The sequence below is a fragment of the Streptomyces sp. TLI_185 genome, from assembly GCF_003814765.1.
Classification (GTDB): Bacteria; Actinomycetota; Actinomycetes; order Streptomycetales; family Streptomycetaceae; genus Streptomyces.
Genome location: NZ_RKRB01000001.1, coordinates 7,243,930 through 8,166,675, shown reverse-complemented (window position 1 = coordinate 8,166,675; position 922,746 = coordinate 7,243,930). Strand labels below are relative to the sequence as shown.

Below are 922,746 nucleotides of genomic sequence, written 5' to 3'. Positions count from 1 at the left end.
ATCCACGAGGCCGTCCGCAGCATCGAGCCCTCCTGGCGCGGCGAACTGGAGATCACCCACGCCATCCAGTGGCTGATCGACCAGCGCAAGGACGTCCGCTCGACGACCATCTCCGGCTACTGGAAAGACACCGGGAACGTCGCCGACATGCTCGAGGTCAACCGCTCCGTCCTGGAATCCCTCGAGCCGGGCATCGAGGGCACCGTCGACGCCTCCAGCGAGATCATCGGCCGCGTGCGCATCGACGCCGGCGCCCAGGTCCGCGGCTCACGCATCGTCGGCCCCGCCGTCATCGGCCCCGGCTCCGTGATCAGCGACTCCTACATCGGCCCCTTCACCTCCATCTCCGAGGACTGCCGCATCGACGACAGCGAGGTCGAGTACTCCATCGTCCTGCGCGAGTCCTCCATCACCGGCGTGCGGCGCATCGAGGCCTCCCTCATCGGCCGCAACGTCCAGGTCACCCCCGCGCCCCGCAACCCCGCAGCCCACCGATTCGTCCTCGGCGACCACAGCAAGGTACAGATCTCCTCATGACCACGAGAATCCTGGTGACCGGCGGAGCCGGCTTCATCGGCTCCCACTACGTCCGTACCCTGCTCGGCCCCCAGGGCCCCGGCGACGTGGCGATCACCGTCCTGGACAAGCTCACCTACGCCGGCAACCTTGCCAACCTCGACGAGGTACAGGGCCACCCCGGCTTCGCCTTCGTCCAGGGCGACATCTGCGACCCCGACCTGGTCGGCAAGCTGATGGCCGAACACGACCAGGTGGTCCACTTCGCCGCCGAGTCCCACGTCGACCGCTCCATCGACGGCGGCGCCGAGTTCGTCCGCACCAACGTGGTCGGCACCCACACCCTCATCGACGCCGCCCACCGGACCGGCATCAAGACCTTCGTGCACATCTCCACCGACGAGGTCTACGGCTCCATCGACGAAGGCTCCTGGCCCGAGACCCACCCGCTGCAGCCCAACTCGCCCTACTCCTCGGCGAAGGCGTCCAGCGACCTGATCGCGCTGTCCTACCACCGCACCCACGGCCTCGACGTGCGCGTGACCCGCTGCTCCAACAACTACGGGCACCACCACTTCCCCGAGAAGGTCATCCCGCTGTTCGTGACCAACCTTCTCGACGGCAAGAAGGTCCCGCTCTACGGCGACGGCGGCAACATCCGCGACTGGCTGCACATCGACGACCACGTCCAGGGCATCGAGCTCGTGCGCACCAAGGGCCGCCCCGGCGAGGTCTACAACATCGGCGGCGGCACCGAACTGTCCAACAAGGAACTCACCGGCCTCCTGCTGAAGGCCTGCGGCGCCGACTGGGACACCAGCGTCGAGTACGTGGAAGACCGCAAGGGCCACGACCGCCGCTACTCCGTCGACTGCACCAAGATCCGCGAAGAACTCGGCTACCAGCCCCAAAAGAGCTTCGAGCAAGGCCTCGCCGAGACCGTGCAGTGGTACCGCGACAACCGCGCCTGGTGGGAGCCCCTCAAGGAGCGGGCCGCGCTGTGACCGACAACCGCACCTGGCTGATCACGGGCGCGGGCGGCATGCTGGGCCAGGACGTCCTGGCCCAGCTGGACCGGGCGGGGAAGCGGTATGTCGCCCTCGACCGCAAGGCGCTGGACCTCACCGACGCCGACGCCGTCACCGCCGCGGTCACCGAGCACCGGCCCGCCGTCGTCGTCAACTGCGCCGCCTGGACCGCCGTCGACGACGCCGAGACCCGTGAGAACGAGGCCCTGCGCATCAACGGCGACGGTCCCCGGAACCTGGCCGCGGCCTGCGCCCGCACCGGGGCCGTGCTGCTGCACGTCTCCACGGACTACGTCTTCGCCGGCGACGCAGACAAGCCGTACGCCGAGGACGCCCCCACCGCCCCCCGCAGCGCCTATGGCCGCACGAAGCTGGCCGGAGAGAAGGCGGTCCTCGGAATCGAGCGCGGGTACGTCGTCCGCACCGCCTGGCTCTACGGCGCCGGCGGCCCCAACTTCGTCCGTACGATGATCAAGCTGGAGGGCGTCAAGGACACCCTCGACGTCGTCGACGACCAGCGCGGCCAGCCCACCTGGACCCTCGACCTCGCCGACCGGCTGGTCCGCCTCGGACACGCCGCACTGACGGGCACCGCCCCCGCCGGGATCTACCACGCCACCAGCGGCGGCGAAACCACCTGGCACGGCCTCACCCAGGAGATCTTCCGCCTCCTCGGCGCCGACCCCGACCGGGTCCGCCCCACCACCAGCGCCGCCTACGTCCGCCCGGCCCCCCGGCCGGCGTACAGCGTCCTCGGCCACGACCGATGGGCGGCCGCCGGGATCGAGCCGATCCGCGACTGGCGCCAGGCCCTGCACGAAGCATTCCCGGCACTGCTGGCAGCCGAACGACCGTAAACCGACATACAACTCCCTTTGAAACGGGCAGGGTTGGCCGAATCCTTCGCTGGTTTCGGACAACCCCGCTCGTCTACGACAGGGGTCGGCGCGCGGGCGTCGAGGAGCGCCTGCGGCGACGGACGACGAGCACCACACCGCCCAGCAGAGCGGCGCTGCCAGCCGCGGTGGCGATGAGGGGCGTGCGGTCTCTGCCCGCGGCGGCCAGGGTGCCGCTGGACGGTGCCGCATGAGTCGGGGTGGCCGACGTACCGAAGGTGAAGGTGACCTTGTCGTTGGAGGCGTCCGGGTCGTGGAGGGCGAGGCCTGCCGGGCCGGGACGCACGGTCGCCGTGCCCTTGGCCCCGTCGTACCCCTTGGCCGTCTTCACCCACAGCTCGAAGAACTGGCTCTTTCCGGCGGCGACGCCGAACGGCACCGGGCACACGTAGTGCCGGTGGCCCGCTTCGAAAGGTGCCGTGCCGGTGTTGCCGACCCGGAGCAGGCATTGGCCGTACGGGGAGTCCTCGCCCTCCTCGAAGGCGTTGCCCGTCGCCACCGTGCCCTTGGGCAGGACGACGTCGACCAGGGCGACGGCCTTTCTGACGGTGTTGTACACGGAGGCGGGTCCGTGGTTGACGGCGTTGAGATCGAGGGTCCATTCACCCGGGCGGCGGCCGGGCTTGGCGGTGGCGGTGGCGGCGAGATCCGCGGAGTTGTCGGCCGAGACGGTGAACCGGCCGTTGACGCCGGTCTCGAAACCGTTTCCCGGTCCGGAAGCCGGGACCAGGGTGATTGCCGGTCCGGTACCCCGCTCACTGCCGCCGCCGGGTTGCACGTCCGGCCTGATGAGTGTGACCGAGTAGTCGGTCACGGCGGACAGGACACGCTTGCCGACGGTGGCGGTCAGGGGGCTGCTCAGCTCCACGGTGGCACCGGCGGGGACGGAGGCCTTGAAGATGCAGGTGACGGATGCGTGGCCGCCCGGTTCGACGGCATCGTCCCCTCCGCCGTAGGTGCAGTTGGAGAACTTCCGGTCGAAGGCCAAACCGCCCTCCGATTCCCACTGCAGCATGACGCGCCGGTCGGTGGCCAGGTCCCCGGTGTTGCGGAGCTGGAGCGGTAAGGCGATCCGGGACCCGGTCCTGGCGTGGGACACATCTGCGATCCTGCCGACGACCAGCTTCGGAATGCCGACGACCACCTTCGTCTTCACGGTGGCGCCGGTGGCATGGTGGGGGGTCAGGGTGTATTTGATCGTGCCGCTCTCGCCGAGCTCGGCGCCCGCGTCCGCACGCACGCCGAAAAGGACCGAACGGCTCTGTGTGGAACCTGTGTTGACGCAGGTGATGATCCGCCCGTCGGCCTTGCACCTCGGGTCGTCGACCACAATGCTCGCGATACCGGTCAGGTCACGCATGTCGATGACAAGCGTGTCGTTCGTGGGGGCCGGGACCTGCGCCCCTGCGTCCGAGAACATCCAGTTCACACCGGTCGACCGCGGCGCCGACCCCACGTTGAGCTGCTTTTCCGCCTCGATCGTGGCGTACGCCTGCGTCGGCAGGGGCGACGGTGTCGCAGACGGACCGCCGGCCACGGCGGCTGCGCCGGGCGCCAGAGCGAGGACCACGGCGGCCGACCCAGCCCCGAACACGCTGCACTTGGCTTTCATGCACATGTGATGCGCGAGATGCCCCGAAGGTTGTCGTCCGCGTTAACGAAGAATTTCACTGATTCTCACGAAGTAAGAGATTTCTCATCAATGGAACCTGGCCTCCGGCCGCTCCCTCATGCAGGGCAGTGAAGGAGGTCGAAATGGGCGACAGCCCCATGAAGACGAGCAACGCGCTCACACGGCGGTTCGCGCCGAGACTCGATCCACCGCCTCAGCAGCGGCCGTGGCGTGTCGAGTTGGGAAAGGCACTGCCGGCACTGACGTTGTTCGTCTCCGTGCGGCTGGCCGGGGTGATCATGGCGACCTTGTGGTCGATGCACCTCGGCAGGCACCCGCGAACCGTGGGCGGCCTGGCATGGGACGGCCACTGGTACTGGCACATATCCCAGTACGGCTACGGCCTGATCGTCCACTCCGAGGGGGGCCACGCCGTCTGGAACGACCTGGCGTTCTTCCCCCTCTTCCCCGGCCTGATCCGCGCAGTGGACACGGTGCTGCCGATCGGCCCGGTCAACGTGGCTCTGCTCATCGCATGGAGTGCCGCCCTGGTGGCGGCCTGGGGCGTGTACGCGGTCGGCGAGCTGCTGCACGGACGACGCGTCGGGCTCCTCCTCGTGGCGCTGTGGGCGATGCTGCCGCACGCGATCATCCTGACGATGGCGTACACCGAACCACTGATGACCGCCTTCGCGGCCTGGGGGCTCTACGCGGTACTGACCCGCCGCTGGCTGACCGCGGGGACGTTGGCGGTGCTGGCCGGGCTGAGCCGTCCCAACGGCCTCGCGGTGGCGGCCGCCGTCATCACCGGCGCCGTCATTCATCTCTGGCAGCTGCGCCGCGCCGGTGCACCGACAGCGCCGCGCGCCTGGGCGGCCGCCGCAGTGGCTCCCCTCGGCTGGCTGGGCTACATAGGCTGGGTGGGGCTTCGGACACACGACCCGCTCGGCTACTTCCACGTGCAGAGTCTGTGGGGCTCCCGGTTCGACTTCGGCCGCTTCACCGCGCGCACGTTCAAGCACCTGATCGTCGGACACGACACCCTCGTCGTCTATGCGACCGCCGCGCTCGTGCTCGGCTTCCTGCTGCTGTTCGTCTTCTGCGTTCTGAACAGGATGCCCCTACCCCTGCTCGCCTACTGCGCGGTCCTCGTCGTGATGGCCGTCGGCGGCGCCCACTTCTTCACCAGCAAGCCGAGGTTCCTGCTGCCGGCCTTCCCGTTGCTGCTCCCGCTCGCCCGGCATCTGGCGCGCAGCCGCCTGCGCACCCTCGTCATCCTGTTCACCGCCCTCGCCGTCGTCTCCCTCTTCTACGGCACCTATCTGCTCACCGTCTCCCATCGGCCGCTGTGACGGGAGAGCCGTTCACCGGCCGTACAAGTCGCTGGGTGAGGTGTCGGCTGGGGCCTGAGTCGTCGGTATCACGGTCACGCCGGCCTCACGCAGGGCCGTGCACGTCGTGTCGTCCTCCGATGCGTTGGTGACGAGGGCATACAGGTCCTCCGGGCCGCAGATCTTCACCATGCCGGTTCCGGGGAACTTGCTCCTGTCGGCCAACAGGACCACTTTGTCGGCGGCGGTGATCATGGCTCGTCTGGCGGGCACTTCGGCCACGGTGGTGTCCATGACCTGGCCGCCGGGGCGGAGGCCGCAAGCGCCCATGAACAGCCAGTCGGCGTGGACTTGGCGGAGGTTGTCCTCGGCCATGAAGCCGTCCAGCATGCGTGATTCCCGGATGACCATGCCGCCGAGCAACATCAGGTCGATGTTCTCGTCGTCGTTGAGCTCGTCATACACCGCGAGGTTGTTGGTGATCACAGTGAGGCGGCGCCCGCGCAGCTGAAGCGCCAGCCGGTGGACCGTCGTACCGCTGTCGAGAATGACCGACTGGCCGTCCTCGATCATTGCTGCCGCCCGGGCGGCGATCGCGTCCTTCTCGTCCACCTGAACCGCGGCGGCCTCGCTGAACGACGGTTGGTCCTCCTCGACGACCGCCCCGCCGTGCACCCGGGTGAGCAGCCCGTCCGCCTCCAGCTTGAGGAGGTCACGGCGGATGGTCGCCGCGCTGGCATCAAGTTGTTCGGCGAGGTCGGTCACCGAGGCGGTGCCGCCGGAGCGCAGGACCTGCAGGATGAGTTGGTGTCGTCGTTCAGCCAGCACGCAACCGGACACTACACGCTGCCGGCCGGCGCAATCCGCTGACTCCTGGCCGCAGTTGGCGACTGCGCGTGCCGCTTCCGCTCAGAGGTCGTTCGGTGTGCCCAGGCCGGTGAGGGCGCCCACCGGGTCGAGGTCCGGGGTGCCGCGGGGCCACCAGTCGTCGTGGCCCGGCTCCGACTCGTAGGCGTACCACAGGCCGTCACGGCCGAGGCGGAGCTGGACGTGGCCGCGGGGGTGGGTGAGGTGGTTGCGCCAGGGTCTGAAGGCGGGGAGGTCGGCGGCGAGGAGGAGGGGGCGGGCGCGGTCGAAGCGTCCGGCGGGCGGGTCCCAGGGTTCCTCTAGGACGGCGAGGCCTTCGAGTCCGCCCTGCCGCCAGGCGGCGACCGCTCGGGCCAGCTCGGCGGGGGTGCGGTCGGCGGCCGAGGCGAGCGAGGCGTAGAGCGCGCGGGTGCCGGCGGTGAGGCCGGAGCCGGGGCGGGCGGCGGCGAGCCGGACGGCGTCCTGCCACAGCGTCAGCTCCGCCACCGGGTCACGACCCGTGCTGAGCAGGGCGTGGGCACGGGCGGCTGCGTCGGTCGCCAGCTGGTCCAGCGCGAAGGGGTCGGGGCCGCCCGGGGCCGCCGGGTAGACCGGGGGCTGCTCGGGGTGCGGCGGGACGGGCAACGGGGCCGGGAGCGGCGGTAGTTGGCGGGGCAGGAGGGCTTCGGTCGCGCGCACGCCGGGGAGCGGGGCCGGTTCCTGCTCCTGGGCGGCGCGGGCCGCGCGCGTGGCGCTCAGGCGGGAGAGGGCGTCGAGCAGCTCGCGTTCCCCGCGGCCGCGCAGCAGGAGGACTACGAAGGGGTCGGCGTCGAGGAGGCGTGCCGTCTGGTAGCAGAGGGCGGCGGCGTGTTTGCAGGGGTGGCCGCGGTCGGGGCAGCTGCAGTGCGGGTCGAGGTCGCGCGGGCCCGGCAGCAACGGCACTCCGCAGTCGGCGAGGGACTGGGGGAGCTCCTTGTCGAGCAGCGCCGCGATGTGCCCGGGCCGCTCGGCGGCGGCGTCCAGGAACCGCTCCCAGTCGGCGTCGTCCAGCGTGCGCAGCCGCACCTGCACGCGGTACGGGCGCGGGCGGCTGCCCTGCACATATGCGAGCACGAGTCCGGGCGTCACCGTGATGGCGTCCACATGGCCCTGCTCGGCGTAACTACGGCCACGCGCGAGCCGCTTGGCGTCCAGCGCCCCCTCTTCCAACGCCGTGACCCAGGCATTGCCCCACCATGTCTCCGCGAAGCTGGCGTCGGCGGGGGAAGCCGCGGAGGCTGGGGAGCCCGCGGAGGCCGGGGACCCGGAGGCGCGGGGCGGGAATGCGGGGAAAGTACGGCGCAATTCGCTGTCGCGGGCGGGGGCGGCCATGGAGTGGGGACGGAGCGCCGTGGGGCCGGTCGGGGATTCGCCGGAGGAGGGGATCGGGGCGGAGTGGGCGATTCCGGGACGCTGGACTTCGGCGAGGTGTTCGGCGGACCAGGCTGCCTGCGGGTCGCTGGACGTGGGTGTGGACGCGGACGGAGACGTCCGGGAACCCGAACTCGTCTTCGGTGCAGGGTCGTTGTCGTTCCGTTCCTGTCCCTGCCCGGCCGCTGGGGAAGGCATGCGGAAGGCGTCGCCGAGCAACTCCCCCAGATCCCGTCCCTGGACGCCGGCAGCCCGGCGGGACGCCTCGCCGCGACTCCCGTCCGCCGCCCGCCGCGGCCGACGCCGGGCCTCGGCTCCGGCACGCTCGGCATCCACCCGAGCCTGCCGCGACTCCGCCCGCGCAGCGCGCAACGCGGCGATCGCAGCCCGGGCAGCCCCCTCGGTGTTCGCTTTCCCGCCGGACGCCACATCCGATACGTCCCCGCCCAGGCCACCCGACGCCGCCCCGGAGGGTCCGGCGTCCGTGGCCCCGTCCGTGCCGCCTGCTTCGCGCTTTGCCGAGATCGCGCGGCGCAGTGCCGCGCGGGCGGCGTCTGCGGGTCGGGCCGCGCCGGGGTCGGGCGTCTCGGATGCCTCTCCGTGTTCGGGTCGCTGACTCAGCTTCCGCATCGGCTCGTCCCCCGCACCGCTCTCCGCGACCGGCTTCCCGTCAGCGGCCCTCCCCTGCCCCGGTGCGCCGCCCTCTCGGTTCTCCGTGCCGTGCTCCCGTGCCTCCCTCAGAGCCCGGCGGGCCTCGTCGGCCGGGCCCGGGGTCATGTCGGCCTCCGGAGGGTGACCAGGTCGGTGAGTTCGCGGTCGGTGAGTTCGGTGAGGGCCGACTCGCCGGAGCCGAGGATGGCGTCGGCCAACGCCCGCTTGGACTCCAGCATTTCGGCGATGCGGTCCTCGACCGTGCCCTCGGTGATGAGACGGTGTACCTGGACCGGCTGGGTCTGGCCGATGCGATAGGCACGGTCGGTGGCCTGTTCCTCGACCGCCGGGTTCCACCAGCGGTCGAAGTGGACGACATGGCCCGCGCGGGTCAGATTCAGGCCGGTGCCGGCCGCCTTCAACGACAGCACCAGTACGGGGGTCGCGCCGCTCTGGAAGCGGTCCACCATCCGTTCACGCTCCGGGACCGGCGTGCCGCCGTGGAGCAGGTCCACCGGGACCGCCCGGGAGGCCAGGTGCGCGGTGATCAGGCGGGCCATCCCCACGTACTGGGTGAAGACGAGTGCCGAACCGTCCTCCGCCAGCAGCGTGTCCAACAGCTCGTCCAGAAGGGCGAGTTTGCCGGAACGCGCGAGAAGCCGTTCGCCCTGGGCGGTCTCCTCCTTGAGATACAGCGCCGGGTGGTTGCAGATCTGCTTCAGCGCGCCGAGCAGCTTGAGCACCAGGCCCCGGCGGGCGATGCCGTCCGAGGTCTCGATGGCCAGCATGGACTCCCGCACCACCGCTTCGTAAAGGGCGGCCTGTTCGCGGGTGAGCGGCACCGGGTGGTCCGTCTCCGTCTTGGGCGGCAGCTCCGGGACGATGCCGGGGTCGGACTTCTTGCGGCGCAGGAGGAAGGGACGGACCAGGCGGGCCAGGCGGGCCACCGCCTCCTCGTCCTCGCCGTTCTCCACGGCGCGCGCGTGCCGGGCCCGGAAGGATTTCAGGGGGCCGAGAAGTCCGGGGGTCGTCCAGTCGAGCAGGGCCCAGAGTTCGGAGAGGTTGTTCTCGACGGGGGTGCCGGTGAGGGCCACACGCGCCGGGGACGGGATGGTGCGCAGGGCCTTCGCCGTCGCCGAGTACGGGTTCTTGACGTGCTGCGCCTCGTCCGCGACGACCATGCCCCACCGCTGCTCGGCCAGTCGCGGTGCCGTCGTCCGCATCGTGCCGTAGGTGGTGAGGACGAAGCCGTCGGTGAGGTCGTCCAGGGTGCGGTCCGGGCCGTGGAAGCGGCGGACGGGGACGCCGGGTGCGAACCGGGTGATCTCCCGCTGCCAGTTGCCCAGCAGCGAGGCGGGGCAGACGACGAGGGTCGGCTCGCTGCGGGCGCGCTTGAGGTGCAGCGCGATGAGGGTGATCGTCTTGCCGAGTCCCATGTCGTCGGCGAGGCAGCCGCCCAGGCCGAGGGAGGTCATGAGGTCCAGCCAGGACAGGCCCCTCAGTTGGTAGTCGCGGAGGGTGGCGCGCAGGCCCGGGGGCGGTTCGGCGGGGCGCACCCCTGCCGTCAGGCGGTCGCGCAGGGCCGCCAGGGCGCCGACCGGTACCGCCTCGACCGTCTCGCCGTCCACCTCCGCGCTGCCGCTGAGCGCGACGGAGAGCGCGTCCACCGGGTCGAGCAGGCCCAGTTCGCGCTTGCGGGCCTTGCGGACCAGGGCGGGGTCGACCAGGACCCAGCGGTCACGCAGGCGCACCACCGGACGGTGGGCCTCGGCGAGGGCGTCCATCTCGGCCTCGCTGAGAGGGTCGCCGCCGAGCGCCAACTGCCAGCGGAACTGCAGGAGTTCCTCGCTCTCGAAGAAGCCGGTGCCGTCGGTCGCGGAGCCCGGCGCGGGCCGTACCACCGCGGCCGCGCTCAGGTCCTGGGCGAGGTCACGGGGCCAGTGCACGGCGACCCCGGCGGCTGCGAGCCGGGTTGCCGCCACGCCGAGCAGTTCGCCCAGCTCCTCGTCGTACAGCGCCAGGACGTCGGGCACGTCCTGCTCGGAGAGCCGGTCCAGCGGCGGCCAGATCCGGGCCGCGCGCCGCACGGCGAGGGCCGCGTCCACGCGTGCGCGGGGGCCGAACACCGCGTCCGCCTCGCCCGCCCACAGGGCCGCCGCGTCGGCGATCAGCGTGGGGTCGGCGAGGCTGTGCACCTGGACGATCGCCGCGCCCGCGGTGCGCACCGACTCGTCCCGGTCGAACAGCTCGTACGCCGACAGGTCGAGGCGGAGCGAGATGCGTACGCCCGCGTCCATGCCGGCGGCGACCTCGGCGGCCCAGTCGCGGGCCCCGGGCAGGCGCTGCGGGCGGCGATCGGCGAAGGGCCTGCCGGAGGCGTGCGGTGCGGCGGGGGTGCGCGGGAGGGTGTCGGCGACCGCGTCCATGAAGGAGCGCATCAGGGCTTCCGGCTCGGGCAGCCGCAGCGGGCCCGGTCCGGGCAGCGGGACCGCGTGGCCCTCGTACGGCAGGGCCGCGGCGACCGACCGGATGTGCGCGATGTCGTCCGGGTCCAGGGGCCCGGCCCGCCAGGCGTCGTGGCCGTCGGCCGTCAGGCCGGGCAGCAGGCGTCCGCGCGCGATGAGCCGCAGCGCGTGCAGTGCGGCTGCGCCCCAGCAGGCGGTGGCGGGGTGGGCGGCCGGGTCGCGCCGGGCGCGGACGAGGTGGGGCAGCGCCTCGCCGACCGGGATGGACAGCGCGGGGGCGGTCCTGCGCCGTACTCCCGCGCCGTGCGGTCGCACGACCGTGAGCTCGGCCTCCCCGGCGGTCAGTGGGCCGCCCTCCGGGTCCCAGAAGGCGATCCGCCCGTCCCGCGGCAGCGGGGCGGGCAGGAAGACGGCCGCGAGCCGGACGGGCACGGATCCCCCCGCGCCCTGCTCCCGCTCCCCCGCTCGCCCGGCCACCGCAGCCGTGTCGCTCATACGACCTGTCACCTCCCGCCCCGTGTGTCGGATCAGACGTCTTCGACTCTACGGGCGGGGTCTGACAATCGGCTCCGGCGGCCGCGCCGAGGCCGGTCGCGTCAGGGAACCGTACGGGAGACGACGTAGAAGAACGGGTTGTTCCTGTTCCCCAGGCTCATCATGACGTACTGGGTGGGCTTGGGTGCCTTCTGCTCGTGGACCAGGCCGTACCAGGGGCCCGGGCTGGTGAAGTCCCAGCCGGTGATCTTCTGGTCGCGTGCGCTGATGGTGATGTCGCCCCGCTTCAGATCGGCGCGGGTGACGCCCATGTCGTGGAGGAAGACGTCGAGGTTGCGCAGGGGGGTCTGGAACTGGACGTAGAGACGGCTGGTCTTCCAGTTGTTCGTCTCGTAGCTCGCGACCTTGCCCGAGGGGTGCGGCATCGGCACCTGGTAGAGGCGGCGCTGCACCTTCGACGGCCAGCCCTTGGTCAGGCCGGTCGCCGCGTACTTGGCCTCCTTGTCCTTGCCGCTGTCGCGGCTCTGGTTGGCGGAGATCACCAGATAGCCGGCCGGGACGCCGATGAGCAGCACGATGATGAGCAGGGTGAGCGCCCTGCGGCGGATCTTGTGCCGGCGGTCCTCGGCCGGCTTCGGCGGCTCGTCCGGGGGCAGGGCCTGGCGCGGCAGCGAGGCGGTCATGCGGTGTCCCGGGTGGAGCGGCGGGTCTCCAGGTACCGCTCGTAGCGCTCGTGCCGCTCGACCCGGCGCCGGTTGGCGCGGCGGAAGCGGCGGGCCACCAGGCGGGCGAGGTCGGCGGCGCCGACCATGCCGGCCTCGGGGCCGAGCTGGGCGCGCGCGATACGGGCCTCGGGGCGGTAGCCGCGGCCGGTGAGCTGACGCTTGAAGGCGTCCCGCGCGGGGCCGATCAGCAGGTCGTCGGCGGCCGAGACACCGCCGCCGATCACGAAGCAGGACGGGTCCAGGGCGGCCGCCAGGTTCGCGATGCCGACGCCGAGCCACTGCCCGATGTCCTGCAGCAGCTCGATGCACATCGCGTCGCCCTCGCGGGCCAGCTCGGTGATCATCGGGCCGGTGATGTCGGCGATGTTGCCCTTGACGTGCTCGATGATCCCGTACGCCACCGGCGAGTCGGCGGCGGCCAGCTCCCTGGCCTCGCGGACCAGCGCGTTGCCGGAGCTGTACTGCTCCCAGCAGCCGCGGTTGCCGCACGGGCAGCGGTGGCCGCCGGGCACGACCTGCATATGGCCGAACTCACCGGCGACACCGTACTTGCCGCGCTTGACCTGGCCGTCCTCCAGGATCGCACCGCCGATGCCGGTGCCCAGCGTGATCATGACGAGGTGGTCCTCGCCGCGGCCGGCGCCGAAGCGCCACTCGGCCCAGGCGGCGGCGTTCGCGTCGTTGTCGACCAGGACCGGTACCGCGAGCCGGCCCGCGAGGCGGTCCCTGAGGGGCTCGTTGCGCCAGGACAGGTGGGGGGCGAACAGGATGCGGTTGCGGTCGGCGTCGACCCAGCCGGCCGCGCCGATGCCCACCGCGTGCACGTCGTGCCGGTCGGAGAGGTCCAGGACCAGTTCGACGATGGTGTCCTCGACGACCTTGGGGCTCTTGGACTTGTCCGGGGTCTCCGCGCGGAGCTTCTCCAGGATGTTGCCGTCGGCGTCGACGACGCCCGCCATCACTTTTGTGCCGCCGATGTCGATGCCGACCGTCGGCACACGGGGTGCGGTCAGGTGTGACCGGCGCTCCCTCGTGCCGACCGTACGGAGCGCGGGGGCACGGCGGGAGCCTATGGGGGCGGTGAAGTTGCCGTAGGTGCTCATCAAGGCCCGATTGTGCCTCACCGTGCGTAAGGGTGCTGTGCGGGGGAGCAATGGGGGGTACGCGATATGTGCCCGGAAGCGGGTGGGTTGTGGCTGGTCGCGCAGTTCTGCGCGCCTCTGCGGGGCGCATCCACCCGGTGTCACATCTCATAAGCGAGCAGAACAGCCGCTTCATTGTCCTGACATTGCGACGAACCCGACTCCGCCCAGGCAGATCTTCAGGACCGTACGAGCAGCTGGAACTCGAACGAGTAACGCGTCGGCCGGTAGGTGTGAGTGCCGTACTCGACCGCGCGGCCCGTGTCGTCGAAGGTGACGCGCTGCATGGTGAGCAGCGGGGCGCCCTCTGTTTCGGCGAGGCGCTCGGCCTCGGCGGCGGTGGCGCCGCGGGCGCCGATCGTCTGGCGGGCGCTGTGCAAGGTGATCCCGGCGGCACGCATCATGCGGTAGAGGCCTGTGGCCTCCAGCTGAGCGGTGTCCAGGTCGAGCAGGCCGGGCGGGATGAAGTTGCACAGGTACGCCATCGGCTCGCCGTGGGCGAGCCGGAGGCGCTCCACACGGTGGACGTCGCTGTCCTCGGCGACGTTGAGGGATGCGGCGACCTCGGCGGTCGCGGGTACGACCGTGTTGACGAGCACCTTGGTGGCGGGGCGCTGGCCGGCCGCCTCCAGGTCGTCGTAGAGGCTGGAGAGCTCCAGGGGGCGCTTGACCTGACTGTGCACGACCTGTGTGCCCACACCGCGGCGGCGCACCAGGAGGCCCTTCTCGACGAGCGACTGGATGGCCTGGCGGACGGTGGGCCGGGACAGGCCGAGCCGTGCGGCCAGCTCGATCTCGTTGCCCAGCAGGCTGCCGGGGGTGAGCGCTCCGTGCTCGATTGCCGCTTCGAGCTGCTGGGACAGCTGGAAGTACAGCGGCACGGGAGAGCTCCGGTCCACCCTGAGCTCGAGCGACGCGGTCGGGTCCACTTCTGGTTTCGGCACGGGCCGAGCGTAGCTCCACATGTTGTTGACGGGAAGTTGTGTAGTTCGATTGTCCGGACATATGCATTGACAGCGTACGCACCGAACCCTCACTTTGTTTCCATGCGCATCGGGGTCATCGGTACAGGCCGCATCGGCACCATTCATGCGAACACGCTCAGCCGCAACCGCGAGGTCGGGTCGCTGATCCTCACGGATGTGGATCCGGCGCGGGCCCAGGAGCTCGCCCTCCGCCTCGGGGAGACGGCGGCACCGGGGGTGGACGAGATCTTCCGGTGGGGCGTGGACGCCGTGGTGATCACGACGGCGACGTCGGCCCACGCCGAACTGATCGGTCGGGCAGCACGTTCGGGGCTCCCGGTGTTCTGCGAGAAGCCCATAGCGCTGGATCTGCCCGGCACACTGCATGCCATCGGCGAGGTCGAGGCGGCCGGGACGATTCTGCAGATGGGCTTCCAGCGCCGCTTCGACGCGGGCTACACGGGCGCGCGCGACGCGGTTCTCGCGGGCCGGCTCGGGCGGCTGCACACCGTACGGGCGGTGACGTCCGACCAGGTTCCTCCCGCGCCCGGGTGGCTCCGGCTGTCAGGCGGGCTGTACCGGGACGCACTGATCCACGACTTCGACGCGCTGCGCTGGGTGACGGGGCACGAGGTCGTCGAGGTGTACGCGGCCGGGTCCGACGCGGGACCACCGATGTTCCGGGAGGCGGGTGACGTGGACACAGGTGCCGCGCTGCTCACGCTCGACGACGGCACCCTCGCCACGGCCACGGCGACGCGGCTGAACGGCGCCGGCTACGACGTCCGCATGGAGCTGGCCGGGGAACTCGACCAGATCGTCGTCGGCCTGGACGACCGTACGCCGATCGCGTCCACGGAGCCGACCGGGCCGCCCGCCGCGGACAAGCCGTGGTCCGGCTTCCTGGAGCGCTTCGGCCCTGCCTACGAGGCCGAGTTGGCCGCGTTCGTCGAGGTCGTCCTGGGGCAGCGGGCCAACCCCTGCGACGGCCGCGAGGCCCTGCAGGCGCTACGGATCGCCGAGGCCTGCGAGGTCTCCCGACGGGAACGCAGACAGGTGGCGCTCGCGGAGATCCCGGGCCGGACCGAAACCGCCTTCCGGTAAGCCACCGCACCCATTGGCCGTAGCCCGACTGCCAACACACCGGCAGGCCGCGCACCCCCGCATCAGCATCCCCGGCAGCCAGTCGCCGGGCAGGCCGTCGAGCGACAGGACGGAGCCGGCCGGCCAACCCCTGCGACGGCCGCGAGGCCCTGCAGGCGCCACGGATCGCCGAGGCCTGCGAGGTCTCCCGACGGGAACGCAGACAGGTGGCGCTCGCGGAGATCCCGGGCCGGACCGAAACCGCCTTCCGGTAAGCCACCGCACCCATTGGCCGTAGCCCGACTACCAACACACCGGCAGGCCGCGCACCCCCGGATCAGCATCCCCGGCAGCCAGTCGCCGAGCGGGCCGTCGAGCGACAGGACGGAGCCGGCCGGCCAACCCCTACGACGGCCGCGAGGCCCTGCAGGCGCCACGGATCGCCGAGGCCTGCGAGGTCTCCCGACGGGAACGCAGACAGGTGGCGCTCGCGGAGATCCCGGGCCGGACCGAAACCGCCTTCCGGTAAGCCGCCGCACCCATTGGCCGTAGCCCGACTGCCAACACACCGGCAGGCCGCGCACCCCCGCATCAGCATCCCCGGCAGCCAGTCGCCGGGCAGGCCCTCGAGCGACAGGGTGGGGGCGCGCTCCAGGAGTCCGCTGCGGCTCGGCCGCGCCCTGAAGGGGCGCGGGGCTGTGACACATGCGGCTCCGCCGCGTGGGCGCGACAAGCCACGACGACGCCGCAGACGGTCGACAACCCATCACCGCCCCGCGGCGGGGCCGCATATCGGCACCACCCGCGGAGCGCTCAGTGCCCGTCGCCGTCCGGTTCCTCCAGCAGGCCCGCGTCGTACGCCAACAGGGCGATCTGCACACGGTTGTTGAGGTCGAGCTTGGCCAGGATGCGGGAGACATGGGTCTTGACGGTGGCGACGCTCATGAAGAGCGTGGCGGCGATCTCGGCGTTGGACAGGCCGCGGCCGACCGCGACGGCGACCTCGCGTTCGCGGTCGTTGAGGGCGTCGATGCGCACGCGCGCGTGCGTGCGCCGGGTGTCGGCGCCGGAGCCCGCGGCGTGCTCCATCAACTGCCGTGTGACGGTGGGCGACAGCACGGGGTCGCCGACCGCGACCCGGCGCACGGCGTCGACGATCTCGGCGGGCGGGGTGTCCTTCAGGACGAATCCGGCGGCGCCCGCACGCAGGGCGCGCAGCACCTGTTCGTCGGCGTGGAAGGTGGTGAGGACCACGACCTGCGGGGCGTCCTTGCGGTCCCGCAGCCGCTCGGTGGCCGTGAGGCCGTCCACCGACGGCATCCGGATGTCCATGAGGACCACGTCGGGACGGGTGCGGTCGACGAGTTCCTCGACCTCGGCGCCGTCGGCGGCCTCGCCGACGATCTCGATGTCGTCGGCGCCGCCCATCATCAGGGACAGCCCGGCCCGCACCAGGGGGTCGTCGTCGACGAGGAGCAGTCTGATCGCAGTCATGGGCCTTACGTAATCACGGCGGGCGGGGCCGCCGCGCCCGGGTCGCTTCATCCCCAGGGCAACCAGGCCCGCACCCGGAACCCGCCGTCCGATTCCGGCCCGTGCTCGAGCCGACCGCCGGTCAGGGTGGCCCGTTCCGTCAGCCCGATCAGGCCCTGCCCGGAGCCGGGCACGGCGGGCACCTCCCCCTCCGGCGCGGGATTGCGCACGTCCACGACGAGGCCCTCGCCCGGGGCGCCCGTGACGGAGACGGTGACCTCCGTGCCGGGGGCGTGTTTGCGGGCGTTGGTCAGGGCCTCCTGAGCGATGCGGTACGCGGTGCGGCCGACGGAGGACGGGACGGCGGCGGGGTCGGTGACGCGGCTGGCGAGGGTGACCTTCATGCCGGCCTCGCGGCACTCGGCGACCAGCCCGTCCAGCGCGGCGAGCGTCGGCTGCGGACGGCCCGCGTCGTCGGGCTCGCCCGCACGCAGGACACCGATGATCTCCCGCAGGTCCTGGAGGGCCTCGTGCGCACTCTCACGGATGACGCCGGCCGCCCGCGCGACCTCCTCCCGAGGTGCGTCGGGCCGGAACTCCAGAGCGCCCGCATGCACGCTCAGCAGCGTCAGCCGGTGCGCGAGGACGTCGTGCATCTCGCGGGCGATGGCCTCGCGGGCGAGCCGCTGCGCCTGCTCGGCGCGCAGCTGCGCCTCCGTCTCGGCCCGCCGGGCGCGGTCGCGCAGGCTCACCATGAGCTGGCGCTTGGACCGTACGAACATGCCCCAGCCGATGACGGTGAGGGTGAGCAGCTCTGCGAACGCGACCGCCCCCGCGTACTGCAGGTCGGGGTCCGGGCGCAGCCAGGAGTAGAGCGGGATCAGCGCGAGGGAGATGCCGCCGATCCAGGCGACGTACCGGAAGGGCCGGTGCACGGCGAGGGTGAAGATGACGACCATGGCGGCGCCGCCCGCCGTGTTCGACAGGAAGCCGACGGGGATCATGGCGACGGCGAGCCCGAGCGGCCAGCGGCGGCGCGCCCACACCGCGGCGCAGGCCAGCGCACCGAGCAACTGGTCGACGACGGCGAGGGCGTACGGGGTGTGGGTGTCGTTGTTCAGGGTGTCCGCGGCCGCCAGACCGATGGCGACGGCGAGCAGGAAGCAGGTGAAATCGACGACCCAGTCGCGTGCTGTGCGCCGGGGCCGCCCGGATCGCCCGGCGTCGGGGTCGATCTCGTGCAGTACGGCCGACGGGAACAGCCATCTGCGGCCGATGACCCCTGCGGCCGGTGTCGGCTTGTCATCCCTCACGGTCGACAAATCTACGCAGTGAGCCGTGCCGCCACCCCTCCATGCGGAGGATCCCCGACCAAAGTCGCACCACTGGAGACTTTCGGCGCGCACCGCCGCCGGACGGTGGACTTCCGTCGGGGACGACTCGCCCCGCGGCCGATGTCTGTGGGGGGTCCGCGGGGCGAGGGTCGGAGCATGAAGCAGCTGCTGGAACTCGTCGGATTCATTGCCCTGGTGCAGGGCGTGCTGGGCCTGGTGCACGAGTTCACCCACTGGCATGTGGGTCTCGTGCAACGGCTCGGCTTCCTCGACGGCTACGGGGTCTACACGAGCGTCGCCCTGGTGGTGCTGGCGTTCGCGCTGTTCGCCGCCGCGACCAGCCGGAAGTCCGGATGAGCGCCGACCGGACTTCCGGCTGGTCGCACTGTTCCCTCGGAGTGACTGAGCGGGGGAAGTCGCTCAGCAGCCGAAGTCGATCAGGTCGAACGTGGCGTAGTGGTCCGAGGTGTAGTAGTCCTCCTGGGACTGCTCGCCGGTCACGATGCGGCGAGCTCCGCGCGTGGGCGAACCGGGCGTGATGACCGTGTACTCGTGGTAGTACCCGGACGACTGGCTGGGCAGGACGCCTTCACGGTTCGAGAAGACGGTGCCGTCCTGCGAGTACGGGTAGGGCCCGCCCTGCGCGATCAGGTCGAGGGTGTCGTGGGCCTGGGAGGGCAGGGAGTTGTAGCAGATGCTGCCGACGGAGTCGGCGGCTGCGTCCGCAGTGGTGGCGGTGACGGCGCCGCCCACGAGGAGGGCGGACAGAAGAACGGCTGCGGCACCGATGCGAGTGGTGCGTGTGGGGGATGTCATGCCCTCATGATGACGCGCGTAGACAGTGGCATGTCAATGTCAAGTCCGGAGAATTTCCCGTCAAGTCCGATGAGTTTTCCGCACGTTAACTTGCGGCCCTTCGTCCCCACGCGGTCCCCACAAGCACCAGCGCGCCGCCGGCCAGTCCGAGCGCACCGAGTCGTTCCCCGCCGAGCGCGATGCCGGCCGCGGCGGCCCACAGGGGTTCGGTGCCGAGCAGCAGGCTGACGCGCGAGGGGGACGTCCGGCGCACGGCCCACATCTGCACGAAGAACGCGAACAGCGTGCAGCACACGGACAGGAACAGCAGCCCGGCCCACTCCCGCGCCCCGAATCCGGCCGCCGTGCCCCACGGCGTGGTGTCGGCGCCCGCGGACAGGACCGCGAACACCGCGACGGCGGCGCCCAGTTGGACCGCGGTGAGCGACAGCGCGTCGGCGCCCCGGACGGCCCTGATGCGGGACATGGCGAGGACGTGCACGGTGCGGGCGAGGGCGGCGAACAGCATCAGCAGGTCGCCGAGGGAGGGGCGGGTGAAGCCGCCGCCCTGGGTGAGCAGGACGACGCCGAGCACGGAGAGGCCTGCTGCCGCGAGGAACGCCCGCGGGGGCCGGACGCGCGTGACGGCGGCCTCGGCGAGCGGGGTGAAGATCATCGTGAGGCTGATGATGAGGCCGGCGTTGGTCGCCGAGGTGTGGACGACGCCGTACGTCTCCAGCAGGAAGATCCCGCCGAGGATCAGCCCGAGCAGAGCGGCGCCGCGCAACTGGGCGGCAGTGAGGGCACGCAGGGAGCGCCGTGCGACGACGGCGAGCACGGGCAGGACGACGGCGAAACGCAGCACCAGGACGGCGAGCACCGTCCGCGCGGTGGTGATGTCCTTGGCGGCGAGGTAGCTCGCGCCCCATACGACCGCGACGAGAAGCACCGGCAGGTCGGTGAGCCAGGCTCGGCGGGGGGCGAGCGGGCGTGGTACGGCGATCGACGACATGGGGGCGGCTCTCCCGGTCTCCGTCGGGTGTGCGGAGACGTCGGCGGCTCCTACGGGGAGCGATCACCGTACCGGCGCGGCTGATCGCCAGCTAGGCGTTTTCGGGGAGCTCGTACGAGCCGTAGTCGGGTCGTCCGGCCACGTCGTACGACTGGATGGAGACCCCGGCGGGGGTGGTGCGGCCGCCCGTGTGGCGGAACTTGGTCGGTACGGCGCCCTCCCTGAAGAGACGGAGGCCCGTGCCGAGCACCACCGGGAACGTCACCAGGTGGAGGGTGTCGACCAGGCCCAGGTCCAGCAGGGACTGCACGAGGGCGCCGCTGCCGTGCACTTGCAGCTCGCCCTCGGTGCGCTCCTTGAGGGCGGTGACCTCCTTGGCGAGGTCGCCGCTGATCACCGTCGTGCCGGACCAGGCGGGGTCGCTGAGGGTGGACGACGGGACGTACTTCGGCAGCGCGTTCAGCTGGGAGGCGATGCGGTTGGCGGGGTCGGTCACCTTGGGCCAGTACGACGCGAAGATGTCGTACGTGCGGCGGCCGAGGAGGAACGCGGCGGGGCGCTCGAAGACCTCGCCGACGAACCGGCCGAAGTCGTCGTCGCCGTAGACGAAACTCCAGCCGCCGTGCTCGAAACCGCCCCGGGTGTCCTCCTGGGGGCCGCCGGGTGCCTGGTAGACGCCGTCGAGGGTGACGAAGATCGTGGAGACGAGCTTGCCCATGGCGGGTGCCTGCTTCCTGGTGTGGGGTCTGTTGTCATCACCTCAGACCCCACCGGCGCCCGCAACTCATCGGTCGGTCCTACGGCACCTCACCCGGCGTCCGTCATCCGGCGTGCGTCATCCGGCGTGAGTCGAGAACAGACCGCCCGTCGGGCCCTGCTTGTCGCCTCCCTGGGCCTTCTTCAGGGCGTTCGCCAGGCTCTCGATGGTGAGGGACTGCAGGATCACCCGGCCGTTGCCCTCCAGGGTGGCCAGGGACAGGCCCTCGCCGCCGAAGACGGCGTTCATCATGCCCTGGCGGTTGAGGCCGCCGATGCGCTGGACGCCGTACTGGATGCCCTCCTCGAAGGCGACGACGCAGCCCGTGTCGACCTCGATGCGGCCGCCGAAGTCGGCGGGGTTCAGGTCGATGAAGTTGCCGGCCCCCGCGATGATCACCGTGCCGTGCCCGGTGAACTTCTCCAGGATGAAGCCCTCGCCGCCGCTCATGCCGGTGCGGCCGCCCTGGAAGGCGATGCCGAAGTCGACGGTGGACTCGGCGGCGACGAAGGCGTCCTTCTCGGCGAACCACGCGCGCGTGCCGTCGAGTTCCAGGGCGCGCATCTCGCCCGGGAGCACGCCCGCGAAGCCGACGGTGCCCTCGCCGCCCTGTGCGCTGAAGTACTGGAAGGCCATCGACTCGCCCGCGAGCATGCGCTGGCCGACCTGCATGGCCGTGCCCATGGCCTGGCGCAGCATGCCGCCCATGCCGCCGCCTCCGCCGCCTTGGGACTGCCCGCCGCTGTTCGACGGACCGGAGAGGCGGGTCTCCATGGTCACGTTCACCGTCTTGAACAGGAACTTGCCCGCCTCGCAGTAGACGGTCTGGCCGGGGCGCAGGTTGACGACCGCCATCTGCATGGCGTTGCCGACGATCTCTTGCTGAAGTGTCACGTGGGGAGAACGCGGGAGGTGGAGGAAAGAGTTCCGGCCTGATCCGGTTGTGTTCCGGCCACTCGATCTCGGTGTCCGTTCGCCGCCGGCGTCGCCGCGCGGTCGCCGCTGGGATGGACCCATGACAACCACTTACGGAACTCTCGACGGCAAGGTGGCCCTGGTCACCGGCGGCAGCCGCGGCATCGGCGCGGCGACGGCGCTGCGGCTCGCCCGGGACGGCGCGGACGTGGCCGTGACGTACGTGAACGACAAGGAGGCGGCTGAAGACGTCGTACGGCGGATCGAGGCGCTGGGGCGGCGGGCGGTGGCCCTGCGGGCGGACTCCGCGGACGCGGACGAGGCGGCGGGGGCGGTGGAGCGCACCGCGGAGGCGCTGGGCGGTCTGGACGTCCTCGTGAACAACGCGGGCGTGGGCGTGCTGGGACCGTTGGACGGTCTGGCGCTCGCCGATGTCGACCGGGTCCTGGCGGTGAACGTCCGGGGTGTGTTCCTCACCTCGCAGGCGGCGGCCGCGCGGATGCCGTCCGGGGGACGGATCATCACGATCGGTACGTGTATGACTCAGCGGGTGCCGGGGGCGGGTGGGACGCTGTACGCGACCAGCAAATCGGCCCTGGTCGGCCTGACAAAGGCGCTCGCCCGGGAGCTGGGCGGACGTGGGATCACGGCGAACATCGTGCATCCCGGGCCGACGGACACGGACATGAATCCGGCAGATGGGCCGTTTGCGGCGGATCAGGTGGCGATGACCGCGGTCGGGCGGTTCGGGACGGCGGACGAGGTGGCGTCGATGGTCGCGTATCTGGCGGGGGCGGACTACGTCACGGGCGCGGAGTTCGCGGTGGACGGGGGTCATGCGGCGTGATGCCGTGGTGGTGATTCGCCCCCGCCGCCCCTACCCGTCCCGTACCGGGGGCCAGCCCCCGGACCCCCGCTCCTCAAACGCCGGAGGGGCTGGTCTTTCAGCCCGTCCGGCGTTTGAGGACGAGGCCGTTCAGGCCGAAAGCGGGGGTCTGGGGGCGGCAGCCCCCAGGGGACGGGAACGGGCAGGGGCGGCGGGGGCGAGAAAGAGCCTGTGTCAGCCGCCCAGTTCCTGGTGACGGGCCGCCAGCCCCGTCGCGCCGGTCTCCGTCAGGGAGCCGTACAGCCGCAGGCGCGAGATGCCCCCGTCGGGGTAGATGTCCACGCGCGCGTGGGTGCCGACAGCCGCGGCCGGCAGGACGAAGCGGTGGTTGGTGTCGGGCTGCAGACGGGTGCGCGGGAGGATCTCGCGCCAGTCACCGTCCTCGCCGTCCTTCACCGACACCGACGCCCAGCCCGCGCTGTTGCCCTTCAGATACGCCGTGTCGATCTCGATCGCGCGGATCTGGGACTGGGCCGCCAGGCGGTAGCGGATCCAGTCGTTGCCCTGGTCGCGCCGGCGGCGGGTCTCCCAGCCGTCGTCCATCTTGCGGGAGCGGCCCGGCTGGATGGTGTTCGTGGCCGGGGAGTAGAAGAGGTTGGAGGCGTCCTCGGCCCGGCCGCCGTTCTCCAGGGCGACGACGTCGAAGGTGCCCAGGGTCGCCAGCCACTCGGGGTCCGGGACGACCTCGCCGTACACGCGCAGGCGCGCGATGCCGCCGTCGGGGTGCTGGTTGACGCGGAGGTGGGTGAAGCGCTGCTCGACCGAGACGGCGAAGCCGTTGGCCGCGTGGCCGCCCACCGGGGTGCGCGGGACGAGGGGTGTCCACTTCACGTCGTCGCCCAGGAGCTCCTCCGGGGACGGGGAGCCGGGTACCGAGGTGCCCTCGACCGACACCGCCTGCGGGTAGTTGCCGCGGAAGTGGGCCGTGTCGACCACGATCCCCCGTACGACACCCGGCGCTCCCAGCCGGACCAGCGCCCAGTCGTGGTCCTCGGCCGTCGGCCACGGGTGGTCGGCCGAGGCGCCACGGCGGCGGCGCGTCTCCCAGCCGTCCATGATCTTGCCCTTGTGCCCGAAGTGCTCGGGGTCGAACTCGGCCCGCTCGGGCACCAGCAGGTTCTCGCGCTGGGCGAAGAACTCGTCGTTGGCGGCGATCACGCCGGCCCCGAGGCGCCGGTCGGCGAGGTTGGCGTACTGGGTGAAGGGGAAGTCGGCGGTGCGGTAGTCGGCGTACGGGTCACCGCCTCCGTACGGGTTCGCGTCGCCGGTGAAACTGGCCAAACGGGATGGATGCTGCGCCGTCACGGTGATCAGATCGTCCTTTCGGGGTCGGCCGCTGCGGGTGCGGAAGGCTCGGTCAGTGGTCGCGGGTGAGCAGCTGCCCCTTCGGCTCGGTGAACTCGCCGTCCGTGACGATGCGTTCGCCGCGCAGCCAGGTCGACTTCACGACGCCGTACAGGGTCTTGCCCGCGTACGCCGTCACGCGGTTGCGGTGCTGGAGGGCCGCCGGATCCACGGTGAACGTCTCGTCGGGTGCGAGGACCGCGAAGTCGGCGTCGCGGCCCGCCTCGATGGCGCCCTTGCGGGCGTCCAGGCCCACCAGTTCCGCCGTGCGCGAGGACATCCAGCGGACCACGTCCTCCAGGCCGTGCCCCCGCCTGCGCGCCTCGGTCCACACCGCGGCCAGGCTCAGCTGGAGGCCGGAGATGCCGCCCCAGGCGGTCGCGAAGTCGTCCGTCTTGAGGTCGGCCGTGGACGGGGAGTGGTCGGTGACCACGCAGTCGATGGTGCCGTCCGCCAGTGCCGCCCACAGCAGGTCCTGGTTGGCGGCCTCGCGGATGGGCGGGCAGCACTTGAACTCGCTTGCGCCGTCCGGTACTTCCTCGGCGGTGAGGGTGAGGTAGTGGGGGCAGGTCTCGACCGTGATGCGCACGCCCTCGGCCTTCGCCTCGGCGATCAGCGGGAGCGCGTCGCTCGACGACAGGTGCAGTACGTGCACGCGCGCGTTGAGGCGTTTCGCCTGGTCGATGAGCTGGGCGATGGCCGTGTCCTCGGCGTCGCGCGGGCGGGAGGCCAGGAAGTCGGCGTACTTGGGGCCGCCGTGCTGCGGAGCCGCGTCCAGGTGGTGCGGGTCCTCGGCGTGCACGATCAGCAGGCCGCCGAAGGAGGCGATCTCGGCCAGGGACTGGGCGAGCCGGTCGTGGTCGAGGTGCGGGAACTCGTCCACCCCGGACGGCGACAGGAACGCCTTGAAGCCGAAGACGCCTGCCTCGTGCAGCGGGCGCAGGTCCTTGACGTTGTCGGGCAGGGCGCCGCCCCAGAAGCCGACGTCGATGTGCGCCTTGTCGGCGGCGACGTCCTTCTTCGTACGGAGGTGGTCGACCGTCGTCGTCGGCGGGAGGGAGTTGAGCGGCATGTCGACGAGGGTGGTGATGCCGCCGGCCGCCGCCGCGCGGGTCGCGGTCCAGAAGCCCTCCCACTCGGTGCGGCCGGGGTCGTTGACGTGCACGTGCGTGTCGACGAGGCCGGGCAGCAGGACGTCGTCGCCGAAGTCCTCGAGCCGGACGCCCGAGGGTACGGCGGCGTCGTACGGCAGTACGGCCGTGATCCTGCCGCCGGCGACCGTGACCGTGGCGGGACGCGTTCCCTCGGGTGTGATGACGCGCGTCGAGCGCAGCACCAGCTCTGTGTCGGACACCCGGACCCCTCTCAGCCGCCGCGATTTACTTCCACGTAACGGAATTCAACTTTCTGTTGAAGGAGTCTTCACTCCCGCTTCCGCGCCGTCAAGGGCACACTTCTCCACAGTGCACCCCCGGGCCCACTCTGGACGTTTCCACAAAGCGGAATTAGAATTCCAGCAAGCAGAACGTAGCTACGTACAAGCGGGGAGTCAACCGACCGGCGGGTAGGCTTCTGCCCTTCCCGCCAGTCCCGAAAGGAACGCGCCGTGCCGACGTCCAGCGCCAGCACCACCGACGCCGCCAAATCCAACGGCGGCGGCGTCCAGTCCCTCGAGCGCGCCTTCGATCTGCTGGAACGGATGGCGGACGCGGGTGGCGAGGTCGGGCTGAGCGAGCTCTCCGCGAGCAGCGGACTGCCACTGCCCACCATTCACCGACTGATGCGCACGCTCGTGGCCTGCGGATACGTCCGCCAGCAGGCCAACCGCCGGTATGCACTCGGCCCGCGCCTGATCCGACTCGGCGAGTCCGCCGCCCGGCTGCTCGGCACCTGGGCGCGCCCCTATCTGGCCCGCCTGGTCGAGGAGACCGGCGAGACGGCGAACATGGCACTGCTCGACGGTGACGAGATCGTCTACGTCGCCCAGGTGCCGTCCAAGCACTCGATGCGGATGTTCACCGAGGTCGGCCGCCGGGTGCTCCCGCACTCCACGGGCGTCGGCAAGGCCCTGCTCGCGAACACCCCGGACGACGAGGTGCGCGCCCTGCTCTCCCGCACCGGCATGCCCGCCGCGACGGACAGGACGATCACCACGCCGGAGGGCTTCCTCGCCGCCCTGGAGGACGTGCGCCGGGACGGCTACGCGGTCGACGACAACGAGCAGGAGATGGGGGTGCGCTGCCTCGCCGTCTCCGTGCCCAACTCCCCCACCGCCGCCGCCATTTCGATCTCGGGACCCGCGGGCCGGGTCACGGAGGCGGCGACGGACAAGATCGTGCCGGTGCTGCAGCAGGTGGCGGTGGAGCTGTCGGAGGCACTGGTCAGCCAGAATCCGGCGTGAAGGGCCGCGACGCCGACGCGGCCCCCGGCGGGGGGCTCATGCAGCGCGTCGGGTTCGACGGGTGGCCGGGGCCGGCGTTGAAGGCATCGGTCCTCGGTCCGACGGCAGCTGTCACTTGATCAGCCAAGGGCAACGGACCTCGGCCACCCACCCGGGGGCACGGGGCCGGGTCGATCCGCGGCTCCGCCGCGGGACACGGCCGGCCCGCACCGGCCTGCAGCCGCCGCACACCTGACCCGGCACGACGTAGCACTCAGCGCGGTGGTTCCCCGAACAGGTCCACGGCGTTGCGTACGTCCGACAACCCCCTGGCCAGCGCGCTCACGGAGCCGATCGCCCCGGCGATCAGCAGCAGGGACCGCCGCAGGCGGGGGATCTCGGGGGCGCCGTCGATCGTCATCGCGGCGAGGGCGGCGAGTTCGTCCTCGGCTATGCCGCGGTCGGGGAACTCGGCGGGGTGCGCGGCGAGTTCGCGGCGCAGCCGGGACACCGCGGTCCGCAGTTCCGCCACTCTCGGGTCCTCGTCGCTGCCGGTCACTGGCCTCTGCCCCAAGCTCCGCAACACAGCTCTCCCCCTCGCACGCCCTCGTGCGCAGTCTCCTCGTGCTCCCGCAAAGCCCCGTGGCGCTGGTCGGGCGCCGGGGGACGCGGGTCAGTAAACGCCACCCGATACCCGGTGCGCCACTGTGCGGACGGAAATTCAGCCCCCGGAAACCGGGCACTCGCCCTGGCGTCAGGTATGCAGGACCCATGACGGAGAACGAACAGCAGGTGGCCGGGCTGGTCCTCGCCGCCGGCGGCGGGCGGCGGCTCGGCGGACGCCCCAAGGCGCTGCTTCAGCACCATGGACGGCCGCTCGTCGAGCACGCGGTCGGCGTGCTGCGCGCGGCCGGCTGCACCCGCGTCCACGTGGTCCTGGGGGCGCGGGCCGACGCCGTACGGGAGCAGGCGGAACTGGAGGGGTGCGTGCTCGTGGAGAACCCGCGGTGGGAGCAGGGCATGGGGACCTCGCTGCGGGCCGGGCTGGACTCGCTCGCCGGGACGGGGGCCCGGGCCGCCCTCGTCTCGCTCGTCGACCAGCCGGGGATCGGATCGGAGGCAGCAGGGCGGGTACTGGCCGCGTACCGGGACGAGACGTCCCTCGCCTCGGCCGCCTACGACGGCGTACGCGGCCATCCCGTCCTCTTCGGCAGCGCCCACTGGGCACGGATCGCCGAGACCGCGACCGGGGACCGCGGGGCCCGTGCCTACCTGAAGGCGCACGAGCCGGCGATCACGCTCGTCGAGTGCGGGGACGTGGCGCAGCCGTACGACATCGACACGGAAGCCGATCTGGTCCACCTTGAGTGAACCTTGAGTGAGCAGGGTGGCACTGAGCGCCACCTTCCCTCGACCCGGAGAATCTCGACATCAACAAACCATTGAACTTCCACAATGAGGAAACTAGTATCCACTGTTCAGAAGCGCCCTACCGCTCCAAGGGCGCCGCTCGCCGTACCCGGTTCGACTGGCACCCGGTGCCACCGCTGAAGGAAGTGACAGCTCATGTCCGCACCAGCGCCGTCCCCGCTGGCCATCGTCGACGCCGAGCCGCTGCCGCGGCAGGAGGAGGTCCTCACGGAGGCGGCCCTGGCCTTCGTGGCCGAGCTGCACCGGCGGTTCACGCCCCGGCGTGACGAACTCCTCGCCCGCCGCGCGGAGCGCCGCGCCGAGATCGCCCGCACCTCCACGCTCGACTTCCTCCCGGAGACGGCCGCCATCCGCGCGGACGACTCCTGGAAGGTGGCCCCCTCCCCCGCCGCCCTGAACGACCGCCGCGTGGAGATCACCGGCCCCACCGACCGCAAGATGACCATCAACGCCCTCAACTCGGGCGCGCGGATCTGGCTCGCGGACTTCGAGGACGCCTCCGCGCCGACCTGGGAGAACGTGATCCTGGGTCAGGTCAACCTGGCCGACGCGTACACCCGCCACATCGACTTCACCGACCCGGCGAGCGGCAAGTCGTACGCCCTGCGCCCGAACGAGGAGCTGGCGACGGTCGTCATGCGCCCGCGCGGCTGGCATCTGAACGAGCGCCACCTCGTCGACGCAGACGGCAACCAGGTCCCCGGCGCCTTCGTCGACTTCGGCCTGTACTTCTTCCACAACGCCCAGCGGCTGCTCGACCTCGGCAAGGGCCCCTACTTCTACCTCCCGAAGACGGAGTCCCACCTCGAAGCCCGCCTGTGGAACGAGGTGTTCGTCTTCGCGCAGGACTACGTCGGCATCCCGCAGGGCACCGTCCGCGCCACCGTCCTGATCGAGACGATCACGGCCGCGTACGAGATGGAGGAGATCCTCTACGAACTGCGCGACCACGCCTCGGGTTTGAACGCGGGCCGCTGGGACTACCTGTTCTCCATCGTCAAGAACTTCCGTGACGGCGGCGCCAAGTTCGTGCTGCCGGACCGCAACGCGGTCACGATGACGGCTCCGTTCATGCGGGCGTACACCGAACTCCTCGTCCGCACCTGCCACAAGCGCGGGGCGCACGCGATCGGCGGCATGGCGGCGTTCATCCCCTCCCGCCGGGACGCCGAGGTCAACAAGGTCGCGTTCGAGAAGGTCCGCGCCGACAAGGACCGCGAGGCGGGCGACGGCTTCGACGGCTCCTGGGTCGCGCACCCGGACCTGGTCCCGATCGCCATGGAGTCCTTCGACAAGGTGCTCGGCGACAAGCCCAACCAGAAGGACCGTCTGCGTGAGGACGTCCACGTCGAGGCCGCCGACCTGATCGCCGTGGACTCGCTGGACGCCAAGCCGACGTACAACGGCCTGGTCAACGCCGTCCAGGTCGGCATCCGTTACATCGAGGCCTGGCTGCGCGGTCTCGGCGCGGTCGCCATCTTCAACCTCATGGAGGACGCGGCGACCGCCGAGATCTCCCGCTCGCAGATCTGGCAGTGGATCAACGCGGGCGTCGAGTTCGAGAACGGCGAGAAGGCCACCCCGGAGCTGGCCCGCAAGGTCGCCGCCGAGGAGCTCTCCGACATCCGCCAGGAAATCGGCGAGGAGGCCTTCGCGGCCGGTCACTGGCAGCAGGCCCACGACCTGCTGCTCCAGGTCTCCCTGGACGACAACTACGCGGACTTCCTGACGCTGCCCGCGTACGAGCAGCTCAAGGGCTGACCTACTCCTGAGACGCCTTGTCCGAGTGGCCCAGGGACCTTCCCGGGGCCACTCGGTCGCGTACGGCCTGCTTCACTGCCGTCGGCTCCGGGAAGCCCTGTTCGCGGCGGTCCCAGACCACCTCGTCGTCGACCCGGACCACGAAGACACCGCCGGTTCCGGGCTTGAGCGACAGCTCGGTCAGCTCCGCCTCGAAGGTGGTGAGCAGCTCCTGTGCCAACCAGGCCGCGCGGGGCAGCCAGCGGCACTGGGTGCAGTACTCGATCTGTACGACGGGGCTCATCCGAGGTGCACCGACCAATCCTGTTCCGCCGCCGGTTTGCCGTGCAGGTCGGGGACCCGCTTCAGCCAGTTCGGGCGGCCTTCCTGTGTACGCGCCATCCGCAGGGCCTCTTCGGCGGCGAGTTCCTCCCGGGTGGGGAAGTCCGTGGGGAGCCAGGCCGCGGAGGCCTGCACGCGCGCGTGGAGGTAGTCCACGTACGCGGCCCGGATGTCGTCCGGGGCCGCGAAGCCCTCCTCCCCGGCCAGCCAGGCGTCGGGGACCTCCGCGGCGATGTCCCGCAGCAGCTCCCGCGTCACCTTCGGCGCCAGCTCCGCGTCGGCCGCCCGCACGTCGGGGGCGTAGTGGCCGAGGGCGTGATGCCGGAAGTCGTACGCCTTGGTGGGGTCCGAGCTGTCCCAGCGGTGGTGGAAGACGAGGGCCGCCCCGTGGTCGATCAGCCACAGGCGCGGGGGCGCGATGCCGAGCGTCGGCCAGACCATCAGGTTCGAGCTGTGGACGGTACGGTCCACGTTCACGGTCAGCGCGTCCAGCCAGACGATCCGGCCCGCCTCCAGGGCATCGACCGGGAACGACTTCGCGACCTCCGGGGTGAAGTCCCTCGCGCCCGGCAGGTAGTCCATGCCGAGGTTGATGCCCGCGCTGGCGCTGTGGAGCTCCCGCACCTCCTGGTGGGGCTCGCCGTCGGCGATCGCCGGGTCGAAGTGCACAAGGACCAGCTCGGGGAAGCGCAGCCCGAGCGCGCGGGCCAGCTCGCCCACGATCACCTCGGCGACCAGCGCCTTGCGGCCCTGCGCGGACCCGGTGAACTTCACCACGTACGTCCCCAGGTCGTCGGCCTCGACGACTCCGGGGACGGAACCGCCGGACCGCAAGGGCGCAATGTAGCGAGTTGCAGCTACCTTTCTCAGCATCTTCCAAGGCCCCATCGCTCATTTACCTTGCATTCCACAGCAAGCTCTCGTGCGGTGCAATCCGAGGAAACGTCCCCGATCACCCCTGGGGAGAATCTGGGGAGTTTCGATCGGCACGCTCGTCTCCCTGCCTCCCCAGCAGCCCGTCAATGGCGGTGCGGCCCCTGCTTCCGGCCTCCGGCATGAAGTGAGCATAGTAACCAAGCGTGACAGCCGGGGAGGATTGTCCGAACCATCGCGCCAGCGTCACCACGGACTCCCCCGACTCCAGCATGATCGAGGCATGGGTGTGCCGCAGCACGTGGAAGCCGTCCTTCGGCGCCGCCTCCCACTGCCAGTCCTTCGCGCCCTTCGCGCGCGGCGGAATGATGCCGGCCTTGGCCAACGCCGGTTTCCAGGTGTAGGAATTCCACGTGTTGACCGCCACGGCATTGCCGAATCGGGTAGTGAGCAGGAGGGAGAACTTCTTCCGCTTCTTGTCCGCGTCCGGCCTTCCCCACGGAAGCTCCACCTCCACCGGCGGGAACGCTTCGACGTGACGCTTCAGCTCCTCAGCCACCGAGAGGGGCATGTCGACGATGCGTGTCTTGGCGCCCTTCGGCAGAGCGAAGCACAGCCTCCCCTTGATCGCCTGAACTTGGCGACGAACATGGAGGACACCTCGGGCATAGTCGATGTCCTCCGGGCTCAGCCCAAAAACCTCACCCTGCCGAAGTCCGCACCCCAGTCCGAGTACGACGGATATCCGGTGCCGTGGGCTGATCACATCCCGGACATGGAGCGCCCTCTCCAACAACCACGCTTCGCGTCGCTCCTTCGGCGCCTTGGGCCACCGGACGGACTTCGCGTGCATGGGGTTCGTGAGGAGCCGTTTGTCATCGACGGCCGCCTCCAGAATGCTGGACAGCTCGGACAGGATGCCGCGCCGGTAGTCGACCGAGGAGACTGTCGCCTCCAACGTGGAGATGTACGTGCGGAGTTCCGACGCCGTGATGTTCCTGAGCGGGAACTCGCCCAGATGCGGAACGATGTGAAGGCGCGCTCTCCGCTCCTGGTTGTCCTGAGTCTTCGGAACGCCTCCTCTGCCCGGCGCCCAGTGCAACGTGATGTAGTCGGCCAGCGTGATGGACCCGTCGCGCGGGTCCACGAACTCGCCGCGCTCCTCGTCGGTAGCTGCCCGACGGAGCCACGCCTTGGCGTCCTCCAGGATGTCAAAGGAACGGTCCCGGACCCCGGGGATGCCGGTGACCTTGTACCGCTTCCCCTTGCCGTAGCGGGCGGTTCTTTCCCTCTTCCCGGTTATCGGGTCCTTCTTCTTTTTGAGCCATCGATCTTCGATGTGGCCGGGCAGTTGAGCCTCCTCGTCGTGGGGGAAATGGCGATCTGGGCGAGGCGCGTCAGGCGTTGGAACTACGGATGGGCCGTTGCTGAGGGGTGGCGCTCAGCGGGCTCAGGACGGTGTTGGACCGGGAGTCGGCCTGCTCCTGTTCACGGATCCAGGCATCGAGGGCTTCCCGGCGGTACATGACGCGACCGCGAGGACCCATGCGGAAACTCGGCGGGCCCTGGCGTCGGTGGCGCCAGACGTAGAGGGTGCGGGGTGAGGCCGAGGTACTCGGCGGCGTCCTTCACATTGAGGAATGCGGCGCGGGCCTCGACCTCGGCGTACGCATGCTGCCGGGCAAGGTCGGCGAGGTGCGCCAGAACGCGGACACGGTGACGGCCGCCGGAACCACGGCCCGTTGGCTGATCGCCGCCGACGGCCTGCACTCCCCGGTGCGCCGCAGCCTGGGGCTGGAACTGCCGAATCGCCCCCACGGCCGCTACGGACTACGTCGGCACTACCACGTCGAACCGTGGACGGACTTCGTGGAGGTCCACTGGTCCCGGCACGGCGAAGCCGATCTGACACCGGTCGGCGACGACCTGGTGGGCGTCGCGATCCTCAGCCGCAACCGCCGCGGCTACGACGAACATCTCGCCGACTTCCCGGCCCTCACCGCCTCGCTGCGCGGACCGGCCGCGACGGAGGTACGCGGCGCCGGACCTCTGCGGCAGCGGGTGCGGCGCAGAACCGCCGGCCGGGTCCTGCTCGTCGGCGACGCCGCTGGCTACCTGGACGCCCTCACCGGCGAAGGCATCGCCCTCGCGCTGGCCACGGCCGGGGCAGCCATCCGCTGCCTGGCCGCGGACCGCCCGGACGACTACGAGCGCGCCTGGGCCCGGCTGACCCGGCGCCACCGACTGCTGACCGGGGCCCTGCTGACCGCGAGCCGCCGTCCCGGCACTGCCCGCCTCGTCGTCCCCGCAGCATCCCGGATACCCCCGCTGTTCTCAGCAGCGGTCCACGCAGGCAATAGTGGCCCGGCTCCTTTTCATGCCGAAAACGAACAAAAACAACCGTGTGCGCGGTCTCCGCGTCGGCAGAGGTGGGTCACTACACCAGAGGATCGAGTAGCTCCTCAGGGCCGTTTTCCTCTTCGGGCCGTTTCCATGGCGCCTACCGGCCATCGCCAGGACGCATTCCACATGCGACCTGGACCGGGAACTGGCGTGGCAAAAATGGTCGCGCGGGCCCGTGTGCCAAGTGTCCTTCCATGAGCGCCGTGCCTATGGCGAGCGGGTCAGGGCGACTCGAACCCTTCGATAGGCCCTCGTGATGGAGTGGCCTCGTGTCCCGTCGGAGTGCTCGCGAAGGAGAACCGTGGGATCGCGTCGGGTGAGTTGTCGTAGCTTGGTGCGGCTGCTGTGCTCGACGAGGATCGGCACGTAGTTGGGGATACGAGCATTGCTGAGCGGCTCGTAGCAGTCCTGCACCACACCCTGCACGATGGCGGCCGTCAGCAGGTCGGCGTAGGACGTCGTCAGTCGGTCCGTCAGCTCCTGAATGGCGTCGGGTACCGCGGCTTCGGCCGTGTTCGCGCCCATGGGGGCGCTCCTCACTGTCGCAGACGGCCGACCGCGGCAGCCGATCAGTGTCCAGGTGCTCGGTGTCGGCCTGTCCGCTTCCCATACTTGCACGGATCGCGTCGGTGGAACGACCTACCGGATCTGTTCATCACCTCGCCATCTCAAATCGGTCGACGTGCGGACCGGGCGGCCCGAAAGCCCGTGGTATCAGCAGTCCCGGTTGCCTCGTCCACACCATCAGCAGGTCGGGCGAAGGGGTGTCGCCGCCGACTCCGGCGCGGGATGTACGCGACTGATCGGCGCCGTCCGGGGAACCCGGCAGGGAGCGGCGCAGCCACCGGGATCACGTGTGGTTCGTCGTCCACCGGTAGGGGTAGACAGATGCTTGCATTCGTGGCCGCCGCACTCTTCGCCATCGCCTTCATCATCCGTGTCACCGGAACGTCGACCGACGTGATCTTCAGCCCGACGAGCCTCATGCTCGTCGGGCTTGCTTTCCTCGCTGCGCACTCGGCCGGCGTGGGGTCAGGCTGGTCCACCTGGCGAAGTTCCAGCCGCGGAAGCTCCACTCGCAGAAGCGGAAGTCGACGCTGAGCAAAGCGATGTATTCCCTCCTCTCGCCGACGGATCCGAACGCGGGGCCACCGCGGATTTCCCACCAGCCGGGCCGAGTTGCACCCGGAGCGGACGATCACCGCCTGCAATCGGTGGCTGCCCCTATGCCGCAGAGGAGCGACGGGATGGAGTCCTTACCCCTGCCCGCCTCGCGACTAGAGCACGCGGTCGCCGCTGGTCTCCGACGTGTCCTCCTCCGGCAGGTGCACGTCGTTGACGGCGATGTTCACCTCGACGACTTCCAGGCCCGTCATGCGTTCCACCGCGGCGATCACGTTCTCGCGGACCTCTGCGGCAACCTCGCGGATGCTCACCCCGTATGCGATGACGACCTGGAGATCGATGGCGGTCTGCTTCTCGCCGACCTCGACCTTGACGCCGCGCCCCGCGCTCGCGTGCCCGCCGGGGACCCGGTCGCGTACGGCGCCCACGGTGCGAGTGAATCCGCCGCCCAGCGCGTTGATCCCGGGTACTTCCCGTGCGGCGATCCCGGCGATCTTCTCGACCACCCCGTCCGCGATGGTCGTCCGGCCGCGGGTCGCCAGCGGTTCCTGCGGCCCGGTCCGTGCGGTCTGCAGCGTCGTGCCCACGCCGCTGCTCGGTTCATCGGGATCGGACTTGTGCAGGGTTGAACCGTTCGGCTCCGTCATCCGAAGCCACCTCCTCGGGCAGTCGACGGACTGCCATACCTGAGCGGCTGTCGGCCGCCATCTTCGTACCGCTCTCCCAAGTACCGTGCAGGGCACCGGACATGCACGCGCCACCGGCCTTTGACACCGTCCAGATTCTGAGACTATGCGGCTACGGACCACCTGGCGCACTGGGCCAGGACTATGCTGCTGCCCAGGCGTCCCAGACCCCGGCGGCTTGTCGTTGCCCGACACAGATGGCCGCGGGGAGCGGACCTTTCGTCCGTCACCCGGCACATCCCTGGACGGAACCGGGTGGGTCCCCTGTCCTGTTGCCCAGGCCCTCGGACTGGCCCTCGTTCCGCCTCCGCCGAACGTACGCCCCTGCCGACAGCGCGCCAAGAGAGGCCGGGAAACCCGGCCCCCACCTCGCTGCCGGATGGTCTTTTTGAACCGAGGCGTCATGCCCCTCCCACAGCTCACCATCTACCGTCGCGACCGACGCAACCCGGCACTGATCGCTCTGGCCGGCGAGATCGACCTGGATTCGGCACCGCTGGTGCGCACGGCACTGGCACGGTGCCTGAGCGACGGCATCCGCATCGCCGATGCCGACCTCGCCCCCGTGACCTTCTGCGACTGCAGCGGCCTCAATGCCTTCCTCTACGCCGCGCAGCGCACCACGGAGGCCGGCGGAATCCTGCGACTGCACAACCCGCCACCGACACTGGGCCGAATCCTCGACCTCACCGGCTGCGGGTTCCTGCTTGTCGGCCTGCCGCTCGGGCATCTGCCACCGTCCCTCGATGACGCCCCCGCCCCGGCCGTTACAGCCCCGCCACACCGGACTGTTCCGCTGGTGGCTGCCCTCTCGGGCGATGTGTGATGACGGCCCAGCCAGAGCAGAGGCAGCCACACACGCCCCAGGCAGGCGAGTCGTCCACCTTGGATGCTCTGCGGTTGCGCCGGGTGAACCGCTGGCTGGCGCAGGGCCTGGTCGGGGAGCTGGCGGATCTGCACGTCGACTCCCGCGAGACGTCCGCCGCTGAGGCGTACCGCAGCCGCAGCCGCCTGGACTTCCTGAACCGTCTCACCGGTGACATCCGGCGGCCGGGGTTCGCCATGGTGATCGCGGAGACGGACCACCTGGTGGGATGCGCCTTCGGCTTCCCGGTGCGCAGTGACGGGTTCTGGTGGCTCGGGTTCGACGGAGCACTGCCGCAGAGCATCGAGCAGCTCACCGCGGCCGGTGGCGTCTTCGCGATCACCAGCATCCTGGTCCAGCCACACCCGCAGGACCAGGACGTGGCCCGCCGTTTGCAGGAGCGGCTGCTGAGCGACCACCAGGCGTCCCTCGGCGCCACCTTGGTGGATCCGGACGATCACCCGGCCCTCGCGTCGCTCCGCTCCTGGGGATGGCTGGACGTCGGAGAGGTGTGGCGGCCGGTGGGCACGACCATGTTCCGCGCGCTGGTATTCCCCCTCGGGAAACGAACCACGGCGAGGCTGACGGGACTCGCCCGCGATGCCTGGACCCGGTGGCCCGGGTGAGGTCCGACAGCCGCTCGGCCCGCATCCTGGTGCTGGTCGCCAAACAAGCGGCCCGACGTGGCGCCCGGGTCGGCGTGGTCGATGTGTGCACCGCGGCCGTGGCCGCGCTGCCGGTCGGCGGAGCCGGGATATCAGCGATGTCCAAGACCGCCGCAAGCCACCCGCTGTTGCAGCACCGACGACATCAGCGAACAACTGGAGGAACTCCAGCTCACCCTGGGCGAGGGCCCGTGCGTGGACGCCTCCACGCACGGGCCCGCCGTCCTGACACCCGATCTGCTGACCAGTGCACTGCAGGACCGGTGGACCGTGTTCGACGATGGGGCCCTGGAAGCCGGGGCACGCGCCGTCTTCGCGCTCCCTCTGCAGATGGGGGCGATCAGCCCGGGAGTCCTCGACCTGTACGCCGACGTCCCCACCGTGCTGGACACGGAGCAGTTGGCCGATGCGCTGGCGTTCGCCGATCTCGCCACGCTGCTCCTGCTTGATGCGCGGATCGAGGAGACGGGCGGACCGCTCGACGGAGCACTGGCAGATCGCGGTTTCGAGGACCTGGGCGGATACCGGGCGGAGATCGACCAGGCCACTGGCATCCTCACCGTCCAACTCGGCGTCGGTATCGACGAAGCCTTCGTCCGGCTGCGCGCCTACGCCTCCACGCAGGGACGACGGCTCGCCGACGTGGCCGCCGACGTGGTGGCCCACCGGCTCCGCTTCTCCCCGGGCACGGAACCGAGACGGACCGACGAGGAATCCTGACGCACCGGTGCCGTCCGATGAATGTGCCGTGCTTCCCGCCCCCTTCCGGCGGGACTAGTCTCAATCGAGGGTGACACGATGAATCAGCAGCTCCTGGCCAAGACCTTCGTCGAGCTGGCGGACAATCTGGTCGCCGACTTCGACCTGATCGACTTCCTGCGCCTGCTCACCGACCGCTGCGTCGGCATGCTCGATGCGAGCGCAGCCGGGGTGCTGCTCGCCGACCGTGACGGCAAACTCCGCGTCATGGCCGCCTCCGACGAACGGGTACGCCTGCTGGAGCTCTTCCAGCTCCAGAACGACGAAGGCCCCTGTCTCGAATGCTTCCGCACCGGCACACCGGTGGCAGTCCCCGACCTGACCCGGGATGCCGACCGCTGGCCGCACTTCGTCACGGCGGCCCACCGCAGCGGCTTCGGGGCGGTTCAGGCGCTGCCCATGCGCCTGCGGGACGAGGTCGTCGGCGCCCTGAACCTCTTCCATGCCGCCCCCGGCCCCTTCGACCCGGCAGGCACACTCATCGCCCAGGCGCTGGCCGACGTCGCCACCATCAGCCTGCTGCAACAACGCACCGCCCAGCGCAGCACGGTCCTCAACGAGCAGCTGCAGACCGCGCTGAACAGCCGCGTGCTGATCGAACAGGCCAAGGGGAAACTCGCCGAACGCCAGAACATGGACATGGAGCAGGCGTTCAGCGCGCTGCGCGGTTACGCCCGCTCCCACAACCGGCGGCTGTCGGATGTGGCCCGCGCCTTCATCGACAACTCCGAACCGCTCCCCGGCCTGGTGGCCTGATCCCGTCGCCGAGACGATGACCGCACGCAGCTGCCCAGGCACGAAGAACCACGCTCGGATCACGGGCCGTGCTTCTGGAGGCGCGGTGCTGCTGGTGCGCCGCTGTCGGCTGGCGCCCGCTGTGGTGCGGCGTCGGCTGCGGGGCTGTTCCCGGGCTCCGGGCCCTCGCCCTCGGCTGTCTCGCCGGACCGCACCGCCGTCCCCGCCGCTGTCGCTGTCCACGCGGCGCTGTACAGCAGCAGCCTGGCCATGAGGTTGATCCACAGCACGACGGCGACCGGCACGGCGAAGGCGCCGTACATGCTCTTCCCCGCAACGCCCTGCAGGTAGCCGGTCAGCAACCACTTGAGCAGTTCGAAGCCCACCGCACCGATCAGCCCGGCGACCACGACCGCACGTCGGCCGGGATGCACCTGCGCCAGCCGGGTGAGCAGGTAGACCAGCAGCAGGAAGTCGACAACCAGGGCGATGGCCAGGCCGGCGAAGAACAGCAGGGCCCGTCCCGCCCCGCCCTCGATACCGGCTTTGTCGGCGGCCCAGCCGGCGGCGGTGTTCGCGAACACCGAACTACCGATCGCGACCAGCCCGACCGCGCCGAGACCAACCAGCACCACGGAGTCCTTGAGCTTGAGCAGGAACGGATTGCCGGGGTCCTGCTCCTTCTCCCACACCACGCGCAGGCACCCGCGCAGGGCGCCAACCCAGTTGATGCCGACCACGAGCAGCAGGGCTCCCGCGATCAGCCCGACGGATCCGGCATGCGCGACGAGACTGTCCAGGTCCAGCAGGTCGGAAAGGCCCGGCGCCTGGGCGGCGATCTTGTCCTGGAGTTTCCCGAGCTGGTCGTCGCTCAGCAGCTTGGCACCGATCGCCGCGCCGACGGTGATCAGCGGAAAGAGCGCGACGAAACTGGTGAAGGTGACGGCCGCGGCGAGCCGGGCCCAGTGGACTGCATCCAGCCGCTCCAACGCCCGCCCGGCGTGCGTACGCATCAGCTTCCCGATCACAGGCAGCCTTCGCAGCCATTCCATGAGCAACACCCGCTCTCTGCGTCCCACCGGCACCGTGCCCGCCAGGTCAACCGAGGTCTGTGTCGAGGTTGTCTGCGGGATCGTCAGCGGGGAGCGGCCCGGCGGTGGAGCCAGTGCTGCTTGTGGCGGGGGCGTTCGACCGGTCCGGCGGGATCTGCGTCATCCTTCTCCGCCTGCGCCGTCTGCGTGCGGGCGGTGTCGGGTTCGTTGGTCGGGCCGCCGCGTTCCCGTTCGGCTGCAGCAGACTCGCGCCGGGACGGTTTGAGCCCACGACGTGCGGTGCGGGCGCGGCGAGCGGTGCGGCGTGTACTGGTCAGGATCAGGCTCAGCCCGAGCAGACCCGCCGCCCCGACGACGATGCCCCAGAGGAAGAGCGTGCCGGTGGAGCCGGTGACATCGACACCGAAGACCGAAAATCCGCCGGTGAACTCGTGGGCGCTTCCACTGTTGGAAAGAACGCCGGCGACACCGATGACTACCGCGGCGACGAGGATGACGAGTCCGAGGATGATCATGACGTGCTCCTGGGATGTACTTCCTCTCCCCACGGTAGAGCCGTCCTGCCCGGCAGGCCACCGCCAGAGGTTGCGCCTACCCTGGAGTTGAGGTAGGGCAAGAGCGGAGGACACCATGATCGCTCTTGGGGTCATCCTGTGGAGTCCGGGTGTAGTCGATCACGTGGTCGGCGGACGCAGGCACTACCGGCAGACGACCTGATTCCGCAGGCCATCGCGCCCTCATACGTGCTTGTGGGCGCTCGTGGCGTTGACCGAGTGACACAACACCGTGTACGAGCTGTGTCGGCGGCCCCGTCCGGCTCTCCCGGCCATCACGGCAAGGGCTGCACCCTCTCCGGTCGAACCGGCCGATGACGGGCGGCTTTGGACGTCATGGCACCGACACCTCCACGGCCGCTCTCTCCCGGGTGTCGGGTCAGCTCGCTGCGGCGCGTTCGGCCTGTGCCTTGGTGTGGGCGAGAGGGTAGGACTCCGTACCGGTCTGGATGATCGCGCCGTCGAAGGTCAGCCGGTCGACGACGGCAGCGCAGAACCGGGATCGGTGACGGTCTTCGTCCGTCCCGAGAACCACTCGTTGGAGGCGATGGCGACGCTCTACGCGCGGCTGCGCGTCGGCGGAAGGGAGGCTAGGTCCGGTTGACCCGGCCGGCCACCGCGTGACCGATCAGCAGGTAGACAACAGCGGGCAGGCCGTAGTTGACGACGGTGCGCCAGTTGTCCGAGTCGATGGTGAACAGATTGTGCGACCAGCCCGAGAGCCAGTTCGCCGCGTCGTGGACCCAGGAGACCGCGCTGTTGGCGGCGTTGGCGTCGAACAGGTAGAAGGCGATCCACAGGATCAGAATCAGTGCCGCGATGTCCGCGATGAGGGAGATGACCGTCCCCGCGGGATTTCCGCCGTAGCGTCTGGACATGTCCAACGACTAGCCCTGACAGCAGCGTTGAAACCTCGCCGACCCGGCTGTCGTCCGCCGTGTCACAGACGGCGCCAGCGGGCCGAGGCGAAGGAGAAGACACCGAAGAGAATCAGCCCGATCGCGACGGCAACCAACAGCCACGGCCCCACCGGTGTCTGCGCGAAGCTGCGGAGCGTCGCGTCCACGCCCTTGGCTTCGTGCGGGTCGAAGCGGACGGCCGCCGCCAGGACGAAGATTCCCGCCGCGGCGAACACCACGCCACGCGCCACGCCCCCGCCGACGCCCAAAGCGGTGACGACCTGCTTCGTACGATGGCTCATGGTGCCGGTGTCCAGCTGCTTGAGGAAGCGCCGCATGGCCGCCCGGACCGCGAGTACCGCGCCGATACCGATCAGCAGGCAGCCCGCGGCACCCACCAGCACCTGGCCGTAGGACAGTTTGAGCGCCGATGCCGTCCAGTCCTGAGACTTCGCGTTGCCGCTGGAGCCCTGCCCGCCCCCGGCGGCATACGTCGCCGTGCCCCAGCAGACAAAGGCGTAGAAGACCGCCCGGCCACCGTCCAGCACCCGCGAGCTCACCTTCCGTCGAGGGCCCTTGGAAAGCACGGCGCGGGCACCTCGCCACAGGGCCATGGCGGCGAAGCCCACCACCAACGCCCACAGCATTGCCTTGCCGAAGGGCTGCGCCGCGATCTCGTGCAGCGCGCCCTGACGGTCCGCCTGGCCGCCTCCGCTCCCGACGGCGATCCGGATGGACAGCAGCCCGATCAGTACGTAGACGATGCCCCGGGCGACAAAGCCCGCTCGCCCCGCGGCAGTCAGCGTCTCGTTCTGCGTGGAACGGGCCGCGGACTTCGCGGCCCGGCCGCGTCCTTGCGTGTGAGACGAGGTCACGATGCCCTCCCCATGGCGTGCGTGTCGGCCATGACCTGGTCGCGCAGGCATGCACAGATGCGGGTGATCAGACGGGAGACGTGCATCTGCGAGAGACCGAGCTGCAGGGCGATGCGGCTCTGCGTCATCTCGCAGAAGAACCGCATGTAGAGGATCTGCCGTTCGCGTTCGGGCAGGGCCCGCAGCAGCGGGCGCAGCGCCTCACGATTGACGATCAGGTCGAAGCCGGGCTCCATGGTTCCGAGCGTGTCGGTCAGCGGGTGGCTGTGCTCGGAGCGGCCGGGTACGGCATCCAGGGGCAGCGCGGTGAAGCTCTCCAGCGCGCCCTGGCCGAGCCGTACCTCCGCGTCGGTGAGGCCGGTGTGCGCGGCGATCTCGTGGACGGAGGGTTCGTGGCCGTAGAGCGAAGCGCACTCCTGGCCGGCGGAGCGGACCCGGCCGCGCAGCTCCTGTACGCGTCGCGGCACGTGCACGCCCCAGAGGTGGTCCCGGAAGTGCCGTTTCACTTCGCCGAGGATCGTCGGTATGGCAAAGCTCGGGAAGGCGGTGCCGAGACCGGGGTCGAAGCGGAACACCGCCTTGACCAGGCCCAGTTGGGCGACCTGCTTGAGGTCCTCGAAGGACTCACCGCGGTGACGGAACCGACGGGCGAGCCGTACGGCCATCGGCATCCAGGCGCACACCACCTCCTGCCGCAGCGCGGACCTCTCCGGGCCGTCCGGCAGGGCGGCGATACGGCGGAACGCGGCATCGGTGTCCGGCGCGTCGTCGTAGGGGCGTGCGCTTGGTGCCCTCTGAGTGCGTGCGTACGGCATGGGCGCGTGTCTCCCTCATCGGTGGCGTCGCTCACCGTGGGAGCCGGCAGGCCGCAGCACGCTGGGGAGCAGCGACAACTGCTCCCACGGGCGTGCCTCCGGTCTGAAGCACCGCGGACGGGTTCCCGAGCAGCCCACCTTCAAACACGCTCTGGGCACCCGCCGCACGAGACCACCCTGGGCGGTCTCGTCCCGAACCAGATGGCCAACCGGCAGCGCGGCAGGCGCCCTTGACCGATTCGTGTGGGCAGGCGGCCGCGTGGTCGCCATCGCTACGGGTACGCAGTCGGCATGAGACACCTCCGCGCACCCGATGCACGGCTCTTCTCGCGTGTCGCCTCTGCCCACCCCATGCTGCCGTGGCTGGCCGGCGCGGCCGTGATGGGCCTGTCCGGCAACCGTGGCGCACGCCGAGCCGCTCTGCGTGGCACCGGCTCCCTGGCTCTGGCCTCCGCCGCCGTCGGTATCGCCGCCAAGTCGGCTTCCAGCCACCGGTTTCTGCCTCGGCCCGCCACCCGGGCATTGCCGTCCGGGCATGCGGTCGCCGTCGCGGCTTTCGCGTCGGCCGTCGCGTTGGAGTCGCCGCTGCTGGGCGCCGCGCTCGTCCCGCTTGCCGCAGCCGCCGCCGTCTGTCGCGCCCGCACCGGCACGCGTTCGCCCGGTGATGTCCTCGCCGGTGCCGTACTCGGGGCCGGTGTCGCGGCGGCGACGTGCCGTTGGTGGCCGCTGCACGTGGACGAGCCCGCGCATGCCGCCCGGCCGAACGTCCCTGTTCCGGCGCTTCCCGCAGGGCAGGGGCTGATCGCGGTCGTCAACAGCGACGCGGGCGGCGACACCCCGGCCGAAGCCGAACTACGGATCCTCTTGCCGATGGCGGACATACGGATCTGCGGGAGTGGCGTCGACCTGCACCTGGTGCTCGACCAAGCCGCCAAGGACGTGCTCGCCCGAGGTGGCGCGCTCGGCGTCGTCGGCGGCGACGGGACGGTCAACGCGGCAGCGGTCCGGGCCACCGAGAGCGGACTGCCACTGGCCGTGTTCCCCGCCGGCACCCTCAACCACTTCGCCGCCGACCTCGGCCTTGCGACCCTGAAGTCCGCCGCCGACGCCGTGGAGGCGGGTTGCGGCGGAGCCGTCGATCTCGGCCGGGTCACCTCCGCAGACGGTGCCGGCACGTATTTCCTCAACACGTTCAGTATCGGTGTCTACCCCGAACTCGTCCGGGCCCGGGAAGCCCGCGAGAGGCGCCTGGGCAAGTGGCCCGCCCTGTGCATCGGCCTGCTCCGCGTCCTCGCCGACGGCACCCCCAGCCAGGTCACCGTCGACGGGCGGCACCGACGGCTGTGGCTGCTCTTCGCCGGCAACAGCCGCTACGACCCGCCCGGCTTCGCGCCCTCCTACCGCCGTAGCCTCAACGACGGACTCCTCGACATCCGCACCGTGGACGGCAGCCACCCCTTCGCCCGCACCCGGCTCGTCACCGCCTTCCTCACCGGAACCCTCGCCCGCTCCCGCGTCTACCGGGCCACCATGGTCACCCGGCTGCGGATCGACGGAATGGGCGAGGAAGAGGACTACACCCGTGACGGCGAAGTGAGCCCGGCCGCCGGCACGCTCCACCTCGACAAAGCGATAGGTACGCTCACCGTCTACCTGCCACCACAGCGGTGACGCCGCCGGCGGGGTGGCGCGCTTCGAGCGTTCTGCCTGTTCAACGGCTACGGGGTCAGGGAAGGGGCAGGTCGGTGTTTGAGCTCCACCGGGCGGGCTACCCAACGGAGGCGTCCGACGGCCGTTCTGGGCGAAGGCACCGGCGAGTTGAACTCACAGCTCCCGGTGCCGTCCGCTGGAGCATGTACACCGTCATCTCCGGTCCTCCAGATGGAGGCGTCTCAGTGCTCGGCGCAGCTCCCGCTGCATCGGTTCCGGAAGCGTTTCGTCGGTCGTGGTGGCGACCAGGGCCGCGGCCACGTCCCGGAGCTTGATGTTGCAGTGCTGCGACACGTCCACCAGCAGGTCCCAGGCCCGTTCGCTGGAACAGGGTGCCAGGGCCATCACCATGCCGCGTGCCTGGTCGATCACCGCTCGGCTCGCCAGCGCGCGGCTCAACTGCTCGTTTGTGGCGCGTAGTTCGACGACCTCGGCCAGTAGAGCCGTGTCTTCCGCCGATGCCGCGGCCATCAACAGCCACTGTTTTTCGCGGGGCGTGGTCAGCTGGCGCATGGTGCGTACCTCACAGGGCAGTCATTCCGTCCGTAGGTGGTCAGCGGCGCGCCAGTCGCCGTTCGCCGGCCGTACCGGGCTGGTAGGCCAGTCCGTGGTGCCTGAAGATCGCTTCCTCCTGCTCGGCGGGCAGCACGCGGTCGGTGCTGACCGACGGGGCCTGCTTCACCAGTGCCTGCCATAGCCGGTCTTGAGATGGTCCGGCCCGGCGATCGCGTCATCGAGAGATACGAAGACCAGACGGTGCCGGGTGGGCAGTCCGGTCCGTACTGTGGCCATGGCCGGCTCGTCGCTGGTGGTGTCCACATAGACCGCCTCCAGGACACCGACCTTGTGGCCTTCGCTGTCGACGACATCGCGGTTGCGCCATTCCCGGACGTCGGCCGCGTGAATCATGGCCTCTCCCTACCCGGACGGCTCACCCCGCCGATGGTGAGTCGCATCCTCGGTTGTCCGCGTAAAGCTGCCGCAGTGCATGCCGCAGCGCCCGTTGCATCAGCCGCGAGAGCGGGTCACCCTCCCAGGCGGCGACCACGGCCACGGCCACGTCCGGAAGCTTGGCGTTGCACTGCCGCGAGATATCCACCAGCAGGTTCCTGGCCGCCCCACGGCCGCAGGGTGCCAGGACCATCACCATGCCGCAGGCCTGATCGATGACCGCACGGCCGGCCAGCGCCCGCCGCAGCTGATCGTTCTCGGCGCGCAGCGCCACGACATCCCGACCGGCCGCATTCCCCACCGCGGTCTCAGCCGCCACGCCCCACCAATTCTCCGGGAGCAAGGTTGTGCGATGCATGACATCCACCTCTCATATCGGGCGACTTCATCGGTCACCCGCGGCGTTCATGGTCCCGACGGTCCTCGCGCCTCCAGCGCGCCCGGTGCTGACGGCTGTAGCGGCGGTCCCAGCGGTCCTGACGATCCCGGCGCTGCTGGTAGTCCCGGTAGTCCCCGAAATCGGAACCGTCACCGCCGCCCCAGCCTCCGCCACGGTCGCGGCCGTGCCGGGTGGCACCGAACACCAACACGGCCGCGACCACCCACCAGAGCGGGTGGAGAAAGCCGAGGCCGAACAAGACCACGATGAGGATGAGAAGCAGAACGAACACGGCGGGCCTCCCCGGAGCGGAACAAGGCATCACTGCCGGGGGCCGGGGCCTGTGCGCACAGCGTAGCCCTCCCCAGAGGTTGCGGACAGCTACCCACGTCAGCGTCTTCCGCCGGGAACGGATGGCCACTTGCCGTCTGTTCAGGGGGTGCGGCGAGGGCTAGCGTGCACGGTACGGCCCGAGCCCCCGGCAGCGTCGATCACCTCTCGCGCTCCTTCGAGGGCGCACCTCGCGCATCAGTGCCGGAACCCGCCCCGTTTGCCAACGGGCCGTTCCCACACCCACCATCGCCGCCCGATCCCGGCACGGTATGCGCCCCATGCGGGCATCCCCCATTTACGCCCGCCGCGTCGCACGCATCCCCCCGCGGGCGGTACGCATGTACGTACTACTCGTTCCCGCTTCGACCCCCTTCGTCCTGCTCGCCACCGTGATGGCCCTGTCCCGGTGGGAGGACCACATCCTGCCGGCCCCGCCGGCCGACGCTCCCGCCGAGGCTCCGTTTGTCCCAGCGGCCCCTGCCCAGTTCCCCGAACTCCCCCGTGCCGGCACCGCGTTGACAAGGGAGGTTGCCAGGCGTTGACTGACAGCACGGCGTAGGGCTATGCCACTCCGGATCGTTCGGCCGAAGCATTCCACCTTCCCGCTTCGCCCGGACCCCGCGGAATCAGGAACGTCCCGCGATCTGGAGGCCCGGCAATGATCCTGTGGATTCTTCTCCTTCTGCTGATCCTGGTGGTGTTCGGGTTCGGCTTCACCATGCAGACCCTTTGGTGGGTTGCCGCCGTACTCCTGGTCCTCTGGATCGCCGGTTTCGCCATGCGCGGGCGCGGCGGTGGACGTGGCGGCGGACGCCGGTACGGCCGCAGTCGCGGATAGTCCACACCAGCGCGTTCTCCCGCCCGCGGGAACGGCGGCCTGTACGGCGATCACGCGCGGGAGCCCATCCAGCGAAACCAGTAGGAGGCCGGCCATGAGCGTCGGACAGACGATCAAGCACAAGACCCGGGCATTCAAGGGCCGGGTCACCGAACGCCTCGGCCGGACCACCCGCAACAGGCGACTGCAGCGCGAAGGCGGGACCGACCGGATCTCCGGAAACCTGAAGCAGTCCGGAGACAAGGCCAAGGACGCCTTCAGACACTGACCACAGACGCCCCGGGTGGTGCCCACGTCGCGTGGACGCCACCCGGCAGGCCAACGCGGAATCAGCCCCACAGGAAGTGACGGGTGCGGCAATGAAACAACGCAACTCACGAGCCGAGAGCCAGAGAAGGCCGCCATGCTCACCATCGTGATCACCGCCGTGATCGTCATCGCGGCGGTCATCCTCTTCGTCGTCGGACGCGGACGCATCCGAGCCGGCGGCGGGCGCGGGCTGAAGCACCGCTTCGGACCCGAGTACGACCGTGCCGTCGCCGACCACGACGGCGACACCAAGGCTGCCGAGCGGGAACTCGGCGAGCGCGTCAAGCAACACGGCTCCCTCACGGAGCAGCCGCTGTCCCCCGAGGCCCGCGCGCAGTACAGGGCTCAGTGGGCCGACATCCAGGAACAGTTCGTCGACTCGCCGCAGAAGGCCGTCACCGCGGCCGACGCACTCCTTGCCGGCCTGGCGAGGGACCGCGGCTTCCCCGACGGCGAGCAGTTCGAGGAGCAGCTCGCCGCCCTGTCCGTCCACCACGCCCACTACGTCCAGGGCTACCGCAGCATGCACACGGCGGCACGCGGCCAGAGCGGCACCGAGGAGATGCGGGAAGCCATGGTCGAGGCCCGAAGCCTCTTCGAGGCACTGGTCAGGGAACAGCCGGCTGACCCGGACCGGCGCGACGCGTCGTCCCGCGACGACCAGGGCCACGCGCCATGGGCACTGAACCGACGCCACGCGAAGGGAAGCAGCACCTGATGTCCCACCACGCCGAACACACACCGCGCCCCCAGACCGGGGGCCCGGATCGCACGATGCAGCGCGCCCCGCAAGCACCCCGCACCGGACCCGCTCACGCACTGCCTGAGCCCGGCACCAGCGCCGACGGCCCCGATCGCAAGCCCGGCCCGGACCTGGTCCCGCAGGAGGACCGGGACAAGCTCACCCTGCGCCTCCAGCAGGCCCTGAACACCTTCGTCGACAGCCCGCGCCAGGCGGTGGAGGAGGCCGACACCGTCTTCGACGATGTCGCCACCCAGTTCACCGACAGCCTCACGGAACGGCGCCGCGTCCTGCGCGCGAGCTGGCAGGACCAGGACACCGAAGCACAGACCGAGGAACTACGGCTCGCACTCAGGCAGTACCGGGAGATCACCGAACGACTGCTGCACATGTCAGCACCCGCCGACCGGTGACACCGTCCTCCCCGCAAGAAGCACAGCCTCCGCAGGAAACCGGTAGGTGAACCACACCGGCCAACCGCGGCGGCTGTGTTGCTGACGGAAGCACTCAGTCCGATCCGGCCGACGGCTCCGAGACAGCCCGGGCCTCAAACCGTGCGGCGTGCCGCCGGACGAACTGCGGCAACACCCCCCACAGACCGCCGCACACCAGCAGCGTCGCACTCCCCGCGATCACACCTTCGACCCGGCCGAACACCACGTCGACGACGAGCAGCACGGAAGGGCCAGGACGGCGGCCGGGGCAAGGACGGCCCAGGGGACGCGTCCGGCATACGGCTGGTTCTCGGCGAGTAGCAGGCCCCATTCGTAGGAAGGGGGCTGGGCACCGAGGCCGAGGAAGCTGAGCACGGCCAGGTCCAGGGTGATCAACTACCTTGCCTAATCCGGGTCTTCAAAGTTGAGCGGTGCGGAGGTGTCCGCGGGCCCGGTGTGTGGTGACGCACTGTGTCCGTAGTCGTTGGTCGTCGGCGTTGCGAAAACCGAAGGCGTTGCGAGCGACGAGCTTGATGACGCGGTTGATGCCTTCGCTCTTGGCGTTGCTGTGCCCGGTGTCGATGAATGTTTCGATCTCCGGCCACCAGCGGTCGGCGGTGACGGCGAGCTGCCGTACCTCGGGGATGTCGGAGTCCGCGCACCAGGTGAGGAACTCCCAGCGGGCCTGGCCGACTTGCTGCCGGTCGACACTGCTGCGGGCTAGGGCGAGCAGGTTGCGCAGGTTCTCCTTGGCGATCCACGCCGTCAGCAGGGTCTGTCCGATCGGTCCCTCTCCCAGCCGCGCGTTCCACATGGTGGCGAACTGTTCGTCGGTGAGGTCCTCGCGGTTGCGCAGGAGGCGTCGCCTGGCTTTCCATTCCGGATCACTTGCGCGCCCGCGCCGGCCGCGGGTCTCTGCGGTGGTGCGGCGCCTGACCATGGATAGCACTTTGTTGGCGAGTTGGACGACGTGGAAGTGGTCGACCACGACGGTGGCGTGCGGGAGACCGGTGCGGACGGCGGCACGATAGGTGGTCGACATGTCGATGACCACGTACTCGATGCTCTTCCTCCAGGTCAGCGGGATGGTGGCGAGCCGGGCGAGCACATCGGCGACGGTGCGGCCTTCGACTTGGCCGAGCAGGCCGCCGGTGCCGAGTGCATCGACGAACCCTGTGTGCCACCGATCGCGCGTCAGCCTGCACTTTCCCGTGGCGGGGTCCTGTTCCCAGCGCGGCCGTCCCCGCCGGGTCTCGTCGATGCCCAGCACCCGCACCTCGGGCGGCGGTGCCTCGATCACCTCGCGTGCGGCGCGGAAGGCGTCCATCACGGTCGGCCAGGACAGGTGCAGATCCCGGGCGGCCTGGATGACGGTGGAGGCGGCGTCGCGTATTCGCCGCCCGGCGGCACCGCGCAGTCGCATGGTGATCCGCGCGCCGACCGGTAGCTGCGGGATCTGCTCGGTGAAGGACCGGCGCGGGCAGCCGGGCTCCCGGCACCACCAGCGGCGCTTGTGCCAGCGGAACTCCAGTCCGCTCTCGCCGTACGGCAGATCGCGGGGCCGGGTGGTCGCGGAGCCCTTTACCCGGGTGGCGAAGGCTCCGCAGGCCGGGCAGGCCCGGGCCCTCTCATCGGCCGTGATCAAGTGGACTCGGCGTGTCCCATCCGCCAGCCGCTCGACCCGGGCGACGGACACCCCGTCGAGACCTAGCAACACCGTCGTATCGTTTAAAGCGGGTGTCACAGGTTCGAAAGCTGCCGGGGGCGCAGAGAAACACCTGGTCATGGGTACTTCCGTCCGGCGGACGGGAGGGAAGGGCACCGCGGCCTGGAAGGGGCTTTGGTGCTGGATGACGCCGAGGCGGATGCTCAGGTCGTACGCGCGGCCGAGGAAGCCGAACATGCCGATCACCGCCATCGCGGCCCCCGCGGCGAAGGCCGGGATGCGGAACAGCTCCAGGCGCAGCATCGGGGCCGCGCTGCGGCTCTCCACTGTCACGAACGCGGCGAGGAACACGGCGAAGGCGACGAAGGACGCGACGACGGGTGCCGAGCTCCAGCCGTCCGACGGGCCCTGGATGATGCTGTACAGAAGGGTGAGCATGGCCACGGCGATGGTGATCTGTCCCGGCCAGTCGAGCGAGCGGCCCTCGGGGGAGCTGGACTCGGCGGCCAGCAGCCAGGCACCCACCGCGGTGATCACGGCGAGCATGCCGGTCACGCCGAACGCCCACTGGAAGGAGGCGTGTTCGACGATCCCGCCGGACATCAGCGGGGCTGAGGAAAGCGCCGAGCGACAGGGCCGTGGTCCAGGAGGCCAGGCCCTTGGCTCGCGAAGGCGGGGTGGTCGTGATCGCGGTGATCATGGACAAGGAGGCAAGGAAGAGCGCGGCGGCTCCGATGCCGGAGATCGCCTGGCCGGTGATCAGCTGGGCTGCCGAGTGGGAGGTGGCGGACACCAGGTAGCCGACGGCGGACAGCAGCGCCGCGCCCACCACTTGATCATGGTCGTGCGGTGTCCGGGATGCCGACGCCCGTATGCAGGCCGCGCATGCACTGCTCGACCGCGTCCCGCAGCGGTGATGGCGATTCCTGAAAACGGGTCCGGTCGGAATTTCGTGACGGTCACGATCGCAGCAGGACGCGGGTGCGGAGGAGTCTGAAGGATCCCCGGCCGTGCATCTGCCGCTTGATCGTCGTAAACGGTTGACGTGGCCCTCGACGACGCCGGAGTTGCAGGCGAGCGTCATGCCGGCGAGGACGGCGTCCCAGTCCTGGCGCAGGAATCCGGCGAAGCCCTGTATTGGACCTGGTCCGTTGGTCTCGGCCTCCCGGACCCAGGCAGCCAGGAGATAGCCGCGGCGGCACGTCTGGGCCCAGCGCCCAGCGGCCCAAGTCCTCGCCCTGGACCAGGACTTCACCGGATGCCGACGGCACCGCTTCATCGCCTTGGGCATGTGCCTGGGCGAGGCGGAAGCAGTGCTGTCACCCCGCATCCCACACGGGGCGCCGAGGCCGGCGAGTTCGGCCACCGGGCCGGCTTCACCGGCTGACGCACTTCACAGCGGTCCCTCGCCTGTGCCCGGGGAGGGACCACCGTCTGCGTCGTACATTCACTTCAGCTCGCGGATGGTCGCCTCGAACGCCCGATCCATGTCCCACAGGGGTTCGAAGGTGACGTGGACGACGTGGCCGTAGGTCTGGTTGTGGAACATCTGGTAGCGCCCGAAGGCCTCGGGGTCCTCCACTTCGATCAGCGCGTACCCGCCCCATCCGGTGCCGTACGTCTGGTGGTGCACGATGCCGCTGTCGACATCGCCCCAGTTGCCCGACCGGGCGAACGCCTTGAAGGCTTCGCCCCACGCCTCATCGAGTGCAGGCTTGGTGACGCCCTCGGCATAGACGAAACGCTGAAGATACTTTTGCCCCATCGACCGACTCCTGCTCCCTGCCCGGGGCAGCCCTTACGCTCCGCCCTTGGTGGTTGCAAGATAGCCATCACCCATCCACGTGCCGCCGCATCTCACCCGGTCGATGGCGTGTTTGAAGCCCTTGCCGTACGAGTAGGGCGCCAGCTGATGGCGACCTTTGAAATCGGGTCCGGTCGGATTTTCATGACGGTCACGGTCGTCGGCCTAGCGCCTTACGTTTGACGGCGGGAATGCCCTGGTCATGGAGGTTCTGTCTGGGTTGAAGGACGTGCTGTTCCCGAACGCTGTGGGCATGCTGACCTGCTCGACCGCGAATCACTGGACGTCGGCTACCGCCTTCTCGTAGCGGACCTTTAGGAACAAGCGGACGCCCGACTCCTGGCTGTGTGCGTGAGTAGTGACACCACCTGTCGGTCAGCGACGACACCACCGGGTCTCATCGGGTAGCGGTATCGACTCCTTGCTCCTCTCCCAAACCCGAGCCCGCAATGAGCGGAGCGACACCGACTGACGACCCGTCTGCTGGGAGGATCACCGCTCAGCGGGTCACGCTCCGACGAAGCTCACCGTTTCTGTCATGTCCGCCCGCCCGGTACGCAGCCGGGGCACGCCTTCTTTCTCGAATCCCACCGAGACACCGCAGAACAGCACGAGTTCGTCATCGGCTCCGACCATCTGGCTGACGGTCTCGCGATACATCGTCCACATCACCTGCGGGCAGCTGTGCAACCCTTCCGCCCTCAGCAACAGCATGACCGTCTGCAAGTACATCCCCGCGTCCCCCCACTGCCCCGGCCCCATCGTCCGATCGAGGTAGCAGAACAGCACGACCGGCGCCCCGAACGCCTCAGAGTTCAAGGCGGCGATCTTCACGGGCCTGTCGGGGTCGTCACGCTCGATTCCCAGTGCCTCGTATCGCTGGGCGGCCGCGGCGGAAAATCGGTCCAGATACGGTGACGCCAGTCCGGCCGGGTACATCGGATACTCCCGCTCATCACCCGGGTCTCGCGCCAGTGCCCTGGCCGTCGCACGCTTCTTCAGCTCGACCAAAGGCTCGCCGGTCACGACATACACATGCCATGGCTGGAGGTTTCCGCTCGACGGAGCCCGCGTCGCTGCCGCCAGCACTCGTTCGAGAACCTCCTTGGGCACCGGCTCATCGCTGAACGCCCGCACAGCCCTGCGACTGTCCACGGCTTCATACACATCCACGTCTTCTCGTCCTCTCACTCCACGGCAGGCAGTGAAGACACGAGGATGATCATCGCACCCGGCCAACCGGCCGGGCAGAGCTTTGGTGCTGCCTGAATTGACCGACATTCCTCCGCTAACCGGTCACGAAGTGCTGCCAAAACTCACCTGCATGCGCTGTCGGTTCTCGGCTCTGGCACAGATCTTGGGGAGCGGTCGCGGAGGGTTACCCAAGTCGGTCGTCACCTGATGCTGCGTTCGTCTGGTCGTTGTGGGCCAAGATTCACCCTGCGAGCGGGACGGCGCATGCCACGATGAGTCCGTGAGCGATGAGCGGCGCGGCTTACTTGCCGAGAAGACACCCTTCCCCGACGACCTCGATGATCGCCTGCATGCCCAACTCACCTTTCTGGTCGAGATCGACCAGCTCAAGACCATCCTCCGTCAGTCTCCCCTTGCTGCGGCGGACCGCCGTGAGAACGACGCGGAGCACTCGTGGCACCTGGCCATGATGGTTGTGATCCTCGCCGAACACTCCGACCAACCCATCGACGTAGGTCATACCATTCAGCTCGTTCTCCTGCACGATCTGGTGGAGATCTACGCTGGCGACACCCCCCTGTACGACAGTGCCGCGGGGAACGATCAGCGCGAACGGGAAGTTGCGGCTGCCGATGAGCTCTTCAGCTTGCTTCCGGCGGATCAGGCTCAGCGCATGCGGCTTCTGTGGGACGAATTTGAGGAACGTCGCACTCCCGAAGCCAGATTCGCCAAGGCAATGGACCGGCTGCAGCCGCTGCTTCTCAACTGGATGGCGCGCGGTGGTACGTGGCGTACTCCGGGCGTTACCTCTGACGACGTCCGGGCCCGCAAGGCGGTGATCGGGGAGGCATCCGCCTCCCTGTGGAGGGCTGGGCGACGCCTCATCGACGAGGGCGAGACACGCGGCTGGTCGCGAGACGCCACGTCCCGGGAGTGACGGGTGCCACGTCGGCTGCCCTGCTTCGGAGAACGTGCTACGGCGGTCACTGAAGCAGGATCATCTTGCGGAGTAGTTCGAATCCAGCTCGTCCGTAGAGCTGCCTTTTGATCTTCTTGATGCGGTTTACGGCACCTTCCGTACCGCCGGAGCTCCAGCGCAGGGTGAGGCCGGCGGTCACCGCGTCGAGGTCCCTGAGCAAGTGGAGTGCGAAGCCTGTGAGGCGATCCCGTCGAACACCAGCGAGTCCCAGAACGATACGTCGGCCTGCATGACCAGCACTGTCACCGGCCACATCCGCACACGAAGGAGATCTACGGACACCTGACGGAGCGTCACTCCTGCTGTTTGGCGGCACGGCGTACGCGGTCTCACACCCGCTCGATGTATCGCAATCGAACACTGCGGCCACCCTCCGTGACCACTCCCCAAGATCTGTGCCAGAGACCGGTTCTCAGCGACAAAGCCAGACTCCCCACTCAGGCAGATTCAGGCCTTCTGCGGCGGGACTTGGTTATGCCGCGAGCGTCTCGGGTCGTTCGACGAGTTGGCCGCGTTCGAAGTGGGCCCCGGCACGGACGAGAGCGACGAGATGAGGTGCGTTCACGGCCCGCCACCGGGCCTGGGCGGACGTGAACGACTGGGCGTCGGGATGATGACCATGCCGAAGGTGGAACCGGCCGGCATCGGTGACCTCTGCCTGCCCCGCTCTGCCACCGGGCCCGACTGTCAGAAGTCCACGGTCGCGCAGATCGTAGGCCGACCGCCAGTCACCCGGCGCCCAGGGAGCGGGGTCTTCACCGGCCGCGACCTGTTCGAGAAGCGCGCGTTGTGTTCATTCGCGGCATGCCACGGATGCACGGTCACCGGCTCATACCCCTCCTCGCACCCGGTGCAGAGCCGAAAGAATGGCCGCGGGTACCCGGAGTCCCCTGGGACTTTTCTGGGACTTCCGGCTGCGGCAACGGACACAAGCGTGAAACAGCCGAAAGTCCATTCGCACAGCTCAGAGACCCACAGTCGCCCATCCCGGCAGGTCACGGCGCCCACTGGCCTCTTCCGGGACATCTGAAGGTCTTCAGAAGCAACGCCGCTACCCCCCTCCTGACCTGCATGTATGCAAGCCAGGAGGGTCAGGCGGCATTCTGTGGGACTTCTCTGGGACTTTGTGCCGAGACCGAGAGGCTGTCCGGGGGCTGGGCGGCGGATCACCCGGTGCTCCACGTGATGCGTCATCGCAAAGCTGTCATGGGGAGGCTCGATGGGAAAACACCCAGGTCAAACCCTATTTTCCAGCACCGGAGGCAGGCCGGGAAACGGCCGGAGCGTCAAATGAGCGTCACAAGCGACAGCGCGCGCTTACTCTGACCGATGAACGAGCGGACTCAAGTGACCCTCCGAGAGACCCAGCTCGCTCCGACCTCCGGCTCGCGTCGCGACTCATGTCCCTCGCCGATTCCCTCCCGCGGCAATGGAACCCGCTGCCCGCACCGGATGTCAGTCTGCTCACTCCGGGTCCGTGGTGCCCGTCGTTCCCGTGGTCGCCGGCGTCTCGCCGGCCCAAGGCGGCGTATCGCCGGCCCAAGGCGGCGTATCGACGACGTCATCGTTCTCGTTGCTGTCGCCGTTCACTGCGCCTGTCTTCTCGGTGGGGTCGTTCTTGACGTCACTCTCCTTCTGCCGCCTCTTCAGGGCGAGTTCCCTGGCCATCTTCTCGGAGTACAGCCTCATCTCAGCCTCTGTCCGGTGCTCGAACATGTTGCCTCCATGTCAGATCGTGGGATGCGGCGCGCACAGGTGGATCTGCTGGGCCAGTGCGCCCTCGTGCTGCACCCATAGGTCCACACGGAACGCGCGCACGGCGGCCGTCACATTCCGCGGCTCACACAACCGTTTGAAGGGATGACCAGGCACCCCGAGCTTCTGTGACAGGACTGGTCACTTCATGTCGGCGAAGAAGAAGGCTCCACGCTGCCCATCACCTTCGTCGTAGAGCCCGGTTCGGGCTCGTGGCCTTCATGAGGCTCGGAGGCCGGGTTGGCGGCACTGCCGCTTGTCGTCGCGGACCCGCTGACGTGTGTCATACCCAGGCTCCGGGCCATGTCCGTGAGGGTCCCCTGGATACGAAGCATCCAGCGTTCAGGTCTCGGATTTCGGGGGTCACTCCAGTCGCGGATCAGGCCGATGTCGCCTCGTCTTCGAACTGGATGGCGCGGATCTCCCGGCGGGAAGAGATGCTGAGCTTCGAGAACACCTTGCGGAGGTGCCACTCGACCGTGTGCCGGCTGATGAACAACTGGGCGCCGATCTCGGGGTTCGTGAGCCCTTTCCCGGCGAGTCGGGCGATCTGCGCCTCCTGCTGGGTGAGAGCCGTGGGCGTCGCGACCGTGTGGTTGCGGACCTTGGCCCCCGTGGCCTGCAACTCCCCTCGCGCGCGTTCGGCGAACGCCTGGGCCTCGAACCGGCTGAACATCTCGTGTGCGAGGTCCAGCTGGGCACGGGCGTCATCGCGGCGGTTCTCGCGGCGCAACCACTCCCCGTACACCAGATGCGCACGGGCGAGATCCATGCGGACCCGGGTCCGCTCGAGCCGCTCGATCGCCTCACGGTAGAGCCGCTCCGCGGAGTCGCCCTCGCTGAGCAGCGCCCGTGAGCGCGCTTCCACGCCCAGCGCCCAGTCTGTGCCGCTGGCTCGCGTCACCTCCGAGAGCCGCTCCAGCGCTTCGGTGGCCTGCTCGGGTGAACCGCTCCGTACGGCTGCCTCGATCAGCTCGACCAGGCCCCATCGCGGCGAGGCGAACTCCCGCTGCTCGGCCGCCGCCTCCCGGGCCGCGGCCAGCGCCTGCGCGTACTGACCGAGCCCGTTGCAGAGCACCGCCTCGTACCAGCGTGTGACGGTGACGGTGGCCCCCTGGCCACGCGGCACCGCGTCGCCCAGGTTCGCCTCGATCAATGCACGGGCCTCGTCCTCGCGACCACGCCACACAGCCAGGCCGAGGGGGCCCACGCGGCCCGGGCTGCTGTTGCCGGTTGCCGCGCACACCGCTGCGGTCTCCTCGATCAACGACTCGGCCGCCGCCAGTTCCCCGGCGATGAGGTGCACGAACGCGCGGGAGTCGAGGGCGTCGGGGAGAGCGCTGAGCGCCCCGGCCTCGCGGGTGATCGTCACATGACGCGTCGCGGCCGCGTGCCAGTGCTCGTCGTCCCACAGATCCGAGGCGATGACCGACGCGAGCCAGAGACGACGCAGCTGCTCCGGTACGGGGAGCCGCTCGTCGCAGAGCGCTTCCAGTGCTCGCTTCATCATCGGCACCGACGCCGGGTAACCGTCGGTGAGCCGCACGGCGAGGGCGTCCAGCACCAGGTCGGACACCTGTGGCTGCCGGGCCGGCGGTGCCTCCCGGGCGGCCTCGCCCACCTCCAGCAGTCCTGGGCCGCGCGCCAGGCGGCCGGCGAATATCGCCGCTGCGATGGCGTCCAGGTAGATCTCACGGGCGAGCGCGACATCGAGCCGTCCGAACCGGCGAGCGGCGGCGAGCAGCAGCGGCGGGGCCTCGCCGCCGCGGTTCTGGGCGAACGCGAGCCCGGCGCGCAGTACCTCGATCTGCGCGCGGCCCAGTTCGTCGAGGGTTCCGGCCTCCGCCGTGGCGAGCAGGGTGGCAGCCGGCTCGAACGCCCCTGCCTGGAGTTTCGCCTGCGCGGCTGCCAGCGCGCGCTGCGCGCGTCGCGCGGAATCCGGTGTCAGCACGGTCGCACGCTGGAGGAATGCGGCGGCTGCGGCGATGCCGCCGCGTGCCTGGGCCCGGCCCGCGGAGCGCTCCAGTTCGGCGGCCACTGTCTCGTCGGGCTCCGGGGCGGCGTCGGCCAGGTGCCAGGCACGGCGGTCGGAGTCGAGCCGGGCATCGGTGGCGTCGGCCAGCACCTTGTGCACCTCTCGACGTTCGCTCGGGCCCGCCGCTCGATAGGCCGCCGAGCGCACCAGCGGGTGCCGGAACCGCACCAGGGTGCCGAGTGTGATCAGGTCCGCCGCGCCTTGGTGCGACACGGCCGTGTCGGCGTCGATCCCGAGGCGCCCGGCCGCGCGCCTCAGCAGTGCCACGTCGCCCAGTGGTTCGGCTGCGGCGATGATCAGCAGGCGTCGGGTTTCGGACGGAAGTGCCTGGACACGGAGGAGGAAGCCCTGCTCGATCTGGCTCGACAACGGCCATGCGTCCGGGGGTTCGAACCCTCCGGCCATCTCCGCCACGGTCAACCCACGCGGCAGTTCGAGCAGTGCCAGCGGGTTGCCGCGTGACTCGGCGACTATGCGGTCGCGTACCCGTTCGTCGAGCGGACCGGTGACGGCCGAGTCGAGAAGTGTCCGGGAATCGCGCTCGGTCAGTCCCGTGACGGGCAGCTCGGGGAGGTTCCCGAACGCGTGGCCGGCACTGGGTTCACGGACGGCGAAGACGAGCACAACCGATTCTGCGAGCAGTCGGCGGGCCACGAACTCCAAGGTGAGGGCGGACGCCTGGTCCAGCCACTGCGCGTCGTCGACGATGCAGACCAGCGGCTGGTCACTTCCGGCGTCCGCGATGAGACTCAGCGTGGCCAGGCCAACGAGGAACCGGTCGGGCGCGGCGCCGACGCGCAGGCCGAAGGCCGTGCCGAGCGCATTGCGCTGAGGCTCGGGCAGCTGGTCGAGACCGGCGAGCAGAGGAGCGCAGAGCTGGTGCAGGCCGGCGTAGGAGAGTTCCATCTCGGACTGGACGCCGACTGCTCTGATGGTGCGGCATCCGGTGGCACGACGGAGGAGATGTCTCAGCAGCTCGGTCTTGCCGATCCCGGGCTCGCCACGCAGGACCAGGACACCGCTGCGCCCGGCTCTGGCCCCTGCCACGAGATCGTCGAGGGCCTTGCATTCACTCTCCCTGCCGAGAAGCCCGGCCCGTGAACCGCGCCTCGCCATGGCAGCTCCCTTGTCAGGAATCTTCGCTGAGTATGGTAATCCGTCTGTTGATCGCCGCGCCCGTGGCCGACCGTGACGAGTGGGCTCGCCTGCGGGCTCGCACTTCGACCTCGAGGCGTCCTACGGCCTCCGAGGACGAGGCATCCGCGCTCTGTCTGCATGCCCGGGATCAAGCCCTGCGACCTGGAGACATTCCGCCGAGAACACCTCTGACGCCTTGAGCGTGCGTAGGTCAGCCGGCGTCGGCGCCTGATGAGTCGCTCGCCGGGTGTCCGTCCTGGAGTGCGGCAAGTGCGGCAGCGAGCTTGCCCCGGCTGGTGATGCCGAGGCGGGGATAGATGCGGTACAGGTGGGCTCCGACGGTGCGGTGCGAGATGAACAGGCGCTGGCCGATCTCCCGGTTGCTCAGTCCCTGCGACGCGAGCACCGCGATCTGCATCTCCTGGGCCGACAGCCGGTCGCTGGTGTTCGCATGCCGCCGGCCGCTCGACTCGCCGGCGGCGCGCAACTGCTCGCGAGCCATCTCGGCCCAGGGCCGCGCGCCGACCCGGTCGAACTCGTCGCGGGCGCTGCGCAGCGGATTCCGGGCGTCGACGTTGTGCCGTTGCCGACGCAGCCGTCGGCCGTGGTGCAGGTGCAGCCGGGCCCGCGCCAGGGCCCAGCCGGCGGGCAGCGCGGCCAGTGCCGCGGTGTAGTGCTCCTCCGCCGTGTCGTCCGGCGCCAGCACCGCCTCGGTGTAGACGTGGGCCACCACCATCATTTCCGAGGGCAGTCGGGCGGCCAACTCGGGGAGCCCGGCCAGGAGTTCCCGGGCCTGCGGCACGGTGCCCGCGGCCACTGCGGCGTCCGCCAGATCCGGCGCGAGCAGCCAGCGGCTGACCGAGTGGTAATGCGGGTCCGCTGGATCAAACGCGCGCGCGAGTGCGTCGTACGCCTCAGTCGTGCGGCCATCGAAGAGTGCGAGCAGGCCCTCGACCTGCTGCGCCATGACGGCGGCGAACGGCATACCGGGGAACAGCCGGTGGGCGCGCAGTTCGCCGAGCATCCGTGCCGCGGCCTCGGTCTCCCCGCGCACCGCCGCCACCAGACTCCCCGTCGCCTTCACCCCCAGCCAGACGATCCATTCCCCGGTCTCCTCGGCCAGGGCGAGTCCCTCACCGGACTCCTCACGGGCCCGATCGAGCTGGCCGAGGTACACCCGCGGCCAGCTGCCCGCGAGTGACCGGGCGAGCAGCCCGAGCCTGCCCTGCGACCGCCACGCCGTGGCCGCCAGTGACAGGTACCGGGCGGCGAGGGTGGCGTCGCCCAGGACCATCGCGCCGCTGCCGAGGAAATGCATGATCCGGCCGTCCCTGCGGTCCGGCCGGAGGCTGCCGAGCCGTGCGATCACCTCGGCGCCGTACCGGAAGGGTTCGGTGTACGCGCGCACCGTCAGCACGACGGGAGCGTCCGGATCGGGGTTCCATCGGTCCAGCTCTGCCGCGGCCAGCGTGCGCACCCGTGCGTCGCCGTCCTGGAAGAAGCACCGGGCGGCCGCCCGCCACAGCAGGTTCTCGGCGACCTGCACGCCGCCGTCGTCGAAAGCGCCGGCCGCTGTGGTCACCATCTCCTCGATCCGGCGCTGCGGCTCGTCGGGTTCGAACGCCGCCTTGTCGGACACGACCATGAGGCGGGCCCGCTCCAGCGGGCCGAGTTCGCTCAAGTCGGCCCGGTCCAGCAGCAACTGCGTGTGCACGCGGTCGTTGATCTCGCTGGCCGACTCGGCCGCCCGGACCAGGATTTCGGTCCTGCGGCGCGGGTCGTGGACGAGCTCGGCCGCCTGGCGTAGGGCGGGCACGGCGGAGGCCACCTTGCCCCGGGCCAGCGCCGCGTCGGCGGAACGTTCCAGTTGGGCGGCTAGTTCCTCGTCCGGGCCGAGCGTCGCGGCGGCCAGGTGGAGAAGCCGGCGCTCGGGGGTGTCTGCCATTGCCGCGGCGATGGCGCGGTGGGTGGCCAGCCGGTCGGCGACCGTGGCGCGGGTGTAGATCGCCGACCGCATCAGCGGATGCCGGAATTCGAGGATACGGCCGACCAGACCGACCAGGCCCGCGTCGATCGCCTCCTGCACCGCGTCCACGGAAACCGTCGTGCCTGTCAGACGGCTCGACACCTCCAGCAGCCGGTTCAGTGGCGCGTTGGGCTCGGCGGCCAGGGCCAGCAGCAGCGTTCGGCACTCGGGGCTCGCCGAGTCCGTACGCGCGGCGAACGCGTCCTCCAGCCGTTGGGTCAGCGGCAGATCGTCCAGCTGCGGTGCGATGTCCTGCACCGTCTTGGGCAACTCGACCAGGGCCAGCGGGTTGCCCGCGGCGCGCTCCAGGATGAGGGCCCGTAGCGGCGCCGACAGGTGCGGTGCACCCGCGTCGAGCAGTTCGGCGGCGGCGGACCGGCCGAGCGGTTGCAGAGGGAGGTCCGGCAGCGCGCTCACGGCGTAGGAGTCGGGAGAGTGGAGCCGAGACGCTGCGACGACCAGTACGGGAAGATCACGGATGCGCCGCGCGACGAATCTGAGGACGTCCCGGCTCGACGAATCGATCCACTGCAGATCGTCGATGAGCAGCAGGAGCGGTTGCCGGTCGGCCTCCTCGGCGAGCAGTTCGAGCACTGCGAGCGCGACCCGGAAGATGTGGGGCTCGGTCTGCGTGGCGCTGAACGCGTCGACGAGCGCGCTCCGGTGCGGGTACGGCAGCTTCCCGATGCCGTCGGCGGCCGGTTGCAGCAGCAGTTGCAGAGCCGCGAACGGCAGCCACAACTCCGTCTCCACACCGGCCGTGCTCAGCACCGTGAAACCGCCCTCGGTGCCCTCGGCGCCGACCGAGCGCAGCAGAGCCGACTTGCCGACGCCGGCCGTGCCGTGGATCAGCAGCGCACCGCCGCGTCCGGCCGCAGCGTCCGCCAGCAGCCCGCGCAGGACTCGCAGCTCCGCGTCCCGGCCGATCATCGCGCGTGTATACGGTTCGGCCTCAGGAGGGCCCCGGCTGGTGGGCTGAGCATGTGCGGCTTCCTCCGTGCAGGGAGTCCCGTCGCACGACATCCTAGCCGCGGCCCCTTACACCGTCGGTGCGATCACACCATCAGTACAACGACTCAAGTCTCGTCTGCGTCACCGCACCGAGGCCCGGATCCGAAGCAGATCACACGGCAGAACCGGCCGAGCCGGTGAGTCGGGCCGGTTCCGTGTTCACCGCGCGCCCCGCGACGACTCCAGCAGGGCGAACCCCCCGTTCCGCAAAGGGTTCGGCGACGGGTTCCTGTGGCAGCGAGGGCACGGCCGGCGGCGGCCCGATGCGGATGAGTGTCTCCCGTGTCTCCTCGGTCAGACCTCCCCAGATCCCGTACCGCTCCCGGTGGTCGAGGGCGTACCGGCGGCACGGGATCAGCAGCGGGCACCCATCGCAGATCATCAGGGCCTGTCGGACGGTCGCCAGGTCGCCCGGTGGGGGGAAGAAGGTCTCGACGTCGGCACCTCGGCAGGCCGCGGCCGGCGACCAGCCCGCCGCCGGGCGCACGGGCAGGGCACGGTTGTTCACCTGAGGGGTACGAGGCGTTGTCATCCCATCTCCTCCAACTTCCTGCCGTTGGTCTCGCGCACCCTGACGGCGACGAAGACAAAGGAGAGCACGGCGAAGCCCGCGTAGATCGCGTAGGTGGACGACAGGTTCCAGTCCGACATGCGAGGGAAGCTCTCGGTGACCGCCCAGTTGGCGATCCAGTTGGCCGCGGTCGCCACCGACATCGCGGCGGCGCGGATCCGCAGCGGGAACATCTCGCCGACCATCACCCAGAGCACCACGCCCCAGGAGACCGCGAAGAAGAACACGAAGGCGTGGGCGGCGACCAGCGCAACGGTGCCCTCGGTGTCCGGGATCGACAGACTGCCACCGCTGCCCGTCTTGTACGAGAAGGCCCAGGACGCGAAGGCCAGCGACACGGCCATGCCGGCGGAACCGGTCAGTGCGAGTGGTTTCCGGCCGACCCGGTCGATCAGCAGCATCGCCACGACGGTTCCGACGATGTTGACGATCGATGTGGACAGGCTGATCAGAAGGGAGTTGGCCTGGTCGATACCCACCGACTGCCACAGCAGCGACGAGTAGTAGAAGATGACGTTGATGCCCACGAGTTGCTGGAAGACGGCCAGCCCGATCCCGACCCACACGATCGGCAGCAGCCCGAAGCGGCCGTCGAGCAGATCGCGTACCCGCGGCTTGTGATCGGTCTTGAGAGCATGCTGGATCTCGGCGATCCGCTCCTCCGAGCCCGCGTACGTGCCCTGCAGGTCGCGCAGCACGGCGAGGGCCTGGACCTCACGGCCCCTCGCGACGAGGAAGTGCGGCGACTCCGGGATGCGCAGGGTGAGGAACAGGTAGGCGAGTGCCGGTACGACCGCGGCCATGAGCATCCACTGCCAGGCATGCAGGGCACCCAGCGGGTTCTCACTCTTGCCGTCGGCCCCTTGGGCGATGCCCCAGTTGACGAGCTGGGAAGCGGTGATGCCGAGCACGATGGCCGCCTGCTGGAACGAGGCCAGCCGCCCGCGATGGTCGGGCGGCGCGACCTCGGCGATGTAGGTGGGCCCGATCAGCGAGGCGAGGCCGATCGCCATACCTCCGACGATGCGCCAGGCGCCCAGGTCCCAGACGGAGAAGGGCATGGACGAGCCGAGCGCGCTGATCGCGAAGAGAACCGCGGCGAGGTGCATCACGCGCCGACGGCCGATGCGGTCGGCGAGACGACCGGCGACGGCCGCTCCGAAGGCGGAACCGAGCAGAGCGGAGGCGACGATGGTGCCCGTCTCGCTGGAGGTGACATCGAATCGGTGCTGGATTCCGGTGACGGCGCCGTTGATGACGGCACTGTCGTAGCCGAACAGGAAGCCGCCGATCGACGCGGCCGCCGAGATGTAGGTGACGCGCCGTAGGTTGGTGGGGCGGAGCGCGGCCCTTGAGTGGGCCCGCCCCGCGGAAGAGGCGTTCGCGGTCATGGACAAGGACTCCTTCACAGGACCGGTGCGCACCAGCGCAGCCGGGAGCTCCCGGCCAGGTGGGCGTAACAGTCGTAGAAGACGTGGATCGGATGGACGTCTGCGCTGGTGACCGGGCACCGGTCGTCGTGCCGGTCGGCGAGCGTGCCGCCGCTCAAACGCCGGCCACCGGGGCCGAGAGCAGTTCGTGCAGGCGGGCGAGGTTCGCCGCGCCGATGAGGCCGGCGTCCGATCCCACAGTGGCGGTGCGGACCTCGGCGTAGACGCGGTGCTCGCCGCCGCCGAGGGCCCGACGGTAGGAGAGCTCGGCCGGACGCCTGATCAGCTCGCCGGTGTCGCCGAGGCCGCCGCCGATGACGAGGACGGACGGGTCGAGGATGGAGGCGAGGTCGGCGAGGGCCTGGCCCAGCCAGCGGCCCGACTGTGCGAACACTTCGAGAGAGAAGGAGTCGCCGTTCCGGGCGGCCTCGGTCACATGGTGGCCATGGATACCGGCGGGGGTGCCGTCGCCCAGCGCGAGCACCGCCGCGGCACGCCCGGGATCGGCGGCTGCCATGTCGCGGGCGCGGCGGGTGTGGGCCGCTCCGCTGGCGTACTGCTCCATGCAGCCGTGCTGGCCGCAGGGGCAGGGGAGCCCGTCGGGGACCGCCCGGTAGTGGCCGATCTCGCCGGCCATGCCGAAGCGGCCGCGGAAGAGCCGGGCCCTGCTGATGATGCCGCCGCCCAGGCCGGTGCCCGCCATGACCATCAGCATGTCGTTGTGCCCGGCACCGGCTCCATGGATGAACTCGCCCCAGGCGGCGGCGTTCGCGTCGTTCTCGACGACGACCGGAAGCCCGGTGGCCTCCTGGACGATGTCCCGGATCTCCTTGTCGTGCCAGCCCAGGTTGGGTGCGAAGCGCACCGTCGAGCGGTCCGCGTCCACGTATCCGGCTGCTCCGACGCCGACCGCCCGGACGTCGTCCCAGCCCTTGCGGACCCGCTGGACCGCCTCGGCGATCGCCCCGGCGATCCGGTCCGGGTCGTGAGGGGTGGGGACACGCACCCGGGAGACAACCTCCCCGCCGGGGTCGACCGTCCCGGCGGCGATCTTCGTGCCGCCGAGATCGACGCCAACGGTCAGACCGCCGTTCTGCTCGTTCATGCGGCACCGCCCATGCCGTCGAACCGACGGTGCGCGTGCCGACGTCTGTGTCCGCCTGACCGCTGCAGGCTGAGGGGACCGTGAGACATGGTGTGGTTCCTAACGTTGTGGTTGCGTGTGAAGGAGGGGGAAGTCGGCTCGCCACCAGCCCGAACACCGGGCAGGGGGGCTTCGGCACCCGGGAGGCGGCGGTTCGCAGCCGGGCCCGACTACAGGCTCAGCTTCCGTAATCCGGTCCCGAGTTGCATGAGTCATTCGACTGCGTCCCGGTCTTTGTCGCTTCCTGTGTCACACATCCGGGCCGTGCGTTGTCTTCTAAAGCGAACCAAGTCGGATCGACCGGAGGTGTGACACGGTGTTGGACAAGGAATCAATGAGCGGAGTCGACGAGCACGGGAGCCAGGACGGGACCGGGCCCAGGATGCTGGCGGACATCAAGCCGCCCTTCGTGCCGGAGGGCGCTTCGGCGATGACTGTGGTGGTCGAGTGGCCTCCGGGACACCCCGGGACGCCGCCGCACCGCCACTCGGGGCCATGTTTCGGATACGTCACCGAAGGCGCCGTCCGGTGGGAACTCGAGGGCGAGCCCGAGCGGGTGATCAAGGCCGGTGAGACGTTCTGGGAGCCGGGGGGTGACGTGATCCACTACCAGAACGGCAACGCCCTGTCGGACACGCCGGCCAAGTACGTCGTCATCATGCTGTGCGCGCCCGGCCGGCCGATGCTCACGCTGGTCGAAGAGGAGGAGCTGTCGAAACGGGCCCACTTGCGAGCCCCGCGGCCTTCCGCCGACTGAACCACGGCCCGGTGACGCGAGTCCGCCGCGTCAGATCTCGAAGGGGGCCGCTGTGGCCGGTCATGGGTCGGTGCCGCGCAGCACGACCGAGGTGCTGGTAGGACGCGACCGGGAACTGGAGCTGCTCAGGTCGTACGTCGACCAGGTGCTCGGGCGCGGTGGGGTTCTGGTGCTGTCCGGGGAGCCGGGTGTCGGTAAGTCCGTGCTTCTGGATGCCGCGGCTTCGGCGGCGACGGCGGCCGGTGCGCTGGTCCTTCGGTCCGACGGGGTCGAGTTCCTCGCGGATCTGAGCTTCACCGGACTCAACCACGTACTCGAACCCTTGCTGCACGAGTACGGCGGGCTTGACCCGGTGCACCGCGAGGCCCTGACCGTGGCGCTGGGCGCGGGTGACGGTGCCCCGGTGGATCGACTGGTCCTCTACGGGGCGGTACTGGCGCTGCTCCGCCGGGCGGCGAGCAGCCGTCCCGTTCTGCTGGTCATCGACGACCTGCAATGGGTCGACCGGGCGAGCGCCGCGGCGCTCGCGTTCGTCGCCCGGCGGCTGACTGGGAGCCGAGTGGGCCTTCTGGCGGCCTCGCGGCCGGGGTTCGAGAGCTTCTTCGAACGCGCGGGGCTTCCCGAGCTCACCGTGTCTCCACTGGACGACAGGGCGGCAGCCGCCCTGGTCGGCACCCGCTTCCCGCTGCTCGCCGGGCAGGAGCTGCGTCGCGTCCTCGCGCAGGCGCGGGGCAACCCGCTGGCGCTGCTGGAACTGCCGGCCGCGCTCGGCGACTCGCGAGGCAGTGCGGGAGTGCCGCTGTCCGGGGTGCTCCCGCTCAGCCGTCGACTGCGGGACCTGTATGGCTGCCGGGTCGCGGAGATGCCGGCCCCCACCCGCCGGCTGCTGCTCCTGGCCGCGCTGGAGGGCGGCGGCGACCTGTCGGTCCTGCGGGCCGCCGCCCCCAGCGAGGACGTACTGGCCCTTCTCGCTCCCGCGGAGCGGGCGCAGCTGCTGCGGATCGAACACCGAGGGCTGGGGCGGCTGTCCTTCCACCATCCGCTGATCCGCGCGACCGTCGTGTCGGGCTCGACCAGCGGTCAGCGCCTGGACGCCCACCAGGCGCTGGCCAAAGCGCTGACCAGTAAACCCGATCGCCGGGCCTGGCACCTGGCCGAGGCCACGCCGGATCCCGACGAGCAGGTCGCCGCGCTCCTCGAGGACACCGCACACCGGGCCCGCCGGCGCGGCGACGCCGTCGGCGCCTTCAACGCGCTGGTACGGTCCGCCGACCTCACGCCCGGCCCCGCGGACCGTGGCAGACGGCTCGCCGAAGCCGCCTTCGTGGGCGCGGACGTCGCCGGCGAGCTGCGCACGGCGGCCGAACTGCTTGTGGAGGCCCGGCGTGCCGACCCGGAACTGAGGGGATCGCTGCGGGCGGCGGCCGCGGCCTCCCAGGTGCTGCTCAACCGCGACGGTGATGTCAACACCGCGCACCGGCTGCTGGTCGGTGCGATCACGACCCGCGAGGGCAGGTCCGACGGCGACGACGAGGCGCTCTTCGAGGCGCTGTGCACCCTGCGCAGGGTGTGTCTGTGCGCGGGCAGACCCGAGTTCTGGGACGCGTACCAGGCCGCCGTGTCGCAGCTGACCGTGCCGATGCCTCCCCTCCAGGAACTGCTCGGCGACGTCTACTCCGACCCGGCACGCTCCTCCCCGACAGCCCTCGGCCTGCTCGACGCGGTCATCCACGACCTGCACCGGGAGACCGACCCGAGCCGGATCGAACGGGTCGCGATGGCAGCACTCTTCGTGGACCGGGCGACCGGGTGCCGTGCGGCGCTCTGGCCCGTCGTCGAGGACGGGCGCGAAGGCGGCGCGGTCACGTCGGCGCTCATCGCGCTGGTGGTGCTGTGCCTGGACGACTTCATGACGGGTCGATGGGACGAGTGCGGCCGTCTCGCGAAGGAGGGGCTGGCGCTGTGCGAGGCCCACGGCTATCAGATGCTGGCCCAGCAGTTCCACCGGGCCCAGGGCCTGCTGGCCGCGGCGCGGGGCGACGACGGCACGGTGGAGGAGCTGGCAGAGAGGATCACGGAGTGGGCGGCACCCCGCGGCGCTCGGACCGTCGAGCACTTCGCGCGGCACATGACGGCACTGGCCGCCCTGGGCCGCGGTGACCACGAGGACGCCTACCTCGACGCCTCGGCGATCAGCCCTTCAGGCGTGCTGGCCCCCCATGCCCCGCTGGCTCTGTGGGTCCCCATGGACCTCGTGGAAGCCGCCGTGCGCAGCGGACGCCGAGCCGAGGCACTCGCCCATGTCGCCGTGATGCGGCAGACCGGCCTTCCCGGTATCTCCGGCCGCCTGGCACTGGTCACCGCCGGTTCGGCCGCGGTCGCCGCCCCCGGGGACCGGGCTGGCGACGCCTTCGAGGAAGCGCTCGCTGTTCCCGGTGCCGAGCGCTGGCCCTTCGACCTCGCCCGGGTCCGCCTCGCATATGGACAGCACCTGCGTCGCACACGGGCCGCCAAGGACGCCCGGACGCACCTCGCCGCCGCCCTCAAGACCTTCCGCCGTCTCGGGGCCGCCCCCTGGGCCGCGCGGGCGGCCGAAGAGCTGCGGGCGACTGGCCGTAACGCCACCTGGGAGGCCCACCAGGACCTGAGGGCCAGTCCGCTCACGGAGCAGGAACACCAGATCGCCACGCTCGCCGCGACCGGGCTGACCAACAAGCAGATCGGCGAACGTCTGTTCCTCTCCCACCGAACCGTGTCGGCCCACCTGAACCGGATCTTCCGGAAGCTCGGCATCACCTCGCGTGTCACCCTCGGCGAGGCCCTCGCCGCACTGCTGCCTGAGCAGTCCCGGACGGAACGGTCTCCCACCTCTTCGCAGACCTAGAAGGCGTTGCTTCCCGGAAGGGACGCAAGCGCGTCCCTCAGTGCTGCACGTGAGGCGATTCCGAGTTTCGGGAACAACTGGTAGAGGTGCGTACCAACGGTTCGCGGCGAAAGGTGGAGACGTTCGCCGATCTGCTTGTTGGTCAACCCGGAAGCGGCGAGTGCGGCGATCTCCTGCTCCTGTGCGGTGAGGGTCACGGAACCGTGCTTCGCTCCGGTGCGGGACCGGCTGGTGGCACGGAGTTCGCCCGTGGCCCGGTCGGCCCACGGCCGGGCGCCCAGGTACTCGAACACCTCGGCCGCCGCGTCCAGTTGGGCTCGGGCCTCCGTGACGAAGCGCATGCGCCTCAGACGCTCCCCGTAGGCCAGCCGGATCCGTGCCAGATCGAAGGGCCAGTCCTGTGCTCCCGGGAGGGCCAGCGCCTGCTCGAAGCACCCGACCGCGCCTTCATCGGGTGCGACCAGCGCGGCCGAGCCCGCCACCAGCAGCGCCAGCCGCGGGGAGAGAGCCGCGACACCGGCCTCCCGCATCGCACGCACGTGTGCCTCCGCCTCAGCGGTGCGCCGGGTGTGCACCGCCGCTTCCACCAGGTCCATGCAGAACCACAGCGCGTACGGAGCGTGGGGCGCGAGTCGGCCCGCAGGGCTGATCGCCACGGCGTGGCGGTACGCGCATTCGTAGTCGCCGGCACCGAGTTCGGCGAGGACCCGCGCATGGTCGGCGAAGACCGCCGCCGCCAGGACTCCGCGAGGCACGGCCCACTGCGCGATTCGGTCGGCCGTACTCCGGCTCTCTTCGAAGTGCCCGTGGACGGCGGCGAGCAGGGCTTGGTGGTACTCGAAATACCAGGAGAAGAAGGGGTATTGGCGCTCCTCGCAGATCCTCAGGCCCTCGGCGGCCAGCGTTTCGGCCTCCTCCCACCGGCCGGCCGGGAAATCCTGCAGGCACAGGTGCATGAGCGCGTCGATGTGCCGGCGCACATGGCCGCCCCGGCGTCCCCGACGGACGGCGTCCCAAGAGACGTCCCGCAGTTCCGTGAGCCGGTCGAGGCGGACGGGGGCCATGTCGTGACGGCCGACCGAGCTGGCGCCGGCCGGGTCCCTCCACGTCCTGCCGCAGGTGGAGAGCAGCGGCGGTGCAGCCGGCTTCAGACGGTCGAGAGCCGCGTGGAAGGGCTTCCACAAGGTATCCCGACCCCCGGACCAGCACACCAACTCCAGTATGCGCAGTGTCTCGATGAGGGCGTCGTCCTCGGCGTCGTATCCGTGCCTGCCCGTCTCGATGGCCTCCACCAGGAGACGGTGGGCCATGTCGATGTCGCCGTCACCGCCGTTGAGCAGGAGGAGAGCCGCCGTGGCGGCGGTCAACGGCGACCCGGTGAGATCCGGGTCCGCGCACCGGGCGCGGTCGAGGAGTTCCGACGCCGCGCTCAGCTCACCGGTCGCGTCGGCACCGAGGTATGCGGCCCGGGTCAGTCGGCGTGCGCGGTCCGCGCGGCGAGGGCTCAGTTCGGCGGACCTGGTAAAGGTGGCGACCGCTGCCGTGGCGTCACCTCGCCGGGCGGCACGATGCCCGGCCTCCTCCAGCAGGGCGGCGACACGCTCGTCGGGAACGAGGGTTGCCCGTCCCAGGTGCCAGGCCCGCCGCTCGGGTGCCTCCGCGCGGATCTCGGCCAGCGTGCGATGGGCCTGGCAGCGCTCGGTCAGGGTACTGGCCTCGACGACCGCGGCCCTCATCAGCGGATGACGGAAGGCGACCCGACGGTTCGTGTCGTCGAAGGTGATCAGACGATCCGATTCCGCCGCTGACAGTGCCGTAAGAGCCTTCGGGTCGCCCGATGCGGCACGGAGGACGCCCGGATCTCCGGTGCCGTCGAGGGCGAGCAGCAGCAGGAGCCGGCGCGACTCGGCCGGAAGGCGGGCCACGCGCGAAGCGTGGCGGCTGCGAAGGCGTGGGGAGAGGGGCAGTACGTCGGGCAGATCGGTCAGCGCGTCGCGTTGCGGGCCGCTCAGCGCGGCGGCCAGCTCCACGAGCGCCAGCGGGTTGCCCTGCGCCTGCGCCAGGACTCGGTCCCGCGCCGGTCCGGCCAGCCCCGGAAAGCGGACTGCGAGCAGTTCCACGGCCGCGTCGCGATCCAGCGGCGGCAGCTCGTACTCGGTGAGCCCGGCTCGCTCGAAGAAGGTCTCGGCTCCCGATCTGCAGGCGGCGAGGAATCCGATACGGCTGCCCGCCGGCCGATGGACGACGAAGCCCAGCACCGCCGAACTGGCCCGGTCGAAACAGCCGAGGTCGTCCACGACGATGAACACAGGGCGTTCGGTGGCCACTTGGCGCAGCAGGAAGATCACCGAGTCGGAGACGTGCAGACCGTCGGGCACCGGATCGCCCCCGTAGCCCAGCGCACTGCGCAGAACCCTCCGATGCCTGTCCTCCAAGCGCTCGATCCGGTCGTTCAGCGGCAACAGCAACTGATGAAGTCCGGCGTAGGCGAGCTCGGCCTCGAACCTGACCCCGACGGCCGACAGCACCCGGGCACCCGCCCCGGACATGCCCCCGGCGACCTCACCGAGCAGGGCGCTCTTGCCCACGCCCGGCTCCCCGGAGAGCAGCAGCGCACGGCCCGCGGCCGAGCCCTGCCCGAGCAGCGCCGTGATCTCCCGGAGGTGCCGCGCACGCCCCACCACCTCAGAGGGCTGACCGGCGTCCGCAGCAGGGGTCTTGGGCAACCGTTCGACGCGCGAGCCGAGTGACATGGGTACTCCGTACGTTTGCGCCGCCCTTCCCACTGTATGGCGGGAAGGCTTGGGCTCACCGTGCACCGGCCGGCGAGGACAAACATCAGTCACGTGACTGCGCGGCGACGTGCGGGTCATTTGACTGATGGTGCGAGCCCTTGAGGGTCTCGCAGAATCGAGATGTCCCTGAATCACACGAGCGGCGCAGGACGCATCACACCGTGTGCCCTCCGAACCTCCCTCGATCCCACAGATCTAACGAGCGGTGATGTGATGAGAGAACCCGACAGTTGTACGCCGGTGGTGTGCCGGATGCTTGTCCGCCTGATCGTCGCCGAAGGAGTGGACCGGCAGGTGATGCTGGATCTGTCCTACGACGCAGCCGATCCCTACGCGGTGTCCCTGACGTTCCACATGTGCACTGACACGACCGTGCGCTGGGTGATCGGTCGCGATCTTCTCCTGGACGGGCTGGGGAAGCTCACCGGCGTCGGCGACGTCCAGGTCTGGCCCTGTCGGGACCCGGGGGCGGACCAGGTGCACATCGCACTGTGCCCGTGTCCGAAGCAGGAAGCGGTCGTGGTGACCACCTCGGCACGAGCCCTCGGGGCCTTTCTGCGACGAACCCTCGCGGTGGTGCCCACCGGTACCGAGGAGTGCCACCTGGACATGGACGGAGCCGTCCACCAACTCCTGAGCGGCCCCGGTGAGTCGCTTCGATAGGGGCCGTCCGGGCCGGACGGACCGACGCCGTACGAGGTCGCGGACCCCGTCAGCGGCCGCCCACAGGCACCCCGCCTATCTCGAGGTGCAGAACGAGCGCGCCAAGGACGTCCAGCTGCGGATGGCCGACTGGATCACCCGGTTCGCCGGATCGATGTGGTTCGTCTACATCCACGTGGTCGTGTTCGCGGTGTGGATCGTCTGGGCGGAGAAGAGCCCGTGGCCGACGCTCACACTGATCGTCTCACTCGAAGCCATCTTCCCGTCCACGTTCGTGATGATCGGCCAGAACCGACAGGCCGAGTTCACCCGCAAGAAGGCCGATCACGACTACGAGGCGCAGGAGCTCGAACTGCGTCACAACACGCAGCTCACGGAACTCGTCCACACGCTCACCGTCGAGATCCACCGAGCGGTGAATGCCGTGGCCGCGGGTGAGACGGACACCGGCGAGAACGCCGAGCAGGTGCCCACCAGCACGGCCTGAGTCGCCGATGCATGTCACATCGGCCCGGCCCGCTCGGTCTACATGGTGACGGACAACAAGCAGAGGCAGTCATGCGAGAGATTCTGATCGTCGGCGGCGGCTACGCGGGCTTCTACACCGCGTGGGGCCTGCAGAAGAAGCTGCGTCCGGGCGAGGCGCGGGTCACGGTCGTCGACCCGCGCCCGTACATGACCTATCAGCCCTTCCTGCCCGAGGTGGCCGCCGGTTCGGTGGAGGCACGTCACGCCGTCGTCTCACTGAGGCGGCACCTGTGCGGCACCCGGCTGATCGCGGGCACCGTGACCGAGATCAGCAACGCGGACCGTACGGTGACCATCCGCCCGGTGCGCGGAGACGCCTACGAACTGCGCTACGACATCCTCGTGGTCACCGCCGGCGCCGTGACCCGCACCTTCCCCATTCCCGGACTCGCGCAGAAGGCCATCGGCCTCAAGCACGTGGAGGAGGCCGTGGCGATCCGGGACCGGCTGATGACCGCGTTCGACCAGGCCGCGTCGCTGCCGGCCGGCCCCGAACGGCGAAAGCTGCTCACCGTCACGTTCGTGGGAGGCGGGTTCTCCGGCGTCGAGGGCTTCGGTGAACTGCTCTCACTGGCAACCGGGATGCTCAGGTCCTATCCGGAACTGACCGTCGACGACCTGTCCTTCCATCTGGTCGAGGCCCGGGGCCGCATCCTGCCCGAGGTGAGCGACAAGCCGGGTGCCTGGGTGGTACACCACCTGGAACGCCGCGGCGCACATGTCCATCTCAACACGCAACTGCTGTCCGCCGAGGACGGCCACGTCGTCCTCTCCGACGGAGCGGAGTACGACTCCGAGCTGATCGTCTGGGCCGCCGGCAACGCCGCGAACCCGGTCGTGCACAACCATACGGACCTGCCTCTCGACGAGCGCGGCCTGCTGCTGGTCCGCGCCGATCTACGCGTAGGCACCGACGCCGAACCCGTGCCGGACGTGTGGGCCGCCGGCGACGACGCGTCCATCCCCGATCTGGCCTCGCCGGTGCCGGGCGCGCGCACGGTGCCGAACGCCCAGCACGCCGTGCGACAGGGCAGGCGTCTCGCCAGGAACCTCGTGGCCGACCTGCGCGGGCGGCGAGTGAGGAACTACCGGCACGGCAGCCTGGGCGTGGTGGCGACGCTGGGACTGGGGCGGGGCATCTTCCAGTACAAGGGCATCGTCATCAAGGGATTCCCGGCGTGGCTGATGCACCGGGGTTATCACGTGCTCGCGGTGCCCAGCTGGGAACGCAAGATCCGCGTTCTGGCGGTGTGGCTCACCGCGGCCCTGACAGGCCGGGATCTCGTGTCTCTCGCCTCCGTCCAGCACCCGCGGGACGCCTTCGTCACAGGTGGGCGGACGGAGAACCCAAGTGGCCGCCGCGCGAAGGAAGGCAGCACAGCATGACCATGTGGGGTTCTCGTTTCCATAGGGGGTACGCCATGGCCGCGCGTGAGGAGGCCGCCCGCGGCCTGCCCGACATCGAGGGTTTCCTGTACCGGGAGGCTCACAGGGGAGCGACCCTCCGCCGCGTGGCGGCATTCACCGCGCGTGTGGAGGGACTCACCCCCGAGCAGAAGCGGGACATCGAGCAGTGGTACGTCGAAGAGCAGAAACACGTCGCCCGCATGGTGACCGATCACATCACCGAGCGCGTCGATGCGATGGAAGCGCAACACCACGTCAGGATCCGGCAATGGCTGCGGGGAACACTCACCGGGATGGCGCTGATCACCCTGGCGATGATCGCGTGCGTCGTGGTGATCCTGGGATCGTCGCGGTGACCGCCGAGCGCTAGGAACGCCCGGTGCGATACAGGCCCCGGCCGGCGCGCTGGATGCGGGAGGAGGCGACGAGGCGATCGAGTGTGCTGCGGACCGCGTTGATGCTTCCGCTGTCGGCGTCACGGCCGAGCGCCGCCGCGACCTCACGGGCACGTACCTCGACGTCACCGACCTTGGCGAAGTACGCCATGATCTGCTCGGTCAGCTTTCCGTACTGCTTGTCCGCGTCCGCATCGGTGTCCGTCCGTGAGGCGCTGGGCTCGGTGTGCTCGTCCACCTGGGCAGCGGCGCGCGGAGTGACCAGCGCGCTCTCGAGAGCGCCGAGGGCCCGCTGTACTGAGCCGAGATGTGCTACGACCGCCGCCAACTCCCTTTCCAGCGCCTGCTTCTGGAACTGCAGCCGGGCCAGTTCCTCCTGAAGCCCCTCGGCGGTGACCTCGATGCTGTGTGCCGCACGGCTCGCGGAGACCATGAGTTTTCCCCTCCTCAACCCTTGTCGACATCATATGCAGTGCTTCGAGTGTCAGACAGAGCATCTCAGTGTCTCGAACAGTGGGATTTCGCGGGCCCGTGAAAGAGCATCGTCCATTTCTGTCACAAGCGCCCGTCGGACGCGGTCCCTGCAGCGGATGAACCGTAACAACGGAGGCCAATGGATCATGTATGTCGAACCGTCCCTCACCACACCTGACGACCTCGAGGACGCTGTCGCCGTCTTCGTCCACCACCGCAGGCGGCTCTTCGGGATCGCCTACCGCATACTCGGCAGCACGGTCGAGGCCGAGGACGTGGTCCAGGAGGTGTGGCTGCGCTGGCAGAAGACCGACCGCTCGGTGGTACTGAGTCCTGCGGCCTTCCTGTCGAGCGCCACGACCCGCCTGGCCATCAACGTCGCGCAGTCGGCGCGCGTGCGTCGGGAGACGTACATCGGACCGTGGCTGCCGGAACCCGTCGACACGAGCGCGGACCCCGAGGTCGGTGCTGTGCGCGCGGAGGCAGTGGAGATGGCGCTGCTGTTGGTGCTGGAGAAACTGACTCCCGTCGAGCGCGCCGCCTATGTACTGCGCGAGGCGTTCGACTACGCCTACGCCGAGATCGCCGACATGCTCGAGGTCAGCCTCGCCAATGTGCGGAAGATAGTCAGCCGTGCTCGTCGGCACCTGCTGGACGAGCGGCGGGAGACCGTGGACGCGGCCGAACACCGACGCCTCCTCAGCGCCTTCGTCTCAGCGGCCAGAACGGGAGACGTGGCATCACTGGAAGCCCTGCTCGCGCCGGATGTCGTCAGCCTCTCCGACGGCAACGGCATGCGGGGCTGTGCCCGGGTACCTGTGCTGGGCCGTGCCCGGGTGGCCAGGCTCTCGGTCTACCGGCAGTTGTGGCGCGAGACTGTGCCCGAGCTGATCGATGCCAACGGCGCTACGGGCGTCCTGATCCACCGGGACGGCCGGACCCTCGCTTTCATGACCGCGTCCGCCTCAAAACACGGCATTCACCAGGTGCTGTGGGTGTTCACGCCGAGCAAGATCGCCGCCTTCCTCGATTCGCGTTCCCGTTTCGCAGCCACCCCTGGTCTCACGTACGGCGCTGGTTCCAGGACCGCAGCTTGTCGGGATTGAGCATGACCCAGACCTGGGCGACACGGTCATCCGAGACATCGAGACTGATGACAGCGGCGACCCGGCAGCCGTAGCGGGCGACGAGGCCGGTCCGGCCGTTGACGGAATGGGTGGTCAGGGTGGTGTGCGGGCTTCGGGTCAGGAGTGTCAACAGGCTGTCGGCGACCGGCCGACAGCCGTGGACCGGTCCGGTCAACGCCCGTACCTTGCCGCCACCGTCGAAGAACGCCGTCGCGTCCGAGCACAGCAACGACGTGAGCAGCTCGCCATCCTCGGCGACGCACGCCCGGCGCACGGCGCGGGCGACGGCGTCATGCTGCCGCGGTGTCGTGGAGCGGGTGCGCCGCAGCCGCAGCCACTGCCGGGCCCGTTCGGCGAGTTCGGCGAGCTCCGGCTCCGTGCGGCCCACGATGGCGGCGACCGTGCCCGGGGCCATCCCGAAGGCACTGAACACGAACGCGGCGCGCTCGGCAGACGGCAGCGATTCCAGCGCGTTCAGGACGACCCGCCCGGCCTCCTCCTCCACCTCCGACGGCCGTGCCCCGTGCCCCTCCTCGGGGCCGGCCTCACCCCGGCCGGGCCGTGCGAGGCGGTCCAGGCAGATCCCGCCCACGGTCTTCGCCAACCAGGACCGGGGGACGGTGACCTGCCGACGTGCCGCGTCGGACAGCCCGTACCACCGGTGATATGCCTCGTCGACGACGCTTTCCGCCGCGCCCGGGTCGCCCAGCATCCAGTGGGCGACATCGAGCAGGAACCGACGCTCCTCCCACAGCTCGTCGATCGGCACCGCATCGCTCCGGTCCATGGGGCATCCTCGCTCTCGCTCGCGCTGCCCCGCACGCGGCAGGGGCGTCGGCTCAACCCGTAAGACCGGGAACTCCCGGATCGTGTGACACGGGCTCGTCGCGGCCGTGTGTCACACATGCGACGGCTGCCCGGTCCTACAGGACAGCGACACACTTCTTTTCCCTTGACTGCTGAACGAGGTGACCATGCCATGCAATGGCGTGAACGGGCAGCTTGCCTGCGCGTAGATCCCGAGCTTTTCTTCCCCATATCCAACAGCGGTCCCACACTCCGGCAGATCGACGAGGCGAAGGCTGTTTGCGGCCGTTGTCCCGTCGCAGAGCAATGCCTCGACTGGGCCGTGCGGGCGGGACGCGTGGACGGCATCTGGGGCGGAACGACGGAAAGCGAACGCCGAGTGATGCGTGGAATCGAGACCCGGGTGGCAGTGAAATGAACACGGGGGAAAGGGTCGCCGACTGGGCCGACGGGCGCTTGGGCGTCCGCCGACTGGTCAGAGAAAAGGCACGACGAGCGTTTCCGGACCACTGGTCCTTCATGCTGGGGGAGATCTGTCTCTACAGCTTCGTCGTTCTCATCGTCACGGGCGTGTATCTGACCTTCTACTTCCATCCGTCAATGAAGGAGGTGCAGTACAACGGAAGTTACGCACCCCTGCGCGGCCAGATGGTGTCGGAGGCTTTCGACTCGACCATGCACATATCCTTCGACGTCCGCGGCGGTCTGCTGATCCGGCAGGCCCATCACTGGGCGGCGTTGGTCTTCGTCGCCGCCCTGCTCGCCCACATGATGCGGGTGTTCTTCACGGGCGCCTTCCGCAAGCCACGCGAACTCAATTGGGTGTTCGGATTCTTGCTGTTGGTCCTCGCCATGTTCGCCGGACTGACGGGATACGACCTCCCGGACGACCTGCTTTCCGGGACCGGTCTCGCCGTGGTGAACGGAACGATCCTGTCCATTCCTGTCGTCGGAACGTACCTGTCGATGTTCCTCTTCGGAGGCGAGTTCCCCGGCAGCGAGCTGGTGGCCCGCTTCGACACCATCCACGTGCTGGTCATCCCCGGCCTCATGGTGGGACTGCTGACCGCCCATCTGGCCCTCATGCTCTACCACGGGCACAGCCAGTACCCGGGCCGTGGACGTACCAACAGCAATGTCGTGGGAGTGCCGGCCAAGGTACGCATAGTCAAGTCCTCCGGGTATTTCCTCCTGGTGACCGGTGCCATCTTCGTCATGGCCTCGGTCGCGCAGATCAACCCCGTCTGGCAGTACGGGCCTTACCGTGCCGACCAGGTTTCGGCCGGGTCGCAGCCCGACTGGTACATGGGCGTGGCGGACGGACTGCTTCGGGTGATGCCGGGCTGGGAAATCAGCTTCTGGGGTCATACCCTGGCGCTCGACAACCTGATTCCGTTGACTGTGGGTGTCGGTCTCTTCCTCGCCCTGGGCGCATATCCGTTCATCGAGTCCTGGGCGACCGGCGACACGCGTGAGCAGAACCTTCTGGACCGACCACGTAACCGTCCCGTACGAACGGCACTTGGCGTCGCATGGCTCAGTTTCTACCTGGTGTCCTTGATCGGCGCCGCGAACGACATCATCGCCGTCCGTTTCCATGTCCCGGTCGAGTCGGTGACCTGGGCGGTCCGCATCGGACTCATCGTCGTTCCGGTCGCGACTTATGCGCTGACCAAACGACTGACGCTCGGCCTTCAGCGCAGCGATCGCGACAAAGTCCTGCACGGACGTGAGACCGGCATCATCAAACGCATGCCCAACGGTGAATTCGTCGAGGTGCACGAGCCGCTCAGCCAGGAACAACTCCACGTCCTCACCCAGCACGAGCAGTACAAGCCGCTCGTTCTCGGTGTCCGCCTCACCCAGCAGCTGCGTTCCCTGATCAGCGAGATCCTTTACGGAGAAGGGGCGCAAATCGACAAGCCGACCGCGCAGGAATACCAGGCGCTGCACAAGGGGCGCACCGACGACCATGCCTAGGCCGACGCCGCCTCGCCGGCGAGCCGTATGGTGCGGATCTCCTTGCGGGAGGTGATGCCGAGCTTGGAGAACACCTTGCGCAGATGCCATTCCACCGTGTGGTGGCTGATGAACAACTGGGCGCCGATCTCGGGATTCGTGAGACCGTCCCGGACCAGGCGGGCGATCTGCTCCTCCTGAGGGGTGAGGGCCACCTGCGTCGCGGCGGAATGCCTGCGGACCCTCGCTCCCGTCGCCTGAAGTTCGCGGCGCGCCCGTTCGGCGAATGCCCCGGCTCCGATGTGGCTGAGCATGTCGTGCGCGATGCCCAGTTGAGCACGGGCGTCGGCTCGGCGGTTCTCGCGGCGCAGCCACTCCCCGTACAGCAGGTGGGTCCGGGCGAGGTCCATCCGCACCCCGGTGCCACCGAGCCGCTCGATCGCCTCACGGTACAGGGCATCGGCGACCTGCCCTTCGCTCACCAGAGCATGGACGCCTGCCGCGGTGCCGAGAGCCCACTCGGTACCGGCGGCCTGCGCCATGTCGCTGATTCTGCGCACCGCCGCGACGGCGTCCGCGGGTCTGCCCAGTCGTACGGAAGCCTCGATCAGCTCGACCGTGGACTGGAGGGAGAGACCGAGTTCCTGCGGGTTCTCGCAGCCCCGTAGGGCGGCCGCGTACGCCTCCGCGTACCTGCCCAGGCCGTTGTAGAGCAACGCCGCAGCCCACTGCGTGGCGGTCTCCACCTTGCCTTCCCCGCGCAGGAGCAGGTCCTGGGTGACCGCGTCGATCGCCTGTCGGGTCGTGGACTCCCTGCCCTTCCAGGGCTCGACGACCAGCGCGCTGTAGTGCGCGAAGAAACTGCTGCCGGTCGCCTCACCGATCGCCGTCGCCTCCGCAACCAGAGAGCCGGCACCGGCGAGATCACCGGCGAAGACCCGGTTCGACAGACGGAGCAGCAGTGCCGAAGGCAGCACCGACAGGGCTCCCGTCTCGCGCGCGAGGTCGACCAGCCGTGCCGAGAGCACCGACCAGCTATCGAAGTCCCATGTGCTGTGGGCCAGGCGGCATGCGAGCGGGAGCCAGCCGAGCCCTTCCTTCGGTGAGATCCCGCCGTCGCGGAACGCCGCCAGCGCCCTGAGCAGCATCGGCGCGCCCGCGGCGTAGCCCTCTGTGGTCAGCCGCGCCTGGCCGTACAGAAGGAGATCGTCGCGTGACGGTTCGGCGGGCGCGGGCGTTGCGAGAATGGCCTGGGCGACTTCGAGGATCCCCTTGCCCTGCGGTAGCCGGCCAGCCGTGAGGGCCGCGTAGATCGCGTCCCGGTACGTCTCGCGGGCGAGCCCGGCGTCGAGCGGCTCCAGTCGCCGGGCCGCTTCGAGCAGCAGCGGCAGGCCGGCGCCGGCGCTGTGGGACGCGGTCATGATCCGACCGCGCAGCAGGGTCGACCGTGCGGCTCCGAGGTCGTCGAGGGGACCCAGCTCGGCCGCCCCCGCCAGTTCCCGCGCGGCGTCGAAAGCGCCGGCCTGGTATTTGGCGTGTGCCGCCGCCAGCGCCCTGCCTCCACGGCGCGTGGGGTCGGGCGTCAACTGGGCGGACCGGTCGAGGAAGGCCGCCGCCGCGGCGACTCCGCCACGTGCCTGCGCCCGGTCCGCCGAACGCTCCAGCTCGGCGGCCACCGCCTCGTCGGGTCCCGCCGTCGCACGCGCCAGATGCCATGCCCGACGGTCCGGATCGAGCCGGGCGTCGGTCACGTCCGCGAGAGCTCTGTGCACCTCGCGCAGGTCGTCCGGGCCTGCCGCGCGATAGGCCGCCGAACGCACCAGCGGGTGACGGAAGCGCGCCCAGGCGCCGAGGGTGATCAATCCCGACGCCTCGGCGTCCGCCGCGGCCGGGTCGACGGCGATTCCCAGCCGCTCGGCTGCACGCCTGAGCAGCGTCGCGTCGCCGACCGGTTCGGCGGCGGCGATGCACAGCAGGCGTTGAGTCTCGGCCGGCAGCGCCTGGACGCGGCGGAGGAAGTCCTGCTCCAGCCGGTTCGCCACAGACCCCGCGCCGGGGCGCCCGATGTCGCCGACCGGGTCCAACGCGGTGAGCGTGTGCGGCAGTTCGAGCAGGGCAAGTGGGTTGCCGCGGGTCTCGGCGACGATGCGGTCACGCACCCTGCGGTCGAGCGGGCCGGTGACGACCGAGGCGAGAAGTTTTCGGGAGTCGTCCTCGAACAGCCCGGTCACGGGCAGTTCGGGGAGGCCGGTGAACATCTCACCGGTGGTCGGCTCGCGCACGGCGACGGCGAGCACGACCGATTCCGCCAGCAGCCTGCGGGCGACGAACTCCAGGGTCTGTGCGGAGACCCGGTCCAGCCACTGCGCGTCGTCGATGACGCAGACCAGCGGCTCGCTCCCGCCGGCCTCCGAGAGGAGGCTCAGCGTGGCCAGCCCGACCAGGAACCGGTCGGGCGCGCGCCCGCCGTGCAGCCCGAACGCCGTGCGCAGTGCGTCGCGCTGCGGCTCCGGGAGGTTGTCGAGTCCAGACAGCAGTGGCGCGCAGAGCTGGTGCAGGCCGGCGTAGGAGAGCTCCATCTCGGACTGGACGCCGACGGCGCTGACGGTGCGGCATCCGGTGGCGCGCCCCAGCAGGTACTTCAGCAGCTCGGTCTTCCCGATCCCCGCCTCACCCCGCAGGACCAGGACTCCGCTGCGCCCCTCCCTGGCGCCCGCCAGGAGGTCGTCGAGGGCCCGACGCTCGTTCTGCCTGCCGAGGAGTCCGGCTCCTGAACCGCGGCTCGTCATGGCAGCCTCCCACGTCAGATGCTCCAGGCGGCGCGTCGGCCGGTGCGTAGCTGGATCACGGCGGCCATGGTGCGACCGAGGCGAGCCGGATCCATCGTAAACGGCTGTGAAAGCGGAAAACTTCCGACTTTGAGTGAACGTGGTGGATCGAGTGCCGTCCGCAACGACGGTCCGGACGGGTCGGCCACGGACCACCCACGCAGACCACGCAGTCCCCTACGGCCTTCCAAGGGCGCGCCGGGCTGCCCTCGGGCGCGACATTGGTGCCGGCTGCCCTTCGAGCTGCTGACCCACGAAGCAGAGGAGCCGGACATGGACACACATCTGACCAAGACCGGGCAGAACCGGGAGACTGCGGGCACATCCGTCATCGCGCTGGACGACGCGACCTGGGTGTTCGTGCAGGCCAGGCCCGGACTGCTCACCCTCGCCAGGCAGATCGTCGGGAACGCGCACGAAGCCGAGGACGTCATCCAGGAGACGTGGCTGCGGTGGCAGGACGCCGACCGCACGGCCGTCTCCAATCCGCCGGCACTGCTCAGAACGACGACCGTCCGGCTGGCCATCAACGTCGTGCAGTCCGCCTGGAAGCGTCGGGAGTCGTGTGACAGCCCCTCGCTCCCGGAGCGGATGGACCACCACGCGGGCCCTGAGGAGGTGGCCGAGCGACAGGACGCCGTCGAGCGAGCGGTTCTCCTGCTGATGGAGACCCTGACTCCGAGGCAACGCGCCGCGTACCTCCTGCGGGAGGGCTTCGGCTATCCGTACGACCGGATCGCCGAGATCCTGCACCTCAGCGTCGTCAACTCGAGGCAGCAGGTCGCACGCGCCCAGCGGCGTCTCACCGGGGACCGCCGCAGGCAGCAGGTCGACTCCGTCGCGCACCGGCGTCTCGTTCAGGCATTCTTCTCGGCGGCCCAGACCGGTGACCTCAGGCACCTGGAAAGGGTGCTGTCGACCGATGCCGGCGATCAGCGGTGACCGCTGCGGCAGGTATCAGCGGGTCTGGCCGGGCGGGCGCATGGATCTCGTCGACGGCGACGCGCTCGGGCCGGGTGACGGCGTACAGGAACATCGGCGCTGTCCTCGGGCTCAGCTCCGTCGCGACGAATCCAGGCTCGACGTCGACGACGCGTACCCCCCGCGCCGTCGTCTCCTGCCGCAACGCCTCTGAGGAGGTAGTGATCCCGAACCTGATGGCCGCTGCACAACGCTCTCGGCCGTGGCCGTACGACGCGAGTCAAGGAGATCTGCACCGCGGCACCCTCGCTCCCCGGCAGGGCTCCCGGCAGGTGAGCAGGACTGTGTGGACGGCGTACATGGAGCCGTTCGGTGGCGGGCATGCTCGTCCACTCCCCGGTGTCGGCACCGGGATCGGTCCGCTCAGCATGACGCCCACGTCGTTCACCAGGATGTCCAGCGCCTAGAAGCGCCCGACGGCCACCTCCGCCGCGTCCTGCACCGGCCGACAGTCGGCCCCGTCCAGTTTCAGGATCAGCATCTCGCCAAAGCAACCCGGGCGCCCGCCTTCGACAGGGCGGCGGCCGTGCTCCGGCCGAGGAGATCAGCGGCAGGCCGCATGCCGGTTCAGTGCGGTTGAGATGACGTTCATGCGCTCGCCGAGGTCCGCGAGTTCCTGGCGCAGTTCCGTGACCCGGGTACGAAGCTCGGCGGCTTCGGCGGTCAGCGATTCGAATGTGGCAGCAACATCGACGCGGTCCTCAGCGATTACGGACATCGTGTCTCCATGAATTTGTTTTTGAGCAGCGCGAGCCATTTACCTGCTGTAATGAAGGGGCGTGCCGGTCGTCAACGGGCAATGGTGGCCCTCTCCTTTCGGAGAGGGCCACCCCGAGGAATTACTTCTGCCGTGCGAGCCAGTCGGCGAACCTGGTCCCGGCGATGTGCGCGTCCGGGCCGGGCAGGAGCGTGTTCTCCTGCAGCGGAGCACCCCAGTACGTCGCCTGCGGATCCGTGACGATCTTGCGCGGGTCGTCCAGGGCGGTCAGCCCCATGCGGATGAACTCCTCCAGCTGGAACACGTCGGGGCCGCCGACCTCCACCACGCCGCCCACCGGGGCGCCGACCGCGGTGCGGGCGACGGCCGCGGCCACGTCGTCGGAGACGATGGGCTGGATCTTGGCGTCGGGCAGATGCACGGTGTCACCCTCGGTGAGCCCGTCGGCGAGTCCCTTCGCGAACTCGAAGAACTGGGTGGCGTGGACGATGGAGTAGGTGTTGCCGGACGCCTTGATCAGGTCTTCCTGGACCTGCTTGGCGCGGAAGTACCCGCTCCCCTGCAGGCGGTCGGTGCCGACCACGGACAGCGCCACGTGATGCGCCACGCCGGCCTGGGTCTCCGCCTTCAGCAGATTGGTCGTCGAGGTGCGGAAGAACTCCATGACGGCCTCGTCCTCGAACGAGGGCGAGTTCGACACGTCGACCACCACCGACGCACCCTGCAGGACCTCGGCCAGCCCCTCGCCCGTCAGCGTGTTGACGCCGGTGTTGGGCGACGCCGCGACCGCCTCGTGCCCGTGCTCGCCGAGCCCGGCGACCACCTTCGAGCCGATGAGCCCGGTTCCACCGATCACTACGACCTTCATGACGGAATTCCTTTCGAGTTTATTTTGGTTTCCCTGATGCCTGTATCAGTAGAGACCGGGAACCGGCTCTGTCTGTGACACCTTCTATTCGACGAGTTTTCCCGTGGTCGAGACGTCCTCCATCAGGGAGGAAATCTCGTCGGGGACGGCCGGAATACTCTCCCGGGTGACGCCCGTCGTCGGGGACCACACGAGATTCACCTGCAGAGCGGAATCCAGGCCGGGGTAGTCGCTGCGGTTGTGACAGCCACGCGTCTCCCGGCGCTCCAGCGCCGATTCGAGGGTGGCCCGGGCCGCCAGCGCAGCGGACCTGAGGTCGAAGGCGTGCGCGAGGTCCTGATATCCGGCGATGTCCGGGTGGATGCCGACGTCCTGCATCCTCTTCTCGATCACCGCGAGTTCCGCCAGTCCTGCGCGCAGGCCGTCTTCGTCGCGTACGACGCCCGCGTGCTCAGTCATGGTGTTGCGGATGGCGCGTTGCAGAGCGCGGACGTTCTCCGGCCCGTCGGCGGCGAGGAGTTCGTCGATCTCCGCGCGGGCCTGGGCGATGGCCGACGCCGACCGCGGCTGTGCCTTCAGGGACTGCGAATACGCGGCGGCGGCCTGCCCGGTGAGGCGGCCGAACACCAGCAGCTCGATGAGGCTGTTGCCACCGAGACGGTTGGCCCCGTGCAGCCCGCTCGACGCCTCACCGATGGCGTACAGGCCACGGACGTCCGTGCTGTGGTCCTCCGGCCGCACCCACACCCCGCCCATCGAGTAGTGCGCCGTGGGCGCGATCTCGATCGGCTCTCGGGTGATGTCCAGCATCTGCAGGTCCAGCAGGGTCTGGTAGACGCGGGGCAGACGCGTCATGATCGTCTGCCGGGGCAGGTGCGAGACGTCGAGCCACACACCTCCCTTGGGCGTGCCCCGCCCCTCCTTGATCTCCGTGTACGCGGCCAGGGCCACGCGGTCGCGGGTGGACAGCTCCATGCGCTCGGGGTCGTAGCGGGCCATGAAGCGCTCGCCGAGTGCGTTGCGCAGGATGCCGCCCTCACCGCGGGCGGCTTCGCTGACCAGGGTGCCGGCCGCGTTCTCCGGCTCGATGATCCCGGACGGGTGGAACTGGACCAGTTCGGCGTCGCGCAGCCGGGCCCCGGCCTCCACGGCCAGCCTGAAGGAGTCCCCCGTGTTCTCGTCGCGCCGCGATGAGGTGCGCCGCCAGATGCGGGTGTGGCCGCCGGCGGCCAGGACGACGGCGTCGGCGTGGATCAGGTAGCGCCTGCCGCTGGTGAGGTCGAAGCCGTACGCGCCGAACACGGCGCCCTCGTGCACCAGCAGCCGGGTGATGTACACCCCTTCCAGCACCGGGATGTCGAGCTGCTCCGCACGCCTGATCAGCGTCCGCTGGATCTCCAGGCCGGTGTAGTCACCGGCGAAGGCGGTCCTGCGGAACTTGTGCGCGCCGAAGAAGCGCTGCGAGATCCGGCCGTCCTCCTCACGGGCGAAGGCCATGCCGTAGCGCTCCAGGTCGTCGATGCCCCGGGCGGCGCCCTGGGTGACGATCTCCACGGTGCGGGGATCGGCGAGGAGGTAGCTCTCCTTGAGGGTGTCGGCGGCGTGCTGCTGCCAGCTGTCCTCGGGGTCCATGGTGGCCAGCGCCGCGTTGATGCCGCCGGCCGCCAGTGAAGTATGGGCGTCCTCCTTGGGCCGCTTGCCGACGGCGAGGACGTCGATGCCGGCCTCGGCAAGTTCGATCGCCGCGCGCAGACCGGCACCTCCGGTGCCGATCACCAGCACCATGGTGGCAAGACGTTGTTCGGTGACAGCCACGGTCCCACTCCGATCGCTTGGGTCTTCATCCAGTACGACCGGGCAGTCCCGCGATCTGTGACACCACCGTCGTGGCTTCAGGAGGCCAGCGTGATGGTGGTCGGCGTGCCGTGCCAGGCCATCCTCGCGTAGGGGCACAGTGCGTCGGCCCGCTGCAGGAGCGGGGTGGCGATCTCAGGGGTGACGCCCGGCCAGCCGACGACCAGGTCGATGTGCAGGACGTACCCGCCGTCCTGCGGACTGCGGCCGAACGACACGGTCGCTTCGACGGATATCGCGGTGGGGTCGAGCGCGGCCTGTCGTGCGACGAGGCTCAGCGCGCCGTGGAAGCAGGCCGCGAACCCGGCGGCGAACAGCTGCTCGGGGTTGGTTCCCCGGCCGTCTCCGCCCAGTTCGGCGGGCAGGCGCAGGTCGAGGTCGAGGATTCCGTCGTCCGAGCGTGCCCTCCCCGAGGCTCTCCCGTGGGCCGCCGTCCCGCCGGTCACGGTCACGGTCGTGGTGTAGAGGGGAGCGAAGGAGTCCCCGTCGAAGTCCTTCTCGGTGGACAGGTCGGGCGGCTGGATCGGCTCGGTCATCGAGCGCACCTCTGTGTGTGGGGTCTCGGACCACTGGTTGACCGACGAGCGCCCGGTGGTGTGACGATCCGGCCTGTTCAGTTGCCGAGCGATGCCACGTAACGTGCCAGTTTCTCCGGATTCATGACCCACATGGCCCGCTCGATGCCGCGCTCGGAGATGTCGAGGGTCAGCAGGACCACGGCCGTCCCGCCGGCCGAGACGAGGGCGGCCGGCCCGCCGTTGGCCTCGACCCAGTGGATCTCCTTCCGCGGCCAGAAGCGCGGGCCGAAGGCGGCAAGGTACCTGGCGACGTGCACCGGGCCGACGACCGGAATCCGGGACGCCCCGCGCAGCCCGTTCCCGTCGGTGTAGCTGACCACGTCCTCGGTGAGGATGTCCTCCAGCACGGCCAGATCTCCGGTCTGCGCCGCGGTGAGGAACACCTCCATCAGCCGTCGGTGCTCGGTGGCGTCGACAGGCTTGCGGCGCTCCGAGGAGATGCGCTTGCGCGCGCGGCTCACCAGCTGGCGCGTGTTGGCCTCGCTGGTCTCCAGCATGTCCGCGATCTGCTGGTAGGGGTAGTCGAAGGCTTCCCGCAGCACATAGGCGGCCCGTTCCACGGGGTTCAGTTTCTCGAGGAGGAAGAGGACCGCCAGGTCGAGGGCCTCGGCCCGTTCGGCACCCAACTGCGGATCGGCGCGCGTGTCGATCGGTTCCGGCAGCCAGGGACCGGTGTACGACTCGCGGCGCACCCTGGCGGACTGGGCGAGGTTGATGGCCAGCCGGGCGGTGACGGTGGCGAGGAACGCCTTCGGCTCGCGGACCACGCCACGGTCGGTGTGCTGCCAGCGCAGCCACGCCTCCTGGAGGACGTCCTCGGCCTCCGCGGTGCTGCCGAGCACGCGGTAGGCGATGCCGAAGAGCTGGGGCCGCACCGCCATGAACACCTTCGTCGCCTCGTCGAGGGAGTCCGTGCCGTCGAGGGAGTCCGTGCCGTCCCTCATACCCATGCGTGCCGCCTTCAGTTCCGACCCGTTCGCGCAAGCGCCGGTCCATGGTACGCAGGCGGGTCACGACCGGGCGGAGCACGTCATTGTCGTGCCAGTCGTACGGCCAGCACGGACGGATCCGGCCGTTCGGGCAGGGCGATGAAACCTGCTTCCTCCAGTTCCGCGATCATCTCCACACGGGAGGCCGGCCACATCCAGAACGTCTCGTTGTGCCGGCGCAGCACCCGCCCGTCCCCGCGCACCCAATAGTCGAATCGTGCCCGGATCCGGTCCACGTCGGCCGACGTCACCATGCGGCCCCCGTACTCGTGCCGGCCGACCGTCCGGACCGGCAGCACATGGGTGGTCTTGCGACGCGGCAGGCGAGCCGGTGGGAGCTGGACGAGCAACGCCCCTGTGGGCACGAGCGCCTCGGCGACGGCCGGCCACAGCGCCCGGCGCGACGTCGGGTGCAGACAGGCAACAGTGTTGTGGCACACGGCCACGTCCGCGACCCCGTGCAGCCCCGCCTCCTCGAGCACCTGCGGATGCACGGTCACCCGCGTCGTGAGCTCCGCGCCCAGGGACGCCAGACGCGTCATCAGCGGGGAACGCATGGACCGGGCGGGCTCCACCGCGTGCACGGGGACCCGTGACTCCAGGAGACTCATCAGCGTGACACGCCCGGTGCCCGCGCCGACGTCCAGCACACCGACGCGGGCCCTGCGCACGTCGTCGCGGTAGAGCGAGTGCACCCGGGCCTCGTCCCGCTCCGCCTGCAGAACGTCGTAGAACTCCGCACTGACCGCATAGGCGTCCTGATGCTCCCGCCCGGGAGCATCCACCGGCGGCGGGTTCACGATGGTCACCCGCGCCATCCGTACCACTCCCGTGCCTGCCCGACCGCCTCCGGGCTGACCGAGCCGGCGCGCGCCAGCCGGTCCAGGGCGGCGACGACGATCGACTCGGCGTCCACGCGGAAATAGCGCCTTACGGCGTCCCGGGTGTCCGACAGCCCGAACCCGTCCGTTCCCAGCGACGAGTAGTCGTGACCGACCCACTGGCTGATCTGGTCGGGCACCTGCCGCATCCAGTCGCTGACCGCCAGCACCGGTCCGGGCGCGTCCGCGAGCGCCGCCGTCACATAGGGGACGCGTTCCTCGCCCCGCAGCATCGCGCGGTCGGCGTCCAGCGCGTCGCGGCGCAGTTCCGTCCAGGAGGTCACCGACCAGACGTCGGCATGGACGCCCCACTGGGACAGCAGCAACTCCTGGGCGTTCAGCGCCCAGTGGATGGCCGTACCGGAGGCCAGCAGCTGGATCTGTGGTTCTGTTCCGGCGGGCTCGGCCTGCCGGAACCGGTAGATGCCCCGCAGGATGCCTTCCTCGATCCCGGGCCCGGCGGGCATCGCCGGCTGCTCCCTGGGCTCGTTGTAGACCGTCAGGTAGTAGAAGACGTCCTCGGGCCGGTCGCCGTACATGCGGCGCAGCCCCTCCCGCACGATCACCGCGATCTCGTATGCGAACGCCGGGTCGTAGCTCACGGCGGCCGGATTCGTGGACGCCAGCAGATGGGAATGCCCGTCGGCGTGCTGCAGTCCCTCGCCCGTCATCGTCGTACGGCCTGCCGTCGCCCCGATGACGAACCCGCGCCCCATCTGGTCGGCGAGCGCCCAGAACTGGTCGCCGGTGCGCTGGAAGCCGAACATGGCGTAGAAGATGTAGAACGGGATCATGGGTTCGCCGTGGGTGGCGTAAGACGTCGCCGCGGCGGTGAACTCGGCCATGGAACCGGCCTCGGTGATGCCCTCGTCGATCAACTGGCCGTTCCTGGCCTCCCGGTAGTAGAGCAGCTGGTCCGCGTCCACCGGTTCATAGGTCGGGCCGTCCGCCGAGTAGATCCCGGCCGTCGGGAACAGCGACTCCATGCCGAACGTGCGGGCCTCGTCCGGGATGATCGGCACCCAGCGCGGTCCCGTCTCCTCATCGCGCATCAGGTCCTTGACCAGCCGGACCAGGGCCATGGTGGTGGCCACCTCCTGATGGCCGAAGCCTTTGTCCAGCGCTTCGAAGGGACGGGCCGGCGGCTGCTTCAGCGGCTTGGCCACCACCCTGCGCACCGGGGCCGGACCGCCCAGCGCCGCTCGCCGCTCACGCAGATACCGCACCTCCTCCGAGTTCTCGCCCGGGTGCCAGTACGGCACCAGATCGCCGCTCAACGCGCTGTCGGGGATGGGGAGTTCGAGCACGTCACGCATCTCGCGGAACTGCGCCATGGTCAGCTTCTTCATCTGGTGGTTGGCGTTGCGCGACTCGAAGGCCGAGCCGAGCGTGTGCCCCTTCACCGTCTGGGCGAGGACGACCGTCGGCGCGCCCCGGTGCTCGACAGCGGCCCGGTAGGCGGCGTAGACCTTGAGCGGTTCGTGCCCACCCCGGGAGTTCTCGAACAACTCGGTCAGCAGGCTGTCGCTCAGCCCGGCGGCGAGACCGGAGAGCGCGTCGCCCATGAAGAAGTGTTCGCGGATGTACGTGGCGTCCCGGACGGCGTACGTCTGCAGCTGGGCGTCGGGCACCTCGCCGAGGCGGTGGACCAGGGCACCGGTGGTGTCCTGCCTCAGGACGGGGTCCCAAGCCTCGCCCCAGAGGGACTTGACCACGTTCCAGCCCGCACCGCGGAACCTGGCCTCGAGTTCCTGCACGATCTTGGAGTTCGGCCGCACGGGCCCGTCCAGGCGCTGCAGGTTGCAGTTGACGACGAAGGTGAGGTTGTCGAGACGCTCGCGGGCGGCGAGCGCCAGCGCGGCCGTCGATTCCGGCTCGTCCGTCTCGCCGTCCCCGAGGAAGGCCCACACGCGCGACGCGGAGGTGTCCTTGATGCCGCGGGCGTGCAGGTAGCGGTTGAACCGGGCCTGGTAGACGGCGGCGAGCGGACCGAGGCCCATGGACACGGTCGGGAACTCCCACAGCCACGGCAGCCGTCGGGGGTGCGGGTAGGACGGCAGCCCATGGCCATCGGCCTCCCGCCGGAAACCGTCCAACTGCGCCTCGCTCAGGCGCCCTTCGAGGAACACACGGGCGTAGATGCCGGGCGAGGCATGCCCCTGGAAGTACAGCTGGTCGCCCGAGCCGGCCCCGTCCTTGCCCTGGAAGAAGTGGTGGAATCCGATCTCGTACAGCCAGGCCGCCGAAGCGTAGGTGGAGATGTGGCCGCCGAGCCCGAAGCGGGAGCCGCGGGTCACCATCGCCGCCGCGTTCCACCGGTTCAGGGCGGTGATCCTGGACTCCATGGCGACGTCACCGGGAAAGGCCGGCTGCGCCGACGCCGGGATGGTGTTGATGTAGTCGGAGGTCAGGAGCCCGGGAAGGGACACACCGGACCGGGCCGCGAACTCGTGCACACGTCGCAGCAGGTACACGGCCCGTTCCGGCCCCGCGTTCCGCACGACGGCGTCGAGCGACGCCTGCCATTCGGCGGTCTCCTCGGTGTCCTGGTCGGGTAGTTGGTCGAGCTCGCTCATGAGTGTTTCCTGTCGGGGCGTGGTGCGGGGAGACGGTTGGGTGCCGACGACGTCATCGCCGCGCGAGCCACTCGGAGAAGGATTCGTGCCCCAGGTGGGCGTCCGCCCCGGGCAGCAGCGCCCGCTGCCCGAGCGTCGCTCCGAAGAACGGGGTGTGGGCATCGGAGACCACGTCCGGCAGGTAGCCGCGCGCGGCCAGCAGCTTCGCGGTGAGATCGTCGAGGCGGTGCTCTTCCGGGCCGGCGACCTCCAGAACACCGAACAGCGGTACTCCCACGGCGACATGGGCGACCGTGGCGGCGACGTCGTCCGCCGACACGGGACGGATCAGGACGGGCGCGACATGGACGACGTCTCCGTACGTCGCCGCGCGCGACATGTACTCCACCGACTCGAAGAACGGCGTCGCACGCACGATGGAGTAGGGCATCGGCGAGCGCCGCACCTGCTCCTCCTGCAGCGCCTTCGCGCGGAAGTAGCCCGCCCTCAGGCGTTCGGCCCCCACGATGGAAAGGATCACGTGATGTCCGGCGCCCGCCCTCGCGGCGGCCTCCAGCAGGTTGTGGGTCGCCGTGCCGAAGAACTCCAGGCTCTCCAGTTCCCCGCGGGAGGGCGTGTCGGTGACGTCCACCACTGCATCGGCGCCGCGCAGGGCCTCGTCGAGGCCCTGCCCGGTCGTGACGTCGACGCCTTCACCGCGTGACAGGCGTACGACCTCCACACCGTGGTCCCGAAGCCTGGCGACCGCCCTGGAACCGATCAGACCGGTGGCTCCTGCTACAACGACTCGCATTCCGGGCCCCTTCCCGTCGAGGGGTCGGTGACCCCGCTGATGGCTTCGTGAGGGGGCGGTGATGTCGGTCCCTCACAACACCTAGGACAGGACTCGTGCCAACGTTGTGACACTGATGTGGTCGCCGGTGTCACAGATCCGTCCGGAGTCCGGTCATCACTGGAGAGGGCCATGGCGGTCATGGCCGGGTGAATCCAGGTGGATCCAAGGGAGGCCGACACATGTCGGACAAGGACTCAGCGCAGGGGACCGGAGTGCAGACCCAGTCGGAGGGATGGAAGACGGCGGCGAAGATGCTGCAGGACACCGCTCCGCTCACGGTCCCTGAGGGCGCGTCAGCGATGACCATCTTCGTCGAGTGGGAGCCCGGAGACCCGGGAACCCCGCCCCACCGCCACCCGGGACCGGCGTTCGGCTACGTCCTCGAGGGCGCCGTCCGCTTCGAGCTCGAGGGCGAGCCCGAGCGCGTGATCGAGGCGGGCGGCACCTTCTGGGAACCGGGCGGCGACGCGATCCACTACCAGGACGGCAACGCGCTGCCCGACGCGCGCACCCGGTTCGTCGTGACGATGCTGTGCGCGCCGGGCAGGCCCATGGTGGAACTGGTCGAGGAGGAGGAACTGGCCCAGCGGGCCCATCTCCGCGCCCCACGGCCCACCGACTGACCGCGCACTGCCCGCCCTCTACAAGGCGGTTGCGAAGGAACCCGTCCGCTCCGTGGGAGGGCGTGGTGAGGCGTGGGCGCCACTGATGTCGTGCACGGCATGCTGACAGCTCTGTTCGCGGCCGCGGCCGTTTACGCGCTGCGGCAGGCCGTGCTCGCACGAGGGTCCGGATGGCGGGGCCGAGGTGACAGTCTGCTGCACACCGTGATGGCCTCGGCCATGGCGGTGATGCCGTGGCACGGGATGGGCGGAGGGCCGGTACCAGGGCGGACGACCTTCTTCTTCGCCGCCGCGGCACTGTGGTTCCCGTTGACCGCGGTCCTCGGCCTCCGTGGCCCCAGACTGGTCGGCCTCGTGCGCAGGTCGCCGCACGCGGTCGGCATGGTCGCCATGGCGTGGATGCCGGTGCGGCACGGCGGCGTGACGGACGCGCGGACCGGCGACGTGGTCACCGGCGTGCTGGTGCTCTGTCTGCTGGCCTACGCTCTCCGGTCGCTGACCCGGGACATGCCCACGCTGCGCGGGGATCCGGGCAGCGTCGGCATCTCCACCGACCTCGGCGGGCCCTGCGAGCGCTTCTGGCACGGATCGACGGCCATGGGCATGGCCATCGTACTGCTCATGCATCACTGACACGGAGCACCGGACACCTGTCTTGTCCCGGAAGGTCGGTGGCCAACGGTGTCACACGTCATGGCGAAAAAGGTGGATCATGAGGGGAAACCCTGGGACGGCGGGTCTGCACACCCTTCCCCGTCCCGTGGCCGTGGTGGTGGGCGCCAGTGGCGTGCTCGGGGCGGCCCACATCGGTGTCGGGTACGCGCTGGAGCGCCATGGGTTCGTCCCGGACATGATCATCGGAACGTCGGTGGGTGCCCTCAACGGGGCCATCGCGGCCGCCCACCCCCACCGGGCCGCGCCCTGGCTGGAGCACGTGTGGACCCAGTTGCGTCGCCGTGACGTGTATCCGCTCGGCTATCTGTCCTCACGGACCAGCGTGTTCACCGATCGCGGCCTGCGTCGGCTGATCGCCCGGGCCGGGCTGCCGTCGCGCATCGAGGAAGTTGGCGGTCCCGTTCACGGCGGTGGCCACGGACCTGGTCACCGGTGCTCCGGTACTGCTCGACCGCGGGGACCTCGAGTCCGCGCTGCTGGCCGGCGCAGCCATCCCCGGGATGCTTCCCCCGGTGGACCGTGCGGGCCGGATGCTCATCGACGGCGGGCTGATCGCCTATGTCCCGGTGCTGGCGGCCCTGCAGGCCGGGGCAGCCAGCGTGGTCGTGGTGGCAACCGGGCCGGAGAGCTCGCCGTTGCGCCCCACCGTTCCGCGCCGGCGCGCCAGTGCGATCGCCGCCAGGGCCGGGCTGCCGCTGTTGCACCACCAGATCGAGCGTGATCTGCACGAGGTGTCCCGGCACCTCCCGACCGTCGTACTGCCGACCGGCATCGAAGCCTGGCCCGCACCGTGGGTGCCGGCGCGACCGTGTACCTGTACCCCGGCGGCGACCAGCCCTTCCCCGATCCCCCTACGCCGGTCACATGGATGGAGTCACTCGCGAGCACCGCCGTCGAGTTGCTGCCCGCTGTGCTCACCGACCTGCGCCGCGCGGGACCCGACCTGATCGTCCACGACAGTGCCTGTCTGTGGGGTGCGGTGGCTGCCCACGAACTCGGGGTGCCGGCCGCCTCCTCGTTCACCACGTTCGCCCTCAACCGGCACGTCCCCAGCCCCACCCGTGGCTCCTGGGACCTGCTGACCGCGGCGACGGCCCAACCCCGCAGTGTCCAGGGCTACCTACGGTCCCGCTGGGCGCTGCACCGCCGTTTCGACGCGCGCGGACTGCCTCTGCTCGACCTCGCGAACATCCGCCAGCCACTCAACCTGGTCTACACCTCACGGCCGTTCCAGCCTGCCGTCGAGGACTTCGACCAGTCCTACCGGTTCGTCGGCCCCAGCATCGGCGCCCGACCGGCCGACCCGTCCTTCCCCGCCGACCGGCTGCGGGACCCGGTGCTGTTCGCCTCGCTGGGCACTGTGTCCAACGCCGACCCCCAGTTGCTGCGCAGCCTGGCCACCGCGCTCGCCCCGCTGGGCGGCACCGTGATCGTCTCCACCGGGCAGACCGACCCCGAAGCACTGGGTCCGTTGCCGGCCAACGTGCTCGGCCGCCGCTCCGTGCCCCAACCGGAGGTGCTGGCCCGCGCGGCGCTGTTCGTCACCCACGGCGGGATGAACAGCGTCAACGAGGCCATGTACGCCGGGGTTCCACTGCTGGTGGTCCCCCAGGGTGCCGATCAGCCGATGGTGGCCCGGCGCGTCGTCGAGCTCGGCGCCGGCCTGTCGATCCGTACCCAGGACGTCGCAAGGGGCTCGGTGCACCTCCTCGCCCGGCAACTGCTCCACGACCCCCAATTCCGGGCAGCCGCACTCCGGGCACGGAGCCACCGGACCGCAACGGGGTCACGTATCGAACAGCAGTCACATCGCGCAGCACACCCGCCAGGGCATGTAGGCCGGCCTTCACCCGGCCAGCGGATTCGGCAGCGGCAGGTAGCGGGCGTCCGCGCCGTCCGCGCCCGTCCAGCGCAGCAGCAGGTTCGTCTTGCCGGGGAGGGTCGGTGCGGTGAGCAGGGCGGCCGTCTCGGGGAGGTCGTGGCGGGCGAGTTCGCGGCGTGCGGCGGGCCAGGGGTCGAGGCCGGGGTGACGTTCGGCCAGGGCGGCGGCGACCTCCGTGAGGTGGTTGACGACCAGGCAGTAGACCAGCCGTTCCCATCCGGCCTCGCGCGACACGTCCGGCAGGAGCTTCACACCCTCGGCGTCCCGGAACAGCGCCTGTACCGGGGTGCCGTCCGTGTCGACGGCGACCAGCGTGTTCTGCAGGTGGGCTTCGAGTACGACGCCGTGGTCGGCGAAGGCGGCCAGGGCCGGGGGCACGACGGCCCTCAGGTACGCCTCCCACCAGGCCTCCGGGTCGGAGGTCCCGTCGAGCGGGCTGCCCGCGAAGCCCTCCACCAGGCCCGCGGCGAGCAGCGGGGTCGCGCCGGGCAGCAGATGGGGGCGCAGTCCGTCGCGGACCAGGACGGCGAGTTCCTCGAAGGCGAAGTCGGCGGTGCGGTAGCCGCGGTCGCCGAGCCAGGCCGCCGGGCCGTCCATTGCGGCGATGGCGGCGGCCGCCGCCGTGTCCGTCCGGCGGAGCTTCAGCAGGTCGTGGCGCCACAGCCGCCGGATGTCGTTGGTGATGCGGACGTCGAGGCTGAACTTCAGGAAGAGGTCGCGCCCGGGGACGTGGAGGGTACGGATCGCGGCCGTCGGCCAGGCCTCGAAGCCGGTCGTACCCAGCCGGATCAGGCGGCCGTCGGCGAAGGCGGGCGCGAGGTCCAGGAGGTCGAGCTGCCAGGGGTGGGCCGGCAGCAGGCGGTAGCCGGGCGGGGCCTCGCCGAGGGCGTCCAGCGCCGCGGTGTCGCCCTCCTCGACGACCAGGTCCTCACGCACGCCGAGCAGCACCAGCGGGAAGCGGGCGTGGGCCTCGGGGGCGTACGGCAGCCATCCGGCGACCGGGCCGCCGCCGCGTGCCTTGGGGGCCGGGTGGTAGGGATGGCCGGTGATCAGGGACTGCTCGGAGCACTGGTACGGGTCCTCGGGCGCCGTAGCCCTGGCTCGGGCGGCCAGCAGTGCGGCCACGGCGTCCCGGCTGTCGATCATCTCGGCGGGGAGTTCGTGGTTGGACAGGCCCGTGTGGCGGCGCAGTTCCTCGGCGACGAGCTTGACGAGTTCGGTGTGCCCGATGTGGTGCCAGTGGCCGGCGGCGAAGACCTCGGGGTCGGCGGGCCGCCGCTCCCCGCGCACCCGGAGCAGGCGGCCGGTGCCGGGCAGGCGGTACGTGCGGAGGGCGCGGGTGTCCGGGGCGGACGGCACGGGCGCGCCGTCGGTCGCAGGGTCCAGGCCGAACCACACGGGCGCGCCGTCGGTCGCGATGTCCGGACCGGACCACGCGGACCCGCTGCTCGCCCCGGCACCCGCGCCGGACAGCCCGGCCGGGCGGGGCGCGGCCGGTTCCATGATCGGCTCCGCCACCTCGCGCAGCAGGCAGTTGAGGAGCGGTGCGGCCGCGTATGCGTCGGCACGGTCGGCGGGGTCGTCACCGGCATGCGGGGGGATGAGATCCACGCGATCCACTCGTTCCCTGAGGTCCGTTCGGGCGGAGACGATCAGTATGTATGCCGTCACCTCCCGTCCGTGACGCCCTACTCGTACCCGAGGAGCCCGCCCGTGCACCGTCCCCACCCCGCGGAGGCCGACGTCGCCGACGAGCTGGCCGCCGTACGCCCCGCGCTTGAGTCACGGTACGCGGCCGAGCTGCCCGGTGCCCGGGCGGCCGTGCTGACCCGGCTGTGGCGGGCGCTCGCCCATGAGCCGCTGCCGTGGATCACCGGCCGGGACCGGGACCGGGAGGGCCTGACCCTGCGTCTTCGCGACGGGCGCCGGCTGCACGGGCCGGCCGCGGATCCGTACGCCACCGCCGCCTACGTCACCGCCGTACATCTGGACAGCGTGGCGTACGACCATCCGGCGCGGCTCATGACCGACCTCGCGGTGCCGCACTGCGTCGACTTCGCGGCCGAACTCGGGCACAGCGTGGCGTCGTTGGCGCTGTCGCGGGCCGGTCAGGAGCGCCCCACGGACGAGTGGCCCGCGCAGGACTGGGAGTGGGAGCAGCGGGTGGTCGACGGGCACCCCTTCCATCCGGGCTGCCGTTCCCGGCCCGGTTTCTCGGTGGCCGAGCAGCTGGCCTACGGGCCGGAGCACCGGCCGCGGGTCGAGCTGGGGATGCTGCCGGTCCGGGTCGACGAGTGCCTGGTGACGGGGGTGTGGCCGGACGACATGAGGGACGGGGAACGGCTGTTGCTGCCGGTGCACCCGTGGCAGGCGGCGCATGTGCTGAAGCGGACCTGCGACGAGCGGCTCACCGCGCACCCGCTGATGTCCCTGCGCACGCTCGCGGTGCCCGGCGGTCCGCATGTCAAGACGGCGCTGAGTGCCCGGCTGACGTCCTCGGTGCGGGACATCTCGCTCTACTCGATCGCGCTGTCGGCGACGTTGTCGGCGTTCGCGGAGTCACTGGCGGCGCGCTCCGACGGCCTGCTGCACGTCACGCGCACGTTGGGTGCGGCCTCGGCCGAGTCCGCGGACCTGGCCGCTGTGTTGCGGGAGTCGCCGCAGACGTACGCCTCGACGGCCCGCGGCGAGCGGGTCGTGCCGGTGGCCGCGCTCGCCACCACCGCGTTGCCCGAATCCCCTGCCTGGCTCGCCGACTTCACCCGCCTCACCCTCACCGTGGGCCTGCGCCTGCTGGAGCTGGGTGTGGCTCTTGAGGCGCACGGCCAGAACCTCCTGGTCGTCCTGTCGGCGACGGGTGCCCCGCTGCGGCTGGTGTACCGCGATCTCGCCGACATCCGCGTCAGCCCGGCACGGCTGGCCCGGCACGGCATCCCGGCCCCGGACCTGTCCGGACGGATCGTCACGGACGACGTCACGACGCTGCGGCGCAAGCTGTTCGGGTCGCTGGTGGCGGGCGCCCTGGCCGGTACGGCGGGTTCGGCGCAGGCCCTCGGGACGGCGCTGGAGACGGCCGTACGGGATCTGCCGCGCACCCCCGACCTGCGCACGCTGCTCGAAGAGCCGCTGCCCGCGAAGGCGCTGACGCTGATGCGGATGTCGCCGGGGACTCCCGGTGACCAGTGGGCTGAGCTGCCCAATCCCCTGCGCCCGCAGGCCCGCTGACGCTCGTTTTGGAGCGCGGCACCTCTGATCAATAAGATCCGCCGATGATCAGAAGACAACGGCTGGCAGCTGGGGTGTGCGCCCTGCTCGCCGCCCTGGCGGCCGGGATGGCCTTCCCGGCCGCGGCGACCGCCGGCGAACCCACGGGCGAGGCGACCGCGAAGGTCGATCTCGTCCTCGACGTCAGCGGTTCCATGCGGACCCGGGACATCGACGGCGGGACCCGGATGGCCGCGGCGAAGCAGGCGTTCAACGAGGTGCTCGACGCGACGCCCGAGGAGGTCCAGCTCGGCATCCGCACGCTCGGCGCGAACTACCCGGGCAACGACCGCAAGACGGGCTGCAAGGACACCGCGCAGCTCTACCCGGTCAGCGCGCTGGACCGCACCGAGGCCAAGACGGCGGTCGCGACCCTCTCGCCCACCGGCTGGACCCCGATCGGCCCGGCCCTCCTCAAGGCGGCCGACGACCTGCAGAGCGGCGACGGCTCCAAGCGGATCGTGCTGATCACCGACGGCGAGGACACGTGCGCCCCGCTCGACCCGTGCGAGGTGGCCCGCGAGATCGCCGCCAAGGGCATCGGCATGACCATCGACACCCTCGGCCTGGTCCCCGACACCAAGCTGAACAAGCAGCTCAGCTGCATCGCCGAGGCGACCGGCGGCACCTACACCTCGGTCGAGCACACCGCCGAACTCACCGACAAGGTCAACCAGTTGGTGGACCGGGCGGCCGACCCCGTGGTGACTCCGGTCGCCACCGAGGGCGCCGCGCAGTGCACGGACGCGCCGACCCTGAAGTCGGGTCTGTTCACCGACCGCGAGGAGTTCGGGCAGCAGCGCTGGTACCGCGTGGAGGTCATGGCGGGACAGGAGTTGCGTGCCTCGGTGAGCGTGGCGGCCGACCGGGCCGTCGGTCCGGACTACGGGGCGCTGCTGCGGGCCGTCACCGTGCACGGCCGCGAGATCGTGCGCGGGGAGGCCGCGGGCAACGGTCGTACGGACGTCATCTCCACCGGCCTGCGCTACCCCAAGCCCGAGCGGGACGACGACAGCGACAAGCCCGCCGCGGAGACTGTGTGCCTTCAGGTCACCAACTCCTTCTCGGCGGCCTCCGGTGTGAAGACCACGCCCGGTCTGCCGCTGGAGCTGACCGTGGACGTGGTCGACGGCCCGTCCCACTCGGGCGACGTGGCCTCCTTCGGCCTCGGCCGCGGCTGGTGGCTACTTGGCGTACTGGTGCTGGTCGGCTTCCTGGCCGGTCTGATCTGGGGCTGGCTGTCGCGCTGGCGGGTCGCGGTCTGGAGGACCAACTGATGCGGATCACACGTGTGTTGGGCGCGGCTGCGCTGCTGTTCGGACTGACCGTCTCCCCGGCCGTCGCGGACTCCTCGCCGTCGCCGAGCGCCTCCGACGGCAGCTCGGCGCCGACCTCGGCGGGTACGTCCTTCCGTACGGCGACCGAGTTCGAGCAGGGGCAGCAGGCCACGGCGGTCGGCTCCGCGGGCGACTACCTGTACTGGTCGTTCCCCGCGGATGCCGGTCAGCGCCCCACCGTCGAGGCGACGGTGAAGCTGCCGGACACGCATGCCGCGCAGACGTGGCAGATCGACGTGTACGACGGACTGCGGCGCCGCCAGGCCTGCCAGTACGGGGCGCAGACGCGCACCGCGGCCCAGGGCACGCCCTCGGTCGACCTGGCCTGCACCCTGCGCACCGTGCGCGCCTGGTCGGAGCCGTGGGCCGATGACCCGCTGCCGGGGACGTACTACATACGGCTGACGGTGGTGAACCTGGCGCCGGCCGACCTCGGCCAGCCGATCCGCGCCTCGGTCCGGGTCGGCTCCAAGGACATCGGCGGCTCGGCGGCGGTGGACGGATCGCTGGCGAAACCGCTGGTACCGGGGATCGCGGTGACCTCCAAGTCCGAGGCGGAGGACGGGGATTCGTCCAAGTCCGCCGTGCTGTCGAGCATCGAGCCCGAGGACGGCTGGGCGTCCGGCTGGTGGTCGGACCGGTGGGTGTGGACCGCGATCGGCGGCATGCTGGCCGCACTCGCCGGCGTCGGCGGGTATGCGCTGACACGCGGTTCGGGACGGCCCTCGCGGGTGCCACCAGGCGCCTGACGCCCCAACAGAAGGCCCGCCACAAGCGGGCCTTCTGCCGTCTCAGGCCTCGCGCAGCGCCTTCGCCGGGGTGCCCTCGCCGGTGACGGTGACCCGACCCTGCCGCACCACCTCGGGAAGGCTCAGCTCCCCACGCGCGAGGGCCGCGCCCGTCTCCGCGTCCAAGGCCAGCCGCGCGTCGGGCTCTCCGGGGGCGGGCCCGTCGCCGTACAACGGCCCGTCCTCGGCGCCGACGTAGAGATGAAAGTCCCCCTCCTCCAGCCGGACCTCGACCAGCCCCTCCCCCTCCAGCGAGCGCAGCAAGGGCAGCGCGAACCAGTGGGCGCGCAGGGCGTCCGTGGGCCGTCGCTCCCCCAGCTCCCCCTGGCCCCACAGGCTCAGCGCCTGCAGCACTGGCAGCAACTCCCGCCCGCGCGGGGTGAGTTCGTAGACGTAGGCCGCGCCGGGCGGGGGCAGCCGGCGGCGAGTGCTGAGCCCGTCGCGTTCCATGTCCTTCAGCCGTGAGGCGAGTACGTCTGTGCTGACGCCCGGCAGATCCGCGTGCAGGTCCGTGTAGCGGCGCGGGCCCGCCAGGAGCTCGCGGACGATCAGCAGGGTCCAGCGGTCACCGACGAGATCGAGGGCGCGGGCGGCGGAACAGTACTGGTCGTAGCTTCGGCGTCGTGACATGCGACGCAGTCTAGACATGTTGTTGGACTTTCCAAGCTCGAACTTGGTAAAACCAAGCAACACACGAAACCGGAGGGGCGAGCGAGCATGGAGTTCCGGCAGTCGAACAAGCTCAGCGAGGTCTGTTACGAGATCCGCGGCCCGGTGATCGAGCACGCCAACGCGCTGGAGGAGGCGGGCCACAGTGTGCTGCGCCTGAACACCGGCAACCCCGCGGTGTTCGGTTTCGAGGCGCCGGAGGAGATCCTCCAGGACATGATCCGGATGCTTCCGCAGGCGCACGGCTACACGGACTCCCGCGGCATCCTCTCCGCCCGCCGCGCGGTCGCCCAGCGCTACCAGACCCTGGGCCTGGCGGTCGACGTCGACGACGTCTTCCTCGGCAACGGCGTCTCCGAGCTGGTCTCGATGGCCGTACAGGCACTGGTCGAGGACGGCGACGAAATCCTCATCCCCGCCCCGGACTTCCCCCTCTGGACGGCGGTGACGACCCTCGCCGGCGGCAAGGCCGTGCACTACCTCTGCGACGAACAGGCCGACTGGTACCCGGACCTGGACGACATGGCGTCGAAGATCACCGACCGCACCAAGGCCGTCGTCATCATCAACCCGAACAACCCCACCGGCGCGGTCTACCCCAAGGAGATCATCGAGGGCATCCTCGACCTCGCCCGCCGCCACGGGCTGATGGTCTTCGCCGACGAGATCTACGACCAGATCCTCTACGACGACGCCGTGCACCACTCGGCCGCCGCGCTCGCCCCCGACCTGGTGGTCCTCACCTTCTGCGGCCTGTCCAAGACGTACCGAGTGGCCGGCTTCCGCTCCGGCTGGCTGGTGGTGACCGGGCCGAAGCAGCACGCGCGCAACTACCTGGAGGGCCTGACGATGCTGGCCTCCATGCGGCTGTGCGCCAACGCGCCCGCCCAGTACGCCATCCAGGCCGCGCTCGGCGGCCGCCAGTCGATCCGCGAACTGACCACCCCCGGTGGGCGGTTGTACGAGCAGCGCAACGTGGCCTGGGAGAAGCTGAACGAGATCCCGGGTGTGTCCTGTGTGAAGCCGAAGGGCGCTTTGTACGCGTTCCCGCGCATCGACCCCAAGGTGCACAGGATCCACGACGACGAGAAGTTCGTCCTGGACCTGCTGCTCCGGGAGAAGATCCAGGTGGTGCAGGGCACCGGCTTCAACTGGCCGACACCGGACCACTTCCGGATCCTGACGCTTCCCTACGCGGACGATCTGGAGGCCGCGATCGGGCGGATCGGACGGTTCCTCAGCGGATACCGCCAGTAGCGGGAATGCCGTGCCGCGGCCCCCTGTTGGTGGACTCCGTATCCGATCACCGAACAGGGGGCTTTGCATGTCGCACGACGTACAGGGAACGGTGTCCGAGGGATTCGAGGGCGTGCGCGAGGAGTTCGCCGCCTTCCTCGCCGGGGAGCGCGACGAGCCCGGGGCGCAGCTCGTGGCGTACCACCACGGGCGGCGGGTGGTGGACCTGTGGGCCGGGGAGGGGACCGACGGGGACTCGCTGACCAGTCTGTTCTCCATCACCAAGGGGGCGGCGCATCTGGTTGTCGCGCTGCTGGTGCAGGACGGCGTGCTGGATCTGGACCGTGAAGTGGCCGCGTACTGGCCCGAGTTCGGGGTGGAGGGCAAGGAGCGGCTGACACTGCGCGAACTGCTGGAGCACCGGGCCGGGCTGGTCGGCATCCCCGACGGCGGCTTCAGCACACGGGAGTTGGCCGACGACCGGCTCATGGCGGCACGGCTCGCCGGGCAGAAACCGCTGTGGGACCCGGAGAGCGGATACGGCTACCACGGGCTCGTCATCGGCGCGCTCACCGGTGAGGTGGTGCGCCGGGTCACCGGGAAGTCGGTCCAGGAGCTGTACGAGGAGCGCGTCCGGGCGCCCTACGGCCTCGACTTCCACCTCGGCCTGCCCGAGGCGCTGGAGCCGCGGTGGCAGGAGGTGCAGCCGCTCCTTCCCACGCCCGAGGAGGCCGCCGCGCTGGCGGCGCGGGCGGCCGCCCCCGGCAGCATCCGGTTCATCGCCTTCAACCTGAACGCTCCCGAGCCCACCGACCTGCTCGCCTTCGCGAACGACCGCCGGACGCGGGCCCTCGGCCCGGCGTCCTCGGGCGGTGTGGGCAACGCGCGCGGGGTGGCCGGCATGTACGCGGCCGCGATCAGCACGGTGGACGGCAGGGCGCCCCTGCTCACCCGCGAGACGGCGGCCCTGTTCGGCGGACTGCGGACGCCCGGCCCCGACCTGGTGACCGGCGGCGACGACCACTTCGCGGTGGGCTTCGAGTACCTGGCCGGCCGCTACCCGCTCCTCGGCGAGGACTCCTTCGGACACAGCGGCGCCACGGGCTCGCTCGCCTTCGCCGACCCGGCGAGCGGGGTGGCCTACGCCTACACACGGCGCCGCTTCGCCTTCCCCTCGGGCGTCGGCGCGTCCCCCGAGAACGGCCGTCTGGCCGATGCCGTACTGCGGGCCGCCTCGGGCGTGTGACACGGTGCCGGTGAGAACCTGTGTCACATCCCCGGCCGGATGAGCGCGCGGCGTCATGGTGGTCCCCCACGCGAGGTTGTTCAGCGTGGGGAGCGTGCGTGCCAGGCGTCATGCGCCCGTCCACGGATGTGATCAGGCTGCAAGGCCCGGACGGCCGTGTCCGGTGGAGCCGAGCGGGAAGGGTGCGGGCATGAGCGACGTGTTTCTCGTCCGGCACGGTGAGACCGAGTGGTCGCGGTCCGGGCGGCACACCGGCTGGACGGACGTGCCGCTGACCGAGCGCGGCCGTGCGGAGGCCCGGCAGCTGGTGCCGCTGATCCGCTCGCACCGGATCGGGGCCGCGTTCGTCAGTCCGCTGCAACGGGCACGGGAGACGGCGGAGCTGATCGGGCTGCAGGACGTACGGGTCGACCCGGATCTGCGGGAGTGGGACTACGGCGGCTACGAGGGGATCACGACCGTCGAGATCCAGCACACCCGGCCGGACTGGTTCCTGTTCCGGGACGGGGTGGCGCCCGGGCCTCCGGACCACCCCGGGGAGACCCCCGAGCAGGTCGGCGAGCGCGCGGACCGCATGCTGGCCAAGGTGGACGCGGCCCTCGCCAACACCGAGGGCTGTGTGGTCCTCGTGGCGCACGGTCATTTTCTACGGGTGCTCACGGCCCGTCGGCTTGGGCTGCCGCCCTCGGGCGGGGCCCTGTTCCAGCTGGCCACGGGGACCGTGTGCCGGCTCGGGACGGAGCACGGGCGGCCGGTGATCGCCGGCTGGAACGTGCGGCCCGGGGCATGATCGCCGGTCGCCGGCCGCACCGGCGTTGTCAGACCCTCGTCGTAGCCTCGGAGGAGGTGGGAGAGGGGGCCCGGCGACGGGAAGGAGCATGCCGTGACACGACCGCCGACCGCCGCTCAGCGGCGTGTGATCGATGCTGCCGATCCGGTGACCGGGCGGCTGCGGGGTACGGAGGCGCAGCTGGCGGCACTGGTGAAGTGGGGGTTCGCCTTCCGGCATCCGCGGCCCCCGCACGACCACTTTCTGACGCCCGCCGGGCATCGGATACGGGAGACCGAGGCGCCGGGGCCACCTGCGCCGGGCCCCGAGCCCAAGCCCGCCGCCACCGGTGTGTTCGCCGCGCGCATCGGCGGTGACGGGGAGCCGCCGCAGGCCGGTCCCGCCCGCGAGCGCGAGGTACGCAGCGCCTGGGAGGGGTTGCTGGAGTTGCGTCGCATGACCAATCCGGACGGGGCCACGGACCGGCCGTGCGGCTGGGAGCGTACGCATCTGGTACAGGCCGCCGCGCTCGCCCTGGAGGCGGCCGGTCACCGTCCCGCGGGTGCGGACCTGGTCGGGTACCGGGTGCGCGCCACCCCGCAGCCGGAGGCCGTCGCCGTGCACGAGCCGGATCCGGGGGCGCTGCGGGAGTGCGCGGCCACGCTGGCGGCGGCGGGATGGCAGGTCGGCGAGCACAACGACCCACGTTCCAGGGCGCGTTATGTGCTGGCGTCGCCCCGCCGCGCATAGCCAGGCATGCCAAGATCGGTCGGTCACATCGTCCATCAGTGCGAGCTGTACTGCGAGCTGTACGAGGAGAGAAAGCAGTGACCGAACCGTTTTCCGTCCCGGTGACCGTGCGCGGGTACGAGACCGATGTGCTGGGGCACCTCAACCAGGCCGTGTACCTGAACTATGCGGAGCACGCCCGCTGGTCCTTACTGCATGCGGCCGGGATGACCCAGGCGACCCTGGTGGCCAAGGGCGTGGGCCCGGCGGCCCTGGAGACCACCCTGCGCTTCAGGCGTGAGCTGGTCGCCGGCGACGAGGTCGAGGTGACCTGTGCCTTCGAGTGGGGCGGCGGCAAGACGTTCCACATCGAGCAGACGATACGGAAGGCCGACGGCACGGTGGCGGCGGAGGTCACCGCGGTCGTCGGCCTGATGGATCTGAGGCAGCGGCGGCTGGTGCCCAACCCGCGGGAGTTCTTCAAGGAACTGTCCACGGACCCGGCGCTGTTCGGGCTGTAGCAGCCCGCGCGGCCTACGCGTCCAACAGCTCCGGGCTGTGCTCGCCGTCGTAGGCCGCGCGGGACTCCGCGATGTAGACGCGGTTGCGTTCCGCCCAGTCGGTCAGCCGCTGCAGGGTCTCGTGCAACTCACGGGCCACCGGGGTGAGTTCGTACTCGACCTTCGGCGGGACCGTCGGGTGGACGGTGCGGGTGACGAGGCCGTCGCGCTCCAGGTTGCGCAGGGTGAGGGTCAGCATGCGGCGGCTGATGCCCTCGATGCTGCGCTCCAGTTCGGTGAACCGGATGGGGCCGTGCGCGGCGGCGACGAGGATCTGCACGCTCCATTTCCCGGAGACCCTGTCAAGAACTTCGCGGACCGGGCACGCGTGCGCGTTCACGACCTGGGCGGTAACACCGGTGTTCCTCTGGGACATTGGGCTGCCTCCTTACGGCGCCCTCCATGGTCACTCACGATGTACTCCGTTACAAGTCGTGCACCTATGGTTCCCATGGAGAATACGGAGGCCACGCCGCCATGACGGCCCTCATTGAGTCCTCGACGCAGACACCGCGCCGCACGCAGCGAACGTACTCCCGCTGGGCATCCCTCGTCGTGCTGTGCGCGGGGGCACTGATGACGATCCTGGACGGCTCCATCGTCACCGTGGCGATGCCGGCCATCCAGAGCGCCCTCGGCTTCAGCCCGGCCGGACTGGCCTGGGTCGTCAACGCGTACCTGATCCCTTTCGGCGGGCTGCTCCTGCTGATCGGGCGGCTGGGCGACCTGCTGGGCCGCAAACGGATGTTCACTGCCGGGCTCGCCGTCTTCACCGTGGCGTCCGTGCTGTGCGGGACGGCGAACAGCCAGGGCCTGCTGATCGCCGCCCGGGCCGTGCAGGGCGTCGGCGGGGCGATGGCCTCGGCGGTGGTGCTCGGCATGCTGGTGGCGCTGTTCCCCGAGCCGCGCGAACAGGCGCGCGCCATCGCCGTGTTCAGCGCGGTCGGCTCGGTGGGCGCGACGCTGGGGACGTTCCTCGGCGGGGCGCTCACCGAGGCCCTGAGCTGGCACTGGATCTTCCTGATCAACCTGCCGATCGGCGTCGTCGCCTGGCTGGCGGCGCTGCGGGTGTTGGCGCCGGAGCGCGGTGCCGGCCTCGGCAACGGGGCCGACTACCCGGGAGCGGCACTGGTCACCGCCGCGCTGATGCTCACGGTGTACGTCATCGTCGGCTCCGGCGACCGCGGTCCGACCGCAACACTGCTCCTGGCGGCCCTCGCCCTCGCCCTCTTCGCGGGCTTCGCCGTGCGCCAGATGCGGACCACCGACCCGCTGCTGCGGCCGAGGTTGTTCCGATCCCGTCTGCTCACCGGCGCGAACACCGTCCAGATCCTGATGATCGCGACGATGTACGGCTTCCAGTTCATCGGCGCGCTCTACATCCAACGCGTTCTGGGCTTCGGGGAGTTGGCGACCGGCTTCGCCTTCCTGCCCGCCCCCGTCGCGATCGGCATCCTGATGATGTGCCTGTCCGTGCGGGCGACCGGCCGCTTCGGGGCGTACCGGGTGCTGCTCGCCGGGCTGGTGCTGATCACCGTCGGTATGGCGCTGCTGAGCCGGGCTCCCGTGCACGGCTCGTACGTCACCGACGTGCTGCCTCCGATGCTCCTGCTGGCCGCCGGGTTCGCCGCCGCGATGCCCCCGCTGACCGGGCTCGCCATGTCGGGGGCGCGGGAGGAGGACGCGGGGCTGGCGTCCGGGCTGTTCAACACCACGCAGGTGGTGGGGGGTTCACTGGGCCTGGCCACGTTGTCGACGCTGGCGGCGAGCCACACCGCGGGGCTGCTCGGCCGGGATGCGCAGCTGGTACCGGCCACGGCACAGGGGTATCAGCTGGCGTTCCGGACGGCGGCACTGGTCGCGGCGGGGGCGCTGGTGCTGGCGGCGGCCGTGCTCAGGCCCCGTACCGAGCCGGTACGTGACTGACGGCCGCCGCCGGGTCTCAGCCGGCCGCTGCGAAAGCGTCCCGGTGGTCCTCGGCCCACTGCCGGTACGTCCGCGCCGGCCGGCCCAGGACCTCCGCCACGTCCTCGGTGACGACGTCGTTGCCGCCCTCCTGGATGAACCGGGCGGCGGCCATGAGGCTGTCCGCGTACGTCTCCCCCAGGCCGGCCGCGAGCAGCTGTTCGCGGCGTTCCTCCGGCGAGAGGTCGTGGAGCGGCACCGCACGGCCGAGGACCTCGCCGAGGACGGCGGCCTGCTCGTGGGCGCTGAGGGTCTCGGGACCGGTCAGGGTGTACGTACGCCCCGCGTGCCGGAGGTCGAGCAGCGCGGCCACGGCGATCTCGGCCACGTCCCGCGGGTCCACGACACCCTGCCTGCCGTCGCCCATCATGTTCGGCGCGGGCGTGCCCTCGCGGACCGCCGCGGCCCAGTTGAGGGTGTTGGAGGCGAAGGAGGAGGGGCGCAGGACCGTCCACTGCAGGCCGCTGTCCCGCACGGCCTCCTCGCCGGGCATGTGCCAGGTCGCGAACACGCCCAGCTCGGGGTCGCCGGTGCCGATCGAGGAGAGCTTCACGATCCGCCGTACGCCCGCGGCCCGCGCCGCCGCCACCAGCGCGCGGTCGTGCTCGGCGTCGTCCGGCCCGAACACACCCACCAGGAAGGCGGCCTCGACGTCCGCCATCGCGGCCTCGACCGAGGACCGGTCGCGGTGGTGGCCCGGCACTGTCTCCACTCCGGACGGCACCCGCGCCTTCTCCGGGTCCCGGCTCAGGGCGCGGACCTTCGCACCGTGTGCCACGAGCTGTCGTACGACGTCACTGCCGATGGTGCCGGTGGCACCCGTCACAAGGATCATGTCCACCACAGTGGGCGGCGGACGGCCCGGATCTCTTGGAAATTCCGGCACGGCTTCGGCGCCCGGGCGGCCGTGCGGCGCGCTTACGGTGGAGGGGTGACGAACATCGTGTCCCGAGAGGTCCTGCCCACGCCCGAGGTGCTGCGCCCGTGGATCGCGGGCATCGGGTCCGTGTGGGTCGGTGACGTGCCGTCGGAGCCCTTCGTCCATCTCCCGGAGGCCGCCACCAAGGTGGTCGTGCGCACCGGGGAACACGGCACGCGCAGCGCCCTGGTCGTCGGCCCGCGCGCCCGCGCCTCCTACCACCGCGGCAAGCGTCGCGCGTCCTGTGTGGAGCTGCGGCTCGCGCCCGGCACCGTCCGCCCCCTGCTCGGCATCCCGGCCGTCGACCTCGTCGGCCGTGCGGTGCAGCTGGCCGAGCTTCCGGACCCGTTCGCACGCCAACTGGCCGAAGCACTGCGCCGGTTGGAGCCCGAGGATGCCCTGTCCCAGCTCGCCGACGTGCTCCCCGAACGACTTGCGGCCGCCGCGGACCCTTCCCGCACCGAACTGGTGCGGGCGGGCGTCGACGCCATGTCGGTCCGCACCGGCCGCACGCCGGCCCAGGTGGCCGAGGTTGCCCGTGAACTCGCCGTCAGCGAGCGGCAGTTGCGCAATCTGTTCACCGAGGGAGTCGGCCTCTCCCCCAAGCACTACGCCCGGATCAACCGCGTCCGTACGGTGCTGGACCACGCGGCGACCCGCCCCTGGGCCGACCTGGCCGCCTCGACCGGCTACTACGACCAGTCTCACATGACGACCGACTTCCGCACCCTGATGGGCGTGCCGCCGCGCTCGTACTTCACCGGCCGTCTGCCGGACGCGACGCCCTGCCAGGCGATCCGCCGGAGCTGAGTCCCGTTTCCGCCGGGACGGAATTCCGGATGCGGGCGACACCGCCCACCTGCGATGCTCCACCGTCATGGCCGAAAGAGCACGACGCGTCAAACCAAGCCGCTACATCTCCGTCGACATCGAGGCCGACGGCCCCATCCCGGGTCCGTACTCGATGCTGAGCCTCGGTGCCGCGGTCGCCGGGACGCAGGACGCCGACGGGTTCACCGCCGCCGACCCCGAGCAGCAGACCTTCTACCGCGAACTGCGCCCGATCGGTGAGGAGTTCGTGCCCGAGGCGCTCGCGGTCAGCGGGCTCGACCGCGAGCGGCTGAAGGCTGAGGGCGCCGAACCGGCCGTCGCGCTCGCCGAGTTCGCCGAGTGGGTGCGGGAGGTCAGCTCCGGCGCGCAGCCAGTCATGTGCGGTTACCCGGCCCCGTACGACTGGACGTTTCTGTACTGGTACCTGATCCGCTTCACCGGGGCGAGCCCCTTCGGGCACTCGGGCTGCCTGGACATGAAGACGCTGTACGCGACGAAGGCGGGGCTGCCGCTGCGGGCGGTCGCGAAGGGCACGATGCCGCGCCATCTGCTGTCCCGGCGCCGGCACACACATCACGCCCTCGACGACGCCGTCGAGCAGGCCGAGCTGCTGGTCAACCTCATGAACTGGCCGGGTCCGGATGCGTCGGCACCGGTACCTGATTGAAGGCGTAGTACAGGGCGATCAGGCCGTGGGCCGCCAGGGTGAGCGGTGCGGACACGAAGGCGAGGCCCACCGTGACCGGGTACGCCAGGGAGCCCAGCGCGAAGCGCGCGCGGGTCGCCCGCGCCGCCGGGACGTCGACACGGGAGTCGAAGAGGTGACCGGTGCGGGTCAGATGCCACCACAGGGCCTGGAAGGTGAGCGCCATGAGGACCATGACCAGGCTGTAGACGGCCGCCGCCACATGCGAGGCCGCGTCCTCGCGCAGATACTCGGCGAGCATCGCGGTCGGCCACGGCACCGCGGCCACCACCATCAGAACCAGCAGGTTCAGGAACATCAGCGTGCGGTCGACGCGGGCGACGTAGCTGAACAACTGGTGGTGGTTGATCCACATGATGCCGATGACCAGGAAGCTCACGACGTATGCGGCGTACGAGGGCCACTGCGCGCCCAGCGCGTGCCACAGGCCGCCGTGTTCGCCGACCTCGGGGACCTTGATCTCCAGGATGAGCAGGGTGATGGCGATGGCGAACACGCCGTCGCTGAAGGCCTCGACGCGACCGGACTCATTCATGGGAGACAGACTGCCCCATCACCGGGGCGGGGCACGGCCATTACCGTGCCCCGCCCCGGCGGATCAGTGGGCGGCGGCGATCTGCTCGCCGGCCTCCATGGGGTGGGTGACGTCCTGGTCGTCACGGTTCCTGCCGAGGTGGTTGAAGACCAGGTTCAGCAGCACCGCCGCCACGCAGCCCGTGGAGATGCCCGAGTCGAGGACGATCTTCGCGGTCTGCGGGAAGGCGTGGTAGAAGTCCGGCGCGGTGATCGGGATCATGCCGACGGCCAATGACACGGCGACGATCAGGACGTTGTTGTCCTTGTCCAGGCCGGCCTTGACGAGGGTCTGGATGCCGCTGGCCGCGACCGAGCCGAACAGCACGACGCCCGCGCCGCCGAGAACCGGGCGCGGTACGACGGCGATGAGCGAGGCGGCCATCGGGCACAGGCCCATCAGGACCAGGAAGCCGCCACCGGTGGCGACGACGTAGCGGCTGCGGATCCTCGTCATCGCGACCAGGCCGATGTTCTGGGCGAAGGCGCTGCACATGAAGCCGTTGAAGAGGGGGCTGAGGGCCGAGCCGAGAGTGTCGGCGCGCAGGCCCGCGGCGATGGTCTTCTCGTCCGCCGGGCGTTCGACGATCTCGCCCAGCGCCAGCATGTCCGCGGTGGACTCGGTCATCGAGACCACCATCACCACGCACAGGGAGAGGATCGCGGCGAGCTGGAACTGCGGCGCCCCGAAGTGGAACGGGGTGGGGAAGCCGATGACGGCCGCGTCGGTGACGGGCCCGAAGTCCGTGGCACCGAGGGGGATCGCAAGGAGGGTGCCGGCGACCAGGCCGAGCAGCACGGCGATCTGTTTGACGAAGCCGCGGGTGAAGCGGCGCAGCACCAGCACGATCAGGAGCGTTGCGGCTGCCAGGCCGAGGTTGGTCGTGGAGCCGTAGTCGTCGGCGGTGGGGACGGGTCCCTGCGCCCAGCCGAAGGCGACCGGCAGCAGGGACACGCCTATGAGCGTGATGACCGTGCCGGTGACGACCGGTGGGAAGAAGCGGACCGCCTTGCTGAAGAAGGGGGCGGCGATGAAGCCGAGCAGCCCGGCGACGATGACCGCACCGAAGATGATCGGCAGGGCGTCGGACTTGTCCTTGGTGGAGGCGACCACCGCGGTCATGGGGGCGACACCGGCGAAGGTGACGCCGTTGACGAAGGGCAGCCGGGCGCCGATCTTCCAGATGCCGAGGGTCTGCAGGAAGGTGGCGAGGCCCGCGGTGAAGAGGCAGGCACCGGTGAGAAAGGTGAGTTCGCTGCCGGTCAGGCCGATGGCCGCGCCGACGATCAGGGGCGGGGCGACGACCCCCGCGTACATGGCGGCCACGTGCTGGAGGCCGGTGGTGGCCATTTTGAGTGCGGGGAGTTTTTCGTCAACGGGGTGGGCGGTCACGGCGGTTCCTCCGGGTCAGCTAACACGTCGGCTCTGACGTGGGTTTCTTGGAGGTGGTGCGCGGTCGTGCGGGACCGGGGATGCCTGTCAGGAAAGTGACGGTGACCGTTCCGGGGCGCGCACGTCCATGCGCGCCCCGGAGACGGCCGCCATGGAACCACTGGGGTCCACGGCTACCGGTCGAGGGCCGTCCCCCTCGACCGGAGATCTTCGACCGCTCAGGCCTGCGCGGCGATCTGCGCCAGGCGCTGGGCCTCGGCCCGCGTGGAGCGGGCGATGGCGTCCTCGTCGACATGCAGGAGTCGGCCCGCCTCGACGATCTGCCGGCCATTCACGAAGGAGGCGGTGACCGGGGCGGCCGCGCCGAAGACCAGCGCGGTGACGGGGTCGGCGATGGAGGCGTGGGCGAGGGTGTCCAGCTTCCACAGCACCAGGTCGGCCAGCTTGCCGGGCTCCAGGGAGCCGATCTCGGCGCTGCGGCCGAGGACCTGGGCGCCGCCGTAGGTGCCGAGGCGCAGCGCCTGCCGGGCGTTCAGGGCGGCCTCGCGGTGGGCGCCGAGACGGTTGATGAGCAGGGCGTTGCGCAGCTCGGTGTGCAACTCGCCGGACTCGTTGGACGCCGTACCGTCGACGCCGAGGCCGACCGGGACGCCGGCCGCCAGCATGTCGGGGACCCGGGCGATGCCGGCCGCGAGGCGGGCGTTGGAGGACGGGCAGTGGGCGACACCGGTCTTCGTACGGGCGAAGGCGGCGATGTCGGAGTCGTTCATGTGGACGCAGTGCGCCATCCACACGTCCTCGCCGAGCCAGCCGGTGGACTCGAAGTAGTCGGTCGGGCCCATGCCGAACAGCTCCTTGCAGAACTGCTCCTCCTCGACGGTCTCCGAGCCGTGGGTGTGCAGACGCACGCCGAGACGGCGGGCCAACTGGGCGCCCTCACGCAGGAGTTCGGTGGAGACGGAGAAGGGCGAGCAGGGCGCGACGGCCACCTGCGTCATCGCGTCGAAGGAGGCGTCGTGGTGCTCCTTGACGGTCGCCTCGGTGGCGGCGAGGGCGCCCTCGAGGGTCTCGACGGCGAAGTCCGGGGGCAGGCCGCCGTCCTTCTCGCTGCGGTCCATCGAGCCGCGGGCGAGGGTGAAGCGGACGCCCATTTCGCGGGCGGCGCGGATGATGGCCCCGGACAGGTCGCCGGAGTCCTTCGGGAAGACGTAGTGGTGGTCCATGGCGGTGGTCACGCCACCGCGGGCCATCATTCCCAGGGAACCCTGGGCCGCCGAGTAGCACATCTGCTCGTCGATGCGCGCCCAGGTCGGATACAGGGCGACCAGCCAGTTGAACAGGTTGTGGTCGGTGGCCAGGCCCCGGGTGATCCACTGGTAGAAGTGGTGGTGGGTGTTGACCAGGCCGGGGGTCACCAGGTGACCGGAGGCGTCGATACGGCGTACGACGTTCTCCAGGCCCTCGGGGGCCTTGCCCGCGCCGAGCGCCTCGATGCGGTTGCCGGCGATGACGACATGGCCGTGTCCGTACTCGGTGTCGTTGGCGTCGACCGTTGCGATCGAACAGTTCTCGATGACGATGCGCTGGGCTGCTGCCATGATTCGTCCTTTTCGCTCAGTGGACTTTGTGGAGAGGGCACGGCAGGACCCTAGGAGTTTTGAGTGCCGTGACCGGGGAGGCGGGGAGGCGGGTTCCCCGGTCACGGGTGCCGAATATCGAGCTGCCCGGAAGGTGCTCAGAGGTTGGTGAGGTCCACCGGGATCTTCGGCTCGCAGCCGTCCCGCAGGATCGTCGCCTCGATCAGGCCGTAGGGGCGGTCGGCGGCGAAGTACACCTCGTTGTCGTTCTTCAGCCCGAAGGGCTCCAGGTCGACGAGGAAATGGTGCTTGTTCGGCAGTGAGAAGCGGACCTCGTCGATCTCGCTGCGGTTGTTGATGATGCGCGAACCCATTTGGTAGAGGGTCTGCTGCAGCGAGAGCGAGTACGTCTCGGCGAAGGCCTGGAGCATGTGCTTCCTGGTCTGCTCGTAGGACTTCTCCCAGTTGGGCATCCGCTGCTCGTCGTCGGTCCAGTTGAACCGCCAGCGGGCCGAGACCGACGTGGCCAGGATGCGGTCGTACGCCTCCTGCAGCGTCGTGTACTTGTCCTTGACGTAGCCCCAGAACTCGGAGTTGGTCGAGTTCATCACCGTCAGGTCCTTGAGACCGGAGACGACCTCCCACGACGAGCCGTCGTAGGTGATCTGGGTCAGCCGGGTCTCCTGGCCCTTGCGGACGAAGGAGTGCTTGACCTCGTCCGCGCCGATGAACTGGGAGTTGGCGTCGGACGCGGCGATCCGCTCCCAGGCGTACTCCTCGATACGGATCCGGGCCGTCTGGATCGGCTCCTGGCTGGTCACGAAGTGCCTGGCCAGGTGGATGCCGAACTGCTCGGCCGACTCGATGCCGTGCTCCTTGGCGAACGCGTACACCGTGTTCTTGGTGGTGTCGGTCGGCAGCACGTTGGCGTTGGAGCCGGAGTAGTGGACCTCGTCCATGTCGCCGCTCAGCGCGACGGACACGTTCAGGTCCTTGATGTGGTGGGTGGCGCCGTCCCGCGTGATCTTTACGACTCGGTTCTCGGCCTTGCCGTACTGGTTCTGTCCCAGGATCGTGGGCATTTAGCTAGCTCCCTCGGTATACGGAGTAGCCGAACGGGTTGAGCAGCAGCGGTACGTGGTAGTGCTCCCCGGGCTTGACGGCGAAGGTGATCGCCACCTCGGGGAAGAACGCGGCACCGCTGTCCCGATTCGCGGGGGCGTCCTGCTGCGCATCGGCTTGCTTCTTCTCGAAATACGGCTCCACCGCGAAGTCGAGCCGTACGTGGGTCGTCCCTTCCGGCAGCGCCGGCAGGTCCTTGCACCGTCCGTCCGCGTCGGTCGCGGAACCGCCGAGCGCCTGCCATACGGCGTCCCGCCCCGTGCGGGCGGAGAGCTCGATGGCGACGCCCTCGGCGGGGCGGCCGATGCTGGTGTCCAGAATGTGCGTGGACACGGAGGCGGTGGTGCTGGTGCTCATGGTGTCAGGCTTCCTCTTCAGTCTTCCTCGACGAGTCGGGCCAGTCGGATGCGGTTGATCTTGCCCAGCTCGGTGCGGACGATCTCCCGCTCCTGCTCCGGCGAGTTGCCGATCCGCTCCTTGACCGCGTCCCGCATCTGCTCGCCGGTCCGGCCGGTGGCGCAGATGAGGAAGACATGGCCGAACCGGTCCTGGTAGGCCAGGTTCAGTTCGAGCATCTCCGACTTGAGCTCCTCGGAGGCGCCGGCCATGCCGCGCTGTTCCCGGGCCGAGGTGGGGTCCCCCGGCTTGGGGCGGCCGATCGGCGGGTGCCCGGCCATCGCCTCGGCCAGGTCCTCGGCGCTCAGCTCGGCCATGGCGGCGTCGCTGGCGGCGAAGAGGGCGTCGGCGGTGGCGTACGGGCGGGCGGCGAGCAGCCGCCGCGCCCAGGTGGTGGAGGCACACGCCTCGTGGAGGGCGGCGAAGGCCGCGTGCTCCTCCAGTACGTTGAACCGGGCCAGGCCCGGGGGCGTGGAAGTCGACGTCACGGGTGCCTCCGTGGCCGCGAGAACGGCCTTCGTGCTGAACGGGCTGCCGTTAGCTAACGCCCCCACGCAACGCCACGTCAACACTTTGTTGAAAATTCGGGGTAACAAACCCGGCCGGGCGGCGCCCCCTGGAGGGCCTCAGCCCTCCTTCTCACGGTTCAGATAGTTGTAGACCGTGAACCGGCTGACGCCGAGCGCCCCCGCCACGGTCTCCACGCCGTGCCGTACCGAGAAGGCGCCGCGCGCCTCGAGTATCCGTACGACCTCCTGCTTGGCCTTGCGGTCCAGGTCGGCCAGGGGCTTGCCCTGCTTGCGCTCCATCGCGGCGAGGATGTGGTCGAGGGAGTCGGCGAGCTGGGGCAGGCGCACGGCGACCACGTCCGCGCCCTCCCAGGCGAGCACGACGTCGTCGGGCCCGGCCTCGTCGGGCGGGAGCAGCTCGCCGCCCATGGCGTCGACCAGTGGTTTCACGGCCGTGATGAACGGCTCGTCGCCAGTGCCGGTCACTTCGCGTCCCCCTCGCCGGCGCCGACGACGTTGACCTGCAGCGAGACCCGGGTGGCACCGGCCTGGAGCGTCTCGCGGAGCAGCGCGTCCACGGCGGTCAGCACGGCGTCGGCGGCGCCCTCCGCCGTGTTGCCGAACGGGCCGACGTCCACCTCGTCCAGCTCGGCAGCCTCGATGACCTGGCGGGCGACCACCGCGTGCGCGGGCGCCTCGTCGAGGTCGAAGGGCTCGGTCGTGAACTCCACTCTCAATCGCACTGTGCCCCCAAGGCATCGCTCTGACCTGCGCGTTCCCTCAGTCCTCCGACTGAGAGGGCACATCCGGGGCACCACACCGAACGCCCGGTCCACCGCCGCCCCGGTCCGTACCTCCGACTCAGGGAAAAGATGGCTGTAGACGTTCAGGGTCCTCGCAGCGTTGGTGTGCCCCAACCGCTCCGACACGACCTTAACGGACTCCCCTGCGGCAATCAGCAGAGATGGGTGGGCATGCGAACCCCCTTTCGACCCGGCACTCGCTGAATCTGCTGCTCCATCTTGACCATGCGGCGAGGGAAGTCGATGTTCTTCACTTACAGCTTGAAAAGCTCTCCGGGGCGGAGACCGGTGCCCGCCCCCAGGATGACGAGGGCGCGATATCTGTGCGGTACAGCGCCGGCCAAATCGCTCACCTGGCCAGCCGCCGGCGGCACAATTTCGACGTGCGGCACCGAGGACGGTGTGACACCTGCACACGGGCTCCGCGGAACCATCCCATCGCGAACCGCGGCATTGAAGACCTGCTTCACCTTGGCAGCACTGTGCCGGGCTGTCTGCGCCGTGAAGCCGATTACCTCGACGAGCCCTGTGGCCCAGGCTTGGATCTCACTCGGCCGTATCAAGACCAGCCGACGGTCACCGAACACCGGATAGGCGTGGATCCGCAGACACCGCTCGACGTTCGCGGCCGTGCGCGGTACGGGGCAGTTGCGCACATGCCGATGCCCCTCAAAGGCTGCATCTCCCCGCGGCGAGTGCCGTGATCGCGCACTCGGCGGCATGCCGTGCCGCGAGCGCGGAAGGGAAGGGCCCGCAACCGTGGGAGGCACGGCATGCCGGTCCGTTCGTGATACGCCACTGCCAGGCGGTGCGCGTGGCAGGGGGCAGGGGGTGCTGCCAGACGGGCTGTGCGGAGGAGGGTGGGTTCTCCGCATTCTGGACCAGTACGTCGTGGACCACTCCGCCGATCACCGCTGAGGCGCGCCTTACGTCGTCATGGGTGCTCCAGGCCAGGGGTGTCGGGGAGGACTCCGACACTTCCAGGAGGACATCGGCGAGGTCGGCCAGAGTCCGGTACAGCGCGGAACGAACCGCGTCGCTGTGGTGACGGCCCCACCGGCATGGGGTCCGTTCGGCGAATTCGTCCACGATGGCCTGCGCGGCGATTTCGCCCAGAGAGTCCGGCTGTTCGAGGCGTTCCCGCGCCAGAGTCGCGGCGGCGCCCCACGCGAGGTCGTCGCGGGTCATGGCGGTGCCGTGGACCAGCGTCCACAGGTCGGCGGGTCCCAGGTCGTCGACCGTGTGCTGGATGCAGCGGGCGGCCGCGTCCGACGGGGGCGGCACGTCGGCGTTCAGGAGGCCGGCGCGCACCTCGGTGGCCGCGCTCACGTCGCCCGGTTGCAGCGCGCCCAGCGGCAGTGAGGCCGCTGCGTGGAGCACGTGCTCGTAGACGCGCCGTACCGGATGAGAACCGGAGGGCGGTGAAGGGCGCCCCGACAGGGAGCACAAGGCATCCAGCAGGTCCACCGGTACAACCCTCAGGTTGACGCACGCCTTCGACAGACGATCATCCATCGTGCCCATTACCTTCCTCGTAGAGCCCCCCGTCCTCTCTCAGAGGTGGACGCCGGTCTGGCGTGGTCCCCCGGGGACCACGCCAGACCGGCGTCGAGCTGCAGCCGAGTCAGTCGTCCAGGACTGCCAGGGCGTCGATCTCCACGAGCAGTCCGGGAGGAAGCTGCATGTAGACGGTGGTGCGGGCGGGGAAGGGTTCACCGACGGCCGCCGCGTACGCCTCGTTCAGCTCGGGCAGGTGGGCGGGGTCGGTGAGGTAGACGCGGAGCATCACGACGTCCTCCAGGCCGGCGCCGGCCGCCTTGAGTACGGCGGTGACGTTGCGCAGGGTCTGCGTGGTCTGCTCTGCGACCGTGGTGCCGACGACCGCGCCGGTGGCCGGGTCGAACGGGAGCTGCCCGGAGACCTGCAGGATCGGTCCCTTGCGGATGCCCTGGGACAGGGGGGCTGCCAGAGTGGGTGCGTTCTCGGTGGTGATGACGGCTCTTGTCATGGTGTGTCCTTGACGGAAGGGTGCACAGAGCGATCTGTGCGAGGGGGTCAGGCCCAGGCCTGTCGTTCCTGGCTGCGGGGGTCGTCGACCTGGGTCCACTCGGCGTCGATGTGCATCGTGGCCCGGCGTGTGGTGTCGTACTGGTCCCATCCGGGGTTGCCGGTTCTGGCGAACCGGATCCAGGCCTCGTGCGTGCGGGCGGCGAGGTCCGCGGGGGGCTTGTCGGGGCCGAGCAGGGCGCCCTCACCCGCCAGCTGCTGGAGCTCCGCGATGTCGAAGACGAAGGGGAGCTCCATCGCGTGGGTGGCGCCGAGGTCTCCGCCCAGGGCCGTCGAGCGCCAGGCGAACTCGTAGCTGAACGTGGCGGACTGTGGGTGGGCGGCATGTGCGCCGGCCAGGGCCCAGCTGCCCGCGCCGAACAGCGCGTCGCCCATGATGGCCGACCGCAGCTCGCCGAAGGACGCCTCGGGGCGGGTGTTGCGGTACGTCTCCACGAGCTGCGCGGGCTTCGGGTGCGAGCGCGCCGCGGTGTCGTCGACGTCCCCGGCGGTCGAGGTGGCGTACTTGTCCACCGGGACCAGGTAGAGGTTTCCCTCCTCGGCGTTGGTCCCGACGAGCAGGTCGACATCGGCGCTCAGGCCGGCGGCGACGGATACGGCGGGCTGCGTGTCGAGCACCAGGCTGAAGGGACTGAGGCCGATCAGTGGGTCGTGGTGAGTGGCGGTCTGCAGGTCGATGCCCGCGAGCTTGGAGGCTGCCTCCACCAGGCGCTCGTCGGAGATGCCCGCGAAGGCGTCGACGTGCGGCTCGATGCCCAGTTCCTCGGCCGCGGCCTTGGTGACCCGGGCGGCCTGTTCGGTGGTGAACGCCCCCAGACCGCTGCCGCTCTGCACGATCGCCCGGCGGAACAGGCCCGCGGCGTCGGGGGTGGCGAGGACGCCGCCGACGACGGTCGCCCCCGCCGACTGGCCGAAGAGGGTGACGTTGTCCGGGTCACCGCCGAAGGCGGCGATGTTCTGCCGCACCCAGCGCAGTGCGGCGACGACGTCGAGCAGGCCGCGGTTGGCGGGCGCCCCGGGGATGTCGAGGAACCCGGAGATGCCGAGCCGGTAGTTGAGGGTGACCAGGACGACGCCGTCGCGGGCGAAGGCGGAACCGTCGTACAGCGCGGACCGCGTCGACCCGGCGACGAACCCGCCGCCGTGGACGAACACCATCACGGGCAGGTCGCCGTCACCGGCCGCGGGCTGGAAGACGTTGACGGTGAGGTAGTCCTCGCCGCGGCTCCAGCCGGCGCCGAAGTAGGGGGCCATGTCGATGCTGCCGAGCTTGCGCTCGGACTGCGGGGCGTTGGGGCCGGGCGCGGTGGCGTCCCGTACGCCGTCCCAGGGCTCGTGCGGCCGCGGCGGGGCGAACCGGCCGGCTCCCAGCGGAGGAGCGGCGTAGGGGATGTTCAGGAAGGTGGCGGTGCCGTTGTCCTGGCGCAGGCCGCGGACGGCTCCCTGTGCGGTGGTGACGACGGGGTCGGATTGGTTGCTCACAGCGATGCCTTTCCGCGGGTTTCAGCCCTGCTCGGAGTACGGGGCGAAGGGCGCCCAGCCCTTGATGTCGAAGGTGTTGCCGTTCCGCACGATCTCGGCGGCGCCGTGGCCGCCCAGGTGCGCGGGGATCAGGAGCGCGTTGTTGTCGGCCGCCCAGCCCAGCACCTTGCGGCGGGTGGCGCGGGCGCCTGCGGGGTCCTCGCAGAAGCAGCTGTTGGCGTCCGGCTCGACGATCTGCACCGGGTTGTGCAGCATGTCACCGACGAACACCGCGCGGTCCGTCCCGGAGCTGAGGGTCAGCACGGAGGAGCCGGGGGTGTGTCCGGGGGCCGCGTCCAGGCGCAGGTCGGCGTCGATCTGGTGGCTGTTCTCCCACAGCAGCGTCTGGCCGGCCTCGTGCACCGGGGCCACGCTGTCCTCGAAGACGTTCTGGTTGCCGCGGCCGAGCAGCGGCTGGTGGCCGTTCGCCGGGTTCCAGAAGTCGAAGTCGTCCTTGGGCATCAGATACGTGGCGTTGGGGAAGGTGGGAACCCACTGCCGCCCGTCCAGGTACGTGTTCCAGCCGACGTGGTCGATGTGGAGATGTGTGTTGATCACGATGTCCACGTCCTCGGGCTGGACGCCTGCCCGGGCGAGGTTGTCCAGGAAGTCCGTCTCCAGGTGGCTCCAGACCGGCGCGTACGGGCGCTCCTTGTGGTTACCCACACCGGTGTCGACGAGGATGGTCTTGCCCCCGCTACGCAGCAGCCAGGTCTGGATCGCGGAATTCACGATGTTGGTCTCGGAATCCAGGAAATGCGGGGCCAGCCAGTGGGCGCCGTCCTTCCAGACTTCCTGCGAGCTTTCCGGGAAGAAGGCGTGGGGATCCATTTCGACGGAACCGTAGTATTCCCAGACGCGGGTGATGGAGACGTTGCCGAGCGTGATCTGTTCCATGGGGCTTCCTTGAGGAATCGGAGGCATTACCGGAACGGTACGATCAGCCCCGGCGAGCGCGGTATCCGTCAGGTGACTGCACCTGTGCACGCAGCTCTGAAAAGGGGCGTTTCCCTTTGCAGGCCAAGTGAAAGGCGAGGCGGCTCCCCGTTCCGATTTCTTTTCCCGGATACCTCGTGGACGAGCACGCGGCTACCCCGTCCCCGCCTTTCACGTCGGCGGCTTTGACGCCTGCCGATCAGCGAAATACAAGGGTGTGCGGTCACCCGTGATGCGTTCTGGCGGGGTGTCAGACGGCTTGGGCACCTTCGCACTGGTCCGCGAGAGCGACGCAACGCACCGCGGCAGCCGGGACCGGCCCGTGCGGCGACGGAATGTCGGCGCTCTCGGACGGAACCATGGTGGGGCCGCCGGGGTCCGAGACGAGCGGGTCCAGGGCTCGCGCGAGCGCGGTCAAGGTCGCGTCGAGGCGATTGATGTGCAGCAGCAGGCGATACTCCGGCGAGGGCCGGCTGCGGCTCACACGCCGCTCCTCCGAGAGCAGGGACAGTGCCCTGACGACTCTGGGGCGTGCCGTGTGTGAGGAGATTCCCGATCGATGGCCGGTGACGCGGATCAGGTGGGCCACGGTCTCGTGCGCACGGTCGGCCGCGGCAGTGAGGCAGGGGGCGCACTCCGGGACACGGCCCGCCGGCAGACGCTCGGCCGCGGCGGCCAGGCTCCGTGCGTGGTACGCGCCGGCCTCAAGAAGTTCCAGCAGGTGGCGGACGTGGTGACGTCGGCCGCGCTGCGGATTGAGCGGATGGGTGAGAGGCAGACAGGCCTTGCTGAAGGACTCCAGTGCCTGGTCGAGGTCGTGTGCCGCGCGCACCCAGCTCGTCGGGGTTTCCGCGTCCGTGCTTCCGGACGCGATGGCCCGAAGGAGGCGGTCGAGGACGCGCAGAAGACCGACCAGCTCTTCGTCACTGGCCCGGCGGACCGTGGTGGGAAGTACGAGGACAGCGGCAAGGATCCCGCAGGACACTCCCAGTGCGGTCTCCTGGACACGCAGGAGCAGCACGTGCGTCGAGAAGGTGTCCATCAGCGCGAGCAGCATGCTGAGTGTGCCGGTGATGAAGAACGTCACGGCCCAATAGGCCTGTGACGGGGTGTAGAACATCCCGAACATGCACAGCAGGAGCAGGATCAGGAGGACAGGGCCGTCTCCGCCGACCAGGGCGGCAAGGCCGTAGCCGAACACCGCGCCGAGGACAGTGCCCGCCAGCCGCCGGGCACTCTGGAGCAGCACCTCGCCGGTGCTCTCGGTCCTGATGAAGACGACCCATGCCGTCACGACGGCCCAGTACCACAGGTGCGGAGACAGGAGATGGCCGCCCGCGACGGCGAGAGCCGAGGCAGTTGTCACCTGGAACGCCTGACGGGTCGCTTGACGCTTCAGGCCTTCGGTGTCAGCGTCCCTGCGCGGCACCGCCCCGACGGTTGGTGGGGCGGGCTTGTGAGGAGGTGTCCCGAACCCTGCCGGGCGGCCGCGTGGGCCGAGAACCCGCAGTGCTGCGGCGAGTTCGTCGACCGCTGGGAAGCAGTCCTGCACATGTGCGGAGCCGGTCGGCCGGTTCGCCGGCCCGCCTTCGTACCGCTCCTCGCACTGTTCGGATGTACAAGCCGTTCCCCCGGTCAGCTGGTGCCGGAGAGCCCGGATCCGCTGCGCGAGCCGCTGTCGCGCCGTCCGTTCCGCCAGATCGTCGCGGGCCGCCGGTGTGCGGACCGCGCGGACCGCGAGTACGGCCAGGCGCTGAGCGGCCACCTCCACACGACCAATACGCCGCAGCAGGGCCACGGTGCCCTCGTCGACGGGCCGCTCGTCGAGAAAGCCCTCGATCAGCAGCACGGATGCGTGCAGTGTGTCGAGGCGGTCCTGCAACGAGCGGCTCCGGGTGCCGTCGTCCTGCCCGGTGACGACCATCGAGGCCGTGTCCCGCAGGACGTCGTGCAGACGCACGTCGAATGCGTGCCGCAGCCGCCTCAGAGCTCCGGCCTCCGTGATCGGGCCGGCGCAGTACCACACGGTCGTGACGGCCCCGAAAGCCACAAGTACCGATGCCCCGAGTTGGGGAAGCTGGTCCGCTCGCGCCTGGGTGAATTGAGACAGCAGGAAGGCCATGAAACCGAAGATCCCCAGGCCCAGCCCTCGGGGGCCGAACCGGCGGGCCTGAACGGCGAGGTGGATCACCACCAAAAAGATCAGCTTGGCTGCCGTCGGGTACGGCGTCAGCACGGCTCCGGCGGCCAGGGACACCAAAGAGAGCGGAGCGCCGAGTCCGAGGGTGATGAGCTGGTTGCGCGGATGCAGGTCGCTGATCGCCAGAGACGTCGTCATCGCGGTGAAACCGCCGACCACCAGCGCCGTTTCGGGCGCTCCCAGCGCCGTCAGCACCGCAAGGGCCGCGACTGAGCCGAGCACGGCGCGCATCGCGGAGGTCAGACGTATGAGCCCGGGGTCAGAGGCGGCGAAGCGGTCCCACAGCGATGCCGTTGTCCTTGCCACCATCGTGATCTCCGTACGTCCTTTCGCCGGTGCACGGCCGTGAGGGATGGTTCGAGGCTCTGGCCGGCCACCGCCCGCGTCGCCAGTCTCGGTGCGCGGGGGTTGCGTCCGGTATGCGTCAGGTGACTGCTCTCGGAGGTGCTGCAGCACGCAGGCGGAGAACCGTCGCGTAGTTCGCGGTGGTCTGACGGTGAAACGAGACAAGGCGCATCGGCGCTGTTCGTGCACAGGGGCGTGGCGTATACATCTGCCCGTTGTCCCGCCGCTCTCGAGCGGGTTCGAAGCCGCTCCTGCGGGCGCTGCGGCTGTTCCCCCACGCTAGTGTCTGGGGGTAGCTCGATTCCTTGGAGCATCCGTGGAAAACGATGCAAGGGCCCGTGGGGACCAGTCCTCGATGCGGAATTCCGGTCTGGCGGTGGTGGGCCGAGAAACCGAGACCGCAGAAATCATCCGGCGTGTGGGCGCTGACCGGTCCCACAGCGACGTCTTGATCGTCACGGGTGATCCCGGTGCCGGAAAGAGCACGCTGCTCGACCTCGCGGCCGAGCGCGCACGGGGTGCGGGTGGCCGAGTGCTGCGGGCGGTGGGGAGCGAATCCGAGGCGCACCTCGGATTCGCCGGTCTTCATCAGATGCTGCGCCCGGTACTCGGTGAAGCGGAGGGACTGCCGTCGCGGCAGCGCTCCGCGCTCCGTGCCGTCCTGGGGCTCGAAGAGTATGCGGAGACTCCCGACGCGTTGCTCGTCGGTCTGGCGGTCCTGACCTTGCTGTCGGACCTGGCGGAAACCTCCCCGCTGCTGGTGGTGGTCGACGATGCCCAGTGGATCGACCGTGGATCACTGGACGTTCTCTCCTTCGTGGCGCGACGCATGGACAGCGAGCCCGTCACGCTGCTGGTCGGAGTCCGCACCGCGGACGCGCTGCCCGGCTTCGACAAGGGATACGAGCGCCTCGAACTCGGCCCGCTGGACGCCGAGGCGGCCAACCGGCTGCTGGACCGGCAGCCTGCGCCGCCCACCGGCCGAACCCGGGTGCGGATCCTGGAGGAGGCGGCCGGCAACCCGCTGGCCCTGGTGGAACTCGCCCACGCCACCGCGATCCGGCGGCACCCCGAGGACAGTGGCGTAGAGGGCCCGCTGCCGGTCACCGACCGACTGGAGCGGATCTTCGTGGGGCACGCGGCGGATCTGCCGGAACCGACCCGCCGCATCCTGCTGCTGCTCGCGGCCGCCGACGCGGCGGACGCTCAGGCGGCGGCCGTGGGACTTCCCGAGACGGACGACGAGGCATGGGTACCCGCGGACCGGGCCGGTCTCGTACGCCAGGACGGATCCGGGATTTCCTTCCGTCACCCGCTCGTCCGCTCCGCCGTCTACCATGCCGCGTCGTTCGAGGAACGCCGCCGGGCCCACCTCGCTCTCGCGGAGTTGCTGCGCGAGGAGCCCGACCGCCGCGCCTGGCACCTCGCCGCCGCGACCGTACGCCCCGACCAGGACGTGTCGGCCGCCCTGCAGCAGACGGCCGACCGGGCACGGCGCCGGGGTGGCTTCGCGGCCGCTGCCGCGGCCCAGGAGCGCGCCGCGGAACTCAGCCCGCGTCGCGAGGACCGGGCGCGTCTTCTGACCGAAGCCGCTGCCACCGCCGTCTTCACCGGTCAACTCGGCTGGGTGGAACACCTGGCCGCCGCAGTCCGTGAGTGCACCGACGACCAGGCACTGCTGGGCAAGGCCGCGCTGGCCACCGGACAGCTCATGTCCCTGGGCCCCCATCACACAGCAGCCTTCGCCCGGCTCATGCGTGTCGCCGACGAGGCGGCGGACGCCCGGTCGCCCCTCGTACTCGACGCGCTGGCCGCGGCGGCGGTGGTCCGTTACTACTCGGGCGAGGAGTCCCAACAGCGGCAGATCCAGAGCCTGCTCTCCCGCCTGCCCGACGATGCCGCCGGAGCGGCCCTGCACGTCTGGGTACTGGCCGTCTCCGACCCCAGCAGCGCAGGAGCCTCCCTCGCACCGGTGCTGCCCGGGCTCATCGCCGAGGCCAAGGGCGACGCCGGTCGCCTGACCGCGCTGGCCATCGTCGCCTGGCTGCTCGACCAGACCACCCTCGCAGCCAGGACGTTCGACGAGGCATTCGACCAGTGGCAGGCCCGTGGACCGCTCCCGGACGGACTGGGATGCGCGGCCGGCTGGACCCTCCTGGAGCAGGGCCGATGGGCCGGGGCCCGCTCGGTGGCCGCCGAGATCTCGGCGGTGGCGTCAGCGGCCGGACTCGACCACGCCGAGGCGTGTGCCCAGGCACTCGACGCCACGGTGCTCGCCCTGCTCGGCGAGTCGGCCGACGCGCGACGGCGAGCCGCGCAGGCGCTGACCCTTGTCGACCCGCTGGAAAGCCGCTCCGTCGCGGTCTTCGCGCGTCGGGCCCTGGGCCTGGCGGCGGTGGCCGACGGCGACTACGACACCGCGTACGCCCAGTTCCGCTCCGCGTTCACCGACGACGGTGATCCGGTTCACTACCACGTCTCCTACACCGTCCTGGCCGAACTCGCCGCGGCGGCCGTCCGCCGAGGCCGACAGGAGGACGCCGCCGAACTGCTGGAACGATCGGCGCGGCGCCTGGGTACGGGCATATCGGCACGGCTCACCGCACTGCTCGACCGAGGCCGCGCCCTGCTCGCCGAACCGGAGCACGCGGAACCGTACTTCCAGGCGGCACTGGCGGACGATACAGGTGAGCAGTGGCCGTTCGAGCGGGCGCAGACACGGCTCGACTACGGGGAATGGCTCCGGCGGCGGCGCCGTATCGCCGAGGCCCGTCCGCTGCTGAGCGCCGCCCTGGAAACCTTCCAGCGGCTGGGCGCTCGGCCATGGATCGAGCGGGCCAAGGCAGAACTCCGCGCCGCCGGCATCGAGGCCGCCGGCAGCGTAGTGCCCAGTGCCTTCACCGAACTCAGTCCTCAGCAGCAGCAGATCGTCCAGCTCGCGGCCCGCGGCCTGACGAACCGTGAGATCGGAGAGAAGCTGTTCCTCTCACCGCGCACGGTCGGCTCCCACCTCTACCGGGTGTTCCCCAAACTGGGCATCACCGCCCGCTCTCAGCTCCGCGACGTGGTCGAAGGCACCCTGTCGGGAGCCGGTGCCCCTATCTGAGACGGCAGCGTCCGCCGCTGCACGAGTGCCGGCCCCGCAGGTCGAGGACCATCCCGATGCGATGGCGCGTGTGCGCAGCGGTCGGTGAGATCGGCGCGGCGGTGTCCGCGACCGGCCACCGGGTTCCTGCGCCAATTGGCGCCGCTGTTCGGGGTGTCGAAGTCGGCGGCCGACCGCATCGTCGACGGCCTCGGCCCGTCGCTCGCGTTCCAGCCCCGCAGACGGTTCCGTAAGGTCACTGCGCCGGAGCCGGTTCGTCCGCCACGAGGCGACCCTGACCGACCATGGCATCCCTCCGGCCCGCAGTCGCCACGCCGCCCTCACCCGAGAAGCCACGCACACTGTCGAACGCGGGGATCATGCAGCGCGCTCCGTCTCGACGGGCAGCTCGGCGAGCCGCCACTCCAGCATCCCGTCCACCAGCCGCAGCGCCCTGCGGCCGCGTGCGTGCAGCAGTCGTACGGCGTCGTGGGCGAGCACGCAGTACGCACCCCGGCAGTACGCCACCACCTCCACGTCCTGCGGCAACTCGGCGATGCGGTCGGCGAGTTCCTCGACCGGGACGGAGAGCGCGCCGGGGATGTGGCCGGCCGCGTACTCCGCGGCGGGCCGCACGTCCAGGACGACGACCTCGCCCGCCGCCGCACGAGCGAGCAGTTCCTCGCGGCCGACCTCCTCCCCGTCGGCGGGACCGAGGTAGGCGGCCCGGGCGGGCTCGACCGCGTCCTGGTGGGCCTGGGCGACCTGCCGGAGCAATGCGTACAGGGCGGCGACGTCGTCTCCCGCGAGCCGGTAGTGGATGCGCACGCCGTCCCGCCGGGTGACGACCAGACCGGCCTGCTTGAGCGTCTGCAGGTGCGCCGAGGCGGTCGTCAGGTTCAGGCCGGCGACCCTGGCGAGGGCGTCGACGGTGCGCTCCCCCTGGGCCAGCAGATCCAGCAGCTCCAGGCGCTTTCCGCTGCTCAGCGCCTTGCCCGTACGGGCGAAGGCCTCGTAGAGCGCGGCCTTGCGCGCGGCATCTCCCATGGCATCCTCCATAAATCCATGGAATATTGTAGATGAGAGTGGGCGCCGGAGCGATCCGGGCCCTGCCGTGGAATCCGGAGGATCCGATGGGCTTCGCCGACGATCACCTGATACCGCTCGTCGACAGCGGTCTGGGCAACAGCGCCTACCTCGTCGACCTGGGCGACGGCGGGGCGCTGGCCGTGGACGCGAGCCGGGACCTGAGGGCGCTGCGCAGCGCCGCCGGGCGGCACGGGCTGCGGGTCGCCTTCGCCGCCGACACCCACCTGCACGCCGACTTCCTCTCCGGCGCGCTCCAGCTCGCCGCCGACGACGGGGCGACCGTGCTGGCCTCCGCCACCGGGCATCGCGGCTTCCCGCACCGGGCCCTGACCGACGGCGACGAGATCGACCTGGGCGGACTGACCCTGCGCGCGCTGGCCACCCCCGGCCACACCGACGAGCACCTGTCCTTCCTTCTCCTGGACGGCTCCCGGGCGCTGGGGGTCTTCACCGGCGGCTCTCTGATCGTCGGCTCGGCCGCCCGGACCGACCTGCTCGGCGCCGACAGGGCCGAGGAACTTGCCCGCGCCCAGTACCGCTCCCTGCACCGCCTCGCCGAGCTGCCCGACCAGGTGGCCGTCTGGCCCACGCACGGCGCCGGCTCCTTCTGCTCCGCCCCGTCCGGCGCCGAACGCACCACCACCATCGGCGCCCAGAGGCAGTCCAACCCGCTCCTCGGCGCGCCCGACGAGGACACCTTCGTACGACGACTGCTGGGCGGCCTCGGCTCCTACCCCGCGTATTTCGACCGTCTCGCCGAGGCGAACCGGCGCGGCCCCGCCCTCCTCGAGAGCGACCCCGGCCTCCCGCCCCTCACGGTCGCCGAAATCCGCCGCCTGGTCGGCCAGGGAGCTCAGCTGGTCGACGTCCGGCCCATCGCCGACTTCGCTGCCGGACACATTCCCGGCGCGCTCTCCAACCCGCTGCGCGACCAGTTCGCCACCTGGCTCGGCTGGCTGCTGCCCGAAGACGCCCCGCTCGTCTTCGTCACCGCCCCCGGCCAGGACCTCGCCGAACTCGCCTGGCAGGCCGTGAAGATCGGATACGAACGCCTCGTCGGCCACCTGCCGATGGCCGCGTGGATCGCCGACGGTGGCGAACAGCAGACCGTTGAGCTGCTCGGCGCGGACCGCATGACCGAAGGCCGACCTGTCCTGGACGTCCGCCAGGACGCCGAGCGCGCCGCCGGGCACATCCCCGGTGCCGTGGGAATCGAACTCGGCGACCTGCCCGCCCACGCCGAGGAGGCACCCGCCGGGGCGGTCGTGCACTGCGGCCACGGCGAGCGTGCCATGACCGCCGCCAGTCTCCTTCAGCGCGCCGGGCACAAGGACCTGGCCGTCCTGGCCGGCGGACCGGACGATTGGGCCGAGGCCACGGGGCACCCGCTGGTGGAGGGCACGTGACCGCGACCGTGCCGGAGCACGGCATACGGCTCGGGCTGCGCGCCAACCTCGCCCAGTTCACCCTGCTCGTCGCGGTCAACGCCCTGGTCGGCGGCATGCTCGGCCAGGAGCGGGTCGTCCTGCCCCTGCTCGCCGCCGACGTCTTCCACCTCTCCGCCTACACCGCCTCGCTCACCTACATCGCGGCCTTCGGCGCCACCAAGGCGATCACCAACTTCTTCGCCGGCACGCTCTGCGACCGCTACGGCCGCAAGCCTGTCCTGGTCGCGGGGTGGCTGATCGCCCTGCCCGTGCCGCTGCTGCTGATCTGGGCGCCTGCCTGGAGCTGGGTGGTCGCCGCCAATGTGCTGCTCGGCATGAACCAGGGGCTGACCTGGTCCACCACCGTCATCATGAAGATCGACCTGGCCGGTCCGGCCCGCCGCGGCCTGGCGATGGGCTTCAACGAGGCCGCCGGTTATGTCGCCCTGGCCGCCACCGCGATGGCCACCGGCGCCATCGCCGCCCGCGCCGGACTGCGCCCCGAGCCGTTCCTCCTCGGCATCGCGTACGCCGCCCTCGGCCTGGGCCTGTCGTTGCTGGTGGTGCGCGAGACCCGCGGCCACGCCCGCCTGGAGGCGGCCGACCACCCGAGCCCGGCCGGATCGGACCACCACGAGCACCTGACCACGGCCCGCATCGCCTGGATCACCAGCGTGCGCGACAAGGCGCTGTCCGCCGCCAGCCAGGCCGGGATGGTCAACAACCTCAATGACGCCCTCGCCTGGGGCGTCTTCCCCCTCCTCTTCGCCGCGCACGGGCTGTCCGTCGCCCGCATCGGGATCCTCGGCGCCCTCTACCCGGCGGTCTGGGGTTTCGGCCAGCTGCTCACCGGCTGGTGGTCCGACCGCGTGGGCCGCAAACACCTCATCACCGCCGGCATGCTGATCCAGGCTGCCGCCATCGCCCTGGTCGCCCTCGGCACGACCTTCCCTCTCTGGGCAACGGCCCAGATCCTCCTGGGTGTCGGCACCGCCCTGGTCTATCCGACCCTGCTCGCGGTGATCGGCGACGTCGCCCACCCCGCCTGGCGGGCCCGCGCGGTCGGCGTCTACCGCCTGTGGCGCGACGGGGGTTTCGCGGTCGGCGCCCTGCTCGCCGGAATCCTGGCCGACGCCTACGGCCTGACCACCGCGGTCTGGACGGTCGCCGCCCTCACCGCCGTATCCGGCCTGGTCGTGGCGACCCGCATGTACGAAACCCACCCGCGCCCGTGACACGGATCAGAGGCTGAGCCGGCCGACGCCTTCCCGGACGGCGATCTCCGGTGCCGTTCCGCCTCATGCCTCTGAGCGTGGACGGGCTGACCTCGATCATCCGGTGTAGCGCAGGAGGGGTGCCCCCGCAGAACACGGGGGGCACCCCTCTCACCATGCGGTGTGCGTCAGTCGCAGTCACGCACCTTGGTCAGTCGCAGTCGCGCACCTTGATGGTGTAGATGCCGCGACCGTGGGTGGCCGCGTACAGGGTGCTGCCGTCGGGGCCCAGCTTCAGCTGGAGCACGCCGACGGCCGGGAGCGAGCCGACGCGCTGCCACTTGGTGTGGCCCGGGGCGCGGTAGACGACACCCAGGTCGGTGGCGACGGCGAGGCCGCCGTTGGGCGTGACGATCGCGGAGTTGGTCGGCACGTCGGGCAGGTTCGCGGAGACGTCCTTCCAGGTGGTGCCGCCGTCGGTGGACTCGAAGACATGGCCGACGCCGGCGCCGGGGCCCTCCGTCCAGTGCCGGGAGAAGCCGTTGACGGCGAGGAAGACGTGGTCGGCGTTCTTCGGGTCGATGGCGAAGCCGCTGAGGTAGCGGTTCGGTACGGTCCCGTCGACGGGCAGGGTGATGTCGTGCCAGCCGGTGCCGTCCGCGTTGCCGACGGAGATGCCGCGGGCGAAGCCCTGGTTGTTGCACGGCCCGCACCAGGCCGCGTACACCTTGCCGCCCGATGCCGCCACGGCCGTCGCGGTGCGGCCGGCGCCGAGGTCGTACACGCTCGTCCACTCCTTGCCGCTGCGGATGGCGTAGCCGTGGGTCTGCACCCATACGTGCCGGCCGCCCGCGATCCACGTCGAGGAGCTCTTCAGGTCGGTCGCGAGCGGGGCGATGAAGCGGGCCTCGCTGGTGGCGTTGTCGGCCGGGGCGACGTTGTACGAGGTGGCCTTGGTTGCGTCGGTGGTCCAACTGCCGTCGTTGACTGCGCAGTTCTGGGTCACCTGGATCGCGAGGTAGACGTACTCCTCGGCGATGTTGCAGCCGTTGGCGGGGTCGGTGAGGGTGTCGCCGCCGTCGCCGCCGAAGTTGGAGCCCATCACCTTGTCGTTGCTGCGCAGGACCGACTGGCCGTTGTCCTGCAGGCCGCCGGTGACGGAGACGCCGCCGTGGTCGAGGTCCTTGCCGATGCCCACCGAGTAGTACTGGAGGGTGTCGATGGTGCCGTCGTTGAGGGAGGTCCAGTCGGTGGCGTGGCCGGAGGCGTCCTGCGAGCCGTTGACCGGCCGCTTGTAGACCCCGCCGTCGTTGCCGACGTACACGAAGCTCTTGCCGTGGTAGCTGCCGATGGCGACGCCGTGCTGGTCGGAGTGGGTGGTCTGGTTGCAGTCACCGGTCTGCTTGGCCGGGTCGATGCTCCAGCAGGGGAACGTGAAGTTCCAGTACGGGCCCACGGTCGACCAGGTGGAGCCGCCGTCCTTGGTCTCGTAGACCTCCTCCAGGCCCGCGTAGACGTGCTTGGGGTCGCTCGGGTCCACGGTCAGGAACTGGTTGTACCAGGCCTGTACGCCGGGCATGTAGCCGCTGGTGGTCAGTGCGGAGCCGTCGGCGGCCAGACCCTTGTAGTCGGCGATCTTCGCCCAGGGACCGAACGGCGAGGCGGCGCTGTAGATGCCCTCGAGTCCGCTGTCCGGGTTGGTGTTCAGCTGCTCGGGGGACTGGTCGATGGCGTAGTAGCGCGAGCCGTCGGCGGAGCGGGCGAAGGTGACGTTGCCGACGTTGTCCGCGTCGGTCGGCAGGTCGCCGAAGCCACTGGTGATCCGCTTCCAGGCGCCGCTCGAGTCCTTGGTGTAGAAGCCGTTGTAGTCGTCACCGCTGCGCCAGCCGACCGCCAGGATCACCTTGGACGGGTCCTTGGGGTCGATCGCGATGTCGTTGGCGATGTTCTTGTAGGCGGCCGAGTCGTCCGTCGCCTTCGAACCGCGCGGCAGATAGTCGGGGTTGGGTGCGAACTCCAGCTTCCAGGCGCCCTTCAGCGTCTTCGTGGAGTGGCTCCACACGCCCTCGCTGGTCGCCGCCCACACCTTGCCGCCGCCGAAGCGCAGTTCGTGGATGGTGGTGGACTCCAGCTCGTCGCCGCCGACCCGGCTGCGGGCGGAGAAGGTGCCGTGGTGCGGCTGGGACAGGACGTAGACGCCGCTGCCGAGATAGGCGTCCGCGTTGGTGGTCGCCTCGCCGGTGCCCAGCCACAGGCGTCCGCCGCCGTCCAGCGCGAGCGCGCCGGTGGACTGCGAGGGCAGCTTGTCGCTGATGGGCTTCCAGTGCCCGCCGCCCCGCTTGGACCGCCATACGCCGCCGCCCGCGCTGCCCGCGTACACATACCCGTCGTCATCGGCGGCGAGCGCGGCCATACGACCGGTGACGTTCCCGGACCCGCCACTGGAGTTGGAGTCGATGTCCCGGTAGCGGGAGTCGTCGGAGTTGTACGGCAGGTCGGTGATGTTGCGCCAACTGCCGCCGGTGCTCGGCAGGTTGGTCAGGCTCGTCCAGGCGGCGCCGTACGCGCCGGGGGCGACGATGCCGGGTGAGGTGCGGGCCTCGGCGTACTGGTCCGCGCCCTCGGCTATCTCGTCCGCCTCGTTGCCGTCATCGCCGTCCTCGCCCTTCAGCCGAGGGCTCATCGTGCCGACCGACTGCGTTCGCTCGGCGGCGAGTTGAGCAAGGGTGCGGGCTCCGAAGGGCGTCGTCGTCCTGCCGGACGCGGCGCCTGCGGGTGTCGCGACGAGTGCGGCGGATGCGGTGATGGCACAGATCGTGAACCATCGTCTCTTACGGGTTGGTGCTGACACCAGATCCTCCCGAACGGGGGTCGTACAGCCGTCGCAGGAGACCCGATCATGAGTGGTGGAAGACGTCCGCTTTTTGGACAAGCCTTGACCAGAACCTGTCACCTACGGGCCGTTCAGGGGGCCTGCCGCCCTTTCCGCAGGAAGCCCCGCAGCCGACGCTCCGGCCAGGTGTTGATGACGTCCTCCCGGGTGAGCCGGCCGCGCTGGGCGGTGCCGATGCCGTAGCGCATGTTCGCCAGGTGGGGGACGGCGTGCGCGTCGCTGTCGACGGCGAACCTCACACCGTGCCGCCCGGCCCGCAGGATGTCCTCGTCGCGCAGGTCGAGACGGTCCGGATGGGCGTTGATCTCCAGGGCCGTGCCGGTGCGGGCGCAGGCGGCGAAGATCGCGTCGAGGTCGGCGTCGATGCCGGGACGCTTGCCGATGATGCGGGTGGTGGGGTGGCCGATGATGTTGACGTACGGGTTCTCGCAGGCCCTTACGATCCGCCGGGTCAGGGCCTCGCGCCCCTGGTTGAAGTGCGAGTGCACGGAGGCCACGCACAGGTCGAACCCGGCGAGGAATTCCCCGGGCCAGTCCACCTCGCCGTCCGGCCCGATGTTCAGCTCGACGCCGTGCAGCAGCCGCAGACCGCCGCGCCTGCCCCGGGTGGCGTACGTCCCGTCGAGCTCGCGCACGCGTTCGCGCTGGGCCAGCATCCGCTCGTCGGTCATGCGCTGCATGGCCATGTCCGGGCCGTGGTCGGTGATCGCGTAGTAGGCGTAGCCGCGCCCGGCGGCGGCCTCGGCCATCTCCTCCAGCGGGGCCAGCCCGTCGGTGAGGTCGGTGTGCGAGTGCAGATCGCCGCGCAGGTCCGCCTCCGTCACCAGGTCGGGCAGCTCGCCGCGCAGCCCGGCCTCGATCTCCCCGCGGTCCTCGCGCAGCGTCGGCGGGATCCAGGGCAGCCCGAGCCGGGCGTACACCTCCTCCTCGGTCTCGGAGACGATCTTCTTGCCGCTCTCGACGTCGAAGAGCCCGTACTCGGAGAGCTTCAGCTTCTGGTGCACGGCCAGTTCACGGGTACGGATGTTGTGCGCCTTGGAGCCGGTGAAGTACTGCAGTGCCGCACCCCAGGCATCCGGTGGTACGACGCGCAAGTCGACATTGAGGCCTTTGCTGGTGCGCACGGACGTCTTCTTCTCACCCGTGCCGATCACCTCGGTGACGTACGGCAGCTCGGTGAACGCCTGCATGATCGGGGCCGGCTTCCTCGCCGCGGCGAGGATGTCGATGTCGCCGATCGTCTCGCGCATCCGCCGCAGCGACCCCGCATAGGCGCAGCGCAGGCAGCCCGGCACGGCGGACAGCTCGGCGACGATGTCGTCGGCGAGGCCCATGGCCAGGTCGATGTGGACGCGTCCCCCGGAGGACTGCAGGAGCGAGATGCCGTGGAGGATGTTCTCCTCCGTCTTCGGCCCGAAGCCCTTCAGGTCGCGCAGCCGCTCCTCGTGGATTGCGTCGGCCAGTTCGTCGACCGAGGAGATGCCCAGCTCCTCGTAGACCGTCAGTGCCTTCTTCGGGCCGAGCGTGGGGATGGTGGTCAGCCGCCGGACCCCGGCGGGGATCTTCGCGCGCAGTTCCTCGACGGCGGACACGCTGCCGTTGTCGAAGTACTCCAGCACCTTCTGGGCGATCGACCTGCCGACGTTCGGGATCTGCTGCAGGCCCTTGAGGTCGAGCGTGGCGACGTCGGCGTGGTGGCCGCCGACCGACCGGGCAGCCTTCTCGTAGACGCGTGCCTTGAACGCGTCTCCTCCGGTGATCGAGATCAGGTCCGCGTACTCCTGCAGCAGCGCGGCGACCTCGTCGTTGGACCGGGCCACACCTTCAGGGTAGGCACGCCGCGACGGACGTGCCGTCCTCCCCCGTAGAGCAGATGACAGGAGCTCGCAGGGAGGGGACCGCAAGGTGACAGGGCGCAGGGCCAGACGGGTCAGGGGTACGGCGGTGGCAGCGGCGGCGATGGCGGCGCTGACCGCGTCGCAGGCGCCGGGGGCGACCCCGGCAGGGGCACAGGCGCCGGTGGCGCAGCCCGCGGAGCGCGGGCCGAGCGTGTCCGGCGACACTCCGTACCGCACGGAGCTGCCCCCGCTCGCGCGGAAGCACGAGGGCCACGAGGGCGGGGCACCGGCGGTCGCGGGCGGCGCGGTGCCCGCGACCGTCTTCGCCGCGTACCGCCATGCCCAGGCGGAGCTCGCGCGTACCGCGCCCGGCTGCGGGCTGCGCTGGCAGCTGCTGGCCGCGATCGGGCAGGTGGAGTCGGGGCAGGCGGACGGCGGCCGGGTGACCGCGGACGGCACGACCGTGACGCCGATCCTGGGCCCGCGTCTGGACGGCGGTGCCTTCGCCGTCGTACCGGACACGGACGGTGGCGCGTACGACGGGGACGCGGTGTACGACCGTGCGGTGGGCCCGATGCAGTTCATTCCGTCCACCTGGGCCCGCTGGGGAGCGGACGGGAACGGCGACGGGCGGGCCGACCCGGGCAACGTCTTCGACGCGGCGCTCGCTGCCGGACGGTATCTGTGCGCGGCCGGAGGGGATCTGTCCGAGCCCGCGGGACTGGACCGGGCGATCCTCGGCTACAACCACTCGGAGGCCTATCTGCGCACGGTGAGGGCCTGGTACGCGTACTTCCTGGAGGGGCACACGGTGGTGCCGGACGGATCCGCGGGTTCGTCGGTACGGCCCTCGGCGCATCCCGATCCCTCGCACTCCACGAAACCGACCCCCACCCCGAAACCGACGCCGAAACCGTCCCCTCGACCGAGCACCACGCCGTCCGCGCCCTCCTCTCCGACCCCCTCCAACTCCCGTCCGGCAACTGGCACTTCACCCGAGCCCATCGCCCCCATGCCCACCCCGTCCGTCGACCTGCCGACCGAGAACGTGCTGCCCAGCGGCCTCCCGCTGACCAGTGGCTGACCAGTAACGGGGCGGACTCGATGACCGCTCCCCCCTCCACAACCGCCGCTACCGGGCGGTAATGTCGCCATCCGCCGGGCTGGGACGAGACCGGTGGGTGAGCGCAAAGGGGCCCTCATGGCGACGGAGATGCCTGCGGAGGCAAGAGCTGGCGACGAACGTTGGCGGCGCATGTGGAGCCACCGTGAGCAGTTGCTCAGGGTGGCCCGGCGCAGGTCGATGAGCCAGGAGGACGCCGAGGACGCGGTGCACGAGGCGATGCTGCGCGCGGCCGAGCGGCCGGATCTGGACGACGAGCGGCTCGGGGCGTGGCTGACGACGGTGACCATGCGGTTGTGCGTGGACCGGTACCGGCAGGTCAACCGGGAGGCCGAGGTCCGCACCAGCCCGACGCTGATCGCGCCCGGACCGGTGCCGGTGGAGGAGGCCGTGTGCGACCGGGCGGAGGCGAAGTGGCTGGCGGTGCGACACGGTGAGCTGCCCGCGCGGCAGGCGGAGGCGCTGCGGCTGAAGTCCGAGGACCTGGACGTGAGCCAGGTCGCCGTGCGGATGGGGCTGAGCTACCGGACCGTCGAGTCGCTGCTGGCCCGGGCCCGGCGGACGTTGCGCGCCTCGCTCGCCGGGACGCTCGGGTTCGTGCTGTTCCTGTTCGGGCGGGGGCGGCTGCGGGCGGGCGGCAAGGCGCAGGCGGTGGCGGCCGCGTCGACGGCGGCCACGCTGGCGGTGGCGGGTTTCGTCCTGCCGTACGCCCTGGACGGCGGCCGCCCGGCCACGACCAGCCCGCCCGCCACGTCCCCCGCCGCCGGGAAAGCCGCCGAAACGGTACGCCCCGAAAACGCCGGCCGCACGCCCGCCGCGAACGGTCGCGAACGGTCGACCACATCGACACCGTCGACCGGCACCCACGACCGCCCTCTGCTCCCCCTGTCGGTACCGCCGCTCCCGAAGGCGTCACTGTCACCGGTCCCGGCCGTCCCCGACGTCCCGGCCCTGCCGAGCACCCCCGACCTCTCCCCCCTGCCGGACGTCCCCACCCCAACGGCGACCCTGCCCAGCCTCTCGGAGACTCCCGCCGCCCCGTCCCTACCGGTCTCGGTCCCCACCCCGACGCCGACCGACCTGCCGTAACACCCCCACTCCTCCGGAGTCCCCCGCACCTGGGCAACAGACCGCATCAAGCCCGCTCGCTGCCGCGCCCTCCCAGGGACCTGGCTGCCAACGGTCCGGGCCACCCCCGCGTTCGGGGTACGTCGAACCTGCCGAGTGCGCCCGGCCCGCCGGGCCCACCGCGTCCGCCGTCGCGATCATGGAGTCGGTGCAGGCGTCCGCGGCGGTCGCCGAGGCCGGCCTCAAGGCGGTCCGCGCCGACACGGCGCAGCCTCTTGGAGACTCCCGCCACGCCGTCCGTACCGGTCTCGGTCCCTTGCCGCGCCCCCGGCCGTTACGCAGATCCGGCGCGGACCGAACCAGCCGACCGCACCCGCCCCCTCAGCCCCGCTAGACGCCCCTCTGAAAAAAATCCGCCTCCCCCGCGACGGACCCCCCGTCCGTCCCCGTAGAGCAGATGTCGGAGCTGCTCCACAGGCCGAGAGGTGGACCGGATGGGTGTCGAGATCTGTGTGGAAGGGCTGACCAAGTCCTTCGGTCACCAGGTCATCTGGCAGGACGTCTCGCTGACGCTGCCCGCCGGGGAGGTGTCCGTCATGCTCGGCCCCTCCGGCACCGGCAAGTCGGTGTTCCTCAAGACGCTCGTCGGGCTGCTGAAGCCGGACCGGGGCAGCGTGAAGATCGCTGGGCGGGACATCACACGGCTGCGCGAGCACGAGCTGTACGAGGTGCGGAAGCTGTTCGGTGTGCTGTTCCAGGACGGCGCGCTGTTCGGCTCGATGAACCTCTACGACAACATCGCGTTCCCACTGCGCGAGCACACCCGTAAGTCCGAGAGCGAGATCCGGCGCATCGTGCTGGAGAAGATGGACATGGTCGGGCTCATCGGATCGGAGCCGAAGCTGCCCGGGGAGATATCCGGTGGCATGCGGAAGCGGGCGGGGCTGGCGCGGGCGCTGGTCCTCGATCCCGAGATCATTCTTTTCGACGAGCCCGACTCCGGCCTCGACCCCGTCCGCGTCGCCTATCTCAACCAGCTCATCGTCGACCTCAACGCCCAGATCGACGCGACCTTCCTGATCGTCACGCACGACATCGCCTCCGCCCGCCAGGTACCGGACAACATCGGGCTGCTGTTCCGCCGCGAGCTGGTGATGTTCGGGCCGCGGGAGGAGCTGCTGACCAGTGACGAGCCGGTCGTCAGGCAGTTCCTGCACGGGCGGATGCAGGGTCCGATCGGCATGGCGGAGGAGAAGGACGCGGCCCAGGTCGAGCAGGAGCTGGCCGCGCTCGGCGGCAGCGAGCACGCACAGACACCCGGCAGCCAGGCTCTGACTCCCCGCCTGCTGCCGGGGCCCGCCATCACCCGGCCACCACGCTGGGAGGCGATCGCCCGGCGCGAGGCCGAGCTGCGGCGCCGGAAGGCGGTGGCGGACGTATGAGACTGTCGCCGACCGGAGCGCTGCGGCAGTCGGGGAACCTGTTCGCGATGGCGCTGGACGTCGTCCGGACGATGCCCCGACGGCCGTTCCAGGCAAGGGAGTTCATCCAGCAGGCCTGGTTCGTCGCGAGCGTCACCATCCTGCCGACCGCGCTCGTGTCCATTCCCTTCGGGGCTGTCATCGCGCTGCAGATCGGCAGCCTCACCCGGCAGCTGGGCGCGCAGTCCTTCTCCGGAGCCGCCTCCGTGCTCGCCGTGCTGCGCGAGGCCTCCCCGATCGTCACCGCACTGCTGATCGCGGGCGCCGGCGGCACCGCGATCTGCGCGGACCTCGGGGCCAGGAAGATCCGCGAGGAGATCGACGCGATGCAGGTCCTCGGCATCGACCCCATCCACCGGCTGGTCGTGCCGCGGGTGCTGGCCTCGATGGTGGTGGCGGTGCTGCTCAACGGGCTGGTGTCGGTGGTCGGCGTCGCCGGCGGCTACTTCTTCAACGTCGTCCTGCAGAACGGCACCCCGGGCGCCTACCTCGCTTCCTTCACCACCCTCGCCCAGCTCTCCGACCTGTGGGCGGCCGAGATCAAGGCGCTGGTCTTCGGGGCGATCGCGGCGATCGTCGCCTCGTACAAGGGACTGACCGCGAAGGGCGGTCCGAAGGGTGTGGGCGACGCCGTGAACCAGTCGGTGGTGATCACCTTCATGTTGCTGTTCGTGACGAACTTCGTGATGACCGCGGTGTATTTCCAGGTCGTCCCGCAGAGGGGCTGAGGCACAGACATGGCAGTCTTGAGGAGCCTGGAGGAGCTCGGCCGTCAACTCTCCTTCTATGGGCGGTCGTTGGCGTGGACGGGCCGGACCCTGCGCCGGTACAAGAAGGAGATCCTGCGGCTGCTCGCCGAGGTGAGCTTCGGCCGCGGTGCCCTCGCCGTCGTGGGCGGCACGGTCGGCGTGATCGCCTTCCTGTCCTTCTTCACCGGCACCGAGGTGGGGCTCCAGGGGTACGCGGCACTCAACCAGCTCGGCACCTCGAACTTCGTGGCGTTCCTCTCGGCGTACTTCAACACCCGGGAGATCGCCCCGCTGGTCGCCGGGCTCGCGCTGTCCGCGACCGTCGGCGCCGGCTTCACCGCCCAGCTCGGAGCGATGCGGATCAGCGAGGAGACCGACGCCCTGGAGGTCATGGGCGTGCCCTCGCTGCCGTTCCTGGTGACCACGCGGATGATCGCCGGGTTCGTCGCAGTGATCCCGCTGTACGTGATCGGGCTGCTGTCCTCCTACCTCGCCGCGCGCACCATCACCACCGGCTACTACGGCCAGTCGGCGGGCACCTACGACCACTACTTCCAGCAGTACCTGCCACCGGTCGACGTGCTGTGGTCCTTCGGGAAGGTGCTGGTCTTCGCCGTCCTGATCATCCTCGTGCACTGCTTCTACGGCTACTACGCGAGCGGCGGCCCGGCGGGGGTCGGCGTCGCGGTGGGGCGTGCCGTGCGGACCTCGATCGTGGCGATCAACGTCCTTGACTTCTTCCTTTCGTTGGCCATCTGGGGCGCCAACACGACCGTGCGGATTGCGGGGTGAACCGTATGAGGGTGTGGAGACTGCGGTTGTACGGCGTGGTGTTCCTCGCCGTACTCGCCCTGCTGCTGTCGTTGTCCGTCGCCGTGTACCAACAGGCGTTCACCCCGGCCGTACGGATCAGGCTGGAGGCCGACAGCCTCGGCAACCAGCTCGACCCGCGCGCCGACGTCAAACTGCGCGGCCTGCTGGTCGGTGAGGTGCGCTCGGTGCATGCCGACGGGCGGAAGGCGACGCTCGACATCGCGCTGAAGCCGGAGTACGCCGCCGACATCCCGTCGGACGTGCGGGCCCGGCTGCTGCCCAAGACGCTGTTCGGCGAGAAGTACGTCGACCTGGTCGCGCCCGCCCGTTCCTCGGCCCGGCCCATCCACGCCGGTGACGTGATCACCCAGGACCGCACCCGCGTCGGCATCGAGCTGCAGCAGGTGATGAACGACCTGCTGCCGCTGCTGCGGACCGTGCAGCCCGGCAAGCTCAACGCCACGCTCTCCGCGTTCGCCACCGCCCTCGAAGGCCGCGGCGACCGGATCGGCGACAACCTCACGCGCGTGGAGGACTATCTGCACCGCCTCAATCCTCATCTGCCGTCCCTCACCGAGGACTTCGCCCGGCTGGCCGACGTCGCCCAGGTGTACGGCGACGCGGCGCCGGACCTGATGGAGATCCTGCGCAACACCGTGACCACCAGCCGCACGCTGGTCGCGGAGCGGGACCGGCTCGCGTCGGCCCTCACCACGACGGCCGGCGCCGCCGGCACCACACAGGACTTCCTCGACGAGAACGGCGACCGCTTGATCACCCTGGGGCAGGTCTCCCGCCCGACCCTCGAACTCTTCGCCCGCTACTCCCCCGAGTACCCGTGCCTCTTCGCGGGCCTGGTCCACGAGGAGCAGGCCTCCGAGCAGGCGTTCCGGGGCGGCAAGATGCACATCACGCTCGAGGTCGTACGGCAGCAGGGGGCGTACCAGCCCGGCGAGGAGCCTCGGTACGCGGACCGGTCCGGGCCGAACTGCCGGGATCTGCCGCACCCTTCGGTGCCCGCCCCGGGGTTCCACCTCAACGACGGTTCCAGGAAGGGCAGTTCGTCCGGTCCGCTCGGCGTCTCCGCCACCCGGGCCGAACAGCGGGCCGTCGACTCGCTCGTGTCGCCCGTGCTGGGGGTGCCCGCCGACGAGGTGCCGCCGGTCGCGACCCTGCTGTTCGGGCCGATGGCCCGCGGGACGGCGGTGAGCGTCGTATGAGGACCTCGGCAGCGCGGCAGACCGCCGCTCCCCTCATCAAGTTCAGCCTCTTCGCGCTGGTGACGATCGTGGCGACGGGCCTGCTCGCCGCCACCATCGTCAATCTCTCCTTCTCCCCCGACCGCACCTACAGTGCCGTCTTCAGCGATGTCACCGGCCTGGAGAAGGGCGACGACATCCGGGTCGCCGGAGTGCGGGTCGGTCAGGTCCAGGGCGTCCGGATCAAGGACCGTACGCTGGCGGAGATCACCTTCACCGTGGGTGCCGACCGGCCGCTGCTCACCAGCACCCATGCCGTCATCCGCTACCGCAACCTGGTCGGGCAGCGGTACGTCGCCCTCACCGAGGGCGCGGGCGACGGCACCCCGCTGAAGCCGGGCGGCACGATCCCGCTGAAGCGGACACAGCCCGCGCTGGACCTGAACGCGCTGCTGAACGGCTTCAAGCCGCTGTTCGCCGCGCTCAGCCCGTCGGACGTCAACCAGCTCGCCACCGAGATCATCAAGACGCTGCAGGGCGAGGGCGGCACGGTCAACAGCCTGCTCGCGCACACCGCTTCGCTCACCACGACCCTGGCCGGGCGGGACAAGCTGATCGGCTCGGTGATCGACAACCTCAACACCGTGCTGAAGACGCTGGACAAGCGCGGCACCCGCTTCTCCGAACTGATCGGGCAGCTGCGGCGCGTGATCTCCGGTCTGTCCGCCGACCGCAAGCCCATCGGCCAGTCGCTGGCGAGCATCGGCGATCTGACGGATGCCACCTCGGGGCTGCTGAAGGACGCGCGGCCGCCGCTGAAGGACGACATCGCCCGGCTGACGGATCTCACCGGCACGCTGAACGACAACGAGAAGACCGTGGAGGGCGTCCTGCAGCGGCTGCCGAACAAGCTCAACGCACTGACGGGGACCGCGTCCTACGGCTCCTGGTTCAACTTCTACCTCTGCGACTTCGACGGCCGGATCGTGCTGCCGAAGACGAAGCAGGCGCTCACCCCCGACCTGCACGTGGCGAGGGCGAGGTGCGGCTCATGACGCGTACGTCCCGTAGGAACCGCCCGGAGCCGCTGGTGAAGGTGCGCATCGACCGGCCGAAGCTGCCGAGGCCACGGCTGCCCCGTCGTGCGCCCCGGCCGCAAAAGCCGGAACCGCTGATGAAGGTGCGCATCGACCCGCCTCGCCTGCGGCGCCCGAAGCCGCAGCCGCTGCCGCAGCCGCTCCCGGCGCCACCGCGCCCGCAGCCCATGATGAAGGTGCGCATCGACCCGCCCAGGCTGCCGCGCATCCGCATACGGCGGCCACGCCTGATCCCGTTCCGTGAGCGCAACCCCGTCGTCATCGGAGCCGTCGGTCTCACCGTCCTCGCGCTGCTGACCGTGGCCGCGTTCAACGCCGACAGCCTGCCGTTCATCGGCGGCGGGAACACGTACAGCGCGGCCTTCTCGGAGGCGGGCGGGCTCAAGCCCGGTGACGAGGTGCGGATCGCCGGGGTGAAGGTCGGCAAGGTCGAGGACGTCGACCTGGACGGCGGCCATGTCAAGGTCACCTTCAAGGTCAAGGGCGATCCGAGCTTCGGCACCGACACCGGCGCGTCGATCCGCATCAAGACGATCCTCGGCGCGAAGTACCTCGCGCTGCAGCCCAAGGGGCCGGGCCAGTTGCGGCCGGGCAGCGAGATCCCGCTGCGGCGCACCGTCCCGGCGTACGACGTCGTGCAGGCGTTCAGCGACCTGACCACCACCACGGAGAAGGTCGACACCGGGCGGCTGGCGAAGGCCCTGGACACCATCTCCGCCACCTTCCAGGACTCGCCCGCCGAGGTGCGCGCGTCCATCAAGGGCCTGTCGGAGATCTCCCGCACGGTCGCCTCCCGCGACCAGGCCCTCGGTGAACTCCTCGACCACGCGAACGGCACGACCGGCGTGCTCGCCGACCGTTCCAAGGACTTCACCGCCCTGGTCAAGGACGGCGACCAGCTGTTCAAGGAGATCAGCAGGCGGCGCGAGGCCATCCACAAGCTGCTGAAGACCTCCGCCGCGCTCGGCATCGAGCTCTCCGGCCTGGTCCAGGACAACGAGAAGGAGATCGGGCCCGCGCTGCAGGGCCTGAAGCGAGTGGTGCAGATGCTCGAACGCAACCAGGCAAGCCTCGACCGCAGCGTGCAGCTGCTCGCGCCGTATGTGCGGGTCTTCACCAACGCCCTGGGCAACGGCCGTTGGTTCGACTCCTACGTCCAGAACCTCGTCGCCGCTCCGGTGACGCCGCGGACGGGAGGCACCCCGTGAAGCGCCTGACGAGACGCCTGGCGGTGCTGACCGCACTGGTCCTGGTCGCCGCCCTGACCTATGTGCTGTGGCCGCGGCCCGAGCCGGTGCACGTCACCGCGTACTTCCCGCGGACCATCGGCATCTACCCCGGCTCGGACGTCCGTGTCCTCGGCGTCCGCATCGGCGAGGTCAAGAAGATCACGCCCGAGGGAGAGCGGGTGCGGGTGGAGCTGGAGTACGACCACGGGCGCAAGGTCCCCGTCGACGCCCAGGCCGCGATCATCAACTCCTCGGTGGTCAGCGACCGTTACGTGCAGCTGCTGCCGGTGTACCGGAAGGGCCCGGTCATGCACAGCGGTGCCGTCATCCCCGAGAACCGCACCGCCGTGCCCGTGGAACTGGACCGGATCTTCGACAGCCTGCACACCACGGCCGAGGCGCTGGGCCCCAAGGGCGCCAACAAGGACGGCTCCCTCTCCCGGCTGCTCGGGGTGAGCGCCGACAACCTCGACGGGCAGGGCGCGAACCTCAACCGGACCGTCCAGGACCTGTCGCAGGCGGTCACCACACTGTCCGACGGGCGCAAGGACCTGTTCGGGACAGTGCGGAACCTTCAGGTGTTCACCGCCGCACTCGCGGCCGACGACAAGAGCGTGCGGTCCTTCAACACCAGTCTCGCCGACGTCGCGCAGCAGCTCTCGGGCGAGCGTCAGGACCTGGCGGACGCGCTGACGAACCTGGGGACGGCGCTCGGCGACGTGTCCGCGTTCGTGAAGAACAACAAGAAGTCGCTGACCACGGACGTGAAGGGGCTCAGCAAGGTGACCAAGGTGCTCGTCACCCAACGGGCCGCCCTGGACGAGCTGTTGCGGGTCGCGCCCACGGGCATGTCGAACCTCAACAACGCCTACAACCCGTCCTCCGGCACCCTCGACACCCGCAACAACGCCCAGCAGGCGCAGGATCCCGCCTCGCTGCTGTGCTCGATCCTGCGGACGACCGGCGACGAGGGCGGCAGGAACCCCGACTGCAGGCAGCTCAAGAAGCTCTTCGACTCGCTGCCCGAACTGCCCACGCAGGGCACCGCGGTGACGGGCACGGTCGACCGGACGCTCGGCGGGATCCTGGGGGCGAGCGCATGAGCACACGACGCAAGGCCGGGACACTCGCCTGGGCGGCGGTCGGTTCGCTGCTGCTGTCCGGCTGCGAGTTCAACGGCTGGTACGACGTCCCGCTGCCCGGCGGCGCGGCCGACGACGGACACGCCTACCACGTCACCGTCGACTTCCGTGACGTCCTCGACCTGGTGCCGCAGTCGGCGGTGAAGGTCGACGACGTCACCGTCGGCGCGGTGGAGAAGGTGGAGCTGGACGGCTGGCACGCGCGTGTACGGCTGCGGGTCGCCGACTCGGTGAAGCTGCCCGCGAACGCGGTCGCCGAGCTGCGGCAGACCAGTCTGCTCGGCGAGAAGTACGTGGCGCTCGCCGCCCCGACCGGCACCGCCCCCGTGGGCCGGCTCCGCGACGGCGACCGCATCCCGCTCTCCCGCAGCGGCCGCAACCCGGAGGTCGAGGAGGTGCTCTCCGCACTGTCCGCCCTGCTCAACGGGGGTGGGGTCGCCCAGCTGAAGACGATCACCGTGGAGTTGAACAAGGCCCTGGACGGCCGGGAGAACCGGGTCAGGTCGCTGCTGAAGGAGCTCAACACGTTCGTCGGCGGACTCGACAAGCAGAAGGCCGACATCGTCCGCGCGATCAAGGCCGTCGACCGGCTCGCGGGGCGGCTCGGCAAGGAGAAGAAGACCATCGCCGAGGCCGTCGACACGATGCCGCCCGCCCTGAAGGTCCTGGCCGACCAGCGGCGCAACCTGACGAAGATGCTCACCTCCCTGTCGAAGCTCGGCAAGGCGGGCACCAAGGTGGTCAATGCCTCGCACGACGACACGGTCGCGAACCTCAAGAAGCTCCGGCCGATCCTGCAACAGCTGAACAAGTCGGGCAGCGACCTGCCCAACTCCCTCGAGCTGCTGACCACTTACCCGTTCCCGCGCAATGCGGTGGACGCCGTCAAGGGCGACTACGTCAACCTGCACATCACCGCGGATCTCGATCTGGCGGACCTGTACGGGAATGCGGCGGGCGGCAACTCCGGCCACGGCAACGGCAGTTCGCCGACACCCGGCGGCTCTGCCGCGCCGGGCCTCCCGGATGTGCCGAGCGTCCCGACGCCGGCCCCGCTGCCGAGCGCACCGAGCCTGCCGTCGTCGCCCTCGGTGCCGTCGTCACCGTCGGGCGGCGGAGGGCCGCTGTGCCCGCCGGTCTGCACGAGCAGCTACACCACCGGAGCGGAGCCGCCCGAGGGCATCGACCTCGCGCTCGCCGAGCTGATGCTGAAGGGGGTCCAGCCGTGATCACTCGTACGGTCAAGGCCCAGCTGGTGGCCTTCGCCGCCGTCACCGCGGTCGGGGTGTCGTACGTCGGCGCCCAGTACACCGGCCTGGTGGACGACGTGCTGGGCCGCGGCTACACCGTGCGGGCCGACTTCGCGGACTCCGGGGGCATCTTCCCCGGCGCGGAGGTCACCTACCGCGGGGTGCCCGTGGGGAAGGTCGGCGCGCTGCGGCTGAGCGGCTCCGGGGGCGTCTCGGTCGCCCTCGACATCAAGGACGGGGCGCCGCGCATCCCGGCGGACACCCTGGCCGTGGTGGCGGACCGGTCGGCGGTGGGCGAGCAGTACGTCGATCTGCAGCCGCGCACCTCCCACGGCCCGTATCTCCTCGACGGCAGCGCCATCCCGCGCGGCAGCACCCGCGTGCCGCTGCCCACGACGGACCTGGTCCTCAGCCTGGACCGGCTGGTGAACTCGGTCGGCAAGAACGACCTGCGGGTCACCGTCGACGAGCTGGGCAAGGCCTTCGACGGCACCGGCCCGAACCTGAGCCGACTGGTGGACTCGGGCAACGCGCTCGTCGAGTCGGCGTCCCGGTCCCTGCCCGAGACGATCTCGCTGATCGAGGACTCGCGGAAGGTCCTGAAGACGCAGGCCGACCAGGGCTCGTCCATCAAGTCGTTCGCGCACGATCTGGCCGCGCTCAGCGCGCAGTTGAAATCGAGCGACGGGGACCTGCGCAAGGTGATCGGCAACGCGACACCGGCCGCCCAGCAGGTCGACTCGCTGCTGAAGTCGACCGGCCCCGGGCTGTCGGTACTGCTGGCCAACCTGATCAGCGGCGGCCGGGTCACGCTGGCACACCTGCCCGGCGTGGAGCAGGCCCTCGTCACCTTCCCGGCGCTGGTCGCGGGCAGCTACACGGTCGTCCCGGGCGACGGGACCACCCACTTCGGGCTGGTGGTGAACGCGGGCGACCCGCCTCCGTGCACCAAGGGATACGGCACCACCTGGCGGGACCCCTCGGACACCAGCACCCGCGAGGCCAACACCGCCGCGCACTGCGCCGCCCCGCGCGGCGGCAAGACGTCGGTGCGGGGCGCACAGAACGCCCCCGGCGCGTCGTCCGGCGGCGCGAACCAGGCGGCGTACGTCACGCCGTACGACCCGGAGTCCGGCACCGCGACCGGTCCGGACGGAAGGCCCGTCGAGATCGGCTCGACGGGCGGCCAGCAGACGGTGTTCGGAAAGGAGTCGTGGCAATGGCTGCTCGTCGGCCCGATGGCATGAACAGGGTCCTGACGGTGGGGCTGGTCGCGGCGACCGTCCTCACCGCCGTGGTCGCCGGCCGGCTGGGCTTCGCCCTGCACGACCGGCACGAGACGGAACAGCGGCGCCAGGACATCCTGGCCGCGGCCCGTCAGTCCGCGCTGAACTTCACCTCGCTCGACTACCGGCACTACGACCGGGACAGCGCGAACGTCCTCAAGGGCGCCACCGGTGACTTCAAGAAGCAGTTCACCGCGCAGACGGCACAGCTGACCAAGCTCGTCGCCCAGAACAAGTCGGTGTCCGAGGGGCAGGTCCTGGATGCCGGCATCGTCCGCTCCGACGCCCACTCGGGCCGCGTCCTGGTGGTCGCCGACAGCAAGGTCACCAACACCGCCGTGCCCCAGGGGGAGGCGCGCACCTACCGGCTGCAGCTCGACCTGGTGTACCGGGGCGGGCGCTGGCTGACGTCCGACGTCGAGTTCGTGGGCTGACGGGCCCCAGTGAGGAGTACGACCATGGCGAACCCGACCACCCGGAGCCGCACGATGAGCGCGGCCGCCCGTGCGGCGGCCAAGCGCGCCAAGCGGGTGGAGTACCTGAAGCGGCCCGAGCCGCCGGCCCCGGACAGCTGGGACGACCCGCCGGTGCCCTCGCCGGAGCCTCCGGAACAGGACCCGGACACCTTGGCGGAGCCGGAGGGGAGCGCACCTCCGCCCCGGCCGGGGCGGAGGCTGCTCACTGCGGTACTCGGCGCCCTGCTGGTGGCGGCTCTGGTCGCCGCCTCGTTGCTCGGCCGGCAGTACGCGCAGGACCGGCAGGCGGAGAGCGCACGGTCGCAGGCGCTCGCGGCCGCGAAGCAGGCGGCGCCGGTCGTGCTGTCGTACGACTACCGGCATCTGGACCGGGACTTCGCCCGGGCCCGCACGCTGCTGACCGGGCACTTCAAGGACCAGTACGGGAAGACCACGAGGACGGTGGTCGGGCCGACGGCGAAGAAGTACCACGGGGTGGTGAAGGCGACCGTCCCCGCGGCCTCCGTCGCCTCGGGGTCGTCGGACAGGGTCACCGTCCTGCTCTTCGTCAACCAGGTCACCCAGAGCACCCAGGTCTCGGGCTCCCGGCTGGATCTGAACCGCGTGCGGATGACGATGAGCCGTACCTCCGAGGGCTGGAAGGTGAGCGCCGTCGACGCCCTGTGATCAGCCGCTTCACCGTGCCCCCGCGCATTCCGCGCGGGGGCACTTTTTTGTCCGCGCTTCGGCGGACGGTCTTGACAGTCCTCCCCACCCACAGGCAGTCTTCCATTAAGCAGAAACCAACTTCCGCTATACGGAATAGCCGAAGCAGCCACAGTCGCCACGGAAGGGAGCGCCGACCCCCATGGGATTCGCAGAGCAGCGCTTCAACGTCAACCTGTCGATCCTCTTCACGGAACTCCCGCTCCTGGAGCGCCCCGCGGCCGCCGCGGCCGCGGGCTTCACGGCGGTCGAGCTGTGGTGGCCCTGGGTCGACTCCCCCACCCCCGAGCAGTCCGAGCTCGACGCCCTGAAGAAGGCGATCGAGGACGCGGGCGTCCAGCTCACGGGCCTGAACTTCTACGCCGGGCAGCTCCCCGGCCCCGACCGCGGCGCCCTGTCGATCCCGGGCGAGGAGTCGGAGAAGTTCCGCGCCAACATCGAGGTGGCGGCGGACTTCGCCCACTCGCTCGGCACCAAGGCACTCAACGCGCTGTACGGCAACCGCGTCGAGGGCGTGGACCCGGCAGAGCAGGACGCGCTGGCCCTGGAGAACCTGGTCCTCGCGGCCCGTGCCGCCGACCGCATCGGCGCGATCCTGCTGATCGAGACGCTCAACCAGCCCGAGTCGCCGCGGTACCCGCTCGTGTCGGCCCCGGCCGGCATCGGCATCGTCGACAAGGTCAACGATGCGACGGGCCTCGGCAACGCGAAGTTCCTCATGGACCTCTACCACCTGTCCATGAACGGCGAGGACCTCCCTTCGGTGATCGAGCAGTACGCCGCCAGGACGGGGCATGTGCAGATCGCCGACAACCCCGGCCGCGGGGCGCCGGGAACGGGCTCGCTGCCGCTGGAGGAGCTCCTCGACCAGCTGAAGAAGTCCGGTTACGAGGGGTGGGTCGGGCTGGAGTACAAGCCGGGCGACCGGCCCAGTGCGGAGGCCTTCGGCTGGCTGCCGGTGGAGTACCGCGCCGCTCGCTGACGGGGCCGTCGACTGGGGGCTGCGCCCCCAGACCCCCGCTTATCGGCCTGAACGGCCTCGTCCTCAAACGCCGGACGGGCTGGATTTCGCCGACCGGCGCCAAGAAGTGCCGCCGTCCGGCCTCAATTCACAGACGTAGCACCGCAGTTCAGAGAGGTACCCCCATCATGAGCACCCTCCCCAAGATCGCCTGGATCGGCCTCGGCATCATGGGCTCCCCCATGTCCGAGAACCTGATCAAGGCGGGTTACGACGTCACCGGCTTCACCCTGGAGCAGGACAAGCTGGACCGCCTGGCGGCCGCCGGCGGTACCGCGGCCGGTTCGATCGCCGAGGCCGTGCGGGACGTCGACGTGATCATCACGATGGTGCCCGCGTCGCCGCAGGTCGAGGCGATCGCGTACGGCCCCGACGGCATCCTCGAGAACGCGCGCTCCGGCGCGCTGCTGATCGACATGTCGTCCATCACGCCGCAGACCTCCGTCGACCTGGCGAAGGCCGGCAAGGACAAGGGCATCCGGGTGCTGGACGCGCCGGTGTCCGGCGGTGAGGCCGGGGCCATCGAGGCCGTACTGTCGATCATGGTCGGTGGCGAGCAGGCCGACTTCGACCTGGCGAAGCCGATCCTCGAGGCGCTCGGCAAGACCATCGTGCTGTGCGGTCCGCACGGCTCCGGCCAGACCGTGAAGGCCGCCAACCAACTGATCGTCGCAGTGAACATCCAGGCGTGCGCCGAGGCCGTGGTCTTCCTGGAGAAGTCCGGCGTGGACCTCAAGGCCGCGCTGGACGTCCTCAACGGCGGCCTGGCGGGTTCGACCGTGCTGACGCGGAAGAAGGACAACTTCCTCGCCCGCGACTTCAAGCCGGGCTTCCGCATCGACCTGCACCACAAGGACATGGGCATCGTCACCGACGCCGCCCGCAATGTGGGCGCCGCCCTGCCGGTCGGTGCCGTGGTCGCCCAGCTGGTCGCCAGCCTGCGCGCGCAGGGCGACGGCGGCCTGGACCACTCGGCCCTGCTGCGGGCCGTGGAGCGCCTCTCCGGCGCTCAGCTCTGAGACTTCCGGGTCGCGGCGCCGCTGACATCTGTCCTGTCGCGCCCAGGCGGCGCCGCGGCCCGGAATCAACTTCAACAAACTGTTGACGTTCAGTTTCTCCCACTTCTAGGCTCCACCAAGCGGAAGATGTTTTCCGCTGCCACCCGCACGGAAGTGCTACCGCACGGAAGGTCCACGATGTCGAAGCGCGTGCTCACGACCGAGTCCGGCGCCCCGGTCGCCGACAACCAGAATTCCGCCTCCGCCGGCATCGGCGGACCGCTCCTCCTCCAGGACCAGCACCTCCTGGAGAAGCTGGCGCGCTTCAACCGCGAGCGCATCCCGGAGCGCGTGGTGCACGCCCGCGGCTCGGGCGCGTACGGCTACTTCGAGGTGACGGACGACGTCACCGGGTTCACGTACGCCGACTTCCTTAGCACGGTCGGCAAGCGCACCGAGGTCTTCCTGCGCTTCTCGACGGTGGCCGACTCGCTGGGCGGTGCGGACGCGGTCCGCGACCCGCGCGGTTTCGCGGTCAAGTTCTATACCGAAGAGGGCAATTACGACCTCGTCGGGAACAACACCCCGGTGTTCTTCATCAAGGACCCGATCAAGTTCCCGGACTTCATCCACTCCCAGAAGCGCGACCCGTTCACCGGCCGCCAGGAGCCGGACAACGTCTGGGACTTCTGGGCGCACGCCCCCGAGGCCACGCACCAGGTGACCTGGCTGATGGGCGACCGCGGCATCCCGGCCTCGTACCGCCACATGAACGGCTACGGCTCGCACACCTACCAGTGGACGAACGCCGACGGCGAGGCCTTCTTCGTCAAGTACCACTTCAAGACCAACCAGGGCGTCCGCTCCCTGTCCTCCGAGCAGGCCGCCGAGATCGCGGGCAAGGACCCGAACTCGCACCAGACGGACCTGCTGCAGGCCATCGAGCGCGGGGTGAACCCGTCCTGGACGCTGTACGTGCAGGTCATGCCGGCGGCCGAGGCGGCGGACTACCGCTTCAACCCCTTCGACCTCACCAAGGTGTGGCCGCACAAGGACTACCCGCTGCAGCGCGTGGGCCGCCTGGTCCTCGACCGCAACCCGGACAACGTCTTCGCCGAGGTCGAGCAGGCCGCGTTCTCCCCGAACAACTTCGTGCCGGGCATCGGCCCCTCGCCCGACAAGATGCTCCAGGGCCGCCTGTTCGCCTACGCGGACGCCCACCGCTACCGCCTGGGCGTCAACCACACCCTGCTCGCGGTGAACGCGCCGAAGGCGACGACCGCGCAGAACTACGGCCGCGACGGCTTCATGGCTACCAACTCCCAGGGCCGCGGGGCGAAGAACTACGAGCCGAACTCCTACGACGGCCCGGTGGAGACCGGCCGCCCCTTGTCGGCCCCGCTGGCGCTGACCGGTCACACCGGCACCCACGAGGCCCCGCTGCACACCAAGGACGACGACTTCTTCCAGGCGGGCGAGCTGTACCGCCTGATGTCCGCGGACGAGAAGTCCCGTCTGATCGCCAACATCGCCGGCGGCCTCTCCCAGGTCTCCCGCGACGACGTGATCGAGAAGAACCTGGCCCACTTCCACGCCGCCGACCCGGAGTACGGCCGGCGCGTGGAGGAGGCGGTCCGCGCCCTGCGCGAGGACTGACCCACAGGCGGCCCGCGACCGCCGGACGGCCCGGATGAGGGGTGGCCGGCGGCGGTGGCGGGCGAGGCAAGGACCGCGGCGGCGTGCGAGCCAGTGCGGTGGTGAAGGTCCCGGGCACTGCTTCTTCGACCTGAGGGAAGCAGCGCCGCGGTTCCGTCGCACCCGCCGCGGTCCCAGCCACCTTCCCCCCAACCCAACGACTCCGTCCGGCGGCGCGAACGTCCTGTCGCGCCCAGCCTCGCACCGCCGGACGGCCACAACCGAAGACCTCACCGGCCGAGCGGCGCCGGATGCGGACGGTCCCGCATCCGGCGCCTTTCGGCGTTCGTGGGGGTGCGGATCGGCGCGGCCCGCAGGACGCTGAAGGCATGGCACATCCAACGGAGCATCCGCACATCGTGGTGCACTCGCCGGCCCTGGACGGCTCCCGGCGAGTGACGGAGGGCGACGAGACGCTGGGGATCGCCACCCACGTCGACGACGTCAGCGAGATCCTGCGCCTGGCCGACCTGTACGTCACGGACGTCGAGGAGAGCGACCTCATCGAGTGGCAGGGCGGCGGCCCGGACGACTGGCCGGGGCTGTCGGAACACCACGAGGGGCCGTGAACACGTACGTACATCCGGGAACGTAGGACGTCTACGCAAACCTCAAATCCAGCTCTGAACATGGTTCAAGAGGCTTCAGCCGCCCCCACCCGAGGGCATATTCACGTCACATGGGGCCCGTCGGCACGGGGGCGGCGGGCCCCATGACGGGGGAAACGGGGGATCGCACGGGGGAAACGGGGGACGGCTCCTGGGAGCCGGGCACGCGAAAGGGGCGGCCCAACCGGCAGGTTGGACCGCCCCTTCGCTGTCGGCCGGGTCAGACCTTCAGCGTCCTGATCGACGTCGGGGCGTGCCCCGGCTCCGTCGCGAGCTCCTCGAACTCGACGATGTTGCTGATGTCGTTGGTGGTCGACATGGCGATGTTGGTGACGCGCTCCAGGATCGCCTCGACGACGACCGGCACCTGGAACTCGGCGGCGAGCTTCTTGGCCTGCTCCAGGGCCGCACCCAGCTCGTTCGGGTCGGTCACCCGGATCGCCTTGCAGCCCAGGCCCTCGGCGACCTTGACGTGGTCGACGCCGTAGACGCCGAGCTCGGGCGAGTTGATGTTCTCGAACTCCAGCTTGACCTGGAAGTCGATGTCGAACGCCCGCTGCGCCTGCCGGATCAGGCCCAGGTAGGAGTTGTTCACGAGGACGTGGACGTACGGGATCCTGTGCTGCGCGCCGACCGCCAGTTCCTCGATCATGAACTGGAAGTCGTAGTCGCCGGACAGGGCGACGACCTGTGCCTCCGGGTCCGCCTTCGCGACACCGAGCGCGGCCGGGATGGTCCAGCCGAGGGGCCCCGCCTGGCCGCAGTTGATCCAGTGGCGCGGCTTGAAGACGTGCAGCATCTGGGCGCCCGCGATCTGGGACAGGCCGATCGTCGAGACATAGCGGGTCTCGGGTCCGAAGGCCTTGTTCATCTCCTCGTAGACGCGCTGCGGCTTGATCGGGATGTCGTCGAAGTGCGTACGGCGCTGGAGAGTTGCCTTCCTCTCCTGTGCCGAGGCCGCCCACGCGGAGCGGTCGGGCAGCCTGCCGGCCGCCTTAAGCTCCCTTGCCACCTCGACGAAGAGCTCAAGAGCCGCCTTCGCGTCGGACGCGATGCCGTAGTCCGGGGCGAAGATCTTGCCGATCTGGGTGGGCTCGATGTCGACGTGGACGAACTTGCGGCCGGCCGTGTAGACGTCCAGCTTGCCGGTGTGGCGGTTGGCCCAGCGGTTGCCGATGCCGAGGACGAAGTCGGACTCCAGGAAGGTCGCGTTGCCGTAGCGGTGCGAGGTCTGCAGGCCGACCATGCCGGCGTTCAGCTCGTGATCGTCGGGCAGGACGCCCCAGCCCATCAGAGTCGGGACGACCGGGGTGCCGGTCAACTCGGCGAACTCGACGAGGAGTTCGGCCGCGTCGGCGTTGATGACTCCGCCGCCCGCGACGATCAGCGGCCGCTCGGACTCGTTCAGCAGCCCGATCGCCTTCTCGATCTGGGCGCGGGTCGCGGCCGGCTTGTACGCCTGGAGCGGCTCGTACGTCTCCGGGTCGAACTCGATCTCGGTGAGCTGCACGTCGATCGGCAGGTCGATGAGGACCGGGCCGGGACGGCCGGAGCGCATCAGGTGGAAGGCCTGCTGGAAGACGCCGGGGACCTGTGCGGCCTCGAGCACCGTGACCGCCATTTTCGCGACCGGCTTGGCGATCGAGGCGATGTCGACGGCCTGGAAGTCCTCTTTGTGGATCACGGCGGTCGGGGCCTGGCCCGTGATGCACAGGATCGGGATGGAGTCCCCGATCGCCGAGTACAGGCCGGTGATCATGTCGGTTCCCGCGGGCCCCGAAGTGCCGATGCAGACACCGATGTTGCCCGTGTGGGTGCGGGTGTAGCCCTCGGCCATGTGCGAGGCGCCCTCGACATGGCGGGCGAGGGTGTGGTTGATGCCGCCGGAGGCCTTCAGCGCCGCGTAGAACGGGTTGATCGCCGCGCCGGGCACACCGAACGCGTTGGTGATGCCCTCGCGCTTGAGGATCTCAACTGCCGCACGGGCAGCGGTCATACGTGCCATGGAGTACTCCTGCTTCGGCTGTCGGACCAGCCCTCCCGTCGCGCCCCGCGGTGAGCTCTTCCGTAATCGACTTCCCTATCTAGTTTCCACATTGTGGAAACTATTTTCTACTATCTGGAAACAATGTAGGTGGGCGAGGGAAGGCCGTCAAGAGACGGACAAGCGGGGGCCCACTGGGGGACGATGTGGGCCATGTCAGAGAGCGTCTCGGTGCGCTGTCCGGCCTGCCGGCGCGAGCACCTCTATGCGGCGCCGTCGTATCCGTGCACCTGCGGGGCGCCCGTCGCCCCACAGCTGGACCGGCACGGGACGGCGACGGCCGTCACCCATCGGGCCTGGGCGGAGGACTGGGTCACGCTGCAGTGCGGCTCCTGCGGCCGCCTGGACCAGTGGCCGCGACCGGAGCTGGGCTGTCCGTGCGGGACGGTGCTGCGGATCGCGGTGGCCGGGCAGACCGCCACGGCGGAGGTGGGCACCGGGGCCGCACCGGCCCCGCCGAGGCGCCGCCGCCCCTTCCAGCCCGTCACCATCCGCACCGCCCGGGACGCGGTGACGGCCGCTGCCGTGTATCTGCGCTGGCTCGGCTGCCGGGACATCCGCCGGGCCGACCAGCGGCCCCCGTCCGGCATAGGAATCGCCGCCCGTGGCCTGCTGGCCCAGGTCGACCCGACCGTACGACCGGCCTCGCTGCGGGACGTGGAGTGCCTGTGGCTGACCGCCATGACGGAGTCGGCGGCCTGCGTGTACTTCTCCCTGGCCGGCTACGCCACCGACGCCCGCACCCGCGCGGACACCCTCGGCATCCCCCTGTTCGTCCTCGACCTCACGGGCACCCCGCAGCCGGTCAACGGCCTCGCCGACGAGCTGGACGCCACAGGGGTGCGGTAGTTCCGCACGGAAAAGGCGGGGGCGCCGTGGGCACCCCCGCTCGAACGACGTTCACGGCACTGCGGGTTCACTGCCTCCGCTCGCCGCGGTACCGCACCGCGAGCCGCGCCAGCGCCACCGCGCCGAGAAGCAGCCCGAAGTCCCGCAGTGCGATGTCGTAGTAGCCCGGGATGGTGAGCAGATCGACGATGATGCCCGCCAGCCATCCGGCCACCAGCCACCCGCCGAAGCGCGGGGCGAGGGCCACGACGACACCGGCCACGATCTCGATCACCCCCACCGCGTACATGGCCGCCTGGGCGCTGCCCGGAACGATGCCGTCGATCCAGGGCGCGAGGTAGCCGGGCCAGTCGACGAGCAGGTTGGCGAACTTGTCCAGCCCGAACAGGACCGGCGCCACCGTGAAACCGATGCGCAGGATCAGGAAGGCCTGGTAGCCGGGGTCGGCGAGCGTCGCATGCCGGGATGCGGCGGGCGCATGACTGGTGGTTGCGGAGGAGGCCATGACGACTCCTTCTATAGACAACATTCATTGTCTATAGAAGCGGGCGATCCCTCTTTAGTCAATGGCCGTGGGTTTTACACTGGTGTTCGTGGATGCCTCGAAGGAAGTACCCGACCCCGACGCACAGGCCGCCGACGTCTCGGCCGTCGCCGCGCTCGACGAGCCGACGCGCAGGAGGCTGTACGAGCATGTGGTGCGCCGGCCGGGCCCGGTCGGCCGGGACGAGGCGGCCGCGGCGCTGGGGCTGGCGCGGCAGACCGCGGCATTCCATCTGGACCGCCTGGCCGAGGAGTCCCTGCTCGACGTGGTCTACGAGCGGCGCAGCGGACGGACCGGACCCGGCGCGGGCCGGCCGGCCAAGCTCTACCGCCGCTCCACGCGGCAGGTCGCTGTCAGCCTGCCGGACCGGCGCTACGAACTGGCCGGACGGCTGCTCGCCCAGGCGGTCGAGGAGTCCGGCACGACGGGCGAGCCGGTGCGGGACGTACTGCACCGCAAGGCGGAGGAACTCGGCTCGCACCTGGGCGGACAGCACGACTCCGCGGGCCTCGTCGACCTGCTGGAGCGGCACGGCTTCGAACCACGGCGCGAGGACGACACGATCGTCCTGGCCAACTGCCCCTTCCACGCGCTGGCCCGGGAGCACACGGAGACGGTGTGCGGGATGAACCTCCATCTGCTGCGCGGTGTGCTGCACGGCCTGGGGGGCGAGACGGGCTACGAAGCCTGTCTCGCCCCCCAGGACGGGCGATGCTGCGTGCTGCTTCAGCCGGCCGCATGATTCCGGCTGTCTGATTCCGGCCGCCGGGCTACAGGGCGTACTTCTCCCGCAGCTCCACCTTCCGCACCTTCCCTGAGACCGTCATCGGGAAGGCCTCCAGGATCTGCAGCCGGCTCGGCACCTTGTAGTGGGCCAGCCGGCCCTCGCAGAAGGCGCGCACGTCCTCCAGGGTCGGCGGATCGGCCGGGTCGCGCGGGATGACGCAGGCGAGGACCTCCTCGCCGTAGCGCTCGTGCGGTACGCCCACGACCTGGACGTCCGCGATCTTCGGGTGGCCGTAGAGGAACTCCTCGATCTCGCGCGGGTAGATGTTCTCACCACCCCGGATGATCATGTCCTTGATGCGGCCGACGATCTCGACGTAGCCGTCCTCGCGCATCACCGCCAGGTCCCCGGTGTGCATCCAGCGGCCGGGGTCGACGGCCTCGGCGGTCTTCTCGGGCTCGTTCCAGTAGCCGAGCATCACGCTGTAGCCGCGGGTGCACAACTCGCCCGGGACACCGCGGGACTGGGTCACTCCGGTCGCCGGGTCGACGACCTTCACCTCGATGTGCGGCAGGACCCGGCCGACCGTCCCGGTGCGGTGTTCCAGGTCGTCGTCCCTGCGGGTCTGGAGGGAGACCGGGGACGTCTCCGTCATGCCGTAGCAGATGGAGACCTCCTCCATGTGCATCTCGGCGACCACCCGCTTCATCACCTCGACCGGGCACGGCGAGCCCGCCATGATGCCGGTGCGGAGGGTGGAGAGGTCGTAGCTCGCGAAGTCGGGGAGGTTCAGCTCCGCGATGAACATGGTGGGGACGCCGTACAGAGATGTGCAGCGTTCCTGCTGGACGGCCTCCAGCGTGGCCTTCGGGTCGAAGGACGGCGCCGGGATCACCATGCACGCACCGTGCGAGGTCGCCGCGAGGTTGCCCATCACCATGCCGAAACAGTGGTAGAAGGGCACGGGGATGCAGATCCGGTCCTGCTCGGTGTAGGCGATCAACTCACCCACGAAATAGCCGTTGTTGAGGATGTTGTGGTGGGAGAGGGTGGCCCCCTTGGGGAAACCCGTCGTGCCCGAGGTGTACTGGATGTTGATGGGGTCGTCGCAGGACAGCTCCTCGTACGAGGCCTCGGCCATCCCGCGGCCGAGCAGCGCCCGCCAGCTCGGGTCGCCGATGTACACGACCTCGCGCAACTCGGGGCAGCTGCCCCGCACTTGGTCGACCATCGCCCGGTAGTCGCTCGTCTTGTGGCTGAGGGAGGCGAAGAGCAGTGAGATCCCGGCCTGCTTGAGGACGTACTCGACCTCGTGGGTGCGGTAGGCCGGGTTGATGTTCACCATGATCGCGCCGATGCGGGCGGTGGCGTACTGGACGAGCACCCACTCCGGGCAGTTGACCGCCCAGATGCCCACTCGATCGCCCTTGGCGACCCCGCTCGCGACCAGCGCCCGCGCCAGTTCGTCGACGTCCGCGCCGAATCGGGCGTACGTCCAGCGCCGCCCGGACGGCACGTCGACGAGCGCCTCGCGGTCCGGCCAGGTCGCCACCGCCCGGTCCAGGTTGGCGCCGATGGTGTCCCCGAGCAGGACGGTCGGGCTCGTACCGTGCGTGTACGACAGTCCGGTCACCGGAAGTCCTCCTCGCGGTACTCGTCGGCCGAGCCCGCGGCGGTCGCCTCGCGCAGCTCGATCCGGCGGATCTTGCCGGAGACGGTCTTGGGCAGCGGCGCGAACTCCAGGCGGCGGATCCGCTTGTACGGGGCGAGGGCCTCGCGGGAGTGCTCGAACAGCACCTTCGCGGTGTCGGGGCCCGGCTGCCAGCCCTCGGCGAGGACGACGTACGCCTTGGGGACGGCGAGGCGCAGCTCGTCCGGGGCGGGAACGACGGCCGCCTCGGCCACCGCCTCGTGCTCAAGGAGTGCGCTCTCCAGCTCGAAGGGGCTGATCTTGTAGTCGGAGGCCTTGAAGACGTCGTCGGCGCGGCCGACGTAGGTGATGTAGCCGTCGGCGTCACGGGAGCCGATGTCGCCGGTGCGGTAGTAGCCGCCGGCCATCGCCTCCGCCGTACGGTCCGGGTCGCCGTGGTAGCCGGTCATCAGGCCGACGGGCCGCGCCGACAGGTCCAGGGCGATCTCACCCTCGGTGGCTCCGGGCGCGCCCGTCACCGGGTCGAGGAGTTCCACCTTGTAGCCCGGGCTGGGCCGCCCCATCGAGCCGGTCTTGAGCTCCTGCCCCGGGCTGTTGGCGACCTGCACGGCCGTCTCGGTCTGCCCGAAGCCGTCCCGGACGGTGACGCCCCAGGCGCGCCGGACCTGCTCGATGACCTCGGGGTTCAGGGGCTCGCCCGCCGCCACGACCTCGCGCGGCGGGGTGCGCAGCTGGGTCAGGTCGGCCTGGATGAGCATCCGCCACACGGTGGGCGGGGCGCAGAAGGTGGTCACCCCTGCGCGGTCCATCTCGGCCATCAGCCGGCCCGCGTCGAAGCGTGTGTAGTTGTGGATGAAGACGGTCGCCTCCGCGTTCCACGGGGCGAACAGGTTCGACCAGGCGTGCTTGGCCCAGCCGGGCGAGGAGATGTTGAGGTGTACGTCGCCGGGCCTGAGGCCGATCCAGTACAGGGTCGCCAGATGGCCGATCGGGTACGAGGTGTGGGTGTGCTCGACCAGCTTGGGCCGGGCGGTGGTGCCCGAGGTGAAGTACAGCATGAGCGGGTCGTCCGCGAGCGTGGGGCCGTCGGGGAGGAACTCGGCGCGGGCGAGGGCGTGCGCGTCCTCGTACGGCTCCCAGCCCTCCTCCGGCAGCCCACCGACGCAGACGCGGGTGTAGGCGCCGGGGACGTCGTCGAACTTGGGGGTGTCCTCGGCCCGTACGATCACGTGCTTCACGCGTCCCCGCTCGACACGGTCGCGCAGGTCGGCGGGGCCCAGCAGCGGGGTGGCCGGGATGACGACGGCGCGCAGCTTCATCGCCGCGAGGGCCGTCTCCCACAGCTCGGCCTGGTTGCCGAGCATGACGAGGATGCGGTCCTCGGCGCGGACGCCGCGCTCGCGCAGCCAGCTCGCCACCCGGTCGGAGCGGTCGGACATCTCCGCGAACGAGACCCGGACCTCGCTCCCGTCCTCCTCGACGATGTGCAGGGCGGTCCGGTCGTTGCCGTCGGCGATGACGTCGAACCAGTCGAGCGCCCAGTTGAAACGCTCGGGCCGGGGCCAGCTGAAACCCTCGTACGCCTTCGCGTAGTCCTCGCGGTGCTCCAGCAGGAAGTCCCGCGCACTGCGGAAGAGCTCCGTCGCCGTCGTCATCGTCGTTCCTCCTCATCACCGGACCATTGCCGGGCGGCTCTCTGCCATCGTGTAATCCGTGATGCAGGTCTCACTACCCCCGAACGGGGGTGTGCGCTGCAGGGAAAGGGCAAGCAGGTGACAGCAGACGCGGCCGGGGCGGTCGAGATACGCAATGCGCTGGTACGGCTGCGGCGCACGACCGGGCTCCCGGTCGCCTTCGGCGGCCTGGTGGAGCCCGGGCGCCGGCACATGCGCATCAGCGAACTCAGCGGCACCGAGACACCCGCGCTGAGCGGACTGCCGGTGACCTCCGGCAACGGCCTGGGCGGCCGGGCGGTCGCACTCGCCCGGCCGTGCGCGGTGACGGACTACTCCTCGTCGCGGCAGATCAGCCACGAGTACGACATCCCGGTCGCCACGGAGGGACTGCGTTCGATCCTCGCGGTGCCGGTGGTGGTACGACGACGCGTGCGGGGTGTGCTCTACGGCGCCCTGCGCACGGCGCAGCCGCTCGGTGACCGGACGCTGGGCGCGGCGATGGAGGCCGCTCGGGACGTGGAGCAGGCGCTGGCCGTGGGGGACGAGGCGCGGGGACTGCTGGTGGCGACCGCCCACACCGAGCCGGACCGGGATCCGGCGGCGGGCGCCGCCTGGGAGCAGGTGCGGGAGGCCCATGCGGCCCTGCGGGCGCTGGCACCGCGGATCGCGGACCCCGCGCTGCGCGCGGAACTGCTCGGCGTGTGCGGGCTGCTGGCCCCGAAGGCCCGGGGTGGCCTTTCCGAGGGGCTGGACCTGGCCCCCCGTGAGCTGGACGTGCTGGCCTGTGTGGCAGCGGGTGCCACGAACGCGGTGGCCGCCGAGCGGCTCGGTCTGCGTGCCGAGACGGTCAAGGGGTACCTTCGGTCGGCGATGCGGAAACTGGGTGCTCACACGCGGGGCGAGGCGGTGGTCGCGGCGCGTCGGGCGGGGCTGCTGCCGTAGCCGTCCATTCATTCACCGGCGCTTTGAATTTCTCCATGCCTGGCCGTTGTTATATCCCTCACCACGGCGTCCGTCCGAATTTCAAAGAGAGATTGCCTAGAATTTGGCCCGAACACGACACTTGGAGGGGAGCGGTGACCGTGCGAGGGGACTTGAGGGAGCCTGCCAGACGCCACCCCGACCTGGTCATCGGCCGGGACGAGCTGCTCAGCGCGGCGCGCGAGCAGCTCGCGCGGGGCGGCAGCGTGCTGCTCCACGGCCCCGCCGGAATAGGAAAGTCGACCGCTCTGCGGGCTTTGGCATCCGAATACGGGACAGCCGCCCGCACCGTGTTGCGCTGCTCGGCCACCGAGTCCGAATCCCACCTCCCGTTCCTGGCCCTCGCCGACCTGCTCGGCCAGGTCGTGGACGAGGTGTACGACAAGCTGCCCGCAGCCCAGCGCACGGCACTGGAGTCGGCACTCACCGGCCGCGGCGAGTCCACCCTCCAGCGCGACGGCCTCGCCCTGCGCCTGGCCGTCCTGTCCGCGCTGCGCGCGCTCGCCGCGCAGGGCCCCGTCCTCGTCGTGGCGGACGACCTGCAGTGGCTGGACCCGGCGAGCGCGGAGCTCCTCGGCTTCGCGGCCCGCCGCCTGGGCGACACCCCGGTGCAACTGCTGTGCGCGGTACGCACGGAGGGCGAGGAGTACGACCGCCACCTGCACGCGTCGCCGCCCGACACCCTGGCCGTACGGCTCGGCGCGCTCTCCCGCGCACAGGTGTCGTCGCTGCTCGACCACCGCGGCTACACCGGCCTGCCGCGGTCCACGGTCCGGGACATCCACCGCACCAGCGGCGGCAACCCGTTCTTCGCCCTCGAACTGGGCCGCGCCCTGGCCGAGAGCCCGACCCCGCCGCGGCCGGGCGAGCCGCTGCCGGTGCCCACCTCGCTGCGCGCCCTCGTCCTCAACCGGCTCGACATGCTCTCCGTCGAGGCCCGCCGCACCCTCCTGGTGGCCAGCGTGGGCGCCCGCCCCACCCTGGCCCTGCTGCACGACGCCGGCCGGGAGAACGCCGAGGCCGAGACCGCCCAGGCTGCCGAACTCGGGCTGCTGGCCACCGAGCCGGAGGGCCCCGCCGTACGCTTCGCGCATCCGCTGATCTCGGCCGCCCTGTACGCGGAGGCGCCCGCGCAGGAGCGGCGCGCCGCGCACGCCGCGCTGTCCACGGCGGCCTCCGACCCGATCGAGCGCGCCCGCCATCTCGCGCTCGCGACCACCGGCACCGACCCGGAGGCCGCGGCCCGCCTCGCCGAGGCCGCCGCCCTGGCCCGGGACCGCGGGGCCCCCTCGGTCGCCGCGTCGCTCGGACTGCTCGCCGCCCGGCACACCCCGGCCGACGACGAACCGGGCCCGGACGAGCACCGGCTGCAGGCCGCCGAGGACGCGATCACCGCCGGCGAGGTGGACCTCGCCCGGGACATCGCCCGCGACGTGCTGACCCGGGCCGCCGAGCCCGCGGACCGGGTGCGGGCGTGGATGGTCGTCATCGAGGCCGCGGGGCAGGCCCTCGGCGAGGTCGACACCGTCTACCCGCAGGCGCTGGCCGACGCCGGCGACGACCCCGGGCTGCTGGCCCAGGTCCACTACCAGCTGGCCTGGCGCGGACTGGTCGTGGAGGGCGACTTCGCCATCGGCCGGGAGGAGGCCGCGCACGCCGCCGAGCTCGCGGCCCGGGCCGGCGACCGGCGCACCGAACTCCTCGCGCTGGCCTTCCAGGCGACGACCGAGACCCTGATGGGTCACCCGGACGCCCCCGCGACCATCAAACGCGCGCTGAAGGAACCTCAGCTCCCCGACGTGGCCTGCCACCACAACGGGGCGGGCGCGACCCGCTACCGCTGGCTGATCATGAGCGACCAGCTGCCCGAGGCCCGCTCCACGGTCAGCGCGCTGCTGCGCGAGGCCCGCAGACGCGGCATGGTCGAGAGCGAGGTGCACTTCGTGCGTCTGCTCGCCGAGACCGAACTGCGCTCCGGGCACTGCGGCCGGGCCCTCGACCTGGCCCGGGAGAGCATGCGGCTGGCTCGCGACTCGGGGATCGGCGAGGCGTCCTCCGCCGTGCTCGCCTCCCTCACGGAGGCCTCCGGCGGGGACGTGGAGCGGGCGCTGACGCTGGGCCGCGAGGCGGTGGAGCTGGCCGAGCGGGCCGGCGACCAGATGTACATCTCCCGGGGGCTGACCGCGCTCGGCCACGCCCAGCTGGTCGCCGGTGACGCCGAGGGGGCGGTCCGCTCCCTGCGCCGGGTGCGGGACCTGGAGAACGGGCTCGGCATCACCGACCCCGCGCGCGGCCGCTGGCACGGCGACCTCGCCGAGGCCCTCGTCCGTGTCGGCGAGACCGACGAGGCGCAGCAACTCCTCGACGTGGCGCGCGAACACGCCCTGCGGCTCGGGCGCGAGGGCGTGCTGGCCGTGCTGGACCGGGCCGAGGCACTGGTGCGGGCCGCACGCGGGGAGCACGAGGCCGCACTCACCCAACTGACGTCGGCCCAGGACCGGCTCGCCAAACTGGGGTACGGCCTGGAGGAGGCACGCGCCGCGTTCGCACTGGCGTCGCTGCGTCCCGGCCGTCCGGGACGCACGTCGTACGACGAGGCGGCCCGGCTGTTCCGGCGTTGCCGGGCGCTGCCGTGGGTGCGTCAGGTGGAGGCGGCCGCCGTGGCGAACCCGGTGGAACCGATCCCCGCCACTGCCGCGTCAGAGGGCCTGGAAGGGCTCGCCGCGATGGAACGTCAGGTCGCCGCGCTCGTCATGGAGGGCGCGACCAACCGGGAGATCGCCGCGCGGCTGTTCATCAGCGTGAAGACCGTCGAGGCAACACTGACCCGGGTCTACCGCAAGCTGGGGATCCGCTCGCGCGTGGATATCGTCCGTTTGGCGGCGGCACGGCGAGCGAAGTGACGGCGCGCCAGGTTAACTGAACCCGACCGAGGGTTTTCCCTCACTCAACCCCCAAGGGGGTTCCCTCATTGGGAGCCGGGGGTTCCGCGTCCTAGCTTAAGGACGTGCCGCTCGCCCGGGCATACGGGGGTCGGTCCCGCGACCCCCGTGCACAACCCCCCACACCCGCGCGACCCCCCACCGGCAACCCCCACTGAGGAGACTCATGTTCGGGTCCAACCGTGCCAGGAAGACCGCCGCGGTACTCACGGCGACCGCTGCAGCGGCCGCCACCGCACTGCTCGGCGCTCCTTCCGCGGCAGCCGCGCCCCAGCCCATCGTGGGCGGCACCACGACCACGACCACGGCCTACCCGTTCGTCATGCAGATCACGGACGCCTCGCAGAACCAGTTCTGCGGCGGCACCCTCGTCTCGGCCACCAAGGTGATCACCGCCGCTCACTGCATGGTCGGCGAGACCCCCAGCAGCGTCAGAGTCGTCGGCGGCCGCACCTATCTGAACGGCACCAACGGCACGGTCAGCAAGGTCAGCAAGATCTGGATCAACCCGGACTACACGGACGCCACCAACGGCGACGACGTGGCCGTACTGACGCTGTCGACGTCGATGCCGTACACGACGGCCTCGTACGTCTCGTCGTCGGACACCTCGGTGTACGCGGCCGGCACCACCGCCCGCATCCTCGGATGGGGCACCACCTCGGAGAACGGCAGCTCCTCCAACCAGCTGCGGACCGCGACCGTGCCGATCACGGCCGACTCCAGCTGCAAGAGCTCCTACGGGTCTGAGTTCGTCCAGACCGACATGGTTTGCGCCGGATACACATCCGGCGGCGTAGACACCTGCCAGGGCGACAGCGGCGGTCCCCTGCTCATCGGGGGCGTCCTGGCAGGGATCACTTCTTGGGGCAACGGCTGTGCGGAGGCCGGGTACCCGGGTGTCTACACCCGGCTGACCACCTTCTCCAGCCTGGTGACCGCACAGGTCAACTCGTAGGACGGGGACCCCAGAAGATCTCCTGAGCACCCCTCAGGTGAGAGACAAGGGGGCGTTGCGGGCTACCACGAGCAGCTCGCAGCGCCCCCTTTCCATGCGCCACTTGTGGCGCATGGGGGCACTACTTGTCGTGCACGTGGCACTACTTGTCGGCGGTGAGCTTCCCCGCCGCGCCCCAGCTGTCCGTCGGCACCTCGTGGATCCACACCTGAACGGTCTCGGCCGGGATCCTGTACGCGTCGACGAAGGCATCGGTGATGCGCTTGACGAGGTCCCGCTTGAGCTCGGTGTCGCGGGGACCCTGCTGGACGGTGACGATCGGCATGGCTGAACTCCCTTGAATACGTTGCCTGTTCGGACCCGCTGTGAGCGGTTCCTCTTCGGTGGGACCAGTCCATCGCGTCGGGCGCCCGCGACCAAGAATCAGACCGCGACCGCAGCGATCAGCTCTCGTGATCGCCGCAGGCCAGCAGCAGGGTGTCCAGGTGCGAGGGCGGGGCACTGACGGGCACGACGAGGCCCGTGGACAGGGCGAGGCCCGGCGCGCGGAACGGCACGAAGGCGACGCGGGGGCTGTGCAGCACGCGCGCGTGGGACGCGTACACGACGGTCCACAGGGGACGGCTGCCGATGGTGGCGAGGGTGTCCTGGAGGGAACCGCCCGCCGGTCCCGGCAGCGGCTCGAACCCGGCCTCGTGACAGGCGCCGACGACCAGGTCGACCAGGGCGGGGTTGTTGCGGCGCTCGGTGAGGGCGAGGGGCAGCTCGGCCAGCTCCTCGATGCCGATCTCCTCGCGGCCGGCAAGGGCGTGCGTGGCGGGGAGGGCGGCCACCAAGGGGTCGGGCCACAGGGGCAGCACGCGTACGCCCGGCACCGGTTCGACGGCCCGTACGAAAGCGGCGTCCAACTGGCCGCCCGCGACCCGGGCCAGGCGTTCGGCGACCGGCAGCGAGAACAGCTCGACGGGCACGTCCGGCGCACGGCGCGCGAACGCCGCGAGCACACGGTCGAGATGCGCGCCCAGTCCCGTACTGGTGCCGATCCTCAGGCCGGGCGGCGGGGCGACGGCGGCACGCGCCCGGTCGGCCGCCGCCAGCACCTCCCGCGCCTCGGGCAGCAGCCGCTCCCCCGCCGCCGTGAGCCGCACCCGGCGCGGCGTCCGGTCGAACAGCTCGGCGCCCAGCTCCCGCTCCAGACGCTGTATCTGCATGCTCACCGCGGACTGCACGATGTGCAGCCGCTCGGCCGCCCGTCCGAAGTGCAGCTCCTCGGCGACGGTCACGAAATAGGTGAGCTGCCGCAGTTCCATGGGCCCGACTCTAGAGGGGCCCGGCGGGGGGCTGTTTGAATGAGCGCCGGAAGGGACCGACCCGAGGGAGCGATACGCATGGTGTCCACGGACCGTTTCCTCGCCTTCGCCGCGATGTCCCTGCTGGTGATCGTGATCCCGGGACCCAGCGTCCTGTTCGTCATCGGCCGCGCGCTCGCCCACGGCCGCCGTACGGCGGTGGCGACGGCCGTGGGCAATGTCTTCGGCTCGTATCTGCTGGTGGTGGCGGTCGCGATCGGTATCGGCTCGCTGGTGGAGCGCTCGGTGGCGGTGTATCTGGCGGTGAAGCTCGCAGGCGCCGCCTATCTGGTGTACCTGGGTGTGCAGGCCGTCCGGCACCGGGGGCGGCTGAAGGCGTCGGCGATCCGGACGCAGCCTGCGGGACCGGCGCGCGGCGATCTGCGCACGGTGCTCGACGGTGTGCTCGTCGGGGTGACCAACCCGAAGGGAGTGGTCTTCTTCGCCGCCGTACTCCCCCAGTTCGTGGACCACGCGGCGGGCCACGTACCGCTGCAGATGCTGCTGCTCGGCCTGATCCCGATCTCGATCGGCCTGGTCACGGACACCCTGTGGGGCCTGACCGCCTCGGCCGCCCGCACCTGGTTCGCCCGCTCCGACCGCCGTCTGTCGATGATCGGCGGCGCGGGCGGCTTCGCGATGATCGGGCTCGGCCTGACGGTGGCGGTGACGGGCCGGGCGGACTGAGGGTCACGGAACCACGGTCCCGAAGCGGATGTCGTACGACGACCCGGGATGCATGGTGTCGAGCATCCGCACCCCTTCTTCCACGAGGTCCGCACGCTGGGCCTTGGTGAGTGTGCCGAACGGCTCGATGACGAGCGCGCCCTCCGCCAGCCTCCACACCCCCGCCAGGAAGCCGTCGACGAGGAACGTGCAGTAGGCCTGGTTGCCCACCCAGCTGCGGCCCCAGTACTCGGCCGGGACGACCCGGGTGCGGTCGGCATGGGAGAGGAGCAGGTTGTCGAACTCGGGGAGGAAACGGGGCGGGGCCGGAGTGTCGGCGTCGGGACGCGGTGCCTCCGGCAGATCGAAGAGCTCGACGCCGCTCTCGTCCCGAAAGGTGACGAGCTGCGGACGAAGCCGCTCGAAGGCCTCGCGCAGCCGGGTCAGACCGGCCCAGGTCTGCATGTCCTTGACGGAGGCGGGACCGAAGGCGGCGAGATAGCGCAGCACGGTGGCATCGGGAGACGGGACGGCTTCGGCGGGCGAGGTGGACGGGGCCGGGCCGGTGGCCGCCGACGGAGTAGCGGCCGACGCAGCCGCACTCGACGGAGTCGCACCCCGCGCATCCGCGGCGCGCGAAGCCCCGCCCGACGCAGCCGAGCTCGACGGAGTCGCAGCCGCAGCCGACGATGCCGCACCCCGCGCGGTCGGAGTCGACGAGCTCGCGCCCAATGCGGACACACCCGCCGAAGCCGCACCCCGCGCATCCACGGCGCGCGAAGCCCCGCCCGACGCAGCCGCCCCCGACGCAGTCGGAGTCGACGAGCTCGCGCCCAATGCGGACACACCCGCCGAAGCCGCACCCCGCGCATCCACGGCGCGCGAAGCCCCGCCCGACGCAGCCGCCCCCGACGCAGTCGGAGTCGACGAGCTCGCGCCCAATGCGGACACACCCGCCGAAGCCGCACCCCGCGCATCCACGGCGCGCGAAGCCAGCCCGACGCAGCCGAGCTCGACGGAGTCGCTCCTGGCGAAGTCGCCGCCGGTGCGGTCGCGCGGGCGGCCGGGCCGCGGCCCAGCCAGTGCTCCGCGGTGGTCAGGGCGACCTGGCCGCTTCTGCCCCACAGGCCGCGCGGGGTGACCTGGACGAGCGGGAGCTTGCAGCGGGCTGCGATGGCGAGGGCCTGTGGGTCGGCGTCGGGCCACTCGGTCTGCAGGGCATCGCGCAGTTGCTTCATGGTGCGCGGCTCGGCCTCGACGAGATCGCGGGCGAGGGCCGCGAGCCGGTCGAGGTCGACGCCCACAAGTCCCCTGCGGAAGTTGGTGAGTTCACGGTCGCGGGCCGGCTGGACGAGCGGACGCAGGGTGAGGGCGTCGTCGGCGGTGTGGGTGTGGATGGTCGAGCGCATGGTGACGATACGGACGACCTCGCGGTCCGCCATCAGCCCGGACAGCTCCTCGGGGGTGAAGCCGTCGAGGCGGGCGGCGAGCGCGTAATACGGCGGCTTGACGTTCTGCGCCTGGAGCCCGAGAAGATGCTCGACGGCGGCCTTGGCGGAGAGCGGCGACCGGCGCAGGAGCAGCTGCCGTTCGAGGGTCGCACGATTGAGAGCGCGGGTGCCGAGCACAGGAGCCGTCGCTGTCGTCTTCGTCATGCCCCGCACGCTAGCCGTGCTTGCGGACACCTGCTGTCCGCAACTCTCACCGAGTCCCGGACGCCCAGGTCACCCCGGCGCCGTTTGCCCCGTATATCCTGCCGGGGATCACGCAGCCGCAGGTTCGACCCGGGAGGCAGCCGCATGTCCGAGCGACGCGCCCTCCCCCACTCTCGACTTCGCTCGAGCGGGAGGTACCCCCATGGCCTCCAATAATGGGAGGAAATCCGTCTGGCGCCGTGCGCTGACCCCACCGCAGCCGCCGGCGTCGAACAGCACACCGGCCCCCACCGACCCGCCGCCCCCGGAGCCGTCGGAGGTGGCCAGCGTCGTCCAGGCGGCGCTGTACCGGGACGGCGTCCGCGTCTCCGCCCCCGCCACCCTCGCCGAGACCTTCCGCGAACTGCGCGACCAGCCGTCCGGCATGGCCTGGATCGGCCTCGCCCGCCCCACCGAGGGCGAACTCCTCTCCCTGGCCGCCGAGTTCGACCTGCACCCGCTGTCGGTCGAGGACGCGATGGAGGCCCACCAGCGCCCGAAGCTGGAACGATACGGCGACACGCTCTTCGTCGTACTGCGGGCGGCCCGGTATCTCGACGCCCCGGAGGAGGTCGACTTCGGCGAGCTGCACGTGTTCGTGGGACCCGACTTCGTCATCACGGTCCGCCATGGCGCCGCCCCCGACCTCTCCGCGGTCCGCCGCCGTATGGAGGAGTCGCCGGAGCTGCTGAAGCTGGGCCCGGAGGCCGTCCTGTACGCCATACTCGACGCGGTCGTCGACGGTTACGCCCCGGTGGTCGCCGGCGTCCAGAACGACATCGACGAGATCGAGACCGAGGTCTTCCGCGGCGACCCGGAGGTCTCCCGCCGCATCTACGAACTCTCCCGCGAAATGGTCGAGTTCCAGCGCGCCACCCGCCCCCTGGTCGGCATGCTGCACGGCCTGATCGCCGGATTCTCCAAATACGGCACGGACGACGAACTCCAGCGCTACCTCCGGGACGTCGCCGACCACGTCACCCACACCAGCGAACGCGTCGACGGCTTCCGCCAGGCCCTCACCGACATCCTCACGGTGAACGCGACGCTGGTGACCCAGCAGCAGAACGCGGAGATGCGGGCGCTCGCGGAGGCGGGGTTCGAGCAGAACGAGGAGATCAAGCGGATCTCGTCGTGGGCGGCGATTCTCTTTGCTCCTACACTCGTGGGAACCATCTACGGCATGAACTTCAAGCACATGCCGGAGCTGAGCTGGAGCTTCGGATACCCCTTCGCGATCGGCCTGATGGGGGCGGTCTGCGTGAGTTTGTATGTGATTTTCAAGCGGCGGGACTGGCTCTAGCCCGGCAGCGGGGTCAGGGCTCTGCGCCCCCGACCGGGACCGTGGTCGGGGGGCACGGTGACGGCGATGGCGGCGGTGGTGATCACGGCGTCCCTCGCGTCGAGCCGACCGACCGTCAGCGGTGGGATGTCCGTCAGCAGCGACCAGGACCCATCGGGCACCGGGTCCTCGGGGAGTCCGGGCGGCAGGACCACGGACCGTGCTCCGGTGCCGGCCCGGCGCGCGCGACGGCTGCCGCGGCATCGGCCGCCGCACGCGCACCACGGCGGCGCGGTACTCGGCGGCGCGCTCGGTGAAGAGCCTGACGACGTCCGGCCGCACGTGGTCCGCGCGGCAACCTCTCCGACGGACATCACAGTCGGAAAGGGTTTTCGCCCGAGGGAGACGAAACGTACCTTGTACCGCTGATCAGCTTTTCTTCTTGTATGCGAAAGAGGTTTCGCGGTGGGGCGTCCCGAACTACCGGTCGACCCGGCGGCCGGTCCGGTGCAGCGGCTCGCCCATGATCTTCGGGAGCTGCGCCGTTCGGCGGGTGGCGTGTCGTACCGGACCATGGCGAAGAAAGCCGGCTTCTCGGTGACGACCCTGGCGAAGGCCGCGAGCGGCGAGCGGCTGCCGTCGTTGGCCGTGCTCCAGGCGTACGTCCAGGCGTGCGGGGAGGACCCCGCTCCGTGGGAGGCACGGTGGGCGGAGGCCGAGGCGCTGGCCGGGGAGGAGAGGCAGGAGGATGCCGACGCCGCCCCGCCCTACCGTGGCCTCGCGCGTTTCGAGCCGGATGACCGTGAGCTGTTCTTCGGCCGGGACCGGCTGATCGACGAGCTGAGCGAGCTGGGGTCCGGGTCCCCGTTCGCCGTGGTGTTCGGGGCGTCCGGCAGCGGCAAGTCCTCCCTGCTGCGGGCCGGTCTGATCCCCCTGCTGCGGGAGAAGATCGCGGAGCAGGGGCGTACGGCGGTCCTTCGGATCCTCACTCCGGGAGCCCGGCCCGCCACCACCTACGGCCATCTGCTGACGCCCGAGGCCGACGAACCGGAGAGCTGGGTGGTGGTCGATCAGTTCGAGGAGGTCTTCACCCTCTGCCGCGAGCGCGCCGAGCGTGACCGCTTCCTCGACCTTCTGCTCGCCGCACGCGACCCGGGCAGCCGACTGCGCGTGCTCATCGCCGTACGCTCCGACTTCTATGCGCGGTGCGCCGAACACCCAGGACTGGCGGAGGCGCTGCACGGCAGCGGGCTCCTGGTCAGGCCGATGACCGCCGACGAACTGCGCGAGGCGGTGGTCGGTCCCGCGCAGGCGGCCGGGCTCATCGTGGAGCGGACGCTGACGGCACGGATTGTCGAGGACGTGCTCGACGAGCCCGGCGGACTGCCGATGCTGTCGCACGCCCTGCTGGAGACCTGGCGGCGGCGCAAGGGACGGATGCTGACCCTGGCCGCGTACGAAGCGGCCGGCGGGGTGCGCGGCGCGATCGCGGCCAGCGCCGAGGAGGCGTACGGGGAACTCTCACCGGCGCAGGCGCACGCTGCCCGGCACCTGCTCCTGCGGATGGTCGAGCCCGGCCAGGGCAACGCCGACACGCGCCGCCCGCTCAGCTGGGAGGAAATGGCCGGGTGGGAGGACCCCGAGGTGCGAGCCGTCGCCGGGCGGCTGACCCGGGCCCGGCTGCTGACCACCGACGACGACGGAGTGCAGCTCGCCCACGAGGCGCTCATCACCTGCTGGCCGCGGCTGCGGGAGTGGATCGACGCGGACCGGGAGCGGCTGCGCCACCACCGGCAGCTGACCGACGCCGCCCGCACGTGGCTGGAGCACGACCGCGACCCGGGCACGCTCTACCGGGGCACCCGCCTGGCGCGGGCCGAGGAACTGTTCGCGGGCGACGACCGCGGCTACGACGGTCTGACGTCCGAGGAGTCGGCCTTCCTGGTCGCCGCGGCGGAGCAGCGGGCGGCGGAGCAGCGGGCCGCCACCCGGGCCCGGCGCCGGAGCCGCACGCTCACGGCCTCGCTCTGCGCCGTGCTGGCGGTGGCCCTGGTCGTCGGCCTGACCGCGCTGCGACTGCGTCAGGACAGCGAGAAGCAGACCACCGACACCGCGGCCCGCCGGGTGGCCGCGGTCGCCGACTCGCTGCGTACGACCGACCCGCGCGCCGCGATGCTGCTCGGCGTCGCCGCATGGCGCATCTCTGAGCTGCCGGAGTCCCGCCGAGCCCTGCTGGGCGCGCTCGCCCAGCCCGAACTGGACACCTTCACCGACCCGGCGCCCGGCGACACCCCGACGCGGTTCCTCGACGTCTCCGGGCGCACTCTGCTCAGCACCACCGACAACACCGGCTGGCGGACGTGGGATGTAGGCACCCACCGCCGTATCGCCTCGGGGCCGCTACCTCACGGGGCGATACTCGGCGCGGGTCCGGGCGGCCGGGTGCTGGTCATCTCGGCCACCGCCAGGACCGAGCGGCTGTGGGACACCCGGACGAGGCGCTGGATCGGGGGTCCCCTGCCGCTCGGGGACATCGTGAGCTTCGGGGCAAGTGGCCGCAATTACCTGGTGACGAGCATGTTCGACGACCGGGCTGGGCTCTACTCCCTCACCGACGGCCATCTGGTCTTCCGGACCCCGTCGGCCGGCAGGGGGGAGCTCGCCGCCGCGGCGGCCGACGACGACCGGCTGCTGGCCGTCTGCCCGCGCGGCCGGTCCCCGCAGGTCTGGGACACCACCGCGCGCAGCGTCCGGTCCGGCGCCTGGACGAGCGCTCGCGGCGTCTGTGGTGACGACACCTTCCTCAGCCTCACCGGCGGCCGGCTCCTCGCTCTCACCGGGGGCCGGGTGCGGGTATGGGACACCACGTCGGGACGAGAGCTCGCCGACGTCGCCCACCCGGGTGCCTTTTCGGCCGTCGTGAGCGCGGACGGCTCGTTTCTGGCGACCGGCGGCAGCCAGGAGATCAGAGTGTGGCGTCTGGCCAAGCGCGGCGACCCCGTTTTCCGGCACTCCCTGGACAACGAGTCGCTCTCCGGTCTCGCCTGGGACCCCTCGCGGCCCCTGCTGCGGTATCTCGAAGGGGGCACGGTCCACACCCTCGACCTCACCACGACTCTGACGCGCGCGTGGCGCAAGAGTCCGCTCGCCGGGGTCCGGCTCAGCCCCGACGGCAGGACGCTCGCCACCGCCGAACGTAACGGTGACCGCTACATCTTCCAGCTGCGGAACACGCGCGACGGCCGTCTGCTGCGCACCCTGCCCACCCCGCCACTTCCCGGCCGACGCACCGGAACACCGACGGTCCTCGCGGACGACACCGAGCCCCTGCTGTCCTTCAGCCCCGACGGAGGCACGTTGGCGTACGGAGTCTTCGTCTCCGGCAGCGAGGACACGTCGCCTCGGCGTCTGACGGTGTGGGACGTGGCCGCCGGACACGTCAAGACCACGCTGGACCTGGTGATGGCGCCCGTGAAGCCCGCGGCGGCGTACCTGGAGCCTCGTGACAGGATCGCCCTGGGACCCGGCGGTCGTACGCTCCTCACCGCTCGGGTGGCTTCCGACGGCTTCGTCAACGAGACATGGGACACGATGCGGCAGCGGAGGACGGCGCTGCTCCCCGGCCCGGGCGGCGATCATCTCGCCGTCAGCCCGGACGGCAAGCTCCTCGTGACCGGCAACCGCGTCGTCCGAGCGGGCCGGTCCGACTCCCATGACCTCGTCCAGCGCGACGGCATCGGAGCCATCGCCTTCGCCCCCGACGGCTCCCGCCTGGCGGCCGGCGACGGGACCGGGCGGGTGGCCCTCTGGGACGGCGACCTCCGCCACCGCGCGGGCATCCTGAAGAACGTCTTTCCGGCGCCCGTCGATCCGTCCTCCGACTCAGCCGAGGCGATCACGGCTCTCGCCTTCAGCCCGGACGGCCGTACGCTCGCCGTGGGCGGCGACGCGGGCACCGTCCAACTCTGGGACATTGCCACCCAGCAACCTCTCGGTCCTCCGCTGCCCACCCCCGGTGGGAGCATCGACACCCTCGCCTTCAGCCCGGACAGCACCCTGCTGTACGCGGGCGGGAAGCACGTCCCGCTCCAGCGGTACGTGGTGGATCCGGACCGAGCGGTATCCCTTGTGTGCGCCCGTGCCGGGAACACGGAGCTGACCCGGGCACAGTGGCGCACCTACGTTCCGGACCGGCCCTACAGGCGGATCTGCCCCTGACCGTCTCCGTGGGTGGTACCGGCAGCAGGGGCCCCTCTTGCGCTTGCCGTAGGGGACCTCGACCCAGCCCTGGGACTTGCGCCAGTAGGGGGCGAACCGGGACTCGCCCGCCTCACCTTTCTTGACCTGTCCACTGAGCGTGGTGGTGGCGCCGATCCTGCCCACCTCCCGCTTCTCGGTCTGCGAGACGCCGGCGGACCGGCCAGGACTGGTGTTGGCGCCGGCCGTCCCCGTGGAGAGGGGGATCACCGCGAGGGACAGGGCCGATGCCAGCACGGCCGCTCGGCGGCGGACGGTCTTCCGGATCATGGACAGCTCTCCCGTCGGATTCCTCGACCCGCAGACCGGGTCGGGCTGCTGCCCCGGCCGAGGGGGGAGTCGGACCGAGGCAGCGACGGGCCGATCTTCAGGGGCCCGGGAGTTGTCCCTCCAGCCGTCCCACCAGGTCGGACAATCCCAGCCTCTGCCGCCGGCCGGTCCGCCGACGTCCACAGGGTTGTCCGACCTGGCAAAAGGGAGGTGCCAAACAACATTCCGGTTGCGAGCGTCGGTGCAGCAAGGCCGGCTGCCGGCACACCGAGTCATCCGAGGAACAGCGCATGTCCGCCACGGACGCGACGACGATCCCCGAATCGAGAGCGCCTCAACAGCCCGCGCCGGGGCCACCGCGACGCCGCAACCGCAAGATCACCGTCGGCTCGGTCAGGGCACTGGTGGAGGAGCGGGTCGGGCGGTCCGCTCCTCCCCCGGCCGGCCCGGCCGACCGGCGCGACCGTGGGCATCCCCACCGGCACAACGCGGCTGTGACGCCATGGCCTCCCGTCTTGCCGCAAGGCGCCGCCATCGCTCCGGGAAACGTGCGCGGGGCGACCGCGCGGGCGAGGGCTTCGGCGCCCGGCGCGAAGAGGCGGGCGGGGCGTCGAGCAGCCGCCGTACGTCGGTGGCGTCCTGCATCAGCGTTCGCCCGCCGGCTGTTGCTCGACGGTGTCGATACCGAGCCTCGCGGCGGGAGTGAGGTAGAGACGTGGAGCAACGACAGCGTTACGTCCGGACAACCAATGCGGAACTCGATCCTCCGGATTTGTCTGCGGCGGCAAAAGGGGCCTGCCAAACAACCTGCCGGCCGTGAGCGTCGGTCGTGACATCGCTGCACGTCGAACAACCGGAGCACACCATGCCCACCAGCGTCCTCATGGTGGTCGCCTTGTCCGTCCTTCTCGGATTCCTGGTGATCATGCTGGCGCCCAGGGACACCGACACATCCGCCTCGACGGCGGCGGACCAGGTGACGATCAACTCCGAGACCGTCGCCGGCAGGGAACACATCGACTTCCCACAGGTCCACTGGAACATCCAGCGCGGCTCGGGTGCCTATCTGACCATGCTCGACGAGCTGCGCAACCTCGCCGAGACCTCGGCCGACGGCCGCGTCATGCCCAACGTCGACACCGGGGCGGACTCCGTCATCACCGACGACACGGAGACCCGGAGTTTCGCCGACGTCGTGATCAGCAGCGGCAACCACATCCCCGCGGTGCATGCGATCGTGCGTCTCAGCGACTTCTGCGTCGTGCGGTTCTTCTCCAGCGACACCCCGCACAACGTCGCCCTGAACCTCGCCTCCGACGTCCCGGACAAGGAGGACGCCACCGACGACAACTGGTCCCTCGGCAAGCAGGGCTACGACGCCCTCGCCCGCGTCGCGAACCAGTCGCTGACCGAAGTCAACCTGAGCGAGTCCAGCCTCGAGAACAGCCTCAGGGACCTCGGCGTCCGCGGCACGGACCGCACGGCCCAGGCCCGCGGCATGCTGCGCTACATCATGGCCATCACCGAGGCCTCCCGGTTCCGCCCCATCGCCCACCGCATCGCGAACGGCATGGACAACGGATCCGACGTCTTCGTCACCGCACAGCAGGTCGGCCTGATGCGCAACTAGACCGCATCAGCCTTTCCCGAACTCCTCGGGCTGCCGGAGTACGAGCCGCTCCGGGGGCATCCCTTCGCCATCGGGCCCGACGGCGGTTGTATGCACCGGTCTGCATGTGATCTTGCTGTATGCACCGGTCTGCATGTGATCTTCAAGCGGCGGGACCGGCTCCGAGTACCGCCGAACTCGCCCGCACGATGATCTTGCCGGTGTTCCGGCCGCGCAGCATTCCCAGGAACGCGTCCACGATGTGCTCGAACCCGTCGACCACCGTCTCGTCCAGAGCGAGCCGGCCGCTCTGCAGATGCGGTACCGCGAACGCGTACAACTCCTCCTGCATGTCGCGGTAGTTGCTGACCAGGAAGCCCTCCATGCGGAGGCTCTTCTCCACGATGTCCGCGTGGTCGAAGCGCGGCGGCGGCGCGTCAGGGGTGTTGTACTGGCTGATCGTGCCGATGCGGACGATGCGCCCGAACTCGCGCAACGCCCCCACGGCCGCGGCCAGTTGCTCACCGCCGACGTTGTCGACGAACACGTCGATGCCGTCCGGTGCGACCTTGCCGAGAAGGCCGGCGGCGGGGCCGTCGTGGTAGTCGAAGACGGCGTCGTAGCCGACCTCCCGCGTGAGGTGGTCGGCCTTCGCCGCCGAGCCCGCGCTGCCCACGAGCCGTCCGGCGCCGAGGAGCCGCGCGAACCGCCCGGTGGCCGTGCCGACCCCGCCCGCCGCGGCCGACACGAACAGGTCCTCGCCCTCCCGGAGCCGGGCGATCCGGGTCAGGCCCACATACGCGGTCAGGCCGGTGCCACCGAGGATGCTCAGGTACGCGGTCGGGGGCACACCGTCGAAGCGGGGAAGCTGCCGGATCTCCTCGGGCGTGACGAGCGCGTGCGTGCGCCAGCCCTGCCGGTGGAACACGATCTCTCCCTCGGGCAGCCGGTGCGTGCGCGAGGCGATGACCCGCCCGATGGTGCGGCCCTCCAGGGGTGCGTGGAGCGCGAAGCCGCCGGGCACGTCGTCCATCATCTCGCGGTGATAGGGGTCGACGGACCAGTAGAGGTTCTCCACCAGCGCGCTGCCGTGGGTGGGGGCGGGAAGCGCGGACTCCACGAAAGCAAAATGTTCGGCGGTGGGGAAGCCGTGCGGGCGGCCCGTCTGGTGCACGGTGAGTGCGGTCTCGTTCATGAGCGGACCGTAGGGCGGGAATGCCCCTGCCGGGCAGCCGGTTGGGCTCATGCGACGCCCCGTTCCATGAGCAGTTCTCATACGTCGAGGTGAGCGCCCCGTGGCCCGCACGACCGACTCCGATCTCGCCCCGCACGAACTGCGCGTCCTGGTGGCGGTCGCGGACACCGACGGCTTCTCGGCCGCGGCCCGGTCACTCGGTCTGACGCAGTCCGCGGTCTCCCATTCGGTGCGCGGCAGCGAGCGCAAGATCGGTGCCGTGCTCTTCGACCGCGGCCGCGCGGGCGCCCGCCCCACTCCTGCCGGGGAGAAGGCCGTGGCACACGCACGCCGCATCCTGCGCCTGCTGGACGTCCTGACCGCCGAGGCGCGCGGTGCGGCCATGTCCGACGCGGCGGAGGGGCCGCTGCGGATCGCGGCCTTCCGCAGCGCGGCTCTCCATCTGCTTCCACCCGTCCTCGAGCGGTTGCGCGCCCGGCATCGCGGGATCGAGCCGCGGGTGCGGATCGTCCGGGAGGTGGGGCGCGGCACCGCGGGCGAAGTGGCCGACGGGAAGGCCGACATCGCCATCGCCACGCTGGGCGGCTCCGCGCCGCTGCCGCCGGGTCTGGTCGCCGGCGGCCTCTTCGAGGAGCCGTACACCCTGGTGCACGCGGCGGGACACGCCGCCCCGCGTTCGCTGCCGCTGGTCGACTGGGCGGAGAACTGCGGTTCGTACACCCGTGACTGGTGGGCGGCACAGGACTGGATCCCGAAGGCGACCGTCGAGGCCGAGGACGACGGAGCGGTGCTCTCCTTGGTGAGCGGAGGGCATGGAATGGCGATCATGCCCGCGCTCTCGCTGGTCGGAGCACCGGACTCGGTCGCGATCGCCGATCTCGGCCCCGAGCGCCCGACGCGCCGGGTCGGCTACGTCACCAGCTCCGAACTGGCCGGAGCGGCAGTCGTGCGCGCCTGCGTGAGGGAACTGCGGGCCACGGCCACTCACCTGCGACTGGCTCCGGTGAGCTTGCCAACCGCCCCGCCGACCTGAGGAAATCAAGCCCATGTCCTCCTCCCCCGCCCCCCTTGCCTCCTACGTCGAGTCCTGGCATCCCGAGCCGGTCACGGACGGGGACGCTCTGCCGGCCGGGCCGGCGGCGGCTCTGTCGGCGGTGCTGGACCTGCCCGGTACGGCCACCGAGGACGGTGATCCGCTGCCTCCACTGTGGCAGTGGCTGTACTTCCTGCACTGGCCGCCGCAGGAGTCCCTCGGCCCGGACGGGCATCTGCGTGACGCGCGCTTCCTGCCGCCCGTCCCGAGCCGTCGGCGGATGTTCGCCGGCGGGCGCTGCACGATCAGCGAGCCCCTGTGCCTCGGCGAACCGGCCCAGCGCGTCAGCAGTCTGGCCGCGGTCGCCCCGAGGCAGGGCCGCAGCGGGGAGCTGCTGTTCGTCACCGAACGCCAGGAGTTCCGGCAGCACGGCCGCACCTGTCTGGTCGAGGAGCAGGACATCGTCTACAGGTCGGGCGCGGGCTCCGCTCCCCGGCACCCGGCCGCCCTCGACGACTCGGCCGTACCGGAGCCGGAGGGCTCGTGGCACCTGCGCCTGCAGCCGGACGAAACCCTGCTCTTCCGCTTCAGTGCGCTCACAGCCAATGCTCACCGCATTCATTACGACACCCCGTACTGCCGTGACGTCGAGGGCTACCCCGGCCTCGTCGTGCACGGCCCGCTGCTGGCGCTGCTGATGCTGGAGCTGGTTCGCAGGAACGCCCCCAAGCGGCAGGTGCGGTCACTGTCCTACCGGCTGCACCGTCCGGCGTTCGTGGGCGAACACCTCCTCGCCGACGGCACGCCCTCCGACGGGCAGGCCCAACTGCACATCGCCACCCCTCGCGAGGCCCGGCACGCGAGCGCCGAGGTGATCTTCAGCTGAGCCGGAGGAGGACGGCCGTGTCGGAGCGGGGCAGGGAGACAGTGAGCTTGCCTTCCGCCGCGTTCCACTGTGCGGTCCTGTCGGACGCGGTGGGGTGGAGCACGGACGGGTGGAGCTGTGCGCCGCGCAGGTGGGGGACGGTGAGCTCGCGGCTCGTTTCGTCGGCGGGGCCCCTGCGCCACACTGTGACGAACGTGGACTGCGGGCCGCGCAGTCCCTGGGCGATCCAGGTGTCGTCCCAGCCCGGCAGGCCGAGCGGCCAGAAGGGGTGCGCCTCGGCGATCTCCGGCCGGATGTCCTTTTCCAAGGCTCTTCCAGGACGGTTCCGGGTGGTCGGGCGGTCCGAACGAGGGACATTGCGTGTGTCAGCGGGGTGCGCCGGGACACGGAGCGCCAAGGTGGCCGCCATGAAGAAGAAGATCATGCGCCTGTTCGCGCTGTCGACCGTCCTGACCTGCCTGCTCGGCGCCGCCGACGGCCAGCCGAAGGAGGGCGAGCAGTACCTCAAGCTCAAGCACCGGGTCACCGGCGTCGCCCCCCGGGAAGTGGCGGAGGTGTTCTACTACGACTGCCCGCACTCCTACGAGCTCGAGAAGCCGTTGGAGGAGTGGGCCGCACAGCAGCACCCCGCGGTGAAGCTGGTGCGGATCCCCGCAGTCTGGGCGGACCAGGCCGACATGGTCGCGTACGCCCGTCTGTTCTACACGCTGGACAAGCTCCACCTCGCGGAGAAGGAGGCGCTTCCCGTCTTCCAGGCCGTGCGGGACGAGGGCAAGGAGCTCACCTCCGAGCGGACTGTCGTGAGATGGGCGGCCACAGAGGGGCTCGACGTGGCGGCGGTACGAGCCGCCTACACGTCCAAGGAGGTCGACGCCTCCGTCGAGGCGGCACCCGCGCTCCGTGAGCACTACCAGGTGGCCGAAATGCCCACTGTGGTCGTGGGCGGGCGTTTCCGCACCACCCCCATGCTGGTCGGCAGTGCCGCCTCCACCGTCTCGGTGCTGGACCACCTCTATCACGCCCAACCGCACCACTGACCGACCGTCGAAGCGGCGGGGGCTCCTACAGCTCAGCGGTAGGTGAGCAGTCGGCGGCCGTCGCCGGTGAAGTGGGCGTGGTCGTTGAAGGTGAGGAGGCTGGTCCCGGAGCCGCCCACGACGAGGGTGGTGACGGAGGCGTTCACGACGACGCGGTTGAGGGCGACCACCGAGGCGGCCGGCAGCGACAGCAGGGTGCCGCACAGCGCGGCGAGGACGCCGCCCGAGGTGACCACGACCGCGTCGCGGCCCTGCCCGAGGGTCGTGGTCAACTCGGCCAGCGCCGCGCTCGCGCCGCCCGCGAACGCCGTCCAGCCGGTGGGGCCCGTCTCGGCGGTGTCCTCGATCCACCGCCCCAGGGCCTGGTCGAGGACCACCTGCACTGCCCGGGAGTCCGCCTGGCCGTCGGGCCCCGGGTGCCGGTGATAGCGGGACATCAGGGCGGTGTGGTCGTACTCGTTCCAGCGCGGATCCTCGGGGGAGGGCTTTTCGAAACCCGCTGCTTCGGCGAGGAGTTGGGCTGTGTCGCGCTGGCGGGTGAGCGTGCCGGAGACGACCTGCGGGTCGCGCAGGCCGCGGCGGGCGAGTTCCCTGCCGACGGCGGTGCCCTGTTCGCGGCCCAGGGCCGACAGCGCGTCGTAGTCCTGCGCACCGAAGGAGGCCTGGCCGTGGCGGACGAGGCAGATGAGCGGCATACGGTGTTCCTGCTTCCCGCATCTCGGCGGTCGTTACGGCGGATCGTCGGGCATTGACGTCGGTCAAGGTAGCCGACGGCCCTGTCGTGCAGTCATGGGCGGTCCCGGTCTGCGTGCGGCGAGCGCCCTCGCCCGTGTCGGCCGGTACGAGGGGCCCCGGCTCCGGGCCAAGCGGGTGTAAAGCGGAGGCGACTCCGATCTCTCCCCCAACGGCTGGCTGATCGACGCGAGCGTGCTGCAGACCGGCGGCAAGCTGTACCTGGTCGGCAGCGGCTTTGTGAACGGCAGCGCGCAGAGTCTGGTGATCGCGCCGATGAGCAACCCGTACACCCTCGCGAGCAGCACCTTCACCGTCATCTCCAGCCCGACGCTGGACTGGGAGAAGTCGGGTGTGCCGGTCAACGAGGGCCCCGAGCCGCTCTACCACAACGGCCGCACCTTCCTCACCTACTCGGCCGGCTACTGCCAGACCGCCGACTACAAGCTGGGCCGGCTGGAGCTGACGGGTTCCGACCCGCTCAGCCCGGCCTCCTGGACCAAGAAGTCGACGCCGGTCTTCCAGCGCAGTGACACGGGCGGCGTGTACGGCCCCGGACACAACGGCTTCTTCACCTCGCCGGACGGCACCGAGAACTGGATCGTCTACCACGCCAACTCCTCGTCGAGCGGCGGCTGCGGCAACGGACGCACCACCCGCGCACAGAAGTTCACGTGGAACGCCGACGGCACCCCGAACTTCGGCACCCCGGTCGTCCTCGGCACCTCCCTCCCCGGCCCGTCCGGCGAGACGGCGGCCACCCCGACCTCGTACGCCCTGGTCAACCGCAACAGCGGCAAGTGCCTGGACGTCGACGGCGGCAACACCGCCGACGGGGCCAACGTCCTCCAGTGGACCTGCAACGGCGGCACCAACCAGAAGTGGAAGGTCGAGGACCTCGGCGACGACACCAGCCGGCTGGTCAACGTGGCCACCGGCAAGGTGCTCGACACCGCCGACTGCTCGGCCGCCGACGGGGCCGACCTCCGGCAGTGGTCCTGGCTGAACAACAAGTGCCAGCGCTCCCGGCTCGTCTTCACGGCCACCGGTGACTACGTGCGGATCGTCAACGAGAGCAGCGGAAAGGTCGCCGACGTGGCCGACTGCTCCACCGCGAACGGCACCGACGTACGCCAGTGGACCTGGCTGAACAACGCCTGCCAGCAGTGGCGACTCGTCCCCACCACCTGAGACCCGATTTCTCAGCGCTTCTCCTCGTACAACGACCCGGACCGTTTCATCCGGCACTACGACTACCGCGCCCGCATCGAGGCGAACGTCAGCCCGCTCGCGGACTCGCAGTTCCGGGTCGTGGCGGGCCTGGCGGGCAGCGGCACCGTCTCGCTGGAGTCGGCCAACTACCCCGGCTACTACCTGCGGCACAAGAACTTCGAGGTGTGGCTGGAGAAGAACGACGGGACGACGGCGTTCGCCTCCGACGCGACGTTCCACCAGCGGGCCGGTCTCGCCGACTCCGCCGGGATCTCCTACGAGTCGTACAACTACGCCGGGCGCTACATCCGGCACTACAACTACCTGCTGTACGTGCGGACCCCGAGCACGGCCACGGACACGGGGGACGCCACCTTCTACGGCCAGTAGACGGACAGAGCTGCGCGTCACCAGGTGAGGTGCAGGCTCTCCGGTGACCGGTGGATCATCGTCGGCCGCATGGTGACCGGACGGTCGTCCGCCAGTCGCAGGCCCGGCAGCCTGCGGGTCAACTCCGCCAGGGTGAGGCGGAGTTGCTCGCGGGCCAGCTGGGAGCCGGGGCAGCCGTGCACGCCGAAGCCGAAGGCAAGGTGACGTCCCGGAGTTCGGGTGATGTCGAACTCGTCGGGGCGAGGGTGCCGGGAGGTGTCCCGGTTGGCCGCGCCGAAAGCCACGAACAGCGTTGCACCGGGCGGGAGTTCGGTACCGGCGAGGGTGACCGGACCGGTGGTGATACGGCGGAAGCCCTGCAAGGCGGTGTCATGGCGGGCGGCCTCCTCGACCGCCGCCGGGATCTGCTCGGGTTCGGCGCACAGCAGCTCCCACTGGCGGGGGTGCCGGAGCAGATGCAGAACGGCCGTTCCGATGAGGGCCGTCGTCGTCAGATGCCCGGCGATCAGCAGGTTCTGGAGATGGGCGACGAGTTCGTGCCGGTGTTCCAGGGTGAGCTCGCCCTCGCCGACGACCGATGTGACGAGCTCCGTGCACAGGTCCTCGCGGGGCACGGCGTGCCGCTCCCGGGCGTACCGGTCGAGAATGTGCTGCATCGCGACCACGTCCTCGGCCGCGGCGATCTGCTCGCCCTCCGCCAGCGGGCGGAACAGCAGTTCCTCGGCACGATGGCCGCCGTGTACGACGGCGGGCACGTCGGCGGGGTCGAGGCCGACGACACGACCGATGACGTCTCCGGGGAGCTTCCCGGCATACGCCGACATCAGCTCGACGTGCCCGTCCTTCACGAAGGCGTCGACCAGGGCTGCGGCCCGCTCGGCGGCGTACGGCAGCACGGCCGCGACACGCGCCGGTGAGAGCCCGCGGACGATCGGCGCCCGTAACTGCTGATGCCGGGCGCCGTCGGCGGTGACGACGACGGGCCGCCCGCCGAACCCGCCGCCGAGGACGGCGAGTGCGGCCGACCCGGGCAGCACGTCGGGGACAAGGGCGTTCGCCGACGAGAAGTCCTCGGGCCGGCGCAGGACTTCCCGTACATCGGCGTCCCGGGCGACCAGCCAGGCGTCGAGCTCGGCGACGTACGTCAGGCCCTCGGCACGTCGCGCCCGCTCGTAGTGCGGGTAGGGATCACGCTGCAACTCGTCGAGTCTGCCGTGCAGTTCGCGGTCCATGGGACACCCTCCCGGCCGACGGTGGTGCGGGGCGGGCTCATCGTGCCGTACGGGCGTGCGAGTGCGGTAGAGGGCTTCCGGGTGCGGTCAGAACACCACGGACCAGCCTTCGCGGGCGGCCTGGTCGGCAGTGTACGACACCCCGTGCACCTTGAGGCCGTCCGCGTTCTTCAGGGTGATCTCGCCGCCGTGGTTGCCGAGTTGGGCGCCGGCGATGAGGGGGACCAGCAGGCAGGCACCGGCGGCGAGCGGGCCGGACGGCACGGCGGAGCTCTGACCGATGCGGTCGACGATGCGCCAGCCGGTCAGATCGACCGGGGCGGGCGAGGCGTTGAGCAGGGTCACCGTCTCCGACTCGGGCGCCGGACCGGCCGGGTTGACCAGCGCCGCGACGATCCGGACGGGCTGGGTGCCCGGCTGCGGACGGTTGCCGTCGACGTCGTCGAGGGCGTGGCCGGTGACATCATCCGTGTGCCAGGACTGGCTCTGGAAGGCGAGGAAGATGCCGACCCAGCGTTCCTGCGCCGGGAAGTGCAGGAGCAGCCCGCCGTCCTGCCAGACTCCGTCGTCGCCCTGGAACTGCCGGCTGTTGCCCTGGTTCATGTGGATGTCGTGGACGCCGTTGCCGGGCAGGAAGCCGAACACCTTGTCCCTGACGGCCGGTTCGGGGCCGAAGCGTTCACCGAAGACGTACAGCCGGGCCTGCTGGTCGTCGACCGCGCGGCGTACGTAGTGGTCCAGGAGGTCGGCCAGGTCGTTGTCGGGGCCGGAGGCGTCCGGGGGCAGGGTGCGCATCTTCGCCGGGTCGAAGAGGTTGCCGCGCACAAAGTCGAGGTTCGGGCCGCCGGGGCCGGGCGGCAGGGTGTTCCAGCCGCTCGGCAGGCCGTCCAGGCGGGCGGTGACCGGGTGCCGGAGGTCCTCGTCAACCAGGTAGAGCAGTTCGGAGGGCCGTTCCTGGGAGAGGACGTTGACGGCGGCGCGGTAGTTCGTGCTGGCGTCGTCCTGGAGGTGGATCTGGTAGTGCGGTGTGTTGGTGGCACCCTCGCGCCGGGTGTCGACGGCGCGCGCGATCAGCACGCCGTAGGCCTTGAGTGGCATGACGTCCAACTTCCCCCGGGGGCAGGCGGATTGCCCGCCCATGTGAGGAATGGTAGGGGGATGGGACTTATGTGACCCCACCCTTGCGGCATTCCGCAGCCACCGTCCTGTCTACGCCTTCTGGCATTACGCCGCTGGGCCAAGTGCGTGACGCGCCGATGAACACCCCTCTGAGCAGCCTTGATTCCTTACGATTCGTCACGTGGTCAACTTCCTCCTCGAACGCACGGCACCGCTCCCTCTCGACGAGGCGTGGCGCCGCCTGACCGAGTGGCCCCGGCACGGCGAAGTGGTCCCGCTGACCCGTGTCACGGTGGCCACTCCCCCGCCGACCCGCGAGGGCACGATCGTCGTGGCCCGTTCGGGACTCGGGCCGCTCGCCTTCGACGACCGGATGGAGATCACGGTGTGGCAGCCGCCGACGGACGACGCACCTGGTCTGTGCCGGCTGGAGAAGCGGGGGCGGGTCGTGACGGGCTGGGCGGAGATCGAGGTGCGACCGGGGCCCGGGGGCCGCAGCCGGGTGGTCTGGCGGGAGGAGCTCGGGGTCCGGCTGCTGCCGGGGTTCCTCGATCCGCTCCTCCTACGGGCGGCCCGGTACGTCTTCGGGCGAGCGGCGAACCGCCTCCTCAGGATGCCGTGATGCCCGCCGGCCGGGACCACTGGGAGGACCACTTCGCGGCGGGCAACGGCTTCCTCCGCGCCGACGCCCGCGAGATACGTCTGCTCGGCCAGGCGTTACGACCGCGCCGCGGAGCCCGGGCCCTGGACGTCGGCTGCGGCCTGGGCACGTACGCCGCCGCACTGACCGGCCTCGGCTACCGCACCATGGCTGTCGACTGGGCCGAGGCGGCGGTGGCGGCGACGCGGGACCGGTACGCGGACCTGGAGCCTTCGCTGGAGGTCGCCCGGCTGGACTTCGAGGACGCGACGGCGCGCCTGCCGCGTGCGGCCTTCGACCTGGTGACCATGCGGCTCGTCTTCGCGTTCATGGCGGACAAGGAGGCGGCCGCCGAGCGCGTGCGCGGACTGTTGGCGCCCGGCGGGGCGTGGGTGGTCACGACCTCGCTTGCTCAGCGGCTGCCCGCGGAACGTCGGCGCATCGGGCTCACGGCGGCCGAGGCCGGCGGGCTTCTGTGCGGCTGGAGCCGGGGACTCTGGTACGACCTGGAGCCGGACGGGCTGCGTGTCTTCGTGCTGCGGGCACAGGACGACTGAGCCGACGGCCGGCGGGCAGTGCAGCGGCTCTCAGGCCACCGACCCGATCCGCCCCGCCGGTGCGGACGCCGTGTCGCGATGGATCGGCGTGTGTGCCCCGGTGAGTGAAACGCCGCTGCCGCCACGTCGGTTGGCGACGATCTCGGAGGCGATCGACAGGGCCGTCTCCTCCGGGGTACGGGCACCGAGGTCCAGTCCGATCGGGGACCGCAGCCGTGCCAGCTCCAGTTCGGTGACGCCGACCTCGCGGAGGCGTTCGTTGCGGTCGAGGTGGGTGCGGCGGGAGCCCATTGCGCCGACGTAGGCCACCGGGAGGCGCAGGGCCAGCTGCAGCAGCGGTATGTCGAACTTGGCGTCGTGGGTGAGGACGCACAGGACGGTGCGGGCGTCCACGGACGTCTGCTCGAGGTACTTGTGCGGCCACTCGACGACGATCTCGTCCGCCTCCGGGAAGCGGGTCCTCGTCGCGAAGACGGGGCGCGCGTCGCACACCGTCACGTGGTAGTTCAGGAACTTGCCGATCCGCACCAGAGCGGACGCGAAGTCGATCGCACCGAACACGATCATCCGGGGCGGGGGGACGGAGGACTCCACCAGGACCATGAGCGGGGCTCCGCAGCGTGAGCCCTGCTCACCGATCTCCAGGGTGCCGGTCCGCCCGGCGTCCAGGAAGGCCGCCGTCTCCCCGACCACCGTGCGGTCGAGTTCCGGATGTGCGCCGAAGCCGCCCTCGTACGAGCCGTCGGGGCGCACCACGAGCGCCCGGCCCCGGAGTTCGGCCGGTCCCGACACGATCCGCGCCACCGCCGCCGCCTCCCCACGGGCGGCGGCGGCCAGCGCGGACGCGACCACCGGGCGGACGGGATCACCGGCCCGTACCGGCGTGACGAGGATGTCGATGATGCCGCCGCAGGTCAGGCCGACTGCGAAGGCGTCCTCGTCGCTGTACCCGAAGCGCTCCAGGACGGTTTCGCCGTCCTCCAGCGCCTGCCTGCACAGGTCGTAGACGGCGCCCTCCACACAGCCGCCGGAGACCGAGCCGATCGCCGTGCCGTCGGCGTCCACCGCGAGGGCGGCCCCCGGCTGGCGGGGTGCGCTGCCGCCGACGGCCACCACGGTGGCCACGGCGAAGTCACGTCCCTGCTCGACCCACCGGTTCAGCTCCTCGGCGATGTCCAGCATCTCTCGGTCTCCTAACGGGGTTGGTGTGGAGGGCCATTCAAGGACGTCTAGTGAACGCCCATCCAGCTCTCGATCGGGTTGAGGGCGAAGTAGACCAGGAAGATGACCGTCAGGCCCCACATGAAGGCCCCGATCTCCCGCGCCTTGCCCTGGGCGATCTTGATGGCGACGTAGGAGATGACTCCGGCCGCGACGCCCGCCGTGATGGAGTACGTGAACGGCATGATCACGACGGTCAGGAAGACCGGGATGGCGGTGGCGCGGTCGGCCCAGTCCACATGGCGGGCGTTCATCATCATCATGGCGCCGATGACCACGAGGGCCGCGGCCGCGACCTCGCCGGGGACGATCGCCGTCAGCGGGGTGAAGAACAGACAGGCCGCGAAGAACAGGCCGGTGACGACGGAGGAGAGACCGGTACGGGCCCCCTCGCCGACGCCCGTGGCGGACTCGACGAACACGGTCTGGCCGGAGGCGCCCGCGACGCCGCCGATCGCGCCGCCCGCGCCGTCGATGAAGAGCGCCTTGGACAGGCCCGGCATACGGCCCTGCTCGTCGGCCAGCTTGGCCTCGGTGCCGACGCCGATGATGGTGGCCATGGCGTCGAAGAAACCGGCGAGCACCAGCGTGAACACGATCATGCCGACTGTCATCGCGCCGACGCTGCCCCAGCCGCCGAACTCGACCTTCCCGAAGATCGAGAAGTCCGGCATGGACACCGCGCTGCCATGCAGTTCGGGAGCGCCGCTGGCCCACTGCTTCGGGTCGATGACGCCAAGTGCGTTGAGCAGTACGGCGATCACGGTGCCGCCGACGATGCCGATCAGGATGGCGCCGGGGACGGCGCGCGCCTGGAGCATGAAGATGACGAGGAGGGTGGCCGCGAAGAGCAGCACCGGCCAGCCGGCGAGTTCACCGGTCGGGCCGAGGGTGACCGGGGTCGCCTTGCCCTGGTGCACGAAGCCCGCCTTGACCAGGCCGATCAGGGCGACGAACAGGCCGATGCCCATGGTGATCGCGTGCTTGAGCGCGAGCGGGATCGCATTCATGATCATCTCGCGCAGGCCGGTGACGACCAGCAGCATGATGACGACGCCGTACATCACGCACATGCCCATGGCCTGCGGCCAGGTCATCTGGGGTGCCACCTGCGAGGAGAGCACACCGGAGACGGAGAGGCCGGCGGCGAGGGCGAGCGGCACCTTGCCGAAGAAGCCCATCAGCAGCGTGGTGAAGGCCGCCGCGAACGCGGTCGCGGTGATGAGGGCCTTCTGGCCGAGCGTGTCCCCCGCCGCGTCCTTGCCGGACAGGATCAGGGGGTTGAGCAGGAGGATGTACGCCATCGCCATGAAGGTGGTGATGCCGCCGCGCACCTCGCGCGCGACCGTGGATCCTCGCTTGGATATGTGAAAGTACCGGTCGAGCCAGGACCTGCCGGCCGGGATACGGGTTCCTTCACCCGCATCGTCGGCGGTGGTCGACGGCTCAAGTGACTGCTGGGTCATGTGGGCCTACTCCCAAGGTTCACAGGGGCACCCGCGGTTGTTCTCTGGGTTTGCGGGATTTGGGAAGGTGCTTCGGCCGCACGACCCGGGGGACGGCCCGAGACGAACGAACTCTCTGGTACTGACGGTGGTGCTGTGGTGCCGTGGTGCTTCAAGTGCCGCGAGCGGTGCGGTGCTTGAGTACTCCGGGCGGCGCGGCGAAGTGTGACGTTCCCGGCGCCGCCCGGAGAGACGGTGCCTACGCCGTTCCGGTGAGGTGCTCCGGACGTACCGGCGTGCGGTTGAGCTCCAGCCCGGTCGCGTTCCGGATCGCCGCGAGGACGGCCGGAGTGGACGACAGGGTGGGGGCCTCGCCGATGCCCCGCAGCCCGTACGGGGCGTGGTCGTCGGCGAGTTCGAGCACGTCGACCGGGATGATCGGCGTGTCGAGGATGGTCGGCAGCAGGTAGTCCGTGAAGGAGGGGTTCCTGACCTTCGCGGTCTTGGGGTCGACGATGATCTCCTCCATCACCGCGATGCCCATGCCCTGGAGGGTGCCACCCTGGATCTGGCCGAGGACGGACAGCGGGTTGAGTGCCTTGCCGACGTCCTGGGCGCAGGCCAGCTCGATGACCTTGACCAGACCGAGCTCGGTGTCGACCTCGACGACGGCGCGGTGCGCGGCGAAGGAGTACTGGACGTGCCCGTTGCCCTGGCCGGTGCGCAGGTCGAAGGCCTCGGTCGGGCGGTGCCGCCACTCGGCCTCGATCTCGACGGTCTCGCCCTCCAGCACGTCGGCCAGGTCGGCGAGGACCTCGCCGCCGTCGGTGACGACCTTGCCGCCCTCCAGCAGGAGTTCCGCGGTGGCCCAGGCCGGGTGGTACGAGCCGAACTTGCGGCGCCCGATCTCCAGGACCTTCTCGCGCACCAGCTCGCAGGAGTTCTTGACGGCGCCACCGGTGACGTACGTCTGCCGCGACGCGGACGTCGAACCGGCGCTGCCCACCTGTGTGTCCGCCGGCTGGATCGTCACCTGCGAGACGCCCAGCTCGGTGCGGGCGATCTGGGCGTGGACGGTGACACCGCCCTGGCCGACCTCCGCCATGGCCGTGTGGACGGTGGCGACCGGCTCGCCGCCGACTACCTCCATGCGGACCTTGGCGGTGGAGTAGTCGTCGAAGCCCTCGGAGAAACCGACGTTCTTGATGCCGACCGCGTAGCCGACACCGCGCACGACGCCTTCGCCGTGGGTGGTGTTGGACAGACCGCCGGGCAGTTGTCGTACGTCGGAGCCCTCGCTGGACTCCCACTGGCGCTCCGGCGGCATGGGCATCGCCTTGACGCGGCGCAGCAGTTCGGCGACCGGGGCCGGCGAGTCGACCGGCTGTCCGGTCGGCATGATCGTGCCCTGCTCCATCGCGTTGAGCTGGCGGAACGCGACCCTGTCCATGCCCACCTTGTCGGCGAGCTTGTCCATCTGCGCCTCGTAGGCGAAGCACGCCTGGACCGCGCCGAAGCCGCGCATGGCGCCGCAGGGCGGGTTGTTGGTGTAGAGGGCGATGGCCTCGATGTCGACGTCGTCGATGACGTACGGGCCGACGGAGAGCGAGGAGGCGTTGCCGACGACGGCCGGGGAGGCGGAGGCGTAGGCGCCGCCGTCCAGGACGATCCGGCACTTCATGTGGGTGAGCTTGCCGTCCTTGGTCGCCCCGTGCTCGTAGTAGAGCTTGGCGGGGTGGCGATGGACGTGCCCGAAGAAGGACTCGAAGCGGTTGTAGACGATCTTGACCGGCTTGCCGGTGCGCAGCGCGAGCAGGCAGGCGTGGATCTGCATCGACAGGTCCTCGCGGCCGCCGAAGGCGCCGCCGACGCCGGCGAGCGTCATCCGGACCTTGTCCTCGGGCAGGCCCAGGACCGGGGCGATCTGGCGCAGGTCGGAGTGGAGCCACTGGGTGGCGATGTAGAGGTCGACACCGCCGTCCTCCGAGGGGACCGCGAGACCGGACTCGGGGCCGAGGAAGGCCTGGTCCTGCATGCCGAAGGTGTACTCGCCCCTGACGATGAAGTCGGCCTTCTTGGCGGCCTCTTCGGCGTTGCCGCGCACGATCGGCTGGCGGTGGACGATGTTCGGGTGCGGGACGTGGCCGATGTGGTGGTCGTCGCGGTTCTCGTGGATGAGGATCGCGTCCGGCGCGGTCGCGGAGGCCTCGTCGGTGATGACCGGGAGTTCGCGGTAGTCGACCTTGATCTTGGCGGCGGCGCGGCGCGCGGTCTCCGGGTGGTCGGCGGCGACGATGGCGACCGGCTCGCCGTGGTGCCGCACCCTGCCGTGCGCGAGGACCGGGGTGTCCTGGATCTCCAGGCCGTAGTTCTTCACCTCGGTCGGCAGGTCGTCGTACGTCATGACGGCGTAGACGCCCGGCGTCTTCAGCGCCTCGCTGGTGTCGATCGAGACGATCTCGGCGTGCGCGACGGTGGAACGCAGGATCTGGCCCCAGAGCATGTCCTCGTGCCACATGTCGGACGAGTACGCGAACTCGCCGGTGACCTTGAGGGTGCCGTCCGGGCGGAGTGTGGACTCACCGATGCCGCCCTTGGTCTTCGAACCCTGGGTGACTTTGGTGGGAGTGCCGAGTGGAGCACCGTTGCTGGGCATCGTCAGACCGCCTCTCCCTGCCGGGCGGCCGCCAGGCGGACCGCGTCCATGATCTTCTCGTAGCCCGTGCAGCGGCACAGGTTGCCCGACAGTGCCTCGCGGATGTCCGTGTCGGTCGGGTTCGGGTTGCGCTCGAGCATCTCGTCGGCGGCGACCAGCAGACCCGGGGTGCAGAAGCCGCACTGGACGGCACCGGCGTCGATGAACGCCTGCTGGATCGGGGAGAGTTCGGTGCCCTCTCCGGTCTGCGAGTCCTGGCCCTTGGCGGCCCACTGCTGGGCGTCCTGGAGAGACGTACCGCAGGCACCGGTGGCGCAACCGCCGTGCTCGGCGCGCTGCTTGGCGTAGTCCGCCAGACCCTCGACGGTCACGACCTCACGGCCCTCGACCTGACCGGCGGCGACCAGGCAGGCACACACGGGCTCGCCGTCCAGGCGGACCGTGCAGGAACCGCACTCGCCCTGCTCGCAGGCGTTCTTGGAGCCGGGAAGCCCGAGGCGCTCCCTCAGCACGTACAGCAGGGACTCGCCCTCCCAGACGTCGTCGGCTTCCTGCGGACGTCCGTTGACGGTGAAGTTGACGCGCATTACGCAGCTCCCTCGGTGGTGCGGCGGGCGCCGCGGTACGACTCCCAGGTCCAGGTCAGCGTGCGGCGCGCCATGACGCCCACCGCGTGGCGGCGGTAGCTCGCCGTGCCCCGGACGTCGTCGATCGGGTTGCAGGCGCCGGAGCACAGCTCCGCGAACTGCTTGGCGACCGACGGGGTGATGATCTTTCCGTTGTCCCAGAAGCCGCCCTCTTCGAGCGCCGCGTTCAGGAACTCCTCCGCGGCCTTCGCCCGGACGGGCGTCGGGGCGGCCGAGCCGATGCCGGTGCGGACCGTGCGCGACGACGGGTGCAGGGCGAGGCCGAAGGCACACACGGCGATCACCATCGCGTTGCGCGTGCCGACCTTCGAGTACTGCTGCGGGCCGTCGGCCTTCTTGATGTGCACGGTCTTGATGAGCTCGTCGGCGGCGAGCGCGTTGCGCTTCACGCCGGTGTAGAACTCGTCGATCGGGATCAGCCGGGAGCCGCGCACCGACTCGACCTCGACCTCGGCGCCCGCCGCGAGCAGCGCGGGGTGGGCGTCGCCGGCCGGGGAGGCGGTGCCGAGGTTGCCGCCGACGCCGCCGCGGTTGCGGATCTGCGGGGAGGCGACCGTGTGCGAGGCGAGGGCGAGCCCCGGCAGCTCGGCGCGGAGGCTCTCCATGATCTTCGAGTACGGGACGGAGGCACCCAGCCGCACGGTGTCGTCGCCGACCTCCCACTCGTAGAGGTCGCCGATGCGGTTCAGGTCGAGCAGGTACTCGGGCCGGCGGTGGTCGAAGTTGATCTCGACCATCACATCGGTGCCGCCCGCAATGGGCACAGCGGTGGGGTGCTCAGCCTTGGCGGCGAGCGCCTCCTCCCAGCTGGCGGGGCGAAGGAAGTCCATGACCGGCTCTCTTCTTCGTCTCGTGAGTCGTACGTATCAAGCCAGATCTGGTGCGGCGGGCCCGGCTTGTTCATGTGCTGTTTACGCGGATTGGAGCCAGTACACAGCGCCGTGCTCCACCCAGGTCAGTCACGGAAACCATGAAGGAGTTGGCTGGCCAGGCCGGGCATCTTGTAGATTCGTATGAACGGAGGTCATCAGTAACCTCTTCGTTTTCCTGTAGAAACGCAGGAAACAGCCTGGCAATCAAAGGATGCGCCGTGCGCACCGGTCGCCGGGCTCCTCCCACCGACCATCCTCACCACTCATCGTAGATTTCGAGACAAAGAACGGCGGCGACGAGAATGCGGCTGCGCGCACTGCTGGACACCGACGCGCTGGGCCTGCGGCTGCTCGGCGGCGAGGACGAGCTGGACCGCACCGTGCGCGGTGTGATGACCACCGACCTCAGGGATCCCAGCCGCTACCTCTCGGGCGGGGAGCTGGTCCTCACGGGCTTGGCCTGGCGCCGCGACGCCGACGACTCCGAGGCGTTCGTACGGATCCTGGCGCAGGCCGGGGTGGTCGCGCTGGCCGCCGGTGAGGCGGAGCTCGGGGACATCCCGGACGACCTGGTCGTGGCCTGCGCCCGGCACCGCCTGCCGCTGTTCGCGGTGCACGAGTCGGTGGCGTTCGCGACGATCACCGAGCACGTCGTGCGGCAGGTGTCCGGGGAGCGCGCCGGGGACCTCGCTGCCGTCGTCGACCGGCACCGGCGGATGATGACCTCCGGCCCGGCGGGCGGCGGCCCGGACGTGGTCCTCGACCTGCTCGGCTCCGACCTGGACCTGCGGGCCTGGGTGCTGTCCCCCACCGGACGGCTGATCGCCGGCCCGAAGGTCGCCGGCCCCGGGCTGCCCGCCGACACCTGCGCCGAGCTGGCCGCCGAGCACCTCGCCGCCGCCCGCACGGGCCGCCGCGGACCCCACCGGGTGACGCTCGGCCCGGCCACCTACAGCCTCTTCCCGATCCGCAGCTCGGGGCACCGCCCGGTGTCGGCCGGGGCAGGGCGCTCCCCGCAGGCCTTCCGGGACGTGCGCGAGACGGTCCTGTCGGACTGGCTGCTGGCCGTCGAGGCGGACGCCGGGGACTGGCCCGCGGAGCGCCTGGACCTGCTCCAGGGCGTCACCCAGCTGATCTCGGTCGAGCGGGACCGCCGGGACGCGGCGCGCACGGTGCGCAGGCGGCTGGCGCAGGAGGTCCTGGAGCTGGTGCAGACGGGTGCCGCGCCCGCCGAGATCGCCGCCCGGCTGCGGGTGGCCGCGCCGGTGCTGCTGCCCGGCCTGGGGGCCGCCCCGCACTGGCAGGTGGTCGTGGCCCGGGTCGAGTGGGACGGGGGCGAGATCGAGGCGGGGCCGGTCGCCCAGTCGCTCCTGGAGGAGATCCTCGTCGACCCGCTCGCCACAGGCCCCGAGCCCTCCGACCGCATCGCCGTGGCCCACACCGGCGACGAGGCGATCGCCCTCGTACCGCTGCCGGCCGTCTCCACCGAGCACGACGGCTCGGAGTCCGGCATCCTCGCGGATGCGCTGCTTGAGTCCGTACGGGACCCGCTGTCGGCGGGTCTGGACGGCGACGGGCAGGTCACGCTGGGCGTCAGCGCGGCCGTGCACTCGGCGGAGGGGCTGCGCGGGGCGCTGGAGGAGGCGCGGCACGCACGGCGGGTGGCGGCGGCGCGGCCCGGGCGGGTGTGCGCGGCGGGCCACCAGGAACTGGCCTCGCACGTCCTGCTGCTGCCGTTCGTCCCGGACGACGTGCGGCGGGCGTTCACCGCGCGGCTGCTGGACCCGCTGCGGGACTACGACCGCCGGCACCGCGCCGAGCTGATCCCCACCCTGGAGGCGTTCCTCGACTGCGACGGCTCCTGGACGCGCTGCGCGACCCGGCTGCACCTGCACGTCAACACGCTGCGCTACCGGGTCGGGCGGATCGAGCAGTTGACGAGCCGTGACCTGTCCCGGCTGGAGGACAAGCTGGATTTCTTCCTGGCGTTGCGCATGAGCTGAGGTCACCCGGGCATGCCGCGGATGGGGGTCCCCCCGGCTCGAGCGCAGCCGAGAGTTGGGGGAGGCACCAAGTGCCGTCGCTGTCCCACGACTTTGTGAAATCCTTCACCCACCCCCTTGGCCGGGCGCTGCGATTCGTGCTGAGATGCCGCCACCACTCATAGCTCGATGGCGTGCTCGGGGAGGGCAACGTGGCGCATACCGCCATGTCTGGTAACGGAACGACCGCAGGTGACGATCCCCTCCAGACCGCGGTATGGCGGCTGCGCTCACGCGCCTGCTGGGCCGACGCGGCAGCCCTGCTCCAGACCCGCACCGCGGACGCCGCGCTGCAGCGGGCCGCGCTGCTGGTCGAGCGGTGTCTGTACACCGAGCAGGGCTGGGAGGAGGCCGAGGACGCGCTGCGTACGGCCGAGGCGCTGGCCCACACCGATGACGAGCGGGGCGCGGCCGCTTGTGAACGCGGGTACTTGGCGTACGCCGCGACGCTGCTGGGGGTGCGGGACCGGGCCGACGAGGCGCGCGCCGCGCTCGGGCGGACGGCGGCGCTGATCCCTCCGGGGGCGGCTGGACGGGCGTTGCTGGACTTCCGGCGCGGGCTGGTGGCGCAGAACCTCGCCGACGCGCCCCAGGCGGCACGTGCCGCGTTCCGCCGCGCCCATGCGGGTGCGACCGCGCACGGCGATCTGCTGCTGCTCTCGTTCACCTGGCGGCATCTGGCGGGACTCTCGCTGCGGGAGGGGGAGTTGGCGGAGGCGCGGCACGGGTTCGCCGAGTCTCTGCGGATCCGTGAGGAGCTGGGGTATCTCGTCGGTACGGCGCCGGCGCTGGTGTCCCTCGCGGATGCGGAGGCGGAGCCTGAGGCTTCGCGTCTGCGGGAGGAGGCCCGGCGGCTGTTCCAGTTGCTCGGGGGTGTGCCTACGTGGTTGGCGCGGCAGTTGGCGCCGCCTGCGGCCGGGGCGGCGACGGCCTAGCCGACGGCGCCCGCGGCGGAGCCGCCAGGGGGCTCCGCCCCCTGGACCCCGCTATCGGCCTGAACGGCCTCGTCCTCGAACGCCGGACGGGCTGAGAGATGCGGCCGGCGCTGAGAGAAAGCCACCCAGGCCATCCAGGCCGCTCAGACCGCTCAGACCGCCCTCAGGACGTACCCGCGAAGTGCCCGCCCACCAGTGACCGCACCACGTCCAGGTCCCGGGCGATCAGTGCGTCCAGCAAGGTCGTGTGTTCGGTTGCGTCTGTCAGGAGGTCGGTGCGGGCCCGGGAGGACGGGGCGCCGACCAGGGGCCACTGGGCCCGGCGGTGGAGGTCGTCGGCGATCTGGACCAGTTGTTGGTTGCCGGAGAGGGCGAACAGGGCGCGGTGGAAGGTGCGGTCGGACTCGGCGTAGGTCGCGCGGCAGCCGGAGGACGCGGCGCGGAGGGTCGCCTCGGCGAGGGGGCGCAGTGCGGTCCAGCGTTCGGCGGGCACCGTGCGAGCCAGGCGCAGCATCACGGGGATCTCGATCAGTGCGCGGACCTCGGCCAGCTCGGCCAGTTCGCGGGCCCCGCGCTCGACCACCCGAAAGCCCCGGTTGGGCACGACCTCGACGGCGCCTTCGAGGGCAAGTTGCTGCATGGCCTCCCGCACCGGCGTCGCGGAGACCCCGAACCGCTCCCCCAGCGCGGGCGCCGAGTACACCTCGCCGGGCGTCAGTTCGCCCGCGACCAGCGCGGTGCGGAGCGCATCGAGGATCTGCCCGCGCACGGACGCCCGCTGGACCAGGCGGGGCCGGGGCATCGGCGGCTCACTGTGCGTGTGCTCGCCACGGGTGGCCCCCGCGGCGACGCCCCGCTCCCGGTCCACGTCCTGGGCCCTGGGCTGCGGCGGAACCCGGGGCACCCCGCCGGGCCGGGCCTCCGGAACCCCCGTCCCCGCGGAGCCGTGGATGCTCTGCTGCACGGGTCCTCCTCCGGACGTGTCGGTACTTGGGGTCATTACGGCGGGTTGTTACTCGTCCGTCAAGCACCTTAGGCGCAGTTGTCATCAGTTCAAATCCCATTCAGCTTGAGTAAGGGTAGGCTTGCCTTCTTATTCGTCATGCATCCGACGTGGATCGGTGGTCCTCGCACACCTGCGCGCCACGCGGCGCTCAGCGGCCCCTACGACCGTCTGAACAGGGCCTTTCCCGGGCCGGCCGCCATGGAGGTGGGCGTCGACGAGGCGTCCCGATGGGTGGTGGATGGGCCTCCGCCGGCTCGCTCACGGAGGGTGGGGTCGGTCTCGACACATTTCTGGCGCGGGACGACGCACAGGTGCTGCGCGACTACGGAGTGCGCGCCCGGCCGGACGTCGTCGCGAGCTTCGGGCTGCATCGGCATGCGTGGCCCGCCTGTCTGCTGATCACCGTGCCGTGCTTCCTGCACCGCCGGGTGCCCCGTCTGCCCGTAGGCCACGTCTCGTACGACCGGACCGTCCCCGGCCTCCCGATCGGCCGCATGGCCATGCAGCCCGCAGGCTTCGCCTGCCTGCCGGGCGATCCGGCCGCGGCACTGCCCGGCGCACGCGTCGCCGACGGCGAGGAGGCACGGCGAGGGGGGGGAGGTGCGGGCCGCAGTGGCCGAGCGTGTGGGGCGATGAGGGCCCCCTCCGCTCGAGCGAAGCCGAGAGTGGAAAAGACCGACGAGGTCATGGAGGGGCTCTGGTACGTCGCCCAGCTGCTCGACGAGGGGCCGCGGGCCTGCGCGAACTGGAGGCGCTGCCGCCGGGGACCACCAAGCCGTACGCCGGGTCTGCGGCCTTCCGGGGACTGAACGGCCCGGACGGGGCGCCGCTGCCCACCCGGGACCGGGTGAGCTGCTGCATGTTCTGCACGGTCCGCACCGAGGACACCTATGCCGCCTGCCCGCGCGCCTGTGACGCGGACCGGGTCGGCAACCCGTCGGCCGCCGCCGCAAGTTGAGGCACCCTCAGGCGCACCGGCCCTGGACCGTCCCGTAAGATCGGCGGGAACAAGGCGCCCGCCCGGTTACAGGCAATTCACAACTTCCTCACTTGCCGCAGGAACTTTCCGTGGAACCATCCGTACGGGTAGTCTTATTCGAACTCAACTCCCGCCCCTCAAGCGGCAGTTCGAGCAGAACGTCGCCCTGGGCATCCCCTTGCACTTCCTTGGCGGCCTCTTGCCCCGAAACCCCCTGAGGGCCGGTGGGATTGGGCCACTATGGCGGGCGTTACGCCCTATCCCAATGCAAGGGACCCCAGATGAGACTGACCGACATATCGCTGGACTGGCTGCTTCCGGGCGCCGTACTGCTCCTGGGCATGCTGGCGGCGGTGGCGGTGCTCGCGCGCAGCAAGCGGTCCGGGGAGCACGCGAAGACGGACGATTCGTGGGAGCGCAGCGAGGAGCGCCGCCGGCGCAAGGAGGCCATATATGGCACCGCCTCCTATGTCCTGCTGTTCTGCTGTGCGGCAGTGGCTGCCGCCCTCTCCTTCCACGGTCTGGTCGGCTTCGGCCAGCAGAACCTCGGCCTGACCAACGGCTGGGAATACCTGGTGCCGTTCGGCCTGGACGGTGCGGCCATGTTCTGTTCCGTGCTCGCGGTGCGCGAGGCCAGCCACGGTGACGCGGCCCTCGGCTCCCGGATACTTGTGTGGACGTTCGCGGGCGCCGCGGCCTGGTTCAACTGGGTGCACGCGCCCAGGGGCATCGGTCACGACGGTGCGCCCCAGTTCTTCTCCGGCATGTCCCTGTCTGCGGCCGTCCTCTTCGACCGCGCACTCAAGCAGACCCGCCGGGCCGCGCTGCGCGAGCAGGGTCTGGTGCCGCGTCCGCTGCCGCAGATCCGTATCGTCCGCTGGCTGCGGGCCCCTCGCGAGACCTACAAGGCCTGGTCGCTGATGCTGCTGGAGAACGTGCGCAGCCTGGACGAGGCAGTCGAAGAGGTGCGCGAGGACCAGCGGCAGAAGGAGACGAACCGGCTGCGCCGCCGCGAGGCGGACCGCCTGGAACGCGCCCAGCTCAAGGCCATCAGCCGGGGCCACCGCGGGTTCATCGGCCGCGGCGGCGGGGGACGTCAGGTGGAGCCCCAGGCCCTGGAGCGAGCCTCCGCTTCGGTCTCCGCGGAGCCTGCCATATCGAGCGCGGAACCGCTGCCCGTGCGCTCACGCCCGTCCCTGCAGCCCGTCCGCAAGGCCGGTTCTGAACCGGTGACCGTCGACCTCACCGCGGAGGACGACACCATGGCCCTGCCGCGCCTCGACTCCCTGGAGCGCAAGCTCAAGGACCTCGAGCAGCAGTTCGGCTAGAACGGCCGTACATGGGAAGGGGGGCGCGGCCTGTGGGCCGCGCCCCCCTTCCCGTGCTACGCCGGTCCGGCGTCGAGTTCGAACCACACCACCTTTCCCACCCCGTGCGCCCGTACCCCCCACGCGTCCGCGAGGGACTGCACCAGGACCAGGCCTCTGCCGTGCGTGCCGTCGTCGGCGTTCGGTACGCGCAGTCTGGGCCTGCGGCCCACGAAGTCCCTCACCTCCACCCGCAGTCCGCGGGGTCCGACGGTGGCGGTCAGCACCGCGTCGTGGTCGGTGTGGATGAGTGCGTTGGTGACGAGTTCGCTGGTGAGCAGCTCCGCGATCTCCGAGCGGCCGGGCCTGCCCCACTGCCGTAGCAGCTCGCGCAGCGCCCGCCGTGCCTCGGGCACCGCCTTCAGGTCCGCCCGGCCCAGTCTCTGCCGCAGCTTCCGTATCTGGGACGGCTGCGCCTGGTCCGCGTCGCCGTCGGTCTTTTCCTCCGTCTTCGCCGAGAAGGCCCCGATCGCTATGGGACCGCCCCCTCGTGCCTGCCTCTTCATGACCCCCGCCCGCGTGCCGATGTCGGTCCCCTCCTTGTCGAACACGTTCACGGGATCCATGCCCCTCTGGGCACGCGGCACTCATGTCGAATCCTCGGGCGGCCTGGTGTTCGGCCACGGGTGCAGCTGTTCCGGCCGGGTAGAGGGACCCTTTGGAGAGAGGTGACAGTGCCGTCCGAGCGCCCAGGGAGCCGCCGTGCACGACGACCGAACGCTGGTGGAGGCGCGCCTGGAGCGCGCCATGGGACAGTTCGTGCGGCCCGCGCAGTACGCGCAGCGCGTGCCGCTGGTGCTGTCCGTGTGGCATGTGCCCGGCGAGCCGGTGCCGGTGGACCGGGCGCTGCAGGCCGACTACGAGACCTTCACAACCGGAACGGCCTGGGGAAAGCCCTGGTCGACGAGTTGGTTCCGGTTGACGGGGCGGGTCCCCGAGGAGTGGGCCGGGCGCCGGGTCGAGGCGGTGATCGACCCCGGGTTCACGGGCGACGGGCCCGGTTTCCAGGCCGAGGGACTGCTCTACGACGCCGCGGGCGTCCCCCTGAAGGGCATTCACCCGCGCAACCGTCACCTCCCCGTCGGTTCCCCCGCGAGCGGAGGCGAACCGGTGCATCTGCTTCTGGAGGCGGCCGCCAATCCGGCCGTGCTGCACGGCTTCGAACCTACGCACCTGGGGGACGTCCTGACCGCCGGGGATCGGCCCGTCTACCGATTCCGCTCTGCCGACCTCGCCGTACTCGACGAAGCCGTGTGGCAGTTGGTGCTGGACGTCGAGGTGCTTTCGGAACTGATGCACGAGCTGCCCATGGACCGGCCCCTGCGGCACGAGATCCTGCGCGCCCTCGAGGACATGCTCGACGCCCTCGACCTGCACGACGTCTCCGGTACGGCGGGCGCAGCCAGGGCCGCGCTGGCCGACGTACTGTCCCGACCGGCCTCGGCGAGCGCGCACCGGATCTCCGCGACCGGGCACGCGCACATCGACTCGGCCTGGCTGTGGCCACTGCGCGAGACGGTCCGCAAGGCCTCGCGCACCTTCGCCAACGTCACCGCGCTCGCCGCCGACTACCCCGAGCTGGTCTTCTCCTGCTCACAGGCCCAGCAGTACGCCTGGGTGAAGGAGCACCAGCCGCACATCTGGGAGCGCATCAAGAAGGCGGTGGCGGACGGCAACTGGGCGCCCGTCGGCTCGATGTGGGTCGAGTCCGACGCCAACATGCCCGGTGGTGAGGCGCTGGCCCGGCAGATCGTGCACGGAAAGCGGTTCTTCGCCGAGGAACTCGGGGTGGACACGGAGGAGATCTGGCTGCCGGACTCCTTCGGCTACACCGCCGCCTTCCCGCAGCTGGCGAAACTGGCCGGAATCCGATGGTTCCTCACGCAGAAACTCAGCTGGAACCAGTCGAACAAGATGCCCCACCACACCTTCTGGTGGGAGGGCATCGACGGCACCCGCGTCTTCACGCACTTCCCGCCCGTCGACACCTACAACTCGCAGTTTCACGGCCGCGAACTCGCCCGCGCGGAACGCAACTTCGCCGAGAAGGGACGGGCCACCCGGTCGCTGGTGCCGTTCGGGTGGGGCGACGGGGGCGGCGGCCCGACCCGCGAAATGCTCGAGAAGGCCCGGCGGCTGCGCTCTCTGGAGGGCTCACCGCGGGTCGAGATCGAGAAGCCGTCCACGTTCTTCGCAGCCGCCGAGCAGGAGTACGGGCCCGAGGCCCCGGTGTGGTCGGGCGAGCTCTATCTGGAGCTGCACAGGGCCACCTACACCACCCAGGCGAAGACCAAGCAGGGCAACCGGCGCTCTGAACACGCCCTGCGCGAGGCCGAGTTGTGGTGCGCCACCGCGGCCGTACGCAATCCGTCGTACACCTACCCGTACGACGCCCTGGACCGGCTGTGGAAGACGGTGCTGCTGCACCAGTTCCACGACATCCTGCCCGGGTCGTCGATCGCCTGGGTGCACCGGGAGGCACGGGACACGTACGCGCGGGTGCTGGCCGAGCTGGAGATGATCACGGCAGGGGCGGTGGCGGCGCTGGGAACGGGCGGACCGGCGGTGTTCAACGCCTCGCCGTACCGGCGGACGGAGGTCGTGGAGGAAGGGCTGGTGACGGTGCCGGGGCTGGGCAGCGCACCGGTGGCGGACGGCGCGGACCAGACCGTACGCGCCGAACGGGACGGCGGCACCCATGTGCTGGAGAACTCCCGACTGCGGGTGGTCGTGGACGCGAACGGCCTGCTCACCTCCGTACGCGACCTGGCCGCCGACCGCGAGGTGCTGTCCGGTCCCGGCAATCTCCTCCAGCTGCACCCCGACCATCCCAACGCCTGGGACGCCTGGGACATCGACCGGCACTACCGGCGCCGGCACACGGACCTGACGGACGCCGAGTCGGTGGAGCTCGTGGAGCATGGGCCGCTGACGGCGGCGGTGCGGGTGACGCGGACCTTCGGGAAGTCGCGGATCACCCAGGAGATCCGGCTCGCGGCCGGTGCCCGGCGCCTCGACATCGTCACGGACGTCGACTGGCAGGAGTCCGAGAAGGTGCTGAAGGCCGCCTTCCCGCTCGACGTGCACGCCGAACGCTCCACGGCGGAGATCCAGTTCGGGCACCTCCACCGGCCGACGCACACCAACACGTCCTGGGACGCGGCCCGCTTCGAGATCTGCGCGCACCGCTGGCTCAGGGTCGCGGAGGAGGGCTACGGCGTGGCGGTCCTCAACGACTCGACGTACGGCCACGACGTGACCCGTACCCCGCACGCGGTCGGCCTCGGCACGACCGTACGCCTGACGCTGCTGCGTGCCCCGCACAGCCCGGACCCCGAGACGGATCTGGGCCCGCACCGGTTCACGTACGCGCTGCTGCCGGGCGGGGACGTCGGGCACGCGGTCGCGGAGGGGCTCGCGCTGAACCTGCCAGTGCGGGTGGCGCAGGCGCCGGTCGTGGAGCCGCTGGTCCGCGTCGACCACCCCGCCGTGACCGTGGAGTCGGTGAAGCTCGCGGAGGACCGCAGCGGGGATGTGGTGGTACGGCTGTACGAGTCCCGGGGCGGGCGGGCGCGGGCCACGCTGGCGCCCGGGTTCCCGGTGGGCCGGGCCGAGTTGACGGACCTGCTGGAACGGCCGCAGCACGAAAGCGACTTGCGCTTCGAGCTACGGCCGTTCCAGATCCTCACGGTGCGGCTGCGACCGGCGTGACTACTTGGCTGCCGCGCCCTTCTCGCCGATGTGGAAGATCTTGCGGCTGTCGCGCGTCATGTCGACGACCAGCTTGGTGGTGGTGTTCCGGCTCCAGGTGAGGGTGACGACAGCCTCCGTGCGGTTCGCGGTGCTGCCGTTGTCGGTGACCTTCCAGGCGAGCGGGACGTTCTGGGCACGCAGGACACCGTCGGCGTGCTCCCTGTCCTCCCAGGCCGCCAGTTCCTTCTGGAAGGCAGGGGTGAGGTAGTGGGCGCGCAGCGCCTCGCCGAGGTTGCCGCTGTCCTCGTCGGTCACCGCGTCGATGTAGGCGCCGTAGAAGTCGGCGATACGGGTGATGTTGTCGGACGGCTTGCCGCTGACGCTGTGCGCGGCGCCGGCGCCGGCGGAGGCCTGGGCGGTGGCGCCGAGGCCGAGGGCGACGGCGAGGACGCCGGCGGTCAGGGCGGTGCGGGTCTTGCTGTTCATGTGGGTTCCCCGTTTTCCGAAGTGTGTGGTGGTGGCTGTGCGGGTCGGTGGGCCGCCCTCCCGACCCCCGTGGCGAGAGGGCGGCCCGGGTCGTGCAGTCAGTGGAGCTTGTTCACGGCCGTGGTGGCCGTCTTCTTGAAGGCCTTCACCGGCGCGTCCTGGAAGCCGCCCATCTGCCCCCAGTCGACGACCGTCACGGTGCTGCCGTCCCGTCCGACCGCGAGGAGGCGGATGTCGCTCGCGCCCCAGGAGGTCTCGGTGTGCAGGCCGTAGACATGGGCGCCCTCCTCAACGGGAAGCGTGCCGTAGTCCTTGAACGTGACCTGAAGGTCCGGGTCGGCCTTCTCGGTCCGTGCCGCGCAGGACTTGATGTCCTGGTTCAGCCGCGAGAACCGGTCCTTCGCCACGTCGGCGCTCGACGACTCGACGCTGACCTGACGGGCGCTCGTGTCGAGGTCGGTCCGGAAGTCCCGGTACCAGGAGTCCCGGTCGTCGTCGAGCACCATGCCGAGGCAGCGGTCCACTTCCACCGCCTCCGGCAGGCCGGCGGTGACCTTGCCGGCCGTCCAGGACGAGGAGGGGTGCGGCGGGAGGTCCTTGGCCGCGAGGAAGCCGGGTGCCTTCGTGGCGGCGTTCGCCGGTGCGGCGAGCGCGGTGCCGAGGGCGAGGCCTGCGGCGGTCAGTGCGATGAGCGCGCCTGCTCTGGTGCGCTTGGGCATGGATGTCCCCCGTGAATGAGTGCATGGGTGTCGGATGTCGCCCGACGACGAATGGTCGGTCCGCCCCTGGTCGGTGCGACACCAAGAGCATCGGTGGTCGCAATGGGCGGACGCAACGGCCGGCGCCCCATCCGCGACGGTGGAACCATCCCAGCCCTTCTGACGTGCAGATACATTGAGTGCCTGGGATACGGGATGCGTTGGACGACGGGGGAACAATGGAGACTCGGGATGACGTCGAGGCGTTCGCGGCGCTGTTACGGCAGCTGAAGGACCGCACGGACCGGAGCTACGGCTCCCTGGCCCGGCGCGTCAACATGAACACCTCCACGCTCCACCGTTACTGCGCGGGCGAAGCCGTACCGCAGGACTTCGCACCGCTGGAACGACTCGCGGCGTTCTGCCGGGCGACGCCGGAGGAACGCCTCGAACTGCACCGGCTGTGGCTGCTCGCGGTGGCGGCGCGGCAGCGGGGGCGTACGGGGACTGCGGCGGACGAGGAGCCGGTGGCCCAGGCGCCCGCCTCCGAAGAGGCAGTTGCCCAGGCGCCCGCTGCCGAGGACGACACCGTGCCGGAGACCGTCGAGAACCCCGAGCCCGCCGCCGCCCCGGCTCCCCGCCCCTGGTACCGCCGCCGACGGATCCTCGCGTCGACCGCCGTCGCCTGCGCGCTGCTCGCCACTCTGAGCAGCCTGTCCGCCCTGTCGGCCGACCGCGGCTCCTCGGACACGGCCGCGTCCCCTTCCGGACGGCCCGGCACGACGGCCCCGGCGGCACCGCACCGCTCGTCGAAGCCGTCCGCGAGCTCCTCCCCCTCCCCCGGCCGGACGTCGCCCTCACCGCACTCCCAGGACAAGGGCAAGGGCCCGGGCTCGACCGCCCCGACCAAGGGCACCGGCACCGGCACCGGACAGACCACTGTCGGCGTGCCCCTGACCTGGAGCGCCAACTCCCAGATCTGGGAGGGCGGCTGCGGCCACAACTACGTCATCGACAAGCCGCCCACGCAGGTCCCCCCGCCACCGTTGCCGCAGGACGCCGGCCCCTGGGCGGCGACGCAGGGCGCGGTGCACGGGCGGCAGACGATGGTGCAGATCTCCGTGCAAGGACGGTCGTCCACGGCCGTGGTCCTGGAGGCGCTCCGGGTCCGGATCGCCGGCCGCACCACGCCGGCCCCCGGAAACGCCTACTCCACGGAACAGGGCTGCGGCGGCGGACTCACTCCCCGCTACTTCGATGTGAACCTCGACATCGACCGCCCCATCGCCCACTCGGTCGCCGGCAACGACAATGACAACGGCGGGACCGTCCCCGCCGTGCAGTTCCCCTACCGTGTCTCCGCCCAGGACCCGGAGGTCCTGCTCGTCACCGCCACGACGGAGACGTACGACTGCAACTGGTACCTGGAACTCGACTGGTCCTCGCAGGGACGCACCGGCACGATACGCATCGACGACCACGGCCGCCCGTTCCGCACCAGCAGCATCAAGGGCCTGCCTCACTACGGGTACGGCACGAACGGCCACGGAGTACGTCAGTGGGTCCCGTACGGAAGCTAGGGCCGCGGCACGTTCCGCAGGTTGGAGCGGGCCATCTGCAGCATCCGGCCGACCCCGCCGTCCAGCACGATCTTCGAGGCGGACAGGGCGAACCCGGTCACCATCTCGGCGCTGATCTTCGGCGGGATGGACAGGGCGTTGGGGTCGGTGACGATGTCGACGAGGGCCGGACCCTTGTGCTTGAAGGCCTCCTTGAGGGCGCCGGCGAGGTCCTTGGGCTTCTCGACGCGGACGCCGTGGGCGCCGCAGGCACGGGCGACGGCCGCGAAGTCGGGGTTCTTGTTCGCGGTGCCGTACGAGGGAAGCCCCGCGACCAGCATCTCCAACTCGACCATTCCCAGCGAGGAGTTGTTGAAGAGGACGACCTTCACCGGGAGGTCGTGCTGCACCAGGGTCAGGAAGTCGCCCATCAGCATGGAGAACCCGCCGTCGCCCGACATCGACACGACCTGCCTCTTCCGGTCGGTGAACTGGGCCCCGATCGCCATCGGCAGCGCGTTCGCCATCGAGCCGTGGGAGAAGGAACCGATGACGCGGCGGCGGCCGTTGGGTGAGATGTAGCGGGCGGCCCAGACGTTGCACATGCCGGTGTCGACCGTGAAGACCGTGTCGTCGTCGGCGAGTTCGTCGAGTACGGACGCCACGTACTCGGGGTGGATGGGCACGTGCTTCTCCACCTTGCGCGTATAGGCCTTCACCACTCCCTCCAGCGCGTCCGCGTGCTTCTTGAGCATCCGGTCGAGGAAGCGCCGGTTCTCCTTCGCCGTGACCCGCGGGATCAGACAGCGCAGCGTCTCCCGTACGTCGCCCCACACGGCCAGGTCGAGCTTGGAGCGGCGGCCCAAGTGCTCGGGCCTGACGTCGATCTGAGCGATCTTGACGTCGTCGGGGAGGAACGCGTTGTACGGGAAGTCGGTGCCGAGCAGGATCAGCAGGTCGCACTCGTGGGTGGCCTCGTAGGCGGCGCCGTAGCCGAGCAGCCCGCTCATTCCGACGTCGTACGGGTTGTCGTACTGGATCCACTCCTTGCCCCGCAGCGCATGTCCGACCGGTGACTTGATCTTCCCGGCGAACTCCATGACCTCGGCGTGCGCGCCCGCCGTGCCGCTGCCGCAGAACAGCGTGACCCTCTCCGCCTGGTCGATCATCTCGACGAGACGGTCGATCTCTGCGTCGCCGGGGCGGACGGTGGGCCGCGAGGTGACGAGGGCGGTCTCCGCGGCCCGTTCGGGGGCGGGCTGGTCGGCGATGTCGCCGGGCAGGGACACGACACTGACGCCGCTGCGGCCGACGGCGTTCTGGATGGCCGTCTGCAGCAGCCGCGGCATCTGCTTGGGGCTGGAGATGAGTTCGCTGTAGTGGCTGCACTCGCGGAACAGCTGATCGGGGTGGGTCTCCTGGAAGTACCCCAGACCGATCTCGCTGGAGGGGATGTGCGAGGCGAGGGCGAGGACCGGGGCCATCGAACGGTGGGCGTCGTACAGGCCGTTGATGAGGTGGAGGTTGCCGGGGCCGCAGGAACCGGCGCACGCGGTCAGCTTCCCGGTGATCTGCGCCTCCGCGCCGGCCGCGAAGGCGGCGGTCTCCTCGTGCCGGACGTGCACCCAGTCGATGGCGGCGTTGCGGCGCACCGCGTCCACGACCGGATTGAGGCTGTCGCCCACGACGCCGTAGAGACGCTTCACTCCGGCGCGGACGAGGATGTCGACGAACTGTTCGGCGACGTTCTGCTTGGCCATGGCGCACTCATGCCCTTCGGTCTCCGCGGATCCCTCTGGGTCCATGAATTCATACGCCGGGCGGTCACGCCTCCCAAACGGCGGCAGCCGTACGGTCGTCCGCGTACCCCTTGACCCTGACCTGGGTGTCGGCGAGGAACGCGGCGAGGCCGGGCGGGGTGGGCCCGGACCACCGGGTCGTCAGATACCGGCACAGATCGGGTTCGCCGCGCAACGGCTCCGCGAGACCGTCCGAGCACATCAGGAGCGTGTCCCCCGGGTGGGCGACGGAGGCACGGAACCGGAAGGGTTCGCGAGGCGGCTCGGGAGCGGGCTCGTACGGGCTCGGCGGGGTCGGAATCCCGAGGTCCATGGTGAGCCGGTCGCCCTCGGGCGTCTCGGCGGGCAGCGAGCCGAAGCCGACGACGGGTTCGCCGGTGACATCGCTGACCCTCGGCTCGATGTCCTGCCAGTCGCCGTCCCGGAGGCGGAACAGGCCGCCTCCGCCCACGCCGAAGAAGACGCGCGTACGGCAATCGGGGTCCGCGGGCAGGAGCAGGCAGCGCAGGGTGGCCGCGTACTCCTCGGGCTCGATGCCCTGCTCGGCGGCGCTGGCGCGGAGTTTGCCGAGGCTGCGGTCGGTGAGGCGGTGCAGGCCCGATTTGAGGTCGCCGCGCCGGGCCGCCCTTATGTCCTCCGCGAGCCGGGCGTGACTGCGGCCGACGGCCCGGCCGATCCAGTGGCAGGCCTCGGCGGCCGCCCGGTGCGCCCCGGGTGTGGCGCGGGCGCCCGTGGCCATCGCCACCAGGACCAGTGCGTGTTCTCCGGTGCCGAAGCGGGCGGTGAGGAGCGAGTCCCGGCGCGGCTCGCCCCGGTAGCGGGCGGAGTCCCCGCGGACGGAGACGGCACGGAGGGTGCAGGCGCCGTAGCGGGCGCCGTCCAGCACGGTGTCCGCGACCAGGTCGTCGAGGTCGTCGGGGTCGGCGGGCGGGAGCGCGGTGGGTTCGGCGTCGTAGGTGGGCGGGCCGGAGCCGACGTAGTCGACGGCGGCCGGGGGGAGGGTGGGCAGGTCGAGGTGGGTGGCGGTACGGGCGGGTGCGGCGTCCGCCGCGGGGGCCGGCGTCGGTGAGGAGGCGGCCTGCTGCGGGACGGGCTTCCCGGCGGCGGCACGATGACGCGCGGTGTGCGGGAGCGTACCGTCAGCGACCTGCGGCGAAGGGGTGTCTGCGGCATGGGGCGCGCGGTGCTCCGCGGCCGGCGAGCCGTCCCGGGCGGGGTCCACGTCCGCCCCGCCGCCGGGGCTGGTCGCCTCGGGGGGCATGCGCGATGCGGGCACCGTCGTGACGGGCGTTTCCGTGGAGATACGACCGCCGGGCGGGTCCGGGGGGTCCCGCTCCACCCGCGGCTGGGCGAACCCCTCGTCCGCGGCCTCCGCCCCGGCCTCGGCACCCACGGCCCCGGCGACCGAGGCGAACCGGTCGTCCACGGTGTCGGGTGCGGGTGCGGGGCCCGTGTCCTCGGTGGAGTCGTCGTACAGCTGCCCCCACCAGTCGTCCTCATGACCGGTGGGACTTCCCCCCTGCTGGCTCATGCCCCTAATTGTCCACCGCATGGGCGGTATGAAAACGGGGCATCAGGAAAATCCGGCACAGCACCCCAGGTCGCGCGCGCATCGGGGAGTGAGTCATCGAACGGGTGCCCAGGGCCCGGAAGGCTGACCTGCGTCTCCTCCTTCCCTCCGGCACTCTGGTGAGATGGGAGTGTGGGACCTCCTGCTGGTCGGACTGGTCCTCCTGCTCGGCCTGTGCGGAGTGCTGGTGCCCGGGGTGCCGGGATCGTGGCTCGTGTGGTCCGCGGTCCTGTGGTGGGCGCTGAAGGCCACACAGCCGGTGTCCTGGTGGATCCTGGTGGGCACGACCCTCGCGATGTTCCTCTCCCAGGTCGTGCGCTGGGCCCTGCCGCCCAGACGGCTGCGCGAGAGCGGTGCCACCCCCCGGATGGGGGTGTACGCAGGGGCGGGCGCATTCCTGGGCTTCGTCCTCGTACCCGTGCTCGGCGCGATCCCCGGCTTCATGGGCGGCATCTACCTCTGCGAACGCCTCCGCCTCGGCCGGCACGGCGAGGCGATGGCGGCGCTGCGCACCGCGATGCGCTCGGGCGGCTCCAGCGTGCTGGCGGAGCTGTTCACGTGCCTGCTGATCACGGGTGCATGGCTCGGCGCGGTGATCTGGGGCTGACCTAGGGCCGCAGGACTACGCCGAGGATCCGATGTGTGGAACGGGGTGGGCGTGTTTCGCTGCTCCCATGACCGAATTCAGCGAGGCGGAACGCGCGTACCTGAAGTCGCAGCGCCTGGGGCGGCTGGCCACCGTCGACCCGCACGGGCAGCCGCAGGCCAACCCGGTCGGCTTCTTCCCCCAGGACGACGGCACCATCCTGATCGGCGGCTACGCCATGGGCCGCACCAAGAAGTGGCGCAACCTCCAGCAGAACCCGAAGGTCGCCCTGGTCGTCGACGACATCGTGAGCCTGCGCCCGTGGAAGGTACGAGGCGTCGACATCCGAGGCGAGGCCGAACTCCTCACCGGCCCCCACGAGTTGGGCCCGCACTTCAGCGAGGAACTGATCCGCATCCACCCGCGACGGATCCACAGCTGGGGCCTGGAGGACCAGAGGACTTGAGCTTGAGGACTAGAGGGCTTGAGCTGGAGGGGCCGACGGGGGCCGGAGGACACCTTCCAGCGTCAGCAGCTGCACCTTCCGTTCGAGGCCGCCCGCGTACCCGGTCAGCGAACCGTCCGCTCCGATCACGCGATGGCACGGCCGGACGATCAGCAGCGGGTTGGCGCCGATCGCGCCGCCCACGGCCCGTACGGCGGCCCGTGAGGCGCCGATCCGCGTGGCGATCTCCCCGTAGGTGGTGGTCGCCCCGTAGGGAACGCTGTCGAGAGCGGCCCACACCCGCTCCCTGAACTCGCTCCCGGCCGTGCTGAACTCCAGCCGGAATTCCTTCAGTTCACCGGCGAAGTAGGCCGCCAACTGCTCTTCGGCCGCACGAAAGGGTGCGGGCTCGTGCCGCCAACCAGCCTGTAGCACAAGCCCGTTCTTCTGTCCGGGCACGGACACCGAGGTCAGAGCACCGGCCGGGTCGGCGGTGAGGAGAAGGGGCCCGACAGGACTGTCGAAGCGGCTCCAGAGAACACTCATCGTTGTCAGTCCAACTCTCCTGCTACGCGCAGGTGTTGCAGGGCGTACGAGCGCCAGGGGCGCCAGCTGTCGGAAACGTCCGGCCCGGGCGGGGCGACGTCGGGATCGCCGAGCGCCCGGGTGCGGATCACCGCGACCGTACCGGCGTCCATGCCGGGCACGGCGAGCAGCGCGGCCTCGGCCTCGTCGCGGTCGGCGCCCGGATCCAGGCGTACGGCGCCGTCGGCGAGGGCGGCGGTGAGCGCGCCCAGGGTGCCGTCCGGTTCGGCCTCCGCGAGGACGCCGGGCTCGGGAAACAGTCGGGTGAGGCTGCCGCACGGTGCGTCGAGCGCCTTCCCGTACCGCCGTACGAGCCGCTCGGCCTCCGCCCGCCCCACCAGCACGCGCACGGCCAGTTCCTCGGGATCGGCGGCCCCCGGCGACCGCAGCCCCGGTCGGGCGGCGACCAGCGGCGCGAGCCGCTCGTCCTCGCCGAGCCGCTCGTCCACGGCGTACGGATCGGCGTCGAGATCGAAAAGCCGCCGCAGCCGCCCCACGGCGGTGGTCAGATCACGGGGGTCGGTGAGCTGCAGCCGGGCGTCCAGCCAGCCACCGGGATGGGCACCGGACGCGGATCTGGCCGCCCCCGGCCGCTCGTCGACGGCGACGATGCCGGTACCGTGCGGAAGCCGCAGGGTCCGCCGGTACGTCCGCCGCCCGCGCTCCCCGCTGACCTCCTCGACACCGTCCACGGCCTCGTCCGCGAGCTGATCGAAGACGGCACCGGCCTGGTACGGCCCTCGGTGGGCGAGCCGCAGCGGAATCCCCGCGGTCGGGGTGGCGGCCCGCCGACCGGCCCTCGGAGCGGCCGCCCGCAGCTCGCTCGGCGTCGACGCGTACACCTCCCGGATCGTGTCGTTGAACTGCCGGACACTGGCGAACCCGGACGCAAATGCGATCTCCGTGATCGGCAGCTCCGTCGTCTGCACCAGGACCCGCGCGGTGTGCGCCCGCTGGGCCCGGGCGAGGGCGACGGGCCCGGCACCGAGCTCACCGGTGAGCTGCCGCTGCACCTGCCGTGCGCTGTACCCGAGCCGCGCGGCCAGCCCCGTGACCCCCTCCCGGTCGACGACCCCGTCCCCGATGAGCCGCATGGCCCGCCCCACCACGTCCGCCCGTACATTCCATTCGGCCGACCCCGGCACGGCATCCGGCCGACACCGCCGGCAGGCCCGGAACCCCGAGCCCTGCGCGGCGGCGGCCGTGGCAAAGAACCGAACGTTGCGCCGTTTCGGCGTCACCGCCGGGCAACTGGGCCGGCAATAGATCCCGGTAGTCGCGACAGCGAAGAAAAACTCCCCGTCGAACCGGCCATCCCGACTCCGCACGGCTTCGTACCTGCTGTCTTCGTCCATCACGCCCTCCAGTCTCCGCCGGACGGGACAACCGGGCTAGCGGAAATCGGACGTGGAGCTGAACCGCCGATCAGCACTGCCAGCACCGGCCGGCATTTTCAGCCCGTCCAGCGGGCACACACGAGGCCACATCAGCCCATCCCAGCCCGACCGACGTGCACACACGAGACCACATCAGCCCATCTCAGCCCGACCGACGTGCACAGACGAGGCCACATCAGCCCATCCCGGCCCGACCGACGTGCACAGACGAGGCCACATCAGCCCATCCCGGCCCGACCGACGTGCACAGACGAGGCCACATCAGCCCATCTCAGCCCGTCCGGCGTTTGAGGACGAGGCCGTTCAGGCCGAAGCGGGGGCCTGGGGGCGGCAGCCCCCAGACGGCGCCCCCACCCCCGGAACCTAGCGCCGCCCCCGCTTCAGCTCCATCGCCGCCCGCCCGGCGGAGCCCTTCCGCTTCCACTCCCGCCGAAGCTCCGCACGGACCCGCGCATCGGTCTTCGCCACGATCCACTGATTTTCCCGCATCAGCTTGCGATAACTCTCCAGCCGCCGATGCGACAACTCACCGCACTCGACAGCATCCCGCACCGCACACCCCGGCTCCGCATCATGCGCGCAGTCATGGAAGCGGCACCGCTCGGCCAGTTCCTCGATCTCGGAGAAGACCTGCCCGACCCCGCTCTCGGCGTCCCAGAGGCCGACGCCCCTGAGCCCCGGTGTGTCGATGAGGACACCCCCGCCGGGCAGTGCGAGCAGGTTGCGGGTGGTCGTCGTATGACGTCCCTTGCCGTCGACGTCCCGCGCGGCCTGCACCTCCATCACCTCGGCGCCGAGGAGCACGTTGGCGAGGGTCGACTTGCCCGCACCGGACTGCCCGAGCAGCACGGACGTACCGCCGGAGACAAGACCGACGAGAACGTCGAGCCCGTCCCGCTCCACGGCACTGACCGTCAGCACGGTCACGCCCGGCGCCGACAGCTCGACGTCCTGGACGAGATGCGCCCGCGTCACCGCGTCCGGCACCAGGTCGGCCTTGGTGAGCACGACCAGCGGCTGCGCGCCCGACTCCCAGGCGAGGGCCAGGAAGCGTTCGATGCGCCCGAGGTCGAGTTCGACTGCAAGGGACACGGCGACGATCGCGTGGTCGACGTTGGCGGCGAGGATCTGCCCCTCGGACCGCTTGGAGGAGGTGGAGCGCACGAAGGCGGTACGGCGCGGCAGATACGTCCGTACGTAGCGCGGGTTGCCGCCGGGTTCGACGGCGACCCAGTCGCCGGTGCACACGACCCGCATCGGGTCGTGCGGGGTGACGAACGCGGTGTCGGCCCGCAGGACGCCGTCGGCGGTGACCACGTCGCACTGGCCGCGGTCGACCCGGATCACACGTCCGGGCAGGAGCCCCTCGGGCTCGTAGGGGGCGAACTCGTCCGCCCATGCGTCGTCCCAGCCGTAGGGGGCGAGCGCGGAGAAAGCAGGGGAAGCTGAGCTGGAAGTCAAGGGTGACCCTTCACAAGGGTGGCCCCGGCGAAAGGAGTTGAGGTGAGCCGACGGCCACGGAGGTGGACTTGATGATCTGGATGCGGGCAGCGCTCGTCGCAAAGACAGCCATCGGTCAACACCTCCCGGTTCCGCACTCGTTCGGCAGCGGCGGCCACCGGCCACCGCTCAATGCCCGCTCACCATAGAGCCGTACGTCCGCCGGGCGCCACGGAATATTCCGGAAGCCTCTCAACAGCCCCCGCCCCGGCTCAAAGGCCCTGCCCCATAAAAGGCCCGGGCACCTCCCCCGACCCCCGCCTGATCAGTTCCGTCGGCATGACGACGGTGCGGGGCGGTGAGGTGTCCCCGTGGATGCGGGCGAACAGCACGTGCGCGGCCGTGGTGGCGAGCGCGACGGGGTCCTGGGCGATGACGGTGACGGGCGGGGTCAGCCGCTCGGCCAGCGGGAAGTCGTCGAAGGCGACGAAGGCGATCCCGGGCGGCAGGACCGTCAGCGCCCCGAAGGCGAGGTTCTCGTTGTCGGCGAGGAGGGCGCTGGGCGGCTCGTCGGAGGCGAGGAGGGCCGTGACGGCCTCGGCGGCGGACGGCGCCGAGCGCAGACCGTGGCGGATGAGGCCGGGGTCGGCGGCGATGCCCGCGGCCCGCAGTGCCGCCCGGTAGCCCCGGTGGCGCTCGCCGTTGGTCCAGATGTCCTGCCGGCCACCGAGGTAGCCGATGCGACGGTGGCCGTGCGCGATCAGGTGCCGTACGGCCTCCTCGACCGCGGCGCGGTTGTCCACCACCACGGTGTCCGCCTCCAGGCCGGGTGCGGCCCGGTCCACGCACACGATCTTGGTGCCCTGCGCCTGGGCCGGGCGCAGGAAACGGTGGCTGCCCGCGGCCGGCGTGAGGATGAGGCCGTCGACGCGGCGGGCGGTGAAGGCGGCGACGACCTCGCGCTCCCGCCGCGGGTCGGCGCGGCTGGAGCCGATCAGCACCACGCTGCCGCGCCGGCGGGCGACGTCCTCGGCGGCGGAGGCGACGGCGGCCATGAAGGGATCGGCCACGTTGTCGACCAACAGGCCTATCGTCCGGCTCGGTTGGTCCGCTCGGCGCAGCTGACGTGCCAACTCGTCGCGCTGGTAGCCCAGTTTGCGGACGGCGGCCTCGACTCTCGCGGCGGTCCGCGGTGCCACGCTCCCGTCGCCGTTGACCACCCGGGACACCGTCATCGCGCTGACGCCCGCCTCGGCGGCGACGTCCTTCATCGTGGGGCGGCCGGCCACGCCGCAGTCCTCCTCGGCAGTCGGGCGGGCGGCTCCGGGCCGCTGTGCAACCTCTTGAGAACGGGTCACACACGACCCTTGACGCCCACCCATGGGGCTCCCAGAATCGACGAACTGTTAACGATACCAACGCGAAGGCACAACATGGCCTCTGCAAGGGAACCACTTCTCGCGGCGCACGGTGTGGTCAAGCGTTTCGGTCACGTCCAGGCGCTGCAGGGCGCCGACTTCACGGCGTACGCGGGCGAGGTCGTCGCCCTGATCGGGGACAACGGCGCAGGCAAGTCGACTCTGGTGAACGTCCTGTCGGGAGTGCTCGCACCCGACGAGGGCGAGGTGCGGGTGGAGGGGCAGGCGGTGCGGTTCGGCGGACCGATGGACGCCCAGCGGCACGGACTTGAGACCGTCTACCAGGATCTGTCGCTCGCACCGGATCTGGATGCGGCGGCCAATCTGTATCTGGGCAGGGAGGTTGTGCGCGGCGGACTGCTCGGCCGCCTGGGAGTGCTCGACCGGCCCGCGATGCGGCAGGAGGCGGTCAAGGCCTTTGCCGAGCTGGGCGTCGAACTGAAAGATGTGACGGCTCCTGTGACAACGTTGTCCGGCGGTCAACGACAGTCGGTGGCCGTAGCGCGTGCAGTCGCGTTCGCGAACAAGGTCATCTTCATGGACGAGCCGACGGCCGCGCTGGGTGTCGTGCAGCGCGCCCGGGTCCTGGAGACCGTGCGCAGGGTCGCCGACCGGGGCATCTGTGTCGTGCTGATCAGTCACAACATGCCCGAGGTGCTGTCGGTCTCGGACCGGGTGGAGGTGCTGCGGCTCGGGCGACGGGTCGCCTCGTTCACCGCAGCGGACACCACGATCGAGGAGCTCGTCGGGGCCATGACCGGGTCGCTGGACGAACCCGGCCCGCAGAACGGGTCCTTGAGGAAAGCAGAGGACGGGCGATGACCGCCGACAGCAAGGAAGTCCGGCCGACCGCGGCACAGCAGGACCCGCCCGCGTCGGAGGGTGCGCACCGGACCGTACCCGACTGGCTGCGGCGGGCGGCCGGTATCAGCGAACTGTGGACCTTCGTGATCCTCGTGGTGCTGGTCGCGTTCTTCACCATCGCCGCGCCGGGCAAGTTCTTCACCCAGTACGACCTCACGCAGATCGCCGTGAACGCGGCCATCTACCTGGTGCTGGGCGTCGGCATGACGTTCGTGATCATCACGGCGGGGATCGATCTGTCGATCGGTTCGGTGCTGGTGCTGGCCGCGGTGGCGGCGGGCGAGTACAACATCCACCACGGCGGGCCGGACGCCGGCTGGGGCACGGTCGCGATCTGTGTGGTCATCGCCCTTGCGGTGGGCGCCGGTTGGGGTGTGCTGCAGGGCGCGGTGGTGGCGACCGGGAAGGTGCCGCCGCTGATCGTGACGCTCGGCGGTCTGGGGGCGGCACTGGGGATCGCCGAACTCGCCACCGGGGGCCAGGACCCGGCCGGTGCGGCAGCCACGCATCTGCAGAACAGCCTCGGCTTCGGCAAGGTGCTCGGCATTCCGTGGCTGGTGGTCCTGGCCGCGGTGGTGACGGCCGTCTTCGGCCTGGTGCTGGGCGCGACGCGTTTCGGCACCCACACCCTGGCGATCGGCTCCAATCCGACTGCCGTACGGCGCGCGGGAGTCGGCGTGGGACGGCACCTGGTGAAGGTGTACGGCCTGATGGGGCTGCTGGCCGGGCTCGGCGCGGTGATGTGGCTGGCCTCGTACGGCACCACGTCGATCGCCGGGCACTCCACCGACAACCTGAAGGTGATCACTGCCGTGGTGCTCGGCGGCACCAGCCTCTTCGGCGGGCGCGGCTCGGTGCTGGGCACCGTGATCGGTGTGTTCATCCCCGCCGTGCTCACCACCGGACTGATCGTCATCGGCGTTCAGCAGTACTGGCAGGACGTCGCGGTGGGCGTCGTGCTCGTCGCGGCCGTCTACGTCGACCAGATGCGCAGGAAGACCCGAGAGCAAGCTTAAGGAGATGTCTCGATGTTGAGCATTCGCAGCAGGCGCAGCGCACTGGTCGCCGCGGGCACCGTACTGGCCCTCACCGGGGCCGCCGCGTGCAGTTCGTCCAGCGGTGGCGGGTCGGGGTCGTCGGGCGGGGCCGCGCACAAGAAGGTGCGGCTGATCACCGGCGTGAAGAGCGACCCCTTCTACATCACCATGACCTGCGCGGCCAAGACGGAGGCGAAGGCGAAGGGCATGGACTTCGGCGCGGACGGTTCCGCGCAGTGGGACGTGTCGGTGCAGCGCCCGCTCCTGGACTCGGTGGCGGCCTCCCGGCCGGACGGGCTGATGATCTCGCCGGTGGACACCAGCGCGCTCACGCCGTCGCTGAAGCAGATCCAGTCGGCCGGCACCAAGGTCGCGCTGGTCGACACCACGGTCACCGACGACTCGATCGGCATCACCCGTATCTCGTCCGACAACGAGAAGGGCGGCCGGGTCGCCGCCGACGCGCTCGCCAAGCTGATGGGCGAGAAGGGCTCGGCCATCGTGATCAGCGTCAAGCCAGGCGTCTCGACGACTGACGCCCGGATCAAGGGCTTCACGGAGGAGATGAAGAAGTACCCCGAGATCAAGCTGCTGCCCACGCTCTACGACAACGACCTGCCGGCGACCGCCGCCTCCCAGATCCAGTCGACGCTGGCGGCCCACCCCGATCTCGGCGGTGTCTTCGCGGGCAACACCAACACCGGCCAGGGCATCGCCACCGGCCTCAAGCAGGCAGGCAAGCAGGGCGTGGTGAAGGTCGCCGCCTTCGACGCCGAACCCGACGAGGTCGCCTCGCTCAAGGCGGGCACGCTCCAGGTCCTCGTCGCCCAGGACCCGGCGGCGATCGGCAGGGAGGCTGTGGACCAGCTGGCGGCCGCCTTCGAGGGCAAGAGCGTCCAGAAGTCGATCGGCACCAACATGGTCGCCATCACGAAGGCGAACATGAACGATCCGTCGGTCAGCAAGTACTTCTACAAGTCGGGCTGCTGACGGGCGGCGCCGAACGACCGGGTGACTCGGTCGAGTTCACCCGGTCGCGGCGCCTGTCACGGGCCGTACGAGGTCAGCTCTTCGCGCAGGCCTGTCCGTTGAGCGTGAAGTCGTACGGCGAGGAGTTCCTGCCCTGCCAGGATCCGAGGAAGCCGAAGGTGATTCTGCCGTCGGCGGGGACCGCCTTGTTGTAGTCGGCTGCGGTCGCCGTGACCCGGGAGCCGTTCTGGGCGACGCTCGCGTCCCACATCTGGCCGACCTTCTGGCCGTCCCGGTAGGACCAGGCGACGCGCCAGGTGTCGAGGGCGTCGACGGTGGTGACGGTGACGGTGGCCTGGAAGCCGTCCGTCCACTGGTTGTCGAGGTGGTAGGCGGCCTTGCAGGTGGCGGACGCGCTCTTGGCGGGATCCGGGGCGCTGCTCTGCGTGGTGGCGGAGGTGCCCTGGGGTTCCGGGTCGGAGTGCTTGCCCCCGCCGGGTTTCGTCGGGGTGATGGCGGAGGGGGTCGGGGAGTCGCTCTTCGGCGTCGGAGTGGCGGACGGCAGGGAGGGGCGCGGGGCCGCCACCGGGCTGCTGTCGGTCGGTGAGTCGCCGCTCGCGGCCTCGTTCTCGCTGCCGCCGAACGGCATCATCGACGTGGCCAGCGCCAGCAGCGACACCATGACGGCGGCCACGAGCAGCCCGCCGCGGATGACGCGTGCGCGGTCGGTGACGGTCCTCGGCTCGCCGCTCTGCCCGTCTGCCGCCTCCGGTCGCCCGACACCGAGGCGCACCTCGGCGGCCCGGCGGCGGCGCTCCAGGTAGGCGAGGCCGCCCCAGCCGATCACACCGCCGGCGAGGGCCGCGGGCAGCCCGCCGCCCTGCGGACGCAGACAGGCGGCGGCCTCCGCGCAGTCCACGCACGTGGCGAGGTGCCGCGAGAGGTCCGGCGGGAGGTCGGCGGCGGGCGACCTGGTGATCGCGTCGAGGAGGCGCGCATAGCTGCGGCACTGCGCGTCCATCGGCGTGTCGAGATGGTTGCGGTGGCAGCGGTCCCTGAACAGGCCCCGCACCTGGTCGAGTTCGTCGCCCACGAGGGCCGGGTCGAGGCCGAGCCGGCGGGCCACCACGGACCGCGGCAACGACTCCACCTCGGCCAGCCACAGCAGCGCGGCATCCGCCTCCTGCAGGTCGCGCAGACCGCGCAGGGCGATCGGGCGGCGCAACGGTGGACCGGTGTAGCGGGCGCCCTTGTCCGAGTTGAGCCACAGGCGCAGGTCGGGGTCGAGGTCGTCGCCCTGTCCGTCGGCCTCCCAGGCCGCCGCCGTGGTGCGTACGGCGGTCAGCAGCAGGGGGATCACGGGGAGCCGGGGCGAGCGGCGGCCGTTGCTCCGGGCGGCTCCGGTCTCGGCGGCGCGGACCTCGCGCATTCCGAGCGCGAACGCCTCCGTGGCCAGCTGCGTGGCCGCGGTGGCGCCGGCCGTGCACAGATCGGCGTAGGAAAGCACCGCGTCCCAGCACTCGGAGAACAGCGCGGCCTCGGCGGCGTCCTTCGGGGTCGGCAGGTCGGGCATGAGTCTCCTGCATCCACAAGCGAGGTCAACTCACCATTTTCGGCGGAGGAGTTGGGGGGAACCTCGCGGCAGGGCAGGAGCCTTTCACGTTTTCAACACAACTGACAAGCGCTCTGTTCAGTTGTCCTGGCAGAACCCTGACAGACCCCTGCGAACCGACCGTGAGGCACAACTCCAGCCTCTTGTACGGCCGGGGACCGCGTTTGACTCACCGTCCCCGGCCGTCACTCACACCTCTGCCGTGTCCTGCGCCGGAAGGCTGTCCATGAACGAGCTGACGGAGAAGACCGCGCGACCGGGTCCGGGCGGACCGTAACCGGGGGGCGAGGACAGCCCGAAGTCGTCCATCGTCTGGCGATAGGCCTGCAGCAGCCGGATGTGGTACTCCAGCGGCGCGCCCTGCGGGTTGGCCTTGCCGAGCGGGGTGGTGGGCTCGGGGCACCAGGTGGTGAAGCGGGGCGTGATGCCGTGCGACATGAAGAAGCGCAGCCCCTCGGTGGTCGAGGCGATCGCCTCGTCGACCGTCTTGAACCCGAAGGGCTCCGCCATCTCCACGCCCGCAACGAAGTTGGGGATCACGTTGCGCGCGCCGAAGACGTCCGCCGAGTCCAGGATCCGCTTGTGCCACTCGTCCCGGCCGACGTAACGCTCCTTGCCCGGGCAGTACATCTTGAACAGATACTCGTCCCACACCTCGTAGTTGGGGTGGTAGATCTGCACGCCGTAGTCCTTGAACCGCTGCACGTCGTCCTTGGGCAGCGCCTGGGCGACGACCTTGCCGATCCAGCGGCCCGGGAAGTGCTCCTCGATGGCCTTGGCGTACATGCCGTAGAAGTCGGCCTCGTCACGGCCCTGGAGCTTGGAGGTGATGGCGCCGCCGGTGAGGGTGTAGGCGGTGGATGCCTTCGCCGTGTCGTAACGGTTGATGATCTCCAGGGCTTCCAGGACCTCGTCGACGTCCTTGACTCCCGTGTACGGCCGCCCGGCCGCCTTGTGCTGGCGCCAGTTGTGGTTGATGTCGCAGTACTGGCACTCCTCCTTGGCGCCGAAGTACTGGCAGACCCGGAAGACGGTCAGGTAGATCAGGTAGCCCCACTGGATGGTCGGGGCGACCTCCATGACCGACTTCCCGTTGGAGAGGGTGTGCCGGTAGTACTCCGGCATCGGCGGCACACCGACATCCGCGATGCGTTTGCCGTCGAGGTACAGCCCGAGCATCCCCTCGTCGTCTGCGGCGACGCGGTAGGGCGAGGTCGGGTTCACGCGTACGGAGACGACGGTACGGCGCAGGTCGTACGGGCCGCCGGTGAGGATGATCTCCTCCGGGGGACGCCTGAGCGCGGCCTCGCCCAGCTCCGGCAGGGTCCCGTGGTCGAAGGAGAAGATGAAGTACGACTTCGGCTTGACCTCGCCGGACTCGTTGTCGCTGAGCGCGGACGGGTCGAAGGCCACGCCTCCACGCAGCAGGTCCTCTTTGAAGACGGCTTCCCGCGGTACGTGCGGGAACCGCTCCATCAGATCCTCGACCAGTGCGGTACGGCTGCCCATCCCGACTCTCCTTCCGGCTCAGGCGTTCAGCTCCTCACGGTATGCCCCCGCGTGCGGGTCAGCCGTGCCGGGTCCCCCCGCGGCGCGCGATGTGTCCTGGTACGGGGGTGCCCGGCGGCAGCTGGGGGTCGGGCACGGGGGTGCCCCAGGCCGAGGTCAGCGGCAGGGTTCCGGCCCACAGGCCCAGCTCGGCGTCGGGTCCGTCGCCGTCGTCGGGCGGGCCGGTGCGGATCTTGACCGAGGCCTCTTCGAGGGACAGGGCGAGGAGGGTGGTGGCGGCGAGTTCCTTGCGGTTCGGCAGGCGGGCGTACGGCCACTGGCCCGGCGCCGCGTGCTCGGTGAGCCGGCGCAGGCCCTCCAGCTTCTCCTCGGGGTCGGTGACCTTGCGGGCCTCGCCGTGGATCATCGCGCTGCGGTAGTTGACGCCGTGCTCGAAGACCGAGCGGGCCAGGACGAGGCCGTCGACGTGCGTGACGGTGACACAGACCGGGGTGCCGCCCGCCAGGCTGCGGCTGGCCACGGAACCGTGCACATAGAGCTGCCGTCCGTCACGCCCGTAGACGGTCGGCACGACCAGCGGACGCCCCGCGACCACCACACCCAGGTGGCAGACGAACCCGGCGTCGAGGATCGCGTCCAGGTCCGCACGATCCAGGCTGCCCTGCTCGCGCAGGCGGCGGTGGCGGGTGAGGTCGGTCTCGGGGAGCGGTTCGAGCGTCACACGAGTGGACGCTACCGATATCGCTGCTGCTGTGCCAGGTATTTACGGAAAAGCTCGTCCAGTGCGCCGATTTCGACGAAATCCGCAGCTCACGCTTCTCTCTCCAGGGCCCCGGGATCAACCGGATGGGCCAGCCCTCCGCCCGCCACCAGACGTGCGGCCTCCTCGGCGACCGTCATGCCGAGGCGGGACAGCTCGTTGCCCTGGGAACCCGCGAGGTGGGGCGTCACGAAGGCGCCCGGGAGGTCGTAGAGGGGAGAGTCGGCGGGGAGGGGCTCGGGGTCGGTGACGTCGAGGACGGCGTTCAGACGGCCGGTGCGAACCTCGTCGACCAGGGCCTCGTGGTCGACCAGGCCGCCGCGCGCGGTGTTGATCAGGGTCGCCCCGTCGGGCATGAGGGCGAGTTCCCGGTGACCGATCAGGTGGTGGGTCTGAGGGGTTTCGGGCGCGTGGATCGTGACGATGTCCGACGTGCACAGAAGGTCGTCCAACGGCAGGAGCTGTACGCCGAGTTCGGCTGCTCGTGGCTCGGTGACATACGGGTCGGCGAGGCTCACGCGCAGGTCGAAGGGTGCCAGCAACTCGATGACGCGGCGGCCGATGCGGGAGGCGCCGATCACGCCGACGCGGCGGCCGTGGTTGCCGATGCCGGGGACGACGCCCCAGCCGGGATGGGCCCGTGTGGTGCGCAGGCGTTCCCGAGCGCCGAGGAGGTCCTTCCCGGCGAGCAGGATCATCGCGAGCGTGTACTCCGCGACCGGCAGCGCGTTGGCCGCCGCGGCCGAGGAGACCGCGATGCCGCGCCGCCAGACCTCGGGCGTGGTGAAGCCCTTGACCGAGCCGGCCGAGTGCAGGATCGCGCGCAGTTCCGGAGCCGCGTCGAGGACGGCCGCGTCCAGGCGGGGGCAGCCCCAGCCGGTGACCAGGATCTCGGTGCGCGCGAGCACCTCACGGACGCGCGGTTCGGTGAAGTCCTCGGCAATCAGGTCCGGATCGATGTCCACCGCCTCGCGCAGTCGCGCGAGGACACTCGGAGGGAAGACGAGCGGCAGGTTCTCGGCGGTCATGGCGAACAGAGCCTGGGGACGCTCGGGCAAGGGGGTGGCCCTCCGGCTTCGGCGAGGAAGTTGTAGAAAACGCTCTCCACGGTAGGTCGCGGCAGATGAGAGGGTCAATGCACACGCACTCGCCGGAGGGACGACAGGGAATGACGGAGACGGTCACCAACTGGGCAGGCAACATCACCTATGCGGCGAAGGAGTTGCACCGGCCCCACTCGCTCGACGCGCTCAGGACGCTCGTGGCCGACAGCGCGAAGGTCCGCGTGCTGGGCAGTGGCCACTCCTTCAACGAGATCGCCGAGCCGGGCCCCGAGGGCACCCTGCTCTCGATCGCCGGACTGCCGCCGGTGATCGACGTGGACACCACGGCCCGCACGGTACGGGTCTCGGGCGGCGTCCGGTACGCGGAACTCGCCCGCGTGGTGCACACGCACGGGCTCGCGCTGCCCAACATGGCGTCCCTGCCGCACATCTCCGTGGCCGGTTCGGTGGCGACCGGCACGCACGGCTCGGGGGTGGCCAACGGATCGCTGGCGGCACCGGTGCGCGAGGTGGAGCTGGTCACGGCCGACGGGGACACGGTGCGGATCGGGCGGGGCGACGCGCGGTTCGACGGCGCCGTCACCTCGCTGGGCGCGCTCGGCGTCGTGGCCGCCCTCACCCTCGACCTGGAGCCGGCCTTCGAGGTCGAGCAGCACGTGTTCACCGAACTCCCCCTCGCGGGGCTGGACCTGGAGGCGTACGAGACGATCGCGGCGGCGGCGTACAGCGTGAGCCTGTTCACCGACTGGCGGGAGCCCGGCTTCCGGCAGGTGTGGCTCAAGCGGCGCACCGACCAGCCGCTCCCGGACTTCCCGTGGGCCGCGCCCGCGACCGAGAAGCTGCACCCCGTGCCAGGAATGCCGGCCGTGAACTGCACGGAGCAGTTCGGGGTGCCGGGGCCGTGGCACGAGCGGCTGCCACACTTCCGGGCCGAGTTCACGCCGAGCAGCGGGGCCGAGCTGCAGTCGGAGTATCTGCTGCCCCGAGAGCACGCCGTCGACGTGCTGCACGCCCTCGACGGGATCCGGACGACGGTGGCTCCCGTGCTGCAGACCTGCGAGATACGCACGGTCGCCGCCGACCCGCAGTGGCTGAGCCCGGCGTACGGGCGGGACACCGTGGCGGTGCACTTCACCTGGGTCGAGGACACGCAGGCCGTGCTGCCGGTGGTGCGGCGGGTGGAGGAGGCTCTGGACCCGTTCGATGCCCGCCCGCACTGGGGCAAGGTCTTCACCACGCCCGCGGCGGTCCTGCGCGGCCGGTACCCCCGACTGGCCGACTTCCGGGTGCTTGCGCGGGCCCTGGACCCGGACGGAAAATTCGCCAACCCCTTCGTGCGGACGGTACTGGGCGACTGATTTCCGGAGGGCTTTATAAACCCCCTTTCCTAACCCCTTGTCGAAAGTCCCTCGCAGGCCATAGCCTTGCGCCGCGCCGGTGCCGACGTGCCCGGTGCCCTTGGCCTGAAAGAACCGGGGGGCGACCGACCTGTGAAGCGCACATCACGTGACATCCGCACCGCGAACCGCTACGAGGTGCTGCGCCAGATCATCGCCGCGTCTCCCACCTCCCGGCAGGAGCTGGCGGCCGCCACCGGTCTGAGCCTCGCCACGGTCGCCACGCTCGTCGGCGAGCTCCTCGATCTGCGGATGATCACCGAGGTCGGGTTCGAGGACTCGGCGGGCGGCCGCCCCCGGGGGCTCGTGGCGGTCAACGCGTCGGGGGGCGCGTTGATCGGCGTTGACATCGCGGAGACGTACGTCCATGTCGAGCTGTTCGACCTGGCGCTGAACGTGCTGGCCCGCGCCGAGGAGGACGTCCGCCCCGGCGAGAGCCTCCCCGAGCAGCTGGTGGGCCATGTCGCCGCCGCCGTCGGCTCGGTGGTCATGCAGGCCGGCATCAAGGGCGCTCGGGTGCTGGGCGTGGGCGTGAGCGTGCCGGGGCAGGTGGACCGCGCCACCGGCATCGCGGAGTACGCGCCCAACTGGGACTGGCACGACGTGCCGCTGCTCGACCTGCTCGCCGAGCACATCGCCTACCCCCTGTACCTGGACAACCCGCTGCGTGCCGTCGCGGTCGCCGAGCTGTGGTTCGGGGCCGCGCGCGGGCGGGGGGACGCCGTCGTGGTCACCCTCGGGACCGGTGTGGGCGCCGGGCTGGTCCTGGGCGGCGGGCTGCACCGCGGAGTCAGCAACAGCGCCGGCGAGTGGGGCCACAACACGATCGTCCTCGACGGCCGGCTGTGCCACTGCGGCAACCACGGCTGCGTGGAGACGTATGTCGGAGCGCCCGGAATCATGCTGAACCTGCGGGAGCTGAGCGCCGGCAGCCCGCTGCTGCACCCGGAGGACCAGACGGCCACCATCGCCGCGCTGGCCCAGGGGATGCGGGAGCAGGACCCGGTGGCGGTCAAGGTGGTCCGGGACACCGCCCGTTACCTCGGCGCCGGCATCGCCGACCTGGTCAACCTGTTCAACCCCGAGGTGGTCGTGCTCAGCAGCTGGGTCGCGGCCGCCCTCGGCGAGCCCCTGGTCGCGGAGGTGCGCGAGGCCGTCGCCCGGCACGCGCTGCCGCGGCCGATGGCCGCCACCGAGATCGTCCTCTCCCCGATCCCCACCGACCCGGCCTGCCTGGGTGCGGCGACGTTCGCGCTGGAAGGCGCACTGCAGTCCGTCGGGCAGAGGAATGCGAAACGCACCCCCGCAAGGAGCCGTACCGCACCACCTTCATGACGACGGAAGGGATGCACGTGACTCACCCCCACCCCAGCAGATCGGTCCTCCTGACGGCAGCAGCCGCGCTCGCCGTCGCAGGTCCCCTGATATCCGCCCCGCCCTCCTCGGCCGCCACCCCCACGGCGGCCGAGGTCTCCCCGCACGCCGCCCAGACCATCGACGACATCGGTGCCTCGGGCGCCTGGTGGGTCAACGACCTGCAGCACTTCAAGCCCGAGGTGCAGGCCCGGGTCGCAGACCTGCTCTTCTCCCAGCAGGGCCTGGGCCTCTCCTCCTACCGCTACAACATCGGCGGTGGCGGCGCCGCGGTCACCACCCCGGCCCGCGCCGCACAGGACTTCCTCAACCCCGACGGCTCGTACAACTGGAGCAATGACAACGGCGGCCGTACGTTCCTCGAGTACGCCGCGAAGTACGGCGTCAAGGACCTCATCGGCTTCGTCAACAGCGCGCCCGCGCAGTGGACGACCAACGGCCAGAGCTGCGGCGGCCAGTTGAAGGCGGAGAACGAGCCGGACTACGCCAAGTACGTGGCGGACGTGACCGACCACTTCGCCGAGCAGGGCGTGAAGCTCGACTACATCAGCCCGTTCAACGAGCCGGACAACGACTTCGGGGACTGCGGCCAGGAGGGCATGAAGGTCACGCCCGACCAACGCGACGACATCGTGCGGGCGTTGGGCGCCGAGCAGCGGGCCCGGAAGCAGCAGACGTCGATCATCGCCGACGAGTCCAGCAAGACGACCCAGTTCGTCGACGAGCTGCCGCAGTGGATCTCGCAGCCGGGTACCGCGCAGTATGTGTCCGCGCTCGCGCACCACACGTACAACAACCCCAACGACGGCCAGCTGGGCAACGTCTACGAGACGTCGAGGACCGTCGGCAAGAAGTCCTGGGCCACCGAGATCTGCTGCTTCGGCAAGGGCAGCACGGGCTGGAACCAGGAGTACGACCCCACCATCGACAACGCCCTGCTGATGTCGCGGATCATCTACAAGGACTTCGCGAGCTCGCACGACTCGGCGTTCCAGTGGTGGGTGGCCCTGGCCAGCGGCTACGGCACCTCGCCCACGGAGCGGAACGACACGGGCTGGAACGACGGCCTGATCTACTACGACCCCGACTACGCGACGAACGGCAACCAGAAGCTGTACTTCACCAAGCGGTACTACGCGCTCGGCCAGTACAGCAGGTTCGTCCGGCCGGGCTCGGTCGCGCACAACGTGACCGGCGCACCGGACGGCGTCGAGGTGTCGTCGTACGACAAGGGCGGCAAGTGGGTGGTCGTGGTCAACAACCACAACTCCAGCGACACGCCGCTGAGTTTGCACTTCAACAACAAGACGCCGGTGCGGGCCGAGAAGGCCGTGCGGACCTCGGCCACCGAGGACTGGGCGAACGTCGCCAGGCCGACGGTGAGCGGCGGCACGGCGTCCACGACCCTCGCGGCCCGCTCCGTCACGACGTACGTCTTCGACCAGAAGGGCCACGGCAGTTCCGCGGTCGCGGGTGCGCTGCAGGGCAAGCAGTCCGGCAAGTGCCTGACCGCGGGCACCTCCGGGGCAGCCATCAGCACGTGCACGGGCGGGACCGAGCAGTCGTGGTCGTACGACGGCAGGGGCGCCCTGAAGGGCGCGAACGGCTATCTCACGGCCGGGAGTTCGGGCCTGACGACGACCGCCGACTTCACCGGTGACGCAGGCCAGCGCTGGCTGCTCAACGCCAACGGCCAGATCCTCAGCGAGGCGTCCGGCAAGTGCCTGGACGTCAGCGGGCAGGCGACCGCCGACGGCAGCAAAGTGATCCTGTACAGCTGCAACGGCGGGACCAACGAGGTCTGGAACAAGGCCTAGTCCCCCGTACCGGGGGCCGCCGGCCACACCCTGACCCGGCGGCCCTCACCCCCGCACCACCCCCATGTTCGGGATTCCGAACCGGATTTAACGCTTCGAACAGACTTCGTCCAACCCCTTGCCGAAGCCTTAGCCGAAGGTTAACGTCCCCGCACCGCAACGCAATTTGAGCCACCTCGCGCTGAAGCCGTGGAGCCGCAGCCTCAGTCGCAGCCGGAATCGAGACAAGGACGTCAGCATGTCGGCAATGAGCAACAGCAACTTCTCCCGCCGGTCAATCTTCCGGGCCGCCGCGGGCATGGCCGCCGCCGGCACGCTGGCCGCGTGCGGCAGCAACAACGGCCGTGGGGGTGGGTCGGGTTCGGGCACGAACCTGACCCAGTACTTCCACGCCTACGGCGAGGCGGGCGTGGAGCAGGCCGTCAAGCGGTACGCGAAGGGGTACACCAAGGCCGATGTGGCCACGCAGTGGATCACCGGCTCGGACTACGAGACCAAGCTCTTCGCCGCCCTGCTCACCAAGCAGGCGCCGGACGTCTTCGAGTTCCACCCGCAGATCCAGCTCGTCAAGAGCGGCCAGGTGGCTGACCTGACGGACATCATCGAGCCCGTCAAGGACGACTTCAACAAGGCGGACATCGCCTCGCACACGGTCGACGGCAAGATCTACGGCGTCCGGATGATCGACGACCCGCAGTTCTTCTTCTACCGCAAGTCGATGCTGGAGAAGGCGAACGTCGCCGTCCCCACGACGCTGGACGAGCTGATCGAGGCCGCCGCCAAGCTGACCACCTCCAAGGTCAAGGGTCTCTTCCTCGGCAACGACCTGCACGCCATCGAGGCCCCTCTGATCTGGTCGGCCGGTGCCGAGACCCTCACCGCCAAGAACGAGGTCGGCTTCAACACCGACGCGGTCGCCGGCGGCCTCAGCCAGCTGCGCAAGCTGTTCACCAGCGGCAACCTGCTTCTGGACGCCCCGGCCGACTTCTGGGACCCCTCCGCCCTCAACCAGGGCCTGTGCGCGATGCAGTTCTGCGGCATGTGGGCGATGCCCGTGATGCAGAAGGCACTCGGCGACGACCTCGGCGTCTTCCCCTTCCCGAAGGTCGGCAGCGCCGGCCGGCTCTCGGTCTACAACGGCGGCTGGTCGATGTTCGTCAACGCCAAGGGCAAGAACGTCGAGGCGGCCAAGGAGTACGTGAAGTGGCTGTGGATCGACCAGAAGAAGTACCAGGAGGACTTCGCGACCTCCTACGGCTTCCACATCCCGCCGCGCACCTCGATCGCCCAGCAGGCCACCAAGCTCCAGTCGGGGCTGCCGGCTGAAGGCGTGAAGCTCTTCAACACCTACGGGCACTTCGACAACATCGGCTGGACCCAGGCCATGTGGAGCGCCATGGACACGGTCATCGCCAACAGCGTCCGTAAGGGCGGGGACCCGAAGGCCGCGCTCGAGAAGGCCGACCAGACCGTCACCCGCGAGCTCAAGAAGCTCTTCGGATAGGCCGGCGGACGGACACAAAGGACATGTCGACCACCACCACCCGCGGGGTCGCCCGCCCCGCCGCGGCCAAGCCTTCCAAGGCCCGGCCGCGGCGGGGGCTCACGGCGAACAATACTCTCAACTTCTGGCTCTTCACCGGCCCGTTCCTCATCGGCCTGGTGATCTTCGTCTTCGTTCCCATCGGCTGGAGCATCTGGCTCAGCTTCTTCGACGCCCGCTTCACGGTCACGCCCAGCCATTTCGTCGGCTTCGACAACTACCGGCAGATGCTGACGAACAGCGACTTCACCGGCTCGCTGGTGACGTTCACCGTCTTCGCCGCGTTCATCGTGCCCACCACCTGGGCACTCTCACTGGGCCTGGCCCTGCTGGTGCACCGGCTGCGGTTCATGCGGGCGTTCTTCCGCTCGGTCTTCTTCCTGCCCACCGCGTGCAGTTATGTCGCCGCCGCGCTGATCTGGAAGATGTCCATCTTCAACGGCGTCCGTTTCGGCCTGGCCAACACGGTCATCGGCTGGTTCGGCGCCGACAACGTCGCCTGGGTCTCCAATCCGAGCCCGCCGTGGTACTGGCTGGTCATCCTGACCGTCCGCCTGTGGCTGCAGGCCGGTTTCTACATGATCCTCTTCCTGGCGGCGCTGCAGAACATCCCGGCAGAGCTGTACGAGGCCGCCGCGATCGACGGGGCCAAGCCGGGCTGGCAGACGTTCCGTTACATCACGCTGCCCCAGCTGCGGGCCACCTCGACCGCGGTGATCCTGCTTCTGCTCGTCGCCGCCTACCAGGCGTTCGACGAGTTCTACAACATCATCACGACCAGGGCGACCTGGGGCCAGACGCCCCTGATGGTCCTCTACAAGACAGCTCTCGGCGCGAACCAGGACTACGGTTCCGGCAGCGCCGGCGCCGTCATCCTGACGGTGCTGATCTGTGTCGTCACCCTGCTGCAGGGCAAGTTCATGGGCTTCGGAAGGGGGGAGGAGTCCAAGTGACCACCACCGCACCCCAGGTCGGCGAGGAACGCCGGCCCAAGCGCGGAGGCCTCCTCGGCAACACCGGTCTCTACGTCGCCGTCGGCATCGCCGCGCTGCTCTTCCTGATTCCGTTCTATCTGATCGTCCGCAACGCCCTGTCCACGGACCAGGAGATCACGGGCGAGAACTGGCAGTTCTTCCCCACAAGTCTCCAATGGGGCAACATCTCCGAGCTGTTCGACGACCCGACCGTCGACTTCGCCCGGTCCATGTGGAACTCGCTGGTCGTCGCCCTTCTCATGACCGCGGGCATCCTGCTGGTCTGCTCGTTGGCGGGATACGGTCTCGCCCGCATCCCCTACCGGCACGCCAACAAGGTGTTCTACGCGGTCCTCGCCACCCTGATGGTGCCCACGGCCGTCACGTTCGTGCCCAGCTTCGTGCTCGTCTCGTCCCTCGGCTGGGTGGACACCTACCGGGGTCTGATCATTCCGGGCCTGTTCAGCGGTTTCACCTGTTTCCTCTTTCGGCAGTACTTCCTCGGGTTCCCGAAGGAGCTGGAGGAGGCGGCGCGGGTGGACGGACTGGGTTACTGGACGGCGTACTGGCGGATCGTCGTGCCCAACTCGCTGAACTTCTTCGCCGCGATGGCCACGATCACGTTCATCAACGGCTGGAACGCCTTCCTGTGGCCGCTGGTCATCGGCCAGGACCCGAGCGCCTGGACCGTCCAGGTCGCGCTCTCCTCGTACATGACGAATCAGACGGTCAACTACCACCTGATCTTCATGGCCACCGCGATTTCCATCCTGCCCCTTGTGCTCGTGTTCCTCTTCCTCCAGCGCTGGCTGGTCCAGGGAATCGCACAGACCGGCATCAAGGGCTGACCCGCCCACCTCACCACCACGACCTGGAGACCGATGACTACCCGCACCACAGCCATCGATTACGTCGAGGACGTCTCCCCGGGCAGCGGCGCTCTACCGCCCCGTGCCTGGTACGCGTCCTCCGACGCCGCGTCCCTCTCACTCAATGGCAGTTGGCGCCTGCGCGTGTCACCGACCATCGACGCCGAGGACGACTCCTTCGCCGAGCCCGGATTCGACGCCGGCGGCTGGCCCGAGGTCACGGTCCCCGGCCACTGGGTCCTCCAGGGCGACGGCGCCTTCGGCCTGCCCATCTACACCAACCATCTCTACCCCTTCCCGGTCGACCCGCCGCACGTCCCGACGGAGAACCCGACCGGCGACCACCTGCGCGTCTTCGACGTGCCCGAGGACTGGCCGGCCGACGGCGGGGCCGTGATCCGCTTCGACGGTGTCGAGTCCTGCGCCCGCGTCTGGCTGAACGGCACGGACATCGGCGAGTTCAAGGGCTCCCGGCTGCCGCACGAGTTCGCGGTCGGGCACCTGCTGAAGCCGAGCGGCAACGTGCTCGCCGTACGCGTGCACCAGTGGTCCGCGGGCTCGTACCTGGAGGACCAGGACCAGTGGTGGCTGCCCGGCATCTTCCGTGACGTGACGCTGCTGCACCGCCCGGCGGGCAGCGCCCTCGACTTCTTCGTGCACGCCTCCTACGACCACCTCACGGGCGAGGGCACCCTGCGCGTCGACTCCGACGTCGACGGGCGGGTGAGCGTGCCCGCACTGGACATCGATGTCGCGACCGGCGAGCCGGTGACGGTCCCGGTCGAGGCGTGGACGGCCGAGACGCCGAAGCTGTACGACGGCGAGCTGGTCACCGAGGGCGAGCGCGTCCCGCTGCGCATCGGCTTCCGCACGGTCGAGCTGGCCGACGGCCTCATCAAGGTCAACGGCAAGGCGGTGCTCTTCAAGGGCGTCAACCGCCACGAGTGGCACCCCGAGAAGGGCCGCGCGCTCGACCTTGCGACCATGCGTGAGGACGTGCTGCTGATGAAGCGGCACAACCTCAACGCGGTACGCACCTCCCACTACCCGCCGCACCCGGCCTTCCTGGACCTGTGCGACGAGTACGGCCTGTGGGTCATCGACGAGTGCGACCTGGAGACCCACGGCTTCACCGAGCAGGCCTGGCGGGACAACCCGGTCGACGACGACCGCTGGACCCCGGCCCTCCTGGACCGCGCGGCCCGCATGGTCGAGCGGGACAAGAACCACCCGTCGGTCGTCGTCTGGTCGCTCGGCAACGAGGCCGGCACCGGACGCGGCCTCACCGCCATGGCCGAGTGGATCCACGGCCGGGACGCCTCCCGCCTCGTGCACTACGAGGGCGACTGGAACTCCCGTGACACGGACATGTACTCGCGCATGTACGCCAATCACGCCGAGGTCGAGCAGATCGGCAAGGAGCTGGACGGCGGCACCCACAAGCGGCGCCAACTCCCCTTCATCCTCTGCGAGTACGGCCACGCCATGGGCAACGGCCCGGGCGGCATCGCCGACTACCAGGAGCTGTTCGAGAAGTACGAGCGGCTCCAGGGCGGCTTCATCTGGGAGTGGATCGACCACGGCGTCAGGCACCCGGAGCTGGGCTACGCCTACGGCGGCGACTTCGGCGAGGAGCTGCACGACGGCAACTTCGTCTGCGACGGCCTGATCTTCCCCGACCGGCAGCCCTCGCCGGGCCTGCTGGAGTTCAAGAAGGTCATCGAGCCCGTCTCCATCGAGGGCGCCGACACTGCCGTACGGATCACGAACAAGCAGGACTTCGCCGACCTGTCCGCGTTCGCCTTCGAGTGGTCCTACCAAGTGGACGGCGAGACGGTCGAGTCGGGCTCCTTGTCGCTGCCCGCGCTCGCGCCGGGCGAGTCCACGGACGTCAAGCTGCCCGAGCCGGCCGCCGACCACGGTGGCGGCGAGACGCAGTGGACGGTACGGGCGCTGCTGGCCGCCGACACCGACTGGGGGCCCAAGGGCCACGAGGTGGCCTGGGGGCAGGTCCCGGTCAATGCACGGACGTTGCCGTCCGTCGCCGCGACCGACGGGCCGGTCGCCGGCGACGGTGTGATCACACTCGGACCCGCTTCCTTCGACGCCCGCACCGGTGCACTGAAGACGATCGGCGGCGTCGGGGTGAGCGGTCTGCGCCTGGACGTGTGGCGGGCGACCACCGACAACGACGAGGGCGCCGAGTGGCAGACCGACACCCGCTGGGCCACCCTGTGGCGCAAGTACGGCCTGCACCGCATGCGGCACCGGCTCGACGGCGTGGAGATCGGCGACGACGCCCTGACCGTGCGGACCCGGGTCGCCCCGGCCGCCTGGGAGTTCGGCCTCGCCGCGGTGTACCGCTGGACCTCGGACGGCAGCCGCCTCAGGCTGACCGTGTCCGTGGGCCCGGAGGGCGAGTGGCCGGTGCCGCTGCCGCGCCTCGGCGTGCGGTTCGGTCTCGCGCAGGCCGACGCTGTGAAGTGGTACGGCGGCGGGCCCGGCGAGGGCTACCCGGACACCAAGGCGGCCTCCAAGGTGGGTCGTTGGGAGTCCACGGTGGACGGACTGCAGACCCCGTACCTCCGCCCGCAGGAGAACGGCGCCCGCGCCGACGTCCGCTGGGCCGAGCTCGGCGGGCTGCGCATCGAGGGCGACCCGGAGTTCTTCCTCACCGCCCGCCGCTGGACCACCGAGCAGCTGGACGCGGCCACCCACCGCACCGACCTCACGCCCAGTGACACGGTGTGGGTGAACCTCGACCACGGCCTGCACGGCATCGGCACCGGGTCCTGCGGGCCGGGCGTGCTGCCGCAGTACCAGCTGCACGCCGAGCCGGCCGAGTTCTCCTTCGTCTTCTCGGAGATCAGTTGACGGACACGGACATACGGTCCACTGCGGCCGGCCGGCTCTTCAGTCGGCCGGCCGCGGTCGCGTCCTGCGCCGGTTTCGTCCTCATCGGCATGCTCCAGGCGCTGTACGGCCCCGCGGTGCCGGGCCTGCGCGCGGAGTTCGGCCTGGCGCCGTCCGGTGCCGGGCTCGGTCTGAGCCTGCACTTCACGGGCGGTGTCGCGGGCGTTCTGGCCTTCAACGCGATCCACTCCCGGATCAGCAACAGGGCGCTGCTGGCTGCGAGTTACGGACTGATGGCGCTGGGCGGCGCGGGCTTCGCACTGGCCCCCGACTGGCCCCTCGCCCTCGCCGCCGCCTTCCTCGGCGGCCTCGGCTTCGGCGGTATCGACTACGGCCTCAACCAGCTGTTCGCGGTCGGCTTCGGCGACCGCTCCACGGCCATGCTGAACGTGCTCAATGCGCACTTCGGCATCGGGGCGGTGCTCGGCCCGGCGGTGGTGGCATGGCTGGGTCCGGACGCGTACGCGTACGCCTTCGGGGCGTGTGCGGTGCTGGCGGCCGCACTGGTCCCTCTGGGCTCAAGTGGCGTATGTACACGCCCTGTTGAGCCGTCCGAGAAGCAGCAGCAACCTCCATCGCCGGGCGGCCGCCTCCCTCGCATCCTCGTGGGCTTCCTCGCCCTCTACATCCTGAACGTCGGCGTGGAGGCGGGCGTGGGCGGCTGGGAACCCACGCATCTGGAGACCGTCGGCTACAGCGCGACCGTGGCCGCCTCGGCGACCTCCGTGTACTGGCTGATGATGACGGCGGGCCGTTTCCTCGTCGTACCGATCACCCTGAGGTACTCCCCCGAGCGCATCCTGACGATCTGCGCGGCCGGCATGACCGTGTGTCTGCTGCTGGCACGTGTAAAAGGAGTGGCGCCGGTGGCCTACGCCGGTGTTGGGTTGTTCATCGCGCCGGTCTTCCCGACCGGACTGCCCTGGCTGAACAGGGCGCTTCCCCAGGCGAGGCGCGCAGGTGCCTGGGTCATCGCCGCGTCGATGATCGGCGGAGTGGCGGCTCCCCCGCTGCTGGGGGCGGGCATCGAGGCCTCGGGCATCCACGCCGTCCCCTGGCTGCTCACCGGACTCTCCGCCGCCTCCCTCGCGGCGACCGTCTGGCTGATCCAACTCACCCGGAGGTCCATCGAGTGATCGGCAGTATCGAGGTCCGCTCCCTCTCCCGTTCCTTCCACACCACCGTGCGCCGTCCGGGTTTCGCCGGCACACTCAGATCTCTCGTCAACCCGGAGCGGGCCGTCAAGCACGCCGTCTCCGACATCAGCTTCGACGTGGCACCGGGCGAACTCCTCGCCCTGCTGGGCCCGAACGGCGCAGGCAAGTCCACCACCATCAAGATGCTCACCGGCATCCTCACCCCCACCTCCGGCGAGGCCAGGGTCGCGGGTGTGGTGCCGTACGTGGAGCGGGAGCGCAACGCCCGCAACATCGGTGCCGTGTTCGGGCAGCGCACCCAGCTGTGGTGGGACCTGCCGGTCAAGGAGTCCTTCGCGATCCTGCGGGACATCTACGACGTGCCGAAGGACGAACACGCCGCGCGGCTGCGGGAGTTCGACGACATCCTCGAACTGTCCGCCTTCTGGGACACCCGCGTACGCCACCTCTCCCTCGGCCAGCGCGTGCGCTGCGACCTGGCCGCCGCGCTGCTGCACGACCCGCCGGTCGTCTTCCTCGACGAGCCGACCATCGGCATGGACGTGGTGGTCAAGGAGCAGGTCCGCGAGTTCCTGCGCCACCAGGTCGAGGAGCGCGGCCGTACGGTGCTGCTGACGACGCACGACATGACGGAGGTCGAGCGGCTCGCCGAGCGGGTCGTGCTGATCAACCACGGGCGGCTCGTCCTCGACGGCTCTCTCGACGAGATCCGCCGCAAGTTCGGCTCGACCTGGCAGGTGCGGGCGACGCTCGCCGACGGGCACGGCGACGTCGTACCGCCCCCGGGCATCGCACTGCTGCGGCAGGACGGCCCGCAGGTGGTGTTCGGCCCGGACGGGCCCGAGGCCCCCACCGTCCACCAGGCGCTCAAGGCGGTCATCGAGCGGTACGAGGTGACGGGCATCGCCATCGACGAGGCGGACCTGGAGGACGTGATGCGGGTCGCGTACGCGCATGCGGAGCCCGCGGCAGAAGGGGTCTGACATGGCCGTTCTGCACGCGTGGCGGGCCGCCCGCGTCACCCCGCTCGGCGAGCTGCACGCCCCGCCCCGGATGACGGCAGTCCTGGTCCGGCTGACCGTCCAGGTGGTCCTGGTCGCGTCCCTGTGGAGCGGCCTGTACGCGCACGCCGGCGCCACCGCCGGCATGACCCGCGAGCAGGCCATCACCTACGCCGTGCTGGCCGTACTCGCCTCCCGGCTGCGGGAGTTGGACCAGTACGCGGGCCGGGACACGGTCCTGCAGCACATGCACTTCGGCACCATCGTCTACTGGTATCTGCGTCCGCTGCCGCCCGCCCGCTACCATGCGCTGCGCGCGCTCGGCGAGCAGGTCTACGGGGCCGCGTGGGCGCTCGCCGGATACGCGGTGTGCCTGGCGGCCGGGGTGATCGAGCCGCCCGGGTCGGCGGCCGTGGCCGGGGTGTTCGTGGTCAGCCTGCTGCTCGGCCAGCTGGTCCTCTACTTCGTGATGCTGCTCCTGGACCAGCTGTGCTTCTGGACCATCCGCAACTCCTCCGCGATGCTCATCCTGCTCTTCGCGCAGAACCTGCTGTCCGGGGTGTACGCCCCGCTGTGGTTCTTCCCCGGCTGGTTCCGCACCATGAGCACCTTCCTGCCCTTCCAGGCGACGCTCAGCGTGCCCCTGTCGCTGTACGTGGGCCGGATCCAACTGGCCGACGCGGGCGGGCAGTTGGCGATCCAGGCCGTCTGGGTCGTCCTGCTCTTCTTCCTCACCCGGTTCCTGTGGCGGCGGGCCGCCCACCGGGTCATCTCCCAGGGAGGCTGATGCCTATGAATGCCGTCCGGATCGCCTGGCGCATCACACGCCTGAACATTCGCGCCCAGATGGAGTACCGCATCGAGTTCCTGCTGAACATCGCGATCGGCGCGATCTGGCAGGTGTCGGTGATCGTGTTCGCGACCGTGCTGCTGACCCGGTTCACCGGGATGGGCGGCTGGGACAGCTCGGAGGTGCTGCTGATCCCGGCGACACGGATGCTGGCACACGGGTTGTTCGTGCTCTGCCTGGGCCGCGTGCACCAGCTGGGCCGGTTCATCCAGGAAGGGAAGATCGACATCTATCTGCTGCGGCCGATGCCGGTCCACCGTCAGGTGCAGCTGCAGTTCTTCCCCACGAACGCCTTCGGTGACCTGACGGTCGCCGTCGGCCTGATGGCCGGCGCCCTGTCCCGCAGCCACCTCGACTGGACGGCGGGACGGATCACGTACCTCATCGCCTGTCTGCTCGGCGGCATGCTGCTGGAGGCCGCCCTGTTCACGGCGGTTGCCTGTGCCGCGCTCCGTTTCCCGGCCGCCGACTACTGGGGCCGCTGGCTGGAGGAGCTGCTCGGCACCTTCGGCAGCTATCCGCTGAACGTGCTGCCCAGGGCGGTGGGCGGCTTCCTCACCTTCGGCCTCCCGCTCGCGTTCGTCGCCTACTTCCCGGCGGCGGTGCTCACCGGCCACGGGCACGACACGGGTGTCCCGTACTGGCTGGCGGCTGCCTCCCCGCTGCTCGGCCTGCTCGCGTACCTCGGAGCACGGCTGCTGTGGCGCTGGAGCCTCGACCACTACACGGGGGTGAACGGATGACGACGAACGCGACGGCATACGGCTCGGCGCGGAGCCGGGACTGCCGCGGCCGCGGCACCTCTCGCACCCGGATGCCCCGGGCACAGCGCCGACATCGGGCCCGGCGGGCCTAACCTCCTGCCGTGGCCTTGCGGGGGGGGGCCGCAGATCGACCGAGCGGTGACGTCGGCCACCAGCCGCCCGTCCTCCCAGCGCGGTGCACCGGCCTCGCTGCGGGCCCTCACCTCACGGATGCCACGCGGCGAGAACCAGCGCGCCGCTGTCGTAAGTGGGTTACCTGGTCGAGGCTGATCCGGCTGACACTTCGGGCGCGCTGTCCGTTCGTTCCGACCTGGTTTGGCACACGCGCGGCGTTGGCTGCGGATATCAAGCGCCTTCTTGCGGGCCTCCATGGCGTCGCGGGGCAGCCAGGAGAACTCCAGCTTGTCGCCATGAGTGGAAAAATCAGGGCGTGGATCCGCATTACCCTTCACCGCCGAGCCTGCCGGCAACGAACCCTACCGACTCTCCTTAATCGTCGGTGCCTGCTGCTCGCCGGACTCACCATCGCCGACCAGAACATGTTTGACGCAACAGCCCTCAGTACCTGCCGCCGAGATCACCGCAGAGTTTCGCAAGAACCGTCTGCGCACCCTGAAGGCGTCACGTCAGCGAGCGAACTCTCCAGGAAACGGAACGGACCTGATTATGGCAAGTGGATCGTAGTGTCGGCAGAAGCGGGCCGCCATCGGCTGACCAGACGGCGCCATGCGCGTGTGAACCGCCCTGCCAAATGCGTGCACAATGCGCCGCTCTGAGGAAAGGAGACCGAGGTTTCCTCGGCCATCGCCGAGAAGAAGGACCGGCCCAGCGGAGTCTGTCCGGTGGTACTCCATCGAAAGCCTGGGCGGCGTGCGAGGAGGGCGTTGACAAGTTCTCGCCCGAGCCCCTGACGCTGCCAGGTATCGTGGACCCAGACGCTCAGGATCCGTCCTGTGCGGCAGTCATTACAGGTACGGAAGCGGAGCCGTCCTATGACTGCTTTCCTGGCATCAAGAAGCACGATTTCAGTGGCAGTGCGCCGGTCCGCGTCGAGTCGTTCCAACTCCGATCAACCGCCTCCCGGTACCGGCGTCAGCCCGCCCACAGGGACGACTGCCCAAGTAACACCGTAGCGAACGTGTGCCGACTCTGTGCCTTTGTTGCGCAGGCAGCGAGATCAACCGTCCCACGGGCCTGCGCCTTGGTCCGCCTAGATCCCCCCTGCCAGCCACCACGTCACACGGACCAGCCCCCAGCCACCCAGCGCCAGTACCACCCCTGTCGCGAGCGACGCCCCCCACACGTACCGCGGCTTGAGCTCGGTCGGCTCGCCGGTACCGGGAGCCACACAACGTTCGAGCCACAGAAACGTGAAGAATCCGAACCCGGTGGTCAGGCAGACGGTGAACCACACCCCACGGTTTTTCACCCGCTGGTATTTGCGTGGCAGAGCGTAAGCCGCGGTCAACACGGCCACGCCCACACCGGCCACAGCCCAACGCAGGGCGGTGGACCGAAGGAAGAGCGGATAGCTCGCGGGCAGCAGAACACTCAGGCCGCCTGGTTCGCGGTCAGTCTGCCGGCCCCGGAACGGGAGATCCCTGACGCGCACGTCCGCCTTGGCGGCGACCGCCTCCTCCACAGCGGCGACTTCACGGTCGCCGAACTCGCCCGGTACATGTGTGCGTAGTTCGCGGTAGATCAGTGGAGCCGTCTCCCAGAACAGTTTCACTCCGTGATCGTCGTACCCAATCTCGACCACCGGGGGCCTGTCCGACCGAAGGGCCTTCAACAGGTCTTCCTGAGTACTCGGAATCGGGAACTCCTGACACAGGAAGGCCACATACGACGTGAACAGGATTGACAGTGCCACGAGTCGTGCTGTCCTGGTCAACAATGTCGCAACTTCGACCCGGCCGGCGATACTGGAGTCATTGGACACGAACCGTCACCGTCCCGTAAAACTCCTGAGCGATACTGGCGAAGGCATGACCGGAAGGAACATCCTTCACCAAGGGGGCATGTGTCAGGGAGGATACCCCGGTCTTGTTGTACGAAGCGAAAGCAACTGTGAAGGAACGAGATTCCTTCGACTGGGCGATCACTTGGTACTCAATGTTGTAGCTACCGAGGAAGGCGGCGGGAGTTTCACTTCCAGCCTTTCCGTCTGTAGCCATACCAAGCAGATCCTTTCCTATGTTCGACTTTGCGTCCGCATGATCCGCACTGCCGCCGAGTTCACTCGCCGAGGCTTCGAAGCCAGCCCCGATGATCTTTCGGGCCAGATTTTCAATTATCGCCGTGTGGGACGCGTCCAACATGAGCTCCTGAGTCAATGGACTTCCGTCATCGAAGGGGATGTTGTTCACATCGCCCTTCCCGTCGGCCCACAGGGCCAAGAGGTCCACCCAGCTGAGCTGCGGAGACTGGCCGCTGAGGTAGTTACATGCGGCGGCTTCACCGCTGTTGACCGAGGCTCCCGCAGTGCACGGGCGCGTGTTTCCAGCGGTGGCCAGGATGTATTTCTGCAGCTGAATGGCCAGCTCTCTGTGAATGCCGGATTTCTCGCTGCCGACAAGGGAGTCCAGAGCCTGGACGCAGCTGCCGTTGCAGCCGCCGCCTCCAGAGCACTTGTGCGTATCGCAGTAGTGGCTCGAGCCCTTGTACTTCTTGGACCCGGGGTCGTTTTCGGCGTGATAGGTGCCGTACGTGCCGTTACTGCCTGAGCAGTAGTGTTCCAGCCCACAGCTTTCCAGACCCGTGGGGTCGCTGAGGTTCGTCGGATTATTCAGGGAGTAGGTGTAGGCGTTGAGCCCTTGGGGGTTGTAGGGAGCGCTGAGGGGGTCGGTGGTGAGGAAGCGGCCGAGGGTGGGGTCGTAGGCGCGGGCGCCGAGGATGTCGAGGCCGGTGGAATCGTCTTCGGTTTTGCCGAGGAAGCCGCGGTCGGTGCTGGTGGGTAGCGAGCCGGTGCGTTGGGCGCCGAAGGGGAGGTAGCGGCGGCGGGTGGGGGTGCCGGTGTCGGTGGCGACGGTGAGTTGGCTGGAGTTCTGTGGGTCGGACATCAGCCAGGTCAGGGTGCCGGTGCCGGTGCCGGCCACGCGCATGGCGCAGGTCGAGGTGGCGTCGTTGTAGTAGCGGGTGCCGATCGGGGTGGCGCCGCTGGTGGTGGCCTTGTGGAATTCCTGGCCGCCGAGGTAGAGCACGGTCTCGGTGGGGGCGGCCCGTTCCAGGAGGTTGCCGTCGGCGTCGTAGATGTAGCCGGTGGTCTTGTCGCCGCCGGTGGCGTGGAGGGTGGTCTGGGTGAGCTGGCTGAGCGGATTCCAGGCGTAGTCGGTGGAGATGCCGGATTCGGTGCGGGACTTCATCCGCCCGTCGGCGTCGTAGCGGTAGGTGTCCGTGCCGCTGGAAGTGATGATGCTGGTCACGCCGTGCGGCTGGGCCTTGCCCGCGGTGTAGTTCGACTGGTCGGCGGAATAGCCGGGGTAGACATAGTCACGGACGCTGGCACCCGAGGAGGTGGTGTTGGTGACCTTCTGCAGGTTGCCGATGCCGTCGTAGGTGTAGTCCTGCTGGTAGGGGGAGAGGGTGGTGCTGGTCAGGTCCGGGGTGAACGGGCCGGTGCAGCCGGTGGAGGCTTCGGTGGTCCACGCCTTCGTGATGCGGTTGAGCTCGTCGTAGGTGTAGCACTCGCTCTGACCGGTCAGGTTGTCCTTCAGCGCCGTGGTCTGACCGCCCGCGTCACGCGTGTAGGTGTCGTTCTGGACGGTGCCCTTGCTGCTGGTGGTCGTGGTGATGTTGCTCAGCCAGCCGGTGCCGGTCGCGTCGTCGTAGGCGTAGCTGCGCCGCGCGGTCGTCGTGGTGGTGGCGGTGGTGCCGTAAGTGCGTCCGGTCAGGCGGCCGAGGGTGTCGAAGTTGGTGGCATCCACGTAGGTGACGTTGGTGGTGTTGCCGCCGCTGCCCAGGACGCCGGTGACTGTGGTCGGCAGGCCGAGGCCGTCGTAGGCGGTGGTCACCGTCTCCTCAGGCAGGCCGCCCATGGCGGGGTAGTGAACGCTGGTCTGGTGACCTGCGGCGTCGTAGCCGTAGTCGTAGGTGTAGCTGCCGGCCATGCCCATGGCGTCGCTGGGCAACGTGTCCGTGATGCCGGTGGCGCGGCCGTTCGCGTCGTAACCCTTCACCGCCGTGGTGTATGCCTTGCCACCGGAGTACGAAGTCGCCGTCGCGGGCTGGCCCCGGCCGCCCGATGCCGTGTCATAGGTGTGGGCGGACAGCACCGTGCTGCCCTGGCTCACGGTCAGCGGCCGGTTCAGGTTGTCGTACGAGTAGGTCACCGTGGCACCGGTGGCGTCGGTCGTCGTTTGGATGTTGCCGTTGTCGTCGTACGTGGTCGACGAGGAGCCGGCGTTGGTGGTGGGGTCGGTGGTGGCGTCCGGGTCCGTGGTCGTCTTGCGCTCGCCGGCCCAGTCGTAGGTGTAGCGGGTGATGTTGCCCTTGGCGTCGGTGATCTGCGACAGCTTGCCGGTCGCCGTGTACTGGTACGTGGTGGTGTAGGTCGACGGGCCGAACTCGACCACCTTCGACGTCTGGCCGTACACGTCGGTGTAGGTGTTGGTCCGCTCCCCCACCGACGGCATGGTGGTGGTGTAGTCACCGTGGTAGTTGGTGATCGTCTGGCCCTGGATCTGCGGATTGCCGTTGACCATGATCCGCGACTGGGTGGTACGCCCGGCATAGTCGATCAGCAGGTCGGTGTACGACGGCAGGGAGGCGACCGTCGGGTTCACCATCCCGGAACCGGCGCCACTGGAGTTGTAGAACGGGGCCGAGGTGCCGGTGACATTGCCCGAGGTGTCGTACCGGGTGGAGACCACGGTCCGTCCCGTGGTACCGGGGGCCGTCGCCTGGGTCTCCCGGGTCCGGCCGAGGCCATCCACGTATGCGTAGGAGGCCACGTAGGTGCTGCCGGACTGCCGGGTCTCGCTCTCGACCACCGGCGGCGCGTCGGTGCGGTTGACCAGATACGGCACGCCGTCGGAGTTGGTCGCGGTGGTGATGGTGTAGGTGAAGCGCATCGACGGCGTGGTGCCCGCGTCGTAGCCGCCCATCTCGGTCGGCCGCCACACCTTCCAGGTGCGTCCGACCGCATCGTGGTCGATGCGAGTGGTCTGCCCGTTTGCGTCCAGGACCTTGTACGGGCTGCCCCACAACCTGGAGTACCAGGATGTGGTGGACAGCGCGGTGCCTGGGCCGTTGCCGTCCGGGTCCGGGCCGGTGACCTTCACCCCGCTGGTCGGCCAGGACGTTTCCGGCGAATACGTCGTGGTCGTGGTGTGGTTCGCCTGGTCGTTGGTGGCGTTGCCCTTGGCGTCCGTCGTGGACCGGATGCGGCCGGCGTTGTCGTAGGTGCTGGTGACCTTGCGGGAGTGCGTTGCGTCGAGGTCGGTGATCGCGGAGGTGACGTTGCCGTCGGTCGGCTTGTCCGTGGCCAGCGACGTCGCCCCGTCGTACAGGGTGATGGTGTCACTGTCGATGTTGGAGTCGCTGCGGCTGGTGCAGTCGGTGGAGTGGTGGATCGTCTCGTCGGGCAGCACCATCCACCGCTTCACATCGGAGTCGGGGAAGGTGTCAGTGTTGTAGGCCCGGCCGTAGACCGTGCACCTTTGATCGCCCGTGACCGCGCTGTCGCCCATGTCCTCGGTGCGCACCGGCAGACCGTAGCTGGTGCTGGTCGAGGAGGAGTTGTCGAAGACGTTGTTGACGACGTGTTCGCGCCAGGCGCCGCCGGAGATCAGTTCGTCGGTTGTCGTTTTGGACTCCCGCACGAACCGGGCATCGGGCAGCCCAATGTAGGTGGCCGTGTCGTAGGACCAGTAGTCGTGCCAGACACGCTGGTGCGACTGACCTGAGCCGTCACGCTGGCTGGACTCCAGCACATAGCCGCTCAGCCAGGGATGGTCGACGTAGGTGGTGCCGTTTCCGTCGGTCACACTCACACTGCGGGTCTTGGAGGAGTCGGACTTGTCGGTGCGGTCGCCGTCCATGCCCTGATACAGCCAGTAATACGTGGAGGCCGCGTTGGCCTTGGTGCCGGTGAACACCTCCACCTGCTGGTAGCCGCGCCAGTCCGACCACGACTCCTTGCTGTCCGGGGTGAGCGGGTCGTTGGGGAACGCCCACGCCGCACCGCCGTGGTACTCATACGTGGCGGTCATCACCGGATCACCGTCGTCGTCGGCGCCCTTGCCCACACCGGCATCCGAAGTCACCTTGCTGACCAGGTACTTCTTGAACCAGCCGGTGTGCTCGGTGGTATCGCCCTCCGGCGTCCACGTCTGCTTGAAACAGTCCTGCGTATTGGACGACTCACTCGGGAGGTTGTTGATGTCGCAGGCGTCCGGCTGCACGTAGGTCACATCGACGAACGAGCCCAGGTCGCCGTGGACCTCGTTGACCCGGCGGAAGTTGAGCAGGCTGGAGCCGACCTGGTTGTCCTTCCACTCACCGTTGAAGTTGATGGTCGGCAGCGTGATGTCGTCGCCGTCCCCGTACCCTCTGCGCTCCACATAGTCCAGCCACAGCTGATGCCCGATGGTGCCCGACGGGTCGGGCAGGCCGTACTTCATCTGGTACTGCATCGCCGGATCCCACGCCGAGGCGTCGTTGTCCCGCACCCAGGTGTGGATGTCCCACAGCATGTCGGTGGAGAAGAACGTCGGCGAATACGTCACCCCGGTGATGCTCCTGCAGGAGTCGTCCGCCGCCGTGCCATCACAGATCAGATCCGTCGGCACGTCGGGATAGGAATTCGGGTGGTCGGAGATCGACGGGCAGGGCGATACCGCGTTCTTCAGCGGGTCCATTTCCGTCATCCGCTCCGAACACCGGCCCACATGGGAGAGCGTCACCTCGGCGGGCAGCTGCGCGCCCGGGATCTGCGACGCCCACCCGTACTCGATCCGCGTCAGATACGAGGCCGCGTCATACGCCCGCGCCATATCCGTGGAGATCACCGAACGGTAGTGGTTTTGCTGCTTCTCGTAGAAGTACGAGGTCTCCACCTCGTTGGCGTCCACCACCCGGTCCAGGTTCCACCGGTAGGCCTGCGTGCACGGCTCCGGGAACTGGGAGAAGCACGGCTCACCGGAGTTGTTGCCCACCACCGGCACCGTCAGCACCGAATGCGTGTACTTGTCCCAGTTCGCGTCCGGGTCCGTGCGCTCCGAGCGGCCCCAGCCGAAGTAGTAGCGCGTCCCGTCCTGCTGGGAGATCACCCAGTACTCGTCGTCCGCCCCGTGCCCGCCGGTCAGATGCTGCACCCGCCAGCCCGGATCGTCCTGCACGTGATACGAACCCGCACCGGTGTTGTCCTGCACCAGCTCGGAGTTCACCCCGTTCAGGCTGATCACATAGATGGCGCCGTCCGGCTCCTGCGCCGTGTTCGGGGAGTCCCAGCACAGGTCACCGACCGTGCCGTTGCCGGTGCCATCGCTCTGGCAGCTGCGGTAACGGCGCTCGATGTAGCCGACGTTCAGATCCCAGCCCAGACCGGCCCAGGACGCCTGCGTGTTGTCCGCCGACGTCAGACCGTCCACCGCCTGCGAGTTGTACGACAACGACAGCGCCGGCGCCGACCCCGCCGGCGGCTTCGGCAGCTGGATCGGCAGGCTGTAGGTGAACGCACCCGACCCGGTGGAGACGTTCCACGAACCAGACGGGCTCAGCGACGACGCCCGGTAATCTCCCCCATCACCGGACGACCCCGACGCCACCGCGTACACCGTCCCCGACGAGGCGGTGGTCGCCGCCAGCGGCGCCGAGCGCGCCAACTGCGTCGACACACCCGAGGTCAGGCCGTTCAGCGGCTGCTGATCCAGCAGAGCGCCCGACGGGTCACCGTCCGCCTGGACCGTCGCCGTCAGCGTGCCGGTCCTGACGTCGTTGGTCGCCTCCACGATCTTCCGGTCGCCCGGCGAACATCCCTTGGCCTTCGGCGTGGTCAGCGCGCACGCCGGGAACTTCACCAGCCGCACACGCGACGCGAAATTACCGCCGTAGGCGTTCTTGAAGCCCGAGTAGTCCAGGCTCAGCTCTACCAGGCCCGCCGATGTGACACCGTCCTTGCGGGTCAGCTGCACGCCCAGTCCGACACCGCCCGCCGGAGCCACCGCCTTGCGGTCCAGGACCTCGACGTCGACCGAGGCAGGCGCCGCCGACTTCGCCTTCGCCGCCCCCGAACCGCCCAACAAACCCGGATCCGGAGCCTTGTTCAGCAGATCCCGGTAGGGCGCCGGGCCGACCGTGACGACCGCGGCCTTCGCGTCGGCGCTGGTCCCGGCCGCATCAACCACCGCACCGGAGGGTGCCACCGCCAGCGCCTTGCCGGGCTTGACGCCGTTGAGGTCCACCAGAGCGCCGGTCGCCTTCGGCCAACTGGACTTGACCGGCTTGGTGGGGGCCGGGTCCGGCTCGTCCTTGCGGGCAGCCGCCGCGGACTGCGTCGGCACCGGCGGCGTGCGCGTGACATGCGACGCCGACGACTGTGACGCCGACGACTGCGGCGAAGCCGCCGCCGGCACCCCGGACAGGAGGCCCGCTATCAAGGCACCGGAAACGAGCAGCACCAGGTTCTTCGACCGCGACATCGCGCAACCCCCACCAGACATGGCACAGAGGCCGCAACATCCCGGCGCCCCGGCAACCCCTCAAAGGCCCCCGCCCGACCTGTGGCTTCACGCGAAGACCACAGCCCGGTCACAGAGCGATCCGGAACCTAATCGGCCACCAAACGCCAGGGAAAGATCAATGAAACGGACATTGATCGACAGATGATGGCAACAAACGACAGATCCACTCTGTGATGTCCATCACATTTCACGTGTTTTGGGAACCACTGTGAGACAGGTCTGGCGTCGACTGATCACGTGATGCTTCAATCCCCCCTCACTCAAGGAGATTTCAGGGGGGTTGTCGACAGGATGCGTGACGCACTTGCAACCATGAGCCGCAGGCAACTGATGAGATGGACCGGGGGAATGCTGGGAACGGCCACCGTCGGCTCCGTCGCATTGGCCGGCGGCACCGCGTCCGCGGCCGTCGCCACATCCACCAAGTTCGACCTCACCGCACCGTCGAGCGAGTTGTTGCGGGAGATAGACCTCCAAGACGTCCGCGTCCTGCAGTCCTTCTCCTTCGACAACGCCAACAAGCACATCTACACGGTCGGCCTCGTCCAGGAATACAGGCAACTCCCCGGGGAATCCCGCCAATACACCAATGCCGAACGTTCGGCCAACGGCGACTTGGTCGTCACTCGTCTGGACCTCACCGGTGCCGAAATCGGGCGCATGTACCTCAAGGGATTCGGGCATGGCGTCTCGATAGCCGCCGAACCCTCCGGAAACAGCGCCTACCTGTGGACCGAGACCGACGCCGTGGCGGAAACCGATGCAAACAACAACACCAACGGCTGGGGCACCAAGCTGGCCCGTTTCAAATTCGCCAACGGCGCGGTTCTCACCACCGGTTCATCGCAGCTGACCAAGTTCAGTCCGGTCTCCGGAGCCGACCGGACCACCGTGGCCATCGACCCGGTCAACAGCCGTCTGGCCGTGCGCTATCGGGCCAGCAATGTCTTCAAGTTCAGCCTCTATGACCTGGCCACCTTCAAATCCGGCACGTTCACCCCGCTGGCCACGGTCACGCAGCCGACCGGTAGCGCCTATTCCGATTTCCAGGGCTTCACGAGCCTCGGCCAGTACCTGTACATGATCGACGGAAACGCCTACACGTACGCCAACAACACGACGACGACACCCAACAATCCCGACGGCAATACGTACATCACCAGAATCGACTGGAACACCGGGTCCGTCAGCGACCGCCAGCTCACCAAGGCCGGCCAGAGCCTCTACTACCGAGAACCCGAAGGTCTTGCCATTCAGATTCCGGACACCAGCAACATGGCCGCCTGCCGACTGGTCATGGGATTCGCCTCGGAAAACTCAGCCACCGATACCGACAAAATGGCGAGTCTTTACTACAAGAGCTCCCTCGTCTGATCATGGCTCGCTCGCCCAAGGGGCTCCTCGCATGAGTCAGACGACCGACGCCGCTGCTGTACCCGCCGCCACGACCGGCCGTCCGGGTCTGTCGTCACCGGCTGACCCGGGACTGCTGCACCGCGCGATCACGCTGCTCGCCGTCATCAGCTTGTTCATAGGCACGCGCGCCGACTGGAACACCGCGATTGCGACACGTCCGGCCATCGGGCTTGTCATCACCCTCAGTTACGCCGGAATCCTGGTCCTCGGGATCTTCGCCCTCGCGGTACGCAGTCGGTGCGCCCTCGTGCGCGTCGACGCGGGCGCCCTGCTGGTCGCCATCACCCTGGCGCTGTGCTCGTACGCCCTCGGCGGCGGAATGAACGACGAGACGGTGCTGATGACCCAGGCCACGCACGAGCTGGTGCACGGGCATGCGGTGTACGGGCAGGAGTGGCCGTGGGTGTTCCAGCACCACCACGTCGCGGTCACGAAGACCATGTCGGGCGGTGCTGACTACGCCTTCGCGTATCCGCCGCTGGCAGTGGTGTTCAACGCTCCCGTATATGCGTTGATCGGGGCCAAGGCGGCCACGTTCGTCCCGACAGTCCTGCTGATCGTCGGCGCAGCAGTGTTGTGGGTTCTGCTGCCGGTGCCCTGGCGGTCGGCGGCGACGGTGGTCTGCCTTGGCTTCCCCATGCTCAAGGGGTACGCGGCCATGGGGTATCCGGCGATCCCGGCGCTCGTCCTGCTCATCCCCGTCGTCATTCACTGGCCGTCCATCGGTGCCGGGGGGCGGCTTCGCCGCTGGGACGTGGTTCGCGCAGGGCTTCTCGGCGCCGCATGCGCGACGCATCAACTGCCCTGGTTTCTGACTCCTTTCCTGCTGGTAGGTCTGTACGCATTGCGACGCGGTGAGCTCTCAGGGCGGGTCGCTCTCGCGGTGGTCGCACGCTTCACCGCAATCTCTGCGGTCGTGGCCCTGGCCGCCAACGCCTACTTCATCGTGCAGAGCCCAAAGGCCTGGATCTCCGGGCTGATCCTGCCTTTCACCCAGCACGGGGTGCTGCACGGCCAGGGCATCATGGGCCTGTCCTACTACTTCTCGAACGGCAGCAGCCGACTGGACTTCTACTCGTACGGCAGCATGCTGCTGGCCGCCGGACTGCTCGTGCTGTTCATGCTGTTCGTACGGCGGTTGGGCCCGGCCGCCGTCGTACTGCCGTGGTGCGCGTTCTACATGGCCACGCGGTCGCAGGACGGCTACTACCTGATGATGACCCCGCTGTGGGTCGCGGCCGCAGCCACCGCTCCCTGGTCCGCCTTCGCGTCCGCCTGGCAGCCCCGCTTGCCGCTGGGCCGACGGCGTGCGATCAATGTGGCCGTGGCAGCGGCCGTGCTGCTTCCGGCCGCCGTCTCTGTGACCATCGCCGCTGCGAGCGGGCCACCGATCCGACTGGTGATCAACGATGTCCGGGGGGACAGAGGCGGTATCAGCGGGCTCACCTTGCTGGCGACGAACACCGGTGACACCGCACTGGCCCCCCACTTCGCGTCGAGTACCGGCGAAAGCGCGTCCGGGTACTGGACCGTACGCAGCGGCCCGGCCGTGCTGCGCCCGCACCAGTCGGCGCGTTACGTACTGGTGGCGAGCGGTGGACGCTACTCCCTCCCCCACCGGGCCCACCTGCGGGTACGACTGAGGGTTTTCACGGACAGACCGCAGACCCTGAGCAGCACCGATATCCAGGTGCCGAAGGATTAGCAGCCGTCCGTTACCTGCGCCGGGTGGGGGTCTCGGAGGGTTCCGGGCCGGAGGCGTTCACCGAGGTGCGGCCGGGTTTGTGGACGTGGCGGGGTACGACGTCCTGGGGGAAGGTCAGCTGCTGGTTCATCCACTTCAGGGTGGCCGGCATCTCGCGTACCCAGGTGGGGAAGTTGTGGCTGCCGTTCTCGGGCAGGATCGACGCCACGCGCATGGGTGCCTTGACGGCCTTGATGAACGCCAGGGTCTGCGGGTAGCCCTTCTCGCCGTGTTTGCTGTCCGCGACCAGGACGGAGACCTGCGGCACGGGCAGGTGCTTGAGCCGCCACATCAGGTCGTGCCCGTTGATCCGGTTGACCCGGCCCAGCCCGCTGCCGAAGAGGTTGCCGGTCGTAGGGTCGTCCTTGACCTTGTAGTCGGGTGAGAGGGCGCCCGCCGTCGTGTACACGTGCGGGTTGCGCATGGTCAGTTGCAGGGCGCAGCTGCCGCCGGAGGAGTAGCCCATCACTCCCCAGGCGCTGGCGTCGTGGCCCACCCGGTAGCTGGCCTTCAGGGCGTCGGGCAGGTCCTTGGCCAGGAAGGTCTCGGTCTGCGGTCCGCCCGGCACGTTCACGCACTCGGTGTCGCGCGGCGGAGCGATGGTGGGCCGGATCATCACCATGATGGTCGGCTGCATCTGGCCGCTCTTTTGCAGCTGTCCGGCGGTCTGGGACACCCGCAGGTACTGCGCGAGGTTGAAGATGCTGCCCGGGTAGCCGCTGAGCGCGACGATCACCGGGAAGCGCTGGCGGTGGTAGGCCTTTTGGAAGTACTGCGGCGGCAGATACACGAACGCCGGGTCGACCACGCCGGTGCGCCGGCCGATCACCTTCACGGACTCCACCCGCCCGTTGACCGCCGCGGGGCCGGTGGGCAGACCGCTGACCCGGCTCAACTGCTCATCGCCGGCGGGCTGTATCAGGGCGCCCTTGACGGAGACACCCGTCATGCCCCCGCCGTCGTTGGTGCCGCCCGCCTGCGTGATGCCGACGGGAGCGGTGTCGACGCTGCCGAACAGCTCCCCCCACGAGCCGAAGAACTGATACGAGGAGTTCAGCCAGCACGCGAACGCCGCGATGATCGTCACCTGGGTCACTCCGACGGCCGCCAGCCGTCCCAGCACCTGCCCCACACTCTGCCGGGCCAGCCGTGGCCACAGCCAGACCAACAGCGCCACACAAACAGCGGCCACCACCGCCATCACGTACACAGTCGTCTCGCTGGTCAAGCCCATGCCACTCAGTCCCCGGTTTCCTCACCCATGGTCATTCCGTCACCCAGAAGGAGGGCTGCGGACCCTTCCGCGTTCCCCAAAGGGTGCTAAAAGGAAAAAGAACGGGGCCCTTCCGTGTTCTTACGGAAGAGCCCGGTTCCAGACATGAGCGGCTGTCAGTCGCCGCGGAGAGTCCTGCGGTATGTGACGCAATCCTCATACGCCGGGAGCAGGCCCTGTGCCTCTGCCTCGGCGAGTGTCGGTGCCTGCTCGTCCTTGGGGGACAGCAGCGGCTCGATGCCGGCGGGCCATTCGATGGCGAGGTCCGGGTCGAGCGGGTGGATGCCGTGCTCGCGTTCGGGGGCGTAGCCCTCGGAGCAGAGGTAGACCACCGTCGCGTCGTCGGTCAGGGCGAAGAAGGCGTGACCGAGGCCCTCCGACAGATAGACGGCGTGATGGCTCTCGTCGTCGAGCCGGACGGCCTCCCACTGCTTGTAGGTCGGGGAGCCGACGCGGATGTCGACGATGACGTCGATGACCGCGCCGCGCACGCACTTGACGTACTTGGCCTGGCTCGGCGGAACATCCGCGAAGTGAATACCCCGCAGCGTGCCCCGCTTGGAGACGGAACAGTTGGCCTGCGCGAGGGTGAGGTCCTGGCCCGTGGCATCGCGGAACTCGGCGCCGCGGAACCACTCGTGGAAGCTGCCGCGGTCGTCGGGGAAGACCTTGGGCTCCAGCACCCAAGCACCCTCAATTCCCAGTGGTCGCACGTATTGATCCTTGCCTCGCGTGGTTCGGTTACTTCTTCAGGGCTCGACGGAGCTTGCCCGCGGCGCGGCGCAGCAGCGTCGGCTCCGCGGGGCGGGCGGCGGGCTTGCGCCGCGCGGGGTCCTTGGCTGCCAGGTCGGCGGCAGCGGCCGCGAGCGGCTTGACCACGGCACCACCACTCGCGGAGACATCGAGCGCCAGCGGGAGTGCCACCGGCTTGCCGCCTCCGGTCGAGGGCACGGTCAGCTCCAGCCGCCACTGGCCGTCCGCCAGCTCACCGAGCGGAAGGCCGGCGCTCAGCTCGGCCTTGTCTGCGCCGCGGGCGGTCAGCGTGGCCGTGAGGTCGACCGAACGGCCCGCCGAGGCGCTCGTCAGCTTCAGGGCTGCCTCGCTCTCGCCCTGGACGTGGAAGGGCAGGGCAACAGCGATGCGGCCGGGGTCCGTTGTCACCGTGACGTCGGCGGCGGTGAGACCGGCGAACTCGTAGGAGATCCGGTTGGTCTTCTGGCCCACGTCGAGCGAGAGGTTGCCGTGCGGATCGGTCCAGTACGGCAACACCAGCCGCGCCGGGGAGCCGACAACGGCAGCACGCCGCCCGCGCCCGGCCTCCTCGCCGCGCACGGAACCCAGGCGGGTCTCCTTGGTCCAGCCGCAGGAACTGATGCGGATGAGGACATCCCAGATCCCCGCATCCAGTCCCGCACCGTTCGCCGCCGACAGCGGGTCGACCTCGGCGGTGGCCCGCAGCACCTGCCGGAAATAACCCTCCCGGCCCGCCACCGCGACCTTCTCCCGGGTCAGCTCGACGGGCTGGAAGAACTCCGCCGCCGTCGCGCGCTCGCGTACGACGAGGTCCACCTTGGACTTGCCCAGCGGGGCGGAGGTGTCCGCGCCCAGCAGCGCGATGGCGTCCAGGCTGGTCTTCGGCAGCGGCGGGGCGAGCAGGTCCTTGTCACCCTCGGCCCGGAAGGTGATGGGCTCACCGCCCGACTGGTACTCGGCGGTGAAACCGATCGTCAGCCTGCCGTTGTCCCAGCCGAGGTTCTCGAGGACGCCGGAGGGCTTGATCCCGGACTCCCACTGGGCGAACTCCTCGACGTCGGCGAGCCGGTTCGCCGCGATCAGACCCGCGACGATCTGCTGCGTGGGCTGCATGCCCGCGGCGACACCGGGCCCGAAGCGCTCGACGACCACCTTGTGGATCTCGTCGAACAGCTCCTGACGGTAGTCCTCCGGCAGCTTCAGCAGCCGCTGACCACGCATCCGCTCGACCATCTCGTTGCGCAGCCAGCGGCGAAAAAGCCGGTCCCGCAGCGGACCCGGCTCGGTCAGCTCCTCGACGACATCCAGGGCCTCACGCAGGTTCTTGAAATAGCCGACTGGGTCGAAACGCTGGAAGCCCGCGTTGGAGGCATCCTCCCGCTTGACGTGGTAATAGCACAGATAGTCACTGAGCACGGCGACGTTCTCGGCCCGCAGATAGGCCTCGGTGACAAAGACGTGGTCCTCCAGACGGCGGCGCCCCTCCATGTAGCGGAGGTTGTGCTTGTCCAGGAAGGCCTTGCGGAACATCTTGTGCGGGGTGAGGCTGTCGATCAGCGGGGCGTTCTCGACGTTCGCGTGCGGCCGGTTCTTGCGGAACAGCTCCAGCGGGACCGGACGGCCCTTACCGGCCATCTTGCCGACGATCACATCGGCGCCGTTCTCCACACCGTAGTTGTACATCCGTTCCAGGGCCTCGTCGCCCAGCCAGTCGTCGTTGTCCACGAACTGGATGTACTCGCCCTTGGCGGCGGCGATGCCGGCGTTGCGCGGCTTGCCCGACCAGCCTGACGCTTCCTGGTGGATGACGTGCATGTGCGGGTACTCGGCGGCCAGCCGGTCCAGGCGCCCGGGCGTCTCATCGGTGGAACCGTCGTTGACGAAGATCGCTTCGTACTCGTCGTCCGGCAGGCTCTGGCGCAGAAGGGAGGCGATGCAGTCCTCGATGTACTTGCCCGGGTTGTAGACCGGGATCACCACGCTCACCTTGATGGGCATGTGTCTTCTTCCGCCTCGGTTACTGGGAGTGACTTCGTGACGGCCCGGCGCACGACGCCGCCCAGAACACGTTCGAACAAGGCTAACGTGTGATGGTCACACCAAGGGCACGGAAACTTGCAGCCCCGGGCACAAACGGATCACAAAATCCGGGGAATGGTTTGAAGAACTGTGGCGGAACACACGGCGCGTTGCTTGACAGGTCCCCGGTTAGGATGCCGCTCATGAAGGCTCTCGTTCTCTCTGGTGGCTCGGGCACACGTCTCCGCCCCATTACCCACACATCGGCCAAGCAGCTGGTGCCCGTCGCCAACAAGCCCGTGCTGTTCTACGGGCTGGAGGCCATCGCCGACGCCGGCATCACGGATGTCGGGATCATCGTCGGCGACACCGCCGAAGAGATCCGCGAAGCCGTGGGTGACGGCTCGAAGCTCGGCATCAACGTCACCTACATCCCCCAGGACAAGCCGCTCGGCCTCGCCCACGCGGTACTCATCGCCCGCGACTTCCTCGGCGACGACGACTTCGTCATGTACCTCGGCGACAACTTCATCGTCGGCGGCATCACCGGCCTGGTCGACGAGTTCCGCACCGAACACCCCGACGCCCAGATCCTGCTCACCCGGGTGCCCAACCCGACCTCGTTCGGTGTCGCCGAACTCGACGCGAGCGGCCGCGTCAAGGGCCTGGAGGAGAAGCCCAAACAGCCCAAGAGCGACCTCGCCCTGGTCGGCGTGTACCTCTTCACCCCCGCCATCCACGAGGCCGTCCGCAGCATCGAGCCCTCCTGGCGCGGCGAACTGGAGATCACCCACGCCATCCAGTGGCTGATCGACCAGCGCAAGGACGTCCGCTCGACGACCATCTCCGGCTACTGGAAAGACACCGGGAACGTCGCCGACATGCTCGAGGTCAACCGCTCCGTCCTGGAATCCCTCGAGCCGGGCATCGAGGGCACCGTCGACGCCTCCAGCGAGATCATCGGCCGCGTGCGCATCGACGCCGGCGCCCAGGTCCGCGGCTCACGCATCGTCGGCCCCGCCGTCATCGGCCCCGGCTCCGTGATCAGCGACTCCTACATCGGCCCCTTCACCTCCATCTCCGAGGACTGCCGCATCGACGACAGCGAGGTCGAGTACTCCATCGTCCTGCGCGAGTCCTCCATCACCGGCGTGCGGCGCATCGAGGCCTCCCTCATCGGCCGCAACGTCCAGGTCACCCCCGCGCCCCGCAACCCCGCAGCCCACCGATTCGTCCTCGGCGACCACAGCAAGGTACAGATCTCCTCATGACCACGAGAATCCTGGTGACCGGCGGAGCCGGCTTCATCGGCTCCCACTACGTCCGTACCCTGCTCGGCCCCCAGGGCCCCGGCGACGTGGCGATCACCGTCCTGGACAAGCTCACCTACGCCGGCAACCTTGCCAACCTCGACGAGGTACAGGGCCACCCCGGCTTCGCCTTCGTCCAGGGCGACATCTGCGACCCCGACCTGGTCGGCAAGCTGATGGCCGAACACGACCAGGTGGTCCACTTCGCCGCCGAGTCCCACGTCGACCGCTCCATCGACGGCGGCGCCGAGTTCGTCCGCACCAACGTGGTCGGCACCCACACCCTCATCGACGCCGCCCACCGGACCGGCATCAAGACCTTCGTGCACATCTCCACCGACGAGGTCTACGGCTCCATCGACGAAGGCTCCTGGCCCGAGACCCACCCGCTGCAGCCCAACTCGCCCTACTCCTCGGCGAAGGCGTCCAGCGACCTGATCGCGCTGTCCTACCACCGCACCCACGGCCTCGACGTGCGCGTGACCCGCTGCTCCAACAACTACGGGCACCACCACTTCCCCGAGAAGGTCATCCCGCTGTTCGTGACCAACCTTCTCGACGGCAAGAAGGTCCCGCTCTACGGCGACGGCGGCAACATCCGCGACTGGCTGCACATCGACGACCACGTCCAGGGCATCGAGCTCGTGCGCACCAAGGGCCGCCCCGGCGAGGTCTACAACATCGGCGGCGGCACCGAACTGTCCAACAAGGAACTCACCGGCCTCCTGCTGAAGGCCTGCGGCGCCGACTGGGACACCAGCGTCGAGTACGTGGAAGACCGCAAGGGCCACGACCGCCGCTACTCCGTCGACTGCACCAAGATCCGCGAAGAACTCGGCTACCAGCCCCAAAAGAGCTTCGAGCAAGGCCTCGCCGAGACCGTGCAGTGGTACCGCGACAACCGCGCCTGGTGGGAGCCCCTCAAGGAGCGGGCCGCGCTGTGACCGACAACCGCACCTGGCTGATCACGGGCGCGGGCGGCATGCTGGGCCAGGACGTCCTGGCCCAGCTGGACCGGGCGGGGAAGCGGTATGTCGCCCTCGACCGCAAGGCGCTGGACCTCACCGACGCCGACGCCGTCACCGCCGCGGTCACCGAGCACCGGCCCGCCGTCGTCGTCAACTGCGCCGCCTGGACCGCCGTCGACGACGCCGAGACCCGTGAGAACGAGGCCCTGCGCATCAACGGCGACGGTCCCCGGAACCTGGCCGCGGCCTGCGCCCGCACCGGGGCCGTGCTGCTGCACGTCTCCACGGACTACGTCTTCGCCGGCGACGCAGACAAGCCGTACGCCGAGGACGCCCCCACCGCCCCCCGCAGCGCCTATGGCCGCACGAAGCTGGCCGGAGAGAAGGCGGTCCTCGGAATCGAGCGCGGGTACGTCGTCCGCACCGCCTGGCTCTACGGCGCCGGCGGCCCCAACTTCGTCCGTACGATGATCAAGCTGGAGGGCGTCAAGGACACCCTCGACGTCGTCGACGACCAGCGCGGCCAGCCCACCTGGACCCTCGACCTCGCCGACCGGCTGGTCCGCCTCGGACACGCCGCACTGACGGGCACCGCCCCCGCCGGGATCTACCACGCCACCAGCGGCGGCGAAACCACCTGGCACGGCCTCACCCAGGAGATCTTCCGCCTCCTCGGCGCCGACCCCGACCGGGTCCGCCCCACCACCAGCGCCGCCTACGTCCGCCCGGCCCCCCGGCCGGCGTACAGCGTCCTCGGCCACGACCGATGGGCGGCCGCCGGGATCGAGCCGATCCGCGACTGGCGCCAGGCCCTGCACGAAGCATTCCCGGCACTGCTGGCAGCCGAACGACCGTAAACCGACATACAACTCCCTTTGAAACGGGCAGGGTTGGCTGAACCGGCTGCTGGTTCAGCCTTCCTGCTCGTTTTCGCTTCGTCCGACGCTCAGTGCGAATCCCTGCGGCGACGGACGACGAGCACCACACCGCTCAGCACAACGGCGCAGTCCGCCGAGGCGGCGATGAGGAGCGCCCGGCCTCTGCCCGCGGCGGCCAGGGTGCGGCAGGGCGGAGGTCGGCTGGTAGCCGGTCCGCACCCCCGCCCGAAAGTTCCTGCCTGCGGTTGTTTACGCGTCGGACTCGTTCACTGGACCAGCTCGACGTGCGGGTGGTCCGGGGCTCGTCTCCTCGATCACCAGCGGCCTGTCGTCGATGTTCCGACCACCTCCCGCGCCGGGGCCGGCCGCTGCGCTGCTGACGGTGGCTCAGGTGCTGCCGGGCACCTGAGCCACCGCATGCGCATGCCCGCATGCCGATCAGCCACCGCGCCCTGACCGTCGTATCGGCGTGAACAGGGCCGCGACCGCGATCAGTACGCAGCAGCCGCCCGCCACCACACCCACGGGGGCCGTCCCCTGCCGTTCCGCGGACCACGTGAGGACGGCCGCGCCGATCGGCGCCGCGGAGTAGTGGAGGGTCCAGAACGCGGAGGTGACACGGCCGAGCAGGGGCTCGGGGGTGACCTCCTGGCGCAGGGACATGGAGCAGGTGCCGGCGATGGCGATGCAGGCCAGGAAGGCCGCGCCCAGGGCGGCCACCACGCGTACGTCCCGAGCCCAGCCCAGGCCGGCGAAGGTGAGCCCACACACCGCGACCGCGCCCGTCCAGGTCCGCCCGAAGCCGAGCCGGCGCCGGATCCGGGCGACCAGCAGGGCACCGGTGATGGTGCCGAGCGCGCCGCAGGCCATGACGGTGCCGACCGTGCCGTCGTCGCGGCCGAGGTCGTGCTTGAGGTGGTAGATGACCAGGTCGGTCAGGCCGAGAGTGAGGAAGCTGAAGACGAAGAGAAGGGCGGTGAGGGACCGCAGGACCGGATGGCCGTACAGGAAGGACACCCCCGTGCGCAGATCCCGCCAGAGGCCGGTGCGCTCGGGTGGCCGGTCGTCGGCGGGGCGCGCGCGGAAGCGTACGAGGAGCATGCAGGCCGCCGACACCCCGAAGCTCGCCGCGTCCACGCCGACGGCGGCGGCCGGCCCGGTCCAGGCGGCCACGAGTCCCGCGCCCAGCGGTCCCAGTACCCCGGCTCCGGCGGCCGTGGCGTTCAGGCGCCCGTTGGCCTCCGTCAGCCGGTCGCTGTCGACCAGGCTGCGGACGACGGTGACGTAGCCGACGGCGAAGAACGTGCCGACGGCCTCGCACAGCGGCAGCACCACGTACAGCAGCCACAGCTGCGGGCCGAACAACCACACGACGGGGATCAGTCCGTACAGCAGCATCCGTACGAGGTCGCAGGCGATGAGGAGTCTGCGGCGGTCGGCACGGTCCACCACGACCCCGGCGAACACCGCCGCGAGGACGGCGGCGGCCGAGCCCGCCGCCGTCAGCAGACCCATGCGCGCGACCGACCCGGTGGCCTGGAGGACGAGCAGGGGCAGGGCGATCAGAGCGAAGGAGTCGCCGAGGACGGACAGGGTCTGGGCGGTCCAGAAGATACCGAAGTCCCGTTGCCGCCACAGGGGTCGAGCGGTGAGGGGTGTGGTCTCGGGAGCGCTGCTCTCCGGCTTCCGGATGTCGCGCTCTCCGTCACCGCTGTCCGGCTCGCCTTCCTGCCTGCGCGCCTCGCGCGTCACGCGCTCCCCCCTCGCCACCTCGTGCTCCCCCTGGGCCCGGCAACCCTATGCCGGTCTCCCTCCCCGGCAACCGATTTTCCGTCGGCGACGGCCCAGGGATGACATCCGAACGCCTGAGCCACGCTCGGCCGCCGTTCACGCGGTGACCAGGTCGTCCCAGTGGTCGGCGAGCGCGGGAATGGGCTGCGGGACGGGGCCGAGGCCTCCGTCGTACGGCGCCTCGAGCTCGTCGACCGCGTTCTTGACGGCCCGTTCGGAGACGGCCGACGGCACGGGAGGAAGCGTGTAGCGGACGCCCGGGCCGTCGCAGGCGTGAGGGGTGGTGTCGGCATGGTGCGCCACGGGTGTGTAGCTGGCCCAGTCGAGGCTGTTGAGGCGGTGGATCTGGTCGGCCCAGTGCTGGGCGTCACGCATGTCACCGCAGCGCAGATGGAGCAGATACAGGCACAGGGCGGCGGTGACATTGCCGGAGCCTGCGGTGTAGCGCCACCAGAACTGGGCGCCCTCCTCCTGGTCGGCGAGGTACAGCAGACAGGCGAAGGTGAGGGCGCCGTCGGGGTCGCGGTCGGTGTCGAAAGCGGTGATGCGGCGGGCGGCACCGTGGTGGTGGACGGTGCCGCGGCACAGCAGGCGCAGGTCGTGCGCCGCCTGTTCGTGCAGGGCGGCCGGGGGCGGCTTGGCCCCGGCGGTGTGGCCGCAGTGCGCGGCGGTGTTGAGGAACCGCATCCAGCGCAGCTCGTGCAGGTCGCGGGCAAGGTCGTGCCGGGCGGCTTCCAGGTCGGCGTAGCTGTACTCGCCCCGGAAGACGCAGGAACGGCGCAGGGCCTCCTCGATGCTGCGCGGGGTGCGGTTCACGGGTGGGTCACTCCTTCTCTTCGTCGGCGGTGTCCGCAGCGGTGGCGTTCTCGGCCCGGTATCCCATGGCGGTCGCGAGCCGGTGGATCGCGGTGCGCCGGGTGGACCGGACGGTGGCCTCACGGATGCCCATGATCAGCGCCGTGTCCTTGGTGTCGAACTCGAGCACGTCACGCAGCAGGATCACGTCGAACTGGCGCTCGCTCAGCCGTGACATCTGCCGGAACAGGCCGAGCCCTTCCTCGAGTTCGGCGATCTCCTCTCCGTACTCGGCCTGGAAGGCGCTGCGGAAGGCACCGAGCAGGGGCGCGCTGGCCGCGCGGATGGCCCGCCCGAAGGCAAGGGTCTCGGTCGTGGCGGGGCTGCGGCCCTGGGCGGTGAGTTCGCCGTGGACGCGCTGCTTGAACAGCGCCCAGGCGTAGGCGCCGGGATTCTCCATGGCCTCCAGGCGGGGCCAGATCGTGGCCAGGTACAGGAAGGTGCGGTTGACCAGCCGACGGGCTGCGAGGGCGTTGCCGCCGAGGTGGATGCGGCTGTACTCGAAGCACGCGCGGTCGTAGCGGGCGTGGAAGTCCCAGAACTCGGGCGGCATGACGAAGTCGGAACTGCGCCTCGTGCGTCCTGCGGGATCGGGTTGCGGGCCGGTCATCGGTGGCCTCCTTCGCTCCAGGAGGCCGGGGCGGGGGGTGTCGGAGCGGGGGGAGGCTGCTGTTCGCTCAGGGCGAGGGCCCCGACGCGGACTCCGGCGCCGAGCAGACGCCGCACTAAGAACCACACGTCGGGCGCGTACGAGCGCGCCACGGCGGCGAAGGCCAGCACGAGGCTGACTACGTCGTAGTTCACAGTGACTGTTTTCCTTCTCTTTCGGACAGTGCCGTTACCGCCCGGTCCCCCGCACTGGACGGGCCTGGCACCTAGAGCCTCGTTGCTCTGGGAAACAGATAAGCGGACGCGACCCGGGAAACGTGCAGTCCTTCGAACAGATCTTTCTAACGGAGGGTAGCTTTCCGCTGACTGTTGGGCAGGGGCGAATTCACAGGCGCGCACCGCCATGGCACGCCAGCCCTCGCGCCTCATGCGCCACCCCTGCCGAACTGCGCATCCACCGAAAGCGAAGAACTTCGAACGCCGTTTGCGCGAACGTGACTTGATGCGCCTCCCAAGTGATGTGCCGTAGGTCACATTCACATAGGCGGGGTGGCACTCGCCGCACAGGATGGGGCCATGTACACGCCCTTCGACAACCCCACGCCCCGTCAGGTCCAGCCCGGCGAGTACCCCGCGCTGGACGAGGCCCTCGCCGTGGTCAACCGGGACGTCGCCGCGACCCTGCCGGATCAGGGGCCGCTCCGGCTGATGGCCCTGCCGCACTGGGAGGAGGGCGAACCGGAGAACGTGTACGTCACCCTGCCCAACGGGGAGTGGTGGGGCAACGAGCTGTGGGCAGGCTTCCCCGACTCCCCCCGCAAGGAACCCCTCACCGCCCTTGCCGCCGTCGCCGCCGTCGCCGAGGCGGCGCAGGACACCCTCACCGAGTGCCTGTGGCAGGCCTGGCCGGTGTGCACCGTGCACGACCTCGGGATGCATCTGGGCGAGGCGGAGGGGCGGCCCGTGTGGCGCTGCGCCGGAGCCGGTCGGGACCCGCAGCACGTACGGGCGGCGGTCGGAGAGCTCGGCACCGTCCACAGTGGGCGGTGATCACGCCAACTCCTCGCGGAACCCCTGGCGCCACGACGGGTACCGCGGTTCCCAGCCCAGCTCCCGCCTCGCCTTGGCGTTGGAGAAGCCGCGGCCCTCGGTCATCATCCCGACCACCATCTCGCCGGCCAGCAGCCGCGCCAGCCACGCCGGGAGCCGCCGCGGCGGTTTGGCACCGGCACACTGCGCAAGGTAGGGCAGCCACTCACGGACCGGTGCCGGCTCGTCGTCGACGATGTTGAAGACACCCATGGCCTTCTGCTCCACGGCCAGGACGGTGGCGCTCGCCGCATCGTCGAGATGCACCCACGAGGTGTAGCCGGTGCCGCCCCCGACGAGCGGGAACATCCGCTTGCGCACCATCCTGACCTGGTCGTCGTTGGCGCCCGGCCCGTAGAACGCGCCGTAGCGCAGGGCCGCGCCGCCCGCCCCCACCACGGCGTTCTCGAGGTGGCTGATCGCCTTGGTCCCCTCCACCACCTGCAGCGGCTCCTCCTCGGTCTTGATCCAGCCGCCCTCGCGGTTCCCGTTGAAGCTGGCGTGGCTCTGCGCGACGACGTGGGAGACGCCGGTGGCCTCGGCAGCGGCCAGCAGATGGTCGATCCCCTCGGTGCGGAGCCGGTTGGTGGTGGCGAAGAACCGCTCGGCCTTCCTCATGTCGGGCTTGCCGGCGTGCCCCTCGGAAAGGCCCGTCATCTGGTGCACGATCACCTCCGGCCGGGCCCCGGCCACCGCCTGGCCGACCGACACGGCATCCAGCCCGTCCATCACGACCCCTTCGGCGCCCAGCTGCCTCAGCAGGTCCAGCTTGGCCGGACTCGTCGTCGTCGCCGTCACCTGATGCCCCCGGGCCACCAACTGCCCCACCAGCCGCCGCCCGAGGACCCCGCTCCCGCCTGCCACGAACACCCGCATGACCATCACCTTCCTGATCCCGAAGCCTGTCTTCAGCCTGTCTTCGAGACCTGGGACGAGACAGCCCGGCCGCCTGTGACACGGGAGGTAATTCGGTCGCCAAGAACTGGCTGGGCTTACTAGCTTTCTTCCTAGGAGCCCTAGGAACGAGCTCCCGGGAACCATCAGACTTCGGAGGTCGCATCCATGGTCAGAGCCGGCCTGACCCCCGCCCGTGTCGTCGCGGCGGCAGCCGACCTCGCCGACGAGGTCGGCTTCGAGAACGTCACCCTGTCCGCCCTGGGGCGCCACTTCGGTGTGAAGGACGCGAGCCTCTACTCGCACGTCAGGAACCTCGACGACCTCCGCACGCGCCTCGCGCTGTTCGCGGGCGCCGAGTTGATCGACCGTATCGCCGTCGCGGTCGCGGGACGTGCCGGCAAGGACGCGCTGGCCGCCTTCGCCGGTGCCTACCGGGAGTACGCGCTGGAGCGGCCCGGGCGGTACGCCGCCACCCAGATCCGTATGGACCAGGCCCTGATCGCCGCCTCTCCCGACTTCCGCCGCACCGCCGAGATCACCTACGGCATGCTCCGCGCCTACGGCCTCGAGGAACCCGATCTCACCGATGCCGTCCGCCTGTTGCGCAGCACCTTCCACGGCTACTGCGCCCTGGAGGCCACCGGCGGCTTCGGCGCCGCACGCGATGTGCAGAAGTCCTGGGACAAGGCCGTCGACGCCCTGCATGTGACGCTCGAGAACTGGCCCCGGGAGAACAACAGCAAGAAGAACAGCAAGAAGAACAGCGAGGAGCACAGCAATGGCTGAGGACCTGCACTACGACGTACGCGGCAAGGGGCCCGTCCTGCTGATCGTCCCCGGCGGTGCCGGGCACCCCATGGGATTCGCCCCGATGACGGACGTGCTCGCCGACCGCTTCACCGTCGTGACGTACGACCCCCTCGGACTCGCCCACGGGCGGCTCGGAGAACCCGTCGGCGACCAGCAGGTGGAGGAGTGGAGCGACGGGGCGCACCGCGTCCTCGACGAGGTTCTCGCCGAGGGCGAGTCCGCCTACGTCTTCGGGACCAGTTCCGGCGGTATCGCCGCCCTCGACCTGCTCGCCCGCCACCCTGAACGGCTGAGCCACGTCGTCGCGCACGAGCCACCGTGCGTGGGGGTGCTCCCGGACGGGGCACGCCTGCAGGCCATGTTCCGGGAGGTGTACGACACTTATCGCGCCGCCGGGCTGCAGGCGGCAGCCGTTCGGCTGGGCGCCGTGCTGGCGGGACAGGAGCCGGAGGAAAACCCGTCGGGTCAACCCCTCTCACGTGAGGAGGAGTTGGGCGTCCCGATGGCCGTCTTCCTCGCCCATGTCCTGCGGCAGTTCACCTCGTACGCCCCCGACCTCCCCGCGCTCACCGCCTCCGCCGCCCGCCTCGCCCTCGCCGCAGGCGCCGATTCCCACGGACAACTCCTGCACCACACAGCGCAGTTCCTCGCCCGGCACACCGGCAGCGGCAGCCGCTTCGTCGAGTTCCCCGGCGGGCATGTCGGTCTGGCCGAGCATCCTCTTGCGTTCGCCGAGCTGCTCGCCGAGACGCTGGTCGGAGGTGGCGGCACACCCGTCCCGCTGACCACTTAGACTGGAAGCTTCGGGGGAGGGAGCGTGCCTTGTCTCAACAGCAGCTGGGACGCGGTCCCTTGAGATCGGACGGCACCGCACCGGAACCCGGCGGGCCGAGCGAGACCGCACGGTTCGTCGGCTGGCTGGGGAGCCTCGGCTGCGCTGCCGCCGGGTATGCCGTGTTCCAGTTCCTGTTCGGGGTGCTGCCCGGCTCCCTCGGCGGGGAGGCCGCCAAATACCTGGTCTCAGGGGTCAGCGGGATCGGCACCGGCGTGGCTGCCTGGCTCGCGGCGGCACTGCTCCGGGCCCGGGCCGCGGCAGGACCCTCCCGGCCCGCCGTCACAGCCCCCGTCGCCGCGGAGCCCTCCGGGCCGGGCCCACTCCCCCAGGTCTTCGGCGCCGCGTACGGCACCCTCGTCGACAAGGTGTGCGTGGTCGACGACCCGGCCCGCGGGCGGCTCACCGGCTGGTCGCACTCCCTCGGAGAGAGCAGCCCGCCCCGCCCCACCTCCGTCGGCACCGCGTACGGCCTGCACATCATGCTCGACTTCGGCGTGCCCGACGGACGGCTGCGCACCGGGGATCTCGTGGACACGCTGTGGCGGCTGCGGCTGCCCCACGGGGGCTGGTCCGCACGGTCGCAGGGCTCGGAGGCACGGCCCGAGGTCACAGCGCTGGTGCTGGGTGCGCTGGCCCGGGCGGGGGCGTCCGGCGAGCGGCTGGCGGAGGAGGTGGGCCGCTGCACGGCCGGCTTCACCCGCGAACTCGACCGCGCCGGGCGGGAGTCGACCCACGTCGTGACGACCGTGCTGCGCGGACTGCTGCGCGCCGCGCCCGACTCCGCCGTCCTGCCCGTGCTGCGCGAGGCCCTCGCCGACGGCGCGATCAGCGATCCGCGCCGTGAGCACCTGCGCTGCTGGAGCTACCGTCTCGACCCGCCGTACGGCATGCCCTCCGCACTGCACACGGCACAGGCGGTCGTGGCCCTCGACCGGGCCGCCCGGGTGCTGGACGAACCCGAGGGCGCGGGCGCCCGCTCGGCCCGCGAGGACGGCGTCCGCTGGCTGCTGGCCTGCACCGGCGCGGGCCACACCCGCTGCCCGGACCTGCGGAACCTGCGCGAGGAGGTGCGCCGCCCCCGCTCCGACGACCCCGAGCGCCACGAGGTGCTGAACGTGCGGCACTTCACCGCCTCCTGGGTGCTGCGCGCCCTGATGACGCCGGGCGCCCGCGAGGTCGCGGTGCAGGACGGGCTGGAGGAGGCGTGGCGGGAGCGGCTGGACGGTGCGGCGGCCGCCGTGTGGGCCGGCCAGACGGACGGCATCTGGTCCTGGGGCCGCACCGACAGCAGTGAGCTGCGGCATCCCATGTGGATGACCTATCAGGGTCTTTCGGCGCTGCGGGCACATGCCGTATGGATGTATCGACCGGAAGAATGAACCGGAAGCAGTGACCCGAGAGCAGTCAACCCGGAGGTACGTGTGCATGGGCGGTCGGCAGGTTCTGGCGGCGCGACGACTGCTGGCCGGGACGCTGGACGGTGAACTGCCCGAACATGAAAGGATCGCCGCGGCCCGCTGCGTCGTCGCCGAACTCGGCTCACCCGAGCGGCTGTTGGAGCTGGTCGCCGAACTGGCCTCCGGCGAGGGCGATCCGGAAGGGTGCGCCCGGCTCTCGTACCGGCATGTCCTCGGCTTCGACAAGCTGCTGCTGATCGACGGCGGACCGCGGCACATGCTGCGCGCCCACCTGTGGCACCCGGGCGTCGGCGCGATCGGCAAGGAGGACATCCACAACCACCGTTCCCCGCTCGCCTCCTACGTGGTGCGCGGGCGGCTCGCCATGGAGTTGTACGAGGTCGAGGGCGGCGGCGGGGACGGGATCCCGGCCGCCCGGTACGAGGAGTCGCTGAAGACGGGTTCGGCGGACTGGCTGCTGGAGCCGGCCGGTCCGGCGCGGCTGCGGCTGACGCATGTGGGGCAGTACGCGGCGGGCAGCGCATACGCCCTGCCCGCGCACACCCTGCACCGCGCCTGGTGCGACACGGACGTACCCACGGTGACGCTGTTCCTGGAGACGGGGAGCGGACGGCGGCAGCACACCGACGTGTTCACCGCGGCCGGCCCTCATCCGGGCGCCGTGCCGAAGGTGCCGCTGGAGACGGACGACTATCTGGCAGCGCTGGACGGACTCGCCGAGCTTCTCAGGAGTTCATGAGTTCATGAAGGCCTGGTCGACGATGTCGAGGTTGTACTCGTCGATCTCGACCGTGGTCAGCTCGGAGCGCGCGAGCCAGGCATAGGACTGGTCGGTCCGGGGCAGGGTGATCTGCTCGCTCAACGGCCTGACGAGGAAGTTCTCCTGCCAGTTCTTGATCTCGTGCCCTCGGTACTCGCTGACGAAGGACGACTCGCCGACCTTGCGGACGACCTCCCCGAGGAGCCCCGTCTCCTCCTTCAGCTCCCGCAGCGCGCCGTCCCGGGCGCTCTCGTCCGGATCGAGCTTGCCGCAGGGGACGCCCCACACCCCCGGCAGGAACTTCTCCGTCTCACTGCGGCGGACCAGGAGCACCCGGCCCTCGTCGTCCATCACGACGGCAGCCGCCAGTCGCTTGTCGCCGGGGATGTCCATGTCCATGGTTCCTCGGTCCCTCGCCGGAGATGAGTCCAAAGGGTCTGATACCCAAGAAAGTCTCCACCCTACCAAGGACTCTCCGCCCAGCGCTGTGAGCCGGGTCATGAGAGGTCGCCGACCGAGTCGGCGTAGTACGTCGATCCCTTGAGGTGCAGGGCGAGTTCGCGGAAGCTCCAGCCTTCGCCGGGTGAGTGGTCGAGCTGGTCGTCGGTGAGGGCGTCGAGGCGGTTCGCCCAGATGCGGGCGAGGCGGGTGAGGCGGCTGCGGGCCTCGTCGAGGTCCTCCGAAGTGAAGGGGACGAGGTCCGCTTCGGTCGTCACGGCGGACGCGTGCCAGTGATCCGGCTGCGGCTCCTCGCCCGCCAACCGGGCCTCCAGCTCGGCGAGGTGGTCGACGAGATGGTCGGCAACGCGGCGGATCGCCTTGTGCGGGGTGTGGACGCGGTCGTCGGCGTGGGCGGGCTTGCCGTCCCAGTTCGTCCAGGTGGCGGCCAGTTCGAGGACGTGGTCGACCATGCCGGTGACGGCCCGTGCGGGTGTTTCCTGCGGGGTTTCGCTCATACCGGCAGGCTAGGAGCGCATCGTTTCGGTCCCGGCCGAACCGTTCACGCCGAGGACGGTCGGGACAGGTGAACGGGTGAAAACGGGCTGCTCCATGAGAGGTGTCGCGCGCGGCTGTCGCCCACCGCACGCATGCCGCTCCTCGATCATCTCGGCGTCGGCGCTCGGCCGATTCTGAGACGAGGAGGGCCAGATGTCGGATCGGATGGTTTCCCGGAGGCGGTCGGGCCGGCGGCGCGCCAAGTGGGCCGCGGTCTGCGCGGGGCTCGCACTGACGCTGGCCGTGGGGCAGCCGGGCGAGGCGTCCGCCTCCGGCAACTCCGCGCCTCCGGTGCCACCACGGAACATCCTCTCCCTCCCCCTGGCGGCCGCCGGAGGGCTCCTCAACCCCGAGGCCTCGCCGTCCGGGGCCAACGACTGGAACTGCAAGCCGACGCGTGAGCACCCGCGCCCGGTCGTCCTCGTGCACGGAACCTGGGCGAACGCCTATCTCAACTGGGGCGTGATGGCCCCGTACCTGAAGCAGCTCGGCTACTGCGTCTTCGCCGTCAATTACGGCGGCACACCGGGCAATCCGATCAAGGCCACCGCGCACATCCCGGTGTCCGCGCAGCAGATCGCGGTCTACGTCGACCGCGTCCTCAAGGCCACCGGCGCCCATCAGGTCGACCTCGTCGGCCACTCCCAGGGCGGCGGTCTGACGCCCCGCTGGTATCTGCGGTTCGACGGCGGCACCAACCCCGCGCATCCGAAGCGGAACAAGGTGCACAGCCTCATCGGGCTGGCCCCGTCCAACCACGGCACCACCGCCATGGGGCTCGGCACGCTGACGACGAAGCTGGGTCTCAACAAGCCAGTGTCGCTGGTCCTCGGCGAGGCGTACGAGGACCAGATGGTCGGCTCCCAGGTGAACACCACGCTGGACCGGGGCGGGGACACCCAGCCAGGGGTCTCCTACACCGTCATCTCCACCAAGTTCGACGAGGTAGTCACCCCCTACACACACCAGTTCCTGACCCCGGGACCGGGCGCGACCGTCAAGAACATCCTGATCCAGAACGTCTGCCCCCAGGACCTCTCCGAGCACGTCTCGATCGCGTACGACGCCAACGCCGCCCAACTCGTGCGCAACGCCCTCGATCCCGCCCACGCCCAGCCCGTCGACTGCGGCCTGTCCCTGCCCGTGCTCGGCGGCTGACCTCGACGACGACATCCGTGCCCGCCGCCCCGGAAAACCGGGGCGGCAACCTCCTTGCCGGCCCGCGGCGACAAGGGGACATGACGTCAGCAAGACGTACGACAACGCACCGCCGGGTCCGGGCCGCCCGCAAGCCCGTCGTCGCCGGACTCGCCGCGACCGCCGCGCTCGTCGGTGCCTGGTACGCCACGGCCGGTGCCTCGACCACGGCCGCGGCGGACTCTCGGCTACCACCGCCTCGGTGAGTCTGCCGGCCAAGTTCCCCTATCTGTCCGCGGGTTACAACAACAGCCGCGAGTGGACGCGGACGGCGACCGCGGTCGCCCCCAACGGCACCCTGCCCGTGGCCTGGCCTGCCTCCGACGGTATCCATGTCACGCCGCTGACCTCTGTCGGGAAGCGCTCAGGGGCCGACACGGGCGTCAAGGGTGCCAAGGAGGTCGGCGGTCTGGTCGCGCACAACAACGGCTTCGCGCTGCTCACCCGGGTCGCCGACACCAACAAGTGGCATGACACGGCGGCCGCGATCGTCCGCTACACGAACGGTAGGCAGACCTTCCGCACCAAGCTGACCGGCACCTCCTCGCACGACGCGTCCCCGACGCTCGACGGCCGGCTGACCTGGAACGGCTCCAAGTACGGGGCGTACTTCGTCGTGCACGGCGCGGGCGGTTTCGCCGACGGGCACTACGGCGACAAGCTGTCGTACATCAGCGCCAAGGGCACGAAACTGAGCGGCGGCTGGAGCTGGGGCTGCAGCCACAACGAGGGCGTCGCGCTGCACGCCGAGAAGTCCGGCGCCTTCACCTCCCTGTGCTTCGACGACTGGCGTTCGGGCCTGTTCGTGTCGACGGGCATCGGTGCCCCGGACGTGGCTCCGGTCGTGCAGCGCGAGCAGTGCTGGGCGGGCTACTGCGGCGGCACGTTCCCCAGCCGTACCGGCGACCTGGTGAGGTCGGCGACCGGCCGTTACGCCACCGCCTTCGCCTCCCGCGGGGCCGCCTCGGCCAAGAAGAACCCGGCCGACTCCTCCGGCCGCGGCTGGTCGGTCACCCCGAAGACCAGCACCCACCAGGTCGCGGTCGCCTTCCTCAAGAACCGCAACTCCGGCCCCGGCAAGGCGACCCACCTGTCGAACACCAAGGGCACGGAGCACATGAACGTCCACCTCGCCCCGTACGGCAAGGACAAGCTCCTGCTGTCCTGGGAGTCGCTGAAGAACGCCAAGTGCAAGGACGGCACCTGCACCGGCACCTTCACGGGCACGCATCTTCGGCTCATCGGCTGGACCGGGAAGTTCCAGAGCGCGGACAAGGTGGTCCAGGCCCGCATCACGGGTGACATCGCCGTCTCCGCGAACGGCGCCCTGACCTGGGCGTACGTGCCGGCCACACCGTCGTACGCGACTGCGCTCAACGGTGCGTCCCCGACCTCGAAGACGCTGAGGATCGCCCGACTGACTCCCTGACGGACGCAGGTCCGTCAGGGCGAAGAACGGGTGTCCGCCGGAGTGGTCCGGGCAGGTGAGGCTGTCCGGCCACCACTGCCACACACCCAGTGGCAGACCGGCCGGCGCGTTGTCGCAGGGCTTGGCGAGGACGAGGCAGGACACGGCCTTGTTCCCGGCCCGGGGTTCAGTCCTGCGCGCCGCCACCGCGTCGTGAGCTCGTCGCTCCCCCCTCGTCACGGGGCCTCATCCTGCGGGACGGGACTCCTCCACGACGATCTCGGCCCCGGGCCCGCCGAGCGACACCCGCACCTCGGGCCCCTCGATCCACCGCACCGTCAACTGCCCCGCTCCGTCCGCCCGTACGCTCACCATCTCCCCCAACGGCACGGAATCCTCCTCACCGGTGAGCCTCACCAGCGCGACGAACAGGCTGTCCCCCTCGCCGCAGACCCCGGTGAGCTCGTCGGAGAGTCCGACGGCCGGCGACAGTTCGGCCCGCAGCCCCTCTGCCGCCGCCCACCCGGTCACCCGCACCGCCGTCCCCGGCTCGGCACCGGTCACGAGATGAGCCCGCACCTCCACGGCCCCGCGCGCCAGCACGACACTCGTCACCAGCGCTCCCCCGCCCGCCGTGTGCCGCGACGCCACCCACCCGTCGCCGACGCCCAACGGCTCGATCCGCGTGCGGCTCGGATCGTCGCCGACGATCACGCTGTTGTCGTACGACGAAGCCGGCTCCGTGACCGTCGAGTAGGCGAGGCGCGTGTAGTACGGGTCGTAGCGGACGTCCTCGCTGCCGTGGTTGTGGAGGCGGACGACGCCGTCCGAACTCGTGGACTGCAGAAGCCAGTTGGGGGCCGCGATCGGGGTGAGAGCGTCGGAGCGCTCCGCCGGGCCCGGCTCCTCCGGTGCCGTCCACACCGGGTGGTCCGGCGGCAGGAGCAGGCCGAGGAAGCCCTTGCTCGCCCAGTACGGGGAGGCGGGGCCCGAATAGCCTTGCAGGACGGCCGGGGCGGGGCCGTGCCAGCCGAGGGTGAGCAGACCGCGGGAGTCCGTCGCGCCCCGCTCCAGGAAGTACTTCAGGGCGCCCGACGCCAGCCGCCGCGTCTCCCCCGGCGGCAGCGGCGTGTGCCCCGTCAGCGCGCCCAGCCACAGCGGGACCGTCGTCGCGAAGCGGTAGGTGAGCGAGCGGCCCTGGTGCATCGGGGCGCCGTCGCCGCCGAACAGACGGGCGTAGTCCTCGAGATGACGCGAGAGCCTGCTCCCGTACAGGTCGAGCAGTGCGGGGTCGTGCGCCAGCCATGCGTGCAGCACCGGGTACAGGTGCATCGCCCAGCCGTTGTAGTAGTCGAACTTGCGGCCGTCGCCGTCCGTGTACCAGCCGTCGCCGACGTACCACGCCTCAATGCGCTCCAGGCCGCGGTCGACCGCCTTGCGGGACGCCTCTGTCTCGTAGCCGATCTCGTCGAGAAATCCGCCCACCGTCACCGGGAACAACTCCCAGTTGCACGGCCAGGCTTCGGCGGTCAGCGCGTCCCCGAGCCAGGCGGCCGTCCGCTGTCGTACGCCGTCGTCCAGCCGGTCCCACAGCAACGGGCGGGTCAGCCGCAGTGCGAGGGCGATCGACGCCGCCTCGACCAGGGGCTGGCTGCGGCTCTCGATCCGCGGCCAGACGCCCGCGACACCGGCCGCGAGCCCGTCGGCGTAGCGCTGCAGCGCGGTCTCGTCGCGGCGGAAGGCCGCGGCGAGCAGCGTACGGGCGTAGCCCTCCAGGCCGTCGGAGAGCCGGCCGGACCAGCTCGTCCGGTCGCCGGGGAGGTGGTAGAGCGCGCCGCCCTCCGCGGCGTACGGCTCGACCGCGGCGAGCAGGGCGTCCGCGGCCGCCTCCCAGTGGGCACGGGTGTAGCCGGTGTGCGGGCTGAGGGTGAGGTCGTCGGGGGGCAGGTGCATCGGCTCTCTTTCGGGACTGACGGGGTCGGGCGAACTCCGCCGCGGTTCGGCAGCGCCCCGACGGGCGCGGGGCTGTTTCCATATGCGGCTTCGCCGCGATGGGGGTCCCCCCTCTCGAGCGAAGCCGAGAGTGGGGGAGCGACCAGCCACGCTGGCGCCGCAGACGATCGACGGCACATCGCGGCCCCGCGGCGGAGCCGCTCATCGACACAGTCGGCGGAGCGCCGAGCGGCGACGAACGAGGGGGCGGACCTGGGGCGCCCCGGTTCCGGTCGAGACGCCCCAGGAGTTCATCCCACCCGCACCAGACCCTCCGGTACCAGATGCTCGGCGACAAGTGCGTCGCGGACAAGTCCTGCGTACACCGTGGCGCCGTGGACGGAGGTGTGGGTGTTGTCCTTCTTCTCGTTGTAGAGATAGACCGCCTTGGAGCCCTCGACGCCCAGGGACTCCACCAGCGCCTTCGTCTCGGCCGTCAGGTCGATCAACGGCACCTTCTCGGCCGCGGCGACCGAGCGGATGACAGCAGGATGGTCCACTCCGAGGCTGTTGACCAGCAGTGCGGTGTTGTTGTTCAGAGTGCCGTCCGCATTGAACCAGCGCCGCACGATGGGAGTCACGAGCACCGGTTCGCCGCCCTTCTCCCGTACACCTGCCACCAGTGTCTCCAAGTTGGCCCGGTACGTCGCCTCGTCGGTGGTCTTGTCGTTGTGGGCGAGCTGGATCAGGACCAGGTCGCCGGGGCGGATCAGCGGCTGCACGGTGGCCCAGAGCTGCGGGTTCTGCAGGTACGTCACCGTACTTTCGCCGGAGTCCGCGTAGTTGGCGAGGGACAGGCCCTTGCGGAGGTACTGCGGCAGCTGCTGGCCCCAGCCGGAGTACGGGTCGGCGGGCTGGTCGCAGACCGTGGAGTCGCCGACCAGGAGGATCTGGCGGGCGTGCCGGGCGGGCGTGACGCTGATGTCGGCGAGGGCGGGTGCCGAGCCGCCGATCGCCAGGTCAAGGCCGGGAGTTCCGTCGGGTCCCGTCGGCTCGCCCTGCGGTGTGCGGACGTTCACGCTGAAGCTGCGGGCCACGCGCTCGCCGGCCGCCGCGGGTGTCTCGGGGAGCAGGGAGCGCCGGGTCTCGCCGCTGATGCTCGTGCCGGATGCGGCCTCACCGCCGAGGAGGACCTTCACGTCGTACGTGCCCGGCGGGACGTCGAAGTGGCAGGCGCCGGCGGTGCAGTTCTCGATGCCGAGGGGCCGGTGCCCCTCGTGGGCCTGGGCCGGTACGGCCACAAGGCCGACGCTCAGCGTCAGCGCCGCCAGCAGGGCGAGGTTGAAACGTCTCATTCGCGTGTCCCTCCGAGAAACGACCGGACGACAAGGCCTGGCGGCAGGGACCGTACCGCTCTCCGCAAGCGCTTTCTAGACTCTGGATCGATTTCACAAGATTGCCAACCTCCTACGCGCGAAAGCCCTTTCGCGAAATCGATTCAACTGTCACCCTCACAACCACTCGCACCACCCCCACATGGCTTCCGGAGGAGGCACCCCCCATGTCCGAACCCGCGAACAGACCGGTCGGCCGCCGCACCTTCGTCCTCGGTTCCGCCGCTGCCGCCGGGACGGCCGCCCTCGCCGGGCCGCTCGCCGCCCCGGCGTCGGCCGCGAGCTTCGGCTACTCCGACGACGGGTCGAACTACGTCGTCGACACCGGCGCGAGCCTGGTCTTCAAGGTCGGCAAGACCAACGGCGACCTGACCTCGCTGGTCTACAAGGGCACCGAGTACCAGGGCTACGGCGGCAAGAACTCGCACATCGAGTCCGGCCTCGGCACCTCCACGGTGACCGTCAAACAGTCCGGTCCGACGATCCTGATCTCCGTCGCCCACGGCACCCTCAAGCACTACTACGCGGCCCGCAGCGGCGAGAACAACGTCTACCTGTGGACCAACAAGGCGGACGACTCGGTCAGCGCGACCCGCTACATCGTGCGCGTCAAGGCCGGCATGTTCCTCAACGACCAGCCCGACTCGTACACCTACGCGCCGACCACCATCGAGGCCTCGGACGTGTTCGAGAAGTCCGACGGCCAGACCCGCTCCAAGCACTACTCGAAGCTGCGGGTCATCGACTACGACTACATCGGCTGGTCGACGGGGAGCGTCGGTCTGTACGTGGTCCGCTCCAACCACGAGAAGGCCTCCGGCGGCCCCTTCTACCGCTCCCTCCTGCGGCACCAGAGCGCCGGCGGCGGCGGCCTGTACGAGATCCTCTACTACGGAGAGAACCAGACGGAGGCCCAGCGTTTCGGCCTCCAGGGCCCGTACGTCATCGCCTTCACGGACGGCGGCGCACCCTCCTCCGGGCTGTACCACGCGAACCTCACGACCTCGTGGGCGGACTCGCTCGGCATCTCGGGATACGTCGCGGCGAGCGGCCGCGGCAAGGTCGCCGGCGTCGGGATCACCGGGCGGAACACGGCGTTCCCGTACACCGTCGGGCTCGCCAACCCGGCCGCCCAGTACTGGGGTTCGGCCCGTTCCTCGGACGGCTACTTCTCCATCCCGGGCGTACTGCCGGGGACGTACACCCTGACCGTCTTCAAGGGTGAACTGGCCGTATACACCAGCTCGGTGACGGTCACCGCGGGCGGTACGACCACCCTCAACTCCATCGCGATCCCGTCCTCCAACGACCCCGGCAACGCGAGTGCGATCTGGCGGATCGGGGACTGGAACGGCTCGCCGAGCGGGTTCAAGAACGCGGACCTGATGACGTACGCGCACCCGTCCGACAGCCGGGCCGCGTCCTGGACCGGCAACGTCGTCATCGGCAGCGGCACCGAGACCTCGGCCTTCCCCTGCTATCTCTGGAAGGATGTCAACAGCGGCATTGTCGTCTACTTCAAGCTGACCGCCGCGCAGGCCGCCGCCGCGCACACCCTGCGCATCGGCGTGACGACGGCCTACGCGAACGGCCGGCCGCAGATCTCCGTCAACGACTGGACGTCGTCGATCCCCTCGCCGCCCTCCCAGCCGAGCACCCGGTCGCTGACCGTGGGCTCCTACCGGGGCAACAACTACACGTTCACCTACAGCGTGCCGGCGAGTGCCTGGCTCACGGACACCAGCCAGTACAACGTGCTGAAGATCAACGTGGTCAGCGGCTCGGGGACGACCTCCTTCCTCAGTGCGGGAACGTCAATCGATGCGATCGATCTGCTGACCTGACGTCAGGTCCCGCGCGTCCACTGCTGGTTGGTGCCGCCGTTGCAGGTGTACGTGATGATCGCGGCGGAGTTGGCGGTGGACGCGCCGGACACGTCCAGGCACTTGCCGCTCGCGCGGGACTTGACGTTGACGTAGGAGCCCGAGGTGGTCAGTGACCACTGCTGGATGGTGGCCGAGCTGCTGCAGTTCTCCTGGGTGACCGTGCTCGCGTTCTCCTGCACGCACAGGGAGCTGTTCCTGACCACCAGCTGGTAGTAGCCGCTGCCGAGGGACTTGAACCAGTACTTCTGGTTGGTGCCGCCGTTGCAGTCGTACTGCTTGATCTGGGCACTCTGCCACAGCGACTGGCTGGTCACGTCGGCGCACTTGCTGCTGTGCCGTGCGATCAGCGTGTTGTACGTGGCGCTGGTGCCGGTGACGGTCCCGGCGGCCGTGTCGACGGTGACCTCCGGGGACCAGGACATGGACATCGAGGTGGAGCTCGGGAAGGTCAGCGGCAGCCAGACGTACCGGGAGTCGTTGACCGTACCGCCGAAGGAGTTGCCCCAGCGGTCGCCCATGTAGAGGTACGAGGTGCCCGAAGTCCCCTGGACGGGCAGGACGTACGCGGTCTGCGAGCCGTAGGCGGTGGAGTCGCCGACGTTCGTCATCGAGGTCCACGGGCCGGAGAGGCTGGTCGCGGTGGCGTACTGCTGCTGGTTGGGGTTCCAGCCGGTGGCGGCCGAAGTCAGCATGAAGTAGACGCCGTTGCGTTTGAAGAGGGCCGGGGCCTCGCGGTGGCCGCCCGGCCACGGGTTGGCGACCAGACCGGCGATGCCGGTGTAGTCCGCGGTGAGCTTGTAGATGTGCAGGTCGTAGTTCTCGTTGGCGGCCGAGACCATGTAGGCAGTGCCGTCGGTGTCGACGAACGTGGTGATGTCCCGGGACATGTACTGGCCGAGCGGCTGGAAGCTGCCCTGGTAGGTGTAGTTCCCGTCGACGGTGTCGGAGACGGCGACGGCGGCGCGGGCCTGGCTGTAGTCGACGCCGTTCTCCTTGTGCATCCACATCACGAACTTGCCGGTGGAGGCGTTGTAGATGACTTTCGGGCGCTCGATGTAGGCGGTACCGAGCTCGGAGGCGGACGACTGGGTCAGGACGTGGTTCCGGAACTCCCAGTTCTTCAGGTCGGTGGAGCGGTAGGCGTCCACGTACCTGAAGGTGTTGTCGCTGTTCCGGTCCTCGCCGAACCAGTAGTAGTACGAGCCGACCTTGATGACGCCGCCGCCGTGGGCGTGGACGGCGTTGCCCGAAGTGTCCGTGAACTGGACGCCGTTGGGGACGGTCTGGGCGGCGGCCTGCGCCGGGCCGGCGGTCGCGAGGGCGGCGAACAGACCCAGGCAGAGGGCGAGCAACACCGCGTACGCACGTCTCATCTCACACACTCTCCTTCGCGGAGTCGGCCACCGAGCCGGCGATGGTGTCGGCCACGGGGATGCCGAAGTGGGGGGTGCCGTCCGGGTTCCAGCCCAGCTTCTGGATCCGGGTGTGGCGGTTGGGGTCGTTCAGCGGGTCGCCGGTGATCTCCTTGTACTGGCGGGCGTGGTAGACGAGGACGTCACTGCGGCCGTCCTCGGCGACCGTGAAGCAGTTGTGGCCGGGGCCGTACTGCTTGGTGGTGTCGTTGCTGGTGAAGACCGGGGTCGGCGACTTGGACCAGTTGGCGGAGTCCAGCAGGTCGGCGTTCGCGTCGACGGTCAGCAGGCCCATGCAGTAGTGGTAGTCGGTGGCGCTGGCCGAGTAGGAGAGGAAGAGACGGCCGTTGCGGGCGAGGACCGCGGGGCCCTCGTTGACCTTGTAGCCGACGGTCTCCCAGTCGAACTCCGGGGTGGAGAGCCGTACTTGAGGCCCGGTCAGGGTCCAGGGGTTCGCCATCTTCGACAGCCAGAGGGCGGTGTTGTTGTCCATGCCGGGCTCGTGCTGGGCCCAGACGAGATAGCGGGTGCCGCGGTGGCTGAAGGTGGTGGCGTCCAGGGAGAAGGTCTCCCAGGCGGTCTTCACCTGGCCCTTCTCCACCCAGGTTCCCTTGAAGGGATCGGCGTTGGCGTTCTCCAGGACCCAGATGCGGATGTCCCAGATGCTCTCGGCGGGCGCGGAGGCGAAGTAGATGTACCACTTGCCGCCGATGCGGTGGATCTCCGGCGCCCAGATGTGCGCGCCCATCACACCCGTGGCGTGCTTGGTCCAGATGACGGACTCGGCGGCGGTCGCGAGGCCGTTCAGGGTGCGGGAGCGGCGCAGCACGATGCGGTCGTACTCGGGGACGGTGGCGGTGAAGTAGTAGTGGCCGTCGGCGTGGCGGTGGATGTAGGGGTCGGCACGCTGACGGACGAGCGGGTTCACGAACGGGGCCGCCTTCGGGGCCGGCGCGGCGGTGGCCACGGAGGGGGTGGCCGCCAGGGCGCCCGCGGCGAGGGCGGCTCCCTTCAGCATCAGGCGGCGGCTCGGGACTTGGGGCAGGTCGTTGTTGCGGCTCATGCGGCTGCCTCTCAGGGGGACGTTCGAGGTAGCGAACACCATCTGTCATTACGAACGCCGAAAAGGTAAGGGTGTGGAACGAGGAGGTCAACGGGTCTGACGCGACTGACAGAGAGCGCTTTCGCAATTTCCGCCGCACCGCGGATTTTCTGTTATCCGCAGCCCTCCCGACCCGTCTCCTCTGACGTGCGCAGCCATACCCACCAGACAGCAGCCGTCGCCGGAGCCCTCGCGGCGGTCGCCGCCCTGCTCTCCACCGCTCCCCCCGCGGCGGCCGCCGGTCCCCGTGACGTCACCGCCGATGTGCTCGCCGACCGGGACGTGACGCTCACCGGCGACACCGTGGTCACCGTGCCGTCCGGGACGACGACGTACGACGGGGTGTTCCGCGGCGAGGGCACACTCACCGTGCGCGGTGGCGGGACGCTGGTCCTCACCAAGGACAGCGACTTCACGCTCCCCAGGTCACGTCAGCGGCAGGTGGTGAAGACGCAGGGCGGCAACCACCCGTACGTCACCACGGCCGACGCCGACCCGCCCGCGATCACCGTCGAGCGGGGCGCGACCCTGCAGTACGGCACCGGCGGGACGACCGGGCTGATCGGGCACTTCCCGTACAACACCCCGGCGTTCCGGCTCAACCAGGACAACATCCGGGTCGACGGCACGCTGCGGCTGTCGCTGACGAGCGCCTACAACCTGGGCACGATCAGCGGCTCGGGCCTGATCACGCAGCCGCGCTTCCTGTGGGGCAGCTGGGCCCTGTCGGGCACCCACTCCTTCTCGGGGGTGATCGACAACGGCACGCAGCTCAGCGCCGGCGCGCCGGAGTTCGCCACCTCGCTGCCGAACGTGCGCAAGGTCCTCAACCAGGGCACCTGGACCGTGGACACGCCCCTCGGTCAGACCGTCACCATGGGCATGGACTTCTACCAGCGCGAGTACGGCAGTGACATCAACGTCCAGTCCCGGCCCGGCAGCAAGGTGGTCCTGACCGGTCAGTACAGCTGGTCGAACCAGGGCGGCGACACCAACCCCTCCCTCAGCGACCCGTCCCTGAACTGGACGCCCGCGCACAAGAACGTCAACAAGCGCGGCACCAACATCAAGGGCGCGAACGTCCAGTGGGGCGACGGCACGACCGACAAGATCTTCATGCCGGGCACGGCAGAGACCGTTTACATCAACCTGCTTGCGGCGCGCTCCCGTTCGCTGCTCACGTTCGACTACGACGGGCCGGTGACGCTGGGCGCCCCCATCGGCGGCGGCAGGTTCCACGACACGCTCGCCGCGCCCGGCGCCGGGGACATCGTCATCAAGGGGACGAAGGGCAACGACGTGACCTTCGCCGCCGTCCAGTACTACAACGGCTCGACGACGGTCGAGAAGGGCGCGGTACTGCGACTGGGCAGCGGCAAGCGGGGCGGGGACGGCGGGCTCTACACCAAGGGTGACCTCTACAAGGTGGTCGACAACGGCTCGCTGGTGCTGAACAACACGGGCAAGGCCCTGACCCTGTCCCGGATCAGCGGCAGCGGGTCGCTGACGCAGGCCGGGTCCGCCACGGCGACTCTGACGGGAAGCGGGGTGACGTACACCGGCACGACGACGGTCAAGAAGGGCACCCTGGCGCTGCGCTCCGGCGCAAACCTCGTCCACAGCAGGGCGATCAGACTCAGCTCGACGGGCTCGCGGCTCGACGCCGGGCCGTCCGGACTGCGCGTGGCCACCACGCTGACCGGCAAGGGCACCGTGGAGGGGTCGGTGACCAACGACGGTGTCGTGGCGGGCGGGGTCACGGTCTCCGGGAGCTACACGCAGAGCGCGAAGGGCGAACTCGTCCTGGGCGCCGAGCCGTTGAAGGTGAAGGGATCGTCGGTCCGACTGGCCGGAGACCTCGACCTGTCGGCCGCCGGAGCGAAGCCCGCCCGTGCGATCACCGTCATCGAGCACTCGGGGAAGTCGAAGACCACCGGTGCCTTCAGGGGGCTGAAGGAAGGCACACGGCTGAAGCTGGCCGACATCACGTACCGGATCAGTTACCGCGGCGGCGACGGCAATGACGTCACCCTGACCGCGACCCACCGGAGCCCCTCCCCGGCCGCCGCCCACCCGGACAGGGCATCGTCCGGCGCGGCGGCAGCCGGCACCGCGAACAGCGCGAGCAGCGGCCTCGGTTGCTGGCCGTACGTGCTCGCGGCGGGGCTGCTCGTCGGGCTCGTGGTGCCCGCGGTCAAGCGCGGGCGGGGTGGGCAGCGGAGGGGTGGACGGCATGCGGCGCACGGTTAGCCGCCGCTTCACCGCCTCACACGGACAGCGCGGACGTCTCCCCCGCCGGTTCCCGCTTCCGCCCCTGTAGCCACACGTACACCGGAATCCCCGCGAACAGGAACAGCACGCCCTGGTAGACGGCCGCGTAACCGGCGCCCGCGATCAGCCAGAACGAGAACGCGAAGGACAGGGCGGCGACGATCAGGTCGCGGGCGAGTCCGGCCGGGCGGACGAGCTCGCGGGTGCCCTGGGCCAGCCAGTACAGCTGCGCTGCGGCTGACAGAAGGTAGGGCACGCAGCCGGTGAAGGTCGTGATCAGGACGAGGACGCGGAAGGTGGTGTCGGGGCCCGCCGTGTAGTTCAGGGCGATCAGGAGCGTGCCGAGGACGGTGACGGCCCAGACCCCGAAGCCGGGCACCCCGCCCTTGCCGACCTTGGCGAACGGTGCCGGGAAGAGGCCGTCGCGCGCGGCGGCGTACGGCATCTGCGCGGCCATCAGGATCCAGCCGTTGAGGCAGCCCGTGATCGAGGCGACGGCGACCAGGGCGATGGCCGTGCCGCCCCAGGAGCCACCGGTGACCGCGTTCACGGCGTCGGCGAAGGGGGCCCCGGACTTCACCAGCTTGTCGTGCGGGACGAGACCGAAGACGGCGACCGTGCCGAGGAGGTAGACGAGCGCGGAGCCCAGAGTGCCGAGCACGCTCGCCCGGCCGACGGTGCGCTCCGGGTTCTCCACCTCGCCCGCGCTGACGGCGGCCGACTCGACGCCGAGGAAGCTGTAGAGGAGCAGGGCGGCCGCGGCGGCGAGCGCGCCGGGCGTGCTCTCGCCGGAGGCGTTGAACGGGCCGAAGTTGTCCGCGTCGACGAAGAAGAGCCCGATCGTGGAGACGAGCAGCAGCGGCACGAACTTCAGGATCGTCGACACCACCTGGACCGCACCGACCCAGCGGGTCCCGGCGAAGTTCGCGGCCGCAGGCAGCCACAGCGCGGCAAGGGCCACGCCCGCTTCGAGGGCGTGGTTGCCGTGCAGGGGGATCAGGACGTCGACGTAGCCGACGACCGCGACGGCGAGCGCGGCGATGCTGACCCAGCACATCGTCCAGTACGACCAGGCCGACAGGAACCCGGCGAACGGGCCGAACGCGTCGCGCGGGTACACGTACAGCCCGCCGGTGACCGGGCTGCGCCGGGCCAGCTTCCCGAAGAGCAGGGCGAGCAGCACCGCGGCGACCGACAGCACGACGAACGCGAGCAGACTCACCGTGCCGTACGGGGCGACGGCGGCCGGCAGGGCGAAGATGCCACCGCCGATGATGTTGCCCATCACGAGCGCGGTGGCGGCGGCCGGGCCGAAGGTGCGGCGGGGAGTCGGCTTCGCCGCGGGTTCGTTGGGCGCGGACGGGTCCGCGGCCTCGGCGGGGCTGGGGGCGGTCATGGCGGTTCCAGGAGGTGGAGCGGGGACGGGGAAGGGCGTGATCGTAACCCGGTATCCCACATGGTGGGCAACCTGTTCATGTACTGGACACAACCGGCCTCTCACGGGCACGTCGACTAGCGTCATGTCATGACCAGCAACACCACTCTCGCCGAAGCCCTCGCCTCCGGAACCGTCGTGCTCGACGGCGGCATGTCCAACCAGCTCGAGTCCGCCGGGCACGACCTGAGCGACGAACTGTGGTCGGCGCGGCTGCTCGCAGAGCGGCCCGAGGCGATCACCGAGGCGCACCTCGCGTACTACGAGGCGGGCGCGGACGTGGCGATCACGTCGAGCTACCAGGCAACGTTCGAGGGGTTCGCGGGGCGCGGGATCGGACGGGAGAAGGCCGCCGAACTGCTCTCCCTGAGCGTGGAGCTGGCGCGCGAGGCGGCGCGGCAGGCGCAGGCGAAGGGGGTCGCGCGGCCGCTGTGGGTGGCCGCGTCCGTCGGCCCGTACGGGGCGATGCTCGCGGACGGCTCCGAGTACCGGGGGCGGTACGGGCTGAGCGTCGAGGAACTGGAGCGGTTCCACCGGCCGCGGCTGGAGGTGCTGGCCGGTGCACGTCCGGACGTGCTGGCGCTGGAGACGGTGCCGGATTCCGACGAGGCGGCGGCGCTGCTGCGGGCGGTTCGCGGGCTGGGGGTGCCCGCGTGGCTCTCCTACTCCGTCGAGGGCGGACGGACTCGGGCCGGCCAGCCACTGGAGGAGGCCTTCGGCCTTGCGGCCGATGTGGACGAGGTGATCGCTGTTGGCGTCAACTGCTCTGCGCCGGAGGACGTGGACGGGGCGGTTCGGACTGCCGTCCGGGTCACTGGCAAACCTGTCGTCGTTTACCCCAACAGTGGGGAGGCCTGGGATGCGCAGGCGCGTGCCTGGGCAGGGAGCTCCTCCTTCACCGCCGAGCAGGTGTCCGGGTGGCGTGCCTCCGGGGCGCGGCTGATTGGCGGGTGCTGCAGGGTGGGGCCTTCGGCCATCGCGGGTATCGCCGCGGTGCTGAATGGCTCCGCCGGCTGAGCGATTCGCCTTTTCGCCGTAGGGCTTCTGTCGGCTCGCGACTGCGGCTTCGTTGTGGTTGCTCGCGCCCACCGCGGCGGAGCCGCATATTGACACAGCCCCGCGCCCCTGAAGGGGAGCTTCCCCTCGCCGGTGGCAACCGGTTGCCGTAGGGTTTCCGCTGTTGTCCAGGGGTGGGGGGTCGGGTGACGAGGAAGAGTGAGGACGCGGGCCGGAGCACGATTCGGGATGTCGCGGCCCGGGCGGGGGTGTCCGCGTCGACGGTGTCGCGGGTGCTCGGCGGGGTTTATCCGGTGAGTTCGGCGACCCGTGGCCGGGTGATGCGGGCCGTGCGGGAGCTGGATTACGTCGCCGACGCGCGGGCCAAGGCTGTCGCCGGGGTCGGGACGCCCACTCTCGCCTTTGTGCTGGAGGACATCACGGGGCCGTCGTTCGCGCACATGGCGTACGGCGTGGAGCGCGAGGCGACCCGGCTCGGGCATCTGTGCCTGGTGTGCAGCACGGAGGGGGACGTGCAGCACGAGCTGGAGTTCGTGGAGATGATGCGGGCCCAGCGCGCCGCCGCCGTGATCCTGGTGGGTGGCGCCGCCGACACGGCCGAGTACCGCGAGCGCACCCGCCGCATGGCCGACTCCCTGGCGTCGGCGGGGTCGCGGCTGGTGCTGTGCGGCCGGCCGCCGCTCGGGCCCGGCGCGCCCGTCACGGTCATCGAGTACGACAACGAGGGCGGCGCCCACGCCCTGGTCGCCCATGTGCTCTCCCAGGGCCACCGGCGGATTCTGTTCCTCGGCGGCAAACCGGACCACACCACGGCTCAGGGGCGGGAGCGCGGCTATCTCGCCGCCCATCGCGCCCGCGGCCTGGAGCCCGACCCGGCGCTGCTCCTGCACGGCGACTTCACCCGTGACGCGGGCCACCGGCTGATGCGCGAAGCCCTCAAGGACGGGCTGGAGTTCACGGCCGTGGTCGCCACCACCGACATGGTCGCGGCCGGCGCCCTGACCGCTCTGCACGAGGCGGGCCTGGACGTCCCGGGTGATGTCTCCCTTGCCGGTTACGACGACATCCCGTTCGCCCGTGACCTGCATCCCGCCCTGACCACGGTGCACGTCCCGTACGAGGAACTGGGCCGTCTCGCCGTCCGTACCGCCCTGGGCCGCACCGCGGACGCTCCGGACGAGCATCTGCTGCTGGGGACGCATGTGGTGGTGCGGGACTCGGTGGCGGCAGCGCGGCGGTAGCCACGCCCGGTGGTCACTGCCGGCGGACCGAGCCGGGCAGACGCAGCCGCCGTACGACGGACCGCAGTTCCGTGCTGCGCAGGGGCGAGCCGTCGACCGGGACCGATGCGGGTGTGGATGGCGGAGTCCTGAGGGCGTCGGCGGTCCACAGCGCGATTTCGGCGTCCCGCGGCCCGTGGACGGTGCGGGGCTCGCCCGCGTCGAAGATCCGCACCGGATGCCTGGGGTCCCAGGGCTCCCAGCCGGGGTTCCCGTCGGCCGCGAACCGCACCCACGCCGTGTGCATGGTGTCGGCCAGCTCCTGAGGTGCGCCCTCACCTGCCAGTTTGCGCGATTCCGGTACGTCGCCGGTGTCGAAGACGAAGCCGAGTTCCAGGGCGTGGCAGGAGCCGAGGTCGGGGAGGTTGGAGGGCCAGGCGAACTCGTACACGTACGAGGTGCCGGGGCGGGCGTCGGCCAGCCGGTGCATGGGGAGGCGCAGCAGGTGGTCGGTGACCATCTGGCCGACGATCTCGGCGGTGCCGGCCTCGGGGTGCAGGGTTCGGTAGCCGCGGGGTACCTCGGTGTTGCAGTGGCAGCGGGCCATGGCGCCGGCGAGGGCGACCGCGCCGAGCCGGTTGACGCGTTCCACGAGGCCGCCGGGGACGAGCCACAGGCGGTACTCGTCGCTGGTCCAGCCCATCATCAGGTCGACGCCCCGGGCCGCGTCGCCGTCGACCAGGGCCTCCAAGGGGTCGCGCGGCACGATGTCGCCGTCGATGACGATGCCGAAGGAGGGGCCGCCGAGCACCGGGCTGCTGAGTTTGCCCACGTCGGCCTGGGTGCGCAGGAGCAGTTCGCGGTCGACGTCGGCGAAGGCCGCGGCGGTGGCGGGGATCTTCAGGCGGGTGGCCATGCGGCGCACCATGCGCCGTACCTTGTCCCGTTCGAACGCCTCGGGCGGCCCGCTCTGCAGGACCGCCCGCCGTACCAGCCCCTGCGCCTGCGGGGCGGCCAGCAGGGCGCCGATGCTGATCGCCCCCGCGGACTGGCCGGCGAGGGTGATCCGGTCGGGGTCGCCGCCGAAGGCCTCGATCGACTCGTGCACCCACTGCAGGGCGGCGAGCTGGTCGCGCAGGCCGGGGTTGGCGGGAGCGTCCGGAAAGAGTCCGTAGCCCTCGACGCCCAGTCGGTAGTTGACCGAGACGAGGACGACTCCGTCCCGGGCGAAGTTACGCCCGTCGTACACGGGAACCGCGGATGATCCCCTGGTCAGGGCGCCGCCGTGCAGCCACACCAGAACCGGGAGCCGGGCCCCGGGGCCCGGCTCCGGCGTCCACACGTTCAGATTGAGGCAGTCGTCACCAGGGACGACGGGGTCGGACAGGTACTTCTCGAAGGCCTCGGAGTACGGCGGCTTCGGCGGTGTCGGCCCGAACGCGCCCGCGTCACGCACGCCGTCCCAGGGCTCGGGCGGCACGGGCGGCCGGAACCGGCGGGGGCCGAAGGGAGGTGCGGCGTACGGGACGCCCCGGAACACCGCGATGCCGTGCTGGTACCGGCCTCGTACGGCCCCGTACGGCGTGCTCACCACCGGGTCTGCCTGGACTGCTGCCGTCATACGACCATCAGCCTCCTCACCGCGCTCCTGCACCGGTAACACCAGAGCACCACAGATCGGCCCGGTATTCCGGTGCAGAGCGCGATTCGGCGACTACTTGGCGTACATCAGGGTGCCGAAGCCGAGCTGGTCGTAGCCGCCGCTGGTGGAACCGTAGTCACCTCCTCCGCCCTCGGGGGCGACGAGGTCGTAGTACATGGCCGAGATGTACTTGTCGTCGAGGTACAGGCGCCGGTTGTAGTGGAAGTGGAGCATCGCCCACACCGGGCGGATCTGGCGGCGGGAGCCGGAGGAGATCACCGTCTGGGAGGACTGGGCGCAGTTCTGTCCCGTTCCCCAGGTGTAGGTGGTGTAGGGCACGTCCTGGCCGGTGTTGTACTTGGCGACGTACTGGGCGGCCTTCATGAAGCGGCGGCTGTCGTACGAGTAGAGGTCGTCGCCCTGGTTCCAGGCCATCTCGCAGAGGGCGCCCATCTGGCCCATGCCCATGATGGTGTGCCCCTGGTCGCGGCCGGACTCCTGCCACTGGCCGAGGTCGTAGCCGTCGGAGTCGGTGTACAGGTAGGGGACCGCGTGCGCGATGGAGCCGTTGCCAGCACCCGATTTGAAGTAGTTCACGGCCTGGTCGTACTTGGCCGCGTTGTCGGTGAGGATCCCGATGGCCATGATCGAGGCCATGTTGCACAGGTCCCAGTTGGCCCAGTAGTTGGTGATGCAGGCGTCGTTGTGGTTGGTCAGGAAGCTGTTGTTGAGCGGGTAGAAGACGCCCACCATCATCTTCTGGAAGGCGGCGAGGTCGAACCCGGCGTAGCCGCGCATGAGCTCGGCCGCCTGGCAGAACTCCCAGCCGTAGATCCCGGCCCCGAGGAACCGGTCGGCGTTGCCGGTGAGGGTGGTCAGCGTGGACGACCAGGCGTTGAGGATCTTCACCGCGGTGTCGCCGTTGGCTGCCGTGCCGCCCACCACCCAGCGCAGGGCGTTCTGGTAGGCGGCGGCGATGTCGTTGTAGAGGATGCCGTAGTTCTCGCCCGTGCCGCCGCGGATGATCGTGGCCTGCGGGTTGGGCGTCCAGGAGGACTGCGAGTGGGAGTTGGCGGTCAGCTTGTTCCAGCCGGACAGCCAGGGGTCGGCCTTCGCGGCAACCTTGACCTTGGCGCGGTTGATGTCTCCGGCGTTGTGGAGCATGCCGGGGTGGGTGAAGGTCGCCGGTGCCGCGTCGGCGGTGGGACCCGCCAGCGCGGCCGCGGAGCCCCCGAGGGCGAGTGCGGCGGTGAGACCGCCCGCGGTCCTCAGCAGACCGCGGCGGCTCAACTCGCCCTGATCAGGGCTCTGGTGGGGGGAGATGCGGCTCATCTTGTGCGACTCCAATCCGTGGGGGGATCAGTCGGGGGTGATGCTCACCTCTTCGAACTGGGCGGTACCGAGGGCCATGGGGCTGCGCGAGCAGACCACCAGGCCCACGTGGAAGGGGGCGTCACCGAAGCCGGGTATCTCGCCGGAGGCGAGGGCGGTCCAGGTGGCGCCGTCATCGGTGGAGACCGCGGCGGCGAAGGCGGTCCCGGCGCGCTTCAGCCGCAGCAGCAGGGGCAGTTGCACGGTCGCGGTGCCGGAGAACGCGGAGGCACCGGCGACGGTCTTGCGCAGCATCAGCTGCACGGAGGTCCCGCCGGTGACGATCACTCCGGCGGCCTGGTCGAACGGGGACAGCGACTTGGCCATCAGCAGGCCCACCCGGTCGGCGGTGGCTCCGGTGCGGGACACCAGCCGGGCGGTGACCGTGCAGTCGCCGGTGACGGGCTGTCGTACGAACTGCCCTGTCATTCCCTGGTTGTTGACGGTCAGGTCGACGCCCGCGCCGCGGACGGTGAAGGTCCCGCCGTCGTAGGACGTGCTCCCCGGTGTGCGGATCGCGACCACGCCGAACGTCCCGTAGGCACGGTCGTCGAGGATCACGTCACCCAGGTCACCGTAGGTCCAGGGGCCGGGCGGGGGTGTGCCGACGGTGAGGGCGAGGGTGCCGGTGCCGTCTCCGGCCACGTTGCCCGCGGTGGTGGTGATCGTGAACTGACCGGTCTCGTTCGGGGTTCCGCAGATCAGACCGGTGCGTCTGTCGAGGCGCAGGCCGTCCGGGAGCCCGTCCGCGGTGAAGCGTATGGGCTCGTGCGAGGCACGCAGGAGGTGCCGGAAGGGGACGCCCTGGTTTGCGAACGCCGTTGCGGAGGAGGTGAGTTGGGGTGGCCCGGGGGTCGGCATGGGTGCCGTCGCCGACTCCGAGAGCGGGCCGTGGCCTGCGGCGTTGGTCTTCGCCACGACGTAGTGGTACGTCGTGCCGGGCGTGCCCGTGGCGTCGGCGTACCGGATGCGGGTGCCGAAGCCGACGGGGCCGATGCCGGTGGCGACGGTGTGGTACGGGCCGTCGGCGTCGGTGGAGCGCAGCACCTTGTAGCGGGCGGAGAGGTCCGGGTCGGTCCAGGCCAGTTCGACGGCGTCGGCGCCGGCGGTCGCCGCGAGGCCGGTGGCGACAGCGGCCGGGCGCGACACCGACCACACCTCGCCCGAGGCCGACGTGACGGTGACGTTGTCGAAGGCTCCGGTGCCGGTCTCGGCATAGTCCTCGTCGACGCCGAGGCAGGAGGTGAGGACGAGACCGGCGTAAGCGGTGTGTCCCAACTCGACCTCGGTGGAGCCTACTTCAGTCCAGCGGATGCCGTCCGGGGAGATCGCACCGGTGCAGCGGCGGCCCTTGCGCGTCACCCGCACCCAGTACGGCGCCCGCAGCCGGTAGCCGTCGCCCGCGCCCTCGACGTACGGGGCCACGAGCGGGGTCGCGGACTCCGGGAGGGTGCCGAGACGGGAGATCGGGAAGGCCGCGTTCACCGTGATCGCGTCCTGCTGGGACGGCGGGACGGGCGTGCTGCCGGTCGCCGAGACGTCGGCACCCGCCGTCGGCCGCACGCTCCACACGCCGCTCCAGGTGTGCAGCGGCAGCCCCTGGATCAGCATGGATGCGTGCGCCGCGGGCGCGTCGAGCGAGTCGCGCAGGGTGACGCCGATCTTGGAGTACTGCGAGCTGAGCGGCCACACGATCCGCGCGGTGACCGTCCCGTCGCCGGGCAGTGGGAGGTGCGCGAGGCGGTAGCTGTCGGCGGTGCCGCTCGCCTCCAGCACGAAGCGCTCACCGTCGAAGGCGGCGGAACCGGGGATCTTCACGTCGCCGAGGTCCTGGGTGGACCAGGGGGCGGGAAGGCCGCCGGCGGCGGAGACCGTGCGTGAATCGCCGCTGCTGCCTTGGGAGTTGGCAGAAGTGATCGTGTAGTAGTACGTCCGTCCCGGGCGCGCGTCGCCGTCGCTGTACGTCGGCTTGTCGAGCCCCGTGGCGATCTCCTCGTACGGGCCGTCGGGCTTGGTGGCCCGGCGGACGGTGTACGTGCTCGCCCACGCGGACGGCAGCCAGCTCACGGTGACGGACCTGCCGTCGCCGACCGCGGTGACGCCCGCCGGAGCCTTCGGCACCGTCGACGAGGTGGCCGTCGCGCCCGCATAGGCGAAGGTGCCCCAGCTGGGGACGTCGTCGTTGCTGCCCTCGACGACGCGGGCACCGCCGGTGCCACGGAAGACGGCGGCCTTGGTGTACGGGGTGTCGAGGCCTTGGACGCCGGCGTAGTGGGCGTAGGCCATCTCGTAGATCGGCGGGAGGTTGCCGCGGGCGGTCGCGGAAACCGTCTTCTTGATGTACTTGCCGGTGCGGTCGAGGTCGGGGGTGAAGGGGACGTCGCCGCCGAGGTTGTAGCGGGCGGCGTACTCGAAGTTGGCGAGGATGCGGTTGTCCTCGAAGCCCCAGAGGTCGACGCCCTGGTTCCAGGCGACCTGGGCGATGTCGCCGGTCAGGCCGACGGCGAGCTGTTCGTGGCCCTGGTCGCGGCCTGCCTCCTGGCCCTGACCGGCGTCGGTGACGATGCGGTGCGGGATGCTGCCGTTGCCGGCGCCGGCCGCGGCGAAGCGCAGGGCGTCCTCGAAGAGCACGGGCTCCTCGCAGAACACGCCGATGGCCAGGACGGTCTGCAGGGCGGTCAGGTCCCAGTTTCCGTTGGCGTAGAGCATGTAGCCGGACACGGCGGGATACCAGACGTCGAGGAAGGACCGCTCACAGCGGGCGATGTCCGCCTGCGCCCAGCCGTCGTAGTCGCTGTGCCTCAGGAGTTCGGCCGCGTTGACGAACTTGAAGGCCTGGAGCCCCGCGCCGAGCGGACCGTCCGCGCCGGTGATCGCCGTCAGGGACGCCGACCAGGCGTCGAGGATGTCGCGGGCCTTGTCGGCGTTCGCCCGGTTGCCGGTGACCGCCCACATGAGGGCGTTCTGGTAGGCGGCGGCCGAGTCGGCGACGGCCTGGTTCTGGAAGTTGGTGGGGCCGCGGCCCCATGAGGTGATCTGGCCCGTGTTCTGGATGGTGTACGAGGCCGAGGAGCGGGCGTGCGCCGCGAACGCCAAGTAGCCGTCGTAGACCGGGGATTGCTTCGCGACGACGGCGGCCTTCATACGGGCCAGGTCGTCGGCGGTGTGCAGCAGGCCGGGGTGGGTGAAGGCTCTGGAACCGGTGTCGTTCCGGTCGGCGGCCCGGGCGGCGGTCGGCACGAGCAGTCCGCTCGTACCCGATGCCAGCAGCAGGGCTGCCGCGCCGCCGAGGAAGCCCCGGCGGCTGGTCGCGGGGGTGATCATGACGCGGCGGCCGCCTCGGCCTCGGCGGTCGTGAGGAACTTCAGGTTCGTCACATGCTCGTTGTAGAACCACTGGATGGCGTCGGTGGTGTAGTACCACTTCGGTTTCTTCATCGAGTCGGCGACGACGACCCCGTTGATCACCAGGTTCTCGAAGGTGACGTTGTCGATGGCGTGTTCGGCGTCGTAGCCGAGGAACAGCGACGGCTCGGCGTGGGTGCCCGTGTAGCTGAGGTTCTTGACGTAGACGTCCTGGATGCCGCGGCCCACCGAGGTGTTGTACTTCGGGTTGAACATCACCTTCATGTAGATGACCTGGCCCCAGCGGAAGTCCTCGATGCGCACGTCCTCGATCTGTACGTTCTTGATGAGGTTGGAGTCGCCGGGGTTGAGCGCGATGCAGCCCTGGTAGTTCATCTGCGGCTCGCGGTGGTCGAGGACGTCGATGTTCCTGATGACCAGGTTCTCGAGCGTTTCCGGGTTGTCGGTGTTGCCGTGCGTGCCCACGTTGATCGGGTGCGCGACGTCGGCCCACAGCGTGCAGTTCTGGATGGTGATGTCGCGGGTGTCGCCGTAGTAGTCCCAGCGGTGGCAGTAGATGGCGAAGCAGTCGTCGGAGTTGCGCATGAAACAGCCGTCGAAGGTGATCCCGGTCGAGGAGAAGACGTCGAAACCGTCTCCATTGCCCTTCGAGCTGAACGAACGCGCCTTCTTGACGTGGACGTTCTCGCTCATGCCGAACGTGCCCGCGTAGCCGTTCGGGTTCATGATGATGACGTCCTCGACGCGGATGTTCTTGCTGCCCTCGCAGAGGATGCCGCCGGGGCCGGCGTTGAGCATCCCGCGGCCGGTGAGGGCGGCCTTCTCGACGTTCTTGAAGAACACCTGTGCCTGCAGGACGGCGCCGCCCGCGAGGTACACGGTCTTGCCGCTGGGGACAGTGAGGACGTTGCCGCTGACGGTGTGCACACCGGGACCGAAGTAGATGACGTCCGGGTCGTCTGCCGAGGGCGGGTTGGGGCAGATGTGGTTGGTGATGACGTGCAGACAGTCGAAGATCTCGTCGTTGATCTGGACGACGACGTCCTTCGGCTCGTCGAGCGTGAACACCAGGGTGTCGCCGCCGAGTTCGGGCCTGATGCCCAGCGAGTCCGGTCTCACCCGGGCCTTGGTGGTGCCGCCCTTGAGGTAGGTGACCTCGATCTCGACGGAGCCCTGGAAGTCGAAGTACACCATCGAGGTGTTGTAGACCTTGCCGGAGCCGGTGGTCGCGTTGATCTCCTCCAGCTGCGGCCGGTAGATGTCGAGCGTCTGCCAGTCGCCGTCGGGGGCGGTGCGCACCCGCACCTTGAAGCTGGTGTTGGTCGGCATGGTGGCCGGGCGGGGGTAAGTGACCAGCTTCGGCGCCGAGTTGTCGCTCGCGTCGTCGGCACGGGCCGCCGTGGCGGTCAGGTTGGTGAGTCCGGCGGCGAGGACGGTGGCACCGGCCGCCTGGAGCGCGGTGCGGCGGGACAGGGGCGTGTTCATACGTGGCTCCTTGAACAGGCGGGACAGCGAGGGCTACTTGAGGCCGGACGTGGACATCCCGGCGACGAAACCGCGCTGGGCGACGAGGAAGATCAGCAGGATGGGGACGACGTACATGACGGAGGCGGCAGCCTGGAGTTGGGGGACGGGCGCGCCGCCCTCGTTGACGTAGGTGGTCATGACGGCGACGGCGAGCGTGGTGCGGTCGGTGGACAGCAGCAGCTGCGGGGCGATGTAGTCACCCCAGGTCCAGGTGAAGGAGATGATGAAGCCCGCGGACAGCACGGACCAGGACTGCGGCAGGAAGATCCGCCAGAAGACCGACATGTATCCGCAGCCGTCGACGATCGCGGCCTCCTCCAGCTCGCGCGGCATTCCCGCGAAGAACTGCCGGAAGAGGAAGACGAGATACGGCGCCGCCGACAGGCCCCACAGCACCCACGGCCAGTACGTGTCGACCATGCCGGCCTTGGCGAAGATGAGGTAGGTCGGCAGCAGGGTGACCATCTGGGGCAGCATCATCGAGCCGAGCAGGACACCGAACAGCACCTTCTTGCCGGGCGCGTCGAGCCGGGCGAAGCCGAAGCCGACCCAGGCCGAGCTGACGGTGACGAGCGTGGCGTAGAGGAGGGAGATGATGAGGGAGTTGCGGGCGTAGCCGAGGAAGTCGATCTGGGTGAAGGCGTCGGCGAAGTTGTGCCACTGGAAGACGTCGGGAAGCCAGTGCACGGGCGAGGCGGCCAGTTCGCCCTGGGTCTTCAGGCCGGAGAGGACCAGCCAGCCGAACGGACCCAGGAACAGCCCGGTGACGGAGACGAGGACCGTGTAGAGGACGAGGCGCTTGGTGCGCACCCGCACGCGCAGGTCGTTCCTCAGGGACTTGGGCGGCAGGCTGGTGGCGGTCACTTCTTCGCCTCCGGGTCGACGTTGTAGAACACCACGCCGGACGTGAACTTGAAGATGAGTCCGGTGGCGATGAGGATCAGGACGAAGAGCACCCACAGCAGTGCGGAGGCGTATCCGTAGCGCCCGAGCGCGAAGTACTGCGCGAAGACGTGCATCATGTACAGGTAGTTGGACTGCGGAACCGTGGTGATGCCGCTGGTGTCGCCGAGCGGGGCCAGCAGCAGCGGCATGATGGTCTGCACCGAGGCGATCATGCCGGTCACCGTCTGGAAGAGCAGGACGGGTGACAGCAGCGGCACGGTGATACTGCGGAAGGTGCGCCAGGCGCTCGCCCCGTCGATGCGGGCGGCCTCGTGGAGTTCCCGGGGTACGTCCTGGAGGCCGGCCAGCGAGATGATCATGACGTTTCCGGCGGCCCAGAGCACCGTCATCAGCAGTACGTAGCGGGCGTAGGGGTCGCCTAGCCAGCCCACGGCGTCGAACCCGAAGAACGTCAGGACGCCGTTGGCGGCGCCGGAGTTCGGGTCGAAGAGCGACTTGAAGGCGAGACCCGCGCCCACCGGTGGCACCACCGCGGGCAGATACAGCAGAGTGCGGAACACACCGCGTGCCTTGACGGGCCGGTTGATCAGGACGGCTAGGGCGAGCCCCGCGATGATCGACAACGGCACCGAGGTCACCGCGAACAGACCCGCGCGGCCGAGCGCGTCCCAGGTCACCGAATCGTTCAGCAGCTCGCGGTAGTTGCCCAGTCCCACATAGCGCCAGTGGGGCGAGATGCCGTCGAACGTGGTGAAGCTCAGCCACAGGGCGTACGCCATCGGCGTGATGGTCAGCAGCAGGAAACCGATGATCCAGGGCGAGGTGAACATGTAGAACGCCCGGTGCCGGCGGGCGGTCATGGAGGTCCGCGACCTGGCCGCGGCCGGTGCGCGTCCGGTGCTCGCGGCGGCGCCGGGCCGGTCCGCGACGGAGGAGATCTGGTCGACGGTCATCCCACTTGCTCCTTACCGCGCTTCATCTGCTCGTTGATGGCCGAGTTCAGGCGTCCGGCGAGGGTGTCGACGGAGATCTGGCCGTTCATCGCGGCGGGGGCGATCTGGTTGAAGAGGGCGTCGATCGCGTCCGCCCTGGTGTACGGGGTGAAGGAGACGACCGAGAAGTGTTTCAGCTCGTTGTTCTGCACCTTCAGCACGCGCTTCTGGTACTTCTCCTGGTCCGGCATCAGGGAACGCAGCGACTTCAGCGTGGGGATGCCCCAGCCGCCGGACGCGCGTGCCTTGGCCGGCTCCTCACCGAAGAACCACTCGAAGACCCGCCAGGCCGCGTCCTTGTTGTTCGCCCTGCGCGGCATCCACAGACCCGTGCCGCCCTGGCAGGCGCTGATCCGCGGGCCGCCCGCGAAGACCGGGGCGGGCGCCAGGCGGGACACCGGCGCCAGCTTCTTGTCGGGGTAGATCATGCCGCCCATCCAGTAGCCGGCGTTCGACATGGCCAGCCGGCCGGCCTGGTAGGTGGGCCCGTCCCAGCCGTTGGGGTCGGGCTGGATGAGGCTCGGTCCGACCTTGGTCCTGCAGTAGTCGATGTACCAGGTCAGGGCCTTGCGGGCCTCGGGGGTGGTGAAGTCGACGCGGGAGAAGTCGTCGCTGAAGAGGCTGCCGCCGGCGGACGCCGTCATGGTCGCCAGCAGGGTGGACCGGGTCAGGCCGTTGAAGCTGCCGCCGAAGACGGTCGTCTGGCCGTTCTTGCGCTGCACGAGGCGCTTGGCGTTGTCGAGCCACTCCTCGTACGTGACCGGTTCGGTCTCGGGCGGGTAGCCGACGCCGCCCTTGTCGAAGGCCGCGGTGTCGTACCAGAACATGGAGTCCTGGGAGAAGTCCTTGGCCATGCCGTAGCGCGGGCCCTTGCCCTGCGTACGGCCGTCGAACCGCCACAGGTCGTTGACGGGGTCCAGGTCGTCGGGCTTGAGGATGCTGCTGCGGGCGAAGTAGGGGTCCAGGTTCTCGGCCACGTCCCGCGCCGCATAGAACGGCGCGTCCACCGCGCCGACGCCGCGCACCAGGTCAGGCGGGTTGCCGCTGGTGAGCATCGCGATCAGCTTGGTGACGTCGAACTTCACCAGGGCGATCTTGATGCCCAGGTCCTTCTGAGCCTGCTTGACCTGCTCCGGAAGTATGTCACCGGAGTTGACCATCACGGTGACGTTCTCACCCGAGCCGCTGACCCCGGACGACACCTGCAGGGCGCAGCCGCTCAGCGCGGCCGCACCACCCACGGCGCCGCCCGCCGAGAGGGCGAGAAAGCGGCGGCGGCTCACGGGAGCACCGGCCTGGGAGTGCATGAACTACCCACTCTCTTCGCTGAGATGGATGACGGGAGTCGGGGCACGCGACGGGGATGGATGCGGCGTGCGAATGTTTCGGGAACCGGTTGCTGCGCGGTGTCACGGAGCTTCCGTCGGAGAGCACGGCACGTCAAGAGGCATGACGAACTTTCGAAAACAGTGGGACCGCCGGATACATGGGGTTCAAGTGGCTACGGTGCTGGTCAGAGCGACAACCGGTTGTCGCGCCCCACTCGCGGCGTGACCTTGATCTGGAAATCGCAGTAACCGATTTCGCCCCAGAGCCAGATCAAGGGCCGCACCCCGCCGGAGAAGGCCGCCCACACACCACCCTTCCCGGCGATTGACCACCGCTTCACCGCAGATCTACGGTAGAAGGCGCTTTCTGAAACTGTTTCCATCCCGTCCAGCCAAGTCGTCCAGCGTTCAGGAGAGCCATGCCCAACCCCCAGCCGCCGAGGGCCGTGTTCGCGATGGACCCGGTGCACCTCCCGCTGCTCTTCCCCCCGCCGCTCATGGCCCGGCTGAAGCAGGCGTCCGACCTCGATCCCGGGTTCGTCGTACGGGACTTCGCCGACCCGGCGGCCGCGGAGACCCTCGCCCGGGCGGAAGTGCTGATCACCGGGTGGGGCTGCCCCGGCCTCGACGCCGGTGTGCTGACCGCGGCGCCCCGGCTGCGCACCGTCCTGCATGCCGCGGGCTCGGTGCGTTCGCTGGTCGGCGAGGCCCTGTGGGAGCGCGGGATCACGGTGTCCAGCGCGGTGACGGGCAACGCCCTGCCGGTCGCGGAGTACACCCTCGCGATGATCCTGCTCGCCGGGAAGGACACCTTCACCCACCGCGAGCGCTTCCGCACCACCCACGCCTACCCGACCGACGCCGAGACCGCGCACACCGGCAACGTCGGCCGCCGGATCGGCATCATCGGCGCCTCACGCGTGGGCCGCCGGCTGCTGGAGCTGCTGCGGCCGTTCGACTTCACGCTCCTGCTCCACGACCCCTACGTCAGCCCCGCCACGGCCGCCGCCCTGGGTGCCGAACTCCTGCCGCTGGAGGACCTGTTGCGGCACAGCGACATCGTGTCGCTGCACGCCCCCGACATCCCCGAGACCTACCGCATGCTGGATGCCGCCCGGCTCGCGCTGATCCGGGACGGCGGCGTCCTGATCAACACCTCGCGCGGCGCCCTCGTCGACCCCGACGCACTCACCGACGAGCTGGTCTCCGGCCGGCTGCACGCCATCCTCGACGTCACCGAACCGGAGCCGCTGCCCGCCGGATCCCCGCTCTACCGCCTGCCCAACGTCTTCCTCACCCCGCACATCGCGGGCTCGCTCGGCAACGAGCTGGAGCGTCTCGGCCGAATCGTCGTGGAGGAACTGGAACGCCTGGCCGCGGGCCTGCCACCGGCTCACGAGGTACGGCACTCGGACCTGGCGCGGGTCGCGTGAGGGGCGGTGCCGCGGCCCGGCCGGGGTTCGGGCAGCGGCTCTCGGCCCGCCTGCCACGAGTACCGCTCCACCCGGTCATCCACAGCCCCGCACCCCGGGGAAACAATGGGATACGGTTTCCGCACGGTGCGCTCCGCGGGCCGTGCGGATGTGCGGCTCCGTCGCGGGGGATGTGGCTGTCGACCGGCTGCGGCGTCGTCGTGGCTGGTCGCGCACACGCGGCGGAGCCGCATATCAAAACAGCCCCGCGCCCCTCCCGGGCGCGGCCGACAGCAGACCTCGCCCGGGTTGCCCAGAGACGCACCCTCTCGGTGTCCGGCATGGGGAGTTCTTGAGGTGAAGGAGCCGCAACGGTGAGTCAGCGCAAGGCGTCCGGGGACGCCGGACGGGCCACCATCCGCGACGTGGCGGAGCGTGCAGGGGTCTCCGTCGCGAGCGTCTCGCGCGTCCTGTCCGGCAACTACCCCGTGTCGGAGGACCTGCGCCGCCGGGTGATGAAGGTCGTACGGGACCTGGACTACGTCACCAACGCGCACGCCCGCTCCCTCGCCGGGGGCGGCACCCCGACGGTCGCCATCCTCATCAACAACATCACCGGCGCCGCGTTCGCCCACGTGGCCAAGGGAGTCGAGGGTGCCGCAACCCTGCGCGGCTGGCTGTCCCTGGTCGGCACCACCGGCGACGACCCCGAACGGGAGCTCGCGCTGGTCAACCTCATGCGCCAGCAGGGCGTGGCCGCGGTGGTGCTGCTCGGCGGCGCCTACGACTACGACGAGTACCAGCTGCGCATGGCCCGCTTCGCCCGCTCCCTCGACGCGGCAGGCTCCCATCTCGTCCTGGTGGGCAGGCCGCCCCTGGAGGGCGACGTCCCGGCAACCACGGTCGACTACGACAACGAGGGCGGTGCCTACGCGATGGCCAGCCATCTGCTGTCGGCCGGGCACCGCAGGGTCCTGCTGCTCCCGGGTCCCGCCGAACTCACCACCGCCCAGGGCCGGTTGAGGGGTGCCGAGCGGGCCTTCGAGGCGTACGGCGTGCCCTTCGACCCGGGCATGGTGCGGCACGGGCCGTACGACGACGAGCACGGGTACAGCGCCGTCGAGACGGCCCTGCACGAGACGCCGGACTTCACGGCCGTGCTCGCGGGCACGGACGTGGTCGCCGCGGGCGCCATGCAGGCCCTGCGCGCGGCCGGGCTGCGCGTGCCGGAGGACGTCTCGATCGTCGGCTACGACGACATCCCGCTCGCCTCCCAGCTCACACCCCAACTGACCACCGTGCACGTGCCGTACGAGGAGATGGGCCGGGTGGCCCTGCGCGCGGTGGCCGACCGGCGCGAGGGCGGCGCGGGCCGCCGCAAGGGCACCGACGGCGACCATCTCGTGCTGGGCACCCATGTCGTCGTACGAAACTCCGTACAGCCACCCTCCACCAGGCGCTGACGCTCCACTCACGAAGCGATCGTTTCGTAACCGGTTTCCGTCGCCTACCTGCCCTTCTCTCTGGCTGACGTAAGAAGTTCGCGCACACCCCTTGCTACGGCCGGACCTATCGGCCTACCTTCGCGGCAACCGCTTACTACAGCTTCCGCTTGGCCGACCCCCCTCAGCCGCGAGCCGACGGATTCCGGCCGCCGTTCCCGGCCTGCACCGAGCCGCCGTCCGCTCGTTCCCAGACGCCCAACTTCCGAAGGAACACGGTCAGATGAACTTCACCAGCCCCCGGAGAAGGTTCGCCCACGCCGCTGTCGCGGGACTCGCACTCACAGGTCTGCTCTCCGCCTGCGGCGGATCGGACTCCCGGGACGACGCCAAGTCGTCGGGCCCGGTCACCCTCCCCTTCTGGGGCTGGGCCAACGGTCAGGAAGCCGTCGCCAAGGCGTTCAACGCCTCGCACAAGGACGTCAAGCTCAAGTACACCAAGGTCACCGACCAGCTCACCATGCAGAAGCAGCTGACCAACGCGGTCAAGGCGGGCAACGCGCCCTGCCTGGTGCAGAACACCGCCGAGTACGTGACCAGCTGGGTCTCGCAGGGCGCGCTCGCCGACATCAGCCAGTACGTCTCGTCGAGCAAGGACAAGTTCAACTCCGGCTCCTGGGCGAGCGCGCAGGTGCAGGGCAAGAGCTACGGCGTCCCGACCAGCTCCGCGCCCAACTTCACGATCTACCGCACCGACATCTTCGACAAGTACGGCATCAAGACCCCTGCCACCTGGGACGACTTCATCGCCGCGGGCAAGGTCCTGAAGAAGCACGGCATCAAGATCACCAACTACGCCGGTGAGGACCCGAGCACCCTGGAGGTGCTCGCCATGCAGGCCGGCGCCCACTGGTACGCGATCGACGGCAACTCCTGGAAGGTCGACTTCCAGGACGCGGGCACCCTGAAGGCCGCGAAGGTGATCCAGGAGATCATCGACAACGACCTCAACTCCAAGCTGTCCTTCGCCGACTACGCGGCCGTGCAGCGCAATTACGACAACGGCGGAACCGCGACCCGGCAGATCTCCACCTGGCAGATGGCCGGCATGGTGCAGAACTTCACCAAGTCCTTCGGCAAGTGGGCGCTGTCGCCGTGGCCCACGTACCAGGGCGAGGCCGCCAAGACGCCGGCCGGCACCAACCTGACCGGCAGCGTGACGCTGGTGACCAAGCAGTGCAAGGACGTCAAGCAGGCCGCCGAGGCCGCGCTGTGGATGTCCACCGACGCCGGCGCGGTGAAGACCATGGCGAGCCCGACGACCGGCAACGGCGTGATGCCGGCGCTCGCCGACTCCAACTCGTACGTCGGTGAGGCGGTCTCCGACAAGCTGCTCGGCAAGAACTACCAGCCCGCCCGGAAGGTGGTCACCGACAGCCTGAACACCATCACCACGGACTGGACGTTCGGGCCGGACTGGACCGCCATGTTCACCGAGATGCAGGCCGGCTGGGCGAAGGTCGTGGGCAAGCAGGAGAAGGTCACCGATCTGCTGGCGCACATGCAGGACTGGACGGTCAAGGACCTGAAGTCCCGCGGCATCAGCGTCAAGGGCTAGAGGCCGGGGGCGAGAACCGATGATTCGCTCACTGCGCTGGAAGGGTGCCGCCTTCACGGTGCCCTTCCAGCTCGGCTTCGTCTTCCTCTATCTGCTCCCGATCGGCTACGCGGTCTACCAGTCGCTGTACCGCGAGCAGCAGTCCGGGCTGGGGCTCGGCGGCTCGACGCAGAAGTTCACCGGGCTGGACAACTACCAGCACGGCCTGACCGACTCGGCGTTCATGGGTTCGGTGCTGCGGGTGGTGCTGTTCGCCTGCGTGCAGATCCCCGTGATGCTGCTCATCAGCCTCGTACTGGCGCTGTTCCTGGACACCTTGACCTCGAAGGTCGCCGGGCGGTTCCGGATCCTGCTCCTGGTGCCGTACATGATCCCCGGCGTGGTCGCCGCGCTCGTGTGGATCAACCTGTACAGCCCGGACGTCGGCCCGCTGACCCCGCTGGGCAAGGTGTTCGGCTTCGACTGGAACTTCTTCGCGCCGTCGATGGTGTGGCCGTCCATCGGCAATCTGCTCACCTGGCACGGTGTCGGCTACAACATGGTGATCATCTACTCGGCGCTGCGGGGCGTCCCGCGCGAGCTGTTCGAGGCGGCGCGGCTCGACGGCGCCTCCGAGGGGCGGATCGCGCTCAGCATCAAAATCCCGTTCGTACGGGGCGCGTTGGTGCTGACCGGAATGCTCTCGATCATCCAGATGCTCCAGATCTTCAACGAGCCAGCGCTGTTCCGGAACATCACCCCGCAGACGGTCAGCGACAGCTTCACCCCGATCATGATCATCTACAACCAGGCGTTCAACGCCGGCAACTACCACTACGCCGCGGCCCTGTCGGTGCTGCTCGCCCTCATCCTCGGCGTCGCCTCCTTCCTCTTCTACCGGCTGACCGCAAAGGAGGCGGACTGATGACGCTCACCGAAGAGCGCACCAAGCCGTATGCCGTCCGGCGCCTCAACCGCCCCGACCCGGCGGCCCGTTCCCGCGGCGGCCAGCGCTTTCTCCTCGTCGGCCTGGCGCTGGCCAGTGTCTACAGCCTCTTCCCCGTGTGGTGGCTGATGGTCGCCGCCACCAAGGACCGCGTCGGCCTCTACCAGAGCAACGGCCTGTGGTTCTCCGGCTGGCACCTCTGGGACAACCTGCGCCAGCTGTTCACCTACGAGCACGGCATCTTCCTGCGCTGGACCGCCAACTCCCTCCTGTACGCAGGGGTCGGCTCACTCGGCGGCACCCTGCTCGCCCTCGCCACGGGTTACGGTCTCGCCCGCTTCGAATTCCCCGGCCGGAACCTGGTGTTCGCGTGTGTGGTCGGCTCGTTCCTGATCCCGATCGCGCTGCTCACCCTGCCGCTGTATCTGCTGTTCTCGCAGATCGGCATGGTCGACACGCCCTGGGCGATGCTGATCCCCTGCCTGATCAACCCGTTCAGCGTGTACCTCGCCAAGGTCTACACCGAGGCCACGATCCCGTACGAGCTGCTGGAGGCGGCCCGGATCGACGGCGCCGGTGAGCTGAGGATCTTCTTCAGCATCGTGCTGCGGATGATGACGACGGGCGGGGCCACCGTCTTCCTGCTGGCCTTCGTCAACACCTGGAACGCCTTCTTCCTCCCGCTGACCGTTCTGCGCGGCGAGAACAACTGGACCCTCAACATCGGCCTGTACAACTGGTCCGGCAAACGCCTCGAGTCCGGAGTGGACCTGACCAGTCTGGTGCTGACCGGCGCGCTGCTGTCCATCGTGCCGATGGCGATCATGATGGTGGCGATGCGCCGCTACTGGCGGACCGGCGTCACCCTGGGGGCCCTCAAGTGACCGTTCCCTCAGGAGCCTTGACGTGACGCTGCTGCACAACCCCGTCATCCGCGGCTTCGCTCCGGATCCCTCGCTGGTCCGAGCCGGCGACTGGTACTACGTGGCGACGAGCTCCTTCGAGTGGTTCCCGACCATCCCCATCCACCGTTCGCGGGACCTGGCCCACTGGGAGTACGCGGGCCATGTGCGCGGTGCCGCCCCCGGCGACTCGCTGGCCGGTGTGCCGGACTCGGGCGGCATCTGGGCGCCGTCGCTGAGCTGGGACGGTGAGCGGTTCTGGGTGGTGTACTCGGTCGTCCGGTCGGTGGGGACGCCGTACTTCGACACCGACACGTACGTCAGCACGGCCACCGAGGTGAGTGGCAAGTGGACGACCCCGCAACGGGTCGGGAGCCATGGCTTCGATCCCGCGCTCTTCCACCACGAGGGGCGGCTGTGGCTGCTCAACCTGCAGAACGACCACCGACCGGGTGGACGCCGGTTCGCCGGGATCGTCCTGAACGAGCTGGACCGGGAGACGCTGAACCCGGTCGGTGGCACCCACTTGCTGCTGCAGCACGAACGGCTCGTCGAGGGCCCGAAGCTGCTGCGGCGGGAGGGCTGGTTCTACCTGGTCCTGGCGGAGGGCGGCACGGGCTTCGAGCACGGGGTGCGGGTGGCACGCGCTCGCGCGATCACAGGCCCGTACGAACTCGACGACCGGCCGCTGCTCACATCGCGCGACGACGCGTCGCTGCCGTTGCAGAAGGCCGGGCACGGCGAACTGGTGCAGACTCCGGGCGGGGACTGGGTGCTCAGCCACCTGACGGCCCGCCCGGTACGGACGCCGGAGGGCCCGCGCTGCACGCTGGGCCGGGAGACGGCGGTCCAGGCGGTGGCTTGGGATGAGGACGGCTGGCCGAGGATGCCGCACGGGGGTTGGCATCCGGCCGTCGAGGTCGACGTACCGCCTCATCCCGAGCCGCTGCCGCCTCGACGCGCGGGCACCGATCCCGAGCCGCGGCCGCCTCGACCCACGGGCACCGATCCCGAGCCGCTGCCTACCCAACTCACCGAATCCGACGAGCCGTTGGGCTGGCCGTGGAGCACCCTGCGGGCGGCCCCCGATCCGTCCTGGGCGGACACCACGAGCCGTCCGGGGTGGATCCGGCTGCGCGGCCGGCACGGGCCCGAGTCGCGGTGGGCGCACAGTCTGCTGGCCCAGCGGATCACGGAGCACCGGGCGGAGGCCGAGGTCACCGTAGAGGCGCGGCCGGACAGCTTCACTCAGGCCGCCGGGATGGTGCTCCGGTACAACGCGGAGGCGTATCTGAGCCTGGACCTGACCTGGGCGGAGCCCGAGGGTGAAGGGCAGCGCGGGCAGCAGTGGCGGGGCGGCGGCCGTACCGTCCTGCGGCTCGTGGAGCGCGACGAGGCGAGCACGCGGACGGTGGCCGTGGTCGACGTCGACGCGGATGCTCCGGTGACGCTGGGCGTGACGACCGACGGGGCCGAGGCTCGGTTCTGGTGGGTGCGCGGCGGGGTGCGTGTGCCCGTCGGGGAGCCGTTGGACTTCGGCAGGCTCTCGGACGACCACGGATCCAAGCTCCGTTTCACCGGGGCGATGGCCGGCATCCATGCCGTGGACCTGGTGGACGCGGCGTTCACGGCCGACTTCACCGGCTTTCGGCTGATCTGCCGGTAGCCCTCGCAGTCCTCTGCGGGCGGCTGTGGCCTTCATCTCCCAGCGGCCGTCGCCGCGTTCGAAGTTTCGAAAGTTCGGAACCGCAAAGACCTGCGAAGTCCGGCCTCTTCCCGATGTGATCCGGTGAACTTAGTGTAGGAAGCGCTTACTGTTTCCGCGCTGGTCGAAACTTTTCATGGCCCTCGGGCGGGCCGGAGAGGTGGTTCCCGATGGTCCGCACGGGGAGTGCGAGCGTGGCGGCCGGGCCGACGCTTGCGGTCGTGGCCCGCGAGGCGGGCGTGTCCGTGCCGACCGCCTCCAAGGTGGTCAACGGTCGGGAGGACGTGGCTCCGGAGACGCGCCGCCGCGTCACCGAGGCACTGGACCGGCTCGGCTATGTCCGCAGACCCAGGTTCGACGCGGCGAAGACGCCGGGGCTGGTCGACCTGGTCGTGCACTCGCTGGAGAGTTCCTGGTCGGGGGCGGTGCTGCACGGCGTGGAGGCGGCGGCGCACGACGTGGGTCTCGAGGTGGTCGTCTCGGCGGGACTCACCCGCACGCGTGGCGGGCGCCCGGAGCGCGGCTGGCTGGACAAGCTGATCGCGCGCGGTTCGTCCGGAGTGCTGTTCAACCTGGCCGAGCTGACGCCGTCGCAGTACGCCTGGCTGGACACGCACCGCATCCCGTACGTCCTGATCGACCCGATCCTCGAACCGCCGCCGGGCGTGGTGTCGGTGGGCGCAGCGAACTGGCAGGGCGGGGTCACCGCGACCGAGCACCTGCTCTCCCTCGGCCACGAACGCATCGCCGTCATCGCCGGTCACCAGCGCAAGATGTGCAGCAGCGCCCGGGTCGCCGGGTACCGCTCGGCACTCGCGTCGGCGGGCGTCCGCCACCGGCCCGAGTACGTCCGGCACGCCGGCTTCGACGAGACCCTCGCGCACCGCCGCATGCTGGACCTCCTCGACCTGCCCGAGCCGCCGACGGCGGTCTTCGTCTGCTCCGACCACATGGCGCTGGGTGTGTACAAGGCCCTGGCCGTACGGGGGTTGAGGGTCCCGGACGACATCAGCGTGGTGGGCTTCGACGACCTGCCCGAGTCCCGCTGGATCGCTCCCGCTCTGACCACGATCCGGCAGCCGCTGTCGGAGATGGCGGCGGGGGCGTTGCACTTGCTTGTGCGGATGATGGCCGGGGATCGCCCGGAGAGCACACGTACGGAGCTGTCCACGCGGCTGGTGGAGCGGGCCAGCACGGGGTGCCCCCGGCGGTAGTGCCGGTTTGCGTCGTTGGTTGTCTGCGGGTGCGTCGTGGTTGCTCGCGCCCACGCGGCGGAGCCGCATATCGACACAGCCCCGCGCCCCTTGAGGGGCGCTGCTGAACCGCCTGGCTGCATCAGTTCCGCCGCACAGGCGTTCCATTGTGGAGGCTGTCTGCGTAGCCTCGGCTTCGATGAACGCCATTCCCGCGCACCTGGACCATCTCGTGCTTGCCACGCCCGAACTCGCGGCGACAGTCGCCGAGTTCGCTCGGCGCACCGGTGTGACGCCCGCGCCCGGCGGTGCCCATGTCGGCTTCGGCACCCGCAACCACCTGGTGTCGCTGGGCGGGTCCAGCTATCTGGAGATCATCGGCCCTGATCCGGAGCAGGCCGGGCCTCAGGGCCCGCGCCCGTTCGACGTCGACCAGTTGGTCTCCGCGCGTACGGTGACCTGGGCGATCAGTCCGCCGGACCTGGACGCGGCGGTCGTGGCGGCGCGGGCGCGGGGGTACGACCCCGGGCCGGTACGCCCGATGAGCCGCCGGCGGCCGGACGGCACGCTGCTGGAGTGGCGCCTGACCGACGGCGACACCGCGCACCCTTCCGGTCTCGTCCCCTTCCTCATCGACTGGGGGTCCTCGGCGCACCCGACGGCTACGGGGCTGCCCGTCACTCCCCTGCTCCGGCTGTCGGCCACCGCCCCGGACCCCGACGAGATACGGCCCCTGCTGTCCGCCGTCGGTGCCGAGCTCGTCGTGACCGAGGGGCCGGTGGGTCTCTCGTTCACGGTGGACACGCCCCGTGGGCCGGTGACCTTCGGCTGAGCCTGTCCGATTCCTTCAAGACCGGCCGCCGGGGTGCTGCCTACGGTGACGGCATGACTCCACGATTCGCCGTGGTCGGCCTGGTCGTCTCCGACATGGCCGCCTCGCTCGCCTTCTACCGTCGTCTCGGGCTCGTCTTCCCCGAGGGCTCCGAGGACCAGCCGCACGTCGAGGCCGAACTGCCCGGCGGGCTGACCCTCGCCCTGGACCCCGAGGAAACCGTCCGTTCCTTCCACCCCGGGTGGCAGCCGCCGTCCGCCGGCGGCCGGATCTCGCTCGCCTTCCGGTGCGGGTCGCCCGCCGAGGTCGACTCCGTCTACGAGGACCTCGTGGGCGCCGGGTACCACGGCGAGCTGAAGCCGTGGGACGCCTTCTGGGGGATGCGGTACGCCGTCGTGCAGGACCCGGACGGCAACGGCGTCGACCTGTTCGCGCAGCTACCCACGGCCGAGTAGCTGCCCGAGCCGCAGCCCCGCCAGCTCCTTCACGTCCCGGGCCAGATGGGCCTGGTCGGCGAACCCGGCCCGGGCCGCGGTCTCCGCGAACGGCAGCCCTTCCCGGGCCAGCCCCAGCGCCCGCTGCAGCCGCAGCACGCGGGCCAGCATCTTGGGACCGTAGCCGAAGGCGGCCAGGGAGCGGCGGTGCAACTGGCGGGCACCGAGGCCGAGTTCGTCGGCGGTGGCCGCGACCGGGCGGCCCTCGCCGAGGGCGGTCACCAGGTGCCGTAGCAGCGGGTCGGGGGGTTCGGTGTCGGCGGCCAGCCGCAGCGCCAACTCCTCCAGCCCGCCTGCCGGTTCGGCGGCGGCGTTCACGCGCGCGGTGAGACGGCGGACCTCCGCGGCCGGCCGCAGGTCGGTGAGCGCAACACGCCGGTCGCGCAGCTCGTGCGCGGGCACGCCCAGGAAGGCGGGCGCGGTGCCGGGGTAGAAGCGGACGCCCACCCACACTCCGGGCTCGCCCGCGGTGACGTACGCGTGCGTGTCGGGCCCCGCCACCAGCAGCCGGCCCTGGTGCCACAGCAGGTCCATGCAGCCGTCGGGCAGCACACGTCCGACTCCGGCCTCGGACGGGGTGTTCGTCCACACGACGGCCCCGGTCAGCCGGGACGCCCTCTCCGTGTACACGTACGGAAGGCTACGCCGTCCGCGTCCGGTGCTCCTGCGGGCTCACGCCGTACACCCGCTTGAAGGCGCTGGACAGTGCGAACGCGCTGCCGTAGCCGACCTGGCGGGCGATCGCCTCCAGGGTGTCGTCGGTGTCGCGCAGCCGGTCGGCGGCCAGGGCGAGGCGCCGGCCGGTCAGGTATGTCATCGGGGGCTCGCCCACGAGGCCGGTGAAGCGGCGGGCGAGGGCCGCCCGGGAGACTCCCGCCTTGGCCGCGAGCGAGGCGACCGTCCAGGGGTGGGCGGGGTCGTCGTGGAGCAACCGGACGACCCGGCCCACCACAGGGTCCGCCAGCGCCTGGTACCAGGCCGGTGCAGCCGCCTCCGGGCGGGCGAACCAGGCCCTGAGCGCGGCGATCACCAGCAGGTCGAGGAGGCGGTCCAGGACGACCTCCTGGCCCGGCTCGTCCCGCACGATCTCCTCCATGAGGAGCGGCGTGAGCGGGCAGTCCCACACCTCGGGGGTGAGGGACAGCAGCGGCGGCAGGGCGTCCAGCAGCCGCCCGCTGACCTCGGCCTGCCACAGATAGGTGCCGATCAGCATGACGGCCGAGCCGTCGAGCCGGTCGCCCCAGGTGCGCACGCCGAGGTCCATCACGCCGTTGAGGGAACGCCCGTCGGGGTAGCGGCACTCGGCACCCGGCAGGATCAGCGCCTGCGGTTCCGTCTCGGGGGCGTCGGCGCAGGTGTACGGGTCCGGGCCGCGGGCGATGGCGAGGTCGCCGGGCCGCAGCAGCACCCGCTCCCCCGCGTCCGGCATGATCCACGCCTCGCCGCGGGCCATCAGCATGACGGTGAGCGGGGCGCGGTCCTCGATGCGCACGCACCAGGGCGGTTCGAAACACGCCCGGATCATGAACGCGCCCCGCGCACGGGGTCCGTCGAGGAGACCTGCAAGGGGGTCCATGCGGTGAGCGTAGACGCCCGCGCATGGGAATGAGCCGTTCAGCGATGGGGTCCTGGGGCGTGCGGCCCTTGACTGGAGGCATGGCGGACAACGCAGCGAACACACAGGACATGACGGTTGTGGTGACCGGTGCCTCGGGGCGCACCGGGAGCCGCGTGGCGCAGGCGGCACGGGCGGCGGGGCTCGCGGTGCGGGCCGCCTCCCGCGCCCACGGTTTCGACTGGGAGGACCCGACGACCTGGGCCGGGGCCCTGCGGGGCGCCGACGCGGCGTACCTCATGTACCCGTCCGACGTCGGCGCCCCCGCGGCGACGGCGGGCGTCGCGGCGCTCGCCCGGGAGGCGGTCGGGCTCGGGGTGCGGCGGCTGGTGCTGCTGTCGGCGCGCGGCGAGGAACAGGCGCTGGTGACCGAGGAGGCGCTGAAGGCGTCGGGTGCGGACTGGACGGTGGTACGGGCCGCGTGGTTCGCGCAGAACTTCAGTGAGGGGCCGCTGGTGGAGGAGTTGCGCAGGGGGGAGCTGGTGTTTCCGGCAGGCGAGGTGCGGGAGCCGTTCGTCGATGTGCGGGACATCGCGGACGTGGTGGTGGCCGTGCTGATGTCCGGGGAGCGGTATGCCGGGCGGACGGTGGAGGTGACGGGGTCGCGGCTGCTGTCTTTCCGCGAGGCGGTTGCGGAGATCTCCGAGGCGACCGGCAGGGAGCTCAAGTACACGCCGGTTCCGGCGCGCGTCTATGGAGAAGCGCTGACCGGTTTCGGGGTTCCGCCCGAGGAGGCGGAGTTCCTGGTGGAGATATTCGAGGGGCTGCTCGACGGGCGGAATGCGCACCTCACGGATGGTGTGCATCAGGTTCTTGGCCGTGCGCCGCGTGATTTCGGGGAGTTCGTGAGGGAAGCTGCGGCAGCGGGGGTGTGGAAGGTGTAGAGGGTCGCGCCATCGAGGTGCGGACGTCTGTGGAGTGCCGCTTGTATGTGGTTGACCGCGCCCACGCGGCGGAGCCGCATATCGATACAGCCCCGCGCTCCTTCAGGGCGCCTCCGAACCGTCCTGTTTGTGGTGCGGATGGGTGCTCTTCACATGCGTGCGCAAGCGCGATGTCACGTCCTCCGGCGGCAGGAAGCGGGACCAGCGTTCCGGGAACTCGGAGGGCATGTCCGGGTCGCCCGGGTCGGTCTCGTGGCCGGCGGCGGCGCGGGCCACGTGCTCGGCCAGCTGCACCTCGCGCAGCCGCTCGTTCGCGGCGCGGGCCGCGGCGGTCGCGGCGGCCGGCCAGACCCGGTCGATCGCGGCGTTGACCGCGGCCCCGACGAGGACGGCGAACGCGGACACACCGATCCACAGCAGCACGGCGACGGGCGCGGCGAGCGAGCCGTAGATGGTGGGGCCCTCGACCGTGCTGGTCAGGTAGATGCGCAGCAGGAAGCTGCCGAGGACCCACATCGCGAGGGCGACCAGGGCGCCGGGCACGTCCTCGATCCACGGGGAGCGGACGGGCACGGACACGTGGTACAGCGTGGTCAGGAAGGCGATGGACAGGACGATGACGACGGGCCAGTACAGGACCTGTACGACGGTCGTCGACCACGGCACGACGTTCACCACCGCGTCCGGCCCGGCCACCATCAGGGGCAGCGCGATCGAGCCGATCAGCAGCGCCACGATGAACAGCACGAAGGACACCAGGCGGGTCTTGACGATGCCCCGGACGCCGTCGAGGCCGTACATCACGGTGATGGTGTCGATGAAGACGTTCACGGCGCGGGAGCCCGACCACAGGGCGAACAGGAAGCCGATGGAGATGACGTCGGGCCGGCCGCCCTTCATGACGTCGTGCAGGATCGGCTGGGCGATCTCCGACACGCCCTTGTCGGACAGGACGGTGCGGGACGCCTCCAGAAGGTTGTTCTCCAGGCTGGCGATGGAGTCGGCGCCGGTCCAGTCGTCGACGTAGCCGAGCAGACCGATCAGGCTCAGCAGCAGCGGTGGCACGGACAGCAGCGTGAAGAACGCGGCCTCGGCCGCGAGGCCCAGGATGCGGTACTCCATGCACGAGTTGACGGTGTCCTTGAGCAGCAGCCAGGCAGTCCTGCGCTTCGAGACGTTCCGATAGAGGGCACGCGCCCGGTGGAGACGCCCGGAAGGGCTCTGCGGCGATTCACTTGCTGACTGCACGACCTAACGGTATCCGCCGAGGCCGACTGCACTCATCCCCGTCCCCTGCGGCCGCCGGAGCAATCGGACGATTTTTCTGTCATGTCCGCGTTGGCCTGATTGATCCGGTTTCCATCCGGCCGCCCGTGTAAACGGCCCACGCCGTCAGCCTGATCGGAAAATCCATGGGGTTGCGAAATCGCCATCGACCGAAATTTCCTTGAACCGTTCATGGAGTTTCCGAAATAATTCGCGTTGCATTCGTCGTGCACGCTGAGGACGACTCGGGCGCACACGGCACGGGGGACTTCAAGGGCCTGGGACCAGGCATCCCATCCAGCCGCGTTACCCGTGATCCGCATGGGATCCATGCGGATCACGCCGTGCTGCCCTGCGTCATTTTCACGCGGCCACTTCACACCCTTCCGCAACATTCCGAACTCGAATCCCATCGCTTCCCACTGTTATTGAATTCCGCCCCGCCGTGAACAGCGGGCGGAGTTCCGCCGTATTGGTCTCGGGGGAATTTTCATGCCGGCTCCACATTCGTTGACGCGTACACCACCGAAAAGCCACCGAGGCGGCGCGGGTCGGCCCTGATCGGGATGTTCCCCGTACATGCGTGCGACTCGCTGCGTGCGCGCCGGGCAGCGGAATGTCCGCTCCCGGCAACAGCCCGGTCGGCGCCGGAACCGGGCGGGCGGCAAAAGTCGTAAAGCCTGTAAAACCTGTAAGGAGCGCCCGTGGTGGGAAAAATCGACACCGGCACCGAAAATGTCCTGGCCGAGGTTCTGTCGGGTGTCGTCAGCAAGGAACACATACCGGTCGACAGCCACTTCTTCGACGATCTCGGCGCCAATTCGCTGACCATGGCCCACTTCTGCGCCCGTGTCAGAAAGCACCCGGATCTTCCGTCGGTGTCGATGAAGGACGTGTACGGCCATCCGACGATCCGCAGGCTGGCGGCGGCCCTCGACACCGCACCGGCTCCCGCCCCTGCGTCGGCGGAGATCGAGGCGCCCGCGCCCGTGCCCGGCAGCACCCCGCGCTATTTCCTGTGCGGCGCGCTGCAGTTTCTGGTCTTCGCCGCCTACTGCGCGCTCGCCGGAATCGTCATGGACCGGGGCTACGAGTGGATCTCGGCCGTGGACGGGGTCGCCGACATCTATCTGCGGTCGCTGGTCTTCGGGGCCGCGGTCTTCGTCGGCGCCTGTCTCGTCCCGATCGCCGCCAAGTGGCTGCTGGTCGGCCGCTGGAAGGAGACCGACTTCCCGGTGTGGAGCCTCGCCTACGTCCGCTTCTGGACCGTCAAGGCGCTGCTGCACGCCAACCCGCTGATCCTGTTCACCGGCAGCCCGCTGTACGTGCTGTATCTGCGGGCGCTGGGCGCGAGGATCGGCAAGGGCGTCACGATCCTGACCCACACCGTGCCGGTCTGCACCGACCTGCTGACGGTCGGCGCCGGTTCGGTGATCCGCAAGGACTCCTTCGTCCTGTGCTACCAGGCGCACGCGGGCCGTATCCGCACCGGCCGGGTGACCCTCGGCCGGGACGTGTACATCGGTGAGAAGTCCGTCCTCGACATCGGTACGACGATGGGTGACGGCGCCCAGCTCGGCCACTCCTCCGCCCTGTACGGCGGCGCCTCGGTCCCGGCGGGCGAGCGCCGGCACGGCTCCCCCGCCCAGCCCACGGACCTCGACTACGTCCGCGTGCCCCCGTCCCGTGTCTCCACCCTGCGCAGGACGGTGTACGGCCTCGGCGGGCTGCTGCAGATGCTGGTCGTCTACGTCCCCGTCGCGGTCGGCGGCACCTATCTGCTGCTGACGGTGGTGCCCGCCCTCCACACGCTGCTCGACCCGGCCACCGGGGACCTGGGCTCGGCCGCGTTCTACGGCGAGGCGCTGGGCTTCTCGCTGGCCGTCTACGCGGGCTTCCTGGTCCTCGGCCTCGCCGCCGTGTCCCTGCTGCCGCGCCTGCTGGGCACACTACTGCGCCCCGACCGGGTCTACCCGCTCTACGGCTTCCACTACTCGGTGCAGCGCGCGATCGCCCGCATCAGCAACGTCAAGTTCTTCAAGTGGCTGTGCGGCGACAGCTCCTACATCGTCCACTACCTCAGGTCCATCGGCTACGACCTCTCGTACGTCGAGCAGACCGGCTCGAACTTCGGCACGGAGGTCCAGCACGAGACACCGCACCTGGTGACCGTGGGCAGCGGCACGATGGTCGCCGACGGCCTGTCGATCGTGAACGCCGACTTCTCCGGTACGTCCTTCCGCGTCTCGCGCGCGACGATCGGACCGCACAACTTCCTCGGGAACAACATCGCCTACCCCAGCGGCGGCCGCACCGGCGAGAACGTCCTGCTGGCGACGAAGGTGATGGTCCCGCTGGACGGCCACCTCCGCGAGGGCGTGGGTCTGCTGGGCTCGCCCGCCTTCGAGATCCCGCGCTCGGTGGAGCGCGACAGCCGCTTCGACCATCTGCGCGAGGGCGCGGAACTGCACCGCCGGCTGGCCGCGAAGAACCGCTACAACCTGCGCTCGATGGGCCTGTTCCTGTTCGTGCGCTGGCTGCACTGGTTCGCCCTCAGTGTGATCGGCTTCGCCGCCTTCGACCTGTACGGCGGTGGCGGCACCGTCGGCGGTCTGCTGATCGGCGCGTCCCTGATCGTGGGCCTGGCGTTCAGCACCGGCTACTACGTGCTGGTGGAGCGGCTGATCACCCGCTTCCGGCCGCTCAAGCCGCGGCTGGTGTCGATCTACGACCCGCACTTCTGGTGGGTGGAGCGTCTGTGGAAGGTGCCCGACAACCACCTCGTGGTGTTCAACGGGACACCGTTCAAGAGCTTCGTCTGGCGGCTGCTGGGCGTCCGCATCGGGCGCCGGGTCTTCGACGACGGCTGCTACCTCACCGACCGCACACTCACGGCGATCGGCGACGACTGCACGCTCGCCGCACACACCAAGGTGCAGGCCCACTCGCAGGAGGACGGCACCTTCAAGTCCGACCACATCAGCATCGGCGCCGGCTGCACGCTCGGCACCGGAGCACTCGTGCACTACGGCGTCTCGATGGGCGACGGCGCCGTCCTCGCGCCCGACTCCTTCCTGATGAAGGGCGAGGAGATGCCGCCCGGGGCGCGCTGGGGCGGGAACCCGGCGGTCGCGCCGCGGCACGCATGACAACAGGGGGAACCGAACTCATGGAAACGATCCCGCGATGGACGCTCGACCCGGTCCCTGGCCTCGCGGAACACCAAGTCCCGCTGCCACAAGGCACATCGGTGCAGCCGCCCGACCTGGCGGCCGCGCACGCCAGGGTGCTGGCCGCACTGACCGGCGAACAGACCGACTACGACCCCGCGCTGCAGGTGACCGTCACGGACGGCATCCTGCGCCTGCGCTACCGCACCGACGTCCTCGACGCCGAGGCCGCCGCCCGCATCACCGGCTACCACCTCACCGCGCTCACCGAACCCGACCGCCCCACCCTGCTCTCCGAGGACGAACTCCGCTTCCAGCTGGACGAGTTGGCGGGCCCGGCGAGGGAGCTACCGGAGTGGCGGGTGCACGAGCTGTTCGAGCAGCGGGTCGCCCTGCACCCGGACGCGGTGGCCGTCGTGCAGGGCGGACGGCAGTGGACCTACCGGGAGCTCGGCTCCCGCGCGAACCGCGTCGCCCGGGCGCTGCTGGAACGCGGCCTGCGGCGTGAGGGCGTGGTCGCGGTGGTGATGGAGCGGAACCTGGACTGGGCGGCCGCCGTGCTCGGCGTGTTGAAGGCGGGCGGCGTGTATCTGCCGGTCGAGCCGCACTTCCCGGCCGACCGCATCGCGCGGACCCTCGCCCGGGCCGACTGCGAGCTGGTCCTCACCGAACGCGGCAGCGACGGCAACGTCGACCGGGCGGCCCGGAAGCTGTTCGCCGACACCGCGTACGCCGAGGGCCACGCCGACGACGACCTGGGCATCGCCGTCGCTGCCGACCAGCTCGCGTACATCTACTTCACGTCCGGCTCCACCGGCGAGCCCAAGGGCGCCATGTGCGAGCACGCCGGCTTCGTCAACCACGTCCTCGCCAAGATCGACGACCTGGGGATCGGCGCCGGGCGGACGGTCGCGCAGACCGCGCCGCAGTGCTTCGACATCTCCCTGTGGCAGCTGGTCTCCGCCCTGCTCGTCGGAGGGCGGACGCTGTTGGTCGGGCAGGAGACGATCCTGGACGTGCCACGGTTCGTGGACACGGTCGTACGGGGCCGGGTGAACGTGCTGCAGATCGTGCCGTCGTATCTGGAGGCCGTGCTCGCCGAGCTGGAGCAGCGGCCGCGCGAACTGCCCGACCTGCGCTGCGTGTCGGTCACCGGGGAGGCGGTCAGGAAGGAGCTGGTGCAGCGCTGGTTCGACGCCGTGCCCGGGATCCGGCTCGTCAACGCCTATGGCCTGACGGAGACTTCGGACGACACCAACCACGAGGTCATGGACCGGGCGCCGGACCAGGAGCGGGTGCCGCTCGGGCGGCCGATCGCGAACGTACGGGTGTACGTCGTCGACGAGGACCTGGTACCCGTACCGCTGGGCGCGCCCGGCGAGATCGTCTTCTCCGGGGTGTGCGTGGGGCGGGGGTACGTCAACGACCCTGAGCGCACGAAGGCGGCCTTCACGGACGACCCGTACCGGCCCGGCGAGCGGCTGTACCGCAGCGGCGACCACGGGCGCTGGCTGCCCGACGGGAAACTGGAGTTCCTCGGCCGCCGGGACAGCCAGGTCAAGCTCCGCGGGTTCCGCGTGGAGATCGGCGAGATCGAGAACGCCCTGCTGCGGGTGCCCGGCGTGCGGGACGGCGCCGTGGTCGTCGTCAGGGGTACGCAGCTGGTGGCGTTCTGCACCGGTTCGCAGCCGGTGGGCGCCGACGAGGTGCAGGGCAGGCTGGCCGCCTCGCTGCCGCCGTACATGGTCCCGGCGGTCGTGCACTGGCGGGAGCGGCTGCCGCTGACCGCCAACGGCAAGACCGACCGCAAGACGCTGACCGCGCTCGCCGAGGAGCTCGACGCGGGCGACTCCGGTGCGCCGGGGACGGCCGCTGAACGGCGGCTGGCCGCGGCGTGGGCCGAGGTGCTCGGCATTCCCGCCGAGCGGATCGGCCGTCTGGACCACTTCTTCGACCGCGGCGGCACCTCGCTGTCCGCCGTGAGGCTCGCTATCGCCCTTGACCGGGCGATCACCCTCAAGGACGTCAACCACAATCCGGTCCTTGCCGACCTGGCGGGGCTGCTGGGCGCTCCGCGGGCTGTACCCGATTACGGCTCCGCCGCGGGCCGGTGAGTATCTGCGGACGCGTCGTGGCGGGTCGCGCCCGCGCGGCGGAGCCGCAGACCGATACAGCCCCGCGCCCCTTCAGGGCGCCACCGAACCATCCCCGACCTCGCCCGACCTACACGGAGCCGGCACCACTGAAAGGAACCCGTGCAATGACGCACTCGTCCCCAGCCCTTCTACCGGACATCGAACAGACCCTCGGGCGCCCACCACTCCTGCACGCCAAGTCCGTTGGAGACCCCGCGAGTTGGGTCGCGGAGCACCGCGACGCGCTGCGGGCCGCGGTCGCCGAGCACGGCAGCCTGCTGGTCCGCGGACTGGGCCTGACCGGACCCACGGCCACGGAGGAGGTGTTCCGGCACCTCTCCAGCGGCCGTCTGATGGCCGACCGGGAGCCCTTCGCGCCCCGCCGCTCCTACGCCGACGGCGTGTACTCCTCCTCCAAGTGGCCGCCCAACCAGCAGATGTGCATGCACCACGAGCTCAGCTACGCCCTGGAGTTCCCCGGTCTGCTGCTCTTCGCCTGTCTGGTGGCACCGGAGACGGGCGGAGCGACCGCGGTCGCCGACAGCCCGACCGTGCTCCGGGCGCTCCCCGCCGGCCTGGTCGAACGGTTCGAGCGGGAGGGCTGGCTGCTGACACGGACGTACAACGACGAGATCGGGGCGTCGGTCGCCGAGGCCTTCGGCACCGACGACCGGGCCGCCGTCGAGCGCTACTGCCGTACGAACGCCATCGAGTTCTCCTGGCAGGCCGACGGCTCGCTGCACACCCGCCAGCACCGCAGTGCCGTCGTGCACCACCCGGTGAGCGGCCGGCGCTGCTGGTTCAACCAGATCGCCTTCCTCAACGAGTGGACGATGGACCCCGAGGTGCGCGAGTACCTGGTGGACGTCTACGGCCCCGACGGCCTGCCGTTCAACACCCGGTTCGGGAACGGCGATCCGCTCGACGAGGACATCGTCCGGACCGTCAACGAGGTCTACGAGGCCCACACCCTGCGCGAGCCCTGGCACTCCGGTGACCTGCTGCTCGTCGACAACATCCGCACCGCGCACAGCAGGGAGCCCTTCGACGGGCCGCGCGAGGTGCTGGCCGCACTGGGCGACTCGGTGCGGCTGACGGACTGCGCGCCGACCATCGAGGTGAGGACTGCATGACCAGCACGGAAAGCACAGCCCAAAGCGGCCTGGGCGCGCCGCCGTTCGCGGTGATCTCCGGCGAGCAGGTGCAGTCGGTGCTGCACGGGCGGGAGCCGGAGATCGCCGAACTCGTCGAGGCCGTGTACCGGCTGCACGGGGCGGGCGACTCGGTGAACCCGCCGTCGTACTTCCTGCGCTTCCCGAACCGTCCGACCTCCCGGATCATCGCGCTGCCCGCCTCGCTCGGCGGACCACTGCGGGTGGACGGCCTGAAGTGGATCTCCAGCTTCCCCGAGAACACGAAGTCCGGCCTGCCGCGCGCCTCCGCCGTACTGATCCTCAACGACCCGGACACCGGCTACCCGTTCGCCTGCCTGGAGAGCTCGGTGATCAGTGCGACGCGCACGGCGTCCTCGGCGGCGCTGGCCGCCGACCGACTGAGCCGGACCCGCCCGCGTCCGGCCCGGGTCGGCTTCATCGGCACCGGTCTCATCGCCCGCTACATCCACACCCATCTCACCGCCACCGGCTGGGAGTTCGAGGAGACGGGCGTGTACGACCTGTCGCCCGACAGCGCGGCCGGTTTCCGCGGCTACCTGGAGCGCTCGGGCGCCAAGGGCAACGTCACGCTGCACGACGCCCCCGAATCCCTGGTCCGCTCCTCCGACCTGCTGGTGTTCGCCACGGTCGCGTCCGCGCCGCACATCCACGATCCGTCGTGGTTCTCCCACCACCCGCTGGTGCTGCACGTGTCGCTGCGCGACCTGGACCCGGCGATCCTGCTCGCGTCGGCCAACTACGTCGACGACGTCGAGCACTGCCTCAAGGCCCAGACCTCGCCGCACCTGGCCGAACAGCTGACGGGGAACCGGGAGTTCCTCGACGGCACGCTGAACGACGTACTGACCGGGCGGGCGACCGTCCCGGAGGACCGGACGGTGGTGTTCTCCCCGTTCGGACTGGGGGTGCTCGACCTCGCGGTCGGCAAGTTCGTCCACGACGAAGTGGCCCACAGGGGCGGGCTGCACGTCGTGGACGGGTTCTTCCACGAGCTGCGCCGGCACGGCTGACCTGCCGGTCATCGTGGCGCATGAGGAGGGGGGCATCATGCCCGTCATTTCTGATCCCGTTCAGTTCAACGAGGAGGAGCTCTACGTCGACCTCCGGGCCGCACTGGGGCTGCCGCTGTACCTGAAGTGCGAAGGCTTCAACTTCGCCGGCTCGATCAAGCTCAAGGCGGCCACCGAGATGGTGAACGCCGCCGAACGCGACGGTCTGCTGCGGCCCGGCTCGGTCCTGGTCGAGTCGTCGTCCGGGAACCTGGGCGTGGCGCTGAGCGTGATCGCGGCGAGCCGGGGCTACCGGTTTCTGTGCGTGACCGACGCGCGCTGCAACCAGCCGACGATCCGGCTGATGGAGTCCCTCGGCAGCCAGGTGCACGTCATCGAGGAACCGGACACGCGCGGCGGCTTCCTGGGCGCGCGGCTCTCGTACGTGCGGGCGCTGTGCGCGTCCGACGACAGATACATCTGGCTCAACCAGTACACCAACCAGGGCAACTGGAAGGCGCACTACCGCACCACGGCCCCCGCCATCGCCCGCCGCTTCCCGCACCTGGACGTCCTGTTCGTCGGGGCCGGCACGACCGGGACCCTGATGGGCTGCGCCCGCTGGTTCTGGCAGTGGCGGCGCCGGGTGCGCATCGTCGCCGTCGACAGCGTCGGCTCGGTGAGCTTCGGCGGGACGCCGGGGCGCCGGATGATCCCGGGGCTCGGGACGAGCGTGCCGCCGGCGCTGCTCGACGAGTCGTACGTGGACCACCTGGTCCGCGTCGAGGAGAGCGACGCCGTCCTCGCCTGCCGCCGCCTGGCCGCCCGCGGCTTCATGTTCGGCGGCTCCACGGGCACCGTGATCAGCGGCGCCGGCCAGTGGCTCGCCGAACACGGCCACCAGGGCCTCACCTCGGTGGCCATCGCCCCGGACCTCGGCGAGCGCTATCTGGACACGGTGTACCGGGAGGGCTGGCCGGCGGACGCGATCGAGCACGAGGCGACACCGGCGATGGCACGACTGGCATAGCTCCTTCGAGGCCGGTCGGTGCTTCTTTCACGCCGGCCGGTGCAACTCAGCCCGTCGTGGGGCCCCCCGCTCGAGCGAAGCCGAGAGTGGGGGAGTTTGAGGACGAGGCCGTTCAGGCCGACGGGGGGGCGCAGCCCCCTGGTGGCCCACGACACCGCCCGGGGGTACCTTCGCCGCATGGCAGGCCGCACCCACACCGTGACCAACCAGCCCCCACCCCTGGCCGACTACGACCTCTTCGGCGCCGACCGTGCCCTCACCGCGGCCGTCGAACGGCACCTGGACCCCGAGCTGCTCGACGAGGCACACGGCGACCTGGCCGCGCTCGGCCGGGCCTCCGGTTCCGCACAGCTGCAGGAGTGGGCGGTCCAGGCCAACGAGAACCCGCCCCGGCTGCGGACGCACGACCGCCACGGCCACCGTGTCGACGAGGTCGACTTCCACCCCGCCTGGCACCGCCTGCTCGGCAAGGGTGTCGCCGCGGGGCTGACAGCGGCCTGGGCCCGCCCCGGCGGCCATGTCCGCAGAGCCGCCGCGTTCCTGGTGTGGACACAGGTCGAGGCCGGGAACCTCTGCCCCCTGTCGATGACCCATGCCGCCGTCCCCGCCCTGCGCACCGACCCGGACCTCGCCGCCGAGTGGGAGCCGCGGCTCACTTCCATGGTCTACGACCGCGAGCTGCGGCCCGCCCGCCTCAAGGCCGGGGCGCTGTTCGGGATGGGCATGACGGAGAAGCAGGGCGGCAGCGACGTACGCGCCAACACGACGGCCGCACGGCCCCTCGCCGAGGAGGGGACGTACGAGCTCACCGGGCACAAGTGGTTCTGCTCGGCCCCGATGTCCGACGGGTTCCTGGTGCTCGCCCAGGCTCCGGACGGTCTCACCTGCTTCCTCGTGCCGCGCGTGCTGGAGGACGGCTCGCGCAACGTCTTCCTGATCCAGCGGCTCAAGGACAAGCTCGGCAACCGCTCCAACGCCTCCAGTGAGGTCGAGTTCGACGGCACCTGGACCCGCCGGGTCGGCGAGGAGGGGCACGGGGTGCGGACCATCATCGACATGGTGGCGGCGACCCGGCTGGACTGCGTGCTGGGCTCGGCGGGTCTGATGCGGCAGGCGGTCGCGCAGGCCGTGCACCACTGCACGTACCGGGAGGCGTTCGGCGCGAAGCTGGTCGACAAGCCGCTGATGCGCAACGTCCTGGCCGACCTCGCGCTGGAGTCCGAGGCGGCGACCACCCTCGCGCTGCGTCTCGCCGCCGCCTGTGACGACGGCGGCGAGCAGGAGCAGGCGCTGCTGCGGATCGCCGTACCGGCCGCCAAGTACTGGGTGACCAAGCGCTGTACGCCGGTGGCGGTCGAGGCCGCCGAGTGCCTGGGCGGCAACGGGTACGTCGAGGAGTCGGGGCTGCCCCGGCTGGTGCGCGAGTCGCCGCTCAACTCGATCTGGGAGGGTGCGGGCAATGTCCAGGCGCTGGACGTGCTGCGCGCCCTGCAGCGGGAGCCGCAGGCCCTGGGCGCCTACCTCCAGGAAGTCGGGCAGGCTCGCGGCGCCGACCACCGCCTGGACGGCGCGATCAAGGACCTGCTGACCGAGCTGGCCGACCTGGACGGGATCGAGGGGCGCGCCCGGCGGCTGACGGAACGGCTCGCCCTGGTGCTCCAGGGTTCGCTGCTCGTCCGGTTCGCCCCGCCGGAGGTGGCCGACGCCTTCTGCGCCTCACGGCTGGGCGGCGACGGGGGCGCGGCCTTCGGGACACTGCCCCACACCCTGGACCTGGCGTCGGTGGTCGAGCGGGCCCGACCGGTGTCCTGACCTGGGATCATGCAGAACGGGGGTGGTGCTGCGCCGACACGGCACCACCCCCGCACAACCGGCCCGTTCGAGGCCACGAACGCCGCTCGGGACGGCGTTGCTCAATATTCAATCAAGCAGGAGCCGGTCCACCAGGGTTGCAAGGGGTTGCAACTTGCTGCTGTCTGGGGCTGGACTGGACCCGTCCGCCGGGAACGAACGGCACTATGAGACGGACAGTACGGACGACTCCGGCTCCGTGGCCGAAACGCGACGAGAAACCGGTTGTCCCGAGCCCTTCTTCCGGGAGGCCAAGTGGTGCACCCGCCGACGGACGTGACGCAGCTCGCCGTGGTCGACACGGCGCGCGCGGCGCGGGTACTCAGCGAGGTCCGCGCCGCCAGACTCTCCGGGCGGCGCACCCCCGTCGCGCCGCGCCCGGTGATCGAGCAGTCCTGGGGGCGCATGCTGCGCAGCGGCATCGACCCCGAACGCGACCACCGTTCCGGGCTGCTGCCCTCCGACGAGGTCCGGCGGCGCCGGGAGTCCACGACGCTGCGGCACGTCCTGCCGGTGCTGCGGGAGGGGCTGCTGTCGGTCGCGGACGTCGCCCACCACATCATGGTGGTCGCCGACGAGGACGGCCGGGTGCTGTGGCGCGAGGGCAGTTCGGCGGTACTGCGCAAGGCGGACGGGCTCGGCTTCGAACTGGGTGCCGACTGGCGGGAGGACGTCGTCGGGACGAACGGCATCGGCACCCCGGCGGTGGTGCGCCGCCCCGTGCAGGTCTTCGCCTCCGAGCACTTCGTGCGCTCGCAGACCTCCTGGACCTGTACCGGCGCGCCCATCACCGACCCGCGCGACGGCCGGCTGATCGGCGTCGTGGACATCAGCGGACCGCTGGAGACGATGCACCCGTCCACGCTCGCCTGGGTGGACTCGGTGGCCAAGCTCGCCGAGGCCCGGCTGCGCGAGCTGCATCTGACCTCGCTGGAGCGGCTGCGCGCGGTGGCCGCACCGGTGCTGGCCCGGGTGGGCGGCCGGGCCCTGGCGGTGGACCGGGACGGCTGGACCGCCGCGGTGACCGGGATGCCGTACACCGGCCGGATCGCCCTGCCCAAGTCGCTGACGGCGGGCCGCCGGTGGCTGCCGCCGCTCGGTCTGTGCTCGGTGGAGCCGCTGGCCGAGGGCTGGCTGGTCCGGGCCACGGACGAGCCGGTGCCGCGCGGTGCCACGCGTATCGTGCTGGACCTGACGCAGCCGCGCCGCTGGTCGGTCACGGTGTCCGGGGCCGCGGGCTCCTGGAGTCATGAACTGAGCCCCCGGCACGCCGAGTTGCTGTATCTGCTCGCCCTGCACCGCAGCGGCCGCAGCGCGGCGGGCCTGGCCGAGGAGGTGTTCGGCGACCCGGCCCGTACGGTGACGGTGCGCGCCGAGATGTCCCGAGTACGGCGCTATCTCGGCGGGTTGCTGGAGCACCGGCCGTACCGCTTCGCGGAGGACGCGGAGGTCGAACTGCTCCTGCCGGCCGACCCGCGCGATCTGCTGCCGCAGTCGACGGCACCGGCGGTGAACAACGTACGGCAGCCGGCCGACCTGCCCTGAACGTGTCCGACACATACCCCTGAGTGACCACACGGCCGTATCTTCCGCATATTTGCACGGTCTTCGTCCCCGAGCGAGCCGGACTGCCGTAGCATCCCTCTACGGGCCACCCCACCTGCTTCTTTGGTCAACACACGGACCAATGGCCGCAGTTGGCCCGCCTCGGGAGGACGTATGAAGCAACGTGGCCGACACCGCAGGCAGAAGCGGGGCCGTGCGCTGCGCGCCTTCCTCGCCGGGACCGCCCTCGCACTCACCGCCGCCGCCACCATGATCAGCGCCTCGCAGGCCACGGTCGGTGACAGGCCGGGGGCCCTGAAGACGCTCGCCGCGTCCGACCGGACGGCCGGGCTGCGGCTCCAGGAGCGTCTGGTGCCGCAGAGCACCCTCGACCGGCTCGCCGCCGCCATGGGCAGGCCCGTCGGCGTGAGCACCGTCCTCGACGACGCCGACCACTCCCTGCTGGGCGCGGCCGACTGTACGACCACGGAGCGCACGGCGCTGCCCGTGGCGCCCGCGGCCACGCGCGCGTACTGCTGGGACGCCGCCGACACCCGCGGCTGGCGGGCCGGCGCGGTCACCACCTCCGGGGACGCGGACGACGACGGCCACTGGGGCACCCACCGCGTGATCCTCTCCGGCTGGACCCACCAGGCGGGCGGGTCGGCGAAGCCCGGCCTCGCCCGGGTCGCCCTCGTCGACGTGAGCGACCCCGACCGCCTCACCTACGCCTGGGCGACCCTCGCCGTCCCGGTCGACGGCGGCCGCGACTACCGCGGGCTGACCTCCCCCGTATCCGGCATGGTCTGGTACCAGGGCAAGCTCCTGGTCACCGCCGCCGACGGGCTGTACGTGTACGACATGCACCGCATCCAGCGGGCCACCGTCGACAGCGGCGCGGTCGGCAGGGTGCGCGGCGGCTGGGCGGCGTACGGCGCGCGGTACGTCCTGCCGGCCGTGGGTTCTTACCGGTTCACGGGGAAGGCCGCCCGCCCGGCGGCGATCTCCCTCGACCGCAGCACCGCGCCCGACAGCCTGGTGGCGAGCGAGTGGGTGCCCGCGGACAGCGGACGGCACACCCGGCTGTGGCGTTATGCGTTCAGCAGCGACCCGGCCCGCGCCGGCCTGCTGGCCACCGACGCCGCGGGACACGCGGTCGCGACCGAGGCGTACGAGACGAAGACAGCAGGCGTCGGCGGCGTCCTGTCGTACGGCTCACAGTGGTACCTGGCCCGCGCTGCGGACACCGCGGACGGCCACGGCACCCTGTGGCGGCAGAACGCGCACGCGGCGAAGGCCACCCGGTGCGGCTCGGACGGGACGAACCGTTGCTGGACCGGACGGGCCGGCTCCCTCTCCTACTGGGAGGAGACCGGTGAGGTCTGGTCCCAGTCCGGGCGGATGCTGTATGCGCTGCCGCTGGGCTCGATCGACGGGTCGCTGGGCTAGTCGCTCCGCGGGTTGTGCCACGATGTGCCGTCGTTCGTCCGCGGGACCGTCGTGGCTGGTCGCGCCGTTCCCCGCGCCCCTTTGGGGCGCTACCGAACCGCCGGCCTTCGCCAGGGCCGCTCAGATCGCGATTCCCCGGAACAGATCGCGATCGACAGATCTACGGGCCGGATGATTCCCTGACCGCCATGACCAACATTCCCGTGACCACCTGGTCCCTGGAGCAGACCGCCCCGACCGACCTGCTTCCGGCCGCCGCGCCGGAGGGGGACGTGCGGATCGTCCGTTCCGAGGTCCCCTCGCCCGAGTTCAGCCGATTCCTGTACGCGTCCGTCGGCGGCGACATCCGCTGGATCGACCGGCTGGGCTGGACGTACGCGCAGTGGCAGGAGCACCTGGACCGGCCGGGCGTGGAGACCTGGGTCGCATACGACCGGGGAACGCCCGCGGGATACGTGGAGCTGGACCCGCAGGACGACGGGGTTGTGGAGATCGTCTACTTCGGTCTGGTGCCCGCCTTCCGGGGCCGGCGCATCGGCGGACACCTGCTGTCGTACGGCGCCGCCCGCGCCTGGGACCTGGCGGAGCGCTGGCCCGCACTGGCGCAGACGAAGCGGGTCTGGCTGCATACGTGCAGCCTGGACGGGGAGCACGCCATGGACAACTATCTGCGCCGGGGCTTCAAGCTCTTCGACACCAAGGTCGAGGAGGAGGCGGAGGTGGCGGCGCCCGGCCCGTGGCCCGGGGCATACCGCGCCTGACCTGCACGGACAAGACCGGCGGCAGCCGATGTGATCGACGACACCCCTGTCTCACATTCCGGGACAAGGATGTCCGCATCATGGACGAAGCTGGACTGTGTCCAGATTGCCATGACACGCTTCCGTCATGTCTGGAACTGGAATTGCCTTGGTGAGTCGGCGGCACGTCGACCTCGGCCGCATGTCCAGCGCCATCTGTCCGGCGAGCTGACGTAGCCCATCAGCGGCCTCCGGCCGCGGGCGCAGCACAGCCGACATCTCTTCCTCAGTCCGATCGCGCAACGACGCGCACGTATGCCCATGCGCCCGAACGCGCAGGTCAGAGCCGCTTTCCCGCCTGTCCCGAAGGACGTAGAACCATGGCCGCCACCCCGCAGAACCCTGCAGCCGCAGCGCCCCGCCGCAAGGTGAGCCGTCACCGCGGTGAGGGTCAGTGGGCCGCCGGGCACCACACCCCGCTCAACGGGAACGAGCAGTTCAAGAAGGATGACGACGGTCTCAATGTGCGGACACGCATTGAGACGATCTACTCCAAGCGCGGCTTCGACTCGATCGACCCCAACGACCTGCGCGGACGTATGCGCTGGTGGGGCCTGTACACCCAGCGCAAGCCCGGGATCGACGGCGGCAAGACCGCGATCCTGGAGCCGGAGGAGCTGGACGACAAGTACTTCATGCTGCGGGTGCGCATCGACGGCGGCCGCCTCACCACCCAGCAGCTGCGTGTGATCGGCGAGATCTCGGAGGAGTTCGCGCGCGGCAGCGCGGACATCACCGACCGGCAGAACATCCAGCTGCACTGGATCCGCATCGAGGACGTCCCGGAGATCTGGAACCGCCTGGAGGCGGTCGGGCTGTCCACCACCGAGGCCTGCGGCGACGTACCGCGCGTCATCATCGGCTCGCCGGTCGCGGGAATCGCCGAGGACGAGATCATCGACGGCACCTCCGCCATCGACGAGATCCACGAGCGCTACATCGGCAGCAAGGAATTCTCCAACCTGCCCCGCAAGTTCAAGACGGCGATCTCCGGCTCCCCGCTCCTGGACGTCGTCCACGAGATCAACGACATCGCGTTCGTCGGCGTCGAGCACCCCGAGCACGGCCCCGGCTTCGACCTGTGGGTCGGCGGCGGTCTGTCCACCAACCCGAAGCTCGGCGTCCGGCTCGGCGCCTGGGTGCCGCTGGACGAGGTGCCCGAGGTGTGGGCCGGCGTGGTCGGCATCTTCCGCGACTGGGGCTACCGGCGCCTTCGTACGCGCGCCCGTCTGAAGTTCCTGGTCGCCGACTGGGGCCCGGAGAAGTTCCGCCAGGTCCTGGAGGACGACTACCTGAAGCGCAAGCTGGTCGACGGTCCGGCACCCGCAGAGCCCTCGGGCCGCTGGCGCGACCACGTCGGTGTGCACCGGCAGAAGGACGGCCGGTTCTACGTCGGTTTCGCCCCGCGCGTCGGCCGCGTCGACGGCGCCACGCTCACGAAGATCGCCGAGGTCGCCGAGGCCCACGGCTCGGGCCGGGTGCGTACGACCGTCGAGCAGAAGATGATCGTCCTCGATGTCGAGGAGGCGCAGGTCGAGCCGCTGGTCGAGGCCCTGGAGGCACTGGACCTGACGGCGAAGCCCTCCCCGTTCCGGCGTGGGACGATGGCCTGCACCGGCATCGAGTACTGCAAGCTCGCCATCGTCGAGACCAAGCAGCGCGGTTCGTCCCTGATCGACGAACTCGAGCGCCGCATCCCGGAGTTCGACGAGCCCATCACCATCAACCTCAACGGCTGCCCGAACGCCTGCGCCCGTATCCAGGTCGCGGACATCGGTCTCAAGGGCCAGCTCGTCCTCAACGACCAGGGCGAGCAGGTCGAGGGCTACCAGGTGCACCTCGGCGGTGCGCTGGGCCTGGAGGCCGGGTTCGGCCGCAAGGTCCGTGGCCTGAAGGTCACCTCCGAGGAGCTGCCCGACTACGTCGAGCGTGTCCTCAAGCGGTTCCAGGCCGAGCGCGAGGACGGCGAGCGGTTCGCCGCCTGGGCCTCCCGTGCCTCCGAGGAGGCCCTCTCATGAGCGAGCGGGCCGCCCCCTTCTACTGCCCCTACTGCGGCGACGAGGACCTCCGTCCGTCCGAGCAGGGCCATGGCGCGTGGGAATGCGCCGCGTGCAACCGGGCTTTTCAGCTGAAGTTCCTCGGGCTGCTCGCCCGGGGTCTTCAGCACTCCGAAGCAGGGGGAGACGACATATGACCGCGGTTCAGGAAGAGAAGGCGACCGAGGACCTGAAGGCGCTCGCCGAGCAGGCCGGCCGCGACCTGGAGGACGCCTCCGCGCTGGAGATCCTCCAGTGGGCGGCCGAGACCTTCGGCAAGCGCTTCTGCGTGACGTCGTCCATGGAGGACGCGGTGGTCGCCCACCTCGCCTCGCGCGCCATGCCGGGTGTGGACGTGGTGTTCCTCGACACCGGCTACCACTTCCCGGAGACCATCGGCACCCGTGACGCGGTCGAGGCCGTGATGGACGTCAACGTCATCACGCTGACCCCGCGTCAGACGGTCGCCGAGCAGGACGCGGAGTACGGCCCCAAGCTGCACGACCGCGATCCCGACCTGTGCTGCAAGCTGCGCAAGGTCCAGCCGCTGGAACAGGGCCTGAAGAACTATGTGGCCTGGGCGACCGGTCTGCGCCGCGACGAGTCCCCGACCCGGGCGAACACCCCGGTCGTCGGCTGGGACGAGAAGCGCCAGAAGGTCAAGATCTCCCCGATCGCCCGCTGGACCCAGGACGACGTGGACGCCTACGTCGCCGAACACGGCGTACTGACCAACCCGCTGCTGATGGACGGCTACGCGTCCGTCGGCTGCGCGCCCTGCACCCGCCGCGTCCTGGAGGGCGAGGACGCGCGCGCGGGCCGCTGGGCGGGCAGCGCCAAGACCGAGTGCGGGCTGCACGGATGACCACGACGATTCAGGAGACGAACGTGACGACCGGAGCCACCGTCTGGCTCACGGGTCTGCCGAGTGCCGGCAAGACCACCATCGCGTACGAGCTGGCCGGCCGGCTGCGCGAGGAGGGCCACCTCGTCGAGGTGCTCGACGGCGACGAGATCCGCGAGTTCATCTCCGCGGGCCTCGGCTTCAGCCGCGAGGACCGGCACACCAACGTGCAGCGCATCGGCTTCCTCGCCGAACTGCTCGCCCGCAACGGCGTCAAGGCGCTCGTCCCGGTGATCGCGCCCTACGCGGACAGCCGTGAGGCGGTGCGCAAGCGCCACCAGGAGGGCGGGGCGGCGTACATCGAGGTGCATGTGGCGACTCCGGTCGAGGTGTGCTCCGTACGTGATGTGAAGGGTCTGTACGCCAAGCAGGCGGCCGGCGAGCTGACGGGGCTGACGGGTGTGGACGACCCGTACGAGGAGCCCGAGTCCCCGGACCTGCGCATCGAGTCGCAGGACCAGACCGTCCAGGAGTCCGCGGCCGCGGTCCACGCGCTGCTCACCGAAAGGGGACTGGCATGACGACGACCGTCGCTGCGGTCGAGGAGGGTACGGCCGCCCCGTACGCCCTCTCGCACCTGGACGCGCTGGAGTCCGAGGCGGTGCACATCTTCCGCGAGGTGGCGGGCGAGTTCGAGCGGCCGGTGATCCTGTTCTCCGGCGGCAAGGACTCCATCGTCATGCTGCACCTGGCGCTGAAGGCCTTCGCGCCGGCCGCGGTTCCCTTCTCGCTGCTGCACGTGGACACCGGGCACAACTTCCCCGAGGTCCTGGAGTACCGCGACCGGACGGTGGCGAAGCACGGGCTGCGGCTGCATGTCGCGTCGGTGCAGGACTACATCGACCGCGGTGTGCTCAAGGAGCGCCCGGACGGGACCCGCAACCCGCTGCAGACGCTGCCGCTGACGGAGAAGATCCAGGCGGAGAAGTTCGACGCGGTCTTCGGCGGCGGACGCCGCGACGAGGAGAAGGCCCGGGCGAAGGAGCGGGTGTTCTCCCTCCGGGACGAGTTCTCGCAGTGGGACCCGCGCCGCCAGCGCCCCGAGCTGTGGAACCTGTACAACGGCCGCCACGCACCCGGCGAGCACGTCCGCGTCTTCCCGCTGTCCAACTGGACCGAGCTGGACGTGTGGCAGTACATCGCCCGTGAGGGCATCGAGCTGCCGGAGATCTACTTCGCGCACGAGCGCGAGGTGTTCGCCCGCAGCGGCATGTGGCTGACCGCGGGCGAGTGGGGCGGGCCCAAGGACGGCGAGACCGTCGAGAAGCGGCTCGTCCGGTACCGGACCGTCGGTGACATGTCCTGCACGGGTGCCGTCGACTCGGACGCCGTGACGCTGGAGCAGGTCATCACGGAGATCGCCGCCTCCCGGCTCACCGAGCGCGGCGCCACCCGCGCCGACGACAAGATGTCCGAGGCCGCGATGGAAGACCGTAAGCGCGAGGGGTACTTCTAAGCATGAGCACCACCACGGAACTCACCGAGACCACCCTTCTGCGGTTCGCGACCGCCGGTTCGGTCGACGACGGCAAGTCCACGCTCGTCGGCCGGCTGCTGCACGACTCCAAGTCGGTCCTGGTCGACCAGCTGGAGGCCGTCGAGCGCGCCTCCGCGAGCCGCGGCCAGGACGCCCCGGACCTCGCGCTGCTGACGGACGGTCTGCGCGCCGAGCGCGAGCAGGGCATCACGATCGACGTGGCGTACCGCTACTTCGCCACGCCCCAGCGGCGGTTCATCCTCGCGGACACCCCCGGCCATGTGCAGTACACCCGCAACATGGTGACGGGTGCCTCCACCGCCGAGCTGACCGTGATCCTGGTCGACGCCCGCAACGGCGTCGTCGAGCAGACCCGGCGGCACGCCGCGATCGCCGCCCTCCTGCGCGTCCCGCACGTCGTCCTCGCCGTCAACAAGATGGACCTGGTCGAGTACCAGGAGTCGGTCTTCGCGGCGATCGCCGAGGAGTTCACGGCGTACGCGCTCGAGCTGGGCGTCCCGGAGATCACCGCGATCCCGATCTCGGCGCTCGCCGGTGACAACGTGGTGGAGCCGTCCGCGAACATGGACTGGTACGGCGGCCCGACCTTCCTGGAGCACCTGGAGACGGTCCCGGTCACCCACGACCTGAGCCACTGCCACGCGCGCCTTCCCGTGCAGTACGTGATCCGCCCGCAGACCGCCGAGCACCCGGACTACCGGGGTTACGCGGGCCAGATCGCGGCCGGGTCCTTCCACGTCGGCGAGGCCGTCACGGTGCTCCCCTCGGGCCGTGCCTCCCGCATCTCCGGCATCGACCTGCTCGGCGAGCCGGTCGACGTCGCCTGGACCACCCAGTCGGTGACGATCCTCCTGGAGGACGACATCGACATCTCGCGCGGCGACCTGATCGTGCCCAGCAAGGACGCCCCGGCTACCACTCAGGACATCGAGGCGACCGTCTGCCACGTGGCGGACCAGGCGCTGACCGTCAACCACCGGGTGCTGCTCAAGCACGGCACCCGCACGGTCAAGGCCATCGTCAAGGACATCCCGTCCCGGCTCACGCTCGACGACCTGTCCCTGCACCCGCACCCGGGACAGCTCGTCGCCAACGACATCGGCCGCGTGAAGATCCGCACGGCGGAACCGCTGCCGGTGGACTCCTACGCCGACTCGCGCCGCACGGGCTCCTTCATCCTGATCGACCCGAACGACGGCACCACGCTCACCGCGGGCATGGTCGGCGAGTCGTTCGCGTCCCCGGAGCCGGTCAAGGACGAGTCCGAAGACGACGGTTGGGACTTCTGACATGAACTCCCCGGACTACTACTCCACGTTCGCGAAGGAGGGCGGCCGCGTCGGCAGCGGTGCGCTCGGCAGCGGGCAGGGCGGAGTGGCGCGATGTGTGCGCTGACGTACGCGCACTGCCTGCGCGCCCTCACCCCCCACCGCCGTAGACGCAACCTGCCGACCTCCCGGCCACGACCTGAGAGACCGTGACCGCCGGGCCTCCGAGAGGAACACCTCCCGTGCCTGCTACATCCGCTCGTCGCCGCACCTTCGCGGTCCTTGCCGCGCTCCCCATCCTCACGCTGGCCGCTTGCGGCTACGGGTCCAAGTCCACGACCGACAACTCCAAGGAGAAGGTCGCCGCCGGGTCGTCGAAGGTCGAGGGTCTCGACTCCGTCAAGATCGGCTACTTCGGCAACCTGACCCACGGCACCGCGCTCGTCGCGCGTCAGCAGGGCCTCTTCCAGAAGGAGCTGGGCGCCACCAAGGCGGACTACCAGATCTTCAACGCGGGCCCGTCCGAGATCGAGGCGCTCAACTCCGGCTCCCTCGACATCGGCTGGATCGGCCCGTCCCCGGCGATCAACGGCTACACCAAGTCCAAGGGCACCAACCTCAAGATCATCGGCGGTTCGGCGTCCGGCGGAGTGAAGCTGGTCGTCAACCCGAAGAAGATCAAGTCCCTCAAGGACGTCAAGGGCAAGAAGATCGCCACCCCGCAGCTCGGCAACACGCAGGACGTGGCGTTCCTCAACTGGATCGCGGACCAGGGCTGGAAGGTCGACGCGAACACCGGCAAGGGCGATGTCTCGGTGGTCCGCACCGACAACAAGATCACCCCGGATGCCTACAAGTCCGGTGCCATCGACGGCGCCTGGGTGCCGGAGCCGACCGCGTCCAAGCTGGTCGCCGAGGGCGGCAAGGTGCTGCTCGACGAGGCGTCGCTGTGGCCGGACAAGAAGTTCGTGATCACGAACATCGTCGTGCGGCAGGCGTTCCTCAAGGAGCACCCGAAGGCCGTCGAGGCCGTTCTGAAGGCCTCGGTCGAGGCCAACAAGTGGATCAACGCCAATTCGGACCAGGCGAAGGCGGTGGCGAACAAGCAGCTGGAGGCCGACTCCGGCAAGGCGCTCAAGGCGAACGTCCTCGACCCGGCGTGGAAGTCCATCCAGTTCACCGACGACCCGCTGGCCGCCACCCTCAACACCGAGGCGGCTCACGCGGTGAAGGCCGGTCTGCTGGACAAGCCGAACCTGAAGGGGATCTACGACCTGACGATCCTCAACAAGGTACTCAAGGCCGAGGGCGGGGCCAGTGTTTCCGACGCCGGTCTCGGCAGCAGCTGACAAGTCCCGATGAGTTCCCAGGAGGTGACGACCATGGCCACGACCCTCGCCAAGGCCGACGCGACCGTCGAGTACGCGGCGCGGCTTGAGCACGTCTCGAAGTCCTTCGCGGGACCAGGCGGGCAGCAGCTCGTCCTGGACGACATCAGCATCGATGTCGCTCCGGGCGAGTTCGTCACCCTCCTGGGAGCCTCGGGCTGCGGCAAGTCCACGCTGCTGAACCTGGTGGCGGGGCTGGACAAGCCGACCGTCGGTTCGATCGCGACCGATGGCCGTCCGGCCCTGATGTTCCAGGAGCACGCCCTCTTCCCGTGGCTGACTGCGGGCAAGAACATCGAACTCGCCCTCAAGCTCAGGGGAGTTCCGAAGAACGAGCGCCGCGACAAGGCCGAGCACCTGCTCGAGCTCGTGCGGCTGAAGGGCGCGTACGGCAAGCGCGTGCACGAGCTGTCGGGCGGTATGCGCCAGCGCGTGGCGCTGGCCCGCGCACTCGCCCAGGAGAGCAACCTGCTGTTGATGGACGAGCCGTTCGCGGCCCTCGACGCCATCACGCGGGATGTGCTGCACGACGAGCTGACCCGCATCTGGGCGGAGACCGGTGTGTCCGTCCTCTTCGTCACGCACAACGTGCGCGAGGCGGTACGGCTCGCGCAGCGGGTCATCCTGCTGTCGTCGCGCCCCGGCCGGATCGCGCGCGAGTGGACGGTCGACATCCCGCAGCCGCGGCGCATCGAGGACGCCCCCGTGGCCGAACTGTCCCTTGAGATCACCGATGTACTGCGTGGGGAGATCCGCCGTCATGGCCAGCACTGAGACGACGCCGGCCCAGGACGCCGGAAGCGTCGAGGCGGGCCTCGACGCGCTGGAGACCACGGCCACCGGCCGTACACCCTTCAGCCAGACCTTCAAGAACAAGATCCTGCCGCCCATCATCGCCATCGCCGTGGTGCTGGTGGCCTGGAGCCTCCTCTACCCGGTCGTCGACGACCCGTCGAAGCTGCCCTCCCCCGGCGCTGTGTGGGCCGAGGTCGAGGACCAGTGGCTCAAGGGGACCCTGCTCGACTACATCTGGGGCAGTGTCTCCCGCGGTCTGCTGGGCTTCCTGCTCGCGCTGGCCATCGGTACGCCGCTGGGCCTGCTGGTGGCGCGGGTGAGGTTCGTTCGCGCGGCGATCGGCCCGATCCTCTCCGGCCTGCAGTCGCTGCCCTCGGTCGCCTGGGTCGCGCCCGCGGTGATCTGGCTGGGCCTGAACAACTCCGTGATGTTCACGGTGATCCTGCTGGGCGCCGTCCCCTCGATCGCCAACGGCCTGGTGTCGGGCGTCGACCAGGTGCCCCCGCTGTTCCTGCGCGCGGGCCGCACTCTGGGCGCGACGGGACTGAGCGGCACCTGGCACATCGTGATGCCGGCGGCACTGCCCGGCTATGTGGCCGGCCTGAAGCAGGGCTGGGCGTTCTCCTGGCGCTCGCTGATGGCCGCCGAGATCATCGCCCAGTCCCCGGACATGGGCATGGGTCTGGGCCAGCTGCTGGAGGTGGGCCGCACCAACAGCAGCATGGCGACGGTCTTCCTCGCCATCCTGCTCATCCTGTTCGTCGGCATAGCCATCGACCTGCTGATCTTCAGCCCGCTGGAGCGGTGGGTGCTGCGCAGCCGCGGTCTGCTGGTGAAGAGCTGAGTCCCATGCACCCTTCGAAGCCCGTCCTCCTCGTCATCGCCCACGGCAGCCGCGACCCGCGGCACGCCGCGACGGTGCACGATCTCGTACGCCGGGTGCGCTCGCTGCGCCCGGACGTACGGGTGGAGACGGGCTTCCTGGACTTCAACGTCCCCTCGGTGCACGGGGTGCTGGAGTCCCTGGCGGCGGAGGGCGTCCGTGACGTCGTAGCCCTCCCCCTGCTGCTGACGCGCGCGTTCCACGCGAAGGCGGACATCCCGGCGGTCCTGCGGGATGCGCCGCCGTCGCTCCGCATCCGCCAGGCGGACGTGCTCGGCCCGTCCCCGCTGCTTCTGTCGGCGCTCGAGCGCCGTCTGTACGAGGCGGGGCTCAGCCCTGCCGACAAGTCCTCGACCGGGGTCGTGCTGGCCTCGGCGGGGTCCACCGACCCGGAGGCGATCGCAGTGATCGCAGAAATCGCGCGGGAGTGGCGGCACACCGGTTGGTGCGCCGTGCGGCCTGCGTTCGCCTCCGCATCCCTGCCGCGCACCGAGGACGCGGTCCGCGAACTGCGGGCGCTGGGCTGCAAGCAGGTGGCCGTGGCGCCGTACGTCCTGGCACCCGGCTTCCTGCCGGACCGCATCGCACGGGGCGCGGCGGAGGCGGATGTTCTCGCCGACGTGCTGGGAGCGGCACCGGAAGTGGCACGGGTGCTCCTGCACAGGTACGACGAGGCGTCCGCTCGTGCGCTGCTGCCGGTGCGGGCGAGCGCCTGAGGGGCGACTGGGGCTAGTCGAAGGACAGCCCACCCGTGCGGGTGCGCTTCAGCTCGAAGAAGTCGGGGTGGCTGGCCAACACCCGGAAGCTGTCGAAGAGTTCGGCCGCTCGCGCGCCACGCGGAATGGCCCGCAGTACGGGCCCGAACCACACCGTTCCGTCGACATGGATGGTGGGCGTGCCCACATAGCCGCCCGATTCCGGCTCGGTGCCCGCCTCGTGGCTGCGGCGTACGGCCTCGTCGTACGACGGGTCGTGCGCGGCGGACGCGAGATCCGCGGGGAGGCCGAGTTCGGCGAGGGAATCGGTGATCACCGCGTCGAAGTCGTCCGTCTTGCGCTCGTGGATACGGGTGCCGAAAGCCGTGTACAGGTCACGCAGGACCTTCTCGCCGTGCCGCTCGGCGGCGGCCACCGCGACCCGTACCGGACCGATCGACTTGTCGACCAACTCCCGGTACCAGTCGGGGAGTTCATTGCCGACGTTGTGCAGGTAGAGGCTCATCGCGTGGAAGCGGAGGTCGAGCGGGCGCTCGCGCTCGACCTCCAGGAGCCAGCGGGAGGTGATCCAGGCGAAGGGGCACGCGGGGTCGAACCAGAAGTCGACTCGGGTGGGAGAGGCGGCGGGCGAGGTGTTCGTCATGGAGTCGACGCTAGTGGCCAGGTGGTGCAGTGTCCCGGCCCAATTCAAGGCTTGCTCATTGGCCCAATTCGGGGTCCCGCCCACTGGCGGCGAGCGCCCGGTCGAACATCGGGGCGTCGTCCGGCACCGGTACCGGATCGGCGAAGCCGTCGTACTGCCGGTAGAGCTCGCCGTGCTTCTCGACCACGTCGAGGACGAAGCGGGCCGCGTCGTCCGAGACGTGGAACTTCTGGCCGGTGGCGGTGGCGACGTCCCAGCCGTGCACCGCCATCTCCTTGATGACCATCGAGGCGATCTCGGCGGCGGGCATCTTCGCCATGCCGAGGTCGACCTCGCCCTCCCACACCGCGGGATCGGCCCAGGCCGCGACCGCGCGGTCCAGCTGGGCGGCGTAGGCGGCCGGCCAGTCGGGGTCGGCGGTGAAGTCGCGGGCGGTCAGCTCCTCGGGGAGCTGCTTGCGCAGGGCGCGGTGCTCCAGGCCGTGGGAGGTGTAGAGGACCCAGTGGTTGACCAGGGCGCGGACGTCCCAGTCGCCGCAGTGGGTGGGATTGCCGAGCCGGTCCGCCGGGACGCCGCGCGCAACGCGCGCCGCCTCGGCGGCACACTCGGTCATGTATGTGTGCAGGTGCTTAGGGTCGTCGTACGTCATGCACTACACGCTAGGGAGGCGGCCACTCAGGTTTCTTGAACAAACGCGACAGCGTCGTCGGCGAGACGGACGAGTTCGCCGATCGACATCGAGCCGGGTGCCCGGCGCTCGCGCGCGAAGGTGTTTGCGAGGCGCTGGAGGAGCTCGTTGAGCGGGGTCGGTACGCCGTGCAGGCGGCCCAGCAGGGCGATCTCGCCGTTGAGGTGGTCGGCCTCGATGGTTCCGGTGCCGCGGGTGAGGGACTGCCAGGAGGAGCCGCCGCCGCGCGGGGCGCCGTCGAGGGGAAGGAGGTCGACCTTGTGGCCGCGTACCGCCTTCTGCTCCTCAGCGCTCGCGTAGGCGATCCCGGCAGCGTCGAGCACGACCTCGCCTTCGGCGCGCACGCGCGCGTACAGCGCCACGGCCTCGTCACCGGCGATCGGCCCGGCGACCGCCTCCAGCGCGTTGCCCAGGTTGGACAGCAGCTTGGCGTACTGCCAGCGCGCGACGTCCGGCACGACCGGCGTCTCGAAGAACCCCGTCTTCTCCAGGTCGGCGGCGACCAGTCGGACCGTCTCGTCGGTGCCGTGGGGGTGGCGGCCCAGGTGCAGGATGCCGGTCAGCGGGGCGCCTGCGGCGGAGACCACGCCCGGTTCGACGAACGTCGACGGCAGCCAGACGCAGACGCCGTACACCCGCCGGAAGACCCGCAGGGCGAGCCGCTGGCCCTCCACTCCGTTCTGCGCGCAGAACAACGGCAATCGCTCGGCCGCCGTGCCGCCGCCCGCGACCGGCGCCGGGCCCCAGGCCTGCAGCGCACTCACCGTGTCCTGGGTCTTCACGGCGATGATGAGCACGTCGTCGGCCCTCAACTCGCCCAGCTCGCCCGGCCCTTCGACGGTCTGCAGCCGGTAGGTGTACTCGCCGTCCGGCACCTTCAGCCGCAGCCCGCCGTCCCGCAGCGCCGCGTGCTGCGGGCCCCGCGCGACCAGAACCACCTCGTGCCCCGCCTGCGCGAGACGCCCGCCGATCGAACCGCCGACGGCTCCCGCTCCAATGATGATGTAACGCATGGGACGAGCCTCGCACAGTCGTGTGTACCTGCCATGAAGGGCCGGGTCGCGCGGTCACTCCGCCGTGAGCTCCACCAGCTTCACGACGGTGTTCCAGTTGCGGCTCGTGGCGATCAGGCCTTTGTTGATACGGGGTTTGGCGAGGTGGACGGCGAGCTGGGAGCGGCCTAGACCGTCCGGCGCGTACAGGTACAGGGCGCGGTCGCCGAGCCGGAACTCCTCCGGGAGATAGGCCTCCCGGTCGATCTCCGCGAACCGTTCGGCGTCGACCGGGCCGGAGAAGTAGGTGACGTGGAGCTGTTTGGCTTCCAGTTCGGCGGCCGGGAACGGGCAGGCCTCGGCGACCGCCTTGAGGTAGGCGTGGTCGCGCACGATCACGTCGACGGCGAACCCGAAGTGCTGCTGGATCGCCTGCGCCAGTTCGGCGGCCAGGGACTCCTCGTCGCCGTGGTCGGACGCGAAGACGGCCTGGCCGCTCTGCAGATGGGTGCGTACGCCGTCATAGCCGAGGCCGTCCATCAGCTGCCGCAGTTCGGCCATCGGGAGCTTCTTCTTGCCGCCCACGTTGATCCCGCGCAGCAGCGCCGCATACGTCGTCGTCATGGCGCACACCATAAAGCGGCCGTCGTGCCCCGTGGGGGTGGGCACGACGGCCGTCGCGTCCGCGCGGGGCGGACTGCCCGAAACTCTGTCCGAACCCGAGGGTGCGGATCAACCGATACACGCACCTGTGACTTGTTCAACAAGGTTTCGTAATAACGAGCAATAACAAAGGGGAGCGATGCCGACGGACCGGACACCTGATCTCCATCCCTGATCTTCATCCCCGAGAAGTCCCGATAGATGTAAGGGGCCAACGTCCTCCCCAGCGATGAGACACCGGCGTCCGACGGGAGGACCCGCTCCCGCCGCACTTCACCAGGCAGCACGACGAGACGCGCTTATCCGGCCCATACCTTCGAAGCGAAAGGTGGCGGCAGGGGGCTGTCACCGGATACGAGGGGGCAAGCCCATCATGGGGAACGGAGATTCGCGGGTGCGGGGCATAGCCGCCCGGGCCGGCGGCTGGAGCGCCCGGCACCGATGGGCTGCCGTCGGCATCTGGCTGCTGTTCGTCGTCCTGGCGATGGGGCTCGGTTCGGCCGCCGGCCGGGTCGACGTCAAGGAGAGCGAACAGCTCAAGGGTGAGACACACACCGCCGCCAAGATCATCGAGGATGCGGGGATCGAGGAACCGGCCAGCGAGACGGTCCTGATCCAGGCGAAGGGCGGCCAGCTCAAGGCCACCGACGCCGAGTTCAAGTCCGCCGTCGACGCAGTCGTGAAGGCCGTCGACGGGACCGGCAAGGTCACGGACGTGAAGTCGCCGTACGTCACGAACACGATCTCGAAGGACGGCCGCAGCGCGCTGGTGCAGTTCGACATGCGCGGCGACGCCGAGACCGCGTACGAGCGCGTGGAGCCGGTGCTGAAGGCCGTCGCGGGAGCGCAGAAGGAGCACGGGACGCTGCGGATCGAGGAGATCGGCAGCGCCAGTATGAACAAGACGTTCAAGGACGCTTTCGGCGACGACTTCAAGAAGGCCGAACTCTCCGCGGTGCCGGTGGCTCTCGGCATTCTGCTCATCGCCTTCGGCGCGCTGGTGGCCGCGCTGCTGCCGGTGGCGCTGGCGATCACCGCGATCATGGCGACGATGGGCCTGATGGGCGTCGTCAGCCATGTGATGCCGATGAGCGACACCGCCAACTCCGTGATGCTGCTGGTCGGTCTGGCGGTCGGCGTCGACTACTGCCTGTTCTATCTGCGCCGTGAGCGCGAGGAGCGTGCGGCCGGGAGGGACGCGCAGACCGCTCTGCGGATCGCCGCCGCCACCAGCGGCCGGGCGATCGTCGTCTCCGGCATCACCGTGTGCGTGGCGATGGCGGGCATGCTGTTCACCGGGCTCGTCACGTTCCAGGGGATGGGTCTGGCCTCGCTGATCGTCGTGGCGGTCGCCATGGTCGGGTCGGTGACGGTGCTGCCCGCGCTGCTCTCACTGCTGGGCGAGCGGGTCGAGAAGGGGCGGATTCCCTTCCTGCGCAAGGCGATGGAGCGCCGGGCCGCCCGCACGGGCGGGGAGAGCCGGTTCTGGACCGCGGTCCTGCGCGGTGTGCTCGCCAAGCCGCTCGTCTCCGTGCTCGTCGCGGCCGGTGCACTGCTGGCCATCGCGGCTCCGGCACTCGGCATGAAGACCCAGAACCTCACACTGGACCAGGAGTTCGGCGACTCGCTGCCGATCGTGCAGACGTACAACCGGGTCAACGACGCCTTCCCGGGCGGCTCCGAGCCGGCCGAGGTCGTCGTCAAGGCGAAGGACATCAACGCGCCCGAGGTGAAGTCGGCGCTCGCCGACTTCAAGGCGCGGGCGATCAGTTCGGGCGCCTCCCGCGGCCCGGTCCAGATCACGCTGCACGACGCGCAGAACATCGCCTACGTCTATGTCCCGCTGGTCGGCGGCTCCGACCTGGACAAGGCGGGCGCCAGCCTGGAGAAGCTGCGCGACGAGGTGCGGCCGGCCACACTCGGCACGGTCGACGGCGTCCAGGCGCCGATCACCGGACAGGTCGCCGGCTCGCAGGACTTCAACGACCAGCTCGGCGGCGCCGTGATCCCGGTGTTCGCGTTCGTCGTGGTCTTCGCCTTCCTGCTGATGCTGCTGTCGTTCCGCTCGCTGACGGTCGCGATCACGTCGATCCTGCTCAACCTGCTGTCGGTGGGCGCGGCCTACGGCATCCTCGTCGCCGTCTTCCAGCACGGCTGGGGTGCTTCGCTGGTGGGCGCGGAGGGGGTCGGCGCGATCATCACCTGGCTGCCGCTGTTCCTGTTCGTGATCCTGTTCGGGCTGAGCATGGACTACCACGTGTTCGTGGTCTCGCGGATCCGCGAGGCGCGGCTGCGCGGCCGTACGACCAGGGATGCCATCCAGCACGGTGTGGTCACCACGGCCGGTGTCGTCACCAGCGCCGCGGTCATCATGGTCGCCGTGTTCGCGATCTTCGGCACGCTGTCCATGCAGTCCATGAAGCAGATGGGCGTCGGCCTCGCGGCCGCGGTCCTCATCGACGCGACGATCATCCGGGGTGTGCTGCTCCCGGCGGTCATGGCGCTGCTGGGCGAGCGCAACTGGTATCTGCCGAGGTGGCTGCACCGGCTGCCGGACCTGACGCACGACGAGTCGGCGGAGGTCATCACGCACTCGGTGCGGCGCGACGAGGGTGAGCGACTGGGCGTCTGACCCCTCACCGACCGAGGGCCTGCCGGCCACAGGGGAGCCGGCGGGCCCTCGCTCATGCCCGCTGCGCGTTCAACTCGGCCTCGATCAGATCGGCCGCCCGCCGGGTGCCGCCCTCCTTCGCCATGTCGGCCTGGATCTCCTTCAGTCTGCGGGCGACCTCGGGATCGTCGACCAGGGCGAGGGCGGTCCTGCGCAGGGTGTCTGCGGTGGCCTCCGCCGTGGGGACCTGACGGGCGACGCCGAGAGCCTGCAGCATGTCCGCGTTGCCGAACTGGTCGACGGCCTGCGGTACGGCGATCATCGGTGTGGCGGTGGCCAGACCCTCCTGGCTGCCACCCGCCCCGGCGTGGGTGACGAACAGGTCGGCCTGCCGGAGCACCGCCAACTGCGGCACCCAGGAACGCACTTCCACGTTCGCCGGTACGTCCCCGAGCGCCTCGGGGTCCACGCGCCTGCCGATCTGCAGGACGAGATGCCAGCCGGTCAGGCCGCCGAACGCCTCGACACACTCCCGGTAGAAGCCGGGCCGGTCGGTGAAGGTCGAGCCCAACGACACCAGCGCCACCTTCCCGGCTCCGGCCGGCCGCTGCCAGTCGCCCTCCGTGGTGCGGTCGCCCTGGCAGGCGCCGACGAAGGTGTACCGGGTCTCGTCGACCCGGTCGGCGTTGGGCTGAAGCGCCTTGGGGATCAGGACGAGCGAGCGGTCGGGGCGGCCCGCGAAGCGGTCCGGGTGCTGCGTGACGCCGTTCTCTTCCAGCCAGGCCTGGAAGCGGGTGTAGTAGGCCTGTCCGCGCGGCGTGCTCTTCGGCTCCGCCCACATCGGCTCGGCGACCTCCTCCTCGTACCCCTCCCAGGCGACGAGGTTCGGCGAGAGCGAGATCGCGGGGACGCCCCAGCGGTGGGCGAGGACGCGGGCCGGATACGCCGTGATGTCGTGCAGCACGAGGTCCGGTACGTCCCCGTCGTACGCCTCGGCCAGCTGCGGCAGCGCCTGGATCGCGTCTTCGAGGAACAGCTCGACATGGTCCAGCAGTTCACTCCCCCACGCCGCCGGGTCCGCGTCGGGCCCCGGCAGCGTGGACTTCCACAGCATCGGCTCGGCGCCCGTCTCGGCGACCTTCTCCGCGAACGCCGGCGGGATCGCATACGTGACCCGGTGTCCGCGGGCGACGAGCTCGCGGATCACCTCGAGGCTGGGGTTCACATGGCCGTGGGCGGCGACGGAGAACATGGCGACGTGGGCGGGACGGGGTGTGGGGGTCTTGGTAGACATGCCGTCGAAAGTAGACGAGACGATACGTCTCGTCCAATTGATTTGAAGGTCATCCCGTCAGCACCTCGTGCAGCCTCAGCCACCGCCTCGGTGCCACTTCCCCGACCAGTACCCGGGGATCCAGATCCGCCGCCCGGAAGGCGGCGTCCACCCGGCGCCTCGGATGTGCACGTCGCAGCGAGGCGTGCAGCGAGCCGCCCACGCCCGAGAAACCCAGCTCGACGAGGCACCGCCAGCTGTCGTACGCGGCGGGTTCGAGCAGCGGGGTGCGGCGCCGTTCGATGCGTACGATCCCGGCGTCGACGCGGGGCACGGGCCGGAACCGTGTCCTGGCCACGCGGCCGACCAGCCGCCACTCGTGGCGGGGCCAGCTGCGGACGGTGAGCAGGGTCCAGCTCCCGTAGTCGCCCGTGCGCTTGCGGGCGTACTCGAGCTGGGTGAGCAGGGTGGCATCGGTGAGCGCGGGGGCCCGCAGGCACCAGTCGACGATGGCCGCGGTGCGGGAGAAGGGCACGTTCCCGGCGACGGAGAAGGGGGTGCGCGGGGGCCGCGCGGCGAGGAAGTCCCCGCCGATCACCCGCACCCGGGCCGTGCCGGAGAACCGGGTGCGCAGCACGGGGACGAGCCTTCGGTCGATCTCGTACGCGCGCAGTTCGCGGCAGCGCGGGGCGAGCCGTTCGGTCAACGCGCCTTCTCCTGCGCCGACTTCGAGCAGCAGGGGGGCCTGACGTCCCTGCGGGACGGCGAGCCGGGCGATGTGTTCGGCGGTGGCGCGGTCGGCGAGAAAGTTCTGCGAGAGCGCGCGGGAAACGGGGCTGGGGCGGGCCATGGCCTGCGGTCCTTGTCTTCCGGGAAGGGGGAACGGGCAGCCGAAGGCCCTGACCGGAAGGCAAGAAAAGAAGAGAAAGAACGGGGGCGGATCGCACCGCGTGTGATCAGCGGGTGGGGCTCCCCGGGCCGGTCAGGGCTCCGAGGCCACGACGCATCCGGATGGAGTACGTGCAGCCCCGGCCGAGACCGGAGTTGATGATCGCGTTGTTCGCTGCCACGAACGGCACGCTAGGCGGACGGCCGTACGCCGGGCAACGGGTTTTCCGTGACAGCCGCCCGGCTGCCGGCTGTCACCGCTGGTACCGCGCCAGCACCAGATTGCCGTCCTTCTCCAGCCGTCTGCGCAGTTCGCCGAGGCCGATCGCCCCGCTGTAGTACTCCTGGAACGCAGGGGTCGCCACCTTGTCCTTCCACTCGGGGTAGCCGCGGACGGACTGGGCGGGCGCCGAGCGGAGGTGGGCGGCCAGGGCGGTGCCGGTGGCCCAGCCGTTCTTGGCCGAGTGCAGGGCGGGGTCCTTGAGCGCCTGGGTGCCCGTCGGCAGCATCCAGTCCCCCAGCGCCAGCCGCACCATGTTCTTCGGCCGGAGCAGGTAGTCGACGAACTCGGCGGCCTCCTTCTTGTGCGGGCTGTCCTCTGCCACGGACAGCGTCTGCGGGCTGACGCCCTGGGTGAGTCCGTCGGTGCCGGCCGGGGCGGGCAGCACCTGCCAGTCGAAGCCCTTCGGCGCCTGCTGCACTATCTGCTGGCGGTAGGAGAAGCCGAGCGGCACCATCGCGTACTTACCGCCGAAGAAGCCGGGCAGGGTGTCCGAGCCGCCGCTGCCCAGGGTGGTGGGCGAGGCGCTGTGGTCGGTGTTCGCCTGGTCGTGGACCGTGCGCGGCACGACCTGGTCGGCCGCTTCGAATCGGACCGTGATCTTGCCGTCCGTACCCCGGTGGAACAGCCGGCCGCCCGTCGACAGAGACAGGTTGAGGGTGGCGGAGACGGGCTCCTTGAGCGGCCAGGCGACACCGTATTTCCCGTTGCCGCTCAGCCTCTTCGTCACATTCCGGAACTCCGCCCAGCTCCATGGCCGTTCGGGCGTCGGTATCCGTACCCCCGACTCCTTCAGCCAGGTCGCGTTGGCGATGAGGACGCGCGGCTCCTGGAGAAAGGGCACGCCGTAGATGCCGTCGCCGAAGGTCGCCGCCTGCCAGCTCCGCTGCGGGATGTCCGACTTGAGCCGCTGGGGCAGCAGGTCGGTCAGATCGGCGAGGTAGCCGCCGTAGGCGAAGTCCGCGAGGTCGTCCGAGGCGTCGTGAATGATGTCGGGCGCCTCACCGCCCTCGAAGGAAGTGAGGAGCTGGTCATGGACACTGTCCCAACTCCCCTGTACATACTCGACCTTGACGTCCGGATGGCTCGCGTTCCACTCCTTCACCAGCTCCTTGTTGGCCTCGACGGACTCCTGCTGCCAGGCCAGGGACTGGAAACGGAGAGTGATCCGTCCGCTCGCCGGGCCACTGCCGCCGCCGGTACAGCCGGCCAGCAGCAGCGTGAGGACGAGGGCCAGAACACCTCCTGCGTGTCCCCTGAATCCGGTTCTGCTGGGCATCAGTTCTTCACCGCCCCGGTGAGCATGCCGCCCGTGATCCGCCGCTGAATGACCGCGAAGACGACCAGTGAGGGAAGGGTGGCGAGAAACGCGGCAGCCGCCAGCGGGCCGAGATCCGCGACGCCTTCTGCTCCGATGAAATGGCTGAGCACGACCGGCAGGGTCTGTCTGTCCGGCGTTTTCAGCAGGACCAGCGCGAAGAAGAACTCGTTCCATGCGGTGACGAACGCGAACAGCCCCGTCGCCGCGATCCCGGGCGCGAGCAGCGGCGCCACCACCGACACCAGCGTCCGCACCCGCCCCGCCCCGTCGACCGCGGCCGCCTCCTCGACCTCGGCCGGCACCGCCCGGACATACCCGGCCAGCATCCACAGCGCGAACGGCAGCGCCCACACCACGTACACCAGCGTCAGCCCCGCCGGCGAGTTGATCAGGCGCAGGTTCTTCAGCACGAGGAACAGCGGGATGATCACCAGGACCAGCGGAAACGCCTGACTGACGACCACCCAGCCGGTGGCGGCCCGGGTCAGCGGAGTGCGGTGCCGGGCCATGACGTACGCCAGCGGGGTCGCGATCAGTACGGCGATCACCGCAGCCCCGGCCGCCGCGAGCAGGGAGTTGAGCGCGGCGTGCAGTAGTGGCTGCTCGTCGAAGGCCTGGCGGAAGTTGTCCAGGGTGGGGTGCCGGGGGATCCAGGTGGGGTGCAGGCTCCCCAGCTCGCGCGGCGACTTGAAGGCGGTGGAGACCAGCCAGAGGAAGGGGAACGCGAGGAAGACGAGATAGGCGAGCAGGGCGGCGTACTGGCCGACGCGGGTGCCGGTCCTGGTCCTCATGTGTCGTCCCCTCCCCTGAGCCGGCCGGCCAGGAAGACGGCGAGGAGCACCGAGATCAAGGCGACCATGACGCATCCCATCGCCGCCGCGTACCCGAACTGCCCGTAGCGGAAGGCCTCTTCGTAGGCGAACAGCATGGGCAGGCGGGTGCGGCCACCGGGCCCGCCGCCCGTCAGCACATAGACCAGGGCGAAGGAGTTGAAGTTCCAGATCAGGTTGAGGGCGGTGATGGCGAGCGCGACCGGTCTGAGGGCGGGCCAGGTGACCGTGCGGAAGCGCCGCCAGGCACCCGCCCCGTCGACCGCCGCCGCCTCGTGCAGTTCCCGCGGGGTGTTCTGCAGTCCGGCCAGCAGCGCCACCGTGGTCTGCGGCATGCCCGCCCAGATGCCGACGACGATCACCGCGGGCAGGGCGGACCCGAGGCCGCTGAGCCAGTCCCGCCCGTCGCCGAGGCCGAGGTCGTGCAGGGTCTCGTTGAGGACGCCCGCGTCCGGGTTGTAGACCAGCCGCCACATGATGCCGACCACGACCTCGGGCATGGCCCACGGGACGATCGCGAGGGCCCGGGCGAGCCATCTCAGCCGCAGGTCCTGGTTGAGCAGCAGGGCGAGGCCGAGCGCGAGCAGGAACTGCGGCACGGTCACGCCGACCGCCCACACCAGCCCGATCCGGAACGACTCCCAGAACAGCGTGTCGTGCAGCAGGTCCTGGAAGTTGAGACCGCCGACCCACTGGGTGGACCGGGTGCGGCCCGACTGGGCGTCGGTGAAGGCCAGCAGGATCCCGTAGAGCAGGGGTCCGACGCTCAGCACGAGGATCGGGATCAGCGCGGGCAGCACCAGGACCCAGGCCCCGCGGTCCGGGATCCTACGGTCCCCGGCGGTGCGTGGCGCGCCCTGCGCCGACCGCCTCGTCGCGGTCACCAGTGTCACGTGATCGGCTCCTTTGCGCGGCTCGTGACGTTCGGACCCGGCGGGCCTTGGTCATGGTCGTGAAGGGGATATGCGCCGTCAAGGCAGTACGCACACGGTCCGACCTGTGCGAATGCGAGACTGGGCCGGTGGGTGGCGCGATCTCGACGCCGTTCACCGATGCACACGCGGACGTGGGAGGAAGGCGATGGACGAGTCACGGGCGCGGGACGTACTGGCCGCGGCGCGGGTACTGCCCGGCCCGGCGCGGGACGCGCGGCTCCTCGCCCTGGGCGAGAACGCGGTGTTCGCCTCCGGCGACCTGGTCGTCAAGGTGGGCCGTGACGCCGAACTCCTGGACCGGGCGCGCCGCGAGCTGGACATCGCGCTGTGGCTCGCCGAGGCGGGCGTGCCCGCGGTGCGGGCGGCGGAGCCCAAGCCGCTGCTGGTCGAGGGGCACCCGGTGACGGTGTGGCACCGGATGCCGGATGCCGTACGGCCGGCCGAGCCCCGGGATTTGGCCGAACTGCTACGGGTCGTCCACGCACTGCCCACTCCCCCTGTCGATTCCGTCGAACTGCCGCCCCGCGAGTTGCTGGGCGGTGTGGAACGCTGGCTGCGGCTCGCGGGCGACGCGATCGGCCCCGCGGACGCGGCGTATCTGCGCGAGCGCCGCGACGGTTTTACGGCGGCCGCCGCCGCGCTCACCCCTCATCTGCCGCCTGGGCCCATCCACGGCGATGCGCTGCCGCGCAATGTGCATGTCGGCCCGGACGGGCCTGTCCTGGTGGACCTGGAGACCTTCTCCGCGGACCTGCGCGAGCACGATCTGGTCGTCATGGCACTCTCCCGCGACCGGTATGGCATGCCGGCCGAGGCCTACGACTCCTTCACCGAGGCGTACGGGTGGGATGTGCGGGAGTGGGAGGGCTGCGGTGTGCTGCGCGGTGCGCGCGAGACGGCGAGCTGTGCGTGGGTTGCGCAGCATGCGCCGAGCAACCCCAAGGCCTTGGCCGAGTTCGAGCGGCGGGTGGCGTCGTTGCGGGACGGGGACGAGGCGGTGCGGTGGTATTCGTTCTGAGCGCCTATTGATCCGGGGGTTGTTGTTATCGGGCGGCTACGGGTCTCTTGTGGCTGGTCGCGCCCACGCGGCGGAGCCGCAAATCGACACGGCCCCGCGCCCCTTTCGGGCGTCTCCCGCGCCCTGTGAGTCAGACCGGCTCGTCCGTCAGCTCCCGTAGCGGCCATGTCCCGTCGATCACGGCGGTCGCGTCCCCCTTGCCGCGCAGGAACTTCTGGAAGTCCGCCGCCCATTCGGCGTACCACTCGATCTGGCGGCGGTGCAGTTCCGCCGGGCCGAGGGCTGCGATCTTGGGGTGGCGGGTGGCTATTGCACAGGCCAGGCCGGCTGCGGCCAGGGCGTCGGCGGAGGCGTTGTGGGCGGCGTCGAGGGTGACGCCGTATTCCGTGCAGACCGCTTCGAGGTTGCGCTTGCCGCGGCGGTAGCGGTCGACCCAGCGGTCGATGGTGTACGGGTCGATGACCGGAGCCGGGTCGACGCCGCCCAGTCGGTCGCGCAGGGACGGCAGTCCGTATCTGCGCAGTTCCGCGGAGAGCAGGCTCAGGTCGAAGGCCGCGTTGTAGGCGACGACCGGGACGCCCGTCTTCCAGTAGGTCGTGAGGACGTCCGCGATGGCGTCCGCCACCTCGTCGGCCGGGCGGCCCTCGGCGGCCGCGCGTTCGTTGCTGATCCCGTGGACCGCCACGGCGTCCGCCGGGATCTCCACGCCCGGATCCGCCAGCCACTCCCGGCGCCCCAGGGGCTGTCCGCCCCTGACCTCGATCACGGCCGCCGTGACGATGCGCGCCGCACGCGGATCGGTCCCGGTCGTCTCCAGGTCGAAGCCGATCAGCAGCTCCCGGTGCCAGCCCATGCGTGGCCCCCCTTCTTGGTGGTGCTTTCCCCCAGTGGTCTCCACCTTCCCATGGGCCACTGACAATCCGAGGACTGCATTCCGCTTGGCCCCGGCGACAGTTCAGGACACAGGTCGCGAATCCGCCCAGGAGGTTTCGAACTCCTCGCGGTATGTCGGGAAGAGCCCGCTCTCGACTCCCTTGTCCATGTCGTCCGGCTTGACCACCCGGCTGCCGTTGCGCAGGACCAGCACCGGAGCCTCCATGCCGCGCGAGCGCCGCAGATAGGACTGGAGGACGGCGACGCCGTCCGAGCCGTCGCCGTCGACGAGGTAGGCCGTGAAGCGCGGGGTCTCGTCGTAGACCTGGATCTGGAAGGCGGCCGGGTCGCGCAGCCTGGACCGGACGCGCCGCATGTGCAGGATGTTCATCTCGACAGCGCGGCTCAACTCGCCGCGCTTCATGCCGAGTTCGCGCTCGCGCCGCTTGACGGCGCTGGAGGCCGGGTTGAGGAACAGCAGCCGGACACGGCAGCCCGCCTCGGCCAGACGCACCAGCCGGCGCCCGGAGAAGTTCTGCACGAGCAGGTTGAGGCCGATGCCGACGGCGTCGAGGCGGCGGGCGCCGCCGAAGATGTCCTCGGCCGGGAACTGGCGCAGCAGCCGCACCCGGTCGGGGTGCACGGCGACCACGTCCGCGTACCGGTCGCCGACCATTTCCTCCACCGCGTCCACGGGCAGCCGACGGGCCGACGGCACGTCCCCGGCCGCGCCGAGGACGTCCAGCAGCTTCGCGGAGGCCCGCTCGGCCTGGCCCAGGACGGCCTCGGAAAGGGCCCGGTTGCGGGAGACGACGTTACGGGTGACCTCGAGCTCGTCCAGAGCGAGTTCGACGTCGCGGCGGTCGTCGACGTACGGCTCGAAGCACGGCCAGTGCTGCACCATCAGCTCGCGCAGCTGCGGCAGCGTGAGGAAGCTGAGCACGTTGTCGTCGGCCGGGTCGAGCAAATAGCCCTTGCGGCGGCTGACTTCGCGTACGGCGACCGCGCGCTGCACCCATTCCTGGCCGGCCGGCCCGGCCGCGGCGACCACCCAGTCGTCGCCGTGGACGGGTTCGTAGATGGGCCGCAGAACAGCGGCCACGACCGCGCGCAGCCGCTGTTCGACGAGGTTCAGCCAGATGTAGGCCCGGCCGGCTCGCTGGGCGCGCGTACGCACCTCGCGCCAGGCGTCGGCATCCCAGTCCAGCTCCGGCCCGATGGAACTCGTCGCCATCGGCCGGGCCAGGGACACCGTGCCGGGCGGGACATCTGTGGAGTTCCCCTCGTGACCCTCGTCACCAGGGGGCAACTCCAGCCCTCCCGACCCCACCCGCGCACCGCCTTCCGCTCCCCCGAGCATCCCCGTGTCAACGATCAAGGAAGGGTACTCCGGGAGCAGTCAGCGGTGCAGCCGGATGGACAGGTCGATTCTCAACTGCCCTAGTGCCAGTGCCCGTTCTGACCGGCAAGGGCGGCCGGAGTGAGCGGATTCATAGCCGTGACGTCACGCGGGGCGATGGAGAAGCCCTGCCAGTGAACCGGCATCGGCTGCTGGTCCTCGTCCCGGGCTATGTGGTGGAAGCCCACATTCACCCAGACTATGGGGTGGGTGAGAGTCTGCCCGTTGACCCATGTGTCGACGGACTTGCCGTGCCCGGCACCGCAGTTGAGCGGGTTGCCGCTGGCGTACTGCTCGCACTTGTTGTACTCGGTGAAGTACACGTCGTGCTTGGTGAAGCTGCGGCCCGGGTACTTCGCGGTCGGGCCCTGGACGATCTCGTACGAGCGCGGGTGGTCGTCCTTGTTCTTGCCGGCCGTGCTCACCACGCGCCACCAGCGCATGTCCTTGGCGTCGCCCGCGAGTTCCTTGGTGACCTTGGTGAGGGTCGTCTTGTTGGTCGGCGCCTGCTGGCCGTTGACCGGCGCGCTGACCTTCGAGTCGTACTGCTCGACCTTGGTCTTGGAGGAGCCGTCGAGGCCGAAGTCGAGCCGCCAGAAGACGTTGTGGCTGTGGCTGGTGGCATAGGCCTTGGCGCCCTTGCCGAGGGGCCAGCCGCGGCCGTCGCCCGCGTCGTAGTCGTCGGGCGAGAGGCTGCCGGTGGCGCCGGCGTTCATGCTCATCGTGCCGTCGTCCTGGAAGCGCCACTCGGTGATGTACTCGTACCAGCCGACCTTGTTGACCGTGTAGAGGAGCAGGTCCTTGCCCTGCGCCTGGTAGGTCTTGTTGGCGTCGGACAGCAGGTGGTAGGCGTGGCCGCGGGAACGGGTCGTGGCGCACAGGCCCTTGACGTTCTGCGACTCCGAGTAGAAGGGTTCGGCGACCTTGACCGACTTGATGGTGCCGCCCGGACACTCGGCGGGCGTGAGGTTCAGCAGGCCGTTGCCGAAGTTGTAGTCGGTGACGTCGTTGTACTCGACACTTCCGTCGTCGTACGGCACGTCGATCTGGGCGAGTTTGGCGCTGTTGAGGACCTTGATCGGCTGGGACTCGCCGGGCGGCTGGTAGGAGATGTCGTCCAGGATGACCCCGGACCTGCTCTCGAAGCGCCAGCACATCCGCCAGGTCGTACCGGTGGAGAGCTTCTGCTCGATCTGGTAGGCCGCGCTGCACTGGGGGGCCGCGGCGGCGGTCGCCTCCTTGTGCTGGGCGAAGGCCGGTGCCGCTGCCGTGCCGCCGAGGGCGAGCCCGACCGCGAGCGGGCCCACCATGGCGCGCCTGCGCAGCGCGCTGCGGCGGGCACGGCTGTCTCTGTTGACGTGCATGACGAGGTGACTCCCTTACAGGAGAAGCAAGTGTGAAAAGTGAACGGAGCCCGGTTCAGCCGAGCTTGACGACCTTGCGGGCGCTCAGGTCGATCACGAAGTCCCGGGTGTCGATCCAGGCGCCGTTCTTGACCTTCGGAAACAGCCGGGTGCAGCGGTGTTCGCCGCACTTGCCGAGCTCGGCCGGCTGCACGCCCGGGGTCGCCCGGAACACCATGCTGGTGAGCGTCAGCTGGTCCGGGGAGGTGAGCTCCTTGCCCGTGGCGTCCTTGTAGTCCGCCTTCAGGCCCGCGCCCAGCGGGTCGGCGATCAGCAGCCGGGCCGCCTCGCTCTGCTCGGCGACGCCGAGCGGCGGCTGGACGTCGTGCTGGGTGCTCGTCTCCTCGACCTTGCCGGTGTCCAGGTTGACGGTCTTGGTGACGACGCTGTCGCTGCGGTAGTCGTAGAACGTCACGTTCGCGCGCCGGGGCGCGTTCGCGCTGTCCGGCTGGTCGGTGTCCGGCTCGGTCAGCTCCACGGTGAGGCGCTGCGGTCCGCGGGCGCCCTTGACGTTCTCACCGGTGTTCAGCAGTTGCCGGTTCAGCGCGATCTTCTCGACGCGCTTCGTCTCGTCGTCGGTCAGCGGGTCGAGACCCTTGCCCTTCTCGCCCTCGGCCGGCGCCTGCTCGACGACACCCGGAGCGGGCGTGCCGTTCGCCTGAGCCGCCTGCTGGGCCTGCCCTGCCTTGGTCCCCCCCGAATCGTCGGCCCCCGCCGTCCCCGGCAGCGTGATCCCGACCATCACGGCAGTTCCGGCGACCGCTATGGCCGCACCGGCCACCACCTTGCCCAGATGGCGGTGCACTATCTTGCGCACATTTGCCCCCTACTCCCCCTTCGTCCCCGGGAGTACTTTTCTGCCCCACTGATTGGCATACGGCGTTGGCATACGGCGTATGCACAGGTCGATCGGTAAGAGGGACGTAAGTCATAGGTGGTTCCATCACTTTCGGGGACACTCGACGCCAAGGCGCCCCCTGGGGCGCGCTCCACCTGAAAGAGTCGTATCCATGCAGGTCTGGCCTGGCGAGGCGTATCCGCTCGGTGCCACGTACGACGGCGCCGGCACCAATTTCGCGGTCTTCACGGAGGCCGCGGACCGAGTAGAGCTGTGTCTGCTGCACGACGACGGCTCGGAGACGGCGGTGGAACTGCGCGAGAGCGACGCATTCGTGCGGCACGCGTACGTGCCCGGCATCATGCCGGGACAGCGCTACGGCTTCCGGGTGCACGGCCCGTACGCCCCCGAGCGCGGCGTGCGCTGCAACTCGGCGAAGCTGCTGCTCGACCCGTACGCGAAGGCGATCAGCGGTTCCATCCGCTGGGGCGAGGAGGTGTACGGCTACCACTTCGACGCACCCGACAGGCGCAACGACCTGGACTCGGCGCCGCACACGATGACGTCGGTCGTGGTCAACCCGTACTTCGACTGGGGCGACGACCGGCGGCCGCGGCGCGGATACCACGAGACGGTGATCTACGAGGCCCATGTCAAGGGCCTCACCATGCAGCACCCGGGGCTGCCGGAGGAGCTGCGCGGCACCTACGCGGCGCTCGCGCACCCGGTGATCATCGAGCATCTGGTGGAGCTCGGCGTGACGACGCTGGAGCTGATGCCGGTGCACCAGTTCGTCAACGACCACCGGCTGGTCGACATGGGCCTGAACAACTACTGGGGCTACAACACGATCGGCTTCTTCGCCCCGCACAACGCGTTCGCCTCCTGGGGCGACCGCGGCCAGCAGGTCCTGGAGTTCAAGTCGGCGGTCCGGGCGCTGCACGAGGCGGGCATCGAGGTCATCCTGGATGTCGTCTACAACCACACGGCCGAGGGCAACCACCTGGGCCCGACGCTGTCCTTCAAGGGCATCGACAACCCGCAGTACTACCGGCTCACCGACGACCCGCGCTACTACATGGACACCACGGGCACCGGGAACTCGCTGCTCATGCGGTCCCCGCACGTCCTGCAGCTGATCATGGACTCGCTGCGCTACTGGGTCACGGAGATGCACGTCGACGGCTTCCGCTTCGACCTCGCGGCGACCCTGGCCCGGCAGTTCCACGAGGTGGACCGGCTGTCGTCGTTCTTCGACCTGGTGCAGCAGGACCCGGTGGTCTCGCAGGTGAAGCTGATCGCCGAGCCGTGGGACGTCGGCGAGGGCGGCTACCAGGTGGGCAACTTCCCGCCGCTGTGGACCGAGTGGAACGGCAAGTACCGCGACACCGTACGGGACATGTGGCGCGGCGAGCAGCGCGCGCTCGCGGAGTTCGCGTCCCGGCTGACCGGCTCCTCGGACCTCTACCAGGACGACGGGCGGCGTCCGCTCGCCTCGATCAACTTCGTCACCTGCCACGACGGTTTCACCCTGCACGACCTCGTCTCGTACAACCAGAAGCGCAACAAGGCCAACGGCGAGGACAACCGGGACGGCGAGAGTCACAACCGGTCCTGGAACTGCGGAGAGGAGGGTGAGACCGACAACGCCGAGGTGCTGAAGCTGCGGGCGCGCCAGATGCGGAACTTCGTCGCCACGCTGATGCTCTCCCAGGGCGTGCCGATGATCAGCCACGGCGACGAGTTCGCGCGCACCCAGCGCGGCAACAACAACGCGTACTGCCAGGACAACGAGCTGGCCTGGGTGAAATGGCCGGCCCCCGGGGCGGAGGAGGACGGCGCCGAGAGCGAGCTGCTGGCCTTCACGCGCGCGATGGTGTGGCTGCGCAAGGACCATCCGGTCTTCCGCAGGCGCCGCTTCTTCCACGGACGCCCGGTGGAGGGCACCCATGACGAGCTGTCGGACATCGCCTGGTTCACGCCGGAGGGCAAGGAGATGGCCCAGCGCGACTGGGACTCGGCGCCGGCCTCGGCACTGACGGTGTTCCTCAACGGCAACGCGATCTCCGAGCCGGGTACGCGCGGGGAGCGGATCACCGACGACTCGTTCCTGCTGATGTTCAACGCCTCGCCCAGGGCGCTCGACTTCGTGGTGCCCGTCAACCACGGCCGCCAGTGGGAAGTGGTGGTCGACACCGCCCGCTCGGACGGGGTGCCGCCGCACACCGGCCCGAAGGTGCAGGCGGGCGACCGGCTGACGCTGGTGGACCGGAGCCTGACGGTGCTGCAGCGGCCGGTCTAGGTCTGCTCCAGGTCCTGTTCGTGCGTCGGTGTGGTCGGCTGCCGGCCGGGTACGCGCGCGTGGAGGGCCGGTTCGGTGGCGGGCCCGGTGTACGAGGACGGGCGCGCCGTCAAGGCGATGGCGCAGGCGAGTGCGGCAGCCGTGCTCGCCGCGGCGAAGGCGGCCGCGGGGCCGTACGTCTCGGCGAGGCGGCCGGTGACGGCGACCGCCAGCGCCTGCCCGCCGACGATCGCACTCGTCGCGAACGCCATCGCCTCCGCCAGCCGTGTGGGCGGCACCGCGCGCTCGGTGAGGCCGAACACCGTGACCAGGTGCGGGGCATAGGCGACACCGAGGACGGTGACGACCGCATAGAGGCCCCCCATGCTCTGCGTCCACAGCAGGGGCAGCGAGAGCAGGAACGCGGCCGCGGTCGCCATCCGCCAGCGGACCGTGAGGGGGATGCGCGCGGGCACGGCGGCCATGGACAGGCCCGCCACTGCACTCATCACCCCCATGGCGGCGTACACGAGACCGGCCTGCTCCTCCTGTCCCAGCCGCTCGGTGAGTGCGGTGATACCGGCCTGACAGGCTCCGAACATCGCTCCTTGGAGGGCCAGGGCGGCGCGGAGGGAGCGGACGGAGCGGGGCATGCGGGAGCGCGGGACGCTCCCGGCCGGATGGCCGCGCCGTGTCGCCCTCGCCGTCGGGTGCAGTGCGAAGCCGCTGCCGCATACGGCCACCAGGAGTGCTGCCGCGCCCAGGGCGTAGGCGGGGTGGGCGAGCACGGCGGCCAGGCCCACCAGGGCCGGGCCCAGGACGAAGGAGATCTCGTCGAGGGTGCTCTCGAAGGAGAGGGCCGCGCCGACCGTGGACTCGGGGGCTGCGGACCGGCGGGCCAGCGCCACCAGACGGGCGCGGCCCAGGGGACCGATCAGCGGCACGGTCGCGCCCGCCACGGCCCCGAGAAGGGCCAGCAACGGGACGGACAGGCCGGCGAGCGCCCCGGCGACGAGCGCGGCGATCGCGGCGGCGTTGGCGAGGGAGAAGGCGAGCACGACCGCCCGCTGGCCATGCCAGTCGGCGAGCCGCCCCACCAGCGGGCCGCAGGCCACCTGCCCGGCCGCCAGCGCCCCGCCTGTCAGCCCCGCGGCGGTCAGCGACCCGCTGGTCCGGGCGACGAGCAGCACGCTGCCGAACTGGATCGTGGCCGTCGGCAGCCGTCCCAGGAAGGACACCACCGGCAGCAGTGGCCCGGTCAGGCCGATGACGTCCTGGTACGTTCGCCCGGTGCTCCCCATCGTTCGACGCTAGCCACGCGCGCGTGCACCCGTGGAGGGGACGATGACACGAAGGGCGGCAGGGCGGGTACGTAGGTTTGCATGACACCTGAGCGACCCGACCCCCTGGTGCCCACGGCCACCTACCGGCTGCAACTGCAGCCCGAGTTCCCGTTCGCGGCCGCGGCGGCCGCCGTGCCCTACCTGGCCTCGCTCGGCGTCTCGCACCTGCACCTGTCCCCCGTCCTGGAGGCCGTACCGGGCTCGGCGCACGGCTACGACGTCGTCGACCACGCGCGCGTGCGGGGGGAACTGGGCGGCGAGGAGGGCCTGCGTACGCTCGCGCGCACCGCGCGGGAGCACGGTCTCGGCCTGGTGGTGGACATCGTGCCGAACCACATGGCCATGGCTCCGCGCCACAACCACGCCCTGTGGGAGGTGCTGCGGGAGGGCCCCAAGTCGCCGTACGCGCGCTGGTTCGACATCGACTGGGAGGCGCAGGGCGGCCAGGTGCTGCTGCCGGTGCTGGGCGGCCCGCTCGGCTCGGTCATGGGTGAGCTGCGGGTCGACGGGGACGTGCTGCGCTACTACGACCATGTGTTCCCGCTGCGCGAGGGCACCGAGGGGCTGCCGCTGCCGCAGCTCCTGGACGCGCAGTGGTACCGGCCGGTGTGGTGGCGGCTGGCCCGCACCGAGCTCAACTACCGGCGTTTCTTCAGCATTTCGGAGCTCATCGGGGTGCGGGTCGAGGACCCGGAGGTGTTCGAGGCCACGCACGCGAAGATCCTGCAGCTGCTGCACGAGGACGTGCTCGACGGGCTGCGTGTCGACCATCCCGACGGGCTCGCCGACCCCGACGCGTATCTGCGGCGGCTGCACGAGGCGACCGGCGGCCGCTGGACGGTCGTGGAGAAGATCCTTTCGGACGGGGAGCCCCTGCCGGTCTCCTGGCCCGTCTCGGGCACCACCGGTTACGACGCCCTGCGGCACATCGACGGCCTCTTCACGGACCGAGCAGGGTTCGGGGAACTCCTCGGCCAGTACCGGCGGTTCGCGGCCCCGCAGACCGACCGCGGCGGCGACTGGGCGGCGACGGTACGGCGGGCGGCGTACAAGGTGCTCACGCACGAGCTCGCCACCGAGATCGACCGGCTGACCCGGGTGGCGAGCAGACTGTGCGCCGCCGCACCGGACCCCGCGCTGCGCGACCGCGCTCCCTGGGCGCTGCGCACGGCGCTGCAGGAGCTTCTGGTGCGCCTGGACGTCTACCGGCCGTACGCCTCCGGGGACGCGGCCGCCGTGGTCACCGAGGAGGCCGCGGCCGAGGCCCGGCTCGCCTTCGTCGTCCCGGAGGAGTCCGGCGCGGTCGACGTCGTACGGAATCTGGTCCTCGGGCGCCACGGCGACGGGCCCGACCACGTGGAGTTCCGGGCACGGTTCGCGCAGACCGCCTCCGCGCTGCGGGCCAAGTCCGTGGAGGACACGGCCTTCTACCGCTATGTGCCGCTGCTGTCGGCGACCGAGGTGGGCGGGAACCCCGGGAGCCCGGCGGTGTCCCCGGAGGACTTTCACGCCTACTGCGCGCGCGTACAGCGCGACTGGCCTGCGAGCGGGACCGTCGCGTCGACGCACGACACGAAGCGCAGTGCCGACGTAAGGGCGGCGCTGGCCGTGCTCACCGAGTGCCCGCAGCGCTGGGCGGACGTGCTGGCGGAGGTGACGCGGGCGGGTGAGGGCGTGCCGGACGCCCAGGTGGCGTGGGCGGCGTGGCAGACGGTGTTCGGGCTCGGGGCGGCGGCCGAGGAGCGCGTTCAGCAGGCCCTGTTGAAGCATGTGCGCGAGGCGGGGCTGCTGACGAGCTGGACGGAGCAGGAGCCCGCCTACGAGGAGGCGGTGGCGGCGTTCGTCTCGGCGGGGCCGTGCGGGGCTCCGGGTGAGCACGTGGTGGCCCTCCGCGCTGCGCTGGAGCCCCACATCCGGGCGAACGTGCTGGGCACCGCCCTGGTCCATCTGACGATGCCGGGCGTGCCGGACGTCTACCAGGGCACCGAGGGTGAGTACTTGGCGCTGGTGGACCCGGACAACCGGCGCCCCGTGCGGTTCCCGCCCTCGGCGGACCCCGGCGAGAAGGGCGAGGTGACCGCGGCGGCGCTGCGGCTTCGCGCGCGGCGGCCCGGCGCCTTCGGGGACGCGGCGACGTACGCGCCGCTGACCGCCGAGGGCCCGGCGGCGGCCCACTGCGTGGCGTTCGCGCGTTCCGGAGAGGTCGTCACGGCCGTGACGCGGCTGTCGCTGCGGCTGGCGGAGGCGGGCGGCTGGCGGGACACCGTGCTGCCGCTGCCGGCCGGGCGCTGGTCCGATGTGCTGTCTCCCGGGCGGGAGTTTGCGGGGCACGCGCGCGTGGAGGAACTCTTCGAACGGCTGCCGGTGGTGTTGCTGGAGCGGGTTGACGCCGACTGAGCGGCCCGCGGGCTGTGCCGCTTTGCGGCTCCGCCGCGGGGTGGGGCGATTGGGCGTCCATCCGTCTGCGGGCCCGTCGTGGCTGGTCGCGCCCCCGCGGCGGAGCCGCACACGACACAACCCCGCGCCCCCCTTTGGGCGCTGCCGCCGTCGATCATCTGCGGCGCCGTCGTGGCTGGTCGCGCCCCCTCCCTGGAGCCGCACACCGACACAACCCCGCGCCCCCCTTCAGGGCGCTGCCGGTCCGGGTGGGCCTTGGTCACCCTGGTTGGGCTGTCAGGGAGGTCGACGTTGCCGGCGTCGGCCATGACGTCCTGAGGAGCTCTACGAAGGCCTCGGCGGCGCCGGTTGGTGGGACGCGGGCGAAGACGGTCATGGGGCGGCGCCAGGACGGGGCGTGGGAGAGGACCGTGCAGTCCTCGCCTACCGCTCCGCGCACGATGTGCGAGGGTGCGACGCAGACGCCGACTCCGGCCGCGGCCATCCGTACGGCCGTCGACGTGTGCTCGGTCCACACGGCCGTGCGCGGGGCGAAACCGGCCAGTCCGCAGGCCCAGTCGAGGAAGCGTTCGCCGTGTACGACGGGTTCCATGGCGCAGCGGATCCAGTGGCGCTCGGTGAGTTCGGGCAGGGTCACCGTCGTGCGGCCCGCGAAGCGGTCGTCGAAGGGGACCACGAGGACGGCCTCCTCCTCGCCGACCGGCACGACGGTGCCGGGCCAGTCGGCGGGTGCGGGACCGACGGCGAGGTCCGCGGTGCCGCGCTCGACCTCCTCCTCCAGTGCCTGGGAGGTGGCGTACTCGTGCAGGTGAAGCACCACGTGGGGGTGGGCGGCGCGCCAGCGGGCGAACACGTCCGGCAGGACGCCGACCGCGACGGAGTGGACGGCGGCGATGTGCAGTTCGCCGCCCTCGGCGTCGGCGGCGGCACGCGCCGCGCGGCGGGCCTGGGCGGCGCTGCGCACGGCACGTTCGGCGTGCGGCCGGAAGGCGCGGCCCATCGGCGTGAGGCGCACTCCGCGCGGCATACGCTCAAGAAGGGCACCGCCGACCGACCGCTCCAGGGCCTTGATCTGGTGCGAGAGCGCCGGCTGCGAGACATGCAGGACCTCGGCCGCGCGTGTGAAGGACGCCTCGTCGACGACCGCCAGGAAGTACTCCATCTGCCGCAGACTCATGACCCACCTCTCATAAACATCCTGCATCGGTTCCACAAGAACATTGCCTTGGACTTATGGCAAGAGATGGACGGAGGCTGGGGGCATGGACGACACACGGGATCTGAGCACTGCGGATGTCATCGTCATCGGCGGCGGCACCGGCGGATACAGCACCGCCCTGCGCGCCGCCGCCCTCGGGCTCGATGTCGTGCTCGCCGAGCGCGACAAGGTCGGCGGGACCTGCCTGCACCGCGGCTGCATCCCCAGCAAGGCGATGCTGCACGCCGCCGAACTCGTCGACGGCATCGCCGAGGCGCGCGAGCGCTGGGGGGTGAAGGCGAGCCTGGACGCCGTCGACTGGCCGGCACTGGTCGCCACGCGCGACGACATCGTGACGCGCAACCACCGTGGCGTGGAGGCGCATCTCGCACAGGCGGGCGTACGGGTCGTGCGGGGCAGCGCCCGGCTGACGGGGCCGCGCACCGTACGTGTGCAGGGGCCGGACGGTGAACGCGCGTCGGGTGTGCGGGACTTCGCCGCACGCCGTGGGATCGTCCTGGCCACCGGCTCACGGCCGCGCACGCTCCCGGGGCTCGAGCCGGACGGCCGGCGCGTGGTGACGAGCGACGACGCGCTCTTCGCACCGGGTCTGCCGGCGTCCGTCCTGGTGCTCGGCGGTGGCGCGATCGGCGTGGAGTACGCCTCGTTCCACCGCTCGATGGGTGCGGAGGTCACCCTCCTGGAGGCCGCCGACCGGCTCGTGCCGCTCGAGGACGCGGACGTGAGCCGTCACCTGACGCGTGGTCTGAAGAAGCGCGGCATCGACGTGCAGGCGGGCGCCCGGCTGCTGGACGCCGAGCTGTTCGAGGACGGCGTACGCGCGCGCGTGCGCACCGCCCGCGGGGAGACCCGTACCGTCGAGGTGGAGCGGCTCCTGGTGGCGGTCGGCCGGGCCCCGGTCACCGACGGCCTGGACCTGGCCGCGGCGGGTCTCGCGGCGGACGCGCGCGGCTTCGTCGAACCGGCCGACTGGGGCCGGATGGAGACGCCGGTGGACGGCGTTCACGTCGTCGGGGACCTGCTGCCGCCGCCGTCACTCGGCCTGGCGCACGCCTCGTTCGCGGAGGGCCTGCTGGTGGCCGAGACGCTGGCCGGCGTGGCGTCCGTGCCGGTCGACTACGCGGCCGTGCCCCTGGTGACCTACTCGTCGCCGCAGACCGCGGCCGTGGGCCTCAGCGAGGCGGAGGCACGCGCGCGTGGGTACGAGGTGGCCGTCAACACCATGCCCCTGACGGCGGTCGCGAAGGGCATGGTGCACGGGCAGGGCGGGATGGTGAAGGTCGTCGCAGAGGCAGACGGCGGACCAGTGCTCGGTGTGCACCTGGTGGGCCCGCACGTGTCCGAGATGATCGCGGAGAGCCAGTTGATCGTCGGCTGGGACGCGTACCCCTCGGACGTGGCCCGCCACATCCACCCGCACCCCACGCTGTCGGAGGCGGTCGGCGAGACCTTCCTGACGCTGGCCGGACGCGGGCTGCACCAGCAGTGAGCCCCGGTGTCCGCGCCCCCCGTCGGCAGCAATGCCCCTTGTCGTCGGCGGTGAATGCATCTGGGCGCCCCCTGGAGCCTCCCCCTAGGCGTTATTGACAGTTCACCTAGAGCGTGGGGTACTGCGGATTGCGAAGCCGGGCGGACGTGACGGGGGTGAGTCTCCTGCCGCAGCTGCGCTACCCCACCGTGACCCAACTCGTCGCGTCCGCATGCGCGTTGGCCGCTCACAGGCCCGGTCTGTGCACACTGAGGCAGGTCGGCGTCTCCCGGGCGGGCAGACCCCTGCACCTGCTGTCCGTGGGCCACGCGCGGCGTGCCGTGCTCGTCGTCGCGGGCGCCCACGCCAATGAGCCGACCGGCGGTCCCACGCTGCTCGCGCTCGCCGAACGGGTGCTGTCCGAGCGGCAGTTGCGTGCAGACACGTCCTGGCACTTCCTGCTGTGCGCCGACCCCGACGGGGCGAGCCTGCACCGCACCCCGGCGCCGCGCAGCCTGTTCGACTACCACCTCGGGTTCTTCCGGCCGGCGGCCGAGGAGCAGCCGGAGTGGTCGCCGTCGGTGCTGCCCCCGCACCGGCTGCCGCCCGAGACGCGCACGCTGACCCGGGTCATCGACGAGCTGCGCCCCTACCTCCAGGCGACCCTGCACGGGACCGACCTGGGCGGCAGCTGGGTCCAGTTGACCAAGGACATACCGGGTCTCGCCGAGCCGTTCGCGAAGTCCGCGGCCGAGCTGCACATCCCGGTGGAGACGGGCGCATCGGACGCCGCGGGCTGGGCCGCGTCCGGGCCCGGGGTGCATGTGATGCCCTCCCCCGGTGCGGGCGCCGCATATCCGAGCATGCCGGACGACGCCCGCCACAGCACCTGGTACGAACCCCACCGCCACGGCGGTCTGACGGCGGTGGTCGAGGTGCCGATGTGGGCGAGCGACCTGGTGGACGACCCCGCTCCGCATCCCGCTCCGGCCGCAGCGATGCGACGGCTGGCGCGCCGGCTGCTGCGGGATGCGCTGGAGGTGGAGCGGGTGCTCGCCGAGGCGCTGCCGCGTCTGGAGGGCCTCGACGGTCCGCTGCTGCGGGCCGCCAAGTGGGCGCTGGAGCTGGTTCCGGGCCTGGCCGCGGACTGGATGCACACGCCGCCCGCCGACAACACGATGGCGTACGTCGGCAGCGTCGACGCGTTCGGCCGCCGCCTGCCGCTGCGGGCGGCGGCCATGCTGCTGCGTGTCCTGCAGGAGACCGACGACCGGGCGGCCCCGGGCCTGGAGCGGCTGGTGGCGACCTGGAGCGACGCCTTCGCGGAGCGCTTCCGCGCGCGCTGGGTGCCTTTGGAGCACCAGGTCGAGCACCAGTCCCGCACGGTCGTCGCGGCAGCGCTGCACGCGCGCGACCGGGCGGCCTGACCTGCGCGAAGCGCTCCGCCGGTGGTGCCGAAGGACGAGCCGTCAGTCTTCTGCGGCGCCGTCGTGGCTGGTCGCGCCCGCGCGGCGGAGCCGCACATGGACACTGCCCCGCGCCCCTTCAGGGCACGGGCGAACCGCAGCGGACCTCGCCCGGCCTGCTCTGTCACGCGCGGAGCAGGCCGCCGCAGTGCCGCTGTCAGGCGTCCAGGGCGAACACCGATCCGGTGCGTCCGGCCATGACGCAGGCGCTGGAGAAGGTCTGTGTGTACTCGACCCGCCGGCCGTTCCACTCCCCGCGCGCGTGGACGGTCACCGGCGCGTAGATCATCGGGCAGAAGATGTTCTTCTTCGAGGGGATGCGGGCGATGTCGCCCTCCGCCGCCGCCAGCTCCGTACACGCGTCGGCCGCTCGCGCGTGCCCCTGGGGTGGGTCGCACAGCAGCAGGGTGTCGCGCGTGTGCGGGGACCGGGCGTCGCCCTTGGTGACCGTGAGGTAGAGCCAGTCGGTCGGCGGGAAGCCCGGGGAGGCAGCCTGTGCCGGGGCCGCGCCGGCGAGGAGGAGGGCGGCCGCCAGCAGCGAGCCCCGTACCGCTTTCACTGTGGTGCTGATCGTCATTCCCGATGCATCGGCACGGCGGCCTGGGAACCCCACCCCGACTCACCCGAACGGGAGCATGCGGGCGCGTACCGCAGGGCGAGTTCGAACGCGGCGAGCACCACGCGCGACTGGTACTCCACCTGGCGTGCGACCGGTATCCAGCGCGCCCCCATGCCGTCGCGGTAGTCGGCGCACCAGTCGTCGATGAGACGGTCGAGGTCCGGCAGCACACCGGCCGGGTCGCGGCCGGCGCGGGTCACGAGCTGGTGCAGCAGCCCCGCCGTGCGCAGTGCCAGGCGCCGTCCGGCGATGCGCAGGGCGGCCAGGTGGGCGGTGCTGAGCGGCGGGAGGGGACGCGCACCGTCGGCGACGTCGGGGTCCCATGCGTCGGCGAGCCCGGGGCAGACCAGTAAATAGTCGTCCACCGGGGCGAGCAGGCGGGCCGCGTCCGGCATACCTGCGAGATGAGGCCGCAGCCGCGCGAGGAGCACCTCCAGGAGCCTTGCGTCGTGGCGCAGCGTGTGGCTGACGGTCCGCAGCACGGCGGCCGCGTCGGCGGGCGCGGAGCCGTCCTCCACGGCCGCCACGCCCCACATGGGCGCCTCGACGACCGCCGTGACCGTGCCGTGCCGGTAGGGGTGGAACCAGGTCGACTCGACGGCTGCCTCGGTGATGGCCGCGGCCAGGTCGCCGATGCGGGGCGGCGGGATGCGGTGGACGGCGGGTCCCAGGCTCGGCCAGTACAAGGTGTCGTAGGGCCCGAGTTCGCGCGGGATGCCGAGGCGGGCGGCGGTGTGCGCGACGCGCCCCGCGAGGCCCGGCAGGTCGTGGGTGAGCTCGACGAAGCCGCCGCCGACGTCGACGCCGTGCAGGGAGCACTGCAGGAAGGGCCGCAGTTCGTCCTGGAGGTCGATCAGGGTGCGGGTCTCCGGCAGGGCGGCGCCGGCCGCGCCGTCGGGCAGCCATTCGGGCTGTTCCAGGAAGCCGGGCCGGAAGAAGTTCCGGAAGTACCGGCCGAGGGAGTACGGGCCCGGCAGCCAGCCCTCGTTGCGGCGCAGACCGTCGGGGTCGAGGCTCAGCAGCAGGTTCCAGGTGGCGTCGGCGCCCTCGGTGAACCTGGGGTCGGCGAGGGCGCGTTCGGCCAGGCGCAGCGCGGTGGCGCCGCCGACGGGTTCGTTGGCGTGGGGCCCTGCGACGACGAGGGCCTGACGGCTGCCGTGACCGACGGAAAGCAGCCACATGGGGGTGCCCGCGCGCGAGGTGCCTACGCGGCGCAGACGGGCGTCGCTCGGACGCCGGGAGACGAGTGCTGCCGCCCGCGCGCCGAGCTCGTCGACGGTCGGGTAGCGGAGGAGGGGCGGCAGGGCACACCTCCACAATGTGGCGCCGTCGGTTCACCTGATGTGCATGGCGTACGCACAGTCAGTCACGACTTGAGGGGTACGTCAACACCATGGAAGGGAAAGCGATTTACGCCATCACCGCACGTCAACGCGGTGTCATGCTCAGGCCAAAGCTAAGGCGTGACTCAGTCGGGACTCAGTCGACAGCGAGCCGGAACGCCATCCGCCCGAAGCCCACCTGATCGCCTTCGCGCACGACGGCGGCTCCGATGACCCGCCGGCCGTTCACCGTCGTGCCGTTGGTCGAGCCGAGGTCGCGCAGCACCCACATGCCGCCCTGGCGGCTGAGTTCGGCGTGCACGCGGGACACGGTTTCATGTGTGAGGCGCAGTCCGTTGGCCGGATCGCGTCCTATGCGCAGCGGGTAGCCGCTCGCCGGGTGGGGCAGCAGCAGCTTGGGGAGGCGCTCGGCCTGCCAGGCCCTGCGCAGCCGTACGGTGAAGCCGGAGACCGCCTCCACGGTGCCGAACACCAGGCGCGCGACACGGCTTTCCTGCGGGAGGTCGGCGGTGAGTGCGGCGAGTTCGTCGGAGCGGCGGGCGGCGAGGGCCAGCTCCATCCGGCGGATGAACGTGTCGTGCGAGAGCCGTCCCATGGCGACGCCGTCACGCAGCACCTTCAGCGCCTTGTCGCGCTCCACGTCGGACAGCCGCGCGGGGTACGTGTTGAACTCGAAAGACGACGTCACGTTCGTGATTGTCGGTCAGTGAACCGCGGGTGTCCAGAAAACGAGAAAACGGCCGCCACGCGCGCGTACCTGACGACACCCGCCGTAAAAGGGGTGATTCAAAAGCGGATTGATCTCGTTTGAAGCACCATGGACGGGCTACATCACGGTGAGCAGACGAAGGGGAACCGTCCGTGCAGTTCGAGGTGTGGGCACCGCAGGCCGGCCGAGTGACGCTCCAGTGCGACGGCGCCACGCGCGCGTTGGAGCGCGATCCGGACCGGGAGGGCTGGTGGCGGACGGAGGCCGCGGCGCGGGACGGCTCGCGGTACGGGTTCGCGGTGGACGACGGCCCCGTGCTGCCCGACCCGCGTTCGCGCCGGCAGCCGGACGGCCCGGACGGGCTGAGCGCGGTCGTCGAGCACGAGCGGTACACCTGGCGCACCGATTGGGCCGGGAGTCCGCTGCCGGGTTCGGTGCTGTACGAGCTCCATGTGGGCACGTACACACGTGAAGGCACCCTGGACGCGGCCGCCGAGCGACTCGGGCATCTGGTCGAACTGGGCATCACCCACGTCGAGTTGATGCCGCTGTGCCCCTTCCCGGGCCGGCACGGCTGGGGCTACGAGGGCGTCTCGTTGTGGGCCGTGCACGAGCCGTACGGCGGCCCCGAGGCGCTGAAACGGTTCGTCGACCGGGCGCACGAACTCGGCCTGGGCGTGGTCCTGGACGTCGTGCACAACCACCTCGGTCCGTCGGGCAACTACCTGCCCGCCTTCGGCCCGTACTTCACGGACACGCACCACACGCCCTGGGGTTCCGCGGTCAACCTGGACGCCCCCGGCTCGGACGAGGTGCGGGCGTTCCTTCTGGGCAGCGCACTGGCGTGGCTGCGTGACTACCGGATCGACGGGCTGCGCCTGGACGCAGTGCACGCCCTGGCGGACACGCGCGCGTGCCACTTCCTCGAAGAACTGTCGACGGCCGTGGACGCCCTCGCGGCCGACCTGGGCCGGCCGCTGTTCCTGATCGCCGAGTCCGACCTCAACGACCCGCGGCTCATCACGCCCCGCGCGCAGGGCGGGTTGGGGCTGCAGGCCCAGTGGAACGACGACTTCCATCACGCCCTGCACACCGCGCTCACCGGCGAGTCCCAGGGCTACTACGCGGACTTCGGCCGCGCTCCACTCGCCGCCGTGGCCCGGACCCTCACCCGCGGCTACTTCCACGACGGCACGTACTCCAGCTTCCGCGGCCGGCACCACGGGCGCCCCCTGGACAACACGCGGGTGGCCGCCCACCGGCTGCTGGGCTACAGCCAGACCCACGACCAGGTGGGCAACCGCGCCCAAGGCGACCGCCTGTCGGCAGTCCTCTCCCCCGGCCTGCTCGCCTGCGCGGCCGCCCTCACGCTCACCGCGCCCTTCACCCCGATGCTGTTCATGGGCGAGGAGTGGGCGGCGGGTACGCCCTGGCAGTTCTTCACCGACCACACCGATCCGGAACTCGCCGAGGCCGTACGGCGGGGCAGGCGGCGGGAGTTCGCGGCGCACGGCTGGGCCGAGGAGGACGTTCCGGATCCGCAGGACCCGGCGACCCGCGACCGCTCCTGCCTCGACTGGGCGGAGCTCGCGGACGAGCCCCACGCGCGCGTGCTGGACTGGTACCGCAGGCTCATCGCCCTGCGGCACGAGCAGGCCGACCTGACCGATCCCGACCTCGCCGACACCAAGGTGGCGTTCGACGAACGGGAGCGCTGGCTGGCCTTCCGCCGCGGGGACGTCCGCGTGGCCGTGAACCTCGCCAAGGAGCCGGCGGCGATCCCCCTGGGCCCCCGCCACGCGCGCGTGCTCGCCGCATGGGAGCCCGTCGAGGCGCCGGGGGCGGACGGGGTGCTGCATGTGCCCGCGGAGTCGGCCGTGGTGCTGCTGCAGGCGTGAAACGGCTGCTGGGCGCTCCGCGGGCGGTGCCGCGATCGGCCGTCTGACGTCTGCGGGTCCGTCGTGGCTGGTCGCGCCCGCGCGGCGGAGCCGCATATGGACACTGCCCCGCGCCCCTTCGGGGCGCTACCGAACCGCACCGGAGTCGCCGAGGCCGCCTGGACCCGCCTAGACCTCGTCGTCCGCGTCCTCGTCCCGGAACTCCGTCACCCTCTCCAGCAGGATCGCCTCCCAGGCGCGCCGGAGCTGGAGCCTGAGGAGGGGCAGGGGGCCGGTGTCATGGCCTCCGAGGTGTTCGGCCAGGCGTACGACGGTGTCGCAGCGGGCCAGCCAGAGGCCGCGGAGGCAGGGGCGGGCTGCGTAGCCGGCGAGTGTGGCGGCGCGGACGGCGGCGGGTGAGCCGACCGCGATCGCGAGTCCTGCGATGTCCTCGGCGGGGTCGCCGACGGCCGCGTCGGTCCAGTCGAGGATGCCGCGCACCCGGCCGTCGGCGCTGACCACGAGGTGCTCGCCCCTGAGGTCGTGGTGGACGAGGACCGCGGTGCCGGGCTGCGCGGCGAGCTGGACGGCGGCCTGCGGGGTGAGCTGGTGGAGGCGGACGGGGTCGAACTCGTCGGCCGCGGCGAGGCGTTCGGCGGCCCGCGCGGCGGCTCGGCGCAGCGCCTCCAGGGAGCGCGGGGCGGTGCGCGGGACGCCGAGCGTCTCGGCCTGCCGTGCGGGCACCTCGCGCAGCCCGGTGAGCAGCCCCGCGAGGTCGGTCTCGCCGACGGCGGACACGTCGTGCTGCTCCGCCGTCCCGCCGGGCACCTTGGTGTCGAGCGTGTACGTCAGCCCGGGTGCCCACTCGCCGTGCGCCACGCTGGTCGGCACGGCGACCGGCAGATGCGGGCGTACGAGGTCGCGCAGGCGCAGTTCGCGGCGCTGGCGCAGGGCGGCCTCGCGGTCGGGGGCGAGGCGCAGCACATGGCGGGCGCCGACCCACCAGGTGGAGTGCTCGCCGCCCTCGGCGACGGGCCGCACCTCGGGTCCGGCGGCGGTGGCCTCCCTTGTCGTGCCCTCCTTGATCAGAGAACTGACCAGCCGGCGGACGGTGTCCGCGGTGGGTGTCGGTGCCTGGGTCATGGTCGCGCCGTAGTCACTCGAAGGTGTGCTGGGGCTCCTGGGGTCGCTCAGTCCACTATGACCATCTCGCGGTCGGTGTCGTTGAGGCGGCGGCCGCCGTCCTCGGTGACCGTGACGATGTCCTCGATGCGCACGCCGAAGCGGCCGGGCAGATAGATCCCGGGCTCCACGGAGAAGCACATGCCGGGCACGAGCGGCTGCCGCTCGCCCTCGATCATGTACGGCGGCTCGTGCGTGGTGACGCCGATGCCGTGCCCGGTGCGGTGGATGAAGTACTCGCCGTACCCGGCCTCCGCGATGACCGCCCGGGCCGCGCGGTCGACCTCCTGGCAGGCGACGCCGGGCTGGACCGCCCGGAAGCCCGCCTCCTGGGCCTCGCGCACCAGGTCGTGCACACGGCGCTCCTCGTCGGTGGGGTCGCCGACGTGGACGGTGCGGGAGGTGTCGGAGCCGTAGCCGTCCTTGAGTCCGCCGAAGTCGAGGACGACCATGTCACCGCGTTCGATGACGCGCTCGCCGACCTCGTGGTGCGGGTTGGCGCCGTTCGGGCCGGAGGCGACGATGGTGAAGTCGACCTGCGAGTGGCCGAACTGCCGCAGCAGGTCGGCGAGGTCCGCGCCCACGTCGGACTCCCTGCGGCCGGCGAAGGGAACCTTGCGGATCTCCTCGAACGCTGCGTCCGCGGCCGCGCCCGCGGCCGCCATCAGTTCCAGTTCCGCCGGGTCCTTGACGGCGCGGAGCATCGGCAGGGCGTCGGTGAGGGAGGCGTAGTCGGTGCCGGGCAGCGCCCGCTGCAGTCCGAGCAGGTGCATCGCCCAGGCGTTGTCGCTGATACCGAAGCGGCCGGTGCCGGCGAGCAGGGCGGCGGTCGCGGCATAGGGGTCCTTGCCGTCGGTCCAGTCGCGCAGGGCCAGGGCAGGCGCGCCGACGGCCTGTGCGGCGTCCGGGGCCTCCAGGGTGGGGACGACCAGGACGGGGGTGCGTCCCTGGACGAGGACCAGCAGGGTGAGCCGCTCGGTGACCGCGGTGGGCGCGTAGCCGGTCAGCCACACCAGGTCCGGGCCCGGTGCCACCAGCAGCCCGGCGAGACCGGCGTCGGCGGCGGCCCGCGCGGCGCGGTCCATCCGGGCCCGGTAGTCGTCGGCAGTGAAGGGCGCGTGTGTGCTGCCGGTCATCCGGGCCTCCCTGGGCGGGTGAAGGGACCACAAGGGACTACGGGCAGCATCCTGCCCGTACCGCGGGTGCTGCGCGACCGGTCTGCGGTTCTTTCGGAAGCTCCGTCGGCCATGGCGTCAGCTCTCCAGGGCGAGGCGGGCACCGAGGAGCAGCAGCACGCCCCCGGAGACCTGCTCCAGGCGCCGGCGCACCCCGGCGCGGGACAGGACGGCCCGCATCCGGCCGACGAACCACACGTACAGGCCGTAGTAGCCGACCTCGTAGACCGCCCAGAGCGCGGCTAGACCCACCGCCCCCACTGCCTTAAGGGCGTGGGAGGTGCCCCCAGGGCAGGTGCGGGGCGCCCTGCGGCACGAACTGCGGCAGGAAGGACATGGCGAAGATCGCCGCCTTGGGGTTGGCGAGATTGAGCAGCAGCCCGCCGCGGTAGGCGGCCCAGCCGCTCTTCTCTGCGCCCTCCCAGCCGTCCGGGGCCTCCTTGGTGCGCCGCGCCTGCCGCAGCGCCTGGATGCCGAAGCCGACCAGGACGACCGCTCCGACGATCCGCATCACGCCGTACGCCAGTTCGGAGGCCGCGAGCAGCGCGGTCAGCCCGAACGCGGCGACCACACCCCAGACGAAGACGCCGGTCTCGTTGCCGAGCACGGTCAGGAAACCGGAGCGCCGGCTGCGCAGCGACTGCTTGATGATCAGCACCGTGCTGGGGCCGGGTGAGGCGGCGATCAGGGTGCAGGCGCCGAGGAAGGCAAGAAAGGTGCTCAGCATGCGGCTCATCGTGGCCCACTCCGTGGACGGGGACCAGCGATTTCCCGCGGCAGCAACGGGTGCAGGACGCCACACCATTAGAACTAATGCTCGGATGCCTTTACATCATTAGTCACCGATTCCGAGAGGCGTACGACCGTGCTCGTACTGGCACACATCAGCGATGTCCGTCTCGACGGGACCGCGCGAGCGGCGGAGCGCGCCGAGCGGGTGCGCGACCGGCCGTGGGCTGGGCGAGGCGGACGCACCCACTCGTACCAGCTGGGCGAGCCCGGCCGGCCGGCTGCGCTGCTGGAGCGGCGGCCGGAGATCGCGGGCTGATCACCGGTCATGCGCACACGCCTGCAGCGAGCGTGTTCGCCGGGCGGCCGCTGATGGTGGGGCCCGGCGTGAGCTGGGCGCTGCGGCTGCTCGGGGAGGGCGAGCAGATCGCCGCCCGGGACGCTCCGTTGGGCTTTGCCTTTCATGTGCTGGACGACGACAGGCGGCTCACCACCCACTTCCGGATGGTCACGTGACGACCCCCGGAATCGCGGTCAACTGCTGGTAGCCGCCGCTTCGGTGACGGACCGTCAGCGTGATCCCGACGCCCGGGCGGGCCCGGGCGACGGCGTGTGCGAGGTCGGCGGCCGAGTCGATGCGGGTCCTGCCGAACGCGAGGAGTACGTCTCCCCGGACGAGGCCCGCCGTATAGCCCGGGCCGGGTACGTGGACGCCGACGACCAGGGCGCCCGCCTTGTACGCGTCCACGGCCTCCAGGCCCAGGGTCGCTGCGGCGGGCGCCGGGGACGCAGGCGCTGTCGGGGACGACGGACTGGGGTGCGCCGTGGCCGACGGGCTGCCCGGGCCCTGCGCCTGGCGTTGCAGGTCGGCGAGTTTGCTCATGCCGATCACCGTGGCGCCGACCGTGCCGAGGCCGACCCCGGACAGCACCAGGACCGTTCCGACGAGCAGGCCGAACAGCGCGGCCCTGAGCCGTCGGCCGCGCCGGCGCGCGGCGTGCGGGCGCCGGGCGGTGCCGGGTTCGGTGCCGCCGCCGGGCTCCCCACCCGGCATCGGCTTGGGACGCAACGCAGTCTGTTCCATGGATCGCCTCCGGCTGGAGCTCTACCCGGAGCCCCGCCGCCCGACGAGCCACGAACGAGTGAGACTGCGACGGCCCGGACCCGCACCCGGCGGTCCGGGCGCGGGCGCGAGCCGCGGTGGCACAGCGGCCAGGCTCAGCCCGTGTGACCCTCCCCATGGCCGCCGTGCGCGCCGCCGTGGTCGAACTTCATCGCCTCCTCGGGCATGACGACGAAGGGCCGCATCATGCCCATGTCCTCGTGCTCGAGAAGGTGGCAGTGGTACATGAACCGGCCGTACGCGCCGTCGAACTTCCCCATGACGCGCAGTATTTGACCGCCCGGCACACGGAAGACGTCCTTGTAGCCGCGTTCGTTGGGCGCCAGCGGAATCTGCGTGCCCGCGTCGTACGCGATCGGCGCGCGCGTGCCGCCCACCGCCGGGTCGAAACCCGAGACGTCGTACGCGTCCCGGCCCAGCAGCTGGAAGTCGGCCAGGTGGATGTGCATCGGGTGGATGATCGGCGCGAGGTTCAGGAAGCTCCACTGCTCGTAGGAGCCCTCGGCGATGGTGAAGCCGAGGCCGTCGTTGAACGTCCGGGACGTGCGCCGGTACGTCTTCGTCGTGCCGTCCGTGCCCTTGAGCTGGATGATGCCGTCGGTGGGGACCAGCATGTCGCCGGGGTCGGTGACCTCGGTCATCTCCCAGATCTCCGGGTGTCCGCCGGCGCCCTTGGTGGCGGGCGGGGTGAGCACGATCAGGCGGTGGCCGTGCGGGATGTCGTGGGTGAGCCGGCGGAAGGAGCCGGAGAGCACCTCGGGCAGTTCGAAGGTGTCCGTGCAGGCGCTCTCGCCCACCCGGAACTCCAGGACCGCCGGGTAGCGCACGTCGTTCACCGGGTCGGGCACGCCCGGTGCCTGTCCGCGGCCCTTGTTGACCAGGCGCAGCGTCCGGCCCGCAAGGCCCCGGAAGTCGACGAGCAGGTCGAAGCGCTCGGCCGGGGCCGCGGTCAGCGTCGGCAGCGCGTCGTCGAAGTCCACCGGGACCGGGCGGGGCAGCAGTCCCCCGTCGCTGCCGATCTGGTGGACCACGCCCGGCACCGGGTTGTCGTCCTCGTCGACGAGGACGAGGCTGTAGATGCGCGCGTTGGACGCGTTGACCAGCCGGAAGCGGTACCAGGCGTCGTCCACCTCGGCGTACGGCCAGATGCGGCCGTTGACCGTCGTGTACGGGCCGGAGAACGGGATGGAGACCGGTTTGCCCGTCTCCGGGTTCTGCTGCTGGACGATCACCGTCTTGTGCAGCAGCCTCCCGTTGAGCCGGCCGTCCTCGTCCGTGTCGAGGTTCCGGTCGGCGAGCAGCAGCGGGATCTCCCGCTCCCCGGAGGGGAGCCCGAGGGCGTCCTCCTCGTCGTCACGGACGAGGTAGGTGCCGTACAGGCCCGTGTGCACGTTCCACCGGGTGATGTTCATGGCGTGGTCGTGGTACCACCACTGCACCGCCTGGTGCTCGTTCGGATACTCCGACAGCTGGGCGTCGCCGAATCCGACGGCGTTGTCGGCCCAGCCGTCGTTGCCGCCGCCCGTCTGTGCTCCGTGCAGGTGCGTCACCGACCAGGCGGGCAGGGCGGCGACGTCCTTGTTCGGCTCGACGCCCTCGCGGCCGGGCTCGGTGGTGGCCGGCGGGGTGCCGGGCGCACGGACCGGCACCTCCACGGAGGTGACCGGGTATTCGCTGCCCTTGGGAATGCGGTTGGTCCAGGCGATGCGGACGCGCTGCCCGCGGCGCACCTCGATGGTCGGGCCCGGCACCTGCCCGTCGTACCCCCACATCAGGGTCGGCGGAAGCTGCGGGTGCAGCCGGACCCAGGTCGGGCGCAGGGCGATCTCCGTCTCCCGCAGGACGTCACCGGATGCGGGACGCACGACGGGAGGGACGGGTAACGGCGCGACGTACGGCGCCAGTTCGTCCGGAGCCGGCGCCGTCTCCCCCGTGCCGCCCTCGGTGATCCTCTCGATGATTTCGGTCAAGGTTCGAACACCCCCGTGTTCTGTGGTCTGTTCCCCTTACCTCAGAAGACTCCCGACGCCTCGCCCAAGTTCCCTGAATGTCCCGTTCCGCACGAAAAGGTTCAGTGCGCGGTCATGACGGCAGGCCGGTCCGGAAGGAAGCCGTGAGTGCGGCGGGCCAGATGGTCCGGCTTGTAACGGTCCACCCTCCGGTGCCAGTTGAGGATGCCCGCCATCCAGTTCTGCAGGTCCTTCACATAGCCCTCCATCGCCTCGCGCGCCTCGCCGGAGAGTTTGAAGTCGTCGTAGACGACGGGCAGTTCGTGTGCGGCGATGTGTTCGAACTGCTGCATGCGCTGGGTCATCAGGTCGTGGACGACGGAGAGTGCGGTCGGGTAGTCGATGCCGAAGAAGTTCTGCACGACGAGGATCGCGTTGTGGATCTCGCCCTCGTACTCGATCTCCTTCTGGTACGAGAAGACGTCGTTGATGAGCCACCCGTAGTCGATGGCGGCGTTCTCCAGGGCGCGGACGGGGCCGCTGCGGTAGACCTCGGGCGGGACCGCGGGGCCGTGGCCCATCCGGCACATGCTCAGGGTGAGGTCGGAGCCGAAGGTGGCGCGGCGCATCTCCAGATAGTCGACCGGGTCGGGGATGCGGTTCTGCAGCTGGTTGGACAGCTCCCACACCCAGCTCTCGGTCATGACGTTCACCGCGTCCTTGAGGGTGCGCCGCTGGTCGGGGGTCATCTGCGCCGTGGTGCGCGCCCACAGGTCGGTGAGGCCGCGCTCCATGCCGTTGAGCGGGGTGGGGGCCTCCTCGCCGTCGACGGGCATGCAGTCCGAAAGGCGCCGGGTGGTCAGCCGGGCGGCGGCCAGGTCGCGGCGGTGGCCGTAGACCAGCGGGTAGTAGTCGTCGCCGTACGTGCCCCAGGCAAGCCACTGCGAGCTGAGGTCGAGGGCCTCTGGGGTCGCGTCGGGGTCGAGGCCCGCGGAGCACAGGGGAAGGTCGGCGGCGGCGAGTTTGTCCTCGTCCCAGACGCCCTCCTGGAGCATGCCCATGGTGTGCATCCAGTCGGTGAGGCGGTGGCGGGCGCCGTCCAGGTGGGGGCTCAGTTCCACCTCGAAGGGCATGTGGAAGTCGGGCAGCAGGGAGGGGCCGACCTTCTGGTACGGCACGTGCGTGTAGGCGCGCAGGCGCTCGGCGCCGGCCGCCGCGAGCAGGGCACCGACATCGGCGGCGGAGGTGCCGGGGCCGGTCAGGCCGTGCCACGGATGCGTGGCCTGCGCGCGGGCGTTCATGTAGCGGCTGGAGCGCATGTGCCATTCGTGGCCGCCGGACTGCCAGTCCTGCAGGCCCTGGGTGTACTTGGCGACGGCGGCGACCTGGTCCGGGGTCAGGCCCTTGTCCAGGGCCAGTGCGGGCACTTCGGTGAGGGCGGTGTGCTCGAACTGGTGGAGGCGGGAGGTGAGGACGTCGTTGACGGTGTCGGCGGCCTCCTGGGTGGTGCAGTCGAAGAAGGTCTCCAGGACGAGCACGCCGTTGCTGTTCTCGCCCTCGTCCTCGACCTCGCGTTGGTAGGAGAACAGGTCGTTGCGCAGGTGGACGGCGTCCGAGAACGTCTCCATCAGCACCCTGAGCGGCCTCGAACCGGCCACGCACGCGGGGACCTCGGCGGTCGCGTACTCCACGAGCCCGGCGGACCAGGGGGCGCCGCCCACCTTGCGGCGCATCTCGATGTACTCGACAGGGTTGGCGATCCGCCCCTCGTTGATGTTGGACAGCTCCCACATGGACTCGTTGAGAAGGTGTTCGGTCGCCACGGCGAAGCGGCGGCGCCAGTCCACCGACATCGAAGGCACGGTGCGTGCCCACAGGTCGGCGAGCCCGGCCTCGACCGGGTTCTGGGGCTCCGGTACGGGAGTTGCGAGGTCGAGGGGCATGAACAGGGGCAGCCGGTCCAGGTAGGCCTTGCCGCCGACGCGGTCCTGGCTGCGTTTGAAGGTCTCCAGGAAGTGGTCGTCGAAGAAGAAGACCCACACGTACCAGTCGGTGATCAGGGAGAGGGCGGGGCCGTCGCATTCGGGGTGGGTATAGGCGCAGAGCAGGCCGTAGTCGTGCGCGTCGAGGTCGGCCTGCTCCCAGATCCCGGACCCCTCCAGCATGCCCATCCCCCGTGCCCACTCGGTCGAATGGGCACGCGCCTCGTCGACATGCGGGTTCAGCCGCGCGGGATACGGCATGTAGAAGTGCGGGAGTTCGAAGGGCTGCTGCGTCATGGCCGGGGCCCTACCCGTGACCCTCCGGCACCATCCGCGGGCCGGGGCATGATCACACCATCGCGTGAATCAGGGGCGAACCGGGAACAGGGCGGCCCTAGGAACCCCGCACGGCCCGCCCCACCTCCGCCCGCAGCGCCACGAACTCGGGCAGGCCCCGGGTGGCGATCTGGTCACGCTTTCCGGGGAGTTCGACGGGCAGGTCGAGGACGACGTGGGAGGCGGGGGCCGGGGAGAGGACGACGACGCGGTCGCCGACGTAGACGCTCTCGTCGATGTCATGGGTGACGAACACGATGGTCGCGCCGTCGGTGCGGTGCACCTCGAGGAGGAGGTCCTCGAGGTCCTCTCGGGTCTGGGCGTCCAGGGAGCCGAAGGGTTCGTCCATGAGCAGCAGGGAGGGGCGGCAGACCAGGGCGCGGGCGATGGCGACGCGTTGCTGCATGCCGCCGGACAGCTGCCAGGGGTGGCGGCGGGCGGCGCCGTCGAGGCCGACGCGTTCCAGGATCCGCTCGGCCTCGGCGCGGCGCTCGGCCCGGGCGAGGCCGCGGCGGCGCAGCGGGAGGGCGACGTTGTCGCGGACGGTGAGCCAGGGGAAGAGGGAGCGGCCGTAGTCCTGGAAGACGACGGCCAGCTGGTCGGGTACGCCGGTGACCGGGGTTCCGTCGACGGTGACGGTGCCCTCGTGCGCGGGCTGCAGTCCCGCGACGGTGCGCAGGAGCGTGGACTTGCCGCATCCGGACGGGCCCACGACGCACAGGAGCTGGCCGTCGGGCACGGTGAGGGTGATGTCGTGCAGGACTCGCCGGTCGCCGTAGCGCTGGCCGAGGGAGTCGAGGCGGAGCGTCATGCCGTGCTCCTTCCCCGTCCGAGGAACCGCTTCTCGACCGCCAGCAGCGCGGCGTTGAGGAGGTAGCCGAGGACCCCCAGGAGCAGCAGTGCCGCCCATACGGTGAGCAGGTCGGAGCGGGACTGGGCGTCGGTGAGGGTGTAGCCGATGCCGTTGGCGGTGCCCGGCAGCAGTTCGGAGAACACCATGAGGATGAGGGAGAGCGAGAGGCTGAGGCGCAGGCCCGCGAAGATGCGGGGCAGTGCGGAGGGCAGGATCAGGAAGCGGAGCCGTTCGACGGGGTTCAGGCGCAGCACGGCGGCGACGTCGAGCCGTAGCGGGTCGGTGTTGCGTGCCCCTTCCGCCGTGTTGACCAGCACCGGCCAGACGGCGCTGAAGGCGATCGACGCAACCTGCATCGGCGTGCCGAAGTCGAGGACGACGACGAAGACGGGCACCAGCGCGGGCGGCGGCACGGCCCGCGCGAACTGCAGGACGGGATTGCAGAGTGCGTACGCCCGGCGCGACCGTCCGACCACGACCCCCGCCCCGATCCCGGCGACGGCGGCGATACCGAACCCGGCCGCCATCCGTCCGAGGCTCGGCAGTACGTCCCCCACGGCGGCCTCGGTGAGAAACGCGCGCCGGACGGGTCCCGAGAACCACAACTCGTAGGCGCGGTGCGCGATGCGGCCCGGGGGCGGGAAGTAGACGCTGCCGTGGGCCTGGGCGGTGAACTGCCAGAGGGCGAGCACGAGGACGAGGACGACGAGGCGCAGGAGGAGGTGGTGCCGCGTGCCCCCTACAGCCTTCATCGCTGCCCCGCGCGGCGCGCTGCTGTCCCGGCTCCCCGCCGGGGCGGGCGTTCGCTTCATGACCGCACCCCGCGCTCCGGGGCCGGCCGGACCCGGCGCCCTGTGCCAGGCCGCGCCTCACGCCCCGGACCCGACCGCGTCCCGCCGCCCTCCGCGCGCCTGTCCGGCGTCCAAGGAAACAACCACCGTTCGGCCCGCACCAGTACACCGTTGATGACCAAGCCGAGGGCGCCCGCCCACACCACCCCGGCCAGGACGTCCCGGGTGCCGTCGGTGGACAGGCTCGCCTGGGCGATGAAGATGCCGAGGCCCTCGCCGAAGCCGGAGAGGAGCTCGGTGGCCACGGCGAGGATGAGGGCGACGGCCGCCGAGATACGGATGCCGGCGGCGATGAACGGGGCCGTGCCGGGAAGCTCGACCCGCAGCAGGACCGACAGCCGGCCGAAGCCGAAGGCCCGCAGGGTGTCCTTGGCGAGCGGGTCTGTCTCGCCGAGGCCGTAGATCGTGTTGAAGAGGACGGGCCAGACCGACGCGTAGGTGATCAGCGCGACCTTGGTCTCGGTGCCGGTGCCGAGGAGCAGCGAGACCAGGGGGATCAGCGCGACCGACGGCAGCGGCCGCAGGAACTCCACGATCATGCGTACGGCGGAGTCGACGACCGGCATGCTGCCGAGCAGCAGCCCGAGCGGGACGGCGATCGCAACGGCGAGGCCGAGCCCCAGCGCCCAGGCCCGCAGGGTGGCGCCGATCCCGTCCAGGAAGGCGCCGTCACCCGCCAACTCGACGGCACGGGCGAGGACTTCGGAGGCAGGCGGAAGGTAGCTGCGCCGGACGATGCCCGCCCTGCCCACCGCCTCGCAGACCCCGAAGGCCAGCAGCACCCCGAGCAGGCCGAGCCACAGCTCCTGATGCCGTGCGAGCCGTCCTGGCCGTTTCAGTTGCTTCACGTGTGCGTCACTTGACCAGCAGCGTCGCCGGGTCGACGGCCTTCTTCAACAGGCCCTGTTTCGCCATGAGTTCGGTCAGCCGCCGCAGCTGTGCCGCATCGGTGGCGGCCGGATACGCCGGCAGCCGGATCGACCTGGACTGGTCAGCGGTCACCTTGGTGTACTTCGGGAGTTCTTCCCGTACGGCGCTCGGGTCCTGCGCCGCGATCCTTGAGGCAGCCTCTATGGCACGCCGAAAGGCCGCGGCCTCCTTGGGGTGCCCGGCGGCGAACTTCTGCGTGGTGACGTACCCGCTGATGGGCAGCGACTGGACGGGCGCCGACCCGCCGTCCATCAGCACCTTCGCCTTCAACTCCCCCTGGATCGCGCTGTCGAAGGGCTCCACGGCGTGCACGGCGTCCACCTGCCCCCGCTCCAGGGCCGGCCCCATCTGCGGGAAGGCGATCTGCCGGTAGACGGGCCGGCCGACGCCCTTCGCGTCGAGGATCGCATTGAGAGTGAGCGACTGGATGTTGTTGAGGATGTTGACGGCGACCTTCTTGCCCGCGAGGTCGGCCACGCTCTTGATGCCCGAGTCCTTCGGCACCAGGACGTCCATCATGTGCGGCGCAACCCGTACGCCCTCGGCGAGGATACGGAGGTCGAGGGTGCCCTTCTCGTCGGCCTGCAGGAACGTCACGTAGTTCGCGCTCGCGATCACGTCGACCTGACCCTTGCCCAGGGCGGGCAACGCCTGGATGCTCTGCTGGACGGGCTGGATCCTGACGTCCAGCCCCTCCTTGGTGAACAGCCCGCGGTCCCGTGCGAGGTAGAGCGCCGCGGAGTCCGTCAGCGGCAGGGCGGCCACAGTGATCTTCGTGCGTCCGCCGGCGGAGGTGGAGCCCCCGCCGTCGTCGCCGCAGGCCGCGAGGAGCAGTGTCAGGGCGGCCGCGACAGCCACCGTTCTTCCGATTCCCGTCCGCAATCCCCGTAACGCCATGCGCCATGACTACCCGATTATTGTCATGATCACCACAGGCGCCACACATCTTGCGAAACGCTCCGCGTTCCCTTGCCGAAGCCCCGCAGGGAACCTCACCGTGGTCGCATGAATCTGCGAGAGGCCCCGCCGGTCCCGGACGTCTTCGATCCGCGGCAGTACGCCGCCGGGGTGCCCCACGCCGCCTACCGCGCGCTGCGCGACCACCACCCCGTGGCCTGGCAGGACGAGCCCGAGGTGCTGGGATGGCCGGCCGGGCCCGGATTCTGGGCGGTGACCCGGCACGCGGACGTCGTACGTGTCCTCAAGGACTCGGCCACGTACTCCTCGCACCTCGGCGCGACCCAGATCCGCGATCCCGACCCCGCCGACCTCCCCTTCATTCGCCGCATGATGCTCAATCAGGACCCGCCGCAGCACGGGCGGTTGCGGCGACTGGTCAGCCGCGCCTTCACCCCTGGCCGCATCGACCGCTTCACGACGGTCGCGCAGGAGCGTGCCCGTGCCCTGTTCGCGCAGGCGCTGGAGGCAGCCCATACCGCCGACGGCACCGTCGACCTCGTTGCCACCGTGACCGACGACTACGCCCTGCTCAACCTCGCCGACCTGCTCGGCGTCCCGGACGGCGACCGCGGCCTGCTGCTGCACTGGACGCAGCGGGTCATCGGTTACCAGGACCCGGACGAGGCCGGCACCCCCGTGCTCGACGCGGCGGGCAAACCGGTCAACCCGCGCTCCCCCGCGATGCTCCGGGACATGTTCGCCTACGCCCAGCAGCTCGCCGCGCACAGGCGCCGCCATCCCGCCGACGACGTGATGACGACGCTCGCCCAGGACCCCGAACTCGCCGACGCCGAACTGGAGATGTTCTTCTTCCTGCTCACCGTCGCGGGCAACGACACCGTCCGCAGCGCGGCCCCCGGCGGGCTGCTGGCCCTGGCCGAGCACCCGGAGGCGTACGAGCTGCTACGCGCAGGAAAGGCCGAACTGCCCGTCGCGGTGGAGGAGTTGCTCCGTCGGCATCCGCCCGTCCTCACCTTCCGCCGGACCGCCGCCCGCGACACCGAGCTGGCGGGGCGGCGCATCCGTGCGGGCGACAAGGTGGTCGTCTTCCATGCCTCCGCGAACCACGACGAAAGGGTCTTCGCGGCGCCGGACCGCCTCGACCTGTCCCGTACGCCGAACCCGCACGTCTCCTTCGGGGACGGTCCGCACGTCTGCCTGGGCGCGCACTTCGCCCGGTTGCAGCTGCGGGTGCTGTACGGGGAGGCACTGCGCGCCCTGCCGGTCCTGCGCACGGCGGGGCCGGCCAGGCGGCTGACGTCCAACTTCATCAACGGGCTCAAGTCGCTGCCGGTGCAGGTGACTTGAGGTTCGATGGCGAAGCCCTCAGGTCCGCACCTGGATCAGTGCGTGGGTGCCGCCGGTCCGCCACCGCTGGTCCTCTGCCGCCACGAGCGCGGCCTCGGTGTCCAGGTCCAGGCCGGTGATCACGTCGGACTTCAGGGTGCGCAGGGCGGCGACCGGGCCGGGGAAGTGGGCCGTGACGTCCGCGAAGGGTGTGGTCGGGGCCCACAGCCGATCGCCCACCAGGCGACGGTAGTTGAGGTCGCCCTTCACGACGGTCAGCGCGGCCGTGGCGAGTTCCGCGCGCAGGTCGCCCGGCATGTCCGCGTACGGCAGCGGTCCGGCGGAGAAGGGGTGGGCGCGGAGGCTGAGGCGGCCCTCGGTCATCGCAGCCCACAGGATGCGGCCGTATTTGAGGGCTGCGCCCTGCGCCCCGGTCAGTCTCCTGAGCGCGTCGAGCACGTCGGCCGTCGTCGCGTCGGAGACGTAGTAGGGGTACGGCTTGATGTGCAGGACGGCGCGCCCGATGCGCCCGCGTTCGAGGAGGTGGGCGATGAGGAGCAGGTCGGGGACGAGTTCGCGGCCCGCGTTGTCGGCGATGAGGCAGAGCGTGCCCGCGCCGGTCGGCGGGAGCAGCGACCAGAGGGCCTCGCTGTCGTCGGCGACCAGGCCCGGGGCGGTCTCCGCGGTGCCGGCGCCGGCGGCGGAGAGGCGGAAGCCGAGGTCGGCGCGGTTGCCCCAGAGGGAGCCGTGCAGCAGGGCGCGGTCCCGGTCGTCGGCGGACAGGGCGTCGAGGGCGGCCAGTTCCTCGTCCGTCTCAGGGGAGTCGAGCTCGGCCAGCTTGAAGGGACGGAACGGGTCGATGCCCTGCCAGGGCCCGGGTCCGAAGTAGCCGACGGCGTCGAGGAGTTGGCGGTAGAAGTAGCTCTCCGACCAGAGCCAGGGGATGTCGTACCAGGAACGCCCGGCGTAGTCGGCCATCCCCCACGCCTCCCAGCGGGCCCGGTCGTGCGCGTCGGCAGGGAGCGGTTCGACGACGCCCTTGGTGCAGCTCGCGAGGAGCGCGTCGAGAGCGCGGTGCTGTGCGGGGCCGTACGGGAAGGCCTCCCGTACCTGCCGGATGATCGCGGGGTGCCGCTCGGCGAGCACGCTGTGGGGGAACGACCCCGGCTCGTTGCCGAGGATCACGGGCGCGGACGGGTCATGGGGCATGCGCCCACCCTAGGCGGCCCGAGCGAGATCCGCTCCGGCCGAAAGCGCCCCGCAAGAGGCGCGGGGCTGAGTCGGTCTGCGGCTCCGCCGCGCGGGCGCGACCAGCCACAACGGCGCGGCAGAAGAACAACAACCCCTCGCGGCCTCAAGCGGAGCGCTCCCGCTCCAGCCGGGCGGCGAGGCTCACATAGCGGGCACGGCGGGTCACCGGGACCAGGCCGCGGATCGTGAGGTGCCACATCTCGGCCAGTCTGCGGGGCTGGTGGGCGACGGGCTCGAGGGAGCGGCCCACGACGCGGGTGCCGACGAAGAAGCTGACGAGGGAGTGGGCGACGGCGTCGACGTCGATGTCCGGGTGGACGTCGGACTCCTTGACGGCGCCGAGGAGTTTGCGAGTGGCGATGTCCCGCCACTCGGTGAAGGGGTGCTGGAGCGGTGGCCGCACGGCGACTTCCCCGGTGGCGAGCCGGAGCCCGGCCCGTGGGATCGGGCCCTCGACGGCGAGACGGGCGATGCCGAAGGTGATGCGCATCAGGGTTTCGAGCGAGGAGTAACCCCGGCCGTCCACCTCGTTGGCCACCTCGCGCGAGGCCTTGGACTGCAGCTCCATGATGGCGTGGGCGAGGTCCTCCTTGGCCGCGAAGTGGAAGTAGAGCGCGCCCTTGGTGACCTGGGCGTGTTCGACGATGTCGCTCAGGCTGGTCGATTCGTAGCCGCGGCGGTCGAACAGGTCTGCTGCGGCCGTGATGATCGTCGCGCGGGTCTGCTCGGCGCGTAACTGCCTCGCCATCGACTGAACACTCCTGGGGCTGGAAACGGACCGTACTGTTTGTTTTTCTCACTCCCAGTGAACGATATCTCACCGTACGGTGGCACCGACGGCGCACTCGCACACGGTCGACCCACCCTGGAATCCGCGGGCCTCCAGACCCGTCCGGGTCTCGTCGGTCACCTCGATCCAGGTGGGTCTGTCCAGCTCAGCATACTGATGGAAGGCACATGGAAAGACCCACCCCCTACCGGACCGGCGGCCCGGACGCGGGCGGCTTCAGGAGCAGCATGCCGGAGACGTGATCGAGCGGATGGTCGAAGAAAACGGGATGACCGGTATCTACTTGTAGCTGCCAGCGGCCGGGTAGGTCTGTCGGGGCCGGCACGACGTCCGCGGGCAGGGCGCAGTCCACGGCGGCGGCCGGCCAGAGCGGGCGGGAGCGGCAGCGCGGTGACGGTGGCCGGGGTGCGGCCGCCCCGCAGTCGGCGGTAGACGGACTCGCTGGTCCAGCTGACGGCGACGTGTGCGGTGGCGACGCGTTCGCCGCCGAGGCGCACGTCGGTGTCGTAGCGAAGTGCGGTGGGGCGGCCGGCGCGACGGCGGACGCCGGACACGGTGACATGCAGGACGGGTTCGGCGGGCACGGCGGCGACGGACCGGTCCGGCGACACGTGTAACTGATGTGCTCGCGGCCACTGTGCAAACAGCGTGAACCGGTCGGGGCCGCTGGGCTCCCAGTCGGTGAGAAACGTTTCCGCTACGGCGGTGCTGTGGACGAGCTGACGAGGCACGGTGGCCGTCAAGGCCGGTCGAGGCATGGTCGGTTGGGGCATGTCCCTCCCTCGGTCCCCGGAAACGGATGACAGACCAGACGGCGAAGTGTCCGTGCCGGCGACCGCCAGAGTACGAGGCGACCGGTTGGTTTTCAATGTGGCCGGGGTGGGTCCGAGGGGCGTACGAGCAGGTGAACGGTCAAGGTTCAAGGAGCTGTTCGCTCCGGACCACACTCCCGAAGCGTCACACGCTGAACGCACAGGGCCGGTCGCCCGTACTTCACGGGAGCACATTGTTCCACGCCGGCCGAGGAGACGTTCCGGATGCCCCGGATGACCGCACACCGCACCGCCCTGGCGGCCGCCCTCGTGACCCCGTTCCTGCTGCCCCTGTGGGCGGCGGGCCCCGCGCAGGCGCACGGCGCGCCCACGGATCCCGTCAGCAGGGCCTACGCCTGCTCGCCCGACGGCGGCAGCGACGCGCAGTCGGCGGCCTGCAATGCGGCCGTCGCCGCGAACGGCGCCCCCTTCACGTTCTGGGACAACCTGCGGGTCGCGGACGTGGGCGGCAGGGACCGGCAGGTCATCCCCGACGGAAAGCTGTGCAGCGGCGGCCTGCCCGCCTACAAGGGCCTCGACCTCGCCCGCTCCGACTGGCCGTCGACGACCCTCAAGCCGGGCGCGACCCTGGCGATGAAATACGCCTCGACGATCCCGCACACCGGCACGTTCAAGCTCTACCTCACCAAGCCCGGTTACGACCCGAAGAAGCCGCTGACCTGGGCCGAGCTACCGGACAGGCCGTTCGCCTCGGTCAAGGACCCGGCACTGACGAACGGCGCGTACCGCATCACCGCGAAGCTGCCGTCCGACCGGACCGGGCACCACGTGCTCTACACCATCTGGCAGAACAGCAGCACGACGGACACGTACTACTCGTGCTCCGACGTGGTGTTCGGGACGGCCGGGAGCAGCAGGAGTGGCGGTGCGGCAGCATCGTCGGCGTCGACGTCCGCGGGCGGTGGCAGGAAGAGCGCGGGCAGCAGCCCCGCGGCCACTCCCGAACCCCGTTCGACCCCTTCCCGTACGGCCGAGGCGGCCGCGAGTCCACGACAGGAGTCCACCGATCCCGACAGCACCCCGGTGGCCTCGACCTCCGCCGCGGGCTCGGGACCGTCCGCGCCCATGCTTGCGGGCGGCGCCGCTGCGGTGCTGGTGCTCACCGGCGGCGCCGCCCTGGCGCTGCGTCTACGTCGACGCTGAACTACGCCTGCTTGAACGTCAGTTGACGTACACGGTCGCGCCGTTGTCGGTCACCGGGGCGTACTTGGCGGTGAAGTAGCCGCTGCTGAAGCAGAGCGACGAGCCGGACGTCTTGGTGAACTGCTGGTTGGTGAAGTTGATGCTGGCGTCGCTGTTGCTGGTCGTGCCGGTCAGGCTGGGGGCCTGGTAGACGCAGTTGATGGAACCCAGCAGGGTCTTGAGCTTGACCGTGGTCTGGATGGTGGAGCCGCTCGCCGGGGTCACGGTCAGCGAGCCGCCGGAAGCCACGCTGGTGGTGTACGGCAGGTTGTCGACCGTGATGCTGGTGACACCCGTCACGCCGAGGACGTTGCTGGTGCAGCTGCTGCTGTCGAAGGTCTGCGCACCGACGGACTCGGTGGCCGTGCCCGGCGCGGCCGGGTTGTCCGTGACCGTGGCGGTGAACGTCGAGGAGGTGCAGCTCACGCCGCTGGTGCCGGTCGCGCTGGAGTACAGCGTGGCGCTGGTGCCGCTGGCCAGCGGTGCGGAAAGGACGTCGCCGACCGCGACGGCGGTGCCGCCGGCCGAACCGGTGGTGAGGACGGGGGTGTCGGCCGCCGAGGCCGGGACGGCCGCGGGGATCGAGAGGGCGGCGACGGTGCCGACGAGCGTGAGGAGGGTGCGAGTGCGCATGCGGACGTACCTCTTTCTGGTGCGGGGTTCGAGGGTTGGGGGCTTCCGATGTGGCGCGAGGATGGTGGGGGGACGCCGGTCGGCGTCCGCCGATGCCGGTCCGTGACGCCTTCTCCGTACGCCACGGACCGGCAACGACGACCGGCCGGTGACCGGCCGCAGACCCGGGGGGTGGGCCTCCGGCCGGGCCGGGCGGAAGCGACGGTCTGGCGTGGACCAGGGGGGAAGGGCCCGTACCGGACCGTCTGGGGGATCTCGGGCTGTGAAGGGCCCGTGCGGACAGGAGGGGTCCGGGAGACGCGGACAGGGCCGCGTGGCTGGATCCGGCGCCACGGATCTGGGGGAAGCCAGGGGCAGTTGTAGACCTGAGTGTCAGTCAACGTCAAGGCGGAACAAGGGAGTTGACGATCGTTCAAGAACCTGGTGCAACCTGCCCGACCTGCTGAGCCACAGGTGGGGCACAACCAACACCCTTTTTTCACAACTCCCTTGACCCTTGAAAGTAACCACGGGTAACTTCCTCGCTGGCTACTGCGGAGTACGAGAAAGCCCTTCCACTCGCCGGGAGTTTGGGAGGAGGCGTGCGCCTGCAGCCGCTGTCCGCGCCAGGACAACGCGCCGATGATGCCCAACCCGCACTGACTATGCACATGGGAGCAGAAATGGCCTCGTCCGCCGAACTCACCACTGGGAACCCAGAAAGCGGTTCCTCGCCCGACCCCGCGAGACGCGGGCGGGTCCGGCTGCGCCGCGCCGCTGTGATGGCGGTCCCGGCCGTCGCGGTCGCGGCCGGCCTCGCGATCATGACCGCCGAGGGGGCGCTGGGGGTCTCGTTCTCGATCTCCGGAATGCCCTTCACGGTGACCGCCAAGTCGCTCGACGGCACCGGCTTCGAGCAGTTCGGTGGGCTCGACAGCATGATCGACAACAGCCCCAACGCGGGTGACACCGGCGGTCAGGTGCTGATCGTCACCTCCGCCATCAAGAACGCGACACTGGACAGCCTGTGCCAGAGTGTCGACCTGGGTGGCACCAACCTGCTGATCAAGGCGGGCAGCGGCTCGTCGAAGGTGCAGGCGACCGACCTGACCACGGACTCGACCGAGCTGACCGGCGACGCCGCCTTCAAGAACATCGAGATCGGCAACGACGCGAGCACGCTCACCAAGGCCGGCGTCAAGGGACCGAAGGGCGTCTTCAGCCAGCAGGCCGACACCGTGCACATCGACAACCTGCGGCAGACCAACTATGCGACGACGGCCGGCGTGTTCAAGCTGCCGGGCCTGAAACTCAGCTTCAGCGACTCGGGTTGCTGATGTCGGACAGTCCGAAGCAAGACGCGCAGCCCGCTTTTCGTGAGTGGCGGGCCCGCCGTCCGTTCTGGGGCGGGCTGCTGCTCGCCCTGGGCGGGGCGGAGATCCTGCTCACCGAGAAGGCCTCTGTGAAGGTCATGATGCACGCCGCCGCACAGAACCTGGCCGGCTACCTCCTGCCCACCGTGATGTTGTTGTGCGGGCTGCTGATCCTCTTCAACCCCACGCAGCGCCTGTTCTACTCGATCATCGGCGTCCTGACCTCCCTGGGCACCTGGCTCACCTCCAACCTGGGCGGCTTCTTCGTCGGTCTGCTCCTGGGAGCCGTCGGAAGCTGCCTCGCCTTCGGCTGGCTGCCGGACCAGGAGCCGCGGGTCGGCCGCCGGCAGCGCAGGAAGGAAGCGCGGGCCGCTCAGGCCGCACGAACCGTGCACGAGGCCGTGCAGCTGTAGCCACGCCGGGCCGGGACCCGGCGCTCGCCCGAGGGGTGCAGGTCGGCCCGTGGGCGAGTGCCGGGGCCCGGCCCGCGTCGCTGGAGAACGGGACTGAAGAATGTGCACATGCTGGACGACCTGGACCGTGCCCTGATCCATGCGCTGCACATCGACGGCCGCGCACCGTTCAGCCGGATCGCCGCCGCGCTCGACGTCTCCCCGCAGACGGTCGCGCGGCGCTACCGGCGGCTGCGTGCGGAGGTGTCACTGCGGGTGGTGGGGTTGTCGGACCCGCACCGGGCGGGGCAGACGCAGTGGCTGGTCCGGCTCACCGTGGTGGCGAGTTCCGCGCGGGATCTGGCGTATGCGTTGGTGCGCCGTCAGGACACGTCGTGGGTGAAGCTCGCCTCCGGTGGTACGGAGATCGTGACGGTCATCCACGCACCGACGGACTCGGAGGGGGCGGGCAACTCCCTCCTCCTGCATGACATTCCGCGCACCGGAGCCGTCACCGCGGTGTCCGCGCACTGCCTGCTGCACACCTATCTGGGCGGACCGACGAACTGGCGCCGGAGCGCGAGCACGCTGGACGAGCGGCAACAGCGCGTCCTGCGCGAGCATGAGGCGGCCGACACGTCCTACGTGCCGGTTCCGCGCCAACTCGCGATCGAGGACGCCGAGTTGCTGCTCGCCCTGCAGAAGGACGGGCGGGCCACGCACGCCGAGCTGGCGCAGGCGACCGGCTGGTCCCCGGTGACCGTGGCGCGTCGGCTCGCGGATCTGCGGGCGGGCGGCACGGTCTTCTTCGACGTCGAGGTGGATGCCGGCCACTTCGGTGTCAACACGCGGGCGCTGCTGTGGATGGCGGTGCGCCCGGCCCATCTGGACCGCGTGGCGGCAACGCTGGCGGGCCACGACGAACTGGCCTTCGTCGCGGCCACCACGGGCCCCACCAACCTGGTCGCCCAGGCCCTCTGCCGGGACCCCGCCGACCTGCACCACTACCTGGTCCACCGCCTCGGCTCCCTGCACGCGATCCACACCCTGGAGACCAGCCCGGTCCTCCAGAACCTCAAGGCAGCAAGCCCGATCATGACGGCCCTGCCGAGACCCCGCCCCCGGCCCCCCGTTCGGCCCTGAAGGGACCTCGTCCTCAAGCACCGGACGGGCTGCAAAGTCCACGCCCCGGCGGGCAAACCCAGCCCCTCCGGCGTTTGAGGAGCGGGGTCCGGGGCGGAGCCCCGAAACGGGGGGCAGGGTCCGCAGGGGGCGCAGTCCCCGCCGGAGCCCCTGGTGGGGTCCAAGGGGCGGAGCCCCTGGGGATGGGTGAGGGCGGCGGGGGCGAGGAGGCCCAGGCGGGCGCCAGAGCTCCCGCAGCCAGCCCGGCAGGGCCAGTCACCGCCCCGTCCCAGCATCCGCAGACGCGCTCGCGTCAACCATCATCCGGCTCGCCCCGAAGCTCACCACCACCAACCCGACCGCCCCCCAAACCGCCAGTTGCACCGCCCGCAGCCCCGCCGCCGCGTCACCGGAGTGCGTACTGCCCAGATACACGCTGCCCAGCACCGCAACCCCGAGCGTTGCCCCCAACTGCTGCACCGCATTGAGCAGCCCCGCAGCCGAGCCGATCTCCTGAGGCCGCAGCGGCTTCAGCGCGATGGTGAAGAAGGCGGGGGTGAAGAGGCCCACGCCCACACCCACGGCCCCCAGCGCGAACAGCAGTGGCGTGGGGTAGGAGCCCGGGTCCGCGTCCGCCGCCCGGTACACCGCGATGGCCGACAGCGCACCCGCGGACAGCACCGCGAGACCGAACGACATCACCCGCTGCCCGTACCGCTTGACCAGGTGCGCTCCGGCGATCCAGGACGCCACGGCCAGCCCCGCCGACCACGGCGCCAGCGTCAGCCCTGCCTTCAGCACACCGACTCCCGCGCCCAGTTGGAGCTGAAGCACCACAACCGTCATCAGACCGTTGGTGACCGCGAAGAAGGACGTCGACGTCACAAGGGCAGCCGGGAAGCCGCGGTGCGCGAACAGGCTCGGCTCCACCAGCGGGCTGCGCCCGGCCCGGGCCACCCTTCGTTGGTGCACCGCGAACACCGCCATCAGACACAGCCCGGCCGCCACGGCTCCCCAACTCCACCACGACAACGCGGCGAGGTCGGCGCCGATCAGCGGGTGGACGACGAGCCCGATCCCCGCCATGGCCAGCAAGGTGCCGGTCAGGTCGAGGGTGGGCCGCTGCGGCGCGCGGCTCTCCAACAGCCTGGGCGTGAGCGCGAGCACGACCAGTGAGAGCGGGACGTTCACCAGGAACGCCGCGCGCCACGAGGAGCCGAAAAGGTCGGCGTGGGTGAGCACACCGCCGAGTACCGGTCCGCAGACCGCCGCCAGTCCCATCACGGGGCCGATGCTGCCGAGAGCCTTGGCCATTTCGGGCCCCGTGAACATGGCCTTGATCAGCCCTATGGTCTGGGGAATGATCACGGCCGCCGCTCCGCCCTGCAGCACCCGGAAGGCGATCAGCAGCCCCACCGACGGCGCCATGGCGCACGCGACGGACGCCAGCATGAAACCCGTGACACCGATCACGAACAGCCGTTTGCGGCCGGCGATGTCGCCCAGCCGCCCACCGGTGATCAGCAGCACCGCGAAGGGCAGGGTGTAGGCGGTCGTGAACCACTGGATGTCGGAGACCGACCCGCCCAGATCGGCATGGATGGCCGGCGCGGCGACCTGCACGATGGTCGCGTCCAGCAGGTTCATCGCCTCACCGAGCAGCAGGGCGGCAAGCGCCGGCCACCGCCATCGGTACGCCGTGGGAGTCGGCGTCAGCACGCGTTCAGCAGTCATCGGGGTTCCTCTCCACCGTCGTAGAACCTCGGCCGGCACCCCATCGACCAGGGCATCCGACCGGCCACGGCTCAGCGTGGAGTCGGCGGAGAGGAGCCTCCAGCCAGCGGCCCCAGGGGGAAGATTTCGTCCGTCAAAGGCGTCCGCGGTGTTGATTTCCCACACCCCCGGGGCCCTCTCGCCCGCGCCCCCTCGGCCGTAAGCCCGCACCGCTTGGTCACGTGACTGCTGTGGCCCAAGTGGTTTGCACCGCCCCTGAGTTGACGAAGTTAGTTGTCAAGGTTTCGTGGAGATCGACGACGTTACGGGAGGGGCCGCCGTGCCCGAGGACAGCGCCCGGCCGATCGGTCGCATCGACACAAGCACCGCGCACGCCGCGCGGATCTACGACTACATCCTGGGCGGAAAGGACTACTACCCCGCGGACCAGGAGGCGGGCGACGCCATGTGCCGGGAGTGGCCCGCCCTGCCGATCCACATGCGGGCCAACCGCGACTGGATGAACCGTGCCGTGCGGTGGCTGGCCCAGGAGGCGGGGGTACGGCAGTTCCTCGACATCGGCACCGGCATTCCGACCTCACCCAACATCCACGAGATCGCCCAGTCGGCGGCCCCCGCCTCGCGGGTCGTGTACGTCGACAACGACCCGCTCGTCCTCGCCCTCTCCCAGGGGCTGCTGAACAGTACCCCGGAGGGCAGGACTGCGTACGTCGAGGCGGACATGCGCGATCCGCAGGCCATCCTCGGCAGTGCCGCCTTCCGTGACACCCTGGACCTGGGTGAGCCGGTCGCCCTGACCGTCGTCGCGATCGTCCACTTCCTCCTCGACGAGCACGACGCCGTCGGCATCGTCCGCCGCCTCCTCGAACCCCTCCCCTCGGGCAGCCATCTCGCGATGTCCATCGGTACGGCCGAGTTCGCACCGGAGGAGGTCGGCCGGGTCGCCCGTGAGTACGCGGCCCGCGACATGCCGATGCGGCTGCGCACCTTCGCGGAGGCCGAGGAGTTCTTCGAGGGCCTCGAACTCGTCGCGCCGGGCATCGTCCAGGTCCACAAGTGGCATCCGGAGGGGACGGACGGCGAAGTGATCCGCGACGAGGACATCGCCATGTACGGGGCGGTGGCCCGCAAGCCGTGACGAGGTCCGCCGCGGCCCGCAGGCCGTGGATCCCCCCTGCCAGCCGGTATGCATCATCACGATGCGGCAGCAACAACTCACTCAATGTTGCTGATCACTTGACTACCGGCGGTCACACGCGATTGGCTCCGGCCAGCGAGAGTCATCCGGACGGTGTACGACGTGTCGGACGCCGTTCGGGGACTCCTCTCGCCGTTCCGCTTGCTCGGCCGCACAGCGAGGTGCCGCACCCTCATGAACACTCCTCCCCCACCGCTCGCTCACCACAGATCCGCGCGCGTCGCCGCCCTGGTCGCGGCCGTGTGCCTGCTCGCGGCCGGCTGCTCCGCGGCCGACGCCACGTCCGACTCCGCCAAGGGCGGCGTCGGCAGGGCGGGCACCGCCCGACTCAAGGTCGCCCTGGTCACGCACGCCCCGCCGGGCGACACCTTCTGGGACCTGGTGAAGAAGGGCGCCGAGGACGCCGCGGCGAAGGACGACATCGACCTGACCTACGCCAATGACTCCGACGCGGCGGGGCAGGCCGAGCTGGTCCGGGACGCGGTCCGCCAGAAGGTCGACGGCATCGCGGTGACGCTCGCCAAGCCGCAGGCGATGAAGGGCCCGATAGCGGCGGCCAAGGCCGCGGACACACCCGTGGTCGGCCTCAACTCCGGCATCGACTCCTGGCAGTCCGAGGGGGTGCTGGAGTTCTTCGGCCAGGACGAGAGCCTCGCCGGGCGGGCCGTCGGCGACAAGCTGGACGCCCTCAGGGCCAAGCACGCCCTGTGCGTGATCCACGAGCGCGGCAACGTCGCCCTGGAGGCCCGCTGCGCCGGCGTGAAGAAGACCTTCGACGGCAGGACCGAGATGCTCTACGTCGAGGGCACCGACGCGAACGCGACCGCCGCCGCGATCACCGCGAAGCTGCGGCAGGACCCGACGATCGACGAAGTGATCACCCTGGGTGCCCAGTTCGCGCTCACCGCGGTGAAGTCGGTGCAGCAGTCGGGCAGCAGGGCCCATGTCGCGACCTTCGATCTCAACCAGGACCTGGTGAAGGCCGTCGAGAGCGGTGCCGTGCAGTTCGCGGTGGATCAACAGCCGTATCTGCAGGGCTATCTCGCGGTGGACGCGCTGTGGCTGTACAGGACCAACGGCAACACCAGCGGTGGTGGAGTGTCCCCCGTGCTCACCGGCCCCGCCTTCGTGACCAAGGCGAACGTGGCCTCCGTCGCCAGGTACGCGGCGCGCGGCACACGCTGAGCCGCACGCCGAGCGACACTTCGTACCTCAATGTCGCGAAAGTTTCGGAGACCTGTGGCACGTGCGGTCACTTGTACGGATAGCATCCTGTGCACCCCTTCTCTCCCCGCTCACGGCCACCCCCGTGTTTCCCCCTCCGCCCCCTCCGCTCCGCTGACCGCCTAGGACGACGATGTCTCCACGGACAGGTGCCCGGCGCCGTCTCGGCTCCATACGTCTCTCCCTGATCCTGCTGGCCCTGGTGCCCAGCGTCACCCTCGCCGCGATGTGGGCCCTGACGACGACGCAGATCTTCGACGAGGGGCTGCGGCTGCGGGGGCAGACGGAACTGAGCCGGTCGACGGGGGCCATGGGCACCGACGCGACGCTCGCGCTGCAGCAGGAGCGCAGCCTGTCGGCGGCCTGGCTGGCCGACCCGCACGGCTCCCGGGCCGCGCTGGACACCCAGCGCAAGGCGACCGACAAGGCGGTCGCGAAGCTGGTCGGCCAGTCCGACGCGATCAAGAGGGCGCCCGCGCGCATCTCGGACCGGCTGTACTCGGTCCTCGGCTCGGTGGGCAGCCTGGAGTACTACCGGGGCCAGATCGACGACCCCACCGACATCACCGCCGCCCAGGCGCTGGACCAGTACAGCTCGATCATCGACGACCAGATCCACGCCTTCCAGGAGCTCTCCCAGGTCGACGACGGCGACCTCACCTCGCAGGCCGGCCCGCTCGTCGCGCTGGAGCACGCGGCGGAGCTGACCTCCCAGGAGGACACCCAGCTCACGCTGGCCTGGCCGAGCGGGCACCTCGGCGAGAAGACGTGGAGTACGTTCGCGCAGCTCGTGAGCACCCGGCGGTGGCTCGTCGAGGACCAGATCGTCCCCTCGCTGAAGGGCAGCGCCAAGACGCAGACCGAGCGGATCCTGCAGAGCCCCGAGTGGCAGACCGTGCAGGACATCGAGGACCAGGTGCTCGCCGCGCGGTCGTCCGCCGCCGGCGGGAAGGTCCCGCTGCCCGACGCGCAGCGGCAGAAGCAGTGGGCGGCCGCGTTCAGCAAGGTCGGGGACGAGTACGCGAAGCTGATCGAGGACCAGACCTCCGGGCTGCTCGACCGCAGCGCCGAGAAGTCCGACAGCCTGCTGCTCACCGCCGCCTCGCTGAGCGCGGGCGGCCTGATCGCACTGCTGCTGTGCGTGGGCATGTCCTGGCGGATCACCCGCTCCCTGTCGCGGCGGCTGCGCGGCCTCAGGGAAGCCACCCTGAGCCTGGCCGAGGAACGGCTGCCGGACGTCGTGGCCCGCCTCGACCGAGGCGAGAAGGTCGACGCGGACCTGGCGACCCCGCCGCTGGACTACGGCGGGGACGAACTCGGCCAGGTGGCCCGGGCGTTCAACAAGGCACAGCGCACGGCGGTGCACACCGCGGTCGAACTCGCCGACACCCGGCGCGGCTTCCAGAAGGTCATCCTCGGCATCGCCCGGCAGAGCCAGAACCTGGTCAACCTGCAGCTCACCAAGCTGGACGCGCTGGAACGCAGCCACTCCGACCCGGACGTCCTCAAGGGCCTGTACGAACTGGACTCCACGGCCAGCCAGCTGCGCCGCTACGAGGAGAACCTGGTCATCATCAGCGGCGAGCAGCCGCGGCGCAGCTGGCGGGAGCCGGTCGCCCTGATCGACATCCTGCGCAGTGCCGTCGGCGAGGTCGCCGAGTACCAGCGGGTCGAGGTGCACACCGACGAGGACGTGTACATCGCGCCGCCCGCGGTGGCCGACGTGATCCATCTGCTGGCCGAGCTGATCGACAACGCGACCGCGTACTCGCCCTCTCCGGCGCCGGTCGACGTGCGGGCCGCGATGGTGGCCAAGGGTCTGGCCGTGGAGGTGGAGGACCGCGGTCTCGGCCTGTCGGAGGAGGACTACGCCTCCTTCAACGCGCAGTTGGCGGTTCAGCCGCAGTTCGACGTGGTGGCGCTGGCCGACGACCTCCGGCTCGGCATGTTCGTGATCGCCCGCCTCGCCACCCGGCACGGCATCGCGGTCACCCTGCGCCCGTCGCCGTACGGCGGAACGACGGCGATCGTGCTGCTCCCGCACGAGATCGTCGTACGGGAGCCGATCCCGGCCCCCGCAGAGGACATCCCCGCCGCGGAGGAGCCGGCCCCTGCGGAGGAGCCAGCTCAGCCCGTACGGGAGCCCCGCCCCGCCGCCCCGGCACGCACCGCCACCGCCGCCGCTGCGCCCTCCGCCCGGCGATGGGGGTCCCCCCGCTCGAGCGGAGCCGAGAGTGGGGGAGGCCTCGCCCCGCTGCCGCGCCGGGTCCCCCAGACCAGCCTGGCCGCCGAGCTGCGCGAGGAGGCGCCCGGTGACGAACAGGACGGCCACGCCGAGGAGTTCACCGCCGAGCGGGCCGCCGCCTCGCTGGCCGGTTTCCAGCGCGGCACGCTCCAGGCACGTGACGACGACACAGAGACGCAGTACGACCAGGGTCAGGAGGACGCACCCGTCACTCGGGAACCGGGTGCGCACCTGGCCGAAGAAGGCAGCACCGTCCCCTCGACTCCGCCCGCCGACCGCTGACGAAGGAACACCGCCATGACACGCCCCATCCCAGCCACCCATACCCAGCTCGACCAGCTGCTGACCGGACTCGTGGAGCGGGTCGCCGAGGTGAACCACGCCGTGGTGCTCTCCGAGGACGGGCTGGTCGTCAGCAAGTCCACCGGGTTCCTGCGCGACGACGCCGAGCGGCTGGCGGCGACCGCGTCCGGTCTGATGAGCCTGAGCAAGGGCGTCAGCATGGACTTCCGTGGCGGCCCGGTGCGGCAGGCGCTGATCGAGATGGCGCACAGCTATCTGATACTGACCTCGGCCGGACCGGGCGCCCATCTCGTCGTCCTCACCAGCCAGGGCGCGGACGTCGGCGTGGTGGCGTACCAGATGAACATGCTGGTGAAGAAGATCGGCGAGCACCTCAGCGCGGCACCGCGGGCGGGTCTCGGCCCGACCGCCGAGTCCGGCGCGTGAGGTGAGCGGAGGCGACACGGACGGCCGCCTGGTACGGCTGTTCGCGCTCACCGGAGGACGGACCCGGCCCAGCCGTGCCGACTTCACGCTCATCACGACGGTGACCGCGGTGGACCCGCCGCCGACCTGGGCCACCCGACCGCAGCCCGAGCACCAGCGCATCCTGCGCCGCTGCGCCGAGCCGGTAGCCGTCGCGGAACTCGCCGCACTGCTCGATCTGCCGGTGAGCGTGGTCGTGATCATGCTCTGCGATCTGCTGGAGAGTGGCCGAATCACCGCCCGTCCCCCGCACCCCGTCTCCTGCAAACCGGAAGACCTGGACCTGCTGCAGAAAGTGAGGGACGGCCTTGGCCGGCTCTGACGTCATCACCCGGGCGGCGCCCGACACGGTGAAGATCCTGATCGCCGGGGGCTTCGGCGTCGGCAAGACCACCATGGTCGGCTCGGTGAGCGAGATCGCCCCGCTGCGCACCGAGGAACCACTGACGGCCGCCGGCCTCGGCGTGGACGACCTGGACGGCATCGAGGAGAAGAAGGCCACCACCGTGGCCCTGGACTTCGGCCGCATCAGCATCGGCAGCGACCTCGTCCTCTATCTCTTCGGCACGCCCGGCCAGCAGCGCTTCTGGTTCATGTGGAACGACCTCGCCCTGGGCGCCCTGGGCGCGGTCGTCCTGATCGACGTCCGCCGCCCGGAGACCAGCTTCGCCGCGATCGACTTCTTCGAACGCCGGAACATCCCCTTCGTGGTCGGCGTCAACGGCTTCTACGGCGACCACCCCTACCCGCCCGACGAGATCCGCGAGGCACTCGCCCTCCCGGACCACGTCCAGGTGCTGCTGTGCGACGCACGCGAGCGGGAGTCGTCCCGGGACGTACTGATCGCCCTGATCGACCAGTTGATCGCGACGGCGGTCCACACAGGTGGTCCACGGCCGGCGGAAAAGTGAACGGCGAAAATCAGCCAAGCACGACCGTTTCATTGACGCACACGCGCCACCTCCTTAACTTCTGATCGATTTACCGAACTTAGTTCGAGATATCGACCAACAGGGCCGCTATGTCGGGCACCCCGCACGCCCCCATGGAGCACTCATGAACGCGACGCCGCACCCCGAGCACCCCCATCCCTCCCGCCGTTCCTTCCTCGGCATGGCGGCGACCGTCCCGCTCGCCGCCACCGGTGCGCTGGCCCTCGGCGCGGGAACCGCGCGGGCCGCCACCAACTCGGCCTATGTCATGTGCTACTTCACCGAGTCGCCGGACATGCTGGCCGCCAACTACGGCCTGCACCTGGCCGTCAGCCCCGACGGCCTGCAGTGGACCCCGCTGAACCAGAACAACCCCGTCGCCACCCCCACCGCGGGTTCCCTCGGCCTGCGCGACCCGTTCATCCTGCGCAAGCAGGACGGTACGTTCGTCGTCCTCGCCACCGACCTCAAGGGCACCGACTGGACGTACGTCAGCCAGTACATCCACGTCTGGGACTCCACCGACCTGCGCACCTTCACCGGCTACCGGCGGATGAAGCTGCACGACATGAACACCCACAGCTGGGCGCCCGAGGCCTTCTGGGACGCGAGCCGCGGCACGTACGGCGTGATCTACTCGGCCGTGAACTCCAGCGGCCACAACGTGATCATGGTGAACTACACCAGCGACTTCGTGACCGCGGGCAGCCCGCAGGTCTTCTTCGACCCCGGCTACGACATCATCGACGGCGACCTCGCGATCGGCGTGAACGGCGTCAACTACCTCTACTTCAAGAAGAACTCGACCCTGGTCGGCGCGCGCTCCACCTCACTGAACCCCGGCAGTTTCACCCCGTTCAGCACCGCCGTCTCGCACGGCGGCACCGAGGCCCCGACCCTGGTCAAGTCCCTCACGTCGAGCAGCACCTGGTACCTGTGGGGCGACACGTGGTCGCCGAACGGCGTCTTCTACGCCTGGCAGACCAGCGATCTGGCCGCCGGCACCTGGACGGCCCTCGACCAGAAGACCTACACCCAGCCGCTCAACTCCAAGCACTGCGGCATCCAGCCGATCACCTCGACCGAGTACAACAACCTGCTCGCCAAGTGGGGCACGCCCGCCTGGAACCGGCTGAAGTCCTACAACTTCCCGGCCCGTTACGTCCGCCACGCCGACTACGTCGGCCGGATCGACCCGTACGCCTTCGACCCGTACACCGACTCCCAGTGGAAGCTGGTGCCGGGCCTCGCCGACAGCTCGGGGGTGTCCTTCCAGTCGGTCAACTACCCCACCCGCTACCTGCGGCACTACAACTACGCGCTCCAACTCGACGTGAACGACGGCACGTCTACGTTCGCCGCGGACGCCACGTTCTACAGGACCGCCGGCCTCGCCGACTCCTCCTGGTCGTCCTTCCGCTCGTACAACAACCCGACCCGGTACATCCGCCACTACGACTACGTCCTGCGCATCGACCCGGTCTCGACCACCACCGAGAAGCAGGACGCGACCTTCTACGTCGGCTACTGAGCCGGTCCACGCATACGACGCGGGCGCCCCCGGAGAGGGGACGCCCGCGTCGCAGTCGTTCGGGGGTCAGCCCAGGCCGACCGACTTCAGCCAGGCCTTGGCGACGTCCAGCGGGTCCTTGTTGTCGAGCTGCACCTGGGAGTCCAGGTCCAGCAGGGCCTTGGTGTCGAGCTTGGCCGAGACCGCGTTGAGCGCGGCGGTGCCCGCCGAGGACAGGCCGCTCTTGTAGACGAGCGGCTGCACGTTCTCGAAGCCGAAGAGGTTCTTCGGGTCCTGCAGGACGACGTGCTTCTCCTTGACGATGGTCGGGTCGGTGGTGAAGAGGTCCGCGGCCTGCACCGTGTTCTTCTTCAGCGCCGCCTGGGTCAGCGGGCCGCCCGCGTCCAGCGCCTTGAAGGACTCGAACTCCAGGCCGTACACCGACTTCAGGCCCACCAGGCCCTGCTGCCGGGTCTGGAACTCCGGCGAGGCTCCTATGGTCAGGTTCTTCGCGATGTCCTTGAGGTCCGCGATGCTGGACTGGGACGTCAGCTTGTACTTGTCGGCGGTGGCCTTGTTGACCGTGACCGAGTCCTTGTCCTGCGCGGCGGCGGGGTCGAGGAGCGTCAGCTTGGAGTCCAGCTTGGCCTCGATCGCGGCGGTGGTCGCCTCGACGGTCTTCGGTGCGGCCTTCGGGTCGAGGTAGGCCAGCAGCGCGCCGTTGTACTCCGGCAGCACGGTGATGGAGCCGTTCTTCAGCAGCCCGTACGTCGTCTCGCGGCTGCCGATGTTCGGCTTGTAGGTGACCTTGACACCCTTGGCCTTCAGGGCCTCGCCGTAGATGTCGGCGAGCAGGATGCTCTCGGCGAAGTTGTTCGAGCCGACGACGACGGTCTTGCCGTCGGACCCCCCGCCCTGGAGCGGATCGGAGGACTTGTTGCCGTCGGAGGAGCCACATCCCGCCAGCAGGGCCGTGGTCGCGGCAAGCGCGACGGCCGCCGCGGGGTAGCTCCTGATGGACCTGCTGCGTGGGGCGTTGGAAGTCACGATTCCCGTTCCGGACCTTGGGGATTGATGAGAAGCAAGCTCTGGAACTGATCCAATCCAGCCTGTTTTACTCAGTCAAGAGCAGCCGGGTCACCAATTGGCGTCAATGCGTGATCGGTTGTGAATGCTGCGTAAACAGACCGGGCCGGACCGGAGGCTCTTTGTAACGGATTCTTGACTGAGGGCAACGTGCTTGATCGTTCAATGAGACGGTACTCTCCACGCAGTTGGCGATCAGAATCGGTCAAAAGGAGGCCCGGTGGCCGGCATACGGGGCTTCGCCGACCGGTGGTCGTTCCGACGCAAGCTCAACCTCCTGGTCGGTGTACCGCTGGCGGTCGTGGCCGCCCTGCTCTCCTATCTCATCGCCGGCCAGGTGGGCCAGGCGCGGGACGCGGCGTCCGCGGCGGACCTCGTGCGCAGCAGCGAGCAGGTGGTCTCGCTGGTCAACGACCTGGAGAGCGAGCACCAGCTGGCGATCCTGCTCTCCGTGCGCTACGAGGCCGGAGGCCGCGGCGTCCAGTCCACGCTCACCGCCTACCGCAAGGCGCAGGACGAGGTCGACACGCAGATCGCGAAGGTGCGCGCGTCCTTCGGCGACGGACTGCCGGGCAGCGAGGCGCAGGCGCTGAAGGAGGTCGAGGGCCTCACCAGCCTGCGCGGGACGGTCGAGCAGAGCTATCTGCCCGCGAGCAACATCGACCCCGCGTACGACAACGCCGCAAGGACCGTGATCGACGGTCTGGGCCTCGACCGCAACGCGGAGCTGGCGGCCACCTTCACCGGCAACCTGCTGGACTCGCTGCTGCGTGCCGACGCCGCGCACGGCTCCTTCGAGACCGGCGTGTTCTCCGCGACGAGCGGTGACACGAACGCGCAGATCGAGTTCACGACCGCGGTCGGCGCGTACCAGCTCTACACCAACCAGGCCGAACGCTTCTCCCGGTTCGCCACCGAGCAGCAGGCCGACGAGCTCTCCGGCATCGAGCACACCAGTGCCCAGCGGGACATCGCCGAGGCGTACGCCGAGCTGCAGGTCGCCCCCAGCACCCTGCAGGCCACCACGCCGGCGGAGATCAAGGCCGCGTTCGAGAAAGCCCTGAGCGACTACCCCGACTACCCGGAGCAGGCCGCGACCCGGCTGAAGATCACCTCGTCGCTCATCGGCCAGATCGCCGACGGCGCCGACCAGGCCTCCACCAAGGCCTGGTGGCGCGCGGGTCTGCTGCTGGCCGGGGCCCTGCTCGGCTTCGTCCTGTGGCTCGCCTTCTCGGTGCTGGTGCGCCGCTCGGTGGTCGGGCCGGTGCAGGCCCTCACCGGCGCCGCGCGGGAGGTCGCCGAGGTGGCGGGCCGGGAACTGGCCCGGGTGGCCGACGATGACGCCGAGGACGACAGCCCGCCGAAGCTGCGCGAGATGCCGGTCACCGCGGACGACGAGATCGGCGAGCTGGCCGAGGTGTTCAACCGCGTGCAGACCACCGCGATCGCGCTGCTGGAACGGCAGGTGCTCAGCCGGCGCAACGTCGCCGAGATGTTCGGCAACGTCGGCCGCCGCGTCAGCAACCTGACGACCCGCCAGTTGGCGTTGATCGACGCGGTGGAACGAGGCGAGACGGACCCCGCCCTCCTGGAACGCCTCTACTCCATCGACCACATCGCGGTCCGTCTGCGCCGCAACGCGGACAGCCTGATGCTGCTGGCCGGCATCCGCGAGACGGTCCTCGACTCCGGGCCCACCGCCCTCACCAACGTCGTACGCGCCGCGCTCGGACAGATCGAGGGCTTCCAGCGGGTACAGCTGCATGCGCGCACCGAGGTCATGGTGGAGCCCGACATCATCGGCGACCTGACGCTGATGGTGGCGGAACTCCTCGAGAACGCCGTGTCGTTCTCGCCCGCGGACAGCCCGGTCGAGGTGTACGTACGGAACACCTCCGGCGAGGAAGCAGCCCTCACGGGCGGTGCCTCCATCGTCATCTCCGACCACGGCCTCGGCATGAGCGCCGAGCGGCTCGCCGAGGAGAACGCCCGCCTGATCCGCCGCGAGCGGCTGGACGTGGTGCCGACGAAGGTGCTCGGCCTGTTCGTGGTCGGCACCCTGGCGCGCCGCTGGGACGTCACCGTCCTGCTGTCCCGCACACCGGGCGGCGGCATGACGGCGGAGGTGACGGTCCCCTCGTCACTGCTGCTGACGATGAGCCCGGTCGGTACCACGGTGGACCGCGGCGAAGTACCGGCGGGCCGGCCGGCCGCCGAACTGCCGGTGTCCGGCACCGCCTCCGGCCCGCGCCGACCCGCCGCGGCAGCCGAAGCCGCGGGAGCGTCGAACGAGGCCACGCGCCCCGGGCACCCGGGGCCGCTCCCGCGCCGCGTGCCCCGCCGCGAGCCGGACCCTGCCGAAACTCCGAGCACGACCGCACCGGCTCCCAGCGCATCCGCGCCGGAAACGGCGGCGGACACGACAACTACCGCCCCCGCAGCGGACGTAGCACCGACACCACACCCCATGGGGGCGGCGCTGGACACGGCACCAGCCGCACCCACCACAGGAACGACACCAGCCGCCGCACGCACCGCACCGCCCACGAGCCCCGCCGTGCACGCGACACCGAGCGCACCCGTCCCGGACCCCGCAGCGGACGTAGCACCGACCCCAACCCCCATGGGGGCGGCGCCGGACGCGGCGGCGAGCACCCGCGTGCCGGACAAGGCCGCGGACGCGGCACCGAGCGCGCCCGTCCCGGGCCCGTCGGCAGGTTCCGGGGGTGCTCTTCGCTCGCCGTCCGGCTCCGGACAGGTTCCCCAAGCCCGTGTCGATGCGTCCGGCGGTGTGAGTCACTCGCGGTCCGAGGACGTAACCCCCGGACGCGCTTCGGGGGTTGGCCCGGAGGTATCGTCTTCCCAGGTCACCTCGGGCGCGCCAACGCTGTCCGCCCCGGGCGGGACCGGCCGGGCGCCCGTGGGCGACGGCTCCTCGCGGCCTCTGCGGCGCCGTGTCCGCGGTGCCACTCTCCGTACGACCGTCGACGCCACTGCCCAGCAGGCGGCGCGGCAGGCCCCGCGGCTCGCCGATGCGGACGCCGTGCGGGACGCGCTCGACGAGTTCGAGGCGGCCGTGCAGCGCGCGCACCGCGACAGCGCCGCCGCAGGCCGGCCCGCGACCACCGCCCCGCACGACCAGAACCACCTCCCGGAAGGAGCCGAGCAGTGAGCACGCCGACTGGCGCCACCCCCGCCGAACTGCAGGCCGCCGCAGCCGACTTCACCTGGCTGCTCAACCGTTTCGCGACGGAGACCGCGGGCGTCGTCGACGCCATCGCGGTGTCGTCCGACGGGCTGCTCATCGCCGTGTCCGAGCTGCGCGAACCCGCAGACTCCGAGCGGCTGGCCGCGATCGTCTCCGGCATCACCAGCCTGGCCGCCGGCGCGTCCGGCAACTACGGCCTGGGCGGCCTCAACAAGGTCATCATCGACCTGGAGGGCGGCCATGTCCTGGTCTCCGCGATCGGCAGCGGCGCCGTGCTCGGCGTCGTCACCGACAAGGAGGCCAAGCTGGGCAACATCGCCTACGAGATGACGCTGTTCGCCAACCGGGCCGGCAGCGCGCTCAGCCCTCAGCTCGTGCTCCAGCTCAAGAACAGCGTCGGCACCGCGTCGGCACGGTAGCGCTCCGCCGGACGTGCCGCGAGGGGTGGTTGTTCAACTGCGGCACCGTTGCGGCTGGTCGCTCCCCCACTCTCGGCTTCGCTCGAGCGGGGGGGACCCCCATCGCGGCGGAGCCGCATATGCCACTGCCCCGCGCCCCTTTCAGGGGCGTGGCAGAACCGGTCGAGGAGGAAGAAGACCCATGGCGGACGGCTCCCCACCTCCGGGCCCGGACCCGGTCGGTCCGGCCCCCGCCGTACGGCCCTTCCTGGTCACCGCCGGCCGGGTGGCGCCGACGGCGTCCGGCCGGCCGATGCCGGTCGAGACCCAGGTGGTGGCCACCGCCGAGGGCCTCGCCCTCCTCGACGGGCTCTCCTTCGAGCAGCACGACATCGTCGCCGCCTGCCGCCTGCCGCAGTCCGTCGCGGAACTGGCGGCCCGGCTGCGGCTGCACCTCAACGTCGTGCGGGTCCTCGCCGAGGACCTGCGCGCCGCCGGGCATCTGACGGTGTACGTGCCCGACGTCGACGTCACCCACGACGCATCCGTCCTGCGCAGGGTGATCGATGGCCTCCGCGCCATCCCGAACTCCCGAGGGGTACTGCGTGACACCGACTGAACCGGCCACCCTCGCCCCGGCCGACCAGGGGGCCGCCGTACGACCGCCGCTGCCGGTCAAGATGGTGATCGCGGGCGGTTTCGGCGTGGGCAAGACCACCGCCGTGGGTGCGATCTCCGAGATCGAGCCGCTGACCACCGAGGCCGCCATCACGGAGGTCGCGGCGGGCGTGGACGACCTCAGCCACACCCCGCGCAAGACCACGACCACGGTGGCGATGGACTTCGGGTGCATCACCATCGACCCGACGCTGAAGCTGTATCTGTTCGGCACGCCCGGGCAGGAGCGGTTCGGGTTCATGTGGGACGACATCGTGGAGGGCGCGGTCGGCGGCCTGGTCATCGTGGACACCCGCCGCCTCGACGACTGCTACGCCGCCGTCGACTACTTCGAGCACCGCCAGATCCCGTTCGCGGTCGCCGTCAACGCCTTCGACGGCAAGGTCGAGCACACCCTGGACGAGGTTCGCTGGGCGCTCGACGTGGCCGAGCGTGTCCCGGTGATCGTGTTCGACGCCCGCGAGCGCGGCTCGGTGCGGGACGCACTGCTGGTCGTACTGGAGCTGGCGCTGGCACGCACGGAAGGCTGACCTCCGAAAGCCGGGTACACCCGCCCGTACCGTCCGTTACAGTCGCCAACCGGCGGCGCGTTTCGGGTCGTTGCCGCCCAGGGGGTGCCGTGGGGCGGTCAGGGCGGGTGGGGCTGGTGGTCAGTGCGCGATGGCTCGCGTACGACGACGAGCAGACGTATGTGCACGAGGCCGCGGAGGTCGTCGCGGACGCCCTGTACGACCCGGTGCTGGGGGCGTGCGAGCCCGCGGTCGCGGGGCTGCGGGTGCTGCGGAACCCGGCCAGGGAGGTCCTGGAGGAGCGGATCCGGGAGGCCTTCGCGGCGGCCTCCCGGGCCGGCGCCACGCTGGTGCTGTACCTGATCGGTCACGGCTCCTCGGACTTCGACGACGACCTGTACCACTTCATCCCGGCCGACCACCCGCTCCGCCTGCTGGAGCTGCCGGACCGGGGCTGTCCGCTGGGCGCGCGGCTGCGTGCCCAGCACAGCGAGTTCCGCTACCAGCGCCCCGAGGGCCACGATCCGGTGGCGCGGCTGGTGCGGGAGCACCGCAGGGTGGCCCTGCTGGGGCCGAGCGGTTCGGGGAAGAGCGCCACGCTGCACATGACGGCGATCGACCGCATCGATCCGGACCGGGCGGGCCCGAACCCGGACCGGTCACTGCCCGCCACGCAGTGGCGTTCCGGGGTCAGTTGCCGCGACGCACGCCCGGGGACACCGTGAACCGCGCCACCGCCCAGAAGAACCCGAGCGTGATCAGGGCCAGGACGGCCACCAGGGTCGCGCCGCCCACCACCTTCTCGTAGTTGCGCTGGTAGAGGCCGTCGACGATGTACCGGCCGAGGCCGCCGAGGGAGACGTACGCGGCAATCGTGGCCGTAGACACGATCTGGATCGCCGCCGACCGCAGCCCGCTGAGGATCAGTGGGAGTGCGACCGGGAGTTCGACCTGGAAGAGGACGCGCGGCTCGGCCATGCCCATGCCGCGGGCCGCGTCCACCGGGGACGGGTCGACGGAGCGCACCGCCTCGTACGTGGTGACGAGGATCGGCGGGACGGCGAGGACGACCAGCGGGATCATCACCGGCGTCAGGCCGAGCCCGAGCAGCACGAACATCAGCACCAGCAGGCCGAAGCTGGGCAGGGCCCGGCCCGCGGTGGCGATGAACGCCACGGTGTTGCCGCCGCGGCCGGTGTGGCCGGTGAGCAGTCCGACCGGCAGACCGATCGCGGCGGCGATGGCGAGCGCGGTCAGCGAGTACTGGAAGTGCTCGCGCAGCCGGGTGGGGATGCCGTCGTAGCCGTGCCAGTGGGCGCTGTCGCTGAAGAAGGCGTTGATGAAGTGGAGGACGTTCATCGGGCGGCGTCCTCCAGTGCAGCCTGCATCGGTTCGGGTTCGTCGACGGGACGGGGTTTGCGAGTGCCGCGCGGCATCCAGGGGGTCACGAGGACGCGGACGAGGACGAGCAGGGCGTCCGCGAGGATGGCGAGGACAGCCGTGCCGACGACGGACAGCCAGACCAGGCGCGGCTGGTGGTAGATCATGCCGTCGTTGAGCAGATTGCCCAGGCCGCCCTGGTTGCCGATCAGCATGCCGACGCTGACCAGGGAGATGCTGGACACGGTCGCGACCCGGAGTCCGGCGATGATCGCGGGCGCCGCGATCGGCAACTGGACCTGGAAATAGCGGCGTACGGGCCCGAGGCCCATCGCCGTGGCCGCGTCGAGGGTCTCCTGCGGCACGGACCGGACGCCGTCCACGATCGCCGGGACGAACACCACCAGGCTGTAGACGCCCAGCGGGATCATCACCGTCGTCTCGGTCTGGCCGGTGTAGTCGATGAGGACGACGAAGAAGGCGAGCGACGGGATCGCGTACAGGATCGTCGTCACCCACAGCACGGGCGGGTACAGCCAGCGCAGCCGCACGCACAGCTGGGCGATGGGCAGCGCCACGACCAGTCCGGCCACGACGGGGACCAGCGCCTCGCGCAGATGCAGCCCGACCAGACCCCAGTACGTGTTCTGCAGGTCGCTCGGTATGTCGAAGAAGCCGCCGCTCATCCCACGACCTCTGCGTCGTCCGCGTCATCTGCGCCGCTGCTGCCCTCGGCGTGGGCGGTGCGGATTGCCTCGCCGATGGTCTGCTGCGATACGACGCCGGCGACCCGGCCGTCGGCGCCCACCGCGACGGCCCACCCGGTGGGCGAGAGCACGGCGCAGTCGAGTGCGGCGCGCAGCGAGTCCTTGCCGTGCTCGAAGGGGCGCCCGTGGGCGAGCAGTCGGGCGGGGTCGATGGACCCCGCGGTCAGGGCGTCCGGCTCGCTCCAGCCGAGCGGCTTGCCGTCCACGTCGGTGACCAGCAGGTACGGCGCGCCCTTCGCGCTGCGCTCGGCGATCTGCTCGGCGGTGGCGTCGACGGCCACGATGGGGGTGGTCAGCAGGTCGAGTCCGGCGGAGGAGAAGAACGACAGCCGCCGGATGCCGCGGTCCGCGCCGAGGAAGTCCTCGACGAACGCGTCCGCGGGGTTGGACAGCAGCTCGGCGGGCGGCGCGAACTGGGCGAGGTGGCCGCCGGTACGCATCACGGCGACCATGGTGCCGATCTTGACGGCCTCGTCGATGTCGTGGGTGACGAAGACGATGGTCTTGCCCAACTCGTCCTGTATTCGGAGCAGTTCGTCCTGCAGCCCCTTGCGCACCACGGGGTCGACGGCCGAGAACGGCTCGTCCATGAGCAGCACCGGCGGGTCCGCGGCGAGCGCCCGCGCCACGCCGACGCGCTGCTGCTGGCCTCCGGACAGCTGGTACGGGTAGCGCTTGGCGAGCGCGCCGTCCAGTCCGACCCGCTCCATCAGCTCCCGGGCCCGCGCCCGCGCCTTGTCCTTGCTCCAGCCGAGCAGCCGGGGCACGGTGGCGATGTTGTCGACGATCGTCCGGTGCTGGAAGAGGCCGGCGTTCTGGATGACGTAACCCATGGACCGCCGGAGCGTGTTGACCGGCTGCTGGGTGATGTCCTTGCCGTCGAGGGTGATCGTGCCCTCGCTCGGCTCGATCATCCGGTTGATCATGCGCAGGGTCGTCGTCTTGCCGCAGCCCGACGGTCCGACGAAGACGGTGATGGAGCGGTCGGGTATCTCCAGCGAGAGGTTGTCGACCGCGACCGTACCGTCGGGGTAGCGCTTGGTGACTGAATCTATGCGTATCAAGACGCCGAACACCCTTCGGTCTGGGCAGTTGCAGGCAGAGTCTAGACCTCCTGTGTTTCACGTTTCCTTCGGGAGTTTGGCCAGATCCGGCCCCAGCCTCGGTATCCGCCCTCACCCGGCTGTGCCCGGCCTGTGAGTCCGCTGATTCTCACCCTTCGCTCAGAACGCGCTCAGTGATCCCACAGGCGCGGCCCCGATGGTCATGGCCATGAACGAGACAACCCTCGCCCCGCCCCCCGCGCCCGCCCAGGAGGGCAGGCACCGGGCCTCGACTCCGCCCGTCTCCCGGGTGAGAAGGCTGTTCGCCGGCGCCCCCGAGGACCCGCGCTGGGCCCGCCCCGCGCTGTGGGCGATCCTGGTCCTGGCCACGGCCCTGTACGCCTGGAACCTGTCCTCGATCACCGGCAACACCTTCTACAACGCGGCCGTCTACTCCGGCACCAAGAGCTGGAAGGCGTTCTTCTTCGGCGCGCTGGACTCCGGCAGCTTCATCACGGTCGACAAACCGCCGTTCGCGCTGTGGGTGATGGGCCTTTCGGCCCGCGTCTTCGGGTACGGCACCTGGCAGTTGATGCTGCCGATGGTGGCGGTCGGCACGGGCTCGGTGGCCCTGCTGTACCGGCTGGTCAAGCGGGACTTCGGCGTCGTGGCCGGCACGATCGCCGCGCTCACGCTCACCCTCACCCCCATCGCGGTCGCCATCAACCGTGACACCGACCCGGACCCGATCCTGGTCTTCCTGATGCTGCTCGGCGCCGCGGCCCTGCTGAAGGCCGTGCGCTCCGGCCGGCTGATGCCGCTGGTGTGGTCCGGCGTCGCGATCGGCTTCGCCTTCAACACGAAGATGATGCAGGCGTACGTCGTGCTGCCCGCGTTCTTCCTGGTCTATCTGTGGGCCGCGGACATCTCGCTGGGGCGCCGTATGCGCAACCTGGCCGTCGGCACGGTGGCGTTGATCGCCTCCAGTGCCTGGTGGATGGTGATCGTCGACCTGATTCCGGCTGCGGACCGGCCCTACATCGGCGGCTCGACGGACAACACCGTCTGGGACCTCGTCATCGGCTACAACGGCTTCGGCCGTATCTTCGGGGCGAGTTCGTCGGTCGGCTCGCAGGGCAACGGTGCGGGCTTCGGCGGCAGCGCGAGCATCTACCGGATGTTCAACGACATCATGGGCGGCCAGATCTCCTGGCTGATCCCCTTCGCCGCGATCGCCCTCGTCGGCGGGCTGGTGCTGCGCGGCCGGGCCCCGCGCACGGACGCCAGGCGGGCGGCGCTCATGCTCTGGGGCGGCTGGTTCGTGCTGCACTACCTGACCTTCTCCCTGGCCGAGGGCACCTTCCACCCGTACTACGTCACCGCCATGGCCCCCGGTATCGCGGCCGTGGCCGGCGCGGGCGGGGTCATGCTGTACCGCGCCTTCAAGGAGGGTTCGGCCGCGGTGGGGGTCCCCCCGCGCGAGCGGATTCGAGCGTGGGGGAGGGGCTGGGTGCTCCCGGCCGCCATCGCGGTCAGCTCGGTCTGGGCGATCATCCTGCTGCAGCGGGTCTCCGGCTCCGGGACGCTGTACACCGTCGCGGAGATCGTGGTCGGCGTCGCGGGTTCGGCGGCGGTGCTCGGTCTGCTTGCCGGGCGGTTCATGCAGCGGCAGAAGCTGGTCGGCTTCGCGGCGCTGGCCGCGATCGTGGCCCTGCTCGCCGGGCCCGCCGCGTACTCCGCCTCCGCAGCGACGACCGCGAGCAGCAACGGCACCAACCCGACGGCCGGGCCGAACACCGGGGGCGGCATGGGCGGCAGCAAGGGCGGTGCGCCGAGCAGGAGCGGCAGCAAGCCCAGTGGGAACGCCCCGAGTGGCTCCGGAAGCTCCGGTGGACAGTCCATGGGGCAGCCGCCCTCCGGTACGGGAAGCACCGCCACCAGGGGAAGCAGCGAGTCGCAGACCGGTCGTACCGCCTCAGGCACGGGCGGCGGCATGGGCGGTCAGGTCAGCTCCGCGATGATCACATATCTGAAGAAGCACCAGGACGGCGCCACGTGGCTGGTGGCGGTCGCCACGGACCAAACGGCGTCCTCGATCATCCTGGAGTCCGGTCAGCCGGTCATCTCGATGGGCGGCTGGTCCGGCAGTGACAACGCGATGACGCTCGCGGGGCTCAAGAGCCTGGTGAAGTCGGGCAGGCTGCACTACGTGATGGTCGGCAGCCAGGGCGGCCAGGGCACCAGCTCCGAGATCGCCACCTGGGTCAAGAAGCACGGCACGGCCGTGAGCGCCTACAGCGGCCTGTACCGCCTGGACGCCTCCGACGTCAGCTGACCTCCATCCCCCCTCCCCCAGCGGGCGGGCCGCCGGACTCCCCTACCGGCGGCCCGCCCTTTCCCATGCCCCGGGTTTCAGTGCGTCCGGCCCGCTGAAACCGCAGTGAAGCCGTCCTGAATCCGGCATCCCGCACGCTCTGCGGCATGAACCCGACGACACCACCGGCCATCGAAGCCACCGGCCTGAGCAAGGCGTACGGCGACAAGGTCGTCCTCGACGGCATCGACCTGCACGTCCCGCGCGGCACGGTCTTCGCGCTGCTCGGTCCGAACGGAGCCGGCAAGACCACCACCGTCCAGATCCTCTCCACCCTGATCCGCGCCGACGGCGGCGAGGCCCGGGTCGCCGGGCACGGTGTCGCCGCCGCACCGCAGTCGGTACGGGCCGCGATCGGCGTCACCGGCCAGTTCTCCGCCGTCGACAACCTGATCACCGGCGAGGAGAACATGGCGCTCATGGCGGACCTGCACCATCTCCCCCGCCTCGAGGGCAGGCGCGTCATCGCCGAACTCCTGGAGCGCTTCGACCTGGTGGAGGCCGCGAAGAAGCCCGCTGCCACCTACTCCGGCGGTATGCGGCGGCGCCTCGACATCGCGATGACACTCGTCGGTTCCCCCGAGGTGATCTTCCTCGACGAGCCGACCACGGGTCTCGACCCGCGCTCCCGGCACACGATGTGGCAGATCATCCGCGATCTCGTCGACGGCGGAGTCACCGTCTTCCTCACCACGCAGTACCTGGAGGAGGCCGACCAGCTCGCCGACCGCATCGCGGTGCTCAGCGGCGGCCGGATCGTCGCCGAGGGCACGCCGGACGAGCTCAAGCGTCTGGTCCCCGGCGGCCATGTCCGGCTCCGGTTCCTCGACCCCGCTCAACTCGCCCGCGCCGCCGAGGTGTTGGGCCTGGGACTGCTCCCCCACTCTCGGCTTCGCTCGAGCGGGGGGACCCCCATCGACGAGGCGCTGGCCCTCCAGGTCCCCGGCGACGGCAGCGTGCACACCCTGCGCGCCCTGCTCGACGCCCTCGACAGCGCCCGCGTCGACGTCGACTCCCTGACCGTGCACACCCCCGACCTCGACGACGTCTTCTTCGCGGTCACCGACCGCCCCGGCCACGAGAAGGTGCAGGCCCGATGACCACCGCCGCCCCGCCCGCCCCGCACGTCCGCGACTCGCTCACCATGCTGCGGCGCAATCTGCTGCACGCCCGCCGCTACCCCTCGATGACGCTCCAGGTCGCGCTCATCCCCGTCTTCCTGCTGCTGTTGTTCGTATACGTCTTCGGTTCGGCGCTCGGTGCCGGAATCGGCCAGGGCGGCGGCCGTACCGCGTACCTCGCCTACCTCGTCCCCGGCATCCTGCTGATGACCGCGGGCACCGGAAGCGTGCCGACGGCGGTCGCCGTGTGCACGGACATGACCGAGGGCATCGTCGCCCGCTTCCGCACGATGGCGATCTCCCGGGAGTCGATCCTCGTCGGCCACGTGGTCGGCAGTGTCATCCAGACAATGATCAACCTGGTCCTGGTGACCGTCGTCGCCCTCACCATCGGCTTCCGTCCCGACGCGAGCCCCTTGGAGTGGCTGGCGGCCATCGGGCTGATCGTTCTCTTCGTCCTTGGCCTGACCTGGCTGTCGGTCGCCCTCGGGCTGATCAGCAAGACGCCGGAGGGGGCCAGCAACGCCCCGCTGCCGATCTCGTTCCTGCTGCCCTTCGTCAGCAGCACCTTCGTACCGGTCGACTCGATGCCGTCCTGGATCCGCTGGTTCGCCGAGTACCAGCCGTTCACCACGGTCATCGAGACCTTGCGGGGACTGCTGACCGGAACAGGGATCGGGCACAACGGCTGGATGGCGGTGGCGTGGAGCGCGGGGATCGCGGTCCTCGGGTTTCTATGGTCGCTCCGCCTCTTCGACCGCGACCCCAGCTGACCCCTCTCCAACTACCGGAAAAGGCAACCGACATGACCAGCTCCGCCCTCCGTCTCACCCCCGAACTCGTCGAGAACCCCGTCGGCGCCTACGCCGCCCTGCGCATCCGCCCCGGCCTCGGCCACGTCGTCCTCCCCGGCCTGGACACCGCCGTACGGCTCGTCACCCGCCACGAGGACGTGAAGGCCGCGCTCACCGAACCGCGTCTGGTGCGGGACCGTTCGACGATCCCGGACTCCGAAATGCCGGATCCCCAGGCCGAGTTGCTGGCCCAGGGGGCCGACGGCCTCCCGCCCGAGTACGCGCAGTACCTCTCGGGCCACCTGGCGCTCTTCGACGGCGACGAGCACACCAGACGCCGCAACCCGCTCACCCGCGCCTTCACCGCCCGCCGGGTCGCCGCACTGCGCCCCTTCGTGGAGAAGACCGCACAGGAGCTGATCGAGTCCCTCACCGGGCGCGAACAGGCCGATCTGCTGGGCGAGTTCGCCTACCCGCTGAGCACCGCCGTCATCTGCGCGCTCGTCGGCGTGGACGCGGCCGACCAGGACAGGGTCTGCGGATGGATCCGGGACTTCGCATACGGCGACGGCAGCCGCGTCCTCGAAGGGCTCGGCGGTGTCGTGCAGTACACCAAGGACCTGGTGGCCCGGCGGCGTGCGGAGCCCGCGGACGACCTGGTGTCGGCGCTGCTGGCGGACGGCGGGATGACCGACGACGAGATCGTCACCGTCTTCTTCCTGCTGATCAACACCGGGATCACTCCTCCCGCCCTGTTCCTCGCCCACGCCGTCCTGGCCCTCATCGACCACCCGGACCAGCTGGAGCGGCTGCGCGCCGAACCCGAGCTGTTGGGCCGCGCGGTCCCCGAACTCCTCCGGTACGTCACCCTGGTGCGCATGGGCGCCACCCTGTACGCCACCGAGGACTTCGTGTTCGCCGGCACCCGGCTGAGGAAGGGCGAGGCGGTGACGGTCGCGCTGTTCGCCGCGGACCACGACCCGGCCGCGTACGACGCCCCCGAACGTCTCGACGTGGCCAGGGAGTTCGGCCGCGGGGACGGGCACCTGGCGTTCGGGCACGGCCCGCACTACTGCATCGGCGCGGCGCTCGGCCGGCTGGTGACCGGTGTCGTGTTCGAGGAGCTGCTGGTACGGCGGTCAGCGGCACCGGAGCTGGCCGTGGACCGCGCGGACGTGCGGTTCGGGCACTGGCCCGGCGACGGGTTCCATCTGCTGAGCCTGCCGGTCAGGCTGTGAGCCCGGCCCGCACCAGGCCGAGGGCGACCTCGCGCATCCCGTCCCCGTCCAGGGCGGCGTACGTGGACTCCGCGTCCTCGTACGCCGCCTTGTCGGCGTTCCGGGCGGCCTCGCGGGCGCGCGCCGAGGACATCGTGGGCTGGAAGTTGCGCAGGGCGCGGAAGCGTTCGGCGAGGGCGGTCAGCCGCGCCCCGCGCCCGCTGTCGCCGTCCTCGAGGGCGACCGTGGCCAGGGCGAGCAGCATGGCGCCGCACACCGGGTACTCGGCGGTGACCTGCTGCGGGGCCGGCCTGGGACGGGTCAGCAGGGTGGTGAGGCGGCCGGGCAGCGCCGCGGCCAGGGGAGCCACCAGGTCGGTGCGACCGTGCCGGGCGTGCGCGACGAGGGCGACCGACTGGAGCTCCAGCACCCAGCCCTCCATGAGGAGTTCGTCGCCGAAGACCGGGGCCGCGCGGCCGTTCTCCAGCCGTTCCAGGGCCCGGCGCCACAGGCCGAGCCCGGTCTCGACGTCGCCGCGGGCGAGGGCCATCTCGGCGCGGGCGCCCAGGTCGGGGGTGAAGGCATCGGAGCCGGCGCCCTCCGGCTGGTGCCGCAGCGCCTCCTCCAGCCAGTGCTCGGCGGCTTCGAGGTCGCCGGTCTGCAGATGGGCGAGCATCAGGCCCCACCGCATGCCGATCGCGTCGTTCCACCCGCCGAGGCCCTCCAGTGCGTTCAGCGCCGCCCGCAGGTGGACCAGGGCCTCGGCACCGCGCTCGGTCTGCAGGCAGAGTTCGGCGAGCCGGGAGGCGGGCCAGATCCGCAGCAACGGGATGTCCCGGTCGCCGAGCAGTTCGACCATGCGGCGGGCGGCGGCGAGGGCGAGGTCCGGCCGGTGCTCGCCCTCCCACACGTAACTGGCGACGCAGCCGGCGACGCCCGCGAGCAGCGGCTGCTCGGCGGCGCACAGTTCGGCCAGCGCGTCCCGGTCCGTCAGCACCTGCGGGAACGCCCGCAGCACCGCCGCGACGGCCCGCACCAGGGTGTCCGGCTCGGCGGGCGGCAGGCGGCGCAGGGTGACCAGGGTGCGGGCGGCACCCGGCCCGACGCCCAGGAACAGGTTGGCGGCCAGCAGAGCGGCGGCGGTGCGAGTCGGCTCTACGTATGCGGGGCCGGGCCGGTAGTGGGAAAGCGGCCGGGCGCAGTCCTCGGTGAGGGCGATCAGCCGCGGGTAGTCGGCCTCCGTGGTCCACAGGCCGGCGAGTACGGCGGAGACCGCAACGACGGTGTCGAGGTCCTCGCGGGCCAGCGCGAGGCGCAGCGCGTGGACGAGGTTGTCCTGCTCGGCGCGGATCAGCTGCCAGGACGCGAAGGGATGGGCGCCGAACGGGGAGTCGTGGTGGACGACCCCGAAGTCCCTGGCCCAGCCGAGGAACCGCTCCGTGACGGCGGCCTCCTCGCCGGCCCGCTCCCGGTGGGCGGCGGCGAACTCCCGTACCGTCTCCAGCATCCGGAAGCGGGTGCCGTACGCGGTGTCGGCCACCTTGAGCAGCGACTGGTCGACGAGATCCGCCAGGACCTCCAACGCGTCGAAGCCGTCGGCGAGTTGCTCCGCGGCGTCGGCGGTGAAGCCGTCCGGGAAGACGGACAGGGTGCGCAGGGCGGTCTGCCCCTCCTCGTCGAGGAGGTTCCAGCTCCAGTCGACGACGGCGTGCAGGGTGCGGTGGCGCTGCGGGGTGTCGCGGGGGCCGCCGCGCAGCAGCGCGAAGCGGTCCTCCAGGCGGCGGGTGATCTCGGCGACCGACATCACCCGCACACGGGCGGCGGCGAGTTCGGCGGCCAGGGGCAGGCCGTCGAGGCGGCGGCAGAGGACGGCCACGGTGTCGGCGGGCAGGTCGGCGTCGGGCCGGGCGGCACGGGCACGCTGCTCGAACAGCTCGACTGTGGCGGCGAGGTCCAGCTCGGGCAGCGGATAGACGGTCTCGGAGGTCAGGCCGAGCGGGGCGCGGCTGGTGGTGAGGACGCGCAGGTCCCCGGTCCGCGACACCAGGGCCTGCACGAGGTCGGCGACCCCGCGGACCACCTGCTCGCAGTTGTCCAGGACGAGCAGCGCAGGCCCGGAGCCCAGGGCAGTCACGATGCCGGTGATCGCATCCCCACCCGCGGCGGGACGCAGGCTCTCGCCGACGCCGAGTGCGGAGGCGACCTCGGCGGCGACATCGGCGTCCTGGCGGACACCGGCGAGCGGCACCAGATGCACGACGCGCTGCTCGGCGTCCCGGGCGACAGCGCTCGCGAGGCGGGTCTTGCCGAGGCCGCCGGGTCCGACGACCGAGGTGACGCGGGCGCTGTGCAGCAGCCGGGTGACGGCGGCGACATCGGCGTCCCGGCCGAGGAGGGGGTTGGGCTCGTGCGGTACCCCCCGCCGTACGACGGGGGCCTCGCCACGCAGCAGTTCCTGGTGGAGTTCCTGGAGGGCGGGCCCGGGGTCGGCGCCGAGCTCGTCGCGCAGACGGCGGCGGTGGGCGTCGTACGTGGCCAGGGCGGCGGCAGGTCCCGCGACGGCCGTCCGGCAGCGCATCAGCTCGAGGAGCAGTTCCTCGTCGTGGGGCCGCTCGGCGGCCAGTTCGGTGAGCGGGCCGACGGCTTCGTCCCGGCGGCCGGTGCGGGCGAGGGAGAGCGCGCGGGAGCGGACGAGCGCGCGGTGGGTCACGGCCCGCTCGGCGCGCAGCTCGCCGACGGGATCGCCGAAGCTGCCCGCTTGCTCGACCGGGGCGCCGTCCCACAGCCCGAGCCCCTCCTCCGCCTCGGCGAGGGCGCCCGCGTGGTCCCCTGCCCGCCCCTTCTCGGCGCAGGCGGCGGCGAACAGCAGGACGGCGGAGGTGTCGACCTGGTCCTCGCGCAGGGCGAGCCGGTAGCCGGTGGGGGTGCTGGCGATGACCTCGGCGCCGAGCTGACGGCGGGCCCTCGACACCAGGATCTGCAACGCCTTGACCGGGTTCTCGGGCTGCTCGTCCGGCCACAGCCCGTCGACCAGCCGCCCGGCACCGCACCCCGCCCGCAACTCCCCCGCCAGCAGCGCGAGCAGTCCCCGCAGCCGGGGTGCGGTGATCTCCTGCCCCCGGTGGGAGACGGACGACAGCAGCGTCAACTCGATGGTCACCGCGCCAGGTTAGTCAGTCTTTCAGCCCGTCTGGGGGTACCCCCTCTGGGGGAGTTTGAGGACGAGGCCGTCCAGGCCGAAAGCAGGGGTCTTGGGGCGCAGCCCCCAGGGTGTCGGTCACGCGACCGCCGAGGACTCCCCCGCGACCGGAAACCCCTCCGTCCGCAGCACCTGCCCCCCGGCGTCCACAGCGAACACCTCGCAGCCAGGCAGTGCGGCGGCCCACTCGATGCCCTGCACGCCCATCGCGAACGCGGCCGTCGCGACCGAGTCGGCCTCCGTCAGGGTGGCGGCCACGACGGTCAGGCTGAGCAGCCCGGTCGCCGGGAGCCCCGTACGGCCGTCGATGATGTGGTCGCCGCGTTCGTAGCGCGCGGAGGTCGCGACCGCCCCGTCGGTGAGCTCGAGGACGGTGCACAACTTGTCGGCGTGTTCGGGGTGGCGTACGCCGACCCGCCAGGGGCCGCCGGCGGCGACCACGTCACCGCCGGCGTTCAGGACGAACCTCTTCGCGCCGGCCGCCGTCAGCAGCTCCGCCGCCCGCTGCACCGACCAGCCCTTGACCACCGCACAGGGGTCGAGCCCGCGGCCGGGCAGCCGTACGTCGAAGGCTCCGCCCGTCGCTATCCGGTAGTGCTCGCACAGGTCGAGGACCTCGACGAGGTCGTCGCTGAGCTCGTGAGACTCCAGCTCGCCCCGGCCGTGGCGGGACACCTCGCTGTCGGGCCTGAACGGGCTGAACCGGGCGTCGACGTCGCGCAGCCACGCGAAGACCGCGTCGGCGGCCGACTCCGGAACGTCCTCGTCGTCGACCCGGAGCGAGACGGGGAAGCCCATGACGTGTTCGACGCGGTGCATTCGGATCAGCCCTTCGCGTCGATCGCGGCCTGGAGGGACTTCTTGTAGGCCTCGCTGGTGATCGTCGCGCCCGACACCGTGTCGATGTCTGCGCTCTGCGCCTTCAGCGTCTCCGCGACCAGCTTCGGCACCGCAGCCGTCGTCTGCGGATGGTTCGGCTGCTGCAGCATCTTCACAGCCGTGATGTCGTCGCCGTCGAAGGTCACCTGCACCTGCACGGGGCCCTTGGAGGTGGGCACCGTCGGGCCCGACACGGTGTCCGAGCCGGACGCGGGCTGCGACGACTTCGCGCTTGTGCCGTTCGAGGCGTTGGAGTCGATGGCGGCCTGGAGGGACTTCCGGTAGGCGTTGCTGGTGATGGTCGCACCGGACACCGTGTCGACGTGCGCGCTCTGCGCCTTCAACGTCCCCGCGATCAGCTTCGGCACCGCAGCCGTCGTCTGCGGATGGTTCGGCTGCTGCAACATCTTCACAGCGGTGATCTTCTCGCCGGAGAAGGTCACCTGGACCTGCACGGGCCCCTTCTCCGTGTTGATCGTCGTGCCCTTGACGACGGTGCCGGAGGAGGATCCGGACGATGTCGACGCCGACTCGGCTGTGGACGTGGTCCCGCCGACGGACGGCTCGTAGCGCCAGACCGGGACCAGGCCCGCGATGCTGAGGACGACGACAGGTATGGCTCGCTTCACGATGTCTTTCCCGTCTTCCTCATCCGGCCAGGCTGAAGCGTTCGAAGTGGATCTGCTGCTTGGGCACGCCCAGCTCGTCCAGGCTGCGCAGCACCGCGTTCATCATCGGCGGCGGCCCGCACAGGAAGACGTCCCGCTCGCCGATGTCCGGCACCAGCCGGGCCAGCTCGCTCGGCGCCAGCTTGTCGGGGACCGCGGGGCCGGTCACCAGGTGCAGCTCGGCGCCCTTGGCGAGGGCGAGTTCACGCAGCTCGTCGTAGAGGACGGCATCACGGTCCGAGGCCACGCGGTAGATGACGACCGCGTGGCCCTCGATGTCCTCCAGGATGGCCCGGATGGGGGTGACACCGACACCGCCCGCGATCAGCAGGGACTCGGGCTTCGTGCGGTGCAGCGTGGTGAAGGCGCCGTAGGGCCCCTCGGCGAACACACGTGTGCCGACCTTCACATGCCGCAGGGCGGCGCTGCCGTCGCCCGCCGCCTTGGCGGTGAGGCGCAGGGTGCGGCCGTCGGGGGCGGCCGAGAGGGAGAAGGGGTTCGCCTGCCACCAGCGGTCGCGGGTCAGGAACCGCCACAGGAAGAACTGGCCGGCCTGCGCGGGCATCCGGTCCAGGTCGCGCCCGGTCATGTAGATCGAGACGACGTTGTCGGACTCGTGGACGACCGCGGAGACCCGCAGCTGGTGGCGCAGGTTCCGCCACAGCGGCAGCACGAGGCGGCCGAGGACCACCGCGCCGAGGGCCACGCCCCACACGCCGTACCAGTACGTCTTGGCGGCGGACGACGCGGTGAACGTCGTACCGACGGCGACCTGGTGCGTGAACGCGAGCACCACGGCGACGTACGTGTAGAGGTGGATGAAGTGCCAGGTCTCGTAGGCGAGTCGGCGGCGGGCGTAGCGGGCGGAGACGGCGCCGACCACGAGGATGATGCCGAGCGCGACGATCGCGCGGAGCACGCCCTCCGTCGTCTCGGCGAGGTCGACGAGCTCGGTGACGGGGCCGACGCCCGCGCCGTCGGCGTAGCCGAAGCTGATGAAGACGGCGTGCGCGAGCAGCGTCCACAGCAGGGCGAAGCCGGTCCAGCGGTGCCAGGAGGTCAGCCGGTCCATGCCGATCCGGCGGTCGAGCCAGGGCAGCCGGGCCACCAGCACCAGCTGGAAGGCCATGACGAGGGCGCCGTAGAGGCCGAAGAGGCGGCCGATGACGATCAGGGCGTTGGAGGCGAAGCCCGCCTGGGCGAAGAAGTAGGCGACCGCGGCCACGTTGGCGGCGAGCACGGCGTACAGGCCCGTGCGGGCCACCACCCTGGGGCGTATCGCCGTGGGGGGCGCAGGGGGTGATTGGACGGTCGTCACGGGACGGCAGCTCCTTGATCGGGTCCTGGTAGGACAGAGCTTGGCGGGTAGGAGCTGTCGATAAGCTGTCGGACAACTTTCAAGTAGTTATCGATGTGCCCGCTGTGCCCCGGACCACATGGCCTCACCAGTCGCGTGCCGCACTATGAGCAGGTGGAAAAAGTACGCCTCCTCGTCGTGGACGACGACCCGCCCATTGCCGATCTCGTCGCGACCGTCGCCCGTTACGAGGGCTGGGACGCGGCCACCGCGAACTCCGGTGAGGAGGCGTTGCGGAGGGCCGGCGAGTTCCACCCGGACATCGTGGTGCTCGACCTGATGCTGCCGGATCTGGACGGCTTCGGCGTCCTGGACCGGCTGCGTGCCTCGGGCATGATGGTGCCCGTGGTGTTCCTCACCGCGCGGGACGGCGTCGCCGACCGGGTGGCGGGCCTGACCCGGGGCGGTGACGACTACCTGGTCAAGCCGTTCGCGGTGGAGGAGCTGATGGCGCGGCTGCGGACGGTGCTGCGGCGCAGCGCCGGGCCGTCCTTCCAGCGGTCGGTGCTGCGGGTGGCGGACCTGACGATGGACGAGGACACCCGCGAGGTGCGGCGCGGCGACAAGCTGCTCACGCTCACCCCGACCGAGTACGAGGTGCTGCGCTTCCTGATGCGCAAGTCGCCGACCGTGATGACCAAGGCGCAGATCCTCGACCATGTGTGGGAGTACGGCTTCGGGGGCCGCTCGAACGTCGTCGAGCTGGTCGTCAGCCGGCTGCGCCGCAAGCTCGACGACACGGGCGAGCCGCTGATCCAGACGGTACGGGGCTTCGGGTACGTGATCCGGCAGGCGGCCGAGTGATCCGCCGGTTCCTGCAGTCGTACCGGAGGCTGCGGCTCGGCACCCGGCTGGCGCTGGGGCTCGGGGCGCTGGCGCTGGTGGTGTTCGCCGTGGTCGGCACGGCCCTGACGACGTATATGCGGGACTATCTGTCGAACCAGCTCGACGACCAGCTGGGGCTCGCCCAGGTCGCCCAGTCCAGGAGCATCGCGGAGACCGGCACGCTCGCGGGCAAGAAGTACTGGGGCTGGTACTACGCGGTGTACGACGTGTCGCACGGCTCCCCCGTGCTTCGCGAGCCCGAGGAGCCGGGCGACCTGCCCAAGGACGTCGCCGGCCTCACTGCCGTGGCCAAGGCGCAGATCTCCGCGGACACGGAGGTGCTGCGCACCGAGGACATCGCGGGCCAGGGCGAGTACCGGCTGCGCAGTTGCGAGGTCAAACCCGGCGTGATCCTGGTCAGCGGGGCTCCGACGGTCGACATCGACGACACGGTACGGCGGCTGGTCACGGTCCAGGTGGTCGCCTTCGGGCTGGCCCTGCTGGCGCTGGTGCTGGCGGGCCGGCGGATGCTGCGCCGGGGCCTGAACCCGCTGAGCGACATGGCCCACACGGCCCACGGCATTGCCTCGCACGACCTGACCGAGTCGGCGGCCCGGCTGCCGCTGCGCGCCGACAAGCGGGGCGGCGGCCCGGAGGTGGAGGAGCTGCGCACCGCCTTCAACACCATGCTGGAGCACATCGACGACTCGCTCGCGGTCCGCGCGGAGGCGGAACAGCGCCTGCGCCGTTTCGTCGCGGACGCCTCGCACGAGCTGCGCACCCCCCTGATGTCCGTGCGGGGCTACGCGGACCTCTTCCAGTACGCCGCCGCCAACGCCCCCGAGGAACGGGACAAGCATCTGGCCCGGCTGCGCGCCGAGGCGGCCCGGATGGGCTTCCTGCTGGACGATCTGCTGCTGCTCGCCCGCCTGGACGCGGCGGAGGTGGACGCGCCGCTGCGGATGCAGGACACGGACCTGGTGGAGCTGGTGGACGAGGCGGCCGCCGCCTTCCGGGCGAGCCGTCCGCAGCGTCCCCTGAAGGTGACGTCCGGCCCGCCCTCGCTGAAGCTGCGTCTGGACCCGCACCGCATCCGCCAGGTCCTGGACAACCTGCTCACCAACGCGGCCGTGCACACGCCGGCCGGTACGCCGGTGTCGCTGGCGGTCGAGGTGGCCGGAGACCAGGCCGTCGTACGGGTCGAGGACGCCGGCCCCGGCATTCCGGCCGCCGACCAGGAGCGGGTCTTCGACCGCTTCTACCGCGTCGACAAGGCCCGCAGCCGGGACCGCGGCGGCAGCGGGCTCGGGCTGTCGGTCGCCGGTTCCCTGGTCCGCGCCCACGGCGGCACGATCGAGCTGCGCAGTGAACCGGGGTCGACGGTGTTCACGGTGTCGCTGCCGGTGCGCGGCTAGCTCCAGGGGCCCCGGAGGTCTTACGGACCCGTGACGTCCCGGGCGCGGCCCACGCGTCCCGCCTGTTCACGGCCCTAGCGTGGCCGCATGCGAGTACTGGTCACCGGCGGTGCCGGGTTCATCGGGTCCCAAGTCGTGCGGGCACTGGAGGCACAGGGGCACGAGCCCGTCGTGTACGACGTCCGGGCCGATCCCGCCTCGGACGTACGCAGCCCCACGGCCGCCCGCCGCGCCCTCACCGGTGTCGATGCCGTGTGCCACCAGGCGGCGATGGTCGGACTCGGCACCGGCTTCGCGGACGCGGCCGACTACGTCTCCCACAACGACCTCGGCACCGCCGTCCTGCTCACCGCCATGGCCGAGGCGGGCGTACGGCGGCTGGTGCTGGCCGGGTCGATGGTGGTCTACGGCGAAGGACGGTACGGCTGCCCGCGGCACGGGGTGGTACGGCCGGGCCCGCGCACCGTGGCCGACCTGGATGCGGGCCGCTTCGAACCGCCGTGCCCGGTGTGCGGGGCCGAACTGTCGCCCGGCCTGGTCGCGGAGGACTCCCCGGTCGACCCGCGCAACGTGTACGCGACGACCAAGCTCACCCAGGAGCATCTGGCGGCGGCGTGGGCACGCGCCACGGGCGGCTCGGCGGTGTCGCTGCGCTACCACAACGTGTACGGGCCGGGGATGCCCCGCGACACCCCGTACGCGGGCGTCGCCTCCTTCTTCCGCTCGGCGCTGTCCCGCGGCGAGTCCCCGCGGGTCTTCGAGGACGGCCGTCAACGGCGGGACTTCGTGCATGTGCGGGACGTGGCCGCGGCCAACGTGGCGGCGCTGGAGGCGGGTTCCCGCGAGGGGGCGCTGACCGCGTACAACACGGGCAGCGGCGAGGTGCACACGGTCGGCGAGATGGCCCGGGCGCTGGCCGCTGCGTACGGCGGTCCAGAGCCGGTCGTCACCGGGGAGTACCGGCTGGGCGACGTACGGCACATCACGGCGGACTCGGCGCGGCTGCGGGCCGAGCTGGGCTGGAAGGCCGAAGTGGGCTTCGAGGAGGGCATGCGGGAGTTCGCGCGGGCCGGAATGCGTGAGGGCTAGGCCCCCGACGGACCGGTGGCGCCGATGGACCAGTGGCGCCCACAGACCGGTGGTGCTGCCCGCATTCACGAAGCGGCAGCGGGCAGCACCACCACAAACAGGGGATGCCGGAGTTCACGCGGACGCACTGAGCGTGTCCACGCCTGGACGACGTCGTTGTCGTCGATCATGGCGCTGTTCGGCACAAATCAGTTGAAAGGACCGCAGAATGCTCCGGCGTACTCTCAAGCCCACCCGCACCCGGATCGCCGCACTGCTCACCGCACCGATGGCCGGCGTGTTCCTCCTCGCCCCGTCGGCGTTCGCGGACACGCCGCCGCCCGGCGAGAAGATCGACAGCACCGAAGTCATCGACAGGGCCTGCAAGCACGCGAGCGAGGACTCCGAGGACGGCGCGGGTCCGTCCTGCGAGAAACTCATCGCACCGTTCCTCTCCCATGCCATCGGCCCCGGGAGCGGGCTCACCTGCCGCAGCGTGTCGCCGACCGACATCGAGTGCCGCCCCGAAAGGTGACCTTTCACGCCTCCGCCACCGGCAGGGTCACCTCGAACCGGCAGCCGCCCGGGATGTTGCGGACGCTCGCCCGTCCCTGGTGCGCCTCCACGATGCCCCGCACGATGGCGAGGCCGAGTCCCGCGCCCGCAGGGGGAGTCCGGGCATGCGTGCCTCGCCATCCGGTGTCGAAGACGCGGGGCAGGTCGTCCTCCGGGATGCCGCCGCAGGCGTCCGTCACGGACACGACCACACCGTCCGGCGAGCGCTCCGCGGCGATCGCCACCGTGCCGTCGGCCGGAGTCCGCCGGATGGCGTTGACCAGCAGATTGCCCAGCACCCGGCTCATCTCCCTGCCGTCCACCTCGACCGGTAGCGGCTCGACCCGGGTGCCGACCAGCCGTACGCCGTGCTCGCGGGCCAGGGGGTCGGCGCCCGCAAGTGCGTCGCCGACGAGGTCGTAGAGGGAGATGCGGCTGGGGCTGAGCGCCAGTGTGCCCGCGTGGATGCGGGAGAGTTCGAAGAGGTCGCCGACCATGTCGTTGAGCCGCTCGACCTCGGTGCGGATCTGTTTGAGGTAGCGGCCGGGGTCGGCGGCGACGCCGTCCTCCAGTGCCTCGGACATCGCGCGCAGTCCGGCAAGGGGGGTGCGCAGGTCGTGGGAGATCCAGGCGACCAGTTCGCGGCGGGAGGACTCCAGGGCGCGTTCGCGTTCCCGGGACTCGGCGAGTTTGGCGCTGGTGGCCTCCAACTCCCGGCTGAGGGCGGCGAGTTCGGCGGTGGCGGGACCGACGGGCGAAGTGAAGTCGCCGCCGTCGCCGAAGGAGCGGGCGGCGAGGGTGAGGGCGCGGCTGCGCGCGGCGACCCAGCGGCCGAGCAGCAGGGCGGTGGCCAGGGACACCACGGCGGCCATCGCGACGACGGTCGTGACGACCTTCAGGTCGTGCCCGGACAGGAACATGGCCTGCGCGACGGCGAGGGTGCCGGCGAGCATCGCGGTGACGGCGACGGCGGCGACCACACCGAGGTGCAGGGCGAGCGAGCGACGCCGGATCAGCAGCAGCACACAGGCGCCGAGCAGTCCGGCCGCGGCGGCGCCGAGGAAGGCGAACAGGGCGATGAGGAGGTTGTCGTGCATGGTCACGCCTCCGCTCGGGAGACGTCTTCAGAGGCGTCCTGGGAGCCGTCGAAGCGGTAGCCGACGCCCCACACGGTCTGGATCAGCCGGGGCCTGCCCGGGTCGTCCTCGACCTTGCCGCGCAGCCGCCGCACATGGACGGTGACGGTCGACAGGTCGCCGAAGTCCCAGCCCCACACCTCGCGCATCAGGTCCTCGCGGCTGTAGACCCGGCCGGGGTGCCGCAGGAAGAAGGCGAGGAGGTCGAACTCCCGGATGGTGAGGGCGAGTTCGGCGCCGTTCTTGAGGGCACGGCGGGACGCCGGGTCGACGCAGAGCCCGGCCGCCCGCAGCAGACCCGACGGCTGGGAGGGCCGGGTGCGGCGCAGCACGGACTCGACGCGCAGCACCAGCTCGCGGGGGCTGAACGGCTTGGTGACGTAGTCGTCGGCGCCGACCTCCAGACCCAGGATGCGGTCGTCCTCGTCGCCGCGCGCGGTGAGCATGATGACCGGCACCGGTCCGTGCCCCCGCATCCGCCGGCACACCTCCAGGCCGTCCATGCCGGGCAGCATCAGATCGAGGACGACGAGGTCCGGCCAGTGGGCGGCGGCTCGGGCGAGGGCGTCGGGCCCGTCCCCCGCCCGGTCCACGACATACCCGGCGCGGTCGAGATACCCGGTGACGACCTCGGCGACGGTGGGGTCGTCGTCCACGACGAGCACCCGGGCGCCGCCCTGTCCGTACTGCTGCTGCTCCATGGAGCCAGCCTCGCACCGCGCACGCGTGTACGCCGCCGTCTGGTCCTGACGTCCGTGTTTCGTAAGGAGCCGAAGCCCGATTTGCCCGATTCCCATTCGTAGGGTGAGTGCCGTGACGCCCCCTACCGACAAAGACGTACCCGACGTACGAGACGCAAGAGACGTACGAGAACCGGGCGCGACGTCCGTGGACGTCGTACTCCCCTGCCTCGACGAGGCCGAGGCCCTGCCCTGGGTGCTCGATCGCATGCCGTCCGGCTGGCGTGCGCTCGTCGTGGACAACGGTTCCACCGACGGCTCGGCGGACATCGCCCGCGCGCTCGGCGCGAGTGTCGTGCACGAGGCGCGGCGCGGCTTCGGCGCCGCCTGCCACGCGGGTCTGACGGCGGCAACGGCGGACGTCGTCTGCTTCTGCGACTGCGACGCCTCGCTGGACCCGGCCGACCTGGTGCCGTTCGTGGAGCGGATCCGGGCCGGGGAGGCCGACCTGGTGCTGGGCCGGCGCCGCGCGCAGTCGCTCGGCGCCTGGCCGCTGCACGCCCGCGCGGGCAACCTCGCCCTCGCCCGTCTCCTCCGCCGCCGCACCGGTCTGCGCCTGCACGACCTGGGGCCGCTGCGGGCCGCCCGCCGCGAACCGCTGCTGTCCCTGGGCCTCACGGACCGCCGCAGCGGCTACCCCCTGCAGATGGTCGTGCGCGCCGCCGATGCGGACTGGCGGATCGCCGAGTACGACGTTCCGTACCGCCCGCGCGCGGGTGCCTCCAAGGTGACCGGCACCTGGCGCGGCACCTGGCAGGCGGTGCGGGACATGAGCCGGGTCCTGGCCGAGCCGTCGGTGGAACCGCAGGTGCGCGAAGGAGTCCGCCCATGACCCCCCTGCCCACGCTCCTGGTCATCGCGAAGGAACCGAGGCCCGGGCGGGTGAAGACCCGGCTGACACCGCCCTTCACCCCTCGGGAGGCGGCCGCGCTCGCCGAAGCGGCACTGGCGGACACCCTGGACACCGTCGCACGCACCCCGGCCCACCGCCGGGTCCTGGTCCTGGAGGGTGAACCAGGCCCCTGGCTGCCGCCAGGCTTCGAGGTCGTACGGCAGTGCCCGGGCGGCCTCGACGAGCGCCTGGCCGCGGCCTTCGCACACTGCGACGGCCCGGCCCTGCTCATCGGAATGGACACCCCTCAGGTGACACCCGGGCTGCTCGCTGTGGACTTCGCCGACTGCGACGCGTACTTCGGCCCCGCTGAGGACGGCGGCTTCTGGGCCCTGGGCCTGGCCGACCCGGACCCGGCGCTCCTTCTCGGCGTCCCGATGTCGACACCCCACACGGGCGCCGTCCAGCGCGCCCGGCTGGAAGGACTTCGTGTACGGGACCTGCCGCGCCTGCGGGACGTCGACACGGCCCACGACGCCGAACGGGTCGCCAAGACCGCACCCACCGGCCGCTTCGCGGCTCAGCTGGCCCACCTCGCGGCGGCGGACCGATGAGCGGCGCCCCAGAGCTGACGACACGGATCGGACGCCAGCCGGGCACCGGCACAGCGCACTCCCGACCGGCCGAGCAGACGGACGGCTCCCCATCGGCCACGCGACCGCCGAACGCAAGCGCCGACGCGGAGGCAGCGAGCGGCCCCATGGCCGTGCGAAGGCCGGCCACGCAGGCCGACAGCTCCGGCTCCGGCACCGGCACCGACGCCCCGTGGCGCCACGCACCGAGCCCCGCCACAGTCCGCCGGCACCCCGGCGTCGTCCCTCCGGCACCACTCGCCCCCGCGGACGACGACACCTGGTCCGCCGACCCCTATGCCTACGCTCTGCGGACCGGCCGCGGCCCGCTGTTCCTGCGCCGGGCCGACGGCTGGCTGCTTCTGCTGGAGGTCGAGCGGTGGTGTGCGGAGGCCGATGCCGTCGATCTGGAGGTGCTGCGGCGGTGTGAGGGCGCCGTGCTCGACGTGGGGTGCGGGCCCGGGCGACTGGTCGTCGCCCTGGGCGCGCGGGGGCTGCCGGTACTCGGCATCGACGTGAGTGAGGCGGCCGTGGCCCGGACGGTCGCCCTCGGCGGACAGGCACTGCGCCGCTCCGTCTTCGAGCCGCTGCCCGCCGAGGGCCGCTGGGGGACCGCACTCCTGCTCGACGGCAATGTCGGCATCGGCGGCGACCCGCGCACCCTGCTCGACCGCATGGCCCAACTACTCGCCCCCGGCGGCCTGTTGATCGCCGAGACGGTCCCGGACCCGGACGTCGACGAGCGGGTCCGGGTGCATGTCACCGACGCGCGAGGCGCCGCCGGCAGCCCCTTCCCATGGGCCCGGCTCGGCACCCCGGCCCTGCTGCGGCACGCGCGCCACGCGGGCTGGCATGCCACCGATCAGTGGACAGCCGGCGGCCGCTGCTTCGTCGGCCTGCGCACCCGCAGCAGGGACAGCAGCGCCGTCACCGGCAGCCGGCAGGCAACAGGCAACAGGCAACAGGCAACAAAGTAGCCACCGGCGGACAGGCCGCTCGCGAAGCACTCCGCCCCGCCACCAGGCCACCCCCCTGCAACACACACCACGACGGCAGCCATACCGCCGATCAGTGAACGACCGGCGGCCGCTGCTTCGTCGCCTTACGCAGCCGCAGCACGAACAACACCGCCGAGCCACCGAAGAGTACGGCCGTCAGCAGCAGCCAGCGGGAGAGGAAGCGGTCCGCGGACAGGCCGGTGGCGGACGCGTAGCGCGCCGTCGCCTGGCCGCTGATCAGCGGGAACCAGACCAGCAGAAGGAGCAGCGACAGCGCGGCCGGCACCCGGACGTACCCCACCCACCTGCGCCGCGGACCCGCCGCCTGCACGAGGGCGCGGTCCGCCGCCGCGTACAGCGGCAGCAGCACCAGGTCGTGCAGCAGCGCCGCCCCCACGAACCACAGCGCGACGCCGAACCAGTCCCCCGCGAGCAGTTGCACCCCCGCATAGGCGGCGAGTGCGAACGAGCAGGCCAGCAGCAGGATCTGGAGCGGGCTGCCGAGCGGCAGCGCGAACCGGGGGCGCCTCATCACAGGTCTCCGAACGTCATCCGCGCCACCCACTTGGTGTTGAGCACACCGGGCGCCGCGGGCACGATGACCCGTGCCGGATGGCCGTGGTCGGGGGTCAGCTCCTCGCCGTTGACGAACAGGGCGAGCAGGGAACGCGAGTCGGCGACCTGGTTGGCGCGCAGGGCGGCCCGCCGGAACGCGCCGTGCCGTTGCAGCGACTCCACGAAGACGTCCGGCGGATCGCCGTCGTACCCCACGAGGGCCGCCAGGTCCCGCAGCCGCACGCCGCGCCACCACTGGTCGGAGGTCGACCAGCCCTCGACACAGGCGATGGGCAAAGCCGAGCTGTGCAGGGGCAGTCGGAGCAGCTCGGCACGGCTGAGCCGGACGGTACCGGTGCGCCCGGAGACCACCAGCCGCCACGCCTCCTCGCTCCGCTCCGCCGCACTGATGCCGGCGTAAGCGGCCGTCTTGTTGATCTGGAAGCCCCCCGGTCCGCTGCCGGGTTCGGCGCCCCCGTGCGGGGCGAGAACGGCGCTCCAACGCAGCCCGTCGAAACCCTGCCCGACCGTCGTGCCGAACAGCAGCAGCGAGCCGCCTCCGACCAGCCCGAGGGCACCCCGCCGGGAGACGGTCGGCGGATCGGGGTCGGGGGACACCAACTCGCGCTCTTCCTCCGCCACTTGAGGCGGTTGACGCATACCGCGCAGGTTGCGCAGGGCCGCCGGAGTCTTCAGCACCGCATGGGCGACGAACACGGCGAAGAAGACCCACGCCCCGTAGAAGTGCAGCGGGTAGAAGGAGCCGGGGAAGACGTAGTCGAGCTGGACGTTCAGCACGCCGGTGACGAACTCGAACAGGCCGCCGCCGACCAGCAGCAGCAACGAGATCCGCTCCAGCGCGTGCGCGAGGGAGCGGGCGGGCGGCAGCGTGAACAGCTTCGGCACCACCGACCACAGCTTGGCCAGCAGGACGGGGATCAGGGTGATCCCGAGGGTGACGTGGACGCCCTGGGTGAGCCGGTACAGCCAGTGCGGATCGGTCGGCCAGGAGAAGAGATAGAAGCCGAGGATCCCCTTGTCCGGGGTCTTGTCGTTCACCCGCGCCAGGTCCGGGTTGTAGGCCGCGTACGACAGCAGTCCCGTCACGAACAGCACCGTGATGCCGCCGAGCAGGACGATGCCGAGGACCGAGGTGAACCAGGGGCCGCGAAGAGGGCTGCGCCAGAAGGAGGGCGAGAAGGGAGTCCGTCTCATGCCCCGACCGTAGGTCCGACGCACCCCGGAAACGGCTCCGCGAACCATGACGAAACTCTGACGTCTGTGCATGTCAGCCGTCCGGGGGAGGCCCCGCGGCCTAGCGTGTGCGCCGTGAATCGCGACCTCCGCCGAGACCTGTACGCCGCCGCGGCAGCCGCGCTGCTCGTTGTGACCGCCGCGGCCGTCGGCACCGGCATCGAGCACCGCAACGGCTCACTCCGCGTCGGCTGGCCCCCGCTCCTGGCGACCTGGGAGCCGCACGTCGGCCCCGGCACCCCGGCGGCGATCGCCGTCGCGGTGGCCGTCGTGGCGTACGGCCCCGCCCTCGCCGCCCGCCTCCCCTGGCGCCCCCTGCTCCTCGCGACCTGGGGGGCGGCACTGGCCTGGACGTGGTCGCTCGCCCTGGTCGACGGCTGGTACCGCGGCATCGCCCAACAGCTGACTACGCGAAACGAATACCTGCAGGTAATCGGCCGCTTCAACGACATTCCCAGCGCCCTGCGCGACTTCACCCACCACATCCTGATCGGCTCCCCCGACAACTGGCCCGCGCACATCGCCGGGCACCCCGCGGGAGCCACCGTCACCTTCGTCCTCCTCGACCACATCGGGCTGCGCGGCGGTGGCTGGGCGGGCGCCTTCGTCATCACCGTCGGTACGACCGCGACGATGGCGGTCCTGATCGCCGTACGGACACTGACCGACGACCACCTCGCCCGGCGCGCGGCCCCCTTCCTCGCCCTGGCCCCGGCGGCGGTGTGGGTGGGCACCTCCGCCGACGGTTACTTCACGGCGGTCGCCGCCTGGGCGGTCGCGCTCCTGGCCCTGGCGGTGACGGGCCACCACCCCCGCTGGACCGGCCTCGCCTCGGGCCTCCTCTTCGGCCTGACCGCCTACCTCTCCTACGGCCTCACCCTCTTCGCCCTGATCGCCGCCGCCGTCCTCCTCCTCGGCGGCCTCCCCCACTCTCGGCTCCGCTCGAGCGGGGGGACCCCCATCCCCCGTCCCCTCCCCTTCCTCCTCGCCGGACTGGCAGTCGTCCCGGCCGTGTTCACGGCGCTGGGCTTCAACTGGTGGGAGGCCTACCGCCTGCTGGTCACCCGCTACTACCAGGGCGCGGGTGGCGTCCGCCCGTACGGCTACTGGGTGTGGGCGAACCTCGCCTGCACGGTGTTCATCGTCGGCCCGGCCACCGCCGCAGGCCTGCGCCGCACGGCCACAACCCTCACCCACCGTACCCAGGCCCCCGCCTTCCGCCTCGCCGTCCTGGTGGCCGCCACCCTCCTCGCCCTCCTCATCGCCGACGCCTCCGGCATGAGCAAGGCAGAGACGGAACGAATCTGGCTCCCGTTCGCGATGTGGCTGCTACCGAGCTGCGCATTCCTGACGGGGGCACGCGGCTGGCTGGCGGCGCAGGCCGTGCTGGCGCTGCTCGTCAATCATTTGCTGTTGACGGGCTGGTGACCAAGCGGCGGCGTCGAAGGCCGGTGCTGTATCGATATGCGGCTCCGCCGCGTGGGCGCGACCAGCCCCCACCGGCGCGCGGTGTCAAGGCAACGACTGCTCTGTCCAAATCACCTTGCCGTAAGGCGTATACCGAGTCCCCCACCGCTCAGTGAGCTGAGCAACCAGGAACAACCCCCGCCCACCCTCGTCCTCCGTACGAGCGCGCCGCAGCCGCGGCGACGTACTGCTCCCGTCGGAGACCTCGCAGAGCAACGCCCGGTCACGCAGAAGACGGAGCTGCACGGGCCCGGTGGCATGACGGATGGCGTTGGTGACGAGTTCGCTGGCGACCAGTTCGGTGGTGAAGGCCAGTTCGTCCAGCCCCCAGGCGGCGAGCTGTCCGGTGACCGCGGTGCGGGCGCGGGAGACGACCGCCGGGTCGCTGGGCAGGACCCACTCGGCCACCCGTTCCCGGCCGAGAACGTGGGTGCGGGCGACCAGCAGGGCCACGTCGTCGCTCGGCCGCTCCGGCAGCAGCGCGTCGAGGACGGCCTCGCAGGTGTCCTCCGGGGCCCGGCCGGGAACGGCCAGAACGGTACGGAGCCGGTCCAGGCCGGAGTCCATGTCACGCAGCCGGTCCTCGACCAACCCGTCGGTGTACAGCACGAGTTGGCTGCCCTCGGCGAGTTCCAGCTCGACGGTCTCGAAGGGCATGCCGCCCAGGCCGAGGGGCTGGCCGGGGGGCAGGTCGACGAACTCGACGGTGCCGTCCGGGGCGACGACCGCGGGCAGGGGGTGCCCGGCGCGGGTGAGGGTGCAGCGCCGGGACACCGGATCGTAGACGGCGTAGAGGCAGGTCGCTCCGACGATGCCGGAGTCGGCCTGGGTGCTCTCCACCGCCCAGCCCTCGCCCCGGTCCAGGCGCACCACCAGGTCGTCGAGGTGAGTGAGGAGGTCGTCGGGCGGCAGGTCCAGGGAGCAGAAGTTGTGCACGGCGGTGCGCAGCCGGCCCATCGTGGCGGCGGCGTGCAGGCCGTGGCCGACGACATCCCCGACCACCAGGGCGACACGGGCGCCGGACAGGGGGATGACGTCGAACCAGTCGCCGCCCACGCCGGCCTGCGCGGGCAGATAGCGGTAGGCGACCTCCACGGCACTCTGCTCGGGGCGGCCCTTGGGCAGCAAACTGCGCTGCAGGGCGAGTGCGGTGTTGTGCTCGCGGGTGTAGCGGCGGGCGTTGTCGATGCAGGTCGCGGCGCGCAGCACCAGCTCCTGGGCGAGGGAGAGGTCGTCGTCCTCGAAGGGAGCGGGCCGCTCGGAGCGGTAGAAGCTGACCACGCCGAGCGTGGTGCCGCGGGCGCGCAGCGGCACGGTGATCAAGGAGTGGACGCCCGCCGCGAGCACCCGCCCCATCCGCTCGGGATCCTGTGCGATCCAGCCGCCCGCCTGAGCCAGCACGGGTTCCATGACGGACTGCGTGAGCTCCAGGCAGCGGGCCTGCGGCGTGGACGGGACGTACTCGACGGTGTCGCCGACGTCGTACAGATGGGCGGGCTGCTTGCGTACGGCGCGGATGGCGACCCGACGCAGTGGCGTCCGGCCGCCGAGCACCACCGGCTCCTCGCCGCGCAGCACCGCGTCGGGCAGGTCGACGGCGACGAAGTCGGCGAACCGGGGCACGGTCACCTCGGCCAGTTCCTCCGCGGTACGGGTGACGTCGAGGGTGGTGCCGATCCGCAACCCTGCGTCATGCAGCAACTCCAGCCGCCTGCGCGCGAGTACGGCCAGCCGGCCGACGCCGGGTTCCCCGACGAGCAGCAGCCGGCTCTCGGCGCCGTCGAGGATGTCGCCGACGGTTTCGGCGGGCTGTGGTGCCGGGGCCTGGGGCGGCGGCACGACGGCCCGTACGACGACGGCGGGTTGGGCCACTGTCGGGGCCGTCGCCTCGCGCGCGGTCACCGGCGGCCCGCTTGCCCCCGGGGTCGCCACCGGCACCGGCCCGGCGACCGGTGGCGACGTCGGCAGTCCGAGCCCGCTCAGCCGCGGCCCGCCCGGGATGCGCGCCTCCACCGCGACGCCCGTCTCCCCGGCCGCGCCCATGACCTGACGCCGCAGCAGCGTGGCGATACGGCCGCCCGACAGCGGAACCTCGTCGAGGGTGCGGACCGGCGAGGCGATGAGTTCCTCGGCCCGTTCGCGCAGTACGGCCAGGTCGATCCGGCCGAGGCCGTCGCCGTCGTGTCCGTCGCCCGGCGCCGGACGGTCGGCCGGCCGTGCTGCCCCGCGCACGTCGAGGGCGGCCCGCCGGTAGGCGGCGAGGAGTGCGCGTTCTCGTTCCGTGGCCTGTTCGAGGAGGCGGTCCTCGATGTCCCGGGCGGCCGCCCGGACCAGCCGCAGCATGGTGGGGTCGCCGTCGTCGCGCAGGCAGGTGAGGTCCAGGACGGCCTCGATCCGGCCGCTCAGCGGATTGCGGACGGGCGAGCCCGCGCAGGCGAAGGGCTGCAGACAGTCGGCGAAGTGCTCACGGCCGACGACATAGATCGGGCCGCGCTCGGCGAGTGCGGTGCCGACGCCGTTGGTGCCGACCACCGGCTCGGAGGCGTCGAACCCCGGGGCGAAGTTCACCTCGTCCAGCCGGTCGCGCAGCCGCAGGTCGCCGTCGAGGCGCCGCACCATGCGGCCCCGCGCGTCGCACAGCGCGATCGACATGCCCACTTCCGCCAGGGAGGCGCTCAGTTTCGTCAGCACCGGGTCGGCCGCGCGCAGGAACCGTTCGTCCAGCGTCACGCCCTGCTCGTAGGGGACGAGCAGATGGCCGGGTTCGAGCCCCGCGGAGCGGCAGCGCTTCCAGGATTCGAGCACCGAACCCCGGACGTCCGCCTCGACCCGCGCACCTGCCAGGAAACGTTCGTGGGCATCGACGAGTCCGCCGATGTCGTCCCAGGCGACGGACACCGAGATCACTTCCTCACCTGGAGCAGGCCCGGTCGCGCGCCGCCGATCGGTACGCCCGGGCGTGGTCCTCCAAGCGTTTTCACCCTAGCCCTGCTGTGACCCACACCACAACATCAAGCACTTGGCGCTCGGCGTTCGGGAGCCGGTGCCGGTCGAGCCGCCGGCCCCCGTGGAACTGGTGGTCCGCCGCAGCAGCGGACCGACGCCCATTGAATGATGCATTCAGCATCTCTAGCATCTTGCGGCGAATAGATTCACCCTTGGCTCAGGAGAATACATGTTCCCAGCCAGACGTCCGTGGTGCCTTGCGTCCGCCGCCCTCGTACTCGCCGCCGGCCTCACCGCCCCGGCCATCACCTCGGCGACGGCGGCCACGACAGCAACACAGCCCCAGGTATGGCCGACTCCCCGACAGATCGAGACCGGACCCGGTCAACTCACCGTCCCGACAAGGGTGGTGGAGGTCGTGGGCTCCGGCACCGACCGGTCCGCCCGACGCCTCGTGGAGTCCCTGCTGCGCGCAGCCGGCGCCAAGCACATCATCGAAGTCGGCGCCGACGACAAACCTCCGAAGGCCGGCCTCACCGTCTTTCTCGGTGGCCCCTCCGAAAACCCGGCCACCACGGATGCGTTGAAGAAGCTGCACGCCAAGTCCCCGACGGCCCTCCCCTCCGGCGGCTACACCCTGGCCTCAGGCCGCCGAATCCTCGCCCTGTCCGGCGTCGACACCACCGGCACCTTCTACGCCGCCCAGACACTGCGCCAACTGATGGCCGGGCGGCACGAGTTGCCCCAGGTCACCGTCCGCGACTGGCCCACCGCCGCCCTGCGCGGAGTCGTCGAGGGCTTCTACGGCACCCCCTGGACACACACCGAGCGCCTCAACCAGCTCGATTTCTACGGCCGTACGAAACAGAACGTCTACGTCTACTCCCCCAAGGACGACGCCTACCTGCGTGCCCGATGGCGCGACGAGTACCCGGCCGCCGAGCTGGCCCGGCTGAGGGAACTGGTCGACCGCGCCGACGCGAACCACGTCCGCTTCACCTACGCCCTCTCCCCTGGCCTGTCGGTCTGCTACTCCTCCGCGTCCGACATCGCCGCCCTCACCCGCAAGTTCGACTCGCTGTACGACATAGGCGTGCGGTCGTTCGCGATCCCGCTGGACGACATCAGCTACACGAAGTGGAACTGCGACGCCGACGAGAAGGAGTTCGGCACGGGAGGGGGTGCGGCAGGCACGGCCCAGGCGCATCTCCTCAACCAGGCGTGGAAGGACTTCTCCGCCCGGCACACCGGCCTCCAGCCCCTGGAGATGGTCCCCACCGAGTACTCCGACCTCGCCGACTCCCCGTACAAGAAGGCGCTGCGCGAGAAGCTGGATCCGTCCGTGGTCGTGGAATGGACCGGCGTCGGCGTGATCGCGCCGACCATCACCACCGAGCAACTGAAGCAGGCCCGCACGGTCTACGGTCACCCGATCCTGGTCTGGGACAACTATCCGGTGAACGACTACGTCACCAGCCGCCTCCTGCTCGGCCCCTACACCGGCCGTGAACCCGGTGTGGCGAGCGAGGCGGTCGGCGTGACCGCCAACCCGATGATCCAGGGCGAAGCCAGCCGCCTGGCCCTGTTCACCTCCGCCGCATACCTCTGGAACCCGCACGCCTACGACCCCCGCGCGGCCTTCCTCGCCTCCGTCCGCGATCTCGCAGGGCCCTCGGCGGCGATGGGGGCACCTCCCACGCCCTTCCGGCTGTGGGGGAGGCTGCGCATCTTCGCCGAGAACAACTACTCCTCCCAGCTGGACCCGACCGAATCACCCACGCTCACCAAGCTCATCGCAGCCTTCCGCAAGGCCTACGCCGACGACGACGGCCTCGACCGGGCGGCCGCCGCACTGACGGCGTACTTCACCGACATGGCCGCCACGCCCGCCGAGTTGCGCGCCCACCTATCCAACTCGGCCTTCCTGGACGAGACTTCGGCCTGGCTGGACAAGCTCGGCCGCTACGGCACCGCGGGCCGGACCGCCGTGGCCCTGCTGCTGGCCGACAAGAAGGGCGACACCGACGCCGTCACCACGTACTGGAACCGGCTGAGGGCCGAGCGCAAGGGACTCGACGCGATCCCCCAGCAGGTCTCGCCGGGCGTGATGGACCAGTTCCTCTATACGACGATGCTGGACACGGCACCCGACCCCGGCGTCGACGCGTCCTTCACCCCGGGTTCGCTGAGCCTCGAGCCGGGCGCGACCGGCACGGTCACGCTCAACCTCTCCGACAAACGCTCCACCGCGTCCCGCACGGTCTCCTGGAAGCTCGCCGTGCCCGACGGCGTCACCGCCTCGCCCACCGAGGGCAGTGTCACCGTCCCGGCCGGGGGCGGCGCCTCGGCGACCGTCACGGTCACCGCCGGGACGGCCCAGCAAGTCGGCTCGCTCGTGGTGTCCGGCACCGGAATCCTCAGCCGGGCACTCCCGGTCCGGGTCACCGACGGGACGGGAACGCCCAGGGCACTGACCGCCAACTTCAGTGGTGCATCGGTGAGTTCGATCGACCTCTCCTCCGGGAAGAGCACCGACATCGCCGTGGGCGCCAACCCCGGTGAGGTGGTCGTGAGCGCCGACGGGCGCACCGCCTACGCCGCCGATCAGGGTTCGAACACGGTCAGCGTGATCGACGTGACCACCGGCAAGGTCACCGCGACGGTCTCCGTGGGCCGCGTCCCGGCCGGGCTTGCCCTCACCCCTGACGGCCGTACGCTCTGGATCGCCAACTACACGGACGGCACGGTCCAGCCCGTGGACACGACCACACTGACAGCGGGGACACCCGTCCCGGTCGGTTCCGGACCGGAGAACATGGCGATCACACCCGACGGCAGGACCCTGTACGTCGCCAACATCCACGACAACACGGTCTCGCCGGTCGACCTCACCACCGGCAAGGCCGAGACCCCCGTCCCGGTCGGCCCGAGCCCCTTCAACGTGGTCGCCGCGCCCGACGGGAGGACGGTGTACGTCTCCGACTCCGGCGGCTCCACGATCACCCCGATCGACACCGCCACGAACGACACCGAACCAACCCTGCTCGTCACAGGCCAGGCCTACGGCCTCGCCCTCTCCCCGGACGGCCGCACACTCTGGGTCAGCCCCAGCAACGGCAACTCCGTAACCCCGGTGGACACGGTGACGGGCGCCCCCGGCAAACAGATCACGGTGGGCAAGTCGGCCTTCGACGTAGCCCTGAACTGGAACGGCACCAGGGCCTACGTCACAACAGCCGACGAAAACGCCCTGATACCGATCGACACAGCCTCGGGGACAGCGGGGCCACCCCTCCCCACCGGCACATATCCCCTGGCGGTAGCACTGACCCCCTGAGGGGCGCGGGGCTGTGTCCATATGCGGCTCCGCCGCGTGGGCGCGACAAGCCCCCACTACCCCGCAGTCGACACACAACCCTCAAGCCGGAGCCCTCAACTGGCGGTACGCCGAATCCTCCCGGCGTACCGCTTCTCCAACTCCAGATTGCCCTCGAACCCGCCGGGAACATTGGCCGAGACATAGACGGGCGGACGTTCACCGGAGTCCAGGAGCATCCTGGAGGCCTCGGCGACAGCCATCTGCACCAACATCACCCCCGTGAGCGTCGACAACGCACAGACAGCCCCACCCCCCGGAAGCTCCAACAACGCATCCCCCCGAGGCGCCCGGTTGTCGAGCACGACATCAGCCAGATCGGCCAGCTTCTCCCCGCTCGGATGTCCCGCAGGGACGGCCCGCGTATGGGCGAGGGAGGTCACGGCGAGCACGCGATGGCCCCGCTCCTTGGCCTGCAGCGCCATCTCGACGATCACGTTGTTGACACCCGAGTTGGAGATGATCACGAAGAGGTCCTGCGGGCTCGGCCCGGCGAGGCGGTAGAGCCGCTCGGCCACCCCTTCGCTGCGTTCCAGGAGCGGGTCGTCGAGGACACTCGGGTCGTCGCCGCCGTAAAGAACGAGGTCGGCGATGCTCAGCCGATTCGTCGGCACCAACCCGCCTGCCCGGCCCGCGAGTTCGAGGACGATGGCCTGGGAGTGTCCGGTGCCGAAGGCCTGGATCACGCCGTCCGAGCGGACGCAGTCGGCGATCAGTCCGGCGGCGCCCGCCACCTCTTCGCGTGCGGACTCGGTGATGTTCGCCAGGACGGCCAGGCTCTCCCTCGCGAAGCCTTCGGCGCTCACAGACTCGACGGACACGCGACACTCCCCACTGGTGGATTGAACCACCCCATCCGACTCCACAGGTGAATCAATAAATCACATGGGTCATGCAGCGAGCAATGCAACGGCCCAACGTGCGAACGTCGCTCACCTCTGTGGTACTGGTATTCAATCCGCACCCTGACGGGTGGCTGGTACCTTCTCCTCATGCCCTCGACGGACGTCACCACACTGATCCGCACGGAGCTTCCCCGGCTGGCCGGATCCCTCCGCAAGGTCGGCGAGCTCATCCTGGAGGATCCGGCCGCCGTGACCCACTGTTCGGCCGCCGAACTGGGCCGCCGCACCGGCACTTCACAGGCGACCGTGACCCGCTTCTGCCGCGCCATCGGGCTCGACTCCTACCAGCATCTGCTGATCGAGCTGGCCCAGGAGCGCGGCCGCGGCGAGGTCTCCGACTGGGGTTCCGCCGAGATCGGGCCGGACATCTCGCCGGACGACAGCCTGGAGCGGGTCGTCCAGGTCGTCGGCAGCGCCGACCTGCGCGCGATCCAGCAGACCATCGACCGGATCGACCTCGACGCAGTCGAGCGCGCGGCCCAGGCGCTGGCCAAGGCCCGGCGGATCGATGTGTACGGCGTCGGCGGCAGCGGCACGGTGGCGCAGGAGACCGAGACCCGGCTGTTCCGCATCGGCTGCGCGGTCCGCGGCTGGACCGAGGTGCACGGGGCGGCCACCTCCGCGGCGCTGCTCACCCCGGCGGACGTGGCCATCGGCATCTCCCACTCCGGCGCCACCCGCGAGACCCTCGAACCCTTCGAGATGGCCAAGGAGCGTGGCGCCACCACCGTCGCCATCACCACCGACCCGCGCTCGCCGCTCGCCCGGGCCGCCGACATCCGGCTCATCTCGGCCACGTCGGAGACCAGCTTCCGCACGGGCAGCATCGGCGGCCGCCACTCGGTCCTGATGATCGTCGACTGCCTCTACGTCCGGGTCGGCCAGCTCTCCTACCAGCGCGCCAGCGCCTCGCTCGCCCTCACGGACCACATCGCCCCGCAGCATGCGGTGAAGTCGCGCCGGACGAGGTGAAACCGGACGCGGCTGCATGGATGAACCACCGATAATGCGTAAGGGTGGTTGTTTGAATCATCCCGGCGATGCCAGGATGGGGCTCCCCCGAGCATCCTCGTAGGAGACCCATGCGCGTCACCTCTGCCGAGTCGACCGAGCTCTTCGTCGGGACGACCGAGCATCCGCATCAGGTGATGGCCGTCGAGCTGAGCCACGCCCCGGGCCGCACGGTCCGTATCGTCGTCGCCGGCCCGGGCGTCTCCGGGACGACGGTCGCGACCACGGGCGACGACGGCACGGTCCGCGCCGAGATACCCGTGACGACCGACCTCGCCCCCGGCGACGGCACCCATGTCACGGTCACCGCCGAGGATGCCGTGGACCCCAAGCAGACCGGTGCGCTCACGGTCCCCTTCACGGCCGCCGAGCCCGGCTGGACCATGTTCATGGTCAGCCACTTCCACTACGACCCCGTGTGGTGGAACACCCAGGCCGCCTACACCGAGACCTGGGACGTCGCCGACGACCCGGCCTCCACCGGTCTGCCGGCCCGGACCTTCGACTCACGGGGCCAGTCCGGGATGAGCCTGGTCCGCGCCCACTGCGACCTGGCCCGCCGGGACCCGGCGTACACCTTCGTACTCGCCGAGGTCGACTACCTGAAGCCGTACTGGGACTCCTTCCCGGAGGAGCGCGCCTTCCTGCGCGAGCTGATCCGCACCGGCCGCGTCGAGATCATGGGCGGCACCTACAACGAGCCGAACACCAACCTCACCGGCGCCGAGGCCACCGTACGCAACGCTCTGTACGGCGACGGGTTCCAGCGCGGGATCATGGGCTCGTCGCCGGAGACGGCCTGGCAGCTGGATGCCTTCGGGCACGATCCGCAGTTCCCGGGGCTGATGGCGGACGCGGGGATCAGCTCCAGTTCGTGGGCGCGCGGGCCGTTCCACCAGTGGGGGCCCACTCTCTCCGTCTTCGGCGAGGAGCCGCGCGATCCCGGGCGGATGCAGTTCCCGGCCGAGTTCAGCTGGATCGCTCCGTCGGGGCGCGGGCTGCTGACGGCCTACATGGTCAACCACTACGGCGCCGGCTGGGCGATCGACAACGCGCCCACCCTGCCGGCGGCGGAGGCGGCCGCCCTCAAGCTGTTCCGGGGCTTGAGGTCGGTCGCCCTCACCCGCAACGTCCTGCTCCCGGTCGGCGGTGACTACGCGCCGCCGTGCCGCTGGGTGATGGACATCCACCGGGACTGGAACGCCCGTTACGTCTGGCCGCGCTTCATCAGCGGCACACCGCGCGACTTCTTCGCCGCCGTGCGCGCCGAGCTCGACGCGGAGGGCCGCAAGGCGTCCCCGCAGACGCGGGACATGAACCCCGTCTACACCGGCAAGGACGTCTCCTACATCGACACCAAGCAGGCCCAGCGGTACGGCGAGACGCTGCTCGCCGACGCGGAGGCCTGGGCGACGCTCGCCTCGCTGGTCACCGGGCACCCGTACCCGGACGCGGCGCTCGACAAGGCCTGGCGGCAGCTGATCTACGGCGCCCACCACGACGCCATCACGGGCTCCGAGTCCGACCAGGTCTACATCGACCTGATGACCGGCTGGCGCGAGCTGGCCGACCTGGCCGAGACCGTGCACACCGACGCCACGCAGGCACTGGCCGACCACGTCACCCCGGGCGACGGCGCCGACCTGGTCGTCTTCAACTCCGCGACCTGCCAGCGGCGGGACGTGCTGACGGTCGACGACCCGGGACTCGTCCCCCTCGGCCTCCCCGCCGTCCGTGAGAACGGCCAACTCCACGTCGTCGTACCGGAGTTGCCCGGCATGGGACTCAAGGCCCTCCCCCTCGCCGAGGGCACCGTCCCCGAGTGGGCACCCGGCGAGGGCACCACCATCCGCAACGAGTTCTACGAGGTCACGGTCGACCCCGCGCGCGGCGGCGGCGTCAGCAGCCTCCGCGCGCTGACCGAGGGCGGCCGGGAGCTGCTGCGCGCCGGGGACATCGGCAACGAGCTCGTCGTACAGGAGGAGTACCCCAGGCACCCGCGCTTCGGCGAGGGCCCCTGGCACCTCACGCCGACGGGCACCACCGCCGCCCGCAGCCGTGACGTGATGGCGGAGGCCGAGGTGGAGCACTCTCCCGCCGGTGCACGGATCACCGTCCGCGCCGACCTCGGGCTGTTCCGGTACACACAGCGTCTGACGCTGTGGACCGGCGTTCCGCGCGTCGACGTGACGACGACCGTCGACGGCTACGAAGGCGCCGACCGGCTGATCCGCGTCCGCTGGCCCTCCGACGTGCAGGGCGGACTGCCGGTGCACGAGGTGGCGGACGCGGTAATCGGGCGCGGGTTCGGCTTCGTCGACGTGGACAGCGAGCAGTTCCCGTGGACGCTGGACAACCCGGCCAACACCTGGTTCGGGCTCGGGTCCACGGCACGGGTCGAACTGCGCGACGACACGGGCGCGTTGCTCGGCCGGCGGTCGATCGGGGTCGCCGAGCTGGTGTACGCCTCCTGGGACGAGGCCGGTGAGCTGGGGACGCCGCTCGCGGCCGCCCTGGTGCGCGCCGGGGTCACGGCGACCTCGACGATCGCCGACGGTCCGCGCTACGGCGACCTGGAGGTCGACTCCAACCTGCCCGACATCCGGATCGCCGTCGGCGGCCCGGACCGCAATTCCCTCGTTGCCGAGGCGCTGGGCTGGGATCCGGCCGCCGGGCGCGAACTGCAGCGGCAACTGGCCGAGGGCGGCGTGGCAGCCGTCTGGGTCGCGCCGCGCGCCTCGCTGCGCGAGGAGTGGGTGCCCGGGGCCGACCTGCGCGACCTTGAACGGCTGCCGCTGCTGGTGGTGGCGGGTGCCAATGCCGAGGGTGATGCGAAGGCGGTCGACGCGCTGATCGCCGACCTGGACGACGCGACCGTCACGGCCACGGCAGCCGGCGGCGGCGAGGCGCTGCCACCGGGTGACGCCTGGGACGGGCGCGGCTTCGCCGTCCTCAACCGCGGCACGCCGGGCTGTGTCGTCACCTCCTCCGGGGACCTCTACATGTCCCTGATGCGCTCCTGCACGGGCTGGCCGTCCGGCATCTGGGTCGACCCGCCGCGCCGCACGGCCCCCGACGGCTCGGGGTTCCAGCTCCAGCGCTGGTCCCACACCTTCGAGTACGCGGTGGTCGGCGGCGAAGGCGACTGGCGGGAGCAGCAACTGCCCCGCGTCGGCCATGAGTTCAACCACCCACTGAGCGCCCGAGTACGACAGACGTCGCAAATAGCCTCCCTGCCAAGGGAGTTGAGCCTGCTGCGCCTCGAACCGGCGGGCGAGGTCCTGCTCGACGCTCTCAAGCCGGCCGGTTCACCGCTCGCTCGCGGGAGCGCGGCGTCGGCGGAGCCGGAGCGCGGGGTCGTCGTGCGGATGCACGAGGTCAACGGGCGTCCGGTACGGGCGCGAGTGCACGGCCCACGGGCCTGGGCACGGGGAGCCCGCACGGACGTACTGGAAAAACCCGGGGAGCAACTGGCGCCGGACGACCAGGGAGTACTCTCCGTCGGCCTGACCGGGTTCGAGGTCGCGACGGTCCTGGCCACGCCCACCGAGGGCCCCCGGAGCTCGTACGACCCCGGCATCGCAGCCCACGAGCCCGCGCAGCCGGTCCACACCCGCTACTGGCTCCACAACTCCGGCCCCGCACCCCGCGGCAACATGCCGGTGGCCGTGTACATCTCACCGACGACGCTCACCGCCTCCGGCGGCCCCTTCAACGCGACCGTCCGGATCTCCTCGGAGCTCACCGACGCACCCGTCTCGGGCACGGTGACCGTCGAGGCACCCCCCGGCTGGTCCACCGAGCCCGCCGCCCTCCCGTACGCACTGGGCCCCGGCGGCTTCACCCTCACCGAGCTCACGGTGACGCCCCCGCCCGACGCGGCGCCCGGCCGACACTGGCTGGCCGCGAGGCTGTCGTACGAGGGGCAGACGTACGAGGACGTCGTGGCCGTCGACGTACCGGGCGAGCCGGCCGGGCCAACCCTGCTGGCCGATCTGGCAGTTGACCGGATCACCGTCAGCAGAGGCGAGCGCGTCCGAGTCCCGGTGACACTGCACAACACCACCCACGGCCCCATCAACGGCACCTTGTGGGCCGTGTCCTCCTGGGGCACCTGGCCGGGGGTCGCCCCGGGCTGCCAGGGCTTCACGGTCGCAGCCGGGCAGCAACTGGACTGCGCCATCGACGTGGACGGCGCGGCGATCCCGCCGGGCTCGTACTGGCTGATGGCAAAGATCGCCTGGCACGGCCGGGTCGCCTACACGAAGGCCGTGGAGCTGGAGGTAACACCATGACGGACCACGCAGCCGTCGTACACGGTGAACCGGTTCCCAAAAACCGCGTAGACGCCTTTCTGCAGACGGTACCGGAGCGCCCCTGTAGGGGCGCGGGGCTGTATTCATCAGCGGCTCCGCCGCGGGGCGCGACCAGCCACAACGGCGCCGCAGACGCCAAGCGACATAATGCGGCACCCCCCGCGGCGCTCTCGGCGCAAGCCCAACGGCAGCGAAGGCGCTGGGCCACCCAGGTGGTCGTAGCCGACGAACTGGCCCGGCGGGCATGCGCAGAACGGGGGCTGGCCCCGGTAGCAGAGGTGTCCCCGACACGACTGCTGGCCGTGGCCGAAAAAGACGTCGCAGACCTCGGCAGCATCATCGCCGCAGCCCTCGCCCACTCCCCCGCCGCCCGCGCCTTCCTCACCGAGCTGGAGGCCGAGCAGGACATCCCCGAGGAAGCCGTACGGGACTACTACGACCGCAACCGGGACCGCTACCTCACCCCGGACGCGCTACGGCGCGGAGTCGACCCGTTCCGGCGGACCGCACCCGAGGACTTCCTGCCGTACGAACAGGCCCGCGAGGGCATCGCACGGGAGCTCAGGCACGCGGCGGGCCGGCGCGCCTTCTTCGCCTGGTTCGACCGGGCACGGGCCGACGTGGTGTACGCCGCGGGCCACGAGCACCCCGGCGACCCCTCACACCCGGACCACGAGCACCGCCACTGAGTCACGGGCGGAACAGAAACGCAACACGGCAAACCATTGACCTCCGATGAATTCTGGTCCACCTTTTCATCAATCGGAGTCGAAGTTGGTTGATTGAACCAGCCGCTCGGCTGGTCCCAGGAGGGTGGACATGCGCGCTGGAAGACTCACCGCATCCGTGGCGGGAATCATCGCCCTGACGCTGACGGCGGCCGGCTGCGGCCTGTCCGGCGGCTCCGGCGGCGGGGACGGCACCGCCGGGGGCTGCAAGGTGGACAAGGGCAACGTCGGCTCGGGCAAGCTGACGGGTGACGTCAAGGGACAGATCACCTTCCAGACGACGAACCTGAAGAAAGACTTCGGGGGCTTCTTCAACGGAGTGATCAAGTCCTTCGAGAAGGCCCACCCCGGCGCCAAGGTCAAGTGGATCGACGACCCGGGCGACAACACCTTCACCCAGCGGACCGTCGCCGACGCCCAGGCCTGTACGTTGCCGGACGTCATCAACGTCAACGCCCCGACCGCGACCGCCCTCACCAAGGCCGGCTACCTGCTCGACCTGAGCGTGAAGGACCCGCAGGTCGCGAAGCCCTTCGTCCCGTCGTTCTGGAAGTCCGCCACCTTCAAGGACGCCTCCGGGAAGGCCATCCACACCACCCTCCCCTGGTACACCGGCGGCGTCCTGCTGACGTACAACAAGGACCTGCTGAACAAGGCCGGGGTCGACCCGGCGAAGCCGCCGACGACGCTCTTCGGCCTGTTCGCCGACTACGAGAAGATCGCCAAGGCGGGCAAGGGCAAGTTCTACGCGACGATGGCCAACCCGATCTGGCGGATCCCGGCGGACTTCGACCAGATGAACATCAAGACGCTCTCCGCGGACGGCAAGTCCGCCGTCTTCGCCAATGATCCGAGGACTACCCAGTGGGTGGCCTGGATGGCGAAGCTGTACAAGGAGGGCGCGATGCCGAAGGACTCGCTGTCCTCCAGCAACGACCCGTCCACGCTGTACAGCCAGGGCAAGGTCGCCTATGGCTCGACGAACCCGAGTTTCGTGCGCTTCGTGAAGCAGAACAGCCCCTCGATCTACGACAGGACGGCTGTCGGCCAGCAGCCCTATGACGCACTCGGCCGCGCCTCCGCCGGCGCCCCCCAGTACGTATCGGTCGCCGCGACCAGCAAGCACGCACCCGTGGCGCTCGCCTTCGCCGAGTACCTGACCAACGCCGAGAACCAGACGGCCTGGTGCAAGGACCCGAACGTGGTGATCTTCCCGACGACCACGGACTCGCTGAACGACCCGTTCTTCCAGAACGTCACCGGAAGCGACCCGTTCTCCCAGGCCCGCAAGCTCGTCGCCGACCAGCTCAAGACGGCCGACACCAACCAGACGAACCTCTCCCCGGCCGTCCAGAACGCGATCGTGGCACAGGTGCAGCTGGCCATGCAGGGCAAGAAGAGCCCCGAGCAGGCCGTGAAGGACGCTCAGGCGAAGGCCGACGACCTGCTGAAGCAGGCGGGCTGAGCGTGGCGACCGAGACCGCTGAGCCGGTGATCGTGCCTGGTACGGAGCGCACTGCCTCCGTGCCGGGCACGGCCCCGTCCCTTATCCGCCGCCTCGTCAGGGCTGTGCTCCCCGGCCCCGTGCCGGGCGCCAACGGCGCGGCCCTGTACCGCCGTTGGTGGCTGCCCTGGCTGTGGACCGCGCCCGCGATCGTGTGCGCGGTGGTGTTCGGGGTGTTCCCGTTCCTCAACACGGTCCTGCTGTCGTTCACGAACGCCAAGCCGCTCGGCGGCGCCGCGAGCTTCGTCGGGCTGGACAACTACACCCGGATGCTGGACGACTCGGACTTCTGGCTGGCCACCCGCAACAGCATCCTGTACGCCGTCATCGTCGTCCCGCTGATGGTGCTGCTGCCGCTGATGCTGGCCGTGCTGGTGGAGAGGAACCTGCCCGGCATCGGCTTCTTCCGCTCTGCCTTCTACACGCCCGTCCTCGCCTCCAGCGTGGTCGTGGGCCTGAGCTGGCAGTGGCTGCTGGCCGACGACGGGCTGGTCAACACCTGGCTGCAGAAGGCCCACTTGATCAAGTCCGCCGTCCCCTTCCTCTCCGACTCCTGGCTCATCCTCTTCTCCGCGATGGGCCTGACGCTGTGGAAGGGACTCGGCTGGTACATGATCTTCTACCTGGCCGCGCTCGGAAACGTGCCCAAGGAGCTCCACGAGGCGGCGCAGATGGACGGCGCCGGCGCGGTCCGGCGCTTCTGGCACATCACCGTGCCGGGCGTGCGCCAGGCGATGATGCTGGTCGGCACGCTCACCGGCATCGGCTGTCTCAGGGTGTTCACCGAGATCTTCATGCTGGGCAGCTCCACCGGCGGCCCCGGCGGCGCCGACCGCACCCTGCCCTTCTACATCCGCGACGTCGGTCTGGATCCGATCACCGGCAACGCCGGCTACGGCTCCGCGGTCAGCGTCGCCCTGTTCGTACTCACCCTCGGCCTGACCCTGCTCGCACAGCGCCTGACGAAGGAGGACGAGGCATGACGACCGCCGTCGAGAAGCCCCGGCGGCTGATGCCGCGCTGGCGGGAGTACGGCCGCCCCCGCGAACTGGTCGTCCGCTACCTGTTGTTGCTCTTCGTGCTGGGCATCACGGTCGGCCCGCTGGTCTGGCAGTTCCTCGCGTCGCTGAAGGGCGTCGGCGAGGACGTCTTCGGCGCGGACGCCTCGCTGCTGCCGCACCACCCGACCCTGCGGGCCTACCGTGAGGTCTTCTCCCAGGTGCCGGTGGCGACGTACATCCGCAACAGCCTGATCGTGGTCGTCCTGTCGATCGTCAGCCAGCTCGTCTTCTCCACCACGGCCGGCTACATGCTCTCCAAGCCCGGCTGGAAGGGCCGCAAGGCGGTCTGGGTGGTGCTGGTCGCCTCCATGATGTTCCCCTTCGAGTCGATCATGGTGTCGCTGTTCCTGAGCATCCGCGACCTGGGCCTGGTCGACAACCTGGCGGGCGTGTGGCTGCCCGGGTTCGTCGGCGCCATCAACGTCCTGCTGATGCGCGGCGCGTTCCTGGCCGTACCGCGCGAGATCGAGGACTCTGCGATGCTCGACGGCGCGAACGAGTGGCAGCGGTTCAGGTACCTGTATCTGCCGTCCGCGTGGGGCGCGATCATGGTGGTCACCATCAACACCTTCATCAGCGCCTGGGACGACTTCCTCTGGCCGCTGATCGTGCTCCGCTCGGAGAGCCACATGACGCTGACGCTGGGCCTGTCCCGGCTGCAGAGCTCGTCCTTCGGCTACGACCAGCGGGTGGTCATGGCCGGTTCGGTGATCTCCGTCATCCCGGTGCTTGTGCTGTTCGTGATCACCCAGCGCTGGTTCTACAAGGGCGTCTCGGCGGGAGCCGTCAAGCTCTGACATCCAGTACGGCGGGTACGGCGGTGAGCGCGGCCCGCGCGGACTCGGCGACCCGGATCTCCACGGTCCTGGTCCCGGCGAGTCGGCCCCTGTCGAGCGGCAAGGTGACCGAACGGCACTCGCCGGGCACCAGGTCGGCACCCTCGAACGCGAACAGTTCGAGGGTGCGCGGCCAGGTGGACGTGATCAGCCGCCGCAGATAGACCTGCACGACGGTACGGCCCTGCCGCGCACCGGTGTTGGTGACGTCGACCGTGACGGTGTGCCCGTCCGTGCGGGGCGGCCCGTACGCGAAGCTCGTGTACGACATCCCGTGTCCGAAGGAGTGCAGCGGCTCGGCGCTCTCGTCCACGTAGCCGCCGTACTCGGTGTCCTTGTGGTTGTAGTGGACGGGGAGTTGGGCCGCCGAGCGGGGCATCGAGACGGGGAGCCGGCCGACGGGTGCCGCATGTCCGAGCAGTACCTCGGCGATCGCGTCGCCGCCCCAGGGGCCCGGGTACCAGGCGGTGAGCAGGGCGGCCGCGGTCTCGGGCACGATGTGCGGGCGGCCCTGGATGAGGACGACGACGGTCGGTGTGCCCGTCGCCACGACGGCGTCCAGGAGGACGTACTGCGCCCTGCCCAGCCGCAGTCCGGCGAGGTCGGCGCCTTCCCCACAGGTCATCTCCGAAACGGCCGTGAGCGCGGCCCCGTTGGCGGCGAAGTCCGTCTCGGGGCTGCGGGCGCTGCTGCCGCCCAGCACCAGCACGGCGACGTCGGAGGCGGCGGCCGCGGCGACCGCCTCGGGGATGCCGGAGAGGTCGGCTCCGGTGAGGTCGCAGCCGCGGGCGTGCCGGATGTCGGTGCCGGGCGGGGCGAGCTTGCGAAGCCCGTCGAGGACGCTGCTGCCGGTGCGCTGCGGGGCGGTGTAGTCGCCCGACTGGTGGGCGGAGGTGGCGGACTGGGGTCCCAGGACGGCGATACGGGAGACGGTCGCCGGTATCGGGAGGGCGCCCCCGCTGTCGTGGAGGAGCGTGACCGAGGCACGCGCGAGGGCGGTGCTCAGCGCGCGCCCCTTCTCGGCGGACGGCAACTCACCGCCGCCATAGGGCCGTTCGAAGAGCCCGAGGCGGAACTTCAGGCGCAGGACGCGGGCGACGGCGGCATCGAGGACGGACTCCTCGATGAGCCCCCTCTCCACAGCCTCCTCCAGATGCGTGAAGCCCTCGTCCCACAGGCTCAGATCCACCCCGGCGTTGAGGGCGAGGGCACCCGCGGAGACCTTGTCGCCGGTGATGCGAGCCAGCCGGTCGACGGCCAGCCCGTCGGCCATGACCAGCCCGTCGAACCCCCAGTTCTCCCGCAGCAGCCCGGTGAGCAGGGCGCGGTTGCCGGAGCACGGCATCCCGTCGACCTCGTTGTACGCGGCCATGACGGCGGCGGCCCCGGCGCGGACGCCCGCGCGGGCCGCAAGGAGGTGGATCTCGTCCAGCTCCCTCCAGCCGAGCTCCGACTCGGCGGAGTTGCGGCCGCCGACAGTGGCTCCCTGCCCGGCGAAGTGCTTGAGGACGACGGGTGCCCTATCGTCGGCGAAGAACTCGGCGGGCTCCCCCTGCATGCCTCGCACGAGTGCCTCCGTCAGCCGGGCGGCGAGGTACGGGTCCTCGCCGAAGCACTCCTCGGTACGGCCCCAGCGGGGGTCGCGGACGAGGTCGAGCGCCGAGACCAGCGCCAAGTGGCCGCCACGGGCACGGAGTTCGGCGGCGGCGTGCGCGGCGGCACGCTCGTACAGCTCGGGGTCCCAGGTGGCGCCGACCGCCAGGTTGACGGGGAGGACCGTGCCGTCCAGGGCCATGTGGCCGTGCGGCACCTCCTCGACGAACAACGCGGGTATGCCGAGCCGGCTGCGCTCGAGAACGTGCCGCTGCACCAGCTCCGCGAGAGCCGCACTGTCCTGGCCGCCGGGCCCAGTACCGTGGTCGACACCGGACCAGGCGTCGGCCCGCATCAGCCCGTAGAGAGCCCCGAGCCCTTCGAAACGGTCGGTCTCGGCGTACAGGGCGTCCGTGAGTTCGTAGCCACCGTCGGGGGTACGGCGGTAGGCGTCCCAGCCGTACATCCGCTGGTTGAGCTGACCGGCCTTCTCGCGGAGGGTCATACGGGCGAGGAGGTCATGGACGCGGGCGTCGAGGGGGGCGGTGGGGTCGCGGTAGAGGAGGCGGTCCCGGTGAGTGCGTTCGGCGCGGTCGGCCGCTGGTTCCGGAGTCGGCATGCGGCCGTTCCTTTCGTGTGGGCAGTCGGACGAGGAGTTCGCGTGGGCAGTCAGACGAGGAGGCGGGCGAGGGCCACGGCGCCCCCGCAGCCGTCGGCCACCCAGTCGAGGGTGAGTCCGAGGTGGTTCCGGAGCGCGGCGGTCAGGGGTGCCGTCAGGGGGCCGTCGGGGCCGAGCAGACCACCGGTGGCGACGACGCGTTCCCCGGGACGGGGCTCCAGCGCCCTGATGGTGTCGGTCAGCCGCTCCACCGCCTCGACGAGGATCGCCTCCGCCACGGGGTCCTTCTCCCGGGCCGACTCGGCGACCAGCGGGGCGAGCCGGGCGAGCCGGGTCGGGGGTTCGGCCATGACGGCGGGGAGCAGACGCATGCGGTAGGCCTCGCGACGGGTGCGGGACCAGTAGGGGGCGCCTTCGTACGGCTTCTCGGGAGCCCCGGAGTTCTCGGGAGCCCCGGAGCCGCCGTACGGCAGCACCTCGCCCGGTAGCCCCAGCGCCCGGCCCACCGTCCCCGCCAGCGCCGTCGCCCCGCCCCGCCCGTCCGCCATCCGCAGGGCGGCCCTGACCGCCTCCCGGCCGATCCAGAAGCCGCTGCCGTCGTCGCCGAGGAGCCAGCCGTCGCCGTCGACGGTGGCCGTGCAGCGGCGGCCGGTGATGCGCATGGCGACCGCTCCCGTGCCGGCGACCAGGGCGAGGCCGTCGGCCGGGGTGCCGGGGGCGGAGGCGAAGGCCGCTTCGATGTCGCTGCTGATGCCGATCGGGCCGGTGGCGATGCCGACCCGGCGGAGGGCGGCGGTCAGGGCGGTGAGCGCGTTGAGGCGGCCCGGGTCGTCCTCCGTCGCCCCCGTGGCGCCCGCGAAACCGCCGGCCACCGCCGCGACCCGGCCTCTTGCGGACTCCGGCACCGCCTGGGCGACGGCCTCGGCGAGGTGGTCGGTGAGCCGGGGCAGCGGCACGGTGAGGGCGTTGCCCGGACCGGCGGCGCCCTCGCCGAGCACGCGGCCGTCCGCCGCGGCGGCCAGAACCGCGCGGGTGCGGGTGCCGCCGGCGTCGAGGCCGACCACCAGTTCCGGTTCACCGGAGTTCCGATTGCCACCGGACTCCTGGTTGAAATCGTTATTCATCATCGACCATGGTGGTTGATACATTCAGCGAGGACAAGCCCCCGACCCGGCAGGGTCGGCGCCCCGAGGAGGATCCCATCCCTACGCTCCGCTTCGGCGTCAACTACACGCCCCGCCGCGGCTGGTTCCACGCCTGGCACGACTTCGACCCGCAGCACGCCCGCGAGGACCTGGCCCAGATCGCGGGGCTGGGCCTCGACCACATCCGGGTCTTCCACCTCTGGCCGCTGCTCCAGCCCAACCGCACCCTCATCCGCACCGCCGCCGTCGACCAGCTGGCACAACTCGTCGACCTGGCGGCCGAGGCGGGCCTCGACGTCATGGTGGACGGCGTGCAGGGCCATCTGTCCAGCTTCGACTTCTACCCGGAGTGGACCCGCAGCTGGCACCACCGCAACGTCTTCACCGACCCGGAGGCCGTCCAAGCCCAGGCGGAGCTGCTGCGCACGCTCTCCCGCGCCCTCACCGACCGCCCGAACCTCATCGGTCTCCAGCTCGGCAACGAACTCAACAACCTGGTCGAGCACAACCCGGTGACGCCGGCCGAGGTCGACCACTACCTCGACACGCTGCTGGCGGCCGCCCGCGAGGGCCTGCGCCCCGGGCAGCTGGCCACGCACTCCGCGTACGACGCCGCCTGGTACGGCGACGACCACCCGTTCACTCCCGAGGCCTCGGCCCGCAAGGGCGACGTGACGACCGTCCACCCCTGGGTGTTCTCCGCCGACTGCGCCCGCCGCTACGGGCCCGGCTCCTTCGAGGTGCAGCACCTCGCCGAGTACGGCACGGAACTCGCGAAGGCCTACGCCGACGATCCGTCCCGCCCTGTCTGGGTCCAGGAGACGGGCGCTCCCGAACCGCACATCCCGGCGGCCGACGCCCCGGACTTCGCCCGCGCCACGGTCCTCAACGCGGCCGACTGTGAAGGCCTTTGGGGCGTGACCTGGTGGTGCTCCCACGACGTGGACCGCTCACTGTCCGACTATCCGGAGCTGGAGTACACCCTGGGTCTCTTCGACTCCACGGGCCGCCCCAAGCCGATCGCCAAGGCCCTTGCGGAGACGGTCGCCGAGCTGCGCGCGAAGCCCGTCTCCCCCCGACCGCGCACCACCGCCCTGGTGCTGGACTGCACGCCCTCGACCCGTTCGGTCTCCGGTCCGGGCGGCACGTACTTCGATGCGTGGATGCTCCTGCGCAAGCAGGGCGAGCGCCCGGCGGTACTACTGGCCGAACGGGCGGACGACCAGGCGTACCTGGCGACGCGGGGAATCACGCAGACCGTACAACTGCCGTAGGACGCTGCGCCCCAAAGGGGCGCGGGGCTGTGTCGATATGCGGCTCCGCCGCGTGGGCGCGACCAGCCACGACGGGCCGGCAGACGACCCACGGCCCATCCCGGCACTCACAGCGGAGCGCCCAGCACCTCCGCCACGGCCCGCAGATTGACCCGCCCCCGCCCATAGGAGCACAGGTCACCCCCCTCCGGCAGCCCGGTGTCCACGCGTACCGCGTCCGGACGCCGGGCCAGCAGGGCCTCGCGGAAGTTCGCCTGCCACGGATGGATCCCCGCGTCACACGTGGCGACAACCAGCGGCGAATCCGCGGCCAGGCGCAAGATGCCGTCGACCAGCGCAGTCTGATCGCAGGGCTCCCCGCTCACCGCCGTACCGTTCGCCGTGGGGTCGAGGGGGCGCAGCTCGGTCAGGAGGTCCTCGCCGCCCCAGTTGAGGGCGGGATGCGGGGGCGGGAAGAGGTCGACGACGTGGGCGCCGCGCACGGCACGCGGCAGGGCCCTGCTGCGTACGGCGCGCCGCGCCGCCTCCAGACCGGCCCCGGCGTCCCAGGCGGCCACCACCCCGGCGGGGGTCGCGTACCGCTGGGCGAGCCGCCGTACCCGCCCGGCCGCCTCCCATATCCGCTCCTCGGACAGCCGGCCGGAGTCCACCGCGTCGAGCACCGCGTCCCGGCAGCCCAGCGTGACCTCCAGGTCCGGCACGGCGACGATCACCTGGTCCGCGCCCGCGGCGAGGGCTATGCGCGCCCCGGCCGCCTCGCCGTAGCGGTCGGCGATGGCCTTCATTTCCAGGGCGTCGCTGACCAGCACACCGTCGAAGCCGATCTCGTGGCGGAGCAGGTCGCCGAGGATGCGGCGGCTGAGGGTGGCGGGGCGGTTGGCGTCCAGCGCCGGATAGACGACGTGCGCGCTCATCAGCATGGGCACGCCCGCGGCGACGGCCGCGCGGAACGGTTCCAGGTCGGCACGGAGTTCGTCGGACGGCCGCGGGTCGACGGCGAGGTCGTGGTGGCTGTCGGTCTCGGTGCCACCGTGGCCGGGGAAGTGCTTGGCGCAGGAGGCGATGGAGCGGGCCTCGGTGGCGGTGATCCAGGCGTGCAGATGGCGGGCGGCGAGCCCGGGGTCGGCGCCGAAGGAGCGGGTGCGCACGATCGGGTTGTCCGCCCTGCGCTGGAGGTCGGCGACGGGTGCGTACGAGGCGGTGATGCCGAGGGTGGCGAGGTGGCCGGCGAGGGCGTCGGCGCAGCGGGCCGTCAGGTTCGGGTCGTCGGCGACGCCGAGGGCGTAGGAGCCGGGGACCTCGGGGGCGCCCGCGCCGACCAGGTGACCGATGCCGCCGCCCTCGTTGTCGATGGCGACCAGCAGATCGGGGCGTATCGCCCGCAGTGCGTCGGTGAGCTCACGGACCTGCTCCGCGTCGCGCACGTTCCGGGTGAACAGGATGACGCCGCCCAGACCGCGGTCGATGAGCCGTTTGAGGGTGTCGGGGAAGGCCGTCGTGCCCTCGAAGCCCGCGACGAGACAGCGGTGGACCGCCTCGTCCAGGTCGGAGGAGACGGAGGACAGGGCCGGGCCCGCGGACAGCTGCTCGGAGGTCACCCAATGGATTGTTCTGGCTTATTCATCCTGACGTCAACACTTCATTGGATGAATGATTCATCGCCAGGATGGCTGTCGCCCGCCCGCCCGCACCCCGTAGGCTCCCGGACACCAGGGCGTCACACCCGGCGGGAACGGTTCCGCCGTGTCCCTGCTCCCGCTCGACGACGCCCCCGGCCGGCTCCCCACCGGTCTCCCCCTCCCGTCCCCAAAACGCTTCGACGCCCCACGCTTCCTCCGCAGCGCCCTGGTCCTGCTGCCCCTGCTCCTGATCGGCGCCTGGGCGGCGGTCGACTGGCGGACCGTGTACGACGGCACCGCCCGCCTGGGCTCCGCCGACCCCTGGTGGCTGCTGGTCGCGCTGTTCTTCACCTGCCTGGGCTGGCTGTCCGCGCCCTGCATCCGCCAGGGCGCGCTGCCGGAACGGCTCCCGGCCGGGCTGCTGATCGCCTCGCAGTTCGCCGCCGGCGCCGCCAATCACGTACTGCCGGCGAGTATCGGCGCGCACGCCGTCACCCTGCGCTTCCTGCAGGGCCGCGGCATACCCCTGGCCCGGGCCACCGCCTCGCTCGCCCTCTACTCGGCGGTCAAGCCGATCGCGAGGACGCTGGTGCTCCTCGTCTTCCTGGTGGCCTTCCCCGACCTGCTGCTCACCGGCAAACTCGTGCCGGATCACCGGACGTCGCTCCTGATCGCCGGAGCCGTGACGCTCGCCCTCGCCGGAACCGCCCTGCTCGTGACGACCGTACGGCCATTGCGCCGCCCCCTCCTCGACGCCCTGCGCTGCGCCCTGACCGACGTACGGCTGCTGCACACCCGGCCCGCGCGGATCCTCGCCCTGTGGGGCGGGGCGGCCGCCGCCCCGCTGATCCAGGCGAGCGTCCTCTTCGCGGTCGGGGCGGCACTCGGCCTGTCGCTGTCGTGGATGCAGGTGGCCTTCGCGTTCCTGGCCGCGAGCACGGCGGTCGGGGCCGTGCCCGCACCGGGCGGCATCGGCCCCGTGGACGCGGCGGTCGTGTTCGCCATGGTCGCGCTCGGCGCACCCATGGACGTGTCGGCGACCGCCGTCATCGGCTACCGCGTCCTGACGGTCTGGCTGCCGCTGCTGCCGGGGGCGCTGGTGCTGTCGGCGCTGGTGCAGCGGAAGGTGCTGTGAGGAGACCGTCGGGCTTCGGCCGTTCTGGCCGTTACGCACGGGTGTCCGACCGGTCGGACGTGCGGGGTGACGGCGCGGGCAAGCGCGCATCCGGCCGACCTGCGGTCAGGCGTCCGACCTGCACGGTTGCCTGCGGCGTGCTTCCCAAGGCCGGCGTGACGAGCAGGTGCCGTACCGCCAGTCGAGACGGCAACGACGACTTCCGGCCGGATCAGGTCTGGCGCAATGCCGTCCACGGGCGATGGCCGAAGTGACATCGAATGGTCACTCTGCGCTTCTGTATGTGTCAGATCCGTGCACGAAGCGTGCAGAAGATTCGTGCCCCTGCCCGCCGATTCCACCCTGGAAGGACCTGACCATCAAGATCCGTCGCCCGTCCCCCGTGATCGCGTTCTTCGACGTGGACGAAACACTGCTCACCACCCCCGCGCGGTACGACTTCCTCCGCTACCGGCTCGGCGAGACGCAATACGCCTACGAAGTGGACCAGTTGGGCGCCATGGCCGCACTCGGCATCGACCCTGCCGACCTGCTGCGGGCGTACTACCGGCTCTATGCGGGAACCCCGTCGGCCGAGCTGATGGAACAGGGGCGGCGCTGGTACGAGGAGGTCCGCCGGGGACGCCGCATAGGTCCGCCGTTCGTCGCCCGGACCCTGACCGCGCTCCGCGCCCACCAGGACGCCGGACACCTCACCGCCCTGGTCTCCGAGGCGTTCACGCCCTGCCTGGCCCCGCTGCGCGAGGATCTCGGCGCCGACCTCGTCCTGTGCACCGAACCCGTCGTGGACTCCGAGGGGTGCCTGACCGGCGAGGTACGCCACCCGATGACGGCGGCGGCCAAGACCCGGGCCGCGGTCCGCGCCGCGGCCGAGCACGGCGCGGCACCCCTGGACTGCTTCGGCTACGGCACCCGCACCGACGGCCTCGGCCTGCTCGCCTCCGTCGGCAACCCCACCGTCGTCGACGCCCGTACGGCCCTCGTGTCCCTCGTCTAGGGCCCGGCTCGCGGCCCCGGACAGGCAACCCACAGCGCCGAGCCCCCCTCTACAGGGATGACCAGGCCCTAGGGGGAGGACGGAACGTGGGGAAGCGGAAGACGGTGACAGCCGTGCCCGGGGACGGGGCACGGATCGGCCGTATCGGCCGCTATCCGGTGCGCTGGCACAACGCCCTGCTGGCGCTGTGGACGACCGTCTGGTTCTTCGTGGCCGAACGCCACGGAGCCGTGTCGTGGCACTATCTGCGGGAAGGGCAGCAACTGCTCTTCCACCAGGTCCCCGGCGGCGGCCTCGCCCTCTACGCCAACCACCCGGACCTGCAGATCGGCCCGGTCAGCTTCCTGGTCGCCGGGCTGTTCGCACCGTTCCCCGCCGAACTCGGCGAGAAGCTCGCCGACGCGTTCATGTCCGGCCTGGGCCTGTACATGCTGGTGCTGGTCGGCCGCGCCGCCGCCGACCACTACCGGGGCACCGGACTCAACCACAAACGCCTCCAGCAGCGCGTACTGATCGCCGGAGCGGCCTTCATCCCCATGTGGGTGGAGGTATCGGTGCGTTTCGCGCACCTGGACGACGTCCTGGCGCTGTTCTTCACCACCCTCGCCGTCCGCGCCCTGGTCCGCGGCAAGGCGACGGCCGTCGGCGTCTTCCTGGCCCTCGCGGTGGACTCCAAACCCTGGGCGGTGGGCTTCCTGCCGCTGCTGCTGGCCCTGCCGCGCCCCGCCCGCCTGCGCTCCGCCGCCTGGACCATGGGCCTGGTGGCCGCCGCGTGGCTGCCCTTCTACCTCACCCACCTGGACACCCTGGCCGCCGCCCGCTTCACCATCCCGAACCAGCCCGCCTCGGCCCTGCGCTGGTTCGGCGTGCACGACGCCGCCACCCCCTGGTGGGATCGTCCCGCCCAGATGGCCCTCGGTATCGCCCTGGGTGCCCTCGCCGTCCGCCGGCACCGCTGGCCGGCCGTCGTGCTGCTCGCCGCCGACGCCCGCATCGTCCTGGACCCGAGCGTGTACACGTACTACAACGCCTCGGTCCTCCTCGGCACCCTGATCTGGGACTCGATCGGCCAGCGCCGGCTGGTCCCCTGGGTCAGCTGGCTCGCCCTCATCTCCCTGTACGGCAGCGCCCTGCTCGTCCCCTCGGACTCCGTCCAGGGCCTCATCCGCCTGGCTTTCGCGGCCGGTTCCGCCGCCTACGTCCTCTGGTGGCCCCAACGCCCGCCCCGCAGCAGACGCCATGGCCGCGGGGCACAGGGCCGGCCGCACCCCGTGATCCCGCAAAGCCGTCGTGCGGAGTCGGACGCACCGCAGAGCTGTTGAGGCGGTACCGCTGAACGGAAGCGGTGACTCCGCGCCGCGGGCGGGCAGAACTCCCCCAAGGCGGACACCGACGCCTCAACACCGTGACGGGGGTGCTGACTTGACGGTCATCGTCGGCCTGGTCAATCGCAAGCGAGTACATCTGGCCGGAGACTCCGCAGGCAGTGACGGATATCGGCTCACCATCTGCCGCGACCCCAAGGTGTTCACCAACGGACCCTACGTCCTCGGGTACACCACGTCCTTCCGCATGGGGCAGTTGCTGCACTACGGCCTCGATGCCCCGCACCCGGAAGGTGCCCTCTACCGCTTCATGGCCACGACCTTCGTCAACGCGGTCCGCACCTGCCTCAAGGACGGCGGCTGGGCGCGCAAGGAGTCCGAGCAGGAACAGGCCGGCAGCTTCCTCGTGGGCGTCCACGGCCGGCTCTTCGCCATCCACGGCGACTACCAGGTCAGCGAGTCCGCCGACGGGTACGCCGCGGTCGGCTGTGGCGACGAGTACGCCCTCGGCGCCCTCCACGCCACCGCCGGCCTCGGCATGAAACCACGCGAACGCCTCACCGCCGCCCTGCGTGCGGCCGACCACCACAGCGGCGCCGTCGCCGCCCCCTACACGTACGCCAGGACGGCGGACTAGGACGGTCAGCCCTCGTCAGCGGCCAGACGCAGGGAAATGGAGTTGATGCAGTACCGCTGGTCCGTGGGCGTCGGATACCCCTCGCCCTCGAAGACGTGCCCGAGATGCGACCCGCACCGCGCGCACCGCACCTCGGTCCGCACCATGCCGTGCGAGCGGTCCTCGATCAGCTCGACCGCGTCGGTGTCCTTCGGGTCGTAGAAGGACGGCCAGCCGCAGTGCGACTCGAACTTCGTGGTGGAGGTGAACAGTTCGGCGCCGCAGGCGCGGCACGAGTACACGCCCGTCGCCTTGGTGTCGGTGTACTCACCCGTGAAGGCGGGCTCGGTCGCGGCCTGGCGCAACACGGCGTACTCGGCCGGGGTCAGCTCCGCACGCCACTGCTCGTCCGGCTTTTCGACGTCGTACGACATGAAGCTCAGCCCCTTACTTCGCGAGACGGTCCAGGATGCGCGGTCCGAGGTCGGTGACGTCGCCCGCGCCCATGGTGAGAACGAGATCACCCGCCTTCGCCATTCCCGCCACGACCTCAGGCACCCCCGCCTTGTCGTGGACGGGCGTCACGTCCGCGCCCGCGGCCCGCGCCGCCTCGATGATCAGCTCGCTCGTCACACCGGGGATCGGGTCCTCGCGGGCGGGATAGATGTCGAGGACCACCGACGCGTCCGCGAGGGCCAGCGACTGCCCCATCTCCTTGCCGAGCTCCTGCGTCCGCGAGAACAGGTGCGGCTGGAAGACGACCAGGATCCGCGCCTCGCCCGCCGCGGCGCGCATGGCCTCCAGGTCGGCCGTCATCTCCGTCGGGTGGTGGGCGTAGGAGTCGATGACCTGGACTCCGACCGCCTCGCCCTTCAGCTGCAGTCGGCGCTTCACACCGGTGTACGCGGCCAGGGCCGGGGCCAGCTCGGCGGCGGGGACACCCAGCGCGACGCCCGCCGCGAGCGCGGCCACGGCGTTGTGCGCGTAGTGCCGGCCGGGCACGGAGACGGCGAAGGTGAGCTCCTGCCCGCCCAGCAGGACCGTGACCTCGCTCTTCAGCCCCTGCGGGACCACGGACAGGACACGTACGTCGGCGTCCTCGGCGTCTCCGTACGTCACCGTCTTCACCGAACCGGCCAGCCGCCGGGTCAGCTCCCGCGCACCCTCGTGATCGGCGTTGATCACCAGCGTGCCGCCCGGCACGATCCGTCCGGCGAACGTCTCGAAGGACTCGTAGATCTCGTCCATGGACGCGTAGTTGGCGTGGTGGTCCAGCTCGACGTTGAGGACGATCGCCACCTCGGGCGCGTACTTGTGGAAGCTGCGGTCCGATTCGTCGGCCTCGGCGACGAAGATCTCGCCCTCGCCGTGCAGGGCGTTGGAGCCGGGCGCGTCCAGGTCGCCGCCGATCGCGTACGAGGGCTTCAGCCCCAGCTCGCTCAGCGAGACGGCCAGCATCGACGTCGTGGTCGTCTTCCCGTGCGTACCGGCGACCGCGATCGGCCGCAGGCCGTCCATGAGCGCGGCGAGGGCGTCGGACCGGTGCACCACCGGAATCCCGAGCTCGGCCGCGCGGGCCAGCTCCGGGTTGTCCTTGCGGATCGCCGACGACACGACCACGCAACTGGCGTCGTCGGCGAGATGCTCCGCCGCATGCCCGATATGCACGGTCGCACCCAGCTCCCGCAGCGCCTCGGCGGTGGCGGACTCCTTCGCATCACTGCCCGCCACCTTGCCCCCACGCTGAGCAAGAATCTTCGCGATCCCCGACATTCCGGCCCCGCCGATGCCAATGAAATGCGGTCGGTCCATGGCGGGGGGAAGGCCGGGTGCCATGCGTGTCTCCCTGTGCTTACTGATACGGCGGACGTTCAGCGCCCCAGCCTATTCGGTACGCCAACCGCCGCCGACCATTGGACGCCGGGGACTGCACCACCCCAGGGGCGCGGGGCTGTGACATCAGCGGCTCCGCCGCGGGGCGCGACCAGCCACATCGGACCCGCACCCACAAACGCACCAAATCCCGACGGCGTCTAGGCCTTACTGTGCGAGAACAGCTTCAACACCGGCACCCCCACCTTGTGCCGAGCCCGAGACGCCCAGTCCCGATGGAAGAACTCCTCCACGTAGTGGGGATCGGTCAGCACGATCACCTCATCGGCGTCGACCTCGTCCACGAGGGCCTTGAGCGCATCCAGCGGATGATCCTCGATCAGCCGCCCCTCCGCCCCGCTGCCTGCGGCATGCAGCGCCTGCAGCGACACCTCCAACGCCCGCTCCCCGAAGGGCCTCGCGGCCTCCCCCTCGGGGACGTCCCGCTCGCGCGCGACCTCGTCCAGCTCGCCGAGCGCGACGTCGTCGATGGCCCGCAGCAGGCGGTCCGCCTGGTCGCCGCGGGGCTGGAGCAGCACGTGGAAGGAGACCTCCTCGTCCCCGTGCAAGCTGGTGACGAACTCCACGTCTGCGGACGTCAGGGCCTTCTCGATCATCAATACGCTTGTGAACACCGGGCGCCCCTTCTGCGGAAACCATCCTGCCCCGTGATGTCACGGGGCACTGCGAGATTCAGTGTGCCCGCCCCGAGCAAAGCGGAACGGTAGGTTCCGCCGTTTTCGGGACCGGCGGTACCGCTGAACGATTGTCAGGGCCGCTGGTAGCGGGTGAAGAGAAACCCCTCCTCCTCCAGCAGCGACGCGAGGACGAAGCGTTGCGGAACCGCGACCGACGGCCCGCCGGCGATGCGCTGCGCGTCGCCGGCGGTGAGCATCGGGGAGACGGCGAGGCAGAGCTCGTCGAGCACTCCGGCGGCCACCAGCTGGCCGAGCAGCCGGGGGCCGCCCTCGGTCAGCAGCCGGGTGTACCCGAGGTCGCCCAGGGCCCGTACGGCGCGGGCGGGCTCCACGCCGACGCCGTCACCGGCGATCACCACCCGGGCGCCGGCCTTCTCGGCGGCGGCGACCCGGTCCGGGGCCGCCGCGGCGCCCGTGAGGACCAGGGTCGGCACCACCGGCGAGGTGAACAGCGGAAGGGAGAAGTCCAGGTCCAGGCTGGCGCTGACCACCGCGATCGCCGGCGCCGGCGGCTGCCCGGCCGCCTGCCGCAGCTCCGCGAACTCCGCACGCGCGCGTGCGGGCCGGTACCCCTCCTGACGTACCGTTTCCGCACCGACGACCACGACGTCCGCCAGCCCGCGCAGGGTTCCGAAGATCCGCATGTCGGCCGCGCTGGAGATCGGCTGCGACCGTCCGTCGTGCTGGGCGGCCCCATCGAGCGTGGACACCATGTTCGCGCGCAGCCACGGGACGGGCCGTCCGCCGGCGGTGGGCTCGGGGTAGGCATAGGCGGCGGCGAGCTCGGGGAGGCTCCACTCGCGGTCGGCCGGGACTTCGGGAACACCGGCCCCACCGGTCACACCCTCCTCGCCGGGAGATGCAGGGGCTTTCGGCACTGTCTCGTCGGTCACAGGGAACAGGCGTCGCATGTCGTGCAGTGTGGCACGGCCCTTAGCATGGGGAACCGTGTCGTCCTCCCCTTCCGCCCCCGGCCTCAGCCCGATAGCCGACGCGGCCCCGCAGTCCCTGTGCGCCCGCGCACCGCACGTCCCCGCCGACCGCCTGGTCGCCGAGATGGTGCCGCCGCCGCGCTTCGACTCGGTCCGCTTCAGAACCTACATGCCGGACCCGAACCAGCCCAGCCAGACCGAGGCCGTGCGGGTCCTCGAGGGCTTCGCGGGCGGCCTCGGCGGGGCGCACGCCATCCGCGGCGGAAAGCGCGGTTTCTTCGGATTCGGGAAGCCCAAGGCGCCGAAGGTCCCGGCCGGCCCCCGCGGCGTCTACCTCGACGGCGGTTACGGCGTCGGCAAGACCCACCTCCTCGCCTCCCTCTGGCACGCCACCCCGGCGGAGCCCGCGCTCAAGGCGTTCGGCACGTTCGTCGAGCTCACCAATCTGGTCGGCGCCCTGGGCTTCCAGCAGACCGTGCAGACCCTGAGCGGCCACCGCCTCCTGTGCATCGACGAGTTCGAGCTCGACGACCCCGGCGACACGGTCCTCGTATCGACCCTGCTCGGCAGGCTCGTCGACGCCGGTGTGGCCCTCGCCGCCACCTCCAACACCCTCCCCGGCAAGCTCGGCGAGGGCCGTTTCGCGGCGGCCGACTTCCTGCGCGAGATCCAGGGCCTGTCCGCCCACTTCCGCGCCCTGCGCATCGACGGCGAGGACTACCGCCACCGCGGCCTGCCCGAGGCGCCGGCGCCCTTCTCGGACGAGCAGGTGACGAAGGCGGCGTACGCCACCCCGGGGGCCTCGCTCGACGACTTCCCGCACCTCCTGGACCACCTCGCCAAGGTCCACCCCAGCAGGTACGGCGCGCTGACCGACGGACTGAAGGCGGTCTGCCTCACCGAGGTCCGCCCCGTCCCCGACCAGTCGACCGCCCTGCGGCTCGTGGTGCTCGCGGACCGGCTCTACGACCGCGAGGTACCGGTGCTGGCCTCCGGGCTGCCCTTCGACCGGCTGTTCAGCGAGGAGATGCTGAACGGCGGCTACCGCAAGAAGTACTTCCGGGCGATCTCCCGGCTCACCGCGCTGGCGCGGGATGGCAAGGGACTCGCCGAGAGCGACTAGTTCACGCCACCCCACCAGCGCATTTCAGGCTCTCTTCAGCTGGAAACGTTAAGTTAACCCTGCAAACAACTTTGCAGGGTTAACGTGTTTCTTGACCGGTGATTGACCATCCCTTGGTCGATGCAAGAGACGTGGGCGACAGGAAGGGGGGGCGCATGTTCCGAGGTACGACGACCCGTACGGTCCTGGCTCTGCTCGCCGCCGCTCTGCTCGCCCTCACCTTCTTCGCACCCACCACGTCCTTCGCAGCCGCGCACACGGTCCGTCATGCCGTAGCCAAGGATCTGCCCGGAACCAAGCTCTCGGGCAAGGCGCTGCGTGACGAGGCCGCGACGTTCCGCGACTGTGGAGTCTCCGGGGCCCCGACCGGCCCCCTGCGCCCCCGCGAGCGTCATGTGAACACCGGATGCACGCCGGAGGAGCCCGAGCGCCCACTGCCGGCGCAGGACCCGGCCTCGGTCCACATGCCGGTCGCGCACCGCACCCATCATCTGCCGAGACCTTCGGCATCCCACTCTCCGGCGGCACTTCAGGTCTTCCGCTGCTGAGAGAGAAGCAGAACAGCGCAGTTACCCCACACCTGTCCTGCCCACACCGACGCGCCGTCGCGGCGCGCCAGGAGGAGTCACCACATCATGCAGCCCCTCATCGACAACGCCCGTACGTTCGGACAGCGCCCTGAGGAGTTCGCCAAACTCGCCGAAGGCCAGTCCCCGCAGGTGCTGTTCATCACCTGCTCCGACTCCAGGGTCGTCCCGGCCCTGATCACCGGCGCCCGCCCGGGCGAGCTCTTCGAGCTGCGCACCGCAGGCAACATCGTCCCGCCGTTCGCCTCCGAGCACCCCACCAGCGAAGCGGCCACCATCGAGTACGCGGTGGAGGTGCTCGGGGTCGACGACATCGTCGTCTGCGGTCACTCGCACTGCGGCGCGGTCGGTGCCCTCGTGCGCGGCGACGACCTGACCGCCGTCCCCGCCGTGCGCGACTGGCTCGCGCACGCCACCCCGCGGCCGGCAGGCGCGGTCGAGGACCCGGCCGTCACCGAGGGCGTGCAGAGCCACGTCCTGACGCAGCTGCTGCGGCTGCGCTCCTACCCGTTCATCGAGAAGAAACTGAAGGACCGTCAACTGTCCCTGCACGCCTGGTACTACGAGGTCCACACCGGCGCCGTCCTGGCGCACGACACCGCCTCCGACGTCTTCAAGGCCCTGTGAGCGCCATGATGACCGTGATATCGAGGAACCCTCATCTGCGGCAGGACTTCGCCGCCTCCCTGGTCGTCTTCCTGGTCGCTCTCCCGCTGTGCGTGGGCGTGGCCGTCGCCTCCGGTGTCCCGGCCGAACTCGGCCTGGTCACCGGCATCGTGGGCGGCATCGTCACGGGCCTGATGCGCGGCAGCAGCCTCCAGGTCTCCGGGCCCGCGGCGGGTCTGACCGTGCTGGTCTTCGAGGCCGTGCAGGAGTTCGGGCTGCCGGCCCTCGGCGTGATCGTCCTCGCCACCGGCGTCCTCCAGATCCTCATGGGCACCCTGAAGCTGGGGCGCTACTTCCGGGCCATCTCGGTCTCGGTCGTCGAGGGCATGCTGGCCGGCATCGGACTCGTGCTGATCGCCGGGCAGCTCTACTCGATGGCGGACGCCAAGGCACCCGCCTCCGGCCTGGCGAAGATAGCCGAGCTCCCCGGCGCGCTCTTCGACGCCGTCGGGAAGACGGACGCCCTCGCCTCGCTCCTGCTCGGCGCCGGCACCATCGCCGTACTCGTGCTGTGGAAGCGGATGCCGAAGCAGGTGCGCACGGTCCCCGGTCCGCTGGCCGCGGTCGGACTCGCGACCGCCGCCGCCGTGGTGTTCTCGCTGCCGGTCGCCACGGTGGAGGTGCAGGGTCTGCTGGGCTCCATCCAGCCGCCCCCGCTGAGCGCCTTCGGCGACCTCGCGAGCATCGGTCTGCTCGGCACGATCGTCGCCTTCACCCTGATCGCGTCCGCCGAGTCGCTGTTCAGCGCGGCGGCCGTGGACCGGCTGCACGACGGGCCGCGTACCGAATACGACAGGGAACTGGTCGCGCAGGGCGCGGGCAACGCGCTGTGCGGTGTGCTCGGCGCCCTGCCGATGACCGCGGTGATCGTGCGCAGCGCGGCGAACGTCCAGGCGGGCGCGCGGACAAAGGCGTCGCGCGTCATGCACGGCGTGTGGCTGCTGCTGTTCGCCGCGCTGCTGCCGAACGTCCTCGGCTACATCCCGATCCCGGCCCTCGCGGGCATCCTGGTGTACTCCGGTGCCAAGCTGATCCCCGTCCGCGAGATCGTGTCGCTGTGGCGCGAGCACCGCGGCGAGTCGCTGATCCTGGTCGTCACGGCCGTGTCGATCGTCGCGGTCAGCATGTTCGAGGGCGTGCTCATCGGCCTGGCACTCGCGGTCGTCAAGACCGCCTGGGAGGCCTCGCACATCAAGCTGGAGGTCGTCGACAAGGGCGCAGGGCCCGTCCAGGCGTACCTCTCGGGCAATGCGACCTTCCTGCGGCTGCCGAAGATCCTCGACAGCCTGGAGGCGCTGCCCCAGGACCGCCCGGTGGAGCTGGACCTGTCCGGGCTGCACCACCTCGACCACGCCTGCCGTACGGCCCTGGAGAACTGGGCCGAGCGGCACAGCGCGGTCGGCACCGAACCTGTGCGGGTCACGGCGCAGTAGCCGTATGACAATGCCCGGTCCGAAACTCGCCCAGAGTCTCGGACCGGGCATATCGTTACAGGAGCGCACATAGCGGCGCGCGCGGACGCGAAGGGCCTCTCGACGAGGAGGTCGTGATGGTCGAAGAGCTGGTGGGAGTGGCCGTGGCCGCCGGCACCGCGGGCCTTGTGTATGTCTCGGCCGCGGCACGGGTCGTCAAGCAGTACGAGCGCGGGGTGGTCCTCCGGCTCGGACGGCTGCGCGGCGGGGTGCGTCCGCCGGGGTTCACGCTGATCATCCCCGGTGTGGACCGGCTGCGTAAGGTCAACATGCAGATCGTGACGATGCCCGTGCCCGCGCAGGAGGGCATCACCTGCGACAACGTGACCGTGCGGGTCGACGCGGTCGTGTACTTCAAGGTCGTGGACGCGGCAGCCGCGCTCATCAACGTCGAGGACTACCGTTTCGCCGTCTCGCAAATGGCGCAGACGTCGTTGCGTTCGATCATCGGCAAGAGCGACCTGGACGATCTGCTGTCCAACCGGGAGAAGCTCAACCAGGGCCTGGAGCTGATGATCGACAGCCCAGCCGTCGGCTGGGGCGTGCAGATCGACCGCGTGGAGATCAAGGACGTGTCACTGCCGGAATCGATGAAGCGGTCGATGGCCCGGCAGGCGGAGGCCGACCGGGAGCGGCGGGCCCGGGTCATCAACGCGGACGCGGAGCTGCAGGCCTCCAAGAAGCTGGCGCAGGCCGCCGGTGTGATGTCCGAGCAGCCCGCCGCGCTCCAGCTGCGGCTGCTCCAGACGGTGGTGGCGGTCGCCGCCGAGAAGAACTCGACGCTGGTGCTCCCCTTCCCGGTGGAGCTGCTGCGCTTCCTGGAGAGGGCGGCTCAGACACCGCAGGAGACGCCACAGCAGGCGCCGCCGCGGAAGACCATTGAGCAGTGACACGTGTTACGCGCGTGGTTCCCGCGCCGCGCGCCGGGTGATAGACACAACGACGTCACAGTTCCTGTCCGCCAACAGGAAGGTTGCACCCTTCATGTCTGCAACACGACGTCAGATCCTCGCCCGCTCCGGTGCCCTGGGAGCGGGCATCGCTTTCACCGGGGCCCTGTCCGAACTGTTCGCGGGAACAGCCGCGGCCCAGGACCTCGGCCACACCGGCTACGGCCCCTTGGTCCCCGACCCGAACGGCCTGCTCGACCTGCCCGAGGGCTTCCGCTACCGGGTCCTCTCCCGCGAGGGCGACCAGCTCCGCTCCGGCGAGGGCCCGGTGCCCTCCCACCACGACGGCATGACCGCACTGCCCGCAAGAGGCGGCCGCGTCCACCTGGTCCGCAACCACGAGAACCGCCCCACCGCGACGTACGCCGTCCCGACGATCGCAGGCCTCACCTACGACCCGGCGGGCAAGGGCGGCTGCACGGCCCTGACCCTGGACTCGCACAACAACGTACTCTCCGAACGGGTCGCCATCGCCGGTACGGCCGTCAACTGCGCGGGCGGGCCCAGCCCTTGGGGCACCTGGCTGACCTGCGAGGAGACCGAGGACAGGGCCGGCACCAACGGTTACACCAAGGACCACGGCTTCATCTTCGAGGTCGACCCGTCCGACCCGCACCGCACGGGCGCCGTCCCGCTGACCGCGATGGGCCGCTTCCAGCACGAGGCGATCGCGATCGACCCGAAGCGCGGGATCGTCTACGAGACCGAGGACGCGTTCCTCAAGCCGTTCGGCCTGTTCTACCGCTTCCTGCCCAACAAGCCCCTGGGCGGCGTCGGTTCACTGCGCGCGGGTGGCCGACTGCAGGCGATGCGCGTGCCCGGCGTACCCGACCTCTCCACGATCCAGGAGACCGGCGCGACCTTCGACGGCATCGAATGGGTCGACGTACCGGACCCTCTCGCCACCCAAACCCCCGTCCGCCTGCAGGACTTCGGCCCGAAGGGCATCACCCACGCGCAGAAGCTGGAGGGCTGCTACTGGGGCGGGCGGTGCGTGTACTTCGTGTCGTCGTTCGCGCACAGCGCCGACGGCTCGGCGGCCGACCACTACGGCCAGATCTGGCGCTACGACCCCTCGGCGCGCCGCCTGACCCTCGTGATCGTCTTCGGCCCGGACACCGACGTCCAGCTCCCCGGCGAGTCCCCCGACAACATCTGCCTCGCCCCGAGCGGCGGCCTGATGGTCTGCGAGGACGGCAACGGCGCCCAGCACGTCTTCGGCGTGACGAGGGGCGGGGAGGTGTACGCGATGGCGCGCGGGAGACAGGCGATCACATCAGCCGCTACCGCGGCGGGCGGCACGCCGGACGCCCCGGAGTGGGGCGAGTTCGCCGGCGTCACCTTCTCCCCCGACGGGCGCACGATGTACGTCAACTGCTACACACCCGGCACGACGTTCGCGGTGACGGGGCCCTGGCGCAGGTAGCGGGGGCACAGGGGCGCGACTAGCGTTTCGTACATGCACCGCAGGCTCGTGATCGTCGCCGCCGCGGCGGCAGTGGGGCTCGCCTCGGGGTGCGGGGACGGCGGCGGTACGTCGGTCCCCGCACCCAGCGCCGCGCGGCGGATCACCGTGACGAGCAGCGCCTTCTCCGAGGGTGGCACCGTCCCCCGCCGGTACACGTGCGACGGGGAGGACGTCTCACCGCCGCTGGACCTGTCCGGCGTCCCGGACACCGCCGCCGAACTGGTCGTGCTGGTCGAGGACCCGGACGCCCCGCACGGCACCTTCGTGCACTGGCTGATGTGGGGAATCGACCCGCACGACACCCACTGGGCCGCCGGAGAGGTACCGAAGCGCGCCACCCAGGGCCGCAACGGCTTCAAGAAGAACGCGTACGGCGGCCCCTGCCCGCCCAAGGGCAAGCCCCACCACTACGTCTTCTCGGTCTACGCCACCGACAAGGCCCTCACCGTGTCCGCCGACGCCACGGCCGACGACGTCAGGCGCTCACTGAGCGGCCATACGGCGGCCTCGGGCACCCTGACCGGCCGCTACGGGCGCTGACCGCCGGGCACTGACCACGGAGTGGTGCGGCGATACGCGATTCGCCCGTTTCATCCATTTATGTTCGTACGATGATCAGTCTCGTACGACCTCTACGCGTACGCCATGCAGCCGCCGCCTGTGCACTCGGCGTCGTGCTCACCGCCTGTGGCGCACCCGACGCGCCCCACGCCGCTCAACCGGCCCCCTCCGCGGCCTCCGCCGTGCCGTCCCGGCCCCCGACCCTCGCACCCGGCCCCGCCGGTCTCACCCCCGTCTTCAAGAACGGCCCGCGCACGCAGGGCAGCACGGTCGCGCTCACCTTCGATGCCGACATGACCGCCGATCAGGGGGCGCGAGCGGCGGCCGGCGAGCGGTTCGACAATCCGGAGCTGATCGCGACACTGCGGGCGCTGAAGGTTCCGGCGACCGTGTTCATGACCGGGCGATGGGCGGACGAGTACCCGGTGCAGGCGCGGTCCATCGGGCGGGACCCGCTCTTCGAGGTCGCCAATCACTCCTACAGCCACTACAGCTTCACCGGGGACTGCTACGGCCTGCCGACCGTCTCCGAGGACCGGATGCGGTCGGACGTGGAGCGGGCGTACGCCGCGTTCCGCAGGGCCGGGGTGCCGGACGCGATGCCGTACTTCCGCTTCCCGGGCGGCTGTTACGACCGGCAGGCCCTGCGGGCGCTGGCCGCGACCGGCGTCACCGCCGTGCAGTGGGACGTGGTGAGCGGGGACGCGTTCGCGACGGACGCGGACGCGGTGGCCCGGCAGGTGCTGGAGGGGGTGCGGCCGGGCTCGGTCGTCGTGATGCACTGCACCCGCAGCGCCGCCCCGGTGACCGAGCAGGCAGTCCGCCGGATCGTGCCCGAGCTGCGCAGGAAGGGCTTCCGGTTCGTGAAGGTGTCCCAGCTGATCGGGGCCACGAGGGGGCAGCAGTGAGCGGCTTACGCTGGAGGTGTGAGCGAGGACTACTGCACCACCCGCGACGCGCCGAAGCCGCCCGAGGCAGACGGGCCGCCGTATGCCGAGTGCGTGCTCTGCCGCGAGCCGACCGAGTACCCGGAGTCGTACAAGGGGATCACCCTGTGCCCGGTGTGCGAGTGGCAGGAGGCGCAGCGCACCGCCTGCTCAGGGTGAGCGCCGGGACGTCAAAGAGCAGGGGCCGCCGTGCTCCCTGAGGGGCCCTGGACTGTGTCGATATGCGGCTCCGCCGCGTGGGCGCGACCAGCCCCCCACCGGCACGCGCCGCGGCGGAGCCGCACTCGCTACAGCATCTGCGCGCTTCCAGCGGAGCGCCCGCTCAGGGCGAGCGGCGGGACGTAAGGGCGCAGGCCGCCGCGCTCCCTGAGGGGCGCGGGGCTGTGTCGATATGCGGCTCCGCCGCGTGGGCGCGACCAGCCCCCCACCGGCACGCGCCGCGGCGGAGCCGCACTCGCTACAGCATCTGCGCTTCCAGCGGAGCGCCCGCTCAGGGCGAGCGGCGGGACGTAACGGCGCAGGCCGCCCCGATCGCCGCCGCCGCGATGACGGCTGCCGCGGCCAGTGGCACCAGGGGTACGGGGACCCTGCCGGACTGCGAGCCGGCGACCAGGCCACTGACCGCCGCCTGCGCCGGTGAGCCCGTCGTCACCACCGAGAGCAGCGCCGTGAGCAGCATCGCCGGGACCGCCCGGCCGGGCGCCCGCAGCACCGGCCAGTTGGTGAGCGCGCCGACGGCCGTGCCGAGCAGCGCGCAGGCCTGCGCGGCGAGGAGCCCGGCCAAGGCAGCCGGGAGCACTGCGATCCGGGCCCGGTTGTCGGTGCTCACCGGGGCGCTGATCAGGGTCACGACGAGGACCGCGGCCGTACCGAGTGCCGCCGCCGCGATCAGGGCCACCAGAAGCCGCGCCAGATGCGCCCGCCCCGGCCCGGAGGCCGCGGCCACGCACGCGCGTGCCGCGGGCGGTTCGACGGTGACGCAGATCCGTACCAGCCAGGCGGCGACGGGCAGCAGGGCCGCGGCCGTGTAACCGAGCGAGTCGAGGACGGGCTGCCCGCTCTGCACACCGATGCCGAGGAACGCCGCGTACAGGATGACCGGCGGCAGCCAGCGCTGCGAGCGCAGGAGAAGGGCGGCCTGGTAGCGCAGGAGAGCTGTCATCGGCGGCTGTCCTTGTCGAGGGCGTGCACGCTGACCACGTGCCACGGCGGGCGGGCCGTCAGCAGGGTGCGCAGCACGACGTCGGAGTGGGAGGCGGGGACGGTGAGGCGGTAGGTGCCCGGCGCGGCCTCCTCCGCCGCGACGAGGGCACCCAGTGCGTCGACGGGCGGCTGCCCGCCCTGCGGGCCCTGCACCTCGACCACGACCTGCGGGCCGCTGTCGGCCGGTGCGGTGGTCTCGCGTGTACGGCGTTCGAGGCCGCCGTCGCGCACGGTGTACGTGGTGTCGGGCGCGCCCGACAGCCTGCGCGGGTCGTGGTCGACGAAGACCACGGCGCAGCCCGCGGCGGTGCGGTCGGCGACGGCCCGCTCCAGCTCGCCGCGGGCGGCGGCGTCCAGGCCGGTCCAGGCCTCGTCGAGGACGAGCAGCTCCGGCTCGGCGAGCAGGGCCTGCGCGACGGCGACCTTCTGGCTGCTGCCCTTCGACAGCTGGGCCATGGGGGTGCGGGCGTAGGCGGAGGCTCCGAAGCGGTCCAGCCATTCGTCTGCGGCGCGGGTCGCCGTGCGGCGGGAGAGACCGTGGATGGTGCCGAGGTGGGTGAGGTAGCCGTGCGGGGTGAACGGGAGGGCCGAGGGGAAGCGTTCGGGGACGTAGGCCGTGCGCGGGCGTCCGGTGATGCGGCCCTCGCTGGGGGCGTCCAGGCCGGCCAGCAGGCGCAGGAGGGTGGACTTGCCGGTGCCGTTCGGTCCTTCGACGCGGGTCAGCGTGCCCGGCGTCACCGCGAGGTGGACGCCGCGTAAGACCCAGGGGCCGCGGATGCCGTAGCGGCGGCCGACATTGTCGAGCCGAAGATCACGTCGCATAGCGGCATCTTCGCAAAGTGGCACTGCCCGGCACCCCCTTAAGGTTGGCTGATGTGAGCCAAGATGTGACGTCCACCAGTGACAGCCCTTTCCGGTCCGAGCCCAACGAGCGGGATCAGGCACCGCAGTTCGTGCTGCCTCTCGTCGTACACATCGAAAAGGCCGCGCCGCCCGCCCGTACCGACGCGCTGGAGACCGCGGCCCGGGCGGTACTGGTGATGCTCAGCGACGAGCGGTCCCTCGGGGACGGGGAGTGGGCCCAGGTCATGCGGGACTGGCAGGACGCCCGGATCCGCAAGGTGGTGCGGCGCGCCCGCGGCGCCGAGTGGCGGCGGGCCGGGGCGCTGCCCGGGATCACGGTGAGCGGCAAGTCGGCGGAGGTACGGGTGTTTCCGCCCGTACCGCTCGACGGATGGCCCAAGGACCTGGCCAAGTTGCAGGTCTCCGGCACCGATCTCGACGACCCGGAGCCGCCGGCGGAGGCGGATCCCGCGGCGCCCGTGCTGTGGCTCAACCCCGACCTCGACATGTCCGCCGGCAAGGCGATGGCACAGGCGGGGCACGGCGCCCAACTGGCCTGGTGGGAGCTGTCGGACGAGGAGAGGCGGGCCTGGCGGGACGCGGGCTTCCCGCTCGCCGTACGGAGCGCCGACCCGGGGCGCTGGGCCGAACTGACCACGAGCGGGCTGCCGTTGGTGCGTGACGCGGGCTTCACGGAGATCGCGCCCGGCTCCTGCACGGTGGTGGCCGATCATCCGGCGCTGCGCTGACCCGGATTGACGTGCTGGACACACCGCACTGGACGTGCAACTTTACCATTCCGTTTGGTTTTTTACCTGTTGTTTGAACAACGTGGATGTCCCGCGCGTACCTCCTGGCATGCGGATCAACGGTACGGCCCTGCTCGTCGCGGCCATCGTCGTCACCCTCGGAGCAATCGCGTTCCCCATGTGGTCGTACGCCGACCGGTTGGGCACCGGCCAGGCGAACGTCGCGGCGGGGACCGTGAACACCCAGTGGGGTCCGCTGACCGCCGCCGACCGCGATCTGATCGTGCGGGTGCGGCTGGCCGGTCTGTGGGAGCTGCCCGCCGGGCAGCAGGCGGTCGAGCGCGCGCCCAGCCAGGCGATCAAGGAGGCGGGCGACCATCTCGTCGTCGGCCACACCGACCTCGACAAGCGGGTGCGGATCGTCGCGGCCCAGCTCGGCGTCGCGCTGCCGAACCAGCCGAACGAGCAACAGCAGGGCTGGTTACAGGAGATGACCGCGGCGACGGGAACGGAGTACGAGTACAAGTTCGTGAACCTGCTGCGCTCGGCGCACGGCAAGATCTTCCCGGCCATCGGCACCGTCCGGAACAGCACCCGCAACACGCTCGTACGTCAGCTCGCCTCGGACGCCAACCAGACGGTCCTCGACCACATCACGGTGCTGGAGAAGACCGGCCGGGTCGACTTCGACGCCATCGCCAACGACGCGGCGGGCGCCACGACCGCCAGCCCGACCGGGCCGCCGGCGCCGGTCCCCGGCCAGGTGGCGCCCTCGGCGCCGGCCGCCGAGGCCACCGGCGACATCGGCACGACCTCCCGGCCGTCGCCGGGCGCGCCGGGCACGGTCAACACGAACCGGCCGGATCCGCAGGACTCGGCGGGCGTGCTGGAGTGAGCGGACCGGGACGGAGGCCCGGGCGGGCCCCAACCTCAAATCTTCCTCTGAAGGTGCGCGGGGCCGGGTTCGCCGCCGGTCGCCGGGGCCATACCCCCGTCACGTCCGAGAAGACGACGTCGAAGGAGACGACCGCAGGGCGGACCGGATGAACGCCGAGGAGGGGGACGGACCATGGAGCGACTGGGAACGGGCATCGGGTGGCGGCCGGAGATCGCCGACGCCGTGGAGCGCATGCCGGGCATCGACTGGGTCGAGGCCGTGGCCGAGAACGTGTGCCCCGGGCACCTCCCCGAGTCGCTGCGACGGCTGCGCGCCCGTGGGGTGACCGTCGTCCCGCACGGCGTCTCGCTCGGCCTCGGCGGCGCCGACCGGCCCGACGAGCACCGGCTCACCGCACTCGCCGAGCGGGCCGAGGCGCTGGGCGCGCCGCTGGTCACCGAGCACATCGCGTTCGTACGGGCCGGCGGGCCGCTGACGGCGTCCCCGCTGCTCGAGGCCGGGCATCTGCTCCCCGTGCCGCGCACCCGGGACGCGCTCGACGTGCTGTGCGAGAACGTCCGCATCGCACAGGACGCGCTGCCGGTGCCGCTCGCCGTCGAGAACATCGCCGCGCTGATCTCCTGGCCGGGCGAGGAGATGACCGAGGGACAGTTCCTGTACGAGCTCGCCGACCGGACGGGCGTACGGCTCCTGATCGACGTGGCCAACCTGCACACCAACCACCTCAACCGCGGCGAGGACCCGGCCAAGGCGCTCGCGGAACTCCCCCTGGAGGCCATCGCGTACGTCCATGTCGCGGGCGGGTTCGAACGCGACGGCGTCTGGCACGACAGCCACGCCCACCCGGTGCCGCAGCCGGTCCTCGACATCCTGACCGACCTCGCCGCTCGGGTCTCGCCGCCCGGGGTCCTGCTGGAGAGGGACGAGAACTTTCCCGAACCGGCCGTGCTGGAGGGGGAGTTGGAGGCGATCCGGGGGGCCGTGGAGAAGGGACGGGCGATACGGGAAGAGACAGCGGCAGAGGTTGCGGCGGAGGCGGTGGCGGTCGCGGGCTCCGTCTCTCCTGCCTCCGACGCCGCCCGTCAGCGGCTCGGGCTCGCTCAGGCCGCCCTGCTGTCCGCGCTCGTCGCCGGGACGCCCGTGCCGGAGGGGTTCGACCGGGTGCGGCTGGGGGTGCAGGCGCGGGCGCTCGCCGGGAAGCGGGCGGACGTGGTGGCCAAGGTCGCGCCCGAGCTGCCGGAGATTCTCGGGGACACGTACCGGCCCGCCTTCCTCGCGTACGCCCACCGGCACCCGATGACCGGCGGCTATCGCCGGGACGCCCTGGACTTCGCCGGGCAGCTGCTGCTCGACGGGCGCCTGGAGGAGGGGCGGGCCCGGCGGGAGCTCAGGCAGTGGTGGCTGGAGCGGTCGGGGCCCGTACCGCGCTCGCAGCGGCCGGCGGTGAGGATGGCCAGGGCGGCGCGGCGGGTGCTGCTGCACCGCTGAGCCCGCCGTCCCTCGAAGGCGTTCGAACTCCTTAGTAATATGCGGTGCCGTAGGAGGCACCATGCGACCGCGACCACCCGTCACCGGCCGAGGCATATTCAGCGGCACCGGGGTCATCATCATCGGCCTGACGGCGACCCTGTTGGCGTTGATCTTCCCGATCTGGTCGTACGCCGACCGGTCCGGAACCGGCGTCAGCGTGCTGAACGCCGACACCGTGTCGACGCAGTACGGGCCGCTGTCCGCGCTCGACCGCGACTTCATCACGAAGGTCCGGCTGGCCGGCCTGTGGGAGCTGCCCGCCGGGCAGCAGGCCGAGCAGAAGGGCACCACCCAGGCCGTACGGACCGCGGGGCAGCATCTCGTCCTGGGGCACACCTTCCTCGACCAGCGGGTACGGGACGTGGCGGCCAAGCTCGGGCTGCAGCTGCCCAACGAACCCAACGACCAGCAGAAGCAGTGGCTGGCGACCCTGAACGCGGCTCAGGGCACGGACTACGACAGCAAGTTCGCCAACATTCTGCGACTGGCCCACGGCAAGGTGTTCTCGGTCGTCGCCCAGGTCCGCGCGAGCACCCGCAACTCGCTGGTGCGCGCGCTCGCCGACGACGCGAACACGACCGTGCTGGACCACATCAAGGTCCTGGAGGCCACGGGCTACATCGACTGGGACGCGCTTGCCCAGGACCTGGCCTCCTCGAGCACTCCCCCGCTGACGGCCTCCCCGGCCCCGCCCGGTCCGACGGCGGACCCGGGCTCCGTCGTCCCGGTCGAGCCGTCCTCCTCCCCGACCTACACGCTCCCGCCGGCCGCCACCAGCCCGCCGCAGTGATCTCTGCCGGACCATCAAACGGAACGTCACATACCGACAACACTCCGTCCGCATCGTGAACAGGGCATGGATTTTCCCCGGGCATCTGGCATAGAAACACGGCATGTTCTGGGTCGTTCTCCTGCTGCTGGCCTGGGCCGCCGCCGGCACCGCGTGCACGCGGTTGTGCCTGGCCGCCGTACGTGCGGCGGCCGGCGACGGGGAGGTCGGAGCGCATGCCCGGCGTCATGACCTGACGCTCTACGAGGCCGCCTTCCTGTCCGGCGGGCCCGGCCGGGTCGCCGATCTGACCATGGTCTCCATGGCCCGGCAGCGGCGCCTGCTGCTCGCCCACACGGGCTGGGCGACGGTGGTCGACCCGCGCGGCCGGGACGACATGGAGCGGTCCGTCATAGGGGCCATCGGGCCCGAGGGACAGAGCCGCATCGCCCCGGTCCGGGCCGCGGCGGCCTCCGCGGACGCGGTCGCCGGCCTCGGCGACCGGCTCGTCGACGCGGGCCTGGCCGTGCCCGCCGGCGCCCGGACCACCGTCGCGGCCGCAGTGCGCCAGGTGCAGCTCGCCGCGGTGGCCGTGCTCGTGCTGGGCGCGATCGCACTGCTGGTGCCCGCGCAGCCGGACATGCCGCGCGGCCTGGTCGCCCTGTGGTTCGCCCTGCCGCTCGCGCTGACACTGAGCTGCCTGGCCATCGCCCGGGTCGAGGCCCACCCGTACTCGCGCTGGGCCTCCCCGGCCGGGCAGCGACTGCTCGGCGCCCTGACCCGGCGCGTCTCGTACGGCGACGACCGTACGTACCTCACCACCGTCGCCGTGCGAGGCGTCCGCGCGATCGGCGAACCGGACCTGCGCGCGGCCTTCGCGCACCGCGACCAGTCCTGGCGTGAACCACACGCCAGGGGCGCATAGGGGGCATTGAGGCCGACACCGCCGGGGCGGTGCTTGCCTTCTGCATGCACCGAACGAAACATCCCTTTTGTCGCTGCCATGCACCGAAAGGGATACGTCATGAGAGCTGCCGCCCTGTACTCGGCCGCCGGATCCTTGCTCCTGACCGCCCTCGCGGCCGCCCCGGCGGGCAGCACCCCTGTCGCCCCGGACGCGGCCCAGTTGCACGGAACGGCGGTGGCCGCCGCGCGCGCCAGGGCGGCAGGCATCGAGTTCGGGAAGTGCTCCGCCGCGCAGGACATGCCGGGCACCATGGAGTGCGGCACGGTGTCCGTCCCGCTCGACTACGCGCATCCCCGCGGCAAGCAGATCAAACTGACCGTCAGCCGGGTGACGGCCACGCACAAGGACCCCCACAACAGCAAGCGACGGGTGCCCCGGCAGGGCGCCCTGGTCTACAACCCCGGCGGGCCCGGCGGCGACGGCCTGTACTTCCCGCTCGTCGGGATGCTCCCCGAGTGGAAGCGCCTCGCGGCGGCCTACGACCTGGTCGGCTACTCCCCGCGGGGCGTCGGCAAGTCCTCGCCCCTGTCCTGCGAGGAACCCAAGCTCTTCTTCAAGGCACCCTCACAGGCGCCGACGTACCCCTCGGAGACGTACAAGCAGGAGCGCGTCGCGCAGGCGAAGGCCTACGCGACGGGCTGCGCCAAGCGGTCCGGTGGCGGGCTGCAGTACTTCAACTCGCTCAACAACGCCCGTGACCTGGACGTCGTACGGGCGGCGCTGGGCGAGGGGAAGCTGACGTTCATGGGTGCGTCGTACGGCACCTACTTCGGGGCGTTGTACGCGACGCTGTTCCCCTCGCACGTGCGGCGGATGGTGTTCGACTCGGCGGTGAACCCGGCTCCCGAGCAGATCTGGTACCGCAACAACCTCGACCAGTCGGCCGCGTTCGAGAAGCGCTGGGCGGACTTCCGGGAGTGGATCGCCCGGCACGACGATGCGTTCGGTCTGGGGAAGACGGCCGACGAGGTGCAGGCCAGTTACGAGAAGGCGAGCGAGCAGCTTGCGGCGAAACCGGCGGGCGGCAAGGTGGGGCCGGCGGAACTGCAGGCGGCGTTCCTGTCGGCCGGGTACTACGACGACTACTGGCCGACCCGCGCGAAGGCGCTGTCGGCGTATCTGAAGGGTGATGCGAAGCCGCTGGTCGAGCAGGCCGGTCCGGCCACCGAGACGGCCGCCGAGGCGGAGAACACCAACGCGGTGTACACCGCCGTCGAGTGCAACGACGCGCCCTGGCCGACGGACTGGAAGGTCTGGGACGAGGACAACACGCAGCTCGCGCGTGTGGCGCCGTTCGAGACCTGGGACAACGCGTGGATGAACCTGCCGTGCGCCTACTGGCCGGCGCCCCGGCAGCAGCCCCTCGATGTGCGGACCGGGCCGGGTGAGCTGCCGCCGACGCTGATCCTGGCCGCCGAGCGGGACGCGGCGACGCCGTACGACGGCGCCGTGGAGTTGCACCGGCGGCTGAGCGGCTCGGTCCTGGTGACCGAGCGGGAGGCGGGCACACACGGCATCGCGGGCGGCCCGAACCGGTGCGTCAACGGCTACCTGGACTCGTATCTGCTGGAGGGCCGGCTGCCGGTGGAGCAGGCGTCCTGCGCCCCGCACGCGGAGCCGAACCCGGCCGCAACGGGCGGCCGCTCCCGCCCGGCCCCCGTCAAGGAGAACCTGAAGGGAAAGACCGCCCGTCCCTGACCACCCGACACCGGGCGCCGGCTACGCCAGACCCGCGATGAGCTCCGCGATGTCCTTGCGGCGCCCGGTGCTGCATCTCCCGGGCGCCAACCCCCGGACCCCCGGCCGGGCACCAGGCAACGCGTTCGATCAGGCCAGCCCTTCGACCAGCTCGGACACGGACTTGCGGCGCCCGGTGCTGCATCTCCCGGGGGCCAACCCCCGGACCCCCGGCCGGGCACCAGGCAACGCGTTCGATCAGGCCAGCCCTTCGACCAGCTCGGACACGGACTTGCGGCGCCCGGTGTAGAACGGGACCTCCTCGCGGACGTGCATCCGGGCCTCGGAGGCGCGCAGGTGGCGCATGAGGTCGACGATGCGGTACAGCTCGTCGGCCTCGAAGGCCAGGATCCACTCGTAATCGCCGAGGGAGAACGAGGCGACCGTGTTGGCGCGCACGTCCGGGTAGCCGCGGGCCATCTTGCCGTGGTCGGCAAGCATGCGGCGGCGGTCCTCGTCGGGCAGCAGGTACCAGTCGTAGCTGCGCACGAAGGGGTAGACGCTCACATAGTTGCGGGGCGTCTCGTCGGCGAGGAACGCCGGGATGTGCGAGCGGTTGAACTCTGCGGGGCGGTGCAGCGCCATGTTCGACCAGACCGGCTCCAGGGCGCGGCCGAGCTTGGTGCGGCGGAAGAGGTTGTACGCCTCCTGCAGCTGGTCGCTGGTCTCCGCGTGCCACCAGATCATGAGGTCGGCGTCGGCGCGCAGGCCCGACACGTCGTAGGTGCCGCGGATCGTCACGTCCTTGGCGGCGAGCTGGTCGAACAGCTCCTGGACCTCGTCGGCGTAGCCCGCGCGGTCCTCGGGCAGCACGTCCTTCAGCCTGAAGACGGACCACAGGGTGTAGCGGATGACCTCGTTGAGGTCCTTGGCCAGCTTGCCCTTGTTCGCGATGCGGTCCGGGGCGGTGGTGGGGGCGTCGTCACTCATGCGGCTATTCTCCCGCTCCGCCGTGCAGACTCTGCACCGGGTTGGCGGTGAGCTCCTCCACCCCGCTCAGGTCGCCGCCGATCTGGTCGACGGCGGCGTACGCGCTCGCGATGCAGGCCGGGATGCCGACGCCGTCGTACTGGGCGCCGCAGACGGCGAGGCCGGGCAGCTTGGCGACGTGCTCGCGGATGCGGGCCACGCGCGCGTGGTGGCCGACGGGGTACTGGGGCAGGCCGTCGGTCCAGCGCGTGACCCGGGTTTCCAGGGGCGTGGCGTCCAGCCCGGTGGCCTCGCGCAGGTCGTGACGGGAGACGTCCACCAGGCCGGCGTCCTCGCGCTGGAGGATCTCGGTCTCGCCGTACCGGCCGACGGAGGTACGCAGGACGACCGTGTCCGGGTTCTCCTCGGCGATCCAGCCCCACTTCTGGGAGGCGAACGTCGACGCCTTGATGCTGCGCCCGTCGACCGGCGGGACGAGGAAGCCGCTGCCCTGCGGGAGGGCGGTGTCGGTACGGCGGTAGGCGAGGGTGACCAGGGCCATGGAGGCGTACTCGACGGTGGCGAGTTCCGTGGCGGCCTCCGGGGCTTCCGGGCGCAGGAGGCCGGCGGCCGCGGGGGCGGGGACGGCCACGACGACGGCGTCCGCGTGCAGCACTCGGCCTCCGGCGACGACACGCCAGCCGCCGGGTGTCTCGCGGCGCAGCTCGGTCACCGGCGTCCCGGTCAGGATCTCGCCGCCGCGCGCGCGGACCGAGTCCGCCACCGCGAGGGGCAGGCTGCCGATGCCGCCCTGGATGCCCATGAAGACGGGGCCGGTCTGCTGGGCGGCGGCCATCCTGGTCTGGAGCTCGCGGACGCCCTCCGTGAGCGAGTCGTGGGTCTTCGCGACCTGGTAGAGCTGCGGGACCGCCGAGCGCATCGAGATGCGGTACGCGTCGCCCGCGTAGACGCCGCCCAGGAGGGGTTCCACCAGGCGGTCGACGACCTCGCGCCCGAGCCGGGCCGCCACGTACTCCCCGACCGCCACGTCGTCGCCGACCTCTGTGCGCGGCAGGTCGGCGTCGCGCTCGATGCGGGCCAGGCCCTCGTCGGACAGGACACCGGTCAGCGCGGCGGCGGTGCCGGGGACGCCCATGACATGGCCCTTGGGCATGGGACGCAGGGCGCCGCGGGTCCAGATCGAGGCCGTCGCCGTAGCCGGCGGCTGCAGCCGGTCGTCGAGGCCCACCTCGCGCGCGAGGGCCACCGCTTCGGGTCTGCGCGCCAGCATCGACTCGGCGCCGAAGTCCACCCGCGCGCCCGCGATCTCGCCGGGCAGCAGCTTGCCGCCGACGCGGTCCGACGCCTCCAGCACGGTCACCCGCGCACCACGCTGCAGCAGCCGGTGGGCCGCGGCCAGCCCGGCGATCCCGGCTCCGACGACGACGACCCGCCCGGTGCCCGTACGACTCTCCACTTCGCGCATGTCCTCAAGCCTCTCAGACCCCTCTGACAGCCGGTCCGCGCCCCGGTGTCCTTCACGAGTCCCGACCGTGACCGCATCGGGACCGTCCGGGTCCAACGTCCCGGCCCCTCCGGGCGTCGAAGGAGCGTCAGTCGTCACGATCGTCACGAACCTCGGGGGTACACCCACATGCGCGCACGACGTCCCGTACGACCCGTCCCGGCCCTGGCCGCGATCCTGCTCGCCGCGGCACTCGCGCTCACCGGATGCAGCGGGAGCAACTCCGACTCCGGCGGCAGCAGCGCCGCCGACAAGGCCGTCCAGAGCGACGGGAAGGCAGCCGCGCCGGGCGGTGAGAAGAACGCGAGCGGCGCCGGGGCCAAGCGGGCGCCGAAGCTCACCGCGAGCAGCATCATCCGCACCGCCTCGCTGACCGTGCAGGTCAAAGACGTACCGAAGGCACTCGACGAGGCCCGCACCACCACGGAGAACGCGGGCGGATATGTCGGCAACGAGACCACCAGCCGGGACGAGAAGGGCCGCGAGCACACCCGTGTCGTCCTGCGCGTGCCGGTCGACAAGTACGACGAGGTCCTCGCCGGCCTCCAGGGCGCGGGCAAGCTCCTCGACCGCACCGCGAAGGCCGAGGACGTCACCGACCAGGTCGTCGACGTGGACAGCCGTATCAAGTCGCAGCGGGCCAGCGTGGCCCGGGTCCGGGAGCTGATGGACCGGGCCACCAAGCTCAGTGACGTGGTGGAGCTGGAGGGCGAGCTGAGCAACCGGGAGGCCGACCTGGAGGCTCTGCTCGCCCAGCAGGCATCCCTGAAGGACCGCACGAGCCTCGCGACGATCACCCTGTCCCTTTCGGAGACACCGGTGAAGGCGGCCGCGAAGGACGACAGCCCCGGGTTCGTCGACGCGCTGGCCGGCGGCTGGAACGCGTTCTTGACGATGCTGCGCTGGCTCGCGGTGGCGTTCGGCGCGGTGCTGCCGTTCGCCGCGGTGGCGGCCCTGATCGCGCTGGCGTGGCTGCGGCTCGTCCGGCCCCGGCTGCCGCGCCGCCCGGCCCCCGCACCTGCTACCAGCGCACTGGGCCCGCTGCCGACGGCCCGTCCGGCACCGCAGGCCCCGAGCACGCACGACAACGACCAGGACTGACAAGCCCAGGCACAGGCCTGCAACAGCCGCAGTCGCGCCGTCGCGGCTGTGGCTGGTCCGACCCCGGCTGCCCCACCGCCCGGCCACCGCACCCGCACCCGCACCCGCGACCAGCGCACCGGACCCGCTGACGAGGCCCGAGTACGGGTCTGAAATGCCGCGCCCCCGTAGCGTGTTCGCATGGACATGAGCGCTGCGAGGGAACGACTGGTCGTGATCGGCGGCGACGCCGCGGGGATGTCCGCGGCGTCGCAGGCACGCCGGCTGAAGAGCCCCGACGAGCTGGAGATCGTGGCGTTCGAGCGCGGCCACTTCACCTCCTACTCGGCATGCGGCATCCCGTACTGGGTGGGCGGCGACGTCGACGAACGGGACCAGCTGATCGCCCGTACGCCCGAGGAGCACCGCGCGCGGGACATCGACCTGCGCATGCGGACGGAGGTCACCGAGATCGACGTGGCGGGCGGCCGGGTACGCGCGCGTGACGTCGATTCCGGCGACGAGTCCTGGACGCCGTACGACAAACTCGTGATCGCGACCGGCGCGCAGCCGATCCGTCCGGACATGCCGGGCGCCGACGCCCCCGGTGTGCACGGCGTGCAGACGCTGGACGACGGCCAGGCGCTCATCGACTCGCTCACGCGCACGCGTGGCCGTCGCGCGGTGGTCGTCGGAGCGGGCTACATCGGCGTGGAGATGGCGGAGGCCCTCATCAACCGCGGCTACGAGGTGACCGTCGTCAACCGCGGCAGCGAGCCGATGTCCACGCTCGACCCCGACATGGGCCGCCTGGTGCACGAGGCCATGGAGGGCATGGGCATCACCATGGTCGACGACGCCGAGGTGACCAAGGTGCACACCGGCGAGGACGGCCGGGTGCGGGCGGTGGCCACGGAGGACGCCGAGTACCCGGCGGACGTGGTGGTCCTGGGCATCGGCGTACGCCCGGAGACGGCGCTGGCCAAGGCGGCCGGACTGCCCCTCGGCACCCACGGCGGCCTGCTCACCGACCTGTCCATGCGGGTGCGCGGGCACGAGAACATCTGGGCCGGCGGCGACTGCGTGGAGGTCCTCGACCTGGTCTCAGGACAGGAGCGCCACATCGCCCTCGGCACCCACGCCAACAAGCACGGCCAGGTCATCGGCACCAACGTCGGCGGCGGTTACGCCACGTTCCCCGGCGTCGTCGGCACCGCGGTGTCCAAGGTCTGCGACCTGGAGATCGCCCGCACGGGCCTGCGGGAGAAGGACGCGCGCAGGGTCGGACTGCAGTACGAGACGGTCACCATCGAGTCGACGAGCCGGGCGGGTTACTACCCGAGCGCCTCCCCGATGACGGTGAAGATGCTCGCCGAGCGGCGGACTGGCCGCCTGCTCGGCGTGCAGATCGTGGGCCGCGAGGGCGCCGGCAAGCGCGTCGACATCGCAGCGGTCGCCCTCACGGCCGGAATGACGGTGGAACAGATGACGGCCCTGGACCTGGGCTACGCACCCCCGTTCAGCCCGGTCTGGGACCCGGTACTGGTGGCCGCGCGCAAAGCATCAAAGGCGGTGCAGCAGCGGCTTTGAAGGGGCGCGGGGCGGTGTCGATTTGCGGCTCCGCCGCGTGGGCGCGACCAGCCACAACGGACCCGCAGCCGGCAGCGCCCCGCACCTCCACGGCGAACCCCTACGCCGACCCGTTGATCCGCTCGATCGCCTGCCGAGCCTGCTCCGCCGGAGGCCTCGGCGGCAACGACGACACCGACGCCGTCGACGTCACAGCCGCCGGCTGCTCCCCCGCCGGCTTGGCATGCGCAGCACTCCGTACGGACCGCAACCGGTGGCTCACCGCCTCGTCCAGCGTCACCGGCCGCTGCATCTGCGAAGCCAGCCGTCCGGCCTCCTGGCCGAGCCGGGCGACGTCCTCCCACGGCAACTTCACCACCAGGGAGATCTCCGCCTCCCCGTCGGGCGTGGCGTGCATAGGAGGAGTAACTCGGTCGTTCATCGCCTGTTCCTCACGTCGTCCCCGCGACCCGCCTTCCCCGTGCCGCGGGCGGTTGACGAGACATACGCACGCGCGCGTGGCCGCGTTCACCGATTCGGCCGGTCCACGGGGGGCACTAATTCCTTGTGGTCATACCCGTCCATGACGTGAACCCGGTGCGCCGCACCCCCTGGGTGACCTACGCACTGATCGCCGCGAACGTGTACGTCTTCCTGTCCACGCCCGGCCTCGCCGGTTCCGTGGCGGGCGACAGCAGCCTGTCCCAGCTGTGCCACCTGCAGGCGTTCCTGGACCACTACGCCGCCGTACCACGGGAGTTGATCCACCATCAGATGCCCAGGGTGGTCCCCACGGGCGACGTAGGGGTGGGCACCCACGGAGCGGGCTGTGTGGTGGCCCCGCCGAGTTACGACAAGTCGCCCGCCGTCTCGGTCTTCACCGCGATGTTCCTGCACGGCAGCTGGCTGCACCTGCTCGGCAACATGCTCTTCCTGCTGATCTTCGGCAACAACGTCGAGGACCGCATGGGGCACATCAGGTACGCGCTGTTCTACGTCGTCTGCGGTTACGCCGCGTCGTACGGCTTCGCGCTGCTCAACGCCGATTCGTCCGACCCGCTGATCGGTGCGTCGGGGGCCATCGCCGGGGTCCTGGGCGCCTATCTGGTGCTGTATCCGAAGGCCAGGGTCTGGGTCCTCGTGCCGTTCCTGGTCTTCCTGCCGCTGAGGCTGCCGGCCTGGCTGGTGCTGGGCTTCTGGTTCGTGCTGCAGGCCCTGTACTCGTCCGGCGAAGGCGTCTCCACCGCGGGGACGGTGGCGTACGCGGCGCACGTCGTCGGCTTCCTCGTCGGCATGCTGCTCGCCTGGCCCCTCAAACCGGGCACGCCCCCGCCGCCGGAACCGCGCGGCCTGCTGTTCGGCAGGAGGGCGCGGCCCCGGCACACGTGGTGAGCCGTCGAAGAGAGGTCTAGCGGGCCGTCTGCGTGTGGACGTACTCCACGAGCCGGGTCAGCGCGTCCGGGTCGGTGGACGGCATGACGCCGTGGCCGAGGTTGAAGAGGTGGCCCTCGAGGCCCGCGGCCGCGTCGAGGACCTCGCGGGTCTTGGCCTCGACGGCCTCCGTGGAGGCGAACAGGACGGTCGGGTCGAGGTTGCCCTGGAGCGCCTTGCCGGGGCCGACCCGGCGGGCCGCCTCGTCGAGCGGGACACGCCAGTCGACGCCCACGACGTCCGCGCCCGCCTCACCCATCAGCTGCAGCAGCTCGCCCGTGCCGACACCGAAGTGGATGCGCGGGACGCCGTACCCGGCGACCGCGTCGAAGACCTTCGCGGAGGCGGGGAGCACCGAGCGGCGGTAGTCGGCGGGAGCGAGGGCGCCGGCCCACGAGTCGAACAGCTGGACGGCCGAGGCGCCCGCCTCGATCTGTACCTTCAGGAACGCGGACGTGATCTCCGCGAGGCGGTCGAGCAGGTCGGCCCAGAGTTCGGGGTCGCCGTACATCATGGCCTTGGCGTTCTCGTACGTACGCGACGGGCCGCCCTCGACGAGGTAGCTCGCAAGGGTGAAAGGCGCCCCGGCGAAACCGATGAGGGGCGTCGAGCCGAGCTCGCGGGTCAGCAGGCCGATCGCCTCGGTGACGTACGAGACGTCCTCGGGGGTGAGGTCGCGCAGCTGGGCCAGGTCGGCGCGGGTACGGATCGGGTGCCCGACGACCGGGCCGACCCCGGGCTTGATGTCGAGGTCGATGCCGATGGCCTTGAGCGGGACGACGATGTCGCTGTAGTAGATCGCCGCGTCCACGCCGTACCGGCGCACCGGCTGGAGGGTGATCTCCGTGACGAGTTCCGGGCGCGTGCAGGACTCGAGCATCGGGATGCCCTCGCGCACCTTGCGGTACTCGGGCAGGGAGCGCCCGGCCTGCCGCATGAACCACACGGGCGTGTGCGGCACGGGCTCGCGCCTGCACGCCTTGAGGAAGGCCGATTCGTACGTGGCTGCCGGCTGCGTCTGGGCCTGGCCCGCGGGGCTCTCGTTCGCACTCACGACCGCAAGTCTCGCACGGCGCCGGAGCGCCGAAGGCAGGGGTTCATGGAGCACTATCCGGACATGCGGACCCCGCACGGGTGTCCCTCCCTGCGCGAAGCCCCGGTTCCCCTTAATCTTCCCCGCATGGCTGCGGCTCAGGGACGACTGTCGGACGGCGCTGACGGAATGGACGACACCAAGGAGGGGGATCGGAATGGCGGCAGTACGCCTCCGTTGCCCTTCCGGGCTGCCGTCGACGCGCTGCGGACCGCGCGGCTGCGGCCGCAGATCGAGATCGAGCCGGCGCCGGCTCCCAAGCGGCTCGCGCCCTTCGCGTATGCGTTGGAGGCCACCGTCGTCGACGGCGACCAGGACCTGGCCGACGGCCGCCTGGTGGTGCTGTACGACCCGGACGGGCACGACGCCTGGCGGGGCTCCTTCCGGCTGGTGACGCTGGTGCGTGCGGAGCTGGAGCCGGAGATGGCCGCCGACCCGCTGCTGCCGGACGTCTGCTGGTCCTGGCTGACCGGCGCGCTGCAGGCGCGCAGCCTGTCGTACGGCGAAGCGAGCGGCACCGTCACCCGGGCGAGCTCCCACTACTTCGGCGGTCTGGCGGAGCGCCCGGCCGCCTCGCAGATCGAGATCCGTGCCTCCTGGACGCCCCGTGAGGGCCTGGGCGGGGTCCCGGACACGGCATCCCACCTGGCCTCCTGGTGCGATCTGCTGGCCCAGGTCGCGGGACTGCCGCCGGCCGGTCCGGGTGATGCGTCGGTCGTGACGCTGCCGCAGCGGCGGGACCCGCAGTCACGCTGACCCTCACCTTGACCATCACTTTGTCGATACGGCCACTTTCGGTCACGAACAGGGCCACGAACGAGCCGATTCGTTCACTCCGCGATCGATCGCGTGTCCGAATTGCACGAATTGATACTCACTAAATCGTGATCTTTCCCTAAAGGACTTCGGGTTTGGTGCCGAAGACGACTGTGACCTTGAAAGCCGTCCCGCACCCCAGGAGGCCTGGTGTCCGTTCTCCTCGAGCAGCCCGCAAGCCTGGTCGCCTACCGCCCGAACAAGCCGACCGCCATGGTGGTCGTGGCCGACCCGCGCGTCCGCTCCACCGTCACCCGCCACCTGTGGGCGCTCGGTGTGCGCGACGTCATCGAGGCCTCGTCCATCGCGGAGGCTCGTCCCCGCATCGGCAACCCCCGCGACATCTGCGTCGCCGACGTCCACCTGCCCGACGGCTCCGGCCTCACCATCCTCTCGGAGACGCGCGCGGCGGGCTGGCCCAACGGCCTCGCCCTGTCGGCCGCCGACGACATCGGTGCCGTGCGCAACGCCCTCGCGGGCGGTGTCAAGGGCTATGTCGTCACCGGCACCCGTACCAACGTCGGGCTCCCCACCCGGCCGGGCGCCGCCCCCATCGGATCCGCCGCCGCACGTATGCACCGCCGCCCCCCGGGTGCCCCGAGTCACCCGGGTGGCTACCGCGAGCTCTCCGGCCGTGAGGTCGAGGTGCTGCGACTGGTCGCGGAGGGCCAGTCGAACAAGGCGATCGGCGTTTCGATGGGCCTGTCCGCGCTGACCGTCAAGAGCCACCTCGCCCGCATCGCCCGCAAGCTCGGCACGGGCGACCGCGCCGGAATGGTCGCGGTGGCCCTGCGGACCGGCATCATCCACTGACCCGTACGTCTCCGCCCTTTACCTCTGCCTCTTCCCCCCTCCCCCCTCCCCCCTCCCCTCTTCGCCTCTCTCCCCTGTACATCTCTGCCATTCACGGACGTGAACAGGATCGGCCGCTGATTCTCCGCCCGTGTCCCACCTGTCGTGAACCGGATCTTTCACCGACCTGACTGGTTTACGACCCCCAGGCGCCCGTCGACGGAACGTTACGTCGGCGGGCGCTGTCCATACACAGATACCCTTGACACGTGACCGACGCCCAAGAGACCGCAGCAGACAGCTCACTGCGAACCACCGGAGGCGCCCCTCCGGAAGACGGCGGAACATCTGTTACGGGGGCGCCGAACGCAGAACCGAGCCCGGAACCGATCCCTTTGCTCGAGCCGCGCGAGGGCATTCCGCCCGTGATCGCCGACGCGGACGCGCTCGCCGAGGTGGTCGCCGCCTTCGCGGCCGGTTCCGGCCCCGTCGCCGTCGACGCCGAGCGCGCGTCCGGCTACCGCTACGGCCAGCGCGCCTATCTCGTGCAGCTGCGCCGCGAGGGCGCCGGGACCGCGCTGATCGATCCCGTGGCCTGTCCCGATCTCTCGGCCCTCGGTGAGGCGCTTTCCGGCGTCGAGTGGGTGCTGCACGCGGCCACTCAGGACCTGCCGTGTCTGCGCGAGATAGGCATGGTGCCGACGCGGCTGTTCGACACCGAGCTCGCGGGACGCCTCGCCGGGTTCCCCCGGGTCGGCCTCGGGGCCATGGTCGAGAACGTCCTCGGCTTCGTACTCGAAAAGGGCCACTCCGCCGTCGACTGGTCGACCCGCCCGCTGCCCGAGCCGTGGCTGCGCTATGCGGCGCTGGACGTCGAGCTGCTCGTCGACCTGCGCGACGCACTGGAGAAGGAGCTGGACCGGCAGGGCAAGCTGGAGTGGGCCCGGCAGGAGTTCGACGCGATCGCCTCGGCTCCGCCGCCGGAGCCCCGCAAGGACCCCTGGCGGCGCACGTCGGGCATGCACAAGGTGCGGCGACGCCGGCAGCTCGCCGTGGTGCGGGAGCTGTGGCAGACGCGGGACCGGATCGCCCAGCGCCGGGACGTGTCGCCGGGGAAGGTGCTCGGGGACGCCGCCATCGTGGAGGCGGCGCTCTCGCTTCCGAGCAATGTGCACGCGCTGGCCGCCTTGAACGGGTTCGGGAACCGGATGGGGCGGCGGCAGCTGGAGCAGTGGCAGGCCGCGGTGGACCGTGCGAAGGCTCTGCCGGAGGCGCAGCTGCCGGCGCCGGGGCAGCCGGTGACCGGGCCCCCGCCGCCGCGCGCGTGGGCCGACAAGGACCCGGCTGCTGCGGCGCGCCTGTCGGCGGCCCGGGCGGCGGTGTCGGCCCTGGCCGAGCAGCTGAACATGCCCCAGGAGAACCTGATCACGCCGGACACGGTGCGGCGGGTGTGCTGGGAGCCGCCGAAGGTCGTCGATGCGGACTCGGTCGGTGCGGCGCTCGCAGGTTTCGGAGCACGGACCTGGCAGATCGAGCAGGTGACGCCGGTGCTGGTCGCCGCGTTGTCCGCCTAGGAACACCTCACCTGGTCGCCCCCCTCGTGAAGCCGTTGTAGATGTAGCGCTGCAGGCACAGGAAGACGATCAGTGTCGGCAGGATGACCAGAATTGCTCCTGCCGAGATCGTTTCCCAGTGGGCGCCGAACGGGCCCTTGAAGCGGAACAGGGATGTCGAGATCACGCCAAGATCCTGGGACGGCATGTACAGGAAGGGGATGTAGAAGTCGTTGTAGACGGTGATCCCCTTCACGATCACCACGGTGGCGATCGCGGGCTTCAGGAGCGGGAAGATGATCTTGCGGTAGATCGTGAAGGCGTTGGCGCCGTCGATGCGGGCCGCCTCGTCGAGGGAGGCCGGGATGGATCGTACGAACTGCAGGAAGATGTAGATCGAGACGATGTCCGTGCCCATGTAGAGCGCGATCGGCGCCCAGAGGGTGTTGAACATCCCGAAGCTGTTGACGATCTGGAAGGTCGCCACCTGGGTGGTGACGCCGGGGACCAGGGCGGCCAGCAGGAAGAGTGCCACCACCGGCTTCCTGAAGCGGAAGGTGAAGCGGTCGATGGCGTACGCCGTCATCGAGCCGATGAGGACCGTGCCGCCGATGGCGAAGACCAGGATGATCGCCGTGTTGGCGAACACCGAGAGCATGCGGCCGTCCTGGAACGCCGTCACGTAGTTGTACGGACGCCGCGATCAGCGACAGGTACATCAGGGTGCGGGCGACCGCTCGGCGTGTCATACGAGGTCCACCTTGTCGTCCGGGACGAGGCGGCGCTGCAGCCACGTCACCGCCAGGATGATCAGCAGCAGCACGACCGCAGCCGCCGAGGCGAGCCCCGTCTTGTTGAACTGGAAGGCCAGCTTCACGGTCTGGATCACGAAGGTCTCGGTGCCGGTCGCACCGCCGGTCATGATGTACGGGATCTCGAAGGCCGACAGGGAGCCCGAGACGGACAGGATCACGGTCAGCGCGAGGACCGGCCTGATGCCCGGCGCGATGATGTGGCGGAACTGCTGCCAGCGGTTCGCGCCGTCCAGTTCGGCGGCCTCGTACAGCTCCCCCGGGATGGACTGGATGGCCCCCAGGAAGAGGACGAAGTTCAGGCCCGTGTAGCGCCAGACCGAGACGCCCGCGAGGGAGACGTTGGCGGACACGGCGGATCGCGCGGGTGGGGGGTGCGGCGGCGCTGGGGCACACGGCGACGCGGACGGCGGCGTTCGACGAGGCGGCGGGGGCGTTGGAGCTGGCCGGGGCGTGGCAGGTGACCACCGACTACTCCGGGGAGTCGGGGGCGCGGGCCACTCGGTCGCTGCTGTCCGCTGCGGCGGCTGATCGGCCGACGGCGATCGTGTACGACAACGACATCATGGCGGTGGCGGGGTTGTCCGTGGCCGCGGAGATGGGGGTTGTCGGTGCCGGGGGACGTTTCGTTGCTGGCGTGGGACGACTCGCAGTTGTGCCGGCTCACCCACCCCACGCTGTCAGCCATGAGCCATGACGTGCACGGATTCGGTGCGGACGCGGCCCGCACGCTGTTCGGCGTGATCACCGGAGAAGGACCGGGATCACATCCCGTACCCACTCCCGTCCTCACTCCGCGCGGCTCGACGGCACCCCCACGAGTGTGACGTTCACCGCTCCAGCCGTCAGGGGTGTGCAGGCACGTTACCCGCAAGTAGCATGGGCCTGAGCGCGCGCTCAGCGCTTGCGCTTGCGCCGTGCAGCAGTGCCATCCCGCATCTGGAGGAGAGCCATCGTGCCTCGTACCGTCAGGGACGTCGTCTTCGTCGACGGCGTCCGTACCCCGTTCGGCAAGGCGGGCCCGAAGGGCATCTACCACGAGACCCGCGCCGACGACCTCGTCGTGAAGGCGATCCGGGAGCTGCTGCGCCGCAACCCCGGTCTCGACCCGAAGAAGATCGACGAGGTCGCCATCGCCGCGACCACGCAGATCGGTGACCAGGGGCTCACCCTCGGCCGCACGGCCGGCATCCTCGCCGGGCTGCCGCAGTCGGTCCCGGGCTACTCAATCGACCGCATGTGTGCCGGTGCGCTGACCGCGGTCACCACCACCGCCGGTTCGATCGCCTTCGGTGCGTACGACGCCGTCATCGCCGGTGGTGTCGAGCACATGGGCCGCCACCCGATGGGTGAGGGCGTGGACCCGAACCCGCGCTTCGTCAGCGAGAAGCTGGTCGACGAGTCCGCGCTGTTCATGGGCATGACCGCGGAGAACCTGCACGACCGCTACCCGACGATCACCAAGCAGCGCGCCGACGAGTACGCCGTGCGCTCGCAGGAGAAGGCCGCCAAGGCGTACGCCAACGGCAAGATCCAGCAGGACCTGGTGCCGATCTCGGTCCGCCGGACGAACGCGGAGGCCGGTGAGACCGGCTGGGGTCTGGTCACCGCCGACGAGCCGATGCGCCCGGGTACGACGCTGGAGAACCTGTCCGGTCTCAAGACGCCGTTCCGTGTCCACGGCCGGGTCACCGCCGGTAACGCGGCCGGGCTGAACGACGGTGCGACCGCCTCGATCATCGCCTCCGAGGACTTCGCCCGCGAGAACAACCTGCCGGTCAAGATGCGCCTGGTCTCGTACGCCTTCGCGGGCGTCGAGCCGGAGGTCATGGGCTACGGCCCGATCCCGGCGACCGAGAAGGCCCTCGCCAAGGCGGGCCTGTCGATCGAGGACATCAACCTCTTCGAGATCAACGAGGCCTTCGCCGTCCAGGTGCTCGCCTTCCTGGAGCACTACGGCATCGCCGACGACGACGCCCGTGTGAACCAGTACGGCGGCGCGATCGCGTACGGCCACCCGCTGGCCTCCTCCGGCGTCCGTCTGATGACGCAGCTGGCCCGCCAGTTCGAGGAGCAGCCGGAGGTCCGTTACGGCCTCACCACCATGTGTGTCGGCTTCGGCATGGGCGCCACGGTGATCTGGGAGAACCCGAACCACAAGGACGCCGGAGGCAACAAGTGAGCACCACCGAACTCCTGAAGGGCGCGGCCGAGCTGTTCCCGGACGAGGTCGTGACGTCCGCGCACGTACGCCACCTCGACCTGCCGTTCGGCGCGGGGCGCTTCGCCCTGATCACGCTGGACAACGGCTTCGACCACACCAAGCCGACCACCTTCGGCCCGGCCTCGCTGGCGAACCTCAACACCGCCATCGACCAGGTCGAGAAGGAGGCCTCGGCCGGCGAGATCGTCGGTGTCGGCATCACCGGCAAGCCGTTCATCTTCGCCGTCGGCGCGGACCTGAAGGGCGTCGAGCTCCTCAAGGAGCACAAGGACGCGCTCGCCATCGGCAAGGGCGGCCACGAGGTCTTCAAGCGCCTGTCGGCCCTCGCGGTCCCGACCTTCGCGTACTACAACGGCGCCGCGATGGGCGGTGGCGTCGAGGTCGGTCTGCACTGCAAGTACCGGACCGTCTCGAAGGCGCTCCCGGCGTTCTCGCTGCCCGAGGTCTTCCTGGGCCTGGTTCCCGGCTGGGGCGGCTGCACGATCCTGCCGAACCTGATCGGTGCCGACAAGGCCGTCTCGGTGATCATCGAGAACAGCCTGAACCAGAACAAGCAGCTCAAGGGTCAGCAGGTCTTCGACCTCGGTATCGCGGACGCGATCTTCGAGGGCGCGGACTTCCTGGAGCAGTCGCTGATCTGGACCGCTCAGGTGCTGAAGGGCGACGTCGAGGTCGAGCGTCCGGTGATCGACCGCGGTGAGGCCTGGGACCAGGCCGTCGCCAAGGGCCGCTTCATCGCGGACAGCAAGGTGCACGGCGCCGCTCCGGCCGCCTACCGCGCCCTGGACATCATCGCCGCCGCCAAGAACGGCGACCTGCAGCAGGGCTACGACGCCGAGGACAAGGCCCTCGCCGACCTGATCATGGGTGGCGAACTGCGCGCCGGCATCTACGCGTTCAACCTGGTGCAGAAGCGTGGCAAGCGCCCCGCGGGCGCGCCGGACAAGAACCTGGCCCGTCCGGTCACCAAGGTGGGCGTCGTGGGCGCGGGCCTCATGGCCTCGCAGCTCGCCCTGCTCTTCCTGCGCCGCCTCGAGGTGCCGGTCGTGCTGACCGACATCGACCAGGAGCGCGTCGACAAGGGTGTGGGCTACGTCCACGCCGAGATCGAGAAGCTGCTCGGCAAGGGCCGTATCAACCAGGACAAGGCCAACCGCCTCAAGGCCCTGGTCACCGGTGTGCTGGACAAGGCCGAGGGCTTCTCCGACGCCGACTTCATCATCGAGGCCGTCTTCGAGGAGATCGGCGTCAAGCAGCAGGTGTTCGCGGAGGTCGAGGCGGTCGCCCCGGCGCACGCGATCCTCGCCACCAACACCTCCTCGCTGTCCGTCTCCGAGATGGCGTCGAAGCTGAAGAACCCCGAGCGGGTCGTGGGCTTCCACTTCTTCAACCCGGTCGCGATCCTCCCGCTCCTGGAGATCGTGCGCGGCGAGCAGACCGACGACGCGTCGCTGGCCACTGCCTTCGCCGTCGCCAAGAAGCTGAAGAAGACCGCGGTTCTGGTCAAGGACGCCCCGGCGTTCGTCGTGAACCGCATCCTCACCCGCTTCATGGGCGAGATCCAGAACGTCATCGACGAGGGCACGCCGGTCGAGGTCGCCGAGAAGGCCGTCGAGCCGCTCGGTCTGCCGATGTCCCCGCTGGTGCTGCTGGAGCTGGTCGGTCCCGCGATCGGTCTGCACGTCTCGGAGACCCTCAACCGGGCCTTCCCGGACCGCTTCACGGTCTCCCCGAACCTCGCGGCCGTCGTCAAGGCGGGCAAGCGCGGCTTCTACGTGTACGACAGCGGGAAGCCGGAGCTGGACCCGGAGGTCGCCGCGCTGCTGAAGCAGGGCGACGTCGTCCTGACCGAGGAGCAGGTCCGTGACCGCGTCCTCGACGCCGTCGCCCAGGAGATCGGGCTCATGCTCGACGAGGGCGTCGTCGCCGAGGCCCAGGACATCGACCTCTGCCTGATCACGGGCGCCGGCTGGCCCTTCCACCTGGGCGGCATCACGCCGTACCTGGACCGCGAGGGTGTCTCGGAGCGCGTGAACGGCAAGAAGTTCCTGGCGCCGGGTGTGGCGAGCGTCCCTGCGTAACGGCACTGCCCTGAAAGGGGGCGGGCTGCCCGGTATCGATCCGGGCGGCCCGCCCCCTTTGCCGTGCGTTTACCGTTAGGATCTCCACACAGTCAGATCACATTCTTCACATTCATTTGCCGTTCCTGATCAGAGACGGGTCGGAACGTATCGATTCCTGCGGAGGAACTCCGTGGCGTCCACCCGCCGCCGCCAACAACCCCGACGTCGGGTGTGGCCCAAGGTCAAGCTGCTCCTTCTCGTTGCGGTTGTGGCCGCGGGCGCCACGGCGCTGTATCCGATCTGGCGCAAGGCGAATCCGGACCAGCCCGAGCTCACCGTCCGGTACCGGACGGCCACACCCGCGGCGGCCACGGCGGCCGAGCCCTCGCTGGAGGTCTTCAACAACTCGGACAAGCCGCTGCCGCTGAGTGAGGTGACGCTGCGGTACTACTTCACCGCGGACGGCGGTTCGTACGCCTTCAACTGCGTCCAGGCCGCCTTCGGCTGCTCCGGCATCGCCGGGAGCGTCGTCGAGCTGGACAAGCCCACCGGGACCGCCGACCACTACCTCGAGCTCAGGTTCGCGGACGGGGCGGGCACGCTGCAGCCGGGCGCCAACAGCAAGGGCATCGACGTCCAGCTGTACCGCGTCGACCACAAGAAGCTCGACCAGTCGAACGACCGCTCCTTCGACGCGGAGAAGACGACGTACAAGGAGTCGAAGACGGTCACCGCGTACAAGCGCGGGACTCTCGCCTGGGGCGAGGAGCCGGACGGCACGAAGCCCGACGACTCCAAGAGCGCCTCGAAGACCGCCGGCCGCCCCCTGCCGACCGTCCCCTCCGGTGTCCTCTTCGACAACTTCCACTACACCGGCCCGAAGGACCCCGCGCTGTTCAAGCACGGCTGGCTGGTCCGCACGAGCGACGGCGGGCCCGGCATCCACGACACGTGGTCGGCCGACGGCGTCACCTTCCCCTCCGAGGAGGACGCCCTGGGCGACGGCCAGGTGCTCAATCTCCGTGCCCGCACGGACGGTACGAAGGCCGGCACCAAGCAGGCCAGTGTGGGCACTTCGGGGCGCGAGTTCCGTTCCGGGACGTATGCCGCCCGGATCCACTTCAGCGACGACCCCACGTCCGGCAGGAACGGCGACCACGTCAACCAGACCTTCTACACCATCGGCGGCAAGGGCTCGGCATACAGCGAGCTCGACAACGAGTACCTGCCGAACGGGGGTTGGGGTCGGCTCGGCCCCAAGCTGGACAACGTCACCTGGCACACCGTCGAGGACCGTGTGTACAACACGACCGTCAAGAGCCTGGCCGGCTGGCACACCGTCGTGATGACCGTCAAGGACGGCGTGGTGACCTACCGCGTCGACGGCAAGAAGATCTACAGCGCCGGCGGCAAGTACGCCCCGCGCGCGGGCATGTCCGTGAACTTCAACACCTGGTTCATCGACCTGCCCTTCAAGGGCGGCGAGCGCGCCTGGGACATGAAGGTCGACTGGCTCTACTACAACGCCAAGGACGCGATGTCGCTCGACGACGTCGACGCGGCGGTCAAGAACTACAGCGAGAACGGACTGAACTACTTCAACACCACATCCTGAGCCGGGGGGCCAGTATGAATGGGGGGCACGTATGAGCCGTGAAAAGGCCCTGGACGCACAGGGGTTGAGCCGCCGGTCCGCACTGCGACTGGCCGGAACCGCGGGGCTGGTGACGGCCGGCGGTGCCTCGCTCAGTACCGCTTCGGCCGGCCCGGCGGCCGCTGCCGGCCTGGGGAGCCTGGGCACACCACCGCCATACGCTCCCTCCGGTCGCCGTCCCCGATACCGGCGCGCCACCTGGTCACAGCAGTTCCAGTCCGGGCACGGCTGGAGTGCCGCCGGCACCGGCACCTCCTCCGCCGACGTGAACGACACATCGCTGTTCGTGCGCGGTACCCAGTCGGTGCGGGTGACCACCACGGGCGCAGGAAAACAGTCGTACGTCCGCAGGCTCGGCGGTGCGGCGACGAGCCTGACCGGCAAGGCGGTCCGGCTCGTCCTGCGGGTCGACGACACCGCCCACCTGTCGAAGATGTCCTTCTACCTGGGCACCGGCTCACTCGCGAACCACTTCCTCTGGCAGTTCCACACGCACTCCGCCACCGCCACGAACTACGTGCAGTCCGGCGAATGGGTCACGGTGCACCTGCAGTGGGCCGACGTCACGAGCGCGGCCGGGACGTACTCGATCTCGTCCGCCGGAGTGCCGTCCACCACGACCGGCTTCACCGACATGTCCTTCGCGGTGTACGACAACGCGGGCGGCCCGGTGACGTACCACCTCCAGGCCGTCGAGCTGATCCCGGACACCTCGTCCGTCTTCCCCAAGGGCGTCGTCTCGATCACCTTCGACGACTCGCACACCTCCGTGCACGGGCTCGCCCGGCCGGTGATGGACGCGTACGGCTGCTCCGGCACCGTCTACAACATCGCGGACGCCATCGGCAGCGGCTCCTTTCTGACGCTTGATCAGATGCGGTCGCTGCAGGACTTCTCGGGCTGGGAGATGGCCGGGCACGCGTACGCGACGAGCGCCCACACGGCGAGCTACAGCACCCTCACCGCTCAGCAGGTGGACGACGATCTGCGGACCCTGCGGGAATGGCTCGTCGGCAACGGCTTCACCAGCGAGCACTTCGCCTATCCGCACGGCGCCTTCGAGAAGACCACGGACGGCGTGCCGGTGGACCAGATCGCGAGCCGGCACTTCACCACGGCCCGGTCGATCGTCTCCGAGACCATCGAGTCCTTCGCGCCCGCGATGCCGTACCGCCTGAAGGCGCTCACCGGCATCAACGACGGCTCGGGAATCGGCGGTACGGCGCTGGCGAACCTGACCGCGGCGGGCGGCCGGCTCGACCGGTGCGCGCACAGCGGCGACTGGCTGATCCTCTGTCTTCACCGGGTGGTGGACGGGGCTCCGGCGGCCAGCACGGAAATCAGCAGGGCGGGCCTGGACACGCTGATGAAAGCGATCGCCGACCGGGGGATTCCCGTGCTGACGGTGGCCGAGGCGATGGCGTACTACACGTAGGGAACGGCCGAGGGGGCGGCCACAGCCGCCCCCTCACGCTCACCAGCCCTGGCCGCCCTGCTGCCAGGAGGGATCGACGTACTGGCCCTGGTGGTCCTGGTGGTTGAGGTCCTGCCCGTTGTGGTACGGGTCGTGCTGTCCGCCCTGCCACTGTGGTTCCGGGGTCCCCCAGGACACCCGCTGCTGGGGCGCGTAGGCGTGCTGCTCGTCGTAGCCGGTCAGCGGCTGCGGCTGGCTGGGGATGGCGGGGGCGACGCGGTGGGCCGTGCGGCGCAGGGCCGCGCCCTCGAGACGCATCAGCTGGAGCGTCTCGGTGACCTTCTTGTCGGAGTACGGGTCCTCTTCCTCGAAGATCTCCGTCATGTCGGCCTCGTGATCGCCGGCCACGGACACCTCGACGCCGGCCTGCCGGGTGCCCCAGCTGCCCTTGTGCAGGGTGAGCAGGGCATAGAAGCGGAGCGGGGTCAGCAGCGTCAGCTGGATCACGCCGTAGACCGGCGCGAGCAGGAACATGCCGAAGCGCTTGATGAAGCCCATGCCACGGCGCGGGAAGTCGAGGTAGCGGACGTTGCGGAGGTAGCCCATCAGCACCATGAAGACCAGGTAGTCGCCGATGTGGGCGACGAAGCGGTCCGGATGCATGATCGGCGTGATGACCATCGAGTAGAACATCGCCGTGCCGAAGACCAGCCACAGCGCGAGTTCCATACAGGTCAGCCAGAAGGCGGGGCGGTACTTCTTCTGGTGCGTGAAGGCCCACAGGGACTCGCGGAAGAAGGACTTGTTCCAGCGGACCTGCTGGCGCAGGAAGTGCGGCAGCTTCTCGGGGACGGCCGTGTAGCCGACGGCGGTCTCCTGGAAGACGACCTGCCCTTCCATGAGGCAGTAGTTGGTCATGCGGCGGTCGTCACCGAAGACGGCCGGCTTGCCCAGGAACTGCTGGTTGAGGAAGTCCGGGAGGTACTTGCGCACCAGCGTGCCGCGGTACGCGGAGAGCGCGCCGCAGCAGCACAGGACCGACTTCAGACGGGAGTACGCGGCCCGCTCGAAGAGGAAGGAGTTGCCGTACCTGAGGTCCTGCAGTCGCGTGAAGATGTTGCTGTCGTGGTTGAGCGCCAGCACCATGCCGGTGGAGGCCATGATCTTCTCGTCGGCCAGCGGGAGCAGCAGCTCGCGGACGGTGTCCCGGGACAGGATCGTGTCCGAGTCCACGCACAGGAAGATGTCCGAGTACGGCGCCGCCTCGAAGCCCAGTGCCAGGGCCTCGCGCTTGCCCTTGTTCTCGGGCTGCACGCTGACGGTGTACTTCACACCGCGGGCCTCGAACTCGCGGCGCATCTTCTTCGCGGCACGGATGCCGCCGGCATCGGCGCTGCAGTCGTCGATGATGTGGATCTCGTTCGGCAGGCGGCTCTGCGCGAGGAGGCTGCGCATGCCCTGCTCGAACATCACCGGGTCCTCGTTGTAGATCGGGATGACCGCGGTGACCCAGGCGTTCTCCAGGTACTCCAGCTCCTCCCGCCCGGCCTTGGCCGGACGGTAGAAGAGGGCGCCGAACATCTTGAGGGCCAGCAGGCCCATGGCGCCCAGCGAGTAGAGGTGGAGGGAGCCCGCGTCGAGCCGGGTGACGATCAGCGCGGCGAGAGCGAGGAAGACGAAGTACGAGACCTTCAGGTGCCGGCGCTTTCGGTGCGCGCGGCGGCCGCCGGAGTCGACGGCGCTCGGTATGTACGTATCGTCGGCAGTCACAGCTTGACCACCCGCGGATGCTCGGCGGACTTGCCCCGGGTGTCGAACAGCGCCCGGGCGCGGTCGGCCAGCAGACCGAGGTCGATCTCCCGGTGGGGCTGGAGCAGGATGGTGAGGTCGGCGGTCTCGGCGGCGGCGAGGTAGTCCTCGGCCCGCTCGACCGGGCTGCCGGCGACCGTCCAGTTCTCGACGCGCGGGTCGAAGTAGACGAGTTCGGCGCCGCGTGCGAGCAGGTTCTCGGCGACGGCGAGGGCCGGGCTCTCCCGCTGGTCGGAGATGTCGGGCTTGTAGGTGACGCCGAGCAGTAGGATGCGGGCGCCGCGCACCGCCTTGCCCTGGTCGTTCAGCAGATCGGCGGCCCGGTTGACCACGTGGACGGGCATGCGCTGGTTGATCTCCTGCGCGAGCTCCACGAAACGGAACGGGATCCCGAGCGAACGGACCTTGTACGAAAGGTAGTTGGGGTCGATCGGGATGCAGTGCCCGCCGACTCCGGGGCCCGGGTAGAAGGGCGCGAAGCCGAAGGGCTTGGTGGAGGCGCAGCGGATCGCGTCCCACAGGTCGACGCCGATCTCCCGGCAGAACATCGACATCTCGTTGACGAGGGCGATGTTCACGTGCCGGTAGGTGTTCTCCAGCAGCTTGGCCATCTCGGCCTCGCGGGTGCTCTTGGCCTCGACCACACGTGTCACGAACCGCTCGTAGAGGGCGCGGGCGGCCTTGGTGCAGTCGGCGGTGACGCCACCGACGACCTTGGGCGTGTTCTCCAGGCCGAAGTCCGCGTTGCCCGGGTCGATGCGCTCGGGCGAGAAGGCGAGGTGGAAGTCCTCTCCGACCTTCAGACCGCCGGCCTCCAGGCGCGGGCGGACGACTTCGTCGGTGGTGCCGGGGTACGTCGTGGACTCCAGCACGACGAGGGTGCCCGGCGCCAGGTGGGCGGCGATGTCCTCGACAGCGGCGTTCACCGCGGTCAGGTCCGGGGCGTACTCGGTAAGCGGGGTCGGCACACAGATGACGACGGCGGCGGCCCCGGCGATGACCTCCGGCCGGTCCACGGCCTCGAAGCCCTGCCGAAGCATCATGGCGACCTCGGCGTCCGTGATGTCGTCCACGTGCGAGCGGCCGGAGTTCAGACCGTCGACGACGTTCCGGCTGCGGTCGAGCCCGATCACTTTCAGCCCCGCCGCGGCGGCCGAGCGGGCCAGCGGGAGTCCTACGTAACCGAGCCCGACAACGACAAGATCCACCGCAGAGGATCTGCTCACGACATCATTCCCAACCCCGTTGGCACGGCAACAGAAGCGCGGGTGGCTCTCGGCCACCCGCGCGAAGAAAATCGAACAAGTTGGGGAAGGCTAACAAGATCTTCACATCGTCACCACAAGCGCTTCAAGTGCCTCTTGTCACGCACACATCTGTACAACCTTTTCCATACCTTGGGTGTCTCCTGTCACTAACTGCCCCCATGTGATCCCGTTCGGCTGGAAAACGGAACGACCTGGGTCACGCGCCAGGCGACGGCAGGAACCGGCCGCAGCGGTAAGCGGAAGCCGACGAGGCGCTGAACCGCAGGGCGTCAGACCTCCCGCCAGGCCTCCAGCGCCAGTCCCGGCTCGTCCTTGCGGCGGGTGAGCAGGAGCTGTCCGGTCGACGGGGACAACGTTGCCGCCACCACGCGGCCGTCCTCGTCCACCGCGAGGGACACCGCGGCGTCCGCGGGAAGGGCCGGGCCCGACTCGGTCCACCAGGCACCGGCCGACTCCTGCTCGGTCGGGTACGCGGCGAAGGCGACCCGGCCGCTCGCCGAGCGCTGCGCGAGCAACGTGCAGTCGTGGCCGTCGAGTTCGCAGCGCACCGCGGAGACGGGGCCGGGCCCGGCGGAGGGCAGCAGGGTGACGGGCTTGGTGCCGGGGCGCCAGGCGCACAGGTCGCCCGACTCGTCGGTGTAGAAGAGAGTCGTACCGTCCGGGGAGGTGGCCAGCGCGTACAGGGTGTCCGGGCGGACCGGCGCCTCCATCGCCTCCTCCAGGCCCGGCTGGGCGCCCGCCTCCTCCTGCCGCCAGTGCAGGATGCCGCCGGGGACGGCCGCGTACACCTCGACGCGCCCCGACTCCCCCGTCACCGCGGCCAACTCCCCTTGTACGTCACGCCCCTTGAGGTCCCGCCAGGGGTCCCAGCCGCCCTTCTCCCTCTGCGCGACCATGCTCACCCCGCCGCCGTTGTTGCGGACGAATACATGGGCACGTCCCTCGGCGTCGACCGCGACGGCGGGCGGGCCGGTGCGGGCTCCCTTCTTGTCGGGGTGCCCGACCGGCGTCCAGTCGAGGGCCGCGAGCCGGGGCCGGAAGTGGGTGGAGTGCACGAGGCCCGCCTCGCCGGACACGGTGGGCCGCCAGGAGACCAGATGGGCGTAGGAGTCGCTGCCCTGTCCGACCGCGGGTGACGGGTGCAGCCTCTGCTCGCCGCCGACCCGGTGCGCGTCCGTCCAGGGGCCGCCGGGTGAGCGTTCCGCCCGGCACAGGAGGGCGTCGTCCGTGGGGAGGTAGACACTGAGCCGGCCGTCACGGCCGCGTAGGAGCCAGTCGCCGTTCACCGCTTCACTCTAAGCGGGGCGACACGCGGGCCGCGGCCCGGCCCCTGCGTCCTGGTGCGTGCGGCCGGACGCCGAGCGGGCAGGCTGTTCCTCAGCAACCACAGCAACAGTGAGAAGGAAGCCGATCTCATGACCGACCAGCTCACCGTGAGCGTCCTCGGCACCGGCATCATGGGCGCCGCCATGGCCCGCAACCTCGCCCGCGCCGGCCACTTGGTCCGCGTCTGGAACCGCACCCGCGCCAAGGCCGAGCCGCTCGCCGCCGACGGAGCGCACATCGCCGGCACGCCCGCCGAGGCCGTCCAGGGCGCCGATGTCGTCCTGACCATCCTCTACGACGGTCCTGCCGCCCTGGACGTCATGCGCGAGGCAGCCCCCGCGCTGCGCCCCGGCGCCGCATGGGTGCAGTCGACCACGGCCGGCATCGGGGCGATCGCGGAACTGGCCGCGTTCGCCGACGAGCACGGCCTCGTCTTCTTCGACGCCCCGGTGCTCGGCACCCGCCAGCCCGCGGAGGCCGGGCAGCTGACCGTGCTGGCCGCCGGGCCCGTCGAGGGCCGGGCGGCGGTGGAGCCGGTGTTCGACGCGGTCGGCGCCCGCACGCTGTGGACCGGGGACGACGGGGCGGCAGGCAGCGCGACCCGGCTGAAGCTGGTCGCCAACAGCTGGGTCCTCGCCGCGACCGCGGCGACCGGTGAGGTGCTGGCCCTGTCCCGGGCGCTCGGTGTCGACCCGAAGAACTTCTTCGACCTGATCGCGGGCGGTCCGCTCGACATGGGCTATCTCAAGGCCAAGGCCGGACTGGTCCTGAACGACCAGCTGTCTCCCGCCCAGTTCGCGGTGGCCACGGCCGCCAAGGACGCCCGTCTGATCGTCGAGGCCGGTCTGCACAACGGTGTCCGCCTGGACGTGGCCGCCGCGACCGCCGAGCGCATGGAGCGGGCCGCCGCGCAGGGACACGGCGACGAGGACATGGCCGCCGCGTACTACGCCAGCTTCGACGAGAAGCCGGTGGACTGAGCAGCCGGCAGCGGCGGTTGTGCGAACCTTGCCGCATGAGTGAGAGCGACCCCCTGCTCGTGATCGTCGACGCCGCGAACGTCGTCGGGTCGGTGCCCGACGGCTGGTGGCGTGACCGGCGGGGGGCCGCGGAACGCCTCCGCGACCGGCTCGCGGCCGACGGTCTTCCCGGTCACTCCGGTCCCGTGGAGATCGTCCTCGTGGTGGAGGGGGCGGCGCGCGGGGTGGAGACGGTGCCCGGCGTCCAGGTCGAGTCGGCGCCGGGCAGCGGGGACGACCACATGGTCGACCTGGTCGCCGGGGCGGGGGAACGCCCGGTCCTGGTGGTGACAGCGGACCGGGAACTGCGGCGCAGGGTGCAGGAGTTGGGGGCTGAGGTCTCGGGACCTCGTACCGTCAGGCCTGCATGACAAGGGAGTCGGCTACTCCCCCTCCCGGCCCGGCGGCTTCAGGACCTCGCCGACCCCGGTCTGCTCGCCGCGTGCGAGACGGCTGTGGGAGCGGCCGTAGAGGAAGTACACGAAGAAGCCGATCACCATCCAGATGGCGAACCGGAGCCAGGTCTCGGCGGGCAGGTTGAGCATCAGCCACAGCGAGGCGCACACCGACAGGATCGGGATGACCGGGACCCACGGGGTGCGGAAGGCGCGGTGCAGGTCGGGGCGGGTGTTGCGGAGGATGATCACGCCGATCGCGACGACGATGAACGCGAAGAGCGTGCCGATGTTCACGAGTTCCGCGAGTTCGCTGAGGCTGGTGAAGCCCGCCACGATCGCGATGATCACGCCGAGCAGGATGGTCGGCCGGTGCGGGGTCTTGAACCGCGGGTGGACGTGCGAGAAGAAGCGCGGCAGCAGTCCGTCGCGGCTCATCGCGAAGAAGACCCGGGTCTGCCCGAGGAGCAGGATCATGCAGACCGTCGTCAGTCCGACGGCGGCGCCGAAGCTGATGAAGCCCGCGAACCAGGGGTGCCCGGTGGCCTTGAAGGCGTCGGCGAGCGGGGCGCTCACGGACAGCTTGGTGTAGTGCTCCATCCCGGTGACGACGATCGACACGGCGACGTACAGCACCGTGCAGATGACGAGCGAACCGAGGATGCCGCGCGGCATGTCCCGCTGCGGGTTCCTGGTCTCCTCGGCCGCCGTGGCGACGACGTCGAAGCCGATGAACGCGAAGAAGACGACGGACGCGGCGGTGAAGATGCCCATCACGCCGAAGTTGGAGGGTGCCCAGCCGAACATCAGCTGGATGAGCGGGGCCTTGAGGCTGCCGCCCGCCTCCACTGTCTGCGACTTCGGGATGAACGGCTGGTAGTTGTCACCCTCGATGAAGAAGAGTCCCGCGACGATCACGGTCAGGACGACGGTCACCTTGATGGCGACGACGACGGAGGTGACCCGCGCGGAGAGCTTCGTGCCCATCACGAGGATCGCGGTCAGCACCAGGACGAGGGCGGCGGCGAGGATGTCGAAGCCGAAGCCGTGCGCCCCCTCTCTGCCGCTCAGCCTCTCGGGCAGATGCCAGCCGGCGTTGTCGAGGAGCGAGGCGATGTACCCGGACCAGCCGACGGCCACCACCGCCGTACCGAGCGCGAACTCCAGGACCAGGTCCCAGCCGATGATCCACGCGGGCAGTTCACCCAGGGAGGCGTACGAGAAGGTGTAGGCAGAGCCGGCCACCGGGACCGTGGAGGCGAACTCGGCGTAGCAGAGCGCGGCGAGCCCGCAGGCGACGCCGGCCGCGACGAAGGCCAGGGCGACGGCGGGGCCGGCGTTGTTCTTGGCCACCGTGCCGGTGAGAACGAAGATGCCGGTACCGATGATGACGCCGACGCCGAAGACCGTCAGATCGAGCGCGGACAGGGATTTCTTGAGCGCGTGCTCGGGTTCCTCGGTATCGAGGATGGACTGCTCGACCTTCTTCGTCCGGAAGAGGGTGCTGCTCACGGGCTTACCTCCCACACTTCGTCGTCCTCGACATGATCGAGAGGGGGCGTACTGCGTATGCCCCGGCGCGGGCGGATTCACGCAGATGGGCCGCTTTCACCACCCTTCGCGGTGGTGAAAGCGGCCCATCCGGTCGTCTCGGGCTGGTCAATCGCGCGCGGGCTCCACCGAGTCGACCTCCGCCTCCTCACGGTTGGTGGGGGTCCCCCCGCTCGAGCGAAGCCGAGAGTGGGGGAGGCCGTCGAGCCTGGACACGAGGCCGGTGACCTGGCGGGCGATGTCGGGTGCCGTGAGCCCGATCTCCGTCATGACCTCGGCGCGGGAGGCGTGGTCGAGGAAGCGCGGCGGGATGCCGAAGTCGCGCAGCGGTACGTCGACGCCCGCGTCGCGCAGGGCCTGCGCGATCGACGAACCGACGCCGCCGACCCGTGAGTTGTCCTCGACGGTGACGACCACGCGGTGCCGCTCCGCGAGGGGCGCCATGGCCTCGTCGACGGGCTTGACCCAGCGCGGGTCGACGACGGTGGTGGAGATGCCCTGCTTGTCGAGCAGGGAGGCGATCTCCAGGCACATGGGAGCCAGGGCACCCACGGAGACGAGCAGCACGTCCGGCGTGTCCGTCCCCGGCTCACGCAGGACGTCCATGCCGCCCACCCGTCCCACGGCGGCCACGGCGGGGCCGACGGCGCCCTTGGAGAAGCGCACCACGGTCGGCGCGTCCTTGACCTCGACGGCCTCCCGCAGCTGCGCCCGCACCTGGTCGGCGTCGCGCGGGGCGGCGAGCCTGAGTCCGGGCACGACCTGCAGGATCGACATGTCCCACATGCCGTTGTGGGAGGCGCCGTCGGTGCCGGTGATGCCGGCCCGGTCCAGGACGAAGGTGACACCGCACTTGTGCAGGGCGACGTCCATCAGGACCTGGTCGAAGGCGCGGTTGAGGAAGGTGGCGTAGACGGCGAAGACGGGGTGCAGCCCGCCGGTGGCGAGGCCCGCCGCGGAGACGGCCGCGTGCTGCTCGGCGATGCCGACGTCGTAGATCCGCTTCGGGAAGGCGTCCGCGAACTTCTTCAGGCCGACCGGCTGCAGCATCGCCGCGGTGATGGCGACGATGTCCTTGCGCTCCTGGCCGAGGCGGACCATCTCGTCGCCGAAGACGGAGGTCCAGTCGGCGCCGGAGGCCTTGACGGGCAGGCCGGTGTCGGGGTGGATGGGGCCGATGCCGTGGAAGCGGTCGGCCTCGTCCTGGAGGGCGGGCTGGTAGCCGCGGCCCTTCTCGGTGAGGCAGTGGACGATGACGGGGCCGCCGAAGCGCTTGGCGCGCGCGAGGGCGGACTCCAGGGCCTCGATGTCGTGACCGTCGATGGGACCGACGTACTTCAGGCCGAGGTCCTCGAACATGCCCTGCGGCGCGATGAAGTCCTTGAGGCCCTTCTTCGCCCCGTGCAGGGTCTCGTAGAGCGGCCTGCCGACGACGGGCGTGCGCTCCAGCAGGTCCTTGCCGCGGGCCAGGAACCGCTCGTACCCGTCGGTCGTACGAAGAGTCGCGAGGTGGTTCGCCAGGCCGCCGATGGTCGGGGCGTACGAGCGCTCGTTGTCGTTGACGACGATGACGAGGGGGCGGTCCTTGGCGTCGGCGATGTTGTTGAGGGCCTCCCAGGCCATGCCGCCGGTCAGCGCGCCGTCACCGATCACGGCGACCACGTGGTCGTCGCGCTCCAGGATCTGGTTGGCCTTGGCGAGGCCGTCGGCCCAGCCGAGCACCGTGGAGGCGTGGCTGTTCTCGATGACGTCGTGCTCGGACTCGGCCTGCGAGGGGTAGCCGGACAGACCGCCCTTCTGCTTCAGCTTCGCGAAGTCCTGGCGGCCGGTGAGCAGTTTGTGCACGTAGGACTGGTGGCCCGTGTCCCACAGCACCTTGTCCTTCGGGGAGTCGAAGACGCGGTGCAGGGCGATGGTGAGCTCGACGACGCCCAGGTTGGGGCCGAGGTGGCCGCCGGTCTTGGAGACGGCGTCGACGAGGAAGGTCCGGATCTCCTCTGCCAGCTGGTCCAGCTGCTCCAGGCTGAGCCGGTCCAGATCGCGCGGTCCCCTGATGCGGGTCAGCAGCGGCACCCGTGCCTCCTTGCAGTAGAGCTGTTGCCGGGCTTGTCGAGTCTAATGTTCCGCCTGTGCGGCCGACGCCCGGGCAGTGCGTGATAGGTCACGCGATCGGCTGTACCCAAGATCCGCCGGCCCTATGACATGACTGTGCCCGGCACCGCCATTGGTACCGGGCACAGATATGGGGGAGGGTCGCCACAGGCGCCCTCCAGGGGCGCGGGGAACTGCGCAACCAGCCACAATCGGCCGGCACCCGCAGATCCCCCGCACCGCCATGGCGCGACCGCGCTACGCGCGACCCGCAGCCTTCTGACTACGACGAGAGACGGAGTCAATAACAACCGCACCGAGCAGAACCGCACCCGTGATCATGTACTGGATGGACGTGTTCATGTTGAGCAGGTCAAGACCGGTCTGGATCGACTGGATGACCAGCATGCCCAGCAGGGCGGACCAGACCGAACCCCGGCCGCCGAACAGGCTCGTACCGCCGATGACCGCAGCGGCGATGGCGAGCATCAGGGTGTTGCCGCCACCGGCGGTCAGCGTCGCGCTCGCGGTCTGGCCGGCGAAGAACATGCCGCCGATCGCAGCGAACATGCCGGAGATGGCGAACACGGTGATGCGGACCATGGGCACGCTGATACCGGCACGGCGGGCCGCCTCGATGCCACCGCCGACCGCGAACACCTTCCGGCCGTAGGTGGTGCGCCGCAGCACGAAGTCGACGACCACGAGGCAGGCGAGGAAGATCACCAGGGCGTTGGAGACACCGGCGGCGTTGTTCAGCACGGCCGCGGCCACGAAGGACGCCGCACCGAGCAGGACGACGCGCACCAGAATCTCGCTGGTGGGACGGAAGGGCACCCCGGCGGCCCGGCGGCGGCGCTGCTCGTTGAACTGGCCCACGAGGGACAGGAGGACACCGAGGCCGGCCAGCAGATAGGCACCGATGATGGCCTGGTCCATGAAGAAGGAGTTCTGGCCGAAGAGGTGCACGGGGCCGGTGTCGGCCGGGATGTTGATGGTGCCGCTGGAGCCCAGCAGCCACAGCATCAGACCGTTCCAGCCCAGGAAGCCGGCGAGTGTCACCACGAAGGCCGGCACGCCGATCCTCGCGAAGAAGAAGCCGTGCAGTGCACCGATGCCGATACCGGTCAGGATCGTCAGGACCAGAGCGAGCCAGTCGTTCATCCCGTGCTCGACCACGAACACGGCGAAGATCGTCGAGGCCAGGCCGCTGACAGAGCCGACGGAGAGGTCGATCTCGCCGAGCAGCAGCACGAACACCAGGCCGATGGCGAGCATGCCGGTGGCCGACAGGTAGTAGCTGATGTTGGAGAGGTTGTCGGCGCTGAGGAAACGGTCGTTCTTCAGCTGGAAGATCGTCCAGATGATGATCAGGCCGATGACGACCGGCAGCGAGCCCAGCTCGCCGCCCTTCACCTTGCGCTTGAACTCGGTGAGGTAGCCCTTGAGGCCCTCTTCACGGACCAGCAGTCGCGGGTCGACGACGGCGACACCGGCTGCCGTCGGGTCGTCGGCCGGGGCCGCGGTCCCCTGCTCCGGTGCGGTGTCCGTCTTGGAAACCTTGGACGTGTCGCTCACTGTGCCGCCTCCGTGCTGCGACGCCCCGCACGACGGGTCACGGCGTTGTCCGTGGCTCCGGTGATCGCGGCGATGATCTCTTCGTGACTGGTGTCCTTCACGGGGAAGGAACCGTTGTTCCTGCCCAGGCGAAGGACGGCGACGGTGTCCGCGACGGCCTTCACGTCGGCCATGTTGTGGCTGATGAGGATGACGGCGAGGTTCTGCTCGCGCAGCCGCTCGACGAGGTCGAGGACCTGGGCCGTCTGCTCGACGCCGAGGGCGGCGGTGGGCTCGTCGAGGATGACGACCTTGGGCTCGCCGATCAGGGCGCGGGCGATGGCGACGACCTGGCGCTGGCCACCGGAGAGGCTCGCGATCGGGATGCGCACGCTCGGGATGCGGATGGAGAGCGTGCTCAGCAGCTCCCGGGCCTTCTTCTCCATCGACACCTCGTCGATGACACCACGGTGCAGCAGCTCGCGTCCGAGGTAGAGGTTGCCGACCACGTCAAGGTTGTCGCACAGGGCGAGGTCCTGGTAGACGGTCGCGACGCCGAGTCCCTGGGCGTCGTGCGGCTTGTTGATGCTGACCGGCCGGCCCTCCCACTCGATGACGCCGTCATCGATGGGGTGGACACCTGCGATCGTCTTGACCAGGGTCGACTTCCCTGCGCCGTTGTCGCCGACCAAAGCGACGACTTCTCCGGCGTGGACCTCCAGTTCGACATCGGTGAGGGCCTGGACCGCACCGAATCGCTTGGAGACTCCGCGCAACGCCAGCACGGGCGTAGCGGACACGTGAACCATCTCCTTCGCCGCCTGACCGGCGGGGATGCCGCGCTTGGGGTAGTGCGCGGAGGGATGTGCGAAAACGCACGAGGTTTACAGGATGAACATGCGCGAATCCGCTGCCCTTGGCAACGGTTCCGTCCGGCGCCCGTCCCGGTAGCGGGGTATGAAGGCCGGGGCGGGCGCCGGACAGGCTTCGCGGGACCGCTGGGCGGTCGCGGCTCGGGTGACTGCCCAGGGGTCCGGGCAGTCACTCGGGTACTCGCCTACTTGAGGCCGGCGGCCGCGCAGGCCTTGGCGTAGGCGGAGGTGCAGATCTGCTGGACGGTGTACAGACCGTCCTTGACGACCGTGTCCTTGATGTTGTCCTTGGTGACCGAGACCGGGGTCAGCAGCTGGGAGGGCACCTTGTCGCCGGAGCCGCTGGTCAGCGTCGTGGTGGCGAGGGAGGAGATGCTCTTGCCCTGGGCCAGGTCGACGGCGAGCGTCGCGGCGCCCTCGGCCTCCGGCTTGTAGGCCTTGTAGACGGTGCTCGACTGGCTGCCCGCGAGGATGCGCTGGATGGCGGCGAGCTCCGCGTCCTGACCGGTCAGCGGGATACCGGCGATGCCCGCGCCCTTCAGGGTGTTGGCGATGCCACCGGCCATGCTGTCGTTGGCGGAGTAGACGCCGGCGATGTTCTTGGCCCCGAGCTGGGTGATGGCCGCGGACATCTTCTGGGCGGCCACGGTGTCCTTCCACAGACCGGACTGCTCGTAGGCGATGTTGACCTTGCCGTCGAGGGCCTGGTGCGCGCCCTTCTTGAACTGCGCGGCGTTCGGGTCGGCGTCGTCACCGTTGATCATGACGACCTTGGAGCTCTTGGTCGCCTTGGAGCCCAGCGAGGTGAGCAGCGCCTGGCCCTGCAGCTCGCCGACCTTGACGTTGTCGAAGGAGATGTACGCGGAGACCGGGCCCTGCGCGAGGCGGTCGTACGCGACGACCTTGATGCCCTTGTTCACCGCGGTCTGGATGGAGGACTTGATGGCCGCGGAGTCCTGGGCGCTGATCACGATGACCTTGACACCCTTGGTGATCATGCTGCTGACCTGCTGCGCCTGCTTGGCGGCGTCAGCGTTGGCGTTGGCGTACTGCACCGAGCAGTCCGAACACAGGGCCTTGACCTTGGCCTCGAACAGCGGCCGGTCGAACTGCTCGTAGCGGGTCTGCGTGTTGTCGGGAAGAAGCAGGCCGATCGAGGCCTTGGTGCCGCCGGAGCTCGAGCTGCCGGAGTCGTCCTTCTTGTCACCGGCCTTGCCGCAGGCGGCCATGGACAGTGCCATCGAAACCGCAGCCGTGCCGATCACGACTTTACGCATCGTTGCGTTCATTGGGGGTGCCTCCCTGACAGGGCCGCAACGCTGCGGCCGAGGTGGCTGGAAGTCAACTCGGCCACACGTGCGACGTCAAGAAGTAAATACTTAACGAGATGGCAACGGCGTCATGCGTTCTCTAAGTGAAGGCAGGTGTCGCGGTGGACAAGGTGCCGTCCAAAAGGGTCGAATCGCCCATCTCGCTGAGTGCGAGAGCGAGCGCTCCGAGCACCTCCGCACGGCCCCCAAGTGCCCCCGGGAGAACGGACAGTTGACGCGCTGCACTGGGGATGGCGTAGCGGCCGACAGACTCCCTGATGGGCCCGAGCAGCAGCTCACCGGCCTCGGCGAGATCACCGCCCAGGACCACCCGGCTCGGGTTCAGCAGATTGCAGAGATTGGCGACTCCAGAACCGATGTGACGGCCGACGTCGGCGATCACCCGACGGCAGCCCGGGTCTCCGTCCCTGGCCAGCCGCACGACGCCTTCCATGGTCAGGTCGGTGCCGTGGCTCGGCTGGAGCAACGGAAGCACATAGCGTGCTGCCGCAAAGGTTTCCAGGCATCCCCGGTTTCCGCAGCGGCAGACGGGGCCGGATTCATCGAGTGTAATATGTCCGATTTCTCCTGCGGTGCCGCCGGGTCCCCGGTAGATCTTCCCGTCGATCACCAGACCTGCGCCGACACCGCTCGCGACCTTGATGTACGCCAGGTCCCTGACCCCCCGGCCACTGCCCCAGACCAGCTCGCCGAGGGCGCCGAGGTTGGCGTCGTTGTCCACGTGCACGGGCACGCCGAGCCGCCCCCGCAGCTCCTCGGCGGGCTTGGTACCGGCCCAGCCGGGAAGGATCGCGGACGAGCCGAGGGTGCCGGACTCGACGTCGATCGGGCCGGGCACGCCGAGGCCCACGCCCGCGACTTTGGACCGGTCGACACCGGTTGCTGCAATCAGGCGATTGACCAGCTCTTCCGCCCGGTCGAAGCCCTGCGCCGAGGAGGCGTCCACGTCCAGCGGCTCGGACTCCTCGGCCAGCACCTGGTGGGCGAGGTTCCCGACCGCGACGCGCAAATGCGTGTGCCCGAAGTCCACGCCGATGACGATCCCGGCGTCACCGCTGAGGGAGACGCTGCGGGCTCTTCGGCCGCCCGCCGATGTGGGCGTGACCTCGACCGTTCCGCTGTCCTTGAGCTCGCGGACGATGTTGGAGACCGTTGCCGCGGACAGCCCTGTGGTCCTCGCGATCTCCGCCTGCGTGAGTGACCCGGCCAGCCGGACGGCCCGTACGACCCGCTCCAGGTTGGCTCGGTGCAGTGACGACTGCGACCCCGGAGTCTCCACGACGACCTCCTGCGCGCGGGACCGCTTCAATGAGGCCCCGTCTATGTCCAACTAGTGAACTCTAAGCTGAGCCGTTCGGGTCGCCTCCCGTCAAGAGGTTGAACTGTTTCCGGGGGCTTGAACACACACGGACGCACGCAGACAGACGTGTGCGCGCCGTCCCCCGGGATCCGGGGTACGGCGCGCACGCCGGGCGTCGGAGCGCTACTTCAGCGCGCCCGCCGTCAGCCCCTGCACCACCTGCCGCTGGAAGATGATGTACGCCGCCAGCACCGGCAGCATCGCCATTACCAGGCCGGCGAAGAGCCCGGACCAGTCGCCCTTGTACCCCTGGCTGGCCGCCAGCTGCACCAGCCCCTGGGTGAGCACGCGCTTGTCCGGGTCGGTGTTGAGCACCGTCGGCAGCATGTACTGGTTCCACTGCCCGAGGAAGTTGAAGATCCCCACGCTGATCAGGCCTGGCTTGGCCATCGGCAGCATGATCTGGAAGAACGTCCGGCTGTGCGAGGCCCCGTCGACGAAGGCCGCCTCCGCGACAGAGGTCGGCAGGGTGCGGAAGAACGCGGTCAGGAAGAAGACCGTGAACGGCAGCGAGTAGGCGATGTAGACCAGGATCAGACCGTGGATGGTGTTCAGGAGACCCATGTTGTTCACGACGTAGAACAACGGGACCAGCGCCAGCATGATCGGGAAGCTCATGCCACCGATGAAGAGGTAGTAGATGAAGCGGTTGCCCGGGAAGTCGAACCGGGCGAGCACGTACGCCGCCATCGAACCCAGCACCAGCGTGCCGATGAGCGAACCGCCCACCACCAGAATGGTGTTGAGGAAGTAGTCGCTCATGTTGGCGTCGGTCCAGGCCCGCGCCCAGTTGTCGAAGTGCAGCTTGTCCGGCAGCGCCCAGGGCGAGCTGAAGATGGAGTTGTCGTCCTTGAAGGACGTCATCACGGCCCACAGCAGCGGCATGACGACCATGAACGCCCACAGGACGAGCATCCCGTGGGAGAAGACGTTGAGGACGTTGCCCTCCTTCTTCTCCTTGGCGGGCGCCGTGGACGGCACGTCGACCTTGGAGACGGAGGCACCGGAGCCGGCCGGTACGGAGGCGGGGGTATCGGTCGTCTTCATCTGATCAGTACTCCAGCCGCTCGCGCCGGCCCAGCCGCATCACGATTGCCGCGAAGGCCAGCGTGACGATGAGCAGGGCGACGCCGATGGTGGTCGCGTAGGCGGCCTGTCCGTCCCGGAACGCCTTCTGGTACACGTACAGGACCATGACGGTGGTCGAGTAGTCGGGACCGCCGGGCCCGGTCGTCATGATCTGTACGACCGCGAACGACTCGGCACCCAGGGCGAGGATGCCCATGTAGACCCAGCCGGACTGCACGGTGTCCCACAGCAGCGGCAGGGTGATCCGGAAGAACGTGCTGACGCGGTTCGCCCCGTCCAGCAGTGCGGCCTCGTACAGGTCCGCCGGAATGGAGGCCATACCGGCGGAGAAGAGGACCACGAAGAAGCCGACCGAGGACCAGACGAGCACCGCCATCACGCACCACAGGGCCAGGCTCGGGTCGCCCAGCCAGAGCGGCTGGACACTGTCGAGCCCGATCCCGCGCAGCAGGGAGTTGATCGCGCCGCTGTCCGGGTTGTACGCGAAGGCGAACAGCAGGGCGACGATCGCGATCGAGAGCACCTGCGGGAAGAAGTAGACGATCTTGTAGAAGGACGAACCGCGGACGCCGGAGATCACCGGGCCGCCCCGCCGTCTCCGTCCGCCCACATTGATCATGAATGCGAAGAACAACGCCAGACTGATCGTCACCACCGGCAGCACCAACGCGAACAGCAGGCTGTGCTGCAACGACTTCCAGAAGATCTCGTCGTCGAGCATCCTTTTGTAATTGTCGAAGCCGACCATCTTGAATTCGGGGCTCAGGCCGGTCCAGTCCGTGAACGAGTAGTAGATGGACTGGATGAACGGCCAGACGACGAACAGCGCATACAGCCCCAGGGGCAGCGCCAGAAACCCCACGATGAACCGGTACTTGCCGTGCTGCATTACTACCTACCCCGATCTCTGGGCGGGTGCTGCCGCCCAGGGCCTGGCCGGCGGATCATGCCGGCGTCGCGGGGCGGCCGAGACGAGCAGTCTCCTGCAGCCGGCCTGATCCGCCGGACAGGCCCTGTGACGGACCCTCACTGGTGCTTGTAGTGCTTGATCGACGTGTCCTTGGCGGCCGCGTCGGCGAAGCCCTGGATCTTCTTGATGGCTTCGGCCGGGGTGATACGGCCGGCCATCATCTCGCCGAGGCCCGCCACACCAATCTGCTCCTTCTGCAACTGGACATACCAGTCCTGGAGGCGCGGATTCAGCACGTTGTCCCCGGCCAGCTTCAGCGCCGCGACTCCGGACTTGAGACCCGGGGTCAGGGAGATCCCGGTGGTGCCGCCGTTGAACGCGGTCAGCGACTTGACCTTGGTGGTGAAGTTCTTCGAGGAGGCCTCGCTGAGCATGATGCGCAGCTGCTCCATGCCGCCCTCGGGGTTCTTCGCCTTGGCCGGGACGATGAAGGGCTCGCCGCCGGAGGCCCAGATGGTACCGAAGGGCATCTTGTCGGAGCTGTCGATGCCGGTGGGCGCGGAGACCGCCAGGTTGAAGTCGGCGGGGATGACGTTCGCCGACTCGTTCTCCACCCAGGAGCCGTTCGGGATGAACAGCGCCTTGCCCTTGGCCCACGCGGTCTGCGACTGGATGTGGTCGAGGCCGGGGGTGCCCTTGAGGATGTAGCCCTTCTTGTAGAGCTCGTAGTAGGCGTCGAAACACGCCTTGACGGCCGGATGCTTCCAGGCGTTCGGCTCGAGGTTGTCGATGGCGTCGAGGACCTCCCGGCCGCCGACCTTGCCGATCATCGGGTAGAGCGAGAAGGGGATGTAGTACGGGTACTTGCCCGCGTACGTCCAGCCCGCCATGCCCTTCTTCTTGGCCTTCTCGCACACGGCGAGCATCTCGTCCCAGGTCTTCGGGTACTGGGCGTCGAGCGAGTCCAGCGCCTTCTGCGAGTACCAGACGCCGTACACCGTGTAGGCGTAGTACATGATCCAGACCGGGTCGCCGTCGAACTGGCCCATCTCCACGATGCCGGGGCGCAGCGTGTCGCGGACCTTCTTGTTCGGGTCGTCGTAGGACGGGGCGTCAAGGAGCGGGGTGAGGTCGGCGAGCTGCTTCTTGCCGACCAGGACGCCCATGTCCATCTGCTCGGCGCCGGAGTTGTCGATGAGGTCCGGCGGGGTGCCCTGGTTGAAGCGGGGCTGGAGCGTGGACTGGATCTTCTGGGTGGCGGAGAACTTCACCTTCACCTTGGGGAAGTTCTTCTCGTAGATCTTCACGGCGTCCTGGGCGTACTCCTTGCCGAAGCCGCCGTCGAACAGGACGAACTCCATGCCCGCGGTGTCGTTCACACCCAGCGGGTTCTTGGCGGTCTTCTTGCCCGCCTTGGCCTTGCTCCCGTTGTCGTCGCCGCCACTGCTCGCGCAGGCCGACAGGAAGCTCATCGTCGGTACCGAGATCAGTCCGAGCGCGGCAGACCGCTTGATCAGATCGCGGCGGCCGACACCCGCGCTGCCGTTGTTCTCGGCGGAAGTGGATCCCATGCTCAAGTCCTCGCCTTCTCCAGGACTCAGGCGGTGAACCGGATCCTCCCCGGCACCGCGGTCAGGTTCAGCAGGGTCGTGCAGGAAGTGCGGATGGTGCAGAACGGATCGGGTGAATCGCCGACAGGTATAGTCCACTTCCCGCCAACGGAGCAAGATCGAATGCAAGGTTGGCCAATGGTCTTATCCGAGTTGAGACCTCCAGGAAATATGAGACGCCTGTGGCCACCTTGCCGGAAAAATCCGCGACATACGCCCCGAATGCCACAGCCAACACCCTTGACATCACTGAGCACTTGGTCCACTACTGGTCTCTGCGCATCGCAGTTGACAACGTTGTCCATGAGCGCAGGGAGGGTGTCGGCGTATGCGGCACAGAGCTCGGCACAGATGGCACAGATGGAGTCCGGCGGTCGTGATCACGGCCGCCTTTGTCATGGCGGTGGGCTCGCAGGGGGCAGCGGTCGCCCTGCCCGGCGCGCCACCCAAGGCCGACCGGGAGTTCGCCTCCTCCTTCGAGGCGGGCGATCCGGCACCCGACTGGCTCAACACCGTCGACACCGCGGCTGACGGCAGCAAGCGGGCCTCCGGCGTCGACGGTGGCTACAGCACCGGCATCCCGGGCAACGTGACCGACCATGTCACGGACGTGCGCGCCAGTGCCGAGAACACGGACGGCGGTGAGGTGAAGGAGAACCTCGTCGACGGCGAGTCCGGCACCAAGTGGCTGACCTTCGATCCCACCGGCTGGGTGGAGTTCGACCTGGACAAGCCGATCAAGCTGGTGACGTACGCGCTCACCTCGGCCAACGACTTCGCCGAGCGCGACCCGAGGGACTGGACCCTGCAGGGCTCCACGGACGGCAAGGACTGGAAGACCGTCGACACCCGCTCCGGCGAGTCCTTCTCCGAGCGCTTCCAGACCAAGTCGTACGACCTCGCCGAGCCGGCCGAGTACCAGCACTTCCGGCTCGACATCACGAAGAACAACGGCGCGGACGACATCCTGCAACTGGCCGACGTGCAGTTCTCCACGGGCGGCAGCGGCGGTCCGGTCCCGCAGGACATGCTCTCGCTGGTCGACCGCGGCCCGAGCGGTTCGCCCACCGCGAAGGCGGGCGCCGGGTTCACCGGAAAGAGGGCTCTGCGTTACGCCGGACGGCACACCGCCGACGGGCGGGCGTACTCGTACAACAAGGTCTTCGACGTGAACGTGGCCGTCGGCCGGGACACGCGGCTCTCGTACCGGATCTTCCCGTCGATGGCGGACGGGGACCGCGACTACGACGCCACGAACGTGTCGGTGGACCTCGCCTTCACGGACGGCTCCTACCTGAGCGATCTGGGCGCGACGGACCAGCACGGGTTCACGCTGTCACCGCAGGGCCAGGGCGCCTCGAAGGCCCTCTACGTCAACCAGTGGAACAACGTGGCCGCGCGGATCGGGTCGGTCGCGGCCGGAAAGACGGTCGACCGGATCCTGGTGGCGTACGACTCCCCCAAGGGCCCGGCGAAGTTCCGCGGCTGGCTGGACGACATCGCGATCAAGCCGGTCGCGCCCGAGCCGCCCAAGGCCCACCTGTCCGACTACGCGCTGACCACCCGCGGCACCAACTCCAGCGGAGGGTTCTCCCGCGGCAACAACTTCCCCGCGACCGCCCTGCCGCACGGCTTCAACTTCTGGACGCCGGTGACCAACGCGTCCTCGCTGAGCTGGCTGTACGACTACGCGCGTGCGAACAACGACGACAACCTGCCGACGATCCAGGCGTTCAGCGCGAGCCACGAGCCGAGCCCGTGGATGGGTGACCGGCAGACCTTCCAGGTGATGCCGTCCGCCGCGTCCGGTACGCCGGACACCGGGCGGGAGGCGCGTGAGCTGGCGTTCCGGCACGAGAACGAGACCGCGCGGCCGTACTACTACGGGGTGCGGTTCGAGAACGGCCTGAAGGCCGAGATGACGCCGACCGACCATGCGGCGGCGCTCCGGTTCACGTATCCCGGCGACGACGCGAGCGTGATCTTCGACAATGTGACGGAGCAGGCGGGGCTCACGCTCGACAAGGAGAACGGCATCGTCACCGGCTACTCGGACGTGAAGTCCGGGCTGTCGACGGGCGCGACCCGGCTCTTCGTCTACGGCGTCTTCGACAAGCCCGTGACGGACGGGTCGTCGAGCGGGGTCAAGGGGTTCCTGCGCTTCGACGCGGGTGACGACCACACGGTCACCCTCCGGCTCGCCACCTCGCTGATCAGCGTCGACCAGGCCAAGGACAACCTCCGCCAGGAGATCCCGGACGGCACGTCCTTCGACACGGTCAAGAGCCGCGCCCAGCGCACCTGGGACAAGCTGCTCGGCAAGGTCGAGGTCGAGGGCGCGACGCCGGACCAGCTGACGACGCTGTACTCCAGCATGTACCGGCTGTACCTGTACCCCAACTCCGGTTTCGAGAAGGTGGGTTCGAAGTACCAGTACGCCTCCCCGTTCTCGCCGATGCCGGGCCCGGACACCCCGACGCACACCGGTGCGAAGATCGTGGACGGCAAGGTGTACGTCAACAACGGCTTCTGGGACACCTATCGGACGACCTGGCCGGCGTACTCCTTCCTGACGCCCTCTCAGGCGGGCGAGATGGTCGACGGGTTCGTGCAGCAGTACAAGGACGGCGGCTGGACCTCTCGCTGGTCCTCCCCCGGCTATGCGGACCTGATGACCGGCACCTCCTCGGACGTGGCCTTCGCGGACGCGTACGTCAAGGGCGTGGACTTCGACGCGAAGGCGGCGTACGACGCGGCCCTGAAGAACGCGACGGTCGTGCCCCCGGCGTCCGGTGTGGGCCGCAAGGGGATGTCGACGTCCCCGTTCCTCGGCTACACCAGCACCGACACCCACGAGGGCCTGTCGTGGGCGATGGAGGGCTACAACAACGACTACGGCATCGCGAAGATGGGCCAGGCGCTCTACAAGAAGACGGGCGAGAAGCACTACAAGGAGGAGTCGGAGTACTTCCTCAACCGCGCCCAGGACTATGTGAATCTCTTCGATTCCAAGGCCGGCTTCTTCCAGGGGAAGGACGACAAGGGCGACTGGCGCGTGGACTCCGCCAAGTACGACCCGCGGGTGTGGGGTTACGACTACACGGAGACCAACGGCTGGGGCTACGCCTTCACCGCCCCGCAGGACAGCCGGGGCCTCGCCAACCTTTACGGCGGCCGAGGCAAGCTCGCAGACAAGCTGGACGAGTACTTCGCCACCCCCGAGACGGCCTCGCCCGACTTCGTCGGCTCGTACGGCGGTGTCATCCACGAGATGACGGAGGCGAGGGACGTCCGGCTGGGCATGTACGGGCACTCCAACCAGGTCGCGCACCACGTGATCTACATGTACGACGCGGCCGGGCAGCCCTACAAGGCGCAGAAGAACGTCCGCGAGGTGCTCTCGCGGCTCTACACCGGCAGCGAGATCGGGCAGGGCTACCACGGCGACGAGGACAACGGCGAGCAGTCGGCCTGGTATCTCTTCTCCGCGCTCGGCTTCTACCCGCTGGTGATGGGCAGCGGCGAGTACGCCGTCGGATCCCCGCTGTTCAAGAAGGCGACGGTGCATCTGGAGAACGGCGAGGACCTGGTCGTCAAGGCACCGAGGAACAGCACGAGGAACGTGTACGTGCAGGGACTGCGGGTCAACGGCCGTACATGGACGTCGACTTCGCTTCCGCACTCGCTGCTCTCACAGGGCGGGGTCCTGGAGTTCGACATGAGCTCGAAGCCCTCCTCCTGGGGCACCGGCAGGAACGCGGCGCCCGTGTCGATCACCCAGGACGACAAGGTGCCGACGCCGCGAGCGGACGTACTGAAGGGTGTTGGGCCGCTGTTCGACAACACGTCGGCGACGGACGCGACGGTCACCTCCGTGGACCTGCCGGTCTCCGGACCGGTCAAGGGCCTTCAGTACACGGTGACTTCGTCCGCCGACCACACGAAGGCACCGACGGGCTGGACGCTCCAGGGCTCGGACGACGACGGCACTACCTGGCAGACCCTCGACAAGCGGTCCGGCGAGTCCTTCCCATGGGACCGGCAGACACGCGCGTTCACCGTGGGGTCCCCGGGAACGTACGGGAAGTACCGGCTGGTCCTGGACGGCGAGGCGGTGATGTCGGAGGTCGAACTGCTGGCCTGAGCGGTCGTATTGGGGCTTGTCCGCGTCAACTGGTTTGACAGCGTTGTCGGTTGAGGCGGTAGGGTTTGGTGCAGGCGATGCGACAACGTTGTCGTCGCACTTGGTGTCGCCCCAAGCCAGCACCCCCCGGGCAGGTACTCCCCCGGCCTGCACCGGCTCGCGGACCCGGTGGAACGACCCACCACCACCGGGTCCGCCCTGAGCGGCCGTTCAGCCGACCCGGCAGGGCAGGCTCGTCGCCGGGTCACCGCCGCCGCCCGCGACGACGTATCCGAAGGTCGTGCTCTTCCCCGGATCCAGCGAGCCGTTCCAGTCGGCGTTGTGGACCATCACGTCCTGGCCGTCGTAGGTCGCGTTGCCGTTCCACAGACTGTCGACCTTCTGGCCGCTCGGCAGCGTCCAGTCGACCATCCAGCCCAGCATCGGGACGTCGCCGGTGTTGGTGACGGTCACCTCGGACTGGTAGCCGCCGCTCCAGCTGTTGGTGGTCCTGCGGACGGCCTCGCACTTGCCCGGTACGGGGTCGGTCGGGTTGCCGGGGTCGTGGATGCCCGTGACCTCGCCGTTGCCGCCGTCGAAGACGACGTCGGAGCAGGAGTAGAAGGTCTCCGCGCTGTCCGAGCGCTGCCAGACCATGTAGATGATGTGGCGGCCCGACTTGGTGGCGGGCAGCTGCCCCGTCCAGGAGTAGTTGGCCTCGACCGTGCCCGGGGTGCCGTTGAGGGGTGGGTGGTCGACGCTGAGGAAGGGCTTGTCCTCGATGTCGTCCCAGGTGAGGGGCTTGGTCGGGTCGAAGCCGTCCTTGGTGATGTAGACGTGGAACCAACCCGGGTGCGCCGCCCAGGCGTTGTACGAGAAGTCGACGGTCGCGCCCGAGGTCAGATGGGTGAGCGGCCAGTCGTTGCGCGGGAGGTTGAAGCCCGTGAAGTTGGGGTTGCCGCCGCTGCACAGCTGGCCGTCCGGGACGAAGCCGCGGGTGCGGCCGGCGCCGTCGGAGCGCAGCACGGAGAACCAGTTGTAGAACGGCGTGGTGCCGCTGACCTGTTGGGCCGCCTTGCAGGCCGGGTTGATCGGCTTGATCTCACCGGTGCTGGTGAGGCCGTCCTGCCAGCAGAGGAAGGTGCGGCTGCCGGGTTTCATGGGAGTGCCGTGGGCTTCCGCCTTGCCGCCTGCCGTGACGACGAGGGCGAAGGCGGGGATGGCGGCGAGGAGCGAGACGAGGACGAAGAAGAGAGCCCTGGTGGTTGATCGGCGCGCCGGTCGGCGCCTTTTTGTCATGATCATGACATCCGAGCCCTTCGGGTACGGCCGGGTGGTTGCGGGTGTGCAGGTATGGGCGGGGTGGGAGCGGCCCGAGGGCGGCGGGTTCCGGTCCGTCGCCATATGGGAGCGCTCCCACCCCGCGTGTGGGGGAAAATAGCGCTGGTTGGGTCAGTTGTAAACGGGGGGCGCGGGGGCCGTATGGCGTGGCGGGGGTGCGACGCGCGTCAACCGTGCGCCGTGGCTCCCCCAGTGCCTCAAGGGCCTGGGAGGTACCCCCATCCGCTTCGGGTGGCGGTACCTTCGTACGTACGATCATGCCGCGTATCGGCGTCCGCACTGGCGTCCATGGGAGCAGTGATGACCACACCCCAGCAGGGACGGGCCACCGAGGACACCTGGATGTTCCCGCCGGCCGACGGCTGGACCTTCGACCAGGTCAAGCACTTGGAGCTGCCCTTCGACTGGGAACTCGTGGACGGACGGATCGTGGTTCGAGGACAGACCAAGATCTGGCACAACCTGGTGCGGGACGAGATTGTGGCTGCCCTGAAGGCGGCGCACACAGAGCGGTACAAGGTCGTGGCCGAGCAATGCGTCATGGTCGATGACCAGAACACGCCCAAGCCCGACGTGATCGTCTTCGATCCACGGAAGCTGGACTTCTTCGAGCTCGAGTGTGTCCCGGTAGGGAAGGTGTCGCTCGTCGTGGAAGTCGTCTCCCCCGGCTCCCGCCAGGACGACCGTGTACGCAAGCCCGCGCTCTTCTCCGCGAGCAAGGTCCCCTACTACTGGCGCGTGGAACTGGACCGGGACCAGAAGCCGGCGGTGCACGAGTACTGGCTCAACGCGGACACTCTCTCGTATTTTCCCGCGCCGTCGCATCCGGTGCACCACGACAAGCTGGTCACCGAGCTGCCGTTTCCCATCGAGATCGACCTCGACGCACTCCTCGGCTTCTGATCCCGCCGGCTCAGCGCACTCGCTCCACCGGATACGCCGCCTGGAAGGCCAATCGCGCGTCGGCGTCCTGGCCGATGGCCGTGAGCAGGTCGTCAAAGGACAGGAACTCTTCCCAGACCGTCCGTCCGCTCGCTTCCGCGAGACGCGCGACGACCATGTCCTCCAGCTCCTGGACCCGCTTGCCCTTCCAGATCTTGTCGGCGACGCTCACCAGCAGATCTTCGAGGTCGACGTCCGGCCGGCTCCAGGTGGCGTGCGTCGCCGCGAACCGGGCCAACGCCGGGGCTGTGCCATGGGCCAGCAACAGCTCCCGCCCGGCGGCCTCGTGAGACGAGCCGGGGCCCGACAGCTCGGCGGGGTGCGCCGTCTTGCCGATGTCGTGCGTGGCCGCCCCGAACAGCGTCGCATCGCGGTCCAGTCGGATCGACGGATGCTCCCGCGCCATCCAGTCCAGGAGTTGGTGCGTCACGTCGTGGACGGCTCTGAGATGGGCCGCCAGGCGGGGCGGCGCGTCCAAGTCGCGCAGAAGCTGGGCCACTTGGTCGGGCAGAGGGCGCAGGGGCGGGTCACCGCGGTCATGGAGTGCGCGTCCGAGTAACCCGCTGCCCATCTTCCGCACCTCGTTCCGACGTCAACACGCCCCTGCCAGTGTTCCATGTCGCCGGTGAAGTGCGTGATCGAGTTGTCACCTGGAGGCAACGGCTCTTGTCTGTTCCACGGACGCGACGCCCACCGGCGGTAGCTCGATGGTGAACTCGGTGCGCCCCGGGGCGCTCTGCACCTCGCTGCGGCCGCCGTGCGCCGAGACGATGGACTCCACCATCGCCAGCCCCAGCCCCGACCCGCCGTCCGCCCCCGGCGCCCGGGTACGGGACATGTCCGCGCGGGTGAACCGCTCGAAAATCCTCGGGAGCAATTCGGCCGGAATGCCGGGCCCGTCGTCCCGCACCCGGACGACACACCGTTCCGGCGTCGCCTCCACCTCCACGACCACCGTCGTGCCCGCGGGCGTGTGCACACGGGCGTTGGCCAGCAGGTTGGCCAATCCCGTCGAGCACGACGGCGTGCGGGGCGCAGCCGCGGGCGATCCGCAACGCGCTGTGCCCGTCGGCGGCCGGGTAGGGCCGCCGGCCCGCCTCGGTGACGGCGACGGACAGCACTTCGGTGAGCGCGGGTTCGTCGTCGACGATGAGGACGCGGACCCGGCCGGTTCGGGACGCGGAGATGCCTGACATGTCTCGATACTGTCCCGGTCCGCTGAGGGAACCCTGTGTTCCACCTGAGGGTGGGTGATGACCTGGGCTCTCCCGGCATGGACGCGGCGAGGGCCGCACCCCCGGCGTACCGGGGATGCGGCCCTCAACTGCCTTGCTGCGCCGCTTACTTGCGGATCAGGCTGCGCAGCACGTACTGCATGATGCCGCCGTTGCGGTAGTAGTCGGCCTCACCGGGGGTGTCGATGCGGACGACCGCGTCGAACTCGACACCGGTGTCGGTGGTGACCTTGACGGTGCGCGGCGTGGTGCCGTTGTTGAGCTCCTCGACGCCCGCGAAGGAGAAGGTCTCCTCGCCGGTCAGACCGAGGGACTCGGCGTTCGCACCCTCCGGGAACTGCAGCGGCAGGACGCCCATGCCGATGAGGTTCGAGCGGTGGATGCGCTCGTACGACTCGGCGATGACGGCCTTGACGCCGAGGAGCGCGGTGCCCTTGGCCGCCCAGTCGCGGGACGAGCCGGAGCCGTACTCCTTGCCGGCCAGGACGACCAGCGGGATGCCCTGCTCGATGTAGTTGCGCGAGGCGTCGTAGATGAACGACACCGGGGCGTCGGCCTGGGTGAAGTCGCGGGTGTAGCCGCCCTCGGTGCCCGGCGCGATCTGGTTGCGCAGGCGGATGTTGGCGAACGTACCGCGGATCATGACCTCGTGGTTGCCGCGGCGGGAGCCGTAGCTGTTGAAGTCGCGGCGCTCGACGCCGTGCTCCGTGAGGTACTTGCCGGCCGGGGTGTCGGCCTTGATCGCACCGGCCGGGGAGATGTGGTCGGTGGTGACCGAGTCGCCCAGCTTGGCGAGGACGCGGGCGCCCGTGATGTCGGAGACCGGGGTGGTCTCCATCGTCATGCCCTCGAAGTACGGGGGCTTGCGGACGTACGTCGACTCGGCGTCCCACTCGAAGGTGTTGCCGGTCGGGATCGGCAGCGCCTGCCACTGGGCGTCGCCCGCGAAGACGTCCTGGTAGGACTTGTTGAACATGTCCTCGCCGATGGCGTTGGCCACGACGTCGTTGACCTCGGCCTCGGAGGGCCAGATGTCCTTCAGGAAGACCGGGTTGCCGTCCTGGTCGATGCCCAGGGCGTCCTTGGTGATGTCCACCTTCATGGACCCGGCGAGGGCGTACGCGACGACCAGCGGCGGGGAGGCCAGGTAGTTCATCTTGACGTCGGGGTTGATACGGCCCTCGAAGTTCCGGTTGCCGGAGAGGACCGAGGTGACCGCGAGGTCGTGGTCGTTGACGGCCTTGGAGACCTCCTCCGGCAGCGGGCCGGAGTTGCCGATGCAGGTGGTGCAGCCGTAGCCGACGAGGTTGAAGCCGACCTTGTCCAGGTACGGGGTCAGACCCGCCTTGTCGAAGTAGTCGGTGACGACCTTCGAACCCGGGGCGAGGGTGGTCTTGACCCACGGCTTGCGGGTCAGGCCCTTCTCCACGGCCTTCTTCGCGACGAGCGCGGCGGCGACCATGACGTACGGGTTGGAGGTGTTGGTGCAGGAGGTGATGGCCGCGACCGTCACAGCACCGTGGTCGATCTCGTACGTCGAACCGTCGGGGGCGGTCACGGTGACCGGGTTGGACGGGGCGCCATTGGGGTGGATGGCCGGGGCGTCGGAGGCCGGGAAGGACTCCTGGCCCGCCTCGTCCACGGTGTCGACGTAGTTGCGGACGTCCTGCTTGAACTGCTCGGCGGCGTTCGCGAGGACGATGCGGTCCTGCGGGCGCTTCGGGCCGGCGATCGACGGGACGACCGTGGACAGGTCCAGCTCGAGCTTCTCGGAGAAGTCCGGCTCGGCCTTCGGGTCCAGCCAGAGGCCCTGCTCCTTGGCGTACGCCTCGACGAGCGCGAGCTGCTGCTCGGAGCGGCCGGTGAGCTTCAGGTACTTGATGGTCTCGTCGTCGATCGGGAAGATCGCGGCGGTGGAGCCGAACTCCGGCGACATGTTGCCGATGGTGGCGCGGTTGGCGAGGGAGGTGGCGGCCACGCCCTCGCCGTAGAACTCGACGAACTTGCCGACGACGCCGTGCTTGCGGAGCATCTCGGTGATGGTCAGCACGAGGTCGGTGGCGGTGGTGCCGGGCGTGAGCTCACCGGTGAGCTTGAAGCCGACGACGCGCGGGATGAGCATGGAGACCGGCTGGCCGAGCATCGCGGCCTCGGCCTCGATGCCGCCGACGCCCCAGCCAAGGACACCGAGGCCGTTGACCATCGTGGTGTGCGAGTCGGTGCCGACCAGGGTGTCGGGGTAGGCCTGGCCGTTACGGACCATGACGGTACGCGCGAGGTGCTCGATGTTGACCTGGTGGACGATGCCGGTACCGGGCGGGACGACCTTGAAGTCGTCGAAGGCGGTCTGGCCCCAGCGCAGGAACTGGTAGCGCTCGCGGTTGCGGCCGTACTCCAGCTCGACGTTCTGCGCGAAGGCCTCGTTGGTGCCGAACTTGTCGGCGATGACGGAGTGGTCGATGACCAGCTCGGCCGGGGAGAGCGGGTTGACCTTCGCCGGGTCGCCGCCGAGCTCCTTGACGGCCTCACGCATGGTGGCGAGGTCCACGACACAGGGCACGCCGGTGAAGTCCTGCATGATCACACGGGCGGGCGTGAACTGGATCTCCTGGCTGGGCTGCGCCTGGGAGTCCCAGCCGCCGAGGGCGCGGATGTGGTCGGCGGTGATGTTCGCGCCGTCCTCCGTGCGGAGCAGGTTCTCCAGCAGGACCTTGAGGCTGTACGGCAGTCGGGCCGAGCCCTCCACCTTGTCCAGCCGGAAGATCTCGTACGACTCGTCGCCCACCTGCAGCGTGCTGCGGGCGTCGAAGCTGTTCGCCGACACGACAGTCTCCTTCATTGATGTGCGCGTACTCACCACGATCCTGCCGCCACGGCATCTCGGCCGATCCGCTAAGGTAAGGCTAAGTTAGGTAACCCTTACCGTCGGACTCGATGGCGACGTGCGGCTGCGGTGCTCCTCGGTAGATATCTCGATGTCGAGATAACTCTAGTACATGGGGCCGGGATGGTCATGCCCGGCCTCCCTGCAACTGCGCCCCGCCGACTCCGCCCGCCGCGCTCGCGCGACCGACCCCGCCAGGCGATTATCTGACAAAAGGGGATATATGGCGCGGGCGCCCATCAGTGCGCCAAGCCTGGGTACTCGACCTGCCACGGGGAAGTCCGTCCGACGTGAAGGGAGGCGCCCGCCCCACCGACCTTCCGGAGGCGACGTTGACGGTCCGTCACCCGAATGGACCCCCTTCGCGTGCCTCATCTCATATCTGAGATAGCCTCAACCCCATGGCAGACGACTACCTCGTACGCATCGGCAAGCTCATCCGTGACGCCCGGCAACATCGGGGCTGGACACAGGCCCAGCTCGCGGAGGCGCTCGGCACCAGCCAGAGTGCCGTCAACCGCATCGAGCGCGGCAATCAGAACATCAGCCTTGAGATGATCGCCCGAATCGGTGAAGCCCTGGAGAGCGAAATCGTCTCGTTGGGCTATGCGGGGCCGATGCATCTGCGGGTGGTCGGCGGCCGTCGGCTGTCCGGCGCCATCGACGTCAAGACGAGCAAGAACGCGTGTGTCGCGCTGCTGTGCGCCTCCCTGCTCAACAAGGGCCGCACGGTGCTGCGCCGGGTGGCACGGATCGAGGAGGTGTACCGGCTCCTCGAGGTGCTCAACTCCATCGGTGTGCGTACCCGCTGGATCAACGACGGTGTGGACCTGGAGATCGTGCCGCCCGCCGAGCTGGACATGGCGGCGATCGACGCCGACGCCGCCGTACGGACGCGGTCCATCATCATGTTCTTCGGTCCGCTGCTGCACCGCATGGACAACTTCAAGCTGCCGTACGCGGGCGGTTGCGACCTGGGCACGCGGACCATCGAACCGCACATGATCGCGCTGCGCCGGTTCGGCCTGGACATCACCGCCACCGAGGGGCAGTACCACGCCCTGGTGGACCGGACGGCGCGGCCCGACCGGCCGATCGTGCTGACCGAGCGCGGGGACACCGTCACCGAGAACGCGCTGCTGGCCGCCGCCCGCCACGACGGTGTCAGTGTCATCCGCAACGCGTCCTCCAACTACATGGTCCAGGACCTGTGCTTCTTCCTGGAGGCGCTGGGCGTCAAGGTCGAGGGCATCGGTACGACGACCCTCACCGTGCACGGCGTGCCGCAGATCGACGTCGACGTCGACTACTCCCCCTCCGAGGACCCGGTCGAGGCGATGAGCCTGCTGGCGGCCGCGGTGGTGACGGAGTCGGAACTGACGGTGCGGCGCGTGCCGATCGAGTTCCTGGAGATCGAACTGGCGGTCCTGGAGGAGATGGGGCTCGACCACGACCGCACGCCCGAGTACTTCGCGGACAACGGCCGTACCCGGCTGGTGGACCTCACCGTGCGGCCCTCCAAGCTGGAGGCGCCGATCGACAAGATCCACCCGATGCCGTTCCCCGGCCTGAACATCGACAACGTCCCGTTCTTCGCCGCCATCGCCGCCGTGGCGCAGGGCAAGACCCTGATCCACGACTGGGTCTACGACAACCGCGCGATCTATCTGACGGACCTGAACCGCCTGGGCGGCCGCCTCCAACTCCTCGACCCGCACCGGGTACTGGTCGAGGGCCCGACCCGCTGGCGCGCCGCCGAGATGATGTGCCCGCCCGCACTGCGGCCCGCGGTGGTCGTCCTGCTGGCGATGATGGCGGCCGACGGCACGTCCGTACTGCGCAACGTGTACGTCATCAACCGGGGTTACGAGGATCTGGCCGAGCGGCTGAACTCGGTGGGGGCTCAGATCGAGATCTTCCGGGACATCTGAGCCACCGCCTCATCCGTGGTACAGGACCCGCACGACGAGCGTGTCGGCCGGCAGGGCGTCGAGGTAGTCGTTGAAGTGGCGGCGCCGCTGGGCGTTCGCGACGTCCAGCCACCGTCCGTCCAGGGTCAGCAGGGCGTTCGAGGGCAGGGCCTCGTCGGCGGCTGACCGTACGTACGCTTCGACGTCACCGGTCAGGCGGGCGACCGGGTCGTGGCCGATCAGCTCCCCAAGATCGGGGTTGTTGCCGAGCGCCACGATGGCCGGCTGGGTGCGGTAGTCCTCCAGGAGCTGTTCCCGCGGGTAGCCCTCGGGGTCGGCGAAGTGCCTGGCCCAGAAATGGCTCGACGGCAGGGCGGGCGGATAGGCGGCGGAGAAGTCCTGCCACGCTTCGAACGCCCGCCGCGCCCGAGCAGCCGCCTGCGCACGCGGCGGTTCAAGGTCCAGCAGCGCGCGTGGCCCGCCGTCGCACAGTGACGGCGGGACATTGCGCGGCTCTCCGGACAGGGCTTTGGCGCCCCGGATGAGGCGCGGGTCGTCCTCATGACCGGGGACGACCAGGAACTCGCAGCCCCGGCCGTCGATCTGCCAATAGTCCCACCAGGTCTCGACGTCCGGATCGCCCACTCCGGCGTCTCGGTTGTAGTCGTACGGCGCCATGGCCGCGCCGATGGCCTCGACGACGTCCCCCGGATCGCACGGGGGAACGCACACCGTCACTCGCTCTTTCGCCATGGCCCTTTCCTCGGTCTCTTCCCGACACTCACGATCACATCATCGGCGGTGTTTCAGCCCTTTTTGTTCTACAGAACCTTGACGCACTGATGTTCTTCTGTAGACCATCGAGCTATCGGTACCCGCACCGGCGCGAGGAGGCGCTCGGCATGGTGGTGGTGTCCTTCGACCGGAGTCCGCAGACGTACCGGCACTGGAACCTGTGGACCGACGGGCCGGTCGCCTGGCTCGAGCTGGACGTCGACGAGCAGGGCGGTCTGGTTCCTGGGTACGAGCTGAAGCTCAACTCCTACGACCTGGGCGTCGACATCGAGCTGTACGACGCGCTGCAGCGGCTGCGGTTCGAGCACCCCGAGGTGCGGGCGGTGGTGGTGACCAGCGCCAAGGAGAAGGTCTTCTGCGCCGGGGCGAACATCCGGATGCTCGCGGCCTCCCCGCACACGTGGAAGGTGAACTTCTGCAAGTTCACCAATGAGACCCGTAATGGCATGGAGGATGCCTCCGAGCACTCGGGGCTCACCTTCATCGCCGCGGTCAACGGCTCCTGCGCGGGCGGCGGTTACGAGCTCGCGCTCGCCTGCGACCGGATCCTGCTGATCGACGACAACTCCTCGACGGTGGCGCTGCCCGAGGTGCCGCTCCTCGGGGTGCTGCCCGGCACCGGCGGGCTGACCCGGCTGACCGACAAGCGCCGGGTGCGCAAGGACCTGGCCGACGTCTTCGCCACCCGCAGCGACGGCGTACGGGGCAAGACGGCGGTGGACTGGCGGCTGGTGGACGAGGTCGTGCCGCGGAGGGAGTTCCGTGCGGTCGTCGAGCAGCGGGCGAGGGAGGCGGCTGCCCGCAATCCCCGTCCGGCGGATGTTCGGGGGATCCGACTCGACCCGCTGGAACGGGAGTTCAATGAGCAAGGGGTCTTCTACCGGTATGTGCGGGCCGAGTTCGACGGTCCCGCCGGGGTCGTCCATCTCACCGTACGAGGACCCGAAGACGGCAGCGGGGACGGCTGGCTGCTCACCCTCACCCGCGAACTCGACGACGTGATCCTGCACCTGAGGACGAACGAGCCCGAGCCGGGCACCTGGGTACTGCGCACCGAGGGCGACCCCGCGCTCGTACTGGCTCATGAACAGCGCCTGCTGAGCACGAGGGACCACTGGCTGGCGAACGAGATCCTGCACTACTACAAGCGCACCCTGAAGCGGCTGGACGTCACCAGCCGCAGTCTCGTCGCGCTGATCGAGCCGGGCAGCTGCTTTGCGGGGCTGCTGCTGGAGCTCGCCCTGGCCTGCGATCTGCAGTACATGCTGGACGGGCCGCCGATCGAGGACCCGGACAGCGAGAAGAGGGCACAACTCGCCCTGTCCGAAGCCAACTTCGGGGTCTTCCCCATGGGCAACGGGCTGTCCCGGCTCCAGTCCCGGTTCTACGGCCGGGACGACCACCTCGACTGGCTGCGCCGGGAGGCCGGGCAGCCGCTGAGCGCCGCCCGGGCGCGCGAGCTGGGTCTCGTCACCGACGCACCCGACGACATCGACTGGGAGGACGAGGTCCGTCTCGTCCTGGAGCAGCGGGCGGCGCTGAGCCCGGACGCGCTGACCGGGATGGAGGCCAACCACCGGTTCGTCGGACCGGAAACCATGGAGACCAAGATCTTCGGTCGGCTCAGCGCCTGGCAGAACTGGATCTTCGTACGCCCCAACGCCTCGGGTCCGGAAGGTGCGTTGCGCCGCTACGGCACCGGGCAGCGGGCGGTCTACGACCGGAAGCGAGTGTGACCCGATGCCGACGGACATCGACTACGACTCCAAGATCCCCAACAATGTCGGCCTCGCCGACGACCGCCGGCTGCAGCGCGCACTGGAGGGCTGGCAGCCCAAGTTCCTGGGCTGGTGGGGCGAGATGGGTCCGGCGCTGGAGAACCACGGCGTCTATCTGCGGACGGCCGTGTCGGTCGGACGGGACGGCTGGGCGCACTTCGACCACGTCAACGTGCCTGACTACCGGTGGGGCATCTTCCTGGCGGAGCCCACCCCCGACCGGCGCGTGGCCTTCGGGGAGCACAAGGGCGAGCCGGTGTGGCAGCAGGTGCCCGGCGAGTACCGCGCCGATCTGCAGCGGCTGATCGTCGTCCAGGGCGACACCGAGCCCGCCTCGGTGGAGCAGCAGCGCCTGCTGGGGCTGAGCGCGCCGAGCCTGTACGACCTGCGCAACCTCTTCCAGGTCAACGTGGAGGAGGGGCGGCATCTGTGGGCCATGGTGTACCTCCTGCACGCCTACTTCGGGCGGGAGGGCCGTGAGGAGGCGGAGGCGCTGCTGCACCGCAACTCCGGCAGCCCCGACTCGCCGCGCATTCTCGGCGCGTTCAACGAGGAGACCGCCGACTGGCTCGCCTTCTACATGTTCACGTACTTCACCGACCGGGACGGCAAGTACCAGCTCGGCTCGCTGAAGGAGAGCGCCTTCGATCCGCTGTCGCGGACCTGCACCTTCATGCTGAAGGAGGAGGCCCACCACATGATGGTCGGGACGACCGGCGTCGACCGGGTGGTGACCAGGAGCGCCCAACTCGCCCGCGAGCACGACACGTCGGACATCGCCGCCTGCGGCGGCATCCCGCTCGACATCGTCCAGAAGTACATCAACTTCCACTACACGGTGTCCCTGGACCTGTTCGGCAGCGAGACCTCCACCAATGCGGCCAACTACTACACCGCGGGGCTCAAGGGCCGCTGGCAGGAGGAGCGACGAAAGGACGACCACCGGCTCACCGACGACGGCGTCCGGTTGGACAAGCCGGCCGGCGACGGTTCCTGGGCGGTCGACGAGGTCCCGGCCCTGCTCGCCCTCAATCTCGACCTGCGCGACGAGTACATCGCCGACTGCAGGACCGGCGTCAACCGCTGGAACCGCATCCTCGACGAGCACGGCATCGACTTCCGGCTGCAGCTCCCGCACCCCGGCTTCAACCGCCACGTCGGCCTCGCCGCCGGACACCACATCACGCCCGACGGCACCATCGTCGACGAGAAGACCTGGGAGGCGGGCCGCGACCACTGGCTGCCGACCACCGAGGACCTGGCGTTCGTACGATCGTTGATGCAGCCGGTGTACGAGCGCGGGAAGATCGCGAGCTGGGTGGCGCCGCCGGTGAACGGCATCAACGGCAAACCGTTCGACTACGAGTACGTCCGACTGGTGTGAGGCGGCCTTGATGCCCGAGCTGTTCAACGCGGCGGACTGGCTGGTCGACCGGCAGGTGAGAGACGGGAACGGCGGCCGCACCGCCGTCGTCACGCCCACCCGGAGCCTGACCTACGAAGAGCTGTCCGGCGAGGTCCGGCGGGTGGCCGCCGGGCTGCGTGCCCTCGGGGTACGGCCCGAGGAGCGTGTCCTGTTCTGCATGGCGGACGACATCGAACTGTTCACCGGCATCCTCGCCGCCTTCCGCATCGGCGCGGTGGCCGTGCCCGCCTCGACCATGCTCACCGGCGCGGAACTGGGCAGGCTGGTGGCGGACTGCCGTAGCCGAGTGGTGCTGGGGTCGGCGGAGTTCGCCAATGTGGTGCGGGCGGCCGTGACGCAGGCCCCGGAAGTCGAGCGGGTCGTACTGGGCGACGAATGGCGGGAGTTGCAGACCTCCGGCGCGGACGGCACGACGTATCCCGCCTGGCCGGACTCTCCCGCCCTGTGGCTCTACACGTCCGGCACCACGGGCACCCCCAAGGCGGCGATGCACCGGCACGCCGACATCGCGTTCGTGGCGGAGAACTACGGGCGGCAGGTGCTGGGCATCGGCCCCGAGGACCGGTGTCTGTCGGTCGCCAAGCTGTTCTTCGCGTACGGCCTCGGCAACTCGATGTTCTTCCCGCTGGCCGTCGGCGGGACGGCCCTGCTGGAGCCTGCCCGGCCCTCGCCCGCGCTGTTCGCCAAGCGGGCGGCGGCCGACCGGGCCACGGTCCTGTTCGGCGTGCCCGGCTTCCTCGGCGCGCTGCTCGCGAGCCCCGACATCCCCGACGACGCCTTCGCGACCGTACGCGTGGGTGTCTCGGCCGGTGAGGCACTGCCGGCACGGATCTACCGGGGAATGCGGGAGCGGTTCGGCGTGGAGGTCCTGGACGGGATCGGGTCGACCGAACTGCTGCACATCTTCGTCTCCAACCGGCAGGGGCGGGTCCACCCCGGTTCCTCCGGCGAACCTGTTCCGGGGTACGCCGTGGAGTTGCGGGACAAGGACGGCCGCGTCGTGGAGGGCGCGGGCACGCCCGGCGAGCTGTATGTGCGCGGGGCGTCCGCCGCCACCGGCTACTGGTGCCGGGCCGAGACCAGCCGGCAGGTCTTCCTCGGCGAGTGGGTGCGCACCGGCGACATGTACGTCCGCAACGGCGACGGCACCTACACCTGCCTGGGGCGCACCAACGACCTGCTGAAAGCGGGCGGCATCTGGGTGTCGCCCGCCGAGGTCGAGGAGCGGCTGCTGGCCCATCCCGACGTGGCCGAGGCCGCCGTGGTCGGGGCGCGGGACGCGGACGGCCTGGACAAGCCGGTCGCGTGCGTGGTGCCGCGCGCCGGCCGCGAGGTCGACGAGGCTGCACTCATCGCCTGGTGCCGGGAAGGCCTGGCCGCGTTCAAACGACCGCGCGCGGTCATCGGGCTGCCGGAGCTGCCTCGTACGCCGACGGGAAAGATGCGCCGGAACGTGCTGCGCAGCATGGTCAGCGAGGGCGTAGAGGAGGAGTCGTGACCAGCGGCGGTTCGGCAGCGCCCTGAAGGGGCGCGGGGAACTGCGCGACCAGCCACGACGATGCTGTAGATGATCGACGGCCATCGCGGCCCGCGGCCGCGGCCCCGCGGCGGAGCCGCAATCGTCCGCGGTGGGCTCAGCCCTCAAGCTCCTCCCAGCGCCGGCGCGCCGCCGCCCCCCATTCGGCATGCTTGCCATGGAACAGCTCCGTCGCCCGGGCGCCGCTCCAGCCCGTGGGTAGCAGCTTCGGGGGCAGGCGCGGGTCCAGGAACGGGAAGCGGCGCCACTCGTGCACCAACTTGGTCAGGTCGTGCAGGACGGCGTCACCGTCCGCCGGGCGCAGGCCGCTGAACTCGTCGATGAACGCCTCGTACCGCTGCTCCACCTCGCTCAGGTCCCAGGCCCGGGCGACCATGGCCGCCTCGCTGCCCACGGCGCCGTAGGCCGCGGTGAAGGACATCGCGCCGTCGGCCAGTCCGAGTTCCTTCAGGACGCCGAGCGCCTCCGCCTCACGGTCGGTACGGGGCGTGATCCACACGCCGGGCTCCGGGGAGCCGAAGCCGGCCCAGCTGAGCCGGGTGCGGACGCGGTGCCGCAGGTCGCGCTTGGACTCCGGTACGGAGACGAGGACCACCAGCCAGGTGCCGTCCCAGACGCGCTCCCCGCTGCCGAAGTCGTAGATGCGCTGCGCTCCCTCGGTCAGCAGCCGCCGCCCCGGCGGGGTGAGCGCCCAGCGCACCCGGCGGCCCACCCGCTCCGAGGCCAGCCAGCCCTCCGCGGCCGTGCGGGCGAGCGCCTGGCGGGCCGACTTCTCCTCGATCCCGAACAGCGCCAGGGCCTCGACCAGGGCGGACGTCCACACCGGGCGGCCGCGGGGCAGGACGTACTCGCCGAGCAGGGTCATCAGCAGCGACCGGGCGCTCGTGTCACCGACCTCCCGGCGGCGGCTGACCACCGGCCGTGCGGATGCATCCTTCGGCATGCCTACACAATATCTTGTCGTTGCGCGACCCATCCGTAGAGTGTCGAGCGGGTGCGTGCCGCCGGCCGGGTCCGGCGGCGCGAACCGGTGGTGGTCAGCCCTTGGCCAGGGTGACCTCGTGCCGCTCGTCGGCGTGGATGCGGGGCAGCGGCAGGATGCCCTCGAAGCGGAGTTCCGCGACCGTGGCCTCCACGCTGACCTTGCCCGGGCCGATGGCAGGCGACGGTCTGCTGGTGTTCTCCCAGCGGTGTGTCACACCGTCGCACACGGCGACCGTGCCGCCGATGCCCTGGATCAGGGTCGAGGTGCCGTGCGTCGCGGAGGCCTTCGTGGTGCTCACGGAGGAGCTGACGAAGGCCGCGCCCGTACTGCCCGTGCAGCGGTAGGTGCCGGAGAGGGTGACGGTGCCGTCCGCGGAGACGTGGCCCGTCGGGTCGACGGTCACCGTCTCCTCCAGCTCCACGGGCGCGGGCCTGTACGGGGCCGCGGTCACGGCGGGAGCGGCGAGCAGGAGCAGGGCAGCGCCGGCGGCGAGAGCCAGGGCGGGTCGCTTGGACATCGGAAACCTCCTGTAGGTGGGGCTTCCACTGGTACCCGGCGGGCGCGCCCACGGCCGTGACCGTCACCCACTCGGTGGCGAGTCCGCCCCGACGGTCCTGGAACCGTCCTGGTGTTGTCCGCGTGTTGTCACGCTTCCCGTCCGGCCGTTCCGATGCCCCGCGGCGGAGCCGCATATTGACACTGCGGGAGGGGAGGATGCTCCTCCCATAGGGACCGGCGGACGGTCCCGACCGACGTGGAGGTGCGCCATGTGTTCCCACCAGACTTCGTGCCCTTCCTTCGACGAGCTCGCCGTGCACGTCGTCGCCGCCCACCCCGAGCAGGGCTGGAGCCTCCTGTGCGACGGCGCGATCGTGTTCGACGACAGCGGTGAGCTGACGCCGGACGGCAAGGCCGTCGCACCGCACCGGGCACCGGCGGAGCTGCTGGCCGTCGCGGCGTGAGCCCCGCTCAGGGCAGTACCGCGAACCCGTCGAGCTCGATCATCGCCTCCTCGTCCCACAGTCGTACGACCTCCACGACCGCCATCGCCGGGTAGTCACGGCCCGCCAACTCCCGCCAGATGTGCCCCAGTTCAGGTGCGTGTGTGCGATACGCGGCCACGTCGGTGGCATAGACGGTGACGCGAGCGAGGTCGGCCGGGGTGCCGCCCGCCGCGCGCAGGGCCGCGAGGAGATTGGTGAGGGCCCGCTCGAACTGCTCGGGGAGGGTGTGGCCGACGACTTTCCCGTCGGCGTCCAGAGCGGTCTGACCGGCCAGGAAGACCATGCGGGTGCCGGTGGCGACGACGGCGTGCGAGAAGCCGGTCGCCGGGGAGAGGTCGGGCGGATTGACGCGCTCGGTGCTCACCGGGATTCCTCCGTTGCGTCCGCGTCGGCGTACAACTCCTTGGCGATGATGCCGCGTTGGACCTCGCTCGCGCCCTCGTAGATGCGGGGGGCGCGCACCTCGCGGTAGAGGTGTTCGAGGAGGTGGCCGCGGCGCAGGGCGCGGGCGCCGTGCAGCTGGACGGCCTGGTCGACGACGTACTGTGCGGTCTCGGTGGCGAGCAGCTTCGCCATCGCCGCGCGCTTCGGGACACCGGGGGCGTTCTCGTCGTAGGCGGTCGCCGCCGCGTACACCATGAGGCGGGCCGCCTCGGTGCGCAGCGCCATCTCGGCGACCTGGTGGGCGACGGTCTGCAGGTCCTTCAACTTGCCGCCGAACGCGTCCCGCCGGGACGTGTGGGCGAGGGTCGCATCCAGCGCCGCCTGCGCCATGCCGAGCGCGAACGCGCCGACGCTGGGGCGGAAGAGGTTGAGGGTACCCATCGCGACCCGGAAGCCCCGGTCGGCCTCGCCGAGCACATCGTCCGCCGTGACGGGCACGGCATCGAAGTCGAGGGCGCCGATGGGGTGCGGCGAGAGCATGTCGAGGGACCTGCCGGTGAGGCCGGGGCGGTCGGCGGGCACCAGGAAGGCGGTCACGCCGCGGGCGCCTGCGCCGGGGGTGGTGCGGGCGAAGACGGTGTAGAAGTCTGCCTCGGGGGCGTTGGAGATCCAGCACTTCTCGCCGGTGAGCCGCCAGCGGTCGGGGCCGTCAGAAAGGGCGGTCAGCGACAACGCCGCCGCATCCGATCCCGCCCCCGGCTCGCTCAGCGCGAAGGCGGCGACCGCGCTCCCCTCGCTCACCCGGGGCAGCCAGTGCTCCCGCTGGGCCGGCGTGCCGTACGCATGGACCGGATGGGCTCCCAGCCCCTGCAGCGCAAGGGCCGTCTCCGCCTCCGTGCAGGCGTACGCGAGCGACTCCCGCATCAGACAGAGGTCGAGGGCCCCCGAGGTGAACAGCCGCTCCAGGAGTCCGAGTTGGCCCAGTTCGGCGACCAAGGGGCGGTTGACGTGCCCCGGCTCGCTCTTCTCCGCCTTCTCCACGAGCGGGCGCAGCCGTTCGGCAGCGAGGGCGCGCAGCTCGGCACACCAGGCGGTTTGTACCGGATCGAGCGAGAATACGGGCATTGGCGGTCCCCTTTCTCGGCATCACCCCTCGACGATATCGCGCACCGTTGACTGTCGTCACCAACACGATACGCTCGAAGCGCGAGCCCACCACGACGCCCGAACGGCAAGGGGGCGCACCGCCATGAACGTCTCGGCCCACGTCGACACCTTCGCGCGCGACCACCTCCCGCCGCCCGAAGAGTGGCCAGAACTCCGGTTCGACCTGCCGGAGCTCCGTTACCCCGATCGGCTGAACTGCGCCGCCGAACTGCTGGACCATGCCGACCCCGGCCGCCCGGTGTTCCACACCCCTGCCGGGCCTTCGTGGACGTACGGCGACCTGCGTGCCCGCGTCGACCGCATCGCCCATGTCCTGACGGGGGACCTCGGCATCCTCCCCGGCAACCGCGTCCTGCTGCGCGGCCCGACCACGCCCTGGCTCGCGGCCTGCTGGCTGGCGGTGCTGAAGGCGGGCGGGGTGGCGGTCACGGTGCTGGCCCAACAGCGGCCGCACGAGCTGGAAGTCATATGTGACATGGCACTGATCCGGCACGCCCTCTGCGACATACGCGCCGTCGACGACCTCGCCAAGGCCGAGATACCCGGCCTGCAGATCACCACGTACGGCGGCGACGCCCCCGACGACCTCCTGCACCGCCCGGCGCCGGACACCCCGTACCCGACCGTCGCCACCGCGGCCGACGACGTCGCGCTGATCGCGTTCACCTCGGGCACGACCGGCCGCCCCAAGGGGTGCATGCACTTCCACCGGGATGTGCTCGCCATAGCCGACACCTTCGCCAAGCATGTGCTGCAACCCCATGTGGACGACGTCTTCGCGGGCAGCCCTCCGCTCGGCTTCACCTTCGGGCTCGGCGGGCTGGTCGTCTTCCCGATGCGGGTCGGCGCCAGCGCGCTCCTGCTCGAACAGGCCCATCCCCAGCAGTTGTTGGCGGCGGTCGCCGAGCACCGGGTCTCCGTGCTGTTCACCGCGCCGACGGCCTACCGGGCGATGCTCGACGAACTCGACGCCCATGACACCTCGTCGCTGCGCCGCTGCGTCTCGGCCGGCGAGAACCTGCCCGCCGCCACCTGGCAGGCCTGGTACGAGCGGACCGGGCTGCGCATCATCAACGGCATCGGCGCCACCGAACTGCTGCACATCTTCATCTCCGCGGCCGACGAGCACATCAGGCCCGGCACGACCGGCGTGCCCGTTCCCGGCTGGCACGCGCGCGTGCAGGACGAGAACGGCCGGCCCCTGCCCGACGGGCAGCCGGGACTGCTCGCGGTTCGCGGGCCCGTCGGCTGCCGCTACCTCACCGACCCGCGCCAGCGCGTCTACGTGCGCGACGGCTGGAACGTCACCGGTGACACATACGTTCGCGAGAGCGACGGCTACTTCCGCTATGTCGCCCGCGCCGACGACATGATCATCTCGGCCGGGTACAACATCGCAGGACCGGAGGTGGAGGACGCCCTGCTGCGCCACCCGGACGTGGTGGAGGCAGCGGTCGTGGGACGCCCCGACGAGGCGCGCGGACAGGTCGTCGTGGCGTACGTCGTCCTCAAGGAGGGCGCCGAGCGGGACGCCGAACCCCTGCGCACCTTCGTCAAGTCCGAGCTGGCGCCGTACAAGTGCCCACGCGAGATCGTCTTCCTGGACGCCCTGCCGCGCACGGCGACCGGCAAGCTGCAGCGCTTCAGACTGCGCACCGACCGTGACACCCCACCTGACGCGAAGGAGCCGCCGAAGGTGTCGTCGAACGTGACACCGAAGGTGACCAGCACTGATGCCGACGACCTAAGATGATCAACGTGTCCGACCAGCATGCACCACGGTCTCTCATCGTCACGCTCTACGGCGCGTACGGCCGCTTCGCGCCGGGCCCCGTGCCCGTCGCCGAACTGATCCGGCTGCTTGCCGCGGTCGGCGTGGACGCGCCCTCCGTGCGCTCGTCGGTCTCCCGCCTCAAACGCCGCGGACTGCTGCTGCCGGGCCGTACGGCGCAGGGCGCCGCCGGGTACGAGTTGTCGCCGGACGCCCGCCAGTTGCTCGACGACGGCGACCGGCGCATCTACGCCACCGCCCCGCCCGAGGACGAGGGCTGGGTGCTCGCCGTGTTCTCCGTACCGGAGTCGGAGCGGCAGAAGCGGCACGTGCTGCGCTCCCGGCTGGCGGGGCTCGGGTTCGGCACGGCTACGCCCGGGGTGTGGATCGCCCCCGCCCGGCTGTACGAGGAGACCCGGCACACGCTCCAGCGGCTGCACCTCGACCCGTATGTCGACCTGTTCCGCGGCGAGCACCTCGGGTTCGCGGCGACCGAGGAGGCGGTCGCCCGCTGGTGGGACCTGGCCGCGATCGCCAAGGAGCACGAGGCGTTCCTCGACCGGCACGCGCCCGTGCTGCACGAGTGGGAGCACCGGGTGGACACCCCGCCCGAGGAGGCCTACCGCGACTACCTCCTCGCCCTCGACTCCTGGCGCCACCTCCCCTACACCGACCCCGGCCTGCCCGCCGGCCTCCTCCCCGAGGACTGGCCCGGCGTCCGCTCGGCCGCCGTCTTCCGGGAACTGCATGCACGGCTGAGGGACGCGGGGGCCGAGTTCGCGGGCGTGTGACGGCGCGGTCGTGGGAAATCCGCGTCGGCGTCTCCTCAAGTCCCCAGCGTCAGGCGGGGCTTGGGGGCGTCCGAGCGGCCGGTCTGGGGGCGGCGGCTGCCCGCGCGGTAAGGGGCCGGCCAGACGACGCCGGGGCCGTCGTAGCCCTGCTCGGCTGCCGCGTGCAGGGTCCAGTGGGGGTCGTAGAGGTGGGGGCGGGCGAGGGCGCAGAGGTCCGTGCGGCCGGCCAGGATCAGGGAGTTGACGTCGTCCCAGGAGGAGATCGCTCCGACCGCGATCACCGGGATGCCGGTGTCGTGGCGGATGCGGTCCGCGTACGGCGTCTGGTACGAGCGACCGAACTCCGGGTGGTCGTCGGCCACGACCTGCCCGGTCGACACGTCGATGGCGTCGACGCCGTGCGCGGCGAAGGCGCGGGCGATCTCGACGGCGTCCTCGGCCGTCGTGCCGCCCTCGGCCCAGTCGGTGGCCGAGATGCGGACGGTCATGGGCTTCTCCTCGGGCCACACTCCGCGTACGGCGTCGAAGACCTCCAGCGGAAAGCGGAGTCGTTTCTCCAGCGAGCCGCCGTAGGCGTCGGTGCGGCGGTTGGTGAGCGGGGAGAGGAACCCGGAGAGCAGATAGCCGTGGGCGCAGTGGAGTTCGAGGAGGTCGAAGCCCGCGCGGGCGGCCCGCCAGGCGGCAGCGGTGAACTGCTCGCGGATGTCGGTGAGTTGGGCGCGGGTCAGCTCGCGCGGGGTCTGGCTGTCCGGCTTGTACGGCAGCGGGGAGGCGGCCACCAGGGGCCAGTTGCCGTCGGGCAGCGGTTCGTCCATGCCCTCCCACATCAGCTTGGTCGAGCCCTTGCGGCCGGAGTGGCCGAGCTGCACGCCGATCGCGGTCCCGGGAGACTGGGCGTGCACGAACTCGGTGATCCGTTTCCAGGATTCCGCCTGCCGGCCGGTGTAGAGGCCGGTGCAGCCGGGGGTGATCCGGCCCTCCGCGCTGACGCACACCATCTCGGTCATCACCAGGCCGGCGCCGCCGAGGGCACGGGCGCCCAGGTGGACGAGGTGGAAGTCGCCGGGGACGCCGTCGACCGCCGAGTACATGTCCATGGGCGAGACCACGACCCGGTTGCGCAGGGTCAGACCGCGCAGCCGGAACGGGGTGAACATGGGCGGCGTGCCGGGCGGACAGCCGAACTCGCGCTCCACGGCTCCGGTGAAGCGGGCGTCGCGCAGGCGCAGGTTGTCATGGGTGACGCGGCGGCTGCGGGTGAGCAGGTTGAAGGCGAACTGGCGGGGCGGCTGGTCGAGGTAGAGCCCCAGGTTCTCGAACCACTCCAGGCTGGCGCGGGCCGCGCGCTGGGTGGAGGCGACCACGGGCTTGCGCTCCGCCTCGTAGGCAGTCAACGCCTCGGCCAGGGTGGGCTGTTCCTCCAGGCAGGCGGCGAGGGCGAGGGCGTCCTCGACGGCGAGCTTGGTGCCGGAGCCGATGGAGAAGTGGGCGGTGTGGGCGGCGTCGCCGAGCAGGACCACGTTGCCGTGGGACCAGCGCTCGTTGACGACCGTACGGAAGGTGGTCCACGCCGACTTGTTGGAGCGCAGCGGGCGGCCGCGGAGCGCCTCCGCGAAGATCTTGGCGCAGCGTTCGACGGACTCCGTCTCGTCGAGGTCCTCGAAACCGGCGGCACGCCACACGTCCTCGTGCATCTCGACGATCACCGTCGAGGCGTCGGGGGCGTATGGGTAGCCGTGCAGCTGCATCACCCCGTGTTCCGTCTCGGCGATCTCGAAACGGAAGGCGTCGAAGGCGAAGTCGGCGGCGAGCCAGATGTAGCGGCAGTGGTGGGTGGCCACCTGGGGGCCGAACACATCGGCGTAGGCCTCGCGGGTGCTGCTGTTGACTCCGTCGGCGGCGATGACCAGGTCGTATGCCTGTGCCAGCCAGTCGGGGTACGGGGCCTCCGAACGGAAGCGCAGGTCGACGCCCAGGCCTCGGCAGCGGTCGTGCAGTATCTCCAGGAGGCGTTTTCTGCCGAGTGCGGCGAAACCGTGTCCTGAGGAGGTCTGGCGGGTGCTTCGGTGGACGATGTCGATGTCGTCCCAGCGGATGAAGTCCTTCTGGAGGGCCTCGTAGACGACGGGGTCGGCGTGTTCGATGCCGCCGAGGGTTTCGTCGGAGAGGACTACTCCGAAGCCGAAGGTGTCGTCGGGGGCGTTGCGTTCCCAGAGGGTGACCTGCCGGTCGGGGGCGAGGCGTTTGAGGAGGGCGGCGGCGTACAGGCCCCCGGGGCCGCCGCCGATGATCGCCACTCGTAGGGGATGGCTGGTCTTCGTCGGCGGGTGCGAGTCCGATGTGGCTGGTCGCGGCCGCGCGGCGGTAGCCGCAAATTCAACACAGTCCCGCGCCCCTGAGGGAGCCATGGTCACCGTCCCCTCCATTTGGGAGGGCGCTTTTCCTTGAACGACGCGTGGAACTCTGCGTAGTCCTCGCCGTTCATCAGGAGGGCCTGGGTCGAGGCGTCCAGTTCCACCGATGCCGCCAGCGGCATGTCCAGTTCGGCGGTCAGCAGGGCCTTCGTCTGGGCGTACGCCAGTGCCGGGCCGTCGGCCAGGCGGCGGGCCAGGGACTGTGCTGCCTCGTCCGCTCCGCCCTCGTCCGTCAGCTCGCTGATCAGGCCGATGCGCTCCGCCTCGGGGGCGCGGACCGGTTCGCCCAGCATCAGCAGCCGGGTCGCGTGGCCCAGGCCGACGACCCTCGGCAGCAGATACGCCGCGCCCATGTCGCCGCCGGAGAGCCCCACCCGGGTGAACAGGAACGCGAAGCGGGCGGACGGGTCCGCGACGCGGAAGTCCGCCGCCAGGGCGAGGACCGCCCCGGCGCCCGCCGCCACCCCGTGCACCGCCGCGATCACCGGGAACGGGCACTCCCGTATCGCCCGCACGGTCTGGCCGGTCATCCGGTTGAAGTCGAGGAGCTGGGCGGTGTCCATGGACAGGGTCGCGCCGATGATCTCGTCGACGTCGCCGCCCGAGCAGAAGCCGCGGCCCTCGCCGGCCAGCACCAGGGCGCGCACGGACCGCTCGCGGGAGAGTTCGGCGAGCAGGTCGCGCAGGTCGGCGTAGGCGCCGAAGGTGAGCGCGTTGAGTTTCTCGGGGCGGGCGAGGGTGACCGTGGCGACCCCGTCGGCGTGCTCCACGCGCAGATGCCGCCACTCGGAGGTGCGGGCGGCGGAGCCGGTGAAGGGACTCATGACGTGCGGCCTCCTCGGGGGGCGGGCACTGCCTCACTGAGCTCTACCCTTCGAAGCTATCACCCATCCGTGACTGTCGTCACGACGGCGCGATAGAACTCCTGCGGTGGAGTGCGGACATCACCGCGGATCCGACCCGGCCCGGTCACTTTCGTCACGGCTCGTCGACAGGGAGGCAACGGTGGGAGCGGCGCTGCGAGGCAAGCCGTTGCTACGGGTAAGCCGCCCGTCAGCGGGGCCGAAGGTTCCGCGCGGTGCCCGTCGGGCCTCTCGTCGGGCGGCGCCGTACCATTCATAAAAGTTGAAAGCAGGACAGCCTGCTCATGAACGGACCCGCCTTGTACGACCGCCCTTCCGCCTCCGCCGCTTCCTGGCGCATCGCACTGCCGCACTCCGCCGCGGCCGTGCCCGTGGCCCGCGCACTCGTGCGCACGGCGCTGGCCGAGCTGGAGCACGGGGCCGACTGCGACACCGCGGAACTGCTCACGGCGGAGCTGGTCGCGAACGCCGTGGAGCACACCGTCGGTGACTCCCCGATAGAGCTCGTGGTGGAGCTGCTGCCGAACGGCTGCCAGGTCGAGGTGCACGACCCCGACCCGATGCCGCCCTTCGATCTCACCTGCCCGGGCGCTCAGGCGCCCGACCCCTGGCAGGAGCACGGGCGCGGGCTGCTGCTGATCCGTGCGCTCAGCTCGTCCTGCGGTCACCGGCCGACGACGTCCGGCAAGGCCGTGTGGTTCCGCCTGCCGGTGGTGCCTCAGCAGCGGCGTTGGGCCTGAGTCCGGCGCCGGGCGTCACGCCAAAGTCGCGACCAGGACCGCCTTGATGGTGTGCATACGGTTCTCGGCCTCGTCGAAGACCACGGAGTGCTCCGACTCGAACACCTCGTCGGTGACCTCCAGCTCCGTCAGACCGTGCCGCTCGTGGACTTCGCGGCCGACGCGCGTGCCGAGGTCGTGGAAGGCCGGCAGACAGTGCATGAACTTCACGTCGGGGTTGCCGGTGGCGCGCAGCACGTCCATGGTCACGGCATAGGGGCCGAGCAGCGCTATGCGCTCGTCCCAGACCTCCTTGGGCTCCCCCATCGACACCCAGACGTCGGTGGCGACGAAGTCGGCGTCGCGCACGCCCTCCTTCACGTCCTCGGTGAGAGTGACCCGGCCGCCGGAGGCGGCGGCGAGCTGCTTGGCCACCTCGACGATCGTCTCGTCCGGCCACAGCACCCGCGGTGCGACGATCCGGACGTCCATGCCGAGCAGGGCGCCCGTGACCAGGTAGGAGTTGCCCATGTTGTAGCGGGAGTCGCCGAGGTAGGCGAAGACCGTCTCGCTGAGCGGCTTGTCGCTGTGCTCGGTCATGGTGAGCACGTCGGCCAGCATCTGGGTGGGGTGCCACTCGTCGGTGAGGCCGTTGTAGACGGGAACCCCGGCGTATGCGGCCAGCTCCTCGATGACACCCTGACCGTGCCCGCGGTACTCGATCGCGTCGTACATCCGCCCCAGCACCCGCGCGGTGTCCTTCACGGACTCCTTGTGCCCGATCTGCGAGCCCGAGGGGTCGAGGTACGTCGTCGAGGCGCCCTGGTCGGCGGCGGCGACCTCGAACGCGCAGCGCGTGCGCGTCGAGGTCTTCTCGAAGATCAGCGCGACGTTCCGGCCCCGCAGGTACTGCGTCTCGACCCCTGCCTTCTTGGCGGCCTTCAGCTCGGCGGCCAGCTCGATCAGGCCGAGGAACTCCTGCTGGGAGAAGTCGAGCTCCTTGAGGAAGTGGCGACCGGCGAGGACGGTCGGGACTGTCGCCATGGGGGCGCTCCAGGAATGCGGGGACGTATATCGCTGGAAGTCTATACGACGAATTGCATTTCTATACAGCTCCTATACGGCATCCCGTTCGACCGGACAGCTCATACAGCGCGGCCCGCCCCGACCCCGGCCCAGTTCGCTGCCGGGGATCTCGATGACCTCGATGCCCTGCTTGCGCAGATGCGTGTTCGTGGTGGCGTTGCGTTCGTAGGCGACGACGACGCCCGGCTCGACGGCGAGGACGTTGCAGCCGTCGTCCCACTGCTCGCGCTCGGCGGCGTGCACGTCCTGGGTGGCGGTCAGGACCCGGATCTCGCTCAGGCCGAGGGCGGCGGCGATCGCGCGGTGCATGTGCTCCGGCGGGTGGTCGGTGACCTTGAGTTCCTTGTCGCCGGCGCCCGGCTCGATCGTGTACGAGCGGAGCATGCCGAGGCCCGCGTACTGGGTGAAGGTGTCGCCGTCGACCATCGTCATCACGGTGTCGAGGTGCATGAAGGCGCGCCGCTTCGGCATGTCGAGGGCCACGATCGTCTGCGCGGAGCCGGCCTCGAAGAGTTTGTGCGCCAGCATCTCCACCGCCTGCGGGGTGGTCCGCTCGCTCATGCCGATCAGGACGGCGCCGTTGCCGATGACGAGGACGTCCCCGCCCTCGATGGTGGACGGGTAGTCGGCCTGGCCCTCCGACCAGACGTGGAACGTTTCGTCACGGAAGAGGGGGTGGTGGCGGTAGATCGCCTCGAAGTGCACGGTCTCGCGCTGGCGGGCCGGCCAGCGCATCGCGTTGACGGCGACCCCGTCGTAGATCCAGGCGGAGGTGTCGCGGGTGAAGAGGTGGTTGGGGAGCGGCGCGAGGAGGAAGTCGTCGAGGTCCATGACGTGGAAGCGGACGGAGGTGGGCTCCGCGTGGACCTCCAGGAACTCGCGTTTGGTCATGCCGCCGACCAGGGCCTCGGCCAGCTCCGGTGCGGGCAGGGTCTCGAAGGCGGCTCTGAGGTGGTCGGTGGCGAGGACGCCGTACTCCTTCTCGTCGAAGACCCGGTCCAGGACGAGCGTTCTGGCCGCCGGGATCTCCAGGGCCTCGGTGAGCAGGTCGCCGAAGAGGTGGACGGCGACCCCGCGGTCGCGCAGGACGTCGGCGAAGCCGTCGTGCTCGGCGCGGGCCCGGCGGACCCAGAGCACGTCGTCGAAGAGGAGGGCGTCCTTGTTGCTGGGGGTGAGCCTTTTGAGCTCGAGATCCGGCCGGTGGAGTATGACGCGGCGCAGCCGCCCGGCCTCGGAGTCGACATGCATTCCCATGCCTCCATCCTGACCATCGGGGGGCTTCTTGACCCGCCGGTCGGCGGTTTCTTCGCCTTCTTGTTTTCGTCCTCTTGACGATAAACGGTCGCGGCGATTATCGTCGAACAGACGAGAACCGAGGGGGTTCGATGGCCGACATCACACGGCGTCTGGGCTGGCGCCATCTGCGCGGGGCGCCGACGGCGCACATCCGGCACCACCGCGCCGGGAAGCTGCTGCACGACGGCCCGGGGCTCAGCTTCTGGTTCCGTGCGCTGACCGCGGCGCTCTCCGAAGTGCCGGTCGACGACCGGGAGTTGGCGATGACCTTCCATGCCCGTACGTCCGACTTCCAGGACGTGGCGGTGCAGGCGACCGTGACGTACCGGATCAGCGACCCGGGGCTCGCCGCGGCCCGGCTGGACTTCTCCGTCGACCCGGACTCGGGGGTGTGGCGGGGTGCCCCGCTGGAACAGCTGGGAACGCTGCTGACGGAGACGGCACAGCAGCATGCGCTGGATGTCCTTGCCCGTACGTCGCTGTCGTCGGCGCTGGTCGACGGCGTGGCGGCGGTGCGGGAGCGGGTCGCGGCGGGGCTCGGCGCCGAGCCGCGGCTGCCAGCGACCGGCATCGAGGTGGTCGCCGTCCGTGTGGTCGCGCTGCGTCCTGAGCCGGAGGTGGAGCGGGCCCTGCGCACGCCGGCCCGCGAGCAGATCCAGCAGGAGGCCGACCGGGCGACGTACGAGCGGCGGGCCGTGGCCGTCGAGCGGGAGCGGGCGATCGCCGAGAACGAGCTGGCCAGCCAGATCGAACTGGCCCGGCGCGAGGAGCAGTTGGTCGAGCAGCGCGGTACGAACGCCCGGCGGGAGGCCGAGGAGCACGCGGCGGCGGATGCGGTACGGGCCGAGGCGGAGGCCGCACGGACGGTGAAGCTGGCGGAGGCGGAGGCCACGCGGTCCGTGCAGCTCGCGGACGCCAAGGCGCGGCGTACCGAGCGGCTGGCGGAGGCGGAGGCGGCGCGGACGGTGCGGATGGCCGATGCCGAGGCGGCTCGGTCCGTCCGGCTCGCGCGGGCGGAGGCCGAAGGGGCACGTGAGGTCGGGGACGCGCGGGCTCAGGCGCAGGCGGCCTGGCTGCGGGTGCATGCCGAGGTGGACGTGGCGACCCTGCACGCCCTCGCCGGAACCCGGCTGGCGGAGAACCTGCCGAACATCGACAGCGTGACCATCTCGCCGGACGTGCTGACGGGGTTGTTGGCCAAACTGGGCGTACAGGAGCGGGCATGAAGGCGGGAGCCGGACAGACCGGACTCTCCGACGCGACGGGGATCCGCCTGCCGTCGGCCGAGCCGCCCCAGTTCCGCGGCAAGCACCCGGGCGCCGAGCAGCCGCCGTCCCCTCGTCGCACCGACGCGGGCGCTCCCCCGGACCGGCAACAAGGAGCGGGCATGAACGCGGGAGCCGGACAGAGGGGACTCTCCGGCACGAGAGGGATCGGCCTGCCGTCGGCCGACCCGGCCGAGCTCCGCGGCAAGCGCCCGAGTGCCGGGCGGTCGCCGTCCGTCTTCGCGCCGACGGGGGCGCTCGACCGGCCCGTCCTCTCCGTGGAGCGTGCCGCGTGAGCCTCGCCCCGCGTGTCGTCCTCGTCCATCGCACCACGGAGTACGAGGAACTGGTGGCCCACCACGGTACGCACGGGCAGGCCGCCTTCTTCCTCTCCTCCAGGGGCCGGGACATCGCGGAGGTCGCCGAGCGGCACCGCCGCACCCGGCGTGCGCTCGCCGAGGTGACCTCCGCGATTCCGCTGACCTGGCGTCAGACTCTGGTCGAGCGGGGTGACTTGGACCGCTTCCTGTTCGCACCGGAGGACGTCGTGGTGGTCGTCGGGCAGGACGGGCTGGTGGCGAACGTCGCCAAGTACCTCGCCGGGCAGCCGGTGGTGGGCATCGACACGGACCCCGGGCGCAACCCGGGCGTCCTGGTGCGGCACCGGCCCGGGGACGCGGCGGCGCTGCTCCCGGCGGTCCGCACGAGCGCCGTGGACGAACTCACCATGGTGGAGGCGGTCGCCGACGACACACAGCGGATCGTCGCGCTCAACGAGATCTACCTGGGCGCCGCCGGACATCAGACGGCCAGGTACCGCCTGGGCCTCGAGGGCGACGGGGGTGTCGTCGAGGCCCAGGCTTCGTCCGGGGTGCTGGTGGGGACGGGGACCGGCGCGACCGGATGGATCCGGTCGGTGTGGCAGGAGCGGGGCGCCGCCCTGACCGCCCTGTCGCTCCCCCGCCCCACCGACGACCGGCTGCTGTGGTTCGTACGGGAGGCGTGGCCGTCACCGGCCACCGGGACATCAATGGTCGCGGGCGAACTCGCTGCCTCGGCCCGTCTCACTCTCACCGTCGAGTCCGAGCGGCTGATCGCCTTCGGGGACGGGATGGAGGGGGACGCGCTGCAGCTGACGTGGGGGCAGTCGGTGCGGGTGGGCGTGGCGGGGACGTCACTGCGCCTGGTCGGGTAGCGGGAGCTCCTGCGCCCGCATCGGCGCCCACAGCGTCGCGCCGGAGGCCAGCGCGATCGCCGCTGCCGCGACCAGCACCGGTACGTTCCCCAGCGCCGCCGCCAGCGCCCCGCCGCCCAGCGCGCCGACCGGCACCGTCGCCAGGAGCGCCGCCTGGTTGAAGCCGGCGACCCGGCCCTGCATCCCGGCCGGCGCGATCAGTTGCTGGAGAGTGGTCAGGGAGATGGTCCAGACGGTGACGGCGAGTCCGTACGAGACCTGGTACACGAGGAGGAGCGGGAAAGCGGGGCCGACGGATGCCGCCGGGACCAGGAAGCCCGCGGCGCCCGCCACCGGTCCGCAGATCCTCGTCGTCCGCCACAGCCCCGGACGCGCGCCGAACCGCCCGGCCACCACGATCCCGAGCACGGTGGCCGCACTGAACATGGCGTACGTCGCGCCCAACTGCCAGGCAGGCAGGTGCAGTTCGCGGCTCGCGTACAGGACGTAGAGCGCGGCGGAGGCGCCGCTGCCGAGGTTGAGTCCGGCGCCGGCCAGCACCATGCGGTACAGCCGCCGTTCCCGCCGTACGACCTCAAGTCCCGCCCGCAGGGCGGCAGTCGGCGAGGTACTGGGGGCTTTCTGCGGTGCGGCCGGGGTGTCGAGGGTGGCGGGCAGGGCGAACAGCACCAGTGCCTCCACGGCGTAGGCGATGCTGCCGGCCGTCAGTGCGGCGCCGGTTCCGGTGAGGCCGACGAGGACGCCGCCGAGGGCCGGTCCGCCGATCTGGCCGATGGTACGGGCGCCGGTCAGTGCGGAGTTGGCGGCGAGCAGTCGGTCGGGGCCGACGACCCGGGGCAGCGCCGCCTGGAGGGCGATGGAGAGGGTGAAGGTCAGCGTGCCGGAGACCGCGGCGACCGCGTAGAGATGCAGCCAGGTGAGGTGCCCGGCGGCCCGGGCGAGCGGGACGGAGCCGACGACCAGTGCCTGGAGGGAGGTGGCCAGGACCAGCAGACGGCGCAGGCGTACGCGGTCGACCAGCACTCCGGCGACGGGGCTCAGTACCGCGCCTGGCAGATAGGTCAGCGCGAGGATCACGGAGGCGGCGAACGGCCCGGCGTCCAGGACCGTCACGGCGAGCAGAGTGAGGGCGAGCGCTGTGATCTGGCGGCCCACGGAGCCTGCCGTCTGTTCCGCGCAGAGCAGGACGAAGGGGCGGTGGCGTCGCAGGGGACTGGTCTCGGGCGGGGCGGTCACCGTCAGATTCCGGTGCAGGGCACGGGCCAGCTCCGGAGACGGGGTGGCAGGGCGACCGCCCGGCCATCGGCGAGCAGGGCCAGCCCTTCGTCCGCCAGCAGTTTCGCCGCTTGCAGCTGTCTGTCGCTCAACTCGGCGAGCGGTGTGGGTTCCTCAAGGGTGTCGAAGGTGGCGAGCACGTCGGGGTCGTCGAGTGTGTAGCGAGCCGACACCCCCTTGTCCCTGCGGTCCATGACGATGACGAAATCGGGGCCGCGCCGGTGGTAGAGCATCTGACAGGCATACCCCGGCTCGTCCAGTCGCACCGGCACGCCCCATGTGGGCAGGGCGACGTATGTCCGCCCGTCACGGAACAACAGGCCGAGTTCCAGGGCGTGTAGGAGCCACTCGTCCAGGTCCTCGACCGTGAGCCGATGACCGTCCTCGACCAGCAGACGGTGCAGTGCCTGCCCGGTCCGGCCGTCCTCCAGTCGGCGCAGGGCCGCCGCCTGCCAGCCGGTGAAGCGGTGCGTGCGCTGCGGCCGGCCCGCCCGCTGGTCGTCCACCAGCAGGGTGTCTCCGTCCTCGGTGAACGTCAGCCGTGATCCCGGGTGGTCGCTGAGCCAGCGCTCGACGGCCTGCTTCAGCCGTGCCTCCACCTCTCCCCCGATGCCGGCGTCCTCCGTGTCGAACAGATAGACGAGATCGGTGAGTTCGTCCTCGGGGAGGTCGTAGACGTGCTGGTACATCTCGGCCGGGCTGCGCTTGCCGAAGCCGAGGCCGGGGTCGTTGAAGTGGGGGCTGAACCGTTCGAGCTGGATGCGGTGGGCGCCGCTCGGGGGCTGGAGGTGGACAAGCGCGGGGAGTTGGTCGATGACGGCGGCGTAGTCGTCGGCGGTCTCGCCCGGGAAGCCGTAGAGGAGGTTCCAGGAGCAGGTCAGCGAGTGGTTCTCGCACTCGCGGAGGGTGCGGATGTTGCGGGCTCCGGTGACACCCTTGTCCATGAGGTCGAGGACCCTGCTGCCCAGGCTCTCGATGCCCGGCTGGATGTGCACGGTGCCCGACTCGGCGAGAAGGGCGAGCTGCTCGGGGGTGAGGTTGGACTTGACCTCGTAGTGCATGCGCAAGTCCCAGCCGCTGGCCGCGGCCCGCGGCAGGAAGTCCTTGAAGTACGCCATGTCGATGATGTTGTCGACGGTGACGACGTCGAGGATGCGGTGCCGACGGACCAGGTGGTCGACCTCGGACCACAGGCGCTCGCCGGGCTTGGCGCGGAAGGCCATGGCCGAGCCGTTGAGTCCGCAGAAGGTGCAGTGGTGCTTCTCGCCCCACCAGCAGCCGCGCGCCCCCTCGACGACCAGTTTGGGATGCACGTACTCGGCGACCGGGGAGGCGTCCAGCGCCGTCTGCCAGTCGTCGTAGTCGGGCGAGGGGATGTCGGCGGGCGCCACCGTGCGCCGCGGTTCGGGGTTGGCGCGCGAGACCTCGCCCTCCCACCAGCACAGGCCCGGCACGTCCGCGGGAGGTGTGCCGTCGTCGAGATGGCACAGGAGCGCGGGGAAGGCGTACTCCCCCTCGCCGCGCACCACATGGTCGACGAAGCGGTGGTTGCGGTGCAGGGCGTGCCCCATGGGGCCGTCGCAGTTGCTACCGCCGAAGACGACGGTCAACTGGGGGCGGCGGGCCTTGAGTTCACGGGCCAGCGCGAGCGAGGACACGTTCTGCATGAAGGTGGTGGTGAAGCCGACGACGTCCGGCTCGTCGGCGAGCACGGCGTCCGCGCAGTCAGCAATGAACTCGGCCGCATACGTGCGCATTTCGCACGCGACGTCCACGTCGATCCCGTACCGGACGGCATAGTCCCGCAGCCGTGACGTGCCCCAGTCGGGGTCGTCGTAGAGCGCTCCGGAGAAGACCCAGTCGCCCAGGCCGTGGAAGATCGAGTCGCTGCCGACCCGTACGTAGTCGCCCGGGCGCAGCCGGCCGCCGGAGCGCTCCAGGAGGAACTCCGCCCAGCGCAGGGAGCCGTGCACCTCGCGCACCTCGTCCTGCGGGCGGGTGCGCGAGACCAGGGCGTGCAACAGGCCCAGCTGCAGCGAGGGCAGATCGATCGGATGCCAGGGCATCGTCACGAGCGTGATGCCCATGCCGCCCCGCCGACCGGTCAGGGCGTCGGCCGTTTCTCCACGATGCGTGGCTGCCGGTTGGTTTTCTCTTCCTCCCGGACCACTACCTTCTTGATCTCCACGTCTGCCCAGCCCTCCTCGAACTACCCCGATTCGCAAGGTTGTTCAAGTTAGGCGGGGCTACGTGTGTGACACAAGGTTTCCATGGAGCTTGTGTGAACATGGCTCACGATTGGCTCAAAGCCGCGGGTCCACCGGCTCCGACTCCAGCGCCAGCACCCCGAACACAGCCTCGTGCACCCGCCACAGCGGCTCCCCCTCCGCCAGCCGGTCCAGGGCCTCCAGGCCCAGGGCGTACTCGCGGATCGCCAGCGACCGCTTGTGGTTCAGGAAGCGGCTGCGCAGCCGGACGAGGTTGTCGGGGCGCGTGTACTCCGGACCGTAGATGATCCGCAGGTACTCGCGGCCCCGGCACTTGATGCCGGGCTGGACGAGCCGTCCCTCGCCTCCCCCACTCTCGGCTTCGCTCGAGCGGGGGGACCCCCATCGCACCAGCGCGCCCAGCGGCTTGACGACCATGCCCTCGCCGCCGCGGCCGGTCATCTCCAGCCACCAGTCGACGCCGGCCTGCACCGACTCCGGGTCGCCGGTGTCGACGTAGAGCCGTCGAGTGGTCTGCAGCAGGCCGCTGCCGTCGTGCTCGACGAGCCGGTCGAGCAGGGCGAGCTGCTCGTCGTGCGGGAGCGCGGCGAGGCTGCGGCCCTGGACGGCCAGGATCTGGAAGGGGGCGAGTCGTACGCCGTCCAGCCCGTCCGTCGTCCAGCAGTAGCGGCGGTACGCCTCCGTGAACGCGGCCGCGTTCGAGGCGCGTTCACGCTGGCGGCCCAGCAGGTCGGTCACGTCGACGCCCCGGGACGCGGCGCTTTCCAGGGCGGCGAGCGCACCCGGGAACACCGCGCCGGAGGCGGCGCCGACGGCCGCGTACTGGGACCGCAGGAGGCCGGAGGCCTTCAGCGACCACGGCATCAGCTCGGCGTCCAGCAGGAGCCAGTCGGTGTCGAGTTCGGTCCAGAGGCCGGCCTCTCCGACAGCCGTTCGCACGCGCCCGAGGATCTCCTCCGTCACCGACTCGTCGTCGAAGAACGGGCGTCCGGTACGCGTGTACAGCGCCCCGGTCGGACCGTCGACACCGAACCGCGTCCGTGCCGCCTCCGCGTCGCGGCACACCAGGGCCACCGCCCGCGAGCCCATGTGCTTCTCCTCGCACACGACCCGCGCGACCCCGTCGGCCGCGTACTGCGCGAAGGCCTCGACCGGGTGCTCCAGGTAGCCATCGACATGCGAGGTGGCCGTCGGCGCCATGGTCGGCGGAAGGTACGGCAGCAGGCGCGGGTCGACCGCGAAGCGGCTCATGACCTCCAGGGCCGCAGCCGCGTTCTCCTCGCGGACGGACACCCGGCCCGCGTGCCGTGTCTCCACCACCCGGCGGCCGTGCACGTCGTTCAGGTCGAGCGGCCGGCCGTCGTGTCCGCCGGGCGCCTCGGTGCGCAGCGGCTTGGTCGGCTCGTACCAGACCTGCTCGGCCGGTACGTCGACCAGCTCCCGCTCCGGCCAGCGCAGCGCGGTGAGCTTGCCGCCGAAGACGGTGCCGGTGTCCAGGCAGATGGTGTTGTTGAGCCAGGTGGCCTCGGGGACGGGCGTGTGGCCGTAGACGACCGCGGCCCGGCCTCGGTAGTCCTCCGCCCACGGATAGCGCACGGGCAGCCCGAACTCGTCGGTCTCGCCGGTCGTGTCGCCGTACAGGGCGTGCGAGCGGACCCGGCCGGAGGTGCGGCCGTGGTACTTCTCGGGCAGACCGGCGTGGCAGACCACCAGCCGGCCGCCGTCGAGGACGTAGTGGCTGACCAGTCCGTCGATGAACTCCCGCACCCGAGCGCGGAATTCGTCGCTCTCGCCCTCCATCTGGTCGATGGTCTCGGCGAGGCCGTGGGTGTGCTGGACCTTGCGGCCCTTGAGATACCGCCCGTACTTGTTCTCGTGGTTGCCGGGTACGCACAGCGCGTTGCCGGACTCGACCATCGACATGACGCGGCGCAGCACGCCGGGGCTGTCCGGGCCGCGGTCGACGAGGTCGCCGACGAAGACGGCCGTACGGCCCTCGGTGTGGACGCCGTCGACGTAGCCCAGCTTGCCGAGCAGCGACTCCAGTTCGGAAGCGCAGCCGTGGATGTCGCCGATGATGTCGAAGGGGCCGGTGAGGTGGGTCAGGTCGTTGAAGCGCTTCTCGGTGACGACGGAGGCGTTCTCGATGTCCTCCACCCCGCGCAGGACGTGGACCTTGCGGAAGCCCTCGCGCTCCAAGCGCCTTATGGATCGGCGCAGTTCGCGGATGTGGCGCTGGATCACCCGGCGGGGCATGTCGGCCCGGTCGGTGCGGGCCGCGTTGCGCTCGGCGCACACCTCCTCCGGAACGTCCAGCACGATGGCGATGGGCAGCACGTCGTACTGCTTGGCCAGGTCGATCAGCTGACGGCGCGAGTCCTGCTGCACGCTGGTGGCGTCGACGACGGTGCGGCGGCCGGCCGCCAGGCGCTTGCCGGCGATGTAGTGCAGGACGTCGAAGGCGTCCTTCGTCGCGCTCTGGTCGTTCTCGTCGTCGGAGACCAGGCCCCGGCAGAAGTCGGAGGAGATCACCTCGGTCGGCTTGAAGTGCCGGCGGGCGAAGGTGGACTTGCCGGAGCCGGAGGCGCCGACGAGGACGACGAGGGAGAGGTCGGTGACGGGGAGGACCCGTCCCTTGCGCTCCACTGCCTTCTCTGTTGTCTCGGTCATGCTGCCTTCGCCTCCTTCTCGGTCGCGTTGCTGTTCATGGTGAAGACGGCCATCTGGGTGGGCGGTCCGACCTCCGGGTCGTCCGGCCCGATGGCCACGAACTCCACGCCGTAGCCGTGCCGTTCCGCCACCGTGTGCGCCCAGGTGCGGAACTCCTCCCGGGTCCACTCGAAGCGGTGGTCGCCGTGCCGGACGTGGCCTGCCGGGAGGGACTCCCAGCGGACGTTGTACTCGACGTTCGGGGTGGTCACGAGGACGGTGCGAGGGCGGGCCGAGCCGAACACCGCGTACTCCAGGGCGGGCAGCCGCGGCAGGTCGAGGTGCTCGACGACCTCGCTGAGCACGGCGGCGTCGTACCCCTTGAGCCGGTTGTCGGTGTACGCGAGCGAGCCCTGGAAGAGCTTGACACGCGAGGCCTGCCGCTCCCCCATGCGGTCCAGCTTGAGGCGCCGGGAGGCGATGGTCAGGGCGCGCATCGACACGTCGACGCCGACGATCTCGGTGAACCGCGGGTCCTTGAGCAGCGCCTGCACCAACTGGCCCTGTCCGCAGCCGAGATCGAGCACCCGGGCGGCACCGGACACGCCGAGCGCGGCGATGATCGCGTCACGCCGCTGGACGGCGAGCGGGGTCGGCTTCCCCTCCGTCTCGGTCTCCGCCTCGACGGCGTTGTCGATGTCCTCGACCTCGCTGTCGTCGGCCTCCGCGAGCCGCACCAGCTCGAGCCTCTCCATCGCCTCGCGGGTCAGCGACCAGCGGCGCGAGAGGTAACGGCTGGTGATCAGCTTCTGCTCGGGGTGCTCGGGCAGCCAGCCCTCACCGGCCCGCAGCAGCTTGTCGACCTCGTCGGACGCCACCCAGTAGTGCTTGGCGTCGTCGAGGACCGGCAGCAGGACGTAGAGGTGGCGCAGGGCCTCGGCGAGGGTGCGGTCCTCGCCCTCCAGGACGAGCCGCACGTACCGCGAGTCGCCCCACTCGGGGAACTCGGTGTCCAGTGCCACCGGTTCGACGGTGACCGTCCAGCCCAGCGGCTCGAACAGATGCCTCACGAGCTCCGGGCCGCCGCGGGCGGGCAGCGCGGGCACCTCGATGCGCAGGGGCAGCGGCTGCGCGGCGCGCTCGGGGCGGGCGTTGCACACGCCTCTCATGGCGCTGGAGAAGACAGCGCTCAGCGCCACCGCGAGCAGCGAGGAGGCCGCGTACGGGCGGTCGTTGACGTACTGCGCGAGCGCCGCGTCGGGGGCACCGCCGCGTCCCTTGCCCTTACCCCGCCGCACCAGCGCCACCGCGTCGACCTCGAGCAGCAGCGCCGCCGTGCAGCGCTGGGCATCGGCCTCGGGGTAGAGGACGTGCGCCGTGCCGTAGGAGGTGGAGAACGCCTGCGCCTTCTCGGGGCGCTTGTGCAGCAGGAAACCGAGGTCGGTGGCGGGGCGTTCGGGTGTGCCGGTGGTGGTGATGGTCAGGAACATGCGGAGACTCTCCGACGGGTGGACGGTTTTGGGCGCCGTACGCACGAAAGCCCCCAGGTGGTGATCCTGGGGGCTCGGCAGGACGACGGTCTCACCTTCGCATACGGCGGCCGACCTGCGCCCTTGTTTATTGCTACGAGGGATCTTTGCGGCGGTTGCTACGACAGCTGGGACTGGACCTGGGCGGAGATCAGCTCCAGGTGGTCCAGGTCGGCGAGGTCGAGGACCTGGAGGTAGAGGCGGCTCGAGCCGGTCTCCGCATAGCGGCCGATCTTGTCGACGACCTCGGACGGGGTGCCCGCCAGGCCGTTGGCCTTCAGTTCGTCGACCTCGCGGCCGATCGCGGCGGCTCGGCGGGCGACCTCCTGGTCGTCCTTGCCGACGCAGACGACCAGCGCGTTGGAGTAGGTGAGGTCGTCCGGGCGCCGGCCGGCCTCCTCGGCGGCGGCGCGGACCCGGGCGAACTGGCGCTCGCTGTCCTCGATCGAGGCGAACGGCATGTTGAACTCGTCGGCGTACCGTGCGGCCAGCCGCGGGGTGCGGGTCGCGCCGTGGCCGCCGACCAGGACCGGGATCTTGTCCTGGGCGGGTTTGGGCAGCGCGGGCGAGTCGGTGAGGTCGTAGTACTTGCCGTGGAAGTCGAAGGTGTCGCCGACCTTGGTCTGCCACAGCCCCGTGACGATCTCGAGCTGCTCCTCGAGACGGCCGACCTTCTCCTTCGGGAAGGGGATGCCGTACGCCTTGTGCTCCTCCTCGAACCAGCCGGCGCCGAGGCCCAGCTCGACGCGGCCGCCGGACATGTGGTCGACCTGCGCGACCTGGATGGCGAGCACGCCGGGGAGACGGAAGGTGCCGGCGGTCATCAGGGTGCCCAGTCGGATGCGCTTGGTCTCGCGGGCCAGGCCGGCGAGGGTGATCCAGGCGTCGGTGGGGCCGGGCAGGCCGTCCACGGAGCCCATGCGGAGATAGTGGTCGGAGCGGAAGAAGGCGTCGAAACCGAGGTCCTCGGTGGCCTTGGCCACCGCGAGCAGCGTGTCGTAGGAGGCCCCCTGCTGGGGCTCGGTGAAGATGCGAAGATCCATACCTCCATCCTGCACGCCACGGTGCCGGTCAACCCCACCGGTCCCTCCGGGCACTGCCGTCCACGGTCGGGTGAAAATCCGTCATCGGCGGGCGGGTACACACCCGCGCCAGTGACCCGTTCTGGTGGTGGTCGTTGGCTCGTGCGGAGCCGGACCGCCCGGCACCCGCGCCGGCGGTCGTCGCCGGGATGTCACCCGTTCGGCCTCCCCGAGGGGGCCCGGGGCCGAGGAGGCCGTCATGTCCGAAGAGTCCGTACCGCAGCAGGTCGGGGGCGTCGGCCGGCCGAAGGGCTTGCTGCAGCAGATGGAGGAGCTGATGGCGGCGCTGAACGCGGACCTGTCGGCCCTGGACGCCGATCTGCAGTCTGCGGGGCGGGGCGCGGAGGAGAGAGAGGCCGGCTGAGACCCCGGCTCTAACCTGCCTCCCTCTCGGGTAACGCCTCCTCCCGGTCCGCAAGTCTGCGCAGCATCTCCTGCACCCGGTCCCTGGACTCGTCCGCCGCGTCGATGGCCTCCATGCACTGCCAGTAGGTGCTCTCGTCGTCCGCGGCGCAGGCGAGTCCCACCAGGGCGATGCCGACCTCGCCCAGGAGGCCGCCGAGACAGAGAAGGGCCTGGCGGGCGTCGCCCAGATCGGTGAGCTGGGCCGCGCGCAGGTCCTCGGTGGGGAGGTGCGGGGTGTCGAGGACACCGCAGCCGCGGCCCGCCAGCTCCGTCAACCCCAGTGCCTCGCCGCGCAGTTCGGGCGGGCCGGAAACCGCGAGGCGGCTGCCTATCGCCTGCGCCAGGGCCTGCGCCTGCCACACCTCGGTCATGGTCTCCGGAGCGTCGCCGCTCCCTGCAAGGGCACGTCTGCTCGTCACGATGAGCCGCACAGCGTCCATGCCGCTGCCCCCGTCTGTCTGGACGCGCTGCCCGCACGTCCGCCCGAACTCCGTTGTCCACTACCCAGAGTGAGGGTGTGCGGGACGAAAAGCCAGAGGAAGACCGAAATCTGTGGACAACAAATCGATTTCAGGCTGGAATTTGACTCCGGAGAGTGAAAGTGGACTGAACCACTCCCGGCGGCTGCCGTGACCGGCTACGGCGCCGGGAACCTCCGCTCGTTGCGGTCGATCTTCGCGTCCAGCGCCACGAGCGGGTCGATGTCCAGTACGTCGCACAGCTGCAGCAAGTAGGCGAGCACGTCCGCGACTTCGTCCGTCACGCGGTGCGCGGTGTCCGGGTCGTCCATGACCCGGGCCGACTCCTCCGGCGTCAACCACTGGAAGATCTCGACCAGTTCGGAGGCCTCCACGCTGAGCGCGGCGACGAGGTTCTTGGGGGTGTGGTACGGCCGCCAGTTGCGGGCGGCGGCGAAGTCGGCCAGCCTGCGCTGCAGTTTCGCCACGTCGAGATGATCGGTCACAGCTCCAGGTGTACCACCGTGACGGGCTCCGGTCCGTCCACCCCGGCGGCCCACGAGGCGTCGCTGACCGCGGCCACCACGCGGATGTGGCCGCGGCCGGCCGTCCGCAGGGCCAGCCGCAGCAGTTCCCGTCGCTGCCGTGGGTCGAGTGAGCGGTCGAAGCCGTCGGCGAGGACGGTGAGGGTCTGCATGGCCGCGGGCACCTCGCCCGCGGTGTCCACCTCCAGGACGCCCGGCCCGGTCAGCAGGACCAGCGCGAGGGCGAGATAGCGCAACTCGCCGTCGCCCAGGCGCCGCAGAGCTGTCCGGAAACCGTCGCCGCGGTCGAGCAGGGCCTGGACGGTCCCGTCGCCCAGCGGCTCGGCGAGCACGTCGGCCACCGGCCCCGCGCATCCGGCGCGCACCGTGTCGACGAGCTGGGCGTGCCGTCGCGCGCACTCGGCGCGGGTGCGCCACAGGACGTCGGCGAGATTGTCGCAGCCGCCGAGGAGCAGTCCGGAGCCGAGCGGTGCAGGGGCGCGCATCCGGCCGGGGCGCGGATCGCAGGCGAAGACGGACCGCAGGGCGACCACCATCTGTTCGGCGGCGGCGAGCACACGGCGCTGTCCGTGGGTCTTGCCGGCCACGCGCAGCGGCAGCAGTGCGGTGCCGAGCCGGTCGTCGGGCAGCGGAGCCCGCGTCACCGGTGCCGAACCCGCGGTGTGCCAGGCGGCCTGCACGGTGCGGCGGGAGGGGTCGCGCAGGGCGGTCTCCAGGAGCACCAGCCCGCCCGCGGTCAACCGCTCGCCCACGATGCGCAGTTCGGGCTCCGCCTGCACGGCGACGTCGAGCCGGACCGGCCCCTCGGGCCCGTCGGCCGTACAGCCGATACGGAATCCGCGCCGCCGCTGCGCATCGGGCCGCGCCCGCTGAGGCACGCAGTCGGCCGCGTCGGGAAACACCTCCCCGACCTCGGCACCCCCACCGAGCCGGGCCAGCGCCTCGTACGCCCGCAGCGCGCTCGTCTTCCCACAACCGCTGCCCCCGGCGAAGAGGGTGACCGGCCCCAGCACGAACCCGGCCCGCCGGTGCCCGGCGAAGGCGGACAGCCGCAGCTCGGTGACACAGGGCCGGTCCGGGCGCGGGCGGCCCGCGACGGTACGGATCGGGAACGACGTATCGGGATACGCCTCGGGCGGCACGGATGACACGGTCATGTCCGGACCGTAGGGCCCGGCCCGGAAGGTGAACCGTTACGGCGTCGGGAGCTTCCTACGATCGGGGGACCAGGGTCAGGAGCCGGACACTCCTGCGCTCTCCACCAGGTCGGTGACCTCGGTGTCCGCCGGGGCCAGCAGGAAGACGTTGCGGTCGACGCGGTGCATGCCGCTCCCGAGGCCGAAGACGACTCCGGTGCTGAAGTCGAGCACACGCTTGGCTACTTCGTTCTCCGCACCGCTCAGGTCGAGCAGGACGGGGATGCCGGCCATCAGGGTCTCGGCGACCTCGCGAGCATCGGCGAAGACGTTGACCCTGAGGACCACGAAACGGCGACGGGCCTCCGTCAGCGCTTCCGGGTGCGCGCGGTGGTCCACCGCGGACGGCCAGGCGTCGCGTCCCCGCAGCGGCACGACCTGGGCGAGCCCTTCCCACTGTTCATCGGTGACGTCGTGGCTGTTCACCGGCTCCCCCCGAACTGACTCGCACTGATTGCCTGCACCGGCCAATTCTTACGCCACGTCACCCGTTCGGCCCAACTGCGACACGGTCCGCGACCGTCACAACCGTTCCGGCGGCGCCGGGCAGCGGTCAGGTATGGACCGGTTCCTTCCCGAACGGGGCTTCTTACCCGCCTCACACCGGACTCTTCACCTCCGGCCACGCCCTGCTCACCGGGCGCGACTAGCGTCCCCTGACGTGCACTTGGCAGAAACACAGCTGGTGACACCCGGCCGGCGGACGCAGTCGGCGGTGTCCGCCGTGCCGGAACCTCCCGCGCAATGGCATCGCGTCCTGACGCTCCTGGCGAACATCAGCCTGTTCATCGGCACGCGCACGATCTGGGCCCAGGCGGCCAGTCACCGGCCACCGGTGGCCGCCGTCATCTCGGTGTGCTACGCCTCGATCCTGGTGTGCGGGGTGCTGACGCTCGTCGTGGGCCGGGCCCGGTCGCTCGCGCGGCTCGACGCGGCCGTGCTGGTCACCGCCGTGGTGCTCGCTCTGTGCGCGTGGGCCATGAACCACGGCGGCTCGGACGAGGCGGTGCTGACCACCCAGGCCGCCAAGGAGCTCGTCGCGGGTCACCAGGTCTACGGGCATGCGTGGCCCTGGCTCTTCCGGAAGGGCATCGCCCTCACCACGACGTTCGACGGCGGCTACGACTTCACCTACGGCTATCCCCCGCTCGCCCCGCTGCTCACCGCGCCCCTGCTGTGGATCGGCCACGGCGGTGCCCCGGCGACGGCGGTGAGCACGGGCGCGCTGATCGTCGGCACGGTGGTGCTGTGGCGGATGCTGCCGGTTCAGTGGCGGTCGGCGGCGACCATGGCTTGCCTCGGCTTCGGGTTTCTGCCGACGTACGGCCGTGAGGGCTACCCGGCGATCACCGCACTGGCCCTGCTGATCCCCGTGGTGGTGCGCTGGCCACGGATCGGGCAGGGCGGGCGGCTCGGGGCGGCCGGTGTGGCGCGGGCCGCCTGTCTGGGTGCCGCGTGCGCCACACAGCAACTGCCCTGGTTCCTGGCGCCGTTCCTGCTGGCCGGGATCTACGCGGTGCGCCGCGGTGAGCTGGGCGGGCGGGCCGCGGCGCGGGTGGTGGCGCGGATCGCCGGGGTCGCCGCGACCGCGTGGCTGCTGATCAACACGTATTTCATCGTGAGCGAGCCGGGCACCTGGATCAGTGGCATCGCGCTGCCTCTGATCCAGGGGGCGACGCTGCACGGGCAGGGCCTCGTGGGCGTCTCCCTGTACTACACGAACGGCAGCGACCGGGTCGACTGGTACGGGCACGCGAGCATGCTGCTGGCCGCGGCCCTGCTCGGGCTGCTGATCCTTTTCATGCGCCGGCTGGGGCCGGCAGCGACCGTCCTGCCCTGGTGCGCCTTCTATCTGGCGACCCGCTCCCAGGACGGCTACTACCTGATGATGACGCCGCTGTGGCTGGCGACCGCCGTCACCGCGCCCCCGTCCGAGTTCGCGCGGGCCTGGCAGCCGCGCCCGCGTCTGCTGACCGGCCGGTACCGGCGTCCGGCGCTGGTCGCGACGGCCGCGCTGCTGGTCGCCCCGGCGCTGGTGAGCGCCGTCGTGGCGGTCACCGGGAAGCCGCCGCTCAGGATGGAGATCGCCTCCGTGCGCCGGACGGCGGCGGACGCGAACGTCCTCACGCGGCTGACGCTGCGGGTCACCAACACGGACGACAGCGCCCTGGAACCGCACTTCATGCTCAGCGTCGGCCAGGGCCTGAACCAGTACTGGACGATCCTGAAGGGACCGGCCACCCTGCCCGCCCACGCCACGGCCGGCTATGTGATCCGGCCGCCGGTCCACGGGAAGTTCACGCTGCCGGGGCCGCACGGCAGCCTTCGGCTACGGGTCTTCACACCCACACCGCAGACGCTGTCCAGCATGGACCTCCACCTGCGGGTGGGCGGAACCGGCGGGCGGGCCGACCGGTCCGGCTGACGGGCGTCAGGCCGCCGTACGCACGAAGCGGAGCGTGGCGGCGACCGTGGTCAGGCCACGGATCATGCCCAGCTGGTTCCAGCCCAGGCCGAACTCGGCGCGGTCCACGGTGAACTCCGTGTCCAGCGTGAGCGCGTCGGCGTCCGCGCCGGCCAGGCTGGCGGTGAGGGTCTGCGGGCGGCTGATGCCGCGCACGGTCAGCTGACCGGAGACCTCGACGGTGTCACCGGCGCCGGCCTTCGCACTGCGGACGGCGAAGGTGATCTCGGGGTGGTTCGCGGTGTCGAAGAAGTCGGCGGAGCGCAGGTGCTCGTCCCGCTTCTTGTTCTTGGTGTCGAGGGTGGCGGCGTCCAGGGTCAGGGTGCCGGTGGCGGAGCCGTCGGGCTGCACCTCGCCCTGTCCGCCGACGGCGGCGAAGGTGCCCTTGACGGTGACGAGGCCCCACATCGTCTTGTGGCGCAGGGCGACGGTGGAAGCGGCGGCGTCGAGCTGCCAGACACCGGTTTCGACGGCGACGGTCATGATCTTCTCCAGTGAGCGGGGAGCGGGGAGCGGGGATCCAGGGAAAACAAGTGATTCAAATTTGGATGACTCCGACCGTAGACCATTATCCAAATCTGGACAACCTTTCGGTCCAAATTTGAACAATGGGTAGACTCGACACCATGGCCGACCCCGAGGAGCACCCCACCGACCTGCCCGAATGCCCGTCCGCGCAGGGTGGCGGCCTGCTGCCCAAGGAGCTCCGGGCCTGGATGGTGATGCTGGGGGCAGTGGGCGCGGTGGAGCAGGAACTGCGGTCGGTCGTGAAGGAGCGCCTCGACGTCTCGCACGACGAGTTCCTGATCCTGTGCCTGCTCGCCGAGCAGCCCCGGACGGGTCTGCGCATGACGCGGATCGCGGAACTCCTCGGCCGCCCCAAAACCCGGCTCACCTACCAGATCGCCTGTCTCCAGCACGCCGGTCTTGTCACCCGCAAGTCGGTCTGCGGCGACAAGCGGGGCATCGAGGTGGCCCTCACCGACAAGGCCCGCCGCCTCCTGGAAGAGGCCTCCGGCGCCCTGGCCTCGACGGTCACCCGAGCCCTGACCCATGTCATGGGCCCGGACCAGCACGAGGCGATGTGCGGTCTGCTGCCCGAGCCGGCCGAGGAGGCCGAACAGCCCAAGGAGGCAGCGCTCGCCAAGGAGTCCGAGCAGCCGTAGCGCGGGGTGACCCGCCCGCTCCTGGGTACTCGGCGGTCCCGTGCAGGCGATCGCAGGAGGGCTCCATGGGCGCACTGGACCTGCCCGAACCCGTCGTCCGCAGCGGAGCCGCGCCGCCGGTCGACACGGCGGGTCTCGAGGCCGCGCTGCGTGACCGGGTCGACGGCGAGGTCCGCTTCGACGCCGGGAGCCGGGCCGCCTACTCCACCGACGCCTCCAACTTCCGGCAGACCCCGATCGGCGTCGTCGTGCCCCGCACCCCGGAGGCTGCCGCGGAGGCGGTGGCCGTCGCCCGCGAGCACGATGCGCCCGTGCTGTCGCGCGGCGGCGGGACCAGCCTGGCCGGGCAGTGCACCAACGCGGGCGTGGTGATCGACTGGTCGAAGTACTGCCACCGCATCGAGTCGGTGGACCCGGACGCCCGCACCTGCATCGTCCAGCCGGGCATCGTCCTCGACGAACTGAACCGGCAGCTCGCGCCGACCGGCCTGCGCTACGGCCCCGAGCCCGCCACCCATATGAACTGCACCATCGGCGGCATGATCGGCAACAACTCCTGCGGCGCCACCGCGCAGGCGACCGGCAAGGTCGTGGACAACATCGCCCGTCTGGAGGTGCTGCTCTACGACGGCACCCGCTTCTGGTGCGGTGAGACGAGCGACGAGGAGTACGCCGAGATCGAGCGGCAGGGCGATCTGCAGGCCGCTCTCTACCGGCAGTTGCGCGCCCTGCGGGACCGGTACGGCGACGAGGTCCGCCGCCGCTACCCGGACATCCCGCGCCGGGTCTCCGGCTACAACCTGGACTCGCTGCTGCCCGAGCACGGCTTCGACGTCGCGGGGCTGCTGGTCGGCAGCGAGTCGACGCTGGTCACCGTCCTGCGGGCGGAGCTGGAACTGGTACCCGTGGTCAAGGAACGGACCCTGGTCGTGCTCGGGTTCCCGGAGATCGCCGTGGCCGCCGACGCCGTACCGGCGATCCTGCCGTACGAGCCGATGGCGCTGGAGGGCGTCGACGCGCGGCTCATCAAGGACGAGCGGATCAAGCACCTCAACCCGAAGGCCCGCGCCCAGATGCCCGAAGGCAACGCCTTCTTGATGGTGCAGTTCGGCGGGGACACCCTCGAGGAGGCCGACGAGCGGGCGCACCGGATGCTCGACGGCCTGCACGAGTCCGAGCACGACGCCGAGGTCGCCTTCCTCGACGACCCCGCCCACGAGGAGGAGCTGTGGCAGGTGCGCGAGGCCGGCCTCGGCGCCACCGCGCACATCCCGGGCAAGCCCGACACCTTCGAGGGCTGGGAGGACTCGGCGGTGGCACCGGAGCGGCTGGGCGACTATCTGCGCCGACTGCGCCGCCTCTACGACGAGTTCGGGTATCTCAGCGACACCGGGCCCAGCCTCTACGGCCACTTCGGGCAGGGCTGTGTGCACACCCGTATCCCCTTCGACCTGTACTCGGCCGACGGGGTGGCGGCCTACCGGCGGTTCATGGAGCGGGCGGCGGATCTGGTCGCCGAGTTCGGCGGGTCCTTCTCCGGGGAGCACGGGGACGGGCAGAGCCGCGGTGAGCTGCTGCCGCGCATGTTCGGCCAGGAGCTGGTCGAGGCGTTCGGGCGGCTGAAGGCGGTCTTCGACCCGCTCGACCGGATGAACCCCGGGAAGGTCGTGGCGCCGTACCGGCTGGACGAGAACCTGCGCCTGGGCGGCAACTGGGCCCCGTACGCGCCCCGTGACCTGCACTTCCGCTTCCCGGACGACGGCGGATCCTTCGCCGAGGCCGCCAACCGGTGCGTCGGCGTGGGCAAGTGCCGGCAGCTGACCAACAAGGGCGGCTCGGTGATGTGCCCCTCCTACCAGGTGACGCGGGAGGAGGAGCACTCCACACGGGGGCGGGCGCGACTGCTGTTCGAGATGCTCGACGGGCACGGCGACAGCGCGATCCGGGACGGCTGGCGGTCTCAGGCGGTACGGGACGCGCTCGACCTCTGTCTGGCCTGCAAGGGGTGCAAGAAGGACTGCCCGGCCGATGTGGACATGGCCACGTACAAGGCGGAGTTCCTGTCCCACCACTACGCGGGCCGGCCCTGGCGCAGGCCCCGCTCCGACCTGTCCATGGGCTGGCTGCCGGCCCTCGCCCAGGCCGTCGGGCGGGCCCGGCTCGGACCGCTCGTCAACGCGCTCACCCACACCCCGCCGCTGTCCCGGGCGGCGGTGGCGGTGGCCGGGGTCGAGAACCGGGAGGTGCCGCTGTTCGCGGGGCGGACGCTGCAGCAGTGGTTCGCCCGCCGCCGTGAGACGTACGGCGACGGGTCCCGCGGAAGCGTCCTGCTGTGGCCGGACACGTTCACCAACTTCTTCCACCCGCATGTCGGGCAGGCGGCCGTGGAGGTGCTGGAGCACGCGGGCTGGCGGGTCGAGCTGCCCCGGGAACCGCTGTGCTGCGGGCTGACATGGATCTCCACCGGGCAACTCGCCGTCGCCGAGCGGGTGTTGAGTCGCACGGTGCGCCGTCTCGCCGGGCATGTCCGGGCTGGCGGGCTGGTGGTCGGCCTGGAGCCGAGTTGCACCACCGTGTTCCGTTCGGACATGAGCGAGCTCTTCCCGGGCGACCGTGACGTGCGCAGGCTGTGCGACCAGACGGTGACGCTCGCCGAACTGCTCACCGAGCACTCCCCCGGCTACCAGCCCCCGCAGGTGCCGGACCGCTCGGCCCGGGCGCTGGCGCAGGTGCACTGCCACCAGCATGCGGTGCTCGGCTGGGACTCCGACCGCGAACTGCTCGGCCGGGCCGGCGTCGACGCGGAGCAGCTGGAATCCGGCTGCTGCGGGCTGGCCGGCAACTTCGGCTTCGAACGCGGCCACCTGGACGTCAGCGAGGCGTGCGCGGAACGCGTGCTGCTGCCCCGGCTGCGCGAGACGGACCCGGCGACGGTCCTGCTGGCCGACGGCTTCAGTTGCCGCACCCAGGTCCACGAGTTCGACAGCGGCGGCCATGAGGCGGTGCACCTCGCGGAACTGCTGGCCTCGGCGCTGCCCGACGGTGCGCACGGCAGCGCGTACGGCGTCGGCGCGGGCGTACGGCCGGCCCCGCCGGGCCGCCGCGCCCAGTCCCTCGCCCTTGCCGGGGTCGGGCTGAGCGCGGCAGCCGTCGCAGCGGGGCTGACCCGCGGGCTGCGGCGGTGAGGGCCGCCGCGGTCAGGAGGCCTTGGCGGAGCGGTTGCGGACGATTGCGAACGCCGCTGCCGCCAGGCCCAGTACGCCCACGACCAGCCCGGCGACACCGAGTCCGCGGGCGGTGGAGTCGCTGCCGGGCGCGCTCGACGCGGAGCTGTCGGCGCTCTTGGGCGCCGCCGACGACGAGGCCGAGGTGCTGCCCTCCTCGGCGCCCTTGGCGGTCAGCTTGAGGACCGGTGCCGGGTTCTCCGGCTCGTCCGCGCCGGACTGGGCCACGTCGATCCAGCGGACGGTCTTTCCGTCGGAGTACGTCTGCAGGGTCTTGAAGGTCAACTGGCCGGTGTCGTCGGGCAGTTGGCCGAAGGCGACGTTGAAGTCCTGGTACTGCCCGGCCCCGATCCTGCCGCCGGTCCAGGTGATCTCGGAGACGGCGTCGGTGATGGTGCCGTCGTCCGTCTTGACGGGCGTCTTCAGCTTGGTGTTGGTGACCTTCGCCGTCCAGCCGTTCTGCGGCGGCGACACGAGCACGCCGAGGACGGGGTGGTCGGTGGGCAGGAACACCTGCACCTTGGTGGTGCTCGCGGTGTCCTCCTCGTTGGGGACACGGAAGGTGAGGACGCCGTCCGTGGCGCCCTTCGCATAGCTCTCGGGGTGGACGGTGACGTGCGCGGACGCGATTCCCGCGGCGGCCAGGAGCCCCGCAGCGGTCAGCGCGGTGACGGTACCCGCGCGGCGCAGGGCGGTGCGTGCAGTGGACATGGGTGAGCTGATCTCCGTACTGAGGAAGGGATGTCGAGGTCAGATCGCGTACGACATCCCCTGCGGCGGACCGCGCCGCTGCACCGCGTGCCGCAGCAGCAGCCGTCGCAGCGGCCGCGGGCCGTCGGCACCCAGGCGTACGGCGTCCGGCGCGGCCGGCAGGGTCCCCGCCCCGCCACGCACCCGCCACCACGCCGCGAGGCCCGGTACGAGCGTGGCGGTCCGGCGCAGCAGCGACCACAGCGCGGCCTCACCGCGCCGCAGCCACCAGGTCAGCACCACCGCGGCACCGACGTGGGCGGCGGTGGCGTGCGGGGTCAGGGCGTGCGAGTGGCCCATGTGCATGGCGCCCATGGTGTGCATGCCGTACATGCCGCGCATCAGCATCATGGGGTGCGGGCGTACGGCGTCGAAGGCGAGGTGCAGTCCGGCCTGGGCCGTGAGCGTGCCCGCGCCGATCGCGGCCAGCGAGCGCTCCCGGGCGCCAAGGAGACAGCCGGCCCCGAAGACCGGTACGAACCCCGCGGCCTGCACCCACACGGGCGGTGCCGTCCCGGTCGCCAGCGCGTGTCCCCCGGCGGCGAGCAGCACGCACAGCGCGGCGAACACCGCCGCGCGCAGCGCGCGTACCGAAGGAGACGCCGTCATGGCGCCCGATCCTGCCATGCGCCGGGGTGGCTCCGCCCGGCGGATCCCCAAGCGCACAGGTGCAGACTGGAGACCCACGAAGAAGTGCCGAGCAAAGGCGGTGACGGGGTGACGGCCGGACTGCGCATCCGTATCGACGGCGTCGACCTGCCGGGTCGTGCGTGCGGGCCCGACGGCGGCATGCCGTCGTACACCGACATCCATGTGGCCGTGCAGCGCCGGGACCGGCCGGACGAACTGCTCGATCCGCAGCCCGGCGACGCCGTGACCGCGAGTTGGACGCTGGAGTGCACGGTCACAGGTACGGACGTCAAGGGGCCCTATGTTCAAGGGCGTCCGGGCGGGCGGTTCGTCTATCTGTCCTGGGGGACGGTCGACGACTCCGGTGCCTTCGGCATGTTCCGGCGCGCCAAGCTGATGCTGGACGCCGTGCCCGCCGACGTGCTCGACACCGCCGTGCGCGAGGGACTGCTGGTGGGGCGCCTGCGGCTGACCGACGCCGGCGGAAACCCGCTGTGCGCACGGGTGGTGCCACCGCACATCGCCTGGACAGCGGGACAGGGGTAACTGCCCGGCGCCCGCAGCGGTCTGCGTACCATGGGCGCCGTGACAGCCCGTGCACAGCATCGCGATGCGCCGCCGCCTTCTGTGCGAGGCGCTGTGCCGATGTACGGCTTCGCGGCGGGGCTGCGATTGGCCGTCGATCGTCTGCGGCGTCATCGTGGCTGGTCGCGCCCCGCGGCGGAGCCGCACATGGATATCGCCCCGCGCCCCTTTCGGGTGCTGCCGAACCGTAGGGGACTTCGCTCGGTCTTCTTCGTGCTCGGGCTGCTGGCCGGGGTGTTCGCCATGCACGGCCTGGCACCCGGTGGCGGCGTCGTCGAGCACTCCGCCGCACGGCACATGACGGCGGCGGTCGCCGTGGACGGCAGCTGTGCGGGCGGCGACTGCGGTGGCGGCCATGCCCATCACGCCGACCAGACCTGTGCGTCCGGCGCCCTGAGCGGCGGGCCCACGCTGCCCGCGCTCGTCGCCGACCCGGTGGCCGTACCCGCACTCTCCGACGCCCCCTGCCCGTACGCGGGCACGGCCCCGGACGGTGCACGCGCGCCGCCCTCCCTGGCGGAACTACAGCTCCTGCGGATCTAGACACCGCCCTGCACCGCGCCCACGCACGACCGGATACGCGGTGCGCCTCGGCACGTCCGGATCCCTTTAACGCAGCAACGCAGGAGTTCCAGCATGCGCAACACCCGTACATCCATGGCCCGTCGCACCGCCCTGGTGGCCGCGACCGTCACCGCCGGGCTCGTCCTCGCCGCCTGCGGTGGCAACAGCGACAGCGGGAGCGGCGGCCACGACAGCCACACCTCCGGCTCGTCCTCGTCCTCGCCTTCGTCGAGCACCGCCGCCCACAACGCGCAGGACGTGTCCTTCGCGCAGGGCATGATCCCGCACCACCAGCAGGCCCTGGAGATGGCGAAGCTGGCCGCAGGCCGGGCCTCGTCCACCAAGGTCAAGGATCTCGCCACACGCATCGAGAAGGCCCAGGACCCGGAGATCCGCACCATGAGCGGTTGGCTGACGTCCTGGGGTCAGTCCGTGCCCTCGGCGATGCCCGGCATGGACCACTCGGCCCACTCGGGCATGGCCGGAATGATGGACAGCAAGGACATGGCCATGCTGGAGAAGGCGACCGGCGCGGAGTTCGACACCATGTTCCTGACCATGATGATCGAACACCACAAGGGTGCCGTGCAGATGGCCGGCACGGAGAAGGCAAAGGGCACCTACGCCCCCGCCACCTCCATGGCCGACGCCATCATCACCGGCCAGACCGCCGAGATCACGGAGATGAACAAGCTCCTCGGCAAGGGCTGACACCCCTGGGGAGGGACCGCTGCCGGTCCCTCCCCGCGCCCCTTAGGGGCGCGGGGCTGTATTCATATGCGGCTCCGCCGCGTGGGCGCGACAAGCCACGACGGCGCCGCAGACAAATCACGGCGCAACCCGCGGAGCGACAAGCACCGCCAGTACCTCCGCGCAAATGGCCATGGCGGTCTCCGCCGGCGTACGCGCACCGATGTCCAGACCGATCGGCCCATGGATACGCCCGAGGTGCTCCTCGTCCAGGCCCGCCTCGACCAGCCCGGCGGCCCGGCGCTCCTGCGTGTGACGCGAGCCCAGCGCTCCCACGTACGGGATTCCCGAGGTCAGCGCGGCATGAAGAGTCGGGACGTCCACGTCCGGCTCGTGACTGAGCATGATCAGACAGGCGGCGGCCTGACGCTCGGCACACAGCGCGCCCGCATCCCGGGCGACCGACGTCACCGTGGCCTGCCAGCCGAGCAACCCGGCCTGGGCGACGAGGAGTTCGGCGAGTTCGCCGCCGCCGACGATGACGAGGTGGGGGACGGCGGGGCAGGTCTCGACGAGGCAGAGTCCGGCCTCGGTCGCGTGCACCTCGCGGCCGGCGCGGTGGCGGGCGAGCAGGTCGCGGGCGCTGGCGGCGGCCTGGGGCGGCACGTCCGGGCCGTCGGCCCTGCCGTCCAGGGTGACGACGGTGCTGACGGCATGCGTACGCCGCTCGTCCAGCCAGGTCACCAGGGCCGCGTCGGCACCCGCGCCGAGCAGCTGCCACCAGCGGGCCGGAACGGCGGCCAGGGGCTGCAGCAGGATCTCGGCCTGGCCTCCGCAGGTCAGCCCCGCCTCCTTCACGCCGTCCTCGTGCACGGCCACCGCGACCACCCGGGCGGTGTGACCGGGCGGAAGCGAGGCCGCCTCGGCGACCAGCTGCCGGTCGAAGGCGCCCCGGTAGAGCCGGCCGTGACAGTTCCCGTCCTCGTCGACGAGGATCGCGTCGGCCGGATGCCGCGGCCCGAAGCCCCGCTCGCTGAGCGGCCGCGCAAGGACCGCCGCACGGCCCTGCGCCGCCCGCTGTCGTGCCGTATCCGCCAGTTCACGCATGTTCACCTCGCGATGTGCGCGCCGGCCACCGCCGCCGCCCGCTCTGCTGCCGGGGGCCTCGGGGGCCCGCGGCGGAGCCGCTGATGTCACGGCCCCGGAATGATGCAGCACGCATGGATCCAGCGTAGTCCGCAGGTCAGTACACGTCCCTGACGTAGCGCTTCTCGCTCGCGAGCTGCTTGACGTACGCCGCCGCGGCCGCCTCGTCCAGGCCGCCGTGCATCATCGCGATGTCGCGCAGGGCCTGGTCGACGTCCTTGGCCATGCGGGAGGCGTCGCCGCAGACGTAGAAGTGCGCGCCGTCCTGGAGCCAGGACCACAGCAGCGGGCCGTGTTCGCGCATCCGGTCCTGGACGTAGACCTTGGCGCGCTGGTCGCGGGAGAAGGCGGTGTCCAGGCGGGCCAGGGTGCCGTCGGCGAGGAAGCCGGTGAGCTCCTCCTCGTAGTAGAAGTCGGTGGCCCGGTGCTGCTCGCCGAAGAACAGCCAGCCCGGGCCTCGGTGGCCGAGGGCCCGGCGCTGTTCCAGGAAGCCGATGAAGGGGGCGACGCCGGTGCCGGGGCCGACCATGACCATCGGGGTGGCGGGGTCGGCGGGCGGGCGGAAGTGCGCGGAGCGCTGGACGTGGACCGGTACCGGGGTGTCCTGCTCGGCGTCGGCCAGGAAGGGGGAGCAGACGCCCTGGCGGGGGCGGCCGTGCAGGTTCTCGTAGCGGACCACGGAGACGGTCAGCGAGACCAGGTGGGGGTCGGTCAGCGGGCTGGACGATATGGAGTACAGGCGTGGCTGCAGGCGGCCCAGCGCGTCGGCCCACTCCTGGGCGTCGGCCCTGACCGCATGCTCGGCGACCACGTCCACGGCCTGCCGGCCCCAGGACCACTTCGCCAGCTCGCCCTTGTTGTCGGGGCGCAGCAGCTTCTTCAGCTCCCTCGGGTCGCGGGCCCGTTCGGCGACGAAGCGGAGCAGGTCGGGGCTGATGCGGGTGATGTCGAGGTGCCGGAGCAGGGCCTCGCCGAGGGGCACCTCGCCGGCACCTTTCACCTCGACCGCCGCCCCAGCGTCCAGGCCGGTGGCGGTCAGCCACTCGCCCACCAGGTCACGGGAGTTGAGCGGACGGACGCCGAGCGCGTCGCCCGCCTCGTAGAGCAGCGGGGTCTCGCTGTCCCGGGTGTCGAAGGTGAACCGGCGTACCTCCTTGCCGGCGCCGGGGAGGCTCAGGAGACGGTTGCCGGTGAGGCGGGCCGTGACGGGGGCGGGCTTCTTCGTGCGCGGCGCGGGGGCGGGCGGGGCCGCCGGAGCGAGGGCCGGCCGTTCCGGCGTACCGGACAGGGCTGTGAGCACCTGGTCGAGCCAGGCGTGGGCCGCGTCCTCGTAGTCGGGTTCGCAGTCCGTGCGCGGGGCGAGGCGCAGTCCGCCGAGCTCGTCGAGGCGCTGGTCGAGGCGGCGGCCGTGGCCGCAGAAGTCGTCGTAGGAGGAGTCGCCGAAGGCGAGCACCGCATAGCGCCGCCCGTCCATGCGCAGGGTGTCGGACGCGACGAGGGTCTCCCAGAACCCGCTGCCGTTGTCGGGCGCGTCGCCGTCACCGAAGGTGCTGGTGACCAGGAGCAGGTCGGCGCCGGACGGCAGCGCGGCGGGGTCGGCCTCGTCCATGCCCAGCAGCGACGCGGCATGCCCGTCGGACTTGACCCGCTCGGCGACGGCGGCGGCGAACTCCTCGGCGTTGCCGGTCTGCGAGGCCCAGAGGATCACGACCTCACGGCCGGGTGATGACGTGGCCGGTACGGCGGTGTCGGCGGCCCTCGAGTACATGCCGGCCAGCACCCCGTTGACCCACAGGGCGTGCTCGGGGCTGAAGGGCGCGGAGGGCGGCAGCACCGGAACGCCCGGGGCGCCGGACGGGATGCCGGCGAGGAACCCGACGAGGTACTGCCGTTCCTGCGCGGTGAGCACGGGCGGCGGAGCGGGCACGAGCCCGAAGGGATCGGAAGCGGGAGCCGCAACCGGGGCGACCTCAACTGCCGCCTCCACGCCCGGCGTTCGCACCGTCACCGGAGTCGACACCTTGGACAGCGACACCGCGCACACCTTCAACTCCGGCTGGAAGGACAGCGGGTCGACGGCGTCGCTCGTCACGGCGTTGACGCTCAGGTACTCCCCGAACAGGTCGTTCCAGTGGAACGGCGCGAAGCAGCTCCCGGGCCGGACCCGGTCGGTGACCACCGCGGGCAGCACGGCCCGTCCGCGCCGTGAGGCGACCTCCACCGAGTCGCCGTCGGTGACGTCGAGTCCGGCGGCGTCCTGCGGGTGGAGCTCCACGAACGGTCCGGGGTTGAGCTTGTTCAGCTTGGGCACCTTCGCCGTCTTGGTCAGCGTGTGCCACTGGTGCTGCAGCCGCCCGGTGTTCAGTACGAACGGGTAGTCGTCGTCGGGCATTTCGGCGGCCGGGAGGTGCGGGCGGGCGAAGAAGGCGGCACGGCCGCTCGCGGTGGGGAAGGTGAGGGAGCCGTCCTCGCCGACGTAGCGGACGGGGTTGCGGTCGGGTCCGGCGCCGCTCGCGGCGGGCCACTGCACGGGCGTCTGTCGGAGCCGCTCGTACGTCACACCGCGCAGGTCCCAGCCGGTCTTCGGGTTCCAGGCCTGCTTGATCTCCTCGAAGATCTCCTCGGCGCTGTCGTACGAGAACCCCTGCGCGAACCCCATCTCCCGGGCGACGGCCGCGATGATCCGCCAGTCCGCCGTGGCCTCGCCGGGCGGGTCGGCGGCGGGCCGGGCGAGGGTGAGGTTGCGCTCGCTGTTGATGAGGACGCCCTCGGTCTCGGTCCACAGGGCGGCGGGCAGGACGACGTCGGCGTAGGCGTTGGTCTCGGTGTCGGCGAAGACGTCCTGGGTGACGACGAACTCGGCGGCCTCCAGGCCCTCGATGACCGTCTTGCGGTTGCCGACGGAGGCGACCGGGTTGGTGCAGACGATCCAGCAGGCCTTGATCTCGCCGTCGGCCATCTTCTGGAACATCTCGACGGTGCCCTTGCCGACCCCGTCGGCACGGATGCTGCCGGGTTCCAGCCCCCAAAGCTCCTCTACGAACGCCCGCTCCTCGTCGACGAGCACGGACCGCTGGCCGGGGAGACCGGGGCCCATGTAGCCCATCTCCCGCCCGCCCATGGCGTTCGGCTGGCCGGTGAGGGAGAACGGGCCGCTGCCCGGACGGCAGATGGCTCCTGTCGCCAGATGCAGGTTGACCAGGGCGTTGGTGTTCCAGGTGCCGTGCGTGGACTGGTTGAGGCCCATGGTCCAGCAGCTGGTCCACTCCCCCGCCTCGCCGATCAGCCGGGCGGCCTCCCGGATGTCGTGCTCGGGGATGCCGGTGATCTCGGCGACGGCGGCCGGCGGGTAGTCGGCGAGGAAGGCGGGCATCTCCTCCCAGCCGTCGGTGTACCGGGCGATGAACTCGGGGTCCGTGTGGCCGTTCTCGTACAGGAGGTGCAGTAGCCCGTTCAGCAGCGCCAGGTCGGTCCCCGGCTTGATCTGCAGGAACAGGTCGGCCTTCTCGGCGGTGGCGGTGCGGCGCGGGTCGACGACGACGAGCTTGGCGCCGGCCGATTTCACCCGTTCCATCATGCGCAGGAAGAGGATCGGGTGGCAGTCGGCCATGTTGGAGCCGATGACGAAGAAGAGGTCGGCCCGGTCGAGGTCCTGGTACGAGCCGGGCGGTCCGTCGGCGCCGAGCGACAGCTTGTAGCCGGTACCCGCGCTGGCCATGCACAGCCGGGAGTTCGACTCGATCTGGTTGGTCCGCACGAACCCCTTGGCCAGCTTGTTCGCCAGGTACTGCGCCTCCAGGCTCATCTGCCCGGAGACGTAGAAGGCGATCGCGTCCGGCCCGTGCTCGTCGACGATGGCGCGCAGGCGCCGGGCCGTCTCGCTGACGGCCGCTCGGACGGCGTCCGGCACCGGCTCCTCGCCCCGCTCGGGCCGGACGAGGGCCGTGGTCAGCCGGCCGGGAGCGGCGAGCAGGTCGGCGGTGGTCGCGCCCTTGGTGCACAGGCGGCCGAAGTTCGCGGGGTGCTCCTTGTCGCCGGACGCCTTCAGGACCGTACGACGTCCGTCCGGTCCGAACCCGACGTCCAGCACGAGGCCGCAGCCCACACCGCAGTACGAGCAGACCGTCCGCACCTTCGTCGCCGTCGTCGTGTTGGCGTTCCGCGAGTCCGGCGCGGCCACGGGCACCCCTGCCTCTCATGATCGTCCCGTACGGGTGGAGCTTCCGTGACGGTACGAAATGCCCATTACACGGGTGTCTCCTGGGCCGGTCATCAGGGGTTACGCCGGGCGCACAGGAATCGGACGGGCGATGTGAGAGGTGTTCCGGCAGGCGGATCGGGGCGTGAGAGGTCAGCTGCCGACTCCGCAGGCCGCCAGCAGCACCAGGACCAGGGTGGTCGCGCCGAGCAGACCGTGGGCGGCGACGACCGGCACCGGCAGATGCCGTTCGGCGGGTGTCATCGCCTCGGTTCCGGCGGGGGCCGCGCGATACACGGGGATCCAGCGGGCGAGCAGGGTGAAGCCCAGCAGGGCGACGGCGACGAGCACCCCGAAGGACGTCCAGGCCAGGGCGTCCTTGTCGGCGGCGAGATAGACGATCCACACCACCAGTCCGGCGGCCGCCAGCAGGAAGTGGCCGAAGACGAGCGGCGCCGGGAAGCGGGTGGTCCTGATCTGCTGCTGGCGCAGACCGCCGCCGGAGATCCAGCGGACGAGGAGGACGAATCCGCCGAGGGCGGTGACGATCCAGGCGACGAGAGCGGCGATGTCCATGTCCGGCTCCAGTGGCGCGGGCCCGGTGGTTCTGGTCAGGGCGTCGTACGGGTACTGCGGTACCCCTCCGCCTGCACGGATTCGGCGGCCACGCGGACGCCGTAGCGGTAGGCGAGCTTGCCGCCCAGGTATCCGGAGACACCGAGGGCGGCCAGGGCGACGGCGGAGAGCGTCAGCTGCCCGTTGCCGACGCTCTGCCCTCCCGCGTAGCCGTCGCCCTGACGCCAGGCGAAACCCGCCGCGTATGCCGCGGTCACGGCGAGGTTCAGCGCCATGTGCACCAGCGCCGTACGGAAGGCCGGTGTCCCGGTGGGGATGGCGAACAGGTCGAGGAGGCCGACGCTCGCCGCGGCCAGGGCGCCGAGCACACCGATCGCGATCAGCCAGGCCGAGCCATGGGTCAGGAAGCCCGGCCGGTCGACGATCTTGGAGGCGATGTCGAAGACCAGACTGCACACCCAGGCCCCGATCGGCACGGTGACCAGGATCGGATGGAACGGATGCCCGTACGGTCCCGCCAGCGCGCCGCTGACCGGCTGCTTCGCCTGACGAAGATCACTGTCGACCGTCATGGCCCACCTCGCCTGAGAGGTATTTCACCAACAAGTGTTGGTCTTATTCGCGCAGAGGTCAACCACGAACGCCGAGTACCCCGAATCGGAGTTACGGTGAGCCCGTGACCTCCGGCTCCGACCCCATTGCCGCGCTCGCCGTCCTCGGCGACGAGTCACGGCGCCGGCTGCTGGACTTCGTACGGCGGGCCCGGCGGCCGGTGACCCGGGAGGAGGCCTCGGCGGCGGTCGGGATCTCCCGCAAGCTCGCGGCCTTCCACCTCGACAAGCTGGTCGCTTCGGGCCTGCTGCAGTCCCGGCACGGCGGCCACGGCCCGCGCCGGGTCGGCCGCACGCCGAAGGTGTACGAGCCCACCCCGCACACGCTCTCCCTGAGCCTCCCCCCGCGCCGCCACGACCTGCTGGCCTCGCTCCTGACCGAGGCCCTGACGGCACAGAAGCAGGGGGAGAACGCGCAGGAAGCGGCCTTGCGCGTGGCCAGGAAAAGGGGCGAGGCCGTCGGCGCCGAAGCCCGTTCCGGCGACATCATGGCCACCCTGGAATCCCTCGGATTCGAGCCCGCCGAGGAGGGAGCCGGCCGCACGGTGCTGCACAACTGCCCCTTCCATCCTGTCGCCGCCCAGGCACCGGATCTGATCTGCGGCATGAACCAGGCCTTCCTGAGCGGCTGTCTCGCGGCCTCCGGCCATTCCGAGACGACTGCCGTGCTGACTCCCCAACCGGGAATCTGCTGCGTCGAGTTGCGCACCGACCGGTAAGAACCGGCAAGGGCCGACAGGGAAATGCCGTGCGCGTTCGAATTCACGGTCCCTTCGTTTTCTCCACGGAATACCACCGGAATGCAATGCGTGCATTGGGGCGGGGAGGTCCGTTCTCACAGTCACCCCCCGGACGGAAATGAGGCAACGAAACGACCGATTAACTGACGCGTAGCGGGTGGGAATCGTCACACCGATCCACTCCTGGTCACTGTCCTTCACGCACAGCGTCATCAGGAGGGACCATGTCCTTCTTCGCCAGGGCATCCTGGCCAGGAGACCATCGCGACGAGCTCGTCGCGGGCGCGCTCGTCGCGGCCGTCGTCGTCGTACTCGGATACGCCTCGGGCATCGGCGCCCAGGCACCGACGACCATCGACACCGCATCCCCACCGGCGTCCGGGACCTCTCCCACGCCGCACCAGCCCTCGGCCCGCTCCGAGACCGGCCCTCCCGACACCGCCGCCGGGAATTACGGCTCCGTCCCGGCGGGCGGCTATTGGCCGGGGGGAAACGGCGCCGGAATTCCCGCGGCGGGCGGCACGCCGTCCACAGGCGGGGAAAACGGCCACGATCACGGTACGGGTGGAACGGGCGGCGGACACACAACCACCCCCTCGCCTTCCCCCACCCCGACCCCCACCCCCTCGGACCACTGCGACGAGGGTGAAGTCCGTCTCGCACAGCCGCTGTTGAACGGCGTGGCCACTCCGGTCACCGGCCTGCTGAACGGGCTCCTGGCCCCGGCCTCCCCCAGCCCTTCGCCCTCCCCGTCGCCGTCGCCGTCGACCGGCACCCTCTCCTCGCTGTGCGTCGGTGTCGCCGCCTCACCCTCGGTCATTCCGGAGGTGCTTCCGTGAGACGCCGCGCCCCGTCCCTGCTCGCCGCCCTCCTGGCCGCCCTCGCGACCCTGCTGCTCGCCGCACCCCCCGCCTCGGCCCACACGGAGCTGGAGTCCTCCGCCCCGAAGGACGGCGCCCGGCTCTCCCACACCCCCGCCACCGTGCGGCTCACCTTCAGTGAGCCGGTCGAACCTGCCGACGTCCACATCAGGGCGGCGGGCAGGAAGCTGACCGTGTCCCGGGGCGACCACGGCAACAACGCCGTCGAGGTCACCGTCCCGAAGCTCTCGGAGCAGGAACAGAGCAAGGACCGGGGCGATCTGGCCCTGGTCTGGCAGGTACTTGACATGGAGGACGGGCATCTCACGTCAGGGACGCTCTCCTTCCGCCTCACCGCGAAGGCGGGCCACTCGGCCGAAGCAGCGGCGATCCCGGAACCGTCCGAGACGGTGCACTCCGCCTGGGTCGCCGTGCGCTGGGCCGGTTATCTCTCGCTCGCCCTGTTCGTCGGCGGTCTGGCGTTCCTCGCGCTGCTCTGGCCGCAGGGCGCGTGGGACCGCCGTACCCGCCGTGTCCTCACGCTCTCCTGGGCCGCCGGTCTCGCGGCGAGTCTGCTCGCGCCCGGACTCCAGGGCGCGTACGGAACGATGGGCACGCTCGACGACGTGTTCCGACCCGGCACCTATACCGACCTGCTGAACACCGAGGTCGGCATCGTGGCCGCCTGCCGGGTGCTGATGTGGGTGCTCGCCGCCATCGCGCTGGCCGCCCTGCTGCAGAGCGGGGACCGGGCCGCACGGTCGCCCGGCTGGCGCGTCGGGGCGCTGGCCGTCGGCGTCGGGCTGCTGCGTACGACGAGCATGACCGGCCACAACTCCGAGGGCACGCACCCCGGTTGGGGCGCGGTGGCCGACCTGGTCCATCTGCTCGGCGTCTCGCTGTGGCTCGGCGGTCTGACAGTGCTGCTGCTCGGGGTGCTGCCCCGGCGCCGTCCCGACGAACTGTCGGCCGTCGTGTCCGGCTACTCCCGGCTCGCCGGGGCGTCGGTCGCGGCGATCGTGGCGGCGGGGGCGGTGCTGACCTGGCAGGTGGTCGGGTCCTTCGACGCCCTGTTCCACACCGGCTACGGGCAGCTCCTGCTGCTCAAACTCGCCGTACTGGCCGCGGTGTTGCTGATCGCCCAGCGCAGCCGCGGCTGGGTGAAGACGCGGCTCGACATCGCCGTACTGCTGCGCGGCGACCGCGCCACCGTACGGCCCTTCGTCCACTCGGTCGCGGCCGAGACGGGGCTCGTCCTCGTCGTTCTCGCCGCGACGAGTCTGCTGGTCACGTCCGCCCCCGGCCGCTGACCGGCACCTGCCCCACCCTCCCCTCACAGGGGATCTCACAAGGGAGAAGCACCACCATGCACACAGAGGAAACCACCGCACCCGCGTCGCACCACCGGCGCTCCCCTGCGGGCAACCGGGTGCTGCTGGCCACCGGCCTCGGCGCCGGCCTCGCCGCCGTCGCCGGCCTCGGCCTGCTCCAGGCGTCCGCCGGGGCCGCGGCCCCGCAGACCGCCACTCCGGCGGCCGAGGCCCAGTCGATGTCGGACATGGACCACTCGTCCGGCAAGGCCGCGGCGGCCGACTACACCATCGAGATCAAGAGCTACAAGTTCGCCCAGCCGAAGCTGACGGTGAAGGTCGGCGACACGGTGAAGTGGGTCAACGAGGACTCCGCTCCGCACACGGTCACCACCACCAGCGGCCCGGCCAAGTTCGACTCCGGGACCCTGCAGAAGGGCGACAGCTGGTCGTACACCTTCACCAAGGCCGGTACGTACGACTACTACTGCGCGGTCCACCCGGACATGACGGCGTCGGTCACCGTGGTCGCGAACAGCGGCGGCGGCTCGACGGGCGGCTCCACCGGGGGCAGCTCCGGCGGCTCGGCCGGAGGATCCACCGGCGGCTCGACGGGCGGTTCCACCGGCGGCAGCACGGGTGGCTCCACCGGTGGCTCCACGGGCGGATCGACCGGTGGGGGCAGCAGCTCCGGTGGTACGGGCGGCGGCGACGAATGCGTCAGCGCCCAGCAGGTCCTGCTGCCGATCCTGCAGCACATCAACAAGGCGCACCTGGAGCAGTCCCCGGGCCAGCAGGTCCAGGACGCGCTCAAGCTCGACGACTACCTCAAGATGCACACCGTCTGGCTGGAGTCGATCATCACCCCGGCGGTGAACGGCGCCGGCAGCGTCTCCGACGACACGCTCAGCGTGCTCCTGCAGCACATCAACAAGGCGCACCTGGAGGAGTCGCTCGGCCAGCAGGTCTCCGACCTTCTCAACCCCGACGCCTACGTCAAGATGCACACCGTCTGGGCCGAGCACCTGCTCGCCCCGACCGAGAACTACATCACCAACTCCTGCTGAACCACTTCCTGCTGGCTTCTCCTCAGCAGGACGCGGCGGGCCGGCCGAGTCGCAGTCGGCCGGCCCGCCGCTCGCTCCATTCTCCCCGCCCGTCACTCCGCTCGCCCATCGAGGTGCCGAGATGACCACCGAGACCCGTCCCACCGCCGTCCTGCCCCCGCCCCGCCCGGGCCCCGACTGGCTGCCCGACCCCGGCACGTACGGTGCCGCCCCTGACCGCTGCATCGTCGAACTGACCGCGCGATTCGGCCCGTTGACCACCCTGCGCCGCCGGCTCACCGCCCTGGACGCGACCCTCACCGTGGCGCCCGACTCCGACGACTGTGTGCTGAGCCTGGAGCTGGCCGGCCGGCCGCTGGGCGGCAGGGTGCTCACCTTCGTCAGCACCAGCCTCACGCCCACGGACGAGGCCACCCGGCTGCACGTCCCCGGCGAACTCGCCCTGGCCGGTGATCCGGCCCCGGCCATATTCGGCTTCCGCGTCGTCGAGCGCACCGCCGACCGGCTCCTGGTCCTCGGCACACTCCGGCTGCCGTACCGCCCCCTGCGCCGTACGACCGGCCTCACCCTGCCCCGCATCCGTCCCGCAGACCGCATCCGGCTGCTCGTAGCCGCGGAGTTCACATGCCCCGTCTGACCGCCTTCCTCGGCGCCCTCTTCCTGGCGGGCGCCGCCCTCGTCCTGCCCGCCCCCGCGGTGCAGGCGGCCACCGGCCACCAAGTCCTCATGTCGGGCTACGCGTTCTCACCCCGCACCCTGACCATCACCGCCGGGGACACGGTCACCTGGACCAACCAGGACCAGGCGCCCCACGACGTCGAGACCACCTCCGGTCCCGCCTCTGTCCACTCCCCGATGCTCAGCAAGGGCGGCAGCTGGAGCCACACGTTCACGACGCCGGGGACCTACGGCTACGTCTGCACCGTGCATCCGGACATGACGGCCCAGCTCGTCGTGAAGGCGGCCGCCGCACCCGCGCCCACCGTCCATCGGCACCAGCACCCGACGGCCGCCGCACCCACCACCCGGCCGGCCACCGCGATGCCGTCGTCCATGCACACGGGCCACAGCGCCAAGGCCGCCGCGCCCGGAGCCTCCAAGACGCCGCCCCCCTCCCCCACGGCCTCCGCCTCCGCCGCCCCCGCGGCAGCACAGCCCCCCGTGGACAACGCAGCCTCCGCCACCCGTTCCCTCAGCCCCCTTCTTCTCCTCACCGGCGTCGTCGCGGGCGTGGCTGTCCTGTGCCTGCTCCTGGTCGGCTCCCGCTCGGCCGCCGCGTCCCGCAACGAGGAGCCGGGTACGAGCTGACCTCGCGCCGCGCCGGCCTCAGGCCCGGCGCAGCACCACCAGCACGACCAGCAGTACGGTTGCGCCCGCGCTCGCCCCGTGGGCGACGACCGCCGTCAGCGGAAAGTAACGCTCGGCGGTCCGTCCGCCCCGGGAGTGCCGTCCCGAGCTGGGCAGCCAGCGCAGCAGCATCATGAACCCGAACGCGGCGACGACCAGCACCACGGCGCAGGCCGCCCAGGCCGTGCCCCGGACCGCGCCCGCGAGGTAGGCCGTCCAGCAGGCCAGACCGGTGACGGCCAGCACGACATGCCCCACGACGAGCCACAGCGGCAACCGCGTCACCCCCGGCGTGCGCTGCCGCAGGCCGCCGTGGCGGATCCACACCGAGGCCAGATAGCCGCCGAGCCCCGCGGTCAGCAGCCACGCGCACAGAACGAAGACACCCACGCGCTCCAGCACAGCGCAGGGAACGGGCGCAGGCCGGACATCCATTCACCGATTCACCCGTAGGCGTGAACAGTGGTGCGAATCCCTTGCCAGCCCTTGATCTGCGGGGATTCCCCCGGACGTCATCGACCGGCCACCAAACCTGTCTCGTTCGTTTTCTTGAATCATTCGTGTTTGTGCGGGTAGCTTGGGCGCCATGACTTCACCCCAGACTCCGACCACCGCCGAGGAGCTCCGCGGTGCCGGCCTGCGGGTGACGGCCGCCCGCGTCGCGCTGCTCGAGACCGTCCGCGAGGGTGACCACCTCGGCGTCGAGGCGATCGCCTCGGGTGTGCGGGACCGTGTGGGCCACATATCCCTGCAAGCCGTGTACGAGGCACTGCACGCCCTCACCACGGCCGGACTCGTACGCCGCATCGAGCCGCCGGGCAGCCCGGCCCGGTTCGAGGGCAGGGTCGGGGACAACCACCACCACCTCGTGTGCCGCTCGTGCGGTGCCGTCTTCGACGTCGACTGCGCGGTCGGTCATGCCCCCTGTCTCACCGCTTCGGACGACCGAGGCTTCGCCATCGACGAGGCCGAGGTCATCTACTGGGGCCTGTGCCCCGACTGTTCCACCGCTCGCACGGCCTGAGCACCAACCCCGGAAGGATTCCCATGTCTGAGAACAACGCCGCTGAAGCGAAGTGCCCGGTGGCGCACGATCGCGCTCTGCACCCGACCCAGGGCGGAGGAAACCGCCAGTGGTGGCCGGAGCGGCTCAACCTGAAGATCCTTGCCAAGAACCCTGCCGTGGCCAACCCGCTCGGTGAGGAGTTCGACTACGCCGAGGCGTTCAAGAGCCTCGACCTCCCGGCCGTGAAACAGGACATCGCCGAGATCCTGACGGACTCCAAGGACTGGTGGCCGGCCGACTTCGGGCACTACGGCCCGTTCATGATCCGTATGGCCTGGCACAGCGCGGGCACCTACCGCATCAGCGACGGCCGCGGCGGCGCCGGCGCCGGTCAGCAGCGCTTCGCCCCGCTGAACAGCTGGCCGGACAACGTCAACCTGGACAAGGCCCGCCGTCTGCTGTGGCCGGTCAAGAAGAAGTACGGCAAGAGCCTGTCCTGGGCCGACCTCATGATCCTCGCCGGCAACGTGGCGCTGGAGTCCATGGGCTTCACCACCTTCGGCTTCGGCGGCGGCCGCGAGGACGTCTGGGAGTCGGAGGAGGACGTCTACTGGGGCCCCGAGAAGGTCTGGCTCGACGACCAGCGCTACACCGGCGACCGTGAGCTGGAGAGCCCCCTCGGCGCGGTCCAGATGGGTCTGATCTACGTCAACCCGGAGGGCCCGAACGGCAACCCGGACCCGATCGCCGCGGCCCGCGACATCCGTGAGACCTTCCGCCGCATGGCGATGGACGACGAGGAGACCGTCGCCCTCATCGCCGGTGGTCACACCTTCGGCAAGACCCACGGCGCGGGCCCGGCCGACAACGTCGGCGCCGACCCCGAGGCCGCCCCGATCGAGGCCCAGGGCCTCGGCTGGAAGAGCACCTACGGCTCCGGCAAGGCCGGCGACGCGATCACCTCCGGCCTGGAGGTCACCTGGACCGCCACGCCGACCCAGTGGGGCAACGGGTTCTTCAAGAACCTCTTCGAGTACGAGTACGAGCTCACGCAGAGCCCGGCCGGCGCGAACCAGTGGGTGGCGAAGGACGCCGAGGCGATCATCCCCGACGCCCACGACGCGTCGAAGAAGAAGCTCCCGACGATGCTCACCACCGACCTGTCGCTGCGCTTCGACCCGGTCTACGGGCCGATCTCGCGTCGCTTCTACGAGAACCCGGAGGAGTTCGCGGACGCCTTCGCCCGCGCCTGGTACAAGCTGACCCACCGTGACATGGGTCCGAAGTCGCTGTACCTCGGCCCGGAGGTCCCGGCGGAGACCCTGCTGTGGCAGGACCCGCTGCCTCAGGCCGAGGGCGAGCCCATCGACGCCGCCGATGTCGCGGCGCTCAAGGCCAAGCTGCTCGACTCGGGTCTGTCCGTGTCCCAGCTGGTGTCCACCGCGTGGGCGTCGGCCTCGACGTACCGCAACAGCGACAAGCGCGGCGGTGCCAACGGCGCCCGTATCCGTCTGCAGCCGCAGGCCGGCTGGGACGTCAACGAGCCCGACCAGCTGGCCCAGGTCCTCCGCGTCCTGGAGGGCATCCAGTCGGAGTTCAACACCGGTGCCAAGAAGGTCTCCCTGGCCGACCTGATCGTCCTCGGTGGTGCCGCCGCCGTGGAGAAGGCCGCCAAGGACGCCGGTCACGACATCGAGGTGCCCTTCACCCCGGGTCGTGTGGACGCCACGGAGGAGCACACCGACGCGGAGTCCTTCGCCGCGCTGGAGCCCACCGCCGACGGCTTCCGCAACTACCTGGGCAAGGGCAACCGTCTGCCGGCCGAGTACCTGCTGCTCGACAAGGCCAACCTGCTGGGCCTGAGCGCCCCCGAGCTGACCGTCCTCGTCGGCGGTCTGCGCGTCCTCGGCGCCAACCACCAGCAGACCGCGCACGGCGTCTTCACGGACACCCCGGGCAAGCTGACGAACGACTTCTTCGTCAACCTGCTCGACCTGGACCACACGTGGTCGCCGGTCTCCGAGGACCAGACGGTCTTCGAGTGCCGTGACGACGCGACCGGCGAGGTCAAGTGGACCGGCACCCGTGCCGACCTGGTCTTCGGCTCGAACTCCGAGCTGCGTGCGCTCGCCGAGGTCTACGCGGCCGACGACGCGAAGGAGAAGTTCGTGAACGACTTCGTCGCGGCGTGGGTCAAGGTGTCGAACGCGGACCGCTTCGACATCGCCTGATCCGCACGGCCACCGAGCTCGGTCACTGAGCAAGGCCACTGACGTCCGGGCCGTCCCGCAGGGGGCGGCCCGGACGTCGCCTTTTCCGCCCGTACGTCTTCCGCCACCGCGCCCGGTGACGGGCATCGCCCTGTCCCTACCCGCCGACACCCCCAGCGAGGGCAACGGGGCAGCGCTGTTCCACGACCCGAGCAGGTCTCGGTGGACGGCGATGATGCCGCTTCGGCCGCATCCTTGGCGCGCCACTGCGCTCCGGAGACCTCGCCCACCTGCACGTGCACCCGGGCGGCGAGCTCGGTGACGGAACGACCCGGCCGGGCCGGCCCGGGACATCCCGTTCACCGCCACGGTGCCCAGCACCGGCACCTAACGTCTGTTCCTGGACCTCAAGCACGCCGGTGAGGTCCACCCCCAAGCACGCCGGTGAGGTCCCACACCGCCGCCTTCACCGTGCGGGCCCAGCCGCACGACGCGCAGTGCGCCCGGTTGCGTAAGGTGAACCCGTGACCGCCACGCAGCCCGCCCCGAGCACGGCCGGGGCCCGCCACCGCAGAGTGGTGCGGCCGGCCGTGCTGGTCGCGGTGCTGCTCGGGCTGTTCCTCATGCACGGCGGCCCGGCCGCGGCCGACGGTGGCTGCCACGGGGCCATGGCGGACACAACGGTCACGCAACCGGCACCGGCCACGATGACGACGCACTCGGCCGACCACTCCAGGACCATGGGCGACAAGGCCACCACGCGCGCGGACGAGACCATGCGGGGCGCCCTGTGCCTGGCCACCCCGCCCCGCTCGGCGATCCCGCTGCCACCGCTCGCCACGGCCGCCCTGGTCCTCCCCGCCGCCGCCCTGCTGCCACGGGCCCCGCGGGCGTACGCGGGCACCCGCCGCAGGGGACCACCCATAGGTGGACGCGAACTGCTCCTCCAGGCGTGCATCGCGCGGACGTGACGCGGCCTCCGGACACCGGCTCATCGCCCGGTCCGGCACAGGTCCCACGTTCGTCATTCGCGCCGTATCGCGGCGCCCACCTGGAAAGACACCTCATGTCCAAGCGCTCCCGGACGCCCCGCCGCCTCCTCATGGCGGCTGCTACCACCTCGGTACTCACCCTGGCGCTGGCCGCCTGCGGTTCCAGCACCGACTCCGGCCACAGCTCCGCCATGCCCGGCATGGACCACAGCAGCACGCCGTCCCCCTCCGCATCGGATGACGGCATGGCGTCGATGCCCGGCATGGACACGGCCTCCACCGGCAACGGCCTGGCTGCCGCCCAGGACGGCTACCGCATGACCTCCCCGACCGCCGACGTCCCCGCCGACCGGTCGGCCGACTACCGCTTCACCGTCACCGGCCCGGCCGGTAAGCCGGTCACCGACTTCACCGTGGACCAGACCAAGCGGATGCACTTCTACGCCATCCGCACCGACCTCACCGGCTTCCAGCACCTGCACCCCACCATGGCGAAGAACGGCACCTGGACCGCGCCACTCGCCGCGCTGAGGCCGGGCACCTGGCGGCTGTACGCCTCCTTCACCCCGGCCACCGGATCCGGCAAGGGCAAGGACTTCGTCCTCAGCCGCACCGTGAAGGTGTCCGGCATGCCGATGACCACGTCGCTGCCCAAGGCGTCCGGCACCACCACCGTCGACGGCTACACGATCGCCGTGAAGGGCGACCTGATGGCCGGCATGGCCCACCGGCTCACCGCCACCGTCACCAAGAACGGCAAGCCGGTCACCGACCTCCAGCCCTACCTGGACACCTACGCCCACCTCACGGCCTTCCACCAGGGCGACCTCGCCTTCGCCCACCTCCACCCGGAGACCAAGGCGGACGGCGACCACGGCGGGCCCGCGCTCACCTTCCACGCAGAGTTCGCCCAGTCCGGAAACTGGCGGCTCTTCCTGCAGTTCCAGACCGGCGGCAAGCTGCACACCGCGGCCCTCACGCTCCACGTGAACTGACCGCCGAACGCCGGCCCGTCCCCCCTGGCTGGAGGGACGGGCCGGCCAGGCCCAACGGGCGCCCCAGGGCGGCGACTTGTCGCTACCGCCTCCGCGTCGCCCGCACATAGGTCAGCCAGGGCCGCACCTCGCCCTGCCCGCTCACCTCGAAGCCCGCGTCCGCGATGAGCCCATCCAGCAGGTCGACCCGGTTGTGGGCCATGGCGTGACCTGCTCCGCCGTGCACCAGATGACGACCGATCCGGCTCTTCGGCGGCCGGAACTCCACGACGAGCAACCGCCCGCCGGGGCGCACCACCCGGTGCATCTCACGCAGCGCGGCAGGCCGCAGGTCCTCGGGCAGGTGATGGAGCATCAGGCTGGTGACGACGGTGTCGAAGGAGGCGTCCGCCAAGTCGAGGGACTCGGCGATGCCCTCCCGGTACGTGCAGGGCGCGCTGCCCGGGCGCGGCTTCTTGCGGCGCGCGTACTCCAGGACCGGCGCCGAGGGGTCGACTCCGGTCACCTTCCCGTCCGGGCCGACCCGGTCCGCCATGCGCCGGCTCAGGTAGCCGGTGCCGCAGCCGACATCCAGGACACGGTCGCCCGCTTCGGCATCGCTGAGTTCGGCGAGGCGGACGAAGGCGCGGTTGCGGCGGCCGAGGAAGCAGACGTCACCGAAGAATTCGTAGGAGCGAGGGGCCGCGATGGTCACGCCGGGCGTGTCCGCGCGGGGCTTGCCCTGCATGAGATGTCCGAGGTTCATGGCAGTCTCCCTAACTTAGTCGGGACTAAGTACTGCTCCAACTTAGTCCCGACTAAGAAAGACGGCAAGGGAGGCATACGATGGCTGCTGTGACGGAGTCCCGCCCTCGCCCCCACCGCCGCACGCGCACCCGCCTGCCCGCCGCCGAGCGGCGCGCGTCGATCCTGGCCGCGGCCACGGAGGTCTTCTCGGAGACCGGCTACCAGCGCGGCAAGGTCTCCGACATCGCCAGGAAGGTCGGGGTCACCGAGCCGGTGGTCTTCCAGAACTTCGGCTCCAAGTCGGCGCTGTACCGGGCGGCCCTCGACCACGCCACCGACGCGGTCTCCGCACTTCTGCACCGCGCCGCCGACGCGGGCCGCCCGGTCCCCGAAGTGCTGGCAGCCTTCCTCGACCCGGCTCACATGGACCGCTTCCACCAGCCCGGCGGGCACGGTTTCCTGTTCGCCGACGCCACCGCCCTGGCCCACGACCCGGACCTCGGCGCGGCCCTGCGCCAGGTCCACCGGCACTTGGCCGACACGCTCGCGGAGCTGATCCGGCGCGGCCAGACGACCGGCGATGTACGGGACGACATCGACCCGCACACCGCTGCCTGGTGGCTCGTCTCGCTGCTGGCCGGCCGCTCGTTCCGCGCGGCCGTCGTCCCGGACCGGGACACGGTCGAGGCCGATCTGACGAAGATGGCGCTACGGTCGCTGCTGCCGGACGACCGCTCGCAGGCGCCTGCCAGGAGTCCGAGGCCTACAGGTGGCCGCGGACCGGAGGGGTGGCGCGGCCCCATAGGCTGAGCCCCCATCGGCACTCTCTGGGGGAGTAATGACCAGTAGGTTCACTGAGTTGGTTGTCGACTGCCATGATCCGGAGCGGCTCGCGGCCTTCTGGTGCGCTGTCCTGGGTTTCAAGGTGATCGACCGGAGCGATGGCAAGGTCGAGATCGGCTCCTGGGAGCCGACCGTCGAGGAGGTCCGGGCCCGCCAGATGCCGCCCACTCTGGTGTTCATCCGGGTGCCCGAGGGCAAGACTGTGAAGAACCGGCTCCACCTCGACGTCAGCCCGGTCGACGGCAGTACCGACGACGAGGTGACCAGGCTGCTCGGCCTCGGCGCAACCAAGGTGGACGTGGGCCAGGGCCCCGGCCGGAGCTGGGTGGTCATGGCCGATCCCGAGGGCAACGAGTTCGATGTCATGCGCACCCTGGCACCGTCCAACTCATGATCCGTCCCTAGGGTCAGTGGTCGTAGGCGGTCAGTGAGCGCAGGACGGGCTGTCCGCTCCGGTCGTTGTGCCAGATGGCGGTGGTCAGTGTGAGGATGCGCTGTATGACGCGGGCGACGACGCCGGGCGGGTGTGTGGCCGTGGTGCTGTTCGAGGTTGAGCCGGCCTTGAAGGTCTCGTTGACCGACTCGATGACCTGCCACAGTGGTTTGAACAGCGCGGCTCCGGGCCGCTCCGGTTCGCCCTTGCGGGTTGGCCGCAGCAGCCGGATGCCGTGCTCGGCCAGCTGGTCCTCGAAGTCGCCGCCGAAGTAGTTCTTGTCGCCGAGCAAGGTCTGTCCGGGCCGGGTGACGAGGAGTTCCGGTTCGGCGTCGAACAGATCCAGCAGCGTCTCGCGCTCGCCGGCCTCCGCTCCGGTCAGGGCGAAGGCGACGGGCAGTCCCCGGAGCGTGCACACCAGGTGCGGGCTCAGGCCCCGAAGAAGCGGCTGTGGCCGGCGCAGTAGCCGTACTCGGCCCATCCCGCCAGCTCGGAGCGTCTGACCGTCGCGCGGGAGCGGCCGCATTCCACGGGCGTGGAGTCCACGAGCCATACGTCGTCGCTCCACACGGATGTGTCCGTGGCCAGCAGCCGGGTGATCCGGCGGAGCAACTCGACGGCCTTGCGCAGGCGCTTGTCGTAGCCGGGCTGCTGGGGCAGGTACGGGAACAGATGCCGCAGGTGAGCGCGGGCGTGGCGGAGCCACTTCGACCGGCACTACCTCACCCTCGGCCCCGCCGTGATCACTGGCCTGGCGGACAGCCTCACCCCCCAACGCCCGCAGGACCGCTGCGCTGCGCGTCCTCACCCTCGACCTGGCTCCGGCCCACGCGCTGCTCCTCTCCGATCTCGCCCTTCAAACCCTCGGGATCTACCCGGCGGCGAAGGCGTCCTCGACCTGATCGAGCCGGTCGGTCCACCAGCGCAGCAGCGCCTCATCCGCGGTGAACAGCTCATCGCAGGAGAAGTCACCGCCGTCGTAGTGGAACTCCCGCTGCCAGAAGTCCGTCATCCGCTTCCACCACAGCCTGCGGACACCGTCCACGAGCGCCGTGACCTCCAACGGCATCACCGACCGGTAGCCACCGACGAACGCCGACACACGGGCGAGGTCGAACACCCCGTCCACCCCGAACTGCACCTGCGCCGTCCGCACGACCTCCTCCGCGTACGGCCGCACGCCGACCCGGTCCCAGTCCAGAACGGCGGACAGCTCCTCGTCCTCCCACAGCAGGTTCCGGTACTGGAAGTCACCGTGCGTCCATCCATGGACGCCCTCAGGAACCGCGTGCTGCGGACGGAGACCAGCGTGCTTGGTGATCAGCGCCCGCCGGTGATCAAGAGCGACGGAGGCCGCCACGTCGAAGGCACTGCCGAGCCCGGTGGCGGCTACAGCCTCGGACAGCCGGAAGGACTTCTCGACGGCCCGCTCCGTCAGTGTGACGTCCACCGAAACCGCATCGGGCACGGCAGGCAGCAGCCCCCGACCGCAGACCCGGCCCAGGCCCACATGCAGGCGCCCCAGGTGGGCGCCCAGCAAAGCCGCCTGAGCCAGGCTGAGGTCGATGCCCCGGACGTGAACCCCTGCCGCCCACGGAAACAGGCACCAGACCCCGCCACCAACCTCAGCGACCAGGTCGCCAGTTGTGGTCGTAACCGGAGCGCTGACCGGGATGCCGTCTTCGGCAAGCGCGGAAAGAATGCCGAGGTTGCGGCTCAGCCGGTCGAGAGGCACGTCGGTGACCCGCTTGAGGGCGAACGCGCCAGCCGGAGTGTCCACCTTCCAGTTCACGTTCATCAGCCCGTCGGCAAGGTGGCGGGGTTCCCGTACCTCTCCAACACCGAAGACGTCGGCCAGCTCGGCCAGAACCCTACCCGGGATGTCAGTCCGGTCCGCACTGGTCGCGTATGTCACCCGCAGGACGATATGCCAGCACACCCAGGCACAAGGGTCACGCACATCACCCGGAAGATCGATTACGGATCGGGCCATACACACAAGAGCCCTTGAGGAAGTCGGTGCGTACCCGCAATAAGTTCCCGCGTTTCGCCAAGTGCTGGATCGCCGCTTCAAATTGAGCACGAGGCCGGGCCACTTTGCGTCCTGATCCGTAACGACCGGACTTCGAGTGCAAGGATGAAGCCTGTCATGGCTGCCGGGTGGTGCACGCGTACGGTACGGGCCGCGATGTTCGCGGCCGTCTGCGTGCTGCTCTCCGCCCTGGCCCACACCATGATGTCCGGTGCCTTGGTGCCCTGGTGGGCGCTGGGTGCCGGCGCAGTCGGAGCAGGCGGAGTGGGCTGGGCTCTGGCCGGCCGTGAACGCGGACTTCGGTTGATCGTGTCCGTGGTGGTCGTGACTCAAGGGGTGCTCCACTGGAGCTTCTCCCTCGCACAGTCCGCCAGTCAGCCGACGGTGCCCCCGACCGCCGTGGGTGACACGGGTGACACGTCGATGGGATCCATGGGTCACCACATGAATTCCATGGACATGGGCCCCATGCACCCGCATTCCATGGGAATGGATCATTCGGTCCACCTGGGCTCCGGTGCTCCGGTCGGCCTGGAGCACTGGCTGAGCGGCACGTCGATGTCAGGCATGTACTCGGCCCACCTTGTGGCGGCACTGCTGTGCGGTCTGTGGCTGGGTTACGGCGAGCGTGCCGCCTTCCGTCTGCTGCGGGCGGTGGCGGGATGGTTGGCCGCGCCACTGCGGCTGGTGCTCGCCCTGCCCGCGCTGCCACGGCGTCCGCGGGTGCTGCGGCGTAGGCGCCGTTCGCGTCGGGTGCCGCGGCGTCTGCACCTTGTCCACGCGATCACTACTCGGGGACCGCCCGTCGCCCTCGCTGTCGTCTAGAACAGCCGGTTTCCCGGGGTCGTTTCCGGTGTCGTCGACGCCGAGCCTCGGGCAGCGGTCGTGCCCGTATGCGGCCGACCGCAGTTCCCTTGCTGCTGGATGGGCGCGCCAGTGTGCCGCCGCTCCACGCACGATCGCGAAGGACACAAGGTGCCTGCTCCTGCCCTGCCCGCGTTACGCGGGACACGCAAGACACGTAGGAAACACGACAAGACACAAGAGGTCGACGAGTTGATCACCTCCTGGGCGCTGGCCGCCCGAAGCGGTGACGAGGATGCCGTCGAGCAGTTCATCCGGGCACTGCACAGCGATGTGCTGCGTTACGTCGCCCATCTGAGTGCGGATCCGCAGTCGGCGGACGACCTGGCCCAGGAGACCTTCCTCCGGGCGCTGGGCAGCCTGCACCGGTTCGAGGGAAGGTCCTCGGCCCGTGCGTGGCTGCTGTCCATCGCACGCCGGGCGGTGATCGACGACTTCCGCCGTGCCGCCTCCCGTCCTCGTCTGGCGGACCGGCACGACTGGCGCCGCGCGGCTGAAATGGCCCAGCCGGTCGACGTACCAGGATTCGAGGAGGGCATTGCGCTCCTCGAACTGCTGGCAGCGCTGCCGGACGAGCGCCGCGAGGCTTTCATCCTCACTCAGGTGGTCGGTCTGCCGTATGCAGAGGCGGCCGATGTCACCGGCTGTCCTGTCGGGACAGTGCGCTCCCGGGTGTCCCGGGCCCGCACCGCCCTTCTGGACCTGCTCGCCGAGCCGGAAGAGCCGGCCAGGGACGGCGGAATTCCGCCGTCGGCCCTACGGCCGCATGTGACGGCGGGCGTCCCGGTCGCCGCGGTCGCGGCCTGACGTCGTGGGGCTGGCGCCCGCCATGGGCGCGGGCACCGGCCCCACCTCTCCTCAGGGCATTCCGATATCTACCGCTCCATCGTTCAGCGAGTGGACGGAGGCGCATGCATCCCGTGAACGGGGCAGATGACAGCCCACGGCACCACGCCGTGCTGATCTTCCTCTTCGAGGGGGTGCAGAGTCTCAGTTTCTCCGCCGTCGCGGATGTCCTGTCGGCTGCGAACTCCCTGGCCGGGGACCGCTTTCGGTATGACGTACGGACCATTTCGCGCGACGGCGCAGCGGTCCGTACGTCCAGTGGCCTGACGGTGCTGCCGGACTGCGGTCTCGCGGGCAGCAGCGAGGCGGATACGCTGCTCGTACCGGATGCGCACGCGATCCCGGTGTCGGACGCGGAATCGGTCCGTACGCTGGCCGACCGGGCTCGGCGAATCGCGTCTGTGGGTACGGGTGCCTTCCTGCTCGCGGAAGCCGGCTTGCTCAGCGGCCGCCGGGTGACCACGCACTGGGAGTTCTCCGACGAGTTGGGCCGCCGCTTCCCCGATGTCACGGTGGACCCACGGGACACCGTGCTCAAGGACGGCCATGTGACGACCGCTGGAGGAGCCGCTTCCGGACTCGACCTGGCGCTGTCGTTGGTGACAGAGGATCTCGGGCGTGACATCGCCCAGCGTGTCGCCCAGGGACTCGTCACCCATCTCAGGAAACCCGGCGGGCAGACGCAGTTCGCCCAGCTGAGCGTTCCCGAGGCGCGGAGCCCGGCGCTGCGCCAGGCCCAACAGCAGGTCCTCGCCCATCCCTCAGGTGAATGGACCCTCCGCACGCTGGCCCAGCTCGCCGGCCTGTCCGAGCGTCACATCAGCCGCCGGTTTCGCACGGAAATCGGCATGACGGTACGGGAGTTCGTGGAGCAGGTCCGGGTGACCGTTGCCGCCCGCCTCCTGATCGAGGGCCCACAAAGCCCTGAAGTGATAGCGCGCGAGACCGGATTCGGCACCGCGGCCACCATGCACAAGTCCTTCCTTCGGGTTGTTCACGTCCCTCCTCTCGAGTATCGAGCCAGGTTCTCGTGACACGCTCATGCCTGAACTGCACATCAGGCACAGAGCGTTGAGGAGTTCGTGGGTATGGGGTCTTCGCTGACCGTCGGTGTCTTCGTCTTCGAGGACGCCGAGGAGCTCGATGTCGCCGGTCCGTGGGAGGTCCTCGGGTTCTGGGCCGCGCATGTCAGCGCGGATCCGGTCCGGCTTGTGACGGTCGGCCGTGAGGAAGGCTGGGTGCGCTGCGCCAAGGGGTTGCGTCTCGGCGTGGACCACAGCCTGGACACTGCTCCCGCCCTGGATGTGCTGGTCCATCCCGGTGGTGACGGGACACGGGCACTCAAGAACAACAGCGAGCACCTCGACCGGCTGAAGCGCCTCCACGATCAGGGAGTGCTGCTCGCGAGCGTGTGCACCGGGTCGCTGGTGCTGGCCGCGGCCGGGCTCCTGAAGGGCCGTCCGGCCACCACACACCGGGACTTCGCCGAGAAGCTCGCGAAGATCGACGGCACGATCGACTTGCGCGCGGCCGAACGCTTCGTCGACGCCGGGGACATCGTCACCAGCGCAGGCGTGTCCGCCGGCATCGACATGGCCTTCCACCTGGTGGAGCGGTTCGGCGGTGCGGAGGCCGCGGACGAGGTGCGCCGAGGGATGCAGTACGACCGTCCCGTCAGCTGACCTTGGCCTCCCGTACCGGCTCGAGGGCGAGCGGCTGGGCCGCGTACGTGATGCGGACGATGCCGTCGGCGTGACGTTCGGCAGTGGCGGCCACGCCGAAGACCTCGCGCAGCAGGCCGGGGGTGAGCACGTCCAGGACCGGGCCGGCGGCGACCACCTGACCCGCATGGAGGGCGACGAGGTGGTCGCACAGGCGGGCGGCCAGGTCCAGGTCGTGGAGGACCGCGAGGGTCGTGATACGGGTGGTGCGGATCAGGTCGAGCAGTTCGAAGCGGGCGCGGATGTCGAGGTGGTTGGTCAGTTCGTCCAGGACGAGGAGCCGGGGCTGCTGAGCGAGGGCCCGGGCGAGCAGGACGCGCTGGCGTTCTCCGCCGGACAGCGAGGTGACGTCGCGTTCGGCCATGTGCCGGATCGCGCACAGGTCGAGGGCTTCCTCGACGGCCCGGTGGTCGTCTACTGAGTCGCGGCCGAGGAGGCCGTGGTGCGGGGTTCGCCCGAGCGCGATGATCTCGGCGACGCTCATGCCGGTCGGATTGCTGCTCGCGTCCTGGAGGACGGCCGCGGTTCGGCGGGCGGCGCTGCGTGCGGACAGGGCCCATACGTCGTCGCCGTCCACCCGTACCACGCCGCGGTGCGGGCGCAGGGAGCGGTAGACGGTGCGCAGGAGCGTGGACTTGCCGCTGCCGTTGGGGCCGATGAGACCGACGATGTCGCCTGGTTGGGCTTCCAGGTGCACGTCGTGGAGGATCGGCCGGTGGCCGAGTTCGACGTGGATCTTTTCCACGGTGAGCTTCATACGGTGTCCAGGCTCTTGTTGCGGCGCAGCAGCCACAGGAAGAAGGGGGCCCCGAACAAGGCGGTCAGAATGCCGAGGGGCAGTTCGTTGGGGCGGTTGACGGTGCGGGAGAGCAGGTCGACGACGACCAGGTAGATGGCGCCGACCAGGGCCGCCTGGGGCAGCAGCCGGCGGTGGTCGGCGCCGGTGATCAGGCGGACCAGGTGCGGGATCATCAGGCCGACGAAGCCGATGCCGCCGGCGACGGCGATGACCGTGCCGGTCACCAGGGAGGACAGCACCAGCAGCACGGCGCGCAGCCGGTGCACGTCCACACCGAGGGCGGTGGCGGACTCGTCGCCGACCAGCAGGGCGTTGAGTCGTCGGCCGAAGAGGGTCAGGGCCACGGTCGTGGTGAGGACCACGGTCGCGACGATGGGCAGCTGGCCCCATTGGGCACCCGCGACGCTGCCCAGCATCCAGAACATCACCGTACGCAACTCGGTTGGCGTGGCGCGCAGTTGGAGGTAGCTGGTGGCCGCGAGGAACAGGTAGCCGACGGCCACGCCCGACAGGACCAGGCGGGTGGGGGCGAGCCGCCCTCCCTTGCGGCCGAGGAGGAAGACAAGGGCGACCGCCGCGCCGGCGCCGAGAAAGGCCGCCGAGGACACGCCGAACCCGCCGAGGGCACCACCGGCGGCGGTGATGACCACGACAGCACCGAGGGAGGCTCCGGAGGAGACGCCCAGCACGTAGGGATCGGCGAGCGGGTTGGCGACGACCGCCTGCAGCACGACACCGGAGATGGCCAGTCCCGCACCGACCAGGGCGGCCAGCACGACGCGCGGGGTGCGGAAGTTCCAGACGATCTGGTCGGTGGCGGGGTCGGCGGCCGTTCGGCTGCCCGTCAGGTGGTGCCAGACGATCCGCCACACCTCGTCCACCGGGATGGTGACGGCTCCGATGCTGATCGCCACGATCATGACGGCGACGAGCACGGCCAGCAGCAGCACAAGGACCAGCTCCGCGTTCAGCCGCTTCCTCGGTCCTTGTCGGCCCGGCTGCGTCAGGACGCGTCGGGGTGCAGCATCTTGGCGATCTTCTGGACGGCCAGGTCGTTGCTGGGCCCGAGGTAGATCGAGTCGGACAGCACGAGGGAGCGCTTGTTCTTCGCGGCCGGCCACTGGGGGAACTCCTTGAGCAGTTTGCTGGCGTATACCTCGGGGTTCGGGTCGTTGTAACTGATGACCACGAGGGCATCGACCGGCTCGGCGGCAACCTTCTCCTTGCTCAGATCGGCGAAGGCGGTCTTGGAGGCGGAGGAGAAGGCGTTGCGGCCGCCCGCCTCGGCGAGGATGTCGTTCCAGATGCCGTTGGCCGCGATGGAGCTGAAGTCATTGCCGCCCATGCTCATGTTGGCGAACACGACCATCACATTGGGGGCGTTCCCGCCCTTCACCTTGGTCGAGACGGCGCCGATGGTCTTGCGGGAGGCGGCGATGAGCTTCTCGGCGCGGTCGCTGACATGGAAGACCTTCCCCAGATCGCGCAGCAGCTGGTAGCTGTCGTCGATCGTCATGTGGGAGGTGTCCTGGTCGCATCCCTGCGGGGAGATGTAGGTGTTGGCGCCGACCGACTTGAGGTCGTCGCGGGTGGCGAAGCCGTTCTTCGCGTCGAAGCCGTACGACGTGGTGGACAGCACCAGGTCCGGGCGCAGGCCCAGCATCGCCTCGCGCGGGATGTCGTAGGCGTCGTTGAGCTTGATGTCGCCGGTGGGCAGCTTCTTGATGGCTGCCGCCCGGCCCGGGACCTCGGAGCGGCCGTACGACTGCTCGTTGGCCACGATGCGGTCGCCGAGCCCCAGTGCCAGTAAGGCGGACACCTCGGCGACCGAGGCGCCGTTCATGACCACCACCCGCTTGGGTGCCTTGGTGTAGGTGGTGGTCTGTCCGCAGTTCTTGAGGGTGACCGGGTAACCGGGGGCGCTCGCGCCCGCCGCGGCGTTCGCCGTGGGGGACGTCGAGGCGCCGCATGCCGTGGCGGCCAGGCACAGCGCCCCGGCCAGGGCCACGGCAACGGGCCGTTTCGTCTGCACACTTGCTCCTCGGGGTGGGATGGACTCCGATCAAGTAGTCGGAGCGGAGTCCGCCCAAGTTCCCGAAGCGTCAGACATCCCCTCCTGTGGGTGGCGGGAGTATTCCGTTTTCTACGCAGTGGTCCAGGTATCGGAAGACCAGAGCGCGGTCGGCCTGCGGGCAGGAGATGCCGGTGTTCTCCAGCCCCCGCAGCACGTTGTCCGCCCGGACGTACCCCAGTCCGAGTTCCAGCTCCTCCTCACCTTCGTCCGTGAAGGAGTCGAAGAACGCACCGGTCGTCGCGGCCACATCGGCGGACCGGGGCAGCTCCTGGCGCCACTGCGCCAACGGGATGCGCTTGACGGGGTATCCGTACTCCTGCACCCAGTCGTACACGTCGGCCAGCCGCACCGGCGCGACGGGGGCATGGTTGAAGACGGTGCCGGGGTCAGCGGTCAACGACAGCCGTACGACGGCCCGGGCGACGTAGTCCGCCGGCGTCCACACCTCCGCCTCGAACAACTCCGGCACGATCCCGGCCGGGATGCCGGAGGCAAGCACGCTCCACAGGAAGTCCCGCCGGTTCACCAGACCGGTGTCCGGCGCTCCCGTCACCCTGCCCAGGCGGTGCACGGTGACGGGGAACCCGCGCTCGGCAGCCTGCTCCAGCAGCCGCTCGGACGCCCACTTGGACTGCTGATAGCCACTGACCAGCCCGGGATGCGGTGGAAGGAATGCCTCCGGTACCTCCGCAGCCTCACTGCGCGACGGAGCGACGGACAGGGTCGACACCAGATGGAGCGGAATGGAGTGTGCCGAGGCCATCTTCAGCAACTGGCGGGTGGATTCGGTATTGGCGGCGCGCAAGCTGCCGTACTCGCGCATGATGCTGACCGTCGCCGCGTTGTGGACGATGGCGTCGCAGGTCTCGGCCAGTTCGGCGAAGCGGTCGGCACCGAGCCCGAGATGCGGGTGGGCAAGGTCAGCCGGCACTGCAGTGATCCGCTCGGCGCCTGACGGCAAGGGAATCTGCTGGACGGCGAGGGCCTGACGGATGCGGTCGTGTGCCTCGGCCGGAGTCGCGGCCCGGACCGTGCAGACGATCTCGGCGTCGGTGGCCCGGAGCAGCCCCGCGAGGAGATGGGGGCCGACGAAGCCGGTGGCGCCGGTCAGCAGGACGGTACGCAGAGCACCAGCCACACGGCGCGGGCCGACGGGCCGGATGTCGTCCTCCAGGACAGCGTCGGCCGCCACCGTCTCGGGCAGTGCAGCGGCAACAGCCGTAGGAGCATCCGTACGGTGCTCCAGGCGGCGCGCCAGTTCGGCGGCCGTCGGGTGCTCGAACAGCCAGGCCACGCGGACGTCCCGGCCGAGCTCGACGCCGAGCCGGTTGGCGACCTGGATCGCCTGGAGCGACTGGGCACCGTGGTCGAAGAAGTCGTCCTCGGGTGCCAAGCGCCCAACACCCAGGATCTGAGCCCATGTTCGGGTGATGGTCTCTGCCAGGGAGCTGTCTGCCGTGTCTGCTGCCGGAAGCTGTTCTTGTACGACGGCACTGAGCGCGTTCCGGTCGATCTTCCCCGTGTTGGTGCGGGCCAGCCGATCGGTGAACTCCACGGCCGAGGGAACCATGGCCGGTGGAAGGGCCGCCCGTAGCCGCTCCCGTACGTCACCTGCGGTGGGGCGCGGTTCGTCGGCGACCACGTGGGCGGCCAGCCGCCGGGTCCCGTCCGGCAGCACCTGCCCGACCACGGCGGCCTCACGGATGCCGGGCTGAGCGAGGAGGGCAGCTTCAACCTCGGAGGGATGGACGCGATGTCCGCTGATCTTGAACTCGTCGTCCGCCCGGCCGAGGAAGCGCAGTTGCCCGTCGTCTCCGAGGCGGACCAGGTCGCCGGTGCGGAAGGCTCGTGGGGCGTCGGAGAGTTGTGTCAGCGGGGCGAAGCGGGCGTCGTCCGGGGCGTCCGCACCGCGGTAGCCGCGGGCCAGGGCCCCGCCGAGGAGGTGCAGTTCCCCGCCGACGACTGCCGCGCGGGTGCCAGGAAGGGGGACGCCGATCGGTACGTCGCCTGGCTCGCACGGGGCTTCGTGGAGGGCGGCGACCGTGGCCACCACGGTCGCCTCGGTCGGGCCGTAGGTGTTGAACAGCCGTACAGACGAACCGACCGCGCCCCGCCAGCGCTCCACGCGTTCCGGCAGGGCGGCCTCTCCCCCGATGACGACCGTGCCCACCGAGGCGGGAAGGTTGGCGGCGCCTGTGGAGACGGTGTAGGCGAGTTCGTGCCAGTAGGCCGTGGGGAGATCCAGGACGCTGATCCGCTGCCGATCGACCGCGTGCAGGAATCGGGGCACCGACTCGGTCATCTCGTCGGTGCGTACGACGAGCGTGGACCCGGTGCACAGAGTCAGGAAGATCTCTTCGACGCTGGCGTCGAAGTGCAGGGGCGCGAACTGCAGGACGCGGTCCTCGCGGCGCAGGCCGTAGCGATGTGCGGCACCGGCGACGAACGTGGCGAGCGCGCCGTGCTCGATCTCCACGCCCTTGGGTCGGCCGGTGGAACCCGAGGTGTGGATGACGTAGGCCAGATCGTCCGCGGTAGGAGGGAGCGGCGCCTGTTCCTCCTCGCCCTGAGCGTCGAGCAGGAGGACGGGCTGTCCTGCGAAGCGACCGGCGTACTGCTCGCTGGTGAGGAGGAGGGCGGGTTGCGCACTGTCCAGGAGGGTCCGGGTCCTGGATTCCGGAGCGGCCGGGTCGAGGGGGCAGTACGCGGAGCCCGAGAGCAGGACGCCGAGGATGGCCGTGACGGCATCGATGCCCCGCGGCAGGGCCAGGGCCACCACGGTGCCGGGGCCGACATTCCGGGCGGCGAGTCGTCGGGCCAACTTCCGTGCGGAGCCGAATAGTTCGGCGTAGGTGATGGTGCGTCCGTCGTGTTCGACGGCGATGGCGCCGCCGCGCCGGGCGGCGTGGTCTGCGATGAGACTCAACACTGGGCGGGCCGGACGGGGCAGCGGCCCGCCGTCGAGGACGGTGACCGGCTGACGGCCGATCGGCCGGTCCGGCTCGCCGACGGCCTCACGGAGCAGTTCCAGCAGCCCCTGCTGGTGTGCTGCCAGTTCGGCCTCGTCGTAGAGGTGGGGGTTGGCATCGACGGCGATCCGCAGGCCCGCGCCCTCGGCGCGGTCGTACACGTTCACAGCGAGGTCGTCGACGGGACCGGCGGAGACGTTGTGGACGGTGCTGCGATGCCCGGCGAAGCGCAGGTCGTACTCGAACGGCATGATGTTGACGCCCGGTCCCGACAGCCGTCGCTTGCCGCCGACCAGCTTCAGGTCGCGCCGCAAGTGCTCGTAGCGGTAGCGCTGGTGCGGGCGGCCGGCGCGGAGTTCCGCGGCCACCTTGGTGGCCAGGTCGCGCAGGCTGTCCTCCTCCCCCACGGCTACACGCAGCGGGAGGATGTTGCGCACCATGCAGGGCACGCGCAGGGACACCGAGCCCAGGCGCCCCATGGCGGGCAGGCTGAGGACGACCTCCGGGGCACCGCTGACCCGGTGTATGTACGCAGCGGTGACGGCCAGCACGGCGTCGGACCAGGTCACGGACATTTCACGGGCAAGGGCGCGCAGCCGGTCCGTCTCGTCGGTGTCCAGGTCGACGACACGGCGCAGGAAGGTGCGGGCCGGCAGGGCCTGTTCGGTGGTGAGACTGGCCACGTGCGGGCGGTCGGCGAAGCGCTCGGCCCAGTATGTTCGGTTCTTGGTGAAGCGATCCGACGTGCGGTGGTCGTCCTCTTCCTGCCGGACGGACTCCAGGGTGCCGAAGCCGCTCTCGCCGAGGGGGGCGTCCTCCACCAGGGCCGTGTAGACCTGCGCGACGCGCCGGGCGACCAGGGACAGGCCGAAGCCGTCGAGGGCGATGTGGTGGACGCGGTGGTACCAGAGGAATTCGTCGGGCGCGATGCGCAGGAGGGCGTGGCCGAAGACCGGGTCGCGCTCAAGGTCGACGGGGCGGTTCAGGTCCTGCGCCATCCGGTCCAGGGCGGCGCCGTGCGGGTCCGCCGCGGTGGTGAGGTCGGCGATGTGCGGGGCCCACTCGATGCCGGGGGTGCTCACCTCCCAGGGTCGGCCGGTCTCGTCGGTGACGAAACGGACGTTGAGAGCCTCCACTTCGGAGACGGTGTGACGCAGGGCCTTCTCGAAGACCGTCGCGTCCACCGCGCCATGGATGTGTACGTACTCGGCCGTGTTGTAGGCGGGGCTGTCCGGATCGAGTGCATGGCCGGTCCAGATGCCCTCCTGTGCGGCCAGAAGGGCATGGCGCTCAGGCGTCGGCATGGGGCACTCCCGCCTGGCGTTCGGACAGCAGCTGCCACCACTGGGCGAAGGAGGTGCGCTCGGCGAGGTCCACGAAACTCACGTCCACGCCGGCACTCCGCCACTGTTCGGCGAGGGTGGTGATGCGCAACGAGTCCAGTCCCGCGTCCAGGGGGTTCTCGTCCAGGTCGACGTCGTCCGGGTCCTGGTGCAGGTACTCCGCCAGGTCCGTGCGGAAGGTGTCCAGCGTCAGGGGCTCAGGCATGGTGTTCTCTCTTGGTAGCTGCACGGGTGGCCATACGCAGGTAAGGAAGTACCGGTCAGTTGACCTTGCGGTCGGAGTCGGTCCAGAAACGTTCGCGCAGCTCGCGGCGGAGGATCTTCCCGCTGGGGTTGCGCGGCACGTGGTCGATGAACTCGTAGCGGGCGGGCAGCTTGAAGGCGGCCAGCCGGTCGACGAGGAAGCGGTGCAGTTCCCGCGGTGTGGGTTCCTGGCCGGCGACAGGCACGACGAAGGCGTGGACGCTCTCACCCCAGCGCTCATCGGGGGCACCCACGATGACCGCCTCGGCCACGCCGGGATGGCGTTCCAGGACGTTCTCGATCTCGGCGGGGTAGACGTTCTCGCCTGCGACGAGGATGGCGTCCTTGATGCGGTCCTGGATGAAGATGTAGCCGTCGTCGTCGACGTATCCGGCGTCGCCGGTGTGGATCCAGCCGTCGACGAGGGTCTCGGCCGTCTTGTCGGGCAGCCCCCAGTACTCGACCATGCGGGCCGGGGTGGCCAGGCAGATCTCGCCCACGGTGCCCGGCGGCAGTTCCTTGCCGTCGCCGTCGATGACCTTGCAGCCCACGCCCGGGTAGGGGTGACCGGCGGCCTTCATCCTGGGGTGGCCGGGGATGTGGTCGGCGGGCGGCAGGCACACGGCGGTGTTGCCGGTCTCGGTCAGGCCGTAGATCTGGGCGAACTCGCTGCCGAACATGGCGAGGCTGTCTTCGAGGAGGGTCTCGGAGATGGGGGATCCGCCGTAGACGATCTTGCGGAGCGTGGTGAAGTCGTCCGGGGTGACGCCGGGTTCGGCGAGCATCATGCGCAGCATCGCCGGGACCACGCAGGCGGTGGTGATGCCCTTGTCGCGAATGAGGTCGATCGCGTCCCGCGGGGCGAAGGCACGCATGGCGGCCACGGTCGCGCCGGCGTTGAAGTTCTGGGTGGCCCACCACAGGCCGCCGACGTGGAAGCCGGGGATGCCGACGAGGGCGATGTCACCGGTGCGCCAGTCGATCCAGTCCAGGTTCTCGCCGGCCAGGGCATCGCGGATGGCGAAGAAGCTCCGGTGGGCGAGGACGACGCCCTTGGGCAGGCCGGTGGTACCGCTGGTGTAGAGCTGGGCGACCGGTGTGTCGGGCGTGGCCGAGGACGGCAGGTCGGTGTCGGGGTGCTCCGCCTTCCAGTCGGTGAAGCCGTCGGCGGTGCCGAGCCGGACCACCGTCTTGGGCGGCTCGGTCGGCAGCCGGTCGAGGACGGGGGCGAACTCCTCCTCCAGGAAGAGCACTTCACTGCCGGAGTCCTTCAGGATGTGGCTGACCTCGGGTGCGGTGAGCCGCCAGTTGACGGGCACCAGGACGGTCTCGCTCTTGGCGCAGGCGAAGAGGATCGCGTAGTAGTGCTCGGACTCCTTGCCCAGGTAGGCGACGCGCGCGCCGGATGCCGTCCCGGCGGCACGGAGCGCGTGGGCGATGCGGTTGCTCTCGCGGTGCAGCTCGGCGTAGGTGAGGCTGCGGCTCTCGCAGACGACGGCGGTGGTGTCGGGCTGGTGGGCGGCGTGGAAGTACGCCGTCTCGACGAGGGTGGTCAGCTGGGGGTGGTGGAGCTTCTCGCCGGGTGTTCCGTGCGCGGATGGTTCGGCCATGTGCGGGGCCTGCCTCTCGGACTGCTCTCGGGCTGCCGGTGGGCGTGCCGCCGCAGGGTGCGATGTGGCGGCACGCCGTGAATCGGTCGCTGCTCAGGGGGTGTTGACGAACGCGAGCTTCACAGTGCCGTCGCACCGGCCGCCCGCGTCGTCCCAGTACCGGTAGGCGGTGTCGGCAACGAGCAGCGGCTCCCCGCCCGGCAATCGCCGCTCCACGGAGAGGAACTCGATCTCCCCCGAGAAGGAACGGGCGTTGATCGGACGCCGGAAGTTGCCGCTGAACCGGGCGATGAGGATGTCGGGCAGCTGGTGTCGCCAGTAGTCGTCCAGAGTCCAGCCGGCGAACTCGTCCAGCAGCCCTTCCTTCACCGTCTTGGCGACGGCGTAATACATCATCTGGTTGTAGCTGATGTTGACTTCGACGGCGTTGAGATGGCCGGTGTCGTCGATGTAGCAGGACTCCGGGATCGCCAGTTCGCAGCGGGCGGAGACCAGGCCCGTCCTGGTGCTCACCGTCGCGGACTGCAGGTACTTGCAGTGCGCCTTGTACGGCCGCAGCACCTGGGGCAGGAGTTCCTCGTCGGTCTCGTAGTCCCGCAGCGGACGCTGCTGCAGAGGTGTTCGTACGGCCATCACGGGGCCTCGTCGTAGAGCTTGCGCTCGTCGTGCACGGTCACCCGGAAGGAGACGGTGGGCTCCGGGGTGGTGGTGTGTCGGGCGCGGTGGATGAGGCTGCGGTTGTCCCAGACCAGCAGGTCGCCCTTCTCGAAGGTCTGGAGGTGGATGTTGGTGTGGGTGAAGTCGTCGTCGAGTTGTCCGGTGGCTTCGAAGAGCCGGTGGAGCAGGTCGGTCTCCAGCGGCTTGCCCTCCTCGTCCTGCAGGCCGAGGGTGAAGCCCTCGCTGATGTACAGGACGGTCTCGCCGGTCATCGGGTGCGTGAAAGTGGTGGGTTTGACCACCGGCGGGGTCTTCGTGTCGACCTCATCGATGATCTCGGAGATCGGCCGGTAGACGTCCGTGGGGCGGATCTTGAAGTACTTGCGCACCGAGTGCTCGGCGAAGGTCCCCGCCGCTTCCTTCTTCAGGTCCTCGGGGAGCGCCTCGTACGCCTTGCCCATGTCGATGAAGTAGGTGCCCCGGTTCTTCTCGGGGACGACCTGCGGGTGGATGAAGGTGAGGCCGAACGGGTCGGGCATGAACTGGTAGTCGGCATGCCAGAACTTCCCGGTCTTCGGGACGCCGATCTGCTTGCCGTCCTCGGGCACGTTGGAGGAGACGAATATCTCCTCGACCTCGGGGTGCTTGTACATCGGCTCGTAGTACGTCTCCGGCCGGCCGAACAGCTTGCCGAGTTCAAGGAACTGCTGGGGTGACAGGTCCTGGTTCTTCAGGACGACGATCTTCTTGGTGTAGACCGCCGCCTTGATGGCTGCGACGTCGTCCTGCGAGGCGACCGCGTGGTCGAACCCTGCGACGGTCGCGCCGATGTCCTGCCCGAGGCGTTCCGTGATCTCCATGGTCCCTGCTCTCTGTGGGGTGATAAGGGCTGGGGGTGGTAATGGCTGGAGTGGTGATGGCTGGGGCTACTGGGCGAGCCTCGAATCGATGAGCTTCGTGGTCGCGCCGAGGGTGAGGTCTTCCTGGAGCTCGTTGTCGTCGATGTGGACGCCGAGATCGCGCTCGATGCGGATGCTGATCTCGACGAGGGTCAGCGAGTCGACGTCGAGCTGGGCGAAGGTGATGTCCGGGCTGATCCGGTCCGTGGGTGCGTCGTGGAGTTTCGTGACGATCTCGACCAGCTGGTCGTAGGTGGTGCTCATGGCTCCTTCGTTCCTCCTGAGTCGTGCGGGTGGGCGGTACGGGGCAGGACGGGCCAGGTCAGGAGGCAGGACCCCCAGGTGAGGCCACCGCCGAACGCGGTGAGCAGCACCCGTTCGCCCGGCTGGATGGTGTGCTCGGCGGCCGCATCCGCCAGGGCGAGAGGGATGGATGCGGCACCGGTGTTGCCCACGGACTCGACGTTGGTGACCAGTCGTTCCGCGGGCAGTCCGAGGTCGTCCGCCACTGTGCGCAGGATGCGCAGGTTGGCCTGGTGGGGGACGAGGTGATCGACGTCGTCGACCTTGCGGTCGGCCATCGTGAGGGTGGCGCGGGCGGAGGCTGCCATACGCGTGACGGCATGGCGGTAGACCTCCTTGCCGCGCATGGCGAAGTGACGATCCTGCGGGTCGACCGGCCCGGGGGTCGAGCGCTGGCGGGAGCCGCCGGCGGCCACCATGATCAGCTCTTCGCCGGTGCCGTCACTGCCGAGGTCGAAGTGGCCGACGGCACCGGGCTCCTCGGCATGTCCGGCGCGCAGGACCACCGCTCCGGCTCCGTCCCCGAAGATGATCGCGTTGCTGCGGTCGTGCGGGTCGACGATGGTGGAGTAGGTGTCCGCGCCGATCAGCAGGACGCTGTCGGCCAGCCGGGCCGTGATCAGGCTCGCCGCCGTGGCCAGGCCGTAGACGAATCCGGTGCATACGGCGCCGACGTCGAAGGCTGCCGCTCCCGTCAGGCCGAGCCGGCTGGCCACGAGCGGAGCGGTGGCCGGGCAGGAGCGGTCCGGGGTCGTCGTGGTGACGATCACGGCGTCCACGTGTTCCCTGCCCGCGGATGCGAGCGCTCGGCGGCCCGCCTCCACCGCGAGGTCGGAGGTGGCCTGTCCGGGGTCGGCGAAGTGGCGTCGGCCGATTCCGGTACGGGTTCGGATCCAGGCGTCGGTGGTGTCGAGCCGCTGGGAGAGTTCCTCGTTGGTGACGACTCGTTGAGGCAGCCAGCCGGCCAGTCCGCAGAGGATGGCGGCCCGTTCAGTCGGTGGCGGCATCGGGATACCGAGTGGTTGGTCAAAGGTGATGGACACAGAGGCTCCTAGGTGGGGGTGGCCAGGTGTGTGGGCGAGAAGGGCCCGACCGGTTGTACGACGGCTGCGGTGACCGGCCGTCAGCGAGCCGCGCGCCTCCGAAAGGACAGCAGGGCGAGGGCGCCGAGGCAGATTCCGGCCGTGATGACGTACACGGCCGCACGGACCCCGTCGAGCAGACCGGTCGTGGTCAGGCCGTGGCTTCCCGTGCCGGCGACGGCGACGAGAACGGCCAGTCCTACGGCACTGCCCACCTGCAGCGTGGTCGAGGCGAGCCCGGACGCGACACCCTGGTCCGCGGCGGGAATGCCGGTGGCTGCCGCGATCCACATGCCGGTCCAGGTCGCACCCTGGCCCAGGCTCAGCAGCACGATGCCGGGCAGCAGACGCACGTAGGAGCCGTGGTCGCTGAGCGCCAGTGCCAGCAGCAGCGCGCCGACGGCCCCCACTGCCATGCCGCCGAGCAGCGTGGTGCGCAGCCCCAGCGCGGACACGGCCCGCTCGCCTGTCTTCGTCCCGGCGGCCACGACAAGGGCCGGCACGAGGAAGGCGGCTCCGGTGGCCATCGCGCTGTAGCCGTGCACCGTCTGGAAGTAGAGGGTCAGGAAGTACGGCATCGAGCTGAAGGTGGCGCTGAACAGCGCGGTCAACGCCATGGCGCCGAGCAGGCTGCGGTGGCCGAACAAGTGCCCGGGGGTCAGCGGGGCGCCGACTCGCCTCTCCACTACGGCGAAGAGGGCCAGCGAGACCACCGACAGGGCCGCACAGATCAGGACGGTACGGCTGCCCCAGCCGGCCTCCGGCGCGTGGATGAGGACGAAGACGAGCAGGGTGATGCCCACGGTGGCGGTCAGAGCACCCGGGAGGTCGAAGTCCCGCTGCCGGGGCAGCGGTCCGTCCGCGGGGAAGAGGATCGCCCCGGCCAGGGAGATCGCACCGGCGATCGGGACATTGACCAGGAACACCGCCGGCCAGCCGAAGGCATCCACGAGCACTCCGCCCAGCAGCGAACCGAAGCACAGCCCTCCGGCCCCGGCAGCCCCCCAGGCGGCCAGCGCCCGGTTACGGCTGGGGCCCTCGTCGTAGAGCGTGTTGATCAGTGACAGGGCGGCGGGGAACAGCAGGGAACCACCGATTCCCTGCACGGCGCGCACCGCGACCAGAACTCCCGCCGACTCCGACAGACCGCCGATCAGCGAGGAGACCGCGTACAGCAGGGCGGCGACGACGAAGATCCGGCGCCGGCCCAGCAGGTCGGTCGCCCGCCCGCCGAGCAGCAGGAACCCGCCCGTGGTCACGACATACGCGCTGACCACCCACTGCAGGTCCTGTCCGGAGAACCCGAGGCCACGGCCGATGCTGGGGAGGGCGACATAGACGATGTTGTAGTCGAGCGAGATGACCAGTTGCGCGGCGGCCAGGATCAGTAGCGGCAGTCCGAGGCGCTGTCGTGACGGTATGCACGGTGATTCCACTGCAGGCATTGCGTAACCGTTCCCCCTAAGAATCCGCCCTCATGAATCAGGACGGCGGCTCACCACGGGATCGTGGCTCACTTCCGTGCGCCGCCACAAGCACCCTAACCGCAATTTCGGACTGGCTTGCGATCCGGTTGCCGGAATCGCTCACCTATTTCTTGAAAACCGAACTACGGGCCGTGCGCCCATTCGCCGATGAGCAAGAAAGCACTGGTGACCGCCTACTTTTGCCACTCAGGAGCGATGACAGGGTCACGACCGGACAGCGGAGGATGAGGTTCCCTATTCGACAAGTCGCCCGAGCGCGTCCTCCAGTTCCAGCCTTTCAAGCCGATCCCGGCGGCGTCATGGATGGCCGATTCCAGCACCTTAATAATCCAGTTGACGTCGCCTTCGATATCGTTCCGACCGATGCGGAGTGCGACATTTCGAAAACCCAGAGAAATCCCTATCAATAGGGAGTCGGATGGCGGTCGCTTTCAGTTCCCGGCGACGGCGAGGTTTTTTATCACACGCCCGAAGCCGGTCATCCGACCGATACCCCCCTACCGTATGGAGCCATGGAAAGTTCCAAGCGTCGTCTTCCCGTACCCCCGGCACTGATCGGGTTCGTCGTCCTCCTCGTCGCCCTGACCGGACTGTCGTACGGCGCCGGACGCATGGCCGGGCCAGTGGCTCCGGGGATGCACAGAACGGTGCCGGCTGAACAGAACCAGGAGCCGGGGATGGACATGCATGGCCTGAGCACTGTCGGTGACGGGGCGGTGGTGGGCCGATGACGGACACCGATCGCCGGGCGACGGCAGGCGGGACGGCGGCGACCACCGACCTGCTGGTGGGCGGGATGACCTGCGCCGCCTGCGTGGGACGGGTGGAGAAGAAGCTGGGCCGGGTGGAAGGGGTGACGGCATCGGTCAACCTGGCCACGGGCCGAGCCCGGGTCTCCCACCCCGGGTCGGTGTCCCCGGAGCAGCTGATCTCCGTGGTGGAGAGCGCCGGCTACACCGCCGAACTACCGCCGACCGAACCGGAGAACGAGGAAGCACCGGACGCCGGCTCAAAGGGCACCACGCCTCTCGGTGAACGCGACCGGCTGCTGATCACCGCGGCGCTCTCGCTACCCGTCCTGGTGCTGTCCATGGTCCCGGCCCTGCAGTTCACGCACTGGCAATGGCTGTGCTTCAACCTCGCCGCGCCGGTGGTGGGGTGGAGCGCCTGGCCCTTCCATCAGCGTGCGTTGAAGGGACTGCGGCACGCCACGGCGACCATGGACACCCTGGTCTCGCTCGGCGTGCTGGCCTCCTTCGCCTGGTCCACGTACGCCCTCTACTTCGGTGGCGCGGGCCGGCCCGGGATGCGCATGCCGTTCAGCCTCCTGCCCGGCGCCGACGACGGAAGTGCGCACCTGTACCTGGAAGCCGCGGTGAGCGTGCCGCTCTTCGTGCTGGCGGGCCGTTATCTGGAGGACCGCGCCAAGCGGGGGACCGGATCGGCACTGCGCGCCCTGGCTGAACTCGGCGTGAAAAACGTCGAGTTGAAGGACAGCGACCACGGGCGCCGAATCCCCGTCTCCGAGCTGCGGGTCGGCGACGAGTTCGTGGTGCGGCCGGGTGAGAAGGTCGCCACGGACGGGGTCGTGACCGAGGGCAACTCCGCACTGGACCTTTCGCTGGTAACCGGCGAGAGCGCACCGGTCGAGGTCGGTCCCCGCTCGGCGGTGGTGGGCGCCGCCGTCAACGTCGGAGGGCTGCTCGTCGTGCGCGCCACGGCGGTCGGTGCGGACACCCAACTCGCCCGCATCACCCAGCTGGTGACCGACGCGCAGGCGGGCAAGGCCCGTATGCAGCGGCTCGCCGACACCGTCGCCGGCGTCTTCGTACCGGTCATCGTCACCGTGGCGTGCACCGTCCTCGGCTTCTGGCTCGGCGCCGGCGCGGACGGCGGGGCGGCCGTGACGGCAGCGGTCGCCGTCCTCGTGGTGGCCTGCCCGTGTGCGCTCGGCCTGGCCACGCCTACCGCCTTCATGGCGGCGACCGGACGCGGCGCCCAGCTGGGGGTGCTCATCCGGGGCCCGGAGGCCCTGGAGCGGCTGCAGGACATCGACACGATCGTGTTCGACAAGACGGGCACCCTGACCACGGGACGTATGACGCTGGCCGAGACCACGGTGGCCGAGGGAACCTCGGCCGATGAGGTACTGCGGCTGGCTGGGGCGGTCGAGTACGGCTCGGAGCATCCCATCGGCCGGGCCGTCGTCACCGCCGCACGCCAGGCCGCGCCCGAGGAAAAGCTGCCGCCGGTGACCGCCTTCCGTGCCGTCCCCGGCACGGGCGTGAGCGGCGCCGTCGAGGGCCGCCAGGTCCTCATGGGACGCCTGCGTCCCGGTACGGAGCTGCCGGACACGCTTCAGCAGGCCCTCGACCGGGCCGAGGCCGCAGCGCGCACGGGAGTGGTTGTCGAAATCGACGGCGGACCCGTCGCCGTCCTCGCCGTCGGTGACACCCTGCGGCCCGACGGGTACGCGGCCGTACGGCAGCTGCGCAAGCTGGGCATCGAACCGATCCTCGTCACCGGCGACGGACCCGTAGCCGCGCGGACCGTGGCCGAGCAGGTGGGCATCGAGGAGGTGCACGCAGCCGTCACCCCGGAGGGGAAGGCCGACATCGTGGCCGGACTACGGGCGGACGGGTGCCGCGTGGCCGTCATCGGCGACGGAGTCAACGACGCAGCCGCCCTGGCCTCCGCCGACCTGGGCATCGCCATGGGCGGCGGTACCGACGCGGCGATCGGCGCCGCCGACATCACCCTCGTACGCGAGGACATGCAGGCAGTCGTGGCGGCCGTGCGCCTCACCCGCCGGACACTGACCACCATCCGCGCCAACCTGGCCTGGGCTTTCGGCTACAACGTCGTGACGGTGCCGCTGGCCGCCACCGGCTGGCTCAACCCGATGTTCGCTGCCGTGGCGATGTCCGCCAGCTCCGTCCTCGTGGTAGCCAACAGCCTGCGCCTGCGGGCCTTTTCACCCGCGGGGAGTCGGTCCAGCCGTGCCACGAGGACGAGCACCGCTCCCCTTCTGGAGGCAGTCCGATGAGTACGACGTCCACGACGTCCGGCGCTTCCCCCGAGGGCCCCGCGCCGTCCTGGCGCAGCCGCGCCATCGGCGCCCTGCGCACCGCCCTGGTGCCCGTTCTCGCGTGCACGGCCGCTCTCCTGCTCCTCACCGCCTACACCACGACGGGAGCGGCGGGCGAACCCCCGGCGAGGATCAGTGTCAGCAACGGCCGCATCTTCGTACCGCTCAACAACGCGAGCACCGCGGCCTTCTTCGACATCAAGAACACCGGCGCCGCCGGGGACACGCTGGAATCCGTGTCCTCGCCCTCTCTGCGGATCGCCATGCTCGGCCGGAACGTCTCGAAGAACGGTGTCGGCCGCATGGAGCCGACCGAATCCCTCACCATCCCTGCCCGGAGCGAAGTACGCATGACGCCGTTCACCGTCGACGTGATGGTCCTCGACCCGCCGCAACTGAGCGTGGGCAACAAGATCCGCGTCGACCTGTGGTTCCGAACCTCCGGGCAGATGACGGTCGATGCGGTGGCCGTCCCGGCACAGTCGTAACCGGACGGACGGCGCCGTCGCTCACCCCTCACCCATCAACTTGCGGATCTCGGTGATGAGCACGACGAGTGCCTGCCGCTCCGGGACGGTGGACTCCGGGTGCCACAGGTCGACGAGGAGGCAGGTGCGCGGGCGGGTGCCGTGGTTCCACGCCTCGTGCTCGAAGGAGTAGTCGAACAGCAGGCACTTGCCCTCCTCCCACGAGCGGGTCTCCCCCGCGACCGTGATGCCGCACGCTTCGGGGATGTCGACCGCCAGGTGCAGGTTGATGCTGAAGTTCCACAGGTCGCAGTGGGGGGCGATGGCCGCACCGGGGAGCAGCGTCGAGAAGTGGCACTCCAGCAGAGGGCACAGCTTCCCGGTGTCGACCGCCTCACGCTTCAGCACGTCGAACGCGGTCGGCACCGTGTCGGCCGACTCGCTCACCAGATCGCCGTTGCGGAAGAGATAGAGAGCCTGCCAGTCCGACTGGCGGGTGAGGTAGTGCTCGTAATCGGAGAACGCGGCCCTGCGCTCGGCCCAGGCATCCTCCAACTCCTTCTTGATGGTGGCGTGATTCGCTTCGAAGGCACGCATCACGGGTTCCAACTCCGGGTGCCCGTAGAGGTCGTGCCAGGGCTGCTGCGAAATACCAGACAGGATCCACTTGGCACCCTTCTGTAACGGATGCCGCTGCTGCTTCCCGGATCCCATCATCTCCTCGACCCTGACGATCGAGTCCGAACCGTACTCACTCCTGATCGCCGCGAAGGCGTTCTCTATCTCCGGGGTCATGACGTCTCCAGGTTTTCGAAGTCCACTGTCCCTGCATACCGTACGGAAGGCACACAGGACGTACCCCACTTGTCCGGGCAGAAATCACTTGGCTTGCCGACGCGCGACGCACTTTCCACAGGCGTAGCGCAGCGTGCCCTTTGCGCTTCAAATGCCTCGGAAATTCGGCAAAATGCGGGAACTGGATGACGCGGCAAGCCGACTCAATAAAGGGGCTCGTATGCGGTGGCGCGGGCAACGCGGGAGCGGACCGTGCCGATCGGGCAGCCGCTGACCGCGGCGGCCTCGGCATAGGGCAGGCCGAGCAACTGCGTAAGGACGAACGCCTCTCGGCGGTCTTACGAATCAGATGCAGACACCGCTCAGTTTCCGGCCACGCTGACCAAATCGAGGTCGGCAGAAGCACCGACGGGCGCCGGTGCGCACCGTCCACCCACCACTCGTCGGCACGCAGTGCGAACTCGCATCCACCGACGACACGCCGGGTATCCCTCGTGCAGTCCCCGCGGCCACCGCCCAGGAATCAGCGCGCCGCGCCCATGGCCCACGAAGGCGGAGACCCATGACCGACATCAGCGGACTCGAACCCGTGGCGACGTTCTGCGGCAACTGCGAAGGCGGCTGCCCCCAGGGCACACCCGGGAGCTGCGAGCTCTGACAGAAGGAGCCCTCCGCCCTTCGGCATCCTGATGGACCGAGGCACTACCCATCACCTGACACCCCATCAGAACGAGCGTCAAGTGAGCGTCACGAGCGTCATTTCAAGCGTCAAGACATCACCCGTAACGCCCACACCGCACATCATGCGCACGCGCAAAGCTGCAGGTCAGGAGCCCTTCGCGGCCGGTTCAAGGATCGCCACGCACTCCACATGATGCGTCATCGGAAACAGATCGAACGCCCGCAGCATCCGCACCCGGTACCCCCCGTCCCGGAAGTACCCCAGGTCCCGCGCCAGTGCCGCCGGGTCGCAAGCCACGTAGGCGATCCGGCGGGCGCCCAGTGACGACAGGTGGGCGACCGTCTGGCGGCCGGCGCCCGCTCGCGGGGGGTCCAGGACGATGAGGTCGACCTCGGTGATCCCGGTGCGCGGCAGTACGGCTTCGACCTTGCCCTGCTCGATCCGCACCCGCTCGAAGTCGGCGAGGTTGTGCCGGGCGTCCTCGACGGCCCGCTTGCCGGACTCGATGCCGAGCACCGCGCCCTTGTCGCCGAGCCGGTCGGCCAGGGCGCCCGCGAACAGGCCCACACCGCAGTACAGGTCGAGCGCCATCTCGCCCTTGCGCGGCAGCAGTCCCTGCATGACCGCGGTCACCAGGGTGTCGGCGGCCTTCGGGTGGACCTGCCAGAAGCCCCCGCTGCCGACCCGGTACGTCCGCCCGTCGGCGCGTTCACGCACGAAGGGGCGGCCGTGGACGCGGTGCACCCCGCCGTCCTTCTCTTCGACCCGCATCACGGAGACCGGCTTGTCCAGCTCGACGATCGGCAGGCGGGCGCCCGGCTGCGGCGTCAAGATCACCTGGCGGTCCTGCGAACCCGTCGCCGCGATCGCGTCGATCGACGCCATCCCGCTCCAGTCGCGCTTCTCGATGCCCAACTCGCTGACGCCCTCGGCGGCGATCATGCAGTGGTCGATCGCCTCGACCTTGTGCGAGCGGTGGCGGCGCAGACCGGCACGGCCGTCGGCGTCCACCGCGTACTGCACACGCGTCCGCCAGGCAGGCACCTCACCCGCGGGCAGCTTGTCGCCCTCGGCCGGCATCACCGTGCCGTCCCAGCCGGCCTCCTCGGGCGTGAGGCCCGCGAGCCGCTGCAGCTGCTCGGCGAGCACCTCGCCCTTCAGCCGCCGCTGCGCCCCCGGCTTGGCGTGCTGCCAGTCGCAGCCGCCGCAGCGGCCGGGGCCGGCGTAGGGGCAGGGCGCCTCGATGCGGTCCTTGGAGGCCGAGAGGACCTGGACCGCGTCCGCGCGCAGGAACCGGGCCCCCTCCTCGCCCTCGGTGACGCGCGCCACGACCCGCTCACCGGGCAGCGTGTGCCGGACGAACAGCACCTGGCCCTCAGCGGTACGGGCGATGCAGTGCCCGCCGTGGGCGACGGGGCCGATCTCGACCTCGTACTCCTCCCCGACCAGCGACTTCTTCGGTTCTGCCTGCATGGCGGGGTGACTCCACAACATCGAAAGGGAAACGGCCGGACAACAGCCCACCAGTCTACGTGGGTGTCGTCCGGCCGTTGACCGGTGTGTCTCAGCCCTTGGAGCCCGAGGGCTGCTTCGGCCGGCCCTGCTCGGCCGGACCGCGCCGCACCGAACCCGGCGCGTTCCACTCCTGCCGCTTGCGGGCCCTGCTCTTCGCCGCCTCCGAGGACTGCAGCTGATAGGGCACGGACGTCACCATGATGCCCGGTGTGAACAGCAGCCGGCCCTTGAGCCTGAGCGCGCTCTGGTTGTGCAGCAGATGCTCGTACCAGTGGCCGACCACGTACTCGGGGATGATCACGGACACCGCGTCGCGCGGCGACTCCTTGCGCAGGCCCCTGACGTACTCGATGATCGGCCGCGTGATCTCGCGGTACGGCGAGTCGAGCACCTTCAGCGGTACGTCGATGCCGCGCCGCTCCCACTCCTCCTTCAGCGCCTTCGTCTCCGCCGCGTCGACGTTGACGGTGAGCGCCTCCAGGCTGTCCGAACGCATCAGCTTGGCGTAGGCGAGGGCACGCAGCGTGGGACGGTGGATCTTCGAGATCAGGACGACCGAGTGGACGCGGGACGGCCGTACGCTGTCGTCGCTCGGGCCCTCGGGCGCCGCGATCTCCGCGGCCACGCCGTCGTAGTGCTTACGGATCGCGGTCATCGTCGCGTAGAAGATCACCATGCCGAGCAGGGCGACCCAGGCGCCGTGCGTGAACTTGGTGACCAGGACGACGACCAGCACCAGGCCGGTGAAGAAGGCACCGAAGGCGTTGATCGCGCGGGAGCGCACCATGTGGCGCCGCTTGGCCTGGTCCTTCTCGACGGCCAGGTGGCGGTTCCAGTGCCGGACCATGCCGGTCTGGCTGAGCGTGAAGGACACGAACACGCCGACGATGTACAGCTGGATCAGCCGGGTCGAGTCGGCGCCGTAGATCACGGTCAGCAGCGTGGCCGCGCCCGCGAGGAGCACGATGCCGTTCGAGAACGCCAGGCGGTCGCCGCGGGTGTGCAGCTGGCGGGGCAGATAGCGGTCCTGGGCGAGGATCGAGCCGAGCACCGGGAAGCCGTTGTAGGCGGTGTTGGCCGCCAGGAACAGCACCAGGGCGGTGGCCGCGGCCAGCACGATGAACAGGAAGCTGCCCTTGCCGAACACGGCCTCGGCGACCTGGGTGATCACCGGGTTCTGGACGTAGTCGGCGCCGACCCCGACCCCGTGCTTGAGCAGGTCGGTGGCCGGGTTCTCGGCCATGCGGACCTTGGTCGTCAGGGCGAGGACGATGATCCCGCAGAACATGGTGACGGCGAGCAGACCCATCGCGGCGAGCGTGGTTGCCGCGTTCTTCGACTTGGGCTTGCGGAAGGCCGGCACACCGTTGGAGATCGCCTCGACACCGGTGAGCGCGGCACAGCCGGAGGAGAAGGCGCGCAGCATCAGGAAGACCAGCGCGAAACCGGCCAGCCCCTGGTGCTCGGCCTTGATCGTGTACGAAGCCGTCGGCGCCCGCATGGTGTCGTCGAGCACCAGCCCGCGGAACGCACCCCAGGCGATCATGATGAACACGCCGCCGACGAACACGTACGTCGGGATCGCGAAGAGCTTGCCGGACTCCTTCACGCCGCGCAGGTTCATCAGCGTCAGCAGCACGATCACGGCGACCGCGCAGAGCACCTTGTGCTCGACCACGAACGGGACCGCGGAGCCGAGGTTCTCGATGCCGGACGCGATCGAGACGGCGACAGTGAGGACGTAGTCGACGAGCAGCGCGCTGGCCACGGTCAGGCCCGCCTTGGCACCCAGGTTGGTGGTCGCGACCTCGTAGTCGCCGCCGCCGCTGGGGTAGGCGTGCACGTTCTGCCGGTAGGAAGCGACCACGGTGAACATCAGCACGACGACCGCGAGGGCGATCCAGGGGCTGAAGTGGTACGCCGACACGCCCGCGATGGACAGGACCAGCAGCACCTCTCCCGGGGCGTAGGCCACGGAGGACAGCGGGTCGGAGGCGAAGACGGGGAGGGCGATGCGCTTCGGCAGGAGCGTTTCGCCCAGCCGGTCACTGCGCAGTGCGCGCCCGATCAGAATCCGTTTGGGCACGTCGGTCAGTTTGGACACAACAGGTAATCGTAGGCGTTCGAACGGGCACCCAACCACCCTCCCCCACCCATCTGCCCTCCGGGTGAAAACGAAGGTGACTCCGGCGACGGATTCCGCAGGCCGCTGCACCCTCATGCCTATATGACAATCACCGCCCCAGTTGCCGCCCCTTGGAGGTTCCATGCACGCCACCGCAGAGTTGATCGGCGCCGCGGCGGCCCTCGTCGGCCTCGGAATCCTGACTCTTGCCAGCGTCCGCAGCATCAGCCGTCGCTGAGGTCACCTGCCGTGCGGCAACCGTGCACAGGGGTGCCGACGTCCTACCGCGCGTGTGTAGCTTGGGCGTCGGTCTGAGACCCTGATGTGGCCGAGCAGTAACTCTTGACACCGGAAGGACGGTCGTGCACATCGTCATCATGGGCTGCGGAAGAGTGGGTTCCGCGCTTGCCCAGACCCTGGAGCAACAGGGGCACACGGTCGCAGTGATCGACCAGGACCCCACGGCCTTCCGCCGCCTCGGCCCCGGATTCGGCGGCCGCCGGGTCACCGGGATCGGCTTCGACCAGGACACCCTGCGCGAGGCCGGTATCGAGGAAGCCGGTGCCTTCGCCGCCGTGTCCAGCGGCGACAACTCGAACATCATCTCCGCCCGCGTGGCCCGCGAGATGTTCGGTGTGGAGAACGTCGCCGCCCGCATCTACGACCCGCGTCGTGCCGAGGTCTACCAGCGCCTCGGTATCCCCACCGTCGCGACGGTCCGCTGGACGGCCGACCAGATGCTGCGCCGGCTGCTGCCCTCGGGCGCCGAGCCGTTGTGGCGCGACCCCACGGGCGGTGTCCAGCTCGCCGAGGTGCACGCCTCCGCCGCCTGGGTCGGCCACAAGATCAGCAGGTTGCAGGAGGAGACGGGCGTCCGCGTGGCGTTCCTGACCCGGCTCGGTGAAGCGATCCTGCCCAGCTCGCAGACAGTGCTGCAGGAGGGCGACCTGGTGCACGTGATGATGCGCACCGACGAGGTCGACAAGGTCGAGGCGTCGTTCGCCAAGGGTCCCGAAGAGGAGGGCGGTCACTGATGAGGGTCGCCATTGCCGGTGCCGGCGCAGTCGGCCGCTCGATCGCGGGCGAGCTGCTGGAGAACGGCCACGAGGTCCTGCTCGTCGACAAGGCGCCGACCGCCATCTCGGTCGAGCGCGTCCCGCAGGCGGAGTGGCTGCTGGCCGACGCCTGCGAGATCACGTCGCTGGACGAGGCGGCGCTGCAGCGCTGCAACGTCGTGATCGCCGCGACGGGCGACGACAAGGTGAACCTGGTCGTCTCGCTCCTGGCCAAGACGGAGTACGGCGTCCCGCGCGTCGTGGCCCGCGTCAACAACCCCAAGAACGAATGGCTCTTCAACGAGTCCTGGGGCGTCGACGTGGCGGTCTCGACCCCCCGTCTGATGTCGGCCCTGGTCGAGGAAGCGGTCTCGGTCGGCGACCTGGTACGCCTCCTCCGCTTCAGCCACGGCGACGCGAACCTGGTGGAGCTGACGCTGCCGGAGGAGTCGGCCCTGGCCGGCACCCAGGTCGGCGATGTCGAATGGCCCGAGGACACGTCCCTGGTCACCATCATCCGCGGCACCCGGGTCCTCACCCCGTCCCGCGACGACTCCCTGGAGCCGGGCGACGAACTCCTGTTCGTGGCCGCCCAGGCCCGCGAGGAGCAGCTGGAGGATCTGCTCTCGGTGCGGCGCGAGGACACGGCGAGCTGATCGCTCGTCCGGTACGACGAAGGGCGCTCCTGAACCCAGGGGCGCCCTTCGTTTTGTTGTTTTCAGCCCGTCCGGCGTTTGAGGACGAGGCCGTCCAGGCCGACAAGCGGGGGGCTGGGGGCGCAGCCCCCAGGGGCTACGCCTCCCGACGGTGCCGCCCGCCACTCGCTTCAGCCCCCGCGGCAGCGGAATCCGCAGCGGCCCGCTCCTTCTCGGCCTGCTCCTCCGCCTCCATCTCCGCAAACACGTCGATCGGCGCGGGCGCCTTCGCCAGGAACACCCAGGTGAGCCAGACAGCCAGCAGGAACGGCGGAATCTTCAGCGCAACCAGCACCCAGCCCAACTGCGCCGTGTTGGCCCACCAGTACAGCGGGAAGAGAATCGCGCACTTGGCGAGCAGAATCAGACCCCAGGCCCAACTGGCCTTCGCGTACGCCTTCTTGCGCCCCGGATTACGCGTCCGCCAGGAGAGGTTCTCCTTGAACACCGGCCCGAGGATCAGCCCGAGCAGCGGCACCCCGCACAGGGTCGTGACGATGTACGCCAGCGCCAGGCCCAGCGTGTAGAGCATGCCGGGGAGGTAGAAGTCCTTGGCGTTGCCCGTCATCATCGCGAAGACGACACCGAAGGCGACACCGAAGACACCGCTGAACGCGTGCTTGACGGTGTCCCGCATGACCAGGCGGACCACCACGAGCAGCAGGGACACGGCGAGGGCGGCGATGGCCGACCAGTGCAGGTCCTTGTTGATCGTGAAGATGGTGACGAAGAGGAGGCCGGGCAGCACCGTCTCGACCATGCCCCGCACTCCGCCGAACGCCTCGAACAGGGCGGCCTCGGTCACCGCCCGGGCGTCGTCGGCTTGAGTGTCTTCGGTCGGCTTGTCGAGCGACGTCACCGGCTACTCCCGTCCGAGGGGTCTGAGTTCGTATTTCGGATTGAACAGCACCCGGCGGCCCCGGCTGAGCGAGACGCGGCCCGATGCGATCAGCCTGCGCCCCGGTTCTATGCCCACGATGGAGCGCCTGCCGAGCCACACCACGTCCAGGGCGGCGGAACCGTCGAACAGCTCGGCCTCCAGGGCCGGGACGCCCGCACGCGGCCGCAGGGTGACCGTGCGCAAGGTACCAGTAACCGTGACGATCTGTCGGTCGTGGCAGTCACCGATCCGGGTACATCCGGCCGTCGCGGTGTCCTCCCGCAGCTCCTCGGACTCCAGGTCCTCCTGCGACGAGGAGAGCCGGTCGAGCATGCGCCGGAACCGGCCCACCGGCTTTTCGGAACGAGGAACAGCACTCATATCTGAAGCGTACCGGGGTGCACTGACAGCTACGTACCCGCGACCCCGGCGCCCGAACCGAGGCCCCTCACGTCTCGAACCGGTACCCCGTCCCGGCTCTGCAATGCTGCATCCCCCGGGGGACAACCCCCGGCCCCCGGCCCCCCGCGCAGCTCACCTCTCAAAGCGGTACCCCATCCCCGGCTCCGTAACGAAGTGCTTCGGGTGCGAGGGGTCGGCCTCCAGCTTCCTGCGCAGCTGGGCCATGTACACCCTCAGGTAGTTCGTCTCCGTCCCGTATGACGGACCCCACACTTCCTGCAGGAGCTGCTTCTGGCTCACCAGCCGGCCCGTGTTGCGCACCAGCACCTCGAGCAGATGCCACTCCGTGGGCGTGAGCCGTACGTCCTTCCCGCCCCGGTTGACCTTCTTCGCGGCCAGGTCGACGGTGAACTCCTCGGTCTCCACGGTGGTCACGTCGCCCTCGCCGGCGCCGACCGGCTCGGCGCGGCGGACGGCGGCCCGCAGCCGGGCGAGCAGTTCGTCCATGCCGAAGGGCTTGGTGACGTAGTCGTCGGCGCCCGCGTCGAGGGCCTCGACCTTCTCGTCGGAGGTGTGCCGGGCGGACAGCACCAGGATCGGCACGCGGGTCCAGCCCCGCAGGCCGCGGATCACCTCGACGCCGTCCATGTCGGGCAGGCCCAGGTCCAGGACGACCACGTCGGGGTGGCGGGCGGCGGCGAGCTGAAGGGCGGTGGTGCCGTCGTGGGCCGCGTCGACCTCGTACTTGCGCGCCTTGAGGTTGATCACGAGGGCGCGCACGATCTGCGGCTCGTCATCTATGACCAGCACACGGGTCATGTGGCCTGCCTTTCGGGTTCCGCCGGGTGGAGAAGCTCGGGCGCGCGCGGTCCGGCCGCGCGCAGGGTGAGGACCATGCTGAGGCCGCCGCCGGGTGTGTCCTCGGCGGTGAGGGTGCCGCCCATGGCCTCGGCGAAGCCGCGCGCCACGGCGAGGCCGAGGCCCACGCCGGCCCCGCGCGGGGCGTCGCCGTAGCGCTGGAAGGGCTCGAAGATGCGCTCCTTGGCCTCGTCGGGGACGCCGGGGCCGCGGTCGACCACGCGCACCTCGACCCGGTCGGCGATGGCGCTGGCGGCGACCAGTACCGCCCGGTCCGGCGGGCTGTACTTGACGGCGTTCTCGACCAGGTTGGCCACCGACCGCTCCAGGAGGCCCGGGTCCACGTCGACCATGGGCAGGGTCTCCGGCACGTCCAGCTCGACGCTGTCCTCGGGCACCCCGACCAGCGCCATGGGTACGACCTCGTCGAGGTCGACCTCGCGGATCAGCGGGGTGACCGTGCCGGTCTGCAGGCGCGACATGTCGAGCAGGTTGCCCACCAGGTGGTCGAGCCGGTCGGCGCCCTCCTCGATGCCCTCCAGCAGCTCCGCCTGGTCCTCCTCGGACCACGCCACGTCGTCCGAGCGCAAGGACGACACGGCCGCCTTGATCCCGGCCAGGGGGGTACGGAGGTCGTGGCTCACGGCGGCCAGCAGCGCCGTCCGGATGCGGTTGCCCTCGGCCAGTGCCCGGGCCTGTTCGGCTTCCTCCTGGAGGCGCCGGCGGTCCAGTACGACGGCCGCCTGGGCGGCGAACGCGGCCAGCACCCGGCGGTCCTCGGCGGGCAGCACCCGGCCGGTCAGCGCCAGCGCCATGTGGTCCCCGGCCGGCACGTCGACGTCCGCCTCGTCCGGCCGCTGCACCGCGGGGCCGAGGCCTGCGCGGCCCGCGCAGGTCCACGGGTCGTGGTCGCCGGCCCGCTCCAGCAGGGCCGCCGACTCCATGCCGAAGGTCTCGCGGACCCGTTCGAGGAGCTCTTCCAGGCCGGTCTCGCCGCGCAGGACGTTGCCCGCGAGGAAGGACAGGATCTCCGACTCGGCGCGCAGCCGGGCCGCCTGGTGGGTGCGCCGGGCGGCGAGGTCGACCACCGAGGCCACCGAGACGCCGACGCCCACGAAGATCACGATGGCGACGATGTTCTTCGGGTCGGCGATGGTCCAGCGGTGCAGGGGCGGTGTGTAGAAGTAGTTCAGCAGCAGCGAGCCCACCGCGGCTGAGGCCAGCGCGGGCAGCAGGCCGCCGAGGAGCGCCGCCGCGACCGTCACTGCCAGGAAGAGCAGCATGTCGTTGGCGAGCCCCAGGTGGACGGCGTTCAGGAGCGCCGCGAGGACTGCGGGGCCGAGCACGCCGACCAGCCACCCCCAGATGATCCGCGACCGGCCCAGCCGCGCCCCCCGGGCCACCGGCAGCCCGCGCCCCTTGCCCGCCTCGTCGTGCGTGATCAGATGGACGTCGAGGTCGGGCCCGGAATCGCGGGCGACCGTCGCGCCGACGCCCGGCCCGAAGACGTACTGCCAGCTCTTGCGCCGTGAGACGCCGAGCACGATCTGGGTGGCGTTGGCCCCGCGCGCGAAGGCGAGCAGGGCCGCCGGTATGTCGTCGCCCACGACATGGTGGAAGGTGCCGCCGAGGTCTTCCACGAGGGTGCGCTGCACGGCCAGTTCCTTCGGGGAGGCGGCCGTCAGTCCGTCGCTGCTGGCTATGTAGACGGCCAGCACCTCGCCGCCCGCGCCCTTCTCGGCGAGGCGCGCGGCCCGCCGGATGAGGGTCCGGCCCTCGGGTCCGCCGGTCAGACCGACCACGATCCGCTCTCGCGAGCCCCATATCTTCGACACCCGGTGGTCGCTGCGGTACTGCTTCAGGTACTCGTCGACCCGGTCCGCCACCCACAGCAGGGCCAGCTCCCGCAGGGCGGTCAGGTTGCCGGGCCGGAAGTAGTTCGACAGGGCCGCGTCGACCTTGTCGGGCTGGTAGATGTTGCCGTGCGCCATCCGCCGGCGCAGCGCCTGGGGCGACATGTCGACGAGCTCTATCTGGTCCGCCCGCCGCACCACCTCGTCCGGCACGGTCTCCCGCTGCCGTACCCCGGTGATCGCCTCGACCACGTCGCCCAGCGACTCCAGGTGCTGGATGTTGACGGTCGAGACGACGTCGATGCCGGCCGTGAGCAGCTCCTCCACGTCCTGCCAGCGCTTGGCGTTGCGGGAGCCGGGGACGTTGGTGTGGGCGAGTTCGTCCACCAGGGCCACCTGGGGGCTGCGGGCGAGGACGGCGTCGACGTCCATCTCGGTGAAGGCCGTGCCGCGGTACGCCAGCTCCTTGCGGGCCACCTGCTCCAGGCCATGCAGCATCACCTCGGTGCGCGGCCGGCCATGGTGCTCCACGAAGGCCACCACGCAGTCGGTGCCCCGCTCCACCCGCCGGTGCGCCTCGGAGAGCATCGCGTACGTCTTGCCGACGCCCGGTGCCGCACCGAGGTAGATCCGAAGCTTGCCGCGTCCCATGGCCCCATTGTCTTCCGGTCACTGCTGCCCACGCAGCGTCGACCTTACGGCCAGCAATCGCGACAAAAGGTCCCGGGAGCGGCGTCGGAGCCGTCTTTGACGGAACTCTGACGCCGTGGCGCTCAGTGCTCGACGATCTCCCCGTCGCCCAGCTCCAGCACCCGGTCGGCGAGGTCCAGCAGGGTCGCGTCGTGGGTGGCCACCAGGGCGGTGACCTGTTCGCTGTCGACGACGGCCCGCAGCAGCTCCATCACGGCGTGGCCGGTCTCCGCGTCCAGCTGGCCCGTCGGCTCGTCGGCGACGAGGAGCGCGGGGCTGTTGGCGAGGGCGCGGGCGATGGCGACCCGCTGCTGCTGGCCGCCGGACAGCTCGCCGGGCCGCTGTGCCGCGTGGTCGGCGAGGCCGACGAGGGCGAGCAGCAGCTCGACGCGCTCCTCGCGCTCCCGCACCTCGGTCCGGCGCAGCCGCATCGGCACGCCGACGTTCTCGGCGGCCGTGAGGATCGGGATGAGCCCGAAGGACTGGAACACGAAGCCGACGCGATCGCGCCGCAGGGCCAGGAGTCCGTCCTCGCCGAGCTCGGACAGGTCGAGGCCGTCGACGCTCACCCGCCCCTCGTCGGGTACGTCGAGTCCGCCGACGATGTTGAGGAGCGTCGTCTTGCCCGACCCCGAGCGCCCCTTGAGGGCCACGAGTTCGCCGCGCGGCACCTCGAAGGAGACACCGCGCAGGGCGTGCACGGCGGCCGCTCCCTGGCCGTAGGACTTGTGGACGTTCTCGACCCGCACCATGGTCCCGGTGACCACCTGACTCATGCGCCCTCCCCCGTGCAGCCGTCGGCCGGGCGTCAGTATCACCGCCCGGCGCCGGGCGGTTCAACGGTTCAGCTCGGGTTGTCCCCGTGGGTGAGGGTCTCCCAGGCCACGAAGAGGTTGTTGCTGCCCGCCGGGCGCTGCTGCCGGGTCAGCGTCTGGGTGTTGGTCATCGCGATGCCGAGGCGGTTGTGCAGGGCGTTGTAGCCGACCTCGGTGACGGGCCCGAGCCCGAGTTTCAGCGAGCCCCCGCACAGCCGGCTCGGGACGGCGGCACCCAGCTGGTACTTGGCCTGGAACCCGAGCGCCTGCCGCAGCCGTTCGCCGACGTCGGTGCCGTACAGGTCCTGGCCCTGGATCCGGCTGGTCTCGGCGACGTGCGAGATCGCGGAGATGCCGTAGCCCGTGTGGGTGAGGTCGCGGCAGGTCTCCTGGGTGAGCCCGGTGACGAAGGTGGACTGCCCCTGCCAGTAGCCCACGATCTTCGCCCTGGTGTCGAGGTTCTGACTGGGTACGGTCCTGGGCAGGTCGCCGTCGGAGGAGAGATAGACATACGCGGCCGTACGGGTCCGGAACTTCGCCATGGCCTTGTCGTACGACGTCCGGTCCTCGAGGAAGACGGAGATGCCGACCGCGGCCTCCATCATCGACAGCTCCCAATTGCCGTTGGAGTTGGAGCCGTTGATGATCTCGGGGAGGTAGACGTTCCGGAGCATGGTCGCGAAGCGGCCGGAGTTCGCCCAGCTTCCGGTGTACGTGTACTTGATGATCTCGGCGGCCTTCGGCCAGGAGGAGCCCGCCCAGCCGGTCTGCAGGGGTGCGTTGCTGTTGGTGTGCTCCTTGATCACGGCCGACCAGGCGTCCATCAGCGCGATCGACTTCTTCGCGTACCGGTCGTCGCGGGTGATGTACCAGGCGAGTGCATCGGTGTACGCGGCGATCGCGTCCTGGCGCTCGTCCGTGCAGCCGTAGTCGGGGTTCGAGTACGAGCCGCACTCGACGGTCGCCCGCGGTTTCGGGGTGCGGTTCAGGTCGGCGTACTTGCTCGCCACCATCTGGTCGAAGGCGCTCTTCCAGGGCTGGGCACCTGCATCGACCTTGCTGCGGGTGAAGTCCAACTGCGCCTTGGAGACGGTGACTCCGGGGTGCACGAAGGCGGTGGGGGCGGCGTCGGCATGGCGGGCGACAGGCCAGGTGATCATGCCCACGACAAGCGTGGAGGCGGTCGCGAGGAGTGCAGTACGGCGCATGGTGGGGGTCATCCGTTCTCGTATATGAACGTGAAGCGCCTCTATGAACAGACGCGTTGAGCGGAGACCGTAGGTACAGACCAATAGGCCGTCAAGAGTTCACGCACACAAAAGAGCCGCACCCCGAAGGGTGCGGCTCTCGAACAGTCGCGCCCCGAAGGGGCGCGGGGCTCTGACTGATATGCGGCTCCGCCGCGCGGGCGCGACCAGCCACGACGGCGCCGCAGACAAACAACAACCCGTCGCGGCTCAGCCCAGCGCAGCGCTTAGCGGACCTCGGTGATCTCCGGGCCGCGCTGCAACTGCCCCATGCCGCCGGAGAAGCGCGAGCCTTCCTCCTGCTGGACGCCCTCGGGAACCATCTGGGCGTCGTTCGGCAGCTTCAGGACGATCGGGTCGCGGGGCGCCATCGGGCCCTCACCGCGGACCACGACCGTGTCCCGGAAGATCTGCTCGAGCAGACCGGCCGCCTGCGGCTGCACCGCGCCCTGGCCCGAGATCACGCCGCGCAGGAACCAGCGGGGACCGTCCACACCGACGAACCGCACGACCTGGAAGCCGCCCGTGCCGTCCGGCAGCTGCACCGGCACCTGGGCCCGCAGCTCCCAGCCCAGCGGGCCCTCGACCTCGTCGATGATCCCACCCTGCTGGGTGATGCCCGAGCCGATCTCCTCGCGCACCTCGCCCCAGATGCCCTCGCGCTTGGGAGCGGCGAAGGCCTGCAGCTGGATGGCGCTGTCCCGCAGCACGACGGTCGCCGCGACGATCGCGTCGCCCGCGACCTCGACCCGCAGTTCCATGCCGTCGACCCCGGGCACGAAGAGCCCGCCCAGGTCCACGCGGCCCTCGGCCGGGTCGCGCACCTCCGAGTCGTCCCACGGCCCGTCCGGCCGCGGCTCGGGCTCGAGCCTCACGCGCTCGCGCTCCTCGTCGTCCGCCTCAGTGTCGACACTGTCGACGACCTGCTCGGCCTCGCCGGCCGCGTCCTCGGCGGCACCCTTCTTGTTGCGACGTCCGAACACGTCACTGTCCTTCCCGGTCGGATACGACCGAAGCGTATCGATTCCCACCCGTAGTGCCGCCCATGGCGGCCTGACCGTTTGTGCTGCTCGTCCCGGCCACCGCGGCATGACCTCCGGTGGACCCGAAGCCCCCTTCGGCCCGTGCCGAGCCGGGAAGCTCCGCGACCTCCTGGAAGCGGACCTTCTCGACCTGCTGGACGACCAGTTGGGCGATCCGGTCGAAGCGCTCGAACCGCACGGCCTCGCGCGGGTCGAGATTCACCACGATCACCTTGATCTCCCCACGGTACCCGGCATCAACCGTCCCCGGGGCATTCACCAGGGCGACACCGCAGCGGGCGGCGAGCCCGGACCGCGGGTGCACGAAGGCCGCGTACCCCTCCGGGAGGGCGATCGACACCCCCGTGGGCAGCACGGCCCGCTCGCCCGGCTTCAGTTCACACGACTCGGTGGTACGCAGATCGGCGCCCGCGTCACCGGGATGTGCGTACGACGGAAGCGGTACGTCCGGGTCGACGCGCCGGATCAGTACGTTCACGGGGTCACGGCTCACGGGTTCACCTCGAAGGCGCGGGCGCGCCGCCTCTGGTCCGGGTCGTCCATGGCGGCCCGGATCTCCTGCGGGCGGCCGTTGTCGATGAAGTGGTCGACCTTCACCTCGATGAAGAGCGCGTCGGCGCGCACGGCCACGGGCCCGTCCGGGCCGCCGATGCGTCCGGTGGCGGACGAGTAGATCTTGCGCCCCGCCACCGCCGTGACCTCGGCCTCCAGATACAGCACCGTCCCGACCGGAACGGGCCGCACGAAGTCCGTCTCCAGCCGTCCGGTCACGGCGATCGTCCTGAGCAGCCAGTTCAGCGAGCCCAGGGTCTCGTCCAGGGCGGTGGCCAGCACCCCGCCGTGGGCAAGGCCGGGCGCCCCCTGGTGAGCGGGCTGCACGGTGAACTCCGCGGTGATCGTGACGCCTTCGCCGGCCCGCGCCTCCAGGTGCAGTCCGTGGGGCTGCCCGCCGCCGCATCCGAAACACTGTTCGTAGTGGGCACCGAGCAGCTCACCGGGCGCGGGAGCATCAGGGTGCCGCACCGGTTTCACCGCGTCGGCGGGAGGCTGAAGAGCTGGGGAAGTACCACTCACAGCCGCAGACCTTACCCGCGCGTCCGCCATATCCGGACACCGTGCCAAGCTTGGCTGCATGCAGCCCTCCGCCACCCCTTACGAAGAACGCCTCACCGCCCCCCGCTCGTGGTGGCTGATCTCCTTCCTGGTGGGCGTCTCCTTCGCCCTGATCCTGCTGCCCTTCGGCACTCTGCCGCTGCTCGGCGGTCTGGTCGGCGGCACGGCGGCGATGGCGGTCGCGGCGAGCGCGTACGGCTCGGTCCGCATCCGTGTGGTGGGTGACTCGCTGATCGCGGGCGAGGCGAAGATCCCGGTCACGGCGCTGGGCGAGGCGGAGGTCCTGGACCCGGAGGAGGCGCGCGCCTGGCGCACCTACAAGGCCGACACCCGCGCCTTCCTCCTGCTGCGCGCCTACATCCCCACGGCCCTGCGCGTGGAGGTCACCGACCCCGAGGACCCGACGCCGTATCTGTACCTGTCGACGCGGGAGCCGGAGCGCCTGGCTCAGGCGCTGAGGACGGCCAGGGAGGCCGTGGCGTAACAGCTCTCAGCCCGCTGAGCCGTCCCCCAGCTCCAGCGGCCGCTCCGGGGCCTCCAGGGGCGGGAGTTCGGGAAGCACGTCCCACGGCACCTGGATCTTTCTCAGGTCCTTGCGGATCCGCGCCGCAAGCTTCTTCGTGTCCCGGCGGTTCATGACCGCCCCTACGGCGGCCCCCACCATGAAGGGCATGAGGTTCGGCAGGTCGCGGACCATGCGTTTCATGATCTGCTGGCGCAGTTCGCGCTTCATGGGTCCGTTCAGCGCGGAACTCACGGTCGACGGCTTGGTCACGTCGATCCCGCGCTCTCCCGACCAGGAGTTCAGATACGCGGTGCTGCGCTGCTTGAGGTTGCCGGGCGGGCGTACGCCGTACACCTCGTGGAGTTCGGCGATCAGTTTCAGCTCGATCGCCGCGACTCCGGTGATCTCGGCGGCCAGTTCCGCCGGCATCGCGGGCGGTACGGGCAGCATCGCCGCCGCTCCCACCCCCGCTCCGACCGTCGATGTGGCGGCCGCTGCGCCCGCCACGAGCTTGTCCGCGAGCTGCTCGGGCCCCAGGCCCGGGAACTGCCTGCGGAGCGCCGCGAGATCCCGTACCGGGATCCGCGGGGCGTTCTCGATGATCCGGTCGGCGACATACGCCAGGCCCGCCCTGGCGGCGCTGCCGCCCTTGCGGACGCCTTCCCTGGCCTTGTCGCGGAACACCGCGGCCCGTCGCCTGGCGACGGGCACGGGTGTCTGCGACGGGGCCGGGAGGTCAACCCGGCCGGCCGCCGGTTCGAGCGAGGCCGATCCTGTGGGCCCTGTGGTGCCCGGTGTCGAACCGGACGGGCCCCGCTCGTCATCACGCGCGCCGTGAGGGCCGTCGGACGGCCCTTCGTCCGCTCCCGGCATGAGGGAGCGGCGCTTCCAAGGTGGGGTCGAGCCAGTCACGGCCGACCCGGCCTCAGTCGCAGTCGCGGCAGATCGGCTGACCGTTCTTCTCGCGGGCCAGCTGGCTGCGGTGGTGCACCAGGAAGCAGCTCATGCACGTGAACTCGTCCTGCTGCTTCGGCAGCACCCGGACGGCCAACTCCTCGTTCGAGAGGTCCGCGCCGGGCAGCTCCAGGCCTTCGGCGGCCTCGAACTCGTCGACGTCCACTGCGGAGGTCGACTTGTCGTTCCGCCTGGCCTTCAGCTCTTCAAGGCTGTCCGAGTCGACGTCGTCGTCGGTCTTGCGTGGGGTGTCGTAATCCGTTGCCATGTCGCTCTCCCCCTCTGGGTGTCTGCGGTGTCTCCAGCGCACGTAACGCGTGAGAGGCCGGACTTGTGCCCGACCCGAGGCGGAGATTTTGCCTCACATCAAGGTCTGTTACTCAATCGACACCCAACCGGACTCCTCAAGAGTGATCGGCTTGGATGGCGAACGGGACCGTACACGGTCCCTTGCCGCTCTTCAAAGGCGCCTCACCCTGTACTTCCCGTGATCAGGACACCCGAAAACCCGGATTTTCCCGGCTTTACGGCAGTCCCCATGATCACGGAGAGTAGATGGCCAGAAAATCGCCCTTGTGATCGATCACACACGGGATGCGCCGTTCGGCGGCCAGAAAATTCCGCGCAAAGCGAACATCCCCGTGTGTCGGCGACATGATCTCAGATCGGCAGCGCAACGCGCATCACGAGTCCACCCCCCTCACGGGGCTGGGCCGAGATGTGCCCGCCGTGGGCCCGGGCCACGGACCTCACGATGGAAAGACCGAGGCCGACGCCCTTGTCGCTGCCCGTCCGCTCCGTGCGCAGCCGCCGGAAGGGCTCGAAGAGGTTGTCGATCTCGTACGCGGGTACCACGGGGCCGGTGTTCGACACGACCAGGACCGCCTGACCGTGCTGGACCTCGGTGGTGACCTCGACCCAGCCGTCCTCCGGCACGTTGTACCGCACGGCGTTCTGCACCAGGTTCAGCGCGATCCGCTCCAGGAGCACGCCGTTGCCCTGCACGACGGCGGGCTTCTGCTCGCTGCGGATCACCACGCCCTTGGCGTCCGCCTCCGAGCGCACCTGGTCGACGGCCTGCTCGGCGACCTCGGCGAGGTCCACCGGCTTGCGCTCGACGATGTGGTTGTCGCTGCGGGCGAGCAGCAGCAGGCCCTCGACGAGCTGCTCGCTGCGCTCGTTGGTGGCCAGCAGCGTCTTGCCGAGCTGATGCAGCTCCGCGGGCGCGTTCGGGTCGGACAGGTGCACCTCGAGGAGCGTGCGGTTGATCGCGAGGGGTGTGCGCAGCTCGTGCGAGGCGTTGCCGACGAAGCGCTGCTGGGCGGTGAAGGCGCGCTCCAGGCGCTCCAGCATGTCGTCGAAGGTGTCGGCCAGTTCCTTGATCTCGTCGTCCGGGCCGTCCAGCTCGATCCGGCGGGACAGGTCCGAGCCGGCCACCGCGCGCGCGGTGCGGAGAATCCGGCCGAGCGGGGAGAGCACCCGGCCGGCCATGGCGTAGCCGAAGGCGAAGGCGATGATCGCGAGGCCGAGGAGGGCGAGCAGGGAGCGGCTGAGCAGATCGTCGAGGGCGCGCTGGCGCTGGATGGCGTCGCAGTTCTTGAGGATCGTGTTGATCTCGCTTTTCGGCGCCGAGTTCACGGCGGGGCAGGTCGTGCTGGTGATGTTGAGGTTGGCCCCGCTGATCTGGAAGGACTGCCCGCTGCCCTCATGGAGGGCCTGGGCCGCCAGCAGATAGATGATCGACAGCAGCAGGATGCCGGCGATCAGGAACATGCCGCCGTACAGCAGCGTGAGCCGTATGCGGATGGTCGGGCGCAGCCAGGGGAAGGGCGGCTCTGGCTTCCTGGGGTCCCAGGTGGGCTTGGGGGGTGCCGTGGGGAGAGCGGGTGTTGCGGCCATCGCGCATCAGATCCGGTAGCCGGAGCCGGGCACGGTGACGATCACGGGCGGCTCGCCCAGTTTGCGGCGCAAGGTCATGACGGTCACGCGCACGACATTCGTGAACGGGTCGGTGTTCTCGTCCCAGGCCTTCTCCAGGAGCTGCTCCGCGGAGACGACGGCGCCCTCGGAGCGCATCAGCACCTCCAGCACGGCGAACTCCTTGGGCGCGAGCTGGATCTCCTTGCCGTCGCGGAAGACCTCGCGGCGGTTGGGGTCGAGCTTGATGCCCGCACGCTCCAGGACCGGCGGCAGCGGCACACTGGTGCGCCGGCCGAGCGCACGCACGCGTGCGATGAGCTCACTGAACGCGAAGGGCTTGGGGAGATAGTCGTCGGCGCCGATCTCCAGGCCCTCGACGCGGTCGCTGACGTCACCGGAGGCCGTGAGCATCAGCACGCGCGTGGGCATGCCGAGTTCCACGATCTTGCGGCAGACGTCGTCGCCGTGGACGAGCGGGAGGTCGCGGTCGAGGACGACCACGTCGTAGTCGTTGACGCCGATGCGCTCCAGGGCGGCCGCACCGTCGTACACGACGTCGACGGCCATGGCCTCCCGGCGCAGTCCGGTGGCCACCGCATCGGCGAGCAGCTGCTCGTCCTCGACGACGAGTACGCGCACGTCGCTTGTCCTTCCTGTGTCCACCCGCGTAGCGCCTGCAAGGGCACACGCGGGCAGGGGTCTTCATGACTGTGTGCCTCCATCCTGCCCTTTTCGGTCATAAGTCGGCGGTAAGGCGGGTGGGCAGAGGATGAGGGCAGGATGAAGGACAGGTGTGAGACCCGGGAATGCGAGATTTTCTCGCCGGGTTGAGGTTTCCGTGGAAGGGAGCGGGGGGAGGACGGTTCATACCCCGCGATCACGCTCTGCTAGTGCCGCAGCACCATGCGGCACGGCGCAATCCGCTTTCCGCAGAGTGGGCGTGGGTGTCCGGCACCGTCGCCACCCCCGGCGCCCGTGTGCCGGGCACCTGATGGAGACGTGATCGCCCCTTCCCAACGGCACACCCCCGTGCCACCGACCCACGACCCAGGACGAGGGGGCGCAGCATGGACGCATTCACCGCAGGACTTCTGCAGCGCATAAGGACGACCGAGTCCGACCTGACGCGGGCTCGCGACGAGGGCGACGACTTCCTCGTCGAGGTGGAGCAGGGCGAGCTCGACGACCTGCGCCGCCTCGCCGCCGAGCACGGTGTGGAGGTCGGCGCCTAGCGTCTGCGTCTGATCAGCGCGTTACGTACGACAGCGGGCCCCCGGCGAATCCAGCGCCGGGGGCCCGCTTGTCCGGGTCGTTCGCCTGCGGGGGTGCCTCAGCCGGTGTCGAGAGGCCGATCGTGCTCAGCGCTTCGCGCCTCCCCGAGCCCCCGATCTCGGCTTCGGTCGAGCGGGAGGTGCCCCCATGCCCTCTCGACTCCGGAGCGCCCCCTCCGGCTCACTCCCGGCCGGTGTCCGGCGGTGCCGTGGGCGTTGGAGGGCCCGTGCCGTCAGTCGTGCCAGGCGCCGAAGTCCTCCAGGAGGCGCTGGAGGGGCTCGAAGACGCCCGGGGTGCCGGCGATCGTCAGAGCGTGTGCGGGGCGCTCTCCGGGGCGTCCACCGGTCAGCGCGCCCGCTTCCCGGGCGATGAGGTCGCCGGCCGCGAGGTCCCACGGGTGCAGCCCGCGCTCGTAGTAGCCGTCGAGGCGGCCGGCCGCGAGGTCGCACAGGTCGACGGCGGCCGAGCCGCTGCGCCGGATGTCGCGCAGCAGGGGGATCAGCTTCTGTGCGACCTCGGCCTGGTGGGTGCGGACCTCGGTGACGTAGTTGAAGCCCGTCGAGACCAGGGCCTGGTCGAGGGGCGGCGCGGGGCGGCAGGCCAGCTCGCGCTCGCCCTCCCAGGCGCCCGTGGCGCGGGCTCCGCCGCCGCGGACCGCGTGGTACGTCTCGCCGCGCATCGGGGCCGCCACGACCCCGACGACGGTCTCGCCGTCCTGCTCGGCCGCGATCGAGACGGCCCAAGTGGGCAGCCCGTACAGGTAGTTGACCGTGCCGTCGAGCGGGTCGATCACCCAGCGGATCCCGCTGGTGCCCTCGGTGGAGGCGCCCTCCTCGCCGAGGAAGCCGTCGTCCGGGCGGCGCTCGGAGATCAGGTCCGTGATCAGCTTCTCCGCCGCGATGTCCATCTCGGTGACCACGTCGATCGGGCTCGACTTGGTCGCGGCGACCGCGAGGTCGGCCGGGCGGCCGTCCCGCAGCAGCTCCCCGGCGCGGCGGGCGGCCTCCTGGGCCAGTGCGAGCAGTTCCTGATGCAGGGGGTCGGTCACGGGGCTCCTCACACGTAGGGGCTGTCGACGCCCGCGGCGGCCGGGCGGGGGGCTCGGGCCGGACAGCAGCCGACCGGGCAGACGTTGTGGCTCGCGCCGAGCGCGCCCAGGGCGCAGGGCGTGGCCTCCTCGCCGCGTTCCACGGACGCCCGCTCCAGGACGAGGTCGCGGATCGCGGCGGCGAAGCGCGGGTCGGCGCCGACGGTGGCCGCGCGGCGCATCGGCAGACCCAGTTCCTCGGCCTTCGCCTTGGCCTCCGTGTCGAGGTCGTAGAGGACCTCCATGTGGTCGGAGACGAAACCGATGGGGGCGATGACGACCGCCGGGGCGCCGCCCGCGTGCCGCTCCTCCAGGTGGTCGCAGATGTCGGGCTCGAGCCACGGGATGTGCGGGGCGCCGGAGCGTGACTGGTAGACGAGCTGCCAGGGGTGGTCGATGCCGGTGCGCTCGCGGACCGCGTCGGCGATCAGCTGAGCGACCTCCAGGTGCTGCTCGACGTACGCGCCACCGTCGCCGTGGTCCTCGACCGGGCCGGAGGTGTCCGCGGACGCGGTGGGGATCGAGTGCGTCGAGAACGCGAGGTGCGCGCCGTCCCGGACGTCCTCGGGGAGATCGGCCAGGGACTGCAGGACGCCCTCGATCATGGGCTCCAGAAAGCCTTCGTGGTTGAAGTAGTGCCGGATCTTGTCGATCTTCGGCAGCTCCAGGCCCTCGGCCTCCAGCTCGGCGAGCGAGTCGGCGAGGTTCTCGCGGTACTGGCGGCAGCCCGAGTACGAGGCGTAGGCGCTGGTGGCGAGGACCAGGATGCGGCGGTGCCCCTCGGCGACCATCTCGCGCAGGGTGTCCGTCAGGTAGGGCGCCCAGTTGCGGTTGCCCCAGAAGACCGGCAGGTCCAGGCCGTGGTCCGCGAAGTCCTTGCGGAGGGCGTCCAGCAGGGCGCGGTTCTGGTCGTTGATGGGGCTGACCCCGCCGAACAGGAAGTAGTGCTGCCCGACTTCCTTCAGGCGTTCCTTGGGGATGCCCCGCCCGCGCGTCACGTTCTCCAGGAACGGGACCACGTCGTCCGGGCCCTCCGGGCCGCCGAACGAGAGCAGGAGCAGGGCGTCGTAGGGGGTGGCATCGAGCGCGTCTGACATGGGTCGATCCTGCCACCCGGCACTGACAGCCGGGAAACGGCGGGGTGACGAGCGGGGGCGGGTCGCATTCCGGACGCGTTCACCGGCCGAATTGCCGGGTGCATTAGGGTGACCTCACTCGTAAGCTGTATCAGCCGCATTCGCACCTTACTGAGCACCAGCCAGCACCTTTCTGAGCCGTAGCCATCGGAGACCCCGTGCCCAGCCCCTACCGCGCCCTGTTCGCCGCCCCCGGCACCAAGGGCTTCTCCGCCGCGGGCCTCCTCGGCCGGATGCCGCTGTCGATGATGGGCATCGGCGTGGTCACGATGGTCTCCCAGCTCACCGGCCGCTACGGGCTCGCAGGCGCCCTCTCGGCGACCATCGCGCTCGCGGCCGCGGCGATCGGACCGCAGATCTCCCGGCTGGTGGACCAGTACGGGCAGCGCAGGGTGCTGCGGCCCGCGACGCTCGTCGCGCTCACCTCGGCGGCCGGCCTGCTGCTCACCGCACACTTCGGGTGGCCGGACTGGCTGCTGTTCGTGTGCGCCGCCGGCATCGGCTCGGTGCCGAGCCTCGGCGCGATGATCCGCGCCCGCTGGGCGGCCCTGTACAGGGGCACTGCGCAGTTGCACACCGCGTACTCCTTCGAGTCGGTGGTGGACGAGGTGTGCTTCATCTTCGGGCCGATCATCTCCATCGGCCTGTCCACGGCCTGGTTCCCGGAGGCGGGGCCGCTGCTCGCGGCCTGCTTCCTGGCGACCGGCGTCTTCTGGCTGACCGCCCAGCGCGCCACCGAGCCCGAGCCGCACCCCCGGGAGAAGCACGGCGGGGGTACGGCGCTACGCGCGCGTGGCCTGCAGGTCCTGGTGGCCACCTTCGTGGCGACCGGGACGATCTTCGGTTCCGTCGACGTGGTCACCGTGGCGTTTGCCGACGAGAGGGGACACAAGGCCGCGGCGAGCATCGTGCTCGCGCTGTACGCGGCGGGTTCCTGCGTGGCGGGGGTCGTCTTCGGGCTGATGCACTTCAAGGGGGCGCCCGGGCGTCGCTGGCTGCTGGGCATATGCGCGATGGCCGTGAGTATGATCCCCCTCCTACTGGTCGGAAACTTGCCGTTTCTGGCCGTGGCGCTCTTCGTCGCGGGTATGTCCGTCGCTCCCACGATGATCACGACGATGTCCCTCATCGAAGAGCACGTACCACGCGCACAGTTGACCGAGGGCATGACCTGGGTGAGCACCGGCCTCGCGGTCGGTGTCGCGCTCGGCTCCTCGGTGGCCGGCTGGGTCATCGACGCGGCCGGCGCGCGTGCCGGGTACGGGGTTCCGGCGGTGTCCGGGGCCGTCGCGGTCGCGGTCGGTTTCCTGGGGTACCGCCGGCTCAGCAGGCCGGCTCCGCGTCGGGGAGGCACCGTTGAGCAGCACGACGAGCGCGAAGAACGGCACGTGGCGTAACTGGGGCGGGAACGTCACGGCCCGTCCCGCGCGGGAGGTCGAGCCGGCCTCCGTGGAGGAACTGTCCGCGGCCGTACGGCAGGCCGCTCAGGACGGGCTGACGGTGAAGGCCGTCGGCACCGGCCACTCCTTCACGTCCATCGCCGCCACCGACGGTGTGTTGATCCGCCCTCAACTGTTGACCGGAATCCGCAAGATTGATCGCGACGCCATGACGGTCACGGTGGAGGCCGGCACCCCGCTCAAGAGGCTCAACATGGCGCTGGCCCGCGAGGGTCTGTCGCTGACCAACATGGGCGACATCATGGAGCAGACGGTCTCCGGCGCCACCAGCACCGGCACCCACGGCACCGGCCGCGATTCGGCCTCGATCGCCGCGCAGATCAAGGGACTTGAGCTGGTCACGGCCGACGGCTCGGTGCTGGCCTGTTCCGAGAAGGAGAACCCTGACGTCTTCGCGGCGGCCCGGATCGGCCTCGGCGCCCTCGGCATCGTCACCGCGATCACCTTCGCCGTGGAGCCGATCTTCCTGCTGACCGCGCGCGAGGAACCGATGCCCTTCGACAGGGTGCTCGCCGAGTTCGACGAACTGTGTACCGAGAACGAGCACTTCGAGTTCTACTGGTTCCCGCACACCGGCTCCACCAACACCAAGCGCAACAACCGCAGCGCGGGCCCCGAGAAGCCGGTGAGTCAGCTCGCGGGCTGGTTCGAGGACGAGTTCCTCTCCAACGGCGTCTTCCAGGTGGCCCAGTGGGTCGGCCGCGCGGCGCCCGCGACCGTCCCGACGATCGCCCAGATCTCCAGCAAGGCCCTCTCCGCCCGCACTTACACCGACATTCCGTACAAGGTCTTCACTTCACCGCGCAGGGTGCGCTTCGTGGAGATGGAATACGCCGTCCGGCGCGAGGCCCTCACCGAGACGCTGCGCGAACTGAAGACGATGGTGGAGCGCTCCGGTCTGCGGATCAGCTTCCCCGTCGAGGTGCGCACGGCCCCCGCCGACGACATCACACTGTCCACGGCATCGGGCCGCGACAGCGCGTACGTCGCCGTCCATATGTTCCGGGGGACGCCTTATCAGGCGTACTTCAGCGCCGCCGAGCGCATCTTCACGGCCCACGAGGGCCGACCGCACTGGGGCAAGGTGCACACGCGGGACGCCGAGTACTTCTCCGGGGTCTATCCGCGCTTCGGCGAGTTCACTGCGCTGCGGGACCGGCTGGATCCGGACCGGCGCTTCCAGAACGACTACCTGCGGCGGGTGTTGGGGCCGTAGCCAATGGTTCCGTTTCTGCCGATTCCGTGAAGTACGCCACGTTCAAGATCCCGGAAACCCCGCAACGGGCGGCCGGGTCCGGTCCGTTGCCAGAAGTTGGACGGCGCGCCAATCCACGCACGTGGCCCGAATGGAGTACTGTTGCGAGCCCTGGGTCCGGTCTCCCGCCAGGGCGTCCGTGACCTTCAAGGACCGCCGGGAGGGGGCTTGTTGCACAGGGTGACGGAGTTGGTCACTTAGCGTTGCGAATAGGTAACCGTGCCATAACGGCGATCCAGGGCCCTGGCCCGACACGCCGGGCAACTCGGCAAGGTTGTGGCAGGCTGCACCCGGGCAGGCCACACTCGACTAGCGGAAGCAGCGACGCACGTGACGTCGGCAGGCACCACCCGGGAGGTCCCCATGCCCGAACTGCGTGTCGTGGCCGTCTCGAATGACGGCACACGGCTGGTGCTCAAGGCTGCCGACGCAACGGAGTACACGCTTCCGATCGACGAGCGGCTGCGCGCCGCCGTCCGCGGCGACCGGCCCCGCCTCGGCCAGATCGAGATCGAGGTGGAGAGCCATCTCCGCCCCCGTGACATCCAGGCGCGTATACGCGCCGGTGCCTCCGCTGAAGAAGTCGCCCAGCTCGCCGGTATCCCCGTCGACCGCGTACGGCGCTTCGAGGGCCCCGTGCTCGCGGAGCGCGCGTTCATGGCCGAGCGGGCCCGCAAGACGCCCGTCCGCAGGCCCGGCGAGAATGCCGGACCCCAGCTCGGCGAGGCCGTCCAGGAGCGGCTGCTGATGCGCGGCGCCGAGAAGGACACCGTGCAGTGGGACTCGTGGCGCCGCGACGACGGCACCTGGGAGGTCCTGCTGGTGTACCTGGTCGCGGGCGAACCGCACTCGGCGAGCTGGACGTACGACCCGCCCCGGCGGCTCGTCCAGGCCGTCGACGAGGAGGCGCGCTCGCTGATCGGCGAGTCCGAGGACCTCGCCGCGCCGGAGCCCAGCTTTCCGTTCGTGCCGCGCATCGCACGGCTGCCGCGCGACCGTCCGCTGGACCGTTCCCTCGACCGGCCGAGCCTGCCTGCGCAGGCCTCCGAGCCCGCCGAGGAGAGCACCGGTGAACGGGACTCGCTGACCAGCCTGCTGGAGGCGGTACCGAGCTTCCGCGGCGATCTGGTGGTGCCGGAGCGTCCTGCGGAGGCCTCGCCTCCGCCGCCACCGCCGGAGGAGCCCGTCACCGCCGAACCCGAGGAGGAGGAGCCCCCGGCCCCCGCGGCCTCGGCTGGTTCCGCCTACGCGGACGTCCTCATGCCCCGCTCCGTCACCAGCCACCGCGACCGCCTCGTCGGCGCCACGGACCGCCAGGCCGAGGCCGACGGTGTCCGCCCGGGCCGCCGCGCGGCGGTCCCCAGCTGGGACGAGATCGTGTTCGGGACGCGGCGAAAGAAGCAGGAGTAGCCGGCCGTACGGCCGCGCAGACGGCTGTACGAGAGTCAGGGGGCCGCGCCGGCAGAGCGCGGCCCCCTGACTCATGCATCTGCGTGGCCTGCGGGCAGTCGTATCGCTTCAGGCAGCGCCCGACCCTGCGTAGCTGCGGGGATTCGTGCCGCGTGGGGCGGCTCCCGGCCCAGGGAAAGGCGGCACCCGGCCGGCGCCGACGAGCGCCCCCGCCCGCACCGCAACCCAGGGCTACTGAGGATCGGCCCCCACAGCGACCGGCCGTGACGGATCCGACGACCACTCCGACCACGAGCCCACGTACAGCGCCGCGTCGATCCCCGCGACCGCCAGCGCCAGCACCTCGTGCGCCCCGGAGACGCCCGAACCGCAGTACACGCCGACCTGTGAACCATCGGCCGCGCCAAGTGCCTTGAACCGCTCGGCGAGTTCCTCCGCGGGCAGGAACCGGCCGTCCGCCCCCACGTTCTCGTTCGTGGGCGCCGACACCGCCCCGGGAATGTGGCCGCCGACCCGGTCGATCGGCTCCACCTCCCCGCGGTACCGCTCCCCCGCCCGCGCGTCGAACAGCACCCCGGCCCGCGCGAGCACCGCCGCGTCGTCGGCGTCCAGTAGCCCCGCACCGCCCGGAACCGGCTCGAAGTCACCCTCCGCCGGCGCAGGGGCCGACGTCTCCAGCGGTCCCTCCCACGACGGCAACCCGCCGTCGAGGACCCGCACGTCCGGGTGACCCGTCCAGCGCAGCAGCCACCATGCACGGGCCGCGGCCCAGCCCTGCCCGCCGTCGTACGCGATCACCGGCGTCCCGGCCGAGACGCCCGCCCGTCGCATCGCGGCGCCGAAGACCTCGAGGTCGGGCAGCGGATGGCGACCGCGTTCGCCGGGCGCGGAGGCCAGCTCCGAGTCCAGGTCGACGTAGACGGCACCGGGGAGGTGCCCGGCCGCGTACTCGGCCCGGCCGTCGAAGGGCGGCTCGCCGGCCGCCTTGGCCACACTGAGCTGCCAGCGGACATCGAGCAGCACGGGCGGGCGCGGCCCCGCCAGGGCGCTCGCGAGTTCGGAAGCGGAGATGATGGCGTTCATGGCCCCCATCCTTGCGCACGGGGTGGCCGCAGCGTCCATGTCCGGCTACTCTGCTCGGCCGGACAGGCCCGATCACGAGGCGTACGGGTTCGGGCACATGCTGTACAGCTGATCGACATCCGTCGGCAATCGCACAGAAACGGACGACAAACCGCACACCGGGCATCCTCTTGGCATGCGGCGCGCCCGGAGCGCGCGGTCGCATCGGTGGTGCGAGCATCTGCACGGAGATCCGGAGTGCGGAAGCGACACGGCGACCGCGAGGGGTCGAGGAGAGAGTGACGATGACGGAGGCACGGGGGTCGGCCGGCCCGAACGGCGAGACGCACGCTCGGCACGCGCCCGGCACGCCCTGCTGGGTGAGCCTGATGGTGCACGGTCTGGCCGCGACCCAGGAGTTCTACGGTGCGCTGTTCGGCTGGGAGTTCCAGCCGGGCCCCCAGCAGCTGGGCCCGTACGCGCGGGCCCTGCTCGACGGCTACGAGGTGGCCGGCATCGGCCAGCTGCCGCCGGACCGCCATCTGCCGATCGCCTGGACGCCCTACCTCGCCTCGGACGACGTGGACCTGACCGCCGAGACGGTGCGGCTGTGCGGCGGCACGATCGGGGTGGGGCCCCTGGACGCCGCCGAGGCCGGCCGTCTCGCGATCGGCTCAGACCCCGCCGGAGCCGTCTTCGGCATCTGGCAGGCGGCCGAGCACCTCGGCACGGCACTCACGGGCGTGCCCGGCACCCCGGCCTGGAACGAGCTGCTGACCTTCGAGTCGGCGAGCGTGGCCAAGTTCTACGAGACGGTCTTCGGCTACGAGGAGGAGCCGGTCGTCTCCGCCGACTTCGACTACGTGAGCCTGCACATCGAGGGCCGCCCGGTCGCCGGCATCCACGGCGTGGGCACCGCCCTGCCGCGCGACCGGGGACCGCACTGGATCACGTACTTCGAAGTCGCCGACACGGACGAAGCCGTCGTCCGCCTCGTGGACCTGGGCGGCCATGTCCTCAAGTCCCCCAGGGACAGCGCTCACGGGCGCGTGGCCACGGTCGCCGACCCCGAGGGCGCCCGCTTCTCGCTGATCGAGAGCCCGCGGTGAGAGCCGGGCAATCCTTCTAGGCCTGCGACACGGGCAGTACGTCCGGGGACAGGGCCGCGGAGCCGGACGTCGTCGCCGTCATACGGCGGCGGTGGTGGCGGCGGCACAGGACTTCGTAGCCGACGGCCTCCGACTGGTTGACGTCGCCGACGACGACCTGCGCGCCCTCGACGACCATGGCGCCGCCTACCGTCCGGGCGTTGTGCGTGGCCCGGGCGCCGCACCAGCACAGGGCCTCCACCTGGAGGACCTCGACACGGTCGGCCAGTTCGACCAGGCGCTGGGAGCCGGGGAACAGCTTGGTGCGGAAGTCGGTCGTGATGCCGAAGGCGTAGACGTCCAGGCCCAGGTCGTCGACCACGCGCGCGAGTTGGTCTATCTGCTGCGGTGCCAGGAACTGCGCCTCGTCAGCGATGACGTAGTCCGCGCGGCCGCCCTGCGAGAGGTGGTCGACGACGTAGGCGTACAGGTCCTGTCCGTCCTCGACCTCCACCGCGTCCGTGACCAGGCCGAGGCGGGAGGAGAGCTTGCCCTCGCCCGCGCGGTCGTCACGGGTGAAGATCATCCCTGCCAGGCCGCGCGCCGAGCGGTTGTGCTCGATCTGCAGAGCCAGCGTCGACTTCCCGCAGTCCATGGTTCCGGAGAAGAACACCAGCTCGGGCATGGCGAGTTGAGCACCTTTCGGTGGAGTGGATCGGAGGGCGGGCGTCAGGAGCGTACTTCGAGCAGGGGGACCAGCTGTTCGGCAGGGGTCATCGAGCCGTGGTTGCCGACCATCGCCGACTCCTTGGGCTCCCGCTCGGAGGCGATGATCAGGACGTCGTCGCGGGCGGCCGCGACCACGTCGCCGATGCGGGCGTACACACGCTCGTCGATGTGCGGTCCGAACCAGCCCGCCGCGATCGCCTCGTCCCGCGAGGCCACCCAGAACTGCTCGCCGAGCACCTCGCGCCAGCAGGTGAGTACGTCGTTCTCCGCGCCCGGCACGGCGTACACGTGCCGCGCTCGGCCCTCGCCGCCCAGCAGCGCGACACCGGCGCGCAGCTCCCAGTCCTCGTCGAAGTCGATGCGGTGCTCTTCGTCGAAGAGGATGTCGACCATTCCGTGGTCGGCGGTGACGTACAGCGCGGTGCGCGGCGGGAGTTGCTCGGCGAGGCGCTGGACGAGGCGGTCGACGTGCATGAGCTGGCCGCGCCAGGTGTCCGACTCGACGCCGTAGCGGTGGCCGGCGCCGTCGAGTTCGGCGTAGTACGTGTAGACCAAGGAACGGTCACCGGCGGCCAGTTGCCGGGCCGCGAGGTCCATGCGGTCCTCGCCGGACAGCCTGCCGTGGAACGTTCCGCCGCTGAGTGCGACCTGGGTCAGCGGGGTGTTCTCGAAGGTCGGCGACGTCACCTGGGCCACGTGCACCCCGGCCCGGTCGGCCAGCTGGAAGACCGTGGGATACGGCTGCCAGGTGCGCGGCGAGGTCCACGGCCGCCAGCGCAGCTGGTTCATCAGCTCGCCGGTCTCCGGGTTGCGCGCGGTGTAGCCGGGCAGGCCGTGCGCGCCGGGCGGCAGGCCGGTGCCGACGGAGGCGAGGGAGGTCGCGGTGGTCGCCGGGTAGCCGGCGGTCAGGGCGCGGCCGGTGCCCCCGCGCGAGGTGCCGAGGAGCGAGGTCAGGAAGGGCGCCTCGTCCGGGTGCGCCTTCAGCTGCTCCCAGCCGAGTCCGTCGATCAGGAACACGCAGTTCCGGTCGGCGGGGGTCAGCTCTGTGATCGCGGCGGCCATGCCCGGCACGGCCATGCCGGCGGCCAGTGTGGGCAGCAGGTCGGCAAGGGAGCCGCTGCCGTACTCGGGCAGTGGTGCGGAGTCGACGGCGAGGGGTTCCGGGTGGGTGTCCCAGGGAGCGGACTGCGACATCAGCGGGTCGTGTCCGCGGTGGCCTCGGAGAGGGACTGGGCGAAGGCGAGCGCCTGGCGCACCGTCTCCGGTCCGTCCCCGGCTTCGCTGACGCGCAGGCTGAGGTCGTCCGCCGTCGAGCTGCCCGTGTACCCGTGGTCGGCGTCGCAGTTGGGGTCGCCGCAAGCGGCGGGCTCGAGGTCGAGGCGGGAGACGGCACCCCAGCCGATGGTGAGGACGACCTCGCGGGGCAGGGTGCCCGGCTGGTACTGCTCCGGGTTGGCCACCACGCGGCTGACCACGACCGAGGAGATCCGGCCGAGTTTCACGGACTCCGTCGAGGTCGTGGCGTACGGCGTCGGGGAGGTGGTGTCCGCGGCCTGCTCGTCGGTGTGGCTGACGATGAAGCGGTTGCCGGTGAGGACGAGCACCGTGACATGCCGCCGCACCTCGTTCGCGTCGAACGTGGTCTCCTGGTGGACCAGGAACGACCGGATGGGCTCGCCGCCCACGGCGGCCTCCACCGCCTCGGCCACGAGGGCCGGGTAGTAGCCGCTGCGCTCGATCGCCGCGCGCAGCCCCTGGGTCGTCGTACTGGTCTTGGCCATGACGTCCATCCTACGGGGGTGCACTGACTGCGAGGCACCGGTCAGCGCTGTCTCCGGGGGACGTCTCAGTAGACGGGAAGGGTGCGCGGCCCGAGGTCGTCGCGGGCCGGCGGCGGCGCGAGGCGGACGGAGGCGCCGAGGACGGTCAGACCACGGGGTGCGACGACGACCGGCTCCAGGGTCACCGCGACGACCTCGGGGTGGTCGTCGACCAGTCTGGACACCCTGAGCAGCAGCTCTTCCAGCGCAGGGGTGTCGACCGGGGTCGAGCCACGCCAGCCGAACAGGAGCGGCGCCGTCCGGATCGACCGGACCAGCGAGGCCGCCTCCCGGTCGGTGACCGGGACCAGCCGGTGCGCCATGTCGCCGAGCAGCTGGGAGGCGGCTCCGGCGAGCCCGAACGACAGGACGGCCCCGGCCGCGGGGTCGATGACGGCCCGTACCACCGTGTCCACGCCGCGTGGTGCCATCCCCTGCACCACCGGCCGCAGCTCCTCCGGCTTCCCGAACAGCTCGGTCAACTCGGCGTAGGCGCGCCGCAGTTGCTCCTCGTCGGCGAGATCCAGTCGTACGCCGCCCAGGTCGGCGCGGTGGCGCAGGTGCGGGGCGGTGGCCTTGAGGGCGACGGGGTAGCCGAGGGTCTCGGCGGCGCGGGCGGCGTCGTCCGGGGTGAACACGGGCACCGCCCTGCGCACCGGGATGCCGTACTGCCCGAGCAGCTCGCAGGTCTCCTCGGTGCCGAGCGTGAGCCCCTGCCCGCGCGCGAGCATCCCGTCGATGAGACGGACGGCTCCCTTCTCGTCGATGTCCTCGAACTCGGGGACCTTGCCGGGGTCGGCGCTGTCTCGGCGCCATTGCGCGTACTTCACGGCTTCACCGAGGGCACGGACGGCGCGCTCGGCAGCGGGGTAGGCGGGGATGAGGCGGGAGCAGGTGGCGGGGGCTGCAGGTTCCTGTGCGCGTACCGGAGGGGGAAGTTGCTGTGAGGGGCGGAGCCGGCGGGTGGCGGTCGCCGCGGTGTCCGGCTGCGGTGCGGTGCTCGTTGCGGCCGACAGGGCCTCCGCGAGCCCGCCGAGCTCCACGTGCACCACCAGCACGGGCTTGCCCGGAACGGACTCGGCGGCCGATCGCAGCGCCTCCGCGAGCTCGGCGTCTCCCGGCGACTCCTCCCCGATCGCCGGGATCGCGGTCACCACCACCGCATCGCATGCGTCGTCCCCGAGGGCCCTCAGCAGCGCCGCGTGGAAGTCCTCCGCCGAGGCCCCGGTGGTCAGGTCCAGTGGCCTGAGCGGCCTGAGCCCCTCGGAGAGGCACGCGTCGTACGTCAGCAGCCCGAGGGACTCGGAGTTCCCCAGGATCGCCACGCGCGGCCCCGCCGGCAGCGGCTGGCGCGCGAGCAGCAGGCCCGCGTCGACCAGCTCCGTGATCGTGTCCACGCGGATCACGCCGGCCTGCCTGAGCAGCGCGGACACCGTCGTGTGCGGCAGCCGTGTGGCCCGTACGGCATGTCCCTGGGGGGCGGAACCGGCACCCTGGACCACGACCAGCGGCTTCGCGGCTGCGGTGCGCCGCGCGAGGCGGGTGAACTTGCGCGGGTTGCCGATGGACTCCAGGTACATGAGGACGACATCGGTGTCCGGGTCGTCGTACCAGTACTGGATGACGTCGTTGCCGGACACGTCCGCGCGGTTGCCGGACGACACGAAGGTAGACACGCCCGTGACTCCGGTGACGCCGCCGCCGCGGCGCTGCAGCCGGGACAGCAGCGCGATGCCGATGGCGCCGGACTGGGCGAACAGGCCGATGCGGCCGGGGCGGGGCATCTCGGGGGCGAGGGAGGCGTTCAGCCGTACCTCGGAGGACGTGTTGATGATCCCGAAGGCGTTCGGCCCGATGATCCGCATGCCGTACGTGCGCGCGTGCCGCACGAGTTCGCGCTGGCGCTCGCGCCCCTCGGGCCCGCTCTCGGCGTACCCGGCGGAGACGACGACGAGTCCCTGCACGCCGTGCTCGCCGCACTCGGTGACGGCCTCGGGGACGTGCTCGGCCGGCACGGCGACGACCGCGAGGTCGACGGGGCCGTCGATGTCGCGGACGGAGCGGTGGGCGGGGACTCCGTCGAGTTCCTTGACGGCTTCGGGGAGCGCCTTGTTCACGGCGTACAGCGACCCGGTGAAGCCGGCGTCACGGATGTTGTCGAGGATGCTGCGGCCCACGCCGCCGGGGCTGCGGCCGGCGCCGACGACGGCGACGGAGCCGGGCGCGAGCAGTCGTCGCACGGACCGCGCCTCGGCACGCTGCTCACGCGCGCGCTGGACGGCGAGGGAGCGGTCGGTGGGTTCGAGGTCGAACTCCAGGCGTACGACGCCGTCCTCGAAGCTGCGCTTCTGGGTGTATCCGGCGTCCGTGAACACCTTGATCATCTTGTTGTTGGCGGGCAGCACCTCGGCGGCGAAGCGGCGAATGCCGCGCTCCCGGGCGACCGCGCCGATGTGTTCGAGGAGGGCGGAGGCGACGCCACGCCCCTGGTGGGCGTCCTGGACGAGGAAGGCGACCTCGGCCTCGTCGGCCGGAGCTGACGCGGGCATGCCGTCGGCACCAATGCGGTCATAGCGTACGGTGGCGATGAACTCGCCGCCGACCGTGGCCGCGAGTCCCACCCGGTCCACAAAGTCGTGGTGCGTGAAGCGGTGGACGTCCTTGGCGGACAGACGAGGGTAGGGCGCGAAGAAGCGGTAGTACTTCGACTCGTCCGAAACCTGCTCGTAGAAGCTGACCAGGCGCTCGGCGTCATCAACGGTGATGGGGCGGATGCGCGCGGTGCCGCCGTCGCGCAGCACCACGTCGGCCTCCCAGTGGGCGGGGTACTCGTGCCGGTCCGGCGAGGTCTGCATGGGCCCCAGAGTACGGCTCGCGTCCGACAACGGCGCGAGGCAGTCTGTGGAGAACACGGCAGTCCGTTGAGAAGAGAACAAGGACGGAAGTCGGGCCGAGGCCGCGGTCCGACTGCCCACCCCGGACGGGACACAGGACCGCTCCGGAGAGGCTTCACGTTGTGGGAAACTGGTCTAGACAACCCTGAGACTCTGAAGGGCAGCATCACATGGCTGAGCGCCGCGTCAACGTCGGCTGGGCCGAGGGCCTCCACGCCCGCCCCGCTTCCATCTTCGTCCGGGCCGCCACGGCCGCAGGTATCCCGGTGACGATCGCCAAGGCCGACGGCAACCCCGTCAACGCGGCCTCCATGCTGGCCGTTCTCGGCCTGGGCGCCCAGGGCGGCGAGGAGATCGTCCTCGCCTCCGAGGCCGAGGGTGCGGACGTCGCCCTCGACCGTCTGGCGAAGCTGGTCTCCGAGGGGCTCGAGGAGCTTCCCGAGACCGTCTGATCACGGCACCACAGAAGGGCTCGTCCGAATTGCCGGGCGAGCCCTTCGCATTTCCCGCACAGGGGCGGTCGAATTTCCGATCACGGGCAGCGGAAATAATGCCCCGCGAATTGTTCCCTCTTTGTATACGGCGCCCGTGTTAATGCCGCAGGCCCGACATGTTTACGGCATGTTGCGAGTTCCTCACACCGTTGGCCCGCTCCGGGCCGCCGAACCGCAGCCGGTGCACCGCGCTCGAGCGCTCGGTGTGCAGTGTCGTGACCGCTCGCGCGCGCTCGCTGTCGCCGCGGGCCACGGCGTCGACGATCGCGCCGTGCTCCGCCCAGGACTCCACGGGGTTGGCGGGTGCCTCCACGGCGTACATCCATGCGATCTTGTGGCGCAGCTGGGTCAGCATCGAGGTCAGCGCGGGGCTGCCGGAGGCCTGGGCGAGCGTCTCGTGGAACCAGCCCCCCAGGGAGCGCAGATCCTCGCTGTTGCCCCTCCTGGCCCGCTCCTGGCCCAGTCTGACCAGGCCGCGCAGGACCTTGAGATGGGCATCGGTGCGCCGCTGGGCGGCCCGGGAGGCCCCGAGCGGTTCCAGGAGCATGCGCATCTCCAGCAGGTCGGCGGCCTCCTGCTCGGTCGGTTCCGCGACGCACGCGCCCGCGTGCCGCCGGGTCACCACGAAGCCCTCGGCCTCCAGGGTGCGCAGCGCCTCGCGCACGGGGACGCGCGAGACGCCGTAGCGGCGCGCGAGGAGTTCCTCGGTGAGCCGGCTGCCGCGCTCGTAGACACCGGCGACGATGTCGTCCCGGATCGCCGTGCACACCGAGTGCGCCGGAATACGCATGACCGACCTCCGACTTAATCCCCGTGAAACGTCGATGATTGACGTGTATCGGTGACTCTATTGCACGGAGCCGGAATTTCCGACGGCGGGCCGGAATCCATGGATATTTTTTGGACAGCGGGGCGACAGAAACACCGAAAGCCCCGGCTCGGGAGCCGGGGCTTCAGTAGATCTTGCGATCCGTCGTCAGACGTTCACGCCGTGCGAACGCAGATAGGCGACGGGGTCGATGTCCGAGCCGTACTCGGAGGTCGTACGGGCCTCGAAGTGCAGGTGCGGTCCGGTGGTGTTGCCGGTGGCGCCGGAGAGGCCTATCTGCTGGCCCGGGGTGACCGTCTGGCCCACCGAGACACCGATGGACGACAGGTGGCCGTACATGGTGTACGTACCGTCGGCCATCTTGATCACTATCTGGTTGCCGTACGCCCCGCCCCAGCCCGCCTCGACGACGGTGCCCGAGCCGACGGCGTGGACGGTCGTGCCGCTCGCGGCGTGGAAGTCGATGCCGGTGTGGCTGCCGGAGGACCACAGAGAACTGCTGGCCTGGTAGCCGGTGGAGACGTACGAGTTGGAGATCGGCGCCACGAACGTGTTGAGGCGCTTGCGCTCGGCCTCGCGGGCGGCGCGCTCCTTGGCCTCGCGCTCCTGCTTGGCCTTCGCGGCGGCCTTCTCGCGTGCCGCCTCCTGGGCCGCCTTCTTGAGCGCGGCCTCCTCGGCGGCCTGCTTCTGGGCGTCGGCCTGCGCGTCGATCTTGTCGGCGATCGTGTCGCCGATGCTGATCACGGGGGTGAGGCCGGTCTGCTCGACGGAGGTGTCGGCGGCGAGCGCGGGGGCTGCCAGGGTGCCGATGACGCCGGTGGTGGCGAGGGCCGCGACCCCGGCGGCGCGGGTGGTGGTGCGGTGCATCCGCGTGGGACGACGGTGCTTCCCGGTGGCGCGCGTGAACGCCATGTAGTGGCTGGTCCTTTCCTTCCCTGTCGCCTACCGGGTTAGCTGACGGGTTCGGAGCAGGAAGGTCTCCTACGGACCCCCTCGCTGCACGCGCGGGCGTCCGATTCACCCCAGGGACTGCGATGGGTCCCCGGCTCCCCTGGCTCGCGCCGTACGGGGACTCGGCGATGACTGTCCGGTGCCGCGGATGCGGCGCGGTGCCTGACGGACAGCCCGGACGACGCTAAGCGGGAGCACTTTCAATCCCCAAACGGATCACGCCTTTTGTAGCGCATGCCACAGGGCAGACAGGCAACCTCTCCCTCAATTCGGACATTGAGGGGCCCTGGTGACGCATCAGTCACCAGGGCCCCTACGCGCGCGTGCCGCTGAGGGTGCCTCTACTCGGCCGCCACGACGGTGACTTCGCCGATCCCGAGCGCCTCGACGGGCTCCTTGATCGCGGCCGCGTCCCCGACGAGAACCGTCACCAGACGGTCCACCGGGAAGGCGTTCACGGCCGCCGCGGTGGCCTCCACGGTGCCGGTCGCGGCGAGCTGCTGGTACAGCGTCGCCTGGTAGTCGTCGGGCAGGTGCTGCTCGACCTGGTCGGCCAGGGTGCTGGCCACGGCCGCCGCGGTCTCGTACTTCAGCGGTGCCACACCGACGAGATTCTGTACGGCGACGTCGCGCTCGGCGTCGGTGAGGCCGCCCTCGGCGAGCGTGCGCAGCACCGTCCACAGGTCCTGCAGCGCCGGGCCGGTGTTCGGGGTGTCGACGGAGCCGCTGATGGCGAGCATCGCGACACCGGAGCCGTCCGGGGCGGACCTGAGGACCTGGCCGAACGCACGCACACCGTAGGTGTAGCCCTTCTCCTCGCGCAGGACGCGGTCCAGGCGGGAGGTGAGGGTGCCGCCGAGGCAGTACGTGCCGAGCACCTGGGCCGGCCACACGCGGTCGTGCCGGTCGGCGCCGACGCGGCCGATGAGCAGCTGCGTCTGGACGGCGCCGGGACGGTCCACGATGATCACGCGCCCGGTGTCGTCGGCGGTCACCGGCGGCACGGGGCGGGGGTCGGCCTTGGAGCCGGTCCAGGCGCCCAGGGTGTCGCCGAGCAGCGCGTCCAGGTCGATGCCGGTGAGGTCGCCGACGACGACGGCGGTGGCCGTAGCGGGCCGGACGTGACGGTCGTAGAAGGCGCGTACGGCCGCCGCGTCGATCTTCTCGACCGTCTCCTCGGTGCCCTGGCGCGGGCGCGACATGCGCGAGGTCGCCGGGAACAGCTCCTTGGAGAGCTCCTTGGCGGCACGGCGCGAGGGGTTGGCCAGCTCGTGCGGGATCTCGTCGAGGCGGTTGCGGACCAGCCGCTCGACCTCGCCGTCGGCGAACGCGGGCGCCCTGAGGGCGTCGGCGAGCAGGCCGAGCGCCTTGGCGAGACGGGAGGCCGGGACCTCGAGGCTCAGACGTACGCCCGGGTGGTCGGCGTGCGCGTCGAGGGTGGCGCCGCAGCGCTCCAGCTCGGCGGCGAAGTCCTCGGCGGAGTGCTTGTCGGTGCCCTCGGAGAAGGCCCGCGCCATGATCGTGGCGACGCCCTCGAAGGCTGCCGGCTCGGCCTCCAGGGGGGCGTCCAGGAGCACCTCGACGGCGACGACCTGCTGGCCGGGGCGGTGGCAGCGCAGGACGGTCAGGCCGTTGCCGAGCGCCCCGCGCTCGGGGGACGGGAACGCCCACGGCTTGGCCTCGCCCGCCCGGGGCTGCGGGTGGAACTGCATCGTGGCGAGCTCGGTCACTTGGCCGCCTCCTCGTTCTGGTCGGTGGCTTCCACCGTGGCTTCGGACTCGGGGTCTTCGGGGAAGTCCTCGTCCTGGGTGTGCTCCGCGGACTCGGGCGAGAGCGGCTCGTAGACGAGCACCGCGCGGTTGTCGGGCCGCAGACGGGCCTTGGCGACCTCCTGAACCTCCTGCGCCGTCACCTCCAGGACGCGCTGGACGGCGGTGAGGGCGAGCTGCGGGTCGCCGAACAGGACGGCGAACCGGCACAGTTCGTCGGCGCGGCCCGCGACCGTGCCGAGCCGGTCCAGCCACTCACGCTCCAACTGGGCCTGGGCGCGCTCCATTTCCTCGGCCGTGGGGCCCTCCGCGGCGAACCGGGCGAGCTCCTCGTCGATGGCGGCCTCGATGACCGGCACCTCGACGTCACCGGAGGTCTTCACGTCCAGCCAGCCCAGGGAGGGCGCTCCGGCCAGCCGCAGCAGGCCGAATCCGGCCGCGACGGCCGTGCGGTCACGCCGTACCAGCCGGTTGTAGAGGCGGGAGGACTCGCCGCCGCCGAGGACGGTCAGCGCCAGGTCGGCGGCGTCCGCCGCGCGCGTGCCGTCCTGCGGCAGCCGGTAGGCCGCCATCAGGGCGCGCGCCGGGACCTCCTCCTCGATGACCTCGCGCAGCTGCTCACCGATGATCTCGGGCAGCGAGCCGTCGCGGGGCTCCGGCTTCCCGTCGTGCGAGGTGATGGACCCGAAGTACTTCTCGATCCAGGCGAGCGTCTGCTCCGGGTCGATGTCGCCGACCACGGAGAGGACGGCGTTGTTGGGCGCGTAGTACGTGCGGAAGAACGCGCGCGCGTCCTCCAGGGTCGCCGCGTCCAGGTCGGCCATCGAGCCGATCGGCGTGTGGTGGTAGGGGTGGCCCTCCGGGTAGGCGAGGGCGGTCAGCCTCTCGAACGCGGTGCCGTACGGCACGTTGTCGTAGCGCTGCCTTCGCTCGTTCTTGACGACGTCCCGCTGGTTCTCCATGGACTCGTCGTCGAGGGCGGCGAGCAGGGAGCCCATACGGTCGGCCTCCAGCCAGAGGGCGAGCTCCAACTGGTGGGCGGGCATGGTCTCGAAGTAGTTGGTGCGCTCGAAGCTGGTGGTGCCGTTGAGTGAGCCGCCGGCGCCCTGCACCAGCTCGAAGTGCCCGTTGCCCTTGACCTGCCCGGAGCCCTGGAACATAAGGTGCTCGAAAAGGTGAGCCAGGCCGGTACGCCCCTTGACTTCGTGGCGCGAGCCGACGTCGTACCAGAGGCACACCGCCGCGACCGGGGTCAGGTGGTCCTCGGAGAGCACCACGCGCAGGCCGTTGGCCAGGCGGTGCTCGGTCGCAGTCAGGCCCCCGGTGCCTGCCTGGTCTGTGGCCGTGTGACCCATGGGCATGTACGTCCCTTCGATCGCGGATGCGGTGGTTCAAAAACCGCGGTTTTCCTGCCGGTCCTGCCACTGTATGCAAGCGTGCGGACGGTCGGCGAAGTTCCCGGGCGACGTACGCCCACAGCGGATCGCGTAGCCTGCGGGCAGTCGCGGCGAGGTTGGCCCCGCGCACCGGCCCGGACCGCCGACACAGGGTCCTGGGCCGCGTTGTCAGTGCCGCGGTCCACAATGGTCCGCGACAGATACCGTTCACGCTTCAGCATGAGCGAGCCGAAGGGGACGTGAGCGACCCGTAGGCGAGCAGCCAGAAAAGAGGAGCCGGCAGCGATGGCCCGCCGCAGCACGAAGACCCCGCCGCCCGACGACTCGTTCGAGGAGCGCATCCTCGACATCGACGTCGTCGACGAGATGCAGGGCTCCTTCCTCGAGTACGCGTACTCGGTCATCTACTCCCGAGCCCTGCCCGACGCCCGCGACGGCCTCAAGCCGGTCCACCGTCGCATCGTCTACCAGATGAACGAGATGGGGCTGCGCCCCGACCGCGGCTATGTGAAGTGCGCGCGCGTGGTCGGCGAGGTCATGGGCAAGCTGCACCCGCACGGCGACGCGTCGATCTACGACGCCCTGGTACGCATGGCCCAGCCGTTCTCCATGCGCGTGCCGCTCGTCGACGGCCACGGCAACTTCGGCTCGCTGGGCAACGACGACCCGCCGGCCGCCATGCGGTACACCGAGTGCCGCCAGGCCCAGGCGACGAGCCTGATGACGGAGTCGATCGACGAGGACACGGTCGACTTCACGCCCAACTACGACGGCCAGGAGCAGGAGCCGGTCGCCCTGCCCGCAGCCTTCCCGAACCTGCTGGTGAACGGCTCGTCGGGCATCGCGGTCGGCATGGCGACGAACATGCCGCCGCACAACCTCGCCGAGGTCATCTCGGCCGCCCGGCACCTGATCCGCTACCCGGGCGCGGACCTCGACACCCTGATGAAGCACGTCCCCGGCCCCGATCTGCCCACCGGCGGCCGCATCGTCGGCCTCGCCGGCATCCGGGACGCGTACGAGACGGGCCGCGGCACCTTCAAGATCCGTGCCACGGTCGAGATCGAGACCGTCACTGCCCGCCGCAAGGGCCTGGTCATCACCGAACTGCCCTTCACGGTCGGCCCGGAGAAGGTGATCGCCAAGATCAAGGACCTGGTCGGCTCCAAGAAGATCCAGGGCATCGCCGACGTCAAGGACCTCACCGACCGCGCGCACGGCCTGCGCCTGGTCATCGAGATCAAGAACGGCTTCGTGCCGGAGGCCGTCCTGGAGCAGCTCTACAAGCTGACGCCGATGGAGGAGTCCTTCGGCATCAACAACGTCGCACTGGTCGACGGCCAGCCGCTCACCCTGGGCCTCAAAGAGCTCCTGGAGGTCTACCTCGACCACCGCTTCGAGGTCGTGCGCCGCCGCAGCGAGTTCCGCCGCACCAAGCGCCGCGACCGGCTGCACCTGGTGGAGGGCCTGCTCACGGCGCTCGTCGACATCGACGAGGTCATCCGTCTGATCCGCTCCAGCGAGAACAGCGCGCAGGCCAAGGAGCGCCTGATGGAGCGCTTCTCCCTGTCGGAGATCCAGACCCAGTACATCCTGGACACCCCGCTGCGCCGTCTGACCAAGTACGACCGCATCGAGCTGGAGTCGGAGAAGGAGAAGCTCAACGCGGAGATCGCGGAGCTGACCCGGATCCTGGAGTCGGACGCGGAGCTGCGCAAGCTGGTCTCCTCCGAACTGGCCGCGGTGGCCAAGAAGTTCGGCACCGAGCGGCGTACGGTCCTGCTGGAGGCCTCGGGCGCCCCGGCGGCCGCCGTACCGCTGCAGGTCGCGGACGACCCGTGCCGGGTGCTGCTCTCCTCCACGGGCCTGCTGGCCCGCACCTCGAACGGCGAGCCCTTCCCGGAGGACGCCGACGCCCGGCGCACCAAGCACGACGTGATCGTGTCGGCGGTCCCGGCGACGGCACGCGGCGAGATCGGCGCGGTGACCTCCTCCGGCCGCCTCCTGCGGATCAACGTCGTCGACCTTCCGCAGCTGCCGGAGACGGTGTCGGCACCGAACCTCTCCGGCGGGGCGCCGCTGTCGGAGTTCCTGTCCCTGGAGGACGACGAGACGGTGGTCTGCCTGACCACGCTGGACGAGTCCTCCCCCGGCCTCGCTCTCGGCACCGCACAGGGCGTCGTCAAGCGTGTGGTCCCCGACTACCCGTCCAACAAGGAGGAGTTGGAGGTCATCACGCTCAAGGACGGCGACCGGATCGTCGGCGCGGTCGAGCTGCGCACCGGTGAGGAGGACCTGGTCTTCATCACGGACGACGCGCAGCTGCTGCGCTACCAGGCCGCGCAGGTCCGTCCCCAGGGCCGTCCGGCGGGCGGTATGGCGGGCATCAAGCTCACCGAGGGCGCGAAGGTCATCTCCTTCACGGCGGTGGACCCGGCGGCCGACGCGGTCGTGTTCACGGTCGCAGGATCGCGCGGCACGCTCGACGACTCGGTCCAGACGACGGCGAAGCTGACCCCGTTCGACCAGTACCCGCGCAAGGGCCGCGCCACCGGCGGGGTGCGCTGCCAGCGGTTCCTGAAGGGCGAGGACTGTCTCTCCCTGGCCTGGGCGGGCACCGTCCCGGCCAAGGCGGCGCAGAAGAACGGCACCCCGGCCGACCTCCCGGAGCTCGACCCGCGCCGCGACGGCTCGGGCGTGTCCCTGGCGAAGACGGTTTCGGTGGTGGCGGGACCGGTCTAGGCCGACGGCTCCACGAGATCCTCTTCCGGCTCCTGTACGTAGCGCAGGACGCCCCACATACCGTGCTCGTCGGCGGTGTGCGGGGCGTCGCTGTTGCACGCCTCGAGTTCCTTGGCGACGGCGGGCGCGTCGATGCCGGAGCCGATGAGAACCAGCTGGGTGAGGCGGGCATCGCCCGGCGCCCAGACCTCCGGGTAGAACCGGAGGAAGCGCCCCACCGCGTGCACGGCGTAGCGGTTGTGGACGTCGTGGGCCCCGAAGTCGACGTACCCCTTGATCCGGTACAGCCCCTCCGGCCTGCTGTCGAGGAACTCCATCAACCGGCGTGGGTCCAGGGGCACTTCGGAGCTGAAGGACAGGCTGTCGTAGGCCGTGTGCAGATGATCGGCGTGGGCGTCCTCGCCGTGTTCGTGCAGGTCGTCGAAGGACAGCTGCCCGATGCGCTCCTCGCTCGGCCTGCAGTCGAAGAGGAACTCGGGATCGATGCGGCCGTAGGTGGCCGGGACGACGGCCGCACGGTCGACGAGGGAGCGGACGAGCCCGAGGACGCCCTCCGCCTCCGGCGCCCGGTCGAGCTTGTTGACGACGACGAGGTCGGCGAGGGCGAGATGCCGGTCGATCTCCGGATGCTTCACGCGCGTGTCGTCGAACTCGGCGGCGTCGACGACCTCGACGAGGCCGCCGTACACGATCCCCGGTTGCTCACTGGCGAGCACCATGCGCACGAGTTCCTGGGGTTCGGCGAGGCCGCTGGCCTCGATCACGATGACGTCGATGCCGGCGGAGGGCCGGGCGAGCCGCTCGAGATACAGGTCGAGCTCGCTGACGTCGACCGCACAGCACAGGCAGCCGTTTCCGAGCGAGACGGTGGAATCGCCGAGCGCCCCGGCCACGGCCATGGCATCGATCTCGATGGAGCCGAAGTCATTGACGACGGCACCGATACGGCTGCCACCGCTGCGGTGGAGGAGGTGATTGAGGAGGGTGGTCTTGCCGGAGCCCAGGAATCCGGCGAGGACGACGACCGGGATCTGCCGGTGGCTGTGGCTCGGCTGACTCAACGTGCGACCTCTCTGACACCGACGCGTGCACCGGATCGCGGTCCCGGCGCACATAGGAGGATTGAATGCCGGACCAGGATACGAGCCGGAATAATCACCGCGAAGTGAACGATTGTTAGCAGCACTTGCGGGGCAGACGTTGGGCAAGGCGCCGGAGCGTGCGACCCTCGCTTCCCTCCGTGCGCCTCCTCTCCGCCTCCCTGCCGATCAGAGCCGCTCGGCACCCTGGGAGACGGCAAGCGCCGCCCACCGCTCGCCGGTCCCCATCAGTCGACCCGCATTCCGACGACCGGCGGACGGCCGCCTGACTCGGGGGTTGACATGGCCACACGGAACTTTGGGCTTCGGGGGCTGAGGGCCGTCGCGTCGGCAGGTGTGGGCCTGGCGGCGGGCGCCGCCGTCACGCTGGCCGCACAGCGACCCGCTCTCCATGCCTTGCGCACACGGATCGAGCATCTGGAACAAGCCGCTCAGACGCAGCGCCAGACCAACTTCGCCCACCAGCAGCGCCTGCACTGGGAGCTGCTGAGCAAGGCCATGGACGATCCGGACCTGGCCGAGGTGCTGGACGGCTACAACGGGACCGTTCCACCCCGGAAGCAGCGGCAGTTCCTCTTCGCCAACGCCCTGTACACCAACTTGTTCTGCTACTACCGCATGGGCAACATCTCGCGCGAGGAGTTCTTCGGCTTCGCTCGGGCCATGCTGCAAAATCCGCTGTTCCGCGAGTATTGGTATGCAACCCGTCCGCATCGGGCAACGCTGATCGGCACATCGGATGAGGCCACACTCGGCCGCATGGTTGACGAACTTCTGACCCAACTGGAGGAAACGGACATCGACGAGTGGTGGGTGGTCGGAGAGCCGCCGCCCGAGTAGCCCCAGCCGTATCTCGTCACCGGGGGCGTGAAACACCCCTGCACGCCACCCTCCTGAGCGCATCACACGGTTGGGCGGTAACAAACCAGTAAACCGCCGCGTTTCCCCAGGTGCCAACAAGGTTGACTACTGCGCATCCTGCGAAACGGGTCGATCCCCGCGACCGCCAACCTCGCCGCCCGGTTGTCGAGACCACGGCCCCACCGGGCCGTATCGCGCCGCGCTGCACCAGTGCGCACCCAGCTCGAGACCAAAGGGAACATCAGAACAGTGAGCCAGATCATCCGTCGGATTGGTACACCGCCCAGCGCCCGGGGAAGCGCATCAGGGTGCAATTGTCCCGATATCTTCGAACTCTCCGACGGAAGGTTCGCCGTCATCGGCACGGACGTCACCGACGAACTCGACGCCCAGCTCCCTGCCGACGCCTCCAGAGCCGACTACGAACGCATTGTCGTGGTCACCCGCGAGACCCTCATTCACGCCAAGGCCGACATCCCCGAGGCATAGCCCACGGGGTCGTTCTCTCCGTACACTCGATCGTTCAGTCAGCCTGTCTTCGTTTGCACTTCAACGCCCGCGGATGCCCTGCCGCCCTGCACTGCAGGGCATGCGCCGGCGCCAACACCATGGCCTCGAGGTCATCGCTTCAAGGCCACTGCCTGAAAGGCCTGGACAATGGTGGCAATCGTACGGCGGATCGGCGACTCTCCCCTTACGCGCGGCAGCATGTCGGGACAGAGCTGCCCCGACATCTTCGAACTCAGCGACGGCAACTACGCAGTCATTGGAACGGAAGCCACGGCAGAGCTGGAGGCCGAACTGCCTTCCGACGCCTCCAAGGCCGACTACGAACGCATTGTGGTCATCAGCCGGGAGACGCTGATCCGAGCCCGCAAGGACATTCCTCTCAGCTGACGCCAGTGAGGGCTGCTCCATGCAGTCGCCCGGCGGTCGCGGTCGCCGTCGCATCATCGGGTTCGGCCTCAGCTCATGCTGCCGGACCCGCCCCGCCGGGCTCACCCGGCACCGCCACCGGCGCCTCCGCCCCCACATACCGCGCCACCGGCCGGATGATCTTCGAGTCCTCCGCCTGTTCCAGGATGTTCGCGCTCCAGCCGACCATCCGGGCCGCCGCGAACGTCGGCGTGAACATCTCGCGGGGCAGACCGCACAGTTCCATGACCACGCCCGCGTAGAACTCGACGTTCGTGTGGAGTTCGCGGCCGGGCTTCAGTTCCGCCAGGATCGTCTCGACGTGACGCTCGACCTCCACAGCGAACTCCACGCGCGGCCCACCGAAGCTCTGGGCCACCTCGCGGAGCATCCGGGAACGGGGGTCCTCGGTGCGGTAGACGGGGTGGCCGAAGCCCATGATGCGGTCGCCGGCGAGGACGCGTTCACGGATCCAGGGGTCGATACGGTCCGGGGTGCCGATCGCGTCCAGAGTGTCCAGCGCCCGGCTGGGCGCACCACCGTGCAACGGACCGGAGAGCGCCCCCACGGCTCCGACCAGGCACGCGGCAACGTCCGCTCCCGTCGAAGCGATGACTCGCGCCGTGAAGGTTGATGCATTGAAGCCATGATCAATGGTTGAGATCAAGTACTGCTCGACCGCCCGCGCCCGCTTCGGCTCCGGCACCGAACCCGTCAGCATGTAGAGGTAGTTGGCCGCATAGGAGAGGTCGTCCCGGGGCTCCACCGGTTCGAGACCCCGGCCCAGCCGGTGCAACGCCGTGAGCAGGGTCGGTACGGCCGCGGCCGCCACGAGGGTGTGCTGACGGCGATCGGCCGCGTCGATGTCGTACACCGGCCGGAAGCCCTTCGCCGCGCCGAGCAACGACAGCGCGGTGCGCATGCCGGCCAGCGGACCCGAGCGCCCGCTCGCCGCCGCAATGGCGGGCAGGGCCGCCCGCACCTCGTCGGGCAGCCGGCGCAGGGCCGCCGTCCCGGAGACGAAGGCCGCACGCTGCGCCTCGTCCGGCAGTACGCCGTGGACCAGGAGATGCCAGACGTCCTCGAAGCCACGGGTCTGCGCGAGTTCGACGGCCGAGTACTGGCGGTAGTGGTAGAAGCCCTCGAGCCCCCGGACGTCGCCGATCTCGGTGTCGGTGACGACGACGCCGGCGAGCCCCCGCGGCACGTCGACGGTGGCGGCTGCTGACCTGTTGACGGACATGATTTCCTCCCTGGACTTGATTCAACTGTCGATGCTTGACTAAATCTCTGTCAATATTGATTGAATCAATGCTTTGAATCCATGCGTCGTGATGCGGATACGGTGACCCCATGCGCGATCAAGACCCTCCCGCCGGTCACGCCGAACGCCGGCTGACCACCAAGGAAGCCGCCGAACTGCTGGGCGTGAAGCCCGAGACCGTGTACGCGTACGTGAGCCGCGGCCAGCTCAGCAGCCGACGCGTGCCCGGCGGCCGGGGCAGCACCTTCGACGTCAAGGAGGTGGAGGCACTCGCCCGGCGCAACAGACGGGAGAGCAGCGGGAGTTCACCGTCGGGCGGCGAACTCTCCGTGCGAACCCGCATCACGCTCATCGAGACGGACCGGTACTTCTTCCGCGGCGTCGACGCCACCGAACTGGCCACGCGCCACTCCTACGAAGAGGTCGCCGAGTGGCTGTGGACCGGCCGGCTGCACCCCGGCACCGCGTTCACCGCACCCGAGTCCTCCGTCGCCGTGGCCCGCCGCGCCGTCGACGCGCTGCCCGAACACACCAGCCCGACCGACCGGTTGCGCGTTGCGGCGATCGCCGCCGCGGTGGCGGACCCGCTGCGCTTCGACCTCTCCGAGGACGCCGTGCTGGCCACAGCACGAACCCTCATCCCCACCCTGGTCGCGGCCCTGCCGCCGGCCCGGCGCGGTCACCGGGACGAGGGTCCGCTGGCGCACCGTCTGTGGACGCGGCTGAGCGGAGTCGACCCCGACGAGACCTCGCTGCGTGCGCTGGACACCGCGCTCGCCCTCCTCGTCGACCACGACCTCGCCGCCTCGACGCTTGCCGTGCGCGTCGCCGCCTCGGCCCGCGCCCACGCCTACGCGGCCGTCTCCGCCGGGCTCGGCGTGCTGGAAGGCCCCCTGCACGGAGCTGCCAGCGGCCTCGCCCACCGGCTGCTGCTCGACGTGCTGGACGAGGGCAACGCGGCCCCCGTCATCGCGGAAGAGCTGCGGGCGGGCCGCCGCATTCCGGGACTCGGCCACCGGCTCTACTCCGGCGAGGACCCACGGGCGCGTGTCCTGTTCGACCTTCTGGCGGAGATCCCCCGAGCCGCTCCGGCCCTCGCCGCAGCCCGCGACATCGTGGCCACCAGCGCCCGCCACACCTCGCTGCATGCCAACGTCGACCTGGCCCTGGCCGTGCTCACCGCGTCCTCGGGCATGCCCTCCACCGCCGGCGAGACGATCTTCGCCGTGGCACGTACGGCGGGCTGGATCGCCCACGCACTCGAGGAGTACGGGGAACGCCCGCTGCGCATGCGGCCCAGTGGACACTACGTCGGCCCGAAGCCGCCCCAACCGCTGCCGTAGAGGATCGGCCCCGGCGGCGAGGACACCGACGCGGCCGGAAGTCGCTGTGAGCCGAGTCAGGTTAGGCTCACCTCTGTGAGTACGTGCTCAACCGTCTCCCGGGTGCTCGACGAGCCCCTTTCGGGAACCGCGGCCACCGCGAGGACCTGGCTGCTGCTGGAGCAGCCGGGCCCCTGGGGCGCCACGGCGCTCACTTCGAGCCACCTCGATCCGGCACTCGGCCGCGCCCTGGAAGCGGCCGCGAAGGGCACAGGCGTACGCATCGCACTGATCCGCCGCCCGGGACGCCACGCCGACTGCGGCACTCCCACCACGCGGCAGGTGTACGCGGCCCATACCGCACCCGGCAACGCATGGCTGCACTCCGCCACGGTCCGCGATCCGCGGGCTCTGCTCGACCTCGACTTCGGGGCGCTCGGCGGGGGCGAGCACCACACCTTCGACTCGGCACTCGGTGCCGGACCGGACGCCGGTGGTCCGCTCGCGCTCGTCTGCACCAACGGCAAGCGCGACCGCTGCTGTGCGCTGCTCGGCCGCCCGCTCGCGGCCGAGCTCGCCGCCTCCGAGGTGGAGGGGGTCTGGGAGGTCACTCATCTGGGTGGCCATCGCTTCTCGCCCACGCTGCTCGTCCTTCCGTACGGCTACGCGTACGGCCGCGCCGAGGCCCGCGCCGTCATGGAGGTCCTGCACGGCGTCCAGGAAGGACGGATCGTCGTGGAGGGCTGCCGCGGGAGCTCCGCCTGGGAGCGGCCCGGTCAGGCGGCCGAGCTGGCCGTGCGCACCGCCGCGCGCGAGTACGCCGCGGATGCCCTGAGCGTCGTACGAACGGACGGAGCTGCGCCGCGCTGGCAGGTGACCGTCGTCCACGCGGACGGACGCCGGTGGCGCGTCGAGGTGGCCCAGGGCGCCTCCCTGCCGCCCCGCGCGGAGAGCTGCGGAACGTCGATTCTCGGTTCACCTGCGCATATGGAGGTCTTGGCGGTGCACGAGCTGCGCACGACCGCGCTCGCGAGTTGACCCGCTGATCAATGCTTCGTCCCGCTCGGTTCGGCATTGATCAAGAGATGCATGCCACACCCCTACGGCAGTTCCGGCACGTCCACGTACCGTCGTGGGTATGAGCCCCACTCCCCCCGCACGCCGTCTGCGCCTCGGTCTGCCGAAGCGGGTGTTCTCGCAGGTGCTGCTGATGCAGGTGGCGATCGCCGCGGGAGTCGCGGTGCTCGCGACCGGGTTGTTCCTGGCACCGTTGAGCAAGCAGCTCGACCAGGAGGCGATGCGCCGGGCGCTGGCCATCGCCGAGACCACGGCGCAGAACCCGCAGATCGCCGAGGGGGTCCTGCACACCCCGCCGACCAGGAACGGCCCGGTGCAGAAGGAGGCCGAGCGGATCCGGCGGGCCACACACGCCGAGTACATCGTGGTGCTGAACCGGAAGAAGGTGCGCTGGTCGCACCCCACGGCGTCGGAGATAGGCCACATTGTCTCCACCAGCCCCCGCGACGCCCTGGCCGGCAAAGAGGTCATGGAAATCGACAGCGGCACCCTGGGCCGCTCGGCCCGCGGCAAGGTGCCGCTGCGGGACTCCAACGGCAAGATCATCGGTGCGGTCTCCGTCGGGATCAAGTACGACAGCGTGCGGGCCGACCTCATCGGCGCGATCCCTGGGCTGCTCGCCTACGCCGGCGGCGCACTGGCGGTCGGTGCACTGGCCGCCTGGCTGATCTCGCGGCGGGTCCAGCGGCAGACCCGCGACCTTGCCTTCTCCGACATATCGGCGCTGCTCGCGGAGCGCGAGGCGATGCTGCACGGCATCCGGGAGGGCGTCGTCGCCCTGGACCGGGCCGGCCGGATACGCCTCCTCAACGACGAGGCACACCGGCTGCTGAGCATCGAGGCAGACGCCGTCGGCCGGCCCCCCGACGAGGCGCTCGGGGAAGGGCGTACGGCCGACATCCTGGCCGGCCGGGTGACGGGCACCGACCTGCTCACCGTTCGTGGTCAGCGCGTCCTGGTCGCCAACCGCATGCCGACCGACGACGGCGGCGCCGTGGCCACCCTGCGCGACCGCACCGAACTGGAGCAGCTCGGCCGGGAACTCGACTCGACGCGCGGCCTGATCGACGCCCTGCGCGCCCAGGACCACGAGCACGCCAACCGTATGCACACGCTCCTGGGGCTGCTCGAACTGGAGATGTACGACGACGCCGTGGAGTTCGTCGGCGAGGTGGTCGGCGACCACCGGGTCACGGCGGAACAGGTCACCGAGAAGATCCAGGACCCGCTGATCGCCGCTCTCCTGGTCGGCAAGGCGACGGTCGCAGCCGAGCGCGGTGTCGCCCTGTGGGTCTCGGACCGGACGCGGCTTCCGGACCGGTTGATCGACCCCAGGGGGCTCGTCACGATCGTCGGGAACCTGGTGGACAACGCGCTCGACGCGGTCGCGGGCACCCTCCACGCGCGCGTGGAGGTCGAATTGCGAGCCGAAGGGCGTACCGCCGTCCTCAGGGTGCGCGACACCGGTCCCGGAATCCCGGCGGAACAACACGAGTTGATCTTCACTGACGGGTGGTCCACGAAGGAGCCGCCCGCACACCGCAAGCGCGGCATCGGCCTGTCCATGGTGCGCAGGCTCGCGGAGCGGCAGGGCGGCAGCGCGACGGTGGGTGAAGCGGACGGTGGCGGGGCGGAGTTCACCGTCGTCCTGCCGGAAGCACTGACCGAGCCGGCACCGGAGCCCGCCCTGACCGCCACCACGGACACGACCGTGAGGGAGGAGTCGCGATGATCGAGGTCCTGGTCGTGGACGACGACATGAGGGTCGCGCGCGTCAACGCCGCCTACGTCGAGAAGGTGCCGGGCTTCCACGTCGCCGGCGAGGCGCACAGCGCCGCTGAGGCCCTCAGTCAGCTGGAGACGCTGCCCCGTCTGGACCTGGTCCTCATGGATCACTACCTGCCTGACGAGACGGGTCTTGCGGTCGTCCAGGAGATGCGACGGCGCGGCCACCAGACCGACGTGATCATGGTGACGGCGGCTCGTGACGTGTCGACCGTGCAGGCCGCGATGCGGCACGGCGCGCTGCAGTACCTGGTCAAGCCGTTCGCCTTCGCGGGCCTGCGCGCCAAGCTCGAGGCGTATGCGGAGCTGCGCCGCACGCTCGACGGCGGCGGTGAGGCGGAGCAGGCAGAGGTGGACCGCATCTTCGGCGCCCTGTCGGCCTCTTCGGAGCCGGGGCTGCCCAAGGGCCACTCCCCCACCACCGCGGAGCTCGTACGTCAGTCCCTGATGAGCGCCGAAGGCCCGCTGTCGGCCCAGGAGATCGCCGACCGGACCGGCGTGAGCCGCCAGACCGCCCAGCGCTACCTGAAGCTCCTGGAGCGCACGGGACGGGCCCGGCTCACCCTGAAATACGGCGACGCGGGCCGCCCTGAACACCGTTACGTGTGGGCGACCCGCGCCTGAGGGCACGGCCGGTGGGGGCGGGGGAAGGGGCCGTGCCCCTTCCCTACATACGGATTCAGCCCGCGGCCTTCTCCACGAACTCGGTGGTGAACGTCTTGCTCAGATCGATCTTGGCGTTCTTGATGTTGGGGTTGAACGCCTTGAGGACCTTCTCGACGGTCTCGGGGCCGGCCTTGGGCATGACGCCGTCCTTGGTGAACATCGGCAGCGTGCTCTCGATGGCTGCCGCGTACAGCATCTTGTTGCCCTGCGAGTAGTCGGCGGGCATCTTGTCGGCGATCTGCGTCGCGCTGTGGGTGGACATCCACTTGAGCGTCTTGACGAATGCATTGGCCAACTTCTGGACGGTGTCCTTGTGACTGTTGACCCAGTCCGTCTGCATGTACAGGCTTGATGACGGGTACGGGCCGCCGAGCGCCTCCTGGGAGCCCTCAGGGGTGCGCATGTCGAGCAGAACCTTGCCCGCCTTCTTGTCCAGGACGGTGGCGACGGTCGGGTCGGTCGTCATGCCGCCGTCGATGGCACCCTTCTGGAGCGCCGCGATGAAGGTCGGTCCCGCTCCGACCGCGACCGGCGTGAAGTCGCTGACGTTCACCCCGTTCTTGACGGCAAGGTACTTGGTGAGGAAGTCGGTCGACGAGCCGAGACTGGTGATGCCGAGCTTCTTGCCCTTGAAGTCCTTGGGTGACTTGATGTCGCCCGCCGCCTTGCTGGAGACGATCTCCACCTCGCCGGGCGCGTGCGAGAACTGCACCACGGACTCCACGGCCTTGTCCTTGGTCTGCAGGTCGAGGGTGTGGTCGTAGAAGCCGACAGCCCCCTGGACCTGACCGGAGACGAGCGCGGTCTCGGCCTGCACACCGGCGGGCTCGCTCAGCAGCTCCACGTCGAGGCCCTCGGCGTCGAAGTAGCCGAGCCGCTGGGAGAGCATGGCGGGCAGGTAGATGACCTTGTCGAGGCCGCCGACCATGATCTTGACCTTCGTCCCCTTGCCGTCGCCCTTGCTGGTGGAGGTGGTGCTGGCCGCGTCGTTGGCACAGGCGGTGAGGGAGGAAAGGGCGAGCAGGCCGACGGTGGCCAGGGTGGTGTATCTGGCGGACTTGCGCATGAGGGTTCACGTCCTTGTGAGAGTGGCGGTGCGGGGAGGGAAAGCGGACCCAAGAGGGCGGCCGGTGCTAGGAGTTCGTCGGCTTCCAGCGGAAGACGCGGTGCTCGACGAAGGTGAGCAGTCCCTCGGCCGCCAGCGCGACGACGGCGAGGATGACCATGGCGGCGTACACACCGGCCGGGTTGAAGGTGTTCTGGGACTGCGAGACGAGCAGGCCGATGCCCTTGGTGGCACCGATGTATTCGCCGACGATGGCGCCGATGAGCGCGAAACCGAAGCTGACGTGGAGGCTGGTGAAGATCCACGAAGTGGCCGACGGGATGACGACCTGAAGGGTCACCCGACGGTCGCTGGCGCCCAGGATGCGGGCGTTGGCGACCAGGTTCCGGTCCACCTCGCGGGCGCCCTGGAAGGCGTTGAAGAAGACCGGGAAGAAGACGAGGACGACGGCAGAGGCGACTTTGGAGGCCGGGCCGAGGCCGAACCAGATCAGGAAGATCGGAGCGAGGATGATCCTCGGCATCGAGTTGAGCACCTTGATGTATGGACCAAGGACATCGGCGAGAAAGGTGATCCGCCCCAGCGCAATCCCGAGGACCACACCGGCGGCCACACCGAGCACCCAGCCGAGCAGTGCCTCGTAGAGCGTGTACCAGATCTGCTCCCCCAGGGACCCCTGCGCCGTTCCGTGCATCACCCAGGTCCAGATCTGGTCCCAGATCTTCGAGGGCATCGAGAAGTTGAACGGATCGATGATCTTCGAGCGGGAGAGCGCCTCCCACAGGCCAAGGACGGCGACCAGGAGCAGTACGCGGGTGACCGTGACAACGATCTTGCGTCTGCGGGCGGCACGCGCGCGTGAGTGCGTACGGCTCGTCCTGCTGCCGGGCTCGCTCACGGTCGGTGCGACCTGCGCCTCGGGCATGACATCAGGCGACATTGGCGGCACCCCTCTCACGGGTGATCCGGACCTCTTCGCCGAGGGACTCCCAGATCTCGCGGTAGATCTCGATGAACCGCGGCTCCAGACGCACCGACTCGACCTTGCGCGGCCGCGGCAGGTCGATGTCGTAGACCTGCTTCACAGTGGCCGGGCCGGCCGTCATGACGACGACCTTGTCGGCCAGCGCGATGGACTCCTCCAGGTCGTGTGTGACGAAGACCACGGAGGCCCCGGTGCCCTCCCACAGTTCGAGCAGCTCGTCCGACATCAGCGCCCTGGTCTGCACGTCGAGCGCCGAGAAGGGCTCGTCCATCAGCAGGATTTCGGGGTCGTTGACGAAGGTCGCGGCGAGCGCGACGCGCTTGCGCTGGCCGCCGGAAAGCTGGTGCGGGTAGCGGTCCTCGAAGGCGGCGAGCCCGACCCGGGCCAGCCACTCGCGCGCCTTCTCCTTCGCCTCCGACTTGGGCACACCGCGAAAACGCGGGCCGGCCATGACGTTCGACAGCACGGTGCGCCAGGGGAAGGTGGCGTCCTGCTGGAAGACGAAACCGACCTTGTCGCCGACGCCGCGAACCGGCTCTCCGGCGACCAGCACCTCGCCCTCGCTGGGCTCCTCCAACCCGCTGACCAGGGTCAACGTGGTCGACTTGCCGCAGCCCGTGGGGCCGACGACCGCCACGAACTCGCCGCGCCCGACCGTGAGGTCCAGTTCCCTGACGGCCGTGTGCAGACCCCCCGACGGGGTCCTGAAGATCTTGCTCGCGCCCCGTAGCTGGATGGCGGGGCTGGTGTCTGCGCTCATGGCCGGGGACGGTAGATGTGGCCCGGGCCACAGCAGCAGCCTTGTGAGCGCATGCCGTTCTTTTGCTTGCAACAGCCTGTTGTGCTCGTTTTGCGCGCGCTACAACAGCGGAGCCGAAACACGGGCTTAACGCTCGCCAGGCCTTGACAGAAAGAGGCCCGATGATTGACGTCCTGGTCGTGGACGACGACTTCCGCGTTGCCGAGATCAACGCCAAGTACGTGGGAAAGGTTCCCGGCTTCCGGGTCGCCGCCCGCGCACACAGCGCTGCCCAGGCGCTGGCCAGCGTGCAGCGCGGGGCCATCGACCTGGTCCTGCTCGACCACTACCTGCCCGACCAGACAGGCCTCGAACTCGTCCACCGCATGCGGGAACAGGGCCTCGGCACGGACGTCATCATGATCACCGCGGCCAGTGACGTGGCGACCGTGCAGGCCGCGATGCGCCTCGGCGCGCTGCACTATCTGGTCAAGCCGTTCACCTTCGCCGCCCTGCGCACCCGCCTCGACTCGTACGCCGCGCTGCGCCGCACCGTCGACCGGGTCGGCGGCCGCGGCATCGCGGGCCAGGAGCAGGTGGACCGGATCTTCGGCGCCCTGCGCACTACGCCGGCGCCGTCGTCACCAGGCCTGCCCAGCGGCCACTCGGAACCGACGACCGATCTGATCTGCCGGGTCCTGCACCACGCCGAGCACCCGCTCTCGGCCCACGAGGTGGCCGCGGAGACCGGCCTGAGCCGCTCCACCGCCCAGCGTTACCTCCGCCACCTCGAACAGGCCGGCCGCCTCCGCCTCTCCCTCAAGTACGGCGACACGGGGCGCCCTGAACACCTGTACGCGTGGGTGGCGCCGTAGCCCGAAGTCTGCGCTGTGTCCCGTACGGCTGTGCGACAGGCGCACGGCGACGATGAGGCCTGCGCCCTACGACGGTGAGGGCGGCGCTCCCTACGCGGCCCCCGCCCCTGTCAGCGCCCGCACCTCGGTCTCCGCGTGCTTGGCCTCGTCGGGGACCTCGTCGGAGGTGACCGTGCCGAGCCAGCCCGCGAGGAAGCCCATCGGGATCGACACGAGGCCGGGGTTCTGGAGCGGGAAGTACTGGAAGTCGACGGCTGGGAACAGCGATTCCGGACTGCCCGAGACCACTGGCGACAGCACCACGAGGGCGAGTGCGGGGACCAGCCCGCCGTATACGGCCCACACGGCACCGCGCGTGGTGAAGCCGCGCCAGAACAGCGAGTAGAGCAGCACGGGGAGGTTCGCGGACGCGGCGACTGCGAAGGCGAGGCCCACCAGGAAGGCGACATTGAGGTCACGGGCCAGCAGGCCGAGGGCGATCGCGACCACGCCGATACCGACCGAGGCGACGCGCGCCACAGCCACTTCGCTGCGCGTCTCGGCACGGCTGCGCCGCAGTGACGCATACAGGTCGTGGGCCACGGACGCCGAGGAGGCGAGCGTGATTCCGGCGACCACCGCGAGGATGGTGGCGAAGGCGACGGCGGCGACGACCGCGAAGAGAACCGTTCCTGCGGTGGAGTTCGCACCACCGCCCAGGGCGAGCGCCAGGAGCGGGACGGCCGTGTTCCCGGCCGCGTTCGACCCGCGTACGGCATCCGGCCCCACGATCGCTGCCGCCCCGAAGCCGAGGATGATCGTCATCAGGTAGAAGCCGCCGATCAGCCCGATCGACCAGAGTGCCGAGCACCGCGCCGCCCGGGCGGTGGGCACGGTGTAGAAGCGGGACAGGATGTGCGGCAGCCCTGCCGTGCCCAGTACCAGAGCGAGCCCCAGGCTGATGAAATCGAGGCGGGCGGTCCAGTCCCCGCCGTACTTCAGCCCCGGGGCCAGGAAAGCATCGCCGTGACCACTGCGCGCGGCCGCCGTCAGCAGCAGCCGGTCGAAGTCGCCGTGGAACCGCAGCAGGACGAGCACGGTCAACGCGACCGTACCCGCGAGCAGCAGCACCGCCTTGACGATCTGGATCCAGGTGGTGGCCCGCATCCCTCCCAGCGACACATAGATCACCATGAGCGCGCCGACACCGATGACCGTCCAGGCCCGCGCGGCCGCGCTCGTACCCCCGAGCAGCAGCGCGACCAGACTGCCCGCCCCCACCATCTGCGCCACCAGATACAGGACGGACACGGTGACCGAGGAAGTTCCCGCCGCGATCCGCACGGGCCGTTCGTTCATGCGCGCCGCGACCACGTCGGCGAGCGTGAACCGCCCGCAGTTGCGCACCAGTTCGGCGACCAGGAAGAGCACCAGCAGCCAGGCGACGAGGAAGCCGACCACGTACAGCAGGCCGTCGTATCCGAACAGCGCGATGAGCCCCGTGACGCCCAGGAAGGAAGCGGCCGACATGTAGTCGCCCGCGATGGCAAAACCATTCTCCATGGGCGAGAAAAGACGTCCGCCCGCGTAGAACTCCTCCGCCGAGCCCTGCCGGTTACGGCTCACCCACGTCGTGATCGCCAGCGTGATGGCGACGAATACGCTGAACAGAAACAGCGCAAGCGTCTGATGACCGCCCGTCACAACGCACCACCCCGAACTACGCGCGTCAACTCCTGTGTGTTCCACCGCAGTTCGAGCGCGGCCCGGTCCCGGCGCAGCCGCGCATGCCGGGCGTAGGCCCACGCGAACAGAAAGGTGCTGAGGAACTGCCCGAGCCCGGCGAGCATCGCCACGTTCATGGCGCCGGCCACGGGATGCGCCATCAGCCCGGGCGCGGCGGTGGCGGTCACGAGGTACGCCAAGTACCAGACGAAAAAGACAGCGACTCCCGGCACGACAAACCTGAGGTATCTGCTGCGCACCTCCTGGAACGCCGCGCTGCGCTGCACCTCGAGATACACGTCGGCCGCAGCGGCCGCCTCGTCCTCGCTCGCCCGGCACCCAGGCCCGGCCTCGGGCACGGGTACGGGACCGCCGACGCCGTCAGACTCGCCCCACCCGGAGGCAAGTGCGTCGTACCACGGGTCGTCGTACCTCGCACCTCCCGAAGCCTCTGCGGGGGACGAGTCGTGATCGCGGTGCTCGGCCGAACCATCGGCGCCACCCCCGCTTCCGCAGGGACGACCGTTGCTTGACTGCATGCCCAAGGATGGACAGAACGGAAAGATCCCCGACTCTTCTTCTCCGCGCTCTTCACCCCATCAGGTGACTCATCCCGTCGGTGGCCGCGCGAGTCCCTTTGCATACGCGTAACGCACCGCCTGGGCACGGTCCTTGAGACCCGTCTTGGCGAAGAGGTTGTTGATGTGAGTCTTCACGGTCGCGGTGGAGACATGCAGCTTGCGGGCGATCTCCTGGTTGCTGAGGCCCTCGGCGATCAGCAGCAGCACCTCGGTCTCGCGCGCGGTGAGCCCGTCCGGCGCCTCGGTCACGGCCGGCGGCTGCGGCTCCGGGCCGGACAGCCGCTCCAGCAGCCGCCGTTGGATGCTCGGCGACAGACCGGCGTCCCCGGACAGCACGCTGTGCACGGCCCGTACGATTTCGTCCCCACCCGCGTCCTTGGTGAGATAGCCCCGTGCCCCAGCCCGCAACGCCGGGAACAAGGACTCGTCATCCGCGAACGTCGTGAGCACCACGACCTGCGTCCCGGGGTACTCCGCGCGAATGCGCCGGGTCGCCTCCACACCGTCGCAGCGCGGCATGCGCAGGTCCATCAGCACCACGTCCGGGGCGAGTTCCGCGACGAGTTGCACCGCCTCGTCCCCGTCGCCCGCGGCACCGACGACCTCGATCCCGGGCAGCAGGCCCAGCAGCATCACGATGCCCTCGCGCACCACGGTCTGGTCGTCCGCGACCACCACGCGCGCAGGCCGCTGCTCCGCCCCTTCCGTCATACGGGCACCTTCAGCGTCACCACGAACCCCTCCTCGTCCGGCCCGGCCTCCAGCGAGCCGCCCAACAGCTCGGCACGCTCGCGCATGCCCAGCAGACCGTACCCGGCGCCCGCCCCTGCGAGTTCGCCCGGCGCACCGCCGGAGTCCCTTACATCCAGCGTCACTTGATGGACGCCGTAGTCCAGCCGCATCCGCACCTCGGCCCCCGGCGCGTGCTTGCGCACGTTCGTCAGGGCTTCCTGCGCGACCCTGCGCACGGCCTGCGACGCCTCTGCGGGCAGCTGTCTGCGCTCACCCGTAATGGTGACCTCGGCACCGGCCGACGTACCGACGAGCTGCGAGAGGAAGTCCTCCAGCGGAGTCAGCTCTCCGCGCAGCGCAGAGAGAGCCTGCCTCGTCTCGTCGAGACCGTCACGGGCCATCCCCCTTGCCGCCACCACCCGCTCCAGGATCTGCTCCCGGCCGGCGCCTCGCTCGATCAGCAGCCGGGCCGCCTCGAGGTGAACGAGTTGGGCCGAGAGGCTGTGCGCCAGCACGTCATGGATCTCCCGTGCGATGCGGGCCCGCTCCGCGAGCGCCGCCGACTCCGCCTCCGCGGCCCGGGCGGCGCGCTCCTGGGCGAGCAGACGCTGGGCGCTGCCCCGGGCTTCGGCGTCGAGGCGCAGGACGTAACCGGCCAGGGCCAGGCCCGCCGTCGTGGCCGCGGTGGTCAGCCACACGTCGTTGTTGACCGCGGCGTAGGACGCGAGGGCCACGGACGCCGTCGGCAGGGCGACCGCCAGCGGCAGCCGTTCCAGCGCGGTGACGGCGCAGCCGCACCAGAGAACGAGGGCCGGTGCCCGGAAGCCCACGGCCTGGGCCCCGACGGCCAGTCCCAGGAGCAGCAGCAGGATGCCGAGGGAGGGCCAGAGCCTGTGCTGGAACGTGGTCCGGTACAGGGCCCAGGCGAGTACTCCGGCCACGACCACGCCGAGGCCACCCACGACCGTCACCCAGCCGTGGACTCGACTGCTGCTGAAGGCACCCCACAGCAGGATGGCGAGGGCGAACAATCTCACGACCCAGGCGAGCATGCGCCGAGGTCGTGAGGTGCCTGCCCGCCCGAGCGCCTCCCGCGAGGGCCAGCGCATCCAGGCGTTCTGCGTCACACGCGCTCCTTCCGCGCCGGGCGGACCACGGGGTCACCGTACGCCGTGCCCCCACCGCTCGTGGGAGCCACGGACTGCGCCCGCCAGACCAGCGTTCCGGAGCGGACCAGGAGGGTGGCCGCGAGGGCTACAAGGAGGGCGGAGCTGTCCTGATGGACGCCGAGGGCCACGCCGAGCGCGAAGAGGCCGACACGCAGGGCGATACCGACCACCCAGACAGTCACGCTCGCCTTGGTGCTCTTGCTCCACACGGTGCCGTCCGGCTCCACCCATATTCGGGTCGTCCAGGCCCATCCGGCGCCGGTGGCAAGGCCGATGAGCAGCTCGGCGCCCAGCAGGACGACCGACTCCGTGCGGTGGTGGGCGTCGACGATGCCGGGCTCACGCAGGGCCACGACGGCGAGGATCACGGGCAGCAGCCACCAGCGCCTGCCCGCACCGATCTGCTGCGCGCGAAACTGCCGCACGACTACAAGAACGACGACAGCCGCGATCGCCAGCGCATTGACGAGCCCGGACATCAGAGCCTCCGTGAGCGAAGAAGGGAGTCGGCAGCGAATGCTGTCGACTCCCTCGACGCTACGGAAATCCGCAGGTCAGCAAATCGGAGCAGGGGTGGATCGTGGGTGGACCCGCAAACCGCTGCAGGCTCCACCCACGGGTGGAGGCGACGCACGACCACCCTGGCCGCCCCAGCCGGGCCCCACCCCGGCCCAGGCGGGCGCAGCGGCTACGCGTCGATGCGCGACCGGTCCAGCGTCGCGGCCGAGCTGGAGATGAACTCCTTGCGCGGTGCCACGTCGTTGCCCATCAGCAGATCGAAGACCGTCTCTGCGGAGTCCAGATCGGAGAGGTTGATCCGGCGCAGGGTTCGGTGCCGCGGGTCCATCGTCGTCTCGGCCAGCTGGTCGGCGTCCATCTCGCCGAGGCCCTTGTACCGCTGGATGGAGTCCTTGTACCGGATGCCCTTGCTCTGGAACTCCAGCAGCTTGTCGCGCAGTTCGCGGTCCGAGTACGTGTAGACGTACTTGTCCTGGCCCTTCTTCGGCTGGACGATCTCGATGCGGTGCAGCGGCGGCACCGCGGCGAACACCCGGCCCGCCTCGACCATGGGCCGCATGTACCGGTGGAACAGCGTCAGCAGCAGGGTCCGGATGTGCGAGCCGTCCACATCGGCGTCGGTCATCATGATGATCTTGCCGTAGCGCGCCGCGTCGATGTCGAACGTCCGGCCCGAGCCGGCTCCTATGACCTGGATGATCGCGCCGCACTCGGCGTTCTTGAGCATGTCGGTCACGGACGACTTCTGGACGTTGAGGATCTTGCCGCGGATCGGCAGCAGCGCCTGGAACTCGGAGTTCCGCGCAAGCTTGGCGGTGCCGAGCGCGGAGTCCCCCTCGACGATGAACAGCTCGCTGCGGTCCACGTCGTCGCTGCGGCAGTCGGCGAGCTTCGCCGGCAGCGACGAGGACTCCAGAGCCGTCTTGCGGCGCTGGGCATCCTTGTGCTGGCGGGCCGCGATGCGCGTCCGGGCGGCGGCGACGGCCTTCTCCATGACCACGCGGGCCTGCGCGGCGGCGTCCCGCTTCGTGGAGGTCAGGAACGCCTTGAGTTCCTTGGAGATCACGGTGTTCACGATGCGCCGGGCCGCGGAGGTGCCGAGAACCTCCTTGGTCTGGCCCTCGAACTGGGGCTCGGCGAGGCGGACGGTGACGACCGCGGTGAGGCCCTCGAGGGCGTCGTCCTTGACGATGTCGTCCTCGGCGACGCGCAGCAGCTTCTTCGCGCGCAGCACCTCGTTCATCGTCTTGGTGACCGCCTGCTCGAAGCCTGCGACGTGGGTGCCTCCCTTGGGGGTGGCGATGATGTTGACGAACGACTTCAGGGTCGTGTCGTAGCCGGTGCCCCAGCGCATTGCGACGTCGACGCCGAGTTCGCGGGTGACCTCGGTGGGCGTCATCTGGCCGTGGTCGTCCAGGACCGGGACCGTCTCCTTGAAGGTGCCCTGGCCTGAGAAGCGGAGGACGTCGTTGACCGGCTTGTCGCTCGCCAGGTACTCGCAGAACTCGCTGATGCCGCCGTCGAAGCGGAAGGACTCCTCACCCTTGCTGCCGCCCTCGCCGAGCCCGAACTCGTCGCGGACGACGATGGTCAGGCCGGGCACCAGGAACGCCGTCTGACGGGCACGCTGGTGCAGGTTCTCCAGGGAGAGCTTGGCGTCCTTGAGGAAGATCTGGCGGTCGGCCCAGTAACGCACGCGCGTGCCGCTGCGGGTCTTGGGGATCCGCTTGGCCTTGCGCAGCCCGCTGGCGGCCTCGAACTTGGCGTCGGGGCCATTCGCCGCGAAGGCACCCGGCACGCCGCGGCGGAAGCTGATCGCGTGGGTGTGGCCACCGCGGTCCACCTCGACATCCAGGCGGGCCGACAGGGCGTTCACCACGGAGGCGCCCACACCGTGCAGACCGCCGGAGGCGGCGTAGGAGCCGCCGCCGAACTTGCCGCCGGCGTGCAGCTTGGTCATGACGACCTCGACACCGGAGAGGCCGGTCTTGGGCTCGACGTCGACCGGGATGCCCCGGCCGTTGTCCCGGACCTCCACCGAGCCGTCGTCGTGGAGGATCACCTCGATGTGGTCGCAGTAGTTCCCGAGAGCTTCGTCGACGGAGTTGTCGATGATCTCCCACAGGCAGTGCATCAGACCGCGGCTGTCGGTCGACCCGATGTACATGCCCGGGCGCTTGCGCACGGCCTCGAGCCCCTCGAGGACGAGCAGGTGCCGCGCGGTGTAGTTGGAACCGTCCCGGTCTGCTCCTGCCAGCAGCGCTGTGGACGGCACGGACGTCTCGGCGGTCACGCGGTTCGCTCCTCGCTGAATTTCAGGTGGGGCCCTTATGGGTAAGGGCGCGGCTTCGGTCGCCGTCAAGAGGGTACCGAGGCCTGGTAGAGCCGTTGTAACGCCACCCTCGTCTGGAGGGAAGACTAGTCCAGAGTCGCATGCATGTTCGATCCCTCGATGGAGTGAAGTACATATCACGTTCCCTTCGAGGCATGAACCATTTAGGCTCCGGGCACGTCCTCATGAACAACCGGCAAGCCAGCCGGGAGGACCAGACATTGACAGACCGCGCGAACCCGTACGACACACAGACACGCAATACGGCACATTCGCCGCCAACCGGCAGCAGACAGCCGGCCTCGAAAGATTTTTTCGAGGAAAAGCCCGGGGCGGGAACGTTTTAGGGCTGGTTGGATGTTGACCCTGGTACGACAGCTCGTCGAGCTAGAGAAGAGGCGACGTGACTACTGTTCTGACCCCCGCGAGCCCACTGACGGCCGCCGATCGCTGCGACCGCTGTGGCGCGCAGGCCTACGTGCGCGTTGTCCTGCTCAGCGGCGGAGAACTGCTCTTCTGCGCCCACCACGGCCGCAAGTTCGAGCCGGAACTCAAGAAGATCGCCGCTGAGATACAGGACGAGACCGAGCGGCTGACGTCCGTTCCGGCATCCGTCTCCGAAGAAGAGCGCTGATACCTCGGACATACGACGAGCCAGCTCCGGCACAGGCCGGTACGGGCGGCGCGGCCCCTGCTTCAGGGACCGCGCCGCCCGCGCTCGTACCGCAGAAGCCGTCCAGGCACCGTCAGTGGGCCCTGCCGGGCCCGCTCCGCCGGCTCATCCCTCGTAGGGCTTCGGACACGCGCGTATAGACGCCGGGGCTGCCCGCACGACCGCAGCCACTTCCCCAGGACACGAGCCCGATGAGCTTCCCCTGGGCGACCAGAGGCCCGCCGCTGTCCCCCTGGCAGGCGTCGTGGCCCCCTCCTGCCTCCCCGGCGCACAACATGCTCTTGGCTTGGTACGTGCCGTCGGCGCTGCCCGGATACGCCTCCTCGCACCGGGCGTCGGGCAGCACGTGCACGCGTGTCGCCCGCAGAGTGTGTGCGTAGTCACCGCCACCGGTGAGATCCCCCCACCCGGAGACGGTCGCGCTCGTGCCCGGCTTGTACGCAGGATCGCCGGCGGCCGCCATCGCGATGACCGACCGGCGCGGCAGCGGTTTGGCGAGGGTGAGCACGGCGAAGTCCTCGGCGTTGCTGTCGCTGTCGAAGGTCGGACTCACCTGGACGTCACGTACCGAGATCTCCCGGCCGCGGCCCGAGAGCAGGTCCGTGCGGTTCGCGATGACCTTGAGGTCGTGGACGCGCTCCGGCGGCGCCCCCAGGACGTCCTCGCCCATGCAGTGGGCCGCGGTGAGGACGGTCGTACGGCTGATGGCCACACCCCCGCAGAACTGCCCCGCACGCGTACCCCCGAACCGGTCACGGCTGGAGAGCGCCACCGTCCACGGACTCTCGGACACGTCGATCGGGAAACTCCCTATGACAACGCTGTCGGCGGCCACGGGAGCAGTGGAAAGCAACGGTATTGCGGTCGCCGCGGCCACAAGGGCCAGCGGCCGGGCCAGCGCCCGGACAAAGGGACGGCGCATACGGGCTCCTCACTCTGGGATGGTCGTGGGAGACCCAGAGTGATCCAGCCCGTCACACCCCGCACCTGCGCGAGAGCACGAGAAGGCCCGGTTCCCCACGCGGGAGAACCGGGCCTTCGGTGTCGTACGAGGGCGACCTAGTCGAGGTAGTCGCGCAGCACCTGGGAACGCGACGGGTGACGCAGCTTCGACATGGTCTTCGACTCGATCTGGCGGATGCGCTCGCGCGTGACGCCGTACACCTTGCCGATCTCGTCGAGGGTCTTCGGCTGACCGTCGGTGAGACCGAAGCGCATCGAGACGACGCCCGCCTCGCGCTCGGACAGGGTGTCGAGTACCGAGTGCAGCTGCTCCTGGAGGAGCGTGAAGCTGACCGCGTCGGCCGGGACGACGGCCTCGGAGTCCTCGATGAGGTCACCGAACTCGCTGTCGCCGTCCTCGCCCAGCGGGGTGTGCAGCGAGATGGGCTCGCGGCCGTACTTCTGGACCTCGATGACCTTCTCCGGGGTCATGTCGAGTTCCTTGGCCAGCTCCTCCGGGGTGGGCTCGCGGCCCAGGTCCTGGAGCATCTGGCGCTGCACGCGCGCGAGCTTGTTGATGACCTCGACCATGTGCACCGGGATACGGATGGTGCGGGCCTGGTCGGCCATGGCGCGGGTGATCGCCTGACGGATCCACCAGGTGGCGTACGTGGAGAACTTGTAGCCCTTGGTGTAGTCGAACTTCTCGACCGCTCGGATCAGACCGAGGTTGCCCTCCTGGATGAGGTCCAGGAAGAGCATGCCGCGGCCGGTGTAGCGCTTGGCCAGGGAGACCACCAGACGGAGGTTGGCCTCCAGGAGGTGGTTCTTGGCGCGGCGGCCGTCCTCGGCGATGATCTCCAGCTCGCGCTTGAGCTTGGGGGCGAGCTTGTCGGCGTTGGCCAGCTTGTCCTCGGCGAACAGACCCGCCTCGATGCGCTTGGCGAGCTCGACCTCCTGCTCGGCGTTGAGCAGGGGGACCTTGCCGATCTGCTTGAGGTAGTCCTTGACCGGGTCGGCGGTGGCGCCGGCCGCGGCGACCTGCTGGGCCGGCGCGTCGTCCTCGTCCTCGTCGGAGAGGACGAAGCCCGCGCTCTCGGCGCCCTCGGGCTCGTCGGCACCCTTGGGGGTGTCCTCGAGCACCTCCTCCTCGACGACCTCGGCGTCGTCCTTCTTGGCACTGGTCTTCTTGGCCGCCGCCTTCTTGGCGACGGTCTTCTTCGCGGGCGCCGTCTTCTTGGCGACCGCCTTCTTCGCAGCGACCTGCTTGGCGTCGTCCTCGACGGGCGTGTCGGCGGCGGGCGCCTCGGGGGTGGCGGTGGCGGTGGCCTTCTTGGCGGTCACCGTCTTCGCCGCGACCGTCTTGGTGGCGGTGCGCTTGGCCGGACTCTTCGCTGCGACGCTCTTTCGGGTGCGCTTGGGCTCCGCGGCACTGACCATCAGCGTCACACCCTCTTCCTCGAGGATCTGGTTGAGGCTGCGCAGTACGTTCTTCCACTGAGTGGCCGGAATCTGGTCAGCTTCGAAGGCCCGACGCACATCGTCGCCGGCGATCTGCCCCTCAGCCTTTCCCCGCTCAATCAGAGCCATGACAGAGACGGACTCGGCGATCTCCGGCGGGAGCGTACGGGATGTGCTGGCCGACACGAACAACCTCTCGGAACGTTGGAAAACGGCTTCCGGCCCCGTCCAGGACGGACAGGAGCCGACCGCCGGCTTGGGGATTGGGCCGACGGCGCGGGCGGGACCGGGAAGATGCACAGCGCCGCAAACGGCGTCCGTATTCCCTCCTCGGCTGTCACCTCTTAGGTCATCGCGCTGTTTCCCCGAGTGTTACGCCCAATCCGCGTGGTCCGAATCACATCCCGTAAGCACACAAAAGCGGTCAGACAGGGACAGAAAGGGTCACTCGCGGGTGAGATCGGGGCTTTCCCAAGGTGCTCGCGGCCCGTGGCGCCGTCGGACCCCGCAGGATCCCGGAGATCCTGCGGGGTCCGACGGAGGCGGTTCGGCGGCCGAGCCATGCCCCAGGAGGGGGAGGCATCTCCCGGCCGCGCCGCCCGCGGGGTGCGGTCAGTGTTCGCGCGGCGCGGGCACCACGCGCTCCACCTCGGGATGGACGGTCAGCAGTTGGCGCATGGCCGACTCGGCCGCCGTGCCGTCCCCTGCACCGAGGGCGTCGACGATCCTGCCGTGGTGCGCCAGCGACGTCTCGTTCGGCCGGTCACAGCCGGTCACCGGGCCGCCGGAGACCTGGAGGGCGGCCGAGACGATCCCGGAGAGGTGCTCCAGCATCCGATTGCCCGCAACCTGGATCAGCAGGGAGTGGAACTCGGCATCGGCGCGGGAGAAGGTGATGGCGTCGCCCTGTCCCATGGCGTGGCCCATGATCTCCACCATGTCGGCGAGCCGCTGCTGGACATCCTCCCTCCCGTGCCCGGCGGCGAGGCGGGCGGCGAGCGGTTCGATCGTCCAGCGCAGTTCGCTCAGCTCGCGGCGCTGGTCGTCGCGCTGCGGCCCGAAGGCGCGCCATTCGATGATGTCCGGATCGAGGAGGTTCCAGTCGCTGACCGGGCGCACACGCGTGCCGACGTTCGGGCGAGCGCTGACCAGGCCCTTGGCCTCCAGGACCCGGAGCGACTCACGGACGACGGTGCGGGAGACCTCGAAACGCTGGCCGATTTCCTCGGGCACCAGCGGACGGTCGGCGCCCAGATCGCCGGAGACGATCATCTGGCCCAGCTGCTGGACGAGTTGGCCGTGCAGCCCGCGTCCGCGGCTGCCGGCGGCGCGCCGGCCCACGCGGCCCAGCTCCGGGTCCGCGCTCTCCCAGGCGGGGGCTCCGACGCGGTCGACCACGTGGGCCTCGGCGTAGGGGTAGCGGTCGAGATCGCCCGGGCCGGCCAGACCGGAGTCGGCGGAGCGGGCGGCGGTCATCATGGTGTGCGCAAGGGTACTCACGGATCCTTTGTCGGCGCCGTCTCCAACTCCCTTGAGGTCTTTGGTGAAAAGCACACGAAAGGGTGATCGCTCACCCCGTCGCAATTGACGCCTTATCGGAAAGAAATGGGCTTTCCTCAGGGAGTTGCGCGCAGGGTAGGACGAAAGCGCGCGGACGGTTGTCATCGGACCCTGCTGCGCAGGGTGGTGAGCAGATACGCGCAGAGCAGAGCGGTGAGCGACAACGTCAGGGCACCGCCCACAGGTTGGGCGATCACCCTCGCCACGGCCCACAGATAGCGCTCTCCCCCGAAGGGCCACTGCAGCAGGAACACCTCACGCAACCGCAGTGGAAGCCCGGCAGCCATCCGCACGGACGATCCCGCCAAGGCCTTCTGTACGAGCGGAACGACGAGGACCGGTACGGAGATCACGGCCGCGAGTCCTGCCGTGGTGGACCGAAAGACGCCCGCGGCCAGCACTCCGGCCCAGGCACATCCGACGACGAGACCGACCCAACTCGCGCTCATCGAAAGCCAGTCCGCGGGAACTTGCATGAGCTCCCGTCCGTAGACGATGTAGAGCACTTCGGCGTCGCAGCCGACCGTGAGGAAGGCCAGCATCAGCGCGGTCGCCGTGGCGACGAGGAGTTTTGCGGCGAGCAGCCCCAGCCGACGGGGCACGGTGCCGCGATCCGCCGCAAGTGCGGGATGGCGGAACTCGTCACCGAAGGCCAGCGCGCCGAGGAGTCCCGCACCGAGCGCGGCGGGCGGCAGCGGCAGCTCGCGCGGCCACGCGGCCAGCAGGCGCGCCTGCGGGGTGTGTCCGATCCGGGCCAGGAGGACGGCGGCGAGGGCGGAAACGACGAGCACGACGGCCCCGGTGACGAACCCCGTGCCGATGCCGGCGGCGCGACGGATTTCGTAGCGCAGGGGGCGGAGGGGGCTGGGAGCCGGGCGGACGGAGATGGGGGGCGGGAGCGAGGGAGGGCTGTCGAGGGCGCCGGCTTCAGTCGGGCGTACGGGCGGCGTCGGGGAACGCCCGGACGTCACACCTGACTGGGGTGCGTTGACGGGTGACTTCAGCGCGCCGACGTTACGGGGTGTCTCAGCCGGAGCCGGGGATTGCGGTGCGGGGTGCGCTTCGTGGGACGCATCGGCCACAGTCGGGGAAGTCGGTTCGCCACCTCCCGGCCGGGACGCTTCAACCGGGGCCGAGCAGTGCTGTGCCGCGCCGGATGCCGGGACCGCGTCCGCCGCACGCGGCTCGTCCCGCACCTGCGGCCCGTCGGCGGATTCCGGTCCGCCGACGGGGTATTCCACCGCTCCGGGCCCCATGTCCCCGATCTCATCGGCGAGTTGATGTACGAGGATGCCGTGGCGGAACGCTGTCTCTCCGACGTCGGCGCAACTACTTCCGTAGACGGAGAGGCGGTTGCCGCCCTCGTGTACGACTTCGACGGAGCGCTGCGCGGTGCGGGCCTCCTTGGTGAGCAGGGCGGCGAGGCGCACGACGTGCGGGCTGCGGACGGCGACGCGGGGGCGCAGCCGGGTGCGGGCGAATTCCTCGGCGTCCTGGTCGGCGACGAGCCTGCCCCGCTCCAGCGTGACGACCCGGTTGGCGCTGCGTGCGGCCTCTTTGGGGTCGGCCGTGGTGACCAGGACGGTGCCGCCCTGGGCAGCGTGCGCGTGCAGCATGCCGTACAGCCAGCGGGCCTCGCGGGGGGCGAGACCAGCGGCGGGTTCGTCGAGCACGAGCGTGTGCGGGTCGGACAGCAGGGCGCAGGCCAGGCCGAGGCGGCGGTCCATGCCGCGGGAGAGGGTGCCGAGCCGTTCGTCGCGCAGGCTGACGAGGCCGACCACCTCGAGGACCTCGTCGGCGCGGCGGGCGGGGACTCCTGCGGCGGCGCACAGCATGCGGAGATGGCCACGGACGGTACGGGCCGGGTGCCCCGGTACATCACCCAGGAGCACGCCGACTTCGCGCCCCGGATGGGCGATGCGGTGCAAGGGGCGGCCCTTGAAGTAGGTGATGCCACGGCCCTGTTGGAGTTCGAGCATGAGTTTGAGTGCGGTCGTCTTGCCCGCCCCCGGCGCGCCGAGCAGCGCGGTGACGCGGCCTGCGCGCACGTCGAAGGAGACGTCGTCGACGGCGGGCGGAAGCTCCTTGCGGGGATTGCTGGTCAATCCGTAGGCCTGGATCACCCAAAGCAAGATAGCGCGCTATGTCCGATTTTTCGGGTATAGCGTGGCCCGCTCTGCAGGCCGTGACCGCTCGGCCCGGCGCCCTGCCGTCACACTTCGGGGCGCAGCATGGGGGGGTTGAGCAGTGTGGCGCCGCCGGCCCGGAACAACTGGGCGGGGCGGCCGCCCTGGCGTGTGGTGGTCCCGCCGGTGGGGACGAGGAAGCCCGGCGTGCCCGTCACCTTGCGGTGGAAGTTGCGCGGGTCGAGCGCCACGCCCCACACCGCCTCATAGACCCGGCGCAGCTCGCCGACGGTGAACTCGGTGGGACAGAACGCCGTGGCGAGGGAAGAGTACTCGATCTTGGAGCGGGCGCGTTCCACACCGTCGGACAGGATCTGGGCGTGGTCGAAGGCGAGCGGCGCCACCGGTTCGCCGTCTCGGCCGTAACCGCCCTGCTGCAGCAGCTCCTCGACCGGCGCCCAGCGCGCATTGCTGGCGTCGCCGCCCGCTCGGGGTGCGGGCAGGTCGGGGGCGAGTGCCAGGTGGGCGACGCTGACCACGCGCATGCGCGGGTCCCGCTTGGGGTCTCCGTAGGTCGCGAGTTGCTCCAGGTGTGCACCGTTGTCCTGAGTGGGAACGGCAGGGTCGTGGGCACGCAGCCCGGTCTCCTCGGCCAGCTCGCGTGCGGCTGCCTGCGCCAGATCCTCGTCGGCCCGTACGAAGCCGCCCGGGAGCGCCCAGCGTCCCTGGAACGGTGGTTCACCCCTGCGGACCGCCAGCGCACACAGGGCGTGACGGCGCACGGTCAGCACGACCAGGTCCACGGTGACGGCGAAGGGCGGAAATGCTGACGGGTCGTAGGGCATGCGGCGATCATAGTCGTCTGCCTGACGATAAACACTCCTTTCGTCGGCCGCTTCGACGGCTGATCCACTTCGGTCCGGTATGAGCCTCACTCCCGGGTTCTTGGTGCTGTGCGGTGGTACGTCGTCCGAGGTCACACTCCCAATTGCAGCCCGTCGGCCGCCTCCTCGACCATGGCGAGGCCGAGGCGGCTGACCCGTGCGGAGAAGGGAGCACCGGCGATTCGAAGTCCCCTCAGGACGATCTCGCCCAGGGGTGCACTGTGCATGGGCCGCAGTGTGACCGTCCCGGCCGGAGCGTCCGGACGGATACCCGCGAGGGTCACCAGCAGCAGTACGCCGCCGGCCGCCGCGGTGGCCGCCGGACGACAGGCCGCCGGGTGCGGGAGGGGCGCGCTCCCGGCGGTGCGCTGCTCCCCCGCGTACATCTCGGGCAGCCGGTGCCCGAAGCTCTCGGCCGCCGTCAGGGCCCCCCTCAGCAGCGAACCTGCCTCCTTCTCGTAGCCGGCGGCGGCCAGGCCTGCGACGGCGATCGCCGTCTCGTGGACCCGCACGGCACCGCTGCGGTGGCCGAACGGGTTGTATCCGGCTTCCTTCGCGCCCAGTCCGCGCAGCCCCCAGCCCGAGTCCATCCCCGGGCCGCCGAGCAAGCGGGCGAGTTGTTCGGTCTGCACCTTGTCGAGCAGCCCAAGGGCCGGCTCGCCCCCGCCGAGCAGGCCGGTGTCGAGGAGATGGGCGGCGGTGGCACCCAGGTACGGCAGCGGGGTGCCGTCGGGGGCGAGAGCAGCGGCCGGCCTGCCGCCACCCCGGTCGTCGACCCAGAAGTCCTCCCTGAACTCCGCCCGCAGCATCTGGGCCCACTGCCGCAACTCGGGGCCGCCCGGTCTCCCGCAGTCATCGAGCAGGTCGGCGCCCAGCAGGGCCGCGCGGTGGGCGTGGGCCTGCGTCTCGCAGCGGACGGGACCGCCGGGATGCGGGTCACACAGGTAGGTGCCCTCGCCGACGGTCGTCCGCAGCCAGGCCAGACAGCGCTCGGCCGCCGGCAGCAGTTCCTCCGTCTCGGCCTCGGAAAGGCCCCAGCGGCGTGCCTCCGCGAGGAGCGCGGGGAAGAGCAGCGTGGCTTCCGTGCCGGTACAACCCGGCGGCAGATGGATGCCCGCGTCCCGTCGTGGCCCGGGGATCATGCCGGACTGAGGCCCCGCGCCCCGGAGTTGGGTGCGTGCGAGGGCACGCAGCGTGCCTGCGGCGAGCCGGGTACCGAGGGGTAGCGTCATCCGCGCAGCCGCCAGTGCCTCGGCCGGGGCCGGACCGCAGCGCCAGGGGGCTCCTGCCGCGAGTTGCATGTCGGAAGGGTGCGCGGGGTCGCGCAGCAGGAGGGCATGGAGATCCTCGACGCTTGTCTGCAGCAGCGGCTGGACCCTGGGGTCGTCACCGGACGCCCGAGCGGCGGCAAGTGGGCTCGTGGCCGTGCGGCTCGCGGCCCGGACAGGCCCCGCTCCGTCCGCCCGTACCCTCAGCTCCACGCTTGTGCTGCCGCCAGGGGACAGCTCGAACTCCCAGCGCAGCAGCCCGGCGGAGGCCAGTGCGTCCGCGGGCGGCGGATCTGCCGTGACCGACGAGCTCCCGGTGGCGCAGGACCAGCGCAGGCCCGAGTCGTGGACGCTGGCGGGCAGTTCGGGTCCAGCGCTACCCGATGCGATGGCGCCCAGGTCGGCCAGGTCCGTACCGAGAGCGACTTCGAGAGGCACCCGCAGGGGGCGCCGGGCCGCACTGCGCAAGGTGATGCGCTCCGTCCCGTCCGCGTGGCGAATGCGCTCGACGACGACGTCCGGGTCCGGACCGGAGTGCGGCGAGGCACGCAGCGTGCCTACGAAGCGGGCTCGGTCGGCCGAGGTCATCCGGGCTTGCACCGCCAGCGGTTCGCGCCCCGCCACGCGGACCTGGCAACGGGAGAGCACGCGTCGGCCCGCACGGTAGAACCCTTCCAGTCCCTGACCCGTCATCTGCCCGTGCTCCGACGAGATGGCGAGTCCCGGGAGCGCGACGCAGATCATGGCGGTATGCGTGGACGGCAGTTCCACGGACCAGCGGGGTGCCGGCAGCGTTGCAGCTCGGGGCGACGGAGTTGCTCCTGGGGGCGGGAGGGCGGAAGAGCGGGGCGTCTGGGCTGGTGGTGAGGGCAGAATCCGGGCCTGGCCTGCGGGTGACGGCGATGAGCGTTGCCGGCCTGTGAGTGGGTCGGAGGGTCGGCCCCGGTCGGCCGACCCGGTTGGGAGTCGGTCCGAGCGCGTCGGCAAGGGCGTGGAGCAGCCCGGCTCGCTCGGCTCGAGTGCACACGGCCCCGCGTCGGGCGGGCGGACGGCGGTGAGGCCCTGGACGGTCTGCTTGCCAGAGAGTCGGTCCTGATGGGTCGCCCCGGTTGCGGGCCCGGGTCGTTCCGTCGCCCCAGGCAGGTACCAGCCCTGGCCGCTCGGTGGAGAGGCATGTGTGGCGTCGGCCGCGGACCGCACGTCGCACCGGGCGGCGTGGTCCGCGTGTGTCGGCAGGCGGGCCCCCGCCCCGGGAGACAGCGTGGACCGGCTTGAGCCGGGAGCGTCGTCGCCGGCAGCGGAGGGCGGAGTCGGCTGATGCATGGGTGGCTTCTTCTGCGCTCGGTGCACCTCGGGCGTGTGCGGCGCCGGGTGGGGGGATCCGGACGGACGTGGACTGTGTGGCGGCCCCGCCCATCCAGGCGCTCCGCCACTCAGGTGAACGGAAGAGCAGTCCTCCGGGTCACGCCCGCGGCGAGCCCACCCGGACGGGCGACGGCGACGCTGACCGTCCCCGGCGAATTCTGGTTCCCGCGCGCGGGGCGCCCCGCAACTGCCGCCGATCCGGGCGCCCCGACCAACGCTCGCCCGGCACCTGCTCACGCCTCCTCCTCTGTGCCGTCGCTTCCGGGACGCAGGCTTTCGGGGCACTGGTCGCCACGGCGCGCGGCGCCCTTCCCGGGAGTACGCGGGCGCGTGCGGCCAGTCCGTGCGGAGCCGGGACGGCCGACGCTTGCCACTGCCGTCCGTGCGCGAGGGACGCTCGTACCACTCCCCCGTCCCTCTGCCCCCGCCGAGCGGGAATGGCTGCGGAGCGTGCCGCTGGAACGGAAACGGCGTCGCGGGCGGGAAGCGTCCTCGGATACCGACTCCGACTCCGACACCGATGTGGAGGCCGAGTCGGACACCGGCTCCGACGCCCGGTCCGACTCGATGGCCTGGGCCGTCACCGGCTCTGCAGTTCCCTTCACCGACACCGACACCGATTCCGAGACCGCGACCGACTGCGAGACCGGTCCCGAGACTGACTCCGACACCAGGTCCGACGCCCGGTCCGACTCGATGGCCTGGGCCGTCACCGGCTCTGCGGTTACCTCGCTGCCGTGCGACTGCTGGGCTGCCGGCCGCCCCTGGTCCTGTCGCTCAGCGCGCAGGCAGCGGCGGATCGACTCAGGGTCCAGCCCTTCGTTGCAGGCCTGGTGCAGCAGGCGGGCGAAGAGGTACCCCGGATCCGCGCCGAGCGCCATGGCGAGGGCTTCCCGGGCTTCCAGTTCGTCACCCGTGGACCAGGCGACCCAACCGGCCAGCGTCAGCGGTGCCGCCGCGTGTTCGCCGTAGGGTCCGACGCACCGGCGGGCCAGGGCCCGCCAGAGCCGGAGTGCGAGCGCGGCCTCCTCGCCCTCCATCCATTCGGCCGCGCGGTCTCGGGTCGCACGGTCCTGCAAGCCGAGAATCAGTGTCGCGGCTTCGTCGTGTGCGAGCAGTTCGTCATCGCGGAGATCCGCCGTGAGCGTGCCGGACACGGGCGGTGCGCCCGCAAGTCGGCGCATGATCTGCGCGGACAGCTCCAGTGTCTCTTCGGCGACACCCTCGCGGCTGGCGCCGTCGAGGATCCTGGGGACCAACGCCATGCTCGCGGCGTCCAGGGCACTCTCCTGCTCCAGGGCGGCCGCAGTCTCCCAGGGCAGCAGCCTGGCCCGCAGCTCACGCAGAGTGCCCCGTACCTGCAGGCCGGCGTAAGTGGCAGCAGCGGCCAGCACGGAGGTGCCGGGCAGGCCCATGGGCAGGCCTTCAGGCGGGCAGCACGCCTCGTTCCCGCAGCAGTACGACCAGAAGCGGCCGTCCGAGATGCACAGCGCCTCGATCACCGGCACATCGAGCTGACCGCACTCGACGCGCAGTTTCTGGGCCAGCGGGCGCAACCGCTCCATGACCTGCCGACCCGACTCGCCCTTTGCCGGCTCCTGGCAGAGGTAGGCCACCATCTGTTCGGGCCGGGTTCCCCTGCGCTCACTGCCAGTGACGAGCCCGTGGGCCAACTGCTGGGCAACGGAGGCCCAGTCGTCCGCACTCGCCGGAATGCCGAGCCGGGCGCGGCCGCCGAAACGGCCGCGGCCGTCCCTGTCGTGCAGGGCGACCAGGACGATGCTTTCCTCGGGCCGGTACCCCAACAGATAGGGAAGGGCATCGGCCAGTTCGGCCGGGGTGCGCAGCGTGACCTGGTGCTCGGGGCCGTGGCTGTCGTAGGCGGTGCAGTCGACGTGGTCCGCACCGCCCGGGCGCTCCTCCTGCGTGCCCTGCGCACCGTACGTGCCCTGCGCGTCGCGTCCGCCGTGGTCGTCCGAAGCGGCCGGGCCGACGTTCTTTTCCCGTCGGCCGGGTGCGCCGTCACCGTCGTGGCGCTCGGCGCCTTCACGTCCGGAGGCCTTGCCGTTTTCGGGGGATCCAGTGGTTTCGCCGTGATTCGTCATGCGCAGACGATCTCGCGGATCGCGATATTCCGGTTTGCCCTGTGGATAAGTCGGGCCAGGGACATGTCAAGCCCTCCTTTCCCCCACAGGCCTGGCCGGGCTTGTCAGTGCCGTCCTGTTTGATGGGGTGCATGGAGCACACGAGCAACGCGGAACTCCGGGCGGCCGCCGACGCGGTCCTCGCCCGCCTCGTCGGGGACGCCACGGGGGCGGCCCGGCTGCGCGAGGACCAGTGGCGGGCGATCGAGGCGCTGGTCGCCGACAGACGCCGGGCGCTCGTCGTGCAGCGCACGGGGTGGGGCAAGTCTGCGGTGTACTTCGTGGCGACGTCGCTGCTGCGGGCACGGGGCAGCGGGCCCACGGTCATCGTCTCCCCACTGCTCGCGCTGATGCGCAACCAGGTCGAGGCCGCGGCACGGGCCGGTATCCATGCACGGACGATCAACTCCTCGAACACCGAGGAGTGGGACACCGTTCAGGACGAGATCGCCGCCGGTGAGGTCGACGTCCTGCTGGTCAGTCCGGAGCGCCTCAACAACCCGGACTTCCGGGATCAGGTGCTGCCCAAGCTCGCCGCCGCCACCGGACTCCTCGTGGTGGACGAGGCCCACTGCATCTCCGACTGGGGGCACGACTTCCGCCCGGACTACCGGCGGCTGCGCACCATGCTCGGTGATCTCCCGCTGGGCGTCCCGGTGCTCGCGACCACTGCCACCGCCAACGCGCGCGTGACCGCCGACGTCGCCGAACAGCTGGGCACCGGGGCCTCGTCGGACGCCCTGGTGCTGCGAGGCCCATTGGACCGGGAGAGCCTGAGCCTGAGCGTGCTGCGGCTGCCGGACGCCGCACACCGTATGGCCTGGCTCGCCGACCACCTGGGCGAGTTGCCGGGTTCCGGGATCATCTACACACTCACCGTGGCCGCGGCCGAGGAGGTCACTGCTTTCCTGCGGCATCGCGGCCACACGGTCGCTTCCTACACGGGCAGGACCGAGAACGCCGACCGGCAGCAGGCCGAGGACGACCTCCTCGCCAACAGGGTCAAGGCCCTGGTCGCCACCTCCGCACTGGGCATGGGGTTCGACAAACCGGATCTCGGATTCGTCGTGCACCTTGGCTCGCCGTCCTCGCCCATCGCCTACTACCAGCAGGTGGGCCGCGCCGGGCGCGGCGTCGAACACGCCGAGGTGCTTCTGCTGCCAGGGAAGGAGGACGAGGCGATCTGGGAGTACTTCGCGTCCCTCGCCTTCCCGCCGGAAGACCTGGTGCGCCGCACTCTCGACGTGATCGCTCGCGCGGACAAGCCCTTGTCACTGCCCGCCCTGGAGCCCTTGGTGGAGCTGCGCCGCTCCCGCCTGGAGACCATGCTCAAGGTTCTCGACGTGGACGGGGCGGTCAAGCGGGTCAGGGGCGGCTGGATCGCAACGGGGCAGCCGTGGACGTACGAGGCGGAGCGGTACGACTGGGTGGCGCGGCAGCGCAGCACCGAGCAGCAGGCGATGCGCGAGTACTCCTCGACGACCGACTGCCGTATGGAGTTCCTGCAACGCCAGCTGGACGACGAGGGCGCCAAGCCCTGTGGCCGCTGCGACAACTGCGCGGGCGCCCGGTTCACCACGGACATGTCCACGACGGCACTGGACGCGGCGCGTGTCGATCTCGGCCGGGCGGGCGTCGAGGTGGAGCCACGCCGCATGTGGCCCACCGGCCTGCCGGCGATCGGCGTTGACCTCAAGGGCCGCATCCCGATCGGTGAACAGGCCGCTCCAGGGCGGGCGTTGGGCCGCCTCTCGGACATCGGCTGGGGCAACCGGCTGCGGCCGATGCTGGCGCCACACGCCCCAGACGGTCCCGTGCCGGACGACGTGGCGAAGGCCGTTGTGGGCGTGCTCGCCGACTGGGCCAAGGGGCCGGGGGGATGGGCCTCGGGGGCAGCTGACCCGCAGCCGCGCCCGGTGGGTGTGGTCACCGTCTCCTCGCGCACCCGCCCTCAGTTGATCAACTCCCTGGGCGGGCGGATCGCGGAGATCGGCAGGCTGCCGTTGCTCGGCTCCGTGGAATACACGAGCGACGCACCCCACGTCTCCCGGAGCAACAGTGCACAGCGCTTGAAGGCACTGACCGGCACGCTGATCGTGCCGCCCGCCGTCGCTTCCGCTCTCGCCGAGGCCGGGGGTCCGGTCCTCCTCGTGGACGACTTCACCGAGACAGGCTGGACGCTCGCGGTCGCGGCCCGCATGCTCCGACGTGCCGGTGCGCAAGGGGTGTTGCCACTCGTCCTGGCCGTCCAGAGCTGACCGCCGCTCGGCACCGCACGCCCCCTCGGCAGCCCTGCCTTGAACCCCTCCGCCCAACGGTGCGCCAACTCGGGGTGAACGGTCGGCTCATGCGTCGTGACGCAACGCACTGGGTAGGGATATAAACCGCACACCGCCGTGTTTCGGTCAGTGGCCCCAATTGCTCGTTGCCGCATCCAAGTTCGACAGGAAGAATTGAAGTCCGCTCCCCGCACGGCTCGTCCGTGGTCCGGTAGGGCTCTGCTGCGGCGTGCGCTCCCCTGATCAGACCCCCGCCCGCAGTGTGGGCGCGTAGCCGAAGGGAGGACCGTGACCTTCGGATTCGCTCCGTCCTCGGCGGCATCCACGTCGACGTCTGCCGACCTGTCCGCCGCATCCGCCAACCCTCTCACCCGCATGCTCGAACCCGCGGAGTGGGCCGCCGCCGGAATTCCCCTGCTGCGCAACCCCCGAGAGATCGTCAGCGGACTCCATTCCCGGCATCACCCAAGGCCCGCGACCGCGGTGGTGGCCGTCCTCGACCCGGACGAACGCCTGTGCGCGAGCGCCTCGTTCACCCGCCGCCCGGCTCCCGCCGACGGCTGGATGTTCCGCAACACGCTGCTTGCGCAGCTGCGCCGGGTCATCCCTCACGACCTGCGGCGCCGCACACCGGTGCGCACCGCGGTGCTGCTCTACTGCCGTGAGGGCGACGCGCGTTGGACCGAGGAGGACGGCGCATGGATGTGGGGCCTGCGTGACGCGTGCACACTGCACGGGCTGCGCTGCGGGGCATACATCACGCTGACCCGGGACGGCTGGCAGGTGCTCGGTGAGGGCCGCGGCGGGCGCCGGCCCAACGCGGACTCCTCACCGGAGCCCTTCGGCATGTCCGAGGCGCCGCCTCCGCTGCCACGCACCGGTGGTGCCGCCTCGGAGGTCCTGCGCCGCGCTGCGGCCCGCTGAGAACACCGACGGGCCAACGCCCGACCGACCAGCACGCTTCCTTCGTACGCGGGCTTCGCAGCCCGCCGAACCAGGGGCGTTGCAGACAACGGTCAAGGCCCGTCAGCACTCCGAGCAACCATCGGCGCATGCTTTGGGGGGACGTTCGCTGCACGAACAACGGGCGTCCGCCCGGCGCTCCGACGTTCCCCCGCGTCCTGGTCAGCCGTCGCAGGAGCAGACGAAAGCGATCGCGCACCGGGCATCCCGCCGTATCTGCGCACGCCGAAACGCCCGCTGTGCCAATGCCGCCACAGCGGCGTCCTCGTCGCTCCGGCACCCCCGTGGGCGTACCGGAACAGACTTCAGACGCTCGCGCCCAGCACCGAGTTGATCTGCTGCGGGTCGCCGCAGACGATCAGCAGGGCTCCGGCCCGGGTGAGGGCCAGCGGCAAGGCGGAGGCGGCGGCCGGGTCGGGACCGCCGTTGACGGCGACCACGACCACGGGACGCGAGGCTGCGCGACCGGCGGAAGAGGCGTCCGTGTAGAAGACGTCATCGCCCGCGTCGTGCTGCGCCCAGTAGGAGGCTTCACCGAAGGACAGCTCGTGGGCGGCCCACGGGTGCTGTTCGCCGGTGGTGATCACCAGTACGTCGCCGGGGGCACGACCCGAGTCCAGAAGCAGGTCCACGGCTTCCTCGGCGGCGTCGAGCGCACCTTCCGCCGAGGCCGGGATCAGCTGGATCTGCGGGTTGGCCGCAGCAGTGACAGCGGCAGGGGCAGCCGGGACCGAGGGTCCGGGCTTGGCCACGGCCACGTCACGCGACGTGCGCTGCACCGGCGGCGTGGGCCGGAGCGGACCAGGACGACCGGGACGCGGCGGAGCCGCGGGACGGGGACCGGGTACGGGACGGGGGGTCGGCGCGGTGCGGCCGCTGGCCGGCGTGGCGCGGGGACCCTGGGCACTCTCGTGAATCTGAGGCTCCTCGGGAATGAGAGGCATGGGCTGATATTTATCAAACGTTGGTGCGGCTCGCGTCGGCGGGTGGCACATGAGCGCGAGCGGAATCGTCAGAAGTCGAAGCCGAGCTGGCCCTCGATCTCCGGAACGCCTCCGTCCGCCCAACCGCGGACCTTCTTGAGATGTCGCCACTGGGGCAGCGCATCAAGATACGCCCACGACAACCGGTGGTACGGGGTGGGCCCCCGCTCCGCCAGTGCGGCCTTGTGAACGGGCGACGGATACCCGGCGTTGTCCGCAAAACCGAAGTCTGCATGGTCGATACCCAGTTCGGCCATCATTTTGTCGCGCTGAACCTTGGCGATGACCGAGGCCGCCGCGACCGCCACGCACGACTGGTCGCCCTTGATGACCGTACGGACCTGCCAGGGCGAGCCCAGATAGTCGTGCTTGCCGTCGAGGATCACCGCGTCGGGACGGACCGGCAGAGCCTCCAGGGCGCGCCCCGCCGCCAGGCGCAGTGCTGCGGTCATGCCCAGTTCGTCGATCTCCTCAGGGGAGGCGTGCCCCAGCGCGTACGAGGTCACCCACTTCTGCAGTTCCACGGCAAGAACGGTGCGCCGCTTCACGGTGAGCAGCTTGGAGTCGGTGAGGCCCTCGGGAGGCCGACGCAGTCCCGTGACCGCCGCGCAGACGGTGACGGGGCCGGCCCAAGCACCGCGCCCCACCTCGTCGACACCGGCAATGATCTTCGCTCCGGTCGTGGCGCGGAGGGAGCGCTCGACGGTGTGAGTAGGTGGTTCGTACGGCATGGCGCCTTCAGCCTACGCCCCGCGGATCACTCGGCGACACCCCGGCTCCCCCTACTACTTCAGGACTACGGCGCCCCGCACTCAGCCGACACCCGGTCGCAGCAGCGGAACCATCAACTGGTCGATCATCTCCTCGAGATCACGATCGTCCCATTCGCTTCCGCGTAGCTTGGAGCGGTACATCATCATGGCCGGTATGGCATCGAAGACATAGCTGTTCGCCGCGTCGGGTCGCACCTCATTCCGCCCTATGCCACGGGTGATGACCTCGCGAAGCAGCTTGATGGTGGGCTCCACGATCCCGTCGAAGATCACGCCATGGAAGCGCTCAGCCTGAATCGGGTCGCACTCGTGAATCACGGAGCGAACCGCGAAACCGGGTCGCGAGAACATCGCCTCACGCGCCTGCCGGCACAGCGCAAGCAGATCTTCGCGCACGCTGCCCAGATCGGGTGCCTCCTCTATGCGCGGCAGTCCGGCCTGCAGGGCGTCAGCGACGAGATCCTCCTTGGACGGCCAGCGCCGATAGACGGCGGCCTTGCCGGTCTGGGCGCCGGCTGCGACGCCCTCCATGGTGAGGCCGTTCCAGCCGACCGTGCTGAGCTGTTCCAGGGCGGCATCGAGGATCGCCCGTTCGAGCACGGCGCCGCGCCGACGGAGGGAGGCCGCCTGAGCGGGGGCGGCCGTCCAGCGCGAAGTAACCATCTGCGTATCTCCAGCGAGCAGGGGGAGCGGGGTTTTCGGGGGTGGGAGCGCACCACGTGGCAGCAACGGGGGATTCGCCACGTGACACCAATTTAAGTGAACGCTTGCGTTCACTATCGGGGACTCACTACGGTTGACGCGACAGTGAACGCGAGCGTTCACTAACGCACTTGTGGGGGACCCATAGTGACAACCTCTCAGTTGATCAAGGAACAGAAGCCAGGTGCGGCTCGCCGGGAGGGGCATCCCGGCATTGCGCTCGCAGTCATCGCGGCCTGCCAACTCATGGTGGTACTCGACGCGACGATTGTGAACATCGCGCTCCCGCACATTCAAGACGCTCTGAAGTTCAGCACGACCGACCTCACCTGGGTCGTCAGCGCCTACACGCTCACCTTCGGCGGCCTGCTGCTTCTGGGCGGCCGCGCCGGTGACATCCTCGGCCGCCGCCGGGTCTTCATGACCGGCATCCTGTTGTTCACCTTCGCCTCGCTGCTCGGCGGACTCGCCCAGGAACCATGGCAGTTGTTGGCCGCACGCGTCCTGCAGGGCATGGGTGGCGCAATTGCGTCGCCCACCGCGTTGGCTCTCATCACCACCACGTTCCCCGAAGGCCCCGAGCGCAACCGGGCGTTCGGCGTATTCGCCGCCGTCTCCGCGGGTGGTGGCGCAATCGGTCTGCTGGCCGGCGGCATGCTCACCGAGTGGCTCAACTGGCGCTGGGTGTTCTTCGTCAACCTGCCGATCGGCATCGCGATCACCCTGCTCGCGCCGCTCTACATCAGCGAGTCCGAACGACACACGGGCCGCTTCGACATCGCCGGGGCCGTGACCTCGACGGCGGGCATGGCGTCCCTCGTCTACGGCTTCATCCGGGCAGCGGACGACGGCTGGCGGGACAGCCTGGCCATCGGCTCCTTCGGCGCCGCCGTGGTCCTGCTGGTGGCCTTCGCGCTCATCGAGTCCCGAGCCAAGGAGCCGATCACTCCACTGCGGATGTTCGCTGACCGAAACCGCTCCGGAACGTACGTGATCATGTTGAGCCTGGCCGCGGCCATGTTCGGCATGTTCTTCTACATCGTGCTCTTCGTGCAGAACGTGCTGGGGTACAGCCCGATCCAGGCCGGTCTCGCGTTCCTGCCGGTCACCGTCGTGATCGCGCTCGGCGCCGGTCTGTCCCAGCGGTTCCTGCCAGTGCTGGGGCCCAAGCCGTTCATGCTCACCGGCTCGGCTCTCGCGGTGATCGGACTGGCCTGGCAGACCCTCATCAGCTCCGGCAGCTCGTACGCCGGCGGAGTGCTCGGTCCGATGCTGGTGTTCGGCTTCGGCATGGGCCTGAACTTCGTGACACTGACCGTCACAGCTGTCTCCGGTGTCGCCCAGCACGAGGCGGGTGCGGCCTCCGGACTGCTCAACGCCACGCAGCAGGTGGGCGGTTCGCTCGGCCTGTCCATCCTGACGACGGTGTTCGGGTCGGCCAGCAAGAACGAGGCGCAGAAGCAAATGCCGAAGTTCCTCGCCAACGGTTCGGCGGAGCAGAAGGCGGAGTTCACCAAGACGCACCAGCTGCCCGGCGCCTGGGGACACGAAGTGCTCGCCCAAGGAATTTCCATGGGCTTCGTGGCGGCCGCGGCCATGGCCGTACTCGCCTTCGGCACTGCCTGGTTCGTGATCCGGGTCCGCAAGAGCGACCTGGAAGCACTCGCCGGCACGGCGGGAGCGACAGTCGGCTGACCCGGCCGCCCTCGCATAGGGCCACGGAGGGCCGGACCGACTCCGGGGGACCGACGGCGAGGACGTCGGTCCGGCCCTCCGTACACGTCCCACAGGGCACGGCGAAGTCAGGACCGAAAGCACCGCCCACACGACCACGAACTGCACGACCACCCCCCGGACCCTTCGCGCGTCAGGTGCAGTACGCCCGCTCCTGCCTCACACGGCTGATGTCACAACAACGGACGGGCGGTCACGCAGAGTTCCCGACAAACACAGAGAGTTTTCAGCGGTCTGTCTCGGGAGAAGCCGCACGGGGCCGCGGAAGATTCAAACCGACGGGGTGCGGACGTTCGGCACCCAGTCCGGCAGTGCCTCTGTCAGCCCTGCCCACTCGGCAGGCGGCATGCCGGCCTTCCCGGCGGCGAGCACGCCGCCCACGATGGCGCAGGTGGTGTCCACGTCACCACCGACCTGCGCGGTCGTCCAGAACGCCTGCTCGAAGTCGCCGAGGGCTCGCGCGGCCGACCAGAGCGCGAAGGGCACGGTGTCATGGGCGGACGTACGCCGTCCGCAGCCCAGCACGGCCGCGACGGTGCCCGAGTCGGCGTAGTCGAGCATGTCCCGTGCGCGCCGCAGACCGGCGCCCACGGCGCTCTTCGGGACGAGGGCGACGACTCCGTCGAGGAGTGCCTCAGGGCTCGGCGGACCGCCGGGCGCGGCGACCAGCGCGGCGGCCGCCGCAACTGCCATGGAGCCGACGACGGCCTCCCTGTGCTGATGCGTGGGGTACGCGGAGATCTCCGCCTGATGCGTCGCCTGCTCCGGGTCGTCCGCGTACCAGGCGCCCAGCGGGGCGATCCGCATGGCCGCTCCGTTGCCCCAGGAACCCTGTCCCTTGAAAAGCTCGGCGGCCAGCTCGCGCCAGTCCCCGCCCTCTCGAACCAGCCGCAGCAGCCGATTGACCGCGGGACCGTACCCACGGTCGAAGTCGTGGTGGTGGGCGAAGGAATGCGCCAGGGCATCCTGGTCGATGCGGTGATGGGCGGCCAGGACCGCGACCACGGAGCAGGCCATCTCCGTGTCGTCGGTCCACTGCCAGGGGCCGGGCGGCAGCTCGCGACGCTTCAGCAGCGGATAGTTCACCGGTACGAAGAACTGCGAGCCCAGCGCGTCCCCCACCGCCAGTCCGCGCAGGCTGGCGAGGGCGCGGTCCAGGCGCCCGTCGTAGGAGGAGTCAGGGGTCATCGTCCTGCCACTCTATCCAGTGATTCCGTACGGTTCCGGATCACGCCAGCGTTCAAAAGGCCTGTCGAGCGCGTACTTGCCGTCGTCCCCGAGAACGAGCATCCGCATCTCCGCGTTCCCCGGATTCGACAGCGACTCGAATTCCGCGACCGTCCAGTGGAACCAGCGCATGCAGAACAGCCGCATGGCCAGGCCGTGGGTCACCAGCAGCACGTTGGACGGGTGGTCGGGGGCCTCGAAGCTGCGGTACAGGCTCTCCAGGAAGCCGCCGACCCGGTCGTACACGTCGGCACCGGACTCCCCCTGGGCGAAGCGGTAGAAGAAGTGGCCGTACGCATCCCGGTAGGCCTTCTGGAGGCGCACATCGTCGCGGTCCTGCCAGTTTCCCCAGTCCTGTTCGCGCAGCCGGGGCTCCTCCCGCACCCGTATGAGCTCGGGATCGAGATGGAAGGCGCGCAGGGTCTCGTGCGTACGGCGGTACGGCGACACGTACACGCTGACGCGCTCACGGCCGAAGACCTCGCGCAACCGCTTTCCGGTCTCCTCGGCCTGCTGCCAGCCCCGCTCGGTCAGCGCCAGCGCATGGTCGGGCTCCCGCTCGTAAACGGTGTCATCAACATTGCCCGTTGACTCCCCGTGCCGGACAAGGACGATGCGCCGTGGTCGTGCCATGCCAAAACCCTAGATCGGGTGACGGCCGATCGAGCACTCGTACGCCCCCCATACGGCGCATGTCACACACTTCCTGCACCACTGACCACGCCAGGCCGCACGATTAACGCGTCCAGATTTCAAACCCAACGTGTCAGACCGTCCAGGTCGGCTCCAGCTCAATGATGTCGCCCGTGAGGGCCGCCACGTCCGCCTCCGTCTGGGCCCGCAGGGCGAGCCGCTCCACGCGCTCCGTGCGGTACTTGCCGTGTTCGGCGGCCGATCGCCACATGGACAGCACCAGGAACTCGTGGCCCGGTGCCTCTCCGAACAGGCCCCGGATCATGCCGGGAGAGCCGGCCATGGCGGGGTTCCAGACCTTCTCCTGCATCAGCGTGAAGTGCTCCGCCCGTTCCTCGTGGACTCGGCAGAGGGCGACCCGCAGCAGGTCCGCGTCCGTGAAACGCGGCTCGAAGCCGGTCTTCACGTCGAAGCGGTAGTCGAAGAGCTTGACCTGGGCATCCTTGAAGGTGCCCGACTGGGACGCCGCCAGCCGATCATGGGAACGGGCCATGAAGGAGTCGTAGAAGGCACGGCTCTCCCAGAAGGCGAAGATGTGGGCCACTCCTGTGCGTCCCCGGCTCCAGCCACCGCCTTGTCCCCGAAACCCCGGCTCCCCCAGAAGCCCCGCCCACTTTCGCTGCCCCCGCTCGAAGCCGCGGCGGTCCACCACGGTGCAGCGAATCCACTTGACCAGCACCGCGCCATGGTAAGGCCACGGAGCGTGGCGCCGGTCACGCTCCGGCGGTCAGCACCGGCGCACACCTCCACGCGCGCGTGGCAGGATGGACAACAGGCCCAGTCCGCCGCGCAGTTCGGGCCGGACAGGGGCACACGGGGAGACGGGGAAGGGGAGGTCCGGTGACCGGTATCAACAAGGGGATCCGCAAGGTCGAGGTCGCACTCAAGTGGGACCCCAGTCCGGCGGGACAGGCGGACACCGATCTCGACATCGTCGCCGCCACCTATCCGGCGGGCGACGCATACGGCGATCCCGCCTATGTGGTGCACTTCGACAGCCGTTCCCCGGACGGCACGATCTACCTCAACCGGGACAGCAAGGACGGCAAGGGCTTCGGCTGGGACGAGGTCATGACGCTGGAGCTCGAGCGGCTCAGCGAGCGGTACGCGCGCGTGGTGGTCGGCGTCGTCATCCAGCAGCGCACGGCGCACCGGACCTTCGTCGGCGTGATCAACCCGGGGCTGCGCATCCGCGAGGGCTACACCGTCCTGGCCGAGGACGACTTCGGCCACGTCCTCGGGGCGACGGCGGCCACGGTCGGGGAGTTCATACGCGACGAGTCCGGCGAGTGGACGTTTCGTCCCGGGATCCACGGCTTCGAGGACGACCCGGCGGCGTTCACCCGGGACATGGGCCGGGCGCACCAGCCCTGACGTCCGGTCAGCCGGCGGTCCATCCCGGGACCGTCGGCAGCACCTTCTCGGCGACGCGGAACAGGGCCGCGTCGTCGGGCGTCGCGAAGTCCTGGCGCCAGATGGAGACTTCGAGGTAGCCGCCGCCGTCCTTCACGTCCCGTGCGACCAGCAGGCTGCGGGCGATACCGCCGGGGCCGCTGTCGGCCTTGGTCCTGCCACCACCGAGGTTGAAGCTCAGGGCGATGGTCCGGTCCGAGTAGACGACCGCCGGATGTCCGAGCACCGTCTTCGTCTCCGCGCGGGTGCCCAGGAGGCCGGCCATGTCGGACACGCCGAAATCGTCGTCGGATGCCGAGAGCCTCAGGGAGTACGTCTTCAGGTCGACGTCCGCCTCGGGAGTGGTGGTTTTCGTGCCGTCGGCCGAGGTGATCGTGCTCTCGTTGCCGTCGGCGGTCTCCGCGTACTCGTCCGGTGTGCCGAGCAGTACGGGCAGGTCCGGGCGGTTGAGCGCAGTGCAGAGCCGGGCGCCCGAGACAGGTTTCGACGGCTTGCTGTTGTGCGTGGACGTGCAGGTGGCCGGCCGGCGGTCGGCGGACGCCTTCGAGTCCAGGTCCAGCGCCCACACGAGCCCTGCGAGGCCCCCTACCACCACGATCGCGGCGATCACCTGAGCCGCCACGTTCATGGGCTTCTCAGGCTCGCTCGCCGCCCGCTTGGAGTCGGCGAAATCGTCGACCATGTCCCCCACGTTCCCCACCCTGCCGTTCGCGCCGGTCGTGCGCGGAGGGAGCCTAACCTGTGATCGTCCTGTGGAGGAACAAATTTTCGCATCGGGCGGTATTCGGGGGCGAGCTCGCCAAGGTGGCGGGCGGGGGCGCCCGCTGTTCCCGACCACCGTCCATTGGGCCGGCACCACCTTCATGCTCCCTATGACGGCCGCGTGCATCGCCAGTCGCCGCTGGAGGCACATGGTGCGCTGTATGTGCCGTCGTTTCAGCTGCGCGTCCGTCCGGAGGGGTGCGGTGGCGTGCCGCCCTGCGCAGGTCCTGATGCCATGGTGGAGGGGTTCGATGAGGTCGGCGGAAGATACGGTTGGGAGCCATGATCCCGGAACCTCCAGGCGGGGAGCACGCCCTGCGGAGCAAGTTCATGTTGATCTTTCGCGGGGGCGCTGTCTCGCGGCACGATCTGTCGCCTTCGGAGCTTCAGGCCCACGTCGAGAAGTGGTATCGCTGGTCCGATGAGCTGGCCCGGCAAGGTCGGCGCAACACCGGAACCGCACTTGACAACCCGGGCGCCACGGTCCGGGGCCATGAACGCGTGGTCACCGACGGCCCGTACGCGGAGTCGAAGGATCTGGTGACCGGCAGCATGATCTTTGAGGCCGCCTCCCTGGAAGACGCCATCGACGTGGCGCGCACATGTCCGACATACGAGTTCGGCGGTTCGGTCGAGGTCCGGCCGGTCCAGGACCCTGGGATCTGAGGCTCGTGGACGGAGGGCCTGCAGCGGTGTCATTGCCGGAGCTGGTCGAGGACCTGTTCCGGAAGGAGTACGCGCACCTGGTCAGCGCGCTGACCCGGGTCCTGGGTCCGTCCAACATCCCGCTCGCCGAGGACGTCGTCCACGATGCGCTGGTCAGTGCCATGCACGCCTGGCGTTTCGGATTGCCGCAGGACCCCAAGGCGTGGCTCATCCGGGCCGCCCACAACCGGGCGATCGACATCATCCGCCGCGAACAGCGCCACCGCTCGTTCCTGCCGGAACTGGCGACAATGACGGCGCTGAGCGGCACGATCGAGGCGGCGCTGTCCCCTGCAGCCGAGAGCGCCAGCCAGCTGGCGATGATGTTCACGGTTTGCGACCCCAGCCTGAACCGCGAGACGCACGTGACCCTGATCCTTCGGTGGCTGTGTGGTCTGTCGCCCAAGGAGATCGGTCAGGCGTTCCTGGTCGACACCCAGACCATCGACCGACGGCTGCACCGGGGTCGCGGTCGGCTGCGTCAGCTGGGCCGGCTGCCCGACGTGGACGGCCTCCCCGACATCGACGCCCGGCGGGACTCCGTCCTGCGGTCGCTGTATCTGCTGTTCAACGAGGGCTACCACGGCAGCAACCCGCACGACCCAGTACGTCCGTTCCTGTGCGAGGAAGCGCTGCGTCTCACCGAGCTGCTGCTGGACGCCAAGGCGACGGCACAACCGGACGTGCACGCCCTGGCCGCCTTGTTCTGCTTCGACGCCGCCCGCCTGCCGACGCGCCTGGATGAGCACGGTGTGTTCGTGCCCCTAGAGGACCAGGACCGCAGCCGCTGGGACCGGGCGCGCATCGAGCGCGGGCTGATGCACTTGGCCCGCTCGGCCTCTGGGGATCACATGTCCCGCTGGCATCTGGAGGCCGGCATCGCCTGCGAGCACGCGATTGCGCCATCGATCCGGGAGACCGACTGGGACCGGATCGTCGGCTTCTATCAGGTCCTCGCCCAGCAGTCCTGGAGCCCGGTCGTGGCGCTGAACCGCGGGCTGGCCGTGGCCGAGCGGGACGGCATCGATGCCGGCCGCCGCGAGCTGATCGCCTTGGCCGGCGAGCCGAAGTTGTCCCGGTATCCCTTCTACTGGGCGGCCCGGGCTGACCTGGAACGGCGGGCCGGCTGCCACACCGCGGCCCGGGAGAACTACTCCCGCGCCATTGCGCTGTCCCGGAGCCCGGCCGAGCGCGAGTCCTTCGAGCGGCGGATCGAGAGCCTGGACATCTCCTAGCGCGTGTCCGGTTTCGGCGCCCGCCGTTCGTCGTCCTGGTGAAGACCAGCAGCCAGGAGGAGAAATGAACGATCTACTCGACGCCGCCGTCGCCGCGCACGGCGGCCTGGACCGATGGAACCAGGTCAAGTCGATCACCGTCGACGCCTCTATCACCGGGGCGCTCCTGTCCCTCAAGAACCAGGATGACGCGCTCAAGGACGTTCGCTTCGAGGTGGACACCACGCGGCAGCGGCTGACGATGGACTTCACCGGCCAAGACAAACGGTCGGTCTTCGAGCCCCACCGAGTCGTCCTGCAAAGCCGTGACGACGCGCTCATCGACATACGCGACGACCCAGAGATGTCGTTCGACGGTCATCAGCTCCCGACGCCGTGGGACGACATCCATCTCGCCTATTTCACCGGGGAAGCACTGTGGACGTATCTGAATACGCCGTTCCTCTACACCCTGCCCGGGTTCGTCACCGAAGAAGTCGCCCCCGTCGAGACCGACGGTGAAACGTGGCGGCGGCTCCAAGTGACGTTTCCCGACCACATCAAAAGCCACACCCGCCGGCAGATCTTCTGCTTCGGCCCGGACGGGCTGCTGCGCCGCCACGACTTCACCATCGACATCCTCGGCGGGGCGACCGGGCTGCTCTACACCACCGGCTACCGCGACGTCGACGGCATCGTCATCCCCACCACACGACGCGGCTACGCCTGGCAGGGTGACTACCAGCTCATCCCGGAGCCCCTGCTGGTCGCCATCGACATGGGCGAGATCACCATCCGCTGACCTCAGGCGGCTGATGGGCCGGGTGACCTCGGCATTGACGCCTTTGAGGTCGATCAAGTCGTCAGGACGGCAGTCGAGAATGTCGCAGAGCGCTGCAAGGGCGCCCATCGACAGCCTTTGTGGCGTCTGAGTCACCAGACGACCGAGATCGTGGACTGCACAGTACGCGGGAGGGGCGTCAGCACGAGGCTGACGCCCCTCTCATCAGGGACTACCTGTCAGGTGAGCGTTCACCGAGCGTTGCACTCGATGCGATTCCGCCCTGTTTCAGCTGCAACCGCTGGTCGAGCCGCAGCCCTCGCAGATGTAGCAGGAGCCGGCCCGCTGCATCTTCGTACCGCAGGAGAAGCACAGCGGGGCGTCGGCCTGGATGCCCAGCTGCATCTCCACCAGCTCGGCGCTGGTGTGGGCCTGCTGCGGGGCGGGCTTGGCCGCCTCGACCTCGGCACGCGGCGTGGCGACGGCCTTCAGCTCCTGGGCGCGCGGAGCCGACTGGGCGAGGCCCTCGACGTCCACCTCGTCTTCGGAGGGCTCGTACGAACCGGTCTCCAGGTGACGCTGGCGCTCCTCGGCGGAGTGGATGCCGAGGGCGGAACGCGTCTCGAAGGGCAGGAAGTCGAGCGCCAGGCGGCGGAAGATGTAGTCGACGATCGACTGTGCCATCCGCACGTCCGGGTCGTCCGTCATGCCGGCCGGCTCGAAGCGCATGTTGGTGAACTTCGAGACGTACGTCTCCAGCGGCACCCCGTACTGGAGGCCGACCGAGACGGCGATGGAGAAGGCGTCCATCATGCCCGCGAGAGTCGAGCCCTGCTTCGACATCTTCAGGAAGACCTCGCCGAGACCGTCGTCCGGGTAGGAGTTGGCGGTCATGTAGCCCTCGGCGCCACCGACCGTGAAGGAGGTCGTGATGCCGGGACGGCCCTTGGGCAGGCGCTTGCGGACCGGGCGGTACTCGATGACCTTCTCGACCGTCTCGCGGATGGCCGCCTCGGCCTTCTCCGTGACCTCGGCCTTCTCCTTCTCCTTGGTCTTGGCGGAGAGCGGCTGGCCGACCTTGCAGTTGTCGCGGTAGATCGCGAGAGCCTTGACGCCCAGCTTCCAGGCCTCGAAGTAGATCTCCTCGACCTCCTCGACGGTCGCCGACTCCGGCATGTTGACCGTCTTGGACAGGGCGCCGGAGATCCACGGCTGGATCGCGGCCATCATGCGGACGTGGCCCATCGCGGAGATGGAGCGCTCGCCCATGGCGCAGTCGAACACCTCGTAGTGCTCGTGCTTGAGGCCCGGGGCGTCGACGACATTGCCGTGCTCGGCGATGTGGGCGACGATCGCCTCGATCTGCTCCTCCTGGTAGCCCAGGCGGCGCAGGGCCTGCGGAACCGTGCCGTTGACGATCTGCATCGAGCCGCCGCCGACCAGCTTCTTGAACTTGACCAGGGCGAGGTCGGGCTCGAGACCGGTGGTGTCGCAGGACATCGCCAGACCGATGGTGCCGGTCGGGGCGATGACCGACGCCTGGGAGTTACGGAAACCGTTCTTCTCACCGAGGCGCAGCACGTCCTGCCAGGCCTCCGTGGCGGCGGCCCAGATCGGCGTGTCCAGGTCGTCCATGCGAACGGCCACGGTGTTGGCGTCGGCGTGCTGCTTCATGACGCGGTTGTGAGCACTGGCGTTGCGGGCGTAGCCGTCGTACGGGCCGACGACCGCGGCGAGTTCGGCGGAGCGCTTGTACGACGTGCCGGTCATCAGGGAGGTGATGGCACCGGCGAGGGCACGGCCGCCGTCGGAGTCGTAGGCGTGGCCGGTCGCCATCAGCAGGGCGCCGAGGTTGGCGTAGCCGATGCCGAGCTGGCGGAACGCGCGCGTGTTCTCGCCGATCTTCTGGGTCGGGAAGTCCGCGAAGCAGATGGAGATGTCCATCGCGGTGATGACGAGCTCGACGACCTTCGCGAAGCGCTCGACGTCGAAGGACTGGTGGCCCTTGCCGTCGTCCTTCAGGAACTTCATCAGGTTCAGCGAGGCCAGGTTGCAGGACGTGTTGTCCAGGTGCATGTACTCGCTGCAGGGGTTCGAGCCGTTGATACGGCCGGACTCCGGGCAGGTGTGCCAGTGGTTGATGGTGTCGTCGTACTGGATGCCCGGGTCGGCGCAGGCCCAGGCGGCCTCGGCCATCTTGCGGAACAGGGTCTTGGCGTCGACCTCTTCGATGACCTCTCCGGTCATCCGCGCGCGCAGGCCGAACTTGCCGCCCTGCTCGACCGCCTTCATGAACTCGTCGTTCACACGGACCGAGTTGTTGGCGTTCTGGTACTGGACGGAGGTGATGTCGTCGCCACCGAGGTCCATGTCGAAGCCCGCGTCGCGCAGGGCGCGGATCTTCTCCTCCTCCTTCACCTTGGTCTCGATGAAGTCCTCGATGTCGGGGTGGTCGACGTCGAGGATGACCATCTTGGCTGCACGGCGGGTGGCGCCACCGGACTTGATGGTGCCGGCGGACGCGTCGGCGCCGCGCATGAAGGAGACCGGCCCGGAGGCGTTGCCGCCGGAGGACAGCAGCTCCTTGGAGGAGCGGATGCGGGAGAGGTTCAGGCCGGCGCCGGAGCCGCCCTTGAAGATCATGCCCTCTTCCTTGTACCAGTCGAGGATCGACTCCATGGAATCGTCGACGGCCAGGATGAAGCAGGCGGAGACCTGCTGGGGCTGCGGGGTGCCCACGTTGAACCACACGGGGCTGTTGAAGCTGAAGATCTGGTGCAGGAGGGCGTACGCCAGCTCGTGCTCGAAGATCTCCGCGTCGGCGGGCGAGGCGAAGTACTTGTAGTCCTCGCCGGCCTTCCGATACGTCTTCACGATGCGGTCGATGAGCTGCTTGAGGCTCACCTCGCGCTGCGGGGTGCCGACGGCACCGCGGAAGTACTTGCTGGTGACGATGTTGACCGCGTTCACCGACCAGAAGTCGGGGAACTCGACGCCGCGCTGCTCGAAGTTGACCGAGCCGTCGCGCCAGTTGGTCATGACGACGTCACGGCGCTCCCAGGCCACCTCGTCGTACGGGTGCACGCCAGGGGTGGTGTGGATGCGCTCGATACGCAGTCCCTTGGTCGCCTTGGTGCCCTTGGCGCGGGAACTCCGTGCCGGACCGCTCGCCGTCTCTGTCATGCCGCCTCCCTGTACAGGCAAAAACGCCCTGAAGTGCCCCGATGTTCCCGTGGCACGGTGTTGTGTCTGGTGTTGCGGGCATCTCGCGGTGCCGCCCGCAACGGGTCTTCGATAGCCGCCGTCCGGCCGGAATCGGGGCCTCCGCCCGGTTCCGGCCCGCCGATCAGTCGGCGGCGTGGGCGGGCTCGGGGACCTGAGCAGTCCCTCCGGGCCCGCAGTCTTCTTCCTGGCCCCCCGCGACAGCGTCCTCGCGGTCGTCGTTGTCCGCGGCGACGGGTCGCGTCTCCTCCCTGAGTTCCGCGATCGCGGCCTCGAAGTCCTCGAGCGAGTCGAATGCCCGGTAGACGGAGGCGAATCGCAGATACGCGACGAGGTCGAGCTCCTGCAACGGGCCGAGTATGGCCAGCCCAACGTCATGGGTGGTCAGTTCGGCGCTTCCGGTGGCCCGCACCGCCTCCTCGACCCGCTGGCCGAGCTGGGCGAGTGCGTCCTCGGTGACAGGCCGTCCCTGGCATGCCTTGCGCACGCCATTGATGACCTTGGTACGGCTGAAAGGCTCGGTGACTCCGGACCGCTTGACCACCATGAGCGAGCACGTCTCCACGGTCGTGAAACGACGGGAGCAGTCCGGACACTGGCGGCGCCTGCGGATCGACGTACCGTCGTCGGTCGTACGACTGTCGACGACACGGCTGTCGGGGTGCCTGCAGAAGGGGCAGTGCATGAACTTCCAACCCTCCTCACAGCAGACTCAATAGCCTCGCTGGGCCTCATGGGCCCCTCGAAGCAGCCCCAAGCATAGGCGATCGCCAGGAGCCTGAAGACCCGGGGGACCACAACTTCTGGGCTGCTGCTGCAATCCAACCACTAGATGTGGGGATTGGCCCATGCACGCACCCCCTACGCGCGTGTCGCGCACGTAGGGGCATGTGCCACGCGACCGGGGCGGCGCACCGGATCCGCAGGTGCACAGCCGTACCGTTGCGACACATGCGGAGATACCGTGGGCGCCGCAGGGAGGCGACGTGGGGCTCCCGCAGAGATGGAGACCTGTGCCTGGTTGACGGAATGCCAGATGGCAGACTGGGGCAGGAACCCACGAGGTCAGCACCCCGGCGGTGAAGAGTACAACAATGGGCCCTTTTGTCCGCCAGGTGCCGCGTTAGCTATACACCCAGACACATGATCAAGTACGGCAATCCGCGGTTTTTCACTCGAACGTGTGTTTGGCGCAACCTTTCGAAAGCAACTACCGTTGTCCAGCAGGGAGACCATCGAGAGGGGCCGACGTGACCACCACCGCAGACAGTGCCACCATCACTGCCCAGGACCGCTCCCAGGGCCGACTCGAGCCGGTGCATGCGATGAACGAACCCGTGAATCCCGAGGGGCACAAGCGCTCCCTGCCGGGCCGACCTCCAGGCATCCGGGCGGACAGCTCGGGACTCACCGACCGGCAGCGCCGGGTGATCGAGGTCATCAGGGACTCCGTGCAGCGGCGCGGCTACCCGCCGTCGATGCGGGAGATCGGCCAGGCGGTCGGCCTCTCCAGCACGTCCTCGGTCGCACACCAGCTGATGGCACTGGAGCGCAAGGGCTTCCTGCGCCGCGACCCGCACCGCCCGCGCGCATACGAGGTGCGCGGCTCCGACCAGGGCGCCTCCGTGCAGCCCACCGACACCGCCGGCAAGCCCGCCGCGTCGTACGTCCCGCTGGTCGGCCGCATCGCCGCCGGTGGCCCGATCCTCGCCGAGGAGTCGGTCGAGGACGTCTTCCCTCTCCCCCGCCAGTTGGTCGGTGACGGTGAGCTGTTCGTGCTGAAGGTCGTCGGTGACTCGATGATCGAGGCCGCGATCTGCGACGGCGACTGGGTCACGGTGCGCCGTCAGCCCGTCGCGGAGAACGGCGACATCGTCGCCGCGATGCTCGAAGGCGAAGCCACCGTCAAGCGCTTCAAGCGCGAGGACGGCCACGTCTGGCTCCTCCCGCACAACGCGGCGTACGAGCCGATCCCCGGCGACGACGCGACCATCCTCGGCAAGGTGGTGGCAGTGCTGCGGCGCGTATGACGGCTGCGGCGGGCGGTTCGTACAGAGCCACCCTCTGACCGGGCCCCGGGACCCCTGCGCCGGTTCCGGGGCCCTGTGCTGTCCGGACCCCGCCCGCGGGTGTCCGCATCGGGGGTTGGTCTGTCGCGACGCCGCGACAGACCAACCCCCGCTCATTCGGCCTCTGACTTCTTCGCCGCCGCGTCGATCGCCGCCAGAGACTTCCGGACCTGGTTACGGTCCGTCGTGAACCAGAAGTCCGGCAGTGACGCCTTCAGATAGCTGCCATAGCGCGCCGTAGCCAGTCGCTGATCCAGTACGGCGACCACCCCGCGGTCCCCCGAGGCCCGTACGAGGCGGCCGGCGCCCTGGGCCATGAGCAACGCGGCGTGGGTGGCGGCGACCGCCATGAAGCCGTTGCCCCCCGCGTCCTCCACCGCCTTCTGGCGGGCGCTCATCAGCGGGTCGTCCGGACGCGGGAACGGGATCTTGTCCATGACGACCAGCTGACAGCTGGGTCCGGGGACGTCGACGCCCTGCCAGAGCGACAGCGTGCCGAACAGGCAGGTCTGGGGATCGGCGGCAAAATTCTTGATCAGCTCGCCGAGCGTCTCCTCGCCCTGGAGGAGAATCGGGAACTCCGGGATCCGGGAGCGCAGTTCCTCGGCGGCGAGCTGCGCGGCGCGCATGGAGGAGAAGAGGCCGAGTGTGCGGCCGCCGGCCGCCTGGATCAACTCCGTCAGCTCGTCCAGCATGTCTGCGCGGTCGCCGTCCCGTGCGGGGCGCGACAGATGCTTGGCGACGTAGAGGATGCCCTGCCTGGGGTAGTCGAAGGGCGAGCCGACGTCGACGCCCTTCCACTGCGGGAGGTCCTCGCCCTCGGTGCCTTCCGGTCCGAGCCCGAGGGAGGCACCGACGCCGTTGAAGTCGCCGCCCAGCTTCAGCGTCGCGGAGGTCAGGACGACTGAGCGGTCCGCAAAGAGCTTCTCCCTCAGGAGCCCCGACACCGACATGGGAGCAACGCGCAGGGAGGCTCCGAAGCGGTCGTGGCGCTCGTACCAGACGACGTCCCACTCGGAGCCGTTCGTGATCCGCTCCGCCACGTCGTGCACCGTCTCGACGGAGGCCAGCGCCTGCTTGCGGACCGCGTCCTCGTCCTGGACGGACTTGTCCCGGGTCGCCCCGATCCCGGAGATCACCGTACGGCAGGCGTCGCGCAGCGCCATGAGCGCGTACCCGAGGTCCTCTGGGATCTCCTCCAGACGGCCCGGCAGGGCCAGCTCCATCAGCCGCTCGAAGCCCTCTGCGGCGGTCTGGAGCTGGTCGGCTGCCTTCTCGTTGACCAGTTTCGCGGCGCGGCGGACCGCACGGTTGACCTGGCCGGGCGTGAGTTCGCCGGTGGCCACCCCGGTGACCCGGGAGACCAGCTCGTGCGCCTCGTCGACGATCAGCACCTCGTGCTGCGGGAGGACCGGGGCGCCCTCGATGGCGTCGATCGCGAGCAGCGCATGGTTGGTGACGACCACCTCGGCGAGCTTGGCACGCTCGCGGGCCATCTCGGCGAAGCACTCGGCGCCGTACGCGCACTTCGTGGCACCCAGGCACTCCCGGGAGGAGACCGACACCTGCGCCCAGGCCCGGTCGGAGACGCCGGGCGTGAGGTTGTCGCGATCGCCGGTCTCGGTCTCGTCCGACCACTCGCGCAGTCGCAGCAGGTCCTGGCCCAGCTTGCTGGTGGGCGCGGCCGCCTCGAACTGGTCGAACAGACCCTCCTCCTCGTCCTGCGGGACGCCCTCGTGGAGTCGGTGCAGGCAGAGGTAGTTCGATCTGCCCTTCAGCATTGCGAACTCCGGGCGGCGGCGCAGCAGGGGGTGCAGCGCATCGACGGTACGCGGCAGATCCCGCTCGACGAGCTGACGCTGCAGGGCGAGGGTGGCCGTCGCCACGACGACACGCTCCCCGTGCGCGAGAGCGGGCACGAGATAGCCCAGCGACTTTCCGGTGCCGGTGCCGGCCTGGACCAGCAGATGGGAACCGTCGTCGATCGCCTCCGCGACGGCTTCGGCCATGGTCACCTGGCCGGGGCGCTCCGTACCGCCGACAGCAGTGACGGCAGCATGCAGGAGTTCGGGGAGTGAGGGCTTCGTCATAGCGCGACCACCCTACGACCCGGCACTGACAAACGGGTGATCACGAGGGGGACGAGGGGCGGGATCAAGACCGGGTGCTCCTCGGGTGAGGGTCGGGGTGGATCGCTCGGGAAGATCGGCTCGGATGCCTTGGAGCCGGCGCTGTGGAACACGGGATCTGAGGTGGTGGGAACCGGATCGCCGCGGGCGGTGTACCAAAAGTGACGCCGCTACGACACGGCGTCACAGCAGATCGCGCAGGGACCGGTCTCGGATCATGAGGGCGGCCCGCTTGGCGGGCAGGTCGACCTCGGCGGCGAACCGGAAGCCGGCACTCAGAAAAGCAGCGACGGAGGGGGTGTTGCGAAGGTCGGGTTCCGCAATGACGCGTGCGCAGGCAGGCCGCTTCTCGAGGGCGAGGTCGGCCGCGGCTCTGAGCAGGGTGCTGCCGAGCTTGCGGCCTCGGTCGGCGACCCCACCGATGAGGAGGTGCAGTCCGGTGTCATGAGGTCGAGCGGGATAGTGGCGGGCCACCGGGTCGAGGTCCGCCCGGTAGATCTCCCAGTAGCTCATCGGTGTGCCCTCCAGCACGCCGAGGCACGGAACACTGCGTCCGTCGCCGGAGAGCTGGGCCCGCAGGTGGCTCTCGGTCACGGTCGGAGGGCCGGCGAGCTCCCAGAACTCCGCGACGGCAGGGTCGTTCATCCAGCGGCTGATCAACGGTAGGTCCCGCTCGACGTGCACGGGAACAAGGTGGAACACACCCGCGGGTGTGACGACCGGCCCCCAGTCGGCCACACGGTCGAGGAGGTCGTCGTCGGCTCTGGTGACGGAGACGGGCGGTGCTGCATTTTCGCCCCGGATTCTTGGCTCTTCGGAGTCAGTTTCCGCTGCAAAGAGTGCAAGCAGTTCGTCGGGCAGACGCAGGTCCAGTGTGTCCTCGTTGTCCGTGCCCACGCCGGTGCTGCTCTCGGCCGCAAGGCGGCTCGAGTCGGTGCCGGGGGCGGTGGCTGCATGTGCGCTGGCGTCGGTGGGAGGCACGGCGCCGCTCCTCTCAGAAGACGGGATGGGGCATGTTCCTCAGAAGCGAAGGGAGTTGATGGTGGTCGGTGTTGGCTTTCAGAAATGGAGGGGGTTGGCGATCGTGACGTAGACGGACTGCGTGTCGACCGGGCCGACGAGTTCGTCGAGGCCGTGCAGCCGGGTCAGCAGGTTGGCCTTGCAGCGCAGGAAGGGCGAGTCCAACAGGTGGGAAGGAAGTGAAGTGCCCAACCGGCCGGGACCGGTGGCGACGTCATTGAGGAAGTGGCGGAAGGCGGCGAGCAACAGCTGTTCGTCGGCGAGGCGCTGGGAGCCGAAGGCACCGATGAGGCCGAATACGTTGTTGATCGCGAGGTAGTAAGCGAAACGCTCGTCTGTGACCTCGTCGGAGACGAAGGTGTCGCTGTGCTCGCCGATACCGGGCAGCCGGGTCTCGAGTTGTGTGCGCCGGGACTCGCGGAAGTAGTAGCCCTGGTTGTCGCGGTAGCGGCCGCCGACGGGCCAGCCTTCGGAGTCCAGCAGGAGCAGCGTGTTCTGCTGATGCGCCTCCAGGGCGATACCCGCCTCCGCATCCAGCCACAGCACGGGACGGACGACCTGCTCGAGGTAGCGCAGGAACCATTCGACGGCAACAGCCGCACGGGGACGACCGGTTCGGCCGGCCAGGCCCGTGACGACCGTGGCGAGCCTGGACTGCAGGGCCAACGGTCCGTCCTCCGGACGGCGCGCTGCGCCCGCCGATTTGCTGCATGTCCCGGCCTGCGGCCGGGGCGAGACGAGCCCGGCGATGCAGGACACGCTGTCCGAGGGGGTGAACGGGTTGTGGCGGATCATCACGTCGAGTCCGGCCACAGGGCTGCCGTCCGGGCCGTCCACCGCGAGCCAGGCCGGGTCGCGGACGATGTCGAACCCGGAGTGAGCAGCCTGCCACTGCTTGGCCAGGCCGCTGCGCAGCAGACGGTGGACTTCGACACCTCGGTGCAGTTCTTTGCGGAGGTTCTCGCGGCGCGAGTTGGTGATCCGCAAGCCCAGCGACAGTTTGAGCATGGCAGGGGAGCCGGACCGGTGGACGGTGCGTACGGAGGAGGTGGGGTGCCATGGTGAGCCATGCGCACCGAGGTCGCGGAGAAGCCCGCCGTCGAACAGGGCCGCGGTCTCGACGCGTTGGCGCACCTCACGGAGCTGCCAGGGGTGCAGCGGCAGAGCTGCGTAGCCGTCGGGAAGCGCTAGCTCGGCTTCAGCGAGCCGCGCCATGAGCTGGGACGCGGGGACGACACGGCCGCGCTCGGTCCAGGCGGAGTCCGAGGCCAGTACAGAAGGAGCTACAGCCAACCAGTGCAGAGGGAAGGAGCCGCGCAACTCAGGTGAGTACGACCGCGCTTCGGCCTCGGAGAGACCTTCGCGGCTCTTCGGAGTGGGGTGCAGTGGATGCCCGAGTACGAGTGCCTGCTCGGACGCGAGGAAGAGGTCGGGTCCGTCACAGGGGCGTTCCCGGCGCTCGCGGATGAACGTGACGGTACGGCGGAGGGAGTCGGCGACGCGGCCGACGAGGTCTGGGCCGGAAGTGGAGGCGGTTGGGGCGGGGGCTGGTGTCTGGGCGGTCGCGGGATGGCAGGCGCCGCTGGTCGTGGGTCCGGCGGTGGCGGGCAGGGCGGCCGTGTCGCTGCCAGGGTCAGGCGTCTCCCTCGCCAGCAGCGCAGCGATTGTGACCGCGTCGGCCGGTCGGGATGGTGCGGGGGCGTTGGCGAGGAACGGGAGACCGAACCGGTGCCATCCCGTCCGGGACCAGTAACGGACGGGGACGAGGAGAGCCGTTCCGCTGGCGGGCAGAGGGATACGGAGCGTGCCGTCGTCCGGGGCGTGGAGGCCGGCTTCGCGCACCCAGCAACGCAGCAGGTTCTCGACCGCCGCGGCCTCGGCTGCGGTGCCCGGGTCGGGGTGCTCGAGGAGATCGGCGACGGCGTGACGCGGGCTCTCGGTGACTGGGGCATTGCGCTGCTCCGGAACCCGCTCCAGTTCCGGCACTCTCTGTTGCTCCGGAGTTCTCTCCAGCTCCAGGGCTCTGTGTCGCTCCGGTGCCGACACTTGTCGCGGCACGCTGTGGGGCTGTCCGTCACTTCTCTGTCCCAGAACCCTGTCTGCCCCAGAGCGACCGCCCTCCGGAGTTCCGCCCCCGGCCGAAGCCCAAGCCGGCCCCTGCTCCGGCTGCCGCTCCGACTCCCGGCCCTGGCCCGGTTCCCCCGCAACCGCTCGTCTCTGCTGACAAGGCGCTGACGGGGTCATCGGCGCAGGTGGAACCTGCTGGGAGGGCGGTGCGTCGGAGGGGCCTCGCTCTGGGGCAGGGGTACGGGCGTCGGATGCAGGGGTGGGGTTCAAGGCGGTCCTCGTGGGTGGTTCTGGTTCGTGCGGTGACGAACCGGGGCCGTACTGCGCTACCGGCGAAGTGGAGGTATGGGCGTCCTGGTTTCAAGGAGTTCGAGAGGTCCAGGGGGGGTACGAGTCGTGCACAGGCATGGGGGTTGGTGCCGACGGCACCTACGAGCGGGCCGCATCAGTTGCCGAGGTGGCCCGCCCGTTCGGCGCGCTCGCCCTGGCGTCGGTGCTGGGGATCGGGTCCATGGGGCCGTCGTAATCCGGGTGGTCGGCCGGAGCGGTCGCGGGCCGCCGTCCCCACGGCATCGGCCAGTCGGTCGAGCACGGCGGCGGCCTGTTCGTCGCTGATCGTCAGTGGCGGGAGGAGCCGCACGACGCTTGCGTGGCGGCCTCCCACTTCGACGATGAGGCCACGTCGCAGACACTCCCGCTGGACGGCGGCCGCGAGTTCGGGATCGGCTGGGCGCGGGCTGCCGACCCGGTAATCCCGCATCGCCGCCGGAGTCGTCCCGCGGCTGAAAGGCTCGCAATCCACCGAGGGATCGGCTCCGCCCCTGCGACGGCTCCGATCCAACCCATCGGCCGCCCAACTCGGCCGACCAGAACCTAGATCCGACCCCTTGGGCGTCCAACTCGTCCCGCCGGAAGCCGAATCCAGTCCCTCAAGCCCCCAATCGAGCCCTGCCGGGCCCACAACTCCAGCTCCGGAGCCCTCTCCATCGAACGCCCCGCCGTCGTGCCTCCCGCAATCTCCCTCCGCGTTCACGAGCTCCATCCCGATCATCAGCCCCCGCCCCCGCACCTCCCCGATGCATGGCAAGTCCCTTGCCACAGACCGGAGTTGGGCGAGCATGCGGGAGCCGAGGGTGGCCGCTCGCTCGGCGAGGTCGTTTTCGCGGACGTAGGCCAGAGTGGCCGTGCCTGCGGCCATGGCGAGTTGGTTGCCGCGGAAAGTGCCTGCGTGGGCGCCGGGTTCCCAGACGTCGAGGCTGTCACGGTAGACCACCACGGCGAGGGGGAGGCTGCCGCCGATGGCCTTGGAGAGGACCATCACGTCGGGGGTGATGCCGCTGTGCTCCACCGCCCAGAAGGCGCCGGTCCGTCCGACCCCCGTCTGGACCTCGTCGGCGATCAGCGGGATGGAGTGGGCCGATGTGATCCTTCGCATGCGCCGCATCCACTCGTCCGGCGCGGGGATCACCCCGCCCTCACCCTGGACGGGTTCCAGGATCATCCCCGCGGGACGGGGCACCCCCGACTTGGGGTCGTCGAGGACGGATTCGGTCCAGCGGGCGGCGAGTTCGGCGCCGCGTGGGCCGCCGACGCCGAACGGGCAGCGGTAGTCCTGGGGATAGGGGAGGCGGGCGACTCGTACGTCCGAGGCGCCCCCGGACGCTTCAAGGGCTCCGGCGGTCATGCCGTGGTAGGCGCCGGTGAAGGCCAGGAGTCCGGTGCGGCCGGTCGCGGTGCGGACGAGCTTGAGTGCGGCCTCCACGGCGTCGGTACCCGCCGGCCCGCAGAACTGCACACGGGCGTGGTCGGCGAGGCCGCGCGGCAGGGTGTGGAACAACTCGGTGACGAAGGCGTCCTTGACGGGGGTCGCCAGGTCGAGGACGTGCAGCGGGGCGCCCGAGTCGAGGACTTTGCGGATGGCCTCCAGCACCACGGGGTGGTTGTGGCCGAGGGCGAGCGTTCCGGCTCCGGAGAGGCAGTCGAGGTAGCGGCGGCCGTCGGCGCCCTCGATGGTCAGCCCCCGGGCCCGAACGGGCACGATCGGCAGGGCACGCGCATAGGTGCGCGCAGCCGACTCGCGCGCCGACTGCCGCCGCAGGATCCCCTCGTGCGCGGCCCGCCCGGTCGCGGACACCTCACCGGCAGCACGCCGCCCAAGAGTCCCCTCGGATGCACTCCCGCCGCCTGCAGACTCGGCCACGACTCCCTGTCCTCCCACCGGGGACCGCACACGGACAGCAGAACCCCCACCGGGACCAACCCCGCATCGCTCACCGGGTTACGGGCTACCTCAAGATCCTTTCCGTGACGGAACCGTTGCCGGTCCAACACAAGCCCAGATACAGCGCATTTGACATCCAATGACGACATCAGTCTGGTTCCGTCAAAGCTTGTTCAACTGAAGCGCTCCGGGGTCGGTGGAGGCCCCGGCCTGTACCGAGTTGCGCGGAGACGGGACAGCTGATGGACGCTCTGTTGGCGTCGCCGGAGCCGACCGGGATAGGTGCGATGACCGCGCTGCTCGGGGCAGGAGGTGGTCGGCGGCGGTGTTGCTGCCCGCGTTCCCGGGCCGCGGCCGCCCGGCCACCGATCTGGCTGGAGCTCGCCCAGATCGCCCTCGACCTGCTCACCTGGATACCCATGCTCGCACTGAGCTTGAGATTTGACCTCCATCGTTGCATCAAGGGCCCAGGTCAGTGCCCTGAGGGAGAATCGGCGCATGCCCCTCTCCGGCTCGCTTGCTTCTGCCGATGAGATACGCGCCTACCTCATCGGGCGGTTGAACCTCGCTCTACGCCGCCCCGGGATGTTCGGGAACGAGCCCGCCCTGCGGATGCTGCCGGACCACCTACTACTGTTCGTCGAGGGGCAGCCCGAAGCCTGGTCGGAGCAACAGAGGGCATGGGAGGTGTGCGGGGCCTGGTCCGGCACCGGCGTGACGGGCGCTTTCCGGGACTTCGTCCCCGGCCTCTCCTACGAGTACGGCATGGCGTCGGTCTATGCGGAGTTCGCGTACGACCGTGGATGGTTGAGGCCCGACCGGGTGCTGGCAACCGACGAGTACCGTGCACTTCGGGAGCGCGTGCGTCAATGGGCCGGCGAGGACCGTGTGCGGGCGGACGTCATCGACGAGTTCGGAGCCCCGTCTGTGCTGTTCGGAGGGACGAACCCGCTGTACGGCAAGACCCTCGGCTACCTCACGGAGGACCCGGAGCAACCGATGGTGTCCTTCCACCTCTGGAACGGAAGCACCCCGGATGCGGGGCCTTCATGGCCTCCGGAACATGAGGAGCCCATTCTTCTAGCTGTCCGGTTCGGGAGCGGAGCCTTCCGCACAGCATTCACCTTCACTCCCGAAGGGGAGCGGCGCCGCCTGGAGCTCACCGGACCGGTCGGGTAGCAGCTGATCGGTCACGGAACATGGGCGAAACGAGGCGTTGCACCACCGGAGAACTAGAGATCTTCAACGGCTGGGGTTACGTCCGGTCGTGACGGTCGGAGTGAGGCGCGTTATGCCGGAGGGATGAGGTATGCCAATGTCGGCGAACCGCTGGCGTCGGGCTCTGGCTTCGGGCGGCCGGCGGGCTCTGGTCTCCAAGGGGCCCGGCGGCGCCCGCTGCAAGCTCAACGCCCGTCAACTGCGCACTTTGAAGGTGGTGTTGGAATGCGGTCCGGCCGCGTGCGGCTTTGGCGACCAGTGCTGGAGGCTGACGAGGATCGCCGAGATCGTGCGCCGCCGGTTCGGTGTCGAGTACACCCTGGCCGGGCTCGACACATCGAGGGACTCACGGCCAGGACCGGACTCGACCTCCAACCGCCGCAAACCCAGCCGTTAAAGATCTCTAGACGCGCGCGCCGTGAACATGTCGCGGTTCGGCCAGCAGACCGTAGATCACCAGCACCGACACGAACATCGTGAACAGGGACCAGAACGGGTAGACCGGCAGGAAGATCATCTGGCCGACCAGACACAGTGCCGCCAGACAGATGCCCGTCAGCCGCGCCGCCCTGGAGCCCACGAGCACGCCGATACCGGCCAGGGCCATCACGATTCCGACGGCGACCCAGATCCAGCCCCAGGCCGTGTAGTTGAGAATCAGCAGTCGGTTGCCCTGGGAATACACGGTTGAGTAGTAACCATGATTGAAAATCGCCACGAATCCGTTGAGCAAGTTGAACAGAGCGCTGAGCAACAGCAGGGTCCCGGCGAAAGCCACCCAGTGCGAAAGCTCCATCGGGGGCACTGCGCCGTCTCCTGGAGAAGCTTGTTTCTGCATGGGGTCCATGAGATCCAGCACCACGGAAGACCGCAATCCGTAGTCGGCCGTTTGTGTCGCGTGGTCTCCCTGCGCTTCTGGGCTTCCTGCTCGCTGATGCGCCAGACCGCCGGCCACCGGAGTTCCGCCCGCGCACAGCGCGCTCATCCGCGCAACAGGCTGAGCAGCGACCGGACTACGCCGGCCGATGCGCGGAACCTCGCACGCCCGGGGCCAGCAGGACGAGGGTGTCCCCCGGCCCGGGCAGTGGTGTGCTGGTCTCCGTGACCGGGTCGAGGCGGCCGTCCGGCCGTACCAGGAACAGCGGATCGGAGCCGGGCGGCAGCGCACCGTTGGCGGGCTGCGCCAGGACGGCGGCCCCCTCCTCGTATCTGTGGAAGAAGGCCGGCCAGGTTAGATGCTTGCCGAACAGCACCTCGCCACTGATGAACGGCGCCACCATGCCATGACTGTCGGGGGGTGCACCAAGGTGGTGGACCACCCCCTCCACGCTGCCGCGGACAATCGCTGCCGCAAGTGCGTTGAAGTCGTCCTCGGCGGTGAGGAAGAACACCGCGGTGATGCCTTCCAGCTCCGCGCCCTGGCCCGTCACGGCGGCCAGCAGTTCACCGGGTGCCAGCTCGATCCCGGCCTGCCTGATGCGTTCGCGCTGCTGCTCCTGCCCTGCCCACATCAGTACCTCCAACCCCGCCGACTTCAGGGCCACGCCCAGGTCGACCACCCACGGGTCACCACCGACCAGCAGTGGACGCGAGCGGGAGGGGCGCACGACGCCCAGGCGCCGGGCCACGGGCGAGGCGGTCAGACCGTAGAGCGTCACGGTCGCGACGATGACCACGAACGTGGCGGGGAGGATCTCGGACGAGCCGCCGATCCCCTTGTCCGCGAGGCTGGCCGAGAACGTCGACGCGGTGGCGGCCGCGACGATCCCACGCGGCGCCATCCAGCCGATGAAGCCCCGCTCGCCGCGCGTCAGGTCGGTACCGAGGGTGGACACGACCGCGATCAGCGGTCGGACGACAAGCACCAGAATGGCGGCGAGCCCGAGCGCGGGCAGCACCACATGGCGCAACGACTGGGGGGTGACGGTGGCCGAGATGGAGATGAAGAGCAGGCCGAGGATCAGGCTGACCAGAGTCTCGAAGAACGGCCGGCGCGCCCGGACATCGACGCCGGGGAAGTTGGCGACGGCCAGGCCCATCATCACGGCGGCGATGAGTCCCGTGTCGTCGCGCAGGGCATCGCAGAGCGCCGCTACCCCGATCACCGCGGCGAGCTGCGCCGTGGTGCCGAGTACCTCCCCGAGCCGCAACACCCGGAACAGCACCCACAGCAGAGCCGACCCGGCCGCTCCACCGGCCACTCCGATACCGATGCTGGCCAGGAAGCTCGCGATCCCGCTGCCGAAGTGGTGCTTCGTACTGGCCGAGACCGCATGAAAGACCAGTGCTCCCAGAACGCCTCCGATCGGGTCGATGAGAGAGCCTTCCCAGACCAGGATGTGCTGCAGCCGGTCCTTGGGTCGTACGAAGCTGAGAAGAGGTCCGACGACCGTCGGCCCCGAGACCACGAGGATCGCGCCGAGCATGATGGCCGCCCGCTGGGACATGCCCAGCAACGGCGCGGCGAGGAGCGCGCCGAGCACCCAGGTGATCAGGACGCCGATCCAGATCAGCCTGACGACGACACGGCGGGTGTGTCCTTTCAGTCTCGCCAGGTCCAGGCCGAGGCCCGCGTCGTAGAGGATCACGGCGACGGCCAGCGACACCAGCGGTGAGAACGCCGGCCCCAGCAGCAGCTCGGGGTTGACATCGTGGATCAGCGCGCCGGCGGCGAATCCGACCGGCAGCAGAACGATGAGGGCGGGGATGCGCAGGCGGCTCGCCAGGATCTGCGATCCGACGGCGAGGACCAGGGTCAGGCCCACTCCGGTGAGCACCTGGTTCGTCGTCACGTCTGGCCCTTTCAGCGAGTGGTGATGAGAAAGGTGAGTGCTCCTGCCCGCCGGCGGGAGGCGGGCAGCAGGGACAGCACGGTCACGAGGTGGCGGTGACCTCTTGGCGCGCATGACTACGGCTGCGGCTGTGGCGACCGCGCCTGCCCCTGGGGTGCACCAGTGCGGCGAATCCCTCGGCGTCCACGTCGAAGGGGGCCTCGGGCCGGTGAGGATCACGCCGTGGGGGGAATGGCGACGCCGTCATTCCCCCCACGGCGTGATCCCCCAGCAGACGGTGTGCCGCTCCCCGGGCCCGAGGTCGACGAGAGCCGTGCCGCTGCGGAAGGCGTCCGGCGGGCAGGTCATCGGTTCGACGGCGATGGCGCGACGGCGCTCCGCTGGTGGGAGGGTGTCGCCGGTGTACAGCTGCACGTAGTCGGCGCCCTCACCGAGCCAGACGTCCGTACCGAATGCACCGGAGGGATGGGCCAGGCGGACCACGGCCCGCCCGTCCGCGTCCCGGTCGAGGTCGCCGAACGGGGTGTCGAGCTGGCGCGCTCCGATCGTCTGCGGCGTTCGCAGGTCGTACGGCGTCCCGGCGACCGGCTCGGCGGCCACCGGCAGGCCGCGCTCATCGGTGCGCAGCCATGTCCGTGCGGGGACGGTCAGCACCGCCTGGTCGACCACTGCGGTGCCCGCCGTGACGTAGGGGTGCTGGCCGAAGCCATAGGGTGCGGCGCTCGTGTCGAGGTTGCGCGCGGTGACGGCAACTTCGAGCCCGCTGTCGCCCAGGGCGTACTCCGCGCGCATGTGCAGGTGGAACGGGTAGCCCGGCTGCGGCCACAGCGAGACCTCCAGGACGGCCCGGCTGTCGCTCGACTCCACCACCTGCCACGAGGTCCATCGCAGCAGTCCGTGGATGGCGTTGCCACCGGCCGGCTCGGTGAGCGGCAGCTGCTGGTCCTGCCCGTTCCAGCGGTACCGGCCGTCCCGGATCCGGTTGGGCCACGGCACCAGGATCTGGCCGCGCCCGCCGGTGATCCGGTCACGCGCGGCGAATCCCTGGAGCACGGCGTGCTCACCGACGGAGTACGACCGGAGCGCCGCGCCCAGCTCGACGACGACCGCACGGTGCGCGCCGTGGCGCAGGGTCAGTTGCCGTCCCGTGCGGCTCTCCTGCACGCGTGGCCTCCTCGGTCCGCCCGCCGACGCCCTCGGACGTGGGCGCCATGGTGGCCTGTGGTGTCGGCCTCCTCGTCGGGAGCGTGCGGCCCCCCTCCGGCCCGGTCAAGCGCGACACGTTCCTGTCGGCGGAATCGCCCGGCACGTTCGCCCACTGGAGTCACAGGCCGCGCAGTCACCGCTCCGCCCGTCCGCGAGGCCGGCGGGTCGGCGCGCATGGGGATGTGCCGCCCCGGACGGGACAGCGGCTTCATCTGCCTCCTGAGCGCCCGCTGCGCCGGCTGATGTACCGCCAGGCGGCCCGTTGGAACTTGAGCGTCAGCACGCCCACCAGAATCAGCAGCACTATGTTGAGCAGGAGTTGGATCAGGGAACCGCGCGCCTCGCTCCAGCTGGAGAACGCGCAGGAGACGCCGATGTCCGCGGCCGCCGGGATGGTGGTGACCGAGATGAACACGCCGAGCAGCGCGCTCGTCCTGGCCTGGGTCAGGGACACGATCCCGACGATGCCGGCCAGCACCGCGACGACGACGGAGAAGACGTTGGGGGCGTCGATCAGCGTGGAGACCGGCCTGATGCCCAGGTCAAATGCCCTGGGTTCGAGGCCGAGGCCGCGGATCGCCCATGAGAACAGGAAGGTCACCAGAACGGCCATCAGGAATCCCACGGTCAGGGCGAACAGGCCCTGCCGGATCCTGGCCTGGTTACCACGGTCGATGCCCAGCGCGACACTGGTGATGGCGCCGTACTCCGGTCCGACGACCATCGCCGCGACGATCAGGATCTGGGAGTTGGTGATGATGCCCACCGCCCCGATGACGCCTGCGATGACCAGGTAGACGTAGAAGCTCGGCAGATAGGTGCCCTCGGCCCGAATGCGTGCTTCGACCTCCTCCCAGAACGGCGCGTGCGCGAGCGCCCCGAGCTGTTGCTGCTCCGCCTCGGCCGCGGTGCCGGAGAGGGCCATCTCGACCGGCTCGATGACGATGGAGCCCCGGCGGTCCACTTCCAGCTCGCGCAGACCGCGCAGCACGGCGTTGGCCGCTCCCGCGAGAATGTCGCACTCGACCGCGTCGCCGTCGGGGTTCTGCGCCAGTCCGGGAAGGACGACCAGGTTGAAGACGTAGCGGTCGCCGGTGAGCAGCCCGACTGCCCGAGGGGTGAGATCAACTGGGCTCACCAGTCGGACATGAATCATCTCCATCCACAGCCTCCGTCGCTCGGCTTGCGGCCGAACGGGGTGACACAGCACCCGCATGCCGGGGACGGGGCCCTCCTGTACCCGGCCGACCACAGTCAGTAACGCCCCCCGGAGGCTGCCCAGCAAGCCGAAGGCAGTGCTCGGCTCCGGCGGCCGCGGTGGGGCCACCGCGACGCTGCACGGATCACGACGTGCCTGCGGCCGGGCGCCGTTGCACCACAAGGGTGCCGCCCCGCGGGTCGCTGTAGTCCGCACGGGGGCTGCCGTGGTCGTCGCCCCTGGACAGGCGACCACGGCAGCGTCGACATGGCAGGGACTGCAGGGGTGCCGGATAGTGGATGGATATAGGGGGATTCCCGAGACCTGGGAGCAGCAATGGATCGCTACCCTCCCATCGCCGAACACGGCCTGGTGGGCGACTTGCAGACCGCAGCGCTCGTGTCGTCGCAGGGCGTCGTCGACTGGTTCGCCGCTCCCCGGTTCGATTCGCCCAGCATCTTCGCCGCGCTGCTCGACCACGACGGCGGCGGGTACATGCGGCTGGCCCCCGAGCATCCCGATGCGACCTGCAAGCAGCTCTACTACCCCGACACGGCCATTCTGGTGACCCGGTTCATGTCGCCGGACGGGGTGGGCGAGGTGGTCGACTTCATGCCTCCGGACCGGACCCGCACCGCGACCGACCGTCACACCCTGATCCGCGTGGTGCGTGCCGTGCGGGGAACGGTCGACTTCACACTCGAGTGCCGGCCGCGCTTCGACTACGGCCGGGCCGAGCACGAGCTGGAACTCGGCGAGAACGGCGCCGTGTTCAGGGCTCCCGGGATCGACGGGCACCTGCAGTCCACCTTCCCGCTGGAGCGGGAAGGCCATGACGTGCGCGGCAAGGTGACGCTGCGCACAGGCGAGTCCGGCGGCGTCGTGTTCACCGTCTGCGCGTCCGGCGGCGAGGCACCCGTACCCCCCACGGTCGACGGGCTCACCGGGCAGCTCGGCGAGGTCAGCCGGTTCTGGCAGCACTGGCTGCGCCAGTCCCGCTACCGGGGACGGTGGCCCGAGCTGGTGCACCGTTCGGTCATCACTCTCAAGCTCCTCACCTACGCCCCCACCGGTGCCCTCATCGCGGCGGCCACCATGGGACTGCCCGAGCAGGTGGGCGGAGAGCGCAACTGGGACTACCGGTTCACCTGGGTGCGCGACGGCGCGCTGTCGGTGCGGGCCATGCTGGACCTCGGCTTCGTCGAGGAGGCCACCGCCTTCGTCCACTGGCTGGTGGACAGGCTGCGTGAGCGCGAGGGCAAGGAGGAGGAGCCGCTCCAGACGATGTACCGGATCGACGGCAACCCCGATCTGCCGGAGGAGACACTCGAGCACTTCGAGGGCTACCGCGGCTCCTCGCCGGTCCGCGTCGGCAACGGCGCCGCCGACCAACTCCAGCTGGACATCTACGGCGAGGCCCTCTACGCGGTGTCCCAGGGGCGCGAGATCGCCCAGCAGGCCAGCTTCGAGGGATGGCAGACGCTCGCCAGGACGCTGGACTGGCTGGCCGACAACTGGGACCGGCCGGACGAGGGCATCTGGGAGACCCGCGGCGGCCGACAGGACTTCACCTACAGCCGGGTGATGTCGTGGGTCGCCTTCGACCACGGGCTGCGCCTGGCCGACCACTTCCGCCGGCCCGCCGACGTGGAGCGGTGGCGCAAGGCGAGGGACGCCGTATTCGATCAGATCATGGAACGCGGCTGGAGCGAGAAGGAGCGCGCCTTCGTCCAGCACTATGACGGCGACGTCCTGGACGCCTCGCTGCTGCTCATGCCCAGGGTCGAGTTCATCGCTCCCCGGGCCACGTCCTGGCTCTCCACGCTCGACGCGATGGACCGCAAGCTCGTCTCCGACAGTCTTGTCTACCGCTACGACCCGGCGGCATCACCGGACGGACTGCGCGGCTCGGAAGGCACCTTCAGCCTGTGCACCTTCCTCTACGTCGACGCGCTGGCCCGGGCGGGGCGCCTGCCCCAGGCCCGCTACACCTTCGAGAAGATGCAGACCTACGCCAACCACGTCGGCCTGTTCGCCGAGGAGGTCGGCCCGAGCGGGGAACAACTGGGCAACTTCCCCCAGGCGTTCACCCACCTCTCCCTGATCATGGCCGCCATCACGCTCGATGAGGCGCTCGACGCGGAGCACGGACGCTGACCCGTGGTCACGCATGCCCGTCCGGCAGAACCGCCGCGGCTGACCGAGGGCGAGTTCGGCGTGCTCTACCGGCGCATGGTCTCGCGCTCGGCCTGGGCCAAGGGTGATCGGGGTGCTCTGGCCGCGCTCACTCCCGCACGGGTACTGGCCGCCACCCGGGAGGTACGGACCGGCCGGACGGTCACGCTCGCCGCGCCGGTGGAGACGCTGTCCGGTCCGGACAACCCGGAGCCCGCGAGGCACCGAATGAGTGGGCAGCCGGAGGAACACGCCTCTAGCGGGCTCCGCTTCGCGAGGGACAGCTTCGCGATGAACGTGCACGGCGACGCCGACAGCCACATCGACGCCCTCTGCCACGTGATCTACGACGGCACACTCCACGGCGGCATGACCGCGCGCAGCGTCACGGCGGACGGCGCCACGGCGCTGTCCATCGAGGCGGCGCGCGACGGGATCGTCGGACGCGGCGTGCTGTTGGACATCCCACTGCTGCGTGGCGTGCCGTGGCTCGAACCGGGTGATCACGTGACACTCGGCGACCTCAGCGCCGCCGAGACGGCCCAGCACGTCCGCGTGGGCGAGGGCGACCTCCTGTTCGTCAGGGTCGGCCACCGGCGGCGCCGTGGGGAACTGGGCCCCTGGCAGGCGGCGGACGCGCGCGCGGGGCTGCATCCCTCCGCGCTGGAGTTCCTGGCGGACCGGCGGGTCGCCGTGCTCGGCGGCGACGGGAACAACGACACCGCCCCGAGTTCCACCGAGGGCGTCGACTTCCCCGTGCATGTGCTGGCGGTCCACGCCATGGGCCTTCACCTGCTGGATTACCTGCAGTTCGAGGATCTGGCGCCGGCCTGCGAGGCGGAGGGGCGGTGGTCGTTCCTCTGCGTGATCGCCCCCCTGCGGCTGCCGGACGCCACCGGCTCACCGGTCAACCCAATCGCCGTCCTGTGAGGTCCTGGGCCCGGATCCGGATCAGGAGTTGGGTGTCGGCACGACGTTCTCCAGCGGCTCCCCGGCCAGATGGCGCAGCACCTGCGTGCGAATCAGCCGCAACGCCCGGGGCAGAAACGCCGAGCTCTGGCCTCCGACATGAGGGCTGATCAGCGTGTTGGGCGCGTGCCAGAGCGGATGCCCGGCCGGGAGCGGCTCGGGGTCGGTGACGTCGAGGGCCGCGCTCAACCGGCCCGTCCCGAGCTCGGCGAGCAGCGCGTCGGTGTCCACCACCGCGCCCCTGGCCACGTTCACCAGCAGGGCGCCGTCCTGCATCAGCGCGAGGAGGCGGGCGTCGATCAGTCCACGGGTGTTCGGGGTGAGCGGGACGGTGATCACCACGATGTCGGCACGGGGCAGGAGCTCGGGCAGATCGGTGAGCGCGTGGACGGGCCCGCGCGCAGTGGTTCGGGCGCTCCGGGCGACTCGCAGGACCCCGCACTCGAAAGGGGTCAGCCGGTCCTCGACGGCGGCGGCGATGGAACCGTAGCCCAGGAGCAGAACCGTGCGGTCGGCCAGCGCCGGGCGGAAGCTGGTCCGCCACTCCTCGGCGTCCTGGGCGCGGACGAAGTCGGGGATTCCGCGCAGCGACGCGAGGGCGAGTGACACGGCCAATTCCGCGGTGCTGGCGTCGTGCACTCCCCTGGCGTTGCAGAGAACCGCCCCGCTGGGAACGTACTTCACGAGGGCATCGACGCCGGCGGAAAGGGACTGGACGACCCGCAGCCGCGGCAGGCGCGGGAGCACCGCTACGGCGGCATCCGCGAAGGTGTAGGGGATGACGAAGAACTCCACCTCCGCCAGGCTCTCGACGGAGGGCGGACCGCCGGCACCGTCCCACACCGCGACGGGCAGCCCCTCGGGCAGGCCGCCGATCCGCCAGGCCGGGTACGGGAGCAGGAACCTGGCGGCGCTCTGATCGGTGGCACGGCCTACAGGGTTCACAGGCCGAATCTAGACGAATCGGCTGGGAAAGCGCCTGCCGGACATGCGGTGAGACGAATCGCGGGCGCCCACGCAAGGGGAGACGACCCCATTCCCGAATCACACGTTTGACCAGCGGGCTTCCCGGATCTCATGGGCGAATCGCACGTAAAGTGCGGACAAGAGGGTGTGCGGGTCTGCCGTCACGCGGCGTGCAGCTCGCCGGAATCCCTTTCTGACGGCCGGCTTCGAACAGGCGCCACCTCGGAGGAACGTTGTGCGAACAACTCACAAGGTGCCCAGAGTCGTCGTGGTCATGGGGGTCTCGGGGTCGGGGAAGTCCACTGTGGGGCGGCTGCTCGCGCAACGGCTCATGGTGCCTTTCCTGGAGGCGGACGACGTCCATCCTGCCGCGAACCGCGCCAAGATGGCAGCAGGGCGTCCACTGAACGACGAGGATCGCCGGCCGTGGCTGCTGTCCCTCGCCGACTGGATCCACGAGGCCATCGACGACGGCCGGGGCGGGGTGGTGGCGTGCTCGGCTCTCAAGCACGAGTACCGGGATATATTCCGTAGGGCAGGTGTAGGTGTGTGCTTCCTGTATCTGGCGCTCGACCGGGCGGCCGCCGACCAGCGGGTCGCGGGCCGCGCCGGCCATTTCATGCCCGCCAGGCTGGTGGACTCCCAGTACGCCACCCTCGAACCGTTGCGGTCGGACGAGCCCGGCCTGACCGTCGATGCCTCGGCCGACCCGCAGACGATCGTCGACGACGCCGTACGTGCGCTGCGGGAAACCGACTGACCGTACACGTGCTCGACCCGCCGGGTCGCCGCCACCCCACGCACCCGATAGCTTGGGAAATGGCACTAAATGTCCCGATTGTGCGAGTGGCCGCGCGGAACCGCACAGCCTCGTAGATCCCCGGACGGGTGCTACGGCCAGGACAGTCGACGACTCCCAGAACGGGGACCCTCTCATGGCCGACGATCAGCACTACGACGTCATCGTCATCGGTACGGGAGCGGGCGGCGGTACGCTCGCCCACCGGCTTGCCCCCACCGGCAAACGGGTCCTGATCCTGGAGCGCGGTGGCTACCTGCCACGGGAGCGGGACAACTGGGACTCCACCGCCGTCTTCGTCAAGGGCAAGTACCGCGCTCCCGAGTTCTGGTACGACAAGCACGGCAACCAGTTCCCCCCCGAGGTGAACTACTACGTCGGAGGCAACACCAAGTTCTACGGTGCCGCGCTCTTCCGGCTGCGGCCCGAGGACTTCGGCGAACTGCGCCACCACGACGGCATCTCTCCGGCCTGGCCCATCCGCTACGAGGATCTGGAGCCGTACTACACCCAGGCCGAGCACCTCTACCTGGTGCACGGCCGGCACGGCGAGGACCCCACCGAAGGGCCGACCAGCGCGCAGTACGCCTACCCGCCGGTCGAGCACGAGGCGCGCATCCAGCAACTCAGCGACGATCTGGGGAAAGCCGGCCTGCACCCCTTCCACCTGCCCATCGGCGTCAACCTCAGCCAGGACGAGCACGGCCGGGCCACGCACGACAGCGTCTGCATCCGCTGCGACCGGGTCGACGGCTTCCCCTGTCTGGTGGGCGCCAAGTCCGACGCGCAGGTGATCTGCGTCGACCCGGCACTCCGGTACGACAACGTCACGATGGTGACCGACGCGAACGTACGGCGCCTGGAGACCGACCCGACCGGACGGACCGTCACCAGGGTTGTCGCCGAGCTCAGGAACGGAGTCACCGAGACGTTCGGCGCTGACATCGTGGTGGTCGCCGCCGGCGCGGTCAACTCCGCCGTTCTGCTGCTGCGTTCGGCCAACGACAAGCACCCCGGCGGCCTGGCCAACAGCTCGGACGTCGTGGGACGCCACTACATGCGCCACAACAACCTGGCGCTGATGGCGGTGTCCAAGGAACCGAACCCCACCAGTTTCCAGAAGACCCTGGCGCTGAACGACTGGTACCTGGGCGCGGACGACTGGGAGTATCCGCTCGGCGGCATCCAGATGCTCGGCAAGTCGGATGCCGACCAGATCCACGGCGAGGCGCCGCGCTGGGCCGGTGCCGTCATGCCCGACATGCCCTTCGAGGTACTGGCGCACCACGCGGTCGACTTCTGGCTGTGCGGCGAGGACCTCCCCTTGCCCGAGAGCCGCGTGACCCTCGACAAGGACGACGCCATCCACCTGGCTCTCGACGAGAAGAACAACATCGCCGGGCTCAAGCGCCTCCAGCACAAGCTGCGGGGGATGCTCGGGCACCTGGGCATGCACGAGCACCATCTGCTGGATCACAGCATCTACCTGCACAAGGGCATGCCGATCGGCGCCACCGCGCACCAGGCCGGCACCGTGCGTTTCGGCGACGACCCGCGCAGTTCGGCCCTCGACGTCAACTGCAAGGCCCACGACCTCGACAACCTCTACGTCGTGGACACCAGCTTCTTCCCCAGCATCGGCGCGGTGAACCCGTCTCTGACCGCGATCGCCAACGCCCTGCGGGTGGGCGACCACATCGCCGCCCGGCTGAGCTGACGGGGAGCCGCACGCAACGAGGGAGCCGGCGGTGCACCGCTACAGGTTGTCCCCAGGTGTTCTGGCGGCCCCGGTGTCGGCGTCGGTGAGTTCCTCTAGCTCACCCATGATGTCGAGCCGGTAGAGCAGCACCAGCGCCGGACCGACCAGCACGATCGCGATGCCCGTGACGATCATCAGCCACCGAAGGGTGTGAGCGGCACCGGCCGCGTCCGCAACCGTCAGCGAGGTGGGAAGCACGTAGGGCCGCTGCGCGAAGCCCCAGGCGCCGATGGTCAGGGCGACGCTCGCCACCGAGGTGTGGCGGGACCAGCCGAATGACCTGCGCCACAGGAGCAGTACCGTTGCCAGACCCGCCACCGCGGCCAGAATGATCAGCAGCAGGCCCAGGCCCCGGGTGAGGCCGTCCCAGACGTACCGGGCGTCGTCGTGGGTGACGGGCAGACCGATCAGGGCGAGGACGACGACCGCGGCGAAGGCGAGCAGCGCGCGCCGGCGGAAGTAGTCGACGAGGTCCTCGGCGCCGAACCGCAGCGCGTCGGAGCTGAGGAAGACCCCCCCGAGGAACGCGGTGGCGGCGATGGCCAGCAGACCCGCGAGGACGGAGGTTCCATTGGCCCAGGCGTCCGCGGAAGCGGTCGTGCCGACCTTGACCCGCCCGGAGGCGATACCGCCGAGTACCGCCCCGAGGAAGAACGGCGTCACCAGCGACGAGATGGCGAACATCGCGCCGTAGACCCGTTGTTGGGCCAGTCGGCGGGTCGGCTTGCGCAGGGCGAACCCGGCGCCGCGGAGCACCAGGCCAACGGCGGCAAGGGCCAGCGGCAGCCACATCGCGGAGAAGACGGCCTGGAACATCGTCGGGAAACCGGTCCACATGATGACCAGGGTGAAGATCAACCAGACGTTGTTGACCTCCCAGACCGGTGCCATGGCGTGGTCGATGAGCCAGCGGGGCCGCTTGCCTCGTTCAGCGCCGCCGGCCAGCAGGTCCCAGAAGCCCGCACCGTAGTCGGTGCCCCCGGCGCAGGCGTAGGCGGCGATCGCGATCACCAGCACCCATGCGCTGAATTCGGCCATTACGACGCACCGCCAGAGGTGTGGCCGGATCCGCCGTGAGGCGCGGCTCCGACGGTTGTGGGCTCGGGCTCGCTTCTGGGCCCGTACGGAGTGTCGGTCTCCGGCGGCAGTTCGGCGCGTGCGGCGGCCGAACCCTCGTCGGCGATGCGCCAGCGGGTGCGCATCTTGAGGACAACCGCGAGGAACGCGCCGAAAACGGCCAGGTACACGGCCATGACGATGCCGAGCGTCGCCCACAGCGATCCGGCGCCTGTGCTGGTCACCGCCTCTGAGACCCTCATGTGGTTGTAGACGATCCACGGCTGCCGGCCGACCTCCGTGGTGATCCACCCGCACTCCACGGTGACCAGGCAGGCGGCTCCGGCGAGCGCGGCGCAGCGGTAGAACCAACGGCTGGGCGGGTTGTCCCGATGTCTCCACCAGGACCAGGCATACCAGAGCGCGAGCAGGATCAGCACGCTGCCGATGGTGACCATGATGTCGAAGGCCCAGTGCGCGATGGTGGCCTGGACGACGGTGGGGCGGTCGGCGACCGCCACCGACGTCAGCCCGGTCACCTGGGTACTGGGCTTGAAGCCGGCGAGGATCGAGTCCAGCTGGGGAATCTTGAGTCCGCCCGAGATCGTCCCGTCACTCTTCAGCCGCCCGAACATGTACTCCGGTACGTGGGTGTCGGTCTTCCAGACGATCTCCGTGGCGGCGAACTTGATCGGCTGCTTGTGGAAGACGGCGCGGGCGGCGGAGTCGCCGAGCATGAACTGGACCGGAGTGAGGATCGCCGCGACCGTGAACGGCACGGTGAATCCGAGCCGGTGGTAGCGGTCACGGCGCCCACGCAGCCAGCCGACCGCGTACACACCGGCGACCACGTAGCCGGCGGTCAGCAGCATCGCGACCACGAAGTGCCAGTACTCCGGGCCGAACATCGGGGAGAAGATCGCCTGTTGCACGTTGACGTCGATCGGCTTGCCCTGGGCGTCGAGGCCGAACCCCTGGGGGGTGTTCATCCAGGAGTTGGCCGCGATGATGCCGAACGCCCCCATCAGGGCGGCCAGCGGCAGCGGTACGGCGAGCCAGAAGTGGGTCCAGGGCTTGAGCCGGCGCCATCCGTAGAGGTAGATCGCAATGAGGACGGCCTCGAGGAAGAACGCCCATGCCTCGACGCCGAACCCGAGGCCGAAGACGTCGCCCCAGCGGCCCATCATGCCCGGCCACAGCAGACCGAACTCGAAGGACAGCACGGTGCCGGTGATGATGCCGATGGCGAACTGGACCGCCATCACCGCCGACCAGCGCCGCGCGAGCTGAAGGGCGACGGGGTCGTCGCGGCGCAGCCCTCGGTGGTGCATCAGCAGAGTGATGAACGGCAGTGCCACCCCGAAAGGGACCAGCAGGATGTGCGAGGCCAGGGTGAAGGCCATCAGTTCGCGAGCCGGCAGGAGCTGGGCCGGGGCGTTGTTCACCAGAAGGACGGCGGTGCTGAGCATGTGCGCCTCGATGGTCTGCCCTGCAGGGCTGGTCTGAGGAGGGACAGGACGCGGAGGGGAGCCCGCGGAGGGTCGGCCGGGGTGCCCCTCCTCAGGGAGGCGGCGGGGGCGCCTTCGGTCCGGTCGCCCGGGCGGCCGAAGCGTCCGTGTCGGGCAGGGTGAAGGCACGTTCGCGGCGTGAGCCGGTGGCGAAGGCGACGGACCAGCTGAGCACCGCGCCCAGCCTGCTGCGGAAGCCGGTGAGGAAGGCCAGGTGGATGAAGAGCCAGGCCAGCCAGCCGGTGAAGCCCGACAGATGCAACGGGCCTGCCTTGACGACGGCCCGGCCGCGGGTGATGTAGGCGGCGCTGCCGAGATCCACGTACTTGAAGGGCTTCGGCTGCTTCATCCTGCCCTCGACGGCATGGCGTACGCTCCGGCCGGCGTATGCGCCCGACTGCATGGCGACCTCGGCCAGGCCGGGCAGCCTGTTCAGACTCATCACGTCCCCGGTGACGCGGATCTCCGGATGCCCGGGGACGGTGAGGTCGGGTTCGACGAGGATGCGACCGGCCCGGTCCTGTTTGGCGCCGGTCGCCCGGGCCAGCGCGGCGGCGATCGGCGGGGCCTCGACACCCGCCGTCCACAGCACGGTGCGTGCTCCGAACCGGGTCGTCCTGCCGTTGTGGTCCCGTACCGTCAGGCCGTGCGCGTCGATGTCGGTGACCATCGTGCCCAGGTGGAGCTCGACACCGAGGTGCCGCAGGGTCCGGGCCGCACGGTGAGCCAGCGCAGGGCCGAACGCACCCAGCACCGCGTCGGATCCCTCGAAAAGCAGCACCCGGGCCTTGGCGGAATCAATCCTCTGAAACTCACGGTCGAGCGTGTGTCCGGCGATTTCCCGAACCTGTCCGGCGAGCTCGACACCGGTCGGCCCGCCGCCGACGAGTGCGAAGGTGAGCCACTGCTGTCGTTCCCGGTCGTTCGCCGCCGTCTCGGCCATCTCGAACGCCCGGTAGATCCGTCGGCGGATGTCCAGGGCGTCGTCCAGGGTCTTCATGCCGGGGGCGTGCGCGGCGAACTCGTCGTGCCCGAAGTAGGACTGGCGCATGCCCACCGCAACGATCAGATCGTCGTAGGGCAGCTGAACGATTCCGCCTTCAGGTCGCCGGGCGTGCACCAGCCGGGCGCCGGCATCCACGTCGGTCGCCTCAGCGAGCACGCACCTCACGTTGTGGTGGCGCCGGAGGACCCCGCGGAGCGGCTGCGCGATCTGCCCTTCGGACAGGATCCCGGAGGCGCACTGATAGAGCAGCGGTTGGAAGAGGTGGTGGGCGCGCCGGTCGACCACGGTCACGGCCACCGGTGACTGCCGTAGGGCACGGGCGGCGAACAGCCCGGCGAACCCTCCACCGAGGATCACCACCCGGCGGGGCGTGACATGATCCTGCATCGGAGATCAGCCCCCGGTGGCAAAGCCGGGGAAGAGTGTCATTCCGCCGTCGACGTACAGGGTGGTGCCGACGACGTAGTCGAGCAGGTCGGACGCCATGGCGACGACGGCGTTGGCGATGTCCTCCGGGTCGCCCACGCGGTGGTACGGGATGAGGCGCAGCAGATCGGCCTCGGCCTCGGGAGTGGACCACGCGTCGCGGTTGATCGGCGTACGGATGGCACCCGGCGCAACGGCGTTGACCCTGATCCGCTTCGGGGCCAGCTCCTGGGCAAGGGTCTGCATCAGCATGCCCACACCGCCCTTGGAGGAGGCGTAGTTCACGTGGCCCGACCACGGGACGATCTGGTGGACCGAGCTCATACAGATGATCTTCCCGGCCGAGCGGGAGACCTCCTCCACCACGCCGCGCCGGATGAACTCCTTGGCGGCCTCCCGCGCGCACAGGAACTGGCCGGTCAGGTTGACGTCGATGACCTTCCGCCACTGGGCGAGCGTCATCTCCGTCACCTCTGCGTCCCGCTGAAGGCCCGCGTTGGCCACCATGATGTCGATGGTGCCGAACTCCTCGACCATCCGCGCGACCATGGCCGTCACCTGGTCCTCGTCGGACACGTCGGCCTCGTGGGCGTAGGCGCGGACCCCGAAGCCCTCGATCTCCTTCACGACATTCTCTGCCTCGTGCGCACCGACGACGTAGTTCACCACCACGTCCGCTCCGGCCCGGCCCAGACCAACGGCGGTCGCCAGGCCGATGCCCGAGTTGGCGCCGGTCACCAGCGCCTTCTGGCCCCTGAGAAGCTGCGCGGACGTACCACGGTTCTCGACTTTCGCTGTCACCATGATCTCTCCTTCGGCGTTTCGGACGGCACGACCGCCGCCCCGAAACGCTCACGGCCGTGCCGCCAGGAACGGGCGACGCACGGGAAGACGGCCGAGCCTTGGCGGACCCACCAGGGCGGACGCGGAAGCCGTCGCATGCCCGGTCCCCAGACGAAAACACCCTGCGCTGGGGGCGGGACGGACCGGCACGCCCCACGAACTCATTTCGGCCGGACTGCCACCCGGCCGGGCTACGGCTGCACCGGACCCAGGCTTGTCCTCCGACGACTCGCGTCCAGGCGGCGCGCGATCTGCTGCCGAGGCCATTTCTCGGTCGGCTTCTCGCGCACCAGTGCCCGTAGCGGCTCGCCACTGCGGATCGTCTCCGGCCGTCACGTCGCAGAGTGCCCGTAGAGTCCGGTGCAGTCGGACGTCCGTTGCGCGGCCACGGCCCCCGCTTGCCAAGGCGGCCGACGGCGAGCAGGGCCGATTCACCGAGTGTATGTTCATGTCGATATGTGCCGATTGGCCATACGGTGGTCAAGCTGACGCGCCACATGGCGCGGCGCCGAACTCGGGAGGACCCATCGCCGGAACGAAGCCGGGGAGCGGCTCCGGGCCGCCGGCGCGCGGTCAGCCTCCGGAAGCCGATCTGCTACGGACGATGCTGGGCAGGCCGGAGTACCGCAAGGCCTTGGTGTTCTGCGGGCTGATCGGCATTCCGGTGTCACTCATCGCCTTCTGGTTCCTTGTGGCGATCCACCAGCTGGAACAGCTGCTCTGGGTGGACTGGCCCAAGGACCTGGGCTGGCAGCACGCGCCCTGGTGGTGGGGACTTCCCCTGTTGACGGTGGCCGGTCTGGTCGTCGGCCTGGTGGTCGCGCACCTTCCGGGCCGGGGCGGACACGTTCCGGCCGGCGGTCTGCACTCGGGCAGTCTCACCAGGCAGGCTCTGCCGGGTGTCCTCATCGCCGCTCTGGTCGGCCTGCCGCTCGGCGCCGTGCTGGGTCCCGAGGCGCCACTGATCGCGATGGGCGGCGGACTGGCGCTGCTCTTCGCGAACCTGGCCCGGGCGCCGGAGACCGAATCGAGCACGGCCCTGCTCGGCGCGGCCGGGGCCGCCGCCGCCGTCTCCGCGCTTTTCGGGAACCCGGTCGTGGGGGCGGTACTGCTGATGGAAGTGGCTGGTGTGGGCGGGCCGCAGCTGTTCGCGGTGATGCTGCCGGCCCTGCTGGCCAGTGGGGTGGGAGACCTCATCTTCACCGGGTTCGTCCACTGGACCGGCTTCGCGACCGGGAGCCTGGACATCGGCCTGCCGACACCACCTCCCCTCGACTGGGCCGACGTGCTGTGGGTACTCCTGCTGGCACCGGCCCTCGGCTTCCTGGTCCACTGGCTCTTCGTGGGCGGGCGCTACACAGCCCGCTTCGTGACGACCCGGACGGTGCGGAACACCACCCTGTGTGCGCTGGGCGCGGCTGTCTGCATCACGCTCTATGCGGTGGCCACCGGACGTTCGCCGGCCGACGCGGCCCTGTCCGGGGAATCGGCCCTGGCCGACCTGGCACAGAACCCGCACGCCTGGCCGGTGGGCGCCCTCGTGGCGGTGCTGGCCTTCAAGGGCCTCGCGTACGCCTTGTGTCTGGGCGGCCTGCGCGGCGGCCCCGTCTTCCCTGCCCTGTTCCTGGGCGGGGCGGCCGGTGTGCTGCTGGCGCCGCTGCCCGGTCTGGGTCTGGTGCCGGCGATGGCGGCCGGAATGGCGGCCTCGGTGACCGCCGCCCTGCGGCTGCCCGTGAGCAGCGTGGTCCTGGTCGTGCTCCTGTTGGGCAATGTGGACACCGTGGCCCTGGTGGTGCTGGCCGCCGTGACGTCCTTCGTCCTCGTCCAGTGGTTGCCGCAGGGCCCGCAGATCCCCGCTTTCGGCGAGCAGCCCAGCCGGTCGGCCACGGCGCTCGGTCCCGCCCCTCGGGGGAAACCACGTTCAGCCCCGCAGGACGACGGCTAGACCGGTGGCGCACCGCCGGACGGCGGCTCGTCTTCCGACACGTCGGCGGACGGAGGGCCCCGGCGATGTGCCGCCCAGTCGTTGTGCCGGCTGCGCCCCTTCCACCGAAAGGCACAGCTCGTGGCAGGCCGAACGCTGGATCAGCGCCGCCCGCGACCAGCTGATGGCGCTGCCCTGTCTCCGCTGCGGGCACCCCCTCCAGGTACGCCACGGGAGCCCACCTGCTGCCGCATGAATTGACCGGACCGCCGGCGCACGTCACCGAAGTCGTGGTCCGCGCCGCGCCATTTCAGGTGGCCTCTGACGTGGCGCTGCGACGGCACTGTGCGACCGTGGGCCGCGCACTGCCTTGGCCCAGCCCCATCACGTCCCGGGTGAACCCGGGAAGGAGGTCGACCTGCCTCGGGTCCGCCTTCAGATAGACCAGGAGCTTGGTCTTCTGCGGCAGGCTGGACGCAGGCGAAGTTCCGCAGATGCTGATACGCCCGGTAGTGCATGCGCTGGACAGCCAAGGTAGGCCGGCGCCGCGCACCGCCGGCGGCCGGCCACGGACGGAGTCCACGGCCTCAAAGCCCAGCAGGTCGCTGCCGAAAAGGCGGTAGCGGACCGAGTCGATGCTGCGCCGATGCTCCCGCACGGCATGCACGTCGGGGCGCGTGTACTTACCGGCGCTACAGATCAGCCTCGGTCCGCTCCACAGCACCCGGGCCGCGGCCGTCGCCCCGAGCCGGCCGCGGGCCAGGCGCTCGAACTCCGCGCGGCGTTCCATCAGCCACGACAGGTAGAACAGGCCCTGTTGACGACACCCGAGTCGACACCCCGCTTGACGGGGATGACCGGCGATCCGTTCTCGTCGAGACCGACCGAGTCGATCCGCCCACCGTGGACCGGCCCCCTGCCGTACTCGCTCGCCAGGAAACGGACCCCGAGCAGCGCCTCCATGTCGGCCTCGATCAGGCCCGGCACATCCGCCTCGGCCTCAGCATGACGCGACGCGACCTCGGTCACACCGTTACCTGTCGTGTGGGACAGTTTCAGGCCCGACACCATCGCATTGCCACTCTGCCTGCGCTCCGACCGGTCCACGGGCCGAGCGGCCCTATAGCAGGCTCATCGGCCCTGCCTGGTGACCAAGCTCCGTCTGTCCCAGCCCATGCCAAGAGCCCCCGGAAAACCGAGGGCTCGGGGCTGATGTCAACCTGGTGGCTGACAGCAGTTGTTGACATCAACGGGGGTCGACAGCGCCGGACAGGACCAGACAAGACAAGACGTCAAATCGGGCTACGTCTGGACGATTGCCAGGTCAGACCGGTCGTAGCGAAACCGTTGCTGTTCCATCGGAAGTCCCCCACAGCGAGCGCATAGTGTGTGATGCCGTTCCAAGAAGTCGTGACGTCACGTGAGATCACCTGTTCCGAGCGTGCGTTCACAGCCGCCGGACCCGATTCGTTCAGTTCATCCCAGGGGGAGTCAGAGCATGCGATCCATAAGGCCGTCCGTCACTGTTCGCCGGGAGCGGGGTGCCCGCCGCAGAACCTCTCCCGTTCTTGCCGCCGTAGCCCTCGCAATGGGCCTTGCGCTCACCGCCACCGCCTGCAACTCGGGTGACGACAAGGCCGACGGCCAGGCCTCTGCCTCCGCGACCGACACCGGCAGCAGCGGCGACGGCAAGATCAAGATCCCTGACGACATCAAGAACAAGCTCAAAGAGCACGGGTTCGACATCGACAAGTGGAAGCACGGGGCCTGGAAGGACTGGAACAAGGACGACTGGCTGCGCGAGGCCGACGATTTCATCAACCCGATCATCAAGGGTCTGTGGAACCCGGACCGGATGCGGAAGGCCAACGACCCGGACAAGGGTGTCGACGACAGCGACCTCTCCGGTGACCAGGGCGTGACCGACCCCACGCCGGCGCCCGTGGACGCGAAGGCCGTGGCGCCTACGTACCACGCCAACGCAGCGGCGTCCGGGAAGGTGTTCTTCGACTCCCCCGAGGGCACGATGGTCTGCTCGGCGACAGTCGTGGAAGACCCGGCCCACCCCGGCAAGTCGAACCTCGTGTGGACGGCGGGCCACTGCGTGCATGCCGGCAAGAAGGGTGGCTGGTACCGCAACATCGCGTTCGTGCCGTCGTACAACAACGCGGGCAGGTCGGCCGCCCAGCTGCAGAACGCCACCAGGGAGGAGGCCGCTCCGTACGGCGTCTGGTGGGGCGACTGGGCGCAGACCTCCCAGCAGTGGATCGAGAAGGGCGGCGAGACGGGCGGTGACGGCGCCTCGTACGACTACGCCGTCATCCATGTGACGCCGGAGAAGGGCGGCAACGGCAAGTCGCTGGAGGAGACGGTCGGTTCAGCACTGCCTGTCGACTTCAACGCTCCGGCCGTGCCGAAGGTTCCCAGCATCACCGCGACCGGATACCCGGCCGCCGCGCCGTTCGACGGCCAGAAGATGTTCCAGTGCACGGACAAGCCGGGACGGCTGTCGATCAACGCCTCGGACCCGACGATGTACCGCATCGGCTGCACCATGACCGGCGGTTCGTCCGGCGGCGGCTGGGTCGCAACGGGCTCGGACGGCAAGCCGGCGCTGGTGTCCAACACCTCGATCGGCCCGGTGACTTCGGGCTGGCTGGCCGGACCGCGGCTGGGTGAGGTGGCCAAGGGTGTGTACGACTCGGTGAGCAAGAAGTTCGCCGGTCAGTGACCTGCTCGTACTGAAGGCCCGCCCCCTCGATGAGGGGGCGGGCCTTTGGCGATTCTCGGCTCTGCGGTAATGCGGCCCGCGGCTCAGACGGCCGGGGCCGGCACATACGGCGCGAGGTCCGCCGCCAGTTCCTCGTGCACCCGCACCTTGAGCAGCGTGCCCTCCGGGGTGTGCTCCTCGGAGATCACCTCGCCCTCGTCGTGCGCGCGGGCGACCAGCTTGCCGTGGGTGTACGGCACCAGCGCCTCGATCTCGACGGACGGCCTGGGCAGCTCGTTGTCGATGAGCGCGAGCAGCTCCTGGATGCCCTTGCCGGTGCGGGCCGAGACGGCGATGGAGCGCTTCTCGATCCGCATGAGCCGCTGGAGAGTCAGCGGGTCGGCCGCGTCTGCCTTGTTGATCACGACGATCTCGGGTACGTCGGTGGCACCGACGTCCCTGATCACCTCGCGCACGGCGGCCAGCTGCTCCTCCGGCGCCGGGTGCGAGCCGTCGACCACGTGCAGGATCAGGTCGGACTCGCCGACCTCCTCCATGGTGGAGCGGAACGCCTCGACCAGATGGTGCGGCAGGTGCCGTACGAAGCCGACGGTGTCGGCCAGCGTGTACAGGCGGCCGCTCGGGGTCTCCGCCCGGCGGACGGTCGGGTCCAGGGTCGCGAACAGGGCGTTCTCGACCAGGACACCCGCGCCCGTGAGGCGGTTGAGCAGCGAGGACTTGCCGGCGTTGGTGTAGCCCGCGATGGCCACGGACGGCACCTTGTTGCGCTTGCGCTCCTGGCGCTTGATCTCGCGGCCGGTCTTCATCTCCGCGATCTCCCGGCGCATCTTCGCCATCTTCTCGCGGATCCGACGCCGGTCCGTCTCGATCTTGGTCTCACCCGGACCACGGGTGGCGAGGCCGCCGCCCTTGCCGCCGCCCATCTGCCGGGACAGCGACTGACCCCAGCCGCGCAGCCTCGGCAGCATGTACTGCATCTGCGCGAGTGCGACCTGCGCCTTGCCCTCTCGGGACTTGGCGTGCTGGGCGAAAATGTCGAGGATCAGGGCCGTACGGTCGATGACCTTGACCTTGACGACGTCCTCGAGGTGGATGAGCTGGCCCGGGCTGAGCTCACCGTCGCAGATGACGGTGTCCGCGCCCGTTTCGAGAACGATGTCCCGCAGCTCGTAGGCCTTGCCGGAGCCGATGTAGGTGGCCGCGTCGGGCTTGTCGCGGCGCTGGATCACGCCGTCGAGCACGAGCGCGCCGGCCGTCTCCGCGAGGGCGGCGAGCTCCGCGAGGGAGTTCTCCGAGTCCTGCGCGGTCCCCGTGGTCCAGACGCCGACGAGCACGACACGCTCCAGGCGGAGCTGGCGGTACTCGACCTCGGTGACGTCCTCGAGCTCGGTGGAGAGGCCCGCCACACGGCGCAGAGCCGCACGCTCGGAGCGGTCGAACTGGTCGCCGTCCCGCTCTCCGTCGATCTCGTGGCTCCAGGCGACGTCCTCTTCCATCAGGGCATCGGCCCGAAGCCGCTCGGGGTAGGTGTGCGCGAAGCGCTCAGTGTCCTGGGAAGGGGATGAAGAGGAGGTCATTGGGTCCTTACGTCGATGGGGATTCCGGTACGGCGATCGCGACAGCGGTCACTGTGCAGAACGTACGAGTACCCCGGGAGATTCCCGCGACCCGTGCCGCGCCGACCCGAAGATGGTCGCACGGCACGGCCCGTCCGGTCATCGCCTTATTTCGCGGATTTCGCAGCCTTCGCGCCGGGTGCCGCCGGCTTCCAGTCCGGGTGGCCGGGCATCGGCGGGGTCTTCTTGCCGTACAACCAGCCTTCGAAGAAGCCGCTCAGGTCTCGTCCGGAGATCCGGGAGGCGAGTCGTTCGAAGTCGGCGGTGGTGGCGGTACCGTCACGGTGGAGGTTCACCCAGGACCGTTCCAGGCGCTCGAATGCGGGGCGGCCGATCTCCTGGCGCAGGGCATAGAGCGCGAGTGCGGCGCCGTCGTAGACGTTCGGGCGGAAGATGCTGATCTTCTGACCGGGGTCGGGCGCCTTGGGCGCGGCCGGCGGCCCACCCGCGGCACGCCAGCCGTCGGAGGCGGCGTACGCGGCCTTCATGCGTGTCTCCATGGGCTTGTGTCCCACCTCCTCCGCGTACAGCGCCTCGTACCAGGTGGCGTGCCCTTCGTTGAGCCACAGGTCGGACCAGGTCTGCGGGCTGACGCTGTCACCGAACCACTGGTGGGACAGCTCGTGCACCATGATCGACTCGACGTACCACTTGGGGTAGGTGTGGCCGGTGAAGAGCTCTTTCTCGAAGAGAGAGAGCGTCTGTGTCTCGAGTTCGAAGCCGGTGGACGCCTCTGCCATGAGCAGGCCGTACGTCTCGAAGGGGTAGTGGCCGACCTTGCTCTCCATCCAGGCGATCTGGTCGGGGGTCTTGGCGAGCCACGGTTCGAGCTCTTTGACGTCCTTGGTGGGCACGACGTCGCGTACGGGCAGGTGGTGCGGCCCGGTGCGGTGCAGGACGGTGGAGCGGCCGATGGACACCTGGGTGAGCTCGGTGGCCATGGGGTGCCGGGTGCGATACGTCCATGTGGTCGTCTTGGCGCCGCGCTCCACGCCGGTCGGCAGGCCGTTGGCCACGGCTGTGTAGTCGTTGGGGGCGGTGATCCGGATGGTGAACAGCGCTTTGTCGGAGGGGTGGTCGCTGCACGGGAACACCAGGTGTGCGGCATCGGCCTGGTTGGCCATGGCGAGCCCGTCCTCGGTGCGTACCCAGCCGCCGTCCTGGTCCTTGGCGGCCTGGGGGTCGCTGCTGTGCCGGACGGTGATCCGCGTCCAGGTGCCCCGGGGCAGTGGCCTGGCGGGCGTGACAACGAGGTCGTCACCCGCGCTGGTGAACGTGGCCGGCTCACCGTTGACCTGGACCGATTCGACCTTGCCATGTGCGAAGTCGAGGTTCAGCCGGGCCAGGTCCGTGGTCGTCGACGCGTTGATCGTGGTGACGGCCTGGAGGGGTTTGCTGTTGGTGCCGGGATAGGTGAACGAGAGGTTGTACGACTGCACGTCGTATCCGGGGTTGCCGAGGTCCGGGTAGAGGCGGTCGCCGATGCCCAGGGGGGCCGGGGGCGAGCTCGCGGCCAGGAGGCAGACCGAGACGGCGGAGGCGAGCAGTGCGGTCGCCTTCAGGCGGCCGGGAGGGCGGCGGAACCGAGCCGCGATGCCGGGACGCGGGCCGTGGGGTCGTGGGGCCTGGGAGCGCGGGGTGAGCAGCATGGATCACGGCTATCAGCGCGCGCGTGCCGGACGGCGACGACTCGCGTTCGGCCCACCCGAATGGGTAAGTCGGGTGCACGTGTGCGGGTCTGGCGCCGTGGGGCGCGCGGTCCGGCGCTCACACCCCAGGCGTCTGCGCCCGGCTCACGTCGTAGACCCCCGGCACATTGCGCATCGCCCGCATCAGCGCGGGCAGGTGGGCCGCGTCCGGGAGTTGGAGGGTGTACGTGTGACGGACGCGTTGCTGGGTCGGGGGTTCGACCGTCGCGGACACGATCTCGGCGCCTTCGAGGGCCATGGCCTCCGTCAGGTCCGCCAGCAGATGGGGGCGGACGAACGATTCGGCGAGCAGCGTGACCCGGCACTCGGTGGTGTCCCCCCAGCGCACATCGACCTCCGCGCGCCCCCCGCTCTTCATGCGCTCCACGGCGGCGCACTCGACGCGGTGGACGGTTACCACACCGCCCCGTACGGCGAAGCCGGTCACCTCGTCGGGCGGTACGGGCGTGCAGCAGCCGGCGAGGCGTACGGTCGCGCCGGGCTGGTCGACCGTGATGTCGGCGGTGGTGGGACGTGAGGTCGGTCCCTCCGCGACGGGCCGGAGAACGGCCGAGGGCTCCCCGTCGGTCTCCTGCGCTGCCTCCTGCGCCTCCTCGTGCGTCGGATGGGCCGCCAGCCATCGCTGGATGGCGATACGGGCAGCAGGCGTGTGTGCGTGCTCCAGCCACTCCCTGGAGGGCTCGGAGGCCGGGTCCTGGCCCATGAGGAGCTGGACGGTGTCACCGTCCCGCAGGACCGTGCTCAGCGTCGCCAGGCGGCCGTTGACGCGGGCGCCGATGCACGCGTGCGCGTCCTCGCCGTACTGGGCGTACGCGGCGTCCACACACGTGGCGCCCTCGGGCAGACCGAGCGTGCCGCCGTCGGGACGGAAGACGGTGATCTCACGGTCCTGGGCGAGGTCCTCGCGGAGGGTGGACCAGAACGTGTCCGGGTCGGGCGCGGCCTCCTGCCAGTCGAGGAGGCGGGAGAGCCAACCCGGGCGGGTGGGGTCGACGCGCTCGCCGTCGGCCGGAGCATGCTCCTCGGGAGGCGGAGCATAGGGGTTGCCGAGCGCGACGACGCCGGCCTCGGCGGCCTTGTGCATCTGGTGGGTGCGGATGAGGACTTCGGCGACCTGGCCGTCCGCGCGCGCGACCGCGGTGTGCAGGGACTGGTAGAGGTTGAACTTGGGGACGGCGATGAAGTCCTTGAACTCCGAGACCACGGGCGTCATACAGGTGTGCAGTTCACCGAGGACGCCGTAGCAGTCCGCGTCCTCGTTCACCAGCACCAGCAGGCGGCCGAAGTCGCAGCCGCGCAGCTGGCCGCGCTTGCGGGCGACGCGGTGGACGGAGACGAAGTGCCGCGGCCGGATGACGACTTCGGCCGGGATGTCGGCGTCGCGCAGCACGCCTCGTACCTCGTCGGCGATCTCGGCGAGCGGGTCGTCGGCGCGGGAGGCGTTGTCGACGATCAACTCGCGTGTGTGCTCGTACTCTTCGGGGTGGAGGATCGCGAAGACCAGGTCCTCCAGCTCGGTCTTCAGCGCTTGGACGCCGAGCCGCTCGGCGAGCGGGATCAGGACGTCGCGGGTGACCTTGGCGATGCGTGCCTGTTTCTCGGGGCGCATGACGCCGAGGGTGCGCATGTTGTGCAGCCGGTCGGCGAGTTTGATCGACATCACGCGGACGTCGCTGCCGGTCGCGACGAGCATCTTGCGGAAGGTCTCGGGCTCTGCGGCGGCGCCGTAGTCGACCTTCTCCAACTTGGTGACGCCGTCGACGAGATAGCGGACCTCCGAGCCGAACTCCTCGCCGACCTGATCGAGGGTCACGTCCGTGTCCTCGACGGTGTCGTGGAGCAGAGAGGCCGTCAAAGTCGTGGTCTCCGCGCCGAGTTCTGCGAGGATCAGCGTCACCGCGAGCGGGTGCGTGATGTACGGCTCGCCGCTCTTGCGCATCTGACCGCGGTGCGAGGACTCGGCCAGCACGTAGGCGCGGCGCAGGGGTTCGAGGTCGGCGCTGGGGTAATGGGCGCGGTGAGCGTCGACGACATGACTGATGGCGCTGGGCAGCCGGTCACGGGTGGCGGGGCCGAGCAGGGCGGCACGGCCGAGGCGGCGCAGGTCGATCCGGGCCCGCCAGCGCGCCGCCGGGCCTGTTACCGAACCTGGGGTCGCGGGATTCGTGGCCTCCGCACTCATGGGCACCTCCGGCTGCGTGGACCGGCGGACGGGGTGCCCCATGGCGGACACGGCTCAGGGGATGGCAACGGTCCCCCGTCCGGGCCGGTGCTTGATGCTACCGAGCCCATCACGTGCGGCTGACCGCCTCTCGCCGAGCGTGAAACGGATCACCCATTCGAGCGAAGGTCTGTAGGTTTACGGTTTCGCGCCACGCGACAGGGAGCCGCCCGTGATTTCGAACGCGCGGTCGTCGCCCGGGAGATGCTCCTGTGCACCACTCGGCACACAGGCCTCGGATCCCAAGTCACCGCGCTGTTCAGCGAACGAAAGATTCCAGCCACTCGGGTGCGATCTCGCCCTCGGCGACGATCACTGCGGGACCGGTCATCTCGATCTCGCCGTCGGGCTGTTCGGTGATGACCAGGGTCCCGCCGGGGACGTCGACGGTGTACGTCGCCGGGCTTCCGGTGACGGCCGGGTCGACGCCGTCCCGGCGGGCGGCGGCCACGGCGACGGCGCACGCGCCCGTGCCGCACGAGCGGGTCTCGCCCGCGCCGCGCTCGTGCACGCGCAGCGCGACGTGCCGGGGGCCGCGGTCGACCACGAACTCCACGTTCACGCCGTCCGGGTATGCGGAGGCCGGGCTGAACGGCGGCGGGGAGTACAGGTTGCCGGCGTGTGCGAGGTCGTCGACGAACGCGACCGCGTGCGGGTTGCCCATGTTCACGTTCCGCGCGGGCCAGCTGCGCTCGCCGACGCTCACCGTGACGTCCCCTTCGGGGAGACGCGCCCTGCCCATGCCGACGGTGATGTCGCCCGCGGCGGAGCCGCTGTTGGATGCAGCCTTCGCGATGTGCACGCTCTTCACGCCCCCACGTGTGGCCACCGCGAGGTCGCCCTCGGCGACGTACCCGGCGCGCTGGAGGTAGTGCGCGAACACCCGCACGCCGTTGCCGCACATCTCCGCGATCGAGCCGTCGCCGTTGCGGTAGTCCATGAACCACTCGGCCTCGGCCGCCATGTGCTGAGCCTCGGGGTGCGCGGCGGACCGCACCACGTGCAGCAGACCGTCACCGCCGATGCCCGCGCGGCGGTCGCACAGGGCGGCGACGGCGGCCGGGGGGAGGTCGATGGAGTTCTCGGGGTCCGGCACGATCACGAAGTCGTTCTCCGTACCGTGGCCCTTGAGGAAGGCGATCCGCGTGCTCATTCCTCGATCGTACGGGAGCGCTCCGCTGGGAGAGCCGGGACGGGGTCGCGGTTAGGTGCGGGTCCGTTGTGGCTGGTCGCGCCCGCGCGGCGGGGCCGCATGTCGACACAGCCCCGTGCCCCTCACAGGGGTGCTTCAGCGGAGCCTTGCCACGCGCCACACGGCGAGCACGACAACCGCTGCGACCACCACGACGTACGCCAGCACGACCCGCCAGTCCGGTCGACGGCCGGAACCCCGCGGTGGGAGCCCGGGGCCCGTGTAACCCACCCGGCGGGCGGCCATCATGCCCCAGCCGGCCGCGCAGGAGCAGATCAGCAGGCCCAGCATGGCGATCACGGCGCCGCTGTCGCCGAAGTCGAAGGCGAGCGGGAAGGCGAACATCAGGGAGCCGACCGCGGCCAGGGCGACGATGGGGGCGAGCTGCCAGATACGCAGACGGCGCTGCGGGCGCAGCTCGACCTCGACCTCGGGGCCACCGGCGAACATCTCGTCCGGCTCGGGGCCGTCGGCGGTCACTCCGCCCTGCGTCTCGTCGGGCCCGTCGGGGCTCAGACGGTTCTCGTCCTGCTCCGGATCACCGCTCTCGACGGTGAGGGGCTCGGTGCCTTGTGCGGTGTCGCGAGGGCCGGCCTCCATCGCCACGCGCCCTCCCAACTAGGACTCCACTTGGTCGATCGAAGCTCGATGATGGCACGGCGCCGGAGGCCCGAACGGCGGCCGGAGCGTCCCGATGCCATGACGTGATCAGGCTGTAACCGGTCGTTCGACCAACGCCAGTGCTCGGTGCGGAAGTTCTGTGAGATCCGCCGCAGCCCCGCTCAGCCAGTGCACCCGCGGGTCGCGCCGGAACCAGGAATCCTGACGGCGCGCGAAGCGCTTGGTGGCGCGCACGGTCTCGGCCCGCGCCTCCGCGTCGGTGCACTCTCCGGCCAGCGCCGCGAGCACCTGCTGGTAGCCGAGCGCGCGGGCTGCCGTACGCCCCTCGCGCAGTCCCTGCGCCTCCAGCGCACGCACCTCGTCCACAAGCCCGGCGTCCCACATCCGGTCCACCCGGCGGGCGATGCGCTCGTCGAGTTCGGGGCGGGCCACGTCGACGCCGATCTGGACGGTGTCGTAGACCGAGTCATGGCCGGGCAGGTTGGCGGTGAAGGGCTGACCGGTGATCTCGATCACTTCGAGGGCCCGGACGATACGGCGGCCGTTGCTGGGCAGGATCGCCTGCGCCGCCTCGGGGTCCGCGGCGGCAAGTCTGGCGTGCAGCGCGCCGGAGCCGCGCAGCGTGAGCTCGTCCTCGAGCCGGGCCCTGACCTCGGGGTCGGTGCCGGGGAACTCCAGGTTGTCGACGGCCCCGCGGACGTACAGGCCGGAGCCGCCGACCAGGATCGGCCAGCGACCTTCCTCGAGCAGGCCGTCGATCTTGGCGCGGGCCAGCTTCTGGTACTCGGCGACGGACGCCGTGACCGTCACGTCCCAGATGTCGAGGAGGTGGTGCGGGATGCCGCCGCGCTCCTCGGGCGTCAGTTTGGCGGTGCCGATGTCCATCCCCCGGTAGAGCTGCATGGAGTCGGCGTTGACGACCTCGCCTCCGAGCTGCCGGGCGAGGAAGACGCCCAGATCGGACTTTCCGGCCGCGGTCGGTCCGACGACGGCGATGACTCGGGGGGCGGGGGGTGCGGTGCTCACTGCACCAGTCTCGCAAACCCCGCGGGCACTCCTCGAACGAGTTACGTGACGGCACGGGTGCCGGGTCGTTGCCCGTTGCGAGGTTCTCGCCGCCGGTTTCGGGGGGCGGCGACCCGGGCGGCGCAAACGGACGCACCGGACGACGCGGGATTTCGCCCGCACGAGTAACGTATGGAGTGGATATGGGCGTTTTCGCACGACTTCTTCGGAGGTCGAAGGCTACGGAAGAGGCGTCAACCGCCGAGGCTCAGGCAGACACACCGACGGCCGAGCCCTCGACGGAGGAGGCGGCAGAGGCGAAGGGGTCGGCCGAGGCCGAGGAGCTGACCGAGGGCGAGCCGGAGACGACGGAGGCCGCCGAGTCCGCCTCCGGCGAGGGCGTCGAGATCCCCAAGCAGCAGTCCGCCGAGGAGGCGGCCGACAGGGACGCCGGCGAGGACGCCCGCACGTAACCGCCCTGGCGCGAGTGGGCCGAAGGGGCATGCCGAGCCCGGGAACAACGGAAGGTGGACCATGGGTCTCCTGAACAACCTCAAGGCCAAGCTCAACCCGGCCAAGGACAAGGTCTCCGGCCTCGCGCAGCAGCACGGGGACAAGATCACGCACGGTCTCGACAAGGCCGCGAAGGTCGTCGACGAGAAGACCAAGGGCAAGTACAGCGAAAAGATCCACACCGGGACCGGCAAGGCCAAGGGAGCCATGGACCGACTCGCGCACAAGGACGACACGGGTGCAGGCGGTGGCACGACCGCACCGCCGGACTCCACGCCGCCTGCTTCCTGAACGGCACGGCACACGGACGGACGGCCGCGGGGCCCCGGGCTCCCGGCCGTCCGCCGTTTGCCCCCGCCGCTACGACCAGGTCGCGACCAAGTAGCCCACGCCGTACGGCGCGTCCTCGTACAGCAGCGCGCCTGCGAGGTCCGAGCCCTCGGCCGCGCCCGCGAGGACCTGCCAAGGAGCTCGGCCCGATGCCTTCAGCTCGGACGCCAGCTCTGTGTCCAGCACTTTGAGGGCCGCCACGTCCGCCGCTCCCAGCGCACGCGCGACCTCCGCGTCGAAGGGCGCCGCGCGCTCGTCGAGGTAACCGGGGGCCTTGAGCGTGCGGCAGGCGCTGGCGTCGCCCATGACCAGCAGCGCCACCCGCTCGGCCCCAGCGGCGATTTCCCTTCCGACTTGAATACACCGGTCGGCCGCCAGAGGTTCCCCCACGCCGAGTCCCTCGATCGGGGCGTCGGACCAACCGGTGCGCTGCAGCAGCCACGCGGCCACCGCCAGCGAGGGCGGAAGCGACCGCTCCGACGCCTCCGGGGCCGAAACTTCGGCCTCGGCGTGCTTGGGCCTGCCGAGCCGTACGTCCACCTCGACGCCGAAGCCGCGGAAGGAACCCCGCGCGCCCTCCGGATACGGGCCTCGGCCGCTCTGATCTGCGGGACCCACGACGACCAGCCGGTCGGGCCGGGCGGCCGCGAGCACACCGAGCGCGTCCGTGCACGCGGCACGCGCTACGTCCATCTCGGCGGCGGCACCAGCGGCGACCTCGGGCACGAGCAGCGGAGGGCAGGGGCAGACTGCGGCGACGACAAGCATGATCGGCAGGGTAGCCGCGGCGCCTGGCGGCGGACACCGCGCCGGGCGGACCGGTCAGTCGCAGCCGCAGCCGCTCCCCGTCGCGACCGGCAGCGGCTCGGGCACGCCGATCTTCGGCAGGCCCAGCAGCACGCCCGCCGGCTTCGCCGCCTCGGCCGCGTTGCGCTTCTCCCAGGCGTCCCCCGCGCGCGTGCGGCGCACGTCGAGGACGGCGCCCTCGGCGAGGAGGTGGTGCGGGGCGGCGTACGTTATCTCGACCGTGACCACGTCGCCGGGTCGCACCTCCTGCTCGGGCTTGGTGAAGTGGACCAGGCGGTTGTCGGGGGCGCGGCCGGAGAGGCGGTGGGTGGCGCCGTCCTTGCGGCCCTCGCCTTCGGCGACCATCAGCTCCAGGGTGCGGCCGACCTGCTTCTTGTTCTCCTCCCAGGAGATCTCCTCCTGGAGGGCGACGAGACGCTCGTAACGCGCCTGGACGACCTCCTTCGGGATCTGGTTCTCCATGGTCGCGGCCGGGGTGCCGGGGCGCTTGGAGTACTGGAAGGTGAAGGCCTGTGCGAACCGCGCCTCACGGACCACGTGCAGGGTCTGCTCGAAGTCCTCCTCGGTCTCACCGGGGAAGCCCACGATGATGTCGGTGGTGATCGCGGCGTGCGGGATGGCAGCCCGCACCTTCTCGATGATCCCGAGGTAGCGCTCCTGCCGGTACGAGCGGCGCATCGCCTTCAGGACCGTGTCCGAGCCGGACTGCAGCGGCATGTGCAGCTGCGGCATCACGTTCGGCGTCTCCGCCATCGCCGCGATCACGTCGTCGGTGAAGTCGCGGGGGTGCGGGGAGGTGAAGCGGACGCGCTCCAGGCCCTCGATCTTTCCGCAGGCGCGCAGCAGCTTGCTGAAGGCCTCGCGGTCGCCGATGTCGGAGCCGTACGCGTTGACGTTCTGTCCGAGCAGGGTGATCTCGGAGACGCCCTCGGCGACCAGGGCCTCGATCTCGGCGAGGATGTCGCCGGTACGGCGGTCCTTCTCCTTGCCGCGCAGGGCCGGGACGATGCAGAAGGTGCAGGTGTTGTTGCAGCCGACGGAGATCGACACCCACGCCGCGTACGCGCTCTCGCGGCGCGTCGGCAGGGTCGAGGGGAACGCCTCCAGGGACTCGGCGATCTCGACCTGGGCCTCTTCCTGCACGCGCGCGCGTTCCAGCAGAACCGGCAGCTTGCCGATGTTGTGCGTGCCGAAGACGACGTCCACCCAGGGCGCCTTCTTCACGATGGTGTCCTGGTCCTTCTGCGCGAGACAGCCGCCGACCGCGATCTGCATCCCGGGCCGCGAGGCCTTCTTCGGCGCCAGGCGGCCGAGGTTGCCGTACAGCCGGTTGTCGGCGTTCTCGCGGACGGCGCAGGTGTTGAAGACGACGACGTCGGCGTCGCCGTCGGAGCCCTCGGGCGCACGCACGTACCCGGCCTCTTCGAGCAGCCCTGACAATCGCTCGGAATCGTGGACGTTCATCTGGCACCCATAGGTGCGGACTTCGTAGGTCTTCACGCCCACTGCCTGGCTCCGGTCGATGCTGCTCATGTGACAAGGGTAGGCGGTGCCGGAAGTGTCTCCGGTCGCCCTGTGGACAACCGGGGACTCAGGGCTCGATCAGACCCGCGCGGATCGCGTAGCGGGTGAGTTCCAGGCGGTCGCGCATGCCCAGTTTGTGCAGCAGGTACGCGCGGTGCCGCTCGACCGTCTTCGCGCTGATGAAGAGCAGTTCACCGATCTCCTTCGAGGTGTGGCCCTCGGCGACCCGTTTGAGGATCTCCTCCTCGCGCTCGTGACCGGCGGCGCGGGCAGGCCGTCGCCCCGGTACAGACGGTCCAGGCAGGAGCGCTCGAGGGCGCGCTCGGCGCCCGGGTACACGAACGGCTCATCACGCACGGCCGCCCGGCATGCCCCGACGAGGTCGCGCGGTCAGCGGCGGTGCTGCTGTTGATGCTGGGGCTGGAGTAGACCGCCGGTGACCTGGTCACCAACCTGAAGGCGCACCACCCGTCGGGCCTGGTCGACTGTGGGCCACGCCCCAGAACTCCCTCCGGCCGCGCACCCGCCGACCGCCAAACGGCCGGCAGGCCCGTAGGCAGCCCTGCCGCAAGACCTCACAGACCGTCGGGCGCCCACCCCTGCCGGCGCAGCACAGCGGACACGTCCGGGGCCTCGTAGTGGTCGCCCTTGAGGACCTTGCCGTCGGCGCGGCGGGCGACCAGGCCGTCGGGGCCCAGCTTGGTCATGTTGGAGCGGTGGATCTCGGCGATCACCGCGTCGAGGTCGATGCCGTGGACGAGGGCCGTGCCGTAGGCCACGTAGACGACGTCGGCCAGTTCGTGGGCGAGTCTGTCGAGCGGGCCGGTGACCGAGACCTCGGCGACCTCCGCGGCCTCCTCCGCGAGCAGTTCTCCGCGATGGGCGGCCAGCGAGGGCGACACCTCGGTGGGGGTACTGCGGGCGTCGAGCCCGACGGCGAGGTGGAATTGGCGAACCAGGTCGGCGGGCGATGAGCTCATACGGCGACTGTATCGACCGCCGCTGACAACGCCCGGTCGTGATCCCGTTGTGACCCCTGCCGGGTCAGCAGCCCTGGTCAGCACCGCGTTCCGGCTGGCAGGATCCCTCGCATGTCCAAGATGTTCCCCCGGATCGGCAGACGCCGGGCCCTGCAGGGCGCGGCTGCCGGCTTCGTCGCCTTCGGGTTGCTGCTGTGGTGGCTGCTGCCCCTGGGCGAGGCCCCTCCGAGCGGAACGATCACGTTGAGCACGGGAACGCCGGCCGGGGTGTACCAGCAGTACGGCAAGCTGCTGCGCACCGCGCTCGACAGGGACATGCCGGACCTCAAGGTGAAACTGCTGACCAGCGACGGTTCCCAGGAGAACGTCAAGCGGGTGGCGACCGGCCAGGCCGACTTCACCATCGCCGCGGCCGACGCGGTGGAGACGTACGAGCTCGCGGCCCACAACCCCGGCGCCGACAAGCTGCGTGGTGTCGCCCGCCTGTACGACGACTATGTGCAGCTAGTCGTCCCGCGCGACTCGCGCATCACATCCGTCGCGGACCTCAAGGGCAAGCGGGTGGCCATAGGACCGCCCAGCTCGGGGGTGCGGCTGATCGCCGACCGGGTGCTCAAGGCGGCCGGGATCGACGCGACGAAGGACATCACCCCCTCCGCCGACGGCATCGACACCGGGCCGGACCGGCTGAAGCAGGGCAAGATCGATGCGTTCTTCTGGTCGGGCGGCCTGCCCACGGAGGGGCTGCAGAAGCTCGCCGACACCTTCAACTTCCGGTTCGTGCCGATCGAGCCCGGCCTCGTCGCCAAGCTGCACGGCCAGAACCGGGCGACCCGCTACTACCGCGCCACCAACATGCCGGAGTCGGCCTACCCCAGCGTCCAGGGCGGGCACGCCGTGCCGACACTGACCGTGTCCAACCTGCTGATGACGCGCAAGGACATGGACCCGCGGGTCACCGAGTGGCTGACCCGCACGGTGATCAGGAGCCGGGACGGCATCGGTACGAAGGTCCACTCGGCGCAACTCGTCGACCTGCGCACCGCGATCTACACCGACCCGCTGGCCCTGCACGAGGGCGCCCGGCGCTACTACCGCTCGGTCAAGCCGTAGCGGTGCTAGCTCTCGGTCAAGCCGTAGCGGTGCCACCTCTCGGTCAAACGGCCGGGCTGTTCCTCGGCACGGACACCGTCACCGTGAGCCCGTGCGGCTCGTGACGGCCGTACGAGATGGAACCCCCGCCCGCTGCCAGCAGCGTGCGCGAGATGGACAGGCCGAGCCCGGAACCCTTGATGTTCTGGTGGCGGCTGCTGCGCCAGAAGCGGTCGCCGACGCGGGCGAGTTCCTCGTCGGTCAGGCCAGGGCCGTTGTCGGTGACCACGACGGTCGAAGTGTGACCGTCGGCCGCGACCGTGACCTCGACGCACTCGTCCTTCGGCGTGAACTTGACCGCGTTGTCGATCACCGCGTCCAGCGCACTGGAGAGCGTGACCGGGTCGGCCCAGGCGGTGGTCGGCGGGCAATGTCCCACCAGCCGTACGCCCTTGGCCTCGGCGGTCGGCGTCCAGGCCGCGACGCGCTCGGCGGTCAGCGCGCCGATGTCGGTGATCCGCAGGTCGGCCTCGGTGTGCTCGGCCAGGGCCAGGTCGAGCAGGTCGTCGAGGACCTCCGCGAGGCGCTTGCCCTCGGTGCGGACCGATGCGATCTCCTCATTGTCCTCCGGCAGTTCGAGAGCGAGCAGTTCGATGCGCAGCAGCAACGCCGCAAGGGGGTTGCGCAGCTGGTGCGAGGCGTCGGCGACGAAGGCGCGCTGCTGCTCCAGTACGTCCTCGACGTTGTCCGCCATCTCGTTGAACGAGCGGGCCAGGCGCCGGAGTTCCGGAGGCCCGCCGGCGGCCGCCACCCGGGACTTCAGGCGGCCGCTCGCGATCGCGTGCGTGGTGGCGTCCAGCACCCGTACCGGCCTGAGCACCCAGCCGGTGAGCCGGAGCGCGGCGCCGACGGCCAGCAGCATCGCGGCGATCTCACCCACGCCGATGACCAGCCAGCCGTGCAGGATCCGCGAACGCAGCGCCCCGGTGGGCGAGTCGGTGACGACGACCGCCACGACATCGCCGTCCCGGATGACCGGTGAGGCGACCACCAGACGGTGGCGCTGCCAGGGCCACACCTGCTTGGGGTCGTGGCTGCGGCGGCTGAGCAGGGCCTCGGCGAAGGCATCGCGCACCTCGCCCTGGTCGGGGAGGTAGAAGTCCTGCGGCGCCTGGGCCATGGGGATGTCGGTGCGGCAGAACACCCCGGCCCGGATGCCGTAGACGCCGTAATAGCTGGCGAGTTCACTGCTCAGAGTCTTGAGCCGCTCGTCCGTGGAGGTGCGCGTGAAGCTGCAGGCGTCGGTGACGAACTGGGCGAGGGACGCGAAGCGCGCCGTGTCGTCGATCCGGTCGACGACGACCTTCTGCTGCTGAGCGGCGGCCACGCTCACGGCGAGTGGGATACCGAGCGCGAGCAGCACGGCCGCCATCAGGACGATCAGCAGCGGAAGAAGACGAGTACGCACCCGTGCACGCTACGAGGCCGGGGCGACAAGCCGGTAACCGACGCCGCGTACGGTCTCGATCAGGGCCGGCATGCGCAGCTTGGCGCGCAGGGACGCGACGTGCACCTCCAGGGTGCGTCCGGTCCCCTCCCAGCTGGTGCGCCACACCTCGCTGATGATCTGCTCCCGGCGGAAGACGACGCCGGGGCGCTGCGCAAGGAGGGCGAGCAGGTCGAACTCCTTGCGGGTCAGTTGGACAACCGAACCGTCGACGCTGACCTGCCGGGTGGGCAGTTCGATGAGCATGGACCCGAGGCGCAGCTCGTGGTCGCCGCCCGCCCCTGCGTCCTCGTGGACGCTGCGCCGGCTGACGGCGTGAATACGGGCGAGCAGTTCCCCGGTGTCGTACGGCTTCACCACGTAGTCGTCGGCGCCGAGGTTGAGGCCGTGGATGCGGGAGCGGACGTCGGAGCGCGCGGTGACCATGATCACCGGGGTGCTGGTGCGCTTGCGGATCTTGCCGCAGACCTCGTATCCGTCCTGGTCGGGCAGGCCCAGGTCGAGCAGGACGACGCCGAAGCCGTCGCCCTCCGGAACGAGCGCCTGGAGAGCTTCCTCGCCGCTACGCGCGTGCGTGACGTCGAAACCGTGCCGCGCCAGAACCGCAGAAAGAGCGGCGGCGACATGGTTGTCGTCCTCGACGAGGAGCAGTCTCATCCGGGCCTCCTTCGGTTCATCGGCCGTACGATCAGGATGGATAGAGCTGGATGGAAAACGCCTGCACGCGCGCGTGCACAACGCAGTCACGCTGATGGACGACGACGGCGTCAAGCGGGTTCCGGTTGCGGACCGCTTTAGTTACCCGGCCGATACCGGCCCTCGCGCAACTGCTACGACATGTGTCCGATTGCTATCAGATCGTGATGCTCAGATTCCCCTCAGATGTAATGACGCTGGTGGAACGGGGTTACTACTGTCCTCCGAAACCGAGGAGGACGGAGCCCGATAGCGATGACCGAAGTATCGGTGGCCAAGGAAGATGTGGCCGCGACCGGCGAACTGGTCGTCCTGAAGAGCGTCAACAAGCACTTCGGCGCGTTGCACGTACTCCAGGACATCGACCTGACGATCGCCCGCGGCGAGGTCGTCGTGGTCATCGGGCCCTCCGGGTCCGGTAAGTCCACCCTGTGCCGCACCATCAACCGCCTGGAAACAGTCGACTCGGGCTCGATCACGATCGACGGCAAGGCGCTGCCCCAGGAGGGCAAGGAGCTGGCCCGGCTGCGCGCCGACGTCGGCATGGTCTTCCAGTCCTTCAACCTCTTCGCGCACAAGACCGTGCTCGAGAACGTGATGCTGGGCCAGATCAAGGTCCGCAAGGCCGACAAGAAGAAGGCCGAGGAGAAGGCCCGGGCCCTGCTCGACCGGGTGGGCGTGGCCACCCAGGCGGACAAGTACCCCGCACAGCTCTCCGGCGGCCAGCAGCAGCGCGTCGCCATCGCGCGGGCCCTGGCCATGGACCCGAAGGTCATGCTCTTCGACGAGCCGACGTCGGCTCTCGACCCGGAGATGATCAACGAGGTCCTCGAGGTCATGCAGCAGCTCGCCCGCGACGGCATGACCATGATCGTCGTCACCCATGAGATGGGCTTCGCACGATCGGCTGCAAACCGCGTGGTGTTCATGGCGGACGGCCGAATCGTCGAGGAGGCTGCGCCAGACCAGTTCTTCAGCAATCCGCGCAGCGACCGGGCGAAGGACTTCCTGTCGAAGATCCTTCACCACTGACGGTTCGCCCCGCTCAGCCGCCGGCCATCGCCGGCCCCTCTCTCTTCACCAGCCAAAGGATGTTCACCATGAAGCTCCGCAAGGTCACCGCCGCTTCGGCCGCCGTGCTCGCCCTCGCTGTGGGTGCCACGGCTTGCGGGTCGAGTGACAACAACAGCAGCTCCTCCAGCAGCGGCGGCGGCAAGATCAAGATCGGCATCAAGTACGACCAGCCGGGCCTCGGCCTGAAGGAGCCGAACGGTTCCTTCTCCGGCTTCGACGTGGACGTGGCGACCTACGTGGCCGGGAAGCTCGGCTACAAGCCGAGCCAGATCGAATTCGTCGAGACCAAGAGCGCCGACCGTGAGAACGCGCTCCAGCGCGGCGACGTCAAGTTCATCGTGGCCTCGTACTCGATCACCGACGAGCGCAAGCAGAAGGTCGACTTCGCCGGCCCCTACTTCCTGGCCCACCAGGACCTGCTGGTCAAGCAGGACTCGAAGATCACCAAGGGCACGGACCTCAACGGCAAGAAGCTGTGCTCCGTGACCGGCTCCACCTCGGCGCAGAAGATCGTGAAGATCGCCCCCAAGGTCAACCTCAAGGAGAACAGCGGCTACTCGGAGTGCGTCTCCAGCCTCCAGAGCGGGGCCGTGGACGCGCTGACCACCGACGACTCGATCCTCGCTGGCTACGCCTCGCAGGCCCAGTACAAGGGCCAGTTCAAGCTCCTCGGGCTCAAGCTCAGCAACGAGAACTACGGCATCGGTGTGAAGAAGGGTGACACCGCGACCGTCAACAAGATCAACGACGCCCTGAAGAGCATGGTCAGCGACGGCACCTGGAAGAAGGACGTCGATAAGAACTTCGGCCCGGCCAAGTACAAGTACGAGCCCGCCCCGAAGATCGGCGTCATCGTCCAGTAGTCCAGGAAACCGCAGCCACCGCAGGGTTCCACAGGGGCGCGCCGCTGCCAGCCGCGATCACGGCGGCGGCGCGCCACACCCTCCTCGTACGCCACACACCCGGAAGCGCGGGAGATCGTGTTCGACTTTCTTCAAGGTTATGACGTCCTGGGGGCGTTCTGGATGACGGTGAAACTCACCGCCATCTCCGCCGTCGGCTCCCTGGTCTGGGGCACCCTGCTGGCCGGGATGCGGGTCAGCCCGGTCCCGCTGATGCGCGGGTTCGGCACCGCCTATGTCAACATCGTCCGGAACATCCCCCTGACGGTCATCATCGTCTTCAACTCGCTCGGCCTCGCCGACATCTTCGGCGTGACGCTGGGCGCTTCCGACTTCAAGGTGCAGGGCTTCAGGCTGGCGGTGCTCGGATTCATCGCCTACACCTCTGCCTTTGTCTGTGAGGCGCTGCGGTCCGGCATCAACACGGTGCCGCTGGGGCAGGCCGAGGCGGCCCGCGCCATCGGGCTGAGCTTCGGCCAGACCCTCCGGCTGATCGTGCTGCCGCAGGCGTTCCGTTCGGTCATCGGCCCGCTGGCCAACGTGCTGATCGCCTTGACCAAGAACACCACCGTGGCGGCCGCGATCGGCGTGGCCGAGGCCGCCGCTCTGATGAAGACGATGATCGAGAACGAGGCTCAGACGCTGCTCATCGGCGCGGTCTTCGCCTTCGGCTTCGTGGTTCTGACCCTTCCCACCGGCCTCATCTTCGGCTGGCTGGCCAAGCGACTGGCGGTGAAGCGATGACCTCGGTCCTCTACGACGCCCCCGGCCCCCGGGCCAAGAGGCGCAACGTCCTGTTCTCGGTGGTCTTCGTCGCCCTCCTCGCCCTCCTGGCGTGGTGGATCTGGCGGACGATGGATGACAAGGGCCAGCTGAAGTGGTCCCTGTGGCAGCCGTACACCACGTCCGAGGCATGGACGACGTATCTCCTGCCCGGCCTCGGCAACACCCTGAAGGCCGCCGCGCTCTCCATGATCATCGCCCTGCCGCTGGGCGCCTTCTTCGGTATCTCGCGCATGTCCGACCACCGGTGGGTGCGGGTACCGGCCGGAGTGGTGGTCGAGTTCTTCCGCTCGATCCCGGTGCTCCTGCTGATGCTGTTCGCGAACGAGTTCTACTCCCGCTACACGAACGTCACCACGGACGACCGGCCCCTGTACGCGGTCGTCACCGGCCTGGTGCTCTACAACGCCTCGGTCCTCGCCGAGATCGTCCGGGCCGGCATCCTGGCGCTCCCCAAGGGGCAGACGGAGGCCGCGTACGCGATCGGCCTGCGCAAGGGCCAGACGATGACCAGCATCCTGCTCCCCCAGGCGGTGACGGCCATGCTGCCGGCCATCGTCAGCCAGCTGGTGGTCATCGTGAAGGACACCGCGCTGGGCGGCGTCATGATCGGCTACGAGGAGCTGCTCAGCGCGCGCAGTACCTTCGCGGCCAACTATGCCGACGTCATCCAGAGCTTCGTCGGCGTGGCAGTCATCTTCATCGTGGTCAACTTCCTCCTCACCAGCTTCGCGAGCTGGCTGGAGCGCAGGCTGCGGCGCAGCAAGAAGAGCACGGGCGCGGTCCTCGGTGAGGACACGGTGGAAGTCAACCCCGCCGCGATCGGCGGCACCTACGGGACCGGCGCCGGCGCAGGCGGCGGCTTGGGCGGCGTCTGATGATCAGTCAACTCGTCTGACCCGCACGGAGGCAGTGGCATGATCGCCACTGCCTCCGTCGCTTGACGCAAACCCCGCCAATGGGTTGCATACGTTCTGTGATCGTGCACCCTGCTCCAACTTCCTGTTCACATACGTCCGTCAGGACGCCGCCACGAGCAGGGGGCGCCGCGCCGTGGACCCGGTGATCATCGTCGGCGCGGGGCCCGTCGGGCTCACGCTCGCCCTGGCGTTGGCCCGTCAGGAAGTGCCCTGCGTCGTGCTGGACGAGGGCCCCGGCAAGGACGAACCACGCCCCGCGCGCACCGTGGTCCTGCGCGAGGACACCGCCGCCCTGATGGAGCGGCTGACCGGCCAGCCGCTCGCGCGGGAAGGGGCCCACTGGGCCGGATGGCGGTCGATGCGGCGCAAGCAGGTGATGCGCGAAGTCACCTTCGGCGACCACGAACCCGCCCCCCTGCACATCGCCCAGCATGTCCTGACCGGCGCCCTTCGCGCCGCCCTGGCCACCGAGCCGCTCGTCGAGGTCGCCGTGGACAGTCGCCTCGACACCGTCGAGCAGGAGGCCTCGGGGGTCACTGCCCACACCCGCGGCCCCAAGGGCACCTGGTGGCGCGGCAGTTATCTGGTCGGCTGCGACGGCCCGCGCTCCACCGTGCGCAAGCTCCAGGACATCCGTTTCCCGGGCCGTACCGCGGTGGAGCGGCACGCCGTGGCCGCGCTGCGTACGGAACTTCCGTGGTCGGACGAAGCGTTGCTCCATCGGATGCCGCCATGGCGGACGTCCGGGCCCTCGGCCGGGGAAGTGACCGCCCGCCCCCTCCCGGACGGCGTGTGGCGCCTGGACTGGCTGCTGCCGCCGGGCAAGGATCTCGTCACGCCAGAGCTGCTGCTGGCCCGCATCCGGGAGACCCTGGCCGGCTGGACCGGGGGCCCGACACCCCCGTATGAGCTCCTCGACACCGGAGTCCACACAGTCCACCACCGGCTGGCCCGCCGCTGGCGGGTCCGCCGGGTCTTCCTCGCCGGAGACGCGGCGCACCTGCTCGGCGCGCTGGGCGCGCAGGGGCTCGACGAGGGGCTCAGGGACGCCGACAACTTGGCCTGGAAGCTGGCGCTCGCCTGGCACCACGGGCCGCACGAGGCTCTGCTCGACAGCTATCAGGCGGAGCGGCGCGGGGTCGTCGCCGGGCGGCTGCGTGCCGCCGACCAGGTGCTGCCGCTGCTGCGCGGCGGCGGAGGGCTGCGCCTGCCCGGCTCGGCCCGCGGCCACGACGCGCTGCTTACGGACGGTCACCTGGGGCGCGGGACACTCGGGGCGCCGGGGGCGTACGCCACCTCCCCGCTCGCTCCCCCGCACCTCGAAGCCGAGGTCCCCGTGGACACGGCGCCCGGCGAGCCGGTCACCGATGTGCGGGTCACCGCGGAGGACGGCACCTTCGTACAGCTGCGGGACCGGCTCGGGCGCGACGCCCTGCTCGTGGTGCTGATCGCGCCGGGCACGGGGGTGTGGGACCGCAAGCACTGGATGTCCGCCGGGATCATGCCCCGGCTGGCGGCCGCGGTGGCCGCGCTGCCGCACCACGCCGAGCTGCTGGTCGCCGAGAGCTATCCCGGTGCGGCCGCCCACACCGTGCTGCTGGTACGCCCGGACGGGCACCTGGTCACGGCGCTGGGCGGAGTGCGACCGGCCGACCTCTACTCGGCGGCGGAGGCGACGCTGGGGGGACCGGCGAAGGCGGAGGCCACGGCTGCGTCGGCCTCGGCCTCGGCCTCGGCCTCGAAGTGACCCTACTCACCGTCACTCTATGGTCCACATAGTGACGGTGAGTTGACCGCTCTACACCGTCAATGGTGTACTCCGGATCGTGACCGACACCTTTGTGCGCCTGTGGCGGAGGGTCCATATGGACCTCGTCCGCTACGCGGGCTGCGTGTGTCGCCCGTCCTGCTGAATTCGCATCCCACTCCTTCCGCGCGCGCCTTCCAGTGCTGCCGCGCGCCCCTGCGAACGCTTCTTCAGGACGGTGCCACGTGTCTGTCTCCCCTTCTGCCCCTCCCTCTGCCGCCGCAGCCGCCCAGGCTCCGACGCAGGCGGACCTCCTCGACTTCGTACGGCGTACGGCCGCCGACGCGGAGCTGATCGCCTCACTCCCGCTCGATCCCGAGGGCCGCACCTGGGTGCGCCTGGAGGGGCCCGGCGGCAGCGAGGCCTGGCTGATCGGCTGGCCGCCCGGTACGGGCACCGGCTGGCACGACCACGCCGAGTCTGTCGGCGCCTTCGTGACGGCGGCCGGTGAGCTCAAGGAGAACTCGCTCGCCGCCCGGCTGCCCGCCGACGGCTGGAAGACCCTGGAACTCACCGAGGGCGTGGACCGCGAGCGGCGGCTGCCGACCGGTAAGGGGCGTGCCTTCGGGCGCCATCACGTCCACGAGGTGCTCAACGAGTCCACCGACCGGCACGCGGTCTCCGTCCACGCCTACTACCCGCCGCTGCCGCAGATCCGCCGCTACAGCCGCGTGGGCCAGGTCCTGCGCCTGGAGCAGGTCGAGCGCCCGGAGGACTGGCAGTGAGCGGCGACGGTCCGGTCCGCGGGCAAGCGGGCGGTGCGGGCGATCAGCCCGTCGGCATCGACGAGTTGCTGGAGCGGGTGCGCGGAGGCTACGAGCGGATCGAGCCGAAGGAGGCGTACGACGGTGCTCGCGCCGGCGAGGCACTCCTGGTCGACATCCGATACGCCGCCCTGCGCGAGCGGGACGGCCTGATCCCGGGCGCCCTCGTCGTCGAGCGCAACGAGCTGGAGTGGCGCCTCGACCCGCAGGGCAGCCACCGCGTGCCCGAGGCCACGAGTCACGAGGTGCGGGTCGTGGTGATCTGCAACGAGGGGTACGCCTCGAGCCTCGCGGCGGCATCGCTGCACGGCTTGGGGTTGGGACGGGCCACCGATCTCGTCGGCGGATTCCAAGCATGGAAGGCGGCGGGGCTGCCGGTGACGTCATAGGCGCTCGGTCGGCCTATCGGTCGTCGCCGACGCCGGTACTCACTCGCCGTCCGACATGGCCTCGATGCGGGCGACGAAAGCACTGGCTAGGAGGGAACGCCGCCGGGTTCGACGGTCACGCCGTACTGAGCGCGGCACACGTCCCGGCGGCCACGCCTCGATGGCTCCCGCCCCGTCAGAACCCCTCGTCCCCGAGGAACTCCGTGTCCTCCCCCTCCTCCTCCAGCGCCTGCCGGACCACCCGCAGCGCCATGCCCTCGGAGTAGCCCTTGCGGGCGAGCATGCCCGCGAGGCGGCGCAGCCGTTTGTCGCGGTCGAGGCCGCGCGTGGAGCGCAGCTTGCGGGCGACGAGTTCGCGCGCGGTCGCTTCTTCCTGCTCCGAGTCGAGCTGGGAGACTGCCGCGTCGATCAGCGTGGAGTCGACGCCCTTGGTCCGCAGCTCCTGGGCAAGCGCCCGCCGGGCGAGCCCCCGGCCGTGGTGCCGGGACTCTACCCAGGCGTCCGCGAACGCGCTGTCGTTGATCAGCCCGACTTCCTCGAACCGCGACAGCACCTCCTCCGCGGCCTCGTCCGGAATCTCCCGCTTGTGCAGCGCGTCGGCGAGTTGCTTGCGCGTGCGCGGGGTCCCGGTGAGCAGGCGCAGGCAGATCGCCCGTGCCCGCTCGACCGGGTCCCCTGAGGACTCCTCCTGCTCGGCCCTCGACGAGGAGGAGGTGCCCCCGTCCTCACCGGTCGACTCGCCGCGGCGTCGCTGCCGACGTCCGCGGGAACCGCCCGCGCCATCACGGGCCGCACCGCCACGACGGCGCGAGCGACCGCCGGACGGGCCGGAGCCACGCACCGAGCCATCGTCCGGCCACTCCCCGCCCCCGGACGACTCGCCCTCGCCGTACGACCGGTCGTCCCCGTACGACCCGCCGTCCCGGTATGCGCTGTCGCCGTACGAGCCCCCCGTGCCGTACGACTCCGCACGGCCGTGTCCCCTGTCCGTGCCGCGCCCCGTATTGTCCCCGTACGCATCGCCGCCCAGCCCGGCAGAACCCCCGTCGCCTCCCCCACCCCGCATACGCGGAGTGCCCTGGTCGGCGTACTCGGCCCAGTCGGTTCGCCGTGTCACGGGGTCAGCTCTTGGCAGCCGGGGCCTTGGCCTTCGCCGCCTTGGCCGACGCCGGGGCCGGCACCTTCGCGGCCTCGTCCGCGGTGGCGGAGACGGCAGCGTCCGCGCCCGGCTCAGCGGTGGGCTCCTCCGGACGAACGCCGACGCCCAGCTTCTCCTTGATCTTCTTCTCGATCTCGTTGGCCAGGTCGGGGTTGTCCTTCAGGAAGTTGCGCGCGTTCTCCTTGCCCTGGCCGAGCTGGTCGCCCTCGTACGTGTACCAGGCGCCGGCCTTGCGGACGAAGCCGTGCTCCACGCCCATGTCGATCAGACCGCCCTCGCGACTGATGCCCTGGCCGTAGAGGATGTCGAACTCGGCCTGCTTGAAGGGCGGGGCGACCTTGTTCTTGACGACCTTGACCCGGGTGCGGTTGCCGACCGCGTCCGTGCCGTCCTTCAGGGTCTCGATGCGGCGGATGTCCATGCGCACCGAGGCGTAGAACTTCAGCGCCCGGCCACCGGTCGTGGTCTCCGGGGAGCCGAACATCACGCCGATCTTCTCGCGGAGCTGGTTGATGAAGATCGCCGTGGTCTTGGACTGGTTGAGCGCACTGGTGATCTTCCGCAGCGCCTGGCTCATCAGACGGGCCTGCAGACCCACGTGGGAGTCGCCCATCTCGCCCTCGATCTCCGCGCGCGGGACGAGCGCGGCGACGGAGTCGATGACGATCAGGTCGAGGGCGCCGGAGCGGACCAGCATGTCCACGATTTCCAGAGCCTGCTCGCCGTTGTCCGGCTGGGACAGGATCAGGTTGTCGACGTCGACGCCGAGCTTTCGCGCGTACTCGGGGTCTAGGGCGTGCTCCGCGTCCACGAAGGCCACCTGGCCTCCGGCCCGCTGCGCATTCGCCACCGCGTGCAGGGTCAGGGTCGTCTTGCCGGAGGACTCCGGGCCGTACACCTCCACCACTCGGCCGCGGGGAATGCCGCCGACGCCGAGCGCGACGTCGAGTGCGGTCGACCCGGTGGGGATGACCTCGATGGGCTCGTTCGGCCGCTCGCCCATGCGCATTACTGCGCCCTTGCCGAACTGCCGTTCAATCTGTGCGAGCGCGGCGTCCAGGGCCTTCTCGCGGTCGGTTCCTGCCATGGGTTCCACCCGATTTGCTTGAGTCGATCGCTTCACGTCAAAGACGCTAACGCCTGCCACTGACAATGCGCCCCGACGCCCGTCCGGCCTGTGGATAACTCGGGTACATCTCTGTCAAAACCGTGTCGAATCACCCGTGGAGAGCTTCGCCGGAGCCTCCATAAGAATGGATGTTCGATTTTGGTGTCAAGCGCTCCACGCGACACCTCCGACCCTACGTCCGCGGTCCGACAACAGGCCGGGACTCCTAGCCATGCGGCCGCTGTTCGTGCCTGCGTCCCCGTTCGGCTACTCCCCGCGGCGTAAGGCGGGTGTCTCCGGCCGGACGACGACCGGAGGGGGCGGTCTCGCAAGGCTGAAGGCATGGAGACCAAGAAACCCGTCCGAGAGGGCGACAGGGCAGCACGCGGAAGTCGCGCTACGGAGGGGAGCGCGGGCCTGATGACAGCCTTTACGGTGCCGACGCACCCGTCGGCACCGGTGGCCTGGTGGTCGGGATCCCGCCCGGCGGAGCGCCTCTGCCACGCCGTCGGCCTTCTCCTGATCCTCTCCGGCCTCGTGCACCTGGTGGTGTTCGCCGTCGACGGCGGCGCCTGGTACGGGCCCGTCTCCTGGCGCAAGCCCGTCACGTTCGGGCTGTCCTTCGGGGCGACGCTGATCGCGGTGACCTGGGTGACGTCGTATCTGCGCATCGGTTCGCGGCTGCGCGCCCTGCTGCTCGTCGTGTTCGCCGCCGACTGCGTCGTGGAGGTCGGCGGTATCACCCTTCAGGCCTGGCGCCGGGTGCCCTCTCACCTCGACATGGAGACCCCGTTCGACACCGCGGTGTCCATGACGCTCGCGGTGGGTGGTGGTGTCCTCGTAGTGCTGCTCACCGTGTTCGCCGTCACCTCGTTCCGGCATCGGCCCGCAGGTCCCGCGGGGATGGCGCTCGCGGTGCGCTCCGGCTTCGCGATCCTTCTCGTCGCGCTCGCTTCGGGCGCCGCGATGATCGCGCGCGGTGTCGTGCTCACCCGTACCGGCCACCAGCAGGCGGCCTACCACTCGACGGCCCCGCTCAAGCCGCTGCACGGAGTCAGCCTGCACGCGGTCCTCGTCCTGCCGGTGCTGGCCCGGCTGCTGTCCGGCACGTCCTGGAGCGAGCCGGTGCGGAGGCGGATCGTGGCCGCGGCGACCGGTTGCTACGTGGCTGCCGTCATCGGCGCCGGGGTGTGGGCCGTTCTCACGTACTGAGCCGGTGACGCCCGCCCATCGGGCCGTGCCTCAGGAGGAGGAACCCTCCCCGGCTTCCACCGCTTCGTCCTGTGCCGGTCCCGGCCGCCGTATCCACAACTGCCTCGCGCGCGCGAGCAGACCCGGCCCTGATCCGCCTCTCCGGTGCCCGTGGACACGAGGGTCGTCCGTGACGGCGTACCGCTTCACGTACGCCCCCAGGAACGCCTGCAGCGTGGCGACCGCAGGGATGGCGATCAGCGCGCCGACGGCGCCGAGGAGCGCGGTGCCGGCGATGACCGAACCGAAGGCGACGGCGGGGTGGATGTCGACGGTCTTCGCGGTCAGCTTGGGCTGCAGCATGTAGTTCTCGAACTGCTGGTACACCACGACGAAGATCAGCACCCACAGCGCGTACCAGGGATCGACCGTGAAGGCGATCAGCATGGGCAGGGCGCCCGCGAGGTAGGTGCCGATGGTCGGGATGAACTGGGAGACCAGGCCCACCCAGACGCCGAGCACGGGCGCGTACGGCACACCCAGGATCTGCAGCAGGATGTAGTGCGCTATGCCGGAGATGAGCGCCATCAGGCCGCGCGAGTAGATGTAACCGCCGGTCTTGTTGACGGCGATCTCCCACGCACGCAGCACCTCGGCCTGGCGCGCGGGCGGCAGGACGGAGCAGATCGCGCGGCGCAGCCGCGGGCCGTCGGCGGCGAAGTAGAACGAGAACAGCGTGATCGTCAGCAGCTGGAAGAGACCGCCGATGACCTGGGCGGACACGTCCAGCACACCGGTGGCGCTGTTCTGCACGTAGTTGCGCAGCCAGTTGGAGCGGAGCAGGCCCTCCTGGACGTCAACGCGTCTGAGCTCGGTGTGGAAGTGCGTGTTGATCCAGTTGATGACGGAGTCGAGGTAGTTCGGGAACTCCTCGACGATCTTGATGATCTGACCCGCGAGCATGGAACCGAGCAGGGTGACGAAGCCCGCCGCCATGATCATTACGGCCAGGAAGACGAAGCCTGTCGCCAGCCCCCTGCGTATGCCGCGCGAGGCCATCCAGCTCACCGCGGGCTCGACGGCCAGAGCCAGGAAGAACGCGATGAGAATATTGATCAGCAGGCCGGTGAGCTGATGGAAGGCCCAAGTGCCCAGCTGGAAAGCCGCGTAGAGGGCGAGGACGAGCACCACGGCTCGCGGCAGCCAGCGCGGCATGCGGGCGCTCGGCCCGGCGGCGTCGGCCGGGGGCCGACCGGGCGGCGTCGTGCCGAGCGGGGATGCGTGCTGGGCCGTCTGCCCGGCCTCGTCAGTGGGTGCCACGGATCAAGTCTCGCCCACTGGTCTGACAATCAACTACCGTCCTGCGATCTTCGTGACCGATCAGTGCTTCTCCCGCGGAACGTCCATGACCGTGCAGACCACCCGCCACACGTCCTTGGCATCCCAGCCTGCGTCCAGCGCCCCGTGCACCGTGCGACCGCCGAGCTCCGTCATCACGTGGTCGCGTGCGAAGGTGTCGGCGTATCCCGGACCGAAGTGATCCGCCATCCGCTGCCAGAAGACCGTCAACCGCATGACTCCAGTATCCCGCCCCTGGGGGTGGGCCTGAGCCGGGACCCCTTGCCGAGACCGCTTTCCGCCCTACGGTCTGACGCATGTCCGAAACAGGAGCTTCCCCACTCCCTGCCACTCCCCCGGCTCGCTCCCCGCTCTTCCGCGCCGAGCACTTCGTCTGGCTCACCGCGCGCGTGCTGGAACAGCGCCTCTTCGCTTACCACTTCCTGAACGGGGGCGCCGACCCGGTGGAGACCGCGCTGGACGCGTACCGCAACGAGGACGGCGGGTACGGCCACGCGCTGGAGCCCGATCTGCGCGGCCCCGTCAGCCAGCCGCTGCACACCGTGCACGCGCTGCGTGTTCTGGACGCCATCGGGCGCTGTGGCGGACAGCGGGTGGAGCGCGTGTGCCGCTATCTGACCGCCGTGTCCACGACGGACGGTGCCCTGCCGGCGATCCATCCCGGCCAGCGCGGCTATCCGGCGGCCCCCTTCATGCCGATCGTGGACAATCCGCCCAGCGAACTCCTCACCACGGGGCCGGTGGTGGGCCTGCTGCACCGCAACGAGGTGTGGCACGCCTGGCTGTTCAGGGCCACGGACTTCTGCTGGCATGCGGTCGAGTCGCTGGAGAAGTCCCACCCCTACGAGATCGAGGCCGCCGTGGCCTTCCTGGACTCCGCTCCCGACCGCCCGCGCGCGGAGGCGGCTGCCGACCGCCTCGGCCGCCTGGTACGCGAACACCGCCTCGCGGCTCTGGAGCCCGACCGCCTCGACGCGTACCCGGTCGCCCCCGGCTACGCGCCCGGTGAGCACCACTTCCCGCACGACTACGCGAAGACGCCGAGCTCTCTGGCGCGCGCGTGGTTCACGGATGCGGAGATGACACGCTCCCTCGACTTCCTCGCGGACGCACAGCACGAGGACGGCGGCTGGCCTGTCCGGTGGCGCCAGTGGGCACCGGGGACCACCCTCGAGGCTCGCCCCATGGCGACGATCGAGGCGCTTCACACCCTCAGGGCGCACGGGCGTCCCATCGGCTGACCCGGGAGCCGTCACCCGCCCATGGCACGCACCCCGGCGGTCACCACGACGGCAGCCGCCACCACGAGCAGGAACGGGGCGCGCAGGACCAGCGCCACGGCGGCTGCGGCGAGCCCTGCAACCCGCGCGTCGAGCACCAGGGCGTGCCCGTCGGCAAAGGTCTGCTGGGCCGTGAGGGCGGCGAGAAGGGCCACCGGCAACAGCGCGGCCAGACGCCTGACGAGCGGCTTCTCGAGCGCACCCGCGGGTACGAGCAGTCCGGCGAGCTTGACGGCGTAACAGCCCAGGGCGGTCGCGCCGATCGCGATCCAGGTGTTCAACGGTCTTCCTCTGGTACGTCGGTCTCCTGTGCTTCCTTGCGTGACGTGCCCCTGCGGCGGCCCTCCAGGCAGAGAACGGCGGGCGCTGCCAGCGCGGCCACCAGGACGGGCACTCCGGCGGGCAGCACGGGCAGCAGACCGAGCCCCAGAAGGACGGCGAAGCCGGCCACCGCGCGCTCGGTGGTGGTCTTGAGCATCGGCGCGAGCAGAGCGAGGAAGACGGCCGGCCCGGCGGCGTCGAGGCCCCATGCGTCGGTGTCCCCGATGGCGTCGGCGCCCAGTGCACCGAGGAACGTGGTGAGGTTCCACAGCAGGTACAGACTGAGCCCGGTGACGGCGAAACCGATGCGCGTCGCCCGCCGCGTGGGCTGCGCCAGCGCGACCGCGGTCGTCTCGTCGATGACCCACTGGGCCGCGAACGGCCGCACCGCGCGCGGGAGGGCCAGCAACTGGGACAGACGGAGCCCGTAGAAGGCGTTGCGCACGCCCAGGAAGAAGGCGCCCGCCGCTGCCGTGAGCGGGTTGCCCCCGGCCGCGAGCGCCCCCACCAGGGCGAACTGGGATGCACCGGTGAACACCAGGAGGCTGAGCGCACAGCTCTGCAGCAGCGTGAGCCCGCTGCCGGCCGAGGTCACCCCGAAGGCGAAGCCGGACAGTCCTACGGCGACTCCGACTCCGAGCGCATCCCGTACGACGGTGGAGTCCGCCTTTCCTCCGTCTTCCGGACGTTTGCCTGCGAGAGCTGTCTGTTCTGCCACGCATCGGACGGTAGGAGGAGTCGCCCTCGCGCGTCTTGTACGTTCTTGCGCTCACGCCGATACGCCCCAGGGGGCACGCCGACGATCCGGGTGAAGTGCCGGTTAAGGTGCGGCTGATCGGTAAACCCGACGGCGACGGCAGCCTCCGCGGGCGTCGTACCGGCGTCCAGCAGCCGCCGCGCCCGCCGTACCCGCGCGTCCGTGAGCCAGGCGTGCGGCGGCATCCCGTAGACGTCCCGGAACGCCCGCAGCAAAGCGAACGGACTGGTGCCGAGATCGGCCGCAAGCCTCTCCAGGGTCGGAGGCTCGGCCAGCCGCTCCTCCAGCACGGCACGCGCGCGTGCCGCAATCCGGGCACCCGCCGTCCGCACCTCGCGCTGCGGCAACAACCCGCCATTGAGCCGTAGCAGCCTCGTCACCGCGACCCGCAGCAGCGTGTCGGCGGCCAGCGCATTACCGTCCTCCGCGGCACGCAGCACCTGATGCACAAGCCCCACGGTGTACGGATCGTCGAGCACCGGAGTGACGAACCCGGGCGTCCCCCGAATGAACGTGGTCTCGGCCGCGATCTCGGCCACCACCTCCGGCGACGGATACACGGCCCCGTACCGCCAACCCTCGGGCACACCGGCCCTCCCTGTGTGCGGGGTGTCCGGATTGACCAACGCGAGCGCCCCCGCTCCCGCGTACTGATCGGCCCCGCGATGGTGAAAGACCTCGACCCCGTCGGCGATGGCAGCGATGACGAAGGCCTCGTGCGTATGCCGCACGAACTCCTTGCGGATGTACCGGGCTCGCAGCAGATCGACCCCGGGCAGCTCGGCGTACTGCCAGTACCGAGCCAACTCCTTCCCCGACCCCGCCATACCTCCATTCTCCGCCAGCCCGATACAAAGCAGCCCCCACGTCCGCACCCACCCCCACCCACCCGCAGCCGCCGACGCGCAGGAGCGGGTCGCGGCGGTGCGGCGCAGCCCGCCGCTCACGTCATCCCACCGCCGGCCCCCTCGGACACCAGGCAGATCCACCGCGGGCGGCGGGCTCGCTGCACCGCCGCGGCCCCGACCCACGACGAACCAAATCGCGCCCGGCCCAGGACCAGGCCCAGCACAGCGCAGCGCCGCACAGCGAACCCGCAGGCCAGAGCCATTGTCAGTGGGCGGGTGCAGGATGGACGCATGGTCAGCTCCGCACACCGAGCCCTCGACGGCTTCTCCCCCGCGACCCGCGGCTGGTTCACGGGGGCCTTCTCCGCGCCCACCGCGGCCCAGGCGGGCGCGTGGCAGGCCATCAGAGAAGGCTCGGACGTGCTGGTGGTCGCCCCCACCGGTTCCGGCAAGACCCTGGCCGCGTTCCTAGCCGCCCTGGACCAGCTGGCGTCGACACCGCCGCCCGCAGACCCCAGGAAGCGCTGCCGCGTCCTGTACGTGTCGCCGCTCAAGGCCCTCGCGGTCGACGTCGAGCGCAACCTCCGCAGCCCCCTGACGGGTATCCGCCAGGAATCCGTGCGCCGGGGCCTGCCCGAGCCCGAGGTGAAAGTGGGCATCCGCTCCGGCGACACCCCAGCCGCCGAGCGCCGCGCCCTGTCCACCCGGCCCCCGGACATCCTGATCACCACCCCGGAGTCGCTGTTCCTGATGCTGACGTCGGCCACGCGCGACGCACTGACCGGCATCGAGACGGTGATCCTCGACGAGGTGCACGCGGTGGCGGGCACCAAGCGCGGCGCGCACCTCGCGCTCTCCCTGGAGCGGCTGGACGAGATCCTGCCGAAGCCGGCCCGCCGCATCGGCCTGTCGGCGACGGTCCGCCCGGTCGACGAGGTCGCGCGCTACCTCTCACCGCGCCGCAAAGTGGAGATCGTCCAGCCGAAGTCGGGCAAGGAGTTCGACCTCTCGGTCGTCGTCCCGGTCGAGGACCTGGGCGAGCTGGGCGGCTCCCCGGTCGCCGACGGATCGGAGGGCACGGAGCGCCCGTCGATCTGGCCGCATGTCGAGGAGCGGATCACCGACCTCGTCCAGGCCCACCGTTCCACGATCGTGTTCGCCAACTCCCGTCGCCTCGCGGAGCGTCTGTGCAACAGGCTCAACGAGATCGCGTACGAGCGGGCCACCGGCGAAACCCTGGACGAGCACCACGCCCCCGCCGAGCTCATGGGCGGCTCCGGAGCCGCGCAGGGCGCACCGCCCGTCATCGCCCGTGCCCACCACGGCTCGGTCTCCAAGGAGCAGCGGGCCCTCGTCGAGGAGGACCTCAAGGCGGGCCGTCTGCCCGCCGTGGTCGCCACCTCCAGCCTCGAGCTGGGCATCGACATGGGTGCCGTGGACCTCGTCGTCCAAGTGGAGTCCCCGCCCTCCGTCGCCTCCGGCCTGCAGCGCGTGGGCCGCGCGGGCCACCAGGTGGGCGCGGTCTCCACCGGCGTGGTCTTCCCGAAGTACCGAGGCGACCTCGTCCAGGCGGCGGTGGTCACCGAGCGCATGCGCACCGGCTCCATCGAATCCCTGAAGGTCCCCGCCAACCCCTTGGACGTGCTGGCACAGCAACTCGTGGCGATGACAGCCCTGGACACCTGGCAGGTCGACGACCTGCTCGCCACGGTCCGCCGGGCCGCCCCCTTCGCCTCGCTCCCGGAGTCGGCGTTCACGGCGGTCCTCGACATGCTCGCGGGCCGCTACCCGTCCGACGCGTTCGCCGAGCTTCGCCCGCGCGTGGTGTGGGACCGCGTCGCCGGCACGGTCACCGGCCGCCCCGGCGCTCAGCGCCTCGCCGTCACCTCCGGCGGCACCATCCCCGACCGCGGACTCTTCGGGGTCTTCCTCGCCGGAGCCGACCCCAAGAAGGGCGGCGGCCGGGTCGGCGAGCTCGACGAGGAGATGGTCTACGAGTCGCGTGTGGGCGATGTCTTCACGCTCGGCACCAGCTCCTGGCGCATTGAGGACATCACGCGCGACCGCGTCCTGGTCTCCCCCGCGCCGGGCGTACCGGGCCGGCTCCCCTTCTGGAAGGGCGACCAGCTCGGCCGCCCGCTCGAACTGGGCCGCGCGGTGGGCCAGTTCCTCCGCGAGGTCGGCTCGCTGCCCAAGGAGGACGCCCGCCTGCGCCTCCTCGCGGCGGGCCTGGACGCCTGGGCCGCGGACAACGTCCTGTCCTATCTGGACGAGCAGCGCGAGGCCTGCGGCCACGTCCCGGACGACCGCACCATCGTCGTGGAGCGCTTCCGCGACGAGCTCGGCGACTGGCGGGTCGTCGTCCACTCCCCCTTCGGCGCCCAGGTACACGCGCCGTGGGCACTCGCCCTCGGCGCCAAGCTCTCCGAGCGGTACGGCATGGACGCCCAGGTCATGCACGCCGACGACGGCATCGTGCTCCGCCTCCCGGACGCCGACCTGATGGGCCTGGACCTGCTCGACCAGGAGCCGATGAAGGCGGGCACGGAGTACGACGCAGATCAGGCGCCCGTCGGCGCCGCGGACGTCGTCTTCGACAAGGGGGAGGTCGACCAGGTCGTCACCGACCAGGTGGGCAGCTCCGCCCTGTTCGCATCCCGATTCCGCGAGTGCGCAGCCCGCGCGCTGCTGCTGCCGCGCCGTAACCCGGGCAAGCGCACCCCGTTGTGGCAGCAGCGCCAGCGCGCTTCCCAACTGCTCCAGGTGGCCAGCGAGTTCGGCTCGTTCCCGATCGTCCTGGAAGCGGTCCGCGAGTGCCTCCAGGACGTCTTCGACGTCCCAGGACTGGTCGAGCTGATGGGCGACCTGGAATCCCGCAAGGTGCGCCTGGTCGAGGTCACCACCCCCGAGCCCTCCCCCTTCGCCCGCTCCCTCCTGTTCGGGTACGTCGCCCAGTTCCTCTACGAGGGGGACTCACCGCTCGCCGAGCGCCGCGCCGCCGCGCTCTCCCTGGACTCGCGGCTGCTGGCCGAGCTGCTGGGCCAGGCGGAGCTGCGCGAACTGCTCGACGCCGAGGTGCTGACCGAGCTGGAGCGGGAGCTCCAGTGGCTCACCGAGGACCGGCGCGTCAAGGACGCCGAGGGTGTCGCCGACCTCCTGCGCCTGCTCGGCCCGCTCACGGACGCGGAGCTGGCCGAGCGCGGCGCGGAGCCGCACTGGGCGCAGGAGCTGGCCGGCGCCCGCCGCGCGATCAAGGTCCGTATCGCCGGCGCGGACCACTGGGCGGCGATCGAGGACGCGGGCCGCCTGCGCGACGCCCTCGGCACTGCCCTGCCGGTCGGCGTCCCGGAGGCCTTCACAGAGCCGGTGAAGGACCCCCTCGGCGACCTCCTCGCCCGCTACGCCCGCACCCACGGCCCCTTCACATCGGCCACAGCGGCGGCCCGCTTCGGCCTGGGCGTGGCCGTCACGGAAGGCGCACTGCAGCGCCTCGCGGCCAACGGCCGTGTCGTGCAGGGCGAGTTCCATCCGGCGGGCATCGGCCAGGAGTGGTGCGACGCGGCAGTGCTGCGCCGACTGCGCCGTCGTTCCCTGGCGGCGCTGCGGCACGAGCTGGAGCCGGTGGCACCGGCCGCGCTCGCCCAGTTCCTGCCGCAGTGGCAGCACATCGGCAAGGGGCACGGGCTGCGCGGTGCCGACGGGCTGGTGCGTGCCGTCGAGCAGTTGCAGGGTGCATCCGTGCCCGCGTCGGCCCTGGAGAAGCTGGTGCTGCCGTCCCGCGTCGCCAACTACACACCCGCGATGCTCGACGAGCTCACCGCCGTCGGAGAGGTCGTCTGGGCCGGCGCAGGTGCCCTTCCGGGCAAGGACGGCTGGGTCTCCCTGTACCTGGCGGACGCTGCTCCCCTGCTCCAGCCCCCACCACACCCTCTGGAAGTGACGGCGCTCCACCAGTCCGTACTGGACGCCCTCTCCGGGGGCTACGGCCTGTTCTTCCGCCAGATCGCCGACCAGGTCCGCGCGACCACCCACCCCGACGTCACCGATCCCCAACTCGCCGACACTGTCTGGGACCTGGCCTGGTCCGGACACCTCACGAACGACACGCTGGCCCCCATGCGCTCCCTGCTGGGCTCGGGCCGCACCGCGGGCTCCACGGCCCACCGTGCCAAGCGCAACGTCCCACGCGGGCGCTACGGCTCCCTGACCGCCGCAGCCCGGCCCGCCTCCCGCAGCGGTCCACCGACCGTCGCCGGCCGCTGGTCCCTGCTCCCGGCACGCGAGGCCGACCCGACGGTGCGGGCGCACGCCGTCGCCCGCACCCTCCTCGACCGGCACGGCGTGGTCACCCGGGGCGCCGTCTCCGCGGAAGGCATCGAGGGCGGCTTCTCGGCGACGTACCGCATCCTGTCCGCCTTCGAGGAGAGCGGCCAGGCACGGCGCGGCTATGTGGTGGAGGGGCTCGGCGCGGCCCAGTTCGCGATGGACGGCGCCGTGGACCGCCTGCGCGCGGTGTCCAACGCCCGTGACCGCGGTGAAACCCTGCCGCAGCCGTCGGCCGAGGGCAGGCCGAGCGGCTTCCCCGCCGACCCCTTCGGCTCGTCCCACGCCTTCACCGCGCCTGGCGACCACAGCGCCGGAACGCCCCACGGCCACACACCACACGGCTCCGACGATCCCGACACCTTCGACTGGACGGACGGCTTCGACTCGGGGAGCGGCACCGCCCGGAGCGGGGACCGTGCCCGCCGGGACCGGCCCGAGTTCGACATCACCGGCTTCGAGGACGACTTCGGCCTCCCGCCCACTCGCGCCTCGCGGGACGAATACATCTCGCCCCGCGACCTCGCGTCCCCGGGCACAGGCGGCCCCCGAAACGGCCCCGGCTCGTACGGCTCCGGCTTCCCCGATCGCCGACCCCGCCCCACCCCCGACTCCCGTGCCGTCGTCCTCGCCGCAGCCGATCCGGCGAACGCGTACGGCGCGGCACTCCCCTGGCCGGAGCCCCCGACCGGCGCGGGGCACAAGCCGGGCCGAAAGGCGGGCTCCCTGGTGGTCCTCGTCGACGGTGAGCTGACGCTCTACATGGAGCGCGGCGGCAAGACACTGCTGGCCTGGCCCGCCGACCCGGAAGGCACCGCCACCGACGACCCCCGCCTGCAGGCAGCCGCGCAGGCCCTGGCCGCAGCCGCCCGAGCAGGTTCCCTCGGCACCGTCACGGTGGAGCGAGTCAACGGCGCCTCGGCCCTGACCTCCCCCATCGGCACCCTCCTGGAAGGAGCAGGCTTCATCGCAACCCCACGAGGCCTGCGGCTGCGGGCGTAACCGCAAGGGCCCCGCTCTCCGAGCCCACGAGCGCCCACCCGTGACACCCTTGACCCATGCCCGAAGGAGACACGGTCTGGCAGACGGCGAAACGCCTGCACGAGGCCCTCGCCGGCGAGGTGCTGACCCGTAGCGACTTCCGGGTGCCCAAGTACGCCACGACCGACCTCACGGGCCGTGCCGTCCTGGACGTCACCCCGCGCGGCAAGCACCTCCTGACGCGTGTCGAGGGCGGCCTGACGCTCCACTCCCACCTGAGGATGGACGGCTCCTGGAAGGTGTACGCGAACGGCCGGCGCTGGACCGGCGGCCCGTCCCACCAGATCCGCGTGATCCTGGGCAACGCCGACCGCACAGCGGTCGGCTACCGCCTCCCCGTCCTCGACCTCCTGCGCACCACCGACGAACAGCGCGCCGTCGGCCACCTCGGCCCCGACCTCCTCGGCCCGGACTGGGACCCGGAGCAGGCCCTCGCCAACCTCCTGGCCGACCCCGCCCGCCCCCTCGGCGAAGCTCTCCTGGACCAGCGCAACCTGGCCGGCATCGGCAATGTCTACAAGAGCGAGCTCTGCTTCCTGCTCGGCGCCACGCCCTGGCTTCCCATCGGTGCGCTGCCCGCCGACCGCGCGGCGAAACTGCCCGCGCTCGCCAAGAAGCTCCTGGAGGCCAACCGCGACCGCCCGGTCCGCACCACGACGGGCCGCCGCGGCCAAGACCTGTTCGTGTACGGCCGCGCACCCCGCCCCTGTCTGCGCTGCCACACCTCCGTCCGCGTGGCCGACCAGGGCGACGGCTCCCGCGAACGTCCCACCTACTGGTGCCCGAACTGCCAGACGGGACCGGCGCCGGGTGCCGCTCCACTCCGCGGAACTCCACGCCGTACGACCAATTGACGACCCGTCAGAAACCCTCGTACCGTCCCTTCATGCCCGTCAAGGCGTACGAACTCACCGGACGCACCGCATTCGTCACCGGAGCGGCCGGCGGCATCGGCCGCGCCTCGGCCATGCTGCTCGCCGAAGCGGGCGCCACGGTCCACTGCGCCGATCGCGACGCACAGGGCCTGCACGAGACGGCGACCCTGATCAAGGACGCCGGCGGCACCGCCCGTGTCCACCACCTCGACGTCACCGACCGGGAGCAGCTCAGCCAGGCCGTCGAGTCCTGCGGGCGCCTGGACGTGATGGCCGCGGTCGCCGGAATCATGCACAGCAGCCCGGTCCTGGAGACCCGTGACGAGGACCTCGACCGGGTCCTGAGCGTGAACTTCAAGGGAGTGCTGTACGCCTGCCAGGAGGCCGCTCGCCTGATGCTGGACGGAAAGACCGGCGGCAGCATCATCACCATGGCCTCGAGCGCCGTCGACACCGGCCGTCCCGGCCTGCTCTGCTACGGCGCGGCCAAGGCGGCCGTCGTCCAGCTGACGAAGACCCTGGCGAACGAGGTCGGCCGGCACGGGATCCGGGTCAACGCGGTCGCCCCGGGCTGGATCCGTACCCCCATGACCGACCGCCACGAGGCCGAGGCACAGGCGCAGACCGAGGCGCTGATGGCCCGGATGTCACCGCTGGGCCGGGTCGGCGAACCGGAGGACGTCGCTCACACCGTGCTGTTTCTGGCGTCCGACGCCTCGTCGTTCACGACGGGCCAGATCCTGCGTCCGAACGGCGGGGTGGCGATGCCGTGGTGACGCGGGCCGTCCGCCAGGCCACCCGCCACCGCCCTGCCCCCACGGCGCCCGTCGCCCGTGCCTTCGGCACACAGTGCACCGGCAGCAGACCCAGCCCCCAGCCCCCAGCAGCGACCGCCCCCTCCAGCACGCCGGCCCCGGGCGCAAACACAAGCCGCAGCACAGCCCACCACCACAGCACCCCGAGCCCGAGAAACGCCCCCCAGCGCACTATCGGCCGTGCCATGGACGCCACCTCCGGCCCCGAAGCTAGACCGCCGCCTTCGCCCCCAGAAAGGGCGCACCGACGGCACATGGGCGCAACGCATCGCAGGCATCCACCATGACCGCCCCGAGCCGCACCGGCAAACGGACCCGGGCAGCCGTACAAGGCGCCCCGACAACACGAAAACCCCGACCGCACCTCCCCAGTTCTCCCTGGGGAAGCCCCGGCCGGGGCCTTGCAACGTGCACGTCGGCTCACGCAGCCACGCGCGTGAACCTCACGCGGCGACCACGTCCACCGCCTCGGCGGGCGCCTTGATGGTCACCCGTTCCGGTGGCACACCGGTCACCGACACGGAACCCAGCATCGGACGAACCGGCGCGGGCACAGGCTCGGTGGCCGCAGCAGACTGGGCCAGCTCGGCGAGGGCGAGCTCGTCGCTCACTTCTCGCATGAGCTCGGACATCCGTACGTCCAGCGCGTCGCAGATGGCGGAGAGCAGCTCGGAGGAAGCCTCCTTCTGCCCCCGCTCCACCTCGGAGAGATAGCCGAGCGAGACTCGGGCGGACGAGGAGACTTCGCGCAGAGTACGGCCCTGGCGCTGGCGCTGCCGACGCAGCACGTCACCCAGCAGGCGACGGAGCAGAATCATCGGTGGCTCCCTCCTCGGACCGCGTAGCCGCATCCTTCACGCCCCACCGTACCGCCTTGCGCTGCGGCCGTGCGGGGAGCGATGTCGTGTTCACTCAGGGCTGCAAACATCAAAACCCCCCGTTCTGTTCCGTATCCTGTGCCAGCTCATTCCCGGACTGTTCGCTCGCAAGCTCCTTCAGGAGCAGTGCGAGTACGCTCCGTACACTCTCCATACGAATTTCCGCACGGTCGCCGTTCAACCGCAGGGCCTCGACTTTTCCGCCACCGGCGGAACCGGAATCCGCCCCGAGGGGGCCGTCCACGGCCACGAAAACCGTCCCGACGGGCTTCCCGTCCTGCGGTTCCGGGCCGGCGACACCGGTCGTGGCGATGCCCCAGTCGGCGCCCAGCGCCCTGCGCACCCCGACCGCCATCTGGGCCGCGACCTGCGGATCCACCGCTCCGCGCTGTGCCAGGAGCGTGCCGTCGACGCCCAGCAGCTCGTGCTTCAACTCGGTGGCGTAGGCGGTCACCGAACCACGGAACGCCTTGGACGCTCCTGGGGCGGCTGTGATTTCCGCCGCAACCAGCCCGCCGGTGAGGGACTCGGCGACCGCGAGGGTCTCGCCCCTCACCGTCAGTAGTCGCACGACGTCGGCGGCCGGAGAATTCACGCTTCCGTCTCCTCCAACGCGGCCTTGCGCTCGGCGATTCCCTGCCTGCGCAGCACAATGGCCTGTCTTACATAGTCCAGTCCGGTCACCACGGTCAGGACGACCGCCGCCGCCATCACCCAGAACCTCAGGGTGGCCAGCCAGCCCGTCAGCGCCAGGACGTACATCCCCACCGCCACGCCCTGCGTGAGCGTCTTCAGCTTGCCGCCGCGGCTCGCCGGGATGACGCCGTACCGGATGACGAGGAAACGCAGCAGCGTGATCCCCAGTTCCCGGCCCAGGATGACGATCGTCACCCACCACGGCAGGTCGCCCAGCGAGGAGAGACAGATCAGCGCCGCGCCCATGATCGCCTTGTCGGCGATGGGGTCGGCGATCTTGCCGAAGTCGGTGACGAGGTCATAGGTGCGCGCCAGATGACCGTCGAAGAGGTCGGTGATCATGGCGACGGCGAAGGCCGCCCAGGCGAATGAGCGCCATGCCGGGTCGTACCCGCCGTCGGCCAGCATCAGCGCGACGAAGCCGGGTACGAGGAGCAGCCGGAGCATGGTGAGCAGGTTGGCGATGTTCCAGACACTGGCCTGGTTGACGGCCGCGGCAGCCAGCTTCCCGCCTCGCGGGCCCCTCGCGCCTGCCTGCGCGTCGGAATCGGCGGGGCCGACCGGCGGGGAATCCGCCTTGGAGGAGCCGTTCGCCGCCGATGCCGGTACTCCGGTCATCTGCCCGCCTCCTCACTACACCCGAGCGAGCCCGTCACAGGCTCGGCCACCAGGTCGACACCTTCCGTACCGACCACCTTCGCCTCGACCATACGGCCGACGCTCAGACCTTCGCCGCTCGTGAGCAGCACCTGGCCGTCCGTCTCCGGTGCCTGGTGCGCCCCGCGGCCGTACACGCCGTCCTCGTCCACGGACTCCACGAGCACGTGCACGGTCTCACCCAGGCGCTCCTCGGCACGCTGCGAGACGAGTTCCTCGGCCAGCCGGGAGACCCGTGCCAGCCGCTCTGCGACGACCTCCTCGTCCAGCTTGTTCTCGTACGTCGCCGCCTCCGTGCCCTCCTCGTCGGAGTAGCCGAAGACGCCGATGGCGTCCAGCCGCGCGCCGTTCAGGAACCGCTCCAGCTCCGCCAGGTCGTCCGCGCTCTCGCCCGGGAAGCCCACGATGAAGTTGGAGCGCACGCCCGCGTGGGGGGCCTTGCTCCGGATGGTGTCGAGCAGCTCCAGGAAGCGGTCGGTGTCGCCGAAGCGGCGCATCGCGCGCAGCACGCCCGGGGCGGAGTGCTGGAAGGACAGGTCGAAGTACGGGGCGATCTTCGGCGTCGAGGTCAGGACGTCGATCAGCCCGGGACGCATCTCGGCCGGCTGGAGGTAGCTCACGCGCACCCGTTCGAGGCCGTCGACCTCGGCGAGCTCCGGCAGAAGCGACTCCAGGAGGCGGATGTCGCCGAGGTCCTTGCCGTACGAGGTGTTGTTCTCGGAGACCAGCATGATCTCCTTGACGCCCTGCTCGGCCAGCCACCGGGTCTCGTTCAGCACGTCGCTCGGGCGGCGGGAGATGAACGAGCCGCGGAAGGACGGGATGGCACAGAAGGAGCAGCGCCGGTCGCAGCCGGAGGCGAGCTTCACCGAGGCGACGGGGGCGCCGTCCAGCCGGCGGCGCAGGGGCGCACGGGGTCCGGAGGCGGGCGCCAGCCCGTCCGGCAGATCCACCGGAGCGTGCCCGGGCAGCGCGACCTCGGCCGCGGAGTCCTGGCGCTCCGCGGGGCTGATCGGCAGCAGCTTTCGCCGGTCGCGCGGGGTGTGGGAGGCGTGGATGCCGCCGTTCAGGATGGTCTGCAGACGGTCGGAGATGTCCGCGTAGTCGTCGAAGCCGAGTACGCCGTCGGCCTCGGGAAGGGCCTCGGCGAGCTCCTTGCCGTACCGCTCGGCCATGCAGCCCACCGCCACGACGGCCTGGGTTCTGCTGTGGCCCTTGAGGTCGTTGGCCTCCAGGAGGGCGTCGACGGAGTCCTTCTTGGCGGCCTCGACGAAGCCACAGGTGTTGACGACGGCGACGTCCGCTTCCGCGGCGTCCTCCACGAGGTCCCAGCCGTCCGCCTCCAAGCGGCCTGCGAGCTCCTCCGAGTCCACCTCGTTACGGGCGCAGCCAAGGGTGACGAGTGCGACGGTACGGCGTTCAGGCATGCGCTCAAGACTACTTTGTCTCACTGACAGCCCACGTCGACGGGGTTGGCCGATCTTGGCCAACCCCGTGTGGACATGCCCCGTGCCGGTCGGTCAGCCGACCTGGGGGTCGCCCTTCGTGTACGTCAGGCGCTCGACCGCGCCGGGCTGGAAGTCGTCCTCGATCTTCTTTCCGTTGACGTAGAGCTGGATCGCGCCGGCGTCGCCGAGGACGAGGTTGATCTTCTCGCTGTCCTGGAAGGTCTTGGAGTCGCCCTGCTTGAGGAGTCCGTCGAAGAGCAGTCGGCCGTTGTGGTCCTTGGCCGAGATCCAGCTGCGTCCGTCGGCAGCGCTGACCTGGACGGTCACCTTGTCCTGGGGCGCGGCCGCGATGGCACTGTCCGAGGGGTTGGACTTCGGGTTGTCGGACTTGCTGCTCTTGGGCGTGGGCGAGGCGGCCTTGCTGGTCGAGGGCGTGGATCCCTCGGCGACCTGGGTCTTCGCACCGTTGTCGTCGCCGCCCTTGAACGCGGTGAAGCCGACGAAGCCGATCACGGCGACGATCGCGGCGACCATGGCCGCGGTCCAGTTGGGTCCGCGCCGGTCGGGGCGGATGCGTTCCGCCTCGAAGAGGGGGGCTGCCGGGGTCGGGGCGGGGCGGCCGCCATGTTCGGCGTCGTACCGCGCGAGCAGGGGGGCCGGATCGAGGTGGACAGCCTTGGCCAGGGTCCGGATGTGACCCCGGGCGTAGACGTCGCCACCGCAGGGGGCGAAGTCGTCCGCCTCGATGGCGTGCACGATGGCGATGCGGACCCGGGTGGCGTTGGTGACGTCGTCGACGGTCAACCCGGCCGCGATTCGTGCCTGCCGGAGGGCATGGCCGATGGAGTGGCCGGCTTCCGCGCGGTCGTCTTCGAACGGACGCTCGTCTTCAGGGGAGTTGCCGATGGACACGGGGGCGCCTTTCGAGCGTTTAAGCCACCTGTGCTGGAGGTTCAGTCTATGGGGGGTGCGAAAGGGTGGGGCAACCGGGCGGTCGGACTTTGTAGCCCATCGGAATGGCCGGACACACCGATGGTGGGGTGCGCGATTGTCGCTTCCCTCAACTTGACGTACGTGGAAGGGAAACGGTTGCTCAATGATCCCTTACGGGTGAGTCACGATCGGACATCGGTGGCCCTCCCGCGCGAGCCTCTTTCTCAAGCCTCCCCGCGGATCACCGCGAGCACGCCGTCCAGCTCGTCAGCCTTCACAAGAACATCACGAGCTTTCGACCCTTCGCTCGGTCCGACGATGCCCCTGGACTCCATGAGGTCCATGAGCCGCCCGGCCTTGGCGAAACCGACGCGCAGTTTGCGCTGGAGCATGGACGTCGACCCGAACTGCGTGGACACCACCAGCTCGGCCGCCTGGCACAGCAGGTCGAGGTCGTCGCCGATCTCCTCGTCGATCTCCTTCTTCTGCTTGGTGCCCACGGTGACGTCGTCCCGGAAGACGGGCGCCATCTGGTCCTTGCAGTGCTGGACGACGGCCGCGACCTCCTCCTCGGTCACGAAGGCGCCCTGCATACGGGTCGGCTTGTTCGCACCCATCGGCAGGAACAACCCGTCGCCCTTGCCGATGAGCTTCTCGGCACCCGGCTGGTCGAGGATGACGCGGCTGTCGGCCAGCGAGGAGGTGGCGAACGCGAGCCGCGAGGGCACGTTCGCCTTGATCAGACCGGTGACGACGTCGACCGAGGGCCGCTGCGTGGCGAGCACCAGGTGGATGCCCGCCGCGCGCGCGAGCTGCGTGATGCGCACGATCGCGTCCTCGACGTCCCGCGGCGCGACCATCATCAGGTCGGCGAGCTCGTCGACGATCACCAGCAGATACGGGTACGGCTGCAGCTCCCGCTCACTGCCTTCGGGCAGCTTCACCTTGCCGTTGCGGATGGCCTCGTTGAAGTCGTCGATGTGCCGGAATCCGAACGCGGCCAGGTCGTCGTACCTGAGGTCCATCTCCCGTACGACCCACTGGAGCGCCTCGGCGGCCCGCTTCGGGTTGGTGATGATCGGCGTGATCAGGTGCGGGATGCCCTCGTAGGCGGTCAGCTCGACCCGCTTGGGGTCGACGAGGACCATACGGACGTCCTCGGGAGTTGCGCGGACCATGATTGACGTGATCAGGCAGTTAATGCACGACGATTTACCGGAACCGGTGGCTCCGGCCACGAGGACGTGCGGCATCTTCGCGAGGTTGGCCATCACATAGCCGCCCTCGACGTCCTTGCCGAGCGCGACCAGCATCGGATGGTCGTCCTCCGCCGCCGCCGCCAGGCGCAGCACGTCTCCGAGGTTGACCATCTCGCGGTCGGTGTTCGGGATTTCGATGCCGACCGCGGACTTGCCGGGGATCGGGCTGATGATCCGCACGTCGGGGCTGGCGACGGCGTACGCGATGTTCTTGGTCAGCGCGGTGATCCGCTCGACCTTCACCGCGGGGCCGAGCTCGACCTCGTAACGCGTGACCGTCGGTCCGCGAGTGAAGCCGGTGACGGCGGCGTCGACCTTGAACTCGGTGAAGACGTTGGTGAGCGAGGCGACCACTGCGTCGTTGGCCGCGCTGCGCGCCTTGCCGGGGCCGCCGCGCGTGAGGAGGTCGAGCGAGGGCAGGGAGTAGGTGATGTCCCCGGAGAGCTGAAGCTGCTCGGCGCGGGCGGGCAGGTCGCTGGGCGCCTCGGGGGCGGGCTTGGTGAGATCCGCGACCTCGACCTTCAGCTTCTCCTGCTTGGGGCGCGCAGCCGGCACGGCCTTCGGTGCCGGCGTGGGGGTCGGTGTGCTCTCCTCGCGGTCTCCGACGCTCACACCCTGGGTGAGGTCGGCGACGATCGGCGAGGGCGGCATACCGTGCATCACGGCACCGTCGAGCGCGGCAGCTGCAGCCGCTGCGACGTCCACGGCGTCCATGGGGCGCTGCATGTCGGGCTGCGGCACCGCCGACCTCCGCGGGCGGCCACGACGCCGCGAGAGGGCCTCCTGCTCCGCGCTGTCGGGGTCGTACGACTCCGGGGCCGAACCACGCCTGCGCGTGCGCGCCGGCAGCGCCTCGCGCCACTGGTCGTCGTAACGCTGCTCGTCGTCGGTGAACTCGTCCTCCTCCGGATCGTGGAGGATCCCGAGCTTCACGCCGAGCAGCCGCAGCCGCTGCGGAATGGCATTGACGGGAGTGGCCGTGACGACGAGCAGCCCGAAGATCGTCAGCAGCACGAGCAGAGGTACGGCGAGGACGTCGCCCATCGTGTACGTCAGCGGGGTGGCCGCCGCCCAGCCGATGAGGCCGCCGGCGTCCCTTATCGCCTGCATGCCGTCACTGCGGGCGGGCGCCCCGCAGGCGATGTGGACCTGGCCGAGCACACCGATGACGAGAGCCGACAGGCCGATCACGATGCGGCCGTTGGCCTCGGGCTGCTCGGGGTGGCGGATGAAGCGCACGGCGATGACCGCGAGCAGTATCGGCACGAGCAGGTCAAGGCGGCCGAAGGAGCCGGTCACCAGGATCTCGACGAGGTCGGCCACGGGCCCGCGCAGATCGGCCCAGGTGCCCGCGGCCACGATCAGCGCGATGCCGAGCAGCAGCAGGGCGACACCGTCCTTGCGGTGTGCCGGGTCGAGGTTCTTGGCGCCGTTCCCTATGCCCCGGAAGACGGCGCCGACGGCGTGCGCGACGCCGAGCCAGAGGGCGCGGACTAGCTTGTAGATGCCCCCGGTCGGGTTCGGCGCAGGCTTCGGCGGTGGCGCCGACTTCTTCGCCGCGGCTTTCCTGGCCGGGGCCTTCTTCGCCGGGGCCTTCTTCGCAGCGGCCTTCTTCGCCGGAGCCGCCGCCTTCTTCGCGGGCTGCTTCTTGGCAGCGGAGGGACGTGAGGCCATAGAGGTGAGGTTACCGGTGGAGGCGACAGCGGACACGTGTGCCTACTGCTTCACCCGTTCGTGTCGCCCTGAAGCGGGCGCAGAGCTGACGCGTCCTCATGCGCAACTGGTCCGCGCCCGGAGGTCAGTTCTGCGAGGACACCGAGGACGCGCTGCCGGCGCCCGGTTCCAAGGCGTCCAGCGCCCGCCGCAATCCCGTGAGTTTGCGTTCGAGATGGGCCGCGGTCGCCACGGCCGCCGCATCCGCCGACTCGTCGTCGAGCTGCTTCGACAGCGCCTCGGCCTGCTCCTCGACCGCCGCGAGCCGCGCCGACAGCTCGGCGAGCAGGCTGGCAGGCTCCTTGGTCTCGCCCACCGCGGCCTTGCCGCCACCGCCCTCCAACTGGAGCCGCAGCAGCGCCGCCTGCTCCCGCAGCTGGCAGTTCTTCATGTACAGCTCGACGAACACCGAGACCTTCGCGCGCAGCACCCACGGGTCGAACGGCTTGGAGATGTAGTCGACCGCACCCGCCGCATACCCACGGAAGGTGTGGTGCGGGCCGTGGTTGATCGCGGTGAGGAAGATGATCGGGATGTCCCGGGTCCGTTCTCGCCGCTTGATGTGCGCGGCGGTCTCGAAACCGTCCATTCCCGGCATCTGGACGTCCAGCAGAATGACCGCGAAGTCGTCCGTGAGCAGTGCTTTGAGCGCTTCCTCCCCGGACGATGCCCGCACCAGCGTCTGATCGAGCGCAGAGAGGATGGCCTCCAGCGCAAGCAGATTCTCCGGCCGGTCATCGACCAGGAGGATCTTGGCCTTCTGCACCATGGCCCGCCCTCCTCGCCCCGGATGTGCACCGGGCGCCGCCCCTGGGGACGACTCCCTTTCGCCGCCCGTCCTTGTGCCGGTCATCGTAGCCGCACCCCGCCTGTCGACACACCCTGTCACCGCGATGTCACTGTGCACGTAGCAGAAACGTAGCGGGAGACCAGAAGGTTCCCCGAATCCCGTACTTCTACACGGCTTCGGCCACACTGAGTCAGCAACTCCGCGTGAACATCGATGGTTCCCGTCACTCCCCCCGCATCCACTGCTCCATCACCGACAGCAGGTGATCGGGATCGACCGGCTTCGTCACGTAGTCGGAGGCGCCCGACTCGATCGCCTTCTCCCGGTCGCCCTTCATCGCCTTCGCCGTCAGCGCGATGATCGGCAGGCCCGCGAACTGCGGCATCCTGCGGATCGCCGTGGTCGTCGCGTAGCCGTCCATCTCGGGCATCATGATGTCCATCAGGACGACCGCGACGTCGTCGTGCTGTTCCAGGACCTCGATGCCCTCTCGGCCGTTCTCGGCGTACAGCACGGACAGCCCGTGCTGCTCGAGCACACTGGTCAACGCGAAGACGTTGCGGATGTCGTCGTCGACGATCAGCACCTTCTGGCCGCCGAACCGGATGCCGCGGTGCACCTGCGGCGCAGCGTCCTGCTCGGCGGCCGACCACTGCTCCTGAGTCGCCAGACGCTGGTCGGCGTCGAGTCCGTGCCTGCGGCGGCGCCTGAAGAGCGCGGCGGCGCCGTTCTGCGTCTCCCGGTACGACTTCACCTCGGCCGGAGTCTCGATCTCCACCTCGGAGAGATGGGCGAGGTCCGAGGCGGCCACCAGGTCGCCTGCGTTCAAGGAGGGCAGGGCCTGCTGGTAGCCCTGCGGCGGCAGTTCGCTGGGGTGCAGCGGCAAATACAGCGTGAACGTCGAACCGCGTCCCGGCTCGCTCTGCGCGTGGATCTCACCGCCGAGCAGCTGCGCGATCTCCCGCGAGATCGACAGCCCCAGACCGGTACCGCCGTACTTGCGGCTCGTCGTGCCGTCCGCCTGCTTGAACGCCTCGAAGATCACGCGCATCTTGCTGGCGGCGATACCGATGCCCGTGTCGGTCACCGAGAACGCGATCAGGTCCGCATCCGGGTCGCTCATCGACCCGGCCTCGAGCAGTTGCTCCCGGATCGCCATCGGCACCTCCCGGCCGGCCGGCCGGATGACCAGCTCCACGGCCCCGGAGTCGGTGAACTTCACCGCGTTGGACAGCAGGTTCCGCAGCACCTGCAGCAGCCGTTGTTCGTCGGTGTGCAGCGTGGCGGGCAGCTCCGGCGACACCCGTACGGACAGGTCGAGGCCCTTCTCCGCGGTCAGCGGCCGGAAGGTGGCCTCCACGTAGTCGACGAGCTGAACGAGCGCGATACGCGTCGGGGAGACGTCCATCTTGCCCGCCTCGACCTTCGACAGATCGAGGATGTCGTTGATCAGCTGGAGCAGGTCGGAGCCTGCGCCATGGATGGTCTCGGCGAACTCGACCTGCTTCGGAGTGAGGTTGGAGTCCGCGTTGTCGGCGAGCAGCTTGGCCAGGATCAGCAGCGAGTTGAGCGGTGTGCGCAGCTCGTGCGACATGTTGGCGAGGAACTCGCTCTTGTAGCGCATCGACACGGCGAGCTGCTCGGCGCGCTCCTCCAGGACCTGCCGCGCCTCCTCGATCTCGGTGTTCTTGACCTCGATGTCGCGGTTCTGCTGGGCCAGCAGTTCGGCCTTCTCCTCCAGTTCGGCGTTGGACGCCTGGAGGGCCTTCTGCCGGTTCTCCAACTCGGCCGAGCGCTCCCGGAGTTGCTCGGTCAGCTCCTGCGACTGCTTCAGCAGCTGCTCCGTCTTGGTGTTGACGGAGATCGTGTTGACGCTGGTCGCGATCATCTCGGCGATCTGGTTGAGGAAGTCCTTCTGGATCTGCGTGAAGGGATTGAAGGAGGCCAGCTCGATGACACCGAGCACCTTGCCCTCGAACAGCACCGGAAGAACGATCACTTGTGCGGGCGGCGCCTCGCCGAGGCCGGAGGAGATCTTCAGATAGCCGCTGGGCGCGTTCTCCACCAGGATCGTGCGCTTCTCCTCGGCGGCCGTCCCGATCAGCGCCTCGCCCGGCCGGAACGACGTCGGCATGGAGCCCATCGAATAGCCGTACGACCCCAGCATGCGCAGCTCGTACGCGTCCTCGCTCTCGGCGTTCAGGTCCTTGCCGTCCATCAGCGGCATCGCCACGAAGAACGCGCCGTGCTGTGCCGAGACCACGGGCGTCAGCTCGCTCATGATCAGGGAGGCCACGTCCTGCAGATCGCGGCGGCCCTGCATCAGCGCGGAGATACGGGCGAGGTTGCCCTTCAGCCAGTCCTGCTCCTTGTTGGCGATCGTGGTGTCGCGCAGGTTGGCGATCATCTTGTTGATGTAGTCCTGGAGCTCCTGGATCTCGCCGGACGCATCGACGTCGATCTTCAGGTTTAGGTCACCGCGGGTCACCGCGGTCGCCACGCGCGCGATGGCGCGCACCTGCCGGGTAAGGTTTCCTGCCATTTCGTTCACGGACTCGGTGAGGTCGCGCCAGGTGCCGTCGACGTCACGCACGCGTGCCTGACCGCCGAGCTGTCCTTCCGTGCCCACCTCGCGGGCCACCCGGGTGACCTCCTCGGCGAAGCTGGACAGCTGGTCGACCATCGTGTTGATCGTCGTCTTGAGCTCGAGGATCTCGCCGCGGGCGTCAATGTCGATCTTCTTGGTCAAGTCACCCTTGGCGATGGCGGTGGTGACCATGGCGATGTTGCGCACCTGCCCGGTCAGGTTGGACGCCATGCCGTTCACGGAGTCGGTGAGGTCCTTCCACGTACCCGCCACACCCGGTACGTGCGCCTGGCCGCCGAGGATGCCGTCCGTGCCCACCTCGCGGGCCACCTTGGTGACCTGGTCGGCGAACGAACTCAGCGTCTTCACCATGGTGTTGAAGGTGTCGGCGAGCTGCTGGACCTCGCCGCGCGCCTCGATCGTCACCGTCCGCGTCAGGTCGCCGTTGGCGACGGCCGCCGCGACCTGGGAGATGTTCCGCACCTGCATGGTCAGGTTCTTGGCCATCAGGTTCACGTTGCCGCTGAGGTCCTTCCAGATGCCCGTGACACCCGGCACGTGCGCCTGGCCGCCCAGGATGCCCTCGGTGCCCACCTCGCGGGCCACCCGGGTCACCTGCTCGGCGAAGCTGGACAACTGGTCGACCATCGTGTTGACCGTCGTGACGAGCTCGAGAATCTCGCCCTTCGCGTCAACAGTGATCTTCTTGGACAGGTCGCCCTTGGCGACCGCGGTCGTGACCTCGGCGATGTTGCGCACCTGGATGGTCAGGTTGTTCGCCATGAAGTTCACGGACTGTGTGAGGTCCTTCCAGGTGCCGGAGACACCCTGCACCTCGGCCTGCCCGCCGAGCTGCCCCTCCGTGCCCACCTCACGGGCGACCCTGGTGACCTCCTCCGCGAACGACGACAGCTGGTCCACCATCGTGTTCAGGGTGTTCTTGAGCTCCAGGATCTCCCCGCGCGCGTCCACGGTGATCTTCTGGGAGAGGTCACCGCGGGCGACCGCGGTGGCGACCTGGGCGATATTGCGCACCTGGGCCGTAAGGTTTCCTGCCATTCCGTTCACGGAGTCGGTCAGGTCGCGCCACACGCCTGCCACGCCGGGCACCTGCGCCTGACCGCCGAGGCGGCCCTCGGTGCCCACCTCGCGGGCGACCCGGGTCACCTGGTCGGCGAACCCGGAGAGCTGGTCGACCATCGTGTTGATGGTGTTCTTCAGCTCCAGGATCTCGCCGCGCGCGTCGACGTCGATCTTCTGGGACAGGTCACCCTGAGCGACCGCAGTGGTCACCTGGGCGATGTTGCGCACCTGGGCCGTAAGGTTCCCGGCCATTCCGTTGACGGAGTCGGTGAGCTCCTTCCAGGTACCGGCCACACCCGGTACGACCGCCTGACCGCCCAGCCGGCCCTCCGTGCCCACGTCCCGGGCCATCCGCGTCACCTGGTCGGCGAAGGACGACAGCTGGTCCACCATCGTGTTCACGGTGTTCTTCAGCTGGAGCATCTCGCCGGAAACGTCCACGGTGACCTTCTGCGACAGGTCGCCGTTGGCGACCGCCGTCGTCACCTGGGCGATGTTGCGGACCTGCCCGGTGAGGTTGCGGAACGCGGTGTTGACAGAGTCGGTCAGGTCCTTCCAGGTACCGGCCGCGCCCGGCACCTGCGCCTGCCCGCCCAGCTCACCCTCGACACCGACCTCGCGCGCCACGCGCGTGACCTCGGAACCGAACGACGACAGCTGGTCCACCATGCCGTTGACGGTGTTCTTCAGCTCGAGCATCTCGCCGGCCACGTCGACGGTGACCTTCTGGGAGAGGTCACCGTTGGCCACCGCCGTGGTGACGGCCGCGATGTCCCTCACCTGAATGGTCAGATTCCGGAACACCGTGTTGACGGAGTCCGTCAAGTCCTTCCACGTACCCGCCGCGCCCGGCACGTTCGCCTGACCGCCCAGCTGCCCCGCGGCGCCGACCTCGTTGGCCACGCGCGTGACCTCGTCCGCGAAGATCCGCAGCGTCTCGGTCATCTGGTTGATCGTGTCCGCGAGCTGCGCCACCTCGCCGCGCGCCGACACGGTCACCTTCTGCGACAGGTCACCGTTGGCGACCGCTGTGGTGACCTGGGCGATCCCGCGCACCTGGGCCGTCAGGTTGCCGGCCATGAGGTTCACCGAATCGGTGAGGTCCTTCCACACACCGGCCACACCCGGCACCTGCGCCTGCCCGCCGAGCTCGCCCTCAGTGCCCACCTCGCGCGCGACTCGCGTCACCTCGGAGGAGAAGGACGACAGCTGGTCCACCATCGTGTTGACGGTGTTCTTCAACTCCAGCATCTCGCCGGCGACGTGAACGGTGACCTTCCGCGACAGATCACCCTTGGCCACCGCGGTCGTCACCAGGGCGATGTCCCGCACCTGGGCTGTCAGCCGGTACGCCATCGTGTTGACGGAGTCCGTGAGGTCCTTCCACGAACCCGACATGCCACGCACGCGTGCCTGCCCGCCCAGCTTGCCCTCGGTGCCCACCTCGCTGGCCACGCGCGTGACCTCGTCGGTGAAGGTCGACAGCTGGTCGACAAGGTTGTTTACAGTCCGTCCGACCTTGAGAAACTCCCCGCGCAGCGGATGCCCGGTCCCGTCCGGCGCCTGCGTCCGCAGCTCCATACGGGGCGAGAGATCGCCCTCCGCGACCGCGGACAGCACCCGGCCGACCTCGGAGACGGGCCGTACGAGATCGTCCACGAGCGCGTTGGAAGCCTCGATGGCGGCCACCCACGAGCCCTCGTAGGCGCCCGTCTCCAGCCGCTCGGTGAGCTTGCCCTCACGGCCCACCATGCGCCGCACCCGCGACAGCTCACCCGTCAGATGGAGATTGCGGTCGGCCACCTCATTGAAAACCGCCGCGATCTCCGACATCACGCCGTCCCCGGACACCGTGAGCCGCTTGCGGAAGTTCCCGTCGCGCATCGCCACGAGAGCCGCCAGCAGCCGGTTCAAGGACGCGGTGTCCACCGCGGTGGTCCCTCCGCGCGGTTTGCGCTGGTTGTTCAGGGACTGTCCGCCTTTCGCGCGCGTCTTAGTGCCCCGCGTCGCTGCGCCAGACTCCACTGTGTCCCTCCCGCAGGGGTCGACCGTTACTGCTGTGCTCCGGTACTACCGCCGGACGTACCAGTTACTGCTGCCTGTTTCTGCCCGATGTACCAGGCCGCACCACGGGCTGCTGCCCACTGCACGCGGAAGCCACTCGGCCTGGCCGGACCTTCACAAGAAGCTTGCCCAGTGTTTCACCCTGCCTGAACCCGGCCATAACAGTTCGGCAGCTTCGCACATCGTCCGCACACCCTCTGGGCGGAAACACTGCAGACCGGCATCCGCATGGCCGTCGAAGGTAAGTAACCTTGCATGCGGCTGTCCAGCCGCGCCGGTCCGTCCGGCCTGGGCGGTGGCACGAGAACGAGCGGGCATCGGAGGGGCGGCCGCACACATGACCACCGGACTGATCCCGGGGGGACAGCCCCCGGACCCCCGGCCGACGGGCGGTCTGCCGCATCAGCGGCACGAGCCGGTCGGCCAGGCAGCCCTGCCCGTCGACAACCGGACGAGGAGTTCTGTGATCACCGCGCGCGCGGCCGCCAGCTTCGAGCCCGTCGGACGATCGGTAGCGACCGCCCGCTCCTTCGTTCGCGACACCCTCCAGGGCTGGGGCTTCGCCGACATCGTCGACGACGCCGTGGTCCTCACCAGCGAGCTGGTCACCAATGCCGTCGTCCACGCGGGCACCTCCGCGGACGTCCTGTGTCTGCGCAGTGACGAAGGCGTACGGATCGAGGTGGCCGACCGGTATCCGGAACGCGAGATCCCCCTCCAGGGCCACCCCGTCAACATGGGCAGCCCGGACCGCGAGGGCGGCCGGGGACTCCAGCTGTGCGCCGCACTCGCAGGCCGCTGGGGTGTGGAGTACACGCCCACCCACAAGCAGGTCTGGTTCCAGCTCGACCTCCCCGAGCGCTCCGTGGGCACCCGCGCCGCCGGCCCGTCCCTCCCCGCCGACCTCCTCCCCCTCGCCGACGGCCGGGTCCGCGTCGCGGTCGTCCAGATCGACCGCAGCGGCTCCATCACTTCGTGGAACGAGGACGCGGAGGAACTCTTCGGTTACCCCGCCGAACAGGTGATCGGAAAGCCCCTTACCGATCTCGCCGCCTGGCCGCACACCCCGGGCACCAGCACCGGTATCGCGGAGGCACTCCAGCTCTCGCGGTGGGAGGGCAGCTACGGCATAAGAGGCGCCAACGGCCGCGTCACCCCCGTGTACGCCTCCCACCTCCGCGTCCGTGACACGGGCGGCGAGCCGTCCACGGTCTGCCTCCTCGTCCGGGACCACGAACGGGCCGTCCTGCAGACCCCGCTGCGCATCCCGGCCTCCGACACGGCACCCGCCGCCGACGGCCAGAGCAGCGACCCCTTCGAGGTGTTCATCGGCTCTCCGGCCCCGGACGACCTCGACGGTCTCCTCCAGCGCACGGTGGAACGCGCCCGCGACATGCTCGATGCCGACTCCGCCTTCCTGCTCCTGGCGACCGACGACGAGACGGAGTTGGAGGTCCGCGCCTCCACTGGCCTGCCCTCCGCGCGCCAGCGCTTCGCGCGCGTACCCGTCGAGGCAGGCCCCGGCCGCTACGGCTCGGCCCGCATGCCGGCCGTCCACGACGACCTCACGGCCGTACCCGGCGCCGTCCCGCTCCTCAGCGGCACGGGCATGCGCTCGGTCGTCACGGTCCCCCTGAAGGTCGAGGGCCGCCTCACCGGCTCCCTGGGAGTGGCGGCCGAATCCCCCGGCAGATACTCGAACGAGGAGGCCCTCCGCCTCCAATTCGCCGCCGACCGCATCGCGTTGGCCGTGGAATCGGCCCGCCTCGGCGAACTGGAGCGCCTGCGCCGAGGCTCCCTGAGTTTCCTGGTCGAGGCCTCCGACCTCCTGGCCGGCACCCTGGACCGCGACCAGACCCTGGCCCTGATGGCCCAGATGACGGTCCCCACCCTCGCCACCTGGTGCGCCGTCTACACGATCGCCGACCAGGCCTCCGAGCCGTACCTGTCGTACGTCCTGCACGAGGACGAGGAACTCATCGACGGCATCAAGTCGCTGCTGTCGAAGGTCCCGCCGCCCGACCCGGTACCCACGCCCGGCGCCCGAGTCTGGTCCGCTCCCGGCGAGGTCGCCCACCAGGCGGCCCTGCGCAGCTCCATGCGCAGCCTGGGCCTGAGCGGCGGCCCGACCCACCAGATCGCCTCGGGCATCGGCCCCACGCTCGCCACGGCCTCCGCGGTCGGCGGCGAAACCGTCGTACTCCCCCTGGTGGCGCGCAACCGAGTCATCGGCATGCTGACCCTCGGCAAGCCGACCGACGAACACTTCCGCCAGGAAATCCTGGAACTGGCCGAGGACCTGAGCCGACGGGCCGCCCTGGCCCTCGACAACGCCCGCCTGTACTCGGAGCGCACGGCCATCAGCCAGTCCCTCCAGCGCAGCCTCCTGCCCCCGGAACTCCCGGAGATCGACGGCGTGGAGGTCGAGGTCATCTACCGCGCGGCCGGCGAGGGCAACGAGGTCGGCGGCGACTTCTACGACCTCTTCCCGATCAGCGACGGCGCCTACGGCTTCGCCATCGGCGACGTCTGCGGTACGGGCCCCAACGCGGCGGCGGTCACGGGCCTCGCCCGGCACGCGCTCCGCCTCCTGGCCCGCGAGGGCCTCAGCGGCCCGGCGGTCCTGGAGCGACTGAACTCGGCCATTCTCGACGAGGGCGCCCGCAGCCGCTTCCTGACCCTCCTCTACGGCGAGCTACGGCCCCAGGAAGACGGCAGCGCCGAACTGAAGGTGGTCTGCGCCGGCCACCCCCTCCCCCTCCGTCTGCGCCAGGACGGCACGGTCGAACCGGCCGCCGAACCCCAGCCGCTCCTGGGCGTCATGGAAGATCTGGAGCTCTACGAGCAGACGGTCACCCTCGACCCGGGCGACGTGCTCCTGTGCGTCACGGACGGCGTCACGGAACGCCGTGAGGGCACCCGCATGCTCGGTGACGACGGCCTCACCGACGTCCTCACCACCTGCACGGGCCTGACAGCCGGCGCGGTTGCCGCCCGCATCATGCGCGCGGTGGAACGCTTCGCGTCCGACGCCCCGTCCGACGACATGGCGATCCTGGCGATGCGGGTCCCGGGCCTCCACAAGGACTGAGGCCCACGAGTACGAAAAAGGCCCCGCCCAATTGGGCGGGGCCTTTCGACTGGAGCCCCCAAACGGAATCGAACCGTTGACCTTCTCCTTACCATGGAGACGCTCTGCCGACTGAGCTATAGGGGCCTGTCACCTTGGGGAGTTTCCCCCGCGGCAACGGAATAGATCATACCCCGAACAGAGACGTGCTCCCAACCGCGTCCTGCAGTGCCGACGGCCGCTCAGAAAGCAGGCTGAAGCAATCCGCCCAGTGCATTGCACGCGCCCACGATCCGCTGCATGTCCCGCTTGGTCAAAGCGGCGTCCACGGGCAGCGCTAGGGTCTCGTCGGCGGCCCGCTCGGTCTCCGGCAGCGACACGCACCGGCGGAATTCCGGCAGCCGGTGCACAGGCGTCTTCACCGGCACCCGGCACTCAACTCCCCTGGCCCGCACGGCGCGAGCGAAGGCATCCCGATCCGGCCTCCCGTTCCCCGGCACACGCACGACGTACTGCTGATAGGTGTGCCCGTCACCGCCGTCGGGCGTCCGCACACCCCTCAACTTGGCGTCGAGATAGGCGGCCCGCTCCCTCCGCTGAGCGATCTCGTCGTACGGCGCCTCGGACTCCCCCTGCTCCAGCACCAGAAGCCCGTGCCGCTGCCCCACACCGTGCAGCCGGGCGATGTCGGCCGGCCGACCGAAGCGGTGTACGACAACGACCGCCGCCGTCCGCGAAGTTATGGCTGCCTCGACAGCGGCCGGGTCGAGGCAGTACGTCAGCGGATCTATGTCGGCGAACACCGGCAGTGCGCCGGCGAGGGCGACGGCCCCGGCGACCTCGGAGTTCCCGAAGGCCGGCACGACAACCTCGTCACCGACTCCGACGCCGGCGGCCCTGAGCATTGCAGCAGTACCCATGCTTCGGATGGTTGTTGCGCAACGTGAACTTCAAGTGACGGAGAACAAAAAAGGGTTGGACCCCGAACCGAAGTTCAGGATCCAACCCTTTGAATAATTGTTCGGCGGCGTCCTACTCTCCCACAGGGTCCCCCCTGCAGTACCATCGGCGCTGTAAGGCTTAGCTTCCGGGTTCGGAATGTAACCGGGCGTTTCCCTCACGCTATAACCACCGAAACACTATGAAACTGTCGAACGTCTGCCGCACCACGCCGTGACCGGACGCGGGGCCGTTCGTGGTTTCAGAACCAACACAGTGGACGCGAGCAACTGAGGACAAGCCCTCGGCCTATTAGTACCGGTCACCTCCACACCTTGCGGTGCTTCCAGATCCGGCCTATCAACCCAGTCGTCTACTGGGAGCCTTACCCCATCAAGTGGGTGGGAGTCCTCATCTCGAAGCAGGCTTCCCGCTTAGATGCTTTCAGCGGTTATCCCTCCCGAACGTAGCCAACCAGCCATGCCCTTGGCAGGACAACTGGCACACCAGAGGTTCGTCCGTCCCGGTCCTCTCGTACTAGGGACAGCCCTTCTCAAGACTCCTGCGCGCACAGCGGATAGGGACCGAACTGTCTCACGACGTTCTAAACCCAGCTCGCGTACCGCTTTAATGGGCGAACAGCCCAACCCTTGGGACCGACTCCAGCCCCAGGATGCGACGAGCCGACATCGAGGTGCCAAACCATCCCGTCGATATGGACTCTTGGGGAAGATCAGCCTGTTATCCCCGGGGTACCTTTTATCCGTTGAGCGACGGCGCTTCCACAAGCCACCGCCGGATCACTAGTCCCGACTTTCGTCCCTGCTCGACCCGTCGGTCTCACAGTCAAGCTCCCTTGTGCACTTACACTCAACACCTGATTGCCAACCAGGCTGAGGGAACCTTTGGGCGCCTCCGTTACTCTTTAGGAGGCAACCGCCCCAGTTAAACTACCCATCAGACACTGTCCCTGATCCGGATCACGGACCCAGGTTAGACATCCAGCACGACCAGACTGGTATTTCAACGACGACTCCACCTGAACTGGCGTCCAAGCTTCACAGTCTCCCAGCTATCCTACACAAGCCGAACCGAACACCAATATCAAACTGTAGTAAAGGTCCCGGGGTCTTTCCGTCCTGCTGCGCGAAACGAGCATCTTTACTCGTAGTGCAATTTCACCGGGCCTATGGTTGAGACAGTCGAGAAGTCGTTACGCCATTCGTGCAGGTCGGAACTTACCCGACAAGGAATTTCGCTACCTTAGGATGGTTATAGTTACCACCGCCGTTTACTGGCGCTTAAGTTCTCAGCTTCGCCCCACCGAAATGGAGCTAACCGGTCCCCTTAACGTTCCAGCACCGGGCAGGCGTCAGTCCGTATACATCGCCTTACGGCTTCGCACGGACCTGTGTTTTTAGTAAACAGTCGCTTCTCGCTGGTCTCTGCGGCCACCCCCAGCTCAGGACGTAAAGCCCATCACCAGGTGTGGCCCCCCTTCTCCCGAAGTTACGGGGGCATTTTGCCGAGTTCCTTAACCATAGTTCACCCGAACGCCTCGGTATTCTCTACCTGACCACCTGAGTCGGTTTAGGGTACGGGCCGCCATGAAACTCGCTAGAGGCTTTTCTCGACAGCATAGGATCATCCACTTCACCACAATCGGCTCGGCATCAGGTCTCACCCCATATGAGTGGCGGATTTGCCTACCACTCGGGCTACACCCTTACCCCGGGACAACCACCGCCCGGGCTGGACTACCTTCCTGCGTCACCCCATCACTCACCTACTACAGGTCTGGTCCGTCGGCTCCACCACTCCCCTTTGCCCGAAGGCTCCGGGGCGGCTTCACGGACTTAGCATCGCCTGGTTCGATGTTTGACGCTTCACAGCGGGTACCGGAATATCAACCGGTTATCCATCGACTACGCCTGTCGGCCTCGCCTTAGGTCCCGACTTACCCTGGGCAGATCAGCTTGACCCAGGAACCCTTAGTCAATCGGCGCACACGTTTCTCACGTGTGAATCGCTACTCATGCCTGCATTCTCACTCGTGAACCGTCCACAACTGCCTTCCGGCGCTGCTTCACCCGGCACACGACGCTCCCCTACCCATCACAGCCTCCGTTGGGAGTATTACTGCAATGACACGACTTCGGCGGTACGCTTGAGCCCCGCTACATTGTCGGCGCGGAATCACTAGACCAGTGAGCTATTACGCACTCTTTCAAGGGTGGCTGCTTCTAAGCCAACCTCCTGGTTGTCTGTGCGACTCCACATCCTTTCCCACTTAGCGTACGCTTAGGGGCCTTAGTCGATGCTCTGGGCTGTTTCCCTCTCGACCATGGAGCTTATCCCCCACAGTCTCACTGCCGCGCTCTCACTTACCGGCATTCGGAGTTTGGCTAAGGTCAGTAACCCGGTAGGGCCCATCGCCTATCCAGTGCTCTACCTCCGGCAAGAAACACACGACGCTGCACCTAAATGCATTTCGGGGAGAACCAGCTATCACGGAGTTTGATTGGCCTTTCACCCCTAACCACAGGTCATCCCCCAGGTTTTCAACCCTGGTGGGTTCGGTCCTCCACGAAGTCTTACCTCCGCTTCAACCTGCCCATGGCTAGATCACTCCGCTTCGGGTCTTGAGCGTGCTACTAAAACGCCCTATTCGGACTCGCTTTCGCTACGGCTACCCCACCCGGGTTAACCTCGCAACACACCGCAAACTCGCAGGCTCATTCTTCAAAAGGCACGCAGTCACGAGACACCAAGCAAGCTTGATGTCCGACGCTCCCACGGCTTGTAGGCACACGGTTTCAGGTACTATTTCACTCCGCTCCCGCGGTACTTTTCACCATTCCCTCACGGTACTATCCGCTATCGGTCACCAGGGAATATTTAGGCTTAGCGGGTGGTCCCGCCAGATTCACACGGGATTTCTCGGGCCCCGTGCTACTTGGGTGTCTCTCCAACGAGCCGCTGACGTTTCGACTACGGGGGTCTTACCCTCTACGCCGGACCTTTCGCATGTCCTTCGCCTACATCAACGGTTTCTGACTCGTCCTGTCGCCGGCAGACGACAGAAGAGAGATCCCACAACCCCCACGACGCAACCCCTGCCGGGTCTCACACGTCGTAGGTTTGGCCTCATCCGGTTTCGCTCGCCACTACTCCCGGAATCACGGTTGTTTTCTCTTCCTGCGGGTACTGAGATGTTTCACTTCCCCGCGTTCCCTCCACTTGCCCTATGTGTTCAGGCAAGGGTGACAGCCCATGACGACTGCCGGGTTTCCCCATTCGGACACCCCCGGATCAAAGCCTGGTTGACGACTCCCCGGGGCCTATCGTGGCCTCCCACGTCCTTCATCGGTTCCTGGTGCCAAGGCATCCACCGTGCGCCCTTAAAAACTTGGCCACAGATGCTCGCGTCCACTGTGCAGTTCTCAAACAACGACCAGCCACCCATCACCCCCAACCAAAAGCTGGAGTTCACTGGGACCGGCAACTGAAGGCAGCCTCACGGCCGTGCCCTCAGACACCCAACAACGTGCCCGGCACACTCCCCGCTCCCCTCAACGTTCCACGCTCTTGCGAGCAGTACTGGAAGGAGAAGACGATCAAGTGTGCCGAATAATCAACGTTCCACCCATGAGCAACCACCGTCGGACGTTTGCCGACGTAATGGCCCTGGACCACCAGGACATGCCCGGCGGCCTAGATGCTCCTTAGAAAGGAGGTGATCCAGCCGCACCTTCCGGTACGGCTACCTTGTTACGACTTCGTCCCAATCGCCAGTCCCACCTTCGACAGCTCCCTCCCACAAGGGGTTGGGCCACCGGCTTCGGGTGTTACCGACTTTCGTGACGTGACGGGCGGTGTGTACAAGGCCCGGGAACGTATTCACCGCAGCACTGCTGATCTGCGATTACTAGCAACTCCGACTTCATGGGGTCGAGTTGCAGACCCCAATCCGAACTGAGACCGGCTTTTTGAGATTCGCTCCACCTCACGGTATCGCAGCTCATTGTACCGGCCATTGTAGCACGTGTGCAGCCCAAGACATAAGGGGCATGATGACTTGACGTCGTCCCCACCTTCCTCCGAGTTGACCCCGGCGGTCTCCCGTGAGTCCCCATCACCCCGAAGGGCATGCTGGCAACACGGGACAAGGGTTGCGCTCGTTGCGGGACTTAACCCAACATCTCACGACACGAGCTGACGACAGCCATGCACCACCTGTACACCGACCACAAGGGGGCACCCATCTCTGGATGTTTCCGGTGTATGTCAAGCCTTGGTAAGGTTCTTCGCGTTGCGTCGAATTAAGCCACATGCTCCGCTGCTTGTGCGGGCCCCCGTCAATTCCTTTGAGTTTTAGCCTTGCGGCCGTACTCCCCAGGCGGGGAACTTAATGCGTTAGCTGCGGCACCGACGACGTGGAATGTCGCCAACACCTAGTTCCCACCGTTTACGGCGTGGACTACCAGGGTATCTAATCCTGTTCGCTCCCCACGCTTTCGCTCCTCAGCGTCAGTAATGGCCCAGAGATCCGCCTTCGCCACCGGTGTTCCTCCTGATATCTGCGCATTTCACCGCTACACCAGGAATTCCGATCTCCCCTACCACACTCTAGCCTGCCCGTATCGAATGCAGACCCGGGGTTAAGCCCCGGGCTTTCACACCCGACGTGACAAGCCGCCTACGAGCTCTTTACGCCCAATAATTCCGGACAACGCTTGCGCCCTACGTATTACCGCGGCTGCTGGCACGTAGTTAGCCGGCGCTTCTTCTGCAGGTACCGTCACTTGCGCTTCTTCCCTGCTGAAAGAGGTTTACAACCCGAAGGCCGTCATCCCTCACGCGGCGTCGCTGCATCAGGCTTTCGCCCATTGTGCAATATTCCCCACTGCTGCCTCCCGTAGGAGTCTGGGCCGTGTCTCAGTCCCAGTGTGGCCGGTCGCCCTCTCAGGCCGGCTACCCGTCGTCGCCTTGGTGAGCCGTTACCTCACCAACAAGCTGATAGGCCGCGGGCTCATCCTTCACCGCCGGAGCTTTACAACCCGGGAGATGCCTCCCAGGCTCATATCCGGTATTAGACCCCGTTTCCAGGGCTTGTCCCAGAGTGAAGGGCAGATTGCCCACGTGTTACTCACCCGTTCGCCACTAATCCACCCCGAAGGGCTTCATCGTTCGACTTGCATGTGTTAAGCACGCCGCCAGCGTTCGTCCTGAGCCAGGATCAAACTCTCCGTGAATGTTTACCCGTAATCGGGTGCACACATCACGAGAGCGGAACAGCCAGGCGGAATAAGCCCGGCCGTTCACAGCGTCCTCGCTGTGTTTTTTCAAAGGAACCTCGCCCCGGCCATGACGGCCGAGAACGGGGTATCAACATATCTGGCGTTGATTTTTGGCACGCTGTTGAGTTCTCAAGGAACGGACGCTTCCTTTGTACTCACCCTCTCGGGCTTTCCTCCGGGCAGTTTCCCTTCGGTCTTGCGTTTCCGACTCTATCAGACCGTTTCCCGACCCGATTTCCTCGGCGCTTTCCAGGTTCCCGCTTTCGCGTTTCCCTTTCCGGCGGCTCCGACTTTATCAGAGATTCTGAGTCGGATTTCCCGCCCCGATCGGGGACTGGTTCCGGCGCACGAGGCGGCCGGGTTCCCGTTCTGGCGGAGCCGTAAACGTACTGGAGCGGGGCGCCTCGATGCAAATCGAGGCGCCCCGCTCCGGGTTCACACGTACGAGGGGTCGTACGCCAGTCAGACCTCCACCACGACCGGGAGGATCATTGGCCTGCGCCGATACGTGTCGGAGACCCACTTGCCGAGGGTGCGGCGGATGAGTTGCTGCAGTTGGTGCGGCTCCACCACGCCGTCCTGAGCCGAGCGTTCGAGCACCTCGGTGATCTTCGGGATCACGTCGCCGAAGGCCGTGTCCTCGATGCCCGAGCCGCGGGCCTGGATGTGCGGGCCGCCTGTGATCTTGCCGGTGGACGAGTCCACCACCAGGAAGACCGAGATGATGCCCTCGTCGCCGAGGATCTTGCGGTCCTTGAGCGCCGGCTCACCCACGTCGCCGACCGAGAGCCCGTCGACGTAGACGTAACCCGCCTGGACCTTGCCCGAGATCTTCGCCTTGCCCTCGACGAGGTCGACGACCACGCCGTCCTCGGCGATGACGATGCGGTCGTGCGGGACGCCGGTCATGGCGCCCAGCTCTGCGTTGGCGCGCAGGTGGCGCCATTCGCCGTGGACCGGCATCAGGTTCTTCGGACGGCAGATGTTGTAGAAGTACAGGAGCTCGCCCGCGGACGCGTGGCCCGAGACGTGAACCTTCGCGTTGCCCTTGTGGACCACGTTCGCGCCCCAGCGGGTCAGGCCGTTGATCACGCGGTAGACCGCGTTCTCGTTGCCGGGGATCAGCGAGGACGCCAGGATCACCGTGTCGCCGTCGACGATGCGGATCTGGTGGTCACGGTTGGCCATGCGGGACAGGGCCGCCATGGGTTCGCCCTGGGAGCCCGTGCAGACCAGCACGATCTCGCTGTCGGGCAGGTCGTCCAGTGTCTTCACGTCGACGACCAGGCCCGGTGGGACCTTCAGATAGCCCAGGTCCCGTGCGATGCCCATGTTGCGGACCATCGAGCGGCCTACGAAGGCGACCCGGCGGCCGTACTCATGAGCCGCGTCCAGGATCTGCTGGATGCGGTGGACGTGGCTGGCGAAGCTCGCCACGATGATCCGCTTGCGGGCGCTCGCGAAGACCTGGCGCAGGACGTTGGAGATGTCGCGCTCGGGCGGCACGAAGCCGGGAACTTCCGCGTTCGTCGAATCGGCGAGGAGGAGATCGATGCCCTCTTCGCTCAGTCGTGCGAACGCGTGGAGGTCCGTCAGACGACCGTCCAGCGGTAGCTGGTCCATCTTGAAGTCGCCGGTGTGGACCACCATGCCGGCCGGGGTGCGAATGGCCACGGCGAGGGCGTCCGGGATGGAGTGGTTGACCGCGACGAACTCGCAGTCGAAGGGTCCGACACGTTCGCGGTTGCCCTCCGCCACTTCGAGGGTGTACGGGCGGATGCGGTGCTCCTGGAGCTTCGCCTCGATGAGAGCGAGGGTCAGCTTGGAGCCGATCAGCGGGATGTCCGGCTTCTCGCGCAGGAGGTAGGGGACGCCGCCGATGTGGTCCTCGTGGCCGTGCGTGAGCACGATGCCCTCGATGTCGTCGAGGCGGTCCCGTACGGACGAGAAGTCCGGCAGGATCAGGTCGATTCCGGGCTGCTCCTCCTCGGGGAAGAGCACGCCGCAGTCGACAATCAGAAGACGGCCGCCGTACTCGAAGACCGTCATGTTTCGGCCGATCTCACCGAGACCGCCGAGCGGGGTGACCCGCAGGCCCCCTTCGGGGAGCGGCGGGGGCGAACCGAGTTCAGGATGCGGATGACTCAAAAGACTCTCCTCACCACACGCGCCACGTACCGGTAGGGCACGTGGCGCGCGTGACGTTCGTGCGTGTAGCAGTTGTCGTTGTGGGGTGCGGGCACCGGTGCCCGCCTATTCAGTTGTGAAGTCTGTGGTGGTGCCAAGTCTGTTGTCAGAGCTGTACCCCGCCTGCAGCAAGATCGATCTTGAGCTGGGCGATCTCTTCGGGTGTGCACTCGACCATGGGCGCGCGCAGAGGTCCCGCGGGCAGGCCCTGAAGGGCGAGGGCGGCCTTCGTGGTCATGACGCCCTGGGTGCGGAACATGCCCGTGTAGACCGGGAGCAGCTTCTGGTGGATCTCCGTGGCCTTCTGGACGTCGCCCGAGACGAACGCCTCGACAAGGGCGCGCAGGTCCGGAGTGACCACATGGCCCACGACCGACACGAAGCCGACCGCGCCCACGGAGAGCAGCGGCAGGTTCAGCATGTCGTCGCCGGAGTACCAGGCGAGCCCGGAGCGGGCGATGGCCCAGCTCGCGCGGCCGAGGTCGCCCTTGGCGTCCTTGTTGGCGACGATCCGCGGGTGTTCGGCGAGCCGGACCAGCGTCTCGGTGTTGATCGGGACGCCACTGCGCCCGGGGATGTCGTAGAGCATGACCGGAAGCTCGGCGGCGTCGGCGACGGCCGTGAAGTGCCGGTACAGGCCCTCCTGCGGGGGCTTGTTGTAGTACGGCGTCACGATCAGGAGGCCGTGTGCGCCCACCTTGTCGGCGGCCCGGGCCAGCTCGATGCTGTGGTGGGTGTCGTTGGTGCCGACTCCGGCCACCACGTGGGCACGGTCACCGACCGCCTCCAGGACGGCTCGTACGAGCTCCGCTTTCTCCGCATCGCTGGTGGTGGGGGACTCGCCCGTGGTGCCGTTGACGATCAGGCCGTCGTTGCCTGCGTCCACCAGGTGGGCGGCGAGCCGCTGCGCGCCGTCGAGGTCGAGTGCGCCGTCCGCCGTGAAGGGCGTGACCATGGCGGTGAGGACCCGCCCGAAGGGGGTCTGCGGAGTCGAGGTCGGAGCCATGGGTAACACGCTACTCGGTGCTCAATGCGTGGTCTGCCCTTGGGGTGCGGGATAAGTCCGGACAAATGCGGAGCCCGGTACTGCCTGCTCGGGGGTTCAAGCAGTACCGGGTCCGTTTGATCAGGCTAGATGAACTTCTCCAAATGCCGCAATACGGACACCTCGCGAGGCTGACCGTACATCTGTACTCGGCCGGGGAGGGCGGTGCGCTACGGCGCCACACGGCCGTTCGCGTTGAAGGCTGCGTAGGTGAGCGGCATGAGCCTGGCCCACTCGGCCTCCATCTTCTCGCCGACCATCTCGATCTCCCGCTGCGGGAAGGACGGGACCTTCGCCAGTTCGTGCTGGGTGCGCAGGCCGAGGAAGTGCATCAGCGAGCGGGCGTTGCAGGTGGCGTACATGGACGAGAACAGACCGACGGGGAGGACCGCGCGGGCGACCTCGCGGGCGACGCCGGCGGCGAGCATCTCCTGGTAGGCCTCGTACGCCTGGCGGTACGAGTCCTCCATGACGCGGCCGACCAGCTCCTGCTGGGCCTGGGTGCCCTCCACGAAGACGTACTTGCCGGGGCGGCCCTCCTGGACGAGCTTGCGGGACTCGTCGGGGACGTAGAAGGCGGGCTGGAGCTGGCGGTACCGGCCCGATTCCTCGTTGTACGACCAGCCGACGCGGTGCCGCATGAACTCGCGGAAGACGAAGATCGGGGCGCTGATGAAGAACGTCATCGAGTTGTGCTCGAACGGGCTGCCGTGGCGGTCGCGCATCAGGTAGTTGATCAGGCCCTTGGAGCGCTCGGGGTCCTTGCCCAGCTCGTCCAGGGACTGCTCGCCGATGGTCGAGACGCGGGCGGCGAAGAGCACGTCGGCGTCGGACGCGGTGTGCTTGACCAGCTCGACGGTGACGTCGCTGCGGAAGCTGGGCTTGAGGTCGTCGGCGGGGGTGTCGGTCACGACTCGGAGGGTCCCTTCCATCACTTCTCTCGGGCGGCGCCCACTCTACGACCCGGCACTGACAACGGGGCGTTCGGTGCCGGGTCGCGACATACGCCGGCGAATTTCTGTGAATTCGGCGAAACCGGGCACCTTTTGGGGCACTCGAGCGTCTGTGTAGATGACAGTCACTCGTTCGATCCCGAGAGGAGAAGCTCCACTCATGTTCCGTCGGCGGGAACCCGTCCCGTTCGCCTTCGTCGCCGAAGCCGACAGGTTCCGCAGCAATGTCGCTCCCCCGCCCCGTCAGCGGGCGTCCGCCGGTCAGATAGCCGCGCGCTGGCTGCTCGGACTCACCATCGTCGCCGGGCTGGTGGGCTCGCTGGTTCTCGGTATGCCCGCGCTGTCCAGTCCCGCTTCCACGCCGGCTCAGCAGTCACAGGCCTCCCAGGGGCACTGACTCCATCCGGACCCCACAAGTGGTGGGCAGGAACACGGACGGATAATCTCACCGGGCACAGCCCATGCATGGATTGAGTGAGGACCAGCCGTGCCCCTGCCCTTCCTGACGGCCGACCGTGCCTATGAGCCAGCGGACGACGCGCTGCCCTTCGACGACCGCGACCGCTGGCGGCGCCCCTACCGTCCCGGGCCATGGCGTGTGGGCGTGGCGGCACTCTGGCTGCTGCTCGCCTCGTTCGTGCTGTTCGCCGCGGTCATCATCGCGTTCACCGCTTCGGCTTCCGAGGCCGGCGTGGTCTTCGGTATCGCGCTGGCCGTCATCGCGGGCTCCCTCAGGCTGCTGCGCATGGGCGCCTGGGTGAGTGCGCGCGGGCTGCGCCAGGTGGGCTTCTTCGGGACGCGTACGACGCCCTGGGAGCGGGTCTCCTCCCTGCGGACGGTGCAGCAGCCGGTGCGCTGGCTCGGGCTGCCGCGCACCGTGCAGGGGCAGGCGCTGATCCTCGTACGCAGCGACCGTCCGGAGCAGGACGCCCCGGTGCTCCTGACCACGCACAACGTCGACTTCCTCGCGCGGGCCGGGTCGTTCGACCGGGCTGCGGACACGATCGAGGCGTGGGCGGCGGAGTACGGACGCGGGCGCGGCTGACCGAACGGCGCCGGATGCCGGTGCGGGCCGGGAGCCGGGTCGGGCGCTGCTCGCTGAGAGGTGCCGCTTTCTGTTGGACGGGGGCCACCCCAGCGGCACGACTGCCCGCAGCTACGCCTCGACGGTCCTTCCGTCGTGCAGGGCGATGGCGCGTTGCATGGCCTTGCGGGCGCGTGGGGTGTCGCGGGCGTCGTGGTAGGCGACGGCGAGGCGGAACCAGCTGCGCCAGTCGTCGGGGGCCGCTTCCGTCTCGGCCTTGCGCTTGGCGAAGACCTCGTCGGCCGAGTCGCGGTCGATACGACCGCCGGGGGTGCGCTTGAGCTCGTCCACCGGCAGGCCGCCCTCGGCGTCGAGTTCGGCGGCGAGGGCGTTGGCCTTGCGGACGAACTGGGTGTTCTTCCACAGGAACCACAGGCCGATGACCGGCAGGATCAGCACCGCCACGCCGAAGGTGACGGTGAGGACCGTGCCGGACTGGATGAGCATGACGCCGCGGCTGCCGACCAGGACGAAGTAGAAGACCAGGACGGCGGCCGTTATGGCGTAGGAGAGCTTGGCTCGCATGGCGGGTGTCAGCTCAGGTCCAGGAAGTGTTCCAGGCCGAAGGTCAGGCCCGGGGCGGTCACCACGCGGCGGGCGCCGAGCAGGATGCCCGGCATGAAGCTGCTGTGGTGGAGCGAGTCGTGCCGGACGGTGAGCGTCTCGCCCTCGCCGCCGAGCAGGACCTCCTGGTGGGCGAGCAGGCCGCGCAGGCGGACGGAGTGGACGGGAATGCCGTCGACGGTCGCGCCGCGGGCGCCGTCCAGCGCCGTCTCCGTGGCGTCCGGCGCCGGGTCCGTGCCTGCCGCGCGCCGCGCCTCGGCGATGAGCTGGGCCGTGCGCGTGGCGGTCCCGGACGGGGCGTCGACCTTCTTCGGGTGGTGCAGCTCGATGACCTCGACGGACTCGAAGTAGGGCGCGGCGATCTGCGCGAACTTCATCGTGAGTACGGCGCCGATGGAGAAGTTGGGCGCGATCAGCACGCCCGTCTCCGGGGAGGCGGCCAGCCAGCCGCCCAGCTGCGTGAGGCGTTCGTCGGTCCAGCCCGTCGTCCCGACGACGGCGTGGATGCCGTGGCTCACGCAGTACTCGAGGTTGTCCATCACCGAGGCGGGCGTGGTGAGTTCGACGGCGACCTGGGCGCCGGTCTCCGCCAGCGTCTCCAGCTTGTCGCCCCGGCCGAGGGCGGCCACCAGCTCCATGTCCTCGGCCGCCTCGACGGCCCGTACCGCCTCCGAGCCGATCCGGCCCTTGGCACCGAGGACCGCCACGCGCAGCTTGCTCATCTTCTTGCTTCCTTCAGGAGAGGACTTACGCGACCGCTTCGTGCAGACGGGACGCCTGCTTGTCCTTCAGCGGGCCGATGACCGACAGCGAAGGCCGCTGTCCCAGGATGTCCCGCGCGACCGAGCGGACGTCGTCCGGGGTGACCGAGGCTATCCGGGCCAGCATGTCGTCGACGGACATCTGATCGCCCCAGCACAGCTCGCTCTTGCCGATACGGTTCATCAGCGCGCCCGTGTCCTCGAGGCCCAGGACCGTCGAGCCCCGGAGCTGGCCGACGGCGCGGCCGATCTCGTCGTCGGACAGGCCGTGCTCGGCGACGTGGTCGAGCTCGTCACGGCAGATCTTGAGCACGTCGTGGACCTGCGAGGGCCTGCAGCCCGCGTACACGCCGAACAGGCCGCAGTCGGCGAAGCCCGAGGTGTACGAGTACACGCTGTAGGCCAGGCCGCGCTTCTCGCGGACCTCCTGGAACAGGCGCGACGACATGCCGCCGCCGAGCGCCGTGTTCAGCACCCCGAGGGCCCAGCGGCGGTCGTCGGTGCGGGCGAGGCCCGGCATGCCGAGGACGACGTGTGCCTGTTCGGTCTTGCGGCCGAGGAGTTCGACGCGGCCCGCGGTGCGGATGGTGCGGCTGCCGTCGCGCGGGGCGATGGGGGCCGCCGCGTCGTTCTTGAAGGCGCCCGCCTTCTCGAAGGCCGCGCGGACCTGTCGTACGACCTTGTTGTGGTCGATGTTGCCGGCGGCCGCCACGACCAGGTGGGTCGGGTCGTAGTGCTTCTTGTAGAAGCGGCGGATGCGGTCCGCGGTGAGGGCGTTGACCGTGTCGACCGTGCCGAGGACCGGGCGGCCGAGGGGGTTGTCGCCGAACATCGTGTGCGCGAACAGGTCGTGCACGCAGTCGCCCGGGTCGTCCTCGGTCATCGCGATCTCTTCGAGGATCGCGCCGCGCTCGACGTTGACGTCCTCTTCGAGTATCAGCGAGCCCGTGAGCATGTCACAGACGACGTCGATGGCGAGCGGCAGGTCGGTGTCGAGCACGCGCGCGTAGTAGCACGTGTACTCCTTGGCCGTGAACGCGTTCATCTCGCCGCCGACCGCGTCGATGGCGGAGGAGATGTCCAGCGCACTACGGCGGGTGGTGCCCTTGAAGAGCAGGTGCTCCAGGTAGTGCGTGGCGCCGTTCAGGGTCGGGGTCTCGTCGCGGGAGCCGACGTGCGCCCAGATACCGAAGGTCGCGGAGCGGACCGAGGGCAGGGTCTCGGTGACGATGCGCAGGCCGCCCGGGAGGGTGGTCTTGCGGACCGTGCCGATGCCGTTCTCGCCCTTGATCAGGGTTTGGGTACGGGCGACGGCCCGCGCCTCCGAGGAGGTGCGGGCCGTCGCCTTGAAGCCACGGGGCGTCACTTGTCGCCGTCGTCCTTCTTGTCATCGTCGTTGTCTTCGCCCTCGATCACAGGGATCAGGGAGAGCTTGCCGCGGGAGTCGATCTCGGCGATCTCGACCTGGACCTTCTGGCCCACGCCGACGACGTCCTCGACGTTCTCCACGCGCTTGCCGCCCGCGAGCTTGCGGATCTGCGAGATGTGCAGCAGACCGTCCTTGCCCGGGAGCAGCGACACGAACGCACCGAAGGTCGTCGTCTTCACGACGGTGCCCAGGTAGCGCTCGCCGACCTCCGGCATGGTCGGGTTGGCGATGCCGTTGATCGTGGCGCGGGCGGCCTCGGCGGCCGGGCCGTCGGCGGCACCGATGTAGATGGTGCCGTCGTCCTCGATCGTGATCTCGGCGCCGGTGTCCTCCTGGATCTGGTTGATCATCTTGCCCTTGGGGCCGATGACCTCACCGATCTTGTCCACGGGGATCTTGACCGTGATGATCCGCGGGGCGTTCGGAGACATCTCGTCCGGCGTGTCGATCGCTTCCATCATCACGTCGAGGATGTGGAGGCGGGCGTCACGGGCCTGCTTCAGGGCGGCGGCCAGGACGGAGGCCGGGATGCCGTCCAGCTTGGTGTCCAGCTGGAGCGCGGTCACGAACTCCTTGGTACCCGCGACCTTGAAGTCCATGTCGCCGAAGGCGTCCTCCGCACCGAGGATGTCGGTGAGGGTGACGTAGTGCGTCTCGCCCTCGATCTCCTGGGAGATGAGGCCCATGGCGATACCGGCGACGGGGGCCTTCAGCGGCACACCGGCGTTCAGCAGCGACATGGTGGAGGCGCAGACCGAGCCCATGGACGTCGAGCCGTTGGAGCTCAGCGCCTCGGAGACCTGGCGGATCGCGTAGGGGAACTCCTCGCGCGTCGGCAGGACCGGCACGAGGGCGCGCTCGGCGAGGGCGCCGTGACCGATCTCGCGGCGCTTCGGGGAGCCGACGCGGCCGGTCTCGCCGGTGGAGTACGGCGGGAAGTTGTAGTTGTGCATGTAGCGCTTGCGGGTCACCGGGGAGAGGGTGTCCAGCTGCTGCTCCATGCGGAGCATGTTCAGGGTGGTGACGCCCAGGATCTGGGTCTCGCCACGCTCGAACACCGCGGAGCCGTGCACGCGCGGGATGGCCTCGACCTCGGCGGCCAGCGTGCGGATGTCGGTGACACCGCGGCCGTCGATGCGCTTCTTCTCCTTGATCACGCGCTCACGGACCAGCTGCTTGGTGAGCGAGCGGTACGCGGCGGAGATCTCCTTCTCGCGGCCCTCGAACTCCGGCAGGAGCTTCTCGGCGGCGAGCGCCTTGACGCGGTCCAGCTCGGCCTCGCGCTCCTGCTTGCCGGCGATGGTCAGCGCGGAGGCGAGCTCCGGCTTGACGGCGCCGGTGAGCGCCTCCAGGACGTCGTCCTGGTAGTCGAGGAAGATCGGGAACTCGCCGGTCGGCTTGGCGGCCTTCGACGCGAGGTCGGCCTGGGCCTTGCAGAGCACCTTGATGAAGGGCTTCGCGGCTTCCAGACCGGCGGCGACGACCTCCTCGGTCGGCGCCTCGGCGCCGCCCTTGACCAGCTGGATGGTCTTCTCGGTGGCCTCGGCCTCGACCATCATGATCGCGACGTCGCCGTCCTCCAGGACGCGACCGGCGACGACCATGTCGAAGACGGCGTCCTCGAGCTCGGTGTGCGTCGGGAACGCGACCCACTGGCCGTTGATCAGCGCGACGCGGACGCCGCCGATCGGGCCGGAGAAGGGCAGACCGGCCAGCTGCGTGGACGCGGACGCGGCGTTGATCGCCACGACGTCGTACAGGTGGTCGGGGTTGAGCGCCATGATCGTGGCGACGACCTGGATCTCGTTGCGCAGGCCCTTCTTGAAGGACGGGCGCAGCGGGCGGTCGATGAGGCGGCAGGTGAGGATGGCGTCCTCGGAGGGGCGGCCCTCACGGCGGAAGAAGCTGCCGGGGATCTTGCCGGCGGCGTACATCCGCTCCTCGACGTCCACCGTCAGGGGGAAGAAGTCGAGCTGGTCCTTGGGGTTCTTGGAGGCGGTGGTGGCCGACAGCACCATGGTGTCGTCGTCCAGGTACGCCACGGCGGAGCCGGCGGCCTGCTTGGCCAGGCGGCCCGTCTCGAAGCGGATGGTGCGGGTGCCGAAGGAGCCGTTGTCGATGACGGCCTCGGCGTAGTGGGTCTCGTTCTCCACTAGCGTTTTCTCCGATACTTTTCGTCTTTTGTCCTTGTCTGCCCGTGTGGCAGGAGGACCGTCACGGAGAAGCGCTCCACTGGTGCGGGCCGGTCTTCGATCGAAGCACCCGGGGCTCGCTTTCCCCCGGGGGCCACTACCGAGGACCGGCGGCGGCGAGGTGCGCTTCTCGCTGTGTCGTACGTATTGCGTTGTGCTACCACACTACAAAGGGGCAGTGACACTCCGCATGTTTCCGTGCGTACGGACGTTTCCGCACGTACGGCAAAGGGAGCGGTCCCGACCCTTCGGGAACCGCTCCCCCAGCACGGCGTCCTACTTGGCGCCCGCCGCACCACGGCGGATGCCGAGGCGGTCGACCAGCGCACGGAAGCGCTGGATGTCCTTCTTCGCCAGGTACTGCAGCAGGCGACGGCGCTGACCGACCAGGATCAGCAGACCACGGCGGGAGTGGTGGTCGTGCTTGTGGGTCTTGAGGTGCTCGGTCAGGTCCGAGATCCGGCGCGAGAGCATGGCGACCTGGACCTCGGGGGAGCCGGTGTCGCCCTCCTTCTGGCCGAACTCGGTGATGATCTGCTTCTTCGTAGCGGCGTCGAGCGACACTCGTACTCCTCGTAGTCTTCATGGATGCCACCGAGTGCCCCCGGTCTTTGTCTCGGGGGAGCTTCCGTTACTCGGGAGGCGGGGATCCGCTGGGCGCGGCCTCCAGGGCCGGCAGGTGAACCTGCGGGGGCTCCGGGGGTGCGTACACAAACGGCCGTCACACAGGGTACCAGCCGGCGGGGACGCTACTTCACGGCCATGCTCTCGATGCCCAGGACCAGATACACCCACTTGGGCTGCCCCTTGGCGGGCCCGTCGACCTTCTTGACGCCGAGGAAGATGCGGCCGTCCTGGACGACGATGTCGTTGTAGTCCGTCATCGTCATCAGATCGGCCTCCTGGGGGAGGTCGAAGTAGAGGTACGGGGTCTCCGTGCCGGTCCGCGGGTCCAGGCTGACCAGCCCCGAGGGCATGACGTGCTGGTCGCTCACGCGTACGGCGAGGAGTCTGCCGCCGCTCATCCGGACCGGGTAGAGGAGGGAGCCGGGGCCGGAGTCGTACTTCTTGGTGGTCTTCCCGGTCGCGAGGTCGAAGCCGATGATCCAGTTGGAGTTGATCAGCTCGCCCGAGTCCTTGCTGCGCAGGAAGACCTGGCCGTCGCCGACGGCGATGGTCGGGCAGTCGTCGGCGGTGAGGAAGTCGTCGTACGAGCACTCCCCGACGTAGGTGCCGTTCTGGAGACGGATGACGGCGCGGGGCTTGCCCGAGGTGTCGAGGGAGAGCATCTCGGAGATGCCGATGCCGCCGGCCTGGACGGCCAGTACCGGCGGCTCGGCGGAGGGGATGTCGAGGTCGCGGATGCCCTTCGCGGCGGAGTAGGTCCACAGGACCTTGCCGGTTCTCGGGTCCACCTTGCGCGCCTTGTAGGTGGTGGCGTCCGTCGAGTCGGCGGGGGCCTTGTCGTTCCAGCACTGCTGGCGGACGAGCAAGGCGCCTCCGCTGCCCCCATGTCCTGGCAGGAGCCGTTGGAAATCGTCTCCCACGCGCGCGTGCCGTCCTTCATGCGGTACGCGTCCGTGCCGCCGCCCCAGGTGACGACGACCGTGCCGTGCACCAGGGTCACGCTGGGGGTGTCCTGGACGTCGCCGCCCGTCGCCATGCCGTGGCCGTCGCCCAGTTCGGACACGGGGAAGTCGCCGTCCCAGATCTCACGGCCGTCGTCGAGGTCGAAGAAGGCCACGTGGTTGCAGAAGGCGTTGCCGCGGTCGTTGGCCCGGAACAGCACGGCGGTGCGGTTGTCGCCGGTGACATGCCGGGTGTAGCCGCAGATCGGGCCGTCGAGGGGGAGCTTCCACTTCTCGTCTCCGGGGGTGGCGTCGGTGCCTATGCGCAGGCCGATGACGGTCTTGTTGATGCCCTTGGCGAGGATCTTGTCCGTGGCCCACATGCCGGGCATCCGGTAGTGCTCGCCCGGGCTGAGGTCGTCCACGGAGAAGCGGAAGGCCATCTTGCCGGTGGGGTTCGCAGGCTTCTTCTCGACGGTCTCCCGGACGTCGAGAGGTCCCTGGCGGGCGGCCTGCCCGTTCGAGGTCTTCGTGCCGCCGCCGGCGCCCCACAGGAGCCGGCCGCCGGTGCCGAGTGCCGCGACCAGCACGAGTGCGAGCAGCGCCAGGAGCCACTTCGGGCGGCTCTTTTGCCTTGGGGGCTCCGCGGGCGGGGCGGGCTGGGTGTACATGGGCGGGGGCGGGCCGAAGCTCACGCGTGGGTCCTTTTCCTGTGGAGTTTTCCTGTGAACGGGGTGCGGCTTCCGTTGCAGTGCTCACGCCGACGCCCCACGCCCTGCGTGCAGGGTGTGGGGCGTTCAGGATTTTTCGCCGGGTGGGGTCTCAGTTCCCGATGCCGCCGCGGACCTTGCCGTAGACGTCGAGGACCGCCAGGCAGACGGGGACCAGGGAGAGCAGGACCAGCGAGTCCGCGAGGTCGAGCATGCGGCCCCAGAACGGGGACAGCCCCTTCTGCGGCACGATCAGGGCGATCGCGATCAGGAGCAGCACGCCGGCCGCGACCGAGGCGCCGAGCCACAGGGTCCGTACGTTGACCGGGCCGTGGTTGTTCTGGAGCAGCTGGATGACGATGTCGGCCGGCGGCGAGATCGCGAGGCCGAGGACCAGCAGGCCGAGCGTGATGACACCGGCCACGAACAGGCAGGTGACCTGGGCGGTGTAGCGGAACAGTCGCGCCCGCAGCATCGCGGCGAGGCCGGTGAACAGGGCCAGCAGCTGGGCCCAGCCGCTGTCGCTGAAGCCGAGCACCGCGCCGCCCGCGCCGACGATGACGGCGGCGCAGCCGCCGACCAGGCCGAGCAGCAGTTCGTGGCCGCGGCTGGTCTGGGCGACGATGCGCTGGACGTCGACGGCCTCAAGGTCGCCCTCCTGACCGTCCCGGCGCGCCCTGGCCAGCTCCTCCGGGTTGCGGAAGCCGATCGGCAGCTTGGCGAAGCGGGCCGACCAGCCGGGCAGGAAGCCGACGACGGCCAGGGCGACCACCGAGGTGCCCGCGGCGATCTCGCGCGGTGCCGCGTCGGTGAGCACACCGCAGAACACGGCGAGCGTGCCGATCGCGGAGGCCAGCGCGGCGGCCACGAACGGGGCGTCGCCCTGCGGCAGCAGCATGATCAGCACGACGGAGAACAGCAGTACGGCGACGCAGCCGACGAGGAACTGGAGCCTTCCGGGGCCTTCGTGCGCGCCCTGCGCGATGACGCCGGAGCCCGCGATGAGCGCGTGCGGCAGCGCCGAGATGCCGAGTGCGACGGCGGAGCCCCGGTCGTCGTACACCCGGGCCCGTACTCCGGCGAGGGCCGTAAGGCCCAGTGCGGTCACGCCCGCGAGGATGCCCTGCAGGCCGTGCATGTCGTGCCGGATCGGGTCCGCGAACCAGAAGACGAAGCCGAGCATGACCAGCAGCAGCGAACCGGCGACGAGGCCGGCCACCCGCATCAGGTTGTCGTTCCAGCTGCGGATGTCCTGCTTGACCGCGGCGGCGATGGCGTCCACGACGTCGTCGTGGACGGCCGGCGGCAGGGAGTCTGCGAAGGTCCGCAGCAGCAGCACCTCGCCGTCCCTGACCCGGTGCTCCAGCAACGAACGGCTCGCGTCGAGCACCTGACCCTCGCGGGTCACAAGGTGATAACCGGCAAGACTGGTGTCCGACTGGACCAGGCCCGAGAGCCTGATGATCTCAGGAAAGAGGTCCTGGATCGGCAGGTCCTCCGGCAGCGCGACATCGACTCGGCTGTCCGGCGCTGCGATGGTGATTCGGCAGAAACCTGTCGAAGTCCCCGTGCTCACCTGGTGTTCCCCCTGCTAGACAAGGCTGCTTCATGCAGTTCGTACAACGCGAATCGCCACCCTATCCCTTGCCGTACGGGGTGTTGGGGCGCCCTCCCTCAATTCTCCCCGTACCCCCTCCGCATCTCCATCCTCCTGGCTCTCCTGCGGCCCGGGGGCATCAGTAGGATCGACGCCTACACGCGAAAGACGCCTACGCGAACGGGAACACGTCGCGGTACACGGGGGCGTCGATGCCAGGACGTTTCAATCACGAAGGATGAGTGCATCGGTGAGCGTCGTCATCATCAAACGGCCACCGCGGATACCACCCCCGGTGGTGCCGGACGGCGAGGTCAAACTGGAGACGCCCCCCGAGATCCCTCGTGAGGGCGACGAGAGCATGCTGATGAACCTGCTGCCCATGATGGGCATGCTGGGTTCCGTCGGGTTCTTCTTCATGCCCAACCTCCCCCCTTACATGAGGGTGGTCGGCGGGCTGATGCTCGCCTCGACGCTGGCCATGGCCATCGCGCAGTTCGCCAAGTCCCGGCAGGGCGGCGGCGCGGGGATGGCGCAGGACCGTCGTGACTACTTCCGCTACCTGGAGCAGGTCCGCAAGGACGTGCACAAGACGGCGGAACTGCAGCGGCGCAGCCAGCTCTTCCAGCACCCGGACCCGGAGCAGCTGTGGGCGGTGGCAGCCGACGGCAAGCGGCTGTGGGAGCGGCGCCCGACCGACGCGGACTTCGCCTCCGTACGGATCGGCCGCGGCGTCCAGCAGCTCAACACGCCCCTCGTGGCCCCGGACACGGCGCCCAAGGAGGAGCTGGAGCCGCTGACCGCGGCGGCCATGAAGGCGTTCCTCGACGCGCACGGCAGCCTGCACGACCTGCCGGTCTCCATTTCGCTGCGCGCCTTCTACCACGTGACGATCTGCGGCGACACGGACACCGTCTACGGCAACGCCCGCGCGGCCATTTCCCAGTTGGCGACGCTGCACTCGCCGGAAGACCTGATGGTCGCCGTGGTGGCACACCCGTCCGCGACGGCGGACTGGGACTGGATCAAGTGGCTGCCGCACAGCCAGCACCCGAAGGCCAAGGACGGAGCGGGCTCGTCCCGGCTCCTCTTCGACGACCTCGGGGAGCTGGAGGAGGCGCTGGCGGGCCAGCTGGACGACCGGCCCCGCTGGAACCGCGAAGCGAACCCCGTCTACGACCAGCCGCATCTGATCGTGGTCCTCGACGGCGGCACCGTGCCGCCGGACTCCGAACTCGCCAGTTCCGAAGGGCTCCAGGGCGTCACCTTCCTGGAGATCGCCCCGGGCGAGCTGGAGGAGGAGCTGCGCGCCGGTCTGACGGCGTATGTGAAGCCGGAGCGGATGCAGCTGTTCGTCGGCCACGAGTCGGCGTACACCGGCAAGGCCGATGTGCTGAACCCGGAGCAGGCCGAGTCCCTGGCCCGGCAGCTGGCGCCCTTCCGGGTCGGTTCCGCGGAGGAGGGCGAACCCCTTCTGTCCAACCTGGACTTCACCGACCTCATGGGCATCGGCGACGCGGGCACCGTCGAGGTCTCCCGCACCTGGCGGCCGCGGACGCTGCACGAGCGGCTGCGGGTGCCGATCGGTGTCGGCGAGAACGGCGAGCCGGTCATGCTGGACCTCAAGGAGGCCTCGCAGGAGGGCATGGGCCCGCACGGCCTGTGTGTCGGTGCGACCGGTTCCGGCAAGTCCGAGGTACTGCGCACGCTGGTGCTCGGTCTCGCGGTGACGCACTCCTCGGAGACGCTGAACTTCATCCTCGCGGACTTCAAGGGCGGCGCGACCTTCGCGGGCATGGCGGACATGCCGCACACCGCGGCCGTGATCACCAACCTCGCGGACGACCTCACCCTCGTCGACCGCATGCGCGACTCGATCATGGGTGAGACGCAGCGCCGCCAGGAGCTGCTGCGCTCGGCCGGCAACTACGCCAACCTGCACGACTACGAGAAGGCCCGGGCCGCCGGCGCCGCCCTCGAACCGATGGCGTCGCTGGTGATCGTGCTCGACGAGTTCTCCGAACTCCTCACCGCCAAGCCCGACTTCATCGACATGTTCATCCAGATCGGCCGTATCGGCCGTTCGCTGGGCATCCACCTGCTGCTGGCCTCGCAGCGCCTGGAGGAGGGCAAGCTGCGCGGCCTGGACACCTATCTGTCGTACCGGATCGGTCTGCGGACCTTCTCCGCCGCCGAGTCACGTACGGCGATCGGTGTGCCGGACGCCTACCACCTGCCGTCGATCCCCGGTTCCGGTTATCTGCGTTACGACACCGACACCATGGTCCGCTTCAAGGCGGCGTACGTGTCGGGGCCGTACCACGGCGAGGGCCCCTCCCGGGTGCACCGCTCGACGCAGCTGCGGCCCGCGCTGTTCACGGCGGAGCATGTGGCGCTGCCCCCGCAGCCGGTGATCGAGGAGCCGGAGCCCGACAACCGGGTGGACGACGCGCTCGCCGACACCGTCCTGGACGTCCTCGTCGGCCGGATGGTCAACCAGGGGCCGCCCGCCCACCAGGTGTGGCTGCCCCCGCTGGAGGAGGCGCCCTCGCTGGAGCAGCTCCTCCCCCAGCTCGCCGTCACCCCGGAGCGCGGCCTGACCGCGCCCGACTACACGGCGCTCGGCCGGCTCAATGTGCCGGTCGGCCTGGTGGACAAGCCGTTCGAGCAGCGGCGCGACGTGCTGTACCGGGACTTCTCCGGCGGCGCGGGCCACGGTCTGTTCGTCGGCGGTCCGCAGTCCGGCAAGTCGACGCTGCTGCGTTCGCTCATCTCCTCGTTCGCCCTCACCCACACCCCGTCCGAAGTGCAGTTCTACTGCCTGGACTTCGGCGGTGGCACGCTGATCGCGATGGAGGACCTGGCGCACGTCGGCGGGGTCGCCAACCGTCTCGACGCCGAGAAGGTGCGCCGTACGGTCAGCGAGGTCGAGGGGATCCTGAACGCGCGCGAGGAGTACTTCCGCGCGAACAACGTCGACTCGATCCAGACCTACCGGCAGCGCCGGGCCGCGGGCCATCTGCCCGACCAGATCTGGGGTGACGTCTTCCTCGTCATCGACGGCTGGGCCACCTTCAAGACGGACTACGAGCTGCTGGAGTCCACCGTCACGGAGATCGCGACGCGCGGTCTCGGCTTCGGTGTGCACGTGATCCTGACTGCGAGCCGCTACACCGAGGTGCGGCCCGCGCTCAAGGACATGCTGCAGAACCGCATCGAGCTCCGGCTCGGTGACCCGACGGAGTCGGAGGTCGACCGCAAGGTCGCGCAGAACGTCCCGGCTGCGGTGCCGGGCCGTGGTCTGACCCAGGACAAGCTGCACTTCATGACCGCGCTGCCCCGGGTCGACGGCTCCTCGGCGACCGAGGACCTCTCCGAGGCGACGTCGATCCTCATCCGCGGCATCAACGACAACTGGCAGGGCAACCACGCCCCGGCCGTACGGCTGCTGCCCACGCTGCTCCCGTCCGACCGGCTGCCCAAGGGGTTCGAGCACCCGGACCGCGGTGTCGCCATCGGCATCGACGAGTCGTCGCTCGCGCCGGTCTTCGTCGACTTCGAGACGGACCCGCTGTTCATCGTGTTCGGTGAGAGCGAGTCCGGTAAGTCCGCGATGCTGCGGCTGCTCGTCAAGCAGATCACCGAGCGGTACACGCCGGACCAGGCGAAGATCGTCATGGGCGACTACCGGCGTGCGCACCTGGAGGGTGTGCCCGACTCGCACCTGTCGCGGTACTGCGCCTCGGCGCCGGCCCTGACGGAGACGCTGGAGGGCCTGGCCGGTTCGATGCACCGGCGTATGCCGGGCCCGGACGTCACGCCCGAGCAGCTGCGCAACCGCAGCTGGTACAGCAGCCCGGACGCGTTCGTCATCGTCGACGACTACGACCTGGTGGCGACCGGCGTGAACCCGCTGGCCCCGCTCCTGGAGTACCTGCCGTTCGCCCGTGACGTCGGTCTGCGCATCATCATCGCGCGTTCCTCGGGCGGTGCCAGCAGGTCTCTGTACGAGCCCGTGATGCAGCGGATGCGCGAGCTCGGCGCCCAGGGTCTGGTGCTCTCCGGCGACCGGTCGGAGGGTGCGCTGCTCGGCAACATCACGGCATCCCAACTGCCGCCCGGCCGCGGGTACTTCCACACGCGGCGGCGCGGTGGACAGCTGATTCAGACGGGCTGGCTGCCGGCCCGGTTCTGAGCGGCGACTGCTGCGACACAGGGGGCGGTACCCGCGCGGGTGCCGCCCCCCTTGTGTCAGTGGGGGTCGCTATGGTGGCGTTGCCAGAGAAAACAGAGAAAAGACAAGCCACGGGGGGCAGTTGTGTCGTCGGACTTCATGGACTCCGATCCCAAGGTCCTCAAGACCGAGGGCTTCAACATGTACACGGTCGGCCAGGACTTCTCGAAGGCCGTGAAGGCCCTGCAGGACGGACTGACCGCGCTGGAGGGCACGGGCACCCCGCCCTGGGGTGACGACGACATCGGCGAGAAGTTCGGCGTCGCCTACACCGGTCTGCGCGACGGCATGTACCAGTCGATGGGCAGCCTGGCGGAGCGGCTGGCGGGGATGGGGATCGCCTTCACCAAGATGGGCGTGGCTCACGAGCAGAACGAGGCCGACCAGCTGGACATCTGGAAGGCGACGACCGCCGAGTACGACGGCCAGGTGAAGCTGCCGCCCGGTGTAGCACAGGGCACGTTCACCAAGGCGCAGAACACCTGATCCCGTACCGGATGTGCGGTAGCCGACGGCACGGGCAGCACCCGCGCAAGTAGGGTGAGTCGAGTTCGTCGTCACATGTCAGGGAGAGGCCCCGCAGCATGACCGAGGTACGGAACAACGGGATCGAGACCCCGGCCGAGATCAAGGCGCGCAAGGAGCGGGAGCGGGACGAGCTGTACGCACTCGACATCTCGGGGGTCGAGTGGCACAGCGCCCCCGGCACCGAGGAGCACGAGGAGCGCGTCGAGATCGCGTACCTGCCCGAGGGCGCGGTGGCCATGCGCTCCTCCCTCGACCCCGACACCGTGCTGCGGTACACCGAGGCGGAGTGGCGGGCGTTCGTACTCGGGGCGCGGGACGGCGAGTTCGACCTGGAGCCGGCGCCGCACAACGGCGGGGTGCCGGCGGACCGGGCCGAGTAGTACAGGCCGGGGTTCCGTCTCGGTCACCAGTCCGCCCGGCGCCTAAGATCGGCGTCGTACGCGAAGGCGTCCGCGATGGCGGAGGACGGGGACCCATGACCGGCTCGACCGAGGACTACGCACCGCACCCGCACATCGGCGGCCGGACCGCCGCGCTGCGCGCGCTCGCCGCATGGCGCGCGGCCGCGCCCGGCGCTCCGCGCGTGGTCGTGCTGACCGGCAGCTCCGGCAGCGGGCGCTCGCGGCTGGTCACCGGGTTCCTGATGCTGTGTGACCCGGAGTTCCGGGGGCGGCTGCCGCTGGACGAGATGGATCCGTCGACGGTGCCGCCGGAGCTGCCCGCCCCGGCGGTCCCGGCCCCTGACGGGCTGACCGCGGCCCAGGTCCTGTGGCTGCTCGCCGACCACTACGAGCTGAAGGCCACCGGCACCGAGGACGTGTACGCCGAGCTCGCCGCACTCGACGAACCGGTGACCGTCGTCGTACCCGACGTGGACCGGGCCGGTCCGGTACGCGCCGCGGACGAGCCCGCACGGCTCGTACGGGAGGTACTCGCGCCCCTGGCCGCCACCGGAACCGTGAGGCTTCTGGCCGAGGTGCCGCGCCCGCTGGCCGCCGAGCTGGCCGCGGGGCTGCCGCCCGGTTCCGTACAGATCATCGATCTCGACGAGCCGCAGTGGGCCGACCCGGAGGGCCTGGTGCTGCACGCCCAGGCGGCGCTGAATCCGGCGTTCGGCGCACCGGAGCTGCCGTTCACTGTCGATCCCGCCGCCCGGCTCGCCCTGGGGGCGGCCATCGGCCGCCGGGCCGGGACCAGTCCGCTGGTCGTCCAACTCGCCGTCCACTGCGTCCTGATGGCCCCCGAGGGCTTCGACCCGGCCGACGAGAGCCACCTGCCGGCCTCCGTCGGCGAGGCCCTCGACCTGCACGCCCGGCGGCTCGGCGCCGACCCGCAGACGCTGCGGCTGATGCTCGCTCCGCTCGCCCTGGCCGAGGCCGACGGCATCCCGGTGCATCTGTGGGCCCGGCTGGCGAGCGCGGTCGCCGGGCAGGACATGAGCCAGGCCTTCGCGGACGGGATGCTGCTCGCCGGGCCGTTCGTGCAACCCGAAGAGCGCGAAGGGGACGACGGGCGTACGTTGCTGCGGCTGATGCACCCGGCCGTCGGCGACGAGATCCGGGCGGGCCTGCCGAGTGTCCGAGCGGCCCAGACGCAGATCGCGATGGCGCTGCTGGAGGCCGTGCCGGGCCAGGACTGGAGCAAAGCCGACCCGTACGTTCGCGACCACATTGCGGGCCACACCCTGGAGGCGGGCCTGCTGCCCCAACTCCTCACCGATCCCGGGCTGTTCGTGCATGCCGACCCGGTGTCGCTGCGCGCCGCCGTGGAGGCGGTCCCGACCGGGGAACTCGGCGCACCGGCCCGTACGTACCTGCGTACGGCGCCCCTGCTGACCCGCACGCAGGTTCCCGCCGTACTGCGCGCCGCCCTGCTGGAGACGGCCTTCGTCGAGGACGGCCTGCCCGAGTACGCCGATGCCATCCACGGCCGGCTCGGCCTCGACCTGCCCTGGCAGACCCTGTGGAGCCTGCCAGTCCCGGGTGTCAGCGCCGTGACGGTCGGCAGCCTGCCGCAGCCCGAAGGGCCCGCTGTCCCGGTCGCCGTGCTCGTCGTACCCGCCGGCACGCCCGGCGCGCACGCCCTCGGGGAGGCAGAGTCTTCCGCGGTGCTCGTCCATCACCTCGTAGGACCGGACGAGGTCGGTGACCTCGACCCCGGGCAGATCCTGCGCCCCTCCGAGGAGGAGCGGGGCGCCGCCCCGCTGGGCCTGAGCCGCGGCGCCGACTACCTGCGGGTCTGGGACCGGGCGAGCCAGGAGGTCGTGGCCGCGCTGATCTCCGACACACCCTTCACCGCTGCGGACCTGTCCCCCGACGGCATCCTCGTCGTCGCGACCGAGCGTGGGGCGAAGGCCCTGCGGATCCGTCCGGCGGGCCCGGCGATAGCCTCGTAGCAACACCCGTCCCAGACGTTCGACACTCACATCGACCAGTCGTCTCGACCCGTCATTTCGAAGGAGTCTCCCCTTGACCAGCCAGGAGCAGGCGGCGGCGCAGGGCGCGAGCGCGCCCGCCGGCGCCCGTCCGGTCACCGGCCCGGGCAACACCGCCGTCTTCACCTATGTCGACCCGGCGAACGGCGAGGAGACCACCCTCTTCAAGAACTCCGGCCCGGGCCTTCCGCCCGCCGAGTACCAGGCGTGGGCCGACCTGCGGCGGTTGAACGTCCCCGTCGACAGTGTCGTCGCCGTCCACACCGACCTGCGTCCGAGCCTGCTCCCCGGCGGCTACACGTCCGAACTGCTCAGGTCCTTCCCCAACGCCCAGCTCTCCTGCTCGCAGACCTACGGAGCCCGTCCCGAGGAGCGCGCGGAGGGCGTCGCGGCGCTGGTCGCGCAGGTCGAGATGCTGCACCAGGTCGCGGGCCGGCAGCCACCGCCGCGCCCGCACCGGCTGCCGGTGCCGACCCGGGTGGCGCCCGCTGAACCGATGCGGGACGTGGCCCTCGGCCGGCACCTCGTCGACATCTTCGGCGAGGACGGCGTACGCCGCTACGCCGCCGACGACATCGCCGAGAGTCCGCTGCCCGAGACCGCCAAGGCCACCCTCACCTGGGCAGGGCTCCCCGCCGACCTTCCTCTGTTCTTCACCGCCGACCAGCCCGACAGCCCTCCGCGCGGCGGTCTGTTCACGGACGTCGCCACGAATCTGCGCGAGCGCCAGAGCCCGGCCGGCGAGGAGAAGATCGGAGTTCTGGCGCACCTGGCCCGGATCGGCTACGACGGGGTCGCGGTGATCGCCGTGCAGTGCCTGCCCGGCACGACGGAACCGGACGGCCTCGGCGCGCTGTGGGCCGTGGACCCGGTCACCGCCGCGTGCCGCTACGTCAACGTCTCGGCGTCGGCCTTCGCGCGCTCCCTGGCGCTGCTCACGACCGTACGGCGGCGGATGCAGGGCCTCGACCCGGTGGCGGCCGGCGCCGAAGTGGCGGCACTGCAGGAACAGTTGGTGGCCGTCGACGCGTCCGCGCTGGCCAACGCGGAGACCTGGTGGTCGCTGATCGTCGAGCAGATGTGGCACGGGTTGTTCTGACCGGCCCGCAGGATCCCCACTCAGCGCACAAGGGAGAACTCTCCGTGACTTCGGACCACCCGGCCCCGCCGACCACCCCCGAACAGGCTCTTGAGATCGTCCGCGACCGTTACGCGGAGCCCAAGCTGCCGGACGGCACCCCCGCCGAGCTGCGCGTCGAGGAATTCGACATCGGCTACCTGGTGTACGCGGTGTTCCCGCCGGTCACGGACGCCGCCGGCCGGCCACAGCCCGCCCCGCCCGGCGGCAGCAAGATCGTCGTCTCGAAGGAGACCGGCGAGACGGTCACCGTCCCCAACTACCCGACCGAGGCGGCCATCGCGCTGTACCGCCGGCAAATCCAGTGACCAACGGCGAACAGTGATCAGTACAGCGAGAATCCGCCGCTGTGCCGGCCCTGGTTCCGCTTCCCCGAGCGCGATGCCTCGCCCAGCGGACGCTTCGTCTCGGACGGCTCCGAGGAGGGGTCCGCGTCCGTCAGCGGCTCGCCGTGCCTGATCCGGTCACGTTCCTCGTCCGAGAGCGACTCCCACTGGCCGCGCAAGGAGGCCATGCCACCGCCCAGGGCGTGCGCCACCCCGGGGTCGTCCAGGGCGTCGCGCAGGGGCAGGCGGCCGGAGAGCAGCTTCTTCGCCGCGTCCTGCAGGTCACTGCTGACGCCTTCGGTCTCGGTCAGCTTGCGCAGGGCCGAGTTCAGCGAACGGATCTGCTCCGGTTCGAGCGCCTCGTCCAGAACACCGCGGTCCGTCGAAGGGTCTTGCGGGTTCGGTGAGTTCTCCGGTCGGCTGGTCATGTCGCGTCTCCTCGCTGCCCTCGTCTCTCGGACACCCGAAGTATCCCCCGTCACGTACGGCTGCCGTGGTGCCCCCCATCAGTCCGGTCCGCTGCGAGGGCACGTTTGCGTCCGACGACGGCAGGAGCACGCGGCGTGATCGGCGTGGGGCTGGTGGGAGCCGGGGTATTGTTCCTGGTCAGCGACTTTGTATGACCGGAGCGCCGGAGGACAGCCCGCGCCGGTCAACTTCACGTTGATCTCTGTTCGTTCAGTCAGCCGCGCAGTCAACCACGGGGTCCCCCAGGCATGTCGACACCTCCTCCGCAGTACCCGAACCAGCAGCCGTACGGGCAGCCGCAGCAGCCGTACGGATACCCGCAGCAGCCGCAGGCTCCGTACGGATATCCGCAGCAGCCGCAACCCCAGCCGCCTCAGCGCGGACCTCAACGCCCGCAGCCGGGCGGGCCGTTGCGGGTTGCGAAGGCCATCGCCATGGTCGTCGTGCTCTTCGGCGGCGTGGGTTAATACGTCTGGGACTACAACACCAGCCCCACGGGCGGCAAGGCGAGGGCGGAGGCTTCGGCGTCCGCGTCCGCCGCGGCCCACGACCCCGAGATCGGCGACTGCGTCAAAGTCAAGGACCCCAAGGGCGAGCCGGTGACGACGGTCGTCGACTGCGGCTCCCCCGAGGCCGAGTACAAGCTGGGCGAAATGGTCCCTGGCGCGAACATGGAGTGCGGATCCAAGTACGACTACGGCATCCAATACCACCGCCGGACAAGCGGCTACACCTTGTGCTTCACCAAGGTCTGAGCTGGTCCGCGCTCCGACGTGGGACCTGCAACAGTTTTGTGACAGCAACACCCTGAAGTTGCGGGCGGGTGAGTCCGTAAACTTTGCGAACGGCTGTACTCCTGCGTGACTTTCCTTGACCGATGAGGGAGTTGTACGGCCGTGTCGTCTGACGGGGGTGCTTTCTGCTGTGTCGATGATGCTGCCGGACGAGCTCGAGTGGGTTCTCGAGATGCTCGGCTACAACTGGCCGACGGCGGACGAGGACAAGCTCAAGGACTCGGCCAAGCTGTGGCGGAAGTTCGGCGACGACGTCACCGAGCTGCACACCACGGCGAACCTCAGCGCCGGCCAGGTGGTCGCGCACAACGCCGGCGAGTCGATCGACGCGTTCACCAAGACCTACAAGAAGTTCGACGGCGGAGGCGGCGACGGCTACCTGGGCAACGCCGCCCAGGCCGCCTACCTCATCGCGAACGTGATGGAGGCCTGCGCCTACATCGTCGAGCTCGCGAAGTGGGCGGTGATCGCCCAGCTGATCGCCCTGGCCATCGAGATCGCCGCCGCCCAGGCCGCCGCGCCCTTCACCTTCGGCCTCTCCGAAGTCGGCGCGCTGGGGGCGACCCAGGTCACCCGGCTGATCGTGCGCCGCCTCCTCGACGAGCTCAAGGAGGCGCTGCTCAACGCGATCGTCGAGGCGATGAAGGAGCCCGCGATCTCGATGATCGAGGCGATCATCACCGACCTGATCCGCCAGACGGTGAACGTCGGCTTCGGCGCCCAGGAGGGCTACGACCTCGGCGCGACCGTCAAGGCCGGCGCCGACAGCGCCTGGGACGCCATCAAGCAGACCCCGCAGACCCTCGCCGAGGGCGTCCGCGACAGCCTGGGCGAGAAGGCCGGGCACCGGGCTCACCATGCCATCGACAGCCGCATCGACGGGCATGGCGGGGGTTCTGAGGGCGGGCACGGGGACGAGGGTTCGAACTCTTCCGACGGGGACGGGGACGGGGACTCCAACTCCTCGGACAGCGACGGGGGTTCGGATTCATCCTCCGATTCGTCCTCCAACTCCTCCTCCGACTCGTCTTCGTCCAGCTCAGACTCCAGCTCCCACTCCAACGGCTCCGACGCGTCGGGGTCTGATTCCTCGACGTCGACCCGGGCGGGCAGCAACACCGGAGTGAACATCGGCGGTGGCATATCCGCCGACACCGGCGGCAACGGCATCGGTGCGCCGGATCTCGGAGCGGGGCCGGGTTCCGACTCGGGGTCGGACTCCGGATCCGGCTCCGACTCGGGGACCGGTGCCGACTCCGGGGCCCAGAGGCCACCGCTCTCCCACTCGGGTCCGACGCTGTCCGACTTCGACGATCCCTCGCCCAGTGGAGCGTCGTCCGGCGGCTCGGACTCCGTGGGTGCGGCCGACGGTCCGAGTGCATCCGGTCCGTCCCACTCCGGCGGCGGCTCTCCGGTGTCCGGCATCGCATCGCCGACCGTGCATTCCGTGTCGGCCTCCGCGTCGCCAGGGGGGACTTCTCCGTCGCCGTCGACGGGCGGCCACGGCGGGATCAGCACCAACATCGACAGCCTGGCCGCCAGCGCCCCCACCCACACCAACGCGGCGCCCACGCCCACTCCGACGACCGGTGACCCGTCCTCCAGCGGTGGGGGCGGGGTCCGTGCCGATGGCGGCTCCGGCATGCCTACGTCGCCCGTGACACCCTCCACGGCGGGCGGGATGGGCGGCGGCTCGCATCACGGTGGGGGCACGTCCGGCAGTACGTCGTCCGGGGGGAGCCCGAGCAATCCGACGCCCAACTCCGGGACGGCGCGGACGACTTCGGCCACAGCGTCCGGTACGACGTCCCCCACGGGGTCGGGGCCGGCCTCCACGCCGAGTCCGACGTCGCCGTCCACACCCCGGAGCACTCCGACGCCGACGGCCTCCGCGTCAGCGACGGCGGATGCACGCGTTGCCGGTGGAGCGGGGCTTCGTGTTTCCGGTACGGGCGACGGGCGCGTTCCCGGTACGACGGACGGCCGTGCCCCTGGCACTTCGGACGGGCGGACTCCTGGCACGCCGGACGGACGAATGCCGACACAGCGCACACCCGGGAGCACGCCGCCGGGCGACGGCACGACCCCGAGGACCACGCCTGGAACGACGCCGGGCGACGGCACGACAGGTACCAGGCCGGGTGACGGCACCACGCCTCGCAACACCCCCGGCACCAGGCCCGGCGACAGCACCACGCCCCGCAACACCACGGACCCGACCGGCAGCACTCGACCCAACATCCCGGGCCAGAACTCGAACACCGGTACCTCGAACCAGAGCCCGTCGTCGACCCCGAGGACCACCTCGCCGTCCACCGGCACCTCCACGTCGACGCCCTCCGCATCGACGCCGTCCACGTCGACCGGCTCCGGTTCGGACCGCACCTCGACACCGAGCGACGGCACCTCGAACTCGTCGACGCCGAGCAGCCGTACGAGCAGCTCGTCGGGCAACAGCTCCACCACGCAGGGCACACCCGGTACGTCCGGCACCCAGAACCAGCCGGGATCGAACACCGGTACCGGCTCGACTCCCAACAGGCCGTCCCAGCCCGCGGGCGGCACGCCGAACACCCCGCACACCCCCAACGCCCCGCAGCAGCCGGCCGCACAGTCCAACGCGCCGTCGCAGAACAACGCGCCGAACAACCCGCAGCAACAACAGCACCAGGTGACACCGGTCCCGGTCCACACCCCCATCCGCGTCCCGGGCTCCTCGGCGTCACCGTCCCACGCGTCGGGATCTGCCACGCCCCACGCGCCGGGCTCGCCCCAGGCCACCCCCGGCAACCCCAGTCACCAGCAACACCCGCAGCAGGACAGCCTCCAGGACATCCGCTCCGACCTGGACCACTACCCGGGCGGCCTGACCGAACCCGACCCCGCCGACCAGCAGGCGCTGGACGACGCCGTGCCGCGCAACGAGGACGGCACCCCGCAGCGCCACCCGGACCCCTTCGAAGGCAACTGGTCCCAGCTCCAGAACGACGGCGGCGTCAACGTCCCGGGCCGCAGCAACAACTGCGCCGACTGCTCCCGCTCGTTCCTGGAGACCTGGTACGGCAACCCGCAGGTCTCGGCGCCGCGCACGCTCGACACCGACGTAAACGGCAACCCCGACGTCTGGTCCCCCGAGCACGACGCCAACGACAACCAGATCCGCTGGACCGGCGCCGCCCACACCTACGCCGGCCCCGGCGGCGACCCCAACACCGCCAACAACATCGCCTCCACCCTCCAGCAGGCGGGCCCCGGCTCGGCGGCCATCGTCCAGGTCGACTGGCCCGGCGGAGGCGGCCACGCCTTCAACGTCGTCAACCACGACGGCAAGATCGTCTGGGTCGACACCCAGAGCGGCCAGGTCAGCAACCAGCCGCTCCACATCGACCAGGCCGCGCATGTCTGGCACATACCGCTGGACGCGAACCGGAACCCGATCGACACGAGCCAGCCGCATGCGGAGGGATCGGACGGCTCCGAGAGCCAGAACGACGAGTCGCAGAACCCGAACGGCGGCGACTCCCAGCCGGAGGCTTCCGAGAACAACGGGGAACCGGAGAACAGCCAGAGCCCGCAGAGCGAGGCCTCGAGCGATACCCCGAAGCAGGACGACGGCACCGAAACGGGACCCGATTCCCCTAAGTCGTCGGCCCCGGCGACTCCGGACGCCTCGAACGACGGGGACTCCGCGCATCCGTCGACGACCGACCCGAACATGTTGCCGGACCCGACGCGCGGCGAGCATGAACCCGAGAACGACCGGCCCCAGAGCGAGACCAATAGCCTCTCCGAGCCGGACGGCACGCCTGATGGCAAGCAGCCCTCCCACGACGTCCCGGACACCCCGGAGAGCCGGCAGTCACCTGGGACTCCCTCGGAACAGAACCGACCGTCCTCTGCCGAGACACCGAGCACCTCGAACCAGCAGGCACACTCGGACGAGGCGGCACACCGCGACGAGCGGGGCCACAGCCCCGACAGGGACTCCGAGCAGCCGACCACGACGACGGAGAACCCGTCCCGACTCGACTCCTCTTCAGAGCAGCGACCGCCCGCGCACACCACATCCGACAACGCCGACAACGCCGACAACGCCGACAACGGCACGCCGGATCACGCCACGGCCCCCACCCGAGCGAAAACAGACACCCCGAACAATCAGGAAGCGCCTCAGCAGGCCAGCACGGCGGCGGGCCAAGGCAGGCCGGCTGCGCACCAGCAGACCACGGTGCCCGGGGGCGCCGACCGGCACACGCATGCTCCGGATCGCGACACCCCCACTCAGAAGAAGCCAGAGACCACCGCGCGGCCAGACGACCGATCCCGGCCCGCAGCGGAGACCCGACCCGACCGTAGAACGCCCATCACCCCTGGCACTCCCGACCACCGGTCACCCAATGCGCCAGCAGGCACGAATTCGGGTGCCGACCATAACGCCGTGCCGCAGCGGCCCCGGGGAAGCGCCGCATATGACGCGGTGCAGGACAGAAATGACACTCACTACGGCATGCTCCCCGAGCCGTCTCAAGCCAATCTTCGGGAAACCAACGACGTAGCACAGACCGATCTAACCCCTGTATATGATCGAATTCACGAGTGGAGCAATAACGGTGAGCTCAGCTCACTGTTGGGGAACCAACTTGCCGATGAGCAGGGCGGCATCCGCAAGAGCACGCTCATCAACGCGCTGACCGGATTCGGGGACTTGACGGAAGGACAGCAGGGCGCGGTGGTCGCCGCCTTGGCCCGCATGGACCTGCGCTTCCATGCCACAAGTGCCGTGGGCACTGCTCTGGATCCCCATACAGACAATCCGAATTCACCTGCCAATTACACTCCGCACACGACCGACCCGGAGAAGATTGAACGGTCGAACACCGCTCGAAAGGTGATCGGCCAACTGATGGACAAAGCCGGCATCAAGTCCGCCGGCGTCCACTACCACACCGGAAAAGCCATCCCTGGAAGGGCTGCCCTCACGGAAGCAATCCACCAGCGCATCTCGGAAGGGGAGGGCCTGACCGACAGTGAGATAGCGGAAGCAGTTCAGAATGAGATCCAGTCACTCGGCGACCACAAGGGAGACTGGTCACGCAAGAATTTTGCAGTGATCGAGGTGCGAGACCCCGAGAACAACAACGAGATTCGATACGTCGTGGACAGTTCTCTCCCGATGAGCAGCGCTTGGGGAGGCGGCGTCCACTCCGAGCCACATGCAATGGAGTGGATAAAGGCAGTCAACGCGAAGCGTGAAGCCGCCGGCGAGGCTCCTTTCGAACCGGTCAGCCTCTACACGGAGCGCGAACCCTGTGGCCATGCCTCAGGAAACGACTGCTCAGGCTACATTTCCGATGAGATCGAAGAACCAAAGGATGAGGATCAGCTACAGGAGGGGGAGAAAAAGAACAGCCTGCGCATCCATTATGGTGTCGGATTCCGCAGGGGTCAAATAGATCCTGACGCAGACCTTTCGAACGATGACGGCACCACCGCCACCCCGGAAGAGGCAAAAGAAGAGGCAAGGAAGAAGTTCACGGGAGACTTCAATAACTACGTAAATCGACTGAAAGGAATTTGGGAAGGAAACGCCAAGGCTGGCAGCATGAGCAGTTAGGGATGTCCAGGTCCAGATCTGAACGTGACGTGGTGGGCGATGGTCCACTTGACTGGATACTGAGCACGGCAGAAGCTTGGGTCCGTTGACGCCGACCAATGGACCAAAAACACTGAAAGGGTGCCCTCTTGCCCGAGACTCTCGATGGGAATTGGGAACGAATCGAGGCCTGGCGAAGTCTGCCCGCCCGGAAACGGCGAGTCTTCTCCATCACCGGCGCTGCAGCCGTGGGAAAGACGGACTTCCTGGCTCAGGTGCGACGCCACGTTCCTGATTCAGTGTGGATCGACTGTCAGGGCCTGACGGCAGACACTGTGGCCTTGCTCATGCGTGAGGCATGCCGAACCTTCCCTGCTCCTGGCGATCTGGTGATCTTCCTCGCCAACGTGCAGTACGCCGGAGACCTGTTGACTTCCTCCCAGCCTGCGCGAGTGGCGGGCGTACTGGCTCCCGGCTTCAGGCGGTTCGGAACCCGGGAAGTGTGGGTGATGGCTGAGCATGACCCCGAACTGATCCCGGTGGTGCCGAATCACGAATACGAGATCGCTCTCGCTGAGCAGTCACCCATCCATCCGGAGATGCAACAGCCTGACGTCGAGCCATGGATGAGCGCGTTGGCGGCTGCGGAACTCCGGAAGGTCCCGCCGGCGGTGTGGCAGTTGCTGTGTGCGTCCGTTGATGCACCCGCCACTGCTGAGGAACTGGTCGCCCTTGCTCGCCGCCGACCGGACATTCTCTCGGTGGTTGAGGACGATTCGGGCACCCTGGAGGTGGGTTTTGTCTCCGACGCTGTCGCGCACGCATGGCGGCGGGCCTGGCCCTGCGAAGCAGCCACTCAGGCAAAGGTGCTCGACGCACTCCTGACTGCTGTGGGTGGTTCCCCCGAGGGCACCTGGGCACAAGGCGGCCCGGTGGCTCGCTACGCCAGCCGCGCTCTGCCCATGCACGCCGCTCTTGCGGGCGCCCTTCCCCGCGTGCTGGACAACGGGCGACTACTGGCTCAGTTTGCGTCGGCCGGCCTGTACGAAGCGCTCGCCGTTGCCTACCCCAACGGTGTCCCGTACGGGAGCACAGCCGCGCTCCTCCACTATCTGGAGATCCAGGGCATCGTCGCCCCGCCGCACGGGGAGTGGGTGGCCTGGCTGCATCATGCGGCACTCTGCGCGGGACGCACGGAGTTGGCGGATCAAATCCTGAGTGCTGGAGTAGAACTCCCTTGGCGAACGGTCTGGTCGAGGTGGCGGCCCTTGGGCGTGTTCGGGCTGCGATCGCATGATGCGGGAAGGGTCGATGAACTCGGGATCGCGGCGATGGAGCCCACTCTGCGTTTGATCACGGCGCGGGACACCACCACCGGGAAGAATGCATCCCCCAAATACAGATACCTGCGGCAGGAGTGGGACCCGACCACTGGCGCACAGATCTCCACGCCAGTCACGGTCCGCCAACCACTCGCCGAAGGTGACTGGGATTGGATCAGCGCCAGTAGCCGCCCCGACGGCCCGCCCGTCGTATTCGCGCGCCACAGTGACAACGGCTGGGAAAACGACTCCCCCCTACCCTCGCTGCCACCTCGTTGCCCTTCCAATGTCACTCAGGGTGTTCGTCTTGACGACATCTGGGTTCTCGCAGGCAAAGAAGGGCTCTTCGCAGTGACCATGCATGACGCAGACGACCTCCCTCAACCGCCCTTTCCGAGTAAGCCCTTGGTTGCGGCTCACTGTAAGTCTGCCGCTTGGCCTCTGCCCGACCACGTAGCAGCCGCTCTGCGTGGAGAGGAGCTGCGGGAATGGCTGGAAGAGACGTTCGGTGCAGGTTCCTGCCATCGGCTCAACGCTGATCAACTGCCCCCAGGGATCAGCGACGGAGAAACACATCGCTTCCTCACTCAAACCGGCCTGCCTGAGATCCGCGACTTCCTGCACTTGTCCATCACCCCGCGCGGCGACCGGCCCTTGCCCGAAGTTCCCTGGCCCGGCCGCGGGAGGGACATCCCTCGCCACCTGCGCGCACAATGCGAGGCACCCAGCGGCGGCCCGTTCTACGAACTGGGATCGTGGATGTATTCGACGTTGTTGCTGGACGGCACCACCGGTCGACTCCTCAGAGACACAACCGGCGGCATGCCCGAGCCGCTGGCGGGCAGCAGCCTCCTCCAGTTCTTCGCCATGGTCCGGCTCTTCGACGAGTTCCGCAGAACGCACCATCCCGACGCCCCCGACCACAAGGACGCACGGACCAGCCTCGCGGCATGGTGCAGGCGGATTGACCCCGACGCCGCGCAGCGCGAGGTCTGGGCACACATTCTTGAGGGTTACGAGTTCGAGGACAGCACCTGGGACCTCGCCACGTACGGCGATGAGTGGGTCTGATGCCCGAGCAAATCTCGTGCCGCGCACGGCCATGGCCGGCTCGCCGCCGCCACCCACCCCGACCTGCCCTGCCCTGCCCTGTCCTGTCCATCTGATGGTCCGGCGCTTCGCCGAATTCCGTAGGACGCACTGTCCCGACATCCCCGCCCACAAGGACGCACGGTCCGAAGCGTGAAACGACCTAGACGAGTACGGAGTTCACAAAGACACAGAGGCCACAACCCAGCAGGCCGCCGAAGAGCAGGCTGACGCTGGTGATGACCGTCCCGAACCGCATGGGGCGTCGGCCGGAACGAGCAGTCCGGGGAAGCCCACTTCTACGCCATCGACACCTACCACAATGCCAATCTCTGGTGGGTCGCCCGCGATGGCCACGTGGTACGCGGTCACAGTACGTACGGAGAGCCAGAGTGGGTTGGAGATCCCCTGCCCTTCGAGATCGAGTACATGGAAGGGGAGGACGATCCCTTTATGGACCCCTACTTCGTGGAGAAATACGCTGAGGGTGTTACTGACTCAGATGTGGTCGCAGAGGCACTCTCGGTCACACCAGGTCCGATGCCCGAGTCGACCACGCACGGCCACGGCTGGCTCGCGACCACCCACCCCGAAACCCTCAACTCCCGCTTCAAAGGCGCCTTGCCAATCTGAAGGCGCCCATGCAGCGCCATGGGGCGCTATCGCCCAAGCCGACCGACCGGCGCAGGTTTCCACGCCTACGCCGCGCACCTGGCTGTGAGTTTGGTTCCGCCTCGATAGGAGCTATGTGTTCGAGCCGACGCTGTCCCGCTCCTCTGCGCACTGCTCACTCCCGAGGATCTTGGCCAGGTCAGTTCCTGCAGGTCAAGCTGGAGGAGCGGTCCAGGAGGCGGCGAATCCGGGACGCGTCGGCGGGGTGGCAGCATGGCTGCATGAGTGAGGATCTGGACGCCGTACTGGCAGACCCCGCACGGCTGTTGACCGCTGATCGCGCGGCTGTGCGCGACCACATCGCCGCCGCGAATGACACGGACGGCGAGGGATACGAGGTCTTCCTGCAGGCCGAAGCGATCTTCGGTGACGCGGACGTGACGCCTGCCGAGTTCGCCTCCTGGCTGCATTTCGCGGCTAAGGCGACCGGCAACGAGGAGTACGCCGAGCGGATCGCGACGGCCGAGCCGGGTATGCCGTGGCGAACCGTGTGGGCGTGGTGGCGGCCGGCCAACTGGTTCATGGCCCACCCGAGCCTCAACGGCGACTATTACCAGGTCAATCGTCGCCTGTACGAGGGCCGAGAGCTCGTCGAAGTGCTGGACCGGCGCGGCCCGCTCTGGCTCGACGCGGAGACGGGCCGGAGAGTCAAGGTCAAGGACGAAGGAGCGCTGGCGAAAGCGCCGTTGGCCCCGGAAGCACTTGATGCGCCCGAGCTCTGCGACTGGGATCTGACCGCGCCGGAGAGCTGGGAAGGCGCGGTCGCGTTCGCCGCCGAGGGCGGCAGGACTCGCTGTCTCGTCGAGGACGCACACGGCATAGCAGTGCTTGAGACGGACGCGGAGGTGCTGCGCAACTGGCCCCGCGGTGAAGGGATCGACCCCACGTCGTCCGAAGCAGGGCCGTCCGGACCCGAACCGGCGCCGCGGCGGCCGACGGGGCTGCTCAGCGCGGCCCGGGTCGACGACGCCTTCGGGGAGCGGCATGTGGTGCGGATACCTGACAGCGCGCTGCCCGTACGGCTTGAACACCCCGGAAGCAGGCGGCACTTGCGAGACGTCGGCCTGCCTGTGTGGTGGGCGTGCCACGGGGGCGAGTTCACGGCCCATTCGGCCGACGCCATGCAGCCTCCGGCCGACGGCGCCCTGTCCGAAGACGGCCTGACCAGCGGTGTGGCCGCCGCGGACCTGATCGCCTTCGGCACCAGCGACTACGGCGAGCTGTATCTGCACCGCCACGAGGGCTCCGTGCACATCTGGAGCCGACTGGACGGCCCGACAAAGGAGGTGTTGGTGCCGCTCGCGCCGGACCTCGACGTCTTCACACGCGTCCTCGATGCCATCTACCGCTACAGCAACGCCTGTTGGCACCCCTACCCGGTGGAGGGCGATCAGGAGGACGTAGCGCAGGTGTTCCTGGACGAGATGGACGAGCTTGCCCCGGGCCTGTTCGATCCTCAGACGCCCAGCGGCATGGTGTGGAGCTGGCTCTACGCAGGCATCACCGAACTGGGCGTGGACGGCTTCTAGCCGTATCGCCCCTCGACCCCGCAACGTCCTTCACGTAGCCCGCTCCGGCTCCGCCGTACCCCTCCTGATCTCACTGATAGCTTGCTGTTTCTGCCAGTTACCTCCATTGCCTCCACGGGGAATCATGAGCCAGCCGCCGTTCCAACCGCCGCCGCAGCCGCCGCAGTCTCCGCAGCACCAGCCGAACCCGTACACCCAGCCCGCCCCGCCGCAACAGGCGCCGGGGTTCGGACCGCCGTCCGTCCCCGCGCAGCCCCCGATGCAGGCCGGACCGCCGCCCGTTCCCGGACAGCCTCCGATGTACTCAGGGCCGTCGCCCGTGCCCCAGGGGCAGCCGCCGGTGCAGCCGGGATACCCGATGCAGCCCGGACCGCCGTTCCAGACACCTCCCTTCGGGCAGCGACCGAATGCGAGCGGTAATCCCGCCGGCGCGGTGTTCCTCGCCTTGTTGGTCTCATTCGTCATCTCGCTGGTCTTCAGCGGTCTCCTCGTGGTCATTGGTGAACACCTGACGTTCGGGACGTCCACCGCCCTCTACCTCGCCTACGCACTCCTCAACGGGGCGATTGTCGGCGCCTTGATCGGAAAGGTGGCTCACCGCAGCAACGGAGCCTGGATCTGCGGCGCCGTCATCGCCGCGCTCGGCGCCTTCTTCGGCTGGGCCAACTCCCTCCCGATGTACATCGTCAAGGAAAAGGGGTTCTTCGGGATCAGGGACATGCTGGAATACGACCCCTTCTTCCCTGCCAAGGCATGGTGGAACGACGAAACCCACGGTGGAGTCGACTGGACCTCCCCGCTCGGCCTCGTACTCGCCGCAGCCGCCGCATGGGGCATCGCCTACCTCGTCGGCAACAAGCGCCGTCAGGCGTGACGCGTCATGTCGTTTCCCGGCGGGCTCTCCCCCTCCCCTTCCCCCACCGCCACCGTCGTGCCCACCGGCCGACGCTCTTCGCGGCGGATGATTCCCCTCGGCATCGTGCTCACAGTGATCAGTGCCCTCGTTCTGTTCGGCGGCATAGCAGTGACCGCCGGCCTCGGGGACGGCGCGCCGAATCCCAAGGGAATCGGGGGAATCGTCATGGGGCTGTTCATGGGCTCCATCGGCGTCACCAGCCTGATCACCACCTGGTCGGCCCGGCACTCCAGCGTGAGCGTCGATCACACGGGGCTGTGGGTGAGCAACGCCAATGCGCAGAACGTCATCCCCTGGCTGAGCCTCGCCGGGGTGGGGCTGTACTGGAGCAAGGTGGGCAGGGGCGGGGTGAAGGTGTACTCCATCGAGCTGTGCCCCAACGCTCCCATTGACCCTGACGACCCGGTCCTGTGGCCCCTGGTCCGCGACGAGGAACCGCTGCACCCCACCCTCCCGCGGCTGCGCTACCGCCTGCCTGTCCCCGCGAGTTCGCGAGTGTCGGTGATCGCGGCGATCCAGCAGCAGGTCCCGCAACTGTGGCTGGGCGAGACCGAGCGGGAGGCCGGCTACATGGGCGTTCCGGATCGCAAGGGGCACCGGGAGCGTACGCGTAGATCCCAGCGCTGAGGAACTGGCCCGGACTGGCATTGATGACCACGCACAGCGACCCCACGCCTACCACCGCCGCCCCCACAGCCTCCTGGCGCCGCTGGTCCCTGCTGGTGGGTCTGGTGGTCGCCTCGGCAGGGCTGCTGGCGGCGCACATCTCCTTCGACGGCGACACCTTCCAGAACTGCCACTACTTGGGCCCGTCCACGCGGATGTACGTCACCGCCTGGGCCGCCCCGGCCTGCGCGCTGGCGGCCCTGCTGCTCCTGCTGGCCCTGCGCCGCGGGGCACACCGGCGCGGGCAGCGGCCGACAGCGGTATGGCAGGGGTGCACGGCCATGGCAGCCGCCTGCCTCATCCCCGTACTGCTACTCGCACAACTCGCCACCCTGTACTGGGTGTACGAACCGGATCCATCCGGCGGGCAGGACTGCTCGGGGCTGACGTTGATGCACGACCGGGTTGCCGCGCGTCAGCGTTGAGCTGACCGCTTCCCCTCGACGGAACCGTGCACCGGCGCGTCCCGCTCGGCGCGTTCGCGGTCCAGTTCGGCCTGCTGCCGCGCATCCCAGTCCGCGAACTGGCCCTTGGACTGCTGGCGTTCCGCGTACGTCTGGTCCTCGGCCGCCCGGCGCATCTCGTGGAGCCGCTGGAAGACGGCCTCGGTGTACCGAGGATCCTGGAAGGCGTCCTTGACGTCGGCGCGTCCGCTCAGCACCTCACTCGCCATCTCGCGCAGGGCCGGGTCGAGCGAGGTCGCGCCGGCGATGGTGCGCAGGGAGCGGCGCAGCCGCAGGGCCTGTTCGGGGTCCTGGGCGATTCCCATGAGTTCCTCGTCCTGGATCTCCCGGTCCGCGGTCATGGGTGCGGCCGTCCTTCCTGTCGTCTCTTGTCGTTTCCCACCGGTGGTGAGGCAGCGGGTCTCACCGGTGGTGAGGCAGCGAGCCGTCAGCCGAACTCGCTTCGGGCCCAATCCTGCGCGCCCCCCGAGCCGTGCGAGGAGCCGGAGCGCGCCGAAGAGGCGGCGGCCGCGGTCCTGTTGGAGGACGCCTGCGTGCTCTGGGAGGATCCGGAGCCCGCGCCGGAACCCGACCCTGGACCCGAGCCTGAACCCGAGCCCGCCTCGGAGGAGCTGTCCGCAGCCCCGTCGGACGACTCCCCGCTGTTGCCACCCTGTCCGGACAACGCGTCGACGCCGTGCTGCACGCGATCCCCGACCGCCCCGGTGACCTTCTCCGTCGCCTGGTCCACCGCGTTGTCCACGTGCCCCTGCACGTCCGTGTAGCCGGCCAGGGTCGAGCCCTCGCCGCCCTTGACCTCGTTCTTGAGACCGTCCAGGTATTCGCCGCCCGCCTTCTTGGCGACGTCCGTCGTCTCTCCGAGGTCGATGCCGGACCGCTCGTCGAAGTGGGCCTCGATGCTCTGCTGGGCGATGTTCTGCGCCATTCCGACGGCGGCTTCCTTGGCCTTCTCCTTGGCCGCGTCCACCACCTTCTCCTGGACGAACTGCTTCGCCTCTTCCTTGATCTTGTCCTTGGCGAACTGCTTGACCTTCTCCTTGGTGATCTTCTCGAGCTGCTCCTTGGCGATCTTCTTGAGGGCGTCCATGGTGGCGTGCTCCATGGCCTTGGTGATCGCCTGCGTGACCTCCGTCTTGAGCTTGTTGAGCAGCTCCCGGACGATCACCCGCGCGGCCTGCGTCGCACCCAGCCCGCCGACCTCGGACAGTCCGAAGGTGAAGGGGGCCGCCGCCTGCGCCGCGATGATCTCCACGGCCAGGGCGATGAGTTGCGCGATCACGGCCAACTTCGCCGTGAGGACCGCGATCGCGGCTGCATCGAAGGCGAGAGCGATCACTTCGCAGGCGGTCTTCGCGTCCGGGATGTATCTGTCCTGGCCGTTCGCGCCGGTATAGGCGCCCCAGTCGTTGCTGAATTTTTCGACGGCCGTACCGGCGTTGCTCGCCAGGATGGTGCGGGCGAGTCCTTCGCCCTCCGTCTGGATCGTTTCGAGATCCTTGCCGAAAGCCCGCCAGGCCTCGGCGACGTTGTGCAGTGCTTCTTCGTCGGCCTCGGGCCAGCTGTAGCCGAGGAGGTCGAGCACCCAGACCAGCTCGCCGGGCAGTGTGAGCGACATGCCGATATCCCCGATTTAATTAGAGTTGGCCCGAAATCCCGTCCATCAGCACATAGTTCGACGATTCTGATTCGTCGTAGTTGTGCGCCATGTCCTGCAGCTTGTGCCCGATGCTCTCCAGCCGTTTCCCCAGGCTGTCCATCGATGTGAAGATTCCGTCACGAATCGGCGTGTAGACCTGCCCGAAGATCTCCCCGAAATCAGCGTCCGCCCACGGCTCGCCAAGATCTTCGAGAGTGTCCTGGAGCCGCTTGGAGGCCTTCCCGAAATCGACCCCGAGTTCGGCGAAGTTTCCCCCCTGCGTGCGGAGTACCCCAGTGTCCACATCAAAGGCTTCGAACGCCATTGCTCTCCCCCGTACTTCACTTGGCGCAGTTCATATAGGACGACAGACGGATACCTTAGACTCCTCGCGCACAACCAGCCAACCCGCCGGTCGAGAGATCGTCAAGCTTCCCAGGGGGACGACCAACAGTGGTGACAACACAGCCGCGTTACGCCAGCACAGGAAGCCTTTGGGTGGGGAGGCTCGTCGGCCTGGGGTTGCTCCTCGTGGCCACGGCCGTCGCCGTTGTGACGATTCCGGAACTGCGCAGTGAACTCGCCGGCGAGGGCACCGAAGGAACCCTCACCGTTTCTTCATGCGAAACGCACACGAAGACCCACTACGGCACGCACAGGCGTACGACACAGCTCGAGTTCAGCTGCACCGGAAACTGGACCGCACAACACGGCGGGGCCAGCTACCAAGACGTAACGGTGAACACGTCATCACGTTTCGAAAACGGCGCGAAAATCCCCGTCGTACAAGCGGACGACACTTTCGAACTGCCTGAGGACCGGGCCCCTGGAAAGGACGCCGCGATTCTCGCGTTCTGTCTCTCCCTGGTGGCATTCGGCATCTTCTGCCTCCTCACCGGCTTCGGCGCCCGCAACGGCCCCGCCCTCTCGGACTCCTGGCAGCGCCTGCCGGCCCGAAAGGTCACCGGCCCCGTCCTGGGCGGCGTATTCGCCCTGGGCGCCCTGGCGGCACTCGTCTGCGCTCTCGCCCTGTAACGCCCGCCCGTATCCCCTCCTGAGGAACCCCAATGACACAAGTACACGGGACCGCCGCGACGAACGCCGCCGCACCGGGAGATCGGGCAAGCCATGGCCGCCTCATCGGCGCAGGCCTGATCCTCGTAAGCCTCGTCCTCGTGGCCCTCGGCGCCTACCTCGGCCCCTACAAGTACGCCACGTCCACGCCGGGCAAGCTCACCGTCCAGAACTGCACCGTCGATTACAAGTACCGGAGCTCGTCGAGCAGTTCGAGTTCACGGAAGAAGACCAAGACCAGGTGGTGCTACGGCACGTTCACCTCCGACGACGGCACCGTCAAGGACCTCAACGCCGAGCTCCGCAGCGACGCCCTGTACCAGCGCGGCCACGTCATTGAGGCCCGCAGGATCAGCGACGTCTCCTACATGCAGGACCAGGGCTGGGCCCACGCCATCGCCGTCGGCTGCGCATGGTGGTTCGGCGCCCTGATCGCCCTGGCCATCGGCCTCTTCAGCGCCATCACCGGCTTTCCCTACGGACAGGGGGAGAGCCAGCGCCTGTTCCGCACCACCCTGGTGACGGTCGGGGTGGGCGTACTCGGCCTCGTGGTCAGCCTGTTGGTGGTGTTCTTCACCTGACGGAGGGCCCGGCACGCCTGGAAGAAGACCCGCGCCGGGCCGTCGCCAACCGTCCGCCTACCCGCACTCCGTGGGTGCGGGTCCTACTGCGGGTCGTACTGTGGCTGGCGGCGCCGGCCGCCGTCGCGCTCACCGTCATCGTCGTCTACGGGTTCATCCAGTTCGCCCACGCCATCGATCACCCCGAGGACAGCTTCTCCGGCTGGCAGTGCGCCGCCGAGTCCGGCACCTGCGGGCCCTGAGCCCATAGGCGCCGGGGCGCCTGAATGCTCAAGGCTCGCACGTCATCGAGTGCCCCGAGCACAACCAGTCGCCGTCCGGTGGCTTGTCGAGATCGTCGATGGATTGCACGAGTCCCCAGGCCGCGTAGAGCACAAAGGCGACGCAGGCCGACATCAGCAGCCACAGCACCGCTTTCTTGCCGGAGGGACGCCGCAGCCAAGAGCGACGAGGGCGTGTGCGGCCCGTCGCCGATCGGATTCCGTCCGACGCGTCTGCCTTCGGCCCACGTCCCGTGTGCTGACCGACGTACCGGGGACTCAAGCCGAAGTCCTGATCGTGTCGGAGGTACCCACGACGTCGAAGTCACGAGCAAGACCTACGGAGTTGAGGTGCGCAAGATCGGCCTGCTCGAGTTCCATCTTGAAAGGACCACCGAACTTCTCCTGGGTGCGCCGGTGTTCACTGGGCACTCCCCAGTCGTAGCGCTTCTTCACTTCCACTTGGTACGTGATCTCGTCACCGTGCTTCTCTCCGACGAGGCGGTACTGGAAATGGTTCAGGGCGTAGTACCAGTCCAGGCTCGAGTCACCGTCCGCGGTGTTCGGGGCGGTCGACCCCCACTCGGTGGTGAACGGGCCGTCGGGGCGCTTCCGCACATCCTGCCCCAACGTCTTGTCCACATCACGCTGGAACTGCGGGATATCCCGCATCATCTGCTGCGGCTCCACCTCGACGGTCTTGCCTGAGCCGTCGAGATAGTGCTTGACCAGGCCGGCGGTATTGGCCCAGCCACGAGCGGCCGCACCGGCACCGACGTTGTTCAGCTGGTTGCGCACCATCCGATCTTTGACGGTGGGCTCGAAAACGTTGTACCGGCGGTCCTCTGTTTCGAAGTTGTGCGGCGTACCGAAGATCACCTTGAGGCTTGTCGTGAGCCACTCATCAATCTTGTCCACCTCTCTCAGAACCTCTTGGGCCCGGAGCTGGATGAGATCAGCGGCCTGCTTCTTCTCCTGGTACTTCGCTTCGCCGTTCGGGTCGTCGCGGTCGATCAGGATCGACCATTCGACGACACCGTCATCGGCAATCTTCATCCCTGCGTCATGCGCATTGCGGTCGAGTTCGCGCGCGACCCGCTGCCAGCCTTCCAAGCCGTCAGTGCCTCCGGTTCCGCGTGCTCCGTCGGCCTCCTCGTCCAGAAACCTGCTCAGGGACTTGACCTCTGCGTCGAGCGCGTCGAAGCCGACCTGTATGCGGTCGCAGTACTTCTGAGCCGCCTCTCCGCCCTCGCCCCTCCAATGGTCCCTGTGCAACTTGCGCACAACGTCGTCGTGGAATCCCTCACGGGCCTGCCTGATCTTTCGGTGGATGACGTCGTTCCACCGGTCGGCGAACCTCTCCAGGCCGGCGACGTCCAACTCCAGGAGTTGCGAGAAGGTGACCACTGCCATGCCTTTCAGCGGTAGATGCCGGAGAAGTCGTGCGCCATACGGATCTCATTGCCGTCGTAGGCGTCCGCGCTGCTGCGAAAGTTGTCGGAGGCGCGGTTCAGCCGGTCGCGCATCACCTGGTTCAGGCGCTCCCAGCGCTCGTGCATGTCGTCGATGCTCTGCACGAACCCCCAGCCTGGTGCCGACCTCGCCAGATCCTCCGCGGCGTCCTTCGCCTCACCCAACGTCTTCCAAACCGTCAGAGAGGCCTCGTCACACGCGTCCGCACAGTCTCGCAAGAACGACGAGGTCACCCCGACATCGGGATCCGATCCCCACGGAGGCGGCAGGTTCGGTCCCGTGGGCGAAGGCGTCGGCTCAGGGCCGGAAGGCGACGGGCTCGGCTCGGCGGGTGCTGGATCCGGGTCGGGTGTCGGTCCGGGTGAGGGCGACGGCGTCGGCGTCGGCGACGCACCGGAAGCTATGGAGTAGGACAGCCTCGGGTCTTCGGGATCACTCATCGCATCCTCCACGCCTGTCCGGGTCGTTAATTACAGCCAGGGCTGCCATCATCCCAAGCGGCCCGTACAGCACAGGGGTTGGGCTCCGATGCAGGTCAGCCTCAGGGCGAGCCATCAACGTACAGGCCTTCGATGCTACGACTGGTGCCAGCGTTGAGGTTGCTGATGAACCCCGAAAAGGTTCCCCTGGGGAAGGAGATCATGCCCCGGGACGGGGCCTTCGAGTCACGTATCGCGACTCGGGTGGGGAGGTTCGCTATCTCCACGCAGTTGTTGCCGTCGCCGCTTCCTGAGTAGGACGACTTCCGCCAGTTGTGGGGGGTGGTCACGGCGCGCCTCACAGCTCCTTCGCCAGCCTACGGATGAAGTCACGCGACCGCTGGGGGTCGAGGGACACAGCCTCCACTTTACGGAAGAGCGTTCGAAAAGCACCGAGCTCTGCTTCGGAGTCGATAAAGCCGGCGCCTTGAGGCGCGTCGCGCACCACCGTGTCCAGCTTCGGCACGACACCACCCACGTACATCATTGAATTTGTGGCGCCGGCGAATCCGTCCAAGTCGAAGGGGATGACCCGTACCGTGATGTGGTCCGCTTCGGACACTTCGAGGATGCTGGCGAGTTGAGCCTGTGTCTCTGCGCGGTTGCCGACCCTGATGCGTAGTGCCGCTTCATGGATCACCCCTTCATACGGGACAGGCGCCGGGTCCTCGATGATCACCTTGCGTGCCATCCGATGGCGGACCCTCCGCTCGAGGTCGGCATCAGGCAGTTCGGGGACTCGGTAGGAGAAAACGGCGCGGGCGTAGTCCTGTGTCTGAAAAAGGCCAGGAACGTGCAAGAACTCCACGTCCAGCCGATACGAGCAGTGGTGTTCCAACTCGGCAAGGTCCAGGAACGCATTGGGGAGTTGACCTCGGTACTCCTCCCACCAGCCTCGTGACCGATCGGTCGCCATGTCCACGAGAGCCTCGGTCAACTCGGCGTCGACGCAGGAGTAGTTGGCCGCAAGACGACGCACCGTGTCTTCACTTACGCCCCCAACGCCTGACTCGATTTGACTGAGCCGGGCAGCGTCGGTTCCGAGCAAGGCAGCGGCCTCGCGGCCTTTGAGCCCCGCTGCCTCGCGTAGCTTCAGTAGCTCGGTACCCAGTCGCGCCTGCCGCGCCGTGGGCTGCCGTCTCCGCGGCATAACGCCTCCTTGCCCCAACGGCTTTGGAACGGTGCCCCGTTCGGAGGTCAGATTACGACAACGGCTTGCACCGTTCCAACATTGGACCCTACTGTCAGTATCGCGACGCACACACTGCGAAACCACGGGGTTCCGGAAGCGCACCGCTCCGTCCTGCCATGACGGCTGCGGCACTGCCACCGCCCACCCTCACGCAGAAACCTCCCCCCTTCCTCTGACAGGAGTTGCGGCATGCCCGAAAACGAGCCCTGGGAGTACTCCCTCTACATCCCGAACGACCCGCGAGCCGTCACCATCTGTCGCCGCACCGTCCGTCTTATCCTCACGATGCACGGCTTGATCCGCCTCGTAGACAGCTCCGAGTTGCTGGCGACGGAGCTGGTCTCCAACGCCGTACGCCACACCAAGGGACCCGCCGCTCTGCGCCTGCGGTGGCGCAGCGGCGTGCTGCGGATCGGCGCCTGGGACGCCGACCCCGAGCCGCCCGAACCGCCGTCGAAACTGAGCGACCTGGTCTATGCGGAGGACGGACGCGGTCTCGCGCTGGTCCGCGCCTGCGCCGACCTATGGGGCTGGCAGCCGCTGGCCAGAAACGGCAACCGAGGAAAGTACGTTTGGTGCGAGATCGCTGCCGCGTAGGTCGCGCTGTCAGGTGCCAGCCGGACTCGGCCGTCCGGTACTCGTAAGCAATCCCACAGGCACCGACGTTCGGAGATAGTTCCGGCATGGCCTGGCCCGTGACACTCGTCAGCGATCACGACCTGCTCCGAACCGTTGCAGAACGCATCTCCGATTAGGGGGTCGGCTCAGCAGCCATGGCGATCCAGCTCAGAATACCTACGGGGATCGCAACCACTACGGCATAGCCCATCCGGTCGGCCACTTGCTGACGCCGTGAGGGCTGCCGACTATGGGATTCCCGGCGCTGGGACGCTCCGCGCGGCTTGATCGCTTGGTACGCGAGGCATCCGAGGACGGCCACGCAGACCGAGACCTGCCAGAGCTCGCCCACGATGCCCCAGAACCCGACCCGCTGAATCGTGTGGGGCTCCAGCCCCTGCCGTGCGTCGAACTCGGTGCCGTCCGGGTAGTCGTGCCCAGTGTCTTCGAGATGCACGTAGACGGCGTCGGCGGCGGTGCCGCCGACCCGTGTGAAGTCCCCGTAGCAGTTGTAGTCGGAGTTCTTACGGGTGTTGCTGGTGTTGACGCAGGTGTCCACCTTGTACGTGCCAGGGGTGCCGTAGACGCCCGCGGACAGGGCAAGGTCCGCGGTCGCGGTGACGCACCAAAAGGCGGTCACGAGGGCGAGGATGCCGCCACACACCCAGCCGACTGCACGCTTCATCCGGTCACCAAGATCCTCGGCTCCTTCTCCAACAGCCTGGAGATACCGGCCTGTTCGGCAAGTGCCCTGCGCTGAGGATCGGCCTGGGCGCGCTCTTGCTCGTACTTCTTCCAGTCCGCGGGCTGCACGAAAAGCATGTCGTTGCTCCCCGGCACGATCATGACGCCACCGAAGGCAAGGTCACCGGCGAACCAGGCGCCGCCCTCCTCGGCTTCCTTCGGCCAGCGGCGCACCGTCGAGGCGTTGATCGCACGCAGAGACGGGGCGCCATGCTGCCCGCGCACCGACAGGCGGACGGTGTACACATCGCCGAGGTACTTCCACTCGGAGTCCTTCTTGGACACTCGGGTGCGGTACTCCAGGGGGTAGGTGTGCAGCACCTTCTCGCACACCTTGAACCGCGACCCGTGTCGCAACCGGAGGACGAGGAAGATCAGCACGAGCAGGGCGGCAGGGGCACAGAAGGCGGGCAAGGCAGCATCCCAGCCGGCCAGACGCGCCACGATCGGCACGGCAAACAGGATCACGGCGAGCACGAGGCGCGTGACAATGTGCCAGTACAGGAGGGTCCTGTTGTGTTTGAGAACCTGCGCGATGTCGGGTGCCTTGGGCGGATTATCCATGAGCGGGCCCCGTCCTTATCCGAAGTCGTTACGCATGGCTGCTTCGACCGAGTCCGCTCTCGGCTCGTCCAGATCCGGCGTCGGCTTTGTTGGATCGGTAAACGTCAGCGTATGAGCAACCCCAAGAAGGATGTCCCGATACACGTCCGCGAGATGGAGAGCGGGTGTCACCAGCTGGACCAAAATGATATCGGGCGTGCCCGAGCCGGTGACCGCGATCGTGCCCTGCCACACGTCGCCACGCAGAGGGCCATCCGGGCTGTCGGGATCCCTACCCGGCGCGACGGTGCTCTTCTTCTCCTCTGCGAGATAGCCAAGACCACATGGCAGTTCCAGGGGGCGCATCCCGGAGTCCGGATCATCGGCGGCTGTCCCCGCGAGGCTGGCGATCACCAGCTTTGCATTGTGGCCCGACGTAGAGACAGTAGAGATTGTGAGAGTAGACGTCACAATGGTGCCGTCGTCATCCGGGTGGTAACCGACCGCGCACATATGCACGTTCTGGGCATTGAGCGCGGTGACCATACCCGCATAAAACTGCAGGGCTTGCGAGGCTTGCTCCCGTTGTTCTGCGGGCAGCGCGCTCAGCTCTCGGACCAGATCCTCGATACGCTCACGCGGCGGTTCGAGCTCCAGCTTCGCGTAGCCGTGCGGAATGCCGTACCAGAAGACAGGTTTGGCAGCCCCGCTTGCAGCGGAGTCCGATGGAGCGGCGGTCGCAGTCATGCTTCGTTCACCTCTCGGTTGGGCTACCTTGCCGCCAGGAGGGACCGCACGATGTCCGTCCCAGCCCATACTCCGCCGCCGATATTGATGCCTGTCGCCACATTGCCCGCCGTGCCCTCATCAGGCATGAAGTTCGCAGCGACGCTGAGGCCGTTCACGCTGATGTCAGTCATGAGTTTTGCCGAGCCTGCGGCACTCTCCCCGGCTGCCTGCCACGCTTCGGCCGCGGCCGTTGTCGGGGCCGTGCGCAGCACGTGGCCGACTTCCCGTACGAACTCGGTGCCGACCTCGCGGCTCGTGACGCTAACGCCCATCTCTGCTGCGTCCGCGAGCCCACCGCGGATACCGCGGGCTGCCGAGCTCAGCGCCCTACCGCCGGGCACCAGGCCAATGGCGTCGCCGCCGAAGGAGGCCCAGGCAGAGAGGGTGTCCTTGTTCCAGCCGAACTTGTCACCCCCGGGGAAGAACGCGTCCCGGAAGTCCGGGTCGGAGAAGTTCTTGGCCAAGTCCGCTGCGCTGGCGGCAATCGCAATGCCGGCGAACAGCGGGGCAAGCGGAGTCGGAAAAAGAGCAAGCAGACCGGCAATAGCCCCGATGGTGCCGGCATTCTCCAACAGGAAGTCACCGACCGACTTGAGGACGTCGCCGACCTTGTCCCAGAAGCCCGGCTCGTCTGGAGCCTTCTTCGCCGAGCCCTCCAAAGCCTTGGCGATGGTTTCTGCATCGCTGGTGTGCTCGGTCTCCAGCTCCAAGGCCTTGCCGTTGAGCGACTCGTACTCGCTGTTGGCCTTGGTGAGGGCCGTGCTTGCCTCGCTCAAGTCCCGCTCCGCGGAGCGGAGCCGAGCAGTCGCGGCGTCGGCCTCCTCCTGCGAGGAGAAGGTCTGGCCCGCGAGCTTCAGGTCCGGGTGCTGGGCCGCCTGGTCGTACGAGCTCTTGGCCTTGTCGGCCGCAGCCTTCTTCTCGGCCGCCGCCTCGTCGTACTTCTTTGCCAGCTCCCGATTGGAGGTGAGATGGCCTTCCCACTTGTGCAGTTGGGTCGCGGCGCTACGCAGGGAGGAGGCGGCGTCCTTGATGTACTTGGGCAGTTCGCCGTCGAGGGACTCGCGGAACTTCTCCGCCGCGTCGCCCTCCCAGTAGCTGCTCTCGCTGGTGAGCTTCGTCAGCTGCCGGTGCGTGTTCTCCAGCGCCGTCGCGGCTGCGGCCACCTTCTGCTGCAGCTTCGTAACCTCAGTGGGAATGCCCGGCACAGGGTTCCAGCCGAGGTTGGGATACGGGTTCGCCGCCATTACTTACCGCCCCCGTCGCCACCCGTGGTGCTCTCGCTCGCGATCTGCTTCAGGACTTTCTCCAAGGCCTCCTCGACCTCTTCATAGCCCTTCTTGTTGGACTTCACGCCTTCTTTGATCGCGTCGATCATTTTCTTGGTCTTATCAGCCCCGTACTTCCACTCTTCCTGGAACTTGTCACATGCCTCGTCAAGCCGGCCAGTGCCGATCTGATCGGCACGCACGTGGTCCAGGGCAGACCGGGCCTCGTTCAACTCGTCGACACATCTCTCCAGGTCTGTCAGGAACTGTTCGAGTTGGCCGATGTCTGTCTTGAAGTGGTCCCCCATGGGCCGGTTTCTCCCCGCTCGGCTCTGGATACATTGTGCCTGGAGAATTCAACTGATCACCCAGGCTTCCTCAGCACCATACATGCATTGCCAAAGTGTGCCGTACTGAGTCCCCAGTGGCCCCTCGGCTCTTCGAAAAGCCACCGTAAGAGCGCCACGGGTCCGTCCCCTGTGTATGACATGGGCCCTACAGCCAGGAACCGTCATCAGGACGTTCTTGTACCAACCCGGTTCGCAGAGGCCCAAGGTCATGTGGCACGTCACACCGGGCGGGTCGAGGCATGGATGGCCCAGATCGGGACAATGAAGGCGAGCCAATTCCGGCTCGGCGAAGCGTACGGCCGTTCGTTCGCATAGTTCGTCCGGGACGGAGCCCTCCGTCAAGGTCACGCCCCCATCCGAACCTGATTTGTCTACTGGCCCTGATGTGGTGGTTGTTGGGCATAAGGGTTGGGATTCTGCTGCGAATGTCCCGGAGGAGCGGGGCACCCATACCCATGGCCTGGAGCCGACGGGGGGTATGGCTGGTGCGCAGGCGGGTACGTCGCTTGCTGGGGCGGGTAGCCCATGCTCTGGGGGTAATTTCCGCTGACAGGGCCGCCGTGCCCCGAGTTGCGGCGACTACGGGTTACGGCGATGGCGGTAACGGCGGCAATCACGGCTCCGAGGCCGATGAGGCCGACGACAAGGGCGATGGCACCCATTGGGGGAATTCCTTCTCGCTATGGGGTTGGTTCGCGGAGTTGGCCTTGTGTCGGGTTGCCCGCCCCGAACGCAGTCAGCCATGACCGCCTACGCAAGCTCCCACCCAGGACGAGGTAGCAGCGAGGTGCTCTCTGCCCGTGGGTGGGGAGCTAGGCCTACTGCCCCTGATGCGGAGGCTGTTGGGCGTAGGGGTTGGGGTGCTGCGGGGACTGGCCTGGAGGCGTGGGGTAGCCCTGGTTGGGCGGGGTGTTGGGGTACGGCTGGTAGCTCGCCGGGGGCTGGGGCGGGTAGCCCGTGCCGTGCGGGGGCATTCCGCCGCCGTTCCCGGGGCCGCCGTTGCCGCGGTTACGGCGGCTGCGGATTACCGCGAAGACGATGGCGATGACGATGACGGCAGCTGCGATGCCGGCGATGAGGAGGATTCCGCCGGCGGAGGAGTCGTCCTTCTTATCCTTCGCCTGACTCGTGCTGTCGTTGCCCGCGGAGGCAGCGCCGGACTCTGTGGAGGTGGACGGCGACGCCTGGGCCAGGGGGCCCTCCTTGGGACCCTTGGGGATGTCCATCCTCAGAGCGGTACCTGGGCGGGCGATGCCGTAACCGAGTTGCTTGTCCGGGGCGGTCCTGCCCTTGTTGTTCAGGAAGGACGCCGACTTGACCAGGCGGTTGATGATCTGGCCTGCGGTTAGGTCGGGGTACTTGGAGCGGAGAAGGGCGACGATGGCTGAGACGTAGGCGGTGGAGCCAGAAGTTCCGTCTGCCACCGCATAACCACTTTTGGTGGTCGAGTCAGCCTGAGCGACTTCCACTCCGGGCGCCGCTACGGTCACGTTCCCGGTGTTCGATTTAGACCAAGGATTGAGGCCCTTGTCAACAGCAGAGACAGCCACAACTCCCGGGAGAGCGGCCGGGTAATTGACTGACCCTGCATCGTTGCCTGTACCCGATACAACTACAACATCGTGTGCTTGCGCATATTCGATCGCCTTAGCGGCTTTTGAGTTAGGATAGGCGGAAGAGTCATTAAACGACAGGTTAATGACTGACGCACCTTGGTCTACCGCATAGCGAACTCCGGCACCCCAATCCTTGGTGTATTTATCACCCTTGGTGGCACTCACACGCACTGGAAGAATCTTCGCCTTCGGCGCAAGACCTTTTACGCCAGCCGAACCGTTCGCTCCGTGTCCATGTCCAGCAATAAGGCTGGCCATGCCCGTGCCATGGCCATTCTCATCCTGATGGGGGTTGCCCTGGCCCGTGAAGTCCTTACCAGGCAAAACCTGTCCTGTCAGGTCTGGGAGACTGGCGTCCACGCCCGAGTCGACTACTGCAACAGTAACCCCCGCGCCTTGAGAGATCTTCCAGACCTTCTCAGCGCCGTAAACCGTCAAAGGCCACTGGGCGTCCCGGACTTGGTCGGCTGACGCAATCGGTGCCGAGGTGAGGAGCAAGGCTCCTGTCAATGCCACGACGCCTGTCGTGGACCAGACTCGCTTGAAACCCAACTCCCTGCTCCTCACTCAGCTGTGGCTGGGTACACCAGCCCTATACATGGGCAGACGAGACCTTTCCGTCCGGCCCGCTTGTGTGTTTACTCGATGGTCCGCGGTACGTTGCGGTTGCGGTCTTCATCCGAGATCCAGGTCTCTTCATCCTCGACCAGGTAGTCGGGACGGTCTCCCTGGTTGTTCTCTTTCTCGGACCGACGGCCCTTGCCGCCCACCCCGCCAGCTGCGCCAGCCTGCGTTCCGCCTCGGCTGCCGTGCAAGCCTGCACCGCCGCCAGTGCCCTTGCCGACTCCCTTGGCCGCACCGACCACACCGCCACGGGCCCTAGCGAGGGCTCCACGACCGCCGGCGCTGGCTCCGCCTCGGCCAGCCGCGCCGGCTCCGCCGCCGCCCATACCACCCATACCGGCTCGGCCTCCGGCACCGCGGCCTGCTGCCGCGCCGCCACCAGCCAGACCACTGCGACCACCCGTGGCGCCAATGCCGCCGCGTCCAGCAGCGCCGGCCGCGAGTCCCCCCTCGCCAGCAGCCAGGATGCCTGGGCTCTGAGCTCCACCGGTACCGAGGCTACCGAGGCCGCCGCCACCGACGCTGGGCCCGCCAACGCCTGTGCTGGGGCTAGGACTAGTCAAGCCGGGGGAGATACTGTCCACATTCGTCTTGGCTGTCGGAACCGTTGGAAGCTGCGAGCCTCCGGTGATGCCCGGGTCACGGGGAACCGTAGGTGTCGGCTTAATGCTCGACGTAGGCCCTGCGCTCCACGGCTTGGCGGTGCTGCTTCCGCTGCCTGGACCCGAACCGCCAGAAGACGGCATGGAAATAGGGGTAGGCATTGGCGTTTGGGGGTTCGGAGGCGCGAAGGGGTCCTGCTTGTGATCGTCAATCCCGCCAGGCGGCTTCGCGTAAACCTTGTAATTGACCCCCAACTGTTCCATGATTGCCACCCCCTTAAGCTGCTCTTCCTTGCCCTTCGACAATGAGTCCGCGTTCGCTTGGCGAGCGGCGTCCGTGCTCACACCCTTGTTGATGTCTGCCATCAGCTGCTCATCGCTGCGATTGTCGTCCGTGAGTTTGTCCCAGGCCCTGTCCCAACCGGACGGCTCATTGACGTCCCGCATCTTGGACATGGAGTTCCGCAGGTCGTTCTGGACGGCGTGCATGGTTTCGCCATAGTGGTTTGCCCACGCAGCGCCGTTCCGGATGTTCCCCATGATCTCGTTGGCCTTCTTGCGGAACGCCTCGGCCGCCTCGCCCTCCCAGTGCTCGAGGACGTTTTCCACGGCGGTCTGCATCATGCCCGCGACGCTGTCTTTCGCGGAAACCGAGTCCACGCCGCCGGTCTTGCCGTCGCCGTCGCCACCGGACAGGATGTTGTGGACCGACTTCCAGTGCTGGCTGACCTCGTAGATCCGGTTGGGGTCCGCGTCCAGGATCATGGAACGCAGCTCCGGAATGCCCATCTTCATGAAGTGCGTGTCGAGCTTGCTGCGATCCGGACCCCCCATACCACCGTCGGTGGTCGATTCGAGCTTCTTGTCGTGCTTGTCCTTGATCCGCTGCTTCTCTGCCTCTTGCTGGGCCTTGATTTGCTCAGGGCTTACGTAGTACTCGCCGCCGTACATCTTCGAACATCCCCTCCGTCAGTGACCGGTCGCTGAACCGCTTAGTTGGCCGCATCCGCGGGAGCCACACTTACTCCCTGCTTGTTCGCATGCTCCTGGTCGCTGTACTTGTCCCTGACCTTTGAGGCGCTTGTGCCGAAGTCGTCGATCAGCTTGTGCAGGTCCCTGATCATGTTCTCGATCTTGGTCTTCCCGTCCTGGTGCGCCGTGTGAAGCTCGTTGGACTCCAAGAACTTCATACTGCCAAACGCCGTGCTCGGGATGTCTGTCTCGTACTTGGCCTTGGTGTTGGCCTTGTCCATGTCTGAGAGAAGGCCGTTGAGCTTGCGGATGACTTCATCCAGCGCACTCAGATCAACCCGCATTCCGTTACTCATACCCCGTTGTCCTCTCCCCTGTTCTTCAAGTTGTCAGCACCACTCAGTGCCCAGCTCATCGCCCAGTCCGTCCAACCCGCCGACTACGCCAGTCCCGCACAGCCACCCCGCTCCCCGCAGCCACCAGCACCAACGCGAACCCCGTCCCCAGCACATAAATGGCTGTCCGGCGCTCCCGCTCCGCCTCGCTCTCCCCCATGGTCACAGCCATGGGAACAACCCCGCCAGACCCGGCTTTCACCGCCGGATCCGGGGTCGGCGAGGTACCCGGCGTCGAGTCGTCCGACAACGCAGCCACCGGATCAATTACCCCCCAGCCGATGTAGCGGTTCGGTCCCCGCCCCGGTCGCTGAGCCGTCTCCTCGATCCGCGTGGCGATCTGATCCGCCGACCAGCCCGAGTGCTTCTCCTTCAGCAGAGCCGCGACGCCCGCGACATACGGCGCCGCGAAGCTCGTACCGTCGGCCGTGCACTGGCCCTTCTTGGGGACCGTCGAGACCATGTCGACGCCTGGTGCCGCGACGTCCACGAAGTCGCCCGCCTGTGAGAAGTACGCGCGTTCGTCGTTGCGGTCGGAGGCTGCCACCGCCAGGACGCCCGGGTACGAGGCGGGGTAGGTGTTCGCGGACTTGCCGTCGGCTCCGTCGTTGCCGGCGGCCGCCACGATCAGGGCGCCCCTCTTCACGGCCGCCGCCACGCTGTCCCGGAGTCCCTGGTTGTCCTGCCTGTCCGCGGTGTCCGAGGAGATGTTGATGATCTTCGCGCCCGCGGCGGACGCGTCATGGATCGCCTGGGCCATGGTCCCCGAGTTGCCCTGCTTGTTCTCTCCGCCCGTGTAGCGGAAGGAGAGGATCTTGGCGTCCGGCGCGATGCCCTCGAAGCCCGTGCCCTTGATCGGGCGGGCAGCGATGATGCCCGCGACCCGGGTGCCGTGGCCCTCGATGTCCTTGTTCGGGGCGCCGTCGACGTACGTGTCGCCCTTGCCGGCCATGGCCCCGCTCAGCTGAGGGTTCGAGCTGTCGACGCCCGTGTCGATCACCGCGACCGTGACGCCCTTGCCCGTCGCCTGCCCCCACAGTTGGTCCAGGAGGACCCGCTGGAGCGACCAGGGCTTGGACTTGATGACGTCGCCGCCGAAGACGCATTCCGTGCTCGCCGCCAGGCCGAACTTCACGCCGCCCGAGGCGGGGCTGTCGGATGCGAATGCCGGCGGCGCCGACGCAACGCAGATCCCGGTTGCCGCAAGCACGCCAAAAACCCGCTGCAGTGCGCGGGTTCCACTGTTGCGGTCGTTGCGGCTACGCGAACGGGCTCTGCGGCCCTCCACGTTCAGGCCCCTCATGTCCAGGCCCCCAGGGCTTCCTCGACGTACCGGTGACGGACGTACCAATAAACGAATGTGAAGATTTGCGGGATTTGCTGTGTACGACCCCGAAGCAGAGCTCGGCCCAGCCGACACCGTGGCGTCGGCTGGGCCGATTCTCTTCATCTCATGCGCCTCGGGTCACCGGCTGGCTCAGCCCCAGGTTGCGGCGTTGCTCTTCTCGGTGGACTGGTAGCTCTCGGCGGCGCTCTGCAGCGCCGTGGAGATCTTCAGAAGGGTGTTGTGCAGGTCCTGAGCGGTCTTGTCCCACTCGGTCTGCTTGCGCTGGTAACCCTCCTGCGCCTCACCTTCCCAGGTGCTGGCGACACGCTTGACCGCGGCCTCGAGGTCATCGAGCTGCTGCTTGATGCGGCCTGCGGTCGTACGCACGTCGGTGGAGGCGTTGGTGATGGTTGCGTAATTGACGAGGATCGACATCGTCGTTCCCTTTCAGGAAGAGTCGTGGGAAGTCAGTGGAGATCGATGCAGATCAACCGGGGGTTGGTCCACATCGATCGAGATCGGAAGTGCCGTTGAGAACCCGGCTCGATCAGCCGAAGTCCGACATGATCTTGCTGATCTCGGAGTTCTGCTGCTCTTCCGACGCGGAGTAGTTGCTCCGCGTGGAGTCCACGGCTTCCTTGATGTCGTTGAGGATGTCGCTCATCTTCTTCGCGTCCTGGTTCCAGCGCTCCTGCAGCTGGTGGTAGGACGTGGCCGCCTGGCCCTTCCAGCCGCCCGCGATCTGCTCGATCACTCCGTTGAGGCGGCGGATCTCGCCCTGCAGCTGACCGTTCGCGGTGCTGATGTCACCGGAGAGCTTGGTGAGTTCGTCCTCTGTTACCCGGAACTGGCCGGCCATGTTGAACCTTCCCCCATGTCGTCGTTGATCCGGGAAACCTGCGATGGTGCCCGGAGAAGCTTCGCACCGTTGAGCGCTGCAAACACTCTATCGCCAGCCTGTCTCACATCCACAGGCAAGACCAATCAGTTACACGGCTCACACACTTGAGCGATCATCCTGTGATCAACAGGCAGTTGTGCGCTCAACTACACCTGCCCATCGCCCCGTTGGCGGGTCGCCGACTACAACCGCCGACCCACCGACCGGAGTTCTACGATCACTGGCTCTGTTCCTGCGACGCGCTGCCCGTGTCCAGCGTCGGGCCCTTGGGGATGAATTCCGCCCAAGTCTGCGGCACGAGCGCGAGGTTGGTGATGTCCTCGTACCCCAGCCGAGTGCGCGCCTTGTCCGTCTCGCTCGCATTCTGCGACGACCCGGTCGACGAGGACGAACCGGCACTGCTGCCCTTCGCCGCACTGTCGTTGTTCGACGGCAGCGAGTACCGCAGGCCTGTGTCCGTCAGCAGGTACTGCGCCCCGCCGCCGCCCGCCGCGCCGGAGAGCTCCTTGAAGAGAAGGCCAGAGCCGGACGAGACGTAGGCGCTCACCGAATTGGCGACGACCTTCTTGGGGTACGTCGTTCCGGCCCAGGCTGCGAGCTCCGGCTTCTTGTCCGCGCCGAAAGTGCCCTTGTAGACGCTGCAGGAAGTGGTGCGGGCCTGGCCGGTCGCCGTGGTTGCGGGGTTGGCCTGCCGCGGAACCTGCTGGGGCCAGTCCCTGCCGCCGTCGAAACGCTCCGGCTGGCCGCCGTTGGCGGTGATGATGTCGCGGCTGGGGAGCTGGACGGCGTCGTTGCTGCCGGTCGCGGCGTAGGGCGACTGCTTGAGCAGAGCGGCGACGAAGGGCGTGATCGAGGCGATCTTGTCCTGGAGCACGACGAAGTACTGCTCGCCCTGCGCATCCTGGGCCTTGAGTACCCGGCCCACTGTGCTCGCCGCGGCGGGGAGGCCCTTGAGTGAGGTCGGCCCACCCCCGCCGGTGACCGTCGGGAAGGTGATGACACCTCCGTTGTTGAGGGTGTTCAGCCACTCCTGGCTCACCGGCTGCGCATCGGCCCTACCGCCGATGACCGCGGAGCGCAGCTGCGCCATTTTGGTGTCGTCGAGACCCGGCCCGCCCAGCAGGAAGCGGTTCCCCTTGCCGTCGACCAGGAACTCCTGCGACGTCTTGCTGTCCTTGACGTACAGAGCCTTGCCGGAGTCGACCTTGCCGGGGCCGGCGAGCGTCTTGGCGTCGTCCGCATCCAGTACGAAGACCGCGCGGTCGATGTCTTTGTCCGATCCCGCGGCCGGCCGCTCGCACACCGCCCACGTCTTCGCCTTCTCCGCGTCGTCCTTGGAGGGCAGGCGGTCGGGGGCGTACGGGATACCGATCGTCGCGCCGTGCGGGATGTTGCTCTTGTCGATCTCGCTGCCGGAGACCTCCAGGACGCTGCCCTTGCCCTTGTCGAGGAGGAGCTTGGCGGAGGCGTAGTTGAGGACCGGATGAAGCGTCGCGACCTTCTTGCCGCTCGGCGTCTTGTCGTTGATGACGACGTAACGCGTCGTGGAGTCGCTGTCGACGATGATGTACTCGCCGGGCTTGTCCCAGCCCGCCGGTGCCGCCGGCTTGATCACGCCGTAGGCGATGAAGCCGATCACCAGGACGACGCCGAGCGCCAGACTGGGCGTCACCGTGCGCATGGGACGCGGTGCGCCTTCCTCCGAGCCGCCCGGCGACGGTGCCAGGAACGCCGCGACGGTGCGCTTGCGAGCGAAGTTGTAGGCGGCGAGCTCGTCCTGACGCTTGGCCATGGTCCCCGTTTCTCCCGTTTTGTACTGCCGCGTGTATGGCGCGACCGTGCTCGTCCATGCCCGACCGTGCCCGTGATGCTCGGTCGTGCTCGAATCATCCGAATTCGCCCGAATCACCAGTGCTCAAGGGGCACTTCAGTCGCGCAGGCACCTACTATGCCCTGCGCCACGGGACGACGGTTCACCAGGTGTTGGGCCGCCCCCGCATCTTCACAGAGCTTCACCACAGCGCTTCACCATGCGGGCCCGGTCCATGAAAGGCTGGCCACCTGGGGTTTCGGTGTCCCGTGTGTCGCCTGGTGTTTCGCAGCGGGTACCGTGAGCCGCCCACATGGATGTTGTGGGCCCAGTGAATGGATGTTGCGGGCCCGGCGAGCGGCCACATATTTCGCGAAAGGGATGTCCCGGGGGATGAGCAGCGCTACGAGCACTCGGCGCGGTCGCCGCGCACAGCAGCAACAGGGAGGGCCCGGCGACAGACGTCGTACATCGGCCGCTCCAGTCGCCCCCGCCGCCGCGTCGCCGCGCACGCTGCCCCGCCCCGGCGGTCTGGGTCCGGTGCGGTTGCAGCAGCTCATCCTGGTGGAGCTCGCGGCCGCGGTCATGCTGGCCGCCTGGGCCGCCGACACCTCCTGGCTGCTGGCCCCGGCCGGCGCCGTGGCGGTGCTGCTGCTTCTTCTGGCGGTTCTGCGCCGGGGTCGCCGGCCACTGCCCGAGTGGTACGAGACGACGCGCGCGATGCGGCAGCGCCGACGCGACGCCAAGCTGCCCGTACCGCCGGGGACCGATGCGATGCTCGCGCCGGTCGTGGAGTGCGACCCGGCCCTGCGGACGTACGGCTTCGTCTCCCGTGACAACCGCTCGATCGGCATGATCGGCGACGGGACGTTCCTGACCGCCGTCCTCTTCGTGCAGCCCGCCGACGAGCCGCTGCGACCCGCTGCGGCCCACCGGCAGCTGCCGCTGCGGCTGGTCCAGGACGCCCTGGAGGTCGACGGGATCCGGCTCGCCTCCGCGCAGGTCGTGCAGCACACGCAGCCGGCGCCCGCGCCGCATCTGCCCGCGCAGTCGCTCGCCGCGCGGTCGTACGGCCCCCTGCAGGCGCAGTCCGGTTCGCCCGCGCTCCGGCTCACCTGGGTCGCCCTCAAGCTCGACCCGGAGCTGTGCCCGGAGGCGGTGCAGGCGCGCGGGGACGGTGTTCCCGGGGCGCAGAAGGCGCTGCTGCGGGTGGCGGACCAGCTGTCCAGCAGGCTGGCAGGCGCCGGTTTCAAGGCGACCATCCTGGACGAGAACGAGCTGATGCAGGCGCTGGCGACGTCCAGCTGCCTGAACCCGCGCGCCAACGCGCAGCACGGCCAGGAGGGGCGGGCGCCCCAGCGCCGTACCGTCGAGGCGGTGAAGTCCTGGCGGGTCGACGACCGGTACCACGCGACGTACTGGGTCTCCCGCTGGCCGCAGTTGGGCAACGGCGGCGTGGCGCTGCCCGAGCTGGTCACGCGCCTGACCTCGCTGCCGGTGCTGGCCACGACGTTCAGCATGACCCTGAGCAAGGCCGGGAACCGAGGTGTCTCGCTCACCGGGCACATCCGGGTCACCGCCCGCGGCGACAGCGAACTCGGCCAGGTGGGACGGGAGTTGGAACGGGCCGCCGGTGCCGCGAAGGCCGGTCTGGTCCGTCTCGACCGGGAGCAGGTCCCCGGTGCTCTCGCCACTCTGCCGCTCGGAGGTACCTACTGATGTCCTATCCCCCGCAGACCATGCCTCCGGGACAGCAGGGCCACACCCCCGGCCGTACGACGCCGGCCCACGTGGCCTCGCCCACCGACACCGGCATGATCCCGATCATCCGGCAGCCGGAGACCCCGCAGCAGCAACGGCGCATCGTCAGCCCTGGGTTCGGGCTGCGCGGGCCGCGCCGCAACCGGCATGTCGTCACCGCCGACGAGCTCGCGGCGATCAGCATGCCGATCGGTGACGACGGCGTACTCATCGGCACCGACCCGGACGCGCAGCCGGCGGTGCTGGGTCTGTCGCGTCCGACCGCCTTCGACGTCGTCCTCGTGGGTGGTCTGTGGCTCGCCCAGGTGCTGGCGCTGCGCGCCGCCGCGACGGGCGCGCGCGTGGGCGTCGAGACCGGACGTCCTCAGGTCTGGCAGCAGTTGGCCCAGGCGGCGGGCGGCGGCCAGCAGTGCGTGACGGTCTATCCGGTGGGCCGGGTGCCCGCGCAGGGGCCGTCCGTGTCGAGTCCGGTGGTGCTGATCCGGGACTGCGGTGTGCGCCCGCCGCGCGGGCGGGTGACCTCCGTGCCGTGGCAGGCCGTGGTGACGGTCCTGCCGTACGTCAGCGAACATGCGCCGCGCTGGCTGGCTCAGGCGCAGCTGGTCGGCATCCAGCGCATCTCGCCTCAGGAGATCGAGGTCGTACGCGACACCCTGGGCGTCCCGAACGAGCATCTGCAGCACCTGCCGGCGCTGCACGAAGGTGCCGCCCTGTGGTGCACCCGCAAGCACCACAAGTTCGTGATGACCGAACCCACCGATGCGGAGACGGGCCTGCTCGGCGTGGCCCGACGGATGGACTGACGCGTCGTCGTCACCCGGGGAAGGGTGCGAACGGTACGAACCGGCCGCACCCGTGAGGCTGTTGAGTTCGCACCCATGGGGGCTTTTCCGTCCCGCCATGCGAGTGATTAGGCTTCTGGTGGTGCGGTGACGATCGCAGTCGCGTGGGACTCGCCACTCGGTCCGCCCGACCGCGACGACGACCAGCTCAGCAGCAGTGGCTGACCAGGAGGCAAGCAGTGAACAGGGATCGGTCCGAGTACAACGGCGGCAGCCCTTCCTCGGACGGGGACGATCACGAGGTGGATCTCACCGGCGAGTTCGAGATCGTCTACGAGCCGCCCGCCTGGTATGCCCAAAGCACGCAGGGTGGCTCCCCGTCCGGCGGCCAGCAGGACGGCGGGCGGACATCTCCGCCGCCGCCGAGCGGGCCGCCCATCGGAGCACCCACGGGGCCCCCGGGCGTCACACCGCAGCGTCCCGCGCCACCCGCCCCCGCCCCGGCACAGCCGCCCGCCCAGGCCGCACCTCAGCAGCCCGTACAACCTGCCCAGCCCTCGCAGCCCGCTCCGGCTCAGGGCACGGGTGGCTACGGATTCCCGCCGCAGCAGTCCGCGCCGGGCACCGCCCCCGCGGCGACGCCAGGTGGGTACGGCTACCCCCAGCAGACGGGCGCCGGTGCACCGCCCCAGACCGGCCAGGACACCTCGGGCGGCTTCGGAGCACCGCAGCAGCAGGCGCCCACCGCGCCGCCTGCCGCGCCCCAGCAGCAGCCGCCCGCCGTGCCCCAGCCGCCGGCGCCTGCCGCGCCGGCGGCCGCCGCGCCCGGTTTCCCCGTGCTGCACCCCGTCGACGAGGACGCGCAGAGCGGCCCGGCCCAGACCGCCACCCCGGCGGCGGGCGTACCGGCGGCGGCCGCCCCCGAGCAGCCGGAGGCCGAACTGAACCATGCGGCCGCCGACGCCGAGGCGGCCCGCCTGTTCGGCGGCGACGACGACGTCGAGTCGGAGGAGACGCACGGCGACGAGCCGGAGCAGGGTGACCCCGCCGCGTCCACGTCCGGTGCCGACGAGTCGGCGCCCGAGGCGGACACCCCCGCACCGCCGACGGCAGAAGCAGAGCCGGAGGCCGAGGCGGCCGCAGCGCCCGCAGCTCCCCCGCCCCCGCCCGTTGCTCAGCCGCAGCCTCAGCAGGCGCAGCCGCAGGCCCCGACTGCGCCCCAGGCCGCACCGGGGCTTCCCCCGCTGCCGCAGGGCTTCGCACCCGCACACCCCGGCCAGGCAGCGCCGCAGCCGGACCCGCAGGCCGCGGCCGGTTACGGCTACCCCCAGGCACCTGCCCAGCCGCAGCCGGGCCAGCCGGCCCACCAGACGCCGCCGCAGGGCACGTTCGGCCCGGCCCAGCCGCAGCCCGGATACCCGGCGCAGGGCGGACAGCCCGCACCGGCCGACCCGCGCCAGGCCCAGCCGCGGCAGCCCCAGCCGCAGGCCCCCGGATACGGCTACCCGCAGCAGCCCGCACCGCCGCAGGCCCAGCCCGGTCAGCCGCAGCCCGCCGGTTACGGCTACCCGCCGCAGCCCGAGCAGGCCGGTTACGGCTACCCGCCCCAGCAGCCGGGCTACGGCTATCCGCAGCAGCCCGCACCGCAGCAGCAGCCTCCGGCCCAGCCCCCGCAGCAGCAGGCGCCGCAGCCGCCGCCCCAGCAGCAGCAACCCGGTGCGTACGGCAACCAGGGCTGGACCGCCCCGCCCGGCCCGCAGGCCGGCCCCGGTGCGCCCCAGCAGCAAGCCGCGCCGGGGACCCCGCTCGGCTACAACGCCGCCGTGGAGCTCTCCTCCGACCGGCTGCTGCGCAACCAGCCGAAGGCCCGCAAGAACAACCAGGCCCCCTCGCGCTTCAAGCTCGGCGCCAAGAAGGAGGCGGCGGAGCGGGAGCGGAAGCTCGGTCTGATCCGTACTCCGGTGATGTCCTGCTACCGGATCGCGGTGATCAGCCTCAAGGGCGGCGTCGGCAAGACCACGACGACCATGTCGCTCGGCGCCACGCTCGCCACCGAGCGCCAGGACAAGATCCTTGCGATCGACGCCAACCCGGACGCCGGAACCCTCGGCCGACGAGTGCGGCGCGAGACTGGCGCCACCATCCGCGACCTCGTCCAGGCGATCCCGCAGCTGCACAGCTACATGGACATCCGCCGCTTCACCTCGCAGGCGCCCTCGGGTCTCGAGATCATCGCCAACGACGTGGACCCGGCGGTCTCCACCACCTTCAACGACCAGGACTACCGCAGTGCGCTCGACGTGCTGGGCCGGCAGTACCCGATCATCCTCACCGACTCGGGTACCGGTCTGCTCTACAGCGCGATGCGCGGAGTCCTCGACCTCGCCGACCAGCTGATCATCATCTCCACCCCCTCGGTGGACGGTGCGAGCAGCGCCTCGACCACGCTCGACTGGCTGTCGGCGAACGGCTTCGCCGACCTCGTGCAGCGGTCGGTCACCGTGATCTCCGGTGTCCGCGAGACGGGCAAGATGATCAAGGTGGAGGACATCGTCGCGCACTTCGAGACCCGCTGCCGCGGTGTCGTCGTGATCCCCTTCGACGAACACCTCGCGGCGGGCGCCGAGGTGGACCTCGAGATGATGCGGCCCAAGACCCGCGAGGCCTACTTCGATCTCGCGGCCCTCATCGCCGAGGACTTCGCCCGTACCCAGCAGGGCTTCGGCAACCCGAACATGCAGTACCCGCAGCAGCCCCAGCAGGGATACGCGCCCCCGCCGCAGGATCCCCAGCAGCAGCTCTACGGCCAGCCCGGCGGCACCCCGCAGCCGGGGCAGGGCTGGGGGCAGCCCCCGCAACAGCCGGGCCCGGGGCAGGGCTGGCAGCAGCAGCCGCCCCAGGACCCGCAGCAGGGGCAGCCGCCGCAGCAGGGTGTCGTACCGCCCGGCTGGACCCAGCAGCAGTAGTTCGGCAACAGCGAAGGGCGGCCGGTGCTCTCAGCACCGGCCGCCCTTCGGCGTCGTAGGAACGAATCCGGGAACGGCTATTCGGCGGTCGTCACCAGCTCGCGGCACCGCTTCACGTCCTCGGCCATCTGCTCCAGCAGGGCCTCCAGGGAGTCGAACTTCGCCTGGCCGCGGACGTAGGCCAGGAAGTCGACGGCCACGTGCAGGCCGTACAGGTCGAGGCCCACGCGGTCGATGGCGTACGCCTCCACCGTGCGCTCGGTGCCGTCGAACTGCGGGTTCGTGCCGACGGAGATCGCGGCGGGCATGACCTCGCCCTGGGCGTGCAGCCAGCCGGCGTAGACGCCGTCGGCCGGGATCGCGGTGTGCGGCAGTGTCTCGACGTTGGCGGTCGGGAAGCCCAGCTCACGGCCGCGCTGAGCGCCTCGTACGACGACGCCCTCGACGCGGTGCGGGCGGCCCAGGATCTCGGCGGCGCCCTCGACGTCCCCCTCGGCGACCAGGCGCCGCGTGAGCGTGGACGAGAACGGCTCGCCGCCTCCCGCCTCACCGCGCACATACAGGTCGACGATCTCGACCTCGAAGTCGTAGACCTTGCCCTGCTCTACGAGGAATTCGACGTTCCCCGCGGCCTTGTGGCCGAAGCGGAAGTTCGGGCCCTCGACGACCGCCTTGGCGTGCAGCTTGTCGACCAGGACCTTGACGACGAAGTCGGCCGGCGACAGCTTCGAGAACTCCGTCGTGAAGGGGAGGATCAGAAGCGCGTCCACGCCGAGGTCCGCCATGAGTTCGGCGCGGCGGTGGTGCGGGGCCAGCAGCGGCGGGTGGCTGCCGGGGCGGACGACCTCGCTGGGGTGCGGGTCGAAGGTGACGACCACTGAGGGGACGCCCAGCTCGCGGGCTCGGTCCACCGCATGCCGGATGATCAGCTGGTGACCGCGGTGGACTCCGTCGTAGGAGCCGATGGTGACGACGCTGCGCCCCCAGTCCTCGGGGATGTCCTCCAAGCCACGCCAGCGCTGCACTGTGACCGCTCCTCGAACCCGTGTCCGTGTCTACCGACCTCTTACGCAGGTCTAAGGGTGCCATGCCGGGGCCGTGCGGCCCGCATCGGTATGGGGGCTGTGACCCGATGCACGCTCATCGCTCCGCGGGTACGCGGGCGATGGGTGGTCGTTTGACTGCGGCACCGTCGGGGCTGGTGGTGCCCCGCGGCGGAGCCGCACACCGATACAGCCCCGCGCCCCTTTGGGGCGCGGCCCCCGCCAGGTTCTCGATCATCCGGCGGGCGCCGGGACCCACCACGGCCGCCCAGGTCTGTGGGTCCTCGGTCAGCCAGCCGGCCATGCGGGCGGCGAAGCCTGGGACCTGCCGGCCGAGGTCGACCAGACCGCGGTCGAAGCGGGCCGCGCCGTCCGGGGTGCGGACCAGGAGCAGTCCGGTGCGGTGCACGAGCTCGCGCACGTCGTCGCCGCAGCGCCGGGCCGCTGCGTGCAGCAGGGCGTCCAGGACGGCGGGGGCCTGTTCGTGGGTCAGGAGGAAGTCGAGGAGTTCGCGGCGCAGGAGGCGGGAGGCGGGGGTGCCGGGAGCGGCGAGTACGGCGGCGAGCGCGGCCCGCACCTCCTCCGGGCCGCCGGCGAGGAGACCGGTGACCAGGGGGAAGAGCACGGCCCGCGCCTCCGGTCCCTGGTCGAGCCGCAGGTCGACGTACGCGGCCACGTCGACGGCGGTCTCCGGGCGCCGCTCCACCGCCTCCCGCACGAGCACGGCGACCCTTCGGGCCAGCGGGGGCGTGGTCACGTCGGCGAGCGTGCGCAGCGCCTGACCGGCGTCCGGCCCGCGCAGACGCTCGCGGAAGGCGTCGAGGACCGGTTCCGGGTGTGTGGTCAGGGCGGCGACCAGTGCGCTCGGGGGGAAGTGCGGGTCGCCGGACGCGAACTGCCGCAGCGCCTGCGGGAGATGGCGGGCACGCGTGCGTGGATCGCGTACGAGGAGGGCGAGCGCGCCGCCGTGCAGGGTGCAGTCGGCGGGGCGGGCGAGGAGGGCGAGGGCGGCGTAGCGGAGGAGTTCGCGGTCGGCGTCGGTACGGACGTGGGGCGCCGCGCGCAGGCCGTACGCCACCGCCGCCACCCGTCGCGCGGGCCGCTCGTCGTGCGCCCACCGGTCGACGGCCCGGCAGATGGTCGACGGCTCGTCCTCCGCGAGTACGGCGAGCAACTCGTCCGCCCTTGGGTGTGCACTCTCGACCAGTACCTCGGTCAGGTCGTCCAGAGCCAGGTGCCGGTGGGTGTGCAGCAGCGCCTGCGCCGCCTCGGCGACGGTCGCGTGCGGGGTCGCGGGAAGCGGGCGGTCGTCGTCGAACCAGCGGGTGAGGAGGGGTTGTACGGCGGTGGGGTCGGCGGCGAGGAGCTGGGAGACGGCGTCCAGGTAACGGGGGCCGGTGTCCTGCGGCGGGCCGTCTGCGAGGAGCAGGTGGCGCAGCAGGTCCAGGCGTTCGGTCTGCGGGAGCGGCAGGGCGGTCCAGAAGCCGGGGGCGAAGGGACCCGTGGCGGCGGAGGTCGGACGGGAATCGTTCTTGGTTTCCCGGGAGTTGGGACAGTCCTGTCGGCGTGCCGCCACGAGCCGGTCGGCGAGCCGTCGCAGAACGGCCAGGTACGGGGTGGCGTCCGGTACGCGCAGCAGGGTCTCGGTGAGGAGGCGGGCGGGCCACCAGGAGTGCGGGTCCGCATCCAGGACGTTGGCCAGTTCCTCCATTCTTACGGCGAGTTGGGCAGTCCCCTCCTGACGGGCCAGGAGCAGCAGGGCCTCTACGACGGGGCCGATGCGGTGGTGCGGTACGGGAAGGGTGCGGGTGCCGCCGTCCGCGGTGGGGCTGTGGTGGACCAGGGTGCGCAGGGCCTCGTCGAGGTCGAGGTGCATGCCGTGGAGCCAGTCGGCGAGTTCCTCGTGGGCGAAGCGGTAGCCGCTGCCGGCGGGGAGGAGCAGGCCTTCGGTGAGGACTGCGGAGGCCCAGCCGGTGCCGCCGCCCAGCCTCGCGGGGGCCGCTCCCCACGGGAACACCGCCTCGAACGTCTTCCGGTCCAGCTCGCCCTGTCCGGGGCCGAGGCTGCGGCGGGCGGCCTCGTGGACCTGGCCGGAGACCTTTGCGGCGAGGCGGCGTACGGCGGTGCCGCGCAGGCCGGTCTCGGCGGACAGTCTGACGGCGATGCGCAGGCACATCAGGTCGAGGTGGGCCGCGAGGACGTCGTTGCGGTCCACGTGGGCGTGGGGGGCGTCCTGGAGGGCCGCGTGGACCTCTGAGAGGAGGCGGAGGGTGAGGGGGTGGCGGGCGTCGGGGGCTTGGAGGGTGCCCTCGGGGATGCGGTATCGCGCGCGGGCTCTGCGGGCCTCGTCCTCCGTGAGGTCGCCGAGGCGCACGCAGGGGATGTCGCCCCCGCCGCCCCTACCCGTCCCGTCCCTGGGGGCTGCCGCCCCCAGACCCCCGCTATCGGCCTGAACGGCCTCGTCCTCAAACGCCGGACGGGCTGAAAAGATCAAGCCCCGGCCGAACAGGGCCGAAAAGACCTCCCAGTACTCCGCCCTGCACGCCACGATCAGCCGCGTCCCCGTCTCCCGCAGCCATTCCTCCGTCCCCTCGATCCACTCCCGCAGGCGGTGGGTCAGGGCGGGCGGCATTTCTTCCGGGCCGTCCAGGAGGAGGAGCAGGGGGCGGTCTGCCGCACGGGCGGCCTGGGCGAGGCGGTTGGGGCCGGTGTCGCCGAGGGCGGCGGCGCAGGTGGACCTCGCCGCCGCAACGATGCGGGCGGCGCGGGCCAGTGCGCGGCCGGCCGCGTCCGCCACCGAGGGGTCGTCGTCCCTCAGGTCGGCGCCACGCAGCCACAGGGTCGGGGCCGGTTCGGAGCCGCGGTTGCGGCGGGCGGCGAGGGACGCGAGTTCCGTCGTACGGCCGCTGCCCGGTGGTCCGACCAGGCCGAGGACGGCGGCCGGGCCCCGCACGAACGCGGCCAACTCCCTTGCCGTCTCCGCCCGTTCGACGGGCTCGACGCCCGCCCGGCCGACGTGGCCCTCCAGCGTCCCCGGCGGGCCGTCCTGCCCCACCGACGTCGCCGTCAGCTCCAGCACCCCGGCCAGGTTGAGGTCGGCCCCGTACGCGGGCACCGTAGCCGCGTTCCGGTCGAGCAGGTCGGCCAGCGGACCGATGGACAGGTCGGATGAGGATCCCGGGGGGTCCCCCCGCTCGAGCGAAGCCGAGAGTGGGGCAGCAACCGACCACGACGGCGCCGCAGAAGATCGACGGCCCGTCGCGGCGAGATCAGCGGAGCGCCGCCGCAGCGGGACCGCGAAGCCGGCGTCGCGGTGGCCGGACTGGAGTGCGGTGCCGAGGACGGCGACGACGGCGCCGGTTTCGGCGTCCAGGACCGGTCCCCCGGCCGCCCCGCCGCCCAGCCGCAGGGCGTCCCGGCCGGTCGTGCCGATCGCCAACTCCAGGGCCTCGTCGAGGAGATGGAAGCGGTCCGTCGCCGCGTACGTCACGGAGGTCGCACCGAGCACACGCGCCTCGCGCCAGCAGCCGGCGGCGAGGCGGACGTATCTGCCGGTCTCGACCCGGTCCCGGACCGTGACCGGCAGCGGGTCGACGCCGAGGCCCTCGGTGCGTACGAGGGCCAGGTCCAGGTCGGGCAGCGGGGTCACCGCGTCCGCGGTCACCAGGCAGGTGCGGTCGTCGGCGGTGTGCAGGACGAGCCTGGGCAGTCCGTCGACGGCCTCGTGGCTGGTGATGACGGTGCCGTGGTGGTCGGCCACGAAGCCGGTGCCGCGGGGGCGGCCGGCGAGGTCGTGGATGCGGACCAGGGCGGCGTCCCGGGCGGTCGGTTCCCCGTCCGGGGTGCGTCCGGTTCGCGTATCCTCCGCCGACCGGTGTCCGCCCCCGGTCCGCGGGCCCCGTCCCGCCATGTTCGAGCCTCCCCGCCGTACACCTGTGCCCTCAGTTCGACGTTAGGGCCGCGATGATCAGCGGGACAGATCACTTGGCGAACGCGCCCCCTTCCGCTCCCTCGGTTCACTCCGAGCGCCTGCCCGGACGGGTGAATAGGCGGGGGTCCGTGGATACACCCTAGGGGTGGGGGAACCGAGGGGGGACCGTGGAGCGGCGGGCACAACCCCGTGACCGCCGCTCCACGGGCAGGCATCTCGTGGCAGCCCTGAGCTGGTCGGGCGAGTAACGCTGCGGTTCCGGGAGCGCCCCAAAGGGGCGCGGGGAACTGCGCGACAAGCCACGACGGCGCCGCAGACCGACGGCACATCGCGGCCCCGCGGCGGAGCCGCACATCGGCACACCCAGCGGAGCGCCTAGCCGAAGACGGCCAGGCTCTTCGCCTTGCCCTTCTGTTCCTCGACGAGCGCGAGGAACTGCCCCTCGGGGTCGAAGACGGCCACCGGGCCGCCGCCCGCGTACACCTCGGGCATCTCCAGCCGTACGCCGTTGGTGAGCAGCCGGGCCCGCTTGGCGTCCACGTCCCAGCGCGGGAACGCGGCCGTGGCCGCCTCGGCGATCGGCATCACCGTCAGCTCCTTCTGGAGCTCGTCCAGCGTCTTCGCCGAGTCCAGCTTGTACGGGCCGACGCGGGTGCGGCGCAGGGCGGTGAGATGGCCGCCCACGCCCAGGTCGGCGCCCAGGTCGCGGGCCAGGGCCCGGATGTAGGTCCCGGAGGAGCAGACGACGGAGACCACCAGGTCCAGCACCGGGGTGCCGTCCTCGGCGACCGCGTCCCGGACGTCGTACACCGCGAAGGACGAGACGGTGACGGGCCGGGCGGGGATCTCGAACTCCTCGCCCTCCCGCGCCCGCTTGTAGGAGCGCACACCGTCGATCTTGATGGCGCTCACCTTCGACGGCACCTGCATGATGTTGCCGGTGAGCTTGGCGATCCCGGCGTCGACGGCCTCGCGGGTGACCTTCGAGGCGTCTGCCGACCCCGTGATCTCGCCCTCTGCGTCGTCGGTCAGGGTCGTCTGCCCGAGGCGGATCGTCCCCAGGTACTCCTTCTCGGTCAGTGCGAGGTGACCGAGCAGCTTGGTGGCCTTCTCGACGCCGAGGACGAGCACGCCCGTCGCCATGGGGTCGAGGGTTCCGGCGTGCCCGACGCGTCGGGTGCGGGCGATGCCGCGCATCTTGGCGACCACGTCGTGCGAGGTGAAGCCCGACGGCTTGTCCACGATGACAAGCCCGTCGGGCGTCCGGTTCTTCTGGGTCATTCGGCGGTGTCGTCCTCGTCTTCACCCGGCTTCTTGTACGGGTCCGCCTCGCCGGCGTAGGTGGCGCCGGCCGAGACCTCGCGCACCTTCTCGTCGGACTGGCGGGCCTTGTCGAGGAGGTCCTCGATGGTCCGGGCGGTGTCCGGCAGGGCGTCCGCGACGAAGGTCAGCGTCGGCGTGAACTTCACGCCCGCCGCCGCACCGACCGCGGAGCGGAGCACGCCCTTGGCGCTCTCCAGACCGGCGGCCGCGGCCGCCCGCTCCTCGTCGTCCCCGTACACCGTGTAGAAGACGGTCGCCTCCCTCAGGTCCCCGGTGACCCGGGTGTCCGTGATGGTGACGTGCGAGCCGAGCCGCGGGTCCTTGATCCCGCGCTGCAGCTTCTGGGCCACCACCTCTCGGATGAGGTCCGCCAGCCTCTTGGCACGCGCGTTGTCGGCCACTGGTCCGTCTCCTTAAGTGCTTACTTCTTGCGTCAGTCTTCGTCGCTGTGGAGCCTGCGTCGAACCGAGAGCAGTTCCACCTCGGGCCGCCCGGCGACCAGCCGCTCGCAGCGGTCCAGTACGTCGGAGAGGTGTCCCGTGTCCCCGGAAACCATCGCGAGCCCGATCTCGGCCCTGCGATGGAGGTTCTGGTTGCCCGTCTCCGCCACGCTCACCGCGTACTTGCGCTGGAGCTCGGCCACTATCGGACGGACGAGAGAGCGTTTCTCCTTGAGCGAGTGGACGTCGCCGAGGAGCAGGTCGAAGGACAGAGTCCCCACATACATGTGTGTCCGGATGTCCCGCCGGTTCGGGGTACGGGCGCCACGCTTCGACGCCGATACGGGAACCGTACACGCAACGGCCGGGGCCGATCGACGGAATTCCCTGGAGGGAACTGCCCCGCCGACCGGCCCCGATCGCGTGCTGGATCAGACGCGCGGCTTCTCGCGCATCTCGTACGTCGCGATGACGTCGTCGACCTTGATGTCGTTGAAGTTGCCGAGGTTGATACCGCCCTCGAACCCTTCGCGGATCTCGGTGACGTCGTCCTTGAAGCGACGCAGACCCTCGATGTTGAGGTTCTCCGCGATGACCTTGCCGTCGCGGACCAGGCGCGCCTTGGTGTTGCGCTTGACCTCGCCGGAACGGATGAGCACACCCGCGATGTTGCCCAGCTTGGACGACTTGAAGACCTCGCGGATCTCCGCCGTACCGAGCTCGACCTCCTCGAACTCCGGCTTGAGCATGCCCTTGAGGGCCGCCTCGATCTCCTCGATCGCCTGGTAGATGACCGAGTAGTAGCGGACGTCCACGCCCTCGCGCTCGGCCATCTGCGCCGCGCGGCCTGCCGCACGGACGTTGAAGCCGATCACGATGGCGTCCGAGCCCATCGCCAGGTCGATGTCCGACTCCGTGACCGCACCGACGCCGCGGTGCAGGACGCGGATGTCGACCTCTTCGCCGACGTCCAGCTGGAGCAGGGACGACTCGAGCGCCTCGACGGAACCAGAAGCGTCACCCTTGATGATGAGGTTGAGCTGCTGGACCTCGCCGGCCTTGAGCACCTTGTCCAGGTCCTCGAGGGAGACACGGCGCGTGCGCTTGGCGAACGCGGCGTTGCGCTCACGGGCGGCGCGCTTCTCGGCGATCTGACGGGCCGTACGGTCCTCGTCCACCACCAGGAAGTTGTCGCCCGCACCCGGGACGTTGGTCAGGCCCAGGACCTGGACCGGCGTCGACGGACCCGCCTCGGCGACGTTGTTGCCGTTGTCGTCGAGCATGGCGCGGACTCGGCCGTAGGCGTCGCCCACGACCATCGTGTCGCCGACCCGCAGGGTGCCTCGCTGGACGAGGACCGTCGAGACGGCACCACGGCCGCGGTCGAGGCGGGACTCGATCGAGATGCCCTGCGCGTCCTGGTTCGGGTTGGCCCGCAGGTCGAGCGAGGCGTCCGCGGTGAGAACCACGGCCTCCAGCAGGGAGTCGATGTGCAGACCCTGCTTGGCGGAGATGTCGACGAACATCGTGTCGCCGCCGTACTCCTCGGCCACCAGCCCGTACTCGGTGAGCTGACCGCGCACCTTGGTCGGGTCGGCGCCCTCGACGTCGATCTTGTTGACCGCGACGACGATCGGCACGTCGGCCGCCTTGGCGTGGTTGAGCGCCTCGACCGTCTGCGGCATGACGCCGTCGTTGGCCGCGACGACCAGGATCGCGATGTCCGTCGACCGGGCACCACGGGCACGCATGGCGGTGAACGCCTCGTGACCCGGGGTGTCGATGAAGGTGATCGCGCGGTCCTCGTCGTTGACCTGGGTCGAGACCTGGTAGGCACCGATGTGCTGGGTGATGCCGCCGGCCTCGCCCGCGATGACGTTCGTCTTGCGGATGGCGTCGAGGAGTCGGGTCTTACCGTGGTCGACGTGACCCATGACGGTCACGACCGGCGGACGGACGACCAGGTCCTCTTCGCCGCCCTCGTCCTCGCCGAACTCGATGTCGAAGGACTCGAGCAGCTCGCGGTCCTCCTCCTCGGGGCTGACGATCTGAACCGCGTAGTTCATCTCGCCCGCGAGGAGCTGCAGCGTCTCGTCGGAGACGGACTGCGTGGCCGTGACCATCTCGCCCAGGTTCATCATGACCGCGACGAGCGACGCCGGGTTGGCGTTGATCTTCTCCGCGAAGTCGGTGAGGGAGGCACCGCGCGACAGGCGAATGGTCTCGCCGTTGCCGCGAGGCAGCATCACGCCGCCGACCGACGGGGCCTGCATGGCCTCGTACTCCTGGCGCCTCTGCCGCTTCGACTTGCGACCGCGACGCGCGGGACCGCCGGGACGGCCGAAGGCGCCCTGCGTGCCGCCACGACCGCCCGGACCACCGGGACGACCGCCGAAGCCGGGACGGCCACCGCCGCCGCCACCGGGACCACCGGGACGGCCGGCGAAACCGCCGCCACCGCCACCGGGACCCGCGGGACGACCGGCGAAACCGCCACCGCCGCCACCGGGACGACCGGCGAAACCGCCGCCACCGCCACCGGGACGACCGCCGCCACCGCCACCGGGGCGACCGCCGCCGCCGGGACCGCGGCCGCCGGGGCCACCGCCACCGGGACGCGGGCCGGCAGCAGGACGCTGCGGCATCATGCCGGGGTTCGGACGCGGGCCGCCGGGACCGCCGCCGGGACGGGGACCGCCGCCCTGCGGACGGGGCATGCCGCCCGGGGTCGGACGCGCGCCGCCCGGAGCCTGCGGACGGGGACCGCCCGCAGCACCCTGGGGACGAGGACCGCCCTGACCCTGCGGACGCGGGGCACCACCGGGCCGCTCACCGGGGCCACCCGGGCCGCCCGGACGCGGGGCACCACCCGGACGGGGCGCCTGGGGGCGCGCCATGCCGGTGGAGCCACCGGAGGTGAAGGGGTTGTTGCCCGGACGGGGACCGGCCGGACGGGCACCGGGACGCGGAGCACCGCCACCCTGGCGCGGGGCGCCGCCGGGACGGTCGCCGCGGTCACCACGACCCTGGCCGCCCTGACCGGGGCCGCCGGGACGGGCGCCCGGACGCGGGGCCTGGCCTGCCGGACGCGGAGCGCCCGGACGCGGGCCGGAGCCCTGGCCCTGGGAGGCAGCCGGGGCGGCGGGAGCCGCCGGAGGCGCCGTGAACTCGGGCGTGGTCGGAGCCGGGGACGCCGGGGCGGGCCGCGGCGCGGGCTTCGGGCCCGGGGTGGGACGGGGGCCGGGAGCAGCCGGTGCGGCGGGAGCCGCGGGCTTCTCGGCGGCGGCCGGCTTGGGGGCCGGCGGGCGCGGGGCGGCCGGACGGGCTGCCTGCGCCGGAGAGGGGGCTGCCGGCTTCGCCGGGGCAGCCTTGCGTGCGGGGGCGGACTTGCCGCCTCCGCTGCCCTGCTGGAGGGCGTCCGTCAGCTTACGGACGACGGGCGCTTCGATGGTCGAAGACGCCGAACGGACGAATTCACCGAGTTCTTGGAGCTTGGCCATGACGACCTTGCTCTCAACCCCGAACTCCTTGGCGAGTTCGTATACCCGGACCTTAGCCACTTCGCTCCTTTTAGGTCCGGGTTGCGTCCGGACCGTCGCTACTTCATGGGCGTACTCATCGCGTGCTCATCGAGTGCTCATCGCAATCTCGACCTACTTCCAACTCGCGGGGTACCAGGGCCGCACGGGGGTTCCGTGCGACCTCGTCTTACGGTGTTGCCTGCTCGACATAGAGGCGCAACGCCTTTGTGTCGAGCGCTCCCGGGGCGCGCAGCGCCCGCGTGAACGCCCGGCGGCGTACCGCCAGGTCGAGACAGACCAGGGCGGGGTGCACATACGCACCCCGGCCGGGCAGCGTACCGCGATGATCGGGGACACATTCACCCTCGACCGCCACGATGCGCAGCAGATCCTTCTTGGCCGCTCGCTGCCTGCACCCCACACAGGTGCGCTCAGGGCATGCGCGGGCACGCGTCCGGCCAGACACCCTTAAGTCTACCTCCCCGTGGCGACCTCACCCCTTTGGGGCAAGAATCGAACAGTTCCGCGCATACAACTGTCGTGATCTAAGCCATACGCGGCTTGGATCTATTCCCCGCGCTGCTCTGCGCGCTGGTCCTCGGCCTGTTCGGTGTCCGGACGGATGTCGATCCGCCAGCCGGTCAGCCGGGCCGCGAGGCGGGCGTTCTGGCCTTCCTTGCCGATCGCCAGCGACAGCTGGTAGTCCGGCACCGTCACGCGCGCGGAACGGGCGGCGAGGTCCACGACCTCCACCTTGGAGACCCGCGCGGGCGACAGCGCGTTCGCGACCATCTCGGCCGGGTCGTCCGACCAGTCGACGATGTCGATCTTCTCGCCGTTCAGTTCGCCCATGACATTGCGCACACGCCCGCCCATGGGGCCGATGCAGGCGCCCTTGGCGTTCAGGCCCGAACGGGTGGAGCGTACGGCGATCTTGGTGCGGTGACCGGCCTCACGGGCGATCGCGGCGATCTCCACGGACCCGTCGGCGATCTCCGGCACCTCCAGCGCGAAGAGCTTCTTCACCAGGTTCGGGTGCGTGCGCGAGAGGGTCACGGACGGGCCGCGGACGCCCTTCGCCACTCGTACGACGTACGACCGCAGCCGCATGCCGTGCGGGTACGTCTCGCCCGGCACCTGCTCCTGCACCGGCAGGATGGCCTCGAGCTTGCCGATGTCCACGAGCACGTTCTTCGGGTCGCGGCCCTGCTGGACCACGCCGGTGACGATGTCGCCCTCACGGCCGGCGTACTCGCCGAGCGTCGCGTCGTCCTCGGCGTCGCGCAGCCGCTGCAGGATGACCTGCTTGGCGGTGGTGGCGGCGATACGGCCGAAGCCGGACGGGGTGTCGTCGAACTCGCGGGGCTCCTGGCCCTCCTCGAGGTCCTCGGGATCCTCCTTCGCCCACACCGTCACGTGGCCGGTCTCCCGGTTGAGCTCCACGCGCGCGTGGCGGCGGCTTCCCTCGGTTCGGTGGTAGGCGATGAGGAGGGCCGACTCGATCGCCTCGACCAGCAGGGGGAAGGAGATCTCCTTCTCCCGTACCAAGCCCCGCAGGGCACTCATGTCGATGTCCACGGCTACGCCTCCTCTTCCTTCTCGTTCTTGTCCTTGCGGTTGAACTCGACCTGCACGCGCGCCTTGTCGACGTCCGGATAGGCGAGTCTGCGGGCGGTGGGCCTGCGGCCCTTGACTCCGGGCACTTCGAGGTCGAGGCCTTCGTCGTCGGCCTTGAGGATCCTGGCGACCAGCTCGTCACCGTCGGTCAGCTGGAACTTCACCAGCCGGCCCGTGGCACGCACGTAGTGCCGGTGTTCCTTGAGGGGGCGCTCCGCGCCCGGGGTTCCGACCTCGAGGGTGTACTCGCCCTCGCCCATCGCGTCCGTCTCGTCGAGCTTCGCCGAGAGCGCGCGGCTCACATCGGCGATCTGGTCCAGATCGGCACCGGTGTCGGAGTCGACGACCACGCGGAGCACCCGCTTGCGTCCGACGGAGTCCACTGCGATCTCTTCGAGATCCAGGCCCTGGGAGCTGACGAGCGGTTCCAGGAGCTCTCGCAGCCTCTCGCTCTGGGTGGTGCTCATCCGGGTGACTCCTCGGCCGCGTGTGCTGTTGTGGGTTGGGTCGCGTGTCTGGTCAAAGGGTATCCGGTCGCCAGGGGTGTTGCCGTCCACTGAGGCGCCGGGGCGCCCAATGGCTCGGGAGCTGTGGTGGGTGAGCGGGTGCGGGCCGGTCGTGGCTCGTCGCGCCCACGCGGCGGTAGCCGCATATCGACACGGCCCCGCGCCCCTTGGGCCGGCTGCCGAGCCGGTGGCGTGAGTCGGGGGGAGGCGCGGGTACCGTGATCAGCGGCGGGTCGGACTTCCCGTCCATGCGTTCGTACGAAGCCCCCGAGGACGTCAGCCGTGTCGTACCCCCCACCCTTGCGCACCCCCTCGGGGCCGCGCAGAAGATCCGTTCTTGCTTCGGCTGCCGGGGCCGCCCTGTTGGTGGGCTGCTCCGGTGGGGAGTCCGAGGAGAGTGCCGGTGGCAGTCCTTCGGTCGTGGAGAAGGCGCGTGCGCTTGCGGCCAGGGAGAGTGTGGGGCTGGTCGGGCGGTACGACGCCGTGATCGCTGCGCATCCTGCTGTCGCGGAGCAGCTGGGGGCGTTGCGGGCCGAGGTCGTGCGGCATGCGGAGGCGTTCGGGGGGACGGTCGGGAAGGCCTCCCCCGCGGCGCCGGACCCGGCGTCGCCGTCCGCCGCCGTGGCCCCGAACGAGAAGGACGCCCTCACCGAACTGGCCGCCGCCGAGCGGGCTCTGGCCGACCGGCGGCTCACGGCGCTCCTCGACGTGCCGGGGGAGCTGGCACGGCTGCTGGCCTCGGTGGCGGCGGCCGGGGCGGCGCATGCGTATCTGCTGACGGAGGGTGCCAGGTGAGCCGGGAGAAGGAGCTGAAGGCCCTGCAGGCGGCGCTGGCCGCCGAGCATGCGGCCGTGTACGGCTACGGGGTGGTCGGCGGGCAGATCCGCGCCGGACGGCGTACGGAGGCCCGGGCGGCGTACGACGCGCACCGGGCCCGGCGGGACGCGCTCACCCGCGAGGTACGGGACCTGGGCGGTACGCCGGTGGCCGCGGCGGCGGGGTACGCACTGCCGTTCCCGGTGCCGGACTCGGCCGCGGCCGTGCGGCTCGCCACCGAACTGGAGGACCGGGTGGCCGGCGTCTACTCGGACCTGGTGCGCGCGACCGGGGGCGAGCGGCGGCGCATGGCTGCCGGGGCGCTGCGGGAGGCGGCGGTGCGGGCGGTGCGCTGGAGCGGCGAGAGCGTAGCCTTCCCTGGGCTCGCCGAGCGGGCGGCCACCGCCCCGGCCTCGCCGGCACCCACGGCGTGACCCGTACTGGAAGGGAACGACTCGCGCATGGCTTTCGCACCGCCGCAGCGTCTGGTCAGGGCGCTCGGTGAGACGGCACCGGACGGCGACGACTGGCTGGAGAAGCTGCCCGAGGAGGCCGGGCAGGCGGTCGCGCTGCGCGAGTTGACCGTGGAGCGGGTGCAGGTGCCCGGCGGGCGCAGCAGCCTGGTCGTGCTGGTGCGGCGCTCCGACGGGACGCCCGCCGTGCTGAAGCTGGCCCCGCCCCGGGCCCGTCCGGAGAGCGAGCGGGCGGCGCTGGCGCACTGGGGCGGTATCGGCGCCGTACAGCTGGTCGAACCGTTCACGACGGAGGGTGTGTTGCTGCTGGAGCGGCTGCATCCGGATGTGTCGGTGCGGTCGTTGCCGGAGGCGAAGGCGCTGTTGGAGGCGGCGGGGACGTTGCGACGGCTGTGGGTGGAGCCACCCGTCGGCAAGGACGCCCATCCCTTCGAGACCGTCGCCGAGCGGACGGGGCGGCAGGCCGAGGCCATGCGGGCCACTGCGTCGGGCTTCGCCGAGGTGGCCGTGCTGGTCGACGCCGCGCTGGCCGCGCGGGCGGAGTTGCTGGCGGCGCCGCCTGAGGATCGGTTGCTGCACGGGACTTTTCGGCAGAGCAAGGTTCTCGCTGGTGAGCGGATGCCGTGGTTGGCCGTGGGGCCCGATCCGGTGGTGGGTGAGTGTGCCTTTGATCTGGCTCGGTTGGTGCGGGACCGGGTGGAGGATCTGATTGCCTCACCGGCCGGCGCGGCGACCACTCGGCGGCGCGTGAAGCGGCTTGCCGAGTCGTTGGATGTGGACCAGGAGCGGTTGCGGGGGTGGACGTTGTTCCGGGCTGTGGAGTCCGGGGTTCGGGCGCTTCGGGTGGGGCGGGGGAAGGATGCGGAGTTGTTGCTGGAGTTTGCCGGGTGGCTCTAGCTCGGGGCTGCGGGTCCTTTGGGGCGCTTCGCTGCTCGCTCATACGGTCACTGTCACGGACTCGCCGCTCTCCGGTTCGGGAGAGCCCTTGCGGGTCGCGCGCTCGGCAGCTGCCGTGAGGGCGAGTACGGCGATGTTCGCGGCCAGGCCCACCAGGCCGGCGTTGACGTTCCCGGCCAGGCCCTTCTGCCAGAACGTCAGCCAGACGACGACCAGTTCGCCCACGAAGAGCCCGGCCAGGACGGCCACCTTGCCCACCGGGCGGCGGGCCAGGAAGCCCAGGGCGATGGCGGGGGCGAGCTGGACCGTGCCGCTGTAGGTGAGCAGGAGGAGGTTGGCCAGCAGGTCGGGGCGGTAGATGGCGAGCAGGAGGGAGAGACCGCAGGCGGCCACCACCGTGCCGTGGTTGATCCAGAACTGCTTCCGCTCGTCCCGCACCCGGGCGATGTTGCGGGCCACCAGGGACGAGATGCCGATCAGGATGCCCGCCGCCGGCACCATCGCCGTCGCGATGGCCGCCACGACGACCAGACCCGTCGCCCATGTCGGCAGCACCTGCTTGCTCAGGGTCAGCAGGATGCCGTTGGCCGGGGTGCCCGGCTTGAGGACGAGGACGGCGGCGAAGCCCACGATGATGGGCATCAGCAGGCAGAGTTCGTACAGCGGCATCCAGGTGTAGTTGCGGCGCAGCACCTTGGGGTCGCGGGCGGACATCACGGCCGGCCAGGCGTGCGGCAGGCACATCAGGCCGACGCCGAGCATGCTGACCAGCATGCTCGTGGTGAACCAGACCTGGTCGGACGGTCCCGCATGGATCGTCAGCAGCTCCGGGTGGAGCTTGTCGACGCGGTGGAACATCGCGGTGACGCCGCCCGAGAAGTGGGCGGGGACCGCGATCAGGAGCACGGCCAGGACGACCAGCATGACGACGTCCTTGAAGTACGAGGTCATCGCGACGCCGTGCAGGCCCGCCCACAGCACGAAGGCCACGACCAGCACACTGCCGATGATCATGCTGAGGGTGCCGGAGGCCGAGTCGCCGGTGACCAGCTGGACGATCAACCCCAGGCCGGTGATCTGGAGTTGGAGATAGGGCAGCACGAAGACCACGCCGAGGACGGCCGCGACCGTGCCGAGCAGCTTGCTGTCGTAGCGGTCCTCCAGATAGTCGCCCTGGGTGAGGTAGCCGCGCTCCTTGCCCAGTGACCACAGGCGCTTGGCGAGGAAGAACAGCACCATGTAGCCGATGGGGACGTACGGGAGGGCGTAGAGGGCGGCGACTCCGCCGCTGAAGGCGAGGCCTGCCATGCCGAGGAAGGTGAAGGTGGTGAACACCTCGCCGGCCTGCAGGAACCACATGCTCAGCGCCCCGAACCGGCGTCCGCCGACGGCCCATTCGGAGAGGTCCGCGGCAGGCTTGCGGCGGCCGACGAAGCCGAGGACGCCGATCAGCGCGATGCCGGTGAAGGTCATGACCAGGATCGTCGTCACTTGTCGGCCTCCTCCCGGTTCATGAGGCGCTCCGTGAGGAGCAGCGCGGGTGTGCACATCACGCACCACACCGCGCCCCACACCAGCATCCGGGGCAGCCCGAACCACAGCCCGCCGGTGTTGACGAACGGCAGGAACGGCATGAGGACCAGGCCGAGGGCGGGCACGGCGGGGATCAGGTGGTACGGGCGCACTGCGCCTCCTCGGCGAGACGGTCCAGTCGGCGGACGGCGAGTTCGGCGAGCAGGGCCGCTCCGTCGGACAGCACCGCGTCGTCGAAGGCGGCGAGCGGGGAGTGGTTGGTGGGGGCGGTCTCCGGGTCTCCGGTGGCGTCGGCGCCCAGGAAGACGAAGGCGCCCGGCACCCGGTCGAGGACCCGGGAGAAGTCCTCCGAGCCGGTGATCGGGTCGGTGAGCAGTTCGAAGCGCTCCTCCCCGAAGGCCTCGCGGACGGTGTCGGCGAGGAAGTCGTGCTCGCTGCTGTGGTTGACGGTGACGGGGTATTCGGGGACGAAGTCGACCTCGGCGGTGAGGCCGTGGGCGGTGGCGATGTCCTGGCAGAGGCGTACGGAGACCTCTGCGATGCGTTCGGCGGCGGACGGCGAGAAGGTGCGGACGGTCGCCTCGAAGGCTGCGTCGTCGGGGATGATGTTGCGCCGGGTGCCGGCGTGGAAGGTGCCGACGGTGACCACGACCGGGTCGAACACGTCGAAGCGCCGGGTCACCATCGTCTGCAGCGCGGTGACCATCTCGCAGGCCGCCTGGATCGGGTCGAGGGAGTCGTGCGGGCGGGAGCCGTGGCCGCCCGCCCCGACCACCCGCACATGCAGGCCCGCCGAGGCCGCCATCAGCGGGCCGGGGCGGGAGGCGAAGACGCCGGTGGGGTACGACGACGAGCTGACGTGCAGTCCGTAGGCGGCGTCGACCGGGCGTCCCGCCGCCTCCAGCACACCCTCCTCGACCATGTGCCCGGCGCCGTCCCAGCCCTCCTCCCCCGGCTGGAACATGAACACCACGTCCCCGGCGAGGCTCTCGCGCCGGTCCGCGAGCAGCCGGGCGGCGCCGACCAGACCGGCCGTGTGCAGGTCGTGACCGCAGGCGTGCATGGCGCCGGCGATCCGGGAGGCGAACTCCGCGCCGGTGCGCTCCGTGACGGGCAGGGCGTCCATGTCGCCGCGCAGCAGTACGACCGGGCCGTCGGGCGCACCGGCGCCGCGCAGAACGGCCGTCACGGAGGACAGCGAACTGCCGGTGCTGATCTCCAGCGGCAGTCCGTCGAGCGCGGCCAGCACCTTCTCCTGTGTGCGCGGCAGGTGCAGCCCTATCTCCGGCTCCCGGTGCAACGCCCGGCGCAGGACGGCCAGTTCACCCTGGAGCTCACGCGCATCGTCTCGCAGACTCATCCCTCTCCCCTCACCCGTGCACCACCTGTTGCATGTACTGCCCACGTGGCCGGAAATGATGAGGGGGCGACGCAGAACCGCGCGGAAAGTGGCGGAAAACGCCGTTCGGGTTGTTTCGGGGCGCGGGTTCGTGGGGGTCGATCGCGCCCACGCGGCGGAGCCGCAAATCGAGACAGCCCCGCGCCCCTCACCGGCGTCAACTCACCGTCGGGTCAAGGGCCAGGGCCGGGCAGGCGGCCGCTGCCTGGCGGGCCCGCTTTGCCGTGCGCGCAGGGACCGGGGAGCCGGCCGCGAGCGGGCAACCCCACTCGCCTCGGCGAACGGCCGCGAGCTTGCCGGGCGCGGGGGAACGCCGCTCCCCCGCGCCCGGTGAGGCCCGATGCGGCGACGGTTCTCAGGGACGAGCGCGGCGGCACCTCGTTCCCTGCTTGTCATGACCGTTCCCCTCCCATAGTGACGCTCTGTCACGCACTACGGTCGGGGAACGGCCTGAGAGAAGTCCGTGAGCCCCTTTCAGGGGCCCAGAGACGTTCCTGAGGAGCTTCTCAAGCGGTCAGGCGGGCGATCGCCTCGTCCACCGTCAGCTCCTCGCGCTCGCCGGTCTTCCGGTCCTTGAGCTCCACGACGCCCTCGCCGGAGCGGCGGCCGGCGACCAGGATCTTCGGCACGCCGATGAGTTCGGCGTCCGTGAACTTGACGCCCGGGGAGACGCCGGCCCGGTCGTCGACCAGGACGCGCAGACCGGCCGCCCGCAGCTTCTCGGAGACCTCGAGGGCCAGTTCGATCTGCAGGGCCTTGCCCGCGGCGACGACGTGCACATCGGCCGGGGCGACCTCGGCGGGCCAGCACAGGCCCTGCTCGTCGGCGGTCTGCTCGGCTAGGGCCGCGACCGCGCGGGAGACGCCGATGCCGTAGGAGCCCATGGTGACGCGGACCGGCTTGCCGTTCTGGCCGAGGACGTCGAGCTTCAGCGCGTCCGCGTACTTGCGGCCGAGCTGGAAGATGTGGCCGATCTCGATGGCGCGGTCCAGCTTGAGGCCGGTGCCGCACTTGGGGCACGGGTCGCCCTCCTGGACCACCACGACGTCGACGTACTGGTCGACCTCGAAGTCACGGCCCCCCACGACGTTCCTGGCGTGCGTGCCCGCCTTGTTGGCGCCGGTGATCCAGGCGGTGCCGGGAGCCACGCGCGGGTCGGCGATGAACTTGACCTTCTCGCCGAGGCCCTGCGGGCCGACGTAACCGCGGACCAGGTCAGGGCGGCCGGCGAAGTCCGCCTCGGTGACCATCTCGACGGTCCCCGGCGCGAAGTGCGCCTCGACCTTGTCCATGTCGACCTCGCGGTCGCCGGGGACACCGACGGCGACGATCTCGCCGTCGACCTTCACAAGGAGGTTCTTCAGGGTGGCGGAGGCCGGGACCTCCAGGAAGGCGGCGAGGGTCTCGATGGTCGGGGTGTCCGGGGTCGGGATCTCCTCGATCGCGGCCACGCCCTCGGCGTCCACGGCCTTGAGCTCGTAGGTGATCGCCTCGGTGTTGGCCGCGAAGTCGCAGTTCGGGCAGTCCGCGAAGGTGTCCTCGCCGGCCTCGGCCGGGGCGAGGAACTCCTCCGACTTGGAGCCGCCCATCGCGCCCGCGGTCGCGGCGCAGATGCGGTAGTCGAGGCCGAGGCGCTCGAAGACGCGCTGGTAGGCCTGGCGGTGCATGGCGTAGGACTGGGCGAGGCCCTCGTCCTCGGTGTCGAAGGAGTACGAGTCCTTCATCAGGAACTCGCGGCCGCGCAGGATGCCGGCCCGGGGGCGGGCCTCGTCACGGTACTTGTGCTGGATCTGGTAGAGGATTACCGGCAGGTCCTTGTAGGAGGACGCCTGGTCCTTCACCAGCAGGGTGAAGATCTCCTCGTGGGTCGGGCCGAGGAGGTAGTCGCCGCCCTTGCGGTCCTGGAGGCGGAACAGCTCGGCGCCGTACTCGTCCCAGCGGCCCGTGGCGTCGTACGGCTCCCGCGGCAGCAGGGCGGGGAGCAGCACCTCCTGGGCGCCGATCGCGTCCATCTCCTCACGGACGATCCGCTCCACGTTGGCGAGGACCTTCTTGCCGAGGGGCAGCCACGACCAGATGCCGGCCGCCGTGCGGCGCACATAGCCGGCGCGGACGAGCAGCTTGTGGCTGAGGACCTCGGCGTCCGCCGGGTCGTCACGCAGCGTCTTCGCCATCAACTGGGACATGCGCTGGACCGGTGCGTTCGCCATGGTTCTCGTACTCCTGCTGCGTAAGGGTGATGGCAAGGAGGTTAGCCGGGGGGCCGGTTCCGGTGGAAATCCGTTAACGGCGCCGCAGGGGCAGGGGGGCGCCCATCACGGCGTACGGCTTCGGGGCGCTCGGGAAGAGGACCTGGCGGGCCAGGTCCTGGTAGCCGAGGGAGAAGTAGAGGCCGCGGGCCGGGCTGTCGGTGTCGATCGCCGACAGGATCGAGCGGGGCTCGTCGGCACCGTCGGTGATGGCCGTGATCAGGGAGCGGCCGATGCCGCGGTTCTGGTGGCGCGGGTGGACATGCAGCTCGGTGATCACGAAGGAGTTGTCGAGCCAGCCGTCGTGCCCCTGCGCTCGGAGGTAGGGCTCGACGACGGTGGACCACCAGTGGGTGCGGTCGTTCGGCATGCCGTAGACGAAGCCGACGAGGCGGCCTTCGACGGTGGCGCCGAGTGCGCGGGCTCCCGGGTACGTCATGTGCCGCAGGACGATCTGCCGCCGTACGGCGACCTCGTCCGAGCCGAGTCCGAAGGCCACGGCCTGCACGGCGAGCGCCTCGTCGACCCGGGCTGACAGGTCGAGGGGGCCGATCACGACGTCTTCGGGATCGCGGTGTCCGTGACCGGGAAAGCGCAGCATGCCGGGGAGACTACAGGTCTCGTACGAGGCTCAGAACTGCACTGTGAACTGCGGCGGGAAGTCCGGCCGGAAGTGCATCTAGAACAGAACGCTCATGAAAGCGCCGACCTCCTGGAACCCCACCCTCTGGTACGCCCGTCGCGCCGGGGTGTTGAAGTCGTTGACGTAGAGGCTGACGATCGGGGCCACGTCCGCCAGTGCGTAGCGCAGGACCGCGGCCATGCCCGGTGCGGCGATCCCCCTTCCGCGGTACTCCGGGGCGACCCACACGCCCTGGATCTGGCAGGCATGGGGGGTGGCCGCGCCGATCTCCGCCTTGAAGACGACCTTGCCGTGTTCGTCGAGGCGGGCGAACGAGCGGCCGGAGCCGACGAGTTCGGCGACCCGGGCCTGGTACAGCAGCCCGCCGTCACCGACGAGCGGCGAGACGCCGACCTCCTCGGTGAACATGGCCACGCACGCCGGCATGATCGTCTCCATCTCGTCCTTGCGGATGCGGCGGACGTAGGGATCCGGGGCGATGCCGTCGGGCATCCGGTCGGTGACCATGAGCGGCTGCTGGGCGCGGACCTCGCGGGCGGGGCCCCAGCTGGGTTCGAGCAGGCGCCAGAGCAGGGTGGTGGCCTCGACGGGGCCGACTATCGACGAGCAGCGGCGGCCGGCCCTGCGGGCGCGGTCGGCGAAGGCGCGTACGGCGCGCGGGCCGGCGCAGATCGGGACGAGGTTGGCGCCCGCGTAGCAGAGGGAGGTCAGCATGCCCTCCTCGTAGAAGCCCCACATCTCGCCGCCGAGCCGCCACGGGTCGAGGCCCGCGACCTGCACCCGTGACGTCACGAAGGCGTTCGCGACCGGCTCGCGGTCGAGGACGGCGAGCGCTGCGTCCAGGTCGCTCGGTTCGAGCACCCGTGAGGTGGTCTGCGTCAACACGTGCGGGGCCTCACCCTGAGGTTCTGCTGATCTCCGCACTGTACCTGCGGAAGCTGAGCGGTGCCGCCCCGGTTGGCGTACTGTCTGTTGGCCTGTGAGCCTTGGCTGCTGTGCCGTCTGGGGGCTGCCGCCCCCAGGCCCCCGCTTTCGGCCTGGACGGCCTCGTCCTCAAGCGCCGGACGGGCTGGGATTGCCGACCGGCGCTTGAAAAGGCTCCCTCAACCCGCGACCGACACCGACGGCTCGCCCGAGGGCGTGCCGTCCGCCTCCATCTTCTCGGCCAGCTTCATGGCCTCCTCGATGAGGGTTTCCACGATCTTGGACTCGGGGACCGTCTTGATGACCTCGCCCTTCACGAAGATCTGGCCCTTGCCGTTGCCGGAGGCGACGCCGAGGTCGGCCTCGCGGGCCTCGCCGGGGCCGTTCACGACGCAGCCCATGACGGCGACGCGGAGGGGGACCTCCATGCCGGTCAGGCCCGCGGTGACCTCCTCGGCCAGCTTGTACACGTCGACCTGGGCGCGGCCGCAGGACGGGCAGGAGACGATCTCCAGGCCGCGCTGCTTGAGGTTCAGGGACTCCAGGATCTGGTTGCCGACCTTGACCTCCTCCACGGGAGGCGCGGAGAGGGAGACGCGGATCGTGTCGCCGATGCCCTGGGAGAGCAGTGCGCCGAAGGCCACCGCCGACTTGATCGTGCCCTGGAAGGCAGGGCCGGCTTCCGTCACGCCGAGGTGCAGGGGGTAGTCGCACTGGGCAGCGAGCTGCTTGTACGCCTCGATCATCACGACCGGGTCGTTGTGCTTGACCGAGATCTTGATGTCCCGGAAGTCGTGCTCCTCGAAGAGGGAGGCCTCCCAGAGGGCCGATTCGACGAGGGCCTCGGGGGTCGCCTTGCCGTACTTCTGGAGCAGGCGCCGGTCGAGGGAGCCCGCGTTGACGCCGATGCGGATCGGGGTGCCGTGGTCCTTGGCGGCCCGCGCGATCTCCTTGACCTTGTCGTCGAACTGCTTGATGTTGCCGGGGTTGACGCGTACGGCCGCGCAGCCCGCCTCGATGGCCGCGAACACGTACTTCGGCTGGAAGTGGATGTCGGCGATGACCGGGATCTGCGACTTCCTCGCGATGGTGGCGAGCGCGTCCGCGTCGTCCTGGGTGGGGCAGGCCACACGCACGATCTGGCAGCCGGAGGCGGTGAGCTCGGCGATCTGCTGGAGGGTCGCGCCGATGTCGGACGTACGGGTCGTGGTCATCGACTGCACGGAAACGGGCGCGTCGCCGCCGACCGCCACGGACCCGACCTGGATCTGCCTGCTCTGCCGACGCTCGGCAACCCTGGTCGGAACGGACGGCATGCCGAGAGAAATCGCAGTCATCTGCTGTGCAACCCCAAGTCGTGGATCAAGGTCCGGTCCCGGATCAGCGGGCTCCAGGCTTCGAGATTACGGCACCGGCGCAGGCCCGGGCACGCCCCCACCTCGAACACACTCGGCGGGGGGACCCCCTCCGATGTAAACCCACCCAACGGAAGGCGGCCTGGCGCAAAGCGTGCCAGGCCGCCACAGACTCCGCGTGACCAGTTGATTTTCTCTAGGTGATTTTCACGGGGTTGACCACGTCCGCGATCAGCACCAGCAGGGTGAAGCAGACGAAGACGCCCGCCACCACGTACGCCACCGGCATCAGCTTCGCCACGTCGAACGGGCCCGGGTCCGGCCGGCGCAGCACCCTCGCCACATTGCGGCGCAGGGCCTCCCAGAGGGCGCCCGCGATGTGCCCGCCGTCGAGCGGGAGCAGCGGGAGCATGTTGAAGAGGAACAGGGAGAGGTTGAAGCCGGCGATCAGCATCAGGGCCGTGGCCAGCTGCTGGGTCGGCGGGATGTCGAGGGTGAAGATCTCGCCGCCGACGCGGGCCGCGCCGACCACGCCCATCGGGGAGTCGGGCTGGCGGGGTGCGCCGTCGAAGGCCGCGTTCCACAGGGCGGGGATCTTGCCGGGCAGGTCCGCGATGGAGCTGACGGCCTCGCCGAGCCGGTCGCCCATCCACGACACGGACTCGCCGAAGTCCTGGCGGACGACGCCGTTGGCAGCGCTGAAGCCGAGGAATCCGGCGGTGACGTACTTGCCCGCGATGACGTGGCCGGTGGAGTCCTTCTTCGCGACCTGGTTGGTGGCGATCTTCGCGTGCAGGGTCGTCTCCTGGCCCTTGCGGTCGACGACGATCGCCACGTCCTTGCCAGGGGTGGCGCGGATGAGGTCGGAGAGCTTGTTCCAGTCGTCGGTCCGCACCCCGTCGAAGGACACGATCTTGTCGCCGGCCTTGAGGCCCGCCGCGGCGGCCGGGGAGGCGGCGTCGGACTTCGTGCACTTGTCGCGGTTCTCGCTCTGGGCGATGACGCACTGCGAGACGGAGCTGACGCTGGTGGTCTGCTGTGTGATGCCGAAGCCCATCAGGACCGTGAGGAACAGCGCCACGGCCAGGATCAGGTTCATGAAGGGGCCGGCGAACATCACGATGACCCGCTTCCAGGGGGCGCGGGTGTAGAAGAGGCGGTTCTCGTCTCCGGGGCGGAGCTCCTCGAAGGCCGCCGAGCGGGCGTCCTCGATCATGCCGCGCCAGGGCGAGGTGGAGCGCGCGGTGATCCGACCGTCGTCGCCCGGCGGGAACATGCCGATCATGCGGATGTAGCCGCCGAGCGGGACGGCCTTGAAGCCGTACTCCGTCTCGCCCTTCTTCCGCGACCACAGGGTCGGGCCGAAGCCCACCATGTACTGCGGCACGCGGATGCCGAAGAGCTTGGCGGTGGACAGATGCCCCAGCTCGTGCCACGCGATCGAGACCAGCAGACCGACCACGAAGATCACTATGCCGAGGATCATCATCAGGGGTGTCATGCACGCGCCTCCGCGGCAGAAGTCGTCTGCGCCGTCAGTTCCCGGGCCCGGGCCCGTGCCCAGGTCTCCGCTTCGAGGACGTCCGGCACGGTGAGTGAGGTTCCCGTGTGCGGGGTGCCGTGCTCCTCGACGACCCTGGTCACGGTCTCCATGATGCCGTTGAACGGCAGCGCGCCACTGCGGAACGCCTCCACGCACTCCTCGTTGGCGGCATTGAACACCGCCGGGGCGGTGCCCGCGAGCTCACCCACGTGCCGGGCGAGGTTCACCGACGGGAACGCGTCATTGTCGAGCGGGAAGAACTCCCACGTCGACGCGGTGCTCCAGTCGAAGGCCGGTGCCGCGTCGGGGACGCGCTCGGGCCAGCCGAGGCCGATGGCGATGGGCCCGCGCATGTCGGGGGGCGTCGCCTGGGCGATCGTCGATCCGTCCGTGAACTCAATCATCGAGTGGACATACGACTGGGGATGCACGACGACCTCAATGCGGTCGAAGGGAATGTCGTACAGCAAGTGCGCCTCGATGACCTCGAGGCCCTTGTTGACGAGGGTCGCCGAGTTGATCGTGATCACCGGGCCCATGGCCCAGGTGGGGTGGGCGAGGGCGTCCTGGACGGTGACGTTCGCCAGCTCGGCCTTGGTACGGCCGCGGAAGGGACCGCCTGACGCGGTGACGACGAGTTTGCGTACGTCCGCGCGGGTACCGGCCGCCAGCGCCTGGAACAGGGCCGCGTGCTCGGAGTCGACCGGAATGATCTGCCCCGGCTTGGCGAGCGCCTTGACCAGCGGGCCGCCGACGATGAGCGACTCCTTGTTGGCGAGCGCGAGGGTGCGGCCCGCTTCCAGGGCGGCGAGGGTCGGGGCGAGGCCGATGGAGCCGGTGATGCCGTTCAGCACGGTGTGGCAGTCGGAGGCGGCGAGCTGGGTGGCCGCCTCGGGCCCGGCGAGGATCTCCGGGAGCGGCTCCCCGGCGCCGTACTGCGCGGTGAGCGCCTCGCGCAGTGCCGGTACGGCGTCCTCGCGGGCGACCGCGACGGTCCGTACCCGCAGCTGGTACGCCTGCTCGGCGAGGAGGGCGATCCGGCCGCCGTTGGCGGAGAGTCCCGTGACCCGGAAGCGGTCGGGGTTGCGCAGCACGAGATCGATGGCCTGGGTGCCGATCGACCCGGTGGAGCCGAGGATCACCACGTCCTTCGGGCCGGTTCCCGCCCCGGGGTCGTAGACGAGATGAGGGTCGGCGAGTTGGGCTGGACTGTCGCTCATCCCTCCATTGTGGCCGTAAGGACGGTGTGTGAGGACAGCGCGTCCCCCCTCCGGCAGGCCGGCCGTCGCCTGCGCGGCTCGCATCCCGTAGTCGCTCGGGCAGTAGTCGCTCGGGCGGGCTGCCGCTCAGTCGACGACCAGGTCCGCAGGCGGCACATCGAGGACGTGTGCGATGAGCAGCAGGTCGTCGAGGCTCGTGTCCTGAGCGCCACGCTCGACTCGGTCGATCCGGCTGCAGCCGAGCTTTGTCGCCCTGCCCAGATCCTCCTGGCTGAGTCCCTGGGCTTCCCGCACGGCGCGGATACGCCTTTCCGAGCGCGCAGAGGCGGTCGACAACCCGATCGGGCGTTTCGGATCGCATGGGCGCACCCTGTGCCGCATGCCGTTGACGAGCTTCGCCGGGACGGGACGAGCCCCCGCCGCCGACCAGGGTGCCCCCTCGGCGAGAGGACACCCTGGCAACTCTCACCGGATCGGGCGGTGCAGGTTCTCCTTCGCCGAGGCTCCGGGGTCCGCCGCGGCGATCCACGGGCCCTCGCCCGACGGGTCGACGATGCCGTCCTCCAGCCACTCGTACGTGCCCGACATGATGCCCTTGACCAGCTTGCGGTCGATGTCGTCGGTGTTGCTCCACAGGCGGCCGAAGAGTTCCTCGACGCGGATGCGGGACTGGCGGCAGAAGACGTCGGCGAGCTGGTAGGCCTCACGGCCGTGGTCGCCCTGGCTGCGCAGGAGTTCGGCCCGTACGCAGGCCGCGCTCATCGCGAACAGTTCGGCGCCGATGTCGACGATCCGGCCGAGGAAGCCCTGCTTGGTCTCCATCTTTCCCTGCCAGCGGGACATGGCGTAGAAGGTGGAGCGGGCCAGCTTGCGGGCGTGCCGTTCCACGTAGCGCAGGTGCGGGGAGAGGTCCACGCCGTGCTTGAACTGGCCGTAGGAGACGGGGAGCTGGCCCGGTCCCGCGACCAGTTTCGGGAGCCACTTGGCGTAGAAGACGCCCGCGTTGGCGCCTGCCTTGGCCTTGTCCTGGAGGGACTTCTCGGGGTCGATCAGGTCGCCGGCGACCGACAGGTGGGCGTCGACGGCCTCGCGCGCGATCAGCAGGTGCATGATCTCGGTGGAGCCCTCGAAGATGCGGTTGATGCGCAGGTCGCGCAGGACCTGTTCGGCCGGGACCGCCTTCTCGCCGCGGGCGGCGAGGGAGGCGGCCGTCTCGAAGCCGCGGCCGCCGCGGATCTGGACGAGTTCGTCGGCGATGAGCCAGGCCATCTCCGAGGAGAAGAGCTTGGCCAGGGCGCCCTCGATGCGGATGTCGTTGCGGTCCTCGTCCGCCATCTGCGAGGAGAGGTCGAGTACGGCCTCCAGGGCGAAGGTGGTCGCCGCGATGAACGAGATCTTCGAGCCGACGGCCTCGTGGTGGGCGATCGGCTTGCCCCACTGCTCGCGGGCCGCCGACCACTCGCGGGCGATCTTCAGGCACCACTTGCCGGCGGCCACGCAGGACGCGGGGAGCGAGAGCCGGCCGGTGTTGAGGGTGGTGAGTGCGATCTTCAGGCCCGCACCCTCCGGGCCGATCCGGTTGGCCGCCGGGACGCGGACCTGGTGGAAGCGGGTGACGCCGTTCTCGATGCCCCGCAGGCCCATGAAGGCGTTGCGGTTCTCGACGGTGATGCCCGGCGAGTTGGTCTCCACGACGAAGGCGGTGATGCCGCCCTTGTGGCCCTCGCTCTTGGGCACGCGGGCCATGACGACCAGCAGGTCGGCGACCACGCCGTTGGTGGTCCACAGCTTCACCCCGTCGAGGACGTAGTCGTCCCCGTCGGGCACCGCGCTGGTCGCGAGGCGGGCCGGGTCGGAGCCCACGTCCGGCTCGGTGAGCAGGAAGGCGCTGATGTCGGTGCGGGCACACCGGGGCAGGAACTGCTCCTTCTGCTCCTGCGTGCCGAACAGCTTCAGCGGCTGCGGTACGCCGATCGACTGGTGCGCCGACAGCAGTACGCCGATCGCCGGGCAGGCCGAGCCCGCCAGCGCCAGCGCCTTGTTGTAGTACACCTGGGTGAGGCCGAGGCCACCGTACTTGGTGTCGATCTTCATGCCGAGGGCGCCGAGTTCCTTGAGGCCGTTGACGACCTCGTCGGGGATCCGGGCCTCGCGTTCGATCAGCGCGCCGTCCACCTTGGTCTCGCAGAAGTCGCGGAGCTTGGTGAGGAACTGCTCGCCGCGCTGCACCTCCTCGGTGGACGGGGTGGGGTGCGGGTGGATGAGGTCGAGGCGGAAGCGGCCGAGGAAGAGTTCCTTGGCGAAGCTCGGCTTGCGCCAGTCCTGTTCACGGGCCGCCTCCGCCACCTGGCGGGCCTCGCGTTCGGTGACGGTGGGGCGTCGGGAAGAGGGTGCGGGTGCTGCGGACATGAGGGCCACCTCGCCGCGAATCGGGATCTTGGTCCAGTTTGGTTACCGACGGGTGCTACCCGATCGTATGTACCCGATTCGGGGCGAGGCCACCACCCTTTGTGCAGCCGTTCAGCTGAAGAGGTACGCGGGCGGGTGCATCCTCGTACGAGACGAGCCGTCACCCTCGTACAGGAAGACCCGTCACCCTCGTACGGGAGGAGCCGCCCCCTCGTACGAGAAAAGCTGTCGAAGCGCTTCGACAACCTATGGACACCTACCCTCGCTAGAGCTAGTGTCGAACCACTCTCACCCGCCCCTGTTCGCAATGCGCACTGTCGAAGCGCTTCACACCGCTTGGAGAGCTGGATGGTCACCCTCGCCGAGGTCGCCCAGCACGCCGGAGTCTCGGCGAGCACGGTGAGCTATGTCCTCAGCGGCAAGCGGTCCATCTCCACGACCACCCGGCTGCGGGTCGAGCAGTCCATCCGCGAGCTCGGCTACCACCCGAACGCGGGCGCGCGGGCCCTGGCCAGCAGCAGGTCGAACATCATCGCGCTGATGGTCCCACTGCGCACCGACATGTACGTACCGGTGATGATGGAGATCGCCATCGCGGTCGCCACCACGGCCCGGACGCACGGGTACGACGTCCTGCTGCTGACCGGCGAGGAGGGCCCGGACGCGGTGCGCCGGGTCACCGGCAGCGGGCTCGCCGACGCGATGATCCTGATGGACGTCGAACTCGACGACGAACGGCTGCCGTTGCTGCGCGGAACCGACCAGCCGTCGGTCCTCATCGGCCTCCCCGCCGACACCTCCGGACTGACCTGCGTCGACCTCGACTTCAAGGCGACCGGCGCGCTGTGTGTGGAGCACCTGGCGATGCTCGGCCACCGCGACATCGCTGTCATAGGAGAGGCCCCCGCCGTCTACGAGCGACACACGGGCTTCGCCGAGCGCACCCTCGACGGACTGCGGTCACGCGCCCAGGAGCTGGGCGTACGGCTGCTGCACCGGCCGTGCGAGGGCGGGTACGACGCGATGGCCGTGACCCTCGCCCGCATTCTCGACGAGCGGCCGGGCACCACCGGCTTCGTCGTGCAGAACGAGTCGGCGGTCGAGCCGCTGCTCGCCCTGCTCCGCCAGCAGGGCCGTGCCGTGCCCGAGGACGTGTCGGTGGTCGCGGTCTGCCCGGACCAGGTCGCCGTGCAGGCCTCGGTGCGGCTGACGTCCGTCGCCATCCCCGCGCAGGAGATGGGCCGGCACGCCGTGGAGCGTCTGGTCGCCAAGCTCGACGGCCGGGGCAAGGACGAAGTCGTGCTGATCGCCCCGGAGCTGACGGTGCGGGCGAGCACGGGCCCTGCACCTTCCGGTACTTCCTGATCCCGCTCTTCCGTGCCCTTCCCGGGCACCCTTATGTCTTTCGGGAGCACCCTTCGTGAACCAGTCTGCCGAAAACCAGCCACAGACCGGGGCCGAGCCCCAGGTCAGCCTCGCCCAGTCGTCACCCACCGTCGGCACCTTCCGGGAGCGGGACGGCGCGCTGGAGTGGAGCGGCCGTCAGGAGACCCTCCGTATCGAGCCGTGGGGCCCGGACGCGGTCCGGGTGCGCGCGCGGCTCGGCGGCCCGATCCTCGAAGGACTGCCGGGCGCCCTGCTGGACGAGGCGCCGGCCACCGAGAGCAGCATCAAGGTCGGTGACGGGGAAGGGCAGTTGACCGTCGGCGCCCTCACCGTGGAGGTGAGCGCCGAGGGCCTGATCCGCTTCCTGCGCACGGACGACGGCCGCGAGGTGCTGGCCGAGGAACGCGCCCACTTCTGGTGGCCGGGCTCCCGCCTGTACACGGCCGTCGGCAACGGCCACCACCGTCTGGAGCAGCGCTTCGCCGCCTACGACGACGAGAAGCTGTACGGCCTCGGCCAGCACCAGCACGGCCGCCTCGACCAGAAGGGCCTGGTCCTCGACCTGGTCCAGCGCAACGCCGAGGTCGGCATCCCGGTGCTCTCCTCCAGCCGCGGCTACACCCTGCTGTGGAACAACCCGGCCATCGGCCGCGTGGAGCTGGCACAGAACGGCACCCGGTGGGTCGCCGACTCCGCCCGTCAGATCGACTACTGGATCACCGCGGGCACCCCGGCCGACGGCCAACGCCGCTACAGCGCGGTCACCGGTCGTACGCCGATGCTGCCGGAGTGGGCGGCCGGCTTCTGGCAGTGCAAGCTGCGCTACCGCACACAGGAAGAACTCCTCGCGGTGGCACGGGAGTACAGGCGCCGGGGCCTGCCCGTCTCGGCCATCGTGTGCGACTTCTTCCACTGGACGCACCTGGGCGAGTGGAAGTTCGACCCCGCCGAGTGGCCGGACCCCGCGGCGATGGTGCGCGAGCTGGAGGAACTCGGCATCAAGCTGGTGGTGAGCGTGTGGCCGTCCGTGTCGCCGCTGAGCGAGAACCACCCGGTGATGGAGCAGCGCGGCTACTTCATCGGCACCCAGTACGGCCCGATGGCCCACGCCGACTGGCCCGACAAGCAGGTCGCCTCCACCGTCCAGGTCGCGTTCTACGACGCCACGAATCCGGAAGCCCGTGAGTTCGTGTGGTCGCGCGTGAAGGAGAACTACCTGGAGCCGTACGGCATCACGGCCTTCTGGCTGGACGCCTGCGAGCCCGAGCTCAAGCCGAGCTTCCAGGAGAACCTGCGCTACTGGGCGGGCCCCGGCCTGGAGGTCGGGAACAGCTACCCCGCCGAGAACTCCCGCACCTTCTACGAGGGCCTGCGCGCCGAGGGCGAGGAGGTCATCACCCTCAACCGCTCGGCCTGGGCGGGCAGTCAGCGCTACGGCGCCGCCCTGTGGTCCGGCGACATCGGCACCGACTTCCCGACCCTGCGCCGCCAGATCGCGGCCGGGCTCAACACCGCGTTGTCCGGCATCCCTTGGTGGAACACCGACATCGGCGGCTTCCACGGCGGCGACCCGGACGACCCGGCGTACCGCGAGGTCATGGTGCGCTGGTTCCAGTTCGGCGCGCTGTCGCCGCTGATGCGGCTGCACGGCTTCCGCGACCCGGGGATGCCGCTGGGTCCGGAGATGACCGGGGGTCCGAACGAGGTGTGGTCGTACGGCGAGGAGGCCGGCGCGATCCTGGAGCGGTATCTGCGGCTGCGGGAGCGGCTGAAGCCGTACGTCCTGGACGTCATGCGGGAGGCGCACGAGGAGGGGCTGCCGGTGATGCGGCCGCTGTTCCTGGAGTTTCCGGAGGATCAGGGGGCCTGGGCGGTCGACGATGCCTATCTCTTTGGGCGGGATCTGCTGGTTGCCCCGGTGCTTACGGCTGGCGCGAGCGCCCGGACCACCTATCTTCCGGCGGGGGCCGCGTGGACCGATGCGTGGACGGGAGAGACGTATGAGGGCGGGGCGGCTGTGACGGTCGATGCGCCGTTGGAGCGGATTCCGCTGTTCCTTCGGGACGGTGCGCAGCTGCCTATTGCTCCGCAGGATGTGCCGCTCTAGGTCGGTGGTCGACTGCTGCGCCGTCGTGGCTGGTCACGCAGTTCCCCGCGCCCCTTTAGGGGCGCGGCAGAACCGCACGGTGAAGCGACCTGCCTCGCTCAGTTGCGGCAGACAGACTCCAAGGAGCGCACCAGGGCCTTGGTGTGGAGCAGGTCCGGGTGCTTTTCGTGGTGGACCTCGATTACGGCCACGGTGAGTTCCGGGCGGCAGGTCAGGGCCGCGCGCTCCGGTGTCGTGTCAGCGAGGGACTGGACCAGGTCCGTGTTGATGCGGTTGATGGTCTGGCGGACCACGTTCAGGTCGGGCCTGGTGGTCGGGGCCTGGTCGGGGTGGGCGGTCCAGCGGGCGTAAAGGGAGCGCTGGACGTCCTTGTTGGCCTCGATCTGGTCGCGGAAGATGCGGCGGACCTCGTCGGGGTCGGCGCCGATCTGCTTCGCCTGAGCGGCGACGTTGTCGAGGACCACCTGCTCGCGAGCGGGGTCGTCGATGGGGCTGTCGGTGCCCCACTTCGCAGCTGCCACCAGGTCGGCGGTGGCGAGGCGTTCGGCGGCGAGGGAGGCAACCGGGTGCAGGGGGGAGGACAAGGGGGAGGTGGGAGCCGCTGCCGCGGTGCCCGGTATGGCGAGTACTGCGGCAGCGGCCGTCAGCGTGGCGCGGAGGGGGGTGAGGATCTGCATGGGGACCATGAAACCTCACCCCGATCACATCAACTTCAACTGCTGCTGACGCTCTCGCTGTTGACGGTGAAGTTCAGGCCACCGGACGACGACGTGATCTCGAAGCCGAACTGGAAGTCGCCGATGGTCACGTTGCCGAACCAGCCCTTGGTGTCCTTGATCCACTTCAGGATCGGCAGGACGTCGACGGTGCCGGCGCTGGAGTTGGACGTGCGGACGAACGAGAACACGTCGTTGGAGCCGTTGTTGCCCTTGTAGACGGTCCAGGTGTGACCGCCCAGCGTGGCGTTGCCCTGCGAGGTGCCGAGCGGGCCGACGGCTCCGGTCTTGTTCATCCAGAGCATGATCTCGTACTTGTGGTTGGTGTCCCAGATGTCGTACGCCGTCTCGTACGCGCCGGACGACGGGACGGTGACGTTGTAGCTGCTGGAGAGCGAACCGAGTGAGGTGATCGACTTGTTGATCACCTTGTCGGAGTTGGGGTAGGACTTGATGCCGCCGGTGTTGGGGTGGTTGGCCCAGACACCCCAGTTGGTGCCGGAGTTGGCCCAGATGCACTGGCTGCCGGCGCCGGAGCCCCAGATGTTGTTGTAGAGCGTGTAGCCGTTCAGGCTGGTGTTGGCCCACTGGTCGCAGGAGCTCCAGACTGCGGCTGAGGCGGGGGCGGACGCGAGGCCGACGGTGGCGCCTATGGCCATCGCCGGGGCCAGCACGGCCATGGTGGCCTTGTACACAATGCTCTTTGCCATGGTGTCCCTTCCATGGGTGGGGGGGAAATGCGGGGGGAGTTACCACGTCCCCAGAGCAAGGACGCGGTCTTCTCCGGCGACGAGGTCGAGCGGTCGCGTGCCGGAGGAAGTCCTGAGTTCGACGCGGTGCGTACGGGTGGGGCGCAGCACCGCAGTCGCTTCTTGCGGGTTCCAGGTGAGGTCGAGCTCCGCCCCGAACCGGGTGCGGACGCCGAGGAGTCGGCCCGTGGGGTACGCCGTCGGGAGCGCGGGCAGCAGGACCAGGCGGTCCGGGGTCGACTGCACGAGCATCTCGATCAGCACGGCGGGCAGGGTGTGGGCGGCGTCCGCGTTGTAGACGTGGCGGTTCGGGTAGTGGGCGCTCATCAGGGAGTTGTGGAAGAAGTCGCCCTTTAGGACCTGGCCGAGGGCGTGGGCGACCCGTTGGCCGTCGCGCAGCCGGGCGGCGATCAGGGCGTGGTGCAGATGGCCGTGCGCGGAGTCGTTCTCGGCGCCGCGCAGCTCGAGGGCCCGGTGGGCGGCCGCCGCGAGGTCCGGGGTGTCGTACGGGTTGATCTCGTCGAGCGGCCAGACGCCGTAGAGGTGGCTGAGGTGACGGTGGTCGTAGGTGTCGTCCAGGCCGGGCCAGGCCCATTCGGCCAGGGCGCCGTCGGCGTTGATCCGGTGGGGCGGAAGCCGGTCGGCCAGGGCACGCCAGCGGTCGGCCTGGGGGGTGCCCGCGTGGTATTCGGCCGCCGTCAGCAGCGCATGCCGGGCGGCCGAGAGGTCCATGGCCGCGTTGATGGCGCCCCAACTGGCGTTCGCGGGACGGTTCTCGGGCGAGTAGGAGGGCACGACGACCAGGCGGCCGTCGTCGTCGGTCCGGTCGAGGAAGTCCTCGTAGAAAAGGGCGACTTGGGCGAGTGCGTGGGCGGTGCGGGGATCCCGGGCGCCGATCGTCTCGTCGTGGTCGACCAGCGGTTTGAGCAGCCAGTCGGCGCCCGCCGTCCACAGGTGCAGGGGGTATTCGCGGTTGAAGTGGTACGTCAGCCCGGACTCGCCGTCGGTGTGGGCGGGGGCGACGATGCCGCGGGCCCCGAAGACCGCGCGGGCGTTCTCGGCCCAGTCGGTCAGCTGACGCTGAATCAGGGAGGCATGGGCTTGCGTGACTTCGGGGAGTGCGGCGGCCGCTGCGGACGCGGTCTGGAGGTTGAGGTTGGCGTCGTTGGTGAATGCGCCCGACCATGCGGTGTCCCAGTCGCCGGTCCACAGGCCGACCAGGCGGGGCGGGAGCAGTCCGCTCGCGGAGAGCAGGTGGTAGCGGCCTGCGGAGAAGAGGCGCTCCAGGAGGGCCGTGCTGTCGGGGTGCTCCAGCAACTCCGAGCCGGGCAGGGCGCGCTCCGCGGGGTCGGCGTCCAGGTCGAGGGTGACGCGCTCGTAGGCGGTGCGGTGCAGGGCGGTGTGGCGGTCCAGGAGGAGGGTGTACGGGTCCTCGCCGGCCGGCAGCAGTTCGCGCAGGGCGCGGGCGTGGGGTGCCGTGTCCAGCTCGCCGGTGTGCCGCAGCACCCTGGTCAGCAACAGGACCGACTCCGCGCCCGCGACCCGTGCACCGGGGGGCGTGAGCGTCGTAGGGCCGCCCGTGACCACGACGAGCGTCACCCCGGTGTACGCCGTGTCGCTGCCGGGGTAGCGGACGCGCAGGGTGAGCAGGGCACCCTCGGGGGTGAGGACCGCGCCGTCGCCGACGGCGAGGCCCGGGGGTGCTCCCGGGAGGCGGTGGTCCAGGGCGATGTCGAGGTCGGCTGCCGTGATGTGCTGGACGATCACGTCGTCGGCGCGGGACACGAAGACCCGGCTGCTCCAGCCCTCGCAGACCGCCTTCACCACGCCGGTGGTGAAGTCGACGGAGCGGCGGTAGCGGCGCGGCTCCTCGCCGGACGGTCTGCGCAGCCGTACCTGGAAGGCGGGATGGAAGGGCTGGACCCACTGCAGGTCGCGTCCGTCGGTGAAGGTCTCGGCGGCATGCAGCTCGCCCGCGAGCAGCTGGTCCTGGAGGAGCGGCAGTCGGTCGGCGAGGCGGGGCGGACGGGCGCTCTCGCCGCCGTTGGGGCGGACGAGGGTGTGGTGGGTGGCGACGACCCGTTCGTCGTTCGGTTCACCGAACACAAGTGCGCCGTGGTGGCCGTTGCCGCTCAGGAAGCCGTCCTCCCAGCGGGCGGCGGGGAGGGGTTCCCAGGTTCCGTGGACGATGTTCAGGGGGTTGTTCATGGAATTGTTCATGGGCGCAACACCATCACGCCGTACCGGCCGAGGGTGACCTCGCCCTCGACGGTCGCGTCCGTCAGCAGGTCGACGTGGGTGCCCGGCACCTGCACGGTGACCGACTCCCGGCCGTGGTTGAGCACGAAGAGCAGGTCGCCTCGGCGGACCGCCTCCACCCGGTCGGGGAGGCCGTCGAGGACGGGGCGGGCGTCCGCGTCGGCCGCGATCTGGGCCAGCAGGACGCGCAGTGCCTGCGGCTCGGGGAGCGTGGAGACGTACCAGGCGCGGCCCTTGCGCAGCACGGCGGGCATGCCGTCGAGCTCGCCGCCCTTGTACCTGGCCTCGACCGAGGCGTCCTCGGCGGTCTCGATCTCCTCCGACCACAGGGTCCCGCGGAAGCCGTCGGTCTCGGCGGTCTCGTCCGCCTCCAGCGGCCACCACTCGTGCAGCGTGCGGATGCCGAACAGCTCGCGCAGGCGGGGGTCCATGCCGCCGGGGCGCACCCGGTCGTCCTCGTCGGCGACACCGGTCAGGAAACCGCAGAGGAGGGTGCCGCCGCCGTTGACGTAAGCGAGGAGGTTGTCGACCGCCGCGTCCGTGAGGGCGTACAGCTGGGGGACCACGACGAGCTTGTAGGCGGTGAGGTCGTGTTCGGGGTGGGCGAAGTCGGTGGTGAGGTGGGCCTGCCACAGGGCGCGGTGCCAGGTGGTCAGGACCTGGGTGTAGTCGACCTGCGTCGAGAGCCGTCCCTCGTGGGCGCCGGCCCACCAGGAGTGCCAGTCGTGCAGGATCGCGATGTCACTGCGGCTGTGACTGTCCGTCACTTCCCCGCTGATCCGGGCGAGTTCGGCGCCGAGCTGCCTGACCTCCTGGTACGTACGCCCCTGCACCCCCGCATGGCTGACCATCCCGGAGTGGAACTTCTCCGCGCCCTGCCGGGACTGGCGCCACTGGAAGTAGCAGACGGCGTCGGCGCCGCGGGCCACGGCCTGGAGGGACCACAGGCGGTTGAGGCCGCGCGGCTTGGGGTGGTTGACGCCGCGCCAGTTGACCGGGCCCGCCGCCTGCTCCATCAGCATCCAGGGGCCGCGGGCCTGCGAACGGGTCATGTCCTGGACGAGGGCACCCGCCTGCGCACCGAAGGGATCGCGCGGGTCGGGATAGATGTCGACGGAGACGACGTCCTCCTCCTCCGCCCACCGCCAGGCGTCCTGTCCGGCCCACAGCGGCATGAAATTGGTGGTGACCGGGATGTGGGAGGGGCTGTGCCGGCGGACGATGTCGCGCTCGGCGATGTAGCACTCCAGGAGCATGTCGGAGGTGAACCGTTTGAAGTCCAGCACCTGGCCCGGGTTCTTCAGATAGTGGGCGTGGCGGGGCGGCAGGACCTCGGCCCAGTCGCCGTAGCCCTGGCTCCAGAAGGCCGTGCCCCAGGCGGAGTTGAGGGCGTCGAGGGTGCCGTACTTCGTCTGCAGCCAGCGGCGGAAGCGGGCGGCGGCCTCGTCGCCCCAGTCGTAGGTGCAGTACTCGTTGTTGATGTGCCACATGGTGAGGGCGGGGTGGCCGCCGTAGCGGGCGGCGAGGTCCTCGGTGATGGCGGCGGCGTAGCGGCGGTAGGCGGCGCTGGAGTGTGAGAAGTGCTGGCGGCCACCCCACCATTCGGTGCGGCCGTCCTCGTCGCGGGGCAGGGTCTCGGGGTGCAGCCGGCCGAGCCAGGGTGGCGGCGAGGAGGTGGGGGTGGCGAGCACGACACCGATGCCGCCCGCGTGCATGAGGTCCATCAGCCGGTCGAGCCAGCCGAACTCCCGCTCCCCCGGCCGGGGTTCGAGCCTGGCCCAGGAGAAGACACCGAGGGTGACGGAGTTGACGCCGGCTTCGCGCATGAGCCGTACGTCCTCGGTCCAGGTCTCCTCGGGCCACTGCTCGGGGTTGTAGTCGCCGCCGAAGAGGATGCGGCCGCGGGTGGCGTCGCTCAGCGCGGGCATCAGACGGGCTCCCCGTACTGGATCCCGCGCCCGTTGGTGGCGAGGTAGACGCGACCGTGGATCCGCGGGTCGCCGACGATGACGTCGCCGATGTACCCCCACTGGTGGCGGTCGTCGTTGATCCGTACCCAGCTCTTCGCGCCGTCGTCGGAGCGGTAGACGGCGGTGATCGTGCCGATGGCCCCGACCTGGTAGATCGCCGGGTAGCCGGCGCCGCCGGCCGCCTTGCCGAAGCCGAGGGTGTACGAGGCCGAGCAACTGTCGACCTTCGAGAACCGGGCGCCTCCGTCGGTGGACCGGTGGAGCCCGTACCCCTTGGTACTCAGCCACAGATCACCGGATCTGCCCGGCGCCGCGACCAGCTTGAACTGGCCGTCACCGGAGGGCAGTCCGCTCGCACGCTTCGTGAACGTGAGGCCACTGTCAGTGCTGGCAAGTAGCGTTCCTGTGTCGGTGTCGTACGCGTAGAAGAGCGTCGGGTCGGCCGGGTCGGCGACCGGCGTGGCGCCCTTCGGGAAGGAGGAGATCTCGGTCCAGGTGGCGCCGTTGTCCGCCGAGCGGTGGGCCGCGTACTTCGTGCCGTCCCAGTGCACGAAGGACCACAGGAGCACGCTGCCGTCGGCGTTGATGGCGATGGGCCCCGGTGCGTCGTGGGCGATGGAGGGCTGGGCCGCGAAGGGCGCCCAGGTCCGCCCGCCGTCGTTCGAGTATGCGCCGTTGCCGTGGTCGCCCCAACCGGTGCGCACGACGTACTGCGGCCTGCCCGCGGCCTGCGCGAGTCCCGTCGCCGACCCGAAGACGGGGTTCGACGCCATGCCGCGCGAGGGCGAGGCGGTGAGCCGCTCGTGGTACATCACGCCGATGTCGCCGGACCCGCTCAGCAGGTGTGCCTCCCCGACCGGGGGCGACACCAGCTGCCGCACGGACGTCTCCTCCAGCCCGCGGATCTGCGGGGCCCAGTGGGTGAGGTCGCGCGTGCCGTAGAGCGTGGCGCCGGTGCCGTAAAGGACATGCCGGGAGTCGTACGGGTCGATGCCCACGGCCTGGATCCACCACCCGAACTTGGGCTTGTCGGCACCCCACTTGAGGAAAGGAGTTTCGGACACGTCGAAGACAGCAGCGTCCTTGAGGGACGTCCAGGTACGGCCGCCGTCGGTGGTCCGGTAGAGGGTGTCGATGTCCGCCCACCGGTTGTTGGTGGAGACGACGACGGTGCCGGGGCGGCGGGCGTCGACGGCGACACCGCCGTAGCCGAAGGTGTCGGCGGAGCCGTCGCTCGTGGTGCCGCCCGGCTTCACCGGGGTGACCTCGGTCCACTTCCTGCTGCCGACGGCCAGCTTGTGCACACTGCCGTCGGACTGCCCGTTGGGCCCGGGCGCGTTGGCGTACGTCACGTACAGCTCGCGGGTGAGGCAGTCGTACGCGGCGCGGATCGGGACCTTGGCGGAGGTTCCGGTGGGCGTGCCGGGCACGGCTTCCCATGTGCTCCCGTCGAGGGTGCGGTAGAGGTTCGGGGTGCTGCCGTCGGAGTCGCCCCAGCCGGCATACACGGCACGCCCGGCGGCGACGAGCAGGGTGACACCCTGCCCGCTCGCGCTCGGAACCCCCGGGAAGCCGCTCACCGACGCCCAAGTGGCGCCGCGATCGGCCGACTTGAGCAGCCCGTCGTGCCGCGTCCCCAACCACAGGACGTCACTGTCCCGCGGGTCGACGAGCAGCCGCTCCCCCGCACCCCGCCCGTCCTCGTTGGCCCCGAGCTTCACGGTCAGGTCGGTACGGGACCAAGTGGCACCCCGGTCCTCGGAGCGCAGGACGGCCCCGTTCCCTGCCCAGGACTGGGCGTAGGTGCCGAGAGCGAGGTACAGCCGGTTCGGGTGCACGGGGTCGACGGCCATCGCCTCGACACCGAGCAGATTCCAGTCGTCCCAGCCGAGGTGGTCGATCAACGGGACCCAGCGATCCGCCCGGTCGTCCCAGCGGTAGGCGCCGCCGATGTCGGTACGGGCGTAGGCGAGCCCGCGCACGAAGGGGTGGAAGAGCACGCCTGTGACGAATCCGGTGCCGCCTATGACGGCGTTGCGCCAGCGGTAGGCAGGGGCTGCCTCAGCGGCTTCCGCACGCCCGTGCATGGCGGGGACAGCGGCAAGCCCAGCGGCGGCCGCGGTCCCGGCAAGAACGGCCCGGCGGCTCAGACGGGACGCGAGCATGACATACCTCGTTCTGAAAAAGAGGGGGAGTTCTGCAACGCAGGGGACGCGAACGGCTTTAGGGGGCGCGGGGAACGGCGCGACAAGCCACAACGAACCCGCAGCCGCCGACGAACCGAAACACCCCACCCCAATGGGCGCCCGCTCAACCCTTCACCGCACCGGTCAACATGCCCTTCTTGAAGTGCCGCTGGACGAACGGCGACAGCACAGCCACCGGCAGCAACGCCATCACCATCACAGCCATCTGCACGGCAAGCCCCGACAGCTGCCCCGTCTTGATCGCCTGCCCCAGCCCCACCGGCGCTTCCTGCTTCTGCACCAGCTGGATCATGACGTTCTGCAGCGGCATCATGTCCTGGTCGTTCAGATACAGCGACGCGTTGAACCAAGCGCTCCAGTACCCGACCGCGTAGAACAGCGTGATCACCGCGATGACGGCCCGTGACAGCGGCATGATGATCTGCCAGAGGATCCGGAGGTCCCCGGCCCCGTCGATCCGCGCACTGTCGGTCAGCTCCGGCGAGATCCCCATGAAGAACCCGCGCAGCACCAGGATGTTGAAGACACTGATCGCGCTCGGCAGGATCAGCGCGAGGTAGGTGTCGGTCAGGCCAAGGGTCTGCACCAGAAGATACGTGGGAATGAGCCCGGCGCTGAAGAACATCGTTGCAAGCAGCGTCATGAGGATCCAGCGGTGCCCCACCGACTCCGTCCGCGACAACCCGTACGCGCACAGCACGGACACGGTCATGGAGAACGCCGTACCGACCAGGGTGATCAGGACGCTGATGATCGCCGCACGGGTGACCTGGCCGCCGCTGAGCAACTCCTGGTAGGCGACGAAGGTGATGTCCCTCGGCACCATCACCAGACCGCCGGCCTCGTCGATGGTCCTGCGCGAGGAGAGGCTGGTGACCACCACGATCCACAGCGGGAAGACGATCGCGAGGCAGGCGATCCCCAGCACCAGGCCCTTGCCCGCCAGCCCCACCTGCGAGGGCTGCTCCTCCCACACCGGCCGGGGCGGTGCGGCCCACCGGCCGGGCTTCTGTACCCGCTTGTCGATCACGGCGGTCATTTCTTGTACACCCCCTGCTCGCCCATCAGATGGGCCACTTTGTTCGCGGCAAGGACGAGACCGATGCTGATGACGCCCTTGACGAGTCCGGCGGCGGCCGCGTAGCCGAAGTCCTGGTTGCGCACGCCGTTCCACCACACGAACGTGTCGAGCACTTCCGACGCCCCCGGCCCGACGGCATCGCGTTGGAGAAGGATCTGTTCGAAGCCGACGGTCAGCGCATCCCCCACCCGCAGCACCAGCAGCAGCGCGATCACCGGCCGGAGCGCCGGCAGGGTGACGTGCCAGATCCGGCGCCAGCGCCCGGCGCCGTCCATCGCGGCGGCCTCGTACAAGTCGGGGCTGACGGCGGCCAGAGCGGCGAGGAAGACGATGATCCCCCAGCCGGCGTCCTTCCACACCGCCTGCGCGGTGACCAGGAACTTGAAGGTGCTCGGGTCGGTCATGATGTTGAGCCCGTCGTACCCGTGGTCGCGCAGCAGTGTCGAGAGCAGCCCGGCGCCGCCGAGCAGCTGCTGGAAGACCGCGATCACCAGCACCCACGAGAAGAAGTGCGGCAGATAGAGAACGGCCTGCGCGATGGCCCGCACCCGGGGCCTGACCACGCTGTTGATGAGCAGCGCGAGCAGGATCGGGATCGGGAAGAACAGGACGAGCTGGAGGAAGAACAGCACCAGCGTGTTCTGGACGGCGTTCCAGAAGGCGGAGTCGGCGAAGATCTGCTGGAAGTTGTCCAGACCCACCCAGGGGCTGTTCAGCATGGACACGACGCCGTTGTCGCTGATGTACGGGTCGTAGTCCTGGAAGGCGACCACGTTGCCGAGGATCGGCACGTAGTTGAAGAGCAGGACCAGGGCGACGACCGGCAGCGTCATCAGCAGCAGGACGCGGTCTCGTCTGAGCCTGAGTCGCAGACTCAGCTTTCCCGAGGATGGTTTGCTACGGGATGCGGTGGCACCGCCGGGCGCCGTCGGGGTCTTGTCCGTCGTGTCGGCCTCGGCCCTGCTCCGAGGCACCGTGCTGTGGGACACGGCCATTCTCCTTGCCTCGGTGCCCGGTCAGTTGGCCGCGGAGCCGTTCTCGTCGAGGATCTGCTTGTACCAGTCGCGCAGCTTGTCGCCTCCCCTGCTCTTCCAGTCGGAGACGAACTGCTGCATGTCGCTGATCTTCTTGCGGCCGCGGACGATGTCGTCCTCGAGCTGCTCCATGTCATTGGAGAGGTTGGTGTAGCGGTTCGGCTCGGTGATCTGCATTCCCCAGAAGGAGGACTTCCTGGCGAAGGCGCCCATGCGCTGCTCCCACTCGACCTGGCCCCTGGCGACCGCGGGGAAGTCGGGATGAGCGATGGTCGCGGCGGGGCTCGCGACCATGACGTAGGCGTTCATCACGTCGATGTTGCCCTGATCGGTCTTGGTGGGGACGCCGTCCTTGACGGTGTAGTGGGTGCCCTCCACGCCGTAGTTGGTCATCATGTACTCCTTGGTGCCGTACGGCGCCGCGGTGACGTTCGCGACGGCCAGCACGTCGCGGATGACCGACTCGGAGGCCTTCTTGTTGACGAAGGCGAAGATGCCGGCGGGCTGTTCGGCCCACAGGGTGGGGTTGCCGCCGTCGTGGCCCCAGACGTCCATGCCCCAGATCTTGAAGTCCGGGTTCTGGGTGGCCTGTTCAGCGGTGCGGCCCCACCACTGGGAGATGTTGTTGGGGTAGATCAGGAACTCGCCCGCCGCGAACTTGGGCCCCGGGTCGGGGGCGTTCTTGCCCAACTTGGAGTCGGGGTGGACGACCCCCGCCTCGAACAGCTTGCGGGACCACTCCAGCGCTTCGAGGTACTCGTCGGTCTCGATGCGGTATATCAGCTTGCCGTCGACGAGATTCCAGCCGAGCGGCTTCTCGCTGCCCGAGAGCACCCCGAACGACTGGAAGGCGGTCCACTTCATGTCCAGGCAGGCCCAGCGCTTCGCCTTGGCGTTGGTGATCTCCTTGGCCAGGGCCATGAACTCGTCGCAGGACTTGGGTACTTTGTACCCTTCCTTCTCGAAGATGTCCTGCCGGTAGAGGGGCACCATGCTGGGGGCGGACGGCGCCGGCATCGGCAGACCGCGCAGCTTGCCGCCGAAGATGGAGCGTTGCCAGGCGCCGGTGGGGATCGCCGCGAGGTTCGGGAACTCCTTGACCGCGTCCCCGGAGAGGTAGGGACCGAGGTCGGCGAACTTGCTGATGATGGCGCTGGGTATCTTGCCGCCCATGTTCCAGCCCGGGACGACCACGACGTCCGGGACGTCACTGGAGGCGAGCACCGCGCCGAGCTTCTGGTCGTAGGTGTTGCCGTCCTGGTTCTGCCAGACGACGTCGACGCCGATCAGGTCGTTCATCGCCTTGTAGTAGGCGTTGTTCTGCTTCGGCGGCGAGCCCCAGAACGGCGACATGATGGTGACCTTGCCGCCCTTGCCGAGCTTCTTCGTGACCGACGTCTTCAGGGCGGCGAGTTCCAGCTTGCTGGTGAACCCGATCGCGGAGCCGTTCTTGGCGGGGATGTCCGGCGTCACCACGTTGCCGGCCACGTACGCGGGAAGGATCTTCTTCGCGTTCTTGCCCGACGTGGTGCCCCCGCCCGACCCGCTGTCCGATCCCCCGCAGGCGGCAAGCAGCGGCATCCCCCCGGCCACCGCTGCGGTGGCGATCGCCGTCGAGGCAAGGAAGCTTCTCCGGCTGGGTCCGGAGGAGGCGGAAGCGGCGTTCGGCGTCATTGCGTCAACCCTTCATGGCGCACCAGGACACCCGGCGGTGGGCCGTCGGCTGCGGTGTCTCGAGTGGAACTGGCTGAGCTGAAGCGATTCTTCGACCCGTGCATGCCGGAGCTGCATTCTGTTAGTCGAAGCGCTTCGATGTTGCTGTGAGGTTAAGTGAACGTCTGGGGGTGCACAAGGGTCGCTTCCAAGATTCCTGCGACCCCTCACATACGACCCTTGCTTATGTGCCGCAAGAAGTAACAGTGACCGTCTCTTGACACCGTCCCTCCGTCGAAAGAGCATCGAAGCGCTTCGAAAGCGTTCCGCCGCTCCATCGCAAGGGGACCCCCACGTGACCGCACAGACGCCGCCCGCGCCGCCGTTCCGCGATCCGCAACTGCCGTTCGCGAAGCGCATCGACGACCTGCTTCAGCGGCTGACGCTGGACGAGAAGATCTCCTTCCTGCACCAGTTCGCGCCCGCGGTGGAGCGTCTCGGCATCGACGCCTTCCGTACCGGGCAGGAGGCCCTGCACGGCGTCGCCTGGATGGGCCCGGCGACCGTCTTCCCACAGGCCGTCGGACTCGGCGCCACCTGGAACACGGACCTGGTGCGCCGCATCGGGGAAGCGGTGTCCAAGGAGATCCGAGCGATGCGCGTCCACGACGACCGTGTCGGCCTCAACGTCTGGTCCCCCACGGTGAACCTGCTCCGGCACCCGCTGTGGGGCCGCAACGAGGAGGGCTACTCCGAGGACCCGAAGCTCACCTCGGCCATCGCCGTCGCGTACACCCGCGGCCTGCGCGGCGACCACCCGACGTACTGGCGCACGGCGCCGGTCCTCAAGCACTGGCTGGCCCACAACAACGAGACGGACCGGGCGACTTCCTCCTCCTCGGTCCGCCCACGCGTCCTGCACGAGTACGACCTGCGCGCCTTCCGCGAGGCGGTCGAGGCCGGCGCGGTGGCAGGCGTGATGCCGGCGTACAACCTGGTCAACGGCCGTCCCAACCACGTGTCCCCGCATCTGCGCGAGCACCTGCGCACCTGGACGGACGAGGACCTGCTGGTCTGCTCGGACGCGGCCGCACCCTCCAACCTGGTCGACCTGGAGCACTACTTCGACACCCACGAGGAGGCGACGGCGGCCGCCCTCATCGCCGGCGTCGACAGCTTCACCGACCACGGCACGGACAGCTCGCAGATCGTCGGGCGCGTCAAGAAGGCCTACGAGCAGGGCCTGCTGACCGAGGCCGACATCGACACGGCGGTCCGCCGCCAGCTCTCCGTCCGCTTCCGGCTGGGCGAGTTCGACCCGCTCTACGACCCGCACGCCGGCACCGGGGACTTCGACACCCCGGCCCACCGCGCCCTCGCCCAGGAGGCGGCCGAGCAGGCGGTCGTGCTCCTGAAGAACGACGGCCTGCTGCCGCTGTCCCCCGACACCCGCGTGGCCGTGGTGGGTCTCCTCGCCGACGAGTGCAAACTCGACTGGTACAGCGGCACCCTCATCCACCGCTCCACCCCGCTGGAGGGCCTGTACGAGCGGTTCGGCGCCGAGCGGGTGGAGTTCGCCGAGGGCGTGGACCGGGTGCTCCTGAAGACGTCCGCCGGTACGTTCCTGCACGTCCCCGAGGCCGCCGACGCCGCCGACGAGGTGCGCGGCGCTCAGGGCGCCCTGGACCCGGCCCTGCTCGCAGGCCGCACGGACCTGCCCCCGCTCACCGCCGACCCCACGGGCACCGAGTTCGCGCTGGTCGACTGGGGCGAGGGCATCCTCACCCTGCGCGCCCCCGACGGCCGCTACCTCTCGGTGGCCGACGACGGCTACGTACGCGCCTCCGCCGACCAGCCCGGCGGCTGGATCGTCCAGGAGACGTTCCGCCTGGAACCCCACGAGAACGGTCACCTCCTCAGGCACGTCGGTACGGGTCGCCACGTCTCTGTCGCCGCCGACGGAGTAAAGGTTGCCGACGGAAATCCGGAACTCGAGGCGAAGCCGGAGATCTTCGAGATCATCGTGACCGAACGCGCGGAGGACGCAGTGACGCAGGTCGCTGCGCGCGCGGACGTCGTGCTGGTGGTCGCCGGCAACGACCCGCACATCAACGGCCGCGAGACCGAGGACCGCACGACGCTGCGGCTGCCCGCCCACCAGGAGCGCATCCTGCGCGCCGCCCGCGCCGCCAACCCCCGCACGGTGCTGGCGCTGGTCTCCGCGTATCCGTACGCGGTCGCGACCGGCGACCTCCCGGCGGTGCTGTGGACCGCGCACGGCGGCCAGGCAGCGGGCACGGCCCTGGCCCGCGTGCTGGCCGGCGACGTCTCCCCCGCGGGCCGCCTTCCGCAGACCTGGTACGAGGACGACACCGACCTGCCCGACCTGTTCGACTACGACGTGATCGGCAGCCGCCAGACGTACCTGTACTTCGAGGGGACACCGCTCTTCCCGTTCGGACACGGCCTGTCGTACGCGAGCTTCTCCTACGCGGATCTGTCGGTACGGGCCGACGAGGAGGCGGTGCACGTCTCCTTCACGGTCACCAACACCGGCGACCTCACCGCCGACGAGGTCGCGCAGCTCTACACGCGCGCCGCGGAGCCCACGGTGACACGCCCGCGCCGCGAGCTGCTCGCCCACCGCCGGATCACCCTCGCCCCCGGCGCCCGGGAGGAGCTGTCCTTCGAAGTCCCGTTGTCCGCCTTCGAGTTCTGGGACGTGGCCCGGGGCGCCCGGCGCCTCGAACCGGGCCCGTACGACGTGTTGGTGGGCGCGTCCAGCGAGGACATCCGCCTGCGGACGACGGTCGTCCTGGACGGCGAGCCCCACGCCCCGCGCGCCGTGCTCCAACACGGCCTGGACGCCGCCGACTTCGACGAGCAGAGCGGCGTCGCGATCGTCGACCGTACCAAGGTGTCGGGCGACGCCGTGACATCCGCGGCGGGCCGGAGCGCCGAACTGGTCTATCGCGACTGCGACTTCGGGGACGGCGTGGCGGAGGTGACGGTCTCCGTGGCGGGCGAGGGCGTCGTGGAGGTCTCCCTGGACGGCGGCGCGCTGCTCGCCGCACTGACACCGGCCCCCGCGGCCGTCTCGGACGACCCGTACGCCTACACCACACTCGTGGCCGGCCTCGTCGCCGAGGGCGTGCACGACGTACACATCAGACTGCGCGGCCCACTGCGGCTCGCGCATGTCGGCTTCTCCGGTTGAGGGTCCGGGCAAAGCCGACGTGAAGAAGGGGCCCGGCACCGGAAGGCATCGGTGCCGGGCCCCTTCGAGGAGCCTATATGAAAATGGTTCCCATTAGCTAGAGTGGTCCTTCAGGAGTCCTGGGTTCCTGGGTTCCTGGGTTCCTGGGTTCCTTCAGGGGCCTAAAGCGCGAGGCCCGTGAGGACCAGCACTCGCTCGTACGTGTAGTCGTCCATCGCGAACTTCACGCCCTCGCGGCCCACACCGGACTGCTTGGCACCGCCGTACGGCATCTGGTCGGCGCGGTAGGAGGGGACGTCACCGATGACCACGCCGCCCACCTCCAGCGCACGATGGGCCCGGAAGGCGGCCTGGAGGTCGTGCGTGAACACGCCCGCCTGGAGGCCGTACTTGGAGGAGTTGACGGCGGCGAACGCCTCGGCCTCGCCGTCCACCTTCTGCACGGTCAGGACGGGGCCGAAGACCTCCTCGCAGGAGATCGTCGTGTCGGCCGGTACGTCGGTGAGGACGGTCGGCGCGTAGGAGGCGCCGTCTCGGTCTCCACCCGTGAGCAGGGTCGCCCCGGCCTCGACGGCCTCCTTCACCCACGACTCGACACGCTTGGCCGCGTCCTCGCTGACCAGCGGGCCGACGTCCGTCTTGTCGTCGCTCGGGTCGCCGGTGACCTGGGCCTCGACGGCGGCGACGATACGCGGCAGCAGCCGGTCGTACACCGACGCGTCCGCGATGACCCGCTGCACGGAGATGCAGGACTGGCCGCCCTGGTAGTTGGAGAAGGTGGCGATGCGGGTGGCGGCCCAGTCGAGGTCGGCGTCGGAGGCGTAGTCAGCGAGGACGACGGCCGCGCCGTTGCCGCCCAGCTCCAGGGTGCAGTGCTTGCGCGGCACCGAGTCCATGATCGCGTAGCCGACCTTCTCGGAACCCGTGAAGGAGATGACCGGCAGGCGCTCGTCCTGGACCAGGGCGGGCATCTTGTCGTTGGCGACCGGGAGGATGCTCCAGGAGCCGGCCGGGAGGTCGGTCTCGGCGAGCAGGTCACCGATGATCAGGCCGGAGAGCGGGGTGGCCGGCGCCGGCTTCAGGATGATCGGCGCGCCGGCCGCGATCGCCGGGGCGATCTTGTGGGCGCACAGGTTGAGCGGGAAGTTGAAGGGCGCGATGCCGAGGACGACGCCCTTGGGGAAGCGTCGGGTGAGGGCGAGACGGCCCTGGCCGCCCGCGTCGGTGTCGAGGCGCTGGGCCTCGCCGCTGTTGAAGCGGCGGGCCTCTTCGGCGGCGAACCGGAAGACGGAGACGGCGCGGCCGACCTCGCCGCGGGCCCACTTGATCGGCTTGCCGTTCTCGGCGGAGATCAGCTGGGCGATCTCCTCGGTGCGCTCGGCGAGGCGGCGGCTGACGTGGTCGAGGGCGGCGGCGCGGACGTGGGCCGGGGTGGCGGCGAAGTCCTCGCGGACGGCGTGGGCGGCGGCGACGGCCTCCTCGACCTGAGCGTCGCTCGGCACGCTCACCTTGCTGACGAGGCGGCCGTCCCAGGGGGAGGTGACGTCGAAGGTGTCCTCGCCCGTGGCCTGGCGGCCGGCGAGCCAGAAGGCGGTGGAAGTCATGTGGGTCCGGCCCTTCCGCGATCGGGGGTGTGCAGGGTGGTTGGGGTCCACGGTAGGGCGGTGGGGGTGGGGGTGTGTTTGGCCGGGGTGTAGTGGTCGGGGCGGGGGGTGCGACGGTTTGGAGGGGTGCCGGGTGCGGCCGGAATTTTCGCGCCCCCGCCGCCCCTTCCCGTCCCGACCCGGGGGCCAGCCCCCGGACCCCCGCTCCTCAAACGCCGGAGGGGCTGGATTTGGCGCAGCTCATCTCAGCCCGTCCGGCGTTTGAGGACGAGGCCGTTCAGGCCGAAAGCGGGGGTCTGGGGGCGGCAGCCCCCAGGGGACGGGAATGGGTAGGGGCGGCGGGGGCGAGGAAACGCTGCGGCGGCTACTCCGCCGACGTCGCCTTCAACGCCAGCCACAACTCCATCCGCACGTCCGGATCGTCCAGCGACCGCCCGAGAATCTCCTCCACCCGCCGCATCCGGTACCGCAACGTATGCCGATGAACCCCCAGATCCGCAGCCGCCGCATCCCACTGCCCATGCCGCGACAACCACGCCCGCAACGAGGCCACCAGATCCCCCCGCCCCGTCGCGTCATGCTCGTACAGCGCCCGCAACAACCCGTCCGCAAACGCCTTCACCGCATCGTCGGCCAGCAACGGCAGCACAGACCCGGCCGCCAACTGCTCGTGCCCCACGAACACCCGCCCCCGCCGCCGGGCCACCGACAACGCCTGCTCGGCCTGCTTGTACGCCGCCGCGGCCGCGATCGGCCCCACGGGCGCCGACCCCCCGACCACCAGCTCGTCCTCCTCACCGCCGGCGGCATCCCGCACCGCGTCCGCCCCGCCCCGCGCTGCCTCGACCGCCGCCGCGTACTCCCCGCACGCCGTGACCGCCGCACCCCCGTCCGCGGCCAGCACAACCAGCCGCTCCCCCTCGGGTACGACCAGCACGGCCTCCCCCGCCCGCGCGGCCGCCGACTCCACGATCTCGGCGAGCCCGGCCAGCGGATCGCCGCCCGCGTCGGCGGCGGCCCGCGCGGCCGACTCCGCGATGATCAACCGGAAGGGGGCGTCCAGCAGCCCCCCGTACAGATGGCCCGCGACGGCCCGCGCATGGTCCGGCTCCCCCGCGAGCAGCATGCGCAGCACCGCCGCTCCGATGCGCTGTTCCGCCGCGTGCAGCGACCTCGACCGTTCCGTCGTCAGCGTCAGCAGCGCGATCGCCGAGTGGACGGCGTACCGCTCCGCCGTGCCGAGCGCAGCCGCCGTCCCCACCGCGAGCGCGGCCCGCGGCCGCCGCCCCGTGCCCAGCGAGTGCAGTTCGACGCGGTCCTCGTTGTCCGGAGCGGCGACCACCGAGGACGCCGGCGCGGGCCGCTCCCGCAGCCGCTCCACGTCCGCCGTGAGCCGCCCGGCCCGCCGGCCCGCCCACTCCGGTGCGGTCGCGACGACGGCGCCCGAGGCGTCGTACAGCGCAGCCCATCCGTCGACCTGCGCGGCGAGCGCGGACAGCACCCCCTCGGGCCCACCCGTCAGCGCCTGCTTGGTCAGTTCCCGCTGGGCGGCGAAGCCCGCCGTCACCGCCCGGTACTGGTCGGCAGCGATCTCCGCGGACACGGCCTTGCTGATGGCGAGGAAGGGCGTGCGCCGCGGCACTTCCAGCAGCGGCAGGCCCTCGCCCTCCGCCGCGTCGACCAGCGCCTTCGGGATCTCCTCGTAGTTGACCCCGACGGCGAAGCCGAGTCCGACGACTCCCGCCCCCACCAGCCGCTTCACATACCGACGCATCGCCTCCGGATCCTCCGCGTCCAGCTGCAGCGCGGTGATCAGCAGCAGCTCCCCGCCCTCCATGTACGGCACGGGATCGGCGAGCTCGCTGACGTGCGCCCAGCGGACCGGCACGTCGAGGCGGTCCTCGCCCGCGCGCACGGTCAGTTTGAGCGCGGAGTGGTGGACGAGCGAGGCGAGTGTCGGGGGCATGAGGCCTTCAGGTCAGGCTTGCGGGGATCGGGCGAACCTTTTGATCTTTTGGCCGCCAGGTATGAACGGCCTGTGCCGATTCTGCCTCACCGTACGGTCACCCGGTCCTGTGAAGTCCAGACCTAACCCCGCAGATCCACCAGCAGCGGCGGCGCATTTTCGCCCTTCACGGTGGTCAGCGACAGCACCGCATGCCCGGGCGGCACCCCGTGCGCCAGCTCGGACGCCGACCACCGCTCCCGTTCGACCTGCCGGACGGTCACGGCCCGTGCGGTGGGCGCCTTGCCGGTGATGACGCGCCGGAGCATGTGGACGGCCTTGCCGGCCGGGGTATCGGCGATGATCTGCCGGTCGGTGACGTCCCGTGCCTCGGTCCACTCCTTGCCCCAGACCTCGGCGAAGTCCTGCCCGTCCCACGGGGTGAGCCCGGACAGTGCCATACGGCATCCGGTGGAGCCGAGCAGCGGTCCGCGCAGCGGCCTCGGCACGTCGTCCAGGGTCCGCAGGGTCAGCACGACGCCGGCGTTCCCCGACCGCAGCCGCTGAATCCCGCGCACCGCCTCCGGGGTCACCACGCCCGTCGCGTCGTCCAGCACGAGGCAGGCGAACAGCGACCGGTCCTCGCGTACCGCCACGCTCGCCGTGAACTGCGCCAGCACCAGCCGCGCCAGCATCCGCGAGGCTTCCGCGTGCCCGCGCTCGGGTAGGTCGATACGGACCCGGACCGGGTGGTCGAGGGCCTTGAGGGAGAAGGGCTTCGACTGCCCCGAGGTGTCGAAGAAGCCGGCGAAGGCGGGCCGGTCCAGCAGCGCCACCCGGTCCGCCAGCACCCCCGCAACATCCCCCGGGTGCCCCAACTGCCGCTCGCGAGCGTCCAGTTCGCGCAGCAGCGACTCCTGCCCGGAACCCTGCAGCGCCGTACGCAGTTCCTCCAGCGGCCCGGGCGTCCCGTCCAGCAGCTGCCGCAGCTCGGGCACGGACGGGAAGCGGCCGTGGACCGCCCGGAAGGGGCCGAGGAGCTGGGCGAGCACGGTCGTGGACCGGCGGCTGTCGCTGCCCGGATGCGGATCGGCGAGGTCCCCGACCAATGCCTCGGCAAGCACGGCCGCGGCCTCGTCCGGGTCACTCGTCCCGCCGTACAGGTCCAGGTCGTACACCGACTCCGGATTCCCGATCCGTACGACGACGTCGTACGCGTCGACCGGTCCGAGCCCCGCGCCCGCCGCGCCGACCACGACGACCGCGGCCCGTCCGGCGAGGGCGTGCAGACAGAGCGACTCGGCGAGCGGCCGCACCACGGTGCCGGTCTTGCCGGAGCCGGCCGGGCCGACGGCGAGCAGGGAGGTGCCGAGCAGATCGGGGCCGAGACCGAGGCCGGCGCCGCGGTAGGCGTACGGGTTGCGGGGGTCGTCGGCGGTCGTGCCGAGCCGTACCTGTCCGGTCAGCAGGTCGTGCCGGGCGAGCCGGGCCGGCAGGTCGCGTTCCCCGGAGGGGTGCAGACAGGCGGCGGCGCCGTCCTTGAGCACGGCACCGGTGAACGCGGCGAGGGTGTGCCGGCCGGTGCGCACGCCCTGCCAGGCGCGCACGATCCGGGCGTGGTCGACGTCCCGCATCAGCCCGGCACGGGCCTCGGTGGCGAGCCGCTCGGCGGCGTCGGCGGCTCCGGCGGCGCGGAGCTGGGGCCACTCGGCTGGGTCCTGTTCGGGGGCGGGCGGGCGTTCGGCGCGGGGCGCCGGCTGCCGCCAGGCGGGCGGGCCGTAGCGGCGCCAGATCTCGCTCCAGCGGCCGAGCCTCCCGACACCGATCATGATGACCAGGGCGATCAGCACGTAGTAGGCGTAGACGACCACGACCGAGGCGATGCTGTGCGGCTGGGCCCAGGAGTCGGGGATCATCGCGTAGAGCGGGAGCAGCCACCAGCCGCCGAGGTAGCCGTTCCACAGCAGCGACCAGATCAGCCAGCCGACGAGGAAGGCGATCACCGCGCCGCTGACGAGCTGGCGGGCGGGGATGAGTTCGGGTTCCTCCTCCGGCCGCGGCCGGTGCCCGAACCGCCACACGCCGGGCGGCGTCTCCGGCCGCGGCGCCCGGAGCCACGTCAGGAACGCCGACCCGTCCGGCCGCGGCGGCACGCCGGGCGCGGCCGTGGGCCGCGGCGGTACGTCCGGCGGACCTGCCGGACGCGGCACAGGATTCGCATGCGTACCCCGTGCGTCCTGCGTCCCGTCGCTGTCCATCGCCCTCGCTCCCTGACCAGCCGTTCCGTCCACCGTCAGCGGTCAATCTAACGCCCCGGCACGGGGAGTTCACCGCTTACGCGGCCGGGCCCCGCACCGGCCGCCATGTCCACCGCGGACAAACCCGAACCCCCGACAGCGCCCACATGGAGCATGCCCACCCCCCTCTCCCGGTCCTAACCTGCGAGAAAAGAAGGCAAGAGTCCGCAAGGCCGCACACCCCCAGGAGCCCCTCATGAGTGCACTTCCGCAGGAGCGCCGGATCGTCACCGCCATCCCCGGCCCGAAGTCGCAGGAACTGCAGGCCCGCCGTACCGCCGCGGTCGCGCAGGGCGTGGGCTCCGTGCTGCCCGTGTTCACCGCGCGCGCGGGCGGCGGGATCATCGAGGACGTCGACGGCAACCGGCTCATCGACTTCGGTTCCGGCATCGCGGTGACGTCCGTCGGCGCGTCCGCCGAGGCCGTCGTACGCCGGGCCTCCGCGCAGCTGGCGGACTTCACCCACACCTGTTTCATGGTCACCCCGTACGAGGGCTACGTGGAGGTCGCCGAGGCCCTCGCCGAGCTCACCCCGGGTGACCACGCCAAGAAGTCCGCCCTGTTCAACAGCGGCGCCGAGGCCGTCGAGAACGCCGTAAAGATCGCCCGTGCGTACACCAAGCGCCAGGCCGTCGTCGTCTTCGACCACGGCTACCACGGCCGTACCAACCTCACGATGGCTCTGACGGCGAAGAACATGCCGTACAAGCACGGCTTCGGCCCGTTCGCACCCGAGGTGTACCGCGTCCCGGTCGCCTACGGCTACCGCTGGCCCACCGGCCCGGAGAACGCCGGCCCCGAGGCCGCCGCGCAGGCCATCGACCAGATCAGCAAGCAGGTCGGCCCGGACAACGTCGCCGCGATCATCATCGAGCCCGTGCTCGGCGAGGGCGGCTTCATCGAGCCCGCCAAGGGCTTCCTGCCCGCGATCCGCAAGTTCGCCGCCGACAACGGCATCGTCTTCGTCGCCGACGAGATCCAGTCCGGCTTCTGCCGTACGGGTCAGTGGTTCGCGTGTGAGGACGAGGGCATCGTGCCCGACCTGATCACCACCGCCAAGGGCATCGCGGGCGGTCTGCCGCTCGCCGCCGTCACCGGCCGCGCCGAGATCATGGACGCCGCGCACGCCGGCGGCCTCGGCGGCACCTACGGCGGCAACCCGGTCGCCTGTGCCGGTGCGCTCGGCTCGATCGAGACGATGAAGGAGCTCGACCTCAACGGCAAGGCGAAGAACATCGAGGCGGTCATGAAGGCCCGCCTCGGCGCCATGGCCGAGAAGTTCGACATCATCGGCGATGTGCGCGGCCGCGGCGCGATGATCGCCATCGAGCTGGTCAAGGACCGTACGACGAAGGAGCCGAACCCGGAGGCGACCGCCGCGCTGGCCAAGGCCTGCCACGCCGAGGGCCTGCTGGTCCTGACCTGTGGCACCTACGGCAACGTCCTCCGCTTCCTGCCTCCGCTGGTCATCGGCGAGGACCTCCTGAACGAAGGTCTCGACATCATCGAGCAGGCCTTCGCGCGGATCTGAGCCAAGCGGAATCCCCAGCTCACGCACAGGACCCGCGTCCCATGCGCACCACCCGCCCCAGCCCTGGCATCCCTCGCGATTCCGGGGCCGGGGCGGTCGGCGTCAGGCCATGTGAAGAACGTGTGCGAGGTGGATGGCGGGACGCGATTCCGTCTGTCTTCCGCCCACCCCCTGCCGTAGGTTCTACCCAGATGAGAGATACACCCCGCTCACAGGGGACTGTGGGCGATTTCAGGCCGTGGCCTCCCCAGCTACGACCTGGTCGTGCCCTCGCGCACACACACGGAGCTTCCGGCTCCGGATCTCCTCACCGATCGGGCAGTCGCCCGCCCCAAACCCCCCGGGGTGGGCGTCGATCCGATCTGATCGGCCGCCTCGGAACTACCCCCCCTGTTCCGGGGCGGCCGACCTCCTTTCTTCTCCTTCTCGGGCTTCCCGCCCTCCTCTTCGCGGCGATCACCTGGCAGGTCGTTTCGGGCGGCCTGCTGCTGCGCATGGACCGGCGGGTCAGCGTCGCCCTCGCGCACCCGGACCGCTTCTCGGAACTCCTCTCCGACCTGGGCAACATCGGGGTGGCAGTGCCTGCGCTGGCCGTCGTCCTGGTGTACGTGGCCTGGCGGGGCCGTGCGGCGGGGACGTCCCGCTGGTGGCTGCCGCCGCTCGCGGCCGCGCTGCTGATGGCGCTGGTCCCGGCCCTGGTCGTGCCCCTCAAGGAACTGATCGACCGCCCGGGCCCCGCCGCCGAACCCCCTGGGACCGGCTACTACCCCTCCGGCCACACAGCGACGGCCGCCGTCGCCTACGGCTCGGCAACCCTGCTTCTGCTCCCCTGGCTCCGCTGGGTGCCTGCCCGCCGCGCGCTGCTCACCGCCTGTGCCGTCGTGAACCTCGCCGTCGGGTTCGGGCTGGTGCGGCGCGGCTATCACTGGCCTCTGGACGTCGTGGCCAGCTGGTGTCTGTGCACGGTACTGATCGCGTCCCTGTGGATCTTCCTGGCGCGCCGGCCTCACGGGGGGGCCGACGCGAGTGCAGTGAGTCCGAGTAGTCCGTCCTGACAAACCGCTTGTGCAGACCTCTGGCCATCAGTGGCCCGTCAGATGTCCTCCTCGCGCGCCAGGCCCGCCGCCGCCTCGTGCATCGCCAGTTCGAGGAGTGCGGGGTCCGTGAGGGTGCCCGAGCCGTCCGGCGGGACCAGCCAGCGGACGCCGCCGGTCGAGCGTCCGGGATACGGCACCACGATCCAGGTGCCGGCCCCTGCCGTACGGATGCCGGTGCCGAGCCAGCGGGCCGCGGTGCCCGGCGGCACCAGGAAGCCCATACGGGCGTCCCCGAAGTCGACCAGCACCGGGCCGGGCCGGTCGAGGAAGCGGGTGAGGACGTCGAGTGTGGGATAGCCGAGCTCGCCCGGCAGGATGAGTACGTCCCAGGCCTTGCCTGCGGGCAGCAGCGCGATCCCCAGGGGATTGCGCTCCCACTCCCAGCGGCAGGCCTCGGGATCCGGAGCAACGGACGCCAGCCACTCGACCGCCGTGTTCGCCCCAGCCATGAGGAGACCTCCTGTCTCTCCTGGACGCTGGTCGCGTCACGGGAGAGAGGGAGGTTTCCTGGCGGGCATTACGCGGGTTTTCCCGACACGATGGAGTGAGTTGGATCACAATCGCCGCGGATCGGGGCGCCTCTCAGCTGTCGAAGCCGAGGCCCAGTCGGTCCATCGTGCGCAGCCAGAGGTTGCGGCGGCCGCCGTGCGAATCCGCGCGGGCCAGCGACCACTTGGTGAGCGCGATGCCGGTCCAGGCGAAGGGCTCGGGCGGGAACGGCAGCGGCTTCTTGCGGACCATCTCCAGCGCCGTCCGCTCCGTGGTCTCCCCCGCCAGCAGGTCGAGCATCACCTCGGCGCCGAAGCGGGTGGCGCCCACGCCGAGGCCCGTGTAGCCCGCCGCGTAGGCGACGTTGCCGTGGTGCGCGGTGCCGAAGAACGCCGAGAAACGCGAGCAGGTGTCGATCGCCCCGCCCCACGCATGCGTGAAGCGGACGCCCTCCAGCTGCGGGAAGCAGGTGAAGAAGTGCCCGGCGAGCTTGGCGTACGTCTCCGGGCGGTCGTCGTACTCGCGGCGCACCCGGCCGCCGTAGTGGTGGATCGCGTCGTAACCGCCCCACAGGACGCGGTTGTCGGCGGACAGCCGGAAATAGTGGAACTGATTGGCGCTGTCCCCGAGGCCCTGGCGGTTCTTCCAGCCGATCGACTTCAGCTGTTCGTCGCTGAGCGGCTCGGTCATCAGCGCGTAGTCGTAGACCGGGACGGTGTAGACCCGTACGCGCTTGATCAGGTTCGGGAAGATGTTGGTGCCGAGCGCGACCTTGCGGGCACGGACGGATCCGTAGGGGGTGCGTACGGCCATGCCGGCGCCGTACGGCTTCAGAGTGAGGGCGGGGGTGTGCTCGTAGATGCGGACGCCCAGGGCGAGGCAGGCACGTTTGAGGCCCCAGGCGAGCTTCGCCGGGTTGAGCATGGCGACGCCGCGGCGGTCCCAGAGGCCGGCCTGGAACGTCGGTGAGTCGACTTGTTCCCGTACCGCTTCCGCGTCCAGGAACTCGACGCCCTCGGCGAGGCCCTCGCGCTCCATCTCCCGGTACCAGTCGCGCAGTTCCCACGCCTGGTACGTCTCGGTCGCGACGTCGATCTCGCCGGTGCGCTCGAAGTCGCAGTCGAGGGAGTGCCGGGCGACCGCCTTCTCGATCTCGTCCAGGTTGCGGGCGCCCAGCTCCTGCAGCCTGTGGATCTCGTCCGGCCAGCGGGTCAGGCCGTTGGGCAGGCCGTGGGTGAGGGAGGCGGCGCAGAAGCCGCCGTTGCGGCCCGAGGCGGCCCAGCCCGCCTCGCGGCCTTCCAGCAGGACGACATCCCGTGCGGGGTCACGCTCCTTGGCGATGAGCGCGGTCCACAGTCCGCTGTAGCCGCCGCCGACGACCAGCAGATCGCAGGTCTCGGCGCCGGTGAGCGCGGGCTCGGGGTGGGGTTTGCCGGGGTCTTCCAGCCAGTACGGGACCGGCTGTGCGTCGGAGAGAGATTTCGTCCAGCGGTTCATGGCGCTTGGGGCCATGATTTCAACTCCCTACAGCGTTTCTGCGATTACGCCTTTTGCTTGTTGCGGCGATTTCCGATGAGCATCGAAGAAAGGACCAACAATACGGCGACGAGGAACATCGTCGTACCGATGACATTGATCTGAACGGGCGTTCCGCGCTGTGCCGAGCCCCAGACGAACATGGGGAAGGTGACGGTCGAGCCCGCGTTGAAATTGGTGATGATGAAATCGTCGAAGGAGAGCGCGAAGGACAGCAGCGCACCGGCGGCGATTCCGGGGGCCGCGATGGGCAGGGTGACGCGCAGGAAGGTCTGCGCCGGGCCGGCATAGAGGTCCTGTGCGGCCTGCTCCAGGCGCGGGTCCATGGACATGACGCGCGCCTTGACGGCGACGACGACGAAGCTGAGACAGAACATGATGTGGGCGATGAGGATCGTCCAGAAGCCCAGCTGGGCACCCAGGTTGAGGAACAGGGTGAGCAGCGAGGCCGCCATGACGACCTCGGGCATCGCCATCGGCAGGAAGATCAGCGAGTTCACGGTGGACCGCGCGCGGAACCGGTAGCGGACCAGCGCGAAGGCGATCATCGTGCCGAGAACGGTGGCGCCGATCGTCGCCCAGAAGGCGATCTGGAGGCTGATCGACAGCGATCCGCACATGTCGGCGACGCCGCACGGATCCTTCCACGCGTCCGTGGAGAACTGCTGCCACTGGTAGTTGAAGCGCCCCTTCGGTTTGTTGAAGGAGAACACCGTGACGACGACGTTCGGAAGAAGGAGATATCCGAGTGTCAGCAGTCCTGCTATGACGACGAGATGGCGCTTGAGCCAGTTGAGGACGGACATTTAAACCAGATCCTCCGTCCCGGACTTGCGGATGTAGATGGTGACCATGAGGAGAATCGCGGCCATGAGGATGAAGGAGAGGGCCGCGGCCGTCGGATAGTCCAGAATCCTGAGGAACTGGGTCTGGATGACGTTTCCGATCATGCGGGTGTCGGTCGAGCCGAGGAGTTCGGCGTTGACGTAGTCGCCGGCCGCCGGAATGAAGGTCAGCAGCGTGCCGGAGACCACGCCGGGCATCGACAGCGGGAAGGTGACCTTGCGGAAGGTGGTCCAGGGCTTGGCGTACAGGTCGCCGGCCGCCTCGTGGAGACGCCCGTCGATGCGTTCCAGCGAGGTGTAGAGCGGCAGGATCATGAACGGCAGGAAGTTGTACGTCAGTCCGCAGATCACGGCGAGTGGTGTGGCCAGGACGCGGTCGCCGGAGGTCCAGCCGAGCGCGTTGGTGACGTCCAGGACGTGCAGCGTGTTGAGTGTGCTCACCACCGGTCCGCTGTCGGCGAGGATCGTCTTCCAGGCGAGGGTGCGGATCAGGAAGCTGGTGAAGAAGGGTGCGATCACCAGGATCATGATCAGGTTGCGCCAGCGGCCCGCGCGGAAGGCGATCAGATACGCCAGCGGGTAGCCCAGCACCAGACACAGCACCGTGGCCGCGGCCGCGTACAGCACCGAGCGCAGGAACTGCGGCCAGTACTCGGACAGCGCGTCCCAGTAGGTGGCGAAGTGCCAGGTGACCTTGTAGCCCTCCTCCAGGGAGCCCGTCTGCACGGACGTGGAGGCCTGGTAGATCATCGGCAGCGCGAAGAAGACGATCAGCCAGAGGATGCCGGGGAGCAGCAGCCAGTACGGCACCAGGCGGCCGCGCTTGCGCGGGGGCTTGGTCTCGGGGGCGGGCGCCAGGGGTGGCGCCTCGGTGACGGCAGCCATCAGGCGGCGTCCTCCTCGACATCGGCGACACCGGCGTCGATGTCCTGGGCTGCGTCGAGGCCGAAGGTGTGCGCCGGGTTCCAGTGCAGGACGACCTCGGCGCCGGGCACCAGCCGGGCGTCGCGGTCGATGTTCTGGGCGTAGACCTCGAACTCGGGGCAGACCGGGCTGTCGATGACGTACTGCGTGGAGACGCCGATGAAGCTGGAGTCGGCGATCCTGCCGGTGATGCGGTTGCGGCCCTCGGCGATCTCGCCCGCGTCGTCGGCGTGGGTGAGGGAGATCTTCTCGGGGCGGACGCCGACCAGGACCTTGCCGCCGGTCGTCGTCGGGGCGGAACACCGCGCCTCGGGCAGCACCAGCTTGCCGCCGCCCGCCTTGAGGACGATGTCGTCGCCGTTCTTCGTGTCGACCTCGGCCTCGATCAGGTTGGAGGTGCCGAGGAAGTTGGCGACGAAGGTGGTGTTCGGGTTCTCGTAGAGGTCGGTGGGCGAGCCGAGTTGTTCGACGCGGCCCGCGTTCATCACGGCGACCGTGTCGGCCATGGTCATGGCCTCCTCCTGGTCGTGCGTGACGTGGATGAAGGTGATGCCGACCTCGGTCTGGATGCGTTTGAGCTCCAGCTGCATCTGGCGGCGCAGCTTGAGGTCGAGGGCGCCGAGGGGCTCGTCGAGGAGGAGCACCTTGGGGTGGTTGATCAGGGCGCGGGCCACGGCCACGCGCTGCTGCTGGCCGCCCGAGAGCTGGTGCGGCTTCTTGCGCGCCTGCTCGCCGAGCTGGACCAGCTCCAGCATGTCCTCGACCTGCTTCTTCACCGACTTGATGCCGCGTCGGCGCAGACCGAAGGCGACGTTCTCGAAGATGTCGAGGTGCGGGAAGAGGGCGTAGGACTGGAAGACCGTGTTCACCGGCCGCTTGTAGGGCGGCAGGTTGCTGACCTCCTGCTCGCCGAGGTGGACGGTGCCGCTGGTGGGCTCCTCCAGGCCGGCAATCATGCGCAGGGTGGTGGTCTTGCCGCAGCCGGAGGCGCCAAGCAGGGCGAAGAAGGAGCCCTGCGGCACGGTCAGGTCGAGCGGGTGTACGGCGGTGAAGGAGCCGTAGGTCTTGCTGATGCCCGAGAGGCGGACGTCACCGCTGTTGTCTGTCGTCATCTTCGTCACGCCCCTGTGAGCTTCGCGAACTTCTGCTGGTAGGCCGTCTCTTCCTTCGAGCTCAGCGAGCGGAAGGCATGGGACTTCGCCTGCATGGCCTGGTCGGGAAGGATCAGCGGGTTGTCCGCCGCCGACTTGTCGATCTTGGCAAGGTAGGGCTTCACGCCCGCGACCGGGCTCACGTAGTTGATGTACGCGGCGAGTTCGGCGGCCGGCTCCAGCTCGTAGTAGTAGTCGATGAGCCGTTCGGCGTTCGTCTTGTGGCGTGCCTTGTTGGGGATCAGCAGGTTGTCGGTGGACGTCATGTAGCCGCTGTCCGGGATGAGGTAGCCGACGTTGGGGCTGTCCGCCTGGAGCTGCACGATGTCGCCCGCCCAGGCGATACAGGCGGCGAAGTCGCCCTTGGAGATGTCGGACGTGTAGTCGTTGCCCGTGAAGCGGCGGATCTGGCCCTTGTCGACGGCCTTCTGGAGGCGGGCGATCACCGCGTCGTAGTCGTCGTCGGTGAACTTCGCCGGGTCCTTGCCCATGTCGAGCATCGTCATGCCGATGCTGTCGCGCATCTCGGTCAGGAATCCGACGCGGCCCTTGAGCTTGGGGTTGTCGAGCAGGTCGGATACCGACTTCACCTCGACGCCGTCGAGCGCCTTCTTGTTGTAGGCGATGACGGTCGAGATGCCCTGCCAGGGGTACGAGTAGGCGCGCCCCGGGTCCCAGTCGGGGCTGCGGAACTGGTCCGACAGGTTGGCGAAGGCGTGCGGCAGGTTGGACGGGTCCAGTTTCTGGGCGTAGCCCAGGCGGATCATGCGGGCGGCCAGCCAGTCGGTGAGCACGACGAGGTCGCGCCCGGTGTCCTGGCCCGCGGCGAGCTGCGGCTGGATCTTGCCGAAGAACTCGTCGTTGTCGTTGATGTCCTCGGTGTACTTGACCGTGATGCCGGTCCGCTTGCGGAACGCGTCCAGCGTCGGGTGGTGCTTGCCGCTGTCGTCCACGTCCATGTACTCGGTCCAGTTGGAGAAGTTGATCTCCTTCTCCTTCGCCGAGTGGTCGTCGGCGGACACACCGCCCTGCGTCTTGCCCGCGGCGGGTATCCCGCAACCGCTCAGCGCCGCGAGGCCGCCGACGGTGAGTGCGCCGCCCGCGGAGGCGCGCAACAGGGACCGCCGGGTCATCGCCGCTCGGCCGTTGCTCAGGCTGCGCCGCATCGCGGCCGCCACGGCCGGTGTGAGGCGGTCGGGCTCGTACTGCTCCATGCGCGTGGTGCCCTTTCGGGAGTGTGGCCGCCGGTCGTGCGGCCGTCTGCTAGCGGTCCCCGAAGACGGTGCGGTGCCAGTCCTTCCTGGCCACCGCCGTGTTGTCGAACATGACGTGCTTGATCTGCGTGTACTCCTCGAACGAGTACGCGGACATGTCCTTGCCGAAGCCGGACGCCTTGTACCCGCCGTGCGGCATCTCGCTGATGATCGGGATGTGGTCGTTGATCCACACGCAGCCCGCCTTGATCTCGCGGGTGGCGCGGTTCGCCCGGTAGACGTCGCGGCTCCATGCGGAGGCGGCGAGGCCGTACGGGGTGTCGTTGGCGAGCCTGATTCCCTCGTCGTCGCTGTCGAAGGGCAGGACCACCAGAACCGGTCCGAAGATCTCCGACTGGACGATCTCGCTGTCCTGGGCGGCGTCCGCGACGAGGGTGGGCCGGTAGTAGGCGCCGTTCTCGAGCTCCCCCTTCGGGACCTCGCCGCCGGTCACCACGCGCGCGTAGGAGCGCGCCCGGTCGACGAAACCGGCGACGCGGTCGCGCTGGACGTGCGAGATCAGCGGGCCGAGGTCGGTGCCGGCGGCGAAGGGGTCGCCGAGCCTGACCGTCTCCATGAGGGCGGCGGTCTTCTCGACGAACGCCTCGTAGAGCGGGCGCTGCACGTACGCGCGCGTGGCGGCCGTGCAGTCCTGCCCGGTGTTGATGAGCGCGCCCGCGACAGCGCCGTTGACGGCGGCGTCCAGGTCCGCGTCGTCGAATACGACGAAGGGGGCCTTGCCGCCGAGCTCCAGGTGGATGCGCTTGACGGTGGCGGTGGCGACCTCGGCCACACGCTTGCCGACGGCGGTGGAGCCGGTGAAGGAGGTCATGACCACGTCGGGGTGGCCGACGAGGTGCTCTCCCGCCTCCCGGCCGGTACCGGTGACGATGTTGATGACACCGTCCGGGATGCCGGCGTCGGTGGCGGCCTGCGCGAACAGCAGTGAGGTGAGCGGGGTCAGTTCGGCGGGCTTCAGCACGATGGTGTTGCCAGCGGCGATCGCCGGGAGGATCTTCCAGGCGGCCATCTGGAGGGGGTAGTTCCAGGGCGCGATCGACCCGACGACACCAATGGGTTCACGGCGTACGTACGAGGTGTGGTCCCCGGAGTACTCACCGGCCGACTGCCCCTGCAGATGCCGGGCGGCGCCCGCGAAGAATGCGGTGTTGTCGATGGTGCCGGGAACGTCGAACTCGCGCGTCAGCTTCAGCGGCTTGCCGCACTGCAGGCTCTCCGCGCGGGCGAAGTCCTCGGCGCGGTCGGCGAGCACGGCGGCGAAGCGGTGCAGCGCGTCGGAACGTTCGCCGGGGGTGGTGGCGGCCCAGCCGGGGAAGGCCTCGCGTGCGGCGGCCACGGCAGCGTCGACGTCGTCGGGACCGGCCAGTTCGTACGTGTACACCTCCTCGCCCGTCGCCGGGTCGACGACCGCGTGCGTACGGCCGGACGTGCCCTTCGTCAGGCGGCCCGCGATGAACTGCGCGCCGTCCGCGAAGCGGTCCTGTGCGGGGAATCGTTCCGGGGTGGCGGTGCCCGGGTTCTGCATGTCGCTCTCCTCCGCCGTCGCCCCGCGGCCGGGGGGCGGGTGGCGTAGCTCCAGCTCGATTTGAGTGCCGATCCTGACAGAGCTATGGCACTCCTACAAGGGATTCCGTTGTTGCCTTTCGGTTACGCGACGGAATCTGTCGACCAGGTGTCGAGTGAGCTCGGAAAAGGGGGGACGGAGTGTCAGTGGTGGCTGCGAGACTCGCATGCATGGAAAGGATCACGGGGGAGTTCACGGAGGAGCCGGTGGAGGAGATCACGGGGAGGATCGACTCCCGGGAGGCTCTGGTCAGGGCGGTCAATGCCGGAGTCCGGATCAAGTACCTGCACTTCTGGGGTCACCGGGCGCGGGCGGACGGCCGGGTGGGGCCGAGCTGTCTGAGCCAGTGGTGGCCGTCGCCGTTCACGGTGGACGGGGTGGCCTACGCGACCGCCGAGCACTGGATGATGGCGGCCAAGGCGCGGCTTTTCGACGACGCGGAGGCAGAGCGGCGGGTGCTGGCCGCGGCGCATCCGTCCCAGGCCAAGAAGGCGGGACGGCTCGTGCGCGGCTTCGACGAGGAGATATGGGAGCGCGAGCGCTTCGGGATCGTGCTCGAGGGCAGCGTCCACAAGTTCGCCGCCCACGGGGATCTGCGGGAGTTCCTGGTGAACACCGGGGATCGGGTGCTGGTCGAGGCGAGCCCCGTGGACCGGGTGTGGGGTATCGGCCTTGCGGCGGACGACGAGGCCGCGGCCGATCCGGAGCGGTGGCGGGGGCCGAATCTGCTGGGCTTCGCGCTGATGGAGGCGCGGGAGCGGTTGCGGGAGGACTGAGCGGGCCCGCCCGCGCGGGGCGGACTGGCCGGGCGAGGCGGACCGGCCGGGCGAGGCGGACCGGCCGGGCGAGGCGGACCGGCCGGGCGGGGCAGACCGGCCGGGCGAGGCGGACCGGCCAAGACGAGCCAGACCGGACGAGACGAGCCGAACTAGACGAGCCAGGCGGATGACGCACGCCGGCGGGGCAGACAGCCGGACTAGACAGACAGCCGGACAAGACAGACGGCCTGGCGAAGCAGACAGCCGGACTGGACAAACGGCCGGACAAGACAGACGGGCGGGCGGGGCGGACGAGCCAGACGGCCGCACGAGACAGACGGCCGGGCGAGACAGACAGGACGCCGGGTCAGGCAGACGGGGCGAGACGAGCCGGGACGGCCAGCCGGTCTCAGCCGCCGGCCACCAGCGGTGCCGCCGCCCTGGGGGCGGAGTTGTAGGAGGGGCCGTCGTCCACGTTGTTCCTCTCGTCGTGCACGGCGGCCACGATCGCGATGACCATCACGACGATCGTGGCGATGCCGAGGACGATGCCGACGATGCCCGTGATGAAGCCCGCCTGGGCCTGACCGCGGTTGTTGGCCTCGCCGCGGTCCGCCCGCTGCTTCCCCTTGACGCCGAAGACGACCGCGAGGACACCGAGGACGACGGAGACGATGCCGTAGATGCAGAACATGCAGCAGGACAGGATGCCCAGCACCATCGCCGCGGTGCCCATGCCGTTCTGCGGGAGCGGCTGCATACCGGGCCAGCCGTACCCCTGCGGGTAGGCGGGGTAGCCGTATCCGCCGGGCATCCCCGGGCCCTGCGGGCCGACGCCGGGGCCGGTGGGCGCCGTCGGCGGGGGCGGTACGGCGGACTCGGACCAGCCGTCGGGGGCGGCGGGCGCGCCGGGCGGGGCGTAGCCGGGGGCGCCGAATCCGGGCGGGGCGAAGCCCTGGCCCGGCAGGGACGTCACCGTGGCCTGGTCGTGCACCGGAGGCGGCTGCACCGAAGGCTGCTGGGGCGCGGGCGGCTGGTCCTGCGGGAGGGGCTGCTGCCCGGCCGCGGCCGGCTGCCCGCCCTTCTCCAGCGAGGTCTTGCGCTCCGGCGGCGCCCACGGGTCGTGGTCTTCTCCTGCGCCCCCGCGCGGCTGTGTCTGGTCCGCCACGTCCCCGTCCCCCTCAGTCGATCGTGATGCCATCGTATAAGCCCTGTCCCGGCTGTCCCGCCGCCCGGTCGGTCAGCAGTTCCCACTCCGGCAGCACCGCCGCCCCGGGCCCCGGCCTACGATGATCCCGACCCACCGATCAGCCGATCACCCGCGCCCCGCCCGGCCCAGCCGCCCCGGGGCGCCGTTCCGGGGAGGAACCCTTGACCCAGCACCTGGGCGCTTTCGCCGCCGCGCCGCGCGACCTGCACACCTTCATCGCCGGACTGCCCAAGGCCGAACTGCATGTGCACCACGTCGGCTCCGCCTCCCCCCGGATCGTCGCGGAACTCGCCGCCCGGCACCCCGACTCCAAGGTGCCCACCGACCCCGAGGCCCTGGTCGACTACTTCACCTTCACGGACTTCGCCCACTTCATCGAGGTGTACCTGTCCGTCGTGGACCTCATCCGCACCCCGGAGGACGTACGGCTGCTGACGTACGAGGTGGCCCGGGATCTGGCCCGGCAGCAGGTGCGCTACGCCGAGCTGACCATCACCCCGTGGTCCTCGACCCGCCGCAACATCGACGAGCGCGCCTTCATGGACGCCATCGAGGACGCGCGGAAGGCGGCGGAGGCCGAGTTCGGGACGGTGCTGCGCTGGTGCTTCGACATTCCCGGCGAGGCCGGTCTCGAGGCCGCCGAGGAGACCACGCGGCTCGCCACCGACGACCGGCTGCGGCCCGAGGGGCTGGTGTCGTTCGGGCTCGGTGGGCCCGAGATCGGGGTGCCGCGGCCGCAGTTCAAGCCCTATTTCGATCAGGCGATCGCGGCGGGGCTGCGCTCCGTGCCGCACGCGGGAGAGACCACCGGCCCGGAGACGGTGTGGGACGCGCTCACCCATCTGCGGGCCGAGCGCATCGGACACGGCACCCACTCCTTCCAGGACCCGAAACTCCTCGCGCACCTCGCCGAGCACCGGATCCCGCTGGAGGTCTGCCCGACCTCCAACATCGCCACGCGCGCGGTCCGCAGCCTCGACGAGCATCCGCTCAAGGAGTTCGTGAAGGCCGGGATCGTCGTCACGATCAACTCCGACGATCCGCCGATGTTCGGCACCGATCTCAACAACGAGTACGCCGTCGCCGCGCGCCTGTTGAACCTCGACGCGCAGGGGCTCGCCGCCCTCGCCAAGAGCGCCGTCGACGCGTCCTTCCTCGACGAGCCCGGCAAGGCCGGTATCCGGGACGAGATCGACTCCTACACCTCGGCGTGGCTCGCCCCCTGACGCCGCCCAGAAGGACGCCCTCCACAATGGGGCCATGCAGAACGTGACCGCCGTGGCCCATCGCGGCGACCCCTACCGCGTCCGCGAGAACACGATCGACTCGCTGCGTTCCGCGCTCCGGCAGGGCGCGGACGCGGTCGAGATCGACGTACGGCTCACCAAGGACGGCGTCCCCGTGCTGCTGCACGACGAGACGCTGAAACGGCTGTGGGAGCACGAGCGGCCACTCCGCTCGCTGTCCGCGGCCGAGGTGCGCGGTCTCACGGACGGCGGGGTGCCGACGCTCGCTCAGACGCTGGCCGCCACCGACGGCACCCGGCTGATGCTGGACCTGCCGGGGATGCGGGACGTGCGGGCGGCGCGCCGCATCGTGGACGCGGTACGGGAGGCGGGGGCGGCCGACCGTGTCTACTACACCGCCGACGCCACCGCGATGCTCGCCGTCCGCACCGCCGACACGTCCGCCGAGATCGCCCTGACCTGCACCAGCCTGGCGCCGCCGCGGCCCGCGCTGCTCGCGGCGGTGAAGCCCCGCTGGCTCAACTACCGCTTCTCGCTGGTGGACCGCGACCTGGCCGCCCGCGTCCACCACGACGGGTACCTGCTGTCCGTCTGGACCCCGGACACCCGCCGTTCCATGCGCCGCCTCATCGAACTCGGCGTCGACTCGATCACGACCAACCGCGTCGACGTCCTCTGCGCCCTCCGGGGCGGCGGCTGACCGGCTACACCCGTGAGCGCTGGGCCACCGTCGCCGGATCGGACGGGGTCGCGCGGGTGACGTACTGCGGGACCGGAGTGTCATCCTTGCCGGTGTCGCGGACCAGGCCGTAGCGGATCGCGCCCTGGGGCGGGCCGGTCGTGATGTCCTTCTCCGCCGCGTCCCAGGTGGTCGGGGAGACGTACAGGTTGTAGTCGGCGCCGCGTTCGTTCACGGTGAGGGTGACGCTGCCGTCGAGGTAGAAGTACTCGTTCTGCCACATCTGCTGGGTGCCGGGCGGCAGGACGTCGAAGCCGGTCGCCCTGCTGCCCATGCCGGTGGCCGTGGGGTCGGTGCTGCTGACGCGGTCGTCCATGCGGCGGCCGCCGCCCGAGGCCACGTGGAAGAGCCTGCCCTTGAGGCCGGTCCAGCTCGGCGGCACCAGGCTGCCGGGCCGGTACTGCGGCGCGATCTGCCAGCGGACCTGGACATAGCCCTGGCCGGTGAGCGTCGCACTGTCGCCGCGGTGGTTCATGACGGCGTGCGCGCCGCCGGTGCTGGTGATACCGGACGCCGGCCGGTGCGGGAGCGCGGCGGGCGGCTTGCCCGGGTCGGGTGCCTTGTCCACGGCGTCGACGACACTGCCGTAGAGCTCGGTCTTCTGCTTCGTCACCGAAGGGGACGGGGAGGGTGTGGGCGGGGCGGACGGGGGCGGCGGGCGGTGGGTGCTCGATGCCGTGGGGGTGCTGGAGGCGCGCGGCGGCGGGGTGGGCGGGGTCTGTGTGACGACGTAGGCGCCGCCCGCGACGATGGTCGCGCTCGCCGTGACGGCGACGGCGGGCTTGGTCAGGACGCCGAGCACCTTGGCGGACCAGCCGACGGAGGTGGCAGCCGCGGCCGTCTTGCCGCCGAAGGCCAGGGAGAGCGTGAAACCGACGGGGAGCGGGACCAGCGCGATGCCCACCAGGAGCCTTTCCGCCGGTACGACCGACTCGCGCGCGTCGCCGCAGTAGCCGCAGCCCCTGATGTGCCGGGCCATCCGCTTGCGCCAGACCGAGTCGGGGCGCCCGTCCCAGCGGCCGGTCACTTCACGCAGTTCGGGGCAGGCCCCGTCCAGTGCGCGCACGATCCCACGCGAGGTCTCCAGGCGCTCCTTCATCCGCTGGACGCGTACGGCGGCGTGCTGCCGGCTGATGCCGACGGCGGCGGCCAGTTCGCGCCGGGTCAGCTCGCCCGCGACCTCCAGCCACCACAGCGACAGCAGCTGCCGGTCCTCGTCGTCCAGCCAGCGCACCGCCTCCGCGACCTCGCGCCGCTGCCCCTCCAACTGCAGCCGCAGCACGGTGAGTTCGGCGAAGTCGGTGGCCTCCCGGGCGGCGCTCTCGTCCAGCTGCTGCGGGGACCTGCGGCGCGCCCGGTCCCGTATCTGCCGCATGGCGATCGCCATCAGCCAGGACCGGAAGCTGTCCGGGTCGCGGAGCGAGCCGAGGTTGCCGACGGCGCGCAGCATGGTCTCCTGGACGACGTCGTCGACGTCGGCGTGGCCGTTCAGGGCACGGCCGACGACGTTGTAGACCAGCGGCAGCCAGCCCGCGACGAGGTCGTCCAGCGCCTGCCGGTCACCGGCCTGTGCTGCCGCGATGGTGGAGCGCCACTGATGCCCGGCCCTCTCGTCCACGTGCGTCCTCTCCCGGGTCATATGCCGTTCGACCGCACCTTCTCAGCCGTACCGGGGGTGGTGGCTATGTCGGGGATCACAGTGGGCGCCGGGTGCGGGCGGGGCATGTGGGGGGGCTCCCGGGTGTGAGGGGAATGGGGGACGCGAGGGGAGACGCGGTGGAGGCAGGCGGGATAACACTTTTTCGGCGAGCCGCGGCCGACGGCCGGTGACGGTCGGTGCCCGTAGGGACGATCCCCCACAACACCCGCACGCCGTAAGGGACTTGCTCCGGGACCGGTCAGGGATCCATGCCCTCCCCACCGACGATCCGCACCGCCTCCCGCGCCCCGAGGATGATCTACGACCCCCTGCCACCGAACCCTCAGGAGCAGCCCATGCGCGCCCGCACCTCGACGATCCTCGCCGCCTCCCTCGTCCTCGCCCTGACCGCCGGCCCGCTGGCCGCGCCCGCGTTCGCCGCACCCTCGACCGCCTCCGCGTCCGCACCCGCCGCCACCGGCCCCGACACCGACGCCCTGCGTGCCGCCATCGCGGGTCTCCCCGACACGGACGCGACTTCCGCAGCCATCCGTGTCGGCGGCAACGGGACGTGGCACGGGACGGCCGGAGTGCGGGACGTCCGGACCGGGGCACCGGCGCTGGAGAACGGACGCTTCCGGGCCGGTTCGGTGACGAAGGTGGTCACCGCGGCGATCGTGCTGCAGCTGGCCGCCGAGGGCCGTATCGACCTGGACGGCACCGTGCAGCAGTATCTGCCCGGCCTCCTCACCAAGGCGTTCGAGCCCGTCACCGTACGCGAGTTGCTGAACTACACCAGCGGTCTGCAGTCGGGTGCGTCCCTCGGGGACACGGTCGAGGACGGGTACCCGCACCGTTTCGAGACGCTGACCCCGCGGCAGGTCGTGGCGGCCTCGGTCGCCAAGGGCCCGGCGTACGCGCCCGGCACACGGCAGGACTACGACAACATCCACTACACGGTCCTCGGCATGCTCGTCGAGACGGTGACCGGCGACTCGTACGCACACCAGGCCGAGGTACGGATCTTCCGGCCGCTGGGCATGCGGGACAGCTCGTTCCCGGTCGGCGCCGACCCCCGCATCCACGGTCCGCACAACCGCGGGTACGACTGGATCGACGGCAGGCTGGTGGACGTGACCGACTGGAACATGTCCGACCGCCGGGCGGCAGGCGACCTGATCTCCACCACCGCCGATCTGCAGCGACTGCTGGTGGGACTGTTCCGCGGGAGGGTCGTGCCCGAGCCGCAGCTGCGGGAGATGTTCACGCTTCCCGACGTGCCCGGCGCACGGTACGGGGCGGCGCTGGAGCGGTTCGAGCTGAACGGCAAGGTGATCTGGGGCAAGACCGGCTCGCGGCCCGGCTACGCCACGGTGATCGCCGCCACCCCCGACCTCTCCCGCACCCTGGTCTACTCGGTCACCTCGACCGACGCCAAGGGCGACGGCCAGGCGACCGCCGAACGTTTCGCCTATCCGGCCTTCAACCGCTGACCCACCCCTTCGTCCAGCCCCTCCAGCCGCTTGATCTTCTTCCGCACGACGTACAGCGGGATCACCCCGAGGACCCCGAACGACATGTCGATCACCGACCACCAGAAGGGGATCCCCCGGAGCGGCCCGCAGATCAGGGCGAGCGGGATGATCCCGGCACAGGCGATCATGGCGAACTCGACGACCCAGATGTTGCGTACGGGATCGCGGTAGGGCCCGTAGAAAGCGACCGCGATGACGAGGTGGGCGAAGGCGAGCCAGTCCGTGCCGTAGAGCAGGAAGGGGTAGTCGGCGTCGGCGGTGTCGAGTCCGCGCCGGACCCGCTCGATCCAGTCCATGAGGGCGGGGACGTGGTGCGGCACGGACAGGGACCTGAGCAGGTCCTCGGTCCAGCGCAGTTCGTGGACCAGGGGGAAGGCCGTGGCGCCGCTGAGCACGAGGCAGACGACGAAGAAGGCCAGCCAGGCGCGGATGCCCTTCAGCAGGGCGGCTCTGTCGCTCATGGCAGCAGCGTACGCCCATTGTTGAACGCGTTCAAAACTGCTGTCGATCACCTGCTGGAGGGGATTGCACCTCCGATACGGGCCGCCGACTGGGCGACCGTCGGCACGGAGCTTGCCGACCGTTCGGCGGTTCGGGGGGCCGACGGGCGGTCGGGGATGGTGCTGGGGCTGGCGCTGGGAGCGGGAGTGACCGGGGCGGGTGCGGTCGTCGACGGCGGCAGCGTCGAGGGGCTGCTCGCGGGCGGCGGGGCGAGGGGGACCGCCGGGGAGGCCGGGCCGTCGGAGGCGGTCAGGTGCAGGGGCAGCACTACGAGTGCGGCGACACCGCAGGTCAGGGCCGCTCCGGCGGCAGCGCGCAGGAGACGGCGGCGGGATGCGCCGCGGCGGATCTCCTCGTAGCGGCCGGGCGGCGCGCCGAGGTACTCGGCGGGGGGCCGCAGGAGGACGGCGAGCGGGTCGTCGGGGTCGAAGTCCGGGCCCTCGTCAGAGTGTGTGATCAAGGCTTCTCCTCAGCTGGGCGCGGAGCAGTTCGCGGGCCGTGTGGAGGTCGGCCTTGACGGTTCCTTCCTTGCGTCCGGTCAGCACGGACACCTCCCGGATCGGCATGTCAGCGTAGTAGTGCAACAGGATCGGGACGCGCAGTCGTTCCGGGAGGGACTGCACGAGCAGGCGTACCGAAGGGTCCGTCTGTTCGGGATGCGGGGCCACGGCGGCCTCCGTGGTCGCCCGGCGCACGGCTCTGCGTTCGCGCTCCAGCTTGCGCCAGTGGTCCCGGACGAGGTTGGCCGCGGTGACGTAGAGGAAGCCGCGCGGCTCCGCGACGGACGT

Annotated in this window: 770 protein-coding genes, 1 tRNA gene, 3 rRNA genes, 23 pseudogenes and 1 riboswitch (2 of these 798 cut by a window edge); of the genes and pseudogenes, 360 read left to right on the top strand and 437 right to left on the bottom strand. The window is 70.2% G+C overall.

The window, feature by feature from the left end; translation table 11 throughout:
• The 3 genes in view from EDD92_RS37565 to rfbD (EDD92_RS37555) are tightly spaced (each overlapping or abutting the next) and all read left to right on the top strand, a layout consistent with a single transcriptional unit that may run on beyond the window.
• On the top strand, positions 1 to 537 hold the 3' portion of the coding sequence (locus tag EDD92_RS37565) for a glucose-1-phosphate thymidylyltransferase (RefSeq protein WP_123968240.1). It extends 531 nt beyond the left edge of the window; the window shows 537 of its 1,068 coding nt (coding positions 532-1,068); the start codon falls outside the window, past its left edge; it ends in the stop codon at positions 535 to 537.
• Positions 534 to 1,520 carry a dTDP-glucose 4,6-dehydratase gene (gene rfbB, locus EDD92_RS37560; RefSeq protein WP_123968239.1) on the top strand — a complete coding sequence of 329 codons (987 nt, stop codon included), beginning with the start codon at positions 534 to 536 and terminating at the stop codon, positions 1,518 to 1,520. The genes EDD92_RS37565 and rfbB (EDD92_RS37560) overlap by 4 nt, the downstream gene beginning before the upstream one ends.
• Positions 1,517 to 2,401: a dTDP-4-dehydrorhamnose reductase gene (gene rfbD, locus EDD92_RS37555; protein WP_123968238.1), complete on the top strand. Its 885-nt coding sequence runs from the start codon at positions 1,517 to 1,519 to the stop codon at positions 2,399 to 2,401. The genes rfbB (EDD92_RS37560) and rfbD (EDD92_RS37555) overlap by 4 nt, the downstream gene beginning before the upstream one ends.
• A gap of 73 nt (positions 2,402 to 2,474) precedes the next feature.
• Here the strand turns inward: rfbD (EDD92_RS37555) and EDD92_RS37550 are convergent, their stop codons facing one another.
• Complete coding sequence (locus EDD92_RS37550; RefSeq protein ID WP_123968419.1) at positions 2,475 to 4,052, bottom strand: hypothetical protein; 1,578 nt, start codon at positions 4,050 to 4,052, stop codon at positions 2,475 to 2,477.
• 143 nt (positions 4,053 to 4,195) lie between these two features.
• Here EDD92_RS37550 and EDD92_RS37545 point away from each other — a divergent pair, with 143 nt between their 5' ends.
• Positions 4,196 to 5,404 carry a hypothetical protein gene (locus tag EDD92_RS37545; RefSeq protein WP_260327023.1) on the top strand — a complete coding sequence of 403 codons (1,209 nt, stop codon included), beginning with the start codon at positions 4,196 to 4,198 and terminating at the stop codon, positions 5,402 to 5,404.
• A gap of 12 nt (positions 5,405 to 5,416) precedes the next feature.
• On the opposite strand, the gene EDD92_RS37540 is transcribed toward EDD92_RS37545, so the two are convergent.
• The 6 genes from EDD92_RS37540 to EDD92_RS37515 form a co-directional block, all read right to left on the bottom strand.
• Positions 5,417 to 6,211: a DeoR/GlpR family DNA-binding transcription regulator gene (locus tag EDD92_RS37540; protein WP_123968418.1), complete on the bottom strand. Its 795-nt coding sequence runs from the start codon at positions 6,209 to 6,211 to the stop codon at positions 5,417 to 5,419.
• Positions 6,212 to 6,292: 81 nt separating this feature from the next.
• Positions 6,293 to 8,416: an SWIM zinc finger family protein gene (locus EDD92_RS37535; RefSeq protein ID WP_123968417.1), complete on the bottom strand. Its 2,124-nt coding sequence runs from the start codon at positions 8,414 to 8,416 to the stop codon at positions 6,293 to 6,295.
• Entirely contained in the window at positions 8,413 to 11,250 is a 2,838-nt protein-coding gene (locus tag EDD92_RS37530) for a DEAD/DEAH box helicase (protein WP_123968416.1), read from the bottom strand. The genes EDD92_RS37535 and EDD92_RS37530 overlap by 4 nt, the downstream gene beginning before the upstream one ends.
• Before the next feature lie 101 nt (positions 11,251 to 11,351).
• Positions 11,352 to 11,933, bottom strand: coding sequence for a sugar kinase (locus EDD92_RS37525; RefSeq protein WP_123968415.1), 582 nt, complete (start codon positions 11,931 to 11,933; stop codon positions 11,352 to 11,354).
• Positions 11,930 to 13,078 (bottom strand): ROK family glucokinase, encoded by a 1,149-nt coding sequence (locus tag EDD92_RS37520; protein WP_123970719.1) that lies wholly within the window; start codon positions 13,076 to 13,078, stop codon positions 11,930 to 11,932. Before EDD92_RS37520 ends, EDD92_RS37525 begins: the two co-directional genes overlap by 4 nt.
• Positions 13,079 to 13,296: 218 nt before the next feature.
• Complete coding sequence (locus tag EDD92_RS37515; protein ID WP_185124246.1) at positions 13,297 to 14,082, bottom strand: GntR family transcriptional regulator; 786 nt, start codon at positions 14,080 to 14,082, stop codon at positions 13,297 to 13,299.
• Positions 14,083 to 14,163: 81 nt separating this feature from the next.
• Between EDD92_RS37515 and EDD92_RS37510 the strand changes: the two genes are divergently transcribed.
• Entirely contained in the window at positions 14,164 to 15,186 is a 1,023-nt protein-coding gene (locus EDD92_RS37510; RefSeq protein ID WP_123968414.1) for a Gfo/Idh/MocA family oxidoreductase, read from the top strand.
• A 122-nt stretch (positions 15,187 to 15,308) separates the two neighbouring features.
• Positions 15,309 to 15,440 (top strand): annotated as a pseudogene (locus tag EDD92_RS51585) (dehydrogenase); the annotation flags it as partial.
• 538 nt (positions 15,441 to 15,978) lie between these two features.
• On the opposite strand, the gene EDD92_RS37495 reads toward EDD92_RS51585, so the two are convergent.
• Together EDD92_RS37495 and EDD92_RS37490 are read right to left on the bottom strand one after the other, a co-directional pair.
• Positions 15,979 to 16,659: a response regulator transcription factor gene (locus EDD92_RS37495; RefSeq protein ID WP_123968413.1), complete on the bottom strand. Its 681-nt coding sequence runs from the start codon at positions 16,657 to 16,659 to the stop codon at positions 15,979 to 15,981.
• Positions 16,660 to 16,706: 47 nt separating this feature from the next.
• Positions 16,707 to 17,951 carry a histidine kinase gene (locus EDD92_RS37490; RefSeq protein WP_123968412.1) on the bottom strand — a complete coding sequence of 415 codons (1,245 nt, stop codon included), beginning with the start codon at positions 17,949 to 17,951 and terminating at the stop codon, positions 16,707 to 16,709.
• Between the two features lie 177 nt (positions 17,952 to 18,128).
• On the opposite strand from EDD92_RS37490, the gene EDD92_RS37485 reads away from it, so the two are divergent.
• Positions 18,129 to 18,329, top strand: a complete 201-nt coding sequence (locus EDD92_RS37485; RefSeq protein ID WP_123968411.1) for a hypothetical protein — start codon at positions 18,129 to 18,131, stop codon at positions 18,327 to 18,329.
• Positions 18,330 to 18,392: 63 nt separating this feature from the next.
• On the opposite strand, the gene EDD92_RS37480 is transcribed toward EDD92_RS37485, so the two are convergent.
• The 4 genes from EDD92_RS37480 to EDD92_RS37465 all read right to left on the bottom strand — a co-directional run bounded on the left by EDD92_RS37480 (position 18,393) and on the right by EDD92_RS37465 (position 21,430).
• The gene (locus EDD92_RS37480) at positions 18,393 to 18,788 is read right to left on the bottom strand and encodes a ribonuclease domain-containing protein (RefSeq protein WP_123968410.1); all 396 of its coding nucleotides are present in this window, start codon (positions 18,786 to 18,788) and stop codon (positions 18,393 to 18,395) included.
• 85 nt (positions 18,789 to 18,873) lie between these two features.
• Complete coding sequence (locus EDD92_RS37475) at positions 18,874 to 19,779, bottom strand: DMT family transporter (protein ID WP_123968409.1); 906 nt, start codon at positions 19,777 to 19,779, stop codon at positions 18,874 to 18,876.
• Between the two features lie 91 nt (positions 19,780 to 19,870).
• Entirely contained in the window at positions 19,871 to 20,497 is a 627-nt protein-coding gene (locus EDD92_RS37470; protein WP_030940584.1) for a dihydrofolate reductase family protein, read from the bottom strand.
• 117 nt (positions 20,498 to 20,614) lie between these two features.
• The gene (locus EDD92_RS37465) at positions 20,615 to 21,430 is read right to left on the bottom strand and encodes an AIM24 family protein (RefSeq protein ID WP_123968408.1); all 816 of its coding nucleotides are present in this window, start codon (positions 21,428 to 21,430) and stop codon (positions 20,615 to 20,617) included.
• 121 nt (positions 21,431 to 21,551) lie between these two features.
• Here EDD92_RS37465 and EDD92_RS37460 point away from each other — a divergent pair, with 121 nt between their 5' ends.
• Complete coding sequence (locus tag EDD92_RS37460) at positions 21,552 to 22,298, top strand: SDR family oxidoreductase (protein ID WP_123968407.1); 747 nt, start codon at positions 21,552 to 21,554, stop codon at positions 22,296 to 22,298.
• A gap of 213 nt (positions 22,299 to 22,511) precedes the next feature.
• Here the strand turns inward: EDD92_RS37460 and alc are convergent, their stop codons facing one another.
• A complete protein-coding gene (gene alc / locus EDD92_RS37455) occupies positions 22,512 to 23,642 on the bottom strand; it encodes an allantoicase (protein WP_123968406.1) in 1,131 nt (376 codons plus the stop codon).
• A gap of 52 nt (positions 23,643 to 23,694) precedes the next feature.
• Positions 23,695 to 25,035 (bottom strand): allantoinase AllB, encoded by a 1,341-nt coding sequence (allB, locus tag EDD92_RS37450; RefSeq protein ID WP_123968405.1) that lies wholly within the window; start codon positions 25,033 to 25,035, stop codon positions 23,695 to 23,697.
• A 252-nt stretch (positions 25,036 to 25,287) separates the two neighbouring features.
• Here allB and EDD92_RS37445 point away from each other — a divergent pair, with 252 nt between their 5' ends.
• A complete protein-coding gene (locus EDD92_RS37445; RefSeq protein ID WP_123968404.1) occupies positions 25,288 to 26,082 on the top strand; it encodes an IclR family transcriptional regulator in 795 nt (264 codons plus the stop codon).
• Between the two features lie 253 nt (positions 26,083 to 26,335).
• On the opposite strand, the gene EDD92_RS37440 is transcribed toward EDD92_RS37445, so the two are convergent.
• Positions 26,336 to 26,620 carry a DUF5955 family protein gene (locus tag EDD92_RS37440; protein ID WP_030940572.1) on the bottom strand — a complete coding sequence of 95 codons (285 nt, stop codon included), beginning with the start codon at positions 26,618 to 26,620 and terminating at the stop codon, positions 26,336 to 26,338.
• Positions 26,621 to 26,832: 212 nt separating this feature from the next.
• On the opposite strand from EDD92_RS37440, the gene EDD92_RS37435 reads away from it, so the two are divergent.
• The gene (locus EDD92_RS37435) at positions 26,833 to 27,432 is read left to right on the top strand and encodes an NTP transferase domain-containing protein (protein WP_123968403.1); all 600 of its coding nucleotides are present in this window, start codon (positions 26,833 to 26,835) and stop codon (positions 27,430 to 27,432) included.
• 195 nt (positions 27,433 to 27,627) lie between these two features.
• Positions 27,628 to 29,253 (top strand): malate synthase A, encoded by a 1,626-nt coding sequence (aceB, locus tag EDD92_RS37430; protein ID WP_123968402.1) that lies wholly within the window; start codon positions 27,628 to 27,630, stop codon positions 29,251 to 29,253.
• 1 nt (position 29,254) lies between these two features.
• Here aceB and EDD92_RS37425 read toward each other — a convergent pair whose 3' ends face one another.
• The 4 genes from EDD92_RS37425 to EDD92_RS51575 form a co-directional block, all read right to left on the bottom strand.
• A complete protein-coding gene (locus EDD92_RS37425) occupies positions 29,255 to 29,536 on the bottom strand; it encodes a SelT/SelW/SelH family protein (protein WP_123968401.1) in 282 nt (93 codons plus the stop codon).
• Positions 29,533 to 30,447, bottom strand: coding sequence for a HipA family kinase (locus EDD92_RS37420; RefSeq protein WP_123968400.1), 915 nt, complete (start codon positions 30,445 to 30,447; stop codon positions 29,533 to 29,535). The genes EDD92_RS37425 and EDD92_RS37420 overlap by 4 nt, the downstream gene beginning before the upstream one ends.
• A gap of 79 nt (positions 30,448 to 30,526) precedes the next feature.
• Positions 30,527 to 31,657, bottom strand: coding sequence for a site-specific integrase (locus EDD92_RS37415; protein WP_123968399.1), 1,131 nt, complete (start codon positions 31,655 to 31,657; stop codon positions 30,527 to 30,529).
• Positions 31,658 to 31,844: 187 nt separating this feature from the next.
• Positions 31,845 to 31,973, bottom strand: a complete 129-nt coding sequence (locus EDD92_RS51575) for a hypothetical protein (RefSeq protein WP_260327020.1) — start codon at positions 31,971 to 31,973, stop codon at positions 31,845 to 31,847.
• Between the two features lie 133 nt (positions 31,974 to 32,106).
• On the opposite strand from EDD92_RS51575, the pseudogene EDD92_RS37405 reads away from it, so the two are divergent.
• Positions 32,107 to 32,799: pseudogene (locus EDD92_RS37405) on the top strand (NAD(P)/FAD-dependent oxidoreductase); the annotation flags it as partial.
• Between the two features lie 258 nt (positions 32,800 to 33,057).
• Here EDD92_RS37405 and EDD92_RS37400 read toward each other — a convergent pair.
• Entirely contained in the window at positions 33,058 to 33,375 is a 318-nt protein-coding gene (locus EDD92_RS37400; RefSeq protein WP_123968398.1) for a three-helix bundle dimerization domain-containing protein, read from the bottom strand.
• Positions 33,376 to 34,127: 752 nt separating this feature from the next.
• A complete protein-coding gene (locus EDD92_RS37390) occupies positions 34,128 to 34,622 on the bottom strand; it encodes an Asp23/Gls24 family envelope stress response protein (protein WP_123968396.1) in 495 nt (164 codons plus the stop codon).
• A 442-nt stretch (positions 34,623 to 35,064) separates the two neighbouring features.
• On the opposite strand from EDD92_RS37390, the gene EDD92_RS37385 reads away from it, so the two are divergent.
• From EDD92_RS37385 to EDD92_RS37370, 4 genes are all read left to right on the top strand, one after another.
• A complete protein-coding gene (locus tag EDD92_RS37385; RefSeq protein WP_123968395.1) occupies positions 35,065 to 35,487 on the top strand; it encodes an STAS domain-containing protein in 423 nt (140 codons plus the stop codon).
• 83 nt (positions 35,488 to 35,570) lie between these two features.
• Positions 35,571 to 36,152 (top strand): hypothetical protein, encoded by a 582-nt coding sequence (locus EDD92_RS51565; protein WP_260327367.1) that lies wholly within the window; start codon positions 35,571 to 35,573, stop codon positions 36,150 to 36,152.
• A 234-nt stretch (positions 36,153 to 36,386) separates the two neighbouring features.
• Positions 36,387 to 36,911, top strand: a complete 525-nt coding sequence (locus EDD92_RS51560; protein WP_260327019.1) for an ANTAR domain-containing protein — start codon at positions 36,387 to 36,389, stop codon at positions 36,909 to 36,911.
• A 78-nt stretch (positions 36,912 to 36,989) separates the two neighbouring features.
• Positions 36,990 to 37,706 (top strand): GAF and ANTAR domain-containing protein, encoded by a 717-nt coding sequence (locus EDD92_RS37370; RefSeq protein ID WP_123968394.1) that lies wholly within the window; start codon positions 36,990 to 36,992, stop codon positions 37,704 to 37,706.
• A 59-nt stretch (positions 37,707 to 37,765) separates the two neighbouring features.
• On the opposite strand, the gene EDD92_RS37365 is transcribed toward EDD92_RS37370, so the two are convergent.
• From EDD92_RS37365 to EDD92_RS37340, 6 genes and pseudogenes are all read right to left on the bottom strand, one after another.
• Positions 37,766 to 38,737, bottom strand: a complete 972-nt coding sequence (locus tag EDD92_RS37365; protein WP_123968393.1) for a YihY/virulence factor BrkB family protein — start codon at positions 38,735 to 38,737, stop codon at positions 37,766 to 37,768.
• 83 nt (positions 38,738 to 38,820) lie between these two features.
• A complete protein-coding gene (locus EDD92_RS37360) occupies positions 38,821 to 39,252 on the bottom strand; it encodes a hypothetical protein (RefSeq protein WP_123968392.1) in 432 nt (143 codons plus the stop codon).
• A gap of 418 nt (positions 39,253 to 39,670) precedes the next feature.
• Positions 39,671 to 39,849, bottom strand: a pseudogene (locus tag EDD92_RS37355) (AAA family ATPase); the annotation flags it as partial.
• A 32-nt stretch (positions 39,850 to 39,881) separates the two neighbouring features.
• A complete protein-coding gene (locus EDD92_RS37350; protein WP_123968391.1) occupies positions 39,882 to 40,169 on the bottom strand; it encodes a hypothetical protein in 288 nt (95 codons plus the stop codon).
• A gap of 62 nt (positions 40,170 to 40,231) precedes the next feature.
• Positions 40,232 to 41,065 carry a DUF1206 domain-containing protein gene (locus EDD92_RS37345; RefSeq protein WP_185124245.1) on the bottom strand — a complete coding sequence of 278 codons (834 nt, stop codon included), beginning with the start codon at positions 41,063 to 41,065 and terminating at the stop codon, positions 40,232 to 40,234.
• Positions 41,062 to 41,880, bottom strand: coding sequence for a SigB/SigF/SigG family RNA polymerase sigma factor (locus tag EDD92_RS37340; protein ID WP_123968389.1), 819 nt, complete (start codon positions 41,878 to 41,880; stop codon positions 41,062 to 41,064). Before EDD92_RS37340 ends, EDD92_RS37345 begins: the two co-directional genes overlap by 4 nt.
• Positions 41,881 to 42,171: 291 nt before the next feature.
• Between EDD92_RS37340 and EDD92_RS37335 the strand changes: the two genes are divergently transcribed.
• Entirely contained in the window at positions 42,172 to 43,551 is a 1,380-nt protein-coding gene (locus tag EDD92_RS37335; protein WP_123968388.1) for a diacylglycerol kinase family protein, read from the top strand.
• 192 nt (positions 43,552 to 43,743) lie between these two features.
• Here EDD92_RS37335 and EDD92_RS37330 read toward each other — a convergent pair whose 3' ends face one another.
• The 4 genes and pseudogenes from EDD92_RS37330 to EDD92_RS37315 all read right to left on the bottom strand — a co-directional run bounded on the left by EDD92_RS37330 (position 43,744) and on the right by EDD92_RS37315 (position 45,212).
• Positions 43,744 to 44,103, bottom strand: coding sequence for an ANTAR domain-containing protein (locus tag EDD92_RS37330; RefSeq protein WP_123968387.1), 360 nt, complete (start codon positions 44,101 to 44,103; stop codon positions 43,744 to 43,746).
• A gap of 40 nt (positions 44,104 to 44,143) precedes the next feature.
• Positions 44,144 to 44,499, bottom strand: a pseudogene (locus EDD92_RS37325) (PRC-barrel domain-containing protein).
• Positions 44,500 to 44,521: 22 nt separating this feature from the next.
• Positions 44,522 to 44,899 (bottom strand): ANTAR domain-containing protein, encoded by a 378-nt coding sequence (locus tag EDD92_RS37320; RefSeq protein WP_123968386.1) that lies wholly within the window; start codon positions 44,897 to 44,899, stop codon positions 44,522 to 44,524.
• Positions 44,900 to 44,933: 34 nt separating this feature from the next.
• Positions 44,934 to 45,212, bottom strand: a complete 279-nt coding sequence (locus EDD92_RS37315) for a hypothetical protein (RefSeq protein WP_123968385.1) — start codon at positions 45,210 to 45,212, stop codon at positions 44,934 to 44,936.
• 699 nt (positions 45,213 to 45,911) lie between these two features.
• Here EDD92_RS37315 and EDD92_RS37305 point away from each other — a divergent pair.
• The 4 genes from EDD92_RS37305 to EDD92_RS37290 all read left to right on the top strand — a co-directional run bounded on the left by EDD92_RS37305 (position 45,912) and on the right by EDD92_RS37290 (position 47,555).
• Entirely contained in the window at positions 45,912 to 46,091 is a 180-nt protein-coding gene (locus tag EDD92_RS37305) for a hydrophobic protein (protein WP_399184826.1), read from the top strand.
• Positions 46,092 to 46,185: 94 nt separating this feature from the next.
• Positions 46,186 to 46,359: a CsbD family protein gene (locus tag EDD92_RS37300; protein ID WP_123968383.1), complete on the top strand. Its 174-nt coding sequence runs from the start codon at positions 46,186 to 46,188 to the stop codon at positions 46,357 to 46,359.
• A gap of 135 nt (positions 46,360 to 46,494) precedes the next feature.
• On the top strand, positions 46,495 to 47,118 hold the full coding sequence (locus EDD92_RS37295; RefSeq protein ID WP_123968382.1) for a hypothetical protein: 624 nt from the start codon (positions 46,495 to 46,497) through the stop codon (positions 47,116 to 47,118).
• The gene (locus tag EDD92_RS37290; RefSeq protein WP_260327017.1) at positions 47,118 to 47,555 is read left to right on the top strand and encodes a hypothetical protein; all 438 of its coding nucleotides are present in this window, start codon (positions 47,118 to 47,120) and stop codon (positions 47,553 to 47,555) included. The genes EDD92_RS37295 and EDD92_RS37290 overlap by 1 nt, the downstream gene beginning before the upstream one ends.
• A 267-nt stretch (positions 47,556 to 47,822) precedes the next feature.
• Here EDD92_RS37290 and EDD92_RS37285 read toward each other — a convergent pair.
• Together EDD92_RS37285 and EDD92_RS51555 are read right to left on the bottom strand one after the other, a co-directional pair.
• Positions 47,823 to 47,969 (bottom strand): annotated as a pseudogene (locus tag EDD92_RS37285) (ABC transporter permease); the annotation flags it as partial.
• Positions 47,970 to 47,994: 25 nt separating this feature from the next.
• Positions 47,995 to 49,845, bottom strand: a complete 1,851-nt coding sequence (locus tag EDD92_RS51555) for an ISL3 family transposase (protein WP_260327015.1) — start codon at positions 49,843 to 49,845, stop codon at positions 47,995 to 47,997.
• A 56-nt stretch (positions 49,846 to 49,901) separates the two neighbouring features.
• Between EDD92_RS51555 and EDD92_RS51550 the strand changes: the two genes are divergently transcribed.
• Positions 49,902 to 50,042 (top strand): hypothetical protein, encoded by a 141-nt coding sequence (locus EDD92_RS51550; RefSeq protein WP_260327014.1) that lies wholly within the window; start codon positions 49,902 to 49,904, stop codon positions 50,040 to 50,042.
• A gap of 647 nt (positions 50,043 to 50,689) precedes the next feature.
• On the opposite strand, the gene EDD92_RS37270 is transcribed toward EDD92_RS51550, so the two are convergent.
• The gene (locus EDD92_RS37270) at positions 50,690 to 51,007 is read right to left on the bottom strand and encodes a hypothetical protein (RefSeq protein WP_123968380.1); all 318 of its coding nucleotides are present in this window, start codon (positions 51,005 to 51,007) and stop codon (positions 50,690 to 50,692) included.
• A 546-nt stretch (positions 51,008 to 51,553) separates the two neighbouring features.
• Entirely contained in the window at positions 51,554 to 52,219 is a 666-nt protein-coding gene (locus tag EDD92_RS37265) for a nitroreductase (protein ID WP_123968379.1), read from the bottom strand.
• A 301-nt stretch (positions 52,220 to 52,520) separates the two neighbouring features.
• Between EDD92_RS37265 and EDD92_RS37260 the strand changes: the two genes are divergently transcribed.
• Positions 52,521 to 53,177 (top strand): HD family hydrolase, encoded by a 657-nt coding sequence (locus EDD92_RS37260; RefSeq protein ID WP_123968378.1) that lies wholly within the window; start codon positions 52,521 to 52,523, stop codon positions 53,175 to 53,177.
• 1,506 nt (positions 53,178 to 54,683) lie between these two features.
• Here the strand turns inward: EDD92_RS37260 and EDD92_RS37250 are convergent.
• The 7 genes from EDD92_RS37250 to EDD92_RS37225 all read right to left on the bottom strand — a co-directional run bounded on the left by EDD92_RS37250 (position 54,684) and on the right by EDD92_RS37225 (position 64,289).
• Positions 54,684 to 54,935, bottom strand: coding sequence for a hypothetical protein (locus EDD92_RS37250; protein ID WP_123968377.1), 252 nt, complete (start codon positions 54,933 to 54,935; stop codon positions 54,684 to 54,686).
• Between the two features lie 418 nt (positions 54,936 to 55,353).
• The gene (locus EDD92_RS37245) at positions 55,354 to 58,125 is read right to left on the bottom strand and encodes a LuxR family transcriptional regulator (RefSeq protein ID WP_123968376.1); all 2,772 of its coding nucleotides are present in this window, start codon (positions 58,123 to 58,125) and stop codon (positions 55,354 to 55,356) included.
• Between the two features lie 232 nt (positions 58,126 to 58,357).
• Positions 58,358 to 61,102 carry a LuxR family transcriptional regulator gene (locus EDD92_RS37240; RefSeq protein WP_123968375.1) on the bottom strand — a complete coding sequence of 915 codons (2,745 nt, stop codon included), beginning with the start codon at positions 61,100 to 61,102 and terminating at the stop codon, positions 58,358 to 58,360.
• 193 nt (positions 61,103 to 61,295) lie between these two features.
• Entirely contained in the window at positions 61,296 to 61,715 is a 420-nt protein-coding gene (locus EDD92_RS37235; protein ID WP_123968374.1) for a WhiB family transcriptional regulator, read from the bottom strand.
• Positions 61,712 to 63,145, bottom strand: a complete 1,434-nt coding sequence (locus EDD92_RS37230; protein ID WP_123968373.1) for a sugar porter family MFS transporter — start codon at positions 63,143 to 63,145, stop codon at positions 61,712 to 61,714. The genes EDD92_RS37235 and EDD92_RS37230 overlap by 4 nt, the downstream gene beginning before the upstream one ends.
• A gap of 14 nt (positions 63,146 to 63,159) precedes the next feature.
• Positions 63,160 to 63,303: a hypothetical protein gene (locus tag EDD92_RS50125; RefSeq protein WP_185124244.1), complete on the bottom strand. Its 144-nt coding sequence runs from the start codon at positions 63,301 to 63,303 to the stop codon at positions 63,160 to 63,162.
• Positions 63,300 to 64,289, bottom strand: coding sequence for an ROK family glucokinase (locus tag EDD92_RS37225; protein ID WP_123968372.1), 990 nt, complete (start codon positions 64,287 to 64,289; stop codon positions 63,300 to 63,302). The genes EDD92_RS50125 and EDD92_RS37225 overlap by 4 nt, the downstream gene beginning before the upstream one ends.
• A gap of 373 nt (positions 64,290 to 64,662) precedes the next feature.
• Here EDD92_RS37225 and EDD92_RS37220 point away from each other — a divergent pair, with 373 nt between their 5' ends.
• Positions 64,663 to 65,085, top strand: coding sequence for a cupin domain-containing protein (locus tag EDD92_RS37220; RefSeq protein WP_123968371.1), 423 nt, complete (start codon positions 64,663 to 64,665; stop codon positions 65,083 to 65,085).
• A 52-nt stretch (positions 65,086 to 65,137) separates the two neighbouring features.
• Entirely contained in the window at positions 65,138 to 67,969 is a 2,832-nt protein-coding gene (locus EDD92_RS37215) for an AAA family ATPase (protein ID WP_123968370.1), read from the top strand.
• Here the strand turns inward: EDD92_RS37215 and EDD92_RS37210 are convergent.
• Positions 67,966 to 70,722 (bottom strand): AAA family ATPase, encoded by a 2,757-nt coding sequence (locus EDD92_RS37210; protein WP_123968369.1) that lies wholly within the window; start codon positions 70,720 to 70,722, stop codon positions 67,966 to 67,968. The two genes, EDD92_RS37215 and EDD92_RS37210, sit on opposite strands and share 4 nt — an antisense overlap.
• 294 nt (positions 70,723 to 71,016) lie before the next feature.
• Here EDD92_RS37210 and EDD92_RS37205 point away from each other — a divergent pair, with 294 nt between their 5' ends.
• The 4 genes from EDD92_RS37205 to EDD92_RS37190 all read left to right on the top strand — a co-directional run bounded on the left by EDD92_RS37205 (position 71,017) and on the right by EDD92_RS37190 (position 73,718).
• Positions 71,017 to 71,427, top strand: a complete 411-nt coding sequence (locus EDD92_RS37205) for an SsgA family sporulation/cell division regulator (protein ID WP_185124243.1) — start codon at positions 71,017 to 71,019, stop codon at positions 71,425 to 71,427.
• Positions 71,428 to 71,512: 85 nt separating this feature from the next.
• Entirely contained in the window at positions 71,513 to 71,914 is a 402-nt protein-coding gene (locus EDD92_RS37200) for a DUF1003 domain-containing protein (RefSeq protein ID WP_260327011.1), read from the top strand.
• A gap of 71 nt (positions 71,915 to 71,985) precedes the next feature.
• Complete coding sequence (locus EDD92_RS37195) at positions 71,986 to 73,341, top strand: NAD(P)/FAD-dependent oxidoreductase (RefSeq protein ID WP_123968367.1); 1,356 nt, start codon at positions 71,986 to 71,988, stop codon at positions 73,339 to 73,341.
• Between the two features lie 35 nt (positions 73,342 to 73,376).
• The gene (locus tag EDD92_RS37190; protein WP_185124242.1) at positions 73,377 to 73,718 is read left to right on the top strand and encodes a hypothetical protein; all 342 of its coding nucleotides are present in this window, start codon (positions 73,377 to 73,379) and stop codon (positions 73,716 to 73,718) included.
• A gap of 10 nt (positions 73,719 to 73,728) precedes the next feature.
• On the opposite strand, the gene EDD92_RS37185 is transcribed toward EDD92_RS37190, so the two are convergent.
• Positions 73,729 to 74,190, bottom strand: coding sequence for a hypothetical protein (locus tag EDD92_RS37185; protein WP_123968365.1), 462 nt, complete (start codon positions 74,188 to 74,190; stop codon positions 73,729 to 73,731).
• 187 nt (positions 74,191 to 74,377) lie between these two features.
• Here EDD92_RS37185 and EDD92_RS37180 point away from each other — a divergent pair, with 187 nt between their 5' ends.
• Positions 74,378 to 75,337, top strand: a complete 960-nt coding sequence (locus EDD92_RS37180; protein WP_123968364.1) for a sigma-70 family RNA polymerase sigma factor — start codon at positions 74,378 to 74,380, stop codon at positions 75,335 to 75,337.
• On the opposite strand, the gene EDD92_RS37175 is transcribed toward EDD92_RS37180, so the two are convergent.
• Complete coding sequence (locus tag EDD92_RS37175) at positions 75,294 to 76,145, bottom strand: sigma factor (RefSeq protein ID WP_123968363.1); 852 nt, start codon at positions 76,143 to 76,145, stop codon at positions 75,294 to 75,296. The genes EDD92_RS37180 and EDD92_RS37175 overlap by 44 nt on opposite strands.
• A gap of 192 nt (positions 76,146 to 76,337) precedes the next feature.
• Here EDD92_RS37175 and EDD92_RS37170 point away from each other — a divergent pair, with 192 nt between their 5' ends.
• Together EDD92_RS37170 and EDD92_RS37165 are read left to right on the top strand one after the other, a co-directional pair.
• A complete protein-coding gene (locus EDD92_RS37170; RefSeq protein ID WP_123968362.1) occupies positions 76,338 to 76,583 on the top strand; it encodes a WhiB family transcriptional regulator in 246 nt (81 codons plus the stop codon).
• The gene (locus EDD92_RS37165) at positions 76,580 to 78,145 is read left to right on the top strand and encodes a cytochrome bc complex cytochrome b subunit (protein WP_123968361.1); all 1,566 of its coding nucleotides are present in this window, start codon (positions 76,580 to 76,582) and stop codon (positions 78,143 to 78,145) included. Before EDD92_RS37170 ends, EDD92_RS37165 begins: the two co-directional genes overlap by 4 nt.
• Here EDD92_RS37165 and EDD92_RS37160 read toward each other — a convergent pair.
• Positions 78,142 to 80,913, bottom strand: coding sequence for a LuxR family transcriptional regulator (locus EDD92_RS37160; protein WP_123968360.1), 2,772 nt, complete (start codon positions 80,911 to 80,913; stop codon positions 78,142 to 78,144). The two genes, EDD92_RS37165 and EDD92_RS37160, sit on opposite strands and share 4 nt — an antisense overlap.
• A 312-nt stretch (positions 80,914 to 81,225) precedes the next feature.
• Between EDD92_RS37160 and EDD92_RS37155 the strand changes: the two genes are divergently transcribed.
• Positions 81,226 to 81,894, top strand: a complete 669-nt coding sequence (locus EDD92_RS37155) for a sigma-70 family RNA polymerase sigma factor (protein WP_185124241.1) — start codon at positions 81,226 to 81,228, stop codon at positions 81,892 to 81,894.
• A 583-nt stretch (positions 81,895 to 82,477) separates the two neighbouring features.
• On the opposite strand, the gene EDD92_RS37150 is transcribed toward EDD92_RS37155, so the two are convergent.
• The 8 genes from EDD92_RS37150 to EDD92_RS37115 all read right to left on the bottom strand — a co-directional run bounded on the left by EDD92_RS37150 (position 82,478) and on the right by EDD92_RS37115 (position 91,190).
• On the bottom strand, positions 82,478 to 82,690 hold the full coding sequence (locus EDD92_RS37150) for a hypothetical protein (protein WP_123968358.1): 213 nt from the start codon (positions 82,688 to 82,690) through the stop codon (positions 82,478 to 82,480).
• A gap of 82 nt (positions 82,691 to 82,772) precedes the next feature.
• Positions 82,773 to 83,519, bottom strand: coding sequence for an SDR family oxidoreductase (locus EDD92_RS37145; RefSeq protein WP_123968357.1), 747 nt, complete (start codon positions 83,517 to 83,519; stop codon positions 82,773 to 82,775).
• 84 nt (positions 83,520 to 83,603) lie between these two features.
• Positions 83,604 to 85,304: an FAD-dependent oxidoreductase gene (locus tag EDD92_RS37140; protein WP_185124475.1), complete on the bottom strand. Its 1,701-nt coding sequence runs from the start codon at positions 85,302 to 85,304 to the stop codon at positions 83,604 to 83,606.
• A 107-nt stretch (positions 85,305 to 85,411) separates the two neighbouring features.
• Positions 85,412 to 85,909: an Ohr family peroxiredoxin gene (locus tag EDD92_RS37135; protein WP_123968355.1), complete on the bottom strand. Its 498-nt coding sequence runs from the start codon at positions 85,907 to 85,909 to the stop codon at positions 85,412 to 85,414.
• A gap of 77 nt (positions 85,910 to 85,986) precedes the next feature.
• Positions 85,987 to 86,901 (bottom strand): RNA polymerase sigma-70 factor, encoded by a 915-nt coding sequence (locus EDD92_RS37130; protein ID WP_399184815.1) that lies wholly within the window; start codon positions 86,899 to 86,901, stop codon positions 85,987 to 85,989.
• A gap of 80 nt (positions 86,902 to 86,981) precedes the next feature.
• Positions 86,982 to 87,749 carry a methyltransferase gene (locus EDD92_RS37125; RefSeq protein ID WP_123968354.1) on the bottom strand — a complete coding sequence of 256 codons (768 nt, stop codon included), beginning with the start codon at positions 87,747 to 87,749 and terminating at the stop codon, positions 86,982 to 86,984.
• Entirely contained in the window at positions 87,746 to 90,397 is a 2,652-nt protein-coding gene (gene aceE, locus EDD92_RS37120; protein WP_123968353.1) for a pyruvate dehydrogenase (acetyl-transferring), homodimeric type, read from the bottom strand. The genes EDD92_RS37125 and aceE overlap by 4 nt, the downstream gene beginning before the upstream one ends.
• A gap of 52 nt (positions 90,398 to 90,449) precedes the next feature.
• Complete coding sequence (locus EDD92_RS37115; RefSeq protein ID WP_123968352.1) at positions 90,450 to 91,190, bottom strand: SDR family oxidoreductase; 741 nt, start codon at positions 91,188 to 91,190, stop codon at positions 90,450 to 90,452.
• A 221-nt stretch (positions 91,191 to 91,411) separates the two neighbouring features.
• Between EDD92_RS37115 and EDD92_RS37110 the strand changes: the two genes are divergently transcribed.
• The 5 genes and pseudogenes from EDD92_RS37110 to EDD92_RS37095 all read left to right on the top strand — a co-directional run.
• On the top strand, positions 91,412 to 91,855 hold the full coding sequence (locus EDD92_RS37110; RefSeq protein WP_123968351.1) for a cupin domain-containing protein: 444 nt from the start codon (positions 91,412 to 91,414) through the stop codon (positions 91,853 to 91,855).
• Positions 91,856 to 91,954: 99 nt separating this feature from the next.
• Complete coding sequence (locus EDD92_RS37105; RefSeq protein WP_123968350.1) at positions 91,955 to 92,488, top strand: DUF5134 domain-containing protein; 534 nt, start codon at positions 91,955 to 91,957, stop codon at positions 92,486 to 92,488.
• A gap of 79 nt (positions 92,489 to 92,567) precedes the next feature.
• A pseudogene (locus tag EDD92_RS52520) lies at positions 92,568 to 92,849 on the top strand (patatin-like phospholipase family protein); the annotation flags it as partial.
• Between the two features lie 91 nt (positions 92,850 to 92,940).
• Positions 92,941 to 93,477 (top strand): patatin-like phospholipase family protein, encoded by a 537-nt coding sequence (locus EDD92_RS52515; protein WP_399185513.1) that lies wholly within the window; start codon positions 92,941 to 92,943, stop codon positions 93,475 to 93,477.
• A pseudogene (locus tag EDD92_RS37095) lies at positions 93,384 to 94,250 on the top strand (macrolide family glycosyltransferase); the annotation flags it as partial. The gene EDD92_RS52515 and the pseudogene EDD92_RS37095, both read left to right, overlap by 94 nt.
• A gap of 126 nt (positions 94,251 to 94,376) precedes the next feature.
• Here EDD92_RS37095 and EDD92_RS37090 read toward each other — a convergent pair.
• Positions 94,377 to 96,023: an IucA/IucC family protein gene (locus EDD92_RS37090; RefSeq protein WP_399185511.1), complete on the bottom strand. Its 1,647-nt coding sequence runs from the start codon at positions 96,021 to 96,023 to the stop codon at positions 94,377 to 94,379.
• Between the two features lie 102 nt (positions 96,024 to 96,125).
• On the opposite strand from EDD92_RS37090, the gene EDD92_RS37085 reads away from it, so the two are divergent.
• Genes EDD92_RS37085 through EDD92_RS37075 form a run of 3 tightly spaced genes read left to right on the top strand, consistent with a single transcriptional unit; the run spans position 96,126 to position 99,762 of the window.
• Positions 96,126 to 97,637 carry an IucA/IucC family protein gene (locus tag EDD92_RS37085; protein ID WP_123968349.1) on the top strand — a complete coding sequence of 504 codons (1,512 nt, stop codon included), beginning with the start codon at positions 96,126 to 96,128 and terminating at the stop codon, positions 97,635 to 97,637.
• 44 nt (positions 97,638 to 97,681) lie between these two features.
• Entirely contained in the window at positions 97,682 to 98,953 is a 1,272-nt protein-coding gene (locus EDD92_RS37080) for a VWA domain-containing protein (protein WP_123968348.1), read from the top strand.
• Entirely contained in the window at positions 98,953 to 99,762 is an 810-nt protein-coding gene (locus EDD92_RS37075) for a hypothetical protein (protein ID WP_123968347.1), read from the top strand. The genes EDD92_RS37080 and EDD92_RS37075 overlap by 1 nt, the downstream gene beginning before the upstream one ends.
• 42 nt (positions 99,763 to 99,804) lie before the next feature.
• Here the strand turns inward: EDD92_RS37075 and EDD92_RS37070 are convergent, their stop codons facing one another.
• Complete coding sequence (locus EDD92_RS37070; RefSeq protein WP_123968346.1) at positions 99,805 to 100,431, bottom strand: winged helix-turn-helix transcriptional regulator; 627 nt, start codon at positions 100,429 to 100,431, stop codon at positions 99,805 to 99,807.
• Between the two features lie 87 nt (positions 100,432 to 100,518).
• On the opposite strand from EDD92_RS37070, the gene EDD92_RS37065 reads away from it, so the two are divergent.
• The 5 genes from EDD92_RS37065 to EDD92_RS37045 all read left to right on the top strand — a co-directional run bounded on the left by EDD92_RS37065 (position 100,519) and on the right by EDD92_RS37045 (position 104,971).
• On the top strand, positions 100,519 to 101,727 hold the full coding sequence (locus EDD92_RS37065) for a pyridoxal phosphate-dependent aminotransferase (RefSeq protein ID WP_123968345.1): 1,209 nt from the start codon (positions 100,519 to 100,521) through the stop codon (positions 101,725 to 101,727).
• A 67-nt stretch (positions 101,728 to 101,794) separates the two neighbouring features.
• Entirely contained in the window at positions 101,795 to 102,952 is a 1,158-nt protein-coding gene (locus EDD92_RS37060) for a serine hydrolase domain-containing protein (protein ID WP_123968344.1), read from the top strand.
• 190 nt (positions 102,953 to 103,142) lie between these two features.
• Complete coding sequence (locus EDD92_RS37055; RefSeq protein WP_123968343.1) at positions 103,143 to 103,742, top strand: histidine phosphatase family protein; 600 nt, start codon at positions 103,143 to 103,145, stop codon at positions 103,740 to 103,742.
• Between the two features lie 93 nt (positions 103,743 to 103,835).
• Entirely contained in the window at positions 103,836 to 104,471 is a 636-nt protein-coding gene (locus tag EDD92_RS37050; protein ID WP_123968342.1) for a hypothetical protein, read from the top strand.
• A 77-nt stretch (positions 104,472 to 104,548) separates the two neighbouring features.
• A complete protein-coding gene (locus EDD92_RS37045) occupies positions 104,549 to 104,971 on the top strand; it encodes a thioesterase family protein (RefSeq protein WP_123968341.1) in 423 nt (140 codons plus the stop codon).
• A gap of 13 nt (positions 104,972 to 104,984) precedes the next feature.
• Here EDD92_RS37045 and EDD92_RS37040 read toward each other — a convergent pair whose 3' ends face one another.
• A complete protein-coding gene (locus tag EDD92_RS37040; RefSeq protein ID WP_123968340.1) occupies positions 104,985 to 105,386 on the bottom strand; it encodes a helix-turn-helix domain-containing protein in 402 nt (133 codons plus the stop codon).
• 101 nt (positions 105,387 to 105,487) lie between these two features.
• Here EDD92_RS37040 and EDD92_RS37035 point away from each other — a divergent pair, with 101 nt between their 5' ends.
• Entirely contained in the window at positions 105,488 to 106,936 is a 1,449-nt protein-coding gene (locus EDD92_RS37035; protein ID WP_123968339.1) for an MFS transporter, read from the top strand.
• Between the two features lie 16 nt (positions 106,937 to 106,952).
• Here EDD92_RS37035 and EDD92_RS37030 read toward each other — a convergent pair whose 3' ends face one another.
• Positions 106,953 to 107,810 (bottom strand): NAD(P)H-binding protein, encoded by an 858-nt coding sequence (locus EDD92_RS37030; RefSeq protein WP_123968338.1) that lies wholly within the window; start codon positions 107,808 to 107,810, stop codon positions 106,953 to 106,955.
• A 96-nt stretch (positions 107,811 to 107,906) separates the two neighbouring features.
• Here EDD92_RS37030 and EDD92_RS37025 point away from each other — a divergent pair, with 96 nt between their 5' ends.
• Positions 107,907 to 108,704 carry an AraC family transcriptional regulator gene (locus tag EDD92_RS37025; RefSeq protein WP_185124240.1) on the top strand — a complete coding sequence of 266 codons (798 nt, stop codon included), beginning with the start codon at positions 107,907 to 107,909 and terminating at the stop codon, positions 108,702 to 108,704.
• Positions 108,705 to 108,771: 67 nt separating this feature from the next.
• On the top strand, positions 108,772 to 109,392 hold the full coding sequence (locus EDD92_RS37020; RefSeq protein WP_123968337.1) for an exonuclease domain-containing protein: 621 nt from the start codon (positions 108,772 to 108,774) through the stop codon (positions 109,390 to 109,392).
• On the opposite strand, the gene EDD92_RS37015 is transcribed toward EDD92_RS37020, so the two are convergent.
• The 13 genes from EDD92_RS37015 to EDD92_RS36955 form a co-directional block, all read right to left on the bottom strand.
• Positions 109,346 to 109,966 (bottom strand): TMEM175 family protein, encoded by a 621-nt coding sequence (locus tag EDD92_RS37015; protein WP_123968336.1) that lies wholly within the window; start codon positions 109,964 to 109,966, stop codon positions 109,346 to 109,348. The two genes, EDD92_RS37020 and EDD92_RS37015, sit on opposite strands and share 47 nt — an antisense overlap.
• A gap of 63 nt (positions 109,967 to 110,029) precedes the next feature.
• On the bottom strand, positions 110,030 to 111,397 hold the full coding sequence (locus EDD92_RS37010) for a nucleobase:cation symporter-2 family protein (RefSeq protein WP_123968335.1): 1,368 nt from the start codon (positions 111,395 to 111,397) through the stop codon (positions 110,030 to 110,032).
• Between the two features lie 218 nt (positions 111,398 to 111,615).
• Complete coding sequence (locus EDD92_RS37005) at positions 111,616 to 112,995, bottom strand: 8-oxoguanine deaminase (RefSeq protein WP_123968334.1); 1,380 nt, start codon at positions 112,993 to 112,995, stop codon at positions 111,616 to 111,618.
• Between the two features lie 137 nt (positions 112,996 to 113,132).
• A complete protein-coding gene (gene pucL, locus EDD92_RS37000; RefSeq protein ID WP_030940526.1) occupies positions 113,133 to 114,056 on the bottom strand; it encodes a factor-independent urate hydroxylase in 924 nt (307 codons plus the stop codon).
• 4 nt (positions 114,057 to 114,060) lie between these two features.
• Entirely contained in the window at positions 114,061 to 114,453 is a 393-nt protein-coding gene (uraH, locus tag EDD92_RS36995; protein ID WP_123968333.1) for a hydroxyisourate hydrolase, read from the bottom strand.
• A 17-nt stretch (positions 114,454 to 114,470) separates the two neighbouring features.
• The gene (gene uraD, locus EDD92_RS36990) at positions 114,471 to 114,980 is read right to left on the bottom strand and encodes a 2-oxo-4-hydroxy-4-carboxy-5-ureidoimidazoline decarboxylase (RefSeq protein WP_123968332.1); all 510 of its coding nucleotides are present in this window, start codon (positions 114,978 to 114,980) and stop codon (positions 114,471 to 114,473) included.
• Positions 114,981 to 115,118: 138 nt separating this feature from the next.
• Entirely contained in the window at positions 115,119 to 115,487 is a 369-nt protein-coding gene (locus EDD92_RS36985) for a helix-turn-helix domain-containing protein (RefSeq protein ID WP_030940519.1), read from the bottom strand.
• Positions 115,484 to 115,744: a thiamine-binding protein gene (locus EDD92_RS36980; protein ID WP_123968331.1), complete on the bottom strand. Its 261-nt coding sequence runs from the start codon at positions 115,742 to 115,744 to the stop codon at positions 115,484 to 115,486. Before EDD92_RS36980 ends, EDD92_RS36985 begins: the two co-directional genes overlap by 4 nt.
• Before the next feature lie 729 nt (positions 115,745 to 116,473).
• Positions 116,474 to 117,319, bottom strand: a complete 846-nt coding sequence (locus EDD92_RS36975) for a hypothetical protein (protein WP_185124239.1) — start codon at positions 117,317 to 117,319, stop codon at positions 116,474 to 116,476.
• A gap of 109 nt (positions 117,320 to 117,428) precedes the next feature.
• Positions 117,429 to 117,812: a RidA family protein gene (locus tag EDD92_RS36970; RefSeq protein ID WP_123968330.1), complete on the bottom strand. Its 384-nt coding sequence runs from the start codon at positions 117,810 to 117,812 to the stop codon at positions 117,429 to 117,431.
• A 47-nt stretch (positions 117,813 to 117,859) separates the two neighbouring features.
• Entirely contained in the window at positions 117,860 to 119,353 is a 1,494-nt protein-coding gene (locus EDD92_RS36965; RefSeq protein ID WP_123968329.1) for a carboxylesterase/lipase family protein, read from the bottom strand.
• Between the two features lie 21 nt (positions 119,354 to 119,374).
• Positions 119,375 to 120,289: an MBL fold metallo-hydrolase gene (locus EDD92_RS36960; protein WP_123968328.1), complete on the bottom strand. Its 915-nt coding sequence runs from the start codon at positions 120,287 to 120,289 to the stop codon at positions 119,375 to 119,377.
• Between the two features lie 289 nt (positions 120,290 to 120,578).
• On the bottom strand, positions 120,579 to 122,837 hold the full coding sequence (locus tag EDD92_RS36955; protein WP_123968327.1) for an FUSC family protein: 2,259 nt from the start codon (positions 122,835 to 122,837) through the stop codon (positions 120,579 to 120,581).
• Positions 122,838 to 123,228: 391 nt separating this feature from the next.
• On the opposite strand from EDD92_RS36955, the gene EDD92_RS36950 reads away from it, so the two are divergent.
• Positions 123,229 to 125,979 carry a LuxR family transcriptional regulator gene (locus tag EDD92_RS36950; protein ID WP_123970709.1) on the top strand — a complete coding sequence of 917 codons (2,751 nt, stop codon included), beginning with the start codon at positions 123,229 to 123,231 and terminating at the stop codon, positions 125,977 to 125,979.
• 126 nt (positions 125,980 to 126,105) lie between these two features.
• A pseudogene (locus EDD92_RS36945) lies at positions 126,106 to 126,219 on the top strand (IS5/IS1182 family transposase); the annotation flags it as partial.
• Between the two features lie 117 nt (positions 126,220 to 126,336).
• On the opposite strand, the gene EDD92_RS36940 reads toward EDD92_RS36945, so the two are convergent.
• Complete coding sequence (locus EDD92_RS36940) at positions 126,337 to 127,005, bottom strand: metalloregulator ArsR/SmtB family transcription factor (RefSeq protein WP_123968326.1); 669 nt, start codon at positions 127,003 to 127,005, stop codon at positions 126,337 to 126,339.
• A gap of 32 nt (positions 127,006 to 127,037) precedes the next feature.
• Between EDD92_RS36940 and EDD92_RS36935 the strand changes: the two genes are divergently transcribed.
• Together EDD92_RS36935 and EDD92_RS36930 are read left to right on the top strand one after the other, a co-directional pair.
• Positions 127,038 to 128,453, top strand: coding sequence for a rhodanese-like domain-containing protein (locus EDD92_RS36935; RefSeq protein WP_260327005.1), 1,416 nt, complete (start codon positions 127,038 to 127,040; stop codon positions 128,451 to 128,453).
• Positions 128,450 to 129,709 (top strand): MFS transporter, encoded by a 1,260-nt coding sequence (locus EDD92_RS36930; protein ID WP_123968325.1) that lies wholly within the window; start codon positions 128,450 to 128,452, stop codon positions 129,707 to 129,709. Before EDD92_RS36935 ends, EDD92_RS36930 begins: the two co-directional genes overlap by 4 nt.
• A gap of 190 nt (positions 129,710 to 129,899) precedes the next feature.
• On the opposite strand, the gene EDD92_RS36925 is transcribed toward EDD92_RS36930, so the two are convergent.
• Entirely contained in the window at positions 129,900 to 132,539 is a 2,640-nt protein-coding gene (locus tag EDD92_RS36925) for a glycosyl hydrolase (protein WP_123968324.1), read from the bottom strand.
• A gap of 113 nt (positions 132,540 to 132,652) precedes the next feature.
• A complete protein-coding gene (polX, locus tag EDD92_RS36920) occupies positions 132,653 to 134,401 on the bottom strand; it encodes a DNA polymerase/3'-5' exonuclease PolX (RefSeq protein WP_123968323.1) in 1,749 nt (582 codons plus the stop codon).
• A gap of 85 nt (positions 134,402 to 134,486) precedes the next feature.
• Between polX and EDD92_RS36915 the strand changes: the two genes are divergently transcribed.
• The 17 genes from EDD92_RS36915 (at position 134,487) to EDD92_RS36835 (ending at position 152,320) form a co-directional block, all read left to right on the top strand.
• Positions 134,487 to 135,503, top strand: a complete 1,017-nt coding sequence (locus EDD92_RS36915) for a lytic transglycosylase domain-containing protein (RefSeq protein WP_260327004.1) — start codon at positions 134,487 to 134,489, stop codon at positions 135,501 to 135,503.
• A gap of 171 nt (positions 135,504 to 135,674) precedes the next feature.
• Positions 135,675 to 136,631, top strand: a complete 957-nt coding sequence (locus EDD92_RS36910) for an RNA polymerase sigma factor (RefSeq protein ID WP_260327003.1) — start codon at positions 135,675 to 135,677, stop codon at positions 136,629 to 136,631.
• 473 nt (positions 136,632 to 137,104) lie between these two features.
• Positions 137,105 to 138,052 carry an ABC transporter ATP-binding protein gene (locus EDD92_RS36905; protein ID WP_123968321.1) on the top strand — a complete coding sequence of 316 codons (948 nt, stop codon included), beginning with the start codon at positions 137,105 to 137,107 and terminating at the stop codon, positions 138,050 to 138,052.
• Positions 138,049 to 138,819, top strand: coding sequence for an ABC transporter permease (locus EDD92_RS36900; protein WP_099932182.1), 771 nt, complete (start codon positions 138,049 to 138,051; stop codon positions 138,817 to 138,819). Before EDD92_RS36905 ends, EDD92_RS36900 begins: the two co-directional genes overlap by 4 nt.
• Positions 138,820 to 138,828: 9 nt before the next feature.
• Positions 138,829 to 139,632 (top strand): ABC transporter permease, encoded by an 804-nt coding sequence (locus EDD92_RS36895; protein ID WP_123968320.1) that lies wholly within the window; start codon positions 138,829 to 138,831, stop codon positions 139,630 to 139,632.
• Between the two features lie 5 nt (positions 139,633 to 139,637).
• Complete coding sequence (locus EDD92_RS36890; protein ID WP_123968319.1) at positions 139,638 to 140,873, top strand: MCE family protein; 1,236 nt, start codon at positions 139,638 to 139,640, stop codon at positions 140,871 to 140,873.
• Positions 140,870 to 141,907 carry an MCE family protein gene (locus EDD92_RS36885; protein ID WP_123968318.1) on the top strand — a complete coding sequence of 346 codons (1,038 nt, stop codon included), beginning with the start codon at positions 140,870 to 140,872 and terminating at the stop codon, positions 141,905 to 141,907. The genes EDD92_RS36890 and EDD92_RS36885 overlap by 4 nt, the downstream gene beginning before the upstream one ends.
• Positions 141,908 to 142,176: 269 nt before the next feature.
• A complete protein-coding gene (locus tag EDD92_RS36880) occupies positions 142,177 to 143,157 on the top strand; it encodes an MCE family protein (protein ID WP_123970705.1) in 981 nt (326 codons plus the stop codon).
• Positions 143,154 to 144,281 carry an MCE family protein gene (locus EDD92_RS36875; RefSeq protein ID WP_260327002.1) on the top strand — a complete coding sequence of 376 codons (1,128 nt, stop codon included), beginning with the start codon at positions 143,154 to 143,156 and terminating at the stop codon, positions 144,279 to 144,281. Before EDD92_RS36880 ends, EDD92_RS36875 begins: the two co-directional genes overlap by 4 nt.
• Complete coding sequence (locus EDD92_RS36870) at positions 144,278 to 145,549, top strand: MCE family protein (RefSeq protein ID WP_123968317.1); 1,272 nt, start codon at positions 144,278 to 144,280, stop codon at positions 145,547 to 145,549. Before EDD92_RS36875 ends, EDD92_RS36870 begins: the two co-directional genes overlap by 4 nt.
• Complete coding sequence (locus EDD92_RS36865; protein WP_123968316.1) at positions 145,546 to 146,817, top strand: MCE family protein; 1,272 nt, start codon at positions 145,546 to 145,548, stop codon at positions 146,815 to 146,817. Before EDD92_RS36870 ends, EDD92_RS36865 begins: the two co-directional genes overlap by 4 nt.
• Complete coding sequence (locus EDD92_RS36860) at positions 146,790 to 147,290, top strand: hypothetical protein (protein ID WP_260327001.1); 501 nt, start codon at positions 146,790 to 146,792, stop codon at positions 147,288 to 147,290. The genes EDD92_RS36865 and EDD92_RS36860 overlap by 28 nt, the downstream gene beginning before the upstream one ends.
• Before the next feature lie 24 nt (positions 147,291 to 147,314).
• A complete protein-coding gene (locus EDD92_RS36855) occupies positions 147,315 to 147,998 on the top strand; it encodes a hypothetical protein (protein WP_123968315.1) in 684 nt (227 codons plus the stop codon).
• A gap of 181 nt (positions 147,999 to 148,179) precedes the next feature.
• Positions 148,180 to 149,019 (top strand): TIM barrel protein, encoded by an 840-nt coding sequence (locus EDD92_RS36850; RefSeq protein WP_123968314.1) that lies wholly within the window; start codon positions 148,180 to 148,182, stop codon positions 149,017 to 149,019.
• Positions 149,020 to 149,186: 167 nt separating this feature from the next.
• Positions 149,187 to 150,077, top strand: a complete 891-nt coding sequence (locus EDD92_RS36845) for a 2-hydroxy-3-oxopropionate reductase (protein WP_123968313.1) — start codon at positions 149,187 to 149,189, stop codon at positions 150,075 to 150,077.
• A 177-nt stretch (positions 150,078 to 150,254) separates the two neighbouring features.
• Positions 150,255 to 151,712, top strand: a complete 1,458-nt coding sequence (locus EDD92_RS36840) for a catalase (protein WP_123968312.1) — start codon at positions 150,255 to 150,257, stop codon at positions 151,710 to 151,712.
• Positions 151,713 to 152,080: 368 nt separating this feature from the next.
• Entirely contained in the window at positions 152,081 to 152,320 is a 240-nt protein-coding gene (locus EDD92_RS36835; protein WP_030940469.1) for a hypothetical protein, read from the top strand.
• A gap of 259 nt (positions 152,321 to 152,579) precedes the next feature.
• Here EDD92_RS36835 and gcl read toward each other — a convergent pair whose 3' ends face one another.
• A complete protein-coding gene (gene gcl, locus EDD92_RS36830) occupies positions 152,580 to 154,364 on the bottom strand; it encodes a glyoxylate carboligase (RefSeq protein ID WP_123968311.1) in 1,785 nt (594 codons plus the stop codon).
• A 183-nt stretch (positions 154,365 to 154,547) separates the two neighbouring features.
• On the opposite strand from gcl, the gene EDD92_RS36825 reads away from it, so the two are divergent.
• The gene (locus EDD92_RS36825) at positions 154,548 to 155,252 is read left to right on the top strand and encodes a hypothetical protein (RefSeq protein WP_123968310.1); all 705 of its coding nucleotides are present in this window, start codon (positions 154,548 to 154,550) and stop codon (positions 155,250 to 155,252) included.
• Between the two features lie 67 nt (positions 155,253 to 155,319).
• On the opposite strand, the gene EDD92_RS36820 is transcribed toward EDD92_RS36825, so the two are convergent.
• Entirely contained in the window at positions 155,320 to 155,757 is a 438-nt protein-coding gene (locus EDD92_RS36820; RefSeq protein ID WP_123968309.1) for a hypothetical protein, read from the bottom strand.
• A gap of 82 nt (positions 155,758 to 155,839) precedes the next feature.
• Between EDD92_RS36820 and EDD92_RS36815 the strand changes: the two genes are divergently transcribed.
• The gene (locus EDD92_RS36815) at positions 155,840 to 156,538 is read left to right on the top strand and encodes a metalloregulator ArsR/SmtB family transcription factor (RefSeq protein WP_123970703.1); all 699 of its coding nucleotides are present in this window, start codon (positions 155,840 to 155,842) and stop codon (positions 156,536 to 156,538) included.
• 28 nt (positions 156,539 to 156,566) lie between these two features.
• On the opposite strand, the gene EDD92_RS36810 is transcribed toward EDD92_RS36815, so the two are convergent.
• Complete coding sequence (locus tag EDD92_RS36810) at positions 156,567 to 158,156, bottom strand: AMP-binding protein (RefSeq protein ID WP_123968308.1); 1,590 nt, start codon at positions 158,154 to 158,156, stop codon at positions 156,567 to 156,569.
• Positions 158,153 to 159,829, bottom strand: a complete 1,677-nt coding sequence (locus EDD92_RS36805) for an AMP-binding protein (protein ID WP_123968307.1) — start codon at positions 159,827 to 159,829, stop codon at positions 158,153 to 158,155. The genes EDD92_RS36810 and EDD92_RS36805 overlap by 4 nt, the downstream gene beginning before the upstream one ends.
• A gap of 117 nt (positions 159,830 to 159,946) precedes the next feature.
• Here EDD92_RS36805 and EDD92_RS36800 point away from each other — a divergent pair, with 117 nt between their 5' ends.
• The 3 genes from EDD92_RS36800 (at position 159,947) to EDD92_RS36790 (ending at position 164,731) form a co-directional block, all read left to right on the top strand.
• Entirely contained in the window at positions 159,947 to 160,792 is an 846-nt protein-coding gene (locus EDD92_RS36800) for a helix-turn-helix transcriptional regulator (protein WP_123968306.1), read from the top strand.
• 134 nt (positions 160,793 to 160,926) lie between these two features.
• Positions 160,927 to 163,734 (top strand): AAA family ATPase, encoded by a 2,808-nt coding sequence (locus tag EDD92_RS36795; protein ID WP_123968305.1) that lies wholly within the window; start codon positions 160,927 to 160,929, stop codon positions 163,732 to 163,734.
• A 205-nt stretch (positions 163,735 to 163,939) separates the two neighbouring features.
• Positions 163,940 to 164,731 carry a trypsin-like serine protease gene (locus EDD92_RS36790; protein WP_123968304.1) on the top strand — a complete coding sequence of 264 codons (792 nt, stop codon included), beginning with the start codon at positions 163,940 to 163,942 and terminating at the stop codon, positions 164,729 to 164,731.
• Between the two features lie 142 nt (positions 164,732 to 164,873).
• Here the strand turns inward: EDD92_RS36790 and dmpI are convergent, their stop codons facing one another.
• Together dmpI and EDD92_RS36780 are read right to left on the bottom strand one after the other, a co-directional pair.
• Positions 164,874 to 165,056 carry a 4-oxalocrotonate tautomerase DmpI gene (dmpI, locus tag EDD92_RS36785; RefSeq protein ID WP_030940445.1) on the bottom strand — a complete coding sequence of 61 codons (183 nt, stop codon included), beginning with the start codon at positions 165,054 to 165,056 and terminating at the stop codon, positions 164,874 to 164,876.
• A 118-nt stretch (positions 165,057 to 165,174) separates the two neighbouring features.
• On the bottom strand, positions 165,175 to 166,041 hold the full coding sequence (locus tag EDD92_RS36780) for a LysR family transcriptional regulator (RefSeq protein WP_123968303.1): 867 nt from the start codon (positions 166,039 to 166,041) through the stop codon (positions 165,175 to 165,177).
• A gap of 78 nt (positions 166,042 to 166,119) precedes the next feature.
• Between EDD92_RS36780 and EDD92_RS36775 the strand changes: the two genes are divergently transcribed.
• A complete protein-coding gene (locus tag EDD92_RS36775; RefSeq protein WP_123968302.1) occupies positions 166,120 to 166,767 on the top strand; it encodes a LysE family translocator in 648 nt (215 codons plus the stop codon).
• Between the two features lie 3 nt (positions 166,768 to 166,770).
• Here the strand turns inward: EDD92_RS36775 and EDD92_RS36770 are convergent, their stop codons facing one another.
• Positions 166,771 to 167,487: a winged helix DNA-binding domain-containing protein gene (locus EDD92_RS36770; protein WP_260327000.1), complete on the bottom strand. Its 717-nt coding sequence runs from the start codon at positions 167,485 to 167,487 to the stop codon at positions 166,771 to 166,773.
• 293 nt (positions 167,488 to 167,780) lie between these two features.
• Positions 167,781 to 168,401: pseudogene (locus EDD92_RS36765) on the bottom strand (DNA glycosylase AlkZ-like family protein); the annotation flags it as partial.
• A 202-nt stretch (positions 168,402 to 168,603) separates the two neighbouring features.
• On the opposite strand from EDD92_RS36765, the gene EDD92_RS36760 reads away from it, so the two are divergent.
• On the top strand, positions 168,604 to 169,743 hold the full coding sequence (locus EDD92_RS36760) for a magnesium and cobalt transport protein CorA (RefSeq protein WP_123968300.1): 1,140 nt from the start codon (positions 168,604 to 168,606) through the stop codon (positions 169,741 to 169,743).
• Here EDD92_RS36760 and EDD92_RS36755 read toward each other — a convergent pair.
• Positions 169,740 to 169,937, bottom strand: coding sequence for a hypothetical protein (locus tag EDD92_RS36755; protein ID WP_123968299.1), 198 nt, complete (start codon positions 169,935 to 169,937; stop codon positions 169,740 to 169,742). The two genes, EDD92_RS36760 and EDD92_RS36755, sit on opposite strands and share 4 nt — an antisense overlap.
• A gap of 250 nt (positions 169,938 to 170,187) precedes the next feature.
• Here EDD92_RS36755 and EDD92_RS36750 point away from each other — a divergent pair, with 250 nt between their 5' ends.
• Together EDD92_RS36750 and EDD92_RS36745 are read left to right on the top strand one after the other, a co-directional pair.
• Positions 170,188 to 173,940 carry a helix-turn-helix domain-containing protein gene (locus EDD92_RS36750; RefSeq protein WP_123968298.1) on the top strand — a complete coding sequence of 1,251 codons (3,753 nt, stop codon included), beginning with the start codon at positions 170,188 to 170,190 and terminating at the stop codon, positions 173,938 to 173,940.
• A gap of 1,174 nt (positions 173,941 to 175,114) precedes the next feature.
• Positions 175,115 to 175,879, top strand: coding sequence for a ribosome-inactivating family protein (locus EDD92_RS36745; RefSeq protein WP_123968297.1), 765 nt, complete (start codon positions 175,115 to 175,117; stop codon positions 175,877 to 175,879).
• 142 nt (positions 175,880 to 176,021) lie between these two features.
• Here EDD92_RS36745 and EDD92_RS36740 read toward each other — a convergent pair whose 3' ends face one another.
• Entirely contained in the window at positions 176,022 to 177,053 is a 1,032-nt protein-coding gene (locus EDD92_RS36740) for an NADP-dependent oxidoreductase (protein WP_123968296.1), read from the bottom strand.
• 100 nt (positions 177,054 to 177,153) lie between these two features.
• Between EDD92_RS36740 and EDD92_RS36735 the strand changes: the two genes are divergently transcribed.
• Both EDD92_RS36735 and EDD92_RS36730 read left to right on the top strand, forming a co-directional pair.
• The gene (locus tag EDD92_RS36735; protein ID WP_123968295.1) at positions 177,154 to 178,086 is read left to right on the top strand and encodes a LysR family transcriptional regulator; all 933 of its coding nucleotides are present in this window, start codon (positions 177,154 to 177,156) and stop codon (positions 178,084 to 178,086) included.
• Positions 178,087 to 178,099: 13 nt separating this feature from the next.
• A complete protein-coding gene (locus tag EDD92_RS36730; protein ID WP_123968294.1) occupies positions 178,100 to 178,972 on the top strand; it encodes a hypothetical protein in 873 nt (290 codons plus the stop codon).
• On the opposite strand, the gene EDD92_RS36725 is transcribed toward EDD92_RS36730, so the two are convergent.
• Positions 178,965 to 179,279, bottom strand: coding sequence for a hypothetical protein (locus EDD92_RS36725; protein WP_123968293.1), 315 nt, complete (start codon positions 179,277 to 179,279; stop codon positions 178,965 to 178,967). The genes EDD92_RS36730 and EDD92_RS36725 overlap by 8 nt on opposite strands.
• Positions 179,280 to 179,379: 100 nt before the next feature.
• On the opposite strand from EDD92_RS36725, the gene EDD92_RS36720 reads away from it, so the two are divergent.
• A complete protein-coding gene (locus EDD92_RS36720; RefSeq protein WP_185124237.1) occupies positions 179,380 to 180,009 on the top strand; it encodes a thiol:disulfide interchange protein DsbA/DsbL in 630 nt (209 codons plus the stop codon).
• Positions 180,010 to 180,041: 32 nt separating this feature from the next.
• Here EDD92_RS36720 and EDD92_RS36715 read toward each other — a convergent pair whose 3' ends face one another.
• The gene (locus EDD92_RS36715; protein WP_123968291.1) at positions 180,042 to 180,704 is read right to left on the bottom strand and encodes a histidine phosphatase family protein; all 663 of its coding nucleotides are present in this window, start codon (positions 180,702 to 180,704) and stop codon (positions 180,042 to 180,044) included.
• Positions 180,705 to 180,897: 193 nt separating this feature from the next.
• On the opposite strand from EDD92_RS36715, the pseudogene EDD92_RS36710 reads away from it, so the two are divergent.
• Positions 180,898 to 181,932, top strand: a pseudogene (locus EDD92_RS36710) (family 43 glycosylhydrolase); the annotation flags it as partial.
• A 15-nt stretch (positions 181,933 to 181,947) separates the two neighbouring features.
• A pseudogene (locus EDD92_RS36705) lies at positions 181,948 to 182,343 on the top strand (AbfB domain-containing protein); the annotation flags it as partial.
• Between the two features lie 17 nt (positions 182,344 to 182,360).
• Here the strand turns inward: EDD92_RS36705 and EDD92_RS36700 are convergent.
• Together EDD92_RS36700 and EDD92_RS36695 are read right to left on the bottom strand one after the other, a co-directional pair.
• A complete protein-coding gene (locus EDD92_RS36700; protein WP_123968290.1) occupies positions 182,361 to 183,575 on the bottom strand; it encodes a cytochrome P450 in 1,215 nt (404 codons plus the stop codon).
• An 87-nt stretch (positions 183,576 to 183,662) separates the two neighbouring features.
• Positions 183,663 to 184,673, bottom strand: a complete 1,011-nt coding sequence (locus EDD92_RS36695; protein ID WP_123968289.1) for a DUF2278 family protein — start codon at positions 184,671 to 184,673, stop codon at positions 183,663 to 183,665.
• A gap of 202 nt (positions 184,674 to 184,875) precedes the next feature.
• On the opposite strand from EDD92_RS36695, the gene EDD92_RS36690 reads away from it, so the two are divergent.
• Together EDD92_RS36690 and EDD92_RS36685 are read left to right on the top strand one after the other, a co-directional pair.
• The gene (locus EDD92_RS36690) at positions 184,876 to 185,316 is read left to right on the top strand and encodes an SRPBCC family protein (RefSeq protein ID WP_123968288.1); all 441 of its coding nucleotides are present in this window, start codon (positions 184,876 to 184,878) and stop codon (positions 185,314 to 185,316) included.
• Complete coding sequence (locus EDD92_RS36685) at positions 185,316 to 185,891, top strand: bifunctional 2-polyprenyl-6-hydroxyphenol methylase/3-demethylubiquinol 3-O-methyltransferase UbiG (protein WP_123968287.1); 576 nt, start codon at positions 185,316 to 185,318, stop codon at positions 185,889 to 185,891. Before EDD92_RS36690 ends, EDD92_RS36685 begins: the two co-directional genes overlap by 1 nt.
• Positions 185,892 to 185,921: 30 nt before the next feature.
• Here the strand turns inward: EDD92_RS36685 and EDD92_RS36680 are convergent, their stop codons facing one another.
• From EDD92_RS36680 to EDD92_RS36660, 5 genes are all read right to left on the bottom strand, one after another.
• Positions 185,922 to 187,073: an XdhC/CoxI family protein gene (locus tag EDD92_RS36680; RefSeq protein ID WP_123968286.1), complete on the bottom strand. Its 1,152-nt coding sequence runs from the start codon at positions 187,071 to 187,073 to the stop codon at positions 185,922 to 185,924.
• 47 nt (positions 187,074 to 187,120) lie between these two features.
• Positions 187,121 to 188,578: an NCS2 family permease gene (locus EDD92_RS36675; RefSeq protein WP_123968285.1), complete on the bottom strand. Its 1,458-nt coding sequence runs from the start codon at positions 188,576 to 188,578 to the stop codon at positions 187,121 to 187,123.
• A 238-nt stretch (positions 188,579 to 188,816) separates the two neighbouring features.
• Positions 188,817 to 191,213 (bottom strand): xanthine dehydrogenase family protein molybdopterin-binding subunit, encoded by a 2,397-nt coding sequence (locus EDD92_RS36670; protein WP_123968284.1) that lies wholly within the window; start codon positions 191,211 to 191,213, stop codon positions 188,817 to 188,819.
• A 2-nt stretch (positions 191,214 to 191,215) separates the two neighbouring features.
• Positions 191,216 to 191,800 (bottom strand): (2Fe-2S)-binding protein, encoded by a 585-nt coding sequence (locus tag EDD92_RS36665; protein WP_123968283.1) that lies wholly within the window; start codon positions 191,798 to 191,800, stop codon positions 191,216 to 191,218.
• A complete protein-coding gene (locus EDD92_RS36660) occupies positions 191,800 to 192,690 on the bottom strand; it encodes a xanthine dehydrogenase family protein subunit M (RefSeq protein ID WP_123968282.1) in 891 nt (296 codons plus the stop codon). Before EDD92_RS36660 ends, EDD92_RS36665 begins: the two co-directional genes overlap by 1 nt.
• Positions 192,691 to 193,034: 344 nt before the next feature.
• Between EDD92_RS36660 and EDD92_RS36650 the strand changes: the two genes are divergently transcribed.
• Complete coding sequence (locus EDD92_RS36650; RefSeq protein WP_123968280.1) at positions 193,035 to 194,735, top strand: PucR family transcriptional regulator ligand-binding domain-containing protein; 1,701 nt, start codon at positions 193,035 to 193,037, stop codon at positions 194,733 to 194,735.
• 191 nt (positions 194,736 to 194,926) lie between these two features.
• Entirely contained in the window at positions 194,927 to 195,709 is a 783-nt protein-coding gene (locus tag EDD92_RS36645) for a hypothetical protein (RefSeq protein WP_123968279.1), read from the top strand.
• Positions 195,710 to 195,872: 163 nt separating this feature from the next.
• Here EDD92_RS36645 and EDD92_RS36640 read toward each other — a convergent pair whose 3' ends face one another.
• Complete coding sequence (locus tag EDD92_RS36640; protein ID WP_123968278.1) at positions 195,873 to 196,709, bottom strand: GntR family transcriptional regulator; 837 nt, start codon at positions 196,707 to 196,709, stop codon at positions 195,873 to 195,875.
• A 102-nt stretch (positions 196,710 to 196,811) separates the two neighbouring features.
• Here EDD92_RS36640 and EDD92_RS36635 point away from each other — a divergent pair.
• Together EDD92_RS36635 and EDD92_RS36630 are read left to right on the top strand one after the other, a co-directional pair.
• A pseudogene (locus EDD92_RS36635) lies at positions 196,812 to 197,673 on the top strand (iron-sulfur protein).
• 302 nt (positions 197,674 to 197,975) lie between these two features.
• Entirely contained in the window at positions 197,976 to 199,022 is a 1,047-nt protein-coding gene (locus EDD92_RS36630) for a DUF2637 domain-containing protein (protein ID WP_030940384.1), read from the top strand.
• A gap of 56 nt (positions 199,023 to 199,078) precedes the next feature.
• Here the strand turns inward: EDD92_RS36630 and EDD92_RS36625 are convergent, their stop codons facing one another.
• A complete protein-coding gene (locus EDD92_RS36625; RefSeq protein ID WP_037885358.1) occupies positions 199,079 to 199,567 on the bottom strand; it encodes an ATP-binding protein in 489 nt (162 codons plus the stop codon).
• 196 nt (positions 199,568 to 199,763) lie between these two features.
• Between EDD92_RS36625 and EDD92_RS36620 the strand changes: the two genes are divergently transcribed.
• Positions 199,764 to 202,772, top strand: a complete 3,009-nt coding sequence (locus EDD92_RS36620) for a glycoside hydrolase family 38 C-terminal domain-containing protein (RefSeq protein ID WP_123968277.1) — start codon at positions 199,764 to 199,766, stop codon at positions 202,770 to 202,772.
• On the opposite strand, the gene EDD92_RS36615 is transcribed toward EDD92_RS36620, so the two are convergent.
• On the bottom strand, positions 202,773 to 203,240 hold the full coding sequence (locus EDD92_RS36615) for a hypothetical protein (RefSeq protein ID WP_123968276.1): 468 nt from the start codon (positions 203,238 to 203,240) through the stop codon (positions 202,773 to 202,775).
• A gap of 98 nt (positions 203,241 to 203,338) precedes the next feature.
• Complete coding sequence (locus EDD92_RS36610) at positions 203,339 to 203,959, bottom strand: hypothetical protein (protein ID WP_123968275.1); 621 nt, start codon at positions 203,957 to 203,959, stop codon at positions 203,339 to 203,341.
• Between the two features lie 218 nt (positions 203,960 to 204,177).
• On the opposite strand from EDD92_RS36610, the gene EDD92_RS36605 reads away from it, so the two are divergent.
• A complete protein-coding gene (locus EDD92_RS36605; RefSeq protein ID WP_123968274.1) occupies positions 204,178 to 205,518 on the top strand; it encodes a helix-turn-helix transcriptional regulator in 1,341 nt (446 codons plus the stop codon).
• Here EDD92_RS36605 and EDD92_RS36600 read toward each other — a convergent pair.
• Positions 205,515 to 207,257: a pyruvate dehydrogenase gene (locus tag EDD92_RS36600; protein ID WP_123968273.1), complete on the bottom strand. Its 1,743-nt coding sequence runs from the start codon at positions 207,255 to 207,257 to the stop codon at positions 205,515 to 205,517. The two genes, EDD92_RS36605 and EDD92_RS36600, sit on opposite strands and share 4 nt — an antisense overlap.
• A 64-nt stretch (positions 207,258 to 207,321) precedes the next feature.
• Positions 207,322 to 208,827: a protein phosphatase 2C domain-containing protein gene (locus tag EDD92_RS36595; protein WP_123968272.1), complete on the bottom strand. Its 1,506-nt coding sequence runs from the start codon at positions 208,825 to 208,827 to the stop codon at positions 207,322 to 207,324.
• A 163-nt stretch (positions 208,828 to 208,990) separates the two neighbouring features.
• On the opposite strand from EDD92_RS36595, the gene EDD92_RS36585 reads away from it, so the two are divergent.
• Both EDD92_RS36585 and EDD92_RS36580 read left to right on the top strand, forming a co-directional pair.
• A complete protein-coding gene (locus EDD92_RS36585; RefSeq protein WP_123968270.1) occupies positions 208,991 to 209,473 on the top strand; it encodes a DUF456 domain-containing protein in 483 nt (160 codons plus the stop codon).
• A gap of 67 nt (positions 209,474 to 209,540) precedes the next feature.
• Positions 209,541 to 209,918 carry a PPOX class F420-dependent oxidoreductase gene (locus EDD92_RS36580; protein WP_123968269.1) on the top strand — a complete coding sequence of 126 codons (378 nt, stop codon included), beginning with the start codon at positions 209,541 to 209,543 and terminating at the stop codon, positions 209,916 to 209,918.
• Between the two features lie 9 nt (positions 209,919 to 209,927).
• On the opposite strand, the gene EDD92_RS36575 is transcribed toward EDD92_RS36580, so the two are convergent.
• From EDD92_RS36575 to EDD92_RS36560, 4 genes are all read right to left on the bottom strand, one after another.
• A complete protein-coding gene (locus EDD92_RS36575; RefSeq protein WP_123968268.1) occupies positions 209,928 to 210,443 on the bottom strand; it encodes a methylated-DNA--[protein]-cysteine S-methyltransferase in 516 nt (171 codons plus the stop codon).
• A gap of 5 nt (positions 210,444 to 210,448) precedes the next feature.
• Positions 210,449 to 211,837 carry a DNA-3-methyladenine glycosylase 2 family protein gene (locus EDD92_RS36570; RefSeq protein ID WP_123968267.1) on the bottom strand — a complete coding sequence of 463 codons (1,389 nt, stop codon included), beginning with the start codon at positions 211,835 to 211,837 and terminating at the stop codon, positions 210,449 to 210,451.
• Positions 211,838 to 212,242: 405 nt separating this feature from the next.
• Positions 212,243 to 213,340, bottom strand: coding sequence for a ribosome small subunit-dependent GTPase A (gene rsgA, locus EDD92_RS36565; protein WP_123968266.1), 1,098 nt, complete (start codon positions 213,338 to 213,340; stop codon positions 212,243 to 212,245).
• A 251-nt stretch (positions 213,341 to 213,591) separates the two neighbouring features.
• Positions 213,592 to 214,608 carry a LacI family DNA-binding transcriptional regulator gene (locus tag EDD92_RS36560; RefSeq protein ID WP_260326996.1) on the bottom strand — a complete coding sequence of 339 codons (1,017 nt, stop codon included), beginning with the start codon at positions 214,606 to 214,608 and terminating at the stop codon, positions 213,592 to 213,594.
• 144 nt (positions 214,609 to 214,752) lie between these two features.
• On the opposite strand from EDD92_RS36560, the gene EDD92_RS36555 reads away from it, so the two are divergent.
• From EDD92_RS36555 to EDD92_RS36545, 3 genes are read left to right on the top strand one after another with little or no spacing between them, the layout of a single operon-like run.
• Entirely contained in the window at positions 214,753 to 215,559 is an 807-nt protein-coding gene (locus tag EDD92_RS36555; RefSeq protein WP_123968265.1) for an ATP-binding cassette domain-containing protein, read from the top strand.
• Positions 215,556 to 216,617 (top strand): ABC transporter permease, encoded by a 1,062-nt coding sequence (locus EDD92_RS36550; protein WP_123968264.1) that lies wholly within the window; start codon positions 215,556 to 215,558, stop codon positions 216,615 to 216,617. The genes EDD92_RS36555 and EDD92_RS36550 overlap by 4 nt, the downstream gene beginning before the upstream one ends.
• Positions 216,618 to 216,629: 12 nt before the next feature.
• On the top strand, positions 216,630 to 217,628 hold the full coding sequence (locus tag EDD92_RS36545) for an ABC transporter substrate-binding protein (protein ID WP_123968263.1): 999 nt from the start codon (positions 216,630 to 216,632) through the stop codon (positions 217,626 to 217,628).
• Positions 217,629 to 217,701: 73 nt separating this feature from the next.
• Here the strand turns inward: EDD92_RS36545 and EDD92_RS36540 are convergent, their stop codons facing one another.
• The 4 genes from EDD92_RS36540 to EDD92_RS36525 form a co-directional block, all read right to left on the bottom strand.
• Complete coding sequence (locus EDD92_RS36540) at positions 217,702 to 219,180, bottom strand: cellulose-binding domain-containing protein (RefSeq protein ID WP_123968262.1); 1,479 nt, start codon at positions 219,178 to 219,180, stop codon at positions 217,702 to 217,704.
• A 228-nt stretch (positions 219,181 to 219,408) separates the two neighbouring features.
• Positions 219,409 to 220,728 (bottom strand): radical SAM protein, encoded by a 1,320-nt coding sequence (locus tag EDD92_RS36535; protein WP_123968261.1) that lies wholly within the window; start codon positions 220,726 to 220,728, stop codon positions 219,409 to 219,411.
• Between the two features lie 58 nt (positions 220,729 to 220,786).
• Entirely contained in the window at positions 220,787 to 221,449 is a 663-nt protein-coding gene (locus tag EDD92_RS36530; protein WP_123968260.1) for a pyridoxamine 5'-phosphate oxidase family protein, read from the bottom strand.
• 89 nt (positions 221,450 to 221,538) lie between these two features.
• Positions 221,539 to 222,546, bottom strand: a complete 1,008-nt coding sequence (locus tag EDD92_RS36525) for a hydroxyacid dehydrogenase (RefSeq protein WP_123968259.1) — start codon at positions 222,544 to 222,546, stop codon at positions 221,539 to 221,541.
• Positions 222,547 to 222,656: 110 nt separating this feature from the next.
• Between EDD92_RS36525 and EDD92_RS36520 the strand changes: the two genes are divergently transcribed.
• The 11 genes from EDD92_RS36520 (at position 222,657) to EDD92_RS36470 (ending at position 237,190) form a co-directional block, all read left to right on the top strand.
• Positions 222,657 to 223,910: an FAD-binding protein gene (locus EDD92_RS36520; protein WP_123968258.1), complete on the top strand. Its 1,254-nt coding sequence runs from the start codon at positions 222,657 to 222,659 to the stop codon at positions 223,908 to 223,910.
• Between the two features lie 132 nt (positions 223,911 to 224,042).
• Positions 224,043 to 225,284, top strand: coding sequence for an ROK family transcriptional regulator (locus EDD92_RS36515; protein ID WP_123968257.1), 1,242 nt, complete (start codon positions 224,043 to 224,045; stop codon positions 225,282 to 225,284).
• Between the two features lie 11 nt (positions 225,285 to 225,295).
• Positions 225,296 to 227,140 (top strand): glycoside hydrolase, encoded by a 1,845-nt coding sequence (locus EDD92_RS36510; RefSeq protein ID WP_123968256.1) that lies wholly within the window; start codon positions 225,296 to 225,298, stop codon positions 227,138 to 227,140.
• 238 nt (positions 227,141 to 227,378) lie between these two features.
• Positions 227,379 to 228,644, top strand: a complete 1,266-nt coding sequence (locus EDD92_RS36505; RefSeq protein ID WP_123968255.1) for an ABC transporter substrate-binding protein — start codon at positions 227,379 to 227,381, stop codon at positions 228,642 to 228,644.
• 23 nt (positions 228,645 to 228,667) lie between these two features.
• A complete protein-coding gene (locus EDD92_RS36500; RefSeq protein ID WP_123968254.1) occupies positions 228,668 to 229,636 on the top strand; it encodes a carbohydrate ABC transporter permease in 969 nt (322 codons plus the stop codon).
• Positions 229,633 to 230,505 carry a carbohydrate ABC transporter permease gene (locus EDD92_RS36495; protein WP_123968253.1) on the top strand — a complete coding sequence of 291 codons (873 nt, stop codon included), beginning with the start codon at positions 229,633 to 229,635 and terminating at the stop codon, positions 230,503 to 230,505. Before EDD92_RS36500 ends, EDD92_RS36495 begins: the two co-directional genes overlap by 4 nt.
• A gap of 33 nt (positions 230,506 to 230,538) precedes the next feature.
• Positions 230,539 to 233,400: a glycoside hydrolase family 2 TIM barrel-domain containing protein gene (locus EDD92_RS36490; protein WP_123968252.1), complete on the top strand. Its 2,862-nt coding sequence runs from the start codon at positions 230,539 to 230,541 to the stop codon at positions 233,398 to 233,400.
• An 89-nt stretch (positions 233,401 to 233,489) separates the two neighbouring features.
• Positions 233,490 to 234,575, top strand: a complete 1,086-nt coding sequence (locus tag EDD92_RS36485; protein ID WP_260327364.1) for an MFS transporter — start codon at positions 233,490 to 233,492, stop codon at positions 234,573 to 234,575.
• The gene (locus EDD92_RS36480) at positions 234,572 to 235,579 is read left to right on the top strand and encodes an ATP-binding cassette domain-containing protein (protein ID WP_123968250.1); all 1,008 of its coding nucleotides are present in this window, start codon (positions 234,572 to 234,574) and stop codon (positions 235,577 to 235,579) included. The genes EDD92_RS36485 and EDD92_RS36480 overlap by 4 nt, the downstream gene beginning before the upstream one ends.
• A gap of 1 nt (position 235,580) precedes the next feature.
• Positions 235,581 to 236,384, top strand: coding sequence for an ABC-2 family transporter protein (locus EDD92_RS36475; RefSeq protein WP_123968249.1), 804 nt, complete (start codon positions 235,581 to 235,583; stop codon positions 236,382 to 236,384).
• Positions 236,385 to 236,389: 5 nt separating this feature from the next.
• On the top strand, positions 236,390 to 237,190 hold the full coding sequence (locus EDD92_RS36470) for an ABC transporter permease (protein ID WP_123968248.1): 801 nt from the start codon (positions 236,390 to 236,392) through the stop codon (positions 237,188 to 237,190).
• A 685-nt stretch (positions 237,191 to 237,875) separates the two neighbouring features.
• Here EDD92_RS36470 and EDD92_RS52510 read toward each other — a convergent pair.
• From EDD92_RS52510 to EDD92_RS36455, 3 genes are all read right to left on the bottom strand, one after another.
• Positions 237,876 to 238,232, bottom strand: a complete 357-nt coding sequence (locus EDD92_RS52510; protein WP_399185507.1) for a GNAT family N-acetyltransferase — start codon at positions 238,230 to 238,232, stop codon at positions 237,876 to 237,878.
• Positions 238,233 to 238,421: 189 nt separating this feature from the next.
• Positions 238,422 to 239,153: a hypothetical protein gene (locus tag EDD92_RS36460; protein WP_123968246.1), complete on the bottom strand. Its 732-nt coding sequence runs from the start codon at positions 239,151 to 239,153 to the stop codon at positions 238,422 to 238,424.
• Complete coding sequence (locus tag EDD92_RS36455; protein ID WP_123968245.1) at positions 239,143 to 245,853, bottom strand: RHS repeat-associated core domain-containing protein; 6,711 nt, start codon at positions 245,851 to 245,853, stop codon at positions 239,143 to 239,145. The genes EDD92_RS36460 and EDD92_RS36455 overlap by 11 nt, the downstream gene beginning before the upstream one ends.
• A gap of 390 nt (positions 245,854 to 246,243) precedes the next feature.
• Between EDD92_RS36455 and EDD92_RS36450 the strand changes: the two genes are divergently transcribed.
• Positions 246,244 to 247,269 (top strand): Tat pathway signal sequence domain protein, encoded by a 1,026-nt coding sequence (locus tag EDD92_RS36450; protein ID WP_260326993.1) that lies wholly within the window; start codon positions 246,244 to 246,246, stop codon positions 247,267 to 247,269.
• Positions 247,270 to 247,300: 31 nt separating this feature from the next.
• On the top strand, positions 247,301 to 249,016 hold the full coding sequence (locus EDD92_RS36445) for a hypothetical protein (RefSeq protein WP_260326992.1): 1,716 nt from the start codon (positions 247,301 to 247,303) through the stop codon (positions 249,014 to 249,016).
• A gap of 10 nt (positions 249,017 to 249,026) precedes the next feature.
• On the opposite strand, the gene EDD92_RS36440 is transcribed toward EDD92_RS36445, so the two are convergent.
• The 3 genes from EDD92_RS36440 to EDD92_RS36430 all read right to left on the bottom strand — a co-directional run bounded on the left by EDD92_RS36440 (position 249,027) and on the right by EDD92_RS36430 (position 253,079).
• Positions 249,027 to 250,289 carry an esterase family protein gene (locus EDD92_RS36440; protein ID WP_123968243.1) on the bottom strand — a complete coding sequence of 421 codons (1,263 nt, stop codon included), beginning with the start codon at positions 250,287 to 250,289 and terminating at the stop codon, positions 249,027 to 249,029.
• 155 nt (positions 250,290 to 250,444) lie between these two features.
• Entirely contained in the window at positions 250,445 to 251,041 is a 597-nt protein-coding gene (rfbC, locus tag EDD92_RS36435; protein WP_123968242.1) for a dTDP-4-dehydrorhamnose 3,5-epimerase, read from the bottom strand.
• A gap of 28 nt (positions 251,042 to 251,069) precedes the next feature.
• Positions 251,070 to 253,079, bottom strand: a complete 2,010-nt coding sequence (locus tag EDD92_RS36430; RefSeq protein WP_123968241.1) for a glycosyltransferase — start codon at positions 253,077 to 253,079, stop codon at positions 251,070 to 251,072.
• A 224-nt stretch (positions 253,080 to 253,303) separates the two neighbouring features.
• Between EDD92_RS36430 and EDD92_RS36425 the strand changes: the two genes are divergently transcribed.
• The 3 genes from EDD92_RS36425 to rfbD (EDD92_RS36415) are packed head-to-tail and all read left to right on the top strand — an operon-like array spanning position 253,304 to position 256,235.
• On the top strand, positions 253,304 to 254,371 hold the full coding sequence (locus tag EDD92_RS36425) for a glucose-1-phosphate thymidylyltransferase (protein ID WP_123968240.1): 1,068 nt from the start codon (positions 253,304 to 253,306) through the stop codon (positions 254,369 to 254,371).
• Complete coding sequence (gene rfbB / locus EDD92_RS36420; protein ID WP_123968239.1) at positions 254,368 to 255,354, top strand: dTDP-glucose 4,6-dehydratase; 987 nt, start codon at positions 254,368 to 254,370, stop codon at positions 255,352 to 255,354. Before EDD92_RS36425 ends, rfbB (EDD92_RS36420) begins: the two co-directional genes overlap by 4 nt.
• Positions 255,351 to 256,235 (top strand): dTDP-4-dehydrorhamnose reductase, encoded by an 885-nt coding sequence (rfbD, locus tag EDD92_RS36415; RefSeq protein ID WP_123968238.1) that lies wholly within the window; start codon positions 255,351 to 255,353, stop codon positions 256,233 to 256,235. Before rfbB (EDD92_RS36420) ends, rfbD (EDD92_RS36415) begins: the two co-directional genes overlap by 4 nt.
• A 459-nt stretch (positions 256,236 to 256,694) precedes the next feature.
• Here rfbD (EDD92_RS36415) and EDD92_RS36410 read toward each other — a convergent pair whose 3' ends face one another.
• The 4 genes from EDD92_RS36410 to EDD92_RS36395 form a co-directional block, all read right to left on the bottom strand.
• Positions 256,695 to 257,948 (bottom strand): MFS transporter, encoded by a 1,254-nt coding sequence (locus EDD92_RS36410; RefSeq protein WP_123970700.1) that lies wholly within the window; start codon positions 257,946 to 257,948, stop codon positions 256,695 to 256,697.
• 195 nt (positions 257,949 to 258,143) lie between these two features.
• Positions 258,144 to 258,863, bottom strand: a complete 720-nt coding sequence (locus EDD92_RS36405; protein ID WP_123968237.1) for a hypothetical protein — start codon at positions 258,861 to 258,863, stop codon at positions 258,144 to 258,146.
• A 7-nt stretch (positions 258,864 to 258,870) separates the two neighbouring features.
• Entirely contained in the window at positions 258,871 to 259,512 is a 642-nt protein-coding gene (locus EDD92_RS36400) for a sigma-70 family RNA polymerase sigma factor (RefSeq protein WP_123968236.1), read from the bottom strand.
• Positions 259,509 to 259,706 carry a hypothetical protein gene (locus tag EDD92_RS36395; protein ID WP_123968235.1) on the bottom strand — a complete coding sequence of 66 codons (198 nt, stop codon included), beginning with the start codon at positions 259,704 to 259,706 and terminating at the stop codon, positions 259,509 to 259,511. The genes EDD92_RS36400 and EDD92_RS36395 overlap by 4 nt, the downstream gene beginning before the upstream one ends.
• Positions 259,707 to 260,087: 381 nt before the next feature.
• Here EDD92_RS36395 and EDD92_RS36390 point away from each other — a divergent pair, with 381 nt between their 5' ends.
• Positions 260,088 to 260,561 (top strand): hypothetical protein, encoded by a 474-nt coding sequence (locus EDD92_RS36390; RefSeq protein ID WP_123968234.1) that lies wholly within the window; start codon positions 260,088 to 260,090, stop codon positions 260,559 to 260,561.
• On the opposite strand, the gene EDD92_RS36385 is transcribed toward EDD92_RS36390, so the two are convergent.
• A complete protein-coding gene (locus tag EDD92_RS36385; protein ID WP_123968233.1) occupies positions 260,562 to 261,476 on the bottom strand; it encodes an NAD(P)-dependent oxidoreductase in 915 nt (304 codons plus the stop codon).
• A gap of 186 nt (positions 261,477 to 261,662) precedes the next feature.
• Here EDD92_RS36385 and EDD92_RS36380 point away from each other — a divergent pair, with 186 nt between their 5' ends.
• From EDD92_RS36380 to EDD92_RS36365, 4 genes are read left to right on the top strand one after another with little or no spacing between them, the layout of a single operon-like run.
• Positions 261,663 to 262,283, top strand: coding sequence for a TetR-like C-terminal domain-containing protein (locus EDD92_RS36380; protein WP_123968232.1), 621 nt, complete (start codon positions 261,663 to 261,665; stop codon positions 262,281 to 262,283).
• The gene (locus tag EDD92_RS36375) at positions 262,276 to 263,100 is read left to right on the top strand and encodes an alpha/beta fold hydrolase (RefSeq protein ID WP_123968231.1); all 825 of its coding nucleotides are present in this window, start codon (positions 262,276 to 262,278) and stop codon (positions 263,098 to 263,100) included. Before EDD92_RS36380 ends, EDD92_RS36375 begins: the two co-directional genes overlap by 8 nt.
• Before the next feature lie 29 nt (positions 263,101 to 263,129).
• Positions 263,130 to 264,521: a hypothetical protein gene (locus tag EDD92_RS36370; protein ID WP_123968230.1), complete on the top strand. Its 1,392-nt coding sequence runs from the start codon at positions 263,130 to 263,132 to the stop codon at positions 264,519 to 264,521.
• 46 nt (positions 264,522 to 264,567) lie between these two features.
• Positions 264,568 to 265,299, top strand: coding sequence for a hypothetical protein (locus tag EDD92_RS36365; RefSeq protein ID WP_123968229.1), 732 nt, complete (start codon positions 264,568 to 264,570; stop codon positions 265,297 to 265,299).
• Here the strand turns inward: EDD92_RS36365 and EDD92_RS36360 are convergent.
• On the bottom strand, positions 265,294 to 265,713 hold the full coding sequence (locus EDD92_RS36360; protein WP_185124472.1) for an NUDIX hydrolase: 420 nt from the start codon (positions 265,711 to 265,713) through the stop codon (positions 265,294 to 265,296). The two genes, EDD92_RS36365 and EDD92_RS36360, sit on opposite strands and share 6 nt — an antisense overlap.
• 104 nt (positions 265,714 to 265,817) lie before the next feature.
• Positions 265,818 to 266,276 carry a hypothetical protein gene (locus EDD92_RS36355; protein ID WP_123968227.1) on the bottom strand — a complete coding sequence of 153 codons (459 nt, stop codon included), beginning with the start codon at positions 266,274 to 266,276 and terminating at the stop codon, positions 265,818 to 265,820.
• A gap of 193 nt (positions 266,277 to 266,469) precedes the next feature.
• On the opposite strand from EDD92_RS36355, the gene EDD92_RS36350 reads away from it, so the two are divergent.
• The 3 genes from EDD92_RS36350 to EDD92_RS36345 all read left to right on the top strand — a co-directional run bounded on the left by EDD92_RS36350 (position 266,470) and on the right by EDD92_RS36345 (position 268,942).
• The gene (locus tag EDD92_RS36350) at positions 266,470 to 267,474 is read left to right on the top strand and encodes a triacylglycerol lipase (RefSeq protein WP_123968226.1); all 1,005 of its coding nucleotides are present in this window, start codon (positions 266,470 to 266,472) and stop codon (positions 267,472 to 267,474) included.
• Positions 267,475 to 267,554: 80 nt separating this feature from the next.
• Complete coding sequence (locus EDD92_RS51545) at positions 267,555 to 267,719, top strand: hypothetical protein (protein WP_260326989.1); 165 nt, start codon at positions 267,555 to 267,557, stop codon at positions 267,717 to 267,719.
• The gene (locus EDD92_RS36345) at positions 267,716 to 268,942 is read left to right on the top strand and encodes a hypothetical protein (RefSeq protein ID WP_260326988.1); all 1,227 of its coding nucleotides are present in this window, start codon (positions 267,716 to 267,718) and stop codon (positions 268,940 to 268,942) included. The genes EDD92_RS51545 and EDD92_RS36345 overlap by 4 nt, the downstream gene beginning before the upstream one ends.
• Positions 268,943 to 269,167: 225 nt before the next feature.
• On the opposite strand, the gene EDD92_RS36340 is transcribed toward EDD92_RS36345, so the two are convergent.
• Both EDD92_RS36340 and EDD92_RS36335 read right to left on the bottom strand, forming a co-directional pair.
• On the bottom strand, positions 269,168 to 270,874 hold the full coding sequence (locus EDD92_RS36340) for a DUF2264 domain-containing protein (RefSeq protein WP_123968225.1): 1,707 nt from the start codon (positions 270,872 to 270,874) through the stop codon (positions 269,168 to 269,170).
• 290 nt (positions 270,875 to 271,164) lie between these two features.
• Positions 271,165 to 272,208 (bottom strand): rhamnogalacturonan acetylesterase, encoded by a 1,044-nt coding sequence (locus EDD92_RS36335; RefSeq protein WP_123968224.1) that lies wholly within the window; start codon positions 272,206 to 272,208, stop codon positions 271,165 to 271,167.
• A gap of 206 nt (positions 272,209 to 272,414) precedes the next feature.
• Here EDD92_RS36335 and EDD92_RS36330 point away from each other — a divergent pair, with 206 nt between their 5' ends.
• Entirely contained in the window at positions 272,415 to 274,091 is a 1,677-nt protein-coding gene (locus tag EDD92_RS36330) for a rhamnogalacturonan lyase B N-terminal domain-containing protein (protein WP_123968223.1), read from the top strand.
• 2 nt (positions 274,092 to 274,093) lie between these two features.
• On the opposite strand, the gene EDD92_RS36325 is transcribed toward EDD92_RS36330, so the two are convergent.
• Both EDD92_RS36325 and EDD92_RS36320 read right to left on the bottom strand, forming a co-directional pair.
• Positions 274,094 to 275,506 (bottom strand): RICIN domain-containing protein, encoded by a 1,413-nt coding sequence (locus EDD92_RS36325; RefSeq protein WP_123968222.1) that lies wholly within the window; start codon positions 275,504 to 275,506, stop codon positions 274,094 to 274,096.
• A 1-nt stretch (position 275,507) separates the two neighbouring features.
• Positions 275,508 to 276,608, bottom strand: a complete 1,101-nt coding sequence (locus EDD92_RS36320) for a family 43 glycosylhydrolase (protein ID WP_123968221.1) — start codon at positions 276,606 to 276,608, stop codon at positions 275,508 to 275,510.
• Positions 276,609 to 276,794: 186 nt separating this feature from the next.
• Between EDD92_RS36320 and EDD92_RS36315 the strand changes: the two genes are divergently transcribed.
• Positions 276,795 to 278,897 carry an autotransporter gene (locus tag EDD92_RS36315; RefSeq protein WP_123968220.1) on the top strand — a complete coding sequence of 701 codons (2,103 nt, stop codon included), beginning with the start codon at positions 276,795 to 276,797 and terminating at the stop codon, positions 278,895 to 278,897.
• A 16-nt stretch (positions 278,898 to 278,913) separates the two neighbouring features.
• On the opposite strand, the gene EDD92_RS36310 is transcribed toward EDD92_RS36315, so the two are convergent.
• Entirely contained in the window at positions 278,914 to 280,314 is a 1,401-nt protein-coding gene (locus EDD92_RS36310; protein WP_123968219.1) for an amino acid permease, read from the bottom strand.
• A gap of 129 nt (positions 280,315 to 280,443) precedes the next feature.
• On the opposite strand from EDD92_RS36310, the gene mmuM reads away from it, so the two are divergent.
• Together mmuM and EDD92_RS36300 are read left to right on the top strand one after the other, a co-directional pair.
• Entirely contained in the window at positions 280,444 to 281,370 is a 927-nt protein-coding gene (gene mmuM, locus EDD92_RS36305) for a homocysteine S-methyltransferase (RefSeq protein WP_123968218.1), read from the top strand.
• A 185-nt stretch (positions 281,371 to 281,555) separates the two neighbouring features.
• On the top strand, positions 281,556 to 282,611 hold the full coding sequence (locus tag EDD92_RS36300; RefSeq protein WP_123968217.1) for a LacI family DNA-binding transcriptional regulator: 1,056 nt from the start codon (positions 281,556 to 281,558) through the stop codon (positions 282,609 to 282,611).
• A 13-nt stretch (positions 282,612 to 282,624) separates the two neighbouring features.
• On the opposite strand, the gene EDD92_RS36295 is transcribed toward EDD92_RS36300, so the two are convergent.
• The 7 genes from EDD92_RS36295 to EDD92_RS36265 form a co-directional block, all read right to left on the bottom strand.
• Positions 282,625 to 284,211: a carboxylesterase/lipase family protein gene (locus tag EDD92_RS36295; protein ID WP_185124236.1), complete on the bottom strand. Its 1,587-nt coding sequence runs from the start codon at positions 284,209 to 284,211 to the stop codon at positions 282,625 to 282,627.
• Positions 284,212 to 284,304: 93 nt separating this feature from the next.
• A complete protein-coding gene (locus EDD92_RS36290) occupies positions 284,305 to 285,564 on the bottom strand; it encodes an alginate lyase family protein (RefSeq protein WP_123968216.1) in 1,260 nt (419 codons plus the stop codon).
• A gap of 27 nt (positions 285,565 to 285,591) precedes the next feature.
• Complete coding sequence (locus EDD92_RS36285; protein ID WP_123968215.1) at positions 285,592 to 288,927, bottom strand: alginate lyase family protein; 3,336 nt, start codon at positions 288,925 to 288,927, stop codon at positions 285,592 to 285,594.
• The gene (locus tag EDD92_RS36280; RefSeq protein ID WP_123968214.1) at positions 288,924 to 290,453 is read right to left on the bottom strand and encodes a glycosyl hydrolase family 28 protein; all 1,530 of its coding nucleotides are present in this window, start codon (positions 290,451 to 290,453) and stop codon (positions 288,924 to 288,926) included. Before EDD92_RS36280 ends, EDD92_RS36285 begins: the two co-directional genes overlap by 4 nt.
• Before the next feature lie 33 nt (positions 290,454 to 290,486).
• The gene (locus EDD92_RS36275) at positions 290,487 to 291,359 is read right to left on the bottom strand and encodes a carbohydrate ABC transporter permease (RefSeq protein WP_123968213.1); all 873 of its coding nucleotides are present in this window, start codon (positions 291,357 to 291,359) and stop codon (positions 290,487 to 290,489) included.
• The gene (locus tag EDD92_RS36270; RefSeq protein WP_123968212.1) at positions 291,356 to 292,354 is read right to left on the bottom strand and encodes a carbohydrate ABC transporter permease; all 999 of its coding nucleotides are present in this window, start codon (positions 292,352 to 292,354) and stop codon (positions 291,356 to 291,358) included. The genes EDD92_RS36275 and EDD92_RS36270 overlap by 4 nt, the downstream gene beginning before the upstream one ends.
• Entirely contained in the window at positions 292,351 to 293,700 is a 1,350-nt protein-coding gene (locus EDD92_RS36265) for an extracellular solute-binding protein (protein ID WP_123968211.1), read from the bottom strand. The genes EDD92_RS36270 and EDD92_RS36265 overlap by 4 nt, the downstream gene beginning before the upstream one ends.
• Positions 293,701 to 294,140: 440 nt before the next feature.
• On the opposite strand from EDD92_RS36265, the gene EDD92_RS36260 reads away from it, so the two are divergent.
• From EDD92_RS36260 to EDD92_RS36220, 9 genes are all read left to right on the top strand, one after another.
• Positions 294,141 to 295,154: a hydroxyacid dehydrogenase gene (locus EDD92_RS36260; protein WP_185124235.1), complete on the top strand. Its 1,014-nt coding sequence runs from the start codon at positions 294,141 to 294,143 to the stop codon at positions 295,152 to 295,154.
• Between the two features lie 353 nt (positions 295,155 to 295,507).
• Complete coding sequence (locus EDD92_RS36255) at positions 295,508 to 296,596, top strand: LacI family DNA-binding transcriptional regulator (RefSeq protein ID WP_123968210.1); 1,089 nt, start codon at positions 295,508 to 295,510, stop codon at positions 296,594 to 296,596.
• Between the two features lie 262 nt (positions 296,597 to 296,858).
• Positions 296,859 to 298,193: an ABC transporter substrate-binding protein gene (locus EDD92_RS36250; RefSeq protein ID WP_123968209.1), complete on the top strand. Its 1,335-nt coding sequence runs from the start codon at positions 296,859 to 296,861 to the stop codon at positions 298,191 to 298,193.
• Positions 298,194 to 298,212: 19 nt separating this feature from the next.
• On the top strand, positions 298,213 to 299,097 hold the full coding sequence (locus EDD92_RS36245) for a carbohydrate ABC transporter permease (RefSeq protein WP_123968208.1): 885 nt from the start codon (positions 298,213 to 298,215) through the stop codon (positions 299,095 to 299,097).
• Positions 299,097 to 300,002 carry a carbohydrate ABC transporter permease gene (locus EDD92_RS36240; RefSeq protein ID WP_123968207.1) on the top strand — a complete coding sequence of 302 codons (906 nt, stop codon included), beginning with the start codon at positions 299,097 to 299,099 and terminating at the stop codon, positions 300,000 to 300,002. The genes EDD92_RS36245 and EDD92_RS36240 overlap by 1 nt, the downstream gene beginning before the upstream one ends.
• A 22-nt stretch (positions 300,003 to 300,024) precedes the next feature.
• Positions 300,025 to 301,686: a family 43 glycosylhydrolase gene (locus EDD92_RS36235; RefSeq protein WP_123968206.1), complete on the top strand. Its 1,662-nt coding sequence runs from the start codon at positions 300,025 to 300,027 to the stop codon at positions 301,684 to 301,686.
• 209 nt (positions 301,687 to 301,895) lie between these two features.
• Positions 301,896 to 302,939 carry a LacI family DNA-binding transcriptional regulator gene (locus tag EDD92_RS36230; RefSeq protein ID WP_123968205.1) on the top strand — a complete coding sequence of 348 codons (1,044 nt, stop codon included), beginning with the start codon at positions 301,896 to 301,898 and terminating at the stop codon, positions 302,937 to 302,939.
• Positions 302,940 to 303,117: 178 nt separating this feature from the next.
• Positions 303,118 to 303,750, top strand: coding sequence for a VOC family protein (locus tag EDD92_RS36225; RefSeq protein WP_123968204.1), 633 nt, complete (start codon positions 303,118 to 303,120; stop codon positions 303,748 to 303,750).
• A gap of 53 nt (positions 303,751 to 303,803) precedes the next feature.
• The gene (locus tag EDD92_RS36220) at positions 303,804 to 304,205 is read left to right on the top strand and encodes a VOC family protein (RefSeq protein WP_123968203.1); all 402 of its coding nucleotides are present in this window, start codon (positions 303,804 to 303,806) and stop codon (positions 304,203 to 304,205) included.
• Here the strand turns inward: EDD92_RS36220 and EDD92_RS36215 are convergent.
• Together EDD92_RS36215 and EDD92_RS36210 are read right to left on the bottom strand one after the other, a co-directional pair.
• Positions 304,188 to 304,874 (bottom strand): DUF6597 domain-containing transcriptional factor, encoded by a 687-nt coding sequence (locus EDD92_RS36215; RefSeq protein WP_123968202.1) that lies wholly within the window; start codon positions 304,872 to 304,874, stop codon positions 304,188 to 304,190. The genes EDD92_RS36220 and EDD92_RS36215 overlap by 18 nt on opposite strands.
• A 10-nt stretch (positions 304,875 to 304,884) precedes the next feature.
• The gene (locus EDD92_RS36210; protein WP_123968201.1) at positions 304,885 to 305,820 is read right to left on the bottom strand and encodes an AraC family transcriptional regulator; all 936 of its coding nucleotides are present in this window, start codon (positions 305,818 to 305,820) and stop codon (positions 304,885 to 304,887) included.
• Between the two features lie 80 nt (positions 305,821 to 305,900).
• Here EDD92_RS36210 and EDD92_RS36205 point away from each other — a divergent pair, with 80 nt between their 5' ends.
• Entirely contained in the window at positions 305,901 to 306,743 is an 843-nt protein-coding gene (locus tag EDD92_RS36205; protein ID WP_123968200.1) for an NmrA family NAD(P)-binding protein, read from the top strand.
• A gap of 102 nt (positions 306,744 to 306,845) precedes the next feature.
• On the opposite strand, the gene EDD92_RS36200 is transcribed toward EDD92_RS36205, so the two are convergent.
• Both EDD92_RS36200 and EDD92_RS36195 read right to left on the bottom strand, forming a co-directional pair.
• A complete protein-coding gene (locus EDD92_RS36200; RefSeq protein WP_123968199.1) occupies positions 306,846 to 307,991 on the bottom strand; it encodes a YihY/virulence factor BrkB family protein in 1,146 nt (381 codons plus the stop codon).
• Positions 307,992 to 308,023: 32 nt separating this feature from the next.
• Entirely contained in the window at positions 308,024 to 308,422 is a 399-nt protein-coding gene (locus EDD92_RS36195; RefSeq protein ID WP_123968198.1) for a hypothetical protein, read from the bottom strand.
• A gap of 294 nt (positions 308,423 to 308,716) precedes the next feature.
• Here EDD92_RS36195 and EDD92_RS36190 point away from each other — a divergent pair, with 294 nt between their 5' ends.
• The 20 genes from EDD92_RS36190 (at position 308,717) to EDD92_RS36095 (ending at position 331,641) form a co-directional block, all read left to right on the top strand.
• On the top strand, positions 308,717 to 311,158 hold the full coding sequence (locus EDD92_RS36190; RefSeq protein WP_123968197.1) for a Pls/PosA family non-ribosomal peptide synthetase: 2,442 nt from the start codon (positions 308,717 to 308,719) through the stop codon (positions 311,156 to 311,158).
• Between the two features lie 20 nt (positions 311,159 to 311,178).
• Entirely contained in the window at positions 311,179 to 313,293 is a 2,115-nt protein-coding gene (locus tag EDD92_RS36185) for an amino acid adenylation domain-containing protein (protein ID WP_123968196.1), read from the top strand.
• 146 nt (positions 313,294 to 313,439) lie between these two features.
• Positions 313,440 to 314,447 (top strand): TauD/TfdA family dioxygenase, encoded by a 1,008-nt coding sequence (locus tag EDD92_RS36180; RefSeq protein ID WP_123968195.1) that lies wholly within the window; start codon positions 313,440 to 313,442, stop codon positions 314,445 to 314,447.
• On the top strand, positions 314,444 to 315,499 hold the full coding sequence (gene sbnB, locus EDD92_RS36175; protein WP_123968194.1) for a 2,3-diaminopropionate biosynthesis protein SbnB: 1,056 nt from the start codon (positions 314,444 to 314,446) through the stop codon (positions 315,497 to 315,499). Before EDD92_RS36180 ends, sbnB begins: the two co-directional genes overlap by 4 nt.
• A gap of 37 nt (positions 315,500 to 315,536) precedes the next feature.
• Positions 315,537 to 316,508 carry a 2,3-diaminopropionate biosynthesis protein SbnA gene (sbnA, locus tag EDD92_RS36170; protein ID WP_123968193.1) on the top strand — a complete coding sequence of 324 codons (972 nt, stop codon included), beginning with the start codon at positions 315,537 to 315,539 and terminating at the stop codon, positions 316,506 to 316,508.
• A 177-nt stretch (positions 316,509 to 316,685) separates the two neighbouring features.
• Positions 316,686 to 318,320: an acyl-CoA dehydrogenase family protein gene (locus EDD92_RS36165; protein ID WP_123968192.1), complete on the top strand. Its 1,635-nt coding sequence runs from the start codon at positions 316,686 to 316,688 to the stop codon at positions 318,318 to 318,320.
• 294 nt (positions 318,321 to 318,614) lie between these two features.
• Positions 318,615 to 319,904 carry a GAF domain-containing protein gene (locus EDD92_RS36160; RefSeq protein ID WP_123968191.1) on the top strand — a complete coding sequence of 430 codons (1,290 nt, stop codon included), beginning with the start codon at positions 318,615 to 318,617 and terminating at the stop codon, positions 319,902 to 319,904.
• Positions 319,905 to 320,078: 174 nt separating this feature from the next.
• Positions 320,079 to 321,353: a hypothetical protein gene (locus tag EDD92_RS36155; protein ID WP_123968190.1), complete on the top strand. Its 1,275-nt coding sequence runs from the start codon at positions 320,079 to 320,081 to the stop codon at positions 321,351 to 321,353.
• Positions 321,354 to 321,541: 188 nt separating this feature from the next.
• Positions 321,542 to 322,114, top strand: coding sequence for a GNAT family N-acetyltransferase (locus EDD92_RS36150; RefSeq protein WP_123968189.1), 573 nt, complete (start codon positions 321,542 to 321,544; stop codon positions 322,112 to 322,114).
• A 127-nt stretch (positions 322,115 to 322,241) separates the two neighbouring features.
• Positions 322,242 to 322,325, top strand: a complete 84-nt coding sequence (locus tag EDD92_RS52200) for a putative leader peptide (RefSeq protein ID WP_309486338.1) — start codon at positions 322,242 to 322,244, stop codon at positions 322,323 to 322,325.
• A gap of 148 nt (positions 322,326 to 322,473) precedes the next feature.
• On the top strand, positions 322,474 to 324,171 hold the full coding sequence (locus tag EDD92_RS36145; RefSeq protein ID WP_123968188.1) for a nitrite/sulfite reductase: 1,698 nt from the start codon (positions 322,474 to 322,476) through the stop codon (positions 324,169 to 324,171).
• A complete protein-coding gene (locus EDD92_RS36140) occupies positions 324,168 to 324,347 on the top strand; it encodes a hypothetical protein (protein WP_099932046.1) in 180 nt (59 codons plus the stop codon). The genes EDD92_RS36145 and EDD92_RS36140 overlap by 4 nt, the downstream gene beginning before the upstream one ends.
• Positions 324,344 to 325,054: a phosphoadenylyl-sulfate reductase gene (locus tag EDD92_RS36135; RefSeq protein ID WP_123968187.1), complete on the top strand. Its 711-nt coding sequence runs from the start codon at positions 324,344 to 324,346 to the stop codon at positions 325,052 to 325,054. The genes EDD92_RS36140 and EDD92_RS36135 overlap by 4 nt, the downstream gene beginning before the upstream one ends.
• A 23-nt stretch (positions 325,055 to 325,077) precedes the next feature.
• The gene (gene cysC, locus EDD92_RS36130) at positions 325,078 to 325,614 is read left to right on the top strand and encodes an adenylyl-sulfate kinase (RefSeq protein ID WP_030940222.1); all 537 of its coding nucleotides are present in this window, start codon (positions 325,078 to 325,080) and stop codon (positions 325,612 to 325,614) included.
• Complete coding sequence (gene cysD, locus EDD92_RS36125) at positions 325,611 to 326,549, top strand: sulfate adenylyltransferase subunit CysD (protein ID WP_123968186.1); 939 nt, start codon at positions 325,611 to 325,613, stop codon at positions 326,547 to 326,549. The genes cysC and cysD overlap by 4 nt, the downstream gene beginning before the upstream one ends.
• A 2-nt stretch (positions 326,550 to 326,551) precedes the next feature.
• The gene (locus EDD92_RS36120; RefSeq protein WP_123968185.1) at positions 326,552 to 327,880 is read left to right on the top strand and encodes a sulfate adenylyltransferase subunit 1; all 1,329 of its coding nucleotides are present in this window, start codon (positions 326,552 to 326,554) and stop codon (positions 327,878 to 327,880) included.
• Positions 327,881 to 328,101: 221 nt separating this feature from the next.
• On the top strand, positions 328,102 to 329,208 hold the full coding sequence (locus tag EDD92_RS36110) for an aliphatic sulfonate ABC transporter substrate-binding protein (RefSeq protein ID WP_123968183.1): 1,107 nt from the start codon (positions 328,102 to 328,104) through the stop codon (positions 329,206 to 329,208).
• A gap of 9 nt (positions 329,209 to 329,217) precedes the next feature.
• The gene (locus tag EDD92_RS36105; protein ID WP_123968182.1) at positions 329,218 to 330,021 is read left to right on the top strand and encodes an ABC transporter ATP-binding protein; all 804 of its coding nucleotides are present in this window, start codon (positions 329,218 to 329,220) and stop codon (positions 330,019 to 330,021) included.
• Complete coding sequence (locus EDD92_RS36100; protein ID WP_123968181.1) at positions 330,008 to 330,886, top strand: ABC transporter permease; 879 nt, start codon at positions 330,008 to 330,010, stop codon at positions 330,884 to 330,886. Before EDD92_RS36105 ends, EDD92_RS36100 begins: the two co-directional genes overlap by 14 nt.
• Positions 330,887 to 330,891: 5 nt before the next feature.
• Positions 330,892 to 331,641, top strand: coding sequence for a sirohydrochlorin chelatase (locus EDD92_RS36095; protein WP_123968180.1), 750 nt, complete (start codon positions 330,892 to 330,894; stop codon positions 331,639 to 331,641).
• A 13-nt stretch (positions 331,642 to 331,654) separates the two neighbouring features.
• On the opposite strand, the gene EDD92_RS36090 is transcribed toward EDD92_RS36095, so the two are convergent.
• Genes EDD92_RS36090 through EDD92_RS36075 form a run of 4 tightly spaced genes read right to left on the bottom strand, consistent with a single transcriptional unit; the run spans position 331,655 to position 334,588 of the window.
• Positions 331,655 to 332,284, bottom strand: a complete 630-nt coding sequence (locus tag EDD92_RS36090) for a DsbA family protein (protein WP_123968179.1) — start codon at positions 332,282 to 332,284, stop codon at positions 331,655 to 331,657.
• A gap of 55 nt (positions 332,285 to 332,339) precedes the next feature.
• The gene (locus EDD92_RS36085) at positions 332,340 to 332,933 is read right to left on the bottom strand and encodes a TIGR03086 family metal-binding protein (RefSeq protein WP_123968178.1); all 594 of its coding nucleotides are present in this window, start codon (positions 332,931 to 332,933) and stop codon (positions 332,340 to 332,342) included.
• Between the two features lie 26 nt (positions 332,934 to 332,959).
• On the bottom strand, positions 332,960 to 333,985 hold the full coding sequence (locus EDD92_RS36080; protein WP_123968177.1) for a ketopantoate reductase family protein: 1,026 nt from the start codon (positions 333,983 to 333,985) through the stop codon (positions 332,960 to 332,962).
• A gap of 54 nt (positions 333,986 to 334,039) precedes the next feature.
• On the bottom strand, positions 334,040 to 334,588 hold the full coding sequence (locus tag EDD92_RS36075; RefSeq protein WP_123968176.1) for a DUF1697 domain-containing protein: 549 nt from the start codon (positions 334,586 to 334,588) through the stop codon (positions 334,040 to 334,042).
• A 412-nt stretch (positions 334,589 to 335,000) separates the two neighbouring features.
• Between EDD92_RS36075 and EDD92_RS36070 the strand changes: the two genes are divergently transcribed.
• Complete coding sequence (locus tag EDD92_RS36070; RefSeq protein ID WP_123968175.1) at positions 335,001 to 337,259, top strand: MMPL family transporter; 2,259 nt, start codon at positions 335,001 to 335,003, stop codon at positions 337,257 to 337,259.
• A gap of 52 nt (positions 337,260 to 337,311) precedes the next feature.
• On the opposite strand, the pseudogene mgt reads toward EDD92_RS36070, so the two are convergent.
• The 5 genes and pseudogenes from mgt to EDD92_RS36045 form a co-directional block, all read right to left on the bottom strand.
• Positions 337,312 to 338,569: pseudogene (gene mgt / locus EDD92_RS36065) on the bottom strand (macrolide-inactivating glycosyltransferase).
• Positions 338,570 to 338,581: 12 nt separating this feature from the next.
• The gene (gene erm(O) / locus EDD92_RS36060; protein WP_123968173.1) at positions 338,582 to 339,361 is read right to left on the bottom strand and encodes a 23S rRNA (adenine(2058)-N(6))-methyltransferase Erm(O); all 780 of its coding nucleotides are present in this window, start codon (positions 339,359 to 339,361) and stop codon (positions 338,582 to 338,584) included.
• Between the two features lie 292 nt (positions 339,362 to 339,653).
• A complete protein-coding gene (locus EDD92_RS36055) occupies positions 339,654 to 340,958 on the bottom strand; it encodes an ABC transporter substrate-binding protein (protein WP_123968172.1) in 1,305 nt (434 codons plus the stop codon).
• Positions 340,958 to 341,791, bottom strand: coding sequence for a carbohydrate ABC transporter permease (locus tag EDD92_RS36050; protein WP_123968171.1), 834 nt, complete (start codon positions 341,789 to 341,791; stop codon positions 340,958 to 340,960). Before EDD92_RS36050 ends, EDD92_RS36055 begins: the two co-directional genes overlap by 1 nt.
• Positions 341,788 to 342,723, bottom strand: a complete 936-nt coding sequence (locus EDD92_RS36045; protein ID WP_123968170.1) for a carbohydrate ABC transporter permease — start codon at positions 342,721 to 342,723, stop codon at positions 341,788 to 341,790. The genes EDD92_RS36050 and EDD92_RS36045 overlap by 4 nt, the downstream gene beginning before the upstream one ends.
• 187 nt (positions 342,724 to 342,910) lie before the next feature.
• Between EDD92_RS36045 and EDD92_RS36040 the strand changes: the two genes are divergently transcribed.
• Positions 342,911 to 343,783 (top strand): phosphotransferase enzyme family protein, encoded by an 873-nt coding sequence (locus EDD92_RS36040; RefSeq protein ID WP_123968169.1) that lies wholly within the window; start codon positions 342,911 to 342,913, stop codon positions 343,781 to 343,783.
• A 130-nt stretch (positions 343,784 to 343,913) separates the two neighbouring features.
• Here the strand turns inward: EDD92_RS36040 and EDD92_RS36035 are convergent, their stop codons facing one another.
• From EDD92_RS36035 to EDD92_RS36020, 4 genes are all read right to left on the bottom strand, one after another.
• Positions 343,914 to 344,636: a 3'-5' exonuclease gene (locus tag EDD92_RS36035; RefSeq protein ID WP_123968168.1), complete on the bottom strand. Its 723-nt coding sequence runs from the start codon at positions 344,634 to 344,636 to the stop codon at positions 343,914 to 343,916.
• Between the two features lie 102 nt (positions 344,637 to 344,738).
• Complete coding sequence (locus EDD92_RS36030) at positions 344,739 to 346,016, bottom strand: SAV2148 family HEPN domain-containing protein (RefSeq protein ID WP_030940183.1); 1,278 nt, start codon at positions 346,014 to 346,016, stop codon at positions 344,739 to 344,741.
• Between the two features lie 80 nt (positions 346,017 to 346,096).
• Entirely contained in the window at positions 346,097 to 347,419 is a 1,323-nt protein-coding gene (locus tag EDD92_RS36025; protein WP_123968167.1) for a copper amine oxidase, read from the bottom strand.
• 55 nt (positions 347,420 to 347,474) lie between these two features.
• Entirely contained in the window at positions 347,475 to 348,275 is an 801-nt protein-coding gene (locus tag EDD92_RS36020) for a Tat pathway signal sequence domain protein (protein ID WP_123968166.1), read from the bottom strand.
• Positions 348,276 to 348,468: 193 nt separating this feature from the next.
• Here EDD92_RS36020 and glgX point away from each other — a divergent pair, with 193 nt between their 5' ends.
• Positions 348,469 to 350,598: a glycogen debranching protein GlgX gene (gene glgX / locus EDD92_RS36015; protein ID WP_123968165.1), complete on the top strand. Its 2,130-nt coding sequence runs from the start codon at positions 348,469 to 348,471 to the stop codon at positions 350,596 to 350,598.
• Here glgX and EDD92_RS36010 read toward each other — a convergent pair.
• On the bottom strand, positions 350,595 to 351,878 hold the full coding sequence (locus EDD92_RS36010; protein ID WP_123968164.1) for an MFS transporter: 1,284 nt from the start codon (positions 351,876 to 351,878) through the stop codon (positions 350,595 to 350,597). The genes glgX and EDD92_RS36010 overlap by 4 nt on opposite strands.
• An 81-nt stretch (positions 351,879 to 351,959) precedes the next feature.
• Here EDD92_RS36010 and treY point away from each other — a divergent pair, with 81 nt between their 5' ends.
• Complete coding sequence (gene treY / locus EDD92_RS36005) at positions 351,960 to 354,317, top strand: malto-oligosyltrehalose synthase (protein WP_123968163.1); 2,358 nt, start codon at positions 351,960 to 351,962, stop codon at positions 354,315 to 354,317.
• A gap of 259 nt (positions 354,318 to 354,576) precedes the next feature.
• On the opposite strand, the gene EDD92_RS36000 is transcribed toward treY, so the two are convergent.
• Positions 354,577 to 355,494 carry a LysR family transcriptional regulator gene (locus EDD92_RS36000; protein WP_123968162.1) on the bottom strand — a complete coding sequence of 306 codons (918 nt, stop codon included), beginning with the start codon at positions 355,492 to 355,494 and terminating at the stop codon, positions 354,577 to 354,579.
• A gap of 85 nt (positions 355,495 to 355,579) precedes the next feature.
• Here EDD92_RS36000 and lpdA point away from each other — a divergent pair, with 85 nt between their 5' ends.
• Together lpdA and EDD92_RS35990 are read left to right on the top strand one after the other, a co-directional pair.
• On the top strand, positions 355,580 to 357,025 hold the full coding sequence (gene lpdA / locus EDD92_RS35995; protein WP_123968161.1) for a dihydrolipoyl dehydrogenase: 1,446 nt from the start codon (positions 355,580 to 355,582) through the stop codon (positions 357,023 to 357,025).
• 155 nt (positions 357,026 to 357,180) lie between these two features.
• Positions 357,181 to 358,431 (top strand): M14 family zinc carboxypeptidase, encoded by a 1,251-nt coding sequence (locus EDD92_RS35990; RefSeq protein WP_123968160.1) that lies wholly within the window; start codon positions 357,181 to 357,183, stop codon positions 358,429 to 358,431.
• Positions 358,432 to 358,627: 196 nt separating this feature from the next.
• Here the strand turns inward: EDD92_RS35990 and EDD92_RS35985 are convergent, their stop codons facing one another.
• The 3 genes from EDD92_RS35985 to EDD92_RS35975 all read right to left on the bottom strand — a co-directional run bounded on the left by EDD92_RS35985 (position 358,628) and on the right by EDD92_RS35975 (position 361,120).
• Positions 358,628 to 359,047 (bottom strand): SSI family serine proteinase inhibitor, encoded by a 420-nt coding sequence (locus EDD92_RS35985; protein ID WP_123968159.1) that lies wholly within the window; start codon positions 359,045 to 359,047, stop codon positions 358,628 to 358,630.
• Positions 359,044 to 360,408: a M14 family zinc carboxypeptidase gene (locus EDD92_RS35980; protein WP_123968158.1), complete on the bottom strand. Its 1,365-nt coding sequence runs from the start codon at positions 360,406 to 360,408 to the stop codon at positions 359,044 to 359,046. The genes EDD92_RS35985 and EDD92_RS35980 overlap by 4 nt, the downstream gene beginning before the upstream one ends.
• Positions 360,409 to 360,568: 160 nt before the next feature.
• The gene (locus tag EDD92_RS35975) at positions 360,569 to 361,120 is read right to left on the bottom strand and encodes a DUF1707 and FHA domain-containing protein (RefSeq protein ID WP_123968157.1); all 552 of its coding nucleotides are present in this window, start codon (positions 361,118 to 361,120) and stop codon (positions 360,569 to 360,571) included.
• 173 nt (positions 361,121 to 361,293) lie between these two features.
• Between EDD92_RS35975 and treZ the strand changes: the two genes are divergently transcribed.
• The gene (treZ, locus tag EDD92_RS35970) at positions 361,294 to 363,039 is read left to right on the top strand and encodes a malto-oligosyltrehalose trehalohydrolase (RefSeq protein ID WP_123968156.1); all 1,746 of its coding nucleotides are present in this window, start codon (positions 361,294 to 361,296) and stop codon (positions 363,037 to 363,039) included.
• A 168-nt stretch (positions 363,040 to 363,207) separates the two neighbouring features.
• Here the strand turns inward: treZ and EDD92_RS35965 are convergent, their stop codons facing one another.
• The 3 genes and pseudogenes from EDD92_RS35965 to EDD92_RS35955 all read right to left on the bottom strand — a co-directional run bounded on the left by EDD92_RS35965 (position 363,208) and on the right by EDD92_RS35955 (position 366,102).
• Positions 363,208 to 364,161 (bottom strand): aminoglycoside phosphotransferase family protein, encoded by a 954-nt coding sequence (locus EDD92_RS35965; protein WP_123968155.1) that lies wholly within the window; start codon positions 364,159 to 364,161, stop codon positions 363,208 to 363,210.
• Positions 364,162 to 364,208: 47 nt separating this feature from the next.
• The gene (locus tag EDD92_RS35960) at positions 364,209 to 365,336 is read right to left on the bottom strand and encodes an aminopeptidase P family protein (protein ID WP_123968154.1); all 1,128 of its coding nucleotides are present in this window, start codon (positions 365,334 to 365,336) and stop codon (positions 364,209 to 364,211) included.
• A gap of 117 nt (positions 365,337 to 365,453) precedes the next feature.
• Positions 365,454 to 366,102, bottom strand: a pseudogene (locus tag EDD92_RS35955) (LysE family translocator).
• A gap of 255 nt (positions 366,103 to 366,357) precedes the next feature.
• Between EDD92_RS35955 and EDD92_RS35950 the strand changes: the two are divergent.
• Positions 366,358 to 366,620: pseudogene (locus EDD92_RS35950) on the top strand (phosphodiesterase); the annotation flags it as partial.
• Here the strand turns inward: EDD92_RS35950 and EDD92_RS35945 are convergent.
• From EDD92_RS35945 to EDD92_RS35915, 7 genes are all read right to left on the bottom strand, one after another.
• Positions 366,613 to 367,188 carry a PDZ domain-containing protein gene (locus EDD92_RS35945; protein ID WP_123968153.1) on the bottom strand — a complete coding sequence of 192 codons (576 nt, stop codon included), beginning with the start codon at positions 367,186 to 367,188 and terminating at the stop codon, positions 366,613 to 366,615. The pseudogene EDD92_RS35950 and the gene EDD92_RS35945 overlap by 8 nt on opposite strands.
• 134 nt (positions 367,189 to 367,322) lie before the next feature.
• Positions 367,323 to 369,197 (bottom strand): O-aminophenol oxidase PhsA, encoded by a 1,875-nt coding sequence (phsA, locus tag EDD92_RS35940; protein ID WP_123968152.1) that lies wholly within the window; start codon positions 369,195 to 369,197, stop codon positions 367,323 to 367,325.
• A 101-nt stretch (positions 369,198 to 369,298) separates the two neighbouring features.
• Positions 369,299 to 371,455: a germacradienol/geosmin synthase Cyc2 gene (cyc2, locus tag EDD92_RS35935; RefSeq protein WP_123968151.1), complete on the bottom strand. Its 2,157-nt coding sequence runs from the start codon at positions 371,453 to 371,455 to the stop codon at positions 369,299 to 369,301.
• Between the two features lie 97 nt (positions 371,456 to 371,552).
• Positions 371,553 to 372,305, bottom strand: a complete 753-nt coding sequence (locus tag EDD92_RS35930; RefSeq protein ID WP_123968150.1) for an ABC transporter ATP-binding protein — start codon at positions 372,303 to 372,305, stop codon at positions 371,553 to 371,555.
• Complete coding sequence (locus EDD92_RS35925) at positions 372,302 to 373,159, bottom strand: ABC transporter permease (protein WP_123968149.1); 858 nt, start codon at positions 373,157 to 373,159, stop codon at positions 372,302 to 372,304. The genes EDD92_RS35930 and EDD92_RS35925 overlap by 4 nt, the downstream gene beginning before the upstream one ends.
• On the bottom strand, positions 373,156 to 374,046 hold the full coding sequence (locus EDD92_RS35920) for an ABC transporter permease (protein ID WP_123968148.1): 891 nt from the start codon (positions 374,044 to 374,046) through the stop codon (positions 373,156 to 373,158). The genes EDD92_RS35925 and EDD92_RS35920 overlap by 4 nt, the downstream gene beginning before the upstream one ends.
• Before the next feature lie 7 nt (positions 374,047 to 374,053).
• Positions 374,054 to 374,986, bottom strand: a complete 933-nt coding sequence (locus EDD92_RS35915; protein ID WP_260326979.1) for an ABC transporter substrate-binding protein — start codon at positions 374,984 to 374,986, stop codon at positions 374,054 to 374,056.
• Positions 374,987 to 375,133: 147 nt separating this feature from the next.
• On the opposite strand from EDD92_RS35915, the gene EDD92_RS35910 reads away from it, so the two are divergent.
• Positions 375,134 to 376,396, top strand: a complete 1,263-nt coding sequence (locus EDD92_RS35910; RefSeq protein WP_123968146.1) for a cytochrome P450 — start codon at positions 375,134 to 375,136, stop codon at positions 376,394 to 376,396.
• Between the two features lie 18 nt (positions 376,397 to 376,414).
• On the opposite strand, the gene EDD92_RS35905 is transcribed toward EDD92_RS35910, so the two are convergent.
• The 3 genes from EDD92_RS35905 to EDD92_RS51540 form a co-directional block, all read right to left on the bottom strand.
• Entirely contained in the window at positions 376,415 to 377,584 is a 1,170-nt protein-coding gene (locus EDD92_RS35905) for a damage-control phosphatase ARMT1 family protein (RefSeq protein ID WP_123968145.1), read from the bottom strand.
• 145 nt (positions 377,585 to 377,729) lie between these two features.
• Positions 377,730 to 378,374, bottom strand: coding sequence for a ScbR family autoregulator-binding transcription factor (locus EDD92_RS35900; RefSeq protein ID WP_123968144.1), 645 nt, complete (start codon positions 378,372 to 378,374; stop codon positions 377,730 to 377,732).
• A 226-nt stretch (positions 378,375 to 378,600) separates the two neighbouring features.
• The gene (locus EDD92_RS51540) at positions 378,601 to 378,978 is read right to left on the bottom strand and encodes an AfsA-related hotdog domain-containing protein (RefSeq protein WP_260326976.1); all 378 of its coding nucleotides are present in this window, start codon (positions 378,976 to 378,978) and stop codon (positions 378,601 to 378,603) included.
• A 475-nt stretch (positions 378,979 to 379,453) separates the two neighbouring features.
• Between EDD92_RS51540 and EDD92_RS35890 the strand changes: the two genes are divergently transcribed.
• Positions 379,454 to 380,392 carry a lytic polysaccharide monooxygenase gene (locus tag EDD92_RS35890; RefSeq protein WP_123968143.1) on the top strand — a complete coding sequence of 313 codons (939 nt, stop codon included), beginning with the start codon at positions 379,454 to 379,456 and terminating at the stop codon, positions 380,390 to 380,392.
• 18 nt (positions 380,393 to 380,410) lie between these two features.
• Here the strand turns inward: EDD92_RS35890 and EDD92_RS35885 are convergent, their stop codons facing one another.
• On the bottom strand, positions 380,411 to 381,064 hold the full coding sequence (locus EDD92_RS35885; RefSeq protein WP_123968142.1) for a Tat pathway signal sequence domain protein: 654 nt from the start codon (positions 381,062 to 381,064) through the stop codon (positions 380,411 to 380,413).
• Between the two features lie 662 nt (positions 381,065 to 381,726).
• Here EDD92_RS35885 and EDD92_RS35880 point away from each other — a divergent pair.
• The 3 genes from EDD92_RS35880 to EDD92_RS35870 all read left to right on the top strand — a co-directional run bounded on the left by EDD92_RS35880 (position 381,727) and on the right by EDD92_RS35870 (position 383,951).
• The gene (locus EDD92_RS35880) at positions 381,727 to 382,380 is read left to right on the top strand and encodes a DUF6230 family protein (RefSeq protein ID WP_185124234.1); all 654 of its coding nucleotides are present in this window, start codon (positions 381,727 to 381,729) and stop codon (positions 382,378 to 382,380) included.
• Positions 382,380 to 382,829 carry a DUF6114 domain-containing protein gene (locus tag EDD92_RS35875; RefSeq protein ID WP_123968141.1) on the top strand — a complete coding sequence of 150 codons (450 nt, stop codon included), beginning with the start codon at positions 382,380 to 382,382 and terminating at the stop codon, positions 382,827 to 382,829. The genes EDD92_RS35880 and EDD92_RS35875 overlap by 1 nt, the downstream gene beginning before the upstream one ends.
• A gap of 108 nt (positions 382,830 to 382,937) precedes the next feature.
• Positions 382,938 to 383,951 carry an Lrp/AsnC family transcriptional regulator gene (locus EDD92_RS35870; protein ID WP_123968140.1) on the top strand — a complete coding sequence of 338 codons (1,014 nt, stop codon included), beginning with the start codon at positions 382,938 to 382,940 and terminating at the stop codon, positions 383,949 to 383,951.
• Positions 383,952 to 384,206: 255 nt separating this feature from the next.
• On the opposite strand, the gene EDD92_RS35865 is transcribed toward EDD92_RS35870, so the two are convergent.
• Positions 384,207 to 385,664 carry an MFS transporter gene (locus EDD92_RS35865; protein ID WP_123968139.1) on the bottom strand — a complete coding sequence of 486 codons (1,458 nt, stop codon included), beginning with the start codon at positions 385,662 to 385,664 and terminating at the stop codon, positions 384,207 to 384,209.
• A 292-nt stretch (positions 385,665 to 385,956) separates the two neighbouring features.
• Here EDD92_RS35865 and EDD92_RS35860 point away from each other — a divergent pair, with 292 nt between their 5' ends.
• The 7 genes from EDD92_RS35860 to EDD92_RS35830 all read left to right on the top strand — a co-directional run bounded on the left by EDD92_RS35860 (position 385,957) and on the right by EDD92_RS35830 (position 393,562).
• Positions 385,957 to 386,802: an SAM-dependent methyltransferase gene (locus tag EDD92_RS35860; RefSeq protein ID WP_399185504.1), complete on the top strand. Its 846-nt coding sequence runs from the start codon at positions 385,957 to 385,959 to the stop codon at positions 386,800 to 386,802.
• Positions 386,803 to 387,036: 234 nt separating this feature from the next.
• Positions 387,037 to 388,047, top strand: a complete 1,011-nt coding sequence (locus tag EDD92_RS35855) for a substrate-binding domain-containing protein (protein ID WP_123968137.1) — start codon at positions 387,037 to 387,039, stop codon at positions 388,045 to 388,047.
• Positions 388,048 to 388,219: 172 nt separating this feature from the next.
• Positions 388,220 to 390,613: a nitrate- and nitrite sensing domain-containing protein gene (locus tag EDD92_RS35850; RefSeq protein WP_123968136.1), complete on the top strand. Its 2,394-nt coding sequence runs from the start codon at positions 388,220 to 388,222 to the stop codon at positions 390,611 to 390,613.
• Between the two features lie 15 nt (positions 390,614 to 390,628).
• Complete coding sequence (locus EDD92_RS35845) at positions 390,629 to 391,060, top strand: roadblock/LC7 domain-containing protein (protein WP_030940055.1); 432 nt, start codon at positions 390,629 to 390,631, stop codon at positions 391,058 to 391,060.
• 1 nt (position 391,061) lies between these two features.
• Positions 391,062 to 391,421: a DUF742 domain-containing protein gene (locus EDD92_RS35840; protein WP_099931996.1), complete on the top strand. Its 360-nt coding sequence runs from the start codon at positions 391,062 to 391,064 to the stop codon at positions 391,419 to 391,421.
• On the top strand, positions 391,408 to 392,010 hold the full coding sequence (locus EDD92_RS35835; RefSeq protein WP_123968135.1) for an ATP/GTP-binding protein: 603 nt from the start codon (positions 391,408 to 391,410) through the stop codon (positions 392,008 to 392,010). The genes EDD92_RS35840 and EDD92_RS35835 overlap by 14 nt, the downstream gene beginning before the upstream one ends.
• 145 nt (positions 392,011 to 392,155) lie before the next feature.
• Positions 392,156 to 393,562: a glycoside hydrolase family 43 protein gene (locus EDD92_RS35830; RefSeq protein ID WP_123968134.1), complete on the top strand. Its 1,407-nt coding sequence runs from the start codon at positions 392,156 to 392,158 to the stop codon at positions 393,560 to 393,562.
• 66 nt (positions 393,563 to 393,628) lie between these two features.
• On the opposite strand, the gene EDD92_RS35825 is transcribed toward EDD92_RS35830, so the two are convergent.
• Positions 393,629 to 394,588 carry an ABC transporter substrate-binding protein gene (locus EDD92_RS35825; RefSeq protein ID WP_123968133.1) on the bottom strand — a complete coding sequence of 320 codons (960 nt, stop codon included), beginning with the start codon at positions 394,586 to 394,588 and terminating at the stop codon, positions 393,629 to 393,631.
• A 259-nt stretch (positions 394,589 to 394,847) separates the two neighbouring features.
• Between EDD92_RS35825 and EDD92_RS35820 the strand changes: the two genes are divergently transcribed.
• From EDD92_RS35820 to EDD92_RS35800, 5 genes are all read left to right on the top strand, one after another.
• Positions 394,848 to 397,799, top strand: coding sequence for an ATP-binding protein (locus tag EDD92_RS35820; protein ID WP_123968132.1), 2,952 nt, complete (start codon positions 394,848 to 394,850; stop codon positions 397,797 to 397,799).
• Positions 397,796 to 398,254 (top strand): roadblock/LC7 domain-containing protein, encoded by a 459-nt coding sequence (locus EDD92_RS35815; RefSeq protein WP_123968131.1) that lies wholly within the window; start codon positions 397,796 to 397,798, stop codon positions 398,252 to 398,254. Before EDD92_RS35820 ends, EDD92_RS35815 begins: the two co-directional genes overlap by 4 nt.
• A gap of 181 nt (positions 398,255 to 398,435) precedes the next feature.
• A complete protein-coding gene (locus tag EDD92_RS35810; protein WP_123968130.1) occupies positions 398,436 to 398,852 on the top strand; it encodes a DUF742 domain-containing protein in 417 nt (138 codons plus the stop codon).
• A complete protein-coding gene (locus EDD92_RS35805; protein ID WP_123968129.1) occupies positions 398,839 to 399,441 on the top strand; it encodes an ATP/GTP-binding protein in 603 nt (200 codons plus the stop codon). Before EDD92_RS35810 ends, EDD92_RS35805 begins: the two co-directional genes overlap by 14 nt.
• A 116-nt stretch (positions 399,442 to 399,557) precedes the next feature.
• Positions 399,558 to 400,145 (top strand): hypothetical protein, encoded by a 588-nt coding sequence (locus tag EDD92_RS35800; protein ID WP_123968128.1) that lies wholly within the window; start codon positions 399,558 to 399,560, stop codon positions 400,143 to 400,145.
• Here EDD92_RS35800 and EDD92_RS35795 read toward each other — a convergent pair.
• The 3 genes from EDD92_RS35795 to EDD92_RS35785 are packed head-to-tail and all read right to left on the bottom strand — an operon-like array spanning position 400,111 to position 402,631.
• Positions 400,111 to 400,779, bottom strand: a complete 669-nt coding sequence (locus tag EDD92_RS35795; protein ID WP_123968127.1) for an ABC transporter permease — start codon at positions 400,777 to 400,779, stop codon at positions 400,111 to 400,113. The two genes, EDD92_RS35800 and EDD92_RS35795, sit on opposite strands and share 35 nt — an antisense overlap.
• Positions 400,776 to 401,486 carry an ABC transporter permease gene (locus EDD92_RS35790; RefSeq protein WP_123968126.1) on the bottom strand — a complete coding sequence of 237 codons (711 nt, stop codon included), beginning with the start codon at positions 401,484 to 401,486 and terminating at the stop codon, positions 400,776 to 400,778. Before EDD92_RS35790 ends, EDD92_RS35795 begins: the two co-directional genes overlap by 4 nt.
• Positions 401,483 to 402,631: an ABC transporter ATP-binding protein gene (locus tag EDD92_RS35785; protein ID WP_123968125.1), complete on the bottom strand. Its 1,149-nt coding sequence runs from the start codon at positions 402,629 to 402,631 to the stop codon at positions 401,483 to 401,485. Before EDD92_RS35785 ends, EDD92_RS35790 begins: the two co-directional genes overlap by 4 nt.
• 208 nt (positions 402,632 to 402,839) lie before the next feature.
• On the opposite strand from EDD92_RS35785, the gene EDD92_RS35780 reads away from it, so the two are divergent.
• The 4 genes from EDD92_RS35780 (at position 402,840) to EDD92_RS35765 (ending at position 408,137) form a co-directional block, all read left to right on the top strand.
• A complete protein-coding gene (locus EDD92_RS35780; protein WP_260326975.1) occupies positions 402,840 to 404,945 on the top strand; it encodes a glycosyltransferase family 39 protein in 2,106 nt (701 codons plus the stop codon).
• A 146-nt stretch (positions 404,946 to 405,091) separates the two neighbouring features.
• A complete protein-coding gene (locus EDD92_RS35775) occupies positions 405,092 to 406,084 on the top strand; it encodes an ATP-binding cassette domain-containing protein (RefSeq protein ID WP_123968124.1) in 993 nt (330 codons plus the stop codon).
• Positions 406,081 to 406,878: an ABC transporter permease gene (locus EDD92_RS35770; protein WP_123968123.1), complete on the top strand. Its 798-nt coding sequence runs from the start codon at positions 406,081 to 406,083 to the stop codon at positions 406,876 to 406,878. The genes EDD92_RS35775 and EDD92_RS35770 overlap by 4 nt, the downstream gene beginning before the upstream one ends.
• Before the next feature lie 32 nt (positions 406,879 to 406,910).
• Positions 406,911 to 408,137: a cytochrome P450 gene (locus EDD92_RS35765; RefSeq protein ID WP_123968122.1), complete on the top strand. Its 1,227-nt coding sequence runs from the start codon at positions 406,911 to 406,913 to the stop codon at positions 408,135 to 408,137.
• Here the strand turns inward: EDD92_RS35765 and EDD92_RS35760 are convergent.
• From EDD92_RS35760 to EDD92_RS35745, 4 genes are all read right to left on the bottom strand, one after another.
• Positions 408,127 to 411,276 (bottom strand): BTAD domain-containing putative transcriptional regulator, encoded by a 3,150-nt coding sequence (locus tag EDD92_RS35760; RefSeq protein ID WP_123968121.1) that lies wholly within the window; start codon positions 411,274 to 411,276, stop codon positions 408,127 to 408,129. The genes EDD92_RS35765 and EDD92_RS35760 overlap by 11 nt on opposite strands.
• Before the next feature lie 117 nt (positions 411,277 to 411,393).
• Positions 411,394 to 412,134 (bottom strand): FAD:protein FMN transferase, encoded by a 741-nt coding sequence (locus tag EDD92_RS35755; RefSeq protein ID WP_123968120.1) that lies wholly within the window; start codon positions 412,132 to 412,134, stop codon positions 411,394 to 411,396.
• Positions 412,135 to 412,139: 5 nt separating this feature from the next.
• Entirely contained in the window at positions 412,140 to 412,823 is a 684-nt protein-coding gene (locus EDD92_RS35750; protein WP_123968119.1) for an FMN-binding protein, read from the bottom strand.
• 19 nt (positions 412,824 to 412,842) lie between these two features.
• Positions 412,843 to 414,180, bottom strand: a complete 1,338-nt coding sequence (locus EDD92_RS35745) for a ferric reductase-like transmembrane domain-containing protein (RefSeq protein WP_123968118.1) — start codon at positions 414,178 to 414,180, stop codon at positions 412,843 to 412,845.
• A 153-nt stretch (positions 414,181 to 414,333) separates the two neighbouring features.
• On the opposite strand from EDD92_RS35745, the gene EDD92_RS35740 reads away from it, so the two are divergent.
• The 4 genes from EDD92_RS35740 to EDD92_RS35725 all read left to right on the top strand — a co-directional run bounded on the left by EDD92_RS35740 (position 414,334) and on the right by EDD92_RS35725 (position 418,062).
• Positions 414,334 to 415,023, top strand: coding sequence for a response regulator transcription factor (locus EDD92_RS35740; protein WP_123968117.1), 690 nt, complete (start codon positions 414,334 to 414,336; stop codon positions 415,021 to 415,023).
• On the top strand, positions 415,020 to 416,459 hold the full coding sequence (locus EDD92_RS35735) for a cell wall metabolism sensor histidine kinase WalK (protein WP_123968116.1): 1,440 nt from the start codon (positions 415,020 to 415,022) through the stop codon (positions 416,457 to 416,459). Before EDD92_RS35740 ends, EDD92_RS35735 begins: the two co-directional genes overlap by 4 nt.
• Before the next feature lie 87 nt (positions 416,460 to 416,546).
• Entirely contained in the window at positions 416,547 to 417,548 is a 1,002-nt protein-coding gene (locus tag EDD92_RS35730) for an NAD(P)-dependent oxidoreductase (protein ID WP_123968115.1), read from the top strand.
• A 208-nt stretch (positions 417,549 to 417,756) separates the two neighbouring features.
• Positions 417,757 to 418,062, top strand: a complete 306-nt coding sequence (locus EDD92_RS35725; RefSeq protein ID WP_123968114.1) for a hypothetical protein — start codon at positions 417,757 to 417,759, stop codon at positions 418,060 to 418,062.
• 4 nt (positions 418,063 to 418,066) lie between these two features.
• Here EDD92_RS35725 and EDD92_RS35720 read toward each other — a convergent pair whose 3' ends face one another.
• Both EDD92_RS35720 and EDD92_RS35715 read right to left on the bottom strand, forming a co-directional pair.
• Positions 418,067 to 419,179 carry a sensor histidine kinase KdpD gene (locus EDD92_RS35720; protein ID WP_123968113.1) on the bottom strand — a complete coding sequence of 371 codons (1,113 nt, stop codon included), beginning with the start codon at positions 419,177 to 419,179 and terminating at the stop codon, positions 418,067 to 418,069.
• Positions 419,180 to 419,181: 2 nt separating this feature from the next.
• Entirely contained in the window at positions 419,182 to 419,919 is a 738-nt protein-coding gene (locus EDD92_RS35715; protein WP_123968112.1) for a response regulator transcription factor, read from the bottom strand.
• 187 nt (positions 419,920 to 420,106) lie between these two features.
• Between EDD92_RS35715 and EDD92_RS35710 the strand changes: the two genes are divergently transcribed.
• The 3 genes from EDD92_RS35710 to EDD92_RS35700 all read left to right on the top strand — a co-directional run bounded on the left by EDD92_RS35710 (position 420,107) and on the right by EDD92_RS35700 (position 422,399).
• Positions 420,107 to 420,790 carry a glycosyltransferase family 2 protein gene (locus tag EDD92_RS35710; protein WP_123970695.1) on the top strand — a complete coding sequence of 228 codons (684 nt, stop codon included), beginning with the start codon at positions 420,107 to 420,109 and terminating at the stop codon, positions 420,788 to 420,790.
• A 5-nt stretch (positions 420,791 to 420,795) separates the two neighbouring features.
• Positions 420,796 to 421,404, top strand: a complete 609-nt coding sequence (locus EDD92_RS35705) for a DUF2064 domain-containing protein (protein ID WP_399185501.1) — start codon at positions 420,796 to 420,798, stop codon at positions 421,402 to 421,404.
• Positions 421,405 to 421,550: 146 nt separating this feature from the next.
• Positions 421,551 to 422,399: a methyltransferase domain-containing protein gene (locus EDD92_RS35700; protein WP_123968110.1), complete on the top strand. Its 849-nt coding sequence runs from the start codon at positions 421,551 to 421,553 to the stop codon at positions 422,397 to 422,399.
• A 91-nt stretch (positions 422,400 to 422,490) separates the two neighbouring features.
• On the opposite strand, the gene EDD92_RS35695 is transcribed toward EDD92_RS35700, so the two are convergent.
• Both EDD92_RS35695 and EDD92_RS35690 read right to left on the bottom strand, forming a co-directional pair.
• Positions 422,491 to 422,952 carry a hypothetical protein gene (locus tag EDD92_RS35695; protein ID WP_123968109.1) on the bottom strand — a complete coding sequence of 154 codons (462 nt, stop codon included), beginning with the start codon at positions 422,950 to 422,952 and terminating at the stop codon, positions 422,491 to 422,493.
• Entirely contained in the window at positions 422,952 to 424,190 is a 1,239-nt protein-coding gene (locus tag EDD92_RS35690; RefSeq protein ID WP_123968108.1) for a molybdopterin-dependent oxidoreductase, read from the bottom strand. The genes EDD92_RS35695 and EDD92_RS35690 overlap by 1 nt, the downstream gene beginning before the upstream one ends.
• 114 nt (positions 424,191 to 424,304) lie before the next feature.
• Between EDD92_RS35690 and EDD92_RS35685 the strand changes: the two genes are divergently transcribed.
• Entirely contained in the window at positions 424,305 to 425,657 is a 1,353-nt protein-coding gene (locus tag EDD92_RS35685) for a hypothetical protein (protein ID WP_123968107.1), read from the top strand.
• 84 nt (positions 425,658 to 425,741) lie between these two features.
• Here the strand turns inward: EDD92_RS35685 and EDD92_RS35680 are convergent, their stop codons facing one another.
• Entirely contained in the window at positions 425,742 to 428,603 is a 2,862-nt protein-coding gene (locus EDD92_RS35680; RefSeq protein WP_123968106.1) for a SpoIIE family protein phosphatase, read from the bottom strand.
• Between the two features lie 268 nt (positions 428,604 to 428,871).
• Here EDD92_RS35680 and EDD92_RS35675 point away from each other — a divergent pair, with 268 nt between their 5' ends.
• On the top strand, positions 428,872 to 431,979 hold the full coding sequence (locus tag EDD92_RS35675; RefSeq protein ID WP_123968105.1) for a beta-N-acetylglucosaminidase domain-containing protein: 3,108 nt from the start codon (positions 428,872 to 428,874) through the stop codon (positions 431,977 to 431,979).
• Positions 431,980 to 432,074: 95 nt separating this feature from the next.
• Here EDD92_RS35675 and EDD92_RS35670 read toward each other — a convergent pair whose 3' ends face one another.
• The gene (locus EDD92_RS35670) at positions 432,075 to 432,839 is read right to left on the bottom strand and encodes a sugar isomerase domain-containing protein (protein WP_123968104.1); all 765 of its coding nucleotides are present in this window, start codon (positions 432,837 to 432,839) and stop codon (positions 432,075 to 432,077) included.
• A gap of 171 nt (positions 432,840 to 433,010) precedes the next feature.
• Here EDD92_RS35670 and EDD92_RS35665 point away from each other — a divergent pair, with 171 nt between their 5' ends.
• The 6 genes from EDD92_RS35665 to EDD92_RS35640 all read left to right on the top strand — a co-directional run bounded on the left by EDD92_RS35665 (position 433,011) and on the right by EDD92_RS35640 (position 442,340).
• Positions 433,011 to 433,895 (top strand): MurR/RpiR family transcriptional regulator, encoded by an 885-nt coding sequence (locus tag EDD92_RS35665; RefSeq protein ID WP_123968103.1) that lies wholly within the window; start codon positions 433,011 to 433,013, stop codon positions 433,893 to 433,895.
• Positions 433,896 to 434,005: 110 nt separating this feature from the next.
• A complete protein-coding gene (locus tag EDD92_RS35660) occupies positions 434,006 to 438,229 on the top strand; it encodes an NEW3 domain-containing protein (protein WP_123968102.1) in 4,224 nt (1,407 codons plus the stop codon).
• On the top strand, positions 438,226 to 438,939 hold the full coding sequence (locus tag EDD92_RS35655; protein ID WP_123968101.1) for a peptidyl-prolyl cis-trans isomerase: 714 nt from the start codon (positions 438,226 to 438,228) through the stop codon (positions 438,937 to 438,939). Before EDD92_RS35660 ends, EDD92_RS35655 begins: the two co-directional genes overlap by 4 nt.
• A 130-nt stretch (positions 438,940 to 439,069) precedes the next feature.
• Complete coding sequence (locus EDD92_RS35650) at positions 439,070 to 440,443, top strand: extracellular solute-binding protein (RefSeq protein WP_123968100.1); 1,374 nt, start codon at positions 439,070 to 439,072, stop codon at positions 440,441 to 440,443.
• Positions 440,444 to 440,445: 2 nt separating this feature from the next.
• The gene (locus tag EDD92_RS35645) at positions 440,446 to 441,465 is read left to right on the top strand and encodes a carbohydrate ABC transporter permease (RefSeq protein ID WP_123968099.1); all 1,020 of its coding nucleotides are present in this window, start codon (positions 440,446 to 440,448) and stop codon (positions 441,463 to 441,465) included.
• Entirely contained in the window at positions 441,462 to 442,340 is an 879-nt protein-coding gene (locus tag EDD92_RS35640; protein WP_123968098.1) for a carbohydrate ABC transporter permease, read from the top strand. Before EDD92_RS35645 ends, EDD92_RS35640 begins: the two co-directional genes overlap by 4 nt.
• Here the strand turns inward: EDD92_RS35640 and EDD92_RS35635 are convergent.
• Both EDD92_RS35635 and EDD92_RS35630 read right to left on the bottom strand, forming a co-directional pair.
• Complete coding sequence (locus EDD92_RS35635; RefSeq protein WP_123968097.1) at positions 442,330 to 444,591, bottom strand: glycoside hydrolase family 3 N-terminal domain-containing protein; 2,262 nt, start codon at positions 444,589 to 444,591, stop codon at positions 442,330 to 442,332. The genes EDD92_RS35640 and EDD92_RS35635 overlap by 11 nt on opposite strands.
• A 50-nt stretch (positions 444,592 to 444,641) precedes the next feature.
• Positions 444,642 to 445,715, bottom strand: a complete 1,074-nt coding sequence (locus EDD92_RS35630; RefSeq protein ID WP_123968096.1) for an N-acetylglucosamine kinase — start codon at positions 445,713 to 445,715, stop codon at positions 444,642 to 444,644.
• 8 nt (positions 445,716 to 445,723) lie between these two features.
• Between EDD92_RS35630 and EDD92_RS35625 the strand changes: the two genes are divergently transcribed.
• Positions 445,724 to 447,010, top strand: a complete 1,287-nt coding sequence (locus tag EDD92_RS35625; protein WP_123968095.1) for a cellulase family glycosylhydrolase — start codon at positions 445,724 to 445,726, stop codon at positions 447,008 to 447,010.
• 107 nt (positions 447,011 to 447,117) lie between these two features.
• On the opposite strand, the gene EDD92_RS35620 is transcribed toward EDD92_RS35625, so the two are convergent.
• Positions 447,118 to 448,608, bottom strand: coding sequence for a glycoside hydrolase family 3 N-terminal domain-containing protein (locus EDD92_RS35620; RefSeq protein WP_260326969.1), 1,491 nt, complete (start codon positions 448,606 to 448,608; stop codon positions 447,118 to 447,120).
• 145 nt (positions 448,609 to 448,753) lie between these two features.
• Here EDD92_RS35620 and EDD92_RS35615 point away from each other — a divergent pair, with 145 nt between their 5' ends.
• The 4 genes from EDD92_RS35615 to EDD92_RS35600 all read left to right on the top strand — a co-directional run bounded on the left by EDD92_RS35615 (position 448,754) and on the right by EDD92_RS35600 (position 452,723).
• Entirely contained in the window at positions 448,754 to 449,764 is a 1,011-nt protein-coding gene (locus tag EDD92_RS35615) for a lysylphosphatidylglycerol synthase transmembrane domain-containing protein (RefSeq protein ID WP_123968094.1), read from the top strand.
• Positions 449,765 to 450,146: 382 nt separating this feature from the next.
• Positions 450,147 to 450,761, top strand: coding sequence for an HAD family phosphatase (locus tag EDD92_RS35610; protein ID WP_185124233.1), 615 nt, complete (start codon positions 450,147 to 450,149; stop codon positions 450,759 to 450,761).
• A gap of 86 nt (positions 450,762 to 450,847) precedes the next feature.
• On the top strand, positions 450,848 to 452,083 hold the full coding sequence (locus EDD92_RS35605) for a hypothetical protein (protein WP_399184721.1): 1,236 nt from the start codon (positions 450,848 to 450,850) through the stop codon (positions 452,081 to 452,083).
• 100 nt (positions 452,084 to 452,183) lie between these two features.
• Positions 452,184 to 452,723: a hypothetical protein gene (locus EDD92_RS35600; protein ID WP_123968092.1), complete on the top strand. Its 540-nt coding sequence runs from the start codon at positions 452,184 to 452,186 to the stop codon at positions 452,721 to 452,723.
• A 5-nt stretch (positions 452,724 to 452,728) separates the two neighbouring features.
• On the opposite strand, the gene msrB is transcribed toward EDD92_RS35600, so the two are convergent.
• The 4 genes from msrB to EDD92_RS35580 form a co-directional block, all read right to left on the bottom strand.
• Positions 452,729 to 453,136 (bottom strand): peptide-methionine (R)-S-oxide reductase MsrB, encoded by a 408-nt coding sequence (msrB, locus tag EDD92_RS35595; protein WP_123968091.1) that lies wholly within the window; start codon positions 453,134 to 453,136, stop codon positions 452,729 to 452,731.
• 13 nt (positions 453,137 to 453,149) lie between these two features.
• A complete protein-coding gene (gene murC, locus EDD92_RS35590) occupies positions 453,150 to 454,538 on the bottom strand; it encodes a UDP-N-acetylmuramate--L-alanine ligase (protein ID WP_123968090.1) in 1,389 nt (462 codons plus the stop codon).
• A gap of 197 nt (positions 454,539 to 454,735) precedes the next feature.
• Entirely contained in the window at positions 454,736 to 455,209 is a 474-nt protein-coding gene (locus tag EDD92_RS35585; protein ID WP_123968089.1) for an indole-3-glycerol phosphate synthase, read from the bottom strand.
• 134 nt (positions 455,210 to 455,343) lie between these two features.
• Complete coding sequence (locus EDD92_RS35580) at positions 455,344 to 456,183, bottom strand: pyrimidine reductase family protein (protein WP_123968088.1); 840 nt, start codon at positions 456,181 to 456,183, stop codon at positions 455,344 to 455,346.
• 37 nt (positions 456,184 to 456,220) lie between these two features.
• On the opposite strand from EDD92_RS35580, the gene zapE reads away from it, so the two are divergent.
• From zapE to EDD92_RS35535, 9 genes are all read left to right on the top strand, one after another.
• Positions 456,221 to 457,327, top strand: a complete 1,107-nt coding sequence (gene zapE / locus EDD92_RS35575) for a cell division protein ZapE (protein ID WP_123968087.1) — start codon at positions 456,221 to 456,223, stop codon at positions 457,325 to 457,327.
• A 155-nt stretch (positions 457,328 to 457,482) separates the two neighbouring features.
• A complete protein-coding gene (locus tag EDD92_RS35570; RefSeq protein WP_123968086.1) occupies positions 457,483 to 457,875 on the top strand; it encodes a hypothetical protein in 393 nt (130 codons plus the stop codon).
• Positions 457,876 to 457,962: 87 nt separating this feature from the next.
• Positions 457,963 to 458,541 carry a carbonic anhydrase gene (locus EDD92_RS35565; RefSeq protein ID WP_123968085.1) on the top strand — a complete coding sequence of 193 codons (579 nt, stop codon included), beginning with the start codon at positions 457,963 to 457,965 and terminating at the stop codon, positions 458,539 to 458,541.
• Between the two features lie 5 nt (positions 458,542 to 458,546).
• Positions 458,547 to 460,013 (top strand): SulP family inorganic anion transporter, encoded by a 1,467-nt coding sequence (locus EDD92_RS35560; protein ID WP_185124232.1) that lies wholly within the window; start codon positions 458,547 to 458,549, stop codon positions 460,011 to 460,013.
• Between the two features lie 116 nt (positions 460,014 to 460,129).
• Complete coding sequence (locus EDD92_RS35555) at positions 460,130 to 460,942, top strand: slipin family protein (protein ID WP_123968083.1); 813 nt, start codon at positions 460,130 to 460,132, stop codon at positions 460,940 to 460,942.
• A 94-nt stretch (positions 460,943 to 461,036) separates the two neighbouring features.
• A complete protein-coding gene (locus EDD92_RS35550) occupies positions 461,037 to 462,428 on the top strand; it encodes a PhoX family protein (RefSeq protein ID WP_123968082.1) in 1,392 nt (463 codons plus the stop codon).
• A gap of 33 nt (positions 462,429 to 462,461) precedes the next feature.
• Positions 462,462 to 463,010, top strand: coding sequence for a YbhB/YbcL family Raf kinase inhibitor-like protein (locus EDD92_RS35545; RefSeq protein WP_123968081.1), 549 nt, complete (start codon positions 462,462 to 462,464; stop codon positions 463,008 to 463,010).
• Positions 463,011 to 463,081: 71 nt separating this feature from the next.
• The gene (locus EDD92_RS35540) at positions 463,082 to 463,939 is read left to right on the top strand and encodes a polysaccharide deacetylase family protein (RefSeq protein WP_123968080.1); all 858 of its coding nucleotides are present in this window, start codon (positions 463,082 to 463,084) and stop codon (positions 463,937 to 463,939) included.
• 18 nt (positions 463,940 to 463,957) lie between these two features.
• Positions 463,958 to 464,137 carry a hypothetical protein gene (locus EDD92_RS35535; RefSeq protein ID WP_123968079.1) on the top strand — a complete coding sequence of 60 codons (180 nt, stop codon included), beginning with the start codon at positions 463,958 to 463,960 and terminating at the stop codon, positions 464,135 to 464,137.
• A 331-nt stretch (positions 464,138 to 464,468) separates the two neighbouring features.
• Here EDD92_RS35535 and EDD92_RS35530 read toward each other — a convergent pair whose 3' ends face one another.
• Positions 464,469 to 465,140: an ABC transporter gene (locus EDD92_RS35530; RefSeq protein WP_123968078.1), complete on the bottom strand. Its 672-nt coding sequence runs from the start codon at positions 465,138 to 465,140 to the stop codon at positions 464,469 to 464,471.
• Positions 465,137 to 466,003: an ATP-binding cassette domain-containing protein gene (locus EDD92_RS35525; RefSeq protein ID WP_123968077.1), complete on the bottom strand. Its 867-nt coding sequence runs from the start codon at positions 466,001 to 466,003 to the stop codon at positions 465,137 to 465,139. Before EDD92_RS35525 ends, EDD92_RS35530 begins: the two co-directional genes overlap by 4 nt.
• Positions 466,004 to 466,056: 53 nt before the next feature.
• Between EDD92_RS35525 and EDD92_RS35520 the strand changes: the two genes are divergently transcribed.
• The 6 genes from EDD92_RS35520 (at position 466,057) to EDD92_RS35495 (ending at position 472,635) form a co-directional block, all read left to right on the top strand.
• On the top strand, positions 466,057 to 466,773 hold the full coding sequence (locus tag EDD92_RS35520) for an aminoacyl-tRNA hydrolase (protein ID WP_185124231.1): 717 nt from the start codon (positions 466,057 to 466,059) through the stop codon (positions 466,771 to 466,773).
• A 109-nt stretch (positions 466,774 to 466,882) separates the two neighbouring features.
• Positions 466,883 to 467,668, top strand: a complete 786-nt coding sequence (locus EDD92_RS35515; RefSeq protein ID WP_123968075.1) for a DUF4142 domain-containing protein — start codon at positions 466,883 to 466,885, stop codon at positions 467,666 to 467,668.
• Positions 467,669 to 467,842: 174 nt separating this feature from the next.
• Positions 467,843 to 469,159, top strand: coding sequence for a DUF692 domain-containing protein (locus tag EDD92_RS35510; RefSeq protein WP_123968074.1), 1,317 nt, complete (start codon positions 467,843 to 467,845; stop codon positions 469,157 to 469,159).
• Positions 469,160 to 469,220: 61 nt separating this feature from the next.
• Complete coding sequence (locus EDD92_RS35505; protein ID WP_123968073.1) at positions 469,221 to 469,991, top strand: DUF4142 domain-containing protein; 771 nt, start codon at positions 469,221 to 469,223, stop codon at positions 469,989 to 469,991.
• A gap of 103 nt (positions 469,992 to 470,094) precedes the next feature.
• Positions 470,095 to 470,895, top strand: coding sequence for a TIGR04222 domain-containing membrane protein (locus EDD92_RS35500; RefSeq protein WP_123968072.1), 801 nt, complete (start codon positions 470,095 to 470,097; stop codon positions 470,893 to 470,895).
• 99 nt (positions 470,896 to 470,994) lie between these two features.
• Positions 470,995 to 472,635, top strand: a complete 1,641-nt coding sequence (locus tag EDD92_RS35495; RefSeq protein ID WP_123968071.1) for an alpha/beta hydrolase — start codon at positions 470,995 to 470,997, stop codon at positions 472,633 to 472,635.
• Between the two features lie 237 nt (positions 472,636 to 472,872).
• On the opposite strand, the gene hemQ is transcribed toward EDD92_RS35495, so the two are convergent.
• Positions 472,873 to 473,604, bottom strand: a complete 732-nt coding sequence (gene hemQ / locus EDD92_RS35490; protein WP_123968070.1) for a hydrogen peroxide-dependent heme synthase — start codon at positions 473,602 to 473,604, stop codon at positions 472,873 to 472,875.
• A gap of 4 nt (positions 473,605 to 473,608) precedes the next feature.
• Positions 473,609 to 475,069, bottom strand: a complete 1,461-nt coding sequence (hemG, locus tag EDD92_RS35485) for a protoporphyrinogen oxidase (RefSeq protein WP_123968069.1) — start codon at positions 475,067 to 475,069, stop codon at positions 473,609 to 473,611.
• 168 nt (positions 475,070 to 475,237) lie between these two features.
• On the opposite strand from hemG, the gene EDD92_RS35480 reads away from it, so the two are divergent.
• Both EDD92_RS35480 and EDD92_RS35475 read left to right on the top strand, forming a co-directional pair.
• Positions 475,238 to 476,209, top strand: a complete 972-nt coding sequence (locus tag EDD92_RS35480; RefSeq protein ID WP_123968068.1) for a DUF4349 domain-containing protein — start codon at positions 475,238 to 475,240, stop codon at positions 476,207 to 476,209.
• Between the two features lie 180 nt (positions 476,210 to 476,389).
• Positions 476,390 to 477,778, top strand: coding sequence for an FAD-dependent oxidoreductase (locus EDD92_RS35475; RefSeq protein WP_123968067.1), 1,389 nt, complete (start codon positions 476,390 to 476,392; stop codon positions 477,776 to 477,778).
• Between the two features lie 100 nt (positions 477,779 to 477,878).
• Here the strand turns inward: EDD92_RS35475 and EDD92_RS35470 are convergent, their stop codons facing one another.
• Complete coding sequence (locus EDD92_RS35470) at positions 477,879 to 478,199, bottom strand: hypothetical protein (RefSeq protein WP_123968066.1); 321 nt, start codon at positions 478,197 to 478,199, stop codon at positions 477,879 to 477,881.
• 125 nt (positions 478,200 to 478,324) lie between these two features.
• Between EDD92_RS35470 and EDD92_RS35465 the strand changes: the two genes are divergently transcribed.
• Complete coding sequence (locus EDD92_RS35465; RefSeq protein WP_030939831.1) at positions 478,325 to 479,149, top strand: rhomboid family intramembrane serine protease; 825 nt, start codon at positions 478,325 to 478,327, stop codon at positions 479,147 to 479,149.
• A gap of 16 nt (positions 479,150 to 479,165) precedes the next feature.
• Here EDD92_RS35465 and hemE read toward each other — a convergent pair whose 3' ends face one another.
• Entirely contained in the window at positions 479,166 to 480,242 is a 1,077-nt protein-coding gene (hemE, locus tag EDD92_RS35460; RefSeq protein ID WP_123968065.1) for a uroporphyrinogen decarboxylase, read from the bottom strand.
• A gap of 126 nt (positions 480,243 to 480,368) precedes the next feature.
• Here hemE and EDD92_RS35455 point away from each other — a divergent pair, with 126 nt between their 5' ends.
• From EDD92_RS35455 to EDD92_RS35445, 3 genes are all read left to right on the top strand, one after another.
• Positions 480,369 to 481,037 (top strand): DUF3000 domain-containing protein, encoded by a 669-nt coding sequence (locus EDD92_RS35455; protein WP_123968064.1) that lies wholly within the window; start codon positions 480,369 to 480,371, stop codon positions 481,035 to 481,037.
• A gap of 210 nt (positions 481,038 to 481,247) precedes the next feature.
• Positions 481,248 to 481,910: a response regulator transcription factor gene (locus EDD92_RS35450; protein ID WP_030939825.1), complete on the top strand. Its 663-nt coding sequence runs from the start codon at positions 481,248 to 481,250 to the stop codon at positions 481,908 to 481,910.
• Positions 481,911 to 482,158: 248 nt separating this feature from the next.
• On the top strand, positions 482,159 to 483,463 hold the full coding sequence (locus EDD92_RS35445; protein WP_123968063.1) for a ribonuclease D: 1,305 nt from the start codon (positions 482,159 to 482,161) through the stop codon (positions 483,461 to 483,463).
• Positions 483,464 to 483,470: 7 nt separating this feature from the next.
• Here EDD92_RS35445 and EDD92_RS35440 read toward each other — a convergent pair.
• Positions 483,471 to 484,130: pseudogene (locus EDD92_RS35440) on the bottom strand (carbohydrate ABC transporter permease); the annotation flags it as partial.
• Positions 484,131 to 484,187: 57 nt separating this feature from the next.
• Positions 484,188 to 484,604: pseudogene (locus EDD92_RS35435) on the bottom strand (carbohydrate ABC transporter permease); the annotation flags it as partial.
• A gap of 2 nt (positions 484,605 to 484,606) precedes the next feature.
• Between EDD92_RS35435 and EDD92_RS35430 the strand changes: the two are divergent.
• The 5 genes and pseudogenes from EDD92_RS35430 to EDD92_RS35410 form a co-directional block, all read left to right on the top strand.
• A pseudogene (locus EDD92_RS35430) lies at positions 484,607 to 485,081 on the top strand (substrate-binding domain-containing protein); the annotation flags it as partial.
• Between the two features lie 128 nt (positions 485,082 to 485,209).
• Positions 485,210 to 486,436: an acetyl-CoA C-acyltransferase gene (locus EDD92_RS35425; RefSeq protein ID WP_123968062.1), complete on the top strand. Its 1,227-nt coding sequence runs from the start codon at positions 485,210 to 485,212 to the stop codon at positions 486,434 to 486,436.
• Positions 486,433 to 488,559 carry a 3-hydroxyacyl-CoA dehydrogenase NAD-binding domain-containing protein gene (locus tag EDD92_RS35420; protein WP_123968061.1) on the top strand — a complete coding sequence of 709 codons (2,127 nt, stop codon included), beginning with the start codon at positions 486,433 to 486,435 and terminating at the stop codon, positions 488,557 to 488,559. The genes EDD92_RS35425 and EDD92_RS35420 overlap by 4 nt, the downstream gene beginning before the upstream one ends.
• Before the next feature lie 172 nt (positions 488,560 to 488,731).
• A complete protein-coding gene (locus EDD92_RS35415; RefSeq protein WP_123968060.1) occupies positions 488,732 to 490,156 on the top strand; it encodes a cellulose binding domain-containing protein in 1,425 nt (474 codons plus the stop codon).
• 31 nt (positions 490,157 to 490,187) lie between these two features.
• A complete protein-coding gene (locus EDD92_RS35410; RefSeq protein ID WP_123968059.1) occupies positions 490,188 to 491,630 on the top strand; it encodes a polysaccharide deacetylase family protein in 1,443 nt (480 codons plus the stop codon).
• A gap of 39 nt (positions 491,631 to 491,669) precedes the next feature.
• Here the strand turns inward: EDD92_RS35410 and EDD92_RS35405 are convergent, their stop codons facing one another.
• From EDD92_RS35405 to EDD92_RS35395, 3 genes are all read right to left on the bottom strand, one after another.
• Positions 491,670 to 493,379, bottom strand: coding sequence for a glycosyltransferase (locus EDD92_RS35405; RefSeq protein ID WP_260326965.1), 1,710 nt, complete (start codon positions 493,377 to 493,379; stop codon positions 491,670 to 491,672).
• On the bottom strand, positions 493,376 to 494,644 hold the full coding sequence (locus EDD92_RS35400) for a nucleotide sugar dehydrogenase (RefSeq protein WP_123968058.1): 1,269 nt from the start codon (positions 494,642 to 494,644) through the stop codon (positions 493,376 to 493,378). Before EDD92_RS35400 ends, EDD92_RS35405 begins: the two co-directional genes overlap by 4 nt.
• Before the next feature lie 311 nt (positions 494,645 to 494,955).
• Entirely contained in the window at positions 494,956 to 495,972 is a 1,017-nt protein-coding gene (locus EDD92_RS35395; protein WP_123968057.1) for a hypothetical protein, read from the bottom strand.
• Positions 495,973 to 496,101: 129 nt separating this feature from the next.
• Between EDD92_RS35395 and EDD92_RS35390 the strand changes: the two genes are divergently transcribed.
• Positions 496,102 to 496,992, top strand: a complete 891-nt coding sequence (locus EDD92_RS35390; RefSeq protein WP_123968056.1) for an NAD(P)-dependent oxidoreductase — start codon at positions 496,102 to 496,104, stop codon at positions 496,990 to 496,992.
• Between the two features lie 35 nt (positions 496,993 to 497,027).
• Positions 497,028 to 497,402 (top strand): NTP pyrophosphohydrolase, encoded by a 375-nt coding sequence (locus EDD92_RS35385; protein WP_123968055.1) that lies wholly within the window; start codon positions 497,028 to 497,030, stop codon positions 497,400 to 497,402.
• A gap of 12 nt (positions 497,403 to 497,414) precedes the next feature.
• On the opposite strand, the gene EDD92_RS35380 is transcribed toward EDD92_RS35385, so the two are convergent.
• The 9 genes from EDD92_RS35380 to ngcE all read right to left on the bottom strand — a co-directional run bounded on the left by EDD92_RS35380 (position 497,415) and on the right by ngcE (position 509,758).
• Positions 497,415 to 498,938, bottom strand: a complete 1,524-nt coding sequence (locus EDD92_RS35380; protein WP_123968054.1) for an amino acid permease — start codon at positions 498,936 to 498,938, stop codon at positions 497,415 to 497,417.
• A gap of 147 nt (positions 498,939 to 499,085) precedes the next feature.
• The gene (gene dxs, locus EDD92_RS35375) at positions 499,086 to 501,050 is read right to left on the bottom strand and encodes a 1-deoxy-D-xylulose-5-phosphate synthase (protein WP_123968053.1); all 1,965 of its coding nucleotides are present in this window, start codon (positions 501,048 to 501,050) and stop codon (positions 499,086 to 499,088) included.
• A gap of 276 nt (positions 501,051 to 501,326) precedes the next feature.
• A complete protein-coding gene (locus EDD92_RS35370; protein WP_123968052.1) occupies positions 501,327 to 502,646 on the bottom strand; it encodes a sugar ABC transporter permease in 1,320 nt (439 codons plus the stop codon).
• Entirely contained in the window at positions 502,643 to 503,434 is a 792-nt protein-coding gene (locus EDD92_RS35365) for an ATP-binding cassette domain-containing protein (RefSeq protein ID WP_123968051.1), read from the bottom strand. The genes EDD92_RS35370 and EDD92_RS35365 overlap by 4 nt, the downstream gene beginning before the upstream one ends.
• A gap of 248 nt (positions 503,435 to 503,682) precedes the next feature.
• Positions 503,683 to 504,774 (bottom strand): sugar ABC transporter substrate-binding protein, encoded by a 1,092-nt coding sequence (locus EDD92_RS35360; protein WP_123968050.1) that lies wholly within the window; start codon positions 504,772 to 504,774, stop codon positions 503,683 to 503,685.
• Positions 504,775 to 504,907: 133 nt separating this feature from the next.
• Positions 504,908 to 506,107: an ROK family transcriptional regulator gene (locus EDD92_RS35355; protein ID WP_123968049.1), complete on the bottom strand. Its 1,200-nt coding sequence runs from the start codon at positions 506,105 to 506,107 to the stop codon at positions 504,908 to 504,910.
• Between the two features lie 204 nt (positions 506,108 to 506,311).
• Complete coding sequence (locus EDD92_RS35350) at positions 506,312 to 507,235, bottom strand: carbohydrate ABC transporter permease (protein WP_123968048.1); 924 nt, start codon at positions 507,233 to 507,235, stop codon at positions 506,312 to 506,314.
• A gap of 4 nt (positions 507,236 to 507,239) precedes the next feature.
• On the bottom strand, positions 507,240 to 508,166 hold the full coding sequence (locus EDD92_RS35345) for a carbohydrate ABC transporter permease (protein ID WP_030939790.1): 927 nt from the start codon (positions 508,164 to 508,166) through the stop codon (positions 507,240 to 507,242).
• A gap of 137 nt (positions 508,167 to 508,303) precedes the next feature.
• On the bottom strand, positions 508,304 to 509,758 hold the full coding sequence (gene ngcE / locus EDD92_RS35340) for an N-acetylglucosamine/diacetylchitobiose ABC transporter substrate-binding protein (protein ID WP_123968047.1): 1,455 nt from the start codon (positions 509,756 to 509,758) through the stop codon (positions 508,304 to 508,306).
• A gap of 436 nt (positions 509,759 to 510,194) precedes the next feature.
• On the opposite strand from ngcE, the gene EDD92_RS35335 reads away from it, so the two are divergent.
• A complete protein-coding gene (locus tag EDD92_RS35335; protein WP_123970692.1) occupies positions 510,195 to 513,941 on the top strand; it encodes a GH92 family glycosyl hydrolase in 3,747 nt (1,248 codons plus the stop codon).
• A 210-nt stretch (positions 513,942 to 514,151) separates the two neighbouring features.
• On the opposite strand, the gene EDD92_RS35330 is transcribed toward EDD92_RS35335, so the two are convergent.
• The gene (locus tag EDD92_RS35330; RefSeq protein WP_123970691.1) at positions 514,152 to 515,225 is read right to left on the bottom strand and encodes a lytic polysaccharide monooxygenase; all 1,074 of its coding nucleotides are present in this window, start codon (positions 515,223 to 515,225) and stop codon (positions 514,152 to 514,154) included.
• Positions 515,226 to 515,561: 336 nt separating this feature from the next.
• Between EDD92_RS35330 and EDD92_RS35325 the strand changes: the two genes are divergently transcribed.
• Positions 515,562 to 516,164, top strand: coding sequence for a Uma2 family endonuclease (locus tag EDD92_RS35325; RefSeq protein ID WP_123968046.1), 603 nt, complete (start codon positions 515,562 to 515,564; stop codon positions 516,162 to 516,164).
• Between the two features lie 10 nt (positions 516,165 to 516,174).
• On the opposite strand, the gene EDD92_RS35320 is transcribed toward EDD92_RS35325, so the two are convergent.
• The 4 genes and pseudogenes from EDD92_RS35320 to acnA all read right to left on the bottom strand — a co-directional run bounded on the left by EDD92_RS35320 (position 516,175) and on the right by acnA (position 520,262).
• Positions 516,175 to 516,774, bottom strand: a complete 600-nt coding sequence (locus EDD92_RS35320) for an HD domain-containing protein (protein WP_123968045.1) — start codon at positions 516,772 to 516,774, stop codon at positions 516,175 to 516,177.
• Positions 516,775 to 516,849: 75 nt separating this feature from the next.
• Positions 516,850 to 517,200, bottom strand: a complete 351-nt coding sequence (locus EDD92_RS35315; protein WP_399185499.1) for a sensor histidine kinase — start codon at positions 517,198 to 517,200, stop codon at positions 516,850 to 516,852.
• Positions 517,201 to 517,207: 7 nt separating this feature from the next.
• Positions 517,208 to 517,399: pseudogene (locus tag EDD92_RS51535) on the bottom strand (DNA-binding response regulator); the annotation flags it as partial.
• Between the two features lie 145 nt (positions 517,400 to 517,544).
• Positions 517,545 to 520,262, bottom strand: coding sequence for an aconitate hydratase AcnA (gene acnA, locus EDD92_RS35305; RefSeq protein WP_123968043.1), 2,718 nt, complete (start codon positions 520,260 to 520,262; stop codon positions 517,545 to 517,547).
• A 461-nt stretch (positions 520,263 to 520,723) separates the two neighbouring features.
• Between acnA and EDD92_RS35300 the strand changes: the two genes are divergently transcribed.
• Positions 520,724 to 522,253: a UDP-N-acetylglucosamine 1-carboxyvinyltransferase gene (locus EDD92_RS35300; protein ID WP_123968042.1), complete on the top strand. Its 1,530-nt coding sequence runs from the start codon at positions 520,724 to 520,726 to the stop codon at positions 522,251 to 522,253.
• 9 nt (positions 522,254 to 522,262) lie between these two features.
• Here the strand turns inward: EDD92_RS35300 and EDD92_RS35295 are convergent, their stop codons facing one another.
• A complete protein-coding gene (locus EDD92_RS35295) occupies positions 522,263 to 522,985 on the bottom strand; it encodes a hypothetical protein (RefSeq protein ID WP_123968041.1) in 723 nt (240 codons plus the stop codon).
• A gap of 149 nt (positions 522,986 to 523,134) precedes the next feature.
• Here EDD92_RS35295 and boxC point away from each other — a divergent pair, with 149 nt between their 5' ends.
• Genes boxC through EDD92_RS35280 form a run of 3 tightly spaced genes read left to right on the top strand, consistent with a single transcriptional unit; the run spans position 523,135 to position 527,729 of the window.
• Entirely contained in the window at positions 523,135 to 524,763 is a 1,629-nt protein-coding gene (gene boxC / locus EDD92_RS35290; RefSeq protein ID WP_123968040.1) for a 2,3-epoxybenzoyl-CoA dihydrolase, read from the top strand.
• Positions 524,764 to 524,767: 4 nt separating this feature from the next.
• A complete protein-coding gene (boxB, locus tag EDD92_RS35285; protein ID WP_123968039.1) occupies positions 524,768 to 526,189 on the top strand; it encodes a benzoyl-CoA 2,3-epoxidase subunit BoxB in 1,422 nt (473 codons plus the stop codon).
• Positions 526,190 to 526,199: 10 nt separating this feature from the next.
• Positions 526,200 to 527,729: a benzoate-CoA ligase family protein gene (locus EDD92_RS35280; protein ID WP_123968038.1), complete on the top strand. Its 1,530-nt coding sequence runs from the start codon at positions 526,200 to 526,202 to the stop codon at positions 527,727 to 527,729.
• A gap of 136 nt (positions 527,730 to 527,865) precedes the next feature.
• Here the strand turns inward: EDD92_RS35280 and EDD92_RS35275 are convergent, their stop codons facing one another.
• The gene (locus EDD92_RS35275) at positions 527,866 to 528,711 is read right to left on the bottom strand and encodes a PaaX family transcriptional regulator C-terminal domain-containing protein (protein WP_123968037.1); all 846 of its coding nucleotides are present in this window, start codon (positions 528,709 to 528,711) and stop codon (positions 527,866 to 527,868) included.
• Positions 528,712 to 528,805: 94 nt separating this feature from the next.
• Complete coding sequence (locus EDD92_RS35270) at positions 528,806 to 529,270, bottom strand: DUF6299 family protein (protein ID WP_123968036.1); 465 nt, start codon at positions 529,268 to 529,270, stop codon at positions 528,806 to 528,808.
• 250 nt (positions 529,271 to 529,520) lie between these two features.
• On the opposite strand from EDD92_RS35270, the gene EDD92_RS35265 reads away from it, so the two are divergent.
• Positions 529,521 to 529,715, top strand: a complete 195-nt coding sequence (locus EDD92_RS35265) for a DUF5999 family protein (protein WP_123968035.1) — start codon at positions 529,521 to 529,523, stop codon at positions 529,713 to 529,715.
• A 7-nt stretch (positions 529,716 to 529,722) separates the two neighbouring features.
• Here EDD92_RS35265 and EDD92_RS35260 read toward each other — a convergent pair whose 3' ends face one another.
• Positions 529,723 to 530,121 carry a RidA family protein gene (locus EDD92_RS35260; protein WP_123968034.1) on the bottom strand — a complete coding sequence of 133 codons (399 nt, stop codon included), beginning with the start codon at positions 530,119 to 530,121 and terminating at the stop codon, positions 529,723 to 529,725.
• Positions 530,118 to 531,266, bottom strand: a complete 1,149-nt coding sequence (locus EDD92_RS35255) for an acyl-CoA dehydrogenase family protein (protein ID WP_123968033.1) — start codon at positions 531,264 to 531,266, stop codon at positions 530,118 to 530,120. Before EDD92_RS35255 ends, EDD92_RS35260 begins: the two co-directional genes overlap by 4 nt.
• 124 nt (positions 531,267 to 531,390) lie before the next feature.
• Here EDD92_RS35255 and EDD92_RS35250 point away from each other — a divergent pair, with 124 nt between their 5' ends.
• Together EDD92_RS35250 and EDD92_RS35245 are read left to right on the top strand one after the other, a co-directional pair.
• Positions 531,391 to 533,061 (top strand): AMP-binding protein, encoded by a 1,671-nt coding sequence (locus EDD92_RS35250; RefSeq protein WP_123968032.1) that lies wholly within the window; start codon positions 531,391 to 531,393, stop codon positions 533,059 to 533,061.
• The gene (locus EDD92_RS35245; RefSeq protein ID WP_030939744.1) at positions 533,058 to 533,870 is read left to right on the top strand and encodes a PaaX family transcriptional regulator C-terminal domain-containing protein; all 813 of its coding nucleotides are present in this window, start codon (positions 533,058 to 533,060) and stop codon (positions 533,868 to 533,870) included. Before EDD92_RS35250 ends, EDD92_RS35245 begins: the two co-directional genes overlap by 4 nt.
• 35 nt (positions 533,871 to 533,905) lie before the next feature.
• On the opposite strand, the gene EDD92_RS35240 is transcribed toward EDD92_RS35245, so the two are convergent.
• Both EDD92_RS35240 and EDD92_RS35235 read right to left on the bottom strand, forming a co-directional pair.
• Positions 533,906 to 536,278: a bifunctional salicylyl-CoA 5-hydroxylase/oxidoreductase gene (locus EDD92_RS35240; protein ID WP_399185497.1), complete on the bottom strand. Its 2,373-nt coding sequence runs from the start codon at positions 536,276 to 536,278 to the stop codon at positions 533,906 to 533,908.
• A 2-nt stretch (positions 536,279 to 536,280) separates the two neighbouring features.
• Positions 536,281 to 537,108 carry an enoyl-CoA hydratase family protein gene (locus tag EDD92_RS35235; RefSeq protein ID WP_123968030.1) on the bottom strand — a complete coding sequence of 276 codons (828 nt, stop codon included), beginning with the start codon at positions 537,106 to 537,108 and terminating at the stop codon, positions 536,281 to 536,283.
• Positions 537,109 to 537,431: 323 nt separating this feature from the next.
• Here EDD92_RS35235 and EDD92_RS35230 point away from each other — a divergent pair, with 323 nt between their 5' ends.
• Complete coding sequence (locus EDD92_RS35230; RefSeq protein WP_123968029.1) at positions 537,432 to 537,887, top strand: ATP-binding protein; 456 nt, start codon at positions 537,432 to 537,434, stop codon at positions 537,885 to 537,887.
• A gap of 15 nt (positions 537,888 to 537,902) precedes the next feature.
• Here EDD92_RS35230 and argF read toward each other — a convergent pair whose 3' ends face one another.
• Positions 537,903 to 538,910 carry an ornithine carbamoyltransferase gene (gene argF, locus EDD92_RS35225; RefSeq protein WP_123968028.1) on the bottom strand — a complete coding sequence of 336 codons (1,008 nt, stop codon included), beginning with the start codon at positions 538,908 to 538,910 and terminating at the stop codon, positions 537,903 to 537,905.
• 72 nt (positions 538,911 to 538,982) lie between these two features.
• Positions 538,983 to 540,206 carry an arginine deiminase gene (locus EDD92_RS35220; RefSeq protein ID WP_123968027.1) on the bottom strand — a complete coding sequence of 408 codons (1,224 nt, stop codon included), beginning with the start codon at positions 540,204 to 540,206 and terminating at the stop codon, positions 538,983 to 538,985.
• Positions 540,207 to 540,337: 131 nt separating this feature from the next.
• Between EDD92_RS35220 and EDD92_RS35215 the strand changes: the two genes are divergently transcribed.
• Genes EDD92_RS35215 through EDD92_RS35205 form a run of 3 tightly spaced genes read left to right on the top strand, consistent with a single transcriptional unit; the run spans position 540,338 to position 542,708 of the window.
• The gene (locus EDD92_RS35215) at positions 540,338 to 541,474 is read left to right on the top strand and encodes an SPFH domain-containing protein (RefSeq protein WP_123968026.1); all 1,137 of its coding nucleotides are present in this window, start codon (positions 540,338 to 540,340) and stop codon (positions 541,472 to 541,474) included.
• Positions 541,471 to 541,809, top strand: coding sequence for a hypothetical protein (locus tag EDD92_RS35210; protein WP_123968025.1), 339 nt, complete (start codon positions 541,471 to 541,473; stop codon positions 541,807 to 541,809). The genes EDD92_RS35215 and EDD92_RS35210 overlap by 4 nt, the downstream gene beginning before the upstream one ends.
• Positions 541,806 to 542,708 (top strand): NAD(+)/NADH kinase, encoded by a 903-nt coding sequence (locus EDD92_RS35205; protein WP_123968024.1) that lies wholly within the window; start codon positions 541,806 to 541,808, stop codon positions 542,706 to 542,708. The genes EDD92_RS35210 and EDD92_RS35205 overlap by 4 nt, the downstream gene beginning before the upstream one ends.
• Here EDD92_RS35205 and EDD92_RS35200 read toward each other — a convergent pair.
• The 5 genes from EDD92_RS35200 to EDD92_RS35180 all read right to left on the bottom strand — a co-directional run bounded on the left by EDD92_RS35200 (position 542,688) and on the right by EDD92_RS35180 (position 551,432).
• Positions 542,688 to 543,944 carry an MFS transporter gene (locus EDD92_RS35200; RefSeq protein ID WP_260326956.1) on the bottom strand — a complete coding sequence of 419 codons (1,257 nt, stop codon included), beginning with the start codon at positions 543,942 to 543,944 and terminating at the stop codon, positions 542,688 to 542,690. The two genes, EDD92_RS35205 and EDD92_RS35200, sit on opposite strands and share 21 nt — an antisense overlap.
• Positions 543,945 to 543,946: 2 nt before the next feature.
• Positions 543,947 to 546,049 carry a RiPP maturation radical SAM C-methyltransferase gene (locus EDD92_RS35195; RefSeq protein ID WP_399184694.1) on the bottom strand — a complete coding sequence of 701 codons (2,103 nt, stop codon included), beginning with the start codon at positions 546,047 to 546,049 and terminating at the stop codon, positions 543,947 to 543,949.
• Between the two features lie 237 nt (positions 546,050 to 546,286).
• Complete coding sequence (locus EDD92_RS35190; protein WP_123968022.1) at positions 546,287 to 548,881, bottom strand: polynucleotide kinase-phosphatase; 2,595 nt, start codon at positions 548,879 to 548,881, stop codon at positions 546,287 to 546,289.
• Complete coding sequence (locus EDD92_RS35185; protein ID WP_123968021.1) at positions 548,878 to 550,350, bottom strand: 3' terminal RNA ribose 2'-O-methyltransferase Hen1; 1,473 nt, start codon at positions 550,348 to 550,350, stop codon at positions 548,878 to 548,880. The genes EDD92_RS35190 and EDD92_RS35185 overlap by 4 nt, the downstream gene beginning before the upstream one ends.
• A 158-nt stretch (positions 550,351 to 550,508) precedes the next feature.
• Positions 550,509 to 551,432 carry an LLM class F420-dependent oxidoreductase gene (locus EDD92_RS35180; RefSeq protein ID WP_123968020.1) on the bottom strand — a complete coding sequence of 308 codons (924 nt, stop codon included), beginning with the start codon at positions 551,430 to 551,432 and terminating at the stop codon, positions 550,509 to 550,511.
• A gap of 238 nt (positions 551,433 to 551,670) precedes the next feature.
• Here EDD92_RS35180 and EDD92_RS50115 point away from each other — a divergent pair, with 238 nt between their 5' ends.
• Complete coding sequence (locus tag EDD92_RS50115; RefSeq protein ID WP_185124228.1) at positions 551,671 to 551,835, top strand: hypothetical protein; 165 nt, start codon at positions 551,671 to 551,673, stop codon at positions 551,833 to 551,835.
• A 10-nt stretch (positions 551,836 to 551,845) separates the two neighbouring features.
• On the opposite strand, the gene EDD92_RS35175 is transcribed toward EDD92_RS50115, so the two are convergent.
• The 4 genes from EDD92_RS35175 to EDD92_RS35160 all read right to left on the bottom strand — a co-directional run bounded on the left by EDD92_RS35175 (position 551,846) and on the right by EDD92_RS35160 (position 554,501).
• Positions 551,846 to 552,316, bottom strand: coding sequence for a DUF6099 family protein (locus EDD92_RS35175; RefSeq protein WP_123968019.1), 471 nt, complete (start codon positions 552,314 to 552,316; stop codon positions 551,846 to 551,848).
• A gap of 197 nt (positions 552,317 to 552,513) precedes the next feature.
• Positions 552,514 to 552,840: a nucleotide pyrophosphohydrolase gene (locus EDD92_RS35170; RefSeq protein WP_123968018.1), complete on the bottom strand. Its 327-nt coding sequence runs from the start codon at positions 552,838 to 552,840 to the stop codon at positions 552,514 to 552,516.
• Positions 552,837 to 554,036 (bottom strand): ATP-binding protein, encoded by a 1,200-nt coding sequence (locus EDD92_RS35165; protein ID WP_260326954.1) that lies wholly within the window; start codon positions 554,034 to 554,036, stop codon positions 552,837 to 552,839. The genes EDD92_RS35170 and EDD92_RS35165 overlap by 4 nt, the downstream gene beginning before the upstream one ends.
• 75 nt (positions 554,037 to 554,111) lie before the next feature.
• Positions 554,112 to 554,501, bottom strand: coding sequence for a cell division protein SepF (locus EDD92_RS35160; protein WP_185124227.1), 390 nt, complete (start codon positions 554,499 to 554,501; stop codon positions 554,112 to 554,114).
• A 235-nt stretch (positions 554,502 to 554,736) separates the two neighbouring features.
• Between EDD92_RS35160 and EDD92_RS35155 the strand changes: the two genes are divergently transcribed.
• Positions 554,737 to 556,500 (top strand): hypothetical protein, encoded by a 1,764-nt coding sequence (locus EDD92_RS35155; protein WP_399184690.1) that lies wholly within the window; start codon positions 554,737 to 554,739, stop codon positions 556,498 to 556,500.
• A 6-nt stretch (positions 556,501 to 556,506) separates the two neighbouring features.
• Here the strand turns inward: EDD92_RS35155 and EDD92_RS35150 are convergent, their stop codons facing one another.
• Positions 556,507 to 557,022 (bottom strand): YceI family protein, encoded by a 516-nt coding sequence (locus EDD92_RS35150; protein ID WP_123968016.1) that lies wholly within the window; start codon positions 557,020 to 557,022, stop codon positions 556,507 to 556,509.
• 143 nt (positions 557,023 to 557,165) lie between these two features.
• Between EDD92_RS35150 and EDD92_RS35145 the strand changes: the two genes are divergently transcribed.
• Together EDD92_RS35145 and EDD92_RS35140 are read left to right on the top strand one after the other, a co-directional pair.
• A complete protein-coding gene (locus tag EDD92_RS35145; protein WP_123970688.1) occupies positions 557,166 to 557,705 on the top strand; it encodes a MarR family winged helix-turn-helix transcriptional regulator in 540 nt (179 codons plus the stop codon).
• 65 nt (positions 557,706 to 557,770) lie between these two features.
• A complete protein-coding gene (locus tag EDD92_RS35140; protein ID WP_123968015.1) occupies positions 557,771 to 560,890 on the top strand; it encodes an FAD-binding and (Fe-S)-binding domain-containing protein in 3,120 nt (1,039 codons plus the stop codon).
• Positions 560,891 to 560,902: 12 nt separating this feature from the next.
• Here the strand turns inward: EDD92_RS35140 and EDD92_RS35135 are convergent, their stop codons facing one another.
• The gene (locus EDD92_RS35135; RefSeq protein ID WP_123968014.1) at positions 560,903 to 561,640 is read right to left on the bottom strand and encodes a YcnI family protein; all 738 of its coding nucleotides are present in this window, start codon (positions 561,638 to 561,640) and stop codon (positions 560,903 to 560,905) included.
• A gap of 39 nt (positions 561,641 to 561,679) precedes the next feature.
• Positions 561,680 to 562,288 carry a hypothetical protein gene (locus tag EDD92_RS35130; protein ID WP_185124226.1) on the bottom strand — a complete coding sequence of 203 codons (609 nt, stop codon included), beginning with the start codon at positions 562,286 to 562,288 and terminating at the stop codon, positions 561,680 to 561,682.
• A gap of 108 nt (positions 562,289 to 562,396) precedes the next feature.
• Between EDD92_RS35130 and EDD92_RS35125 the strand changes: the two genes are divergently transcribed.
• The 3 genes from EDD92_RS35125 (at position 562,397) to EDD92_RS35110 (ending at position 564,169) form a co-directional block, all read left to right on the top strand.
• On the top strand, positions 562,397 to 562,855 hold the full coding sequence (locus EDD92_RS35125; protein WP_221268279.1) for a DUF5990 family protein: 459 nt from the start codon (positions 562,397 to 562,399) through the stop codon (positions 562,853 to 562,855).
• 186 nt (positions 562,856 to 563,041) lie between these two features.
• Positions 563,042 to 563,437: a DUF6153 family protein gene (locus tag EDD92_RS35115; RefSeq protein ID WP_221268163.1), complete on the top strand. Its 396-nt coding sequence runs from the start codon at positions 563,042 to 563,044 to the stop codon at positions 563,435 to 563,437.
• Positions 563,438 to 563,530: 93 nt separating this feature from the next.
• Entirely contained in the window at positions 563,531 to 564,169 is a 639-nt protein-coding gene (locus EDD92_RS35110) for a DUF305 domain-containing protein (RefSeq protein WP_123968012.1), read from the top strand.
• Positions 564,170 to 564,286: 117 nt separating this feature from the next.
• On the opposite strand, the gene EDD92_RS35105 is transcribed toward EDD92_RS35110, so the two are convergent.
• From EDD92_RS35105 to EDD92_RS35090, 4 genes are all read right to left on the bottom strand, one after another.
• Positions 564,287 to 565,255 carry an XdhC family protein gene (locus EDD92_RS35105; RefSeq protein ID WP_123968011.1) on the bottom strand — a complete coding sequence of 323 codons (969 nt, stop codon included), beginning with the start codon at positions 565,253 to 565,255 and terminating at the stop codon, positions 564,287 to 564,289.
• Between the two features lie 136 nt (positions 565,256 to 565,391).
• Positions 565,392 to 569,474, bottom strand: a complete 4,083-nt coding sequence (locus EDD92_RS35100) for a molybdopterin-dependent oxidoreductase (protein WP_123968010.1) — start codon at positions 569,472 to 569,474, stop codon at positions 565,392 to 565,394.
• A gap of 171 nt (positions 569,475 to 569,645) precedes the next feature.
• A complete protein-coding gene (locus EDD92_RS35095; protein WP_123968009.1) occupies positions 569,646 to 570,068 on the bottom strand; it encodes a hypothetical protein in 423 nt (140 codons plus the stop codon).
• A gap of 35 nt (positions 570,069 to 570,103) precedes the next feature.
• Complete coding sequence (locus EDD92_RS35090; protein WP_123968008.1) at positions 570,104 to 570,640, bottom strand: DUF2231 domain-containing protein; 537 nt, start codon at positions 570,638 to 570,640, stop codon at positions 570,104 to 570,106.
• Positions 570,641 to 570,744: 104 nt separating this feature from the next.
• Between EDD92_RS35090 and EDD92_RS35085 the strand changes: the two genes are divergently transcribed.
• The 6 genes from EDD92_RS35085 (at position 570,745) to EDD92_RS35060 (ending at position 575,964) form a co-directional block, all read left to right on the top strand.
• Positions 570,745 to 571,398 carry a metalloregulator ArsR/SmtB family transcription factor gene (locus EDD92_RS35085; protein ID WP_123968007.1) on the top strand — a complete coding sequence of 218 codons (654 nt, stop codon included), beginning with the start codon at positions 570,745 to 570,747 and terminating at the stop codon, positions 571,396 to 571,398.
• Between the two features lie 245 nt (positions 571,399 to 571,643).
• Positions 571,644 to 572,258 (top strand): hypothetical protein, encoded by a 615-nt coding sequence (locus tag EDD92_RS35080; RefSeq protein ID WP_123968006.1) that lies wholly within the window; start codon positions 571,644 to 571,646, stop codon positions 572,256 to 572,258.
• A complete protein-coding gene (locus EDD92_RS35075; protein ID WP_260326952.1) occupies positions 572,255 to 573,589 on the top strand; it encodes a copper resistance protein CopC/CopD in 1,335 nt (444 codons plus the stop codon). Before EDD92_RS35080 ends, EDD92_RS35075 begins: the two co-directional genes overlap by 4 nt.
• Before the next feature lie 56 nt (positions 573,590 to 573,645).
• Positions 573,646 to 574,656 carry a plastocyanin/azurin family copper-binding protein gene (locus EDD92_RS35070; RefSeq protein WP_123968005.1) on the top strand — a complete coding sequence of 337 codons (1,011 nt, stop codon included), beginning with the start codon at positions 573,646 to 573,648 and terminating at the stop codon, positions 574,654 to 574,656.
• A gap of 121 nt (positions 574,657 to 574,777) precedes the next feature.
• On the top strand, positions 574,778 to 575,293 hold the full coding sequence (locus EDD92_RS35065) for a hypothetical protein (protein WP_123968004.1): 516 nt from the start codon (positions 574,778 to 574,780) through the stop codon (positions 575,291 to 575,293).
• Entirely contained in the window at positions 575,281 to 575,964 is a 684-nt protein-coding gene (locus EDD92_RS35060) for a plastocyanin/azurin family copper-binding protein (protein ID WP_123968003.1), read from the top strand. The genes EDD92_RS35065 and EDD92_RS35060 overlap by 13 nt, the downstream gene beginning before the upstream one ends.
• Positions 575,965 to 575,982: 18 nt before the next feature.
• On the opposite strand, the gene EDD92_RS35055 is transcribed toward EDD92_RS35060, so the two are convergent.
• Complete coding sequence (locus EDD92_RS35055; RefSeq protein WP_123968002.1) at positions 575,983 to 576,393, bottom strand: hypothetical protein; 411 nt, start codon at positions 576,391 to 576,393, stop codon at positions 575,983 to 575,985.
• A gap of 196 nt (positions 576,394 to 576,589) precedes the next feature.
• Here EDD92_RS35055 and EDD92_RS35050 point away from each other — a divergent pair, with 196 nt between their 5' ends.
• The 4 genes from EDD92_RS35050 (at position 576,590) to EDD92_RS35035 (ending at position 581,206) form a co-directional block, all read left to right on the top strand.
• Positions 576,590 to 577,027 (top strand): Fur family transcriptional regulator, encoded by a 438-nt coding sequence (locus EDD92_RS35050; protein ID WP_123968001.1) that lies wholly within the window; start codon positions 576,590 to 576,592, stop codon positions 577,025 to 577,027.
• A gap of 23 nt (positions 577,028 to 577,050) precedes the next feature.
• The gene (katG, locus tag EDD92_RS35045) at positions 577,051 to 579,240 is read left to right on the top strand and encodes a catalase/peroxidase HPI (protein ID WP_123968000.1); all 2,190 of its coding nucleotides are present in this window, start codon (positions 577,051 to 577,053) and stop codon (positions 579,238 to 579,240) included.
• Positions 579,241 to 579,743: 503 nt separating this feature from the next.
• Positions 579,744 to 580,190 (top strand): hypothetical protein, encoded by a 447-nt coding sequence (locus EDD92_RS35040; protein WP_123967999.1) that lies wholly within the window; start codon positions 579,744 to 579,746, stop codon positions 580,188 to 580,190.
• A gap of 95 nt (positions 580,191 to 580,285) precedes the next feature.
• A complete protein-coding gene (locus EDD92_RS35035; RefSeq protein WP_123967998.1) occupies positions 580,286 to 581,206 on the top strand; it encodes a hypothetical protein in 921 nt (306 codons plus the stop codon).
• An 82-nt stretch (positions 581,207 to 581,288) separates the two neighbouring features.
• Here EDD92_RS35035 and EDD92_RS35030 read toward each other — a convergent pair whose 3' ends face one another.
• The gene (locus EDD92_RS35030) at positions 581,289 to 581,951 is read right to left on the bottom strand and encodes a class I SAM-dependent methyltransferase (RefSeq protein WP_221268161.1); all 663 of its coding nucleotides are present in this window, start codon (positions 581,949 to 581,951) and stop codon (positions 581,289 to 581,291) included.
• Positions 581,952 to 582,031: 80 nt separating this feature from the next.
• On the opposite strand from EDD92_RS35030, the gene EDD92_RS35025 reads away from it, so the two are divergent.
• Positions 582,032 to 582,742, top strand: coding sequence for a TetR/AcrR family transcriptional regulator (locus EDD92_RS35025; RefSeq protein ID WP_123967997.1), 711 nt, complete (start codon positions 582,032 to 582,034; stop codon positions 582,740 to 582,742).
• A 28-nt stretch (positions 582,743 to 582,770) separates the two neighbouring features.
• Positions 582,771 to 583,169 (top strand): VOC family protein, encoded by a 399-nt coding sequence (locus tag EDD92_RS35020; protein WP_123967996.1) that lies wholly within the window; start codon positions 582,771 to 582,773, stop codon positions 583,167 to 583,169.
• A 13-nt stretch (positions 583,170 to 583,182) separates the two neighbouring features.
• Here EDD92_RS35020 and EDD92_RS52505 read toward each other — a convergent pair whose 3' ends face one another.
• The 3 genes from EDD92_RS52505 to EDD92_RS35010 all read right to left on the bottom strand — a co-directional run bounded on the left by EDD92_RS52505 (position 583,183) and on the right by EDD92_RS35010 (position 585,123).
• Entirely contained in the window at positions 583,183 to 583,626 is a 444-nt protein-coding gene (locus tag EDD92_RS52505; protein WP_260326947.1) for a transposase, read from the bottom strand.
• A gap of 11 nt (positions 583,627 to 583,637) precedes the next feature.
• Positions 583,638 to 583,820 carry a hypothetical protein gene (locus tag EDD92_RS52500; protein WP_260326946.1) on the bottom strand — a complete coding sequence of 61 codons (183 nt, stop codon included), beginning with the start codon at positions 583,818 to 583,820 and terminating at the stop codon, positions 583,638 to 583,640.
• 259 nt (positions 583,821 to 584,079) lie between these two features.
• Positions 584,080 to 585,123 carry a phosphotransferase gene (locus EDD92_RS35010; protein WP_260326945.1) on the bottom strand — a complete coding sequence of 348 codons (1,044 nt, stop codon included), beginning with the start codon at positions 585,121 to 585,123 and terminating at the stop codon, positions 584,080 to 584,082.
• 234 nt (positions 585,124 to 585,357) lie between these two features.
• Here EDD92_RS35010 and EDD92_RS35005 point away from each other — a divergent pair, with 234 nt between their 5' ends.
• The 4 genes from EDD92_RS35005 to EDD92_RS34990 all read left to right on the top strand — a co-directional run bounded on the left by EDD92_RS35005 (position 585,358) and on the right by EDD92_RS34990 (position 588,632).
• Positions 585,358 to 586,065, top strand: a complete 708-nt coding sequence (locus EDD92_RS35005) for a hypothetical protein (RefSeq protein ID WP_185124225.1) — start codon at positions 585,358 to 585,360, stop codon at positions 586,063 to 586,065.
• Positions 586,066 to 586,215: 150 nt separating this feature from the next.
• Positions 586,216 to 586,911: a sigma-70 family RNA polymerase sigma factor gene (locus EDD92_RS35000; RefSeq protein WP_399184679.1), complete on the top strand. Its 696-nt coding sequence runs from the start codon at positions 586,216 to 586,218 to the stop codon at positions 586,909 to 586,911.
• Positions 586,912 to 587,024: 113 nt separating this feature from the next.
• Positions 587,025 to 587,984, top strand: a complete 960-nt coding sequence (locus tag EDD92_RS34995) for a GlxA family transcriptional regulator (protein ID WP_185124224.1) — start codon at positions 587,025 to 587,027, stop codon at positions 587,982 to 587,984.
• A gap of 54 nt (positions 587,985 to 588,038) precedes the next feature.
• A complete protein-coding gene (locus EDD92_RS34990) occupies positions 588,039 to 588,632 on the top strand; it encodes a DJ-1/PfpI family protein (protein WP_123967992.1) in 594 nt (197 codons plus the stop codon).
• Here the strand turns inward: EDD92_RS34990 and EDD92_RS34985 are convergent.
• From EDD92_RS34985 to EDD92_RS34935, 11 genes are all read right to left on the bottom strand, one after another.
• A complete protein-coding gene (locus EDD92_RS34985; protein ID WP_123967991.1) occupies positions 588,625 to 589,428 on the bottom strand; it encodes an ABC transporter ATP-binding protein in 804 nt (267 codons plus the stop codon). The genes EDD92_RS34990 and EDD92_RS34985 overlap by 8 nt on opposite strands.
• Complete coding sequence (locus tag EDD92_RS34980) at positions 589,425 to 590,390, bottom strand: iron ABC transporter permease (protein ID WP_123970681.1); 966 nt, start codon at positions 590,388 to 590,390, stop codon at positions 589,425 to 589,427. Before EDD92_RS34980 ends, EDD92_RS34985 begins: the two co-directional genes overlap by 4 nt.
• 83 nt (positions 590,391 to 590,473) lie before the next feature.
• Complete coding sequence (locus EDD92_RS34975; RefSeq protein ID WP_123967990.1) at positions 590,474 to 591,502, bottom strand: ABC transporter substrate-binding protein; 1,029 nt, start codon at positions 591,500 to 591,502, stop codon at positions 590,474 to 590,476.
• A 70-nt stretch (positions 591,503 to 591,572) separates the two neighbouring features.
• Entirely contained in the window at positions 591,573 to 595,817 is a 4,245-nt protein-coding gene (locus tag EDD92_RS34970) for a non-ribosomal peptide synthetase (protein ID WP_123967989.1), read from the bottom strand.
• Positions 595,804 to 596,061, bottom strand: a complete 258-nt coding sequence (locus EDD92_RS34965; protein ID WP_123967988.1) for a phosphopantetheine-binding protein — start codon at positions 596,059 to 596,061, stop codon at positions 595,804 to 595,806. The genes EDD92_RS34970 and EDD92_RS34965 overlap by 14 nt, the downstream gene beginning before the upstream one ends.
• Positions 596,062 to 596,116: 55 nt before the next feature.
• Entirely contained in the window at positions 596,117 to 597,709 is a 1,593-nt protein-coding gene (locus tag EDD92_RS34960) for a long-chain-fatty-acid--CoA ligase (RefSeq protein ID WP_123967987.1), read from the bottom strand.
• Between the two features lie 93 nt (positions 597,710 to 597,802).
• Positions 597,803 to 598,342: an FcoT family thioesterase gene (locus tag EDD92_RS34955; RefSeq protein WP_123967986.1), complete on the bottom strand. Its 540-nt coding sequence runs from the start codon at positions 598,340 to 598,342 to the stop codon at positions 597,803 to 597,805.
• Complete coding sequence (locus EDD92_RS34950) at positions 598,342 to 599,226, bottom strand: TauD/TfdA family dioxygenase (RefSeq protein WP_123967985.1); 885 nt, start codon at positions 599,224 to 599,226, stop codon at positions 598,342 to 598,344. The genes EDD92_RS34955 and EDD92_RS34950 overlap by 1 nt, the downstream gene beginning before the upstream one ends.
• A 66-nt stretch (positions 599,227 to 599,292) precedes the next feature.
• Positions 599,293 to 599,529 carry an acyl carrier protein gene (locus EDD92_RS34945; protein ID WP_123967984.1) on the bottom strand — a complete coding sequence of 79 codons (237 nt, stop codon included), beginning with the start codon at positions 599,527 to 599,529 and terminating at the stop codon, positions 599,293 to 599,295.
• Entirely contained in the window at positions 599,526 to 600,575 is a 1,050-nt protein-coding gene (locus EDD92_RS34940; RefSeq protein WP_123970680.1) for a beta-ketoacyl-ACP synthase III, read from the bottom strand. Before EDD92_RS34940 ends, EDD92_RS34945 begins: the two co-directional genes overlap by 4 nt.
• A 116-nt stretch (positions 600,576 to 600,691) precedes the next feature.
• Positions 600,692 to 602,095 (bottom strand): MFS transporter, encoded by a 1,404-nt coding sequence (locus EDD92_RS34935; protein WP_123967983.1) that lies wholly within the window; start codon positions 602,093 to 602,095, stop codon positions 600,692 to 600,694.
• A gap of 554 nt (positions 602,096 to 602,649) precedes the next feature.
• On the opposite strand from EDD92_RS34935, the gene EDD92_RS34930 reads away from it, so the two are divergent.
• The 3 genes from EDD92_RS34930 to EDD92_RS34920 are packed head-to-tail and all read left to right on the top strand — an operon-like array spanning position 602,650 to position 605,713.
• Positions 602,650 to 602,868, top strand: a complete 219-nt coding sequence (locus tag EDD92_RS34930) for a hypothetical protein (RefSeq protein WP_123967982.1) — start codon at positions 602,650 to 602,652, stop codon at positions 602,866 to 602,868.
• Positions 602,865 to 605,183, top strand: coding sequence for a cation-translocating P-type ATPase (locus tag EDD92_RS34925; RefSeq protein WP_123967981.1), 2,319 nt, complete (start codon positions 602,865 to 602,867; stop codon positions 605,181 to 605,183). Before EDD92_RS34930 ends, EDD92_RS34925 begins: the two co-directional genes overlap by 4 nt.
• On the top strand, positions 605,180 to 605,713 hold the full coding sequence (locus tag EDD92_RS34920) for a copper chaperone PCu(A)C (RefSeq protein WP_123967980.1): 534 nt from the start codon (positions 605,180 to 605,182) through the stop codon (positions 605,711 to 605,713). The genes EDD92_RS34925 and EDD92_RS34920 overlap by 4 nt, the downstream gene beginning before the upstream one ends.
• 21 nt (positions 605,714 to 605,734) lie before the next feature.
• On the opposite strand, the gene EDD92_RS34915 is transcribed toward EDD92_RS34920, so the two are convergent.
• The 4 genes and pseudogenes from EDD92_RS34915 to EDD92_RS34900 all read right to left on the bottom strand — a co-directional run bounded on the left by EDD92_RS34915 (position 605,735) and on the right by EDD92_RS34900 (position 610,788).
• The gene (locus tag EDD92_RS34915; protein WP_123967979.1) at positions 605,735 to 606,487 is read right to left on the bottom strand and encodes an aspartyl/asparaginyl beta-hydroxylase domain-containing protein; all 753 of its coding nucleotides are present in this window, start codon (positions 606,485 to 606,487) and stop codon (positions 605,735 to 605,737) included.
• 203 nt (positions 606,488 to 606,690) lie between these two features.
• Positions 606,691 to 606,825: pseudogene (locus EDD92_RS34910) on the bottom strand (sigma factor-like helix-turn-helix DNA-binding protein); the annotation flags it as partial.
• Positions 606,826 to 607,313: 488 nt separating this feature from the next.
• A complete protein-coding gene (locus EDD92_RS34905; protein ID WP_123967978.1) occupies positions 607,314 to 608,642 on the bottom strand; it encodes a class I SAM-dependent RNA methyltransferase in 1,329 nt (442 codons plus the stop codon).
• A gap of 91 nt (positions 608,643 to 608,733) precedes the next feature.
• Positions 608,734 to 610,788: an APC family permease gene (locus tag EDD92_RS34900; protein ID WP_123967977.1), complete on the bottom strand. Its 2,055-nt coding sequence runs from the start codon at positions 610,786 to 610,788 to the stop codon at positions 608,734 to 608,736.
• Positions 610,789 to 611,171: 383 nt separating this feature from the next.
• Between EDD92_RS34900 and EDD92_RS34895 the strand changes: the two genes are divergently transcribed.
• The gene (locus EDD92_RS34895) at positions 611,172 to 611,843 is read left to right on the top strand and encodes a TrkA family potassium uptake protein (RefSeq protein ID WP_123967976.1); all 672 of its coding nucleotides are present in this window, start codon (positions 611,172 to 611,174) and stop codon (positions 611,841 to 611,843) included.
• Positions 611,843 to 612,520, top strand: a complete 678-nt coding sequence (locus tag EDD92_RS34890; RefSeq protein ID WP_099931848.1) for a TrkA family potassium uptake protein — start codon at positions 611,843 to 611,845, stop codon at positions 612,518 to 612,520. Before EDD92_RS34895 ends, EDD92_RS34890 begins: the two co-directional genes overlap by 1 nt.
• A gap of 136 nt (positions 612,521 to 612,656) precedes the next feature.
• On the opposite strand, the gene EDD92_RS34885 is transcribed toward EDD92_RS34890, so the two are convergent.
• The 9 genes from EDD92_RS34885 to EDD92_RS34845 all read right to left on the bottom strand — a co-directional run bounded on the left by EDD92_RS34885 (position 612,657) and on the right by EDD92_RS34845 (position 621,421).
• On the bottom strand, positions 612,657 to 613,418 hold the full coding sequence (locus EDD92_RS34885; protein WP_123967975.1) for a DUF3159 domain-containing protein: 762 nt from the start codon (positions 613,416 to 613,418) through the stop codon (positions 612,657 to 612,659).
• Positions 613,419 to 613,421: 3 nt separating this feature from the next.
• Positions 613,422 to 613,820 carry an OB-fold nucleic acid binding domain-containing protein gene (locus EDD92_RS34880; protein WP_099931846.1) on the bottom strand — a complete coding sequence of 133 codons (399 nt, stop codon included), beginning with the start codon at positions 613,818 to 613,820 and terminating at the stop codon, positions 613,422 to 613,424.
• A gap of 153 nt (positions 613,821 to 613,973) precedes the next feature.
• Positions 613,974 to 614,660, bottom strand: coding sequence for a response regulator (locus EDD92_RS34875; protein WP_123967974.1), 687 nt, complete (start codon positions 614,658 to 614,660; stop codon positions 613,974 to 613,976).
• Positions 614,657 to 617,203: a sensor histidine kinase KdpD gene (locus EDD92_RS34870; protein WP_123967973.1), complete on the bottom strand. Its 2,547-nt coding sequence runs from the start codon at positions 617,201 to 617,203 to the stop codon at positions 614,657 to 614,659. The genes EDD92_RS34875 and EDD92_RS34870 overlap by 4 nt, the downstream gene beginning before the upstream one ends.
• Before the next feature lie 122 nt (positions 617,204 to 617,325).
• Positions 617,326 to 618,018, bottom strand: a complete 693-nt coding sequence (locus EDD92_RS34865; RefSeq protein ID WP_123967972.1) for an ABC transporter ATP-binding protein — start codon at positions 618,016 to 618,018, stop codon at positions 617,326 to 617,328.
• 68 nt (positions 618,019 to 618,086) lie between these two features.
• Positions 618,087 to 619,265: an alginate lyase family protein gene (locus EDD92_RS34860; protein ID WP_185124469.1), complete on the bottom strand. Its 1,179-nt coding sequence runs from the start codon at positions 619,263 to 619,265 to the stop codon at positions 618,087 to 618,089.
• A gap of 266 nt (positions 619,266 to 619,531) precedes the next feature.
• Complete coding sequence (locus EDD92_RS34855; RefSeq protein ID WP_030939598.1) at positions 619,532 to 620,287, bottom strand: DUF3710 domain-containing protein; 756 nt, start codon at positions 620,285 to 620,287, stop codon at positions 619,532 to 619,534.
• Position 620,288: 1 nt separating this feature from the next.
• Positions 620,289 to 620,840 (bottom strand): dUTP diphosphatase, encoded by a 552-nt coding sequence (gene dut, locus EDD92_RS34850; RefSeq protein ID WP_123967970.1) that lies wholly within the window; start codon positions 620,838 to 620,840, stop codon positions 620,289 to 620,291.
• Positions 620,837 to 621,421 (bottom strand): PaaI family thioesterase, encoded by a 585-nt coding sequence (locus EDD92_RS34845; protein ID WP_123967969.1) that lies wholly within the window; start codon positions 621,419 to 621,421, stop codon positions 620,837 to 620,839. The genes dut and EDD92_RS34845 overlap by 4 nt, the downstream gene beginning before the upstream one ends.
• 58 nt (positions 621,422 to 621,479) lie before the next feature.
• Here EDD92_RS34845 and EDD92_RS34840 point away from each other — a divergent pair, with 58 nt between their 5' ends.
• Positions 621,480 to 621,944: a DUF3093 domain-containing protein gene (locus EDD92_RS34840; protein WP_123967968.1), complete on the top strand. Its 465-nt coding sequence runs from the start codon at positions 621,480 to 621,482 to the stop codon at positions 621,942 to 621,944.
• Between the two features lie 6 nt (positions 621,945 to 621,950).
• Here the strand turns inward: EDD92_RS34840 and EDD92_RS34835 are convergent, their stop codons facing one another.
• From EDD92_RS34835 to EDD92_RS34820, 4 genes are all read right to left on the bottom strand, one after another.
• On the bottom strand, positions 621,951 to 622,877 hold the full coding sequence (locus EDD92_RS34835; RefSeq protein ID WP_123967967.1) for a hypothetical protein: 927 nt from the start codon (positions 622,875 to 622,877) through the stop codon (positions 621,951 to 621,953).
• Between the two features lie 13 nt (positions 622,878 to 622,890).
• Positions 622,891 to 623,187 (bottom strand): DUF4193 domain-containing protein, encoded by a 297-nt coding sequence (locus EDD92_RS34830; RefSeq protein ID WP_005481602.1) that lies wholly within the window; start codon positions 623,185 to 623,187, stop codon positions 622,891 to 622,893.
• A gap of 392 nt (positions 623,188 to 623,579) precedes the next feature.
• The gene (locus EDD92_RS34825) at positions 623,580 to 624,818 is read right to left on the bottom strand and encodes a HAMP domain-containing sensor histidine kinase (protein ID WP_123967966.1); all 1,239 of its coding nucleotides are present in this window, start codon (positions 624,816 to 624,818) and stop codon (positions 623,580 to 623,582) included.
• Positions 624,819 to 624,824: 6 nt separating this feature from the next.
• Positions 624,825 to 625,478, bottom strand: coding sequence for a response regulator transcription factor (locus tag EDD92_RS34820; RefSeq protein WP_031165802.1), 654 nt, complete (start codon positions 625,476 to 625,478; stop codon positions 624,825 to 624,827).
• A 428-nt stretch (positions 625,479 to 625,906) separates the two neighbouring features.
• On the opposite strand from EDD92_RS34820, the gene EDD92_RS50110 reads away from it, so the two are divergent.
• Entirely contained in the window at positions 625,907 to 626,071 is a 165-nt protein-coding gene (locus tag EDD92_RS50110; RefSeq protein ID WP_016432180.1) for a hypothetical protein, read from the top strand.
• A gap of 272 nt (positions 626,072 to 626,343) precedes the next feature.
• Here the strand turns inward: EDD92_RS50110 and EDD92_RS34815 are convergent, their stop codons facing one another.
• Together EDD92_RS34815 and EDD92_RS34810 are read right to left on the bottom strand one after the other, a co-directional pair.
• Entirely contained in the window at positions 626,344 to 627,159 is an 816-nt protein-coding gene (locus EDD92_RS34815) for an inositol monophosphatase family protein (protein ID WP_123967965.1), read from the bottom strand.
• A gap of 8 nt (positions 627,160 to 627,167) precedes the next feature.
• Positions 627,168 to 628,295: a ferrochelatase gene (locus EDD92_RS34810; RefSeq protein WP_123967964.1), complete on the bottom strand. Its 1,128-nt coding sequence runs from the start codon at positions 628,293 to 628,295 to the stop codon at positions 627,168 to 627,170.
• A 197-nt stretch (positions 628,296 to 628,492) separates the two neighbouring features.
• Between EDD92_RS34810 and EDD92_RS34805 the strand changes: the two genes are divergently transcribed.
• The 3 genes from EDD92_RS34805 (at position 628,493) to sepH (ending at position 632,459) form a co-directional block, all read left to right on the top strand.
• A complete protein-coding gene (locus tag EDD92_RS34805; protein WP_123967963.1) occupies positions 628,493 to 629,731 on the top strand; it encodes an MFS transporter in 1,239 nt (412 codons plus the stop codon).
• Positions 629,691 to 631,010, top strand: coding sequence for a D-arabinono-1,4-lactone oxidase (locus tag EDD92_RS34800; RefSeq protein WP_123967962.1), 1,320 nt, complete (start codon positions 629,691 to 629,693; stop codon positions 631,008 to 631,010). The genes EDD92_RS34805 and EDD92_RS34800 overlap by 41 nt, the downstream gene beginning before the upstream one ends.
• 402 nt (positions 631,011 to 631,412) lie before the next feature.
• Entirely contained in the window at positions 631,413 to 632,459 is a 1,047-nt protein-coding gene (gene sepH, locus EDD92_RS34795) for a septation protein SepH (protein ID WP_123967961.1), read from the top strand.
• A 231-nt stretch (positions 632,460 to 632,690) separates the two neighbouring features.
• On the opposite strand, the gene EDD92_RS34790 is transcribed toward sepH, so the two are convergent.
• Positions 632,691 to 633,551 carry a sulfurtransferase gene (locus tag EDD92_RS34790; RefSeq protein ID WP_123967960.1) on the bottom strand — a complete coding sequence of 287 codons (861 nt, stop codon included), beginning with the start codon at positions 633,549 to 633,551 and terminating at the stop codon, positions 632,691 to 632,693.
• Between the two features lie 275 nt (positions 633,552 to 633,826).
• Between EDD92_RS34790 and EDD92_RS34785 the strand changes: the two genes are divergently transcribed.
• Positions 633,827 to 634,630: a VOC family protein gene (locus EDD92_RS34785; RefSeq protein WP_123967959.1), complete on the top strand. Its 804-nt coding sequence runs from the start codon at positions 633,827 to 633,829 to the stop codon at positions 634,628 to 634,630.
• A gap of 16 nt (positions 634,631 to 634,646) precedes the next feature.
• Here the strand turns inward: EDD92_RS34785 and EDD92_RS34780 are convergent, their stop codons facing one another.
• The 4 genes from EDD92_RS34780 to EDD92_RS34765 form a co-directional block, all read right to left on the bottom strand.
• A complete protein-coding gene (locus EDD92_RS34780) occupies positions 634,647 to 635,294 on the bottom strand; it encodes a thymidine kinase (RefSeq protein WP_030939572.1) in 648 nt (215 codons plus the stop codon).
• 44 nt (positions 635,295 to 635,338) lie between these two features.
• Positions 635,339 to 636,532, bottom strand: a complete 1,194-nt coding sequence (locus tag EDD92_RS34775; RefSeq protein ID WP_123967958.1) for an alkaline phosphatase family protein — start codon at positions 636,530 to 636,532, stop codon at positions 635,339 to 635,341.
• Complete coding sequence (locus EDD92_RS34770) at positions 636,532 to 637,119, bottom strand: DUF5998 family protein (protein WP_099931825.1); 588 nt, start codon at positions 637,117 to 637,119, stop codon at positions 636,532 to 636,534. Before EDD92_RS34770 ends, EDD92_RS34775 begins: the two co-directional genes overlap by 1 nt.
• Positions 637,120 to 637,184: 65 nt before the next feature.
• Entirely contained in the window at positions 637,185 to 640,013 is a 2,829-nt protein-coding gene (locus EDD92_RS34765) for a bifunctional GNAT family N-acetyltransferase/acetate--CoA ligase family protein (protein ID WP_123967957.1), read from the bottom strand.
• Positions 640,014 to 640,222: 209 nt separating this feature from the next.
• Here EDD92_RS34765 and EDD92_RS34755 point away from each other — a divergent pair, with 209 nt between their 5' ends.
• Entirely contained in the window at positions 640,223 to 640,504 is a 282-nt protein-coding gene (locus EDD92_RS34755) for an HPr family phosphocarrier protein (protein ID WP_030605519.1), read from the top strand.
• 139 nt (positions 640,505 to 640,643) lie between these two features.
• Here the strand turns inward: EDD92_RS34755 and EDD92_RS34750 are convergent, their stop codons facing one another.
• The 4 genes from EDD92_RS34750 to EDD92_RS34735 all read right to left on the bottom strand — a co-directional run bounded on the left by EDD92_RS34750 (position 640,644) and on the right by EDD92_RS34735 (position 645,456).
• Entirely contained in the window at positions 640,644 to 641,336 is a 693-nt protein-coding gene (locus EDD92_RS34750; protein WP_123967956.1) for a GntR family transcriptional regulator, read from the bottom strand.
• A gap of 186 nt (positions 641,337 to 641,522) precedes the next feature.
• Entirely contained in the window at positions 641,523 to 642,287 is a 765-nt protein-coding gene (locus EDD92_RS34745; RefSeq protein WP_123967955.1) for a M23 family metallopeptidase, read from the bottom strand.
• Between the two features lie 12 nt (positions 642,288 to 642,299).
• A riboswitch (cyclic di-AMP (ydaO/yuaA leader) is annotated at positions 642,300 to 642,464 on the bottom strand.
• Positions 642,465 to 642,667: 203 nt separating this feature from the next.
• The gene (locus EDD92_RS34740; protein WP_123967954.1) at positions 642,668 to 644,056 is read right to left on the bottom strand and encodes a pitrilysin family protein; all 1,389 of its coding nucleotides are present in this window, start codon (positions 644,054 to 644,056) and stop codon (positions 642,668 to 642,670) included.
• Entirely contained in the window at positions 644,053 to 645,456 is a 1,404-nt protein-coding gene (locus tag EDD92_RS34735) for a pitrilysin family protein (protein ID WP_123967953.1), read from the bottom strand. The genes EDD92_RS34740 and EDD92_RS34735 overlap by 4 nt, the downstream gene beginning before the upstream one ends.
• Before the next feature lie 321 nt (positions 645,457 to 645,777).
• On the opposite strand from EDD92_RS34735, the gene EDD92_RS34730 reads away from it, so the two are divergent.
• A complete protein-coding gene (locus tag EDD92_RS34730) occupies positions 645,778 to 648,234 on the top strand; it encodes a DNA topoisomerase (ATP-hydrolyzing) subunit A (RefSeq protein ID WP_123967952.1) in 2,457 nt (818 codons plus the stop codon).
• On the opposite strand, the gene EDD92_RS34725 is transcribed toward EDD92_RS34730, so the two are convergent.
• A complete protein-coding gene (locus tag EDD92_RS34725) occupies positions 648,231 to 649,295 on the bottom strand; it encodes a GTP-binding protein (RefSeq protein ID WP_123967951.1) in 1,065 nt (354 codons plus the stop codon). The genes EDD92_RS34730 and EDD92_RS34725 overlap by 4 nt on opposite strands.
• 321 nt (positions 649,296 to 649,616) lie before the next feature.
• Between EDD92_RS34725 and EDD92_RS34720 the strand changes: the two genes are divergently transcribed.
• The 3 genes from EDD92_RS34720 to EDD92_RS34710 all read left to right on the top strand — a co-directional run bounded on the left by EDD92_RS34720 (position 649,617) and on the right by EDD92_RS34710 (position 651,092).
• On the top strand, positions 649,617 to 650,174 hold the full coding sequence (locus EDD92_RS34720; RefSeq protein ID WP_123967950.1) for a DUF6082 family protein: 558 nt from the start codon (positions 649,617 to 649,619) through the stop codon (positions 650,172 to 650,174).
• 270 nt (positions 650,175 to 650,444) lie between these two features.
• Complete coding sequence (locus EDD92_RS34715) at positions 650,445 to 650,684, top strand: hypothetical protein (protein ID WP_185124468.1); 240 nt, start codon at positions 650,445 to 650,447, stop codon at positions 650,682 to 650,684.
• 171 nt (positions 650,685 to 650,855) lie between these two features.
• On the top strand, positions 650,856 to 651,092 hold the full coding sequence (locus EDD92_RS34710; protein WP_123970678.1) for a hypothetical protein: 237 nt from the start codon (positions 650,856 to 650,858) through the stop codon (positions 651,090 to 651,092).
• Positions 651,093 to 651,165: 73 nt separating this feature from the next.
• Here the strand turns inward: EDD92_RS34710 and EDD92_RS34705 are convergent, their stop codons facing one another.
• Positions 651,166 to 652,353 (bottom strand): citrate synthase/methylcitrate synthase, encoded by a 1,188-nt coding sequence (locus EDD92_RS34705; protein ID WP_123967949.1) that lies wholly within the window; start codon positions 652,351 to 652,353, stop codon positions 651,166 to 651,168.
• Between the two features lie 110 nt (positions 652,354 to 652,463).
• Between EDD92_RS34705 and EDD92_RS34700 the strand changes: the two genes are divergently transcribed.
• From EDD92_RS34700 to EDD92_RS34685, 4 genes are all read left to right on the top strand, one after another.
• The gene (locus EDD92_RS34700) at positions 652,464 to 653,717 is read left to right on the top strand and encodes a citrate synthase (protein WP_123967948.1); all 1,254 of its coding nucleotides are present in this window, start codon (positions 652,464 to 652,466) and stop codon (positions 653,715 to 653,717) included.
• 75 nt (positions 653,718 to 653,792) lie between these two features.
• Positions 653,793 to 654,734, top strand: a complete 942-nt coding sequence (locus EDD92_RS34695; protein WP_123967947.1) for a sucrase ferredoxin — start codon at positions 653,793 to 653,795, stop codon at positions 654,732 to 654,734.
• A 100-nt stretch (positions 654,735 to 654,834) separates the two neighbouring features.
• Positions 654,835 to 656,505 carry a sensor histidine kinase gene (locus tag EDD92_RS34690; protein WP_123967946.1) on the top strand — a complete coding sequence of 557 codons (1,671 nt, stop codon included), beginning with the start codon at positions 654,835 to 654,837 and terminating at the stop codon, positions 656,503 to 656,505.
• Positions 656,502 to 657,182 (top strand): response regulator, encoded by a 681-nt coding sequence (locus tag EDD92_RS34685; protein ID WP_123967945.1) that lies wholly within the window; start codon positions 656,502 to 656,504, stop codon positions 657,180 to 657,182. The genes EDD92_RS34690 and EDD92_RS34685 overlap by 4 nt, the downstream gene beginning before the upstream one ends.
• 55 nt (positions 657,183 to 657,237) lie before the next feature.
• Here the strand turns inward: EDD92_RS34685 and EDD92_RS34680 are convergent, their stop codons facing one another.
• The 3 genes from EDD92_RS34680 to EDD92_RS34670 all read right to left on the bottom strand — a co-directional run bounded on the left by EDD92_RS34680 (position 657,238) and on the right by EDD92_RS34670 (position 660,035).
• Entirely contained in the window at positions 657,238 to 658,290 is a 1,053-nt protein-coding gene (locus EDD92_RS34680; protein ID WP_123967944.1) for an ABC transporter substrate-binding protein, read from the bottom strand.
• 67 nt (positions 658,291 to 658,357) lie between these two features.
• A complete protein-coding gene (locus tag EDD92_RS34675; protein ID WP_123967943.1) occupies positions 658,358 to 659,230 on the bottom strand; it encodes an ABC transporter permease in 873 nt (290 codons plus the stop codon).
• A complete protein-coding gene (locus tag EDD92_RS34670) occupies positions 659,220 to 660,035 on the bottom strand; it encodes an ABC transporter ATP-binding protein (RefSeq protein WP_123967942.1) in 816 nt (271 codons plus the stop codon). Before EDD92_RS34670 ends, EDD92_RS34675 begins: the two co-directional genes overlap by 11 nt.
• Before the next feature lie 161 nt (positions 660,036 to 660,196).
• Between EDD92_RS34670 and EDD92_RS34665 the strand changes: the two genes are divergently transcribed.
• A complete protein-coding gene (locus EDD92_RS34665; protein WP_030939537.1) occupies positions 660,197 to 660,889 on the top strand; it encodes a response regulator in 693 nt (230 codons plus the stop codon).
• Positions 660,890 to 660,979: 90 nt separating this feature from the next.
• On the opposite strand, the gene EDD92_RS34660 is transcribed toward EDD92_RS34665, so the two are convergent.
• The 6 genes from EDD92_RS34660 to EDD92_RS34635 all read right to left on the bottom strand — a co-directional run bounded on the left by EDD92_RS34660 (position 660,980) and on the right by EDD92_RS34635 (position 667,887).
• Complete coding sequence (locus EDD92_RS34660) at positions 660,980 to 662,572, bottom strand: cation acetate symporter (protein ID WP_123967941.1); 1,593 nt, start codon at positions 662,570 to 662,572, stop codon at positions 660,980 to 660,982.
• Positions 662,569 to 663,132, bottom strand: a complete 564-nt coding sequence (locus EDD92_RS34655) for a DUF485 domain-containing protein (RefSeq protein WP_123967940.1) — start codon at positions 663,130 to 663,132, stop codon at positions 662,569 to 662,571. Before EDD92_RS34655 ends, EDD92_RS34660 begins: the two co-directional genes overlap by 4 nt.
• 69 nt (positions 663,133 to 663,201) lie before the next feature.
• Positions 663,202 to 663,885, bottom strand: a complete 684-nt coding sequence (locus EDD92_RS34650) for a response regulator transcription factor (RefSeq protein WP_123967939.1) — start codon at positions 663,883 to 663,885, stop codon at positions 663,202 to 663,204.
• On the bottom strand, positions 663,882 to 665,033 hold the full coding sequence (locus tag EDD92_RS34645; RefSeq protein ID WP_123967938.1) for a sensor histidine kinase: 1,152 nt from the start codon (positions 665,031 to 665,033) through the stop codon (positions 663,882 to 663,884). Before EDD92_RS34645 ends, EDD92_RS34650 begins: the two co-directional genes overlap by 4 nt.
• Positions 665,030 to 665,554, bottom strand: coding sequence for a DUF1453 family protein (locus EDD92_RS34640; protein WP_123967937.1), 525 nt, complete (start codon positions 665,552 to 665,554; stop codon positions 665,030 to 665,032). Before EDD92_RS34640 ends, EDD92_RS34645 begins: the two co-directional genes overlap by 4 nt.
• 209 nt (positions 665,555 to 665,763) lie before the next feature.
• The gene (locus tag EDD92_RS34635; RefSeq protein ID WP_123967936.1) at positions 665,764 to 667,887 is read right to left on the bottom strand and encodes a type IIA DNA topoisomerase subunit B; all 2,124 of its coding nucleotides are present in this window, start codon (positions 667,885 to 667,887) and stop codon (positions 665,764 to 665,766) included.
• A gap of 442 nt (positions 667,888 to 668,329) precedes the next feature.
• Here EDD92_RS34635 and EDD92_RS34630 point away from each other — a divergent pair, with 442 nt between their 5' ends.
• The gene (locus EDD92_RS34630; protein WP_057611313.1) at positions 668,330 to 668,560 is read left to right on the top strand and encodes a hypothetical protein; all 231 of its coding nucleotides are present in this window, start codon (positions 668,330 to 668,332) and stop codon (positions 668,558 to 668,560) included.
• A 112-nt stretch (positions 668,561 to 668,672) separates the two neighbouring features.
• Here the strand turns inward: EDD92_RS34630 and EDD92_RS34625 are convergent, their stop codons facing one another.
• From EDD92_RS34625 to EDD92_RS34595, 7 genes are all read right to left on the bottom strand, one after another.
• Positions 668,673 to 669,521: a trypsin-like serine protease gene (locus EDD92_RS34625; RefSeq protein WP_123967935.1), complete on the bottom strand. Its 849-nt coding sequence runs from the start codon at positions 669,519 to 669,521 to the stop codon at positions 668,673 to 668,675.
• Positions 669,522 to 669,658: 137 nt separating this feature from the next.
• Positions 669,659 to 671,188 carry an RNA polymerase sigma factor gene (locus EDD92_RS34620; protein ID WP_123967934.1) on the bottom strand — a complete coding sequence of 510 codons (1,530 nt, stop codon included), beginning with the start codon at positions 671,186 to 671,188 and terminating at the stop codon, positions 669,659 to 669,661.
• Positions 671,189 to 671,614: 426 nt separating this feature from the next.
• Positions 671,615 to 672,502: a FadR/GntR family transcriptional regulator gene (locus EDD92_RS34615; protein WP_123967933.1), complete on the bottom strand. Its 888-nt coding sequence runs from the start codon at positions 672,500 to 672,502 to the stop codon at positions 671,615 to 671,617.
• A gap of 161 nt (positions 672,503 to 672,663) precedes the next feature.
• Complete coding sequence (locus tag EDD92_RS34610) at positions 672,664 to 674,685, bottom strand: ATP-binding cassette domain-containing protein (RefSeq protein WP_123967932.1); 2,022 nt, start codon at positions 674,683 to 674,685, stop codon at positions 672,664 to 672,666.
• Between the two features lie 89 nt (positions 674,686 to 674,774).
• On the bottom strand, positions 674,775 to 675,533 hold the full coding sequence (locus EDD92_RS34605) for an NUDIX domain-containing protein (RefSeq protein WP_123967931.1): 759 nt from the start codon (positions 675,531 to 675,533) through the stop codon (positions 674,775 to 674,777).
• Between the two features lie 131 nt (positions 675,534 to 675,664).
• Positions 675,665 to 677,584: a glycogen debranching N-terminal domain-containing protein gene (locus EDD92_RS34600; protein WP_123967930.1), complete on the bottom strand. Its 1,920-nt coding sequence runs from the start codon at positions 677,582 to 677,584 to the stop codon at positions 675,665 to 675,667.
• 854 nt (positions 677,585 to 678,438) lie between these two features.
• Positions 678,439 to 680,310, bottom strand: a complete 1,872-nt coding sequence (locus tag EDD92_RS34595) for a DUF4192 domain-containing protein (RefSeq protein ID WP_123967929.1) — start codon at positions 680,308 to 680,310, stop codon at positions 678,439 to 678,441.
• A gap of 131 nt (positions 680,311 to 680,441) precedes the next feature.
• Here EDD92_RS34595 and EDD92_RS34590 point away from each other — a divergent pair, with 131 nt between their 5' ends.
• On the top strand, positions 680,442 to 682,607 hold the full coding sequence (locus tag EDD92_RS34590; RefSeq protein ID WP_123967928.1) for a RecQ family ATP-dependent DNA helicase: 2,166 nt from the start codon (positions 680,442 to 680,444) through the stop codon (positions 682,605 to 682,607).
• A 309-nt stretch (positions 682,608 to 682,916) separates the two neighbouring features.
• Positions 682,917 to 683,552, top strand: a complete 636-nt coding sequence (locus EDD92_RS34585) for a hypothetical protein (protein WP_123967927.1) — start codon at positions 682,917 to 682,919, stop codon at positions 683,550 to 683,552.
• Positions 683,553 to 683,896: 344 nt separating this feature from the next.
• On the opposite strand, the gene EDD92_RS34580 is transcribed toward EDD92_RS34585, so the two are convergent.
• From EDD92_RS34580 to EDD92_RS34570, 3 genes are all read right to left on the bottom strand, one after another.
• Complete coding sequence (locus tag EDD92_RS34580) at positions 683,897 to 684,535, bottom strand: hypothetical protein (RefSeq protein ID WP_123967926.1); 639 nt, start codon at positions 684,533 to 684,535, stop codon at positions 683,897 to 683,899.
• 68 nt (positions 684,536 to 684,603) lie between these two features.
• On the bottom strand, positions 684,604 to 685,305 hold the full coding sequence (locus tag EDD92_RS34575; RefSeq protein WP_123967925.1) for a ribonuclease HII: 702 nt from the start codon (positions 685,303 to 685,305) through the stop codon (positions 684,604 to 684,606).
• A gap of 81 nt (positions 685,306 to 685,386) precedes the next feature.
• Positions 685,387 to 686,010 (bottom strand): TetR/AcrR family transcriptional regulator, encoded by a 624-nt coding sequence (locus tag EDD92_RS34570; RefSeq protein WP_123967924.1) that lies wholly within the window; start codon positions 686,008 to 686,010, stop codon positions 685,387 to 685,389.
• Positions 686,011 to 686,196: 186 nt separating this feature from the next.
• Here EDD92_RS34570 and EDD92_RS34565 point away from each other — a divergent pair, with 186 nt between their 5' ends.
• Positions 686,197 to 687,744 (top strand): MFS transporter, encoded by a 1,548-nt coding sequence (locus EDD92_RS34565; RefSeq protein WP_123967923.1) that lies wholly within the window; start codon positions 686,197 to 686,199, stop codon positions 687,742 to 687,744.
• Positions 687,745 to 688,053: 309 nt separating this feature from the next.
• On the opposite strand, the gene EDD92_RS34560 is transcribed toward EDD92_RS34565, so the two are convergent.
• From EDD92_RS34560 to EDD92_RS34550, 3 genes are all read right to left on the bottom strand, one after another.
• Entirely contained in the window at positions 688,054 to 688,971 is a 918-nt protein-coding gene (locus EDD92_RS34560) for an ADP-ribosylglycohydrolase family protein (RefSeq protein ID WP_123967922.1), read from the bottom strand.
• A gap of 12 nt (positions 688,972 to 688,983) precedes the next feature.
• Positions 688,984 to 689,643 (bottom strand): histidine phosphatase family protein, encoded by a 660-nt coding sequence (locus tag EDD92_RS34555; protein WP_030947189.1) that lies wholly within the window; start codon positions 689,641 to 689,643, stop codon positions 688,984 to 688,986.
• A gap of 133 nt (positions 689,644 to 689,776) precedes the next feature.
• Positions 689,777 to 690,382, bottom strand: coding sequence for a YdbC family protein (locus EDD92_RS34550; protein WP_123967921.1), 606 nt, complete (start codon positions 690,380 to 690,382; stop codon positions 689,777 to 689,779).
• Positions 690,383 to 690,543: 161 nt separating this feature from the next.
• On the opposite strand from EDD92_RS34550, the gene EDD92_RS34545 reads away from it, so the two are divergent.
• Positions 690,544 to 691,077 carry a TerD family protein gene (locus tag EDD92_RS34545; RefSeq protein WP_123967920.1) on the top strand — a complete coding sequence of 178 codons (534 nt, stop codon included), beginning with the start codon at positions 690,544 to 690,546 and terminating at the stop codon, positions 691,075 to 691,077.
• 7 nt (positions 691,078 to 691,084) lie between these two features.
• Here EDD92_RS34545 and EDD92_RS34540 read toward each other — a convergent pair whose 3' ends face one another.
• Complete coding sequence (locus EDD92_RS34540) at positions 691,085 to 691,798, bottom strand: DUF6215 domain-containing protein (RefSeq protein WP_260326939.1); 714 nt, start codon at positions 691,796 to 691,798, stop codon at positions 691,085 to 691,087.
• A 410-nt stretch (positions 691,799 to 692,208) separates the two neighbouring features.
• Between EDD92_RS34540 and EDD92_RS34535 the strand changes: the two genes are divergently transcribed.
• The 3 genes from EDD92_RS34535 to EDD92_RS51520 all read left to right on the top strand — a co-directional run bounded on the left by EDD92_RS34535 (position 692,209) and on the right by EDD92_RS51520 (position 694,599).
• Positions 692,209 to 692,544, top strand: coding sequence for a YciI family protein (locus EDD92_RS34535; RefSeq protein ID WP_185124222.1), 336 nt, complete (start codon positions 692,209 to 692,211; stop codon positions 692,542 to 692,544).
• A gap of 26 nt (positions 692,545 to 692,570) precedes the next feature.
• On the top strand, positions 692,571 to 693,818 hold the full coding sequence (locus tag EDD92_RS34530) for an RNA polymerase sigma factor (RefSeq protein ID WP_185124221.1): 1,248 nt from the start codon (positions 692,571 to 692,573) through the stop codon (positions 693,816 to 693,818).
• Between the two features lie 64 nt (positions 693,819 to 693,882).
• Positions 693,883 to 694,599 (top strand): hypothetical protein, encoded by a 717-nt coding sequence (locus EDD92_RS51520; RefSeq protein WP_123967917.1) that lies wholly within the window; start codon positions 693,883 to 693,885, stop codon positions 694,597 to 694,599.
• A gap of 6 nt (positions 694,600 to 694,605) precedes the next feature.
• Here EDD92_RS51520 and EDD92_RS51515 read toward each other — a convergent pair.
• The 3 genes and pseudogenes from EDD92_RS51515 to nrdR all read right to left on the bottom strand — a co-directional run.
• Positions 694,606 to 694,740, bottom strand: a pseudogene (locus tag EDD92_RS51515) (helix-turn-helix domain-containing protein); the annotation flags it as partial.
• Between the two features lie 126 nt (positions 694,741 to 694,866).
• Positions 694,867 to 697,761, bottom strand: a complete 2,895-nt coding sequence (locus tag EDD92_RS34515; RefSeq protein WP_123967916.1) for a vitamin B12-dependent ribonucleotide reductase — start codon at positions 697,759 to 697,761, stop codon at positions 694,867 to 694,869.
• 163 nt (positions 697,762 to 697,924) lie between these two features.
• On the bottom strand, positions 697,925 to 698,485 hold the full coding sequence (gene nrdR, locus EDD92_RS34510; protein ID WP_123967915.1) for a transcriptional regulator NrdR: 561 nt from the start codon (positions 698,483 to 698,485) through the stop codon (positions 697,925 to 697,927).
• 565 nt (positions 698,486 to 699,050) lie between these two features.
• On the opposite strand from nrdR, the gene lexA reads away from it, so the two are divergent.
• A complete protein-coding gene (gene lexA, locus EDD92_RS34505; RefSeq protein WP_123967914.1) occupies positions 699,051 to 699,830 on the top strand; it encodes a transcriptional repressor LexA in 780 nt (259 codons plus the stop codon).
• A gap of 152 nt (positions 699,831 to 699,982) precedes the next feature.
• On the opposite strand, the gene EDD92_RS34500 is transcribed toward lexA, so the two are convergent.
• The 4 genes from EDD92_RS34500 to EDD92_RS34485 all read right to left on the bottom strand — a co-directional run bounded on the left by EDD92_RS34500 (position 699,983) and on the right by EDD92_RS34485 (position 707,183).
• A complete protein-coding gene (locus EDD92_RS34500; RefSeq protein ID WP_030947218.1) occupies positions 699,983 to 701,959 on the bottom strand; it encodes an ATP-dependent DNA helicase in 1,977 nt (658 codons plus the stop codon).
• A gap of 222 nt (positions 701,960 to 702,181) precedes the next feature.
• Positions 702,182 to 702,979 (bottom strand): GNAT family N-acetyltransferase, encoded by a 798-nt coding sequence (locus EDD92_RS34495; protein ID WP_123967913.1) that lies wholly within the window; start codon positions 702,977 to 702,979, stop codon positions 702,182 to 702,184.
• 78 nt (positions 702,980 to 703,057) lie between these two features.
• On the bottom strand, positions 703,058 to 705,004 hold the full coding sequence (locus tag EDD92_RS34490) for an IucA/IucC family siderophore biosynthesis protein (protein WP_399184648.1): 1,947 nt from the start codon (positions 705,002 to 705,004) through the stop codon (positions 703,058 to 703,060).
• Positions 705,005 to 705,530: 526 nt separating this feature from the next.
• Positions 705,531 to 707,183, bottom strand: a complete 1,653-nt coding sequence (locus EDD92_RS34485; protein ID WP_399185493.1) for a diaminobutyrate--2-oxoglutarate transaminase family protein — start codon at positions 707,181 to 707,183, stop codon at positions 705,531 to 705,533.
• A 621-nt stretch (positions 707,184 to 707,804) separates the two neighbouring features.
• Here EDD92_RS34485 and EDD92_RS34475 point away from each other — a divergent pair.
• Both EDD92_RS34475 and EDD92_RS34470 read left to right on the top strand, forming a co-directional pair.
• On the top strand, positions 707,805 to 708,485 hold the full coding sequence (locus EDD92_RS34475; RefSeq protein ID WP_123967911.1) for a hypothetical protein: 681 nt from the start codon (positions 707,805 to 707,807) through the stop codon (positions 708,483 to 708,485).
• A gap of 130 nt (positions 708,486 to 708,615) precedes the next feature.
• Positions 708,616 to 708,921, top strand: a complete 306-nt coding sequence (locus tag EDD92_RS34470) for a winged helix-turn-helix domain-containing protein (RefSeq protein WP_311736790.1) — start codon at positions 708,616 to 708,618, stop codon at positions 708,919 to 708,921.
• A 6-nt stretch (positions 708,922 to 708,927) separates the two neighbouring features.
• Here EDD92_RS34470 and EDD92_RS34465 read toward each other — a convergent pair whose 3' ends face one another.
• The 4 genes from EDD92_RS34465 to EDD92_RS34450 all read right to left on the bottom strand — a co-directional run bounded on the left by EDD92_RS34465 (position 708,928) and on the right by EDD92_RS34450 (position 713,684).
• Positions 708,928 to 709,509, bottom strand: coding sequence for a hypothetical protein (locus EDD92_RS34465; RefSeq protein ID WP_123967910.1), 582 nt, complete (start codon positions 709,507 to 709,509; stop codon positions 708,928 to 708,930).
• A gap of 28 nt (positions 709,510 to 709,537) precedes the next feature.
• Complete coding sequence (locus tag EDD92_RS34460; RefSeq protein ID WP_123967909.1) at positions 709,538 to 711,316, bottom strand: sodium:proton antiporter; 1,779 nt, start codon at positions 711,314 to 711,316, stop codon at positions 709,538 to 709,540.
• 243 nt (positions 711,317 to 711,559) lie between these two features.
• Complete coding sequence (locus tag EDD92_RS34455) at positions 711,560 to 712,480, bottom strand: aldose 1-epimerase family protein (protein WP_123967908.1); 921 nt, start codon at positions 712,478 to 712,480, stop codon at positions 711,560 to 711,562.
• Between the two features lie 250 nt (positions 712,481 to 712,730).
• Complete coding sequence (locus EDD92_RS34450; protein ID WP_123967907.1) at positions 712,731 to 713,684, bottom strand: DUF389 domain-containing protein; 954 nt, start codon at positions 713,682 to 713,684, stop codon at positions 712,731 to 712,733.
• Between the two features lie 372 nt (positions 713,685 to 714,056).
• On the opposite strand from EDD92_RS34450, the gene EDD92_RS34445 reads away from it, so the two are divergent.
• Positions 714,057 to 715,877, top strand: a complete 1,821-nt coding sequence (locus EDD92_RS34445; RefSeq protein WP_123967906.1) for a glycoside hydrolase family 15 protein — start codon at positions 714,057 to 714,059, stop codon at positions 715,875 to 715,877.
• A 3-nt stretch (positions 715,878 to 715,880) separates the two neighbouring features.
• On the top strand, positions 715,881 to 716,825 hold the full coding sequence (locus EDD92_RS34440) for a cyclase family protein (RefSeq protein WP_260326935.1): 945 nt from the start codon (positions 715,881 to 715,883) through the stop codon (positions 716,823 to 716,825).
• Positions 716,826 to 716,846: 21 nt separating this feature from the next.
• Here EDD92_RS34440 and EDD92_RS34435 read toward each other — a convergent pair whose 3' ends face one another.
• Positions 716,847 to 717,818: a 2-hydroxyacid dehydrogenase gene (locus tag EDD92_RS34435; RefSeq protein WP_399185491.1), complete on the bottom strand. Its 972-nt coding sequence runs from the start codon at positions 717,816 to 717,818 to the stop codon at positions 716,847 to 716,849.
• A 286-nt stretch (positions 717,819 to 718,104) separates the two neighbouring features.
• Here EDD92_RS34435 and EDD92_RS34430 point away from each other — a divergent pair, with 286 nt between their 5' ends.
• The gene (locus EDD92_RS34430; RefSeq protein ID WP_123970672.1) at positions 718,105 to 718,590 is read left to right on the top strand and encodes a gluconokinase; all 486 of its coding nucleotides are present in this window, start codon (positions 718,105 to 718,107) and stop codon (positions 718,588 to 718,590) included.
• Positions 718,591 to 718,765: 175 nt separating this feature from the next.
• Positions 718,766 to 720,346 carry a GMC oxidoreductase gene (locus EDD92_RS34425; RefSeq protein WP_123967905.1) on the top strand — a complete coding sequence of 527 codons (1,581 nt, stop codon included), beginning with the start codon at positions 718,766 to 718,768 and terminating at the stop codon, positions 720,344 to 720,346.
• A gap of 39 nt (positions 720,347 to 720,385) precedes the next feature.
• On the opposite strand, the gene EDD92_RS34420 is transcribed toward EDD92_RS34425, so the two are convergent.
• The 4 genes from EDD92_RS34420 to EDD92_RS34405 all read right to left on the bottom strand — a co-directional run bounded on the left by EDD92_RS34420 (position 720,386) and on the right by EDD92_RS34405 (position 725,188).
• Positions 720,386 to 721,426 (bottom strand): cytochrome d ubiquinol oxidase subunit II, encoded by a 1,041-nt coding sequence (locus tag EDD92_RS34420; RefSeq protein ID WP_123967904.1) that lies wholly within the window; start codon positions 721,424 to 721,426, stop codon positions 720,386 to 720,388.
• The gene (locus tag EDD92_RS34415; protein ID WP_123967903.1) at positions 721,426 to 722,913 is read right to left on the bottom strand and encodes a cytochrome ubiquinol oxidase subunit I; all 1,488 of its coding nucleotides are present in this window, start codon (positions 722,911 to 722,913) and stop codon (positions 721,426 to 721,428) included. The genes EDD92_RS34420 and EDD92_RS34415 overlap by 1 nt, the downstream gene beginning before the upstream one ends.
• Before the next feature lie 91 nt (positions 722,914 to 723,004).
• Positions 723,005 to 724,345 (bottom strand): NAD(P)/FAD-dependent oxidoreductase, encoded by a 1,341-nt coding sequence (locus EDD92_RS34410; protein ID WP_123967902.1) that lies wholly within the window; start codon positions 724,343 to 724,345, stop codon positions 723,005 to 723,007.
• 6 nt (positions 724,346 to 724,351) lie between these two features.
• A complete protein-coding gene (locus EDD92_RS34405; protein WP_123967901.1) occupies positions 724,352 to 725,188 on the bottom strand; it encodes an SDR family oxidoreductase in 837 nt (278 codons plus the stop codon).
• A 643-nt stretch (positions 725,189 to 725,831) separates the two neighbouring features.
• Between EDD92_RS34405 and EDD92_RS34400 the strand changes: the two genes are divergently transcribed.
• On the top strand, positions 725,832 to 727,172 hold the full coding sequence (locus EDD92_RS34400; protein WP_123967900.1) for a chloride channel protein: 1,341 nt from the start codon (positions 725,832 to 725,834) through the stop codon (positions 727,170 to 727,172).
• A gap of 289 nt (positions 727,173 to 727,461) precedes the next feature.
• Here EDD92_RS34400 and EDD92_RS52495 read toward each other — a convergent pair whose 3' ends face one another.
• Both EDD92_RS52495 and EDD92_RS52490 read right to left on the bottom strand, forming a co-directional pair.
• Positions 727,462 to 727,941, bottom strand: coding sequence for a hypothetical protein (locus EDD92_RS52495; RefSeq protein ID WP_399184641.1), 480 nt, complete (start codon positions 727,939 to 727,941; stop codon positions 727,462 to 727,464).
• On the bottom strand, positions 727,941 to 728,180 hold the full coding sequence (locus EDD92_RS52490) for a hypothetical protein (RefSeq protein ID WP_399184639.1): 240 nt from the start codon (positions 728,178 to 728,180) through the stop codon (positions 727,941 to 727,943). Before EDD92_RS52490 ends, EDD92_RS52495 begins: the two co-directional genes overlap by 1 nt.
• Before the next feature lie 469 nt (positions 728,181 to 728,649).
• Between EDD92_RS52490 and EDD92_RS34390 the strand changes: the two genes are divergently transcribed.
• A complete protein-coding gene (locus EDD92_RS34390) occupies positions 728,650 to 729,882 on the top strand; it encodes a serine protease (protein ID WP_123967899.1) in 1,233 nt (410 codons plus the stop codon).
• A gap of 83 nt (positions 729,883 to 729,965) precedes the next feature.
• Here the strand turns inward: EDD92_RS34390 and hflX are convergent, their stop codons facing one another.
• The 6 genes from hflX to miaA form a co-directional block, all read right to left on the bottom strand.
• A complete protein-coding gene (gene hflX, locus EDD92_RS34385) occupies positions 729,966 to 731,459 on the bottom strand; it encodes a GTPase HflX (protein WP_123967898.1) in 1,494 nt (497 codons plus the stop codon).
• 146 nt (positions 731,460 to 731,605) lie between these two features.
• Positions 731,606 to 733,147, bottom strand: a complete 1,542-nt coding sequence (locus EDD92_RS34380) for a M1 family metallopeptidase (protein WP_123967897.1) — start codon at positions 733,145 to 733,147, stop codon at positions 731,606 to 731,608.
• Positions 733,148 to 733,265: 118 nt separating this feature from the next.
• The gene (locus EDD92_RS34375) at positions 733,266 to 735,389 is read right to left on the bottom strand and encodes a bifunctional (p)ppGpp synthetase/guanosine-3',5'-bis(diphosphate) 3'-pyrophosphohydrolase (protein WP_123967896.1); all 2,124 of its coding nucleotides are present in this window, start codon (positions 735,387 to 735,389) and stop codon (positions 733,266 to 733,268) included.
• 298 nt (positions 735,390 to 735,687) lie between these two features.
• The gene (gene dapF / locus EDD92_RS34370; RefSeq protein ID WP_123967895.1) at positions 735,688 to 736,581 is read right to left on the bottom strand and encodes a diaminopimelate epimerase; all 894 of its coding nucleotides are present in this window, start codon (positions 736,579 to 736,581) and stop codon (positions 735,688 to 735,690) included.
• A gap of 135 nt (positions 736,582 to 736,716) precedes the next feature.
• A complete protein-coding gene (locus EDD92_RS34365) occupies positions 736,717 to 737,220 on the bottom strand; it encodes a hypothetical protein (RefSeq protein WP_123970671.1) in 504 nt (167 codons plus the stop codon).
• A gap of 108 nt (positions 737,221 to 737,328) precedes the next feature.
• Positions 737,329 to 738,267: a tRNA (adenosine(37)-N6)-dimethylallyltransferase MiaA gene (gene miaA / locus EDD92_RS34360; protein ID WP_123967894.1), complete on the bottom strand. Its 939-nt coding sequence runs from the start codon at positions 738,265 to 738,267 to the stop codon at positions 737,329 to 737,331.
• Between the two features lie 182 nt (positions 738,268 to 738,449).
• On the opposite strand from miaA, the gene EDD92_RS34355 reads away from it, so the two are divergent.
• Positions 738,450 to 738,719 (top strand): hypothetical protein, encoded by a 270-nt coding sequence (locus tag EDD92_RS34355; RefSeq protein WP_123967893.1) that lies wholly within the window; start codon positions 738,450 to 738,452, stop codon positions 738,717 to 738,719.
• A gap of 61 nt (positions 738,720 to 738,780) precedes the next feature.
• On the top strand, positions 738,781 to 739,050 hold the full coding sequence (locus EDD92_RS34350) for an antitoxin (RefSeq protein WP_123967892.1): 270 nt from the start codon (positions 738,781 to 738,783) through the stop codon (positions 739,048 to 739,050).
• A 69-nt stretch (positions 739,051 to 739,119) separates the two neighbouring features.
• On the opposite strand, the gene EDD92_RS34345 is transcribed toward EDD92_RS34350, so the two are convergent.
• From EDD92_RS34345 to EDD92_RS34330, 4 genes and pseudogenes are all read right to left on the bottom strand, one after another.
• Positions 739,120 to 739,857, bottom strand: a complete 738-nt coding sequence (locus tag EDD92_RS34345) for a class III extradiol dioxygenase subunit B-like domain-containing protein (protein ID WP_123967891.1) — start codon at positions 739,855 to 739,857, stop codon at positions 739,120 to 739,122.
• A gap of 54 nt (positions 739,858 to 739,911) precedes the next feature.
• Positions 739,912 to 741,429 carry a tRNA (N6-isopentenyl adenosine(37)-C2)-methylthiotransferase MiaB gene (gene miaB / locus EDD92_RS34340; RefSeq protein WP_123967890.1) on the bottom strand — a complete coding sequence of 506 codons (1,518 nt, stop codon included), beginning with the start codon at positions 741,427 to 741,429 and terminating at the stop codon, positions 739,912 to 739,914.
• Between the two features lie 58 nt (positions 741,430 to 741,487).
• Positions 741,488 to 741,807: pseudogene (locus EDD92_RS34335) on the bottom strand (response regulator transcription factor); the annotation flags it as partial.
• A gap of 188 nt (positions 741,808 to 741,995) precedes the next feature.
• Positions 741,996 to 742,400, bottom strand: coding sequence for a MazG nucleotide pyrophosphohydrolase domain-containing protein (locus tag EDD92_RS34330; RefSeq protein WP_123967889.1), 405 nt, complete (start codon positions 742,398 to 742,400; stop codon positions 741,996 to 741,998).
• 111 nt (positions 742,401 to 742,511) lie between these two features.
• Here EDD92_RS34330 and EDD92_RS34325 point away from each other — a divergent pair, with 111 nt between their 5' ends.
• Entirely contained in the window at positions 742,512 to 743,513 is a 1,002-nt protein-coding gene (locus EDD92_RS34325; RefSeq protein WP_123967888.1) for a TAXI family TRAP transporter solute-binding subunit, read from the top strand.
• Positions 743,514 to 743,556: 43 nt separating this feature from the next.
• On the opposite strand, the gene EDD92_RS34320 is transcribed toward EDD92_RS34325, so the two are convergent.
• Both EDD92_RS34320 and EDD92_RS34315 read right to left on the bottom strand, forming a co-directional pair.
• Complete coding sequence (locus EDD92_RS34320) at positions 743,557 to 744,960, bottom strand: HAMP domain-containing sensor histidine kinase (protein ID WP_123967887.1); 1,404 nt, start codon at positions 744,958 to 744,960, stop codon at positions 743,557 to 743,559.
• Positions 744,961 to 744,969: 9 nt separating this feature from the next.
• Positions 744,970 to 745,656, bottom strand: a complete 687-nt coding sequence (locus EDD92_RS34315) for a response regulator transcription factor (RefSeq protein ID WP_123967886.1) — start codon at positions 745,654 to 745,656, stop codon at positions 744,970 to 744,972.
• 294 nt (positions 745,657 to 745,950) lie between these two features.
• On the opposite strand from EDD92_RS34315, the gene EDD92_RS34310 reads away from it, so the two are divergent.
• The 8 genes from EDD92_RS34310 to EDD92_RS34280 all read left to right on the top strand — a co-directional run bounded on the left by EDD92_RS34310 (position 745,951) and on the right by EDD92_RS34280 (position 752,334).
• Positions 745,951 to 746,727: an amino acid ABC transporter ATP-binding protein gene (locus tag EDD92_RS34310; protein WP_030947272.1), complete on the top strand. Its 777-nt coding sequence runs from the start codon at positions 745,951 to 745,953 to the stop codon at positions 746,725 to 746,727.
• 68 nt (positions 746,728 to 746,795) lie between these two features.
• On the top strand, positions 746,796 to 747,632 hold the full coding sequence (locus EDD92_RS34305) for a glutamate ABC transporter substrate-binding protein (protein ID WP_123967885.1): 837 nt from the start codon (positions 746,796 to 746,798) through the stop codon (positions 747,630 to 747,632).
• A 117-nt stretch (positions 747,633 to 747,749) separates the two neighbouring features.
• Complete coding sequence (locus EDD92_RS34300) at positions 747,750 to 748,415, top strand: amino acid ABC transporter permease (RefSeq protein WP_123967884.1); 666 nt, start codon at positions 747,750 to 747,752, stop codon at positions 748,413 to 748,415.
• On the top strand, positions 748,412 to 749,332 hold the full coding sequence (locus EDD92_RS34295; RefSeq protein ID WP_123967883.1) for an amino acid ABC transporter permease: 921 nt from the start codon (positions 748,412 to 748,414) through the stop codon (positions 749,330 to 749,332). The genes EDD92_RS34300 and EDD92_RS34295 overlap by 4 nt, the downstream gene beginning before the upstream one ends.
• A gap of 175 nt (positions 749,333 to 749,507) precedes the next feature.
• Positions 749,508 to 751,121, top strand: a complete 1,614-nt coding sequence (locus EDD92_RS34290; RefSeq protein WP_123967882.1) for an FAD-dependent monooxygenase — start codon at positions 749,508 to 749,510, stop codon at positions 751,119 to 751,121.
• A 118-nt stretch (positions 751,122 to 751,239) separates the two neighbouring features.
• Positions 751,240 to 751,287: a hypothetical protein gene (locus EDD92_RS52485; protein WP_309506048.1), complete on the top strand. Its 48-nt coding sequence runs from the start codon at positions 751,240 to 751,242 to the stop codon at positions 751,285 to 751,287.
• 79 nt (positions 751,288 to 751,366) lie between these two features.
• Positions 751,367 to 751,906 (top strand): cysteine dioxygenase, encoded by a 540-nt coding sequence (locus EDD92_RS34285; RefSeq protein ID WP_123967881.1) that lies wholly within the window; start codon positions 751,367 to 751,369, stop codon positions 751,904 to 751,906.
• Positions 751,903 to 752,334 (top strand): rhodanese-like domain-containing protein, encoded by a 432-nt coding sequence (locus EDD92_RS34280; protein ID WP_123967880.1) that lies wholly within the window; start codon positions 751,903 to 751,905, stop codon positions 752,332 to 752,334. Before EDD92_RS34285 ends, EDD92_RS34280 begins: the two co-directional genes overlap by 4 nt.
• 175 nt (positions 752,335 to 752,509) lie before the next feature.
• Here EDD92_RS34280 and recX read toward each other — a convergent pair whose 3' ends face one another.
• The gene (recX, locus tag EDD92_RS34275; protein ID WP_123967879.1) at positions 752,510 to 753,451 is read right to left on the bottom strand and encodes a recombination regulator RecX; all 942 of its coding nucleotides are present in this window, start codon (positions 753,449 to 753,451) and stop codon (positions 752,510 to 752,512) included.
• A gap of 4 nt (positions 753,452 to 753,455) precedes the next feature.
• Positions 753,456 to 754,580 carry a recombinase RecA gene (gene recA / locus EDD92_RS34270; protein WP_123967878.1) on the bottom strand — a complete coding sequence of 375 codons (1,125 nt, stop codon included), beginning with the start codon at positions 754,578 to 754,580 and terminating at the stop codon, positions 753,456 to 753,458.
• 441 nt (positions 754,581 to 755,021) lie between these two features.
• Here recA and EDD92_RS34265 point away from each other — a divergent pair, with 441 nt between their 5' ends.
• A complete protein-coding gene (locus EDD92_RS34265; protein WP_123967877.1) occupies positions 755,022 to 755,813 on the top strand; it encodes a hypothetical protein in 792 nt (263 codons plus the stop codon).
• Between the two features lie 30 nt (positions 755,814 to 755,843).
• Here EDD92_RS34265 and EDD92_RS34260 read toward each other — a convergent pair whose 3' ends face one another.
• On the bottom strand, positions 755,844 to 757,112 hold the full coding sequence (locus EDD92_RS34260) for an AI-2E family transporter (protein ID WP_185124219.1): 1,269 nt from the start codon (positions 757,110 to 757,112) through the stop codon (positions 755,844 to 755,846).
• A 60-nt stretch (positions 757,113 to 757,172) separates the two neighbouring features.
• A complete protein-coding gene (locus EDD92_RS34255; RefSeq protein ID WP_123967876.1) occupies positions 757,173 to 757,367 on the bottom strand; it encodes a DUF3046 domain-containing protein in 195 nt (64 codons plus the stop codon).
• Between the two features lie 80 nt (positions 757,368 to 757,447).
• Between EDD92_RS34255 and EDD92_RS34250 the strand changes: the two genes are divergently transcribed.
• Entirely contained in the window at positions 757,448 to 758,392 is a 945-nt protein-coding gene (locus EDD92_RS34250; RefSeq protein ID WP_123967875.1) for a hypothetical protein, read from the top strand.
• A gap of 11 nt (positions 758,393 to 758,403) precedes the next feature.
• On the opposite strand, the gene EDD92_RS34245 is transcribed toward EDD92_RS34250, so the two are convergent.
• From EDD92_RS34245 to EDD92_RS34235, 3 genes are read right to left on the bottom strand one after another with little or no spacing between them, the layout of a single operon-like run.
• Positions 758,404 to 758,712, bottom strand: coding sequence for an AzlD domain-containing protein (locus EDD92_RS34245; RefSeq protein ID WP_123967874.1), 309 nt, complete (start codon positions 758,710 to 758,712; stop codon positions 758,404 to 758,406).
• A complete protein-coding gene (locus tag EDD92_RS34240; RefSeq protein WP_123967873.1) occupies positions 758,709 to 759,470 on the bottom strand; it encodes an AzlC family ABC transporter permease in 762 nt (253 codons plus the stop codon). Before EDD92_RS34240 ends, EDD92_RS34245 begins: the two co-directional genes overlap by 4 nt.
• Positions 759,371 to 760,336, bottom strand: a complete 966-nt coding sequence (locus tag EDD92_RS34235; protein ID WP_123967872.1) for an AraC family transcriptional regulator — start codon at positions 760,334 to 760,336, stop codon at positions 759,371 to 759,373. Before EDD92_RS34235 ends, EDD92_RS34240 begins: the two co-directional genes overlap by 100 nt.
• Positions 760,337 to 760,648: 312 nt before the next feature.
• Between EDD92_RS34235 and EDD92_RS34230 the strand changes: the two genes are divergently transcribed.
• Genes EDD92_RS34230 through EDD92_RS34220 form a run of 3 tightly spaced genes read left to right on the top strand, consistent with a single transcriptional unit; the run spans position 760,649 to position 767,372 of the window.
• Complete coding sequence (locus EDD92_RS34230; protein ID WP_123967871.1) at positions 760,649 to 765,682, top strand: ATP-dependent helicase; 5,034 nt, start codon at positions 760,649 to 760,651, stop codon at positions 765,680 to 765,682.
• A gap of 56 nt (positions 765,683 to 765,738) precedes the next feature.
• Positions 765,739 to 766,575 carry an Fpg/Nei family DNA glycosylase gene (locus EDD92_RS34225; protein ID WP_123967870.1) on the top strand — a complete coding sequence of 279 codons (837 nt, stop codon included), beginning with the start codon at positions 765,739 to 765,741 and terminating at the stop codon, positions 766,573 to 766,575.
• Between the two features lie 32 nt (positions 766,576 to 766,607).
• Complete coding sequence (locus tag EDD92_RS34220; RefSeq protein ID WP_123967869.1) at positions 766,608 to 767,372, top strand: SDR family NAD(P)-dependent oxidoreductase; 765 nt, start codon at positions 766,608 to 766,610, stop codon at positions 767,370 to 767,372.
• Here the strand turns inward: EDD92_RS34220 and EDD92_RS51510 are convergent.
• The 9 genes from EDD92_RS51510 to EDD92_RS34175 all read right to left on the bottom strand — a co-directional run bounded on the left by EDD92_RS51510 (position 767,320) and on the right by EDD92_RS34175 (position 781,480).
• The gene (locus tag EDD92_RS51510) at positions 767,320 to 767,598 is read right to left on the bottom strand and encodes a hypothetical protein (protein WP_078912863.1); all 279 of its coding nucleotides are present in this window, start codon (positions 767,596 to 767,598) and stop codon (positions 767,320 to 767,322) included. The genes EDD92_RS34220 and EDD92_RS51510 overlap by 53 nt on opposite strands.
• A gap of 256 nt (positions 767,599 to 767,854) precedes the next feature.
• On the bottom strand, positions 767,855 to 768,229 hold the full coding sequence (locus EDD92_RS34210) for a helix-turn-helix domain-containing protein (protein WP_030947329.1): 375 nt from the start codon (positions 768,227 to 768,229) through the stop codon (positions 767,855 to 767,857).
• 109 nt (positions 768,230 to 768,338) lie between these two features.
• On the bottom strand, positions 768,339 to 768,884 hold the full coding sequence (locus EDD92_RS34205; RefSeq protein WP_123967868.1) for a CinA family protein: 546 nt from the start codon (positions 768,882 to 768,884) through the stop codon (positions 768,339 to 768,341).
• Positions 768,881 to 769,603 (bottom strand): CDP-diacylglycerol--glycerol-3-phosphate 3-phosphatidyltransferase, encoded by a 723-nt coding sequence (gene pgsA / locus EDD92_RS34200; RefSeq protein ID WP_123967867.1) that lies wholly within the window; start codon positions 769,601 to 769,603, stop codon positions 768,881 to 768,883. The genes EDD92_RS34205 and pgsA overlap by 4 nt, the downstream gene beginning before the upstream one ends.
• Positions 769,600 to 771,069 carry a 30S ribosomal protein S12 methylthiotransferase RimO gene (gene rimO / locus EDD92_RS34195; protein WP_123967866.1) on the bottom strand — a complete coding sequence of 490 codons (1,470 nt, stop codon included), beginning with the start codon at positions 771,067 to 771,069 and terminating at the stop codon, positions 769,600 to 769,602. The genes pgsA and rimO overlap by 4 nt, the downstream gene beginning before the upstream one ends.
• 93 nt (positions 771,070 to 771,162) lie before the next feature.
• Positions 771,163 to 772,002 (bottom strand): helix-turn-helix domain-containing protein, encoded by an 840-nt coding sequence (locus EDD92_RS34190; protein WP_123967865.1) that lies wholly within the window; start codon positions 772,000 to 772,002, stop codon positions 771,163 to 771,165.
• Positions 772,003 to 772,247: 245 nt separating this feature from the next.
• A complete protein-coding gene (locus EDD92_RS34185; RefSeq protein WP_123967864.1) occupies positions 772,248 to 774,956 on the bottom strand; it encodes a DNA translocase FtsK in 2,709 nt (902 codons plus the stop codon).
• 124 nt (positions 774,957 to 775,080) lie between these two features.
• Positions 775,081 to 775,764 (bottom strand): two-component system response regulator, encoded by a 684-nt coding sequence (locus tag EDD92_RS34180; protein WP_030947348.1) that lies wholly within the window; start codon positions 775,762 to 775,764, stop codon positions 775,081 to 775,083.
• A 244-nt stretch (positions 775,765 to 776,008) separates the two neighbouring features.
• Positions 776,009 to 781,480 (bottom strand): HAMP domain-containing protein, encoded by a 5,472-nt coding sequence (locus tag EDD92_RS34175; RefSeq protein WP_123967863.1) that lies wholly within the window; start codon positions 781,478 to 781,480, stop codon positions 776,009 to 776,011.
• A gap of 376 nt (positions 781,481 to 781,856) precedes the next feature.
• On the opposite strand from EDD92_RS34175, the gene EDD92_RS34165 reads away from it, so the two are divergent.
• Complete coding sequence (locus tag EDD92_RS34165) at positions 781,857 to 784,610, top strand: SpoIIE family protein phosphatase (RefSeq protein ID WP_123967862.1); 2,754 nt, start codon at positions 781,857 to 781,859, stop codon at positions 784,608 to 784,610.
• Between the two features lie 50 nt (positions 784,611 to 784,660).
• On the opposite strand, the gene EDD92_RS34160 is transcribed toward EDD92_RS34165, so the two are convergent.
• The 8 genes from EDD92_RS34160 to thyX form a co-directional block, all read right to left on the bottom strand.
• A tRNA-Thr gene (locus EDD92_RS34160) sits at positions 784,661 to 784,736 on the bottom strand.
• A gap of 95 nt (positions 784,737 to 784,831) precedes the next feature.
• The gene (locus EDD92_RS34155; RefSeq protein WP_030947355.1) at positions 784,832 to 785,494 is read right to left on the bottom strand and encodes a DegT/DnrJ/EryC1/StrS family aminotransferase; all 663 of its coding nucleotides are present in this window, start codon (positions 785,492 to 785,494) and stop codon (positions 784,832 to 784,834) included.
• Between the two features lie 114 nt (positions 785,495 to 785,608).
• Positions 785,609 to 785,725, bottom strand: a 5S ribosomal RNA gene (gene rrf / locus EDD92_RS34150).
• Between the two features lie 95 nt (positions 785,726 to 785,820).
• Positions 785,821 to 788,943: ribosomal RNA gene (locus EDD92_RS34145) — 23S ribosomal RNA — on the bottom strand.
• A 314-nt stretch (positions 788,944 to 789,257) separates the two neighbouring features.
• Positions 789,258 to 790,783: ribosomal RNA gene (locus EDD92_RS34140) — 16S ribosomal RNA — on the bottom strand.
• The 16S, 23S and 5S rRNA genes sit together here, the layout of an rRNA operon.
• A gap of 507 nt (positions 790,784 to 791,290) precedes the next feature.
• Complete coding sequence (locus EDD92_RS34130; protein WP_123967861.1) at positions 791,291 to 792,976, bottom strand: ribonuclease J; 1,686 nt, start codon at positions 792,974 to 792,976, stop codon at positions 791,291 to 791,293.
• Positions 792,977 to 793,121: 145 nt separating this feature from the next.
• Positions 793,122 to 794,021 (bottom strand): 4-hydroxy-tetrahydrodipicolinate synthase, encoded by a 900-nt coding sequence (dapA, locus tag EDD92_RS34125; protein ID WP_123967860.1) that lies wholly within the window; start codon positions 794,019 to 794,021, stop codon positions 793,122 to 793,124.
• A 209-nt stretch (positions 794,022 to 794,230) separates the two neighbouring features.
• On the bottom strand, positions 794,231 to 794,971 hold the full coding sequence (gene thyX, locus EDD92_RS34120) for an FAD-dependent thymidylate synthase (RefSeq protein WP_030945118.1): 741 nt from the start codon (positions 794,969 to 794,971) through the stop codon (positions 794,231 to 794,233).
• A gap of 202 nt (positions 794,972 to 795,173) precedes the next feature.
• On the opposite strand from thyX, the gene EDD92_RS34115 reads away from it, so the two are divergent.
• Positions 795,174 to 795,410, top strand: a complete 237-nt coding sequence (locus EDD92_RS34115) for a hypothetical protein (protein WP_123967859.1) — start codon at positions 795,174 to 795,176, stop codon at positions 795,408 to 795,410.
• A gap of 90 nt (positions 795,411 to 795,500) precedes the next feature.
• Positions 795,501 to 796,058 (top strand): PH domain-containing protein, encoded by a 558-nt coding sequence (locus tag EDD92_RS34110; RefSeq protein ID WP_123967858.1) that lies wholly within the window; start codon positions 795,501 to 795,503, stop codon positions 796,056 to 796,058.
• Between the two features lie 111 nt (positions 796,059 to 796,169).
• On the opposite strand, the gene EDD92_RS34105 is transcribed toward EDD92_RS34110, so the two are convergent.
• From EDD92_RS34105 to EDD92_RS51505, 6 genes are all read right to left on the bottom strand, one after another.
• Positions 796,170 to 796,622 carry a hypothetical protein gene (locus EDD92_RS34105; protein ID WP_123967857.1) on the bottom strand — a complete coding sequence of 151 codons (453 nt, stop codon included), beginning with the start codon at positions 796,620 to 796,622 and terminating at the stop codon, positions 796,170 to 796,172.
• Between the two features lie 8 nt (positions 796,623 to 796,630).
• Complete coding sequence (gene dapB / locus EDD92_RS34100; RefSeq protein WP_123967856.1) at positions 796,631 to 797,383, bottom strand: 4-hydroxy-tetrahydrodipicolinate reductase; 753 nt, start codon at positions 797,381 to 797,383, stop codon at positions 796,631 to 796,633.
• A 25-nt stretch (positions 797,384 to 797,408) separates the two neighbouring features.
• Positions 797,409 to 798,788, bottom strand: a complete 1,380-nt coding sequence (locus EDD92_RS34095; RefSeq protein WP_123967855.1) for a pitrilysin family protein — start codon at positions 798,786 to 798,788, stop codon at positions 797,409 to 797,411.
• Complete coding sequence (locus tag EDD92_RS34090) at positions 798,785 to 801,004, bottom strand: polyribonucleotide nucleotidyltransferase (protein WP_030945094.1); 2,220 nt, start codon at positions 801,002 to 801,004, stop codon at positions 798,785 to 798,787. Before EDD92_RS34090 ends, EDD92_RS34095 begins: the two co-directional genes overlap by 4 nt.
• Positions 801,005 to 801,319: 315 nt before the next feature.
• Complete coding sequence (rpsO, locus tag EDD92_RS34085) at positions 801,320 to 801,607, bottom strand: 30S ribosomal protein S15 (protein ID WP_030945091.1); 288 nt, start codon at positions 801,605 to 801,607, stop codon at positions 801,320 to 801,322.
• 185 nt (positions 801,608 to 801,792) lie between these two features.
• Positions 801,793 to 802,536: a PQQ-like beta-propeller repeat protein gene (locus tag EDD92_RS51505; protein ID WP_260326929.1), complete on the bottom strand. Its 744-nt coding sequence runs from the start codon at positions 802,534 to 802,536 to the stop codon at positions 801,793 to 801,795.
• A gap of 18 nt (positions 802,537 to 802,554) precedes the next feature.
• Between EDD92_RS51505 and EDD92_RS51500 the strand changes: the two genes are divergently transcribed.
• Positions 802,555 to 802,869: a hypothetical protein gene (locus EDD92_RS51500; RefSeq protein ID WP_260326928.1), complete on the top strand. Its 315-nt coding sequence runs from the start codon at positions 802,555 to 802,557 to the stop codon at positions 802,867 to 802,869.
• Between the two features lie 564 nt (positions 802,870 to 803,433).
• Here the strand turns inward: EDD92_RS51500 and eccD are convergent.
• Positions 803,434 to 804,897, bottom strand: coding sequence for a type VII secretion integral membrane protein EccD (gene eccD, locus EDD92_RS34075; protein WP_099931716.1), 1,464 nt, complete (start codon positions 804,895 to 804,897; stop codon positions 803,434 to 803,436).
• Positions 804,898 to 805,168: 271 nt separating this feature from the next.
• Between eccD and eccCa the strand changes: the two genes are divergently transcribed.
• The 6 genes from eccCa to EDD92_RS34045 all read left to right on the top strand — a co-directional run bounded on the left by eccCa (position 805,169) and on the right by EDD92_RS34045 (position 813,560).
• Complete coding sequence (gene eccCa / locus EDD92_RS34070; RefSeq protein ID WP_123967854.1) at positions 805,169 to 809,113, top strand: type VII secretion protein EccCa; 3,945 nt, start codon at positions 805,169 to 805,171, stop codon at positions 809,111 to 809,113.
• Between the two features lie 138 nt (positions 809,114 to 809,251).
• A complete protein-coding gene (locus EDD92_RS34065) occupies positions 809,252 to 809,638 on the top strand; it encodes a hypothetical protein (RefSeq protein WP_123967853.1) in 387 nt (128 codons plus the stop codon).
• 98 nt (positions 809,639 to 809,736) lie between these two features.
• The gene (locus EDD92_RS34060; RefSeq protein WP_099931713.1) at positions 809,737 to 810,060 is read left to right on the top strand and encodes a DUF397 domain-containing protein; all 324 of its coding nucleotides are present in this window, start codon (positions 809,737 to 809,739) and stop codon (positions 810,058 to 810,060) included.
• Between the two features lie 95 nt (positions 810,061 to 810,155).
• Complete coding sequence (locus EDD92_RS34055) at positions 810,156 to 812,075, top strand: ATP-binding protein (protein WP_123967852.1); 1,920 nt, start codon at positions 810,156 to 810,158, stop codon at positions 812,073 to 812,075.
• Between the two features lie 73 nt (positions 812,076 to 812,148).
• Positions 812,149 to 813,213 carry an SUKH-4 family immunity protein gene (locus EDD92_RS34050; protein WP_123967851.1) on the top strand — a complete coding sequence of 355 codons (1,065 nt, stop codon included), beginning with the start codon at positions 812,149 to 812,151 and terminating at the stop codon, positions 813,211 to 813,213.
• A gap of 44 nt (positions 813,214 to 813,257) precedes the next feature.
• A complete protein-coding gene (locus tag EDD92_RS34045) occupies positions 813,258 to 813,560 on the top strand; it encodes a hypothetical protein (RefSeq protein ID WP_123967850.1) in 303 nt (100 codons plus the stop codon).
• A 17-nt stretch (positions 813,561 to 813,577) separates the two neighbouring features.
• On the opposite strand, the gene EDD92_RS34040 is transcribed toward EDD92_RS34045, so the two are convergent.
• Positions 813,578 to 814,006, bottom strand: a complete 429-nt coding sequence (locus EDD92_RS34040; RefSeq protein ID WP_123967849.1) for a hypothetical protein — start codon at positions 814,004 to 814,006, stop codon at positions 813,578 to 813,580.
• Between the two features lie 288 nt (positions 814,007 to 814,294).
• Between EDD92_RS34040 and EDD92_RS51495 the strand changes: the two genes are divergently transcribed.
• A complete protein-coding gene (locus EDD92_RS51495) occupies positions 814,295 to 814,513 on the top strand; it encodes a hypothetical protein (protein ID WP_260326927.1) in 219 nt (72 codons plus the stop codon).
• 132 nt (positions 814,514 to 814,645) lie between these two features.
• On the top strand, positions 814,646 to 814,801 hold the full coding sequence (locus EDD92_RS51490; protein ID WP_260326926.1) for a hypothetical protein: 156 nt from the start codon (positions 814,646 to 814,648) through the stop codon (positions 814,799 to 814,801).
• Here the strand turns inward: EDD92_RS51490 and EDD92_RS50100 are convergent.
• Genes EDD92_RS50100 through EDD92_RS50090 form a run of 3 tightly spaced genes read right to left on the bottom strand, consistent with a single transcriptional unit; the run spans position 814,788 to position 817,591 of the window.
• Positions 814,788 to 815,726, bottom strand: a complete 939-nt coding sequence (locus EDD92_RS50100; RefSeq protein ID WP_185124218.1) for a hypothetical protein — start codon at positions 815,724 to 815,726, stop codon at positions 814,788 to 814,790. The two genes, EDD92_RS51490 and EDD92_RS50100, sit on opposite strands and share 14 nt — an antisense overlap.
• Positions 815,693 to 816,484, bottom strand: a complete 792-nt coding sequence (locus tag EDD92_RS50095) for a hypothetical protein (protein WP_185124217.1) — start codon at positions 816,482 to 816,484, stop codon at positions 815,693 to 815,695. The genes EDD92_RS50100 and EDD92_RS50095 overlap by 34 nt, the downstream gene beginning before the upstream one ends.
• 54 nt (positions 816,485 to 816,538) lie before the next feature.
• Positions 816,539 to 817,591 (bottom strand): hypothetical protein, encoded by a 1,053-nt coding sequence (locus tag EDD92_RS50090; protein WP_185124216.1) that lies wholly within the window; start codon positions 817,589 to 817,591, stop codon positions 816,539 to 816,541.
• 160 nt (positions 817,592 to 817,751) lie between these two features.
• Here EDD92_RS50090 and EDD92_RS50085 point away from each other — a divergent pair, with 160 nt between their 5' ends.
• From EDD92_RS50085 to EDD92_RS34000, 7 genes are all read left to right on the top strand, one after another.
• Positions 817,752 to 820,454, top strand: coding sequence for a toxin glutamine deamidase domain-containing protein (locus EDD92_RS50085; protein WP_185124215.1), 2,703 nt, complete (start codon positions 817,752 to 817,754; stop codon positions 820,452 to 820,454).
• Positions 820,455 to 820,582: 128 nt separating this feature from the next.
• Positions 820,583 to 822,826, top strand: a complete 2,244-nt coding sequence (locus EDD92_RS34025) for an SUKH-4 family immunity protein (RefSeq protein ID WP_123967847.1) — start codon at positions 820,583 to 820,585, stop codon at positions 822,824 to 822,826.
• A 471-nt stretch (positions 822,827 to 823,297) separates the two neighbouring features.
• Entirely contained in the window at positions 823,298 to 823,477 is a 180-nt protein-coding gene (locus EDD92_RS34020; RefSeq protein ID WP_123967846.1) for a hypothetical protein, read from the top strand.
• 260 nt (positions 823,478 to 823,737) lie between these two features.
• On the top strand, positions 823,738 to 825,045 hold the full coding sequence (locus EDD92_RS34015; protein WP_123967845.1) for an SUKH-4 family immunity protein: 1,308 nt from the start codon (positions 823,738 to 823,740) through the stop codon (positions 825,043 to 825,045).
• A 445-nt stretch (positions 825,046 to 825,490) separates the two neighbouring features.
• On the top strand, positions 825,491 to 825,919 hold the full coding sequence (locus EDD92_RS51485; RefSeq protein WP_260326925.1) for a hypothetical protein: 429 nt from the start codon (positions 825,491 to 825,493) through the stop codon (positions 825,917 to 825,919).
• A gap of 105 nt (positions 825,920 to 826,024) precedes the next feature.
• Positions 826,025 to 826,588 (top strand): hypothetical protein, encoded by a 564-nt coding sequence (locus EDD92_RS34005; RefSeq protein ID WP_260326924.1) that lies wholly within the window; start codon positions 826,025 to 826,027, stop codon positions 826,586 to 826,588.
• A 23-nt stretch (positions 826,589 to 826,611) separates the two neighbouring features.
• Positions 826,612 to 827,052: a hypothetical protein gene (locus EDD92_RS34000; protein WP_123967842.1), complete on the top strand. Its 441-nt coding sequence runs from the start codon at positions 826,612 to 826,614 to the stop codon at positions 827,050 to 827,052.
• Here EDD92_RS34000 and EDD92_RS33995 read toward each other — a convergent pair.
• The 3 genes from EDD92_RS33995 to EDD92_RS33985 form a co-directional block, all read right to left on the bottom strand.
• Positions 827,043 to 827,432 carry a hypothetical protein gene (locus tag EDD92_RS33995; RefSeq protein WP_123967841.1) on the bottom strand — a complete coding sequence of 130 codons (390 nt, stop codon included), beginning with the start codon at positions 827,430 to 827,432 and terminating at the stop codon, positions 827,043 to 827,045. The two genes, EDD92_RS34000 and EDD92_RS33995, sit on opposite strands and share 10 nt — an antisense overlap.
• An 86-nt stretch (positions 827,433 to 827,518) precedes the next feature.
• Positions 827,519 to 828,706, bottom strand: coding sequence for a PE-PGRS family protein (locus tag EDD92_RS33990; protein WP_123967840.1), 1,188 nt, complete (start codon positions 828,704 to 828,706; stop codon positions 827,519 to 827,521).
• Between the two features lie 19 nt (positions 828,707 to 828,725).
• On the bottom strand, positions 828,726 to 829,052 hold the full coding sequence (locus EDD92_RS33985; RefSeq protein ID WP_123967839.1) for a hypothetical protein: 327 nt from the start codon (positions 829,050 to 829,052) through the stop codon (positions 828,726 to 828,728).
• Positions 829,053 to 829,258: 206 nt separating this feature from the next.
• Between EDD92_RS33985 and EDD92_RS33980 the strand changes: the two genes are divergently transcribed.
• The 3 genes from EDD92_RS33980 (at position 829,259) to EDD92_RS50080 (ending at position 830,624) form a co-directional block, all read left to right on the top strand.
• Positions 829,259 to 829,762, top strand: coding sequence for a hypothetical protein (locus tag EDD92_RS33980; protein WP_123967838.1), 504 nt, complete (start codon positions 829,259 to 829,261; stop codon positions 829,760 to 829,762).
• Positions 829,763 to 829,794: 32 nt separating this feature from the next.
• The gene (locus tag EDD92_RS33975; RefSeq protein ID WP_123967837.1) at positions 829,795 to 830,382 is read left to right on the top strand and encodes a hypothetical protein; all 588 of its coding nucleotides are present in this window, start codon (positions 829,795 to 829,797) and stop codon (positions 830,380 to 830,382) included.
• A 74-nt stretch (positions 830,383 to 830,456) separates the two neighbouring features.
• Positions 830,457 to 830,624, top strand: a complete 168-nt coding sequence (locus EDD92_RS50080; RefSeq protein WP_185124214.1) for a hypothetical protein — start codon at positions 830,457 to 830,459, stop codon at positions 830,622 to 830,624.
• Positions 830,625 to 830,921: 297 nt separating this feature from the next.
• Here EDD92_RS50080 and EDD92_RS33970 read toward each other — a convergent pair whose 3' ends face one another.
• The 4 genes from EDD92_RS33970 to EDD92_RS33955 all read right to left on the bottom strand — a co-directional run bounded on the left by EDD92_RS33970 (position 830,922) and on the right by EDD92_RS33955 (position 833,744).
• On the bottom strand, positions 830,922 to 832,055 hold the full coding sequence (locus tag EDD92_RS33970; protein WP_123967836.1) for a hypothetical protein: 1,134 nt from the start codon (positions 832,053 to 832,055) through the stop codon (positions 830,922 to 830,924).
• A 5-nt stretch (positions 832,056 to 832,060) separates the two neighbouring features.
• A complete protein-coding gene (locus tag EDD92_RS50075; protein WP_185124213.1) occupies positions 832,061 to 832,219 on the bottom strand; it encodes a hypothetical protein in 159 nt (52 codons plus the stop codon).
• 437 nt (positions 832,220 to 832,656) lie between these two features.
• Positions 832,657 to 832,884 (bottom strand): DUF397 domain-containing protein, encoded by a 228-nt coding sequence (locus EDD92_RS33960; protein WP_123967835.1) that lies wholly within the window; start codon positions 832,882 to 832,884, stop codon positions 832,657 to 832,659.
• Positions 832,885 to 832,892: 8 nt separating this feature from the next.
• Positions 832,893 to 833,744 carry a helix-turn-helix transcriptional regulator gene (locus EDD92_RS33955; RefSeq protein WP_123967834.1) on the bottom strand — a complete coding sequence of 284 codons (852 nt, stop codon included), beginning with the start codon at positions 833,742 to 833,744 and terminating at the stop codon, positions 832,893 to 832,895.
• A gap of 231 nt (positions 833,745 to 833,975) precedes the next feature.
• Between EDD92_RS33955 and EDD92_RS33950 the strand changes: the two genes are divergently transcribed.
• Positions 833,976 to 834,383 carry an ATP-binding protein gene (locus EDD92_RS33950; protein WP_123967833.1) on the top strand — a complete coding sequence of 136 codons (408 nt, stop codon included), beginning with the start codon at positions 833,976 to 833,978 and terminating at the stop codon, positions 834,381 to 834,383.
• A 154-nt stretch (positions 834,384 to 834,537) separates the two neighbouring features.
• Here the strand turns inward: EDD92_RS33950 and EDD92_RS33945 are convergent, their stop codons facing one another.
• The 12 genes from EDD92_RS33945 to eccB form a co-directional block, all read right to left on the bottom strand.
• The gene (locus EDD92_RS33945; RefSeq protein ID WP_123967832.1) at positions 834,538 to 835,089 is read right to left on the bottom strand and encodes a hypothetical protein; all 552 of its coding nucleotides are present in this window, start codon (positions 835,087 to 835,089) and stop codon (positions 834,538 to 834,540) included.
• Positions 835,086 to 835,712: a hypothetical protein gene (locus EDD92_RS33940; RefSeq protein ID WP_123967831.1), complete on the bottom strand. Its 627-nt coding sequence runs from the start codon at positions 835,710 to 835,712 to the stop codon at positions 835,086 to 835,088. The genes EDD92_RS33945 and EDD92_RS33940 overlap by 4 nt, the downstream gene beginning before the upstream one ends.
• Positions 835,713 to 835,727: 15 nt before the next feature.
• Positions 835,728 to 836,438: a hypothetical protein gene (locus EDD92_RS33935; RefSeq protein ID WP_123967830.1), complete on the bottom strand. Its 711-nt coding sequence runs from the start codon at positions 836,436 to 836,438 to the stop codon at positions 835,728 to 835,730.
• 23 nt (positions 836,439 to 836,461) lie between these two features.
• Positions 836,462 to 837,724: a hypothetical protein gene (locus EDD92_RS33930; protein WP_123967829.1), complete on the bottom strand. Its 1,263-nt coding sequence runs from the start codon at positions 837,722 to 837,724 to the stop codon at positions 836,462 to 836,464.
• Entirely contained in the window at positions 837,724 to 838,053 is a 330-nt protein-coding gene (locus tag EDD92_RS33925) for a hypothetical protein (protein WP_123967828.1), read from the bottom strand. The genes EDD92_RS33930 and EDD92_RS33925 overlap by 1 nt, the downstream gene beginning before the upstream one ends.
• An 860-nt stretch (positions 838,054 to 838,913) precedes the next feature.
• Entirely contained in the window at positions 838,914 to 840,227 is a 1,314-nt protein-coding gene (locus EDD92_RS33920; protein ID WP_260327356.1) for a S8 family serine peptidase, read from the bottom strand.
• 122 nt (positions 840,228 to 840,349) lie between these two features.
• The gene (locus tag EDD92_RS33915) at positions 840,350 to 841,888 is read right to left on the bottom strand and encodes a hypothetical protein (RefSeq protein WP_123967827.1); all 1,539 of its coding nucleotides are present in this window, start codon (positions 841,886 to 841,888) and stop codon (positions 840,350 to 840,352) included.
• 41 nt (positions 841,889 to 841,929) lie between these two features.
• The gene (locus EDD92_RS33910; protein ID WP_123967826.1) at positions 841,930 to 842,265 is read right to left on the bottom strand and encodes a hypothetical protein; all 336 of its coding nucleotides are present in this window, start codon (positions 842,263 to 842,265) and stop codon (positions 841,930 to 841,932) included.
• Between the two features lie 55 nt (positions 842,266 to 842,320).
• The gene (gene mycP, locus EDD92_RS33905; RefSeq protein WP_260326922.1) at positions 842,321 to 843,439 is read right to left on the bottom strand and encodes a type VII secretion-associated serine protease mycosin; all 1,119 of its coding nucleotides are present in this window, start codon (positions 843,437 to 843,439) and stop codon (positions 842,321 to 842,323) included.
• A 342-nt stretch (positions 843,440 to 843,781) separates the two neighbouring features.
• Positions 843,782 to 844,066: a WXG100 family type VII secretion target gene (locus EDD92_RS33900; protein ID WP_123967824.1), complete on the bottom strand. Its 285-nt coding sequence runs from the start codon at positions 844,064 to 844,066 to the stop codon at positions 843,782 to 843,784.
• A 112-nt stretch (positions 844,067 to 844,178) separates the two neighbouring features.
• Positions 844,179 to 844,490 carry a WXG100 family type VII secretion target gene (locus EDD92_RS33895; RefSeq protein WP_030944974.1) on the bottom strand — a complete coding sequence of 104 codons (312 nt, stop codon included), beginning with the start codon at positions 844,488 to 844,490 and terminating at the stop codon, positions 844,179 to 844,181.
• Between the two features lie 259 nt (positions 844,491 to 844,749).
• Positions 844,750 to 846,324, bottom strand: a complete 1,575-nt coding sequence (eccB, locus tag EDD92_RS33890) for a type VII secretion protein EccB (RefSeq protein WP_123967823.1) — start codon at positions 846,322 to 846,324, stop codon at positions 844,750 to 844,752.
• 411 nt (positions 846,325 to 846,735) lie between these two features.
• Here eccB and eccE point away from each other — a divergent pair, with 411 nt between their 5' ends.
• From eccE to EDD92_RS33875, 3 genes are all read left to right on the top strand, one after another.
• The gene (gene eccE, locus EDD92_RS33885) at positions 846,736 to 848,061 is read left to right on the top strand and encodes a type VII secretion protein EccE (protein ID WP_185124211.1); all 1,326 of its coding nucleotides are present in this window, start codon (positions 846,736 to 846,738) and stop codon (positions 848,059 to 848,061) included.
• Positions 848,061 to 848,906, top strand: a complete 846-nt coding sequence (locus EDD92_RS33880) for a hypothetical protein (RefSeq protein ID WP_099931667.1) — start codon at positions 848,061 to 848,063, stop codon at positions 848,904 to 848,906. The genes eccE and EDD92_RS33880 overlap by 1 nt, the downstream gene beginning before the upstream one ends.
• A gap of 218 nt (positions 848,907 to 849,124) precedes the next feature.
• Positions 849,125 to 851,851, top strand: a complete 2,727-nt coding sequence (locus tag EDD92_RS33875) for an SCO5717 family growth-regulating ATPase (RefSeq protein ID WP_123967822.1) — start codon at positions 849,125 to 849,127, stop codon at positions 851,849 to 851,851.
• 77 nt (positions 851,852 to 851,928) lie between these two features.
• Here the strand turns inward: EDD92_RS33875 and EDD92_RS33870 are convergent, their stop codons facing one another.
• The 9 genes from EDD92_RS33870 to rimP all read right to left on the bottom strand — a co-directional run bounded on the left by EDD92_RS33870 (position 851,929) and on the right by rimP (position 864,193).
• Entirely contained in the window at positions 851,929 to 852,876 is a 948-nt protein-coding gene (locus EDD92_RS33870) for a bifunctional riboflavin kinase/FAD synthetase (RefSeq protein ID WP_123967821.1), read from the bottom strand.
• A gap of 115 nt (positions 852,877 to 852,991) precedes the next feature.
• Positions 852,992 to 856,804, bottom strand: coding sequence for a serine protease (locus tag EDD92_RS33865; RefSeq protein ID WP_260326919.1), 3,813 nt, complete (start codon positions 856,802 to 856,804; stop codon positions 852,992 to 852,994).
• Positions 856,805 to 857,200: 396 nt separating this feature from the next.
• Positions 857,201 to 858,106 carry a tRNA pseudouridine(55) synthase TruB gene (gene truB / locus EDD92_RS33860; protein ID WP_123967820.1) on the bottom strand — a complete coding sequence of 302 codons (906 nt, stop codon included), beginning with the start codon at positions 858,104 to 858,106 and terminating at the stop codon, positions 857,201 to 857,203.
• On the bottom strand, positions 858,103 to 858,549 hold the full coding sequence (gene rbfA / locus EDD92_RS33855) for a 30S ribosome-binding factor RbfA (RefSeq protein WP_099931662.1): 447 nt from the start codon (positions 858,547 to 858,549) through the stop codon (positions 858,103 to 858,105). Before rbfA ends, truB begins: the two co-directional genes overlap by 4 nt.
• 32 nt (positions 858,550 to 858,581) lie before the next feature.
• Positions 858,582 to 858,875, bottom strand: a complete 294-nt coding sequence (locus EDD92_RS33850) for a DUF503 domain-containing protein (RefSeq protein ID WP_030944944.1) — start codon at positions 858,873 to 858,875, stop codon at positions 858,582 to 858,584.
• Positions 858,876 to 859,019: 144 nt separating this feature from the next.
• Positions 859,020 to 862,148, bottom strand: a complete 3,129-nt coding sequence (gene infB, locus EDD92_RS33845; protein WP_123967819.1) for a translation initiation factor IF-2 — start codon at positions 862,146 to 862,148, stop codon at positions 859,020 to 859,022.
• Positions 862,149 to 862,296: 148 nt separating this feature from the next.
• On the bottom strand, positions 862,297 to 862,575 hold the full coding sequence (locus tag EDD92_RS33840) for a YlxR family protein (RefSeq protein ID WP_185124210.1): 279 nt from the start codon (positions 862,573 to 862,575) through the stop codon (positions 862,297 to 862,299).
• A 101-nt stretch (positions 862,576 to 862,676) separates the two neighbouring features.
• Complete coding sequence (gene nusA, locus EDD92_RS33835) at positions 862,677 to 863,687, bottom strand: transcription termination factor NusA (RefSeq protein ID WP_123967818.1); 1,011 nt, start codon at positions 863,685 to 863,687, stop codon at positions 862,677 to 862,679.
• 2 nt (positions 863,688 to 863,689) lie between these two features.
• A complete protein-coding gene (gene rimP, locus EDD92_RS33830) occupies positions 863,690 to 864,193 on the bottom strand; it encodes a ribosome maturation factor RimP (RefSeq protein WP_123967817.1) in 504 nt (167 codons plus the stop codon).
• 321 nt (positions 864,194 to 864,514) lie between these two features.
• Here rimP and EDD92_RS33820 point away from each other — a divergent pair, with 321 nt between their 5' ends.
• The 3 genes from EDD92_RS33820 to EDD92_RS33810 are packed head-to-tail and all read left to right on the top strand — an operon-like array spanning position 864,515 to position 866,418.
• Complete coding sequence (locus EDD92_RS33820) at positions 864,515 to 865,027, top strand: hypothetical protein (protein ID WP_123967816.1); 513 nt, start codon at positions 864,515 to 864,517, stop codon at positions 865,025 to 865,027.
• Positions 865,024 to 865,482 carry a ferritin-like domain-containing protein gene (locus EDD92_RS33815; protein WP_123967815.1) on the top strand — a complete coding sequence of 153 codons (459 nt, stop codon included), beginning with the start codon at positions 865,024 to 865,026 and terminating at the stop codon, positions 865,480 to 865,482. The genes EDD92_RS33820 and EDD92_RS33815 overlap by 4 nt, the downstream gene beginning before the upstream one ends.
• A gap of 27 nt (positions 865,483 to 865,509) precedes the next feature.
• Positions 865,510 to 866,418, top strand: a complete 909-nt coding sequence (locus EDD92_RS33810) for an aminoglycoside phosphotransferase family protein (protein WP_123967814.1) — start codon at positions 865,510 to 865,512, stop codon at positions 866,416 to 866,418.
• 39 nt (positions 866,419 to 866,457) lie between these two features.
• Here the strand turns inward: EDD92_RS33810 and EDD92_RS33805 are convergent, their stop codons facing one another.
• The 11 genes from EDD92_RS33805 to EDD92_RS33750 form a co-directional block, all read right to left on the bottom strand.
• On the bottom strand, positions 866,458 to 867,909 hold the full coding sequence (locus EDD92_RS33805) for a sodium:solute symporter (RefSeq protein WP_123967813.1): 1,452 nt from the start codon (positions 867,907 to 867,909) through the stop codon (positions 866,458 to 866,460).
• Positions 867,906 to 868,103: a hypothetical protein gene (locus tag EDD92_RS33800; protein ID WP_123967812.1), complete on the bottom strand. Its 198-nt coding sequence runs from the start codon at positions 868,101 to 868,103 to the stop codon at positions 867,906 to 867,908. Before EDD92_RS33800 ends, EDD92_RS33805 begins: the two co-directional genes overlap by 4 nt.
• Positions 868,085 to 869,311: a M20 family metallopeptidase gene (locus tag EDD92_RS33795; protein ID WP_123967811.1), complete on the bottom strand. Its 1,227-nt coding sequence runs from the start codon at positions 869,309 to 869,311 to the stop codon at positions 868,085 to 868,087. Before EDD92_RS33795 ends, EDD92_RS33800 begins: the two co-directional genes overlap by 19 nt.
• Positions 869,312 to 869,856: 545 nt before the next feature.
• Complete coding sequence (locus tag EDD92_RS33785) at positions 869,857 to 871,560, bottom strand: proline--tRNA ligase (protein ID WP_123967810.1); 1,704 nt, start codon at positions 871,558 to 871,560, stop codon at positions 869,857 to 869,859.
• Positions 871,561 to 871,633: 73 nt separating this feature from the next.
• Positions 871,634 to 872,200, bottom strand: coding sequence for a GNAT family N-acetyltransferase (locus EDD92_RS33780; RefSeq protein WP_123967809.1), 567 nt, complete (start codon positions 872,198 to 872,200; stop codon positions 871,634 to 871,636).
• 78 nt (positions 872,201 to 872,278) lie between these two features.
• Complete coding sequence (locus tag EDD92_RS33775; RefSeq protein ID WP_123967808.1) at positions 872,279 to 873,127, bottom strand: GNAT family N-acetyltransferase; 849 nt, start codon at positions 873,125 to 873,127, stop codon at positions 872,279 to 872,281.
• Positions 873,128 to 873,345: 218 nt separating this feature from the next.
• On the bottom strand, positions 873,346 to 874,503 hold the full coding sequence (gene ispG, locus EDD92_RS33770) for a flavodoxin-dependent (E)-4-hydroxy-3-methylbut-2-enyl-diphosphate synthase (protein WP_030944903.1): 1,158 nt from the start codon (positions 874,501 to 874,503) through the stop codon (positions 873,346 to 873,348).
• A gap of 214 nt (positions 874,504 to 874,717) precedes the next feature.
• Positions 874,718 to 876,010, bottom strand: a complete 1,293-nt coding sequence (locus EDD92_RS33765; RefSeq protein ID WP_185124466.1) for an RIP metalloprotease — start codon at positions 876,008 to 876,010, stop codon at positions 874,718 to 874,720.
• An 8-nt stretch (positions 876,011 to 876,018) separates the two neighbouring features.
• Positions 876,019 to 877,284 (bottom strand): 1-deoxy-D-xylulose-5-phosphate reductoisomerase, encoded by a 1,266-nt coding sequence (dxr, locus tag EDD92_RS33760; RefSeq protein ID WP_123967806.1) that lies wholly within the window; start codon positions 877,282 to 877,284, stop codon positions 876,019 to 876,021.
• Positions 877,285 to 877,410: 126 nt separating this feature from the next.
• The gene (locus EDD92_RS33755) at positions 877,411 to 877,665 is read right to left on the bottom strand and encodes a helix-turn-helix domain-containing protein (protein ID WP_123967805.1); all 255 of its coding nucleotides are present in this window, start codon (positions 877,663 to 877,665) and stop codon (positions 877,411 to 877,413) included.
• An 84-nt stretch (positions 877,666 to 877,749) separates the two neighbouring features.
• Positions 877,750 to 879,693, bottom strand: coding sequence for an acyl-CoA dehydrogenase family protein (locus EDD92_RS33750; protein ID WP_123967804.1), 1,944 nt, complete (start codon positions 879,691 to 879,693; stop codon positions 877,750 to 877,752).
• A 348-nt stretch (positions 879,694 to 880,041) separates the two neighbouring features.
• Between EDD92_RS33750 and EDD92_RS33745 the strand changes: the two genes are divergently transcribed.
• Positions 880,042 to 881,058 (top strand): LacI family DNA-binding transcriptional regulator, encoded by a 1,017-nt coding sequence (locus EDD92_RS33745; protein WP_123967803.1) that lies wholly within the window; start codon positions 880,042 to 880,044, stop codon positions 881,056 to 881,058.
• A gap of 55 nt (positions 881,059 to 881,113) precedes the next feature.
• Entirely contained in the window at positions 881,114 to 883,186 is a 2,073-nt protein-coding gene (locus tag EDD92_RS33740; RefSeq protein WP_123967802.1) for a TIM-barrel domain-containing protein, read from the top strand.
• Between the two features lie 98 nt (positions 883,187 to 883,284).
• Here the strand turns inward: EDD92_RS33740 and EDD92_RS33735 are convergent, their stop codons facing one another.
• The 8 genes from EDD92_RS33735 to EDD92_RS33700 all read right to left on the bottom strand — a co-directional run bounded on the left by EDD92_RS33735 (position 883,285) and on the right by EDD92_RS33700 (position 894,876).
• Entirely contained in the window at positions 883,285 to 883,863 is a 579-nt protein-coding gene (locus EDD92_RS33735) for a chorismate mutase (RefSeq protein WP_123970667.1), read from the bottom strand.
• A gap of 35 nt (positions 883,864 to 883,898) precedes the next feature.
• Entirely contained in the window at positions 883,899 to 884,612 is a 714-nt protein-coding gene (locus EDD92_RS33730) for a GH12 family glycosyl hydrolase domain-containing protein (protein ID WP_123967801.1), read from the bottom strand.
• 39 nt (positions 884,613 to 884,651) lie between these two features.
• Positions 884,652 to 886,871, bottom strand: a complete 2,220-nt coding sequence (locus tag EDD92_RS33725; protein WP_260326912.1) for a glycoside hydrolase family 95 protein — start codon at positions 886,869 to 886,871, stop codon at positions 884,652 to 884,654.
• Positions 886,868 to 888,838 carry a beta-galactosidase gene (locus EDD92_RS33720; protein WP_123967800.1) on the bottom strand — a complete coding sequence of 657 codons (1,971 nt, stop codon included), beginning with the start codon at positions 888,836 to 888,838 and terminating at the stop codon, positions 886,868 to 886,870. Before EDD92_RS33720 ends, EDD92_RS33725 begins: the two co-directional genes overlap by 4 nt.
• Positions 888,838 to 891,045 (bottom strand): sialidase family protein, encoded by a 2,208-nt coding sequence (locus tag EDD92_RS33715; protein ID WP_123967799.1) that lies wholly within the window; start codon positions 891,043 to 891,045, stop codon positions 888,838 to 888,840. The genes EDD92_RS33720 and EDD92_RS33715 overlap by 1 nt, the downstream gene beginning before the upstream one ends.
• A gap of 145 nt (positions 891,046 to 891,190) precedes the next feature.
• Positions 891,191 to 892,126, bottom strand: a complete 936-nt coding sequence (locus EDD92_RS33710) for a carbohydrate ABC transporter permease (protein ID WP_123967798.1) — start codon at positions 892,124 to 892,126, stop codon at positions 891,191 to 891,193.
• On the bottom strand, positions 892,123 to 893,157 hold the full coding sequence (locus tag EDD92_RS33705) for a sugar ABC transporter permease (RefSeq protein ID WP_123967797.1): 1,035 nt from the start codon (positions 893,155 to 893,157) through the stop codon (positions 892,123 to 892,125). Before EDD92_RS33705 ends, EDD92_RS33710 begins: the two co-directional genes overlap by 4 nt.
• A 27-nt stretch (positions 893,158 to 893,184) precedes the next feature.
• Positions 893,185 to 894,876, bottom strand: a complete 1,692-nt coding sequence (locus EDD92_RS33700) for an extracellular solute-binding protein (protein ID WP_123967796.1) — start codon at positions 894,874 to 894,876, stop codon at positions 893,185 to 893,187.
• A gap of 334 nt (positions 894,877 to 895,210) precedes the next feature.
• Between EDD92_RS33700 and EDD92_RS33695 the strand changes: the two genes are divergently transcribed.
• Positions 895,211 to 898,072 (top strand): glycoside hydrolase family 3 C-terminal domain-containing protein, encoded by a 2,862-nt coding sequence (locus tag EDD92_RS33695; protein ID WP_123967795.1) that lies wholly within the window; start codon positions 895,211 to 895,213, stop codon positions 898,070 to 898,072.
• A gap of 161 nt (positions 898,073 to 898,233) precedes the next feature.
• Here the strand turns inward: EDD92_RS33695 and EDD92_RS33690 are convergent, their stop codons facing one another.
• The 3 genes from EDD92_RS33690 to EDD92_RS33680 all read right to left on the bottom strand — a co-directional run bounded on the left by EDD92_RS33690 (position 898,234) and on the right by EDD92_RS33680 (position 903,879).
• Positions 898,234 to 899,676 (bottom strand): aldehyde dehydrogenase family protein, encoded by a 1,443-nt coding sequence (locus EDD92_RS33690; RefSeq protein ID WP_123967794.1) that lies wholly within the window; start codon positions 899,674 to 899,676, stop codon positions 898,234 to 898,236.
• Between the two features lie 364 nt (positions 899,677 to 900,040).
• Positions 900,041 to 901,642 carry a PucR family transcriptional regulator gene (locus EDD92_RS33685; protein WP_123967793.1) on the bottom strand — a complete coding sequence of 534 codons (1,602 nt, stop codon included), beginning with the start codon at positions 901,640 to 901,642 and terminating at the stop codon, positions 900,041 to 900,043.
• 122 nt (positions 901,643 to 901,764) lie between these two features.
• Positions 901,765 to 903,879 carry an ATP-binding protein gene (locus EDD92_RS33680; protein WP_123967792.1) on the bottom strand — a complete coding sequence of 705 codons (2,115 nt, stop codon included), beginning with the start codon at positions 903,877 to 903,879 and terminating at the stop codon, positions 901,765 to 901,767.
• Positions 903,880 to 904,114: 235 nt separating this feature from the next.
• Between EDD92_RS33680 and gabT the strand changes: the two genes are divergently transcribed.
• On the top strand, positions 904,115 to 905,449 hold the full coding sequence (gene gabT, locus EDD92_RS33675; protein WP_123967791.1) for a 4-aminobutyrate--2-oxoglutarate transaminase: 1,335 nt from the start codon (positions 904,115 to 904,117) through the stop codon (positions 905,447 to 905,449).
• Between the two features lie 221 nt (positions 905,450 to 905,670).
• A complete protein-coding gene (locus EDD92_RS33670) occupies positions 905,671 to 906,504 on the top strand; it encodes a phosphatase PAP2 family protein (RefSeq protein WP_260326911.1) in 834 nt (277 codons plus the stop codon).
• Positions 906,505 to 906,542: 38 nt separating this feature from the next.
• Here the strand turns inward: EDD92_RS33670 and EDD92_RS33665 are convergent, their stop codons facing one another.
• The 7 genes from EDD92_RS33665 to EDD92_RS33635 all read right to left on the bottom strand — a co-directional run bounded on the left by EDD92_RS33665 (position 906,543) and on the right by EDD92_RS33635 (position 914,290).
• Complete coding sequence (locus tag EDD92_RS33665; protein WP_123967789.1) at positions 906,543 to 906,995, bottom strand: hypothetical protein; 453 nt, start codon at positions 906,993 to 906,995, stop codon at positions 906,543 to 906,545.
• Between the two features lie 133 nt (positions 906,996 to 907,128).
• A complete protein-coding gene (locus tag EDD92_RS33660) occupies positions 907,129 to 908,547 on the bottom strand; it encodes an FAD-binding oxidoreductase (protein ID WP_123967788.1) in 1,419 nt (472 codons plus the stop codon).
• 29 nt (positions 908,548 to 908,576) lie between these two features.
• Positions 908,577 to 909,377, bottom strand: coding sequence for an ABC transporter permease (locus tag EDD92_RS33655; RefSeq protein WP_123967787.1), 801 nt, complete (start codon positions 909,375 to 909,377; stop codon positions 908,577 to 908,579).
• Positions 909,378 to 910,301 (bottom strand): ABC transporter permease, encoded by a 924-nt coding sequence (locus EDD92_RS33650; RefSeq protein ID WP_123967786.1) that lies wholly within the window; start codon positions 910,299 to 910,301, stop codon positions 909,378 to 909,380.
• On the bottom strand, positions 910,301 to 911,452 hold the full coding sequence (locus tag EDD92_RS33645; protein WP_123967785.1) for an ABC transporter ATP-binding protein: 1,152 nt from the start codon (positions 911,450 to 911,452) through the stop codon (positions 910,301 to 910,303). The genes EDD92_RS33650 and EDD92_RS33645 overlap by 1 nt, the downstream gene beginning before the upstream one ends.
• A 5-nt stretch (positions 911,453 to 911,457) precedes the next feature.
• On the bottom strand, positions 911,458 to 912,705 hold the full coding sequence (locus tag EDD92_RS33640; RefSeq protein ID WP_123967784.1) for a PotD/PotF family extracellular solute-binding protein: 1,248 nt from the start codon (positions 912,703 to 912,705) through the stop codon (positions 911,458 to 911,460).
• Positions 912,706 to 912,754: 49 nt separating this feature from the next.
• Positions 912,755 to 914,290 carry a gamma-aminobutyraldehyde dehydrogenase gene (locus EDD92_RS33635; RefSeq protein WP_123967783.1) on the bottom strand — a complete coding sequence of 512 codons (1,536 nt, stop codon included), beginning with the start codon at positions 914,288 to 914,290 and terminating at the stop codon, positions 912,755 to 912,757.
• A gap of 209 nt (positions 914,291 to 914,499) precedes the next feature.
• Between EDD92_RS33635 and EDD92_RS33630 the strand changes: the two genes are divergently transcribed.
• Positions 914,500 to 915,105: an NADAR family protein gene (locus EDD92_RS33630; protein ID WP_123967782.1), complete on the top strand. Its 606-nt coding sequence runs from the start codon at positions 914,500 to 914,502 to the stop codon at positions 915,103 to 915,105.
• A gap of 391 nt (positions 915,106 to 915,496) precedes the next feature.
• On the opposite strand, the gene EDD92_RS33625 is transcribed toward EDD92_RS33630, so the two are convergent.
• Positions 915,497 to 916,255, bottom strand: a complete 759-nt coding sequence (locus EDD92_RS33625) for a DUF4190 domain-containing protein (protein ID WP_123967781.1) — start codon at positions 916,253 to 916,255, stop codon at positions 915,497 to 915,499.
• Positions 916,256 to 916,366: 111 nt separating this feature from the next.
• On the opposite strand from EDD92_RS33625, the pseudogene EDD92_RS33620 reads away from it, so the two are divergent.
• Both EDD92_RS33620 and EDD92_RS33615 read left to right on the top strand, forming a co-directional pair.
• A pseudogene (locus tag EDD92_RS33620) lies at positions 916,367 to 917,523 on the top strand (adenosine deaminase); the annotation flags it as partial.
• A gap of 34 nt (positions 917,524 to 917,557) precedes the next feature.
• A complete protein-coding gene (locus EDD92_RS33615) occupies positions 917,558 to 918,244 on the top strand; it encodes a glycerophosphodiester phosphodiesterase (RefSeq protein ID WP_123967779.1) in 687 nt (228 codons plus the stop codon).
• Positions 918,245 to 918,248: 4 nt separating this feature from the next.
• Here the strand turns inward: EDD92_RS33615 and EDD92_RS33610 are convergent, their stop codons facing one another.
• The gene (locus tag EDD92_RS33610) at positions 918,249 to 919,922 is read right to left on the bottom strand and encodes an RNA polymerase sigma factor (protein ID WP_123967778.1); all 1,674 of its coding nucleotides are present in this window, start codon (positions 919,920 to 919,922) and stop codon (positions 918,249 to 918,251) included.
• Positions 919,923 to 920,278: 356 nt separating this feature from the next.
• Here EDD92_RS33610 and EDD92_RS33605 point away from each other — a divergent pair, with 356 nt between their 5' ends.
• Positions 920,279 to 921,415 (top strand): serine hydrolase, encoded by a 1,137-nt coding sequence (locus EDD92_RS33605; protein ID WP_123970665.1) that lies wholly within the window; start codon positions 920,279 to 920,281, stop codon positions 921,413 to 921,415.
• Here the strand turns inward: EDD92_RS33605 and EDD92_RS33600 are convergent.
• The 3 genes in view from EDD92_RS33600 to EDD92_RS33590 are tightly spaced (at most 47 nt apart) and all read right to left on the bottom strand, a layout consistent with a single transcriptional unit that may run on beyond the window.
• Positions 921,394 to 921,918 carry a hypothetical protein gene (locus EDD92_RS33600; protein WP_123967777.1) on the bottom strand — a complete coding sequence of 175 codons (525 nt, stop codon included), beginning with the start codon at positions 921,916 to 921,918 and terminating at the stop codon, positions 921,394 to 921,396. The two genes, EDD92_RS33605 and EDD92_RS33600, sit on opposite strands and share 22 nt — an antisense overlap.
• Positions 921,919 to 921,965: 47 nt before the next feature.
• Positions 921,966 to 922,418: a hypothetical protein gene (locus EDD92_RS33595; protein ID WP_123967776.1), complete on the bottom strand. Its 453-nt coding sequence runs from the start codon at positions 922,416 to 922,418 to the stop codon at positions 921,966 to 921,968.
• Positions 922,402 to 922,746 carry the 3' portion of an RNA polymerase sigma factor gene (locus tag EDD92_RS33590; RefSeq protein ID WP_030944810.1) on the bottom strand. The gene runs 147 nt beyond the window's last position, so the window shows 345 of its 492 coding nt (coding positions 148-492); its start codon lies off the right edge, out of view; it ends in the stop codon at positions 922,402 to 922,404. Before EDD92_RS33590 ends, EDD92_RS33595 begins: the two co-directional genes overlap by 17 nt.

Bases quoted from the DNA above. Each gene is read 5' to 3' on its own strand.
- EDD92_RS37105 (WP_123968350.1), top strand. From the start codon at position 91,955: ATGCTGACAGCTCTGTTCGCGGCCGCGGCCGTTTACGCGCTGCGGCAG.
- EDD92_RS35570 (WP_123968086.1), top strand. From the start codon at position 457,483: ATGTTCCGAGGTACGACGACCCGTACGGTCCTGGCTCTGCTCGCCGCC.
- rimP (WP_123967817.1), bottom strand. From the start codon at position 864,193: ATGAGCACCACCCAGAGCGAGAGGCTGCGAGAGCTCCTGGAACCGCTC.
- EDD92_RS37145 (WP_123968357.1), bottom strand. From the start codon at position 83,519: ATGAAGGTCGTAGTGATCGGTGGAACCGGGCTCATCGGCTCGAAGGTG.
- EDD92_RS33615 (WP_123967779.1), top strand. From the start codon at position 917,558: ATGCAGAACGTGACCGCCGTGGCCCATCGCGGCGACCCCTACCGCGTC.
- EDD92_RS35905 (WP_123968145.1), bottom strand. From the start codon at position 377,584: ATGCCCCATGACCCGTCCGCGCCCGTGATCCTCGGCAACGAGCCGGGG.
- EDD92_RS36330 (WP_123968223.1), top strand. From the start codon at position 272,415: ATGTCCGAACCCGCGAACAGACCGGTCGGCCGCCGCACCTTCGTCCTC.
- EDD92_RS34720 (WP_123967950.1), top strand. From the start codon at position 649,617: ATGGCCACACGGAACTTTGGGCTTCGGGGGCTGAGGGCCGTCGCGTCG.
- EDD92_RS33630 (WP_123967782.1), top strand. From the start codon at position 914,500: ATGGAAAGGATCACGGGGGAGTTCACGGAGGAGCCGGTGGAGGAGATC.
- EDD92_RS34465 (WP_123967910.1), bottom strand. From the start codon at position 709,509: ATGAGCGCGCTGTGCGCGGGCGGAACTCCGGTGGCCGGCGGTCTGGCG.
- EDD92_RS35070 (WP_123968005.1), top strand. From the start codon at position 573,646: ATGCACACAGAGGAAACCACCGCACCCGCGTCGCACCACCGGCGCTCC.
- EDD92_RS34515 (WP_123967916.1), bottom strand. From the start codon at position 697,761: ATGACAGAGACGGCGAGCGGTCCGGCACGGAGTTCCCGCGCCAAGGGC.
- EDD92_RS34655 (WP_123967940.1), bottom strand. From the start codon at position 663,132: ATGCAGTCAAGCAACGGTCGTCCCTGCGGAAGCGGGGGTGGCGCCGAT.
- EDD92_RS34955 (WP_123967986.1), bottom strand. From the start codon at position 598,342: ATGGCCGTACGAACACCTCTGCAGCAGCGTCCGCTGCGGGACTACGAG.
- EDD92_RS36430 (WP_123968241.1), bottom strand. From the start codon at position 253,079: ATGCCCATCAAGGTGAGCGTGGTGATCCCGGTCTACAACCCGGGCAAG.
- EDD92_RS37170 (WP_123968362.1), top strand. From the start codon at position 76,338: ATGCAATGGCGTGAACGGGCAGCTTGCCTGCGCGTAGATCCCGAGCTT.
- EDD92_RS36085 (WP_123968178.1), bottom strand. From the start codon at position 332,933: ATGACGTACGACGACCCTAAGCACCTGCACACATACATGACCGAGTGT.
- EDD92_RS36960 (WP_123968328.1), bottom strand. From the start codon at position 120,289: ATGGAACAGATCACGCTCGGCAACGTCTCCATCACCCGCGTCTGGGAA.
- EDD92_RS37155 (WP_185124241.1), top strand. From the start codon at position 81,226: ATGGACACACATCTGACCAAGACCGGGCAGAACCGGGAGACTGCGGGC.
- aceB (WP_123968402.1), top strand. From the start codon at position 27,628: ATGTCCGCACCAGCGCCGTCCCCGCTGGCCATCGTCGACGCCGAGCCG.
- EDD92_RS36870 (WP_123968317.1), top strand. From the start codon at position 144,278: ATGAGCACACGACGCAAGGCCGGGACACTCGCCTGGGCGGCGGTCGGT.
- EDD92_RS35565 (WP_123968085.1), top strand. From the start codon at position 457,963: ATGCAGCCCCTCATCGACAACGCCCGTACGTTCGGACAGCGCCCTGAG.
- EDD92_RS35080 (WP_123968006.1), top strand. From the start codon at position 571,644: ATGTCCTTCTTCGCCAGGGCATCCTGGCCAGGAGACCATCGCGACGAG.
- EDD92_RS36625 (WP_037885358.1), bottom strand. From the start codon at position 199,567: ATGAAGAGGCAGGCACGAGGGGGCGGTCCCATAGCGATCGGGGCCTTC.
- EDD92_RS35020 (WP_123967996.1), top strand. From the start codon at position 582,771: ATGACCAGTAGGTTCACTGAGTTGGTTGTCGACTGCCATGATCCGGAG.
- EDD92_RS37335 (WP_123968388.1), top strand. From the start codon at position 42,172: ATGAGACACCTCCGCGCACCCGATGCACGGCTCTTCTCGCGTGTCGCC.
- EDD92_RS37475 (WP_123968409.1), bottom strand. From the start codon at position 19,779: ATGTCGTCGATCGCCGTACCACGCCCGCTCGCCCCCCGCCGAGCCTGG.
- EDD92_RS33645 (WP_123967785.1), bottom strand. From the start codon at position 911,452: ATGACGACAGACAACAGCGGTGACGTCCGCCTCTCGGGCATCAGCAAG.
- EDD92_RS37175 (WP_123968363.1), bottom strand. From the start codon at position 76,145: ATGGACCGGAGCGATGCGGTGCCGATCGACGAGCTGTGGGAGGAGCGT.
- EDD92_RS36145 (WP_123968188.1), top strand. From the start codon at position 322,474: ATGGCCGCCACCCCGCAGAACCCTGCAGCCGCAGCGCCCCGCCGCAAG.
- EDD92_RS33780 (WP_123967809.1), bottom strand. From the start codon at position 872,200: ATGCTGCGCTTTCCCGGTCACGGACACCGCGATCCCGAAGACGTCGTG.
- EDD92_RS37210 (WP_123968369.1), bottom strand. From the start codon at position 70,722: ATGTCACTCGGCTCGCGCGTCGAACGGTTGCCCAAGACCCCTGCTGCG.
- EDD92_RS34575 (WP_123967925.1), bottom strand. From the start codon at position 685,305: ATGCCGTACGAACCACCTACTCACACCGTCGAGCGCTCCCTCCGCGCC.
- EDD92_RS37135 (WP_123968355.1), bottom strand. From the start codon at position 85,909: ATGACCGAGCCGATCCAGCCGCCCGACCTGTCCACCGAGAAGGACTTC.
- EDD92_RS37165 (WP_123968361.1), top strand. From the start codon at position 76,580: ATGAACACGGGGGAAAGGGTCGCCGACTGGGCCGACGGGCGCTTGGGC.
- EDD92_RS36375 (WP_123968231.1), top strand. From the start codon at position 262,276: ATGGCTGAGGACCTGCACTACGACGTACGCGGCAAGGGGCCCGTCCTG.
- EDD92_RS33710 (WP_123967798.1), bottom strand. From the start codon at position 892,126: ATGACCGCCGTGATCGACAAGCGGGTACAGAAGCCCGGCCGGTGGGCC.
- EDD92_RS35265 (WP_123968035.1), top strand. From the start codon at position 529,521: ATGTGTTCCCACCAGACTTCGTGCCCTTCCTTCGACGAGCTCGCCGTG.
- EDD92_RS36185 (WP_123968196.1), top strand. From the start codon at position 311,179: ATGGAAACGATCCCGCGATGGACGCTCGACCCGGTCCCTGGCCTCGCG.
- EDD92_RS33730 (WP_123967801.1), bottom strand. From the start codon at position 884,612: ATGGCAAAGAGCATTGTGTACAAGGCCACCATGGCCGTGCTGGCCCCG.
- EDD92_RS35765 (WP_123968122.1), top strand. From the start codon at position 406,911: ATGACCAGCTCCGCCCTCCGTCTCACCCCCGAACTCGTCGAGAACCCC.
- EDD92_RS37245 (WP_123968376.1), bottom strand. From the start codon at position 58,125: ATGGCGAGGCGCGGTTCACGGGCCGGGCTTCTCGGCAGGGAGAGTGAA.
- EDD92_RS36805 (WP_123968307.1), bottom strand. From the start codon at position 159,829: ATGACGACGGCGACGGAGCTCTTCCGCAGTGCGCGGGACTTCCTGCTG.
- EDD92_RS36950 (WP_123970709.1), top strand. From the start codon at position 123,229: ATGCGGAATTCCGGTCTGGCGGTGGTGGGCCGAGAAACCGAGACCGCA.
- EDD92_RS35210 (WP_123968025.1), top strand. From the start codon at position 541,471: ATGAAGGCGGGAGCCGGACAGACCGGACTCTCCGACGCGACGGGGATC.
- EDD92_RS36070 (WP_123968175.1), top strand. From the start codon at position 335,001: ATGGGGAACGGAGATTCGCGGGTGCGGGGCATAGCCGCCCGGGCCGGC.
- EDD92_RS36380 (WP_123968232.1), top strand. From the start codon at position 261,663: ATGGTCAGAGCCGGCCTGACCCCCGCCCGTGTCGTCGCGGCGGCAGCC.
- EDD92_RS35220 (WP_123968027.1), bottom strand. From the start codon at position 540,206: ATGGGAATGCATGTCGACTCCGAGGCCGGGCGGCTGCGCCGCGTCATA.
- EDD92_RS34890 (WP_099931848.1), top strand. From the start codon at position 611,843: ATGAGGGTCGCCATTGCCGGTGCCGGCGCAGTCGGCCGCTCGATCGCG.
- EDD92_RS34830 (WP_005481602.1), bottom strand. From the start codon at position 623,187: ATGGCAACGGATTACGACACCCCACGCAAGACCGACGACGACGTCGAC.
- EDD92_RS51575 (WP_260327020.1), bottom strand. From the start codon at position 31,973: ATGTACCGCCGGGAAGCCCTCGATGCCTGGATCCGTGAACAGGAGCAG.
- EDD92_RS34235 (WP_123967872.1), bottom strand. From the start codon at position 760,336: ATGGCGGGGTCGGGGAAGGAGTTGGCTCGGTACTGGCAGTACGCCGAG.
- EDD92_RS33600 (WP_123967777.1), bottom strand. From the start codon at position 921,918: ATGAGCGACAGAGCCGCCCTGCTGAAGGGCATCCGCGCCTGGCTGGCC.
- EDD92_RS33880 (WP_099931667.1), top strand. From the start codon at position 848,061: ATGTCCTATCCCCCGCAGACCATGCCTCCGGGACAGCAGGGCCACACC.
- EDD92_RS34305 (WP_123967885.1), top strand. From the start codon at position 746,796: ATGAAGCTCCGCAAGGTCACCGCCGCTTCGGCCGCCGTGCTCGCCCTC.
- aceE (WP_123968353.1), bottom strand. From the start codon at position 90,397: ATGAGCGAGCTCGACCAACTACCCGACCAGGACACCGAGGAGACCGCC.
- EDD92_RS34700 (WP_123967948.1), top strand. From the start codon at position 652,464: ATGCGCGATCAAGACCCTCCCGCCGGTCACGCCGAACGCCGGCTGACC.
- EDD92_RS35230 (WP_123968029.1), top strand. From the start codon at position 537,432: ATGAACGGACCCGCCTTGTACGACCGCCCTTCCGCCTCCGCCGCTTCC.
- EDD92_RS34210 (WP_030947329.1), bottom strand. From the start codon at position 768,229: ATGATTCTGCTCCGTCGCCTGCTGGGTGACGTGCTGCGTCGGCAGCGC.
- EDD92_RS36320 (WP_123968221.1), bottom strand. From the start codon at position 276,608: ATGAGCCGCAACAACGACCTGCCCCAAGTCCCGAGCCGCCGCCTGATG.
- EDD92_RS35150 (WP_123968016.1), bottom strand. From the start codon at position 557,022: ATGACCGTCGCCGTCGAAACCGGTGTCTGGCAGCTCGACGCCGCCGCT.
- EDD92_RS36155 (WP_123968190.1), top strand. From the start codon at position 320,079: ATGAAGCAACGTGGCCGACACCGCAGGCAGAAGCGGGGCCGTGCGCTG.
- EDD92_RS36455 (WP_123968245.1), bottom strand. From the start codon at position 245,853: ATGTCGCGGTCGAAGAACCTGGTGCTGCTCGTTTCCGGTGCCTTGATA.
- EDD92_RS51540 (WP_260326976.1), bottom strand. From the start codon at position 378,978: ATGTCACCGTGTCCGGCGTCCGCCGTCGCGCCGGCCGCCCCACCGCAC.
- EDD92_RS33700 (WP_123967796.1), bottom strand. From the start codon at position 894,876: ATGACGCCGAACGCCGCTTCCGCCTCCTCCGGACCCAGCCGGAGAAGC.
- EDD92_RS33605 (WP_123970665.1), top strand. From the start codon at position 920,279: ATGCGCGCCCGCACCTCGACGATCCTCGCCGCCTCCCTCGTCCTCGCC.
- EDD92_RS34690 (WP_123967946.1), top strand. From the start codon at position 654,835: ATGAGCCCCACTCCCCCCGCACGCCGTCTGCGCCTCGGTCTGCCGAAG.
- EDD92_RS35135 (WP_123968014.1), bottom strand. From the start codon at position 561,640: ATGTCCACTGCACGCACCGCCCTGCGCCGCGCGGGTACCGTCACCGCG.
- EDD92_RS37195 (WP_123968367.1), top strand. From the start codon at position 71,986: ATGCGAGAGATTCTGATCGTCGGCGGCGGCTACGCGGGCTTCTACACC.
- EDD92_RS36720 (WP_185124237.1), top strand. From the start codon at position 179,380: ATGAAGAAGAAGATCATGCGCCTGTTCGCGCTGTCGACCGTCCTGACC.
- EDD92_RS37040 (WP_123968340.1), bottom strand. From the start codon at position 105,386: ATGTCCCAGAGGAACACCGGTGTTACCGCCCAGGTCGTGAACGCGCAC.
- EDD92_RS37550 (WP_123968419.1), bottom strand. From the start codon at position 4,052: ATGAAAGCCAAGTGCAGCGTGTTCGGGGCTGGGTCGGCCGCCGTGGTC.
- EDD92_RS37460 (WP_123968407.1), top strand. From the start codon at position 21,552: ATGACAACCACTTACGGAACTCTCGACGGCAAGGTGGCCCTGGTCACC.
- EDD92_RS34985 (WP_123967991.1), bottom strand. From the start codon at position 589,428: ATGAAGCTCACCGTGGAAAAGATCCACGTCGAACTCGGCCACCGGCCG.
- EDD92_RS33725 (WP_260326912.1), bottom strand. From the start codon at position 886,871: ATGAACAATTCCATGAACAACCCCCTGAACATCGTCCACGGAACCTGG.
- EDD92_RS35635 (WP_123968097.1), bottom strand. From the start codon at position 444,591: ATGCCGACTCCGGAACCAGCGGCCGACCGCGCCGAACGCACTCACCGG.
- EDD92_RS35550 (WP_123968082.1), top strand. From the start codon at position 461,037: ATGTCTGCAACACGACGTCAGATCCTCGCCCGCTCCGGTGCCCTGGGA.
- EDD92_RS34500 (WP_030947218.1), bottom strand. From the start codon at position 701,959: ATGACGAAGCCCTCACTCCCCGAACTCCTGCATGCTGCCGTCACTGCT.
- EDD92_RS36450 (WP_260326993.1), top strand. From the start codon at position 246,244: ATGCTGGGAACGGCCACCGTCGGCTCCGTCGCATTGGCCGGCGGCACC.
- gabT (WP_123967791.1), top strand. From the start codon at position 904,115: ATGAGTGCACTTCCGCAGGAGCGCCGGATCGTCACCGCCATCCCCGGC.
- EDD92_RS36740 (WP_123968296.1), bottom strand. From the start codon at position 177,053: ATGAACGAGACCGCACTCACCGTGCACCAGACGGGCCGCCCGCACGGC.
- rfbB (WP_123968239.1), top strand. From the start codon at position 534: ATGACCACGAGAATCCTGGTGACCGGCGGAGCCGGCTTCATCGGCTCC.
- EDD92_RS51545 (WP_260326989.1), top strand. From the start codon at position 267,555: ATGACGTCAGCAAGACGTACGACAACGCACCGCCGGGTCCGGGCCGCC.
- EDD92_RS37350 (WP_123968391.1), bottom strand. From the start codon at position 40,169: ATGTCCAGACGCTACGGCGGAAATCCCGCGGGGACGGTCATCTCCCTC.
- EDD92_RS36285 (WP_123968215.1), bottom strand. From the start codon at position 288,927: ATGATCACCCCCGCGACCAGCCGCCGGGGCTTCCTCGGCGGCGCGGCA.
- EDD92_RS35060 (WP_123968003.1), top strand. From the start codon at position 575,281: ATGCCCCGTCTGACCGCCTTCCTCGGCGCCCTCTTCCTGGCGGGCGCC.
- EDD92_RS34325 (WP_123967888.1), top strand. From the start codon at position 742,512: ATGTCCAAGATGTTCCCCCGGATCGGCAGACGCCGGGCCCTGCAGGGC.
- EDD92_RS35480 (WP_123968068.1), top strand. From the start codon at position 475,238: ATGCGCGCACGACGTCCCGTACGACCCGTCCCGGCCCTGGCCGCGATC.
- EDD92_RS35695 (WP_123968109.1), bottom strand. From the start codon at position 422,952: ATGAGGCGCCCCCGGTTCGCGCTGCCGCTCGGCAGCCCGCTCCAGATC.
- EDD92_RS34400 (WP_123967900.1), top strand. From the start codon at position 725,832: ATGCTGGGCAGGCCGGAGTACCGCAAGGCCTTGGTGTTCTGCGGGCTG.
- EDD92_RS34230 (WP_123967871.1), top strand. From the start codon at position 760,649: ATGGTCAGCTCCGCACACCGAGCCCTCGACGGCTTCTCCCCCGCGACC.
- EDD92_RS36850 (WP_123968314.1), top strand. From the start codon at position 148,180: ATGGGATTCGCAGAGCAGCGCTTCAACGTCAACCTGTCGATCCTCTTC.
- EDD92_RS37075 (WP_123968347.1), top strand. From the start codon at position 98,953: ATGCGGATCACACGTGTGTTGGGCGCGGCTGCGCTGCTGTTCGGACTG.
- EDD92_RS37270 (WP_123968380.1), bottom strand. From the start codon at position 51,007: ATGGGGCAAAAGTATCTTCAGCGTTTCGTCTATGCCGAGGGCGTCACC.
- EDD92_RS36290 (WP_123968216.1), bottom strand. From the start codon at position 285,564: ATGAGCCGCATCTCCCCCCACCAGAGCCCTGATCAGGGCGAGTTGAGC.
- EDD92_RS36890 (WP_123968319.1), top strand. From the start codon at position 139,638: ATGAGGGTGTGGAGACTGCGGTTGTACGGCGTGGTGTTCCTCGCCGTA.
- EDD92_RS36025 (WP_123968167.1), bottom strand. From the start codon at position 347,419: ATGCACGTCAACAGAGACAGCCGTGCCCGCCGCAGCGCGCTGCGCAGG.
- EDD92_RS35850 (WP_123968136.1), top strand. From the start codon at position 388,220: ATGTCTCCACGGACAGGTGCCCGGCGCCGTCTCGGCTCCATACGTCTC.
- EDD92_RS37205 (WP_185124243.1), top strand. From the start codon at position 71,017: ATGCTTGTCCGCCTGATCGTCGCCGAAGGAGTGGACCGGCAGGTGATG.
- EDD92_RS36970 (WP_123968330.1), bottom strand. From the start codon at position 117,812: ATGACAAGAGCCGTCATCACCACCGAGAACGCACCCACTCTGGCAGCC.
- EDD92_RS36840 (WP_123968312.1), top strand. From the start codon at position 150,255: ATGTCGAAGCGCGTGCTCACGACCGAGTCCGGCGCCCCGGTCGCCGAC.
- EDD92_RS35790 (WP_123968126.1), bottom strand. From the start codon at position 401,486: ATGAGCGGCGGCTTCTTCGACATACCGAGCGACCTGCAGAACACGTAC.
- EDD92_RS36475 (WP_123968249.1), top strand. From the start codon at position 235,581: ATGGCCGTTCTGCACGCGTGGCGGGCCGCCCGCGTCACCCCGCTCGGC.
- EDD92_RS36360 (WP_185124472.1), bottom strand. From the start codon at position 265,713: ATGGACATCCCCGGCGACAAGCGACTGGCGGCTGCCGTCGTGATGGAC.
- EDD92_RS37220 (WP_123968371.1), top strand. From the start codon at position 64,663: ATGAGCGGAGTCGACGAGCACGGGAGCCAGGACGGGACCGGGCCCAGG.
- EDD92_RS35300 (WP_123968042.1), top strand. From the start codon at position 520,724: ATGGCAGACGACTACCTCGTACGCATCGGCAAGCTCATCCGTGACGCC.
- EDD92_RS35545 (WP_123968081.1), top strand. From the start codon at position 462,462: ATGCACCGCAGGCTCGTGATCGTCGCCGCCGCGGCGGCAGTGGGGCTC.
- EDD92_RS34745 (WP_123967955.1), bottom strand. From the start codon at position 642,287: ATGGCGTTCACGCGCGCCACCGGGAAGCACCGTCGTCCCACGCGGATG.
- EDD92_RS36120 (WP_123968185.1), top strand. From the start codon at position 326,552: ATGAGCACCACCACGGAACTCACCGAGACCACCCTTCTGCGGTTCGCG.
- EDD92_RS34015 (WP_123967845.1), top strand. From the start codon at position 823,738: ATGAGTGAGGATCTGGACGCCGTACTGGCAGACCCCGCACGGCTGTTG.
- EDD92_RS35925 (WP_123968149.1), bottom strand. From the start codon at position 373,159: ATGAAGCGAACGCCCGCCCCGGCGGGGAGCCGGGACAGCAGCGCGCCG.
- EDD92_RS52200 (WP_309486338.1), top strand. From the start codon at position 322,242: ATGTCTGGAACTGGAATTGCCTTGGTGAGTCGGCGGCACGTCGACCTC.
- EDD92_RS37300 (WP_123968383.1), top strand. From the start codon at position 46,186: ATGAGCGTCGGACAGACGATCAAGCACAAGACCCGGGCATTCAAGGGC.
- EDD92_RS34540 (WP_260326939.1), bottom strand. From the start codon at position 691,798: ATGGTCGACGATTTCGCCGACTCCAAGCGGGCGGCGAGCGAGCCTGAG.
- EDD92_RS33635 (WP_123967783.1), bottom strand. From the start codon at position 914,290: ATGCAGAACCCGGGCACCGCCACCCCGGAACGATTCCCCGCACAGGAC.
- EDD92_RS52495 (WP_399184641.1), bottom strand. From the start codon at position 727,941: ATGGAACGCCGCGCGGAGTTCGAGCGCCTGGCCCGCGGCCGGCTCGGG.
- EDD92_RS36605 (WP_123968274.1), top strand. From the start codon at position 204,178: ATGGAGACTCGGGATGACGTCGAGGCGTTCGCGGCGCTGTTACGGCAG.
- EDD92_RS36080 (WP_123968177.1), bottom strand. From the start codon at position 333,985: ATGCGTTACATCATCATTGGAGCGGGAGCCGTCGGCGGTTCGATCGGC.
- EDD92_RS36105 (WP_123968182.1), top strand. From the start codon at position 329,218: ATGAGTTCCCAGGAGGTGACGACCATGGCCACGACCCTCGCCAAGGCC.
- EDD92_RS36940 (WP_123968326.1), bottom strand. From the start codon at position 127,005: ATGGGAGATGCCGCGCGCAAGGCCGCGCTCTACGAGGCCTTCGCCCGT.
- EDD92_RS35255 (WP_123968033.1), bottom strand. From the start codon at position 531,266: ATGCCCGTATTCTCGCTCGATCCGGTACAAACCGCCTGGTGTGCCGAG.
- EDD92_RS34355 (WP_123967893.1), top strand. From the start codon at position 738,450: ATGGGCGTTTTCGCACGACTTCTTCGGAGGTCGAAGGCTACGGAAGAG.
- EDD92_RS36390 (WP_123968234.1), top strand. From the start codon at position 260,088: ATGTACACGCCCTTCGACAACCCCACGCCCCGTCAGGTCCAGCCCGGC.
- EDD92_RS34020 (WP_123967846.1), top strand. From the start codon at position 823,298: ATGGACCCCTACTTCGTGGAGAAATACGCTGAGGGTGTTACTGACTCA.
- EDD92_RS33990 (WP_123967840.1), bottom strand. From the start codon at position 828,706: ATGTCGCTCACACTGCCCGGCGAGCTGGTCTGGGTGCTCGACCTCCTC.
- EDD92_RS35130 (WP_185124226.1), bottom strand. From the start codon at position 562,288: ATGACGGCGTCTCCTTCGGTACGCGCGCTGCGCGCGGCGGTGTTCGCC.
- EDD92_RS35960 (WP_123968154.1), bottom strand. From the start codon at position 365,336: ATGACCGGCAGCACACACGCGCCCTTCACTGCCGACGACTACCGGGCC.
- EDD92_RS37400 (WP_123968398.1), bottom strand. From the start codon at position 33,375: ATGGGCGCGAACACGGCCGAAGCCGCGGTACCCGACGCCATTCAGGAG.
- EDD92_RS36860 (WP_260327001.1), top strand. From the start codon at position 146,790: ATGGCTGCTCGTCGGCCCGATGGCATGAACAGGGTCCTGACGGTGGGG.
- EDD92_RS33795 (WP_123967811.1), bottom strand. From the start codon at position 869,311: ATGAGTCTGCGAGACGATGCGCGTGAGCTCCAGGGTGAACTGGCCGTC.
- EDD92_RS35320 (WP_123968045.1), bottom strand. From the start codon at position 516,774: ATGGGCAGCGGGTTACTCGGACGCGCACTCCATGACCGCGGTGACCCG.
- EDD92_RS34930 (WP_123967982.1), top strand. From the start codon at position 602,650: ATGGAAAGTTCCAAGCGTCGTCTTCCCGTACCCCCGGCACTGATCGGG.
- EDD92_RS33745 (WP_123967803.1), top strand. From the start codon at position 880,042: ATGGTCACCCTCGCCGAGGTCGCCCAGCACGCCGGAGTCTCGGCGAGC.
- EDD92_RS34365 (WP_123970671.1), bottom strand. From the start codon at position 737,220: ATGGAGGCCGGCCCTCGCGACACCGCACAAGGCACCGAGCCCCTCACC.
- EDD92_RS36485 (WP_260327364.1), top strand. From the start codon at position 233,490: ATGCTCCAGGCGCTGTACGGCCCCGCGGTGCCGGGCCTGCGCGCGGAG.
- EDD92_RS33785 (WP_123967810.1), bottom strand. From the start codon at position 871,560: ATGGCGAACGCACCGGTCCAGCGCATGTCCCAGTTGATGGCGAAGACG.
- dxr (WP_123967806.1), bottom strand. From the start codon at position 877,284: ATGAGCGACAGTCCAGCCCAACTCGCCGACCCTCATCTCGTCTACGAC.
- EDD92_RS35530 (WP_123968078.1), bottom strand. From the start codon at position 465,140: ATGACAGCTCTCCTGCGCTACCAGGCCGCCCTTCTCCTGCGCTCGCAG.
- EDD92_RS51495 (WP_260326927.1), top strand. From the start codon at position 814,295: ATGTCGACACCTCCTCCGCAGTACCCGAACCAGCAGCCGTACGGGCAG.
- EDD92_RS37160 (WP_123968360.1), bottom strand. From the start codon at position 80,913: ATGACGAGCCGCGGTTCAGGAGCCGGACTCCTCGGCAGGCAGAACGAG.
- EDD92_RS34065 (WP_123967853.1), top strand. From the start codon at position 809,252: ATGGACTCCGATCCCAAGGTCCTCAAGACCGAGGGCTTCAACATGTAC.
- EDD92_RS36425 (WP_123968240.1), top strand. From the start codon at position 253,304: ATGAAGGCTCTCGTTCTCTCTGGTGGCTCGGGCACACGTCTCCGCCCC.
- EDD92_RS35350 (WP_123968048.1), bottom strand. From the start codon at position 507,235: ATGAAGACGACCGATACCCCCGCCTCCGTACCGGCCGGCTCCGGTGCC.
- EDD92_RS33715 (WP_123967799.1), bottom strand. From the start codon at position 891,045: ATGCTCGCGTCCCGTCTGAGCCGCCGGGCCGTTCTTGCCGGGACCGCG.
- EDD92_RS35330 (WP_123970691.1), bottom strand. From the start codon at position 515,225: ATGATCATGACAAAAAGGCGCCGACCGGCGCGCCGATCAACCACCAGG.
- EDD92_RS35190 (WP_123968022.1), bottom strand. From the start codon at position 548,881: ATGACCGAGACAACAGAGAAGGCAGTGGAGCGCAAGGGACGGGTCCTC.
- EDD92_RS35185 (WP_123968021.1), bottom strand. From the start codon at position 550,350: ATGTTCCTGACCATCACCACCACCGGCACACCCGAACGCCCCGCCACC.
- EDD92_RS33735 (WP_123970667.1), bottom strand. From the start codon at position 883,863: ATGCAGATCCTCACCCCCCTCCGCGCCACGCTGACGGCCGCTGCCGCA.
- EDD92_RS34980 (WP_123970681.1), bottom strand. From the start codon at position 590,390: ATGATCGTGGCGATCAGCATCGGAGCCGTCACCATCCCGGTGGACGAG.
- EDD92_RS34000 (WP_123967842.1), top strand. From the start codon at position 826,612: ATGACCACGCACAGCGACCCCACGCCTACCACCGCCGCCCCCACAGCC.
- EDD92_RS33900 (WP_123967824.1), bottom strand. From the start codon at position 844,066: ATGTCGATCCTCGTCAATTACGCAACCATCACCAACGCCTCCACCGAC.
- EDD92_RS35625 (WP_123968095.1), top strand. From the start codon at position 445,724: ATGGTGGTTGATACATTCAGCGAGGACAAGCCCCCGACCCGGCAGGGT.
- EDD92_RS36140 (WP_099932046.1), top strand. From the start codon at position 324,168: ATGAGCGAGCGGGCCGCCCCCTTCTACTGCCCCTACTGCGGCGACGAG.
- EDD92_RS51520 (WP_123967917.1), top strand. From the start codon at position 693,883: ATGAACGATCTACTCGACGCCGCCGTCGCCGCGCACGGCGGCCTGGAC.
- EDD92_RS34590 (WP_123967928.1), top strand. From the start codon at position 680,442: ATGGAGCACACGAGCAACGCGGAACTCCGGGCGGCCGCCGACGCGGTC.
- EDD92_RS35245 (WP_030939744.1), top strand. From the start codon at position 533,058: ATGATCAACGTGTCCGACCAGCATGCACCACGGTCTCTCATCGTCACG.
- EDD92_RS35795 (WP_123968127.1), bottom strand. From the start codon at position 400,779: ATGAACGTCCTCCACTTCATCAACGCCTTCTTCAGCGACAGCGCCCAC.
- EDD92_RS35900 (WP_123968144.1), bottom strand. From the start codon at position 378,374: ATGGCGAGGCAGTTACGCGCCGAGCAGACCCGCGCGACGATCATCACG.
- EDD92_RS34445 (WP_123967906.1), top strand. From the start codon at position 714,057: ATGGATCGCTACCCTCCCATCGCCGAACACGGCCTGGTGGGCGACTTG.
- EDD92_RS36650 (WP_123968280.1), top strand. From the start codon at position 193,035: ATGCGGCTGCGCGCACTGCTGGACACCGACGCGCTGGGCCTGCGGCTG.
- EDD92_RS37225 (WP_123968372.1), bottom strand. From the start codon at position 64,289: ATGAACGAGCAGAACGGCGGTCTGACCGTTGGCGTCGATCTCGGCGGC.
- sbnB (WP_123968194.1), top strand. From the start codon at position 314,444: ATGACCAGCACGGAAAGCACAGCCCAAAGCGGCCTGGGCGCGCCGCCG.
- EDD92_RS34040 (WP_123967849.1), bottom strand. From the start codon at position 814,006: ATGACCAGCCGACCGGAGAACTCACCGAACCCGCAAGACCCTTCGACG.
- EDD92_RS37390 (WP_123968396.1), bottom strand. From the start codon at position 34,622: ATGACGGAGCCGAACGGTTCAACCCTGCACAAGTCCGATCCCGATGAA.
- EDD92_RS37185 (WP_123968365.1), bottom strand. From the start codon at position 74,190: ATGGTCTCCGCGAGCCGTGCGGCACACAGCATCGAGGTCACCGCCGAG.
- EDD92_RS36670 (WP_123968284.1), bottom strand. From the start codon at position 191,213: ATGCCCAGCAACGGTGCTCCACTCGGCACTCCCACCAAAGTCACCCAG.
- EDD92_RS35495 (WP_123968071.1), top strand. From the start codon at position 470,995: ATGAGAGCTGCCGCCCTGTACTCGGCCGCCGGATCCTTGCTCCTGACC.
- EDD92_RS35410 (WP_123968059.1), top strand. From the start codon at position 490,188: ATGAGCCGTGAAAAGGCCCTGGACGCACAGGGGTTGAGCCGCCGGTCC.
- hemQ (WP_123968070.1), bottom strand. From the start codon at position 473,604: ATGAGTGACGACGCCCCCACCACCGCCCCGGACCGCATCGCGAACAAG.
- EDD92_RS33650 (WP_123967786.1), bottom strand. From the start codon at position 910,301: ATGGCTGCCGTCACCGAGGCGCCACCCCTGGCGCCCGCCCCCGAGACC.
- EDD92_RS37435 (WP_123968403.1), top strand. From the start codon at position 26,833: ATGACGGAGAACGAACAGCAGGTGGCCGGGCTGGTCCTCGCCGCCGGC.
- EDD92_RS36445 (WP_260326992.1), top strand. From the start codon at position 247,301: ATGAGTCAGACGACCGACGCCGCTGCTGTACCCGCCGCCACGACCGGC.
- EDD92_RS35875 (WP_123968141.1), top strand. From the start codon at position 382,380: ATGTCGGACAGTCCGAAGCAAGACGCGCAGCCCGCTTTTCGTGAGTGG.
- EDD92_RS35510 (WP_123968074.1), top strand. From the start codon at position 467,843: ATGGAGCGACTGGGAACGGGCATCGGGTGGCGGCCGGAGATCGCCGAC.
- EDD92_RS34640 (WP_123967937.1), bottom strand. From the start codon at position 665,554: ATGTCCGGGCTCGTCAATGCGCTGGCGATCGCGGCTGTCGTCGTTCTT.
- EDD92_RS37525 (WP_123968415.1), bottom strand. From the start codon at position 11,933: ATGACCGCCTCGCTGCCGCGCCAGGCCCTGCCCCCGGACGAGCCGCCG.
- EDD92_RS34330 (WP_123967889.1), bottom strand. From the start codon at position 742,400: ATGAGCTCATCGCCCGCCGACCTGGTTCGCCAATTCCACCTCGCCGTC.
- EDD92_RS37340 (WP_123968389.1), bottom strand. From the start codon at position 41,880: ATGCCGTACGCACGCACTCAGAGGGCACCAAGCGCACGCCCCTACGAC.
- EDD92_RS34790 (WP_123967960.1), bottom strand. From the start codon at position 633,551: ATGGGGGCCATGAACGCCATCATCTCCGCTTCCGAACTCGCGAGCGCC.
- EDD92_RS35515 (WP_123968075.1), top strand. From the start codon at position 466,883: ATGCGGATCAACGGTACGGCCCTGCTCGTCGCGGCCATCGTCGTCACC.
- EDD92_RS36695 (WP_123968289.1), bottom strand. From the start codon at position 184,673: ATGCCACTCAAGGCCTACGGCGTGCTGATCGCGCGCGCCGTCGACACC.
- EDD92_RS37150 (WP_123968358.1), bottom strand. From the start codon at position 82,690: ATGGCTCGCGCTGCTCAAAAACAAATTCATGGAGACACGATGTCCGTA.
- EDD92_RS34920 (WP_123967980.1), top strand. From the start codon at position 605,180: ATGAGTACGACGTCCACGACGTCCGGCGCTTCCCCCGAGGGCCCCGCG.
- EDD92_RS36790 (WP_123968304.1), top strand. From the start codon at position 163,940: ATGTTCGGGTCCAACCGTGCCAGGAAGACCGCCGCGGTACTCACGGCG.
- ispG (WP_030944903.1), bottom strand. From the start codon at position 874,503: ATGACTGCGATTTCTCTCGGCATGCCGTCCGTTCCGACCAGGGTTGCC.
- EDD92_RS33930 (WP_123967829.1), bottom strand. From the start codon at position 837,724: ATGGCGGCGAACCCGTATCCCAACCTCGGCTGGAACCCTGTGCCGGGC.
- eccB (WP_123967823.1), bottom strand. From the start codon at position 846,324: ATGGCCAAGCGTCAGGACGAGCTCGCCGCCTACAACTTCGCTCGCAAG.
- EDD92_RS36575 (WP_123968268.1), bottom strand. From the start codon at position 210,443: ATGAGTGTTCTCTGGAGCCGCTTCGACAGTCCTGTCGGGCCCCTTCTC.
- EDD92_RS34935 (WP_123967983.1), bottom strand. From the start codon at position 602,095: ATGCCTGCAGTGGAATCACCGTGCATACCGTCACGACAGCGCCTCGGA.
- EDD92_RS34605 (WP_123967931.1), bottom strand. From the start codon at position 675,533: ATGCCCTACGACCCGTCAGCATTTCCGCCCTTCGCCGTCACCGTGGAC.
- ngcE (WP_123968047.1), bottom strand. From the start codon at position 509,758: ATGGGATCCACTTCCGCCGAGAACAACGGCAGCGCGGGTGTCGGCCGC.
- EDD92_RS35030 (WP_221268161.1), bottom strand. From the start codon at position 581,951: ATGAACCTCGGACATCTCATGCAGGGCAAGCCCCGCGCGGACACGCCC.
- EDD92_RS35175 (WP_123968019.1), bottom strand. From the start codon at position 552,316: ATGGACGCTGTGCGGCTCATCGTGACGAGCAGACGTGCCCTTGCAGGG.
- EDD92_RS37235 (WP_123968374.1), bottom strand. From the start codon at position 61,715: ATGACAACGCCTCGTACCCCTCAGGTGAACAACCGTGCCCTGCCCGTG.
- EDD92_RS51500 (WP_260326928.1), top strand. From the start codon at position 802,555: ATGTCCTGGCAGGAGCCGTTGGAAATCGTCTCCCACGCGCGCGTGCCG.
- EDD92_RS35725 (WP_123968114.1), top strand. From the start codon at position 417,757: ATGCTCCGGCGTACTCTCAAGCCCACCCGCACCCGGATCGCCGCACTG.
- boxC (WP_123968040.1), top strand. From the start codon at position 523,135: ATGGTGGTGGTGTCCTTCGACCGGAGTCCGCAGACGTACCGGCACTGG.
- EDD92_RS37530 (WP_123968416.1), bottom strand. From the start codon at position 11,250: ATGAGCGACACGGCTGCGGTGGCCGGGCGAGCGGGGGAGCGGGAGCAG.
- EDD92_RS35715 (WP_123968112.1), bottom strand. From the start codon at position 419,919: ATGGAGCAGCAGCAGTACGGACAGGGCGGCGCCCGGGTGCTCGTCGTG.
- EDD92_RS35890 (WP_123968143.1), top strand. From the start codon at position 379,454: ATGCCCCGGATGACCGCACACCGCACCGCCCTGGCGGCCGCCCTCGTG.
- EDD92_RS34315 (WP_123967886.1), bottom strand. From the start codon at position 745,656: ATGAGACTGCTCCTCGTCGAGGACGACAACCATGTCGCCGCCGCTCTT.
- EDD92_RS36055 (WP_123968172.1), bottom strand. From the start codon at position 340,958: ATGCCCAGCAGAACCGGATTCAGGGGACACGCAGGAGGTGTTCTGGCC.
- EDD92_RS35250 (WP_123968032.1), top strand. From the start codon at position 531,391: ATGAACGTCTCGGCCCACGTCGACACCTTCGCGCGCGACCACCTCCCG.
- EDD92_RS50110 (WP_016432180.1), top strand. From the start codon at position 625,907: ATGGACGCATTCACCGCAGGACTTCTGCAGCGCATAAGGACGACCGAG.
- EDD92_RS36665 (WP_123968283.1), bottom strand. From the start codon at position 191,800: ATGCGCGTCAACTTCACCGTCAACGGACGTCCGCAGGAAGCCGACGAC.
- EDD92_RS36240 (WP_123968207.1), top strand. From the start codon at position 299,097: ATGACGCTCACCGAAGAGCGCACCAAGCCGTATGCCGTCCGGCGCCTC.
- EDD92_RS34415 (WP_123967903.1), bottom strand. From the start codon at position 722,913: ATGCTCAGCACCGCCGTCCTTCTGGTGAACAACGCCCCGGCCCAGCTC.
- EDD92_RS34470 (WP_311736790.1), top strand. From the start codon at position 708,616: ATGCCAATGTCGGCGAACCGCTGGCGTCGGGCTCTGGCTTCGGGCGGC.
- EDD92_RS37250 (WP_123968377.1), bottom strand. From the start codon at position 54,935: ATGTTCGAGCACCGGACAGAGGCTGAGATGAGGCTGTACTCCGAGAAG.
- EDD92_RS34945 (WP_123967984.1), bottom strand. From the start codon at position 599,529: ATGAGCACCACCTACGACCAGCTGGTCGAGATCGTCACGAAACTCCAC.
- rimO (WP_123967866.1), bottom strand. From the start codon at position 771,069: ATGCCTGAACGCCGTACCGTCGCACTCGTCACCCTTGGCTGCGCCCGT.
- EDD92_RS34680 (WP_123967944.1), bottom strand. From the start codon at position 658,290: ATGCGCAAGTCCGCCAGATACACCACCCTGGCCACCGTCGGCCTGCTC.
- EDD92_RS35780 (WP_260326975.1), top strand. From the start codon at position 402,840: ATGAACGAGACAACCCTCGCCCCGCCCCCCGCGCCCGCCCAGGAGGGC.
- EDD92_RS37240 (WP_123968375.1), bottom strand. From the start codon at position 61,102: ATGATCGGCCGGGACGCGGAGCTGCGAGTCCTGCGCGGGCTGCTGGCG.
- EDD92_RS34750 (WP_123967956.1), bottom strand. From the start codon at position 641,336: ATGCGTATTCCGGCGCACTCGGTGTGCACGGCGATCCGGGACGACATC.
- EDD92_RS37015 (WP_123968336.1), bottom strand. From the start codon at position 109,966: ATGAATGAGTCCGGTCGCGTCGAGGCCTTCAGCGACGGCGTGTTCGCC.
- EDD92_RS37110 (WP_123968351.1), top strand. From the start codon at position 91,412: ATGTCGGACAAGGACTCAGCGCAGGGGACCGGAGTGCAGACCCAGTCG.
- EDD92_RS35065 (WP_123968004.1), top strand. From the start codon at position 574,778: ATGACCACCGAGACCCGTCCCACCGCCGTCCTGCCCCCGCCCCGCCCG.
- EDD92_RS36730 (WP_123968294.1), top strand. From the start codon at position 178,100: ATGTCCTCCTCCCCCGCCCCCCTTGCCTCCTACGTCGAGTCCTGGCAT.
- EDD92_RS35985 (WP_123968159.1), bottom strand. From the start codon at position 359,047: ATGACGATCAGCACCACAGTGAAAGCGGTACGGGGCTCGCTGCTGGCG.
- EDD92_RS34915 (WP_123967979.1), bottom strand. From the start codon at position 606,487: ATGACCCCGGAGATAGAGAACGCCTTCGCGGCGATCAGGAGTGAGTAC.
- EDD92_RS35385 (WP_123968055.1), top strand. From the start codon at position 497,028: ATGAGTGAGAGCGACCCCCTGCTCGTGATCGTCGACGCCGCGAACGTC.
- EDD92_RS33975 (WP_123967837.1), top strand. From the start codon at position 829,795: ATGACACAAGTACACGGGACCGCCGCGACGAACGCCGCCGCACCGGGA.
- EDD92_RS34060 (WP_099931713.1), top strand. From the start codon at position 809,737: ATGACCGAGGTACGGAACAACGGGATCGAGACCCCGGCCGAGATCAAG.
- EDD92_RS36580 (WP_123968269.1), top strand. From the start codon at position 209,541: ATGACCGAATTCAGCGAGGCGGAACGCGCGTACCTGAAGTCGCAGCGC.
- mmuM (WP_123968218.1), top strand. From the start codon at position 280,444: ATGACCAGCAACACCACTCTCGCCGAAGCCCTCGCCTCCGGAACCGTC.
- EDD92_RS36295 (WP_185124236.1), bottom strand. From the start codon at position 284,211: ATGACGGCAGCAGTCCAGGCAGACCCGGTGGTGAGCACGCCGTACGGG.
- EDD92_RS36075 (WP_123968176.1), bottom strand. From the start codon at position 334,588: ATGACGACGACGTATGCGGCGCTGCTGCGCGGGATCAACGTGGGCGGC.
- EDD92_RS36675 (WP_123968285.1), bottom strand. From the start codon at position 188,578: ATGACCCAGCAGTCACTTGAGCCGTCGACCACCGCCGACGATGCGGGT.
- EDD92_RS36975 (WP_185124239.1), bottom strand. From the start codon at position 117,319: ATGGATGATCGTCTGTCGAAGGCGTGCGTCAACCTGAGGGTTGTACCG.
- EDD92_RS36855 (WP_123968315.1), top strand. From the start codon at position 147,315: ATGGCGAACCCGACCACCCGGAGCCGCACGATGAGCGCGGCCGCCCGT.
- EDD92_RS37360 (WP_123968392.1), bottom strand. From the start codon at position 39,252: ATGATCATCCTCGGACTCGTCATCCTCGTCGCCGCGGTAGTCATCGGT.
- EDD92_RS36555 (WP_123968265.1), top strand. From the start codon at position 214,753: ATGGCCTCTGCAAGGGAACCACTTCTCGCGGCGCACGGTGTGGTCAAG.
- EDD92_RS36090 (WP_123968179.1), bottom strand. From the start codon at position 332,284: ATGACGAACACCTCGCCCGCCGCCTCTCCCACCCGAGTCGACTTCTGG.
- hemG (WP_123968069.1), bottom strand. From the start codon at position 475,069: ATGCGCGAAGTGGAGAGTCGTACGGGCACCGGGCGGGTCGTCGTCGTC.
- sbnA (WP_123968193.1), top strand. From the start codon at position 315,537: ATGCCCGTCATTTCTGATCCCGTTCAGTTCAACGAGGAGGAGCTCTAC.
- EDD92_RS33945 (WP_123967832.1), bottom strand. From the start codon at position 835,089: ATGAAGCGTGCAGTCGGCTGGGTGTGTGGCGGCATCCTCGCCCTCGTG.
- EDD92_RS35475 (WP_123968067.1), top strand. From the start codon at position 476,390: ATGGACATGAGCGCTGCGAGGGAACGACTGGTCGTGATCGGCGGCGAC.
- EDD92_RS35345 (WP_030939790.1), bottom strand. From the start codon at position 508,166: ATGCAGCACGGCAAGTACCGGTTCATCGTGGGGTTTCTGGCGCTGCCC.
- EDD92_RS35365 (WP_123968051.1), bottom strand. From the start codon at position 503,434: ATGGTTCACGTGTCCGCTACGCCCGTGCTGGCGTTGCGCGGAGTCTCC.
- uraH (WP_123968333.1), bottom strand. From the start codon at position 114,453: ATGAGCACCAGCACCACCGCCTCCGTGTCCACGCACATTCTGGACACC.
- EDD92_RS34870 (WP_123967973.1), bottom strand. From the start codon at position 617,203: ATGGGACGCGGCAAGCTTCGGATCTACCTCGGTGCGGCACCGGGCGTC.
- EDD92_RS35090 (WP_123968008.1), bottom strand. From the start codon at position 570,640: ATGACGGTCGACAGTGATCTTCGTCAGGCGAAGCAGCCGGTCAGCGGC.
- EDD92_RS34825 (WP_123967966.1), bottom strand. From the start codon at position 624,818: ATGGCCGCAACACCCGCTCTCCCCACGGCACCCCCCAAGCCCACCTGG.
- EDD92_RS34925 (WP_123967981.1), top strand. From the start codon at position 602,865: ATGACGGACACCGATCGCCGGGCGACGGCAGGCGGGACGGCGGCGACC.
- EDD92_RS36600 (WP_123968273.1), bottom strand. From the start codon at position 207,257: ATGGCCAAGCAGAACGTCGCCGAACAGTTCGTCGACATCCTCGTCCGC.
- EDD92_RS34840 (WP_123967968.1), top strand. From the start codon at position 621,480: ATGCAGCCCTCCGCCACCCCTTACGAAGAACGCCTCACCGCCCCCCGC.
- EDD92_RS35665 (WP_123968103.1), top strand. From the start codon at position 433,011: ATGCCCTCGACGGACGTCACCACACTGATCCGCACGGAGCTTCCCCGG.
- EDD92_RS36715 (WP_123968291.1), bottom strand. From the start codon at position 180,704: ATGCCGCTCATCTGCCTCGTCCGCCACGGCCAGGCCTCCTTCGGTGCG.
- EDD92_RS33915 (WP_123967827.1), bottom strand. From the start codon at position 841,888: ATGTACGGCGGCGAGTACTACGTAAGCCCTGAGCAAATCAAGGCCCAG.
- katG (WP_123968000.1), top strand. From the start codon at position 577,051: ATGTCTGAGAACAACGCCGCTGAAGCGAAGTGCCCGGTGGCGCACGAT.
- EDD92_RS34250 (WP_123967875.1), top strand. From the start codon at position 757,448: ATGTCCGAAACAGGAGCTTCCCCACTCCCTGCCACTCCCCCGGCTCGC.
- EDD92_RS36520 (WP_123968258.1), top strand. From the start codon at position 222,657: ATGACGGAGACGGTCACCAACTGGGCAGGCAACATCACCTATGCGGCG.
- EDD92_RS37385 (WP_123968395.1), top strand. From the start codon at position 35,065: ATGCCCCTCCCACAGCTCACCATCTACCGTCGCGACCGACGCAACCCG.
- EDD92_RS36000 (WP_123968162.1), bottom strand. From the start codon at position 355,494: ATGAGTCTGCGGCAGATGGAGTACTTCCTGGCGGTCGTCGACGAGGCG.
- EDD92_RS33660 (WP_123967788.1), bottom strand. From the start codon at position 908,547: ATGGCCCCAAGCGCCATGAACCGCTGGACGAAATCTCTCTCCGACGCA.
- EDD92_RS36820 (WP_123968309.1), bottom strand. From the start codon at position 155,757: ATGGCCTCCTCCGCAACCACCAGTCATGCGCCCGCCGCATCCCGGCAT.
- EDD92_RS36335 (WP_123968224.1), bottom strand. From the start codon at position 272,208: ATGAGACGTTTCAACCTCGCCCTGCTGGCGGCGCTGACGCTGAGCGTC.
- EDD92_RS34865 (WP_123967972.1), bottom strand. From the start codon at position 618,018: ATGAGTCAGGTGGTCACCGGGACCATGGTGCGGGTCGAGAACGTCCAC.
- EDD92_RS34165 (WP_123967862.1), top strand. From the start codon at position 781,857: ATGACCACCGGACTGATCCCGGGGGGACAGCCCCCGGACCCCCGGCCG.
- EDD92_RS36535 (WP_123968261.1), bottom strand. From the start codon at position 220,728: ATGGGCAGCCGTACCGCACTGGTCGAGGATCTGATGGAGCGGTTCCCG.
- EDD92_RS35025 (WP_123967997.1), top strand. From the start codon at position 582,032: ATGGCTGCTGTGACGGAGTCCCGCCCTCGCCCCCACCGCCGCACGCGC.
- EDD92_RS35280 (WP_123968038.1), top strand. From the start codon at position 526,200: ATGCCCGAGCTGTTCAACGCGGCGGACTGGCTGGTCGACCGGCAGGTG.
- EDD92_RS37515 (WP_185124246.1), bottom strand. From the start codon at position 14,082: ATGTGGAGCTACGCTCGGCCCGTGCCGAAACCAGAAGTGGACCCGACC.
- EDD92_RS33970 (WP_123967836.1), bottom strand. From the start codon at position 832,055: ATGGCAGTGGTCACCTTCTCGCAACTCCTGGAGTTGGACGTCGCCGGC.
- EDD92_RS37510 (WP_123968414.1), top strand. From the start codon at position 14,164: ATGCGCATCGGGGTCATCGGTACAGGCCGCATCGGCACCATTCATGCG.
- EDD92_RS34940 (WP_123970680.1), bottom strand. From the start codon at position 600,575: ATGCCGCCACCGACTGAACGGGCCGCCATCCTCTGCGGACTGGCCGGC.
- recA (WP_123967878.1), bottom strand. From the start codon at position 754,580: ATGGCAGGAACCGACCGCGAGAAGGCCCTGGACGCCGCGCTCGCACAG.
- EDD92_RS35720 (WP_123968113.1), bottom strand. From the start codon at position 419,179: ATGCACGACAACCTCCTCATCGCCCTGTTCGCCTTCCTCGGCGCCGCC.
- EDD92_RS36220 (WP_123968203.1), top strand. From the start codon at position 303,804: ATGACTCCACGATTCGCCGTGGTCGGCCTGGTCGTCTCCGACATGGCC.
- EDD92_RS34970 (WP_123967989.1), bottom strand. From the start codon at position 595,817: ATGCCGACGCCTGAGCGCCATGCCCTTCTGGCCGCACAGGAGGGCATC.
- EDD92_RS35215 (WP_123968026.1), top strand. From the start codon at position 540,338: ATGGCCGACATCACACGGCGTCTGGGCTGGCGCCATCTGCGCGGGGCG.
- EDD92_RS34960 (WP_123967987.1), bottom strand. From the start codon at position 597,709: ATGGCCGAACCATCCGCGCACGGAACACCCGGCGAGAAGCTCCACCAC.
- EDD92_RS35390 (WP_123968056.1), top strand. From the start codon at position 496,102: ATGACCGACCAGCTCACCGTGAGCGTCCTCGGCACCGGCATCATGGGC.
- EDD92_RS37545 (WP_260327023.1), top strand. From the start codon at position 4,196: ATGGGCGACAGCCCCATGAAGACGAGCAACGCGCTCACACGGCGGTTC.
- EDD92_RS34990 (WP_123967992.1), top strand. From the start codon at position 588,039: ATGGGGTCTTCGCTGACCGTCGGTGTCTTCGTCTTCGAGGACGCCGAG.
- EDD92_RS34665 (WP_030939537.1), top strand. From the start codon at position 660,197: ATGATTGACGTCCTGGTCGTGGACGACGACTTCCGCGTTGCCGAGATC.
- EDD92_RS35865 (WP_123968139.1), bottom strand. From the start codon at position 385,664: ATGACTGCTGAACGCGTGCTGACGCCGACTCCCACGGCGTACCGATGG.
- EDD92_RS35655 (WP_123968101.1), top strand. From the start codon at position 438,226: ATGACGGACCACGCAGCCGTCGTACACGGTGAACCGGTTCCCAAAAAC.
- EDD92_RS36095 (WP_123968180.1), top strand. From the start codon at position 330,892: ATGCACCCTTCGAAGCCCGTCCTCCTCGTCATCGCCCACGGCAGCCGC.
- EDD92_RS36350 (WP_123968226.1), top strand. From the start codon at position 266,470: ATGTCGGATCGGATGGTTTCCCGGAGGCGGTCGGGCCGGCGGCGCGCC.
- EDD92_RS35240 (WP_399185497.1), bottom strand. From the start codon at position 536,278: ATGGCTCCCTCAGGGGCGCGGGACTGTGTTGAATTTGCGGCTACCGCC.
- dapB (WP_123967856.1), bottom strand. From the start codon at position 797,383: ATGAGCAAGCTGCGCGTGGCGGTCCTCGGTGCCAAGGGCCGGATCGGC.
- EDD92_RS36775 (WP_123968302.1), top strand. From the start codon at position 166,120: ATGGTGTCCACGGACCGTTTCCTCGCCTTCGCCGCGATGTCCCTGCTG.
- EDD92_RS37290 (WP_260327017.1), top strand. From the start codon at position 47,118: ATGTCCCACCACGCCGAACACACACCGCGCCCCCAGACCGGGGGCCCG.
- EDD92_RS36885 (WP_123968318.1), top strand. From the start codon at position 140,870: ATGAGGACCTCGGCAGCGCGGCAGACCGCCGCTCCCCTCATCAAGTTC.
- EDD92_RS34775 (WP_123967958.1), bottom strand. From the start codon at position 636,532: ATGTCGCAGTCCGCTCCCTGGGACACCCACCCGGAACCCCTCGCCGTC.
- EDD92_RS36595 (WP_123968272.1), bottom strand. From the start codon at position 208,827: ATGAGCCAGCAGGGGGGAAGTCCCACCGGTCATGAGGACGACTGGTGG.
- EDD92_RS33850 (WP_030944944.1), bottom strand. From the start codon at position 858,875: ATGTATGTGGGGACTCTGTCCTTCGACCTGCTCCTCGGCGACGTCCAC.
- EDD92_RS36585 (WP_123968270.1), top strand. From the start codon at position 208,991: ATGGGAGTGTGGGACCTCCTGCTGGTCGGACTGGTCCTCCTGCTCGGC.
- EDD92_RS36210 (WP_123968201.1), bottom strand. From the start codon at position 305,820: ATGGACCCCCTTGCAGGTCTCCTCGACGGACCCCGTGCGCGGGGCGCG.
- EDD92_RS36470 (WP_123968248.1), top strand. From the start codon at position 236,390: ATGAATGCCGTCCGGATCGCCTGGCGCATCACACGCCTGAACATTCGC.
- EDD92_RS34705 (WP_123967949.1), bottom strand. From the start codon at position 652,353: ATGTCCGTCAACAGGTCAGCAGCCGCCACCGTCGACGTGCCGCGGGGG.
- EDD92_RS34770 (WP_099931825.1), bottom strand. From the start codon at position 637,119: ATGGCCAAGACCAGTACGACGACCCAGGGGCTGCGCGCGGCGATCGAG.
- EDD92_RS36165 (WP_123968192.1), top strand. From the start codon at position 316,686: ATGGCAGGCCGCACCCACACCGTGACCAACCAGCCCCCACCCCTGGCC.
- lpdA (WP_123968161.1), top strand. From the start codon at position 355,580: ATGGACGACACACGGGATCTGAGCACTGCGGATGTCATCGTCATCGGC.
- EDD92_RS35885 (WP_123968142.1), bottom strand. From the start codon at position 381,064: ATGCGCACTCGCACCCTCCTCACGCTCGTCGGCACCGTCGCCGCCCTC.
- pucL (WP_030940526.1), bottom strand. From the start codon at position 114,056: ATGCCCACGATCCTGGGACAGAACCAGTACGGCAAGGCCGAGAACCGA.
- EDD92_RS33680 (WP_123967792.1), bottom strand. From the start codon at position 903,879: ATGGACAGCGACGGGACGCAGGACGCACGGGGTACGCATGCGAATCCT.
- EDD92_RS36365 (WP_123968229.1), top strand. From the start codon at position 264,568: ATGGGCGGTCGGCAGGTTCTGGCGGCGCGACGACTGCTGGCCGGGACG.
- EDD92_RS36440 (WP_123968243.1), bottom strand. From the start codon at position 250,289: ATGGGCTTGACCAGCGAGACGACTGTGTACGTGATGGCGGTGGTGGCC.
- treY (WP_123968163.1), top strand. From the start codon at position 351,960: ATGACACCTGAGCGACCCGACCCCCTGGTGCCCACGGCCACCTACCGG.
- EDD92_RS35005 (WP_185124225.1), top strand. From the start codon at position 585,358: ATGGCTGCCGGGTGGTGCACGCGTACGGTACGGGCCGCGATGTTCGCG.
- EDD92_RS34860 (WP_185124469.1), bottom strand. From the start codon at position 619,265: ATGCGCCGTACTGCACTCCTCGCGACCGCCTCCACGCTTGTCGTGGGC.
- EDD92_RS34650 (WP_123967939.1), bottom strand. From the start codon at position 663,885: ATGACGGAAGGGGCGGAGCAGCGGCCTGCGCGCGTGGTGGTCGCGGAC.
- EDD92_RS34475 (WP_123967911.1), top strand. From the start codon at position 707,805: ATGCCCCTCTCCGGCTCGCTTGCTTCTGCCGATGAGATACGCGCCTAC.
- EDD92_RS35325 (WP_123968046.1), top strand. From the start codon at position 515,562: ATGACCACACCCCAGCAGGGACGGGCCACCGAGGACACCTGGATGTTC.
- EDD92_RS35830 (WP_123968134.1), top strand. From the start codon at position 392,156: ATGAACGCGACGCCGCACCCCGAGCACCCCCATCCCTCCCGCCGTTCC.
- EDD92_RS36250 (WP_123968209.1), top strand. From the start codon at position 296,859: ATGAACTTCACCAGCCCCCGGAGAAGGTTCGCCCACGCCGCTGTCGCG.
- EDD92_RS37520 (WP_123970719.1), bottom strand. From the start codon at position 13,078: ATGAGCACCTACGGCAACTTCACCGCCCCCATAGGCTCCCGCCGTGCC.
- EDD92_RS36230 (WP_123968205.1), top strand. From the start codon at position 301,896: ATGGTCCGCACGGGGAGTGCGAGCGTGGCGGCCGGGCCGACGCTTGCG.
- EDD92_RS34685 (WP_123967945.1), top strand. From the start codon at position 656,502: ATGATCGAGGTCCTGGTCGTGGACGACGACATGAGGGTCGCGCGCGTC.
- EDD92_RS36270 (WP_123968212.1), bottom strand. From the start codon at position 292,354: ATGACCGTCGACCAGATCTCCTCCGTCGCGGACCGGCCCGGCGCCGCC.
- EDD92_RS35770 (WP_123968123.1), top strand. From the start codon at position 406,081: ATGACCACCGCCGCCCCGCCCGCCCCGCACGTCCGCGACTCGCTCACC.
- EDD92_RS35690 (WP_123968108.1), bottom strand. From the start codon at position 424,190: ATGAGACGGACTCCCTTCTCGCCCTCCTTCTGGCGCAGCCCTCTTCGC.
- EDD92_RS34675 (WP_123967943.1), bottom strand. From the start codon at position 659,230: ATGTCGCCTGATGTCATGCCCGAGGCGCAGGTCGCACCGACCGTGAGC.
- EDD92_RS36895 (WP_123968320.1), top strand. From the start codon at position 138,829: ATGGCAGTCTTGAGGAGCCTGGAGGAGCTCGGCCGTCAACTCTCCTTC.
- EDD92_RS36030 (WP_030940183.1), bottom strand. From the start codon at position 346,016: ATGCTCGGGGGAGCGGAAGGCGGTGCGCGGGTGGGGTCGGGAGGGCTG.
- EDD92_RS35910 (WP_123968146.1), top strand. From the start codon at position 375,134: ATGAATCTGCGAGAGGCCCCGCCGGTCCCGGACGTCTTCGATCCGCGG.
- dapF (WP_123967895.1), bottom strand. From the start codon at position 736,581: ATGAGCACGCGGATCGCCTTCCTCAAGGGCCACGGTACGGAGAACGAC.
- EDD92_RS35580 (WP_123968088.1), bottom strand. From the start codon at position 456,183: ATGCGACGCCTGTTCCCTGTGACCGACGAGACAGTGCCGAAAGCCCCT.
- EDD92_RS33765 (WP_185124466.1), bottom strand. From the start codon at position 876,010: ATGATGATCCTCGGCATAGTGATCTTCGTGGTCGGTCTGCTGGTCTCG.
- EDD92_RS36845 (WP_123968313.1), top strand. From the start codon at position 149,187: ATGAGCACCCTCCCCAAGATCGCCTGGATCGGCCTCGGCATCATGGGC.
- EDD92_RS33910 (WP_123967826.1), bottom strand. From the start codon at position 842,265: ATGAGTAACGGAATGCGGGTTGATCTGAGTGCGCTGGATGAAGTCATC.
- argF (WP_123968028.1), bottom strand. From the start codon at position 538,910: ATGGCGACAGTCCCGACCGTCCTCGCCGGTCGCCACTTCCTCAAGGAG.
- EDD92_RS34295 (WP_123967883.1), top strand. From the start codon at position 748,412: ATGACCTCGGTCCTCTACGACGCCCCCGGCCCCCGGGCCAAGAGGCGC.
- EDD92_RS35360 (WP_123968050.1), bottom strand. From the start codon at position 504,774: ATGCGTAAAGTCGTGATCGGCACGGCTGCGGTTTCGATGGCACTGTCC.
- EDD92_RS34425 (WP_123967905.1), top strand. From the start codon at position 718,766: ATGGCCGACGATCAGCACTACGACGTCATCGTCATCGGTACGGGAGCG.
- EDD92_RS34350 (WP_123967892.1), top strand. From the start codon at position 738,781: ATGGGTCTCCTGAACAACCTCAAGGCCAAGCTCAACCCGGCCAAGGAC.
- EDD92_RS35855 (WP_123968137.1), top strand. From the start codon at position 387,037: ATGAACACTCCTCCCCCACCGCTCGCTCACCACAGATCCGCGCGCGTC.
- EDD92_RS35115 (WP_221268163.1), top strand. From the start codon at position 563,042: ATGGATATCGCCCCGCGCCCCTTTCGGGTGCTGCCGAACCGTAGGGGA.
- EDD92_RS34220 (WP_123967869.1), top strand. From the start codon at position 766,608: ATGCCCGTCAAGGCGTACGAACTCACCGGACGCACCGCATTCGTCACC.
- EDD92_RS35660 (WP_123968102.1), top strand. From the start codon at position 434,006: ATGCGCGTCACCTCTGCCGAGTCGACCGAGCTCTTCGTCGGGACGACC.
- cyc2 (WP_123968151.1), bottom strand. From the start codon at position 371,455: ATGACGCAGCAGCCCTTCGAACTCCCGCACTTCTACATGCCGTATCCC.
- EDD92_RS36225 (WP_123968204.1), top strand. From the start codon at position 303,118: ATGAACGCCATTCCCGCGCACCTGGACCATCTCGTGCTTGCCACGCCC.
- EDD92_RS34420 (WP_123967904.1), bottom strand. From the start codon at position 721,426: ATGGCCGAATTCAGCGCATGGGTGCTGGTGATCGCGATCGCCGCCTAC.
- EDD92_RS35965 (WP_123968155.1), bottom strand. From the start codon at position 364,161: ATGACCCAGGCACCGACACCCACCGCGGACACCGTCCGCCGGCTGGTC.
- EDD92_RS37020 (WP_123968337.1), top strand. From the start codon at position 108,772: ATGGCCGAAAGAGCACGACGCGTCAAACCAAGCCGCTACATCTCCGTC.
- EDD92_RS37485 (WP_123968411.1), top strand. From the start codon at position 18,129: ATGAAGCAGCTGCTGGAACTCGTCGGATTCATTGCCCTGGTGCAGGGC.
- EDD92_RS35095 (WP_123968009.1), bottom strand. From the start codon at position 570,068: ATGGACATCGCCGCTCTCGTCGCCTGGATCGTCACCGCCCTCGGCGGA.
- EDD92_RS34625 (WP_123967935.1), bottom strand. From the start codon at position 669,521: ATGCGCCGTCCCTTTGTCCGGGCGCTGGCCCGGCCGCTGGCCCTTGTG.
- EDD92_RS34185 (WP_123967864.1), bottom strand. From the start codon at position 774,956: ATGGCCTCACGTCCCTCCGCTGCCAAGAAGCAGCCCGCGAAGAAGGCG.
- EDD92_RS50100 (WP_185124218.1), bottom strand. From the start codon at position 815,726: ATGCCCGTCGATGCGGCTGTCGATGGCATGGTGAGCCCGGTGCCCGGC.
- EDD92_RS36505 (WP_123968255.1), top strand. From the start codon at position 227,379: ATGTCGGCAATGAGCAACAGCAACTTCTCCCGCCGGTCAATCTTCCGG.
- EDD92_RS33995 (WP_123967841.1), bottom strand. From the start codon at position 827,432: ATGACCGCGGACCGGGAGATCCAGGACGAGGAACTCATGGGAATCGCC.
- EDD92_RS34380 (WP_123967897.1), bottom strand. From the start codon at position 733,147: ATGCTGCTCACCCCGCGCTCCCAGGCCCCACGACCCCACGGCCCGCGT.
- murC (WP_123968090.1), bottom strand. From the start codon at position 454,538: ATGGCACCCGGCCTTCCCCCCGCCATGGACCGACCGCATTTCATTGGC.
- EDD92_RS36630 (WP_030940384.1), top strand. From the start codon at position 197,976: ATGAGACTGACCGACATATCGCTGGACTGGCTGCTTCCGGGCGCCGTA.
- EDD92_RS36500 (WP_123968254.1), top strand. From the start codon at position 228,668: ATGTCGACCACCACCACCCGCGGGGTCGCCCGCCCCGCCGCGGCCAAG.
- EDD92_RS36050 (WP_123968171.1), bottom strand. From the start codon at position 341,791: ATGAGGACCAGGACCGGCACCCGCGTCGGCCAGTACGCCGCCCTGCTC.
- EDD92_RS51555 (WP_260327015.1), bottom strand. From the start codon at position 49,845: ATGTCCGGCGGGATCGTCGAACACGCCTCCTTCCAGTGGGCGTTCGGC.
- sepH (WP_123967961.1), top strand. From the start codon at position 631,413: ATGCCCGAACTGCGTGTCGTGGCCGTCTCGAATGACGGCACACGGCTG.
- EDD92_RS34265 (WP_123967877.1), top strand. From the start codon at position 755,022: ATGACAGCCTTTACGGTGCCGACGCACCCGTCGGCACCGGTGGCCTGG.
- rfbB (WP_123968239.1), top strand. From the start codon at position 254,368: ATGACCACGAGAATCCTGGTGACCGGCGGAGCCGGCTTCATCGGCTCC.
- EDD92_RS33985 (WP_123967839.1), bottom strand. From the start codon at position 829,052: ATGGCGTTCGAAGCCTTTGATGTGGACACTGGGGTACTCCGCACGCAG.
- EDD92_RS35295 (WP_123968041.1), bottom strand. From the start codon at position 522,985: ATGGCGAAAGAGCGAGTGACGGTGTGCGTTCCCCCGTGCGATCCGGGG.
- EDD92_RS34730 (WP_123967952.1), top strand. From the start codon at position 645,778: ATGGCCCGCCGCAGCACGAAGACCCCGCCGCCCGACGACTCGTTCGAG.
- EDD92_RS33755 (WP_123967805.1), bottom strand. From the start codon at position 877,665: ATGCGGCACAGGGTGCGCCCATGCGATCCGAAACGCCCGATCGGGTTG.
- EDD92_RS36550 (WP_123968264.1), top strand. From the start codon at position 215,556: ATGACCGCCGACAGCAAGGAAGTCCGGCCGACCGCGGCACAGCAGGAC.
- EDD92_RS34785 (WP_123967959.1), top strand. From the start codon at position 633,827: ATGACGGAGGCACGGGGGTCGGCCGGCCCGAACGGCGAGACGCACGCT.
- EDD92_RS37065 (WP_123968345.1), top strand. From the start codon at position 100,519: ATGGAGTTCCGGCAGTCGAACAAGCTCAGCGAGGTCTGTTACGAGATC.
- EDD92_RS36340 (WP_123968225.1), bottom strand. From the start codon at position 270,874: ATGCACCTGCCCCCCGACGACCTCACCCTCAGCCCGCACACCGGCTAC.
- EDD92_RS33925 (WP_123967828.1), bottom strand. From the start codon at position 838,053: ATGGGGGACCACTTCAAGACAGACATCGGCCAACTCGAACAGTTCCTG.
- EDD92_RS34390 (WP_123967899.1), top strand. From the start codon at position 728,650: ATGCGATCCATAAGGCCGTCCGTCACTGTTCGCCGGGAGCGGGGTGCC.
- EDD92_RS37295 (WP_123968382.1), top strand. From the start codon at position 46,495: ATGCTCACCATCGTGATCACCGCCGTGATCGTCATCGCGGCGGTCATC.
- EDD92_RS35195 (WP_399184694.1), bottom strand. From the start codon at position 546,049: ATGCCCTGGCATCCGATCGATCTGCCCTCGCTGCAGCTGGGCCTGTTG.
- EDD92_RS35930 (WP_123968150.1), bottom strand. From the start codon at position 372,305: ATGACGCTCCGCCTCGACTCCCTCGGCCAGCGCTACGGCGACCGGCGA.
- EDD92_RS37130 (WP_399184815.1), bottom strand. From the start codon at position 86,901: ATGGGTATGAGGGACGGCACGGACTCCCTCGACGGCACGGACTCCCTC.
- EDD92_RS36900 (WP_099932182.1), top strand. From the start codon at position 138,049: ATGAGACTGTCGCCGACCGGAGCGCTGCGGCAGTCGGGGAACCTGTTC.
- EDD92_RS37425 (WP_123968401.1), bottom strand. From the start codon at position 29,536: ATGAGCCCCGTCGTACAGATCGAGTACTGCACCCAGTGCCGCTGGCTG.
- EDD92_RS34410 (WP_123967902.1), bottom strand. From the start codon at position 724,345: ATGCAGGATCATGTCACGCCCCGCCGGGTGGTGATCCTCGGTGGAGGG.
- EDD92_RS37140 (WP_185124475.1), bottom strand. From the start codon at position 85,304: ATGGTGCTGGTGATCGGCACCGGAGGTGCCGGTCTGCGCGCGGCGATC.
- EDD92_RS37005 (WP_123968334.1), bottom strand. From the start codon at position 112,995: ATGGCAGCAGCCCAGCGCATCGTCATCGAGAACTGTTCGATCGCAACG.
- EDD92_RS35560 (WP_185124232.1), top strand. From the start codon at position 458,547: ATGATGACCGTGATATCGAGGAACCCTCATCTGCGGCAGGACTTCGCC.
- EDD92_RS37480 (WP_123968410.1), bottom strand. From the start codon at position 18,788: ATGACATCCCCCACACGCACCACTCGCATCGGTGCCGCAGCCGTTCTT.
- dmpI (WP_030940445.1), bottom strand. From the start codon at position 165,056: ATGCCGATCGTCACCGTCCAGCAGGGTCCCCGCGACACCGAGCTCAAG.
- EDD92_RS36905 (WP_123968321.1), top strand. From the start codon at position 137,105: ATGGGTGTCGAGATCTGTGTGGAAGGGCTGACCAAGTCCTTCGGTCAC.
- EDD92_RS34965 (WP_123967988.1), bottom strand. From the start codon at position 596,061: ATGCCTGAGCCCCTGACGCTGGACACCTTCCGCACGGACCTGGCGGAG.
- EDD92_RS36825 (WP_123968310.1), top strand. From the start codon at position 154,548: ATGTGGGCCATGTCAGAGAGCGTCTCGGTGCGCTGTCCGGCCTGCCGG.
- EDD92_RS33895 (WP_030944974.1), bottom strand. From the start codon at position 844,490: ATGGCCGGCCAGTTCCGGGTAACAGAGGACGAACTCACCAAGCTCTCC.
- EDD92_RS35235 (WP_123968030.1), bottom strand. From the start codon at position 537,108: ATGAGTCCCTTCACCGGCTCCGCCGCCCGCACCTCCGAGTGGCGGCAT.
- EDD92_RS36570 (WP_123968267.1), bottom strand. From the start codon at position 211,837: ATGGACGAAGACAGCAGGTACGAAGCCGTGCGGAGTCGGGATGGCCGG.
- EDD92_RS37365 (WP_123968393.1), bottom strand. From the start codon at position 38,737: ATGGAATGGCTGCGAAGGCTGCCTGTGATCGGGAAGCTGATGCGTACG.
- EDD92_RS36780 (WP_123968303.1), bottom strand. From the start codon at position 166,041: ATGGAACTGCGGCAGCTCACCTATTTCGTGACCGTCGCCGAGGAGCTG.
- EDD92_RS33750 (WP_123967804.1), bottom strand. From the start codon at position 879,693: ATGTCCGCAGCACCCGCACCCTCTTCCCGACGCCCCACCGTCACCGAA.
- EDD92_RS36310 (WP_123968219.1), bottom strand. From the start codon at position 280,314: ATGACCGCCCCCAGCCCCGCCGAGGCCGCGGACCCGTCCGCGCCCAAC.
- EDD92_RS35640 (WP_123968098.1), top strand. From the start codon at position 441,462: ATGACGACCGCCGTCGAGAAGCCCCGGCGGCTGATGCCGCGCTGGCGG.
- EDD92_RS35035 (WP_123967998.1), top strand. From the start codon at position 580,286: ATGTCCAAGCGCTCCCGGACGCCCCGCCGCCTCCTCATGGCGGCTGCT.
- EDD92_RS33690 (WP_123967794.1), bottom strand. From the start codon at position 899,676: ATGACTTCCACCGCCTTCTGGCTCGCCGGCCGCCAGGCCACGGGCGAG.
- EDD92_RS35630 (WP_123968096.1), bottom strand. From the start codon at position 445,715: ATGAATAACGATTTCAACCAGGAGTCCGGTGGCAATCGGAACTCCGGT.
- EDD92_RS33950 (WP_123967833.1), top strand. From the start codon at position 833,976: ATGCCCGAAAACGAGCCCTGGGAGTACTCCCTCTACATCCCGAACGAC.
- EDD92_RS33935 (WP_123967830.1), bottom strand. From the start codon at position 836,438: ATGACTGCGACCGCCGCTCCATCGGACTCCGCTGCAAGCGGGGCTGCC.
- EDD92_RS35505 (WP_123968073.1), top strand. From the start codon at position 469,221: ATGCGACCGCGACCACCCGTCACCGGCCGAGGCATATTCAGCGGCACC.
- EDD92_RS37370 (WP_123968394.1), top strand. From the start codon at position 36,990: ATGAATCAGCAGCTCCTGGCCAAGACCTTCGTCGAGCTGGCGGACAAT.
- EDD92_RS36760 (WP_123968300.1), top strand. From the start codon at position 168,604: ATGGCCTCCAATAATGGGAGGAAATCCGTCTGGCGCCGTGCGCTGACC.
- EDD92_RS36510 (WP_123968256.1), top strand. From the start codon at position 225,296: ATGCACGTGACTCACCCCCACCCCAGCAGATCGGTCCTCCTGACGGCA.
- EDD92_RS34105 (WP_123967857.1), bottom strand. From the start codon at position 796,622: ATGCGAGCCAAGCTCTCCTACGCCATAACGGCCGCCGTCCTGGTCTTC.
- EDD92_RS35540 (WP_123968080.1), top strand. From the start codon at position 463,082: ATGATCAGTCTCGTACGACCTCTACGCGTACGCCATGCAGCCGCCGCC.
- EDD92_RS34570 (WP_123967924.1), bottom strand. From the start codon at position 686,010: ATGGTTACTTCGCGCTGGACGGCCGCCCCCGCTCAGGCGGCCTCCCTC.
- EDD92_RS34600 (WP_123967930.1), bottom strand. From the start codon at position 677,584: ATGATCTGCGTCGCGCTCCCGGGACTCGCCATCTCGTCGGAGCACGGG.
- EDD92_RS35180 (WP_123968020.1), bottom strand. From the start codon at position 551,432: ATGGATCTTCGCATCTTCACCGAGCCCCAGCAGGGGGCCTCCTACGAC.
- EDD92_RS36325 (WP_123968222.1), bottom strand. From the start codon at position 275,506: ATGAGACGTGCGTACGCGGTGTTGCTCGCCCTCTGCCTGGGTCTGTTC.
- EDD92_RS37060 (WP_123968344.1), top strand. From the start codon at position 101,795: ATGTCGCACGACGTACAGGGAACGGTGTCCGAGGGATTCGAGGGCGTG.
- EDD92_RS33665 (WP_123967789.1), bottom strand. From the start codon at position 906,995: ATGGCTGGGGCGAACACGGCGGTCGAGTGGCTGGCGTCCGTTGCTCCG.
- EDD92_RS33640 (WP_123967784.1), bottom strand. From the start codon at position 912,705: ATGGAGCAGTACGAGCCCGACCGCCTCACACCGGCCGTGGCGGCCGCG.
- EDD92_RS35165 (WP_260326954.1), bottom strand. From the start codon at position 554,036: ATGACCGTGTCATCCGTGCCGCCCGAGGCGTATCCCGATACGTCGTTC.
- EDD92_RS36035 (WP_123968168.1), bottom strand. From the start codon at position 344,636: ATGGGCTGGCACCGGGAGCTGCTGATCGGCTTCGACCTGGAGACGACC.
- EDD92_RS35270 (WP_123968036.1), bottom strand. From the start codon at position 529,270: ATGTCCAAGCGACCCGCCCTGGCTCTCGCCGCCGGCGCTGCCCTGCTC.
- EDD92_RS33610 (WP_123967778.1), bottom strand. From the start codon at position 919,922: ATGACCCGGGAGAGGACGCACGTGGACGAGAGGGCCGGGCATCAGTGG.
- gcl (WP_123968311.1), bottom strand. From the start codon at position 154,364: ATGGCACGTATGACCGCTGCCCGTGCGGCAGTTGAGATCCTCAAGCGC.
- EDD92_RS34875 (WP_123967974.1), bottom strand. From the start codon at position 614,660: ATGACCCGTGTGCTGGTCATAGATGACGAGCCGCAGATCGTGCGCGCC.
- EDD92_RS34755 (WP_030605519.1), top strand. From the start codon at position 640,223: ATGGCTGAGCGCCGCGTCAACGTCGGCTGGGCCGAGGGCCTCCACGCC.
- EDD92_RS35730 (WP_123968115.1), top strand. From the start codon at position 416,547: ATGCGAGTACTGGTCACCGGCGGTGCCGGGTTCATCGGGTCCCAAGTC.
- EDD92_RS35470 (WP_123968066.1), bottom strand. From the start codon at position 478,199: ATGAACGACCGAGTTACTCCTCCTATGCACGCCACGCCCGACGGGGAG.
- EDD92_RS34810 (WP_123967964.1), bottom strand. From the start codon at position 628,295: ATGTCAGACGCGCTCGATGCCACCCCCTACGACGCCCTGCTCCTGCTC.
- EDD92_RS37535 (WP_123968417.1), bottom strand. From the start codon at position 8,416: ATGACCCCGGGCCCGGCCGACGAGGCCCGCCGGGCTCTGAGGGAGGCA.
- miaB (WP_123967890.1), bottom strand. From the start codon at position 741,429: ATGAGCAGCATCGACCGGAGCCAGGCAGTGGGCGTGAAGACCTACGAA.
- EDD92_RS36280 (WP_123968214.1), bottom strand. From the start codon at position 290,453: ATGAACACGCCCCTGTCCCGCCGCACCGCGCTCCAGGCGGCCGGTGCC.
- EDD92_RS34765 (WP_123967957.1), bottom strand. From the start codon at position 640,013: ATGCAGACCTCGCCGGACCGGCACGAGTACCCCGCCCACTGGGAGGCC.
- dapA (WP_123967860.1), bottom strand. From the start codon at position 794,021: ATGGCTCCGACCTCGACTCCGCAGACCCCCTTCGGGCGGGTCCTCACC.
- EDD92_RS35845 (WP_030940055.1), top strand. From the start codon at position 390,629: ATGACACGCCCCATCCCAGCCACCCATACCCAGCTCGACCAGCTGCTG.
- pgsA (WP_123967867.1), bottom strand. From the start codon at position 769,603: ATGACCGGAGTACCGGCATCGGCGGCGAACGGCTCCTCCAAGGCGGAT.
- EDD92_RS34595 (WP_123967929.1), bottom strand. From the start codon at position 680,310: ATGACGAATCACGGCGAAACCACTGGATCCCCCGAAAACGGCAAGGCC.
- EDD92_RS36245 (WP_123968208.1), top strand. From the start codon at position 298,213: ATGATTCGCTCACTGCGCTGGAAGGGTGCCGCCTTCACGGTGCCCTTC.
- EDD92_RS35105 (WP_123968011.1), bottom strand. From the start codon at position 565,255: ATGCGTGAACTGGCGGATACGGCACGACAGCGGGCGGCGCAGGGCCGT.
- EDD92_RS36615 (WP_123968276.1), bottom strand. From the start codon at position 203,240: ATGAACAGCAAGACCCGCACCGCCCTGACCGCCGGCGTCCTCGCCGTC.
- EDD92_RS36545 (WP_123968263.1), top strand. From the start codon at position 216,630: ATGTTGAGCATTCGCAGCAGGCGCAGCGCACTGGTCGCCGCGGGCACC.
- EDD92_RS36955 (WP_123968327.1), bottom strand. From the start codon at position 122,837: ATGGTGGCAAGGACAACGGCATCGCTGTGGGACCGCTTCGCCGCCTCT.
- EDD92_RS34560 (WP_123967922.1), bottom strand. From the start codon at position 688,971: ATGACCCCTGACTCCTCCTACGACGGGCGCCTGGACCGCGCCCTCGCC.
- EDD92_RS35755 (WP_123968120.1), bottom strand. From the start codon at position 412,134: ATGCACCGCGTCGAACACGTCATGGGCTTCCCCGTCTCGCTCCGGGTC.
- EDD92_RS35140 (WP_123968015.1), top strand. From the start codon at position 557,771: ATGGGCGCACTGGACCTGCCCGAACCCGTCGTCCGCAGCGGAGCCGCG.
- EDD92_RS35810 (WP_123968130.1), top strand. From the start codon at position 398,436: ATGGCGGACGGCTCCCCACCTCCGGGCCCGGACCCGGTCGGTCCGGCC.
- EDD92_RS34225 (WP_123967870.1), top strand. From the start codon at position 765,739: ATGCCCGAAGGAGACACGGTCTGGCAGACGGCGAAACGCCTGCACGAG.
- EDD92_RS34255 (WP_123967876.1), bottom strand. From the start codon at position 757,367: ATGCGGTTGACGGTCTTCTGGCAGCGGATGGCGGATCACTTCGGTCCG.
- EDD92_RS35110 (WP_123968012.1), top strand. From the start codon at position 563,531: ATGCGCAACACCCGTACATCCATGGCCCGTCGCACCGCCCTGGTGGCC.
- EDD92_RS37230 (WP_123968373.1), bottom strand. From the start codon at position 63,145: ATGACCGCGAACGCCTCTTCCGCGGGGCGGGCCCACTCAAGGGCCGCG.
- EDD92_RS51510 (WP_078912863.1), bottom strand. From the start codon at position 767,598: ATGGCACGGCCGATAGTGCGCTGGGGGGCGTTTCTCGGGCTCGGGGTG.
- EDD92_RS35145 (WP_123970688.1), top strand. From the start codon at position 557,166: ATGGCCGACCCCGAGGAGCACCCCACCGACCTGCCCGAATGCCCGTCC.
- EDD92_RS36205 (WP_123968200.1), top strand. From the start codon at position 305,901: ATGGCGGACAACGCAGCGAACACACAGGACATGACGGTTGTGGTGACC.
- EDD92_RS36355 (WP_123968227.1), bottom strand. From the start codon at position 266,276: ATGAGCGAAACCCCGCAGGAAACACCCGCACGGGCCGTCACCGGCATG.
- EDD92_RS36180 (WP_123968195.1), top strand. From the start codon at position 313,440: ATGACGCACTCGTCCCCAGCCCTTCTACCGGACATCGAACAGACCCTC.
- EDD92_RS36010 (WP_123968164.1), bottom strand. From the start codon at position 351,878: ATGGGGAGCACCGGGCGAACGTACCAGGACGTCATCGGCCTGACCGGG.
- EDD92_RS37470 (WP_030940584.1), bottom strand. From the start codon at position 20,497: ATGGGCAAGCTCGTCTCCACGATCTTCGTCACCCTCGACGGCGTCTAC.
- msrB (WP_123968091.1), bottom strand. From the start codon at position 453,136: ATGTCGTACGACGTCGAAAAGCCGGACGAGCAGTGGCGTGCGGAGCTG.
- EDD92_RS36490 (WP_123968252.1), top strand. From the start codon at position 230,539: ATGACTACCCGCACCACAGCCATCGATTACGTCGAGGACGTCTCCCCG.
- EDD92_RS36385 (WP_123968233.1), bottom strand. From the start codon at position 261,476: ATGCGGGTGTTCGTGGCAGGCGGGAGCGGGGTCCTCGGGCGGCGGCTG.
- EDD92_RS34450 (WP_123967907.1), bottom strand. From the start codon at position 713,684: ATGGAGATGATTCATGTCCGACTGGTGAGCCCAGTTGATCTCACCCCT.
- EDD92_RS33720 (WP_123967800.1), bottom strand. From the start codon at position 888,838: ATGCCCGCGCTGAGCGACGCCACCCGCGGCCGCATCCTCTTCGGCGGC.
- EDD92_RS34345 (WP_123967891.1), bottom strand. From the start codon at position 739,857: ATGCTTGTCGTCGCCGCAGTCTGCCCCTGCCCTCCGCTGCTCGTGCCC.
- EDD92_RS34580 (WP_123967926.1), bottom strand. From the start codon at position 684,535: ATGCCTCTCATTCCCGAGGAGCCTCAGATTCACGAGAGTGCCCAGGGT.
- EDD92_RS36400 (WP_123968236.1), bottom strand. From the start codon at position 259,512: ATGACCGGCCCGCAACCCGATCCCGCAGGACGCACGAGGCGCAGTTCC.
- truB (WP_123967820.1), bottom strand. From the start codon at position 858,106: ATGACCCAGAAGAACCGGACGCCCGACGGGCTTGTCATCGTGGACAAG.
- EDD92_RS34950 (WP_123967985.1), bottom strand. From the start codon at position 599,226: ATGGAGATCACGGAACGCCTCGGGCAGGACATCGGCGCGACCGTCGCA.
- EDD92_RS34880 (WP_099931846.1), bottom strand. From the start codon at position 613,820: ATGAGTGCTGTTCCTCGTTCCGAAAAGCCGGTGGGCCGGTTCCGGCGC.
- EDD92_RS35050 (WP_123968001.1), top strand. From the start codon at position 576,590: ATGACTTCACCCCAGACTCCGACCACCGCCGAGGAGCTCCGCGGTGCC.
- EDD92_RS35945 (WP_123968153.1), bottom strand. From the start codon at position 367,188: ATGGAACAGACTGCGTTGCGTCCCAAGCCGATGCCGGGTGGGGAGCCC.
- EDD92_RS35870 (WP_123968140.1), top strand. From the start codon at position 382,938: ATGCTGGACGACCTGGACCGTGCCCTGATCCATGCGCTGCACATCGAC.
- EDD92_RS34155 (WP_030947355.1), bottom strand. From the start codon at position 785,494: ATGCTCAGGGCCGCCGGCGTCGGAGTCGGTGACGAGGTTGTCGTGCCG.
- EDD92_RS33955 (WP_123967834.1), bottom strand. From the start codon at position 833,744: ATGCCGCGGAGACGGCAGCCCACGGCGCGGCAGGCGCGACTGGGTACC.
- EDD92_RS36835 (WP_030940469.1), top strand. From the start codon at position 152,081: ATGGCACATCCAACGGAGCATCCGCACATCGTGGTGCACTCGCCGGCC.
- EDD92_RS37070 (WP_123968346.1), bottom strand. From the start codon at position 100,431: ATGTCACGACGCCGAAGCTACGACCAGTACTGTTCCGCCGCCCGCGCC.
- EDD92_RS37495 (WP_123968413.1), bottom strand. From the start codon at position 16,659: ATGACTGCGATCAGACTGCTCCTCGTCGACGACGACCCCCTGGTGCGG.
- cysD (WP_123968186.1), top strand. From the start codon at position 325,611: ATGACGACGACCGTCGCTGCGGTCGAGGAGGGTACGGCCGCCCCGTAC.
- EDD92_RS34375 (WP_123967896.1), bottom strand. From the start codon at position 735,389: ATGAGTGCGGAGGCCACGAATCCCGCGACCCCAGGTTCGGTAACAGGC.
- EDD92_RS37420 (WP_123968400.1), bottom strand. From the start codon at position 30,447: ATGCTGAGAAAGGTAGCTGCAACTCGCTACATTGCGCCCTTGCGGTCC.
- EDD92_RS35275 (WP_123968037.1), bottom strand. From the start codon at position 528,711: ATGCCGAAGGATGCATCCGCACGGCCGGTGGTCAGCCGCCGCCGGGAG.
- EDD92_RS37055 (WP_123968343.1), top strand. From the start codon at position 103,143: ATGAGCGACGTGTTTCTCGTCCGGCACGGTGAGACCGAGTGGTCGCGG.
- EDD92_RS37180 (WP_123968364.1), top strand. From the start codon at position 74,378: ATGTATGTCGAACCGTCCCTCACCACACCTGACGACCTCGAGGACGCT.
- EDD92_RS37190 (WP_185124242.1), top strand. From the start codon at position 73,377: ATGGCCGCGCGTGAGGAGGCCGCCCGCGGCCTGCCCGACATCGAGGGT.
- EDD92_RS35455 (WP_123968064.1), top strand. From the start codon at position 480,369: ATGGCTGCGGCTCAGGGACGACTGTCGGACGGCGCTGACGGAATGGAC.
- EDD92_RS34405 (WP_123967901.1), bottom strand. From the start codon at position 725,188: ATGGTGACAGCGAAAGTCGAGAACCGTGGTACGTCCGCGCAGCTTCTC.
- EDD92_RS34115 (WP_123967859.1), top strand. From the start codon at position 795,174: ATGTTCCGTCGGCGGGAACCCGTCCCGTTCGCCTTCGTCGCCGAAGCC.
- EDD92_RS36540 (WP_123968262.1), bottom strand. From the start codon at position 219,180: ATGCCCGACCTGCCGACCCCGAAGGACGCCGCCGAGGCCGCGCTGTTC.
- EDD92_RS36680 (WP_123968286.1), bottom strand. From the start codon at position 187,073: ATGCTGGACATCGCCGAGGAGCTGAACCGGTGGGTCGAGCAGGGACGT.
- EDD92_RS36640 (WP_123968278.1), bottom strand. From the start codon at position 196,709: ATGACCCCAAGTACCGACACGTCCGGAGGAGGACCCGTGCAGCAGAGC.
- EDD92_RS36610 (WP_123968275.1), bottom strand. From the start codon at position 203,959: ATGCCCAAGCGCACCAGAGCAGGCGCGCTCATCGCACTGACCGCCGCA.
- EDD92_RS34535 (WP_185124222.1), top strand. From the start codon at position 692,209: ATGTTGATCTTTCGCGGGGGCGCTGTCTCGCGGCACGATCTGTCGCCT.
- EDD92_RS36910 (WP_260327003.1), top strand. From the start codon at position 135,675: ATGTGGAGCCACCGTGAGCAGTTGCTCAGGGTGGCCCGGCGCAGGTCG.
- EDD92_RS33655 (WP_123967787.1), bottom strand. From the start codon at position 909,377: ATGTCCGTCCTCAACTGGCTCAAGCGCCATCTCGTCGTCATAGCAGGA.
- hflX (WP_123967898.1), bottom strand. From the start codon at position 731,459: ATGACCTCCTCTTCATCCCCTTCCCAGGACACTGAGCGCTTCGCGCAC.
- EDD92_RS36040 (WP_123968169.1), top strand. From the start codon at position 342,911: ATGGACGAGTCACGGGCGCGGGACGTACTGGCCGCGGCGCGGGTACTG.
- EDD92_RS34905 (WP_123967978.1), bottom strand. From the start codon at position 608,642: ATGCAGGCAGAACCGAAGAAGTCGCTGGTCGGGGAGGAGTACGAGGTC.
- EDD92_RS35675 (WP_123968105.1), top strand. From the start codon at position 428,872: ATGTTCCCAGCCAGACGTCCGTGGTGCCTTGCGTCCGCCGCCCTCGTA.
- EDD92_RS34670 (WP_123967942.1), bottom strand. From the start codon at position 660,035: ATGAGCGCAGACACCAGCCCCGCCATCCAGCTACGGGGCGCGAGCAAG.
- EDD92_RS34430 (WP_123970672.1), top strand. From the start codon at position 718,105: ATGGGGGTCTCGGGGTCGGGGAAGTCCACTGTGGGGCGGCTGCTCGCG.
- EDD92_RS34180 (WP_030947348.1), bottom strand. From the start codon at position 775,764: ATGGTGCAGAAGGCCAAGATCCTCCTGGTCGATGACCGGCCGGAGAAT.
- boxB (WP_123968039.1), top strand. From the start codon at position 524,768: ATGCCGACGGACATCGACTACGACTCCAAGATCCCCAACAATGTCGGC.
- EDD92_RS35700 (WP_123968110.1), top strand. From the start codon at position 421,551: ATGGCCGTGCGAAGGCCGGCCACGCAGGCCGACAGCTCCGGCTCCGGC.
- EDD92_RS36135 (WP_123968187.1), top strand. From the start codon at position 324,344: ATGACCGCGGTTCAGGAAGAGAAGGCGACCGAGGACCTGAAGGCGCTC.
- EDD92_RS35525 (WP_123968077.1), bottom strand. From the start codon at position 466,003: ATGCGACGTGATCTTCGGCTCGACAATGTCGGCCGCCGCTACGGCATC.
- EDD92_RS34735 (WP_123967953.1), bottom strand. From the start codon at position 645,456: ATGCCCATGGGTCACACGGCCACAGACCAGGCAGGCACCGGGGGCCTG.
- EDD92_RS50115 (WP_185124228.1), top strand. From the start codon at position 551,671: ATGTCCGAAGAGTCCGTACCGCAGCAGGTCGGGGGCGTCGGCCGGCCG.
- EDD92_RS37115 (WP_123968352.1), bottom strand. From the start codon at position 91,190: ATGCGAGTCGTTGTAGCAGGAGCCACCGGTCTGATCGGTTCCAGGGCG.
- nrdR (WP_123967915.1), bottom strand. From the start codon at position 698,485: ATGCACTGCCCCTTCTGCAGGCACCCCGACAGCCGTGTCGTCGACAGT.
- EDD92_RS37080 (WP_123968348.1), top strand. From the start codon at position 97,682: ATGATCAGAAGACAACGGCTGGCAGCTGGGGTGTGCGCCCTGCTCGCC.
- EDD92_RS36195 (WP_123968198.1), bottom strand. From the start codon at position 308,422: ATGGGATTCGAGTTCGGAATGTTGCGGAAGGGTGTGAAGTGGCCGCGT.
- eccE (WP_185124211.1), top strand. From the start codon at position 846,736: ATGAGCAGCGCTACGAGCACTCGGCGCGGTCGCCGCGCACAGCAGCAA.
- EDD92_RS35650 (WP_123968100.1), top strand. From the start codon at position 439,070: ATGCGCGCTGGAAGACTCACCGCATCCGTGGCGGGAATCATCGCCCTG.
- EDD92_RS36100 (WP_123968181.1), top strand. From the start codon at position 330,008: ATGGCCAGCACTGAGACGACGCCGGCCCAGGACGCCGGAAGCGTCGAG.
- EDD92_RS35500 (WP_123968072.1), top strand. From the start codon at position 470,095: ATGTTCTGGGTCGTTCTCCTGCTGCTGGCCTGGGCCGCCGCCGGCACC.
- EDD92_RS36265 (WP_123968211.1), bottom strand. From the start codon at position 293,700: ATGCACTCCCAGGCCGGTGCTCCCGTGAGCCGCCGCCGCTTTCTCGCC.
- EDD92_RS34780 (WP_030939572.1), bottom strand. From the start codon at position 635,294: ATGCCCGAGCTGGTGTTCTTCTCCGGAACCATGGACTGCGGGAAGTCG.
- EDD92_RS35335 (WP_123970692.1), top strand. From the start codon at position 510,195: ATGGCGGTGGGCTCGCAGGGGGCAGCGGTCGCCCTGCCCGGCGCGCCA.
- EDD92_RS36935 (WP_260327005.1), top strand. From the start codon at position 127,038: ATGAGAGTGGGCGCCGGAGCGATCCGGGCCCTGCCGTGGAATCCGGAG.
- EDD92_RS36685 (WP_123968287.1), top strand. From the start codon at position 185,316: ATGCCCGCCGGCCGGGACCACTGGGAGGACCACTTCGCGGCGGGCAAC.
- EDD92_RS36150 (WP_123968189.1), top strand. From the start codon at position 321,542: ATGACCAACATTCCCGTGACCACCTGGTCCCTGGAGCAGACCGCCCCG.
- EDD92_RS50095 (WP_185124217.1), bottom strand. From the start codon at position 816,484: ATGCCGGAGCCGCCATCGGCACGGACCCCGCCCCCACCGCTGGAGGAC.
- EDD92_RS35880 (WP_185124234.1), top strand. From the start codon at position 381,727: ATGGCCTCGTCCGCCGAACTCACCACTGGGAACCCAGAAAGCGGTTCC.
- EDD92_RS36260 (WP_185124235.1), top strand. From the start codon at position 294,141: ATGCCCAACCCCCAGCCGCCGAGGGCCGTGTTCGCGATGGACCCGGTG.
- EDD92_RS36700 (WP_123968290.1), bottom strand. From the start codon at position 183,575: ATGGACCGCGAACTGCACGGCAGACTCGACGAGTTGCAGCGTGATCCC.
- EDD92_RS34310 (WP_030947272.1), top strand. From the start codon at position 745,951: ATGACCGAAGTATCGGTGGCCAAGGAAGATGTGGCCGCGACCGGCGAA.
- EDD92_RS33865 (WP_260326919.1), bottom strand. From the start codon at position 856,804: ATGGCGGGACGGGGCCCGCGGACCGGGGGCGGACACCGGTCGGCGGAG.
- EDD92_RS33685 (WP_123967793.1), bottom strand. From the start codon at position 901,642: ATGCCCCCGACACTCGCCTCGCTCGTCCACCACTCCGCGCTCAAACTG.
- glgX (WP_123968165.1), top strand. From the start codon at position 348,469: ATGCAGGTCTGGCCTGGCGAGGCGTATCCGCTCGGTGCCACGTACGAC.
- EDD92_RS35775 (WP_123968124.1), top strand. From the start codon at position 405,092: ATGAACCCGACGACACCACCGGCCATCGAAGCCACCGGCCTGAGCAAG.
- EDD92_RS36660 (WP_123968282.1), bottom strand. From the start codon at position 192,690: ATGGACTTCCTTCGCCCCGCCAGCTGGGAGGAGGCGCTCGCCGCCAAG.
- EDD92_RS36745 (WP_123968297.1), top strand. From the start codon at position 175,115: ATGCCCACCAGCGTCCTCATGGTGGTCGCCTTGTCCGTCCTTCTCGGA.
- EDD92_RS33810 (WP_123967814.1), top strand. From the start codon at position 865,510: ATGGCTTTCGCACCGCCGCAGCGTCTGGTCAGGGCGCTCGGTGAGACG.
- EDD92_RS34555 (WP_030947189.1), bottom strand. From the start codon at position 689,643: ATGGCACGACCACGGCGCATCGTCCTTGTCCGGCACGGGGAGTCAACG.
- EDD92_RS37330 (WP_123968387.1), bottom strand. From the start codon at position 44,103: ATGCGCCAGCTGACCACGCCCCGCGAAAAACAGTGGCTGTTGATGGCC.
- EDD92_RS33940 (WP_123967831.1), bottom strand. From the start codon at position 835,712: ATGGATAATCCGCCCAAGGCACCCGACATCGCGCAGGTTCTCAAACAC.
- EDD92_RS37305 (WP_399184826.1), top strand. From the start codon at position 45,912: ATGATCCTGTGGATTCTTCTCCTTCTGCTGATCCTGGTGGTGTTCGGG.
- EDD92_RS34055 (WP_123967852.1), top strand. From the start codon at position 810,156: ATGACCGGCTCGACCGAGGACTACGCACCGCACCCGCACATCGGCGGC.
- EDD92_RS37320 (WP_123968386.1), bottom strand. From the start codon at position 44,899: ATGCATCGCACAACCTTGCTCCCGGAGAATTGGTGGGGCGTGGCGGCT.
- EDD92_RS35555 (WP_123968083.1), top strand. From the start codon at position 460,130: ATGGTCGAAGAGCTGGTGGGAGTGGCCGTGGCCGCCGGCACCGCGGGC.
- EDD92_RS37030 (WP_123968338.1), bottom strand. From the start codon at position 107,810: ATGATCCTTGTGACGGGTGCCACCGGCACCATCGGCAGTGACGTCGTA.
- EDD92_RS37035 (WP_123968339.1), top strand. From the start codon at position 105,488: ATGACGGCCCTCATTGAGTCCTCGACGCAGACACCGCGCCGCACGCAG.